Annotated in this window: 688 protein-coding genes, 2 tRNA genes, 1 other RNA gene, 18 pseudogenes and 2 riboswitches (1 of these 711 cut by a window edge); of the genes and pseudogenes, 347 read left to right on the forward strand and 362 right to left on the reverse strand. The window is 64.5% G+C overall.

From position 1 onward, the window contains the following. The 3 genes from JN302_RS35350 to JN302_RS35360 all read left to right on the forward strand — a co-directional run. On the forward strand, positions 1 to 2,223 hold the 3' portion of the coding sequence (locus JN302_RS35350) for a PQQ-dependent sugar dehydrogenase (protein ID WP_202330678.1). Its footprint begins 147 nt before the window's first position; only the last 2,223 of its 2,370 coding nucleotides appear in the window; the start codon falls outside the window, past its left edge; its stop codon occupies positions 2,221 to 2,223. Positions 2,224 to 2,682: 459 nt separating this feature from the next. Further along, complete coding sequence (locus tag JN302_RS35355; RefSeq protein WP_202330679.1) at positions 2,683 to 4,104, forward strand: calcium-binding protein; 1,422 nt, start codon at positions 2,683 to 2,685, stop codon at positions 4,102 to 4,104. Between the two features lie 378 nt (positions 4,105 to 4,482). After that, positions 4,483 to 5,223 (forward strand): class I SAM-dependent methyltransferase, encoded by a 741-nt coding sequence (locus JN302_RS35360; protein ID WP_202330680.1) that lies wholly within the window; start codon positions 4,483 to 4,485, stop codon positions 5,221 to 5,223. Between the two features lie 110 nt (positions 5,224 to 5,333). Here JN302_RS35360 and JN302_RS35365 read toward each other — a convergent pair whose 3' ends face one another. The 7 genes from JN302_RS35365 to JN302_RS35395 form a co-directional block, all read right to left on the reverse strand. After that, the gene (locus JN302_RS35365) at positions 5,334 to 6,422 is read right to left on the reverse strand and encodes an acyltransferase family protein (RefSeq protein WP_202308963.1); all 1,089 of its coding nucleotides are present in this window, start codon (positions 6,420 to 6,422) and stop codon (positions 5,334 to 5,336) included. A gap of 259 nt (positions 6,423 to 6,681) precedes the next feature. Then, positions 6,682 to 9,147 (reverse strand): glycosyltransferase family 2 protein, encoded by a 2,466-nt coding sequence (locus tag JN302_RS35370; protein WP_202330681.1) that lies wholly within the window; start codon positions 9,145 to 9,147, stop codon positions 6,682 to 6,684. A gap of 448 nt (positions 9,148 to 9,595) precedes the next feature. Then, a complete protein-coding gene (locus JN302_RS35375) occupies positions 9,596 to 10,426 on the reverse strand; it encodes an ABC transporter ATP-binding protein (protein WP_202330682.1) in 831 nt (276 codons plus the stop codon). After that, on the reverse strand, positions 10,423 to 11,277 hold the full coding sequence (locus tag JN302_RS35380; protein ID WP_202330683.1) for an ABC transporter ATP-binding protein: 855 nt from the start codon (positions 11,275 to 11,277) through the stop codon (positions 10,423 to 10,425). Before JN302_RS35380 ends, JN302_RS35375 begins: the two co-directional genes overlap by 4 nt. A gap of 2 nt (positions 11,278 to 11,279) precedes the next feature. Next, positions 11,280 to 12,188 (reverse strand): ABC transporter permease subunit, encoded by a 909-nt coding sequence (locus JN302_RS35385; RefSeq protein ID WP_202308967.1) that lies wholly within the window; start codon positions 12,186 to 12,188, stop codon positions 11,280 to 11,282. A gap of 11 nt (positions 12,189 to 12,199) precedes the next feature. Next, complete coding sequence (locus JN302_RS35390; RefSeq protein ID WP_202308968.1) at positions 12,200 to 13,204, reverse strand: ABC transporter permease subunit; 1,005 nt, start codon at positions 13,202 to 13,204, stop codon at positions 12,200 to 12,202. A 103-nt stretch (positions 13,205 to 13,307) separates the two neighbouring features. Continuing rightward, a complete protein-coding gene (locus JN302_RS35395; protein ID WP_202330684.1) occupies positions 13,308 to 14,903 on the reverse strand; it encodes an ABC transporter substrate-binding protein in 1,596 nt (531 codons plus the stop codon). A gap of 177 nt (positions 14,904 to 15,080) precedes the next feature. On the opposite strand from JN302_RS35395, the gene JN302_RS35400 reads away from it, so the two are divergent. From JN302_RS35400 to JN302_RS35430, 7 genes and pseudogenes are all read left to right on the forward strand, one after another. Next, a complete protein-coding gene (locus JN302_RS35400) occupies positions 15,081 to 15,629 on the forward strand; it encodes a DUF924 family protein (RefSeq protein ID WP_202330685.1) in 549 nt (182 codons plus the stop codon). A 167-nt stretch (positions 15,630 to 15,796) separates the two neighbouring features. Beyond that, positions 15,797 to 17,536 (forward strand): long-chain fatty acid--CoA ligase, encoded by a 1,740-nt coding sequence (locus JN302_RS35405; protein ID WP_202330686.1) that lies wholly within the window; start codon positions 15,797 to 15,799, stop codon positions 17,534 to 17,536. 77 nt (positions 17,537 to 17,613) lie between these two features. Then, complete coding sequence (locus tag JN302_RS35410) at positions 17,614 to 17,799, forward strand: hypothetical protein (protein WP_202330687.1); 186 nt, start codon at positions 17,614 to 17,616, stop codon at positions 17,797 to 17,799. A 172-nt stretch (positions 17,800 to 17,971) separates the two neighbouring features. Further along, a pseudogene (locus tag JN302_RS35415) lies at positions 17,972 to 18,151 on the forward strand (hypothetical protein); the annotation flags it as partial. 55 nt (positions 18,152 to 18,206) lie between these two features. Then, complete coding sequence (locus JN302_RS35420) at positions 18,207 to 18,515, forward strand: hypothetical protein (protein WP_202330689.1); 309 nt, start codon at positions 18,207 to 18,209, stop codon at positions 18,513 to 18,515. Continuing rightward, positions 18,482 to 19,357: an MBL fold metallo-hydrolase gene (locus JN302_RS35425; protein WP_202330690.1), complete on the forward strand. Its 876-nt coding sequence runs from the start codon at positions 18,482 to 18,484 to the stop codon at positions 19,355 to 19,357. The genes JN302_RS35420 and JN302_RS35425 overlap by 34 nt, the downstream gene beginning before the upstream one ends. Positions 19,358 to 19,468: 111 nt before the next feature. Then, a pseudogene (locus tag JN302_RS35430) lies at positions 19,469 to 20,151 on the forward strand (ribonuclease activity regulator RraA). A 71-nt stretch (positions 20,152 to 20,222) separates the two neighbouring features. On the opposite strand, the gene JN302_RS35435 reads toward JN302_RS35430, so the two are convergent. The 3 genes from JN302_RS35435 to pgi all read right to left on the reverse strand — a co-directional run bounded on the left by JN302_RS35435 (position 20,223) and on the right by pgi (position 23,384). Then, a complete protein-coding gene (locus JN302_RS35435; protein WP_202330691.1) occupies positions 20,223 to 20,723 on the reverse strand; it encodes a PRC-barrel domain-containing protein in 501 nt (166 codons plus the stop codon). A gap of 297 nt (positions 20,724 to 21,020) precedes the next feature. Next, positions 21,021 to 21,731 (reverse strand): HAD family hydrolase, encoded by a 711-nt coding sequence (locus JN302_RS35440; protein WP_202308976.1) that lies wholly within the window; start codon positions 21,729 to 21,731, stop codon positions 21,021 to 21,023. A gap of 3 nt (positions 21,732 to 21,734) precedes the next feature. After that, positions 21,735 to 23,384 (reverse strand): glucose-6-phosphate isomerase, encoded by a 1,650-nt coding sequence (gene pgi / locus JN302_RS35445; RefSeq protein ID WP_202330692.1) that lies wholly within the window; start codon positions 23,382 to 23,384, stop codon positions 21,735 to 21,737. A 252-nt stretch (positions 23,385 to 23,636) separates the two neighbouring features. Here pgi and pdxR point away from each other — a divergent pair, with 252 nt between their 5' ends. Beyond that, positions 23,637 to 25,130: a MocR-like pyridoxine biosynthesis transcription factor PdxR gene (gene pdxR, locus JN302_RS35450; RefSeq protein WP_202330693.1), complete on the forward strand. Its 1,494-nt coding sequence runs from the start codon at positions 23,637 to 23,639 to the stop codon at positions 25,128 to 25,130. A gap of 294 nt (positions 25,131 to 25,424) precedes the next feature. Beyond that, a complete protein-coding gene (locus JN302_RS35455) occupies positions 25,425 to 27,014 on the forward strand; it encodes a trimethylamine methyltransferase family protein (RefSeq protein ID WP_202330694.1) in 1,590 nt (529 codons plus the stop codon). 10 nt (positions 27,015 to 27,024) lie between these two features. Here JN302_RS35455 and groL read toward each other — a convergent pair whose 3' ends face one another. Together groL and JN302_RS35465 are read right to left on the reverse strand one after the other, a co-directional pair. Further along, complete coding sequence (gene groL / locus JN302_RS35460; protein ID WP_202308980.1) at positions 27,025 to 28,650, reverse strand: chaperonin GroEL; 1,626 nt, start codon at positions 28,648 to 28,650, stop codon at positions 27,025 to 27,027. A gap of 428 nt (positions 28,651 to 29,078) precedes the next feature. Beyond that, a complete protein-coding gene (locus tag JN302_RS35465) occupies positions 29,079 to 30,884 on the reverse strand; it encodes an IlvD/Edd family dehydratase (RefSeq protein WP_202330695.1) in 1,806 nt (601 codons plus the stop codon). A gap of 470 nt (positions 30,885 to 31,354) precedes the next feature. Here JN302_RS35465 and JN302_RS35470 point away from each other — a divergent pair, with 470 nt between their 5' ends. After that, positions 31,355 to 31,807, forward strand: coding sequence for an SRPBCC family protein (locus tag JN302_RS35470; RefSeq protein WP_202334558.1), 453 nt, complete (start codon positions 31,355 to 31,357; stop codon positions 31,805 to 31,807). Positions 31,808 to 31,955: 148 nt separating this feature from the next. On the opposite strand, the gene JN302_RS35475 is transcribed toward JN302_RS35470, so the two are convergent. After that, the gene (locus JN302_RS35475) at positions 31,956 to 33,137 is read right to left on the reverse strand and encodes an Mrp/NBP35 family ATP-binding protein (protein WP_202330696.1); all 1,182 of its coding nucleotides are present in this window, start codon (positions 33,135 to 33,137) and stop codon (positions 31,956 to 31,958) included. Between the two features lie 214 nt (positions 33,138 to 33,351). Here JN302_RS35475 and JN302_RS35480 point away from each other — a divergent pair, with 214 nt between their 5' ends. The 3 genes from JN302_RS35480 (at position 33,352) to JN302_RS35490 (ending at position 34,592) form a co-directional block, all read left to right on the forward strand. Next, positions 33,352 to 33,765, forward strand: a complete 414-nt coding sequence (locus tag JN302_RS35480; RefSeq protein ID WP_202308983.1) for a VOC family protein — start codon at positions 33,352 to 33,354, stop codon at positions 33,763 to 33,765. Positions 33,766 to 33,868: 103 nt separating this feature from the next. Further along, positions 33,869 to 34,027 carry a hypothetical protein gene (locus tag JN302_RS35485; protein WP_202330697.1) on the forward strand — a complete coding sequence of 53 codons (159 nt, stop codon included), beginning with the start codon at positions 33,869 to 33,871 and terminating at the stop codon, positions 34,025 to 34,027. A gap of 73 nt (positions 34,028 to 34,100) precedes the next feature. Then, positions 34,101 to 34,592: a hypothetical protein gene (locus JN302_RS35490; protein ID WP_202308985.1), complete on the forward strand. Its 492-nt coding sequence runs from the start codon at positions 34,101 to 34,103 to the stop codon at positions 34,590 to 34,592. Between the two features lie 125 nt (positions 34,593 to 34,717). Here JN302_RS35490 and JN302_RS35495 read toward each other — a convergent pair whose 3' ends face one another. The 10 genes from JN302_RS35495 to JN302_RS35535 all read right to left on the reverse strand — a co-directional run bounded on the left by JN302_RS35495 (position 34,718) and on the right by JN302_RS35535 (position 45,463). Beyond that, on the reverse strand, positions 34,718 to 36,319 hold the full coding sequence (locus JN302_RS35495; protein WP_202330698.1) for a methyltransferase regulatory domain-containing protein: 1,602 nt from the start codon (positions 36,317 to 36,319) through the stop codon (positions 34,718 to 34,720). A 9-nt stretch (positions 36,320 to 36,328) separates the two neighbouring features. Then, a complete protein-coding gene (locus tag JN302_RS35500; protein ID WP_244742595.1) occupies positions 36,329 to 36,784 on the reverse strand; it encodes an invasion associated locus B family protein in 456 nt (151 codons plus the stop codon). A 225-nt stretch (positions 36,785 to 37,009) separates the two neighbouring features. Continuing rightward, positions 37,010 to 37,489 (reverse strand): DUF4189 domain-containing protein, encoded by a 480-nt coding sequence (locus JN302_RS35505; RefSeq protein WP_202330699.1) that lies wholly within the window; start codon positions 37,487 to 37,489, stop codon positions 37,010 to 37,012. Positions 37,490 to 37,500: 11 nt separating this feature from the next. Further along, a complete protein-coding gene (locus JN302_RS35510; RefSeq protein ID WP_202308988.1) occupies positions 37,501 to 38,181 on the reverse strand; it encodes a hypothetical protein in 681 nt (226 codons plus the stop codon). 14 nt (positions 38,182 to 38,195) lie between these two features. Continuing rightward, complete coding sequence (locus JN302_RS35515) at positions 38,196 to 38,771, reverse strand: invasion associated locus B family protein (RefSeq protein ID WP_202308989.1); 576 nt, start codon at positions 38,769 to 38,771, stop codon at positions 38,196 to 38,198. A gap of 5 nt (positions 38,772 to 38,776) precedes the next feature. After that, positions 38,777 to 43,039 (reverse strand): YadA-like family protein, encoded by a 4,263-nt coding sequence (locus tag JN302_RS35520; protein ID WP_202330700.1) that lies wholly within the window; start codon positions 43,037 to 43,039, stop codon positions 38,777 to 38,779. Further along, a complete protein-coding gene (locus JN302_RS35525; RefSeq protein WP_342215894.1) occupies positions 43,036 to 43,551 on the reverse strand; it encodes a hypothetical protein in 516 nt (171 codons plus the stop codon). Before JN302_RS35525 ends, JN302_RS35520 begins: the two co-directional genes overlap by 4 nt. Positions 43,552 to 43,955: 404 nt before the next feature. After that, a complete protein-coding gene (locus tag JN302_RS39860; RefSeq protein WP_342215895.1) occupies positions 43,956 to 44,411 on the reverse strand; it encodes an AraC family transcriptional regulator in 456 nt (151 codons plus the stop codon). Positions 44,412 to 44,445: 34 nt separating this feature from the next. After that, a complete protein-coding gene (locus JN302_RS39865; protein ID WP_342215896.1) occupies positions 44,446 to 44,913 on the reverse strand; it encodes a hypothetical protein in 468 nt (155 codons plus the stop codon). 349 nt (positions 44,914 to 45,262) lie between these two features. After that, a complete protein-coding gene (locus tag JN302_RS35535; RefSeq protein ID WP_202308992.1) occupies positions 45,263 to 45,463 on the reverse strand; it encodes a hypothetical protein in 201 nt (66 codons plus the stop codon). A gap of 422 nt (positions 45,464 to 45,885) precedes the next feature. Here JN302_RS35535 and JN302_RS35540 point away from each other — a divergent pair, with 422 nt between their 5' ends. From JN302_RS35540 to JN302_RS35570, 7 genes are all read left to right on the forward strand, one after another. Beyond that, a complete protein-coding gene (locus JN302_RS35540; protein WP_202308993.1) occupies positions 45,886 to 46,785 on the forward strand; it encodes a LysR family transcriptional regulator in 900 nt (299 codons plus the stop codon). A gap of 254 nt (positions 46,786 to 47,039) precedes the next feature. After that, complete coding sequence (locus JN302_RS35545) at positions 47,040 to 47,519, forward strand: formate dehydrogenase subunit gamma (protein WP_202330701.1); 480 nt, start codon at positions 47,040 to 47,042, stop codon at positions 47,517 to 47,519. Beyond that, positions 47,516 to 49,072, forward strand: a complete 1,557-nt coding sequence (locus tag JN302_RS35550) for a formate dehydrogenase beta subunit (protein WP_202308995.1) — start codon at positions 47,516 to 47,518, stop codon at positions 49,070 to 49,072. Before JN302_RS35545 ends, JN302_RS35550 begins: the two co-directional genes overlap by 4 nt. A gap of 11 nt (positions 49,073 to 49,083) precedes the next feature. Next, positions 49,084 to 51,981, forward strand: coding sequence for a formate dehydrogenase subunit alpha (fdhF, locus tag JN302_RS35555; protein WP_202330702.1), 2,898 nt, complete (start codon positions 49,084 to 49,086; stop codon positions 51,979 to 51,981). 34 nt (positions 51,982 to 52,015) lie between these two features. Further along, positions 52,016 to 52,840, forward strand: a complete 825-nt coding sequence (gene fdhD, locus JN302_RS35560; protein ID WP_202330703.1) for a formate dehydrogenase accessory sulfurtransferase FdhD — start codon at positions 52,016 to 52,018, stop codon at positions 52,838 to 52,840. After that, a complete protein-coding gene (locus JN302_RS35565; protein ID WP_202330704.1) occupies positions 52,830 to 53,093 on the forward strand; it encodes a formate dehydrogenase subunit delta in 264 nt (87 codons plus the stop codon). Before fdhD ends, JN302_RS35565 begins: the two co-directional genes overlap by 11 nt. A gap of 258 nt (positions 53,094 to 53,351) precedes the next feature. Beyond that, entirely contained in the window at positions 53,352 to 54,590 is a 1,239-nt protein-coding gene (locus JN302_RS35570) for an adenylate/guanylate cyclase domain-containing protein (RefSeq protein ID WP_202330705.1), read from the forward strand. A gap of 181 nt (positions 54,591 to 54,771) precedes the next feature. On the opposite strand, the gene dhaK is transcribed toward JN302_RS35570, so the two are convergent. The 21 genes from dhaK to JN302_RS35675 all read right to left on the reverse strand — a co-directional run bounded on the left by dhaK (position 54,772) and on the right by JN302_RS35675 (position 76,348). After that, the gene (gene dhaK, locus JN302_RS35575) at positions 54,772 to 55,758 is read right to left on the reverse strand and encodes a dihydroxyacetone kinase subunit DhaK (RefSeq protein WP_202330706.1); all 987 of its coding nucleotides are present in this window, start codon (positions 55,756 to 55,758) and stop codon (positions 54,772 to 54,774) included. A gap of 26 nt (positions 55,759 to 55,784) precedes the next feature. Beyond that, entirely contained in the window at positions 55,785 to 56,219 is a 435-nt protein-coding gene (locus JN302_RS35580; protein WP_202330707.1) for a hypothetical protein, read from the reverse strand. Continuing rightward, positions 56,216 to 57,814 carry a phosphoenolpyruvate--protein phosphotransferase gene (locus tag JN302_RS35585; protein WP_202330708.1) on the reverse strand — a complete coding sequence of 533 codons (1,599 nt, stop codon included), beginning with the start codon at positions 57,812 to 57,814 and terminating at the stop codon, positions 56,216 to 56,218. The genes JN302_RS35580 and JN302_RS35585 overlap by 4 nt, the downstream gene beginning before the upstream one ends. Before the next feature lie 207 nt (positions 57,815 to 58,021). Next, positions 58,022 to 58,324 (reverse strand): HPr family phosphocarrier protein, encoded by a 303-nt coding sequence (locus JN302_RS35590; RefSeq protein WP_202330709.1) that lies wholly within the window; start codon positions 58,322 to 58,324, stop codon positions 58,022 to 58,024. Positions 58,325 to 58,363: 39 nt separating this feature from the next. Beyond that, positions 58,364 to 58,753 carry a dihydroxyacetone kinase phosphoryl donor subunit DhaM gene (dhaM, locus tag JN302_RS35595; RefSeq protein ID WP_202330710.1) on the reverse strand — a complete coding sequence of 130 codons (390 nt, stop codon included), beginning with the start codon at positions 58,751 to 58,753 and terminating at the stop codon, positions 58,364 to 58,366. Beyond that, complete coding sequence (dhaL, locus tag JN302_RS35600) at positions 58,750 to 59,358, reverse strand: dihydroxyacetone kinase subunit DhaL (RefSeq protein WP_202330711.1); 609 nt, start codon at positions 59,356 to 59,358, stop codon at positions 58,750 to 58,752. The genes dhaM and dhaL overlap by 4 nt, the downstream gene beginning before the upstream one ends. After that, positions 59,355 to 60,230, reverse strand: coding sequence for a sugar phosphate isomerase/epimerase family protein (locus tag JN302_RS35605; RefSeq protein ID WP_202330712.1), 876 nt, complete (start codon positions 60,228 to 60,230; stop codon positions 59,355 to 59,357). Before JN302_RS35605 ends, dhaL begins: the two co-directional genes overlap by 4 nt. Before the next feature lie 577 nt (positions 60,231 to 60,807). Then, on the reverse strand, positions 60,808 to 61,830 hold the full coding sequence (locus tag JN302_RS35610) for an ABC transporter ATP-binding protein (RefSeq protein ID WP_202330713.1): 1,023 nt from the start codon (positions 61,828 to 61,830) through the stop codon (positions 60,808 to 60,810). Next, complete coding sequence (locus JN302_RS35615; protein WP_202330714.1) at positions 61,823 to 62,920, reverse strand: ABC transporter ATP-binding protein; 1,098 nt, start codon at positions 62,918 to 62,920, stop codon at positions 61,823 to 61,825. The genes JN302_RS35610 and JN302_RS35615 overlap by 8 nt, the downstream gene beginning before the upstream one ends. A gap of 3 nt (positions 62,921 to 62,923) precedes the next feature. Next, positions 62,924 to 63,121: a hypothetical protein gene (locus tag JN302_RS35620; protein WP_202309009.1), complete on the reverse strand. Its 198-nt coding sequence runs from the start codon at positions 63,119 to 63,121 to the stop codon at positions 62,924 to 62,926. A gap of 232 nt (positions 63,122 to 63,353) precedes the next feature. Beyond that, positions 63,354 to 64,301 (reverse strand): carbohydrate ABC transporter permease, encoded by a 948-nt coding sequence (locus JN302_RS35625; protein ID WP_202309010.1) that lies wholly within the window; start codon positions 64,299 to 64,301, stop codon positions 63,354 to 63,356. Continuing rightward, complete coding sequence (locus tag JN302_RS35630) at positions 64,298 to 65,296, reverse strand: carbohydrate ABC transporter permease (RefSeq protein WP_202309011.1); 999 nt, start codon at positions 65,294 to 65,296, stop codon at positions 64,298 to 64,300. Before JN302_RS35630 ends, JN302_RS35625 begins: the two co-directional genes overlap by 4 nt. A 65-nt stretch (positions 65,297 to 65,361) precedes the next feature. Then, positions 65,362 to 66,687 carry an ABC transporter substrate-binding protein gene (locus JN302_RS35635; RefSeq protein ID WP_202330715.1) on the reverse strand — a complete coding sequence of 442 codons (1,326 nt, stop codon included), beginning with the start codon at positions 66,685 to 66,687 and terminating at the stop codon, positions 65,362 to 65,364. Between the two features lie 775 nt (positions 66,688 to 67,462). Further along, positions 67,463 to 68,743 carry a 4-aminobutyrate--2-oxoglutarate transaminase gene (gene gabT / locus JN302_RS35640; protein ID WP_202330716.1) on the reverse strand — a complete coding sequence of 427 codons (1,281 nt, stop codon included), beginning with the start codon at positions 68,741 to 68,743 and terminating at the stop codon, positions 67,463 to 67,465. A 145-nt stretch (positions 68,744 to 68,888) separates the two neighbouring features. Continuing rightward, positions 68,889 to 69,380 carry an ester cyclase gene (locus tag JN302_RS35645; RefSeq protein WP_202309014.1) on the reverse strand — a complete coding sequence of 164 codons (492 nt, stop codon included), beginning with the start codon at positions 69,378 to 69,380 and terminating at the stop codon, positions 68,889 to 68,891. A 59-nt stretch (positions 69,381 to 69,439) separates the two neighbouring features. Then, positions 69,440 to 70,867, reverse strand: a complete 1,428-nt coding sequence (locus JN302_RS35650) for a gamma-aminobutyraldehyde dehydrogenase (RefSeq protein WP_202330717.1) — start codon at positions 70,865 to 70,867, stop codon at positions 69,440 to 69,442. A gap of 62 nt (positions 70,868 to 70,929) precedes the next feature. Next, the gene (locus JN302_RS35655) at positions 70,930 to 71,745 is read right to left on the reverse strand and encodes an ABC transporter permease (protein ID WP_202309016.1); all 816 of its coding nucleotides are present in this window, start codon (positions 71,743 to 71,745) and stop codon (positions 70,930 to 70,932) included. Continuing rightward, on the reverse strand, positions 71,735 to 72,703 hold the full coding sequence (locus tag JN302_RS35660; RefSeq protein ID WP_202309017.1) for an ABC transporter permease: 969 nt from the start codon (positions 72,701 to 72,703) through the stop codon (positions 71,735 to 71,737). The genes JN302_RS35655 and JN302_RS35660 overlap by 11 nt, the downstream gene beginning before the upstream one ends. Continuing rightward, complete coding sequence (locus JN302_RS35665; protein WP_202330718.1) at positions 72,700 to 73,698, reverse strand: ABC transporter ATP-binding protein; 999 nt, start codon at positions 73,696 to 73,698, stop codon at positions 72,700 to 72,702. The genes JN302_RS35660 and JN302_RS35665 overlap by 4 nt, the downstream gene beginning before the upstream one ends. Positions 73,699 to 73,926: 228 nt before the next feature. After that, on the reverse strand, positions 73,927 to 75,081 hold the full coding sequence (locus JN302_RS35670; RefSeq protein WP_202330719.1) for an ABC transporter substrate-binding protein: 1,155 nt from the start codon (positions 75,079 to 75,081) through the stop codon (positions 73,927 to 73,929). Between the two features lie 376 nt (positions 75,082 to 75,457). After that, positions 75,458 to 76,348 carry a LysR family transcriptional regulator gene (locus JN302_RS35675; protein WP_202330720.1) on the reverse strand — a complete coding sequence of 297 codons (891 nt, stop codon included), beginning with the start codon at positions 76,346 to 76,348 and terminating at the stop codon, positions 75,458 to 75,460. 98 nt (positions 76,349 to 76,446) lie between these two features. Here JN302_RS35675 and JN302_RS35680 point away from each other — a divergent pair, with 98 nt between their 5' ends. The 5 genes and pseudogenes from JN302_RS35680 to JN302_RS35700 form a co-directional block, all read left to right on the forward strand. Then, complete coding sequence (locus tag JN302_RS35680) at positions 76,447 to 78,039, forward strand: sulfatase (protein WP_202330721.1); 1,593 nt, start codon at positions 76,447 to 76,449, stop codon at positions 78,037 to 78,039. 29 nt (positions 78,040 to 78,068) lie between these two features. Beyond that, positions 78,069 to 79,067: a Bug family tripartite tricarboxylate transporter substrate binding protein gene (locus JN302_RS35685; protein WP_202330722.1), complete on the forward strand. Its 999-nt coding sequence runs from the start codon at positions 78,069 to 78,071 to the stop codon at positions 79,065 to 79,067. Positions 79,068 to 79,105: 38 nt separating this feature from the next. Next, on the forward strand, positions 79,106 to 79,606 hold the full coding sequence (locus tag JN302_RS35690; RefSeq protein ID WP_202330723.1) for a tripartite tricarboxylate transporter TctB family protein: 501 nt from the start codon (positions 79,106 to 79,108) through the stop codon (positions 79,604 to 79,606). Between the two features lie 3 nt (positions 79,607 to 79,609). After that, positions 79,610 to 81,127: a tripartite tricarboxylate transporter permease gene (locus tag JN302_RS35695; protein ID WP_202330724.1), complete on the forward strand. Its 1,518-nt coding sequence runs from the start codon at positions 79,610 to 79,612 to the stop codon at positions 81,125 to 81,127. Positions 81,128 to 81,372: 245 nt separating this feature from the next. Then, positions 81,373 to 81,645, forward strand: a pseudogene (locus JN302_RS35700) (TSUP family transporter); the annotation flags it as partial. A gap of 526 nt (positions 81,646 to 82,171) precedes the next feature. On the opposite strand, the gene JN302_RS35705 reads toward JN302_RS35700, so the two are convergent. From JN302_RS35705 to JN302_RS35715, 4 genes are read right to left on the reverse strand one after another with little or no spacing between them, the layout of a single operon-like run. Then, the gene (locus tag JN302_RS35705; protein WP_202330725.1) at positions 82,172 to 83,080 is read right to left on the reverse strand and encodes a LysR substrate-binding domain-containing protein; all 909 of its coding nucleotides are present in this window, start codon (positions 83,078 to 83,080) and stop codon (positions 82,172 to 82,174) included. Positions 83,081 to 83,138: 58 nt separating this feature from the next. Then, on the reverse strand, positions 83,139 to 83,576 hold the full coding sequence (locus JN302_RS35710) for a VTT domain-containing protein (RefSeq protein WP_244846107.1): 438 nt from the start codon (positions 83,574 to 83,576) through the stop codon (positions 83,139 to 83,141). After that, on the reverse strand, positions 83,561 to 83,725 hold the full coding sequence (locus JN302_RS39490) for a hypothetical protein (RefSeq protein WP_244742606.1): 165 nt from the start codon (positions 83,723 to 83,725) through the stop codon (positions 83,561 to 83,563). Before JN302_RS39490 ends, JN302_RS35710 begins: the two co-directional genes overlap by 16 nt. Beyond that, the gene (locus JN302_RS35715; RefSeq protein ID WP_202309026.1) at positions 83,722 to 84,321 is read right to left on the reverse strand and encodes a class I SAM-dependent methyltransferase; all 600 of its coding nucleotides are present in this window, start codon (positions 84,319 to 84,321) and stop codon (positions 83,722 to 83,724) included. The genes JN302_RS39490 and JN302_RS35715 overlap by 4 nt, the downstream gene beginning before the upstream one ends. An 816-nt stretch (positions 84,322 to 85,137) precedes the next feature. Here JN302_RS35715 and JN302_RS35720 point away from each other — a divergent pair. Both JN302_RS35720 and JN302_RS35725 read left to right on the forward strand, forming a co-directional pair. Then, the gene (locus tag JN302_RS35720; RefSeq protein WP_202309027.1) at positions 85,138 to 85,812 is read left to right on the forward strand and encodes a response regulator transcription factor; all 675 of its coding nucleotides are present in this window, start codon (positions 85,138 to 85,140) and stop codon (positions 85,810 to 85,812) included. Then, positions 85,809 to 87,182: a sensor histidine kinase gene (locus tag JN302_RS35725; RefSeq protein WP_202309028.1), complete on the forward strand. Its 1,374-nt coding sequence runs from the start codon at positions 85,809 to 85,811 to the stop codon at positions 87,180 to 87,182. The genes JN302_RS35720 and JN302_RS35725 overlap by 4 nt, the downstream gene beginning before the upstream one ends. Before the next feature lie 7 nt (positions 87,183 to 87,189). Here the strand turns inward: JN302_RS35725 and JN302_RS35730 are convergent, their stop codons facing one another. After that, entirely contained in the window at positions 87,190 to 87,954 is a 765-nt protein-coding gene (locus JN302_RS35730) for a DeoR/GlpR family DNA-binding transcription regulator (RefSeq protein WP_202309029.1), read from the reverse strand. Positions 87,955 to 88,290: 336 nt separating this feature from the next. On the opposite strand from JN302_RS35730, the gene JN302_RS35735 reads away from it, so the two are divergent. The 8 genes from JN302_RS35735 (at position 88,291) to JN302_RS35770 (ending at position 99,769) form a co-directional block, all read left to right on the forward strand. Continuing rightward, on the forward strand, positions 88,291 to 89,256 hold the full coding sequence (locus JN302_RS35735; RefSeq protein ID WP_202309030.1) for an ABC transporter substrate-binding protein: 966 nt from the start codon (positions 88,291 to 88,293) through the stop codon (positions 89,254 to 89,256). Positions 89,257 to 89,364: 108 nt separating this feature from the next. Continuing rightward, positions 89,365 to 90,378, forward strand: coding sequence for a quaternary amine ABC transporter ATP-binding protein (locus JN302_RS35740; RefSeq protein WP_202309031.1), 1,014 nt, complete (start codon positions 89,365 to 89,367; stop codon positions 90,376 to 90,378). Positions 90,379 to 90,380: 2 nt separating this feature from the next. After that, entirely contained in the window at positions 90,381 to 92,414 is a 2,034-nt protein-coding gene (locus JN302_RS35745) for an ABC transporter permease (RefSeq protein ID WP_202330726.1), read from the forward strand. A gap of 10 nt (positions 92,415 to 92,424) precedes the next feature. Then, positions 92,425 to 93,315, forward strand: a complete 891-nt coding sequence (locus JN302_RS35750; RefSeq protein WP_202330727.1) for a phosphotransferase — start codon at positions 92,425 to 92,427, stop codon at positions 93,313 to 93,315. Continuing rightward, a complete protein-coding gene (locus tag JN302_RS35755; RefSeq protein WP_202330728.1) occupies positions 93,312 to 95,753 on the forward strand; it encodes a GcvT family protein in 2,442 nt (813 codons plus the stop codon). The genes JN302_RS35750 and JN302_RS35755 overlap by 4 nt, the downstream gene beginning before the upstream one ends. An 84-nt stretch (positions 95,754 to 95,837) precedes the next feature. Further along, on the forward strand, positions 95,838 to 98,252 hold the full coding sequence (locus JN302_RS35760; RefSeq protein ID WP_202330729.1) for a GcvT family protein: 2,415 nt from the start codon (positions 95,838 to 95,840) through the stop codon (positions 98,250 to 98,252). After that, positions 98,249 to 99,163 (forward strand): phosphotransferase family protein, encoded by a 915-nt coding sequence (locus JN302_RS35765; RefSeq protein WP_202330730.1) that lies wholly within the window; start codon positions 98,249 to 98,251, stop codon positions 99,161 to 99,163. Before JN302_RS35760 ends, JN302_RS35765 begins: the two co-directional genes overlap by 4 nt. A 108-nt stretch (positions 99,164 to 99,271) precedes the next feature. Continuing rightward, a complete protein-coding gene (locus JN302_RS35770; RefSeq protein ID WP_202330731.1) occupies positions 99,272 to 99,769 on the forward strand; it encodes a CAP domain-containing protein in 498 nt (165 codons plus the stop codon). Positions 99,770 to 100,050: 281 nt separating this feature from the next. Here JN302_RS35770 and JN302_RS35775 read toward each other — a convergent pair whose 3' ends face one another. From JN302_RS35775 to JN302_RS35795, 5 genes are all read right to left on the reverse strand, one after another. Next, positions 100,051 to 100,323: a hypothetical protein gene (locus tag JN302_RS35775; protein ID WP_202330732.1), complete on the reverse strand. Its 273-nt coding sequence runs from the start codon at positions 100,321 to 100,323 to the stop codon at positions 100,051 to 100,053. 221 nt (positions 100,324 to 100,544) lie between these two features. Further along, positions 100,545 to 100,859, reverse strand: a complete 315-nt coding sequence (locus tag JN302_RS35780; protein ID WP_202330733.1) for a putative quinol monooxygenase — start codon at positions 100,857 to 100,859, stop codon at positions 100,545 to 100,547. A 58-nt stretch (positions 100,860 to 100,917) separates the two neighbouring features. Then, positions 100,918 to 102,201: an amidohydrolase family protein gene (locus tag JN302_RS35785; protein ID WP_202330734.1), complete on the reverse strand. Its 1,284-nt coding sequence runs from the start codon at positions 102,199 to 102,201 to the stop codon at positions 100,918 to 100,920. After that, the gene (locus tag JN302_RS35790; protein ID WP_202330735.1) at positions 102,198 to 103,139 is read right to left on the reverse strand and encodes an ABC transporter permease; all 942 of its coding nucleotides are present in this window, start codon (positions 103,137 to 103,139) and stop codon (positions 102,198 to 102,200) included. Before JN302_RS35790 ends, JN302_RS35785 begins: the two co-directional genes overlap by 4 nt. Positions 103,140 to 103,461: 322 nt before the next feature. Continuing rightward, positions 103,462 to 104,511: an ABC transporter permease gene (locus tag JN302_RS35795; protein WP_202330736.1), complete on the reverse strand. Its 1,050-nt coding sequence runs from the start codon at positions 104,509 to 104,511 to the stop codon at positions 103,462 to 103,464. Between the two features lie 210 nt (positions 104,512 to 104,721). Between JN302_RS35795 and JN302_RS35800 the strand changes: the two genes are divergently transcribed. Further along, positions 104,722 to 106,152 carry an IS1182 family transposase gene (locus JN302_RS35800; RefSeq protein ID WP_202330014.1) on the forward strand — a complete coding sequence of 477 codons (1,431 nt, stop codon included), beginning with the start codon at positions 104,722 to 104,724 and terminating at the stop codon, positions 106,150 to 106,152. Positions 106,153 to 106,403: 251 nt separating this feature from the next. On the opposite strand, the gene JN302_RS35805 is transcribed toward JN302_RS35800, so the two are convergent. The 3 genes from JN302_RS35805 to JN302_RS35815 all read right to left on the reverse strand — a co-directional run bounded on the left by JN302_RS35805 (position 106,404) and on the right by JN302_RS35815 (position 110,065). Then, a complete protein-coding gene (locus tag JN302_RS35805) occupies positions 106,404 to 107,951 on the reverse strand; it encodes an ABC transporter ATP-binding protein (RefSeq protein ID WP_202330737.1) in 1,548 nt (515 codons plus the stop codon). Positions 107,952 to 108,333: 382 nt separating this feature from the next. Next, complete coding sequence (locus JN302_RS35810) at positions 108,334 to 109,368, reverse strand: BMP family protein (RefSeq protein WP_202330738.1); 1,035 nt, start codon at positions 109,366 to 109,368, stop codon at positions 108,334 to 108,336. 121 nt (positions 109,369 to 109,489) lie between these two features. Next, on the reverse strand, positions 109,490 to 110,065 hold the full coding sequence (locus JN302_RS35815) for a Pycsar system effector family protein (RefSeq protein ID WP_244846765.1): 576 nt from the start codon (positions 110,063 to 110,065) through the stop codon (positions 109,490 to 109,492). Between the two features lie 136 nt (positions 110,066 to 110,201). On the opposite strand from JN302_RS35815, the gene JN302_RS35820 reads away from it, so the two are divergent. Continuing rightward, complete coding sequence (locus tag JN302_RS35820) at positions 110,202 to 113,915, forward strand: FecR domain-containing protein (RefSeq protein WP_202330739.1); 3,714 nt, start codon at positions 110,202 to 110,204, stop codon at positions 113,913 to 113,915. Then, positions 113,915 to 115,894 carry a CHASE2 domain-containing protein gene (locus tag JN302_RS35825; protein WP_202330740.1) on the forward strand — a complete coding sequence of 660 codons (1,980 nt, stop codon included), beginning with the start codon at positions 113,915 to 113,917 and terminating at the stop codon, positions 115,892 to 115,894. The genes JN302_RS35820 and JN302_RS35825 overlap by 1 nt, the downstream gene beginning before the upstream one ends. A gap of 238 nt (positions 115,895 to 116,132) precedes the next feature. Here JN302_RS35825 and JN302_RS35830 read toward each other — a convergent pair whose 3' ends face one another. The 9 genes from JN302_RS35830 to JN302_RS35870 form a co-directional block, all read right to left on the reverse strand. Next, entirely contained in the window at positions 116,133 to 117,725 is a 1,593-nt protein-coding gene (locus tag JN302_RS35830; protein WP_202330741.1) for an FGGY-family carbohydrate kinase, read from the reverse strand. Next, on the reverse strand, positions 117,722 to 118,402 hold the full coding sequence (locus tag JN302_RS35835; RefSeq protein ID WP_244846108.1) for an HAD family hydrolase: 681 nt from the start codon (positions 118,400 to 118,402) through the stop codon (positions 117,722 to 117,724). The genes JN302_RS35830 and JN302_RS35835 overlap by 4 nt, the downstream gene beginning before the upstream one ends. Positions 118,403 to 118,494: 92 nt before the next feature. Beyond that, positions 118,495 to 119,973, reverse strand: a complete 1,479-nt coding sequence (locus JN302_RS35840) for a mannitol dehydrogenase family protein (RefSeq protein WP_202330743.1) — start codon at positions 119,971 to 119,973, stop codon at positions 118,495 to 118,497. A 642-nt stretch (positions 119,974 to 120,615) separates the two neighbouring features. Continuing rightward, positions 120,616 to 121,389, reverse strand: coding sequence for an L-iditol 2-dehydrogenase (locus JN302_RS35845; RefSeq protein ID WP_202309050.1), 774 nt, complete (start codon positions 121,387 to 121,389; stop codon positions 120,616 to 120,618). After that, positions 121,386 to 122,384 (reverse strand): ABC transporter ATP-binding protein, encoded by a 999-nt coding sequence (locus JN302_RS35850; protein ID WP_202330744.1) that lies wholly within the window; start codon positions 122,382 to 122,384, stop codon positions 121,386 to 121,388. Before JN302_RS35850 ends, JN302_RS35845 begins: the two co-directional genes overlap by 4 nt. A 19-nt stretch (positions 122,385 to 122,403) precedes the next feature. Beyond that, positions 122,404 to 123,228 (reverse strand): carbohydrate ABC transporter permease, encoded by an 825-nt coding sequence (locus tag JN302_RS35855; RefSeq protein ID WP_202309052.1) that lies wholly within the window; start codon positions 123,226 to 123,228, stop codon positions 122,404 to 122,406. A 13-nt stretch (positions 123,229 to 123,241) separates the two neighbouring features. Then, the gene (locus JN302_RS35860; protein ID WP_202330745.1) at positions 123,242 to 124,114 is read right to left on the reverse strand and encodes a carbohydrate ABC transporter permease; all 873 of its coding nucleotides are present in this window, start codon (positions 124,112 to 124,114) and stop codon (positions 123,242 to 123,244) included. Positions 124,115 to 124,227: 113 nt separating this feature from the next. Then, positions 124,228 to 125,538, reverse strand: coding sequence for an ABC transporter substrate-binding protein (locus tag JN302_RS35865; RefSeq protein WP_202330746.1), 1,311 nt, complete (start codon positions 125,536 to 125,538; stop codon positions 124,228 to 124,230). A gap of 139 nt (positions 125,539 to 125,677) precedes the next feature. Next, entirely contained in the window at positions 125,678 to 126,574 is an 897-nt protein-coding gene (locus JN302_RS35870; protein ID WP_202330747.1) for a LysR substrate-binding domain-containing protein, read from the reverse strand. A gap of 108 nt (positions 126,575 to 126,682) precedes the next feature. Between JN302_RS35870 and JN302_RS35875 the strand changes: the two genes are divergently transcribed. Further along, complete coding sequence (locus JN302_RS35875) at positions 126,683 to 126,865, forward strand: hypothetical protein (protein ID WP_202330748.1); 183 nt, start codon at positions 126,683 to 126,685, stop codon at positions 126,863 to 126,865. A gap of 5 nt (positions 126,866 to 126,870) precedes the next feature. On the opposite strand, the gene JN302_RS35880 is transcribed toward JN302_RS35875, so the two are convergent. Further along, entirely contained in the window at positions 126,871 to 127,830 is a 960-nt protein-coding gene (locus tag JN302_RS35880; RefSeq protein WP_202330749.1) for a sugar-binding transcriptional regulator, read from the reverse strand. Between the two features lie 336 nt (positions 127,831 to 128,166). On the opposite strand from JN302_RS35880, the gene JN302_RS35885 reads away from it, so the two are divergent. From JN302_RS35885 to JN302_RS35895, 3 genes are read left to right on the forward strand one after another with little or no spacing between them, the layout of a single operon-like run. After that, complete coding sequence (locus JN302_RS35885; RefSeq protein ID WP_202330750.1) at positions 128,167 to 129,162, forward strand: aldo/keto reductase; 996 nt, start codon at positions 128,167 to 128,169, stop codon at positions 129,160 to 129,162. Between the two features lie 22 nt (positions 129,163 to 129,184). Next, positions 129,185 to 130,018 carry an amidohydrolase family protein gene (locus JN302_RS35890; RefSeq protein WP_202330751.1) on the forward strand — a complete coding sequence of 278 codons (834 nt, stop codon included), beginning with the start codon at positions 129,185 to 129,187 and terminating at the stop codon, positions 130,016 to 130,018. A gap of 21 nt (positions 130,019 to 130,039) precedes the next feature. Beyond that, complete coding sequence (locus JN302_RS35895) at positions 130,040 to 131,191, forward strand: glycosyltransferase family 4 protein (protein WP_244846109.1); 1,152 nt, start codon at positions 130,040 to 130,042, stop codon at positions 131,189 to 131,191. An 836-nt stretch (positions 131,192 to 132,027) separates the two neighbouring features. Here the strand turns inward: JN302_RS35895 and cobD are convergent. Then, entirely contained in the window at positions 132,028 to 133,068 is a 1,041-nt protein-coding gene (cobD, locus tag JN302_RS35900) for a threonine-phosphate decarboxylase CobD (protein WP_202330753.1), read from the reverse strand. Here cobD and cbiB point away from each other — a divergent pair. Further along, the gene (gene cbiB / locus JN302_RS35905; protein WP_202330754.1) at positions 133,067 to 134,041 is read left to right on the forward strand and encodes an adenosylcobinamide-phosphate synthase CbiB; all 975 of its coding nucleotides are present in this window, start codon (positions 133,067 to 133,069) and stop codon (positions 134,039 to 134,041) included. The two genes, cobD and cbiB, sit on opposite strands and share 2 nt — an antisense overlap. A 309-nt stretch (positions 134,042 to 134,350) precedes the next feature. On the opposite strand, the gene cobO is transcribed toward cbiB, so the two are convergent. Genes cobO through JN302_RS35925 form a run of 4 tightly spaced genes read right to left on the reverse strand, consistent with a single transcriptional unit; the run spans position 134,351 to position 136,437 of the window. Then, positions 134,351 to 134,965, reverse strand: coding sequence for a cob(I)yrinic acid a,c-diamide adenosyltransferase (cobO, locus tag JN302_RS35910; protein ID WP_202330755.1), 615 nt, complete (start codon positions 134,963 to 134,965; stop codon positions 134,351 to 134,353). A gap of 1 nt (position 134,966) precedes the next feature. Then, the gene (gene cobU / locus JN302_RS35915; RefSeq protein WP_202330756.1) at positions 134,967 to 135,485 is read right to left on the reverse strand and encodes a bifunctional adenosylcobinamide kinase/adenosylcobinamide-phosphate guanylyltransferase; all 519 of its coding nucleotides are present in this window, start codon (positions 135,483 to 135,485) and stop codon (positions 134,967 to 134,969) included. Then, positions 135,478 to 136,245, reverse strand: a complete 768-nt coding sequence (locus tag JN302_RS35920) for a CbtA family protein (protein WP_202330757.1) — start codon at positions 136,243 to 136,245, stop codon at positions 135,478 to 135,480. Before JN302_RS35920 ends, cobU begins: the two co-directional genes overlap by 8 nt. A gap of 12 nt (positions 136,246 to 136,257) precedes the next feature. Next, on the reverse strand, positions 136,258 to 136,437 hold the full coding sequence (locus tag JN302_RS35925) for a CbtB domain-containing protein (RefSeq protein WP_202309066.1): 180 nt from the start codon (positions 136,435 to 136,437) through the stop codon (positions 136,258 to 136,260). Between the two features lie 36 nt (positions 136,438 to 136,473). Next, positions 136,474 to 136,663, reverse strand: a riboswitch (cobalamin riboswitch). Between the two features lie 60 nt (positions 136,664 to 136,723). After that, a riboswitch (cobalamin riboswitch) is annotated at positions 136,724 to 136,930 on the forward strand. Positions 136,931 to 136,983: 53 nt separating this feature from the next. On the opposite strand from JN302_RS35925, the gene JN302_RS35930 reads away from it, so the two are divergent. The 7 genes from JN302_RS35930 (at position 136,984) to JN302_RS35960 (ending at position 145,926) form a co-directional block, all read left to right on the forward strand. Next, positions 136,984 to 137,403, forward strand: coding sequence for a DUF1636 family protein (locus JN302_RS35930; protein ID WP_202334560.1), 420 nt, complete (start codon positions 136,984 to 136,986; stop codon positions 137,401 to 137,403). Next, on the forward strand, positions 137,400 to 138,437 hold the full coding sequence (gene cobW / locus JN302_RS35935) for a cobalamin biosynthesis protein CobW (RefSeq protein ID WP_202330758.1): 1,038 nt from the start codon (positions 137,400 to 137,402) through the stop codon (positions 138,435 to 138,437). The genes JN302_RS35930 and cobW overlap by 4 nt, the downstream gene beginning before the upstream one ends. Before the next feature lie 216 nt (positions 138,438 to 138,653). Beyond that, complete coding sequence (locus JN302_RS35940) at positions 138,654 to 142,217, forward strand: cobaltochelatase subunit CobN (RefSeq protein ID WP_202330759.1); 3,564 nt, start codon at positions 138,654 to 138,656, stop codon at positions 142,215 to 142,217. Continuing rightward, positions 142,214 to 143,767, forward strand: coding sequence for a precorrin-3B synthase (cobG, locus tag JN302_RS35945; protein WP_202330760.1), 1,554 nt, complete (start codon positions 142,214 to 142,216; stop codon positions 143,765 to 143,767). Before JN302_RS35940 ends, cobG begins: the two co-directional genes overlap by 4 nt. Positions 143,768 to 143,807: 40 nt before the next feature. Beyond that, entirely contained in the window at positions 143,808 to 144,440 is a 633-nt protein-coding gene (locus JN302_RS35950; protein ID WP_202334561.1) for a precorrin-8X methylmutase, read from the forward strand. After that, positions 144,437 to 145,168 (forward strand): precorrin-2 C(20)-methyltransferase, encoded by a 732-nt coding sequence (locus JN302_RS35955; protein ID WP_202330761.1) that lies wholly within the window; start codon positions 144,437 to 144,439, stop codon positions 145,166 to 145,168. Before JN302_RS35950 ends, JN302_RS35955 begins: the two co-directional genes overlap by 4 nt. After that, a complete protein-coding gene (locus JN302_RS35960; RefSeq protein ID WP_202330762.1) occupies positions 145,165 to 145,926 on the forward strand; it encodes a precorrin-3B C(17)-methyltransferase in 762 nt (253 codons plus the stop codon). Before JN302_RS35955 ends, JN302_RS35960 begins: the two co-directional genes overlap by 4 nt. Here JN302_RS35960 and JN302_RS35965 read toward each other — a convergent pair. Next, positions 145,893 to 146,657, reverse strand: a complete 765-nt coding sequence (locus tag JN302_RS35965; RefSeq protein ID WP_202334562.1) for a cobalt-precorrin-6A reductase — start codon at positions 146,655 to 146,657, stop codon at positions 145,893 to 145,895. The genes JN302_RS35960 and JN302_RS35965 overlap by 34 nt on opposite strands. Position 146,658: 1 nt before the next feature. Here JN302_RS35965 and cbiE point away from each other — a divergent pair, with 1 nt between their 5' ends. Genes cbiE through cobM form a run of 3 tightly spaced genes read left to right on the forward strand, consistent with a single transcriptional unit; the run spans position 146,659 to position 149,041 of the window. Next, entirely contained in the window at positions 146,659 to 147,903 is a 1,245-nt protein-coding gene (gene cbiE / locus JN302_RS35970) for a precorrin-6y C5,15-methyltransferase (decarboxylating) subunit CbiE (RefSeq protein ID WP_202330763.1), read from the forward strand. Further along, the gene (locus JN302_RS35975) at positions 147,900 to 148,280 is read left to right on the forward strand and encodes a cobalamin biosynthesis protein (protein ID WP_202309075.1); all 381 of its coding nucleotides are present in this window, start codon (positions 147,900 to 147,902) and stop codon (positions 148,278 to 148,280) included. Before cbiE ends, JN302_RS35975 begins: the two co-directional genes overlap by 4 nt. After that, entirely contained in the window at positions 148,277 to 149,041 is a 765-nt protein-coding gene (cobM, locus tag JN302_RS35980) for a precorrin-4 C(11)-methyltransferase (protein WP_202330764.1), read from the forward strand. Before JN302_RS35975 ends, cobM begins: the two co-directional genes overlap by 4 nt. On the opposite strand, the gene JN302_RS35985 is transcribed toward cobM, so the two are convergent. After that, entirely contained in the window at positions 149,008 to 150,138 is a 1,131-nt protein-coding gene (locus JN302_RS35985; protein WP_202330765.1) for a cobalt-precorrin-5B (C(1))-methyltransferase, read from the reverse strand. The genes cobM and JN302_RS35985 overlap by 34 nt on opposite strands. 53 nt (positions 150,139 to 150,191) lie before the next feature. On the opposite strand from JN302_RS35985, the gene cobA reads away from it, so the two are divergent. The 4 genes from cobA to cobT all read left to right on the forward strand — a co-directional run bounded on the left by cobA (position 150,192) and on the right by cobT (position 154,771). After that, on the forward strand, positions 150,192 to 150,995 hold the full coding sequence (gene cobA, locus JN302_RS35990; protein ID WP_202330766.1) for a uroporphyrinogen-III C-methyltransferase: 804 nt from the start codon (positions 150,192 to 150,194) through the stop codon (positions 150,993 to 150,995). 619 nt (positions 150,996 to 151,614) lie between these two features. Beyond that, the gene (locus tag JN302_RS35995) at positions 151,615 to 152,931 is read left to right on the forward strand and encodes a cobyrinate a,c-diamide synthase (RefSeq protein ID WP_202330767.1); all 1,317 of its coding nucleotides are present in this window, start codon (positions 151,615 to 151,617) and stop codon (positions 152,929 to 152,931) included. Between the two features lie 3 nt (positions 152,932 to 152,934). Beyond that, complete coding sequence (cobS, locus tag JN302_RS36000; RefSeq protein ID WP_202330768.1) at positions 152,935 to 153,696, forward strand: adenosylcobinamide-GDP ribazoletransferase; 762 nt, start codon at positions 152,935 to 152,937, stop codon at positions 153,694 to 153,696. Positions 153,697 to 153,757: 61 nt separating this feature from the next. Then, a complete protein-coding gene (gene cobT / locus JN302_RS36005) occupies positions 153,758 to 154,771 on the forward strand; it encodes a nicotinate-nucleotide--dimethylbenzimidazole phosphoribosyltransferase (protein ID WP_202330769.1) in 1,014 nt (337 codons plus the stop codon). An 81-nt stretch (positions 154,772 to 154,852) separates the two neighbouring features. Here the strand turns inward: cobT and JN302_RS36010 are convergent, their stop codons facing one another. The 19 genes from JN302_RS36010 to JN302_RS36100 all read right to left on the reverse strand — a co-directional run bounded on the left by JN302_RS36010 (position 154,853) and on the right by JN302_RS36100 (position 177,256). Beyond that, positions 154,853 to 155,356, reverse strand: coding sequence for an ion channel (locus JN302_RS36010; RefSeq protein WP_202330770.1), 504 nt, complete (start codon positions 155,354 to 155,356; stop codon positions 154,853 to 154,855). 261 nt (positions 155,357 to 155,617) lie between these two features. Continuing rightward, positions 155,618 to 157,120, reverse strand: a complete 1,503-nt coding sequence (locus tag JN302_RS36015) for a serine hydrolase (protein ID WP_244846110.1) — start codon at positions 157,118 to 157,120, stop codon at positions 155,618 to 155,620. Positions 157,121 to 157,281: 161 nt separating this feature from the next. After that, positions 157,282 to 158,532, reverse strand: coding sequence for a sensor histidine kinase (locus tag JN302_RS36020; RefSeq protein ID WP_202334563.1), 1,251 nt, complete (start codon positions 158,530 to 158,532; stop codon positions 157,282 to 157,284). After that, the gene (locus JN302_RS36025; RefSeq protein ID WP_202330772.1) at positions 158,532 to 159,233 is read right to left on the reverse strand and encodes a response regulator; all 702 of its coding nucleotides are present in this window, start codon (positions 159,231 to 159,233) and stop codon (positions 158,532 to 158,534) included. The genes JN302_RS36020 and JN302_RS36025 overlap by 1 nt, the downstream gene beginning before the upstream one ends. A 396-nt stretch (positions 159,234 to 159,629) precedes the next feature. Beyond that, the gene (locus JN302_RS36030; RefSeq protein WP_202330773.1) at positions 159,630 to 160,157 is read right to left on the reverse strand and encodes a Spy/CpxP family protein refolding chaperone; all 528 of its coding nucleotides are present in this window, start codon (positions 160,155 to 160,157) and stop codon (positions 159,630 to 159,632) included. A gap of 718 nt (positions 160,158 to 160,875) precedes the next feature. Beyond that, positions 160,876 to 162,456: a hydantoinase B/oxoprolinase family protein gene (locus JN302_RS36035; RefSeq protein ID WP_202330774.1), complete on the reverse strand. Its 1,581-nt coding sequence runs from the start codon at positions 162,454 to 162,456 to the stop codon at positions 160,876 to 160,878. A 116-nt stretch (positions 162,457 to 162,572) separates the two neighbouring features. Beyond that, the gene (locus JN302_RS36040) at positions 162,573 to 163,571 is read right to left on the reverse strand and encodes a zinc-dependent alcohol dehydrogenase family protein (protein WP_202330775.1); all 999 of its coding nucleotides are present in this window, start codon (positions 163,569 to 163,571) and stop codon (positions 162,573 to 162,575) included. Positions 163,572 to 163,610: 39 nt separating this feature from the next. Next, positions 163,611 to 164,711 carry a M24 family metallopeptidase gene (locus JN302_RS36045; RefSeq protein WP_202330776.1) on the reverse strand — a complete coding sequence of 367 codons (1,101 nt, stop codon included), beginning with the start codon at positions 164,709 to 164,711 and terminating at the stop codon, positions 163,611 to 163,613. A 216-nt stretch (positions 164,712 to 164,927) separates the two neighbouring features. After that, complete coding sequence (locus tag JN302_RS36050; RefSeq protein WP_202330777.1) at positions 164,928 to 165,737, reverse strand: aspartate/glutamate racemase family protein; 810 nt, start codon at positions 165,735 to 165,737, stop codon at positions 164,928 to 164,930. 280 nt (positions 165,738 to 166,017) lie between these two features. Continuing rightward, positions 166,018 to 167,673 carry a hydantoinase B/oxoprolinase family protein gene (locus JN302_RS36055; protein ID WP_202330778.1) on the reverse strand — a complete coding sequence of 552 codons (1,656 nt, stop codon included), beginning with the start codon at positions 167,671 to 167,673 and terminating at the stop codon, positions 166,018 to 166,020. A 9-nt stretch (positions 167,674 to 167,682) separates the two neighbouring features. Further along, on the reverse strand, positions 167,683 to 169,755 hold the full coding sequence (locus tag JN302_RS36060) for a hydantoinase/oxoprolinase family protein (RefSeq protein WP_202330779.1): 2,073 nt from the start codon (positions 169,753 to 169,755) through the stop codon (positions 167,683 to 167,685). After that, complete coding sequence (locus tag JN302_RS36065) at positions 169,752 to 170,258, reverse strand: GAF domain-containing protein (RefSeq protein ID WP_202330780.1); 507 nt, start codon at positions 170,256 to 170,258, stop codon at positions 169,752 to 169,754. The genes JN302_RS36060 and JN302_RS36065 overlap by 4 nt, the downstream gene beginning before the upstream one ends. Further along, a complete protein-coding gene (locus JN302_RS36070) occupies positions 170,245 to 171,060 on the reverse strand; it encodes an ABC transporter ATP-binding protein (RefSeq protein WP_202330781.1) in 816 nt (271 codons plus the stop codon). Before JN302_RS36070 ends, JN302_RS36065 begins: the two co-directional genes overlap by 14 nt. Positions 171,061 to 171,280: 220 nt before the next feature. Next, the gene (locus JN302_RS36075) at positions 171,281 to 172,162 is read right to left on the reverse strand and encodes an ABC transporter ATP-binding protein (protein WP_202330782.1); all 882 of its coding nucleotides are present in this window, start codon (positions 172,160 to 172,162) and stop codon (positions 171,281 to 171,283) included. Next, positions 172,159 to 172,992, reverse strand: coding sequence for an ABC transporter permease (locus JN302_RS36080; protein ID WP_202309094.1), 834 nt, complete (start codon positions 172,990 to 172,992; stop codon positions 172,159 to 172,161). Before JN302_RS36080 ends, JN302_RS36075 begins: the two co-directional genes overlap by 4 nt. 1 nt (position 172,993) lies before the next feature. Further along, positions 172,994 to 174,019, reverse strand: a complete 1,026-nt coding sequence (locus JN302_RS36085) for an ABC transporter permease (protein WP_202330783.1) — start codon at positions 174,017 to 174,019, stop codon at positions 172,994 to 172,996. 63 nt (positions 174,020 to 174,082) lie between these two features. Then, positions 174,083 to 175,681, reverse strand: coding sequence for an ABC transporter substrate-binding protein (locus JN302_RS36090; protein ID WP_202330784.1), 1,599 nt, complete (start codon positions 175,679 to 175,681; stop codon positions 174,083 to 174,085). After that, complete coding sequence (locus tag JN302_RS36095) at positions 175,678 to 176,388, reverse strand: helix-turn-helix domain-containing protein (RefSeq protein WP_202330785.1); 711 nt, start codon at positions 176,386 to 176,388, stop codon at positions 175,678 to 175,680. The genes JN302_RS36090 and JN302_RS36095 overlap by 4 nt, the downstream gene beginning before the upstream one ends. Before the next feature lie 121 nt (positions 176,389 to 176,509). Then, a complete protein-coding gene (locus JN302_RS36100; protein ID WP_244846111.1) occupies positions 176,510 to 177,256 on the reverse strand; it encodes a phosphoribosyltransferase in 747 nt (248 codons plus the stop codon). 120 nt (positions 177,257 to 177,376) lie between these two features. On the opposite strand from JN302_RS36100, the gene JN302_RS36105 reads away from it, so the two are divergent. After that, positions 177,377 to 178,546 carry a M20 aminoacylase family protein gene (locus JN302_RS36105; RefSeq protein WP_202330787.1) on the forward strand — a complete coding sequence of 390 codons (1,170 nt, stop codon included), beginning with the start codon at positions 177,377 to 177,379 and terminating at the stop codon, positions 178,544 to 178,546. Between the two features lie 135 nt (positions 178,547 to 178,681). Here JN302_RS36105 and JN302_RS36110 read toward each other — a convergent pair whose 3' ends face one another. The 14 genes from JN302_RS36110 to JN302_RS36175 form a co-directional block, all read right to left on the reverse strand. After that, the gene (locus JN302_RS36110) at positions 178,682 to 179,077 is read right to left on the reverse strand and encodes a type II toxin-antitoxin system VapC family toxin (RefSeq protein WP_202330788.1); all 396 of its coding nucleotides are present in this window, start codon (positions 179,075 to 179,077) and stop codon (positions 178,682 to 178,684) included. Then, on the reverse strand, positions 179,074 to 179,325 hold the full coding sequence (locus tag JN302_RS36115) for a type II toxin-antitoxin system VapB family antitoxin (RefSeq protein WP_202330789.1): 252 nt from the start codon (positions 179,323 to 179,325) through the stop codon (positions 179,074 to 179,076). Before JN302_RS36115 ends, JN302_RS36110 begins: the two co-directional genes overlap by 4 nt. A gap of 118 nt (positions 179,326 to 179,443) precedes the next feature. After that, positions 179,444 to 180,364 carry a nucleoside hydrolase gene (locus JN302_RS36120; RefSeq protein ID WP_202330790.1) on the reverse strand — a complete coding sequence of 307 codons (921 nt, stop codon included), beginning with the start codon at positions 180,362 to 180,364 and terminating at the stop codon, positions 179,444 to 179,446. A gap of 111 nt (positions 180,365 to 180,475) precedes the next feature. Then, positions 180,476 to 181,891 (reverse strand): dipeptidase, encoded by a 1,416-nt coding sequence (locus JN302_RS36125; protein WP_202330791.1) that lies wholly within the window; start codon positions 181,889 to 181,891, stop codon positions 180,476 to 180,478. A 5-nt stretch (positions 181,892 to 181,896) separates the two neighbouring features. Then, positions 181,897 to 183,219, reverse strand: a complete 1,323-nt coding sequence (locus JN302_RS36130) for an amidohydrolase family protein (RefSeq protein ID WP_202330792.1) — start codon at positions 183,217 to 183,219, stop codon at positions 181,897 to 181,899. Positions 183,220 to 183,444: 225 nt separating this feature from the next. Next, entirely contained in the window at positions 183,445 to 184,506 is a 1,062-nt protein-coding gene (locus JN302_RS36135) for an ABC transporter ATP-binding protein (RefSeq protein WP_202330793.1), read from the reverse strand. Positions 184,507 to 184,511: 5 nt separating this feature from the next. Continuing rightward, positions 184,512 to 185,303: an ABC transporter permease gene (locus tag JN302_RS36140; RefSeq protein ID WP_202330794.1), complete on the reverse strand. Its 792-nt coding sequence runs from the start codon at positions 185,301 to 185,303 to the stop codon at positions 184,512 to 184,514. A gap of 4 nt (positions 185,304 to 185,307) precedes the next feature. Next, positions 185,308 to 186,132: an ABC transporter permease gene (locus JN302_RS36145; RefSeq protein ID WP_446720775.1), complete on the reverse strand. Its 825-nt coding sequence runs from the start codon at positions 186,130 to 186,132 to the stop codon at positions 185,308 to 185,310. A 418-nt stretch (positions 186,133 to 186,550) separates the two neighbouring features. Beyond that, positions 186,551 to 187,585 (reverse strand): ABC transporter substrate-binding protein, encoded by a 1,035-nt coding sequence (locus JN302_RS36150; protein WP_202330796.1) that lies wholly within the window; start codon positions 187,583 to 187,585, stop codon positions 186,551 to 186,553. Between the two features lie 247 nt (positions 187,586 to 187,832). Then, complete coding sequence (locus tag JN302_RS36155; RefSeq protein WP_244742630.1) at positions 187,833 to 188,813, reverse strand: ABC transporter permease; 981 nt, start codon at positions 188,811 to 188,813, stop codon at positions 187,833 to 187,835. Next, positions 188,810 to 190,369: a sugar ABC transporter ATP-binding protein gene (locus JN302_RS36160; protein ID WP_202330797.1), complete on the reverse strand. Its 1,560-nt coding sequence runs from the start codon at positions 190,367 to 190,369 to the stop codon at positions 188,810 to 188,812. The genes JN302_RS36155 and JN302_RS36160 overlap by 4 nt, the downstream gene beginning before the upstream one ends. 21 nt (positions 190,370 to 190,390) lie before the next feature. Next, on the reverse strand, positions 190,391 to 192,106 hold the full coding sequence (locus JN302_RS36165; protein WP_202330798.1) for a hydantoinase B/oxoprolinase family protein: 1,716 nt from the start codon (positions 192,104 to 192,106) through the stop codon (positions 190,391 to 190,393). A gap of 2 nt (positions 192,107 to 192,108) precedes the next feature. After that, a complete protein-coding gene (locus JN302_RS36170; protein WP_202330799.1) occupies positions 192,109 to 194,130 on the reverse strand; it encodes a hydantoinase/oxoprolinase family protein in 2,022 nt (673 codons plus the stop codon). 71 nt (positions 194,131 to 194,201) lie between these two features. Next, on the reverse strand, positions 194,202 to 195,200 hold the full coding sequence (locus JN302_RS36175; protein WP_202330800.1) for a sugar ABC transporter substrate-binding protein: 999 nt from the start codon (positions 195,198 to 195,200) through the stop codon (positions 194,202 to 194,204). A gap of 188 nt (positions 195,201 to 195,388) precedes the next feature. Between JN302_RS36175 and JN302_RS36180 the strand changes: the two genes are divergently transcribed. From JN302_RS36180 to JN302_RS36200, 5 genes are all read left to right on the forward strand, one after another. Then, positions 195,389 to 196,165 (forward strand): GntR family transcriptional regulator, encoded by a 777-nt coding sequence (locus JN302_RS36180; RefSeq protein ID WP_202330801.1) that lies wholly within the window; start codon positions 195,389 to 195,391, stop codon positions 196,163 to 196,165. Further along, positions 196,162 to 197,274: a M24 family metallopeptidase gene (locus JN302_RS36185; protein ID WP_202330802.1), complete on the forward strand. Its 1,113-nt coding sequence runs from the start codon at positions 196,162 to 196,164 to the stop codon at positions 197,272 to 197,274. The genes JN302_RS36180 and JN302_RS36185 overlap by 4 nt, the downstream gene beginning before the upstream one ends. Before the next feature lie 4 nt (positions 197,275 to 197,278). Next, the gene (locus JN302_RS36190; RefSeq protein ID WP_202309114.1) at positions 197,279 to 197,767 is read left to right on the forward strand and encodes a GAF domain-containing protein; all 489 of its coding nucleotides are present in this window, start codon (positions 197,279 to 197,281) and stop codon (positions 197,765 to 197,767) included. A gap of 196 nt (positions 197,768 to 197,963) precedes the next feature. Then, positions 197,964 to 198,113, forward strand: coding sequence for a DUF4160 domain-containing protein (locus tag JN302_RS36195; protein ID WP_244846769.1), 150 nt, complete (start codon positions 197,964 to 197,966; stop codon positions 198,111 to 198,113). Beyond that, a complete protein-coding gene (locus JN302_RS36200) occupies positions 198,106 to 198,558 on the forward strand; it encodes a DUF2442 domain-containing protein (protein WP_202309116.1) in 453 nt (150 codons plus the stop codon). The genes JN302_RS36195 and JN302_RS36200 overlap by 8 nt, the downstream gene beginning before the upstream one ends. Before the next feature lie 51 nt (positions 198,559 to 198,609). Here the strand turns inward: JN302_RS36200 and JN302_RS36205 are convergent, their stop codons facing one another. After that, a complete protein-coding gene (locus JN302_RS36205; protein ID WP_202309117.1) occupies positions 198,610 to 199,515 on the reverse strand; it encodes a LysR family transcriptional regulator in 906 nt (301 codons plus the stop codon). A gap of 282 nt (positions 199,516 to 199,797) precedes the next feature. Here JN302_RS36205 and JN302_RS36210 point away from each other — a divergent pair, with 282 nt between their 5' ends. From JN302_RS36210 to JN302_RS36255, 10 genes and pseudogenes are all read left to right on the forward strand, one after another. Continuing rightward, positions 199,798 to 200,589, forward strand: coding sequence for a 5-oxoprolinase subunit PxpA (locus JN302_RS36210; protein WP_202330804.1), 792 nt, complete (start codon positions 199,798 to 199,800; stop codon positions 200,587 to 200,589). A 4-nt stretch (positions 200,590 to 200,593) separates the two neighbouring features. Continuing rightward, positions 200,594 to 200,836 carry an acetyl-CoA carboxylase gene (locus tag JN302_RS36215; RefSeq protein WP_202309119.1) on the forward strand — a complete coding sequence of 81 codons (243 nt, stop codon included), beginning with the start codon at positions 200,594 to 200,596 and terminating at the stop codon, positions 200,834 to 200,836. Continuing rightward, positions 200,833 to 202,218 (forward strand): acetyl-CoA carboxylase biotin carboxylase subunit, encoded by a 1,386-nt coding sequence (locus JN302_RS36220; protein ID WP_202330805.1) that lies wholly within the window; start codon positions 200,833 to 200,835, stop codon positions 202,216 to 202,218. Before JN302_RS36215 ends, JN302_RS36220 begins: the two co-directional genes overlap by 4 nt. Then, entirely contained in the window at positions 202,215 to 203,090 is an 876-nt protein-coding gene (locus JN302_RS36225) for a 5-oxoprolinase subunit B family protein (RefSeq protein ID WP_202330806.1), read from the forward strand. The genes JN302_RS36220 and JN302_RS36225 overlap by 4 nt, the downstream gene beginning before the upstream one ends. Next, positions 203,080 to 204,051, forward strand: coding sequence for a 5-oxoprolinase subunit C family protein (locus JN302_RS36230; RefSeq protein WP_202330807.1), 972 nt, complete (start codon positions 203,080 to 203,082; stop codon positions 204,049 to 204,051). Before JN302_RS36225 ends, JN302_RS36230 begins: the two co-directional genes overlap by 11 nt. An 82-nt stretch (positions 204,052 to 204,133) precedes the next feature. After that, positions 204,134 to 205,201 carry a TMAO reductase system periplasmic protein TorT gene (torT, locus tag JN302_RS36235; protein ID WP_202330808.1) on the forward strand — a complete coding sequence of 356 codons (1,068 nt, stop codon included), beginning with the start codon at positions 204,134 to 204,136 and terminating at the stop codon, positions 205,199 to 205,201. Between the two features lie 63 nt (positions 205,202 to 205,264). Further along, positions 205,265 to 206,770 (forward strand): sugar ABC transporter ATP-binding protein, encoded by a 1,506-nt coding sequence (locus JN302_RS36240; protein ID WP_202330809.1) that lies wholly within the window; start codon positions 205,265 to 205,267, stop codon positions 206,768 to 206,770. 23 nt (positions 206,771 to 206,793) lie between these two features. Continuing rightward, on the forward strand, positions 206,794 to 207,810 hold the full coding sequence (locus JN302_RS36245; protein WP_202315274.1) for an ABC transporter permease: 1,017 nt from the start codon (positions 206,794 to 206,796) through the stop codon (positions 207,808 to 207,810). 30 nt (positions 207,811 to 207,840) lie between these two features. After that, a pseudogene (locus JN302_RS36250) lies at positions 207,841 to 208,428 on the forward strand (biotin transporter BioY). Between the two features lie 87 nt (positions 208,429 to 208,515). Next, on the forward strand, positions 208,516 to 210,888 hold the full coding sequence (locus JN302_RS36255) for a xanthine dehydrogenase family protein molybdopterin-binding subunit (RefSeq protein ID WP_202330810.1): 2,373 nt from the start codon (positions 208,516 to 208,518) through the stop codon (positions 210,886 to 210,888). 516 nt (positions 210,889 to 211,404) lie between these two features. Here JN302_RS36255 and JN302_RS36260 read toward each other — a convergent pair. The 6 genes from JN302_RS36260 to JN302_RS36285 form a co-directional block, all read right to left on the reverse strand. Next, positions 211,405 to 211,797 carry a Panacea domain-containing protein gene (locus tag JN302_RS36260; RefSeq protein ID WP_202330811.1) on the reverse strand — a complete coding sequence of 131 codons (393 nt, stop codon included), beginning with the start codon at positions 211,795 to 211,797 and terminating at the stop codon, positions 211,405 to 211,407. 88 nt (positions 211,798 to 211,885) lie between these two features. Then, positions 211,886 to 213,661 (reverse strand): ABC transporter ATP-binding protein, encoded by a 1,776-nt coding sequence (locus tag JN302_RS36265; RefSeq protein WP_202330812.1) that lies wholly within the window; start codon positions 213,659 to 213,661, stop codon positions 211,886 to 211,888. A gap of 4 nt (positions 213,662 to 213,665) precedes the next feature. After that, the gene (locus JN302_RS36270; RefSeq protein WP_202309129.1) at positions 213,666 to 214,544 is read right to left on the reverse strand and encodes a metallophosphoesterase family protein; all 879 of its coding nucleotides are present in this window, start codon (positions 214,542 to 214,544) and stop codon (positions 213,666 to 213,668) included. 170 nt (positions 214,545 to 214,714) lie between these two features. Beyond that, complete coding sequence (locus tag JN302_RS36275) at positions 214,715 to 216,268, reverse strand: ABC transporter substrate-binding protein (protein WP_202330813.1); 1,554 nt, start codon at positions 216,266 to 216,268, stop codon at positions 214,715 to 214,717. A 67-nt stretch (positions 216,269 to 216,335) separates the two neighbouring features. Continuing rightward, complete coding sequence (locus JN302_RS36280) at positions 216,336 to 217,247, reverse strand: ABC transporter permease (RefSeq protein ID WP_202330814.1); 912 nt, start codon at positions 217,245 to 217,247, stop codon at positions 216,336 to 216,338. A gap of 12 nt (positions 217,248 to 217,259) precedes the next feature. Next, positions 217,260 to 218,186 carry an ABC transporter permease gene (locus tag JN302_RS36285; protein WP_244846112.1) on the reverse strand — a complete coding sequence of 309 codons (927 nt, stop codon included), beginning with the start codon at positions 218,184 to 218,186 and terminating at the stop codon, positions 217,260 to 217,262. Between the two features lie 85 nt (positions 218,187 to 218,271). On the opposite strand from JN302_RS36285, the gene phnF reads away from it, so the two are divergent. The 6 genes from phnF to JN302_RS36315 all read left to right on the forward strand — a co-directional run bounded on the left by phnF (position 218,272) and on the right by JN302_RS36315 (position 227,056). After that, positions 218,272 to 219,060, forward strand: coding sequence for a phosphonate metabolism transcriptional regulator PhnF (gene phnF / locus JN302_RS36290; protein WP_210382575.1), 789 nt, complete (start codon positions 218,272 to 218,274; stop codon positions 219,058 to 219,060). Positions 219,061 to 219,287: 227 nt separating this feature from the next. After that, complete coding sequence (locus JN302_RS36295) at positions 219,288 to 220,841, forward strand: GumC family protein (protein ID WP_202309134.1); 1,554 nt, start codon at positions 219,288 to 219,290, stop codon at positions 220,839 to 220,841. A gap of 35 nt (positions 220,842 to 220,876) precedes the next feature. Continuing rightward, positions 220,877 to 221,677, forward strand: a complete 801-nt coding sequence (locus JN302_RS36300) for a CpsD/CapB family tyrosine-protein kinase (protein ID WP_202309135.1) — start codon at positions 220,877 to 220,879, stop codon at positions 221,675 to 221,677. A 37-nt stretch (positions 221,678 to 221,714) separates the two neighbouring features. Then, positions 221,715 to 222,620 (forward strand): ExeA family protein, encoded by a 906-nt coding sequence (locus JN302_RS36305; RefSeq protein ID WP_202330816.1) that lies wholly within the window; start codon positions 221,715 to 221,717, stop codon positions 222,618 to 222,620. A gap of 394 nt (positions 222,621 to 223,014) precedes the next feature. After that, complete coding sequence (locus JN302_RS36310) at positions 223,015 to 225,180, forward strand: calcium-binding protein (RefSeq protein WP_202330817.1); 2,166 nt, start codon at positions 223,015 to 223,017, stop codon at positions 225,178 to 225,180. 232 nt (positions 225,181 to 225,412) lie between these two features. Further along, positions 225,413 to 227,056 (forward strand): hypothetical protein, encoded by a 1,644-nt coding sequence (locus JN302_RS36315; RefSeq protein ID WP_202330818.1) that lies wholly within the window; start codon positions 225,413 to 225,415, stop codon positions 227,054 to 227,056. A gap of 393 nt (positions 227,057 to 227,449) precedes the next feature. Here JN302_RS36315 and JN302_RS36320 read toward each other — a convergent pair whose 3' ends face one another. Further along, the gene (locus JN302_RS36320) at positions 227,450 to 228,565 is read right to left on the reverse strand and encodes a glycosyltransferase family 2 protein (protein WP_202330819.1); all 1,116 of its coding nucleotides are present in this window, start codon (positions 228,563 to 228,565) and stop codon (positions 227,450 to 227,452) included. Positions 228,566 to 228,584: 19 nt separating this feature from the next. Continuing rightward, the gene (locus JN302_RS36325; RefSeq protein WP_244846113.1) at positions 228,585 to 229,979 is read right to left on the reverse strand and encodes a rhamnosyltransferase WsaF family glycosyltransferase; all 1,395 of its coding nucleotides are present in this window, start codon (positions 229,977 to 229,979) and stop codon (positions 228,585 to 228,587) included. 256 nt (positions 229,980 to 230,235) lie between these two features. On the opposite strand from JN302_RS36325, the gene JN302_RS36330 reads away from it, so the two are divergent. The 3 genes from JN302_RS36330 to JN302_RS36340 all read left to right on the forward strand — a co-directional run bounded on the left by JN302_RS36330 (position 230,236) and on the right by JN302_RS36340 (position 233,253). Beyond that, entirely contained in the window at positions 230,236 to 231,081 is an 846-nt protein-coding gene (locus JN302_RS36330) for a 2OG-Fe(II) oxygenase (RefSeq protein WP_202309140.1), read from the forward strand. A 127-nt stretch (positions 231,082 to 231,208) separates the two neighbouring features. Then, positions 231,209 to 232,507, forward strand: coding sequence for an O-antigen ligase family protein (locus JN302_RS36335; RefSeq protein ID WP_244846114.1), 1,299 nt, complete (start codon positions 231,209 to 231,211; stop codon positions 232,505 to 232,507). Between the two features lie 149 nt (positions 232,508 to 232,656). Then, positions 232,657 to 233,253, forward strand: a complete 597-nt coding sequence (locus JN302_RS36340; RefSeq protein ID WP_202330821.1) for a serine O-acetyltransferase — start codon at positions 232,657 to 232,659, stop codon at positions 233,251 to 233,253. A 162-nt stretch (positions 233,254 to 233,415) separates the two neighbouring features. Here the strand turns inward: JN302_RS36340 and JN302_RS36345 are convergent, their stop codons facing one another. From JN302_RS36345 to JN302_RS36380, 8 genes are all read right to left on the reverse strand, one after another. After that, a complete protein-coding gene (locus tag JN302_RS36345; protein WP_202330822.1) occupies positions 233,416 to 234,603 on the reverse strand; it encodes a glycoside hydrolase family 88/105 protein in 1,188 nt (395 codons plus the stop codon). A 52-nt stretch (positions 234,604 to 234,655) separates the two neighbouring features. Further along, positions 234,656 to 235,612 (reverse strand): right-handed parallel beta-helix repeat-containing protein, encoded by a 957-nt coding sequence (locus JN302_RS36350; protein WP_244846115.1) that lies wholly within the window; start codon positions 235,610 to 235,612, stop codon positions 234,656 to 234,658. Between the two features lie 88 nt (positions 235,613 to 235,700). Continuing rightward, entirely contained in the window at positions 235,701 to 236,381 is a 681-nt protein-coding gene (locus JN302_RS36355; RefSeq protein WP_202309144.1) for a polysaccharide deacetylase family protein, read from the reverse strand. Positions 236,382 to 236,383: 2 nt separating this feature from the next. Further along, on the reverse strand, positions 236,384 to 237,349 hold the full coding sequence (locus tag JN302_RS36360) for a glycosyltransferase family 2 protein (protein WP_202309145.1): 966 nt from the start codon (positions 237,347 to 237,349) through the stop codon (positions 236,384 to 236,386). Between the two features lie 198 nt (positions 237,350 to 237,547). Continuing rightward, positions 237,548 to 237,811, reverse strand: coding sequence for a phosphopantetheine-binding protein (locus JN302_RS36365; RefSeq protein ID WP_202309146.1), 264 nt, complete (start codon positions 237,809 to 237,811; stop codon positions 237,548 to 237,550). 38 nt (positions 237,812 to 237,849) lie between these two features. Then, the gene (locus JN302_RS36370; protein ID WP_202309147.1) at positions 237,850 to 239,076 is read right to left on the reverse strand and encodes a pyridoxal-dependent decarboxylase, exosortase A system-associated; all 1,227 of its coding nucleotides are present in this window, start codon (positions 239,074 to 239,076) and stop codon (positions 237,850 to 237,852) included. After that, entirely contained in the window at positions 239,073 to 240,659 is a 1,587-nt protein-coding gene (locus JN302_RS36375) for an acyl-CoA ligase (AMP-forming), exosortase A system-associated (RefSeq protein WP_202309148.1), read from the reverse strand. Before JN302_RS36375 ends, JN302_RS36370 begins: the two co-directional genes overlap by 4 nt. Before the next feature lie 17 nt (positions 240,660 to 240,676). Beyond that, entirely contained in the window at positions 240,677 to 241,543 is an 867-nt protein-coding gene (locus tag JN302_RS36380) for a hypothetical protein (RefSeq protein WP_244846116.1), read from the reverse strand. Between the two features lie 228 nt (positions 241,544 to 241,771). On the opposite strand from JN302_RS36380, the gene JN302_RS36385 reads away from it, so the two are divergent. The 9 genes from JN302_RS36385 to JN302_RS36420 all read left to right on the forward strand — a co-directional run bounded on the left by JN302_RS36385 (position 241,772) and on the right by JN302_RS36420 (position 250,226). Beyond that, positions 241,772 to 243,097: a glycosyltransferase family 4 protein gene (locus tag JN302_RS36385; RefSeq protein WP_244846117.1), complete on the forward strand. Its 1,326-nt coding sequence runs from the start codon at positions 241,772 to 241,774 to the stop codon at positions 243,095 to 243,097. Continuing rightward, a complete protein-coding gene (locus JN302_RS36390) occupies positions 243,069 to 243,971 on the forward strand; it encodes a glycosyltransferase (protein ID WP_202309149.1) in 903 nt (300 codons plus the stop codon). Before JN302_RS36385 ends, JN302_RS36390 begins: the two co-directional genes overlap by 29 nt. Positions 243,972 to 244,102: 131 nt before the next feature. Beyond that, complete coding sequence (locus tag JN302_RS39715) at positions 244,103 to 244,231, forward strand: hypothetical protein (protein ID WP_274609244.1); 129 nt, start codon at positions 244,103 to 244,105, stop codon at positions 244,229 to 244,231. A 485-nt stretch (positions 244,232 to 244,716) separates the two neighbouring features. Then, complete coding sequence (locus JN302_RS36395; RefSeq protein ID WP_202330823.1) at positions 244,717 to 245,217, forward strand: acyltransferase; 501 nt, start codon at positions 244,717 to 244,719, stop codon at positions 245,215 to 245,217. Between the two features lie 2 nt (positions 245,218 to 245,219). Continuing rightward, the gene (locus JN302_RS36400; protein WP_202330824.1) at positions 245,220 to 246,257 is read left to right on the forward strand and encodes a Gfo/Idh/MocA family protein; all 1,038 of its coding nucleotides are present in this window, start codon (positions 245,220 to 245,222) and stop codon (positions 246,255 to 246,257) included. After that, positions 246,254 to 247,360, forward strand: a complete 1,107-nt coding sequence (locus tag JN302_RS36405; RefSeq protein WP_202330825.1) for a DegT/DnrJ/EryC1/StrS family aminotransferase — start codon at positions 246,254 to 246,256, stop codon at positions 247,358 to 247,360. Before JN302_RS36400 ends, JN302_RS36405 begins: the two co-directional genes overlap by 4 nt. Next, the gene (locus tag JN302_RS36410; RefSeq protein ID WP_202309153.1) at positions 247,350 to 248,075 is read left to right on the forward strand and encodes an acyltransferase; all 726 of its coding nucleotides are present in this window, start codon (positions 247,350 to 247,352) and stop codon (positions 248,073 to 248,075) included. The genes JN302_RS36405 and JN302_RS36410 overlap by 11 nt, the downstream gene beginning before the upstream one ends. Next, complete coding sequence (locus JN302_RS36415) at positions 248,065 to 249,039, forward strand: NAD-dependent epimerase/dehydratase family protein (protein WP_202309154.1); 975 nt, start codon at positions 248,065 to 248,067, stop codon at positions 249,037 to 249,039. The genes JN302_RS36410 and JN302_RS36415 overlap by 11 nt, the downstream gene beginning before the upstream one ends. Further along, positions 249,036 to 250,226 carry a DegT/DnrJ/EryC1/StrS family aminotransferase gene (locus JN302_RS36420; protein WP_202330826.1) on the forward strand — a complete coding sequence of 397 codons (1,191 nt, stop codon included), beginning with the start codon at positions 249,036 to 249,038 and terminating at the stop codon, positions 250,224 to 250,226. Before JN302_RS36415 ends, JN302_RS36420 begins: the two co-directional genes overlap by 4 nt. A 220-nt stretch (positions 250,227 to 250,446) precedes the next feature. On the opposite strand, the gene JN302_RS36425 is transcribed toward JN302_RS36420, so the two are convergent. The 4 genes from JN302_RS36425 to JN302_RS36440 all read right to left on the reverse strand — a co-directional run bounded on the left by JN302_RS36425 (position 250,447) and on the right by JN302_RS36440 (position 255,377). Continuing rightward, positions 250,447 to 251,958, reverse strand: a complete 1,512-nt coding sequence (locus tag JN302_RS36425; RefSeq protein WP_202334567.1) for an O-antigen translocase — start codon at positions 251,956 to 251,958, stop codon at positions 250,447 to 250,449. 41 nt (positions 251,959 to 251,999) lie between these two features. After that, positions 252,000 to 253,067, reverse strand: coding sequence for a dTDP-glucose 4,6-dehydratase (gene rfbB, locus JN302_RS36430; protein ID WP_202330827.1), 1,068 nt, complete (start codon positions 253,065 to 253,067; stop codon positions 252,000 to 252,002). A 14-nt stretch (positions 253,068 to 253,081) separates the two neighbouring features. After that, entirely contained in the window at positions 253,082 to 254,017 is a 936-nt protein-coding gene (gene rfbA / locus JN302_RS36435) for a glucose-1-phosphate thymidylyltransferase RfbA (protein WP_202330828.1), read from the reverse strand. A gap of 61 nt (positions 254,018 to 254,078) precedes the next feature. Beyond that, positions 254,079 to 255,377: a polysaccharide biosynthesis/export family protein gene (locus JN302_RS36440; protein WP_446720700.1), complete on the reverse strand. Its 1,299-nt coding sequence runs from the start codon at positions 255,375 to 255,377 to the stop codon at positions 254,079 to 254,081. Between the two features lie 474 nt (positions 255,378 to 255,851). On the opposite strand from JN302_RS36440, the gene JN302_RS36445 reads away from it, so the two are divergent. Both JN302_RS36445 and JN302_RS36450 read left to right on the forward strand, forming a co-directional pair. Further along, positions 255,852 to 256,622, forward strand: coding sequence for a helix-turn-helix transcriptional regulator (locus JN302_RS36445; RefSeq protein ID WP_244846118.1), 771 nt, complete (start codon positions 255,852 to 255,854; stop codon positions 256,620 to 256,622). A 689-nt stretch (positions 256,623 to 257,311) separates the two neighbouring features. Then, positions 257,312 to 258,112, forward strand: a complete 801-nt coding sequence (locus JN302_RS36450; RefSeq protein ID WP_274609245.1) for a sugar transferase — start codon at positions 257,312 to 257,314, stop codon at positions 258,110 to 258,112. 268 nt (positions 258,113 to 258,380) lie between these two features. On the opposite strand, the gene JN302_RS36455 is transcribed toward JN302_RS36450, so the two are convergent. After that, positions 258,381 to 259,175 carry a response regulator transcription factor gene (locus JN302_RS36455; protein ID WP_244742657.1) on the reverse strand — a complete coding sequence of 265 codons (795 nt, stop codon included), beginning with the start codon at positions 259,173 to 259,175 and terminating at the stop codon, positions 258,381 to 258,383. Positions 259,176 to 260,575: 1,400 nt separating this feature from the next. Here JN302_RS36455 and JN302_RS36460 point away from each other — a divergent pair. Further along, a complete protein-coding gene (locus JN302_RS36460) occupies positions 260,576 to 261,307 on the forward strand; it encodes a Crp/Fnr family transcriptional regulator (protein WP_202309161.1) in 732 nt (243 codons plus the stop codon). A 129-nt stretch (positions 261,308 to 261,436) separates the two neighbouring features. On the opposite strand, the gene JN302_RS36465 is transcribed toward JN302_RS36460, so the two are convergent. The 15 genes from JN302_RS36465 to JN302_RS36535 all read right to left on the reverse strand — a co-directional run bounded on the left by JN302_RS36465 (position 261,437) and on the right by JN302_RS36535 (position 285,357). Next, positions 261,437 to 262,846 (reverse strand): HlyD family type I secretion periplasmic adaptor subunit, encoded by a 1,410-nt coding sequence (locus tag JN302_RS36465; protein WP_202330831.1) that lies wholly within the window; start codon positions 262,844 to 262,846, stop codon positions 261,437 to 261,439. Beyond that, on the reverse strand, positions 262,843 to 264,987 hold the full coding sequence (locus JN302_RS36470; protein ID WP_202309163.1) for a peptidase domain-containing ABC transporter: 2,145 nt from the start codon (positions 264,985 to 264,987) through the stop codon (positions 262,843 to 262,845). Before JN302_RS36470 ends, JN302_RS36465 begins: the two co-directional genes overlap by 4 nt. Before the next feature lie 144 nt (positions 264,988 to 265,131). After that, positions 265,132 to 265,452, reverse strand: a complete 321-nt coding sequence (locus JN302_RS36475) for a hypothetical protein (RefSeq protein WP_202309164.1) — start codon at positions 265,450 to 265,452, stop codon at positions 265,132 to 265,134. 22 nt (positions 265,453 to 265,474) lie between these two features. Continuing rightward, on the reverse strand, positions 265,475 to 266,692 hold the full coding sequence (locus JN302_RS36480; RefSeq protein ID WP_202315288.1) for a GTP-binding protein: 1,218 nt from the start codon (positions 266,690 to 266,692) through the stop codon (positions 265,475 to 265,477). A gap of 14 nt (positions 266,693 to 266,706) precedes the next feature. Then, on the reverse strand, positions 266,707 to 272,919 hold the full coding sequence (locus JN302_RS39495; protein WP_210382577.1) for a DUF4082 domain-containing protein: 6,213 nt from the start codon (positions 272,917 to 272,919) through the stop codon (positions 266,707 to 266,709). A gap of 506 nt (positions 272,920 to 273,425) precedes the next feature. Next, positions 273,426 to 273,926: a type VI secretion system baseplate subunit TssE gene (gene tssE, locus JN302_RS36490; RefSeq protein WP_202309166.1), complete on the reverse strand. Its 501-nt coding sequence runs from the start codon at positions 273,924 to 273,926 to the stop codon at positions 273,426 to 273,428. An 11-nt stretch (positions 273,927 to 273,937) separates the two neighbouring features. Next, complete coding sequence (gene tssC / locus JN302_RS36495; protein WP_202330833.1) at positions 273,938 to 275,494, reverse strand: type VI secretion system contractile sheath large subunit; 1,557 nt, start codon at positions 275,492 to 275,494, stop codon at positions 273,938 to 273,940. Positions 275,495 to 275,516: 22 nt separating this feature from the next. Then, on the reverse strand, positions 275,517 to 277,010 hold the full coding sequence (gene tssC / locus JN302_RS36500) for a type VI secretion system contractile sheath large subunit (RefSeq protein ID WP_202309168.1): 1,494 nt from the start codon (positions 277,008 to 277,010) through the stop codon (positions 275,517 to 275,519). 3 nt (positions 277,011 to 277,013) lie between these two features. Beyond that, positions 277,014 to 277,523, reverse strand: coding sequence for a type VI secretion system contractile sheath small subunit (tssB, locus tag JN302_RS36505; protein WP_202309169.1), 510 nt, complete (start codon positions 277,521 to 277,523; stop codon positions 277,014 to 277,016). A gap of 46 nt (positions 277,524 to 277,569) precedes the next feature. Then, on the reverse strand, positions 277,570 to 278,688 hold the full coding sequence (tssA, locus tag JN302_RS36510) for a type VI secretion system protein TssA (protein WP_202330834.1): 1,119 nt from the start codon (positions 278,686 to 278,688) through the stop codon (positions 277,570 to 277,572). A 154-nt stretch (positions 278,689 to 278,842) separates the two neighbouring features. Further along, positions 278,843 to 279,451, reverse strand: a complete 609-nt coding sequence (locus JN302_RS36515) for a DUF6931 family protein (RefSeq protein ID WP_202309171.1) — start codon at positions 279,449 to 279,451, stop codon at positions 278,843 to 278,845. 14 nt (positions 279,452 to 279,465) lie between these two features. Continuing rightward, complete coding sequence (locus JN302_RS36520) at positions 279,466 to 281,505, reverse strand: type VI secretion system Vgr family protein (RefSeq protein ID WP_202330835.1); 2,040 nt, start codon at positions 281,503 to 281,505, stop codon at positions 279,466 to 279,468. A gap of 63 nt (positions 281,506 to 281,568) precedes the next feature. Beyond that, on the reverse strand, positions 281,569 to 282,045 hold the full coding sequence (locus tag JN302_RS36525; protein WP_202330836.1) for an Hcp family type VI secretion system effector: 477 nt from the start codon (positions 282,043 to 282,045) through the stop codon (positions 281,569 to 281,571). An 87-nt stretch (positions 282,046 to 282,132) separates the two neighbouring features. Continuing rightward, positions 282,133 to 284,865, reverse strand: coding sequence for a type VI secretion system ATPase TssH (gene tssH / locus JN302_RS36530; protein ID WP_244846119.1), 2,733 nt, complete (start codon positions 284,863 to 284,865; stop codon positions 282,133 to 282,135). 162 nt (positions 284,866 to 285,027) lie between these two features. After that, positions 285,028 to 285,357 carry an STAS domain-containing protein gene (locus JN302_RS36535; protein ID WP_202309175.1) on the reverse strand — a complete coding sequence of 110 codons (330 nt, stop codon included), beginning with the start codon at positions 285,355 to 285,357 and terminating at the stop codon, positions 285,028 to 285,030. Positions 285,358 to 285,603: 246 nt separating this feature from the next. On the opposite strand from JN302_RS36535, the gene JN302_RS36540 reads away from it, so the two are divergent. The 10 genes from JN302_RS36540 (at position 285,604) to tssM (ending at position 298,028) form a co-directional block, all read left to right on the forward strand. Next, positions 285,604 to 286,626, forward strand: coding sequence for an ATP-binding protein (locus JN302_RS36540; protein ID WP_202330837.1), 1,023 nt, complete (start codon positions 285,604 to 285,606; stop codon positions 286,624 to 286,626). Further along, entirely contained in the window at positions 286,623 to 287,003 is a 381-nt protein-coding gene (locus JN302_RS36545; RefSeq protein WP_202309177.1) for a PAAR domain-containing protein, read from the forward strand. Before JN302_RS36540 ends, JN302_RS36545 begins: the two co-directional genes overlap by 4 nt. Before the next feature lies 1 nt (position 287,004). Then, a complete protein-coding gene (locus JN302_RS36550) occupies positions 287,005 to 288,096 on the forward strand; it encodes a methyltransferase domain-containing protein (protein ID WP_202330838.1) in 1,092 nt (363 codons plus the stop codon). 106 nt (positions 288,097 to 288,202) lie between these two features. After that, positions 288,203 to 289,024, forward strand: a complete 822-nt coding sequence (locus JN302_RS36555) for an FHA domain-containing protein (RefSeq protein ID WP_202330839.1) — start codon at positions 288,203 to 288,205, stop codon at positions 289,022 to 289,024. A gap of 11 nt (positions 289,025 to 289,035) precedes the next feature. Continuing rightward, a complete protein-coding gene (gene tssJ, locus JN302_RS36560) occupies positions 289,036 to 289,536 on the forward strand; it encodes a type VI secretion system lipoprotein TssJ (RefSeq protein ID WP_202309180.1) in 501 nt (166 codons plus the stop codon). 74 nt (positions 289,537 to 289,610) lie between these two features. Beyond that, positions 289,611 to 290,942 carry a type VI secretion system baseplate subunit TssK gene (gene tssK, locus JN302_RS36565; protein ID WP_202330840.1) on the forward strand — a complete coding sequence of 444 codons (1,332 nt, stop codon included), beginning with the start codon at positions 289,611 to 289,613 and terminating at the stop codon, positions 290,940 to 290,942. A 442-nt stretch (positions 290,943 to 291,384) separates the two neighbouring features. Continuing rightward, positions 291,385 to 292,725, forward strand: a complete 1,341-nt coding sequence (icmH, locus tag JN302_RS36570) for a type IVB secretion system protein IcmH/DotU (RefSeq protein ID WP_202330841.1) — start codon at positions 291,385 to 291,387, stop codon at positions 292,723 to 292,725. Further along, positions 292,722 to 293,159, forward strand: a complete 438-nt coding sequence (locus JN302_RS36575) for a hypothetical protein (protein WP_202330842.1) — start codon at positions 292,722 to 292,724, stop codon at positions 293,157 to 293,159. The genes icmH and JN302_RS36575 overlap by 4 nt, the downstream gene beginning before the upstream one ends. Continuing rightward, entirely contained in the window at positions 293,128 to 294,522 is a 1,395-nt protein-coding gene (locus JN302_RS36580; RefSeq protein ID WP_202330843.1) for a type VI secretion protein IcmF/TssM N-terminal domain-containing protein, read from the forward strand. The genes JN302_RS36575 and JN302_RS36580 overlap by 32 nt, the downstream gene beginning before the upstream one ends. After that, positions 294,519 to 298,028 carry a type VI secretion system membrane subunit TssM gene (gene tssM / locus JN302_RS36585; RefSeq protein WP_202330844.1) on the forward strand — a complete coding sequence of 1,170 codons (3,510 nt, stop codon included), beginning with the start codon at positions 294,519 to 294,521 and terminating at the stop codon, positions 298,026 to 298,028. The genes JN302_RS36580 and tssM overlap by 4 nt, the downstream gene beginning before the upstream one ends. Positions 298,029 to 298,157: 129 nt before the next feature. Here the strand turns inward: tssM and JN302_RS36590 are convergent, their stop codons facing one another. From JN302_RS36590 to JN302_RS36600, 3 genes are all read right to left on the reverse strand, one after another. Continuing rightward, entirely contained in the window at positions 298,158 to 298,955 is a 798-nt protein-coding gene (locus tag JN302_RS36590; RefSeq protein ID WP_202330845.1) for a DUF930 domain-containing protein, read from the reverse strand. A gap of 404 nt (positions 298,956 to 299,359) precedes the next feature. After that, positions 299,360 to 300,463 carry an alpha/beta hydrolase gene (locus JN302_RS36595; protein ID WP_244742664.1) on the reverse strand — a complete coding sequence of 368 codons (1,104 nt, stop codon included), beginning with the start codon at positions 300,461 to 300,463 and terminating at the stop codon, positions 299,360 to 299,362. 679 nt (positions 300,464 to 301,142) lie between these two features. Beyond that, the gene (locus tag JN302_RS36600; protein WP_202330846.1) at positions 301,143 to 302,132 is read right to left on the reverse strand and encodes a hypothetical protein; all 990 of its coding nucleotides are present in this window, start codon (positions 302,130 to 302,132) and stop codon (positions 301,143 to 301,145) included. On the opposite strand from JN302_RS36600, the gene JN302_RS36605 reads away from it, so the two are divergent. Continuing rightward, positions 302,109 to 303,137, forward strand: a complete 1,029-nt coding sequence (locus JN302_RS36605; RefSeq protein WP_202330847.1) for a mechanosensitive ion channel family protein — start codon at positions 302,109 to 302,111, stop codon at positions 303,135 to 303,137. The genes JN302_RS36600 and JN302_RS36605 overlap by 24 nt on opposite strands. Positions 303,138 to 303,421: 284 nt before the next feature. Here JN302_RS36605 and katG read toward each other — a convergent pair whose 3' ends face one another. Beyond that, positions 303,422 to 305,605, reverse strand: a complete 2,184-nt coding sequence (gene katG, locus JN302_RS36610) for a catalase/peroxidase HPI (protein WP_202330848.1) — start codon at positions 305,603 to 305,605, stop codon at positions 303,422 to 303,424. Positions 305,606 to 305,776: 171 nt separating this feature from the next. Between katG and JN302_RS36615 the strand changes: the two genes are divergently transcribed. The 6 genes and pseudogenes from JN302_RS36615 (at position 305,777) to JN302_RS36635 (ending at position 312,633) form a co-directional block, all read left to right on the forward strand. Continuing rightward, complete coding sequence (locus JN302_RS36615) at positions 305,777 to 306,739, forward strand: LysR substrate-binding domain-containing protein (RefSeq protein ID WP_202330849.1); 963 nt, start codon at positions 305,777 to 305,779, stop codon at positions 306,737 to 306,739. A 242-nt stretch (positions 306,740 to 306,981) separates the two neighbouring features. Next, a pseudogene (locus JN302_RS39505) lies at positions 306,982 to 307,086 on the forward strand (short-chain dehydrogenase/reductase); the annotation flags it as partial. A gap of 173 nt (positions 307,087 to 307,259) precedes the next feature. Beyond that, complete coding sequence (tssF, locus tag JN302_RS36620; RefSeq protein WP_202330850.1) at positions 307,260 to 309,095, forward strand: type VI secretion system baseplate subunit TssF; 1,836 nt, start codon at positions 307,260 to 307,262, stop codon at positions 309,093 to 309,095. After that, on the forward strand, positions 309,059 to 310,150 hold the full coding sequence (gene tssG, locus JN302_RS36625) for a type VI secretion system baseplate subunit TssG (RefSeq protein ID WP_202330851.1): 1,092 nt from the start codon (positions 309,059 to 309,061) through the stop codon (positions 310,148 to 310,150). The genes tssF and tssG overlap by 37 nt, the downstream gene beginning before the upstream one ends. 170 nt (positions 310,151 to 310,320) lie before the next feature. Next, complete coding sequence (locus JN302_RS36630; RefSeq protein WP_202330852.1) at positions 310,321 to 311,862, forward strand: class I SAM-dependent methyltransferase; 1,542 nt, start codon at positions 310,321 to 310,323, stop codon at positions 311,860 to 311,862. Positions 311,863 to 311,877: 15 nt separating this feature from the next. Next, a complete protein-coding gene (locus JN302_RS36635; protein WP_202330853.1) occupies positions 311,878 to 312,633 on the forward strand; it encodes a protein kinase domain-containing protein in 756 nt (251 codons plus the stop codon). Between the two features lie 252 nt (positions 312,634 to 312,885). Here the strand turns inward: JN302_RS36635 and JN302_RS36640 are convergent, their stop codons facing one another. Genes JN302_RS36640 through JN302_RS36660 form a run of 5 tightly spaced genes read right to left on the reverse strand, consistent with a single transcriptional unit; the run spans position 312,886 to position 317,852 of the window. After that, a complete protein-coding gene (locus JN302_RS36640) occupies positions 312,886 to 313,224 on the reverse strand; it encodes a slr1659 superfamily regulator (protein WP_202309193.1) in 339 nt (112 codons plus the stop codon). A 27-nt stretch (positions 313,225 to 313,251) separates the two neighbouring features. Next, positions 313,252 to 313,800 carry a slr1658 superfamily regulator gene (locus tag JN302_RS36645; protein ID WP_202330854.1) on the reverse strand — a complete coding sequence of 183 codons (549 nt, stop codon included), beginning with the start codon at positions 313,798 to 313,800 and terminating at the stop codon, positions 313,252 to 313,254. 4 nt (positions 313,801 to 313,804) lie between these two features. Next, positions 313,805 to 316,177: a SpoIIE family protein phosphatase gene (locus JN302_RS36650; protein ID WP_202330855.1), complete on the reverse strand. Its 2,373-nt coding sequence runs from the start codon at positions 316,175 to 316,177 to the stop codon at positions 313,805 to 313,807. Then, entirely contained in the window at positions 316,174 to 317,349 is a 1,176-nt protein-coding gene (locus tag JN302_RS36655) for a class I SAM-dependent methyltransferase (protein ID WP_202309196.1), read from the reverse strand. The genes JN302_RS36650 and JN302_RS36655 overlap by 4 nt, the downstream gene beginning before the upstream one ends. Then, positions 317,349 to 317,852 (reverse strand): ubiquinone biosynthesis methyltransferase UbiE, encoded by a 504-nt coding sequence (locus JN302_RS36660; protein WP_202309197.1) that lies wholly within the window; start codon positions 317,850 to 317,852, stop codon positions 317,349 to 317,351. Before JN302_RS36660 ends, JN302_RS36655 begins: the two co-directional genes overlap by 1 nt. A gap of 321 nt (positions 317,853 to 318,173) precedes the next feature. On the opposite strand from JN302_RS36660, the gene JN302_RS36665 reads away from it, so the two are divergent. The 3 genes from JN302_RS36665 (at position 318,174) to JN302_RS36675 (ending at position 320,527) form a co-directional block, all read left to right on the forward strand. Beyond that, positions 318,174 to 319,109 (forward strand): PP2C family protein-serine/threonine phosphatase, encoded by a 936-nt coding sequence (locus JN302_RS36665; RefSeq protein ID WP_202330856.1) that lies wholly within the window; start codon positions 318,174 to 318,176, stop codon positions 319,107 to 319,109. An 833-nt stretch (positions 319,110 to 319,942) separates the two neighbouring features. Beyond that, the gene (locus JN302_RS36670) at positions 319,943 to 320,263 is read left to right on the forward strand and encodes a hypothetical protein (protein WP_202309199.1); all 321 of its coding nucleotides are present in this window, start codon (positions 319,943 to 319,945) and stop codon (positions 320,261 to 320,263) included. Positions 320,264 to 320,341: 78 nt separating this feature from the next. After that, positions 320,342 to 320,527 carry a hypothetical protein gene (locus JN302_RS36675; RefSeq protein WP_202309200.1) on the forward strand — a complete coding sequence of 62 codons (186 nt, stop codon included), beginning with the start codon at positions 320,342 to 320,344 and terminating at the stop codon, positions 320,525 to 320,527. 43 nt (positions 320,528 to 320,570) lie between these two features. On the opposite strand, the gene JN302_RS36680 is transcribed toward JN302_RS36675, so the two are convergent. The 3 genes from JN302_RS36680 to JN302_RS36690 form a co-directional block, all read right to left on the reverse strand. Next, the gene (locus tag JN302_RS36680; protein WP_202330857.1) at positions 320,571 to 322,328 is read right to left on the reverse strand and encodes a metallophosphoesterase family protein; all 1,758 of its coding nucleotides are present in this window, start codon (positions 322,326 to 322,328) and stop codon (positions 320,571 to 320,573) included. Between the two features lie 138 nt (positions 322,329 to 322,466). Further along, positions 322,467 to 322,898, reverse strand: a complete 432-nt coding sequence (locus JN302_RS36685) for an MliC family protein (protein WP_202330858.1) — start codon at positions 322,896 to 322,898, stop codon at positions 322,467 to 322,469. A 28-nt stretch (positions 322,899 to 322,926) separates the two neighbouring features. Continuing rightward, complete coding sequence (locus JN302_RS36690) at positions 322,927 to 323,970, reverse strand: AI-2E family transporter (RefSeq protein ID WP_202330859.1); 1,044 nt, start codon at positions 323,968 to 323,970, stop codon at positions 322,927 to 322,929. Positions 323,971 to 324,401: 431 nt separating this feature from the next. Between JN302_RS36690 and JN302_RS36695 the strand changes: the two genes are divergently transcribed. Next, the gene (locus JN302_RS36695; protein WP_202330860.1) at positions 324,402 to 325,631 is read left to right on the forward strand and encodes a TolC family protein; all 1,230 of its coding nucleotides are present in this window, start codon (positions 324,402 to 324,404) and stop codon (positions 325,629 to 325,631) included. 15 nt (positions 325,632 to 325,646) lie between these two features. On the opposite strand, the gene JN302_RS36700 is transcribed toward JN302_RS36695, so the two are convergent. Continuing rightward, positions 325,647 to 332,066 (reverse strand): type I polyketide synthase, encoded by a 6,420-nt coding sequence (locus tag JN302_RS36700; protein WP_202330861.1) that lies wholly within the window; start codon positions 332,064 to 332,066, stop codon positions 325,647 to 325,649. A gap of 317 nt (positions 332,067 to 332,383) precedes the next feature. Between JN302_RS36700 and JN302_RS36705 the strand changes: the two genes are divergently transcribed. From JN302_RS36705 to JN302_RS36720, 4 genes are read left to right on the forward strand one after another with little or no spacing between them, the layout of a single operon-like run. Beyond that, positions 332,384 to 337,009: a MupA/Atu3671 family FMN-dependent luciferase-like monooxygenase gene (locus JN302_RS36705; protein ID WP_202334570.1), complete on the forward strand. Its 4,626-nt coding sequence runs from the start codon at positions 332,384 to 332,386 to the stop codon at positions 337,007 to 337,009. Next, entirely contained in the window at positions 337,006 to 338,067 is a 1,062-nt protein-coding gene (locus JN302_RS36710) for a 4'-phosphopantetheinyl transferase family protein (RefSeq protein WP_202330862.1), read from the forward strand. The genes JN302_RS36705 and JN302_RS36710 overlap by 4 nt, the downstream gene beginning before the upstream one ends. A gap of 8 nt (positions 338,068 to 338,075) precedes the next feature. Beyond that, positions 338,076 to 339,341, forward strand: coding sequence for a glycosyltransferase (locus tag JN302_RS36715; RefSeq protein WP_202330863.1), 1,266 nt, complete (start codon positions 338,076 to 338,078; stop codon positions 339,339 to 339,341). Then, complete coding sequence (locus JN302_RS36720; RefSeq protein WP_202330864.1) at positions 339,334 to 340,428, forward strand: hypothetical protein; 1,095 nt, start codon at positions 339,334 to 339,336, stop codon at positions 340,426 to 340,428. The genes JN302_RS36715 and JN302_RS36720 overlap by 8 nt, the downstream gene beginning before the upstream one ends. Positions 340,429 to 341,466: 1,038 nt before the next feature. On the opposite strand, the gene JN302_RS36725 is transcribed toward JN302_RS36720, so the two are convergent. Both JN302_RS36725 and JN302_RS36730 read right to left on the reverse strand, forming a co-directional pair. Next, positions 341,467 to 341,754: a GIY-YIG nuclease family protein gene (locus JN302_RS36725; protein ID WP_202309209.1), complete on the reverse strand. Its 288-nt coding sequence runs from the start codon at positions 341,752 to 341,754 to the stop codon at positions 341,467 to 341,469. 445 nt (positions 341,755 to 342,199) lie between these two features. Then, the gene (locus JN302_RS36730; RefSeq protein ID WP_202330865.1) at positions 342,200 to 343,396 is read right to left on the reverse strand and encodes a glycosyltransferase family 2 protein; all 1,197 of its coding nucleotides are present in this window, start codon (positions 343,394 to 343,396) and stop codon (positions 342,200 to 342,202) included. A 180-nt stretch (positions 343,397 to 343,576) separates the two neighbouring features. On the opposite strand from JN302_RS36730, the gene JN302_RS36735 reads away from it, so the two are divergent. Continuing rightward, on the forward strand, positions 343,577 to 344,446 hold the full coding sequence (locus JN302_RS36735) for a WecB/TagA/CpsF family glycosyltransferase (RefSeq protein ID WP_244846120.1): 870 nt from the start codon (positions 343,577 to 343,579) through the stop codon (positions 344,444 to 344,446). 492 nt (positions 344,447 to 344,938) lie between these two features. Beyond that, positions 344,939 to 345,805: a PD-(D/E)XK nuclease domain-containing protein gene (locus JN302_RS36740; RefSeq protein WP_202330866.1), complete on the forward strand. Its 867-nt coding sequence runs from the start codon at positions 344,939 to 344,941 to the stop codon at positions 345,803 to 345,805. 27 nt (positions 345,806 to 345,832) lie between these two features. Here the strand turns inward: JN302_RS36740 and JN302_RS39720 are convergent, their stop codons facing one another. Then, entirely contained in the window at positions 345,833 to 345,958 is a 126-nt protein-coding gene (locus JN302_RS39720) for a hypothetical protein (RefSeq protein ID WP_274609246.1), read from the reverse strand. A gap of 210 nt (positions 345,959 to 346,168) precedes the next feature. Here JN302_RS39720 and JN302_RS36745 point away from each other — a divergent pair, with 210 nt between their 5' ends. Continuing rightward, positions 346,169 to 346,393, forward strand: coding sequence for a hypothetical protein (locus tag JN302_RS36745; RefSeq protein ID WP_210382578.1), 225 nt, complete (start codon positions 346,169 to 346,171; stop codon positions 346,391 to 346,393). On the opposite strand, the gene JN302_RS36750 is transcribed toward JN302_RS36745, so the two are convergent. Beyond that, on the reverse strand, positions 346,363 to 347,574 hold the full coding sequence (locus JN302_RS36750) for an abortive infection family protein (RefSeq protein ID WP_244846121.1): 1,212 nt from the start codon (positions 347,572 to 347,574) through the stop codon (positions 346,363 to 346,365). The two genes, JN302_RS36745 and JN302_RS36750, sit on opposite strands and share 31 nt — an antisense overlap. A 245-nt stretch (positions 347,575 to 347,819) precedes the next feature. Beyond that, a complete protein-coding gene (locus JN302_RS36755) occupies positions 347,820 to 348,029 on the reverse strand; it encodes a hypothetical protein (protein ID WP_202330868.1) in 210 nt (69 codons plus the stop codon). 170 nt (positions 348,030 to 348,199) lie between these two features. Between JN302_RS36755 and JN302_RS36760 the strand changes: the two genes are divergently transcribed. Together JN302_RS36760 and JN302_RS36765 are read left to right on the forward strand one after the other, a co-directional pair. Then, the gene (locus JN302_RS36760) at positions 348,200 to 348,517 is read left to right on the forward strand and encodes a hypothetical protein (RefSeq protein ID WP_202330869.1); all 318 of its coding nucleotides are present in this window, start codon (positions 348,200 to 348,202) and stop codon (positions 348,515 to 348,517) included. Beyond that, a complete protein-coding gene (locus JN302_RS36765) occupies positions 348,514 to 348,828 on the forward strand; it encodes a hypothetical protein (protein WP_202330870.1) in 315 nt (104 codons plus the stop codon). The genes JN302_RS36760 and JN302_RS36765 overlap by 4 nt, the downstream gene beginning before the upstream one ends. A gap of 238 nt (positions 348,829 to 349,066) precedes the next feature. On the opposite strand, the gene JN302_RS36770 is transcribed toward JN302_RS36765, so the two are convergent. Then, positions 349,067 to 351,790, reverse strand: a complete 2,724-nt coding sequence (locus tag JN302_RS36770; protein ID WP_202330871.1) for a glycoside hydrolase family 9 protein — start codon at positions 351,788 to 351,790, stop codon at positions 349,067 to 349,069. 492 nt (positions 351,791 to 352,282) lie between these two features. On the opposite strand from JN302_RS36770, the gene JN302_RS36775 reads away from it, so the two are divergent. The 4 genes from JN302_RS36775 to JN302_RS36790 all read left to right on the forward strand — a co-directional run bounded on the left by JN302_RS36775 (position 352,283) and on the right by JN302_RS36790 (position 357,897). Continuing rightward, positions 352,283 to 353,641, forward strand: coding sequence for an O-antigen ligase family protein (locus JN302_RS36775; protein ID WP_202330872.1), 1,359 nt, complete (start codon positions 352,283 to 352,285; stop codon positions 353,639 to 353,641). A gap of 126 nt (positions 353,642 to 353,767) precedes the next feature. Beyond that, on the forward strand, positions 353,768 to 355,021 hold the full coding sequence (locus JN302_RS36780) for a polysaccharide biosynthesis/export family protein (RefSeq protein ID WP_202330873.1): 1,254 nt from the start codon (positions 353,768 to 353,770) through the stop codon (positions 355,019 to 355,021). A gap of 23 nt (positions 355,022 to 355,044) precedes the next feature. Continuing rightward, the gene (locus tag JN302_RS36785) at positions 355,045 to 356,628 is read left to right on the forward strand and encodes a tyrosine-protein kinase domain-containing protein (RefSeq protein WP_202330874.1); all 1,584 of its coding nucleotides are present in this window, start codon (positions 355,045 to 355,047) and stop codon (positions 356,626 to 356,628) included. Positions 356,629 to 356,634: 6 nt separating this feature from the next. Beyond that, on the forward strand, positions 356,635 to 357,897 hold the full coding sequence (locus JN302_RS36790) for a glycosyltransferase family 4 protein (RefSeq protein WP_202330875.1): 1,263 nt from the start codon (positions 356,635 to 356,637) through the stop codon (positions 357,895 to 357,897). A 637-nt stretch (positions 357,898 to 358,534) separates the two neighbouring features. Here JN302_RS36790 and JN302_RS36795 read toward each other — a convergent pair. The 9 genes from JN302_RS36795 to JN302_RS36835 form a co-directional block, all read right to left on the reverse strand. Further along, positions 358,535 to 359,509 (reverse strand): glycosyltransferase, encoded by a 975-nt coding sequence (locus JN302_RS36795; protein ID WP_202330876.1) that lies wholly within the window; start codon positions 359,507 to 359,509, stop codon positions 358,535 to 358,537. Positions 359,510 to 359,512: 3 nt separating this feature from the next. Then, complete coding sequence (locus tag JN302_RS36800) at positions 359,513 to 360,847, reverse strand: oligosaccharide flippase family protein (protein ID WP_202330877.1); 1,335 nt, start codon at positions 360,845 to 360,847, stop codon at positions 359,513 to 359,515. 430 nt (positions 360,848 to 361,277) lie between these two features. Further along, positions 361,278 to 361,550 carry a hypothetical protein gene (locus tag JN302_RS36805; RefSeq protein WP_202330878.1) on the reverse strand — a complete coding sequence of 91 codons (273 nt, stop codon included), beginning with the start codon at positions 361,548 to 361,550 and terminating at the stop codon, positions 361,278 to 361,280. After that, positions 361,547 to 362,341: a DUF899 domain-containing protein gene (locus tag JN302_RS36810; protein WP_202330879.1), complete on the reverse strand. Its 795-nt coding sequence runs from the start codon at positions 362,339 to 362,341 to the stop codon at positions 361,547 to 361,549. Before JN302_RS36810 ends, JN302_RS36805 begins: the two co-directional genes overlap by 4 nt. 255 nt (positions 362,342 to 362,596) lie before the next feature. Further along, the gene (locus tag JN302_RS36815) at positions 362,597 to 365,611 is read right to left on the reverse strand and encodes a trypsin-like peptidase domain-containing protein (protein ID WP_202330880.1); all 3,015 of its coding nucleotides are present in this window, start codon (positions 365,609 to 365,611) and stop codon (positions 362,597 to 362,599) included. Positions 365,612 to 365,862: 251 nt separating this feature from the next. Then, positions 365,863 to 366,492, reverse strand: coding sequence for a TetR/AcrR family transcriptional regulator (locus JN302_RS36820; protein ID WP_202330881.1), 630 nt, complete (start codon positions 366,490 to 366,492; stop codon positions 365,863 to 365,865). 41 nt (positions 366,493 to 366,533) lie between these two features. Further along, a complete protein-coding gene (locus JN302_RS36825) occupies positions 366,534 to 368,264 on the reverse strand; it encodes an aldehyde dehydrogenase family protein (protein ID WP_202330882.1) in 1,731 nt (576 codons plus the stop codon). Between the two features lie 2 nt (positions 368,265 to 368,266). Continuing rightward, positions 368,267 to 369,889, reverse strand: a complete 1,623-nt coding sequence (locus JN302_RS36830) for a long-chain-fatty-acid--CoA ligase (RefSeq protein WP_202330883.1) — start codon at positions 369,887 to 369,889, stop codon at positions 368,267 to 368,269. 58 nt (positions 369,890 to 369,947) lie between these two features. Continuing rightward, positions 369,948 to 371,576, reverse strand: a complete 1,629-nt coding sequence (locus JN302_RS36835) for a GMC family oxidoreductase (RefSeq protein WP_202330884.1) — start codon at positions 371,574 to 371,576, stop codon at positions 369,948 to 369,950. A gap of 179 nt (positions 371,577 to 371,755) precedes the next feature. On the opposite strand from JN302_RS36835, the gene JN302_RS36840 reads away from it, so the two are divergent. Both JN302_RS36840 and JN302_RS36845 read left to right on the forward strand, forming a co-directional pair. Further along, positions 371,756 to 372,049, forward strand: coding sequence for a hypothetical protein (locus tag JN302_RS36840; protein ID WP_202330885.1), 294 nt, complete (start codon positions 371,756 to 371,758; stop codon positions 372,047 to 372,049). A 257-nt stretch (positions 372,050 to 372,306) separates the two neighbouring features. Beyond that, a complete protein-coding gene (locus tag JN302_RS36845) occupies positions 372,307 to 373,983 on the forward strand; it encodes an FAD-dependent oxidoreductase (protein WP_202330886.1) in 1,677 nt (558 codons plus the stop codon). 5 nt (positions 373,984 to 373,988) lie between these two features. On the opposite strand, the gene JN302_RS36850 is transcribed toward JN302_RS36845, so the two are convergent. Then, positions 373,989 to 374,450 carry a MarR family winged helix-turn-helix transcriptional regulator gene (locus tag JN302_RS36850; RefSeq protein ID WP_202330887.1) on the reverse strand — a complete coding sequence of 154 codons (462 nt, stop codon included), beginning with the start codon at positions 374,448 to 374,450 and terminating at the stop codon, positions 373,989 to 373,991. Between the two features lie 73 nt (positions 374,451 to 374,523). Between JN302_RS36850 and JN302_RS36855 the strand changes: the two genes are divergently transcribed. From JN302_RS36855 to JN302_RS36870, 4 genes are all read left to right on the forward strand, one after another. After that, entirely contained in the window at positions 374,524 to 375,462 is a 939-nt protein-coding gene (locus tag JN302_RS36855) for a PLP-dependent cysteine synthase family protein (protein WP_202330888.1), read from the forward strand. Between the two features lie 46 nt (positions 375,463 to 375,508). Then, a complete protein-coding gene (locus JN302_RS36860; protein WP_244846122.1) occupies positions 375,509 to 376,699 on the forward strand; it encodes an MFS transporter in 1,191 nt (396 codons plus the stop codon). A gap of 79 nt (positions 376,700 to 376,778) precedes the next feature. Continuing rightward, positions 376,779 to 377,627, forward strand: a complete 849-nt coding sequence (locus JN302_RS36865) for a sugar phosphate isomerase/epimerase family protein (RefSeq protein WP_202330890.1) — start codon at positions 376,779 to 376,781, stop codon at positions 377,625 to 377,627. 2 nt (positions 377,628 to 377,629) lie between these two features. After that, complete coding sequence (locus JN302_RS36870) at positions 377,630 to 378,286, forward strand: TetR family transcriptional regulator (protein WP_202330891.1); 657 nt, start codon at positions 377,630 to 377,632, stop codon at positions 378,284 to 378,286. A gap of 41 nt (positions 378,287 to 378,327) precedes the next feature. Here JN302_RS36870 and JN302_RS36875 read toward each other — a convergent pair whose 3' ends face one another. Together JN302_RS36875 and JN302_RS36880 are read right to left on the reverse strand one after the other, a co-directional pair. Continuing rightward, positions 378,328 to 378,615 carry a type II toxin-antitoxin system RelE/ParE family toxin gene (locus JN302_RS36875; RefSeq protein WP_202309235.1) on the reverse strand — a complete coding sequence of 96 codons (288 nt, stop codon included), beginning with the start codon at positions 378,613 to 378,615 and terminating at the stop codon, positions 378,328 to 378,330. After that, positions 378,608 to 378,865, reverse strand: coding sequence for a type II toxin-antitoxin system ParD family antitoxin (locus JN302_RS36880; protein WP_202315298.1), 258 nt, complete (start codon positions 378,863 to 378,865; stop codon positions 378,608 to 378,610). The genes JN302_RS36875 and JN302_RS36880 overlap by 8 nt, the downstream gene beginning before the upstream one ends. 346 nt (positions 378,866 to 379,211) lie before the next feature. Between JN302_RS36880 and JN302_RS36885 the strand changes: the two genes are divergently transcribed. From JN302_RS36885 to JN302_RS36940, 12 genes and pseudogenes are all read left to right on the forward strand, one after another. Further along, entirely contained in the window at positions 379,212 to 380,084 is an 873-nt protein-coding gene (locus JN302_RS36885; RefSeq protein WP_202330892.1) for a sugar phosphate isomerase/epimerase family protein, read from the forward strand. Positions 380,085 to 380,186: 102 nt separating this feature from the next. Then, on the forward strand, positions 380,187 to 381,269 hold the full coding sequence (locus JN302_RS36890) for an NAD-dependent epimerase/dehydratase family protein (protein ID WP_244846123.1): 1,083 nt from the start codon (positions 380,187 to 380,189) through the stop codon (positions 381,267 to 381,269). Further along, positions 381,256 to 382,101, forward strand: coding sequence for a GNAT family N-acetyltransferase (locus JN302_RS36895; protein ID WP_202330893.1), 846 nt, complete (start codon positions 381,256 to 381,258; stop codon positions 382,099 to 382,101). The genes JN302_RS36890 and JN302_RS36895 overlap by 14 nt, the downstream gene beginning before the upstream one ends. Then, entirely contained in the window at positions 382,101 to 383,165 is a 1,065-nt protein-coding gene (locus JN302_RS36900) for a dihydrodipicolinate synthase family protein (RefSeq protein WP_202334574.1), read from the forward strand. Before JN302_RS36895 ends, JN302_RS36900 begins: the two co-directional genes overlap by 1 nt. Positions 383,166 to 383,273: 108 nt before the next feature. Next, positions 383,274 to 384,044 (forward strand): ABC transporter permease, encoded by a 771-nt coding sequence (locus JN302_RS36905; protein WP_202330894.1) that lies wholly within the window; start codon positions 383,274 to 383,276, stop codon positions 384,042 to 384,044. A 42-nt stretch (positions 384,045 to 384,086) separates the two neighbouring features. Beyond that, positions 384,087 to 385,088, forward strand: a complete 1,002-nt coding sequence (locus JN302_RS36910; protein WP_202330895.1) for an ABC transporter substrate-binding protein — start codon at positions 384,087 to 384,089, stop codon at positions 385,086 to 385,088. Positions 385,089 to 385,220: 132 nt separating this feature from the next. Next, a complete protein-coding gene (locus JN302_RS36915; protein WP_244846124.1) occupies positions 385,221 to 386,039 on the forward strand; it encodes an ABC transporter ATP-binding protein in 819 nt (272 codons plus the stop codon). A 59-nt stretch (positions 386,040 to 386,098) separates the two neighbouring features. Further along, positions 386,099 to 387,478 carry a mandelate racemase gene (locus JN302_RS36920; protein WP_446720776.1) on the forward strand — a complete coding sequence of 460 codons (1,380 nt, stop codon included), beginning with the start codon at positions 386,099 to 386,101 and terminating at the stop codon, positions 387,476 to 387,478. Next, the gene (locus JN302_RS36925) at positions 387,475 to 388,893 is read left to right on the forward strand and encodes an amidase (protein ID WP_202330897.1); all 1,419 of its coding nucleotides are present in this window, start codon (positions 387,475 to 387,477) and stop codon (positions 388,891 to 388,893) included. Before JN302_RS36920 ends, JN302_RS36925 begins: the two co-directional genes overlap by 4 nt. Positions 388,894 to 389,321: 428 nt before the next feature. After that, positions 389,322 to 390,088: pseudogene (locus tag JN302_RS36930) on the forward strand (IS5 family transposase). A 14-nt stretch (positions 390,089 to 390,102) separates the two neighbouring features. After that, a complete protein-coding gene (locus JN302_RS36935; RefSeq protein ID WP_202330898.1) occupies positions 390,103 to 391,038 on the forward strand; it encodes an IS110 family transposase in 936 nt (311 codons plus the stop codon). 196 nt (positions 391,039 to 391,234) lie between these two features. Further along, complete coding sequence (locus JN302_RS36940; protein ID WP_202330014.1) at positions 391,235 to 392,665, forward strand: IS1182 family transposase; 1,431 nt, start codon at positions 391,235 to 391,237, stop codon at positions 392,663 to 392,665. Between the two features lie 286 nt (positions 392,666 to 392,951). Here the strand turns inward: JN302_RS36940 and JN302_RS36945 are convergent, their stop codons facing one another. Continuing rightward, positions 392,952 to 393,551 (reverse strand): TetR/AcrR family transcriptional regulator, encoded by a 600-nt coding sequence (locus JN302_RS36945; protein ID WP_244846125.1) that lies wholly within the window; start codon positions 393,549 to 393,551, stop codon positions 392,952 to 392,954. A 204-nt stretch (positions 393,552 to 393,755) separates the two neighbouring features. Between JN302_RS36945 and JN302_RS36950 the strand changes: the two genes are divergently transcribed. The 4 genes from JN302_RS36950 (at position 393,756) to JN302_RS36965 (ending at position 398,942) form a co-directional block, all read left to right on the forward strand. Next, positions 393,756 to 393,977 (forward strand): hypothetical protein, encoded by a 222-nt coding sequence (locus tag JN302_RS36950; RefSeq protein ID WP_202309239.1) that lies wholly within the window; start codon positions 393,756 to 393,758, stop codon positions 393,975 to 393,977. A gap of 25 nt (positions 393,978 to 394,002) precedes the next feature. Beyond that, positions 394,003 to 397,155 (forward strand): efflux RND transporter permease subunit, encoded by a 3,153-nt coding sequence (locus tag JN302_RS36955; protein WP_202330900.1) that lies wholly within the window; start codon positions 394,003 to 394,005, stop codon positions 397,153 to 397,155. A gap of 14 nt (positions 397,156 to 397,169) precedes the next feature. After that, complete coding sequence (locus JN302_RS36960; protein WP_202330901.1) at positions 397,170 to 398,336, forward strand: efflux RND transporter periplasmic adaptor subunit; 1,167 nt, start codon at positions 397,170 to 397,172, stop codon at positions 398,334 to 398,336. Positions 398,337 to 398,486: 150 nt separating this feature from the next. Further along, the gene (locus JN302_RS36965) at positions 398,487 to 398,942 is read left to right on the forward strand and encodes a GFA family protein (RefSeq protein WP_202309242.1); all 456 of its coding nucleotides are present in this window, start codon (positions 398,487 to 398,489) and stop codon (positions 398,940 to 398,942) included. A gap of 317 nt (positions 398,943 to 399,259) precedes the next feature. Here the strand turns inward: JN302_RS36965 and JN302_RS36970 are convergent, their stop codons facing one another. The 9 genes and pseudogenes from JN302_RS36970 to JN302_RS37010 all read right to left on the reverse strand — a co-directional run bounded on the left by JN302_RS36970 (position 399,260) and on the right by JN302_RS37010 (position 409,925). Next, entirely contained in the window at positions 399,260 to 399,664 is a 405-nt protein-coding gene (locus JN302_RS36970; RefSeq protein ID WP_202330902.1) for a GFA family protein, read from the reverse strand. A gap of 379 nt (positions 399,665 to 400,043) precedes the next feature. Next, a pseudogene (locus JN302_RS36975) lies at positions 400,044 to 401,090 on the reverse strand (ABC transporter ATP-binding protein); the annotation flags it as partial. Between the two features lie 3 nt (positions 401,091 to 401,093). Further along, a complete protein-coding gene (locus JN302_RS36980; protein WP_202330904.1) occupies positions 401,094 to 402,059 on the reverse strand; it encodes a DUF4432 family protein in 966 nt (321 codons plus the stop codon). Positions 402,060 to 402,061: 2 nt separating this feature from the next. Further along, the gene (locus JN302_RS36985) at positions 402,062 to 403,588 is read right to left on the reverse strand and encodes a sulfatase (RefSeq protein WP_202330905.1); all 1,527 of its coding nucleotides are present in this window, start codon (positions 403,586 to 403,588) and stop codon (positions 402,062 to 402,064) included. A gap of 130 nt (positions 403,589 to 403,718) precedes the next feature. Then, positions 403,719 to 404,555, reverse strand: a complete 837-nt coding sequence (locus tag JN302_RS36990; RefSeq protein WP_202330906.1) for a carbohydrate ABC transporter permease — start codon at positions 404,553 to 404,555, stop codon at positions 403,719 to 403,721. Then, on the reverse strand, positions 404,552 to 405,493 hold the full coding sequence (locus tag JN302_RS36995) for a carbohydrate ABC transporter permease (protein ID WP_202330907.1): 942 nt from the start codon (positions 405,491 to 405,493) through the stop codon (positions 404,552 to 404,554). The genes JN302_RS36990 and JN302_RS36995 overlap by 4 nt, the downstream gene beginning before the upstream one ends. 19 nt (positions 405,494 to 405,512) lie before the next feature. After that, a complete protein-coding gene (locus tag JN302_RS37000; protein WP_202330908.1) occupies positions 405,513 to 406,871 on the reverse strand; it encodes an extracellular solute-binding protein in 1,359 nt (452 codons plus the stop codon). Positions 406,872 to 406,991: 120 nt separating this feature from the next. After that, complete coding sequence (locus JN302_RS37005) at positions 406,992 to 408,542, reverse strand: hypothetical protein (protein WP_202330909.1); 1,551 nt, start codon at positions 408,540 to 408,542, stop codon at positions 406,992 to 406,994. Positions 408,543 to 408,722: 180 nt separating this feature from the next. Further along, positions 408,723 to 409,925, reverse strand: a complete 1,203-nt coding sequence (locus JN302_RS37010) for a GntR family transcriptional regulator (RefSeq protein ID WP_202309251.1) — start codon at positions 409,923 to 409,925, stop codon at positions 408,723 to 408,725. 156 nt (positions 409,926 to 410,081) lie between these two features. Between JN302_RS37010 and JN302_RS37015 the strand changes: the two genes are divergently transcribed. From JN302_RS37015 to JN302_RS37045, 7 genes are all read left to right on the forward strand, one after another. Further along, a complete protein-coding gene (locus JN302_RS37015; protein WP_244742686.1) occupies positions 410,082 to 410,900 on the forward strand; it encodes an ABC transporter ATP-binding protein in 819 nt (272 codons plus the stop codon). Next, the gene (locus JN302_RS37020; protein ID WP_202330910.1) at positions 410,897 to 411,688 is read left to right on the forward strand and encodes an ABC transporter permease; all 792 of its coding nucleotides are present in this window, start codon (positions 410,897 to 410,899) and stop codon (positions 411,686 to 411,688) included. The genes JN302_RS37015 and JN302_RS37020 overlap by 4 nt, the downstream gene beginning before the upstream one ends. Continuing rightward, positions 411,685 to 412,464: an ABC transporter permease gene (locus JN302_RS37025; RefSeq protein WP_202330911.1), complete on the forward strand. Its 780-nt coding sequence runs from the start codon at positions 411,685 to 411,687 to the stop codon at positions 412,462 to 412,464. Before JN302_RS37020 ends, JN302_RS37025 begins: the two co-directional genes overlap by 4 nt. Before the next feature lie 32 nt (positions 412,465 to 412,496). Beyond that, a complete protein-coding gene (locus JN302_RS37030) occupies positions 412,497 to 413,549 on the forward strand; it encodes an ABC transporter substrate-binding protein (RefSeq protein WP_202330912.1) in 1,053 nt (350 codons plus the stop codon). A 165-nt stretch (positions 413,550 to 413,714) separates the two neighbouring features. Continuing rightward, on the forward strand, positions 413,715 to 414,779 hold the full coding sequence (locus tag JN302_RS37035) for a Gfo/Idh/MocA family protein (RefSeq protein ID WP_202309255.1): 1,065 nt from the start codon (positions 413,715 to 413,717) through the stop codon (positions 414,777 to 414,779). Beyond that, positions 414,776 to 415,807 carry a Gfo/Idh/MocA family protein gene (locus JN302_RS37040; RefSeq protein WP_202330913.1) on the forward strand — a complete coding sequence of 344 codons (1,032 nt, stop codon included), beginning with the start codon at positions 414,776 to 414,778 and terminating at the stop codon, positions 415,805 to 415,807. Before JN302_RS37035 ends, JN302_RS37040 begins: the two co-directional genes overlap by 4 nt. 99 nt (positions 415,808 to 415,906) lie before the next feature. Further along, positions 415,907 to 416,896 carry a glucokinase gene (locus JN302_RS37045; protein WP_202330914.1) on the forward strand — a complete coding sequence of 330 codons (990 nt, stop codon included), beginning with the start codon at positions 415,907 to 415,909 and terminating at the stop codon, positions 416,894 to 416,896. A 55-nt stretch (positions 416,897 to 416,951) separates the two neighbouring features. Here the strand turns inward: JN302_RS37045 and JN302_RS37050 are convergent, their stop codons facing one another. From JN302_RS37050 to JN302_RS37060, 3 genes are all read right to left on the reverse strand, one after another. Next, positions 416,952 to 418,448, reverse strand: a complete 1,497-nt coding sequence (locus JN302_RS37050; protein ID WP_202330915.1) for a class I adenylate-forming enzyme family protein — start codon at positions 418,446 to 418,448, stop codon at positions 416,952 to 416,954. A 172-nt stretch (positions 418,449 to 418,620) separates the two neighbouring features. Then, positions 418,621 to 419,610 (reverse strand): fumarylacetoacetate hydrolase family protein, encoded by a 990-nt coding sequence (locus JN302_RS37055; RefSeq protein WP_202330916.1) that lies wholly within the window; start codon positions 419,608 to 419,610, stop codon positions 418,621 to 418,623. 36 nt (positions 419,611 to 419,646) lie between these two features. Further along, entirely contained in the window at positions 419,647 to 420,345 is a 699-nt protein-coding gene (locus JN302_RS37060) for a TetR/AcrR family transcriptional regulator (protein ID WP_202330917.1), read from the reverse strand. A gap of 158 nt (positions 420,346 to 420,503) precedes the next feature. Between JN302_RS37060 and JN302_RS37065 the strand changes: the two genes are divergently transcribed. The 4 genes from JN302_RS37065 to JN302_RS37080 all read left to right on the forward strand — a co-directional run bounded on the left by JN302_RS37065 (position 420,504) and on the right by JN302_RS37080 (position 424,561). Beyond that, positions 420,504 to 421,580 (forward strand): C4-dicarboxylate TRAP transporter substrate-binding protein, encoded by a 1,077-nt coding sequence (locus tag JN302_RS37065; RefSeq protein ID WP_244742691.1) that lies wholly within the window; start codon positions 420,504 to 420,506, stop codon positions 421,578 to 421,580. A 163-nt stretch (positions 421,581 to 421,743) separates the two neighbouring features. Further along, on the forward strand, positions 421,744 to 422,220 hold the full coding sequence (locus tag JN302_RS37070) for a TRAP transporter small permease subunit (RefSeq protein ID WP_244846126.1): 477 nt from the start codon (positions 421,744 to 421,746) through the stop codon (positions 422,218 to 422,220). Continuing rightward, complete coding sequence (locus JN302_RS37075) at positions 422,217 to 423,533, forward strand: TRAP transporter large permease (RefSeq protein WP_202309261.1); 1,317 nt, start codon at positions 422,217 to 422,219, stop codon at positions 423,531 to 423,533. Before JN302_RS37070 ends, JN302_RS37075 begins: the two co-directional genes overlap by 4 nt. A gap of 17 nt (positions 423,534 to 423,550) precedes the next feature. After that, entirely contained in the window at positions 423,551 to 424,561 is a 1,011-nt protein-coding gene (locus tag JN302_RS37080; RefSeq protein ID WP_202330919.1) for an MBL fold metallo-hydrolase, read from the forward strand. 88 nt (positions 424,562 to 424,649) lie between these two features. Here JN302_RS37080 and JN302_RS37085 read toward each other — a convergent pair whose 3' ends face one another. Then, the gene (locus tag JN302_RS37085; RefSeq protein WP_202330920.1) at positions 424,650 to 425,378 is read right to left on the reverse strand and encodes a glutathione S-transferase family protein; all 729 of its coding nucleotides are present in this window, start codon (positions 425,376 to 425,378) and stop codon (positions 424,650 to 424,652) included. Positions 425,379 to 425,466: 88 nt separating this feature from the next. Here JN302_RS37085 and JN302_RS37090 point away from each other — a divergent pair, with 88 nt between their 5' ends. Next, on the forward strand, positions 425,467 to 426,420 hold the full coding sequence (locus JN302_RS37090; RefSeq protein ID WP_202330921.1) for a LysR family transcriptional regulator: 954 nt from the start codon (positions 425,467 to 425,469) through the stop codon (positions 426,418 to 426,420). Positions 426,421 to 426,592: 172 nt separating this feature from the next. Here the strand turns inward: JN302_RS37090 and JN302_RS37095 are convergent, their stop codons facing one another. Continuing rightward, the gene (locus tag JN302_RS37095; RefSeq protein ID WP_202330922.1) at positions 426,593 to 427,261 is read right to left on the reverse strand and encodes an ArsR/SmtB family transcription factor; all 669 of its coding nucleotides are present in this window, start codon (positions 427,259 to 427,261) and stop codon (positions 426,593 to 426,595) included. Positions 427,262 to 427,423: 162 nt separating this feature from the next. Between JN302_RS37095 and JN302_RS37100 the strand changes: the two genes are divergently transcribed. Both JN302_RS37100 and JN302_RS37105 read left to right on the forward strand, forming a co-directional pair. Then, positions 427,424 to 428,155, forward strand: coding sequence for an MBL fold metallo-hydrolase (locus tag JN302_RS37100; protein ID WP_202330923.1), 732 nt, complete (start codon positions 427,424 to 427,426; stop codon positions 428,153 to 428,155). Continuing rightward, the gene (locus JN302_RS37105) at positions 428,152 to 429,390 is read left to right on the forward strand and encodes an MFS transporter (protein ID WP_202330924.1); all 1,239 of its coding nucleotides are present in this window, start codon (positions 428,152 to 428,154) and stop codon (positions 429,388 to 429,390) included. Before JN302_RS37100 ends, JN302_RS37105 begins: the two co-directional genes overlap by 4 nt. A gap of 121 nt (positions 429,391 to 429,511) precedes the next feature. Here JN302_RS37105 and JN302_RS37110 read toward each other — a convergent pair whose 3' ends face one another. The 3 genes from JN302_RS37110 to JN302_RS37120 all read right to left on the reverse strand — a co-directional run bounded on the left by JN302_RS37110 (position 429,512) and on the right by JN302_RS37120 (position 432,117). Then, complete coding sequence (locus JN302_RS37110) at positions 429,512 to 429,856, reverse strand: YggT family protein (protein ID WP_202330925.1); 345 nt, start codon at positions 429,854 to 429,856, stop codon at positions 429,512 to 429,514. Positions 429,857 to 430,022: 166 nt separating this feature from the next. Further along, a complete protein-coding gene (locus JN302_RS37115; protein WP_202309272.1) occupies positions 430,023 to 431,846 on the reverse strand; it encodes a sodium:solute symporter family protein in 1,824 nt (607 codons plus the stop codon). Between the two features lie 13 nt (positions 431,847 to 431,859). After that, positions 431,860 to 432,117, reverse strand: coding sequence for a DUF4212 domain-containing protein (locus JN302_RS37120; RefSeq protein ID WP_202309273.1), 258 nt, complete (start codon positions 432,115 to 432,117; stop codon positions 431,860 to 431,862). Between the two features lie 173 nt (positions 432,118 to 432,290). Between JN302_RS37120 and JN302_RS37125 the strand changes: the two genes are divergently transcribed. Both JN302_RS37125 and JN302_RS37130 read left to right on the forward strand, forming a co-directional pair. Then, positions 432,291 to 432,956, forward strand: a complete 666-nt coding sequence (locus JN302_RS37125) for a hypothetical protein (protein ID WP_244846127.1) — start codon at positions 432,291 to 432,293, stop codon at positions 432,954 to 432,956. A 339-nt stretch (positions 432,957 to 433,295) separates the two neighbouring features. Further along, positions 433,296 to 433,880 (forward strand): SH3 domain-containing protein, encoded by a 585-nt coding sequence (locus JN302_RS37130; protein WP_202330927.1) that lies wholly within the window; start codon positions 433,296 to 433,298, stop codon positions 433,878 to 433,880. A gap of 47 nt (positions 433,881 to 433,927) precedes the next feature. Here the strand turns inward: JN302_RS37130 and JN302_RS37135 are convergent, their stop codons facing one another. The 7 genes from JN302_RS37135 to JN302_RS37165 form a co-directional block, all read right to left on the reverse strand. Next, the gene (locus tag JN302_RS37135) at positions 433,928 to 434,776 is read right to left on the reverse strand and encodes a hypothetical protein (RefSeq protein WP_202330928.1); all 849 of its coding nucleotides are present in this window, start codon (positions 434,774 to 434,776) and stop codon (positions 433,928 to 433,930) included. Between the two features lie 349 nt (positions 434,777 to 435,125). Continuing rightward, complete coding sequence (locus tag JN302_RS37140; RefSeq protein ID WP_202330929.1) at positions 435,126 to 436,583, reverse strand: MFS transporter; 1,458 nt, start codon at positions 436,581 to 436,583, stop codon at positions 435,126 to 435,128. A 223-nt stretch (positions 436,584 to 436,806) separates the two neighbouring features. Then, on the reverse strand, positions 436,807 to 437,121 hold the full coding sequence (locus JN302_RS37145; RefSeq protein WP_202330930.1) for a putative quinol monooxygenase: 315 nt from the start codon (positions 437,119 to 437,121) through the stop codon (positions 436,807 to 436,809). 423 nt (positions 437,122 to 437,544) lie between these two features. Next, on the reverse strand, positions 437,545 to 438,294 hold the full coding sequence (locus tag JN302_RS37150) for an amino acid ABC transporter ATP-binding protein (RefSeq protein WP_202309280.1): 750 nt from the start codon (positions 438,292 to 438,294) through the stop codon (positions 437,545 to 437,547). Next, positions 438,272 to 438,931, reverse strand: coding sequence for an amino acid ABC transporter permease (locus JN302_RS37155; protein WP_202330931.1), 660 nt, complete (start codon positions 438,929 to 438,931; stop codon positions 438,272 to 438,274). The genes JN302_RS37150 and JN302_RS37155 overlap by 23 nt, the downstream gene beginning before the upstream one ends. Next, on the reverse strand, positions 438,928 to 439,599 hold the full coding sequence (locus tag JN302_RS37160) for an amino acid ABC transporter permease (protein WP_202330932.1): 672 nt from the start codon (positions 439,597 to 439,599) through the stop codon (positions 438,928 to 438,930). Before JN302_RS37160 ends, JN302_RS37155 begins: the two co-directional genes overlap by 4 nt. 55 nt (positions 439,600 to 439,654) lie before the next feature. Next, positions 439,655 to 440,452 carry a transporter substrate-binding domain-containing protein gene (locus JN302_RS37165; protein WP_202309283.1) on the reverse strand — a complete coding sequence of 266 codons (798 nt, stop codon included), beginning with the start codon at positions 440,450 to 440,452 and terminating at the stop codon, positions 439,655 to 439,657. 364 nt (positions 440,453 to 440,816) lie between these two features. Between JN302_RS37165 and JN302_RS37170 the strand changes: the two genes are divergently transcribed. From JN302_RS37170 to JN302_RS39510, 4 genes and pseudogenes are all read left to right on the forward strand, one after another. Next, a complete protein-coding gene (locus JN302_RS37170) occupies positions 440,817 to 441,689 on the forward strand; it encodes a MurR/RpiR family transcriptional regulator (protein ID WP_202330933.1) in 873 nt (290 codons plus the stop codon). 41 nt (positions 441,690 to 441,730) lie between these two features. Continuing rightward, positions 441,731 to 442,849, forward strand: coding sequence for an o-succinylbenzoate synthase (menC, locus tag JN302_RS37175; protein WP_202330934.1), 1,119 nt, complete (start codon positions 441,731 to 441,733; stop codon positions 442,847 to 442,849). A 252-nt stretch (positions 442,850 to 443,101) separates the two neighbouring features. Further along, positions 443,102 to 443,413 carry a winged helix-turn-helix transcriptional regulator gene (locus tag JN302_RS37180; RefSeq protein ID WP_446720701.1) on the forward strand — a complete coding sequence of 104 codons (312 nt, stop codon included), beginning with the start codon at positions 443,102 to 443,104 and terminating at the stop codon, positions 443,411 to 443,413. A 55-nt stretch (positions 443,414 to 443,468) separates the two neighbouring features. Beyond that, positions 443,469 to 443,667: pseudogene (locus JN302_RS39510) on the forward strand (IS3 family transposase); the annotation flags it as partial. 162 nt (positions 443,668 to 443,829) lie between these two features. On the opposite strand, the gene JN302_RS37185 reads toward JN302_RS39510, so the two are convergent. Then, positions 443,830 to 444,414, reverse strand: coding sequence for an OsmC family protein (locus tag JN302_RS37185; RefSeq protein ID WP_202309286.1), 585 nt, complete (start codon positions 444,412 to 444,414; stop codon positions 443,830 to 443,832). Here JN302_RS37185 and JN302_RS37190 point away from each other — a divergent pair. The 3 genes from JN302_RS37190 (at position 444,413) to JN302_RS37200 (ending at position 447,059) form a co-directional block, all read left to right on the forward strand. Beyond that, a complete protein-coding gene (locus tag JN302_RS37190; protein WP_202330935.1) occupies positions 444,413 to 445,609 on the forward strand; it encodes a GlxA family transcriptional regulator in 1,197 nt (398 codons plus the stop codon). The genes JN302_RS37185 and JN302_RS37190 overlap by 2 nt on opposite strands. Positions 445,610 to 445,741: 132 nt before the next feature. Continuing rightward, the gene (locus JN302_RS37195; RefSeq protein ID WP_202330936.1) at positions 445,742 to 446,368 is read left to right on the forward strand and encodes a DUF1214 domain-containing protein; all 627 of its coding nucleotides are present in this window, start codon (positions 445,742 to 445,744) and stop codon (positions 446,366 to 446,368) included. A gap of 103 nt (positions 446,369 to 446,471) precedes the next feature. Next, entirely contained in the window at positions 446,472 to 447,059 is a 588-nt protein-coding gene (locus JN302_RS37200) for a nuclear transport factor 2 family protein (protein ID WP_202330937.1), read from the forward strand. A gap of 40 nt (positions 447,060 to 447,099) precedes the next feature. Here JN302_RS37200 and JN302_RS37205 read toward each other — a convergent pair. Then, positions 447,100 to 448,638, reverse strand: a pseudogene (locus JN302_RS37205) (strawberry notch C-terminal domain-containing protein); the annotation flags it as partial. On the opposite strand from JN302_RS37205, the gene JN302_RS37210 reads away from it, so the two are divergent. The 5 genes and pseudogenes from JN302_RS37210 (at position 448,570) to JN302_RS39725 (ending at position 452,780) form a co-directional block, all read left to right on the forward strand. Further along, positions 448,570 to 449,109: a tripartite tricarboxylate transporter TctB family protein gene (locus JN302_RS37210; protein WP_202309290.1), complete on the forward strand. Its 540-nt coding sequence runs from the start codon at positions 448,570 to 448,572 to the stop codon at positions 449,107 to 449,109. The pseudogene JN302_RS37205 and the gene JN302_RS37210 overlap by 69 nt on opposite strands. Before the next feature lie 3 nt (positions 449,110 to 449,112). Continuing rightward, positions 449,113 to 450,639, forward strand: a complete 1,527-nt coding sequence (locus tag JN302_RS37215) for a tripartite tricarboxylate transporter permease (protein ID WP_202330938.1) — start codon at positions 449,113 to 449,115, stop codon at positions 450,637 to 450,639. Between the two features lie 68 nt (positions 450,640 to 450,707). Then, positions 450,708 to 451,808 carry an alkene reductase gene (locus tag JN302_RS37220; RefSeq protein WP_446720777.1) on the forward strand — a complete coding sequence of 367 codons (1,101 nt, stop codon included), beginning with the start codon at positions 450,708 to 450,710 and terminating at the stop codon, positions 451,806 to 451,808. A gap of 152 nt (positions 451,809 to 451,960) precedes the next feature. After that, a pseudogene (locus tag JN302_RS40110) lies at positions 451,961 to 452,272 on the forward strand (Bug family tripartite tricarboxylate transporter substrate binding protein); the annotation flags it as partial. A 22-nt stretch (positions 452,273 to 452,294) separates the two neighbouring features. Next, positions 452,295 to 452,780: a Bug family tripartite tricarboxylate transporter substrate binding protein gene (locus JN302_RS39725; RefSeq protein ID WP_274609296.1), complete on the forward strand. Its 486-nt coding sequence runs from the start codon at positions 452,295 to 452,297 to the stop codon at positions 452,778 to 452,780. A 271-nt stretch (positions 452,781 to 453,051) separates the two neighbouring features. On the opposite strand, the gene JN302_RS37235 is transcribed toward JN302_RS39725, so the two are convergent. Both JN302_RS37235 and JN302_RS37240 read right to left on the reverse strand, forming a co-directional pair. After that, positions 453,052 to 454,242, reverse strand: coding sequence for a CaiB/BaiF CoA transferase family protein (locus JN302_RS37235; protein ID WP_244742699.1), 1,191 nt, complete (start codon positions 454,240 to 454,242; stop codon positions 453,052 to 453,054). A gap of 11 nt (positions 454,243 to 454,253) precedes the next feature. Then, positions 454,254 to 455,480, reverse strand: coding sequence for an acyl-CoA dehydrogenase (locus tag JN302_RS37240; protein ID WP_202330940.1), 1,227 nt, complete (start codon positions 455,478 to 455,480; stop codon positions 454,254 to 454,256). 123 nt (positions 455,481 to 455,603) lie between these two features. Between JN302_RS37240 and JN302_RS37245 the strand changes: the two genes are divergently transcribed. From JN302_RS37245 to folK, 4 genes are all read left to right on the forward strand, one after another. Continuing rightward, complete coding sequence (locus JN302_RS37245; RefSeq protein ID WP_202330941.1) at positions 455,604 to 456,500, forward strand: LysR family transcriptional regulator; 897 nt, start codon at positions 455,604 to 455,606, stop codon at positions 456,498 to 456,500. Between the two features lie 409 nt (positions 456,501 to 456,909). Then, positions 456,910 to 458,292: an aminomethyltransferase family protein gene (locus JN302_RS37250; RefSeq protein WP_202330942.1), complete on the forward strand. Its 1,383-nt coding sequence runs from the start codon at positions 456,910 to 456,912 to the stop codon at positions 458,290 to 458,292. A gap of 163 nt (positions 458,293 to 458,455) precedes the next feature. Next, positions 458,456 to 458,830 carry a dihydroneopterin aldolase gene (gene folB, locus JN302_RS37255; RefSeq protein ID WP_202330943.1) on the forward strand — a complete coding sequence of 125 codons (375 nt, stop codon included), beginning with the start codon at positions 458,456 to 458,458 and terminating at the stop codon, positions 458,828 to 458,830. Further along, entirely contained in the window at positions 458,827 to 459,330 is a 504-nt protein-coding gene (gene folK / locus JN302_RS37260; RefSeq protein WP_202330944.1) for a 2-amino-4-hydroxy-6-hydroxymethyldihydropteridine diphosphokinase, read from the forward strand. The genes folB and folK overlap by 4 nt, the downstream gene beginning before the upstream one ends. Before the next feature lie 47 nt (positions 459,331 to 459,377). Here folK and JN302_RS37265 read toward each other — a convergent pair whose 3' ends face one another. The 10 genes from JN302_RS37265 to JN302_RS37310 form a co-directional block, all read right to left on the reverse strand. Then, positions 459,378 to 460,304, reverse strand: a complete 927-nt coding sequence (locus JN302_RS37265) for an ABC transporter substrate-binding protein (protein WP_202334577.1) — start codon at positions 460,302 to 460,304, stop codon at positions 459,378 to 459,380. Between the two features lie 223 nt (positions 460,305 to 460,527). Then, positions 460,528 to 461,262 (reverse strand): FCD domain-containing protein, encoded by a 735-nt coding sequence (locus tag JN302_RS37270; RefSeq protein ID WP_446720702.1) that lies wholly within the window; start codon positions 461,260 to 461,262, stop codon positions 460,528 to 460,530. Between the two features lie 219 nt (positions 461,263 to 461,481). Further along, positions 461,482 to 462,210, reverse strand: a complete 729-nt coding sequence (locus tag JN302_RS37275; RefSeq protein ID WP_202330945.1) for an ABC transporter ATP-binding protein — start codon at positions 462,208 to 462,210, stop codon at positions 461,482 to 461,484. Then, a complete protein-coding gene (locus JN302_RS37280) occupies positions 462,203 to 462,934 on the reverse strand; it encodes an ABC transporter ATP-binding protein (protein ID WP_202330946.1) in 732 nt (243 codons plus the stop codon). The genes JN302_RS37275 and JN302_RS37280 overlap by 8 nt, the downstream gene beginning before the upstream one ends. Further along, on the reverse strand, positions 462,931 to 463,908 hold the full coding sequence (locus tag JN302_RS37285) for a branched-chain amino acid ABC transporter permease (protein ID WP_202330947.1): 978 nt from the start codon (positions 463,906 to 463,908) through the stop codon (positions 462,931 to 462,933). Before JN302_RS37285 ends, JN302_RS37280 begins: the two co-directional genes overlap by 4 nt. Further along, positions 463,908 to 464,774 carry a branched-chain amino acid ABC transporter permease gene (locus JN302_RS37290; RefSeq protein WP_202330948.1) on the reverse strand — a complete coding sequence of 289 codons (867 nt, stop codon included), beginning with the start codon at positions 464,772 to 464,774 and terminating at the stop codon, positions 463,908 to 463,910. The genes JN302_RS37285 and JN302_RS37290 overlap by 1 nt, the downstream gene beginning before the upstream one ends. Before the next feature lie 65 nt (positions 464,775 to 464,839). Next, on the reverse strand, positions 464,840 to 466,048 hold the full coding sequence (locus JN302_RS37295; RefSeq protein WP_202330949.1) for an amino acid ABC transporter substrate-binding protein: 1,209 nt from the start codon (positions 466,046 to 466,048) through the stop codon (positions 464,840 to 464,842). A gap of 288 nt (positions 466,049 to 466,336) precedes the next feature. Further along, entirely contained in the window at positions 466,337 to 467,242 is a 906-nt protein-coding gene (locus tag JN302_RS37300; RefSeq protein ID WP_202330950.1) for a methylenetetrahydrofolate reductase, read from the reverse strand. A gap of 15 nt (positions 467,243 to 467,257) precedes the next feature. After that, complete coding sequence (purU, locus tag JN302_RS37305) at positions 467,258 to 468,103, reverse strand: formyltetrahydrofolate deformylase (RefSeq protein ID WP_202330951.1); 846 nt, start codon at positions 468,101 to 468,103, stop codon at positions 467,258 to 467,260. Between the two features lie 144 nt (positions 468,104 to 468,247). Next, a complete protein-coding gene (locus JN302_RS37310; RefSeq protein ID WP_202330952.1) occupies positions 468,248 to 469,633 on the reverse strand; it encodes an aminomethyl transferase family protein in 1,386 nt (461 codons plus the stop codon). Positions 469,634 to 469,940: 307 nt separating this feature from the next. On the opposite strand from JN302_RS37310, the gene JN302_RS37315 reads away from it, so the two are divergent. Then, complete coding sequence (locus JN302_RS37315) at positions 469,941 to 470,840, forward strand: LysR family transcriptional regulator (protein ID WP_244846128.1); 900 nt, start codon at positions 469,941 to 469,943, stop codon at positions 470,838 to 470,840. A gap of 124 nt (positions 470,841 to 470,964) precedes the next feature. Here the strand turns inward: JN302_RS37315 and JN302_RS37320 are convergent, their stop codons facing one another. From JN302_RS37320 to JN302_RS37330, 3 genes are all read right to left on the reverse strand, one after another. After that, the gene (locus JN302_RS37320) at positions 470,965 to 471,504 is read right to left on the reverse strand and encodes a cupin domain-containing protein (protein ID WP_202330953.1); all 540 of its coding nucleotides are present in this window, start codon (positions 471,502 to 471,504) and stop codon (positions 470,965 to 470,967) included. A gap of 58 nt (positions 471,505 to 471,562) precedes the next feature. Then, on the reverse strand, positions 471,563 to 472,660 hold the full coding sequence (locus JN302_RS37325; RefSeq protein WP_202334580.1) for an alcohol dehydrogenase catalytic domain-containing protein: 1,098 nt from the start codon (positions 472,658 to 472,660) through the stop codon (positions 471,563 to 471,565). A gap of 120 nt (positions 472,661 to 472,780) precedes the next feature. Further along, positions 472,781 to 473,530, reverse strand: a complete 750-nt coding sequence (locus JN302_RS37330) for an FCD domain-containing protein (RefSeq protein ID WP_202330954.1) — start codon at positions 473,528 to 473,530, stop codon at positions 472,781 to 472,783. 220 nt (positions 473,531 to 473,750) lie between these two features. On the opposite strand from JN302_RS37330, the gene JN302_RS37335 reads away from it, so the two are divergent. The 6 genes from JN302_RS37335 (at position 473,751) to JN302_RS37360 (ending at position 480,584) form a co-directional block, all read left to right on the forward strand. Then, the gene (locus tag JN302_RS37335) at positions 473,751 to 474,728 is read left to right on the forward strand and encodes a fumarylacetoacetate hydrolase family protein (protein ID WP_244846130.1); all 978 of its coding nucleotides are present in this window, start codon (positions 473,751 to 473,753) and stop codon (positions 474,726 to 474,728) included. 90 nt (positions 474,729 to 474,818) lie between these two features. Then, complete coding sequence (locus tag JN302_RS37340) at positions 474,819 to 475,721, forward strand: VOC family protein (RefSeq protein WP_202330955.1); 903 nt, start codon at positions 474,819 to 474,821, stop codon at positions 475,719 to 475,721. Positions 475,722 to 475,805: 84 nt separating this feature from the next. After that, complete coding sequence (locus tag JN302_RS37345; protein WP_202330956.1) at positions 475,806 to 476,687, forward strand: alpha/beta hydrolase; 882 nt, start codon at positions 475,806 to 475,808, stop codon at positions 476,685 to 476,687. Positions 476,688 to 476,719: 32 nt separating this feature from the next. Further along, on the forward strand, positions 476,720 to 477,757 hold the full coding sequence (locus JN302_RS37350) for an Ldh family oxidoreductase (protein ID WP_202330957.1): 1,038 nt from the start codon (positions 476,720 to 476,722) through the stop codon (positions 477,755 to 477,757). Positions 477,758 to 477,791: 34 nt separating this feature from the next. Next, positions 477,792 to 479,393: a bifunctional 3-(3-hydroxy-phenyl)propionate/3-hydroxycinnamic acid hydroxylase gene (locus tag JN302_RS37355; RefSeq protein ID WP_202330958.1), complete on the forward strand. Its 1,602-nt coding sequence runs from the start codon at positions 477,792 to 477,794 to the stop codon at positions 479,391 to 479,393. A gap of 201 nt (positions 479,394 to 479,594) precedes the next feature. Next, positions 479,595 to 480,584, forward strand: a complete 990-nt coding sequence (locus JN302_RS37360; protein ID WP_202330959.1) for an MBL fold metallo-hydrolase — start codon at positions 479,595 to 479,597, stop codon at positions 480,582 to 480,584. A gap of 123 nt (positions 480,585 to 480,707) precedes the next feature. Here JN302_RS37360 and JN302_RS37365 read toward each other — a convergent pair whose 3' ends face one another. Both JN302_RS37365 and JN302_RS37370 read right to left on the reverse strand, forming a co-directional pair. After that, positions 480,708 to 481,310, reverse strand: a complete 603-nt coding sequence (locus tag JN302_RS37365; protein ID WP_202330960.1) for a TetR/AcrR family transcriptional regulator — start codon at positions 481,308 to 481,310, stop codon at positions 480,708 to 480,710. A gap of 55 nt (positions 481,311 to 481,365) precedes the next feature. After that, complete coding sequence (locus tag JN302_RS37370; RefSeq protein WP_202330961.1) at positions 481,366 to 481,722, reverse strand: DoxX family protein; 357 nt, start codon at positions 481,720 to 481,722, stop codon at positions 481,366 to 481,368. Between the two features lie 229 nt (positions 481,723 to 481,951). Here JN302_RS37370 and JN302_RS37375 point away from each other — a divergent pair, with 229 nt between their 5' ends. From JN302_RS37375 to JN302_RS37390, 4 genes are all read left to right on the forward strand, one after another. Then, positions 481,952 to 483,058 (forward strand): alcohol dehydrogenase catalytic domain-containing protein, encoded by a 1,107-nt coding sequence (locus JN302_RS37375; protein ID WP_202330962.1) that lies wholly within the window; start codon positions 481,952 to 481,954, stop codon positions 483,056 to 483,058. 90 nt (positions 483,059 to 483,148) lie between these two features. Next, positions 483,149 to 484,171: an amidohydrolase family protein gene (locus JN302_RS37380; protein ID WP_202330963.1), complete on the forward strand. Its 1,023-nt coding sequence runs from the start codon at positions 483,149 to 483,151 to the stop codon at positions 484,169 to 484,171. A gap of 50 nt (positions 484,172 to 484,221) precedes the next feature. Further along, entirely contained in the window at positions 484,222 to 484,893 is a 672-nt protein-coding gene (locus JN302_RS37385) for a 4-carboxy-4-hydroxy-2-oxoadipate aldolase/oxaloacetate decarboxylase (RefSeq protein ID WP_202330964.1), read from the forward strand. A gap of 129 nt (positions 484,894 to 485,022) precedes the next feature. Next, on the forward strand, positions 485,023 to 486,129 hold the full coding sequence (locus JN302_RS37390; protein WP_202330965.1) for a 5-methyltetrahydropteroyltriglutamate--homocysteine S-methyltransferase: 1,107 nt from the start codon (positions 485,023 to 485,025) through the stop codon (positions 486,127 to 486,129). Positions 486,130 to 486,157: 28 nt separating this feature from the next. On the opposite strand, the gene JN302_RS37395 is transcribed toward JN302_RS37390, so the two are convergent. Together JN302_RS37395 and folD are read right to left on the reverse strand one after the other, a co-directional pair. Then, on the reverse strand, positions 486,158 to 486,793 hold the full coding sequence (locus JN302_RS37395) for a TetR/AcrR family transcriptional regulator (RefSeq protein ID WP_202309321.1): 636 nt from the start codon (positions 486,791 to 486,793) through the stop codon (positions 486,158 to 486,160). Positions 486,794 to 487,328: 535 nt separating this feature from the next. Further along, the gene (folD, locus tag JN302_RS37400; RefSeq protein ID WP_202315313.1) at positions 487,329 to 488,228 is read right to left on the reverse strand and encodes a bifunctional methylenetetrahydrofolate dehydrogenase/methenyltetrahydrofolate cyclohydrolase FolD; all 900 of its coding nucleotides are present in this window, start codon (positions 488,226 to 488,228) and stop codon (positions 487,329 to 487,331) included. A 479-nt stretch (positions 488,229 to 488,707) separates the two neighbouring features. Here folD and JN302_RS37405 point away from each other — a divergent pair, with 479 nt between their 5' ends. After that, on the forward strand, positions 488,708 to 489,901 hold the full coding sequence (locus JN302_RS37405; RefSeq protein WP_202330966.1) for an aminodeoxychorismate synthase component I: 1,194 nt from the start codon (positions 488,708 to 488,710) through the stop codon (positions 489,899 to 489,901). A 189-nt stretch (positions 489,902 to 490,090) separates the two neighbouring features. Here JN302_RS37405 and JN302_RS37410 read toward each other — a convergent pair whose 3' ends face one another. The 7 genes and pseudogenes from JN302_RS37410 to JN302_RS37440 all read right to left on the reverse strand — a co-directional run bounded on the left by JN302_RS37410 (position 490,091) and on the right by JN302_RS37440 (position 494,806). Further along, positions 490,091 to 490,597, reverse strand: a complete 507-nt coding sequence (locus JN302_RS37410; protein ID WP_202309323.1) for an RES family NAD+ phosphorylase — start codon at positions 490,595 to 490,597, stop codon at positions 490,091 to 490,093. After that, positions 490,594 to 491,076 (reverse strand): type II RES/Xre toxin-antitoxin system antitoxin, encoded by a 483-nt coding sequence (parS, locus tag JN302_RS37415; protein WP_202309324.1) that lies wholly within the window; start codon positions 491,074 to 491,076, stop codon positions 490,594 to 490,596. The genes JN302_RS37410 and parS overlap by 4 nt, the downstream gene beginning before the upstream one ends. Before the next feature lie 521 nt (positions 491,077 to 491,597). Beyond that, positions 491,598 to 491,903: a DUF3861 domain-containing protein gene (locus JN302_RS37420; protein ID WP_202330967.1), complete on the reverse strand. Its 306-nt coding sequence runs from the start codon at positions 491,901 to 491,903 to the stop codon at positions 491,598 to 491,600. Between the two features lie 35 nt (positions 491,904 to 491,938). After that, the gene (locus tag JN302_RS37425; protein ID WP_202334582.1) at positions 491,939 to 492,361 is read right to left on the reverse strand and encodes a DoxX family protein; all 423 of its coding nucleotides are present in this window, start codon (positions 492,359 to 492,361) and stop codon (positions 491,939 to 491,941) included. 85 nt (positions 492,362 to 492,446) lie between these two features. Beyond that, positions 492,447 to 493,061, reverse strand: coding sequence for an FMN-dependent NADH-azoreductase (locus JN302_RS37430; protein WP_202330968.1), 615 nt, complete (start codon positions 493,059 to 493,061; stop codon positions 492,447 to 492,449). 301 nt (positions 493,062 to 493,362) lie between these two features. After that, positions 493,363 to 493,599, reverse strand: a pseudogene (locus JN302_RS37435) (DDE-type integrase/transposase/recombinase); the annotation flags it as partial. Positions 493,600 to 493,768: 169 nt separating this feature from the next. After that, positions 493,769 to 494,806, reverse strand: a complete 1,038-nt coding sequence (locus JN302_RS37440; protein WP_202334583.1) for a GlxA family transcriptional regulator — start codon at positions 494,804 to 494,806, stop codon at positions 493,769 to 493,771. A gap of 316 nt (positions 494,807 to 495,122) precedes the next feature. On the opposite strand from JN302_RS37440, the gene JN302_RS37445 reads away from it, so the two are divergent. The 3 genes from JN302_RS37445 to JN302_RS37455 all read left to right on the forward strand — a co-directional run bounded on the left by JN302_RS37445 (position 495,123) and on the right by JN302_RS37455 (position 497,518). Next, on the forward strand, positions 495,123 to 495,770 hold the full coding sequence (locus JN302_RS37445; protein ID WP_202309371.1) for a helix-turn-helix domain-containing protein: 648 nt from the start codon (positions 495,123 to 495,125) through the stop codon (positions 495,768 to 495,770). Then, on the forward strand, positions 495,763 to 497,001 hold the full coding sequence (locus JN302_RS37450; RefSeq protein WP_202330969.1) for a type II toxin-antitoxin system HipA family toxin: 1,239 nt from the start codon (positions 495,763 to 495,765) through the stop codon (positions 496,999 to 497,001). Before JN302_RS37445 ends, JN302_RS37450 begins: the two co-directional genes overlap by 8 nt. Before the next feature lie 121 nt (positions 497,002 to 497,122). Further along, the gene (locus JN302_RS37455; RefSeq protein WP_202330970.1) at positions 497,123 to 497,518 is read left to right on the forward strand and encodes a hypothetical protein; all 396 of its coding nucleotides are present in this window, start codon (positions 497,123 to 497,125) and stop codon (positions 497,516 to 497,518) included. Here the strand turns inward: JN302_RS37455 and JN302_RS37460 are convergent. Further along, positions 497,499 to 497,768: pseudogene (locus JN302_RS37460) on the reverse strand (conjugal transfer protein TraG); the annotation flags it as partial. The gene JN302_RS37455 and the pseudogene JN302_RS37460 overlap by 20 nt on opposite strands. 221 nt (positions 497,769 to 497,989) lie before the next feature. Between JN302_RS37460 and JN302_RS37465 the strand changes: the two are divergent. Further along, positions 497,990 to 498,277, forward strand: a complete 288-nt coding sequence (locus JN302_RS37465) for a type II toxin-antitoxin system ParD family antitoxin (RefSeq protein ID WP_202309373.1) — start codon at positions 497,990 to 497,992, stop codon at positions 498,275 to 498,277. Between the two features lie 5 nt (positions 498,278 to 498,282). Further along, positions 498,283 to 498,633, forward strand: a complete 351-nt coding sequence (locus JN302_RS37470) for a type II toxin-antitoxin system RelE/ParE family toxin (RefSeq protein ID WP_202330971.1) — start codon at positions 498,283 to 498,285, stop codon at positions 498,631 to 498,633. A gap of 22 nt (positions 498,634 to 498,655) precedes the next feature. Here JN302_RS37470 and JN302_RS37475 read toward each other — a convergent pair. Further along, positions 498,656 to 500,415 (reverse strand): annotated as a pseudogene (locus JN302_RS37475) (relaxase/mobilization nuclease domain-containing protein). Positions 500,416 to 500,758: 343 nt separating this feature from the next. Between JN302_RS37475 and JN302_RS37480 the strand changes: the two are divergent. Beyond that, a complete protein-coding gene (locus tag JN302_RS37480) occupies positions 500,759 to 501,727 on the forward strand; it encodes an IS5 family transposase (RefSeq protein WP_202328731.1) in 969 nt (322 codons plus the stop codon). Positions 501,728 to 502,208: 481 nt separating this feature from the next. Continuing rightward, complete coding sequence (locus JN302_RS37485; protein ID WP_202330972.1) at positions 502,209 to 503,585, forward strand: tyrosine-type recombinase/integrase; 1,377 nt, start codon at positions 502,209 to 502,211, stop codon at positions 503,583 to 503,585. A gap of 24 nt (positions 503,586 to 503,609) precedes the next feature. Here the strand turns inward: JN302_RS37485 and JN302_RS37490 are convergent, their stop codons facing one another. Next, entirely contained in the window at positions 503,610 to 504,212 is a 603-nt protein-coding gene (locus JN302_RS37490) for a hypothetical protein (RefSeq protein ID WP_202330973.1), read from the reverse strand. Between the two features lie 196 nt (positions 504,213 to 504,408). On the opposite strand from JN302_RS37490, the gene JN302_RS37495 reads away from it, so the two are divergent. The 11 genes from JN302_RS37495 (at position 504,409) to JN302_RS37545 (ending at position 527,544) form a co-directional block, all read left to right on the forward strand. Further along, positions 504,409 to 504,963, forward strand: a complete 555-nt coding sequence (locus JN302_RS37495; RefSeq protein WP_202330974.1) for an RNA polymerase sigma factor — start codon at positions 504,409 to 504,411, stop codon at positions 504,961 to 504,963. Beyond that, on the forward strand, positions 504,944 to 508,156 hold the full coding sequence (locus JN302_RS37500) for a DEAD/DEAH box helicase (protein WP_202330975.1): 3,213 nt from the start codon (positions 504,944 to 504,946) through the stop codon (positions 508,154 to 508,156). Before JN302_RS37495 ends, JN302_RS37500 begins: the two co-directional genes overlap by 20 nt. Positions 508,157 to 508,159: 3 nt before the next feature. After that, positions 508,160 to 511,237: a sacsin N-terminal ATP-binding-like domain-containing protein gene (locus JN302_RS37505; protein ID WP_202330976.1), complete on the forward strand. Its 3,078-nt coding sequence runs from the start codon at positions 508,160 to 508,162 to the stop codon at positions 511,235 to 511,237. A gap of 12 nt (positions 511,238 to 511,249) precedes the next feature. Then, a complete protein-coding gene (locus JN302_RS37510) occupies positions 511,250 to 514,642 on the forward strand; it encodes a TM0106 family RecB-like putative nuclease (RefSeq protein WP_202330977.1) in 3,393 nt (1,130 codons plus the stop codon). Positions 514,643 to 515,503: 861 nt separating this feature from the next. After that, positions 515,504 to 516,307, forward strand: coding sequence for an AfsR/SARP family transcriptional regulator (locus tag JN302_RS37515; RefSeq protein ID WP_202330978.1), 804 nt, complete (start codon positions 515,504 to 515,506; stop codon positions 516,305 to 516,307). A 104-nt stretch (positions 516,308 to 516,411) separates the two neighbouring features. Next, positions 516,412 to 517,302 (forward strand): hypothetical protein, encoded by an 891-nt coding sequence (locus JN302_RS37520; protein ID WP_202330979.1) that lies wholly within the window; start codon positions 516,412 to 516,414, stop codon positions 517,300 to 517,302. Between the two features lie 285 nt (positions 517,303 to 517,587). Beyond that, positions 517,588 to 518,565: a DUF1702 family protein gene (locus tag JN302_RS37525; protein ID WP_202330980.1), complete on the forward strand. Its 978-nt coding sequence runs from the start codon at positions 517,588 to 517,590 to the stop codon at positions 518,563 to 518,565. Beyond that, entirely contained in the window at positions 518,562 to 520,457 is a 1,896-nt protein-coding gene (locus tag JN302_RS37530) for an FG-GAP repeat domain-containing protein (protein ID WP_202330981.1), read from the forward strand. Before JN302_RS37525 ends, JN302_RS37530 begins: the two co-directional genes overlap by 4 nt. Beyond that, entirely contained in the window at positions 520,454 to 521,470 is a 1,017-nt protein-coding gene (locus JN302_RS37535) for a hypothetical protein (RefSeq protein WP_202330982.1), read from the forward strand. The genes JN302_RS37530 and JN302_RS37535 overlap by 4 nt, the downstream gene beginning before the upstream one ends. Before the next feature lie 3 nt (positions 521,471 to 521,473). After that, positions 521,474 to 527,065 (forward strand): type I polyketide synthase, encoded by a 5,592-nt coding sequence (locus JN302_RS37540; protein ID WP_202330983.1) that lies wholly within the window; start codon positions 521,474 to 521,476, stop codon positions 527,063 to 527,065. An 11-nt stretch (positions 527,066 to 527,076) separates the two neighbouring features. After that, positions 527,077 to 527,544 carry an acyl-CoA thioesterase gene (locus JN302_RS37545; RefSeq protein ID WP_202330984.1) on the forward strand — a complete coding sequence of 156 codons (468 nt, stop codon included), beginning with the start codon at positions 527,077 to 527,079 and terminating at the stop codon, positions 527,542 to 527,544. Between the two features lie 113 nt (positions 527,545 to 527,657). Here the strand turns inward: JN302_RS37545 and JN302_RS37550 are convergent. Then, positions 527,658 to 528,600 (reverse strand): IS630 family transposase gene (locus JN302_RS37550; RefSeq protein ID WP_202330985.1). Its coding sequence is split into 2 segments (ribosomal slippage): positions 527,658 to 528,260 and positions 528,262 to 528,600, totalling 942 coding nucleotides; the frame shifts between segments, so codons are not numbered across the junction. Between the two features lie 215 nt (positions 528,601 to 528,815). Here JN302_RS37550 and JN302_RS37555 point away from each other — a divergent pair. Together JN302_RS37555 and JN302_RS37560 are read left to right on the forward strand one after the other, a co-directional pair. After that, positions 528,816 to 530,228 carry a hypothetical protein gene (locus tag JN302_RS37555; protein WP_202330986.1) on the forward strand — a complete coding sequence of 471 codons (1,413 nt, stop codon included), beginning with the start codon at positions 528,816 to 528,818 and terminating at the stop codon, positions 530,226 to 530,228. A 71-nt stretch (positions 530,229 to 530,299) separates the two neighbouring features. Continuing rightward, positions 530,300 to 531,508 (forward strand): ABC1 kinase family protein, encoded by a 1,209-nt coding sequence (locus tag JN302_RS37560; protein ID WP_274609297.1) that lies wholly within the window; start codon positions 530,300 to 530,302, stop codon positions 531,506 to 531,508. Between the two features lie 108 nt (positions 531,509 to 531,616). On the opposite strand, the gene JN302_RS37565 is transcribed toward JN302_RS37560, so the two are convergent. From JN302_RS37565 to JN302_RS37590, 6 genes are all read right to left on the reverse strand, one after another. Next, a complete protein-coding gene (locus tag JN302_RS37565) occupies positions 531,617 to 533,377 on the reverse strand; it encodes a DUF262 domain-containing protein (RefSeq protein WP_202330988.1) in 1,761 nt (586 codons plus the stop codon). A gap of 111 nt (positions 533,378 to 533,488) precedes the next feature. Then, on the reverse strand, positions 533,489 to 533,968 hold the full coding sequence (locus tag JN302_RS37570) for a very short patch repair endonuclease (RefSeq protein WP_202330989.1): 480 nt from the start codon (positions 533,966 to 533,968) through the stop codon (positions 533,489 to 533,491). A gap of 1 nt (position 533,969) precedes the next feature. Next, the gene (locus tag JN302_RS37575; protein WP_202330990.1) at positions 533,970 to 535,631 is read right to left on the reverse strand and encodes a DUF2357 domain-containing protein; all 1,662 of its coding nucleotides are present in this window, start codon (positions 535,629 to 535,631) and stop codon (positions 533,970 to 533,972) included. Positions 535,632 to 535,640: 9 nt separating this feature from the next. After that, positions 535,641 to 537,299 (reverse strand): McrB family protein, encoded by a 1,659-nt coding sequence (locus tag JN302_RS37580; RefSeq protein ID WP_202330991.1) that lies wholly within the window; start codon positions 537,297 to 537,299, stop codon positions 535,641 to 535,643. Continuing rightward, on the reverse strand, positions 537,268 to 538,767 hold the full coding sequence (locus JN302_RS37585) for a DNA cytosine methyltransferase (RefSeq protein ID WP_202330992.1): 1,500 nt from the start codon (positions 538,765 to 538,767) through the stop codon (positions 537,268 to 537,270). The genes JN302_RS37580 and JN302_RS37585 overlap by 32 nt, the downstream gene beginning before the upstream one ends. Then, positions 538,764 to 538,973 carry a ribbon-helix-helix domain-containing protein gene (locus JN302_RS37590; protein ID WP_202330993.1) on the reverse strand — a complete coding sequence of 70 codons (210 nt, stop codon included), beginning with the start codon at positions 538,971 to 538,973 and terminating at the stop codon, positions 538,764 to 538,766. The genes JN302_RS37585 and JN302_RS37590 overlap by 4 nt, the downstream gene beginning before the upstream one ends. Before the next feature lie 180 nt (positions 538,974 to 539,153). Between JN302_RS37590 and JN302_RS37595 the strand changes: the two genes are divergently transcribed. The 4 genes from JN302_RS37595 to JN302_RS37610 all read left to right on the forward strand — a co-directional run bounded on the left by JN302_RS37595 (position 539,154) and on the right by JN302_RS37610 (position 546,127). After that, entirely contained in the window at positions 539,154 to 539,906 is a 753-nt protein-coding gene (locus tag JN302_RS37595; RefSeq protein ID WP_202330994.1) for an ImuA family protein, read from the forward strand. Beyond that, positions 539,821 to 541,344 (forward strand): Y-family DNA polymerase, encoded by a 1,524-nt coding sequence (locus tag JN302_RS37600; protein ID WP_202330995.1) that lies wholly within the window; start codon positions 539,821 to 539,823, stop codon positions 541,342 to 541,344. The genes JN302_RS37595 and JN302_RS37600 overlap by 86 nt, the downstream gene beginning before the upstream one ends. Continuing rightward, positions 541,341 to 544,613: an error-prone DNA polymerase gene (locus JN302_RS37605; RefSeq protein ID WP_202330996.1), complete on the forward strand. Its 3,273-nt coding sequence runs from the start codon at positions 541,341 to 541,343 to the stop codon at positions 544,611 to 544,613. The genes JN302_RS37600 and JN302_RS37605 overlap by 4 nt, the downstream gene beginning before the upstream one ends. A gap of 311 nt (positions 544,614 to 544,924) precedes the next feature. Beyond that, complete coding sequence (locus JN302_RS37610) at positions 544,925 to 546,127, forward strand: hypothetical protein (RefSeq protein WP_202330997.1); 1,203 nt, start codon at positions 544,925 to 544,927, stop codon at positions 546,125 to 546,127. Here the strand turns inward: JN302_RS37610 and JN302_RS37615 are convergent. From JN302_RS37615 to JN302_RS37625, 3 genes are read right to left on the reverse strand one after another with little or no spacing between them, the layout of a single operon-like run. Beyond that, a complete protein-coding gene (locus tag JN302_RS37615) occupies positions 546,081 to 547,337 on the reverse strand; it encodes a patatin-like phospholipase family protein (RefSeq protein WP_202330998.1) in 1,257 nt (418 codons plus the stop codon). The two genes, JN302_RS37610 and JN302_RS37615, sit on opposite strands and share 47 nt — an antisense overlap. Continuing rightward, on the reverse strand, positions 547,337 to 549,592 hold the full coding sequence (locus JN302_RS37620; protein ID WP_202330999.1) for a Mov34/MPN/PAD-1 family protein: 2,256 nt from the start codon (positions 549,590 to 549,592) through the stop codon (positions 547,337 to 547,339). Before JN302_RS37620 ends, JN302_RS37615 begins: the two co-directional genes overlap by 1 nt. A 7-nt stretch (positions 549,593 to 549,599) precedes the next feature. Then, positions 549,600 to 550,937, reverse strand: a complete 1,338-nt coding sequence (locus tag JN302_RS37625) for a hypothetical protein (protein WP_244846131.1) — start codon at positions 550,935 to 550,937, stop codon at positions 549,600 to 549,602. On the opposite strand from JN302_RS37625, the gene JN302_RS37630 reads away from it, so the two are divergent. The 3 genes from JN302_RS37630 to JN302_RS37640 are packed head-to-tail and all read left to right on the forward strand — an operon-like array spanning position 550,921 to position 553,220. Beyond that, complete coding sequence (locus tag JN302_RS37630; protein ID WP_202331000.1) at positions 550,921 to 551,301, forward strand: helix-turn-helix domain-containing protein; 381 nt, start codon at positions 550,921 to 550,923, stop codon at positions 551,299 to 551,301. The two genes, JN302_RS37625 and JN302_RS37630, sit on opposite strands and share 17 nt — an antisense overlap. 41 nt (positions 551,302 to 551,342) lie before the next feature. Then, complete coding sequence (locus tag JN302_RS37635; protein WP_244846132.1) at positions 551,343 to 551,822, forward strand: ImmA/IrrE family metallo-endopeptidase; 480 nt, start codon at positions 551,343 to 551,345, stop codon at positions 551,820 to 551,822. A 6-nt stretch (positions 551,823 to 551,828) separates the two neighbouring features. Next, entirely contained in the window at positions 551,829 to 553,220 is a 1,392-nt protein-coding gene (locus JN302_RS37640) for an exonuclease domain-containing protein (protein ID WP_202331002.1), read from the forward strand. Between the two features lie 217 nt (positions 553,221 to 553,437). Here JN302_RS37640 and JN302_RS37645 read toward each other — a convergent pair whose 3' ends face one another. Together JN302_RS37645 and JN302_RS37650 are read right to left on the reverse strand one after the other, a co-directional pair. Then, positions 553,438 to 554,712 (reverse strand): hypothetical protein, encoded by a 1,275-nt coding sequence (locus JN302_RS37645; protein ID WP_202331003.1) that lies wholly within the window; start codon positions 554,710 to 554,712, stop codon positions 553,438 to 553,440. 335 nt (positions 554,713 to 555,047) lie between these two features. Further along, positions 555,048 to 555,638 carry an SOS response-associated peptidase gene (locus JN302_RS37650; protein ID WP_202331004.1) on the reverse strand — a complete coding sequence of 197 codons (591 nt, stop codon included), beginning with the start codon at positions 555,636 to 555,638 and terminating at the stop codon, positions 555,048 to 555,050. Positions 555,639 to 555,698: 60 nt separating this feature from the next. Here JN302_RS37650 and JN302_RS37655 point away from each other — a divergent pair, with 60 nt between their 5' ends. From JN302_RS37655 to JN302_RS37720, 13 genes and pseudogenes are all read left to right on the forward strand, one after another. Then, entirely contained in the window at positions 555,699 to 556,202 is a 504-nt protein-coding gene (locus JN302_RS37655) for an SOS response-associated peptidase family protein (RefSeq protein WP_202334585.1), read from the forward strand. A 193-nt stretch (positions 556,203 to 556,395) separates the two neighbouring features. Then, a pseudogene (locus tag JN302_RS37660) lies at positions 556,396 to 557,368 on the forward strand (ArdC family protein). Beyond that, the gene (locus JN302_RS37670) at positions 557,365 to 557,769 is read left to right on the forward strand and encodes a DUF2958 domain-containing protein (RefSeq protein WP_202331006.1); all 405 of its coding nucleotides are present in this window, start codon (positions 557,365 to 557,367) and stop codon (positions 557,767 to 557,769) included. Before JN302_RS37660 ends, JN302_RS37670 begins: the two are co-directional and overlap by 4 nt. A gap of 116 nt (positions 557,770 to 557,885) precedes the next feature. Next, complete coding sequence (locus JN302_RS37675) at positions 557,886 to 558,374, forward strand: JAB domain-containing protein (protein WP_202331007.1); 489 nt, start codon at positions 557,886 to 557,888, stop codon at positions 558,372 to 558,374. A gap of 174 nt (positions 558,375 to 558,548) precedes the next feature. Then, positions 558,549 to 560,690, forward strand: a complete 2,142-nt coding sequence (locus JN302_RS37680) for a ParB/RepB/Spo0J family partition protein (RefSeq protein ID WP_202331008.1) — start codon at positions 558,549 to 558,551, stop codon at positions 560,688 to 560,690. A 95-nt stretch (positions 560,691 to 560,785) separates the two neighbouring features. Further along, positions 560,786 to 561,262: a hypothetical protein gene (locus JN302_RS37685; protein ID WP_202331009.1), complete on the forward strand. Its 477-nt coding sequence runs from the start codon at positions 560,786 to 560,788 to the stop codon at positions 561,260 to 561,262. Positions 561,263 to 561,379: 117 nt separating this feature from the next. Then, positions 561,380 to 561,805 carry a hypothetical protein gene (locus JN302_RS37690; protein ID WP_202331010.1) on the forward strand — a complete coding sequence of 142 codons (426 nt, stop codon included), beginning with the start codon at positions 561,380 to 561,382 and terminating at the stop codon, positions 561,803 to 561,805. Next, on the forward strand, positions 561,802 to 562,068 hold the full coding sequence (locus JN302_RS37695) for a DUF6117 family protein (protein ID WP_202331011.1): 267 nt from the start codon (positions 561,802 to 561,804) through the stop codon (positions 562,066 to 562,068). Before JN302_RS37690 ends, JN302_RS37695 begins: the two co-directional genes overlap by 4 nt. Before the next feature lie 171 nt (positions 562,069 to 562,239). Beyond that, complete coding sequence (locus JN302_RS37700; protein ID WP_202331012.1) at positions 562,240 to 566,580, forward strand: strawberry notch-like NTP hydrolase domain-containing protein; 4,341 nt, start codon at positions 562,240 to 562,242, stop codon at positions 566,578 to 566,580. Continuing rightward, positions 566,580 to 567,620 carry a DUF7146 domain-containing protein gene (locus JN302_RS37705; RefSeq protein ID WP_202331013.1) on the forward strand — a complete coding sequence of 347 codons (1,041 nt, stop codon included), beginning with the start codon at positions 566,580 to 566,582 and terminating at the stop codon, positions 567,618 to 567,620. Before JN302_RS37700 ends, JN302_RS37705 begins: the two co-directional genes overlap by 1 nt. 340 nt (positions 567,621 to 567,960) lie before the next feature. Then, positions 567,961 to 568,893 (forward strand): DUF2493 domain-containing protein, encoded by a 933-nt coding sequence (locus JN302_RS37710; protein ID WP_202331014.1) that lies wholly within the window; start codon positions 567,961 to 567,963, stop codon positions 568,891 to 568,893. A gap of 128 nt (positions 568,894 to 569,021) precedes the next feature. Beyond that, complete coding sequence (locus JN302_RS37715; RefSeq protein WP_202331015.1) at positions 569,022 to 569,465, forward strand: hypothetical protein; 444 nt, start codon at positions 569,022 to 569,024, stop codon at positions 569,463 to 569,465. Between the two features lie 587 nt (positions 569,466 to 570,052). Then, entirely contained in the window at positions 570,053 to 570,379 is a 327-nt protein-coding gene (locus JN302_RS37720) for a DUF736 domain-containing protein (RefSeq protein ID WP_202331016.1), read from the forward strand. Between the two features lie 39 nt (positions 570,380 to 570,418). Here the strand turns inward: JN302_RS37720 and JN302_RS37725 are convergent, their stop codons facing one another. Beyond that, positions 570,419 to 570,673: a helix-turn-helix domain-containing protein gene (locus JN302_RS37725; protein WP_202331017.1), complete on the reverse strand. Its 255-nt coding sequence runs from the start codon at positions 570,671 to 570,673 to the stop codon at positions 570,419 to 570,421. A 99-nt stretch (positions 570,674 to 570,772) separates the two neighbouring features. Continuing rightward, positions 570,773 to 570,982 (reverse strand): helix-turn-helix domain-containing protein, encoded by a 210-nt coding sequence (locus JN302_RS37730; RefSeq protein WP_202331018.1) that lies wholly within the window; start codon positions 570,980 to 570,982, stop codon positions 570,773 to 570,775. Between the two features lie 157 nt (positions 570,983 to 571,139). On the opposite strand from JN302_RS37730, the gene JN302_RS37735 reads away from it, so the two are divergent. From JN302_RS37735 to JN302_RS37785, 12 genes and pseudogenes are all read left to right on the forward strand, one after another. After that, a complete protein-coding gene (locus JN302_RS37735; RefSeq protein WP_202331019.1) occupies positions 571,140 to 571,403 on the forward strand; it encodes a DNA -binding domain-containing protein in 264 nt (87 codons plus the stop codon). A 108-nt stretch (positions 571,404 to 571,511) separates the two neighbouring features. Next, a pseudogene (locus JN302_RS39520) lies at positions 571,512 to 571,679 on the forward strand (transcriptional regulator domain-containing protein); the annotation flags it as partial. A 49-nt stretch (positions 571,680 to 571,728) separates the two neighbouring features. Next, positions 571,729 to 572,268 carry a DUF2285 domain-containing protein gene (locus JN302_RS37740; RefSeq protein WP_244846133.1) on the forward strand — a complete coding sequence of 180 codons (540 nt, stop codon included), beginning with the start codon at positions 571,729 to 571,731 and terminating at the stop codon, positions 572,266 to 572,268. Positions 572,269 to 572,405: 137 nt separating this feature from the next. Continuing rightward, a complete protein-coding gene (locus JN302_RS37745) occupies positions 572,406 to 572,660 on the forward strand; it encodes a helix-turn-helix transcriptional regulator (protein ID WP_202331021.1) in 255 nt (84 codons plus the stop codon). Positions 572,661 to 572,672: 12 nt separating this feature from the next. Beyond that, positions 572,673 to 573,728: a replication initiator protein A gene (locus JN302_RS37750; protein ID WP_202331022.1), complete on the forward strand. Its 1,056-nt coding sequence runs from the start codon at positions 572,673 to 572,675 to the stop codon at positions 573,726 to 573,728. Then, positions 573,725 to 574,378 (forward strand): ParA family partition ATPase, encoded by a 654-nt coding sequence (gene parA / locus JN302_RS37755; RefSeq protein ID WP_202331023.1) that lies wholly within the window; start codon positions 573,725 to 573,727, stop codon positions 574,376 to 574,378. Before JN302_RS37750 ends, parA begins: the two co-directional genes overlap by 4 nt. Then, on the forward strand, positions 574,375 to 574,632 hold the full coding sequence (locus JN302_RS37760; protein WP_202331024.1) for a ribbon-helix-helix protein: 258 nt from the start codon (positions 574,375 to 574,377) through the stop codon (positions 574,630 to 574,632). Before parA ends, JN302_RS37760 begins: the two co-directional genes overlap by 4 nt. Continuing rightward, entirely contained in the window at positions 574,629 to 575,147 is a 519-nt protein-coding gene (locus JN302_RS37765) for a DUF2840 domain-containing protein (RefSeq protein ID WP_202331025.1), read from the forward strand. The genes JN302_RS37760 and JN302_RS37765 overlap by 4 nt, the downstream gene beginning before the upstream one ends. After that, positions 575,144 to 575,701, forward strand: a complete 558-nt coding sequence (locus JN302_RS37770) for a S26 family signal peptidase (protein WP_202331026.1) — start codon at positions 575,144 to 575,146, stop codon at positions 575,699 to 575,701. Before JN302_RS37765 ends, JN302_RS37770 begins: the two co-directional genes overlap by 4 nt. Positions 575,702 to 575,735: 34 nt before the next feature. Continuing rightward, on the forward strand, positions 575,736 to 576,083 hold the full coding sequence (locus tag JN302_RS37775) for a DUF736 domain-containing protein (protein ID WP_202331027.1): 348 nt from the start codon (positions 575,736 to 575,738) through the stop codon (positions 576,081 to 576,083). A gap of 3 nt (positions 576,084 to 576,086) precedes the next feature. After that, positions 576,087 to 576,839, forward strand: a complete 753-nt coding sequence (locus JN302_RS37780) for a lytic transglycosylase domain-containing protein (protein ID WP_202331028.1) — start codon at positions 576,087 to 576,089, stop codon at positions 576,837 to 576,839. Between the two features lie 244 nt (positions 576,840 to 577,083). Continuing rightward, the gene (locus JN302_RS37785; protein ID WP_202331029.1) at positions 577,084 to 578,823 is read left to right on the forward strand and encodes a relaxase/mobilization nuclease domain-containing protein; all 1,740 of its coding nucleotides are present in this window, start codon (positions 577,084 to 577,086) and stop codon (positions 578,821 to 578,823) included. A gap of 76 nt (positions 578,824 to 578,899) precedes the next feature. Here the strand turns inward: JN302_RS37785 and JN302_RS37790 are convergent, their stop codons facing one another. Next, positions 578,900 to 582,307: a hypothetical protein gene (locus JN302_RS37790; protein WP_202331030.1), complete on the reverse strand. Its 3,408-nt coding sequence runs from the start codon at positions 582,305 to 582,307 to the stop codon at positions 578,900 to 578,902. A gap of 255 nt (positions 582,308 to 582,562) precedes the next feature. Here JN302_RS37790 and JN302_RS37795 point away from each other — a divergent pair, with 255 nt between their 5' ends. The 14 genes and pseudogenes from JN302_RS37795 (at position 582,563) to JN302_RS37860 (ending at position 597,062) form a co-directional block, all read left to right on the forward strand. Continuing rightward, complete coding sequence (locus tag JN302_RS37795; protein ID WP_202331031.1) at positions 582,563 to 584,548, forward strand: conjugal transfer protein TraG; 1,986 nt, start codon at positions 582,563 to 582,565, stop codon at positions 584,546 to 584,548. Between the two features lie 8 nt (positions 584,549 to 584,556). Further along, on the forward strand, positions 584,557 to 584,985 hold the full coding sequence (locus tag JN302_RS37800) for a ribbon-helix-helix protein, CopG family (RefSeq protein ID WP_202331032.1): 429 nt from the start codon (positions 584,557 to 584,559) through the stop codon (positions 584,983 to 584,985). Between the two features lie 210 nt (positions 584,986 to 585,195). Then, positions 585,196 to 587,171 (forward strand): annotated as a pseudogene (locus JN302_RS37805) (phospholipase D-like domain-containing protein). A gap of 391 nt (positions 587,172 to 587,562) precedes the next feature. Next, positions 587,563 to 588,504 carry a P-type conjugative transfer ATPase TrbB gene (gene trbB, locus JN302_RS37810; RefSeq protein WP_446720778.1) on the forward strand — a complete coding sequence of 314 codons (942 nt, stop codon included), beginning with the start codon at positions 587,563 to 587,565 and terminating at the stop codon, positions 588,502 to 588,504. Further along, positions 588,501 to 588,830 (forward strand): TrbC/VirB2 family protein, encoded by a 330-nt coding sequence (locus JN302_RS37815; RefSeq protein ID WP_202331034.1) that lies wholly within the window; start codon positions 588,501 to 588,503, stop codon positions 588,828 to 588,830. The genes trbB and JN302_RS37815 overlap by 4 nt, the downstream gene beginning before the upstream one ends. Beyond that, the gene (locus JN302_RS37820; protein ID WP_202331035.1) at positions 588,830 to 589,090 is read left to right on the forward strand and encodes a VirB3 family type IV secretion system protein; all 261 of its coding nucleotides are present in this window, start codon (positions 588,830 to 588,832) and stop codon (positions 589,088 to 589,090) included. Before JN302_RS37815 ends, JN302_RS37820 begins: the two co-directional genes overlap by 1 nt. An 8-nt stretch (positions 589,091 to 589,098) precedes the next feature. Continuing rightward, complete coding sequence (gene trbE, locus JN302_RS37825; RefSeq protein WP_202331036.1) at positions 589,099 to 591,573, forward strand: conjugal transfer protein TrbE; 2,475 nt, start codon at positions 589,099 to 589,101, stop codon at positions 591,571 to 591,573. Further along, a complete protein-coding gene (trbJ, locus tag JN302_RS37830) occupies positions 591,570 to 592,349 on the forward strand; it encodes a P-type conjugative transfer protein TrbJ (RefSeq protein ID WP_202331037.1) in 780 nt (259 codons plus the stop codon). Before trbE ends, trbJ begins: the two co-directional genes overlap by 4 nt. Positions 592,350 to 592,369: 20 nt before the next feature. Then, the gene (gene trbK-alt, locus JN302_RS37835; RefSeq protein ID WP_202331038.1) at positions 592,370 to 592,636 is read left to right on the forward strand and encodes a putative entry exclusion protein TrbK-alt; all 267 of its coding nucleotides are present in this window, start codon (positions 592,370 to 592,372) and stop codon (positions 592,634 to 592,636) included. A 2-nt stretch (positions 592,637 to 592,638) separates the two neighbouring features. Next, entirely contained in the window at positions 592,639 to 593,994 is a 1,356-nt protein-coding gene (gene trbL, locus JN302_RS37840; protein ID WP_202331039.1) for a P-type conjugative transfer protein TrbL, read from the forward strand. After that, positions 593,991 to 594,680: a conjugal transfer protein TrbF gene (gene trbF, locus JN302_RS37845; RefSeq protein WP_202331040.1), complete on the forward strand. Its 690-nt coding sequence runs from the start codon at positions 593,991 to 593,993 to the stop codon at positions 594,678 to 594,680. Before trbL ends, trbF begins: the two co-directional genes overlap by 4 nt. Continuing rightward, positions 594,677 to 595,666 carry a P-type conjugative transfer protein TrbG gene (trbG, locus tag JN302_RS37850; protein WP_202331041.1) on the forward strand — a complete coding sequence of 330 codons (990 nt, stop codon included), beginning with the start codon at positions 594,677 to 594,679 and terminating at the stop codon, positions 595,664 to 595,666. Before trbF ends, trbG begins: the two co-directional genes overlap by 4 nt. Continuing rightward, positions 595,663 to 596,838 carry a TrbI/VirB10 family protein gene (locus JN302_RS37855; RefSeq protein WP_202331042.1) on the forward strand — a complete coding sequence of 392 codons (1,176 nt, stop codon included), beginning with the start codon at positions 595,663 to 595,665 and terminating at the stop codon, positions 596,836 to 596,838. The genes trbG and JN302_RS37855 overlap by 4 nt, the downstream gene beginning before the upstream one ends. After that, positions 596,835 to 597,062, forward strand: a complete 228-nt coding sequence (locus JN302_RS37860; protein WP_202331043.1) for a DUF2274 domain-containing protein — start codon at positions 596,835 to 596,837, stop codon at positions 597,060 to 597,062. Before JN302_RS37855 ends, JN302_RS37860 begins: the two co-directional genes overlap by 4 nt. Here the strand turns inward: JN302_RS37860 and JN302_RS37865 are convergent. Continuing rightward, on the reverse strand, positions 597,059 to 597,982 hold the full coding sequence (locus tag JN302_RS37865) for a LysR family transcriptional regulator (RefSeq protein ID WP_202331044.1): 924 nt from the start codon (positions 597,980 to 597,982) through the stop codon (positions 597,059 to 597,061). The genes JN302_RS37860 and JN302_RS37865 overlap by 4 nt on opposite strands. A gap of 164 nt (positions 597,983 to 598,146) precedes the next feature. Further along, positions 598,147 to 598,803 (reverse strand): acyl-homoserine-lactone synthase, encoded by a 657-nt coding sequence (locus JN302_RS37870; protein WP_202331045.1) that lies wholly within the window; start codon positions 598,801 to 598,803, stop codon positions 598,147 to 598,149. A 304-nt stretch (positions 598,804 to 599,107) separates the two neighbouring features. On the opposite strand from JN302_RS37870, the gene JN302_RS37875 reads away from it, so the two are divergent. Continuing rightward, positions 599,108 to 599,659, forward strand: a complete 552-nt coding sequence (locus JN302_RS37875; RefSeq protein WP_202331046.1) for a hypothetical protein — start codon at positions 599,108 to 599,110, stop codon at positions 599,657 to 599,659. A gap of 12 nt (positions 599,660 to 599,671) precedes the next feature. Here the strand turns inward: JN302_RS37875 and JN302_RS37880 are convergent, their stop codons facing one another. The 21 genes from JN302_RS37880 to JN302_RS37980 all read right to left on the reverse strand — a co-directional run bounded on the left by JN302_RS37880 (position 599,672) and on the right by JN302_RS37980 (position 622,383). Further along, positions 599,672 to 600,424 (reverse strand): helix-turn-helix transcriptional regulator, encoded by a 753-nt coding sequence (locus tag JN302_RS37880; protein WP_202331047.1) that lies wholly within the window; start codon positions 600,422 to 600,424, stop codon positions 599,672 to 599,674. A 323-nt stretch (positions 600,425 to 600,747) separates the two neighbouring features. Then, complete coding sequence (locus tag JN302_RS37885) at positions 600,748 to 601,092, reverse strand: RidA family protein (protein ID WP_202331048.1); 345 nt, start codon at positions 601,090 to 601,092, stop codon at positions 600,748 to 600,750. A 23-nt stretch (positions 601,093 to 601,115) separates the two neighbouring features. Further along, entirely contained in the window at positions 601,116 to 602,228 is a 1,113-nt protein-coding gene (locus tag JN302_RS37890) for an NAD(P)/FAD-dependent oxidoreductase (RefSeq protein WP_202331049.1), read from the reverse strand. A 21-nt stretch (positions 602,229 to 602,249) separates the two neighbouring features. Next, positions 602,250 to 603,626, reverse strand: coding sequence for an NAD(P)/FAD-dependent oxidoreductase (locus JN302_RS37895; protein WP_202331050.1), 1,377 nt, complete (start codon positions 603,624 to 603,626; stop codon positions 602,250 to 602,252). Then, positions 603,613 to 603,921, reverse strand: coding sequence for a (2Fe-2S)-binding protein (locus JN302_RS37900; protein ID WP_202331051.1), 309 nt, complete (start codon positions 603,919 to 603,921; stop codon positions 603,613 to 603,615). Before JN302_RS37900 ends, JN302_RS37895 begins: the two co-directional genes overlap by 14 nt. 6 nt (positions 603,922 to 603,927) lie before the next feature. Next, on the reverse strand, positions 603,928 to 605,127 hold the full coding sequence (locus JN302_RS37905) for a M24 family metallopeptidase (protein ID WP_202331052.1): 1,200 nt from the start codon (positions 605,125 to 605,127) through the stop codon (positions 603,928 to 603,930). A 426-nt stretch (positions 605,128 to 605,553) separates the two neighbouring features. Next, positions 605,554 to 606,486, reverse strand: coding sequence for a glutaminase (locus JN302_RS37910; RefSeq protein WP_202331053.1), 933 nt, complete (start codon positions 606,484 to 606,486; stop codon positions 605,554 to 605,556). A gap of 8 nt (positions 606,487 to 606,494) precedes the next feature. Continuing rightward, entirely contained in the window at positions 606,495 to 607,007 is a 513-nt protein-coding gene (locus JN302_RS37915) for an NAD(P)-dependent oxidoreductase (RefSeq protein WP_202331054.1), read from the reverse strand. 44 nt (positions 607,008 to 607,051) lie between these two features. Further along, the gene (locus JN302_RS37920; protein WP_202331055.1) at positions 607,052 to 607,834 is read right to left on the reverse strand and encodes an SDR family NAD(P)-dependent oxidoreductase; all 783 of its coding nucleotides are present in this window, start codon (positions 607,832 to 607,834) and stop codon (positions 607,052 to 607,054) included. Between the two features lie 20 nt (positions 607,835 to 607,854). Further along, positions 607,855 to 608,940, reverse strand: coding sequence for an ABC transporter ATP-binding protein (locus tag JN302_RS37925; RefSeq protein ID WP_202331056.1), 1,086 nt, complete (start codon positions 608,938 to 608,940; stop codon positions 607,855 to 607,857). Next, positions 608,937 to 609,764, reverse strand: a complete 828-nt coding sequence (locus JN302_RS37930; protein ID WP_202331057.1) for an ABC transporter permease — start codon at positions 609,762 to 609,764, stop codon at positions 608,937 to 608,939. Before JN302_RS37930 ends, JN302_RS37925 begins: the two co-directional genes overlap by 4 nt. Continuing rightward, a complete protein-coding gene (locus JN302_RS37935) occupies positions 609,761 to 610,660 on the reverse strand; it encodes an ABC transporter permease (protein WP_202331058.1) in 900 nt (299 codons plus the stop codon). Before JN302_RS37935 ends, JN302_RS37930 begins: the two co-directional genes overlap by 4 nt. Further along, on the reverse strand, positions 610,657 to 611,709 hold the full coding sequence (locus tag JN302_RS37940) for an ABC transporter substrate-binding protein (protein WP_202331059.1): 1,053 nt from the start codon (positions 611,707 to 611,709) through the stop codon (positions 610,657 to 610,659). The genes JN302_RS37935 and JN302_RS37940 overlap by 4 nt, the downstream gene beginning before the upstream one ends. A 305-nt stretch (positions 611,710 to 612,014) precedes the next feature. Beyond that, the gene (locus JN302_RS37945; RefSeq protein WP_202331060.1) at positions 612,015 to 612,905 is read right to left on the reverse strand and encodes a LysR substrate-binding domain-containing protein; all 891 of its coding nucleotides are present in this window, start codon (positions 612,903 to 612,905) and stop codon (positions 612,015 to 612,017) included. A 394-nt stretch (positions 612,906 to 613,299) separates the two neighbouring features. Then, positions 613,300 to 614,754 carry a mannitol dehydrogenase family protein gene (locus tag JN302_RS37950; RefSeq protein ID WP_244846134.1) on the reverse strand — a complete coding sequence of 485 codons (1,455 nt, stop codon included), beginning with the start codon at positions 614,752 to 614,754 and terminating at the stop codon, positions 613,300 to 613,302. A 92-nt stretch (positions 614,755 to 614,846) separates the two neighbouring features. Next, positions 614,847 to 616,472, reverse strand: a complete 1,626-nt coding sequence (locus JN302_RS37955) for a Na/Pi cotransporter family protein (protein WP_202331061.1) — start codon at positions 616,470 to 616,472, stop codon at positions 614,847 to 614,849. 257 nt (positions 616,473 to 616,729) lie between these two features. Continuing rightward, a complete protein-coding gene (locus tag JN302_RS37960) occupies positions 616,730 to 617,833 on the reverse strand; it encodes an ABC transporter ATP-binding protein (protein WP_202331062.1) in 1,104 nt (367 codons plus the stop codon). Position 617,834: 1 nt separating this feature from the next. Further along, on the reverse strand, positions 617,835 to 618,746 hold the full coding sequence (locus JN302_RS37965) for a carbohydrate ABC transporter permease (protein ID WP_202331063.1): 912 nt from the start codon (positions 618,744 to 618,746) through the stop codon (positions 617,835 to 617,837). Then, the gene (locus JN302_RS37970) at positions 618,743 to 619,627 is read right to left on the reverse strand and encodes a carbohydrate ABC transporter permease (RefSeq protein WP_244846135.1); all 885 of its coding nucleotides are present in this window, start codon (positions 619,625 to 619,627) and stop codon (positions 618,743 to 618,745) included. Before JN302_RS37970 ends, JN302_RS37965 begins: the two co-directional genes overlap by 4 nt. Positions 619,628 to 619,696: 69 nt before the next feature. Continuing rightward, positions 619,697 to 620,995 (reverse strand): extracellular solute-binding protein, encoded by a 1,299-nt coding sequence (locus JN302_RS37975; protein WP_446720779.1) that lies wholly within the window; start codon positions 620,993 to 620,995, stop codon positions 619,697 to 619,699. 239 nt (positions 620,996 to 621,234) lie between these two features. Further along, a complete protein-coding gene (locus JN302_RS37980) occupies positions 621,235 to 622,383 on the reverse strand; it encodes an ROK family transcriptional regulator (RefSeq protein ID WP_202331066.1) in 1,149 nt (382 codons plus the stop codon). Between the two features lie 275 nt (positions 622,384 to 622,658). Between JN302_RS37980 and JN302_RS37985 the strand changes: the two genes are divergently transcribed. Continuing rightward, positions 622,659 to 623,507 (forward strand): glycerophosphodiester phosphodiesterase family protein, encoded by an 849-nt coding sequence (locus tag JN302_RS37985; protein ID WP_202331067.1) that lies wholly within the window; start codon positions 622,659 to 622,661, stop codon positions 623,505 to 623,507. Beyond that, positions 623,489 to 624,301 carry an inositol monophosphatase family protein gene (locus tag JN302_RS37990; protein WP_202331068.1) on the forward strand — a complete coding sequence of 271 codons (813 nt, stop codon included), beginning with the start codon at positions 623,489 to 623,491 and terminating at the stop codon, positions 624,299 to 624,301. Before JN302_RS37985 ends, JN302_RS37990 begins: the two co-directional genes overlap by 19 nt. 337 nt (positions 624,302 to 624,638) lie before the next feature. Here JN302_RS37990 and JN302_RS37995 read toward each other — a convergent pair. From JN302_RS37995 to JN302_RS38010, 4 genes are all read right to left on the reverse strand, one after another. Then, positions 624,639 to 624,715: transfer RNA gene (locus tag JN302_RS37995), tRNA-Arg, on the reverse strand. 333 nt (positions 624,716 to 625,048) lie between these two features. Beyond that, positions 625,049 to 626,524 (reverse strand): sensor histidine kinase, encoded by a 1,476-nt coding sequence (locus tag JN302_RS38000; protein ID WP_202331069.1) that lies wholly within the window; start codon positions 626,522 to 626,524, stop codon positions 625,049 to 625,051. Between the two features lie 58 nt (positions 626,525 to 626,582). Then, entirely contained in the window at positions 626,583 to 628,007 is a 1,425-nt protein-coding gene (locus JN302_RS38005; RefSeq protein ID WP_202331070.1) for a dihydrolipoyl dehydrogenase family protein, read from the reverse strand. Between the two features lie 63 nt (positions 628,008 to 628,070). Further along, a complete protein-coding gene (locus tag JN302_RS38010; protein ID WP_244742715.1) occupies positions 628,071 to 628,919 on the reverse strand; it encodes a TVP38/TMEM64 family protein in 849 nt (282 codons plus the stop codon). A 279-nt stretch (positions 628,920 to 629,198) separates the two neighbouring features. On the opposite strand from JN302_RS38010, the gene rpmH reads away from it, so the two are divergent. The 5 genes from rpmH to yihA all read left to right on the forward strand — a co-directional run bounded on the left by rpmH (position 629,199) and on the right by yihA (position 632,930). Further along, entirely contained in the window at positions 629,199 to 629,333 is a 135-nt protein-coding gene (gene rpmH, locus JN302_RS38015; RefSeq protein ID WP_011579721.1) for a 50S ribosomal protein L34, read from the forward strand. 11 nt (positions 629,334 to 629,344) lie between these two features. Further along, on the forward strand, positions 629,345 to 629,719 hold the full coding sequence (rnpA, locus tag JN302_RS38020) for a ribonuclease P protein component (protein ID WP_202309378.1): 375 nt from the start codon (positions 629,345 to 629,347) through the stop codon (positions 629,717 to 629,719). Beyond that, complete coding sequence (gene yidC / locus JN302_RS38025; protein ID WP_202331071.1) at positions 629,703 to 631,514, forward strand: membrane protein insertase YidC; 1,812 nt, start codon at positions 629,703 to 629,705, stop codon at positions 631,512 to 631,514. Before rnpA ends, yidC begins: the two co-directional genes overlap by 17 nt. 127 nt (positions 631,515 to 631,641) lie before the next feature. Then, the gene (locus tag JN302_RS38030; protein WP_202331072.1) at positions 631,642 to 632,283 is read left to right on the forward strand and encodes a CatB-related O-acetyltransferase; all 642 of its coding nucleotides are present in this window, start codon (positions 631,642 to 631,644) and stop codon (positions 632,281 to 632,283) included. After that, a complete protein-coding gene (yihA, locus tag JN302_RS38035) occupies positions 632,280 to 632,930 on the forward strand; it encodes a ribosome biogenesis GTP-binding protein YihA/YsxC (RefSeq protein WP_202331073.1) in 651 nt (216 codons plus the stop codon). The genes JN302_RS38030 and yihA overlap by 4 nt, the downstream gene beginning before the upstream one ends. Positions 632,931 to 632,951: 21 nt before the next feature. On the opposite strand, the gene msrB is transcribed toward yihA, so the two are convergent. The 4 genes from msrB to JN302_RS38055 form a co-directional block, all read right to left on the reverse strand. Continuing rightward, entirely contained in the window at positions 632,952 to 633,449 is a 498-nt protein-coding gene (msrB, locus tag JN302_RS38040) for a peptide-methionine (R)-S-oxide reductase MsrB (RefSeq protein WP_202309382.1), read from the reverse strand. Positions 633,450 to 633,658: 209 nt separating this feature from the next. Continuing rightward, complete coding sequence (locus JN302_RS38045; RefSeq protein ID WP_202309383.1) at positions 633,659 to 634,219, reverse strand: fasciclin domain-containing protein; 561 nt, start codon at positions 634,217 to 634,219, stop codon at positions 633,659 to 633,661. Between the two features lie 199 nt (positions 634,220 to 634,418). Continuing rightward, complete coding sequence (locus JN302_RS38050; RefSeq protein WP_202331074.1) at positions 634,419 to 635,174, reverse strand: anti-sigma factor; 756 nt, start codon at positions 635,172 to 635,174, stop codon at positions 634,419 to 634,421. Continuing rightward, a complete protein-coding gene (locus JN302_RS38055) occupies positions 635,171 to 635,710 on the reverse strand; it encodes a sigma-70 family RNA polymerase sigma factor (protein WP_202331075.1) in 540 nt (179 codons plus the stop codon). Before JN302_RS38055 ends, JN302_RS38050 begins: the two co-directional genes overlap by 4 nt. Positions 635,711 to 635,858: 148 nt before the next feature. On the opposite strand from JN302_RS38055, the gene JN302_RS38060 reads away from it, so the two are divergent. The 6 genes from JN302_RS38060 to JN302_RS38085 all read left to right on the forward strand — a co-directional run bounded on the left by JN302_RS38060 (position 635,859) and on the right by JN302_RS38085 (position 642,006). Continuing rightward, positions 635,859 to 637,124, forward strand: a complete 1,266-nt coding sequence (locus JN302_RS38060; RefSeq protein ID WP_202331076.1) for an ABC transporter substrate-binding protein — start codon at positions 635,859 to 635,861, stop codon at positions 637,122 to 637,124. A 6-nt stretch (positions 637,125 to 637,130) separates the two neighbouring features. Then, positions 637,131 to 638,081 carry a carbohydrate ABC transporter permease gene (locus JN302_RS38065; protein ID WP_202331077.1) on the forward strand — a complete coding sequence of 317 codons (951 nt, stop codon included), beginning with the start codon at positions 637,131 to 637,133 and terminating at the stop codon, positions 638,079 to 638,081. Next, entirely contained in the window at positions 638,078 to 638,905 is an 828-nt protein-coding gene (locus tag JN302_RS38070) for a carbohydrate ABC transporter permease (protein ID WP_202331078.1), read from the forward strand. The genes JN302_RS38065 and JN302_RS38070 overlap by 4 nt, the downstream gene beginning before the upstream one ends. Before the next feature lie 75 nt (positions 638,906 to 638,980). After that, a complete protein-coding gene (locus JN302_RS38075) occupies positions 638,981 to 640,477 on the forward strand; it encodes an amidase (RefSeq protein ID WP_202331079.1) in 1,497 nt (498 codons plus the stop codon). Positions 640,478 to 640,562: 85 nt separating this feature from the next. Continuing rightward, positions 640,563 to 641,459, forward strand: coding sequence for an acetylglutamate kinase (argB, locus tag JN302_RS38080; protein ID WP_202331080.1), 897 nt, complete (start codon positions 640,563 to 640,565; stop codon positions 641,457 to 641,459). 166 nt (positions 641,460 to 641,625) lie between these two features. Continuing rightward, positions 641,626 to 642,006 (forward strand): VOC family protein, encoded by a 381-nt coding sequence (locus JN302_RS38085; protein WP_202309390.1) that lies wholly within the window; start codon positions 641,626 to 641,628, stop codon positions 642,004 to 642,006. A gap of 21 nt (positions 642,007 to 642,027) precedes the next feature. On the opposite strand, the gene JN302_RS38090 is transcribed toward JN302_RS38085, so the two are convergent. After that, on the reverse strand, positions 642,028 to 642,519 hold the full coding sequence (locus JN302_RS38090) for a MarR family winged helix-turn-helix transcriptional regulator (RefSeq protein WP_202331081.1): 492 nt from the start codon (positions 642,517 to 642,519) through the stop codon (positions 642,028 to 642,030). 83 nt (positions 642,520 to 642,602) lie between these two features. On the opposite strand from JN302_RS38090, the gene JN302_RS38095 reads away from it, so the two are divergent. Together JN302_RS38095 and JN302_RS38100 are read left to right on the forward strand one after the other, a co-directional pair. After that, positions 642,603 to 642,755, forward strand: a complete 153-nt coding sequence (locus JN302_RS38095) for a hypothetical protein (protein WP_210382579.1) — start codon at positions 642,603 to 642,605, stop codon at positions 642,753 to 642,755. Continuing rightward, the gene (locus JN302_RS38100) at positions 642,752 to 643,966 is read left to right on the forward strand and encodes an FAD-dependent oxidoreductase (RefSeq protein WP_202331083.1); all 1,215 of its coding nucleotides are present in this window, start codon (positions 642,752 to 642,754) and stop codon (positions 643,964 to 643,966) included. The genes JN302_RS38095 and JN302_RS38100 overlap by 4 nt, the downstream gene beginning before the upstream one ends. A 91-nt stretch (positions 643,967 to 644,057) precedes the next feature. Here JN302_RS38100 and JN302_RS38105 read toward each other — a convergent pair whose 3' ends face one another. Next, positions 644,058 to 644,816 carry a GGDEF domain-containing protein gene (locus JN302_RS38105; protein ID WP_202309393.1) on the reverse strand — a complete coding sequence of 253 codons (759 nt, stop codon included), beginning with the start codon at positions 644,814 to 644,816 and terminating at the stop codon, positions 644,058 to 644,060. Positions 644,817 to 645,017: 201 nt separating this feature from the next. On the opposite strand from JN302_RS38105, the gene JN302_RS38110 reads away from it, so the two are divergent. Beyond that, positions 645,018 to 645,728, forward strand: a complete 711-nt coding sequence (locus JN302_RS38110; protein ID WP_202309394.1) for a pyrimidine 5'-nucleotidase — start codon at positions 645,018 to 645,020, stop codon at positions 645,726 to 645,728. Between the two features lie 33 nt (positions 645,729 to 645,761). On the opposite strand, the gene JN302_RS38115 is transcribed toward JN302_RS38110, so the two are convergent. Next, complete coding sequence (locus JN302_RS38115) at positions 645,762 to 646,274, reverse strand: copper chaperone PCu(A)C (RefSeq protein WP_202309395.1); 513 nt, start codon at positions 646,272 to 646,274, stop codon at positions 645,762 to 645,764. Positions 646,275 to 646,396: 122 nt separating this feature from the next. After that, positions 646,397 to 647,236, reverse strand: coding sequence for an LOG family protein (locus JN302_RS38120; protein ID WP_202331084.1), 840 nt, complete (start codon positions 647,234 to 647,236; stop codon positions 646,397 to 646,399). A gap of 156 nt (positions 647,237 to 647,392) precedes the next feature. Here JN302_RS38120 and dapD point away from each other — a divergent pair, with 156 nt between their 5' ends. Both dapD and JN302_RS38130 read left to right on the forward strand, forming a co-directional pair. Next, positions 647,393 to 648,247 (forward strand): 2,3,4,5-tetrahydropyridine-2,6-dicarboxylate N-succinyltransferase, encoded by an 855-nt coding sequence (gene dapD / locus JN302_RS38125; protein ID WP_202331085.1) that lies wholly within the window; start codon positions 647,393 to 647,395, stop codon positions 648,245 to 648,247. A gap of 29 nt (positions 648,248 to 648,276) precedes the next feature. After that, positions 648,277 to 648,642 carry a DUF805 domain-containing protein gene (locus tag JN302_RS38130; protein WP_202309398.1) on the forward strand — a complete coding sequence of 122 codons (366 nt, stop codon included), beginning with the start codon at positions 648,277 to 648,279 and terminating at the stop codon, positions 648,640 to 648,642. Here JN302_RS38130 and JN302_RS38135 read toward each other — a convergent pair whose 3' ends face one another. From JN302_RS38135 to JN302_RS38205, 15 genes are all read right to left on the reverse strand, one after another. After that, positions 648,643 to 649,422, reverse strand: coding sequence for an ATP-binding cassette domain-containing protein (locus tag JN302_RS38135; protein ID WP_202309399.1), 780 nt, complete (start codon positions 649,420 to 649,422; stop codon positions 648,643 to 648,645). After that, positions 649,415 to 651,667: an ABC transporter permease gene (locus JN302_RS38140; protein ID WP_202331086.1), complete on the reverse strand. Its 2,253-nt coding sequence runs from the start codon at positions 651,665 to 651,667 to the stop codon at positions 649,415 to 649,417. The genes JN302_RS38135 and JN302_RS38140 overlap by 8 nt, the downstream gene beginning before the upstream one ends. 69 nt (positions 651,668 to 651,736) lie before the next feature. Beyond that, entirely contained in the window at positions 651,737 to 652,819 is a 1,083-nt protein-coding gene (locus tag JN302_RS38145; protein ID WP_202331087.1) for a substrate-binding domain-containing protein, read from the reverse strand. 93 nt (positions 652,820 to 652,912) lie between these two features. Beyond that, positions 652,913 to 653,965 carry a 2-dehydropantoate 2-reductase gene (locus JN302_RS38150; protein ID WP_202331088.1) on the reverse strand — a complete coding sequence of 351 codons (1,053 nt, stop codon included), beginning with the start codon at positions 653,963 to 653,965 and terminating at the stop codon, positions 652,913 to 652,915. 65 nt (positions 653,966 to 654,030) lie between these two features. Then, the gene (locus JN302_RS38155; RefSeq protein ID WP_202331089.1) at positions 654,031 to 655,449 is read right to left on the reverse strand and encodes an amidase family protein; all 1,419 of its coding nucleotides are present in this window, start codon (positions 655,447 to 655,449) and stop codon (positions 654,031 to 654,033) included. After that, positions 655,446 to 656,462, reverse strand: a complete 1,017-nt coding sequence (locus tag JN302_RS38160) for a branched-chain amino acid ABC transporter permease (protein WP_202331090.1) — start codon at positions 656,460 to 656,462, stop codon at positions 655,446 to 655,448. The genes JN302_RS38155 and JN302_RS38160 overlap by 4 nt, the downstream gene beginning before the upstream one ends. Then, the gene (locus JN302_RS38165; protein ID WP_202331091.1) at positions 656,459 to 657,337 is read right to left on the reverse strand and encodes a branched-chain amino acid ABC transporter permease; all 879 of its coding nucleotides are present in this window, start codon (positions 657,335 to 657,337) and stop codon (positions 656,459 to 656,461) included. The genes JN302_RS38160 and JN302_RS38165 overlap by 4 nt, the downstream gene beginning before the upstream one ends. A 4-nt stretch (positions 657,338 to 657,341) precedes the next feature. Beyond that, entirely contained in the window at positions 657,342 to 658,055 is a 714-nt protein-coding gene (locus JN302_RS38170; protein WP_202331092.1) for an ABC transporter ATP-binding protein, read from the reverse strand. Next, the gene (locus JN302_RS38175) at positions 658,045 to 658,863 is read right to left on the reverse strand and encodes an ABC transporter ATP-binding protein (RefSeq protein WP_202331093.1); all 819 of its coding nucleotides are present in this window, start codon (positions 658,861 to 658,863) and stop codon (positions 658,045 to 658,047) included. Before JN302_RS38175 ends, JN302_RS38170 begins: the two co-directional genes overlap by 11 nt. Positions 658,864 to 658,868: 5 nt before the next feature. Further along, the gene (locus tag JN302_RS38180) at positions 658,869 to 660,176 is read right to left on the reverse strand and encodes an ABC transporter substrate-binding protein (protein WP_202331094.1); all 1,308 of its coding nucleotides are present in this window, start codon (positions 660,174 to 660,176) and stop codon (positions 658,869 to 658,871) included. Positions 660,177 to 660,206: 30 nt separating this feature from the next. Further along, positions 660,207 to 661,634 (reverse strand): amidase, encoded by a 1,428-nt coding sequence (locus JN302_RS38185; RefSeq protein WP_202331095.1) that lies wholly within the window; start codon positions 661,632 to 661,634, stop codon positions 660,207 to 660,209. Then, positions 661,631 to 663,022, reverse strand: a complete 1,392-nt coding sequence (locus JN302_RS38190) for an aminotransferase (protein ID WP_202331096.1) — start codon at positions 663,020 to 663,022, stop codon at positions 661,631 to 661,633. Before JN302_RS38190 ends, JN302_RS38185 begins: the two co-directional genes overlap by 4 nt. After that, positions 663,022 to 663,420, reverse strand: a complete 399-nt coding sequence (locus JN302_RS38195; RefSeq protein WP_202331097.1) for a RidA family protein — start codon at positions 663,418 to 663,420, stop codon at positions 663,022 to 663,024. Before JN302_RS38195 ends, JN302_RS38190 begins: the two co-directional genes overlap by 1 nt. A 16-nt stretch (positions 663,421 to 663,436) precedes the next feature. Next, the gene (locus JN302_RS38200; protein ID WP_202331098.1) at positions 663,437 to 664,189 is read right to left on the reverse strand and encodes an IclR family transcriptional regulator; all 753 of its coding nucleotides are present in this window, start codon (positions 664,187 to 664,189) and stop codon (positions 663,437 to 663,439) included. Further along, positions 664,189 to 666,216 carry an alpha-ketoacid dehydrogenase subunit alpha/beta gene (locus JN302_RS38205; protein WP_202331099.1) on the reverse strand — a complete coding sequence of 676 codons (2,028 nt, stop codon included), beginning with the start codon at positions 666,214 to 666,216 and terminating at the stop codon, positions 664,189 to 664,191. The genes JN302_RS38200 and JN302_RS38205 overlap by 1 nt, the downstream gene beginning before the upstream one ends. 240 nt (positions 666,217 to 666,456) lie before the next feature. Between JN302_RS38205 and dapE the strand changes: the two genes are divergently transcribed. Then, complete coding sequence (gene dapE, locus JN302_RS38210) at positions 666,457 to 667,644, forward strand: succinyl-diaminopimelate desuccinylase (protein ID WP_202309403.1); 1,188 nt, start codon at positions 666,457 to 666,459, stop codon at positions 667,642 to 667,644. Between the two features lie 9 nt (positions 667,645 to 667,653). After that, a complete protein-coding gene (locus tag JN302_RS38215; RefSeq protein ID WP_202331100.1) occupies positions 667,654 to 668,262 on the forward strand; it encodes a transporter in 609 nt (202 codons plus the stop codon). Here JN302_RS38215 and truA read toward each other — a convergent pair. From truA to JN302_RS38240, 5 genes are all read right to left on the reverse strand, one after another. Then, a complete protein-coding gene (gene truA, locus JN302_RS38220) occupies positions 668,208 to 668,999 on the reverse strand; it encodes a tRNA pseudouridine(38-40) synthase TruA (RefSeq protein ID WP_202331101.1) in 792 nt (263 codons plus the stop codon). The two genes, JN302_RS38215 and truA, sit on opposite strands and share 55 nt — an antisense overlap. Positions 669,000 to 669,028: 29 nt before the next feature. Beyond that, positions 669,029 to 669,529: a GNAT family N-acetyltransferase gene (locus tag JN302_RS38225; protein WP_202331102.1), complete on the reverse strand. Its 501-nt coding sequence runs from the start codon at positions 669,527 to 669,529 to the stop codon at positions 669,029 to 669,031. Next, a complete protein-coding gene (gene fmt / locus JN302_RS38230) occupies positions 669,526 to 670,461 on the reverse strand; it encodes a methionyl-tRNA formyltransferase (RefSeq protein ID WP_202331103.1) in 936 nt (311 codons plus the stop codon). The genes JN302_RS38225 and fmt overlap by 4 nt, the downstream gene beginning before the upstream one ends. Positions 670,462 to 670,619: 158 nt before the next feature. Continuing rightward, positions 670,620 to 671,342 carry a response regulator gene (locus JN302_RS38235; RefSeq protein WP_244742718.1) on the reverse strand — a complete coding sequence of 241 codons (723 nt, stop codon included), beginning with the start codon at positions 671,340 to 671,342 and terminating at the stop codon, positions 670,620 to 670,622. Positions 671,343 to 671,500: 158 nt separating this feature from the next. Beyond that, positions 671,501 to 675,175 (reverse strand): PAS-domain containing protein, encoded by a 3,675-nt coding sequence (locus JN302_RS38240; protein WP_202331104.1) that lies wholly within the window; start codon positions 675,173 to 675,175, stop codon positions 671,501 to 671,503. A 364-nt stretch (positions 675,176 to 675,539) separates the two neighbouring features. On the opposite strand from JN302_RS38240, the gene JN302_RS38245 reads away from it, so the two are divergent. Both JN302_RS38245 and JN302_RS38250 read left to right on the forward strand, forming a co-directional pair. After that, the gene (locus JN302_RS38245) at positions 675,540 to 675,779 is read left to right on the forward strand and encodes a DUF1127 domain-containing protein (protein WP_202331105.1); all 240 of its coding nucleotides are present in this window, start codon (positions 675,540 to 675,542) and stop codon (positions 675,777 to 675,779) included. After that, entirely contained in the window at positions 675,760 to 676,602 is an 843-nt protein-coding gene (locus tag JN302_RS38250) for an alpha/beta fold hydrolase (RefSeq protein ID WP_202309410.1), read from the forward strand. The genes JN302_RS38245 and JN302_RS38250 overlap by 20 nt, the downstream gene beginning before the upstream one ends. A gap of 203 nt (positions 676,603 to 676,805) precedes the next feature. On the opposite strand, the gene def is transcribed toward JN302_RS38250, so the two are convergent. Continuing rightward, a complete protein-coding gene (gene def, locus JN302_RS38255) occupies positions 676,806 to 677,336 on the reverse strand; it encodes a peptide deformylase (RefSeq protein WP_202309411.1) in 531 nt (176 codons plus the stop codon). A gap of 102 nt (positions 677,337 to 677,438) precedes the next feature. On the opposite strand from def, the gene JN302_RS38260 reads away from it, so the two are divergent. From JN302_RS38260 to sugE, 3 genes are all read left to right on the forward strand, one after another. Then, entirely contained in the window at positions 677,439 to 678,698 is a 1,260-nt protein-coding gene (locus tag JN302_RS38260) for a DNA recombination protein RmuC (protein WP_202309412.1), read from the forward strand. A 223-nt stretch (positions 678,699 to 678,921) separates the two neighbouring features. Beyond that, positions 678,922 to 679,044 (forward strand): hypothetical protein, encoded by a 123-nt coding sequence (locus JN302_RS39730; protein WP_274609055.1) that lies wholly within the window; start codon positions 678,922 to 678,924, stop codon positions 679,042 to 679,044. 211 nt (positions 679,045 to 679,255) lie between these two features. Then, positions 679,256 to 679,570 carry a quaternary ammonium compound efflux SMR transporter SugE gene (gene sugE, locus JN302_RS38265; RefSeq protein ID WP_202309413.1) on the forward strand — a complete coding sequence of 105 codons (315 nt, stop codon included), beginning with the start codon at positions 679,256 to 679,258 and terminating at the stop codon, positions 679,568 to 679,570. Positions 679,571 to 679,715: 145 nt separating this feature from the next. Here the strand turns inward: sugE and JN302_RS38270 are convergent, their stop codons facing one another. After that, on the reverse strand, positions 679,716 to 680,141 hold the full coding sequence (locus JN302_RS38270; RefSeq protein WP_202331106.1) for a DUF6481 family protein: 426 nt from the start codon (positions 680,139 to 680,141) through the stop codon (positions 679,716 to 679,718). Between the two features lie 231 nt (positions 680,142 to 680,372). Between JN302_RS38270 and JN302_RS38275 the strand changes: the two genes are divergently transcribed. Both JN302_RS38275 and JN302_RS38280 read left to right on the forward strand, forming a co-directional pair. Beyond that, positions 680,373 to 681,413 (forward strand): LLM class flavin-dependent oxidoreductase, encoded by a 1,041-nt coding sequence (locus JN302_RS38275; protein ID WP_202309415.1) that lies wholly within the window; start codon positions 680,373 to 680,375, stop codon positions 681,411 to 681,413. A 207-nt stretch (positions 681,414 to 681,620) separates the two neighbouring features. Further along, a complete protein-coding gene (locus tag JN302_RS38280) occupies positions 681,621 to 682,622 on the forward strand; it encodes an LLM class flavin-dependent oxidoreductase (RefSeq protein ID WP_202309416.1) in 1,002 nt (333 codons plus the stop codon). Positions 682,623 to 682,677: 55 nt separating this feature from the next. On the opposite strand, the gene JN302_RS38285 is transcribed toward JN302_RS38280, so the two are convergent. The 3 genes from JN302_RS38285 to JN302_RS38295 all read right to left on the reverse strand — a co-directional run bounded on the left by JN302_RS38285 (position 682,678) and on the right by JN302_RS38295 (position 685,476). Next, positions 682,678 to 683,988 carry a lytic murein transglycosylase gene (locus JN302_RS38285; RefSeq protein ID WP_446720780.1) on the reverse strand — a complete coding sequence of 437 codons (1,311 nt, stop codon included), beginning with the start codon at positions 683,986 to 683,988 and terminating at the stop codon, positions 682,678 to 682,680. Positions 683,989 to 684,013: 25 nt separating this feature from the next. Then, positions 684,014 to 684,619 (reverse strand): recombination mediator RecR, encoded by a 606-nt coding sequence (recR, locus tag JN302_RS38290; RefSeq protein WP_202309417.1) that lies wholly within the window; start codon positions 684,617 to 684,619, stop codon positions 684,014 to 684,016. A 125-nt stretch (positions 684,620 to 684,744) separates the two neighbouring features. Further along, positions 684,745 to 685,476, reverse strand: coding sequence for a cell wall hydrolase (locus JN302_RS38295; protein ID WP_202309418.1), 732 nt, complete (start codon positions 685,474 to 685,476; stop codon positions 684,745 to 684,747). Positions 685,477 to 685,645: 169 nt separating this feature from the next. On the opposite strand from JN302_RS38295, the gene JN302_RS38300 reads away from it, so the two are divergent. From JN302_RS38300 to JN302_RS38310, 3 genes are all read left to right on the forward strand, one after another. Further along, positions 685,646 to 686,056 carry a helix-turn-helix domain-containing protein gene (locus JN302_RS38300; protein WP_202331107.1) on the forward strand — a complete coding sequence of 137 codons (411 nt, stop codon included), beginning with the start codon at positions 685,646 to 685,648 and terminating at the stop codon, positions 686,054 to 686,056. Continuing rightward, positions 686,053 to 686,907 (forward strand): IS3 family transposase, encoded by an 855-nt coding sequence (locus JN302_RS38305; protein ID WP_202331108.1) that lies wholly within the window; start codon positions 686,053 to 686,055, stop codon positions 686,905 to 686,907. The genes JN302_RS38300 and JN302_RS38305 overlap by 4 nt, the downstream gene beginning before the upstream one ends. Positions 686,908 to 687,421: 514 nt before the next feature. After that, on the forward strand, positions 687,422 to 687,916 hold the full coding sequence (locus JN302_RS38310) for a hypothetical protein (protein WP_202331109.1): 495 nt from the start codon (positions 687,422 to 687,424) through the stop codon (positions 687,914 to 687,916). Between the two features lie 346 nt (positions 687,917 to 688,262). Here the strand turns inward: JN302_RS38310 and JN302_RS38315 are convergent, their stop codons facing one another. From JN302_RS38315 to ffs, 10 genes and pseudogenes are all read right to left on the reverse strand, one after another. Further along, on the reverse strand, positions 688,263 to 688,721 hold the full coding sequence (locus JN302_RS38315) for a hypothetical protein (RefSeq protein WP_202331110.1): 459 nt from the start codon (positions 688,719 to 688,721) through the stop codon (positions 688,263 to 688,265). 25 nt (positions 688,722 to 688,746) lie between these two features. Next, entirely contained in the window at positions 688,747 to 689,082 is a 336-nt protein-coding gene (locus tag JN302_RS38320) for a hypothetical protein (protein WP_202331111.1), read from the reverse strand. Between the two features lie 109 nt (positions 689,083 to 689,191). Next, positions 689,192 to 689,917 carry a hypothetical protein gene (locus JN302_RS38325; protein WP_202331112.1) on the reverse strand — a complete coding sequence of 242 codons (726 nt, stop codon included), beginning with the start codon at positions 689,915 to 689,917 and terminating at the stop codon, positions 689,192 to 689,194. Between the two features lie 86 nt (positions 689,918 to 690,003). Then, positions 690,004 to 690,339: a DUF2958 domain-containing protein gene (locus JN302_RS38330; protein ID WP_202331113.1), complete on the reverse strand. Its 336-nt coding sequence runs from the start codon at positions 690,337 to 690,339 to the stop codon at positions 690,004 to 690,006. Beyond that, complete coding sequence (locus tag JN302_RS38335) at positions 690,339 to 690,545, reverse strand: hypothetical protein (RefSeq protein ID WP_202331114.1); 207 nt, start codon at positions 690,543 to 690,545, stop codon at positions 690,339 to 690,341. Before JN302_RS38335 ends, JN302_RS38330 begins: the two co-directional genes overlap by 1 nt. A gap of 351 nt (positions 690,546 to 690,896) precedes the next feature. Next, positions 690,897 to 690,971, reverse strand: a tRNA-Gln gene (locus JN302_RS38340). A gap of 297 nt (positions 690,972 to 691,268) precedes the next feature. After that, a pseudogene (locus JN302_RS38345) lies at positions 691,269 to 691,632 on the reverse strand (UPF0104 family protein); the annotation flags it as partial. 401 nt (positions 691,633 to 692,033) lie between these two features. Then, the gene (locus JN302_RS38350; RefSeq protein ID WP_202331116.1) at positions 692,034 to 692,357 is read right to left on the reverse strand and encodes a YbaB/EbfC family nucleoid-associated protein; all 324 of its coding nucleotides are present in this window, start codon (positions 692,355 to 692,357) and stop codon (positions 692,034 to 692,036) included. 160 nt (positions 692,358 to 692,517) lie between these two features. After that, a complete protein-coding gene (locus tag JN302_RS38355) occupies positions 692,518 to 694,332 on the reverse strand; it encodes a DNA polymerase III subunit gamma/tau (protein WP_202331117.1) in 1,815 nt (604 codons plus the stop codon). A 115-nt stretch (positions 694,333 to 694,447) separates the two neighbouring features. Further along, positions 694,448 to 694,544, reverse strand: an RNA gene (gene ffs / locus JN302_RS38360) — signal recognition particle sRNA small type. A 156-nt stretch (positions 694,545 to 694,700) separates the two neighbouring features. Here ffs and JN302_RS38365 point away from each other — a divergent pair. Continuing rightward, positions 694,701 to 695,120, forward strand: a complete 420-nt coding sequence (locus tag JN302_RS38365; RefSeq protein ID WP_202309421.1) for an HIT domain-containing protein — start codon at positions 694,701 to 694,703, stop codon at positions 695,118 to 695,120. 141 nt (positions 695,121 to 695,261) lie between these two features. Next, positions 695,262 to 696,203: an NAD(+) diphosphatase gene (gene nudC, locus JN302_RS38370; protein WP_202331118.1), complete on the forward strand. Its 942-nt coding sequence runs from the start codon at positions 695,262 to 695,264 to the stop codon at positions 696,201 to 696,203. 42 nt (positions 696,204 to 696,245) lie between these two features. On the opposite strand, the gene JN302_RS38375 is transcribed toward nudC, so the two are convergent. Together JN302_RS38375 and JN302_RS38380 are read right to left on the reverse strand one after the other, a co-directional pair. Further along, a complete protein-coding gene (locus JN302_RS38375; protein ID WP_202309423.1) occupies positions 696,246 to 697,112 on the reverse strand; it encodes a prephenate dehydratase in 867 nt (288 codons plus the stop codon). Positions 697,113 to 697,126: 14 nt separating this feature from the next. Continuing rightward, entirely contained in the window at positions 697,127 to 697,852 is a 726-nt protein-coding gene (locus tag JN302_RS38380; protein ID WP_202331119.1) for a 3-deoxy-manno-octulosonate cytidylyltransferase, read from the reverse strand. Between the two features lie 197 nt (positions 697,853 to 698,049). On the opposite strand from JN302_RS38380, the gene JN302_RS38385 reads away from it, so the two are divergent. The 9 genes from JN302_RS38385 (at position 698,050) to JN302_RS38425 (ending at position 708,514) form a co-directional block, all read left to right on the forward strand. Continuing rightward, positions 698,050 to 698,682, forward strand: a complete 633-nt coding sequence (locus JN302_RS38385; protein ID WP_202331120.1) for a c-type cytochrome — start codon at positions 698,050 to 698,052, stop codon at positions 698,680 to 698,682. Between the two features lie 150 nt (positions 698,683 to 698,832). Then, a complete protein-coding gene (locus JN302_RS38390) occupies positions 698,833 to 700,713 on the forward strand; it encodes an extracellular solute-binding protein (RefSeq protein WP_446720703.1) in 1,881 nt (626 codons plus the stop codon). Positions 700,714 to 700,732: 19 nt separating this feature from the next. Then, positions 700,733 to 702,631: an extracellular solute-binding protein gene (locus JN302_RS38395; RefSeq protein WP_244846137.1), complete on the forward strand. Its 1,899-nt coding sequence runs from the start codon at positions 700,733 to 700,735 to the stop codon at positions 702,629 to 702,631. Positions 702,632 to 702,925: 294 nt separating this feature from the next. Continuing rightward, on the forward strand, positions 702,926 to 704,029 hold the full coding sequence (locus JN302_RS38400; protein WP_202309426.1) for a microcin C ABC transporter permease YejB: 1,104 nt from the start codon (positions 702,926 to 702,928) through the stop codon (positions 704,027 to 704,029). Then, a complete protein-coding gene (locus tag JN302_RS38405) occupies positions 704,029 to 705,180 on the forward strand; it encodes an ABC transporter permease (protein ID WP_202309427.1) in 1,152 nt (383 codons plus the stop codon). The genes JN302_RS38400 and JN302_RS38405 overlap by 1 nt, the downstream gene beginning before the upstream one ends. A gap of 49 nt (positions 705,181 to 705,229) precedes the next feature. After that, positions 705,230 to 705,478, forward strand: coding sequence for a type II toxin-antitoxin system VapB family antitoxin (locus JN302_RS38410; protein ID WP_202309428.1), 249 nt, complete (start codon positions 705,230 to 705,232; stop codon positions 705,476 to 705,478). Further along, the gene (locus JN302_RS38415; protein WP_202309429.1) at positions 705,475 to 705,864 is read left to right on the forward strand and encodes a type II toxin-antitoxin system VapC family toxin; all 390 of its coding nucleotides are present in this window, start codon (positions 705,475 to 705,477) and stop codon (positions 705,862 to 705,864) included. Before JN302_RS38410 ends, JN302_RS38415 begins: the two co-directional genes overlap by 4 nt. Next, the gene (locus tag JN302_RS38420; protein ID WP_202331121.1) at positions 705,861 to 707,489 is read left to right on the forward strand and encodes an ABC transporter ATP-binding protein; all 1,629 of its coding nucleotides are present in this window, start codon (positions 705,861 to 705,863) and stop codon (positions 707,487 to 707,489) included. The genes JN302_RS38415 and JN302_RS38420 overlap by 4 nt, the downstream gene beginning before the upstream one ends. Before the next feature lie 74 nt (positions 707,490 to 707,563). Continuing rightward, positions 707,564 to 708,514 carry a 2-hydroxyacid dehydrogenase gene (locus JN302_RS38425; protein ID WP_202331122.1) on the forward strand — a complete coding sequence of 317 codons (951 nt, stop codon included), beginning with the start codon at positions 707,564 to 707,566 and terminating at the stop codon, positions 708,512 to 708,514. Positions 708,515 to 708,912: 398 nt separating this feature from the next. Here JN302_RS38425 and JN302_RS38430 read toward each other — a convergent pair whose 3' ends face one another. The 10 genes from JN302_RS38430 to JN302_RS38475 all read right to left on the reverse strand — a co-directional run bounded on the left by JN302_RS38430 (position 708,913) and on the right by JN302_RS38475 (position 719,805). Then, complete coding sequence (locus JN302_RS38430; protein WP_202309433.1) at positions 708,913 to 709,581, reverse strand: cysteine hydrolase family protein; 669 nt, start codon at positions 709,579 to 709,581, stop codon at positions 708,913 to 708,915. A gap of 108 nt (positions 709,582 to 709,689) precedes the next feature. After that, on the reverse strand, positions 709,690 to 711,279 hold the full coding sequence (locus JN302_RS38435) for a peptide chain release factor 3 (protein ID WP_202331123.1): 1,590 nt from the start codon (positions 711,277 to 711,279) through the stop codon (positions 709,690 to 709,692). A 355-nt stretch (positions 711,280 to 711,634) separates the two neighbouring features. Then, a complete protein-coding gene (locus JN302_RS38440; protein ID WP_202331124.1) occupies positions 711,635 to 712,129 on the reverse strand; it encodes a RidA family protein in 495 nt (164 codons plus the stop codon). Positions 712,130 to 712,207: 78 nt separating this feature from the next. Continuing rightward, positions 712,208 to 713,173 (reverse strand): ABC transporter ATP-binding protein, encoded by a 966-nt coding sequence (locus tag JN302_RS38445; RefSeq protein WP_202331125.1) that lies wholly within the window; start codon positions 713,171 to 713,173, stop codon positions 712,208 to 712,210. After that, positions 713,170 to 714,159 (reverse strand): ABC transporter ATP-binding protein, encoded by a 990-nt coding sequence (locus JN302_RS38450; protein WP_202331126.1) that lies wholly within the window; start codon positions 714,157 to 714,159, stop codon positions 713,170 to 713,172. The genes JN302_RS38445 and JN302_RS38450 overlap by 4 nt, the downstream gene beginning before the upstream one ends. After that, on the reverse strand, positions 714,156 to 715,295 hold the full coding sequence (locus JN302_RS38455; RefSeq protein WP_202331127.1) for an amidohydrolase family protein: 1,140 nt from the start codon (positions 715,293 to 715,295) through the stop codon (positions 714,156 to 714,158). The genes JN302_RS38450 and JN302_RS38455 overlap by 4 nt, the downstream gene beginning before the upstream one ends. 16 nt (positions 715,296 to 715,311) lie before the next feature. Next, the gene (locus tag JN302_RS38460; RefSeq protein ID WP_202331128.1) at positions 715,312 to 716,160 is read right to left on the reverse strand and encodes an ABC transporter permease; all 849 of its coding nucleotides are present in this window, start codon (positions 716,158 to 716,160) and stop codon (positions 715,312 to 715,314) included. Continuing rightward, complete coding sequence (locus JN302_RS38465; RefSeq protein ID WP_202309440.1) at positions 716,153 to 717,073, reverse strand: ABC transporter permease; 921 nt, start codon at positions 717,071 to 717,073, stop codon at positions 716,153 to 716,155. The genes JN302_RS38460 and JN302_RS38465 overlap by 8 nt, the downstream gene beginning before the upstream one ends. Before the next feature lie 27 nt (positions 717,074 to 717,100). Further along, a complete protein-coding gene (locus tag JN302_RS38470) occupies positions 717,101 to 718,702 on the reverse strand; it encodes an ABC transporter substrate-binding protein (protein WP_202331129.1) in 1,602 nt (533 codons plus the stop codon). Between the two features lie 50 nt (positions 718,703 to 718,752). After that, complete coding sequence (locus JN302_RS38475) at positions 718,753 to 719,805, reverse strand: pyridoxal-phosphate dependent enzyme (protein ID WP_202331130.1); 1,053 nt, start codon at positions 719,803 to 719,805, stop codon at positions 718,753 to 718,755. A 109-nt stretch (positions 719,806 to 719,914) separates the two neighbouring features. On the opposite strand from JN302_RS38475, the gene JN302_RS38480 reads away from it, so the two are divergent. From JN302_RS38480 to JN302_RS38530, 11 genes are all read left to right on the forward strand, one after another. Beyond that, complete coding sequence (locus tag JN302_RS38480; RefSeq protein ID WP_244846138.1) at positions 719,915 to 720,691, forward strand: IclR family transcriptional regulator; 777 nt, start codon at positions 719,915 to 719,917, stop codon at positions 720,689 to 720,691. A gap of 105 nt (positions 720,692 to 720,796) precedes the next feature. Further along, positions 720,797 to 721,255, forward strand: coding sequence for a dUTP diphosphatase (gene dut, locus JN302_RS38485; protein ID WP_202331131.1), 459 nt, complete (start codon positions 720,797 to 720,799; stop codon positions 721,253 to 721,255). Continuing rightward, a complete protein-coding gene (locus tag JN302_RS38490) occupies positions 721,252 to 721,908 on the forward strand; it encodes an HAD family hydrolase (protein WP_202334589.1) in 657 nt (218 codons plus the stop codon). The genes dut and JN302_RS38490 overlap by 4 nt, the downstream gene beginning before the upstream one ends. A gap of 109 nt (positions 721,909 to 722,017) precedes the next feature. Next, a complete protein-coding gene (locus JN302_RS38495) occupies positions 722,018 to 722,833 on the forward strand; it encodes an isocitrate lyase/PEP mutase family protein (protein ID WP_202331132.1) in 816 nt (271 codons plus the stop codon). Further along, on the forward strand, positions 722,830 to 723,837 hold the full coding sequence (locus JN302_RS38500; protein WP_202331133.1) for a proline racemase family protein: 1,008 nt from the start codon (positions 722,830 to 722,832) through the stop codon (positions 723,835 to 723,837). Before JN302_RS38495 ends, JN302_RS38500 begins: the two co-directional genes overlap by 4 nt. A gap of 107 nt (positions 723,838 to 723,944) precedes the next feature. After that, the gene (locus JN302_RS38505; RefSeq protein ID WP_202309446.1) at positions 723,945 to 724,562 is read left to right on the forward strand and encodes a LysE family translocator; all 618 of its coding nucleotides are present in this window, start codon (positions 723,945 to 723,947) and stop codon (positions 724,560 to 724,562) included. 93 nt (positions 724,563 to 724,655) lie between these two features. Then, positions 724,656 to 725,624, forward strand: coding sequence for a cysteine synthase A (cysK, locus tag JN302_RS38510; protein WP_274609056.1), 969 nt, complete (start codon positions 724,656 to 724,658; stop codon positions 725,622 to 725,624). A gap of 32 nt (positions 725,625 to 725,656) precedes the next feature. Further along, entirely contained in the window at positions 725,657 to 726,274 is a 618-nt protein-coding gene (locus JN302_RS38515; RefSeq protein ID WP_202309447.1) for a glutathione S-transferase family protein, read from the forward strand. A 121-nt stretch (positions 726,275 to 726,395) separates the two neighbouring features. Continuing rightward, a complete protein-coding gene (locus JN302_RS38520) occupies positions 726,396 to 727,355 on the forward strand; it encodes a TAXI family TRAP transporter solute-binding subunit (RefSeq protein ID WP_202309448.1) in 960 nt (319 codons plus the stop codon). Between the two features lie 124 nt (positions 727,356 to 727,479). Then, positions 727,480 to 729,579 (forward strand): TRAP transporter permease, encoded by a 2,100-nt coding sequence (locus JN302_RS38525; protein ID WP_202331134.1) that lies wholly within the window; start codon positions 727,480 to 727,482, stop codon positions 729,577 to 729,579. Then, a complete protein-coding gene (locus JN302_RS38530; protein WP_202331135.1) occupies positions 729,576 to 729,944 on the forward strand; it encodes a DUF1850 domain-containing protein in 369 nt (122 codons plus the stop codon). Before JN302_RS38525 ends, JN302_RS38530 begins: the two co-directional genes overlap by 4 nt. Here JN302_RS38530 and JN302_RS38535 read toward each other — a convergent pair. Together JN302_RS38535 and JN302_RS38540 are read right to left on the reverse strand one after the other, a co-directional pair. Continuing rightward, positions 729,938 to 730,093 carry a hypothetical protein gene (locus JN302_RS38535; protein WP_202309451.1) on the reverse strand — a complete coding sequence of 52 codons (156 nt, stop codon included), beginning with the start codon at positions 730,091 to 730,093 and terminating at the stop codon, positions 729,938 to 729,940. The genes JN302_RS38530 and JN302_RS38535 overlap by 7 nt on opposite strands. A gap of 224 nt (positions 730,094 to 730,317) precedes the next feature. Next, on the reverse strand, positions 730,318 to 730,998 hold the full coding sequence (locus JN302_RS38540) for an ArsR/SmtB family transcription factor (protein WP_202331136.1): 681 nt from the start codon (positions 730,996 to 730,998) through the stop codon (positions 730,318 to 730,320). Positions 730,999 to 731,066: 68 nt separating this feature from the next. Between JN302_RS38540 and JN302_RS38545 the strand changes: the two genes are divergently transcribed. The 3 genes from JN302_RS38545 (at position 731,067) to JN302_RS38555 (ending at position 732,048) form a co-directional block, all read left to right on the forward strand. Next, positions 731,067 to 731,288, forward strand: a complete 222-nt coding sequence (locus JN302_RS38545) for a DUF1127 domain-containing protein (protein ID WP_202331137.1) — start codon at positions 731,067 to 731,069, stop codon at positions 731,286 to 731,288. Between the two features lie 86 nt (positions 731,289 to 731,374). Continuing rightward, positions 731,375 to 731,707 (forward strand): NIPSNAP family protein, encoded by a 333-nt coding sequence (locus tag JN302_RS38550; RefSeq protein ID WP_202331138.1) that lies wholly within the window; start codon positions 731,375 to 731,377, stop codon positions 731,705 to 731,707. Next, the gene (locus tag JN302_RS38555) at positions 731,704 to 732,048 is read left to right on the forward strand and encodes an antibiotic biosynthesis monooxygenase family protein (RefSeq protein WP_202331139.1); all 345 of its coding nucleotides are present in this window, start codon (positions 731,704 to 731,706) and stop codon (positions 732,046 to 732,048) included. The genes JN302_RS38550 and JN302_RS38555 overlap by 4 nt, the downstream gene beginning before the upstream one ends. A gap of 15 nt (positions 732,049 to 732,063) precedes the next feature. Here the strand turns inward: JN302_RS38555 and mbfA are convergent, their stop codons facing one another. Beyond that, on the reverse strand, positions 732,064 to 733,047 hold the full coding sequence (mbfA, locus tag JN302_RS38560) for an iron exporter MbfA (RefSeq protein ID WP_202331140.1): 984 nt from the start codon (positions 733,045 to 733,047) through the stop codon (positions 732,064 to 732,066). 321 nt (positions 733,048 to 733,368) lie between these two features. On the opposite strand from mbfA, the gene ligD reads away from it, so the two are divergent. Continuing rightward, on the forward strand, positions 733,369 to 734,307 hold the full coding sequence (gene ligD, locus JN302_RS38565) for a non-homologous end-joining DNA ligase (protein WP_202331141.1): 939 nt from the start codon (positions 733,369 to 733,371) through the stop codon (positions 734,305 to 734,307). Positions 734,308 to 734,317: 10 nt separating this feature from the next. Here ligD and JN302_RS38570 read toward each other — a convergent pair whose 3' ends face one another. The 4 genes from JN302_RS38570 to JN302_RS38585 all read right to left on the reverse strand — a co-directional run bounded on the left by JN302_RS38570 (position 734,318) and on the right by JN302_RS38585 (position 738,112). Next, positions 734,318 to 735,469: an ABC transporter permease gene (locus JN302_RS38570; protein WP_202331142.1), complete on the reverse strand. Its 1,152-nt coding sequence runs from the start codon at positions 735,467 to 735,469 to the stop codon at positions 734,318 to 734,320. After that, positions 735,466 to 736,383, reverse strand: a complete 918-nt coding sequence (locus tag JN302_RS38575; protein WP_202331143.1) for an ABC transporter ATP-binding protein — start codon at positions 736,381 to 736,383, stop codon at positions 735,466 to 735,468. The genes JN302_RS38570 and JN302_RS38575 overlap by 4 nt, the downstream gene beginning before the upstream one ends. A 125-nt stretch (positions 736,384 to 736,508) precedes the next feature. Continuing rightward, positions 736,509 to 737,453 carry an HlyD family secretion protein gene (locus JN302_RS38580; RefSeq protein ID WP_202331144.1) on the reverse strand — a complete coding sequence of 315 codons (945 nt, stop codon included), beginning with the start codon at positions 737,451 to 737,453 and terminating at the stop codon, positions 736,509 to 736,511. After that, a complete protein-coding gene (locus JN302_RS38585; protein WP_202331145.1) occupies positions 737,450 to 738,112 on the reverse strand; it encodes a CerR family C-terminal domain-containing protein in 663 nt (220 codons plus the stop codon). Before JN302_RS38585 ends, JN302_RS38580 begins: the two co-directional genes overlap by 4 nt. Positions 738,113 to 738,213: 101 nt before the next feature. Between JN302_RS38585 and JN302_RS38590 the strand changes: the two genes are divergently transcribed. Then, on the forward strand, positions 738,214 to 738,684 hold the full coding sequence (locus JN302_RS38590) for a CYTH domain-containing protein (RefSeq protein ID WP_202331146.1): 471 nt from the start codon (positions 738,214 to 738,216) through the stop codon (positions 738,682 to 738,684). Positions 738,685 to 738,772: 88 nt separating this feature from the next. On the opposite strand, the gene JN302_RS38595 is transcribed toward JN302_RS38590, so the two are convergent. Further along, positions 738,773 to 740,755, reverse strand: coding sequence for a PhoX family protein (locus JN302_RS38595; protein WP_202331147.1), 1,983 nt, complete (start codon positions 740,753 to 740,755; stop codon positions 738,773 to 738,775). A 223-nt stretch (positions 740,756 to 740,978) separates the two neighbouring features. Between JN302_RS38595 and JN302_RS38600 the strand changes: the two genes are divergently transcribed. The 3 genes from JN302_RS38600 to sigJ are packed head-to-tail and all read left to right on the forward strand — an operon-like array spanning position 740,979 to position 742,817. Beyond that, positions 740,979 to 741,368 carry a hypothetical protein gene (locus tag JN302_RS38600; protein WP_202331148.1) on the forward strand — a complete coding sequence of 130 codons (390 nt, stop codon included), beginning with the start codon at positions 740,979 to 740,981 and terminating at the stop codon, positions 741,366 to 741,368. Next, the gene (locus JN302_RS38605; RefSeq protein WP_202331149.1) at positions 741,368 to 741,922 is read left to right on the forward strand and encodes a hypothetical protein; all 555 of its coding nucleotides are present in this window, start codon (positions 741,368 to 741,370) and stop codon (positions 741,920 to 741,922) included. The genes JN302_RS38600 and JN302_RS38605 overlap by 1 nt, the downstream gene beginning before the upstream one ends. Before the next feature lie 10 nt (positions 741,923 to 741,932). Beyond that, positions 741,933 to 742,817 (forward strand): RNA polymerase sigma factor SigJ, encoded by an 885-nt coding sequence (gene sigJ / locus JN302_RS38610; RefSeq protein ID WP_202331150.1) that lies wholly within the window; start codon positions 741,933 to 741,935, stop codon positions 742,815 to 742,817. Here sigJ and JN302_RS38615 read toward each other — a convergent pair. Further along, the gene (locus tag JN302_RS38615) at positions 742,796 to 743,776 is read right to left on the reverse strand and encodes a DUF6622 family protein (RefSeq protein WP_202331151.1); all 981 of its coding nucleotides are present in this window, start codon (positions 743,774 to 743,776) and stop codon (positions 742,796 to 742,798) included. The genes sigJ and JN302_RS38615 overlap by 22 nt on opposite strands. Before the next feature lie 180 nt (positions 743,777 to 743,956). On the opposite strand from JN302_RS38615, the gene JN302_RS38620 reads away from it, so the two are divergent. Further along, positions 743,957 to 744,763 (forward strand): LytTR family DNA-binding domain-containing protein, encoded by an 807-nt coding sequence (locus tag JN302_RS38620; RefSeq protein WP_202331152.1) that lies wholly within the window; start codon positions 743,957 to 743,959, stop codon positions 744,761 to 744,763. 101 nt (positions 744,764 to 744,864) lie between these two features. Here the strand turns inward: JN302_RS38620 and JN302_RS38625 are convergent, their stop codons facing one another. After that, positions 744,865 to 745,653 (reverse strand): YiiX/YebB-like N1pC/P60 family cysteine hydrolase, encoded by a 789-nt coding sequence (locus JN302_RS38625; RefSeq protein ID WP_202331153.1) that lies wholly within the window; start codon positions 745,651 to 745,653, stop codon positions 744,865 to 744,867. 248 nt (positions 745,654 to 745,901) lie between these two features. On the opposite strand from JN302_RS38625, the gene JN302_RS38630 reads away from it, so the two are divergent. The 9 genes from JN302_RS38630 to JN302_RS38670 all read left to right on the forward strand — a co-directional run bounded on the left by JN302_RS38630 (position 745,902) and on the right by JN302_RS38670 (position 754,098). Continuing rightward, positions 745,902 to 747,527 carry an ABC transporter substrate-binding protein gene (locus JN302_RS38630; protein ID WP_446720704.1) on the forward strand — a complete coding sequence of 542 codons (1,626 nt, stop codon included), beginning with the start codon at positions 745,902 to 745,904 and terminating at the stop codon, positions 747,525 to 747,527. A gap of 152 nt (positions 747,528 to 747,679) precedes the next feature. After that, a complete protein-coding gene (locus tag JN302_RS38635) occupies positions 747,680 to 748,660 on the forward strand; it encodes an ABC transporter permease (protein ID WP_202331154.1) in 981 nt (326 codons plus the stop codon). Beyond that, positions 748,657 to 749,601 (forward strand): ABC transporter permease, encoded by a 945-nt coding sequence (locus tag JN302_RS38640; RefSeq protein WP_202309471.1) that lies wholly within the window; start codon positions 748,657 to 748,659, stop codon positions 749,599 to 749,601. The genes JN302_RS38635 and JN302_RS38640 overlap by 4 nt, the downstream gene beginning before the upstream one ends. Further along, positions 749,598 to 750,650, forward strand: coding sequence for an ABC transporter ATP-binding protein (locus tag JN302_RS38645; RefSeq protein ID WP_202331155.1), 1,053 nt, complete (start codon positions 749,598 to 749,600; stop codon positions 750,648 to 750,650). The genes JN302_RS38640 and JN302_RS38645 overlap by 4 nt, the downstream gene beginning before the upstream one ends. Then, positions 750,647 to 751,684, forward strand: a complete 1,038-nt coding sequence (locus tag JN302_RS38650; RefSeq protein ID WP_202309473.1) for an ABC transporter ATP-binding protein — start codon at positions 750,647 to 750,649, stop codon at positions 751,682 to 751,684. Before JN302_RS38645 ends, JN302_RS38650 begins: the two co-directional genes overlap by 4 nt. A gap of 164 nt (positions 751,685 to 751,848) precedes the next feature. After that, a complete protein-coding gene (locus JN302_RS38655) occupies positions 751,849 to 752,730 on the forward strand; it encodes an MBL fold metallo-hydrolase (RefSeq protein ID WP_202309474.1) in 882 nt (293 codons plus the stop codon). Between the two features lie 37 nt (positions 752,731 to 752,767). After that, positions 752,768 to 753,088: an ArsR/SmtB family transcription factor gene (locus tag JN302_RS38660; protein WP_244846786.1), complete on the forward strand. Its 321-nt coding sequence runs from the start codon at positions 752,768 to 752,770 to the stop codon at positions 753,086 to 753,088. Between the two features lie 149 nt (positions 753,089 to 753,237). After that, positions 753,238 to 753,660, forward strand: coding sequence for a YeeE/YedE family protein (locus JN302_RS38665; RefSeq protein WP_202331157.1), 423 nt, complete (start codon positions 753,238 to 753,240; stop codon positions 753,658 to 753,660). 9 nt (positions 753,661 to 753,669) lie between these two features. Then, positions 753,670 to 754,098: a DUF6691 family protein gene (locus JN302_RS38670; RefSeq protein ID WP_202331158.1), complete on the forward strand. Its 429-nt coding sequence runs from the start codon at positions 753,670 to 753,672 to the stop codon at positions 754,096 to 754,098. A gap of 187 nt (positions 754,099 to 754,285) precedes the next feature. Here JN302_RS38670 and JN302_RS38675 read toward each other — a convergent pair whose 3' ends face one another. The 7 genes from JN302_RS38675 to JN302_RS38705 form a co-directional block, all read right to left on the reverse strand. Then, positions 754,286 to 756,010 (reverse strand): SulP family inorganic anion transporter, encoded by a 1,725-nt coding sequence (locus JN302_RS38675; RefSeq protein ID WP_244846139.1) that lies wholly within the window; start codon positions 756,008 to 756,010, stop codon positions 754,286 to 754,288. A 156-nt stretch (positions 756,011 to 756,166) separates the two neighbouring features. Continuing rightward, positions 756,167 to 756,445 (reverse strand): helix-turn-helix domain-containing protein, encoded by a 279-nt coding sequence (locus tag JN302_RS38680; RefSeq protein ID WP_202334591.1) that lies wholly within the window; start codon positions 756,443 to 756,445, stop codon positions 756,167 to 756,169. Positions 756,446 to 756,696: 251 nt separating this feature from the next. Continuing rightward, a complete protein-coding gene (locus JN302_RS38685) occupies positions 756,697 to 757,032 on the reverse strand; it encodes a hypothetical protein (RefSeq protein WP_202309479.1) in 336 nt (111 codons plus the stop codon). 165 nt (positions 757,033 to 757,197) lie between these two features. Then, positions 757,198 to 757,692, reverse strand: a complete 495-nt coding sequence (locus JN302_RS38690; protein ID WP_202331160.1) for a DoxX family protein — start codon at positions 757,690 to 757,692, stop codon at positions 757,198 to 757,200. After that, the gene (locus JN302_RS38695) at positions 757,689 to 758,462 is read right to left on the reverse strand and encodes an HvfC/BufC N-terminal domain-containing protein (protein ID WP_202331161.1); all 774 of its coding nucleotides are present in this window, start codon (positions 758,460 to 758,462) and stop codon (positions 757,689 to 757,691) included. The genes JN302_RS38690 and JN302_RS38695 overlap by 4 nt, the downstream gene beginning before the upstream one ends. Before the next feature lie 3 nt (positions 758,463 to 758,465). After that, complete coding sequence (gene bufB / locus JN302_RS38700; protein ID WP_202331162.1) at positions 758,466 to 759,344, reverse strand: MNIO family bufferin maturase; 879 nt, start codon at positions 759,342 to 759,344, stop codon at positions 758,466 to 758,468. A 129-nt stretch (positions 759,345 to 759,473) separates the two neighbouring features. Further along, on the reverse strand, positions 759,474 to 759,761 hold the full coding sequence (locus JN302_RS38705) for a BufA1 family periplasmic bufferin-type metallophore (protein WP_202331163.1): 288 nt from the start codon (positions 759,759 to 759,761) through the stop codon (positions 759,474 to 759,476). Positions 759,762 to 759,949: 188 nt separating this feature from the next. Between JN302_RS38705 and JN302_RS38710 the strand changes: the two genes are divergently transcribed. Both JN302_RS38710 and JN302_RS38715 read left to right on the forward strand, forming a co-directional pair. Continuing rightward, on the forward strand, positions 759,950 to 760,486 hold the full coding sequence (locus JN302_RS38710; protein WP_202309484.1) for a sigma-70 family RNA polymerase sigma factor: 537 nt from the start codon (positions 759,950 to 759,952) through the stop codon (positions 760,484 to 760,486). 1 nt (position 760,487) lies between these two features. Continuing rightward, positions 760,488 to 761,120 carry an NrsF family protein gene (locus tag JN302_RS38715; RefSeq protein ID WP_202331164.1) on the forward strand — a complete coding sequence of 211 codons (633 nt, stop codon included), beginning with the start codon at positions 760,488 to 760,490 and terminating at the stop codon, positions 761,118 to 761,120. A gap of 4 nt (positions 761,121 to 761,124) precedes the next feature. Here JN302_RS38715 and JN302_RS38720 read toward each other — a convergent pair whose 3' ends face one another. Beyond that, complete coding sequence (locus tag JN302_RS38720; protein ID WP_202331165.1) at positions 761,125 to 761,451, reverse strand: hypothetical protein; 327 nt, start codon at positions 761,449 to 761,451, stop codon at positions 761,125 to 761,127. Positions 761,452 to 762,422: 971 nt separating this feature from the next. On the opposite strand from JN302_RS38720, the gene JN302_RS38725 reads away from it, so the two are divergent. Beyond that, positions 762,423 to 763,295, forward strand: a complete 873-nt coding sequence (locus tag JN302_RS38725) for a phytanoyl-CoA dioxygenase family protein (RefSeq protein ID WP_202309487.1) — start codon at positions 762,423 to 762,425, stop codon at positions 763,293 to 763,295. Positions 763,296 to 763,480: 185 nt separating this feature from the next. On the opposite strand, the gene JN302_RS38730 is transcribed toward JN302_RS38725, so the two are convergent. After that, a complete protein-coding gene (locus tag JN302_RS38730; RefSeq protein ID WP_202331166.1) occupies positions 763,481 to 764,380 on the reverse strand; it encodes a LysR family transcriptional regulator in 900 nt (299 codons plus the stop codon). A 118-nt stretch (positions 764,381 to 764,498) separates the two neighbouring features. On the opposite strand from JN302_RS38730, the gene JN302_RS38735 reads away from it, so the two are divergent. Further along, complete coding sequence (locus tag JN302_RS38735) at positions 764,499 to 766,133, forward strand: ABC transporter substrate-binding protein (protein WP_202331167.1); 1,635 nt, start codon at positions 764,499 to 764,501, stop codon at positions 766,131 to 766,133. Positions 766,134 to 766,222: 89 nt separating this feature from the next. Here the strand turns inward: JN302_RS38735 and JN302_RS38740 are convergent, their stop codons facing one another. Continuing rightward, complete coding sequence (locus JN302_RS38740) at positions 766,223 to 766,399, reverse strand: hypothetical protein (RefSeq protein ID WP_202309489.1); 177 nt, start codon at positions 766,397 to 766,399, stop codon at positions 766,223 to 766,225. A 203-nt stretch (positions 766,400 to 766,602) separates the two neighbouring features. On the opposite strand from JN302_RS38740, the gene lepA reads away from it, so the two are divergent. Next, a complete protein-coding gene (gene lepA, locus JN302_RS38745) occupies positions 766,603 to 768,408 on the forward strand; it encodes a translation elongation factor 4 (protein WP_202309490.1) in 1,806 nt (601 codons plus the stop codon). A gap of 44 nt (positions 768,409 to 768,452) precedes the next feature. Here lepA and JN302_RS38750 read toward each other — a convergent pair whose 3' ends face one another. From JN302_RS38750 to JN302_RS38760, 3 genes are all read right to left on the reverse strand, one after another. Beyond that, entirely contained in the window at positions 768,453 to 769,262 is an 810-nt protein-coding gene (locus JN302_RS38750; protein ID WP_202334592.1) for a C40 family peptidase, read from the reverse strand. Positions 769,263 to 769,309: 47 nt separating this feature from the next. Further along, positions 769,310 to 769,660 carry a MarR family winged helix-turn-helix transcriptional regulator gene (locus tag JN302_RS38755; protein ID WP_202309491.1) on the reverse strand — a complete coding sequence of 117 codons (351 nt, stop codon included), beginning with the start codon at positions 769,658 to 769,660 and terminating at the stop codon, positions 769,310 to 769,312. Between the two features lie 68 nt (positions 769,661 to 769,728). After that, on the reverse strand, positions 769,729 to 771,105 hold the full coding sequence (locus JN302_RS38760; RefSeq protein WP_202309492.1) for a leucyl aminopeptidase family protein: 1,377 nt from the start codon (positions 771,103 to 771,105) through the stop codon (positions 769,729 to 769,731). A gap of 126 nt (positions 771,106 to 771,231) precedes the next feature. Between JN302_RS38760 and JN302_RS38765 the strand changes: the two genes are divergently transcribed. Next, positions 771,232 to 772,053, forward strand: a complete 822-nt coding sequence (locus JN302_RS38765; protein WP_202331168.1) for a tetratricopeptide repeat protein — start codon at positions 771,232 to 771,234, stop codon at positions 772,051 to 772,053. Between the two features lie 293 nt (positions 772,054 to 772,346). Beyond that, positions 772,347 to 773,675 carry an IS4 family transposase gene (locus tag JN302_RS38770; protein ID WP_202331169.1) on the forward strand — a complete coding sequence of 443 codons (1,329 nt, stop codon included), beginning with the start codon at positions 772,347 to 772,349 and terminating at the stop codon, positions 773,673 to 773,675. Between the two features lie 166 nt (positions 773,676 to 773,841). Here JN302_RS38770 and JN302_RS38775 read toward each other — a convergent pair whose 3' ends face one another. From JN302_RS38775 to JN302_RS38815, 9 genes and pseudogenes are all read right to left on the reverse strand, one after another. Continuing rightward, the gene (locus JN302_RS38775) at positions 773,842 to 774,789 is read right to left on the reverse strand and encodes a type II secretion system F family protein (protein ID WP_446720781.1); all 948 of its coding nucleotides are present in this window, start codon (positions 774,787 to 774,789) and stop codon (positions 773,842 to 773,844) included. A 220-nt stretch (positions 774,790 to 775,009) separates the two neighbouring features. Beyond that, on the reverse strand, positions 775,010 to 776,023 hold the full coding sequence (locus JN302_RS38780) for a type II secretion system F family protein (protein WP_202309495.1): 1,014 nt from the start codon (positions 776,021 to 776,023) through the stop codon (positions 775,010 to 775,012). Positions 776,024 to 776,037: 14 nt separating this feature from the next. Continuing rightward, a pseudogene (locus tag JN302_RS38785) lies at positions 776,038 to 777,521 on the reverse strand (CpaF family protein). A gap of 6 nt (positions 777,522 to 777,527) precedes the next feature. Next, positions 777,528 to 778,811, reverse strand: a complete 1,284-nt coding sequence (locus tag JN302_RS38790; RefSeq protein WP_202331170.1) for an AAA family ATPase — start codon at positions 778,809 to 778,811, stop codon at positions 777,528 to 777,530. Between the two features lie 15 nt (positions 778,812 to 778,826). Next, positions 778,827 to 779,552, reverse strand: coding sequence for a CpaD family pilus assembly protein (locus tag JN302_RS38795; protein ID WP_202331171.1), 726 nt, complete (start codon positions 779,550 to 779,552; stop codon positions 778,827 to 778,829). Between the two features lie 12 nt (positions 779,553 to 779,564). Continuing rightward, positions 779,565 to 781,151, reverse strand: coding sequence for a type II and III secretion system protein family protein (locus tag JN302_RS38800; RefSeq protein ID WP_202309499.1), 1,587 nt, complete (start codon positions 781,149 to 781,151; stop codon positions 779,565 to 779,567). Beyond that, positions 781,148 to 781,957 (reverse strand): Flp pilus assembly protein CpaB, encoded by an 810-nt coding sequence (cpaB, locus tag JN302_RS38805; RefSeq protein ID WP_202331172.1) that lies wholly within the window; start codon positions 781,955 to 781,957, stop codon positions 781,148 to 781,150. The genes JN302_RS38800 and cpaB overlap by 4 nt, the downstream gene beginning before the upstream one ends. Before the next feature lie 159 nt (positions 781,958 to 782,116). Next, on the reverse strand, positions 782,117 to 782,638 hold the full coding sequence (locus tag JN302_RS38810; protein WP_202315337.1) for an A24 family peptidase: 522 nt from the start codon (positions 782,636 to 782,638) through the stop codon (positions 782,117 to 782,119). Positions 782,639 to 782,801: 163 nt separating this feature from the next. Next, the gene (locus JN302_RS38815) at positions 782,802 to 782,975 is read right to left on the reverse strand and encodes a Flp family type IVb pilin (RefSeq protein WP_202309501.1); all 174 of its coding nucleotides are present in this window, start codon (positions 782,973 to 782,975) and stop codon (positions 782,802 to 782,804) included. A 319-nt stretch (positions 782,976 to 783,294) separates the two neighbouring features. Here JN302_RS38815 and JN302_RS38820 point away from each other — a divergent pair, with 319 nt between their 5' ends. The 5 genes from JN302_RS38820 to JN302_RS38840 all read left to right on the forward strand — a co-directional run bounded on the left by JN302_RS38820 (position 783,295) and on the right by JN302_RS38840 (position 786,940). Next, positions 783,295 to 783,717: a pilus assembly protein N-terminal domain-containing protein gene (locus JN302_RS38820; protein WP_202309502.1), complete on the forward strand. Its 423-nt coding sequence runs from the start codon at positions 783,295 to 783,297 to the stop codon at positions 783,715 to 783,717. Positions 783,718 to 783,856: 139 nt separating this feature from the next. Next, the gene (locus tag JN302_RS38825) at positions 783,857 to 784,417 is read left to right on the forward strand and encodes a TadE/TadG family type IV pilus assembly protein (protein WP_202309503.1); all 561 of its coding nucleotides are present in this window, start codon (positions 783,857 to 783,859) and stop codon (positions 784,415 to 784,417) included. 6 nt (positions 784,418 to 784,423) lie between these two features. Then, positions 784,424 to 785,068, forward strand: coding sequence for a TadE/TadG family type IV pilus assembly protein (locus tag JN302_RS38830; RefSeq protein ID WP_244846140.1), 645 nt, complete (start codon positions 784,424 to 784,426; stop codon positions 785,066 to 785,068). Between the two features lie 154 nt (positions 785,069 to 785,222). After that, positions 785,223 to 786,116: a bifunctional DNA-formamidopyrimidine glycosylase/DNA-(apurinic or apyrimidinic site) lyase gene (gene mutM, locus JN302_RS38835; RefSeq protein ID WP_202331173.1), complete on the forward strand. Its 894-nt coding sequence runs from the start codon at positions 785,223 to 785,225 to the stop codon at positions 786,114 to 786,116. A 50-nt stretch (positions 786,117 to 786,166) separates the two neighbouring features. Then, positions 786,167 to 786,940 (forward strand): enoyl-CoA hydratase, encoded by a 774-nt coding sequence (locus JN302_RS38840; protein ID WP_202331174.1) that lies wholly within the window; start codon positions 786,167 to 786,169, stop codon positions 786,938 to 786,940. A gap of 476 nt (positions 786,941 to 787,416) precedes the next feature. Here the strand turns inward: JN302_RS38840 and JN302_RS38845 are convergent, their stop codons facing one another. Both JN302_RS38845 and JN302_RS38850 read right to left on the reverse strand, forming a co-directional pair. Further along, on the reverse strand, positions 787,417 to 787,821 hold the full coding sequence (locus tag JN302_RS38845; RefSeq protein ID WP_446720705.1) for a hypothetical protein: 405 nt from the start codon (positions 787,819 to 787,821) through the stop codon (positions 787,417 to 787,419). Continuing rightward, positions 787,805 to 788,056, reverse strand: coding sequence for a type II toxin-antitoxin system prevent-host-death family antitoxin (locus tag JN302_RS38850; RefSeq protein WP_202309506.1), 252 nt, complete (start codon positions 788,054 to 788,056; stop codon positions 787,805 to 787,807). Before JN302_RS38850 ends, JN302_RS38845 begins: the two co-directional genes overlap by 17 nt. A 214-nt stretch (positions 788,057 to 788,270) precedes the next feature. Between JN302_RS38850 and rpsT the strand changes: the two genes are divergently transcribed. After that, on the forward strand, positions 788,271 to 788,537 hold the full coding sequence (gene rpsT / locus JN302_RS38855; RefSeq protein WP_202309507.1) for a 30S ribosomal protein S20: 267 nt from the start codon (positions 788,271 to 788,273) through the stop codon (positions 788,535 to 788,537). Positions 788,538 to 789,269: the final 732 nt, after the last annotated feature.

Here is a 789,269-nt window from a genome sequence, read left to right on the forward strand (position 1 = left end):
TGGGGCGGCGAAGGCAACGATATCCTTTACGGTCACAGCACCGCCGACCTCGATCCGAACGCGGGCAACATCTCGGCAACCCTGCTGGCCGATGTCGGCTCGGGCGCGGTGTTCGCCACGGGGGCTCCCGGGGACGAGGGCTTTCTCTACGCGCTGAGAAAGGATGTCGGCGACATCGTGCGGATCAACACCACGACAGGCGCGCGGTCCGTCTTCCTGGACATTCCCAACGGGCAGTTTTCCAGCGACGGCGAACGTGGCGTTCTCGGCCTCGCCTTTCATCCCGACTACGGGACGAACGGCAGGTTCTTCGTGTTTCTCACCAACCCTGCCGGCAACATCGAAGTGCGGGAGTATGCGCGTTCGGCCGGCAATCCCGCGAGCGCCGCCCCTGCGGCGGTGGCGACGATCATCACCATTCCTCACCCGACCTTCGCCAACCACAATGGCGGCTCCATGGCGTTCGGTCCCGACGGATACCTCTACATCGCGACAGGGGACGGCGGAGGCGCCAACGATCCGGCCGGCAATGCCCAGAACACCAATGTGCTGCTCGGCAAGATCCTTCGGATCGATATCGACGACGACGATTTTCCGGCAGACGCGTCCCGAAACTATGCCATTCCCAACGGCAATCCGTTCGCCGGGGCTGTGGCCGGCGCCGACGAGATATGGGCCTACGGCCTCCGCAACCCCTGGCGCTTCAGCTTCGATTCCCTCACCGGCGACCTCTACATCGCCGATGTCGGCCAGGGCGCGCGCGAAGAGGTCGATTTTCAGGCGGCGGGCGATCCGGGCGGACGGAACTACGGCTGGGATTATCGCGAGGGGACCCTGCCCGGCCCGAGCCCGGCGCCCAATCCGCCCATCGTCTTCACCTCGCCGGTCTTCGAGTATGGTCGCGATGTCGGCCAAAGCATTACCGGAGGCTATGTGTATCACGGGCCGGCAGCGGGTCTGCAGGGCGCCTACTTCTTCGGCGATTTCGTCACCGGACGTTTGTTCACGCTGCGCATGGTAAACGGTGTCGCCGAAGATGCGCTGGACAGGACCGCGCAGATCGTCGGCGCCAGCCTCGAACAGATCTCGTCCTTCGGCACCGACAACAGCGGCAATCTCTATGTTGTGAGCCTGACGGGCAGCATCCATCGGCTCAATCCAGGCATCGCGGCAGGCGACGGCGCCGACAGGATCGACGGCGGCCCCGGCAATGACCGGCTCTTCGGCGGCGTCGGAAACGACACGCTCATCGGCGGCACCGGCTTCGACCAAATGACGGGCGGTCGCGGCAACGACAGATTCTTCGTCGACAACGCCGGCGACAAGGTCTTCGAGGCCGCCGGCCAGGGCAAAGACACGGTCTACGCCTCGACCAGTTTCGTGCTCGCAGCCGGCCAGCACATCGAGACGCTGGCCACGACGTCGGTTGCCGGCACCACAACCATCAACCTGACAGGCAACGCCCTCTCACAGCGCATCAACGCCAACAACGGAGCGAACAGCCTCAACGGCGGCGGCGGCAACGACACGCTCGTCGGCAACGGCGGGAACGACGTCGTCAGCGGCGGCGGCGGCTCCGACCTGATGCACGGCGGCTCGGGGAACGATACCTATATCGTGAGTTCGACAGGCGATGTCGTCGACGAAGTCACCAACGGTTTCGGCGGTGTAGACACGGTACAGTCCACGTTAAGCTTCAGCCTGGCGAACACCGGGGTCAAGGTGAGGGGCGCGATCGAGAACCTGACGCTGATCGGCACCGGGGCGACCAATGGCACCGGCAACAGTCTGAACAACGTTATTGTCGGGAACGGTGCTGCAAATGCGCTCAATGGAAGCACTGGAAACGACGTCCTCGATGGAAAACTCGGCAACGACACGCTGACGGGGAACGCCGGAGCCGACATCTTTGTCTTCGATGCCGCCCTGAACGCCACGACAAATTTCGACATCATTACCGATTTCTATGTCCCATCGGACACGATCCGGCTGGACAACGCGGTGATGGCCGGACTTGGCACTACCCTGGGCACGCTGCACGTCTCCCGATTCTGGATGAGCACGAGCGGACTTGCCCATGACGCTACCGACCGGATCATCTACGAAACCGACACGGGCAAGCTCTACTACGATCCGGATGGCACTGGTGCAGCCGGGCGTGTCCAGTTTGCGGGCCTCGCACCCAACCTGGCGCTGACCAACGTCGATTTCCAGGTGATCTGAGGCCGGCAAGAAAAAGCTTGCGGTACTTTCGATCATCGGTCGAGATGGAACAGCGCACAAAGCGATGATGGCCTGGCTGGTGCCCCCCGGCACGCTGTCGAACGGGAAATTCTGGAAGAGCACTGTCGGCATGGCTCATGACACCGACGCTCGCACCATCTACGACATAGGCTCTTCCATGATGCCGACCGTAGCGGCTCGAATGAGTGCAGTCCATTTCGCCTCGCTGCCGCCGAACCTTGCGCGCTCACCAACTCGGATTTCGTGGTGATCTGACCCTTCCGCAAGCAAGAGCGCACGCATCCCGAGCAAGGACTTCGACCGAGCTTCGAATAGGCTGGAACTGTGTCCGCCCCAGTTTCGGAAGATGGCAAATCGAAACAATACCGCACTTGAGTTCCACTCCTGCGATATCCAGTTCCGTCTCGTCCACACGCCGAAGGGATATCTCTGCTAGCTGTGCGCGCCCTCAAGCACCAATCAAGAGGAGAAGGCGCAATGCCGACGAATGTGGGAACTCTCAACGACGACAACATCAACGATGCCGTCTCGAATATCATCTACGGCCTCGATGGAAATGACACAATATTCTCTTCGTCTTCCGGGCTTGTCTACATCTATGGAGGACAAGGCATCGACACGATCGACTACAGCGATCTGGCAGGCGGGAATGCGGAAATCTATGGAGGCGCGGGCGCTGACACCATCGACGGTGGCAGCAACGCCGACGCAATCTACGGCGGTGACGATCAAGACGTGATCACCGGCTGGCACGGCAATGACTATATCGAAGGCGGACGGGGAAATGACCAGCTGTACGGTGACGCCGGCTCCGACACAATCTACGGCGGCGATGGGGCGGATCTTCTCTTCGGGGGCGAGGGTGCCGACAAGCTCGATGGCGGCAGCTGGGACGACGTTCTCGACGGCGGAACCGGGGCGGACACCATGATCGGTGGCTTGGGTAACGACATTTTCGAAGTCGACGACGTCGGGGATTTTGTCGAGGACAGCAACATGCCGGGGGGCGGCATCGACACCGTGCGATCGACGATCAGTTTCAGTCTGGCCAACCTTGCGCATGTGTCGGGTGCAATCGAACGCCTCGTCTTGAAAGGCGACGGCAACATCGCCGGCACAGGCAACGCGCTCGACAACATCATAGACGGCAATTCCGGCAACAATGTCCTGAGCGGCCTAGGCGGTAACGACACATTGGACGGAGGGGATGGCGCAGACACCATGTATGGCGGCGCCAACAACGACACATATGAGGTGGACAATGTCGGCGACAAGGTCGATGAGAGCATCGCCGGTTCAGGCGGCATCGACACCGTGCTATCGAAAATCGGATTCAGCCTCGCGAACACCGGTGCCAGGGTGTCGGGCGCATTCGAAAACCTGACGCTGATCGGTGGAAGCGCCGTTAATGGCGTGGGCAACAGCCTCGACAACATCATCACCGGCAATAGTGCATCCAATTCGCTCAACGGCTCGACAGGTCACGACACGCTGAACGGAAAACTTGGCAACGACACGCTGAACGGCAGTGCCGGCCTCGACATTTTCGTGTTCGATACCACGCTCAACGCCGCAACCAATGTCGATACGATCGTCGGGTACTTTGTCGACTCGGACACGATACAGCTTGACAATGACGTCATGGCCGGATTGGGAGCGACACTCGGCACGCTTGGAGCGGAGAAGCTCTGGAGGACCTATACCGGGGTGGCCCACGACGCGGATGACCGCATCATCTATCAGATCCATACCGGCAAGCTGTTCTACGACGCCGACGGAAACGGGGCCGGCGGTTCGATTCATTTCGCTACGCTTGATGCGGATCTCGCTCTCACCAATGCGGATTTCGTTGTGATCTAGGCTGTGCCGCAACGCGAAAATCCCGCCGGCCGGTGAAAGACGGGATCGATCAAAAACAAGAGCCCGGATACGGGACTGCCGAACCGGATGTTGGCGCCCATCGCGACATTGCGTCGGGCTCAAAGGGGGCATGAGCAGGCGCCAACAGACGTATATGGATCTGCATTCGTCCCATCAATAACGCTGAAACATCTCTGCCTTTGGACCATAACCATACCTTCGCTACCGCCTATTATCCTTGGATACGAACACAATAATGCAGTCTTCTTGACCGCAACGATTTTCGATCTCATTCTCGATCGATGGCCGAGACAGAGACGATCTGGTCACCCAGAAGATATCGTCAGCGCAGGTTCGCATCATGAGGAGGCCTGTCGAATGAGCGTACAATCGCAGGCACGCGCCGGCGCCCAGACGATTTATGGTCGTTCCGGTGAGGTTCTTATCCTGGGCCAGTGGGACCCCAAGCCACTGTCCCAGGCGGTGTCAGGAAATGACGACTCATACTGGCGCGGCAAACGTGTTCTCGACATTGGCGCCAACACCTTTGGGCTGAGCATCGAACTCGCTCGCGCAGGTGCCTCAGTCGTGGGGATCGAGCCGGACCCATTCGACTGGTACTTCAACCTCGTCCGCGAGACCGTCGAGAGCGTCATCGCCGAAGAGAAGCTGTCGTTGTCGATCCACAAAGACGGCCTTTTCGAGGCACGCAAATACGGCTCGTTCGACTGCATCCTGCTTCTTGGCGTGATCTATCACTTCCGCGATCCGCAGTACCTGCTCGACTTCCTGTCGACGCTCGACACCAAGGATATCGTAATCTCCACACAGACCGCGACCGGCGATTCCCTTCACCTCGTAAACAGGCGCGATGAAGGCATGATGCCGAAGGGGTTCTGGTCGGATGACATCGTTCTGAGCGGGTGGCATCCAACCCGACCGCTGCTCGAGCGGATGATCCGGTGGTCCGGGTTCGACAACGTGACCGCGCTTACGGACCCGTCAGTAAACTTCCCGAACAAACCTCTGAAAGGCCTGACCAATTCCGCCTACTACCGAGCTACCAAGGTCAAGACCGTAGACCCAGAGGCAAGCCGCAAGGTGTATTATCCCCGATAGCACAAGCCAAGGTCCTGCGTCAGGGTCGCGCGGCCTCAGGCGTCTGCCGGCCATACTGGCGTCCGCTGCGTATCGGGGACTGCACGAGACCACCAAGCCCGTGAGATTCGTCACGAGCTATGGCGGGAGACCGCTCGTCTCTTCAGCCGCGTCGCTTTCTCGGAAGACTCGTCGAGGGGAACGGGCTTCTCGGATGGCTGCCATGCCCGCCTGAGCGGCGATGTCAGGAACTTTGTCATCGGCGCTTCAATGTATCGGTAGATTGTCAGACTGGCGCCGAGACTGAGCAAAGCGACAAGCACGAAATAAACCCATCCATTGAGCTCGCCGGCGCCGATGCCGTAGTCGAGAAGCACTCGCGTCGAACCCTGGATCACGAAGTTGTGGATGAGGTACAGGGCAAAGGAAACACGCCCGAGTAGGTCGACGACCCGATTGGTCCGCTCGCCGAGGTCAAGGTCGATGTTGATCGCCGCAAAGACGATGAACGCGGCGGGGATACCGGCGCCAATCAGGCCCTCCTGGTTCCTGGCGATCAGCAGGTAGAAGCCGAACGCCATCAACACATAAGCGGTGATCTGCGGAATTCGGGCGCCTTTGATATAGGCGATTCCGACAAGGACGCCGACGACGAATTCGAGGATGATGGCATTTCGCCCGCCATAGGCTGCCATCAATGGGCCGACTGAGTCAAATTGACTTGATATCAGATACAAGGCGCTGACCGCCGCACAGGCGACGAAGTAAGGAGACCGCAGAAAAAACGACAACCCGAAGATCACATAGAAGACGACTTCAAGGTTCAGCGACCAACCCGGCACCATTATCGGGAACAGGTTGCCATCACTTGGTCGGAATGCGGGGATGAAGAACGCCGACTTGATAATGTATATTAGGTCGGTGGATCCGGAATAGTAACGTGGAGCCAAGAAAGAAAGCAGGGCTGCAACCAGCGTCACCAAGACATAGAGCGGCCACACCCGAAAGAAGCGGCGCTTGATGAAGGTCAAGGGGGCGACCGCTCCGTCCTTGGTCACCCAGACCATGATGAAGCCGGAGATGACGAAGAACAGGTCGACACCCTGGGCGCCGTGATCGAACGGCAAGAAATCGACCTGACCATCGAAGTCTGTCATCCGGGCGCGCGCGTGCTGAAACACGACGGCCATCGCCGCGAGAGCACGCAGGACCTGAACCATAAGGAGCCGTTCGCCTCGGCTGTTCGCCTCACGACTACCCATCATTCTGCCCGGCGAACCTCGGCTCGCCAACGCCAGGCTGGGCTTTGATCGAAGGCTGCCGCAAAATCGCCCGGGCATTTGCCTACGAGCCATCTGGCCGGAGCGAACGACACGGCCTGCAAACCGGCCGAACAATCCTTGACGACAACATGCTCAGTTTGCCTTGGCCTGATTTGTTGACAAGAGGGCGCTGCAGCGTTGCTCTTCGCAAGTTGGGCTAGATCAGCCCACGGCTTCGCAAATAGCGCCTTTTCAGCGGCTGCAACGCGCGGCGCACCAACGGAAGTCTCGCAAGCAAGCGATACATCCTGCGCCTTTGCTCGAACCCTGCTGGAGGGCTCGGCGGGCTGCTCTGGGGCAAAACATCGGCGCGCCCGTCCACCTGTTTGGCGAACGTGGAAAACGCGTCGAAGAATGCGCTGTGTCTTTCGGGTTCAACTATTCTCTCGACCGCAAGGAACTGATCGCCGATGGCGCCACGCAGTTTCTGGTGGAGCGCCTTGGATCGGAACGGCTCGAAGACGGTGCGAACGGCGGCGCGTTCGACCTCGTCGACCGTCATCTTCTTGAGTGGCCGGCGACGTGCTTTTCGATCGATGAAGCTGTAGACTTTCTCGGCCGCTGCAAAGTCGCTGCGGAAGATGCACTGCGCAAGAATGTTATACATTCTGCGCAACTCGAGTTGGTGAAACGCATCTCCCGGCAAACCAACGGCATAGTCAGGGTCTAGGAGTCCATTCTCCCAATTGTCAGCCGTCATCTGCTGCATAGCAAATGCGGTCTGCACTATGTTGTTTTCAAACTCACGTTGTGTGGCGGCGCTCGAGTGCCATCGGTATGTCGCAATCCGTTTGCCAGTCTGAACAAACTTTACGCCGGTTCTTGCGATCTCGGCAAAATAAAGCCAGTCTTCGGCATAGGCGAGCTTCGGCCTAAAAAGTGTGCCTTTGAACAAATGGGCTCGCCCGAGCGCGGTGTTGGTCACCCCGGGCCAGTTGTCAAAACTCTCGAAGGTAAGCCCCCCGCCGCGTCCCGAAGACAGGTTCAACTCGTTGCCATTTGGATCCGTGATCACGCGTTCGCCGTACGCGATGGTGTCAGGCGGCTCCTGTTCGGCACACCGAACCATCGTCTCAAGAGCGTCGCGATAGAAGATGTCATCGGCGTCCTGGAAGCAAACGAATCGCCCTCTTGCCAATGCGAGTCCTTTGTTCCTTGCGATCGATACGCCGCCATTCTCCTGCTTGAAAATGCGAATTCTGGCATCTCGCGCGGCGAGATATACTAACTTCTCCCACGTCGCATCGGTTGAACCATCGTCAACGCAGATGAGTTCCCAATCGCTCAACGTTTGGTCGAGAATGGAGCCGATGCACTCGTCGAGATATTTCGCAACATTGTAACAAGGCATCACAATGGAGGCGGTGGGTTGCCGCCCTTCCAGGACTTCGGCCGGAGCACCTTCAAGATAACGGCCCTTGATCGCCGGAACATGCGAATCCGTGATACTAACGACGCGAATGCCGTTTGCCTCGGCTTCATTCAAGTACTGCGCCACAACGCGCATGTGCTTGAACAGATACTCATTGTAGCTAATCTTGAAGAACGCCGGGTGCGTCAACTGAATTTCAGCCATCCTATGATTCAGCTGCGCAGTCTTGCTGTGCGACCAGAAATAGGAGGACTCGGACAGGGGCCGCCCATCGAACCCGGCCAGCACGATCTCTTTGCTCACGCTGGCGGCAATCGGCAGCAGGAAGAGGGTCATCACATTCGACTGCGAGCTGACGTGAAACGCCCGGCCGAGTTGGGTGTTCAGGTTCTCCGATTTGGCGAGCGGAACGCCGATCAGATGGTCTTGAAGATCGGCCGGAAAGTGAGCCCTGTAGACTCCGTAATCGCGCATCGGAAACACGAAGTAGCTACTATACTGCCGCATCGCGGCAATGAGCTTTTCACGGAATTCGCCTGCGTAGGACGAACAGCCGGCATGGAATATCGGATCGGATGCCACGATCACACGCGGCCTGATCGCCCGCATGAGGTCGTCATCGACGACCATGCTGTTGGTTACGATCTTCTCCCCCGCCGGGAGGCTTCCGAAATCGACAGTGTCGAGGGAGGGGCCGGTTCCAAATACGAAGACGCGACTGGTCTCCATTGACTGGACCATGCGTTCAAAACGCGCGCGACAGGTTTCGATGTCATCAATCGTCCCCTTGCCGTCATTGGACGACAGTTTGAGGTAGAGGCTGCTTTCATATTGCGATGCCTCAGGGTCGACGTTGACGACCCGGACGTTCGGAGAACGAGAAACCTGCTGCCGGACAGCCACCAGCTGTTCTGCCTTGTGGCACAGCACAATTACGTTCGTGTGCTCATGGGCATTCAGGATGTCGCCGATAGGAGCGCCATCCGACCTGATGTGAACGACCCGCCCTCTCAGATCCTCGAAAAGGGGCAAGATCGCCGGGTCAATGTGGCGAGGGATGTCCGACCCAGTTGGAAGCTTTACTTGTGATGGCACTAGCAGTACGGCGCCATTGCGCAATAGATTCGCTAAGTACCAAAACGCCCGCGGGACAATGTTGGCTGCATCGGCTTCTTCAGTGAATTCCGGATAGAATGCGAATACTGTTTTGTCGGTACCGGCATAGGCCGGGGCGCTTTGGATTCTATTCATGATGTCCCTTTTTCCCGCCCGCTCATCCAATCCATCGCCGAATTTGTCAACCGTTAAGTCCACGGGTTGGCGCGCCTGCGCCGATGCACAGATCCAAGCCAGTTCATAAGGTAGCTCCACGCGACGAGAGCAGGCGTGCCGGGCTCAAATGAATTCAGCACACCGTCACCACATTTGAACACATTGCATGGAGTTCCACCGCGACCGGTTCTAACCCAGGCTTGGGCCTGTTGCCGACGGCTTCGCCTCCACCTGCCCACGGCATACACAGGTTCACCGCCGACGGCTCCGATACCTGAGCGCGTCACAATCCGCCCAAAAGGATGTCCTGCTCGGCTTGAATGGCGACTTCACGGCACGGATCCTCGGGCCAACCGCGAGGATGACGAAGGGAAAGCCATTGCGGCCAGGCGTCTGGACGCCGGCGATGGGAGCCGGCGCGTCGACGCTACGCCGCCTTTTTCCGGGCCAGGCGCGCCTTGATGCTCTCGACATCGGCGCGCGGCGTCGCGGCGAAGAGCATTTTGGTGTAGTCGTGGGTCGGGTCGGAGAAGACGGCGTCGCGGCTGCCATATTCGACCGCCTGGCCGAGATACATCACCAGCACCTCGTCGGCGATGTAGCGCACCACCGAGAGGTCGTGGCTGATGAAGACGTAGGTCAGCTTGAACTCGTCCTGCAGGTCGGCCAGGAGGTTCAGGATCTGGGCTTGGACCGACAGGTCGAGCGCCGAGACCGGCTCGTCCAGCACCAGCAGGCTGGGGTTGAGCATCAGGGAGCGGGCGATCGCGATGCGCTGGCGCTGGCCGCCGGAGAACATATGCGGGTAGCGGTTGAAGTGCTTCTCCTCGAGGCCGACCTTCAGCAGCATGCGCATGGCCATGTCGCGCCGCTCCGCGGCGGAGCGGCTGGTGTTGATCAGCAGCGGCTCGGCGAGCACGTCGCCGATCTTCTGGCGCGGATTGAGCGAGCCGTAGGGGTTCTGGAAGACGATCTGCACCTTGCGGCGCATCTCCGGCGTGAGGCCGTTCCTGGCGATGTCGACTTTCTCGCCTTCGATCCTGAGCTCGCCCGATGTCGGCGCGTCGATCATGGTGATGATGCGGGCGAGCGTCGACTTGCCCGAGCCGCTCTCGCCGACGATGGCCAGCGTCTTGCCCTTCTCCACCGACAGGCTGACGCCCTTCACCGCCTGAACCGTCCTGGCCGGGGTGAAGAGGCCGCCGCGCATGTGATAGTCGCGGACAATGCCCTTGGCTTCGAGGATGACACCGGTCATTTGGCGGCTCCCGCGCTGCGCGCCTCTTCGGCGAAATAGTCGGAAATGGTGGGCAGCCGGTCGCCGGTGGCATTGTCGGGCAAGGCGGCGAGCAGCGCGCGCGTGTAGCTGCTCTTCGGCGCTTCGAACAGGGAAAGCACGTCCGCTTCCTCCATCTTGCGTCCCTTGTACTGGACGACGACGCGGTCGGCCGTCTCGGCCACCACGCCCATATTGTGGGTGATCATGATCAGCGCCATGCCGTGCTCGGCCTGCAGCCGCATCAAAAGATCGAGGATCTGCTTCTGGATGGTCACGTCGAGCGCGGTGGTCGGCTCGTCGGCGATCAGGAGCTTGGGATTGCAGGCGATCGCCATGGCGATCATGACGCGCTGGTTCTGGCCGCCCGACATCTGGTGCGGATAGGAACGCAGCCGCTCCGCCGGATCGGAAATGCCGACAGCCTTGAAGAGTTCGACGGCGCGCGCCCGGCGAGCCGCCTTGTCCATGCCCATATGGATGCGCAGGACCTCTTCGATCTGGAAGCCGACCGTGAAGCACGGATTGAGGCTGGTCATCGGCTCCTGGAAGATCATCGCCATGTCCTTGCCGACGAGCTTGCGGCGGTCGGACGGGCTGAGGGACAGGAGATCCCGGCCGTCGAAGGCCATCTTGTCGGCCGTGACCTTGGCCGTCCAGGGCAACAGCCCCATGACGGCCAGCATCGACACCGACTTGCCGGAACCGCTCTCGCCGACGATGGCCAGCACCTCGCGCTGGTCGACCGCGATGGAGACGCCGTCGACGGCCCGGAAGGGCCCGCTGGCCGTCTCGAATTCGACGACCAGGTTTTCGATCTCGAGAAGCGCCATGGTCAGGACCTCTTCAACTTCGGGTCGAGCGCGTCGCGCAGGCCGTCGCCCATCAGGTTGATCGACAGCACGGTGATCAGGATCGCCAGGCCCGGGAAGGTGACGACCCACCAGGCCCGCAGGATGAACTCCCGCGCCTCGGCGAGCATGGTGCCCCATTCCGGCGTCGGCGGCTGCGCGCCCATGCCGAGGAAGCCGAGTGCGGCGGCGTCGAGGATGGCGTTGGAGAAGGACAGCGTCGCCTGGACGATCAGCGGCGCCAAGCAGTTGGGCAGGATCGTCCTGAACATCAGCCTGAGCGGTCCCGCACCCGCGACCTTCGCGGCCACGACATATTCGCGGCTCTTCTCGGTCATCACAGCGGCGCGCGTGAGGCGCACGAAATGCGGCTGCAGCACGAGCGCGATGGCGATCATCGCATTGGTGAGGCCGGGCCCGAGCACGGCGACCAGCACGAGGGCAAGCAGCAGCGACGGGAAGGCCAGGATGATATCCATGATGCGCATGATCACCGTGTCGATCCAGCCGCGGAAATAACCCGCGATGACGCCGACGACGATGCCGCCGACAAGCGCGATGCCGGTGACGACCACGCCGATGAACAGCGAGTAGCGCGCGCCGTAGATGAGGCGCGTGAAGATGTCGCGTCCGACGGGGTCGGTGCCGAGCAGGAAGCCGATGCGGCCGCCTTCCTGCCAGAAAGGCGGCACCAGCACCGCGTCGCGATACTGGGCGTTGGGCGCATGAGGCGCGATCAGCGGTGCCAGCAGCGCCACGACGACGAGCAGCGCGAAGACGAAGAGCCCGATGACGGCGCCGCGGTTCTCCGAGAAATAATACCAGAACTCCGCGAAACGGCGGGCGCTCGCCGGCTCCTGGACGTGGACTTCTTCCGAGGTGGTGTCAGCCATTGTGCCCTCCCTCAATGCCGGATACGCGGATTGATGAGGCCGTAGAGCAGGTCCACGCCCAGATTCACCAGCATGATGATGCCGGCGATGATCAGCAGCCCGCCCTGGATCACCGGATAGTCGCGGCGGAACACCGAATCGACCATCCATTTGCCGATGCCCGGCCAGGAGAAGATGGACTCGGTGAGGATCGCGCCGGCCATCAGCACCCCAACCTGCAGGCCGATCGTGGTGATGACGGGGATCATGGCGTTGCGGAGCGCATGCACGCTGACGACGCGGAAGGGCGACAAGCCCTTGGCGCGGGCGGTCCGCACGTAGTCCTCGCCCAACACTTCGAGCATGGCCGAGCGCGTCTGCCGCGCAATGACAGCAAGCGGGATGGTGCCGAGCACGATGGTCGGCAGGATGAGATGGCTCACGGCCGACTTGAAGGCGCCCTCCTGCCCGGACAGCAGGGAATCGATCAGCATGAAGCCGGTGACCGACGGGAAGAAAAACATCAGCGAGATGCGGCCCGAGACCGGCGTCCACTGCAGCACGCCCGAGAACAGGATGATGAGCAGCAGGCCCCACCAGAAGATCGGCATGGAATAACCGACGAGCGCGGTGCCCATGAGCGCCTGGTCGAAGAAGGAGCCGCGCTTGATGGCGGCGAAGACGCCGGCCGGAATGCCGAGCACGACCGCGAAGATGATGGCGCAGATCGACAGTTCGAGCGTGGCCGGGAAGAGCTGGAAGAACTGCTCCAGCACCGAGCCCTTCGTCGAGATCGACGTGCCGAAGTCGCCGCGCAGCACGCCCCACAGATAGTCAAGATACTGGATGACGATCGGCCGGTCGAAGCCGAGGGCCTTCGAAATCTCGGCGTGGCGCTCGGGAGACATCACGCGCTCACCGGAGAGCAGCGCGACCGGATCTCCCGGCAACATTCGGATGAAGGAAAAGGCGATGATTGAGACCCCGATGAATGTCGGGATCAGGACGGCTAGCCGCCCCAGAAGAAACCGGAGCATGTCAGACCTTCAGCAAGAGTTGCTTGGGGAAAAGGATAGCACAAAAAGCAGGTCGGGGCGCTTGCATGACAAGCGCCCCTCCGCAACTATCCTCGCGGTCGACTTACTCTGTGATGTCGACGCCGTCAAACTTGAAATCGCCGAGCGGGCTCTGATGGAAGCCTTCGACCCCCTTACGCATCGGAACGATGGCGAGGGAATGATCCAGCGTCGCCCACGGCGCCTTCTTCTTGAAGACGACCTGGGCTTCCTCATAGAGCTTGGTGCGTTCAGCAAGGTCGTTCGTCTCCTTGGCCTTTGAGACCAGATCGTCGAACTCCTCGTCGCACCACTGGGCGCGGTTGTTGCCGCCGACGGCATCGCAGCCAAGCAGCGTATCGAGGAAGTTATCGGGATCGCCGTTGTCGCCGGTCCAGCCGAGGATGACGGCGCCGTCACGATCCTTCGCCTTCGACTTGTCGAGATACTCGGCCCATTCGTAGGACACCACCTCGACCTTGACGCCGACCTTCTCGAAATCCGCCTGGATCAGCTCGGCCGCGCGGCGGGCGTTCACCATGTAGGGACGCGACACCGGCATGGCCCAGACCTTCATCGAGAGGTCCTTGACGCCGGCTTCCTCGAGCATCTTCCTGGCCGCTTCCGGATCGTATTTGTCGTCCTCGATGGCGTTGTTGTAGGACCACATCGTCGGCGGGATCGGGTTCTTGGCCGGGCTGGCGAGCCCCTGGAAGACGCCGTCGACGATCGCCTGCTTGTTGATCGCCATGTTGAGCGCCTTGCGCACTTCAGGCTTGTCGAACGGCGCCTGGGTCGTGTTGTAGGCGAGATAGGCGACGTTCAGGCCTTCCTGCTCGGAGACCTTGAGATTGGGGTCGGCCTTCATCGCCTCGACGTCGGCGGGGTTCGGATAAGGCATCAGGTGGCATTCGCCGGCCTTCAGCTTCTGGTAGCGCACCGAAGCGTCGGTGGTGATCGCAAAGACGAGGTCGTCGATCTTCTGCTTGCCTGCCCAATAGTCGGCATTGGCCTTGTAGCGGATCACCGCGTCCTGCTGGTAGCCGACGAACTGGAACGGCCCGGTGCCGAGCGGCATCTGGTTGAGCTGGTTCATCTTGCCGTCGGCCTGGAGCTTATCGGCATATTCCTTCGACATGATGTAGGCGAAAGGCATCGCGACATTGGCCAGGAACGGCGCTTCCTTGCGCTTCAGCGTGAAGCGGACGGTGAGGTCATCGACCTTCTCGATCTTGTCCAGCAGGTCACCCATGCCCATGCCGGCGAAATATTCCCAGGACGCGCCCTCGACATATTTGTTCCAGGGATTGTCGGCCTTCCACTGACGCTCGAAGGAGAAGATCACGTCGTCGGCGTTCAGTTCGCGGCTCGGGGTGAAGAACTCGGTGGTCTGGAACTTCACGCCGGGACGCAGCTTGAAGGTGTATTGCAGGCCGTCGTCGGAAATCTCCCAGCTTTCGGCCAGGGCGGCCACCGGTTCGGTGGTGCCGGGCTTGAACTGCAGCAGGCCGTTGTAGACGGCGTGGGCGGACGCGTCGAAGGTGTTGCCGCCAGTGTAGAGACCCGGGTCGAAGCCCTCAGGCGACGCTTCCGAGCAGTAGACGAACGTCTTGGCGCTCGCCGCGCCGCTCAGCACGGTCGCTGCCGCCAGAGCGGCGGCAAAGGTCAACTTCTTGAACATTAAGCACTCCCGTTTTTTGTGTTCCAAGCCCCGCTAGCAGGCTCGCGAAGCGCGCATATAAGCAAAGTTCATACATCATTGGAACTGCCTGATTGCCTGCCGCATCGTCAGGCGAACAAACTTCCAAAAGCCTGCTGAAAAATGGCAAAAGATACCTTTCGAAACATGGAGAAACAGATGGATCGAGTCGGCTGGGTGCGGGATGTACTCTCATTCTGGTTCGCGGAGTTGCAGCCTGACGACTGGTTCACCCGCAAGGACGCGACGGACGAGGCGATAAGACAGCGCTTCCTTGGCCTGTGGCAGGAAATGCGCGCCGCCATCCCGGCCGAGGCCCTGCTCGAGCGCGATGCGGCGCTGGCCGCGACGATCGTCCTCGACCAGTTCCCGCGCAACATCTTCCGTGGCACGGCCGACGCCTTCGCCACCGACCCGCTGGCATTGGCGGTCGCGCGCCAGGCCCTCGATCGCGGCTTCAACCGAGACCTGCCGCAGGAGCGCAGGAACTTCCTCTACATGCCGTTCATGCATTCCGAAGCGCTCGACGACCAGGAGCGCTGCGTCGCCTTGTTCGGCCCGGACCACAAGGACGTCAAATACGCGATCGCGCATCGCGACATCATCGCGCGTTTCGGCCGTTTTCCGCACCGCAACCGGGCGCTGAGCCGCGCGAGCACGGCGGACGAGCAGGCGTTCCTGTCAGGCCATGAGGGCTTCGGCCAGTAGCCGCGCCGGTTTGCGCCGGCGAGCGCCGCTTGCGCTCGCCACGACATAGGCAATACAAGTTCAGACAGGCGGTCCATGCTCGCGACCATGGCGGCCGGCGATAGCCGGCTTCGGAGCGCAGGGCCGGGAAACAACGCCGCAAAAGGCGGCAATCAGGGGAGCGAGACATGGCCAAGAGGCCCGACAAGACCAACGGCGCGCAGGAGAAGGCAGCCGTCCGCGGCACCGGTGAAACGAGCGCCGCCAGGCCCTGGCTGAAAAGCTATCCCGACGGGATCCCGGCCGAGATCGGCGCGCTGCCTGCGGCCTCCATCGGCGAGCTGCTGGTCACGGCCTGCAAGCAGTTCGCGACGCGCCCGGCCTTCACCTGCATGGGCAAGGCGATGACCTATGCCGAAGTCGAGCGGCATTCGGCGGCATTCGGCGCCTATCTCCAGTCGCAAGGCCTCGTCAAGGGTGCGCGCGTCGCCATCATGATGCCGAATGTGCTGCAATATCCCGTGGTGATGATGGGGGTGCTGCGCGCCGGCTATACGGTGGTCAATGTCAATCCGCTCTACACCCCGCGCGAGCTCGAGCACCAGCTCAAGGATTCAGGCGCCGAAGCCATCGTCATCCTGGAGAATTTCGCCACGACGCTGCAGGCGATAGTCTCGAAGACACCGGTCAAGCATGTGATCGTGGCCTCGATGGGCGACATGCTGGGCGGCCTCAAAGGCGCGATCGTCAACCTGGTCGTGCGCAGGGTGAAGAAGATGGTGCCGGCCTGGTCGCTGCCTGGCCACGTCAAGTTCCCGGCGGCGCTGAGAGCGGGCGCCTCGCAGAGCTTCAAGCAGGCCGCCGTCTCGGCCGACGACGTCGCCTTCCTGCAATATACCGGCGGCACGACCGGCGTCTCCAAGGGCGCCACGCTGCTGCACCGCAATGTGCTCGCCAATGTCGCGCAGAATGCGGTCTGGGTCGAAACCGCCTTCATCAGGAAACCGCGGCCGGCAGAGCTCGTCTATGTGTGCCCGCTGCCGCTCTATCACATCTATGCGCTGACGGTGAACGCGCTGATGGGCATGCAGCAGGGTGCGCATAATGTGCTGATCCCCAATCCGCGCGACATTCCGGGCTTCGTGAAGGAACTGCGGAAGTTCAAGGTGAACATCTTCCCCGGCCTCAACACGCTGTTCAACGCGCTGATGAACAACGAGGATTTCCGCAAGCTCGACTTCAAGCCGCTGCTGCTGACCTTCGCCGGCGGCATGGCCGCGCAGCGCGGGGTCGCGGAACGCTGGCAGCAGCTCACGGGCTGCGTGATGTCCGAAGGCTACGGCCTGTCGGAGACCTCGCCGGTGGCGACGGCGAACCGTTTCGACGCCGACAGCTTCACCGGCACGATCGGCGTGCCGATCCCCTCGACCGAGATCGCGATCCGCGACGAGGACGGCAAGGACCTGCCGCTCGGCGAGGTCGGCGAAATCTGTATCCGCGGGCCGCAGGTCATGGCCGGCTACTGGAACCGGCCGGACGAGACGGCCAAGGTGATGACGCCGGACGGCTTCTTCCGCACCGGCGACATGGGCGTCATGGACGAACGCGGCTACACCAGGATCGTTGACCGCAAGAAGGACATGATCCTGGTCTCGGGCTTCAACGTCTATCCGAACGAACTGGAGGAAGTGGTCGCCCAGCATCCGGGTGTGCTCGAGGTCGCCGCGATCGGCGTGCCGGACGAGCATTCCGGCGAAGTGCCGAAGCTGTTCGTGGTGAAGAAGGACCCCAACCTCACCTCCGAAGAGCTGATGGAATACTGCAAGAAGAACCTAACGGGCTACAAGCGTCCGAAACTCATCGAGTTCCGGACCGATCTGCCGAAGACCAATGTCGGCAAGATCCTGAGGCGCGAGTTGAGGGGATAGGCGCCGGTCCCGAGGACCCGAGGGTCCACCGCCTGGACGAGAGATCGGGCGGCCGGTCAGGGAGGATCGGGCTAGATGTGACAGACAACAACGGCGTCGTCCGCCGGCTGTACGAAAATGTTGTTGGCCGGGGCGACCTATTGTCGGTCGCGTTGCTGATCACGACCGGCCAGAACGCCGCGCGTCCATTCGGACGCGCAAAGGATAAAGGACACTCTAACACTTTGAATCTGCGCATCGTGCTTTCCGAAAATAGAGGATGATTCTCTGGCCGATGCGGTGTCGGTCACAACGCCGAGCAGCCGGGCACAGGGCCAACCGTGCTTCGCACGCAAATAATGGCAGTTCGAAGCACCTTTCTCGACTTCACATTGCGATCGACATGATCGCTGAAGGCGATTTGGTCGTCACCCGCGTCTCGGCCAGGGCACGCATCCGGGAAAATGGATGAACATCGGGCCATCGGGCGGCTGCGTGACAGTCAGGGGTATCAACATCGATCGCCTGCGCGGTGGCCAGGTGATCGAGCATTGGGATGAGACCGTCATTGTCGGAATGCTGATTCAGAGGGGCCTAGACATCTTCCCTTCGCTCGATCGCGAAGCTCAGTCCTGACGCAGCTCCGGCAGCGGAGACTTCACGCCCGCGTCCAATCGGCACGACATCGGCCATGGGAAGAAAAATCTCGCGCGTGCCGGACAGCCTCCAGTGCAAGTTGGGCTCGATGGCCGCGCCGATGATTTTTATTGCCGGCCACCCCGCACGATATGTTGATGACAGTGCAGCCTGTAGTATCTTCTTTGAAAAGTCGGGGCGCTTGGTACTCGAAGGTAAGCGCGGCCACATCGCGAGCGCCTCCTTCTCCTGTCGGCGCGATGTCAGACGCCAGATGGCCGCGAATGTCTTGTCTATCGATCCGTCCTCGACCGAAGAAGAATCGCATCAATGGATGACTGGAGAATCGGGAATATCCGGGTAACCAGAATTCTGGAGATGTGCGACCCTCTGCGGACGCCATCGGAATGGTTCCCCGACTGCACCGACGAAGCGCTCGCACAGCATCTTCATTGGCTCAAACCCCGATCGATATCGCCGGCGACCGGTCGGATTATCCTTCCCATCCAGAGTTTTCTGGTTCGTACTGGACACCACACCATCCTGGTCGACGGTTGCGTCGGCAACGACAAGACGATCGCAGACTTCCCGCATTGGCATCGCCGCAATGACGGCACCTTTTTAGAGCGGCTAGCGAGCGCAGGTGTTGCTCCCGAGCAGATCGACTATGTGTTGTGCACCCATCTTCATGTCGACCATTGCGGCTGGAACACACGATTGGTGGACGGGCGTTGGGTACCGACGTTCCCCAACGCCCGCTACATCATGGCGCGGCGCGAGTTAGAGGCCGCACAGACGGCTTACGCTGATGCCGACCAACCGACCTATCAGGAGAATGTTCTGCCAATCGTCGAGGCCGGTCGGGCTGTGCTTGTCGATATGGACTATGAACTGAATGACGAAGTGTGGCTGGAGCCGACGCCGGGCCACACCCCCGGGCACGTAGCCATCGGCCTGAGATCTCAAGGAATCGGGGCTGTGTTTTCCGGCGATCTCATGCATTGGCCGATGCAATGCATATACCCCGACTGGAACTTTCGGTACGACACGGACCCTGACCAGGCACGTCGGACGCGGTGGGCATTCCTGGAGGCTTGCTCGGATAATGGGCGCATTGTCATGACGTCGCATTTTCCCTTGCCGTCGGTGGGAACTATCTCGCGACGCCACTCATCATTCCGGTTCGTTGATCATCAGCCGCCGTAATCGCCAAGTACGCCGACCACGCCAATCCGAACGGCGGGGCGCGATCGCGATCGGCCACCCGCTCGGCATCTCCACGCGCGGATCGCCAAGAGGGCGACACCCGATGCAAAAATCGTCGAAGTCCTCCGCGAGGTCACCACGGCGACGATCACCACGATCCTCTTGAAGAAGGGACTGCGCAACGTCTGGGTCCGAGGCGCGCGGCCGTTGCGACCGGGTCAGCCGCACCTTGTGGGGCGCGCCTTCACACCGCGCTTCGTCCCGGCGCGCGAAGACCTCGCGACGCCGGAGTCGTGGTCTTCTCCGAAATCGCCCCGCGCTGCCATCGAGGCGATGCCAGAGGGATGCATCGCGGTCGTCGACGCCATGGGCGTGACCGATGCGGGCATATTCGGCGACATCCTGTGCGCCCGCATGGCGAAGAGGGGTGTAGCAGCACTGATCACCGACGGCGTGGTGCGGGACGTGGCCGGCGTGCTGGCCACGAACCTGCCCGTTTGGTGCCAGGGCGTAGCCGCGCCGCCTTCGGTGGCCGGGCTCACTTTCGTCGACTGGCAGCAACCGATCGGCTGTGGTGGCATCGCCGTCTTCCCGGACGACATCATCATGGCGGACGACGACGGTGCAGTGCTGATCCCCGCCGCCCTCGTCGACGAGGTGGTCGAACTCGCGCCGGGGCAGGAGCGGCTCGAAAGATGGATCATGCGAGAGGTCCAGGCCGGGTCCCGCTGCCGGGCCTCTATCCGCCCAACGCCGAGAACAAAGCGCGCTACGAAGCGGCGAAGGGCAATTGAAGCCATCGCCCCGCGCCGCTCCGATCATCGCTTCCGGCAGTCAGCCGATGTGAACGTTCACGCCGGGTCGACTATTGCGCGGGAGCCTCCGGGCCTGGCGTGATCGAACCGGTCGCCATTGGTGCCGGAGCCGGAGCCGGACCATAGGGCGCGGGGTCGAAAGTGGGCATGGCGTCGAGTTCGTCCCTGGTCGCCTCCACGACCAGCCAGCGGTCGCCGTCACGCTCCGCCCACTTCATCTTGCCGTATTCCATGGCAACGCTCTTCTCGCCGATGCCAAGGAAGCCGCCGACGCCGATCACCACCGACTGCACCTTGCCATCCTTGTCGAGAACCAGGTCGTTCACGTCACCTACGTTCTGCGCCTCGCTGCCCAAACCGTCATAGACGCTTTCGCCGAGGAAATTGCTGGCCAAGTGGTCCTTGCCCTCGACGATCGTCGGCGGTGCCAGCTGTTCTGCTGCGGGAGGAGCCGGCGTGGGCTGAACCGGCTGTGTGGTCGTGTCCTGGGCCCATGCTCCGGCAGCGACCAGCGTGGCCGCAGCCGTTGCGGTCATTAATCTGCGGATCATGACATTTCTCCTTGTTCAGGTCGTCGCCGCGTCCTGAACGACCGTCGCACAGGGCGCTGCTTCAACTCAGGAAAACGCGCATGGACGGACGATCGTTCCATCAACGACGGTCAGCGCGCCCGACCTCGGCCCTGGTGCGCCCCATGCCAATGGGCCTCCAGGCTGTGCACACATGTCCATTTCGAAGGAGAGGCGCGCGGCCCAGGCCCCCTCGCCCCGTCCTTCACGTGGAGAAGGCAGGGCCGCAGCCGCCCATCCATTCTACCGGGATGTGTGCTTGCGCCGGCAACGGGCCCCTCAAGCGCGGTCCGCGAGATAGGCCGGCAGGTCGGCGATCGAATCCAGCACCACGTCGGCCATGGGAAGAAGCGTCTCGCGGGTACCGGTGCCGGAGAGCACGCCGACGGCGAGGCCGGCACCGCCTGCCCGCGCCATTTCGAGATCGTGGCGGTTATCGCCGACCATGGCGATCTCCGAAGGCCTCAGCCCGGTGAGATCGGAGAAGGCGTGGATCGTATCGGGCGCCGGCTTGGGATTGGCGACCGCGTCATAGCCATAGGCGGCCTCGAACATCTGGGCGATGCCGAGCGCCAGAAGGGTCTTCTCCGCGCCGCTGGTGGAATCGTTGGTGGCGACGCCGAGGCGGAAGCCCCTGGCGTGGAGATGGGCGACCGCCTCCCGACTGCCCGGCAGGGGGACGGATTGCGCCGCCCCCTCGGCTGCGGTGAAGGTGTCGAAGCCCGTCACGATCCGCTTGCGCTCCCCGGCCGGCAGGCCGGGATACCAGAGGGCCACGATGTCGGCATTGGTGCCGGCCGCGAAGACCGAATCCGACCTGAAGCGGCGGGCTTCGAAGTCGTAGCCGGCGGCCGCCAGCAGCGCATTGGCGCGGTCGCGGTCGCCCCCGGCGGCTTCCAGCGCCATCCTCTGGCCGATGGCGAACCACGTCGCCTGAAAATCGACCAGCGTCCCGTCCTTGTCGAACAGGATCCCCTTGATGTTCGCCATGCCCTACTCCGGTTTGCGCAGCCGGTGGATATGGCGCACGAGGCCGCTTGTCGAGGGGTTCTCGGCAGCGGCACCGGCCTTGCCTTCGACGACTGGCAGCAGATCCGTCGCCAGTTCCTTGCCAAGCTCGACGCCCCACTGGTCGAAGGCGTTGATGCGGAACAGCTGCGCCTCGACGAAGACGCGGTGCTCGTAGAGCGCGATCAGGCGGCCAAGCGTCCCAGGATCCAGCTTCCGGTAGACGATGGTGACCGACGGCCTGTTGCCGGAGAAGACCCGATGCGGCGCGATCTTCCCGATCTCGGCCGGCGCCATGCCCTTGGCTTGCATCTGCGCTTCCGCCTCGGCGAGCGTGCGGCCCTTCATCAGCGCCTCCGACTGCGCCAGGCAGTTGGCAAGCAGCAGGTCGTGATGATGGCGCAGCGCCGGCTCGTGGCCTTCGGCCGCGGCCAGGAACTCGACGGGAATGACATCCGTGCCCTGATGCAGAAGCTGGAAGAAGGCGTGCTGCCCGTTGGTGCCCGGTTCGCCCCAGACCAGCGGGCCGGTCGGCGTCGACACCGGGGCCCCGTCGATGGTGACGCTCTTGCCGTTCGATTCCATGTCGAGCTGCTGCAGATAGGCCGGCAGGCGCGACAGGCGCTGGTCGTAAGGGATGACGGCACGTGCCGGATAGCCGCAGATCACGCGATGCCAGTAGCCGACGAGGCCCATGACGACCGGAATGTTCTCCAGCAGCGGCGCGGTCGCGAAATGCTCGTCCATCGCGTGCGCGCCAGCCAGGAAGGCGCGGAAATTCGTCGGACCGACCGCGATCATGATGGGCAGGCCGATCGCCGACCACAGCGAATAACGGCCGCCGACCCAGTCCCAGAAGCCGAAGACACGGTCGGATTCGATCCCGAAAGCGGCGACCTTGTCGAGCGCGGTCGAGACCGCCGCGAAGTGGCTGCCCACCGCCTCCTTTCCAAGCGCTGCCTCGATCCAGGCGCGCGCGGTGGCGGCATTGGTCATGGTCTCCACGGTGGTGAAGGTCTTCGAGGCGATTATGAACAGTGTCGTCTCGGGGTCGAGCCCTTTCAGCGTGTCGGCGATATGGGCGCCGTCGACATTGGAGACGTAGTGCGCCCGCGGGCCGTCGTGATAGGGCGCCAGCGCAAGCGTCGCCATGGCCGGACCGAGATCCGAGCCGCCGATCCCGATATTGACGATGTCGGCGATCGGCTTGCCGGTGGCGCCGGTCGCCTTGCCCGACCGGATGGCGTCGGCAAACGCCTCCATGGCCGACAGCACGGCCTTGACCTCGGCCATCACGTCGACGCCGTCGAGCACGACGCTTTGTCCGGAAAGATTGCGCAGGGCCGTGTGGAGAACCGCGCGCCCCTCGGTGATGTTGATCTTCTCGCCCGACAGCATGGCGGCGCGGCGCTGCTCGACCCCAGCCTTGCCCGCAAGGTCGGCGAGCAGGCGCATCGTCTCGCCGGTGACCGCCGTCTTGGACCAGTCGAGCAGCATGTCGCCCGATGTCAGCGAGAAGGTCTCGAAACGCCGGGGGTCGCGTGCGAAGGCGGCACGCATGTCGACCGTCGTGGCGGCGTGGTGCCGGCGCAGCGCCTCGATCTCCTTGGCAAGCGGGGACTGGGTCAAGGGCATACTCCTTATCAGCAGACGTTCGGGCATCGGCACCAGGGTGGCAGCGGCGCAAGTCCGGCGACCATAGCAGACAAAAGATGTTTTCGAGACGACGGAGCCGGACGATTTCGACAGTCCCGCCATGGCCCCATAGACGACGGATCACTGGCATAAATGGCTAGGATCAGAAAAATTCATTGGTGCAACGCTTTGGTCCAGGACTAGTAGTTTGTAGTCCAGCTAAAACAAAGATTCCGCCCCGGGAGGTGCGTGATGGCTCAGCGAAACGATACCGCGATCTGGTCCGGACTGTTCCGGATTTCCGCCGAATCCGGGCAGACGCTGCAGGCCCAGATCCGGCAGGCGATCGTCGCCGCCATCCTCGACCGGCAGATCGCCGCATCGATGCCGCTGCCTTCCTGCCGCATCCTCGCCGAGAAGCTGGGCGTGGCCCGCGGAACCGTCGTCCTGGCCTTCCAGCAACTGGTCGATCAGGGCTTCCTGATCGCACGCGAGCGTCGCGGCCATTTCGTCAATCCTGAGGTGGCGACCACACCGGCCAAGCCGACGCAGAAGGCTTCCGAATCGACCGGCCAGGTCGACTGGAAGGCGCTGCGCCAGATCAATGCGACCGACATGCAGCGGCCGGCCAAGACGGAGAACTGGATCAAGTCGTCCTACCCCTTCGTCTACGGCCAGTTCGACCCGGCGCTTTTCCCCACCGCCGAATGGCGCGAGTGCAACCGCATGGCTCTGGCGGTGCTCGAGATCCGCAACTGGGCGGCCGACATGGTCGACCGCGACGATCCGCTGCTGATCGAACAGATCCAGGCACGGCTGCTGCCGCGGCGCGGCATCTTCGCCAATCCGGACGAGATCATCGTCACGCTGGGCGCGCAGAACGCGCTTTATATGCTCGCCACGCTGCTGATGACCAAGGGCTCGAAGGTGGCCATGGAAGACCCCGGCTATCCTGATGCGCGCAGCATCTTCCGGCTGGCCGGGGCCGACACGCTGCCGGTGCCGGTCGACAGCCAAGGCATTGTGACTGAAGCCATTTCGCCCGAAGCGGGTTTCGTCTTCGTGACCCCCAGCCACCATTGTCCGACGATGGTGCCGCTGTCGAACGAGCGCCGGCACGATCTCCTGGCGCGTGCCCAGCGGAACAACCAGGTGATCATTGAGGACGGCTATGACAGCCAGCTGGTGGATGAAGCGCCGCAGCAGGCGCTGAAGAGCATCGACCGCTCGGGTCGGGTCGTCTATGTCGGCTCGATGTCGAAGACGCTCGCGCCGGGTCTCAGGCTCGGCTACATCGTCGCTTCGGCGGAACTGATCGCCGAACTGCGCGCGCTCCGCCGTTTCATGCTGCGCCACCCGCCGGCCAACAACCAGCGCGCGGTCGCGCTCTTCCTGTCGCTCGGCCATCACGAGGCCCTGGTGCGGCGCCTCTCGGCGGCCTTCGACGAACGCCGCAAGCGGCTGGTCCAGGCGATCTCCGCCTTCCTGCCGGAGTGGCGCTCGACCGACGCGGCCGGCGGCACCTCGCTCTGGCTCGAGGGGCCGCGCGGCACCGATTCCCGCGCGCTCGCCGAAGCGGCGGCCGCGCGCAGCGTGATCATCGAGCCGGGCGACCGCTTCTTCGACCGCCCGGAAAAGCCGACACGCTACATGAGACTGGGCATCTCCTCGATCGCGCTCCAGCATATCGAGCCCGGCATCCGCGAGCTCGCCACCGCGGCGGGACGGCGCCCGGCCGCGGCCTAGGCAAAGCAAGACAAGAAATGTCGTCTCCAGCGGCCCGGCAACCCCGGGCCGCTGGCATATCCGGCGCAATCGGCTGGCCCATGGAGGGCGAGCCGGGACGGCGCATAGTCAGCACATGTTGCAGCGCCGCGCGTCCATACGGACGCGCAAGGGACGCTCCAAAACGACTGGTTTGCGCATCGTGCTTTCCGGAAATCGATGGCGATTTTCGGGCCGATGCGGAAGGGGAACAAAGCGGCTCGACGCCGGTCCACGGCGCGGGAATGCGCTTCAGGGATCGGAGTGAAAAAAGTCATGTCGATCGTGCTCGAACAGCCCGACAGCGCCACGGAACGTACCTCGCGCCGATCAGGCGGCCGCGAAGCGCGGCGCGCGCTCAGGGCCGCGCCGTTGGCTGAGGACATCCGACCTGTCCGCCCGGGTCTGGAAGGCGGCCGTTACAAGCCGCTTTCGCAGAACGATCTCGAACGCATCCACGAGGCGGTACTGACAGTGCTCGAAACCGTCGGCTTCGCCAACGCGATACCGAGCTGCATCGAAGCCCTGACCCGCGCCGGCGCGGAACTGGGCCAGGACGGACGCATCCGTTTTCCCCGCAGGCTCGTGCTCGACACGGTCAGGACAGCGGCCCGCAACTTCACCCTGTGCGGCCAGGACCCCCGGCACGACATGAGCGTACAGGGAACCAGGGTGCATTACGGCACGGCAGGCGCGGCCGTGCATCTGGTCGATGTCGAGAAACGCGAATACCGGGAGTCGCTGCTGCAGGACATCTACGACGCCGCGCGCATCGTGGACGGCCTGGACAATATCCACTTCTTCCAGCGGCCGATGGTGCCGCGCGACATTCCCGACCCGCTCGAGATGGATTTCAACACGCTCTACGCCTGCGTGATGGGGACGACGAAACATGTCGGCACCTCCTTCACCATCCGCGAGAATGTCGGACCCGCGCTGGAGATGCTTTATGCCATCGCCGGCGGCGAGGAGAACTTCCGCGCGCGGCCCTTCGTGTCGAACTCGAACTGCTTCGTCGTGCCGCCGATGAAGTTCGCCGAGGACGCCTGCGGCGTGCTCGAAGCCTGCGTGGAAGGCGGCATCCCGATCCTGCTTCTGTCCGCCGGGCAGGCCGGCGCGACCGCGCCGGCGGCGATCGTCGGCGCGGTGGTGCAGGCGGTGGCGGAGGTGCTGGCGGGGCTGGTCTATGTGAACGCCCTCAAGCCCGGCCATCCCGCGATCTTCGGCACATGGCCCTTCGTCTCCGACCTGCGCACCGGCGCCATGTCGGGCGGTTCGGCCGAGCAGGCCCTGCTCACCTCCTGCTGCGCCCAGATGGCGCAGTTCTACGACCTGCCGGGCGGCTCGGCGGCCGGCATGGCCGATTCCAAACTGCCCGACATCCAGTCCGGTTACGAAAAGGGCATCACCACCGTGATGGCTGGTTTGTCGGGCCTCAACCTCATCTATGAATCGGCCGGCATGCACGCCTCGCTGCTCGGCTTCTGCCTGGAAAGCCTGATCATCGACAACGACATGCTGGGCCACTGCCTGCGCTGCGTGCGCGGCGTAGAGGTGACGGACGCCGCGCTTTCGATCGACACGATCGCCGAGGTCTGCATGAACGGGCCCGGCCACTATCTCGGCAACGAACAGACATTGCGGCTGATGCAGACGGAGTATTTCTATCCGGCGATCGGCGACCGCTTCTCGCCCAAGGAATGGAACGAGAAGGGCAAGCCCGACATGCTGCAGAACGCGATCGCGGAGAAGAAGCGGATCCTCGCCACGCGGTTCCCGCGCCATGTGCCCAAGGCGGTCGATGACCAGCTCCGGGTCCGCTTCGGCAACCTCATCCATCTGCCGCGCGGGGCGATGGGGCTGTAGGCGGTTCTCGTCAGTAGTCCATGCCGCCGGGCATGGCCGGCGCAGGCGCTTCCTTCTTCGGTTTTTCCGCGATCATCGCCTCGGTGGTGACGAGCAGGCCGGCGACGGAGGCGGCGTCTTCCAGCGCGGCGCGCACGACCTTGGCCGGATCGATCACGCCTTGCGCGAAGAGGTCGCCGAATTCGCCGGTCTGGGCGTTCCAGCCATAGGCGACCTCGTCCTTCTCGCGCAGCTTGCCGACGATGATCGATCCTTCCGCGCCCGAATTCTCCGCGATCTGCCGCGCCGGCGCCTCTATCGCCTTGCGCACGATGTCGATGCCGACCTGCTGGTCCGGGTTCGCAACCTTCAGCCCGTTGAGCGCGGCCGCGGCGCGCAGGAGCGCGACGCCGCCGCCGGGCAGGATCCCCTCTTCGACTGCGGCACGGGTGGCGTGCAAGGCGTCGTCGACGCGGTCTTTCCTTTCCTTCACCTCGACCTCCGTCGAGCCGCCGACGCGGATGACCGCGACGCCGCCGGCGAGCTTGGCCAGACGCTCCTGCAGCTTCTCACGGTCGTAGTCGGAAGTGGTTTCCTCGATCTGGGCCTTGATCTGGCCGATACGGCCCTGGATGTCGGCCTTGGAACCGGCGCCGTCGACGATAGTGGTGGCATCCTTCTCCACCACCGCCTTGCCGGCGCGCCCGAGCATGTCGAGGCCGACATTCTCGAGCTTGATGCCGAGATCCTCCGAAACCGCCGTACCGCCGGTCAGGATGGCGATGTCCTCCAGCATGGCCTTGCGGCGATCGCCGAAGCCCGGCGCCTTGACGGCGACAACCTTCAGGCCGCCGCGCAGCTTGTTGACGACGAGCGTGGCGAGCGCCTCGCCCTCGACATCCTCGGCGATGATGAGCAGCGGTTTGCCCGACTGCACGACCGCTTCCAGCACCGGCAGCATCGCCTGGAGATTGCCGAGCTTCTTCTCATGGATCAGCACGTAGGGCTCTTCCAGCTCGGCCCGCATCTTGTCCTGGTTGGTGACGAAATAGGGGCTGAGATAACCCCGATCGAACTGCATGCCCTCCACGACTTCGAGCTCGGTCACGGCGGTCTTGGCTTCCTCGACCGTGATCACGCCTTCGTTGCCGACCTTCTCCATCGCTTCCGCCAGGAAACGGCCGACCTCGGCATCGCCATTGGCCGATATGGTGGCGACCTGGGCGATCTCGTCGTTCCTGGTCACCTTGCGGGCCTTGCCCCTCAATTCCTCCACGACCGCGGCGACCGCGATATCGATGCCGCGCTTCAGATCCATCGGGTTCATGCCGGCGGCAACCGCCTTGGCGCCCTCCTGGACGATCGCCTGGGCGAGCACGGTCGCGGTCGTGGTGCCGTCGCCCGCCACGTCGCTGGTCCGCGACGCGACCTCGCGCACCATCTGGGCGCCCATGTTCTCGAACTTGTCCTCGAGCTCGATCTCCTTGGCGACGGTGACGCCGTCCTTGGTGACGCGCGGGGCGCCGAAGGCCTTGTCCAGCACGACATTCCTGCCCTTGGGCCCCAGCGTGACCTTCACCGCATTGGCGAGGATGTCGACGCCGCGCAGCATCTTGTCGCGGGCGTCGGAATGGAACCTCACTTCCTTGGCGGCCATCGTCCATCTCCTTCAATCGGCAAACGCAATCGGAAAAACACCACCGGGCAACAGGCCCTTGCACGCCGAAATCCGGCGCGCGAACCCATGCCGATCGAGGCTTGCCTCCGTTGGCGGGAAGGCCCCCTCGCGATTGGAAATCTGGTCCGCCGCCGCCGCCTTTCAAGAGCACGGCCGAAAATTTTCACCCGAGCTTAGGCGTTGATCCGTAACGGCTATTTTGTGTCGTGTCGCAAAACCGCCCATCTGCCTGTCCGTCCTCCGCAGCAGCTGCGCTGCGGCTGCGGAGGGTGGACCGGCATCTTCTCCCCGTTGTAGCGGGGAAAAGACCGCTTGCCTCTATGACGGCATTCGTTTCGCCGCAACGTGGATCAGCGAGATTGTGGGAGACGTCGATCTTCGTCCTGTTCCGCCAGTCGGCACCGGCGTCAATGATTGTCGCGCGGCACGCCCTTGCCCTGACGCGCGACACGCTGGTACTTCAGCGCGGGCTTCAGCACCATGCCTTCGGAGAGCTGGTCGACCATGCCGCGCTGGATCTCCTGCCACGGCGTCTGGTGCGCCGGGTAGCGATAGCCGCCCTCGTTCTGGAGATCGGCGCGACGACGGGTGAGTTCGTCGTCCGTGACGAGCATGTCGGCACGGCCTTTCCTGAGATCGATGCGCACGCGGTCTCCCGTCTTCAGGAGCGCGAGCCCGCCGCCGGCGGCCGCTTCCGGCGAGGCGTTGAGGATGGACGGGCTGCCCGAGGTGCCGGACTGGCGCCCGTCCCCGATGCAGGGCAGCGATTTGACGCCACGCTGGATGAGGGCGGCCGGCGGCTGCATGTTGACCACCTCCGCAGCCCCGGGGTGGCCGATCGGCCCGGCGCCACGCATGAACAGGATCGTGTGTTCGTCGATGCCGAGCGATGGATCCTCGATCCGGGCGTGATAGTCCTCGCGCCCGTCGAAGACCACCGCCTTGCCCTCGAAGGCTTCGGGATCGCGCGGGTCGGACAGATAGCGCTCGCGGAACTCTGTCGAGATCACGCTGGTCTTCATGATGGCGGAATCGAAGAGGTTGCCCTTCAGGTTGATGAAGCCGGCATCGACCTTGATCGGCTCGGCCGCGGGAAGGATGACCTCGGCATTGGTGCTCGCCGCATCACGGCAGTTCTCCGCGATGGTGCGGCCATTGACCGTCCTGGCATCCGGGTGAGGCAGCAGGCCGGCCTTCAGCAGTTCGGCGACGACCGCGGGGACGCCGCCGGCGCGATAGAAATCCTCGCCGAGATAGGCGCCGGCCGGCTGCATGTTGACCAGCAGCGGAATGCGGTGGCCGACCGCCTGCCAGTCGTCATTGTCGAGCGAAACGCCGAGATGGCGGGCGACGGCGTTGAGGTGGATCGGCGCATTGGTGGAGCCGCCGATCGCCGAATTGACGACGATGGCGTTCTCGAAGGCCTCTCGCGTCATGATGTCGGACGGCCTAATCTCCTCATGCACCATTTCGACGATGCGGCGGCCGGTGTCGTAGGCCATCTGTCCGCGTTCGCGATAGGGCGCGGGGATGGCGGCCGAACCCGGAAGCTGCATGCCGAGCGCCTCGGCCAGCGAATTCATGGTCGAGGCCGTGCCCATCGTGTTGCAATAGCCGACCGACGGCGCCGAGGCCGTGACGGCCGCCATGAAACCTTCCGCGTCGATCTCGCCGGCCGCCAAGCGCTCGCGCGACTTCCAGACGATGGTGCCGGAGCCGATGCGTTCGTTGCCCTGCCAGCCGTTGAGCATCGGGCCGACGGAAAAGGCGATGGCCGGAATGTCGACCGTCGCCGCCGCCATGAGCAATGCCGGCGTGGTCTTGTCGCAGCCGATGGTCAGCACCACGCCGTCGAGCGGATAGCCGTATAGCACCTCGACCAGCGAAAGATAAGCGAGGTTGCGGTCGAGCGAGGCGGTCGGACGCTTGCCCGATTCCTGGATCGGGTGGCACGGAAATTCGAACGGAATGCCGCCCGCCGCCTCGATGCCGGCACGCACGCGCCTGGCGAGCTCGATATGGTGACGGTTGCAGGGGGACAGGTCCGATCCCGTCTGGGCGATGCCGATGATCGGCTTGCCGGACTGCAACTCGCCGCGCGTCAGGCCGTAGTTGAGATAGCGCTCGATATAGAGCGCGGTCATCTCGGGATCGTCCGGATTGTCGAACCACTCCCGCGACCTGAGCTTCTTTGGCTGCTTTGAACCGGACATATGGCCCTCCAGGAATCCGACCCGCATGGTTAGGCCAACGGCCGGTCGGCGGCAAGTGGGGCTTGCCCTATTTGTCCGACAAATAGCATGCTTCTCTGGTGCGTCCTTCGAGGCTCGCTGCGCTCGCACCTCAGGATGAGGGAGGCTGGCACTACACACCCAGGACAAGCGAGGCTGGCACGACACACCCAAGACAAGTGAGGCTGGCACTACACACCCAGGACAAGCGAGGCTGGCACGACACACCCAGGACAAGTGAAGCTGGCACTACGCACCTCAGAACGAGGAAGGCGGGCACTACGCCCCTCATCCTGAGGTGCGAGCGCAGCGAGCCTCGAAGGACGCACCATGTACCGGACGCCTTGATGCTCCCGCCGATCCAGAAGGCGAGACCGATCCAGCACTTTGGTGCGATGGACAAGGCCGACGTGTTTCGCTACGCCTCCAAGATGCTAGTGGAGGAATTCGGCATGGCTCTGGTCATCGAAGGCGAGGAACGGATCGCGGCACCCGTGCAGAAAGTCTGGGAAGCTCTGAACGATCCGGACGTGCTCAAGGACTGCATCCCCGGATGCCAGAGCCTGGAGAAGAAGTCCGACACCGATCTGGCGGCGACCGTGGTGCTCAAGATCGGGCCGATCAAGGCGACCTTCAACGGCGAGGTGACGCTGAAGAACCTCAACCCGCCGCATTCCTATACCATCGCGGGCGAAGGCAAGGGCGGTATCGCAGGCTTCGCCAAGGGCGGCGCCGACGTGACGCTGACGCCCGATGGGGAGGACACGACGGTGCTGACCTATGCCGCCAAGGCCGATGTCGGCGGCAAGATCGCCCAGCTCGGCAGCCGGCTGATCACCTCGACGTCGAAGAAGCTGGCGGGACAGTTCTTCTCGAGCTTCAACGAGCGGGTGAGTCAATCGTGAATGGTGAATGGTGAATGGTGAATGGTGAATGGTGAATGGTGAATGGTGAATGGTGAATGGTAGGAAAGATCAGCGGCGGCTCATCGAAAGTGCCATGCCATGAAATTTTTGTGACCATTCACCATTTTACCATTCACCATTCACCGTCCTATTCAAATACAATCTTCGGCGTTGCCGCCTCGGCAGCACCGCGTTCGGCGTTGACACGATCCCAGACCCGCGTCGCGATGTCGCGATAGATACGGGCCTCGGTTCCGTCGGGCTCCGACGCCACGACCGGAGCCCCCGCATCGGAGGTCTCGCGAATCCCCATGACCAGCGGCACTTCGCCGAGGAAGGTGACGCCGAGGCGTTCGGCCTCCTTGCGCGCGCCGCCATGGCCAAAGATGTCGTAGCGCTTGCCGGTGTCGGGGGCGACGAAATAGCTCATATTCTCGACGATGCCGAGCAGCGGCACATCGACCTTTTTGAACATGTTGAGACCCTTGCGGGCATCGATGAGGGCGAGATCCTGCGGGGTGGAGACGATGATGGCGCCGGCGAGCGGGACCTGCTGCGCCATTGTGAGCTGGGCGTCGCCCGTGCCGGGCGGCATGTCGACGACGAGCACGTCGAGCTCGCCCCATTGGACCTCCCGCAGCATCTGGGTCAGCGCCGACATGACCATCGGCCCCCGCCAGATCATCGGCGTCTCCTCGTCGACGAGGAAGCCCATCGACATCACCTTGAGGCCGAAATTCTCCATGGGCTTCAGGGTCTTGCCGTCGACCGTCTCGGGCCGCCCGTGGATATTCAGCAGGCGGGGCATCGATGGACCGTAGATGTCTGCGTCGAGCAGGCCGACCCTCAGCCCGTTGGCCTTCAGGCCGAGTGCGATGTTGACGGCGGTGGTCGACTTGCCGACGCCACCCTTGCCCGACGCCACCGCGATGATCGCGTCGATGCCCGGCACGCCGCGCTTGCCCCTCGCCTCGGAGGGCGGCGCATGCGGCGCGGGCCTCGCGGCCGGAGCAGGCCGCGGCTGCGCGGGGGCTGACGGGCGCGGCGCCGGCCGGGGCTGCGCGCTCTCCATGCCCCCGCCCTTCTTCTCGGCCGTCAGCGCGACAACGGCGCCGGCGACGCCCGGGATGGCGCGCACCACACGTTCGGCGGCGGCGCGCAGAGGCTCCATCTCCTGGGCGCGGGCTGCCGGGACGGTGATCGAGAAGAACACCTTATGGTCGGCGATGAAAATCTCCGAAACCAGCCCGAGATCGACGATGTTGCCGGTGAAGTCCGGTCCGTTGACCGTCCGGAGGCTGGCGATGACGGTTTCCTTGGTGACGGACATGATGCCTTGCCTGATTGCTTTTCGTGACCGTGAGATAGTGCATTCCGATCGCGGAACCAAGCATGACAGGCGACGCTCGGCGTCGCGCCTGCCGGCGCTGGATCGGTTGTCACGAAAAAATCCGAAGCTGTGTCGATTTCCCGCTTCGCCGATCGTCGTCGGTTCGGAGCGGGAGGACGCCTGCCCGCCCGACAACCCCATCAAGGAGGACAAGATGAAGTTCGTACCTTATCTCAGCTTCGACGGCCGATGCCGGGAAGCCTTCGAATTCTATGCCAAGGTGCTGAAGGGCGAGATCGTGGCCATGATCAGCCATGCCGAGACGCCTGCCGGCGAACATGTCTCGAAGGACTGGCAGGACAAGATCATCAATGCGCATCTGATCGCGGGCGGCCAGTCGCTGATGGGCGCGGATTCGCCGCCGGAGATGGGTGACGCCACGAAGAAGGGCTTCAGCATCTCGATCGAGATCGACGACGAGAAGGACGCCGAGCGCATCTTCAACGCATTCGCGGACGGCGGAACGGTTACGATGCCGTTCGAGCCGACCTTCTGGGCGAAGAAGTTCGGCATGGTGACGGACAGATACGGCACGCCCTGGATGATCAATCACGGCATGATCGGCTGATCCCCTCGCAAGCGGGCCGCGCCAGCGTGTCGCATGAAAGTGGAGGCAGCGAGGCGCGGCCCGTCTATCGCCGGATTTGGGCATGGCAGCGTGAAGAAACTGCATGGAAACGCCGATTGCTGTCCTTGACGCCCTTCGAGTTGTGCAGTTTCATCAATCTGCAACCGAGGAAGGGCAGGTCGTGAAAGCGTTCCACAACCGTGACCGGTTCACGTCGGCGACGAACCTGTCGGCTGCGTTGGCCTGCCGCGGCGTTCGATGAGTGCTGCACCCCACACCGCAATCAAATTGCGCCAATCAAATCTGCGCATTGAGAGCATGCGAAAGGACCGATCATGCTTGGCATCTTCGACGTGGATCCGCCGATTTCCGGAACACCCACCCCGGGTCTGAAAAATGCATCTGACAACCTGCTAACAGCGGCCACGGATGCAGTTCGCAGAAGGAATCTAAAAGAATCCGGCTTTCAAAGCAGATCTAAGTTTATCACGAGCGTTATCCCGACAATGACGCAAGATGACGTCAACAATGCGCGGGAACGTATTTTGGGAACAATTTCGCTGGAGCTTTTCGAGCAGAAAATCAAAGATTACCTCGCTCGACAGTATGGCCGGCTCAAGGGGCCCGTGCAGAATGCTTTTGGCGAGATCCCCCGATTCGCCAAACGAGCGTCAAGTGCAGGCTACCCTCTGGAAGATGAAGAGGTTCAGAAGGAGTTTGCCGGCTTTGTCATGTCGTATGTCACCGATGGGATGCAGGGCGAGGACACGACCGGCACACAAATCGGCAACTTTCGCGGGAAATGGCCTGGCGGGGGGTTCGGCTGACAGGGAAACGCCGTGCGGCGAAAGCGAAAGATCTGCAAAGGCGGGCTGCTCCTATGCGCTATGCGCCGTCCCTCCAGCAATGACCGCATGATGCGGCGGCGCGAAAGGATTGACGAGCGAACCAATCAGCTTGCGATAGGCGGAACGGCGAGCTTGGCTTCAAGCAACTGACGCATCGTCGCGTCGACATGCTCGGCGATGCATTTCGAGATCTCACCGGCTTCGCGTACCGGCTCGCCGCCTCGCTCGAATCTCACCTTTCCCGATCTTACATGGTCCTGCAGGGCTCGTTCCAAATCGGCACGATCATGGCTTCCGTCAAGCTCGGGCAGGAGCAGCGTGGCCACCAGACCCAGCGGGACGGGCTCATGCCATCGATTGAAGATCGCAGGGATGGCGCAATCGCGAGAGATTTCAGCCGCGCGACGGATCGCAGGCTCGATCGCGATGCGGCCCTCGGCTCGCTCGCCGATGCGCACCGGCGCGATACGGAACCGCGCCAAGCCCTTGATGACGAGGTGGTCCAAAAGCTCGTCTATCACGGGCATCAGCTCCTGCTCGGAGGCAGCGCCGAGCAGGGCTCCCGTGCGCTCCACCAGGTCATTGTAGGAGACCGTTTCCGGCCAGCTATCGGAGAGCACCTTGACAGCGGCTTTCACTGCCGGTTTTTCGGTTGCAAGGCTGGACGTATTCGTCCCGAACACTTGGCGGGAACTGTCCAGCCTTATCCGGCCGTCCTGACAAGACAGCCGGGCTGCGAAATGCAGTTTTCGCATTCGCTCACCATCGATCCGATAGCGGATATCGCCCGCTTGCCGATCGTGGACGAGCAAGGTCTGCCTGAACGTCCGATTGGCGACAAAATCGAGATATTGTTCTAGAAGGACCTGGCTGTGGCCGCATTCCTTCAGCAACGGCTCTGCGACATCCTGGCCATAGTTGCTGGCGAACATCGTCGAAGGTTGAGCCTCTGCCAGATAGGCCAGCCCGTGTGCGCCTGCATCTCTTATGAAGTCCTGAAAGTAGCAGGGGGCGTTGAACGGTTCGAGATATTCGTGGGCAAGATAGTTATCCTGCTGCGTGCGCAACTCGGGCAGCGTGTGCTCAAGGGTCTTGGCCAGTATGCTGCCCCTGGGGGCCAACCGCTCGAGAAAGTCGAGCATCCCCTTCGCGTAGCCGAGCCGCTCGGCCGGGGTGGCACGCGCCGCACCTCGCAGCATCATGGCGTCGCGCACGATCTCCCTGGCCTTCCAGCCGGGATAGACATTGTAGCTGACATAGGCGATGCCGTCGGGCGCGAGGTTCTCCTTGCAGATGCGGAGAATGGCCTCCCGCACATGCGCCGGAACCCAGCTGTAGACGCCGTGGCAGATGACGAAATCGAAGCTGCCAAGGCCCTTCGAATCCAGTGCGGCCACATCGGCCTCGATCAGCCGGATGTTGGAAAGGCCGAGAGCATCTACCCGCTCCTTTCCCAGTGCGATCTGAACGCCGGAGAGATCGATGCCGACGAGTTGTGCCGCAGGGTTTCTTGCCGCGAACGGTATCAGGTTGCCCGCCGACGAGCAGCCGAGTTCCAGAACTCGCGCGGTGGCGACATCGGGCGCATCCAACCCGAACAGATGCGCCACCGCAGCCAGGCTTTCGGGAGCCGATTGCGGGAAGGGGTGCGACGTGTACGGCAGCTCGTCATACACCGACTTGACCAAGCTGACCGTTTCGCTCACCGGCTTCATCTATCGCAGACCCAAGGCGGCAATCCGGTCGAGCGCTGCCGAGAAGCCATGCAGCGATATCGGGAAATTCAGTTTCTGGCCCGAATCGGCGACAACCCCGAGGTTCAGACGGGAGCCAGCCCGCAGCTTCGCAACAGTCGCGGAATCCATGGGATACGAGGCGATACATCCATTCGGCAAACATGTGCGGATCCGCACCGGCGGCAACGGCGGCCGATCGTCGATATTCGGCGTCACCCCGGTGTCGAGGACGATACCGAAGGGGAGGAGCAGCGTTGCGTTGGCTGTGCCGTCGCGACGCGCCTGCACCTCGATGGCAAGAAGCCTCTGTCCGTTCTGCTGTGTCTGATCCTGGGAAATGGCGCAGGCAGGCACCTTGTCGCGCATGACGCAGGAAACCCGCCAGTCCTGATACGTCTCCTGCAAGGCTGACAGGCCGTCGGGCGACTGGGCCATGGCTGTCGTCGCAGACATGAACATGGCGATCAAACAGGGAAGGGCACGCCCGGGACGCGATGCTCCCGAAGCGTGCTCGAGCGACGACGCGGCGAGAGCAAAGGGCCCCGTCCGGTTCGGTCGCCCTGCTGACGTGGATGTCGAGAAAGGCAAGCGTGCCTCTTTCCGTTTCGAGGGTCGCCAGGTATCAGCGATGAGCTGACGCACTTTTCCCGCGCCGAGGCGTCAAGTGCATACCCATTCACGGACCTTGCACTCCATGCCCGATGTCTCACAGGCTTGAACGGCAAGGTCCTCGGCTTCTCGCCGCGTTGGCGCCGACTTCACGCCCCACGGGCTCATGCGATCGAGCTTTTCCTTGCCGATCGCGAGAGCGCCGCAATGATTGTATGGAAAACCGGTATCGTCGTCATCGTCCCAATGCCGGTGATTCCGGAAGACCTCGACGACTTTGCAAGCCTCGCCGCCCGCGTTCTCGCAATGCTTGAACGCTATGTCCATGGCTTCCTGCCGCTTGTCGGCGCCCCAGAAGAAACCGTGCTTTTCGTCGATGTCGGAATAGGCGATCGCCGCCCAGATGCCGCGCTCCTCCTGAGGAGGGGGAACGGGTGCTTCCGATATCCCGACCGCGAGATCAGCGGACGCGACCTGCCCCGTATATGCGAGCAGAAACCCCAGGGTTGCAAAGGTAGACCTGAATTTCATCTTGTCCCTCCTCACTTACCCGCCGCCACGGCCACGGAAATCACGACGCAGTTGTTTCCGGTAGGCAGGAGCATTGCGTTGCCCCCGCCGTTGGCAAGTTCATAGACGCTGATTTGTCCAAGGTTGTTTGCAAGCTTGGTTCCCTGCGGCAGCATGGCCGGAATTTCTGCGCATGAAGCTGCAAACGGTGCGACCCGGACCATGGTGCCTTCGCAAACCGATGCGCCAGGCGCGGCGAACACGACGCCCGCCGCCGGACCGCTGTACCCCGGCGTGGCATAGTTCATGCCCACGAGGGCCTGTACCGCATGCTTGTCCGGCGTCTCGGGATTCCAGTTCGACTGGATGCTGTATTGGGAACCCGTGGTCAGCAATTCCCCAAGGACAGGATAGACGGAGGAACAGGATTGCAAGCCGGCCTGTTTGGCGTGCTGCAGGAAGGGCGTATCGGCAAGACCTTGACCGGCTTCATTCGTCTCCGCAACCGCCGGCTGCGAAACGAAGTTTCCGATCGCGTCGTAGCGCATCGCCGCGTAACCGGCAGCGCCCACAACCGCGATGCCCAGCAACGAGAAGGCCGCCGTCTTCAGCCAGTTTCGCCGCAGCTCCTTCCGGTCGTCGACCTCGCTGTGGACGGCATCACCGCTCTGGTTGCGGGACATTATCCTGTCGTGGATCGATTGCTGGTTCATGGGGAGTGCCCTCGTCAATTGATCGCCTCAACGGCGGTAGAAAGGCCCTTGAGGGTCGCGGTCACGCTGATGGTTCGTCCATCAGTGGTCGGGTAGGAGATCGTCGGTGCCGCGCTTCTCGAAATCTGCTCGCGCATGATGGGGCCGATCGGCAGCATGCCGATGCAAACCGCTTCGTTGCATCCGTCAAGCTGGACCTTGACCGGCTCCTTGCGCCCCTCGAACGCCAGCGAGACAAGGCCGTCGCTCCTGGCGACGGGCGCCGTGCGCAGGATCATATAGGGGTTGCCTTCCTGCGTGGCCGCGAGCGACCAGCTGAAGGCGATCTCTCCCGCCTGGTTCTCGATGATCTGGGTGACGTTGCAGACCCTTTGACGTTTCTCCAGGTTTTCGTCGCAGATCAGCGTCCAGTTCTCGAAAGGCCGGATGATCCTCTGGTAACCGCCCGGCTTCACATCCGGAGGTGCTGCGACCTCGGACGGCTTTATTCGCCAGCCAGAAGGATTTGCCTCCTGTCCGGTCGCGTGGGGGCCAGACAGGAACAGGCAAGCCATGAAGGTTGCGGCGCCGGAGATCGCCCGTGTGAGCATTGCGGTCAGTTCAGAGTGAAGCTGACACCGGCGCCGGCGCCCCAGTGTCCACCGGCGGTCGTACCCAACAGATTGGCTCGGACCCGACCGTTTTCGCTGGTGTAGCCGGCGCCGAAGGCGACCGCTCCCTCGCCTCGCCACAAGCCGCCGCCCATTGCGACGCTCACCTTGCCGGGCCGATCGTCGAAGCGGAGCGATGCCGCAGCGAGTCCTATGGCGGCGGCCTGCCGCGCCTCGTCCTGGACCTCGTCGAACTGCTGGTTCAACTGGTTGAACTTCTGATCGGTATAGTCGTTGGCTTCGTTCAACGTCGTCTCTGCGATCCTGTCCGCGTAGTCGTTGGCAGTATCGATGGCATAGCTGACACGGTTGTCGGTGTAGGACTTGGACTGGGTGATCCCCTCGTTCAATTGGGAGACATTGACGACATCGGTAGGCGCCACCCCCTTGCCGACATTCGAGATGACCACCGGCGCATTCACATCGCCGCCCTGCAGCGTGATGCTGTTCTTCTTGGTGCCGTCGGGATTGACGTCATAGAAGACCGCGCTGTTGTTGATGTTCCCGATGCCGCCCTGCAGGTCCTCGATCGCCGAGTTGGTGGCATGAAGCTGCGACCCGTTCACGGCGTCGGTGCTGTCTGCCGAAATGCGACCGGCCGCGACATTCGTGACCGTGCGCTCCGCGCCTTGATGACCGACGCTTACCGTTCCAACCGGAGCAGCGCCGGCAAAGTCATAGTGCTTGCCCCTGATGGTGGCGCCGGATGTGCCGACGGCCGCCTCCGTCGCGGAACCCGAGCCGAGCGCAACGTCATTGGCGTTGTTCGCCTGCGCTCCTTCGCCGAGCGCGACAGCGCCCTGCCCGGTCGCCGCGGCGCCGTGGCCCGCAGCCAGGCTGTCGGTTCCGCTCGCCACGCTTTCCGGTCCGATGGCGACGCTGTCGGTACCGGTGGCCGCGGAATCGGCGAGCGTCGAGTTGGCGCGGAAATATTTGATGCCCCCGCCATTGTTGATGTTGCTGATCGCATTGTCCACGGCGGTGAAGCCGTCATGGATCGTCGTGTAGCTGCCGCCCTGGATGTTGTAGGTCGGCCCGGTGATCGTGCCGTCGGGATTGACGACCGAGTTCCCGCCGAGATGATTGGTGATCTGCGTGCCCAATCCTCTCAACTGGCTGACATTCACCGCATCGGTATCTGCCGAACCGGCTGCGACATTCGTGAGCTTGCGTTCCGAACCGGCCGAACCAAACGACACTTCGCCGAACGAGGTCTGCGCCGCCGCAAGGCCGAAGGCCGTGTAGCTGGCTTGAGCGCCTACCGTCGTCATGGACGAAGCACCGATCGCGACGCTGTTGATGTGGTTGCTTTCGGCGCCTGCGCCCAAAGCGACGGACTGAATCCCGGCGGCTTTCGATTCCGTGCCGATCGCGACGCCGTCGGCCAGCATCACATGAGCGCCCTGCCCGATCGCCGTGCCGCCCGGAGCGACCTGGTCGACGATCGCGCCATTGCCGATGCCGATGCCGTTGTCTGCGTTGACCACCGTCGTCGGACCGACCGCCACCGACTCTGCGCCGACGGCAAGGGAATCCCCGGCAATCGAATTGGCGTGGAAATATTTGGTCGAGGTCACCGCGACCGACGCGATGGCGCCCTGGAGCTGCCGAATGGTCACCGCATCCTGGGCGTTCGTGCCGTCCGCGACATTGGTGATCTGCCGATAGGAAGTGTCCGTGCCGACCGACACGGCCCCGAGCAGCGTCTTGTCGGTCGTGTTGTATTCGATGAAGTTGGATGGACCGGCTGCGATCTGGCCCGCGGCAGGCGCCAGCACCCGATCGGCGATCGATCCGGAGCCGAGAGCTACCCCGCCGTCGATCGTGGCCTGGCTGCCGCGGCCGAGCGCGAGCGAATTGTCGGCGGCGGCCGTCGCCTGGTAGCCAACGGCGCTCGAGCCGATCCCTTGCGCGAAGGAATCGGTGACCGGGAGCGTCCTGTCGTTTGTGCGAACGTAGCGGATGCCGTCGCCATTGGCGTCCGTGTAGGCCGTCGACGTGTCTCCGGCGATATTGTTGATCGTGTTGCCGATATCGCCAATCGTATTGCCGAGATTGGTGATGTCGGTCGTGTTCGCCGTCACCTGCTGGTTGGTCGCGAAGAGTTGCGACCCGTTGACGGCATCGGTCGAAGCGGACGAGAGCTGACCCGCCGCGACGTTCTGGATCTGGCGTTCGGCGCCCGCCGAACCGACCGAGAAGGCGCCGGCCGGAGTGTCTCCGGCAAAGGTGTAATTCGTGCCGCCGATCGTCGCGCCGGCAACCGCAGTCGTCGTGCCCGACGCCGAATTCAGGCCGATCGCCACGTCACCGGCATTGTTGGCCACGGCGTTCGGGCCGACGGCGACGGAATCCGTGCCGAGCGCCTGGGAATCCGGCAGCGTGGAGTTGGCGTGGAAATATTTGATGCCGCCGCCATTGTTGATGTTGTTGACGGCGGTTCCGAGGCTGTCGACCGCCTGGTTGGTCGCATAGAGTTGCGAGCCGTTGATGGCGTCGGTCGAAGTGTCGCTGATCCGTCCCGCGGCGACATTGGTGATGGTGCGTTCCGCACCTGCCGCGCCTACGCTCACGGTCGACGTCGGCGTCGAGCCGACGAAGTTGTACGTCGTGCCGTTGATCGTTGCGCTCGGCGTGCCGACCGCGACGGCCGTCACCGAGCCCGAGCCCAAAGCGACATCGCCGGCGTTGTTGGCGACCGCGGTGTCGCCGAACGCGACCGCGCCCGCCGCCAGCGCGCTGCTGGTGTTGCCGATCGCGACGCTGCCCTGGCCGATGACGGTGTTCTGATAGCCGATGCCGACCGCGCCCTGCGCCGCCGTGCCGGGCGTGCTGATCGCCTGGCCGCCGCCGCCGACCATATTGGTGTTGCCCATCGCGACCGAGCCGTTGCCGGTAGCGGTGTTGTCCTTGCCGCTCGCGATCGCGCCGTCGCCGGTCGCGGTGTTGGGATCGCCGATCGCCACCGCGCCGTCGCCATTGGCGATGTTGCCGGAGCCGATGGAGACCGCCTTGCCGCCGGTCGCGGTTGAGCCGTTGCCGATGGCGACGGCATCTTCAGAATCGGCGACGGTGCTGGTGCCCATCGCAATCGCGTTGAGCGCCGAAGCATTGGCGTTGTTGCCGATCGCCGTGGCGGTAAGAGCCGTGGCCTGGGCTCCCGAACCCATCGCGATCGAGCCGATTCCACTCGACACGGTCGCATTGCCCAGAGCCAGCGCGAAGTTGGCCGAAGCATTGGCATTCGGTCCGAGCGCTGCTGAGCTTGTCCCCGTCGCACGGGAACTTGTCCCGATTGCAGTGGCAAACTGGGCCGATGCCACGCTTTGGCGTCCTATCGCGGTGGCGTCGGCCACCGATGCCGTCACATCTGTGCCAATGGCGATGGCGCTCTGTGCGAGAGCTCCCGTTCCCGCAACAGTGCGCCCGCCAATATTGATGGCGTTGATCGCGGACGCGGTCGCCTGGAAGCCGATCGCGATAGCATTCTGATCGCTTGCGACGGCGGAGCTGCCTTGGGCAAAGGCATCTATTCCCGACGCATTCGCCTGAAACCCGAGCGCAGTGGCGCGCGCCCCGCTGGCAACCGCCAGCCGACCTCCGGCGAACGCAAAGAGTGCGCTAGCCGTGGAGGCGACACCGACCGCGGTGGAGTTCGATCCCGAAGCAATGGCGGCGGTGCCCAAGGCGCTGGCGCCGGCAGAGGTCGCACTGGCGTTGACGCCGAGCGCAACCGCATTGATGTGGCCTGCGACCGTGTTGGCGCCCAGCGCCATGCCGCCATCGCCCGTGGCTCGCGAATTCAGGCCGAGGGCGATCCCGTAGAACCCTGTCGCATCGGCATCGTAGCCGATCGCGACCGAACCGCTCGTCCCGGTCGCGGTGGCTCCACAGCCGATCGCGGTGGCCTGAGCCACGGCACTCGTGGCCAGGCCGCAAGCCGGGTTGGCCAAAGTGCCATTTCCGATCGCGACCTGCGCGAAAGCCGTTTGCGGAATCATGATCCCAATGCCGCCGACCAGCGCCCCGACTGCCGTGCCGGCTCCCAGCGTGCCAAGCCCCAGCCGGCTGCGCTTCATGCCGAGCACGCGATGGGCCATGCGCAGCACCGCTATCAGCCTGCGGCGCTGCGAGCGGCTGTCGCCGCCGTCCGAAACCCAGTTGCCGACAAATCCGCGACGGGATTCCCCCTCAATGCCTGCAGTCATTTTGCGTTTTCCTCGGTGTTGCCCGGGCTTCCTGTTGCCGCATTCGCCCCGGCGGTTGAAAGGTCTTCGAAATTCGACGTTTTTTCCTGAAGGATGCGTCCGATCTTCGCACCCTGGCTCTCGATCAGCGCGCAAGCGCTCGCGACCCATGGCTGCGTAGGTTCCGGAACTGCGTGCAATGCAGTGCGGGCCCGGTCCGGCGGCAGCTCGACCGCCACCAACGCGCGACAGAGATCGAAATGAAGAGCCGGTTCCTGCTCTGCGTAAGCCGGAGAGGTCAATCCAAGCACGAAACAGGCAAAGAGATGATCGATCTCCGGGTCGGTGATCCGGCTGGCGTACTGGCGCCGCAAGGCAGTCCAGGCCGCCTCGACCTTGGGACTGAACAACTCGAATTCCGGAAACTGCATGTTCATCGGCGTTTCGCGAATGGAAACGCTGGCGCTCGGAGCGTTCGAAGGCCTTTCGCGAGGCTCGAACGACGGCATGCGATTTTCTGCCTGGGGCGCCATGTCGCGTCCCGATATCGGCGACATGCGATGGAACGTGCACCGGCCATCTTTGCCGCACCGGCAGAGGCGGTAGCGTGAAGCCTCGCCGCACCGGCAAACTGGTTTTCCGGACAACGCGCAGCATCGCACAGCGAAACTGGCTTTCGCATGAAGGCCTCCTCGGATGTGCAACCGTCCGACGAAGCTTCGTGCCGCGATGCCTGGTCGCGCCGCCGAGGCATCACGTCGGTGATTCCGACGCCGCATCGATGCCTGGCGGAAAGCTCCGGACCCCCGGACGATTCCATGAGCGCAAGGAAGACATACTTCTGGCGCGCGGTATTCCAGAAAGTTCCGATTCTGTTTCAGGAAAGTGCAGCGCCGAGGCGCGGCGCCCGTGCGTCAGGGCCAACCCGACAGCCGCTTCAACCCGAGGGCAGGCTCGCCGTGGCCCCGGAATCTCGAATGGATGCTTGCCCCTCTCGCCGCATCTGCATCGGCGTCATTCCGCGGTATTTCATCATAACGGTCGTCAAATGGCTCTGGCTCGAGAACCCGCTCACATGAGCGACCTCCGCAATCGGCAGTTCGCCCTTGACGAGCAGTCTTTCGGCGAAGCCCAGGCGCAGGCGCAGTATATGTCTGTACGGCGGTTCGCCGAAGCTCCTGGTGAACGCCTGTATGAAATGGCGCGGCGAAAGACCGGAGACGGCGGCAAGCTCGGCCACCGAGATCTTGCACGAAAAATTCGCTTCCAGAAATTCCTGCACCCGCCTTGCGCTGCGGTTCGACAGTCCGCCCTTCGGTCCCGGCACCGGATTACCCATTCCCGTATAGTTCCGGAGAATATGAACGCCGAACATGGTGACCAGCGAATCCACGTAGAGCTCGTTCGGGGGCACCGCGCGCGTCAATTCAGCCTTCAACAACTGCGCGAGATGCAGTGCGGCAGGATCGATGGTCCCGAAGGGGGGGCGGCCGGAGTTCGGGATCGCCCATGGAGAACTCCTGGGCGGCGAGTTCGAGCAGGCTCTCGGGCCTGATGGCGACGATCACGCTTTCCCTTGCGGACGACCAGACGGCCCGGCCTTCGACATTCGCCGGCTGGATAACGAGCGCTCCAGTCGGAGCATCGTACTCCTGCATCCTGTCGCTCCCCAGCGACGCCCGGTTCCCCGGCGCCGGCGCAAGCATGACCGCCGCAAAATGGGTCTCGGCCAGCACGGTCTGCGATCCCGGCGGCCGACGAGAATAGACTGCGCCGCCTCGGAAGGTTGTCAGCCGCGGCCCCGCCTCATTGGGAATGACATCGAGAATCTCATTTGCCCGTTGCCAATCTGTCCCGGAACTGCCGCGTTCCAGGACATCGCTCTTGTGCCGCATTCCCGCCTCAGCGTGTTGCCGGCCAACCGAATTTCCGCTGCCTGAGACGCAGCCGGTAATTCAAATCGACGCCTGAGTTGCCTCCTTCAAGCCCCGTAAACCCCCGTCGCAACCTAAAGGCGACGCCCGGCATTGGAAAGGGCATTGTTGGCAGCGGGTAAAAAATCTCTGAACAAATATTTTTGATCCCTACATCAGCGGCGGCTATTTTAGATATTGCTAAATCAAAATCGGCGACACTACTAAATCAAAGTCGGCTTGATTCATACTCATAGCTCAGATTTGAAGCACAGTTTTCGCAGTCGGGCGGACAGTGACAGGCAATCGACCTCACTGCAGCGCACCTTCGTCAGGAGCCGCCGCGAGTTTTCTCATACATGTCCCACGAAAGCTCGACCAGGGTCAGAAGAACATCCTCCCGGCTCCAGCCTGCCTCTACCGCTGATTGCACGATTTCGTTGAGAATCGGACACAATTGGCGTTCGCATTCGGCCAGCAGATCGCCATCGGCATCGCCAGCCGGAGGACTTCCGAAGTCGAACGCTACCAACAAACGGTCTCCCCAATCATTTATATGTTTTGCGGATCGAAATACTCTTCAACATACCGTATTCCTGAAAGGACGAAAGTTGGCCCTAAGGGAACCGTGACGTCGCGGAAACACCGTCGGACGACAACGGCAACGCGGCCTGACCGGGGTCTCTTTTCCAATTGGCGCCGTGCCACGTTCTCAGCTCGAGGCGCAACATGCCGCGCCAGGATGACCCAAATGCGGCAGCGGGTCCCCAGGGAAGCGCACAGGAGGCCTCCGTCTCACAGGCGAGACGATTCGGCAGCGCTCGGCCGCCGCGAGTCTGCAGGCCGATTTCGCCGGTCAATTTTTGCCTGGGCCATTTTCACGCCGGGCACCCTGGCATTGCCAGCGAACGCGATTCGGACGACCCTGTCTTCCCGTCACGACGGTTGGCATCCATGATCGACAAGCTGGAATTCTTCATCGCACTCGCCAAGGAGGAGCATTTCGGCCGGGCCGCCGAGCAGCTCGGCATCACCCAGCCGACGCTGTCGGCCGCCATAAAACAGCTTGAGGACCAGCTCGGCGTGATGCTGGTGCAGCGCGGCTCGCGCTTCCAGGGGCTGACGCCGGAAGGGCGGCAGGTGCTCGAATGGGCGCGCCGCATCGTCGGCGACACGCGCACCATGAAGGAGGAGATGCGTGCGGCGCGCCACGGGCTTTCCGGCCGCATCCGCATCGCGGCCATTCCGACCGCGCTCGCCATGGTGGCCCGGCTGACCACGCCGTTCCGCGAGAAGCACCCCGGTGTGACCTTCTCGGTGCTGTCGCGAACCTCGATCGAAGTACTGTCGCTGCTCGGCAATTTCGACATCGACGTCGGCATTACCTATCTCGACAACGAGCCACTGGGCCGGGTGACCAGCGTCCCGCTCTATGCCGAGCGCTACCAGCTCATCACCGCCGCGGGAAATCCCCACTCCGACAGCCGCACCGTGACATGGACCGAGGTGAGCCGCCTGCCGCTCTGCCTGCTCACCCCCGACATGCAGAACCGCCGCATCATCGATCAGCATCTGGCCGAAGCAGGCGTTCAGGTGCGCCCGACTCTCGAATCCAATTCGATGATCGTGCTCTTCTCGCATATCCGGACCGGCAAATGGTCGTCGATCATGCCGCTCAACCTGGCCGAGACCTTCGGCTTCGCCGAGCCGATCCGCGCCATCCCCATCGTCGAGCCCGATGCCAGCCACACGGTCGGCCTGGTTGCGGCGCCGCGCGAGCCGCATACGCCGCTGGTCTCGGCGCTTCTGGATGAGGCGATGACGCTGGCGAGCAACTTCAAGCCATCCCGTTGAGATAGAACCCTTCTCGTCCCAATGGCCTCAATCGCCGGCGCGGCCCCTCCGGGCCGCTTGGCTTCGCGCCAACGGGCGCGGCGCGCAGTCGCGCGCTCCAGCGGTCGATCGTATCGACCGCTGGCAACAGAGCCAGGCTTGATAGAAAATTTCTATCAAGCAACGAAACCGCATTATTGATTTGCGACGTTTCCTTTGGCTTCCTAACTATTGAGGTGCCGGACACGCGGTACCGACTTCAGGGAGGGCGCTGCGTGGGAATGCAGCTTGCAAGTACCGAAATCGAAGCGCGGACGGCGCAGGTCGTCGCTGCGCATCACGGGCTCGAAGGCCCGTTGTTGCCGATCCTTCACGGCATCCAGGAAGAATTCGGCTTCGTGCCGCAGGAAGCCTTGCCCGTCATCGCCGAGGCGCTGAACCTCTCGCGGGCCGAGGTGCATGGCGTCGTCACCTTCTACCACGACTATCGCCGCCATCCGGCGGGCCGCCATGTGCTGAAGATCTGCCGCGCCGAGGCCTGCCAGTCGGTCGGCGGCGACGCGATGGCCGAACGCATCCAGAAGCTGCTCGGCATCGGCTTCCATGAGACGACCGGGGACGGCGCGGTCACGCTGGAGCCGGTCTATTGCCTGGGGCTCTGCGCCTGCGCGCCCTCGGCGATGCTCGACGGCGAGGTGATCGGACGCCTCGACGCCGACAAGCTGGACGCCATCGTGGCGGAGGTGCAGGGATGACCGTCACGCTCTACATCCCCAGCGATTCCGGCGCGCTGGCGCTGGGAGCCGAAAAGGTCGCCAAGGCGATCGAGGCCGAGCTCGCCGAGCGCGGGCAGAAGGCGCGCATCGTTCGCACCGGCTCGCGCGGCCTCTACTGGCTGGAGCCGATGGTCGAGGTGCTGACCGACAAGGGCCGGGTGGCCTATGGGCCGGTCATGCCTTCGGAGGTGAAGTCGCTGTTCGACGCCGACTTCCTCGCCGGCGGCCAGCACAAGCGCTGGCTCGGCAAGCCCGAGAAGATCCCCTTCCTCGCCCGCCAGACCCGGCTGACCTTCGCCCGCTGCGGCATCATCGATCCCGTGTCGCTCGACGACTACCGCGCCCATGGCGGCCTTGTGGGGCTGACCAGGGCGATCGCCATGACGCCCGCCGAGATCGTGGCCACGGTGACGGAATCGGGCCTTCGCGGCCGCGGCGGCGCGGGCTTCCCGACCGGCATCAAATGGAAGACCGTGCTCGATACTGCCGCCGAGCGCAAATACATCGTCTGCAATGCCGACGAGGGCGACAGCGGGACATTCGCCGACCGCATGATCATGGAAGGCGATCCCTTCGTCCTGATCGAAGGCATGGCGATATCGGGCATCGCGGTCGGAGCGACCAAGGGTTACGTCTATATCCGCTCCGAATATCCGCATGCGGCCGCCACGATGAACGCGGCGATCGCCGCGGCGCGGCGGGCTGGCGTGCTCGGCGCGGACGTGCTGGGCTCGGGCAAGGCCTTCGACATGGAGGTGCGCGTCGGCGCCGGCGCCTATGTCTGCGGCGAGGAGACCTCGCTGCTCGAAAGCCTCGAAGGCAAGCGCGGGCTGGTGCGCGCCAAGCCGCCGCTGCCGGCCCACAAGGGCCTGTTCGGCAAGCCGACCGTGATCAACAACGTGATCTCGCTCGCCTCGGTGCCCATCATCCTCGACAAGGGCGCGGCCTTCTACAAGAATTTCGGCATGGGCCGCTCGCGCGGCACGATCCCGATCCAGATCGCCGGCAATGTCAAGCATGGCGGCCTGTTCGAGGCCGCCTTCGGCCTCACCCTCGGCGAGATCGTCGACGATATCGGCGGCGGAACGCGCAGCGGACGGCCGGTCAGGGCCGTGCAGGTCGGCGGGCCGCTGGGCGCCTATTTCCCGCGCGCGCTGTTCGACACGCCCTTCGACTACGAGGCCTTCGCGGCCAGGGACGGGCTGATCGGCCATGCCGGCATCGTCGTCTTCGACGACACGGTCGACATGCTGAAGCAGGCGCGTTTCGCCATGGAATTCTGCGCGATCGAGAGCTGCGGCAAGTGCACGCCCTGCCGGCTCGGCTCGATGCGCGGCGTCGAGACGCTCGACCGGCTGGCGAGCAACATCGAGCCGCAGAAGCAGATCGAGCTCGTCACCGACCTGTGCAACACGATGAAGTTCGGATCGCTGTGCGCGCTGGGCGGGTTCACTCCCTATCCGGTGATGAGCGCGCTCACCCATTTCCCCGAGGATTTCAAGCCGGCGCCTGTCGCCGAGGCCGCGGAATAGGAGCGGATGACATGAACGCCTTGTTCGACATCAAATCGCTCGTCGAGGAAGTCGACTACGGCACGCCCGCGTCGAAGTCCGAAAAGACGGTGACGCTGACCATCGACGACCGCACGGTGACGGTTCCGGAAGGCACCTCGATCATGCGCGCCGCCATGGATGCCGGCGTCGAGATCCCGAAACTCTGCGCGACAGACATGCTCGACGCCTTCGGTTCCTGCCGGGTCTGCCTGGTCGAGATCGAGGGCCGCGGCGGCCTGCCGGCTTCCTGCACGACGCCGGTCGCCGAGGGCATCGTGGTGAAGACGCAGACCGAACGCCTCGACCAGGTGCGCCGCGGCGTCATGGAGCTCTATATCTCCGACCATCCCAAGGGCTGGAACCCGGATGCCGGCTTCGAAGGCACGGAGTTCGACACGGTGGCGAAGGCGGTCGGCCTGACGGAGAACCGCTACGGCATCGGGGGCCGCAACCATGTCGCGCCGGGCAACGGCTCGCTCAATATCGACTATATCGCCCGCGACGATTCCAACCCTTATTTCTCCTATGATCCCTCGCAATGCATCGTCTGCTCGCGCTGCGTGCGGGCCTGCGAGGAGGTGCAGGGCACTTTCGCGCTGACGATCACGGGGCGCGGCTTCGAATCGCGCGTCTCGGCGGGCATGTCGGAGAATTTCATCGAGTCCGAATGCGTCTCCTGCGGCGCGTGCGTGCAGGCCTGCCCGACCGACGCGCTTCGGGAAAAGTCGGTGCTGGAGATGGGCCGGCCCACCTCCTCGGTGGTGACGACCTGCGCCTATTGCGGCGTCGGCTGCTCGTTCAAGGCAGAGATGCGCGGCGAAGAGGTCGTGCGCATGGTGCCCTACAAGGACGGCAAGGCCAATCGCGGCCATTCCTGCGTGAAAGGCCGCTTCGCCTGGGGTTATGCCAGCCACAAGGACCGCATACTCAACCCGATGATCCGCGAGAAGATCAGCGATCCATGGCGCGAGGTCAGCTGGGACGAGGCCTTCAGGCACGTCGCCGGCGAGTTCCGGCGCATCCAGTACCAATATGGGCGCGGGGCCATCGGCGGGATCACCTCGTCGCGCTGCACGAACGAAGAGACCTATCTGGTGCAGAAGCTGATCCGCCAGGGTTTCGGCAACAACAATGTCGACACCTGCGCGCGCGTCTGCCATTCGCCGACCGGCTACGGCCTCAAGACGACCTTCGGCACCTCGGCCGGGACGCAGGACTTCGACAGCGTCGAAGAGACCGATGTGGCCGTGATCATCGGCGCCAACCCGACCGACGGCCATCCCGTCTTCGCCTCGCGGCTGAAGAAGCGGCTGCGCCAGGGCGCCAAGCTGATCGTGATAGACCCCCGCCGTACCGACATCGTGCGCTCGGCCCATGTCGAGGCGCAGTATCATCTGCCGCTGAAGCCCGGCACCAATGTCGCTGTCGTCACCTCGCTCGCCCATGTGATCGTGACCGAAGGGCTCCATGACGAGAAATTCATCCGCGAGCGCTGCGACTGGTCGGAATTCGAGGACTGGGCAGCCTTCGTCGCCGAGCCGCAGCACAGTCCGGAAGCGGTGGAAAAGGTGTCCGGCGTGCCGGCGGAGCTGATCCGGGGCGCGGCCAGGCTCTATGCGACCGGCGGCAACGGCGCGATCTACTACGGCCTGGGCGTCACCGAGCACAGCCAGGGCTCGACCACGGTCATGGCGATCGCCAATCTCGCCATGCTGACCGGCAATATCGGCCGGCCCGGCGTCGGCGTGAACCCGCTGCGCGGCCAGAACAATGTGCAGGGCGCCTGCGACATGGGCTCTTTCCCGCACGAGCTGCCGGGCTATCGCCACATGTCCGACGACGCCACGCGCGACATCTATGAGAGCCTGTGGGGCGTGAAGCTCGATCCGGAACCGGGCCTGCGCATCCCCAACATGCTCGATGCCGCGATCGACGGCAGCTTCAAGGGCATCTACGTCCAGGGCGAGGACATCCTTCAGTCCGATCCCAACACCAGCCATGTGGCCGCCGGGCTCGAAGCGATGGAATGCGTGGTCGTGCACGACCTCTTCCTCAACGAGACCGCCAACTACGCCCATGTCTTCCTGCCAGGCTCGACCTTCCTGGAAAAGGACGGGACCTTCACCAATGCCGAGCGCCGCATCAACCTCGTGCGCAAGGTGATGGCGCCGAAGAACGGCCTCGCCGACTGGGAGGTGACGCAAAAGCTCGCCCGGGCGATGGGCATGGACTGGAGCTATTCGCATCCGTCCGAGGTCATGGACGAGATCGCCAGGACGACGCCGAGCTTCGCGTCCGTATCCTACGACCTGCTCGAGCGCGAGGGCTCGGTGCAGTGGCCTTGCAACGAGAAGGCGCCGCTCGGCACGCCGGTCATGCATATCGGCGGCTTTGTGCGCGGCAAGGGCAAGTTCATCCGCACCGAATATGTGGCGACCGACGAGAAGACGGGGCCGCGCTTCCCGCTGCTTCTGACCACCGGCCGCATCCTGTCGCAATACAATGTCGGCGCCCAGACGAGGCGGACCGACAATGTGGTGTGGCACCAGGAAGACCGTCTGGAGATCCATCCTTTCGACGCCGAGAACCGCGGCATACGCGACGGCGACTGGGTGCGGTTGCAAAGCCGGGCCGGCGAAACCACCTTGCGCGCGCTGATCACCGAGCGCGTCGCGCCGGGGGTGGTCTATACGACCTTCCACCACCCCGACACGCAGGCCAACGTCATCACCACGGATTTCTCCGACTGGGCGACCAACTGCCCCGAATACAAGGTGACGGCCGTGCAGGTCGGCCCGTCGAACGGCCCGACCGACTGGCAGGAAGAATATGAGGCGCTCTCCCGTCGCAGCCGTCGCATCGAGGGCAAGCTGGAGGCGGCGGAGTGAGAAGAGAGCCGAGGTCTCAGGGAGAGGGGGCGCCATGATGCGCCCGCCCCTCGCCCAGGCATCTCGCCTGGCCCACCGGACCGGCGGCACCCGCATCGCCGACCGCATGGTGCCGGAAGAAACCCCGATCGCACTGTCCTATGCCGGCACCACCCATGCGGTGATGATGGCGAGCCCGGCCGATTTCGAGGATTTCGCGCTTGGCTTCTCGCTGACCGAAGGCATCATCTCCTCGCCTGACGAGATCGAGGCGATCGAGGTGGCGGATCTCGGCGCCGGGATCGACATCCAGATCCGGTTGAAGGACGCCGCCAACACGCGCTTCGCGGCGCGGCGGCGGCGGCTCGCAGGTCCGGTCGGCTGCGGCCTGTGCGGCATCGAATCGATCGAGGAGGCCATGCGTTCGGTCGACGCTGTCGGCGCCTCCGGCCTCTCGCTCGCCGCGGACGACATCGCCCGTTCCGTCAGGCTGCTCTCCAAGGTGCAGCCGCTGCATGCCGAGACCGGCGCTGTCCATGCCGCGGGGTTCTACATGCCCGGCAAGGGCATCGTCGCGGCGCGCGAGGATGTCGGCCGCCACAATGCGCTCGACAAGCTGGCCGGCGCCTTGGCGAAGTCAGGCATGGACGGAACCGGCGGCGCCGTCGTCGTGACCAGCCGCGTCTCGGTCGAGATGGTGCAGAAGACCGCGGCCATCGGCGCGCCCTTCATCATCGCGGTCTCCGCGCCCACCGCGCTCGCCATCCGCACCGCGGAGGCCGCCGGCATGACCCTCGTCGCCCTGGTGCGCGGCGAGGAATTCGACGTCTTCACACATCCCGAACGCGTATCCGACGAGGCCTCCAGACATGTCGCATGACGAGAACCACGCCATGAACACCAAGGAGAAGCTGGTCTACATGGCGAACCAGATCGCGGCCTTCTTCGAGACCATGCCGCATGACGAGGCGGCGGCGGGCGTGGCCAAGCATATCAACGACTTCTGGGACCCGCGCATGCGCCGCCAGTTCTTCGAGATCGTCGAGGCCGGCGGCAAGGGGCTGAGGCCCCTGGTGCTCGACGCGGTGGCCGGCATCCGGCGACCCGCCCCGGCGGAGAAGCCGGCGGCCTGAGGCGTCGGCCGCGCGGAAAGGATCCGTCCCGGCGACAGCGCCTGAACAATTGTTTCGATTCTCCGTCCGATACTGTTCTTTTCGATCGTATCTGCGTAGCCGGCTTTTCTCCGGCGCGCCCCGCCCTTATCTTTCCCGATAGAGCGCGGTGCGTCCACCTGGACGCACAAAGGACGCTCCGTCGTTTCTCAAGCCTACGCATCGTGCTTTCCGAAGATCGAGCACGATTCTCGTGCCGATGCGGTCGAGGTGCAATGCATGAACGAGATCGTTGCCGTTCCCGGGCCAACCATGATGAGCCATGGCGACATCGACCACGCCGCGATCGACGCGCTGATCGCCTGGATGATCGACGGCGCGCCCCCGAGCCGGGGTGAGACGGCCAGGCCAGGCAGCCGTATCGACGACATCTGCCGGCGCCTTGTCGCCGCCGGCGTGCCGATCGGACGCTTCGCGCTCTTCGTCAATCTGCTGCATCCCAATATCGAAGGACGCCGCATCGCATGGACGGCCGAAGACGGGGTGACGATCACCGATGGTCCCATCGGCGTCTCCAGCACTGTGGAGTACACACGCAACCCCTTGCCGAAGGTGATCTCGGAGCAAGTTTCGATCCGCCGGCGCCTCAACGATCCGGATGCCCTGTCGGAGTTCATGATCCTTTCCGAGCTCAGGGACGAGGGCTTCACCGATTACATGGCCATGCCGCTGGTCTTCACCGACGGCGAAATCCACGCGGCCACCTTTTCGACGAAGGCTCCCCAGGGCTTCAGTCTCGAAGCGATCGCTGCGATCGAGCTCATCCGCAGGCCGCTCGCCAGGCTCGCCGAGACCTATGTGCTGCGCATCAACGCGGCGTCTATCCTCTCGGCCTATGTCGGGCGCAACAGCGGCGACCAGATCCTGGGCGGCAGCATCCATCGCGGCGACGGAGAGGAGATCGAGGCGGCGATCCTCTTCACCGACCTGATCGGCTTCACCGAGCTTTCCAACACCATGTCCGGCCCCGAGATCGTCACGATGCTCAACGACGCCTTCGACATAGTCGTGCCCCCGGTCGAAAAGCATGGCGGCGAAGTGCTGAAGTTCCTCGGCGACGGCTTCTTCGCGATCTTTCCCTATAACGGCAAGACGACACGCGCCGACGCAGTGAAGGCCGCGAGCGAGACCATCCTCGAAGGCGAGACGTTGCTGGCCGCAAGCCCGCACGCCGGCAAGATCGCCTTCCGCTCCGCGCTCCACGCAGGCAGCTTCCACTATGGCAATATCGGCGGTGCGAACCGGCTCGACTTCACTGCGATCGGGGGCCCTATAAACTACGCGGCCCGACTGCTCGATGCGGCGGCGGTGCTCGACCTGCGGCACGTCGTCTCCGAGGAGATCGCAACCAATCTCTGCGTCGACGCGAAGCTTGCGGCGACGGTCGAGTTCAAGGGCTTCGAGGGGCCGCAGAAGCTGTTCACCTATTGCGGCCGTGAGGAACATCATAACCTTTGACTGGCGGTGCCGCCCCTCATCCGCCTGCCCGTCCTCCGCAGCAGCTGCGGAGGACGGGCAGGCGGATGAGGGGCAGTGCCCGAACTTCGCCGAATCCATTATCTGCTTGAAGCAAAACGACTTTCAGCGCCACTATCATGGCAGGGGCTTGCCGTAACGGTCAAGAACAAGACCGACGGCATCACATACCCCAACGCAGCGCGGCCGTGTGGACCGGCGCATCCCAGAGCTTCGCCGTCTCCTCGTCCAGCATCGAAAGCGTGATCGAGCAGCCAGCCATGTCGAGCGACGTGACATAGGAGCCGACCAGCGAACGAACGACCGTCACGCCCTGTGTCTCGAAAATCTTCCGCGCGGCGTTGTACATCAGATAGAGCTCCATCGACGGCGTGCCGCCGAAGCCGTTGACGAAGAGCAACGCCTTGCCGCGTGCGGCGGCACCAAGGTCATTTGATATCGCCGTGCAGATCTCCTCGGCGATCGCGTCCGCGCTCTTCAGCTGGTCGCGCCGCCGGCCCGGCTCGCCATGGATGCCGACGCCGAATTCCATCTCGCCTTCGCCGATCTCGAAGGTCGGCCTGCCGGCGGCCGGCACGGTGCAGGAGGTGAGGGCCACGCCCATGGAACGGGTCGAGGCGTTCACTCTATCGCCGAGCGCCTTCAAAGCGGCGAGCGCCCTGCCCTCTTCGGCAGCGGCGCCGACGATCTTCTCCACGACGAGCGTCCCGGCCACGCCGCGGCGGCCGGTCGTATAGAGCGAATCCTCGACCGCCACGTCGTCATTGGTCACGACCTGGAGCACGCCTTCCGACATCTCGGCGGCCATGTCGAAGTTCATGACGTCGCCTTCGTAGTTCTTGACGATGAACAGGCAGCCGGCGCCGGTGCCGACGCTGGCGGCGGCTTCCAGCATCTGGTCGGGCGTCGGCGACGTGAAGACCTGTCCCGGACAGGCAGCGTCGAGCATGCCGTGGCCGACGAGGCCGGCATGGAGCGGCTCATGGCCGGAGCCGCCGCCCGAGATCAGCGCCACCTTGCCGGGTTTCAGTTCCCGGCGGCGGACGAATTTGTGGCCCTCACCGAGGACCAGTATGTCGGAATGGGCGGCGACGAAACCGTCGAGGCTCTCCGTCAGCACGCTGTCGACCGAGTTCAGGAACTTCTTCACGGCAATCCTCCCGTTTCGGGCCGCGGTCAGCCGCCGCCCTTGCCCGCAATGCTGGTGATCCTGTGGATGAAATCGTAGATGGCCCGGTCGAGGGCCGCGTTCTGCTTGTCGTCGCCGAGGTCGGGCACGGTGAGCGAGATGTGGCGGACCTTGCGGACACCGGCCGCGAGCGGCGCCTTGCCGGGATGCGCGACCTGATAGGCGGCCAGGAATTGATCCCGCTCGGCCGCGCTGAAATGGCAGACCGAAAAGATCAGCGGCAGGTGGCGTGCGGGGATCGGCGTCGGATAGGCGGGGCTTGAGATCTGGGTGACGAAGCTGCGGTGCTTGCCCAGCGCGTCGGCAAGCCGCTGGCGGGTACCGGAGGGACGCTGTTCGAGGACAGCCGACAACACCCCCTTGTAGGCGCGGATGGCGTCGTCCGGCCCCACAGCAGGCTCTATCGCGGGCGGCCGGTTCATAGCGAGACGTCCGCGACCGCCGCCTTGGCGGCGGCGAGTTGCGCAGGCGCGACGGACAGGTCGCGCAGGCCGGCCTCGAGCAGCGCGGGGATCGCCGCGGGATCGCCGCCGGCGTCACCGCACAGGCTGACGGGAATGCCGTGCTGGCGGCCGAAGGCGGCGACACCGGCGATCAGCCGCAGCACGGCGGGATTGCGCGCCGAGTTCAGCCCGGCGACCGAACCGTTGTCGCGCGCCGCGGCCATGACATATTGGGTCAGATCGTTCGAACCGATCGAGAAGAAGGCCGCATCGGCGAAGGCCTCGGGCATGATCGCGGCGGACGGCACCTCGACCATGATGCCGAGCGGCGGCATCCGGTGCGCGATCCCCGCGGCCGACAGCATCGCCGCCTCCTGCAAGAACAGCGCGCGCGCCCTGGCGTATTCGTCAGGGACGGCGACCATGGGGAACATGACCTTGAGGTCGCCATGGACGGCAGCGCGCAGCAAGGCGCGGATCTGCACCCGGAACACGTCCGGTCGGGCAAGGGAAAGGCGGATGCCGCGCTGGCCGAGGAAGGGATTGTCCTCCGCTACGGTGAAGCCCGGCACCGGCTTGTCGCCGCCGGCATCGACGGTCCGGATCGTCACCGGCTTGCCCTTCGCCCATTCCAGCACTTTCCGATAGGCGCGAAGCTGGGTCTCCTCGTCGGGCAGCGCATTGCCGAAAAGGAACTCGGTGCGCATCAGGCCGACGCCGTCGCAATGGCCGACCTCGATCGCATCGACGTCGGACGGATCGGCGATGTTGATCAGGACGCGCACGGCGGTGCCGTCGCGCGTGGCTGCCGGGCGGGACAGGAACTCTCCGGCACGCAGCCTCGCGGCGTTGAAGGCTTCCGCGGACGAGCGGTAGGCAGCGAGATCGTCCTCGCCCGGACCGAGCACAATGCCGCCATGTTCGGCATCGAGCAAGGCCAGCCCCGTGAAGCCCGCGACGGCATCGCCGAGCCCGACGACCATCGGCACACCGCGTGCCCGGGCCAGCATGGCGACATGACTGGCCGGAGAACCCCTGGCAAGCGCCACGCCGCCGCCCTTGCTCCAGTCGGTACCGAGAAACAGCGTCGGCGCGATATCGTCGCCGCAAAGCACGGCGCCCGGCGGCGCCACGGGACAGGCATCGCCGGCAAGCGCGCGCAGCACCGTGTCTCTGATATCGCGCAGATCGGCCGAGCGCGCCCGGAAATAGGCATCCTCGGCCTGCTCGTAACCTGCGATCTCGGCGTCGAGCACAGCTCGCCAGGCCTCATCCGCGGCGGCACCGCCCTCGATGGCCGCGAAGGCTGGAGCAGCTAGGGCATCGTCTTCGAGCATGGCGAGCTGGAATTCCAGGATCTCGGCCGCTTCCCCGGGAGCATTGGCGATCATGTCGCCAATTCTCGCCGAGGCCTCGGCGAGCGCCGATCTCAATGCATCCGCCTCGCCAGCGGCCGTTCCCTTGGCCGCGTAGGCCGATGCGGCGTGGCCGAGATGGAACAGGGGTCCGGCCGCATAACCGGGCGACGCCGGAGTGCCGGTGAGCCGGACAGGTTCCTCGCCGGCGTGGTGCATCTAAGCCCCCCCCTCTGTCCTGCCGGACATCTCCCCCTCAAGGGGGGAGATGCGCCTGCCGCTTGGCTTTCGCCAATCAGCGACGCCGGAGGACGATCGCCGACATTGAAACTGCCAATCTCCCCCCTTGAGGGGGAGATGTCCGGCAGGGCAGAGGGGGGTATCGGAAACCACCGGCGTCTCTCTTTTCGAACGGCGCCCTGCTACTCAGGCCGACTGCGCATGAACGTCACTCTCGTCGAAGTCGCGATCGACCAGCGCGACCAAGGCCTCGATCGCCTGCCTGGCATGTTCTCCCTCGGCGCGCAGATGAAGTTCCGTGCCCTTCGGCGCTTTGGTCGCCATCACCTTGACGATGCTTTTGGCGTCGATCCACGGACCATCGGCAGCGAGCGCCATCTCGATCCGCGCGGGAAAGGTCTTGGCCAGCTTGGTGAACTTCACCGACGGGCGCGCATGCAGCCCCACCGCATGGTTGATCAGGACCGTGGCCTCAGCTTTCGACATCACTTCTCCTCAACTCAGACCGGGGCACATGAACCGGGACGCTCAGGCCGGCGCCAGTTCATGCGCGGTGGCCACGACTTCCTTGAGCGACGCCCCGCCGGAGGCTTCCGTCGCGGCCATCACCGCGCCTTCCACGATCGGGGCGTTGCAGATGACGATCTTCTGCGCGCGCGGCTCGCCGATCATCTCAATGGCCATCTCGCTGTTGGTCTCGGCGCCGCCGAGATCGACCAGGACGGCGACACCGACGTCGGACCAGGCCCGGTCTATCGCCGCCATGATCGCCTCGACGCTGGTGCCCAGCCCGCCTTCCGGATCGCCGCCGCACCAGGCGAGCGGCACGTCCTCGCCGACCATCTGGCGCACCATGTCGGCCGTGCCTTCGGCGACCTTGGGCGAATGCGAGACGATGACGATGCCGACATTCTTCATGCGATGCTCCCGATATGATCCGCAACCGCCCGGACGAGCAGCGCCGTCGAGCGCGCGCCGGGGTCCATATGGCCGATGGAGCGCTCGCCGAGGAAGGATGCACGTCCGCGGAGAGCCTTCATCGGAACGGTCGCCTCGGCCGCGGCATCGGCGACCGCCACGATCTCCGCGCCGGCCTTGCCGGATACCAGCGCCTGCTGCACGGGCACGAGCACGTCGAGCATGGTCTTCTGCCCGGCCTGCGATTTGCCCCGCGCACCGACCGCCTCGATCGCCTTTCCAAAGGCTGAAACGAAGGCTGCACGATCCGGATTCCCGGGCAGTTCCTTGCCAAGCGCCATGAACAAGGTGCCGAAAAGCGGGCCGGAGGCGCCGCCGACCGTCATGACCAAACGGGTGCCGATCGCTTTCAGCGCGTCGGACAGTGGTTTGACGGAGGACTGCCCGGCCTCGGCGCGCACAGCCTCGAGACCGCGCTTCATGTTGACGCCGTGATCACCGTCGCCGATCGCCTGGTCGAGCGCGGTCAGTTCGTCGGCATGGGCGGCGATGGTGTCCGCCGCTGCCGCGATCAGTGCCTCGAGGTCAAGGGCCGCCGCCGTCATGCCGTCATCACCTTTCCGGCGGGTGCGGCCTTCCGCCAGCCATTCCTGATATGGGTGAAGCCCTCGCGATAGACGGCCTCGGGACTCTCGGCGAAATCGCGCCAGACCTTGGTCGCGGCCGCCAGGTCCTTCAGGCCTCGCCCGAAGGCCTCGATGGTCAGCCAGCCGTCATAGCCGCTCCCGCGGATGGCCGCGAAAGTCTCGGCCCAGGGGATGTTGCCTCGCCCGGGCACGCCGCGGTCGTTCTCCGAGATATGGATGTGGACAATGTTGCCGACGTGTCTGGTATAGGCCGCGATCGGATCGGCCTCCTCGATATTGGCATGGAACGTATCATACATGGCCCTGATATGGGGATGGCCGATCTCGTCGATATGCGCCGAAAGATCGGCCATGGTGTTCATGAGATAGCATTCGAAGCGGTTCAGCGCTTCGAGGCCGATCGTCACGTCCCGCTTGCCGGCATGGTCGCCGATGGCGCGCTGCGAGGATAGGGAGCGCTTCTTCTCGGCCGCAGTTGGGCCGGTTCCGGAGAAATGCCCGAGCGTCGAATGAAGCGGGCCGGAGAGATTTTTCGCGCCAAGCGCCTCGGAGCAGTCGATCGCCCATTTCATATAGTCGATACCGGCCCTGCGTGTGCCCGCATCCGGCGAGATGAGGTTCATCGCCGGGTCGCCCATCGCGGAGACGGCAGTGCGCTCCAGGCCGATCCGGTCGAGCATGGCACCGAGCCTGCTATAATCATCCGGCGAGCCGGCAAAGACCGGAATCTCGACGCCGTCATAGCCGGTCGCCTTGATGTCCTTCAGCAGCGCCTCGTGCTTCCTGCCGACGCTGGTGGTCCACAAGAACATGCAGAAGCCGATCTTCATCGCACCGCTCCTTCGGTTCCTTCTCCCCGCAAGCGGCCAGGGCATGCACACATCTGTGTAGGACGAGGTGAGGCCTCTCGACAGGCGGAATTCTCCCCATAGACGGCTTGGCAATGCACATAATTCCGCCGGCCGTGCCATGCGAAGTACGCCTGCCATGAAAGTAGGGCGGAAAGCCTTTTGATTGCAGTTGGATACGGTTTGGCGAAATACCCCTCTCTGTCCTGCCGGACATCTCCCCCACAAGAGGGGAGACTGGCTGTCATCGATGACGGCACTCGTCCTGCAACGTCGACGATTGGCGAAATCCGAGCGGCCGGCCAGTCTCCCCCCTTGTGGGGGAGATGTCCGGCAGGACAGAGAGGGGTGCGAAGACACGCGGCACTTTCATCCAGGATGGCGCCCGACGCCGGCCGGTGGGTCTCATCCGACCGCGCGGAGCCTGTCCTCGGGCTTGCCGAAGGCAAGACCCGTGGGCGAGGCCACCTTCTCCCACAAGGGGGCCCCGTAAACGGGTAGAAGACCGATGGCAGCACCGCCTTCGCCTTTCCGCTCTCCATCCACGCAACTCCAGTCATCATCCCCCTCCCTCTATCCTCCTGCCTGCCGCATCGAAGAACAGCGGGCCGTGCAACCTTATCGTGACGGGATCGCCTTTCCTCAAGGGTGTGTCGGGATCGATGAGCGTGACCAGCCTCCGGTCGGCAACCGTCAGATGAAGATGGTTCTGATCGCCCAGATGCTCGATCCGATCGACGACGCCGTCGGCGTGACCGTTCGCCGCCTTCGCAATCGTCAGATGCTCGGTGCGCGCGCCGATGGTCGCGGCGGCCGCCGGCGCATCGCCGTCCGGCAGCAGCCCGCGCGGCAGGAGGTTGATCGCCGGTTGGCCAAGGCGAGCAGCGACGTGCAGATTGGCAGGCTCCGTGTAGATCTGCCGCGGTGTACCGATCTGGACCAGCACCCCGTCGGCAAGGATGCCGATGCGGTCGGCCATGGTCATCGCCTCGATCTGGTCGTGGGTGACATAAAGCACGGTGGCGCCGAGTTCGGCCTGGATGCGCTTCAGTTCGAGCCGCAATTCGGCGCGCAGCTTGGCATCCAGCGAGGAGAGCGGCTCGTCCATCAGGAAGATCGCCGGCTTTCGTACCAGCGCGCGGCCGATGGCAACACGCTGCATCTCGCCGCCGGAAAGCCTGGTCGCGCGATTGGCGAGCTTGTGGTCGATGCGCACGAGCCTCGCGACGTGCTCGACCCGGCTGCGCACCGCATCCTCGCTCATCCGCCGGGCAGGGGAACGCAGCGGAAAAGCCAGATTGTCGAAGACGGACAGATGCGGATAGAGCGAATATTGCTGGAAGACGAAGGCGACGTCGCGGGCCGCCGGCTCGAGCCGCGTGGCGTCGCGGCCGGCGATGTGGATGGATCCGGCATCGGGGCGCTCCAGGCCGGCGACGAGCCGCAGCGTCGTGGTCTTGCCGGCGCCGGTGGGACCGAGCAGCACGACGAATTCGCCGTCGGCGATGTCGAGATCCAGCCCGGCCACCGCCTGCCGCTCGCCGAAGGCCTTGCCGACGCCCCTGATCCTGATGTCAGCCATGGCTTGCCTCGTCATGGATCGCGGTACGGACTGCCCGGCCGGACGCCTTGTCGAACAGGGACAGGCGCGCGGCATTCAACGCCAGGCCGACATTCTCGCCGACGGCGAGCCGAAGCTCGGCCGGTACGCGAGCCTTGATCAATCCCCGCCCCGTCTCGACCGCCACGATCTGGGTGGTCCCGAGATATTCGGTGCCGTAGACAGCACCGCGCAGCTTCGAACCGTCGTCGAAGCGTATGTGCTCGGGACGTATGCCGAGCGCCATGTCGCCGGCGGCGGCATCCTCGCGCAGTTCGGGCACGGCGACGGCGGCGCCGTCGACCACGATCTCACGCGACCCCTTCGGCAGGCCGCCTGAAAAGGGCAGGAAATTCATCGGCGGCGAACCGATGAAATCGGCCACGAACATGGTGGCCGGCCGGTCGTAGATCTCGCGGGGCGTGCCGAACTGCTCGATGACGCCGTGGTTCATGACCGCGATCTTGTCGGCCATGGCCATGGCCTCCATCTGGTCGTGCGTCACATAGACTGTGGTGGCGCGGATGCGGTCGTGCAAGGCGCGCAGTTCGTGAACCATGAGGTCGCGGAACTCGGCGTCGAGCGTTCCGAGCGGCTCGTCCATGAGGAAACATTTAGGCCGGCGCACGATGGCGCGGCCGAGCGCGACGCGCTGGCGGTCGCCGCCGGCGAGACCGGAGACCGACTTGTCCAGCAGGTGATCGATGCGCAGAAGGCTCGCCGTCTCCTCGACGCGCCGGCGGATCTCGGCTTTCGCCATGCCCTGCGCCAGGAGCGGAAAGCCGATGTTCCGGCGCACATTCATATGCGGATAGAGCGCGAAGAGCTGGAAGACGAAGGCGATGTCGCGTTCGCGCGCACGCCGCTGCGAGACCTCCTCGCCACCGAGCAGGATCCTGCCCGACGTCGGCAGTTCGAGGCCGGCGATCATGCGCAGCGTCGTCGTCTTGCCGCAGCCAGACGGCCCGAGCATGACGAAGAACTCGCCGTCGCCGACGGTGAAGCTGGAGTTCTCCACCGCGGTGAAGGCACCGAATTCCTTCCTGAGATTTTCGACCCGGATCTCCGCCATCGCCTACTCCGGAAACTTCGAGACGACGATGAACATCACCGTGCCGGCGAGCATCGTGACGAAGGAATAGGTGTAGAGCGGCAGCGCGAAGGGCTGGAACAGCATCAGGAAGCCGATGCCGATGACGGCGGTCGCGATGCTCTCCATGGGGCCGCGGCGCAGTGAGCGGGGCCAGCGTTTGCTTGGTAGCGTGTTGCTCATGTGGGCCTCACTGTGATGACGCGCGTCGACCACGGCGCCAGGCGACCCCTCATCCGACCTCGCTTCGCGAGGCCACCTTCTCCCACAAGGGGAGAAGGCCGGAGCCCGGCTTCGGCGACTCGGCAAATCGTCAACGTCGGATGATTTACGGAGCCGTCGAAGCCAGGCTCCTCCTTCTCCCCTTGTGGGAGAAGGTGGCCCGAAGGCCCGGATGAGGGGTAGATCGGCGACATCATTTCCTTACCGCTCCGAAGGTGATGCCGCGCAGCAGGTGCCGGCGAAGCAGGATGGTGAAGACCAGGATCGGCACCAGGAAGATGGTGGTTCCGGCCGCGACCGCCGGCCAGTCCATGCCGCCCTCGCCGATGATGGTCGGAATGAAGGGCGGCGCGGTCTGCGCCGCACCCGAGGTGAGCAGAACGGCGAAGGCATATTCGTTCCAGGCGAAGATGAGGCAGAAGATGGCGGTCGCGGCGATGCCGGTCGTGGCCTGCGGCAGCACGACCTTGCGGAACGCCTGGAGCCGCGTGTAGCCGTCGATCATTGCGGCTTCCTCATATTCGCGCGGGATCTCGTCGATGAAGCCTTTCAGCAGCCAGACGGCGAGCGACACGTTGACGGCGGTGTAGAGCAGTATCATGCCAAGCGCGGTGTCGGAGAGGCCGAGTTCGCGATACATCAGGTAGATGGGGATGGCGACGGCGATCGGCGGCATCATGCGCGTCGACAGGATGAAGAACAGGAGATCGTCGGCGAGCGGCACCTTAAAGCGCGAGAAGCCGTAGGCCGCGAGCGTGCCGAGGAAGACCGCCAGGAAGGTCGAGCCGAAGGCGATGATCATCGAGTTCTGGAAACGCGGCCAGTAGTTGGAGGGGCCGGCGATGACCATGTTGCGGCTGCGGGTGATGGCGTCGCAGGTCGAGGTCGCCGGGCCGAGGCTCTCGATATAGTCCGGCGTCTGCCGGGTCCGGGTGGTGAACAGGTTGCAATAGCCTTCGAGCGTCGGCGTGAAGACGATCTTGGGCGGATAGTGGATCGAATCCGGCGGCGACTTGAACGAGGTCATGACGATCCAGGCAAGCGGAACCATCGACACCAGCGCATAGAGTATGACGATGGCGCCGGCGACGCGCCTGGAGGTCGCGCTCGGTTCGACGACGGAATGGGCCGAGGCGCTCATCGGCTCTTCACCCTGTTCAAGGCCTTCACATAGATGTTGGCCAGGCCAAACACCGCGACGAAGAGGATGATGGCGAAGGCCGACGAAATGCCGGTGCGCCATTTCTCGAAGGCCTCTCGCTTCAGCGTGATCGAGGCGACCTCGGTGGTGGAGCCGGGTCCGCCGCCGGTCAGCAGGTTCACCATGTCGAACATCTTGAAGTTCTCGATGCCGCGGAAGAGCACCGCCAGCATGATGAAGGGCAGCGCCATGGGCAGCGTGATCGACCAGAACTGGCGCCAGTTCGAGGCTCGGTCGACCTCGGCGGCTTCATAGATGTAGTCCGGGATCGAGCGCAGCCCGGCCAGGCAGATCAGCATCACATAGGGCGTCCACATCCAGGTATCGACGATGATGATCGACCAGGGCGACAGCCGGACGGAGCCGAGCATCTCGAAGGACGACGGATCGATGCCGGTGAAGAAGGAGACGATGTAATTGAAGAGCCCGATCTGGGGCTGGTAGAGGAAGCGCCAGAAATTGCCGACGACGGCCGGCGACAGCATCATCGGGATCAGGATGATGGTCGTCCAGAAGGCGTGGCCGCGGAACTTGCGGTCGATCAGATAGGCCAGCGTGAAGCCGATCAACGTCTGCAGCAGGATCGTCCAGAACACGAAATGCGCCGTCGTCTGCATGGCGATCCAGATGTCGCTGTCGGTCAGGATGCGCCGGTAGTTTTCCAGCCCGACATTGGCGACCTCGGCATTCGGCCGGTTGGCGCGGTAGTTGGTGAAGGAAAGGCGGATCGCCCAGATCAGCGGAAAGATGTTGATGGCGAGCAGCAGGATGATGGTCGGCGCGATGAACAGCCAGGCGACCATCCGGTCCGACAGGCCCCGGACCGATCGCGCCAGCGGTTCCGGCGTGGCACGCGCGGCGGACGCCGCCGCCCGGTCCAGTATGGAGAGGTTGGTATCGGTCACGAGAGGCTTTCCGCTGGGCTTGTCCTGCATGGCGAACTCTCCGTCCCGCGCCATCATATCACGGCGCGGGACGGGCTCGGGAGGATGCCCCCACCCTACATCTTGCCGTCATCCTGGAAAACTTCGGTCCAGTCGGCGATCAGCTTGTCGAGCGCCTCCTGGGCCGTACCCTGATCGGCCACGACATAGTCGTGCAGCCGTTTCTGCATCCCCTGCAGAAGCTGCGCGTAAGACGGCTCCTGCCAGAAGTCCTTGACCTGGTTCATGGCGACCAGGAAATCGGCCGCGAATGGCTGGCTGTCCTTGAAGGACGGATCGTTGAGCACCGCGTTGTGGCAGGAATAGCCGCCCAGCGCCCACCATTTCTTCTGGATGTCGGGCTGGGCGAACCATTTGATGTAGGCCAGCGCGCCGTCCATATTGTCGGTGTTGGCGACCACCGAGATGCCCTGTCCGCCGAGCGTGGAGGCCTCGGCCGTTCCCTTCGGGTTGACGAAGAAACCGATCTTGTCGCCCCCGACATTCTCGTCCTTGTAGAGGCCGGGGAAGAAGGCGAACCAGTTCATCGCCATGGCCGCCTGACCGGATTTGAAGGCGTCGAGCGTCTCGCCCATATAGGCGTCGGTGTAGCCGGGCGGCGTGCAGCATTTGTAGAGCTCCTTGTATTCCTCGAGCCCTTTCACCGCGTCGGCGGAGTTGACCGCGCCCTCCATGTCGTATTTGCCCGACGTCTTCTCGTACTGGAAGCCGTTGGCGTAGAGCGCCTGGGTGGCGCCCATGGTGATGCCCTCGGAGGCGCGCTCGGTGAAGATGGCGGCGCCGTAGACCTTCTTGCCGTCTATCTCCCTGCCCTGGAAGAACTTCGCCGTCTCGATTAGTTCCGGCCAGGTCTTGGGCACTGCAAGGTCGCGGCCCGTAGCCTGCTTGAACTCGGCCTGGATTTCGGGCCTGGCGAACCAGTCCTTGCGATAGAACCAGGCATTGGCGTCGCCCATGGCCGGCAGCGCCCAGTAGTTCGGCGTGCCCTTCGGCCAGGTCGAATAGGCATAGACGGTGGCATCGGCAAAGTCGGACATCTTGATGCCCTCCTTGTCGAAGAAGTCGTTCAGCTTGACGTAGTAGCCGTTCTCGGCCGAACCGCCGAGCCATTGCGAGTCGCCGATCAACAGGTCGCAGAGCTTGCCGCCGGAATTCAGCTCGTTGAGGATGCGGTCGGCGAAATTCGGCCACGGCACGAATTCGAACTTCATCTCGGTCCCGGTCGCCGCCGTGAACTCCTTAGAGAGTTCGACCAGCGCATTGGCCGGGTCCCAGGCGGCCCAGCACAAGGTCAGTTCGTCGGCCGTCGCCGTGCTGGAGTAGGCCGTCGAGGCGAACAGCGCCGACGCCAGGCCGAAAGTCACTTTCGATAGTGTCTTCATGCGTTCCTCCCGTTGATCGGGCCGTCGGGATGACGGCCCTCGAATCGTCACCCTTCCTCCAAGGTTCCAGCCTTGCGGCCGGGCGTGAGCGATGTTGAGTAATTTGTTTAGTGATGCAAATTTCACTAAACATCGCAAGCGGAATCGATGCTGCGGCGCAGCAACGGCGTCGCGAGGCGCAGGACCAATTTGGTCAGCAATAGTGACGTTTTTCGGGGATTGTAGTTTGGAAACAGATGGCTGGGTGTGGGACGGCCGCCGAGGTCTCCGCCCGGCCTCTGCTAAACAAATAGTGCCGATGCAGGCAATCCCGGACGCTCCGCCCGCCCCCTGCCATGAAGGTAACGCCGAGAACCGTTTTGCTTCAGTCGGATAAGGGATTCGGCGACGCTGCGAACGGCCCCTCATCCGCCTGCTGGCACCTTCTCCCCGCATCGCGGGGAGAAGACCGATGTCGCCGCCGGCTTCGCCAATCGTCGGCGTTGCAGAGCGAGCGCCGACCTCGCGGCAGGCGATCTTCTCCCCATTCACGGCCAGGGCATGCACACATCTTTGCAGACCGGGCGAGCGGCTGCGGCCGTCTGTCTTCTTCCCGTCCTTCACGGGGAGAAGATGCCGGTCCACCCTCCGCAGCTGCAGCGCAGCTGCTGCGGAGGACGGGCAGGCAGATGAGGGGCGGCGCGACGATCAAAGTTCCGGTCCAGCAAGTATGAGCCCGGTCCCCGCCAAGGGACAGATCAGGTCCGACGCAGCAGCGCGCCAAGCCGCTTGCGTCTTACCCGTTGGCGGCGATCAGCGCCTTTTCCAGCTTGGCGAGGCCCTCGTCCAGCACGTCGTCCTCGACCGTCAGCGGCACGAGGATGCGGATCGTGTTGCCATGGACGCCGCAGGAGAGCAGGACGAGGCCGTCGGCGATCGCTGCCTGGGTGACGCGCTTCGTGGCATCGGCATCCGGCTCGGTGCCGCCGCGCTTCTTCATGATGTCGAAGGCGATCATGGCGCCCGGGCCGCGTATCCCCGATATCGCTACCGTGTCGTTGCGCTGCGCGGTCTTCGCGACCGCGGCCTTGACCTTCTCGCCGAGCCGGTTCGCCTTGTCGAGCAGCTTCTCTTCCTCGAACACGTCGAGCACGGCGAGTGCGGCAGCGCAGGCGATCGGGCTGCCGGCATAGGTTCCGCCGAGGCCGCCCGGCTCGGCCGCATCCATGATCGCCGCCCTGCCGATGACGCCCGACAGCGGGAAGCCACCGGCCAGCGACTTGGCGACGGTGATCAGATCGGGCTCGACGCCGCTCGCCTCGATGCCGAACATCTTGCCGGTGCGGCCGAAGCCGGTCTGGATCTCGTCGGAAATCAAGAGGATGCCGTGGTCGTCGCAGATCTTGCGCAGCGCTTCCAGCAGCTCGACCGGAGCGGGATGGAAGCCGCCTTCGCCCTGCACCGGCTCGATGATGATCGCCGCGACCTGGCCCGGCTCGATGTCGGCACGGAACAGGAACTCGATGGCGCGCAGGCTCTCCTGCACGGTGACGCCGTCGGCCGGGAACGGCACGTGATAGATGCCCGGCAAGCCGAGGCCGAACTTCTTGCGGTAGGGCGCCACCTTGCCGGTGAGCGACATGCCCATCATGGTGCGGCCATGGAAGGCACCGGTGAAGGCTATGACGCCGGAACGGCCGGTCGCGGCGCGCGCGATCTTCACCGCATTCTCGACCGCTTCCGCGCCCGTCGAGAAGAAGATGGTCTTGGCGTCGCCCTTGAACGGGGCCAGCGCGTTCAGCCGCTCGGCCAGCGCCACATAGGGCTCGTAGGGCAGGACCTGGAAGCAGGTATGGGTGAACTTGTCGAGCTGTTCACGCACCGCAGCCACGACCCTGGGATGGCGATGCCCCGTGTTGAGCACGGCGATGCCGCCGGCGAAATCGACGTAGCGCTTGCCCTCGACGTCCCATACCTCGGCGTTCTCGGCGCGCTCGGCGAAGACCGGAAATGCGGTGCCGACGCCGCGCGGCACGGCGGCCACACGGCGGGACTGAAGCGAGGCATTGTTGGTCATGATGGTCTCTCCGGATGCGGCAGCCTGTTGTCGGCGGCCACGCTTAGGGGGTTGGCTGGTGACTGTATAGGGCCTGCGACCGGCGACGTCCAAGCCAGCGGACTGCGTGGCCGGAGCGGGCTGCGGGCCCGCGAAGTCGCCGAGGCTACATCAGGCCGAGCTGCTTGTAGAAGCTGAGCGCATCGTAATAGTCATTCTGCACCGTGATCTTGCCGTCCTTGACGGTGAACATCGAAGCGCCTTCCAGCTTGAACTTCTTGTTGGTCGCAGCCGTGCCGTCCGCCCAGGCGCCGGTATTGGTGCCCGCGAATTCCCATTCGAACGAGACGCGGTCTCCCTGGATGACCGGCGCTCCACGCATCGTCCAGGCCGCATCCGGGACGGCATTCAGGAAGTTGTCGATGACGCCGGCCTTGGCGGCTTCCCTGCCCTCGATCGGCTTGCCGACCGAGGCATCGTAATAGACGACATCGTCGGCGAGGAAAGCCGCCGCCCTGGCGGAATCATGCGCGTTCCAGGCGGCGAGATATTCTTCGACCACCGATTGCGCCGTATCGTCCGCCAGAGCGGACGATAATGGCAGCGCGGCGGCCATACCCGCGAGCGCCGCGACGGCAAAGAACTGACGACGTTTCATGACGGTTTCCTTCCGGTTGATGCCCCTGCCACGCCTACCCGGTGCGGCGCATCGGCCGCTCAGCCATGCGCCACCATCACATGCCGCACCGCCGTGTAGTCCTCCAGCGCATAGAGCGACATGTCCTTGCCGTAGCCGGACTGTTTCAGCCCGCCATGCGGCATCTCGTTGGTGAGCATGAAGTGGGTGTTGATCCAGGTGCAGCCATATTGCAGGCGCGCGGCCGCGGCCATCGCCCGCCCGACATCCCTGGTCCAGACCGATGAGGCGAGGCCATAATCGGAATCGTTGGCCCAGGCCACGGCCTCGTCCACATCCGAGAAGCGGGTGACCGAGACCACCGGCCCGAAGACCTCGCGCCGCACGATCTCGTCTTCCTGCAGGGCGCCCGCCACCACGGTCGGCTGGTAGAAGAAGCCGTTGCCCTCGCCCGGCCTGCCGCCGGTGGTGATCTCGATGTGCTTCTGCTCCTGCGCGCGCTCGACGAAGCTCGCCACGCGGTCGCGCTGGCGCTGCGAGATCAGCGGGCCGATCTCGTTTTCGGTGTCGTCGGCCTGGCCGTAGCGGATGGTCGAGACGGCCGACGACAGGTCCGCCACAAGCCGGTCATAGATGCCCTTGCCGGCATAGACGCGGCAGGCGGCCGTGCAGTCCTGGCCGGCATTGTAGTAGCCGAAGGCGCGCAGGCCCGACACCACGGCGTCGAGATCGGCATCGTCGAAGACGATGACCGGCGCCTTGCCGCCGAGTTCCAGATGGGTGCGCTTCACCGTCTTGGCGGCCGCCTGCAGCACTTTTTTGCCCGTGGCGACGTCGCCGGTGATCGAAACCATATTGACCTTGGGGTGGTTGATCAGGGCGTTGCCGACGCTCTCGCCGCGGCCGAGCACGACATTGACGACGCCCTCCGGCAGCACCTCGGCCAGGATCTTCGCCAGCTTCAGCGCCGTGAGCGGCGTCTGCTCGGAGGGCTTGAATACGACCGTGTTTCCGCCGCCGAGCGCCGGCGCCAGCTTCCACGCCATCATCATGAGCGGATAGTTCCATGGCGCGATGGAGGCGACCAGCCCTATCGGATCGCGACGGATCATGGAGGTGAAGCCGGGCAGATATTCGCCGGCGACGGCGCCGGGCAGCGTGCGGACGGCGCCGGCGAAGAAGCGGTAGCAATCGACGATCGCCGGAATCTCGTCGTTCAGCACGGCGTTGATCGGCTTGCCGCAGTTCAGGGCTTCGAGCGCCGCGAACTCCGCCGCCTCGGCCTCGATGCGCTCGGCGATCTTCAGGAGATAGGCGGAGCGCTGGGCGGGCGTCGTCCGCGACCACTCCACGAAAGCCCTTTCGGCGGCCGCGACCGCGGCCTCGATCTGCGCCTGGCTCGCTTCGGGAAGGTTGAGGATGGTTTCGCCGGTCTTCGGATTGAGGATAGGCTCCTCGGTCTCGGTGCCCTTCTCGAATTTCGAACCGATCAGCATTGCGGTTTCCATGAGGATCCTCCTTCAATCAATTCGGCCGTGACGGCGCTCAGCCGCCGTCATGGCCCACAGGTCTATTTGCCCATGCCGGCGACCTGGTCGCCGTCGCGGGTGAGGTAGTAGGCGGCCAGGATCGGCAGCAGCGTGACCAGCACGACGACCATGGCGACGACATTGGTGACCGGGCGCTGGCGCGGACGCACCAGTTCCTCCAGCATCCAGATCGGCACGGTCTGCTGCTGGCCGGCGGTGAAGGTGGTGACGATGACCTCGTCGAAAGACAGCGCGAAGGCGAGCATGCCGCCGGCCAGAAGCGCGGTGCCGATGTTGGGCAGGATCACATGGCGGAAGGTCTGGAAACCATCCGCGCCGAGATCGTAGGAGGCCTCGATCAGCGAGCCCGAAGTGCGCCGGAAGCGCGCGACGGCATTGTTGTAGACGACGACCACGCAGAAGGTCGCGTGGCCGAGCACGATCGTCCAGAAGGAGAATGGGATCTCGGCGAGGCTGAAGGCCGAACGCAGCGCGATGCCGGTGATGATGCCGGGCAGCGCGATCGGCAGGATGACGAGCAGCGAGATCGTCTCGCGGCCGAAGAATTTCGTGCGGCTGACGGCGGCCGCGCAGAGCGTGCCGAGCACCAGGGCGACCGTCGTGGAGATGGCCGCGACCTTCACCGACAACGCCAGGGCCTGCCAGACGTCCGGCCGGTTCCAGGTGACGCCCAGCCATTGCGTCGTCAGGCCGGGCGGCGGCCACTGATAGCTTCTCTCCTCCGTGGTGAAGGCATAGACGAAGATCAGCAGGATCGGCAGATGCAGGAAGGCGAGGCCCGCGGCGGCGGCTATCTTCAGGCCGAGCGGTGCGGACCGGTTGCGATCAGAGCGCATCGAAAGCTCCCATGCGCTTGGCGGCCCACAGATAGAACCCCATCACCACGATGGGCACCACGGAGAAGGCGGCGGCAAGCGGAATGTTGCCCGCGGTGCCCTGGTGGGCATAGACGGCCTGGCCGATGAACAGCCGCGAGGTGCCGATGATCTGCGGGATGATGTAGTCGCCCAGCGTCAGCGAGAAGGTGAAGATCGAGCCGGCGACGATGCCGGGCAGCGCCAGCGGGAAGATGACATTGGCGAAGGTCTGGCGCGGCGAGGCACCGAGGTCCGCCGAGGCTTCGACCAGATTGGTCGGAACCCGCTCGAGGGCGGCCTGGATCGGCAGGATCATGAAGGGCATCCAGACATAGACGAAGACGATGAAGGTTCCGGTGAAGGAGACCGAGAGCGAGTTGCCGCCGACGACGGGCAAGGCCAGCCAGGCGTCGAGCAGCCAGCTCAGATGCAGCTTGCCGAACAGCCAGGTCAGGATGCCTTCCTTGGCCAGGATCAGCTTCCAGGCGTATATCTTCACCAGGTAGCTCGACCACAGGGGCAGCATGACACCGAGATAGAACAGCGCCTTCCATCGGCCGCGAGCGTAGCGCGCCGCGTAATAGGCGATCGGAAAGGCGATCACCGCCGAGGCGAGCGTCACCAGCGCCGCCATGACGACGGTGCGCAGGATGATGTCGAGGTTGGACGGCTGCAGCAGCTCGCCATAGGTCTTCAGCGTGAACTCCCGATTGACGAGGCCCGAATACTCGTCGATCGAGAAGAAGCTCTGCAGAAGCAGCGCGAACAGCGAACCGAGATAGACGATGCCGAGCCACAGGACCGGCGGCGTGAGCATCAGGAGAAGAAGCAGCCCCGGGCGCCGCCAGAAGGCATCCGAGAGCGTGCCGAAGAAACCGCCCTTGGCCGGCAGTATCGCCGGCGCGCCGGTGGCGGGAATAGCAAGCTCCATGCTCATGCCGGCTCGTCCATCAGGTGAAGCTGGTCGCGGTTGAACGCAAGCAGCACGCCCTCGCCGGCCTGCGGCACGGCCTGGCCGGCCGGGATGCTGGCATGGAGCCTCAGCCCGTCGCTCTCCAGCGCGATCCTGGTGGCGGCGCCGAGATAGTGCATCGACACCACGCGCGCCGGCACGCCGTCGCCCGTGGCCTGGCGCAGGATGCGGATCTGCTCGGGCCGGAGGCTGCCCCAGCGGCGCTGCCCGGACCAGCGCTGGACGAAATCGGGCGGCAGCACGTTGGAGGAACCGACGAAATCGGCGACGAAACGTGTCTGCGGCTTCTGGTAGATCTCCTCGGGCGTGCCGACCTGCATGATGCGGCCCTCGTTGAACACCGCGACCCGGTCGGCCATCGACAACGCCTCGCCCTGGTCGTGGGTGACGAAGACGAAGGTGATGCCGAGCGACTTCTGCAGCGCCTTCAGTTCCTCCTGCATGTTTTCGCGCAGCTTCAGGTCGAGCGCGCCGAGCGGCTCGTCGAGCAGGAGCACCCGCGGCTGGTTCACCAGCGCGCGGGCGAGCGCGACGCGCTGGCGCTGGCCGCCGGAGAGCTGCCCCGGCCGGCGCGCGCCGTAGCCCGGCAGTTGCACGAGCGTCAGCGCGTCCTCGGCGGCCCGCAGGCGCTCGGCCCTGCCGACCCCCTTCACCATCAGGCCGTAGGCGACATTGTCGAGCACGTTCAGATGGGGAAACAACGCATAGTCCTGGAAGACGGTGTTGACGTTGCGCCGGTAGGGCGGAACGCCGACGGCGTTTTCCCCCGATATCTCGATATGGCCCGAGGTCGGCTGCTCGAAGCCGGCGATCAGGCGCAAGCACGTCGTCTTGCCGGAGCCGGACGGGCCGAGCATGGCGAAGAACTCGCCGGGCCGGATGTCGAGATCGACGGCATCGACGGCCCTCACCTGGCCGAAATGGCGAGAGACTTTGCGGAAGGAAACTGCAGGGGTCATGACATATCCGACAGACCGTTTGCCCGCTGCGCAGAGCCAGCCGGGCTTTTATTGCGCCCCCGCCGTTCGGCAACGCCGAGACTGCTACCCGCCCTCTCCTCGCGAAGGGCGAGAGGGAGGCTCGGCGGCACCGCTTCGTCCTTCTCCCGTTTCCAGGGAGAAGGTGCGGGCAGGCGGATGAGGGCGGCTCCCGGCATGAAGCCGCCGAACCGGGTCAAAGCGGCGCTGTCAGCGCCCGCCGATCACGCCGATATAATCCGACACCCAGCGATAATAGGGCACGCATTCGCTCTGGCTGGCGCATTTCGATACCGGCGTTTGCCAGAACCTGATCTTCTCGAAATCGTCCATGCCGTTGGTGGTGCAGCCCTCCTTGGTCTGCATGCCGCGCCCGTCGGTGCAGGCCGCGGGGACCGAGGGGTTGGCGCCGAACCAGACGGACAGGTCGCTCTGGAGGTTGGACGACAGCGTGTGCTCCATCCACATATAGGCGCAGTTCGGATTGGCGGCATCGACATGCATCATCGTCGTGTCGGCCCAGCCGGTAGCCCCTTCGACCGGGATGGTCGAGGCGATCGGCTGGTTCTCGCTCTTGAGGATGTTGACCTGGAAAGGCCACGAGCCGGACGCGACGACACCTTCGTTCTTGAAATCGTCCATCTGGATGAAGGCGTCGTGCCAGTAGCGTCCGACCAGCTTGCGCTGCTGGCGCAGGAGGTCGAGCGCCGCCTTGTACTGGTCCGCATTGAGCTCATAGGGGCTCTTGATGCCGAGTTCCGGCTTGTTGTGCATCAGATACTGCGCGGCGTCGGCGACATGGATCGGCCCGTCATAGGCCTGGACCCGGCCGACATTCGACTTGCCGTCCGGCAGCGTCGTCTCCTCGAAGACCACGCTCCAGCTCTTGGGCGCCTCCTTGAAGACGTCGGTGTTGTACATCAGCACGTTCGGCCCCCACATATAGGGAACCCCGTAGTGGACGCCGTCGACCGTGTGCCAGGGCGCGTCCTTCAACCGGTCGTCGACGGTCGACCAGCTCTTGATCAGGTCGACATTGACCGGCTGCACGCGCTCGCCGGCGACGAGACGCAGCGAGGCGTCGCCCGACGCCGTGACGAGGTCGAAGCCGCCTTCGTTCATCAGCGCGACCATCTCGTCCGATGTGTTGGCGGTCTTGACATTGACCTTGCAGCCGCTGGCCTCCTCGAACTTGGTGACCCAGTCGAATTTCTTGTCCGTCTCGCCGCGCTCGATGTATCCCGGCCAGGCGATGATGTTGACCTGACCTTCGGCCGCGCCGATTTCCTTCAGCTGGGCCATGGCCTGGCCGGGAATGCTGATCGCGAGCGCGAGCGCCGTGCAGGATTTCAGGAACGATTTCATCGTGACGTCTCCCATTTGAGGCAACCGCTCTCCATGGCGGCATGATCCCTGGGGAGAAGAGTGCGCGCAAAAGTTCGGTTTCGCAATTTCATTTGCGAGAAGGCCGGAATCGGTTTTTCCGATATCATCTGGAAAGGAGAAAGGGCCGAGCGCCTGGTGGCTCGCGGGTTCGTTCTTCGGGGACTTCGGGCGCCCATCGGCAGCTGAAACTCTTCACGCCGGCGGACGGACAACTGCGCCCCCCAAATTGAACTTTCCCAGATCGACCGCGAAACGTCCTTAGACGATGCGTCGCCGATACCAGGACGCCAGCCCCAGGCATGCGAGAAATTCAGTTCGTTCGCGAGTTGGTCCTCGAGGCCTCACGCGTCGTTCATTATCTTCCGGCCAGATCCATCAAATCCTCCAGCAGCTGTCGAATGACCGGAATGTTCATCGAACTTTGCCGGACATAGGCGCCGGTTGACAGCCGGCTGATCGGCGGATTCGTCGGGCGGACAACGAGACCCACGGCTTCGACATATTCTGCGAGTTGCAGCGGAGCCATGAGCTTTGCTCCGAATTCGCGGGTTAGGTCGAGTGCGGCGGCAAACGAAGTCGAATGCGCGACTATACGTGGCGCGCTCAGACTGTGTTCGGAGAAATAACGGCGCAGCAGAGGTATGTTGTCCGCCGCCCCGCTGTAGGCCACCCAGCTCAAGCCTTCCAGATCCTCCGGGCGCAGGACCGCGTTTTGCGCAGCAGGGTCGTCCGCCGCCATAACGACGGACTGCTCGACTTCGGCTACCGGAATGGCGGTTATCAGCGAGTCCGGCTCCAACGGCTCTATGGCCCCCAGCACCACGTCTATGCGGCCGTCACGCAGCATCGGCAACGTGACGGAATTCTGGTCGGCGATAAGGTCAAAACCCAATGCCGGAAACCGGCTGCGCAGCTGCGCGAAAAGCGGTGCGGCATAGCGCAGGTGAAATAGAGGGCCGGCGCCGACCCGTATCGTTTCGAGCCCCATTCCAGTGAGCGCACGGATTTCCTCCCTGGCCTGATCGTACTCATGTTCGATCCGGCGCGCACGCACAAGAAAGAGCCGTCCGGCCGCAGTCAGGCGCATCCCGCGACGATGGCGCTCGAAGAGTTTGCCGCCTAGATCTTCCTCGAGATTGGCCAGCCGCTTGGTCAATGACGGCTGAGTCAAACCAATCGTGTCAGCCGCCGCAGAGAGATTGGACTCCTTGGCGATCGCCAGAAACGCCCTCAAATTCCGGTCCACCAGCTATTCCTTTTTTCTATCATAGCGGCTTCAAAAATCGATTTTACAGAACCCCTGACTTTTGACAAGTTAATGGCGCCGTACGAAGGGAGGAGTATGTGCGAACGATCTTCGTACTTTTCGATTCATTGAACAGAACCGCGCTCGGTGCCTATGGCAGCAAGGCGATTCCGACGCCGAATTTCGACCGGTTCGCGGAACGGGCTGTCACCTTCGACACCCATTATGTTGGGTCTTTGCCATGCATGCCTGCGCGCCGGGACATGCAGACCGGGCGGCTGAATTTCACACACCGGCCCTGGGGGCCGCTCGAGCCCTTCGACAATTCCTACGCGCAGATCCTGAGTGCCGCGGGCGTCTACACTCATCTGATCTCAGATCATCTGCACTATTTTGAGAATGGCGGCTGGGGTTACTCCCAGGCGTTCGACAGCTGGGAATTTATTCGCGGACAGGAATACGATCCCCTGACGGTGTTCACTGTTCCCCCCGTCGAGCGGATTCGCGAAGCCTTCGATCCTCGCCACTACCCGACGGAAGCGATGGAGGAGGGCCGTACGGCCACGCGCTGGACGTCGCCAAAGGATGTCTGGAAGCGTTCACGCCACGCGATTAACAAGATCGACCCCTGGGAAGATGCTGATTATCCAACGGCAAAATGCTTTGCGCGGGCGTTCGAGTTCCTGAACCGGAACAGCAAAAGCGACGACTGGTTCCTTCAGATCGAGTGCTTCGATCCGCATGAACCTTTCGACGCACCGGACAAGTACAAGGCGAGGTTCGCGACGGGTTACGAGGGCCCCATCCTGGACTGGCCGCTTTACGAGCAATGCACGAATTCAGCCGAAGAGATCGCCGAAATCCGGGCGAATTACGCAGCGGTCGTGGCAATGTGCGACGATCATTTCGGGCGACTGCTTGACTGGATGGATGCAAACGAAGCCTGGGAAGACACTGCGCTGATCCTGACGACCGACCACGGCTATCTGCTTGGCGAGCACGAGTGGTGGGCAAAGAACCGGATGCCTTACTACGAGGAGATCTCGCATATCCCCCTGATGGTCTGGCACCCTGACAACGGACCCAAAAGCGGGATGAGGGTTTCTGCGCTTACGCAGACGACCGACCTGATGCCGACGATTTTGGGACTGCATGAAGTCGCATCGCCTGAGGAATCGCGCGCACATTCTCTGCTCCCTCTGCTGAAGGGGCGCCCCTCCGGGCGGGACACTGCGATCCTGGGGATGTTCGGAGGTCCCGTGTGCGTGACGGACGGCCGATACACCTATTTCAGGTTTCCACTGACCGACGATCCGTCTGCGCTTCCGGTCTACACCCTGATGCCAAGTCATCTGGAAGAGCTGTTTTCAGTCCGAGATCTCGCGACTGCCGAGTTGGTCGAAGCATTCGATTTCACGAAGGGTGCGCCGATGATGCGTGTCACGCTGTCGAACAAGGTTGGAGAATCCGGAATGAACATCCTGGCCAACTGGAATGCCGGAAACGTACTTTACGACCTGCTGTCCGACCCGGGCCAGACAACACCCATCGAGGCGCCCGAAATCGAAGCGCGCCTGTCAATCGCGATCACCGAGCATTTCGAGGCGCATGATGCGCCGCAGGAACTCTATGCGCATTACGGCCTCACACGCGCCGAAGGAGCGATCAAAAACCTTCGCGTCGGGCGGTGATCCGCAAGAAAATACCAAAGGAGGAGCGCATGAACCGAAACACCATCATACCGGCATTGGCCACATTTGCCGCCGCTGCCGCCGTCCCGTTGACAGCCCAGGCAGAGGATTTTCCCAAGCGCACGATCGAGTTGATCTTCCCTTGGGGGCCGGGCAACGCCATGTCCAGCAGCCAGATACTCGCCGACGCGATGTCGGACGAGATCGGCGTATCGATCCCGGTCATCTCGACACCCGGCGCATCCGGGACCAAGGCATTCCTCATCGCCATGAACAAGCCGGCCGACGGCTACACCATCATAGACGGCTACGTCGCTCCACTGGTGCTGCAGCCCGTGCTGGGGAAAGCCGATTGGAACTACAACGATTTCGTGCCGCTTCATGCCGCATTCTCGAACGCATTTGCGCTGGGCACGGCCGCGGGAAATGACCGCTGGGCCAGTTTCGAGGACATGATGCACTACTGCGCGGAGCATCCCGGCGAGCTGCGCTATACGACGGGATCGCGCAACAACCTGCCCCACATGGTTACCGCCAAAGCCTTGCAGAGCTACAATTGTGTGGCTCAAAACATCCCGTACACCGCCAATGCGGACGCCATGTCCGACCTCAAGAACGGCGTGCTCGATTTCGGGTTCATCAATGTTGGCGACTTCCAGCAGAACCCGAAGGATTACAACATCCTGATCGTACTGTCCGAGCTGCCGGAAAGTGTGGCCGCGTTTGGCGGAGCGCCTTCTATCGCGGATCTGGATATCGATCTGGGGCTGAGCGGACTCGCACCATTGGGCTGGAACTGGTGGTTGGTCCACAAGGATACCCCGCCGGATCGCCTTGAGATACTGCGCAGGGCGATGAAGGCAGCGATTGAAAGGCCCGAAGTGCAGGCCAAAGCCGAGTCCCTGGGATTCTCGTTCCTCAAATGGGACTGGGACAAATATGACGAAATCGTCAGTCCGGTGGCTGGTCAGCTGGAAGCGATGGGCAACGCCCTGAAATGGGAAGAAGAACAGCTCGCCAAGCAGTGAATTGTGCTGCAGCGAGACGGAGGATGAGGAGGATAACCGTGACCATCAACAAGGCGCTGGCCGAATGGCTCGTGGTTATCCTCTTTGTCGCCGTGGTCGGACTGGTTTTCCATGAGGCCGCCACGGACATGGCCGCGCAGGGGATCGCCTCTGGGGGTCCCTATGACAACGCGGCTGCCTATCCAAAGACGATCGCCATCGTTCTCGGCATCCTGACCTTCGCTCAAGTGATGATCCAGCTGATCCGCTCCCGGATCGCTCCAGACGACAATGGCAATCCTGTGCCGTTGCGCCAGCTTGTGCGTCCCGCCGCACTGGTCGTCATTTTCGCCGTCTATCTCGGGTGCCTCGACGTGCTCGGCTACCACATCGCCACGCCGATCATGCTCGCGGCGCTGATGGCGCTCTGCGGCATCCGAAGACCTCTGGCGATCCTGCTTCCTGCCATCCTGATTTCGTTCGGTTTCGCCTATGTGTTCGAAGCTTGGCTGAAGATCGTGCTTCCTGGCGGTTTCCTGCACATCAATATTGCTTGGTGATCCATGCTCACGCAGTCGCTTGCTGCTGGCCTCGACCAGTTTCTCACACCCTTGACCCTGCTGCTCACGACCCTTGGCGTCGTGTTCGGCCTCGTAGTCGGGGCCTTGCCCGGGCTGGGACCTCTCATGGGCATCGTCTTGATGTTGCCCTTCGCGGTCGACCTGCCGCCGGTCTCGGCCATGGGCTTCCTTATTGCGATAGGTGTCGGCGGCTCCTGTGGAGGCTCGATTTCAGCCATCCTCCTGCGAATTCCGGGAACTCCGCTCGCCGCCGCCACCCTTTTCGATGGCTATCCGCTTGCGCAGAAGGGCCGGGCAGCCGACGCGATCGGAATTGCGATTTCGGCTTCGGCGCTCGGCGGCCTGTTCGGCGGATTGGTGCTGATCCTGACAGCGCCGGTTCTTGCCGATTTCGCTTCCAATTTCGCGCCGCCGGAATATGCGATGCTGGCCCTCACCGGGCTGACCGCCATCGCGGCAGTGTCTGACGGATCGCTTCTCAAGGGGCTCATGACCGGCTCTCTGGGGCTCTTGATTGCAACAATCGGAACCGACGAGTTTTCGACGGGCTTCCGTTTCACCTTCGGCATTTACGAGTTGCTGAACGGCTTCCACATCGTCGCCATCGTCGTGGGCATTTTCGCGATCTCCGAGATGGCACATCAGGTTCATGCGGGTGGCCTGAACGACAAGCCCAATGTCAGCCTCGTGCGGCCAGGCTTCCGGACCCTAGGCATGACGCTCCTGCACTGGAAGAACCTGCTCCGCTCCTCGACGATCGGCGCGGCCTTTGGCGCCCTTCCGGGCGTGGGTGGGACAATCTCAAGCTTTGCCGCGTATGCCGTCGCCAAGGCGCTCTCCAGACCTGAAGAAGGCTACGGAGCGGGAGCGGAAGGCGGTGTGATCGCAACTGAGAGCGCCAACAACGCGACAGTCGGTGGCGCCCTCGTGCCCACAATGGCGCTCGGTATCCCCGGCGAGGCTTCGTCGGCAGTACTGATCGGGGCCATGCTCATCCTCGGCTTCTTTCCGGGTCCGGCGCTGTTTGCGCAGCAGCCCGAGATTGCTGGAGGCGTCTTCCTCGTCTATCTCTTTTCCAACGTCTCGCTGCTGGTCGTTGGAATACTGGCGACCCCTGTCTTCGTCTGGGTCCTGCGGCTTCGGAAGAGCTATCTCATTCCGATCATTCTGCTCCTCTGTGCCATCGGCACATTCGCTCTGCAGAGTTCGGTTTTCGATTTGTGGGTGATGATGGGATTCGGGTTGTTGGGCCTGGCGCTGCGAAATGCTGGTTACCCGCTTGCGCCGCTGGTGATCGGCGTGATTCTCGGCCCGCTTCTGGAGAACAATCTTCGCCGCGCACTGCTGATTTCGCGTGAGGGTTACTGGATATTCGTCGACCGGCCTGTCTCGCTGGCTCTGGTGGTCGCGAATGGCGCTCTTATCGCTTGTGCCGTCTATTGGGCCATCCGCCGTCGGACCAGCCGCGATGCCACACCTTTGGCGGAAGCCGGGGGTTGATTGTCTTGACCCGAAATCCACTCCAACTTTAACGGCCATCTGGACCTTGGTCGCGAAGATGCCGTTGGCCGCGATGGGCATGCTGCTGCCAAACCGCCGCTCTGCAAGCGGTGACCAGCTTGCTTGCTCCTCTGGCGGGTGCCGCAGTCAGGTTCAGAACCCGGTTGGTGTCAGTTCGCACAACAGGGACACAACAACCCAGTCTTCAACGTCTCGCACCACCCGACGACTTCCCCTGGCCCACGATGAACATCTATCTGCCGGTCGCCGAACACTCGCTCAACGTTTTCTTCCTGGCCGGGATCGGCGGTGCGGTGGGTTTTCTATCCGGGCTGTTTGGCGTCGGCGGTGGGTTCCTTCTGACGCCGCTGCTGATCTTTTCGGGCGTTCCGACCTCGGTGGCGGTCGCCTCGGTCACCGGACAGGTGGTGGCCGCCTCGACATCGGGCGCGCTCAGTCACTATCGGCGCGGCGGCATTGACTTGCACCTGGCGCTCTATCTCATCAGAACTGGTTTGCACCGCCTCGTCCGGTGAATGCCCTCACCATCAGAGCGTTCATGCAGCATGCCAAGGTCGGCAGGAAACGTCAGCCAAGTTGCGCGATGCCGGGCAGATGGGCGCGGCCTTTGCACAGCACCAGCGGGTCATGCCTCGGGACAACCATGTAGCCCCGGCTTTCGAAGTCCCGAAGTTAGGCAAAGCCCTCCAGCATTGCGGGTGGGTCCACGACAATGGGGAAGTGCGCATGTTGCTTGTCACGTTGTGTCCGCTTGTCGCGGGCTGTCGATCCGAACCGGACTGTCGGGAGTCGGCCCCCGATCAAGACGTCGCGACTTCCTGAACGAGATGTCTGCTCCTTGGCGCATTGCGGTCCTGTATCGGTTCAGGATTTCGTGTAGTCCAAAATCATGAATCAAGATTGGCAGGAGAACTTGTCCATTTGTATTCGGCGATCTGCATCGCCGCTGTCGTTATCTTCTGGCCCTGACCGATGAGTACCGAGCCTCGACAGTTCTGCGTGGCTTCGTGTGGTCGCTCCACCCTACCTCTGCCGCACCGCCCGGTGGGACTGCGCGATGCCGATGAAATCGCGCGCGGTCTGCGACAGGCCGGAGCCGCGGCGCCAGACCATGCCGACCTGCACCATCGGCAGCGCGCCGGAAATGTCGCGGGATTCGATGCGGTCGCCTTCGAGCGACCAGGGCCGGTAGACGAGGTCGGGCAGGAGCGCCACGCCGGCGCCTGTCGCCACCAGGCTGCGGACCGCCTCGACGGAGCGCGTGCGGAAGGCGACATGCGGCCGCGCGCCGAGCGCCATCAGGAGCTTGCCGGTATTCTCCTCGATCTCGTCGACGGTGAGCATGATCAGCGGCTCGGCCGCGATGTCGTTGATGCCGATGATGTCGGCGCCGGCGAGATGATGGCCGAGCGGCAGCCACAGGCGATAGGGCGAGACCTCGAGGATTTCGGCCTGCAGCGCCATGCGGTCGCGCAGATTGGAGATGACCATGACGGCCACGTCGAGCTCGCCGCCGACCAGCAGATGCTCGAGATAGTCGCCGTTGTCCTCGATGGCCGAGACATCGACGGCCGGAAAGCCGCGCCGGTAGCGGGCAAGCAGATCGGACAGGACATAGCCCGCCACCAGCGAGGTGACGCCGAGCTGCAGCCTGCCGCCGACGATCTCCTGGTCGCGGGAGAAGGCCAGCCGCGCGTCCGAGACATCGGCCAGGATCTTGGTGGCATGGCGCAGGAACTGGTGACCCTTGTGGGTGACGGTCAGGCCGCGCGGGTGACGCTCGAAGAGTTCGACGCCGAGATCGCCTTCGAGCTCCTTGATCGCCTCGGTAACCGACGACTGCGAGATCGACAGGTTCTGCGCGGCGCGCGAGACGGTGCCCTGCTCGGCCACCGCCACGAAATACTGCAACTGCCGGAGGGTGAATGCCATCGCCCGACTAAACACGGGCGTGATCGGATTGGAAAGAGGCGTCAGCCCATCCTGCGCGTCAGCCGCGCGCGCCGCGCCACGGGAAGCCGGCCGGAGGCGCCGAACCGCAACAAGACCAGGAAGGCGATCTCCACGACGAGGACCATGATGCGGAAGCCGACATCGGCCGGCCGGCCTCACGCATAGAAGGCGAGAAGGAAACCGGCATTCCACAGAAGGATGCCGAGCAGGCTGGCGACGGCGAAGGCGGCAGGCGCAGCGCCCCGGCCGCCAGCGGCAGGTAGTTGCGCACCGTCGGAACGAGCTGCGCGGCCAGGGAGGCGCGGAAGTGGTTGCGCCGGTAGGCGTCCGCCAGCCTGTGATAGGTTTCGAGGCGCAGGAATTTCCCGAAGCGCTCCGCCAGCGCGTCGGTGCGTTCGGTTCCCAGCCGATGGCCCAGCCCGTACCGGAACAGCGCGCCGACGCCGGAGCCCGGCATCGTCACCGCGAGCGGCACGGCCAGCGCACGGCCGTTGGAGCCGACGTCATGCCGAGGAAGAGCAGCAGGACATGGGAGGGCGGCACGGGCAGGATCTTTTCCGCAAGGGCCAGCAGTCCGACACCGAACAGGCCGAGGCCCAATACGGAGGACAGGTGATCCATCATGCGTAGCGCCAGTCCCATCGCGCGGTCGTGTTCATGCGCGAGATACAATAAGCGGTTGCAGGAGGGAAGTTGCGCAACGTCGAGCCGACGCGCCTCACCTCGAGGTCGAGACGGTCGAGAACCACCTGATCGATCGGACAACGGCGGCCATAGGTGAACTGGTAGAGGGCGCCACCTGCCCGCATATTGGCGAAGACGCCTTCGAGGATCGCCATTGCCTTGCGCGGCGGGATGAGCCTGAAAGGCAGGCCGCTGACGGCGGCGCCGACCACGGGCCGATCGAAGAGCGGCAGAGCGCGGATCGACGCGGCGTCGCATTCGACGATACGCGCTGTGGGGAAACGGCGGCGCAGCAGGGCCGCGAAATCCGCATCGGCCTCGACGAGTGTCAGGTCCTCCTCCTTAACCCCGCGCGCCAACAAAGCGCGGGTGAAGGCGCCGGTGCCTGGCCCCAGTTCGAGCACGGGGCCCGCCGCGGCATCGACCTCATGCGTCATCAACGCGGCGAGGGTCGCCCCCGACGGCGCGACCGAGCCGACCCGCAGCGGTGCGGCGGCCCAGGCCATGAGAAAGGACAAGGTATCGCTTGCCGACATTTTCGATCCCCATGCATTCCGGCTTGGGCGAATCGCCCGTCATCGTCGCTGCGCCATTTGCAGCGGCTGCATTGCGGAGGCATTGCGTCGGGCCCGCATTCGCGGCATCAGACTGCCTTCCATGGCGACGATCGGCGCAATGCTTCCGCAATGTTGGTTCGCTACAGCGTGTTGCGTGAAAACGGATCACGGTACGCGACAGTAGTCGGGACGGCATGACATGCTGGATACATCGAAGGTCGGGAGTGCTAGGACTCACCACATCATGGCGCCCTCGGCTACCCGAGGCCTGGATCAATTCCAGCAAAAGTGCGCAGCGGTTTGGCGTCCCGGAAACAGCGCCGCCCTATCTTCGTCATTCTCGGGCCCGAGCCTGCGCGAAGCGTGGGCGAGGTGACCCGAGAATCCGTGCCGTGAAATCGCGGACGACTGCTTCGGTGCAAAGCGGGCTTGGGCAGGTGGATAGGGGAGCCATCCTCTTCCTCGACCGTCTCCGGCCTTCGGGTCGGTCACGGCATGGATCCACGGGTCATCGCGCCCTGCGCTTCGCTGCGTGCGCTCGCCCGTGGATGACGAAGCGGATATGTTGCCGCCCGCGACCATTCTGTCGTGTACTGTGAAAGGATTCACGCAACACACTGTAGGTCTTTGATTTGACGCATGTCTTTGTCCCGAAACCGGTACCCGCTTTCGGGAGACATGCTTTGGCCGGCCACGGCCGAAGCTGCCCGATCGCGAATCGTGGCGGGAATCCGGATCCGCATGAGTGCCGCGCGCCCCCCGCGGAGCAGGGTCACAACGCGTAAGGAATAAGACATGCGTATCTTGCTCGTCGAAGATCAGCCCGAGATGGTGTCGGCACTGCGCGCGGCCCTGAAGCGGCACGACATGGTTGTCGACCATGCCGGCTCGCTGGAGGCCGCGGAGGATTTCGTCAGCATCGACACCTACGACGCCATCCTGCTCGACCGGCAGTTGCCCGACGGCGACGGCCTGTCGCTGCTGCCCAAACTGCGCAGCAAGGGCAATGCGACGCCGGTGCTGATGCTGACGGCTCGCGGCGATATCGCCGACAAGGTGGAAGGCCTCGACATGGGCGCCGACGACTATCTGGCGAAACCCTTCGCCTTCGAGGAACTGCTGGCGCGCATGCGCGCGCTGCTGCGGCGTCCGACCTCGATCCAGTCGCAGTCGATCCGCGCCGGCCATCTGGTGTTCGATTTCGGTCACCGCGAGGCCTCGGTGCGCGGCGAAGCGCTGCCGCTGCCGCGTCGCGAACTGCTCGTGCTGGAGGCGCTGGTTCGGCGAATGGGACGCATGGTGGTGCGCGGCGCCCTGATGGAGGCGGTGTTCGGCCTCGACGACGAGATCCAGTCCAACGCGCTCGACGCCCATGTGTCGCGCCTGCGCCGCAAGCTTGCCGATACCGACAGCGGGCTGACCATCAACGGCGTGCGCGGCGTCGGCTACCTTCTGCGCGAGACGCCATGAATTTCAGACGTTTGCTGAGGCGCCCACGCTCGCTCAAATGGCGCCTGGTCTGGCGCATGGTGCTGCTGCAGGTGGTGCTTCTCACCTTGCTGGTCGCGCTGATCCTGGGGGCCTTCCTGGTGACTGGCTGGATTCCCCAGAACTATGAGGGCCGCGCGCTCGACGTGTTGACAAAGCAGGTGCGGCGCGACGCCGATGGCGAACTCGTGCTGAAGGACGGCAGCGACCTTGCCGAGCTGCGCGAGGAGGTCCCCGACCTCTGGTTCATCATCCGCGACGAAGAAGGCCACCGGCTGTCGGAAGGCACCGTCCCGCCGCAGTTCACCAGGATGGCCGCAGCGCTCGACCATATCGACAGCGCCAAGCTGGTGTGGAAGCTCGGCACCACCCTGCCCGCGGCCGTGGTGCAATGGTTCGACACCAAGGCCGGGCGGGTGCAGATCTTCACCGGCGCACAAGGCCGCTTCCGCATCACCGCGCTGCTGGCGGTGACGCCGGAGCTCTTCGTGCAGGTCATCCTGCCGATCGGCGGCATCATGGCGCTGGCGTCGCTGGTGACGATCCCGCTGGTGGTGCGCGGCATCCTGACTGGACTTCGCCGGGCGGCGGCCCGCGCCGAACACATCGACATCGAGAAACGCGGGGTCAGGCTGCCGACGGCGGGCATCCCGACCGAGATCGAACCGCTGGTCAAGGCGGTCAACGGCGCGCTCGACCGGCTCGACGCCGGCTATGAACGGCACAGACGCTTCCTCACCGACGCCGCGCATGAGTTGCGCACGCCGGTCGCGATCCTCAACACGCGCATCGCGTCGCTGCCGCCGACATCGGAGCGCTCCCGGCTGCAGCAGGATGCGGCGCGGCTTTCCACACTGACCGACCAGCTCCTCGACATCCAGCGGCTGGACCGACGGTCGGAACCGTTCCAGCCGGTCGATCTCGTGGCAGCGGCGCATGGCGTGGTCGCCGACCTCGCGCCGATGGCCTTCGGCGCCGGGTACGACATGTCCTTCGACGCCGCTCCCGGGCGGATCGTTACGACGGGCGACCGCATGTCGATCGAAAGGGCGGTAACCAATCTCGTCCAGAACGCGATCGAGCATGGCGGCAACGGCGGCAAGATCACGATCAGCGTGGCGGCGCCCGCCGTCATCGCGGTCTCCGACGAAGGCGAAGGCGTGCCGCAGGCCGAACGCGAGAAGATCTTCCAGCCCTTCTACCGGCTGCGCCAACGCGACCAGGGCGCGGGCCTCGGCCTCAACCTGGTAGCGGAAATCATGCAGATGCATGGCGGCCGCGTCGAGCTGAACGATGTACAGCCGAAGGGCGCCTGCTTCCGCATGATCTTCAGGCCGGAACGGACCGCCTGATCCCGGCTCAGCCTCCCACCGCCACGACGCGGACGCCGGCCGCCTCGAGCGCGGCGGCGATATCGGCCGGCGGCGCCCGGTCGGTGACCAGTTCGCCGACGCCCGAAAAGTCGCAGACCTGAACGAGGCCGTGCTTGCCGAACTTGCTGTGGTCGGTGACGACCAGCGTGCGCTGGCCGCGCGACAGAACCTTGCGCGCGAACTCCGCCTCTTCGAGCTCGTAGTCCATGATGCCGTGTACTGCGTCGACCGCACCGGCCGAGATCACCGCATGCGTCACGCTGAACCGCCCGACAAAATCGATCGCCGAGACACCGAAGGCCGCGCCGCTGTCGCTGCGCAGCTCGCCCCCGGCCATATAGACCTTGTTGCCGTTCACCGTCGCCAGGGTGCGCGCGATATCGGAGGAATTCGTCACCACGGTGAGCCGGCGGTGGCCCGTCAGTTCGCGCGCCAGGTAGCTGGTCGTCGTGCCGGTATCCAGCATAACGGACTCGCCGTCGCGGATCGTCGCCGCGACCTGTCGCGCGATCGCACGCTTGGCGCCGGCATGCTCGCGCATGCGGCGTTCGAACGGCGCCTCTCCGGCAAGAGCGGGCAGGCCGACCGCGCCATGCATCTTGACGATCGCGCCATCCCTGGAGAGCGGCTTGACGTCGCGGCGCACCGTTTCCAGCGAAACGCCGAGCCGGTCGGCCAGGCTGGCGATGGTGACCGTGCCCTCCTCCTGGAGCAGACGCAGGATTTCGGCGTGACGCTTCGAGTGGTTCATGTGCCTTCGCCCCTGGAGCCCTGCCCGTCCGAACGGTCGCGCGCTCCGTCCATTTGAATTCGCCCGCCCCGGTGCGGGCCCGGCGAAGATCGGTTGCGATTCCCGCCAGCCCGACGCGATGGCCATTGACCGGTTCTTTCGCTTCTTGAATGGCAGAAGAACGGCATCCAGTCAAAAAATCACAAAAAGCCTCGGATGCGCGTTGACAAGCGCGTTGACCCTGCGTGACATTGCAAGCCGTGACGGGCCTGCGGGGAAAGTCGCCGCAAGAGCGACCAGGCCAAGCATGCACCATGGAAAAGCTGGAATCTCCAGTGGGCGAGCAGGAGGATCAAGATGCTTTCGCGCAATCGCATGGCCGGCGCCGCGCTCGGGGCGGTCGCCCTTTGCACGGCTTTCTCGCATTCGCCCGCCTGGGCGCAGGAATCGACGGATCCGATCAAGCTGACGCTGCACGACTGGACGGGGCAGCTCATCACCACCAACATCATGGGCGAGGTGCTCAAGAAGGCCGGCTACAACGTGGAGTATGTGCAGGCCGACTATCTGGCGCAGTTTGCGGGCCTCGAAGCGGGCGACCTGCATGTCGCGATGGAGATGTGGGAGACCACCGGCCGCGAGGCCATGGACGCGGCGACGGCCACCGGCAAAGTCGAGAATTTCGGACCGACCGGAATGAAGGCCAAGGAGGAATGGTGGTTCCCCGACTATATGAAGGAAAAGTGCCCGGGCCTGCCGAACTGGGAAGCGCTGAAGGACGAGACCTGCGCCGAAGCCTTCTCGACGGCCGAGACCGCGCCGAAGGGCCGCTATCTCGGCGGGCCGGTCACCTGGGGCGGGTTCGACGACGAACGCGTGGAGGCGCTCGGCCTGCCCGTCGAAGTGATCCATGCCGGCACGGATGCCGCGCTCTTTGCGGAGCTGGAGAGCGCCTATCAGCGGCAGGCGCCGATCCTGCTCTGGGTCTACGCGCCGCATTGGGCCCCTGTGAAGTACAAGGGCCAATGGGTCGAATTCCCCGAATTCACGAAGGAGTGCTACGCCGACCCGAAATGGGGCTCGAACCCCGATGCGCTCTATGACTGCGGCAAGCCGCATGGCGATATCTGGAAGGTCGGCTGGGCCGGCGTGAAGGACAAGTGGCCGGGCGCCTACAATGCGATCAAGGCCTTCATGATCGACAATGACGAGATGGGCCAGATGATCACCAAGGTGGATCTCGACGGTAAGAAGGTCGAGGATGTGGTGGCCGAATGGATCGGCGCCAACGAGGCGCGCTGGTCGGAGTGGATCAAGAAATAGGCTGCGGCCGATCAGAGACTTCGCAGCCGTGTCCCTTCGACCTTCTGGACGTCCCGGGCCCGCGGGAATGTGCGGCTCGGGGCGAGCGCCCCTTGGGGAGCAGCATCCATGACCGCTGCTCCCAAGCTGGTATGCCGCAATGTCTGGAAGGTGTTCGGCGCAGGTGCGGCCGAGTTCCTGGCCGGGAACGGGAACCCTTCTCCCGACCAGCTCGGCGCGGCCGGGCTGGTCGGCGCCGTTCGCGCGGTGGAGCTCGAAGTCCGCAGCGGCGAGATCTTCGTGATCATGGGCCTGTCGGGATCCGGCAAGTCGACGCTCGTGCGCTGCCTTTCGCGCCTGGTCGAACCGACGGCAGGCGAGATCCTGTTCAACGGCGAGAACCTGCTGGCGGCCAGCGAGACGCGGATGATCGAGATCCGCCGCCACCAGATGGGCATGGTGTTCCAGAACTTCGCCCTGCTGCCGCATCTGTCGGTGCTCGCCAATGTGGCGTTTCCGCTCGAGGTGCAGGGTATCGGCCGCCCGGAGCGCGAAGCCCGCGCGGCCAGGATGATCGAGCTGGTCGGCCTCTCCGGCAAGGAAACGGCCTTTCCGCGCGAGCTTTCCGGCGGACAGCAGCAGCGTGTCGGCATTGCCCGCTCGCTCGCAGTCGAACCCGAATTGTGGTTCCTCGACGAGCCCTTCTCGGCGCTCGATCCGCTGATCCGCCGCGAGATGCAGGACGAGTTCGTCCGCCTGCAGTCGCAGCTCAAGAAGACCATCGTCTTCATCACCCACGATTTCGACGAGGCGATCAGGGTGGCCGACCGCATCGCCGTCATGCGCGACGGGGCGGTGGTCCAGGCCGGCACGCCCGAGGACATCGTGCTCAGCCCCGCAACGCCCTATGTCGCCGAGTTCACGCGCAACGTGCCGAAAGCCAAGGTGGTCAGGGCGGCTTCGCTCATGAAGCCTGACGGCGGCGCGCCGTCCGAGCCGGCGATCGCCGAACGGGCAACGATCGCCGAGGCGGCGCCGCTCTTCGCCGCCGGGATGACGCATCTGCGGGTTGTCGACACGTCAGGCAGGACCGTCGGCAGGCTCGACCGCGACGACGTCGTCGACGTGATGATGCGAGGCTGACGATGGCGACGCGCGCTCCTTCGCTCGACGCGGCCGCGACCGTCCGCAACGGCCAACGCCAAGCGGGCGTCATGGGGTTTCCGCTGGCCTGGGCCGCCGCGATCCTCGCCTTCGTCCTGCTCTGGCAGTTCGGCGAGGATTTCGCCGGCTGGGCGTTCGACTACCCGAAGTCCCTCATCATTCCCGCTGCCCGCTGGATCAGCGACGCGATGAAATGGCTGCTCAACGAGGCGAGCTTCGGCCTCTTCACCTTCACCGAGCTTACCCGCTTCATCGCCGCCGTCATCGACGTGCCTTACCGGCTGGCCCTCAGCCTGCTGTCGACCGGCTTCCTCTCCGGCCAGGGCTCCGGGGCGGTGCAACTCCTGCCGCCGCTTTCCTGGATCGCCGTGATCGCGATCATGATCCTGACCGGCCTCCACGCAGGCGGGACCCGGCTCGCGATCCTGGTCGGCGCATGCTTCGGTTTCCTCGCCGTCTTCGGCCAGTGGAACAGCGCCATGGTGACGCTCGCCTCGATCATCGTCGCGGTGCCGCTCGGGGTCGCCGGCGGGCTGCTGCTCGGCATCGCCGCCTATCGCTGGCCGCGTTTCGAGGCCGCGCTGAAGCCGCTGCTCGACCTGATGCAGACGATCCCGGTCTTCGCCTATCTGGTGCCTATCCTGTTCCTGTTCGGCTTCGGCCCGACCGCGGCGATCGTGGCGACGCTGATCTACGCCATGCCGCCGATGACCCGGATCACCGTCCTGTCCCTGCGTTCCGTGCCGCCGGAGATCCTCGACCTGGGCAAGATGACCGGGTGCACGCGCCGCCAGATGACATGGCGGCTGCTGGTGCCCACGGCCAAGGACAGCCTGATGGTCGGCGTCAACCAGGTGATCATGCTTTCGCTCAACATGGTCATCATCGCCTCGATGATCGGCGCCGGCGGCCTCGGCTTCGACGTGCTGGCGGCACTGCGCCGGCTCGACATCGGCGCCGGGCTGGAAGCCGGCCTTGCGATCGTGGCGCTCGCCGTCGCACTCGATCGCCTGAGCCAGGCCTTCGCCGATCGCGCCGCCGCGCCGGCCGCGCCGCCGGCCGGAACGGGCCTCGCCGGGCGCCATCCCTACACGCTCGCGGCGGTCGCCCTGGTCCTGATCACGGGCCTGGCCGGCCTCGTCCTGCCCGCGGTGCAGACCTATCCGGAAAGCCTGCAGGTCTCGACCGCCCCGTTCTGGTCGCAGCTCGTCGCATGGATCAACGTCAACTTCTTCGATGTGCTGGAGGCCGCCAAGAACGCGGTGCTGCTCAACATCCTCGTGCCGTTCAAGCGGCTGCTCGCCGGCCTGCCCTGGTTCGGGGTCGCCGGCCTGCTCGCCTTCGCCGGCTATCGGCTTGGCGGCATTCGGCTCGCCGTCCTGGTCGGCGCCCTCGCCTTCCTGATCGCGGCCACGGGCCAATGGGAGAAGGCGATGGTGACCGTCTATCTCTGCGGCATCTCGGTGATCGTCGCGGCCCTGCTCGGCATCCCCGTCGGCATTGTCGCGGCCGAACGCGACAGGCTGTGGCGCTGGCTGCAGGTGGTGATCGACACGCTGCAGACGCTGCCTTCCTTCGTCTATCTCATGCCCGCGGTGATGCTGTTCCGCGTCGGCGACTTCACCGCCATGATCGCCGTCGTCGCTTTCGCCGTCGCGCCGGCCATCCGCTATACCGTGCTCGGCCTGCAAAAGGTCGATCCGCGCCTGATCGAGGCCGGCCGGGCGATGGGCTGCACGCCCTTGCAACTGCTGACCAAGATCAAGCTCAGGCTGGCGTTGCCCGAGATCCTGCTCGGCATCAACCAGACGATCATGTTCGCGCTGTCGATGCTGGTCATCACCGCCCTGGTCGGCACCCGCGACCTGGGGCAGGAGGTCTATATCGCACTGACCAAGGCGGATACGGGGCGCGGCATCGTGGCAGGACTGGCGGTGGCGTTCATCGCCATCATCGCGGACCGGCTGATTTCGGCGGCAAGCGCCCGCTCCAGAATGCGGCTCGGCCTGGCATGAGAGGGCTGCGATGACCGCCAATGAAGACAGGATCCGTGCGCTGCCGATCTGGCAAGGCAGCGTCTCCATCAAACCCATGCATGGCGGCATCAGCAACGAGAGCTATCTGGTGACCGACGGCGCCGGCAAGCATGTGGTCCGCTTCGGCAAGGACTATCCGTTCCACCACGTCTTCCGCGACCGCGAAGTGATGACCGCGCGCGCCGCGCATCAGGCCGGCTTCGCACCCGAACTGCAATATTCGGAGCCCGGCATCATGGTGTCGGCCTATATCGGAGCGAGGACCTACGGCCCTAAGGACGTTCGCGCCAACCCCGAGCGCATCGCCCGGCTGATGCGGCAGTTCCATGAGGAAATGCCAAGGCACGTCTCCGGCCCGGGTTTCATGTTCTGGGTCTTCCATGTCATCCGCGACTATGCGCGAACGCTCGAGCGGGGCGGCAGCCGCATGGCGCCGGAATTGCCGGCCTATCTGGCGCTTGCGGAGGAACTCGAGCGCGCGCAGGCGCCGCTGCCCATCGTCTTCGGCCACAACGACCTCCTGCCGGCCAACTTCCTCGACGACGGGGAGCGGCTGTGGCTGATCGACTTCGAATATGCGGGCTTCTCGACCGCCATGTTCGACCTTGCCGGGACCGCCTCCAACGCCGGAATGACGCAGGAGGAGTCGCTCAGCCTGCTCACAGCCTATTTCGGCCGGGAGCCCGACCTGCCGATGCTGCGCTCGCATGCCGCCATGCAATGCGCCTCGCTGCTGCGCGAGGCGATGTGGAGCATGGTGTCGGAACTCCACCTCAATGCGCCGGGCGCCGACTACGTCGCCTATACGGGCGAGAACCTCGCCAGGCTGGACGCAGCGCTCGACCGCTACCGCACGACCTACGGAAAGACCCCATCATGACCCTGCCAAGCCATGCCCAGATCGTCGTCATCGGCGGCGGCATCATCGGCTGCTCCACCGCCTATCATCTGGCGCGCGACCACAAGGCCGACGTCGTCATTCTCGAGCAGGGCCGGCTGACGTCGGGCTCGACCTGGCATGCCGCGGGGCTGGTGGGCCAGTTGCGGTCCTCCGCATCGATCACCCGGGTCCTGAAATATTCGGTCGATCTCTACAAGCGCCTCGACGCGGAGACCGGCCTCGCCACCGGCTGGAAGATGACCGGGTGCCTCAGGCTGGCGACGAACCAGGACCGCTGGACGGAGTTCCGCCGGCTGGCGACGACGGCACGAAGCTTCGGCATGGACATGGAGCTCCTGTCGCCGGCCGAAGTGAAGCGGATGTGGCCGCTGATGGAGGTCGGCGACCTGGTGGGCGCCTCCTGGCTGCCGACCGACGGCCAGGCGAGCCCCTCCGACATCACGCAGTCGCTCGCCAAGGGCGCGCGCATGCATGGCGCCCGGCTGTTCGAAGGCGTGCGCGTCACCGGCTTCGCGATGAAGGACGGCCGCATCACCGCGGTGAAGACGACCAGGGGCGATATCGCCTGCGAGAAGGTGGTGAATTGCGCCGGCCAATGGGCGCGCCAGGTCGGCGCCATGGCGGGGATCAACGTGCCGCTGCAGCCGGTCAAGCATCAATACATCATCACCGAGAGGATCGACGGGCTGGCGACCGACGCGCCGACGATCCGCGATCCCGATCGCCGCACCTATTTCAAGGAGGAGGTCGGCGGCCTGGTCATGGGCGGCTACGAGCCCGACCCGCAGGCCTGGACGACCGGCGACGTGCCCGACGACTGGGAGTTCCGGCTGTTCGACGACGACTTCGACCATTTCGAACAGCACATGACCCAGGCGATCGAGCGCATTCCCGCGCTCGCACAGGCCGGCGTCAAGCAGATGATCAACGGGCCCGAGAGCTTCACGCCCGACGGCAACTTCATCCTCGGATCGGCGCCGGAATGCGCCAACATGTTCGTCGGCGCCGGTTTCAACGCCTTCGGCATCGCATCCGGCGGCGGCGCCGGCTGGGTGCTCGCCCAATGGGTCGTCGACGGCGAGGCGCCGCTGGACCTCTGGGTGGTCGACTTGAGACGCTTCTCGAACCTCCATCGCGACCGGCAATGGGTGGCGGACCGCACGCTCGAGGCCTATGGCAAGCACTACACCATCGCCTTCCCGCATGAGGAATATGTCTCGGGCCGGCCGGCGATCGTCTCGCCGCTCTATGAGAAGCTGAAAGGCCACAACGCGGTGTTCGGCTCGAAGCTCGGCTGGGAGCGGCCGAACTGGTTCGCGCCGCCGGGCACGGAAGCCCGGGACGTCTATGCGATGGGCCGCCAGAACTGGTTCGATGCGGTCGGCGAGGAGCACCGGCATGTGCGCGAGAAGGTCGGCATCTTCGACCAGTCGTCCTTCGCCAAATACGAGCTTTCCGGCCCGGACGCGCAGAAGGCGCTCGACTGGATCTGCGCCAACGACACCGGCAAGGCGGTCGGGCGGCTGACCTACACGCAGCTTCTCAACACGCGCGGCGGCATCGAGGCCGACCTGACCGTGGCGCGCCTGGCGGAGGAGCGGTTCTACATCGTCACCGGCACCGGCTTCCGCACCCACGACCTCGCCTGGATCCGCGACCACATCGAACCGTCTCTCGACGCGGCACTCGTCGACGTGACCGAGGATTTCGGCACTCTGTCGCTGATGGGCCCGAGCGCGCGCCATGTGCTCGAGGCGGTGACGGATGCCGATGTCTCGAACGCGGCATTTCCTTTCAGCCATGTGCGGGAGATCGCCATAGCGGGCCACAGGGTCAGGGCCCTGCGCGTCACCTATGTCGGCGAGCTCGGCTGGGAATTGCATGTGCCGATCGCCGCGACGGGCGACGTGTTCGACGCATTGATGGAGGCCGGCAGGCCGCACGGCATCCGGCCGGTCGGCTACCGCGCGCTGGAATCGCTGCGGCTGGAAAAAGGCTACCGCGCCTGGGGTTCCGACATCACGCCCAACGACACGCCGCACGAGGCCGGGCTCGGCTGGGCGGTCAAGCTGCGGAAGAACACCGACTTCATCGGCAGGCGGGCGCTTGAGGCGATCAACGGCGCGCCGCTGAAGAAACGGCTTGCCGCCTTCACGGTCGATGAACCCGACATCGTGCTGCTCGGCCGCGAGACCATCCTGCGCAACGGCGAACCCGTCGGCTATCTCACCAGCGGGGGCTACGGCTACACCGTCGGCAAGAACATCGGCTACGGCTATGTGCGCAACGCCGACGGCGTGTCCGACGATTTCCTGGCCACGGGCGACTTCGAGCTGGTGGTGGCCATGGAGCGCACGCCGGCGACCGTCCACATGGAACCGCTCTACGACGCGGTCGGAGCGAAGGTGAAGTCGTGATTTCGATGGAGACGAATGAATGACCGGCTCGTTTCGCTCCCCTCCGGCCTGCCGGCCGGAGCAAGGCATGGAGGACAAACGCCCATGACCTTCCAGGCGGACCGCCATGTCCACATCCTCATCATCGGCGGCGGAGCCATCGGCACCTCGGTCGCCTACCATCTCGCCCGCGACGGCGCGAAGGACGTATTGCTGGTGGAGAAGGCGCAGCTGACCCACGGCTGCACCTGGCACGCCGCGGGACTTGTCGGACAGCTTCGGGGCAAGCGCAACCTGACCCGGCTGATGCAGAATTCCGTCGCCGTCTTCGACCGGCTGGAGCAGGAGACCGGGCAGCATATCGCCTGGAAGAAGGTCGGCTCGCTGCGGCTTGCCGGCAGCGCCGCACGCTGGAGCGAGATCCGCCGCTCCATGACCCAGGCAAAAAGCTTCGGCGTCGAATGCCATTCGTTGTCGGCGCAGGAGGCGGCCGAGCGGTTTCCCTTCATCGTCAAGGACGGCATCCAGGGAGCGGCCTATATCCCCGGCGACGGCTATATCGACCCCTATTCCCTGACCATGGCCTATGCCAGGGGCGCGCGCATGAACGGCGCCAGGATCGAGGAGGGCGTCACCGTCGAGGAGATCGTGGTGGAAGACCGGCGTGCCGTCGGCGTCGTCACCAATGCCGGCACCATCGGCTGCGACATCCTCGTCAACTGCGCAGGTCTCTGGGCGAAGCGCGTCGGCAGGATGGCCGGCGTGCCGCTCGCGGCCGGGGTCGTGGAGCACCAGTATTTCCTGACCGAGAAGAAGCTGACGCTCGATTCCGACCTCACCACGCTGCGCGATCCCGACAACAATTTCTATCTGAAGCCCGATACCGGAAGCTTTGCCATCGGCGGCTGGGAAGACGGCACCCGGGGCTGCTGGCGCGGCGAGCCGCCACTCGATTTCGGCCGCGAGCTGTTCGCGCCCGACATGGAGCGGCTGGCGCTCTTCGCCCTGCCCGCCGCCGACCGCCTGCCCGTGCTGAACGAGATCGGCATCCAGACCGTCATCAACGGACCGATCCCGATATCCTTCGACGGGGAGCCGATCCTGGGGCTGGCGCCGGAGCTCGACAACTTCTTCGTCGCCTGCGGCTTCACCGCCGGCATCGCCGCTTCGGGCGGGGCCGGCCTCGCGCTCTCCAATATGATCCTGCATGGCGATGCCGGGATGGATCTCTGGCCCTTCGACGTTCGCCGCCTCGGCGCGGTGCAGGCCCAGGGACGCTATCTCGAGGAACGCGCCGTGGAGGCCTATGGCGCCTATTACAAGATCCACTGGCCGGGCGAGGAAGCACATGCCGCGCGCGGCCTCAGACGCTCGCCGCTGCATGAGGCACTCGGGGCCAGGGGCGCGCAGTTCGGATCGAAATTCGGCTGGGAGCGCCCGAACTGGTTCGCGTCCAGCGGCGAGACGAGAGATGACCCGTCCTTCGAAGGCAAGCCGAACTGGTTCGACGCGGTCGGACGGGAGGTGAAGGCCATCCGCGAGAGGGCGGCGCTGATCGACCAGACGTCCTTCTCCAAATTCGAGATTTCGGGCAAGGGCGCGCTGGCCGCGCTGCAACGCATCGCCGCCAACGACCTTTCCGGACCGCCCGGGAAGGCCGTCTACACCCAGCTCTGCAACGAGAAGGGCGGCATCGAGGCCGACGTCACGATCCTGCACCTGCGCGACGACCTGCTCTATCTGATCACCGGATCGGGTTTCGGGGTGCGCGACAGCCATTGGGTCGGGCGGCATCTTCCGGCGGATCTCGCCTTGCGGGACGTGACCGACCAGTTCGCGACGATCAATCTGTGCGGGCCGGCGGCGCGGCAGGTCCTCCAGTCGGTGACCGACGACGACATGTCCAACGCCGCCCATCCTTTCCTCGCTGCCCGCTTCATCGAGTTGGGGCACGCAAGAGCGCTCGCCGTGCGCATCGGCTATGTCGGCGAGCTCGGCTATGAACTCTACATGCCGCAGGCCTATGCCGCCCATGTCTATGAGACGCTGCGGGCGGCGGGCGAAGCCTTCGGCATCGCGGATGCCGGCTACCGCGCGATCGACGCCTGCCGCATGGAAAAGGGCTATCTCTACTGGTCGGGCGACATCACGCCCGACTACAACCCCTATGAAGCCGGCCTCGGCTTCGCGGTCGCGCTCGGCAAGGGCGACTTCGTCGGCCGCGATGCGCTCGCCAGGGTCAAGGCCGGGGGCGTGAAGCGGAAGCTCTGCTCCTTCACCGTCGAAGGCTTCGCACCGTTCCATGGCGGCGAGGCGATCCTGTCCAGCGGCAAGGTGGTCGGCTGGACCTCGTCCACCGGCTATGGCTACACGCTCGGCAAGAGCGTCGCGTTCGGTTATCTGCCGGTCGAGCTGGCAGGCGCGACCGATTTCGAGATCGAGGCGTTCGGCAAGGCCTATCCCGCGCGGCGCGGGCCGCGCACGCTCTACGACCCCGAGATGAAGAGGCTGAAGGCATGACCGACGACCAGGGCCTCGCACTCGCGCGCGAGACGCTGCGGTCCCTGCCGCTCCTGTCGGACTATGACGGCCCGGTCGAGCGGCTCGGCGGGCTGACCAACCTCGTCTTCCGCGTCGGCGACCACTGCCTGCGCATTCCCGGCAAGGGCACCGAGGAATATATCAACCGTGCCAACGAGGCGCAGGCGGCGCGCGAGGCCGCACGCGCCGGCGTCAGCCCGGAGGTCGTGTTCTTCGACGAGAAAAGCGGCATCATGGTCACCCGTTTCGTGGCCGGGGCCGAGACGCTGTCGCCGGAAGGCTTCGAGACGATCCGGGGCGCCCCGGCGCGCGCCGGCAGGGTCTTCCGGAAGCTGCACGGCTCGGACGCGGTCTTCCATTTCCGCTTCGAACTCTTTTCGATGATCGACGACTATCTGAGGGTTCTTTCCACCAGGGAGGTCTCGCTGCCTCAGGGCTACCACGACGTCGTGCGCGAGGCCGATAGCTTGCGGGCCGCGCTCGCCGCGCATCCGCTTCCTCTCGCTGCCTGCCACTGCGACCCGCTTTGCGAAAACTTCCTCGATACGGGCGACCGCATGTGGGTGGTCGACTGGGAGTATGCGGGGATGAACGATCCGATGTGGGATCTCGGCGATCTTTCGGTGGAAGGAGGGTTCGACGCGGCTCAGGACGAAGAGATGATCCAGGCCTATTTCGGTGGCGAGCCGCGTCCGGCCGAACGCGGCCGCATCGCCGTCTACAAGGCGATGTGCGATCTCCTGTGGACGCTGTGGGGCCTGATCCAGCTCGCCAACGGCAACCCGGCCGACGACTTCCGCAGCTATGCCGACCGCCGCTTCGCCCGCTGCAAGGCCCTGATGGAGACGGCGGATTTCGCCCGGCATGTCGACGCGGTCCGGCGGGGATAGGTCGCGCCGCGGACAGTCGCCCTTGCCCGCGATCCTTGCGCCCCTCCCAAAAAGGCCATGATTGGTCTGTGAATTCGCGCCTCAAACGATGGAAAGCCTGGAATCGCGATGCAGGTCAAAAGGTTGAAGGACGCCGATCGGCGCTGGCTGATCAAGACGGGCAGCGCCTCCCTGGTGCTGTCGCTGACGGCATGCCAGAGCGTGCTCGATATCGGCGAGACGGCCGGGGATGCGAAATCCGGTGCGACCTATCTGACCTCGATCCGCTCCGAACACGGCCTGCCGCCGCTGCATTCGGACCCCAAGCTCGAACGCGCCGCGCTGCAGCAGGCGAGCTACATGGCCAGGAGCGGCCGAATGGAGCACACGACCGGCTGGGGCAAGGATTTTGCCTCACGCATGAAGGATAACGGCATCGACGGCGCGGCAGCCGAGAACATCGCCCATGGCGGCATGGAGCCGGCCGAGCTGTTCACCCGCTGGATGAACTCCAGCGGCCACCGGCGCAACATGCTCGACCCGCGCTTCTCGCGCTTCGGCCTCGCCTATGCGCGCGAGGCCAAGGACACGCACAAGCGCTACTGGGCATTGGTACTGGGGCGCTAACAACATCATTTTCGACGGTTTGACGGCGCTCGATCGGCAGCGCCGACGATTGGCGAAACCGGTGGCGACATCGGTCTTCTCCCCGCGATGCGGGGAGAAGGTGCCGGTCCACCCTCCGCAGCTGCAGCGCAGCTGCTGCGGAGGACGGGCAGGCGGATGAGGGGCAGTTCGCGGCGTCGTCGAATCCCTTATCCGACTGACGCGAAACGATTTTCGACGCTGCTTTCATGGCAGGGGCGGCACCGACGATCAAAGGCTGGCGCCACTCATACAGCTGCCGTCTACTGCTTCTTGGGCAGTTTCTTCACTGCAACGGGCGGCGCTCCGTAGATCACCACCGGGCCCCCCCACGGCCATTGATCATACATGGCGGCGCGCTGGTTCGCGCTGCGGTCGAGATCGATCCGCTGCAGGCATTCGGCAAAGGCGTCGTTGCGTTTCGTGAAGCCGTAGGAGCGGCACTTCGCTTCGTCGGCCGCGCGACGCTCCTCCGCCGTCATGCAGCCGCTGGAGAGCCCGGCGATCGCCGAAAGGACAAGGATCTTGCGCCACATCTCCCGAATTTCCTCGCGGCAAACATGACAAGCATTGTATAGTTTATTGTGATGCCGGATAGCCCGTCCTTCGAGGCTCGCTTCGCTCGCTCCTCAGGATGAGGTCCGCCCGCGCATCGCAAGGACGCCCCTCGCAATTCGCCAGCCCCCGAGAATTCTATCAAAGTTTGAATTCTATCAAAGCTTGCCTTGCGGCGCGAGCGAGGGGGCAGGCAAATGTCTCAGCTTGAAATCGGATTCTTGGCTTCGATTGCAATGGGGTCGGTCTCGATCAGCCGAAGCGATGTCACCATGTCTGCCGTTTGCGTCTTGTATTTGAGAAAGTGCGCTGTGGCCAAGTGGGCCTCATAGGCTGCCTGGTCGGCGTAGCCTTCAATCACGCGCACGGCATTTCGGTTCTCCTTCACCGACACCGCGAAAAGAAACAGCACCCCGGGCTCGAGCCGAACCGAGGCTTCGATTTCTTCCGCCAGCAATGCGGTGTAGGCGTCGATGCGATCCGGGTCTATTTCCAGTTCGGCGATCCTGACGATCATCGAGTCGCGTTCCGCTTCTTATGAGGGCCGCGCTGCCCCGCCTGGCGCAACCGCTCCATCAGTACGGCACGACATGGCGCCGCGTCACGTCGGACGGCCGCCCTGCCAGGGAAAGCCGCGTCTTCTGCTTCGTGCGTTCCGCGACGACCTTGCCTCCGGCGATGACGCAAAGCCGCTCCGCGCGCAGCCGCACGGCCTCGATCGGGTCGCCGGCATCGAGCACCACCAGGCTCGCTTTCCTGCCGACGGCCAGCCCGTAGTCGTCGAGCCCCATGATCGCGGCATTGACGTTGGTGACCATGTCGAAGCAGCGCCACATGTCGGCCGGGCTCGACATCTGCGCGACATGAAGCCCCATGAAGGCCACGTCGAGCATGTCGGCGGTCCCGAGCGAGTACCAGGGGTCGAGAACGCAATCCTGGCCCCAGCCGACACGGATGCCGTGGCGCAGCATCTCGGGCACGCGGGTGAGCCCGCGCCGCTTCGGATAGGTGTCATGGCGGCCCTGCAGCATGATGTTGATCAGCGGATTGGGGATCGCCGAGACCTCGGCCTCGGCGATGAGCGGCAGGAGCTTCGAGACGTAATAATTGTCCATGGAATGCATGGAGGTGAGATGCGACCCGGCCACCCTGCCCTGCAGCCCGAGCCGCTGCGTCTCATAGGCCAGCTGCTCGATATGGCGCGAATGCGGGTCGTCCGTCTCGTCGCAATGCATATCGACCATGAGGCCGCGCGCGGCCGCGATCTCGCAGAGCTCGGTGACGGAGCGCCGGCCGTCCTCCATCGTGCGCTCGAAATGCGGTATGCCGCCGACGACGTCGACGCCCATGTCGAGCGCGCGGACGGTGTTCTGCCGCGCCGTCGCGAAACGGTAGAGCCCGTCCTGGGGGAAGGCGACGAGCTGGAGGTCGATATAGGGCGCGACTGTCTTTTTCACCTCCAGCAGGGCCTCGACCGCGAGCAGCCGGTCGTCGCAGACGTCGACATGCGTGCGGATGGCGAGCAGTCCCATCGACACCGCCCAGTCGCAATAGGCGAGCGCGCGCTCGCGCACGGCTTCGTGGGTGAGCTGCGGCTTGAGTTCGCCCCACAGCGCGATGCCCTCCAGCAGCGTGCCCGAGGCGTTGATGCGCGGAATGCCGTAGGAAAGCGTGGCATCCATGTGGAAATGCGGATCGACGAAAGGCGGCGAGACAAGGTCGCCGCTCGCATCGACCACCCTGCCCGCCTCCGCGGCTATGTTCTCCTCGATCGCGGCGATCCGGTCCCCGCGGATGCCGATATCGGCGGTCCTGCCGTCGGGCAGCGTGCCGCCCTTGACGATAATGTCGAAACTCATCGCTCGCCTTTCTGGTAGGGGATCATCAGGGCCTTGGGATAGGTCGCGCGGCGCGCCACCAGGATCAAGGCCAGGATCGACAGCGCATAGGGCATCATCAGGAATATCTGGTAGGGCACGACGCCGCCGGAGAGCTGCTGCAGCCTGATCTGATAGGCATCGAAGGCAGCGAACAGGATCGCGCCGAGCAACGCCTTTCCCGGCCGCCACGAGCCGAACACGACCAGCGCGATGCAGATCCAGCCGCGGCCGTTGATCATCTCGAAGAAGAAGGAATTGAACGCCGACATGGTGAGGAAGGCGCCGCCGACCGCCATCATGGCGGAGCCGGCCACCACCGCGCCCATGCGGATGCCGCTGACGCTGATGCCCTGCGCCTCCACGGCCGAGGGGTTTTCTCCAGCCGCGCGCAAGGCGAGGCCGAGCGGCGTGCGATAGAGCGCCCAGGCGACGACGCCGACGCTCAGGAAGGCGAGATAGGTGAGCGGCGTCTGCGAGAACAGCGCCTCGCCGAGCACCGGGATGGCGGACAGTCCGGGGATCGGCCAGGGCTGGAAAGGCTCGATCTTCGGCGGCGAGGTGACCTCGGGGAGCGCCAGCCTGTAGGTGAAATAGGTGAGGCTCGTGGCGAGCAGGGTCACGCCGATCCCCACCACATGCTGCGATAGGCCGAGCGGCACGGTGAGCACGGCGTGAAGCAGACCGAACATCGCGCCGGCGAGAGCGGCGACGACGACGCCCGTCCAGAGATCGCCGCCGGAATAGACTGTGAACCAGCCGGCGAAGGCGCCGACGGTCATGATGCCCTCGATCCCCAGATTGAGCACGCCGGCACGCTCGCAGATCAGCTCGCCCATGGTGGCGAAGATGAGCGGCGAGGCGATGCGGATCGCGGCGACCCAGAAGGAGGCGGTGAGGAGGATGTCGAGGGCTTCCATCAGGCGGCTTCCTCGGGGGATGAGGCGCCTGGCAACCCCTGCCATGAAAGCAGGGCGGAAAGCCTTTTGATTTCAGTTGGATACGGCTTGGCCAGATACCCCTCTCTGTCCTGCCGGACATCTCCCCTAGGGGGGAGAGCGGCTGTCATCGATGACGGTCCTGCGACGTTGACGATTGGCGAAATCCAAGCGGCCGGCCAGTCTCCCCCCTTGTGGGGGAGATGTCCGGCAGGACAGAGAGGGGTGCGAAGACACGCGGCACTTTTATCCAGGATGGCGTCCAGCGCCGGTCGGATGAGGGGTGACCTTAGCGCCGACATTCTCACCTCCACCTTATCCTGAAGCGCGTCAGCAGGATCGCGGTCACCATGGTGAGCAGCGCGGTCGCGGTCATGACGTCGGCGATGTAGCTCGGCACCCCGGCCGAGCGGCTCATCGCGTCGGCGCCGACGAAGATGCCGGCGACGAAGATTGCCGACAGGACGACGCCGAGCGGATTGAGCATGGCCAGCATGGCGACCACGATGCCGGCATAGCCATAGCCAGGCGACAGGTCGAGCGTGAGGTTGCCCTTGAGGCCGGCAACTTCGGAGAAGCCGGCAAGGGCGGCGAGCCCGCCGGACAGCATTGCGGTCTTCATCAGCACCGGATTGACCGGGATGCCGGCAAAACGCGCCGCTTCCGGATTGTGGCCGACGGCGCGCATCTCGTAACCCAGCACCGTCTTCTTCATCACCACCCAGATCGCGACTGCTGCAACCAGCGCCAGCACGAAGCCGTAATGCAGGCGCTTGCCCCGGATGATGCGGGGCAGTTGCGCATCGGCGATCACCTTCGAGGATTGCGGCCAGCCGAGCCCGGTCGGATCCTTGAGCGGGCCTTCCAGCAGCATGGAGACGAAGAGCAGCACGATGAAGTTGAGAAGAAGCGTCGTCACCACTTCGTCGACGCCGAAACGGGTCTTGAGCAATGCGGGCCCGAGCAAGAGCAGCGCGCCGGCCGCCATGGCCGAAACGGCGATGACGGGCAGGAGCAGTACAGACGGCAACGGCAGAGCGCCGGTACCGAGCACGACGGTGACCACCGCGCCGACATAGAGCTGCGCTTCGGCACCGATGTTCCAGAGCTTCGCGCGGAAGGCGACCGCGACCGCAAGCCCTGTGAAGATCAGCGGCGTCGCCCGGGTGAGTGTCTCGAGCGCGGCGAATTGCGAGCCTGCCGCCCCCTTGGCGACGAGATAGAGAACGGAGAAAGGGGAGGCACCGGCGGCGAGCACCAGAAGCGAGGTAAAGACCAGCGTCGCCGCGATCGCGCCGAGCGGGAAAAGCAGGAGGACGGCGAGCGACGGCGCGGGTTTCGGCTCAAGCCGCATGGTTCGCTCCGGCCAATCTCGGCATACCCCTCATCCGACCGCGCGAAGCGCGGCCACCTTCTCCCACCAGGCCGTGTGAAAACTCGGGCATTGGTTTTTTTGATGTGTCGAGGAGCATCTTGGGCTTCCCAAATCAACCTGGATCGGATTCAAATTGTTGATCCAAAGCAGTGATTTGCCGGATTTTTGGCAGTTTGAGACGAGGCCGAAATGGCGCATATGACAGGCCAGTCGCGGGAGCAAACGAGCTTGTTCCCGGAAACCTTGGACGAGGCGGTCGGTGCCGATCATCCGGTGCGGGTCATCGATGCCTTCGTCGACAGCCTCGATCTGGCGCAGCTCGGTTTCTCCAAGGTTGTTCCCGAGGCCACGGGCCGGCCACCCTACGATCCGGGCGATTTGTTGAAGCTTTATGTGTACGGCTACCAGAACCAGGTGCGGTCGAGCCGCCGGCTTGCGGCGGAAGCGCGGCGCAACATTGAAGTGATGTGGCTCACCCATCGCGCGGCGCCGGCCTTCAAGACGATTGCGGATTTCCGCAAGGATCATCCGGAAGCGATCGTTGGGGTGTGCCGGGCCTTCGTGCGCTTCTGCCGGGAGCAGGCGCTGGTCGGCGGCACGTTGCTTGCGATCGACGGGACCAAGATCGATGCGGTGGCGAGCCGCAAGCAGGTGGTGACGGCCAAGGAACTGGAGAAGGCGACGGCGGCCGTGGATCGCAAGATTGCCGCCTATCTTGCGCAGATGGACGAAGCCGACCGGGACGAGCGCGCGGCGCAGACGGATGGCGTGGACGTTGCGGCGGCGGTGGCGGCCTTGCGGGCGCGCCGCGAGCAGATCCAGCAGCAGGCCGAGGCTTTGGCCGGACGCGGGTTGAGCCAGTGGGTTCGCACCGAGCCCGAGGCCAAGCTGATGCGCACGGCTCGGCACGGCCATCAGGTGGCCTACAACGCGCAGACCGTGGTCGACGCAAAACACAAGCTGGTGGTTGCCTTCGACCTGACCAATGACGGCAACGACCAGTGCCAGCTCCACCCGATGGCGGTGGCCGGCCGCGAAGCCGTGGACGGTGACAAGGTAACGGTGGTGGCCGATGCCGGCTATTCGAACGGCGAGCACGGCCAGCGCTGCGAGGACGACGGCATCACCGCCATCGTGCCGCGGGCCGAAACCGTTAACCCGGAAGGCAAAGAGTACTTCACCCGCGACCAGTTCAGCTACGACGCCGAGAGCGACAGCTGGCGCTGCCCGGCCGGCGAAACGCTCACCCACCGGGAGACCTCGTGGACGGAACAGAAGAAGAAGTACGGGACCAAGGCCTGTGCGGACTGTGCCTTGAAGCCGAAGTGCACGCAGGCCGCCAAGCGCACCATCATCCGCCACTTCCATGAAGATGCGCGCGAGGCGATGCACCGGCGCGCCATCAGCGACCCCGAGTGGATGGCGCAGCGGCGCATGCTGGTCGAACACCCTTACGGCACCATCAAATGGATGATGGGCCATCCCCGGTTCCTGGTCCGCGGGCTGAAAAAGGCCAGGTCCGAGTTGGCGCTCAGCGTCCTGGGCTACAATCTGAAGCGGGTGGTGAACATTCTGGGTGTGCCGGCGCTGCTCCAGACCCTGCTGTCCTCGCAAGCATAGGGGGGCATGAACTCGTGCCTCAACTTCCAAACCACTCACCACGCTATGCCTCCGTCCAGTTCTCACACGGCCTGCCACAAGGGGAGAAGGGAACGCCTGCAGCAGCGTATCGGTCAATCGCAAACGCCGGTGATTTGCAATTCCGGCAAAACTAGGCCCCGGCCTTCTCCCCTTGTGGGAGAAGGTGGCCTCGCGAAGCGAGGTCGGATGAGGGGTACGCCGCAAGGCGCTGGCGATCCCAGGAGAACGTCTCACGCCGCCGCCTCCGAATGTCCCGCCATCAGTTCCCCCAGTTCCCGGATCGAGCGTTCGCCGCGCGCCGATGGCGTCGACAGCCGTCCCTTGGAGATGACCAGGATACGGTCCGACAGCGCCAGTATCTCCTCGAGGTCTTCCGAGATCAGAAGGATCGCCGCACCGCGCTCCCGTGCTTCCAGCAGCCTGCGGTGCACATAGGCGACGGCGCCGACATCGAGGCCGCGCGTGGGCTGGTTTGCGAGGATGATCGATGGTTCCGGATCGAGCGCCCGGCCGAGGATGAGTTTTTGCATGTTGCCGCCGGACAGGAGCCTGATGCGCGTTTCCGGCGACGGGCATTTGACGTCGTAGTCGCGGATGAGGCCGGACGCGAAATCGCGCGCCGCGCCCCAGTCGAGGAGACCGCGGCGGCTGAAACGTCCCGAGCGGTAGCGTTCCGAGATCACATTTTCGGTGACGCTCATATCGGCGATCGTGCCCACCGCATGACGATCTTCGGGGATGCGCGCGACGCCGCTGTCGAGCGCGGCCCGCGGCGACCAGTCGCGCGGCTCGGCGCCGTTGAGGGCTATCCGGCCCGCCGAGGGCCGCAGGGTGCCGGCGATCAGGCCGGCGAGCGCCGACTGGCCGTTGCCCGAGACCCCGGCGAGGCCCATGATCTCGCCGCCCAGAAGTGTCATCGAAACGCCGTCGAGACGGGCGCCGGAGCCCGGAGCGGCTGTCGACACCTCATGAAGCGAAAGCAGCGGCGGGCCGCTGCGCACCGGGCTTACCGGGGGCGAGACGACCTCCTGCCCGACCATCAATGCGGCAAGCTCCGACCGGCTGGTGCCGGCCGTGACGCGCTCTCCCGCGAGCCTGCCTGCGCGCAACACCAGCACGCGGTCGCTCACGGCCATCACCTCATGCAGCTTGTGCGAGATGAAGATGATGGACAGGCCCCTGGCGACGAGCAGCTTCAACGTTCCGAACAGCGCCTCGGTTTCCCCAGGCGTCAGCACTGCCGTGGGCTCGTCGAGGATCAGTATGCGCGCATCGCGATAGAGCGCCTTGAGGATCTCGACACGCTGGCGCTCCCCGACCGACAGCGTCGCGACCGTCGCGCCGGGATCGACCGCCAGACCGAAATCGGCGGAGAGCTGGCGGATGCGCCGACGGGCGGCTCCACGGTCCAGCCGGGGACGCCACAACGCCTCGGTGCCCAGCGCGATGTTCTCCATCACGGTCATGTTGTCGGCCAGGGTGAAGTGCTGATGCACCATGCCGATGCCGGCCGACAGCGCCGCCTTGGGATCGCCCGGCGGAAGGCTCCTGCCGAAGGCCTCGACCGCGCCTTCATCGGCCACATAGTGCCCGAACAGGATGTTCATCAGCGTCGTCTTGCCGGCGCCGTTCTCGCCCAGCAGGGCAACCACCTCGCCCTGCTTCAGGTCGAAGGAAATCGCGTCATTGGCGACGAGCGTGCCGAAACGCTTGGTTATGCCGGAAAGGCGCAGGACGGGAGCAGTGTCGCTGTCTGCTTGTGAGGTAGAGGTTTCCATCAAGTTCCTGAGCGGATCGAACATCCGAGAAAGCGTGCGCGCCGACCACTTCCGCTTCCTATGGACGCGACTCGGTGGACGATGCTGACCGGCCGGCACCGCCCTTCATTTGCCTGCCGCCCCCCCATTTACGGCTATGGAGTGCACACTCTTTGCAGAGCGGATGAGAGGCTGCGGCCGTTTTGTCTTCTCCCCGTCCTTCACGGGGAGAAGATGCCGGCAGGCAGATGAGGGCGGCGCAAACGTCACAAAAAGAGCCCCTCACCCTTACCCTCCCCCCGTGAAGAGGAACGGGGAGAGGGGGACCTCCACGCCGCGCCCTCTCTTTGGGAACGAAGATGTGTGCATATGCCAGCCGTAAACGGGACGAGAGAAGGGACACTCAGCCCGACTTCGGCTCGCCGTCATTGATCTCGACGGTGAAGGAGCCGTCCTTGATGGCATTCTCCTTCTCGGCCACCTTGGCCTTCACCGCATCGGGCACCTTGCCCTCGAAGGTGCCGAGCGGTGCGAGCGAGCAGCCGCCGTTCTTCATAAAGGAATAGACGCCGTAGTCGTCGGCCTTGAAAGTGCCGGCCTTGACCTCGGCGATGGCCTTGTCGAGGGTCGGCTCGAAATGCCACAGCGCAGAAGCGACGACCGTTTCGGGATAGTCGGACTGCGTGTCTATGACGTTGCCGATCGCCAGCACGCCTTTCTCCTTCGCCGCGTCCGAAACGCCGAAACGCTCGGCATAGAGCAGGTCGGCACCGCCGTCGATCTGGGCAAACGCGGTCTCCTTGGCCTTGGGCGGATCGAACCAGGAGCCGATGAAGGACACCTGGAACTTGGCGTCGGGCGCGCTTTCCTTCACGCCGGCCATGAAGGCGTTCATCAGCCGGTTCACTTCAGGGATCGGATAGCCGCCGACCATGCCGATGTTTTTCGACCTGGTCATGGCCCCGGCGATGATGCCCGAGAGATAGGAAGCGTCCTGGATGTAGTTGTCGAAGACGGCGAAGTTGGGCAGGGCCGCGTCCGGCTTGAAGCTCGACCCTTCGAGAAAGGCGATATCAGGATAGTCCTTGGCGACGGAACGCGCGGCGTCCTCCACGCCGAAGACCTCGCCGACGATCAGCTTGTGGCCGGCCTCGCAATATTCGCGCATCACGCGCTCATAGTCGTTGTTGGAGGTATTTTCCGAATAGACATATTCGATGTCGCCGCGATCCTTGGCTGCGTTCGCGGCCTTGTGGATGCGGCTCACCCATTGCTGTTCGACCGGCACGGTGTAGATCGCCGCGACCTTGATGGGATCGGCGGCCAGCAGTCGGCCCGGCAGGCCGCCGAATGCGGCAAGGGCGGTACCGGCGCCCGCGGCTTTCAGCACGGCGCGGCGCGACGGAAGAAAAGGACGTTGTCCTGATTGCAGTCTCATGATTGTTCGACCCTCTGGCTTGTCCGATGTCTTCTTGGCGAAGCTTTTTATCGTCTGGTCAAGGTTAGGCGAAATCCGCCGCACCGGCAATGCGGCGTCCCTCTCTTCCCTGGCCGAATGATCAGAAGCCGCCGCCGGACGCCGCGCCGGAAGCCAGCAGCAGCACATAGGACACCACCGTGACGATGAGCCCGCGGAAGGCCCGACCGACGTGACCGTATTTCGAGCGGTTTATGGCCGAGAGGTTGTCGACATTGCCCAGATATTCGCGGAACAGATAGTCGGGCTTGTCGCCGCCATTATGTGCGGCGAGGAACGCCTCGCGATTCGCCGGCCAGCCGCCCCAGTAGAGCGAGGTCGAGGTGGTGCGGTGGCGCGGCAGCACGACCAGGATCGCCGAAACCATCGAGACGACGGCCGAGATCGCCAGCGCCGCGGAGAAGACGATGACCAGCGGATCGCCGTTCAAGTAGCGGTTGAGCGTAAAAACCCCCCTGCCTTCGGCCGAGGAAACGAGGAAGGCAATCATGAAGGTGAATATGTAAGCCGCCTTCTGGTCGGCGATCCGGATCTGGTCGTAGAATACGTCGTTTATCTTCTTAAGGTGGTCAAGATAGAGTTTTGGCTCGGACGATTCTTCAGCAACCTCCGCTTCGGCTACTTCAGGTAGAGTCGATTCGACTTGTTCGATATCCATGATGAAATGTCCGTTGCCCAAATTTTGAGCGCTTTGTTGCCGAAGCGTCGAGCCGTCGCCAATGAAAACTTGACACTCCAATCGATTTGCACACATATCCTCGACCCGAGAGGCGGCACAAGAAAAAGAAAAAGACATGCGCAAGTTTCGGGCGGGGGTGGCAGCACTTGCGGTGCTGGGGTGTATGGTATCGGCGCATGCCGAGATCTTCCCGCGATCGCAGCCGGCCGCAGGGTCGGTCATAGCCCGCAAGTCGGGCGAAGAGGTCCAGTTCATCGATCTCGCCGGTTGGCGCGGCGTCGACATCAGGCAGAACCTGATCGCCGGCGACGAATTGCGCACCAACGCCTATGGCCACCTTGCAATATTGTTCGCAGACGACACCCAGCTGCGCATGGGCCGCAACACGACGCTGGTCGTGAAGAAGGTCGGCGACGCCTCGGACAGCGAGTTCATGCTGCAGTCGGGCACGATCTGGGCGCGCGCGCAGCGTGGCGGCGCCGGCCTGACGGTCGAGACACCGGCGGCGGCCGCAGCGATCCGCGGCACCGACTGGACGATGACGGTCGAAGGCGACAAGACCTCGCTGATCGTGCTGGAGGGCGTGGTCGAACTCTCCAACGAACTTGGCTCCGTCCGCGTCGCCCAAGGCGAGGCGGCGGTTGCGCGCATCGGCCAGGCGCCCACCAAGGTGGTCATCGTCGCGCCGAAGGACCGCGAGCAGATGCTCTATTATCTGACTCTGCGCCAGTCCTTCGCCTCCATACCTGCATCGCCGCTCTCCGCGCCCGACATGAGGGCTGAGCGTGATCGCATCTCAGCCAAGCCGGATACGGCGCGCAGTGCCGAGGACTGGCTGGTCCTGGCGGAGGTTTCGCTCACCTATGACGGGAGGCAGGCCGCACAAGCCGCCGCCGCGCAGGCGCGGGCCTTCCGGCTGACGGCGGGACAGAAGGCACGTCTCGATCTGATCGACGCCCTACTGGCCGGCGCAGATCAGCAATATGCCGAGGCGGCGCGGCTGTTCGAACGCGCCGCGTCGAGGCTCGACGCGAGACGCCGGGCGGTCGCGCTCTACGGAGGGTATTTCGCGAGGGCACTTGCCAATCCGGACTATGTCGAGCAGCCCCCCGTCATTCGCGGCGGCGGTCCGCAGGCTGCTCTGGCCGAAGCATGGGCGGCCGGCTTCCTCAAGGACCTGAAGAGTGCGGCGGAAGTGCTCCGGCGCGCCGAGGCGCAGTATCCCGACGACCCGACGCTGCCCGCATACCGGGCACAGATCGCCATCCTACTCGACGATCGCGAACAGGTGGAAGCAGCAGTGGAACGGGCGCTGGCGCTCGATCCGGACGAGCCGACGGCACTGGAAGCCCGCGCCACCTACAAGGCCGGCATCAAGAGCGATCTGGACGGTGCGCTCGCCGACCTCGAACGCGCCACTGCGATTGCGCCCGGCTCGGTGACCATTTGGAACGCGCTCGGGAATCTGCAAAGCGAACGCGACGCTGAACGCGAGTCGGAGGCGGCGCTGAAGCGCGCCATTGAGCTCGAGCCCAACGACCCGGTAGCCTACGCCAATCTAGCCTTCATCTATCTCGACCAGGATCGGGTAGAGGAAGCCAAGGCGCTGATCGACAAGGCGATCGCGGTCGACCCCTCCTTCGACATCGGCCTCGTCGCGCGCGGCCGCTACTATCTGCAGACCGGCGAGATGGACAAGGCCATGCAGGACCTGCTCGCAGGCTCAACGGCCAATCCGGCTTATGCGCAGGCGCTTTTGCTTCTTGCCGGTGGCTATTTCGAGAAGGGCGATCAGGAGGCCGGAGAGCAGGCTTTGGAGAATGCCGACCGACTCGACCCGAATGATCCGGTCATATCGAACATGGCTACCGTAGTTGCGATAGACGACTACGATTCCGACCGAGCGATCCTGAGCGCCCAGGAGACGTTGAGACGGTCGCGGGCACGGGGTGGCGCGTATGCACCGCTCAGCGCCAACAAAGATGCCGGTTCGACAGTCAACGATGCTTTCCGCCTGCAAGGCCTCGATGCCTGGGGTCGCTATTACGGCGACATCGTCTTCGACCCCTTTACGGCAAGCGGCTATGTCGACCAAGCGCTTGCGGGCAGCGCAGACCCATTTGCGAATCAGCCGGACTTTGGCTCGATACAGGCTGAACCTGTACCTGGCCTGCCGGGCTTCTCATCATTCTTTCAGGGCCTGATGCTCGACCCCCAGATGCTCTCGGCACCTGAGCGAGGTATCTATCTCTATCGCAAACCCTTCTTCGAAAGCGCGCTCGGTGGCGGCTTTACGAACAGCGGCGGCAATTGGGGGTGGAACACTGAAGCGGAGTTGCGTTCGTATTCAGCCACACCAATGCCGTGGACCACGTTCCTGCAGTTCAGCGCCCAAGAAGATTCGGAGCAAAGACCGTTAAACAACCCATCGGAGCCGATCCTGATCGGTTCATCTCTCGATACGAATTACAAGCTCCTAAGCGGGTCCGGATTCGTGACTGCCAGCCCGACACCAAACGATCGAATTGTTACGTATTTCAATGTGACATCGAGTGATCAGCGATATGAGGGAAATCTAGCTCCGGGAATTATACCACCCGGAGTGCTCGTGGAATTTGCCGACGAATCCGACTCTCGACTTTCGACCGGGGCGGCAGCCTGGAGCCATACTTTCGGCTACCGCAACGTGGCAAGCGTTGCCGTATTTGCAAGCAACCTCGACAGGAAACAAGATAAGATACGCGCGTTCCCGCAAATCGACCCTGATACCGGGACCGCAGCAAATGTGCGAATCCTAGACAACGAGTCAAACAACCAAAGTGCCTACCTGATCGCCGCAAATCATATGCTTGGGGTCGGCGATGCAGTGATCCGCTACGGAGCGGAGGGAGGTATCATAGATCTGGACTATTCTCGCAGCACGTTTCTTTCGTTTCCCGATTTCCCTATCATACCGCCGATCCAGCTTCTGGATGAGAAAGCGGCAGGAACCGCCGGAGTTGGCCGCACGTATCTCGACGTTTTGTATGGGCTCTCTCCTGGTCTGCAAATCGACGGAGGGCTCTCCGGCATATTCATCAGCGGCGGCTCCATCGAAATCAACAGGCTCGAGCCCCGACTGGGGATCAGTTGGTCTCCCGCCGACGGACATTGGCTACGCGCCGGCTTCCTCCGTGAGACGATGCTTGTGGGCTCGACAACGCTCGCACCCATCGGGGTCCTCGGACTGCAGTCCAATCAAGCTCCACTGGGCCTTGGTGGCTATAGTGACAGCACCATTGCGCGGTGGGACGCCGAGTGGACCAGCCGCTTCTTCACAACCGTCGAGTACCAGCACCAGGAACTTCATGGCCTATCAATCGATCAGCCGGCGCAATTCGGCTCCATCGATCTCACCAAGGGCCGTATCGACCGCGTGAGCGCTACCGCAAATGCTTGGCTCGGTCATGGCTTCGGTGCATTCGCGACTTTCGCTTATGCGGATTCGAAGAATCAGGATCCAATCAGCCTAGGATTTGGAGGGCCATTGCCATTCGTACCGGAGACGACGGCGAGGTTCGGGCTGACTTATGTCAATCCATGGAATGTGAAGGCCACGGCCGCCGCGACCTATGTGGGATCGCGTTCCGGCAATGCCGTGGGTGACAGGCTTGAAGGCTACTGGACAACGGACGCATTCCTGACCTGGGAACCATTCGACAAGCGTCTCGAACTCCAATTGGCGGCTTACAACATCCTGGACCAGAAATTCGACGTGGCGATTGATGGAACGACGGGCGTTCCAGGCTGGGGCCGAACCCTCGTCGGATCATTGAAGGTCCGCTTCTGATGTCGCCTCGCTGGACCTCGTCCGGCGTGCCGAAGAACGCCGTCTCCGACCCGAACGATCGCCGCCGCGGCATCGTGCTGATCGCCTTTGCGACCCTCTTCGTGCTTTTGCCGCTGTCGCTCACCGTGCCGTGGCGGCTGGTGGAGGCTCGCGCCTTCGACTATCTTTCCACGCTTTCGCCGCCGCCGCGCCCCGCCGACGGGCCGGTCGTCGTCGCGATCGACGAGCCTTCCTTCGCCGAGCTCGGGCTGCAATGGCCCTGGCCGCGCGACCTGCATGGCAGGCTGGTCTCGGCGCTGCGCGAGGCCGGCGCCAAAGTGATCGGGGTCGACGTCATCTTCGCCGAGCCGTCGCCCAGGCCCGGTGCCGATGCGGCCCTTGCCGCCGCACTCGGCCCCGATGTGGTGCTCGCCGGCGACCTCACCAGCATCGAGACGGCACAGGCTGCGCAGATGCTGCGCGTGGAGCCCCTGGCCGCGTTCACCGACAGGGGCGCGAGATCGGGGCTCGCCTCGATCGTGCTCGATCCCGACGGGACGCTGCGGGCCGTGCCGCGTTTTCCCGACAGCTTCGGAGCCGTGCTTCTCGAAATGAGGAGAGAAGAGGCGACGCCGCTGCCGCATGGCGCGCTGCTGCAGACCTTCGGCCCCGCGCGCAGCTATCCTACCGTTTCCTACTATCAGGCGCTTGCCCCGGCCGAGTTCCTGCCGGACGGCTATTTCGAGGGCAAGACCGTGATCGTCGGCCTGTCGATGCAGTCGGCGCCGACGACGGAGGCCGGCGGGGCCGATGCCTTTCCGACCTCGCAGACGCTGCGGACGGGGCGGTTGATGTCCGGGGCCGAGATCCATGCCACGGTATTGGACAATCTGCGCGCCGGCCTCTTCATCCGCACGATCTCGCCGGAGACCCTGCTGTCGGTCGCGGCGCTCGCGGCGGCCCTTGCCGGCATCACCGTCTGGCGCGGCACGGGCTGGCACACCATAGCGGCCGTGGCCGGCGCGATCGTCGTTTGCGCAGCAGGAAGTTTCCTGCTCCTGCGTTTCGGCCGCGTCTTCGTGCCGCCGGTGACGCCGGCGCTCGCCTTCGTCGCGGTGGCAGCGGGGCAAGGCGCGCGCGACTACGCCGCCGAGCGGCGCATGCGCCGGACAATCACCCGCGCCTTCTCGCAATATCTGTCGCCAGTGATGGTCGAACGGCTGGCGAGCGACCCCTCACAGCTCCAGCTCGGCGGGCAGAAGCGGACGATCACCGTCCTGTTCTCCGACATACGCGGCTTCACGACCATAGCGGAGTCCATGAAGGACGATCCGCAACGGCTCACCGCGCTGATCAACCGGCTGCTCAATCCGCTTTCGGCCGCAATACTCGAAGCCGGCGGGACGATCGACAAATATATCGGCGACGCCATCATGGCGTTCTGGAATGCGCCACTCGACGACGCCGACCATGCGGCCCACGCGGTCGGCGCCGCGCTCGGCATGCTGAAGGCCGTCGACCGGCTCAATGCCGAACTGGCCGCGGAGGCCGAAGCCGCCGGCATGACGCCGATCCATCTGGCGATCGGCGTGGGGCTGAACACCGGCGACTGCGTGGTGGGCAACATGGGTTCCGACATCCGCTTCAACTATTCCGTGCTCGGCGATCCCGTGAACCTCGCCGCGCGGCTGGAGGGCCAGACCAAGTCCTACGGCGTGCCCATCCTGCTCGGCGAGGGAACGGCGCGAGGGGCGGCCGGCGATTTCTCCGTGATCGAGCTGGACCGCGTGCTGGTGAAGGGCAAGACGGAAGCCGCGACCGTATCGACGGTCGTGCCCGAGGCCGACGACACGGCCCGCGCCGAACATCGGTCATTCCTGGACGATCTTTATGCCGGGCGCCCGGCGGAGGCGGTGGCTCGGCTCGACGGGCTGGCGCAGCGGCTTCCGGCCTTGGCGGACTACTACGCGATCATGCGGGCGCGACTGCAGGGGAAGTGAGGTGAGCGATAGTCTTGCTATGCTTCAGCAAGTACCCCTCATCCGACCTCGCTTCGCGAGGCCACCTTCTCCCACAAGGGGAGAAGGGACGCAGCTGCAACGCTTCCGCCAATCGCCGACGTTGGTGATTGGCAGTGCTGGCAAAGCCTGGCTCCGGCCTTCTCCCCTTGTGGGAGAAGGTGACCTCGCCCGAAAGGGCGAGGTCGGATGAGGGGTTGCCCAGCGCCTACGATGCAGGTCAGCCATCCTGCGTCGTCATCTCGTCCAGCACCCGGCGCTGGCGGTGCATTTCGAGGAAGACGCGGTAGTCGCGGTCGAAGCGGATGCGCGCGGTGGGATCGGGCCGGCGTTCGGTTCCGCCTTGGTGCATCGCGGAGCAAGCGGAAGCCAGATCGGGATAGAGGCCGGCGGCACTCGCCGCCAGCATGGCGGTGCCGAGCAACACAGCATCTTGCGCCGACGGCTCGACCACCCTGCATCCGGTGACGTCGGCATAGAGCTCCATCAGCAATGGGTTCCTCGAATGGCCGCCGCCGACATGCAAAATCTCTGGCGTGTGTCCGTTGTCGCGAAGCGCGTCGAGGATGTGGCGCACGCCGAGCGCGATGGCGACGGCCGTGCGCCAGTAGAGACGGCACAGGCTGTCGAAGGAGGTATCGAGCGTCAGGCCGCTGACCACGCCAAGCGCGCTGGGATCGCCGAAGGGAGAGCGGTTGCCGTGAAAGTCGGGCAGCACATGAAGCCGGCCGGCGAGGTCCAGTCCCTCCCGCGCCCGTAGCGCCATGACCCGCTCCACGATGCGGGCGTGGGCGGCGGCATCGGGTTCGCCGCCACGCCAGCGGATGAGATGGTCGAGCAGCGCGCCTGTCGCCGACTGGCCACCTTCGGTGAGCCAGAAGCCCGGCAGGGCCGCGCCGAAATAGGGACCCCAGCAGCCGGGGAAGCGACGCGGCCCGCGCGACATGGTCATGACGCAGCTCGAAGTGCCGGCGATCAGCGCCATATGCCGCTCCATGGCCGCGGCATCGCCGGCAAAACCACCCAGCACGCCGAGCGCGCCGGCATAGGCATCGACGATGCCGGCCGCAACACGGCAGGCCCTGGTTAGGCCGAGCCCCGCCGCTGCTTCCTCGGTCAATGGGCCGAGATCTGCGCCTGCCGGCGTGGCCCGGCGGGGCAGGCCACCGCGTTCGAAAAGATCGGGAATCCCCATCTCCTCGAAGAAGTCCTGTCGCCAGCCGTCCTGCTCATGGGCGAGATAGGTCCATTTGCAGGTGAGCGTGCAGAGCGAACGGGCCTCGGAGCCCGAGGCACGGAGGGTCAGGAAATCGGCAAGATCGAAGAACCGGCCGGCATTCGCCCATGTCCCGGGAAAGCGGCGCTTCAACCACATAAGCTTCGGCGCCTGCATCTCCGGCGACATGGCACCGCCGGAAAAGTCGAGCACAGGGTGGCGGCTGGCCGTGCACGCTTCGGCCTCGGCGAGCGCGCGATGATCGAGCCAGGCGATCGTGTCCCAACGGGTCTCTCCGCTCGTCGAGACGCCTAACTGCTCACCTTGCCGCCCCCGCACGACCAGCGAGCAGGTGGCGTCGAACCCGATGCCGGCGATGTCGGAGGCTGCCGCGCCCGCATCGTCGCGCGCAGCATGCACCGCCGCGCATACGGCCGCCCAGATGTCCTCGGAATCATGTTCGGCATGGCCCGGCGCGGGCCGGTTCATGGCAATGGGCCGTTCCGCACGGCCGAACAGCCGCCCGTTCCTGTCGAAGATGCCCGCGCGGGCGCTGCCGGTTCCGACATCGACCGCGCAGAGCAAGGCTTCGCTCAAGACGGCCGCTTCCGCCAGCCGGCCAGAATTTCCGGCAAGAGGCTCATGTCGTGGAAGACGGCATCGGGCTCTAGCGCGGCGATGGCGGCCCGCAGGCCCGGCGTCGCCGCATGCGACCCGCCCGCGAAGGCAAGCACCTGCATGCCCGCTCGCTTGGCCGCCTCGACGCCGGCCGCGCTGTCTTCGATAACGACGCAGCCCGAAGGGGCCACGCCCATCTCCTTCGCGGCATGGAGGAACAGATCCGGCGCCGGCTTGCCCTTGGTCACCATGGTCGAACTGTAGATGTGCGGCTCGAACAATTCCAGCAGTCCCGTGACGCCCAGCGACAGCCGGATGCGTTCCGGCTGGCTCGACGACGCGACGCAGCGCGCGCCGCCCAGCTCCAGGAGCGCATCGCGAATACCCGGGATCGGCTGCAGCTCGCGCTCGAAGCGGGCATAGACGGCTGCCCTGATCCGGTCGAGATCGGCGTCGGTGATGCCGAGACCGAACTCCGTCCGCAAGAGCCCGGTGATCGTGGCCATGCTCTTGCCGAGGAACTTGTCGTAGGCGGCCTCCTCGCCGATCGCCACGCCCAGGCCCGCGACATAGTCGAGGAGGACACCGATCGAGATGGGCTCGCTGTCGACGAGCACGCCGTCGCAGTCGAAGATGATCAGTTCGGGATCGGACACGGGATGACGCTCAACTGTTGTGCCGTGCCGCCGACGGCATCGGAGCGGGGTATCGGAAGCCATTCACCAAGTCCAGCCTCCCTCCCCTCACCTCACGATGTTCCGGCAAGATGGCCGGACAGGGTCTCGCGGGTTCCCCGCGCCCACAAAGCACGGAGGTGCCGTGCAAAGGCCGAGGCGAAGACCGGCGACTTGCCGACCTCGCCATAGATGTCGTCCATTGCGAGCCATGCCGCCGGGTCGGCCTTCGCTGCCTTCGCCCGCTCCTGAAGACGTGTCCAGCCGGGATCGTTGGGCGCGATCTCGGCGCCGCTGTCGGTCGTGCCGAAGCAATAGCGGCACCAGAGCGCCGATTCGAGCGCCAGCCCGTCGACGCTCTTTCCGTCGCGAAGCCTGTCCGCGATCGTGGGGATGATGAATTTCGGCTGGCGGTTGGAACCGTCGAGGCAGAGCCGCCGGACCGTGTCGCCGATCTTCGGATTGGAGAAGCGGCGTTCGATGAGCCGGTAGTAGTCGCCCAGCACGACGCCGGGAACAGGCGGCACCGTCGGGATGATCTCGTCGCGCTCCAGCTTCTCCAGGAAGCCCCTGACCAGCGGCTCCTGCATAGCCTCGTGCACGAAGACGATGTCCATCAGGCCGGCCGGATAGGCGATCGTCGCGTGGCCGCCATTGAGGATGCGGATCTTCATCAGTTCGAAAGGCGAGACGTCGTCGACGAACTGCACCCCGACCCTTTCCAGCGCGGGGCGGCCTGTGCCGAACCGATCCTCCAGCACCCATTGCCTGAAGGGCTCGCAAAACACCGGCCAGTTGTCCTCGACGCCGAAATCGGATGCGAGTTGCGCCCGTTCGCGAGCGCTCGTCGCAGGCGTGATGCGATCGACCATGCCGTTCGGGAACGAGACGTGATCGCCGACCCAGCGCGCCAAGGCCGGATCGACAAGGGCTGCCAGCCCGCATACCGCATCCGAGGTGACGCGGCCGTTATGGGGAATGTTGTCGCAGGACATCACGGTGAAGGGCGCAACACTTTCGGCGCGCCGGCGTTTCAGCCCGGCAAGGATCAGGCCGAACACCGTCTTCGGCCGGTCGGGATCTCCGGCATCGCGCACGATATCGGGGTGTGACGGGTTGAACCTCCCGGATGCCGGGTCGATGAAGTAACCGCCTTCGGTGATCGTCAGCGAGGCGATACGGATGGCGGGATCGGCCAGCCGCGCGATGATCGTGTCCGTGTCGCCCGGGATCAGATAGTCGACCATCGCCCCGGTGACGCGCGCCTCGACCCGATCGCCGTCCTGCTCGACCACGGTGGTCAGCCAGTCCTGCTCGGCCAGTTTCTCTCGCCCCGGCTTCTCGGCGTCGAACACGCCGGCGCCGACGATCGCCCAGTCATGGTCGATGCCGGCATTGAAGAGGTCGTCGAGATAGACGGCCTGGTGCGAGCGATGGAAATTGCCGACGCCAAAATGCAGGATTCCGGCCGTAAGCCCGGCACGATCGTAGCGCGGGACGGCGACCTTCGGGGACAGCCGGTTCAGGGCTGCGGATGAGAGTTTGATGGCCATCTGGTCACGTCCCTTGTCCTATTGGCCCGGATGCCTTTGGCGACACCGGGGGTAGAAGGGGTGGGGCTGCTCGGGCGTTGCGGCGAGACGACGGTGGGAGTGGGTTGCGGAGGCGTGCCCCTCATCCGACCTCGCCCCTCACGGGCGAGGCCACCTTCTCCCACAAGGGGAGAAGGCAAGACCTTGCAACAACGCCTCGGCCAATCGTCAACATTTGTGATTGGCAGTGCCGCCGAAGCCAGGCGCCCGCCTTCTCCCCTTGTGGGAGAAGGTGGCCGCGCGAAGCGCGGTCGGATGAGGGGTACGCCTCCGCAATCACCGACCGAGGCGATTGACAGCGCCGCCAAGCCCGGGCTTTCGTCTTCTCCCCGCTTGCGGGGAGAAGCTGGCGGTCCACCCTCCGCAGCTGCTGCGGAGGACGGGCAGCCGGATGAGGGGCATTTCGCGATGGTCGAAAAATCAGGCCTCGATATCACGGCTTCTTCTCCGCCTTGCCACGAAAGTGGCGCTGAAATCCGTTTTGTTTCAGTCAGACAACGGATCCACACTTTCATCCTCTATGACCCGCGCCAAACGGCGCGGTTCATCTGCCTGCCGGCATCTTCCCCGCAAGCGGGGCGAAGACCGATCGTCGCCAATGCCTCAGCTCATCCAGTTGCCGCCGTCGACATTGTAGGTCTGGGCGACGATGTAGTCGGCTTCGGCGCTCGCCAGGAAAATCGCCATGCCGACAAGATCTTGCGCCGTGCCCATCCGCCCGTAGGGGACGGCTGCCCCCACGAGCTTCTTCTTCTCGCCCGGCGCGCGGTTCTCATATCTGGCGAACAGGGAATCGACATGGTCCCAGTGCTCGCCGTCGACGACGCCGGGCGCGATCGCATTGACGTTGATGCCGTGCTTGATGAGGTCGAGCCCCGCCGACTGGGTGAGGCTGATGACGGCCGCCTTGGTGGCGCAATAGACCGCGACCAGCGCTTCGCCGCGGCGTCCGGCTTGGCTCGCCATGTTGATGATCCTGCCGCCCTTGCCCCGCGCGATCATGGAGCGGGCCGCGGCCTGCAGCATGAACAGCGTGCCGGCGACATTGACGGCGAACAACCTGTCGTAGCTTTCCCTGGATATCTCGACGATCGGCGCGAGATCGAAGAGCGCGGCATTGTTGACGAGGATGTCGAGCCCGCCTGTCCTTTCCTCCGCGGTCTTCACGGCGCGATCGATCGAGCCGAGATCGGTGACGTCGAGTTGCACGGCATAGGCGCCCGTGCCGATCTCCTTCGCGGTCCTCTCGGCCGCCTCCGGATCGATATCCGATATCGCAACGGTCGCGCCTTCACGCACATAGGCTTGCGCGAAAGCGCGGCCGATGCCGCGCGCCGCCCCTGATATCAGCGCCGATTTGCCTTCGAGGCGCCTCACATGGCCCTCCCGTCGGCTCCGAAGCGGTGGATCTTCGCCGGATCGGGCGTCAGCCAGACGTCCTGGCCATGCTCGATGCCGATCTCGCCGGGCGCCCTGACATTGATGGTCCCGAGCCCGTCGGCATGGACATGGACGAAAGTGTCGGCGCCGAGGTGCTCTGCCACGCCGACCTTGCCCTTCCACTCGCCGGCGCTGGTGGATATCGCAACATGCTCCGGCCGGATGCCGATGGTTTCGGCGCCATGCGATGCCGCGGGCTGCCCTTTGAGGAAATTCATCTTCGGCGAGCCGATGAAGCCGGCGACGAACAGGTTCTTCGGGCTGCGGTAGAGCTCGAGCGGAGAACCTACCTGCTCGATATTGCCGGCGTTGAGCACCACGATCTTGTCGGCCATGGTCATCGCCTCGACCTGGTCGTGCGTGACATAGATCATGGTCGTCCCGAGTTGCTGGTGCAGCTCGCTGATCTCCAGCCGCATGGTGCCGCGCAGGGCGGCATCGAGGTTCGACAGCGGCTCGTCGAAGAGGAAGGCCTTGGGCTGGCGCACGATGGCGCGGCCGATCGCGACGCGCTGGCGCTGGCCGCCGGATAGCTGGCCGGGCCGGCGGTCGAGATAGTCGGCAAGGTTGAGGACCCGCGCCGCGTCCCTGACCTTCTTGTCGATCGCGGCCTTGTCTTCGCCCGCCATCTTCAGGGGGAATGCGATGTTGTTGTAGACGCTCATATGCGGATAGAGCGCGTAGGACTGGAACACCATGGCGAGGCCGCGGCGGGCCGGCGCGGCGTTGGTGACGTCGGCGCCGTCGATGAGGATCCTGCCCTCGGTCGTGTCCTCGAGGCCCGCGATGAGCCGCAGCAGCGTGGACTTGCCGCAGCCCGACGGGCCGACGAAGACCACGAACTCGCCGTCGGCGATGTCGAGATCGATCTTGGGGATGATGATCGTGGCGCCAAAGGCCTTGGACACGCTTTCGAGCTTGATGTTTCCCATGGTTTCCTCCCCGCCGCCTCTACTTGACCGCGCCAAAAGTCAGGCCGCGTACGAGCTGGCGTTGCGAGAACCAGCCCATGATCAGGATCGGTGCGATGGCGAGCGTCGAAGCCGCCGACAGCTTCGCCCAGAACAGGCCCTGCGGGCTGGAGAACGAGGCGATGAATGCCGTCAGCGGCGCGGCGTTCGTCGTCGTGAGGCGAATGGTCCAGAATGCCTCGTTCCAGGCGAGGATGATGTTGAGCAGCATCGTCGAGGCGATGCCCGGCACGGCCATCGGCGTCAGCACATAGACGATCTCGTTCAGGAGCGAGGCGCCGTCCATGCGCGCCGCCTCCAGGATCTCGCCCGGAATCTCGCGGAAATAGGTGTAGAGCATCCACACCACGATCGGCAGATTGATCAGCATCAGCATGACCGTGAGCCCGAACCTTGTGTCGAGCAGCCCCCAGTCGCGGAAGATCAGGTAGATGGGGACAAGCACCGCGACGGCCGGCATCATCTTGGTGGAGAGCATCCACATCAGGATGTCCTTGGTCCTCTTGGTCGGCGAGAAGGCCATGGACCAGGCGGCCGGAATGGCGACCAGCAGGGCCAGCAGCGTCGAACCCACGGCGATGAAGACGGAGTTCATGAAGGGCCGGAAATAGTCGCGCTGCGACTGCACCTCGACGTAATTTTCGAAGGTCCCGGAGGGGAACAGGCTGAAGCCTGCGATCGCCTCCGGTTCCGTCTTGAAGGAGGTCAGGATCGTGTAGAGGATCGGAAAGAAGATGATCAGCGCGATCACCCAGGCGGCCACAGTGAAACCGGCTTTGCTTCTGGTCGAGACACGGCGGGCCATGTTGCCTCTCCTCCTATCGATCGAGGTTTCTGCCGACGGCGCGCATCAGGAAGATGGCGACGATGTTGGCCAGCACCACGGCGATCACGCCGCCCGCCGAGGCCCCGCCCACGTCGTAGCCGAGCAGCGCGGTGCGATAGATCAGGAACGGCAGGTTCGTGGTCGCATAGCCCGGCCCGCCATTGGTGGTGACCAGGATCTCGGCATAGACGGCCAGCAGGAAGATGGTCTGGATCAGGATCACCACGGTGATGGCGCGCGCCATATGCGGCAGGGTCAGATACCAGAAACGGCTGACGAAGCCGGCGCCGTCCATCTCGGCCGCCTCCTTCTGCTCGCTGTCGAGCGACTGCAGTGACGTCAGCAGGATGAGTGTCGCGAAGGGCAGCCATTGCCATGCGACGATCATGATGATGGAGAACAGAGGGTACTGCGCGAACCAGTCGACGGGCTGCAGGCCGAGGGACTTGGCGATGTCGGCGAAGACACCGTAGCCCGGATGCATGATCATGTTCTTCCACACCAGGGCCGCCACGGGCGGCATGACGAAGAACGGCGAGATGACCAGGATGCGCACGATACCCTGCCCGAGGATCGGCTGGTCGAGCAGCAGCGCGAGCGCGATGCCGCCGATCACCGTGATCAGGAGCACGCCGACGACGATGACCAGCGTGTTCCAGATCGACTGGAAGAAGGCAGGGTCGGTATAGAAGTACTGGTAGTTGAAGAAGCCTGCGAAGTTGACATTGGCGGGATTGAGCAGGTTGTAGTTCAGGAAGGAGAACCACAGCGTCATCGCCAGCGGCACGATCATCCAGATCAGGAGCAGGATGACCGACGGCGCCATCATCAGCCGGGCAAGCGTGCGTGTCTGTCGGGTTGCCATGGAGCCACTCAGCCCTTCGCGTCACGTCCTCGGATCACAGGCCTCGAAGACGGGGCCTTGAAAAGGGGCTGCCCGGACCGGGAGAACCGGGCAGCCAGTTGCCGGGAGGATGGCTATTTGATGTAGCCGGCGCGCGTCATCTCGCGAACGGAAGCCGACTGGGCCTGGGCCAGCGCGTCGTCGACCGTCATCTGACCGGCAAGTGCGGCCGAAAACAGCTGCCCCACCGTTGTGCCGAGCCCCTGGAACTCCGGAATGGCGACGAACTGCACGCCGACATAGGGCACCGGCTTCACGGTCGGCTTGGTCGGATCGGCGGAGTTGATGGAATCCAGCGTCATCTTCGCGAATGGCGCTGCCTTCTGATATTCCGGGTTCTCGTAGAGCGACACGCGGGTTCCAGGCGGAACATTGGCCCAGCCTTCCCTCGACGCGACGAGCGCCAGATAGTCCTTGCTGGTCGCCCAGGCGACGAACTTCTCGGCCGCCGCGGCCTTCTGCGTGCCGGCAGGGATGGCGAGCGACCAGGCCCAGAGCCAGTTGCCCCGCTTGCCGAGGCCGTTGTCGGGCGCCAGCGCGTAACCGACCTTGTCCGCGACCGTCGAATCCTTCGGATTGGACACGAAGGATGCCGCCACGGTGGCGTCGATCCACATGCCGCATTTGCCCTGCTGGAACAGCGCCAGATTTTCGTTGAAGCCGTTGGAGGATGCCCCTTGCGGGCCGGCGTCGTTCATCAGCTTCACATAGAAATCGAGCGTGTTCTTCCATTCCGGCTGGTCGAACTGCGGCTGCCAGGTCTCGTCGAACCAGCGGGCGCCGAAGGAATTCGACATGGCGGTGAGGAAGGCCATGTTCTCGCCCCAGCCCGCCTTGCCGCGCAGGCAGATGCCGTTGATATCAGCCGAGCGGTCGGTGATCTTGCGGGCGGCTTCCCCGATGAACTCCCAGGTCGGCGCCTCGGGCATCTCCAGCCCGGCCTTCTCGAAGAGGTCGGTGCGGTACATGATGAAGGAGCTCTCGCCGTAGAAGGGCGCGGCATAGAGCTTCCCGTCGGCCGACAAGCCGCCGGCGATCGCGGGAATGATGTCCTTGACGTCATAGTCGGCGCCGAGATTTTCGAGCGGCAGCAGCCATTGCTGCTTGGCCCAGATCGGAACCTCGTAGGTGCCGATGGTCATCACGTCGTACTGGCCGCCCTTGGTCGCGATGTCGGTGGTGACGCGCTCGCGCAGCACGTTCTCTTCCAGCGTCACCCATTGCAGCTCGATATCCGGGTTCTTGGAAGTGAAATCGTCCGTCAGCTTCTGCATCCGGATCATGTCGCCATTGTTGACCGTTGCGATGGTCAAGGTTTCGGCATGCGCGGCGAAGGCGAGAGCGCTGGCGGAGCACAGGCCGAGAATGAGGGAACAGAGTTTCATGCGACGTCCTCCCTGACTGAGCAATTGCTTTGTCCATGAGCAATTACTCACTCTTGATGATTTAAGTCAAGGCAGATTCGTTGCTGCAGCGCAGCACCGCGCGACCACGATAGTGCGTTGCGGACGGGAATGGAGACGATCAGACGTCGAGCGACGCGGGAACCGCAGCGAGGATCCAGTCGCGGAAGGCGCGGATCTTGGGGGCGTTGCGCCTCGCCTCGGGATAAGCGAGCCAATAGCCATGGCCGTCGTCGCCGACCAGGTCGAATGGCTGCATGAGCCGGCCGCTCTCGACTTCGGCGCGATAGAAGGCGGGTGTCAGCATGGCGACCCCTCGCCCGGCCATGGCGGCGGCGGCCTCGAAGGCCTGGGCGCCGAGTTGGGTCCGCGGCTTCTGCGAAAGCCAGTCGGTCGGCACTCCGGCCGCGTCGAGCCATTTCGGCCACCAGGGATCGCCGGGATCGATGATCGGCAGCCGCCTCAGATCGGCGGGCTCCCTGACGCCGCCGATCGTCTCGGCAAGCGCCGGGCTCAACATCGGCGTGAAGACGGCGCGCAGAAGAAGATGCGCCGCGAGGCCCGGCCATTTGCCGCCGCCGGCGCGGATGACGACGTCGACATCGTCCCGGCTGAAGTCGACCATGCCGCTGGAAACCTCGAGGCGCACCGCCAGTGCGGGATGCGCCATCTGGAAGGCCCCGATGTGCTGGGCCAGCCACTGCGCCGCGAAGGTCTGAACGGCATTGATGACGAGGGTGCCCTGTGCGCCGTGCCTAGCCGCCTGGTAGGCGGCGCTCAAGAGCTCGAAGGCCTCGCTCGCAGCAGGCGCAAGCCGCCGCCCCGTCTCTGTCAGCGTCACCTGTCGCGGCCGGCGCAGGAACAACGGCGCGCCGACGCGATCCTCCAGCAGCTTGATCTGATAGCTGACAGCCGCCTGCGTCATGCCGAGCTCGTCCGCCGCCTTGGTGAAGCTGCCGTGGCGAGCGGCGGCCTCAAAGGCGCGGATCGCGGCGAGGGGCGGCAAGGGAAGCACCATGCATAAAATCTCCTTATGCACTGCGCCATAGATTCAATTGGAAAACAAGGGCTTTTCGGCTCAGATTCCGTCCATCGGATCAATCTTGCCACAGACGGAGAACCCGCCATGCCGATCAGGATCAGCACGGCTCGACGTAACGCGCACCATGACACGGGCTGGCTTAGACGGCTCGCCGCGAGGTTCCTCCGCCCCTGCCGAACGCTGCTCGACCCGCGCTCGCTGCCGGATCACCTCAAGCGCGACATGGGCTTTCTCGACGGCAACGGCCCGAATGTGAAAGGGCAATGATGTCTTCAACCCGCCGCGAGCAGCGCCGTCGCGGTGCGTTCGTCGGTGATCAGCCCGTTGACGAGGCGGCGGGTCAGCGCCGCCAGAATGCCCGGAAGCTTGCGCTCGCCCATCGCTGCGGCGATGACCAGCGAGCGCTCGCGCGAGGGGAGCGGCGCGGACGCCACGCGATCGTTGGTGAGGCCGTCGATCAGCCGGCCCTCGCGGTCGAAAGCCCAGCCGACAATCTCGCCGACCGCGCCGGCCTTCTGCAGCGCCTTCAACTCGGCTTCGGATATGAAACCGTCCTCATAGAGAGGCGCGCGCGGGCCGAGATCGCCTATGCCCACGAAAGTGATGTCAGCCCGCGCCGCAAGTTCCATCGTCGGCCGGATCATCGCCTGGGCGTGCAGCATCTCGCGCTCGGCCGCGGAGGTGACGATGACGGGAAGCGGCATCGGGAAGCTGCGCGCCTTGGTCTTGTCGGCCATGGAAAAAATGACGTTGTAATAGGCGGCCGACCCGTCCGGCGAAATATTGCCGGTGAGCGACACCACCTTGTGTTGGGAGCAGTCGATCGGCGAAAGCTGCTCGACCGCCGCTTTCAGCGTGCGCCCGGTGCCCAGCGCCAGAACAAGAGGCTCGGCCGCGCGCAGACGACGCTCGATCTCCGCCGCGGTGGCTTCGGCGATGCCCAGCGTCGTCGATTCCGACTCCGGGTCGCTCGGCACGATTTCGGCGAGATCGAGCGCAAAACGCGATGTCAGCCTGGCCGCAAGGTCGAGGCAATTGGCGATCGGGTGGTCAAGACGAACCTTGACCAGCCCCTCCGACACTGCGAGCGAGACGAGACGCTGCGCGCTCTGGCGCGAGACCCCCAGCTTGGCGGCGATCTGGTCCTGCGTGTTGCCAGCGACATAATAGAGCCAGCCGGCCCGGGCCGCATCGTCGAGCCGCGGCCTGCCCGCCTCCTGCCTGGTGTTCATGCCCGACTGCCTCACCCCAAACGCCTCCGTGTCGTTGTAAAGCACGGTCCGGCAGCACCGCGCAACGACCGCCAGATGCAGCGCCACGCACGCGAGCCGGTGCCCAAGCCCATTCTCGCAAGGTTCTCAGGAAAGAGCAATTGCTTCGTATGTTGACATTTGCTCATGTCGCGTTTCGATCGAATGCGCCCGTCCGACATCCGGCAGAACGGCCGGGTCGGCATCATCCGGCAGGCCGTGGCAGGAGCACCTTGCCGAGACCGCACGAATGGTTCAGGAAAACACCGGCGGGCTGCCGCAGCCTGAAGGACACGCCACGCTCCGGAGGAGAAGCACATGAGGACGCGCCGCGTCGGCGATACGGCACTCGAGGTCACCGAGATCGGCTTCGGCGGAACGGCGATCGGCGGCCTCTACCGCGCCTGCCCGCGCGAGGCGGCAATGGAAACGCTGGAGCGCGCCTGGGATACCGGGCTGCGCTATTTCGACACCGCGCCCTTCTACGGCTTCGGCCTGTCGGAGCGCCGGACGGGCGACTTCCTGCGCGACAAGCCGCACGGCTCCTATGTGCTCTCGACCAAGGTCGGCCGGCTGCTGCGGCCGGTGCCCGACGGCCAGGTGCCGGACCATGGCTATGTCGACCCCCTGCCCTTCGCCGTCGACTATGATTATTCCTATGATGGCATCATGCGGTCGTTCGAGTTCAGTCATGCCCGGCTCGGGCTGAACCATATCGACATACTCTATGTCCACGACATCGGTACCTACACCCACGGCGCCGAGGCCGCACGCGTGCATCTGCGGCACTTCATGGACACCGGGCTCAGGGCGTTGGAGGAACTCAAATCGTCCGGCGCCATCTTGGCCTACGGGCTCGGCGTCAACGAGGTGCGGATCTGCCTGGACGTCCTGTCCCGCGCGCCGCTCGACTGCATCCTGCTTGCCGGCCGCTATTCGTTGCTCGACCGCTCCGCCGAAGCCGAACTGCTGCCGCTGTGCAGAAGCCGCAACACCTCGCTGGTGATCGGCGGCGTGTTCAACTCAGGCATCCTCGCCACGGGCCCGGTGCCCGGCGCGAATTTCGACTATGGACCGGCGTCGGGGGACATCCTGTCGCGCGTGGGCGCGATGGAGGAGATCGCGCGGACAGGCGGCTATCCGCTTGCTGCCGCCGCCCTTCAGTTTCCACTGCATGAGCCGGCCGTCGCCACCGTGCTGATCGGCACGGCAAAGCCGGCAAGCCTTTCGCGCAACATCGACCTCTTTTCCGCGGAAATCCCGGATAGCGAATTCGACAAATATCGAGAACACACGGTCGTGCAGGAACTCTGACGCGACCGAGGGGAGGAAAGACATGCCGACGACACTGATCGATGCGCACCAGCATTACTGGCAGATCGCACGCGGCGACTATGGCTGGATGGGACCGCAGGTCGAGCCGATCCGCCGCGATTATTTTCCCGCCGACATGAAGCCGCATCTCGACGCCGCCGGCGTGACGCGCACCGTCGTCGTGCAGGCGGCTCCGACGGTGGCGGAGACTGAATTCATGCTCGGCCTCGCCGACGAGGACAACACGATCGCCGCGGTGGTCGGCTGGGTCGACCTGCATGCGGCAGACGCGGTCGCCACGCTGGAGCGCCTCGCCCGGCATCCGAAATTCCGCGGCATCAGGCCCATGCTGCAGGATATCGAAGACACGTTCGACATTCTTGCTCCCGCCTGTATCGCCGCGCTGGAGCGGATGCCGGCGCTCGGACTATCCTTCGACGCGCTCCTGCAGCCGCGCCATTTGCCGGTCGCCGCGGCACTCGCCGATCGCCTGCCCGATCTCGCCATCGTCGTCGACCACGGCGCCAAACCCTTCATCGCAGACGGCATCATCGAGCCCTGGGCGAGCGACATTGCCGCGCTCGCCAGGCGCCCCAACGTGTCGTGCAAACTCTCGGGTCTGATCACGGAAGCCGGAGCGGAATGGTCGGTAGCGATGCTGAAGCCCTATGCCGACCATCTGGTCAAGGTGTTCGGCGCCGAGCGTCTGATGTTCGGCAGCGACTGGCCGGTGCTCGATCTCACCGCCGGCTATGCAGCGTGGTGGAGCGCAGCGCATGAGCTGACGTCCGGCCTCTCCGAAGCCGGGCGCGCCGCCATATTCGGCGGAACGGCGGCCCGCTTCTACCGGATTTGAAATATGCGGCGAGCCGTGCGAGTGAATGGCAACAATGCCCCGATGACACCGCAGCGGCTCGCCCTCATATCCAGCCAGGCCTTCTCCCTCGCCAATTTCCGGGGGACGCTGATCTCGTCGCTCGTGGGGCGGGGAGTCGAGGTCTTCGCGCTCGCGCCGGACTATGACGACACGACCCGCTCGGCGGTCGTTGCGCTCGGCGCGAAGCCGATCGACTATCCTGGCTCACGCACCGGCCTCAATCCCGTGCGCGACCTCCTCGATACCTTGCGCCTCGCGCTGCTGTTGCGCCGGCTGCGTGTCGATGTCTCGCTCGGCTATTTCATCAAGCCCGTGACCTTCGGGACGATCGCCGCCTGGCTCGCCGGTGTGCCTCGGCGCTTCGCCATGATCGAGGGCCTCGGTTATGTCTTCATCGGCGCGGACGAGCAGCAAGGCCTCGCCCGCCGCGCCCTGCGGGGCCTGGTCAAGAGGCTCTATCGGTTCGCGCTCGCCCGCGCGCGCAAGGTCCTTTTCCTCAACGACGACGACATCGCGGAATTCAAGCGCGCCGGCCTGGTGGCCGCGGACAAGGCGGTCAAGCTCGGCCCCATCGGTGTCGATCTCGACCGCTGGTTGCCGGCGCCGCCGGTGCTCGATCCCGTGACTTTCGTCATGACGGCCAGGCTGCTGCGGGAGAAAGGGGTGGTCGAATATGCGGGCGCCGCGCGCATGGTGAAGGCGAGACATCCACGCACGCGTTTCATCCTGCTCGGCGGGCTCGATTCCAACCCCGGCGTCATCCCCCGCGCCGAGGCCGACGCCTGGGTCCAGCAAGGCATCCTCGAATGGCCTGGCCATGTCCCGGTCGAGCCCTGGCTCGCTCAGGCCAGCGTCTATGTGCTGCCTTCCTATCGTGAAGGCGTGCCCCGCAGCACACAGGAGGCGATGGCGATGGCCAGACCCGTCATCACCACCGACGTGCCCGGCTGCCGCGAGACGGTGCAGGACGGTGAGAACGGCTTCCTCGTTCCCGCACGGGACACCGAGGCGCTGGCGGCAGCCATGCTGCGCTTCGTCGAGAGGCCGGATCTGATCCCTCCCATGGGGCAGGCCAGCCGGCGCATCGCGGAAGCCCGCTTCGATGCGAAACGCGCCGACGCGCTCATCATCGACACCGTTCTGGGCGAGTAGTTGCGGTAGCCTTCGGCGGTCGGTGCCACCCTCGTCCGCCTGTCGCCACGTTGTCGGGTGCGTCCTTCGAGGCTCGCCCACGAAGGTGGGGCGCCGACAATCCAGCCTTCTGCGGGCTCACGCCTCAGGATGAGGACCGGTGGCGCCGAGGCCAGGCGAAGATACCGGCACCCACGGCACTTATCCTGAAGTGCGAGCCTGCAAGCGGTCGCCGTGAAAAGTGCGTCCTTCGAGGCTCGCCCACGAAGGTGGGGCGCCGACAATCCAGCCTTCTGCAGGCTCACGCCTCAGGATGAGGACCGGTGGCGCCGAGGCCAGGCGAAGATACCGGCACCCACGGCACTTATCCTGAAGTGCGAGCCTGCAAGCGGTCGCCGTGAAAAGTGCGTCCTTCGAGGCTCGCCCGCGAAGGTGGGGCGCCGACAATCCAGCCTTCTGCGGGCTCACGCCTCAGGACGAGGACCGGTGGCGCCGAGGCCGGGCGGTCGAGAAGTACCGAACCTCCGCGAAGATACCGGCACCCACGGCCCTTATCCTGACGTACAAGCCCGCAAGCGGTTGCCGTGAAAAGTGCGTCCTTCGATGCTCGCCCGCGAAGGTGGGGCGCCGACAATCCAGCCTTCTGCGGGCTCACGCCTCAGGACGAGGACCGGTGGCGCCGAGGCCGGGCGGTCGAGAAGTACCGAACCTCCGCGAAGATACCGGCACCCACGGCCCTTATCCTGAGGTGCGAGCCCGCAGGGCGTCGCCGTAGAAAGTGCGTCCCTGGCGAGGGCGAGCCTCGAAGGACGCACTGGAGAAGGTGCCGATATCAAGATGATAGTGCGGCGCGACGGTCAAGAGTGAGGTTCTATACCACTCCAAGTGCGCAATGCCTGCTCTATCCGGTTCGTCTCCTGCACACTCCCAGGCAGGCCTATGCGCAATTCATGAGGGCGTTCGGCGAAGTTGCGGATGAGAATCCCGTGCCTGCCGAAAAGATCGAAGATCTCTGCAGCAGCCGTCGTGCGCAGGAAACGGAAGAGGCTCGTACCGCCCGAGACCGGCAGGCCATGACGTGCCAAGACGCCGTCCAGCGCGGTCGCCTCGCGTTCAAGACGCGCGCGCATGTCGTTCTGCCAGTCCGTATCGGCCAGTGCGGCGATCCCGTATTCGAGCGCCGGGCCGGCCACTGCCCAGGGCCCCAGTGCTGCTGCGAGCTGCCGGGCCACGGCTTCGGCGGCGACGGCGAAGCCGAGCCGCAGCCCCGCCAGTCCGAAAAACTTGCCGAAGGAACGCAGCACGACGGGACCGCCCTGCTCGACATCGCCGGCCACGCTTTCCGCAGTCGGCCCGACATCCATGAAGGCCTCGTCGACCACCAGCAGTCCGCCTTTGCGTCGCATCGCCTCGGCAAGCGCCAGCAGGCGGGCGCGATCGACGACGCGTCCGTCGGGATTGTTTGGGTTGACCAGGACGGCGAGGTCGGCATCGAAGAGATCGTCGAAATCCGTCACTTCGCTCACATCATGGCCGGCGAGTGCTGCAGCCCGACAATGCTCGGCGTAGGTGGGCGACAGGACGCGCGCCCGGCCGGCCGGAACCAGCGCGGCCACGCGGGGCAGCAGTATCTGGGTCCCCGGAGCGGGGACGACGTTCGCGCCCGCCGGCACGCCGTAGGCCCGCGCCGCGACCGCAGCGAGTTCCGCAGCACGTGATGCCTCTGGAAGCCGCGTGAAGGCGGTGGCGGGCACGTCGAAAAATGGATAGGAGTGCGGGTTGATCCCCGTCGAGAGGTCGATCCAAGGCTCGCGCGCTTGCGGAAACAATGCGCGGGCGCGGGCAAGACTTCCGCCGTGATCGACCACCGAAGCGGCAAAGAGTTCCGAACGCGCCATGTCAGTCCTTATCGCATTCCTGTCGCTGATGATCGAGCGCGCCACCGGCTATCCCGACCGTGTGCTCAAGGCGATCGGCCATCCGGTGATGTGGATCGGGAGCCTCATCTCGCTGCTGGACAGGTCGCTCAACCGCGCGGATGACCCGGCTCCGACGCGCCGTGCCGCGGGCGTGGCGGCTCTTGTCGCCATCATCGTCTCGACCGGCGCGGTCGCATGGGTCGTCGAGGCGCTGCTGCTGGCTATGCCGCTCGTCGGCTTGGTGATCGTGGCGCTGCTGGCGAGCAGCCTGATCGCCCAGCGCAGCCTCGGCGAGCATGTGACCGCGGTGGCGCGGGCGCTCGAACTGGAGGGGATCGCCGGCGGACGGCGGGCCGTGGCGCGCATCGTCGGCCGCGACCCCGAACGCCTTGACGAGGCCGGCGTGGCGCGCGCGGCAATCGAGAGCCTGTCCGAGAATTTCTCCGACGGCATCGTCGCTCCGGCCTTCTGGCTGGCCGTCGGCGGTCTGCCGGGTGCCGCCGTCTACAAGGCGGTCAATACGGCGGACAGCATGATCGGCCACCGCTCGCCTCGTCACGACGCCTTCGGCTGGGCCTCGGCGCGCTTCGACGACCTGATCAACCTGCCGGCGTCGCGCCTGTCGGCGCTGCTCATCGTGGCCGCCGCCCGGTTCGTGCCCGGCGCGTCGCCGGAGGCCGCATGGCGCGCCGTCCACGAGGATGCCGGAAAGCACCGCTCGCCGAATGCCGGCTGGCCGGAGGCGGCGATGGCCGGCGCGCTCGGTCTCGCGCTTGCCGGCCCGCGGCACTATGGCGGCGTGCTGGTCGACGACGCCACCATGGGCGCGGGCGGGCGCCGCGAGGCGACATCGGCTGATATCAGGCGCGCGCTGCAGCTCTACTGGTGGGCGGATGGATTGCTGATCGGGCTGATGGGCGCGGTCGCGGTGATTTGGTACACAGTGGCGTAGGCGGGTCGCAGCGTCCGAAGTACCCCTCATCCGACCTCGCTTCGCGAGGCCACCTTCTCCCACAAGGGGAGAAGGGAACGCGCTGCTGCCGCGCTTCCGCCAGTCGTCGATGTCGGCGATTTGCAGAGCCGACCAAGCCAGGCTCCGGCCTTCTCCCCCTGTGGGAGAAGGTGGCCGCGCGGAGCGCGGTCGGATGAGGGGTACTTCCGTAGCGTGCGCATATCCTAGCCCTCGAGGCGAGAGATGGCCGGCAGGCCAGAGGGGGCATTCGGCGAAGGAAACATGCCGATGGTCGCGGACTCTCCCGCTTCAGAACTCGATACCCTGCTGGGCCTTCACTCCGGCAGCGAAATGGTGCTTCACTTGGCCCATCTCCGTGACGAGGTCGGCGGCTTCGACCAACTCCGGCTTGGCGTTCCTGCCGGTGACGATGACATGGAGGCCCTCCCGCCTCCCTTTGAGCGTCGCGACAACCGCCGCGAGGTCCAGATAGTCGTAGCGAAGCGCGATGTTCAACTCGTCGAGGATCACCAGGCTGATCGAGGGATCGGCGATCAGTTCGAGCGCCTTCTGCCAGGCGCGCTCGGCTGCCGCCACGTCGCGCTTCAGGTCCTGCGTCTCCCAGGTGAAACCCTCGCCCATCGTGTGCCAGACGACGCGGTCGCCGAAAGCGGCGAAGGCGTCCTTCTCGCCCGTATGCCAGGCACCCTTGACGAACTGGACCACGCCGACGCGGCGGCCATAGCCCAGCATGCGCAGGGCAAGGCCGAAGGCGGCGGTCGACTTGCCCTTGCCGGGACCGGTATTAACGATCAGGAGCCCCTTCTCGATCGTCTTGCCGGCGACTTCGGCATCCTGGACAGCCTTGCGCTTGACCATTTTCGCGCGATGGCGCTCTGCGCTCTTCTCGTCGATCGTCTTCATCTCACTTCACCCGCATGGGCAGGCCAGCCACCATCAACAGCACGCTGTCGGCGCCTGACGCCACCATCTGGTTGAGCCGGCCCTGGGCATCCCGGAACCGGCGGCCGAGCGGATTGTCCGGCACGATCCCGAGCCCGACCTCGTTGGACACGACGAACCAGGGACCACGCGGCGCGGAGAGCGTGTCGGCAAGCCTGCGGGATTCGGCGTCGACATCGTGGCCGGCCAGCAGATGATTGCTCAGCCACAAGGTCAGGCAGTCGATCAGCACCGGCCGTCCGTCCGGCACCGCCGCGATGGCGTCGACCAGATCGAACGGCGCGTCGACCGTCGACCAGCGATCATCACGTCGTTGCCGGTGGAGCGCGATGCGCTCCACCATCTCATTGTCGAAAGTCTGGGCGGTTGCAATATAGATCCAGGGCGACGGCAGCGCCGAGACGAGAGCCTCGGCATGCGTGCTCTTGCCGGAGCGCGCGCCGCCCAAGACAAAGGTCAGGCTGCCGCGCAACTCAGGCAAAGCTGCCGCGCAGCCCGGCCTCCTCGCCGCCCATGAAGCGCGATCGGACCGCGCCCGCCACTGCACCCAGCACCAGCCAGAACAGGAGATTGGTGATGGTGGTCGCCACGACGAATTCGTGGTGCAGGTCGGTCGGAACAGGCGTTTCGTGGCTTGCCGGCTGCGGCGCACCGATGACGTGCGGCGCCACGATCAGGGCGACGCCGACCAGCGCGAGGACCGCAGAGCGCCGGAACGCGATCATGGCCAGCCCGGCAGCCGTCGCGACGACCGTTCCGATCCACCAGACCTGGCGATCAAACAGGTCGGCAGCCGGCATGGCGGGCAGCTCCGGAGGCAGGCCGAGACCGGGCGCGAGCGTGAAGACGGCAAAGCCGGCGAAGCCCCAGATGAGCCCCTGGCGCCAACCCGCGATACCGCCCGCGAGCTCGGAAGCCGCCAAAAGGATCAGAGCGAAACCGATGCCGCTCACGACATTGGCGACGGTGGTATAGGCAAAGCGTTCGAAGCCGTCGGCCGGTGCCCAGGCGTCCTCGCCATGTTCATGCACATGCGGGGCGGCCTCAGCCGGCGCCTGGGCGGCCACGCCGGCATCGGCCGGAGCCGCCGCGCCATGATCATGCGCGGGCTCGGCATTCTCGAAAGTCTCCGCCTTCAGGATCAGCGGCACGGTGGCGTAGGCCTGCAACGCCGCGAGCACGACGCCCGCAACGAGCCCGGCCAACGCCGCGATGAACACGACGTTGCGCAAAACGGTCATGACGGGACGCCTTTAGTGGCAGGGAAACGCCATCGAATGGCGATAGTCGTGCGCGGCATTGTGGACGGCCTCCATGGGAGAAAAGCCGAGAAAGCCGATGACGAAGATGCCAAGAAGGCCGGCCAGCGCCAGCTGCATGAGGCGCGACTGCGTGGAAGCGGAGGCGCCAAGTGTCGTGGAAGCCGTGTTCATTCCAAAATCCTTTCGCCCTCCACCCGAGGGCATCGAACCAAATGCGCGTCGCCGGCAGGTCTCCTGGCTTGCGGCTCTGCGCTCCGGTCCGCCTTCCCGGGACGAATCCCAGTGGCATCGGGCAAGAGCTTGCCGCATACAGTTGCGGGGCAGCCGCGGCCTTGGAAAAATTCCGTACCGCATTCCCTCTTGTTCCCTTGCGGGAACCGTCGACACTGGACTCATAACCCAAAACGGAGGCCCGGCAAACCTTATTTCCGACGCGTTGACAGCCGGATGCGACGCAGCCTAAATGCCCTTCGACGGTCTCCTCTGAGCAATGAGAGGAGCTAAGAGGGAATGCGGCGACGGGCCGTTGGTCCGGAATCCGCAGCTGTCCCCGCAACTGTGAGCGGCGAGCTCCTTGCCCGATGCCACTGGGGCGCGACCCCGGGAAGGCGGAACGGAGCGCCGAGCCGCGAGCCAGGAGACCTGCCGTCAAGGATCAATCCTGCAAGCCTGGCGGGTGTCCCGGGCAAGGAGCACGGTTTGGAATTCGACGAAGCGATTGCCGCCGGTGATCCGTGCGTCGAGGCATCGGCCTCGGCGGCGCCTCAGGACATCGTCACCATCATCGTCTGCAGTTCGTGCCGCGACGCGACCGGTACCGACGCGCGACCCCGGCCGGGCGAGGTGCTCGCAAGTGCGACGCGAGCGCAGAACACCGCTTCCGACGTCCGTGTCGAAGAGGTCGAGTGCCTCGGCAACTGCAAGCGGCGGCTGAGCGCCGCCCTGACCAAGCCGGGCGCCTGGAGCTATGTGTTCGGCGACCTGAGGCCGGAGGCGGCCGGCGACCTGGTCGCGGGCGCGCAGCTCTTCCACACCTCCACCGACGGGCTGCTGCCCTGGCGCGGCCGGCCCGATTCCCTCAAGCGCGGGCTCGTCGCCCGTATACCGCCTCTCGCATTGTTCAAGGACAAGACATGACCGCTTCCGCCGATCGGGTCCCCTGCACCGTCGTCACCGGCTTCCTCGGCGCCGGCAAGACGACGCTTATCCGCCATATGCTCGAAAACGCCAACGGCAAGCGGCTCGCCATCATCGTCAACGAATTCGGCGACGTCGGCATCGACGGCGAGATCCTCAAGGGTTGCGGGATCGAGACCTGCCCGGAGGAGAACGTCGTCGAACTCGCCAATGGCTGCATCTGCTGCACCGTGGCCGACGATTTCGTGCCTGCGCTCGACCAGATCCTCTCGCGCTCGCCGAAGGTCGACCACATCCTCATTGAGACGTCAGGGCTGGCGCTGCCGAAGCCGCTCGTCCAGGCCTTCCAGTGGCCGGCCATCAAGGGGCGCGTGACGGTCGACGGCGTGGTGGCCGTCGTCGACGGGCCGGCTCTCGCCGAAGGCCGGGTAGCCTCCGACATGGATGCGCTGCAAGAGCAGCGGCAGGCCGACGGCACGCTCGACCATGACGATCCCGTCGAAGAGGTGTTCGAGGACCAGGTCGCCTGCGCCGACCTCGTGATCCTGTCGAAGAGCGACCTGCTCGACCGCGACGCCGCCGCGCGCGCCAGCAAGCTGGTCGAAGGGCATCTGTCGCGGGCGGTGAAGATCGTGCCGTCGACGAACGGCAAGGTCGATCCCGCGATCCTGCTTGGCCTCGGCCTCGCGGTGGAGGACGACATCGAGAATCGCAGGACGCATCACGACGACGAACTCGATCACGACCATGACGACTTCGACAGCTTCGTCGTCGACCTGCCTGTCATCGCCGACCCGGAAGCGCTCGCCAGGCGCGTTACCGCGGTCTCCGAGGCGGAAAACGTGTTGCGAGTGAAGGGTTTCGTCGACGTCGCCGGCAAGCCGATGCGGCTGCTGGTGCAGGCCGTCGGCCCGCGCGTCTCGCATTATTACGACCGTGCCTGGGCGGCGTCCGAGGAACGCCGGAGCCGGCTGGTGGTGATCGGGCTGAAAGGGCTCGACCGCCCGGCGATCGAGGGTATTCTTGCGGGGTGAGGACGAGCTTTTGATGAAACCTCCGCTTCGCGAGCCTCTCTCCCCCCTTGAGGGGGAGATGGCTGCGCAGCAGCCAGAGGGGGTTGTTGCGGCCGTGCGCGACGTCGTGCTTTCACAACAGCAAAGATTGACCTCGCGCGCTGCCGGACTGACCCCACCCGGCCGCTGCGCGGCCACCCTCCCCTCAAGGGGGAGGGGAACGTCGGCCCATCCCTGATGCATATCCTCGCGACCACCACCGCATCGCTCGATGATCTGATCGAGCCCGTCGATCTCAGGCAGACGCCGGCGGAGATGGTCGCATTGTCCTTCACCGACAGCGACCTCGCGGCCCTCGCGACCGCATGGAAGGCGGAAGAGACCGCCCTGCCCTCCATGCGGCTTGCCCGGCTGCGCGATCTCAGGCACCCGATGTCGGTGGATCTTTGGATCGACGGCGTCGCACGCCACGCCAAGGTGATCCTGGTGCGGCTGCTCGGCGGCTATGACTGGTGGCGATATGGCTGCGACCGGCTGGCTGCCGTGGCGCGCGAGCGTGGCATCCGGCTCGTGCTCCTGCCCGGCGAATGCCGCGAAACGGATGAGACGCTGGCGGGGCTGTCCACTTTGCCGACGGCCGAACTCGACGGACTCCTCGCCTATTTCCGCGAAGGCGGGCCGCAGAACATGCGCGGCCTTCTGCGCCGCCTCGCCCGCCACGCCGGCAGCGACGTCGAATCAGAGCCGGCGGAGCCGCTTGCCAAGGTGGGCTTCTACGATCCGCAGCGCGGCGTGGTGTCGCTCGAAATGTTGAATGCTGCGAGGCCGCAGGGGGCGCCAGTCGCGCCCATCCTGTTCTACCGCTCCATGCTGCTCGCCGCCGATGTCGCGCCGGTCGACGCGCTCTGCGCGGCACTGGTTTCGCGCGGCATCTTTCCGCTGCCGATCTTCGTGTCGAGCCTGAAGGACACCGCTGTGATCGCCTTCGTCGAGAAGGCGGCGCGGGAGGTCCAGCCGTCGCTGATCGTAACGACCACCGCATTCGCCAGCGGTGCCGAGGGCGGCGAGACGCTGCTCGACCGGATCGGCGTGCCGGTGCTGCAGGCGGTGGTGGCGACGACACGGCGCGAAGCCTGGGAGAGCGGCCAGCGCGGTCTGGCGCCGGCTGACCTCGCCATGCATGTCGTGCTGCCGGAGCTCGACGGGCGCATCCTGGCCGGCGCCATCGCCTTCAAGGCCGACACCGCCTCCGACGATGCGCTCGCCTTCCAGGGCCAGGTCAACCGGCCCGAAGCCGATCGTGTCGAACAGTTCGCCGACCGTGCCGCGAACCTCGTGCGCCTGCGTGAGACGCCGCGCGACGAAAGGCGCATCGCGATCCTCATCCCGGATTATCCGGCGGCGGGAGGCCGGACTGGCTATGCGGTCGGCCTCGACGTGCCGGCGAGCGTGCTCGCCATGCTGCACGACCTCAGGGCCGAGGGTTATGAGGTCGAGAACATTCCGGAGACGCCGCGCGATCTGCTGAAGTTGCTCGAGCGAGAAGGCGAAGGGATTTCGATTGCGGACTATCGGCGGCGGTTTGGCGGCCTGTCCGAGCAGGCGCGGGGCAAGATCGAGGAGGCCTGGGGGCGGATAGACGAAATTGGCCTTTTGTCGGAAAAAACTGAGTCCGGTCGGCACCCCTCATCCGACCGCGCTTCGCGCGGCCACCTTCTCCCACAAGGGGAGAAGGGAAGACCCGCCGCGAGGTCTCAGCCAATCTTCAACGCTGGTGATTTGCAGAGCCGGCCAAGCCAGGCTCCTTCCTTCTCCCCTTGTGGGAGAAGGTGGCCTCGCGAAGCGAGGTCGGATGAGGGGTACTCCCCAGCTCACTTCACCTTCCGCGCCGCGCGGTTCGGCAACGTCACCGTCGCGCTGGCGCCGGACCGCGGACGATCGGAGGATCGCCGGGCAGACTATCACGACCCGTCCTTGCCGCCGACCCACGCGCTTCTGGCCTTCGGCTTCTGGCTGCGGGAGAACCTCGGCTGTCACGCACTCGTCCATGTCGGTGCCCATGGCACGCTGGAATGGCTGCCGGGCAAGACAGTGGCGCTGTCGCGCGACTGTTTTCCCGAGATCGTCACCGGCCCGCTGCCGTTGATCTACCCATTCATCGTCAGCAATCCGGGCGAGGCGGCCCAAGCCAAGCGCCGCATCGCGGCGGTCACGATCGGCCACCTGCCGCCGCCGCTCATCGGTGCCGGGCTCGACGAAAGCCAGCAGAAACTGGAACGCCTCGTCGACGAGTATGCGCAAGCCGACGGGCTCGACCGCCGCCGCCGCGACCGGTTGGCAAAGCTCATCGTCGAGACGGCGACGCAATCCGGCCTCGCCCGCGAAGCCGGGGTCAACGACGCCGACGATCCGGACGCCGCGCTGATGCGCATCGATGCCTGGCTGTGCGATCTCAAGGACCTTTCGATCAAGGAAGGCCTGCATGTCTATGGCAGACCTGCGGAAAACGAGACGGACCCGCAGCGACGGGAAAGTGCCGAGGCCGAGCGGCTGGCCCTCGTCGCCGCCCTCGATGGCCGCCATATCTCGGCGGGCCCATCCGGCGCGCCGGCGCGCGGGCGAACCGACGTGCTGCCGACCGGACGCAACCTCTTCGCCAGCGATCCGCGCACCATGCCGACGCCGACAGCCTATGACCTCGGAAAGGCCGCGGCTGAAGAGGTGCTGCGGCGACACCTGCAGGATCATGGCAACTGGCCGCGCGCGCTGGTCATCGATCTCTGGGGCAGCGCCAGCCTGCGCACCGGCGGCGAGGAGATCGCGCAGGGGCTGGCGCTGATGGGTTGCCGCCCGCAATGGGACCCCGCGACAGGCCGCGTCACCGGCATCGAGGTGCTGCCGCCGGCGGTGCTCGGACGTCCGCGCGTCGACGTCACCTGGCGGATATCGGGGCTTTTCCGCGACATGTTCCCGACGCAGATCGCGCTGATGCATGCGGCGACCCTCGCCGTCGCCGCACGCGACGAAGCGGCCGGCGACAATCCGCTCGCCGAGGCCGCCCGCAAAGCGGGATCGGCGCCCGCCCGCATCTTCGGCTCCTCGCCGGGGAGCTACGGCGCCGGCGTCGAGGACCTTCTCGCCTCCGGGCGATGGCAGACGCGCGGGGAGATCGGCCGTGCCTATCTGGAAGCGACCTCGCATGCCTTCGGCGGAGCCGAGGGCGAAGGCCGCGCCTTGCCGGGTGCCTTCGCCGCACGGGTCGCGGAAGCCGAGCTGCTGATCCATACCGGCGACGACCCCGGCCGGGACATATTGGAAGGGTCGGCCGACGTCGCCTTCATCGGCGGTTTCGCCGCCGCACTCGCAGCACTCGGGAGCAATGCCGACGTCATCACGCTGGACACGACCGACCCGGCCCGGCCGCGGGCGCGCTCGGTGGCCGAGGCGGTCACGCGCGTGGTGCGCGCCCGCGCCGTCAACCCGCGCTTCATCGACGGCCAGCTTCGGCATGGACCGCGCGGCGCGTCCGAATTTGCCGAGACGGTCGACCGGTTGATCGGCTTCGCCGAGACGACCGCGGCCATTCCGGGCACACTGATAGAGGCGGTTCATGACGCCTATCTTGGCGACGAGAGGGTGCGGGCCTTCCTGCTGCGGGAAAACCCGGCGGCGGCACGCGCCATCGCCGAGCGTTTCGCGGCGGCGCGACGGCGCGGCCTCTGGCACCCGCTGCGCAATTCCATTGACGACGACCTCGCCGCGCTGATCGAAGAGGCCCGCGCGCAGGAGATCGCCGCATGAGCGCGGCGGCCACCAAAGCGGCAGAGCGTCCTTTGCGCGTCCAAAAGGACGCGCGGCGCTCTGTGAGGGGCGCCTGCCCGACGCTCGCCGCCCCGATGGAGACCGGCGACGGGCTGCTCGCGCGGCTGAACCCGGTATCGGGTGGCATATTGCCGTCGACGCTGGCCGCGATCGCCGAAGCGGCGGCGCGTTTCGGCAACGGGCAGATCGAGGTGACTGCGCGCGGCAGCCTTCAGATACGTGGTCTGACCCGGCTCACTGCGCCGCTGCTCGCCGAGGCAATCGACGGGCTCGATATGAATGTGCGCACCGGCGTGCCGGTGGAGACGGGGGCGCTCTCCGGGCTCGATCCCGAAGAGATCGCCGATCCCTCGCCACTTGCCGAGCGCATTCGCCAGGCGATCGCGGCCGCAGGTCTGTCAGCCCGTCTCGGGCCGAAGGTCTCGGTGGTCGTGGACGGCGGCGGGCGGCTGCCGCTTGGCGAGGTGCTGGCGGATGTGCGGCTGGAGGCGGCCCGACGCGGCGGTGCCGTTGTCTGGCATGTGGCGATCGGCGGCACGCGCGAGACGGCGCGGGGGTTGGGATTTGTCGAGATTGAAGCGGCGGGTTCGGTGGTGATGGCGCTCCTCGAAGCGATCGCTTCGAAAGGAAAGACGGGGCGTGCGAAAGAGCTGACGGACGGCGAGTTGGAGGCTGCGTTGCGGTATTTGCCGCAACCGGATCGAGCCACACGCAGCGACAATCAATCGTCGCAGGCTGCGCCCCCACCCCCCTCTGTCCTGCCGGACATCTCCCCCTCAAGGGGGGAGATCGGCCTTCACGGTCGTCCTGCGCAATCGCCACCGCTGCAGGATAGGATGAGCGGCTGCGGCCAGCCAATCTCCCCCCTTGAGGGCCTTGAGGGGGAGATGTCCGGCAGGACAGAGGGGGGTGAGACGCGCATAGGCGGAGCACATTTCGTCGGACCTGCCTCCCCAATCACCACCCTCTCCCTTTCAGACGGGCGCACGGCGCTCGGCATCGGCTTGCCTTTCGGTCAGGCGACCGCTGCGCAGATCGTCTCTTTTGCCGATGCCGCAATGCGTGCCGGTGCCGACGAAATCCTCATGGCGCAAGGGCGGAGCCTCCTTGCGCTGTGCCCTACTGCGGAAGCGGCCGAGACGCTGCGAGAGGCAGCGGCCGCGCTCGGCTTCCTGACCGACGCCGCCGACCCAAGGCGCAGCGTCGTCGCCTGTGCAGGCGCGCCGGCCTGCGCGTCAGGCCATCTGCGGGCGCGCGCCATTGCCGCTGAGATCGCCGCGCTGCTGCCGTCCGGCCTCGACGGCGTCGTCCACGTCTCGGGCTGCGCCAAGCAATGCGCCAAGCCGGCGCGTGCCGCTTTCACCCTGATCGGCACCTCCGACGCTTGCGAAATCCATCACGGCGACGGCCGGGAAGGCCAGCCTATCGCAAGCGTCGCCATTGGCGACGCAGCCGCCGCATTCGGACGCGCGGCAAGGCTCTATCGGAACGAGAAGAAAAACGGCAAAGGAGCCGCTACCCGGCCCTGACCGCCGGTCGGCTGCTGCGCCACCACAATCGGGAAGCATGATGTCCGCATATGACTATATCAAGGACGGCACGGCGATCTACGAGCGGTCCTTCGCCATCATCCGGGCCGAAGCCGATCTCTCGCGTTTTTCGGCTGATGAGGCCGACGTCGCCATCCGCATGATCCATGCCTGCGGTCAGGTCGAGGCGGCGGCGCAATTCGTCTTCTCGCCGGGTTTCGTCGCAGCCGCGCGCGCGGCACTCCAGTCCGGTTCGCCCATCCTGTGCGACGCCGAGATGGTGGCGCATGGCGTGACCCGAGCTCGCCTGCCGGCCGGGAACGAGGTGGTCTGCACGCTGCGCGACCCGCGCACGGCCGGCCTCGCCGAAAAGATCGGCAACACCCGTTCCGCCGCAGCCCTGGAGCTATGGCGCGACAGGCTCGGCGGGGCGCTGGTCGCCATCGGCAATGCACCGACCGCGCTCTTCCGTCTGCTCGACATGCTGCGCGAAGGAGCGCCGAAGCCCGCCGCGATCATCGGCATGCCGGTGGGTTTCGTCGGCGCGGCCGAATCGAAGGATGCTCTCGCCGAGGATTCGCTCGGCGTGCCCTTCGCCATCGTGCGCGGCCGCATGGGTGGCAGCGCGATGACGGCCGCCGCCGTCAACGCCATTGCGAGGGCAGGCCTTTGAACGGAACCGGACGCCTGATCGGGGTCGGCACCGGCCCGGGAGACCCCGAGCTTCTGACGCTGAAGGCGGTGCGGGCGCTCGGCGAGGCCGACGTCGTCGCCCATTTCGCCAAGCGCGGCAACAACGGCAATGCGCGCCGAACCGTCGACGGCCATTTGCGGCCCGATGTGATCGAACTGCCGCTGCTCTATCCCGTGACGATCGAAATCGAGAAGGACCATGACGCCTACAAGGCTGCGATCCTGCGCTTCTACGAGGAGTCCGCAGCCATGGTGGAAGGCCATCTCGCTGCGGGGCGCACCGTCGCGGTGCTCAGCGAAGGCGATCCGCTGTTCTACGGCTCCTATATGCATCTTCACGTCAGGCTCGCGCAGCGCTTCCCAACCGAAGTAATCCCCGGCGTGACCGCGATGTCGGGTTGCTGGTCGCAGGCCGGCCTGCCGATCGTGCAGGGCGACGACGTGCTCACCGTCCTGCCCGGCACGATGGACGAGAAGGAGCTGGCGAGACGGCTCGCCGACACGCAGGCCGCCGTGATCATGAAGATCGGCCGCAACCTGCCCAAGATCCGGCGCGCCGTCGAAGCCGCGGGTCGGCTGGAAGGCGCCGTCTATGTCGAGCGCGGCACCATGGAAAACACGGCGTCCATGCCGCTCGCCGGCAGGCAAGACAGCCCGGCGCCCTACTTCTCGATCGTGCTCGTGCCGGGCTGGGACGCGCGGCCATGACCGGACGGCTACTGGTAATCGGCACGGGGCCCGGCAACCCGGACCAGATGACGCCCCAGGCGCAGGCCGCCGCCGCCCAGGCGACCGACTTCTTCGGATACGGCCCCTATCTCGACCGGATCGCCCTGAGCGACGGCCAGGCCAGGCATGCCTCGGACAACCGCGAGGAACTCGCCCGCGCCAGGGCGGCGCTGACCATGGCCGCCTCGGGCAGGACAGTTGCCGTGGTATCGGGCGGCGATCCCGGCGTCTTCGCCATGGCGGCGGCCGTTTGCGAGGCGATCGAGGACGGCCCGCCGGAATGGCGTTCCGTCGAACTCGACATCGTACCAGGCGTCACCGCCATGCTTGCGGTCGCCGCGCGCGCCGGAGCGCCACTCGGCCACGATTTCTGCGCGATCTCGCTGTCCGACAATCTGAAACCATGGGACCTGATCCAGCGCCGGCTGGAGGCCGCCGCCTCGGCCGGCTTCGTGATCGCACTCTACAATCCGATCAGCCGGGCGCGCCCCTGGCAACTCGGCAAAGCCTTCGAAATCCTGCGCGCGGTCCTGCCCGCAAGCACGCCCGTCATCTTCGGCCGCGCGGCCGGCCGGCCGGATGAGCGCATCGCTGTCTATGCGCTTTCGGACGCCGATCCCGGCAAGGCCGACATGGCGACCTGCGTGATCATCGGCTCTCCGGAGACGCGCGTCATCGAGCGTGAGGGCCACGCACCGCTGGTCTATTCGCCGCGTTTTGCGGAGCCGGCACGATGATCGATCATCGCCAGAGCCTCTCCGACGCTGCCCGCGGACGGCATGGCGGGCGCCTCGGGGCGGCGGAACATGAGCACATCGATATCCAGCTTGCGCGCCGCCGCAAGCTTGGCATAGGTCGCCGTGCCGCCGCTGTTCTTGCAGACGATCGCATCGATGCGCCAATGCTGCAGCAGGCCGGTTTCCTCGGCCTCGCCGAAAGGTCCGCGGCCGAGAATGTAGGCGGCATCGGGCACGGCGAGCGGCGGCTCGACCGGATCGACGCTGCGGATCAGATAGAAATGGGCGGGCGCGGCCTCGAAGGGACCGATCTCCTGCCGGCCGAGCGCCAGAAAGACACGACGCGAGGCACCGCCCAAGGCGACGACCGCTTCCTCCGCGCCATCCACCATCTGCCAGCGGTCGCCGGGCAAGGGTTGCCAAGCGGGGCGGTGAAGCCTGAGCGCCGGGACGCCCGATTGCCGCGACGCCAGCGCGGCATTGGCCGATATGCGCGCCGCATAGGGATGGGTGGCGTCCACGAGAAGCCTGATTTCGTGGTCGCGCAGATATGCGGCCAGGCCCTCGGCGCCGCCGAAGCCGCCGGTGCGCACCGGCACGGGCTGCGCGACCGGATCCTGGGTACGGCCGGCGAGCGACAGGGTCACGTCGAGATCGCGGCGCGGCGCGAGCTTGCCGGCGAGCTGGCGTGCTTCCGTCGTGCCGCCGAGGATCAGAATGCGGTAGGTCATCATGCCTTCTAAGGATGCCGCCGCCGCCATATCAACCGGAAAAGCCTGGCTCGCCGTTATCGGCATCGGAGAAGACGGCATTGCCGGCCTCGGCGAGGCGGCGAAACGGGCGATCGCCGAAGCGACGGTGGTCTTCGGTGGCAAAAGGCATCTGGCCCTTGCGGCCGAGTTGATCCGCGGCGAGGCCCGCGCCTGGCCTGCACCGTTCGACAGCGCCATGGCCGATGTGCGGGCGCTGCGCGGGAGCCACGTCTGCGTGCTGGCCTCGGGCAACCCGTTCCTGCATGGCGTCGGTGCGACCCTGGCGCGCCACGTGCCTGTCGAGGAGATGAGGGTGATCCCCGCGCCTTCCGCCTTCAGCCTCGCCGCCTCGCGGCTCGGCTGGGCCCTGCAGGAGACGGAGACCGTTTCGCTGCACGGCAAGTCGATCGAACTCGTCCGCCCGGTGCTCCAGCCGGGCAGGAAGATCATCGTGCTGACATCTGACGAAAAGGGCCCGGCCGCAGTCGCGGCCCTGCTCGCCGGCTCCGGCTTCGGCAGCTCGACGATCACCGTCCTGGAAGCCTTGGGCGGCCCGGGCGAAAGGGTCACGCGCAGCCGGGCGGACGGCTTCGCCATGGCTGATGTCAATCCGCTCAACGTGCTGGCGATCGAGGTTGTCGCGAGCCGCGACGCAAGGGTGCTCGCCCGCGCCCCGGGCCTCGCCGACAGCCTGTTCGAGCATGACGGCCAGATCACCAAGCGCGAGATCCGCGCCGTCACGCTCTCGGCGCTGGCGCCGCGGCGCGGCGAGCTGCTGTGGGACATCGGCGCGGGCTCGGGATCGATCTCGGTCGAATGGATGCTCGCCGATCCGTCGCTGCGCGCCATCGCGATCGAGGCCGACGCCGAGCGCGCTGCACGGATCGGCCGCAACGCCGCCGTCTTCGGCGTGCCCGCCCTTGAAGTCGTCAATCGCCGCGCGCCTGAAGCCCTTGCCGGGCTCGCCGCTCCCGACGCCATCTTCGTCGGCGGCGGCGGCAGTGACGACGGCGTGATGCCGGCAGCAATCGAAGCACTGAAGGCGGGCGGCCGGCTGGTCGCCAATGCGGTGACATTGGAGATGGAGGGGGTCCTGATGGCGCTCCATGGCAGGCTTGGCGGCGAACTGGTCCGCGTCGCCATTGCGCGCGCCGCCCCCATCGGCACGATGAACGGCTGGAAGCCCGCAATGCCCGTCACCCAATGGTCGTGGACGAAGCCATGATCGTCGCGGGGATCGGCTGCCGGAAAAACACCGACACGGATGCGGTGCTGATCGCGATCGACGACGCCTTGTCGCGCCATGGACTGGCGGCAGGCGAGCTCGACGCGCTGGCCACCGTGCCGCAGAAGTGCAGCGAGCAAGGCATCCGCGATGCGGCGGCGCGGTTGGGCTTGCCGCTGGTCGTCGCCGGCGAGGCGGAATTGCTGGAGGTCGAGACCCTCAGCCATTCGCCGGCGTCGGTCGAAACGACGGGAACCGGCTCGGCCTCGGAAGCCGCCGCGCTGGCCATCGCCGGCAGAGCCGGCCGGCTCTTGGGGCCGCGCATCGTCGCCGGCGCCGTCACCTGCGCGATCGCGGTCGGAGAAGGCAAGCCATGACCGTCCATTTCATCGGCGCCGGGCCGGGTGCGGCCGATCTCATCACCGTGCGCGGGCGCGACCTGATCGCGCGTTGCCCGGTTTGCCTCTACGCCGGCTCGATCGTGCCGAGGGAACTCCTTGACTATTGCCCTGATGGCGCGCGCATCGTCGACACGGCGCCGATGTCGCTCGACGAGATCGAGGCCGAATACGCCGCCGCCGAAGCGGCCGGCCGGGACGTCGCGCGCCTGCATTCGGGGGACCTTTCCGTGTGGAGCGCGGTGGCCGAGCAGATCAAGCGGCTGCAGAGGCTCAATATCCCTTATACGATGACGCCGGGCGTACCCTCCTTCGCGGCGGCCGCGGCGGCGCTAGGCCGCGAACTCACCATTCCGGAAGTCGGACAGAGCCTCGTTCTCACCCGTGTCTCCGGTCGAGCCTCGCCGATGCCGGAAGGCGAGACGCTGGCGGGTTTCGGCGCGACCGGCGCGACGCTCGCCATTCATCTCGCCATTCACGCGCTCGACCGGATCGTGGCCGAACTCGCCCCGCTCTATGGCGACGATTGTCCCGCGGCGATCGTCGCCCATGCATCGCGCCCCGATGAGAAGGTGATCTCAGGCACGCTCGGCACGATCGAGGCGCTGTTCGCCGCCGATCCCGTCGAACGCACCGCTATCATTTTCGTCGGTCGTTCGCTGGGTGCCCAGGAGTTCCGCGAGAGCTCGCTCTACGACGCCTATTATCAAAGGCGGTTCAGGGGACGCGACGCGCCATGAGACGGAGCGCCATGAGACGGAGAGAAGGGCGCCTGCCCCAGAAACACGCCGTTGCGGTCGAAGACCAAAATCTCCAGCTCGACCGCGGGGTCGTCGAGCACGGCCGCGGCCGTCGCCCATGCCTTGGCGGCGATCGTGTCGCCGAGCGGCAGGCCTTCGGCGACGGCGATCTGGAATGCCTCGGCGACCATATTGGAGCCACGGATGCGTTCGGCCAGTCCGGCATCCGCGCCGGCTTCCAGCGCCACGGCGGCGAGGGCGTCGAGGTCAGCCCCGCCACGCTTGGAATGGACGTCGAGCATGCCCTGCGCGAGCTTGGTCATCTTGGCGACACCGCCGGCGATGGTCACGCGCCGGACCGGGTGGCTGCGCAGATATTTGAGCATGCCGCCGACGAAATCGCCCATATCGATGAGCGCGATCTCGGGCAGGTCGTGGAATTTCTGCACCGCCGCCTCGGAGGTGGAACCTGTGGAACCCGCGACATGGTCGAGGCCTGCGGCGCGGGCGACATCGATGCCGCGATAGATCGAGTGGATCCAGGCCGAGCAGGAGAACGGGATGACGATGCCGGTCGTCCCGAGGATGGAGATGCCGCCGATGATGCCGAGACGGCCGTTGAGGGTCTTCTTCGCGATCTCCTCGCCGTCCTCCACCGAGATCTCGACCTCGAAATCGGCATCCGCGCCGGCGACTTCGGCGATCGCCTGCGCGATCATGCGGCGCGGCACGGGATTGATCGAGGCCTCGCCCGGCGGCAGCGGCAGGCCGGCCCGCGTGACGGTGCCGACGCCAGGTCCCGCCCGGTAGACGATGCCCGAACCCTTGGGCCCGCGGCGCACGGTGCTCGCGACGAACGCGCCATGGGTGACGTCGGGGTCGTCGCCGGCATCCTTGACGATCCCGGCCATGGCGACGCCCTCGCCCTTTTCCCAGCGAGCCAGCGCGAAGGCCGGCTGCTGACCGCCCGGCAGCGTCACCGCGACCGGATCGGGGAAATCGCCAGTCAGGAGCGCTGCGCAAGCGGCCTTGCTCGCCGCCGCCGCGCAGGTTCCCGTGGTCCATCCACGACGCAGGGGCCGCTCGTTCTTGGTCATGGGCAATGCTATAGGCCGACAGGTCCGGCCCGTCACGATCGAAAGTCGACGCCATGAGTCTCGAAAACGCTATTGCCCGGCTTGCTCCGGCCATGCCGGCTTTCGAGCCCGGCCATGTGTGGCTCGCCGGTGCCGGGCCGGGCAATGTCGGCTCGCTGACGCTCGACGTGGTGGCCGCGATCGCCGATGCCGACGCCATCGTCTATGACGCGCTGGTGGAAAGCTCCATTCTCGATGCGGCGCGACACGGGGTCGAGCTGCATTTCGCCGGCAAACGCGGCGGCCAGGCCTCGACCGCGCAGGACGACATCACCGCGCTGCTCATCTCCCTTGCCCGCAAGAAACGCCGTGTTCTTCGCCTGAAGGGCGGCGACCCCTATGTTTTCGGCCGCGGGGGCGAGGAGGCGCTGGCGCTGGCACAGGCCGGTATCCCGTTCCGTATCCTGCCCGGCGTGACCTCGGCCTTCGGCGCGCTGGCCAGTGCCGGCATCCCGGCCACGATGCGCGGCCTGAACAAGGCGATCATCCTGGCCACCGGCCATGCCGGCACCGAGGACGATCTCGACTGGGCAGCGCTCGCCCGCACCGGGCAACCGATCGTCGTCTATATGGGCCTGCGCAATCTCGCGCGGATCACTGCCGCGCTGGTGTCCGGCGGGTTAAGACCTTCGACGCCGGCAGCCGTGATCATGGCGGCAACCACGTCGCAGGAACGTGTGCTGGTCTCGACGCTCGAAGCGATCGCCGACGAAGCCACGGCGCAAGATTTCGCCTCGCCCGCCCTGATTGTGGTCGGCGAAATCGTGTCGATGCGCGCGGAGCTGATCGCGCTGGAAAGGCTGATGCGGTCCGCATGAACGCGACGTGCGCCACTCGTCGTTCACCGGGCGCGCCTATTCGGGCGATAGCCTTCTCTCCGTGTTCGGCCAGAAGGCGTCGCGGCAGGCCAACCCCTCATCCGACCTCGCCCTTTCGGGCGAGGCCACCTTCTCCCACAAGGGGAGAAGGCTGGAGTTTGGCATTGCCGCCTCTGCAAGTCACCAACGCCGACGACTTGCCGAGAGCTTTGTGCGCGCCTTCCCTTCTCCCCCTGTTGGAGAACGTGGCCGAGCTTGCGAGGGGGCGATCCGATGAGACCCACCGGCCGGCGTCGGGCGCCATCCTGGATGAGTGCCGCGCGTCTTCGCACCCCTCTCTGTCCTGCCGGACATCTCCCCCACAAGGGGGAGACCGGCCGGCCGCTTGGATTTCGCCAATCGTCAACGTTGCAGGACGAGAGCCGTCATCGATGACAGCCAGTCTCCCCCCTTGTGGGGGAGATGTCCGGCAGGACAGAGAGGGGTATTTCGCTAAACCGTATCCAACTGAAATAAAAAGGTTTTCCGTCCTGCTTTCATGGCAGTGGTCAGCCGGCCGCGAAGCCGCGCCAAGCTTTGCTTTCTGCACTCGCCTTGACCGCAAGCCGGGAGAGCCACGATGACCGGCTGTCTCGGCTTCATCATCGGCGCGCCGCGCTCCGGCTCGGGCAAGACCAGCGTGACGATCGGCCTGCTGCGGGCGCTGAGGCGGCGGGGGTTGCGCGTTCAGGGCGCGAAGTCGGGACCGGACTATATCGATCCCGGTTTCCATGCGGCTGCGACGGGCGTGCCCGGTGTCAATCTCGACAGCTGGGCGATGGCGCCGGCCCTGCTCGGCGCGCTGGCCGAGCGCTGTGCGGCGGAGGCCGATATCGTGATTGCCGAAAGCGCCATGGGCCTGTTCGACGGTATCCGCTCGGAGCCGGGGCGGACGGGTGCGGCCGCCGATCTTGCCCGGCTCTACCGTTTGCCGGTGCTGCTGGTGCTCGACGTGTCCGGCCAGTCGCAGACCGCCGCGGCTGTGGCCAAGGGCTTTGCCACATATGATCCCGGCGTCCAAATCGCCGGCGTAGTGCTCAATCGGGTCGGCAGCGAACGCCATCGCCGGCTGGCAGCCGACGCGATCGAAGAGATCGGGCTGCCCGTGGTCGGCGCGATCATGCGCGACCCCAGGATGGCGATGCCGGAACGGCATCTCGGCCTCGTGCAGGCCAGCGAATATGCCGCGCTCGAGGATTTCATCGAGCGCATGGCCGATGTGATGGAAGTCTCCCTCGATCTCGACCGCATCCTCGCGCTCGCGGCTCCTTTCGTGCCCGCCGGTGGCGATTTCAACCATGCGCTGCCGCCGCCGGGCCAGCGCATCGCGCTCGCCGAAGACGCCGCCTTCACCTTCCTCTATCCGCATCTTGCCGGGCATTGGCAGCGCCAGGGTGCCGAGATCGTCCCCTTTTCTCCGCTCGCCGACCAGGCGCCCGATGCAAGCTGCGATGTCTGCTGGCTGCCGGGCGGCTATCCCGAACTGCATGCCGGGCGGCTGGCGGCGGCCGGGACCTTCCGGGCCGGCATGGAGCGCTTCGCCGCCGGCAATCCGGTCCATGGCGAGTGCGGCGGCTTCATGGTGCTCGGGGAAGCGATCGAGGATGCCGATGGGGCGGCCCACCGCATGCTCGGCCTTCTCGGCCATGCGACCAGCTTCGCCAGGCGCAAGATGAATCTCGGCTATCGGCAAGCCTCGCTCCGAGCGGATTGCCCGATCGGCACCGCCGGAACGACGATACGCGGCCATGAATTCCACTATGCGCAGGTGATCGCGCCCGCGACTGACGAGCCGCTCGCCGACATCGCCGACGGGCTCGGTGCGCCGATCGGCCCCTCGGGCGCCCGGCGCGGCCATGTCACCGGCACCTTCTTCCATGCGATCGCAAGAGGCTGAGTTTTGAATCAGGGCCGGGCTCTCTTCGCCGACATCATTCTGTGCCTGACCTTCTACACCCGGCTGCCGCTGGGCTGGCTGGCCGAAGGGGAACGCAGCTTCGCCGACGCGCAATGGGCCGCGCCGTTGGCCGGCGTGGTGGTCGCGATCGGCGGATGGATCGTGTTCTGGCTGGGCTTCACGGCCGGAGCCCCGGCACTCGTAACCGCCGCGCTGGCATTGACCGCGATCCTGTGCATCACCGGCTGCCTGCATGAGGACGGCGCCGCCGATGTCGCCGACGGCTTCGGCGGCGGCGCGACGCGCGAGCGCAAGCTGGAGATCATGCGCGACAGCCGGCTCGGAACCTTCGGCGTCGCCACCATCGTCGTCACCTTCCTCATACGCTGGTCGGCGATCGCCGCGCTCGCCACGCCTGACGCCGCGCTCGCTGGCCTGGTCGCGGCGCATGTGGCATCGCGCGCCCTGATCCCGGCATTCATGGCGCTGGTGCCGCCGGCCCGGCTGACAGGGCTTTCGGCCAGGGCGGGCAATGTCGACTGGCCGGTGGCGATCGGCGCGCTGGCGATCGGCGCCGTCTGCCTGTTCGGCGCCTTCGGCTTTGCGCCCGCACTGGTCGCAACGATCGCGATCGCGCTCTGGTTCTTCTTCCTGAAACGTCTCAGCGAACGGCAGATCGGCGGCCAGACCGGCGACGTGCTCGGCGCGCTGCAGCAAGGCGGCGAGATCATCACCCTCGTCGCAGCATCCATCTTCTTCACCTGAGAGTATCCTGTCTTTCGCGCAACACCGCTCGCGCACTCTCGAATTGCTTTAGGGAGCATCCATGAGCCGTTTCTCTTCGATCGAGCAGCTATCCGCCGCCTGCAACGACCTACCCGAACGTGACGAGCAAGCGTCGATGGCTGCCGCCGCAAGGCAGGACACGCTGACCAAGCCCCAGGGCAGCCTCGGCCGGCTCGAGGAACTGGCGATATTCCTGGCCGGCTGGCAGGGCCGCGCCGTGCCCAGGCTCGACCAGGTGGCCGTGATCGTCTTTGCCGGTTCGCATGGGGTGACCGCGCGCGGGGTCTCGGCCTTCCCGGCCGAGGTGACGGCGCAGATGGTCGCCAACTTCGCGGCCGGCGGCGCCGCGATCAACCAGCTTGCGCGTGCGGCCGGAGCCGAGCTCACCGTCGTGCCGCTGGAGATCGAGCGGCCGACAGCGGACTTCACGGCGGCACCGGCGATGACGGAGGACGAGTTCCTCGCCGCCGTCTCGACCGGCTACGACGCCGTCTCCCCGAAGACCGACCTGCTTTGCCTGGGCGAGATGGGCATCGGCAACACCACCGCGGCGGCGGCGCTGGCCGCAGCGTTGTTCGGCGGCAAGGGTGCCGACTGGGTCGGGCGCGGCACCGGCGTCGACGATGCCGGGCTCTCGCGCAAGGCAGCGGCAGTCGATGCGGCCACCGCGTTCCACGGCGCAGCCCTTTCCGATCCGCTGGCGGCGCTGGCAAGAGTCGGCGGCCGCGAGCTGGCCGCGATCTTCGGCGCGGTGCTCGCCGCGCGGTGCTATCGGATCCCCGTCCTGCTCGACGGCTTCGTCTGCACGGCGGCCGCCGCGCCTCTGGCCAGGTTGCGGCCCACCGGGCTTGCCCATGCGCTCGCCGCCCATATGTCGGCTGAGGCCGGCCATCGCGAGCTGCTCGCAAGGCTCGGCCTGAAGCCGCTACTCGATTTCAACATGAGGCTTGGCGAGGCGTCCGGTGCTTGCCTTGCCGTAAACCTCATGCGCTCGGCGCTCGCCTGCCACGCCGGGATGGCAAGCTTTGCCGAGGCCGGCGTATCGGAGAAATAGTCCGAAGATCGAGAGCTACTCCAGCAAAGATGAACAGCGGTTTTGCGGGGCGCGAGAGAGCCGAACCGGAAGCGCGCGCCGTCAGTTCGTGCCGGACTCTGGCGGCCCGTCGGTTGCCCGGGAATCCAGGCTTCTCGCCCGTTTCCGGTCGAGCTTCCCGAATTCCGTCATGATGCTCACGAGCACGCTTCCCGTCCAGCCGAAGGTGAACAGCCCCGACATTGCGATGCTGGGTCCGAGCAATCGCCACTGATCGGGCAAGGAAATGTTCCCCGCTCCGAGCGTCGTGTAGCTTTCCAGCACGAAATAGTAGCTGTCCCGCATCGAGTGAATCAGTTCCCCGTGAGATATCGGAACGGCCCAGATCAGTGTCTCCAGAAAGTGCAGGCCGGCCAGCGATCCGATCGTAAGACCAAGCAGAAGGTTCGGACGCCAGAAGCCGTTTCGCTCTACCCTGATCCAGGACCTGTTGAAGCGGCGGCTGATGGATCGAATTCCCGCCCCATGCACGAAGATCACCAGGACCACCCCGAGCGTGCCGATCACAATCTCCAGGATCGGTTCAGGGTTCGACAGATTGTCCATTGTCTTGTGGCTCCTCGTCTCCGCTGGAGTACAAATGCTCCGGCCTGCGCCAGTAGAAGGAGGGTACGCATTGGCCTTCCAGGACGCGTGCAGTCAAGCACATCGACCATGCGCAGCAGCCACGGCGGTCGCGATATCGCAGGCCGGCAAGAAGCGATCCTGCGAGAGGGAAGCATTTCTCACCGTGTCGCCCGAGACTCCACAACGAAGCGCGCGCCGCCTCGGACGGGCATCCCGCCACGCAAGGGGCGATCCCGAGCGTCAGTCTCCCGCGCGGCGCAGCACGCCGAGGTTGTTCTCGTCGAGGAACTCGATCGTCATGGCCGATGCCTTGCCATCAGGGCCGATCGCGAAGCTCACGCCGGAGGGCCTGTCCGGCATCTCCGCATCCGGAAAAGTCAGGAAAATATCCCGGTCGAAGTGCTGCAGGGAATAGGATCGAGCACCATCCGGACCCACCTTGAGCACCAGGCTGTTTCCTTCACCCGAAACGACGGCATCGCCGACGAACTCGTTGGCGTAGCGGCCCTCATAGGCATCCATGGGCCTGGCCGGCGTTGCAGGCGTTGGCGCAGAGGCATAGGTGGCTTTGGCAGCCGCAACCACGGGACCAAACATGCCGCCATAGATCGCGTCCCAGGCCTCTACCCAGTCCTTTCCGATCGTGCCGTCGAACACGAGGTCGGCGAAACTGTCGGACAGCCCCTCGGGAACACCGGTCGGAAAGGCGTTGGCAAGTATGACGATACCGAGTTCCTCCTTCGGGAACAGCGTCACCAGGCTGCGCGCACCGACGCTGAAGGCGCCGGCATGACCCCAACTCAGCCCATGGCGGCCAAATTCGACATTCCAGCCGAGGCCATAGAAAGATGTGCCGCCGGTGACAGGGTTGCTGCCGCGCGCCATCAGAGGAACATGGGTCTGTTCAAGCGCGTCGGCCGCTATCACCGGCTTGCCGTCAACGGCTCCGGCGGCCAGTTCAAGGCGCATCCACTGCGCGAGGTCACGGACCGTGGAACTGACGCCGCCCGCAGGCGCCTGTGCATCGGGATCACGCTCGACCTTCGCGGCCCAGGCCCCATCCACCTCGATGTGAAGGGTGGCACGGTTTGCACGCTCGACGAAGTCGGCATGGCGGGAACTGGTCGAGTTCATTCCGAGCGGCCGGTAGAGCCTTTCCTCGGCGACATCCTCCCATGGCTTGCCCATCGGCTTCGCGGCAGCAACGGCGCCTTCCGTCAATCCGAAATTGCTGTAGGAATAGCCCGCGCGAAAGCTCGACGACGGCGACACGAACCTCAGGCGGCGCAGGATCTCTCCGCGGTCGTAGCCGATGCCTTCGAGGTCATCGCCCGCGGTCCCCGGGAGCCCGCTGCGGTGTGCGAACAGGTCACGGACCGTGAGTTCGCTCGTCGGATAGGGATCGGCGAGCCGAAAGGCCGGATCAAGATCGCCGATCTTCGAATCCCAGGAAACGCGCCCGTCGCCGACAAGCGCAGCGACCACCGTGGCGGAGACCGGCTTGGAGAGCGAGGCGATCTGGAACACCGTGTCGGCGTCCACCACGTCGGGCTTGCCGGCCTCGCGCCGCCCGAAACCCTTCAGATAGACGACCTTGTCATTGTGCACGACACCGATGGCGAGGCCCGGCACGCCACCGTCCGCCACGATCCTTTCGGCCAGGGGTTCGAGCTTCGACAGCGCGGCTTCGACCCGATCCGGCGTGACCGTCTGGGCCGACGTGCCACTCGCCGGCAGCGCCATGGCCGCGAGGAGTATCCATGCGCTCCGACGACGGAGAAACCAACCTGTAATTGGTTGCATGCCCGGCTCCCTCCCTCGAGTGCATCTGCTTCAGGGTACTGACCGGCGTGAGGGAAGCCAAGTGCCGTGTTTCGAGGAACGGCGCGAGCCGAGACCCGTCCTTATCGGCCAGCCGGGAACTCCACGACGAAGCGCGCGCCGCCATCCGCCGGCGTTTCGTAACGCAGCGATGCGCCGTGATGACGGGCGATCTGGCGCACGAGCGACAGCCCGAGCCCCCATCCGCCTGCCGTCTCGCTCCGGCCCGACGGCCGGTAGAACGGTTCGAAGACGCGATCACGCTCGACTTCCGGCACGCCCTGGCCATGGTCGCGCACGGCAAGCCTGGCGACGTCGCCTGCTTGCGCAACGTCGATGCCCACCGGCGGCGCGCCGTGGCGCTGCGCATTCTGGACGAGATTGCGCACCAGCCTGGCGATAAGCCTCGGATCGCCCGAGACCATGGCCGGCGCGCCGGTCACCTCCACGCCGGCACGCGCTCCCTCTTCGGCCGCGACGGCGAGCAGGTCCACGGGTTCGACGAGGTCGAGCTTTTCGACATGATCGAGCCGGCTGGCGAGCAGGATCTCTTCCACGAGCGTGTCCAGTTCGCCGAGGTTCCGGAGGATCTCGTCGCGGCTGGCAGCACTTCCCGACTGTTCGAAGAGGTCGATCGCCATGCGCAGCCGCGCCAGCGGCGAACGCAGTTCGTGGCTGGCATTGGCGAGCAGCGAGCGGTGCGCGGCGAGCAACCGCTCTATATGGTCGGCCGCCTTGTTGAAGCTGCGCGCCACGGCCGCAACCTCGTCGTGACCATCGTCGGCAACGCGCGTGGCGAGCGCTCCGCCGCCCCAGGCATCGACGCCGCGCCGCAATCGTTCGAGCCGGCGCGTCAGGTGGCGGACGACCGGATAGGCGGCGAGCCCGATGACGGCCGCGATCATGGCGAGCCAGGCGAGCGGATTGCGCCCGCCACCACCCGGACCGAAAGGCCTGTCCATGCGCGCGGCGACCGTGCGGCCATCGGACAATCTGAAGATGAAGATGCGGCCGTCGAGACCGTCGCGGCGTCCGCCCCGCGACAGGACGTCTGCCGGGAACGGCGCCCCGGCGGAAGCGAGCAGCCTGCGATCGGCACTGTAGACGGAGAGATCCGCGTCAAGCGCCTCGGCGAGCCGGCCGACAGTCGCCTGGAAGGCGGCCGGATCGGCATCGGCCGGCAGGAGGGCCGCAACCACACGTTCGCGCCGCTCGCGCCAGCTTGTCTCCGTCTCGCCCGAATTGAAATGCACGAACAGCGCGCTCGATGCCGCGACCAGAGCGAGGCTGGCGATCAAGGTGAGGTAGATCTTCAGGAACAGGGTGCGGCGGATCATCTGTCATCGTCCTGGTAGCGGGCGAAGACGTAGCCGGTGCCACGCACGGTGACGATGCGGCGCGGATGTTTCGGATCGGTCTCGATCGCGGCTCGGATGCGCGAGACATGGACGTCGATCGAGCGATCGAACGCGTCGAGCTCCTCGCCGCGCACCATGTCCATGAGCTGCTCGCGCGACAAGGTGCGGCCGGCATTCCCGGCGAGCGCCACCAGAAGGTCGAACTGGTAGCTGGTCAGCGGGCGCTCCTGGCCGTCGATGCGCACCGAACGCGAACCGGGATCGACCTCCAGCCGCCCGAAACGAAGGATCCTGGACGGGGCCGCCGTCGCTGCGCCGCGACGGCGCAGGATGGCGCGCAGCCGCGCCAGCAACTCGCGCGGATTAAAGGGTTTGGGCAGATAGTCGTCCGCGCCGATCTCCAGCCCGACGATGCGGTCGGTCTCGTCACCCTTGGCGGTGAGCATAAGGATAGGCACGTCGGAGACGGCGCGCATGCGCCGGCAGGTCTCGAAGCCGTCCATGTCGGGCAGCATGACGTCGAGCACGACGGCATCCGGGGCGCGGCGCGACAGCTCCGCAAGGCCCTGATGTCCGTTCGGCGCGGTGAGGACGGTGAAGCCGTTGGCCGAGAGATAGTCGGCGAGCATGGCCGAAAGCCTGGTGTCGTCGTCGACGATCAATATCTGTTCAGCCATTCCGTCCGCCGTTCTCGAAACGCGCCATCCTTGGCCCTGGAGCCCGGCTTGGCAACACGCCTTGTCCATCCAGTACCGCTACTGGGTGCTTTGGACCCCTCTTGGTGCGTCCTTCGAGGCTCGCTGCGCTCGCACCTCAGGATGAGGGAGGTTGGCGCTACGCACCCGAACCGAGCGACGCCGGCGCTGCGCACCCGAACCGAGGGACGCCGGCGCTGCGTACCCGAACCGGGGCGTCAGCACTACACATCTCAGGACAAAGGGGGCTGGCACGACCTCCCTCATCCTGAGGTGCGAGCGCAGCGAGCCTCGAAGGGCGCACCGAGTGTCAGCCCCAAAAAACCGCCAGCAAGGGGAGAGGAAGCGTGGACTTCCTCTCGCTGATGCCGGGCCAGCCTACCAGCGGCCGAAGGCGCGGCGCTCCTTGAAGTGGTCGAGCAACTCCTTGCGCTGCTCCGGCGTGAGCACTTCGGCCGCGTCGAGCAAAGCGGCCGACATGGTCTTGGAGGCGTTGTCGATCGCCTGGACGCGTTCGGAGCGAACCTTCTCGGCCGCGGCGCGATCGATTGTCGGCGCGCCGAGGATATCGGCGAGCTGGTCGCGGGCGTCGATGAAGCCTTCCCGCATCGAACGCATGTCGTCGCGAGCCTTGCCGACGATCGCCTTGATCTTCTCCGACTGGTCGGGCGTCGCCTTCACGGCCTCGAGCACATAGTCGAGCCGGCGTTCGGCGAAACCTCTGCCGCCCCAGGCGCTGTGCATGAAATGACCGCCGTCCATGCCGCGGCCGAACTCGCCGCTCCATGCGCCCGCAAGCCCCGCGCCGACGAGCGCGACAAGCGCTACGCCGCCGATCACTATCCGCGAGCGCCATCCGCCGCCTTCCGCCGGAAGCCTGGGGTCGTTGCCGTTGTTCGTTTCCATGATACGGTCCTTTCGTCTTGATGGGATAAGAGGACCGTAGCGCCCCGACGTTTCGGTCGTTCGCGGGGAATGTGAAGTTTTGTAAAGCCGGGATGGCGCCATCGGTGCGGCAGGCGGTCATCTCCCCGTCCACAGCTACGGTATCTACACGTCGCCAAGGTACCCCTCATCCGACCTCGCTTCGCGAGGCCACCTTCTCCCACAAGGGGAGAAGGCTGGAGCCAAGTTTGGCCGGCCCTGCAAATCGTCGGTGTTTGCGATTGGCGGAGACGCGCCGCAGCCTTCCCTTCTCCCCTTGTGGGAGAAGGTGGCCTCGCCCGCCAGGGCGAGGTCGGATGAGGGGTACTTCCACGATATGTGCATCCCATAACCATTTACAGGGAGAAGGTGGCGGCCGCGCAAGGGTCGAAGGAAGGAGCGGTCCTGTAAAAAACTGGGCAAAAACAGGGCGAGGCCTGTTTTCGGCCTCGCGCCTTTCGGCATCGTGGCACGGCCTGTTTCGGCATGATCTGATCGGACACGACGTGAAGAAATCCTGCCCGGCGGGGAGCAGGCCGCAAGACGTCGACGGTGAAAGCATGCGTCAGAAAATCGTCGATGCCGCCGCTGGCGTCAATCGGGAACGCGAGGGGTCATCAAGAATTGATCGAGAGTGCCGGGCGTGCCGCCACCCGCCGATCAGGTGGCCGCGCATTCGCGAGAGCGGTAGCGGCGCAAGTCAACCCCTTCCCTGCATCTGCCCCCAGCCGCCGCCATTGGCGGTGTCGATCAGTATCTCGTCGCCGGGCTCGACAACGAGGCCGCTGACGAAGGCGTGGCGTTCGAGGCTGCCGTCGCGGCGGCGCACCGAAAGTCCGTTGGTGCCGCCGCTGGCGCCGCCGGCAAGCCCCCAGACCGGCCGGCGGTTGCGGCTGTAGCCGGCCGAGAGGACCGCGCGGCCACGCAGCCGGTAGCGGACCGAAAGCCCCTTGCCACCCTTGTGCAGGCCCTGCCCTTCGTCGGTCTCGTTCAGCCTCTTGTGGCCGACATCGATGCCGTATCGGGCTTCGCAGATCTCGACCGGACAGTTGAAGGTCTCGCCATGGCTGGTGGAGTACATGGCGTCGAGCCCGTCGCGCGCCGCCGTGGCGCCCCAGCCGCCCATCTGCGGCTCGACCATGGTGAAGCGGCGACCGGTGTCGGGATGGTCGCCGGCAATGACCGTGCCGCAGATCGAGGCGAAATGCCCGGCCGGCAACCGGTCCGGCAAAGCCTCGGCCATGCAGCGCCACAACATGTCGTAGAGGCGGATGCGCGTCTCGAAATAATAGCCATGCGGAGCATTGCCCTCGGCGTGAAAGATGGTGCCGGGCTCAGTGACGACCTCCAGCGCCCGGAACGATCCGGCATTGGCGAAGAGGGTCGGGTCGGTCAGCGCCTTGAAGATCATCTGACAGGAAATGACGGCCCCGTCGCGGCTGGTGTTGTAGGGCGCGTCGCGCTGCTGCGGATTGCCTGATAGGTCGACCGTGAAGCGTTCGGCCGAGACGGTGATCGAGGCGCGCCAGATCGCGCCGTCGTCCTGCTCCTCCTCTATCGAATAGACGCCTTGCGGAATGGACCCCAGCCCGGCGCGGCCGCGACGTTCGCCTTCCCGGAACAGGTCGTCGATCGCGGCGTGATAGGCCGCTGCGCCATAGGTCTCGACAAGCTGCCTGATGCGCGTCTCGGCCTTGCGGCTGGCGGCGACCTGGGCCCAGAGATCGCCCCGCACGAAATCGGGCAGGCGCGAGTTGGCCGATATGATGTCGAAGACGGAAGCGATCGGCCGTCCGGCCTCGAACAGTTTCACGGCCGGCAGGCGCAGCCCCTCCTGGAAAATCTCCGAAACGTCGACCGCCATGGAACCGGGCGTGCGGCCGCCGACATCGTTCCAATGGGCGATCGAGGCCGCCCAGGCCACACATTCGCCGCCCGCGAATACGGGCATGGCGATGACGACGTCGTTCAGATGGGTGACGCCCCCATAATAGGGATCGTTGGTGACGAAGCAGTCGCCGTCGCGGATGCTATCGAGCCCGTGCAGGCCTACGATGCGTTTCACCGCCTTGTCGAGCACGCCGACAAAGGTCGGGATGCCGGCGCCCGAACTCACCAGTTCGCCGTCCTTGTCGGTGATGCCGGTGCCGACGTCGAGCACCTCGTAGATGATCGGGCTCATCGCGGTCTTCCTGAGAACCGCGAACATCTCGTCCGAGGCAGCGACGAGGCTGGCCTGGATCACCGTCGCGGTGATCGGGTCATCGGCATGATCTGTCATGATCTCTTTCTCCCATCCGGGACGGGACGGTCGTCCCATCCGTGACGGGACGGGTGTCCCGTCAGGGATAAGACATTCGTCTCGAGGTGCCCCCGTGCCATGCGAACGCGCGGCTCTCAAAGCCCCGTTTCGATCACCACCTTACCATGGGTGGTGCGCGGCTGCCTCAGATAGTCGAAGGCCTCGACATACTTCTCCATCGGATAGACACGATCGATCTGCGGGCGGATGCGGCCCTCACTTAGCATGCCGTAGATGAAGGCCTCGCCCTTGGCGAGCATCGCCGGATCCTCGACATAGTTGAACACCGAATAGGGATGGAACACCGCGTTCTTCTGGAACATGTCCACGAAGGGCAGTTCGGGCCACACCGTGTCGAGCGTGCCGTAGAAATAGATGCACGCATTCCGGGCGAGCGCCGGGCTGTATTGGGCGATGAGGCCCGCGCCAACCGGGTCGAAGGCCATGTCGACGCCCTTGCCGCCCGTGATCTCCCAGATGCGGCCGGCGAGATCGGCCTTGCCGGTGACGATGACATGGTCGGCCCCCATCTTCCTGAGATAGTCGGCGTTCTCCTCGAAACGCGTCGTGCCGATCATGGTCGCGCCGAGGATGCGGCCGATCTCGAGCGACGCCGCGCCCGCGGTGCTGGTCGCGGCCGTCACGAGCACATGGCTGCCGGGACCCACCTTGGTGACCTCGGCGAGCGGGAAATAGGCCGTCAGATACTGCATCCAGATCGAGGCGTTCTCCACGGCCGAGAGGTTCGGCACCGCCTTCGTGACATAGCGCGCGTCGATGACGAGCGATTCCGTGCTCGCGCCCCTATCGTAGTAGAAATAGGGCAGCGTGGAGACACGTTCGCCGATGGCGAAGCCCTCGGTGTTCGGTCCGACCGCGTCGACGACGCCTGCCGCCTCGATGCCGACACGGGCGGGAAGCCGGGGAAAGCTGAAGGAGTAGTTGTCCTTCATCAGGTCCATGTCGCCCCAGTTCAGGGCGAAGGCCTCGACACGAAGCCGCACCTCGCCCGGGCCAGGCTCCTCGAGTGGCACTTCACCAAGCTCCAGGCCGCGATAGCCGGAATAGTCGTGGATTCGCCAGGCACGAGGCATGAGGTTCTCCTTTTCCTACAGTTCAATGCGCGTCCCTGCTCAGACCTGCGCGACGTGGAGGTCGCGCGGCAGCGTGGACAGGATCTCGGGCCCATCCTCGCGCAGGATGACGATCTCCTCGAGCCGGATGCCGAAGCGCCCGGACAGGTAGATGCCGGGCTCGATCGAGAACACCATGCCCTCTTCCAGCACGGTCTCCGAGGTGGCGGTGATATAGGGCGGCTCGTGGCCGTCGATGCCCATGCCGTGGCCGGTGCGGTGGACGAAATATTCGCCATAGCCCGCGTCGGCGATGACCCTGCGCGCCGCGGCATCGACCTCCCTGGCCAGCACGCCCGGCTTTGCCGCCTGCAGCGCCGCCTGGACGGCCTTCTCGACGATGGTGTGGATCTGGCCGTAGCCTTCCGGCGGGCGTCCGACGACGGCCATGCGGGTGATGTCGCTAGGGAAACCGTCCTTGCGGCCGCCGATGTCGATGACGACGGCATCGCCCTCTTCCAGCGTGCGGCCGCCGGTCTGGTGATGCGGGAAGGCGCCATTGCCGCCGGCGCCGACGATCCAGAAGGACGGCGTGGCGCCTTCGGAGGCGAAATGCTCCTTCACCACGGCGGCGAGCCCGGTCTCCGTCATGCCCGGCCTGATGGCGGCGAAGGCCTTCTGCATGGCCCTGTCCGCGATGCCGGCATTCATCTTCAGGCGTGCGAATTCGCCCGCGTCCTTGCGCATGCGCAGCGCGCCCAGCGTCTCGGCGGTGAAGGCGTGCCTGGCGCCCGGTAGAGCATCGAGGAGCAGAAGCGCGAAATCGGCCCGCATCGTTTCGTCGAGCGCCACCTTGTCGACGCCGCGCGCGCCGATCTCGTCGAGCGCTGCGGCAAGCGCGGCATGCGGGCCGTCAGCATCAGCCCAGGTGAAGAAAGAGATGTCGGTCTCCTCGCGCGAGCCTTCCGCGTTCAGGACCGGCATCAGGAAGGTTTCCTTGTCCAAGCCGACCAGCAGCAGGCAGGGCCGTTCGTCGGGATGCGGATGGAAGCCAAGCAGCCAATCCATGTGAGAACCCGGCGCGATGGCGACGAGGCCGGTGCCTGACGCTTTCATCTTCTCGCGCAGGGCGGCGAGGCGTTTCCTGGTGTCGACTTTCATTGCAGGTCTCTTCTTGTCGTCCGTCCCGGTTGCCCCCTCACCCGGCCTCCGCTTCGCTCTCACCCTCTCCCCGCTGGGGAGAGGAGGCTTTCGACGCTGGCGCTCAATCGGCTCTGTCAACGGGTGAGCGTATCGTTCAACGATCTCTTCTCCCCGTCGGGGAGAAGGTGGCCGAGCGAAGCGGAGGCCGGATGAGGGGGGCATCAAAAATAGCGGCTATTCCGCTTCCACCACGATCCTGTTGCCGAAGGGTTCATTGGTGTCGAACTGGCCGAAGCGCGCGATCTCCTCTTCCGGCGGCGGCTCGCTCGACCATTTCCGGCTCGGCACCCAGCCGCACTGGCGCTTCAGCACGGCGGCATATTCGGCCCGTTTCAGCGCCGCGATCGACGGGTCGATGACGGGCACGCCGAGCTTCTTCTCGACATCGCGGTAGAATCCGACCTCGAGCGTGCAGCCGAGGATCAGTGCTTCCGCGAAATCCTCCTCGACGGCCTTGCGGCCGGCCTCGATCAGCCGGCGTTCGGTCTCGGCATGATCCTTCTGGAAGTCGTTCACGCCGAGCTCGACATGGTAGAAACCCGACAGGCGATGTTCATGGCCGTGCTCCCGCACGGTGCTCGCCATCTGGTGCACCCATTTGCGCCGGCCGACGATGATGCCGAAGCGGTTGGAGAGGCTGGCCGCGATCTCGCAGGAGGCGACGCAGGGTGCGGTGATGATCATGTCGCCCGAGATCTCGCGGGCATCGTGCAGGGCGGTGTCGTAGAAGCAGCCGATGGCGAGCGCGTCGAAGCCCTCGCGCGCGGCGGCTCGCACGGCGCGGATGATGCCGCGCGTCACGATCGCCTCGTAGGACCGGTATTCGATATGGGTGAAACCGCCTTCGGCCGGCGGCAGCGAGGCAAGGTGGATCTCGGTGCCGGGCAGCTTGTGATCGCGCGCCATGTCGGCGAAGACCTGATCGTAGCTGCTGTCGCCGACAGGGCTCAGATACATGATCTTGATCGGTTTTTCCATGGGCATGCACTCCTCCTGGGGTTTGACGCGTTTCGGTGCGGCGTCGCTTGATAGGGCCGGGTCGGCGCGAAGCTACCCCTCATCCGACCTCGCTTCGCGAGGCCACCTTCTCCCACAAGGGGAGAAGGGAACGCGCTGCAGCAGCGCTTCTGCCAAGCGTCGACGCCGGAGACTTGCAGAGCCGTTGAAGCCCGGCTCCGACCTTCTCCCCTTGTGGGAGAAGGTGGCCTCGCGAAGCGAGGTCGGATGAGGGGTAGCTTCGCGACGACCTCCGGCGCGAGCCCTGCTATGCCACGCCGTAGACCTCCCGCGCCCTTTCGCGCGTGATCAGGCCGTTCTTGATATCCTCCTCGACGGCCGCGCGATCGCGTTCCTTCGGGTCTCCGAGGCCGCCGCCATTGCCGGTGACGACACGAATGACGTCGTCGGTGTGGGTGGTCAGGCCGGAGACGAAGGAGAAGCGCTCGCTGGAGCCGTCCTTGCGGATGACCTTCACATAGTTGGGCGAACCCTCGCGGCCGCCGTCGAGTGCCCAGGCCGGGAACTTCGAGCGGGTGTAGCCGGCCGTGAGGAAACCGTTGTCGCCGCGGATGCGGTAGTCCATGACGATACCGCGGCCGCCGGTGAACTTGCCTTCGCCGCCCGGCTCCATGTTGAGCTCCATGCGGTCGACCATCAGGCCGTTGCGGGCCTCGTTGATCTCGGCCGGGCAATTGTAGGTCTCGCCGTGGAAGCCGGAGAAGATGGCGCTGTTGCCGTCCCCTCGCTCGCTGGCGCCCCAACCGCCGAGCTGCGGCTCGATGATCGTGTACTGGCGACCCGTGTCGGGGTGGATGCCGCCGATGAAGGTGCCGCAGACTGAAGCGAAGTTGCCCGATGCCAGCCGCTCCGGCATGTGCTGGGCAAGGCAGCGCCACATGATGTCGTACACGCGCAGCTCGATCTCGTAATAGAAACCGATCGGCGCCGGCTCCTTCGCCTGGAACACGGAGCCCTCGCGTGTCAGGAGCCGGATCGGACGGAACGAGCCCTCATTGGCCGGCGAATAGGGATCGGTCAGCGACTTGAAGATCATCTGGGCGGCGACCATGACGCCGTCGCGGCTGGTGTTGACCGGCCCGGTCGACTGGTCGGGATTGTCGCGCAGGTCGACCGTGAACTCCGTGTCGGAGATGGTGATCTTGACGTTGAAGATGCGGCCGTCGTCCTGCTCCTCGGACAGCTCGAAAGTGCCCTTGGGCAGCTTGGCGAGCTCGGTGAGCGAGACCTGCTCGCCGAAATCCATGAAGGACGACATGGCGTGCTCGAAGGTCTCGACGCCATATTTGTTGGCGATGTCGACCAGCCGCCGCGCGCCGATGCGGACCGAGGCGATGGCCGCCCAGACGTCGCCCTCGAGCACGTCGGGCATACGCGAATTGACCTTGATGATATCCATCACCGAGCGGATCGTGTCGCCCCTGGAGATCACCTTGATCGCCGGCAGCCGCAGGCCCTCCTGGAAGATCTCGGTCGCCTCGCCGGTGAGCGAGCCGGGCGCCATGCCGCCGACATCCGAATTGTGGGCGATGTTGGCCGTCCAGGCGATGATGCGGCCACCGGCGAAGACCGGCATGGCCACGATGATGTCGTTGAGGTGGGTGACGCCGCCATAATAGGGATCATTGGTGAGGAAGACGTCGCCGGGCTCGATGTCACCAGGCTTGTCGAACTTCTTCACCAGCACCTTCACGGCCTTGTCGAGAACGCCGATGAAGGCCGGGATGCCCGCCCCCGAAGAAGCGAGCTGTCCCTTAGCGTCGGTGATGCCGGTGCCCATGTCGAGCACCTCGTAGATGATCGAGCTCATCGCGGTCTTCTTCATCACCGCGAACATCTCGTCGGCCGTCGCCTGCAGCGAGTTCTGGATGATCTCCAGCGTGATCGGATCGGTCTTCTGCATCGTTTCCTCCTACGCCTTCAGATGGATGTGGATGTTGCCGTAGCCGTCGACCTCGACCTGGTTGCCGGGATGGACGACGACTGTGGTGCCGGGATCCTCGACGATGGCCGGGCCGACGAAGCGCATGTTCGGCCTCAGCCTGGTGCCGTCATAGATCTTTGCCTTGTGGATGCCTTCCAGCGCATAGTCGACGTCGCGCTCGCCCTTGAGCGCACTCGCCGTGTCGGCCCCGCCGCCCTCGCGCTCCTTCATGGTGAGCTTGCCGACCTCGGCCGAGGCGACGAGATGGATGCCGACCATCTCGACGGGCGCGTCGAGCCTGTAGGTGTATTCGCGCTCATAGGTCTCGTGGAAGGCGGCCTCGATCTCGGAGAGGCGATCGTCGCTGACCTTGCCCTCGATCAGCACTTCCGTGGTGTGCTCCTGGTTCTGGTAGCGGAACTTGCCGTAGCGCAGGAAACGCACCTTGCCGGGCTCGACGCCCTCGGCCGCGAACTGGGCCCTGGCGCGCTCCTCGCTCTCGGCGAAGACCGCTTCGATGCCCGATGCCGCGCCCTTCTTCAGGTCGGCGAGACGGGTGACGAAATAGTCGCGGCGCAGGTCGCTCATCATCATGCCCCAGGCCGAGAACACCGAGGCGCCGGCCGGCACGACGACCTTCGCGACGCCCAGCTCCTGGCCAAGTGCGACGCCGTGCATGGCGCCGCCGCCGCCGAAGACGACGAGGGTGAAGTCGCGCGGGTCATGGCCGCGGTTCAGCGAGACGAGCTTCAGCGCGTTGACCATGTTGTTGTTGGCGATGCGGATGATGCCGCGCGCCGCCTCGTCGGGACCGACGCCGAGCTTCTCGCCGACCGCCGTGATCGCCGCCTCGGCGGCCTTCATGTCGGCGACCACTTCGCCGCCGCAGAAATAGTCCTTGTTGATGCGGCCGAGCCAGAGATTGGCGTCGGTGGTGGTCGCCTTGTCGCCACCGCGGCCATAGGCGGCGGGGCCGGGCACGGCGCCGGCCGACTGCGGGCCGACATGCAGCTTGCCGAAATCGTCGACCCAGGCGATCGAGCCGCCGCCATTGCCGATCTCCACCAGGTCGACCACCGGCACCATGATGGGATAGCCGGCAGAGGTGCGGTCGCGTTCGATCCAGTAGTCGGTCTTGATCTTGACCTCGCCGTTCTCGATCAGCGAGCACTTGGCAGTGGTCCCGCCGATGTCGAGAGCCAGCACGTTGCGCTTGCGGATCAGCTTGCCGAGCTCGGCCGCGCCCCAGAAGCCCGACGCCGGGCCTGACTCGACCATGGTGATCGGGATCTTCGAGACCGATTCCAGCGAGTCGACGCCGCAGTTGGACTGCATGATGTAGGGGCTTTTCCTGAGCCCCTTCTCCCTCAGCCCGTTGTGAAGGCGGGAGAGATAGCGCTCGGCCGTGGGCTGCACATAGGCCGACAGCACGGCCGTGTTGGAGCGCTCATATTCGCGCCATTCGCGGGTGATCTGATGCGAGGACACCACCGACACGCCGGGCCAGAGCTTCTCGATCCCGGCGAGGGCGGCCTGCTCGTGTCCCGTATTGGCGTAGGAATGCAGGAAGCAGACGGCGATCGCTTCGACGCCTTCCTCCCTGAAATCGTCGAGGATGGCGGGAAGGCCGGAGAGATCCAGCGGCTTCAGCTCCTCGCCCTTGTAGGAGATGCGCCCCGGCAGCTCGCGCCTGAGATAGCGCGGCACGAAAGGCTTCGGCTTCTCGTAGTGGAGGTTGAAGAAATCAGGGCGGTTGCCCCGGGCGATCTCCAACGTGTCGCGGAAACCCTCGGTGGTGATCAATCCGACCTTGACGCCCTTGCGCTCGGTGAGCGCGTTGATGACCACGGTCGTGCCGTGGGCGAGGAAATCGACCGTTGCCGGATCGACGTTGCCCTTCTCCAGCACATTGAGGACGCCCTGCTCGAAATTCGGCGGCGTGGTGTCGGACTTGGCGGTGATGATGCGCGCTTCGCCGGTGGCGTGATCGGTCTCGAAACAGACCAGATCCGTGAATGTGCCGCCGACGTCGGTCGCGACGCGTATCGTCTTGTTGCTCATGCCTGTCCTCCCTTGGCATCGCGCTGGTTGAGCAGAAGGCAGACGGCGCCGGGCAGCTTCAGCGCTTCCGCGGCCTCGACCTTCTCTTCGGTGTAGAAACCCTTCTCATGCAGGCAGTTGATGGTGCCGAGAACCTCGCCGCCGATGACGACGGGAACATTGATGACGCTCTCGCAGCCGAGCGACCTGATGAGCTCGTGATCGTAGAACACTGCGGCGATGCCCTCGATGTCGTTGGCGACGAAGGTGCGCTTCTCCCTGATCACCTGGCGCGTCCAGTCCGTCTCGTTGGCCGGCTTGGTGCCGGAGACAGGATAGGCGTCGGGCATGTTGGAATAGATGCGGCCGGCCGTGCCGGTCTTGTGGTCGTGCGTCATGACGGTGAAGAGCTTCACGCCGACGACGTCGCGGGTGAACGCGCAAAGCGCATCGAAAGCGGCTTGCGGATCCGTTCTTTCGGCAGCGATGGCCTTGGTGAAGGAGGAATAGTCAGGCATCTGCATTGGTCTTCTCCATAAGCCGGGCGCGCAGTTCCGCCTCGTCGGCGGTGACGACCGGTACGGCGCCGATAAGCCGGCGCGTATAGGCGTGCTCGGGCCTGGCGAACACCGTCCCGGTCGGGTTGAGCTCGACGAGCCGGCCCTTCTCGAAAACGGCGACGCGGTCGGCGATGTTGCGGACCACCGAGAGGTCGTGGGTGATGAAGATGTAGGTGAGGCCGCGCTTCTCACGCAGTTCGCTGAGCAGCTTCAGAACGCGCGCCTGCACCAGCACGTCGAGCGCCGAGGTCGGCTCGTCGAGCACCACGATCTCCGACTGGCAGGCGAGCGCGCGGGCAATCGCCACGCGCTGGCGCTGGCCGCCCGACAAGGCCGCGGGGCTGCGCTTGCGGAACTCCGCCGGCAGCCCGACTTCTTCCAGCAACTGGCCGGTGCGTTCGGCCCGGCCGGCCCGGTCGCCGATGCCGTGAACGTCAAGCGCCAGCCGCAGCGATGCGCCGATGGAGCGCCGCGGGTTGAGCGACGAGAGCGGGTTCTGCTGGACGAGCTGGATCGCGCGGCGATGGGCGAGGTCGCGTCGGGCCGGCAGCGCGCTGCCGCGGAAGGTGATCTCGCCCAGCGTCTGCGGATAGATGCCGAGGATCATATTGGCGATGGTCGACTTGCCTGAGCCGGACTCCCCGACGATCGCCAGGCACTCGCCCTCGTGGACGTCGAAGGAGACGTCGTCGACGGCCCGGACTTCGCGCCCGGCCGTCCTGAAGATCTTGGAGACGTTGCGCAGGGAGAGCAGAGGATGGGTCATGCGGGGCGCCTCTGCATGGATCGACTTGGCCCACTATTGCGCGTCGCTTTGCCCCCCTCTGGCCTGCCGGCCATCTCCCCCTCAAGGGGGGAGATCGGCAGCTTCGATGTGGGCGACATACCTACAACGTCGGCGATTGGCGAAAGCAGCCGCGACAGCCAATCTCCCCCTTTGAGGGGGAGATGGCCGGCAGGCCAGGGGGGGGTAAAGCGACGCGCGTTCATCGTGCCACCTCCGGCTCGCCGTAGCCTTCATGCACCACGAGCGGGTCGAAATAGGAGGGCGAGGCGTCCTCGATCTCGGGAATGCCGCCGCCGGTGATGCGCGGCACCGCCCGCATCAAGGCGCGCGTGTAGGGATGGCGCGGATTCTCGAACAGGCCTGCCGCCGGTCCCTGCTCGACGATGCGACCCTTGTAGATGACGTAGACGCGGTCGGCGAATTCGCGCACCACGCCGAGATTGTGCGAGATGAAGAGCACGGCCGTGTGGTGCTTCTCGACGAGGTCGCGCATCAGGCCGAGCGTCTGGGCCTGCACCGTCACGTCGAGCGCGGTGCCGGGCTCGTCTGCGATCAGCAGCGAGGGCTCGTTGGCCAGGGCCATGGCGATCATGACGCGCTGGTTCATGCCGCCGGAGAGCTGGAAGGAATAGGAGTCGAGCACCCGCTCGGGCTCGCTGATGGCCACGTCGGCGAGCGCCGCGGCGGCCTTGCGGCGGGCTTCCTCGACGGAAATGCCTGGCGCGACACGCCGCAGCACCTCGTGGAACTGCGCGCCGATCGTGTAGACCGGGTTGAGCGAGGAAGTCGGATCCTGGAAGATCATCGACATCCTGGTGCCGCGCAGGCCGTGCCGTTCACGCTCCGACAGCCTCGCAAGGTCGCGGCCCTCGAATTCGACAAGACCGGAGATCCGGGCGCTCTTCATGGCCTGCAGCAGGCCGAGCACGATGCGCGCCGTCACCGACTTGCCGGAGCCGGATTCGCCGACCAAGGCGACACGCTCGCCCTTGCCGATATGGAGCGAGATGCCGTGCAGCACGTCGACCGTGCCGGAATAGCTGCGGAAGCCGAGCTTGAGATCGCGGATGCGAAGCGTCATTGGTCGCCTCCCAGGATCTCGCGCAGCGCGTCGCCGACAAGGTTGAAACCGAAAACGGCGACCAGAATGGCCAGGCCGGGGAACACGGTCAGCCACCACGAATCCGGCAGATATTTCGCTCCGTCGGCCACCATGGAGCCGAGATCAGGCGTCGGTGGCTGCACGCCGAGGCCGAGGAAGGACAGGGACGAGGCGATGAGGATGACGAAGCCCAGGTCGAGCGTCATCTTGGTGAGGATCGAGGGCACGCAGTTCGGCAGGATCTCGCGGAACATGACATGCAACTTCGACGCACCGATGACCTCGGCGGCGAGCACATAGCCCTCCTCCCGCTCGGCGCGGGTGAGATTGTAGACGAGACGCGTATACCAGGGCCACCACATGGCGGTGACCGCGATCATGCCGTTGGTGAGCGTCGGCTCGAGCAGGCCCATCATCGACATGGCCAGGACCAGCGGCGGGATCGACAGGAAGACGTCGGTCAGCCGCATCAGGGCATATTCGACCCAGCCTCCGAGATAGCCCGCGGCAAGCCCGATCGTCACGCCGATCGGCACGGCGATCGCCAGGACCACCACCCCCAGGATCAGCGAGATGCGGTAGGCGTAGACGACGCGGGTGAAGAGGTCGCGCCCGACGAGATCGGTCCCGAAGATATAGGGCCATTCGGGCGGCCTGTTGAAATTGGCGAAGTCGACCACGGCGCCGACATGCTCCGGGAAGGGCGTGATGAAATCGGCGAAGATCGCCGAGAACACGACCAGCCCTATGAGCACCAGGCCGAGCAGAGACAGCGGGTTGCGCAACAGGATGAAGAGGGTGCGCTTCATGTCACGAAGCCCTCTGCGAATAGCGGATGCGCGGATTGATGAAGGCGATCAGAAGGTCGACCACGACGTTGACGATAAGGAACATGGCCGAGATGATCAGCACCGTGCCGACGATGGCGTTAAGGTCCTTCCTGAGGATCACGGCGACGCCGTAGCGCGAAAGGCCAGGCCACGCGAAGACGGCCTCGACGAGGAAGGCGTTGCCGAGCATCGCCGCGAAATCGAGGCCGATGATGGTCAGCGACGGGATCATCGACGGCCTGAAGGCGTAGCGCCGGGCGATGCGCTTTTCCGGGAAGCCGTAGGACTGCGCCATCTCGATATAAGGACGCTCATAGGTCTCGACCATGTTGGAGCGCGTCAGCCGGGCCGCCTGACCGATGCCCGAAAGTGCCAGCGCAAAGGCGGGAAGGACGATGTGCCAGGCCGCGTTGGCGAAGGCCTTGAGATTGCCCGCAAGCAAAGTGTCGACCAGGAGGAAGCCGGTGACAGGAGCCACAGCGATCGTATCCGATATGCGGCCGGCGATGGGGAAAAGCGGCAGGAAAAAGGCGAAGACCAGCATCAGGATCACCGCCCAGACAAAGGCCGGCGCAGAGACGCCGAGCAGCGTGACGAGGCGGACAGCATTGTCGATCCAGCTGTCGCGATAGCGCGCCGACAGGATGCCCAGCGGCAGGCCGAAGACGACCATCATCAGGCCGGCGACGATCACCAGTTCGAGCGTCGCAGGCAGGAACTGGGCTATGTCAGAGGTCACCGGACGATTGGTGTAGAGCGAGACGCCGAGATCGCCACGAAAGAGATCGGCGACGAAATAGCCATATTGGGTGACGAGCGACTGATCGAGATGCAGCTTGTCGCGCAGCGCCGTCACCTGCTCGGCGGTCGCGTTCGGTCCGAGCGCGATGCGCGCCGGATCGCCGGGAATAACCCGGGCTATGGCGAAGATCAGCATGGAAACCCCGATCAACACGATCAAAGAGGTGCCCAGCCGCTTCGCGAGGAGGCGGATGACAGCAGGCATCGCAAGACGCTTCCTTGTTGGGCGAGGGTCGGCGGCGTGCCGTCGCCCCTCGCCGGACCCGGCCTATTCGTTCATTTCCATCAGGCGGAAGGTGAAGCCCATTCCGCTGAGGCTGAAGGCCTTGCTCTTGTCGGACAGTGCGGGCACCGACACCCGCTTGCTGGCCGCGAACACCGAATTCTGGTCATAGGCGAAGATGGTCGGCGCGAGCTCGCGCAGGCGATTGCCGACTTCCGTGTAGACCGCGGCGCGCTCCTCGTCCGAAGTGACGACACGCCCCTTGTCGAGCAGTTCATCGACCTTGGCGTCCTTGAGATATTCCGGCGACTGCCAGGTGCCGACCGCCGAGGAATGATACATGCCGTAGATCAGCGTATCGGGGTCGCCCGTGACCGCATTGACGAAGACCTGGGAGATGTTGGGCGTGTTCTCGGGCTTGGTGACCTGCTCGGTGAACAGCGCCCACGGGATCTTCTTCACTTCGGACTTGATGCCGATCTCGGCGAAATTCGCCTGCATCAGCAGCGCGAAACGCTCCTCGAGCGGAACTTCGCCTACCCAGGACAGTTCGACGGTGAACTCGTCGGGCTTGTACTTGCAGTCGGCCAGATACTTCTTGGCGGCATCGAGGTCGCGCTTGTAGGCGTCCGTTTCGGGCAGGGCGCCGAGCATGCCGACCGGCAGGGCACCGGTCGCAGGGCTGCCCTGTGAAACCGTGTCGGTGATGGCGACCATCTTGATGGCGGTGGCGTAGTCGAAGGCGTTGGACATGGCCAGGCGGCAATTCTGGTCGTCGAACGGCTTCTTCGCCGTGTTCATCTTCACGTAGAAGCCGGCGCCGCCCGATTCCGTCAGAACCTGCGCGCCCTCGGCGGCCAGCGACTTCAGCACCTCCGGCGGCAGCCACTGCGAGGAGATGTCGTGCTCGCCCTGCGAGATCAGCGTGCGCACCGTGGCGGCCTCGAGACCGTAGCGGAAGCGCACCGTATCCGGCGCCTTGGCGGGCACGCCGAGGAAATAGGCGGGATTCTTCGCCATCACGGTTTCCTGCTGCGGATTGTGCGAGGTGACCGTATAGGCGCCCGTGCCGGCTCCATGGGTGGAGAGATAGGCCTGGCCCCAGTCCTTCATGTCGCCGTCGCCGGCGCCGAGGTTCTCCATGACGAGCTTCTTGTCGACGATGGGCAGGCGCAGCAGGGCGGAGACGAAGGGCGAATAGGGCTGAGACAAGGTGAACTTGACCGTGCCGGCATCGACGGCCTCCGCCTTCTCGACCTGGGCAAAAAGATAGGACAGGCCTTGCCCGATCGTCTTCATGCGATCGAGCGAGAACACCACGTCGTCGGCGGTCAGCGGATTGCCGCTCTGGAACTTCACGTCGGTGCGCAGCTTGAAGGTATAGGTCTTACCGTCGGTCTCCCAGCTTTCGGCCAGGTGCGGCACGACACCCGCCCCGCCCTGCTTGGACAGCACCAGCGTGTCGTAGACGTTGAACATGAGGATCGAGTCGGCATAGTCGGTGGCCTTGGCCGGATCCAGTTCGCCGACCGCCACCTCGTCGAGGCGAAGCACCGTTTCGGCGGTTGCCTGGCTGACGGCGGCAAGGCTCAACGCGGTGCTCGCGACCAGTGCCGCAGCGATCGGTTTAAGAAAAATGTTCATGACGACTTCCCCTTGGTTATCTTAGGCTGAGGCCCTCCGGGGGACTTCAGCCTGGGTTGCTTCGGAGCGCTCTTGCGGCCGCGCGCCCGCGACACGGCCATGCTTGTCTCGGGGCGACCCGTCGGCGTGCCGTCCCCGAATACATCCATCGTGCAGGTATGCAGGATGGTGGTGTTCCGGTCGGTGTGGTTCCACGTCACATGCGTCCGGATCGACGGAAAGTGGATGGAATCGCCCGTCTCCAATATGTTCGGCTCGCCGTCGATCTCGACGGTCAGGGCGCCTTCCAGGATGTAGTAGATCTCCTCTCCCTCATGCGACATCGGCTCGCTGCGGAAACCCGGCGGCTCGTGGATCAGCACGCTGCGCAGCACGTTCCCGGGAAAGGACGCCGAGAGGCGCTCGTAGCTGATGGCGTTGCCGCCGACCGCATAGATGGGGCGCTGATCGTGCCGCGTGACGGGCTGATCGCCGCGCGGCTGCGAAAGGAAATCGCTCACTTCCGACTTCAGCACCCGGCAGACGGAGATCAGCGACGTCAGGGAGGGTATGGTGATGCCGCGCTCGATCTGCGAGATGAAGCCGACCGAGAGGCCTGCGGCGTCCGCGACATCCTTGAGCGTCAAACCGAGTGCCTGGCGACGATCGCGCAGCCGCGTTCCCAGTGGGTCCGCGAACTCAGTCGATGCCTCGGCTCTCTGACTCAACCACTCCTCCGATTTTAGTATTGCTAAAATCTTTGCGCATCACGCGACGGGAGTCAACAGCAATTTTAGCACCACTAAAATCGATGAAAAGGCCCGGGCCGGCTTTTCCGGCACGTCTTTTCTAACCAAATGAAAAAGCTTCGCCTTCCGGGCTCCAAAGACCATCCTCGGACCTGGCGAGGCGTGGCGAGGCAAGCGCCGCCGTCACGATTGCGGGAACACCGGGATCGAAATCTGCGAGCGTCGCACGCCAGCGCTCGCCCTGCAGCATGGCCGCGACGATGCCGACGGGCGTGATGCCGGCCTTGGCCAGAAGCGCAAGCACCGCACGGATCGAGGCTCCGGAGCTTATGACGTCGTCGACCACGACGACGCGGCGGCGCCCGATCAGCGGCAGCATCCTGGGGTCGAGGAAGATGCGCTTGGCATGGGCCGGGCTGGTGATCGACGACATCGGCTCGGAGAGACCGTCGTCATACCAGAACTTGCGCGAGGTCCCCAGCGCCACCATGCGGTCGTGGCCGAGCCGGCGCGCGACACCATTGGCGAGCGGCAGGCCGAGGGTCGGAACGCCGATCACGACCTCGGGCTCGAAGCGCGCGGCACGCTCCGCCATGGCATCGCAGAGCGCGTCCTCGACGGCGAAGCTCGCCTGATTGACGATGAGCGAGGCGACGGCCGCGCTGCCATCACCGGGAAGGACGCGGATCGGCAGCGCGATCTGTCGGCCGTCCGGCAGCGCCGCCGGATAGAGGTCTCGCCACGCCTGGCCGGCCCCCGACGCGAAGGTGCCCGCGGGATAGACGACCTGCCAGAAGTCGTGCGGCCTGAAGTCATGCGGTGAGGTTCGATCAGGAACGAGTGGCAAAGCTCGGCTTTCTGTAGCAGAAGGACTGGGATGGGGCCGCGTCGGCGCCCGATGGATTTCGTATCGCGCGGGGTGCAGGAAAGCATGCATGACCGTGCGATGTCACGTTGGAGTTCGGCCATGCGCAAATCTGATACGGCGGAATGGGAGATGCTGACGGCTCTCAGGCGCGACCTCCACGCCCATCCCGAACTCGGCTTCGAGGAGACGCGCACCAGCGCCATCGTGGAGAAAGTGCTTGCCGAAGCCGGTCTTGCGGTCCATTCCGGGCTCGGCAAGACCGGCATCGTCGCTACGCTGCGGTTCGGCGAAGACGGCAGGCGCATCGCGCTCCGCGCCGACATGGATGCGCTCGCCATGCCGGAAACGGCCGAAGCGCGGCCTTATAAATCGACGATACCAGGCAAGATGCATGCCTGCGGCCATGACGGCCATACGGCCATGCTCATCGGCGCGGCGCGCCGGCTCGCCGGGCGGCGCGACCTGTCGGGAACGGTGCATTTCATCTTCCAGCCGGCGGAGGAAGGGCGCGGCGGCGCAAGGGCGATGATCGACGACGGCTTCTTCAAGCTGTTTCCCGTCGACGCCGTCTATGGGCTGCATAATATGCCGGGTCTGGAACCGGACGAGATGGCGGTCGTCGCCGGCCCGCAGCTCGCCTCCTCGGACCGCTGGTCGGTGACCTTCGAGGGCGTCGGCACGCATGGGGCAAAACCTCATTTCGGGCGTGACGCCGTTACGGCGGCCGGGCAGTTCCTGACCGCGCTGCACACGATCGTGGCGCGCCGCATCGACCCGCTGCAGCCGGCCGTCGTCAGCGCCTGCGCCATCGAAGGCGGCAGCTTCGAGGCGCTCAACGTGATCCCCGACGAGGTGCGGATCGGCGGCACGGCGCGCGCCTTCACGCCTGCGGTGCGCGACCAGATCGAGGAGGAGATCGGCCATCTGGCCCAGACGACCGCTGCGCTCTACGGCATCCGCCACAGCTATGCCTACCGCCGCCAGATGCCGCCCGTGATCAACGACGCCAATGCGGCGGCCCGCGCGCTGGCCGCCGCGCGCAGCGCGCTCGGCGCCGACAAGGTCCGCACGGCCTTCGAGCCATCGACCGCCGGCGACGACTTCGCCATGTTCAGCATCGAGGTGCCGGGCGCCTATGTCTGGCTCGGCAACGGCCCTGCCGAGGACGGCGCGCTCCACCACAACAGCCGCTACGACTTCAACGATGCGGCGATCCCGTCAGGCGTGAAGTTCTGGACGACGCTGGTGGAGCAGGAACTGGCGAGGTAGTGCGAACGCTGCTCATTACGGCGCCTTCACATGGACGGGTCTCCGACGGTTTCGATGGGTTGCTCCTTCCTACGAGCCGTTCGAGCTTCCAGACCACGAGCCTATCGTCCTCGCGATCGAGGGCGCGGTATCCAATCAGCGCCATTGTTCGATGTCAGTGTGCGTGAAGTCGTCGCCCTTGAACAGCAAGGGAGCCGACAGGCTTTTGGCGAGGGCATAGGCGGCGCAATCGGCAAGATTCAGTCTTGCCATCGAGTGAAGGCCTTTGCCGAACCGCCCGAAGGCCTCCGAGGCGGCACGCGCCTGGTTCTCGTCGAACGGCGCAACCTCAATGCCGTTGGCCGCGAGGAAGTGCCAGAAGTCTTGGGCGCTCTCGGAGCCGCCGCGTGCGCGCAGGATCATCGCAGACTCGTGCGCGTTGACCGCCGACATCACGAGATGGTCGGCAGACGCAAGGGCTTCCGCGAGCGATTGGGCGTCATCCTCGGCTTGCAGAATCGCGATGACAGCCGACGAGTCAACGACCATCATGGCGCGTTGAGGTCATCGGCGATCTCCTGCGGGGAGCGCGGATCGAGCACCGGGCGGGCAGCGACCTTCCTGCCGAAAGCGAGCATTTCAGCAGCTGTCATTCGACGCTTGGCCGGTTCTTCGTCGGAAAGGCCGAGCGCCCTGGCCTCGCGTTCGAGCGCAGTGCGGACCAAGTCCTCGGGCTTGCGGCCGACCCGTGCCGCGACCCGGCGCGCGAGTTCTTCGGTGTCATGAGTTAGCCGCAACATCGCCTTTCTCTCGGAATTCGTCACCAGATAACATATTGCCTCGTGAGACCAAAACAAGCGGCGGTTTCGGGAGCAGCCGCGGCTACGCCACATCGGCTGACGCTTGCCCAATCCGCCCTCAAACCGATCTCCTCGCCAGCCGTTCGATCAGCAGGCGAAGCACCGCGGCCCCGTCGACCGACGTCGCCACGTTGAGGTCAGCACTTTCGGACTCGTCAACGACCAACCCACCGGCGTCAGGCCCGTTGCCGGTGTCGACCGAAAGCTTCAGCGTCTCATGGCCGAATAGGGCCGGAGCGATGCAGTGGAGCATGACGCAAGGGTCGTGCAGGGGCCGGCTCTCGCGGCCGTCGCCGGATTGAAAATAGGCATCGACGAGATCGGCGCAGGCGATCGCCGCGGGCGTGCCCGCCGCCTTGAGCGCGGCGGTGTCGGCGCGCGTGGCTCGCACCTTGCGTGTCACGTCGAGCGGGATCAGGACGAGATCGAGCCCGGCCCGCAGGACGATGGCGGCGGCTTCCGGATCGGCGGCGAGGTTGAACTCCGAGCGCGGACCGATGTTTCCCGGCTCGCGCACCGCACCACCCATGACGACGACCCTTCCGATCCGCGCGGCCGATGCGGGATGTTCGAGCAGGAGACGGGCGATGTTGGTCAGCGGGCCGAGCGCCAGGATGTCGAGCGACTTTTGCGGTCGCCTGTCCAGGTGGGCGGCGAGCCAGACGACGGCGTTCTCTTCCGCAGGCGGCGCCAGCGGCTCGGGAAATCCGACACCGCCCAGGCCGTCATTGCCGTGTATGTCCGCCGTGTCGAAGCCCTTGCGCGACAGGGGCGCAGGCGCGCCTGATACGACCGCGATATCGCCACGGCCGGCAAGCGCCAGGATGCGGCCGGCATTGCGCGTGGTCGTGGCAATGCCGATGTTGCCTGCGACCGTCGTGATGCCTGCAATGTCGAATTCGGGCGACGCCAAGGCAAGCAGGATCGCCACGGCATCGTCGATGCCGGGGTCGGTGTCGATCACCACGGAACGGCGCATGCTTCAGCGTCCCATCTTCTTGTCTTCACGCAATTCCGGACGCAAAACCGCTGCCCACTTTTGCTGGAATTGCTCTTTGTCTTCACGCAATTCCGGACGCAAAACCGCGGCTCACTTTTGCTGGAATTGCTCTTGCTCGGCAAAGGCCGCGAGGATGCGGATCCACGACCGGATGCCTTTTCGGAAGCTCGACAGGTCGTATTTCTCGTTCGGGCTGTGGACCCGGTTGTCGAAGCGCGCGAAGCCGACCAGCAGCGCATCCATGCCGAGCCGGCGCTTGAACTCGCCGACGATCGGGATCGATCCGCCGGTGCCGGCGACAGCAGCCTCCTTGCCCCATTCGTCGGTGAGCGCGCCGAGCGCCTTCACCAGGAAGGTGCCGTCGATCGGCATCACGGTCGCGGGGCTACCACCATGGGCGCGGAAAGTGACATCGCAATCGTCGGGTACACGCGCCCTGACATGGGCGCGGAAGGCGGAACGGATCTTCTCCGGGTCCTGCCCGGCGACCAGACGGAACGAGATCTTGGCCCGCGCCCTGGCCGGGATGACCGTCTTGAAGCCCTCTTCGGTGTAGCCGCCGACGATGCCGTGGACCTCGCAACTCGGGCGCGCCCAGACCTGTTCCAACACAGAGCGGCCCTTCTCGCCCGCCGGCTTCTCCAGCCCGACATCCCTCAGGAAACCCTGCTCGTCGAAGGGCAGCCGCTCCCAGCGCTTCCGCACCGCATCGGGCAATTCCTCGACGCCATCGTAGAAACCGGGAATGGCGACACCGCCGTCCGATGTCCTCAGGCTGGCGACGACATCGGCCGTCACCTGCAGCGCATTGCGCGCGGCATTGCCGAACATGCCGGAGTGAAGGTCGCGGCTGGCGCAGGAGATCTCTATCTCCTCCCCCACCAGCCCGCGCAACATGGTGGTGATCGCAGGCGTCTCCTTGTCCCACATGTCGGTGTCGCAAACGAGCATCACGTCGGCCGAGAGTTCGGCAGCCGTGCTCTCGATGAAGGGCAGCATGCTCGGGCTCGAAATCTCCTCCTCGCCTTCGAACAGCATGGAGACCTTGACCGGCAGGCGACCGGTGACCGACTTCCAGGCCCGGCAGGCTTCCACGAAGGTGAGAAGCTGGCCCTTGTCGTCGGAGGCGCCCCGCGCCACGATATGGGTATCGCCGTCGGGCTGCTTCCTGAAGACGGGCTCGAACGGATCGGAGTCCCACAGCGCCAGCGGATCGACCGGCTGCACGTCGTAGTGGCCGTAGAACAGGACATGTGGGCCGTCGGCCGCCTTGTCATGCGCGACGACCATCGGATGGCCCTCGGTCGGCCGAACGGAGGCGTCGAAGCCGAGCGCGGCGAGGTCCGATGCCAGCCATTCCGCCGCCCGCCGGCAATCGCCGGCATGGGCGGGATCGGTCGAAACCGATGGGATGCGGATCAGCGCGGCAAGCCGCGAAAGGCTGTCGTCCAGCGTTGCATCGGCATGGGCCAGAACCGCGTCGAGCCTGCCTGAATTCGTCGTCATGTCGGTCATCCTGCTGCGTCGATCCGTGTCATCTCGGCCTTGAAGGCGCCAGCGACCTGCAACGCGTCGCGCAACACCTTGCGCCGCTCGAGCGTCAGCACCTCTCGCTCGCGCATCAGCCATTGGCCCGCCACCATCACGTCGCGCACATCGGTCGGCATGGCCGCGAAGACGAGCGCGGAATAGATGTCGTAGACGGGCTGCATGCGCGGCGCCGAAATGTCGATGCGGATGAGGTCAGCCTTCTTGCCCGGCTCCAGCGAGCCTATGGCATGCGCCTGGCCGAGCACCCGCGCGCCCTCGCTGGTCGCCATGCGGATCACCTCCACGGCCGGCATCGGCTTGCGGCTGTGACCGAGCAGCTTCTGGAACATCGCGACCGGCCCGAACTGCGAGAAGAGGTCGAGCGTGTTGCCGCTCATGGCGCCGTCGGTCGCGATCCCCACCGGAATGCCCGCCTTGCGCATGGCTTCGACGGGCGCGATACCCCTGCCCGCCTTGGCGTTGGAGCGCGCATTGTGGGCTACGCAGACCTGCCGATGCGCCATGGTCTCGATGTCGCTCTCGCTGACATGCAGGCAATGGCCGCAGATCAGGCCCGGCCGCAGCAGGCCTGTCTTCTCGGCCAGCTCGATCGGACGCATCCCGTATTTGTTCGCGCACCATTCCATCTCCGAATCCATCTCCGCGAGATGGATCTGGATCGGCACTTCGGGGTGATCATCAGCCCAGCGCGCGACACGCTCCATCACCGCGACGTCGGTCGAATAGGGCGCGTGCGGGGCGATCGACGGGATCACCCTGTCGTGGCCGGAGAACTCCGCGACGAGTTCTTCGACCAGGGCGAAACCGGCGTCTATGCTCTTGTGATCCGGCGGATCGAAATCGGCGATGGTCTGGCCGACGACGGCGCGGATGCCCGCCTTGTCGACGACGCGTCCGACCTCGGCCTCATGATAATACATGTCGGCGACCGCGGTGACGCCGCCTTCGATGAGTTCAAGAGCGGCAAGCGCGGTGCCGAAGCGCACCATTTCAGGGCTGACGAATTTGCGCTCCAGCGGCAGGATGTAGCGATAGAGCCTGTCGTCGACGTCCTCCCCGAGGCCGCGGAACAGCGTCATGGCCATGTGGCAATGCGGATTGACCATGCCGGGCATGACGACACCGCCGCCGGCATCAACGATCTCCGCGCCCGGCATCTCCGGTGCCGGACCGGCGCCGACCGCGCGGATCGTTTCGCCCTCGACACTGATATAGCCGTTCTCGATGACGGACATCGCGGCATCGCAGGGCAGGACAAGGGCGTTGGTGATTATCGTGGGCATCGCAAATTCCACCTCACTGACCCGTCTTGGCTCTTCGTACCCCCCTCTGGCCTGCCGGCCATCTCCCCCTCAAGGGGGGAGATTTAGCAGCTTCGGCCATCTCGGCTAATCGTCAACGTCCACGATTGGCGAAAGCGTCGATGAAATCCAATCTCCCCCCTTTGAGGGGGAGATGGCCGGCAGGCCAGAGGGGGGGTACCAAACAGATCAAGCTGGCCGTACCGGCTATTCCCCCTTCAGCACGCAGCACTGGTCCGGAACGGGCACGAGCTTCGCGGCGCTGCCGGGATCGAGCGGGGCCGAGAGCGGTCCGTTGGCGATCAGTTTTCCGGCCGCCGTCTCGCACTGATACTGATAGGCGCGGCCGAGATAGGTGCGCAGGCCGAGTGTCGCCGGGATGCCCTCAGCCGCGGGGTCGGCGCTGACCACGAGGCCGTCGGCGCGGGTCGCCAGCACGAAGCTGTCCGGTATAGCGCCGAATCGATCCTGGTTCAGGGAAAGCCGGGTGCCGCCGGGGGCCCCTGCCGTCACGGCCGTGCCGTCGCGGCCCACGACCTTCATCGGGATCAGGTTCTCGAAGCCTACGAACCGCGCCACGAAGGCGTTGGCCGGGCGCTGGTAAAGCACTTCGGGCGTGTCGAGCTGCATGATGCGCCCGGCATTCATGATCGCGACGCGGTCGGAGATCGAGAAAGCCTCCTCCTGGTCGTGCGTGACATAGACCGAGGTGGTGCCGTTGGCACGCTGCAGCTGGCGGATCTCGACGCGCATGTCGATTCTGAGCTTGGCGTCGAGGTTGGAGAGCGGCTCGTCGAACATCAGGAGCGGCGGCTCGATGACGAGGGCGCGGGCGAGCGCGACGCGCTGCTTCTGTCCGCCCGACAGCGCGCCGGGCAGCCGGTCGGCGAGTTGGGTGAGACCGACGCGCTCCAGCATGGCCCGGGCACGCTTCTCGCGGTCCGATCCGGCCACGCCACGCTGCTTCAGCCCGAAGCCGACATTGTCGAGAACGGACAGATGCGGGAAGAGCGCGTAGTTCTGGAAGACCAGGCCGATGTCGCGCCGGTAGGCGGGCAGCTTCGTCAGGTCCTTGGTCCCGAGCGTGATCGATCCTGATGTCGGCTCCAGGAAACCGGCGATGAGGCGCAAGGTGGTCGTCTTGCCGCAGCCGGAAGCGCCGAGCAGCGAGACGAGTTCGCCGGCGCCGACGGAAAGCGACAGGTCGTCCAGGACCTTGGTCGTCCCGTAATGCGCGGTGAGGTTCTTGACAGTGAGGGTCTGGGTCATCGGTTCTACTTGGCGAGAAAGGTGAGGCCCAGCGTGCGCTCGACGATCGCCATGACGGCGACGGTGAGGAACATCAGGAGCACGGAGACCGACGCGATCGTCGGATCGAAGAACTGCTCGACATGGGCGAGGATCTGGATCGGCAAGGTGGAGATGCCGGGACCGGTGAGGAAGAGCGACGTCGACACGTCGTTGATCGAGGTGATGAAGGCGAGGATGAAGGCCGCGATAACGCCGGAGCGGACATTGGGCAGCACGATCGTGAAGAAGGTCTTCACCGGCGGGCTGCCCAGGCTGATCGCCGCCTCCTCGACCGAGAAGTCGAAGGACGCCAGGCTGGCCGAGACGACACGCACGCAATAGGGCAGCACCAGAAGCGTGTGGCCGATCAGGAGCGCGAGGAAGATCGGCGTTCCGGCTCCGACCGCGACGGATTTCAGGAGCGAGAAGCCGAGCACGATCTCAGGCACGAGGATGGGCAGCACGAAGACCGTCGAGAGCCAGGACGGCAGGCGCACGCGGTAACGGTTGAGCGCGTAAGCCGCGGGAATGCCGATCAGCAGCGCCAGCCCGGTCGCAAGGAACGCGAGCTGCAGGCTGGTTATGATGGTGCGGCGGAAGGCGCCGATCTCGAAGATGTTCTCGAACCAGCGCAGCGACAGGCCCTGGGGCGGGAAAGTGAGATAGGTGGTGTCGCTTACCGACGCGCCGAGCACGATGATCAGCGGGCCGACGAGGAACAGATAGACGGCGACCGAGAAGACGATCAGCAGGGGGTGGACGCGTGACGTCGTCATCGGATCAGGTCGCCATCGGGTTGAGGCGCCGCGCGATGCGGCTCATGAAAAGGACGGTGGCGATGGTGATCACCACCATGATGGCGGCGATGGTCGAAGCGCCGACCCAGTCGAAGGACACCATGGCGCGCTGGTACATCAGCGTGCCCATCACCATCTGGCGCTCGCCGCCGAGGAGCTGGGGCGTGGCATAGGCAGTGAAGGAGCCGGTGAAAACGAGCACGGCGCCGACGATCAGTCCCGGCACCGCCAGCGGCAGGATCACCTGGCGAAAGGTGGCCGCGGGCGTCGCGCCGAGCGAGGCGGAGGCCTGGACAACGTCCTCGGGGATGTTCTCCAGAACGCCGACGAGGGTCAGGATCATCAGCGGCACGAAGAGATAGACCATGGCCACGATCACCGCGCCCTCGGTGTAGAGCATCGAGAGCGGCTCGGCGACCGCACCGATGCCGACCAGGAAATTGTTCAGGATGCCGTTCTTGCCGAGGATGATCAGCCAGGCGAAGGAGCGCACGACGACGCCGGTGAGCAGCGGGAAGACCGCGGCGACGATCAGCAGGCTCTTGAGACGGCCCGGCGCCTTTGCCACCACATAGGCGGTGAGGAAGCCGATGACGAGCGAGATCGCCGTCGTCGCCAGCGAGATCTCGATGGTGCGCCAGAGCACGGTGCGGCGGAAGCCGCTGCCGAAGAAGGCGGCATAGGGCGCGAACGGGCCGGCCGCCTCGCCGAAAGTCGTGAGGATGGTGGCCGCCACCGGCAGCACAAGCAAGACGAACACGGCAAGTGTGGCCGGGGCCGCGAGCGTCCATCCGGCATGTCGTTTCAGCATTGAAGTATTGTTCCTCGATGGAGGGTTTTTAGCGTCGCGCTGCCCCTCATCCGCCTGCCGGCACCTTCATGCCGCAAGCGGCTACCGCACGCTCGCCAAGGTACCCCTCATCCGACCTCGCTTCGCGAGGCCACCTTCTCCCACAAGGGGAGAAGGCTGGAGCCCAGTTTAGCCGGCCCAGCAAATCGCCAGCACCTGCGATTGGCGGAGACGTTGCCGCAGCCTTCCCTTCTCCCCTTGTGGGAGAAGGTGGCCTCGCCCGAAGGGGCGAGGTCGGATGAGGGGTACTTCCACGATGTGTGCATCCCATAGCCACAAGCGGGGAGGAAGTGCCGACAGGCGGATGAGGGCGGCACAGCATCTCAAAGCTTGCCCCGGTTCGCTGCCGGCAATCGACGTCCGTAACCGTCGCCTCCTACATTCCGAACACTTCGTTCCAGCGATCGATCCAGCCGCTCTTGGCTTCGTTCATCTTCTCATAGTCGACACGCTTCAGCGACGCGATCATGTCGGCGCCGTAGGTCCACTGCCTGGCCTGCTCGGGCGTCAGCTTGACCGAAGTCGCGACCGGCGCATCGACGCCGTTCTCGGCGAGCGTCTGCTGCAGCGCCGGGTCGAGGATGAAGTTGATGAACTCATGCGCGAGATCGACATTGGTCGAACCCTTGGGGATGTTCACCGTGTTGAGCGTGGCGATCGCGCCGTCGGAGAGATCGGCCCAGACGGCCGTCGGCACCGCCGCCTGGATCTGGGCCAGCGTGAAGTCCTGCGCGACCGCGGCAGAGATCTCTCCCGTCGAGAACAGGTTCACCAGCTCGGAGCCGGTATTGTAATTCTTCACGACATTGGGCTTCAGTTCCTCGATCGCCTTGAAGGCGCCGTCGCCGTCAACGAAGGCGTCGACGCCGGCATGGGCGCCGGCGATCATGACCATCATCGGGCCGGCCGTGGTGGTGATGCCGGGCAGCGAGAGCTGGCCCTTGAACTCTTCCTTCCAGAGGTCGCTCCACGAGGAGACCGGCGCCTTCACCTTGGCGGAATCGTAGATGACGCCGACGCGGCCGATCGTATAGGCCGGGCCGTAGTCGCCCTGCGGAGCCTGGGCGATCTCGTAGATGCCGGAGAGGTTCGGTAGCTTGGCGCGGTCCACCGTCTGGAACACGCCGTCCTTGATGCCGATCTGCGAATAGGCGTCGGTGAAATAGGCGACGTCGACGCCCTCGCCGCTGCGGATCTTGATCTTGTTGAGCCGGTCGGCATTGTTGCCGGTCTCGAAGACGAGTTCGCAGCCGCATTTCTCCTGGAACGGCTTGACCACATACTGGTCGAGCTTCTCGCCGTTGAAGCCCCACCAGGAAATGGTGAGCGTCTTCTGCTGCGCCGCCGCCGGCATCGCCGCAGCGGCCAGGCAGGCCGCGCCCGCCAGGGACAAAGTCAGGAGTTTCTTCATTATTCGCCTCTCATCGGCCCGTCGGGTCCACGGCCTTGTGTCTTTCTGATGAACGGCATGCGCCCCAAGCATGCTCCTCCACGGTCGAGCATATTTTCAGGGCTTGTGGCCAGCAAGGCCGAATCTCCAGCGGCCAACAGGAATGAACCCATCGAGGGCGCCTATTGCACAGTGGAGTGGCAGCACCCGAACGCTCCACAACCCCGGCGGGATGTTCCCGATTGTCCACCGATCGCCATTCGGCGATCTATCGTCTTCGCCCGCTGGCGCTGATCGCCACCGCGGCCACGATGATGAGACCCGTCGTCAGGTCCTTGAAGAAGGGGTCGGCATTGAGGATGTTGAAGCCGTTGTTGATCAGCGCCAGCATGATGACTCCGGCGAGCGAGCGCCATATCGCGCCCTGCCCGCCATAGATGCTGGTGCCGCCGATGATGACCGCGGCGATCGCCTCCAGTTCCATGCCCGCGCCGGCCGTCGCCTGCCCCATCGAGATGCGCGACACCGCGATCGCCGAGGCCAGCCCGGCGGCGAAGCCGGCGATGGCGAAGGTGACGATCTTGACCCGGCGCGTGCGGATGCCGGAAAGGATGGCAGCCTCCTCGTTGCCGCCGACGGCAAAGACCTTGCGGCCGAAGGCAGTGCGGTTGAGCAGCACCATGAGCGCGACGGCAAAGACAATCATCACGATCACCGCGATGTAGACCGGGCCGATGCGTCCGCGTCCGAGCCAGGTGAATTCCGGCAGCCGCACCGGGATCAGCGTGCCGCCGGTGATCAGGATCGCAATGCCGCGAAAGACCAGGCTGGTCGCCAGCGTCGCCAGGAAGGAGTGGATATTCAGGACGGTGATGGTGACACCGTTGACGAGGCCGAGCGCCAGTCCGACGCAGGGCGCGATCGCAAGGCCGAGCAGCGGATGCACGTGGAGTGCCACCCAGGCGGCCGAAACGCCGGCCACGGCGAAGGTGGCGCCGACCGAGAGGTCGAAGCCGCCGCCGATGATGACCAGCGTCATGGCCGCCGCCATGATCGCAAGCGGGGCGTTCTGGTTCAGGATGTTGATCAGGTTCTGGGTGGTCAGAAAGGAATCGCTCAGCGCCGTCAGCAGCGCCATCAGCAGCACGATCATCACCGCGACAGCATATTTCTGCAGGAACCGCGCGATGGAACCCGCCGTCAGGCGGGAAGTGACCACCGAACGGGCCGTCGCCGTGTCGCTGCTCATGAGGCTCTCCGTTCGGACGCTGGCGCGTCGTCATCCTGAAACAAGGTCCACAACAGTTCGTCCTCGCCGACCTCTCCCGGCACGACCTCGCGCACGATGCGTCCGCGCCGGACGAGATAGGCGCGATGGGCGAGGCCCAGCACCTCCTCCATCTCGGAAGAGATCAGCAGGACGCCGACACCTCGCCCGGCAAGCTCGCTGACGAATTCATGGATGCGCCGGCGCGCGCCCAGGTCGACGCCGCGGCTCGGTTCGTCGAGGATCACGATCTTGGGATCACGCATGATCCATTTGCCGAGCAGCACCTTCTGCTGGTTGCCGCCCGAATAGTTGACGACGTCGCCGTCGACATGGCGCGGGCTGACGCCGAGATGCTCGACGAGCCGTCGCACCGCGTCGCCCTCGGCGCCGAGCCGCAGGAACCCCGCCAGCGAGAAGGCCGAAAGGTGCGGCAACGTCATGTTGGGCCGCACGGTCTGGGTCAGCACGAGCCCCTGCTTGCGCCTGTCCTCCGGAACCATGGCGATGCGCAGCGCCACCGACCGCTCGGGCGAGCGCTCCGCATAGCGCTCGCCATCGATCAGAACCTTTCCTTCGGCCGGATCGGCACCGAAGACAGCGCGCGCGATCTCGGTACGGCCGCTGCCGACCAGGCCGATGAGGCCGACGATTTCGCCGGGGTGGATCTCGAAGTCGACGCCGCCGACACCGGTATCAGCGGTCAGCCCCTCGACCTTGAGCAATGGGACGACCCCGCGAGCCGGCGGCACTGTCTTTTCCGGATACGACACCTCCGCATCGGCACGGCCGAGCATGCCCGCGACCAGCGACGCCTTGGTCTCGTCCCTGGCGTCGGCCGTTCGGACAATCCTGCCGTCGCGCATGATGGTGACACGGTCGCAGATCGCCAGCACATGGTCGAGGAAGTGCGAGACATAGACGACGGTGCGGCCCATGCTTTTCAGACGCAGCATCGTGGCGTGCAAGCGCTCCGCCTCGTCGGCGGTGAGCGACGAGGTGGGTTCGTCCATCACGATGACGCGGGCATCGCGCGCCATGGCCCGCATGATCTCGATCTTCTGCTGGTCGGCGATGCTGAGCGAGCCGGCGCGCGCCGACGGGTCGAGATCGAACCCGCACAAGGCGACGATCCCGGCCAACCGCTGGTCCTCGTCGCGTTTCAGGAAACCGGCGCGACGATGCTCGATGCCGAGGAACACGTTCTCAGCCACGGTGAGTTCCGGCACGAGCTGGAGTTCCTGATGCATCATGGCGATCCCGCGGGCGAGCGCGGTCGCGGCGTCCCAGGCACCGACCCTCTCGCCGAATATTTCGAGATCGCCGGACGAGCGCGAGTAATAGCCGCCCGCGATCTTGCCGACGGTCGACTTGCCGGCGCCGTTCTCGCCGACCAGGGCGTGGATCTCGCCCTGGCGGAAATCGAGGCTGATGTTGCGCAGCACCTGGACGCCGGCGAAGGACTTGCCGACATCGATCAGGCGGATGCAGACCGGATGCGCCTCCGCTCCCGCTGTTTCCCGTTTCGCTGCGTTCATCGCCACCTTCCCGCCTAGCGCTCAGCCAGGTTGGCGCGCTTCGGTGCGGGCCGGATCCACGCTGAGATCGGCGTTGAAGGCTACACCATAGCGGGCCAATGCCTCCTCCGCGGAGACGAGCCCGCTGACCACGTCGAGGCGCACTTCCTCGACCGGACGCGCCTTGGGATTGCCGTAGCCGCCGCCGCCGCCCGTGCGGGTCACGAACAGCGTGCCCTTGGGGAAACGACGAGCCCGCATCTTGAGCGGCGTCTCGGTCCTGCCGTCGGGATAGACGATCTCGTTCGACGGACCCGCGCCGTCGCTGCCGCCGGCAAGGCCCCAGCCGGGCGTCTTCGACCGCTCGAACCACAGCGCTCCGTAACAGTCGTCGAGCAGCCGGTAGCTGCGCACCACGCCGCAGCCGCCGCGCCAGCGGCCGACGCCGCCGGAATCGCGGCGAAGCGAGAACTCCTCGACACGCACCGGGAACTTGGTCTCGTAAACCTCGGCCGGGATGTTGCGGAAGCCGCCGTTGCAAAGATTGATCAGCGCGCTCTCGCCGTCGGAGCCGACCGTGCCGCCCCAACCGCCGGCGGTCGGCTCGACCGAGATCCACTGGCCTTTCTCGGGGTCCATGTCGAAGAAGGCCGCCACCATGGAATCGCCGTAGTGGGCAGCCGTCGCCTTCTCGGGCATCGCCTGGCTGAGGCAGGAGATCATGAGGTCGGCCAGCAGTCCGAGCCCGGTGAAATACCATTCGCAGGCCGCCGGCTCCCTGGCGTTGAATAGGCAGTTGTCGGGGATCCTCACCTCCATGGTCGAGAAGGAGCCGCCGGTGATGGCGCGTTCGGGATTGATCATGGTCTTGTAGGCAAGACGCAGCATGGACACCGTCTGCACCGCGCCGCAGTTGATCGAGCCCTCGACCGGCCCCGACGACCCCTCGAGATCGATGATCATGCGCTCGCCGTCGATAGTGAGGGTCAGCGCCACCTTCACCGGCTCGCTGCCGACGCCGTCATTGTCGAGCCAGCCCTCGCGGGAATAGGTGCCGTCCTTCAGCGCCGCGATCGCCTGGCGGTCGAGAAGCCGGGCCTGCTCGAAGATGTTGGCGCAGGCCGCGCGGTAGACATCCGGGCCGATGCGGTCGAGAACCTGGCCGAGCCTGCGCTCGCCGGTGCGGATCGCGGTGATCTGGGCGTTGAGGTCGCCGAGCGTCATCTCCTTGAGCCGCGTATTGCGGGTGAGCAGATCGAACCATTCCGGTATTGGCTTGAATTTGGAGACGATGCGCGTCGGTCCGAGCCGGATGCCCTCGTGATAGATCGAGGTCGACCCCATGGTCGAGCCGGGGTCGATGGCGCCGATGTCCTGCCAATGGGCGCGCGCGGCGCCGAAGCCGACCAACTCGCCCTTGTGGAAGAGTGGGCCGATTGCCGTGACGTCGTGAAGATGCGTGCCCTGCAGATAGGAATCGTTGAGGACGAAGATGTCGCCGGGATGCATGTCCTCACGATAGCGCTCCAGCACCAGCTTCACGCAGGCGTCGATCGCGCCGACGAAGAGCGGCACGCCCGTCGACTGGCCGAGCATGTTGCCCTTGTCGTCGAGCAGCGCGACCGCGCTGTCGCGACCCTCATAGATGATGGCCGAGAAGGCGGAACGCCAAAGCGCGGCGTTCATGTCCTGGGCGCAGGAGATCACGAAGTTGCGGACGACTTCGGTCGTGATCGGATCGGCGGCAGCGGTCGCCATGGTCAAGCCTCCTTGCGCTTCAGCGTCATGTGGCCGCCGGCGATCACCTCGGCCCGCCAGTTGTCCGGAACGAGGGTCGTGGCGGTCGCCTCCTCGATGATGGCGGGGCCGGCGACGACGCCGCCGATCGGAATGCCCGATCGCTCGACGATCGCCGTGTCGTGCTCCCTGCCTCCGAAATAGACCTTGCGGCTGCGTGCCGGTCCCTCCGACGAGACCAGCGGGTCGGCGATTGCAGGCCGCTTCAGGTGGCCGAGGGCGGCGACACGAAGATTGGCGACCTCGACACGATAGTCGGGGCTCGAGTGGCCGTACTGCCTGTCATAAGCCTCGTCGAAGGAACGGCGCACGGCAGCCATGTCGATCGCACCTTCAGGGATCGGGATGGTCAGCACATACTCCTGACCATGATAGCGGAAATCGGCGAGGCGTTCGAAGGAGATGTCCTCGTCCTTCAGCCCCTCCTTGCGCAGATAGTCGCGGCCATCGCCCTCAAGTCCGGCAAATTGCAGCTCGAGGTCGGTCGGATCGACCTGATCCCAGTAGCCGTAATAAGTCATCTTGAAGTCGTGGCGGACGTCGGTCTGCAGCATGCCCCAAGCGGAGAAGGCGCCGGGCATGACCGGCACGATGACCTCACCGATGTCGAGTTGCTCGGCGAGCGCGACGGCCTGGGCGGGGCCGGCGCCGCCATAGGCGACCAGCGCGAAATCGCGCGGATCGATGCCCCGGCGAATGGTGATGGTGCGGATGGCATCGGCCATCTTGGCGTTGATGATGTCGATGATGCCCTGCGCCATCGCTTCGGTCGAAAGGCCGAAGCGATCGCCGAGACGGGCGACCGCCTCGCGCGCCCTGGCGACGTCGAGCGTCATCGTGCCGCCGGCGAAGTTCGCCGAATCCAGGCGGCCGAGCACCAGATTGGCATCCGAAACTGTCGGCTCGGTGCCGCCGCGGCCATAGCAGGCCGGCCCGGGCAGCGAGCCCGCCGACTGCGGGCCGACGCGAACGGCGCCGGCCTCCTCCCAGGCGATCGAACCGCCGCCCGCGCCGATCACATGGATGTCGACCACGGACATCTGGATCGGCAGGCCTTCGAGTTCGGCCTCGTTGGAGGTCGATGGCTTGCCGTCGATGATCAGGCTGGCGTCGAAGGAGGTGCCGCCCATGTCGACGCAGATCAGGTTGGGCCGCCCCGTCATCTTGGAGAGCGTGCGCCCGCCGATCGTGCCGCCCACCGGCCCGGACAGGAGCGTCTGGAGCGGTATCTCGGAGGCGGCGGAAGCGGTCATGGCGCCGCCATTCGATTCCATCACATGAAGCTGACTGCCTTCCGGCAGCCTGCCCGAGAGCTGGGCGACCAGCGTGTCGAGATAGCGCCGCACGACGGGCGCGGCGTAGGCGTCCATGACGGTGGTCGAGGTGCGCGCATATTCCCGCCATTCCGGCGAGACGCGGTGCGACAGCGTGATCGAGATACCGGGCAGGCGCTGTCGCAGATAGTCCTCGGCCGCCAGTTCATGGGCAGGGTTCTTGAAGGCGAACAGGAAGCAGATGGCGATCGCCTCGTAGCCTCGCTCCTTGACCGCCGCGACCAGATGATCGAGTTCGGCGACATCGAGCGGAATCTCGATGGCGCCCTTCGCGCTCACCCTTTCATTCACCGTGAATGTGTCGGGGATCGTGGCCAACGGCTTCGGCTTGCGCCAATGGATGGAGAAGATCTCGCCGCGGTCGTTACCCTGGATGGTGTAGACGTCGCGATAGTTCTTCGTGGTGAGCAGCGCGACCCTGGCGCCGCGCCGGGTGAGCACGGCGTTGAGCCCGACCGTCGTGCCGTGGATGAAGAAGGCGACGCCGGCGCCCCGCGGCAACGCCTTGTCCAACCCATCGATCACCGCAAGGGCGGGGTTCCTGGGCGTCGAGAGAACCTTGTACGCGTCGCAGCGCCCGGTCTCGGCATCCTGAAAGACAAGATCGGTGAACGTTCCGCCAATGTCCGCGGATACGCGATAACCCTTCACGGCACGACTCCGGATTGTTGTTGAAGCTCGTTGTGGAGGCGGCAACGCCGCCTCCCTTCGGACATCGGGCGTTACTGCGCCCACTCGCCCTTGAAGTCGGGGTGCTGGTCGAGCACGGCCTTGGTGACAAGGGCCGGCAGCGGGCCGACCTTGTCCATGTCGACGGCGACGGACACGTCCTCGCCCTTCAGCTTCTTGACCACCGCCTCGAGGGCGAGTTTACCCATGGTGACCGGAAAGTAGGCGAGCGTGGCATCCCAGCGGCCTTCGCGGATCGCCTCGACCGCAATCGAAGACGCGCCGCCGCCGGAAAGATAGAGACCAGACACATCATAGCCGGCATTGCGCAACGCGATCTCGACGCCGACCAGGTGCTGGTCCGCATTGGACAGGACGACATCGATATCCTTGTTGGCCTGCAGGATGTCCTGCATGACGGTCAGCGACTTGTCGGGATCGTAGTTGCCCTCGCCTGATGCCACCACCTTGATATTGGGATGGGCGCCGAGCACCGACAGGTAGGCCTCCTGCCGCAGATTGTCGAAGGGGTAGATCTTCTGCCCGATGATGATCACGACGTTGCAGGGATCCTTGCCCTCGCAGAACTTCACCACATCCTCGGCCTGCACCTTGGCGCCCTCGGCAGGCGGGCTCGCGACGGTGGCGGTGACGCCCGGAACCTGCGGCTCGAGCCTCGCCAGATCCGGACCGATCGGGAACAACGCCGTCACCAGCGGCTTGCCCGCGGCGCCGACCTGCTCGACCGCGCCCGCGATGCCGACGGTGTCGTTGGGCACCACCACGAATCCGTCGAACTGGTTGCCGGCGAGCACGTCCTCGATCTGGCTGTACTGAAGCGCGGCATCGAACTGGCCGTCATAGATCGATGTCTCGACACCCATTTCCTTGGCCTTGGCGACGACGCCTTCATAGACGGCCTGGTTGAAGCCGTTCTGCGCTGAGGAGGCGAAGAACGCGACCTTGAAGTCCTCGGCCAGCGCCGCGGCTCCCGAAAAACCTCCGAGCGCCAGCGCCACGGAGGCGAGCAAAAGCTTCACCTTACGATGCATGAGAACCTCCCTGTTCGATCCCTGCCGACATTTATCGGCCTTTCCCTCTGGACGATTGACCGTAATCCATAATACAAAGTTTATGCAACAGGTATTTTTTGAGTGGCGGCAATTGTGATTTCTTGCGGCCCCGCCTAAGCCTGTCGCGACAAGAGCGCCCTCGGAGCGCCATGAATGGGGAGACGACCTTGGACAAGCCGACAGGCCGGCGCGGCCGACGCGCCGGCGCCAGAACACAGGCGGGGAACGGCGAGGAAGCGATGGGACGACGGCGCGAGCGCGGCTCGACCGCTGTCTATGAGGACATGCGCGAGGACATACTTTCGCTGAAGATCCGGCCCGGCAGCGCGCTCGACGAAGTAGCACTCGCCGAGCGTTACGGCCTGTCGCGGACGCCGATCCGCGAGGCGCTGCTGATGCTGCAGCGCGAAGACCTGGTGACGTTCCTGCCGAGCCGCAGCGCCATCGTGACGCCGCACACGATGAGCAATGCCCATGAATATATGGACACGCTGATGCTCCTGTCGCGGGCGATCGTCCGCCTGGCGGCCGAGATGCGGACAGACGCCGCGCTCGCCGAGATCCGGAAACGCCAGGAAGGTTATGCCGAGGCTGTCGCCGGGACCGACATCGACGCCATCGATGCCGCCGATCTGGCCTTTCATCGGGCAATCTCGGTAGCCAGCGGCAACGAGTTCCTTGGGAAATTCTACCGGCTTTCGCTCGACTACGGCCGACGCATGCATCGCCTTCACTTCTACCCGATCTTCGGCACGGCAGAACGCGAGACCTGCCTTGCCGAGCACGCCGCGATCGTCGAGGCGATCGAGCAGGGTGAGCCCGAGCAGGCCGATGCGCTGATGGGCAAGCACGTGCTTTCCGAGCTACGGGTCGTGCAGCGTTCGCTGGAACCCAAGGTCGGATTGAAGTTCTCCCTGGACAGCAATTGGAAGCAGGCACAATGATCGACAGGACCGTGATCGAAACCCGGCTCGGCCGGCTTATCGAGGCGATGAACGCCGAGGGACTAGACGCCGCGGCGATCGTTCCCGGCGCCAATTTCTATTTCCTGACCGGCGTCCATTTCCATCTGATGGAGCGCCCCACCGTGCTGTTCGTGAAGGCCGACGGGGCGAAACATGCCGTCATTCCCGTTCTCGAGCGCTCACGCTGGCAGGCGATGGCGCCCGACGTCGACACGGTGTTCTGGCAGGATTCGGACGGTTACGACGACGCCTTCCGGCAACTTGCCGGCCGGATCGCGCCGAAGCGGATCGGCGTGGAAGGCCAGCGCATGCGCGTCTTCGAAAGCGAGGCGATCAGCAAGGCATTCGGCGACGGCACGGTGATCGACGCCCAAGCTGCGGTGGCCCGCATGCGGCTGCGCAAGGACACGGCCGAGATCGAGGCGATGCACCAGGCGATCGCCATCAGCGAGAAGGCGCTCGCCGATACGCTCGCCAAGGTCCGCGCCGGACAGAGCGAAGCGGAAGTTCGCCAGACGCTGGTGATGGCGATGCTGGAGCATGGCGCCGACGGTCCGGCCTTCGAGCCGATCGTTCTCGCCGGCGCGGCGGCCGCCGATCCGCACGGCACGCCGCAGGCGGATCGCAAGCTCAGGCCGGGCGACGCGCTGCTGATCGATTACGGCGCGGCCTGGGGAGGCTACGCCGCCGACATCACCCGCACCGTCTTCGTCGAACATGTTTCGCCGGAGCATGCCGACATCTACGAGGCCGTCCGCGCGGCGAACGAGGTCGGCCGCCAGACCGCGGCGCCCGGCGTGACGCTCGATGCGCTGGACAGGGCCGTGGCGGCACGGATGCGCGCTGCGGGCTTCGCCGACCTGATCGTGCATAAGACCGGCCATGGCCTCGGACTGGATGTTCACGAGGCGCCCCAGGTGATGGTCGGCAACATGCAGCAGCTCGAGCCCGGCATGGTGATCACCATCGAGCCCGGTCTCTATCGCGACGGAGACGTGGGCGTGCGTATCGAGGACGATGTCCTGATCACGGCGGAAGGTGCTGTGTCGCTGACCGGCTATGAACGCAGGCTGACACTGGTGGGCTGACGTCGTGACACAACATCTCGCCGACCTCGCCGCCAGCGGACCCGCAGCGCTCTACGATCTCCTGGCGCAGCGCCTCAAGGAGAAGCCGGGCTTCGACCTCCTGACCGTGCTGGCGCCGAACGACGCGGGCGATCGGCTCATCCGGCTCTACTCGTCCAACCACGATCAGTATCCGTTGGGCGATGCCGACATCGTCCACGACGACGCGTGGTTTCGCAAGCTTTTCACGGCGAAGGAAGCAGTGGTGGCCAATGACGGCGAGGAGATCAGGCAATGGCTGCCCGACTTCGTCGAATATGTCGAGATGGGCTATGGATCGTTGCTCAACCTGCCGATCGTGATCGCTGGCGAGGCCATCGGCATCCTGAACGTCATGGCCGGCCGGGGGCATTTCAGTCCGGAGGCCGTCAAGGCGATCGGCGAACAGGCCCCGCTTGCGGGCCTCGCCGTGCTTGCCCGCGACGCCGGACATCGTCGTGTGGCATTTCGTTGAGGAAGTTCTGAAGCGCGACCAACTCGATCAACGCAGAAATAGTGCGCCTCGCGCACTATTTCATTGATTTGGTGCACACTGCGCACTAAATTCAGGCAAGCGACAAGGGGATGTCGACTTGCCGACTATCGCGCAAATCGGAAACTTGAAAATCCAGATCTTTGCCGATGATCACAACCCGCCGCATTTCCATGTCGTGACGCCCGAGTATCAAGCTCTGGTCTCCATCGCCGACCTTGCCATAATCCGCGGCGAACTCCGCGGTCGTGATTTCAACACCGCGGTCGAATGGGCCAAAGCGCATATAGAGGAGCTCAATCATGAGTGGAAACGCCTCAATGGCTGACCAGGTCATCCGTGTCGGCCGCCCACTTCCCCGCATCGCCGCAGCGGCAATCGACGGCAGGCGCCGCGTTCACGTGACATGGCGCAATGGTGAGGTCGCCACAGTCGATCTCGCTCCCGTGATCCTGAGCCATCGCGTGTTCATTCCCTTGCGCAAAGACGACGACCTTTTTCAGACCGTCCGGGTCAACGAGGACGGCACCGCGCTCGAGTGGGATGAAGGCATAGAACTCTCTGCCGAATGGATCGAGCGTCTCCCCCCTATCGGAATGGACAATGCAGAATTCCGACGGATCATGGATCAACTCGATCTCACGCTGGACGGCATGGCCGCACAACTCGATGTGTCGCGCCGGCTGATCGCGCAATTCAGGGGGGTAAGACCGATCCCCTCGAATATCGCGCTGGCAGCACGCTATCTGGCCGAACATCACGAGGCCAAGTGATCCCAGGTTCTTTGGATCTGGGCGAAAACCAGAGAGATGGCTGCCGGCCGGTCACCGATTGAACGGCAGCGAGAAGGCCTGGTGGAAATAGGAGCGGAACGCTTCCATGGCAGGCGTGAACTGGGTGTTGCGCCGCCAGGCGAGGCCGACATCCATGGCCGGGATCGGGTCGGTCGGCACGATCGTCTCGATGCGCTTGCCCTCCAGCGACCAGGGCCGAAGCACCATGTCGGAAAGGATGGCGACGCCTTGCCCGTCGGCGACCAGCGAGCGCACGGCCTCGACCGACGAGGTGCGCAGGATCACGTTCGGGCGGTAGGCGGTCTGGCTCCAGTATTTGAGCGATGTGTGCGCGGCCTCGTCCACGGTCAGCATGATGTAGGGCTCCTCGGCGATCTCCTTGAGACCGACGGCATGACGCGACAGGAGCGGGTGTCGCGCCGCCGCCCACAGCCGCCGCCGCGACGACAGCAATGTCTCGGTGGAGAGATCGGGATTGAGGACATTCGACGTGAGCAGGACCGCAATGTCGTAGCGGTTGGCAAGCAGTCCCTCCTCTATCGCCTCGCGATTGAGCTCGAAGAGCTGGATGTCGAGATTGGGCCAGGCTCGCTTCAGCCGGCCGAGATGGTTGGGCAGGAAGTAGCCGATGACCGTGTAGGTGGCGGCGACGGTGAGCTTGCCCGCGAAATCATTGGCCGGCAGCAGGAGGTTGGTCGCCTCGTTGACCTTGTTCAGTATGTCATAGGCATGGAACAGGAACTGGCGCCCCGCCACGGTCAGTTCCATGCCCTGGGCCGAGCGGTTGAAGAGGTCGAAGCCGACGATCTGCTCGAGGTCCTTGATTGCCGTGGTGACCGCCGATTGCGAGATGCCGAGGTCGACGGCCGCCTGGGAGATCTGTCCCTGCTCGGCCGTGGCGACGAAATAGCGGATCTGCCGAAGGCTGATCGACATCGCATTCCCCTTCTGAATTTTTGATAATAACAGCAGCACTTGGGGCAAAATTCAATGCTGATGATTTCCTGGTCGCTGCAGTGCCGAAATATCAGCCACTGACAAAGCCTATCGGAACGGATTTCTCAATCGATTCCGGCTCAAGCCTCAGATCTATCGCCATCTGAAATTTAGAAACTTCCCTTCAAAGGATAGAATTTTCCAAGGACCCCGAAGGAAGCTAGCCTTCCCTCAACAAAGGTCCGGGCGAGGGGTCGAACCGACAGGGTGAGGAGGTTGCGCGTGCCGTTGACGGTCGTCGACATCAATTGCGACATGGGTGAAGGCTTCGGCCAGTGGCGTCTCGCCGACGCCGACGACACCAAGCTGATGGGTCTGATCAGTTCGGCCAGTATCGCCGCAGGCTTCCATGCGGGCGATCCGAACCTGATGGACGCCACCGTGCGGCTCGCTACCCACTACGGCGTCGGTATCGGTGCCCATCCCGGCTATCGCGACTTGCAGGGCTTCGGCCGGCGCAGGATCGGCGGCACCAATGACGAGATCGTGAACGACATCGTCTACCAGATCGGCGCGCTGCGTGAATTCACGAGGCGCTACGGCTCCAACCTGCAGCATGTGAAGCCGCATGGCGCACTGTACATGGAGCTTGCCGCGAATGAGGAGATGTCGCGCAGCTTCGTCGGCACGCTGCGCGTTGTGGCGCCCAACGCTTATCTGTTCTGCATGGGCGTTTCGGCGACGTATCGCATCGCCGCCGAGGCGGGTCAGCCTGTCATCCGCGAATTCTACGCCGACCGCGACTACGACCGCTCCGGCTCGATCGTGTTCACGCGCCGTGTCGGACGCCTCGAGCCGAAGGCCGTCGCCGACAAGGTCGTGCGCGCCTGCGTCGAGGGCAAGGTGCGGACCGTCGAGGGTGACGACATCGACATCGCATTCGAGTCGATCTGTTTCCACTCCGACACGCCCGGCAGCCTGGAGATCGCGACCGCCATGCGCGCCGCGCTGACCGCGAACGGCATCCGCATCGCGCCGGTGTCAGAACTTCCGATCACGAATGCAAGGGGATAGCCGAATGAGCCCGGTCCAGATCAAATCGCCGCTGCCAGGTGTCTTCTACCGCCGGCCCTCGCCCGACAGCGCGCCGTTCAAGAACGACGGCGACGCGGTGGCGGCTGCCGACGTGATCGGCCTGGTCGAGGTGATGAAGTCGTTCCACGAGGTCAAGGCCGGCGTCTCGGGCAACGGCGTTCAGTTCCTGGTCGACGACGGTGATGCGGTCATGGCCGGCCAGGTGCTGGCGGAGCTCGGGTCATGACCATCCGCTCCGTCCTCATCGCCAACAGGGGTGAGATCGCCGTTCGCATCATCCGGGCGGCCAAGGCGCTCGGCCTGCATACGGTCCAGGTCTACAGCCAGGCCGATGCGGATTCGCTGGCCGTGCGGCTGGCCGACGAGGCCGTCGAGATCGGCGCTCCTGCCGCCAGGAAGTCCTACCTCAATGTCGAAGCCGTGCTTGCCGCAGCAAAGGCCAAGGCGGTGGACGCCGTCCATCCTGGCTACGGCTTCCTGTCCGAGAATGCGGACTTCGCGGAAGCGGTGACCGCGGCCGGCATGGTGTTCGTCGGCCCGTCGGCCGAGGCGATCCGCCTGCTCGGCGACAAGGTCGCGGCGCGCAAGGTCGCCAAGGAAGCCGGCGTGCCGACCGTGCCGGGCAGCGACGGCCGGGTGGCCGATGCCGGCGAGGCCAGGGCGATCGTGGAGCGCATCGGCCTTCCCGTCATGATCAAGGCCGCTGCCGGCGGCGGCGGACGCGGCATCCGAATCGTCGCGGACATGGAGGAATTCGAGCGCCAGTTCCCGCAAGCTTCCGCTGAAGCCGCAGCCGCCTTCGGCGACGGCGGGCTCTATATAGAGAAGGTCATCGAGCGGGCACGCCATGTCGAGGTGCAGATTCTCGGCGACGGCAGGAACTTCGTCCACTGCTTCGAGCGTGAATGCTCGCTGCAGCGCCGCCGCCAGAAGGTCTGGGAAGAGGCGCCGGCCTTCGGCCTGACACCTTCGCTGCGCGACAAGCTCTGCGCCAGCGCGGTCGCGCTCGCCAAGGCGGTGGGCTACAGCGGGGCCGGCACGGTCGAATATCTCTATGACGAGGCCGCGGGCGCCTTCTATTTCATCGAGGTCAACACGCGCATCCAGGTCGAGCACCCCGTCACCGAGATGGTCACCGGGATCGACCTCGTCCAGGAGATGCTGCGCATCGCCGGCGGCGCGCCGCTGTCGGTGCGGCAGGAAGATGTCGCGATCTCAGGCCACGCGATCGAATGCCGGATCAATGCCGAGGACCCGTTCCGCGACTTCATGCCGTGGCCGGGCACCGTCGAGAAGCTGAGCGTGCCGGAAGGCCACGGCATCCGCTTCGATACGCTGCTTTATGGCGGCTATGCGGTACCGCCCTTCTACGATTCCCTGCTCGGCAAACTGATCGTGCACGGCGCCGATCGCGCCGACTGCCTGTCCCGGCTGCGCACGGCGCTGGCGAAGCTCGAGATCCAGGGCATCCCGACGACCATTCCGCTGCACGTGGCGCTGGCGGCGGACGCCGACGTCGCGGGCGGGCGCTTCCACACACGCTTTCTCGAAGGTTGGCTCGAAACCGCATTCGCCGCGAGGAGCGGCGACAAGGAGGTGGCTCGATGAAAAACCGCTACAGTTTCGGAGGCGACGAGCACCTCTTCGTCGAATGCGACGAGAGCATGTCGCTCGAAGCCTTCTTCAACAGCCTGTCCATGACCAATGCAATCCGCGACGCCGCAATCGCCGGGGTCACAGAAATCTGCCCGGCCAACGCCTCGTTCCAGATCAAGTTCGACCCCGACCGGATCGAGCCGGACGACATGCTGCGCGAGGTCAAGGCGATCGAGGAAGCGGCGGCGAGGACCGATCCCGTCATCCGCACCCGCATCATCGAGATCCCGGTCTTCTACCGCGATCCCTGGACGCATGAAACGCTGATGCGCTTCCGCGAGCGCCACCAGGACCCGGCCGCCACCGATCTCGAATATGCGGCGCGCGTCAACGGGCTTGCCGGCGTCGACGAATTCGTCGCCGCCCACAGCGGCGCGCCCTGGTTCGTCTCCATGGTCGGCTTCGTCGCCGGCCTGCCTTTCATGTACCAGATGGTCGATCGGCCGCGGCAGCTCCAGGTGCCGAAATATCTGAGGCCCCGCACCGACACGCCGAAACATACGATCGGGCATGGCGGCTGCTTCTCCTGCATCTATTCGGTGCGCGGCGCCGGCGGCTACCAGATGTTCGGCATCACCCCGATGCCCATCTTCGATCCCGAGCAGAAGACCAGCTACCTCCGGGACTTCATGGTGTTCTTCCGCCCCGGAGACATCGTCAAGTTCAAGCCGATCGGGCGCGACGACTACGACCGGACGCTCGACGACGTGGCAGCCGGCCGCTTCGAGCCGCTGATCAGGGAGGTGACCTTCGACCTCAACGAATTCCACAAGGACACGGACGGCTACAACGCCAGGCTGGAGGGCACTCTCAATGGCCGTTAAAGTCATCAATCCAGGCCTGTCGACCACGGTCCAGGATCTCGGGCGGCCCGGCTACTTCCATCTCGGCATTCCGCTCGGCGGCGCCATGGACCGCCTTGCGCTCAAGGCGGCGAACCTGCTGGTCGGCAATGACGAGGGCGCGGCCGGGCTGGAGGCCGTGTTCATCGGACCGGAGCTCGAATTCACCGCCGACGGCGTGATCGCAGTGACCGGCGCCGAGATGCCGATCACCCTCGACGGGGTCGAGCAGCCGTCCTGGACGGCAGTGCCGGTCAAGGCGGGCCAGGTGCTCGGCTTCGGTTTCCTGCAGCAGGGCGCTCGCATCTACATCGCGTTTTCCGGCGGCATCGACGTGCCCGTGGCACTCGGCAGCCGCTCGACCTATCCGATCGGCGCGCTCGGCGGCTTCAAGGGCCGCGCCATCGCGGCGGGCGACGAGTTGCCGATCGGCGAGGCCGGCAATGTCCGCTCGGGGCGGACCGTGCCGGAAGCACTGCGCCGCCGTCCGGGCATGCCCGCCGAGCTTCGGGTACTGCCCGGCCTCTACTGGCATCGGATCACTGAAGAATCGCAGGCTGCCTTTTTCGACGACGCCTGGAAGGTCGCGCCCGAGGCCGACCGCATGGGCTACCGTTTCCGGGGCGGCAAGCCGCTGACGTTCGTCGAGCGCGAGCAGCCCTTCGGAGCGGGCTCCGATCCGTCGAACATCGTCGACAGCTGTTATCCCTACGGCTCCATCCAGGTGCCGGGCGGCACCGAACCGATCGTGCTCCATCGCGATGCGGTGTCGGGCGGCGGCTACTTCATGGTGGGTACCGTGATCGCCGCCGACATGGATCTGATCGGCCAGCTTCAACCCAACACGCCGACGCGCTTCGTCAAGGTCGGCATGGAGGAGGCATTGGCGGCGCGGGCCGAACGCGCCGGTCTGATCGAGCGCATCCGCGGCGCGCTCGCGTAGCACAGCGGGCTGACAGGCGCGAAGGGGCGCGGGCCAGTCGAGCATCGAGAACAACGCATCAGAACGAAGAAAGGGGAATGCTATGAAACATCTAACAAGGGCAATGCTCGCCGCGACGGCGATCGCCATGGCCGGCTCAGCCCACGGGGCCGACTGGTTCCCATATGACGCGGCCAAGGTCGAGCCGCCCTTCGCGGCCGACGGCAAGGCCGCCGATGTCTCCTATGTGCCGCTGGAGAAGGCCTCGAAGCCATGGCAGGTCTGCGTGTCCTTCCCGCACATGAAGGATGCCTACTGGCTCGGCGTCGATTACGGCGTAGCGGAGGAGGCGGCCCGTCTCGGCGTGAAGATGAATCTCGTCGAAGCCGGCGGCTATACCGAGCTCAACAAGCAGATCTCGCAGATCGAGGACTGCGTGGCGAGCGGCGCCAACGCCGTGGTGATCGGCGCGATCTCCTTCGATGGCCTCAACAATCTCGTCAGCGAAGTCTCGAAGAAGGGCATTCCCGTCATCGACGTGATCAACGGCATCTCTTCGCCCGACATCTCCGCCAAGTCGCTCGTGTCCTTCTACACAATGGGCGCGGAGACCGGCGCCTATCTCGCCAAGAAGCATCCGGCCGGCTCGGAAGGGGTCGAGGTCGGCTGGTTCCCGGGACCGGCGGGCGCAGGCTGGGTCGAAGCTGCACACAAGGGCTTCATGGACGCCGTCAAGGGCTCGGCAGTCAAGGTTCTGGAGCCGAAATTCGGCGACACCGGCAAGGAGGTGCAGCTGAAGCTGGTCGAGGACGAATTGCAGGCGCATCCCAACATCCGCTACATCGCCGGCACGGCAGTGACGGCGGAAGCCGCGCAGGGCCTGATCCGCGAGCGCGGCCTGGAAGGCAAGGTGGACCTGCTCGCCTTCTACATGACGCCTGGCGTCTATGAAAGCATCAAGCGCGGCTTCATCCTGGCGGCGCCGGCCGACTCCATGGTCATCCAGGGCCGTATCGCAATCGACCAGGCGGTACGCATCCTCGAGGGCAAGGACTACCTCAAGCATGTCGGGCCCAAGATCTTCGTTGTCGACCCGTCGAATGTCGGGAGCGTGCCGCAGACCAACATCCTGCCGCCGGACGGCTACAAGCCGGTCTTCAACGTGAACTGACCCTAAGGCCGGCCGGCGGCCAGCAGCCGCGGCCGGCCCGGACGATCCGCCGGGACCAAAGTCATGAATGCGCCACTGGTCGCGATGACCGGGATATCGAAAGAGTTCTCGGGTGCCAAGGCACTCAGCAATGTCGATTTCACGCTTCTCGCCGGCGAAGTGCACGTGCTGTTCGGCGAGAACGGCGCGGGCAAGTCGACCCTGATCTCGATCCTCTCCGGCGTCTATCGCCCGAGTTCCGGCTCGCTGAGCATCAACGGCGAGGAGGTCGAACTCCGTTCGGTCCACGATGCGGCGCGGTACGGGGTCGGCACGGTCTTCCAGGAATTCTCGCTCGTCCCCACGCTCAGCGTCTTTGAAAACGTCTATCTGGCGCGTGAGCCGAAACGCGGCCCGTTCATCAACCGCTCCGCCATGCTGGAGGGAGCGCGGCGCCTCTTCGCCGATCTCGGCTTCGACATCGACGTCACCCGCCAGGTATCGGGCCTGTCGCGGGCCGAACAGCAGATGGTCGAAATCGCCAAAGCCTTCCTCGCCAAGGCGAAGGTGCTGATCCTCGACGAGCCGACCGCTTCGCTGACCGAGAAGGAGACACGCAAGCTGTTCTCCTTCATCCGCAAGGCGAAGGCCGACGGTGTCGGCATCATCTACATCTCGCACCGCATCCAGGAATTCTCCGAGATCGCGGACCGCATCACGATCCTGCGCGACGGCCGGCTGATTGCCACCGTGCCGGCCGACGGCATCTCCGAAACCAGGCTGGTCGAACTGATGACGGGCCGCTCGATGGACCAGATCTATCCCAGGATCGAGCGGCGCGGCGGCGGCACGGTGCTTGCCATTCGCGGCCTCCACGCCGCCGGGGTCCGCGGCGTCGACATCGACGTGCGAGCCGGCGAGGTGCTCGGCGTCGCCGGGCTCGTCGGCAGCGGCAAGTCGCGCGTCTGGCGCAGCGTGCTCGGCCTGCAGCCTGTCGCCGCCGGCAGCGTGACGATCAACGGCAGGGAGATGACCGGCCGGCCGACCCGCGACGTGCTGGCGGCCGGCGTCTTCTACCTGCCGCCCGACCGCAAGAACGAAGGCCTGCAACTCGCGGCGACGGCACGGGAGAATCTTCGGCTCGCGCTGCTTCGGCGCGCCGAGGTGGCCGGCCCGTTCGGCTTCCTGTCGGCGCGGCAAGCTCGCCGGCTCGCCGACGGTATCGGCGAGCGCGTCGGGATGACCCCGGCCTATATGAGCCGACCCGTCTCCAACCTTTCGGGGGGCAACCAGCAGAAGGTGCTGTTCGGCAAGGGCTTCGGCGAGGAGCGCGGCATCTACATCTTCGACGAACCGACGGTCGGCGTCGACATCGGGACCCGCGCCGCGCTCTACCGGCTGATCCAGGAGATCGCCGAAGCCGGCAAGGCTGTGGTCGTGATCTCGTCCGACCTGCCCGAAGTGATCAATCTTTCCCACCGGCTGCTCGTCTTCTCCGGAGGCCGCATCTCGGCCGAACTGGAAGGCGCCGACCTTACCGAAGACGTCGTCCTGAAACATTTCTTCGCAGATACGAGGATCCCGGCATGACCCGCCAGCCCGCCGCATCGGCCATGACAGCCGCCCCCGTGTCGAAGCCCAATCCGCTCCTGGCCGCGGTCAAGACGCTGTTCCTGCGCGTCGGCGTGCTGCCTTTCTTCCTGGCAGCGGCGCTGATCATCTTCTCGCTTGTCTCGGCGCAGTTCCTGTCGGTGCAGAACCTCACCAATGTGGCGCGCCAGTCGGTCTATCTCGTACTGGTTTCGCTCGGCCAGATGCTGGTGCTGATCACCGGCGGCTTCGACCTGTCGGTCGGTACCACGATCGCCCTGACTTCGGTGGTCTCCGCGACCGTGATGGTGGCGCTCGCCGCCGCCATGCCCGATCTGGTCTGGATCGTGATCCTGATCGGGGCGGCGGCCGGCTTCGGCGCCGCATTGATCGTCGGCGCCCTCAACGGCATCGGCATCGCCCAGTTCGGCGTCTCGCCCTTCATCATGACGCTCGGTGTGCAGTCGGTGGGCGCCGGCATCGCGCTCTTCCTGACCGGCGGCGTGCCGGTCGCGAGCCTGCCTTACGCGTTCGGCAACTTCTTCGGTTTCGGCCGTGTCCTGGGCGTGCCCGTGCCGGTGCTGTTCGCCGTCGCCGCGATCGTCGCGATGTGGCTGATGATGAACCGTACGCGGCTCGGCGCGCATATCTACGCGGTGGGAGGCAATCTCAAGGCGGCCAACCTGTCGGGGGTGAACACCAAGCGGGTGCTGTTCCTCGCCTACGCAGTCTGCGCGCTGCTCGCCTCTCTGGCCGGCCTGCTGCTGACGGCGCGCGTCGAATCCGGCGAGACCAATCTCGGCGGCACGATCGCGCTGGAATCGATCGCCGCCTGCGTCATCGCAGGCGTCTCGCTGCGCGGCGGCATAGGCCGCGTCGAGAATGTCGTGCTCGGCGCCTTCTTCATCGTGCTCGTCCAGAACGGCATGAACATCGCCAGGATCGGCTCCTACATGCAGATGGTGCTGCTCGGCTCGCTGCTCATCCTCGCCGTCATCCTCGACCAGTTCCGCTACCGCATGCTTGTCGGCAACCGCTGACGCGCCAACACCATCGAAAGGGGAAACGAAATGTCAACCGCCGTCCTCCATCCGACGCTCGCCGACCGCTTGTTCCGCGGCCAGTCCAGCCGAGTGCGCCAGGTGCTGCTCGCTATCGGCGGCTCGCTGGCTCTCTGGGCCTCGGCGAAGATCCAGATTCCGTTCTATCCGGTGCCGCTTACCATGCAGACCTTCATGGTGCTCGTCATCGGCATGGCCTTCGGCCCGCGCCTCGGCACGGCGACCGTCGGGCTTTATCTCCTGTAAGGCGCGCTCGGCCTGCCCGTCTTCGCCGGAACCCCGGAGAAGGGCATAGGCCTCGCCTATATGGCCGGGCCGACCGGAGGTTATCTCATCGGCTATCTCGCCGCAGCGGCCGCCTGCGGTTTCCTCGCCGAGCGCGGCTGGGACCGGCGCGCCTCGACGACCGCGCTCGCCATGCTCGCCGGCAACGTGCTCATCTACGTGCCGGGCCTCGCCTGGCTGGGCGCCGTCGTCGGCTGGGACAAGCCGGTGCTGGCCTGGGGGCTGACGCCCTTCCTGCTCGGCGATCTCGTCAAGCTGGCGCTGGCAGCGGCGCTGCTGCCGCTGGCATGGCAGGGCCTGCGGAACCGCTGACGAACCGAACCACGGTGGAGAGAGCCGGGCGGCCTCTCCGCCGGCCTCCCTCCCTTTGAACCTTTCAGGACTGGAGGGGCCAAGCCCATGAACTGGATCGGCAAGCCGCTGCGGCGCAAGGAGGACGGCCGCTTCATCACCGGCCAGGGTCAATATGTCGGCGATGTCGACATCGACGCAGCGGCCCTCTACGTGCTGCGCTCGCCGCACGCCAATGCGAGGATCGTGTCGATCGACATCCGGGCAGCCCGCGACATGCCCGGCGTGCTCGATATCATCACGGGCGAGGACATCGAGAAGGCCGACATCGGCGGCCTGCCCTGCGCCTATCCCGTCACCAACCGGGACGGCACCCCGATGGTCTTCCCGCACCATCCCGTCATCGCCACGAACCGCGTCCTGCATGTCGGCGACCAGGTCGCCGCGATCGTGGCCGAGACCCTCGCCGATGCCCAGTCAGCGGCGGAGGCGATCGAGGTCGTCTACGAAGCGCTGCCCTCGCAGACGAGCCTTGTCGGCGTGCTGACGAAGGATGCGGCGCGCGTGCGGCCCGAACTGACCGACAACCAGTGCTTCGACTGGGGGCTCGGCGACGAAAAGGCGGCCGATACCGCGATGGCCGGGGCGGCGCATGTGGTCGAGCTCGACCTCGTGCAGAACCGCGTGAACGCCAGCCCGATGGAGACCCGCAACACGCTCGGGCTCTACGATGCCGGGCGCGACGAATATACGCTCTACACCTCGACACAGAACCCGCATTCGATCCGCGTCTGCCTATCGGCGAGCACCCTCAAGATCCCGGAAGAGCGCATCCGCGTGATATCGCCCGATGTCGGCGGCGGCTTCGGCATGAAGATCTACCACTATGCCGAAGAGGTGCTCGTGCTGTTCGCGGCCAGGCGGCTGCGCCGGCCGGTGCGCTGGGAGGCATCACGCTCGGAGGCGTTCCTGGTCGACACCTATGCGCGGGACCATCTGACGAAGGTGAGCCTCGGCCTCGACGCGGACGGCACATTCGTGGCGCTGAAGGTGCACACGATCGCCAATCTCGGCGCCTATCTTTCGACCTTCGGCCCGTCGATCCCGACCTTCTTCTACGGCAATCCGTTCCCAGGGCCCTATTCGGTGCGCGACATCTATATCCACGTCCAGGGCGTGTTCACCAACACGACGCCGGTCGATGCCTATCGCGGCGCCGGACGTCCCGAGATGACCTATGTGATGGAGCGGATCGTAGAGCAGGCCGCGCGGCAACTGGGCCAGGATCCGTTCGAGATCCGGCGTCGTAACGCCATCCCGCCCGAAGCGATCCCCTACAAGACGCCGTTCCTGCATACCTATGACTCCGGCGACCTGCCGGCCCTGCTCGACAGGACACGCGAAGCGGCCGATCTCGACGGCTTCACCGAACGCAAGGCGGCATCGGCGAAGAAGGGCCTGCTGCGCGGCCTCGGCGTCTCCTTCTATCTGGAATCCTGCGGCATGGGACCCTCCAAGCTGCTGATCGAGCAGGGCTTCACCGCGGGCTATTATGAAGTGGCGACGGTGCGCATCAGCCCGACGGGCGGCATCACGGTTCTGACCGGAAGCCATTCGCATGGACAGGGGCACGAAACGGCCTTCGCCCAGATCGTCGCGGAGAAGATCGGTATCGACCCCGCCCGGATCGAGATCATCCATGGCGACACCGGCCGCATGGCCTATGGCGTCGGGACCTACGGGTCGCGTTCTCTCTCGGTCGGCGGCAGCGCGCTGGCGATATGCACCGACAAGGTCGTCGCCAAGATGAAGAGGATCGCCGCCCATATGCTCGGCGTCGATGTGGCCGTCATCGAAGTGAGCGACGGCATCTTCCGCGCCAGCGGTACCAATCTCGCCAAGACGTTCGCCGAGGTGGCGCAACGTGCCTATGCACCGGTCGACTACCCTGCCGGCCTGGAACCGGGTCTCGACGAGACTTCCTATTTCGACCCCGAAGCCTTCACCTTCCCCTATGGCTGCCACATCGTGGAGGTCGAGGTCGATCCCGACACCGGCATGACGTCGATCTGCCGCTATCTGGCGGTCGATGATTTCGGACGCATCGTCAACCCGCTGATCGTTGCCGGCCAGATCCATGGCGGCGCGGCACAGGCGATCGGCCAGGCGCTGATGGAAAGTTGCGAATACGAGCCTGGAAGCGGTCAGCTTCTGACGGGCTCCTTCATGGACTACGCAATGCCGCGGGCACGCGACATTCCCGATATCGAGATGGAGGCGATGGAGACCATCTGCACCACCAACCCGATCGGCGCGAAGGGCTGCGGCGAAGCCTCGGCGATCTCCGGCCCGGCCGCGGTGATCAACGCGATCTGCGACGCGCTGCGTGACTATGGCGTGAGCCATGTCGACATGCCGGCGACACCCGAGAAGGTCTGGAGGGCGATCCGCTCGGCGGACAAGGCGGTTGCTGCGGAGTGAGGCTCACCGCATGGCAGCGGCGATCTTGATCTTTTCATCATGGGTAATGTCGGGCGCCCGGCTCGACCAATGGACGATCTCTGCTTTGTGGGATTCGCGAACGCGCCCGATAAACCGCCGCGTTTGTTCAGGGCGTCGCGGATGTCGTGCTCGCTGAGTTCGAGAATGTTGCATTCGACAAAGCTGTCATAGCCCAGGAATCCTCGATGATGTGGTTCTCGCGGCAACGGGAAGTTCGGCCTGAAACGCGGCCCTGAGTTGATTCGGAAAACCAGCTCTCGGCCGGCTCCACACACACGACCATTTTTGGCTTTGGCGGGTTCGTCGTCTGGTCAAAAATGCGGTTAACGTCCAACGCGGCGACGGCCATGCCATCACATGCGCATCAGGTACGCTGTCTCGCGCAGGTCTTCGACGAGGGCGTCACGGTACTCCGTCTCGTCGATCATGTCCTCGTACCGCATGATGCCAAGATTGGCGCGTTGCCAATCCGGACCATGCGTGGCAGCGGTACGCTCATTGAAACGTCATCGTTCGCGACGCGCGCAACGCTGCCCCCAGATGCTCCATGTTGCTTTCCGAGAGCGCGCCGATATCCGGCTCCTGGTTCCCGGTGAGACGTAAGTGATAACCGTCGAGCTGCCATGGGACCTGCTCGATGCCCAACTCCGCAAGCCAAAGCGGCTCGCTCTTCAGCATCACGTAAATCTCCAGCGGCACCGGGCCGAATTTCATGGCCTTGTAGGTTGCACCGAAGATCGGTCGGCCGAAGGCGTTCAGATGGCTCTTGTCGGCAAAGTAGCAAGCCTTCAGTATTGGGTGCAGGTCGATCCCGGGTTGCTCGGAAATGATCCAGTGCAGCGCGGCCAGAGCCTTGGCAGGGGCAAATTTGAAACGGATTGGTTTCATGCGACTGCGTCATATAGGTTGAACAACGGGAACATCAACGTCGTGCTTCGCGCCGGCTGCCCGCTGGTTCCGTCAGCCCCCCCTTAGTTCAATCTGCGGCCACGAGGCGCTCGCCGGCAAGGCTGACGTATCGTTGCACCGGCGGTTCCCAGCCGAGCGGGCGTACCGGGCTCTTGCGTTGGGGGACCGGCATAAGCAACCGGCGGCCGCGGGCCGGGTCGGCGACCGGAACGGCAGCGACCAGTTCCTTCGTATAGGCATGCTTCGGGTCCGCGAGCACGAGGCCGGTCGGGCCGGTCTCGACGATGCGCCCCTGGTCGAGCACGGCGACGCGATGGCTCATCCTCTCGACCACGGCGAGATCATGGGAGATGAAGAGATAGGCGATGCCGTATTCCTGCTGGAGTTCGCGCAGGAGTTCGATCACGCGGGCCTGGACGGACACGTCGAGGGCCGAAACGGGCTCGTCGGCGACGATGATGTCGGGACGCGACGACAGCGCTCGGGCGATGCAGATCCGCTGGCGCTGGCCGCCTGAGAATTGGTGCGGGAAACGATCGAGGCTGTCGGGGTCGAGACCGACGCGGCGCAGCAGTTCCACGGCGCGTTCGCGGCGCTCAGCCCGCCGCATGTCGCTGTGGATGGCCAGCGGCTCGGTGACGAGGTCGGCGATCGACATGCGCGGATCGAGGCTGGCATAGGGGTCCTGGAAGACCATCTGGAGCGAGCGCCGGACCGGCCGCATCGCGTCGCGGCCGAGCCTGGTCACGTCGCGCCCGCCGACCACGATACGACCGGATGTCGGCTCGACCAGCTTCAGGATCGACCGGCCGATGGTCGACTTGCCGGAGCCGGACTCGCCGACCAGTCCGAGCGTCTCGCCCCGATCAAGGTGCAGGCTGACGTTGTCGACCGCATGAACCTCGGCGACCAGCCGCCGGAAAGGCCCCTTGCGCACGGGAAAACGCGTGACGAGATTCTCCACCTCCAGAACGGGCGGCGGCGCAACCGCCTCCATCTGCAGGGCAGGCGCGGCATACACCGGCGCGCCTGAGCCGAGCCTCGGCACGGCATCGAGAAGCGCCCTCGTATAGGCCGCCTGCGGCCGCGCGAAGAGCTCGCGCGTCGGTGCAGTCTCGACCCGCTCGCCGTCGCGCATGACGACGACGCGGTCGGCGAGTTCGGCCACGACGCCCATATCATGGGTGATGAAGATGACGGCCGTTCCCGTGTCCTCGCGCAGGGTGCGGATCAGGTCGAGGATACCCGCCTGGATGGTCACGTCGAGCGCGGTCGTCGGTTCGTCGGCGATCAGTAGCTTCGGCGCGCAGGCGAGCGCGATCGCAATCATCACGCGCTGCCGCATGCCGCCCGACAGCTCGTGCGGATACTGCCCGATGCGACGCTCGGGGTCGGAGATCCGGACCCGTTCCAGCATCCCGACGGCGAGCCGGCGCGCTTCGCCGAAACCAAGGCGGCGGTGCTCGATCAGCGTCTCCATGAGCTGGTCGCCGATGGTGAGCACCGGATTGAGCGAGGTCATCGGCTCCTGGAAGACCATCGACATGAGATTGCCGCGGATCGCCCGCATGTGGCGCTCGTCGAGGCCCGCGAGGTCGATCACGTCGTCGCCATGCCGGCGGAAGCGGATCGAACCGCTCTCGATGCGTCCGCCCTCGCGCTCGATCAGCCGCATCAGCGACAATGCCGTCACCGACTTGCCGGAACCGGACTCGCCTACGATGGCGAGCACCTCGCCCGGCGCGACCGAGAAAGACAGGTCGCGCACCGCGAGACGGCTGTGCCGGCGCGAGCGGAAGCCGACCGTCAGGTTGCGGACATCGAGCAACGGCACGGCGACCATGACGCTATTCCGCCGCCTGGGCAACGAGCCGTTGCCGGATCTCGGGATGCTCGTGAAAAGGCGGCAGCGGCGTGATCCAGCGGCGCGCGGTTTCCGCCGCCGAAAGCTCGGCGCGAAAACTGTCCTTGCCATGGACCGTCCAGCCGATCCTGTCGGAAAGTTCCAGCAGGGCCCAGGCGCCGGCCGGCTCCGGATGGGTGGTGAAGGTCTCGGTGAGCGACTGCAGCGTGAAATGCGGCTGGCCGCCGACCATGGTGAGCGTGTTCCAGTGGACATGGCCGGCAAAGCAGCAGACCGGGACCCGTGCCGTGGCGAGGATGGCGCGCACACGTTCGGCGCCGCCGGGATAGGTGGAGGCTTCGGGATTGCGTTCAAAATAGTAGTTGCCTGCCTGGGAGTGGCCGGAAATGGGTACATGGCTGAAGATGGCGAGCGGCTTCGTCGCCTGGCGCACGACGCCAGCGAGCCACAGGAGGTCGGCCTCGGTGAGCACAAAGCCGCCGGGGCGATGGATCCTGGAATCGGCGCGCCACAGCACGAGGGTCCAGTCGCCGAGGTCGATCGTCTGGTTGACGAGCGGCTGGCCCAGGATCTCGGCATTTTCCGCCACGGTGAGATGGTCGCGGTCGTGATTGCCGCAGATGTGGTGGACCGGCGCCTCGATCGCGCGGAAGACCTCGGCGACCTCCCGCTCCAGGAGCCTGTCCGTGGCCGTGTCGACATCCGAGATGCGGTCGCCGAGATCGATGACGGCGTCGGGGCGGACGTCATTGGCGAAGGCGGTGAAGCCGGCGAGCAGGTCGAGCGCGGCCGATCCCTTCTTGGTGAAGCTGTCCTGGCCGTGATGGATGTCGGCAACCAGGCAAAGTCTGAGCGCGGTCATGGTATCCTCGTAACGGGAAGCAAAGGCACGGCCGGACAGCCCTAGAGCGCCGCGCGTCCATCTGGACGCGCAAAGGACGCTCTAGCGCTTTGAATCGACGCATCGGGCTTTCCGAGAATCGTGTACGATTTTCGGGCCGATGCGGAGGGCTGTCCGGCCGCGCATCGGGGTCAGTTGGCGGCGAAATCGATCGAGCCGGCGCGGAAGTCGAGCACGTAGGGAATGTGCCCCGGCTTCGGCGCCCAGTTGACTGATTTGCGCAGCCCCCAGGATTCATAGGGCTGGTAGAGGACCAGGAAGGGCGGGTCCTTTCTGATGCGCTCCATCAGGTCGGCATAGGCAGCGCGGCGATCTTCCAGACTGTCGGAGAAACGGAATTTCTCCCAGGCTGCGGCATAGTCGGCATCCGGCTTGAAACGCCCCTCGCCTTCCGACGGACCGCCCGGCGCCCACATGACGCCGAAGGAACCGAAGGGATCGGCGAAATAGAGCGGGTTCGACCAGTTGCGCACATTCATGGTCGGGTCGTTGCCGGTCCATTTGTCGTCGACATTGATGGCGAGCTTCACGCCGATGCCGGCCCACATCTCCTGGATCGCCTGGGCGGCCAGAAGCCCGTTGGTGTAGTAGACCGCCGAAGTGTCGAAGCGGATCTCTTCGCCCTTGTAGCCGCTCTCGGCAAGCAGCTTCTTCGCCTCTTCGGGATCATATTCGAAGGTCTTCAGCTCCGGCATATAGAGGGGGCCGAACTGCGGGTAGGTGTGGCTCGAAGGCACCACGGCCTTGCCGAGCCAGAGGGCCTCGTTCAGCGTGTCGCGGTCGACCGCCAGCGAAAGGGCGCGGCGGAACTTCGGGTCCTTCATCTTCTCGTTCTGCGTGTTGAAGATGAGGACGTGAAAGAGCGGCGTCACCATGCCCTCCACCTTGAGGTTCTGGTCGGCCTCGATCGTGGAGAGCTGGTCCGGGGGCACGTTGGTGATGACGTCGACCTCGCTGTTTTTCAGCGCGGTGATGCGGCTCGCCATTTCGGGCACCTTCAGCACAGTCACCTTGTCGAGCGGCGCGGGCTCTCCCCAGAAGGCATCGTGGCGCTGCCAGACGAGCCTCTCGCCCGGGATGAACTCGGCGATCCTGTATGGGCCGGTGCCGACCGGAGCGAGCGAGAAGGCTTCATAGTCGCTGTGCTCGGCGAGTTTCGGATCGCCGGTCAGGCCCTTGGTGTAGTCCTCGGGGATGACCATGAGCTGCTGCATGTTGATGAGCGTCTCCCACAGAGGCTCCGGCCGCTTGACATGGACGCGCAGCGTGAAGTCGTCGACCTTTTCCGCCTTGTCGAAATTTCCGAGCCGGTCCTTGGCGCGCACCTGGTAGGGCGGGAAGCTCGACTGGAACATGCGGTTGAAGGAAAAGACCACGTCGTCGGCCGTCATCGCCTCGCCATTGTGGAAGGTGACGCCCTCGCGCAGTTTGAACTCCATGACGGTCGGCTCGACCAGCTGCCAGGAGAGCGCCAGCCCGGGCTTGAACTTCGGTTCGGACGAGGCGTAGTCGCGCTCGATGAGCACGTCGAAGCTGTTGTAGTAGAATTGCGACCCGACATTGGAATGGTCGCGGCCGGGATCGAGATAGGGCGCCATATTGGCCGAGCCGACCTTGAGTTCGATGGCGCCGGCAGTTCCGGGCAGAAGCGCGGCGACGGCGGCGAGCAGTGCCTTGCGGAGCATGTGTGCTTCCTTTCGAGGGTTGTCGATTTCATTGGCCGGGCGGTTCGTCCCGCCTCTTCTTCCGGTTTCAGCGATCACGCAGCCGCACGTCGGTGCGGTCGCGCAGGAAGTCTCCCAGCATCTGGACGACGAAGGTGATCATGACGATGAGCAGTGCCGGCGCGGCGACGACCCAGGGTGCCGAGGGAATGTAGTCTCGCCCCATGCCCACCATCGAGCCGAGCGTGGCGGCCGGCGGGCGCAGGCCGAGCCCAAGAAAGGAGAGCGTCGATTCCAGGAGCACGATGTTGGAGAAGTTGAGCGTGAACATCACCACGACGGGCGAGACGATGTTCGGCACGACGTGGCGGAGCGCGATCCGGGCATCGCCGGCGCCGGCGGCAAGGGCGGCCTCGATGAAGGGCATGCCGCGCAGCTTGACCACCTCACCACGCACGATGCGCGCATACTGCTCCCAGTAGGCGATGCCGAGCACGACGATCAGCACCTGCAGATCGCCGCCGAACAGCGCCACGGCAAGAAGCGCTATCAAGGTGAAGGGCACGGCGATCTGGATATCGACCAGCCCCATGATCAGGTCGTCGACGAGACCGCCGGCCAGTCCGGACAGAAGCCCGAGCGAACCGCCGAGGAGGAGGCCGATCATCGCGCCGAGAAAGGCGACGGAGAGGGTGAGCCGCAGCCCGTAGAGGCAGCGCGACAGGATATCCCGGCCGAGCTCGTCGGTGCCGAGCAGGTAGTCGGGCCGGGCGCGTTCGAAGCCGACCGGCGGACGCAGCCGAGATAGCAGGCTCTGGGCGTTCGGATCGAACGGGGCGATCAGCGGCGCCGCAACGGCGCAGACAACAAGCGCGAGTGCCAGCAGCAGCGAGAGCCGCATGATCCAGTCCGCTTCGGACCAGAATTCCCGGAGCGCCGCGAGGTATCGCGGCGTCCGTCCGGCGCGGGCAACAGGACGATCGGCTGTGGTGTCCGTCATGCCGGCTGCCTCTCAGACCTTTGCCAGGCGCACGCGCGGATCGGCGAGCCCATAGGCGATGTCGACGACGAGATTGACGACGATCACGACCACCGCCACGCACAACACGCCGAACTGCAGAACGGGATAGTCGCGGCTGAGCGCGGCCGAGACGAGCAGTTCGCCCATGCCGCGCCAGGCGAAGACAGTCTCGACCACGACATTGCCCGCGGCCACGAGGGCCGCGACCTGAAGTCCGACGACCGACAATATGGTGATCAAGGCGTTGCGCAGCGCATGCTTGAAAATGACCTTGCGCTCACGCAGCCCCTTCGACCGCGCGGTGCGCAGATAATCCTGGCTCAGCACGTCGAGCATGGCGTTGCGGGTGAAGCGCGTCAGACCGGCAATGTAGAAGGCCGACAGCGCCAGGACGGGCATGACATAGTTGGCCAGGGTGGCGTTGCCGGTCGACGGGAGCCAGCCCAGCCAGAATGAGAAGATCAGCAGCAGGAAGATGGCGAGGATGAAGTTCGGCACGGCGTAGCCGAGAAAGGCGACGGTCATGATGCCGCTGCCGATCCACGACTTGCGATAGACCGCGGCCAGCACGCCGGCGGGTATGCCGACCAGGAAGGTCACCAGCAACGCGCTGCCGATCAACTGGAGGGAGGGCATGATGCGCTCGGCCATGATCGTCACCACCGGCCGGCGTTCGACGAGCGAGATGCCGAAATTGCCGTCGACGAAGGCATAGAGGAAGCGGCCGTACTGGACCCAGATCGGCTGCGACAGGCCGAAATAATCGATCATGCGCTGCCGGTCCTCGGCGCCCAGTCCCTCGCCGGCGATGAAGTCGACGGCGTTGCCGGAGACCCGCGTTGCGAAGAAGACGGCGGTCACGATCGCGAAGACGGTGATGCCCATCCTGAGCATCCGGCTGGTGGCATAGTCGAGCAAATCCCGGCTCCGTTTTTCGTCTTGACCTGTCGAGATCATCTAGACAAGTTGTGTATCGGACGCGTAACGGGCACATGATCGTTTTGTGACGATCCACAGAGGGCGCAGCGGCATGGACAAGGCCTCGAACGAGAGACCCGCACTTCGGCGCGGCGCCGGCGTCGCGGTCTGGCGCCAGATCGAGACGGATATCGAGGTGGACATTCAGACCGGGCTCTACGGACCCGGCGACAGGCTGCCCAGCGAGCATGAGCTCGTCGGCCTTTATGGCGTCAACCGGCACACGGTGCGCATGGCCCTTGCCAAGCTTGCCGGGCGCGGCATCGTGACCGCGCACAAGGGGCGCGGCGTCTTCGTCGCCGGGGAGCCCTTCGAATACAGGCTCGATCGCAATGCCAAATGGAGCGAGGTGGAGAAGCGCTTCGACGCCCGGCCGAGCGGCCGGCTGGTCGACAGCTACCGGCGACCTTCGACGGCGCGACTGTCGCGCATGCTGGGCCTCGGCGCCGGCGCGGAACTCTTGGTGACGGAAAGCGTGCGCACGGCCGGCGCCGACCTGGCCACCTATGGATACCACATGTTCGACGCCGAGCGCTTCGACGGCATCGAGCAGAGTTTCGCCGAAAGCGGCAGCTTCACCCAGGCGCTTTCCCGGCACGGCGTCGGCGAGTTCTTCCGTGCCTCGACCTGGATCGACTGCCGCATGCCGCGCCCGCGCGAGGCGGCAGCACTCGGTATTCCAGTCGAGGCGCCCGTGCTGGTGATGACCTATGTCGACTGCGACGCGGCGCGCAAGCCGATCCTTCTCGGCCACGCCATCATCCCGCAAGGACGCCTGCGTTTCCGCATCGACAGCGATTTCGAAGCGGCCTGACCATTTCCGGTCCAGGGCGTCGCCGGACGACGCAGAATGCGGCCGGACCATGGCGCCCGAGCGCTACAGCATGGGTGGCAACAACTAATCCATTGGGACTAGCGGGCGGCTTAAATCCCCAGTCCGTGCCTCCCCCGATCGATGATCTATCCTGAGGCCGACCGCCGCCCGACAATGAGCGCTCGACAAGACCGGTCAAATGCCAAGGCTCGGGTAGCGTTCAAAAAATGGGTGACCTGGATCTCCGCTTCTATCTGTCGATACTGCTGCGCCGCGCGCCCTACTTCCTGGCGACGGCTGCTGTCGTCGTGGTCGCCTCCGCTGTCGTCTCCCTGTTCCTTCCTGAGGTCTACCGCGCCAGCTCCAAGATCCTGGTGGAGGCGCCGCAGATCCCCACGGCACTGGCCCGGTCGACCGTTCCCACGACGGCTCTCGAACAGTTGCAGATCGTCCAGGAGCAGGCGAACACCACCGACAATCTGGTCGCGCTCGCTCGAAAGCTGAATGTCTATGGCAGCGACGTCGCCGGGCTCTCCGATGCCGACATCGCCAAGGACATGCGAGCGCGCACCAGCTACGAGCAGGTATCGCCCCCCGCCCAGGAAGTGACCGTCGTGGAAATCTCCTTCGATGCGCCGAATCCGGTTCTTGCCGCCGATGTCGCCAATGAGATCGTGTCTTTCATCCTGCACAAGAATGCCCGGCAACGCGCCGACCGCGCTGGTGACACGGCACAGTTCTTCGAGGCCGAGGTCGAGCGGCTCAAGACGGAACTGACGAAGGTCGAGGCCGACCTGCTGAAATTCAAGACCGAGAACAGGGACACGATGCCGGACAGCCTGGAATTCCGCCGCAGCCAGCAGGCCGCCCAGCAGGAAAGGCTGATGATGCTCGAGCGCGAGGAGGCCGAGTTGCGCAGCCGGCGGAACAACCTCGTTCGCACCTATGAAACGACGGGGATCATCACGAAATCGGGCCCCCTGACGCCGGAGCAGCAGATGCTGCAGGACCTGAACCGGGCCCTGTCGGACCAGCTGGCGATCTTTTCGGAAGAGAGCCCCAACATCCAGGCGCTCAGGAAACGCATCGCCGCCGTACAGGAGAGCCTCCGGGAACGGCAGGCGAACAGCGAGAGCGGGAATTCGGGCAGCAAGCTGGCGATGTCGGAGCTCGACTTCCAACTCGCCGACATCGACGACAGGCTCCGCTACATCGCCAAGCAGAAGCCTGTCATCACCACTGATCTCGCAGAACTCGCAAAGACGATAGCGGCCACTCCGGGCAAGGAGACGCTTCTGTCCGCGCTCGAGCGGAACCGGCAGAACATCCAGACGCAATACAATACGGCCGTGGCGCGGCTGGCCGAGGCCTCGACCGGTCAGGAGATCGAGATGCGCTCGAAAGGCGTCCGGTTCTCCATCCTGGAGCCGGCGACGCCGCCGGAATACCGGCTCAGCCCCAATCGCAAACGCATTGTGGCCGCTGGCGGCCTCGGCGCGATCGGACTGGGCCTAGGCATCGTCGTCCTGCTCGAACTGCTCAACAAGACCATACGGCGTCCGATCGAGCTGACCCAGACGCTCCAGATCCAGCCGCTCGCGACGATCCCCTACATCGTCGGTCCTGGCGAGTTGCGAACCGGCCGGCTCCGGCGGCGTCTCGCCGGCCTCGTCGGGCTGGGGGCCTCCACTGTGATCTCGCTGATCGTGGTTCGCGCGGCGATGGCCGGGTTCACGCCTGACGCCATGCCCGGCATCATCGACCTCGCAAATCTCGTCTAGCCGTCCAGAAGCCGCCCAACAGGGAACGGAGTACCATGGAGCGAATACAGGCAGCACTGCAGAAGGTCCGCGAACAGCGCGGGTCGGATCAGGCGGCGGAACAGACCTTCTCGTCATGTCTGCGTCTGGGCAGCGAAGTGGCGTGGGAAAACCTGCCGAGGACCGTCGCCGATCCCAAGCTCCTGGCGCACAACCGCATCGTGACCGCCTATCGGTCCGACGCCGCCCATGTCGCCTTCGACATGCTTCGCACTTCTGCGCTGCAGAGCCTGCGGGAGAACAACTGGACGGTTCTCGCAGTGACGTCGCCGACGCCGGCCTGCGGCAAATCGGTCGTGAGCCTCAACCTTGCCTTCAGTCTCGCCAACCAGAAGGAATGCCGCACGGTCCTGATCGACCTCGATCTGCGGCGGCCTCAGATCGGTAAGCTGCTCGGCGCCAAGACATCCGCATCGATGGAGAGCTTCCTCGCCGGACGCGCGGACGTGGAGGACGTCTTCGTCCGCTACAGCGACAATGTCGCAATCGCATCCAACAACCGCCCGGTGCGTTTCTCGGCCGAGCTGCTGGCCAGTTCGGATGCAGCCAAGGCGCTGAAACGCGTGAGGCAGAAGCTCGATCCCGATGTCGTCATCATCGACATGCCGCCGATGCTGAGCAGCGACGACGTGCAGGCCTTCGCCCCCAATGTCGACTGCTCGCTTCTGGTGCTGGCGGCGGAGATGACCACGATACGGGAGGCCGACATCTGCGAACGCAAGCTTGCGGACAAGACCAATGTGCTCGGCGTGGTCCTGAACAAATGCCGCTATACACCGGACAAATACGGCTACTGACCGGAAACAAGATGCCGAGAGGCGGGGTCATGGGTTCATGACGGCGAGCCACTTCCAGATCTATTCCCGTCATTTCGGGCTTCGCGAGCGTCCGTTCAGCCTGCTGCCCGACCCGGATTTCCTGTTCTGGTCAGCCAACCATACCAAGGCCTACGCCATGCTGGAATACGGCATCGCGACTTTGGCTCCGATCACCGTGATCACGGGCGAGATCGGGGCCGGCAAGACGACCCTGATCCGCCAGTTGCTACGGGCCGCGCCTCGGGACCTGCGCATCGGCCTGGTCTCCAACGCCCTCGGCCATCGCGGCGGCCTGCTCCACTGGGTGCTTTCCGCGCTCGGCCGGGACGTAGCCGCCAAGCTGCCCTATGCACGGCTATTCGCCCTTTTCGAGACCTTGCTGCGCGACGAACTTGCCGCCGGGCGCCACACGGTCCTCGTTTTCGACGAGGCCCAGAACCTGTCCGCCCGGATGCTCGAGGAACTCCGCTGCTTCTCCAACGTCAACGGCGAAAAGGACGAACTCCTGCAGATCGTCCTCGTCGGCCAGCCGGAGCTCAACCGCATCATCGGGCAGCCGCGGATGCTGCAATTCGCCCAGCGCGTTTCGGCGCAGTTCCACCTCCACGGCCTTTCCGCCGAGGCGGTGCGGGGCTACATCGCCCATCGCCTCAAGATCGCGGGAACCGAGCGCGAGATCTTCACCCCGGCTGCCTGCAATCTCGTCCATCTGGCGAGCCGCGGCCTGCCGCGCGTCATCAACCAGATCTGCGACTATGCCCTCGTCTACGCCTTCGCAGACGACCTGACGGCGATCGACGCCGATCTGATCCGGGACGTGGTCGCGGACCGGCACAACCTGCCCCTCAATCTGGACGGCGCGGCGGCGTCGGCCCGTGCCGAGGTCCAGGCGCCGTCGCTGTCCCCGGGCATCGCCAAATAGTGTCGTCCAGGCACGTCTGACGTCGCCGCGGTGTGCGGCTAACCGTCTTACCTTTCCAGCCGCGGAACGGCATGAAGCTGCGTCAATACATCCCGCAGACGGCCGTGGACAAACCGCCCCTGTGATCGCGCGGTGGGCAGGGCCGCGCTCGCGGCTTTGCGCTCACCGATGTCATTTCCTTAATCATTTCAGCGTTCTCTGTGCGACCCGCATCATTGCGGCGGAATTGCGACTGCAAGAGCGTCACACTCCTTCACTTTTGTTGATTTGCGACGTCACGAGCCTATGCATTAGCAGGCACTACAGTAGCGTAGGCTTAATCAATTTGATCTAGCCACGATACCCAGAAGTAGTGCGCGCGCCGTCAGGGGCGTGAAACGAAAAGGATAGAAGAATGGCAAGCAAGTTCCCAGACGCGTCGAATACCGGCGTGCCCGCTGGAGTAACGCTGACCCCGTCCGGCTCGATCGTCGTCACCAAGGCGGGGACGGTGCTCAAGAACCTCGACATCAAGGGCGACATCTATGTCATGGCGCCCAACGTTACCATCGAGAACTGCCGCATCACGACCAGCTCCTGGCAGGGCATCAACACCAACGGCAGTGCCAGCGGGCTCGTGGTGCAGAACTGCGAAATCAACGGCCAGGGCAAGATGGCCGGCTCCTACGGCATCATGGGCCACGGAACCTTCATCGGCAACAACATCTACGGCTTCGAAAACGGCATCGGCCTCAGCGGCGGATCCGGCGGCATCGTCAAGGGCAACTTCATCCACGACCTGCAAGCCCCCGGCTCCGATCCCCACTATGACGGCATCGCCATCCAGGGCGGTCAAAGCAACGTGCTGGTCGAGGGCAACACGGTGTTCGCGCGTGACACCTCGAACATCTTCATCAAGAACGATTTCGGGCCGATCTCGGACGTCAGGGTGAACAACAACTATCTCGCCGGCGATCCCGGGATCATGATCTATGTCGACGGCCGTGCCTCCGGCGGCCCGATCACCGGCGTCTCGATCACCAACAACTACATGGAGAAAGGCTACTACGACTACTTCTCCATCGACAACAGCTCGCCCGTGATTTCCGGCAACGTCTACCTCAAGGAAGGACAGTCTCCCTACGACGTCGGCGGCGGAAGCACCGGTGGCACAGGCGACGGGAGCACGACCGTCAAGACGATCATGGGGACAGCGGGCCACGACATCATGCCTGCCACCGGCATCTCCAACAGCGGCAGCGAGAAATATTACGGCCTGGCCGGCAACGATACGCTGCGTGGCGGCGCCGGTGCGGACCATCTCGACGGCGGCGCGGGGTACGACGCAGCAAGCTATGCCGGCTCGAATGCCGGCGTTACCGTCAGCCTGTTGACCGGGAAAGGTACGGGCGGCGATGCCCAAGACGAAACGCTTGTCAGTATTGAAAATCTTATGGGGTCTGGCCTTGCGGACAGACTGTACGGCAACTCAGGCAACAACGTGCTGAATGGCGGCGCCGGCGCCGACTATCTCGACGGCGGCAACGGGATAGACACAGCGAGCTATTCCGGATCCAACGCGGGCGTCACCATAAATCTCGCGACGGGCAGGGGCACCGGCGGCCACGCCCAGGGCGACACGCTCGTCAACATCGAGAACCTCAACGGATCGCACTTTGCCGACAAACTCTACGGCAATGCCGGCAACAATGTACTCAAAGGTGGAGCCAGCGCTGACTTTCTCAGTGGCGGGGCCGGTGCCGACTATCTCGATGGTGGTAGCGGTGGGGATGCGGCCAGCTACGCAGACTCCAATGCGGGGGTGACGGTAAGCCTCCTGACGGGCAAAGGCTCTGGTGGCCACGCCCAAGGAGACACCCTTCTGAACATCTGGAACCTGGTCGGATCGCGCTTTGCCGACAAGCTCTACGGTAATGCCAGCAACAATGTCCTCGTAGGTGGAGCCGGTGCCGACTATCTTCACGGCGGCGACGGCAGCGATATGGCGAGCTACTCCGGCTCCAACGCCGGTGTGACGGTCGACCTCAGGACCGGCAAGGGCGCTGGCGGCCATGCCCAGGGCGATACGCTGGTGAGCATCGGAAACCTGAAGGGGTCGAGCTACCACGACAGGCTCATTGGCAACGACAACGCCAATCTGCTCGATGGCGCAGTCGGAAACGACACACTATATGGCCTGGGCGGCAACGACGTTCTGAAAGGCGGAGCCGGCAACGATGTCTTGATCGGCGGCGCCGGCAAGGATACCTTCGTCTTCAACACCGCTCTCAACGCCGCGACGAATGTCGACAGGATCACCGACTTCTCCGTGGTCGACGACGTCATCCATCTGGAGAATGCGGTGTTCAAGGCGTTGGCCGCGACGGGCACGCTGTCGAGCGGCTATTTTGTCAAGAACACCACTGGTCTGGCGCAAGATGCCAACGACCACATCATCTACGAAACCGATACGGGCAAGCTGTTCTACGATTCGAACGGCAGCGCAGCGGGCGGCTCGGTGCACTTTGCGACGCTCAGTCCGAGTCTCAACCTGACGGCTGCCGACTTCGTGGTGATCTGACGCGAGCAGTTGGCGTCTCCATGTCGGACGGCGTGGAGGGCTCTCGGCAAAACAATGGAAGGCCGGCGCATGCGCGCCGGCCTTCTCATCATCAGGCGCCCAAGCGGGGCTCGACATCATCGGAATAGGTAGCCATTTCAACCTTTGACGATAATCACTCGTAGGACGAACCCCTTTAACGTTCCACCCCTATGGCCGAGCACTTTCTAACGTCGAAACGCCGGGTGGGAGAATGAAGACCGAACATGCTGACCTCGCACGGACCGGACGACGGGGTCCGGATCGGGATCGCATTTCAGGCGAGGCCCGATACCTGCTCAACAATGACGAAGGGTACCGTTGGCTGGTCAGGGAGGCGCAGGTCGCAGCGGTCTCGCTGGACGCCGGGACGACACTGGCCCGGGTCGCCGACGCAGCGCGTTTCGCAGCCGGCTTCCATACCGGCCGCTTCGCGGACGGCTCGATCGAGAACCTGGCGCTGCATATCGGCGCCTCGCTCATGGATCGAAGACCTGCCCCGTTCTCGAGCGCCAAGCCGTCAGGGCGACGCAGGGTCCTTCAGTTCGCCTCCCATCTGGCTCGGATCGGCGGACATACGCGCATGCTCCAGAACTGGATCAAATACGATCCGGACTCTTGCCATACCGTGGTCGTCAGTTCCCAGGGCGGGCGGGACGTTCCGGCCAGCTTCATCGATGCCGTTTCGGAGAATGGAGGCCATCTGGAGTTCCTGCCCGAGGAAGCCGGTCTCATCGAGAGGTCGCTCCGGCTGCGGCAACTGGCAAGAGAGCATGCCGACCTCGTGATACTGCATCACGACAGCAGCGACGTCGTGCCGACGGTTGCCTTCGCTCTTGACGACCTGCCTCCGGTTGCCGTGCTCAACCATGCCGACTTCCTGTTCTGGCTGGGCAGTTCGGTTGCGGACTTCACCATAAACCTGCGGCAGTCGGCCGCCGACCGGAGACGACAAGTCCCGGTCGAAGCCCTGCTGCCGGTGCCGCTGGCTGAATCCGAGAGATACCTGTCGCGGGAGAAGGCCCGAGAGATCCTCGGCATTCCGGACAATCAGGTGGCGCTCCTGAGCATAGCGCGCGCCATGAAATTCCTGCCGTCGGGCGGACAGAACTTCATCGCCACGGCCGGCCGGATCCTGGACCGCGATCCCCGCGCCCATCTCTACCTCGTGGGAGCGCGTCGCGAGGACATACGCCCCGGCCTCGGAGCCGACCCACATGAGCGCATTCACTTCGTGGGCCCGCTGGACGATCCCAGCGCCTGGCGGGCCGCCGCAGACATCTATCTCGAGTCGTTCCCGTTCGGTTCGTCGACGGCCCTGCTCGAGTCCACATTGTTCAGTCTGCCGGTTGTCCGCGCCTACGATTCCCCCTGCCGGCTCCTCGTCACAGATGACGATGCCATCAAAGAGGTCGTGTCCAGCCCGGTGAACGAGCAGGGCTACATCGAGCAGGCCGTCGCGCTCATCGCGGACGCTGATCGACGCGCCGCAGAAGGACATGCCCTGGCGGCACGCATACGGCAGCAGAACATGGGGCCGGCATGGAAACGCCAGCTCGACGAGATCTATCGCCTGGCGGAAAAGACCCGGCATCATCCAAGGAGAATAGCCCCGACAACGTTGGTCATCTCGGAGGAGGACATAAGGCTGAGCAACTGGATGCTGCGCGACCAAAGAGGGCTTCCGTCCCTCTCAGGATCGGGCCTCGACGGCAACTTCCTCCTTCATCGTATCAGGACCGCACGGGAAGCCGGCCGCTACGACATCGCCCGTCGATGTGCATGGAAGATCCTGACCGAGAAGCCGCTCTTGCCGGCGGCTTGGCGGCAACTCGCCGCAAGTTGTGCCGGACGCTAGGCCGTCAGGCTCAGCCAAGCGGCTTCGGCTCTCCATTCCCTCGGCCGGAAGCCATGCGACATGACCAGAATAGATTGCTCTATCCCAACAACGATCCAGCTTCGCCATGCAACTGGTCGGGAACACCCCACGGCCTCGGCAATGGGTTGAAAATCGGCGGGAGCGACAGTGGTACCGGTCCCCAGCAATCTACCGATGCGGCGGCCTGCGCAGGTGGCGGTTCGCCGGGGGGTGCCGAGCCTCGCCTGAGTGCCGGAGAACGGTGTGCTGGTGGACGGATGGCCGATGCATCAATCACGCCGATATGTAGAAACCTCCCAAACTCGCGGGAATCCCCGCCCGCACAAAAGAGAACCACAACATTCAATTGTCCGCGCACTGCCCCTTCGAAGGTCAAATGCCGATCCTGCGGCATCGCCAGCGCCGGATCAAATCCTCGATGCGCAATGCAATCGCCGATGGCGCCCACAGCGGATGCAGCGGCAGCGACGTCATCCCGAGCCGTTTTCGCCTTGCGAGTGCTCGGCCCGCTTTCGTATTCGTCACATCGACCTGGATCTCACGTGCAAGAGCCTCGAACTCCTCGGTGGGGAAATCCCGAAATCCCCTCGCATAGGCATAGTTGACGCGCTCCAGTGCCTGGCGCGCCATGGTTCGACGCGCGGTTTGCAGAAGGCCGCCGTCCAGGTTACTGCCGACGCCGGCGAAGACCACTTCGAAAGACTGCCAGCGCTGCTTCAGGTCTACAAACTGGCCCCGGGCAGTGCCTGAACTGAATTCCCGCCGGTTCATGTTGACCGCGTGGCTGCGGTAGTAGGCCTGATCCACGCCAATCAGGAAACCGATGTCCGAGACGGCAGAAGTGCGTAACCACATTTCGAAGTCGCCGGCATGAGGGAGATCGGGGCGATAGCCACCGATCTCCCGCAGCACCGAGGTCCGCATGACAACCTCTGGCGATGCCACGACATTGTATCCTTCCCGGCAACGGTCACGCAGCCAATCGACGCCCGACCAGATGATCCATTCCTTTCCGCCGCTGCGACTTGGAGGCAAGTCACCGCTGAAGTGGATTCCGTTTCCGTAGACCAGCCCCACCGACGGCTCCGCGGCCAGAAGTTCGGCGGCGCGGGTAAGTGCGCCCGGCGTTACCAGATCGTCGGCTGACAAGAGCAGCACGAACTCTCCGGTCACCGCCTCGAGACCGTCGTTATAGGTCGCGATGTGCCCTTTGTTTTGCTCGTGCCGTATCACGCGCACGCGCTTGTCTTGTCTCTGGATCGACAGGGCGATGTCGAGGCTATCGTCAGTGGACTTGTCATCGACGATAACAACCTCGATGTCGATGCCCGGCTGGTTTCGTGTGACGCTCTCGACGCACTGCCGTAGATAGTGGCCATAGTTGTAGCACGGGATGACGACGCTGACGCGAGGGACCCGATCAAGCGCCCGGGCCCTCTTGATCCGTCCCTTTGTAGACTTTACGGATGCACGGCTGAAAAGATCCATGGTTGATCCCCATCAGACGTTATGCTTTCAGGGCGCGGCGGAACGCAGCGTCCACCGCCGCTCCGGCGTCATCCCACGATCTTGAAAGGACACTCTCGGCCGCCTGCCCGGACAGTGCCTCGAAGTCAGGCATCCTGACCACGGCTTCCAGGGCAGCTGCCAGCGCATGGGGCGTCGTGGCAGCGTAGCGGACATAGGGGCTCTCCAGCACGATGCGGTTGTGTTCGGCGTCGTTGACGACCGGAATGCACCCCGCGGCAAGCATCTCGCAAGGAACGAGCGACACGTTTGTCAGGGAAAGGCTCAGTCCGGCAAAGCACCGGTTGTAGATTTCGTTGAGTTCGGCTGGCTTCACCAATCCGTGGTTCACGAACTTGAACGGTAGGTCTCCCAGCTTCTCCCCGTAGAGATGCAAGTCGATTTCGGGGTTCCGCTTCGCGAATATTTCCAGAGCCAAGAGCCCCAGTTCGGTCCCGCGCCTCGGAGTTCCCGTCCGGGAATAGAATGCGATCCCCGCTCGCCTCGACGCCGGGTTCCGACTATAGCGGGAGGTGTCGCATCCGAATGGAAAGTGGTCGGCATCCATCCCAAACTCCCCTGACAGCTTCTGCGCCAGCCACCGACCAGCCGTGATGGCATGAAAGCCCATTCGATAAGTGTTCTCTGCAAGAACGCTCTGTGTGCCTACGGGATCGAAATACGGCTCGTAGTCCTGCACGAAATAGAAGCGCTTTCCGGTGCAGCGTGCGTTGAACACCGCATAGGCAGTTGGCCAACCGGTGGCCACGACCGCATGCGCATCCGCCATCCCTTGGCGGACATCGGCAATCGGGCAGGTAAGGCCGTAGTGCTCACGGGCAATTCCCTCGTAATATTTCAAATCCGCGCGACAGGCGTCATAAAAATAGACTTTGTTCTTGTATCCCATACGATCGAGATACTTCACGATCCGATAACATGTTGCGTGTCCACCTGATCCGGGGCCCGCGGGATGCGTCACCCAGTTGACCGATATCGGCCCGCCCGGGGCAATCTTGGGGACCTCGGCCCGAAAGGGTTGGCTGAGATCGGCCGCCATCACGTCATCGGGGAAGACCTCCAGGATCCCGTTGCGGGGTCTCACCCAGTCCGACGCCTTGGACCTTACACGATCTACGATTCCTCTATACCCGTCGGTCGCCAGAATACCGCTGACCTGACGGCTGCGGCGGCCGAATTGAAGACGCGCCGCATTGAGAATTGATGCTGTCATCGCTCGGAAACCCGCCAACTGATCCGTTGCCACCGCGTCAAGGCCATTCACAAGGTGCACCCACTCGGCACGCGAGCTGAGCTTTGCCCGGCAATCCTCGCCCCCACTCGACCGCCACTCCACGCGATCGAGCAATCTCTGCATAGCTGGCAATTCGGTCAATGGTCGCTCCATGCGCATCACCCTGCACTTCCAGCAGTCGAAGCAAGACGCCGCAACAATACGCCGCGCTGCGGCGGCATCGCTCCTCAGTTGTAGGAACGAGCGCCCAACTTGCCGAAGGGATAGTTCAGTTTGCACCCAAATGGGTAAAGCCGGCTGCTACATAAGCTGATCTCGGCTCGGTTGCCCGTGCCAAAATCCCCCATGTAGAATGCATGCTCGGTGAAAATCGAGATCCGCTCAACCGGAGGTCACAGTGGTCTACCTGCACGAAATGGACGAGAAGAACGGCTTCATTCCCTATGACATCGATAGGGAAAAGGGTTGTGAACTCCACGAGACTTTCCAGAATGGGGCCCCCTATCCGCACATTATCATCGATGATTTCCTGCCTCCGGATATTCTTGACGTTTGCCTCAGGGAGTTCCCCGCCGGGTCGGACAACGCGGAGGAGAAATTTGACAGGAACCAAGAGCGCCTGAAAGAAAGTTTCAATCCTGATAGGCTCCATCCTTCCATCAGGCAGCTTTTTTATTCTTTCAACTCACGTCCATTCATTCGAATCGTCGAGAACGTAACCGGCATCAAAGGGCTTGTCCCCGATCCATATTTTGCCGGCGCGGGCCTTCACCGCGTGTCCCAAGGTGGCCACCTGTCGATACATGCCGACTTCAACCACCACAAGCCGATGAACCTTGAACGGCGTGTCAATGTTCTGATTTATCTCAACAAAGACTGGCGCGCCGAATATGGCGGATCATTTGAGCTGTGGGATCAAGGTATGACCAGATGCGTCCGGTCCGTCGTGCCCAGTTTCAACAGATGCGTCATGTTCAATACCACCCTGGAAAGCATGCACGGCAATCCTCAGCCAATCAACCATCCCGACCGGGTGCCTCGGAGGTCGATCGCACTCTACTACTACACTGCGACCTGGGATGAGACCAAGCGCGACGCCACGACTCAGTTCCGGGTCCGTCCCGGCACTTCCGATCATGTGGATTGGCGGGTCAGGTTCTCGGAAGCGGCGACCGAACTTGCGCCTCCCCTGGTGATGCGAAGCGTCCGGCGTCTGAAAAAGCGTCTTGCCGGCGCCTCGTGACGTGCGGCCCATCGCCGGATCACTGCGCCCCCTGGACGGGGTTAGGGTCAGATCCGCCGTCTCGCAGGGTCGTGTCGACATTGCCAAGGAGCAGCCGGCGAAAAAGCGTCTACCTTGGCCCGTCTCCTTGTTCCTGATCGGACTGGTCATTCCCTGGATAATACCCCTGGGGCAGTTGAACCTGTCCTTCTACCGCTTTGTTCTGTTAGCCACGCTCTTGCCGTGCCTGGTCATGTGGGTGAGCGGCAGGGCCGGACGGATCAGGGCAGCCGACATCGGTCTGCTGTTATATTCCGGCTGGGTCGCACTCACCCTGATCATGGCACACGGTGCCGCATCCGGAACCCAGTCCGCCGGGATATTCTTCATCGAGACGATGGGCGCCTATCTTCTGGCACGCTGTTACATACGCGATGCCGAAGATTTCCACAACGTGATCGCTCTATCCACGAAGCTCGTAATCCTCCTGCTTCCCTTTGCGGTCTACGAATTTCTGACCGGAAACAAGCCACTGCTGTCGGTATTGGGCGCAATATTCCCCACCGTCGAAGTCACGATGATGACCCCCCGACTGGGCTTCTGGCGCGTGCAGGGCCCTTTCCCGCATTCGATCGCCTTCGGCCTCTTCTGTGCAAGCACTTTCACGTTGACGTACCTCATTTCCGATCCGGGACGCAGTGCCTTGTCGCGAAAATTTCTGGCAGGCTTGGTGGCGATTACAGCAATCCTGTCCCTGTCGTCCGCACCGATCGCGGGATTGGTTGTTCAAGGCGCGTTGATGGCCTGGAATTGGCTGCTCAGGCAATACGACATCAGATGGAAGATCTTGTGGGGCCTGGCGTTCGCGGCATATCTGGTCATCGAGTTCGGGTCCAACCAGACGCCGGTTCAATTCTATATCTCTCACTTCACCTTCGATCAGCAGACGGGCTGGTTCCGAATCTGGATATGGCAGTACGGTTCTGCCTCAGTGCTCAACCACCCGCTGTACGGGATCGGATTTGGAGATTGGGCGCGGCCGAAATGGATGGCGCCCGACAGCATCGACAATTTCTGGCTCGTCACCGCCGTGCGGCACGGCATCCCGGCCCTCGTTCTTCTGGTCGTATCGTGCCTTGCAATCGTCTTGCCGATTGCGTTCAATAAAGGTCTCGATAAGAAGCTGGGAAACGACAAGTTAGCGTATCTTATCTGCATGGCCACATATTTTATTGTTGGCACCACCGCTCATTTTTGGGGCGCTACCTACGTTTGGCTCCTGTTTCTCCTGGGCGCTGGTGTCTGGATGCTGACTGTCGAGTCCGGTGAAAAGGCCCCGTTGGATGAAACGGATTCAAGCATGCGGCGTCGACTCTCGTCGAACCGGCACGGCGCAACTCGACCATCTCGCCATGGTCGCGTGGCCAGTCAAACGAGGGAAACGTGATATCCGGTGAAGCGACATGGTGTCGATCCGGGGCGGCGTCAACGGCAAACCGCAAACCTCATGTGAGGTTTTGAATAGCACCACCGTACCTGCTTCTTGTCAGACCGGCTGTTATCGTTTCGGGAGGCCGGTAGCAAACGATGAGCCCAATGGACCACAACGTGCGCAACGAACTGAGAAGGCACATCGAGCTTTCCGATCCGGACGACGGCACCCTCGCGGGCGCCATGGAACTGCTCACGATGGATGCCTGTCGCTGGCTCCGTCCCGAAGAGGTCGCCGATCGCAGCGAAGTATCTCCGCTCGTGATCGCCAAGCTGCTCTACCGCCATCCGTCCTTGCGGGCGATGGCTTGGTTCCGGCTGGCAACACTGATGCATCGCCGGAAGGTGAAGGTGTTGCCCGGTATCCTGCAACGGCGTCTGCTAAGGCTGTACGGCCTTGAGCTCGTGCCCGGTACGAAAATCGGTGGCGGGCTGTATATCGCACATCCGGTCGGCTGCGTGATCGTCGTGGAATCCATGGGCACGAACGTGTCGCTGATGGGCAGCGTCACCTTCGGACGGCGCGAGTTGTTGCGCTGGCCAGTGGTTGGTGATCGCGCGTTCTTCGGGGCCGGGTGCCGCGTGCTCGGCGCCGTCGAGATAGGCGCACGGGCGGTCATCGGCGCCAACGCTGTTGTCCTGGCCGACGTTCCGACCGGTGCCACCGCCGTAGGAATTCCAGCGCGGGTGCTACCGCGCTAGCTTAGTGGGAGCGCCGCGCATCGGACGCGCAAAGGAGGCTTTGCGGTGATCAGCGAAGTCGCCTGTCTTCAGGTTTGCTCGCATCGTGCCAGCCCAAGTCTCGCCGGCGGGCACTGTTGCTCGACGACCACAAGGGCGACGAATTGTTGGTCTCCGCCCCGCTCATCGCCGCGTCATCGCGTCTTCATAGATTGCCGAAGCAGCCAGCAAGAAGCCGCCGGCGCCGTAGAGCTGGGTGCTTTCCGGGCGCACCTCGTCGGGTGCATCGCCGATCTGCTGCACACGGCCAAGGCGCCCTTCCGGTGACACTGCGCCGACAAGCGCCGACCAGGCACGCAGGATGGCAGGCCTGTATGTTTGGCCGTCGAGCAGGCCAAGAGCCACGCCGCGTTGCATGCCATAGACGACGAAGGCAGTGCCACTCGCCTCCGGTTGACTGCGGAGCGCCAACATCGACGACCTCCAGAAGCCATCCTTCGCCTGCGCGCGCAGCAATGCCGCCGACATGCGCATGAAAAGCCTCTGATAGAAGATTCGCGCGCTGTCATCGCGAGGAAGGGCGTCGAGCATGTGCAGGATGCCGGCATAGGCCCAGCCATTGCCGCGGCTCCAGAACAATTTCTCGCCGAATTGGCCGTGCTGCCCGAAAAAACGACTGTCGCGGAAGAACAGCCCGGCGTCCTTGTCGAACAGATAATCGGCGGCGGCGCGGAATTCCCGGTCGGCATAGTCGCGGTAACGCGGATCGCCCGTCACCGCGCTGAGTTGTGCCCACGCCGGCGGCCCCATGAAAAGCGCGTCGCTCCAGCACCAGCGCGCCGTGCACGAGGCGTCGGGATAGGTGGGCACGAAATCGAGCGCCACCGTGGGCGGCGCCGCCAGGATTGCGTCGAAATAGGCGCGCACGCTCGTCAACGCCTCATCCCCTGCGAGCCCGTCCCGTCGGAGCGCCAGATAGACCTGCGCCACGGCATGGTCGTCGGCATGCATCAGGCGGTCGCCAAGGCGAAAGTCGTTGGCCTCGGCCCAAGCCAGGACCTTGGCGGACAAAGCATCAGAGCGAGCGACCCGCGCCCAACGCTCCAACCCGATATAGAGTGACGCCTGAACCCAGCCGCGGCTGAATTCTGCATGCTCGGGCAAGCGTGTCACATAGCTCAGGTCGTCGAGGTGCGAGACCTGCCACACAGCCACTGCGTCCGCCACCCGCCGTACGGCTCCGGCATTGGGCGCGGCGGAAAAGCCCTTCGCCTGCCCGGCCAATGTCCAGGTCGTCACGACGAGCAACGTCGCGACGACCGGCGCCAACAGCAGATAGTGGCCCATGACGCCGCGCTTCCGTTTCGTCATCGAGGTTCCCTGCACTTTCTGTCGGCCGCGCGGGTGCGCGAAAGATCGCGGATTACCCCGCCCTGACGGAAATGGCCTTGCCGGTATCGGCATCGACATTACCGGAAAAGGTCGGAGCGGCGGCGTCGACGGAGAAGAACCCGTAGCCGCCCCGCTTCACCCGGTTATTGGTCACCGAGACATTGGTGATGACGCCCTTCGGGCCGCGCCCATCGACATACAAGGCAAATCCCGGCGTACCGACCAGAAGGTTGTGATTCACGCGGACATTGTTGATGTCGCCGAAATCGTTCTTGATGAAGATGTCGGAAGTGTCGCGACCGACGATCGTATTGTCCTCGATCAACACGTCGTTCTGGGCGCCCTGGACGGAAATGCCGTCGTAATGACCCTCGTCGCCGACGCCGCTTTCGAGATCATGGATGTAGTTTCCCTTTACCACGGACTTGCCGGCCTGCAGGACAATACCGTTCTCCGCGCCGGATATGTCGTTACGCAGGAACGTCCCCGAACCGAGGATCGGTGCGCTACTTCTACCGCGATTGCCCGGGCCGATCAGGGTGCAATCCTGGATGGTCGGGCTGGTCGCGCCTTCGAGGTCCACACCGAAGTAGTCGTTGTAGATCAGCCTACAGTTCTTCATGACGAAGTTCGATCCGAGGACACGGATGGATTGTCGGATCTCCTTGTTCTCGATCATGACGTCGTTTGCCTCGATCCTGAACGGCCCGTCATAGGGAGCAAGAACCGTTCCCGCCGGCACACCGGTATTGCTCGCGTCGGGGAAGGCGAAATCCGCCTGTGGCAGCGGGTCCGATGCAAACTGGCCGGCCAAAAGGATGCGCTTCCAGAACGCCTCGATCTCGGCTTCCATCCGGGTCATCTCGGCGTCTCCAGTCTCGAGCCCGTCCCGGGGCGAGACCACCTCTTGCCCGGAGGCAAGAGCCGCGTCTGCGGCGGCGACCACATTTGCCGGCGTGTCCATCGATTGCCTGCGGTTGGCGGTCATGTCGTTACTCTATCTTTTTGGTTGGACATCGGATTCTTCCCGAGACCGGTTCATGCCGCTCGCCGAGATTGCCCGCCAGGGCCACCCCCTAGAACCACCTCTTCACCGACATGGCGACGGTTCGGCGCAGCAACCGCGCGGGTGCCAGATGCCCCGCCAGGATCCGGTCGACCTTCTCGTCGGTCGTGTCGCGTCGAATGGAGGTCCTCGGCCGCACGAAGGCGGTAGTGTCCATCACGCCGCCATCGCTCGAATAGGCTTCCTTATAGCCGGCGGCCCGCAATGCCGCGAGCACGCCGGCATTGTAGCGCCCGAACGGTATCGCGGCGGAGCGGACCGGCTCGCCGCAAATGTCCTCCAGCACGGCTTTTGACTGGTTGAGTTCCTCCTGCAGTTCGCCATGCGACACGCCCGCCCAGTCGCGATGAGCGACGCCATGGCTGCCGATGCACATGCCGCCGTCGATCAAGGACCCGATGTCGCCGCGGCCGAGTGAGCCTGATCTGCCGATGCGGCCGGTGAGCACGAAGAAGCGCGCGCCGAGCCCACGTCGCTCGAGTTCGGGCGCCGCGATCGACAGGTCCGAAAGGTTCCCGTCGTCGAAGGTGAGCGACAGACAGTCCCGCTGGGGATGGTCGGCGATGCGGTCGAGCACGCTGCGGAAGCGGTCGGCGCTGATCCAGTAATCGCCCTCGCCCGGATCGAGGGGGCGGCCGGGCGTACCGATGCCATGGAAGTTCAGAACCCTCAGCTTGATCCCGGCCGTCATCTTCAGCCCGACTGTCTCGTCATGAACTCCTGGGCGGACCTGAGCGGCGCCAGTGCGCAGCGCAGGCCCGCGCGGTGCGTGGCGCCTCGCCAGGCCCGGGCCGCTTGTCCGAAGGCGATGCCCAGGCGGAACAGCGCGGTCTCCATCAGGCCATGATGCCTGCGGAAGTAACGTATCCTGTTGGCCGTCATCAGTGCGAAGAGTCGCGGATTGGTGCCGCTCTCGCCGCCGGCGTGCATGACCTGCGCACGCGGCTCGTAGACGATGTCGAAACCGGCCTCGCGCACCCGCCGCTGATAGTCCACCTCTTCGCTGTAGAGGAAGAAGCTCTCGTCCCATTCCCCGACCATGCGCCGCGCGCGCGCCGATACGAGCAAGGCCGACCCGGTCGCCCATTCGACGGACCCGCGGCAATCGTAACGCTGCGGCTCATCGATGATTTCGCCCCAGCCGAGCCGGCCGGCGAGCGAACCGCCCAGAACGGCTTCGGCCCATGCCGTGAGCATCGAAGGCTCGCGCCTAAGCGTCGGATCGGTGGTCCCGTCCTCCCTGAAATTCCGCGGCACGGCGATGCCGACCGACGGCATCAGGGCGCATTCGACGAGCGGCTGGGCGGCCCCCGGATAGAGACGCAGGTCGGGATTGAGGACGAGCAGATCGCGGTCTGCGTCGACGATCGATGCGGCGGCATTGATGGCCGCCGCATATCCCGCGTTGCGGCCCATCCGCACCACCTTCGGCCTGATGGGATGATCGGCCGCCAATTCCGCGGATCCGTCGCGGGAATCGTTGTCCACCACCACCACTTCGAAATCATCGACACCGTTCATCCCGGCCGGCAGGGAATCGAGCAGAGGCGGCAGCACTCTTGCGCTGTTGAAGGTGACGATCACCACGGCAAGACGACATCCTGCCTGGTCGCTGCCTTGCCGTTGTCGGTTGCGGCGTTCCCAAAGTGTCTCGGTCATCGAGCCTCCCGCTTCGAGATGGTCGTGCGCGTCGTCGGCCACTGTCGCATCGTCGGAGCGCGCGTCACGAAGTCTAGCCAGCACGCATCGCCGGAATCGATCCCGACCTTGGGGCCGAGGCCATAGACCAAGGGTTGAGGGATCGGCCTCGTCCTAAGCCTTTCAGCCACGACGCGCGCCAGCCAATCGACTGGCCGCTCACTGGCGGCGGTTGCGGTCGACATATCCCGCCAACGAACCCATGGTTTCGAAGATCTCTGCCGAAAAGTCGGTATCGTCGATCTGAAAACCGAACCGCGTCTCCAAAGCCATTGCGAGGGTGACCACCGCGAGCGAATCTAGTTCTGGAATATTCCCGAACAGCGGCGTGGAGGCGTCGGCGATCCTGCCGGGATCGTCGATGCCGAGTGTCTGGACGAGAACGTCCCGCACGTCATTGAGTGTCGTTGCAGCCATTTCCATGACACGCTCCACCAAGTTGAAAGACTGGCCGATGCCGCCTAGACGAGGACCTCCACCGGGGCCGGATGGCCCAGAAAAGCAGTCGGACTTGCCGTCAGGCCGTAGGCCCCGGCCTGGAATACGACGACGAGATCGCCGATCCCGGCCCGCGGGAGGGCGACGTTGTCGCCGAGCAAATCGAGCGGCGTGCACAGGCAGCCGACGACCGAGACCGTCTCGAGCTCTGTCTCCCGCATCCGGCTCGCGACGGCGATCGGATAGTTGCGACGGATGACCTGACCGAAATTGCCGGAGGCCGCCAGCTGGTGGTGCAGGCCGCCATCGACCACAAGATAGATCCGTCCACGCGAGACCTTGCGGTCGACGATCCGGGTCACATAGACCCCGGCCTCGCCGACCAGATAGCGGCCGAGCTCGATAGCCACGCGGGCTTCGGGAAGGTTGGGCCGGATCGAACGCTCCATCAACTCGCCAAGTGTCTTGCCGACGGCGCTGAGATCGAGCGGGGAATCCTTCTCGAAGTAAGGAATGCCGAAGCCGCCACCGAGATTGAGGTAGCGCACGGGCCACGGACACGAGGCCGCCAGTTCGAGCAGCAACTGAACGTTTTTGGCGAGCGCCTCGCACAATATGTCGGCATGCAGGTTCTGCGAGCCGGCGAAGACGTGGAAGCCTAGGAAATCGAGATCGGCAGCGGCGAGGTCGCGCAGCAGCGACGGCACTGCCTCGGCATCGATGCCGAACTGCTGGGGGCCGCCGCCCATGCGCATGCCCGATCCCTTGACCTGGAAATCCGGATTGACCCGCAAGGCCACACGCGGCCGGATGCCGAGCCGGTTGCCGATCTCGACCAGCCGGGCCGCCTCGTTCGGCGATTCCATCTCGATGGTCACGCCGGCCGCGACGGCCTGGCTGAGTTCGGCGCTTGTCTTGCCGGGGCCGGCGAAGCTTACCTGGGCGGCAGGCATTCCGGCGTCGAGCGCCGTCTTCATCTCCTGTGCCGAGGCGACGTCGCAAGCGTCCACCAGTCCCGTCAGATGCTGCACCACGGCCGGCATCGGATTGGCCTTCACCGCATAGCTGAGCCGGATTCCGGCCGGCAGGACGGAGCGAAGGTAGGCGACACGCGCCGCAATCAGGCTCCGGTCATAGGCAAAAAAGGGCGTGCTTCCGACACGCTCGGCCAGGCGATGGAGCGGGATGCCGCCCACGGCCAGATGATCTCCGGCGACGTCGAACAGCGCCTTGGTCGGGTGCGAGGTCATGAAACGAGGCGCTCCCTGAGCAGGACACGATCGAACTTACCGTTCGGCGTCGTCGGAATGGCTGCCATCTCGATCACCGAGGACGGCACCATATATTGCGGCAGCTGGCGCCTGAACGCCGCCAGCAGAGCCGTCGTGTCGAGGGTCTCGCCAAGAGCGCTCGCGATCAGCACGATCCGCTGACCGAGCGCCGGATCCTCGACGCCGAGCGCGACAGCGTCGCGCACCATGCCGGTGGCGTAGGCGACCTCCTCGATTTCCGTCGGACTCACCCTGTAGCCGGAGGTCTTGATCATCTCGTCGCGGCGCCCGACGAAGAACAGAAACCCTTCCTCGTCGGCGACAACCGTGTCGCCGGAGAAGACGGCGATTTCGGGCGCGCGCCAACCCGCCCCGGTTCCCGGCATCGGCCGGAAACGCTCCGCCGTTCGCGCGGGGTCGTTCCAATAGCCCATCGCCACCAGCGGGCCGCGGTGCACGAGTTCGCCCTGTTCGCCCGGGTCGCAGAGGGTTCCGTCCGGCCGCATGACCAGGATCTCGGCGTTGGGGATGGCCTTGCCGATCGAATCCGGACGACGATCGACCTCGGCCGGATCGAGATAGGTCGAACGAAATGCCTCGGTCAGGCCATACATCAGATAGGGCGAAGCCTTCGTGAAGATGCCGCGCAACCTGTCGAGCGTAGCCCTGGGCATGCGCCCGCCGGTGTTGGCGAAGTAACGCAGGCGCGCCGCGACTTCGGGCGGCCAGTCGAGAGCAGCCACCTGGATCCAGAAGGGCGGGACGCCGGTGATGCCGGTCACTCGATGCCGCTCGCAGAGCCTGACGACATCGGCCGGCAGCAGGTAGTTCATCAGCACGACATGGGCGCCGGCGTTGAAGGCCGTGGTCAGTTGGCTGAGCCCGGCGTCGAAGCTCAACGGCAATACCGACAGGATCGTGTCGTCGGGGCTGTTGCCGAGATAGTGGCTGACGCTCTCGGCGCCGACGATGAGATTGCGATGGCTGAGCACCACGCCCTTGGGCTTGCCGGTACTGCCCGACGTATAGAGAATAGCCGCCATGTCGCAGTCGATCCCGACGAAGGACGGCGGCGGCGCGTCCCCGTCGGCAAAGGTCAGCGCCCAGCGATGCAGCTCGAAGCCGACATGGGCCCGACCGTTGCCGTTCAACCTGTCGTCCACGATGATCACATGGTCGAGCGCGGCCATGGCGTCGGCATGCTCCTCGAGCTGCGCGAGCCGATCGGAGGAGGTCACCAGCACGCGGACATTGCAATCGGCGAGGATATAGGCGACCTGCTGGGGCCTCAGCAGCGGATTCACCGGCACCACCACGCCGCCGGCCGCCGCGGTGCCGAAGATCGCCACCACCGTCTCGATGCGCTTGTCGAGCAATACGGCCACCCGGTCGCCGCGGTCGAGGCCGATCGCGGCGAGGCCGGCCGCATAGCCGCAGATCCGGCGCCAGAGTTCGTCATAGCTGCAGGTCTTGTCCTTGAAGGTGAGCGCGGGCGCCGCTCCGTGCAGTTGCGCCGCCAGCCGCGGCAGATGGGAAAGGTTGATCTTGACGGCGGGTTTCATGCCAAACCTATTCGTCGTTACCACGGGACACAGGTGAGTTCGCTGTAGAGGTAGTCCACCTGGCTGGCCCGCAATCGGCCGCTTCGGAACATCTTGGGACGCGGCGAGGCGATCGGTATCGAAAAGTGCGGCCGGTACCCGACGACACGCTTTTCGGCAAGCGTCGCCAGTATTCCATGGCGGGCGAGGAGATGGCCGTAGACGCTGCGGGCCGTCTTCCGGAACAGTTCGGGATCGCCGACATGGAGGATCGAGGCGAAGAGCGGGAGCTTCTTGCGCCGGTCCCGTCGGAACATCACGTAGCAGGACCGACCCCCACGCTGGACGACCAGATGATGCGCCGCCGGCGCATGGGCATGGTCGCGATAGATTTCGAGATCGCGCCCGCTGAGGCTGGCTTCGATCAGCGCCGGCTCGACCACGATGCGCGTCCCCGTCGCCCAGCCGGGCCAAGGCAGGTTGGCGACCAGCGCCGTCTCGGTGTCGAGATGCTGGAAGTTCAGCCGGGCATTGAGCGGCACCACGTTCCCGCTCGGCGACAGGTCGGTGAAGGTGTAGCCGTCCTGCGCCAGGATCGCCCTGAGCAGGCGCAGACCGTGGGCCCGATGATCCTCGGCCACGCACCATGCGGCGAGATTGCAGAACTTCTCGACCTGTCCGTCGACCTGACGCTGCGAATAGAACGCCAGATAGGCACCAAGCACACGATCGCAGTCGACCAGCATGAAGCCGTGGTTGGGGGCCGCCGCGGGCCAGGACGGCAGCATCGCCGCAGCCCATGTCGATGCCGCAATCCGGCCGTTCAGCTCGTCATGAAGGAATTGCGCGACGCGGGCGACATCCGCGTCGGTGATCGGGCGTATCTCGATGCGCCGATCGCCCATTTTCGAACCAGGGTTTGACACTGTCTGCCCGTTCCCCGCTGCCGCCCGTCCGCATCGGTCCGAAAATCGGATTAGACTTTCGGAAGGCACGATGCATCGCTTCCAAGCCTTGGAGCGACCTTTCTGCGTCCAACTGGACGCACGGCTCTCCAAGGCGCGCCCCTGCGCCGGAAAATTCCAGTTAAATCGTTTATCCCCGGCCCGCGGCCATGGGTACCTCAACAAAAGGTGCAACCGCCTATCCGCTTTGCCGACTGGAGAGTTACGGACGGCGACCCGTATGGTCTTGCCACTGCCCGATGTTGCCAGACATGGGAGGCGACCATTTCCAAAAAGCACCATATCCTGATCCTGGTCGAAAACCTGCCCGTTCCTTTTGATCGAAGGGTCTGGCAGGAAGCCCAGGCGCTGAACGACGCCGGTTACGAGGTTTCGGTCATCTGTCCGACAGGCAAGGGCTTCGACAAGACTTATGAGGTAATCGGCGGCATCCACATCTACCGGCATCCGCTGAAGGAAGCAGAATCGGCAGCCGGCTATATGCGCGAATACGGCGCGGCGCTGATGCATCAGCTGCGGCTGTCATTCCGGGTCAGGCGGCGCCGGCCCATCGACGTCATCCAGGCCTGCAACCCGCCCGACCTGATGTTCCTGGTCGCGCTGGTCCACAAGGCTATGTTCGGCACCTATTTCGTCTTCGACCATCACGACCTCGGGCCTGAGCTCTATGTCACCAAGTTCGGCCGCAAGGATCTCTTCTACCGGCTGCTGTGCTTCTTCGAACGGCTGACGTTCCGGGTGGCCGATGCCAGCATCGCCACCAACGAGACCTTCCGCGACATCGCGGTGAGCCGCGGCGGCATGGATCCAGACCGCGTCGTGGTGGTCAAGAGCTATCCCGAGGCCGGCAAATTCAGGCTGACCGAGGCAGAGCAGTCGCTGGTCGTGCCAGGCAGGCACCTCATCGGCTATATCGGCATCATGGGCGCCCAGGATGGCGTCGATATGCTGGTGCGCGCCATGGCCGAGATCGTGCATGTGCGGCGGCGGCGAGACATCAATTGCCTCATCATCGGCGACGGTCCCGAACTCGACCGGCTGAGGGCGACCGCTTCGGCGCTGGACCTCAACCAGTCGCTGCACTTCACCGGCTATCTCAGCGGCCCTACGCTTTTGTCGCATTTGTCAGCGCTCAATGTCGGCGTTATCCCCGACCCGCCGAACGAATTCAACGACAAGCTGTCGATGAACAAGGTCTTCGAATATATGATGCTGGGCCTGCCCTTCGTTCAATTCAACTTGCGCCAGGCGGCGCGAGAGGCGAGAAACGCGGCGCTGGTGGTGTCGGAGCACTCGCCGCGGGCACTGGCGGACGGGATCGTGGCACTGGTCGACGATCCCGAACGGCGGAAGCGCATGGGGCAATCGGGACGCGCGATCGCCGAGCGCGAGTTCCAGTGGCCGGTGGAGGCGCGGCACTATCTCGACGCGTATCAGAACCTGTTCCGCCCGAGACTGAACGTCAATGATCAGCGTCATTATCCCGCATCTTGACCAGCCGGAAGCCCTGGGCCGGTGCCTTGCGTCACTTTCAAGCCAGCGTGAGCTCGACCGACCGGTCGAGCTCATCGTGGTGGACAACGGCTCGAAGGAGCTTCCACGCCAGGTCTGCGCCGCCTGTCCCGGCACCACGCTCCTGTCGCAGCCGATCCCCGGGCCGGGACCGGCGCGCAATCTCGGCGTCTCGCATGCATCGGGGGACATACTGGCCTTCATCGACGCCGACTGCAGCGCCCACGAAGGCTGGCTCGCCGCCATCGAACGCAGCTTCGCCCAGGATGCGGACGTCGCGATCCTGGGCGGCGACGTGCGCATCGCCTGCCGCGACCCGCGGCGGCTGACGCTGCTCGAGGCCTATGAAAGCGTCTTCGCCTATCGGATGAAGGAATACATCGCCAGGCAGGGTTTCACCGGCACCGGCAATCTGGCGGTGCGCGCGAAGATCTTCGCGGCGATCGGTCCCTTCGGCGGGATCGACATCGCCGAAGACCGCGACTGGGGCCAGCGTGCGCTGCGGCTTGGCTATCGCACCCACTATCGTCCCGACATGATCGTCTATCACCCAGCCCGCCAGAACCTCGCCGAGCTCGCCCAGAAATGGGATCGGCATACGGCGCATGACTTCGCCAAGATCCGGTCGAAGCCGGGCTGGTGGCCGCGCTGGGTGCTGCGCAGCGCCGCCGTCGCCGCCTCTCCCGTCGCGGAAGTCGTGCGGATCGGCTTCTCGAACCGGCTCGAGGGTCTGCGTTCCCGCGCGCTCGCCCTCTTCGGCGTCGTGATCGTCAGGTTGTACAGATCGGGGGTCATGTTGAGCCTGGCCTTCGGAGCGGACGCTTCGCGTCTCAGCGGGCGCTGGAACAGGACATAAGCAGGCGTTCCTTTGGGAAGCCTGAAGCACCGACGTGGCTCATCACCATCGACAGCAACCGTCTTTCTGGGGGCGGGCACACGATCTATTTCGATGGACGTAAAGGCGATGGTCCGATCAATGACACGACGGTGTGCACAACGAACAACCTCACCGGCAAGGGCCACTACGGATACACCTCGTTTGACCTGACCGATCCGATCTATCCGGGAAACACGGAGGTGGGCGACTTCGCCACCAGTTTCACGGAAAGGAAATAGACGGGGGGTGAGGCGGCCGCGGGGCCGGATGCCGTGGGCTCGCAATCTTCTTTCACCCGGAGCGGCTCCGCAGTTTTCTGCAATGTATTGGCGCCGAAAGAACCACCTTTCCCGAATGGGCAGTGCGCTACAATCGAAATTTCCGAACCGCAACACCGTCAAACAACTTCAAGCGGGAAGACATTTCCTGATCCACGAACGAGTCCTTGCAGTCTTTCTGCTGCCGTTGAGCTTATTCGCGCCTGAGATCGTTCAGCGGCAGATCGACCGGAATACCCCTTTCGGGCAGCCTCCTACCACGTTTTCCACAATTTACTCCGGGCCTGAAAAGCAATCTCCTTGGATCGCGAAATCGATGCAATCGCGCGTCGTCGTGCGGTTCCAGGGCCGGATGAAACAGGTTTCTTCCCCCGGCTTCGGCTGCGGGAGGACAATCCGTATCAGGCGGCATCGGGAGCGATGCCGCAGACAAGAAAGCGGGGCGAATGATCTCTTCCAACGTGGTTTTGGACGAAGGCGTGGTGATCCACCATCCCGACCTCGTCAATCTCTACGGCTGCTCCATCGGCGGCGGCACGCGCATCGGCACCTTCGTCGAGGTGCAGAAGAATGCCGTGATCGGGCGCGACTGCAAGATCTCCAGCCATTCCTTCATCTGTGAGGGCGTGACGATCGAGGACGGCGTCTTCATCGGCCACGGCGTGATGTTCACCAACGATCTCTACCCGCGCGCCGTCATGCCCGACGGCAGGCTTATGACGGACGGCGACTGGAGCGTCGTCCCCACGCGGGTGCGCCGGCACGCCTCGATCGGCAGCAATGCCACGATCCTCCCCGGCGTGACGATCGGCGAAGGCGCGCTGGTCGGTGCCGGCGCCGTCGTCACCAAGGATGTTCCCGCCCATGCCATCGTCGCCGGCGTTCCGGCCGCGCAGGTGGGCAAGCTCAATCACATGCCCGTCGAGCATGCACTTCCGGGAGAATGAAGATGATTGGTGTCGCCGTCGTCGGCTATGGGTACTGGGGTCCCAACCTCGTGCGGAATTTTGCCAGCGCGGCCGGTGTGCGGCTGGTGGCGGTATGCGACCTGAACAGGGAGCGCCTGACGCCCGTCTCCAGGAGCTACCCCACCGTCAAGCTCACGGACGATTTCGAGGACGTGCTGCGTGATCCCGAGGTCGCGGCGGTCGCCATCGCAACGCCGGTCTCGACGCATTTCCGCCTCGCAATGAGCGCCCTGATGGCCGGCAAGCACGTCTTCGTCGAGAAGCCCATCGCTTCCTCCACCGAAGAGGCGCAACGGCTCGTCGAGGAAGCCGCCCGCCGCAAGCTGGTGCTGGCGGTGGACCATACGTTCATCCACACGGAGGCGGTCCGCAAGATGCGCGAGATTGTCGAGGACAGCCTCGGCGACGTCTATTACTACGACTCCGTCCGCGTGAATCTCGGCCTGTTCCAGCACGACGTGAATGTCATCTGGGACCTCGCGGTGCACGACCTGTCGATCATGGACTATGTGCTGCCGGCCAAGCCGGTTGCCGTCTCCGCGACGGGCATGAGCCACGTGGCCGGCGAGCCCGCCAACATCGCCTATCTGAACCTCCTGTTCGACAACAACCTGATCGCCCATGTCCACGTGAACTGGCTGGCGCCGGTCAAGGTCAGGCGCACGCTGGTCGGCGGCAGCCGCAGGATGATCGTCTATGACGATCTCGAACCGAGCGAGAAGATCAAGGTCTACGACAAGGGCATAACGGTCAAAGGCGATCCCGGCGCGAATGGCGGCAACGCCTATCAGGCTCTCGTCGGCTACCGGTCGGGCGACATGTGGGCGCCACACCTCGCGGTCACCGAGGCGCTGGGCACCGAGATCCGCGAATTCGTGCAATGTATCGAGAAGGCCGAGACACCCATCGCCGACGGCCGCGCCGGACTGCGGGTCGTGCGCATTCTCGAAGCCGCCACCCAATCGCTCGCCCAGCGCGGGCGGATGATCGAGCTCGAAGACGTGAGGCGCGTGGCATGATCCCCTTCCTCGACCTGAAGGCGCAATATGCCGGTATCAAGGAAGAGCTCGACAAGGCAGTGCTCGGCGTCCTGGCGTCTACGCAATATGTGCTCGGCGAGGAGGTCGCGGCGTTCGAGCGCGAATTCGCCGACTATTGCGGCGCGAAGCATGCGATCGCGGTGAATACCGGCACAAGCGCACTTCATCTGGCGCTGCTTGCCGCCGGTATCGGGCCCGGCGACGAGGTCGTCACGGTGCCCTTCACCTTTGTCGCGACGGTTTCGGCGATCTGCTATGCCGGTGCCCGCCCGGTCTTCGTGGATGTGGATCCCATCACGCTGACCATGGATCCGGCGAAGCTCGAGGCGGCGGTCACGCCGCGCACCAAGGCGATCCTGCCGGTGCATCTCTACGGCCAGATGGCCGACATGGATGCGATCATGGCAATCGCGGAACGGCATGGCGTGCCGGTGATCGAGGACGCCTGCCAGGCCCATGGCGCCGTGTATTTCGGTCAGCGCGCCGGCGGAATCGGGCTCTCCGGCTGCTTCAGCTTCTACCCGGGCAAGAATCTCGGTGCCTGCGGCGAAGGCGGCATCGCCGTCACCAATGACGACGAGCAGATGAAAACCATCCGCATGCTGCGCGACTGGGGCCAGGAGCAGCGTTACCACCACGCCCTCAAGGGCTTCAATTACCGTATGGACGGCATTCAGGGGGCGGTGCTGCGGGTCAAGCTTCGCCATCTGGAAAACTGGACCGAGGCGCGCCGGCGGCATGCGCGCCACTATTCGGACCTGCTGAGCGGCGCGACGCGCATCAGGACACCGGTCGAGGCCGACGGGCGGCGCCACGTCTACCACGTCTACGCGATCCGGACCCACGACCGCGATGGGCTTCAGAAAGCCCTGGCGGCCGAAGGCATCCATACCGGCCTTCATTATCCGATCCCGGTGCATCTGCAGGAAGCCCATCTCGATCTCGGCCACAAGCCGGGCGACTTCCCGATTTCAGAGGCTGCGGCCCGGGAGGTCCTGTCGCTGCCGATCTATCCCGAAATGACGGCGAGGCAGGTCGAGCAGGTCGTGGCCGCGGTGGAACAGGAAATCTATGTCTGCTGACACGCCCCGCGCCGTTCGCGTTGTGCCGGCGGTCCATGGCCAGCGGGAGGTTCCTCCCGATCCGGATTTCGAGACAGGGCTGTCGGAAACCCTGAAGGCTTCCTATGGAACCGGCGGCCTGATCGAGCTTTATGGCCGCTTCGTCAACGGCGAGGGAATGCTCGACGCCCTGATGCGGCGGGCGATCTGGCGGGGGCTCGCCATGCGCTGCGGGCCCGGCCTGCAGGTCGGCAGCGGTGTCGGCTTCAGGCATCCCGAAACCTTCGAGATCGGCGGCGGCGTGTTCGTCGGCTCGCAAGCCTTCATCCAGGGCAGATATGACGGCACTTGTGTGATCGGCGACAATGTCTGGATCGGTCCGCAGTCCTATTTCGACGCACGCGCCCTGGAGATCGGGGAATATGTCGGCTGGGGGCCGGGAGCCAAGCTGCTCGGATCGGTCCACAACGGCATTCCGGTCGACATCCCCATCGTCCGCACCGACCTCGAGATCCGACCCGTGCGCATCGGCGCATGGGCCGACATCGGCACGAACGCCACGATCCTGCCCGGCGTCGACATCGGCAAAGGGGCCATCGTCGGCGCGGGTGCGGTGGTGACGACCGATGTTCCGCCCTTCGCGATCGTCGCCGGAGTTCCAGCCAGGTTCGTACGCTGGCGAACCGGTGAGGAACCGTCAGCCGCATCCGGCAATGGAGACACGCATGAAGAATAAGCGCATCCTCATCACCGGCGGAGCAGGCCTCATCGGCTCGCATATCGCCGATCTCGTCGCGCTCGAACAGCCGCGCGAACTGCTTGTGCTCGACAATTTCGTCCGGGGCTCGCCTGAGAACCTGCGGCAGGCCGCTTCCCGCTTTCGGTTGAAGATCATCGAAGGCGATATCCGCGACGAAGCCCTGCTCGCCAAGGTCATGGACGGCGTCGACATCGTCTTTCACCAGGCCGCGATCCGCATCACCCAATGCGCCGAGGAACCCCGCCTGGCCTTCGACGTGCTGGCCGGCGGCACCTTCAACGTGCTCGAGGCGGCCGCGAAGGCCGGCGTTTCGAAGGTAGTCGCGGCCTCGTCCGCTTCGGTGCTCGGTCTCGCCGAGAGCTTCCCGACGACCGAGGCGCATCACCCCTACAACAACCGGACGATCTATGGCGCGGCCAAGACGTTCAACGAGGGCTTGCTCAGATCCTTCGCGGAGATGTACGGCCTGAACTATGTGGCGTTGCGCTACTTCAACGTCTACGGGCCGCGCATGGACGTCCACGGCGTCTACACGGAAGTGCTGATCCGATGGATGGAGCGTATCGCCTCGGGCGAGCCGCCGATCATCCATGGCGACGGCTCCCAGACGATGGATTTCGTCCACGTCCACGACATAGCACGGGCCAACGTGCTGGCGGCGAAGAGCCATGTCACCGACGAGGTGTTCAACGTTGCAAGCGGCACCGAGACCAGCTTGCGCGAGCTGGCCGACCGTTTGCTCCGCATAATGGGATCTTCCCTGGAGCCGACCCATGCTCCGGCCCGCAAGGTCAACAGCGTGACGCGCAGGCTGGCCGATACGACAAAGGCCAGGGAAATGATCGGCTTCGAAGCCAAGGTCGGCCTCGACGAAGGCCTGCGCGACCTGGTCGCCTGGTGGCGGCAGGAAAGCCTTGCAACGCGCGTGGCTGCAGAATGACGAGCGCCGGTCGTTCCGTCCCGATCGCCAAGCCGCTTCTCGACGAACGGGAAATCGAAGCGGCGCGGCGCGTCGTCATGTCGGGCTGGGTCACCCAGGGTCCCGAGGTCGCAGCCTTCGAGAACGAGTTCGCAGGCTTCGTCGGCGCAGCCCATGCCTGCGCCGTCTCCAACTGCACCACGGCCCTGCACCTGGCTCTCAAGGCGCTCGGCGTCGGTCCCGGCGACGAAGTCGTGACCGTCAGCCATACCTTTATCGCGACGGCCAATGCCATCCGCTATTGCGGTGCGGTGCCGGTGTTCGTCGACATCGAGCCCGACGGCTACAACGTCGATCCCGGTCTGGTCGCTTCAGCCGTCACCAATTCGACGCGGGCGATTCTGTGCGTGCATCAGCTCGGCATGCCCTGCGATCTCGGGCGTATCATGGAGATTGCCGCCGTCCACGGCCTGCCCGTCATCGAGGATGCCGCCTGTGCCATCGGCAGCGAAATCAGCGTCGACGGCACCTGGCAAAAGATCGGAGCGCCGCGTGCCGACATCGCCTGTTTCTCGTTTCACCCCCGCAAGGTGATCACGACCGGCGACGGCGGCATGCTGACCACGGCCAATCCGGACTTCGATCATCAGTTCCGGCTGTGGCGGCAGCATGGAATGAGCATCAGCGACACGGTTCGCCACGGCTCGCAGCAGGTCATCTACGAGACCTATCCGGAACTAGGCTATAACTATCGCATGACCGACCTCCAGGCCGCGATCGGACGCGAACAACTCGGCCGGTTGCCTGATATCGTGGCGAAGCGGCGGTGGCTTGCGCAGCAATACGATCAGCATCTCGGTGACATTCCGGGACTGAAGACACCCGTGGAGCCCGAATGGGCACGAAGCAATTGGCAAAGTTATTGCGTGAAGCTCCCCGCATCGGTCGACCAGCGCGGCGTGATGCAGGCACTGCTCGACAGGGGAATCTCCACACGGCGCGGCATCATGAACATCCATCTCGAACAGGCTTATGCGGCGCCGGGCAGCTTCCGCCGCGCTTCCAGCCTCGATGGGAGCGTCGCGGCCCAGAACGGCTCGATCATCCTGCCCCTCTATGCACAAATGACGTCGGATGAGCAGATGTCCGTCGTGGACGCCCTGCACGACGTACTCGGCCAACGCAGGGCAATCGCCGCGAACGCCTGAGTTGCATCTCTCCTGAACGGTGGTGTCGATGTGTGATCGATACCACCGCCTATTTATTTTGCTCGAGCGTCTGTCCCGACTGCATCACGTCACACCGTTGGGTACTCGCGCCGGCGACCAACGCCCTCGTTTGATTTTCAGGCCAATGCAATACCAAGGTTCGAAGCGCACTGGAATCGGTGCTGCGAAAGCTTGCGATCGACCGGGGGAGATTGCCGCCTCAAATCCATCGCGGGATGAGGCGACCGAAGGGAAGCCGCTCGCGCGGGATCAGCTTCAGCAGTCTTCGCAGCGACCACAGTCCGGACGCCAAGGAAGCCAGCAGGCCGACCGCGATCGCCTCCGGCAGCGAAAGGACCAGACAGGCGAGAAACACCGCCATGGCCGCCGCCAGGAAGACAAGCCCGATGGTGAGGTTCGCGCCGCTCCAGCGGAAACCGCTGAGGCGGCGGACTATGACATAGGTCAGCATAGCGTGCCAGACATAGAGCCCGGTAAAGGCGGCACCGGCGCCGGCTAGGCCGAACAGCTCGACCAGCAGCCAGGCGAGGCCGACATGCACCACCGTTGCCGCAACCTCGGTCCAGAAGAGAATCTTCTGGGCTCCCTTGGCCAGGATGATGAAGCCCATCGGCCAGGACACGATGCGGAGCATCATCCCAAGGCAAATCCAGCGCAGGAGTTCGACCGCGGCCTGGAACTCGGACGAATAGAACACCGTCATCAGGACCGGCGCCAAGGTCAGCGTGGCGATCAATCCGGGGCCGGCGAGCAATATGCTGATCTGAGCCTGTTCATTGACGAGCCGATTGCATTCGCTGTCAATCGACGACACGGCGGTGAGTCGCGGGTAGAAGTCGGTACCCATCGCCTGGAGGATGAAGCCGGCGTAGAGCCCCCCCAGCGCCCACGCGGCCTGGTAGAGGCCGGCTGCTTCGATGCCGCCCAACCGCAGGATGATGATTCGGATGGCATAGGCCGCCGCGACGGTGAGGAAGGCGCTGGCCATGAAGGCAAAACCGAGCTTCAACAGTGCGCCCGTCTCCTGCCCCATTTCCTTCAACGATGCTTCCGCCGCAGGAATCTGGATCTTGCGGCTGTACCACCACGATGTCGCCAGCGTCGCGATGGCGATGCCGATTAAAGAGGGCACGATCCCTTCTTCCCGGAAGAAGTAGATCAAGGGGATGCAGATGACAGTGCTGGCGAAGGCACCGAGCATGCTTATCCACGCAAGGTCGGAAATGCGTCTCAGGCCATGGATCAAAGCTGTCTGGCCACCCGAGACGAGCCGCAGGAAGACGGACACGGACAACAGGGCCAATGCGACGGCATGGGTGTGATCGCCGAAGGTGAACTGCGCGATCGGCAGTGAGAATGCCGCGAGCAAGCCCATGCCGACGATGCCCAGGACGAGCGAAACGCGCCGCAACACCGTGACCATTCGGCCAATCCGGTCGGCGTCGCCGGATCCCACAGCCTCGGCGACCTGTCGTACGCCGCTCGCCTGCACCCCCATGCCGGCGAGGGTCTGCACGGTGTCGGTAATCGTGTTGTAGAGGCCCATCAGTCCGACGCCGTCAGGACCGAGCATCACCGCCACAGCCTTGTTGCGAATCACCGAAAAGGCGACGTTGACGACCGAAGAGCCTCCCATCACGATCGTGGACTTCAGGATCTGAATGTAGGAATCGGCGGCCTTCGCGCCGGCCGCTTCGGAATTCTCGTCCATGTTGTCCTGCAGTTCAGCAGAACGGCCATCAAGCACGGCCGTCATCGTGCCGACGCCATCTGGCCGAGACGCTCTCCAGCATACGTTCCGGCGCGGATCGGCTCCCACCACCACTGGTTCTCGAGATACCAGTCGACTGTACGCGCCAGGCCCGTCTCGAAGCTTTCCTGCGGACGCCAGCCTAGTTCTCGCTCCAGCCTGGAGGCATCCATCGCATAACGGCGGTCATGACCCGGTCGATCGGCGACGAAGGTGATGAGATCGCGGTACGGCGCGCCGCCGCGCCGGGGCGCCTTGCGGTCGAGAATCTCGCAGATCGTCTCGACGACGGCGAGGTTGGTACGCTCCGCATTGCCGCCGATATTGTAGCTCCGGCCGGTATCGCCCTTCTCAACGACCAGCGCCAGGGCGCGGACATGATCGTCGACGAAGAGCCAGTCGCGTACGTTATCGCCTTTGCCGTAGACCGGCAGCGGCATTTCATCGAGCGCGTTCAGGATCGTGAGCGGGATCAGCTTCTCGGGGAAGTGGAAGGGACCGTAGTTGTTCGAGCAGTTCGACAAGGTCACCGGCAGGCCGTAGGTGTGATGCCATGCCCGGACCAGGTGATCGGATGCGGCCTTGGAGGCCGAATAGGGTGAAGACGGCGCATAGGGCGTATCCTCGGTGAAGAGGCTCGTGTCGAAGGGGAGATCGCCGAACACCTCGTCGGTGGAGACGTGGTGGAAGCGGAAGCCGGCGGCGTCCGGCCCGGAAAGGCCCCGCCAGTGGGCGAGAGCCGCCTCGAGCAATTGGAACGTGCCCAGGACATTGGTCTCCATGAAGGCGGAAGGGCCGTCGATCGAGCGGTCGACGTGGCTCTCCGCCGCGAGATGTATGATGCGTGTGATCTTCTCCTCGCGCATCAGGTCGTGCAGAATGGGCTTGTCCGCGATGTCGGCGCGGACGAAGCGGTAGTTGGGCCGGTTGGCGACGGCATGCAGCGAAGCGAGGTTGCCGGCATAGGTGAGCTTGTCGACATTGACGACGCGATGGTGCGGGTCAGCCGCGAGATGGCGGCAGAGTGCCGATCCGATGAAGCCGGCACCGCCGGTAACCAGGATGTTCATCGCCCGCCGCTCCTTCAGACAACGACGCGTTCCGCACGTCGGCCGGTCGGCGCAGCCGCCCCCTTGGCGCCGGGCTCGGGCAGTTCGCCGACGAGCCGGTTGAGATAGGCGGCATAAGGGGTCTTGCCGAGCTGGCTCGCCCGTTTCAGCACCTGCTCGGCATCGAGCCAGCCCATGTCGAGCGCGATCTCTTCCGGACAGGCGATCTGGACGCCCTGACGGCGCTCGACGGTGCGGACGAAGGATGAGGCGTCGTAGAGGCTGTCGCATGTTCCCGTGTCGAGCCAGGCGTAGCCGCGCCCGAGCCGGCACACATTCAGCGCATTGCGCATGAGATAGGCGTTGTTGACGGCGGTAATCTCGAGTTCGCCGCGCGCCGACGGCGCGATCGAGGAGGCGATATCGACCACGCTGTTGTCGTAGAAATAGAGCCCGGTCACCGCCCAGCTGGATTTGGGCTTGAGCGGCTTTTCCTCGATGCCGGTCGCCTTGCCGGTGACCTTGTCGAAACTGACGACGCCGTAGCGTTCCGGATCCTCGACATGATAGGCGAAGACCGTCGCGCCCTCCCGCCGCGCCGCGGCGGCCTGGCATAGCTGCGGCAGGCCATGCCCGAAAAAGATGTTGTCGCCGAGCACCATGGCGACGCTGCCCGAGCCGATGAAGTCGCGTCCAATGATGAAGGCCTCGGCCAGGCCGTTGGGCTGGGGCTGCTCGGCATAGGAGAAGTCGAGCCCGAAATCGCTGCCGTCGCCCAAGAGGCTCCGGAAGCACGGCAGGTCGCGGGGCGTGGAGATGACGAGGATTTCGCGGATGCCCGACAGCATCAGCACGCTCAGCGGATAATAGATCATCGGCTTGTCGTAGATCGGCAGGATCTGCTTCGACACAGCGATGGTGAGCGGATAGAGGCGCGTGCCGCTGCCGCCGGCGAGGATGATCCCCTTCATGGTTCTCCTATCTGCATTCGCCCGTGGTTGTGGGGAGGAGCCCGCCATGGACGCGGGAGCGTCACTGGCCGAGTTCCTCGGAAGACGTGTCCGTCGCCGAGAACTCGGCCGTCGCGGCAGGGCCGCTCGCCTCGGGCGTTTGCCGGCCGGCCACGGAGACCACGTCGCCGGGCGCGACATCCGTCGCGCTCGATGCAGCGATTTCGACCGGCAAGCCGTTCTGCCTGCGGATGATCGTGAAGGTCGGCTGCGCCTCCTGCGCGCCCGCGCCCTGCTGCGAGCCCAGCCTGTCGAGCAGCAGCTTCTGCGACAGCTCGCGTCTGCGCTTCAACTCCGCCAGTGACGCCTGCTCCGCCTGAAGTTCGGCGGCAACCTCCGTCTGCTTGCGGTCGCGCAAGCCGTCCTCGTTGCGCGTTGCCTCGGAGATCGCCTGCCTGGCCCGCATCACGGCGGTGATCTGATCCAGCCGGTCCATGCGGTCCGAGGAGAGCGCGCGCTCCAGGTCCGATTTGCGCGAGGCGACCGCGATCCCTTTCTCCACGAGCCCCGTCACGTTGGCGAGTTCGGTTTCGGCCGACCGGATGCTGGCGTCGGCAGCCTTGATCTTCTCCTGAAGCACGTCGATTTCGGTGCTGAGCAACTCGCGCAGATCGGCGAGCGACCCGGTCTGCCGCTCGAGCTCATTGGCGCGGGTGGTGAAGATGACCCTTTCCTGCGCGAAGATCTGCTGGGCCGACTGATCGTCGGCGGCGGCCGCCGGAAAGCTTATCCCGTGGGCACCCTGCTTTTCGGCTTCCAGCCGAGCGATCCTGGCAGTGCTGCGCAAAATGCCCGTTTCGATCGACTGGAGTTCGCTGACCAGCCGGGCTTCATCTTCGAAGGCCCGCACACGCACCCGCGACCGGCCGCCACTCAGCGCCAGAGCCTGCAGCACCGTCATACCCTCGCGGTAGCGGTACTCGCCGGGCTTGGTCACGTCGCCGACGACATAGACCGGCGGATAGTCAAGTATCTCCACGGTGGTGTCGGGCCTGTCGACCAGCGCCAGCTTCTCCTGCAGACGCTTGGCGATCTCCGCCGCCAGCCCGACCGTGTCGAGATCTCCAATGGAGACCGGGCCGATGACGGGCATCACCACCGTTCCGTCCTGCGAGACGACGAAATCGCCGCCGAGGGCGTCCCAGCGCTCATACATGCCCTTCGTCGGCATCCACTGAATCACGCCGACGCGCAGTTTTGTCTGGGGGACCAGCGTCTCTGCCGATGTGGGGAACGCCAACACGGAAGCGGCAAGGGCAAGAATGCCGGCCGCCATCCGTGTGCGGGTTGCTACTGCAACTTTTATCGATGATCCGCGCATCTTGCTATCGAGCCTGACGTCGAACGCTTGCCTGGTGAATAATCCGGCTGGGAAGGCCGGACAGTCCCGGTTCCGAAGCCGCAATCTGCGGATTTCCGCCAATCTTGGAAAGTGGAAGGCCCCCGCACGGGCTTCATCAAAATTGCTGAGGAGGGTGAAAGCCGGGCTCATTCGGGGGAGCACCGTCGCCCCGCCGTCATGCCGCCAGGCAGGCATTTTTGCCTCATGCCTCTCCGGGAGAGCGCGCGGCGGTGGCCACACAAGCCGATCGAAGGTGGTCGGACTTTCGGTCTAGTTCCTTCGGATGAGGAACGACCATTGATGCCATGATCACGACCGCCGGACCTACGCCCACAACTCAACCCTATGGCCCGGTCGCGCGTGGCGGCCTCGCGGCGCTATGTTCCTGCTGTGGATGCCGAAAACGGGCGTCCGTCGGGCGAGGAACGAACGGACCGAGGGAAACGACAGGTGATGAACATGACGCCGCCCGCGTACAAGGACGAACAGGACGGCCTCGTCGCCAACGGACACGACCCCGAAGCGCGCGCCGAACCGCGCCGGGTGATCCTCACGGCCACCGCTCCCGGCTCGATTTCAGAACGGCTGCTGCACGCACTGCGACTGGAATTCCCGTGGTGCGACGTGGAACGGGTGAGCCGCGTCGACGCCGCCTGCACCGCCTTTGCCCATCCGGTGGCGCTGATCCTCCTCGACGCCCAGCTTATGAAGGCCGTCGAAGAGGCCTCCGCGGCGCTGTCGCGCCAGCACCCCCAGGCGATCGCAGCGCTGATCGAGGTCGACGATCACAAACCCGTCTCCTCGATAAACGAGGTTCTCGCCTCGCGCGTGATCCGGGGTGTGTTGCCGATGAATCTGGGTCTCGACGCATGGCTCGCCGTCATCCGTTTGATGCTGTGCGGGGGGGAGTACTATCCGCCGCGCATGCTTCGCGCTTTCGCCGAGAGACACAGCCTGCCGATAGGACCGCGCACCCGGTTGCCGCACGGGCGCGAGAACGACATCACGGAACTGACCGCGCGTGAGATGCAGATTCTGGAAATGGTCTCTCGCGGTCTTCAGAACAAGACCATCGCCGCCGAGTTCCGCCTCTCCGAGCATACCGTGAAGATCCACCTCCACAACATCATCAGCAAGCTCGGCGCTCACAACCGCACCGAAGCCGCGGCCCGGTTCCGCTATTTCCAAGAACGCAGCGTGCCATCGAGCTCAGGCGAGTACTGAAGCATGTTTCCCGAAGCTGGGAACCGGTTCCGGGAGACATGCGCAAGAACAAACACCTGAAGCGCGGAAAGCGAAACTGAAATATCGCAACGCGCCTTAGCTCTTGCGGACAGTTATCCGATGCCGCGACAGGTGCCGCACCGAGTGGACCGTTTGACCTGCTGGGGGCTACTTGCGCGCCGATATCATCGCCGCTGGGGCTTTCCCTTTCACAGAACACCGTATCCGTTCCGAGACAGGAACCCGACATGAGGGCCGGCCGGCGGATGGCGACCCCCGCGGGAGCGGAATGCATCCGGCAGGGGCATCGGCGGTCGATAAGAACGATGGCCTGGAGCGCCCCGCTGCCTGGTCCGCGCGAAAGCCAAGCGGCTCGGACGCTGGCGACCGAGGTCGCGTGGATGCCCCTACCTCGCCCAGGTGTCTCGCCATCCGGGTCGTTGGCATATCGCCGTTTCGGCGTCCGACCACGGTTCTCCTTCGGGCCCTGGCGATGCTCCGCCCCCCGGTTTGGCGCTGCTCAGCGCCGCATTTCCAGCTGCGCGATTGGTTCGAGCGTGACCCCGACAGGCGATTTCCGCCACCTAGCCCGTACAGTCTAGGATGAAATAGCTAAGATGGGCTTATTGCCGTTCCAAATACAATTCTCATAATTCTTTCAGGAAATGGAAGACGAGCCGAGTTCTTCCATGGATCAAATCTTGGAAGGGTCAAATAACACCTCGATCAATATGGCAACCTACCCACGCCGATATGACGAGATTGACTTTCTTCCGGCGCTCTCACCCTCTCCCTTGGAGGTATTGATGCTGGAAAATTACTCCAGATCGTATTCCCCCCACCTTTCGGTTGACGCCCTGTCATCCAATCGGAGGGCCCGACCAAAACAGTCCTATCTGGCAGCGAAACGCGGCCTGGATGTTGCCGTCACGATTGCGCTCGCGCCCTTCGTGCTCACCATCGTCGGCATATTGGCGCTTCTGATCCGGCTCGATGGGGGATCCGCCTTTTATCGCCAGGAACGATTGGGCAAGGACGGCAAGGTATTCAAGCTGTGGAAGCTGCGGACGATGGTTCCGAATGCCGAGCAGCGGCTCCAGGAATATCTGAACGGCAACGCCGCGGCACGGATCGAATGGGACAAGGCTCAGAAGCTCAGAAACGATCCGCGCATCACCACCCTGGGCCGTTACCTCCGCAAATATTCGCTCGACGAACTGCCGCAACTGCTGAATGTCTTCGTGGGCGACATGAGCCTGGTGGGGCCGCGCCCGATGTGCCCCGACCAGCGCCAACAATATCCGGGTACCGCCTACTTCATGATGCGCCCCGGAATAACCGGGCTCTGGCAGGTCAGTGAACGCAACGCATGCTCCTTCGCGGAACGCGCCATCTATGATGGGCGCTATGCCGGCGCCATGTCGTTCCGGACCGATCTCTGGATCCTCGCGCTGACGCCGCTTGTGGTGCTGCGCGGCACCGGGCTTTGAAGCCCATCTCGCTCCGCGATCAAATTGGCGACGCCCCGACTATGTCGGGCGCTGCTGCGTCGAAACAAGGCGACCCGATCGGCCGCCGGTCGAGACCACACAAAGCGGAACCGCTCACAAAAAAGCCGCGGCGGGAATCCCGACGCGGCTTCAGTAGGCGTCCTGTCCAGCGCGGTTTTCCGCGTCTCTCGCCAGAAGCCCCGCTTGCGAATGAGAGCCGAGGCTGCGTTTGGCGACGGAAGGACGAAATCCCCTCTATGAGAGTCTGTCAGGCCTGCGGCCTGCTCGATCCGGAAAACTCCGCCGGGAAGAGGTCGTTGATCTTGTAAGCCACTTCGGTCCGATTGGTGGCCTTGACCTTCTTCATGATGTTGCGGATGTGCACCTTGACGGTGCTCTCGCGCAGCTTGAGTTCGTAGGCGATGATCTTGTTCGCCTTGCCGCGCCTCAAGGCTTCCACGACCTCCGCCTGACGAGCCGTGAACATGCCCGCCATCGGCCGAGCAGGGCTGCCGCCGGTGTCGAGCACCTGGCGCATGGCAAAGACGCTGCTGGCCGGCACGAATATGCCGCCGGCGAGCGCCAGCCCGATGGCCTCGATGCAGACATCGATGCCGACCGACGAGGGAATGTAACCGCGCGCTCCGAGCTCCAGCGCCTTCATGATCTGGGACAGTTCATCGGTATCCGCCAGCACGATGACCGGCGTCGTCCCGAATTCAGTTGCCAGTTTCCTGATTTCCTCGGAGACGTTCGGATCGGCGATCTTCCTGCCGCCGACATTGAGAAGAATAGCCGCCAGCGGCGGATATTCGTCCTGCTTCTGCTTCCATTCCTCGATCGACCCGAACGCCAGCACCTGCATACCCACCCGATGGGCGGTGATGCTCTGGGCGAGGCATTCGCGATCGAGCGCCCGCCCGTCGACGATGACCAACGAGCGGTCCGCATGGACCGATTCTTCCGAAGCCGCGACGCGTTGGATACCCGTAAGCCCGACTGCGGCTGCGGTCTTCATATTGATAGGCGCATTGCTTCCACTGGTTGCGATAGCTGAAGTCATGACTGTTCACCCCTGATGTCCAGTCCGAACGCGCAACGCGTCGCCCCGACGCATTGCAGACTGGCGTTACTCCCCAACACAAGTCTCGCCGTTCGGAATCATTCCACATCCCCCGGGCCGTCATGGTCGCTACGACCACCGCCAGCATAAAGGATACGGATTGGACCCCGCCCGACACCGTGAGAGGGTCACGGCTACCCACCACTATACACTCCCCAATATCACAGAGATTAACTTGGGTTAATCAATTGATAATTTCGATTAGCCCCATACCAAACTCGATCGATCCTAATCAGACAACCGGCACAGTGAGTTTATGTCGTGCTACGACCATGTCGTCCTTCAGAACTCGATGTGACTTCCGTTCTCTTCGATCTAACCTAATTTGACTAAGCACGAATAGATCGAGATTTTGTGGACACAAACCCCTCTCTTTCATGATTTCGCCGCGCCCGATAACATAATCTGCCGGCGCGGGAAGGATTGAAATTCACGAAGGAACCAGATGTGGGAATAACAAGTCCAGCGAAGATACCCATTCGACGATTGTACCGCATCGTCCCCACAACCATCCGCGATGGCCACCCCCTGGGGAAAGCAAAGATGCAATCGAAGCCGCCAACACAGATGCCGAACACTACAAACGACGACGGGATTTTCTACGATCAACTCTCAGTCAAATGAAAATAAAACAGTCAGGCGCATCGCCTTTTTTTCGCCTTGCAGGCAGAAAAATTAAGTAATAATAATACTTCCCGAAGGATAGCTCTAACGATCTACGTTGCGAATGTTGCCAGCGGTCGTACGGCAGGCCTTTTCCGATACCTGCTCCCTGGAGGTGCGAGCGCATCGCCGCAGGAAGCGGAACCGAGGCTGCGATCACGCGTTGTTGCGCAGGGAAATCTGCAGCCGAGCGGCCGATATGCTCTCCACCTGCTGCCTCTCGATATCTTGCCGATCAAGCATCGGAGCAGCTGAGGATCATTGCGGGCGACATTCTCTCGCCCGGAGCAACAACTTCAGGAAGGAGATCGGCCTATCGCCACGTCACTGGCAGCATCGGTTCCTCGCGAACAGCGTCGTGGAAACAGGGCGCGCGAGCATCACGGCCGCCGCGCGACGCGTCTTCTGCCCGCTTCAGCCGGCGTGGACATTGCCGCGGCGATTTCCCCCTGTTCCACCTTAGCCTGCGCGGGCGCGCGATCACCAGGCCGAAAACAACCAATAATGGCGCCGAAACAACCCGACAATGGCGTCGCCTGTCAAAGAAAATTGGGATAGTCGCTTTAGGGAGAAAAATTGCAGGGGATCATTCCTTATTCAAGAGCTGCTTCCAAGGATGGGATATTTGCTTGGAGCGAAGCTTGAAACAGGGACCAGCTGCATCAAGGGGTAAGCAGTTGCACACAACGAATTCCCGCCAGGCGGACGCTTTCGCCAGAAGGCTCGACAGATTCGCACCCACGATCGCGGAGAAGAGCGCCCTTGCCGACTTTCGTTCGGCGCGACACGCCGTCAGCAGGCGCAAGGAACTCGTCCATGAAAGCCATAGCGCTCCGGTCGCCTATGTCCTCCACGATGGCTGGATGTGCTCCTACAAACGGCTGCCGGACGGCGGACGGCAGATCATCAACATCCAGCTTCCCGGCGACTTCGTCGGACTGAACAGCCTGTTCCTCCAGACATCGGACCAGAGCGTCGAGGCGCTGACTGACGTGGTCGTATCCGAGGTCAGCCGCAGCCAGATGATCTCGGCCATGCAGCAATCTCCCCGTCTCACCGAAGCCGTGTTATGGAGCTTCGCGCGCGACGAGGCGATCGTGGCGCAACATCTGGTCAATCTCGGCCGACGCAGCGCCCTGGGGCGTATCGCACATTTCCTCCTGGAACTGGGCTACCGCCTCAACGAGGTGGAACTGGCCACGCCGACCCGATATGAATGCCCGCTCTCGCAGCAGCTCCTGGCCGACGCGCTCGGCCTGACCAGCATCCATCTCAACCGCGTACTGCGCTATCTGCGCGAACGCGAGCTGCTTGTCTTCAGTGCCGGCAGGGTCGAGCTGCTGAACCGCGCGGCCCTCATCCAGCTCGCGGATTTCGATCCGTCCTATCTGGAAGCCGATACGCGTTGAACGAGCGGATCGAGGCTCGACGCATGCCGGTGTCGTGATTTCGAAGTTCGCAGGATCCCGATATCGGATCGGAGGCGAACTCGCGAAATCAAGACGATGCGGGAAGACGCAGAGTTGCCGGACTCCCGATCACGGCTCGCGGATACTGTCGTCCAGGCCGCGGATGAGCGGATAGAGGAAATAGGATATCACTGTCCTGCGCCCGACCTTGATCTCGGCCGTCACCGCCATGCCGGGCAACAGACGCACCTCTTCACCCGACCCATCGAGCCTCTTGTCGCCGAGCAGCACCCGCGCCTTGAAGAAGGGAAGCTCCGCGGTCTCCGTCTGGCCGCCTTTCGGATCCGGCGCAAAGGCGTCTTGGCTGATCGTACGGATCGAGCCCGAGGCAGTGCCGTATTTCTGGAACGGATAGGCGTCGAACTTGATCCGTGCCGGTTCATCGACCTCGATCCTGCCGATATCCCGCGCGTTGACGGAGACTTCCGCCTCGAGCGGGACGTCGAGCGGCACGAGCGTCACGATCGGCTCGGCCTCGCGCACGACCGAACCGACGGAGCGCTGGGCCATATCGAGTACGACGGCATCGGCCGGCGCGGTCAGCGCCACCATGTTGCGCCGCAGTTCCATCTTCTTCAGCTCTTCGCCCGCCGCGTCGCGCTCGTTCCTGCGCTCGACGAGCTGCTCGGATGTCGCCCGGCGGAAATCCTCGATGAAGGCCCGCCGGTCGGCCTCGAGCTTCGCAAGCGCATAGGTCGCCTCCGTCTCCTTGCCGCGCAGCTGCGCAATGCTCGCCTCCACGTCGAGGCGCGCATCGCGGGAGCTGAGAAGGTTGAGCAGCGAGCCGGTTTCCTGCTTGTAGAGCGTCTCGCGTGCCTCCTCTATCTGGACGAGCCCGTCGCGCCGCCGGTCCAGAATCGCCGCCTGGTCCTTGCCGGCAGCGATTGCCGCATTTTGCGCAGCCATCTGCTGGTCGAAATTGTCGAGCTGGGCGATGCGGAAGGCGCGACGCTGCTCGAAGAGCTGAAGCTGCAACTGCTCGTCCGGTGTGCTGCCGGCGACCGTGGCGTAGTCCCGGCCCGCAAGCTCTGCTTCGAGCCGCTTCACCTGGGCATCGAGGGCCGCGAATTTCGCCCGCTGCTGGTCGACATCGGACTGGCTGAAGGTCGCATCCAGTGTGGCGAGCGTCTGGCCGGCGTGCACGACGTCGCCGGCAGCGACGTCGATCGAGCGGATGATGGATGTCTCCAGCGGCTGCAGCACAATGGTCGGCTCGGTCGTGATCAGCTTGCCCGGAGCGACCACGACCTCGTCGATCGACGAGAGCGACGCCCACAACACCGCCGCACCGATCAGCGCGGTGACGCCGTAGAGGGTCAGCCGGGCGATCCGGGGCGGGACACGTTCCTCCAGTTCGACCGCATCCGACTGGAATTCCGCGATGACGGGCGTTCGCTCGAAGCCGCGCGCCACGTCCCGCCTGTGCCCGTCGGCGGGCACCGGCAGGTTCTTTGTCTTCGCTTCCGTGTCGGTGCTCATGCGGCTTGCCTGTTCTGCTGCGCCCAGAGATGGCGATAGGTCATGCAGCGCGAGACGAGTTGGTCGTGGCGGCCGATGTCGGCGATCTTGCCGCGATCGACGACCAGGATCGCGTCGGCGTCGACCAGGGTCGACAGCCGGTGCGAGACGATCACGACGGTGCGGCCCGCGGCGATCTGCGCGAGGTTCTGGCGGATGATGGCCTCGCTGTCGGGATCGAGCGCGCTGGTCGCTTCGTCGAAGATGAGGAGGCGCGGATCGGTGATCAGCGCCCGGGCGATGGCCAGCCGCTGCCTCTGCCCGCCGGAGAGGTTCGCCGCATTCTCCTCCAGCATGGTCTCGAAGCCGCGGGGAAGACGCTCGATGAACTCCTCGGCGCCGGCGATGCGGGCGGCGGCGGCGATCTCCTCGATGCTGGCGTCGGGCTTCGCCGCGGCGATGTTGTCGCGTACCGTGCCGCGGAACAGGAAACTGTCCTGCAGCACCACGCCAATGCTCTTCCTGAGATGGACGAGGTCGATCTCGCGGCTGTCATGGCCGTCGATGCGCACCAGTCCCTGCTGCACCGGGTAGAGCCCCTGGATGAGGCGGGTGATGGTCGTCTTGCCCGAGCCGCTCTTGCCGACGATACCGAAGACCGAGCCGGCCGGTACGGTGAACGAGACATCGTCGAGGGCAGGCTGGCCGTCCGGCGCATAGCGGAACGAAACGCGGTCGAACTCGATGCGTCCATCGAGATCCGGCCGCAGGCCGCGCCCGCGGCCGTGCTGCTCCGGACGCTGGTTCATGATCTCGCCCAGCATGCGGACCGACAGCGCGACCTCCTGGTATTCGTGGACCATGGTGACGATCTGGACCAGCGGCCCCGAAACGCGGCCGGCCAGCATGTTGAAGGCAACGAGCGCGCCGATCGTCATGGTCCCGTCGAAGACGTCGAGCGCGCCGAGCCCGACTATGGCGACGCTCATCAGCTTTTCCAGGAGGCCGGTGAGCGACTGTGCGACGGCCGATATCTTGTCGACCCGGAAACGCACCGAGATCGACTCGGCCGAACGGTCGTCCCATACCCGCCGCTGTCGCGGCTCGAGCGCCAGCGACTTGACGGTGCGCATTCCGTGGACGGTCTCCACCAGCAGCGCCTGCCGTTCGCCTTCCGCCTTGTAGAGAGCCTGGAGACGCCGCTGGAACGGCCCGACGAGGAGCATCACCACGAGGCCGACGAGCACGGCGAAACCGATGACCACAAGAGTGAGCTTGACGCTGTAGAGCAACAGGATCGGCACGAAAACCAGCAACGAGAGCCCGTCGAGCAGCGTCAGGAAAAGCCGCCCGGTCAGGAATTCGCGAATTCGACCGGTCTGCTGCATATGCTTGACCAGCACGCCCGCGGAAGCGTGCTCGAACAGGGCGATCGGCAGGTTCAGCAAATGCCCGAAGGTTCGGGTCGCGATCCGGATGTCGATCCTGTTGGTCGCGTAGAGAAGCAGATATCGCCTCAGGAAACCGAAGGCGGCATCGAAGACGAGCGCAACCATGATGCCGATGGTCAGCACGGTCAGCGTCGCATAGCTCTGGTGCACCAGCACCTTGTCGATGACCAACTGGAAGAAGATCGGCGTCAGCAGCCCCAGGCCATAGAGCACGAAGGCCGCCAGGGCGACATCGCCGAAGAGTCCGCGCTGGCGGATGATCTCGGGCACGAACCAACGGAAGCCGAACGGCAGGTCCTCGTCGGACATGCGGTAATTGCGCTTCAGCAGTACGATCGAGCCGCGCCAACCCCGGCAGAGCTGCTGCTCCGTGACCAGCAGGATCTCCGGCCTCGAAGCCAGGGGATCGAGCACCCGGACCATCTCCTGCTCGCCACCGAGAACCGGGCCCGCGATCACCACCCAATTGCCGTTGTCGAGCTCGGCGAGCACCGGATAGGCGTCACCGAGCCTCATCAGCGCCTGCCAGGAAAGCCGTATCTGCCGCGCTCGCAGCCCCGCATCCTTGGCCATGCGCAGCAATTGCCGCGTCGGCACCGGCTCCTCGCCGACGGCATAGTCGTGCACCAGCCGTTCGGGAGAAAGATCGACGCCGTGATGGCGGGCGACCAGTGCCAGGCATTGAAGATTGGTATGCGGATTGGGCTGCATGTGTCGTACTCGAAGCGGCCTCGGGGCGGCGGAGGCGCTTCAAACGGTCGAGTTCGGCCGCGTCGCGCAGCCTGTCGTCACCGTTCCGAAAGAGCCCCCGCTCTCTCTATCGTTCGAGCATCGGACCCGCCGACGCTCCTGCCGTCAGTTGAAGTTGGGCGATGCGTTGACCGACTGCGACGCCGGCTCGGAGCGCACCTTGGCGCCATCCGCGGCCTGCGGTCTCTGGACATCGCCGATCCGGCGTACCGCACCCGCTTCGACCAGCCCACCCAGCGCCTTCTGCATCAGATCGACGGCATTGGCGAAAGCGTCCACCGGCATGATGATCCGCTGCCTGAACACCGGCTTGGGATTGTTCTTTTCGTCGCGCTCGGTCGCAGAGAGGCTCATCAGATCGATCCTCACGATCGAGCCGGTGACGGTGATCTCGCTCATACCGTCGGCGTAGAGTTCCTTGTCCATACTTTTTCTCCAGGTTGAAAGGTCAGGCCGCGTGTCGTTCCTCCCACGGCGGGAACGGATCGCGCAGGTTGCGGGCAGTGAGCGGATTGAAGCCGGCCTCCGGGCCGAATAGGCAGCCATCGAGGGCCGAACGGATGGCGGCCTCGTCGAGGCCGGCCCCGATGAAGACCAGTTCCTGCCGGCGGTCACCCCAGGTCGGGTGCCAGTGGCGGCTGAGAAGCGGACGAAACCCCGGATGGCTGGGCCAGTCCGCCTTGGGTACCGACGCCCACCACAGTGCCTTCGGCTCGGTGCGCCGCTGCGTGCCGGCGATCGACAGCAGTCCCACCCAGCGCGGGCGGCTCGCCAGCCAGAAATGCCCCTTGGCCCGCAGCAGGCCCGGCCACTCCTCCTGCAGAAAGGCGTGGAACTTCTGGGGATCGAAAGGACGGCGGGCCCGGTAGACGAAGCTCGCAATGCCGTATTCCTCGGTCTCAGGCAGGTGGTCCTTCGCGCCGTAGAGTTCCTTGTGCCATAGCGGATGCCGCGCCGCCTTGACCTCGTCGAACAGACCGGTATCGAGCACGCAAGCGAGCGGCGCCCGACCGAAATCCGTCTCGACGATGCGCGCGTCCGGATTGAGGGCGGCGATGACGCGGCGCAGTTCCAGCCGCATCCCGGGCGCCACTTCGGAGATCTTGTTGACGACGACGACATCGGCGAACTCGATCTGCTCGACAAGCAGGTCGACGAGGGAGCGGTCGTCCTCGGCGTCACGGACCTCACCACGGTCCCTGAGGAGGTCCGAACCGGAATAGTTCGACAGGAGGTTCGCCGCATCGACCACCGTGATCATGGTGTCCAGCCGCGCGACGTCGCAGAGCGCGTTGCCCTCGGCATCGCGGAAGGAGAATGTCGCGGCGATCGGCAGCGGCTCGGCGATGCCGGTGCCCTCGATCAGGAGGTAGTCGAACCGCCGCTCGGCGGCGAGCCGCCTGATCTCGCTCAGCAGGTCATCCCTCAGCGTGCAGCAGATGCAGCCATTGGTCAGTTCGACCAGGGTCTCCTCGGTGCGCGACAGCCCCGCCCCGCCATCGCGAACGAGATCGGCATCGATATTGACCTCGCTCATATCGTTGACGATGACCGCGACCCGCCGCCCTTCGCGATTGTGAAGGATGTGGTTGAGCATCGTCGTCTTGCCGGCGCCGAGAAAGCCGGTCAGCACCGTTACGGGCAGGCGATGCTCAACGGCTTCCATCGGCACGGCCCCTCCTATGCCGCCAGCTGCGGTCTGAACGCGACATCGACATAGTAGTTGGTCGCATTGTACGTATTGGTCGGGAACAGGCCGCTCGCACCATACGCATAGACCCCGTTGCCACCGCTCGAGCCGCTCGACAACGCGGTGAGATTGCCGTTTGAGAACTCCGTGTCGAAGAAACCCGGGCTTGCCGAATAGAAGCCGTTCGAGTGGTAGGACACGACGTAGGTCGTGTTGGCCTGGATCGCGACCTCCTGCGGCAGGGTCACGGACTGCCAGCCGCTCGCCGTCTCGTTTGTGAAGGTTGCCGACGCGATCAGCGTCCCCGTCGACGTCCACAGATGCGCCTCGTGCGGCCCCGTGTTCTGTGGCCCCTTGTAGAACTTGAAGCCGGTGATCCACCCCGCAACGTCGGCCTGGAACTTCATCCCGAGTTCGACGCCGCCGGAATCATTGACGGTGACGGTCGTCGGCGTGCCGTTTGGCGAGAACAGGCTCTGCGTCGTCTCGGGCGGATTGACCGTCATGTTGACCATCGCGGAAGACGCTCCGCCTGCCCCGTCCGAGATGGAATAGGTGAAGCTGGCCGGTCCCGTGTAGCCGGCCGTGGGCGTGAATGTGACAATATTGCTGTTGCTGTCGAACGCCACCGTGCCGTTGGTCGCGTTTCCAACGCCCGTGATGGCGAGCGTGTCGCCGTCCGCATCGGTATCGTTGGCGAGAAGCGAGGAAGCGGCCAGCGATATCTGCGTGTTGGACGTGACCACATAGCCATTGTCGTTGTTGGCGACCGGGACGGCATTGGTAGTCGACTGGTTGAAGACCACATCGACCCAGTAGTTGGAAGCCTGATAGCTTGCCGTTGGGAACAACGTTCCCGTTCCATAGCGATAGACACCGTTGCCACCGCTCGCCGCCGATGATGGCGCCGTCAACGCCCCGCTGGTACGGTCAGTCGCGAAGTAGTTGGAATCTGCCACATAGCGCCCGGTCGTGTGGTAGGAGGCGACATAAGTCGTCCCCTTGGTGATCTCAACCGGGTTGGAGAAGGTGGCGGTCTGCCAGCCGCTGAAGGATTCGTTGGTGAAGGTGACGGTCGCCAGCAGCGTGCCCGTGGAGGACCACAGCGAGCCGGTGTGCGTCCCGGTGGCCCCTGACGGCTTGTAGAAGCGTATGCCGGTGATGGTTCCGCGCGCCGATGCGATGAACTTCATCCCGAGTTCCAGCGACGCCGTGCCTTCGTCATGCGCCGGCCCCGCCGGTCCGTCGGTACCCTGGAAGAACGTTACCCCGGCCGGCCCCTCTTCGACCGTCACGGCCACGTTGCCGGTGTCCGTGCCTCCCAGTCCGTCCGAGACCGTATAGGTGAAACTTGCCGGTCCGCTGTAGCCCGCTGTCGGCGTGAAGATCACGTTTCCGGTCTGCGCATCGAGGGCCACCGTTCCGTTTGTGGCATTGCCTACAGCCGTGACGGTAAGCTGATTGGCGTTGGGGTCGGTGTCGTTCGACGTCAGCGCGGCGAAAGATACGGTAAGCGTGCCGTCCCTGCCGATCGTAAAACTGTCGTCGGTCGCCACCGGCGGCTGATTGGGATCGGGGTTGAAGACCACGTCGACCCAAAAGTTCGTGTTGTTGAACGGAGTGTTGGCCGGGAAAGCGCCCGGGTTATTGCTGTATGCGTAGACAGAGCCACCAGGCTGAACCGAGAGTGCCCCATTCGTATAGGTCGACGTGAAATAGTTGTCGGTAGACGACCAATACCCCTCGGAGTGGTAGGACGCCACATAGGTCGTTCCGGCGTCGATACGCACCGGAGACGAGAACACCACTGTCTGCCAGCCCTTGATGCTTTCGCCCACGGCCAAGCCGGTGGCCAGACGCGTCCCGTTCGATGTCCACAGGCTGACGGTGTGCGGGCCGAGGTTGTAGAAGCCCTTGTAGAATCGGATGCCCTCGACAACGCCGCCGGTGAGCGACTGGAAGCGGACGCCGAGCTCGACCCCGCTCTCGACGATCGTATCATTGTCGAGCGTCGTTTCGGTCGCCGGATTGCTCGCCAAGGTCCACAAACTGGACGTCGAAGGCAGATTGACCGTTACCTGAACGCCCGTGGAGGGTGTACCGAGATTGACACTGTCGTCGACCGCGCGGGACAGGATCGTGTATGTGCCGCTGGCCTGCACGTTCCAGCTGTAGCTCCAGTTCTCGCGGCCTGTCGCCTTCCACCAGCTCTGTCCGCCATCGGTCGAGACCTCGACGCCGGCGATAATGCCGCCGCCGAAATCCTGCGCGGTCCCGGTGATCGTGACCTTTTGCCCTTCGACGAAGGCCGCTCCCAGGGTCGGAGACGTGACGGTCGAAGTGGGCTTGGTCGTATCGGTCGATTGCGTTGCAAGAACCAGGCTGGCATCCAGCGTGCTGGGCTGGATACCCATGTCGGCGAACATGTTCACCATCGCCTGCCGGACATTCGGATCGACGGGTGTCGCGGCGCCTTCGTGCTGATCGTCGAGGCCCCAGGACCAGAAGACCGTACCCGCTCCGAAGACGAGCGCGCCGCTTTCGGCACGGTACATGGTCAGGCTGTGTGTCACGTCGGCCGACCCTACCCGGGTCCCGTAGTCCCGCAGATAGGTGTCCACCGAGACGGTCGACAGCGACATGTTGATCAGTCCGGCGGGCCGGAAGCCGTTCTCCACGTCGGAGTCCCACTCGTAGCCGAGCAGGTTCTGGACCAGGGAATAGGTCTGGCCGGGCTGCAGGTTGGCGACATCGGTGTTTCGCCAGAAGCGAAGGTTGGAATACTCGTAGGGGATGGTGATTGTATCCAGCCGATAGGAGTCGACCGTGAACATGGTGCCGGTCAGCGAATTTTCCGGCTCCTGGCCAGGGTCGGCAAAGCGCGGGTCACGCCAGGTGCCGGTGCCGATGGGGCTGGGGTCGGGCGTGCCGCCCCAGGTTTCCTTGTAGGTGACCATCGTACGGTACGGCGTGCCGTTGCCGTCGATGCTCGTTTCCCACCGCACCTTCCAATAGACCTCGTTGCCGCTCCAGAAGGCGAGATTGACCCCTGCGTCCCGCGCCGCCTCGACATTGGCACGTTGTTCGGCCGACCAGTATTCGTCATGACCGACAGAGAGAAAGGCTTGATGGTTCAGCAGGTTGGCACCGGCCCTCGTGGTATCGACGCCCGAGATGTAGGAGACGTCGTAGCCGTTCTGCTCCAGCCAGCGGATAGCCGAATGCTCGACGCCGAAGATGAAGTCGTGCGTCCCGCCTATGACGCTGGTGTTGGTCACGATCGGGCGGTTGTAGCTCACCGCCGTTGCACGGCCGATCGAATTGACCCCGCAGCCGCAATTGGGCGGCAAATAGCCGATCATGTTCGCGGGATCGACCGGCACTTCGCCGAAATAGAGGCTGGCGCCGCCCCATTCATTGTAGGCCTGCCAGGTCGTGTCGGAGGTCTGGAAGACGATATCGCTGGTGGAAGCGTCGTCCCGAATGATGAACGGAATATGACTCGCCCCTTCCGTACCGTCCTGGCGGACCAGCTTGGCTATATAGACGCCGGAGACCGCGTCCTGCGGGACCTGCCAACTCGCCGAAACCGACCAGTTGCCGGCGTCGATGAGACCGCGCGACATATCGACGATTGGGTGCGGCTGGACCTGGGCCGAGCCCAGCGTCCTCTGGATCGACGCCACCTTCCGGGCACCGTCGCCATTGTAGTAACCGAGGCGGTAGATATCGATACGGTAGTTGGTCGAGTCTGTCGCGATCTTGAAGTCTACCGTACCGCCGATGTTGGTGCTGATCTCCGCGGCGAAACCCTGGATGTTGGCCGAGCCGTCGCCTTGGATGCCCCACTCGCTCTGGGGATTGCCCTGCTTCTGGTTTTCAAGAGCAATCTTGTTCTGGGTGGGCACCGTCGGGTTGAGCTGGCTCGCGGTGCGCGTTCCGTCCGAGAACTGGAAGTTCTCGACATTGGTCACGCTGTCGGCGCCGTTGGGAGAACCGGCGCGATTGTCGGTTATCGTATAGGTCGAACCCTGCAGCGAGACCGCATAGTCGGCACGGGCACCGCTGAACACAACCGTATCGCCCGTGCCGCCGCCCCCGTCGATGACATCGTTGCCGGCGCCGCCGGCGATGGTGTCGTTGCCGGAGCCGCCGGTGATCGTATCTGCGAAAGCGCTGCCCGTGAGCGAAAAGGCCTCGGTCTGGCCGCCGAGCGAGATGGTGACGCCCGATGTAGCTGACGCGGCCGAGATCGCCTCAAGGCCCTGGATCGAATTGTTGTTCGCCCCCAACAGATTGAGATCGACCGAGGTCGAGGTCAGATCGAGTGTGTCGCCCGAGCCCGCACCGAAATTGATGGTACCGGATCCTCCGACCATCGCGTCGAGTTGAGCACCGCTTACCGTCATCACGTCGTTGCCCGACGTGCCGACGACGTTGAGCGACTCGATCCCGCTCGGCGTCGGCGTCGAGAGGGCCGATAGATCACCGCCGGCCACGACATTGAGCACATCGCTCGGCCCGCTGCCGAGATTGATCGAGTTGAACCCCGCCCATTGGGCGGCGGTCATGGTCACCGTGTCGTTGCCCGAGGTGCCGGTAAGGGTCTCGAAACCCGAAATGGTACCCAACGAGAAATCGACCGTCGCGCTACTGCCGGTCAACAGGATCTGATCGCGGGTACCGCTGCCGCTGTCTGCACCGCCCTGCAGGGACTCGCCCGCGACGAATTGGCCGGTCGCGATATTGACGGTGTCGTCGCCCGCGCCGGCCAGGATCGTGTCGGCCCCGGTTCCTCCAGTTATCACATCGTTCTGATTGCTTCCCGTGATCGCGAAGGCTTCGCTCTGGCCGCCAAGGGCGATCGTGACGCCCGATGCCGCGCCGGCAGCGGAGATCGCCTCGACACCCTGGATGGAATTGTTGCTCGCCCCCAGCGTGTTGAGGTCGGCGGACGTGGAGGTGAGATTGATCGTATCGCCCGAGCCGGCGCCAAGATTGATCGTACCGGAGCCGATTATGATGGCGTCAAGCTGGGCACCGCTGAGCGTGACACTGTCCGTTCCGGCCGTTCCGGTGAGACTGCCTGTCTCGACACTGCTTATGGCGGGTGTGGTAAGAGCTGAAATGCCGCCGTTGGCCACGACGTTGAGGACGTCGCCTGTGCCGCTGCCTAGATTGATCGTGCTGAAGCCAGCCCATTGCGCCGCGGTCATGGTCACTGCGTCGTTGCCCGACGTGCCGGTCAGTGTCTCCAGCCCGGAGATTGTTCCAATGGAAAAGTCAACCGTCGCGCTGCTGCCTGTAAGCACGACCTGATCGCGCGTACCTGTGCCGCCATCGGCGCCGCCGTCAATGGATTCGCCCGCGCCGAACTGGCCGGTTGCGATGTTGACAGTGTCGTTCCCGCCGCCCGCGACGATGGTGTCAGCCCCGGTTCCGCCGGTGATCACGTCGTTCTGATTGCTTCCGGTGATAGCGAAGGCCTCGCTCTGGCCCGTCAGGCTTATCGTCACGCCGGAGGCAGCACCAGCGGCAGAGATCGCCTCGACGCCCTGGATGGACGCATTGTTCGCCCCCAGCGTGTTGAGGTCGGTGGAGGTCGAGGTCAGATTGATCGTGTCGCCCGTGCCTGCGCCGAGATTGATGCTGCCGGAGCCGATGATGATGGCGTTAAGCTGCGCGCCGCTGAGCGTGACGGTATCGGTGCCCGCCGTTCCGGTCAGATTGCCGGTCTCGACGTTGCTGATCGTCGGCGTGGCGAGCGCCGAAATGTTCCCGCTGGCAACCACGTTCACCGTGTCCGAAAGCAAGCCGAGGTTGATCGTGCTGAACCCGGCCCACTGCGAGGCCGTCATCGTCACCGTGTCGCCCAGGATGCTGCCCGTCAGCGTCTCGATCCCCGAGACGCTACCGATGGAGAAGTCGACCGAGCCTCCCGTGGTCAGCACGATCTGATCACGCGTGCCGGTGGCGCTGTTGCCGCCGCCGTCTATGATCTCGCCTGCAACGAACTGGCCGCTGCCGAGATTGATCGTGTCGTTGCCGCTGCCGGCGACGATCGTGTCGGCGCCGTTGCCGCCATTGAAGGTATCGCCTGAGGCATCCTGGAGCTGGGCGACCGTGCCTCCCGAGAAACCGGTGAGCGTCCCGGTATTCGCATTCGCAACGTCGTTGCCATTGGTGCCGTTGAACGTCGCCATCATGCCTCCATGGGCTGCCGTACCCGCCGTGGCCGGACAGCACCTACTCCATTGTCGTCCGCTGATCGCAGACCACGGAAGGCAATCCTGCCAGCTTTCGCACAACCAAGGACGATACCAATGGGTGGAGGGTACCATCCCTCGTTTTGATGAAGGCAATCCCGGCGAGCTGTTCTCCAAGCCGGCGCGTTGCATATCGGAAGCACGAATTCAGGAATCGATCCGACTATTCTCGGATCGGCATAGGGTTTCGACGATCTTCACCACCGCCTGGCCCGATAAGACTGCCGTTTTCCCGAAAGATGGCTATCAGACGTGCATGCACGGTCCCGCGAGGCCGCGCGCAAAGTTGGTGAATACTGGCGTTTCATTCCATGGCGGGCGCACTCGCCCACATGGCAGGGGACTTGTAGCCCAACAAACGGAACCGGGAAGAGGCCTGAGCCACGGGCCGAATCGACCGCCGTCATCCCGGTCGAAGGAGCGGCGCCCGGGAGGCGTCTTCGTTACCCGATCGGCTCCGAGCCCGCGCCGGCGGCCAGGACCAGGCCGCCGGAAACCGGGTCGACCAGCGTGTCGTAGACGACGGCCTCGCTGGTGGCATCCGTCTGCAGCACGGCATGGACGCGAAAACGCAGGGTCCGGTCCAGCTTGTCGGTGCCGGACAGCAACTCGACGCTGACGTCCCGGAAACGCGGCTCGAACTGGCGGATCAGGGCCTCGAGGCGCGTCCGGAACTGGCCCTGCTGGGACGGGGTCGCCAATTGCTGGGTCTGCAGATCCTGCAGGCCGAAGGACAGAACCGAGCTGCGCAGTTCCTCCAGTTCCGCCGGCATCGACAGGTAGCGCGGCCGGGTGGTGAACAGGATCTCCAGGTCGCGCCGCACCGCCTCGCGCAACTCGCGCATGGCGCGGTCGGCATTGCGGTCTGTCTCGATGCTGTCGCCCTGCAGCAGCCGGTCGAACAGCGACAGCCGCGGCGGCAGCTTGGTCGCGGGCCTTGCCATTTCAGATCCTGTCAGCCGGCATGAGCGGCCTGCATTTCGGTGCGCAGCCGGAAGCCGGTCACCATCTGGTCGAACTGGAAATGCGGCTGCAGATGCATAACGCAGTTCATGATGCCGGGCCGGCCCGGCACCTCCTTCACCTCCACGCCGCCGCCGCTCAGCGGATAACGCGCCTTCAGTTCGGGCCCGGCGTCGGCATTGCCAAGCATGTAGCCGCGCAGCCAGTCGTTGAGATAGGTTTCCAGGTCTTCGGCCGTCGTATAGGCGCCGACGCGGTCGCGCGCCATGACCTTGGCGTAGTGCGCGAAGCGGCTGACGCACAGCACATATTGCAGCATGGAGGAGAGCCGGCTGTTGGCCCGCTCGACCGGGTCGCGGATATCGGCCGGCACATGCAGCGACTGCGTGCCGAGGAACACCACGGAGCGCGTGAAGTTGCAGGGGCTCATCGAAATGAAGCCCAGGTCCTCGAGCGCCTTCTGCTTCTTGTCGGTCAATTCGACCTCCAGCGGCCGGCGGTAGGCGACGGCCTCGCCGGTCGAGAAGCGCGGCGCCGGCAGGCCGGTCACGATGCCGGCCTCCTCGCGATCCTGATAGGCGCCGCGCATGTTGGCGAACCAGCCCCAGTCGTGAAAGGCTCGGATGGCGACCGCGCCGAAGCCATAGACGGCACTGCCCCAGAGCCAGGCGTCGATGCCGCTGCCGCCCTCGCGGTAGCGGAAGCCGTCCAGGCGCGAATGGCTGTCGTCATATCTGGCGCGCAACAGGATGCGCGGCAGCACCACGCCGAGGAAGCGGCTCTCCTCGGTCTGCTGCAGTCGCCGCCAGCGCTGATATTCGGCGAGCCTGAAGGCCGTATCGAGTTTCTGGGCGTGCGACAGGTCGGCGAAGGTCTGGACACCGAACAATTCGGGCGCTGCGCTCACCACGCAGGGCGCGAAAGCGGCCGCAGCCACCTGGGACAGGCCGGCCAGGGTACCGACATCGTCGGTGGGCTGCGGGGCGCCCGCCGGATAGCGGTGGCGCACCGCGTAGTCGCACAGCAGCAGCCCATAGGGAAGGCCGCCCGGCATGCCGTATTCGTCGTTGTAGACCTTGGAGAACAACGTGCTCTGATCGAACTCGACGGCGCGGTCGAAGTCGCGCGCCAGTTCGGCCCAGGTGGCATTGAACAAACGCACCTTGACCTTCTCGTCGCTCTCGACGTGGTCGATGAGATAGTCCACCCCGCGCCAGCTCGCCTCCAGACGCCTGAAATCCTCGTGATGAAGGATCGCGTCGAGGAGATCGCCGATCAGCGCGTCGATCGCGGCAATGTCGCGTGCGATGAATTGCCTGATGGCGCCAATGTCGCGGCGCGATGCGGCGGCATGTATGCGGTCGCCGAACCAGGCCGACAATCCGCCGTCCCGGGCCTCGCCCGCGAGGAAGGTGGCAAACACTTCCCGAAGCGTGTCGTCGCCGCGGTCGAGCACCGCGGCGACGATCGTTTCACGCAGGGCGACGCCGGCCCGTTCTCCTGCGCCGGAAGCGGAAGCCGCCGGCCCGTCGGATTGCGCCTCGCCCATCGAGCTACGCCTTGCCGGCCCGTCAGCCCATCTGCGGGATGCGGGCCACGAGCCGCATGGAGGCGGTGAGCTCTTCCATCTGCAGCCACGGGCGAAGATAGGCGACCGCATTGTAGGAACCGGGTGCGCCCGGGATCTCCTTGACCGTCACGGTCGCCTCGGCGAGCGGATACTTCGCCTTCATGTCGGCGCTGGCGCTTGGATTGCCGTTGACGTAGTTGCGGATCCAGTCGTTCAGCCAGGTCTCGCAGTCCTTGGCCTCGAGGAAGGAGCCGATCTTGTCGCGGCCCATGACCTTGAGATAGTGCGAGAAACGCGACGTCGCCATGATGTAGGGCAGGCGCGCCGAGATCGCGGCATTGGCGGTGGCATCCGGCTTGTCGTATTTCTTCGGGCGCTGCGTCGTCTGCGCGCCGAAGAACACGGCATAGTCCGAAGACTTGTAGTGGCAGAGCGGCAGGAAGCCGAGCTTCGACAGCTCGGCCTCGCGGCGATCGGTGATGCCGATTTCGGTCGGGCACTGCTGATCGACGTCGCCGTCGTCGCTGGTGAAGGTGAAGCTCGGCAGGTTCTCCACCTTGCCGCCGCCTTCGGCGCCGCGCACGGCGACGCACCAGCCATGCTGCGAGAAGGCCGCTGTCAGCCGCTCGCCCAGCGCATAGGACGCGTTCATCCAGGTGAACTGGTCCGACGTCATCGCCGTGGTCTTGCCGTCCGCGTTGATCGGCGCTTCCTCGAATTTGAACTCGTCGATCTGCCGGCCGCTCGATCCGTAGGGAACGCGCGACAGGACCCTCGGCATGGTCAGCGTCACGAAGCGGCTGTCCTCGCTGTCGCGGAAGCTGCGCCACTTGATGTATTCGGAGCTCTCGAAGATCTTCTCCAGGTCGCGCGGCTTGGAGAGCTCGGTGAAGCTCTCGAGGCCGAACATCGACGGATTGGCGGCCGAGATGAAAGGCGCGAAGGAGCCGGCCGCGACATTGGACATGCCTTGCAGCACTTCCAGGTCCTCGGTGCCGTTGCCGAACTCGTAGTCGCCGATCAGCGCACCGTAGGGTTCGCCGCCCGGCGTGCCGAATTCCGATTCGTAGATCTTCTTGAAGATCTGGCTCTGGTCGAATTCGACGGCCTTCGTCAGATCCTTGTGCAGGTCCTTCTTGGTCATGTTGAGCACACGGATCTTCAGCGTGGCGCTGGTCTCCGAGTTCTTGACCAGGTAGTTGAGGCCGCGCCAGGAGCCTTCCAGCTTCTGGAAGTCCTCATGATGCATGATCGCCGAAAGCTGCTTGGACAGCTTCTCGTCGATCGCGGCGATCGCCTTGTTGAAGGTCTGGGTGAGGTTCTTGTTGAACGTCACCGTCCCGGACAGGGCCTCCGAGGTGAGGGTGCGCAGGAGGTCCTGCATCTCGTCGGGCTCGGCCGTCTTGGTAACGCCGATGGCCTGGTCGAGCAGGCTCAGTGTGCCGGTCTCGGCGGCCGCGGCCGCGCCGTCTTCCGTTTTGGCTTCAGCGGTCATGGATCACGCTCCCTGCTTGTCGGTGCCAAGCTCGCCCGCGAGGGCGTTCAGCTTGTCGGTGTTCTGGAGGACTTCCTCGAGGAGGCTTTCGAGTTCTTCCGAGCGATCCACTTTCGACATGAGATCGCGCAGCTTGTTGCGAGCGGCGAGCAGCTTGCGCAGCGGCTCCACCTGGTCGACGATCGCCGCCGGCTCGAAGTCGTCCATGGACTTGAATTTGAGCTGGACGGCGAGCTGTGTATCGTCGCCGGCCAAAGTGTTCTCGACCTTGAACTCCGCGCCCGGCGTCATGCGCTGCATCACCTCGTCGAAATTGTCGCGGTCGACCTGGATGAACTTGCGGTCGCGCAGCGGCTTCAGCGGCTCGTAGGGCTTGCCGGAAAAGTCGCCGATCACACCGACGACGAAGGGCAGTTCCTTGCGGACCTGCGCTCCCTCCGTCTCGACGTCATAGGTGATGTGAACGCGGGGTTTGCGCACACGGTTCAGTTTCTGTTGGACGCTCTCTGCCATGACAATTCCCTCTGCGAGTGTTTACATGCGACGTGAACTCGAAACGCTAGCCCCCGGCGGCGGCCTCCGGGTTTCGTATGCCGGCGGCCATGAGGATGCGCTGGATATGCGCGGGGTCCTCGGAAAGTTCGGTGAGCAGTTCGACCAGGGTCATACGCGCCCGGCGCACCGCTTCCTCCAGCGTGTAGGAGATCGGCGAATGCGGCTCGGTCTTGCGGAAATAGCTGGCGATGCGCACCAGCTCGGCCAGCGCCTCTTCTCGCGAGACGTAACCTTCGATGCGGCGGACGGCCGGCAGCGCCGAGCCGCCCTCGGCCGCGGGCTGCGCCTCGGCGGCGGCGGGCTCCTCGACTGGCGTGTCGTAAGCGGCGGCGGCGAGCTTGTCGGCCGCGAAGTGCCTCAGGGCGCTGTTGACCTGTTCCAGGAGATCGCGCAGCGCCGACACGGGAGGTGAGTCCATGCCGGCGACGGCGTCGAAGGCTGCCGCCATCTCGGCCAGCGCGGCCAGGCATTCGTCGACCAGCTTCGTGGTCGCCGCGAACTCCGCCGCCGGCGTCTCGGCGACACTCTGCTGGAACTGCTCCATCGTCACGGCGCCGGCTTCGATGCGCGACTGCTTGCGCGCTGCGTCGGTCAGCTTCTCCAGTTCCGTCGCCTGTTCGTAGCTCCACAGGGAATAGCTGGCGAGCGTGCCCGAGGTCAGCGGCGTCAGCCGGACCGGCTGGATCAGCGTGCCCACGGCGCCGGAGCCGCTGAGGCCGGAGACCGCAGCGACCTTGCCCTCGACGCCATCCTCGTCGAGCTCGGGAAAGCAGTGGCCCCAGTGGCCGGCGGCGATCCCGGCCAGCACCTTCAACCCGTCGCGCAGGCCGGCGAAGCCGTGGCGGCGCACCAGCGCCTCGACCAGCCAGGAGGCGATTTCGAGATCCTTGGCCTGGCCGGCGAGTATCTCAGCCGCGGTGCTCTCGACAATTCCCCATTCGTCGGGCGCGGGCGCACCGATCTCGACGGCGGCGCGCTCGGCCGAGCGGGCCGCATTGCGCGCGTCCTTGGTCCGGTAATAGAGCGACGAAGACGACGAGTCCGAGCGCGGATCGGTGCCACCTGGCAGGTCTCCGGGGATCGGGGCCAGCAGCCCGTCGATGTCGACTACCGGCGCAGTCATGCGCAGCCCCCCTCGCCCGCGATCTCACTGACATCAGGCGCGCTCGCTCCGGCGACCGGAGCGCACGCCGCCGGTGCGACCATACCGGAGAGACGATGAACAATTCGTAGACTGCGGTTCGGCGTCGTCATGATCTTGTCCTCGATGCGCCCCGCTACCCTGCCTTGATCGGGCGGTCGCCTTCGAGCCGCCCGTTGCCGCCATTGGCGATGTCGATGCCGCGCGCGATCGCGGCCCTGAAGCGTTCGTTCAGCGTCAGCGGATCGCCGCTGGTGATCGACAGCAGGATCGACGCCCCGACGCCGATCGCGCCAAGGCGCGGATCGGGCAGAGCTTCGGGCATGTCGGGCGGAGCCATGCTGCCGCCGGACCAGAAGGCGGCGAGCGCGGCATAGGCGGCAGCGCCGTCGAAGTTCGCCGTTTCGGCGGAAACCATGCAGGCGCGCCGCCTGGCGTCGTCGGGCTGGTAGACCCAGCCGGCCGCGCGCTCCAGGCATTCGGCTTCGACCGGGCTTGGCGCGGCGAGGTTGCCCTGGGCGACGGCGACGGCCCACCAGACACCCTCTCGGATCGGAAGCGCGAAGGCCAGGAAGCGGATGGCGTCGCCGATGGCCTCGGCCTCGACGAGGAGCGAAAGATAGCCTTGCGGGGACAGCGTCGGCAGCAGGAACGCCCGGCCCTCAGCCGACAGATCCATGCGCGCACAGATCTCCGCGGCAGTGCCGGCGGAAACCTTGCGGAACGGATCGGTCTGTATCTTCACGCCGTCACACCGAACTAGTTGATCTTGACCATGCCGCCGGCGACCTTGACCATGCCGTCGCCCGAGACGTCGACGATGGGCGCCTTGATCTCCGACTTCGCAGTGCCTTGCACCGTCACCTTCATGCCGTTGACCGTGATGCCCTGCGGCGTCACCTCGACGGTGTTCTGGCCACATTTGAGGGTGATGCCGCGCGCCGCCTCGATCGTGACCGTCCCGGCCGAGGCCTTGGTTGTCAGGTTGCCGGCGTCGAGCGTCAGCGTGTCGTTGCCCTTTGTGAGCTTGGTCGTCCTGTTGCCGGCATCCAGCGTCAGCGCATCGTTGCCCTGGCCGAGCGTGACGGTGCGGTTGCCCTGCTTGACGTCGAGCGTCTCGTTGCCCTTGGTGATCGTCTCCGTGCGGTTGCCGGCCTTGATGGTCAGTTCGTCATTGCCCTCGGTGATGGTGGTGGTGCGGTTGTTCTTGACGGTCCGCGTCTGGTCGTGGTCGACGACGAGCGTGTCATCGTTCTCGACCTCGCGCACGAAATCCTTCTCGGCATGGAAGAGGATCTTCTCCTCGCCCTTCTTGTCCTCGAAGGACAGTTCATTGGCGTTGGCGGCGCCGCCGGACAGCGTGCTGCGCGACAGAAGGCCCGATTTGGTCATATTCCCCGGCAGCGCCCAGGGCGGCGCATTGGCGCCGTTATAGACAGCGCCGGTCACCAGCGGCCGGTCTGGGTCGCCGTCGAGGAAATGCACCACCACCTCCATGCCGATCCGTGGGATGAAGACCGTTCCCCAGCCGCTGCCGGCGAGGGCCTGGGCGACATGCACGAAGCAGGAGCTCTTCTCGTCCTTGGCCCCGTAGCGGTCCCAGGGGAACTGAATGCGGATGCGCCCGTGCTTGTCGGTGTGGATCTCCTGGCCGGACGGACCGACGACGAGCGCCGTCTGGGGACCGCGCACGATCGGCTTGGGCACAGGCAAAGGGTTGCGGGCCGGCCGGTTCGCGGGGATGCAGGCGAAGCTGTTGCGGTAGTAGGGCTTGCCCTCGGTGCCGGGCTGGATGGTGAATTGCGCGCGGTCGACCACTTCATGCCGGACATCGGTCACGACATGCTTCTTGTTCTTCAGCGCTTCCACCGGATGCTCGGAAAGCGTGAAGCGGTGACCCGGCGTGAAGCTCGCGCAGGTGCCGGCGCCGGTCGCCTCTTCGAAGCGGGCTTCCTCGGCATCGACCGCGACGCCGGCGAGACGCGTCAGTGTCGCGTCCTGCACCGAGCCCGAAGGGAACCGGTAGTGCTCCCAGGATTTCGTCGAGGCGGGCTGCAGGCTGGTCTTGCGGTTGCCCTCGCGCGGGCTCGCCGGCGCCTCGAAATCATAGTCGCCGAGCGTCCATTTCGCGTCGGTCAGGCTGGCGCTGAAATCCATGCGGTGGACCGCATCGGTGGCGTCCTCCAGGCCCTGCCTGTAGGCGACCTGCTCCTGTGCGCCGTCGGCATAGCCGCCGACATGGTCGGTCAGCACCAGCTTGTGGCTGCCGTCCTGATGCGTGAAATAATAGAGGATGCCTTCCTCGGCGAGCAGCCGCTGCAGGAAGGCTAGATCCGTCTCGCCGAATTGAACGCAATAGTCGCGCTTGTCGTAGCTCGCCTGCAGCTTCTTCTCGAAACTGACGCCGCCGTCGCCGAGCAGCGTTTCGGCGATCTCGACGGCCGTCTTGTCCTGAAAGACCTTGTAGTCGGAGGTGCGGTCGAGCAGCCACAGCGAGGGCGCGACCTTGAGCGTGAAGAGCCGGTAGTTGTTGCGGGTAACCAGGCCGCCGCTGAAGGAGATGACGATGCCGTTGACGATGCGCCTGTTGCCGCCGGGGCGGGCCATCGACAAGGTGACGCTCTTGCCAAGCAGGTCCTGCGGCTGGATCGCCTGTCGGCTCGACAGGGCCGAGACCGTGAATTCGAAAAGCCGGGACAAGCCCTCCACGCCCTTCGCTTCGGTCGCGACGAGGGCGTCCGCTCCGAGCGGAGTTTCCAATGTGAGCCAACGCTCCGCCTGAACAAGCGTATCGGACATTCAGAATGCTGCCTCGGCGGACGCCCGGCCTCGAGGCCGGGCGCCGCGCAGGGATTTTCGGCGTCAGCCGCTCTTGGTCGTCGACAGGTCGTAGCTGACAGTCACCGGCGTGCCGGCCTTGTTCTTGTCGTCAAACGGGATGTGCTTGTATTCGATCTTGGTGAAGTTGATCGAAATCGACTCGGTCGGCCGGTCGCCACCCGAGGACAGGCTGTAGCCCGAGATCAGGGCGTTGGTCAGCGTGTATTCCACATAGGTGTTGCCGGGGCTGCCGGTGTTCACCAGGTGGATCTCGACCTTCTTGCCCACCGCGCCGGTGGCGGATTCGGTGAAGAGCGCCGTCGACGAGCCGTCGAGTTGCTTGGTGACGACCACCTCGCTGATCGACGGCTCGCTCGCCTCGCGGTTGGCGGCCGCGCCCGTCGGCGTGGAGATGCCGCGGCCGACGCCGAACTGCAGGCTGGAGACGTCGATCCACTTCTGGTGCTTGTCGTGCGTCGCCTCGCCGTCGATGCCCTCATATTTCAAATAGATTGCCATGCTGTGCTCCTGTTTATCCACGAACCAAAACGCCTCGGCTCCAACCGGGCGCCGCCCGGCCGAAGCCGCTCGGAACTGCCTTCCGGCCTAGGCCGGGGTCACCTCGCCCGCAGACGCCTCTACCCCCTGCAAGCCTTGCTCCCCGCCTCCGGCGCCGCCGCCCGCCGGGGCGAAACGGAAACGCCCGTCCGCGCCGATGGACACTTCGATGCCGCCCACCTGCCCGCCGTCGGCCAGGACGGAGAGCACATGCGCGGACAGTTGCGGCAGCAGGCCGCGGGAAAGGATGTATTCGATGTTCCGGGCACCGCTTTCGACCTCGGTGCAGCGGCTGGCGATCTCGTCGACAAGGCCATCGCCCCAGACGAGCTCGGCCCGGTAGTTCTCGGCGAAGCGCTTGCGGATGCGGTTCAACTGCAGCGCGACGATCTTGCGGATGATGTCGTCGGCCAGCGGAAAATAGGGAACGACCGAGCAGCGGCCGAGGAAGGCCGGCTTGAACAGCTTGAGCAGTTCCGGCCGGAGTTGCTCGGCCAGCGTCTCCGGATCGGGCCTGGTCTTCGGATCGGCGCACAGGCGGTGGATCAGGTCGGTTCCCGCATTCGACGTCATGATGATGACGGTGTTCTTGAAGTCGATGTCGCGTCCCTCGCCGTCGCGCAGCATGCCCTTGTCGAAGACCTGGTAGAAGACGTCCTGCACGCCGGGATGTGCCTTCTCCATCTCGTCGAAGAGCACGACCGAATAGGGCCGCCGGCGCACGGCCTCGGTCAGCACGCCGCCTTCACCATAGCCGACATAGCCGGGCGGCGAGCCGACGAGCATCGAGACCTTATGCTCCTCCTTGAACTCCGACATGTTGATGACGGTGAGGTTCTGTTCGCCGCCATAGAGCAGGTCGGCGACGGCGAGCGCCGTCTCGGTCTTGCCGACGCCCGAGGTACCGACCATCAGGAACACACCGATCGGCTTGCGCGGATCGATGAGCTTGGCGCGCGACGTGCGGATGGTCTCGGCAATGGCCTCCAGCGCATGCGGCTGGCCGATGACGCGTTCCTCCAGCTTATCTTTCAGGCCGAGCACCGTCTTGATCTCGTTCGAGACCATGCGGCCGACCGGAATGCCGGTCCAGTTGCCGACGACCTCGGCGATCGCCTGACCGTCGACCGTCACATGCATCAGCGGCTTCTCGCCCTGCAGCGCGGCGAGCTCGTCCTTGCAGGCGGCGAGGTCGGCGCGCAGCTTCGCGGGATCCTCGGCGCCCTCGACCGGCGCGGCCTCCTCGTCGAGCTCGCCCAGCGTGTCGTGCAGCGCGCGGATCTTGCCGACGAGGTCACGCTCCTTGTCCCATTGCGCCTCGAGCGCCTCGAGCTCGGCGACCGTCGTCGCACGCTCGGCCTTCAACTCGCCCACGCGCTGCGAATGGTCGGTTCCGATGCGGCCTTCGCGTGCCAGCACGGCGAGATCGGTGTCGAGCATGTCTATGCGCCGGCGGCGGTCCTCCACCGGCGCAGGTATGGCGTAGCTGGCTATGGCGACACGCCCGCAGGCAGTGTCCAGCAGGCTGACCGCCTTGTCCGGAAGCTGGCGGCTCGGTATGTAGCGGCGCGACAGGCGCACCGCGTCCTCGACCGCCTCGGCCAGGACACGCACGCCATGATGACGTTCCAGCGTCGGCACAAGGCCGCGCATCATGGCGATCGCCGCCTCGTCGTCCGGCTCCTCGACCTTCACCACCTGGAAGCGGCGCGTCAGCGCGGGGTCGCGCTCGAAATATTTCTTGTACTCGGCCCAGGTCGTGGCCGCGATGGTGCGCATCTCGCCGCGGGCGAGTGCCGGCTTCAGCAGGTTAGCCGCGTCGTTCTGGCCGGCTGCGCCGCCGGCGCCGATCAGCGTGTGGGCTTCGTCGATGAAGACGATGATCGGCTTGGGCGACGACTTCACGCCCTCGATCACGTTCTTCAGCCGGTTCTCGAATTCACCCTTCATGCCGGCACCCGCCTGAAGCAGGCCGAGGTCGAGCGACAACAGCTCGACGTCCTTCAGCGAGGGCGGCACGTCGCCGGCCGCGATCTTCAGGGCGAAACCTTCCACCACGGCGGTCTTGCCGACGCCGGCCTCGCCCGTGAGGATCGGGTTGTTCTGGCGCCGCCGCGTCAGGATGTCGATGATCTGCCGTGTCTCGGCGTCGCGGCCCAGCACGGGATCGATCTTGCCCTCGCGCGCCCGCGCGGTGAGATTGATGGTGTACTGCTCCAGCGCCGAGCCGCCGACAGAAGCGGCGGGAGCGCCGGCCCCGGCAGCTTTGCCCGTCCCGCCCGAGGCCAGGCTGGCGCCGCCCGATTCGCTGGTGTCGGCGGCGATCTTGCCGAGCGAGGCGCGCAGCGTCTCGGCATTGATCCGGGCGAGCATCGGGGATGCATCGCGTGCCAGCGCGGCCAGCGAATCGTCGCACAGCAGTGCCGCCATCAGATGGCCGCTGCGCACCGCCGCGGCGTCATATTGCAGCGACGCGAAGATCCAGGCCTCGCGGATGAGCTTGACGATGTTGGGCGCCAGCGCCGGCGACCGGCTGTTGCCGGTCTTCAGCTTGTCGAGCATGCGGGTCAGGTCCGCCGCGAGGCGGCCGGCATCGATCTCGAAATGCCTGAGGATGGCCGCGACGTCGTTGTCGTTGGCCTCGATCAGCTTGGCCAGCCAGTGCTCGATCTCGACATTGTAGTGGGTGCGCGACAATGTCAGGCCGACGGCGCCCTCCAGCGTCGACCGACAGTGTTGGTTGAGGCGCCCAACCAGCGATTGCAAGTCAACGTTCAACAAGACAGGCCCCCTCATCCCCCACCGGACAGCCGCCTGGCGGCGCGGCAACCCGCACCGCCCCGGAGGACCCTTCTCCGAAGCCGGCGGCGTCTAAATCAAACGATATGTAACGTTACGTGATCGTAGTATCTACATCGTCCCAGGTCCAGAGCGTTTTCGCGCTCAGGGCCCGACAGCGGCGTCAACGTCGGGAAACACTGGAAACAGCCTTAAGAAACCACTCATCTCGAACACGAGGCGAATACGTTTGTTGAGGCCGGCAAGTGCAATACGGCCGCCGGCTGCCTTCACTTTCTTAGCCGCAGAAATGAATGCCGACAGGCCAGTACTGCTGATGTATTCGAGTTGTCCCAGGTCGATGACGATCTGCGTATCGCCTCGATCGATGACGGAACTCAGGTGCCGGTCGAAGACCGGCGAGGTCGTCGTGTCGATCCTGCCGCTCGGGGCGATGATCAGGTTGCCGTCGCGGCGACTCTCGGCGATGTTCATGACGATTGCGTCTCGACTGTCTGCGGAGATCTATCCCATGCTGGGTACACCGCCGGGCCTCTTTCCGCAACGTCCGCCGCGCTGCGGCGGAACGACCGCCCTGATCCGGGAGTACGACTTCGGGCCGGCCGATCCCGGGGGTGCCATAGCTGCATCGCCGGAACAAAAAGTTAAACAGGCACGCTTAGCCTATCGGTTGAACCCTGCCGGGAGTACCGCTCCCGGGCGCATCGAGACGAGACGTTGGTGAACGTGCCCGCCCCGCATGACGATATCGCGAAGGCCATCCGCGACGCGCTCCTGCCGCAGCGCTTCCCCGTGCGACGCGACGTCGAACTGGGTGCCGGCACGGCGCAGGAAAAAGAGGCCGTCTCATTCCACGACACAGTGTGGCTCGGCCATCACTTCCTCGCCGTCGCGGCTGTGCGCGTCAAGCGCGGCGGCATCGGCGGGGCGCTCGCCGCGGCCGCCCTCCGCCAGCTTCTGAGAGCGGCCCTCTCCGTCACCCCGACACCTGAGGCCGCGCTCGCCGCCTGCGAAGAAATCTGCGCAACACCGGGGTTCGACGCCGCGGTGCTGCGGCTCGACCTCGTGACGGGAGCGGTCGAGTCGGCAACGCGGGGACAGGCGCGCATCGAGACGACGCGACACGGGGAAGGCGGGCGCCTCTCGCCCGGGGAGATCGTCTGGCTGGGGGCCGGCGACGTGCCGCTGCCCGCCGAGCTGACGCCGCCGGTCGAAGGACCCGAAGGCCTCGTGCAGCCGGCGATCGCGCGCGCCGGCGGCGGCAGCGCCGCCGCGCTGCTCTACAAGGCACATGGCCGCGCCGCCGGGAGCAGCACCTTCGCGGTGCCCAACGATGCCGGGGCCATTCCCGGCGTGCTCGCCCAGATCGACGCCTTTTGCGCCCGCCACGCGATCGCACGCGAGGATGTGGAGGGCATCGACGTTGCGGTCGACGAGGTCCTGAGCAACGCCATCGCCTATGCCTTCCGGGACGGCCACGCCCATGAGATATTCGTCACGTCGACGGCCGAGCCGGGGCGGTTGGTGATCGAGATCAGCGACGACGGCGTCCCCTTCGACCCGCTCGCCGTGCCGCCGCCCGATCTTTCGGCCGATCTCGAGGCGCGGCAGGTCGGCGGGCTCGGCATGCATTTCGTGCGCAACCTGCTGGACGACGTTGCCTATAAGCGGGTAAACGGCTGGAACGTGCTGACGCTGCGCAAGCGCGTGGGCGAGGCTCGAAAGGGGGAGAGTTCGTCATGAACGCAGCACGCATCGGCGACCAGATCCTGCAGGACGCACCGCACTGCCACGCGCCGATCCATCCGGCCGCACCCGTCCCGACGCCGACGCCCCACCCTGCAATGCCGCTTGCCATCGTCAAGGGACAGCCGAATGTGATGATCGGCAACATGCCTGCCGCGCGTATCACCGACATGTCGCAGCCCTGCATGCTCGCGGGCTGCATTCCGGCCGGCCCCGGAATGATCTCGAAGGGCTCGGCGACGGTATTCATCGGCGGCCTGCCGGCGGCGCGCGTCGGCGACATGACGGCGCATCCGTCCTGTGTCGCCCCGATCCCCAGCCCGGTCGGCAAGATCCTGCCGCCCGGCTGCCCCACCGTGATGATCGGCGGCTGAGGTGCGGCCCCGCCACTTCGAGACACTGCGGCCGATCTGCCCGGTCTGCCGCGCGCGCGAAGTCTCGTCGCATCTGGCCATCAACATCGTCGAGGCCGGAACCGACGACGAGATCACTGCCGGCATCCTCGGTTGCCCGAACTGCGGAGCGGAATATCCAGTCATCGACGGACTGCCCGTGATACTGCCCGATGTGCGCCGCTACGTGCAGGACAATCTGTTTTATCTGCTGGCGCGCCGCGACCTGACGCCGGCGGTGGAAAGCCTGATCGGCGACGCCTCCGGCCCGGGCAGCGCTTTCGATTCGATCCGCCAGCATGTCTCCTCCTATGTGTGGGACCATTGGGGCGACCAGGACCCCGCGGAGACGGGATCGGCTGCCGGCAACGCCTCTCCGGGCAGCGTCGCCCGCGTGCTTGCCGGCGGCCTCGACATGATCTCGGACGGCCTGGCGTCGGGACCGGTGCTCGACATGGGCTGCGGGGCCGGACGCTCCGTGGCGGAACTCGCGGCGCGGACCGGCCGCACCGTGCTCGGCATCGACGTCTCGACGCCGCTCGCCCGCGTCGCGCGGCGCGCCGTGGTCCACGGCCATGTCGACTATGCACGGCGCCGGGTCGGGTTGGTCTATGACCGCCGCGCATTCGGCATCGATATTGCAGGGCGCGAACGCATGGACGTGTGGATCTGCGACGTGCAGGCCCTGCCCTTCGAGCCCGCCACATTCGCGCTCGCCGTGGGGCTCAACCTGCTCGACTGCCTCGGGGATCCGCAGCGCGGCCTCGCCGAGATCGGGCGTGTGCTGTGCGACGACGGCAAGGCCCTGCTCGCCGTCCCGTTCGACTGGACCGGCCATGTCACTGCCGTCGAAGGCTGGATCGGCGGACATTCCCAGCGCGGCCCGCATGGCGGATCGGCGGAAGCCATTCTCGACGGAATGCTGAGCGAGGGAGCGCTGTCGAGCGGCGGCCTGCGCAAGCTGGGGCCGGCGCGCGAGATACCGTGGCACGTCAGGCTCCACGAAAGGTCCTGCATGCATTACGATGTGCATGTCGTGGCGGCGCGGCGTGATTCCGCGGCAGGCATGGCCTAGCGGCGAGACTTTTCGCATCCGCCTGCCGGTGTTCTCCTCCGACGTGAGATGGGAGAAATGCCGGCTTCCGATTCGTCGACGGAACGGAAAAGTTCGGGAGGGGGGCTTGAAGCTCAAACTGGTTCTGAAAGGGCCCGACCGTCTGATGGGGGCCCAGTTGGAGAAGACGCTGGAGCAGGGCAGCCTCGTCGTCGGCCGCTCGCCGACGGCGGACTGGACGCTGCCCGACCCGGAGCGGGTCATATCGAAGACCCATTGCCGCATCGACCGGGACTTCAGCGGCTTCGTGGTGACGGACACGTCGACCAACGGCGTCCACGTCAATGAGGAGCCGGTCGGCTTCGGCCTGCCGCGCCTGCTCGCCAATGGCGACGTGCTGAGGCTGGGCGATGCGGTCGTGCTGGTGCGCATCGACGAGACGGCCGTGTTGTCTCCCGCGCAGACGCGGCAGCCGATGGCTGATCCGATCGCAAAGCTCCCGCCCGACGGACCTTTCGGCGTCGCCGCTCTTCCGGTTCCGCCGACAGAATCGGCGACAGATCGGGCAGCAGCCCCGGCCGATCCGGCGACGGCGGCGGTCGAGCGCATCCTGGACGACTGGTGGGCGTCCGACGAGCCGCCCACAGGCCCTGCCGATCCGAAATCCGTGGATATCTCGTCAAAGCAGCCCTCAGCGGCAATTCCGGTTACCACATCGGCGGAAGAGCCGTTACCGTCGCCGCGTGATGACGTGGCGAAACTCGTTGATTCGCTCTCCGGCATCGAGCTGAAGGCCTTCGCGCGGGCGGTGGACGAGGCGGCGGCTCAATTGCCGGACGGGGAACGGCGAAAGTTTCAGGGGCGGTTGCAAGACCTTCTTGCGGGAGGCGAAGCCCGGGGGGAGGTAGTGCCGCCTTCTCGGTGGTGCTGGCTGACGCCCGGCAGGTGATGGGGTTTTGCATGCCCGGCATTCTCCGGACATGGTGGGTGTTGGTGATGTTCCTGGGGCTCTCGGCCTGCGGGCTCTTCGGCAAGCCGCCGCCCAAGGAGATCGAGATCAAGCCGGCACCTACGGAGGCGTCGATCGACTTCATCGCCATGGCCTCGCCGCTCGTCAATCCCCTGCCCGACGGCCAGCCTTCGCCGCTGATGATGCGCATGTATCAGTTGAACGGCGAGACCGCTTTCGCCAATGCGAGCTTCCGCCAGCTCTGGGAGCAGGACGCCGCCACGCTCGGCCCGACCATGCTGGGCAAGGCCGAGATCATGCTCAACCCCGGCGGGGTGGAACGCATCAAGGCCAATCTGATCGAGGGCACGACGATCGTCGCCGTCGTCGTCGGCTTCCGCGATTTCGAGCAGGCGAAGTGGCGGGCAATGGTGCCTATGCAGGGAGAGAAGAAGTTCAAGCTGAAGGCGGAACTGAAGACGCTTTCGGTCGAACTCGGTCCTCAGGATTAAACACGCGACGGGAGGATATGATAGTCATATGACCAGCGATAGCGGATCGCGGCACGAGGGTGGGGACATCAGGCATGCCATTCGATGACAAGGTGGTCTGGTCGGAGGGCATGTTCATCCGCGCCCAGCACTTCCAGCAGGAAGGCCGGCATGTCGAGCGCCTGCTGAACGGCCGGGTGCGCGGCTTGCGCGCCTATGGCTGGGGCCTGACCGAACTGGTGCTGAACCGCGAGCTCCTGTCGATCGGCCGGTTCGCGGTCGAGCGCGCGGCGGGCGTATTCGAGGACGGCACGCCCTTCTCGGTGCCCGACGGCGCGGCCGAGCTTCAGCCGCTGCAACTCGGCGAAAATCTGCGCAACTGTGTCGTCTATCTCACCTTGCCGATCACCCAGCCCGGAAGCCGCGAAACTGCGGACGACGGCGCCGACATGCTGACCCGCTATGCGACCCGCGACATCGAGGTGCCCGACGCCAACAGCGGCGAATCGGCGCCGGTGCCGATCACCGTCGCCAAGCTGCGGCTCGGCTATGCGCCGGAGACGAGCGAACGCAACGGACTGCTCGGCATCGGCCTGGCGCGCGTCGTCGAAGTGCGCGCCGACAATACGGTCGTGCTCGACGACGGCTATATTCCGCCCGCGCTCGATTCCCAGATCTTGCCCGTCCTGGCCGGACTGCTCACCGAGATCGTAGGGCTGCTCAACCATCGCGGCGAGGCGATCGCGGCGCGGCTCGCCTCGGGCAGCGCCGGCACGGCGGCCGAGATGACCGACACGCTGATGCTCCAGACCATCAACCGCTGGCAGCCGGTCTTCGCCCACCTCGCCTCCGCCGCCTGCGTCCACCCCGAGACCGTCTTCCAGAACGCCGTGGCGCTGGCCGGCGAGCTTGCTACCTTCACCGCATCAGGCCATCGCCCCCGCCCCTTCCCCGTCTACGACCACGAAAGGCTGCAGCCGACCTTCGCGCCCGTCGTCGCAGCCATCCGCCAGTCGCTCAGCGCCGTGCTCGACCGCGGCGCCATCCCCATCCCGCTCACCGAGCACCGCTACGGCATTCGCGTCGCCACGCTGCCCGATCGCTCGATCGTCTCCAAATACACATTCGTGCTCGCCGCCCAGTCCAGCATGCCGGCCGACGCCCTGCTTCGCCGCCTCGTCGGGCAGGTCAAGATCGGGCCGGTCGAGCAGATCAGGGAACTGGTGAACGCAGCGCTGCCCGGCATCATGCCGCGCGCCCTGCCGGTCGCGCCGCGTCAGATCCCCTATCATACGGGCAAGGCCTATTTCGAACTCGACCGCACCAGCGCGATGTGGAAGCAGATCGCCACTTCGGCGGGGCTCGCCATCCATGTTGCCGGCGACTTCCCGGGGCTGGAGCTCGACCTTTGGGCGGTGAAGGATTAGCGATGATGAGGCCTGCCGGGAGATATCCATTTGCCGGCTTGCCGCGAGCGAGCCAACGGAGCGGGTTCGCGAGCGCCGGCGGCGCCCCTGCCACGAAAGTAGCGCCGAAATTGGTTCTGCTTCAGTCGGATAAGGGATCCGGCGGCGCCGGGCTGGGCCCCTCATCCGGCTGCCCGTCCTCCGCAGCAGTTGCGCTGCAGCTGCGGAGGACGGGCAGCCGGATGAGGGGCGGCGGTCAGGTTTCAAGACTGATGACATTATGCAACTTGATCTGAGCATCGTTTGAGGAAGAAGGAGAGCGACGCTGAGCGACCCCTTTTCCTATTTCTCAGGTGCGGACGATACGATCAGGCGTCCGCTGACCGGCGCGGAAGCGAGGCCGCAGCCGGCGCGGCCAGACGCCGCGCGCTCCGGCTTCCATCCAGGGGCCTCCGACCAGCGCGTGGGGAGCGGCGGACTTTCGCTCGACGACGAATTGTTCGGTCCCGCTCCGTCCAGGGCAGATGCCGAATTCGATCTAGACTTCGTCCAGGCCGGCCGCGGCGAGACGATCCGCCCGCGCGGCGATCCCGGCATCGACAAAGCCTTCGACCTGTCGGCGATCAATCCGCTGGTGAGCGCCGCCGCGCCGCTGCTGTGGCTGGCCGGCAGGCTGAATGAAAGTGCCGCGCCCGACGACATCGCCGAATTCCGCAACCGGACGCTCGACGAGATCAAGCGTTTCGAGACCGCGGCCATGGCGAAGGACGTCCCCAACCGCACGGTGCGCATTGCGCGATACGCCTTGAGCGCGACGATTGACGACGTCATCCTCAACACGCGCTGGGGCGGCCAGTCGGGCTGGGCGAACGGCAGCCTGGTCAGCGTGCTCTACAACGAGACCTGGGGCGGCGAGCGCTTCTACGACCTGCTCTCGCAACTGATGGCCAATCCGGAAGACAATGTCGACGCGCTGGAACTGATGGCGATCTGCCTGGCCATCGGCTTCGTCGGCAAGTATCGGGTGTCGGAGGGCGGTCTCGGCCAGCACACCCGCCTGCGCCATGATCTCTACCGCGCCATCCGCCGCGTGCGGGGGCCTTACGATCGCAGCTTGTCGGCGGCCTGGCAGGGCGTGGCGGCCCCGCACCGGGCGCCGCGCAGCATGGCCGGTCCGTGGCTCGCCGCGGCGATCGTCGCCGCGCTTCTGGCCGCCCTCTGGATCTTCTCCAGCATCAGCCTGCGCGGAACCGTCGAGGCGGCCGCGGAGAAGATCCGCGTGCTCGCCCCGGCCATGCCGGTCGTCGTCGAGCGGACCGGCGTGCCCGACATTCCCGACCCGAAGCCGCCGGTACGCCAAACTCAGATCGAGAGGCTGTCGGCATTCCTTGCAAGCGACATCGCCGCCGGCACCGTCGAGGTCGCGCCATCGGGCACCTCGGTGCTCATTCGCATGCTTAAAGCCTCCTTCCCGTCCGGCGGTCTCGACATCTCCGGCACGGAGGATCCGCTGGTCGGCCGCATCGGCGCCGCGCTCAACGGCGAGAAGGGCCCGATCCTGGTCATCGGCCACACCGACAACGTGCCCGTCGGACCCGGAAGCCCGCTCGGCGACAATATGGCGATCTCGGTGGCACGGGCTCGCTCGGCCGCCGACATGCTGCGCCGCCATGTCGACGATCCGAGCCGCGTGAGCTTCGAGGGGCGCGGCGAAACCGACCCGATTGCCAGCAACGCCACGGCGGAAGGCCGCGCCCGCAACCGCCGCGTCGAGTTCCAGATACCGGCGGAACCGCAGACATGAGGCCGGGGCTCCTGGCAGCCTGGCTTGCCGGACTTCTGCTGTCGATCGCCGCCGGCTGGCTGATCTGGCGTCAGGCGCAAATCGCCGATCCGGATCTGCGTTTCGCGGCCACGCTGGCGCCGCTCGCGCTGTGGAGCCTGGTGCCCGTCGTCTTCTGGCGCTTCTTCGCCGGGGATGGCGGCCGATCCGGCACGCCGGGGCTGCGCGACCAGCGGCGCGCCGTGCTCGCCTTGCTCGCCGACCGGGGTCTTTCCGGTCGGCGAGCCCGTTATTCGGTGCCCTTCTATCTGGTGACCGGCGCCCCCCGGTGTCGGCAAGTCGAGCCTGCTCGACCGCTCGGGCCTCCGGCTCTCCTCACCGACAACGATCGGCGGCGCGCGCTGGTGGATCGGCGAGGAAGCGGTGTTCGTCGAGACCTCCTTCGGCCTTCCTGACCAGAGCGTGCGGGCGGTCTGCGACCTGCTGCGTAGCCTTCGCCCGCAGCTTCCGCTAAACGGCATCGTGCTGGTCGCCAGCCCCGCCGACCTGACGCTCGCCGACCAGACCGAGCATCGCGAAATGGCACAAGGCGCCGCGCAAGCCCTGCGCGAGATCGAGGACGCGACGGGCCGTCGGGCCCCCGTCTATCTCATGCTCGCCAAGATCGACCTGCTGCCGGGATTCCTCGAATTCTTCGACCGTCAGGAACCACAGGAACGGTCCCAGCCCTGGGGTTTCGCCCTGCCGTTCGCCGGGCTAGGGAAAAATCCTTCGGCAGCCGAGGCCGGCGAGGCCGTGACGCTTGGTTTCCAATCGCTGCTCGCTGCGATGCGCGCGCGGCTCGTCGAGTGGCTGTCGCGAGAGGCCGACCCGGTGCGCTGTGCCCGCATCAACGGCTTCGGCGCACAGGTCGCCGGGCTGCAGCCGACGATCCAGCCGCTCCTCGATGCATTGATGACGGGCGGCGGGAGGACATGGCAAGGCGGGACCCTGCGCGGCATCTATCTCACCAGCGCGCGGCAGGAGGCGCTGTCCATCGACGGGCTGTTGCCGGAACTGTCGCGCCGCTTCGCCATGCCGCGCATCGGCATGCTGCCGCCCGATCTCGGGCTCGACGAGGAGGAGCATGGCTTCTTCATCGGCGACGCCCTCCGCAAGGCCGTCTTCACCGAGGCGGGACTGATCGGCAGGGAACAGGGTCCACGTCCGGCCGTCGTGGTCCAGTGGGCGGCGATCGCCGCCGTCGTCGCGGCCAGCATCGGTTTCGGCTATCTCGTCACCCAAGATTTCGACGAACAGACGCGGCTCGCCGCGCGCAGTGCCGAGGCAGCCTCCGGCATCGCTCCCCTGGCTACCCCCGCCCGGCTCGACGCCCTTCCCTCCATCCTGGCCTCGATGCGTCAGCTCGACGGGCTCCAAGCCGAGCTCGCCGCGGCACCGCGCGCCGAAGCCTACGCTATCGGTCTCGACGCGCGCCCCAAGGTCGATGCGGCGACAGACGATGCGCGCGCCCGGCTGCGGCGCAACGCGCTGGCGCCCAGCCTGGTCGCGATGCTCGAGACCGAACTCGTCGACCTCGATGCCGACGTCGATACGCTGAAGGCGCGCATCGCGCTTGCCGAAGCGGCCGGAAAGCCGGATGCCGCGGCCCTGAAGACGTGGCTCGACAAGCAAGCCGCCGCGCTGCCGGCCGACGATCGGCTCTACTTCGTTACCGAAAGCACGCAGCTCTTCACCGGCAGTGGCGGGCTCTCCGTGGATCCGGCCTATGTCGCGGCCGCCCGGCGCATCATCGCCTATAAGGAAAGCCTGTCGTGAGGCTCGGCAAGCGCCTGCAGGCAATTGGCCGGGTCCTCACCACACCGGGCGCCCTGCTGACCCTCGCTGCCCTGCTGGCGGCGCTGTTCGTTTGGCTGATCGGGCCGCTGCTCGCCTTCGGCGAAATACGTCCGCTCGGCCCCGCATCGGTGCGCCTGGCGATCCTGCTCGTCATCGCGCTGGCCTGGGGCGTGATCGGCTATCTCATCCGCGTCAAGCGCAGCAGCGAAGACCAGGCGCTGCTCGCCGCGCTCCGGCGCCAGCAGGACGAGGAACGGCAGGCGGCCGATCAGGGCGAGGCCGCGATGGAGGCCGAACTTTCCGCCTTCCGCAACGCCGCACGCGGCGCGATGCGGCTGGTGCGCAAGGGAAGCCCGGTCAATCCCTTTGCCCGCGACCGCTATTCCGTGCCCTGGTATCTGGTCATGGGATCGGACGGCGCCGGCAAGTCCGCGATCGTGCGGAATTCGGGGCTGTCGCTGCCCTACCAGGCGGAAGCGACACCCGATGCCGCCGCGGGCTTCCACGTCGCCGACCAAGGGGTGTTGGTCGAGTTCTCCGGCCGCTTCCTCGATCCGTCCGAACGACCGTCCACGCCGCTCTGGCTGCGGCTGCTCGACCATCTGCGGCGCCTGCGGCCGCAGCAGCCGGTCAACGGCATCGTGGTGGCGGTGAGCGCCGGCGAGCTCAGCGCCATGACGGCCGAGGCCGTGCTCGACTTCGCCTCGACGCTGCGCCGCCGGCTGGACGAGGCGACCGCGCGGCTGCGCGCCCGCCCGCCGGTCTATCTCGTGGTCAGCAAGCTCGACCTGCTGGCCGGCTTCGAAGAATTCTTCGACGCGCTCAGTGCCGAAGAGCGGACCGCGGTGCTCGGCCTGCCCCTGGCGCCGTCCGCGGCGGGCTCCGCCACCGCGGGCGAGCGTTTCGACCAGGGTTTCGCCGACATCGTGGAGCGGCTTTCGCAGCATCTCCTCTTGCGCCTGCAGGAAGAGCCCGACGACGACCGGCGGCGCAAGGCCTATGAGTTCCCCGCCCAGTTCGCGGCGATGCGGACGGCGCTGGAACCGCTTGTCGCCTATCTGACGGCGGTGCACCGATTCGAGGCTGCGCCGCAACTGCGCGGCCTGTTCTTCACCAGCGCCACGCAGAACGGCCTGGCGGTCGACCTGCTCGCCCGCCACCTGGCCGCGGGTTTCGCGCAGCGGCCGCAGAACCTGGCGCTGCGCCACGACGGCGGGCCGGTGCATGGCCGGCCCTATTTCCTCGGCCGGCTGGTGCGCGACGTCATCCTGCCCGAGGCGGGCGCCGGAGGCCTGTCGCGCCCGGCCGAGATGGTGGCGCGGGCGCAGGGCATCGCCGCCAACGTGATCCTGACCATCGCCACCTTCGGGCTGATCGCGCTGTGGTGGCTGGGCTTCAGCGAGGGCCGCGCCTATACGGCCCGGCTCGAGCAGGGGCTCGGTTCCGCGCGCGAGACGATCGCGGCAGCGGCGCCGGCGGGCCGGGCGCCGTCGGACTTCAAGCCGGTGCTGGCCGCGCTCGACGATTTGCGCGGCCTCGCCGAGGAGCGGCCGGGACGCGCAACCCTCGGCCTTTACGGCACGTCGGCCGTCGAGGCGGCGGCGCGTGACGCCTATGACCGCAGCCTTTCCACGATGCTGCTTCCTTTCGCCTGGCGTTACCTGCGCGACGGGCTCGACGATCCGCAGACCCCGGCACCGCTGCGGTTCCACCAGTTGAAGCTCTATCTGATGCTGGCCGGAGAACGACCGCTCGAGCCTTCGGCAGCTGCCCTGCTGGGTCCCGACTTCACCGCCAAGTGGCTGCCCTACGACCGCACGCCGCAGGCCGACGCCGACGTCTCGGCCCATCTTGCGTCGCTGGCCGGTGCCGGTTTCCCGGCGCCGGCGGCGGATGCGGCCCTTGTCGACCGGGCGCGCGGCCGGCTCTCGACCTACACGCTGGCGCGGCTCGCCTACGACACGCTTGCCACCCTTCCCGAGATCCAGAAGCTGCCGGTCTGGCGTCCGGTGGACCACATGAGCATGGCGGGGCCGCAGGCGCTCGCCCGCGTCAGCGGCCAGAGCTTCTGGAACGGTATCCCCGGGCTTTATACCCGGTCCGGCTTCTTCGGTTCGGCATTGCCGGCGAGCGGCACGGTGTCCGAGCGTCTGGCGAAGGATCTCTGGGTAATGGGCGTGGCCGACACGATCGCGAACCGCCAGCGCGAGGCGCAGCGCATCCGCGACGGCCTGCTCGATCTCTACCGCGTCGACTATATCCGCCAGTGGGACAGCCTGCTCTCCGACCTGACGATGATCGACGGCGCGAATGCCGGCGACGTGGCGCGGGCGATGGCCCTCATCACCGGGAAGCCCTCGCCGGTGACGGAACTGACGGCGGCGATCGGTGCCGAAACCCGGATGGAGCCCGACAAGGGCCCGCTCGACGGCTTGCCCGGAGCCGCTACCGCACAGGTGGAACGTGTCGCCAACACCGTGCTTTCGCCGCAGCGCGTGATCGACGTCGCAGCCGCCGTCACCGAACATTTCAAACCCTACAACGATGCTGTCTCGGCGGCCGAGGGCCAGCAGTCGCAGGTCGATGCGATGCTGGCGGCCCTCGAGCCGCTCTACCGGCAGATCAACCATGTCGCTACGGGCGGCGACATATTGGAACTCGGGGCGCAGCCGCAGACGCTGCTCAACCAGCTCGGCGAGCAGGTGAGTGCGCTGCCCGACCCGCTGCAGCCGCTCTTCCGGCGCATCCTGTCGCAGGCGGCGGCGGTGACCGGCGGCAGTTCGCGCGAAAGGCTGGCGCAGATCTGGAACACAACGGTGAAGCCGGCCTGCGACGCGACGACGTCGGGCCGCTACCCTTTCGATCCGGCCAGCGCGAGCGACGCCTCGCTTTCCGATTTCTCGTCGCTGCTCGGGCCGAACGGCCAGATCGCCGCGTTCCGCAACGACTATCTGAAGCCCTTTATCGACACGAGCGCCAGGCCGTGGCGCTGGCGCACGGGCCAGCAGGCGGGGCTAGGGCTGGGGGACGATGTGCTCGGCGCCTTCGAACAAGCAGACGACATCACTATCGCCTATTTCGCCGGCGCGGACGCGCCCTCGGTCGATTTCGTGGTGGAGCCGCTGCGGCTCGACCCCAAGGCCCGGGCGCTGCAGTTCGACATAGGCGGGCCGGTCCTGGTCTATGCGCACGGCCCGGTGACGCCGACGCCCTTCCACTGGCCCCCCCAGCGGCCCGACGCCGAAGCAAGCCTGTCGATGACGCCGGAGATGGACGGCCAGCGCAACATCCTGCGGCGGCAGGGACCCTGGGCGCTGTTCCGGCTGTTCGACGCGGCACGCATCCTGGAAGTGGATCCGACCGACGTCGTGCCTTTCGGCTTCATGGTCGGCACCCGGCAGGCCGTGCTCCAGGTGACGGCCCCGGCGACGAGGAACCCTTTCGTGAAGGACCTGCTGGCCGAGTTCAAATGCCCGGTGCTTTAAGTGTTCCGAAGTGATCGGCGGCCCCTACAGCGTGTCGCGTGAAAACGGATTTACGCAACACGCTGTAGGTCTTTGATTTGACGCATGTCTTTGTCCCCGAAACCGGTAACCACTTTCGGGAGACATGCTTTATTGCGCCGGCAGCCCCCGGCGCTGCCACTCGCTGCGCGGGACAGGATCGCCAACGCGGAAGGCGAAGGACACGACTTTCGTCGCGTCGCCATCGACCTCGCAACGATAGCCCAGGTCGTACCACTGCCCGTTCGCGCGGAAGGCAGTCCTGGAAATTTCCACGGACTTGCCGTCGTTTCTCGATTCGGACGGCAAGAGGTCGGGCAGATACGGAGGCGAGGCACGAAGCAGTTGCTCGCGCAACTCCGTGACGCAGAGGCGGCCGACCCGAATCGCCCGCGGCACACCGCCCATCGCGGTCGTGGCGACCGGCCCTCCGAGCGCCGATCGCGAGAAGAGCTTCTTCGCGTCCTTCATGGGCTCCTGCACCTCGGTGTCGTCCGTCAGCCTCGGCGTCGGGATCGCGGGCGCGACGGGCTGCGGAATTCCGTTCTCGACTTGGTCCGTCGCCTCAGCCTGCGCCTCGGCCGCGGCCTGTTCCTTCCGGTCATGTTGCGCCGTCGGGGAAGCCGAGCCGTCTTGCGCGCCGGCGCCATCTCGAGCGTCGCGTGGACCGGCCTCCTTTTCACCGAACTGGAAGACGGGCCTCACCACCGGCGGGGCCTCTCGCCTCATGGCCTCGTTCTTCTCTGGAGACGGCGTTTCGGCCTCTGCTTCCTGCTCGGGCTTCGCCGGTGGTTCGGCTTCGGCCTTCTCGGGCGGCGGCGGCACCAGATCCACCTGTATCGCCTGCTCCTCCTGCGGCTGCGAGAACGATGTCGGCAGCCCGAAGATCAGAAGCGCGATGGCCGCCACATGCACGACGAGCGAAACGGGTAAGGCCCACCCGAACGCCGAGCGCTGATCCGGAATCTCCCTCATCGGCACCGATGTGGAGGCAAACCTTGGCGACATCAAGCTTTGATGTCGCCAAATGCCTCGACTGACACGAAATCGCGTGCCGGCGCAGGAAGGTCGCACGACCGCCAAGTGACTGTATTTCGCCGTTGGGCGGTTTCCCACCCTACGCACGTTCTGGGAACCGGATCGAACGACCGGCGCCACATCTCAAGCATAAGCACCACCACCGTGCGGCCCGGCCGCGCTCTCAGACACAAGCAGTGCAGCAGGCCCGAAGCTCAAAGGTGCACCCACTACAGCGTGTCGCGTGGCGCACTGTCTTTTCCCCGAAACCGCTGCAAAGTTTCGAGAGACATGCTTCAGTTGCCAAGGATGCGAATCGGCGCACCGGCGAGAATCTCGGTGAGGCCGGGGGTCGTCCCCTCGCTGAAACGGCCCGCGGAGTTCAGCCCTGTCCCGATGAGTTGGACCACCTCGGGTGAGCCGGCGAACTTGGAATGGCTGCCGGAGCTCGAATCGTCGATCTCGGAAAGGTCGATAACGGTTATCCCGAGCCCTTCCAGGTCCTCCGCGTCGGCGGCTCCGACGCGTGGAACCCCTCCCGCAATCCGGCGCGACACCCTGAGCGCGCTGTCGTCCTTTGAGATCAGGACGTACATTCTGTCGCGGAGAGATGGGGGCAACTGTCCGATCTGCGTGCGGAACAGATCGATGTCGATGTCGGGCGAGGCCAGCATGATGACATCGATCCGCCCGCCGCGACCGGCCTGCGCGGCGTCCACCAGCCCCTCCATCGTGAGGAAGGTGCCCATCGAATGGGCGACGACGTTGACGCTCTCGGCACGTGTCCGCCCGAGGATGTCAGCCATCTCCTTGACCTTGCTGCGTGCAATGAGCGCGCTGTTGAGGTCGTAGACATAGCGACGCGTCAGGGCCGCGGAAGCCCAGGTGAAGAGCACCGGAATCCCCTGGAAACCCGTGTCCTCGATGAACTGCGTCAGCCGGAGGATCGCGTCGCTTGTGGTGTTGTTATAGCCGTGGACGAAAAGGAGCAGCCTTCGCTGGCCAAGCGGACGGGCGGCGACCTGACGGTCGATCTCGGTAATGAAGGCCTCGTCGCTGCCGTAGACTACGGGGTCGACCACAGCGAATTCGGCTCGCGGGTCGGGGGGCAAGCTCTTCGGCCGTTCAAGCTGTCCGAGCACATGGTTCGGCGGAACAGTAACGTCGACCGAGGCGAGGCCGAGTTCCGGCGCCCGGTTGGCCGAATAGAAAGCGCCCACCACCTCGGACGCTTGGCGCGTGGTGACGATGAAGATGCGGTGCCGGCTTACCCGGGGGGTCGATTTCGCCGGGATTGCCGGATTGTCGATCCCGACAAGCTCGGGCGGCCGGCCGCACCCGACCATCAAGGAAACCAGGAACGCCACGATCAACGACACGGAAAACAAGCGGTTACGCATCTGGATCCACTCGAGTACTGACGTCCGATCTCAACTGCCCGGCGGCACAGGTCGAGGCCCTCCGGAACGCCTACATGCCCGCCGGGCTCAGGGGCAAGGCGGGAACGGTCACCAGGTCGTAAGCGTGACGAATTGCCTCCTCTTCGAGGCCGCCCGGCACAGCATTCACCATATTCGCGAAGACGGCGCTCGCTCGGCGACCACCTGCACAACCGCGCCGCTCCGGCGCATCCGAGACCAACGTTGACATTCTCCCCACCGACCTGCCACCGGGCCTTCCGGTCGCCGTCGTTCTCGCATAGGCGTGCCGTTTCGGACCTCGCGGCCTCTCCATAACGCCACCTTCTCAGGAGTTGGGGGCTCCGGCAAGCCCGGTGCGGTTTCAGGGTCCTTGAAACGGACTTACCGAAGATGCGCCAGAAGACGCCTATCAATTCCATCGCGACGGTGGTGTCAGGCAACCGCAGCCGGTTCCACGAGATCGGCAGAAGACGCCGGGCCTGACCGCCAAGCTGCCTAGTCCCCTCCACATCTCGCTGGCGACCACGCAGGCCATGCCCTGCGTCCAGTCCAACGCCCGGTGCACTGTGGCCTGCAGACTGGCGTTTCTTCCGCACCGCTCCAAGAGCCCGGTTCCTCGGTCACTTGCGCGCGGCGTGCGGAAGTATGGCTGTGGGCTTCAGCTTGCCAAACCGCGCTGCACACATAAAGTGTGTCCAGGTAGCCGCGGTTGAGCGCATTCGGCGCGAAGTCCAATTGGTGTTCTCGGGTGGTCGAAAGTGACGGTGAGGTGAGGACGTTCGGATACGCCAACTGGATGCTGGCAGCATGCATTCTCATCCTGGGTTGGATACCAATCTGCGCGATCGCTCAGGAAGGAGTCGAGAGCGGGGAATTCGTAGCGATATTGACCGATAGCCCCAGGGATACGATTGCTGCATTCGATCGTCTCTCGCGGGAGTTCGAAGACGCGTTCGAAGCCTACCTCGAGAAGCGGGACATAGAGCATGCAGCGCGAGTTGAACTCCTCGCCGAGCAGGTGGAATCGTTGATCGATCTTTCGGCGGTTCCGCAAGCGTCCCGAAGAAAGGTCGGCGGCGAGACGGCCGCATATCTTCTCGACATATTCGGTCGCATAGGCTTTCCCAAGGCCGAAGCCGCTCCCGATGTCGATACGGGCAACTACGCCATTCGTGGAACGCCGTTCAGAGTTGTCAGGGTCAAGGACGGCGAACGACAAGGGGAGTTTCTCTTCAGCCGGGAGACCATTCGCCTTGCCCCCCGCTTCCTTCGTGTCGTCGGCAACACACCTCTGCGCAGCGGCCTGCCGATCGACAGCTGGAGCGATGAACTCCGGCTCGTCACGGGGCCGATGATCCCTGCGGCGCTGGTCGAGTCCATCCCTGACAGCTTGAAGCGGACGGCGCTGGGTGTCCCGATCTGGAAGGCTGTCGCGGTGGTCGTCTGCTCGATCGTTGCAGGAATCCTGCTGTTCGCTTTGCACCGGTTGCTGCGGAGGGCGGGAGGCAGGGCCGGGTGGACAGCAATCCTGACACCGTTGGCGATCGTCTTCGTCGTCGCATTGCTGCAGCGGTTCTTCGCCTTCCAGATCAACATTACCGGCGACTTTTCGCAATATGTCGACGTGGTACGTGTCGCCATACTGCACGTGGCATCGGCGTGGGCCTTGTGGCTATTGTGTGTCGTCGCGGTGGAGGCGACCGTCGGCGGATCGGGCCTCTCCGGCCGCGGCATAGACGCCAGCTTGCTGCGGCTTGTTGCGAGAATAGTCGGCGTCGTGGGCGGTATCGTGATCCTCGCACATGGTGCGCAGATGCTCGGCCTGCCGGTGTACAGCATCGTCGCCGGATTGGGGATTGGCGGTCTCGCGGTGGCGCTTGCCGTCCGGCCGACGCTCGAGAACCTCATCAGCGGTTTCATTCTCTATCTTGATCGCCCGATCAGGGTTGGCGATTTTTGCACCTTCGGGGATCAAAGTGGAACCGTGGAGAGCATCGGCGTTCGCTCGACGCAGATCCGGGCGCTCGACCGCACCCGAATTTCCATTCCCAATTCGCAATTCGCCGACATGCAGATCATCAACTGGGCCCATTGCGACCAGATGATGGTTCGCCATGTCATCGGCCTTCGCTACGAGACCGAATCCGATCAGCTGAGATATGTCCTGGCAAAGATACGGGAAATGCTCCACGGGCATCCCCGCATCGACGACGAAACCATCCGTGTCCGACTTGTGGAGTTCGCCGACAGCTCGCTGAACATCGAAATCCGCGTCTATGCAAGAACGCGGGAATGGAACGATTACTATGCGATCAGGGAGGACTTGCTGCTTCGCATCAAAGAAATCGTAGAGACTTCCGGCACGGGCTTCGCCTTCCCATCGCAGACCTTGTATCTTGGTCGCGACGAAGGTCTTGACGCGGGGCTGGGCGAGAAGAGCCGCCGGGCCGTGGCCGAATGGAGAAGGAAAGGTCGCTTGCCCTTCCCGCAATTCCATCCTGAGATGGCCAAACAACTGAGCGACAGGCTCGACTATCCGCCCCGCGGGTCGCCGGACTACCAATTGGGCGCCGATGAAATGACCGAACAGAAGGAGGAGCGCCTGTCCTCCCCCGCGGAGGAAGATGCCGGCGAGAAGGACCAACCCCGGTAGTCGCCAGCCCCCGGGGGCCGCAATTTCGATTGTTGGCAGCTTCAAGACACCTTTTGATCGCACCGTTTGACAATCGAGGGAGCAGAGCTTCCCGACCGGGGCGCCGTGTCACGGCAACTCGGCTGAGCTGTTTGGCGTCATTAGCACCTGGGCAGGCGTGGTCGTAGCGCACCCTGAACTTTTGCGTACCCAAGACATCGAGGGCGGCGCTCCGTTCGAAACGCCGCCCCGAAATTCGTGGTCGGTCTGGCAACCTCAGCGCCGTACCGCTATCCCCACAGGTATCACGCGCGATCGAAGCGATCGGCGTTCATCACCTTGTTCCACGCGGCCACGAAGTCCTTGACGAACTTCTCATTGGCGTCCGCGCTGCCATAGACTTCCGCCAGGGCGCGCAACTGCGAGTGCGAGCCGAAGATCAGGTCGACGCGGGTGCCGGTCCACTTGACCTCGCCCGTCTTCCGGTCGCGGCCTTCGAACACGTCCTTGGCGTCCGAAACCGCCTTCCACTCCGTGCCCATGTCGAGCAGGTTCACGAAGAAGTCGTTGGTCAGTGTGCCGGGCTGGCCGGTGAAGACGCCGTGCGCGGAGCCGCCGACATTGGCGCCGAGCACGCGCAGGCCGCCGACGAGGACAGTCATCTCCGGCGCGGTCAGCGTGAGCAACTGGGCCTTGTCGACGAGATTCTCCTCGGGCGACAGGCGCTGCCGGCCGCTGAGATAGTTGCGGAAGCCGTCGGCCGCCGGTTCGAGCGGGGCGAAGGAGTGGACATCGGTCTCTTCCTGCGAGGCGTCCATGCGCCCCGGCGTGAAGGGTACCTGCACGTCGTTGCCGGCATCCTTGGCCGCCTTCTCGATCGCCGCGGCACCGCCGAGTACGATCAAGTCGGCGAGCGAGACCGTCTTGCCGCCGGCGCCGAACTCCTTCCGGATCGCTTCGAGCTTGTCGAGCACCTTGGCGAGTTGGGCCGGCTGGTTGACCTCCCAATCCTTCTGCGGGGCGAGGCGGATGCGGGCGCCGTTGGCGCCGCCGCGCTTGTCGGAGCCGCGGAAGGTCGAGGCGGAAGCCCAGGCGGTCGAGACCAGCTCCGGGACCGACAGGCCCGAGGCGAGGATCTTGGCCTTCAGGGCAGTGACATCCTCCTCGCCGACCAGCGGATGATCGACGGCTGGGATCGGATCCTGCCAGGGCAGGATCTCCTTCGGGACGAGCGGGCCGAGATAACGCTGGATCGGGCCCATGTCGCGATGCGTCAGCTTGTACCAGGCGCGGGCGAAGGCGTCGGCGAACTGGTCCGGATTCTCCAGGAAACGCCGCGAGATCTTCTCGTATTCGGGATCGAAGCGCAGTGACAGGTCGGTGGTCAGCATGGTCGGCGCATGACGCTTGGACTTGTCGTGCGCATCCGGCACCGTGCCGGCGCCCATGCCGTGCTTCGGCGTCCACTGATGCGCGCCGGCCGGGCTCTTCGTCAGCTCCCATTCGTAGCCGAACAGGTTCCAGAGGAAGTTGTTGGACCATTTCGTCGGCGTCGTCGTCCACGTCACTTCCAGGCCGCTGCCGATCGTGTCGCCGCCCTTGCCGGAGCCGAAGGCGTTGCGCCAGCCGAGGCCCTGTTCCTCGATGCCGGCCGCCTCCGGCTCGGCCCCGACCAGCGCGGCATCGCCGGCGCCGTGGGTCTTGCCGAAGGTGTGGCCGCCGGCGATCAGCGCGACGGTCTCCTCGTCGTTCATCGCCATACGCGCGAAAGTCTCGCGGATGTCGCGCGCCGCCTTGATCGGGTCCGGATTGCCGTTCGGTCCTTCCGGATTCACATAGATCAGGCCCATCTGCACGGCGCCGAGCGGGTTCTCGAGATCACGATCGCCGCTGTAGCGCTCGTCCGCCAGCCACTTGCCTTCCGGGCCCCAGTAGATGTCCGTCTCCGGCTCCCAGACGTCCTCGCGGCCGCCGGCAAAACCGAAGGTCTTGAAGCCCATCGATTCGAGGGCGACGTTGCCGGTCAGGATCATGAGGTCGGCCCAGGAGATCTTGCGGCCGTATTTCTGCTTGATCGGCCAGAGCAGCCGGCGCGCCTTGTCGAGGTTGACGTTGTCGGGCCAGCTGTTGAGCGGTGCGAAACGCTGCTGACCGGCGCCGGCGCCGCCGCGCCCGTCACCGATGCGGTAGGTGCCGGCGCTGTGCCAGGCCATGCGGATGAACAGCGGACCGTAATGACCGAAGTCGGCCGGCCACCAGTCCTGCGAATCGGTCATCAGGGCCTTGAGGTCGGTAATCACGGCATCGAGATCCAGGCTCTCGAATTCCTTGGCGTAGTCGAACGCCTCACCCATCGGATCGGAGAGGTTTGAGTGCTGATGCAGGACCTGAAGGTCCAACTGGTTCGGCCACCAGTCCCGGTTGGCCTTGGCGGCCACCCCGTGCACGACCGGGCATTTGCCCTCGCTCTTGTCAGTCTTCGTGTCCATTGTTCTCTCCGGCGTGGCTCGGTTGATCTGCTACGTGGGATTTGGGCGGCCTGCGGGCAGGTCGCGGCGAGAGGCGGCGGGCTGTGCCCACTCCTCTTCATGCCGCTCCTGTACCAAAGCCTGGCGATTAATTAAAGTTGGATTTGCTGATCGCTGGGATAAGATGAGGTTATGGTCAATCTCACTCTCAAACAGCTCCGCTATTTCGAGGCGCTGGCGCGCCACAGCCACTTCGGACGCGCAGCCGATGCCTGCGCGATCTCCCAGCCTGCGATGTCGGTGCAGATCAGGGAGCTGGAAGAGACGCTGGGCACCGAACTCTTCGAAAGGGGCGCGCGGCAGGTCCGGCTCACCGGCTTCGGCGAAGAGTTCGCGCTGCGGGTCCGCGACATATTGCGATCGGTCGACGAGCTCGGCGACCTGGCGCGCGCGTCGCGCGAGCGGCTGGTGGGACGGCTGCGGATCGGTGTCATCCCCACCGTCGCGCCCTATCTGCTGCCCACCATCATCGGCAAGCTGACCAGCCTGCATGACGGCCTCGATATCCATGTGCGCGAGACGCAGACCCAGAAGCTGATCCGGGAACTGGCGGAAGGCCGGCTCGACACGGCCATCGTCGCCCTGCCGGTGTCCGAGCCTTTCCTGAGCGAAGTCGCGCTGTTTTCGGAGGATTTCGTCCTGGTCCGGCCGGGCGAGGACGAGGGCAAGCCGGTACCAAGCCGCGAGATGCTGCGCGAGATGCGGCTGCTTCTCCTGGAGGAGGGCCACTGTTTCCGCGACCAGGCCCTCTCCTTCTGCAATGGGCAGTCGGCGCGACCGCGGGAACTGATGGACGGCAGTTCGCTCTCGACACTGGTGCAGATGGTCAGCGCGGGCATCGGCGTCACCTTGATCCCGGAGATGGCCGTGGCGGTGGAGACCCGTTCCGCTTCGGTGTCCGTCGCACGCTTCAAAAGTCCGCAGCCGTCCCGAACGATCGGCATGATCTGGCGCAAGGCGAGCCCGCTCGCCGAGCAACTCCTCCAGATCTCCGAGGTCGTCCGCGAATCGGCGGAGGCGTTGCACGGGCGACCGACGTCGCTCGCGTCCGCCCCTTCGGCACCAGGCGCTTCACACAGAGCAAGTTCAGGGTAGCCTGCCTGGCGATTGCCGCAACTTTCGAGAGGCATTCGCCCGAGCGCCACTCACCGGCTGGCAGGCGCCGGCTCGAGTTGCACTTGGCTATCACTCGGCCGGAGCGATGATGGCTCCTCCAAATGCAGCGAGGCCGGTGAAGGAGTCGTCTCGTGCACTGGCCAGGAGGGCGCCCCTATCCGGCTTGCGCCGATCGCTGGCCGAGCCGTATCCGACGCGCCTGGCGACCTCGTCCAGCGGAGGAATCCGATGTGGCCGAAGCGCTGTGGCTTGCGGCAAACGACATGTCCGACCGGTTGCGGTTCCCGGCCGGCGCAGACGCCGTGGCACTGGCCCGCGCCGGGTGAGGCAGCGAGCGGATCGTTCGTCGTTGTTGGAGGGCGCAGCATTCGAGGGGCCGCCCTTCCATTGACACCCGCCTGCGGCTTCATCATCCTCGCGGGCGAATCCGTGTCGGATCGGGGGACCCCGTTCCGTGGTCCAAGTTATCTGAAGTCTCCGGGGGGAATGCGCTCGCGCCATGTCGGACGACATGCTGATCCACTACAACCGGGAACTGCTCCATATCCGGCGCGCGGCGGCGGCCTTCGCGGCCGAGAACCCGCGCATCGCCGGGCGGCTGCGACTCTCGGAGGACGCGGTCGAGGACCCGCATGTCGGCCGTCTCATCGAAGCCTTCGCATATCTCACGGCGCGGGTGCGCCAGAAGCTCGACGACGATTTTCCCGAGCTGACCGGAGCGATGCTTGGCATCCTCTATCCGCATTTCGACCGGCCGATCCCGTCCATGTCGATCCTGCAGCTCGAACCGCAGCCCGACATGCCGCACGCCCACCGCGTACCGGCCGGCACGCTCATCGACACCGAGCCCATGGAAGGCGAACGCTGCCGTTTCCGCACCGCCTTCGATGTGACGCTGCATCCTCTGGGAGTGCGAACGGCCACGCTTTCAGGCCGGCCGATCACCGCGCCCGGCACGCCGCGCGCCCAGAACGCCGCCGCCTGCCTTCGCCTCACACTTGAGATGACGGCGCCCGACGGCAGCTTCGCGAGCCACGCACCGGACCGGCTGCGGATGTTCCTGCGCGGCCAGCCGCAACTCGTCTATCCGCTTTACGAATTGCTGCTCAACGACGCCATCGCCGTTGCCTTCGCGGAAGGCGCGAACGATCCCGATGCCGTGGTGCTTGACGCCTCGGCCTTCTCGCCCGGCGGCTTCGGCGAGCATGAAGGACTGCTGCCCTATGAGAAGGGGTCGCATATCGGCTATCGCATCCTCACCGAATATTTCGCCTTTCCCGAGAAATTCCTGTTCGTCGACCTCGCTTTCCCCGAAATCGGCCGGCTCGCCGGCAAGGGACGCACGCTCGACGTCTTCGTCTATCTCAAGCGCCCCTCGCCCAGCCTGGAGCGCTCGGTCACGGCGGCAAGCTTCGCGCTCGGCTGCACACCGATCGTCAACCTCTTCCCCCAGACCGCCGAGCCGATCGCCGTCGACCACCGGACGAGCGAATATCGGGTCGTGCCCGACAGCCGGCGACCGCGCGCTCTTGAGGTCTACAGCGTCGAAGCCGTCACCGCCTCGGACGCCGATGGCAACAGGCGCGAGATCCTGCCCTTCTACAGCGTGCGGCACAGCCTCGACGAACGCCACGGCAGCATGGACGGCGAGCAGCCTGCATGGTGGCTCGCAGCGCGGCGGATATCCGATCCGGAAAACCCCGGCAGCGAGGTCTATCTGTCCATCGTCGACCCGGCCTTTAGCCCGGCGGCCGAGCCGGACAGCGTGCTGTCGGTCGAGACGCTCTGCCTCAACCGCAACCGCCCCGAACGGCTGCCCTTCGGCGGCGGCCAGCCGGCGCTGCGCATGGTCGATCCGGTTCCGCTGGTCAAGGCGATGCGGCTCCTGACCGCGCCGACCCCGACCATCCGCCCGGATTACGGCCAGGGCGCCCGCTGGCGGCTGATCTCGCATTTGTCGCTCAACCATCTCTCGCTGGTATCCGACGGCGGCGTGGAGGCGCTGAAGGAGATGCTGCTGCTCTACGACTTCCGCAACTCGGCCGAGACGCAGGCGCTGATCGACGGCATGCTCGGCCTGTCCTCGAAGCCGGGCACGGCGCGCGTGAGGAGCCGCGGCCAGACCGCCTTCTGCCGCGGTATCGACGTGACCGTCACCTTCGACGAGGGCAATTTCTCTGGCAACGGCGTCTTCCTCATGGCGAGCGTTCTCGAACGCTTCCTGGGGCTCTATGCCGGCGTCAATTCCTTCTCGCGCCTCACAGCCCTGGTGAAGGGCCGCAGCGGAGTGCTCAAGACATGGCCAGCACGCGCCGGCGACCGCATTCTTCTCTGAAGTCGGACCTGTTCGACCGACCGCAGGCCTATGATTTCTTCCAGGCCGTGCGCATCGTCGAGGCGATCGCGGCCGACGAGGCCAAGACCGCAAGCGAGGTGACCCCCGACGCGGCCGGGCGCGGCGTCGAGCCCGCGAACGCTACGCTCAACATCCGCTCGGCGGTTCCGCTCGGCTTCGCGGCGGCCGAGGTCACCGCGCTCCGGCGTCCGCGCGGCGGCGGCCCGGTCGAGATGACGCAGACCGTGGTTGGGCTCACCGGACCGTCCGGCGTATTGCCGCACGCCTTCAGCGAAATGGTCCATATCAGCGTGCGCGACCGCAACCGCGGCCTGCGGGAGTTCTTCGACCTGTTCAACAACCGCCTCGCAGGGCTTCTCTACGACGCCTGGGCGAAATACCGGATCGTGGTGGAGCAGGAACGCGACCGCCACCTGAAGACCGGCCGGCCGATCGACGCCGCACTCAGGGCGCTGGCCGGCATCGGCATGCCGTCGCTGTCGGAACGGATGGAAACACGGGACGCAACGCTGGTGCGTTTCGGCGGCCTGCTCGGCCGCGAGGGACGCTCGGCGAGCGCTGTGGAAAGCGCGCTGCGCGGCGTGCTCGGCTGCAAGGTGACGGTGGAGCAGTTCCACGGCGAATGGCTGCCCATCGACGAGGCCGACAGGACGAGGCTGCCCGGCCCCGGCACGCCCGAGGGCGCCTTTTGCCGGCTGGGCGAGGACACGGTCCTGGGCGAGCGTACCTTTGACATCCAGTCCTCGGTTGCCCTGGAGGTCGAGCCGCTCCACTACGCCGTGTTTCGCTCGCTGTTACCGGACGGCGCGCAGGCCAGGATGTTCGCCGACCTGGCGGCGATCGCGCTCGGCGCCGACAAGGCCTTCCGCATTCGCCTTGGCCTGCTGCCCGGCGAGGTTCCGCCGCTCAGGCTGGGCGGCGACCCCGACCGGGCGGAAGCGAGCCGGCTCGGCTGGAACACCTGGCTCGCCGCATCCGCGCCGCGCACGCGGCCGGTCGAGGCGGAGTTCCGCCCGGCGCCGCATTTGAGATAGGCGCGGCCACCGCCGCATTCCGCCGGCCTATCATCTTGTCCGTGCGGGATTTCTTGCCGCGACCGCCTCCCCCTCGGACGCCCGATGCTGTAGCGTCCCCGATGCGGATCGGACCGGGGCGGAGGTGGGCTTGCCCGGTTGCCGACCGATACCCATGACAGGATCGAAGCATGAGCACTTGGAACGATGGCTACGTCTCGGACATCGAGTATCTTCCGGGCTTCTATGTCGACCAGTCGCCGGCCCATCTCGACCTCGTGTGCCTGCTGCGCAATGTCGAGCCTCCGGTGGCGGCGGGCGAGCCGTTCCGCTACTGCGAGCTCGGCTGCGGGGTCGGCGAAAGCGCGCTGGCGATCGCCGCCGCCAATCCCGACAGCGAGGTCTGGGGCTTCGACTTCAACCCCGCCCACATCGCGCGTGGCCGCGAACTGGCGCGGTCCGGCGGCCTCGGCAACATCAGGCTGGAGGAGGCCTCTTTCGAAGAGCTCGCGCAGTCGGACCGGTTCGGGCTTCCCGTCTTCGACTACATCACGCTGCACGGTGTCTGGGCCTGGATCAGCGCCGCCAACCGCGCCGCCATCACGCGTTTCATCGACCGTCATCTGAAGCCCGGCGGCCTCGCCTACGTGACCTACAATGCGCTACCCGGCTGGACGTCGACCATGCCGCTGCAGCGCCTGATCTCGGATTTCGCCGCCCAAGGCCACGAGCGCAGCGATATCGGGGTCAGCAAGGCGATCGACTTGGCGCGCCGCGTCTGCGACGCCGGCGCCGGGTTGTTGCCGGCCGACCTCGTGGCGCGGCTGGAGAAGGAGCGCGACAGCGGCAACCTCGCCTATCTCAGCCACGAATATCTGAACGCGCATTGGGCGCCCTGCTACCACGCGGACGTGGCGCGCGATCTCGCCGCCGCCAAGCTGGAATTCGTCGGCTCGGCCAACCTGTTGGAGAATTTTCCGGAGCTCTCCCTCAACGCCGGGCAGCGGACGCTGATCCAGGACGCCCCCGACGGCATGCGGGAAACCCTGCGCGACTATTTCATGGTTCGCACCTTCCGCCGCGACGTTTTCATGCGCGGCGTCAGGCTTATCCCCGACCGGCGCCGTGACAAGCGGCTGCGCGAGCGCAGCCTGATGCTCGTCGTCCCGCCATCCGCCGTCACCCGCGACATCAAGGTGCCGCTCGGCGAGGCGAACCTCAATGAAGGCTTCTATGCGCCGGCACTGAAGGCGCTGACCGAGGGCCCCCGCTCCATCGGCGAGCTTCTCGACCTGCCGGAGGCGGCCGGCTCGACCGCATCGGCGCGCGAGGTGCTCGGCATGCTGGTGGGCTCGCGACAGGCCATGGCCGTCGTCAACGCGGTCACGCCCGAGGCCGTCGTGGCAGCCCGCACCTATAACCGGCATCATCTCGCCGCCTGCGCCGACGCCGGCCGCGCTGTGACGGCGCTGGCCGCCCCCGCCATCGGTTCGGCGGTCACGGTCACTGTGTTCGAGATGCTCGCCTACGAGGCCCTGACCTCGGGCACATCAGCCGACCCGGCCGCGCTGACCGCGGCGGTCTGGACATTGCTCCAGTCGCGCGGCGACAAGGTGCGCCATGAAGGCAGCATCATCGAAAGCGAAGAGGAGAACCTGCGGATCCTGCGCGACAATATGGAGAAGATCACGATGGTCGCCTTGCCGCTGTGGCGGCGGCTGGGCGCGCTCTGATCCGTTGCGGCCGCGATGGCCGGGCCATGTCCCTACGAACTGGTCGGGCCGCTCCGCGCGGGATCGATAGTATCCGTCCACGAGGCGGTCGACGGCGCGACTTCGGTCGTGGTCAAGATACTCGACGAGGCGGTCGCAGCGACCGATCCGGTCGGCGCAAGGCGGTTTGCCCGGGAAATCGCCCTCAGCGTCGGAGCGCGCCATCCCGGCCTGGCGACGGTGCATGGGCATGGCCAGAACTGGATCGCTTTCGAGCGGCTCGAGCCGCCGGGCGACCGGTGGGCAAGGCCAAGCGGGCTTCGGCGGCTCGCCGCCCAGTTGGCCGCCGTGCTCGCCTATCTCCATGCCCGCGGCATCGTGCATCGCGACGTGAAGCCGGCTCATGTGATGTTCCGCGAGGAACAGCCCGTCCTGATCGACCTCGGCGTCGCCGGCCTCATCGCCGACAACCCGCTCGACGGCAAGGAGATGGTCGGCTCGCCGGCCTGGATGGCTCCCGAACAGCTTCACGGCGCGAAGCCCGCGCCGTCGGCGGACATCTGGTCGCTGTGCGCCGTCGGCGTGTCGATAGCCCAAGGCGCACCGCTGTTTCGTGGCACGGCGGACGCGGTGCTCGCGGAGCGGCGCAGGACTGTTCGGCCGGAGGTAAGGCTGGCGGGATTGCTCGACGACCGCTGCCTGGTCAGGTTGCTCGAAGCCGGTCTGGGTCCCGCGGGAGACAGGCCTACGGCAGCGGAGATGGCGCGGGAGTTGTTGTTGAGCGAGGAATGAAACCTAAGATGGTGGCAGGCACCCCTCAACCGACCTCACCCTGTCGGGCGAGGCCACCTTCGCCCACAAGGGGAGAAGGGAACGCCGCGGCAACGTTTCGGCCAATCGCGAGCCTTGACGATTTGTAACGGCCGCTGAACCAAGCTCCGGCCTTCTCCCCCTGTGGGAGAAGGTGGCCGCGCCCACGGGTCTTGCCTCCAGCAAGCCCGAGGACAGGCTCCGCGCGGTCGGATGAGGGGTAACTCCAGGCCCTCAGCCGATCACGAGATCGACCGCCGGGTGCAGCTTCTTCAGGTTCGGCAGCGACTTCGACTGCCAGGGAATGCGCGTGGAACCCTTCACCGCGAGCCCGACTTCGGGACGTTTGCGCACCTCGATCGTGAACTTGGCGAGCAGGTTGATGCCCGATGAATTGAGGAACTGGAGCTCGGTGAGATCGAGCACGATCGTCTTGGGCTTTGCAGCCAGCACCTTGTCCATCAGTTCGAGGATCGGCGCATAGGCCTCCGTGCCCGACAGGCGCATCGTTCCCTCATAATGGATCGTCGCTGCCTCGCTCCAGACCCTGTAGTCGTCCGTCTTGATTTCCATGATATGCAATCGGCTCCAGTGTTGGTCTCAGGCGATGTCTAGCGCGGCGAAAGTGGTCAGCCGCACCGGCCCGGCCTCCGCGATCCTGTGGAATGTCCAGCCCAAGCGTGCGCCATAGTCGCTCATCAGGGTCAGAAGACCAAGCCCCGATCCGCTGGACCCGGCGTCGGCCGCGTTGGCCTCGATGCGCTCGATCAGGAGGTCGCCGGGATCGCGCGCGGTCAGTTCGACGAGCAACGCGCCGAAGCGCGCCGCCGTTTCGGCATCGACCAGATTGGTGACCTTCAGTTCGAACCTGGCGCCCTCCAGCGAACTCTCGATCACGATGTCGCCCGGCGCCCTGAACTTGACCGCGTTCTCCAACAGTTCGTTGACGAGATAGCCGATGCTGTGCCGGGCCTCGTTGTAGTCTGCGCCCGACGCCTTGCAGCGGAGCGCGAAGAACTCGCCAAGGAACTCCGAGGTGGTGCTGCAATGATGCCAGGCGAGGTCGATCGGGCCATCGGCGAGCCGCAGCCTGTTGGCGATCGCCGCGGCGCCGTTGTGGAGCTCCGTATTGCCGATGCTGTCGTGCATGCGCCTACCTGTGCCTCATCACGACCAGGGTGATGTCGTCGTGGATCTTCTGCGAGCCGATATGCGCCATCAGGTCCGAGATGATGCCGTCCTTGATCTCGTCGGCGCTGCCGTTGCGATGGCGCCTCGCGCTCTCGCAAAGCCGGTCGAATCCGAACAGCTCGCCGCTCGGCGCCTCGGCTTCGGTCACGCCGTCGGTATGCAGCACGATGACGTCGCCGCTGTCGAAATGGAAATCGCGCGTCCCCACGAACGAAGCGATGTCGCTTTCAAGGCCGATCGGGAAGCCGAGATCCACCGTGTCGATACGCTCGACCTCGCCTTCGCCGCGCACCACGATCACCTCTTCGTGCTGGCCCGAAAGGGTCACTCGCCTGTCCTCATAGTCGAGGAACGCCAGAGACAGATGCTTGTCGGTGCGCGTCCGCTCGATGTTCTTGTAGATGGCGCGGTTCAGCACCTCGAGGAACTCCTTGGGGTCGCCGCCGCCTTTCTCCTGCAGCGCACGCGCCACCGACTGGACCATCAGCATCAGCACGCCGCTCTCCAGCCCGTGACCGGTCACGTCGCCGATGCCGACCTTCACCCGGTTGCCGTCCTGCAGCACGTCGTAATAGTCGCCGCCCACCTCGTCGGCCGGCTCCATATAGCCGGCGATCTCGATGCGCGGGATGGCGCCCAGTTCGCTCGACTTGGGCAGCACCATCATCTGGATGTGGCGGGCGACGTCGAGCTCGGCGCCCAGCCGCAGATTTTCGCTCTTCAGCCGCGCATTGAGCGCGGTGATCTCCTCATTGGCCTTGCCGAGCTCGCGCGTGCGCTCGGCGACCAGCCCTTCGAGGTTCTCGGTATGGTAGCGGATCTCCTCCGCCATCTTGTTGAAGGCCACGCCGACAGCGCCGACCTCGTCGCGCGTCGGGATGGAGACACGCACCGAATAGTCTTTCGCCTGCAGGCGGCGCGCCGCGTCGGCCAGCGCGCTCAGCCCAGCCGTGATGCGGCCCGAGATCGCATAGACCGCCAGGAAAACGATCAGCAGCGAGATGCAGAAGGCAGCGAGCTGCCAGTTCAGTATGCGGTTCGTGGCGTTCGAAATGTCCGCCTGGGCGGCGATCAGCGCGGCGTAGATCTCCCTCTGCGGCACGACGAAGCCGAGCGTCATGGCCTCCTTGACGATGGTGCTGCCGTTCCAGAGGTTGGTCGGTTCGAGCTGCCGCAGCACGACGATATAGGGAACCTGCTCGCCGTCCTTTTCGAGGAAGACGGTCTCGATCTTCGTGTTCTGGTCCGTCGGAAGCTTCAGCGCCGCGATCGCGGGCTGCGTGCTGCTGCGCAGCGAACGGCTCACGCCGGTGACGCCCTGTCCGCTGACATCGCTCGACACGAGGCCGAGAGCGCCGACGCCGGCATCGCTGACCGTCGTCACATTGCCCTGCGATGTCGTCAGGAAAGCGAAGCCGGTTTCCGCGATGGTCACGTTGGTGACGAGGCTGGAGAGCTGTTCGAGCGTGATGTCGACCGCCGCCATGCCGGCGACATCGGAACGATCCTTGGTCCACAGCGGATGGAAGAAGCTGACGATGAGGGCGCCGGTGATGGCGTCCACATAAGGGGCGGTGGTGACGATGTTGGAAGCGACGGGACGCGCGGTGGAATTGCCGATCCAGCCCTGCCAGCCCTCGTAGACGCCGGGAAAGAAGAAGTCCCAGAAATTGGCCGCATTGTGCCCGGGATAGAGGCGATCGAACGTCTGCGCCTGATCCGTGTAAGGCGTCGTGCGCATGATCGGCCGATCTTTCGGCCCGACATAATAGAGCTGGAGCTTCGGCGCTCCCGTCGCCATCATGCCGGGAGCGATGAGATTGAAGGCCGAACTCCGGCTGATCTCGTCCCGCACCGCGGGCAGCGGCGCACCGTCCGGCCCGAGAAGGTAACCCCAGACGCTGACGACGGACTTGCCCGGCGCGTTCTGCACCCATTTGGCTTCGGGATTGTAGACGAGATCGTCCTTCAGCGCCGGATTGCTTTCCACAGCCGCGCCGATGGCGTTGCTCGTCTCGGGGCTGTCGATCAGCCCCTGCATGGCGTTGGCCAGCGTCGTCACCTCGGAATGGACCTGGGCCAGGAGCGAGTCCGCCCGCCGGCCAGTCGTCTCGATATAGGTGTCCAGATATTCCTGCGAGGCCCTGGTCAGCCCATCGCCGATCGTCCGGGTGGCGTCACGCGACAGGTTCTGCACATTCCAGATGGCCACGCCGCCGGCGAGCATCAGATCGAAGATGATCGCCGCACCGACCACTACGACGAACTTCGCCCGAAAGCTCTTGAAGGAAAACCACGGAACCCGCGGCGAATCAGCTTGAACGGCGTCCGTCATGCGGGCTTCCGCCCCGATGCGACCCAGATCGGCCATCCGGCATAACCCTTCGGATGCAGGGCGGCGAAGATATGATCCTGGAAGCCTCTGCGGAAGCGCTCGATGAATTCGGGAGAATCACCCCGCTCGACGGCCATCCGGCCGGCATAGACATCTTCCCAGGACTGGATGACGTCGGCGAAATCCTGCGGATCCCCGTCGAGATTGGTCACCATGAAGGATTCCATCCTCACGTCGTCGAAGCCGGCGTCGAGCATGTAGCGGCGGCTCTTCGGACCGAGCTCGATGTCCATCTTGAAATGAGCCCAGAGGGCAGCAACCTCGTTGTATGTCCACTGGATGGTATCCGCGCGCGGCTCGCCCAGGCAATGCGAGTTCTTCTCGTTGGTGATGTAGACCCGCCCGCCAGGCTTGCAGATCCGGAACAGTTCCTTGAGGATCAGTTCGGGCCGGTCGAAGACCTGCAGGGAGTGCCGGCAGGTGACGAAGTCGAACTGGTTGTCCTCAAGCAGCATCTCGGACGCGTCGCCATAGACATATTCGATGCCCTGGATGCCGAAATCGCCCGCCACGCGGCGCGCATAAGCCAGGCTCGACCTGGAATGGTCGAGCGCGACCATCCTGGCCGGCGCGAACTCCTTGAATGCCAGCACGGCGAAATCGCCGATGCCGCAGCAAATGTCGGCCACGAGCAGACCCGGCTTCATGCCGTGGCGCGGCAGGATTCCGCGCTCGTGGCGCCAGGTCAATTTCGTCTGCGTACGCAGGATCGGAATGAACTCGCCTTCCTCGAGGAACGACTGGCCCGGGTAGAACTCGCTGTCATATTCCTCCACGGCGATGTTCTGGTTGACGTCGCGAAGGCTGGCGAATTTGCGTGTCGACCAGCCGACGACGCTCGACGTGATGACCGATATCCTGAGGTCCGCACGACTCCCGACGGCCGAGACCATCAGGTCGGCGAGTACGCGGAAGGCGATGTTGTTCAGCCGCACCAGCCGCTTCACATTGACGTAGAGCGTGCCGGTGACCGAACGCAGCGACTGCTCGAAAAGCCGGGCGCAGCCGTCGAGGTCCTCGGCGCGTTGGGGTCGCATCGACCCGATGATCGAGAACTCCTGGTTGTTCTCGTCGAAGCGGATCTGGAACATGTCGTCAGCCGTATGAGCCATCAGAGCCGGGTATCCTCGAGTGAAAGATCCGCCACAAGGCGGATGGCGTTGTCCTGTTCCGCGTCGATGCGGAAAACCGCGTCGTAGTCGACCGCCAGTTCGAAGAGCCCGATATCCGGCTCGAGCGGACCTGGCGAGAACAGCGCCGAGCGATATTGTTCGGCCACGTCGGGGCGGGCGAGCCGCTTGCTGGCGTCCAGATAGAAGCGGGTGGCCGACCCTTCGCAAGGTATGGTCAGCTCGATCCGATCCAGTTCGCCGCAGCGGGAGACCCTGCAGGCGAATCTGCCGTTCGGCCCGTGGGCGCGGTAGGCGGTTTCGAGAAGCTCGTTGAGCGCCGACGAAAAGAGGTTCGAATAAAGCAGGGAGTCGATACGGTTGTGGCTGATCATCTGCGCCACATAAGAGGAGATGCGGTCGCAATAGGACCAGTCGGCGCAGAAGACGCCGATATCCATGTCGAGTTCGAGGAGAAGCTCGAATCCGCTCTCGGTCCCTTGCATCCGTCCCACCCTCCTCGAGCGCCGCGCCATTTCGGGCGCAAGAGGCACGCTCCGATACTTAGAATCCACGCATCATGCTTCCCGAAAATCGATCACGATCTCCACGCCGATGCGGCAGGCGCTTGCACCGTGGGGTGTATTCTCGGCGGAAGTGGAAGCTTCAGCCCGGCTTGCCCCCGCGAACCGGCCCCGCAATGTGGACGCGCGGACGAAACGTCCGGTCCCACCTTGGACAACCTTACGAAACCCGATTCCCTCTGATCAAGCCCAATTGCCACCCAGGCGATTGATTATCGCCCCGTACAACGATTATCACTCGCCATGATGAACGAAGTCTCAACCAGCACCGATCATGCCGTGATGCCGGAAGGTCCGGACGATCTTCGCCTCGCCCTCTCCGAGGCGCGGGCGGAAATCGCGCGGCTCAACGGGGAATATGACGATCTCAAGCTGCTCTACGAAGCCTTGATGGAACATGGCGAGGCTGTGGAGGACCAACTCGCCGAAAGCAACCTTGCGCTGCAGAACACCCAGGCCCGGCTCGAGGCCGAACTGGTCGACGCCGCGCGCTACGTCATGTCCATTCTTCCGGCGCAGCGCACGGAGCATCCCCGGACCGAGTGGCTGCTGGTTCCGTCGACCGAGTTGGGCGGAGATTCCTTCGGATACCATGCGATCGACGACGACCACATGGCGTTCTATCTGCTCGACGTCTGCGGCCATGGTGTCGGCGCGGCATTGCTTTCGGTCGCGGTCGTCAACGTGCTGCGCGCCTCGGCCCTGCCGAATGCCCGATTCCAGGATCCGGCGAGCGTGCTCGCCGCGCTCAACGACGCCTTTCCGATGGAAAAACAGAACAACAAGTTCTTCACCATCTGGTACGGCGTCTACCAGCGCTCCTCCGGAATGTTGCGCTACGCCACCGGCGGCCACCCGCCGGCGATCCATCTGCGGCGCCAGGACGACGGCTCCACGGCGATCAGAGAGCTCATCACCATGGGCGGCATGGCGATCGGCGCCTTTCCCGGGATGGACTATGAATGCGGCAGCATCGTCATCGAACCCGGCGACCGGCTGCTGATCCTGAGCGACGGGACCTTCGAAGTGGACGGGCCCGACGGCGAGATGCTCAGCCTCGCTGAACTCGCCGCCTTCGCCGCGACGAGCGACGACAGTCCACAGGCGATCCTCGACTGGGCGCGTGCGCCCGGCTCCATATTGCCCGATGATTTCTCGCTGCTGCGGGTGAGCTTCTGACGGGCGCCGTTGCCGGCACGAGGGGCCAGCGGTCGCTACGCCCTCGCCCTTCCTTCCGGCCGCCCGAGGGGCTCCCGCCGAGCACGATCCGTTCCGGGGCCAGAAGCCGGAGGCGCCGGTCCGAGCCAATCGCCAGCGTATGGACGTAGAAGCAGGTCGACTGGTCGTCTGTCGCTTCCATCACCGGGGACGGCGCTGAGACAATCAGAAGGCCTTCGCATCGGCCGATCCAGTCCACATGCCTGTGGCCGTGCATGAGAAGCGCGCGTCCCGCCAGAGGCTTTAGCCTGCGAACGAACCAGTTGCCGTTGGATGCGTGCGGTGCCGGTGGGCTCGGCGAAGGCCTTCGCGGGGCGCGGATATTCGGCAATTGAGTGCTGTGTCCCCATAATTGCTGCCCCAGCCGGCCGGCGCCGCCGGATGCCTCGTGCGCAAAAAACTCCACCGCGGCATCCACCAGGAGTGCCTTGTCGGACCTCCGCCGTCGGGCCTTTGTATCCAAAAGCCTGAAACTGTGGCATGCTGCCAGCCATGCGATCCGACGCCGAGCACATCAGCGCGATGATGGCAGGGCTCGACGCCGTTGGCCTGAGCGGAGACCGCAACTGAGTGCCATCTTTTGAACGGAACGGTCCGGCGGCTCGCCGGAGGCATCGGTCGCGAACCGCTTTGCTCGTCCGGTCACAAGATCGAGCGGCCGTATCAGAAGGCCGTTGGCGGGCGTCCCGATCCGCCGCTGATCGGCAACGCTTCGAGCACTCGCAAACGTCCCCTACCGTGGGGTCTTTCAATGTTGAGAGTTGGGTCCTCGGCACCGAAAAGGTCAACCAGACATGAGGCTGGTCCTCGTCGCTCTCGCTGTCGCCCATAACTGGTATTCCGGCTACCATGATCCGGTCACAGGCTACGAATGCTGCGACAACAAGGACTGCCGGGTCATCAGCCCGCACTATGTGGAGCCGCTGCCGGGCGGCAACTTCAACATCCGCACCGGGTCCAAGACAAGATACTTCATCCCCAAGGACCGGGTCCTGGAGAGCGAAGACAGCCAGTATCACATCTGCACGTCCGCCCCGCATACGACAATCCGCTGCTTCTTCGCGCCACGCACTGAGGCAAAAGCGATGGGCAGTGTTGCGGGCTCAGTGCATTGATCGGGATACTCGTTCGTGCGGCTTCGGTGTTCGGACTCCGCAATCAGCGGCTCGGTTTCTTGAGCGCACTGAACCGGAATGCCTATCACCGGAATGCGCGGGACCTTCGAAGTGGACGGGCCCGACGGCGAGATGCTCAGCCTCGCCGAACTCGCCGCCTTCGCCGCGACGAGCGACGACAGTCCACAGGCGATCCTCGACTGGGCGCGTGCGCCCGGCTCCATATTGCCCGATGATTTCTCGCTGCTGCGGGTGAGCTTCTGACGGGCGCCCTTGCCGGCACGAGGGGCCAGCGGTCGCGACGTCCTCACCCATCCTTCCGGCCATCCGAGGGGCTCCCGCCGAGCACGATCCGTTCCGGGGCCAGAAGCCGGAGGCGCCGGTCTGCCCCGATCGCCAGCGTATGGACGTGGAAGCAGGTCGGCTGGTCGTCCGTCGCCTCCATCACCGGGGACGGCGCCGACACGATCAGCAGCCCCTCGCATCGGCCGATCCAGTCGACATGCCTGTGGCCGTGCATGAGAACGGCGCGTCCCGCCAGAGGCTTCAGCCTGCGAATGAACCAGTTGCCGTTGATGAGTGCGGTGCCGATGCGCTCGGAGAAGGCCTTCACGGGGCGCGGATATTCCACGACGTGGTGATGCAGCGCGATCAGCCAGCAGGCTTCGGGATAGCGGCGGCTCATGGTGTCGATGCCCTTGACCTCCTCGGCCGATATCACGCCCAGTGCATTGGTGAAGGAGAAATGCGTGTCCGTATTGGAGTTCAGAAGGATGATGCCGAGCCCGTCTTCCTCCCGTGGCGGCAGCACCATGGGAAAGACTGAGGCCCAGAGTTCATCGAACCGCCTGAACAGGCGTGGCTTCGCGACGTCGGCGAACCGCCGCAGCGCGGCGGCGTGAGGCTCGACGGCCTCGGCGAGCGTCGGCCCGAGCGACGACGCCGGCCTGTCCACCACGCGCACACGGTCTCCCTGCAGGGCCGCCATCGCAGAGAGCGCCCGCAACTGCCGCAGCTTGATGTTCGGGCTCATCGGCAGGTCCATGCGCGCCGGGTTCGCGCGATCGACGATGTTGAGATCATGATTGCCGGGAATGATCAGCACCCTGTCGGCAAGCGACGGATGAGCGGCCAGCACCTCGAAGAACTCGGCCCATTCCGCCGATCGGCCGGCGTCAGTAATGTCTCCCGAGATCAGGATCGCATCGAGCCGAAGGTCTTCGTCGATCGACTGCAGTCGCGCGAATGCCTGTTTCAGCCGATCGTTGCCGCGCGGTCCCGACCGGCCGCTTTCGATGCGGAAGCCGAAACGCTCGCCGACAACATGGATGTCCGACAGATGGGCGATGCGCCAGCGCCGATCGCCGTCGCGCGGCTCGTCGAAGGCGTCGAGATCACGCGGCTGATCCATTGTCGTGTCGGTGGCGGCCCAGACCAGGGCGCCGGCGGCAAGATAGGCGGCGACGAGCGTGATGCTGTTGGCGAGCGTTGCGACCGCCAGCCGATCCAGTGACCGGATCTCGCCGAGGTCGCTGTAGAGACGGGTACCCGGCCAGGCAGCGATGGCGACCAGTATGGCAATCGTGCAGATCACCAGGCCCGCCACGGCCGCCGCTGCCGAACGCAACGCCGAGCGTTGCCCGGCCGTTGCCGTCGCGGGCAGGAAACGCTCCGCCACATGGCGCAGCCCCTCCCGGCAGGCGCCATAGCCTGGCTCCACCACGATCGAGGTGAGCGACCAGAAGCTGCTTTCGGCAAGCCGTATCAACTGGCGCCCGCCATACCAGCCTATGGCAACGATGGCAGCAAGGATCAGGACCGACCAGAAGCCGATCGTCGGCGAGAAGACCCTGTCCGTCAGGGCACGGAACCATGCCGTAGCTGCGATCGGGGCAAAACCGAGAAGCAGGCCAGGCACCACGAGAAGGACCAGCCAGGCCAAGGCGAGCTTCAGCAGGCTGATCTCGACCAGCATGCTGCCGGCAAGCGACAGCATGGATCGCTGCCTGGTGCTCGAGGCGTCGTCCTCGACATCACCCCGACGCGGATCGATGATCGGTCCCACCCCTGCCTCCTAAGCAGCCTTGCACGGCTTCGCACGCTTCACCGGCCTCGCCTCCTCTCTCGCCCAGGTCTCTGCCGGAGACCGTGGGACACCTTGGCGACACCTGCCTGGCCCGCCCCGCTGCTGATGACACCTCTCCTACTGCCTGACCCTGCAATTCTCGATCGGTGTGGGCTCGGGTGCGGTATGGTCCATCAGCATCTCGCTCATGGTCGCCTCGCCGCCCTTGCTCCACCACTGCAGGCCCTTGTCGGGCGTGAGACCCTGCTCCGTCGCGAAGCGCGCTCCTGAAGCCGAGCGTACATTATGCATCTCGAAGGTCCGTCCCTTGTACTCCAGCGTCGCGACGGCTGCGTCGGCATTGGTGTTGTCGTAGCGGACATAGACCGTGTTGCCGCTGTCGCACACATAGGTCGCCGCAATGATCTTGTCGGGTATTGCCGGCGTGCCCGGCTCGTCAGCCACGGCCATCCCGGCAAATCCTGCCAGGGCGATCGCCAGGGCAAAGCGCATTGCGCGGTTCGAAATCAACTGACAGGCCATCTCGGTTCCTTTCCGCTGATCGACCATTTGCGTTTCCCGCGCCTCGCCGTTCCCTTCAGGCCGAAGGCTCGTCGGGGTCGCCCTTGCCGCCCGCCAGCAGAACCGCGATCCACCGGCTCGAAGGATCGAGCGCGCAATAGACGATGAAGACGATCAGGATCGGAACCCCGATGAAGGCGCCCGAAAGGCCCCACATGAAGCTCCAGAAGAAAACGGCGAAGATGACGGCGAAAGGGGAGATGGCGAGCGATGCCCCTGTCAGCAACGGCTCGAGGTAGCTGCCGATGACGAACTGGATAAGGTTGAGGCTGATGAACACGATGACGGCCATCTGCCAGGATTCGAACTGCGCAATGGCGAACAAGGTGGGAAAGACGGTTGCGATCAGCGGCCCGAGAAAGGGAATGTAGTTGAGCGCGAAGGCGATGGCGCCCCAGGCCGCAGCCAGTTCGAGCCCTGCCGCGAGCGCGAAGGCCCACACGACGAGGCCGGTGAGGACGCTCGCCAGGCTGCGCACCGCCATGAAACGGCGCAGCTTGTCGCCGATCTCGCGGTTGGCCGCAAGGACCTTCTCGCCGAAGGGCTGGACCGCGGGCGAACGGAGCCTCCGGCCGAAATCCTCGACCTCGAGCAGCCCGAGCATGACGAAGATGAAGACGAGAACGGCAAAACCGGCGACGCTGTTCAGCCGTCCCGCCACGCCTTGCGTGAAACCCACAAGCCAGGTCACGTCGAAACGATCGGCGAGCGGCCCGGCAATGGCGATGCCACGCTCGTCGAGCCAGTTCGTCCAGTCGACATAGATCGCCTGGAAACGCCCGGCATTGGCGAAAAGCCATTGGCCGAGCCGGCCGAACCCCCAGAACACGGCGGAGCCGACGACAACCACCACGACGATGGTCACCATCAGCGTTATCAGCAGCGCGAGGAGCTTCGGCATCCGCCGCTGCAGCGCGGCCTGAAGCGGCCACACCAGCGCAATGACGAAAATCGAGAAGGTGAACGGGACAAGAATGGATTGCGCGAAATAGAGCAGCGCGAGAACGAGGATGCCCGTCGCAATCGGACTGATCGAACGGCTGGCGCCGAACCTTTCCATGTTGTGTCCAACACCTCTCGATCGATGCGACGATCAATGACTATCAGCGGCAGCCGCCACGCTCAACGGCAACGCCCTTGATATCATCGACCGTTGGCACCAGGCGAGCCGCGCCCGCAACCCAACGTCGCGGCTTAACATTCCATTTACCCTGTTTGTTTACCAATCGGCCTCATTGAGAAGCGGTCACATCGGCGGGTCGCGGTCCGGCCAGGTGAACAGGGCGCTCAGCGATGGAAGGCGATGGTGTGACCAGACTGCGCGCAACAGGCACCTTTGCCGCCCTTGCAGTCGTCGGCCTGACGATTGCCGGCTGTGCCAACGGCTCGTTGCGGCACACCGCCAATCATGAATCCTGCGCCGTTGGACCCCAGGCATCGGAAACGCCGCCCACAACCATTGGATGCGCACCCCCGCCGCCTGAGCGCCTCATGACCAGTTCGGGAAGCGATGCGTTCAGCAGCGTCGGCAATGCTCCCGAGATCCTTGCAGCCGAAGCGCGGAGCAGCGCCGCCGGTGAAGAGGTCAACAAGGCTCTGGCCGGCAAGCTGCCGAGCGTCGGATTGCTCGCCACGGCCGGCGGAGGAACAGAGATAAACGATGTCGACGAGGGCCGCCGAACCGGAGGCACCTATTCCTATGCGCTCGGCCTCGATATCCCGCTCTATCAGGGCGGCCGGGCCGATGCGGCGATCAGCGCCGCGCGCGCCGACCACAGGGCATCGGCCGAAGCCGCCAAGGACCGCCGCGTCGCGACCGCCTATGAACTGGCGCTCGCGCTCGCCAGGATCAGCCAGCAGCGCGAAGCCATCGCCATCCTCGACCGGCAGCAGCGGACATTGCACCGGCTCGCGGGCGAGGTGAAGGCCGAAATCAAGGGAGGCGCCACCAGCCGCGTCGACGTCGACGACGTCAACCGCCAGCTCGCCCATATCGCGGTCGCGCGCGAGGAAGTGCAGCTTGCCGTGACGGACGCCGAGTACACGACCCGGCGGCTGGGTATCTCAGCGGACGCGAAGCTCCCCGACACGGCTGGCCTTGGCCTGCCCGATACCGAACAGGAGCTGGTGGCTCTGGCAATGCGCGAAAACCCGCGCGTCAAGGAACGGATGGCGAGAGTGGAAGGTGCGGAGGCCCGCGTCACCCAGGCCAAGGGCGAGATGCTTCCAACCGTCTCGGCCGGCGTCCGGCTGACCGGCGAGCAGGGTTTGCTGGCCGATGTCGACGATTCCCACCAGGGCGTCGCCGAGGTGCGTTTCTCCCTGCCAATCTACACCGGAGGTTCACGCTCCGCGACGATCCGGCAGCGCGCCGACGAGAAACTGTCGGCGCTGCTGGAGCGCGATGCCGCCGTCGAAGGCGTCGTTGCCGCGGTCCGCTCGGCCATCGACCGCCGCAACAAGGCCCGGCGCATGCTGACGCTCGCCGAGGTCGAGAAGCGCAGCGCCGCCACCATGCTCGAAGGGCTGCGCGCCGAGCGCAAGGTCGGCGAGCGCTCGACATTCGACGAGATCCGCGCCATCGAGAATTTCGCCAACGCCGAGCTCAACCTCACCCAGGCACGCTACCAGTTGAGGGCAGCCGACTATACGCTGGCTGCCGAAACAGGGCAGATGGACCGGCTGGTCAGCTCAATGCCGGTTGCCGAACCGGTCAAGTAGAGCGGCTGCCGCACCCTATTCGGCAGCAATCCTGAAGCCGTCCGCGGGGCGCGCCAGCGCCGCCGAGAGCCGGGGGCGCAGCCTGTCGACAAGCACACGCACGTAAGGCTCCAGCACCATGCTGTCGTGGTCGCCGGCGATCTCCTGCACTTCAAGCTGGCCGACATAGGGTGTCCAGCCATTGTCGTCCATCGCGGCGTTGCGACCCTCCTGCAGGCGGCGCCCGCCGCTCAGCGTGTAGAGGATGTTGAGTTTTGGCCGCAGCAGCAGCACCTTGCCAGGACAGGCTTTGAGGTCGTATCGAGCCAACGCGCGCCGGAACGCAGCCTCGATCTTCTGGTTCTGGAACTGCTTGCCGGAGTTCTCGGTCTCGGCAGCCTCGCGCTTCTGCCGCTTTTCCGCTTCCCAAAGCGCGCGGTCGGCGAGCCAACCGGTGACGAAGGACAGCTTCAGGCGCCTGATGTCCTGCAACTTCATCTGCAGCCGGTCATAGACGCTGAGGGCGGGCTGGAAGGGCAGCGGCGTGTCGAGCATGACGACGAGCGCGACCTCCTCGCCATCGGCACGGAGTTGCTGGGCCATCTCATAGGCGGCGATGCCGCCGCCGGAGAACCCGCCGAGCAGATAGGGCCCGTGCGGCTGCACGGTGCGGATCTCGGCGATGTAGTCGCGCGCCATCTCCTCGAAGGTCTCGTGCGGCTCCTGCTCGCCATAGAGGCCGCGTGCCTGCAATCCGTAGACCGGGCGATCGGCGCCGACCTGCAAGGCGAGCTGCCTGAGATTGAGCACGTTGCCGAACATGCCCGAGCAGACGAAGAACGGCGTTTCGGACGGGTTGCGTCCGGCGCTCATGGCGACGAGATGCACCGGCTTCGGCTTGTCCGGCTGGGTGGCGTCGCCGGCCTCGCCGTCGACGGCCGGCCCGGCACGATCGCCGATCAGGGCAGCACAGGCCGCGATGGTCGGCGCTTCGAAGAGCACGGAGATCGGCAGATCGACCGAGAACTCCTTCTTGATCATGCGGAAAAGCCGCACGGCGATCAGCGAATGGCCGCCGATGTCGAAGAAGCTGTCGTCGACGCCGATCTTCTCGACACCCAGCAGCTCGCTCCAGAACCTGGCCAGCGTGCGCTCGGTCTCGTTGCGCGGCGCGACATAGTCGCTGTCGAGATCGGGACGTTCGAACTGCTCGCCTTCGGCCTTGCCGGGCGCGGCCGGCTGCGCCGCCCGCTTGCGCAGGACTTCGAGGTCCATGGAGCTGATGATCGGCTCGGGCTCGCCGGTCGCCAGAGCGCGCATCAGGGCTTCGAACCCTTCGCCCGGAAGGATGCCCTGGCTTACCTGGGCGGCAAGCTGGAGAGCCGCCGGCGACGGCAACCCGTCGGCCTCGGCCGGCCGCGCCGCGGCTTTCGGCTTGCGCGGCGAGACCAGCCCGAGATCGTCGTCGAGGCGACGCATCACGAAACGTTCGATCTCGACCACGACCTTGCCCACGGCATCGGTGATCGTGATGTCGAAGGCCATGTAGCCCGCGCCGTAGCCGATGTCGCGACTGAGCCGCGCCCAGCTCACGATGCCATGCGGCAGCCGACCGCGGACGGCGATCCGCCCGTAGGACATCGGCGCCCACAACACGGCCCCGTCATAGCCCGGGTCGAGTTTGAGGGCGAAACCCGTCGCGATGTCGAGAAGCGCGGGATGGATCAGGGCGTCGTCGCCGTCATAGGCTTCGGCAAGCTGAAGCTCGGCGACCGCTTCGCCCTGCCCCAAGGCCGTGGATTTCAGCACCTGCCAGCGCGGTCCGAAACGCACATGGCCGTCCTGCACGGAACGCAGGGCAGCGGTTCCCGTTGCACGCTCGACCACCGGGCAACGCGCTGCGGTGCCGGCGAGATCGACCTGCCCGGCGACGGCACCCGAGGGACGGAGGAAGCCTTCGGCATAGGTCTCGAAGGAGGTGTCGCCGTCGGCGGAATGGCCGGCCGCTATCTCGATGCGGTGCCCGTCCTTGTCGGGCGTGATGCGAACCCGCAGGCTACGGCTCTCGCCATCCGTCACGACGAGCGGACGCAGGAAGACCAGATCCTCGATCGAAAGGCCGGAGGCGAGGCCGTATTCCGCCATTGCCTGAGCAATGATCTCGACATAGCCGGTGCCAGGAAGGACCGGCTCACCGGAAACCATGCGATGTTCGCCGAGCAGCCAGTGCGCCGCCGGCCCGATCTCGGCCTGCAGCCAGGGCGTGCCCTTGGCATCCTCGACCCAGTCGGTGAAGAACGACCCTTTCGCCGGTTCGGAAGCGGCGGCAGAAAACTTCTCCGGGCGGGCAGTGGCCCGCGCGGCCAGCCCGACCTCGTTCCAGATGCCCCAATGGACGGCGACCGTCTTGCGGCCGGAATCGACCGCACGGCTCTCGGCATAGGCGTTGAGGTAGGCGTTCGCCGCCACATAGTCGACCTGGCCGGCCGGCGCCGTGTCGGTGCTGGTCGAGGAGAACAGCACGACGAGATCGAGGGGAATGTCGCGGAACACACGGTCGATGACGGCAGTCCCGTGCAGCTTCGGCGTCAGCACGGCTTCGATGCCGGCGACGGTCTTCATCGGCAATAGGTCGTCGTCCACGACACCGGCGGCATGGATGATGCCGTTGATCGTGCCGAACTCGGCCTGCGCGGCGGCTGCGATCGCCGCCATCTCTTCCGGATTGCCGACATCGGCCGCCCGATAGACGATCCTGCGGCCCTCGCCCTCCAGCGCCGCGATCTGCTCCATCGCGCGGCGGACCCTGTCGCGGCGCGCATGCGAACGGATGTAGAGCGGCCAGTCCTGGCGCGGCGGAAGCGCTGTCCGCCCGACCAGCATCAGCTTGGCGTCGAAGCGCTCGCACAGCTCCTTGGATATCACGAGCGCCAGGTCTCCCAGCCCGCCCGTGATGATATAGACGCCCTCCTGGCGAAAGCCGGCAGCCGCGTCGACGGCGGGCGCCAGCGGCAGCTTCTGATAGCTGCGCGCCCAGCGGCGGCCGTTGCGATAGGCCACGACCTCCGAGCCCGGCGCGGCGAAAAGATCGTCGCGGAGCTGCGCGTGCTGAGCCTTCACTGCGTCCGATGGTTTTGCACTCCGTGCCTCATGCACCGGCGGCAGATCGATCAGCCGCACGTCGACCCCTGATATCTCCTTGGGGATCACGAGCCCCGGCCCGAGGATCGTCGCCTTTTCCGGATAAGGCAGCGGCTCGTCGCCGACGCGCTGCATGCCGTTAGTCACGACGGTCAGTTGCACGCTCTCGCCGGTTTCGGCATCGCCGAGCGCCTGGGCGAGATGGACAAGGCTGTAGAAACCCTGTTCCTGGTTCTGGTTGAAAAAACTCGATCCCGGGCGATGGTCCTCGCCCGCGGTGACCAGCCACAGATGCAGGATGCGCGACGGCAGCGGGCCATCGGCTGCGATGCCGGAAAGCAGCGCGTCATAGCCGGCGCGCCCGTCTTCCGGACACAGGCTGTAGGCCTCGTCCGAGCGCCTTGCAAAAGTGTCGCCGACCTCCACCGTGCAGACGCGATGGCCGTCCGCCCTGAGGCTCTCGACCAGCGGCGCGCCGAAGCCGGCACGATCGAGGAAGATCAGGAACGACACCGGCGTCTTGTCGGCATCGATCGCGACATCAGGGACCGATAACCGCCATGTCGGCCGGTAGCCCCAGTCGGCGATATCGGGCAGCTTGCGCGGCGCATCCTCCGACGGCTCGCGGGAAGCGGCCAGGCTGCGTTCGATGAAATAGCGCTGATGCTGGAAAGGATAGGTCGGAAGCGACACGCGCCGCGCTCCGCTTCCTTCCCACAGACCGGCGAGCGGGACGTCGAGGCCGGTCGCCCAGGCGCGGCCGAGCGCGGCCGTGAGGTGGACGGCGTCATCCGTGTCGTCCTCGGCATGCGGCAGGCTGTTGATCACATGGTTGGCGCCGATGCCGGGCTGGAGTTTCACCAGCGAGGAAAGCGCCCGGCCCGGCCCGACCTCGATGAAGATGCGGCCGGGCTCGCCCGCGAGCAGGGCGACACCCTTTCCGAACTGCACGGTCGAGCGCAAATGGCGCACCCAGTAGTGCGGATCGCGTGCTTCAGCATCGGAGAGCCAGGAGCCGCTGAGATTGGAGACGATCGGGATCGACGGCGCATTGAGGCGGATGCCGCGCAGGAACGCCTCGAACCGACCGAGGATGGGCTCCAGCATGCGCGAATGCGCGGCGATGTCGATGGCGATTCGGGAAGCGTCCACGCCGCGCGCCTGCAGGTCGAGCCGGAAGCGCTCGAGATCCCCGTCGCGGCCGGAGACGACGCAGAGGTCCGGCGCATTGACGGAAGCAAGGTCGAGCTCATCAGGCAGGATCTCGGCGACCGCGCCGGCCGACAGCGGAACACTCAGCATGCCGCCGGCTTCGACGGTGTCGAACAGCTCGCCGCGCAGCCGCACGAGATTGACCGCGTCGCGCAGGCTCAAGACCCCAGCGATGCAGGCGGCCGCGTTCTCGCCCATCGAATGGCCGATCAGCGCCGCCGGCCTGACGCCCCTGGCCATCCACCAGCGGGCGACCGCCACCTCGACGATCAGGATCGCCGGGAGTTGGACGGACGGTTTGAGGAAGGCCGTCTCGGCCTCACCGCGCTCGACGCCGCGATCGAGCCAGACGCGGCGGATCTCCGCCGCCACCGCCCCATCGAGATAGGAGAGACCCTCGTCAATGACAGCGCGGAAACCGTCGTCGGTCTTGTAGAGGGCATGCGCCATGCCGACATGCTGCGCGCCGCCGCCCGGAAACAGGAACACCGCGCCGCCGGCATTCTCGATCGCCGCATGGGTGTAGGCGCGCTTGCTTTCCGGATTGGTCAGCACGGCGATGGCGTCCTCGCGCCCCCGCGCGGCAACCACGCGGCGATGCTCGAAATGCTTGCGCCCGGCATGGAGCGTATAGGCCGCGTCGGTCATCGAGAGTTCAGGATGGTCCGCAAGCGCCTCGCCGAGCTGCGCTGTCGCGCGATCAAGTGCCTTGCGGTGCTTGGCCGAGAACAGGAAAAGCTGCGGGGCCGCCTCCGAGTTTGCTCCAGCCCCCGTCACGATCGCCGGCGCCTGCTCGACGATGGCATGCGCGTTGGTGCCGCCGACGCCGAGCGAGTTGACCGCGGCGCGGCGCGGACCCGGCACCTGCGGCCACCGGCTCAGGCGGTCATTGACCACGAAGGGGCTGCGATCGAAGGCGATCGCAGGGTTCGGTTTTTCGAAGCCGAGGGTGGGCGGAACCTCGCCATGTTTGACGATCAGGGTGGCCTTGATGAGGCTGACGACGCCGGCGGCCGTGTCGAGATGGCCGATATTCGATTTCACCGAACCGACGCGGCAGAAGCCTGTCCGGCTGGTGCTCTGGCGGAAAGCCTGGGTCAGCGCCTCGATCTCGATCGGGTCGCCGAGATAGGTCCCGGTGCCGTGGCACTCGACATAGTGGATCGTGTCGGCCTCGACGCCGGCGAGGCCCTGCGCCTCGATGATCGCCTCGGCCTGGCCGGTGACGCTCGGCGCGAGATAGCCGGCCTTGCTGGCGCCATCATTGTTGACGGCGGTGCCTTTGATGACGGCATGCACGATGTCGCCGTCGGCGATCGCGTCCGACAGCCGGCGCAGCACCACCACGCCGACGCCGCTGCCGAAGACGGTGCCGGCCGCGCGATGGTCGAAGGCCCGGCAATGGCCGTCCGGCGACAGGATCTCGCCCTCCTGGAAGGTGTAGCCGCGCCGGTGCGGCAGTTCGATGGTCACGCCGCCGGCGATCGCCGTCTCGCATTCTCCGGCGAGCAGGCTCTGACAGGCGGTGTGCACCGCCACCAGCGACGTCGAGCACGCCGTCTGCACATTGACGCTGGGGCCGCGCAGGTCGAAGGCGAAGGAGACGCGGGTGGCGAGGAAGTCCTTGTCGTTGCCGGTATGGCGCAGCAGGAACATGCCCACCTGGTCGACGAGTTGCTTGTTGCTGCAGACGTTGAAGTAGAAATAGCTGCCCATGCCGCAGCCGGCGAAGACGCCGACCGGACCGGCGCTGGAATCGGGCGTGCGGCCGGCATCTTCAAATGCCTCCCAGGCGCATTCAAGGAACTGCCTGTGCTGGGGATCCATGATCGCGGCCTCCTTCGGGCTCAGCCCGAAGAAATCGGCATCGAACATCTCCATATCAGGCAGGTCGGCGGTGCGGCGCACATAGTTCGGGTGGTGGATGCGGCTGGCCGATTCTCCGGCAGCCAGGAGCTCCTCCTCGGAGACGTCATGGATCGATTCCACGCCGTTGCGCAGATTGTCCCAGAACGCGCCGACGCTGGTGGCGCCCGGCACCCGCAGCGCCATGCCCACGATCGCGATATCGTTCGGTGATAGCTGATCGGGTTCGTCGATCATCAGCCTGCCCCGCTTTGTCGTCCCTTTGTCCGGCCTGGCCGGATCGGCGCGTAGCGCACGGACCTGCCCCACAGGCCATTTAGCTTGATACGCCGCCTTTGTCTTTCCATCGCCCGGAAAAGTTGAAATCGTCCTTAAGGATCGGCGCTACGCGGCCACATTCGCAAAAACCGTAAGGGCGGCCAGCCACGCTCCGGGCAGCAGGGTTATTAAAAAATTGCGGTACCCGTAGCAATTGTAATCGGAACGAATACGATCATTTACGCAAAGCCGTCTATAAGACGCGCGCAGACAACCCAAAATTGACGGTCATGAATATGGTCCATCGAAACTTCGACTGCGTCCTGGTGGGCGACGAATCGCTGCTGGTGCAATGCGCCGACATCTTGAAGGGCCGCGGCCATCGCATCGCGGCGATCGTGACCGAAAGCGAGGCGAACCGGAGCTACGCAGCCAGGAACGGCCTGCGCGTGACCGGCTGGGGCGACAGCCTGGAAGCCCAGCTCGAAGGGATCGACTTTGACTGGCTGTTCAGCGCCGCAAATCTGCGCATGATCCCCGAGGCCGTGTGGCGCAAGGCACGGTCCGGTGCGGCGAATTTCCACGATGGGCCGCTGCCGCGTTATGCCGGCCTCAACGCGCCGGCTTGGGCGATCCTCGAAGGCGAAACGTCGCACGGCGTGACATGGCACGCGCTGGCCTCCGGCGTCGACGAAGGTGGCATCTATATCCAGCAGAGCATCGACATCGCACCCGACGAGACCGCGCTGATGCTCAACACCAGATGTTTCGAAGCCGGGATCGACACCTTCTCCACTTTGCTCGACGGTATCGAGAACGGTACGCTCGCAGCGCGTCCGCAGGACCTGACGGGCCGCTGCTACTACGCCCGGAAGAAACGCCCGGAGGCAGCCGGGACGCTCGATTTCGAACACCCTGCGCGTGTGCTCGAACGGCTGGTGCGGGGGCTCGACTTCGGCCCCGGCTATGCCAATCCGCTGGTGACGCCGAAGCTCAAGACCGAGAACGGTATCTTTGCAGTGACGAAGCTCGCCTCGACCGGCCAGAGGGCCGGCGCGCCGGCCGGCACCGTCATGTCGGTTTCACCCGAAGGCGCCGTCATCGCGACGGCGGACGATCTCGTCCAGGTCGAGGCGTCGCGCATCGGCGACGGGGCGCCGCTCGCATCGACGCTGGCGCCTCATACGATCCTACCCCGGCTGGATGCCGACTGGTCGCGCCGGCTCGGTGAGGCGGCGACTGATGTCGTCGGTCACGAGGAAACGGCGCGCAAGCTTGTCGCGGCCGCACGCGACGTCGACCTCATCGACGTCAAGCCATGGTCGGCCGGCCAGATCGCCGACACCGCTACGCTTCCCCTCGACCTGAGCTTGCTCGGCCGCGACGGCAAGGTCGCCGCCATTGCTGCCTTTGTCCTGCGCCTGAGCGGCGAGAGCGCGGCATCCCTCGCCTTTGCCGACGAAACGATCAGCGGCCGCGCCGCCGCCTTCCCCTTCTATTTCGCGGACTGGGCCCCCCTGAATGTCGGTGCCGGCGACGATATCTCGGTCGCGGATTTCTCGCGGCACATGGCCGAAACGGTCGCCGCGACCCGGCGGAAGGGCGCACATCTCAGCGACCTCACCAGGCGTCTTCCCGGCCTTGCCGATACCAGGCTGACGATCGGCCTGGTCGAGGGAAGCGAAGCCGCCCGCGCTGCATTGCCGGGCGGCTCTGCACTCGCCTTCGTCCTTGATGCCGGGGGCGACAGGCTGGTCTTCGACCGCAGCCGCATCGGCGAAAGCCAGGCACGCGACATCGCCTCGCGGCTGGCCGTGCTGGCAAAGGCCTTCGCCGCCGGCACCGGCCGCGTCGCCGATTTGCCGCTGATGTCCCCGGACGAAGAAAGCGAAGTCCTCCATGCCTGGAACGACACGGCGCGCGACTATGACCGCGGCGCCACCATGCACAGGCTCATCGAGGATCAGGTCGACCGCACGCCCGACGCGGTTGCCGTGGCGAGCGGCGCGAATGCGCTCACCTATCGCCAGCTCGACGAACAGGCCAACAGGGTCGCGCATGCCTTGCGGGCGCAGGGCGTCGGCCCCGACACGATGGTCGGGCTGCATGTCTCGCGCTCGGTCGAGCTCGTCGTCGGCGCGCTCGCCATCCAGAAGGCCGGCGGCGCCTATGTGCCGCTCGATCCGATGTTCCCGGCCGACCGCCTCGCTTTGATGGTCGAGGACAGCGCGGCGCCCATCGTGCTCACCGAGCGCGCATTGCTCGGATCGCTGCCTGTTCCGGCAGCGAAGCTGATGTGCATCGAGGATATCCTCGATGCCGGCGGCGCCACCGAGCGGCCGGCGAGCGGAGTGAAGCCGGACAATCTCGCTTATGTGATCTACACGTCCGGTTCGACCGGCCGTCCGAAGGGCGTGATGCTCGAGCATCGCAATGTCGCCAACTTCTTCGCCGGCATGGATGAGCGCATTCCGAGGCCGGCGACCGGTCAGCCGGTCTGGCTGGCGGTCACCAGTCTTTCCTTCGACATTTCGGTGCTGGAGCTGTTCTGGACGCTGTCGCGCGGCTTCAAGGTGGTGATCCATTCGAGCGAGGTGCAGGCCCACAAGCCGGGCCGGCGGCTCGGCGGCAGGGATGGGCGCCAGCTCGACTTCGGCCTGTTCTACTGGGGCAATGACGACGGCGCCGGTCCGGCAAAATACCGGCTGCTCCTCGAAGGCGCCAAATTCGCCGACACGCATGGCTTCCAGGCTCTATGGACCCCCGAACGGCATTTCCACGCGTTCGGCGGTCCCTATCCCAATCCTTCCGTCACCGGCGCGGCGGTCGCGGCGGTGACGAAAAACCTGTCGATCCGTGCCGGCAGCTGCGTCCTGCCGCTGCACCATCCGGCGCGCGTGGCCGAGGAATGGGCCGTGCTCGACAATATCAGCAACGGCCGCGTCGGGCTCGCCTTCGCCTCGGGCTGGATGCCGGAAGACTTCGTGCTGCGGCCGGAGAACGCGCCGCCGCACAACAAGGCGGCCATGCTGCGCGACATCGAAACCGTGCGTAGGCTGTGGCGCGGCGAGAAGGTCGCGTTCGACTTCGGCAAGGGCAAGGTCGACGTTGTCACCCAGCCCCGGCCCGTGCAGGCCGAGCTGCCGGTATGGGTGACGACGGCGGGCAATCCGGAGACCTATCGCGAGGCGGCCCGGCTCGGCGCCAATGTGCTCACCCATCTGCTCGGCCAGTCGATCGACGAGTTGGCCGACAAGATCCGCATCTATCGCGCAGCACTCGTCGAGGCCGGCCGCAATCCGGCCGACCACAAGATCACGCTGATGCTGCACACGCTGCTCGGCGCCGACCGCGAGGAAGTGCGTGCCCAGGCGCGCGAGCCGATGAAGGACTATCTGCGCAGCGCCACCGCGCTCATCAAGCAATATGCCTGGGCCTTCCCGGCCTTCAAGAAGCCGCAGGGCATCGCGCAGCCGATGGATATCGACCTGCAGTCGCTCGACGCGGAGGAAATGGATGCCATCCTCGAATTCGCCTTCCTGCGCTATTTCGAAGACAGCGGCCTGTTCGGCACGGTCGACGACGCGCTTCGCCGCATCGAGCAGATCGCGGCGATCGGCGTGGACGAGGTCGCGTGCCTGATCGACTACGGCGTGCCCAGTGACATCGTGCTCGAACGCCTTGTGCCGCTGGCCGAAGTCGTCGCGCGCTCGCGGACGGCTCCCGCCCCGGAGGGCGAAGTGGAAGCCGGCCTCGCGGCGGAGATCGATCGGCACGGCGTGACGCATCTCCAATGCACGCCGTCCATGGCCCGCATGTTCCTCATGAACGAGGACGACCGGCGCGCGCTCGGCGCGGTCCGTCACCTCTTCATCGGCGGCGAGGCCCTGCCGGCCTCGCTGCTGGTCGACCTGCGCAAGGCGACCGCGGCCAGCGTCGAGAATATGTATGGCCCGACCGAGACGACGATCTGGTCTTCGACATTATCGGTCGGAGCGGCCGAAGGCGTCGTTCCGCTGGGGCGGCCGATCGCCAATACGCAGCTCTATGCGCTCGACGCCGCGCGTCGACCGGTGCCTCCAGGCATGCCGGGCGAGCTCTATATCGGCGGCGACGGGGTGGCGCGCGGCTATCACAACCGCCCCGATCTCACGGCCGAACGGTTCCTGCCCAACCCCTTCGCGCCCGGCCGCTTCTACAGGACCGGCGACCTCGTGCGCTTCACGGCCGACGGCACGCTGCAGTTCCTCGGCCGCGCCGATCACCAGGTGAAGGTGCGTGGTTACCGGATCGAACTCGGCGAGATCGAGGAACGCATCGCGGAATTCCCCGGGATCGCCGAGGTCGTGGTCATGGCCCGCGAGGATCGCGCGGACGATGTGCGCCTGGTCGCCTATCTCAGGCTTTCGGGCCAGGGGATCGACGAGGAGGCGCTTCGCCGGAGCCTGGCCAGGACCCTGCCGGACTATATGGTCCCGGCGCATTTCGTGACGCTCGCCGCCTTCCCGCTCACGCCGAACGCCAAGGTCGACCGCAAGGCGCTGCCCAGGCCCGACATGGTCTCGGCGCAGGCGGCCCCCGCCTATGTCGAGCCGACGGACAACGTCCAGCGGGAGATCGCCGAGACCTTCCGGCGCATCCTCGGCGTCGAAAAGGTCGGACTCTCGGACAGCTTCTTCGCGCTCGGCGGCCATTCGCTGCTGGCGGTCCAGGCCCATCGCGAGCTGAAGGCCGGCGTCGCGCCCGACCTGCTCATCACCGACCTCTTCCGCTTCCCCACGGTGAAGGGGCTGGCCGAGCATCTGTCGCATCGCGGCAAGGCCGACGACCGCCTCAGCAAGGTCGCCGACCGCGCCGCCATGCGGCGCGCCGCACTCTCCGACCGCCGCGCCGGCCTGATGGGAGCGCGCAACGCCGGATGATCCTCGCTCTGGCCGGCCTCTTCGACGCCGACATCCGCGTCGCGCAGGGCGATCCGCGCGTCGAGTGGGACGAACTCCTGCCCGGCGAGACGGCTGCGATCGCACGAGCCTCGCCGGCGCGGCGGCGCGAATTCGCGGCGGGGCGGGCGCTCGCGCGCCGGGCTATCGCAGCGCTCGATATGACGGCCGCCGCAATACCCGCGGCCGACGACCGTGCGCCGGTCTGGCCGTCAGGCATCAGGGGCAGCATCAGCCATTGCGCGGACTGGTGCGTGGCCGCCGCGGCGCGCGCCGATGACGGCTATCTCGCCATCGGCGTCGACATCGAGCCGGCCGAGCCGCTCGATGCCGATCTGATCGAGGAGATCTGCACGGCGGAGGAACGCCGCTGGCTGACCGAACAGCCGGTCATGCGCCGCGATCTCCTGGCGCGCATGATCTTCTGCGCCAAGGAATGCGCCTATAAATGCCAGTACCCGTTGTCGGGCGCACTGATCGACTTCCAGGCGATGTCGATCCAGCTCGACGAGATGTCGAGCGGGCTAGTGCAATTCCAGCAAAAGTGCGCAGCGGTTTTGCGTCCGGAATTGCGTAAAAACAAAGAGTTAGAGCATGGCCGCTATTCGGAGAAAAGCGGAAATGCTCTAGAGCAATTCCAGCACGGACGCGCCAAGCGGGATACCCCCCTCTGTCCTGCCGGACATCTCCCCCTCAGGGGGGGAGATTCGCTGTCCTCGTACGGCGGAACCCGGTTCCGCGACGTCGATGATTGGCGGTGTCAGGGCGGCCAGCCAATCTCCCCCCTTGAGGGGGAGATGTCCGGCAGGACAGAGGGGGGTGCCACCGCGCCAACGTCATGCCCACCGAGCATTGCGTCCCGTGCCGTGGCTCCCGAGGAAAACGGAAATGCCGGGGCCGCATCGGCTTTCACAGCCCGCTTCGAAATCGACGCAGCGCCGTTCAGGAAGGGCGACGAGCTCGCCGGACGCATCGCCCTGGAGGGCGGCTACATCGTCGCGGGAATGGCGCTGAAGCGCGAGGCCATGAGCCTGTCATGACATCCGCGATGACAGACGACGTTGCCAACCCGGCCGCCGCTACGGACGGCCGCAACGGCACCCTGCTTCTGGTAACGGCCGTGCGCCTGCGCAACGGCCCGCGCGGCCTGCAGCTCGACGACCAGACCTGCGCCGGTATCAGCCGCTGGGCCGAGCGTTTCGAAAGGGTCGTCTATGCCGGCATCCTGCAGGAGGCCGAGCAGGAGGAATCGACCTCGATCCACTGGATGGACGTCTGCGACCTGCCTAACGCCGACCGCCTTCGTTTCCTCGCTCTGCCCATGGCCTACCGGATCGGCGCCTTCGCCAGGACCTATCGTCCGACGCGCCGGCTTCTCGCCGACGAGATCGGCCGAGCCGATCACCTCTGCTTCACTTTGGGCTATCTCACCGGCGACTGGGCCGCCGTCGCCGCGCTCGAAGCCCGGGCCCAGGGACGGCGTTATGCCGTCTGGTTCGACCGGGTCGAGCATGAGGTGCTGCGCAACGCGCTGCCGACCATGCCGTTCAAGCGCCGGATGAAGGAGAGCCTGACGCTGCCGCTCATGCAGGCTTACCATCGGCGCCTCACGCGACGCGCCACGCTCGCCCTGCTCCAGGGCATGGATACGTTCAACGCCTATTCGGCCTACAGCAGCAATCCCGCCTGCGTCTACGACGTCCACACCAGCGCGGAAGACTTCGCACCGAGCTCCACCATCGAAGCCAAAGTGGCGCGCATCGAAAACGGGGCGCCGCTGCGCATCGCCTATGTCGGCCGCGCGGCCGAGATGAAGGGCCCGTTCGACTGGCTGGACGCGCTTGCCCGGGCGAAGCAACGCGGCGTCGCCTTCGAAGCGCGCTGGCTGGGCGACGGCCCCCTGCTGGACGAAATGAAGCGGCGCGCCGCCGGTCTCGGCATTGCCGACACCGTCGACTTTGCCGGCTTCGTTTCCGATCGCGGCCTCATCCTTTCGGCAATGCGCGAGGCAGACCTCTTCCTGTTCTGCCACAAGACCCCGGAATCGCCCCGCTGCCTGATCGAGGCCCTGGTCTCGGGCTGTCCGATCGTCGGTTATGCCGGCGCCTATCCGCAAGGGCTGATCGCGGCCGACGGCGGCGGCCTGCTCACGGCCATGAACGATGTCGGTGCGCTCGCAGGGTCGATCGCCGGCCTCGACGGCGACCGTCGGCGGCTGGCACAGCTGGTACGGGACGCCGCAAAGGCCGGGCAGCGCTTCGACGAGGAGAAGCTCTATCGCGAGCGCGCCGAACTGATCGCCACTTATGCGTAGCCGGCGGTTCAGGCGCCATGCGGCCCTCATCCTCCTGCCTGTTGCCTTCCTGTTCGCCATGACCGGCGACGCCATCGTGCCCTCCTATGCGCCGCCGCCCCAGGTCGCCGCCGATGCAAGCAGCTTCTTCGTCTCCGGCCACAGTCTCACCGACCGGCCGCTGCCCGACATGCTGGAGGATATGGCCCGCCAGGGCGGCAGGACGCTGTTTTGGCAACGCCAGCATATCGGCGGTTCGTCCATCCGGCAGCGATCCGAGGGAAGCGAGCCTGGCAGGCCCGGCTCCGGCTATGCCGCCGGCACCGACCGGGACGGAAATCCGATCGACGTCCTGGCGGCGTTCGGCGCCGGCTACGACGTTCTGATCATCACCGAATGGCACCGGGTGCTCGACGCGATGCTGCGTGAAGGGACGGCCGGGCAGCTGCGCGATTTCCAGGACAGGTTCATTGCGGCCAATCCGGACGGAGCGAGCTTCTTCTTCGCGCCCTGGACCGACCTGTCCGACCCGGCGGATCCCTCCGACTGGATCGCCTACGAACGTGCCGCATCTCCCATCTGGCAGTGCCTGGTCGAGACTGTGAACAGGAGCCTCGCGCGTGGCTCGCGCGCCGACCGCATCGGCTTCATCCCGGCATCGCTGGCGCTCGCCGAACTCGTGGAGCGGCTGACCTCGGACGGCCTTCCGGGCTTCTCGGGCATGTCCACGCCAGACATCGTCGCCGCTCTCTTCTCCGACCGCGTGCATCTCACCGAGCTCGGCACCTATTTCACGGCCGTCGTCACCTACGCCTCGGTGTTCGGCGAGGAAGCCGCGACGGCCGCGCCGCCCACCACGCTCGATCCCGTGCGGGCCGAAGCACTGCGCGACTTCGCGATCGGTTTCGTGGCGCGCTGGCAAGCGCAAGCGCCGGCGGGCGACTGTGACGGCGTCCCTGTCGGCTTCATCCTCGCCTATACCGGCTACATGGAGCGCACCTATTCCAGACCCGAGATGGGCTATGTCCCGGCGCAGGTAAAGCGGCTGCGCGACACGGCGCGCTTCCTCTGGCGCTTGAGATCGGGCGGCGTTCGTTCGGAGGGCTGAGTTTGCAGGGCCAGCGGCGCCACCTCCTCTTCGTCATCCACGGGCGAGCGCACGCAGCGAAGCGCAGGGCGCGATGACCCGTGGATCCATGCCGTGACCGATCCGAAGGCCGCAGGCGGTCGAGAAAAGGGGATGGCCGGTGGGTCCACCCAGGCCCTTGGGCATTCTGCACCGGAGCAGTCGTCCGCGATGTCACGGCATGGATTCTCGGGTCACCTGCGGCTCGCTGCGCTCGCCTGCGGGCCCGAGAATGACGAAGGTGGAGTGGCACCCTTCCGAGACATTCGCCCCGCCTCGACGCCGACGATTTGCCGGAAGCGCAATCCCCTCTTTCGTCATCCTCGGGCCTAAGCACGCCGCGGAGCGGCGTGCGAAGTGACCCGAGAATCCATGCCGTGACCGATCCGAAGGCCGCAGGCGGTCGAGAAAAAGGCGATGGCTCGTGGGTCCACCCAGGCCTTTGGGCATTTTGCACCGGAGCAGTCGTCCGCGACGGCACGGCACGGATTCTCGGGTCACCTGCGGCTCGCTGCGCTCGCCTGCGGGCCCGAGAATGACGAAGGCGGGAGGTTGCTGCACGGCGACATGCGTATCTCCCGACGCCGACGATTTGCCGGAAGCGCGATCCCCTCTTTCGTCATTCTCGGGCCGAAGCACGCCGCGAAGCGGCGTGCGAAGTGACCCGAGAATCCATGCCGTGACCGATCCGAAGGCCGCAGGCGGTCGAGAAAAGGGATGGCTCGTGGGTCCACCCAGGCCCTTGGGCATTCTGCACCGGAGCAGTCGTCCGCGATGTCACGGCATGGATTCTCGGGTCACCTGCGGCTCGCTGCGCTCGCCTGCGGGCCCGAGAATGACGAAGGTGGAGTGGCACCCTTCCGAGACATTCGTCCCGCCTCGACGCCGACGATTTGCCGGAAGCGCAATCCCCTCTTTCGTCATTCTCGGGCCGAAGCACGCCGCGAAGCGGCGTGCGAAGTGACCCGAGAATCCATGCCGTGACGTGGACGCAAACTGCCGACGGTCGAAAAAGGAACGCTACCAGCCCGTCCCTCGGAACAGTTCATACCATTCCGGATTGAGGCTCTCGATCAGTTCGATCTTCCACTGGCGCGGCCAGTGTTTCAGGGTTTTCTCGCGCTGGATCGCGTCGCGGATGTCGAAGTGTTCCTCGTACCAGACAAGACGCTGTACGCCGTAGCGGCTGGTGAAGCGCGATCCCGTGCCCTCCTTGTGCTCGGGGATGCGCCGGCCGAGATCGTTCGTGACGCCGATATAGATGGTGCCGCGTTTCTGGCTCGCCGTCATGTAGACATAACCGGTCATGCGGGGAGGCTATCCAAAACGGCCTCGATTGCAAGCCATGGTTGAGGTGGTCGCATTCCGCACCGTGACAGCCGTCCGCAACGTCACGGCATGGATTCTCGGGTCACCTGCGGCTCGCTCCGCTCGCCTGCGGGCCCGAGAATGACGAAGGTGGGGCGGCGCCGCTTCCAGGCAGGTGGACCGTGACGGTAACATATCCACTTCGTCATCCACGGACGTGCGCACGCAGCGAAGCGAAGGGCGCACCGATCCGTGGATCCATGCCGTGACCGATCCGAAAGCCGAGACGGTCGAGGAAGAGGATGGCTCGCCGATGCACGCGCCCAAGCCCGCACTGCACCGAAGCAGTCGTCCGCGATGCCACGGCATGGATCCACGGGTCATCGAGCTCTTCGCTTCGTTCCGTGCGCTCGCCCGTGGATGACGAAGGGGAGATGTTGCCGCCCTATTCCCCCCGCTTCCGATCCGTCCGCACCCATGTCCCACTCCGGGAGCCAAACGCCAGCTTCGGATAAAGCGCCAGCTTGCGCAGCACATAGGGAACGACCCGCAGCAGCGCGCGTGGCGGTAGCGCATCGCGGCCGAAGGCGCCCCATGCAACCAGGGCGGCGATGACGAAGAGCGCGAGGCCAAAGGCCGACACGATGAATGCGAGGTGGCCGAGCGACAGGGCAAAAGTCAGGATCGCCGTTACCGCGAAGGCCGCCGTCATCAGCATCAGGAGCAGCGTGAGCGGCGGCACCAGCACGTCGAGGGCCACGGCGATCACATCGGCCCTGCCGGATCGCAAGGCCCCGGGCAACTGGCCGATACCCGAGGCGATCATGCCGATATGGCCTTCCTCCCAGCGCCGCCGCTGCGAGGACGCACCTTCCTGGGTGTAAGGGAAATGGCTGCTGATGCGGGCATCCTCGCAGAACAGGGCCGGCGTGCCGCGGCGCGCGAGGTCGAGGCCGAGCTTCATGTCTTCGACGAGGCTCGCATGGGCGAGGTCGGCGTCGCGGATGATCGCCCAGGGAAAGGCCATGCCCGTGCCGGTGAGATGGCAGGGAAGGCCGAGCCGGTGGAGCCCGGCCGGACGCACATGGTTCTTGATCAGGAAGGCCAGTTCGGCAACCTGCAGATTGAGGCCCCCGCCTTGAGGAACCGACATCAGGTTCAGGCCCTGGACGGGCCGGCCGGTCGCCGAGGCGCGTGCTGCGAGCCGATCGACCGAGCCCGGATCGAGCCGGCAGTCGGCATCGACGATGACCACGACCTGCGGCGGCGCCTTGCCGAAATGCCTTATCCCGAAATCCAGCGCATATCCCTTGCCGCGCGCCGATGCGTCCCGGCGCTCGACGACTTCGGCGTCCGCCTCGCGCGCTCTGGCGGCCGTGGCGTCGGCACAGTTGTCGGCGACGACGAGCAGACGGTCTCCCGGCCGGAGCTGACGGCGCAAGGCGATCACGGTCTCCGCTATGCCGTCCTCTTCGTCATGGGCCGGGACGAGGATCGCGGCCGACGGCCTGGCGTCCGGAACCATTGCTGCCGGCACGCCTCGCCGGGTCGCGGCGGCGAAAACCTCCACGGCGAAGACCACAACCGGAACCAGCAGCGCCAGATTGGCGATCACCAGGACAAGAAGCACAAGACCGACCATTTTTCCCTAACGCACGCAGGACCGCGTCCAGTCTAACCCATCCAATTTAACGATGTTTTGCGATTCGCAGCGTTTGCAGGCGGGCACCCTTGACGTGCCGATCTCCAATGATGTTAGACAACCAGAGATAAAGGGCGCCCATGGCGCACGCTGGCGGGGTCGTCGCCGCGGGGGTTCATTTTGGTACTCAAGGAAAGCAGCGGCGCCGCCCAAGCGCCAGTCCCGGCGATTCAGCGGACGCATTTTCTCGGCGTGCCCTTCGACAGGATCACCTTCAACGATGTCGTCGCGCTCATCGATGTCATGCGGGAGTTCGAGGGCTTCCGATATGTCGTCACGCCCAATGTCGACCACGTGGTCCGCTTCACGGGAAGCCGGGAACTCAGGGCCTGTTACGAGAATGCCTGGCTGACGGTCTGCGACAGCAAGCCCCTGGTCCTGCTCGCACGCCTGATGCCGCTCACGCTGCCCCGCGTCACCGGATCCGACCTGACGGCAAGCCTGTTCGGCAACGTGATCCGCGACGGCGACCGCATCACCATCATCGCGCCGAACGAGGCGGTGGTGGAAAAGATGCGGGCGAAATATCCCCGCCTCCATATCCGGGCCCATGTCCCGCCCTTCGGCGTGGGCGACAATCCGGCCGAGCTCGCGCGCTGCGTCGCGTTCGCCGTCGCCGAGAAGGCCGACTTCGTCTTCATCGCGATCGGCGCTCCGCAATCCGAGAAGATCGCCTACGCCATGTCGAAGGACAAACGCGCGTCGGGCATATGCCTTTGCGTCGGCGCCTCGCTCGAATTCATCACGGGCATGAAACGACGCGCCCCACGCTGGATGAGCAAGGTCGGGATCGAGTGGATGCATCGCCTCGCCTCGGATCCCAGGCGCCTGTGGCGCCGTTATGCGTTCGCCATCATGCCGTTGATGAGGCTGACCGTCGCCGAGTTTCGGCAGCGTCGGAAGGTGCGGACGGCTTCGGGGGTTTATGGGGCTGGTTCGCGGGGAAGTCAGTCGTTCCGCGACAAGTCCGACGCGAAGACGAAAGGGTGAAAATCGGACGCTCGGTGGGCTGAATGGAGGACCGCTCTCCGACCTGCCGCGGACCTTCTTTCAGGAAATCTAGATGATGCCGTGACCCTAAGGTGACGTTCTCAGAACTTTCCGACGGGGGACTGCTTTGCCCGCATTTACGTCATCCCTGGGGCATGGTCGGCTTACCTGTAAGCAGACATTCAGTTAGACGGGTGGTAGCCCATCTTTACCAACACCAAGTCCGTAAGCGACCAATCCGCTTCCAGCAAACCAATGCCTAGATGGCGTGCTGGGCCGAGATTTCTATGGCGCGCGTCTCCAATCAACCCAATTCTGAATACGTGACAGTCTTCTACATCCGAAGCACGCATTATCGTTCGGTGCCGGATATTATGATAGATAGTGGTTTTTTCAGAATAGCTAGCGTGCGCACTTCGAGTCGGTTCACCGGTGCCTGGGCTTCCGTGTCAAGCAGACGCACCGAGAAAATCGAGTTTACGAGAGCAATTGATGCGAATTTTCGGCTACGATTTCACACATATTGACGAGAGCCACCTAGAGGATTTGGGGACCCTCGAACGCGAGCGGGCTATTTATGCGGATCACTGGATTGAGGAGCTCCACGATTTTCGCCATGTTCGGATCAGGCTGACCGAGAGTGAAGTGACCGAATATGTTCGCGCCATGAAGGCGATGGATACGTTTCACGGGAGCGGAGCCACCTGGGCGCGTGACGTGCCGACGATCCCATCTGACATCGCCGAGCGAGCTGATAGCTACAGCATACGAACGAGAGATGGCAAGACCTACGGCCCGCCGTGGCATTGCGCGGCAGCCTTCTGTGGCCGCGAGATCGAAGAGATCCTGTGCTTCTCAGTGGCCCGGATGGAGGTCATTGAGGAACTCGGCACCGCGGCATTCCTCAGCACGATCCGCCGTGCGGTGGACGCGCTGACTCCGTCCATTCGCGCGTTCGAGAACCGCGAAAAGGGCCTGGCGACCTGGCCAATTATGCGTGAGGACGATGTCCGGGACCTACTCTACGCGATGCTCCGTGCCTCAATATCGGATATTAAGCGGGAGGAACCGATCCCATCCAAAGCAGGTGCTTCTCGCGTTGCGGACTTGCACAGCCCGGTCGCCCGTACGCTCATCGAGGTCAAGTGGATCGGACGACGTGGACGCCGCGTGCTCGATGAGATCCACATTGATATCCAGACCTATGGTCGCCACCCGGAATGCGACCATCTCGTTTTCGTCGTGGTGGATGCCGCTCGGGATGTCCCCGACCCCCATTTGGCAGAGACACAGATTAAAGGCACACAGGCGATCGGCGGTAAGACGCTATCTGTCACACTCTACATTCGAGAGCCGTAAAGTGCTGCTCGGTTATTAAGTGCACTGTCACCGTAATTCTAGGCGACCGCACAACGTGCGCTCTGCCACATTGGCAGCGATAGCGACTGCATCGCGCTCATAAAGAATATCAAGCGCGGCGTTCACGATTCTTTCCAGTTCCTCCTGCTCCATGCCCCCTCCATTACGAAGCCTTTGCTGATTCCAATCCTAGCGGTCTGGGCTTGAGAATTAATTCCCTCTTCCCAAACCGCCAGCGCCTTAGTCATGTTCTTTAAATGATCTCGGATTGCAAGAACGACAAGGTCGCGCAGGCGTATGGGTGACCGCGCTGCAAAACAAGGTGGCGGAAGCGCAAGAACGCCTCTATCGAAACGGGGCCTTGTGGATTTCAGTGACGAAACCCACAAGGGACGCGTCGCTGCGCTCAAAACCGAGCGCGATCATGCCCAGGCGGATGTGGAGCGCGCATTTGCCGAGTTGCGTCCCGAAACGCGCATCACCGAAGAAAAGATAGACTCGTTTGCGCGCCTTATGCGGGAGAACGTCGCACAGAGCCCGACTCCATCCCGCCGCTCCTATCTGCGCCCGGTAATCGCTGTTGAATAGGGTCTGCCCTTTGTCGCCGCCCACGTCGAAACCAGAAACGTTGCCATCGTGCCGGACAGATTGACGGCGAGCTGCGCATGTCGGGCTGCGGGCTTTACCTTTTTCGGGCCTGGGCTGTGCGCGTCACCGATCTTATTGCGTAGCGATCCCAAGGATTCGACCACCGATTGGCAGCTTCCGAGAATTTGCTTGAACACAGGTTCCGTGTGGCCATCCGGAGCCAGATTCAGGATCTTGGCTAGTTTTAGTTTTCGGTACAGCATGGGCAGATCGTCTTTTTCCTCATACGTTTCCCCCGCTTCGACGATGATCCACTTGCACACGTCCTCGAGCAACGTCCTCGCCAGGGTGATCGCGCCCTGAGGATCAGTATCTCTACGATCGAGAGCCTGTGTCCACCGTGCAGCCACCGTGTCAGGCTCGAAGTCGGCCAACGCCTGCGATATCCCATCATCCGCCGGGCTCCCGAGAGCGGCAGGCTGGACCTCGTAAACCGGACTGCCTGACATCCGCCGAACAATGATCAGACGATAACCGTCGTGGCGAAGGTGTTCATTGATCGCTGCGGCGAGTTCGATCTGCGCGTCAGGTGATTGTGTCAGTGGGCTGGTAACCTCTTCCAAAAACCGAAAGAATTGCCTTTGCGAGCAGCTCAGATAGCCAACCGCTTCCAACGTCTCCCGGTTGTCCCAATCGTTGTTCCTGACAAGCGCATTGAAGAGATCGTCATCCAAAGTCTGCTCCGACGGAGCATTCTCGAAGATGGATGACATTCGATGCGTCGGCCATACGCGGCGGATGAAGTCGATCTCGTCGAACTCGGTGCTGTAGGGCCGCTTGTTGAATAACGCCATGATCCGCCGACGGGTAAGTTCAGAAACCTTGGCCTGTCCGGTTTCCTGAAGCTTGGCCAGCGCCTCCGGCAGGTCATAGGAGTCAATTTCGTCGAGGAGCCGCTGGGCGATCAGCATCAACTCTGGCGCAGATTTCTCAAGTAGACGTCTTTCCGCATATTTGAACTTGCTCTTGAATGACTCGTCTCGATCCCCGTCCCGCAGCCCAAGCCGACTGCAAAGGGAGGGCACCTCGTTGGCGCTGAAATCTGAAACCGCACCTGCCAATGCATTTCTAAGCTGCTTGACTGCTGCCGGTGGATATTGCTGCATTGACTGCTGTTTCACCCGATGTCCTTCCTCCCTTCAATATACATGCGAATGCGCGGCCGTGGCAGTCGAAGTCGCCATTGTACTCGACTCTTTTTCTCCAGACGAGTCTGAGGTAGACTCACTTGGTAGACAGTCGGCTTGATTAAGGTGGATCGGGTTCGTTTCTACACCATCAGTTTCTTTGTTACTGGCGCCGTGCCATAGCCCTCTTTGGGTGTCCTGCCGCCGAAGACCGAGCGCGGGCGGCGCCGGTTGCCCTGCTACGCGCGGCCGTAGATCGTGATCCCGGCCGGGGCGTCGATGCCCATCGACAGACTGTCCTCATGCAAGGGATTGCCGATGGGTCGAAGGCCCGCGCCTGATATAAGCGAAAGGCCGAGGTCGCCCAGCATGGTATGGTGGGCGCGCTCCATCACGCGCAGGATCGCGACGTCTCCGTTTAGCCTGTGCGCGCGCGTGAGCAGCTGCATCTGGTTGTAGTTGGGCGCCCTGCCCCAGCCGGCCGGCGGGTGCTGCCGGATGCTTCATGCCGGGATAGGTGAAACGGTCTTGCGCCGAGACCACGACTGCTGCCTCGCGCAGGAATGCCTGTAGGATCTCCGCCGCCAGGCCTTTGTACCCAAAAACCTGAAACTGTGGCATGCTGCCAGCCATGCGATCCGAGCAGTTCAGCGCGAAGATCTCCGGGCTCGACGCCGTTGGCCTCACCCGAGCGCGGATCGCAACCGAGTGCCATCTTTCGCGCGGAGCGGTCTGGCTGCTCGCCGAAGGCATCGGTCGCGAACCGCTTTGCTCGACCGGTCACAAGATCGGGCGGCTGCATCAGAAGGTCGTCGGCGAGCGCCTCGGTCCGTCGCTCATCGGCAAGGCTCGGAGCACCCGCAAGCGTCCCCTGCCGTGGGGTCCTTTCGACGTCGAGCGTTGGGCCCTCGGCACCGAAAAGGTCAGGCAGACATGAGGCTCGTCCTCATCGCTCTCGCTGTCGCCCATAACTGGTATTCCGGCCACCATGATCCGGTCACCGGCTACGAATGCTGCGACAACAAGGACTGCCGGGTCATCAGCCCGCGCTATGTCGAGCCGCTGCCGGGCGGCAATTTCAACATCCGCACCGGGTCCAGGACAAGATACTTCATCCCCAAGAGCCGGGTTCTGGAGAGCGAAGACAGCCAGTATCACATCTGCACGTCCGCCCCGCATATGACGATCCGCTGCTTCTTCGCGCCACGCACCGAAGCAAGAGCGACGGATTACGGTGAACTACGGTGACAACGCACCAATTGGGATGACCGCGCCTTCGGCGCTCGGATCGCGACGTCGCCCTCGAGCCTGTCTGCGCGCATGGGCAACTGCACATGGCCGACCCCACTCTTTGCCGACGACGCGTAGCCCACCGACTTCGGCTGCGCTCCGGTCTTGTTGGTCTCTGCGTGCGTTTCCCCGCGCGAGAGCTGCCATCACCGCGCGCCGCCAATCGTCAGGTCTCACCGCCCAGCCCCGCCGCCCCTCATTGCCCGCCAACATAAAGCGCAAGCGCAGCCATCGTCCCGATCGATTGCTGGACGGTGTATTCCTGCTGCATGACCAAAGCAGGGTGCTCCACCAGATACTCGAAATAGGGCAGCGAGAAGCGCGGCGGGGCGATGCGGCGTTGCTCGGCATGCTCGGCGGTCCCCACCTCCGGAAGTGGAGACCACCAGGGGCCGAAGATCCAGCCATGGGCCGTTTTCGCCTGCGGCGCCCAGCCGTAGATCGTGATGCCATCAGGGGCGTCGATGCCCATCGCCAGGCTGTCCTCGTGCAAGGGATTGCCGACGGGCCGCAGGCCCGCGCCTGTCATCAGCGAAAGGCCGAGCTGGTTGGCGCCCAGCATGGCATGGTGGGCGCGCTCCATCACGCGCAGGATCGCGACATCGCCGCTCAGCCTGTGCGCGCGCATGAGAAGCTGCATCTGGTTGTAGTCGGGCGCCCCGCCCTGCCCCCAGCCGGCCGGTGCCGCCGGATGTTTCATGCCGGGATAGGTGAAACGGTCTTGCGCGGAGACCACGACAGCGGCCTCGCGCAGGAATGCCTGTCGGATATCGGCCGCCAGCCCCTCGTCCGCCCCCGGGCTGCTCATATAGTCCCAGGCGGCATCGCCCTTGTGCGCATAGAGGTCCCAGCCCTCGCGCCAACGCTCTTCGAAGAGTGCGCCATAGGCCGCTTGCCCCGTCAGGCGGAACAGCGCGGCCGCCGCTGCCGCGCGATACTCCGTCGCCAGGGCGTGCATCGCCGCCTTGCGTTCTTCCCACGCCCCGCCGGCGAAGGCGCCGGCAGCACTTCCTGCCGAAACGGCGTCGGCGTAGAAGGCATCGGGGTCGGCAAAGCCGCGCTCGCCCGCCCGCCATGCAGCCAATGCGCTGTCGCCGAAGAGCGCCGCAAGGCGCTCATTTCCAAGCCCCTTAAGCACCCTGGCGAGCTTGGCCGCGACGGCGGCATATTTGTAGCTCGACAGATGATCAGGCGCGTAGGCGAAGACCTGCTGATGTTCGAGATAGCTCGGCTCCCCCTTCAGCGGATGGCCGGCGCTTTCGATGCCGCCACGGATCGCGCCGTCGCTCGCCTGGAGGCGCCGGAAGAAATCCAGCACCCAGATCGCCTCATGGACCAGGTCCGGCAGCCCGTCCGTGTCGCGATAGGCTTCGTCGCCGAGCACCGCGCTGGATTTCGGCACGCCGAGGTCGATGCTGCGTTTCTCCGGCGGGAGGCTCTCGAAAGCCTCGAGCAGCAGCGCTGAAACCTCGACATGCTGGATGCGGCGGTCCCAGTCGCCGGCGTCCATATAGCCGCCCCAATAGTTTGCGGGCGCCCGGCGCTCCGTCAGCCAGGCCGGCTTGGCGCCATCCTCGAAGGGCACGAAGCCGCCACTGAACTCCGAGGACCAGGCGAGCGGCAGCAGGCTTTCGCGGATGTCCATGCCGGCATCGGGTCGGAAGGCGGCAGGCCGCTCGTAACCGAAGCGGCCGTCGAGCGCGATGCCGCTGCGATGGTTGTAGAGCCCGCCGATCGACATACGCGCCGATTTGAGCCACACGTCCTCGGAGATCAGAAACGGATCCGATACGCCCAGCCCCGCTATCTGCAGCCGGTAGATGCCATCACGCGCCGGTATCCAACCTGAATAGTCGAGCTCGAACACATAGGTGCCGGCGCGATTGGCGCGATGCGCCGGGGTGACTGTGGCGCCCACCGCGATTTCGGCCGGAAGCTCCCCGTCGACATCGACGACGTCGAAGCCTGTTTCGGTCGGCCGGTCGACTGTCGCGAAGGTTGCCGTGGCGTCCTGCTCTCCGCGCAACCTCTGAAGAGCGATGCGCTGGCCCTGGACGAGGCCGTGAGGACGACGGGTGGCGAAGGAGCGGCCAGCGACGGCGACGAGCGGAACCGGCTCGGCAGCGGCGTCGGCGGCATCAGGAAGATCCTGCGGGAGCCCGTTGCCGGGTTCCGGGTCGGACGGGCCGGCACGCAGCCTGACCGCGGCGGCGAAGACCTCTTCGCCGGCTTCGTCGAGGACCTTGAAGCGGTCGATCCCGTAACGGCGGAAGTCCACGGCCCCCTGGTCCGGTCCGCCCGGCAGCCAGAGCGACAGGAAGGCGATCTTGGCAAGGTCGGACCGCCGGTGCCCGATCTGCGTGGCATGGATGGACGCGGCGCGTGTGGAGCGATCGTCAAAGGTGATCCGCGTGCCGGCCGGCAGCGGGCCGCCGATCTCATATGTGCCCGGAGCGAGCGGGCGATCGAGCTGCAGATAGACCAGGTGCTTCATGGTCGCGCCGGTCCAGCTGTCTCCGCCGGGGCCACGGAACAGGCCGGAATCGTAAGGCATTGATTTGCGGTGGACCGCGACCACCCGGCGGCCGCCGATCGGCGCATAGGAAGCCGCATCATCGATCGCCGCGCGGTCGAGGAAGGCCTCGGGCGGGGTATCGGAGAGCCTGAGATGATCGCGTTTCGGCCCGATGACGAGGCCCCAGCCGTCGCCATGGCGGACCCAGCTTCCGGGCGCCTCGGTTCGCGGCCGGTCGAGGCTGATGATGGCGCCTTTCACGAAGGGGGCATCGCGCAGCTCGACCAGCACGATGTCGGGGGCGGCCATGGCAACGTCATGAACGCTCACCCCGTCGGCACGGGCTGCCGCCGGGATAACGGCGAGCAATAGGAGAAGAAGCCAGCCTGTCACTCTTGCGAGCATTCCCGCACCCTCGGCATTTCGCGTCGTTAACCCTATGACCGGATCGCGCCACCTGTTAACCAGGGTGGATACCCACCGTGATATAAGGGAGGGGTTAAAGCATGTCTCCCGAAACCGGGCATCGGCTTGGGGACAAAGACATGCGTCAAATCAAAGACCTACAGCGTGCTGTGTGAATCCATTCGCGGTACACGACAGAGTGGTTGAGGACATCCTGTTGGGGGCGGCGCATCTGCACCCCCCTCTGTCCTGCCGGACATCTCCCCCTCAAGGGGGGAGATTAGCCGTCATCCATCACGACGCCTGGTTCGGCGACGTAGATGATTGGCGAAACCCGGGCGGCCAGCCAATCTCCCCCCTTGAGGGGGAGATGTCCGGCAGGACAGAGGGGGGTGCAGATGCGCCAACCTACGTGACTTCCTCAACCATTCTGTCCTGCACTGCGTGAATCCGTTTTCACGCGGCACGCTGTAACGGCCCGGGACAAGTTAGTTGAAATTCGTCGCTCTGTTCATAGCGCTGGCTGCTGTCTTTCCGCTCAGTCTGGCGTTGCGCAGCAATCCCCGCTTCGCCCGTCTCGTCTGGATGGCGTTCGGCATGCTGCCGTTCCTCGCCGCGGCCCTGCCACTGTTCGACATCGGCCTCGTTTCGCTCGCGGGAAGCTGGATCGGTTTCGTCTACAGCCTGGAAGTCACCATCGTCGACATCCTCGCGCTGGCCGCCCTCTTCGCCATTCCGGGCGGACGTGTTCCCTGGTGGTGCAAGCTGCCGCTGCTGGTCTATCTGCTGGCCGCGGCACTCTCCATCTTTCAGGCCGACGAGCCGCTGGCCGCCAGTTTCGGCGTCTGGCAGTTCGCCCGGATGTTCCTCGTCATGGTCGTCGTGACCCGGGCCTGCCGCGAAGCGCCGCTTGTGGTGCTCGACATATTGCGCGGCATGGCCATCGGCATGGGCCTGCAACTCGTCGCGGTGCTCTACCAGCGCTTCGGCCTCGACCTGACCCAGGCGCGCGGCTTGTTCGTCCACCAGAACACGCTGGGGATGACGACACATTTCGTGCTCTATCCGCATCTCGCCATGCTACTCTACGGCTATGGCCGCATGCGGCCACTGTTGCTGACCGTCGCGGCCACGGTGGTCGTCGTCGTCTTCACGGCCTCGCGCGCCACCGTCGGCTTGTCGGCGCTGGGCATGGGCCTGACCTATGGCGTGCTGGCTCTGGCGGGCCTGACGCAGCGCAAGGTCATGCTCGGTCTCTCGGCGGCCGCCGCCCTTGCGGTCATGGGGCCGCTCGCGGTGGCGTCCTTCGAGAAACGCTTCGAAGCGGTGCCGCTCACCGAGAACCAATATGACGAGCGCGCGGCCTTCAACAGGGCTGCCCTCTATATATTGGCGGACCATCCGGCCGGGATCGGCTCCAACCACTATGTCCACATCGCCAGGAACTTCGGCTATTCCGACCGCGGCGGCGTCGCGCCCAGCGAGGGCAACCGCAACAACATCGTCCACAACGCCTATTGGCTCGCGGCCGCCGAGACCGGCTATTTCGGGCTGATCGGGTTCTGCATCATGCTGGCGGTGCCGCTGATCTGCGCATTGTGGACAGGATGGCGGGAGCGCAGGACGATAGAAGGGAACCTCCTGATCGGAATGGGTATTGCCTTGCTGATCGCCTGCCTGCATTCGTTGTATGAATGGATCATCTTCGCCCGCGAGGTGCAATATCTGTTGTTCACCACGATGGGCATGGTATTCGGGCTGACGCTCCATATCGGCGCCGCACGAAAGCTGGCCAGTCGTCCGGCCCAACGCATCGGACCCACCGCCGGGGCGCTCGGTCGATCGATCTGAAGGGCGTGGTAACCATGAATCGACAAAGCGGGGCGGCGACCCGCGGAATGGCGGCTTTCGGCGCGGGACTTCAGCCCATGTTAGCGCCTTGCGCCTAAAGCGGCCGGTAAGCGGAGTGCATATCGGATGTCTGGTTTCCTGAGGAAAATTCGCGGCTTCGGCCTCCTGGCGCTTGCCGGCGCAATGTGCCTGTCGCTTCAGGCCGGGGCGGAGGAATACACGCTGGGCGTCCAGGATCGCGTCAAGGTCTATGTCTCGGAATGGCCGGCGCTCAGCACCGAGGTCGCCGTCGGGCCGGGCGGACAGGTTTCGTTGCCCGTGGTGGGCGAAGTCCCCGCCAAGGGTCTCACCACCGCGCAGCTCGCTACGGCCATCGCCGAACGGCTGAAGCAGAAGGCCAACCTGCCGCAGCTTGTCGACACCTCGGTGGACATCGTCGCCTATCGGCCCTTCTACATCCTCGGCAGCGTGGCGACCCCGGGAGAATACGCCTACCGGCCCGGCATGCTGGTGCTCAACGCCATGAGCCTCGCGGGAGGCATCTATCGAAACGAGCGCGGATCGGAATGGGAGATCGAGCGCGTGTCGATCTCCAGCCGCGGCGAGCTTGCCGTGCTTGCCGGTCGCGGCATCGACCTCAACGCCGAGAGGGTGCGCCTCCAGGCCGAGCTCGACGACGCGACCAAGTTCCCGGCGACCGCGCCCGGCACGGATGCCAGGACTGCGCGAGCGCTCGACGAACAGCGCGCCATCTTCGAGGCCGCCCTGCAACGGCACCTCGCGGAGAAGGCCTCGCTGGAAGAGTCCGCCGCGCTGCGTGAAAAGGAGGTCGCCTCGCTCGAAAAGCAGAGCGCCGATGTCGCCGACAAGCTCGAGGCCACCCGGACAGAGCTCGACCAGGTCCGAGCGCTGGCCAAGCGCGACCTGGCCGTCAACAAGCTCTTTCCGCTCGAACGGACCTTCGCGGATGTGAAACGCGAGCAGCAGGCGGTCGAGATCGACAGGCTGCGCGCGATGCAGGAACTCAGCGGCCTGCAGCGCTCGGTGGCGGATCTCGAAGCGCGCCGGCACAACGAGGCGCTTGCCGGCATCCAGCGTGTCGACGCCCAGCTGCGCGACATCGAGGAACAGAAACGTTCGCTGCTTCGACTGGTCGACGGCGCCGCCTATTATTCGTCGCTGCTGGCGGACTCGACCGCGGCCGAAGATCAGCAGCAGCTGCGTTTCACGATCGTGAGGACCGACGCGGAAGGCAAGATCAGCGAAATCGAAGCGACGGAAACGACCGAGGTCGAGCCGGGCGATATCGTCAAGGTCGTCCGCCTGCTCGACATGACGACAGGCGCACTGCCCGAAAGCACGCCGGGCGCCGCCCGCTGACGCCCGCGGAAGGAATAACGACGATGCTCGAGGCAAACCATTTGCAGCATCCCCTGACCGAGGAGAGCGTGCGTACGCCGGGCGAGACCTATGATTGGCGCTGGATGCTGCGCGCCTTGCTTCGACGCCCCCTGCCGATCGTGATCGTGCCCGCGCTCTGCGTTCTGGCGGCGGTGGCCTATGTCATGCTGCGGCCGGCCAACTACACGGCGGTCACCATTTTGAACGTCACCGACTTGAGGCTCGCGAGCAGCGGCCAGGACACGTTCTTCGCCGAAGCGCAGTTCGAGCCGAGCTTCCTGGAAACGCAGATCCAGATCGTCGCATCGGAGCCGGTGGCGCGGACGGTGATCGACAAGGTCAAGCTGGCGGAGGCGACCGGCGGCGATGTCGAGCGGGCCCTGAAGCGATTCCGTAGCAGCCTGTCGGTGCAGCGCGTGGGCCAGAGCAATCTCGTGGCCATCGCCTATACGGCGCGCGACCCGCAGCTCGCCGCGACGGTCGCCAACGAAGTGGCCACGGCCTATATGGCGAAACTCCATGCCGACCGCGAGCTTGCCGTCCAGTCGGCGAGCAGCTGGCTGCGCGATCGCCTGCGCGAAGTGGGGCCGAAGGCGCAAATCGTATCGGCCGCCACGCCGCCGATCGACAAGAGCGACATGCGCGGCATCCTGATCATCGCCGCAGCCGCTGTCGCCGGCGCCGTTGCCGGGGCCTTGATATCCCTCGTGCTCGCTTTCCTCGACCGCCGCATCCGCACGCCCGAACAGGCCCTGGCCGCCAGCGGCGCCGAATGCCTCGGCATCGTGCCGCTGCTGGAACCGGCTGCGCGCGGCAGTACGGGCACGATGACCACGGGCTCGGGCCGTTTCGATTTTGCCGCGGCAGACACCATCCTCTCCGAGGTGGCGGCCCGCCCCTTTTCGCCGACCTGGCAGGCCCTGCGCAATGTCGGCGTCGCCATCGACGCACCGACGTCACGCCTGCGCAGGCTGGCGGTCACGTCGGCGCTATCAGGCGAAGGCAAGACGACGATATCAGCCAATCTCGCTTTGATGGCAGCAGCCGGCGGCAAGCGTGTGCTCCTGGTCGACGCGCAGCCCTACGACCCTGCCCTCTCCCGTGCCCTGGCGCCGTCGGCACGCACCGGGCTCGGCACGCTGCTTGCCGAGGCAGACACCAACCTTGCCGCCCATGTGCTCGAAGACCCGCGCTCGGGCGTGCATTTCCTCGCTTTCGGCAAGCCGGGCGATCCGGCAGCCAGCACCCAGCTTCTATGGTCGCCGGCCATGGATCGGCTCTTCCATCAGGCAACGGGCTATGATCTCGTCGTCTTCGACATGCCGCCATTGCTGGCGAGCGGCGACCTGCGCGCCGCCGCGGCCCATGTCGACGCGTTCCTGCTGGTCGCGGAATGGGGCAAGGTCTCGACCGACGAGCTCGGCGCGGCCCTAGCGCTTGCCGCTCCAGTCCGCGACCGGCTGATCGGCACCGTGCTCAACAAGGCGGCCATGGGAAAGAAACAAAGGCTGCTGTCGCCCGAGGCGGCCATCCTCGCCCGCCAGTCGGCATTCGCGACGGCGGCCGGCAAGGACCGTGGGCGCTGAGCCGCGATGAAGATAGCCTACCTCCTCAACACCTATCCGGCTCCAAGCAGCACCTTCATCCGCGGCGAGATCGAGGCCCTGGAGGAACTCGGCGTCGCGGTGACGCGGTTCGCCGTGCGCCGGTTCGACGGCCCGCTCGTCGACCCCGCCGACAAGCGCGAGGCAGGCATCACGCACTATCTTCTCGACGACAACAAGAAGGGCCTGCTCCTCGCGGCGCTCAAGGAGCTGGCGGTCAATCCGGTCGGCCTTATTAGGGCCCTGCCTGTCTGGCTGAGGCTCTTGCGCAACGCGCGCGGAGGCGTCGTCAGGCATGCCGCCTATCTCGTCCAGGCAGCGGCCTTGCGCCAGGAAGCCGAGCGACAGGGTATCCGTCACGTCCATACGCATTACAGCAACAACCCGACTGCGGTCGCGATGCTGTCCTCGATCCTCGGCGGCCCGAGCTACAGCTTCACCGCCCACGGCCCCGACGAATTCGCCGATCCAGAGCTTCTGAGCTTCGAGGACAAGATCGCACGGGCCGCTTTCGTCGTCGGCATATCCGCCTATGGCCGCAAGCTGCTCACGAGCCTTGCGCGACCGGCCGATGCGGCGAAGGTCCAGGTCGTCCATTGCGGCATCGAGCTCGACAACTTTGCGGTCGCCCCTGATGTCGCGGCGGATAATTTCACCTTCGTTTGTGTCGGGCGCCTCTGCCAGGCCAAGGGCCAGGTCCACATTCCCGCCGCCGTCGCCGCGCTGAAGGGGCAGTTTCCCGGGCTTCGCGTGGTGCTGGTGGGCGACGGCGACAGCAGGGCTGAGATCGAGGCCGAGATCGAAAAGCACGGCGTCGGCCGCGAGGTGGTGCTGCACGGCTGGGCGAGCAACCAGGAGGTCCGCCGCCTGATCGCCTCCGGCCGTGCCCTGCTCCTGCCGAGCCACGCCGAAGGGCTGCCGATCGTCATCATGGAATCGCTCGCCCTCGGCCGTCCGGTGCTTTCGACCACTGTCGCCGGCATTCCCGAGCTCGTCGACGCCGAATGCGGCTGGCTGGTGGAACCCGGCAATCACGACCAGCTCGTCGCGGCCATGCGCACCGCCCTCGAAGCCAGCCCCGCGACACTTCAGGCAATGGGCAGGCACGGCCGCGCCCGCGTGGAAGAACGCCACGACCGCCGCGCGCTCGGCCGGCAGTTGAGGACGCTGTTTGCGCGGACCGACGCCGGCGCACTCGACGCGAAAGCGACCAACGCGACGGCCGAAGCCCTTACAGACGCGGCGGACTGATCCTCGCTCTCCAGTTCCGCCGACCCGTCGGGCTACGTTATGCAGGTCGCGAAAGTACCCCTGCCATGAAGGCAGAGCGGAAAGCCTTTTTGTTTCAGTCGGATAAGGTTCTGCCAGATACCCCTCTCTGTCCTGCCGGACATCTCCCCCACAAGGGGGGGAGACCGGCCGGCCGCTTGGATTTCGCCAATCATCAACGTTGCAAGACGAGAGCCGTCATCGATGACAGCCAGTCTCCCCCCTTGTGGGGGAGATGTCCGGCAGGACAGAGAGGGGTACGAAGATACACGGCACTTTCATCCAGGATGGCGTCCGGCGCCGGGCGGTGTGTCTCATCCGACCGCGCTTCGCGCGGCCACCTTCTCCCACAAGGGAGAAGGGAGCGCCGGCAGCAGCGTTTCGGTCAATCGCAGACGTTGGTGATTTGCAGAGGCGGCCAAGCCAGGCTCCAGCCTTCTCCCCTTGTGGGAGAAGGTGGCCTCGCCCGGAAGGGCGAGGTCGGATGAGGGGTACTTCCACGATGTGCGGCATCCCTTGGAGCATCCCTGCCATCAAGCTCCATCGTCGGCTTTCCGGAATTGCGCTCCTCGCGCTGGCGCCGACAATCAGTCCATCGAGGCCGACCCGGCCGACCACGCTACTTGTATTCGATGATCGTGTTGCGGCGTTTCAAGAGCCGTCCCCGGTAGAAGCGCATCACGCCCTGCATCTCCGGAAACTTCGCCAGCACAGCGAAGAAGGCATAGGTCCAACTCGCGGGTTTTGCCGGTCCTTCCCGCATCGCGATCCTCGCCACCTGGACGGGATAGACGAGAAGGAGGGCGAGCAGCGCCGGGTGGATCAGCACCGCGCCCAGCACGACGCCAAGCGGCAGCGCGAGCCCCCAGAACAGTGCACGGCGGCTGCTTCGGGTCCAGATCGCGAAGGGCGTGCCGGCATGCCGCGCGGACACTTCGGCGAAGGCATGGCCGCCGCGCATGGAACGGCGCCACCACTGGGAGAAGCGCGTGATGTCGGCGTCATGCAGCGTCATCTCGGCATCGATGCGCCAGATGCGCCAGCCCTTCATGCGCAGCCTGACGCAGAGCTCCGGCTCCTCCCCGGCGATGAGATCGGGACTGTAGCCTCCGACGACGCGGAACGCCTCGGCGCGGATGACGCAGTCGCCGCCGGCCTCGGTCGCCTCGCCGACCGGCGTGTCCCATTCGCGGTCGCAGAGGCGGTTGTAGACGGAACGCTCCGGCGCGCGCTCGCGACGGCGCCCGCAGACCAGCGCGACGTCCGGATGGCTTTGCAGGAAGGCAAGCGCCTTGGCAATCCAGTCCGGCGCCAGTGTGCAGTCGCCGTCGACGAACTGCACGACTTCGACATCGGGCATGGCTTTGTCGAGCGCTGCAAAACCCGCGTTGCGCGCCCGCGCGGCTGTGAAGGGAATGCCCATGTCGAGCTCTACGACCCGTGCGCCGAGTTTCCGGGCCGCCTCGGCGCTGCCATCGGTCGAGCCGGAATCGACATAGACCGTCGAGGCCGCCAGTTCGCCCAGCGAGGCGAGGCAGGCGATCAGCCTGCGGCCTTCGTTCCTGCCGATGACGACGACGCCGACCCGTTCCATGCGTCAGCCCATCGCGCCGTCGAAGGCGGTGCCAAGGCCGAATTCCAGCCGAAGCAGGGTCAGCAGCCCCAGCAGCCCCAGCATCAGGGCGCTCATCATCACGTCCTGAAGGAAGAACGAGACATGCTCGCGCCTCTGGCCGAAAAGGATGAGGAAATAGCGGCAGACGTCGCTGAGGGCCAGCACCACGATCGCGCCGAGCAGCCCGGCAACGTGAAGTCCCAAGGGGATGCCGACAACGAGGCAGGCGAGCTTGGCCATGTTGCCGGCCGCACCGTAGAGCGGCTTGCCGACGCCGAGCAGGGCATATTCGTTGATGCTGCACAGGATCGCGCCCCAGACCCCGATCAGCAGGACGGGCAGCATCCAGCCGGCCTCATGATAGCGCTCGTCATAGACGATGCGGACGGCATAGTCAGCAAAGGCCGTGCCGAACCCCATGGCGAGCGCGCAGGCGAGAAGCAGCTTGAGCCGCAAGGGGCTGAGATGCCGGCGCAATTCGCTGCGCGGCCGGTCCTGCTCGCGTGCGATCATCGGAAAGACCAGCGAATGGCCGAGCCGCGAGATCAGCGCGCCCGGCAGATCCGCGACGTTGCGGGCGATGCCGTAGATGCCGAGCAGCGCCAGCGGAATGCTCTGCCCGAGATAAAGCTTGTCGAAGCTCGCGCACAGGAAGGAAAGCAGCGAGGCGAGATAGATCCATTTGCCGAAGGACAGGATCTGGCGCGCATAGTCCGGCTGCCAGGCGAACCAGTTGCGCGCGTGGGGCAGCATATAGGTCGCGACCGTCCGGATCGCGGCGGCGAGCACATTGGCCAGGATCAGCGACCAGATCGTCGGGCTGTAGAGGGCGAGCCCGACCACGAGCGCCACCGAGACGAAATCCATGGCCAGGTCGAAGAGGTTGAGGCGCACGATCTGCAGCCGTCGCTGCATGATATAGATCGAGATCGACGCCGCCCCCATGATGACGAGCGTCAGCGCCGAGAACTGGATGGCGGAAGCCGGCAGTTCGTAGAGTTTGCCGAGCGGAGCGGCTGCGACGAACAGGATGCTGAACAGGACGGCGCCGCGCAGGATCTGGATCGTCCAGGCGGTATCGAGGAAACGCTGCTTCTCGCCGGCGCTGTTGTGGACGATGTTCTGGCCGATGCCGACATCCGAGATCAGCTCGATGCCGTTGCGCAAGGTGTTGATGACGAGCATGATCCCGAACACCTCGGGCACCACGAGGCGGGACAGGACGATATTGGAACCAAAGCGCAGGCCGACCGAAAGGCCGTAGGTGCCGATCGTCCAGAACGCACCGCGCATCACCAGCTTTTTGGAATTGAGCATCGTCCTTCACGCAGGCATTCGTCAGCGACCAGCCCCTAGCAGGTGCGGCGGCGAAGTCGATGCATAAAACCATGAAGACCTTAGCGGATTCTTGCCCGGTTGCATGCATTGCAACCGACGGGACGTTGCCATCTCCACAGGGCGAGTGCCCCCAATCGATGACAGCCTCTCTCTCTCCCCGCTTGCGGCTAGGACATGCACACATCGTGGGATACCCCTCATCCGACCTCGCGGAGCCTGTCCTCGGGCTTGCCGGAGGCAAGACCCGTGGGCGAGGTCGGATGAGGGGTCACCCGGGTGCAAAGGCCACAAGGCACGGGCAAGTAGGCGACTCGGTGGCCGTAAGCAACGTCTTGGCCCGCAGAGAATATGTGCATCCCCTAGCCGTCTGCGAGCGCAGCGAGCCTCGAAGAACGCACCCGGCTCCGCTTCAAGCCGACCGGCTCGCGCCGATCAGCTTCAGCCACGGCGCCGCGTGGAAGGCGCTCATCAGCAGATACATCGCGACCATGCCGTCCAGAGGCCATGCTTGCGCGGCCGAGCAGAGCGTCGCCGCCGGGCCGCCGCCCAGGACGCCGGTCAGCAGCGCCATGGTCGCGAAGGTCGGCGTCGCCGCGAAAGCGAGCCCTTCGGCCGCCCTGCGCCCGACGGCGTTGCGGCGGGTCGCCCGCCCGCCGGAGCGGGCGGAACAGACGAGGCTCATGGCTTCGTGCTCGCGCTCTGTTCCCGGAACGCCGCCTCGCCGGCATCCGACACCTCGACCCACTTCTTGTCGGGCTCCGCGTCCGCGACGTAGCTGTCGTGCCAGTTCCACCATTTGTAGGTCGGGGTCTGGGGATAGCCCTCGGGCGAATCCTCCCAGACCTCCTGCCGGCCGAGCGGCGTGATGTCGAGATAGTTCCAGGTGTTGCCCATCTGCTCGTCGCCGCGGTTGTTGATGAAATAGGTGCGGAACACGCGGTCGCCGTCGCGGTAGAACACGTTTGTGCCGTGCCACTCGTCCACGCCGAAGTCGGCGTCGAAGCCGTCCGTGATGGTGAACCACGGTATGTCCCAGCCCATCTTCGCCTTCAGCCGCTCGATCTCGGCCTGGGATGCGCGCGAGATGAAGACGAGGGTGGTGTCCCGGGCATTGAGGTGGGCAAGATGGGCAACCTGGTCGGCCACCATGGAGCATCCCCGGCAGGCATGGTCAGGCCAGCCGAACACGCCTGGCTCGAAGAAGGCGCGGTAGACGATCAGCTGACGCCGGCCCTCGAACAGATCGAGCAGGCTGACCCTGCCGGCCGGTCCCTCGAAAGCATAGGTCTTGTCCACGGCCATCCACGGCATGCGCCGGCGCTCGGCGGCAAGCGCGTCTCGGGCGCGGGTCTGGGCCTTTTCCTTGACGAGCAGTTCGTTTCGGGCCTGTTCCCAGGCCTGCGGGGACACGACCGGCGGTGTCTGCATGGCAATCTGTGCGCTCCTGCGTCCATTTTCGGCTGATGTGGTCATGGCAACCTCCTGTTTCCGACGAAATCCCCCAAGGCCGAAGCGCGTTCCATCCGCGGCTCGACGCGTTGGTCGTCAGACAGCTTGGCACCGGAATTCGAATGCGGGGAGTAACAAGTGTGGCGCTATTTCGACGAGATCATCGTGCGCCGCGGTGGCGTGGAACTGCCGGGAACCGGCGTCTTTTTCGCCTGCATCGCGATGCTCCCGCCGCCAGCCGGGGCATGCTTCAATACGGATGGATATCGGTGTCGGCCGTCATGGCCTGATGACCCGCTTCATCACCGCCTTGAAGCGGCTCGCGACGTTGCCGAATCCGTCCGACGTTCCGTGGATCTCGTCCGCCCAACTATCGACGGGGCCCAGGGCGCCCCGGACATCCACCACATGCACCTTCGTCACCCGGCTGTTGCCTGCGATCTTGTCGAACATATCGTAGAGACGGTCGATCAGCAGTTTGACGATCTCGCGCTGCAGGGTCGGATCGACGATCCCCTTCTCTCTCATGGGAGCGCCAAGCCATTTGTCCTGCGCCGCCCAGATAGGGTGTCGCGGGTCTTCCGCGAAGCCGCCCGGGATCGCGTAGTCGTAACCGTGGATCAGGATCGGAAGGTCCTTGCAGGCGGGGATCGCGTGGACCGTTGCGATCACTTTGCGATAGGCCTCCTCGAGGAATGAGAAGACCGCTCTTGAGGCTTTGGGGTCGATATGCGCGCCGGCGCCCTTGCCACGCTGATAATTCTTGAGCAGCTTGAGCAGGACGGAGTTGCCATTGGCGTCGGCTCCGATAATGTCGTTCCCTGCTGCCGACAGCAGGAAGGCGGCTATCCTGCGTTTCTTCTTCGCAAGCCTCTCCTCCAGCGTCGCGAGCTCGCGCGCATATTCGGGGTCGCGGTGGATCATGTTGTCCGCCGTGTCGCCGGCCGCCCCGAGGCAGCGAATGACGAAGTCGCCGTCCAGGTGATCGACGACCTCGTCGATGAGCAGCGGAAACTGGAACCAGGAGTCTCCTTCGACCAGGAGGATGGGCTTCGGATCGTTGGAATTCAGTCTCTGCTCGAACCGCTGCTCCCTCCGCCAGCGGGAGAAGCGGTTGCCCCAGTTCATGGCGCTTTCCACCTCGACGCGGTCGATCTGGTCCATGATGACCCTGGTCGGATCGGGCTCGACGATCGGCGAGAAGGGAGCATGGTCCCGCGGCGATACCTGCAGGTAGGGCCGTATCTTCGCGTCGGGCACCGACGGATCGCTGAGCATGCGCTTCAGCTCTTCGAAGGTTATCTGGCCGGTTGCGCCTGGCGACGCGGACGGCCTTCGGGCGGCTCTGGCATCCTGCTGGATCCTGTCGAGCAGCCTGTCGACGTCGAGCGGCCCCAGAGCGGCATCGGCAGCTTCCTCCGCGCTTGGCCTCTCCCGCAGGGCGAGGCGGATCATGATGGGCCGGTGGTCCGACACCGTCTTCACGAAGTCCCCGATTTCGCGGTCGCGCGCGACGACCAGGAACTCATCGTCTCCGAATGTGTGCTTGAGGTTCGGCGACAGGAAGATGTTGTCGATGAAGGATTTGAAAGGGCTCTTCAGATAGGTGAAGGCGCCATCCTGCTCGTCGTCGGCCCCCATCGGGCGAAATCCCGAATCCTTCAGGCGGTCGAGATCGCCGCTGGCGAGGGTCGCGTTCATGTCGCCGCCGAGAATGATATCCTCGATCCCATCCTGTTTGAGGGCCTCGAGCGCACGCCGGAGGATGCCGGAAGCCATGCGTCGACGCAGGCTTCCCTCGGACATTGCCTTGAGGTGAAGCGGAACGACGTGGAGCGTGATGGGACCGGCCCCATAGTGCTTGCGCGTCACGAAGCGGAACAGCCCGGGATAGCGATCGAAAATCTTCCCGTGAACGGCCTCGAATTCGGAAGCGGCAGGATCGTCGCTCCGCATCTCGAACAGCGGCCGAACCTCCTGCGGCCATTCTGCCGGAGACCCGTCCAGCACGGCGGTCCGCCAGATCACCGCTGTCGACTGCTTGCCGTCTCCGGCGTCGGGCTCCGAGAATGCGCATCCGTAGTCTTCTCCGAAGCGATCCTTGATCTCGCTGACCAGCGCCCTGACGGCGTTGGGAGAGACCTCGGACAGGCCCCAGATATCGAGCTTCATGTCAGCCAATACCGCTGCCGCCGCCTCGAGTTTGGTCCCTTCGTCGTAGCGCGACGCCAGATGCTCGATATTCCAGAACCCGACGTCGATGTCGGCATCGTCGCCGGTATAGGCATTGACGACCCGCTCGAGGTCGTTGGCACCCGCGGGACGCCGGCCAAGGGCGCCGAAGAAGCCCGTGAGCGTGTCGGATCCGCGTATGGCAGAGAGCACCTCGCGCGCGGCCGCAGCTTCCGGACCAGCGGACTGGGCCTTGGTCTCGAGGTCGAGGGCAATGGCCGCGATCTTGATGCCTTCGTTGACATAGTTCGACTTGTGTCCATCCTTCAGCGTGACATCCTGCTCGCGCGTGGCATGGTGAAGCGCGATCAGGTTGCCCTGTCTGTTGAACACCGGGGCGCCGGAAGAGCCGTAATCCGTATCCGATGAATAGTGGACCACGCGGCTGTCGACCTTCAGGATGTCGGTGTCATCGACCGAGGCTTCCTTCAGGCGGCCGTCAGGGTGATGGATGACGAAGGCCTGTTCCCCCTCCATCATTGTGAACGACGAACGTTCGAGCAGGATGGTTCCGAATTCGGTTGCGGCGGAGGAGTCGATCCAGACGAATGTGTAGTCGAGTCCATCTGCCGCAGGGCTGGTGATGAAGAGCCGTCGCGGATCCAGCTTGAAGACCTTCTTCGAAGGAGAGAGTGCGCTCGTGCCGCCGAGCAGCGCCTCCTCACCAACTTCATAATCGAATTCGACCGTGGCCTTGCCAGCCACCGCATCGCTGTTGAGAACATGGTTGTTGGTCAGGAAGAGGTTCGGAGCCACGAGAAAGCCAGTTCCGCCCCATGCTCCCGTGTAGCCGCGAAAGTCGGTTCCGTCTGTCTGGATTCGAGCGACCGCGCGCCTCCGATCGGCCAGTACCTTCAGGAGCGTTGCGGATATCGTGACGTAGCGGCCGATCGCGCGCTCGAAAGTGACCCCGACCTCCCGGACTTTCTTCCATCCGAGTTGCATGCTTTCCGGATCGGTGACGGGCAGCCTGGCGCGGATGTCGGCGAACGATGCTTCCGGCTTCGAAGCAGAGGCGAAGGGAATGTCCCGCAGGGCCTGCCCGGAAATCGAGTCAACCACGGTGCCCTCCCACGTTGGACAGACTACGTTCAGGTCGATGCTATTGCGTGCTGTATCAACAACAGACCGATCGCAGTGCATTTTCATTCATAGTGCCATGAATATTCCAGCAGTAAAGAGCATCGCGTCGGAAGTGTCACGCACGCTGTTGAAGCGCGTCGCGATCTATCAGATTCCCTCAACGCGCTTTATGTTTTTGTTCTACGCATGTTATGTCCCGAAACCGGCTCCCGCTTTTCGGGAGACATGCTTTAGTCTTTGAGACCAAGCAGCAAAAACAGGCGCGCGAGCGCGGCGCGGAAGTCTCGAACAGCATTCGCGTCCTGCTGGACAAAATGCTGCAGACAGTAGCGGAAACGGCCATCAAGTGCGGCATAGGCATCGACCGGATCGATAGCTGTCGCCCCCAGGCGGTCGAGCAGATGCCGGACAATGCCGATCAGGGCGCCCTCGATCTCATTCACGGTCGGCCGGAAACTCTCGTCGAACAGCGCCTGGGTGCGAATATCGTACCAGAGCCGGTGCGCATCGGCATCTTCCTCGATGGTCCGAACCAGCCCGTCGATGAAACCCTCGACCATGGAATCCGGCGATGTCGACGAGTCGATGATCAACCGCATCCTCGCGACGAACTCGGCCTTGTACTGCTCGACGCAATAGGAGATGAGATCGATCTTGTCTTCGAAGTAGTAGTGGATCACGCCCACCGACACACCGGACTGCGTGGCGATGTCGCGCAGGCTGGTGTTGGCGTAGCCAAGCTGCGCCAGCGTCAGGATCGCGCTCCTGGCCAGCTCGCGCTTCTTCTCCACGCGCTTGTCGGCCTTCCTTTCGGCCACTTCGCGCATGCGTCCGATCTTCTGCGCAGCCGCTGTGTCCATCCTGACGCTCGTCCCTGTCGTGTTGCCCGAATCGCGCCCGTCTAGCCCAGAAGGGCATGGAAGAAGATCCGCGGCAATTTCAGCCAGCCCGGCTTGTGCTGGAACGCGGTCAGCAGCCTGCCCAGGACGTGCTGCCGCTTGTTGGTGATGAAGTAGGGTGGCTTCGGCAACAAGGTCAACCCGCCCGACAACAGGTTGCGCGGGAACGGCCGCCATGGCGCCTCGACGACCACGCGCTCGGTATTCTCGAGCATGAAGGCGTTGTGGACCGTTCCGATGCCCGACTGCACGTCCTCGATCGTATGGCCGGGAAACGCACCCCAGGGGCAGGTCGTGACGAGGAAGCCGAGGCCCGACCAGCCGTTGATCGCGATTGTCCCGTACCGGAAACCGGCGATGATACTCTCGAAACGCCTGCGGCCGATCTGCCTCAGTGTGCGCGGGTGGATCAGGATGTTTGCGCCCAGCGTTCCGAACAGGTTCGCGTTTGCATAGGCGATGGCCGCCCGCAAATAGGTCTCCGCGTCCGCCGCCTCGATATGCTTGATGCCGAGGGCGGGCGCGAAGCATTCGTTGCCGGCGTTCCAGCCGTCGAGATCGCCGATCACCAGCGGCGGCGCATCGCCGCCGCGGGCAACGTGGACGACGTTCGATGCCTTTTCGGCGAACGCGGCCATGCGCTGCTCGGCACCGGGATAGTAGGCGGGCCGCGCGTTTGCGGCTGCGACCTTGCGGATGTCCTCGATCAGGCGGTCGCCCCGATCCCAGCTCCCCGGCATGATCAGCGCCTGGCAGGCAATGCAGTTGTGACCGGAATTGTGGAGCTTCTGGGTGGCGATGTTCTCGGCCTGGAAGCGAATGTCGGCGGGGCTCCACGGCCCGGGCACGACGATGGTCGGGCTGACCGAGCCAAGCTCGGAGGTGAACCGCTTCCGGTTCTTCGGCGTTCCCGCCTTGCGGTTGCGCACCGCTTCTTCGCCGACGCCCCACACGATGGCGTCATGCGTGGCTGCGGCGCCGGTGATGTGCAATTCCTCGACGAGCGGATGCCCGGCCAGATAGGCGCCGGCATCGGCGCCCCCCTTCACGATCCTGAGAAAGCCGCGGTCGATGAACGGCCGCATCGCGACATCGTAGCAGTCGGTCAGATAGTCGTTGATCGGGTTCATCTTCAGGATCACGACCTGGTTCTCGAGGAACAACTTCTGCAACACATCCAGCGGCGTGATCGCGGAAACATTGCCGGCGCCGAGCACCAGCGCGACTTTCCCCCGCCGCTGATGCTCCGGAAGGTCGTAGGCCAATGCGGCGTGCCGCGCGAGATTGTCCTTCGTCACGCCGGGCTGCATCCAGACCTCCGCCTTGACGCCCGAAAGCAGCAGGCGATCCCAGATCGAATGCGGCAGCACCTCGATCGCCGTCTGCCCGGTCTCGAGCACTCGTGTCGGCAGGTGTTTCAGGAACGCCTTGCCCTCCATCCGGGACAGTGTCGACAAGAGCGCGTTGACGCCGGCCATCGTGGCATAGGGACCGGCGATCCATTCCTCGCCTTCGAGCGGCGAGCCGGACGTGATCCCCTTCTTGCGTGCCGCGGTTTCCGCCCAGTTCCGGGCCACCGCCATGATGCCGTCCTTCACCGCCGCGAGCAGTCGCATCCGCCCGGCGACGGTGGTCCGCGCCCACTCGTCCTTGTGGGCGTCGAGCGCGGTCAGCGCCGTGTCGAATTCGTCGGCGAACGGCGCGGGCGCGATCTTCGCGGCGCTGTTTTCCATGATCACGTGCCCCTTTCTGCCAGGATGCCGCCGAACTGGTCGCGCAGCTTGTTCTTGAGCATCTTGCCGGTGCCGCTGAGCGGAATGGCGTCGGTGAAGACGACGGCATCCGGGATCTGCCACTTGGCGACCTTGCCTTCGAAATAGGCCAGGATCTCCTCGGCGCTCGGGTTCCTGCCCTCGGCCTTCACGGCGACGATGATCGGCCGCTCGTCCCATTTCTCGTGGCGGGCGCCGATCGCGGCGGCCATTGCGATATCAGGATGAGAAACCGCGATGTTCTCCAGCTCGACCGAGGAGATCCACTCGCCGCCCGACTTGATGATGTCCTTGGTGCGGTCGCGGATGACCATGTAGCCGTCGTCGTCGAGCGTCGCGACGTCGCCGGTGTCGAACCATCCGTCGTCGGTCAGCGCGTTTCTATCCATGCCGAAATAGGTATCGACGACCCAATGGCCCCTGACCTGCAGCGCGCCCTGGCTGCTGCCGTCGCGCGGAAGCACCTTGCCCTCGTCGTCGACGATGCGAAGGTCGATGCCGAAGGGCGGGCGGCCCTGCCCGAGGCGCAGCAGCGCCATCGCGTCCGCATCGAGATCGGCATGCTTGCCCTTGACCTGGTTGGCGGTTCCGAGCGGGCTCGTCTCGGTCATGCCCCAGGCATGGATGGTCTCGCAGTCGTATTTGTCACGGAAGGTGGCGATCATCGACGGCGCGGCGGCCGACCCGCCGATGACGTTGCGCTTCAGGCTCTTCATGCCGGAGCCGGACCTTTCCGCGGCAGCCAGCAGCATCTGCCAGATCGTCGGGACACCGAGGGCGAGCGTGACCTTCTGTCCGTCGATGAGGCCGAGCAGGCTGTCGCCGTCAAGTCCCGGTCCGGGCATGACGAGTTTGGCGCCGACCATTGCGGCGGCGTAGGGAATGCCCCAGGCATTGGCGTGGAACATGGGCACCACGGGAAGGATCGTCTCGCGGGAGGAAAGCGACAGCGCGTCCGGCAGCGAGATGGCGAAGGTGTGGATCATCGTCGAGCGGTGGCTGTAGAGCACGCCCTTCGGATTGCCTGTCGTGCCCGACGTGTAGCAGAGCGAGCATGGCGTATCCTCGTCAAGGACGGGCCATTCGGCCGGGTCGTCCTGCACGAGATCGTCGAAGAAGATGACGCCGGGAATGGCGCTCGCGACTTCGTCGTCGCGCCCGCCCATATAGATGAAATGGGCGACCGTCCTGAGCTGTTCGCGGGTGGCCCTGACCAGCGGCATGAAGGTCCTGTCGAAGAAGATCGCCTTGTCGGCCGCGTCATTGGCGATGAAGATCAGCTGTTCAGGAAACAGGCGCGGATTGAGCGTATGGCAAACCATGCCGGCGCCGGACACCGCGAACCAGATTTTCAGATGCCGGTGGTTGTTCCATGCGAGGGTCGCGATGCGGTCGCCCTCTGAAAGCCCGAGCTTCCGCAGGCCGGCCGCCAGCCTGCGCGCCTGATCTTCGACCGCGGCCCAGCGGGTGACGTTGATCTCACCCGTGGTTTCCCTCGACACGATCTCCGTGTCGCCGTGGTAGCGTGCGGCGTGGCGGATCAGGTCGCTGATCAACAGCGGCTGCTTCATCATGGAACCGAGCATTTTTCTCTCCCTGCTGGACTATCGGTGGCGGCGCGAAAGGCGCCGTTTGAAACGGCCGTCAGGCCGCGGCCTTGTCGATGGCGCCGTTCTTCATCATGTCGGCTGCCTTCTCGGCGATCATGATCGTCGGCGCGTTTGTGTTGCCGCCGACCAGGGTCGGCATGATCGAAGCATCGACCACGCGCAGGCCCTCGAGCCCGCGCACCCTGAGTTGCGGGTCGACGACGGCCATATCGTCGACGCCCATCTTGCAGGTGCCGACCGGATGATAGACCGTGTCTGCGCGGGAACGGATGTGATGTTCCCACTCCGCGTCGGTCATGTCGGGTCTGGTGTAGAGCTCCTTGTGCCGGTACGCCCGCATCGGCTCCGCTTCGAGGATCGAGCGCGTCATCTTCGCGCCCTTCATCAGCGTTTCCAGATCGCGCCTGTCCGAGAGGAAACGCGGGTCGATGCCCGGCGCGTCCATCGGGTTCCCGCTCTGCAGGAACACCTGGCCCGACGAATGCGGACGCAGCACGCAGACATGGCATGAGTAGCCATAGCCCAGGTGCAGCTTGCGGGCGTGGTCGTCGACGATGGAGACCACGAAATGGAGCTGGACATCGGGCCGGTGGAGACCCGGATCGGTCCTGAGGAATGCGCCGGCCTCCGCAAACGGCGTCGCGATCATGCCGGTGCCATCCTTGCGCCACTGGCGCATGTGCCCGATCATGTCGATCGTGCCCCTGATGCCGATGCCGACCAGTTCGGTCTGCTTCGACTTGTAGGACAGAATGAAATCGATGTGGTCGAGCAGGTTCTGGCCGACGCCCGGCAATTCGTGCACCATCCTGATGCCGTGGCGCTGCAGATCCTCGGGACGTCCGACACCCGACAGTTGAAGAAGCTGTGGCGAATTGAACGTGCCGCCGCACAGGATCACCTCGCGCGCGGCCGCTGCCTCCTTTTCCGAGCCGCCCCTGCGGTAGAGGACGCCTGTGGCGCGCTTGCCGTCGAACACGATCTTCGTGGCGTGGGCGCCGGTGATGACCGTGAGGTTCCTGCGCACCATATTGGGATGCAGGTAGGCGCACGCGGCTGAACAACGCTCGCCGTTCCTTTCGACCTGGTGGAACTGCGTGACCTGGTAGTGGCCGACGCCCTCCTGTTCACCGCCGTTGAAGTCCGTATTCGTGCGTATCTGCAGTGAGTTCGCCGCCTCGATGAACGCCTGAGAAATCGGCCGGGGGCTTTTCTGGTTCGAAACCTGCAGCGGGCCGGCCGCGCCGTGAAATTCGCTGCCGCCCCGCTCGTTGTTCTCCGCCTTCCGGAAGTAGGGCAGGACCTCGTCATAGGACCAGCCGTCGCAACCCAGCCGTGCCCAATCGTCATAATCGGAGCGGTGGCCGCGAACATAGAGCATCGCGTTGATCGCGCTCGATCCCCCCAAAGCCTTGCCGCGCGGCTGATAGCCGGTCCGGCCGTTGAGGCCGGGCTGCGCTACCGTGTTGAAGGCCCAGTTGTTCAGCTTGAACGGTCGGCCGGGAAGCATCGCGACGACGCCCAGCGGCGCGCGGATCAGAAGGCCCTTGCCGTCGCCGCCCGCTTCCAGGAGGCAGACCGACACGTTCGGGTCCTCGCTCAGCCGGGACGCGAGCGTCGAGCCGGCGGACCCGCCACCGACGATCACATAGTCGAATGCCATGATTTCCTCCCTTGAAATCCTTCCTCCAAGAGTTCCGTAGGATAGTTCTGAACAATTGTCCAGATTCTTTGTTCAGCAGCGGGTTTCGGGCAAGATGGCGCCGTTCAAGCGATGACGAAGGAGACGCCCGAAGAGTACCGATCGACGGCGAGGCCGAGCGCCCGCCGACGACGCTCGCAATGGCGGAACCGGCCCTGATCCTGTGCGCAGCCATTGCGTGCATTCTTGGCGCCGTGCGCGACCTTGGCGGCCTGCTGCGGCGCGGCTCTATTTCGCCGGGCTTCACTTCCAGTACGCGGTGTCCTCGACGATGGTCGCAGGCGTCGGCCGCGATGCGCGCCGCGTTGCGCGGTGGATCGCCGCCGCAAGGCGCGGCTGACGCCGGCCCGACCGTCGTCCGGCAAGAACCCCGACTCGATGAAGATGAGGGCTGGCACCTGTTGCAGATCAGGGCGACGGAGGCCCTCAAGTGAAGTCTTTCCATAGTCGACTGAAGGAGGATTCAGTTTGTCCGAATGCAGAGGGGGCGACCGCCTTTCGTTTCCCGGCGAAATTTGAGATATCTCTGCCTTGCGAGACAAGAACGGCCTCACGAAGGAGAGGAAATAGACAATTCTGCCTGGCTCTGATGGGCCAGGAGTATGTCAGCCGACATTGGTGCGGATCGTTAGGCAAGGGGGCCGGCATGTCTCGACCGGCTCGTCAGGGCAGGCGACCGGAGAGGGGTCCGATGCAGGATGCCGCCGTTTTGATCGTGGGCGGAGGCCCATGCGGCCTGATGCTCGCCAACGAGCTCGGCCGGCGCGGCGTGCCGGCGATCCTCGTCGACGACAAGCCGGGCACCACGACGAAGCCGCAGGCCAACGCCACACAGGCGCGCACCATGGAGCACTATCGCCGGCTCGGCTTCGCCGAGGAGGTTCGCGCCCTGGGCCTGCCGGCGGACTATCCCACCGACATGGCCTATTTCACGCGCTTCACCCGCCATGAGCTCGCCCGCTACGAGCTCCCGTCCGCGCGCGATGCGCGGGTGATCATCAAAAGCCTCACCGGCGACTGGAGCGCGGCGGAACTGCCGCATCGCTGCTCGCAGCTCTATATCGAGCCGATCCTGAAGGAACATACCAGCCGCCTTCCCTCGATCTCCCTGCGCTACGGCTGGCAGCTCACCGGCTTCGAGGACGACGGCGACGGCGTCGAGGCGACGATCGCGCGGACCGACGATGGCGCGATTGAGCGGCTCCGCGTCGGCTGGCTGATCGGCTGCGACGGGCCGCGCAGCTTCGTGCGCAAGACCCTCGGCTACAACTTCCTGGGCGAAGGCGGCGCCCAGCGCGACTTCATGGGTGGCAGGATGCAGATGCTGCATTTCCGGGCGCCCCATCTCTACGACATCATCCCGCACAGAAAGGCGTGGATGTACTGGGCCTTCAATAACGAGCGGCGCTGCTTCATGTGCGCGCTCGACGGCATCAGGGATTTCGTCTTCCACACGCAACTGAGGCCGGGCGAGCGCGAGGAAGACGTCACGGACGAAAGCATGCATGCCATGCTGGAGCAGGTGGTCGGCTTGCGTTTCCCGATCGAGGTGCTGGGGCGCGCGGCCTGGACGGCCGGCTTCGCGCTCGTCGCGGAACGTTTCCAGCGGGGCCGCGTGCTGCTGGCCGGCGACGCGGCCCATCTCTTCACGCCATCGGGCGGGCTCGGCTACAACACCGGCATCGAGGACGCGGTCAATCTCGGCTGGAAGCTCGCCGCGGTCGCGAAGGGCTGGGCCGGGCCGGCGCTGATGGACAGCTACGAGGCCGAGCGGCGGCCGGTGGCGCTGCGCAACACCGCCTTCGCGAGCGGCTTCGCGGCCCGCATCGGGGTCCCGCCCGACCCCGCGATCGAAGACGCGACTCCCGTCGGCACCGAGGCACGGCAAAGGGCAGGCGACTATCTCAACGCCGCCATCCGCGCGGAATTCAACATTCCGGGCATCACTTTCGGGGCCCGCTATGACGGCTCGCCCGTCATCGTGCCCGACGGCACGGCGCCGCCGCCCGATTCCGCCAACAACTACACGCCAACGGCCTGTCCGGGCGGTCGGACGCCGCATCGCTGGCTGCCCGACGGACGATCGCTGTTCGATCTCTTCGGTTTCGAATTCACCATCATGTGCTCGCGGCCGGAACTGGGGCAGGAACTTGCCGATACCGCTGCGCGCCTCGGCATCCCGGCGACCGTGCTCGACATGCCCGATGAAGAAACCCGCGCGCTCTACGAAGCCGATCTGGTTCTGATCCGGCCGGATCAGATCGTGGCATGGCGCGGCAAGGCGCCGCCCCGCGACGCGGCGGCATTGTGGCGAATCGTGACAGGGGCAAAGGGCGCGATGCAGCCGGCGGCCGCAGCCGGTGGGTAGCGCGATCAGGCTGCCTTGTCGTCGGCCAGCAGCGCATCGCTTTCGATCGCCAGGCGCCGCACGAGATCGACCTCGAGCAAAAGCGCCATTCGCTTCTGCGCCGCACGCCAGACCGGAACCGCCGCTTCGAGGCGCCGCGCACCGGCCTCGGTGAGCCACACCGCGCGTCGACGCAGATCTTTCTCCACGATCGCGATCTCCACCATGCCAGCGCCCTCCAGCGTCCTGAGGTTTCGCGAGAGCGTCGACTGATCGAGACCGATCCGGTCGGCAAGGGCACCCAGCCGGTCGTCCTCGGCCGCGGCGATCTGCGCCATCAGGCCGAGCTGCGCCAGGCTCAACCCGGAACCCGCGAGTTCGCGATCCAGGAACTGGCTGATGCGCCGAGCGACGGCGCGGCTGTTGAGGCCAGGACACGCGGCGATCAGCGCGGCAGCGTCGCGGCGGAGAGTCTTTTTCGGTTGCATGGTCCTGGTCATAGGTCCATGTATATACAAAGTTTGTATCTACATGGAAATAGCGAAACGGAGGCACCGGCCGATGAGCGAACCAGGCATATTGGCAGGGATCGGCAACACGTCGCTTATGGCGCTGCGGCGTATCGTGCCGGGGAATGGCGCACGCATCCTGCTCAAGCTCGAAAGCGAGAACCCGACCGGCAGCATGAAGGACCGCATGGCGCTCGCCATGGTCGAGGCGGCCGAGGCCGATGGGCGCCTGAAGCCCGGCGGGCAGGTGGTCGAATATACCGGCGGCAGCACCGGCGTCTCGCTGGCGCTCGTCTGCGCGGTGAAGGGCTATCCGCTCCACATCGTCAGCTCCGACGCCTTTGCCCGGGAAAAGCTCGACCATATGCGCATCCTCGGTGCGCGGCTCGACATCGTGCCGAGCGAGAGCGGACGGATGACCGGGAAACTGACCCGCGACATGATCGAGGCTGCCCGCGTCATCGCCGAACGGACGGGAGCCTTCTGGACCGATCAGATGCAGAACCGGGATCAACTCGCCGCCTATCACCGGTTGGGCGAGGAAATCTGGCAGCAGACGTCGGGGCGGATCGACGGCTTTGTCCAGAGCGTCGGAACCGCGGCATCGCTGCGTGGCACGGCCGAGGCGCTTCGCCGGCGCGACGATCGGGTCAGCATCGTGGCGGTCGAACCGTCCGAGTCTGCGGTCCTGTCAGGCGGTCCGGCGGGCGCGCACAGGATCGACGGGGTCGGCGCGGGCTATGTCGTGCCTCTCTGGCAGGACGAGATCGCCGACCGGATCGAGCGCGTCTCGACCGACGAGGCCAAGGCCATGGCGCTTCGTCTCGCCCGGGAGGAAGGCCTCTTCGCAGGCACGTCCACCGGCGCCAATGTGATCGCGGCCCTCCGGCTGGCCGAACGGCTCGGGCCGAGCGCGACGGTCGTCACCGTCATGTGCGACACGGGAATGAAATATCTCTCTTCCTATGCGAAAGACAAGGTGACGGCCTGAGGCGGCGAATCAGAGCAGGAACAGACCCTCGACCATGGACACGGCAATGCTCCCCACGACACGCCGAAGCATCCCGGTCGGCGTCTGGGCACTCGGCTTCGTCTCGATGCTGATGGACATCTCCTCCGAGATGATCCACGCGCTGCTCCCCGTCTACATGGTCGCGGTGCTCGGCACCTCGGCCCTGGCCGTCGGCATCATCGAGGGCATCGCCGAGGCGACGGCCTCGGTCACCAAGATCTTCTCCGGAGCCCTCAGCGACTGGCTCGGCCGGCGCAAGCTGCTCGCCGTGGCCGGCTATGGTCTTGCTGCGCTCACCAAGCCGATCTTCCCGCTTGCCGCCTCCATCGAGTGGCTGGTCGCCGCCCGCTTCATCGACCGGATCGGCAAGGGCATCCGCGGCGCGCCGCGCGATGCCCTGGTCGCGGACATCACGCCTGCGGAGTTGCGCGGCGCGGCCTTCGGCCTGCGCCAGTCGCTCGACACGATCGGAGCCTTCGTCGGGCCGCTGCTCGCCATCGGCCTGATGTGGCTGACGGCGGAGCATTTCGGCACCGTGTTCTGGATCGCCGTCATCCCGGCCTTCCTCTCGGTCGGCTTGCTCGTGGTTGCCGTCAGGGAGCCGGAGCGGCCGAAGGATCTGCGCCGTGTGCGCATGCCGCTGCGCCGCGACGAACTCCGTCGGCTGGGATCAGGCTATTGGTGGGTGGTCATCATCGCGACGATCTTCACACTCGCCCGTTTCAGCGAGGCTTTCCTCATCCTGCGGGCCCAGTCGATCGGCCTGCCGCTGACACTCGTACCCATCGTCCTGGTGCTGATGAGCCTCGCTTTTTCCCTGTCCGCCTATCCGGTCGGCGTGCTTTCCGATCGAGGCGTCGGCAAGACCACGCTGCTTGCGTTCGGCCTCGTCATGCTATTGGCGGCCGACCTCGTGCTCGCCTTCGCCGCCGATCTCTTCGCCGTCGGGATCGGCGTCACGCTTTGGGGGCTCCATATGGGCTTCACCCAGGGATTGCTGGCAAGTCTTGTCGCCGGTGCAGCGCCGGCGGAACTGCGCGGGACCGCCTTCGGCATGTTCAATCTCGTCACCGGCATCGCCATGCTCGCCGCCAGCGTGATCGCCGGCGCGCTCTGGGACGCGGCCGGACCGTCGGGCACATTCCTCACAGGTGCCGGCTTCGCAGCGCTGACCCTGGCGGGGCTCGTCGCTGTCCGTGGTCGGCTGGCGTCCTGATTTCTCCCGATATGGACAAGCATGAAGACGACCGCCGCGAATTGTGGCATCGATGGCGCCTTGCGTCGGGCGGAGACGAATGACATTTCCCATCAACCTGTGCAACGAAGTGGTCCGGACCCTGGATTTCCGGTGCCAATGCGCCTTTGCCCGCGCGGTCGGCTACAACGGCCTTGAGGTCGCTCCTTTCACCCTCAGTCCCACGCCGCATGAGCTGACGGCGTCGGCGATTCGCGAATACCGCGCGATCGCCGATGGGGAGGGCATCCCGATCGCCGGCCTGCACTGGCTGCTCGCCGCGCCCGAAGGCCTGTCGATCACCAGCGCGGACGAGGACGTCGGGCAGCGGACGCTCGAGACCGGCCGAGGCTTGGTCAGGCTCTGCGCCGAGCTCGGGGGGCGCTACCTCGTCCACGGCTCTCCCGGCCAGCGCCGCCTCGAGGCGGGTGACGATAACGAGGGCCGAAAGCGGGGGATCGCCTATTTCGCGGCCATGGCCGCGACCGCGCGCGATGCCGGCGTTGTTTATCTCATCGAACCCCTATCCCGGCGGGACACGGCTTTCGTCAACTCCGTCGACGAAGCCCTGGAAATAGTCGTCGCCATCGGTTCGCCGGCGCTGGGAACCATGGTCGACTGCTACGCCGCGGCGACGGACGGCGAGGATGTCGCCGCGCTGCTGCGGCGCTGGCTGCCGAAGGGTGTCGTCGGCCACGTCCATTTCAACGACCCCAACCGGCGCGGCCCCGGCGAGGGGGAACTCGCCTTCGGCGAGGTCGTCGATGTGCTCCTTGGATCCGGCTATTCGGGCGCCGTGGGCATCGAGCCTTTCGTCTATGAACCGGACGGCATGGCTTGCGCAGCGCGCGCGATCGGTTATGTGCGGGGGCTGTTGGAGGCGCGCAGCCGGCGCGCCCGATCCGGGTGATCATGTCGACCTCTATCGAGCCGAACACAGCCAAACGTCCGCGCAACCGCCGCAATCCCGAGGCCACCAAAGCCTCCATACTGGCGGCGGCGCGCGCGGAGTTCGCCGAGCGCGGCCTCGACGGAGGGCGCGTCGACAGCATCGCCAGGCGGGCACGAGCCAACAAGCAGCTCGTCTACTATTATTTCGGCAGCAAGGACGAGCTCTACAAGGCGGCTCTCGAAGCCAGCTATTCCGACATCCGCAGCCTCGAGAGGGAGCTCGACCTCGCCGCTTTGCCGCCGCGCGAGGCGATGGAGCGGCTGATCGATTTCTCGCTCGACTACCTGGCCCAGCACCGCGAGTTCATCCGCATGCTGGCCGACGAGAACGCGCATGGCGCACGCCACGTCAGGAATTCGGATGCGGCGCGCCAGACGAACTCCCCGCTGCTCGAGCTGATCGCCGAGACGCTCCGGCGCGGCGAGAAGGATGGCATCTTCCGCATGGGCGTCGATCCGCTCGAACTCTATATCTCGATCGCCGGCATGACCTTCTTCTATTTCGCCAACGGCCTCACAATGTCGGCGATCTTCGGCCGCGATCTCACCCAGCCCACGGCGCTGGCCTCCTATCGCGACCACATCGTGGCGCTGACACTCGCCGGCCTCCGGCCGTAGCGCGTCACTGGCGCTCCACCGCAGTCTTGGGACGCAGAATCTCAGAGCCAGATTGCCGGGTCGAGCATGCCGTGGACCACGGCGATAACCAGGATGCCGTAGGGCGCCGGCTCGTAGATGGAGATATAGCGGTCGTCGATCAGGATGCGGGCCGTTTCGCTCAATTCCGGGCGGGCTACACCCATCTCCGGGTGACCGGCGACCAGCTCGAACTTGTCGAACAGGCGATCTAGCAGCCTGTCAGCCGGATTTTCGTTGCCCAGGGCGATATTGCGCCAAATGTCGCGCATGTCCCGCTGGGCGCGGGGAGTCAGTTTGTATCTAGCCACGGGCAGATCGTTCTGCTTTCAATTCTTGCAGAAACGCCACAGGCTCAACGTCCTCACCTTCGCCGCTGGCCTTGCCTTCGAAGTAGGCCCGCTTGAGGTTTTCGATTTCCAGGGCGCGTAATTTCTCGCGTTGTTCGAACAGGCGCAGGCTGTCGCGCACGACCTCGCTCGCGGAGGCGTAACGGCCGCTCTCGACGAGCTCACGCACAAAGCCCTCGTAATGTTGGCCGAGGCTGTAACTGGCTGGCATGGAGGAACCTTTCGCCGTGCCCGACCTTATCAATTTTTGATAAGGCAGGCAAATTCTTCCGATAGCGCTGGCGACACACAAAGCGTGGCGCATTGGGCAGCCCTTCACAGCGAACCGTCACCAAGCGGCAAAATACGTACGGGGCACTCGCTGAGTTCGAGGGCGAGGCACCTGGATCAAGCATCTCGACCGTGGATCCGATCCAAACCACGATCCGCCTGACCAGTTATCAACCATATGGTTGAAACTTTCCGTATTCTGTAATTAGCTCCGCCTGCCCCGAACGATCGCGGCCGACGAGGCCCGCGATCCGCGGCCGCCACACCAACAGGAGCAAGGACAGAGCGTGAAACCGAGCATCGTGACCGACGAGCTTTCCAGCGATCCGGAGACCGCCTTCGAGCTCGGCCTCGAATGGGGGGTCGATCGGTTCGAGCTGCGCGGGGTCCATGACGGGCGGGTTCCGCTCCTCAGCCCCCATGTCCGCCAGCGGCTTGTTAGAGCGGTCCGCTCGTTCGGTGTTTCGATAACGGCCATCTCGCCGGGGCTGTTCAAATGTCCCTTCCCTTCCGTCGAACCGGCTCGGTCCAATCTCGGCTGGATGGATGCCGGCTTCTACCACTCCTGGCAGGATGCCCGCTCGATCGTCGAAAACCATCGGCTGAACCTGCTGCCGGCGTCGATCGACTTCGCCCGCGAGGTCGGCGCGAAATACATCATCGCCTTCAGCTTCAGCCGAAGCGGCGCGCCGGCGGGCTCCGCCCCAGAGGGCGTGACCGAGATGCTGGCCGAGGCAGCCGAGGCGACCCGGGCCGCCGGCTTCGAACTGCTCGTCGAAACCGAGGAAGGCTTCTGGGCCGACACGGGAGCGCGCTCGGCCGCCTTGATCGGGCGCGTCGGCTCTCCCGGTCTCGGCATCAACTGGGACCCCGCCAACGCGCTGATAGAAGGTGACGTCCCCTTCCCCGAAGGTTATGCGGCGCTGAAGCACCTCGTGCGCAACGTCCACTTCAAGGACGCCCGGCGCTACCCCGATGGAACATGGGAACTGCTCGCCGACGGCGACGTCGACTGGGCCGGTCAGATCGCCGCGCTCGTCACCGACGGCTATGACGGAGCCATCGCTGTGGAGCCGCATCTGTCACCGTCGGTGGCCTCCACGCGCGCAACGCTCGCCAGGCTCCGATCCCTGATTGACCAGGCAGCCACGATCCGATGACGGGTCCCCAAAACAATCTTCGATAACTTTCAACCAAACGGTTGAAAGTTTCGTGAGACCGCGATAGCGTCAGCTCAACGAGACGGCAAAGGGGGAAGATCGATGCAGTCAGTCGCGGTCAAGACGCCGACGCTCAACGACATGGGTGGCGGCAGGCCGGCGCCCTTACCCGTCCGCTTCGACGATATCGAGCAGCTCGACGACTTCCTGACACGGCCGAGCGACGCCCTGGTGAAGGACCTCGAAGGCCTCGACGGCGATATCATGCTGCTCGGAGTCGGCGGCAAGATGGGGCCGACTTTGGCCAGGCTCGCCCGCAACGCCGCGCCCTCCAAGCGCATCATCGGCGTCGCCCGCTTCAGCGAGGCCGGCATGCGCGAGCGGCTCGAAGGCTGGGGCATCGAGACGATCACCGCCGATCTCCTCGATGCCGGGCAGGTGAATGCGCTGCCAAAGGTGAAGAACGTCCTCTTCATGGCCGGGCGCAAATTCGGGGCTAGCGACAACCAGTCCCTGACCTGGGCGATGAATGTGCACAGCCCGGCGATCGTCGCGGAGGCCTTTCGCGGGTCCCGCATCGTCGCCTTCTCGACCGGCAATATCTATCCGCTGGTCGATGTCCTGCATCAGGGCGCGCTGGAAACGACGCCGCCCGGGCCGCGTGGCGAATATGCCCAGTCCTGCCTCGGCCGCGAACGGATGTTCGAGTATTTCTCCGGCAAGTTCGCGACACCCGGTCGCCTGTTCCGGCTGAACTACGCCATCGACCTGCGCTACGGCGTGCTGTTCGACCTGGCGAGCCGCGTGAAAGCCGGCATCCCGATCGACCTGTCGCTGATGGGCCACGTCAACGTGATCTGGCAGGGCGACGCCAATTCGCAGGCGCTACGCTGCCTTCTCCACTGCACCACGCCGACCTCCCCCATCAACATCAGTGGACCGGAAACGCTCTCCGTCCGATGGCTGGCGCAGGAGCTCGGCGCACGCCTCGACGTCCGCCCCAATCTCGTCGGGACCGAGTCCCAGACCGCCTGGCTCACCAACACCGCCGAAGCGGCGAAGCTGTTCGGTTACCCCGAAGTGCCGCTCGGCGCGATGCTCGACTGGGTGGCCGACTGGGTGGAGCGCGATCAGCTCAGCTTCAACAAGCCGACCAAATACGAGGTCCGCGATGGCGGCTTCTGAGGCGCCCAGCACGGTCGCGCTCGGTCGGTCCGACACGGAGGCGTGCCTGCGTCTGTCGGACGAAGCCGGCTGGAACCAGACGGCCGACGACTGGCGGCTGTTTCTCGGTCACGGCCGGACCGTCGGCGTCAGAAGCGAGGACGGAAGCCTGGTCGCGAGCGCGGCCGCGCTCCCCTATGAACGCTTCGGTTTCGTCTCCATGGTGCTCGTCACGGCCGCCTGGCGGCGCCGGGGGCTCGCGACGGAGCTGGTCGGGCGCTGCGTCGAAACCCTGACCTCGCGCGGGCTCGTTCCCGTGCTCGACGCCACGCCGGCCGGTGCTCTGGTCTATGGCCGCCAAGGTTTTGAGGGCCTGTTCGAGCTCGACAGATGGCAGGGCGAGGCCTCAACCCGCGCACCGGTCTCTGATAGCGAGGTCGTGCCGGCAGGGCCCGGCGACTTCGAGACGCTGCGGGCGCTCGACCGCGAGGCAAATGGCACGGATCGTGGCTTCCTCCTCGAGAATTTCCTGGCGCGCAATGACGTCAGCGCCTTCGTCGACGCGGACCGCACCGGCTTCGCCATCGTCAGGCGCGGCCGGCGCGCCATGCAGGTCGGTCCCGTCGCTGCGGCTACGCCGAAGCGGGCCCTTGCCCTGCTCTCCGCCGTGCTCGGCATCGTGAAAGGCCCCGTCTTCGCCGATATCCCTCGCAGGTGGAACGGGATCGCCGAATGGCTTTCCGGGCGCGGCTTCACCCGCCAACGCAGCTTCACGCGGATGGCCTACGGCCATTCGATGCCATTCGGCAGACCTGAACGCCTGTTCGCGGCGGCAGGACCGGAGTTTGGATGATGACCGGCAAGACAGTTCCCGAAATCCAGTCGGCAGCGCTCGCCCTGCTCAGGGAAGGCACCGTGGTCCCGGCGCATCCGCTCGCGCTCGATGCGTCGCGCAAGCTCGACCGCAGGCGCCAGAAGGCGCTCACCCGCTACTATCTCGACGCCGGCGCAGGTGGGCTTGCCGTCGGTGTCCACACCACGCAGTTCGCCATTCGTGAGGCCGGCCTCTATGAAGAGGTGCTGTCGCTTGCCGCGGATACGGCGGCGAACTGGACCGACCGCCCTCTTGCCATGGTCGCCGGGCTCGCCGGTCCGACGGCCCAGGCGGTCGCCGAAGCCCGTACCGCCGTGAAGCTCGGCTACAATGCCGGCCTGCTCAGCCTCGCAGCGCTCAAGGGCCGCGACCAGGACGCGCTGATCGAGCATTGCGAAGCAGCGGCGCGCGAGATCCCCCTCGTGGGCTTCTATCTGCAGCCGGCCGTCGGCGGCCTGCATCTCGATGCGGATTTCTGGGCCCGCTTCGCAGCGATCGACAACGTCGTGGCGATCAAAGTCGCGCCGTTCAACCGCTACCGCACGATCGACGTGATACGCGGCGTCGTCGAAGCCGGCGCCGAGAACAGGATCGCGCTCTATACGGGCAATGACGACCACATCGTGCTTGACCTGGTCACCCCCTTCACCGCGATGCGCGACGGCAAGCCGGTAACGCTTCGCTTCGTCGGCGGGCTGCTCGGACACTGGTCGGTGTGGACCAAGGGCGCGGTGGACATCTTCCGGCGCTGCCGCGCCGAGGCATCGGCAGGCGCGGTCTCAACGGAACTGCTGGCGCTCGACAGCCGGGTCACGGACTGCAACAGCGCCTTCTTCGACGTCGCCAACAGTTTCCACGGCTGCATTGCGGGCTGCCACGAGATCCTGCGCAGGCAGAGGCTTCTGGAGGGCATCTGGTGCCTCGACCCGCACGAAGACTTGAGCCCGGGACAGAAGGAAGAGATCGACCGCGTGTCGCGCATGCATGCCGATCTCGCCGACGACGGTTTCGTGGCCGCGAATCTGGAGCGCTGGCTGGGATGATGATCACGCTGCTTCGCGCCCTCACGCACATGAAGACCGCGGGCCCGGCCCGCGAGGGAAACGGCCGCGTCGGTCGCGGCCATTCGAGCGCTTTCTAAAGGAGCGGCCTTGCGCAAGTTTTCCGCCAAGATCCTCGAACTTGTGCCGGCGGTGCTGCTGTTCGCGGCGGTCATCGTGCTCTGGCAACTCGCCGTCTCGGTGCTGGGCGTTCGCGAGTATTTGCTGCCCAGCCCAGGTTCGGTGGTGGCGGCGATGTTCGGCGGCGGCATCGACTGGGCCGGCCACATATGGGTGACGGCCGTGGCGATCTTCGGCGCTTTCGTCCTGGCGACCGTGTCGGGCGTGCTGCTCGGCACGACGATCGCCTGGTCGAACACAATCGCCCGCGCGCTGATGCCGTTCCTGGTCCTCGTCAACACGCTGCCCAAGGTGGCGGTGGCGCCGCTCTTCCTGCTCTGGCTCGGCTACGGCATCCTGCCCAACATGCTGATCGGCGCCCTCATCGGGTTCTTCCCCGTCGTCATCAACACGGCGGTTGGGCTCAGCCAGATCGACAACGACATGCTGGATCTCGGCCGCGTGTTCAACGCGCCCAAATGGAAGATCTTCGCCAAGATCCGCATCCCGAACGCCTATCCCTATATCCTCAGCGCGCTGAAGGTGACCGCGACCTCGGCCGTCGTCGGCGCGATCGTCGGCGAGTTCGTGGCCTCGCAGCGCGGGCTCGGCTACGTCATCATCACCAGCCAGAGCAGCATGAACACGCCGCTCGCCTTTGCCGCCCTCGTCTGGATCTCGATACTCGGCCTCGCACTTTTCGGCGGCGTGGCCGTCATGTCGCGTGTGCTGGCGCCCTGGGCCGAAGGTCAGGAACGATAATCAAAGACAACAATGCCAATGACAATAATGGGAGACTTGGACATGATCAGGAAACTTGCTTCGACGGCAGCACTCCTTGCTGCCCTCACGGTGTCGGGTGCGGCCGGCGCGCAGGAGAAATTCACCTTCGCGCTGAACTGGTTTCCGGTGGGCGACCATGCCGCCTACTGGGTCGCGCTGGAGAAGGGCTATTTCGCCGAGAAGGGCCTCGATGTCACCTTGGAGAATTCCAAGGGCTCGGGTGATTCCATCGCCAAGGTCGACAGCGGCCGGGCCGATGCCGGTCTTGCCGACGCCGCCGTCGTCATCGGCTCGCGGGCCCGCGGCACCACCGTCAAGATCGTAGGCATGATCTTCGACAAGACGCCGATGAACGTCTTCTCGTCGAAGGATGCACCGATCACCGAGCCCAAGCAACTCGAGGGCAAGACGATCGCCGCCCCGCCCGGAGACAGCCAGCGCCAGATGTGGCCGGCTTTCGCCAAGGCGAACGGCATCGACGAAAGCAAGGTCACCTGGATCAATATCGAGCCGACCGCCAAGGTCGCCGCGCTCGCCGAAAAGCGCGCCGACGCGGTCTCCGACTATACGACCGGCCGTCCGCTGTTCGAGAAGCCGATGGGCAAGGGCAATGTCGTCGCGCTGCCCTGGGCCGAGCACGGCCTCGACATGTATTCGATGTCCATCATGGCCAGCCAGAAGACCATGGCCGATCGGCCTGAAGTACTGAAGGCGTTCCTCGAAGCGGCCTACAAGGGCTGGCAGGACGTCATGAAGGATCCCAACGCCGCGCTCGCCATCTTCAAGAAGCACGTTCCGGAGATCGACGAGGTGCTGATCGGCGAGAACATGCGGCTCGGCCTCGATCTGATGGCCACCCAGCGCTACAAGGACCACGGCATCGGCTGGATGGAAGAGGCCAAGATGTGCAGCTCCGTCGACCTGGTTAACACCTACATGCAACTTCCCTCTCAGGTCGCCTGTGCCGACGTCTTCACCAACGACTTCCTCACCAGGGTCGACATGCCGCTCGACGTGAAGTGAGCGGCATTGGAGCGCCGCGCGTCCATTTGGACGCGCAAAGGACGCTCCGGCACTCTGAACCAACGCAATCGTGCTTTCCGAAAATCGCGTACGACTTTCGGGCCGGTGCGGTAACACAACGGGCAGACCAGCGTGGACAAGACATCCATAGATCTCGACCGGGTCGGAATGATCTACGAGACCGGCAGCGGTCCGGTCGAGGCGCTTCGCGACATCTCCCTGTCGGTCCGGCAGGGGGAGTTCATCTCGCTGGTCGGTCCGAGCGGCTGCGGAAAATCGACGCTGCTCAGGATGATCGCCGGGCTGCGGCCGATGAGCCGCGGCACGATCCGTGTCGACGGCGTCCCCGTCACGCGGCCCATCCCGCAAGTCGGCATGGTCTTCCAGGCGGCCGTGCTGTTGCGCTGGCGGACGATCCTCGACAACGTCCTCTTGCCGGCCGAACTGGCCGGGCTCAATCCGAAACGCCATCGCGACAGGGCGATGGAGTTGCTTCGGTTGACCGGCCTCGAGGAGTTCGCCCGCAGGCTGCCGAGCGAACTCTCCGGCGGCATGCAGCAGCGGGCCTCGCTCTGCCGGGCGCTCCTTCTCGACCCGCCGCTTCTCCTCATGGACGAGCCGTTCGGCGCCCTCGACGCCATGACGCGCGACGAGATGAACCTCGAATTGCTGCGCGTCTGGGGCGAGGCCGGCGGTTCGAGCGGGCAGAAAAAGACGATCCTGTTCGTCACGCACTCAATCCCGGAGGCGGTGTTCCTGGCCGACAGGGTGGTGATCATGTCGCCGCGCCCCGGCCGCATCGCGCGCATCCTCGACATCAAGCTGCCGCGGCCGCGTAGCGTCGAGACGCGCGCGACGGCCGAGTTCGGTCAATACTCGCTGGAGATCTACGACATCCTCACCGGCCGGAACTCCAGCGGTGCCGACGCGGCCTTGATGGTGCCGGCTTGAGCGCTCCGCGCCTCAAGGTCGTCGAGATCATCAGGCGCGAGCGGCCCTATCGGCTGCGCATGCCCTTCCGCTTCGGCGTCATCACCGCCACGCATGGCCGCCAGGCCGTGATCGCCGTGCGCATCCGCCTTCGCGACGGGCGCGAAGAGACGGGCTATGCGGCCGAGGCGCTGGGGGCAAAATGGTTCGACAAGAACCCCGCGCTCAGCGACGAAGCCAACCATCACCAGTTGCGGAAGGCCATCGAGCTTGCCGGCGAAGCCTATTTGTCCGCCGCGCCGTCGACGGCCTTCGGGCTGTTCGCGGAACACTACCGGAGCCATCTCGACGCCTCGGCCGCCATCGGCCTCAACCCGCTCGTCGCCAGCTACGGGCCGGCCCTTCTCGACCGGGCGGTGTTCGACGCGCTCTGCCGGCTGCTGGGCATGAGCTTCTACGAGGCCACGCGCCGCAACCTCGCGGGGATTGGCCCGCACCCAATCGTCCCGGAGCTGGTCGGATTCGACTTCGGCAGTTTCCTCGAAACTCTCCGTCCAGCCACGACGATCGACCTCAGGCACACTGTGGGCCTGGCCGATCCCATCACGCGCGCGGACCAGAGCGAGCGTGTCGACGACGGGCTTCCGGAGACGCTGGAAGAAGTCGTCTCGACCTATGGCAATCGCTACTTCAAGGTCAAGGTAAGCGGGAACGAGGCCGCGGACCTCGACCGGCTGGCGCGGATCGCGGCCGTGCTCGACCGCTCGCCCGATCCCTACTTCCTGACGCTCGACGGCAACGAGCAATATGAGACAGCCGAGGCCGTGCTCGACCTTCTCGAACGTATGGGCAGGGATAAGAAGCTCCGGCGCCTTCTTGCCTCGATGCTCTATCTGGAGCAGCCGATCAAACGGGCTGCGGCGCTGTCGCAGCCGGTCACCGCGCTCTCTGCCCTGACGCCTGTCATCATCGACGAGTCGGATGGCGAACTCGCCTCGTTCCCCCAAGCGCGAGCCCTCGGCTATCGCGGCGTCTCGTCCAAGGCCTGCAAGGGCTTCTACAAGTCGCTGCTCAACCTGGCGCGCTGCCGAGTCTGGAACATGGACGGGGGTGACCGCTACTTCATGTCCGCCGAAGACCTGACCTGCGAGCCGGGCGTTGCCCTGCAGCAGGATCTGGCGCTGGTGAACCTTCTTGGCCTCACCCATGTCGAGCGCAACGCGCATCATTTCATCGACGGCTTCGATGGACGCCCGCCGGCGGAAGCCGAGGCTTGGCGACGGGCCAATCCGGATCTCTATGGGGTGCGGGACGGACGCGTACGCTTGGCGATATCAGACGGACGGCTGGAGATAGGCTCCCTCGATTGCGCGGGCTTCGGCAGCGGCGTCGTTCCTGATCTGGACGCCACGGAAGCGATGCCGACCGCCGACTGGCCGCCCAACGGGGTTCCGGCATGATTGGCTACGCCGCCTATGATGCTCTCGGCCTGGCGGACCTCGTCCGCCGCCGAGAAATCTCCGCGGCGGAACTGCTCGATGCCGTTCTCGAGCGCGTGAGCGAGATCAATCCGCGCCTCAACGCTATCGTCACCCCGCTTTATGAAGACGCCCGCCAAGCGGTCCAGGCGCCTTTGCCGGACGGACCTTTCACCGGCGTACCTTACGTCTTCAAGGAACTCGTCGTATCGGTCGCGGGCACGCCGACCACCTCGGCCTCACGCCTCTTCGCGGATAACATGGCTGCCGGAGAAAGCGAAATCGTCAGGCGTTGCCGCAACGCCGGGCTGGTCGTCATCGGCAAGACCAACTCCTCGGAGTTCGGGCTTTCCGCCGCCACCGAGCCGGCGCTTTTCGGCGCCACGCACAATCCCTGGGACCTTTCCCTGTCGCCCGGCGGGTCGAGCGGCGGCTCCGCCGCGGCCGTGGCCGCCGGACTGCTGCCGATGGGCCATGCCACGGATGGCGGCGGGTCGATCCGTATTCCCGCCGCCTGCTGCGGGTTATTCGGGCTGAAGCCGACGCGCGCCCGCATCACCGCCGGCCCCGAGGGTGGCGAAGGGCTGGCCGGGCTCGCCAGCCAGCACGCGGTCACCTGGAGCGTTCGCGACAGCGCCGCCCTGCTCGACGTGACGGCGGGCGCACTGCCCGGCGACCCCTATTCGCCCGCGCCGCCGAAGCGTCCCTATATCGAAGAGGCCGGACGCGATCCCGGCCGCCTGCGCATCGCCTATTCCAGCCGCACGCTTCACGGCGCCCCAATCGATCCGGAGATCGTCGCAGCCACCGAAGCGGCGGCGCTGCTATGCGAAACGCTCGGCCACGAGGTCGTCGAAGCCGCGCCGGAGTTCGATTTCGAGACCGTCACGCGGAGCTTCGCCGCCGTCTTCCAGGCGAACACCATGGCCAATATCGCACGGGCGACGGACGGCGAACTCCCCGAAGACGGATCCATCGAACCGCTGACGCGCGCCATCGCCGAACGCGGCCGCACCATGCCCGCCGCCGACTATATCCGCCACCTGCAAACCCTGCAGCGCGAGAGCCGCCGCATCGCCGCTTTCTTCGAACGGCACGACGTCTGGCTCACCCCGACGCTCGCCACGTCGCCCCAACCCACCGGCTATTTTGACGTCAACAGCGAGGATGTGGAGAGCTGGCTGGAAAAGCTGCTCGCCTTCACGCCCTTTGCGTTCCTGTCGAACATCACCGGCCAGCCGGCCATGTCCGTTCCCCTCGGCGAAAGCCGGAACGGCCTCCCCATCGGCTGCCACTTCACCGCCCGCTACGGCGAGGAAGGTCTGCTCTTCCGCCTTGCCGGGCAACTCGAGCGCGCCCGTCCCTGGGCCGGCAGACGGCCTGTGGGCTGGCGATAGGGCGTCTGCCGCTCAGATTGTCGGTCGCGAACGTAGCGTTCGACCGCCCTGTGGAATACCCCTTGTATGAGGAAATCCTGCTATGGATGAGGAGTTGGCTCTGCAGGGGTGGCCACCCCTGCAGAGCCGGTCGATTGTCGGATCGGAAACCCCTGAGCCGTTGCTGGCTGAGGATGAGCGTGATCGCAGTCGACTTTCTTCATCGGACCCGGATGGTTGCTTGAACACCCTGGTTCGCATTAACGCAAGGTTGGGTCGACGAAGATGAACGATACTAAGGCCTGTGATCAGTTGCGATCAATGAGGTCCGCCCGACACAGATCGGCGGCATCGATGCCGCGCCCGCGGACCTCACAGAAGCCTCCAGATTCCCAAATCACCGGAGATGTGATTCTTGAGGTGTCGGCGAATCAGGGGGCGCCGACCGGATGGCACGTCGTTATGCCTTGCGTGATGATCAATGGGAGCGCATCAGAGATTTCTTGCCTGGCCGTGAAGGTCATGTCGGCGGCACCGCCAAGGATAACCGGCTGTTCGTGGAGGCGGTCTTGTATCGCTATCGGGCCGGAATCCCGTGGCGTGACTTGCCGGAGCGGTTCGGCCACTTCCGGGTCATTCATACGCGCCATACACGCTGGAGCAAAAGCGGGGTCTGGCAGAAGGTTTTCGAACTTCTCGCCGAAGACGCCGACAATGAATACGCCATGATCGATTCGACCATCGTGCGCGCCCATCAACACAGCGCCGGCGCAAAAGGGGGGACCGGGAACGCGAAGCCATAGGGCGCAGCAAGGGTGGGCTGAGCACCAAAATCCACGCCCGTTGTGACGCCTTGGGCAATCCGACCGGCTTTCATCTGACGCCTGGCCAGAAGCATGATCTGTGCGGAGCCGATGCGCTTTTGCCTGACCTGTTCGACAAGATCACCGCCTTCATCGCCGACAAGGCATTCGATGCCAAAGAGCGTGTGCTCGATCTGCTTCAAAGCGCCGGTGTCGATATCGTCATTCCGCCGCGATCAAACCGAAAACAACCACGCCGCTACGACACAGAGCTCTACAAGGCCAGGCATCTCATCGAGAACTTCTTCGCAAAGCTCAAACAGTACCGTGCCATCGCGACCCGCTACGACAAGCGCGCAACCAACTTCCTCGGCGCCATACACCTCGCCGCGGCCGTCATTCTCCTCAACTGATCACAGGCCCTAGCATGAAATGCGCCGGTGTGGATGTCTCCAAGGCCACGCTCGACGTTGCCGTTTTCGACGGGCAGCGTTTTGTGGAGACCAACGACGCCGCCGGCCACCGCCGGCTGGCGGCGCGGCTGACGGCGGCCGGGGTCGAACGGGTCGGCATGGAGGCGAGCGGCAACTACGAAGCCGCCGTCAGAGCGGCGCTCGAAGCGGTGGGCTTCGCGGTCAAGGTCTTCGATCCGCGTCAGGTCCACGGCTATCGCATCTTTCGCGGTCGCCGTGCCAAGAATGATGCGATCGATGCCGATCTGATCCTCGCCGCCACGGCGGCGCTGGGCAGCGGCGGCGCGGCGGCCGATCCGCGGCTGGCGGCCTTTCAGGAGCACATGACGCTGATCGACGCCCTCACCGACGACATTGCCCGGCACGAGACCCGGCGTGACCGCTTCAGCGATCCGGCGCATCGGCGCTACCTCGAGGCCGAGATCCGGCGGTTGAGCAAGCGCAAGTCCAAGGAGCTCGCCAAGCTCATTGCAAAGGTGAAGGCCCATGCCGATCTGGCCAAGCGGTTCGCCCTGCTGCTGAGCATCCCCGGCCTGGGCGAGATCACCGCCCTGGTCTTCGTCGTGCGCATGCCTGAACTCGGCCGCTTGAGCCGAGCCGAGGCGGCCGCGCTCGTCGGCGTGGCCCCCTTCGACCACGACAGTGGAACCCATGCCGGACAGCGCCGCATCGCGGGTGGACGCCGGCGACTGCGCAAGGCCGTCTACATGGCGGCCTTCTCGGCCGCCAACCACTGGAACCCGATCCTCGTGGCCTTCAGGAAACGCCTGGTCGACGCGGGCAAGACCTACAAACAGGCGATCGTCGCTTGCGCCAGAAAGCTGGTCCACATGGCCAACGCTGTCCTCGCCAGAGGAACGCCGTGGAACCCTCAAAATGCCAGCGCCTGAATCATGGTTGCTCATCCGACCTCGCCCTCACGGGCGAGGCCACCTTCTCCCACCAGGCCGTGTGAAAACTCGGGCATTGGTTTTTTTGATGTGTCGAGGAGCATCTTGGGCTTCCCAAATCAACCTGGATCGGATTCAAATTGTTGATCCAAAGCAGTGATTTGCCGGATTTTTGGTAGTTTGAGACGAGGCCGAAATGGCGCATATGACAGGCCAGTCGCGGGAGCAAACGAGCTTGTTCCCGGAAACCTTGGACGAGGCGGTCGGTGCCGATCATCCGGTGCGGGTCATCGATGCCTTCGTCGACAGCCTCGATCTGGCGCAGCTCGGTTTCTCCAAGGTTGTTCCCGAGGCCACGGGCCGGCCACCCTACGATCCGGGCGATTTGTTGAAGCTTTATGTGTACGGCTACCAGAACCAGGTGCGGTCGAGCCGCCGGCTTGCGGCGGAAGCGCGGCGCAACATTGAAGTGATGTGGCTCACCCATCGCGCGGCGCCGGCCTTCAAGACGATTGCGGATTTCCGCAAGGATCATCCGGAAGCGATCGTTGGGGTGTGCCGGGCCTTCGTGCGCTTCTGCCGGGAGCAGGCGCTGGTCGGCGGCACGTTGCTTGCGATCGACGGGACCAAGATCGATGCGGTGGCGAGCCGCAAGCAGGTGGTGACGGCCAAGGAACTGGAGAAGGCGACGGCGGCCGTGGATCGCAAGATTGCCGCCTATCTTGCGCAGATGGACGAAGCCGACCGGGACGAGCGCGCGGCGCAGACGGATGGCGTGGACGTTGCGGCGGCGGTGGCGGCCTTGCGGGCGCGCCGCGAGCAGATCCAGCAGCAGGCCGAGGCTTTGGCCGGACGCGGGTTGAGCCAGTGGGTTCGCACCGAGCCCGAGGCCAAGCTGATGCGCACGGCTCGGCACGGCCATCAGGTGGCCTACAACGCGCAGACCGTGGTCGACGCAAAACACAAGCTGGTGGTTGCCTTCGACCTGACCAATGACGGCAACGACCAGTGCCAGCTCCACCCGATGGCGGTGGCCGGCCGCGAAGCCGTGGACGGTGACAAGGTAACGGTGGTGGCCGATGCCGGCTATTCGAACGGCGAGCACGGCCAGCGCTGCGAGGACGACGGCATCACCGCCATCGTGCCGCGGGCCGAAACCGTTAACCCGGAAGGCAAAGAGTACTTCACCCGCGACCAGTTCAGCTACGACGCCGAGAGCGACAGCTGGCGCTGCCCGGCCGGCGAAACGCTCACCCACCGGGAGACCTCGTGGACGGAACAGAAGAAGAAGTACGGGACCAAGGCCTGTGCGGACTGTGCCTTGAAGCCGAAGTGCACGCAGGCCGCCAAGCGCACCATCATCCGCCACTTCCATGAAGATGCGCGCGAGGCGATGCACCGGCGCGCCATCAGCGACCCCGAGTGGATGGCGCAGCGGCGCATGCTGGTCGAACACCCTTACGGCACCATCAAATGGATGATGGGCCATCCCCGGTTCCTGGTCCGCGGGCTGAAAAAGGCCAGGTCCGAGTTGGCGCTCAGCGTCCTGGGCTACAATCTGAAGCGGGTGGTGAACATTCTGGGTGTGCCGGCGCTGCTCCAGACCCTGCTGTCCTCGCAAGCATAGGGGGGCATGAACTCGTGCCTCAACTTCCAAACCACTCACCACGCTATGCCTCCGTCCAGTTCTCACACGGCCTGCCACAAGGGGAGAAGGCTGGAGCCTGGCTTTGCCGGCTCCGCAAATCACCGACCTCGATGATTGGCCGAAGCGTTGATGCGGGCGTTCCCTTCTCCCCTTGTGGGAGAAGGTGGCCTCGCGAAGCGAGGTCGGATGAGGGGTCGGCAGCCATCGACATTCGAAATGTAGCGTGCGGAACTGGGCCAACTGAAAATCCCCGCGTGCTCGCGCCTCACCCCTCCAAGCTGCCGCCGAACGAAACGATAAGCTCCTCGGCCATGCGCCGGAAGCGGGCGCTCGGCCCTTCCAGCCCTTCGCTCTGGCGGCTGATCTTGGCGCCTTCGAGCAGCAGCGCCAGCATGTCGGCCGCGAGTTCCGGCCTGCTGAGCCCTGCCCCTTTGCAGAGCTCCGCGAGACGGTCGCGATGGGCCTTCTTGGCCTCTTCGATGACGCGCTTGGCCGGATGGTCGCCATCGGCGAGTTCGACCGCCGCATTGGCCATCTCGCAGCCGCGCTCGCCCGAACGCAGAAAGGCCGCGCCGTGCTCCACCCAGGCCCGAAGCTGCGCTCGCGGGTCGCCGGGATGATCGGTTTCCAGACCGCACCACCACGCGCTGCCCTCGTCGACGCATTTCTGCATGCATTCGACGATGAGGTGATCCTTCGAGCCGAAATGCCGGTAGAGCGTCATCTTGTTGGTGTGGGCGGCCTCGGCGATGGCGTCGACGCCGACTCCCTTGATGCCGTGTTGCTGGAACATCTCGCGCGCCGTCACCACGATGCGGTCTCGCGGACGCAGGGTCGGCTGATCGATCACTTCGTCGTGTTTCACTTTTTGGTCCGCCATGGCTTGACCAGGATGTTACCGAGTAGTAACAGTTGCCTTGTTACTTACCGGTAACACCCCTGACAGCGTCCTGTCAAGAACGAGCGTTCAGGGGCCGCGATTTCCGGGAAATCGGGATCGCCCAAGCATAGATGTTGACCCGATCGTATCGGACCGCGGACAGGCCGCGATTCCGAAAAAGGAGGATTTATGGCTTCGTTCCACCAGAACCTGACCGTCGACCAGCTTCTGAACGACCCCATGACCCTCGCGGTCATGCGGGCCGATCGTATCGACCCCGCGGCCTTCCGCGCGATGCTGGCCGGGCAGGCGAAGCGCCTCAGGGAAGCTGAGGCGGCCGCCTACGCCCTTCCCGCCGGCAGACTGTTCCTACCCGCGCCGTCGCCACTCGACAGCATACGGGCCTTCTGACCCGGATACCGAAAGACCCTGACCCATGGTCGATTATTTCATCCATCGCCCGATCTTTGCATCGGCGATCGCCATCATCATGCTGCTCGCCGGCGGGATCGCCTATTTCCTGTTGCCGGTGTCGCAGTTTCCCGACATCTCGCCGCCGCAGGTCGTGGTCAGCGCCAACTATCCCGGCGCCAGCGCGCAGGTCGTCGCCGATACGGTGACGACACCGCTCGAGCAGACGATCAACGGCGTCGAAGGCATGACCTACATGTCCTCGACCAGCTCGAACGACGGCTCGTCGCGCATTACCGTCACCTTCGACGTGGGCTATCCGCTGACGACGGCGGCCGTCGACGTGCAGAACCGCGTATCGCAGGCCGCGTCGTCGCTCCCGGCAATCGTCAACCAGGCCGGCGTGACCGTGAACAAGCAGAATCCGAGCTTCACGCTGATGGTGAACATCACCTCGCCCGACGGCTCGATCGACCTCACCACGCTCAGCAACTACGCCTATCTCCGGATCGCCGATCCGCTGAAACGCGTCACCGGCGTCGGCGACGTGCAGCTCTTCGGCGAACGCCGCTATTCGATGCGCGTCTGGCTCGACCCGGACAAGCTCGCCAATCTCGGCATCACCGCCGTCGATGTCCAGAACGCGATCGCCGAACAGAACGTCCAGGTCGCAGCCGGCAAGATCGGCCAGTCGCCGGCTCCATCAGGCACGGCCTTCGAGCTTCAGGTCAACGCGGCAGGCCGTCTGAGCGACCCCAAGCAGTTCGGCGACATCGTGGTGCGCGCCAATTCCGCGACCGGCTCGCTGGTGCGCCTGCGCGACGTCGCGCGCATAGAGCTCGGCGCGCTGCTCTACAATTCGACCGTCTTCGACAACGAGAAACCCACCGTCATCCTCGCTGTCTTCCAGATGCCGGGATCGAACGCCCTGGAGCTCCAGAGGAACGTCGTTGCAAAGATGGAGGAACTGTCGGCGCAATTCCCGAAGGGCATCGCCTATTCGATCCATTACGACACGACCCGTTTCGTGTCCGCGGCCATGGAAGACGTGGTCAAGACCCTGCTCGAGGCGCTCGTGCTCGTCGTCGCCGTCGTCTTCATCTTCCTGCAGAGCTGGCGCACCACCATCATCCCTGTTATCGCCATCCCGGTCTCGCTGATCGCCACGCTGACGGTCATGCTGATGCTGGGCTTCTCGCTCAACATGCTGTCCCTGCTCGGCATGGTGCTCGCCATCGGCCTGGTCGTCGACGACGCCATCGTCGTCGTCGAGAATGTCGAACGGCAGCTGGAGGCCGGGCATCCGCCCCTCGAAGCCGCGCGGCGCGCCATGAAGGAGGTGACTGGCCCGATCATCGCCACGACGGCCGTGCTGATGGCGGTGTTCATCCCGGTGGCCTTCATCCCCGGCGTCACCGGCCAGCTCTACAACCAGTTCGCGCTGACCGTGGCGATCTCCGTCGGTATCTCGGCCTTCAACTCGCTGACCTTGAGCCCGGCGCTCTCCGCCGCCTTCCTGCGCCATCGGCCGCCGTCCAGCTTCTTCCTCTATCGCTGGTTCAACAACGGCTTCGCCAGGCTGTCCCACGCCTATGCGTCGTCGGTGCGCGGCCTGATCCGGCTGCGTTGGGCCGTGCTCGGCGTGTTCGCGGTGCTCGTCGCGGCGACCTATCTGGTTTCGACGCGCATTCCCTCGGCCTTCCTGCCGGTCGAGGACCAGGGCTACTTCTTCGCCATCGTGCAATTGCCCGACGGCGCGTCGCTGGAACGCACCGACGCGGTCGCCAACAAGGTGCGCGATGAGCTTCTCGCCACGCCTGGCGTCGGAAATGTGATGTCGGTCAGCGGCTTCAATTTCCTGACCTTCGCCAACCAGTCGAACTCGGCGGCGCTGTTCGCCATCCTGAAGCCCTGGAGCGAGCGCGGCCCCGGCCAGAGCGCGACCGATATCGTCGATGCGGTCCGGCCGAAGCTGTTCGGCATGCCCGATGCGATCGTGCTCGCCTTCGAGCCCCCGTCCATCCAGGGTCTCGGAACGACCGGCGGCTTCGAGTTCCAGGTCGAGGACCTGACCGGGCGCGGCGCCGAGGCGGTCAACGAGGCCACGCAGGCCCTGCTGGCCGAGGCGCGCAAGCAGCCCGAGCTCAACCCGCAGACGCTGTTCACGACCTTCTCGACTTCGACGCCGCAATACAGCTACGACCTCGACCGCAACAAGGCGAAGCTGCTCGGGCTCAACCTGCCTGATGTCTTCAACACGCTGCAGATCTATCTGGGCTCACTCTATGTGAACGACTTCAACCTGTTCGGCCGCACTTTCCGCGTCACGCTTCAGGCCGAGCAGGATGCACGCGCCCAGGCGTCCGACCTCACCCGCCTCTATGTCCGCAACGCTTCGGGCGAGATGGTGCCGCTGTCGACGCTCGGCAACGTAAAGCCCATCGTCGGGCCGGAGACGGTGACGCATTACAACAACTACGGCTCGGCGCTCATCAACGGCGCGGCCGCGCCGGGCTACAGCTCCGGCCAGGCCATCGAGGCCATGCAACGCGCGGCCGCCACGGCCCTGCCGCAGGGCTTCGGCTATGAATGGACAGGCATCACCTATCAGGAACTCAGGGCGGGATCGGTCGCAATCGCGGTGTTCGCGCTGGCCATCGTCTTCGTCTTCCTGATCCTGGCCGCCCAGTATGAGAGCTGGTCGATGCCCTTCATGGTGCTGCTGTCGGTGCCGACCGCCCTGTTCGGCGCGCTGCTGGCGATCTGGCTGCGCGGCATGGAGATGGACGTCTACTCGCAGATCGGCTTCGTCATGCTCATCGGGCTGGCGGCCAAGAACGCCATCCTGATCGTCGAATTCGCCAAGCATCTGCGCGAGCAGGGCATGAGCATCGTCGAAGCGGCGATGGAGGCCGGAAGGCTGCGGCTGCGCCCGATCCTGATGACGGCCTTCGCCTTCATCCTCGGGGTCGTTCCGCTGATGCTGGCGACCGGCGCCGGGGCGGCAAGCCGCCAGTCGCTCGGCACGGCCGTGTTTGGCGGCATGCTTGCGGCAACGATCCTCACGCTCGCCTTCGTGCCGGTCTTCTACGCCGTGATCGAGCGCTGGCGCGAACGCAAGTCCGCGCCCGAAACCCACACGACGACGGCGGTCTCCCACGCCGAAGCGGCCGAATGACAAGGAAAGAACCCATGCGATACTGGAAAACCACGACAGCCGTCGCCCTCATCGCGGCCACCGCTCTGTTCGTCCATGCCAATGGCGGGCCGGAGATTCTCTTCGATGTGCTGAGCAAGCCGGCCGGGGCCGCCGTCGCCCCGGCCGCTCCGCAGGCCATGCCGGTGCCCGTGACGTCGGTGGTCAAGAAGACCCTCCCCCTCTATCTCGACTACACGGCGCGAACGGAAGCCATCCGCAGCGTCGCCCTGCAGGCGAAGGTCTCCGGCTACATCGTCGACCAGCCCGCGGCCGACGGCGCCGACGTCGGGCAGGGCGACCTGCTCTACCTCATCGACCAGCGCGACTATCAGGTCGCGCTCGACCGGGTGAAGGCGCAGATGGATCGCGACGTGGCCTCGCTCGAATACACCAAGGCCAACCTGACCCGGGGCTCGGACCTGTCGAAGACCGGCTTCCTGTCGAAGGACGGCTTCGAGCAGCGCAGCAGCGCCGTGGAACAGAGCGAGGCCGTCGTCGCCGCGGACAAGGCGGCAGTGGCCGAGGCTCGGCTCAATCTCGGCTACACCGAGATCCGCGCCCCCTTCGACGGACGCCTCGGACGCAACCAGGCACCTGTCGGCACCCTCGCGGGCGCCGGCGGCACGACCCTCAACACGCTGGTGCAGGTCAGCCCGATCTATGTGACCTTCTCGCCGAGCGAGACCGATCTCGCCTTGCTTCGCCGGGCCAAGGCCGCCGGTCCGGTCGCCGCCGAGGTCACGGTGCCGGGAGACCCATCCGCCCCGCGAAGGGGCGAATTGACCTTCATCGACAACAGGGTCGACCCCGCCACGGGGACCATCGTCGCGCGAGCCACCATCGCCAACGCCGATCGCGCGCTGCTGCCCGGCCAGTATGTGAACATCCGGCTGCTGGTCGGCGAGCAACCCGACAGCCTTCTGGTGCCGCAGGTCGCGCTCGGCTCCAGCCAGCTCGGCAAATATGTCTATGTGGTCGACGCCGGAAACACCGTGGGGATGCGCATGGTCGAGCTCGGCCAGACCGACGGCGAACTGGTCGCGATCGTCAAGGGCATCCAGGAAGGCGACCGGATCATCAGCGGCAACCTGCAGAAGATCGGCCCCGGAATGCCGGTCGAGCCCCAGCCCGTTCAGACAGCCGCCGCGCCTGCCTCCTGACCTCCCGGGTGACAGCGGCCGCCGCCCGCCGGGACCGGCGGGCGGCCTCTTCATCGGTCAGCATGTTCGTACGACCGAACAATTCCTTGTCCTGCCGGAGCCTTGGTGCTTTGTTGCCCTCCGTATCGACGGACAGACGGGAGCGAAAGCATGACGAAGCTGGATGGCGGCTGCCGTTGCGGACAGGTTCGCTTCAGGGTGACCGCCCTGCCGCTGGTGGCGATGGCCTGCCACTGCACCGGTTGCCAGCGCATGACGGGCAGCGCCTTTTCCCTCAGCGCGGCGATCCCGAGCGACGGCTTCGCCGTCGTCGAGGGCGAGCCCGTGATCGGCGGGCTGCACGGCGCGACGCGGCACTACTTCTGCCCGCACTGCATGAGCTGGCTGTTCACCCGCCCGGAGGGCATCGACTGGTTCGTCAACATCCGCACCACGATGCTCGACGAGCCCGCCCGCTTCCCGCCCTTCATCGAAACCTTCACCAGCGAGAAGCTGCCCTGGGCGACGACCTCTGCCAAACACAGCTTCGAGACCTATCCGCCCTTCGAGGCCTATGAGGAACTGACCAGGGAGTACGCGCAATCCCTGGCCGGAAACGCAGACTGACGGGTACGGCGGATCGAGAATCGATGGCTCGATGTCAGGTCGGCGGAACAATGGAGCGGCAGGGACTGCTCATCAATTCTTGCTGACCACCCTGTCACGCGATTGACTTTTTTCCCCCGCAACCGGATTGTTGACGTCTCATCTCACTTTCGGAGATTTCTGCCCGCTCGGTGCCGGAGTGCCGCGAGAAGCAGCTTTTCTGCCGACCTCGTGTCAAGGTGCGCGAACGGGCCTCGTCCTGCAAAAATCCAGTTGTTTACAGGACGCGCACCCCTGCCCCCGGGGATCAGGCTGGCAGCGGACGCCGTCCGTTGCGGTCAGTCCGGATCCCTCTCGAACGTCACCGATCCCGGCGGTAGTCGAACCCAGGGATGCCTGCGGCTGTCGTAGACGGAGACGGTCGGTGGCTGAAAGCCCGGGTCCGCCAATGCGCCGACCGCGACACTCACCGTATCGTCATTGCCTTCCTCGGTGTGGAAGACCGTCGTTCCGCAGATTGGGCAGAACCGGAAGACGAAGCGGGCGCCCATGTCCCCGACGCGGACATATTCCGTGGCGGCACCGTAGACCTTGAAGGGCGCCGGGAAGCTGGCAAGCGCGGCGAACACGCTGCCAGTCCGCCTCTGGCAGGCGAGGCAGTGGCAGATGCCGACGCCCAGAGGCTCGCCACCGACTTCGATTCGCAAGCCTCCGCAGGAGCAGGACGCTGTTCTGGACGGCATCGGACACCTCCACCCGTAGCAACGTGGATCGCATGAACATGCGGGCGACCGTCCGGACGGACCGGCGGCAGCCAGCGAGGTCAGGTAAGCCTGTAATGCCGAGGCTTTCAACAGGCCATCGCGTATGGTCCGGGGGCTTGAACCGAGATACAGCCTATCCGGCGGGATCGTCGAGCAACCGCTTCGACCGTGTCTTTGGCCCTGGCCCGCGCATGTAGTACATTTCGGGGCGGTACGAATTCCGACCCGATATCATCGACCGGATCGATGTCATCCAATGGCCGGCGGCGGCCTTGGACGAAGGACTATGGCCGCTGGCGGACGGCACCGACGAAGCGGACGAAAAGCTGCCTCGGCCCGTGACGGGTTCGTCATATCCGAGTCTTTGCCCCGTCGCGGGATCGAAGTAGTGGAGATGTCCGGCGCGCGGCATCAACCGGATGCGATCTCCGCTCTTCAGGCGAAGCCGCTCGCGAACAAGGCAGTTCAGCGTCGCCTCCCCGAGCCTCGTCACGATAAGCATCTCGGACCCCGTCTGCTCCACGACCACGACCTCAACCTCCGCACCGTCGGGGTGGATGTCGAAATGCTCGGGACGGACACCGAGCACAACCTCGCGATCGCCGAAGGCTTGCATATCCTCGGCGGTGAAGATGGGGCCGCCGTCCGCCATGAACCGACCGTCGCGCAAGGCGCCGGTGACGAAGTTCATCGCGGGCGAGCCGATGAAGCCGGCGACGAACATGTTCGCCGGGCGGTCGTAGAGGTCGAGCGGACTGCCCACCTGCTCGATGATGCCGTCGCGCATCACCACGATCTTGTCCGCCATGGTCATGGCTTCGATCTGGTCGTGGGTGACATAGACCGTGGTCGTCTTCAGCCGCTGATGCAGCGCCTTGATCTCGACGCGCATCTGGACACGGAGTTTCGCATCGAGATTGGAGAGCGGCTCATCGAAAAGAAACACCTTGGGGTCACGCACGATGGCGCGGCCCATGGCGACGCGTTGCCGCTGCCCGCCGGAAAGCTGCTTCGGAAGGCGCTGGAGAAGCGCCTGCAGGCCGAGTATCTCGGCTGCCGCAGCAACCCGGCGCTCGATCTCCGCTGCCGGCCTTCCAGCGAGCTTCAACGAGAAGCCCATGTTCCTGGCCACGGTCATGTGCGGATAGAGCGCATAGTTCTGGAAGACCATCGCGACATCGCGCTCGCGCGGGGCGACATCGCTGACGACCCGGTCGCCGATCACGATGTCGCCGTCCGTCAGCCCCTCCAGGCCGGCAATTATGCGAAGCAGCGTCGACTTTCCGCAGCCGGACGGACCGACCAGCGCAACGAACTCGCCATCGGCGACCTCCACGTCGACGCCTCGCAGGACGTTCACCGCACCGAAGGATTTTCTCGCATTGCAAATGGATACGGGCGCCATGTCTCAGGTCTCTCGATTCGGGGCATTCGTGGCTGGATCATCCGTCCCGCCGACAACGACATCGATTGCGAAGCTGCGCTTCTCGCCAGGCGCAAGCAGCGGCGTGACCTCATTCGAGCCGTCCGAACGGCGACCGGCACTGCAAGGCTCGACCGAGAGCACGCCGCAGCCGGGGCGCAGGTCCTGCCAGAGCTGGAGCCAGGGCAGCGCGTCCGTGCGCCAGCGGAATTCGATGATTTCACCGCCGGTCACGCAACATGAAGCCCACTCGCCTCTTGCTTCATGCAGCACGGACGGTCCCGGCGCGCCCGGGCTCGGCAGTTCCAGCGGACCGGCAATACGGCGTCCATCCAGGAACAGTCGTGTCGTCTCGTCGATGGCGGGGAAGCCGAGATTGAAATGGTAAAGGGCAAGCACGGCCAGCGCCTCGGCGCCGACGACCTCGACCGTATCGCGCAGCCGGATCGTCCGGCCGCCGATCGGCGCCTCGATACGGCGACGCAATCGGTAGCCGCCGGCGCCATAGGCCCAGGCGACAATCTCGCCTTCGCAGAAAAGCACGGGCTCCTCGGCGTCCCAATCCTCGCCATGCCCGGTCAGACGCGCCGGCGTGAAGGGTGCCGAACCGTGCAGCGAATGACCGCCTGCCGGCTGGCGGATGTGATCGAAGCCGCAGGTGTTGAGGAAACCGCCGAATCCGGCATTGAAGCGGCGCTCGGGATCGACCCCTTCAGGCGGCAGGCGGAAACCCGCCGGGCTTTGCCAACCAAGTTGCACCCCGCGCCACGACAAAGTGGCGATGTCGAGCATGCGACCAGCCGTCACCCAGAAATCCAGGCCGCCGCCCGTCGAGAAGACGAGAGCCTCGACCCCTGCCTCCGGCCCGTCGGCCATCACGACGCGCCGGACGCTCGCCACCTGTCTGAGGTCGCCGACAAGCGTCCGGAGAGTGGCGGGTGGAAGAGCCATGTTCAGGCTGCTTCGGCTTGGGCGAGGGCGAGCCTTGCAAAGGCCTCGGGCGGCGCACCATTGGCTGCCATAAGCCGGACCATGAGCGTCTTCATGCGCGTTTCGATCGCCGGATCGGCGAGCGGACGTTCCTGACCGGGATCGGCCTCGAGATCGTAGAGCCGCGTCTCGGATTCCAGCAAGGCGCCGGGCCCGTAATTGTTGTACATCGGCGAACGCTCGATCACCGGCACCTTGAGCAGCGCGGCGCCCTTGGAGAATTCGAGCGGCGGAGAAATCGTCACCTCCGACAGTTCCTCGGGCGTGAAGGGCGAGAAGATGTGCGTCGGCATGAGCGTGTACTGGTAAAGCTCCTGCTTCGACAGATCCTCGGGAAATCGATGATAGGTGTATCGGCCGTCGGCCACGTTCACCGCGCCGCCGAAATAGCCGAACAGGGCTCCATCCCGCATCGCGGTGCCATCGGCCATGTGGCAGAGCGAGAAGCCCTCGTTTTCGGCCGGCGGCTCGGCGCCGAAAAGATCGAGGAAGGTGGGCGCCAGATCGATCGACTGGGTGAGAGCGGCCGAGCGCGTTCCGGCGAGATCGGGGCGTCGCGGATCGTGCAGGAACAGCGGAATATGCGCGACCTCCTCATAGAGGTTCATCCGGTTCTTGGCCCAGAAATCGTGCTCGCCCAGCAGGAAGCCGTGATCGGTGGTGACGACCAGGGCGGTATCCTTCCACATGTCGTGGCGGTCGAAATAGTCGAGGAGTTCGCCGAGCAGGTGATCGCACATGGCGACGACGGCATAGTAGTTGGCGCGCAGTTCCTCGCATTCCTCGGGCAGTTCGTCGACGCGGCCGTAGCGGGGCCAATCCCGGATCGGCCCTTTCCACCCGGTATCGAATGCTTCCTTGAAGCGGGCCGGCGCGGTGAAGGGCTCATGCGGATCGAAGGTCTCGATCTGCAGCATCCAGTTGTCGGCCTCCCGGTTGCGATCGAGGAAATCGAAGCCCTCGGCGAAGCAGCGGACGGACGGGAAGTCCTTCTCATCCCTGATGAACTCGCGATTGATGATGTTCTGACCGAAATAGCTGCGCCTGGCATCGCTGAACTGGCGCGCATGGTATCTCTCGCGCAGCCGTTCCCAATGCGGCTGCACCATGGCCTTCCAGCGGTCGCCTTCCTGCCCCCTGACGAATTCGTAGGAATCGTAGCGGTTGTGATAGGTCGCTCCGCCGTCCTCCCAATAGTGGAAGTGGTCCGTCACGAGGTGGCTGTAGGTGCCCTGCTGCCGGTGCAGTATTTCGGGGAAGGCATTGTCGAACGGTTCCAGCGGCCCCCAGCTGCGGTGGAGGAAGGTGAGCCTGCCCGTCAGCATGTCGCGGCGGGCCGGCATGCAGGGCAGGCTGCCGACATAGTGGCGATCGAACGCGACCGAGCGTCTTGCCAGCCGGTCGAAATTGGGGGTGGGGATGCGCGTTCCGCCATAACATCCGAGCATGTGGCGATTGAGCGAATCGAAGAGGACGAATACGGCCTTCAATCTGGTCTCCGCTGTCTGACTGGAGCGGCGGACGCACCGATGAAATCGGTGCCGCCGCTCTATCCGTTTGTTTGAGCATCGGATTTGTTCCGAAACCGGTACCCACTTTCGGGTCCGGTGCTCTGGTGGTCTATTTCACGGCGCCCTGGGTCAGGCCCTTGACGATGTAGCGTTGCGCGACGAGCAGCACGATGAGCGCAGGGATCATCGCCAGCGCCGCGCTCGCGGCCATCTGCGTGTACTGGATCTCGAAGTCCTGTGCGTATTTGGCGATCGCCACCGGAACAGTGGCCGTCTGCTTCATCGTCAGGGTGAGCGCCACGGCGAATTCGTTCCACGAGAAGACGAAGGTCAGGATCGACGTCGCGGCGAGGCCTGGCGCGATCATCGGCAGAATGACGTGCCACAGCAGCACCGGCGTGGTGGCGCCGTCCATGATCGCAGCTTCCTCGAGTTCCCTCGGCACTTCACGGATGAAGACGCTCATGAGCCAGATCGCCATCGGCAGATTGAGCGCCGCATGGGCGAGGATCAAGCCCGTGAAGGTGTTCTCGAGGCCGACGGTCCGCGCCATGGTGAACCAGGCGCTCGCCAGGGCAACCGGCGGGATCATGTGGAAGATCAGGGTCCAGGCGAGGAACACCTGCACGACCCAGCGGCGCCAGCGCATCCGGTTGAGCGAGAAGGCGGCCAGCGTCGCGACCGCGACGCAGAGCACCGTGCTCAGCACGCCGACGATGATGGAGTTGCGATAGTTGAGCAGGAAGTCGGAGGTCTTGGAGAACAGCACTTCCTGGAAGTTGGCCCAGATCGGACTGAACGTCAGGCTGCCCATCAGCAGCGATATCTGGGTGCGGAAGCCTGCCGCGACCGTCCAGGCGACCGGCGTCAGCACGATGAACGCGCAGACGACGAGCACGAGGTGGATGGGAAACGAGGAAGGCTCGCGTGCGGAACGCCGGATCATGACGCGCCCTCCGATCGGCGGCGCGCGGACAATGCGACGACCAGCAGCAGACAGACGAGAAAGATCACCGCCACCGACATCGCCGAGCCGTAACCTGCCTTATCCTCGGTGAAGAAACGCTGGTAGAGCGTGAAGCTGATGACCTCGGTGGCCGTACCCGGTCCGCCGCTGGTCAGCAGGTAGACCTCGTCGAAGACCTTGAAGGCAAGGATCAGGCGGAAGGCGAAGGTGACGACGATTGTGGGAACCATCAGCGGCAGCGTGATGTGGAGCAGTTCCTGCCAGGGTCTGGCACCATCGATCTTGGCGGCTTCGAACACGTCCTGCGGCAGGGATTCGAGTCCGGCCAGGAAGAGCAGGAAGCAGAACGGCGTCCAATGCCAGATGTCGACCATGATGACGGAGAGAAGCGCCGTCTCCGCGCTTCCAAGCCAATCATGCGGCGTGATGCCGACGGTGGCGAGCACCGTGTTCGCCAGGCCGAAATCATAGTTGAGCATCAGTTTCCAGATCGCGCCGATGACAATGCCAGGAATGAGGATCGGCAGGATGAAGATCGCCCTGTAGAGGACGCGCCCGCGTGTGACCTTGCTGCAAAGCACGGCGAGCGCGAACCCCAGCACCATCTGTCCGGCGACCGCGCCGAAGGCGAAGATCACGGTGTTCCACAAGGCGGCCCCGAGCAGGGCATCGTCGAACAGCGCGCGGTAGTGGGCGAAGCCGGCCCACGACCGCACGGGCTGTCCATCGACCCAGGCGATGTTCTGGAAGCTGGTCAGGAAGAGACCGGCGAGCGGCAGGACGCTCAACGCCAGCATGACGGCCAACGCCGGCGAGAAGGTGAGCCAGCGCCAGAGACGCTGGTCAGCGCTTTCGATTTGCCTGCGGGAGCGCGCGGCAGACATGTCGCGCGCCCCTGTCGACTGGATCGTCGTCACCGGCTTCTCCTCCGCGCGGCTACTTCAGGGGTTCCAGCGCTCCGGTCTTGTAGAAATGACCGGCCATGACCTTCTGGATCTCGTCGGCCATTCCATTGAGCGCGTCGACGCTGGTGACTTCGCCGGCGATGGCGCGATTGAGGCCCAGTTCGAGAATGGCGATCACCTCGCTCGCTTCCGGGAACTGATAGATGTTGACGGCATGCGGCAGCGCCTCCGCGAGCGGCTTCATCCAGCGATATTTGCGCTCGTCCGCGATCGGCTCCTCGTAGACCGCCGCATGCACGGGAATGCCGCCGGCATTGGCGGTCTCGAGTTGGGCGTCCTTCGTCTGGTACCAGCGCAGGAACTCGACAGCGGCGCGCTTGCGGTCATCGGGTACGTTCCTGGAGATGCCCGCCAGCCAATGACCCAGACCGGGCGCGGTGGGCAGGCCGGGCAGCGAAGGCGGCGGCGCCCACTCGACCTTGTCGACGATCGCCGACTTGTTGGGATCGTCCATCTGCGACCATGCTGCGATGACCATCATGATATGAGCGGCATGGCCGGTGACCATCGCCTGGATGACTTCGGCCTGGTCGGAAGCGGCGGTCTTGGGATGGCCTGCTTCGCGCGCCAGCCGGATGTAATAGTCGAGCGCTTCCCGACCCTCCGGCGAGTTGAACGTCACGCTGTAGTCGCCGGCAGACTGGTCCCTGAAGATCCCGCCGCCATGTCCATAGAGATAGGGGTAGAAGTCGTAGGCGACCGTGTGCGGTCCGCGGGCGCCGCGCTGCACGATCCCGTACATGCCGGGCGGGTTATGGAACTTGCGCGCATTTGCTTCGAGATCGGCGAAGGTCTTCGGCGCCTGCAGACCGGCCTCCTGGTAGAGATCGCCGCGATAGTAGAGCATCGGGATCAGCGGCGAGACGGGGATCGACATGAGCTTGCCGTCAGCCGTCACCGTCTTCTTCTCGGCATTGTAGTAGATCGTGTCGCCGAGCGTGTAGATTTCAGGGTCGAGCCTGAAACCCGGATCGATGTCGGTGATCGGGTCCACGAAGCCGCCGGCATACATCTCGGTGAACCAGCCGGAATTCATGATCAGTATGTCGTACTGGCCTTCCCTGGCGCGCACGGAATTGCGCTGCTTCTCGAGCGAGCCCGCGAACGGATTGACGTCCAGTTCGACCTTGTTGCCGGTCGCGGCCTCGTATGCCTCCACGGTCTTGCGGAAGCTCTCGAACCAGGGCGACTGGTTGATGACGATGGTGATCGGCGCAACGCTTTGCGCATAGAGCGGCCGGATCGACCCGAGGCCCAGCGCCGAGCCCAGGCCAGCCGCGCCCATGCCCTTGAGAAGGTTTCGTCTTGGAATGCGAAAATCGAGGCTCATTCTCTCTCTCCCTTCATGACTTCATGTGGTGATGCGAACCTCACCCGGTCGGCGACCCGGCCTCAAGCAACTCTCTTCCCTTTGTACCGGCATGCGCCGGTATGCCTTTCCTCCGATCGCTCACCGGCAGAATATCGGGCTCGCCCAACTCCATTGGCCGTTGGCCTGGCGCATGCGCACATAGACCCAATCCCCGGCGACCAACGGCTCGAGCCTGATGCGACCTGCCCACTGCCACTGATGCGGGCGCGGCAACGGATGGAAGCGGAAGGCGGGACTGTCTATCGGCCCGAGATTCCCCGACAGCGCGCCCTGCATGAGCCGCGACGCGGTAGCCTCGAAACGCTGTCCGTTTGTCTCGAGGACGAAGCGTGCATCCGGGTCGAGCACCACACGCGCCGCGAAAGCCTGCGTTGCGGCCGTCATGTTGTTCGGGTTGGCCGGCGCGGCGACGGCGAAGGATATGCGGCTTCCGTCCAGCGAGATCGCGTTCTCGTCGGCCGCGTCGCTCTTGCCTTCGAGCGGCGAGACCACTTCGCTGCCCCGAAGTCGCGGCTCCACCGAGAGGATCTCGCCGCCAACGAGGTCGAGGGTCCCCCGCCATTCGTGAACCTTCCCGCGAGCGCCCCAACCGAGCTCGAGCACAAGAAGGGTTTCCATGCGGCCCGCCGTGCGGTCGATCGGCGCCGGCAAGACGTCCGGCGTCACCCGCGCAGCCAGCGCGCCGTTCCGGATCACGTCTATATAGTCGATATGGCCACCAGCCACCGCTTCGATGCTCAGCTCCGGCTCCACATCGGGCGCGACGATGCCTCCGACCGGCACGCCGCCCAGCGAAGCGAAGAGATGCGTTCGATCGCCCGTCAGCGCGACCGTCTGCCTACGATGGATGGCGCCCCACAGCGCATCGCGCCGGTTCTCGGGCGCATAGACCGCCGACCTGCCGTGCCCGTAAGAGCCGGGATAGCCGCTGTGATGGTCGGTGTTGCCGAGAAAACCGAAGACGTGGCCGAGGTCGAGGCCGTGCCGAACGGTGCCGAAACCATCGCTCGGCCCCATGGAATGGAGGAAGGGCCGGTCCATGACCGAAGCCTCCGAGCAGCCATGCATCGAGACGATCTCCAGGACCGGCGACAGGTCCTCGACGAAAGTCTCCCAGTTGATGCCGCGCGCGCCGAGCCGGTAGCCGATGTGGTGCGGGAAGGCGAAGGCCCCCTCGCCCAGCTCGGCACGCAGCAGGCTGTGGAGCCTTTCCGGCGTGTCGGCTCTCAGCATAGGGCGACGGTCGAGATCGCGATAGACGATCGTGTAATCGCCATGCGCGAAGGAATGCATCTCGTAGCCGGGGAACACGGTGAAGACCCCGGGCTCGTCGATCGCCGCAAGACGATCGAAGTGCTCCGGCCAGAGCGCCTCGAGCCTGGCGAAACCCTTGACGTGGAAATCGACGATATGAGCCACGCTCGCATCGTCGACCGGCATGTCGGGCCAATAGGAGTGTCCGGTGACGGACACGAAGTCGAGCTGCCGTCTGGCCCGCGTCAGCGCCTGCGGGAGGCTGCCGTGCCCGTACGAGATGTCGCAATGGTTGTGCAGGTCGCCGTACCAGGGCGTCAGTCCTAGCCCGGCAGCGAGCGGCGACAGCCGCTCAGGCAGGCGCTCACCGAGCATCGGACATCGCTCCGGGATGGTTGCGCTTCCACCGGACGGAAGCCGTCTGCATTGCCGGCATAGGGAAAGAGCACATCGCAGGCGCCTTGGATACAATATGTATTGTACCGTATTCGCGAATTCGAAGCTTGGCAAGACGGAAAGTTCCGCCTTTCACCAATGAGGTTGCGAATGGAGCGGTCAGCGGGTCTTGGGCGCGGGCCCGGTGCTCTGGCGGGTAATCTGGCTGCATTGCAGATAGACGATCTGCGGCGGAGAAGCGGGCTCCACGATCCGCTTACGGATGGTCTCCACCAGCTTCTGCGCCGCCTCCAGATGCGAACTGCCGGAGACGGTCATGTCGCCGAGATGTTCGGTCGGGACGTCGTGATGGCCAAGGATGGCGACGCTCAGATCCCGCGGCCTGCGCAATCCCAGCCGGTCCAGGCATTGGCGGACACCGAGCGTGTCGGAGATGCCCACTGTAACCAGAGCCGTGAATGGAAGGCGGCCATCCTCGCCCATGAGTCCCGACAGCGCATACTCCAGGGCTTTTTCGACGCTGTGGGTCGGATGCAGGACGCCATCGAGGACGACGGGTGCGTGGAAGACGTACCCCTCCCGGCCTATCGATCCGTGCCGCACAAAGGCGCGACGCGCCGCGAGCACCGGCTGCGCCGTCGTGTTGAGGGACACCATGCCGAAGGATCGGTGACCAAGCTCGCTCAGATGCCGGAACGCGAGCTCCAGCGCGTCTTCCCAATCCGTGCCGATGCGGTCTATGTCGACGCCCGAGACCGTATGGCCGTCAACGACAAGGGCCCGGGTCTTCTGCTGCAAGAGATGCAGGAGCCGGATCGGGATGCTCTCATAGTGGGACTGGAGGATCGCAGCGTCGAAATTCGGGAGGGAACTCAGGATCTCGAGCAGGTGATCGGTGTGATGATAAGAGATCTGGACGACCTTGCTGCCTTCGCGAGACATCTCCTGGACGATGTAGTTCTGCACGAGAGCACAGCGCTCGTTCATGCTCGCATTCGACAGGATGAGCAGGCTGTCGAGCACCGGAGCGGAGCCGAAAGCACGATCCGTGCGCGCGCCGCTGCCGCCCTTGACCACATAGGTGCCGCGGCCGACCTGCGAGGTCACCACCCCCTCGTCGCGGAGGCGATTTATGGCTTCCTGCACGGTCGCCTGGCTGACCCGATGCCGCTTCATCAGGTCGCGGACCGTCGGCAGCCTGGCGCCATCCTCGAGCCTGGCGATCAGGTCGTGCAGGGAACTGAGTACGATATTGCCCGACATGCTCACCAAGCCTTTGCCTTTTCGTTCATTCCCGTCGCGCCCCTCGCCCGCCTGGCCGCGCGGCCGGTTCATCGGGTTGGCGTAACGAGTTGAATACATTCAGACCTCTCACTTCACAATCGAAGCCGCCGTCGCCGCGCATCCGATGGCATAGCCGACATTATACATCGAGAGATACAAATTGCACTTTACAATTTGAACATTCGCGATAGGCTGCGTTGACAGCGACCAGGGAAGCTCGAGGGAGGAGCGTCGGTGGCATATCGCACGAACGCCGCACTCGCGACGCATCCGGCGTCCACGGATGGAGCAGATCCGGAAGCTTTCGGCCGCTTCATCCGCATCGGCGGTGTGAAGAAGACCTTTCCGTCGCGAGCCGGAGGCGAGGTGCCGGTACTCAGCGGCATCGATCTCGACATCGCCGAGAACGAGTTCGTATCGCTGGTCGGACGCAGCGGCTGCGGCAAGACGACCCTCCTCAACATCGTCGCGGGCCTCGAGGCAGCCTCCTCGGGTGAAATCTCCATCGACGGGAAACCGGTGACCGGGCCGGGCCAGGGCCAGGGTGTCGTCTTCCAGCAGCATGCCCTTTTCCCCTGGCTCACCGCGGCTGACAATGTGGCCTTCGGCTTCCGCAAGGCCGGACTCTCAAAAACAGAACGCCGCAATCGCAGCATCGAACTGTTGAAGCTGGTCGGGCTCGAAGCGGCGGCAGCGCGGTATCCGCGCGAAATGTCGGGCGGCATGCAGCAGCGCGTCTCGATCGCGCGAGCCCTGGCACTCGACCCGCAGATCCTTCTGATGGACGAGCCTTTCGGAGCGCTGGACGAGTTGACCCGGATCGAACTGCAGCAGGAGTTGCTGCGCATCTGGCAGGCAAGGCGCAAGACGGTCGTGTTCGTTACCCATTCCATCAACGAGGCCCTGACGCTGTCGGATCGCATCGTGCTGCTCGCGCCCGATCCGGGCCGCATCAAGCGGGTCTTCGACGTCCGCATGCCCCGGCCGCGCTCGCGCACAACGCCCGAGTTCAACGCGCTCTACGAGGAAATCTGGAGCGAGCTCTCGTCATGACCGCGCGCATCGTCAGGCCGCTCGTCTCGGTCGCCGTCATCGCCTGCGCCCTGCTCGCCTGGGAACTGGCGGTGCGGCTCGGCTATCTGAAACCTTACCAGTTTCCACCGGCGAGCCGCATCGCAAGCGGCTTCGTGGAGTTGTCCACGACAGGCTTCCCGACCGGTGTCTCGATCTGGTCGCATACTCTGGCGACGGTCGGGCGGGTCCTGCAGGGCTATCTCGCCGCAATCGCGCTGGCGATCCCGATCGGCCTGCTTATCGGCGCCGTGCCCGTGCTCGACAAGCTCACGGCGCCTGTCGTCGTCTTCTGCCGCTCGGTCGCCACGCTCAGCCTCCTGCCGCTCGTGATCGTCTGGTTCGGTGCGGGCGAACTGACGAAGATCGTGCTGATCGGCTATGGCTGCTTCTGGACGATGCTTTCCAACGTCATCGCGGGTGTCAGATATGTCGATCCCGTACTGTTGCGGGCAGCAAGATCGTTCGACGTTCGCGGAGTGGAGCTCTATCGACGGGTCGTCCTTCCCGCTGCCCTGCCCCGCATCTTCGCCGGCGCGCGGATGGCGCTTGGGGTCGGCTTCATGGTCATCGTCGGCGCCGAGATGATCGGCACCATCGAGGGACTGGGTGCGCTCATCATGGAGGCGCGCACCTTCTACCGCAGCGAGATCACCATCATCGGCATGCTGATCATCGGCCTGCTCGGCTTCGCGATCACCGCCGGGCTCGCCGGTCTCGAACGCCGCCTGCTTCCATGGGCCGGCAATCTCGATCAGGTGCGGCGATGAGCAACGCCTGGCGCCGGCTGCGCGAGAACGACATCGGGCTGGGCGTGCTCGGCGCGCTGGGCGCGGTGGCGATCTGGGAAGCGGCGGCGCGCGGCGGTGTGCTCGACCCGGCTGTCTTCCCAAGCCCGTCGCTGGCGATCGGCATGGCAGCCGAGCGCCTGACGGCCGGGACGCTCGGCGAACATCTGGCCTGGAGCCTGCTCAGGGTTTTTTCCGGTTTCGTGCTCGGCGCGTTCGCGGGAGCGGTCATCGGAATCGCGGCCGGCTGGTACAAAGCCTTCGGCATGATCGCGCGGCCGCTGATCGAATTGCTGCGCCCCATTCCGCCGCTCGCCTGGATCCCGCTCGCCATCATCTGGTTCGGGCTGGGCGAGCCGTCGAAGTTCTTCATCATTTTCCTCGGGGCCTTCTTTCCCGTCGTCACCTCCGCCTATCAGGGCATGCGCAGCGTCGATCCGGTGCTGCTGCGCGCCGGCCAGACAATGGGACTGAACGGCATCCCGCTGCTGTTGCGCGTCGCGGTTCCGGCCGCCGCGCCCGATCTGGCGACGGGCGTGCGCATCGGCTGGGGCCTGAGCTTCGGCGTGCTGGTCGCGGCGGAGCTGATCGCCGCTGATCGCGGGCTCGGCTTCATGATCATCAACGAACGCAACACCGGGGGCTCGGTCGGCGTCATCATCGTCGGTATCCTGCTCATCGGATTTCTCAATCTCGTCACCGACGCAGCCATCGGCGCAGCGATCAAGCGCTGGATCGGCCGCTGGCACGGCGCGTGACGCAGGACGGCTGCACCAAGGGGAGAGACACAATGAAAAACCTGACCGCATTGCTGAAGACAACGATCGCCGCAGGCATGCTCGCCGTGGCCGCTTTGGGCGCGCCGGCCATCGCCCAGGAGGTCGAGACCGACACGCTGTCGATCAGCATCGGCCCCGACCTGCCCTTCCTGGTCCATATCGTCGCCAAGGAGAAGGGCTGGTTCGCCGAGGCCGGCTTCAAGAATGTCGAATTCAAGACCTTCGCTTCCGGCAATCTCGCCGGCGAGGCATTGCTCGCCGACCAGATCCAGCTCTGGACCCCTGGCAACCTTCCGCCCGTCTCGATGGCCCATAACGGCATTCCCGTCGTGATCCTCGGCACCAATGCGGTCAGCCATGGTCTGGAGAAGATCGTGGTGCGCAAGGATGCCGGCGTCGAAAACGCCGAGGATCTCTACAAGACCAAGCTCGGGCTTCTGGTGAGTTCGACGTCAGGCGCGCTGCTCGCCAATGTCGCCAAGCATTACGGGCTCGATGCCGCCAAGATACAGACGGTCAACCTCACGCCGCCCGAAGCCATGGCGGCGATGGCGAACAACGAGATCCAGGGCATCATCTTCTGGGAGCCTTTCCCCTATCGCGCGGTCAAGGAGCAGGACGGCAAGATCGTGCACACCGGCACGAAAAGCTTCTTCGCCAAGAACAACGGGGAAGAGGTCCCCGTCTCCAGCAACCGCACGGTCTGGGTCGCGTCGCAGGATTGGGTGCGCGAGAACCCGAAAGCAACCAGCGCGCTGGTCAGGACGCTGCTCAAGGCACAGGCCTATGTCGCAGACCCCGCCAACAGGGACGAGGTCCTGAAGATCTATTCCGATTTCCAGAAGCAGCCGCTTGAGATGAACCAGGCCCAGATCTCGGACTACACCTTCACGCCGAAGGCCGACCAGGCCTATGTCGACGACATGGCCGCGATCGCCTCCTATCTCAAGGCGACGAACCGCATCCAGGGCGACGCCCAGGACGTGCTCACCTACACCTATACCGAACCGATGAAGGCGGTGGACCCGTCCCTGGTCGACATCGAAGGCCAGTGGAAGCCCTGAACGCCACCGCATCGGCCCGAAAATCGTGCTCGATTTTCGGAAAAGCACGATGCGAAGACTCAAAGTGTTAGGCGTCCCAAGCGCGTCCAAGTGGACGCGCGGCGCTCTAACCGGCACCGGCATATTCGATGGTCGCTGCCGCCCTTATCTGACAGGAAGAACGACATGGCGGGCTCGGCCGCAGACAACGTCTCCGTCGCCGTGATTGGTGCCGGATTCATCTCGGACTACCACGTCAACGGATTGAGGAGCGCAGGCGGCGCGACGGTGACCACCCTCGTCGGCAGGCGTCGCGAGGCGACAGCCGAACGCGCCGCGCGTCTCGGCATTCCCCGGATCGAAACGGACTATCGCGCCGTGCTCGACGATCCCGCGATCGATGCGGTCGTGATCGCTTCGCCCGACGACACCCACGAGCCGATTGCCGTCGATGCGCTCGCAGCGGGAAAATCCGTCCTGCTGCAGAAACCCATGGCTCTGGATAGTGTCCAGTGCAGCCGCATCATCGAGGCGGCGGGCCAATCGCGCGGCCGGCTGACCGTGAGCTTCATGCATCGCTACTTCCCGGAGGTGGCCTGGCTTCGTGATCTGATCTCACAGGGGCAGCTCGGTGCAATCCATACGGTGCGCATCCGCAACGCCACCCCCGGCGCCGACTGGAACGACTGGTTCTTCAAGCCGGGCAATGTATCCGGCGGTGTGGTGATGCAGCTCGGCGTCCACGGCATCGATCTCTGCCGTCATCTCTTCGGCGAAATCGAATCGCTGCAGGCCGATATGACGACCGCAAAACCCGAACGACAACTGGCCAACGGAACCACTGTCCGCTCCGGCCTGGAAGACAATGTGCTCGCCCTCTACCGGTTCTCGAACGGTATCCGCGCCAGCCACGAGATGAGCTACACGGAACTGCGCGGCTGCGACCGTTTCCGCCTCGAAGTCTATGCCGAGAACGGCACCGCATGGCTGCGGACCCAGCGCGGGCCTGCCGCGATCCATGCACCGGCGGTGACCAGCAAGGTCGACTGGGTCGTCCCCGACCTTCCCGATCAGCCCTTCGGCCAGGCGCATCACCGCCACTGGCTCGCGATCGTGCGCGGCGACGCCGAGCCGGACGACACGCCCGAGGCCGGCCTGCGCTCGGTGAGGATCGCCGAGACGATCTACGAAGCCGCGCGTTCCGGCGAGCGGGTTCCCGTCACGATTACGGGGCAGGGAGACGCAGCATGACGATCAGGATCGCGATCCTCGGCGTAGCGCATTATCACGCCAATTTCTGGACCCGCGCCATCCAGCAGAGCCCCGACGCCGAGATCGCCGGCATCTGGGATGGGGACAACGCCAAAGCTGCCGAGTTCGCCGCCCGCTACGGCGTTGCGGCCTGGTACGACCTTCCGGACCTGATCGCCAAGTGTGACGCCGTCGCCGTCTGTTCGGCCACGAGCGAGAATGTGGGGCTCGTTCGCGCGGCCGCCGCTCAGGGTCGCCCGGTACTGTGCGAAAAACCGCTGGGGAAAAGTCTCGGAGACTGCGACGAGATCGCCGCGATCGTGGCCGAGGCAGGCATACCCTTCATGCAGAGTTTTCCGAAACGCTTCGATCCCGTCAATCACGAGATCGCAACCCTGCTCCGGGAGGGTGCCATCGGACAGGTGACGCTGTGCCGGATCAGGCACGGGCACAGCCACGGCTTCAGCGCCGATTTTCGTGCCGGATGGTTCGTCGATCCCGCCCTTTCCGGGGGCGGGACACTTCTCGACGAGGGCGTGCATGCAGCCGACTTCCTGTGCTGGATGTTCGGCATGCCGGAGACGGCCTTCGCGACGGTCTCGTCCTCGACATTCGGATTGCGGGTTGAAGACACGGCTGCGGCCATCTTCCGTTACGCCGGAGGCCTCATCGCCGAGGTGACGACGAGTTGGGCCTTCGCGGCAGCGGACGCCTCGATCGAAATCTACGGAACCGAAGGCAGCATCGTGCTCGGCGGCGTCGACATCGCATCGCGCCCGACCCGCGAGAGCGCGTTCCTGAGGGTTTTCCGAAAAGACGATGACGGCGGCGCCTGGACCGCCTCGCCGACGGTCCCGCATTTCAAGACCGGCGTCTTTCACGAACATGTTGCCTGGGCCTTCATCAAGGCGCTCAAGGACGGCGGACCGATGCCGGTGACGATCGAGGACGGCCGCAGGGCCTTCGCGCTCATCGATGCAGCCTATCGCTCGGTCGGGTCGGGCCGCGCCGAACCGCTCCGACCTTGACTACCCTGCGCAAGCTTCTCCCCGTGGCCTATCGGAAAAGCACCGCGCTCGCGCCCGTATTCATAGCAGGGAAGTCCCAGCCGTTCGGCGCTTGGGACAATGAAAGGTGACACCGTGATCTCATTGGCATGCGACATCGGCGGAACCAATACGCGGTTGGGCCTGGTCGAGAATGATCGGCTGATCGGCGAGACGCTGTCCAGTTTCGCGAACGAGGCGTTCGGCGATTTCGATGCGCTGCTCGACACCTATCTCGCGTCCACGGCGGCGCGGTCGCTCACATCCGTCTGTATCGCGCTGGCAGGCGTAGCGACGCCAGAAGGAGCACGGTTGACGAACCGCGACTGGACGATCCGGCGGGCGGATGTCGCACGCCTGACCGGCGCGAGCGATGTCGGTTTCATCAACGACTTCGAGGCGCTGGGCTTCGCCCTGATGCGGGTCGATGCGCTAGAGACGCAGCCGATCCTCGTGCCCGGCGAGCCGGTCTCCTCCAGCGGCACACGAATGGTCCTGGGCGCCGGAACCGGTTTCAATGCCGCGGCCTGTCATCCACCTCGCTTCGGCGGCGAACCCCACGTCGCTGCGGCCGAATGCGGCCACATGACCTTGCCGCTGGCTGGCGAGCAGGAGTTCGAGCTGCAGCGCAAACTCTCCAAAGGACGTGGCCGCGCGTCGGTCGAACGGGCGCTGTCGGGCAACGGATTGCGCGAGATCCATCAATGGGTCTGTGAACGCAACGGCCGCGATCCGGCGGGACGGTCCGCCGCGGAGATCTCCCGCCTTGCGGTATCGCAGGCCGATCCCGACTGTATCGAGGCAGCCGACATGTTCCTGCGCCTTCTCGGCCGCGTGGTCGGCGACCTTGCCCTCGCCTACCTGCCGACCTCGGGCATTTATCTCTCGGGAGGTGTCTCCCGCGCGCTTGCGCCGCTGATGACATCGACGCCGACATTCCGGCAATCCTTCCTTGCGAAGGGCCGCATGTCGTCCTTCATGGAGAGCTTCCCGGTGGCGTTACTGACGGATGATCGAGCGGCGCTGGCCGGTTGCGTCGAGTGGCTGCTGTCATCGAGATACAGCCGATAGGTCCGAATGCCGGCGCCGGCCGAGTCCCGGGAGAAGCGCTCGATATGATCCGCTCTTACCTTGCCGAGGTGTACTGGTCCTTCAGCGCCCTGCGCAGCACCTTGCCGTAAGCGTTCTTGGGCAACTCGGACACGAAGATCACGCGCTTCGGCTTCTTGAAGCTGGCGAGGTTGGCCTTGCAGAAAGACAAGAGCGCCGCCTCGTTCAATTCCGGGTCTTCGGCCACGACGGCCACGGCGACGCTCTCGCCCCATTCCGGGTCGGGCAGTCCGAAGGCGATCACCTCGCGGACGCCGGGATGTGACGCGATCACGTCCTCCACCTCCTTGGGATAGATGTTGGTGCCGCCGGAGATGATCGTGTCGTGCCGGCGGTCGAGCACGCGCAGCCGGCCGCCGCCGTCGAAATGGCCGATGTCGCCGGTGTGGAGCCAGCCGCCGCGCAAGGTTGACGCGGTCGCCTTCGGGTTTCCCCAATAGCCCTTCATGACGACATCGCCGCGCACGCAGATCTCGCCGTCCTCGTCAGGCCCGACCTCGCGATCCTCGCCGTCGACCAGCTTGACCTCCACACCGGCGCGCACATAGCCGGCTGAAAGCAATGCCTGATCGTCGGCCCCGACATGGTCGCGGGCGGGCAGATAGGAGATCGTCATGGGGGCTTCGCCCTGGCCGTAGAGCTGGTGGAAGATCGAGCCGAAGCGCGCGACTGCGGCCTTGATGTGCTCCAGATGGATGGTCGCACCGCCATAGATCACGCCGCGCAACGATGCGAGATCGTCGCGAGGGGCGGCGTCCAGCAGGCGCACGATCATCGTCGGCGCAACGAAGGCGAAGGCGGTGATGCCTTCGGCCGCGACCATGTCCAAAACCTCGTCCGGCTGGAAGCCCGGCCGATCGGAGATGATGTTTTCCGCGCCCCGCGCCAGCGAAGGTAGGAGATAGAGCCCGCTGCCATGCGAGAGCGGCGCGACGTGGAGCACGCGGTCGTCGCTCCGAAAGTCGAAGATGTCGGCGAGGCAATTGATAGAAGCCGCGACCAGATTGCGATGGGTAAGCGTCGCGCCCTTGGGTCGACCCGTCGTCCCGGAGGTGTAGAAGATCCAGGCCGGCTCGTCCGGCTCCGCCTCGACCGGCTTCGACAACGGACCATGAGCGAGACCGAGGTCTTCCACGGCAAGCGTCCGGCACTGCACCGCAGCGTCGAGCCCCTCACGGAGCGGCACGACGTGCTCGCGGTGGGTGACGACGACCTTCGGCGCACAATCGCCGGCGATCCAGGCGACTTCACGAGGGTGGAGCTTGGCGTTGACCGGGACCACCACGAAGCCCGCACGCATCGCGCCCAGAAGGAGGGCAGGATATTCGAACCCGTTTCTCAGGAAGAGCAGTACCCGATCGCCCGGCAAGCTGCCATGGGATGCGAAGAGCGCCCCCGCCGCCGCGGCCATGGCATCGAGCTCGCGATAGCTCAGCCGGCGTTCGCCGTGACGGATGGCAACCGCATCGGCGCGGCGCCGCATGGCATCCGCGAACATTGCATAGACGTTCATGTCTCGGTCCTCCCCAGAGAGTGGCTGCCGAAGGGCCCGGCGCAGTCGCGGGATTTGAAGCCCGCGTTTCCTCACTGTCCAGACCCTCGGACGACAGCGCCAGATGCGTCATCGTCGAGCGCCCGCCGCTGTGGCCCGCGGCGGAATCTCCGGCCTCCACACTGCCGATTGCTCAGTTCGGCCTGGTGAGCACGCGATTGCGGAGGACACCGATGCCTTCGACCTCGAGTTCCACCACGTCGCCGTGCTTGAGGAACTTCATGTGCTCGAGGCCGCAACCGTTGCCGACCGTGCCCGAGCCGAAGAACTCGCCGGGGTAGATCGTCTCGGACCGGGAGATGTGGGCCAGCAGGTCCTCGAACTTCCAATGCATGGTCGAACTCGATCCGCGTCCCCACTCCTCGCCGTTCACGCGGCAGATCATGGTGAGGTTGTAGGGATCCTTCATCTCGTCGGCGGTGACGAGGCAGGGTCCCATGGCATTGCCCTTGTCGAAGTCCTTGCCCTTGGCCGGTCCGAGTTGGCCGCCCATCTCGGCGGTCTGGGCGTCGCGGGCGGAGAAGTCGTTGAAGATGGTGTAGCCGTAAACATAGTCGCGCGCCTTGTCGCGGGCGATGTCGACGCCTTTCTTCCTGACATAGAAGCCGAACTCCAGCTCGAAATCCATGAGGCTGGAGTAGGACGGCCATACCACGTCCTCATCCGTGCCGATGACCGAGAAGCGGTTGGCCTTGTAGTAGATCGGCTGCTCGTAGAAGGTCTTGGGGATGGCGAAGATGCCCTTCTCCTCGAACTCAGTCATCGTGGCCTCGGGATCCGGCGTCGCGTTGGCCCGGATGCGCCGCGCGGCGGCGAAGGACTGCTTCAGATGCAGCTCGAAGCAGAGGCAGTCGCGGATCTGCGGCGGGACAGGCACGGGCGCCAGAAGCCTGATCGCCGCGCGGTCGATCGCCCCCTTCGAGCCCAGCTTCTTCAGCGTTTCATAGGCACGGTCGAGTGCCGCATCTCCGGCTTCGATCATCGAAAGCACGGAGGCGAAAGCGGCATGATCCTCGCCGAACGCTTCCGCGTGGGCCGCGGCGAGATCGACGACCTTTCCGTCCCCCTCGACCAGCGCGCCCGCGCGCTGCTTGCCGTCCTTCTCGTATGTCACGAGTTTCATCGGTCTCCTCCTCCAGGCTTGTTGGGTTTCGCGTTTTCAATCGGCGGCCGGCACGCGGCCATATTTCAGGGCGGCATGAAGCATTGTCACCAAATGGCGCGTGGCCTCGATGTCGTTGTCGGGATCGCACCGGCCGTCGGAAAGGCGGCGGATTCGGCCGATATCGGCCATGACATACACCATTGCGCCGAGCATCATCTGATAGCCCCAATGCAGTTCCTCGATGCGGCGATCGGGGAGCGCCTTCTTGAGGGCCTCGATCACCTTGTGTGCGACGGGGTCGAAGAACTCCTGGATGATGCCGCGTTCCATTGCCTTCGGGTCCGCGACTTCGCGGGCAAGGATGCGGGCATAGTTCGAATTCTTCTCGACGCTTCGCATATGCAGGTTGGGCACCAGTACCGCCTTGATCACAAGTTCGAGCATCCTGTCCGGATCGGTCTCCATGTAGGCCAGGCGAAGACCGGCGATGCGCTCATCCACGATCATCGGCGCGCGCGCCACGAAGATGGCGCGGTAGAGACCGTCCTTGCTGCCGAAATGGTAGTTGATCAGAGCGACCGGCACTTCAGCGCGCAGCGCGATCTGACGGACCGAGACGCCGTCGAAGCCATGCACGGCAAACTCCGCCTCGGCGCTCTCGAGGATGCGCGTGCGGGTTGCCGCCGCACTGCGCTGCGTCGGCTCGCTTTGCTCAACCGATCGATCCGGATTGGATTTCGCCGCCTTGCCCATTGTGCACCGATGAGAACGAGGCACCTGACAAGAGGAGTGCCAACGCGACAATTGAACGCTATTACAAAAATCTTGTCAACTTGTTCAAACATGCTACGGTTCGGACGCGGACGAGCCGGAGGAAGATGGCTCGCCCGTCCGATCAGGGGAGGATTTGCATGTTTCGGAACACGCTGATGGGCGGCTGCGCCGTCGTTGTCACGCTCGGTCTCGCTAGCGGCCCGGGCCTTGCGCAGGAAACGATCAATCTGACAGTCGCGGCCGGGCATCCCGAGGTGTTCCTCTGGGTGAAGCATCTCAAGACGACCTTCATACCGACGGTGAATGCCGAACTCGCCAAGACCGGCGAGGCGAAGATCAACTGGACCGAGGGTTACGGCGGCACGATCGTCAAGCTCGGCTCGGAAGTCGAGGCGTTCCAGCAGGGCATCATCGATGTCGGCCAGATGAGCGGCGTGTTCAGCCCGGCCCAGATGGGCCTGCTCAACCTGACCTATGCGATGCCCTTCGGCCCGACCGACGCGCGCATGGTGACCGAAGCTGTCGAGGCGGCGCTCACCGACACGGACGGCGCGCTTGCGAAACTGGAGGAGGCGACAGGTGTCGTCTACATAGGCGGCGGCATCGCGATCGACGGATACAACATCGCCTCGACCAAGCCCCTGGCCAAGACCACGGACCTGCAGGGCGTGAAACTCGGCGGCGCCGGGCCGAACCTTGCCTGGCTCAACGGCACCGGCGCGGTCGGCGTGCAGGGCAGCTACGTGACCTTCTACAACGACATCAAGACCGGCGTTTACGACGGCAATATCGGCTGGATGACCGCGCAGGCGCCGGCGAAGCTCTACGAGGTGGCGCCCTACTGGAACAAGGTCGGCTTCGGCGCGATGTATATCGGCGGGCTCGGCGTCTCCAAACAACAGTGGGATACGTTCTCCGAAGCTACGAAACAGGCGTTCCGCACCGCCGCGGCCGCCTACACCAAGGCCTATTTCGAAGAGCAGGAGCAACGCTACCAGGCTGCCGAGAAGACGATGCTCGACAATGGCGGCAAGGAAGTCGCCTTCGACGAAGCTGATCGGAAAGCGTGGATCGAGCAACTGCCGAACCCGACCGGGGCCTGGGCGGCAGCGGCCGAATCGCGCGGCGAACCCGGGCACAAGGTGCTGGAAGCCTATCGCGACAATCTGAAGGCCGCCGGCTTCACATTCGTGCGCGACTACCTCGCCAACTAGCAGCGTCGGCGCCGAGCCGCTCGGCCCGGCGCATTGCTCTCCACATCAATGGAAGGCCGGCCGGCGCGCCGGAAGGATCATGGCAGGAGAATCAGCCATACCAATCGAAGCTCCGCCTAGGCCACAGGAGCCCGCCGGCCCCTTTGACCGGATCATCGGCGGAATGAACGCCGTCGGCACATTATGGATCATTCTTCTAATGGTCCTGATCAACGCCGATATCGTCGGGCGCAGCTTCCTGCTTCGCCCGATCTCCGGCGTGCCGGAACTCGTCGCCTTTTCCATCGTCGGCATCGTCTTCCTGCAGCTGGCGCATACGCTGCGCTCCGGTGCGATGACGCGGTCCGACGTGCTGCTCGGCATGCTCGAGCGCCGCGCCCCCCGCGCCCGCCTCGTGCTGCTGGCCATATTCCATCTGATCGGCGGCCTCCTCATGATGCTGATCGCGTGGAAGTTCTGGCCAAGCGTCGCCTCGGCCTGGCTTCACCCGGAACGCAATTTCATGGGCAATCCGGGTTTCTTCACGATCCCGCAGTGGCCGCTGTTCGTCCTTGTCTTTCTCGGCATCGTCGCGACTGCGATCCAGTTCCTCCTCCTGTCGTGGAACAACCTCCGGACGTCGCACGGGGTGACCCCATGAGCGGCATCGGGATCGCATTCCTCTCCATCGTGGCGATGCTGATCCTGATCTATTCAGGCCTGCATGTCGCGATCGCCTTGATCCTCCTCTCTTTCCTCGGCGTGTGGCTGCTGCGCGGGAATTTCGACATCGCATCGAACATGCTGGTGCTCGCCTTCAAGGATTCCATCAGCGACTACATTTTCGGCGTCGTGCCGCTTTTCGTGCTGATGGGGCTTCTCGTGGCGGTCGCAGGCATCGGGCGGGACACGTTCGAAGTCGCCGCCCAGCTGTTTCGCAGGATCCTTGGCGGTCTCGGCATCGCGACCGTCGCCGCGAATGCCGTCTTCGCGGCGATAACGGGCATCTCCATCGCATCAGCCGCCGTATTCACCAAGGTGGCCGTGCCGGAGATGGTGCGCCACGGCTATACAGGTCGTTTCGCGGTCGGCGTCGTGGCGGGTTCGTCGGTGCTCGGCATGCTCATCCCGCCCAGCCTGCTCTTCATCCTCTACGGCGTCCTCACGGAACAATCCGTCGGGTCCCTGTTCATAGCGGGCGTCATTCCCGGCATGCTGCTTGCCCTAGTCTATTGCGCCGGGATCTTCGCCATGGGGCGCTGGTGGCCAGGCTTCATCGGCGGGCAGACGGCGCGGGCGCGCGAAGAGGCACCCGACATGGGCATCGGCGAAATGCTGAACAAGCTGGCCCCCATCGTCATACTGGTTTCGCTTGTGCTCGGCGGCATCTATGGCGGATATTTCACGCCGACGGAGGCGGGCGCCGCCGGAGCGCTTGGGGCGCTGCTCATCTCGCTCGCCAAGCGTCGCCTCACCTGGGCGAGCTTCTGGCAGGTGCTGGTCCAGACAGGCCATACCACTTCGTCGATCTGCTTCCTGATCATCGGCGCCAGCCTCTATTCGCGCATGCTGGCAATGTCGGGCATGCCGGGCTGGCTCGGCACATGGGTCGTGGAATCGGGGATGGGCGCGACGGGGATCGTCGTCGCGCTGATGATCGTCATCATGCTGCTCGGCACCATCCTCGATTCGGCCTCGATCATGCTGCTGACGCTGCCGATCGCGGTTCCGATCCTGACGGGGACCGGCGTCGACCTGATCTGGCTCGGCGTGCTCGTGGTGCTTGCCGTCGAGATCGGCCTGCTCACCCCGCCCTTCGGCATCGCGGTCTTCGTGGTCAAGGCGACCCTTGGACCCGACAGCAAGATCACCTTGCATGACATCTTCCTGGGCGCCCTGCCCTTCGCCGCGATGATGCTCTTCGTCCTCGCCCTCGTCTTCCTCTTCCCGGTGCTGACCACAGCGCTGCTTTGACCCGGAAGGAATCGAACATGGCCAGATGGCAATACAGGAAAGGTCTCCAGGATCTTGGCAACGGCTGCTACGCCTATCTGCTGCCCGACGGCAGCTGGGGCTGGTCGAATGCCGGCCTGGTTACCGATGGGGATGCGACCCTTCTCGTCGACACGCTGTTCGACCTCAAGCTCACGGCCGAGATGCTGAAGTCCATGCGCGACGCCGTTCCAGCGGCCAAGGAAATAGGTACGTTGGTGAACACCCATGCCGACGGCGATCACACCTTCGGAAATCAGCTGGTCAAGGACGCCCGCATCATCGGAACGCAAGGGACCGTCGACGATTTCGCCCGCTTCGATCCGGCAGTCGTGCAGAAGATCTGCCTCGACGCCGAGCAATATGGCAGCGCCGGCGTGTTCATGCGCGAGTGCTTTCGTCCGTTCGACTTCTCGGGCATCGAACTCACCCCGCCCAACGAGGTGTTCTCAGGCACGCTCGATATCATGGTGGGATCGAAGAAGGTCCAGCTCATCGAGGTCGGCCCCTCGCATTCGCTCGGCGACGCGCTGATCTACGTTCCCGACGACAAGGTCATCTTCACCGGCGACATCCTCTTCACCGAAGGCACGCCAATCGCCTGGTACGGCCCGGTCAAGCGCTGGATCGACGTCTGCGACATGGTGCTCGGCATGGACGTCGAGACGGTCGTGGCTGGACATGGACCGATCTCCACCAAGGACGACGTGCGCCGGATGCGCGACTATCTGCAATATGTCACCGACCAGGCGCGCCCTCTCTATGAAGAGGGAATGGACTACCTAGCCGCTGCCTACAAGATGGACCTCGGAGAATACCGCGACTGGGACGACGCCGAGCGGGTGGTGGTAACGGTGCAGACGCTCTTCGACGATTTCGAGAACGCTCCGCAACGGCCGGTCCGTGCGCCGATCCCCTACTTCGCCGAAATGAAGAGCTTCCGCCATCATCTGGGGCGCGGGCCGGTACACGAAGCCTACTGCAAGGCCTGCGGCGAAGCGCACGGTTAGAAAGACCTTGCACGCCGGGCTCCTTGTCTCGGAACAATGGATGATGGCGTCTCCGCGCCATCATCCGAGGAGGTCGGGGCTGCAATTTCTAGCAGCTTGGTCCGAGATCGCGCGAACCCGGCATGTAGGCGGTCGAAAAATTGGGGCGTGCCTGGATCCGCCGGTACCAGTCGGTCACGCCAGGCAGGTCGGACCACATGTTGCCCAGCCCGAGATCCTCCATACGCACGACGGTCGGGGTGATGCTGACGTCGGCGAGCGTATACTGGTCCCCGACCAGCCACGGCCCCGTAACCAGCGCCTTCTCCATGCGTTCCAATGTCTGGCGCAGCTTGTCGAGGGCTTCGTCAATGGCCTGCTTGTCGAATCCGCCGCGCCCCATATGCCGGTAAAAATGCTTTCGCAACGGCAGGCGTCTGGCATAGGCGGCAAATTCCTCTTCGGACAATTTCTGCCAGATCGGTACGAAATAGGCGTTGAAGGATGGATATCGGATCGCCGGCGTCGGGACCTCGTCGATGAACTGCCGCCAGGCACGCATCCTGGCGGTTCCCTTGGCATCCCTCGGACGGACGGGGACCTCGGGGTATACATCCTCAAGATATTCGTTGATCACGGACGAATCGATGATCGGATCGCCGTCGTCGATCAGCGTCGGCACGACGCCGTTGGGGTTCAGCTTCAGATAGTCTTCGGTGAGGTGGTCCCCCGTGGTGAAAACGATCAGGTTCGATTTCCAGTCCAACCCTTTTTCGGCAAGCACCAGTCGCACCTTCTGGCTGCATGTCGAGATCGGCGAATGGTACAGTTCGAGCATCGGATCCTCCTGCTTGGTCCGGGAATGATCGCGGACCCGAGGCCCCGATGGAAATGCTAAGTCCGCATCCGATCCATACGGGTTTCGAATGAGCAGAATTCTCGACCTCGAGCTGCTGCGGTGCTTCCAGCGCGTGGCGGAGTTCCGAAACGTCACCCGTGCCGCATTCGATCTCGGCATTTCCCAGCCGGCATTGACCCGGTTGATCAGGCGGCTCGAAGACGAGGTCGGCACGCGGCTGCTGACGCGTGCGGCGCGCGGGGTCACGCCAACGGAAGCGGGTCAACTGCTGCTGTCCAAAGCCGCGCCTCTGCTGGCGCAGGCCCACGTCGTGGGCGAGCAACTCTCACAATGGCGCTCGGCGCTTTCGGGCGATGTCTCGCTCGGCATGCCGAGTTCGCTGCACCACGCTGTGACGCTGCCGCTGGTGCAGGAACTGCGCGAAAGCGAGCCAGGAATCCGTTTGAGCGTCATGGACGGATTCGATGCGATGCTTCACGCGCAATTGCGCGACGGCCGCACCGACATCGGCGTCCTGATCCATGACACGGAGCGTCTGATCGAGGGCGTTGACCAGCAGCCGATAGCCAACGACCCCTTGATGGTGATGGCGCCAATGAACGCATTTCCCGATGCGGGAGCCTTGACCATTGATCGGTTGCGCCATCTCGAGCTGGTGTTGCCCGGCGTGAGCAATTCGTTGCGTCAGCATGTCGACAAGCTTTTCCGACGGCGAGGAGCCATACCGCGCATCGCCATGGAGGTGGATTCCTGGCGCCTTGCGCATGATCTGGTGACACACGGCAACTGCGTCACGATCGTTCCCGCGTCGGGCGTTCGCGGCCGGGATATGGACGGCATCGGATGCTGGCCGATCGCCGGCGCCTCGATCTTCTGGGCGCGCTGCGTCAGCAGGGCGCGGCGAGACTCTCCGGTCGTGCGTGAAGTCTGCAGCCGGCTCGATCGGCTGATGCGCCGGATCGAACGGCCGAAGTCCGATGCCCGATCCCGGGACAGAACGCAGAGCCCAGCCCGCCCCTGAAATCGATCCGGAACCGACATCTCCCTGCCTTGCAAGAAACAGCCGGACGACCGCGGCCGGCCAAAGGAGGCACTATCCAGTTCAGTCTGCATCGGAATGTCGGCCACCAAGGGCAATTCGGTTTCGAACCGCGGTCGGGTGGGCGCCCAGGCTCAAGGTCCGGCACAGGACGTTACGAAGCACCGGCCTCGACCGCCAGCCCTGCGGCCTTCCACTCGGGCAGCCCGTCTTCCAGCCTGCGGGCGGTAAATCCCCTTTCGCGCAGTCTCGCCACGGCTTCGAAGGACATGACGCACCAGGGGCCGCGGCAGTAGGCGACGATCTCGCGCCCCTCGTCGAATCCATCAGCGAGGGCTTCGAGGTCGGGAAGCGGCACGTTGATCGCACCCGGCAGGTGTCCGAGAGCGTATTCGTCCGGCGGCCGGACGTCGATCACCGTGACGAGACCTTGATCCATCCGCGCGGCGAGTTCGTCGCGGGAAACCGGCTCCATGTCGTCGCGGCGGTCGAAATAGCCGCGGACCACGCGTTCGACCTCGGCCGAATGCCTCTCGGCAACGGCGCGCAGGGCGGCAAAGGCGGCCAGCACGCTCTCGTCCGCCAGGCGGTAGTTCACGAACTTTCCATCGCGCTCCGAGGTCACCAGTCCGGCACGGCGCATCGCCTGGAGATGCTGCGAAACATTGGCGACCGGCAAAGAGAGCTTCGCCGCCAGCGCCTCCACGCTGCGCGCGCCCTGCGCCAGATGCTCGACGAGTTCGAGCCGCTGCGCGTTGCCGAAGGCCTTCCCCACCTGGGCGAACTGCTCATAGAGGGCCTGTTTCGGATTGCCGATTGACATCGCCGTACCGCCTACGATAGATCATTCAACATAATTATTGAATTTAGAATACCACGCCGCTTTGCGAAGGGGCAAGCCCATGTCGTCCAGGACGCTGTTGCCCCTAACACCCCCTCGGCCCGTCGCGCTGACGATGGGCAGCCCGTCGAACGGAGCAAAAAGATGATCCTGCGCCAGTTCCTGCATTCCGACCCCGTGGCCGCATCCTATCTGTTCGGCTGTGGCGGCAAGGCATCCGCGGCCGTCGTCGATCCCGTCGGCGATGTCAGGTCCTATCTGGACGCCGCAGCGGCGACGGGCATGCGAATCCTCTACGTCGTCGACACCCACGTCCATGCCGATCACGTCTCTTCGGGCCGCGCACTCGCCGAAGCCTCCGGCGCGCAATACGTGCTCTTCGAAGGGACCGGCGCGGGTTTTCCGTTCCGGGGGGTGAAGGACGGCACCGTGCTCGAACTCGGCAACGTGACCGCCAAGGTCATGCACACGCCGGGACATTCGCCCGAGCATGTGTCTCTGCTGGTGACCGACCGCACGCGCGCCCCCGAACCATGGTTCATCCTCACCGGGCACACGCTCATGGTCGGCGATCTCGGACGAACCGAGCTCGCTTCCAGTGCCGAGGAAGGCGCGCGCGCCCTGTTCGCTACGGCCCGGCGCCTGAAGGGGCTTCCGGACCACGTCGAAGTCTTCCCCGGCGCCTATTCCGGCTCGGTTTGCGGGAGGTCGCTGAGCGGCAAGGCGACTTCGACCATCGGCTTCGAGAAGCGGTTCAACAAGGCGTTCCGGATCGAGGACGAAGAGGCCTTCGTCGCCGCGATGGTCGCCGACATCCCGCCCCCGCCGCCTGAGGCAGCACGGATCCGTGCGGTCAACGTGGGGACGGCGTCGTGAACGACGGCGCCGTTGGCGGCGTCCGCCTCGGACTGAAGGAGAACTGGCGCCAGTTCGCGCTGCTCGTCCTCATCAACGCCTTCGTGGGCGGCATGGTCGGCATCGAGCGAACGGTCGTGCCGCTGATCGGCTCCGAGGAATTCGGCATCGCCTCGACCACGCTCGTGGTGTCCTTCATCGTCTCTTTCGGCGTGGTGAAGGCTTTCGCCAATCTCGTCTCCGGACAACTCGCCGACCGCTGGGGGCGCAAGCGGGTGCTCGTGCTGGGCTGGCTCTTCGGCCTGCCGGTGCCGTTCATGATCCTGTGGGCACCGGACTGGAACTGGATCGTAGCAGCCAACGCCCTGCTGGGCGTCAGCCAGGGCCTCGCCTGGTCGATGACCGTCATCATGAAGGTCGACCTCGTCGGTCCGAAGGGACGCGGCCTGGCCGTCGGCCTCAACGAGTTCGCGGGCTATTTCGCGGTCGGTGTCACGGCATTCCTCACCGGTTGGCTGGCGGCCGAGCACGGCCTGAGGCCGGTCCCGATCTATCTGGGCGTGGGCTACGCGATCCTGGGAACGGTTCTCTCGATCTTTGTCGTGCGGGACACGCGCGGGCACGTCCGGCTGGAGACCGCGAAGCACGCGAACGAGGGATCGCCGCTCACCTTCCGCGACGTCTTCGTGCTGACCTCGTTGCGCGACCGCAACCTCTTCGCGGCGTCGCAGGCGGGACTGGTCAACAACCTCAATGACGGCATGAGCTGGGGCATCTTCCCGCTTTTCTTCACCGCCGGCGGACTGGGGATCGAGCGCGTCGGCATACTGAAGGCGGTCTATCCCGCGGTCTGGGGGCTATGCCAGGTCGTCACCGGGCCGCTCAGCGACCGATGGGGCCGCAAGGGGCTGATCGTGGCCGGGATGTGGGTCCAGGCGGCGGCGCTCCTGCTCACCGCCGTCACGGGCAAGTTCGGATGGTGGCTGGGCGCGAGCGTCCTACTGGGGCTCGGGACCGCGATGGTCTATCCGAGCCTCATCGCGGCCGTCTCGGACGCCTCGCATCCGTCATGGCGTGCCCGCTCGCTGAGCGTCTACCGCTTCTGGCGCGACCTCGGCTACGCGATCGGCGCATTGTCGGCGGGGCTGATCGCGGACGCCTTCGGGCTGGCCGCCGCGATCATGGCGATCGCCGGGCTCACCTTCGTTTCGGGCGCGGTGGCGGCGGTGGCGATGGTCGAGCGGCGGCCCTCCTAGGGCGAGGCCCGCGAGGACGTCGCGCGAATTCATGCCACGCACCATGGATTCTCGATCTGGCGCGCTGTCTTTTCCCGGAACCGCTGCTCCCTTGCCGGAGCATGCTACAAGCCTCGGCTGATTACCTGAACATTCCATAGAGGAACTGGGCTATGTCGCTTTCGAGCGGGAACGACAGCATGCCCATGACGGAATATCCGAGCAGCCAGGGCATGAGGTAGAACCGGATCATGAAGAAGAACCAGGCCACGTAGAGCGGCACCAAGGGATCGACAAGGAAAGCCGGCGTCACGGGTTTGAAGAAGCGCAGGATCGGATCGGTGGCCCGAACGAAGAAGCGCATGAAAAAGAACTCGGAATCCTCCCGCAGGAAAAGGTTCATCGCCGCGCGACCGATGAGGGTCCACATCACGACGCCGAGCACGTAATCGACCACGATCACCCAAAGCGGGTGAATGAAGATCATTTGTTCCAAAGAAGGGCTCCCCAGAGGAAAGGGGCGGGACTTGGTCCCGCCCCTTGCTTTTGGCTTGATGCCACCTAAAGCGCGTCGCGATATTTACGCGCTTCAGGTGTTTGTTCCTTCACATGTCTTTGCCCCGAAACCGGTTCCCAGTTTCGGGAGACATTCTCTAGTGGCCAGCCGCGAGGATCGTACCACCGCCGGGAATGCGTACCTCGTCGACCATGTTCTGGATTTCCTTGGACGGAACCCGCGTCGCGAGAGAGACCGCGACCATGGCCACAAGGCTGACCGCCATGCCGACGATGCCGAAGCGCACGTCGTCAAGGCCCAGCCACGGCGTCATCATCTTGTTGAACACCAGATAGAGGTAGATGGAGCCTACCGTGAAGCCGCCAACCATGCCGGCGATTGCGCCTGCCGTGTTTGCCCGTTTCCACCACACGCCCAGGACAAGCGGAAAGAAGAGACCGGAGCACGCAAAGTTGAAAGCCCAAGCCACCGCACCGAGGATCCCAGTCAGCTTGAGCGACGCTATGAATGCCGCCGCCGCGCCGATGAAGATCAGCAAGATGCGAGCGACGATCAGACGGCGACGCGTGTCGGCCTGCGGGTCGATCATCTTGTAGTAGAGGTCGTGCGACAGCGCATTTGCGATCGCCAGGAGCAGCCCGTCAGCGGTCGACATCGCGGCGGCAAGCCCGCCGGCTGCCACGAGGCCCGAGATCACATACGGCAGGCCCGCGATTTCCGGCGTGGCAAGCACGACGATGTCCGGCCGCATGAAGAACTCGTTCAATTGCACGATACCGTCGCCGTTCTGGTCCGCGACCGCCAACATGCCCACCGAACTCCAGTGCTGGACCCATTGAAGGTTCGACACCTCGTCGAATGCCTTGCCAATGACTGATGTCGCCAGATTGGGATCGAGCAACTGCAGCTTCGTCAGCGTGGCGAGAGCCGGCGCGGAGAAGTACAGGAGAAAGATGAACAGCAGAGACCAGCCGACCGAGCGACGGGCCGAGCGAACCGAGGGCGTCGTGAAATACCGCATCAGGATGTGAGGCAGGGACGCCGTACCGGCCATCATGCATATGGCGAGCGAAACCATCGCCCATCCCTTGCCGTCGGGGGCGTTCTGCGGATTGACGAGAACGGCCACGCCGGGGATCGCCTCGGCCGCCGGCTTCAACCCGAACTGAGCTTCCAGTTCCGCGATGCGCTGCACGGCCTCGCCGTAGGAGAAGTGCGGGATGATACCGAAGCCCTGCCTGTTCGACATCCAGATGATGGGCACCAGATAGGCGATGATCAGCACGATGTACTGCGCGACCTGCGTCCAGGTGACGCCGCGCATGCCCCCGAGCATTGAACAAATGAATATGCCGAGAAGGCCGAGCCAAACGCCGACCTCGAACGGAAGGCCGAGCGTCTGTGCCGCAATCGTCCCGGTCGCGTTGATCTGGGCGGTGACATAGGTGAACGAAGCCACGACCAGCACGATCACGGCGCACAGACGTGCCACGTTGCCGCCATAGCGGGTGCCGATGAAGTCGGGCACCGTGTAACATCCGAACTTGCGCAGGTAGGGCGCCATCAGCGAGTTCACGAGCACATAGCCGCCCGTCCAGCCGACGATGTAGCCCAGATAGGGGTAGCCGCCGAAATAGACGCCGCCGGCCAGAGCCACGAAGGATGCGCCGGACATCCAGTCCGCCGCGGTTGCCATACCATTGTAGAGCGCCGGAACTTCGCGCCCCGCCACATAGTACGCATCGACTTCCGCCGTGCGCGAAAGCCATCCGATGATTGCGTAGATCGCAATCGTGAAAAGCAGGAAACCAATACCTATAGGCTCGGCTCCCAGTCCCATCCTCTCCAGGAGAGCCATCAATCCGAAGAAAGCGAGAAAACCCAATGTGTAAAGCGCATATACCTTGCCAAGATTATCGACAAATCGCTTGTCGCGCTTGGCTTCTACGGTGACATCCATTGCCCTATCCCCCTCATTCTATTCCGAATTCGTCGTCGATCCGGTCCTGGAACCAGTTCTGGATCCAGATCAGAGCAACAAAGGCGATGAGTGATCCCTGGACGCTCATGTAGTAGCCGAGCGGAAAGCCCAGAAACGTAAATGCGTTCAGCGAGCTGGCGATCCATGGAACCAGAATCGCGAAGAACGCCCACAGCGCGAGAATGACATATGTCAAGTTTCTGGTCTTAATCCAATGACGTGCCTTTGCATCAATGTCGCTGCTGGACATGCGATCTCCTCCCAATTAATCGTATGCGGTAGTTGCCTCCAGACAGGGGCCGACTCAACAAGGCAGAATCCGTCCCCTTTTCAAAGCTTACTTGAAGAAATCCATCGGACGAATAATCCTATCGTAGCATTCCGACGGACCATCCCGATCCGATGAAGCAGATACCAGGACAGTTGGCCGAGGCGGCAAGATGGCTGATAGAGGCCATTTCAGGGCTCTCCTTGCGCCGGGACACGGCGCCCATCGGCACTGCGCAGCGTGTATTTCAGTTTGTCAGTACCAGGGCGGCACTGGTCACGCAGAAGAAACTCTACGGCTATCTCAAAGAGCGCATGGGCATGGCCTACCCGAAAGCGTTCGACGATGAACGATTCGTCAGGTCCATCAACATAGCGAAAATGCATGTATTTGCTGCTTCGTTGTCGGATCTGACCGTTCACGCGATCGCTCACATCGCGGCAGCGTCGGATCTGGACCGATCCGAGCGATCACGAATGGCGCTCGAATGCTTCAGGTCGGGACTGGCAGACAACGCCGACGCCACGATCGACAAATCGGTTGTCACGAAGTGGCTCGCCGACTTTGACCAGCGCCTCGACGGGATCCGATGGGAAGCAATCGCCGGCGGAGCGACGTCATTCACGGAAAGCCCCAAGGCGATCGTCGAGTGGGCGCCTATCGCCGAAGAACTCAAGAAGCACGACCGCGACATCGTGCATAATTCCATGCGCTTTGCGTGGAACGAGATTCGCGAGGATTTCCGCAACAGGCTGGACGCGCGAGCCGTTGTTTCCGACTGGCGGGCGCGGGTTTCCCGAGGTTCATCCGAACACCGTTGATTGGATCAGCTTGCGGGCAGGAAGGCGTTATTCACGTGAATGTTCAGGAAGCCCAACGGGCCCGGTTGGAGGTCAGGCGCATCGCAATCGCGGGCGAGACCGGTACGCGCCGGTAGCGCAGCCAGAGCCGGCTTTGCCGCGAAACGCAACCGAGGCGAGGACTTAGCCGTTCGGTTGCAGCCTCTGGGGAGATCGGTTTGGATATCGCGCTCACCAAGACGGTTTCAGAACTGCTCGCCCTCTTCGAGCGGCGCGTCGCCGCGGCAGCCGCTGCCTTCGCGGTACCCTCGCGCACAATCGCGCAAGCTCAGACGGAGCGTAGACATGCCACGCCATCCGATGCGCCTCGCCCAGATACTGTGGCCGATTTTCCTCCTTATGGCCGGCAATGCCGTTGCCCAGGAGTCGGCGAGCGACGTGGCGGGGCTCGGTGGCTGCGCAATTTCGGCCTGGTCGACCGACAAGGATAGATCCGGCCTCAACGTCCGCGCCGGCCCTGGTATTGCCTACCCGGTGATCGGCCGGCTTCCGCCACCGCAGCAGCTTGACGGCGAGGAGTACGCCACCGAAGTCAACATAGTCGGATCGAAGGACGGTTGGTTCCGGATCAACAGTGCGACCACGAACAACTACGGCGACGCCGATGCCGAGGTCGTCTTTGAAGGCGACGGCTGGGTGTCGGGCCGATTTCTTGGCCGCTCGGTAGAGGGGCAATATCTGTATGGCGCTCCTTCAAGACACGCACCGGTGATCTTCGATTTCCATGACTGGCCGGGCGACAGGAAGGGCGCAGACTATTTTTCCCTCGAGCGCCTCCTGTCCTGCAAGGGCTGGTGGGTCGAGGTCGAAGGGACGTTTCTTGGCAAGCACCTGCGCGGCTGGACCGACGATACCTGCGGTAGCCAGGTGACGACCTGCCCTTGATGCGCTTCGGTTTCGAGCGACAGGTTCGAGTGTCCGGCATTCGCCTCTCAGAAGCGCTCCTCGTTCTCGCGCGCCAGCACCTCGAACGCATCGGAGTCAGGCATGTAGCGGTCCGCGGCGGCATCCCAGCGGTAGGTCACGGTGATCTCCCGCGTCCCCGGCTCCAGCGCGGTCACCCCGTCGCACCGCTCGCCGGTATCGGCAATCGTTTCGGTCACGCTTGCCGAGATGTCCGCCGGACGCTCTCCCACGTCTTGCCGAACGTCGATTTGCTGCGTGCGCTCATAGGCGCAGGCCCTTTCGCTGAAGGCGAAAATCGTGTCGACAAGCTCGAACCTGTCATCGCGCGCGAGGATGAGTGCCGTGGTGGTGTAGCCCTGGCTGGAATTGGAATGCGTGCTTTGGGTCACCAGCAGATCGGCGCCGGCGCCAACCGGCAGCCGAACCGGGTCCAGGAAGATGGTGTGGTCGCCAAAGGCGACATTGGCGGCATCGAGAAGTCGAGGACCGTCCGTCACATCGAAGAGGGCGAGAATTGCATATCCGACGACATCCTGACCCATGCCGAAGTCCAGGAGCAGCGCCGTCCGGTTCGGACCGCCGGAGCGCACCGGGATGGCCGCGACCCGTATGAACTCGGTGGACGCAGGCCCAAGGCCGTCAGGATTCTTGCCGCCGATGTCCCTGACAGCGATTGTGCGGCCTCTGGAATATCTTCCGGCGTCGACGGTGATCCCCGGCACGACAAGCCTGACGAGATCGGCGTAGGTTTCATCCAATCCCAGCCGCAGCCGTTCCATCGGTTCAGGAAAGGATGCCGGCTCGGCAAAGGCGCAACCAATCCACGTTGCGAGGAGCGGCAGCCCGAGCAGACCTGTATGGAATAGACCGCCCATTGTACCCCGCCCCGGTGAACAAACACGAAAGCTAGCGATCCTTCGCCCCCGCGTCAAAAGGGTGCAGGCATTCGTCGGCAGCCGAGACTGCGGGGACGGCGATCAGCGCCGTCCGCCATCTGCTCGCCAGGGGCGAGACGCAGCACAGGCGCCCGATGCGCTGCGAGGTCGCGGATGAGCGGCTCCGACAGCGCCCAACGTCTTCCTCCGCCCCACGTCTTCGGCCTCGAGTGCGGACAATTGGCCCGTCCCCGAAGGTCGCCAGTTGTCCGCCGAAGAGCCGGTGAGCAAAAACCCAAGGCGATCATCCGATCGAGGTCGCGGGCAGGATATCCGCAGGCGGGAACCACTAGACGCCGGAAGCAGGCTGCAGGGCATCCTTCCCCGATCCGCGCCCCACCAGGATCCGCCTCGAGGAGATCAATGCGGAGGCCGGCGCAGCAAGGAAGGTCACGAACAGCCAGAGCGCAGCATCGGCGGCACCGGTCGCGCCGCCGGGATCGCTGAGCCCGCCGAGATTGGCGACCATTCCCGCGGCCGCGGCGCCGAAGGCGGTGGCGAAGAGCTGGACGGTGGTGATGGAACCGGCGGCAAGCCCTTGCTCGGCGGCGGGCACCTCCCTGAAGACATTCGTCACCAGATGCGGCCAGGCGACGCCGATCCCCAGCCCCACCAGCAACAGTCCGGCGCATATTGCAGCGATCTGCCATTCTGCACCGCCCGGGAATGGAACCAGAGCCGCCAGGATTGCCAGCCCGACGAGGACGAACAGCGGTCCTGACGCGATGGCGCGCAGTCCTGCGTTCCCATTGCGGCCGGCGCTCTGCAACGATCCGAGGGTCCAGCCCATTGCCATCAGCGCCGCGAGGTAGCCGGCAGCAAGCGGCGACTGGCCATGCAGGATCTGGAGGAAATAGGGCACGAAGACATCCGTCTGCATGCCCATCACCAGAAGCCCGATCGTCGCATAAAGCGCCATGGGCTTGCCGCCCCATGCAAGTCCGCCCGTGGGCAACAGCCGCGCGCCACTCTTCAACTCGGTTCTGACGAGCAATGCCGCGAGGACGACTGCAGCGAGCATGCCCACACCGTTCAACACAGGATCGGCCGAGACGCTGCCCGCGGACACAGCAAGCACGGATGCTGCCAGGAGAGCGAGTTGCGGCAGCGGCAGCGGCGAGGATGCGCTTTCGCCACCGCCTTTTGCCGGCAAAACCGCCATCGCGACCAGACCGAACACCGTGGCGACCGGAACGAGCGACCAGAAGGCGGCGCGCCAGGCATTCATTTCGGCGAAGACGCCGCCCACAGCGGGACCTACGAGGGTGGAGACGCCCCAAATGACCGAGATCAGGCTGATCGCCCGGGACCAGAGCGTTTCCGGATAGACGAGCCGGATGACGGCATAGGCGAGCGCATAGAGCAATCCACCTCCGAAGCCTTGGACGAAGCGGCCGGCCAGAAGGACCGGAAATGCCTGCGCCGCCGCGCAGATCAGGGTGCCGGCCGCAAACAGAACCGTCGCGAGGGCATAGGCACGCCCCGAACCCGCGCCATCGAGAAGTCGCGAGGCAAGCGCCGCGCCGAGAATGGACGCGACCACGAACAGGGTCGTGCTCCAGGCATAGAGATCGAGCCCGCCAAGGTCTTCGACGACCGATGGAAGGATCGTGGTGACGATATAGATGTTGAGCGCGTGCAGCATGACGCCCCCTGCCAGGACGATGGAGAAGACGCCGCTGCGTCCGCCAAGAAGGGCGGCCCAGCCCGGGCGGCTCGTGCCCGTCGAAAGATCGTTGGTGTTCATTGGAAACCTCGCGCAGCCTCGCTGCGGCTTGTTCGTCCTGGGGTAACAGACTGGGGATGATGTGGAGAATCCCGGCGGACGCGGGGTCGCAAGCCGCCGGGCTTGATTTGGTATCTCCAGAGCTTCCGGCTTCTCCCAATCGCGAGAATCGGAAATGCTCTAACTATTCGTTTTGTTGGCAATTCCGGACGCAAGATTGCTGTGCGCTCTTGCTGGAATTGCTCTAGACGGCGGTGCCTTTGATCCATTGCGGCGTGATGGAGCGGAACTCCGACGGTTCGGCGAGCAATGCGGCCGTTTCCCGCTCATAGTCCGGATACCAGGACTGCCTGGTGAAGTCGTCCGCCCCGGTTTCGCCGGCATGGACCTGGAAGGCCACGATCACGTCGGGATCGTTGTCGTCGAAGCCGTAGAAATAGGCGATCTGGCCGTCAGCATCCGCGATATAGGCGCGCGCATATTTCTCCCATATGCGCTTCACCTCTTCCCGCTTGCCGGGCTGCGCCTTGTGCCGGATGTAGAGTGCTTTCCTGCTCATGATCTTTCCTCGAATGTGCGCGACCGTCAGCCGCGCATTGCCGGGCATTGTGCCCATGCCCATGTGACGTTCGAGGAAGGGTGTTTGTGACGCGTGCCGTGTCTTTCCTCACATCCCGCGTTTCATGAAACAATGCGTACCGGACCGGCAGAACAGGCAGTCAGGCGATCGCCCGGATATGATCGCGACCTTCTCCAGCGCCACGGACACCGACTTGAAGGCGGCTGTCGGCGAAGCCACCGGCGAAGCTCGTCCGGAACGGGTCAGACCCTGCAGCGCGATCGGTCGCGGCATCCCGATCGCCAGGCACAATCGCAGTCAACCAACCGGTCATAGCAAGGCGGCGAAAACCCAGACGGCGAGCGATCCAAGGTTTCGATCAGAGCAATGCAAATTCCGGACGTCAGCCCCGACAGCGTCATCCTACGCCCTGTCCACAGATGCCGAGGACTGGACGCCTAGAAACTGCTGGAGTTCGGGCGTCGCAGGATCGGAAAAGATCTTGCCGGGCGGTCCTATCTCGTGGACGCGACCCTGATGCATGAAGACCACGCGATGGCAGACGTCGCGGGCGAACTTCATCTCGTGAGTGACCATCACCAGCGTCATGCCGTCGGCAGCGAGCGCGCGGACGACGGCCAGCACTTCGGACACGAGCTCCGGATCGAGGGCCGAGGTTATCTCGTCGCACAGAAGCGCGATCGGCTGCATGGCCAGCGCCCGGGCGATCGCGACGCGCTGCTGCTGACCGCCCGAAAGCTGGTCGGGATAGGCGTCGAACTTCTCGCCCAGGCCGACCCGGTCGAGCATCGCCCGGGCGATACGCTGGGCCTCATCCTTCGGCGTCTTCTTCACGACCGTTTGGGAAAGCATCACATTGGCGCCGGCGGTCAGGTGCGGGAACAGGTTGAACTGCTGAAAGATCATGCCGACTTTCAGCCGCAGCGCCCTCAGATGCGCCTCGTCGGGGCGAAGCTCGGCGCCGGCAACGGTGATCGAGCCTGCGTCGATGTTCTCCAGGCCATTGATGCACCGAAGCAGCGTCGACTTGCCGGAGCCGCTCTTGCCGATGATGGCGACGACCTCGCCGGGCTCGACCGCGATGGTGATGCCCTTGAGAACCTCGTTCATGCCGAAGCTCTTGCGGACCTCATTGATTTCGATGAGCGACATTGAGTCTCCTCTCGAGCGACCGGCTCGCCTTCGACAGGGGCCAGCACAGGACGAAATAGATCAGTGCGACGATGCCGTAGACGGTGAAGGGTTCGAAGGTCGCGTTGGTGACCTCGGTGCCGGCCTTGGACAATTCGACGAAGCCGATGATCGAGGTCACGGCTGTGCCCTTGATGACCTGCACCAGAAAACCGACGGTCGGCGGCACCGCGACCCGCAGTGCCTGCGGCAGGATCACATGGCGCATCTGCTGCACATAGCCCATGCCCAGGCTGGCCGACGCTTCCCATTGGCCGCGGGCGATGGACTCGACGCAGCCGCGCCAGATCTCGGTCAGGAAGGCCGCCGTCCACAGCGTGAGCGCCACGCCGGCGGCGAGCCAGGCCGACACGTCGATGCCGAAGAGGCCGAGACCGAAGAAGGCGAGGAACAGCTGCATCAGAAGCGGCGTGCCCTGGAACAGTTCGACGTAGTATTTCACGAGTGTCTTCAGCAGCTTGTGCTTGCCGATGCGAAGGAAGAGCAGGATGGCCCCGAAGACGCCGCCGCCGATGAAGGCGGCCATCGACAGGACGACGGTCCAGCGGGCGGCGAGCAGGAGGTTGCGGACGATGTCCCAGGTGGTGAAGTCGCTCATCGCGCCGCCGTCCTGGGAAAGATCATCCGGCCGAGCCGCGCGAGCACCCAGCGCAACAGGATCGCCAGCACGAGGTAGACGCCCGTCGAGAAGAAATAGGCCTCGAAGGAGCGGAAAGTGCGCGACTGGATGAAGTTCGTGGCGAAGCTCAGATCCTGAGCGGCGACCTGCGAGACGACGGCCGACCCCAGCATGACGATGACCACCTGCGAGGAGAGCGCCGGCCAGATGCGCTGCAGCGCGGGAACGAGGACGACATACCGGAAAGTCTGGAATGGGGTCATGGCCAGGCTCGCCCCGGCCTCGAACTGGCCCTTTGGCGTGGCCTGGATCCCGGCGCGGATGATCTCGCAGCTGTAGGCGCCGAGGTTCACGATCATCGCCAGATTGGCGGCCTCGAGTTCGCTGAGGCGCAGGCCGAGCGGCGGCAGGCCGAAATAGATGAAGAAGAGCTGGACGAGAAACGGCGTGTTGCGGATGAGTTCGACATAGGCCGCCACCAGCGGCTTCAGCCAGGCCGGTCCCAGCGCGCGCACCCAGGCGCAGCAAATGCCGACCGCGATGCCGACCACGGCGGCGACGGTGATCAGCTCGATGGTGATGGCTATGCCATGCAGGATCTGCGGGTAATAGACCAGCAGCCAGCCGAAATCGAATCGATAGGTCATGGACGGCCTCTGTGGGCGGCCGGGCCGGTGTTGCAGCCGGCCCGGTCATGTGCGGTTAGAGGTTCTCGTCGAGCGGCTGGTGCAGCCACTTCTCCGAGATGGCGTTCAGGGCGCCGTCCTTCTTCGCTTCGGCGATGACCTCGTTGATCTTGGCCATCAGCGCCGGTTCGTTCTTGTTCATGCCGACATAGCAGGGCGAGTCCTTGATCAGGAACTTCAGCTCGGGCTTGCGCGGCGGGTTCTTGTCGAGAATCGCAGCCGCCACGACATTGCCGGTGACCACCCCGTCCACCTGGCCCGAGAGGAAGGCCGAGATATTGCCGTTGTTGTCCTCGTAGCGCTTGATCGTCGCGTCCTCGGGCGCGAGCTTGGTCAACTCCAGGTCCTCGATCGATCCGCGGGTCACGCCGACGATCTTGCCGGACAGATCGGCCGCGGATGTGATCGCCACGTCGCTCGGTGCGAAGACGCCGCTGAAGTAGGGGGCATATGCATCGGAAAAGTCGATCACCGCGGCGCGCTCGGGGTTCTTGCCCAGGCTCGAGATCACCAGATCGACCTTGTTGGTCTGGAGATAGGGTATGCGGTTGGCACTGGTCACCGGCACCATGGAAAGCTTCACGCCCAGTTTCTCTGCGATGAGCGTCGCCATGTCGATGTCATAGCCTCGGGGCTTCATGTCAGTGCCGACACTGCCGAAGGGCGGGAAGTCCTGCGGGACCGCGATGCGGATCGTCCCGCTCGACATGACGTCCGCGAGCGCGTCGGCTCTGGCCGGTGAGACCGGGAAGGCCGAGGCGAAAACGGCGCTGCCGACGGCGACGAGCGCCGCGATGAAGTGCCTCTTGTGCATTGCTTATTCCTTTCCAGAATGGTGCTTCGTTAGGGGCAGGCGACAATTGCGCAAGGGCGTCTCCCAGGGCTGAACGTCCACGGTTCGGCGCCGCGCGGCCATGATGTCCCGGCATCGCGAGGCGACCGGCGACCCGATGGCGCCGTCCTGGATCCGGACGCTATGACGGGCAGATACGGCGATATTCCGCACCCGCAACGCAACGGCTCCGGTGGGCCTTGCGGCTCCACAGCCATTCATCCCTGTTCTCCTCTGGTCCGACCGGTTCTCCGGCGTTCTCTTGTCGCACGATTACGGTACAAAAATTTCAGATTGTCAACAGTCCGATACTTGTGTTTTAGTCCTTCCAGGAAACGAGGCTTTCATGGAAGACGAGACCCGCAAACCGCGCATGCTCGAACAGCGCATCCAGAGCCAGTACGACGATCTTCCGGGCAGCGAGCGGGCCCTGGCCGATCTGATCCTGGAGTTCCCCGGCGACCTGCTGGTCTATTCGGCGACGGAACTCTCGGAGCGCGGCGGCGTGTCGAAGGCGGCCGTTACCCGCTTCGTCAAACGCCTCGGCTACCAGGACTATCGAGAGATGCAGCGCGAGGTCCGCGAGGCGCAGGACGCCGGAGAGCCCATCTATCTCAATACCGGACTTCTCGGGTCCACGCTCGGCCGCACCCGCCTGCAGCAGCATCTCGACCGCGACATCGCCAATCTGCGCCAGACATTCGAATTGCTGAACCCCGACGATCTCGGCGAGGTCGTCGGACGCTGCGTGGCGGCCCGCCGGGTCTGGGTGCTCGGCTTTCGCAACAGCTACTTTGTCGCCGCCTATCTGCGCCGGCAACTGATCCAGGTTCGATCCGATGTCACGCTGGTACCGGCGCCGGGGCAGGTATTGATGGAGGATCTGGCCGGCGCAACTCCGGAGGATCTGATGATCGCCGTCGGACTGCGCCGCCGGACGCCGATGTTGGGGCAGGCGATGAAGGTCGTCCGCGATCTCGGCGTGCCCATCGCCTACATCACCGACCGCGTCGCCGTCACCACGCCGAAGCTCGCGACATGGACCTTCCCCTGCCAGGTGCGCGGCGTGTCGCTGTTCGATTCCTATGTCGCGGTGATGAGCGTCGCCAACTACCTGTGCACCGAGGTCGTCGCGGCGGCCGGCGAAAGCGGGCGCGCGCGGCTTGGCCGTATCGAGGATCTCATGGGCCTGGCGGGCGAGATCGACCCCGGCAATTGACCGACGCAGCGGCGCCGGCACCGGCGCGAATGGGAAGCGCGATGCTGATCGACGAAATCGAACTCTTTCACGTGGCGATGCCGCTCAAGGCGCCGTGGCGAACGGCCTTCGGCGAGGAGACCGCGATCGACACGGTCCTGGTCCGGCTGAGGGCGGATGGCGAAGACGGCTGGGGCGAGACCGCTCCCTACCGGCTGCCGCAGTTCTCGCCGGAATGGGCCTCAGGCGCTTTCGCGCTGCTGCGCGACGCCATGGCCCCGGCCCTGGTGGGCAAGCGCATCGACAGTGCCGAAGACCTGCAAAGGGAGTTGGCGCCGCTGAAGGGCAACCACTTCGCCAAGGCCGGCCTCGACACGGCCTGGTGGGATCTTGCGGCGAAGATCGCCGGCGAGCCGCTGTGGAAGATGATCGGCGGGAGGGGGCCGGATGCGATCGTCGGTGCCGACATATCCGTGATGGACGGCCTCGACGATCTCGTCGCCGCCGTCGGCAAGGCTCAGCAGGACGGCTTTCAGCGGACCAAGCTGAAATTTCGCCGCGGATGGGGCCTGGAGATGGTCGCTCGCGTCCGCGAAGCCTTCCCTGATGCGGTCCTGCATGTCGATTGCAACAGCGCGTTCACGCTGGACGATATCCCCATGTTTCGCGAGCTGGACCGGTTCGGTCTAGCGATGATCGAGCAGCCCCTCGCCTATGACGACCTCATCGACCATGCGCGCCTCCAATCGGAGCTGAAGACGCCGATCTGCCTGGACGAAAGCATCACGTCGGTCGACCGGGCCCGCAAGGCGATCGACATCGGGGCCTGCGGCTGGATCAACATCAAGCCGGGGCGCGTCGGCGGCCTGACCAACGCGATCGCCATTCATGACCATTGCGCGGCCCGCGGTGTCCCGTGCTGGATCGGCGGCATGCTCGAATCCGCTGTCGGGCAGGGGCCGGCGCTGGCGCTGTCGACGCTGCCCAACGTCAAATATCCCTGCGACGTCTTCCCCACCGAGCGGCTCTATGAAACGGATCTTTCCGAGCCCGAGATCGTCCTGAGCGGGCCTTCGCGCATTACCGCATCGCACAAGCCCGGCCACGGATTTCGGCCCAATCCTGAACGGCTGAGGCGCGCCACGCGCGAATACGCCGTGGTCGCCGCGAGGATTGCCTGAGCGCAGATTGCTCGCCCGGCATGCCCGGCGTGTCGAGATATCGGGCCCCAGGGCCAACCCATTGATATGGCTCGTATCAAAGCTCGATGCTGCGCGAATCGGGCCAGATGATCTCACCGGAGGTGCCTCGGCGGGAGGGTGTCATTTGTCGTTCAGAACATGGTGACTGATAGTCCCGGCAAAGCGCCTGCGCGCCCCAGGCGAGGCAATCTCATGTCTGCTTCCTGCCCATCTCGGCAGGTGCTTCAGCACATGACGAACCGATGGGGGCCGCTGGTCTTGCTTGCTCCGGAAACCGGGACACTGCGTTTCAGCCAGTTGCGCCGGGCAATCGGTGGCGTAAGCGAACGGATGCTTGCGCAGACCCTGCAAGAGCTGGAGGGGGATGGGCTCATCAATCGCATCGCCCACGAGGTTGTCCCACCCCACGTCGAATACAGTCTCACCCCGCTCGGCAAAGAGGCAACGGAACGGGTACGAGCCGTCGCCGATTGGATCGAGACAAGCCTTCCGCGCATCGGCAAGGTCTGGGATAGCCGTGCCAAAAGCGGCAAAAAGAACTAGTCGAAAAGCCGCCGGTCGAAAATCAGGCACGGACGACTGAACCGCGGCGGGAACCGAGACGATCAACGGCATACAAGGCCGAGATCATTCACGGCGCAGGCCATGGCGCTCCTTCGAGGCAGTCGAGTTCGTCACGCTGGAGTGGGTCGACTGGTTCAGCAATCGCCGGCTCGTGGAACCCATCGGCAACATCCGCCGGCGGGAGCCGAGCACGCTACTACGCCATGCTGGAACAGCCCGCCATGGCCGCGTGACTCAAACGGAATGGCCTCCGGCAATCCCGGCGCGGTTCACCTACTGCCGTGTCAATGACTCTGCCCGCGACGCGTCCAAAGCGGTTGGTTACGCAGACGCCGTGGTCTGGGCGCGAAGGCTGCAACGGGTGCCACCTGGACCGGATGACACCCGTCGGCAGATCAGGCCTTGACCCGCTCGATGACCACCGGCACGGGCCGGCAAACGGTATTGCAGACGGGGGAATGCTGCTGTGCGTAGCGCAGCAGGTCATCCAGTTCCTCGTCTGAGCAGTCTGCCTTGACGTGCATCTGGATGTTGATCTGCTCATATCCGGCTGGAACGCCTTCTTCGAGACCGAGCAGTCCCCGGAGGTCGATGTCACCTTTGAGCTCCGTCGACATTTCGCGGATCGTGATGCCGCGGGCCATTGCGTGAAGCACGAAGGTCGTCGTCACGCATCCCGCCAGTGCGTGCAGCAAGAACTCGACGGGATTGGCGCCTTCGTTGTTGCCGAGCAGCACCGGCGGTTCGCCGTTGGTGAATTCGAATGGCATCGGCCGCGAGGTGTCTTCCTGGCCCGCCCCATAGAAGTCGCGGATCGTGGAGCGGTTCTCACCGCCGTCGACCCAGTTGTTACGCGCGCGGAACTGGAATTTGGCCAGGCTCTTGTCGGCCTTGAGCGCGGCGATCGTATCGAGGGCCGCCTGCACGTTGAGGCCATTGAGGTAAGTCGCTTTCTCGGCGGCGGCAGACATTGCAGTCATGGTGGTTCTCCATCTTCGGTTTGGGTGGTGCCGGCTTGACCGCATTCGTCGAAGGGCGGTGCCGGCGAAGCGCAAGATAGGACTGGACAAGCCAGCGCATCAGAGCGAGTTTTGCCGAAAACGATCCTTTCATGCCAAATATGGAGCGGCTATGAGTGATCGTGGGCCACCTGCCGTCGATGCCTTCATCGTGGCGCTGCCGGAAACGGCGGGCTCGGCGCTCTACGGCATGGTCGACGTGCTGGCCGCGACAGGAACTCTCTGGAGGGAATTGACCGGCGAGGAGCCTGGTCATCGCCTCATCAGGCCGCTCATCGTCTCACCATCGACCCGGCCGTTTCGCTGCGGGAACGGGATTCCGGTCAGCCCCGACGTCAGCCTTGACGAGGCCGTGCGACCAGACATCGTCATTCTGCCAGAGTTGTGGCTGGCGCCGACTGACGACCTGGGTGAGCGCTACCCCGACGTGAAGGATTGGGTTCGGCGTTGCTATCATGAGGGCGGCACCATCTACACGGCCTGTTCCGGATCGATCCTTCTGGCGGCGACAGGGCTGCTCGATGGCCGCGAAGCCACCTCCCATTGGGGCTATCAGGATGTGTTTCGGCGCAGCTTTCCCGCCGTCCGCTTCACTCCCGAGCCGAACCTGGTCATCGCAGATCCCGGCGCCCGCATCGTGACCGCGGGCGGATCTTCATCTTGGCATGATCTGGCGCTGCACATCATAGCGCGGCATTGCAGCCCGGGCGAGGCGCTGCGCATCGCCAAGGTCTATCTGCTCAAGTGGCACGGCGAGGGGCAGCTTCCTTTTGCAAGCCTTGTTCGACGCCAGCCGCACGCCGATGCTGTCGTGCGCCGGGCCGAGAAATGGCTCGCCCGGAATCTGCACGAGCCACATGCGGTTGCAGCGGTTGTGAACTTTTGCGGGATTCCCGAACGCAGCCTGAAGCGTCGCTTCAAAACGGCAACAGGAACGACACTGATCGGCCATGTGCAGAATCTGCGCATGGAGGAGGCGAAACGGTTGCTTGAGACCGACAGCCAATCGGCGGATGAGATCGCCGCGATCGTCGGCTACGACAATCCTGCATTCTTTCGCAGGCTGTTCAAACGTTCGACCGGCCTCACGCCGGGCGCCTATCGCCGGATGTTCAAGCCACTGTCAGGCACCGCGGTCGGGAACCAAATCGACTGAGCCCCTGCAGCCCGGGGCTGGTTTCGTGCCGGAAGGGTGGAGAATTGGCGCGCCACGACAGGGTTGGCCACAGTCGTACCCAGGCACGGTGATAGTGGTCCCCAGCGTGGAGCGCCCCGATCGCGGTGATCGGTGATCACGGGCTTCACCGACCAGCCCATCCTCGCGCGCATGGCGCGTCTCGGGTTCGAGGAAGGCAGGAGCTTCGATTTCGATGCCGCCAGCCCCATGGATCAGAATGCGCTCAAGGATGCGCCTGTTATTGCGCAAAAGCCCATGGGCTGGACGAGCCCGCGCATCGCCGAATGTGTGAACCAATGGCCTATGGATAACGATACGGCGGCCGTCTACGGCTCCTACTATCTCAAGCGTGCGCTGATGGCTCAGCTCGGGCTCAAGGCAAATCTGCCGGAGAGCACCAAAGACTTTGTTCCGCGTTTGGAGAAGGGTAACGTCCCACCCGTGAATGCGTTCTGGTCCGTAGCGCTCTATGACGACAACGGCTCGCAGGTCGCGAACAGTTCGAACCGGTTTGGGTTGTCCAACTGGATGCCGTTGCAGGAAAACCCCGATGGGTCGCTCGATCTCTACTTCCACCATGAAAGTCCCGGCAAGGACGCCAACTGGCTACCGGCTCCGGACGGGCCCGTTCAACGTGACCCTGCGGCTCTACGCCCCGAAGCCCCCGGTCTTGCCCGGGAAATGACACCTCCAGCCATTGCCAAGGTCCATCGGCTCTCCACCCACACGGCACAGTAGACGCTTTCTTAACGTCGTCAGGGTCATTCACATCAGGACGATCCGGCACCGTCTGCGCCGGATCTGTCACAGTAGAACAGGAGACTACCAACGTGAGTGAGACATGAAGCAAGTCGTATCCCTGGCCTTGATTGGCCAACTCCTTGCCGTTTCAACCCTGTCCGTATTGGCCGATACCGCGCTTCCGGAAGGGGTAAGTATTGCGAAAGATGCCAAGGCGCTTCGCGCATATGCGCCGGCAAGCGGCCCTGGCCAGACCGACTTCAACGCGGCCGACAGGCTGGCGATCGCCAATCTGCTCTACGCCTACGCCTTCGCCTACGACAACTACGAGGCGGATACGTGGTTCACCCTGTTCACGCCCGACGTCGTGTTCGTCGCCGGCGTTCCTGGCGAGGGAGCCGTTTCCTTCACCGGTGAGGGTTTCCGGACGTTCTGGAGAAAACGAATGAAGGAATTCAGTTCCTCCGGTAACCAGCGCCGGCATCTGATGACGAACATCCTGTTTCTGGACCAGACCGCCGACACGGCCCATGTCAGTGTCACCGGACTTTTGACCAACGCAAAGGATGGAGAGACCTTCTCTGCCGTGAGCAGCTTGAACTATGAAGGATGGCTGGTGAAAGGCACCGATGGCTGGAAAATCCAACGGTGGCACGACTTTCCGGATGCTCCGATTTCCGAGAATTGACGAAACAGACCTCTGCGTGCGTGGGAGGTCGCCCGGTTCAGATGATCTCATGGAAGAGACCATAGGCGGTGAGCCGCTCGCGCATCGTGTCGGTGAAACCCGACAACTCGATGCGGTTCGCACCCATGACGCGGCTGCGCCGAAGCTGGAGGCCCTCGGTGAGGTCGAGGATGGTCCGGCCGTCCACCAGCGCGGTGAAGGCGGCATCAGGCGTCAGCGAGGACGAGCTGGTCGCGGTCGCGTTGGTGGCCCATGCCGGCGAGACCTTGCGGCCGATGATCCGTTCGCCGCGATCGATCTGGAGCCGATAGACGCGAGTGGATTCCTGCGGCAGCCGCTTCCAGATCGGCAGCAGCAGGCCGCTGACGACATGGATGGTGCTGTCGGCGAATTCCGGAACCTCGCATAGCTCGGCGTTCCATGCCTCGGAGAACAGCACGCGGTCGGCTTTGACCCAATGGCTCTCCTCCAGCATCTTCAGCGGAACGTTGTGCGCTTTCATCGGCCGTATCAGCCGGATGCGCCGTTCGATCTCGCCGTCGTCGAGCATGACGCTGGCGGCCGGGATCTGCACCGCGGCGCGGCCCGACCGCTCGTTGACGAGCAGCCAGGCACGGCGGTCGCGCATATGATCGAGCGCTTCAGCCAACGTCACCGGCTGATTGCGCTGGCGCTGCGTGATGGTGAGCAGTTGGGTCGCCGCACCCGTGCGCGGATGGGTGTAGATCGTCTGCCGGTCGGCGACGACGAAACTCTCCGCGCGCAGCGTTTCAAGCCCGGTATCGCCGGATGCAATCGCCACTTCGATCCGCGCGTTGAGCAACTGCTCGAAGGCGGTGAAGAGCATGCCCTGCAGCCCGATGGTCAGCGCCAGCAGGCGGTTGAGGAAGGTGGTAATCGGCGGAAGCTCGTCCTTGATGCCGGTGGAGCCCATCAGCTTCAGGCCGGTTGACGCCTCGAAGCTCTCCAGCGAGCAACCCTCGACCTTGCCGCGCACCAGCAGCAGAAAGAGCTGCCGCAGCGCGTCGCGGGCATAGTGCGATTCCAGATTGTCCTCGGGCCGGAACAGGCCCTGGCCGCCGGTCTGGCGCTGGCCGCGCGTGATCGCGCCCAGCGTGTCGAGGCGGCGGGCGATGGTCGAAAGGAACCGCTTCTCGGCCTTCACATTGGTCGCGATCGGCCGGAACAGCGGCGGCTGCGCCTGGTTGGTGCGGTGGGTGCGGCCGAGCCCCTGAATAACGGCGTCGGCTTTCCAGCCGGGCTCGAGGAGATAATGGACGCGCAGCCGCGTGTTCTTCGCGGACAGTTCGGCATGGTAGCTGCGGCCGGTGCCGCCGGCGTCGGAGAAGACCAGGATGCGCTTCTGGTCGTCCATGAAAGCGGCGGCCGCGGCGAGATTGGCCGAGCCGGCCCGGTTCTCGATCCGGAAGACGCGATGCTCAAAACGGCTGCGTGCTCTAGGTTTTCGAAATACTTGTGAATATCGAAAATTGGTTGCATTGCTCGCCAAATGATCGTATCGAATGGCACTCGTCTGGAGGTCCGCCCTTACAATGGCGGCAAAGAGACGTGTCGACATGCACGGGAGGCATGCATGGGCAAAATCTCAACTGGTGCGGCGCCCCGGTTTCTGGGAGGCACACTGCTCCTCGTAATCGGTGCAGGTTTTGCAGCCGGCGCCCTCCGCTACGAGGTAGGCGGCGTGACGACGATGGGTCCGGGATTCGCACCGCTTGTGCTGGGTTCCTTGCTGGCGGTTCTCGGCCTGGTCGAGATCATCCAATCGACGAGATCGACATCTGCGGAAATTGGGGCGTCGATCGAGTGGGCCGCGACGTTCTGCGTTCTTTCCGCAGTGCTCGCTTTTGCGGTCCTGATCGGCACGATCGGCTTCGACCCGGCCGTCTTCGCGGCCGTCATGATCTCGATGCTGTGGGATCGCCCGATCCGCTTGATGCGTTCCCTGGTCCTCACCGCAAGCGTAACCCTGTTCGCGGACATCGTCTTCCTCCGACTACTCGCGCTTCCATATCGCGCCTTCGGGAGTTGAACGATGGACCTCCTGTCCGGACTCGAGCTTGGCCTCGTCACGGCCCTTCAGCCGAGCAACCTGCTTTATGCCTTCGTCGGCGTGATTCTCGGCCAAGCGATCGGCGTCCTTCCTGGTATCGGCGCCATGACCGCGATCTCGTTGTTGCTGCCGATCACGTTCTATCTTGGCCCGACCCAATCCCTGATCATGTTGGGCGGGATTTACTATGGTTCCCAGTATGGTGGAGCCATCGCTTCCATTCTGCTGCGCGTGCCTGGAACGCCCACAGCCATCGTGACCTGCCTCGAAGGATACCCGATGGCGCGTCGAGGCGAGGCCGGAAAGGCACTGAAACTTTCTGCCATCGCATCCTTCTTCGGCAGCACGGTCGGTATGGTCATCGTCCTGCTCGGGGCCCTTCCACTCGCCAGGTTCGCCCTGAACTTCACCGCCGCCGAATATTTCTCGATCATGCTGCTCGGACTTGTCGGCGCATCAGTGATGTGCAGCGGCTCGGCCGTCCGAGCCCTTTCAATGACGGTGCTCGGGCTCCTGCTCGGCCTGGTTGGAACGGACGTGAACACCGGCGTCTACCGGTTCGTTCCGCACGATGCCTTCGCCGATGGCATCAGCATGGTCGCGATGGCCATGGGGATATTCGGGGTCGCCGAACTCCTGAACAATGTCGGCGCGGCGTCGAAGGCCTTCGTCGATCCGAATGGGCTGGGGCGGTCAACCGCATTCTCCTGGAGAGAGCTTCGACGGCTGTCGAGGGCCGCGTGGCGCGGCAGCCTGATTGGGTCGGTCCTGGGCGCACTCCCAGGTACGGGGGCCGCCATCGCGACCTTCATCAGCTACGCCGCCGAACGGCGGATTTCCAAACATCCCGAAGAGTTCGGTTCGGGTCGTCCGGAAGGTCTGGTGGCCCCTGAAGCGGCAAACAACGCCGGCGCCATCACGGCATTTATTCCAACGCTGACACTCGGTATTCCGGGTGATCCCGTGATGGCTCTGATGCTCGGTGCGATGATCATCAACGGCGTGACGCCCGGACCCGGGGTCATCACCGAACATCCGGAGCTGTTCTGGGGCGTTATCGTCAGCTTTCTGATCGGCAATCTGATCCTGCTCGTACTCAACCTACCGCTGATCCGGCTATGGGTGCGGTTCCTCTCGATCCCCTACTGGGCACTTTATCCGATTGTGCTGATCTGCCTCGTCGTCGGCGTCTATTCTTTCCGCAACAGCATCGCGGATGTCTACACGACCCTCGCCTTTGGGCTCATAGGCGTCTTGATGGCGAGACTGTCGTTCCCACCAGCGCCGCTGCTGCTCGGCTTCATCCTCGGTCCGATGTTGGAGGAGAACCTGCGCAGGGCCATGCTCCTTTATGACGGCGATTTGACAATCTTCTTCACCCGCCCGCTCAGCGCGGTGTTCATGGTCGCCACCCTGGCGCTGCTCGCGATCCCCGCGGTGGCTGCGCTCCGGCGGGCGACGGGCGGCAGAAGGCGCTTGGCCTCCGAACTGGGCGGAGACGAGCTATGAACCCGCTCAGGCGGCTACCTGATGCGGCCGAACCGGCGAAGGAGGGAAGTCTCTCAGCCGCGCCGTCACTGTTCTCCGCCATCAGGCTGGGCGACCTGACGCTGCCGAACCGCATCGTCATGTCATCGATGTCGCGCGACAAGTGCCCCCGCGGCGTGCCAACCGAGCTCAACGCCGTGTACTATGCGCAGCGCGCGAGCGCAGGGCTCGTGGTCACCGAGTCCACCGCCGTCTCCGCGCGTGGAGTCGGCTGGCCGATGACGCCCGGCATCTTCACCGACGCGCAGGTCGAAGGCTGGCGCGCAGTGACGGAGGCAGTTCATGCGGCCGGAGGCACCATCTTCTGCCAGCTCTGGCATTGCGGCCGCAACTCCCATCCGCTCACCCAGCCGGGTGGCCTGCTGCCCGTCGGACCATCGGCCGTCCTGCCGCCAGGAACGATTCGCACGTCCGAAGGCCGCAAGCCGCTGCTCGTGCCGCATGAACTGACAAAGGACGAATTGCCGGGGATCGTCGCTGAATATCGGGCGGGCGCCCGTAATGCCCGGCGCGCCGGTTTCGACGGCGTGCAGGTCCACGCAGGAAACGGGTTCCTGCTCGACCAGTTTCTGCGCGATTCCGCCAATCATCGTATGGACGCATATGGCGGAACCGCCGAGAACCGTTGCCGCCTTCTCATGGAGGTTGTCGCCGCTGTTTGCGAGGAGTGGGGCCCGCAACGCATTGGCGTGCGCCTGTCGCCTACCAATCCCACGATCTACCGGCTGCGCGATACCGATCCGGCCACCCTTCTCGTCACTGCGCTGGAGATGCTGAACGAACTCCAAATTGCCTATGTCGATATCGTGGAAGGTTCGACGACCGACGAGCCGGCGACCGCCGAACTCGACTATCCAACGCTGCGTCGCCGCTTCCGTGGCCGCTACGTCGCGAACAATGGCTTCAAGGATCTTGCGACAGCCGAGCGCGCGCTGCGGACGCATGCCGACCTGATCTCGTTCGGCCGGCTTTTCATCGCCAACCCGGACCTGCCGAAACGCTTGCGGACCGGCGCGCCGCTGAACCCGCTGCGCCGCGAGCTCATCTATTCGCCCGACCATCGCGGATACACGGATTATCCCTGTCTGGACGAATCCGAAGCCCAGACACAATTGGAGGAGAAAGCATGAACCTGAGATCCCCTACCCGGCGAGCACTGCTCAAGTCGGCTGCTGCCCTTCCGCTGTTGACGTTCGCTGCAGGCGCATTCGGACAGTCGGGCTATCCCGATCGCCCCATAAAAATCGTCATGACGCTGCCAGCGGGAACCTCGGCCGATACCATGGCCCGCTATGTTGCCGACCAGATGAGCAAGGATCTGGGACAGCCGGTGGTCGTAGACAACCGACCCGGTGCCAGTTCCAATATCGGGTACAGGACCGCCGCCGAGGCGGACGCCGATGGCTATACGCTCCTCTACGGACTACTGTCGCTGATCCTCAACCCGCAGCTCTTCACTCAGGTCCCTTACGAGCCGGAGGACTTCACGCCGGTCATCCGTCTGCTGGATGTTCCGTTCGTGCTCGTGGTGCGGTCGGATGCGCCCTACCAATCGGTCGCCGATCTGATCGAGACAGCCAAGCAGAGCCCCGGAAAGCTGAAATACCCATTACGGTATCGGATCGCCCAACCACATCGCCGTCCTGCAGATGATACAGAATTCCGGCGCCGAAATGACCCATGTCCCCTACAAGGACGGCGGCCTGAGCGATCTTCTTGGAGGCGCCCTCGACTTCTCACTCGACGTGACGGCGACGACGATCTCGCACATCAAGGCCGGAACCTTGCGCCCACTCGTTGTGTCCACGGAGAACCGCATCGACGTGCTGCCCGACACGCCCACCTTCTCGGAAGCCGGGATCGGCGCGCCACTCTATTCGTGGAATGGCGTCTTTGCCCGTTCCGGCACGCCGCAGGAGATCATCGACCGGCTTTCGGCCTCGCTGCAGAAAATCACCACGAGCGAGGAATTCCATGCCAAGGTCGCCGATTTCGTTCAGGTCCCCCGCGGCGGCACCCCCGAGGACTTTGCAACGTCGCTCGCCACCGAGACCGAGAACTGGGGACGCGTGATCAAGGCCGCGAACCTCAAGATAGAGTAGCGCGGGCGACACCTGCCGGAAGGCGGATGGCGTCGGCGGCGCCATCCGCCTTCTTCATCGATGCGCGTCAACGACCGACCGCCAAGACGCCCGTCGGACCGGATTGATGTCGAGCGCAAATATCGCGTTTGGCTGGAAGGAAGTCAGGGACCAAATCCCTCGAACGGCCCGATGGTGGTGTCAGGTCCGTCGCGCCGTTGCGACACCGGCAAGAAGACCGTCGTCGGCGAACCGACCGATCCTGTCCATTTCCCTTCAAGGCGCGCGGCGCTCAAACCGCCGGGGGGACCGGTCGCTGGAATTTCCAGGCACCCGTGCCGAGGGCCGGCGCTGCACGATCCGTAGCCAGAGGACTGCGGGAAAACAGCATGGGCGTACGCAGACCGGCGATGCCCTCGGGCGCGATCGCGAGGCCGCGCGCGACGACATGACGCTCGGCGAGCGCCTCGGCCACCGAGTTGATCGGTCCTGCCGGCACGCCGGCCGCCTCCATGGCCTCGATGAGGCCGCGTCGCGAGCTTAGCGACGTCGCCTCGGCGATGACCCTGCAGAGGCGCTCCCGGTTTTGCACACGCGCAGGGTTCGTGGCGCAATCGGGATCGTCGGCCAGCGCAGCGAGCCCGAGAACGCGGCATAGCGCCGCGAACTGGCGATCGTTTCCGCAGGCGATGATGACGTGCCCGTCCGCGGCCGGGAATAGCTGGTAGGGCACGATGTTGGGATGGGCGTTGCCCATCCGGCGCGGCGCAGTGCCGCCGAGCAGATGGTTGGTTGCCTGGTTGGCGAGCACGCCCACCCCGCAGTCGAGCAGCGACAGGTCGACATGTTGACCAAGTCCGGAGCGCTCTCGCTCTGCCAGCGCCGCCTGCACCGCGATCACGCCGTAGAGGCCGGTGATGATGTCGATCCAGGCAACGCCCACTTTCTGCGGCTCGCCTTGCGGATCGCCGGTGAGGTCCATTATCCCGCACATCCCCTGGACGAGGAAATCGTAGCCCGGCTGGCTGGCGCGCGGTCCCGCCTGCCCGAAGCCGGTCACCGACGCATAGATCAGGCGCGGGTTCAGCTCCGCCACACTTTCGTAGTCGAGCCCGAACTTGCGCAATCCGCCGACCTTGAAGTTCTCGATCAGCACATCGGCATCGGCGATCAGCATTTTGACCCGCGCAAGATCGGCTGGTTCGGCAAAATCGCAGACGACGGACGTCTTGCCCCTGTTTGCTGCGTGGAAATAGGCCGCCACCCGCTCCGCCGTGCCATCCGGACGTCGCCGTTCGAAGAAGGGAGGCCCCCACTTGCGGGTGTCGTCGCCCTCGGGCCCCTCGACCTTGATGACCTCAGCGCCGAGATCGGCCAGCGTCTGCCCGATCCAGGGTCCGGCGAGGATGCGGGCGAGTTCGACGACCTTGAGACCGGCGTGAGGTGCCGCCATCGCGCCGCCTTTCATTTCCTCACCGGGCATGGGACGCCTCCTCAGAAGAAAGCCTGCAGACCGGTCTGCGCACGCCCGAGGATCAGCGCGTGCACGTCGTGGGTGCCCTCGTAGGTGTTGACCGTCTCCAGGTTCTGCGCGTGGCGCATAACGTGGTACTCGATCTGGATGCCGTTGCCGCCGTGCATATCGCGGGCCTGGCGCGCGATGTCGAGCGCCTTGCCGCAATTGTTGCGCTTGACGATGCTGATCATCTCCGGCGCGAACCTGTGCTCGTCCATCAACCGGCCGACCCGCAGGCTCGCCTGCAGGCCGAGCGCGATCTCCGTCTGCATGTCGGCGAGCTTCTTCTGGTAGAGCTGGGTGGCGGCCAGCGGACGGTTGAACTGCTTGCGGTCGAGACCGTATTGCCGGGCACGCAACCAGCAGTCTTCCGCCGCCCCCATCGCGCCCCACGAGATGCCGTAGCGGGCGCGGTTCAGGCAGTCGAACGGCCCCTTGAGGCCCGACACGTTGGGCAGCAGCGCATCCTCGCCGACCTCGACGCCGTCCATCACGATCTCGCCGGTGATCGAGGCGCGCAAGCTCAGCTTGCCGCCGATCTTCGGCGCCGACAGGCCCTTCATGCCCTTTTCCAGCACGAAGCCGCGGATGGCGTTGTCGTGCGCCTCCGACTTGGCCCAGACCACGAACACGTCGGCGATCGGCGCGTTGGAGATCCACATCTTGGAGCCGTTCAGCACACAGCCGCTGCCGGTCTTCTTTGCGCGGGTCTTCATGCCGCCGGGGTCGGAGCCGGCATCCGGCTCGGTCAGGCCGAAGCAGCCGATCCACTCGCCGGAAGCGAGCTTGGGCAGGTACTTCCTGCGCTGCTCTTCCGAGCCGTAGGCATGGATCGGGTGCATGACAAGCGAGGACTGCACGCTCATCATCGAGCGATAGCCGGAATCGACGCGCTCGACCTCGCGCGCGACCAGCCCGTAGGGCACGTAGCCCGCGCCGACGCCGCCATATTCTTCCGGAATGGTGACGCCGAGCAGTCCCGCCTCGCCCATCTCGCGGAAGATTGCAGGATCGGTCTTTTCCTCAAGATAGGCGGTCTCTACCCGCGGCGCGAGCCTGTCGGCGGCGAACGCCGCCGCCGCATCGCGGATAGCGCGCTCGTCCTCGGAAAGCTGCGCGTCGATGAGGAAGGGATCGTTCCAGGCAAACGAACCCCGATCGAACTTGACGTCGGCTGCCGGGGTCGAATGGATCGTCTTCAGCATTCCGCTTCCCTCCGCGAATGTTGGTTGCGCCGCTGCGGCGCATGTCTGACATGTCTCTAGCGATTGCAATCCGGGCTGAATAACCGCAATTTGGATTGAGTTGATGCATAAAAGGCATATCAGATGAACCGTCCTCGCCGGTTTCTCCCTTCCATCAGCCTGCTGTCGGCCTTCGAGGCAGTGCTGCGCACCGGCTCGACCGCGGCGGCTGCGCGGGAACTCGATCTGACGCAGGGGGCGGTGAGCCGGCTGATCCAGAACCTCGAAGTCCAGCTTGGACGGCCCCTGTTCGATCGGCACCGGCGCAAGCTTATTCCGACCGAGGCGGCGCGCGCTTACGGCCGCGACATCACGCGCGCTCTCGACACGATCCAGCGGGCCAGCATGGAATTGTCGGCAAATCCCGAGGGCGGCACGCTCTCGCTGGCGATACTGCCTGCTTTCGGCACTCGCTGGCTCGCGCCGCGGTTGGGCGGGTTTCTGGCGGCGCACCCCGGTGTCACCATCAACCTCGCCACACGGCTCAAGCGCTTCAGCTTTGAGGCTGAAGGTTTCGACGCAGCCATTCACTTCGGGGTGGACGATTGGCGGGACGCCGGACACATGAAGCTTTTCGAGGAGAGGCTGACGGCCTGCGCAACTCCAGGCCTTTTGGAACGAAAAGCGATCAAGTCGATCGGCGACATGCGGACATTGCAACTGTTGCAACTCGAAACGCGGCCGACCGCTTGGGCGGCATGGTTCGAGGCACAGGGCGTCGCGCCCTGCCCTGTTCATGGCATGCTGTTCGATCAGTTCGCCACCATGACGCAGGCCGCGATTGCTGGGCTCGGCGTCGCGCTGCTGCCGGAATATCTCGCCGAACCGGAGATCGCGGAAGGGCGACTCGTGCCTCTGTTCACGCCTGCAGTGAGCAGCGTCGGCGCCTACTGGCTGGTCTGGCCCAAGGCGCGTGCCAACTATCCGCCGCTGGAAGCCTTCCGTGCCTGGTTGGCTGCTGAGACCTCCGCCATGCCGTGACCAGTCGCGTTTCCCGTGCCAAGGGCGGCCACGCAGGACATTGCCCCTCGTCGCCCGGACGCTTCGCGCAGCTACGCGCCCCCGCAATCGAATGCAGCACTCACCCCGTTGACATTCGTCTTAGTTTTCGGATACCATTTGGCATCTGAGTGGAGGGCACTGTCCCGATCCATCGGCTAATGCGCGAGCGACAACGAGTGTCACCCGCGCAAGTCGATCCGGGCGAAAACCTGGACAACGCTCAGCGGGAGGAAATCGTGGTGAACCTGCAGCAATCGCGTCCCGCAAGATGCGCGGCGTCGGCGAAACGCGAACACTGGCTCGCGCTTTGGGCCCCGCGGCTGGCGGCATCTGGCTGCAACCACGTTGGCTGAATACGGCCATAGGGCCGAAGTGTGGAGGAATGAAAATGGCAATGATGAATGCAGCCCCCAAGAGCCTCGAGAGCATCCTTGTCGAGGCCGGCGGCCCGGTGAATCTGCTGCGCGGCTCTAACTTAGGACCTTACCGCTTCCCGGTAATCCCGCCGGAGTTCACCAACTGGCGGGACGAGGTGCGGTCCTGGAAGGACAGTTGCGCCCTGCTGGAACAATCCTACCATATGACGGAATTACACTTGCGCGGCTCGCAGGTGATCCCGTTCCTGTCCGGCGTGGCAGTCAACAAGCTCGACACCTTCCCTGTGATGCGCGCCAAGCAGCTCGTGCTGGCCGGGCATGACGGCTACTATCTCGCCGATGCCATTATCTTTCGGGAGGCCGAGGACTTCTTCCGCGTGGTCGGTGCGCCCTTCGCCAGCGACTGGCTGCTCTACAATGCCGAGCAGAGCAATCTGGACGTCGATGCCAAGAAGGATGACAACTTCTCCATCCGCTCGGGCACGCGTGACGTGTTCCGCGTCCAGGTCCAGGGACCTAATGCGCTGCCCCTGGTGCAGGAGGTTTCCGGCGGAATGCTGCCCGAGATCAAGTTTTTCAACATCGGCGAGTTCAAGATCGCTGGCAAGACCGTGCGCGCTCTGCGTCACGGCATGGCCGGCGAACCTGGCTTCGAGATCTATGGCGCCTGGGACGACCAGCAGGCGGTGCGCGATGCGCTGGACAAGGCCGGAGAGAAATACGGCATGCGCAAGATCGGCGCCCTCGCCTATTCGACGACCGCGCAGGAGTCGGGCTGGGTGCCCATGTCGTTGCCGGCGATCTACCACGGCGAGGAGATGAAGCCCTACCGGGAGTGGCTGAACAATTACTTCCTCGAGACGATTGCATCGCTGGGCGGCAGCTTCGTGTCGGACGACATCACCGACTACTATGTCGACCCGATCGAGCTTGGCTACAAGGGCATCATCGACTTCAACAGGGACTTCATCGGCCGCGACGCACTCGCGAAAAAGGCGGAGAACCAGCGGCGCTCCAAGGTCACGCTGGAGTGGGACGACAAGGACGCCGCCGCAGTGATGCAAGACTCGATCTTCCCCGGGGACGGTGCGCCGGCCAAATTCCTCAATATGCCGATGCCGATGTACGCCACCTTCCAGGTCGATGCGGTGATGAAGGACGGCAAGACCGTGGGCATCTCGACCTGGCCTTCCTACACGGCGAACGCCAACCACTTCATCTCGCTCGCAGTCGTCGACGTCGAACACGCGAAGCCCGGCACCGAGGTCACGCTGCTGTGGGGCGAGCCGGATTCGCGCCGCAATACGGTGGAGAAGCATGCCGTGCGGGAGATCAAGGCTAAGGTCGCGCCGGCGCCCTACTTCGAGAAGGTCATCAAGACCGGCAACCGGTGAGCCATCGGACCCGGAGCCGGCCGTGTCTACAACGACACGGCCGGACTCTGCTCTTCTTCCAAGAACCATAGCGCCCCTGCGGCTACGGCATGGCGACTACCGGCGGCGCGTACGGTTCCAGCCCCGCGCAGGCAGGCCGGATGGCAGGATCCAAGTCAGTGCAATGTATGTCATCCGGATGAAGAACTGTGCTTTCTTCGCGCGCCACGGTGTGCTGGAGGAGGAAAAGACGCTCGGCCAGCGCTTCTATGTCGATGCCGAGCTGGAAGTGTCTCCCGACACCCCGCTGGATACCGATTCGATCGAGGATACAGTGGATTACGGCGTTGCCTTCCTGGAGATCGAGAAGATCGTGACCGGTCGCAGGCGGTTCCTCGTCGAGGCACTGGCGCTCGATGTCGCGCAGGCGCTCTGCCGCCGCTTTGCGCAGATCAGGCGCGCCGAAATCACCGTGCGCAAGCCCAACGCGCCTGTTCCCGGCGTCCTCGACCATGTCGAGGTGACGGTGGTGCGGCCACAGGCGACGAAAGCCGGATGACCCGCGCGGCGCTCGGTCTGGGCGGCAACATCGGCGATCCGCGCGCGGCGATGAGCGAGGCACTGATCGCGCTGGACAAAGATCCGCGGCTCGCCGTCGCTGCCGTCTCCTCGCTCTACCGCACGCCGCCCTGGGGCAGGACGAACCAGCCCGACTTTCTGAACGCGGTGGCTTTGGTCGATACCGATCTCGGAGCGCGCCAACTGCTCGACCTATGCCTCTATACGGAAAGGACGCTGCAACGCGTCCGAGGCGAGCGATGGGGGCCGCGCACCATCGACGTGGACATACTGACCTTCGGCGACGAAACGATCGCGGAGGAGGGATTGCAGGTGCCTCACCCGCACATGCAGGGGCGGGCCTTCGTGATGGTTCCTCTCGCCGAGGTCGCGCCGGCGATGATCGTTCGCGGGCGACCTGCTGGCGAATGGGCCAACGCGCTCGATGGGTCAGCCGTCGATCGCCTGGAGGAGCCCGCCTGGTGGCAGGGCCGGCGCTGAGCCGCGCCGGATCGCTTCCTCACCTCGCGCAAGGCTGCGCAGTTCTCTCAGATCGCGTCCTGCAGATATCGTCCGTCGACGACGTCCAAGGCGTCGCCGCGTCTGGCTTCGTCGAGCAGCTTCGCCCGGATCATCAGATCGATGGTGGCGCGCAAAGCCGTGTCCGGCACGGCCAGACCTTCGGGCCACATGCCCATGCTCCGCATGTATGCGAGCCCGCGCCGCGCTAGCGATTGGCTGTCGGACGTTGTGATACGCTGGAAGATCGGCAGCGTGACGTGCTGGCTCTCCGGGTCGTTTGTCAACCGATGCGCCTCGATCAAGGCCTTGAGAAAGCGGGTCACGACATCGGGGTTGGCCTGCAGCCATGAGGCCTTGCCGATGATCGCGGTAAAGACGATCTCCGGAATGGCGTCGTTGACTTCACCGATCAACCGGAAGCCCTGGTCCTGAGCCAGGAAATTCCACGGTGCTGGCTGGGGGGCGCAGTCGATCTCGCCGGCCTGCAGCGCTTCCCAGCGCTTGGTGTGGATACCGGAGAGCACAAACTCATAGTCGCCGGGATAATGCAGTCCTTCGGCGGCCAACATGATCTGTGTGTAGATCGCAGTGCCCTCGGTCAGAGAGGAGGTGCCTATTTTCGTGCCCTTTAGCTGGGCCAGGGAGTCGATGCCGGGCCGCGCCACCAACGACATTGGCAGTCGCACGGCATTGGCCGCCACGATGCGCAGTTCGCCGCCATCGACGAAGTCTGCCACAGCACCTTCCGGCGGCGTGATCGCGAGGTCGGCTTCGCCCTCCAGCACGGCGATCGTCGCCTTGTCGACACTGCCCATTCGCTTGTACTCGATCGCGAGGCCGTGCCTTGCGAACAGGCCCTGTTCCTCCGCGACGAAAACTGGCAGCCAGTTGAACCCCTGCGCCCCGCCCGCGAGCCGAAGCCTCGCCGGTGCGGAATTCCCGTCTGTTGTCATCATGGTCTCCTCCGATGGATCGTTCGGGCAGCGGCGGCGACGTCGCCGGCAGCAGCAATCCTGAGTTCTCCATAGTATTTAGATACCATGGCGTATGTCAACTGACCCAATGCAAATCAGGGGGCAAATTTTCCTCCGGCAGCGCGAATGGAACGCTGCCTGCCTCGATGCGGCGGCTTGGTGCGACGGTTGGCGACCTGAGGTCGGGACTGGTGGCGGCGCGCTATTCGGCCGCCAGGATTCCCGATCGTTCCTTTGGCGCGCGTTCTACCGGCCGCTCGAAGAGGTGCGAGGCGTGCGCGATGACGTTCTCGGTCGTCTCGCGGATGTGGCGGTCGATCAAGTCCTGCGCGGTCTGGCTGTCACGCCCGATCACGGCATCCATGATCATCTTGTGCTCGACGTCCTTTGCCCGCCACTGAGGACGGAACTGCGAAGACATCCGCCGGTAGCGGTGGGCGCGCTCGAAGAGCTTCTGGCGGATTTCAAGAAGGTTCGGTGAGCCGCATGCCGCGACGAGAGAGAAATGGAACGTGCCGTGGAGCTTCGCCCAGTCTTCCGAGAGGTAGTATGTCGAGCCGAGCCTGTTCTGCAGGCGGTCCATGCGGTGGAAAGTCGCGATGATCTCGGCCTCCCACTGATCATCGCCCCGCTCGATAGCCAGCCGGATGCATTCGCGCTCGATCAGCACGCGAACGTCGGTCAGGTCGTTGAGATCGAAGAGCGAGACCGGGGCGACGACGAAGCCTCTCTGCCCTTCGGCAACGACCAGATTCTCCGCGACGAGCCGGGACAGCGCTTCGCGCAGGGTCGAGAAGCTGACTTCGTAGAGGTCCTTCAGAGTCTCGAAGCGCAGCTTCGCGCCTGGCTTCAGGTTACAGCTGACGATATCGCTGCGCATCCGTGCAAGCACGTCCGCCGCCCGGGTTTCACCCGCCTGCTTGGCATCCATAGGCATGGCTCCGCTTCTACTCTGCGATGCAAAGTGTATGGCGATTTTCGAAAATAATCAAACGGCGTACCGGGCCGCGCAGGATCCGACGTTCGGCAGCCGACAGGACAAGACACCTCGCCTGCGAGAAAGTCGGGCCAGCGCGGCTTCAGGATCGATTGCAGGGGAGCGACCGGCCGGGTGTAATCCTGCCGTCGTGTAGCTCGCCACGGCCTTGCCTGCGACCTAGTGAGGCTGAGCCGCCCCCTTGCCGCCGAGATAGGCGCTGATCACGTTGGGATCGCCGAGCAGGCGCTCCGCCGTGTCCTCGCCGACGATGCGGCCGGTCTCCATCAGATAGCCGCGATCGGCGGTCTTCAGGCTGAGCCGTGCGTTCTGCTCGACGAGCAGGATGCCGAAGCCTTCCGCCGCAATCAGTCTGAGCGACTTGAACAGCTCCTTCGACAGGAGCGGCGACAGGCCGAGCGACGGCTCGTCCAGCATTAGGATCTCAGGGCGCGACATCAGCGCGCGGCCGATGGCGACCATCTGCTGCTCGCCGCCGGACATCGTCTGCGCGAGTTGCCCGCGACGCTCGGCCAGGCGCGGAAACAGGCCGTAGACGAAATCGAGCGTACGCGACGCTTCGGCCTTGGCGCGGCGGGCGTGGCTGCCAAGCCGGAGGTTCTCGGCCACGGTCAGTTCGCCGAAGATCCCGCGGCCTTCCGGCACCAATGCTATGCCCTCCTCGACCATCTGGTGAGCCTCTAGCCGGGTCACATCCTTGCCGTTGACCCGGATCGAGGTGCCCGGCTCCGTGGACACCAGGCCGGCAACGCCACACAGGAAGGAAGACTTGCCGGCTCCGTTGGCGCCGAGGATGACGCAGATCTCGCTTTTCGAGACCTTGGCCGAAACGCCTTCGAGGGCCAGGTGGCGCCCATAGCGAACGCCGAGATTGGAAACCTCAAGCATCGTCATCTCCGAGATAGGCGCGGACCACTTCGGGGTCGGCAAGCACTTCCGACGAATTGCCGTCGGCGATCTTGATCCCCGAACTCATGACCACGCTGCGATGACAGAGCGAACGGATGGCATCCATCACATGCTCGACCATGATGATGGTGCGCCCCTGCTCATTGAGCTCCCGGATAAGATCGATGCCTATCTGGAGTTCGCTCGGATTGAGACCGGCGAGCCACTCGTCGAGCAGCAGCAGATGCGGGTCCGAAGCGAGCGCACGGGCAAGTTCGATGCGCTTCTGGTCGATGTAGGTCATTGCCGCGACAGGAACCGCTTCGCGACCCTTGAGGCCGACACGGGCCAGGAGATCGCGGGCGAGATCGGCAGCTTCGTCGCCCCAGACCTTGCGATGGCCGAACACCGCGCCGGCAACCACATTCTCGATGGCGTTCATCGACGGCAGCACGCGTACGAGCTGGAAGGTACGCGCAACGCCGATCCGCGCGATCTTGTGCGCGGGCAACCCTCCGATCGGCTGTCCTGCGAGCATGATACGACCCGATGTGGGCGAGAGCGCACCCGAGATCAGATTGAGCATCGTGGTCTTGCCCGAGCCGTTTGGCCCGATCAATCCTAGGAGTTCGCCCGCGCCGACGTCGAAGCTCACGTCGTTGACGGCGATCAGGCCGCCAAAAGCCTTGCGGGCCCGCTCGATGGTCAGCAGAGAAGCGCTCATTGGCTGTCCTCGACAGTCGCCGTGACAGGCAGCACGCCGTTGTCTTTCGGGCGGTCGCGGCGACGGAACAGGCTCTCCAGCCGGCCGGTTACGCCATCCGGCAGCAGGTAGACGATCGCCAGGAAAGTCATACCGACGATCAACGCAGTATGATTTGGGAAGCGTCCGGAGATGAAGTCCATCACCAGGGTGAACGGCACGACGCCGACCAGAGGACCCCAAAGGCGGCGCGTGCCGCCGAGCAGGGCCATGATGACGACCAGGAAGGAGGTCATGGGGCTGAAGGCCGCCTGCGGCGTGATGTAGGCATAGCGCGGAGCCATGATCGCGCCGGCGACGGCGATGAAGGCGCCCGAGACGGCGAAGAGGATGATCCGCGAGCGCGCGGTGTCGACACCGACATGCCGCGCCACGGTCTCGTCGTTGCCGATGATGCGCATGGCGAGGCCGAGACGGGACCGGTTGATCAGCCATCCCGTCACGAACACCACCATGGTGAGCACGAGCAGCATCCAGTAAAGATGCGATTCCGTGAAATCGGTGAATACATAGAGGCCGATGGCGCCGCCGAACTTGGTCTGCACCCAGGTAACGACCTGGCCGATCAACTCCGCCAGACCGAGTGTGAATATGACGAAATAGACGCCCGAAAGCCGCAGCGTCGCGAGACCGACCAGTACGGCCAGGAGCGCGCCCGCCCCGATCGCGATGAGGACCAGCGCCGGGAAAGGCAGCACGTCGATGAACACTGCGACTGAATAGGTTCCGACCCCGAAGAAAGCGGCGCTGGCGAGCGACACCAGATGGGTCGGGCCGGAAAAAAGCGTCCAGGCCGTGCACATCGCCGCGTAGAGCATGATGTTGACGCCAAGCGACAGCCAGAACCCTTCGGTGAAGAGAGGCAGCGTTGCGAGCGCGGCGGCCGCGGCAATTCCGATGCCCAGAAGTCCAAATTCGTTGCGCGGCACAGTCATCAAGCCGGCCTCCTTCCGAAGATGCCCTGCGGACGGAAGAGCAGAACGAGAATGAAGAGGGTGTAGTTGGCAGCCAGAGTGAGGCCGGGATCGATGAGGCTCGCCACGAGCGTCTCGGTCACCCCAAGTACGAGCGCAGCGATAACCGCGCCGCGCACGTCGCCTACGCCGCCCATGATGACGATGATCAGCGCCTTCATCGTGAAGAGGACGCCCATGGACGTGTTGAACGTATAGAAGGTCGACAGCAGCGTACCGGCACAGGCGGTGATCGCCCCGCCGAGAGCAAAGGCGAAGGCGGCGGTGCGGCGCACGTCGATCGCCACGAGCCGGGCCGAACGCGGGTCGACCGCCACGGCGCGCACCGCGGTGCCGCGATCCGTGCGGTAGAGAAAGACGTAGAGGGCGGAGGCGATCAAAGCGGCGGCCAGGAAGGCGACGATGCGGTTCAGGCCAAAGGAGCCGCCAAGAATGGTGAACGGGGTGGCGAGGAACTGATAGTTGAAGTAGGACCCGCCGAACGACAGCAGCATCAGCCCCTGGAATAGGAACAGCAGGCCGAACGTGGCGAGGATGGAATCGACCTCGAGCTGCCCTCGATGCTTGGCGCGGTTGACCAGCGGCTGCAAGAGCCACCAATAGACCAGCCAGTTGATGACGAATGCCGCCGGCCCGATGATCAGTAGCCCGAATAGCGGGTTTACCTGAAAGCCGGTATAGAGCCAGAAGGTGACGAAACAGGCTGCAACCAGCGTTTCGCCATTGGCAAGGTTCATGATGCGCGACACGCCGTACTGGAGTGTAAGGCCCAGGGCGATGAGCGCATACGTGCCCCCAAGGAGCACACCTGTGAGAATGATTTGCATGGCGCGACCGTGCTGAAGCATCGGACCCGGCGGCAGGCACGCCGCCGCGTCCATGGCTTACCCAATCAATTGGCCGGCCACGCGGGCTTGACCACCGGTTCAACCGCCCCCTGAAGGGTGCCCGTGGCCCTCACGCCGTTCACCACGCCGTTGTTCCACTGGCCCACCGTCCAGTTGTTGTGGTTGATGTTGTCCTCGAAGTGAATGTCTCCGAGAACGGTCTTGAACGTGCCGGTCTGGATTTCCTTGTTGATGGCCTCCTTGTCGAGGCTTCCGACACGCTCCACCGCCTGCTGCAGGATCTCCAGGCTGGCATAGGCGACGGGGCTCGCCCACCAGTCGGCCTCCTGGCCGGTCGCGTCGAGGTGTTCCTTGCGGTAGGCCTGGAAGTCGGGATCGCCGGCGTTGACGCCGCCCATGATCAGGATGCCATTGGCGGCCGGGCCGAAGCGTTTGCCAAAACCGTCGAGGTTGCCGCCTACGCTGACGTAGAAAGCGTTGACGTCAAACTTCTGCAACTGCGCCTGCTCGGTCAACGCGAAGCTGTCCGGCGGATAGGAATAGGCGACGAACGCGTCGGGATTGGCCGCCTTGGCACTGGCGATCACCGGTGCGAGGTCCTGATTGCCGAGCGGATAGGACGTCTCGTAGACGATCTCGAAGCCGGCCTCCTGCAGGGCCGGCTTGCCGGTCTTGATCATCTCGAGGCCGAAAGCGTCCGATACGTTGACCAGGGCGACCTTGTTGCCGATCTTGCCGGCGTCGCGCAGATCCTTGAGCGTGCCAACGATGCCATTGGCGAGCCCCTGCGCCTGGCCGAGCAGCCAGAACGTGTTCGGCCAGCGCTCGACGAACTGCTCAAGGTCGTTGGCGTTGCCGGTCGAGACAATCTGCGGATAACCGTATTTCGCGATCAGTGGCGCTGTCGCGAGGTTGAGACCGGTCGAATAGGGCGGAATCAGCAGGTCGACCTTGTCTTCCGTCGCCAGGCGCTGGATGTTCTTGACTGCTTCCTCCGGCGACGACTTGTCGTCATACTCGACGATCTCGACCGGCCGCATCTCGTCCCCAACCTTCAGCCCGCCGGCCTTGTTCACCTTTTCGGCCCACAGCTTGATGTTTGGCCAGAGCACGCCCGATGCTCCACCCGCGACCGGGCCGGTCTTGGCGGCGCTCACACCGATCCTGACCGCCTCTTGCCCGAAGCTCGCGCCGGCCGTGCCGACAGCCAGCGCGGCCGAGAGCATGAGTAGATTGAAACTGCGTCGCAACATCGAAATTCCTCCCAATTCTGGTTGCGATGGGACCTTCTCCTGCCCGCTCCTGCGCGGAACAGTCGTCCATCATTCCACTGCCAAGAAGACTGCTTACGGCATTTTCCTCCAACAAGCTAGCAATTTTCGTAAACACACGGATTTTCGTAATTTTGTCGAACGGCGATTTTCTTCGCAGGGTATTTCGCGACTTCAACCCCCGGCCGCATGCCCGCCGTTCGGCACGACCGGGCTGACAATCGCCGCTTCATTCGCGTACCAGATAGTATACAGATACGAGCTGGTACGTCAATGAGTTCGGAATTCGAGCCTCGCCGCCGGTCTCTCTTCGCTCGCCCACGATCCACGTTCGTGGAGCCATCTCGAGGCATTCTTGATGCCGCCGAAGGGGAAGACGTGAAGCTGCTCGATTGCCGAGCCGGGATTCGCGCGAAAGTGTTCCTCCACCGGACTGACAAAGCTTTCGGGAGAATGGCTCGTTGCCAGCGCCGCCAGCGAGGCCGACCGCTTCTTGAAGAAACTCAGCGAGTTGCCGACTCCGCACACCGCTGCGTATTTCAGCAGCGTAGTGATCTTGGCGGGTCCGGCGACGCCGAGATGCACCGGCAAGTCTATGCCCAGCCCCGCCAGTCCGTCCGCCCATGCGATGAACTTCTCGGCGTCGAAGCCGAACTGGGTGACTATGCGAAGACGGGCGCCTGTGCGTTCGCCCCATGCCTGCTTCAGGCGCAAGGCTCCATTCGCCACCTCGTCGGAGAAGTCGCGACTGCCCTCCGGATGGCCCGCTATGCCAATCTCGGCGATGCCGTACTTGTCGAGGAAGCCGGTCTCCAGCACGTCCATGGACGAGGAGAAGACGCCGGCCGGGGTCTTGACGTCGCCACCGATGATGAGCACGTCCCCGACGCCGGCTTCCTCCGCGAGCGCCCTCACCCGCTCTTCCAGGGCAATGCGTGTCGTCTGCCTCCGGCAGGCGATGTGAGAAACGGCCGTGTAGCCGAGATCGGTGACCCGCCGAGCTGCCCGGACGAGAGTGGGCGTGTCATCGGTGCCGATGTCGGTGATATAGACGCGCACCCCCTGCGGAAACAGGCCAGGCAAATCCGGCGAGTCGATCGCCTGGCCGGGTGCCAACTCGGTCGAGGCACCGATGAACTGCGGTCGGGCCTTGTGCAGGGGTGAAGTCGTGTCCATGCGCGTGCGCTCCTTTCAGGCGAAGACGACCGTCTTGCGTCGGTTGAGCAAGACGCGGTCCTGGAGATGGAAGGCGACCGCGCGCGCAAGCACGCGGCGTTCGATGTCGCGGCCCTTGCGGACCAGGTCTTCCGGACCGTCGGCATGGGTCACGTGCTCGACGTCCTGGGCGATGATCGGACCTTCATCCAGGTCCTCGGTGACGTAGTGCGCCGTCGCCCCGATCATCTTGACGCCGCGTTCATGCGCCTGGTGATAGGGTTTGGCTCCCTTGAAGCCCGGCAGAAAGGAATGGTGGATGTTGATGCAGCGACCGGAAAGCCAGGCGGAGAACTCGTTCGACAGGATCTGCATGTAGCGAGCGAGCACGACGAGTTCGGCGCCGGTCTCCTCGACCACCTGCCGTATGCGCGCCTCCTGCGCGGCCTTGGTGTCCTTCGTGATCGGGAAGTGATGGAAGGGAACGCCATCGTCGAGTGTCAGGTTCAGCGCCTCGCGCGGATGGTTCGAGACGACGCCGACCAGTTCCATCGGCAGTTCGCCAATGCGCTGTCGGTAGATCAGGTCGGCCAGGCAGTGATCGAACTTCGACACCAGGATCAGCACCTTGCGCGGCTGGTTCTCCGGCCGCAGCGTCCATTGCAAGCCGAAGCGTTTGACCTCTTCGGAGAAGCGGCCGGCGAAATCCTCGATGCCGCTTTCCATCGTGAAGGCCACTCGCATGAAGAACTGGCCGGTCTCGGGGTCGTCGAATTGCTGGGCCGCGGTGATGTTGCCGCCATGGCCCGCAAGGCGCGTGGCGACGCCGGCGACAATGCCGGGCCGGTTCGTGCATCGAAGCGTGAGCAGGTAGGTCTTCATGGCTGTATCGTCTCTTCGGAATTCGTGCGCGTCGTTTTGCTGCGCGGCGGCAATCCAGGCCGCCGCGGCGATCCGCTGCATTCGGAGGAAACAAGAAGGCGCTACTGGTCCGCCGCAACCCGGGGGCCGCGGCGGGATAGCCGCTCAGTCGTTCTTGCGGTAGGTGGTGCGTGCGTGCATGTCGATCGGCGTCGGGTAAACCGTGGCCCGGATCTTGAATTGCACGTGATCCTCGACCTGGATCTTGGACGAGGGCTTGGGCTCTCCCCAGACAAGCACCACTTCGGTGCCCGGCTCGGCCGCCGCCGCATCAAGCACGGCAAGCGACAGCATCGAGCGGTAGTTGGAGGAGTAGCCAGTGTGCAACGAGCGGCCCAGCAGCGCGCCGTCCGCCGACTCCACCCGGTCGTAGTGGTAGGTGGCGTAGTGCGCGATCGGCAGGTTGAAGTACTTGGCCCCAGGGCCCGGCTGGAACATCGACGCCCAGCACTTCGCCGTGTCCTCGGCATTCCACTTGAGTGTGACCTTCTTGCGGACCTCCGTCTGACGCGCTGCAACCTGTGCTTCGAGCGCTGCGCGGCCGATAAAGTCGTGGTCGAACTTCACGATGCGGCCGTAGCCGACATCGTAGGGGCTGAAGTAGTAGTCCTCGATGTTATCGGAGAAGAAGCTGCCGCCCAGTGACACCTTGGCGTCGATCTCGTCGGCGGCGAGCCATCTGCGAAAACCTTCGGTGCTCTTGCCCGAATAGAATGCCGGCAGCGGTCGCGGCAGCCAACCCGATTCCAAGGTGTTGGTGAGATAGGCGCGCCCGCCGACCTGGACCATACCGTGCTTCTTGCCGGCCTCGAGCAGCGCATTGTGCACCGCCTCGCGATCGGCCCATGGACCAACGAATTCGAAGCCCGGCTCGCCCGCCATGCCGTGACGAAGGGCGCGCACCATCTTGCCGGCGATAGTGAAACGCGCGCCGTGGAAGAACTTCACCGTCGGGGGCTCTTCGCCGAGCACCTCGCGGATGACGTTCATGGCGCCCGGGCCCTGCACTTCGTAACGGTAGACGACCGGATCGCCGCCGCCGACGCGGGCATAGGAGGGATTGTCGCGCCACAACTCGACGTCGTAGCCGCCGGTTTCGGCGTGGTATTGCAGCCAGTTGATCGAGGGCGGGACGCCGACGGCCTGGAATTCCTCCTCTTCGTTGCGGAACAGGATGTTGTCGCCGATGATCTGGCCTTCCCCGTTCACCGCGATGTACTGCTTGGCGGCGTTGACGGGAAAGTACTCAACGCTGTTGATCGCGGTGTCGCGGATAAGCCTGAGTGCGTCCTTGCCTCTGATGTTCAGGTCGGCCATGTGGTGCGACTGGTCGAACAGGACCGACGTGCGGCGCCAGGCCAATTGTTCGTCGCGCCAGTTTGTGAATTCCGGCGTTACGGGCGTAGCGACGATAGGAGGATCCTTCGACTCCCAAAGCATGGTCTGCGGGCTGCCAGCTTCCGCAATCTTTTCCTCAAGGTTCTTGGCCATTGAATTCCTCCTGTATAGGCGCTCTGCGCCGGACTTCCGTTTCGGACAGTTCGACGCTGCGGCACGACCGCTCGGAACTCCTCGTGGTCCCGGTCGCGAGGCGACGGGCATCGCCACGGACCTTCGGGGACCTGACGGCCCCCTGATGAGACTTTCGGATGGTTCCTCGGGCGGCAGCCGTTCGCCTGAGCGACCGGCCTCGACCACAGCATCCTCCCTGTATCTGGGCAGCTTACAGCTTGGCGGACATTCAACAATGAGATAGGCTTGATACAGGTGATCGAAAATTTGCATTGATGAGGAAGCAATGTTGACGGATGACCTTGCCCGCGTCGATCTGAACGCCTTGCAGGCGCTGGTCATGGTTCAGGATTGCCAGTCCTTCTCGGAGGCGTCGCAACGCCTCGGAGTCAACCAGTCGACGATCAGCTACTCAGTCAGAGGATTGCGGAAAGCTTTCAACGATCCGATTTTCGTACGACAGGGCAACTCGATCGTCTCGACCGAGAAGGGACGGCAGCTCGTGCAGGAAGCGCGCGAGATTCTGGAGCGGATGCAGGCACTATCGTCGCTGCGAGCCTTCGACCCGCAGACCTCCACCGGCAGCCTGACGATCTCCTGCAATCATCACGAGAGGATGTTCCTCATTCCGGCCTTCGTGCACGAGGTGCATCGGCAGGCGCCCCAGGTCGCGGTCAACATCTTTGAATCGGCAGTGCACGGGAAGCAGCAGCTCAGGGAGAACATCTGCGATATCGTGTTGGGGCCCGTCGCGATCTTCGGCGACATCTACTATCGGCGAAAACTCTTCACCGACAGCTATGCCTGCATCATGGATCCAGCGCATCCGCTGGCGGATGCAGAACTGACGATGGAAGGCTACAGGCAGACACGCCACATCGCGGTTACCCACAACGGACAATGGGAGGCGCTTTACTTCGCCGCGCTGCGCGTCCTGGACATCACGATTACTCCGAGCGTGATCGTGCCCAGCCATGACAATCTCGAGCCACTGATCCGCGACACGGAGCTGGTTGCAACCATTCCCTACCGCCTGGCGCGACGCCTTTCCGACAGGTTGACGCTCAAGCGTTTCCCGCTCGAAGTTCTGCTTCAGATCGATATGTACTGGACGGAGCGCACGCACTATTCGGGGTTGCACGCCTGGGCGAGGCAGATTCTCGCCGAAGTCTCGGCCAAGATCTGAACGCAGAACCGGCGCTCCGCTGGGGAACGCCGGTCGGGAGGCGGCGGCGGGCGCAAACCTTCATTTCATTTACCCGAGTCCGCGCTTACGCGAGCCCGAAGCGGCGAGGGTGCGGACGGACGTCTCAGGTCTTGGCGCCGAGCAGCACCACCGAGATCGTCGCCGGTTCGCTGGCGGGATTGCGCCACGCATGCCGCGTGCCCTGCTGAACCACCGTATCACCGGGATGCAGCTCGACGGTTTTGCCGTCGTCGAGTTCCAGAACGACCATGCCCCTGACCACGGTGACATAGTCGACCGTCGGGGTCTCGTGCATGCCCGGATTGTCCGGCTCCATCCTTTCAGCGATGCCAGGAGAGGCCTCTCCGAGTTCCGGGCCGGCGACGGCGGGGTTCCAGTCCGGCGACATCAGCACGCTGTCCGGCGGGAAGGTGATCACCCAGAAGGACGATCCGCCAGCCGGCAAGACCATCGTGCCGCCGGAACTCATGAGATCGGCGCCGTCGCGCCTGGTCAGATCGGGAGTTCCCTCGTCCTTCCATAGCGGCGACGAAACGAAACCCGGCGTGTGCTTCAGAACCATCTCGCGCGGCGAGGATCCGTCCGAGATGACGACTGACTTGCCTTCGGCATTCTTGCCGGTGACGACGCGGCGAACTTTCATATCGAGAACCTCCCTTTCTCAGATACTTTTTGGTATCAGCATGCTTCCACGTACGCAATCACGGATGGATTACGAAGTTCGAGAACCCGCCATGGCGCTGTGCAATGCCCGAGATGGCATCGTTCACCTTGGCGAGCGGCGTCACCTGCGTCTCGAGCATTTCGAAGCTGACCTTGCCAATGGCGATCAGGTCGGCCATCTCCTGCCCTTCCGACGTCGTCAGCCAGGCTGACCCGACCAGCCGCTGGTTACGGTCCATGAGCATGTGGACATCCACGGGAACTGCGCCCATCACCGCGCCGATGTCCACCGCTGTGCCGCCGCGACGTAGCGCCTTGAGACCGGCCAGGAATGGCTCCTGCGGGGTACCGGGGCCGTTGCAGTCGATGAATGCATCAACGCCCTCGCCGCCGGTCATGGCGCGGGCCCATTCGTCGGGCATGCCGTCCTCGAGCGAATGGGTTTCGATGATGCCCGGCGCGAGCGCCTCGATCTCCTTCAGCAGCTTGCGGTCCCGGCCCGTCCCGAGGATCTTCTTGACGCCGAAGGCGGGGCCGAACACGGCGACGGAGATGCCGAGCGTGCCCGAAACGCCGTTTACGAGGATCGTATCGCCCGGCCCGATATTGGCTTTCTTCAGCGCCGAGTAGCCGGTGCCCATGTAACCGAGGCGGGCAGCCTGATCGAAGCTGAGATTGTCGGGCAGCGACACGATCGCGGAGGCCGGAGCGGCCATGTATTCGGCGAGGCCGCCGACGGGGTAGTCGTTGAACGTCTGGACGGACTCGGGCGTGAAGCCGAAATAGCCCTGGAAGGCATAGTAGCGGCAGGAGATCGTGTCTCCACGCCGACAGTGACGACACGAGCCGCAGGAGCGTCCCGGATTGACATAGACGCGATCGCCTACCTTCAGGCTGTGGACCTGGATGCCGACGGCTGCGATCTCGCCTGCCGGATCCAGTCCGAAGATGGCGGGAAGCGGCGGTTGCGGCATGTGCGGGAACCAGGTCGGCCACATGGCGAGGATGTTGGCGAGGTTTGGCACGATGCCGCAGGAACGGACGCGGACGAGGACGTCCATCGAACCAAGCTGAGGAACCGGCACCTCTTCGAGCTTCAATTGGCCACCCACCTCATGCATGCGCGCGGCCGTCATGGTGTTCGGAATTGCATTCACGTCGAAACCTCCCTTTCAATCCGCCCAAAGCCGGACCAATTCGTCGCGGATGGGCCTCCCACGGATGATTTCCGTAGGTCGCACAGTTTTTTCGAAATATCAAGCTTTTTTCGTAACTGATGGCGGAACAAGTGCGACCAAAGGCTGTGCAGTTCCCGCCCCCAGCCCGACAAAAAGATGGCCGGCATGCTCGATCACGTTCTCGGTCGTCTCGCGGATGTGACGGTCGATCAGAGCGACCGCGCGGGCTTCGTCGCGGATAAGCACGGCGTCCATGATCATCCTGTGCTGAACATCCTTCTCCCGCCAACGTGTCCGAAACTGCGAGGACATTCGCCGGTAGCGATGAGCGCGCTCGAAGAGTTTCTCGCGGAACTGTAGCAGGTTGGGCGAATTGCAGGCGCGGACGAGCGAAAGGTGGAACGCGGCGTGAACGGCCGACCATTCCTCGTCGAAATAGTACTGGCTGCCGAGCCTTTGCTGGATCCGCTCCATGCGGTGGAAGGTGCCAATGATGCTCGCCTCCCAAGCGTCGTCGCCCTTCAGCATGGAAAGGCGCAATGCCTCGCGTTCGACGAGCACGCGCACATTGGTGAGGTCGTTCAGATCGTCGATGGAGATGGGCGCCACGAGGAAGCCGCGCTGACCTTCGGCGAGCACGAGATCCTCCGCCGCCAGGCGCGAGAGCGCCTCCCGCAGCGTGGAGAAACTGACCGCATAGCGGTCCCGCAGCGCCTCGAAACGCAACCGCTCGCCGGGTTTGAGCACACACGCGACAATATCGGATCGCATCCTTTGGAGGACATCGGCGGCACGTGTCTCGCCTTTCTGTCTGGTTGTGGCCGCCACGTTGCTTCCTCCGCTGCGTTCACGCCCATGCGTCAATTTGCGACGCGGCAGTCGCCTCCATGCCGCTTTCGACCGCAAGCCTATCTGCTTTTTCGAAATATTCAATTATTACGCTATTCAGAGCCACAGCGCAGATACAGCCCAAGCCGCAGGAAGCGGCAAGGCTTTGCGGAATTGACGAAAATTGGCCTCTTCCGGGGACCCGGTCGGGCTCTTCGATGTGGCTGCGGCAGCCGCAAGGTCTTATCTTTCGTCCAATGGCCCATCGAGTTTTTCGAAATTTTCTGTTTACTACCGGGTGGAGATGCCTATCCTCCGGTGCCGAGTCCCCGGGAGAGGAAAAGTCTTGAAGTTCGCTTCATTCACCCATGAATCCGCCCCCTGTTATGGCCTTGTCGAGGGCGACACGATACTGCGTCTGGACGCGGTTCCCGGCGCGCCAGTCGACCTCAAATCCTATCTCGCAAACCGGTTTCCGGGACTGATGCCCTGCGAGCGCAACCTTCCCGCGCTGCCCCTTGCCGACGTTGAATTGCTGCCGCCAATTCCGAATCCGGGCAAGATCTTCTGCGTCGCCACGAACTTTCACGAGGCAGGCAAGGAGACGCCGGCCTTCCCGCTGCTTTTTACCCGGCACGCGGAGGCGCAGGTCGGGCATGGTCAGGAGATTTTGAAGCCTGCCGCATCCGACAGGCTGGACTTCGAGGGCGAGTTGGCTGTCGTCATCGGAAGGCGCGCGCATCGCGTGGCAGTGGCGGACGCGATGCGGCATGTGGCCGGCTATGCCTGTTTCAACGAAGGCAGCGTTCGCGACTGGCAGAAGCACTCGACGCAGTTCACGCCGGGCAAGAACTTCTATCGAAGCGGCGGCTTCGGTCCCTGGATGGTCTGCACGCAAGAGATTCCTGACCCGACCGTGCTGGCACTGGAAACCAGGGTCAACGGAGTGACGAAGCAGGCAATCTCGATGGGCAGGATGATGTTCGACATTCCCTGGCTGATTTCCTACATCACCTCTTTCGCTCCGCTCGACCCGGGCGATGTGATCGTCACAGGCACGCCCTCGGGCTTCGGATCGACCCGCAATCCTCCGGAATTTCTGTTCCCGGGCGACGAAGTCGAAGTCGAGATCCCCGGCATCGGCACGCTGCGAAACCGGGTGGTCGCACCGGGCGATGCGCGCCTTTCATTTTCGTAACAAACATATTTTTTCGAAAATTCTTGTCGACCTTCGCGGTTTGCGCTATGAGGATGGCAAAGCCATTCCCGCATACGGTGGAGGACAGTGATGACGCATTTGGTCTTTGGGATCGGCCACATAAAGCTGAACGTTCGCGACGTGGGCGCGATGATTCACGATTCGACGGAGATACTCGGGCTGCGCGTCACCAGGCAGGACGGCGGCGAGGCGTGGCTGAGCTCCAACGGCCGCAAGGCCGAACTAGTGCTGCTCGAATCGGACGAGAACTCCTGTCACACGATCGGTCTCGAGGCCTTGACCGCCCAGGACGTCGCGGAAGCGGCCTCGCGCGTCGAGGCAGCGGGCTGTCGCGTGCTATCCACCGAACCCAGCATGGATTGCTGCGATGCCGGCGTGACCTTCGCGACGCCCGAGGCGCTGCGCTTCGAGGTCCACACCCCGACGCGCGACGCGATGTACAATCCGCGCTATCCCACCCACGGCATCAAACCGAGGCGCATCGACCACATCAACATCATAACGCCGGACCCGGAGGCCACCCGGCGGCAGCTCAGCGCCATCTGTGGCATGCGGCTTACCGAGCGCCTGGTCAACGACGCCCTGAGCTGGATGTACGGCGGCAACCGCCAGCACCATATCCTCGGCCTCGTGAGAGGAGCCGTCGGGCTCCACCACTATTCCTTCGAGTTCAACCATTTCAGTGACTACTGCCGCCTCGGCGACATTCTCGACGGATTCGATCGTCAGGTGCTCTGGGGTCCAGGTCGCCACCGTCCCGGCGACAACACCTACGCCTACTATCTCGATTCCTCCGGCACGATGGTCGAGTGCTCGGGAGCGATGCACACCGTTGCCGACGAGGCGCATTTCGAACCCAATGTCATCACCAATCTCGAGCGGCCAGGCAACGTGCGGCAGATGAATGTCTGGGGCTCCCCCGCACCGCTGGAATGGCGGGAGCATCGCTCGCCGTTCGCCAAGATCGACTGACCCAGGAGCGGGGCCGACGCACCGTCCCGACCGAGGACGGGCAGGCGTCGGTCCGCGTCCCTGGCATAGCAGAGGAAACCCGCAATGCAGGAAAAACTCACCTTCGAATCGGACGGGCTGAAGCTCTCGGCGGTCCTGCATATTCCCGACGGCTACGAGCCCGGCCAGAAGCTTCCGGCCTTCATCGTCTGCCACGGCTTTGTCGGCTCCAAGGATGAGAGCCACGCACAGATCCAGGCCGAAATGATGGAGTCCTTTGGTTACGCTGCGCTGCGCTTCGACTTCCGGTGCTGCGGCGAAAGCGAAGGCGAGCGGGCGCAGGTGCGATGCTTCGACCAGGTTGTCGACGCCAAGAATGCGCTGGCCTTTCTCGCCAGGCGGCCCGAGATCGACCCAAAGCGCATCGGCATCACCGGCCACAGCTTCGGCGCCGCGGTTTCGGTCTATGCCGCCGGGGTCGACGACCGGATAGCTTGCTGCCTGTCCTCCTGCGGCTGGGGCGACGGCGAGCGCAAGTTCCGTGGACAGCACCCTACCGAAGAATCGTGGAACAAGTTCATCGGCATTCTTGAGAATGGCCGCAAGCACAAGCAGGAAACCGGGGAAAGCCTCTGGATGTCGCGCTTCGACGCCGTGCCGATCCCCGAACACCTGCGAAGGAACCTTTCGCCGAAGGCGATCATGGAAATTCCCGTCGAGACCGCGTGGTCGATGTACAACTTCCGCGCGGACGACGTGGTCGCCAACATCGCGCCGAGGCCGCTGCTCCTGTTCCACACGGCCAACGACATCATCACGCCGACCATCGAATCGATCCGCATGTTCGAAAGGGCCGGCCAGCCGACCGAGCTCATGCTCATCGACACCACCGCGCATTTCCCGCTGGCGCCCAACGACGCGCCGCGGACCAGGATGCTGATGAAGGGCTGGCTCGACAAGTTCTTTCCTGCCACGCCTTCCGCCTGACAGGCGCCTGGCCGAGACCGGAGATCCATAGCATGCCAGTGGTTCAAGCATCCGAATTGACCGACTTCGCGGCGCAGCTCCTGCATGCTGGCGGTTTCACGCCCCAGGAGGCGAGCCAGACCGCCGAACTGCTGGTCTGGGCCAATTTGCGCGGTGCGGATTCGCACGGGGTGCTGCGCATCCCGCGCTATGTCGAGATGGTCGAGTCCGGAGTGATCCGGGCGGGCCAGGAGCCGCGACTCGTCCGCGAGTTCGGCGCGACCTGCGTCTACGATTACGGCAAGGCGCCGGGCGCCGTCGCCATGGGGCATGCCAGCGCGAAGGCTGGCGGGCTGGCGAGGGCCTTCGGCATCGGCTGGTGTGGAGCCCGAGCAATCTCCCATGCCGGTGCCATCGGCTTTTTCACCAGCCAGCTTGCCGAGCGCGGGCTGGTCGGCATAGCCATGGCGGCTTCCAGGCCGCTGATGAGCTATCACGGCGCAAGAGGCGAGGCACTGTCGACCAATCCGCTCTCGATCGCGGTGCCACGGCCGGGCGGGGCAGCGCCGATGGTGTTGGACATGTCCACTGCGGCCGTCGCGCTCGGCAAGATCATGGCGGCGAAGGATACCGGCAAGCCCATCCCGAAGGGCTGGGCGGTGGATGCCAACGGCGTCGAAACCGAGGATCCGAATGCCGTCGCCGCAATCGTGCCGATGGCGGGACCCAAGGGATCGGGCCTCTCGCTTATGATCGAGATACTGTCCAGCGTCCTGGTGGGCAACGCAGTGATCGGACCGGTGCTGCGCGGAGAGAAGAAGGGCGGCTTCAACGGCCTTGCCATGGCGGTCGATCCCGCAGCGTTCGGCGATGCTTCCGCCTTCACCTCTTCGGCGGAAGAACTGGCGAATGCCATTCATGCGCTCGAGCCCGCGGCCGGCGTTGACGCGGTCATGCTGCCGGGCGAACGCGGAAACCAGACCGCACGGGAGCGCGTTGCCGCCGGTATTCCGCTGCCTTCGGGCACTGCCAAGAACCTCATCGAGACCGCACAGAAGCTGGGGGTCGGCCTCCCAGCGTTCCTCCGCTAGCGACGCCGCCGGCCAAACACGGATGGAAGTGCGAATGGCGAACCCACAGGACCAGTTCGGTAACTCACTCATTCCCGACGGCAAATGCGATGTTGTCGTCGTAGGCCTCGGGCCCGTCGGCATCACGCTCTGCAACCTACTCGCCTCACAGGGCGTGGTTGTCGAGGGGTTCGACGCCGCGGACGAAGTCCATGCACTCCCCCGCGCGATCGGGTTTGACCACGAAGTCATGCGTGTCTTTCAGCAAATCGGCGCTTCGACCGCAGTTTCCCCGGCACTCGGGGAATATCGTCCTTCGGAATACCGTTCCGCCGACGGCGTCCTGCTTCGCAGGCTCGAGTCTCCACCCGAGCCACATCCGCTTGCATGGCCGCCGTACCAGACCTTTCTGCAGCCCCGGCTCGAGGAGGCTTTGCGCGTCAACGCACGAAGGTTCTCCAATCTGCGCACGCACACCGGCGTGGAGATCGTGAAACTGGAACATCCGGCCGAGCCGCGAGTAACTTTGCGGAATCGCGCAACCGGCGCATTGATCGAGCGCAGGCCCCGCTTCGTTGTCGGCTGCGACGGCGCCAACAGCTTCATCCGCCGGGGACTCGGCGTCGAACTAGAGGATCTCGATTTCGACGAGCCTTGGTTGGTTGTCGACCTGATCCTCGAGGACGAGAACGCGCGACTGCCGGAAACAAACATCCAGTTCTGTGATCCTGCACGCCCCCGGACCTATGTGCGCGGTCCTGGTCGACTGAGGCGCTGGGAATTCATGGTCATGCCTGGCGAAAGCCCCGCCGAAATCAACCGGCCAGAACGGATACAGGAACTGCTTTCTCCATGGCTGCGTCCTGGCCAGGGGCGGGTCTGGCGGTCGGCAACGTACAATTTCCACGCCCTCGTCGCCAGACAATGGCGGCTCGGACGCGTTTTCCTGGCGGGCGACGCCTGCCACATGACCCCGCCCTTCCTCGCCCAGGGAATGACGCAGGGCATCAAGGATGCCGCCAACCTGGCATGGAAGCTGGCGCACGTGATCGATGGCGGTGCGGAGCATGTTCTCGACACCTACGAGGCCGAACGCAAGCCATTTGTCCGCGATGTGATCGAGGTGACCAAGCGCCTCGGGCAGATCATTTGCGAGCTTGAACCTGAAAAGGCCCGTGCCCGGGATGCGGAAATGATTGCCACGATGGCTGCGGGCAAGGGAATTCAGATCCGACAGAACCTGTTTCCGCCGATCCGCCACGGGCTTGTGGACGCGACCGACGGTTCAGTCAACCCTGGCACCGGGGAGCCATGTCCTCAGCCCTGGGTCGAAGGTCCTGCCGGACGCTTGCGGCTGGACGATGCCATCCCAGGCGGGTTTCGACTCCTCATCGCACAGGCCGCGGATGCGTCTCCAGACCTATTGCGCCTCGCTCGCAAGACAGGCGTGGCAGTGCACCAAATAGCGCAGGACCACTGCCATCCATCGCAGCTGGTGGAGCAGCATGGTGTGTTCGCTGCCTGGCTGGCCGAAAAGGGCGCCGTTGCGGCGCTCGTGCGGCCCGATCATCTTGTCTTCGGCACCGCGGCCACCATCGACGACGCGAAACGCCTGCTCGAGAAGTTGGACGCCAGACTTTGCGGGACCTGCCACTAGACGAGGACAACCGGGCTGCACCGGTGCCGACGCGTTCTCGTCTTGGAAGTTAGCGCGGAGCGGGGCATCTCGCCCGACATTGTCACCTCAGATACCTTATGGTATTTGTATTATTGACGGTATCTCAGAGCGGCTGATTGCGCCCAGCTGGAGCAAAGAGGACCGCCAGCGATCCGGGAAATTCGAACAAGGGAGGAACAAATGAACACAACGACGATTCGACTCGCACTGCTTTCGGTTGCTCTGATTGGCGCCGGCATTCATGCGTCGGCCGCGCAAGATGCGGAGACGAAACCGAAGATGGTGGTGACGCTGCTGGGAACCGGCACGCCCACCATCAATATCCGTCGTTTCGGATTCGCCAATCTCGTTCAGGCGGGCGGCATGAATCTGGTGGTCGATGCCGGCCGAGGCGTGGCCACGCGGATTTTCCAGCTCGGCATACCTTTGGGATCGATCGACGGCGTGTTCCTGACTCACCTGCACTCGGATCATATCGGCGGGCTTCCGGATCTCTTTGCCACCGGCTACCTCAACTGGAAGCCGCTCGGCGGACGCGAAGCGCCTCTTCAGGTCTACGGTCCAAGGGGCACGGCGGACGTGACCAGGGGGCTCGCGATAATGTACGCCGCCGACGCAGCCATACGCAAGGCCGACGAGGGGATCGATCCGACCGCCATGAAGATCGAGGCGACAGAATTCGTGGACGGCATCGTGTTCGAGAAGAACGGCGTCAAGGTAACAGCATTTCCGGTCAACCACGGCGAAAAGATCAAACCCGCGGTTGGCTACCGAATTGACTACGATGGTCATTCCGTCGTCTTCAGCGGTGACACGAAATATGATGGGAACGTCATCGAGAATGCGCAGGGCGCCGACTTGCTCATCCACGAATTTTCCAGCGCGCCGGCCGACATGGCTGACAACCCGCTCTACGCGAAGATCCTCGCTCATCACACGACGCCGCGCGAAGCCGGAGAAGTATTCGCTAGGGCGGCGGTCAAGATGGCGGTCTACTCGCATCAAGGCCTTTTGCCGGGACCGAAGGGCCTGCCCAGTTGGGACGAGGTGATCGCGGAGACGCGGGCAAGCTACGGCGGCCCGCTCGTCGTGGGCGAGGACTTGATGCAGTTCCAGATCGGCGATGGCAGCCCGGTGATCCTGATGCGTGGAGCTGAATGGCCTCGGTGAGCTTCAAGGCCCGGCGTCGGCGGCTCCGCCCACCGACGCCGACCTTCGGGCCAGGTTCACCCGAATCGAAGCGCAAACAAGGCCGGGCTGTTGCCTTTGTTTCGTTCGGCCGGCGAGGCAGAATCAGCCCGCCTGGCGGTGGAGATGCGCCTGGCGCATGGAGGTGAGCGCGGCGCGCAGCATATCGCCCGGCGTCTCCTCGCCCATGAAGGACGATATGCCGCCGTAGATCAATTCCATGACGATACCGCCGACATAAAGCGGCTCAAGGTCGCAGCCATATCCCGGAAACAACTTGCTCGACAGTAGCCTGCCGAGGCCCTCCCATTGGTCGCGAAATAGCCGCAGATGCCTGTCTTCGAGCGTGTCTTCGCGCCGGGCAATCGTCAAGAGGTCGACGGCCAGCGCGCCCCAGCGCTTGTCTTTCGCTCGCTGGGTAGCCCAATCGCAAAGACAATCGATTGCGCTTTCCGGGTCCTCGATCTCCTCCAGACGGTCCGTCAGCTCGACAACCGCTCGACCGGCGTGGAGCTCCAGGAGCTCCAGGAAAATCTCCTCCTTGTTGGCGAAGTTCGAATAAAAGGCGCCCTTCGAAAAGCCGGCCTCCTCAGCGATGCGTTCGATTGTTACGCCGGAGTAGCTGTCTCTCGAGACGATTTCGCTCGCAGCGAGAAGCAGGCCCTCGCGTGTCAGGGCCTGACTCTGCTCACGGGTCAGCCGCGCCATACCAAGTCCTTCCAAAGACGTATCTGGATACCATCCGTATCCGATCGCCCGGAAGCTAGAGCGCCGACACGAGGCAGGCAAGGGCCCAGAAGATGGGGAACTCGGGGCCCATCAATTGCCAGCGCCACTTCGGACCGTTTATGCGCATCACCGCGTAGGCAGCCCCTAGCAGAACGATCACTGCACAGCCGGTCGCCACCTTGGGATAGATGTTGAACACCATGCCCACGACCGCCGTGACTTCCAGCGCGATTGTGAGGACGATGAAGACACGACCGGGCTTGAGCCCGGCAGCCTCGAAGGACGCCGTCGCCTTCGTGAAGTTGCGGATCTTTCCCACCACATGCGGTACGAACCAAATTCCGCACAGGATGCGAAGCAGGTCCTGCGGTGGCACAGGCAGCTCAAACATCAGACATTTCCTCCCTCGTTTGCGGGGTCCATGTACGCCCCGGTTCTCAGTCAATTCTCGAGTCTGCGCGGGTCCTGCGATACCGCGCAAATGGGAACCGAACGGGCAAGCTTCGATGGATTGTCGAAAAATGCCTCTTGCGCCACCCATTTCAGATACGATACGGTATCCACAGTCTAGTGCGAATGTCAATTAGGCATTCGCGCTTGAGGATCTGGGAGGAAGTGGCATGACAATAATGATGAGGGCCGCACGGCTGCACGCCGTAAACGAGCCGATGCGGATCGATGACGTTGAGAAGCCGATGGCTGCCGGCACCGATGTGGTCGTCGAGGTCAAGGCCTGCGGCCTGGTCCCGAACCTGGCCAACGTGCTGAACAACTGGGAGACCTGGTATCCCCACCAGCCTTTGCCGCCCAAGCCGGCCATCTTCGGTCTCGACCCCGCGGGCGTGGTGCATCAGGTTGGCGACCAGGTGGTAGCGATCAAGCCCGGAGACCGTGTGTACGTAAATCCGCTGCGCTCTTGCGGCGCCTGCCACGCCTGCGCCAGCGGCCAGCAGATGAAGTGCGAATACTTCACCTTCAACGGCTATTTCGGCTTCAACCGGAACAGCCTCGAGATCTTTAAGCGCTATCCCGAGGGAGGCTTCGCCCAGTTCATGGGCGCGCCCCAGAGCGCCATCGTCAAGATCCCCGACAACATGACATTTCCACAGGCGGCTCGCATGGGCTACCTCGGCACGGCCTACTCCGCGCTCAAGAAGCTCGGTATCCTGGCCGGCAAGTCGCTGATCATCAATGGCGCTACCGGCACGCTGGGCGTCGGCGCGACGCTCTTCGCGCTCTCTATGGGCGTCTCGAGAATCTATGCCGTCGCGCGCGGCAAGCCCTTGCTGGAGAAGCTGAAGGCGCTCTCGCCAAACCGAATCGAGATCTTGTCCAACCTCGATGGCGAGGTCGCGGACTGGGTCCGCTCGAAGGACCCAGCGGGTGCCGATTTCATGGTCGATTGCCTGGGCGCCGTGGCCGACGTCAACGCGATGAAGGACGCCATGACGGGCGTCAAGCGCGGCGGCCGGATCGTCAACATCGGCGGCACGGGCAGCGACATGCTGTTCAACACCAAGTGGTGGATGGACAATTCCATGACACTGATCGGCTCGGCCTGGGTGAGCACGGCCGAGGGGATGGAGATCGCGGAACTGGTGCGATCCGGCGCCCTCGACCTTTCCGTGCTGGAGGCCAGGACCTATCCACTGGACAGGATCAACGAGGCCATAAATGGGGTCGCCTCGGGCAATGGGGGCTTTACCAACTACGTGCTGGAACCCTGAGCCCGAGTAGCGCGGCCAGGTTCACGCCGCGCTTGTGCCCTTGCGCCGGCCCGGTGCTGCCGGCGCGTGAACACACAACGGGAGGACGCCATGATCATCGACTGTCACGGCCATTACACGACCGAACCACCGGAACATCACGCCTTCCGGAAGGCGCAGATCGAGTTCGCCGAAGGCAAGCGTGAAGCGAGCCCTGACTATCCAAGCATCGACGACGAGACGCTGCGCGCGACGATCGAGCAGAACCAGCTCCGACTTCAGTCCGAGCGCGGCTCCGACCTGACGATTCTGTCGCCGCGCGCGTCCGGCATGGGTCACCATGTCGGCAGCGCGGCCGTGAACGCCGAGTGGTCGCGCATTTCCAATGACCTGGTCGCTCGCATCGTCGGCTTGTTCCCGCGGAACTTCGCGGGGGTGTGCCAGCTGCCGCAGTCGATGAGCGGGGACCTCGCGCCCGTACTGGCCGAGCTGGAGCGCTGCGTGCTGGAACTCGGATTCGTCGGCTGCAACCTCAATCCCGATCCTTCCGGCGGGTTCTGGTCGGCGCCGCCGATCTACGACCGCTACTGGTATCCGCTGTTCGAGAAAATGATCGATCTCGGCGTACCGGCAATGATCCACGTATCCGGAGCGTGCTCGGCCTGTCTGCACACGACAGGTGCTCACTATATCAACGCCGATACCACAGTGTTCATGCAGCTTGTCCAGGGCGACCTGTTCCGCGATTTCCCGGAGTTGAAGCTGATCATCCCCCATGGCGGCGGCGCGGCCCCCTACCACTGGGGCCGCTATCGCGGCCTGGCGATGATGCTGGAGAAGCCGGACCTTGCCGCCCATCTGATGCGCAATGTCTGGTTCGACACCTGCGTCTACCATCAGGCCGGCATCGATACGCTGTTCCGTGTGGCAGGACCTGACAACATCCTTTTCGGCTCGGAGCTCCTGGGCGCAGTCAAGGCTGTCGATCCGCTGACCGGCTTCAACTTCGACGACACGCGGCGCTACATCGACGCGCTGGCCCTGAGTGAGGCGGAGCGCGCGGCGGTGTTCGAGGGCAATGCGCGAATGGTCTATCCAAGGTTGGATACGCGGCTGAAGGCACAGGGCCGGTAGGCGCGGGCGCCGACCGAGACACATCAACGCCAACTTACCGAGAGGCATCCATGGCGAGGGTTGTAACGAACACGGAACGCACGCCGATAGAGCTCTGCGACGGCTTGGGCGCGTTGGGCGTGGCGACCGTCCACGAGGCACAGGGGCGCACGGGACTGCTGGGCTCGCACCTGCGCCCGATCTACGCTGGCGCGAAGATCGGTGGGAATGCGCTGACCTGCGAAGTGGCGCCGGGCGACAACTGGACCATCCATGTCGCGCTCGAACAAGCGCGACCTGGCGACATCCTCGTGGTGACGCCAACCTCTCCCTGCGAGGACGGCTATTTTGGCGATCTCCTGGCCGAATCGGCGAAGGCCCTCGGCATCAGGGGCCTCGTCATCGACGCTGGCGTGCGCGATGTTGCGGTGCTGCGTGCGATCAACTTCCCGGTCTGGTCCAAGGCGATTTTCGCGCAGGGCACCGTCAAGGAGACGCTGGGCGATTGTCAGGTGCCGATCGTGTGCGCCGGCGCCAGGATATGTCCGGGCGACGTCGTTGTTGCCGACGACGATGGGGTTTGCGTGGTGCCGCGAGCCTCGGCAGCCGCGGTGCTGGAGACGGCCCGCAGGCGAGAGGCGGCCGAACAAGAGAAGCGCCTCCTCTACGCCGCCGGCAAGCTCAGCCTGGATATCAACAACATGCGTGAGCGTCTCCGGCAGAAGGGTCTTGTCTATGAATAGGCGTCCGTCGCCCGGACGCCTGTATCTGGATACGGTCTGGTTTTACAGTTCCATTTGGTATCGGCATCCATCTGCGAGCCCGGTGCTGGCCGGACACGGGTTCGACCACGAGAATATCAGGAGATTGGGATGACCGAACGCAGAAAGCCACCCTTCCGCGCCGACCATGTCGGGAGCCTGCTGCGCCCCGCCTCGTTGCTTGCGGCACGCAAGAAATTCGAGGATGGCGATATCTCTGCAGCCGAACTGCGTGCAGCCGAAGACGACGCGATCCGCGACGTCGTGCACCGGCAGGAGGACGTCGGCTTGCAAAGCATCACCGATGGCGAATTCCGCCGCGGCAGCTGGCACATGGACTTCCTCTGCGCCATCGGTGGCATCCGAGCAGGCGGAGCCCAGCTGCGGCCGTTTCACAACGGCTGCGGAGAAGTCCGCAACGAGATCCTGATCCCGGAAGTCTACAGCAAGCTTCATCTCGACACGTCAGTCTTCGGTGACGATTTCGCCTTCCTCAGCTCGGTGAGCACGCAGACGCCCAAGCAGAGTATCCCCTCCCCAAGCATCCTGCATTCGCTCGGCGAGACGGAGCGCCTTGGCGCCTACAAGGACAACGACGCGCTGCTGGAAGACCTGAAGAAGGTCTATGTCCGTCACATCGAGATGATGTACGAGTTGGGCTGCCGCTACCTCCAGATCGACGACACCACTTTCGCCATGCTTGGAGACCCCTCCTACCGGGAAAAGATGCGAGCACGGACTGGAGGCCCCGAGCAAAGCCACATTACCTACATCAACCTGATCAACGCGATCGTAAAGCAGAAGCCGGCCGACATGGTCGTGTGCGTGCACACCTGCCGCGGCAATCACCGTTCGGCCTGGGTTGCTTCGGGGGGATACGATCCGGTTGCCGAGGCGGTGTTCAGTGAACTCGAGGTCGACGGGCTGTTCCTGGAATATGACGACGAGCGCTCGGGAGGCTTCGAGCCGCTGCGTTTCGTGCCCAAGGGCAAGTTCGTCGTGCTTGGTCTCGTCACCAGCAAGCGCGGTGAACTGGAGAAGAAGGACGACCTCAAGCGGCGCATCGAGGCGGCAGCGCGTCATGTCGACGTCGACCAGATCTGCCTGTCGCCGCAGTGCGGCTTCGCCTCCACGCTGGAAGGCAACCTCGTCTCGGAAGAACAGCAGTTCGCAAAGCTGCGTCTCATCGTCGAGACAGCGAACGAGGTCTGGAACTGACGGCGCTTGGGGCCGTTGGACCGGACGATCAGGAAGCGGCGGCCCGCGCTTCGCGGATCTCTGGCGAGGCATGCCGATAGAGGTGCGCCTCGTGCATCGACGTCAGCGCGGCCCGGACCATTTCGCCAGGGGCCTTTTCGCTCATGAACGACGCCATGCCGCCATAGACGAGTTCGAGCACGATGCCGCCGACATGGAGCGGACTGAGATCGGAGCCGTCATACGGGAAGAGCTTGCCCGACAGCAGCCTGCCCAATCCCTCCCACTGGTCTCGAAAAAGCTTCAGGTGCCGGTCCTCCAGCGTGTTGTCGCGGCGCGCGATGCGCAGGAGGTCGATTGCGAGCGTGCCCCAGCGCTTATCCTTGGCACGCTGGTTGGCCCAATCGCTCATCGAGTCGATGATGACTCGGGGGTCGTCCATCCCGTGGAGCCGCTCGGTCAGCTCAATGACGTCGCCCCCGGCGTTACGCTCCAGAAGCTGGAGAAAGATGTCTTCCTTGTTGGCGAAATTGGAGTAGAAAGCGCCCTTGGAGAAGCCGGCCTCCTCCGCAATCCGCTCGATCGTCGCCCCGGAATAGCCGTCCCGCGCCACCACCTCACTCGCCGATGCCAGCAGCTTCTCCCGCGTCAGGGCCTGGCTTTGTTCGCGCGTCAGTCTCGCCATCTCCACTCCATCCGATTCACGTATCGGGATACCTACGGTATCCGGCTGATCGGAAGTTAGTAGCACAGCCCCGGGCACGCAAGCGCGCCCGCCCGAAAATCTGCTGCCCCGTCCGCCCCCACTGGGCCAGTGTGGAACAAGGACATGAGCGACGATAAGGATCGGTCGGATTGTCTCGACTCCCAGCCCGTGAATCCAGGCTGGAAGGGTTCCCTGCCGGAGATGCACCGATGTTCGGCTCCATCACCCGGAAATGGCGCGGCCGCCCTCGACAGATCAGCTCGCTGTGGTCGGGCTGATTGGCGCGATCACGACCAAGACCGGCCTCGACATGGAGTGAGCAATGGAACCCAGAATCCATGAGAAGGATGTCAAGGCCACCGACGCCTCAACGGCAGACCTCAACATCATCGGCTACGATGCTCGACCCGAATGGAATTGGACACTCAAACTCAGACAGTCCCCAATGACTTGGTGGTCGCGGTGCAGCTTCCCGAGTACGCCAGCCCTCCAATCTGACGCCTCGTTCGGTCCCCTAGAAGCTCGGCGGCTCCTTCCCCGCTACGCGGTAGGCCGAAGAGACGGTCGCCGCCATGAGCATGGATATGGTCATCGGGCCGACGCCCCCCGGCACTGGCGTGATGGCGCCGGCCACTTTTTCGGCCGAGGCGCGCTCGACGTCGCCAACGAGCCGCGACTTGCCGTCGCCCTTGTCGGGAGCGGCGATGCGGTTGATCCCGACGTCGATGACGGTGGCCCCCGGCTTTATCCAGTCTCCCTTGATCATTTCGGGACGCCCCACCGCCGCAACGAGGACGTCGGCGGAACTTGCTATTGCCGGCAGATCTTTCGTGCGCGAATGAGCGATCGTCACGGTCGCGTTGGCGGCCAAGAGCAAGTTGGCCATCGGCTTGCCGACGATGTTTGACCGACCGATGACGACTGCGGTCAGGCCTGAAAGGTCGCGTCCGCGCACCCGTTCGATCAGAAGCATCGAGCCGGCCGGCGTGCACGGCACAAAGGCGGTCGCGGTTTCTCCGGTACCAAGCTTGCCGACATTGACGAAGTGGAAGCCGTCGACGTCCTTGTCGGGGCTGACGGCCTGAATTACGGCGGCCTCGTCGATATGCCCCGGTAGGGGCAACTGCACCAGTATGCCGTGAATGACCTTGTCGACGTTGAGTTGGCTTATCAGCGCCAGGAGATCTTCCTGCCGGGTCTCCGCCTCTAGGGTATGCTGTACAGAGTGGAACCCGCACTCCTTTGCCGTGCGGCTCTTGCTAGCAACGTAGACCTTGCTGGCCGGGTCCTCACCCACGATGATAACCGCCAGGCCCGGCTTCACGCCGGCCTCGCGTTCCAACGTTTCGGCCGCGACCTTGACCCTCGCGATAACGTCAGCAGCAACCGCCTTGCCGTCGATAATATCAGCCATGTCTTCCTCCGATACGATATGCCCATATGGCCAAATGCGCGGAGAGGCAATTGCCGAGGTCATGCACTTGTTCGATACAATGAATTCAACTCACCGGGTTGCTCGATCGGCTGTCACAGATAGCTTCGGCGCTCACACGGAGGAGCATCGGAGAAGTTGGCGAAGCTGCTTTGCGGTAGGTTTCATCCCTGCGGGAGGAAGAGTTCCCGTATAGCGTGTCAGAGGGCGCTTGCCGTGGTTGTTGCGACATCGACTTTCCGTGCATTGTTGCGGAGGGCGGGCGGCTCACTGCCGGGTGGCTTCGAGGCAAGCGCGGCAGGAACGTCGGCAAGAGGATGATCCATCCGGCCACCGCATATCGACAGTTTGCCGGCGGAATCAGGTGAGACGCTCGGCATTTCAGTCCTGGAGCGCGGGTTGTTGGACCGATCGCACATCGCCGGAGCAAACAACTGGGCTGCCTTGGTGGGCTGCTTTGCATGAGTTCGCCATCCTTGCTCATGAGAGACGACACGGTCGGCCGCGAGACTCTTTTCGTGGAGCCGATGGAACTGATACGCGCCGACGATGCCGACGGGGTTATCGCGGCGCTCGACAAGCTGGAGGCGGCGCGTCGGGCAGGCAAATGGACGGCCGGCTACTTTGCCTACGAGGCGGGCTATGCCTTCGAGCCAAAGTTACGCGCCATCATGCCCGACGGCCGTCGTACGCCACTTGTGCTGATGGGCGTGTTCAAGGCGCCCCATGAGCGGGCGATTCCGGCGACTCCTGCCTCCATTGCTTCGCTTTCGGATTTGCGCGCGAGCTGGTCTTTCGAGCAGTACCTGCCACGCTTCGAACGGTTGCACCAGCACTTGCGCGAAGGCGATTGCTATCAGGCGAACCTCAGCTTTCCGGTGAGGGCCATATGGGACGGCGCGCCTGCCGCCATTTTCGACGCGATGACCGCACGCCAGCCCGTCCGCTACGCCGCACTTGCCGACCTGGGCGGCCCGGTGATTCTGTCGCGCTCGCCGGAACTGTTCTTCGAGATCGACGCTGACGGCTGGATCGAGACCCATCCGATGAAGGGCACCATCCGCCGCGGAATGACGGAGGAAGAGGACGTCAAGCTCATCGACTTCCTGCACAACGACGAGAAGAACAGGGCCGAGAACCGGATGATCGTCGATCTCCTACGAAACGACATCTCGCGCATCTGCGAACTAGGCACCCTGGACGTGCCGGAACTCTTCCGCATCGACACCTACCCGACCGTGCATCAGATGGTGAGTCGCGTACGCGCGAAGGTCGCGGCAGGCACGAGCCCGGGCGACATTTTCGCCGCTCTCTTCCCATGCGGCTCGATCACCGGCGCCCCGAAGCTGCGGGCGATGGAGATACTGCATGCGATTGAGGAGCGGCCCCGGGACGCCTATTGCGGCTCCATCGGCTTCATTGCGCCGACGGGCGAGATGCGCTTCAACGTTGCCATCCGCACGATCACCCTGCATGAGGACGGGGAGGCAGTCTTCAATGTCGGCGGCGGCATCGTATTCGATTCCGACGCACGCTCGGAGTATGAGGAATGCCTGCTCAAGGCGCGCTTCGCGGCCGGCTTCGAGCCAGCCACGTACAGATCGCAGGGAGCTTTCCTCTGTCGCCCAAGCGTCGGCGTCGACCAAAGTGCATAGCTCGTTGGTAAGCGCAGTCCCGTCCGGCAGGTGCTTGCGCAGCATCGGCTGCGACACAGGCACGGTCAACGCCGACCAGATCCATGATTCGTGCATAAGTCAATGATCGCGGAATCGGGTTCCCGAAAGTCGAGCATGCAACTCGATAAGCGGGCTAGCCCGCAGCCTTCGCCTTGATGCGCGAACGAGTCAAGCGGCAGGCGGGTGCAGCCTCGTGTCGAGGGCAAATGCCTCCTGCAGCTTCAGCGTATAGGAGCCCGCTGGACCGCCCGCCAGGAATATCAGATTCCAGCTATGCGTCGAGACCGCGCTCGGGATCGCGACGAACCGATGGCGGCGCAGCAGATCGGCCCCAAATGCCTGTTGCCCCGCGCCGGGAATACCCGGGTGCAGCCAGTTTGCGTTCGGTATGCTTGAAGGATCGACGACATGAACATCGCCGGGATCGGCGATCACGGCCGCGGTCATCATATGCGGAACGGTGTCGAGCGCCCGGAACCCCTTGTGAACCGCCACCTCAAGGATGGCTGTCGCCGGATCGAGTGAGCAATAGACCGCGCGAACGCCTTTGCTGTTCCAGCGACCGCCAACCCGATAGGCGCCTTCCCCACTATCCCATGTCGATGCATGAGCGGCCTGATCGAGCCGCCATGCAACCAACTCGGTCCCGCCGAGCGCGACCGGCAGAAAGGTCATGCATAGACGCCGTATTCGAGGCGGTCGAGATGGTCCTCCACCAGTTCGACGCCGGCAGGCGTCCCGAGAAGATCGATGGGGCGGCGCTGGTCGAGCCCGACAGCCGGACGCTCTAGCCATTGTTCCGCTTCAGCTTGTGAACCGAAGACGTCCATCGCTTTGGCGAGTATCTCGGCAAACTTCCAAGCGCGGCCACTCTGTACCTGGCTGAGCGGTTTGGAGGGCGCGTCCTTGCGGCGCTGCCAGGTGCGCAGGCTCATGCCCACGGCCTTCTCGAGCGATTCGTTCTTGCCCATGACGACGAGACTGCCAACAAGATGATCCAGCGCCGAGGCAGGCAGGCCATGCAAAAGGAGTTCATGCGCATCGAGCGCATTGGTGAGGTGCCGCGACAAAATACGGGAGCCGCCAAGCAGGGCTTCGATTTTCTGGAGGTCACCTCCCGCTCTAGAAGCAGGCGCCTTTGCCGCGACGGCCATGTTCAATCTCCACGTCAATTGTCGCTCCAGATATGTCATGCGTCGCGACCGATTTCAAGGACGGCGGGAACCGTCGCCTTAAAAGTCGGTTTCGAAACTGGGAGCGGGAAAGGTGGGGGTCAAGCTGCAAGCGCAAACTTGGCTTATTTGAGCCGGCAGTCGGCAGCCGCGGCGGGGACGTGAAGGACCCGGTGCGCGCCGGTGGGTGACCGACGCATCTGACGCTCCACCACCTGCATCACAGTTGAGTCAGGGCCAAAATTGGACGCCGATTGAGGGTCAGTCTTGGACGCCGTTTGACAACTGCCGCGGATCTGGCCGCAGTACCGCTCCAGCCACCACGCCATCCAGCGCAGCAGGTTCGGCATCACGACGTAGCCCATCGCGGCCGCGATCGGCATTGTCAGGGTGGCGATCCGCAGGAGAAACAAATTGCAGTGGGTAAGTAGCAAGATCCGGATGAAGACGCGGGGCGGCGGCTGATCCAGGTTAGGACAGCCATCTTTCAGCAGACACCTCTGTCATTTCGAGGCCCGCTCGGGACTGGCCGTCGCCTTTATACCACGGACGAATTCGCCGAGGTGCGGCCAGAACTCGGCGAACGGGGGTTTTTCGCGGTGTTTCATCACGACCTCCGCGAGGAGCTTCAAGCCGACGCAGAAGGCGGCCACATCCTGCTCCGGAAGTATGGCGTGATGCTTCGTGCGCGTCACGATTTCCAGAATGTCATCGTGATTTGCGGCCTGAAATTCGCATACGTCGCCGTCTACCGGTTGGCTGCGACGATCTGAAACCTGTTTCAGAGTGATCCGGTAAACGTAGGGCATGCGGTTCTCCTTGTCGTCGCCGTTCCGGTGGAAGCTCAAGCGGTTGCACGTTGCTTGAATGCCGGCATTGGCTTCAGCGCAAGCGACCCATCACCGATCAAGGCCTGCACAGCAAGCGCGACGATCCAGAAGGCTGGATATTCCCAACCGCCATTTGCATTGGAAAAAAAGAAGCCGGCCGCTCCGTGGACCGTGACGATGGAGCCAATCAGGATCGGTATCATGGCGAGCGCCACAGCCCGCGTCCACACGCCGAGAATGAGCGCTACGGCGCCGGCAAGCTCCCACACAATTGTGACATAGGCGAGTGCCGGCGGCAGGCCGATCGAGCCGAAGAACCCGGCCGTCCCCGAAGGCGTGAAGACAAACACCTTGAGCCCTGCATGGGCCAGGAAGAGAAGACCGAGTGTGAGACGCAAAAGAAGCGCCGCGTAGGGTGCTGTACGGGTGTCGATCATTTGGTTTTCCGTTCTGGAATGGTGGCGAGGAGGACGGATGCGGCGCGAACATATCGCCGCCATTGTGTCCTTTGCCGCGGAGTCATCAGGCAACCAGTGCGAGCTGTCCGATACGAATGCGAGCGGCTGCAACAGCCTTTTCGGCAGCGTCCACCCCCATGCTAACTCCTTCGACATAAATTGTCTCGATGTCGGTGATGCCCATGAAGCCCAGAACCGAATGCAGGTAGGGCACGGCATGGTTCATGCTTGCGGCAGGGCCATGCGAGTAGACGCCGCCGGCCGCCAGCACGATGTACGCCTTCTTCCCTCTGGCCAGACCGATCGGGCCTTTCTCCGTGTACTTGAAGGTCAGGCCGGCGCGAGCAACATGGTCGATCCAGGTCTTCAGGGACGCATAGATGCTGAAGTTGATGAGCCCGGTGCCGATCACAAGCGTGCCGGCGGACAGGAGTTCGGCCACGAGTTCGTCCGATTTCCTTACGGACTCCGATTCTTCCGCGCTGCGTTTGTCTGCGGGCTTCCTGATGGCGGCAGCGAAGACATCATCAATGTGTGGCAGCGGCTCCGTCGCGAGGTTCCGGTGCACGATTGCGCTCGCCGGCTGCAAAGCCCGGAGCCCCTCGGCGAGTTCGGTTGCGATCTTGGTCGAATACGAGTCGGCACGCGGGCTGGTGGTCAGAAGCAGAATGGATGGCATGTGTTTCCTTCCAACCTGAGTTCAGGAGTAGCGTCTCCTGAAACTCTAGTGCTGGAATATCATCGAGCAAACGGCATACGATCGAAACAGGATATCGAGAAAATCGATGAGCGGCGCAGCCCGACTCCACCAACATTGCTGGGCCCGCGCCTGTAGCCGGGGGCACGGTGGGGCAGGCTCTGCCGGCCGGCGGCGCACTCCAGGACGCGGATCGGGTCTCGGCGACCGGCGGATATCAGACGAGATTCGACGGTTCCGTCGCAAACTCGAATCGGAGACGCGGGAAAGCCCCTTTGTGTCCTCAGGCAGCGAGAATGCTGAACTGCTTGGCAAGCGATGGGGCCGGATCATAGGCATACCTCGCCTGACGTTTGCGCATCATGTGAACCATTTCGATGCCGGACAATATCGTCGCTGCGCTGGCGGCCGATTTGAAGCCGAGCATCGGGCGGATCCGGCGCTTGATACGCCGATGGTCCTGCTCGATCCGGTTGTTCATGTATTGGCTTTGCCGGATGCGTATCGGCTTCAGTGGCCGTTGGGGCGCGTGGCGCGCGGCGGTTCCCTTCGCCGTGGTTCTGCTGGTGATCTTTCCGCAAGTCGCACTCTTGCTGCCCAATCTCCTCAACGGCGGATGATACGGCAGCTCGACAAGGCGGCCAGGGCGGTCGTGTTTGCCGCCGGCGGGCCGGCCAGCGCTGTCAAGCCTAGGCCGGCGCAAGTGTCTCCACTACCGAGACATCCCTTTTTCCCGCCGCGAGCAAATCCCTGATCTCGTGCGGCGAACAGTCGTAACGGCGGCGAAACATGCGGCCAAGATGTGACGTATCGCAGAACCCGCATTCAACCGCGATCGAGGCCATGGACTTGTCCGTGGTCTCGACGAGATGGCGCGCGAACGACAACCGAATCCCTAGGAAGGCAGCCTGCGGCGACGTGCCGAGCGCAGTTCGAAAATGCCTTTCGAGCTGACGTTTGCTGTTACCCATCTGACGTGCGATCTCCGTCACCGACCGGGGAGCGTCTATGCTCTGCTGCATGAGGAGAAGTGCCCGCCGAACCATGGGATCCCGGGTCTTGAGATCAAGCGGGATGCCGGGCTGCGGTTTCTCGGGCCGCAACGCTTCATCAATGATCATGATGTGAAGGCTCTTGGTCGCCTGTGCGCGCCCGACGTGCTTTTCGACCAGATAGGCCGCGAGGTGGGCTGAGCTGGCGCCGCCAGCACAGGTAAGCCTGTCTCGGTCGACGACAAAGATCTGATCGGAGATCGGCGCCAGACCGTCGAACTGCTCGAGAAAATCGGCATGGCAGAACCAGCTCACGCAGCAGCGGTATCCGTCCATGAGCCCCGCACGATGCAGGACGAACGCCCCCGTACAAACGCCCACCAGCGGTACGCCGGCCGCGTCGGCCCTTTCGAGGAAGCGAGTGTAGGCGGGACTGATATTGGGGATCTCTTCGAGAAGCCCCCCAACAACGACAATGTAGTCGAACGAGGCCGGGTTTCCCAACCGCTCGTTAGGCTGGATCGTGACGCCGCAACTGGAGGAGACGGGATCCATAGTATCGGAGAGTACCGACCACTCGCACATGATCGGCCGGCTCCTGTCGCCTTCGTCGGCGGCAAGTCGTAGAACGTCGACGAAATTGGCGAACGCGCACAGAGAGAAGCGCTTGGCAAGGATGAAGCCCACGGACAGGCGCTGGACAAGGTGTTCGCGTGAGAGTGACCTGTCAGGGATCTCACCCGAATGAGCCGAAGCTGCGGAAGCGGGTTCGTGGCAAAGCCATAGAGTTCGGTCCGGCGGTGGCCGGAAGCAGACAGGAGAGCAAAACGTCGTCGGCTAGTTTGCGGATGTTGAGGTTTGCGGCGATGATCGCCGCAAGAGGCCAAAACGGCAAATCGCTGCCCCTCGCCAGTTTCGCATTTTGATATGTTATTGCATATCGATTGCAATCATTGATCTGCTTTTACATATCAGACCACGAGTCGGTCCTTGAAATTTGATATGTTTTCACATATCCTACAAGGTAGATGATATGTAGGAGCATATCGACATGAACTATGAGATCGAAGATATCGTTGCGGCGCTCAAATCAGCGCGCGAAGCGAAAGCCTTAAGCCAGCGCGACCTCAGCGCGCGCGCCGGCGTACCGCAAAGCCATATCTCCAAGATCGAAGGCGGCAAGGTCGACCTACAACTCTCCAGCCTGATTCAGTTGGCGAGATTGCTCGACCTCGAGGTGAAGCTGGTGCCTAAGAAAGCAATCCCCGCCGTGGAAAGCGTGGTGCGCTCGACCGCATCGCAGACGCCCAGCAAGGAAACCGCGAGCACTCTGAACAAACTGCGTCAGGCTGAGACCGTCACGGAGACGCTGCGCAAAGCGCTACCCGATGACTCGGAACTGCATCGCGCGTCGACGGTTCTGAGGGAGCTCCGCAGCTTCCCCCTTCAATTGCAACTGCCCGACTTCCAAGCGCTCAACAAGGCGCTCAAGCCGTTCGACGAGTTGCAGCGGTCCTTGGCACAAAGCAAGGTGTTAGAGGAGGCGATAGGCAGGATCATGACGACTCCTGAGACGTTCGACAGGCTCCGCCATGCAACGACATCCCTGCAAGAGTTGCGCAACCGTCTCGTTCACGCTCCCAGTGCAACGATAGCCGGCCCGAAACCTGCTTACGATTTAGATGACGACCATGCCTGACGTATCTGTCCTCGACGTCGCCTTATATGGGAGCAAGATTGGCACGCTCACGCTCCTGCAGGGTGATCGCTCGATTTTTGCATTCACCCAAGACTACATCGACGACGACGGACGACCGACCTTGAGCCTCTCCTTCAAGGATGATCACGGCGCGCTCATCACCGAGCTGCCGGCGACTCAGACGCGGGTGTTGCCGTTCTTCTCAAACCTGTTGCCAGAAGGCCCCTTACGCAAATATCTCGCCGAGCGCGCAGGTGTGAAGGAAGTGCGCGAGTTCTTCTTGCTGTGGGTGCTGGGCCGCGATCTTCCCGGCGCCGTGACCATCACGCCGACCAACGGAGACGCGTGGCCACCCACCAGCGACGCCGCCGGCGGAAGTGAACGCGAACAAAAGGAAAAGGCGCTGCGATTTTCGCTCGCCGGCGTGCAGCTCAAATTTTCCGCTGTCCGAAAAAAGGGCAAAAACAGCGGTCTCGTTATTCCGGCTAAGGGCGTCGGCGGCTCGTGGATCGTCAAGCTGCCGGCGGAGCGCTTCGATGGCGTACCGGAGAATGAATTCTCGATGATGACGATCGCCTCTCGCATCGGCATCAATGTTCCTGAAATCGACTTGGTCGACGTCGACTCCCTGGAGGGGCTTCCTGAAGGGCTGGGGCGATTGCGCGGCGACAAGGCTTTCGCCATTCGCCGTTTCGATCGGAACGGCGAAGCTCTCGTGCATATCGAGGATTTCGCGCAGGTCTTTCGCCGCTACCCCGACGAGAAGTACGAAACCGCGAGCTATCGCAACATCGCCACGGTTCTTGGGATCGAAACGAATGAGGACAGCATCGCCGAATTCATCCGGCGGCTGGTCTTCTGCACGCTGATCGGCAATGCCGACATGCACCTCAAGAACTGGTCGCTGATCTATTACGATCGCAGGTCGCCTGCCCTCTCACCGGCCCACGATCTCGTATCGACCATCCCCTACATTCCGGACGAAACGGCGGCGCTGAAATTCGCCCGCACCAACAAGGTGAGCGAGTTCAACGAAGACGAACTGCGTTATCTGGCGGCCAAGGCGCGCCTGCCCGAGAAACTGGTACTCGACACAGCGCACGATACGGTCACGCGCTTCCTCGAGACATGGCAAGCCGAGAAGAAGAACCTCTGGCTTGCGCCGGATGTCATCGACGCGATCGATCGCAACGTGGCGATCGTGCCGCTCGTCAAGGAAGGCATCGGGTAGGGCTCAAGAACACGGCTCGCAGGAAATGTCGGGGAGGGTGCCGCATCGCAGGCTGTGGATCAGGTGAATAAGGGAACCGATACTTTTGGAGTGAATAGACCCGTTTCTATATCTTTGACCCATGAATCTTAGAACTTCAGTTCAAATCCCCAAACCAGGTGACTTCGGCAGCTTTCAACGCAAGTCGAAAGTCTTATTCGAGCACGTTCTAAACGATCCGAACGTCAAGGAGTACGGAACGACCGGACAGGCTCAGGACGGTATCGATCTGCTCGGCGTGCGGCGGTCGGAGGCACCTGACCATTGGGTCGGCGTTCAGTGCAAGCTGACCATAAAGGCTGAAAGACTGAAGAAGGGAACGGTCAGCAAGGAGGCGACGAAGGCGCTGGAAATCAAGCCCGCCCTAAAGGAGTTCATCGTCGTCACCACCGCCGAGGATGACGTAGCGATGGACAAGGAGGCGGCGGAATTCACGGACGAACAAGCAAAGCTCGGTCAGCGACGGCGATGGCGATGAAGCTGCCCGAGGCTGCGATGGCACCGCCCTCCATGAAGACATGCGGCGCATAGGCGTCAAAGAAATACCACCACCAGAAGAAGGCCGGCGGCGGATAGAGAGGCAGCCCGGCGACCTCGAACCAGGGCGAACCGAGCTGCCCCTGGAAGCCGAGCCGCCACGCCGTCCATTGCGTCGCCGCCTAGACCGCGACCAGCACGATAGTAAACACGACCATGATCTGACCCCAGAGGACTCGGGTGGCCGACACGACTTCGCTGACCTCGCTGCGCCGACTGAAAATGTCGAGGAAGGGCAAGGAAAGCGCGGGATTCAACCGGATTTGGCCGGCCTGTCGTAGCGCAGCGAAGGCGTCGCGGAAATTACTTGCACTTTGCGACGCAGGAACCGCCGACCGGCCGCCGCCGACGATTGGCATAATATGCCATACGTGCTAAGGTCGGCATTGGAATCGAGAGTAAGGCTCCTGTCATGCCAACGCGCAACGTCGTCCTGACCGATCATCATGAAGAGGTCATCGACCGGCTGGTGAAATCCGGCCGCTATCAGAACGCGAGCGAGGTCATGCGCGAGGGGCTGCGTATGATCGAGCAGCGGGAAGAGAGGGAGGCCGCCAAGCTCAAGGCGCTGCGCGAGGCCGCCCATGTGGGCTTCGCCGATCTCGATGAAGGCCGGTATCTGGACTTCGCCTCGGTCGACGAACTCGAGGAGCACCTGACCCGTGCCACCGAGGATGCGCTGGCGTCCGGGGCGCGCTGAGCCGCATGCCCCGACAGCGATGGAGAGTCCGCCTCACCGCGGCCGCCGAGCGGGATGTCCTGGGCATCGTGCTTTGGACGGCCGAGCATTTCGGCGCTGAGCAGGCACGCCGCTACAGGGCAACGATCTTCGCGGCTTTGCGCGATCTCGATGACGGCCCAGACGCGACGGGAACGCGGGACCGCGCCGAACTCGGCCGCAATCTGCGCTCCCTGCATGTTGCGCGGCGCGGCCGGCGTGGTCGTCACATAATCCTGTTCACCACCGTCGACAATGCACGCATCGAGATCGTCCGCATCCTCCACGACAGCATGGACCTCGCGCGGCATCTGCCCGCGGATCGTAACGAGGAATAGGCCGGTCCTCAGCCGCACATGGTCACAGCCCAAGACCACGCTTGCACCCGAAGGACCAGTTCACGCCGCCATCACCGCGGGTAATACCGGATATATGCTGGCCGATGTGCCTTTCGATCGACGGCGTCCAGGGCACGAGCTTGAAGCCGAGGCCCCCATCTGGTCCAGGAGCCTCGATCATGGCGAAGCGGCCGGAGGAGAACGCGAAGCGCTGGCGATAGGTGCCGGCGACATACTCGCCGGCGGCGGCTTGCTGGAACGGCATGTTCATCTCGGCGGTGAGTTTTTGGCCGAGCGCGTCGAGCTCGCGCTGACGGAGCGTGGCGAGCAGGTTGCGGGCAAAGACGATGCGCTGGCCTTCGCGCCGCGCCAGCCCTTCCTCGATCAGATGCTCGGTGCGCGCTTCCATCGCCTGTTTCACCTCGAGGCCGAAGCCGCCGCCAAGATCTCCCGGATCTCTGGCGATGAGCTGACGGTCGAGCCAGGTGGCGCCGTCGGCCGTGGTCTGCGCCGCGATCGAGAGGTCGGAGCGGACGGCGAGCGCGACACGCCGCTCGCCCTTGGCATCCTCGAAGCTGCGCAGCTCGACGATGGAGCCAGGTGCACCGTCGCCGGCCGCCTCGATGTCGGACAGCTTGATGTGATGCGTGCGGCCGTCGATGCCGTCGACGACGGCGTAAGCCGTGCCGCGCAACTCGTCGTCGAGACCGCGCTCGACCAGCCGGCCGATGACGGGCAGGCCATGCGTCTCGCCGGCGAGGACATAATCAGCCACGCCACGCCCGATGCCCTGTTCCGACAAGGCCCGGTGCATGCGCTTGATGATGTCGCCACGCTGGCCGAGCTCGCGCAGCGTCGCCTCGGCCTCGTCGGTGATGATCCATTGGCCGGGACCGATGGCCTCCGCGAGGCCGAGCCGTTCGAGATGGCGCAGCCGTCCGACCTTCTGGATGAGGTAGTCGTCGGGCTGGCGGTCGGGTAACGGCGCAACGTCCATGACGTCATGTTCGTTCCTGTCGCGGACAAGCTGGCGGTCGAGCTGGGTCCAGCGCTCGGCCTCGATCTGCCGATCGAGCGCGCGGCTGATATTGAGGTCGGTACGGGGGCCGAGCTCCAGCGTGACGAGATCCTGCGCGCGGTCGCGCATCCCGCTCTTGATGTAGTCGCGATCGATGACGAGGTCCTGGCCGTCGTCGGTGCGGCCGCGCACGATGACATGGACATGCGGATTGTCGGTGTTCCAGTGATCGACGGCGACCCAGTCGAGCCTCGTGCCGAGATCCTTCTCGGCCTGCGCCATCAGCTCACGGGTGAAGCGCTTCAGGTCTTCCATGTCGGCGGCGTCTTCCGGCGAGACGATGAAGCGGAAGTGGTGGCGATCGTCCTTGCACCGCTCGGTGAACTCTTTCGCGTCGGCGTCGTCGGTCTCCGGCCCGAACATCTTTGCCCGCTCGCCGTCACGGGTGACGCCGTCCCGGCGCAGATAGTTGAGGTGCCGGGCGAGCGGTCCGCGCTCGCCCCTGTTGCGCATGACGAGCGCCTTGACGGTGCAGAGGCGCGTGCGGCCGGTGATGAGGCGATTGGCGCGAATGCTCGCCGTGCGGCCGCGCGCGAAATGCGGGCGCGCCCGGAGGTTATCTTGCCCGAGCGCGAGACACCGCCGCCGGCCTTGCGGGCGGCGGCGAGCGCCTGGGCGACCTTCCTCCAGCTCGGCGATGATCTTGTTGGTGATGTCGTCGTAAAGGCTCGTGCGGTCTGAGCCGGCGCGAGCACTGCGGTCATGTCTGGCCATCGGGGAATGTCTCCGCGACGGGCGCCGGAAGCCTTTCTTCCGACCCTCAACCCGTCACGGGAAATCGGGCCGACCTCTCACTCTACAGGGAGCGTTGCGGGGCGCTCCCCGCAGAAAGGGGTGTGCCGGCGACCGCGGCGCCGGCCAAGGGGAAGGCATTCCCCCATAGATCATCCTCCAACCGCCGCCACCCGCGACAAAGAATTCAGATTCATGCGCTGTCGGTGCTGATGCCCTTCGCGCCCGTAGGGTGAAACCCCAGACTAAAGTGGAGCGCTTTTCAAAAGTCCCAACTCTATGATTCAATAGAGAAAAGTTAGGATTGATTCGGCTATGTCTCGTCGTAACTTGGCGCAACCTTCACTCGCCGATGCATTGGTGCGTGACGTGAGCAGGGGTAACAAGTTTCTGGAAGAAGTGCAGAAGTTGATCGATTGGTCGGCTTTCGAGGTGCTGTTCCGGGAAATCCATAACGATGCTCTGGGGGCGCCCGGCTACCCGCCGATAGCAATGTTCAAGATTGCGCTCTTGCAGCAATGGTACGGCCTGTCCGATCCGGCGGCGGAAGAAGCGGTGGCCGACCGGCTGTCGTTCCGCCGCTTCTGTGGGTTTCCGCTCGATCAAAAGACACCGGACCACATGTCGATCTGGCGCTTCCGCCAGAGGCTGGTCGAACTGGCGCTTCAAGATAAGCTGCTTGCCGAATTGAACCGGCAGTTGGAAGGGCGCGGTCTTCTGGTAAGGCGCGGCACGCTGGTTGACGCCACCATCATCTCGGCGGCGGTGGCCAGGCCCGACTACGAGAAGGGCCAGGTGTCGGCGCGCGATCCGGATGCAGGCTTCACGCACAAGCACGGCAAGACCTATTTCGGCTACAAGGCCCATCTCGCCGGCGACGCGGAGAGCGGGCTGATACGCCAGGCGGAGATGAGCTCGGCCGATCTGCATGACAGCCAGATGGGCGCTGTGCTCATTCAAGGTGACGAAGAGGCCTATTACGCCGACAAGGCCTATGACAGTCAGGCGCTGCGCGACGAACTGGCGGATCGAGGCATCAAGGACCGGATTGCCTACAAGGCCAAGCGGGGCAAGCAGCAGCCGAATTGGCAGAAGTGGATGAACAAGGTCGCCGCCAGCGTGCGGGCCGGCATCGAGCGGACCAACGCGACGATGAAGAACTGGTACGGCATGGCCCGGGTTCGCTATCTCGGCCTGGCGCGCAACCACTGCCATCTGCAGCTTGTCGCCTGCGCGATAAATGCCAAACGGGCGCTCGTTCTCGTCAAGGCCGGCACGGCCTGAGGGGAAGGCTGCGTCCAAAATCAGGAAATCGAGGGCAAAATCGGGAGCAAGTGAGCAGAAACTGAGCCGATAGGCTGGAGAAAGTTGCGCGGATCGGCGGCGACGGGCCGCTGATGCCCGCCACATACGGGCGAAGAACGTCTAAGGGCGGGACGCCCCAACTTTAGAAAAGCACTCAAGTGGATTTCTATGCTGGGGAGCCATTGCGGCGAGGGCAGAAAATTAAGTGATTTCCGTTAGTTAAGTGGCGCGCCCGAAGAGATTCGAACTCCTGACCCCCAGATTCGTAGTTTATTTTCGGCGCTTCGCCATTGTATCCGTGTTTTCGCTGCGATTCAGAATTCATGTTGTTTCTTAGTTATTTGCGCGATGCGTCGGGATTTGGCGTGGACACACCACCTAATCCCGTGCGAGTCTAAGACCGGCTGAAAAACCGGCTGAATTTTTGCGCATAGGCCTCCAGACCCGCAGGAAATACGACATGGCCGATATCCGTATCCTCCTTAACGACAGAGTCATCAGTGACCTCGAGCCGCCAAGTTCGGGCCAGTACCGCGCACGCGACACACAGCTGAAGGGCTTCCATGTCGTGGTCGGGAGGCGGAGGAAGATTTTCGCCGTCCAGGGCGATCTGCGAAGAGACGGCAAGCGTGTAGCGTCGATCTCGGTGCGCATAGGTAACGTAGAATCCATGTCCACACGCGAGGCGCGCGCAACCGCCAAGACGTATCTCGCTCAGATCGCGAAGGGTGAGCACCCCAATCCGAAACCCGAAGACGCTACGGCAAAAGCAAGCGGGACCGCGGACGATGGGGATGGAGCGGTCTCGTCCGCCGGGGAGGTGGGTTCAAAGGGAGTGACACTGAAAGAGGCGTGGGTGCGTTATCGTGATGCGCACCTCATCCGTAAGGGGCGGAGCGAGGGAACCATTGAGGGCTACCGCGATCACGTCGAGCGCCTGTTCAAGGATTGGCTCGACACGCCTCTGCAGGAACTCGCCGAGGATCCCGCCAAGGTCATCAACCGGCATGATGCGATCACCCAAGAGAACGGCCCCTATATCGCAAATGGCAGCATGCGCACACTGCGCGCCATCTACAATCATGCTCGCAAGACGCACCGCTACCTTCCCCCGGACAACCCGGCGAGCGTCGTTGATTGGAACTCCGAAAAAAGACGCAACACAGCGATGGGGCTGGACGATTTACCCCATTGGTTCCGCCAAGTGGCGACACTCCCTAGCCCGATCCGCCGCGAGTTCCACCTCTTCTCTCTACTTTCCGGTTGCCGGCCAACGGCGCTGATGGAGGCGAAACCGCAGCATCTCGACCTCGGTCGCCGCGTCTTGCACATCCCGCGACCAAAAGGTGGCGCCGATCGTGCATTCGATATTCCGCTGTCGCGCCAGATGATCCTGTGCCTGATGCGCGTGATCCGATTTGGCCGCCATCTCTATCCCCTCGATGCGCGGAACTGGCTCTTCCCGGCGGACAGCGATAGCGGGCACTTGGCCGAGCAGAAGGAAGATCGGGACGTCCTCGCCAAGTGGGGGAACGATTTGCGCCAGACATTCCGGACATTGGCGACCCCGGCCGGTGTCTCACCTTTCGACGCGCATTTGCTGATGAACCACGCCGTCCCCGGAGCCAACGCGGGCTACATCTCAAGGCATAAGCTGCTTGAAGATCATCTCCGCGCCCAGCAGCAGGCGATCACCAGCCTGATGTTTGGTGCTTTGGGCAACCAGATCAGCAAAGACAGATCAGTCCGTCAATGGCTCGGCCCGCGTGCGACGCATCAGGCAATAGAGGACGCCAAGCGAGAGATCGGTCGGGAGATCTTGCGCGCCGCCGCATAGGTTAACCACTCCGAAGGCCGGGGCCTACTCGTACAGACCCCAGTTGCGATCGGGATCATTGCGGCGATTGTCTGCCTCCGGTGGGCTGACCTCGGAATGCCGAGGCTTGCCGTCTGAACCGATCCAGTCGAAGCGAACGCGCCAACCAGTGCTCTTGCCGCTGTTGCTCGTATAGCCAGTCACCTGTTTGTGCACGGTAACGCCCGCCAGCACCATCGAACCGGATCCGGGGCCATTGTTTTGTATGAACACACGATCGATCAGCCGATGATCGTTAAGATCGCTCTCGACGATCAGCGACGGATCCTTGACTGCTTGCTCCTTACGTCGGCGCTCCGCGATCTGCTTCCGTAGGCTGTCGCTCATCGCCACATAGGCTTCGGCAGCCAGCGCGTCGCTCGGTCTTTCGCCGCGCTTCATCGGAAGCCGCCCTTTCTTATATGCAACCAAGATCGCCATTGCAGCATCGGGGCCGACCTCCAGCACGAGGTCCAGAAGGCTTCGATCGCGCGAATGAATGTCCGCACGCTCCTCCGTCGAAAGCAAGTCACCTTCAAGAATCAGCCTGCGCGCCTTTATCGGCATGACGCCCGGCAAGTCAGCAAGAAAGTCGGTCAATGAACGCATGCTCAAGCCATCGGAATCGGAAACAGATGTACTGGCATCTCCCATAGATACGCAATGGTTGCTACGATGGAGTGGCGTCCGGATTGTGGTGTTAGGGGGATAGGGCGGCAAGTCGCTGCAAGAATTTTTTGCCGGTGACGTTCCCAATTTCCCTCCGAGTAGCGCAAGCTTCTTTAGGAGGGCTGACTAGCGACCAATGGACGATGAGGCGACGCATCTTACCCCCGGCGAGGTTCGCCGCATCATCGGCCGGCTGCGCGGGCCGGATATCGTGCGGCTTGCGACGCTGGCCCGGGTCTGGGCGACTGGTCTGCGGCAGCACGATGCGGACGACCTGCTCAACGAAGCACTCGACCGCGTGCTGTCCGGACGGCGGTCCTGGCCGGTCGAGGTTCCGCTGTCGGCCTTCCTGTCGCAGGTCATGCGCAGCATCGCCAGCCAATGGCGCCAGGAGGCTCGCCGTGAACCGCTCAAGGAGGATGAGGCCGGAGAGATGCTCGACGAAGAGAGTCACAATCCAAGCGCCTGCTACGAGATTGGCGACCTGATCGGGCGGATGCGGCGGGCACTCGGAACCGACCCGCCGGCGCTAGGCGTCTTCGAGCACATCCTCGCGGACAGCGACCGCGAGGATGTGCAGGCCGCCCTCGGCATGAACGCCACACAATATGACACCGCGCGCCGGCGAATGCTGCGCCAGTTGTTCGAAGCATTTCACGCAGGATGGAATCATGAGCCCCAGCGTCACTGACGATCGCGCAATAGCGCTTCTGGCGGAGGGCGTCCTCGACGCCAGCCCGGAGGAGATCGTGCGCGTCGCCGTCGCCAATGGCGTTAACGTGGAGGCGCTCGAGATGAAGGTTCGCGCCATGATCGAGGCGCGCGTGGCCGCGGCCGAGCGGTCGGAACGAAGCAGCTTCACGATCGGTGAGACCGTGGCCCTGCGTTCCGACCAGAAGCGGATCGGCGTGGTCACATCAATCACGCCGAGCAACCGCGAGACCCGCTACGGCGTGTTCATCGACGGCCGCATGGAGATGCTTTACGCGAGCCAGCTGCTGCCGGCCGACGTCGCCCCGGCGGCGATCGGCGCGAGCGTTAACGAGCTGAACGCGCGGCTTACCGCGCTGCAGCTCGCCGCGCCCAGCCTCGCCAACCTCTATTCGCTCCAAGCCGGCCGCATAGACTTCATTCCCTATCAATTTCGTCCGGTCCTGCAGTTTATCCGGGCCGACCGGCCGCGGCTTCTGGTCGCCGATGAGGTCGGCGTTGGCAAGACCATCGAAGCCGGATTGCTGCTGCGGGAGCTTCAGGCGCGCCGGCCGCTGCGCTCAGTCCTGATCGCCTGCTCCAAGGCTCTCGTCGTTGAGGAGAAGTGGCATCGCGAGATGCGCCGCTTCGATGAGGAGTTCGTGACCCTGTCCAGCAGGGATCTGCACCATTGCCTCGACCAGACGGATCTGGATGGGGAATGGCCGGAGCGCTACGCCCGCGCGATCCTGCCCTTTTCTCTCGTCAACGAGAACCTGCTGCACGGCTTTCCGACGCGGGGCGTCGCCCGGTCGAAAGGGCTGGCGACGCTCGATACGCCGCCCCGGTTCGACCTGCTAATTGTCGACGAGGCGCACAATGCGCGCAACACCGACACCAACCTTCATCAGGGCCTGCGGCTCCTCGCCGACAATGCCGAAGCGGTCGTGCTGCTGACCGCCACGCCGGTCCAGCTCGGCACGGGCGACCTCTTCTCGTTGCTCAATCTGCTTCGGCCCGACCTGGTCATCGACCGTCCGACGTTCGAGCGGATGGCCGCGCCCAATGGTGAGATCAATGCCGCGGTTGCCGCGATCCGCGCCAGCCAGCCCGGCTGGCAGCAGGAAGCGCTCGACCATCTCGGCCGGGCCTCGGCGACCGATTGGGGACGCGTCATGCTGGCGCCGTCGCCTGAGTATCGCGCGGTCATGGCGGCGATCGGCGAGACGCGCGACGATGAGGGCCGCGTTCGTCTCATCCACCGCGTCGAGGCGTTGCACAGCTTTGCCTCGATGATCAGCCGCACCCGCCGTCGCGACATCGGCGCGTTCACGACGCGCAAGCCGCGGACCGAGGCCGTGCCCTTCACCCCCGAGCAGCAGGCGGTTCATGACGCTGTCCTGGAGGTGCAGCGCGCGGTCTATCAGCGCACGCATGGCTCCGGCCCGCTCGGCTTCCTGATGACGACGATCCGCCGGCAGGCCGCGAGCTCGCTGCACGGGCTTGTGCCGTTCCTGGAGACGATCCTCACCAGGCGCCTGTCGGAGATCGAGCGCGTTGAGATCGACGACGAGGCCGTGGACGCGCTGGACAACGGCGTCGATGCGGTCCGCGATGAAATCGCCGCAGTGCTGACGCAGGCGCGCCTTCTGCCCGAGAGCGATCCGAAACTGGATCGCCTGCTCTCCATCGTCGCGGAGAAAACGATGATGGCGAACCGGCGATTGCTAGTGTTCAGCGCGTTCCGCCACACACTGACCTATCTGGAGCGCGCCTTGCGCCGACAGGGTGTGCGCGCGGGGCTTATCCACGGCGATGTCGCCGACGACGATCGCCGGGCGCTGCGGCGTGCCTTCGCGCTGGACCCCACGGACCCCGACGCCATTGACGTGCTGCTGTCCTCCGAGGTCGGTTCGGAAGGATTAGACTTCCAGTTCTGCGACGCCCTAGTGAACTACGACATCCCCTGGAATCCGATGCGGATCGAGCAGCGCATCGGCCGTATCGACCGCTACGGTCAGACCAGCGAGACCGTGGCGATCTACAATTTCGTCACGCCTGGCACGGTCGACTTCGACATCTATGAGCGCTGCCTGCTGCGCATTGGCATCTTCGAGCGCGCCATCGGCAGCAGCGAAGCGATCCTGGGCGAGATCGCGACGCGACTGCAGCAGGTGGCGGAGGATTTCTCGCTCACTGACAACGAACGCAGCGCCCGGCTGCGGCAGCTCGCAGACAACGAGATCCGGCAGATCGCCGAGACCGAGGCGCTGGAAGAGCGTGAAGCCGAGCTGTTCGGCGTGCGCATCGCGCGCCGCATCGACGATGAGATCGCCAAAGCGTCGAGCCGGTGGCTGGAGCCTGCCGCGCTGGAGCGGCTCGTCGGCCTTCATCTTGAACGCACGCTGGAGGTTGGCCGCACGCCGATTTCGGGCCAAGGGCCAGTCAAGACGCTACGCCTGTCGGCGGACGCGCGGCGGCGGCTTGTGCCGGCGCGCGCGCGAGGCGTGCGTCCGACCCTCGCCGAGCGAGATTGGGAAGCTTGGCTGCGCGGCGATCAGCAGATGCTCGGCCTCACCTTCGATCGCGAGGCCGCCAATGCCGATCGGAAGCTGGCGTTCATCACCCCGGTCCACCCGTTGACGCAGGCCGCCGCCCGGGCCCTGGCTGGCGACGAGGAAATCCATGTCTCTCTCGCCGCGCCAGCGTCCGGCCTCCCGGCCGGCGCATATCCGTTCGCGATCTACCAGTGGCAGTTGGTCGGGCTGAAAGAGGATGCGATCCTCGTGCCCGTCGTCGCCGAGCCCGACGTCGCGCGCGCCTTCATGGACCTCCTGCTCTCGGCACGAGATGCCGAGGCGATGGCGCCGCCCACCGCATCGATGCTGGAGGCGCTGGACAGCTGGCATCACGAGCTGTGGCTGGCGCGGCGCACGGCGCATATTGCCGAGGCTGCGGAGATCGCGCGGTTTCGCCGCGACAGCCTTAATGCAAGCCACAGGGCGCGCATGGCCGTCCTTGACGAGCAGCTTGCGCTCGCGAGCGAGGAGCGGATCCGGCGCATGCGCACCGCCCAGATCGCGCGCGCGGCGGCCGACCACAAGGAGGCTTTGGCGAGCCTCGCACGGGACGAAGTGCGGGCAGACATCCTCGCCCGGCGGGTTGCAGCGGGCGTCATCGAGCTGGAGGGCTGAATCGTGGAGAGCTTAGACTCGTGGTTCGAGGAGTTGCGGCAGGTAAACGCTGATCTTTTGACGGCGGCGAAAAGGGCCAAGGCGGAAAAGTTTCTTCGCCGGTCAGCCGTCGAGAAATATGTCGAACCGACGCATTTTATCTTCGAGCTGTTGCAGAACGCTGACGATCAGGAAGCAAAGAAGGTACAATTCAGACTGTTGCCCGACCGCGTCGAGTTCTTGCACTGGGGCAAGCCTTTCAGGCGCGATGACGTCGAGCGGATCACGCGGCTCGGTGACAGCGACAAGCCCAACGAAGTCCACAAGATCGGGAGCTTCGGGATCGGCTTCAAATCGGTGTTCGCCGTGACCGACCGGCCCGAAGTGTATTGCCAACTCGACGGCAGGCCGTTCGCATTTGCCCTCGAGGAGCTCATTGTCCCCGTCGCGCTGCCATTGAGTGAGCGACATGGGAAAGAAACGCTCTTTTTGCTCCCCTACAGCAAAGGAGCAAGCGGCGAACGATCATCGGAGGCGGCAGCACAACTGACCAAAACCGGTCCTGAAGTTCTGATGTTTCTCAATCATATCGAGGAATTGGTTTGGGAAGACGGTGTAGGCAATGGCGAAAGGTACCGCCGCATACCCGGCGCAGATGGAATTGCAATCTTCGAGCGAACCAAAATTGACGCTGGAAAGGAGAAAAAGCACGATCCGATAGCTTACCGGTTGTTTCGACGGCCAGTCACGCTCCCAGATGGGAGACCATCGGAAACCTGCATTGCGTTCCGACTTAACGCCGATGGGCAAGCGGTTGGGGAAAGCTCTCCCGCCAAGCTGTGGGTCTATTTTGAAACGGAGGAACAGCTCGGTTTTCGGTTCCGTGTGCATGGGCCGTTCAAGCTCACGGATAATCGAGCCAACGTGATGCGCAGCGAGCCGTTCAACCAGCAACTGATACGCGAAATCTCCGGTCTAATCGCGACCGCTCTAACTGAGCTTCGGAATGAGAAGCGGCTGGTGCGGGAGACCCTGAATGCATTGCCAATTCCCACCGACGATATAGCGGAAAATTGGACCGGACTTGCAGAGACCATTTGGCAAGCGCTGCGCCAACAACAGGTGCTTCCGACCGCAGCTGGGGCATACGCCAATCCAATCTCACTGAGCCAGGGCATCCAGGATCTGCGAGCCGTCTTGGACGACAAAGATCTTTCGCTACTTGCCGACCAGGATAAATTTTGGGCGGTTTCTGCAGGGCAACGGAACAGCCGTATCGACCGGCTGCATTCACACGTCGGTATCGACGAGCTCACGCTCGAGGGACTGCTCAAACAGCTCGAAAGCACCGCACAGCGCCCCGGTCGCCTCCAGTCATGGCTTGCCGACCATGACGATGGTTGGACTCAAAAGCTCTATCTGCTCTTGAACGGCATCAAGGGCCATCAAGTCACGCGGCTTGGCTCCCTACCAATGGTGCGCACCGCCGGCGGAGACCATGTGCATGCCAATGCGGTGCGGTTTTCGCCCTCCGATGACGGCACAGACCGCGACATCGAGATCCCAGGTGTCAACATCGTTGCCCCCGGTCTTCTCGCTGGGAGAAAGCAGGTACGCGAGGAGGTTACCGCGTTTCTGCGGCGTATCGACGTCAAAGATGTCAACGAGGAGGACTACATTCGGGCTCTTTTGGCGCTGCACTACCAGCCGGGTCACCGCGTTGCCGATATGAATGCCCATCGGCGGCACCTAGAGCGCTTTGCCGGCTGGCTCGGTGCCCACCCGTATCAGGCAGCGATATTTAAGGGCGCGTGCCTCTTTCTGGCCGAAGGGTCAGACCAGCTGCAAACGGGCGGGATGCTCTTTATCGACAAACCCTTTCTCGAAACGGGCCTTGCGGCCGTCTACGGTCCCCAGGGCCCATTGAAAAACGAGAAAAGACCGCTCGGAAAACGCTATCGAGGCATCAAGGGTGTTCTAGATTTCGCGCGCACACTGGGCGTGATCCAACATCTGCAGCCAGCTCGCGTGTCAACGAGCCTTCACCCCGAGCAGAGCGCACTTTGGGCCGACTACTATCGCTATGGTGCCCGCTGGGGGAATTCGACCAATACCGATTGGACAATTCCGGGTTTGGAGCGATTGCTCGCCCAGCCCGATGCGGCGGTGTCCTTATGCTTGTGGCGGAGCCTCCAAGCGTTCGATCGCTCCGTCTTCTTTGCGAAATTCAGGCATGCGGAAAGCTATCCCATGCGGGAAAAGCCGGCCTCTTTCCTCTATCAACTCAAGTCGTTAGCGTGGGTGCCCTGCGCCTCGGGCGGCTTCAAGAAACCCGAGGATATCACAGAGCAGGAACTGCCGCCTGAGTTTGATACAACCGATCGCACAGGCTGGCTTGAAATGATCGGGCTTGGCAGCAACGCGAAGCGCAAGGCGGCCGAGTACCAACAACAACGTCAGATCGTCCTGCGCGCGGGCATCCCAGATGAATTCGCCGAACAATTCCAAGAGCTATCGGAAGAGCAAAGGCGCTCGGTTCTCGAAGCGGGATTCCGGGAATTGGCAACCAGCACGATCTTGCAACCTACATTTCCCGAACGCGAGGCGCCCAATCCGGAACGACGTGCGACACGCATGGCCGAACGCGCGCGAGCGGCACCTCAGAAGACCTACGAGACCCGTGAGCGTAGCGTCCGCACGTCTGACAACGAGAGCCGCCAATTGGCAAGGCCATATCTTGTCGATCTATATACCAATTCTGCCAACCAGATGGTCTGTCAAGCTTGCCATCAGGTAATGCCGTTCAGTCTCGCTGACGGATCGCCCTACTTCGAAGCGCCGGAGTTGCTGCCCGAGGCGTCAGCAGAATTGGTCGAAAACCATCTGGCACTCTGTCCGACTTGTTGCGCGAAGTGGCACCATGCGCGGGCCACTTCCGATGCGGAGGTGGTCTCGGCGCTGCGCTCGGCGGAGGCGCCACAGATCACTGTAATGCTCGCCGGCGAGACCACCCTGATCCGCTTCGTCCAGGTGCATCTCGACGACCTTTGCGCGATCGTTTCCGTCACCGTTGACGCGACAGCGCCGGCCGAAACCATATGATGTAGTTAGGCGATGTTAAGAATCGGTCCCGATCTACAGTTCAGCGCCACGGATCTGGTCGGCCACTTGAATTGTCGGCACCTGACCGCCCTTGACCGCAACGTCGCCGATGGCGCGCTGGAAAAACCGAAGATCTGGGACCCGCTACTTGACATCCTGCAGCAGCGCGGCGCCGTGCACGAGGCCGCCTTTATCGAGCATCTCGAAGCCTCTGGGCTCGCGATCACGGTGATCGAGGGTAAGGGTGTCGATGATGCTGCCGTCGCCGCCACCATCGCGGCTATGAAGGCGGGCACGCCGATCGTCGTCCAGGCCGCGCTGCGTACCGCACCGTTCTCAGGACGGGCCGACATCTTGCGCCGGATCGAGGAGCCGAGTGATCTCGGGGCCTGGTCGTATGAGGTCATCGACACCAAACTCGCCCGCGAGACCAAGGGCGGCACGGTGCTGCAGCTCTGCTTGTATGCAGACCTCGTAGGAGACATCCAAGGCCGCGCCCCTGAGTTCGCGTATGTGGTCACGCCCGTTTCTGATTTCGCGCCTGAGCGGTTCCGGGTCAGCGACTATGCCGCCTACTACCGCCATGTCCGGAACCGTTTCGCTGCTTCCGTTGACGGTGACCACGACACTTACCCAGAGCCGGTGGCCCATTGCGATATCTGCCGTTGGCGGGGGCGCTGTAACGATCAACGACACCAGGACGACCACCTTTCGCTCGTCGCCGGGATCACTGCCGTGCAGCGGGGCGAGCTCACCAGCCACGACGTCACCACAGTGACTGCCCTGGCCGCGCTCCCCCTGCCGCTGCCGTGGAAACCGGAACGCGGCGCGGCCGCCTCATACCATCGTGTGCGGGAACAGGCGCGGATCCAGGTCGAGGGCCGGATCGCTGGCAAGCTGCTCCACGAATTGCTGCCAGTAGAACCGGGTTTTGGTCTGAGCGGCCTGCCGGCGCCGGATGACGGCGACATCTTCTTCGACCTCGAAGGCGATCCCTTTGTTGGCGAAGGCGGCCTCGAATTTCTGTTCGGCTATGCCTTCAGGGGTGCGCACGGCACGCTCACTCACGTCGCTGACTGGTGCTTCACGCCGGCCGATGAAAAGGCCGCCTTCGAGCGCTTCGTCGATTTCGTCATGGAACGCCGGCAGCTTCATCCCAGCCTGCACATCTATCACTATGCGCCCTACGAGCCGGGCGCGCTCAAGCGCCTGATGGGGCGCTACGCTACACGCGAAGAAGAGATCGACGCGCTACTGCGCGGGCAGGTCATGGTCGATCTCTACTCAGTGGTCCGCCACGCCATCCGGGCCAGCGCCGAGAGCTATTCCATAAAGAAGCTCGAGCCGCTCTACGCGTTCACGCGTGCGGTGCCACTGCCCGATGCTAACTATGCCTTGAGCAAGCTGCAGGCCTGCCTCGAGCTCGGGGGCGCGAGCGGCATCAGCGCGGACGATCAGGCCGTTGTCGCCGGCTACAACCAGGACGACTGCGTCTCGACGGCACGGCTGCGCGACTGGCTGGAAAACCTGCGCACAAACGCCCTCGCCTCCGGCGTCAACATTCCCCGACCGAGCCCGCCGGAAGAAGAAGCCCCGCCGGACGTCACCGTCTGGCAGGCGCGGATTGACGCGGTGGTGGCGCGGCTGACCGAAGGCATTCCGGTCGACCCGGCGGAGCGCAGCGCCGAACAGCACGCCCTCTATGTCCTGGCGAAAGTGCTCGACTGGCACCGCCGCGAAGCGAAGGCGATCTGGTGGGAGTACTTCCGGCTCGCGGCGCTCTCTGCGGAGGATCTGGAGAGCGAGCGGGCTGGCATTGCCGGCCTCACGTTCGTGGATACGGTCGGCGGCACTGTCAAAGCCCCGATCCACCGTTATCGCTTTCCGCCGCAGGACGCGGAGTTTCGCGGAGGGGAGGATTTGCGCAGCGCCGGTGGCGAGCGGTTCGGTAAGGTCGAAGCCGTCGATCTGGAACATCGCTTCATCGACATCAAGAAGCGGGGCGATACCGCCGCGTTCCATCCCGAGGCGATCTTTGCGCATTCCTACATCGACACGGGCGTCCTCGCCGAGTCGCTGGTGCAGATCGGCGAGTATGTGGCCGATCACGGCATCACCGGTCGCGGCCGATACAAAGCCGCACGGGATCTCCTGCTGCGGTTGCCGCCGGATGTCGGCGGCGCGCCGCTTCAGCAACCGGACGAGAGCGCCGTCGATGCCGCCTGTCGCCTTGTCTGTGCTCTGCAGGGCGTCCTCGCCATCCAGGGACCGCCGGGCGCGGGTAAGACCCATACCGGTGCCCACGCGATCCTGGCCCTCGTCAAAGCCGGCCTCCGTGTCGGCGTGACCGCCAACAGCCATAAGGTCATCCGCAGCCTGCTTGAGAAGGCTGCCGAGGAAGGCGAAAAGGAAGGCTTCGATCTGCATTGCCTGCACAAGGTCACGGATCCGGTCGACAATGTTCCGCACATCACCAGCACGATGAAGAACCCGGAAGCTCTTGACGCCTTTGCGAGCGGTTTCCATGTCCTCGGCGGCACGGGATTTCTGTGGGCGCGGCCCGATGCGACCGACCTTGTCGATGTGCTGCTCGTGGACGAGGCCGCACAGATGTCGCTCGCCAATGTGCTGGCCATAACGCCGGCCACGACCGACCTGGTCTTGCTCGGCGATCCGCGACAGCTCGAACAGCCTATGCAGGGGTCGCATCCAGACGGCGCGGACGTGTCCGCCCTCGATCACTTGCTCGGCGGTCGCCAGACCATCGCGGAGGATGAGGGCCTGTTCCTCGACCAGACCTGGAGACTGCACCCGGACATCTGCCGTTTCACATCTGAACTGTTCTACGAAGGCCGCCTCCGCCCCCGTCCCGGTCTCGAAAATCAGACTATCCTGATGGATGGCCCGCTCGGGGGGACCGGCCTGCGCTACGTCGCCGTGCAGCACAGCGGCAATCAGAATTGCAGCCCGGAGGAGGCGATTCGCATCCGCGACCTTGTGAACCGACTACTCGACTCCGGCGCGCGCTGGCGTGACCGCGAGGGCAGCGAGTCACCCCTCACGCTGAACGACATCCTGATTATCGCGCCCTACAACGCGCAGGTCTTCGAGGTTCAGGAATGCCTGCCCGGCGCGCGGGTCGGCACCGTGGATAAGTTCCAGGGTCAGGAGGCCCCCATCGTGATCTATTCGATCACGACCTCCACTCACGCCGACGCCCCGCGCGGCATGGAATTCCTCTACAGCGCGAACCGCCTCAACGTCGCCACCTCCCGCGCCAAGATCCTGTGCATCCTGGTCGCTAATCCGGACGTGTTCGAGCCGGACTGCCGGACGCCGCGGCAGATGCAGCTCGCCAACGGCTTCTCCCGCTATCTGGAAATGGCAGATGCGGTGAAACCGTAAGCCCCCTATCGGCGGTACATCCATTCGCTCGACGCCGCGCTTATCGTGGCTGCCGAAAGACGGTGATTAGCGCTATGCGCCTACCACAACGAATTGGTTGGCAAGGACGATTAATGCGGAACGCCGAGAGCAGCATCTAGCCCGCTCAGCAAGCCCGACACACAGATCTTAAAGAGCTTCGGCAAGCCCGGGGGGTCCCAGTAGCTGCGTGACACGCACCGGACGAAGCGTTCCGACTGCCCTGTCATAGACCGCAACGTCTGTACTACCATCGTGTTGAAACCGGTAAAGGCACTCCCGACCCGCTGCTGCTCTGAGGCATATGGGCCTTAGCGCCGTGGACAATCTCTCCCGTGAGAAGCTGGAAGCTGGCGCTGACCAAAAATGACTAGAGTGTGCTCGCGCAGCAAAGCAAACGATCGAGGCAGCTAAGCTCCAGGAGGTACTAGTCTCTGCCGCCTAATGTTCGACATCGATTTTGAACGCTACCAATATTGGTCAACGTTGGAGGTCGCGCAGAAGGCCAAGTGCCGAGACTAGTTATGGACGGTCGCACCTGTGAAGCCTGAATACGCGCAAGCGTTATCGTCATGCGGAATAGACGGACCGAATCTCTGGCAAACTAATTTAGCCCTTATCTGTGGAGGTTTTACGTGGCATGGTAGGAATGCCGCCAAGCGGCTTGCAGACAGTGGAGCAGAGGGACGTAAATCTCAAGAGGCGCGGCCTATAGTGTCTTTCGTGATTGTTCCGTGATTTTACGGAATAGCGGGCGGCCATAGGATGTTTTGGACGGAGCGATCCTGACGATAGCTGCCGCACGAGGGTATTCTTAGGCCCTGGGGGGTTATGGGGGCGACGATGTTGCATGTTGGCCTGATGGGTAGCTTCAACGTGCGCTTGAATGGTCGGCGGGTGAACGCGGATCTCGGACCCTCTGGCCAACGAATGGCAGCCGTTCTCTTTTCTCAACCGGGTCGGTTGCGGCGTCGCGAGTGGATAGCCGAGAATTTCTGGCCGCAGCTTGACGAAAGCAAGTCCAGGGCGGCGCTCAACTCAGCCCTGTGGCGACTGCGTCGCATTCTCAGTCTTGAGCCCGAGAGTGCGGGCGCGAAGAATCTAATGTCGATCGGGGACCACGTTGTGCTTGAGGCCGAGCCCTGGTTCGAGGTCGATGCGCTGACTATCAGCCGAACGGCACGGCATGAGGGAAGGGCCGAACGGCCGGAGATTAGGGATGTGCTGCGTGCGGTCGAGCTCTACCAGGGACCATTCTTAGAATCCGAAGACGCGGAATTCTTCGTCGAAGAACGCGAGCGTCTGCACTCATGCTTCGTGGAACTCGCCCATTGCGCTCTTAAGCATCATATGAGAGCACGGGCTTGGACTGAGGCTATTGCGATCTGTCGCAAGGTGCTCACCCATGACCCGTACCGCGAGATGTTCGTGAGGACGCTGGTCGCACTCCTTTGTCTCGACGAATGCAGGGTCGAAGCCATCCGCTACGGCGAGAGATGGCGGAAGACCCTCCTGACCGAAATCGGCGTCGAACCCATGCCGGAAACCCGGCGGGTGTTCCAGCAGATACGAGAGTGCGCCTACGACGGCGACTTGGTCGACCTTGAGCGGACGATCGCGACGGGCCTCAGCGTCGCCGAGGAATAGGTTCCATACATTCTGCCGTGAGTGTCGCGCAATGGCCCGCAGAGGGTGATGCGCCATCCTCGTCGTAGTTCATCGAATGCGATGTGCAACCACGAGGCTAAGAGATGACTGTTGGCCAATCATCACTGCAAACCACCACCCGTCCATACACTCAGACGCTCATTGTGGTTGGTGCGATCGCCTGCGGGATCCTGCTTGCGTATCTCTGGTCTTACGAGTTCGTCGACAAAGTTGTTGCGGACGGCATCGCCCGCATCGTCCTTCGCGAGGATCTGGCGGGCTTCGACATCTCCTCGATCGGCGCGGGCCTGCTCTTCGCCTTCGTTAGCGGCGTCGCCGGTACCCTGACCGCCTGCAACGCGTGTGTGCTCGCTGCGACCATTCCGCTCGCACCCAAGACGGGTGGACCGGCTGCAGCGATCAGCTCACTCGTTCCATTCATCGCATCGCTGCTCATCGTGGCCAGCGGTTACGGCGTCATCGGAGTGCTGCTCGGGTCGAACCTGCCGCAGCTCTCGTCCGAAACCGTTGGCGCCATGCCGGTCCGGCTGATGCAGGCGGGTGTCGTCTTCGTTGGGCTTGGTACTGTCCTCCTGGCGTGGGGAGTTCTGATCCTGCGTCACGCTGGAAACGAGGCAACGACGCGCGGCATGGTCTCATCCAACCTCGTGCAGATCGTTCTCGGCGTGGTTGTAGCCGCATTCCTCATCGGTCGTCCGTTCCCGCCGTTCCGCCGCATGTTCGAGGACGCGACCGCGCGTGGCGATGTGATGTACGGTGCGGCCGCATTCGGGCTCCAGGCTATCGGAAATGTGGCCTTTGTCATCGTGCTCGTGCTCTTGCTCGCGACCGCTCGCAGGGGCGCAGTCCTCAACTGGCTCGGTGATCATCCGCGCGCGCGTGCGGGGCTCATTTCGGTGGGATTTATGCTCGGCGGCACATTCATGGTCGCCTATTGGGGGATTCGTGTACCCGCGATCTTCCTCGGGCAATAGCGCGCAACATGCGAGAGGACCACACAATCCCTCACGTATTTCGGGCCTTGAGTAGCGAGGAACCGGCATGAAGCAGTCCCCTACAAAAACCGGGGCGTCCGAGGCAGACGAGGTGTTCGTGCTCAGGTTCTGGCGCGAGGCCGGGCGTGGAGCCGATGGCGAGATCGTCTGGAGAGCGGAGGTCACGCGACTCGGAGACACTCGAGGCAATGATCAGCGCGTCGCAGTTCAGGGCGTCGAGGGAGCGTTGCGGGTGGTGGCATCTTTGCTTGACGGCACATCGCAATGACCGAAGATCTCATTCTCTCAGGCGACGCCTGGTCGCCTCTAGTCGCCGGCGAGCCACGATCATGGACTAGCCGGCTTCTTGGTCTGAAGCCCGAAGAAGCAAGGTTCAACAAGCGCGGGTTCGTAGGGGATGATCCCAAACGCCAACAACGCCTTGAGTCTATCGGGCGGGCATTCATTCACGGCTATAATAGTGCTCTTGGTCTCCGCTCGGACGCGGACATCGAGACGATTATCGATCGCTTCGAGCCGTTCTTCCGCGGCTTTGTAGCCGAAGGGGCCGCGATGGGAACGGCGGTGGGAGATGCATTCTCCATCCGACCCGCGACGTTGCCCGCTTTGCTAAGGCGCCTCGCCCCAAAGTACATCTACCTGCTGCACGTCGGATGCGGATGGGCGATGGCCCGCTTGCCATGGCGACGCGGGCACATCGCGGCTGCTCTCGATCCATTTCTGCTGCCGCTGGCGCTCGATGGGAGGGGGTTCCACGACGCGTACTTCAAACCGGCGCGTGTCCTCGCGGCGTCACATTCGCCCAGGGACCGGGAGGCAGACAAGGCGCTCGATCAGGGAATCGGGCGGGCCCTCTGGTTTGTCTTCGGCGGCTCGATCCGGAGCGCCACGGCAGCAATTGCGTCGTTCCATCAGGAGCGGCAGGCCGACATCTGGTCTGGCCTGGGCCTAGCCATGGCTTATGCCGGCGGGGGCCGCGAGGAAGATATGAAGATCGCCCTGCAGGAGGCTGCGGTCAACGCCAATGACTTTGCGCAGGGGGTCGCATTCGGCTGCGCCGCGCGGCAGCTTTCCGGCCATCTGCCGCCGTCGACGGAACTGGCAGCGGCCGCGACCTGGGGTTGCAGCGCGTCAGCAGTCGCTGCCCAGGTCGATATCGCTAAACAGGCAGTGCAGTCGGCCGGACGATCCGACTACGAGGCTTGGCGTCGAACGGTTGCATCAATGAGAGGGTCGAGATGATCGTGACTGATCTGTTGCGACGGCACGCGGCGAAGCTCTTTGCGGTGGCAGTCATCGGGGTCTGCTCCGGGTTCGCCATGCCGCCTAGGCTTTCGAACGCCGAACTTAAGGCCCTCGCTGCCCCCCTGAAGTTCACGGCGAGCTATTTTTCGGCGCCAGGCAGCGAAGAGAGCCGGCGAAACGTGCGGCAGGTCCATCCCGACCTCGCGGCGATCGATGCTTGGATCTCGTCCGTCGGTGCAGGTGTCGCACTCGCTGATATCAGCGGTTCGGGTCGGCCCTCCGACATCTGCATCGTCGATCCCCGAGGCGACAGCGTCGCCGTCATGCCCGTGCCGGGCAGTTCCGCAACCTATGCGGCCTTCACTCTGCCGACGCCGTCCACGGGCTATTCCGATGCGACGCTGGCCCCGATGGGCTGCCTGCCCGCTGATTTTAACGAGGACGGGTATCTCGACCTTCTCGTCTATTACTGGGGACGGACACCCGTCGTGTTCATCCGGAACCCCACGACAGCGCTCTCGGATACAGCCTTTTTGCCGACAGAGATCATCTCGGGCCACGAGATCTGGAACACCAACGCGGCTGTCCTGGCGGACATCGACGGGGATGGCCACCCCGATCTGGTCTTCGGCAACTACTTTCAGGATGGCGCCCGCGTCCTCGACGCGACGGCGACCGAGCGCTTCGAGATGCAACACTCCATGTCGCGCGCCTTCAATGCCGGTCGCGATCGTGTCCTGCTGTGGAAGGCCGCAACGATATCAAGCGTCACCTACACTGACGCCAGCGCCGCCCTGCCGGACGACTTCGCGCGCGGCTGGACGCTGGCACTCGGGGCGCGCGATCTGACTGACGATCAATTGCCCGAACTCTACATTGCCAACGATTTCGGTCCCGACAGGCTGTTCATTAACCGATCGACGATTGGCCACCCCGCGTTCGAACTTGTCGTGGCCGATCGGGATCTGACAACGCCTCGCTCGAAGGTGCTGGGCCAGGACTCGTTCAAGGGTATGGGGATCGATTTTGGAGATGTTGTTGGTGACGGGCGCGCAGCGATCGCAGTCAGCAACATTGCAGGGGAGTATGCCCTGCTCGAGAGCCACTTCCTGTTTGTGCGTAGTAACCAGGACTCTGATTATCCCCGGTTCCGGGACGTGTCCGGTGAACTGGGGACATGGAAGAGCAACTGGGCCTGGGACGTCAAGTTCGTCGACGTCCTGAACTCGGGGACCCCTGGCCTGCTGCAGGCGATCGGCTTCGTGAGAGGCGAGAGAAACGCTTGGCCCACGCTCCAGGAATTGGCAATGGGAAACGACGAATTGCTGTCCAGTCCCGAGGTCTGGCCGCGCTTCTCGCCCGCGGACGATCTTTCCGGGCAGGATCACGACCGGCTCTTCATCGCAGACGCGACCGGTTACTATCATGACGTTTGGCCGGCGCTTGGCCTCGACAACGGCACCATCTCGCGAGGTATCGCAACTGGAGACGTGTTCGGCGACGGGCGACTCTCGATAGCGATAGCCCGACAGTGGCAGCCGTCCCTCTTTCTCCGGAACCTGTCTGAAACCGGGCGCGCGATCGTTGTCGACCTGCGGGTTTCGGGCGCCGTCGGCGGACTGCGCGCCGCGATAGGGGCGGAAGCGCGGGTCACGCTTCCGAATGGACGGATCGTAACGTCCATAGTCGACGGCGGGAATGGTCACGGGGGGAAACGTGCCCCCGAGATTCACCTGGGGCTCGGCGAAGTCGCCGAGAACGCAAGCTTTGCAGTCCAATTCATCTGGCGCGACGCGAATGGTCAACACGCCGCGACGTTGGACCTAGTCCCCGGGCGCCATCAGCTTGTGCTGCAGCCGGATGGCATAGTGGAAGAGGTGCGCAAATGAGCTCAGTAGACGCTACATCGAACGGCGTTCGCGCGGCGCCGGTCGACCGCTGGTATTCGCAAAAGCGACTCGGTGGATTGTCACGGTTTGCGCTCGCGATCACGATCCTAAACTTCTTCGGTCACGTGTTGCTCGGCTTCGAGCAGGCGTGGATCGTCCCCTTCATCGCGCTGGCCACTGCCTACGCTATGGACCTCACCTGCGAGCGGCTTGACGCCTGGGGAGCAGGAAGGGCGCCGCGATATGAGGGATCATTCGTCGACCTCGTGAAGTTTCTGCTGCCGGCACACATCACGGCGCTGGCCGTCGGCATGCTGCTTTATTCGGCACACAATTTCGCAGCCGTTATCTTCGCGGTCGTGGTCGCGATCGGGTCCAAGTACCTGTTCCGCATCGAGATCGATCGCAATCCGAAGGGAGGGCCGATTGTCAGGCACTTCCTCAATCCCTCGAACTTCGGCATTGCCATCACGCTCGTTCTCTTTCCCTCGGTGGGAATAGCGCCACCATATCAGTTCGCAGAGAACACGTGGGGCTATATCGACTGGCTGCTGCCGCTGATCATCATCGGTACTGGCAGCTATCTCAACATCAAGGCCACGGGACGGATGTCGCTTATTGCTGCTTGGGTCGCGGCCTTCGCCTTCCAGGCTGTCATTCGCGGCTTGGTGCACGGCACGCCGATCGCTGCCGGCCTAATGCCGATGACCGGTTTCGCCTTCATCCTCTTCACCTTCTACATGATCACCGATCCGGCAACGACGCCATCAAAGCCGCGCATGCAGATCGTGTTCGCGGTGAGTGTTGCACTGGCGTATGCCATTCTCATGGAATTGCAGGTGGTCTTCGGCCTGTTCTTCGCGCTCGCCATTGTCACCGCCCTGCGAGGACTGTGTATCTTCGTGGTACGCAGATGGTCCTTCGTTATAGGAAGGCCGGGGGGATCGGTGGCGAAGCCGACTCTCAAGGAGGAACTCGTTGCCGTCGATATCCTCCCGTCACGACGCCGGTGAACTATGGGTCATTGCGGAATCTCGATCGTTGCGCTGGCCTGCCGGTTCGCCGACGCGACGTCGCCGGACGAACTCTGGCGCAATGTCGTTAGCGGTCGGCAGTCGTTCCGCCGCATTCCGCCCGAGCGACTCGACCTGACGTCCTACGCAGAAGAAGTGCGAGGGCACGCCGACTCGATTTACCCCGTACAGGCCGGGCTGCTGACCAACTGGACCTTCGACCGGCACCGTTTCAGGATACCTCACTCCACGTTCGTGGTCACCGACCCGGTGCACTGGCTGGCGCTGGAACTCTCATCAGAAGCCATTGCCTCACTTGGTGGCCCTGAAAGGTTCGAGAAACTGCACACAGCGGTCGTCGTCGCCAACACGTTGACTGGGGACGCGAGTCGATCCGCCATTCTTCGCCAGCGCGCACCATTTCTCGAAGGCATCATAGGTGCCGCTGCGGTCGCGGAAGGGTTGCCGGACGATGTCATCAAACGACTCCAAGCCAGACTGCAGGCCGAGCTTGTGCACCGGCTACAGGAGCCGAACGAGGACAGCCTCGCCGGGGGTCTCGCGAACACGATCGCGGGACGCATCGCCAATTACTTTGACTTCAAGGGCGGCGGCTATGTTGTCGACGGCGCCTGCGCTTCGTCGCTGGTCGCCTTGGCCGATGCTGCCAATCTCATCACTACCGGGCAGGCCGACGCGGTAGTCGTCACTGCCGTCGATCTCAGCATCGATCCCTTCGAGCTAATCGGATTCTCGCGCGCCGATGCACTGGCGCGCGAGGAGGTGAGGATATTCGACGAGCGCGCCGCCGGCTTCTGGCCGGGGGAAGGCGGGGCAACCGTGATTCTGATGCGCGACGACGAGGCCAAGCGGCGTTCCATGCCGCAGTTGGCGCGTTTGCTCGGCTGGGCGATCTCGTCTGACGGTGCCGGTGGCATGACGCGTCCAACCGTCGATGGGCAAGAGCTTGCTTGCCGGAGAGCCTATGAACGAGCCGACGTCGACCCTGCCGACCTCGACTTTGTCGAAGCCCACGGCACCGGAACGAGGATTGGTGATCGCGTCGAGATTATGGCGCTATCGCAGTTGCTCGCGGGAAGCAATCGCGCAATCCCCGTTGGATCGATCAAGGGCAACATTGGACACACAAAGGCAGCGGCTGGATTGGCGGGGTTGACGAAGGCGGTGATGGCGCTGCGGCATCGCGCCGTGGCCCCACATGTGGGATGCATCATCCCCTCGCCCGCTTTTGTCGAAGCCGGCGCTCACCTGCGACCGGCGCAAGCGGACTCGCTCGCCGACTCAGCGCCCGGCCTCGCCGGCGTATCGGCGTTCGGGTTTGGCGGCATCAACGCGCACGTCGTGCTCAAAGGGGCTGAGCGAACGGCTCAACGCGTGTTCCGGGCAGTATCCGTGCCCCCGCAGGACGCCGAGCTCTTCGTCTTCTCCGGCGGCACCGCGAATGACGTGCTGGCAAAAACCAAACCACTCGCGGCGGTTGCGGCCACGCTCTCGCGCCGGGAACTGGTGGATGCAGCCTTCGCCGCTTGGCGAGTTGTCGGTTCGTCCGCGTTCCGGGTGGCCGTTGTGGCGGGGCGTGGGGAGGAACTGGCAGAGGCATTGACAATTGCAGCTCGCGCACTTGAGCGGGGCGAACAGATTCAAGACGGCAGGGTCTTCGTCTCCGCGGTGCAAGGAGAGATGCCCCGTATTGGCTTTCTGTTCCCAGGCCAGGGTGGCGGCACTGCGCGCACGGATGGAGGCATCTGGCGCAGGCGCTTTCCAGCCATCGCCCACTTGCTGGAGCGCCAGCAGGAAGCGCTGAGCCACCGGTCATCCGAGGATGCTCGTATCCAGTCTGGGACGGTTGCAGCCTCCCTCGCTGCGGCAAGCACGCTCGAACAGCTCGGCATATTTGCGGACGTCGGGGTCGGCCACAGCCTCGGCGAGATTAGCGCTATCGCTTGGGCTGGCGCTCTCGAACCGGAGGCAGCGCTCGAGTTCGCGGCTTCCCGCGGGCAGGCGATGGCGGAGCACGGCATTCCCGGCGGCGGCATGTTGGCCATTCGAGCCTCACGGTCGGCGGTTGACCACCTGATCGATGGAAACGATCTGGTCATTGCCTGCGTCAACGGGCCGGAAGAACTCGTCCTTGCCGGTGCCGTGACAAGCCTCGATCGCCTCGTCATCAACTGTCGGAGCCGCGGCATCGCTTGCCAACCGCTCGACGTCAGAAACGCATTTCACAGTCCTCACATGCTGCCTGCCAGTGGCGCCGTTAGGGAATGGCTCGAAACGTTCCCGCTACGGAGACCGACAAAGCCGGTCGTCTCTACGATTCTTGGGTCGATGCTCGATTCAGGATCGGATATCGCGGGCCTGCTGGTCCAGCAGTTGATCTCGCCAGTGCGGTTCGACGAGGCATTGCGACTGCTTGCAGCGAAGATCGACATGATCATCGAGGTTGGACCTGCGAGCGGTCTGCCGAGGCTGGTGGAGCGGCAAGGGATCCGCGCGGCGTCGGTCGACGCGTTCGGGCTTTCTATGCGTCCTCTGCTCAAAGTCCTTGCATCGGTTTTCTGCGCGGGAGGCGACGTCGATCTCGATCCGCTCTTTGCTGATCGAGATGCCGAGCCCATCACTCCCGCACGCCAGCCCGACTTCCTTGGCAACCCTTGCGGAGTGACGCTGCCTGCAGCACAACGAGAGCTGGCGGAGGGAACGAGCGAGCCGAGTGACAACGAGCACCGAACGGCATCCGACAGTCTGCTCAATGTCGTCCTTGCCGCGCTCGAAGCTGAGAGCGGTCTGCCCCGTTCCGCCATCGGTCCCGACGAGCGATTTCTGGACGCGCTTCACCTCAACTCCCTGGCGGTTGCGAGGGTCGTCAGGGCGGTTGCAACCAAGGCGGCAATTGTCCCACCAGCATCGCCGACGGACTTCGCCAATGCCACGGCACGCGAACTAGCGGTCTCGTTCGAAGAGATCAGGGACCTCGGGCCGGAAGAACCGAACCCCAGGGTTCAAGGTGTCCGGAGGTGGGTGCGGCCGTTCCGTCCCGGCTGGGTACGGGCACCAGACCTTTCACCTCGTTTTGCGGAGACGATCACTTGGCAGGTCATTCGAATTGGCAGCGACCTGCCTTCTCGGGATCCACCAGATGGCGCCACCGGCCTGCTGATCTGTCTGAATACTGGATTTGATCGTCATGACGCGATGCAACTGATCAGGTTGGCACGGAGCGCTGTGGGACAGTTCGCGCACCTTGCGATCGTGCATAATGGGGCGGCCGTTGGGGGATTTGCGCGGTCGGTTGCTGCCGATGAGGTGTTTCGCTCTGTCCGGGTAATTGACAGGGCCGGGTCACCGGAGGATGGTGCGGCGATCTCCGAGCTCCTGAATGCCTCGACACACGGTTATGTCGAAGCGCGGGTCGGACCAGAGGGGCTCGAGATCCCCTCGCTGATCCCCTCCAAGGTGAAAGGATCCGGTCGATCCTTGATCGATGGCGACGACGTCGTCGTGGTGATCGGCGGCGGCAGGGGAATCGTCGCGGAATGTGCGCTTCGCCTCGGAGGGCGCGGGGCCCAACTGGTTCTCGTCGGTCGCAGCGCTACCGACGACCCCCAGGTATTCGAGACGCTGAGGCGAGCAGCCGAGCAAGGCCTCCGATGTCGCTATGTCCGGGCGGACGTTCTGGATCGCACCAGCTTCGCGAAGAGTCTTGGTGAGATACTCGGCGAGACGGGGCCGGCCACGGCGTTGATCTATGCCGCGGGAGTCAATCAACCTGCCGGCCTCGCAAGCCTTGCTGATGAATGGGTTGATCAGGCGCTCGCAGCCAAGATCGACGGACTGAAGATTGCAACTGAGGCACTTGGCGAGCACCTCCGGACGCTGATCACCTTCGGCTCACTCATCGGTCGTGTTGGCCTTGAAGGCGAAGCGCACTACGCACTCGGCAACGCGATGCAGACGGCTGCAACGCTCGCGTGGGAGCAGACCGATGCACGACGGTCGGGGCTCGCCATCGAGTGGAGTGTCTGGGGCGGTATTGGCATGGGCGAGCGGCTCGGGGTCATAGAGCGTCTGGAACGCCAGGGTATTGACGCGCTCGCGGTAAACGACGCCCTAGCGTCGTTTGACGCGCTCGTGGAAAGCGGAGTGACCGGAAGCATTGTCATAGCGGGACGTTTTGGGTCGCCGCCAAGCCTCTTCCTCGGAAATCGATCGCTACCATCGCTTCGATTTGTCGATAGCACCGTTCTCCACCATCCTGGCGTCGAGCTCGTGCTCGAGACGACAATATCGGCGGGGCGAGACCGCTACCTCAAAGATCATATGTTCGATGGCGAGATCATCGTACCCGGCGTGATGCTGACCGAGGCGATGGCACAGGTTGCGCACGCTCTCGACGCTGTTACGATGGCGTCGTTCGAGATCGAGGACGTCCGATTCAACCGGGCTGTTGTGGTGAGCGCGCGCGGAACCGCACTACGCCTCGCAGCGCTGAAGCGGATGGATGGCGTGGTCGAAGCCGCCGTCCTCTCGAGTGAAGACGGATATGTTGCCGCGGCCGCGACCTGTGCGTTTCGCCGCCAAAACCATTCGAACGTATCGGCGATGCGGACGTCAGTGCTCTATCGACCGGGAGCCGCTCTTTCAACCTCGTCGCTCTACGGCGATCTATTCTTCTGCACGGGGAAGTTCGCCCGGCTTGAAACGATCGAAACGGCCTCTGCGCGCGAGGTCGTCGCTCGGCTGGGACCTCCGCAGCCGGACGACTGGTTCGGCGCTTTCGAATCGCAGCGCAAGATACTTTGGACCGACCCAGGAATGGCCGACGCTACTCTCCATGCGCTGCAGGTAACATTCCCGCAGCGGAGACTCCTGCCGGTGGGGATCAAGCGGATCTGCAAGCAGGATGCGAATGGGATCCCGGTCTTTATCCACGGACGGGAGACCGGGCGGACTGGATCGAGGCATTTCTACGATGCAATCGTTACCGATAGTGACGGGCGGTGCCTCGAAACCTGGGAAGGGATCGAACTCGTCGAATTGCGACAGTTCGAAAGTGCGCAGCCCGTCCAGGACGTTCTCGCCGTGCCCTATCTCGAGCGATTGTTGGGCGAGGAAATCGCTGTTTCGAACGTCTCGGTGGCAATGATCATCGATGACAAAGCCGACAGCGCAATGAGACGCGAGGAGGCGATGCGTCGGCTACACCTGAGCGACAGCGTTCAACGCGCCGCCGACGGTGGCTGGACGGTTCGAGGAGTTGGTGCGGTCTCGGTTGCTCATACAAGGACAATCACTCTTGTTGTTGCAGCCGACGAGCAAGTCGCTTTCGACATCGAATCAAGCCCGCTCCCCGGGGTAGACAATGTTGACGCGCTGGCCAGTCATTGCCGTTACGAGGTCCATAGGAAGCTCGGGCGGAGAGCCCGCGTAGATGAACTACCTGCCCTGTCGAACGGTGCTGTCACGGAGCGGGATGGCGTGCTTTCCGTCGTGGCCAGGATCATGCTGGTCCAGGGACCAGTGGTCGTCGCGGCAGGACGGCTGGTCCGGCGCAGAGACGGCCTCGCGGCTTAGGAGGCGGCAAGATGCAATCGACGAACGATGCCGTGGGCGTCAGGATACCTCCGTCGTTCGAGTACGCCCACACTGTGCTGCTCGAGGAAACGAACGTCGTTGGTAATGTGTACTTCGCACGTCACATCGCGTGGCAGGGCAGATGCCGCGAGATGTTTCTCAAGCTGCACGCGCCGAGTGTTGCGGCCGAGCTCGGCGGCACGCTACGCCTCGTGACCACAAGCGTAGAATGCACCTACTTCGACGAAATCCGAGCATTTGATGAGATACTGATCCGGCTGAGCCTAGTTTCGCACGGACCAGGCAGGGCCCGACTCGCGTTCGACTATGTGCGCAAGGACCCGAGCGGTGTAGAACAACTGGTTGCGCACGGAGAGCAGCAGATTGCCTGTCTGCGGCAGGCCGTGAACGGTAATTCGGAACCGCAACCCTTTCCACCTGACCTGCTGGCCGCGCTTGAACGCTTCTCGGGCAACTAGCAGATGTTGTAGTTACAGTTAAGCAACCGCCTCTACTTCGCTCGGATTGCAACGAGCAAGCGGCATCGAGCTTTTCGAGGGGACTCTTAGCGCAGCGTGCCGTCTAGAGCATTTCACGCATGGATTGAGGCGTACCCGGCGTTTTCGAGGTAGTTTGCACATTCTGCTGGACCGATGGCCTGGACGAGGTGTCCGATGTGGCGCCAAGTGTCTTCGACGGAGCGGCGCTGGGCCATGCGCATCCAGTGCTTGATCTTTGAGAAGGCCTGCTCGATGGGATTGAGGTCGGGGGAGTAGGCGGGCAGGTACCACAGCCTGGCGCCGCGGGCGCGGATGGCGCGACCGATCTCGACGGATTTGTGGCTCCCCAGATTGTCCATCACCACGATGTCGCCGGGACCGATGGCATCAAGCAGTTGCTGCTCGACCCAGGCGCGGAAGCTCTGGCCGTTAATCGGGCCGTCGAAGACGCAGGGGGCGACGATCCGGTCGCAGCGCAGGGCAGCAACGAACGTCAGTGTGCGCCAGTGGCCATGGGGTGCGTATGCGCGCAGCCGCCCCCCTCTGACGCCCCAGCCGCGGATCGGAGCCATGTTGGTCTTGATCCAGGTCTCGTCGATGAACACCAGGTGTTTAGGGTCGAGATGTGGCTGCAGGCGCCTCCAGCGGTCACGACGCCGCGCAACGGCGGCGTGCGCCTGCTCAAGGGCGAACAGGACTTTTTTTAAAGCTCAGCCCTTCGCGCCTAAGGAACAGCCATACCGCATTGTGCGACACCTTGACCCCACGTGCCGCCAGCTCGTCCTTGAGCCCATGCAGAGTCAGATGCGGAGCTTGGGCGATCCGCTCCAGGATGAAGGCCCGATGGGCATTCAGAACGGGCTGTCGTCCGCCACCTCGCGGGGCAGGTCGCGCCGATCCATGCCGCCGATACCGCTGCATCCACCTGACCACCGAGGCCGCCGAAACTCCAAACCGAGCCGCCGCTGCCCGGCAGCTCTCACCATCGAGCACCGCGGCCACTGCTCGTTCCCGAAGATCCATCGATAGCGTCATAAGATGCTGACCTCCTCCAGCCAGCATCTTGAATCACGCCTGACGTCGTCAGGGAATCCCCAATCGATTCACTTCTGCTGTGAACCGCTCTAGCGTCCCCGCTTGGAATTGGATGCAATGGTCGGAACGCTCCCGTGACTACGCCGTGAGGCCGGCGAGTGAGAGCGGCAAGCGGGACATGTGACACTGCTCCCCTGAAGCGCTCGGAGGCACTCATGACACGACCAATCATTTCCGGACCGTATCGGACGTTCCGCGCCCTCAAGGAGGATGAGACTTTCATTGAGTACGAAGGGTCAACAATCACAATCCCGATGAGGGGGCGCCAATCGCCCGATTCGGACTGGATGGAGGAGGAGGTAAAGCTTCGCGCATTTATGCGGCTAGAAGTTTTTCCGGCCTACATTAATCAACTCGGAACGCGTGAATTCCAGTTCATCATCCGCGATTGGGAACTCTATGGGAAGAGCGAGATGCTCAATCGCCTCTACTACGGCGATCCGCGCGGACGTCTACTTGAGAACGGTGAGCGCGGCTTCGCCGACTATGTCCCCGCAGTCCTGACGTTCAATGTCTCGCACAACTACTATATGGGTGCCGATGCCGGTCACGACATTGACGTCAAAGACATTTTCGGCGATCCGCGCAGCATTGAATTGCGGAATCTGACCAGCCATCACCTGCGGACGTGGGCGCCGGGCAGCGCAGGACGCGAGGCCGCGCAGTACGGTCAGCCACACAATACCCTGTACTGGCAGATCGTAATGCCCAACGCCCTTCGTGGCGCCGACCTGCAGTATCTGCTTGGCAGCAACTATGCACCGTTCGCGGAGCGCGAGGGGGACGCAAATCCGCTGCTCATCTTCCACAAGAAGACCCCTGGAATCCCCGGCGAGGGCGACGCATTTGACATCTCGAATCCCCGTGACCGGGCTCGCTATCTTCTTGCCGTATCGACCTTCGACCCACTCCCGCAACGCGGTGCGGGAGCGCAGCCCATGTCAAGGGCGACCCTGCCTGGTCGCGGCTTCAACGCGAACCTAGTCCAGCAACCCGGCAATAGCGTGCTTTCCGCGCTGCACCGGTATAGGCTACCGCTCGATGTGCGCTTCGGTCTCAACAGCAACATGCGCAGCCCTGCCGACGTCGGGGAGTATGTTGGAAAGCGGCTTGCCGATGGCAAGCGCAGCACGCTGAGTGGTTGGTTGAAGCTGGTCGATCCATCTAAGAGCAAGGGTACGGCGGAACAAGGACCCCAGATTGGAGAACCTGTCGACTCCGCGGACTTTCCCGCCGACATCACCTACGCGATCAACTACGACGTCTGGGTCAACGATCAGAAGATCGTCGACGATCAGGCCGGCATTGCCGAAGCCCGCGGTGCGCTTGAAATTCCACCGCGTGACGTGAAGGTGGCGTTCGAGAAGCCGACGATTAGCGCGGTGGCTGGTCGCTACCTTGAGTTCAGGCCAGGAAGCTGCACCGGCATGATGGAGATAGCGCAACGCGAGTTCGAGGATGGCGCCAATTTCGCAAGGTACTGGCGTACTGTCCCACTCGACCTCGGTGCGCCGGCGGCGCCAGCTGTTGCTAGCTTCGACGACTACGATCCCTCGTTCCACTACTGATCCGGCAACAGGGGTTTAGGGTGGCGCTTCGGCTGTTGAGCATCCTGTGGCTGACGGTCGCCTTCAGCCTCGTGGGCGCCACTCGGTTGGCCTGTGCGCGACTAACGGGCAGCCGAACGGACACGACTGAAACAATAGGAGAGTTGTTAGCGCGGTGGGCCGAAGCAATTGGCCCTTCAGCCATAAAGCTTGCCCAAGTCCTGAGCTATCGTGGCGATCTTCTGCCTTCCGAGCTGATCGGTCCCCTTGGCCGGCTACAGGACCGTGTAAGCCCACCATCCGATGCAACACTTCGCCGCGTGATGGAGCGACTCCGAACCCTTGGATTTACGATAGTGAAGGATGGACCCGTCGCTGCTGGCAGCGTCGCGTTTGTGCTGCGATCTGAAGGCGCTGGAAAGGACGAACTAGCGCTAAAAATCGTACGGCCTGGGAGTGAGCGACTCATTGCCTGGGACCTTTCCATCATGCGCTGGTTGCTCCGGAAAGCCGGCAGGTGGATCAAGGTGTTGGAGGGCCTGCAACTCGACGGGGTATTTGACAGCTTCGCTGTGCTCGTCACCCAGCAAACCGACATGACGAAGGAGCGTGAGTTTCTCGAACGGCTGCGCGCGATCCTCGGGCCTGAGATTGTCGTCCCGCGTAGTTACCCCTCACTTTGCTCCTCGACTGTACTGGCGATGGAGTATGTCGACAGCGGTCAGCCAATTACCTCGCCCGATATTCCGATCGAGACGTACCGCACTGCGTGCTTGCTGCTCCTGCGCAAACTCTACCAAATGCTGTTCATACATGGTCTCGTTCATTGTGACCTGCATCCCGGCAACGTCCGGATTGCAGCCGACGGGCGCCTTGTCATCTTCGACTTCGGGCTCGTGGCAGAGATGACAGATCGCGACCGCATCCTGTTCCGTGACTTCTTCATAGCACTTGCCGATCGTGATACCTCGACAGCTGTCCACTGCATTGTTGAGAGTATCACCAACTTACCCGGCAATTCGGCGGACTTGGCGTTCGAGCGCGGCGTCCGAGATATCCTGACCCGCCACTCCGGCCTGAAGGCTGGTGAGTTTCTCATCGCTCGTTTTGTGATGGAATTGTTCGAACTTCAGCGCAAGCATGGCTGCCTGGGTGCGCCAGGGTTCGCCAACGCGGTGTGGGCGCTCGCTATGTTTGAAGGCCTTGTGCGTTCGCGGTTTCCAGAACTGGATTTTCAAGCCGAGGCACGACCATTCGTAGTCTCGGGCTTGATCCGAAAACTGCGGCAGCTTGTCGTCTGATCGGCGCCGGTGAAAGGCAAAGGAGATGGATGCTGTCCTGCGGTCCTCTTCATAACCGGTGCAATCATCCCGACGAGTAGTGCACGAACATAGCGCTGATCACCTCAGCTAAAAACGCCACCGCCCGATGGCCCAATCCGCGATCGACTTTGACCGGTTGCGTATAGCCGTTGCGTTCCATTCCTGCCTTTTCGCCACCTCCCGGGCAGAGGCGAAGATCGAGTCCGAATAGGCCACGCGCTTGGCTGCAAAGTCACTCTGACCTGTGGAAGGATTCATCGAGGCGGTCAGGGGCAGAAGGTTGCCCCACGTATGCACCAGTTTGTCGTAGTCTTCCGGGATCACAGCTTTCCAGCTTTCCGTGGCCGATTGAGGTGCAATGTGTTCGATCTGGTGAATGTCGGAGGGGCTTTCACCCTCAAGCCCCAACTCGTATTCGCGAATGGCATACGTCGCGATTTTGCGGCGATAAAGCTCTCCGCTCTCAATGCCAGCACGAAATTCCTCGTCGCTCGGCCAGGTTATTGTTGGCTTGCCGCGCACAATTGAACGCAGCCGCTCCGGCTGGATCAGTTCATCCAAATCCTGTCCCTCGGATTCGTACGTCAACTCCTGCCAAAGACCCTTGAACACGGCGTGGAGCCCCGTTGGTTCGATGCCGACTACGGCGCGGCGGAACAAGAATGACTCTATAGCGTCCAGAACACCGCAGGTGGCCGACTCGGAGACTTGGCCGAGCTCGAATGAACGAAGCAGCCTGAGTAGGAAAGGATAGATCGAGGAGGGTCGGCCAGACCTGTAGATCCGGTTCACCCGGAGTTTCAGCGCAGGATGAGGGTCCTGATAGTCCTTGCCAGCCGTCAGCGCGAGATACGCCGGCTGAAATTGCTCCATATCGTCAATGATCCGCTCGGGACCATCAAATTTGTCCCAGATCTTTCGCAGTGCCGCAAAGAGATCGGCCTTCTTGACGTTCGGATTATATATAAGCCCGTACGGGAACAGGAACCTGTCGAGATCGGCATTCTTATCTGCAAAGCGCGCGACGAACGGCTCCCAGCGGGTGCCGAACAAATGCATTGCTGTAGAGACGTCATCCCCTGATCGCGCGAAGACCTCGTTCCTGACGAGGTCCGCGACGGTAACCGGCTCGGCACCATAGTTCAGCCGTTCAAATATCTTTGGTGCTACAGTCGGGTCCCGGAGCGATATCGACACCACGCTGAGTCTCGACGTCACAATATCGATGTGGTGGCCGAGGCCGGTAAGCCCGGATTCGCGCAAGAGTCTGGTCAGTTCAGACCGGATTCTCATGTACTGTGACAACATGAGACCCTCGGTTGCGCCAGTGGGCGCAGGCGCGCGAGGAGGATTTGACGCGACTATCTGGTGGCTGGAGAAGTTCTTTACGGTCGTTATTCTCTTCCAAATGGCATCAAACTGCCCCCGATCATTAAAAGAGGGCACAAGTTTCGTGTTGACCGACAGCCCCGACATCGGCCGTACCAGCAGATACCGCCCCATGATATCGGACGCCCAATCAAGCTCGCCGGCTTTTGCTGCTACCTCGACGGCTGCCATTACGCTTAGATAGAGTGTCGTAACGCGCTGTTGGCCGTCGACAATCATCCAGGTCGGGGGACGTCCAGGACCTGATCCGCGTCCGAAGGATACAATTACTCCGAGAAAGACCGCTCCATTAGTCTCTTCATCGATGAGGCTTATATCCTGGAGGAGAGCCTTGTAGTGGCTTTCCTTCCACATGTAGGGGCGCTGAAAAAGAGGAATCTCCAGGACGTTATCGCCGGCAATCAGGTCATAGAAGTTCGCCTCCTCGGGAACATCGGTAACCTTCAGTTTGCTGTCCATTGAACCCCCTCACAGAATACGGAGAATATCTGCCTTTTTATTGTTGGAGCGCCCGGAGCGGCGGCTCGAGTTCTTCCAGTTCCGAAAGCAGCTTAGTCTGACGTTCGCGCGTCACAAGGCACTCAACCGCTTTCTGCCTGGCCGAGATCCCGTCAACACGGCGTCGGAGGCTTCCCCTCTAACGAAGTCCGCGCAGAAGCTGACTGCTTCGGCCACCGGGATGCGCCCAGGCCCCTTCAAGCTACATTCCCACACGACCAGCACGCGCCAGCCAGAGGCGCGCAACCGGGCGATGGTTCGCCGATCTCGATCACGGTTGCCGGAAATCTTTGCCGACCAGAACTCCGGTCGCGTGCTGGGCACCTTAAACAGCGGGCAATCATGACCGTGCCAGAAACAGCCGTGCACAAAGATTACGGCGCGGTATCGCGGAAATACCATGTCAGGTCGCCCCGGCAGGCCCGATGCGTGCAACCGGAAACGAAAACCAGCGGCGTGAAGATGGCGACGCAGCAACAGCTCCGGCTTGGTATCGCGACCCCGGATGCGGCTCATGTTGCGCTGGCGTTGTTGGGGCGTGAGAACGTCCATATCAGGCGATCCCAACTGTTGCGTCTGCGACGACGAGCCGGAGCGTGGTCGCAATCTCCGCCGCTGTCATCCCAGGCCGCAAGGTGACGGCACCAAACCGGAACCCAGTGCGATACGCAGGGTGGAATAACCGGCCCGGCATCGGTGTCTCGCGATAGCCGGTTTCGATTACCGGCACATGCGGCGTCAACAGATAGGCAGCCGTGACAATGCCTTCCGTTTGACCGGAATCCGCCTCTTGCACCAATGCGTCGCGATAGGTGTGGATCGAACTGAGCGCATCGCTGAGCCCCTCGTCGATGCGGTATTTTGCGTCGAGCACGATCAGCCTGCTACCAGATGACCCAGCTGCCTCGTGGCTGGCTACGACGTCGGGAGTCATTGCGCGGCTGTACGACCCCCGTCGGTCGGGTTCGATCCAGAACTCACGATAGTGTTTCTGAAAACACAGCTTCCAGCCCGAGCCAACCGGAACTGTGACCGCGCCGGTTGCAAAGGTCACGCCGCCGGCTGCGTCGCTGATGAACAGGTCCCGAACATCAACCCCGGCCGGGCCGAACTCCTCAGCTCCAGCCCTGACGAGACGCAGGAAGCACCAGAGCTCATACAGTTCGAAAGTCCGAGCAAGAGGCAGGTTCAGAAAGTCGCCAAAGACCGCGGCTATGCCGAGATTCATATCCTGCCAGAGTCTGTAGAAGCGGCGATATGAGGGATCGTTGCGGAACAGCGCAGAAAGCACGAGACGCGCCTGTGCCTCCCCTGCCTCGGCGAACGGAGCCGCCGCACAAAGATTGCCTATGCGGCGCGATAAGCGTCGGCAGCGCTGTGCCCAGGCTGCCGCGCCGTAACGCAGTTCGGGATCTCCTTCCGGCCGGCTTCGCTCGAGCAATTCCGCAGCCGCACCGAGCCAGGCGACCCACGATCGCAAGCACGCGGCCATCTGACGGTGCTCAGGCAGATCGAGAGAGCTCAGGCGCTGGCGCACCCGGATCCGCTCCGGCAGAAAGCCATTGAGTGGTGCCGGAAGACGGGACGGCTTCCGACTCTCCCGGAGAATACGTCCCGAACGAAAAGACCGGAGCACCTCCGGTCCGGACGCGCGGCTCGCCCGATGATAAGGAAGGATCGCTTCGTCGGCCACAAGTACGCGTCGGGGGCTGCGGGCAATGGCAGCAACAACAGCCTCCAGCTCGTCCACTCTGGAGCGAAGAAATTCAAGTCGCGCGATCGCTGGCGGGCGGCCACCTGTGCCGCGGGCCACAGCCTTGCGGAAACTGCTGATGGAGAACAGCGCGAATGTATCATCAAGAATCTCGCGTACCATCGCGTCGAAATCGTCACGCGTGAGTTTTCGCTGGTCCGGATCGGTGACGACCTCGAAGCGACGCGGTGCCTGCCCGGGCAGCCGCAGTTCCGCCTCAACGGCGCCGGCATGAAAACCCGGCGACCAGCGCCATCGCGCGGTTTCCGGCGTCTGCGTCCGCAGAGCTTCCAGCGGGAGGTCATCTATCAGCAGCTCAGCCGTGGCCGCTGCGCCGCTGTCATGCAGCTCGAAGAGATAGCTGCCCGTCTCGTGCACGATGCCTGGTGCGACGGTCTCCGGCTCCGGCCATACCCGCCAGGCCTCACCCGTCTTCTCGCTGCGCATGAGCAAGGCGGCCATCAGCCTACCTCAACGGCTGGCCTGGAATGAGCCGAACTCGTCCAGGTCCGCCGTCAGCTTGCCAACGAACCTCTGCGAACGTTGCAGCCCGTCCAGTGCTTTCGCCAAGCCGGTCAGCAATGGCCGCTGCCGTTCCGCGCCGCGCAGCTTCACAAGCACTTTCTGCACCATAAGATCATCGATGATTGCGGCGGGATCCGCCTTCAGGTGTTCCGTCGCAAATGCATGATAGCGGACCACTTCCTCCGCGACCCGGTAGCCAAATCCGAGGCTATGAGTTGCCATGACCGTTTGGGCAGCGACGAGACGCTGCTCGCAGGCCGCGCGTGCATCCTTCAGCGTCGGCTCACGACCTTCGAGCGCGGAAAGGAATCCGGCCAGATCGACCGTCGACATGTCAATGACGACGGCACGGTCCAGAACCTTGTCGCTGACTGGATTGGTCGTCTCGTCGATGTTGATCGTACCGGCAATATAGAGATTGGGCGGCAATGGGAGAGCGGCGGGCACCGAAGTGCCGGTTGAGCCCTCAAGCGGTACGCCGCTTGAGTGAAGCTGCAGTTCCTCACCCGTTTCCACCGCAGACAATACGTCAGAGAAGTAATACTCCACCCGCGCCAGGTTCATCTCATCAAGCACGACGAACACCGGGGAGTCGCGGTGCGCCGTTGCCAGCAGAACCGCCTCCAGAAATGGCGGAACGACATAGCGGTTCGACAAAACGTCGTAGTAGCCGGTCAGACCCGTGGGATCAGTCCACTCCGGTCGGACAGGACACACGAACAGAAAGGGATCCGGACTGTTGTTCGCCGTCAGACCGTGAACAGCCCGCGCATATTTCAGCGCAAGCTGAGTCTTTCCTGTACCCGAGAGACCGGCGAGAATCACGAAATGTTTGTGCGAGAGGAAATTCATCGCGGCGTGAAATCGCCGGACCTCTCCGCCGGGATAGTGCCCGCCGAGCGACGTCACCGCCGCCTCGATTTCGGCGACCGGAATTGTTGCAGGAAAGCGCTGCATACCCGGGCTGACGGCACCAGCATCGGCCCACACACGCAGCTCGTGGACCTTTTCGCGCCCGATGAGGCTTCCGAGATAACCGACGAACTCACGTGCAAGCAGGCTCCGGCGGGCAGAAGCTGCCGGAGGCCAGATCGCGAAGAGTATGGAATCGATTTTTGCCATGCAATCCGGATCGAGGGCCGGCTCTCCAGGCGCGTTCCGCAGTGAGTCCCGAAAGTCGTGGTTGTGAAAAAAGATGTCTCCGGTGTCGGTAATATAGAATTTGACGTTGTTGCTGATGCTGCCGGCCTTTTTCGACGCAGCGGCGAGCTGTTTGTTGCGCTCCTCGCCTTCATGGAAGAGCTTCAGCAAACCTTTGTTTATACGATCGGCTTCTGCCGTCACCGTCACCGCGAAATAAACCTCGTCCTGCGGGGGGAAAGTCAGAACGCACAGGAAGATGAACTGCTCAATCGGTGCAGTCCGACCGGCAGCCAAGCCCGCCGAGTATGCCTCCAGATTGTTCGTGCAGGCAAACAGCCCGCCTTCAATCACTCGGGCACTGTTTGAGAATCCGAAGTTCTTTGCAATCCTCGCTTCCGGTCGAATGCCCGGCTCGGCGCGAATTGCGACCTCAAACTGCTGCTGCCGCTCTTCTGCTGACATGGCTATCCTGTTCCTCCCTGCCCCGGAGGGCGATCATCATCGTCTGCGCGAGCGCCTGTGCCATAAGCGGCGGTACGGCATTGCCGATCTGCCGGAATGCCGGATTCATCGTTCCGCAGAAGACGAAGCCATCAGGGAAGGACTGCAGCCGGGCCGCTTCCCGCACGGAGATCGTCCGGGCCTGCTCGCTGTCATAATGAATGTGGCTGTAGCTGTCCTTGCCAAGGTGCGCCATCAAGGTGCGCGCCGGCTGATCACGCCACATCTTCCGCCACTTGTTCGGGAATTTGGTCGCGTCATACGGAGGGACAATGGCGGCACGCAATCTTTCATATTCAGCAGAGCCTTCGCGCACCACTTTCCCCTTGCGCCGCAGCTCCGCGATTTTTTCGGACAGCATGTTCATGGCGTGCTGCCATGCCTGCGGATACTGGTCGCCGGGGTCAAGACGTGCGAATAGCTCGTAATCGCGTGGCAGATATCGAATGACATGATCCCGCAGACCGTCCTCCGGGGCTTCAAATCCCGGCCAAGAGCGCATCAAGCCCGCATAGGCTGAGATTTTTCGCCTCCGGTCATATGGAATGACTTGGTCAAAGCGGCGGGCGCCACGGCGCAGGTTGCCACCAGCAAGCTCTTCGCGGGCGTAGATCGGCGGCAGGTCTCCAAGTGCTTGTTCGGCAGTCACGGCCGCGGGCAGTTTCGGACTGGCGGTCGGCGGCTCGTGATAGTCATGTGCCTCCTCGAGGTGGCCGTTGAGCACCTTCAAGGCGACCGCGCGCGATCCTTCATAGCCGGGCGGCAGTACCAGCCAGTTTGTGGGTTCGGGAAACGACACTCTCTCGGCGATCTCACGGCGATAGGCGACGAGGAACATGCGTTCGCGCATCTGCGGCACACCAAAAAAGGCCGCATTCAGAAGCGTGTAACCGCAGACATAACCCTTACCCTCGAGAACTTCGCAGATTTCCTCTGCTATGTTCTGGCCGCCGTGATTGAGAACGTCGGGTACGTTCTCGACCAGCACTGCAAGGGGCCGGAAAGCGTCCACGTATCTCAGATATTCCTGATAAAGACGCGCTCGTGGATCATGCCGGAACGCCTGCGGATGGGCGTCGATCTCACGAAGCTTCGGTCTGCCCACACGGGCGAAGGCCTGACACGGTGGCCCTCCCACAATCACATCGACAGCGTCTGCAACGGGGCCAAGCTCCAACTCCGCGACAAGCTCCTCAGGATGTGTGGTGATAATGTCGCGGGCGCGACTGTGCTTTGGATCGCCTCCGTGAAAGTTCAGTCCGTGCGAACGTGCTGCATCGGCATCAAACTCGACCGCAGCCTGAAGCATGAAACCCGCGGCCTGAAACCCGAGCGACAACCCCCCGCAGCCTGCGAACAAATCCAGCAGCCGCGGCTTTCCGCCTGCACGGATCCTGGCGATCTTTCTGCGAATCGCCTCGGCACTCATTCCCGTTCCCCCGTTTTCGGTCTCGGAAGTTTCAGAGGAAGCTGGGTTTCGTAACCATGCTCATCTAAAAACTGCATAACCGCAGCCCGGATGATCCAGGCGGCCGAAACATTGTTTGCATCGGCAAGCGCCTGGATTCGCGCGTGTGCCGTCTCGGGCAGAATCACTGATGTCCGGACAGTTTTCTTAAGCGATGCGGCCGGCATGAATCGCCTCCTGATGCAAGCTGCACCCATCATATGCTCGTTGGGTGCAACGTGCACCATAATATTGACTTCCTCCCTCACAAACTCGCTGGCAACCCGGTTTCTATTGACTCAGGATCACAATGGTAGAACAAATAGGGAACATGATGCTAAACCTGCGCCCGGAGGTCAATAACGAGCTTGCGGTCAGAGCCCGCCCTGGAGTCACTGCGCGTACAGATCGAGAAGATCGAAGGCCCTCGTCGGCGCGTGCAGTCGGTGCTGCCGTTCGGGCTGATCGAGGTCGATTCGCGCCTACCGGGACGAGGGCTGACACGCGGCGCGCTGCATGAGATCGCCGGCGGTGGCAATGGCGTCATCGATGGGGCCGCTGCGGCCCTGTTCGCTGCCGGCATTGCCGCGCGCACCAAGGGCCGTGTGCTCTGGTGCATCACCCAGCCCGACATTTTCGCTCCCGCCGTGGCGCAGGCAGGACTGCCGCCCGACCGGGTGATCTACCTCGAGGCTGGCGACCAAGCGAGCGTGCTTGCCTGCATGGAGGAAGGGCTGCGCCATGGCGGCCTCGGCGCCGTGGTCGGCGAGATCGCCCAGCTCTCCATGAAGGCGTCGCGCCGCCTCATGCTCGCCGCAGAGGGGACCGGAACTATCGGTCTCGCGCTGCGACGCTGGCGCCGCCAGACAGATGCCACCGATTTCGGGCAGCCAACAGCTGCCGCCACACGCTGGCGGGTGTCGGTGCTGCCGTCCACCCCATTGCCGGTTCCCGGCGTCGGCCGCGCCCGATGGCTGGTCGAGTTGATCCGCGCCCGGGCCGGCGAAAGTGCTGATTTCGAGTTGGAAGCCTGTGATGAAAAGGGTCGTCTCGCTGTACCTGCCGAACTGGTCTACAGACCGTCTGCGGCGGATGACCGGCGACGCAGCGCCGCGCGCTGACGCGCCGCTGGTGGTCGTCGGCCGGGACGGGAGCAGACGGATTGTAACCGCCGCCGATGCGGCGGCCGCAGCCCTTGGGGTGCGCGTCGGCATGCCGGCGGCCAAGGCGCAGGCGCTCGCGGCCGGCCTCGAGATCCGAGATGCCGATCCGGCGGGCGACGGCGAAGCGCTGGAGCGCCTGGCGCTCTGGATCCTGCAACGCATCGCCCCCATTGTCGCCGCGGATCCGCCGGACGGCATCGTCATCGATACCACCGGTGCCGATCATCTGCATGGCGGCGAAGCCGCTATGCTCGACGGCCTTGTCGGCCGGCTCGCCATGTGGGGGGTCGCGGCGCGCGCGGGCGTCGCCGACACCTGGGGCGCCGCGCATGCGCTTGCCCGCTTCGGCGCTGACGGGACGAGGATCGCCGCGCCCGGTCATGATCGTTCCGTGATCTCAGGATTGCCGATCGAGGCGTTGCGGCTCCCGGCCGGAATGCCGGCGGCGTTGCGTGTCCTCGGTTTCGAGCGGATCGGCGACCTCATCGCGCAGCCGCGCGCACCCCTGGCGCTGCGCTTCGGTCCCCAGCTGGGCCGGCGCCTCGACGAAGCCCTCGGCCACGCCGCCGAGCCGATCGCGCCGATCCGGCCGGCCGACCTGACCGAGGTGCGCCGCGCCTTCGCCGAACCGATATCAGCCGCCGAGACCATCGCCCGCTATCTCGGCAAACTGGTCAACACCCTCTGCTTGGAACTCGAGCGGAAGGGTGAGGGCGTGCGGCGCCTCGACCTTATCTGCCAACGCGTCGACAGCCGGGCCCAGGCCATCCGCGTCGGCATGGCCAAACCCGTGCGCGACGTGAAGCGGCTAACGCGGCTGCTCTGCGACAAAATCGAAACCATAGATCCCGGTTACGGCATCGAGATGCTGACGCTGTGCGCGATCATCGCGGAACCCTTGGAAGCCCGCCAGATAGCGACATCGCTGATCGAGGAAACAGAGCCCGATATCTCCGATCTAGTCGACACCCTCGCCAACCGCGTCGGCGAGCGCGCCATCTATCGCGCCGCGCCGGTGGCGAGCGACGTTCCGGAGCGGTCGGTGAGCCGTGTGCCGGCGCTTGCCCCCGACACCGGCGCGACCTGGCCCGATGCCTGGCCGCGCCCGGCACGGCTGTTGCTGACCCCGGAGCCGGTCGAGACCATCGCCCTGCTGCCGGACCATCCACCGGTCTCCTTCACCTGGCGCGGCGTGCGCCGGCGCGTTCGGCGTGCCGACGGGCCGGAGCGGGTTTTTGGGGAATGGTGGAAACGCGACGCCGAGCTTCTCGCTGTTCGCGACTATTTCCGGGTCGAGGATGAAGCGGGCGAACGTTACTGGCTCTACCGCGCCGGTGATGGGGAGAACGAAGCCACCGGCTCGCAACGCTGGTTCATCCACGGAGTCTTCGGATGACCACGCAGCGCTACGCCGAACTGCAGGTCACCTCGCATTTCAGCTTCCTGCGCGGCGCCTCCTCAGCCGAGGAGCTGTTCGCGCAGGCAGCACTGCTCGGCATCGAGGCGCTCGCCGTCGTCGACCGCAACAGCCTCGCCGGCATCGTCCGCGCTCACGAGGCCGCAAAGACGACGGGCGTGCGCCTCGTCGTCGGCTGCCGCCTCGATCTCGCCGATGGCATGTCGGTTCTGGTCTACCCGACGAACAGGGCGGCGTATGCACGGCTCTGCAGGCTACTGACTCTCGGCAAGGGACGCGCCGGCAAGGGCAAGTGCCATCTCGAATGGACTGACCTGCATGCCTATGGCGAGGGGCTCATCGCCGTGCTCGTCCCGGATCTCGCCGACGATGAATGCGGGCTGCGCCTGCGCCGACTGCGCGAGGCCTTCGGCGACCGCGCCTACATGGCGCTGACTCTGCGCTGCCGGCCAAACGATCAGTTGCGGCTTCACGAGCTGTGGAACCTCGCCGCGCAAATGCAGGTGCCGACCGTCGTGACCAACGACGTCCTGTTCCATGAACCCGGCCGGCGCATCCTGCAGGACGTCGTCACCTGCATTCGTCACAACGTCACCATCGACGAGCTCGGCGATCGCCGTGAGCGCCACGCCGACCGCTATCTCAAGGCGGCGGAAGAAATGCACCGGCTCTTCGCCCGCTATCCCGAGGCCCTGGCGCGTTCGCTCGAAATTGTCGAGCGCTGTCGCTTCAGTCTCAATGAACTCGCCTACCAGTATCCGGAAGAGCGCGACGATCCGACGCTCACGCCGCAGCAGACGCTTGAGAAGCTCACCTGGGAAGGCGCTGCTCAACGCTATCCGGAGGGTCTCCCCGGCAGCGTGCGGGCGACGCTCGAGCACGAACTGCGGCTGATCGCGAAACTCGGCTATGCGCCGTATTTCCTGACCGTCAACAGCATCGTCCGCTTCGCGCGATCGCGCGACATCCTCTGCCAGGGGCGCGGCTCGGCCGCCAACAGCGCGGTCTGTTTCGTGCTCGGCATCACCTCGATCGATCCCGGCCGCAACGACCTCCTGTTCGAGCGCTTCGTCTCAGAGGAGCGGCGTGAGCCCCCGGACATCGATGTCGACTTCGAGCACGAGCGGCGCGAAATCGTCATGCAGTGGGTGTTCGACACCTATGGCCGCGATCACGCCGCGCTCTGCTCCACCGTCATTCGCTATCGCACCAAGGGGGCGCTGCGCGATGTCGGCAAGGCACTTGGCCTGCCCGAAGATCTCATCCGCACTTTGTCGGGCCAGGTCTGGGGCTGGTCCGAAGAGGGTGTCGCCGACCGGCACCTCGCAGAGCTGAACCTCAATCTTTCCGACCGGCGTCTGCGCCTCGCGCTCGATCTCGCCCGCCAACTCATGGGCGCCCCACGCCATCTGAGCCAGCATCCAGGCGGCTTCGTGCTGACCCACGACCGGCTCGATGACCTCGTCCCCATCGAGCCCGCCGCCATGATCGACCGCCAGGTGATCGAGTGGGACAAGGACGACATCGATGCCTTGCGCTTCATGAAGGTCGACGTCCTGGCCCTCGGCATGCTGACCTGCATGAAGAAGGGTCTGGATCTCCTGGCCGAGCACAAGGACATCAAGCTCGACCTCGCGACCATCCCGGCCGAGGACCCGCGTACCTATGCGATGATCCGCAAGGCCGACACGCTCGGCACGTTCCAGATCGAATCCCGAGCGCAGATGTCGATGCTGCCGCGGCTGAAGCCACGGACCTATTACGACCTCGTGGTTCAGGTCGCGATCGTGCGCCCTGGCCCGATCCAGGGCGACATGGTTCACCCCTATCTGCGCCGCCGCGAGGGCCTCGAGCCGGTCCACTATCCCAAGCCGGAACTAGAGAAGGTTCTGGGCAAGACCCTCGGCGTTCCACTGTTTCAGGAGCAGGCCATGCGCGTCGCCATCGAATGCGCGGGCTTCACGCCGGGCGAGGCCGACATGCTGCGCAAGTCGATGGCCACATTCAAGCACACCGGCGGTGTGTCCGCCTTCAAGACCAAGCTCATCGAGGGCATGGTCGAGCGCGGTTACGACCGTCCGTTCGCCGAGAAGACCTTCAGCCAGCTCGAAGGCTTCGGCAGCTACGGCTTTCCGGAAAGCCACGCCGCGTCCTTCGCGCTGATCGCCTATGCCAGCGCTTGGCTCAAATGCTGGCATCCGGACGTCTTCTGCTGCGCCCTGCTCAATAGCCAGCCGGTGGGCTTTTACGCTCCCGCTCAGATCGTGCGGGACGCGATTGCCCATGGCATCGAGGTGCGTCCGGCCTGCGTCAACGCCTCACGTTGGGACTGCATCCTCGAACCAACGGGAGACGAAGGCCGCTTCGCCGTCCGCCTTGGTCTGCGCATGGTGCGCGGCCTCGCCAACATCCATGCGGCGAGCATTGTCGCAACGCGCGCCGACCAGCCCTTCGCGTCGGTCGATGATCTCTGGCGGCGTGCCGGGGTGCCACAAGCGTCCCTCGTCCAACTCGCCGAAGCCGATGCCTTCCGGCCGGCGCTCGGCTTGGCCCGGCGCGAGGCGCTGTGGGCGATCAAGGCGCTGCGCGACGAGCCGCTGCCGCTCTTCGCTGCAGCCGCGAACCGCGAGAACGACATCGTGCCGGAGATCGCCGAGCCCACCGTCGCCCCACGGCCGATGACCTCGGGCGCGGAAGTAGTGGAGGATTACAGGCACGTCGGCCTGTCGCTGCGCGATCATCCGGTGAGCTTCCTGCGCGCCGATCTTCACCGCCGGCGCATCGTCTCCTGCGCCGAGGCGATGGACGCCCGCGAGGGGCGCTGGCTTGAGGCTGCGGGCATCGTGCTGGTGCGGCAACGGCCCGGCAGCGCCAAGGGCGTTATGTTCATCACGCTCGAGGACGAAACCGGGATCGCGAACCTCGTCGTCTCGCCCAAGGTGTTCGAGGCCAACCGCCGCACCATTCTGTCAGCCGGCATGATCGCGGTGCGCGGCCGCATCCAACGTGAAGGGGAAGTGGTCCACCTCGTCGCGCAGCACCTGACCGACCTCTCGGCCGAGCTTGCCAGCGTGGGGCAACGCGACGCTGTGTTCCCGATCCCACATGGCCGGGGCGACCAAGTACGCCATGGCGGCTCCGGCCCGGACCCGCGCGAAGCCCCATCACGCGCACAGCGCCCGCGGGACATCTATACTCCGGACCTCCACACGGACGCGATCAAGGTGAAGACCCGGGATTTCCGCTGATAGTCCGAACCCGTCTCCCTCAGGCAAATACGCGAGTGGCAGCTTTCGCGCCTATTCAAGTCATAGCCACAATCGACATCTGATCCCGCCAGCGGAAATTCTCGCGCCCGTGATGCAGCACTTGGTCGCGCCAAGCACTTGGCGTAGTTCCTCGACCTACCCCTTTTGGCTTCGGCCCACTTGAGCCATAAGCGAATGAGACGCCATGTTCACGTCGTTGCAGCCGACGGGTAAAGCGCCTCAACGTGGTCCTTATTGGTGCCGGCGGGAGATAGGACAGGCCAAGCTCATAGCTGTGGAGGTGGTGAACGATGACTGGACCTGACCCCTACGCAAACGACCCCTTTTTCAAGGCTGCGGATGATCCTGACTGGAATGCCTGCATCGGCAGGCAAGGCGAGGAAGAAAACTATGTCGATGGCTACATCGAGGCAGCGATGGAGCTTGCGGACGCAGTCATCGAGAAGCAATTGTTTGGCAAACGCGACACGCTCGTTCTGCCCATCCTTTACAACGCGCGCCATGCCATCGAGCTGGCGCTGAAATTCGCGACAGACCGGCTGGTCGCGGCGCAAATTGTCGGCGGTGACAGGAAGCGCGATCACAACATCAAGGCCCAGTGGGAACGCCTTCACCACGCCGCGATCGGCGACGAGGCGCTTTCCAGGACGATCGCCGCGCTCGAGCCTTTCATCGAAAGTCTGTCGCGCATCGATTCAGACGGTCAGGAGCTGCGCTACCACAGAAACCGTGACGACGATCCCAGTCTGGCGGATTACGCCCTGGCCAATTTGAAGGTTATCCAGACCAGCCTGGGCGAGCTGAAAACGCTCATCGATGATTTGCAGTATCGGACAGTGGATTTTCTGCGTGAGCACGCTACCGGTTCTCACACCGGTCGGTGCTCCAGACGGGACCTGATGGCCATCGCGAGAATCATGCCCAAGCGGCACCTGTGGAATACCCCCGCATTCGACGAACAGAAGGCGGAGGTGATGCTGCGTTTCGGCTTCGGCAGCCGGCAGTTTTCTCTCGCGCTTGATCAAATTCAAAGAAACCGGGAGATGGGGGCCATATTGGGCATGGAGACCCCGCTTCTCCATCTCTCCGATGAGGACATTGTAGGCATCGTGCGGCAATGGCGCCTTCTGCATCCAAAGCTTGAAAAGCCGAAGGATGGAGAGCTTGGCGCCGATTATTTTGGCATTGAGAGGTTCGAAGCGATGCAGCATCACAACGCTGCGCTTCGCGAGGTCATCAAGACGCTTCAGGCGCAGCTATCGCCCGACCAATTGGCCGATCTGGAGACGGTGTATTACCTTGGCCGCGACCGGGTCTTTCCCGAATACTACGAGACCCTGGTCGCCGAAAAGCGGCAGGAACACGCCGCCACGAACAACCCGCAGGAAGAAATCCGCCATCTCATGGAGAAGACCAACTTTCTGCGTTGCGTTCAGCTGGCAGCAATTAGGCTCGGGCGTGTGGCGCTGGCGGAGCGTTTGAAGGATCTGTGAGGCTCGGCCCCCGTGCAACGCGCGTTGTCGGAAGGTCGATCGGAAGCCGTGAGAAGTCGGCCGGTGGCAAATTCGCCGCAATGCCGCGCGCCCGGAGTGATGCATCGGCACCGGCGTATCCTGCCTGGAGAAGAAGGCCGATTTCGGAAGGAGAGAACCGGTTGAGGCGCGTGCGTATTGTTGCCGCCCGCCCGGTCGCCTCGTCGGCGAAGGCAACAGCGTTCGGGACGCCATACGCGCTAATTGGCGTATCAATGCTCCAGAACGCAACTTTGCGCTGCTTGAGGTTATGCACTCCGAAGAGCAAGCGCTTGCGCGAGTCTTCGGCCTGCTGGTGGATCAGGCGCAGGGTGCGAAAGATCTGGCCAATCCACCTTCCTGATGGTCGACCGATCTCCGGCGTGGAGCCGCCCGCATTGCTGACGAGGATGGTGCGGCAGCGGCGCCAAACTCGTTCCAGTCCGAGATTGTCGTAAACCCCTCCATCGGTGAGCACGGCTTCCACCGTAAAGGGCGGCCTATGCAAATCCGCACCCGGCATGGGCGCTACGCCATGACGGGCAAGCGGGATACGAACCGGCGAAAGGAACGGCGGAAAGGCTGATGACGCCGCGACGACCTGCGACAGAGGGATGGACGGTCGGTCGATGCGACCCACACGATGGTCCGCCGAGTAGTCCTTGGCAAAGCGCCAGCCGCTCCCGGTCTGAAGGTTCGTGGCCATGAAAGTGAAGCGAGGCGTGTCAGGCAAGTCCTGGAGCGTGGCGCCATGGAAAAGATGCCGGTCGTACGCCTTTGCGATTTCATCCGCAGCATGAACACCCGGCAGCAGGCTTAGAAGAATTGCTCTGAGGTCAATGCTGACGGTCGCGAACCGCGTGACAGGACCAACGAAGGCGTCGGTCAGATTCGATGCGACTCCGCTTTCATCAAAACGAAGGGAAGGCCAAGCGAGCGCGAGCAGAGCGGCGGTGATCGATCCGCCAGACACGCTGGCCACTTCGGAAAGGGTCGGTAGAAGTCCGAGCTCGTTGAGCCGCATCACCGCGCCGGTGTGGTAAAGCATGGCACGATACCCACCGCCGGAAAGGCAGAGTCCGACCTTGTCCTCGACCTTGCTTGCGGTGAGAAAATCGTTGCGCTCAGCGTTGCCCTCAAATCGTCCCTGGAGGTCGTTCCCGTACATCTTGCGATCGGTCTCTGTCGTCATCAGGCAGCGCTCCTGGCCTGCGCTGAGCTGGACACAAGCGCAAGCCGGCCGTTGTCCCCGGCGATGGCTATCAATGCTGGGAGCCCCTCACGCGCGAGTTCCTGCCGAAGCCACAGAAGCTGGCTGAGATCGGTGGCGCTCGGCATCACCGAGGCGCAATCAGGATGCGAATGCCATTCACCGATGTAGCGCAGCTGGTGCATGCTCGCCTCGGCGGCACGCCGGACCTGCTCCGAAAGTTCCACAATGCCGCGTTCGAACGCGGCCGAATCTCCCTGGCTGTCTTCGGGCGGCGGCAGGGCATGCGCGATGTGAATTGACTTCCGGCTGGTATCAACGATTCCGAGCAACACGCCGCCGGTTTCGGCAGGAAGTTTTTCCTCCCTCATGCTCCGTAGCGCAGCATCAAGGTCGGCATCATAGCTGATTGACCAGTCGCCCATCGAGGCTTGCATCATGGCGCTGCCGTTGCGCCTGACAGCCTGGATGCTGCCGTCTCCGGCATGCGTCCAGACGGTGATCGTCGCCTGTTTGGAATCCGCCGCCTCCTTGCAACCCATTGCCGCCAGCGCACTGAGAAGCGCAGCATTGCTGGCAGGGATTTTGTTGGTGAGCGCGCGGCACGATCCGCTGTAACGCACGCCGCCGCTCTGGGTACCGAGATGTCCGGCAAGGCTCGGCTCCGTCAGCGCAAGGCGGTGATACTGCGCTTCAAGATCGCGCATTGTGACGCGGCGCTCCGTGTCTTCGGCCAGCACGACAACGGCTGTTCCGGTAGGATTGAAGAAGGCGCAGATGCGCCGAGCCTTGCTGTCTGGAACATCGGACAGGTGCCGCGCGACCGCCACCGACGCGGACGCATCCAGAATGATGTCGGCATCGGAAAAGGCTGTTGCCAAGATTGCGACCTGACCTTCGTCCGGGTGCAAGACATCGCAGCCAATCGAGGGGACCGGCTGGCCAAGTATCCCTGCCAGCTTGTCGGCCAGGGCCGCGGCCTTCGGTGCGCCAACCTCGCGGGCAAACAGGGCATGGCGCACGAGGTTGTGCGGCAGAATGTAGTCCTGATCGACGACCGCCCAGACGAAGCGGCCCTCCCGCGCAAGGTTGAGCGAAAGCTGCGAACCCAGGGATCCGGCCCCGACGAGAACGACGCGGCGTATGTCGGCGGTGGGCATTCCGGCAATGGTTGTTGCGAGAGCTCGGTCGAGCGCAAAGTGAACCTGAAGGGGTTCGACCTTCAATTCCGCTTGACTCGGCTGACCCCCGGCAATCAGAGCCACATAGGCCTTGTCGTTGCCGTTGCCGCTGAGGTTGGCGGCAAGGACGCCGAGAGCCGTGCCAATCTCGCCCGCCGAATCATAGGTCAGGAACGCTCGAACGTCGTTTACGCCCTGCTGCTCGCCGGTGGCCACGGGAAAAGCCACAACGATGGCCAGGCGGCCCGAGAGGCGGCGGATGTCGGCCTTGCCGAAACCCGTCCACGCCTTCAGCCGCGATTTCAGTTCATCGTAGAGCTTGATGCCACACGGTTCGAGTTCGGCGGCAAGCGCGGCCAGGGTCCGTGGCGCGTGCCGCAGACGCGTCGGGCCGCGGGGCTGTGCCTGAAAAGCCAGGATCGTCATGGTGAAGGGCTGATCCGTGGCCGTGACGGGGTGCGTCAGGATAAGCTGTTCATTATCCCCGCGGACGTATCCGGCCAGTTCAACGGGACCCCTTTCCGGCACGAGTACGGACGCCGGGACAACCAAGCCGATAGCTGAAGCATAGAAAAGCGGATCCGGCGGCTGAGCCAGATCGTGCAGATCCCCGCGCGCCGCCTTGGCAAGCCAGAGCTGGATACGCCGCACGATGTCAGGTGCGGTAACAGTCAGGCGCGCCTCGGCCCATGGGCGATCATCGATGCACAGAGCGCTGGGCATATCCGGCGGGGTCCAGTTTTGATGCGGCGTGTCGGGAAAGTCTTCCCGAAGGGCCAGGACGCTAGGCTGCCCCCCATCGAACGGAAAGAAGACGGCAATCGGCTCCACCGCGCGAATCGGATGGGCAAGGTCCTGCGGCCGCTCGACGTCGACCTGAAGGCCGATTGCTGCGCATTGCATGTTCTCCGCTTCGTGCAGCTCAAGCAGCGTCACTCCTGGCAGATCCCCCGAGGCGACCAGTGCGGCCAGATCGCGTGCGGAAGCCGGCGTCAGCGCGGCGGCATTTGCCACGTCGACGCCAAAACTCGCCCACCACGGATGGATCGCCACCATTTCCCGCCTAACCCGCGCGCGCCGGCGTCGAGATGATTGTCGCGCTGCCCGTGGTGGCGGAGACCATCAGGAGCGTCGCGCCGCGCTCGGTGATCTCGATCTTGGACGGCTTCGGCCTACTCGCAGAGGGCAGATCCATGGTGACCTTGAACGCACCGTCCTTCAGATTGGCCACACGCTTGTAGTAGGCGGCCGCCTGGCGATGGGGTGGCTGGACATCCTTGTCCTCGGCCGTGCCTTTGGCCGGGATGGACCAACTGGTGGACATCAGCGTGCAGCGGCTCTGGCCCTGCGTCTCGCACAGCCATTTCACATGCTCGGTAGGCTTGGTCTCGTCGTTACCCTTTTCGGGTCCGATCGAGAGGTAGGAGCAGTGGTGAGGAACCTTGAAGACGTCCCAGCGCAGCCTGTCCTGGTTAGCGTGCCTCTTCGAAGTCCTCACGATCTGGTCGATCGAGTCGTAGTTGATGTCGGACATGAACAGCGCGTGCGTCTCGCGTGCGCCCTCCAGGAACGTGGCCTGGAACACGACGCTGTCCTGATTGCGATCGATGATCTGGTTGTCATCCTGACGCCAGCCGAAAGGGCTGTGGATGAAAAACCGTACACGCTCCGGCCCCGACGTCGAAAAGCCCGGCACATACTGGCCCGCGTCGGTGATCAGGTGGGCGCGCGATTCAAGGGTGAGCCCCTGCTTTTCCAGCCATTCCCTGAGCTTCTTCGGTCGGGAAAAGACACGGATCCCGGAGCCCTTCCGCAGGCGATGCCGTGCTTCCTGGCGCACGATACGCGCGCTGTCTTCGCATCCGTCCTCGAGGATTGCGGCTGCCGGGACCCACAGTTCCTTGATCTTGGTGCGACCCTCTCCCTGGTACTTGGCGGCGTGCTCCAGCCAGAAGAAGTCGCCCACGCCGCAGCAGTGATCGTCATCGAGATGCGTGAACATCACGACGTCGAAATAGTCGCGCCTTGCGGCGCGCAGATCGGCCTTCAGTTCAGCTGGCAGATCGATCCGACGGTCCCAAAGGTCGTCATCGTTGCGCATGTCGGCGTAGTCCACCAGCATCTTGCGGCCATCGGCCAAGTCGAATCGGGTGCAGTCGGCATTGCCCAGAGGATGAAAAGTCATAGTCGCAGTCATCGTCGTCTCCGCGATTGTCCGGGGGCGCCTGGTCCGCGACTCGGCTGGCCCATTCCACATTTTCGAAATGCTGACTCGGCAGGTGTTCCCGAGTCCAGCGCTCGTCACATTAAATTTTTGTAATGATTGCATTACAAACATGATTGCGTTGTTGACAATGTCGGCGAACAGCGTTTGTGTCGCTTTCATGAGCGACACGGACATCTATCGGCTTCTCGGGCGGAACATCGCTGCGCACCGCGCCGCGCGAAAGCTAACGCAGGCGCAGGTGGCGGAGCGATTGGGGCTCACGCGTGCATCGCTTGCCAACATCGAGACCGGTCGGCAGCGGGCAATGCTGCATCACATCTATGAGATCGCGGACGCGCTCGAGCTTGAATCGATTCTCGATTTGATACCGAGCCGGCGCCCGAAGTCGTGGCAGTCGGCACGCAGAGGAAAACAAGGCAGCACAGGAGGACAGGCGGCAATGAAGTTTACCGGCGACACTTTGACGGCTGTCGAGAAAGCGCAGGTGGAAAACCTGATCAGTCAGGCTCTCCGCGACAAAGCCGAGCGACGGCGCTGATGCGCGCCGACAAGTCAGGAGCGAGAGCTGCGGCGAGGGAGTTGATCACGCAGTTCGCTGTCAAGACGCCACCAGTGCCGGTCGAGCGGATGGCCAGGGCGATGAAAATTCGGGTGCAGTATGCGCCGCTGGATGGCGACCTGTCAGGAATGGTTGCGATGCAGGACGACGTCCCGGTGATCGGCATCAACGCGCTGCACCACCCCAACCGGCAGCGCTTTACGCTTGCTCACGAAATCGGCCACCTCACCCTCCATCGAGACCTGATCGAGGGATCCGTGCATGTCGACAAACAGATCCTGCATCGCGACATTATGACCGAGGCGGGCACGGATTGGCGCGAGATTGAAGCGAATGCCTTCGCGTCGGAGCTATTGATGCCCGAATCGCTGCTCCAAGCGCAACCATCGGCAGCGGGAATCGCATTTGAGGATGACGAGGTCATCACCTCTCTGGCTGCGAAGTTTCGCGTGAGCGAGGCGGCGATACGTTTCCGGCTCTTTAGCCCAGCGCGTAGGTGAGTGGCGGTGGGCTTCGTCTTCTACGACGTGGAGACGACCGGCCTGAGTCCGGCCTTCGACCAGATAACTGAGTTCGCCGCCATTCGGACGGACGACGTTCTGACACCTATCGACCGGCTTGAGGTCCGCCTACGATTGATGCCGCACGTGTTGCCGTCCCCGGATGCGCTCTGCTTGACGGGAACATCGATCGAGGACCTTCTCGCCAGCGAGCGTCCATCGTTCGTTTCGGGGATGAGCCTGATCGCACAAACGCTGCGGAAATGGTCGCCATCGACGATCATTGGATACAACTCGACGCGCTTTGATGAGCGATTTCTTCATCACGGCTTCTATCAGACGCTCCATCCCGCCTATCTGACCAGCAGGAACCAGAACAGCCGCGGCGATGCCTTGCGACTGGCCCGTGCGGTGCATGCGCTTCGTCCCGAGGCCCTCAAGGCAGGTGTCGGCGGGAACGGGGACCTGAGTTTTGGCCTGGGCGGTGTTTGCGTGGCAAACGGCTATGTGACCGGTGCTCATCATGAGGCGATGGCGGACACCGAAGCCCTTCTATGGCTGTGCAAGCTGATCTCTGAAAAGGCTCCGGATCTCTGGTCTCAATTCCTGCGTTTCACCAGCAAGCGGTCCGCGGCGGATTTCCTTAAGAATGAGGACGCGGTCCTCTTATTCGACCCGCGTCGCGACGATCTAGGAATCCGCTACGTTTCCTGGCTCGGCGCGAGCGAGAAGGATGGCAATTGCCACTACTGCATCGATCTGACTGCCGACATCGCCAGTCTGGCAAACATGGATGACGGAGCCTTGTCGGCGGTCCTCGTTTCGTCGGGCAGCTCGCTGCGGCGAGTGCGAATCAACGCATCGCCGCTTATGATGCCGATCTATGAAGTCGAAGGCCTGGAGAATGCGCCCGACGAGGCGTTCTTCACTGGGCAGGTGGCGACACTTCGGTCACAGACCGGATTGACTGACCGGCTGCTCACGATCGCGAAAGCGAATGAAACCGACTATCCGTCGTCGCCCCATGTTGAGAGCCAGCTCTATGGTCAGCTCATTCCGTTTGAGGAAGAGGACAAGATGGCGGCATTTCACGCCGCCTCCTGGGAACAACGGGCGTCGTTCCTCAACACCTTCGCCGACCGCCGGCTGTTCCAGCTTGGACGGCGTATCCTCTTCTACGAGAGACCCGACCTATTGGATTCCGTGCTCCGCCAGAAAATGGCCGACGGATTGGCTCTCCGAATGGGAGGAGCGGGTGGCACTGTACCGTGGATGACGTTCGAAACAGCTACGCGAGCGATTAACGCCTATGTCACTCGTGACCCGCGAACTGCGGAAATAATTCGATCATATCGGACTTATCTGGATAGGTTGATCCAGCAGTCCGTGGCCGCCTGATCTGGTGCGAAGCCGACTTTCATCGAGCCAGGTTGCCACCGTCGGGTTCGGACGATCATGCTGCTTCCGCCGATGTCCGCTACACGAGGCCGAAAGCATAAATAGCTGCCGATCTCCATTCGGCGCGAGTCCGGCATGGATTCTATGACGATTCTCCGGTGCTCTTCATCCTTAGTTCTCTGGGGTGCGTGGCCGCAATGCCGGCAACCGAACCCGTCTAGCTGAACTTTGAACGATGCCTCTCCTCCGGGGCTACCCAGCCTTCTATGAAATCCAGCGGATCCACGGTTTCCATCATTGCCCTCGCGAGCGTCAGACGCTCCTCCAGGCGCTGCCGACGCTCGCCGTTCGTACACTTCAGGCGCTCTTCCGCGTCTGTGAAAAAGCGCTCTACCGTCATAGCCTTTCCCCACCTCTCGATAATTTCCGCAAGCTGCTGCCGGCTATCGGCTAGAGCCTGAGCTGTCTTGCGGGCATCCTCCCGTCTTTCGTACCGCTCCCACTCCTCCTCACGCTCTTTTTTCCTTTTCGCCTCGGCCACGTCCTCGGCGTCCATTAGACGTTGCACATTGTCCTTAGCCGCTTTCAAGGTCTCGACGATTTTTGGGATCAGCGTGCCAAGCGCCTCCTGCTCGGTCTCCTGCCAACTGATGGACCAGTCGACGCCCTTTTTCGGGGAATAGGCAATCACCCGAAAACGTCCGCAGGGCATATCCTGCTCTGTTGTCCACGAATGCGTCAGTTGCCAAGGTTTGGCTGACCGAATGAGTTTGCTGTCCTCGCGATGATAATCACCATTGAGGTAACGCATCGTCACTCTTTCCGTCATCTCCGTGATGGCGAGCCCTATTGGCACCGTATCAATGTAGCAGATGGTCGGTCGGTCCGGAGCCCAGATGCTTCCCGAGTGGTAGCGTCCGTATTTCCGATCCTTTCGCTCCACCTCCTGTTCCTTGACGTGGATGCGACGAAAGCCCTCGTTGGCGTGAGCGATTTGAACCCGGAATCCTTGTTCGTCCAGCGCGAGGTAGAGGTCATTGGCGATCGAGAGCGCGCGCGGCAGCGCGGTTTCTGATGAAATCAGATCTGGCAGGATCCTCTTGTAGGGCCGGAGAAACTCTCCGTCTTTCACCTCCCGTGTTTTTCGCAGATGTTCCTCGACACCAAACAGCAGCGGATGACGCGCCGGACGACGGAGTTTCACAACGAGCCTGGTCTTGCGCGCGGCTCCTTCCTCCCGCGTTCTCTTTTGTCGTGGCTTTGGGATCGACGGCGTGATCTCAATGGTCTCATCAGGTGCCTCTGGCAACGCGGGTAGCTCCGCCGCGAGCCCGAGGGACTTGCGGGTCCAGTACCCCGATCCGGGATAGGGAACCTGGTATCGTTTGCAGATGGCGGCCAGCGCCGTGCCGGAGATTCCAAGCTCTGGGGCGACCTTGCTGAGCGGCCTGTCGCAGACCCGTTTATAAAGCTCAAGACGTGTCAATTGCATAGCGAAAGGTCTCAATTCAATCGCGATCGATACCGCGCTGGCGGGATATGGCAGGCAATCTGTCTCACCCGTTGTCCCTGATTTATCAGCGGTTTAAATAGTTTATGAGACGGCGGCACCGGTCATATTCATCACGCTGCCAGCTCAATGCGCGCTCTCCGCGCGTCAAAAGTCGCGTAAGCATTGCAGTACGGATCCCTCGCGAAAGCGGCAACGTGGCAAGCCTTCATCACGAAAGCCGACAGTCATCTTCCGGACCCCGTTCGAGACCTTCTGCCTTGGTGTCGGCTCGCTGGCAGGCGCGGAGCGGAAACTTCATCGTGAGGTTTCTCTCTTCAACCAACCTGCTCGACGCGCAACGACCCTTCGGCAAGCGGCTTGATCAGCGTTTGCGCAGGGATGGCGGGATCGAGCCAGTCAGCCCACGAACTGCGATCCAGGATGACGATCTGCCGGTCGTGGTAGGGCGCAATGTCCGGACCAGGCTCCATGGTTAGCATGGTGAAGGCCTCGCCGACGTCGTCGGTCGCGCGCCAGATGCCCGCGATGCAGAAGATCGGCTCATCTTTCTTGGTGAAGAGCCACTTGTCCTTGCGTTTCTTCTTCGGGTTATTCGGATCGGTGAACTCGTAAAACCCGTCGGCGACAATCAGGCAGCGGTTCGAGGTGAATTCCCGTCCGTCGCTCCTGAAGTTGTAGACCGGCCGTTTGTTCGGACCAGGCCAACTCCAGCGCCGCTGCACAAGGTCGCCTTCTCCCCTCTCACCGTCGACTGTCCGGATGATCGGTCCGACATCGGTGATCTTGATGTCGTCGCGCGCCTCGAGGTTGGGTCGCCCTTCGGAGAAGCGGATCTTGATCTTGAGGTCCGCGAAATCCTCGACAATGGAAGCGACGTCCACATGCAGGCGATAGTCGTTGCACATCGTCCAGGGCCTCCATTGACATTTGCACTATGTGATCGTTCTTGGTATGTTCACGTTACGATGAACGCAAGCATTTTCGACTCGGAAGCCTCGATTGGCCAGCGCCGTGTCGCCATTCGCCGCAATGCCGGCGACGTCGAGATGGTTGAGCTTCCGTGGGGTCTTCAGCCTCATAGTCGGGGTGGCCGTCCCTTCACCGTGATTCGCGCGGAAGGGCGCAGCTTTCCCAGCCATCGCTGCCTCGTTCCCGCCTCCGAGTTCCGCCATCGCAGCCGCGGCAAGCACTACGGCTTCTCGCTTGCCGATGGCGACTGGTTCTATTTCGCCGGAGTCTGGCGGCCGGCAACAGACGACTGGCCCGAGTCCTATGCGATCCTGACCATCGCTGCGAACGCCGATGTCGAACCTTTCCACGATCGCCAGATGGCGGTGCTGCGGCGCGAGCAGCGGATGGCCTGGCTCGATCGGACGTGCCGCGAAGATGAATTGCTCCGGCCGCTCCCACCGGGAACCTTCAAGGTGCGGCTATGGGATGAGCCCCGCCAGGCCGAGTTGGCGTTCTGAAATCCTGAGTTCCGGCAATTGCGCCTTTACGGTTTTGGGGGAAGGCCTTCCCCCTGGCCGGCACTTCGTTGCCGACACACCCCCTTCTGCGGGGAGACCCCACAACGCCCCCTGGAGTGAGAGTGCGGACCGGTTTGCCGTGACGGGTTGAGAGCTGGAGGAGAGCTTCCGGCGCCCGTCGCGGAGAACCGCGATGTCCAGACATCACCGCCATGCTCGCGCCGGCGCCGACCGGACGAGCCTCTATGACGAGATCACCGGCAAAATCATCGCCGACCTCGAAGCCGGCCGTTTCCCATGGGTACAGCCCTGGGGCACGTCTGCGGCGACTGCGCCGCTGGGCCTGCCAAAGAACGCCAGCACCGGCCGCGCCTATTCCGGTATCAACATCCTGATCCTATGGGGCGCCGTGGTCCAGCACGGCTTTCCGGGCCAGGGCTGGCTGACCTTCCGGCAAGCGCTGTCCTTTGGCGGCAATGTCCGCAAGGGTGAGCGCGGCACGACCGTGGTTTATGCCGATCGCTTCGTGCCCGAGGACGAAAAGCAACGCGCCCGCGATACTGGGGAAGAAGCCCAGGCCATCCCCTTCCTGAACCGGTTCACCGTCTTCAACGTGGCGCAGTGCGAAGGCTTGCCTGAGGACATTGCGGTCGAGCTGCCGCCGCCTCCGCCGGGCATGATCGAGCCGACGGTCGAGGCGCTGATCGAGGCCACCGGCATCGATTTCCGCATTGGCGGCGATCGCGCCTACTACGTGCCGGCGCACGACTATGTCATGGTGCCGCCGCCGGCCGCCTATTTCGAGCCGATCAACTGGCATCGCACGGCGCTGCATGAACTCGGTCACGCCACCGGGCATGCCTCGAGGCTCGGCCGGGACCTCGGGGGTTCTTTCGGCAGCAAGAAGTACGGCTTCGAGGAACTCGTCGGCGGAGATGAACGCGGCCTTCTGCTGCGCCGCGCTCGGCATTGTCCCGACCGTGCGCCATGCCGACTACCTTGGCTCCTGGCTCGAAGTGCTGCGCGAGGACAACCGCGCGATCGTGCGCGCGGCCTCGCAGGCCAGCAAGGCCGCCGACTGGCTGCTCGGTTTCCTGCCCGATGCCGGCGGCGCCATTGATGGCGGCGAGAGCCGCGGGCCCGAGATCGACAGGAGGGCGGCATGATCCTCCTGACCGACGATCTGCGCGAACGCCTGCTTGCCAACGGGCGTGATCGCGGCGCCGACCACGTGCCGGTTGTCAAGTTCTTCAATCCAATTGGCGAGGGCGTCTGGCTCGCCACCGAGCTCGATGCCCAGGGAGACGTCCTGTTCGGTCTCGCCGATCTTGGCTGTCCCGAGCTTGGCAGCTTCTCGCTCGAGGAGCTTGCGTCGGTCCGCCTGCCCTTCGGCATGGGAATCGAACGCGACATTCTCTTCTCCACCGAGCGAACGCTTTCGGTCTGGACCGGGGCAGCACGGCAGGCGGGCAGCATCCGCGCGGCAGAGCGCATTCTTTGTGCCCGTGCCCACTGCGCTGCCGCGCTCACGCGGAAACCCGCCGACACGGAAACCCGGAAAGCCTGATTTCTGGCTCTCCGTTATTGCGATCCTGCGCCGCTCTCAGAGGACGAGGGCGGCGCCTCGCTCGTGACGGGTTGAAGCATTGGCACGGGGCCTGCTGCCCGTCGGGAGACTTGAACATGACACAACATCAGAGGACGCTCGGTGTGGAGCCAGGGTCCGCACCGCTCTCGGCGCAGGAGCAGGTCGTCATCTATGAGGCGCGCCAGATCCTGCTGCGCTACCTCAGCCGGAATCCCGTCCTGTCATCCTGGCAGGCGGTGCTGGACTATTGCGCACTCACCATCCGTGGCGAAGTGGAGCGGTTTCATGTCCTCTATCTCGACCGGAAGAACCGGCTCATCTCGGATGAGTGCCTCTCCATCGGCACGGTCGATCACGTGCCGGTCTATCCCCGGGAAGTTCTGAGGCGGGCTCTGGCGCTCAACGCGACTGCGCTGATCATCGTTCACAACCATCCTGCCGGTGATCCTGAACCATCGCTTTCCGACATCGCGATGACCAGGGAAATCCAGAAGAGCTGCAAGGTTCTGGGCGTGACGCTGCATGACCACATCATCGTCGGTATCGGGCGCGAGGTGAGTTTGCGCGCCCGAGGCGAAATCTAGGTGCTTGTCGGACCCCTGGCGGTGCTCGGCTTTCTCCGCACACGGTTCCCGGAGCCGTGGCTTCCAGTCGCACAAGCCGGCCGCGCTGTCGCGGAGTGAGAGAGGGGCTCGGGTTTTCGCGACGGGTTGAAAGCGGAGAGAGAGGCTCTCGGCGCCCGTCGCGGAGAAAATATCATGGCGACCGCCAAGCAGAAGATCACCCTCAACGCCTCGCGCGACATCCCCTTCAACAAGCTGGTGCTGAGCCAGGCCAATGTCCGGCGCATCAAGAACGGACAGTCGATCGAGGACCTCGCGGCCTCCATCGCGCGGCGTGGACTCCTCCAGAGCCTCAACGTCCGGCCGGTGCTCGACGTCGAGGGCAACGAGACCGGAATGTTCGAGGTGCCCGCCGGCGGGCGCCGCTACCGCGCGCTCGAACTCCTGGTCAAGCAGAAGCGCATGGCCAAGACCGAAGCGGTACCCTGCGTCGTTTCCGACGCCAACAGCGCCGTGCCGATCGAGGAGGACTCGCTGGCCGAGAACTTCCAGCGCGAGGATCTCCATCCCCTCGACATGTTCCGGGCCTTCCAGACGCTCCACGACCAGGACGCCACGCACGAGGAAATCGCGGCGCGATTCTTCGTTTCGGCCACATTCGTGCAACAGCGCCTGCGCCTCGCCAAGGTCTCGCCGAAGCTGCTCGAGGTTTATGAGCAGGACGGCATGAGGCTCGACCAGCTCATGGCCTTCACCGTGACCGACGACCATGCGCGCCAGGAACAGGTGTGGGAAACGCTGCAGAATTCCTGGTCTCGGGAGCCGCACCAGATCCGGCGCATGCTGACCGAGACCTCAGTGCGCGCCAATGACCGCCGGGCGCTGTTCGTCGGTGTCGACGCCTATGTCGCCGCGGGCGGCATCGTGCTGCGTGACCTGTTCGAGGCCGACAATGGCGGCTGGCTGCAGGATCCGGCGCTGCTGGATCGCCTCGTCGGCGAGAAGCTGCGCGCGACCGCCGACGTGATCGCCGCCGAAGGCTGGAAGTGGATCGTGGTCGATGTCGACCTGCCCTATGGCCACGCGCAGGGTCTGCGCTCGCTGGCCGGTAGCTTCGTCGACCTGACCGACGAGGAGCGGGCCAGCCGAGAGGCGCTGCGCAACGAGTACGACGACCTCGAGGCTCAGTACGGCGAGGCAGACGAACTTCCCGATGAGGTAGATCGCCGCCTTGGCGCGATCGAGGAAGCGCTCGAACAGCTCGAAAACCGGCCGATGATTTACGAGCCGGCGGAAATCGCACGCGCCGGTGTTTTCGTAAGCATCGATCGCTGTGGCGACCTGATCGTCGATCGCGGCTATGTCCGGCCCGAGGACGAAGCGCCCGAAACGGACGACGGATATGGTAGCCAAGCCGAAGGCGGGACCGAGGGCGATGATGATGGCGCCGACCCCGCGGTTCGCCGGACCTCGATCACAATCGGTGCACAGCCGTCGGGGCCGGACGACGAGGATGAGGGCGACGCCATCAAGCCGCTGCCTGAGCGCTTGGTGATCGATCTCACAGCCCATCGCACGCTGGCGCTGCGCAATGCCGTCGCCAGTAACCCGCACGTCGCGATGACGGCGCTGCTGCACCGGCTGGTGCTCGACACGTTTGGTCAGCGCTGCTCGATCGGCTGTGTCGAGGCCTCGGTCCGCCACGTCCATCTCACCGCCCAGGACGCCGACGTCAAGGATAGCCCCTCCGCCAAGGCCGTCGCCGAACGTCACGAGGCCTGGAAGACCGACATTCCGTCCGGCAACGACGAGGCGCTGTGGACCTGGCTCGACGGCCTCGACGAAGCCAGCCGGCTGGCGCTGCTCGCCCATTGCGTCAGCTTCGGCATCAACGCGCTCTATGAGCGCATCAATCCTTACGGGGCCGGGGTGAGCCAGCAGGGCCTCGAGCAGCGTTTGCGCGAGGCGGATCGGCTCGCCCGTGTCACGGGTCTCGATATGTTCGATGCCGGCTGGCGGCCCACCGTCGCCAACTATCTCGGCCGCGTCACCAAGTCCCGCATCCTCGAAGCGGTGCGCGAAGGCGCGGGTGAGCGCGCGGCGCAACTCATCGATCACCTCAAGAAGGGCGAGATGGCCAAGGAGGCCGAGCGTCTGCTCGCCGACAGCGGCTGGCTGCCCGAGCCCCTGCGCCTCGCTGGCGACGAGCAGCCTGTGGCCGAACCCGGCGATGCCGATGGCGGCATACCGGCGCTGCCGGCATTCCTCGCCGGCGACGAGGAAGACACCTCCGCCGCCGAAGCCGGCGAGCCGGTGCAGCCGATCGCTGCCGAGTAACCCCCATCCCTAGGGCGGCTTCGGCTGCCCCCGCTCATCCCCCATCCGATGGCCCGGCGCCCTGCCGGGCCTCCTCGTTTCAGGAGATATCTTCAATGTCTGCCTCATTGATCTTCGACATCGTGCCGCTCGGGTCTCTGATCGCCTACTCGGACGGCACGCCGCGGCCGCCGGCCCGCTTCACCAGAAAGCTCGCGGCCTGGGAGCGCCGCAACGGCATCGGCCGGCTGGTCCGCAAGGAGCCGGCGCGCGAGCGACCGACCTATGTGTCCCCGCCCTGCTTCACGCTGCATGAGGGGACGTTCGGCCAGAATGGCATCATCCTCGTCTCGGTCATGCGGACTTACGGGATCGACAGCGATCTCAAATTCCGCGTGATCGAGCGTCCCGCCATCGGCCAGGTCCGCGTGCTGCAGACCGTTGGCGATGGTATCGAGCTGCTGCATCTAGCCGAGAGCCGCGAAGCCGCCGAGCTCTGGCTCACTCGAAACCGCCACGACAACGCTCGCATCGACGAGGTGACCGCCGACGAGGTCAGCGCCGATGCCGTCGAGGGACGGGCCGCGGCCTGACGGCGGCAATCGCATCAGCTTGGACGACGGATCGGACCGCCGTTCTCACCACCCCATCCAGACCAACCTGCCCGGACTCGAGCGAGCGCCGGCGGCTTGCTTTTGCGGAGACGCACCATGCCCGACTTCACCATCGAAGCGACGTACCACTTGCCGGTCTTCCGGCAGCGCACCTATTCGGCTGACACGCCCGAGGCGGCATGTCGGCTTGCAATCGAGGACAACGACTGGTCCGATCAAAAGGAGGACTACGAGTCTTCCGGCGAGACCTTCGTCACCGGCATCTGGCAAGGAGCCGATGCCGCTTATCGTGGTCCAATTGTGCCCGTACCCCCGCATTTCGAGGAAACGCTTCAGCGCCAGGCACGGCCCTTCGAAGTCCTGCTAGGCCTGCTCAAGATTCTCCTCGCCGATGCCGAAGCCCATCGGAGGACGGCCCCGGAATGGTTCGGCAAAGCCAAATGGGCGATCCAATTCGCCGAGGCCATTCTCGACGGCGCGCGCGGACCGGACGAACCGACTGGCGCGGGAGATGTCCCATGAGCATCCCCGGCCATGCCCGCGCGAATTTCCAAACCCTCCTGCGGGCCGCCGGCGACGGCAATCTCGCGCTGATGGAGTGCCTGGACACCGACACGGCGCAGCCGCGCTACGTGATCTGTGCCGTCGCTCGCGACGGCTCGGACTACGTGTGCACACCCTTCGGCCATCTCGCCGAGGGCAATCCCTACTACGCCTATCGGCCGCCCGATCCCAACGATCCGGATGCCTTCCTGCCGCGTGCAGAACCTGGCGACAAGGGATGATGGTCGCTCGCTGAACTCGACAAGCGCCCCGCCTGCCGGCCGGGCGCTTGTTTGATGTTGGCCTGCATGGGGCGGCCAAGAGGGAGAGGCAGGCCGGGACGGGTTCGAGCCGGCGCGGTCCAGAGAGAGCGCCGCCCGGCTCGGTCTCTCCTGCTCTCCGAGGTTCCCGTTATGACCCCGATCTTCGCATCCGCGGCGCTGCCCGCCGCCGCGCCGCTCCCGCTTGCCGGGCCCGCTGCCGCCGCCGTGTTTGCCGCCGCCGGCCTTCTCCTTCCCAATTTAGAACGCGGTGAACGCATCGACGCGCCGGCATTGCGCTCGGCGATGGAGTCCGCCTTCGGCGCCTCCGATGCCGCCGGCGCCTGGAACTGGAAGACGGCCTACGACGCCGGCGAGGCAGCCACCGTCCTGTTCCTGCGCAAATACGGAAAGGCGCTGTTCCGCAAAGCCGCATCTCCGGCACTCCGGCTTTCCGCCTTGTCGAAGATCGCTGGCCTCATGCCGACGCACACGCGCCGCTCCGAAGAGGGACAGGCCTTCCAGCAGTTCTCGACCCCGATCCCGCTCGGCCTCGTTGCGGCGACGGCGGCCGCCGTCATGCCAGGCGACCGCGTCCTCGAGCCCTCGGCCGGCACGGGCCTGCTCGCCATCCTCGCCGAGATCGCCGGAGGCGCGCTTCTCCTCAACGAGCTCGCCGAGATCCGCGCAGGCCTTCTCGCCTCTCTCTTTCCGGCTGTTCCCCTCACACGGTTTGATGCCGCCCAGATCGACGATCATCTCGATCCCGACGCAGTACCAAGCGTCGTTCTCATGAACCCGCCGTTCTCGGTGATGGCCAATGTCGAGGGGCGCGTCACTGACGCGGCCTTCCGCCATCTCGCCTCGGCGTTGGCGCGCCTCGCGCCCGGCGGGCGGCTTGTGACGATCACCGGTGCCAGCTTCGCGCCGGATAATCCAGCCTGGACGCCGGCCTTCACGCGCCTGCAGGAGCGCGGCCGTGTCGTCTTCTCCGCCGCGATCGACGGCGCCGTCTACGCCAAGCACGGCACGACTTTTCCCACGCGGTTGACCGTGATCGACAAGGTGCCGGCCGGCGATCCCGCCGTCTTTCCGAGCACGTTGGGTGTCGCTCCCGATACGGCCACGCTCCTGGCCTTGGTCCGCCAGCATGTACCGGCACGCATGCCGGTCGCGCTTCCGACTGTTCCGGCGGCAGCAGAGCCCGCCGCGCCGCGCACCGTTCGCGGCTATGTCGCCCGCGCCGCCAAGACAGCATCGCTGGCCCCGCTGGCCGAGCCCATAGGCGTCGAGCTCGCTTATGAGACCGTCGATTGGCGGCCGCACGAAAGCGCCAGCATCACAGATGCTATCTACGAGGCTTACGGATTGCAGGCGATCCGTATTCCCGGCGCTCAGCCGCATCCGACCCCGCTCGTGCAGTCGGCGGCAATGGCGAGCGTCACGCCGCCCAAGGCGAGCTATCGGCCGCGCCTGCCGCGCGACATCCTCGACCTGCTCTCCGACGCTCAGCTCGAGACTGTGATTTATGCCGGCGAGGCCCATTCGGAATTTCTCGCCGGTGCCTGGACGGTGGACGACACCTTTGATGTGGTCAGTGCAGCGCCAGAGGACGCCGACAACGCCGTCCGCTTCCGCCAGGGATTTTTCCTCGGCGACGGCACTGGCGTCGGCAAGGGCCGTGAGTCCGCCGCCATCATCCTCGACAACTGGATGCAGGGACGCCGAAAGGCGGTCTGGATCTCCAAGTCCGACAAGCTGATCGAGGACGCGCAGCGGGACTGGTCGGCGCTCGGCATGGAGCGGCTGCTGGTCACGCCGCTGTCGCGCTTCCCGCAGGGCAAGCCGATCACGCAGCCGGAAGGTGTCCTATTCACCACCTATGCCACGCTGCGCTCCGATGACCGCGGCGAGAACGTTTCGCGGGTCCGGCAGATCGTCGAATGGTTGGGCGCCGATTTCGACGGCGTGGTCGTGTTCGACGAAAGCCATGCGATGCAAAATGCCGTTGGCGCCAAGGGCGAACGGGGCGATGTCGCCGCCAGCCAGCAGGGCCGTGCCGGGCTGCGGCTCCAGCACGCCTTGCCGGGCGCGCGCATTCTCTACGTCTCGGCGACCGGCGCCACCACCGTCCACAATCTCGCCTATGCGCAGCGGCTTGGCCTTTGGGGCGGCGAGCATTTTCCGTTCTCGACCCGTGCCGAATTCGTCGAGGCGATCGAATCCGGCGGCGTCGCAGCAATGGAGGTGCTGGCCCGCGACCTCAGGGCGCTCGGCCTCTACACCGCCCGCTCGCTCTCCTTCGCCGGGGTCGAATACGAACTGGTCGAGCACGGGCTGACGCCCGAGCAGGTCCGCATCTACGACGCCTATGCCGGCGCCTTCGCCATCATCCATAACAACCTCGATGCGGCGATGCAGGCGGCTAACATCACCGGCAGCTCCGGCACGCTCAACGCTCAAGCCAAGTCGGCCGCCCGCAGCGCCTTCGAAAGCGCCAAGCAGCGCTTCTTCGGCCACCTGCTCACCAGCATGAAGACGCCGACCCTGATCCGGTCGATCGCGCGCGATCTGGAGGAAGGCCGCTCTGCCGTCGTCCAGATCGTCTCGACGGGCGAGGCGCTGATGGAACGGAGGCTGGCGGAGTTGCCGACCGAGGAATGGAACGACGTTCGCGTCGATATCACGCCGCGCGAATATGTCCTCGACTATCTCGCCCACTCCTTCCCGGTCCAGCTCTACGAGCCGTTCACGGATTCGGAAGGCAATCTCTCCTCGCGGCCGGTCTACCGCGACGGCCAGCCGGTCGAGAGCCGCGAGGCGGTCGCCCGACGAGACGAATTGATCGCCAGGCTCGCCAGCCTTCCGCCAGTGCCCGGCGCCCTCGACCAGGTCGTGCAGCATTTCGGGGTGGACGTCGTCGCCGAGGTCACCGGCCGCTCGCGCCGCATCGTGCGAAAGCCGGACGCTGCCTCAGGCGGCGATCGGCTCGTCGTCGAGACCCGCGCGGGCTCGGCCAACCTCGCCGAGACCCAGGCTTTCATGGACGATCAGAAGCGTGTTCTGGTGTTCAGCGATGCCGGCGGCACCGGGCGCAGCTACCACGCCGAACTCTCCGCGCGAAACACGCGGCTGCGCGTCCACTACCTGCTCGAGGCAGGTTGGAAGGCGGACACCGCCATCCAGGGCCTCGGCCGCACACACCGCACCAACCAGGCGCAGCCGCCGCTGTTCCGCCCGATCTCCACCAATGTGAAGGCCGAGAAGCGCTTCCTCTCGACCATTGCCCGCCGCCTCGACACGCTGGGCGCGATCACACGCGGCCAGCGGCAGACCGGCGGCCAGGGCCTGTTCCGGCCCGAGGACAATCTCGAAAGCCACTACGCGCGCGACGCCCTGCGCCGGCTCTACCTGCTCATCGTGCGCGGCAAGGTCGAGGGCTGCTCGCTCGATCGCTTCGAATCCGCCACCGGTCTCAAGCTGATGGACGCCAATGGCATCAGGGATGATCTGCCGCCGATCACGACTTTCCTCAACCGGATGCTGGCACTCACCATCGAGCTGCAGGGTGTGCTGTTCGACGCCTTCGAGCAATTGCTCGCGGCGCGGATCGAGGGCGCGATCGCGTCGGGCACCTATGATGCCGGCTTGGAGACGCTCACGGCCGAGAGCTTCGTCGTTACCGGCCGGGAGGTGATCTACACCCATCCGCGAACTAGGGCCGAGACCCGGCTATTGACCATCACCGAGCGCCGGCGCAACCGCCCTATGACGCACGACGCGGCGCTCGACCACCTCTCCGATCCGCGCGCCAAGCTCCTCGTCAACGAGCAGTCGGGACGCGCCGCGGTGCAGATTCCGACCACCAGCGTCATGCTCGACGATGGCGAGGTCGAGCGGCGGGTTCGCCTGATCCGACCGATGGAGGCCCAGAACCTGCCGCTCAAGGCAATGGGCGAGACCCGCTGGGTCGAGGCCGATCGCGACGCCTTCTCGTCGGCATGGCAGGCCGAACTCGCCGATGTGCCGGAATTTTCCGAAAGCGTGCTGCAAATGGTCACTGGGCTGTTGCTGCCGATCTGGAAGCGCCTGCCCAACGAGTCGACCCGGGTTTATCGGCTGCAGACCGATGCGGGCGAGCGCATCATCGGCCGCCGCGTCTCCCCGGCCTGGGCGGCCAACGCCACAACGACCGGTGTCGCCTCGCTCACGCCGGAGCAGGCCTTCGCGGCGCTGATGGACGGGCGGACCATCCTCGATCTCGCCGAGGGGCTCCAACTCCGCCGGGTGCGTGTCATGGGCGCCTGGCGTATCGAGTTGACCGGCTTCACGGACACAATGCGCGAGCGGCTCACCACCTACGGGCTCTTCCACGAGATCATTTCGTGGAAGCTCAGGATGTTCGTGCCGACCGACGCCAATGGCGTCGCTGTGCTCGAACGCGTGCTCGGCCGCTACACGATCGACCGGGTCAGCGAGCGGGAGGCCGCCTGATGCCCCGCCGCGATGCCGCCGATCTTGCCCATCGTCTCGGTGCCCATGCCGAGGCGGTGTGCCGACACTATCTTTCCAACGGGCGCCGCTCCGGCAATTACTGGCAGGTCGGCGACGTCCGCAACGCGCCGGGCCGCTCAATGTTCGTCCGGCTTCGGCACTCGCCGAAGGGACCGCCGGGCAAGTGGACCGACGCCGCGACCGGAGAGCACGGCGATCTGCTCGACGTCATCCGCGAGAGCATGGGTCTCGTCGACTTCAAGCAGGTTGCCGACGAGGCGCGCGCCTTTCTTGCATTGCCCCGAGCTGAACCAGAACCGCGTTCTGCGCATGGCAAAGTCACTCCCGTTCCGGCCGGATCGCCTGAAGCCTCGCGACGGCTCTTCGCCATGTCACAGTCGATCCATGGCACTCTCGCGGAGAGGTATCTGTGTGGACGCGGCATTACGACTCTGCACGGAACCGGATCACTCCGATTCCACCCGCGCTGCTACTATCGCCCCGAGGACCATGGACCGACCGAGACCTGGCCGGCCATCATCGCCGCGGTCACCGATCTCAGGGGTCAACAGACCGGCGCACACCGCACCTGGCTCGATCCCGGCGGCAATGCCAAAGCGCCGATCGACACCCCCCGTCGCGCCATGGGCGACCTTCTCGGTCACGCCGTCCGTTTCGGCGTTCCGACGAGCGTGATGGCGGCCGGCGAAGGCATCGAGACGACGCTGTCGCTCCGATGCGCCTTGCCCGACATGGCGATGGCCGCGGCGCTCTCGGCCGCGCATCTCGCCGCCGTCCTGTTCCCGCCGACCCTGCGCCGCCTCTATGTCATCCGCGACAATGATCCGGCCGGCGACGGCGCCCGCGACACCCTGGCCGAGCGGGCGCGGGAGGCCGGGATCGAGGCGATCGTGCTGACGCCGGAGCTCGGGGACTTCAACGACGACCTCCGCCACTTCGGCCTCGAGGCACTTCGGGGAGCGATCGCTGAACAACTCATGCGCCGGGACCGCTGCCGCTATCTCAAGCGGGCGGCATGAGCCGGGAGGGGACGGGTTGGGTCCGGCGCCGGCTGCATCGTTGGAGGGCGACCCGGCGGGCGAGAGCCGCGACCTGGCCTTCGAGAGGGCGATCGGGCCCACAAGCGGGCCGGCCAGGCAATGGCGGCGGCCGACTATTTTCCGGCGGCGTACCACTGCTGGCGAAAGCCAGCAACGAGAGGCGACGCCTTTCCATCGCGAGGCAAAGTAGTCGGCCTCTGCCATCCTCCGCTTACGCTCCGGCCCTCCGCTTCGCTCCAGGTGTCGGGCCGTCCCGCTTGTGGGTTTTCGTCGCCGTGAAGGCCGCGAGGGTCGCGGTCCAACCGACGGGAGCATCCCCATGAGCGAGCACAACGACACCGAACCCCACCACGCATCGTCCCCGACAGAGCATGTCCTCACCGAACTTCAGCTCCATGGCTGGCGTCCCTTTGCCGACGAACCCGATCCGCGACCGCTGCCCGACGGCGATCACGTGGCCGGAGGGGTGGCCGACATCTTCGACGCCCTGATCGCCACCCTCGCCGATACGCGCCTCGAACCCGACCTCGACGACCTGCTCTGGTCCGTCACCAACGTCTTCCACCGCGCGGTGCTGCGGATCGAGCGGCAACTCGACGACAACGAGCAGGCGCAGCGCCGCCTGCAGCGGGAACAGGACGGCACCGAGGTCAAGGCGGTCGAACTCGAGAACCTCACCGCTCAGGGCCAAACCATGCTCGAACGGCGCGACGCCTTCGAACTCATGCGCGATCAGGCCGCTGACCACTACGAGCAGCACACCGGCTCCGCCTGGCGGCCACGCTCCGGGTCGATGGTCAATCACCGCCACCTGACCTCGGCGACGATCGACAGCCGCGATTTCCTCGCCGCCCGGCGCAAGGCCGACAGCGAGGTCCTGCTCCCCGCCGGTCCGAAAATCGCCCTCACCGGCGGCCTCGACTTCAACGATCACCACCTCGTCTGGGAGGTGCTCGACAAAGTCCACGCCAAGCATCCCGACATGGTGCTGATCCACGGTAAGTCACCCAGAGGCGCCGAACTGATCGCGGCCAAGTGGGCCGACAACCGCAAGGTCCCGCAGATCGGCTTCGCTCCGGATTGGGAGAAGCACGGCCGGGCCGCGCCGTTCAAGCGCAACGACGCAATGCTCGACATCCTCCCCATCGGGGTCATCGTCTTCCCGGGCACGGGCATCCAGGACAACTTCGTCGACAAGGCGAGGAAGCTCGGCATCAATGCCTACGACTTCCGCAAGAAGGACGGCGCGTAAGCGCCGTCCCCACCATCACCGATACGACAAGTGCAATTGCGCCACGCGCTCGCTGCGCTATATTTCAACTCGCGCCGCGGTGGTGGTGGAGGCGCGACCGTTCGACATCGTCCACGGAGACCACCACCATGATCATCATCGGCATTCTCGTATCCCTCGCCGGCATCATCGCGCTCTGCTGGCTGCTCTTCAATCTCGCCGTCTTCGCGCTCCCTTTGTTCGCCGGTATTTCCATCGGTTTCTGGGCGAACAGCACCGGGGCCGGTGGCCTCGGCGGCGTTATCGTCGGTGCGCTTGCCGCGGCAGCAACCTTCGGCCTCTTCCAGATTCTGTCGCTCGTGGTACGGCCTGTGTGGCTGAAGCTGCTCGTGCTGCTGGTCTTTGTCGCGCCGGCAGTCCTCGCCGGCTACCACGCCACCTTCGGCATCGTGAAGCTGACCATGCCGTCCGAGACCTGGCAGGTCGCTTTTGCCGTTGCCGGCGCCATCGCGGTCGGCGTCACGGCCCTCATGCGTCTCACAAGGATGGCCCCGCGCGGACCAGCCGGGCAGAATGTCCTGCGAGCCTCGTGAAGCCAGCGACCGGACGGGACGGAGCAGACCGACGTTGAGCCCCACACCTTCCTCCTCTCGAAGGTGGGTGAAGCGCACGTGTGATCAGGGCGACTCATCGCGTTCGGGGAGCCCGTGCCGTGCCGCGCTGTCGTCCATTGCCCGCTCCAGCACTGACATCAGCGTGATGCCGAGAACGCGTAGTGTGGGGTCGGCGTTTCACCGCTCGGGCGATGGCGATGGGGACAGGGGCTTGCTTCGGGCGCAGGGAGACAAATCCCGCAGGTGAACCCCGTCAGACGGTCCCAGACACGCGAGGACGCCAGAGCAGTTCTCCCGGTTCCTTCCAACTTCAAGACCGCTCCAGTACGGCCTCTTTCCCTGGCTTGATCTGTCCGAAGGCCGGCTTCGCCTCGATCGCCTAAGGCGCAACAGCGCCGTCAAAACTATCTTCCCCTCCCGGCCAGGGCCGGGTTCCTCGCGAGTCAAGATAGTTCCTCCTCCGCTGTCGGGCCCCTTTCGGGATGCGCCGTCAATCGCCTTCGGCCGGACGATCGCCATCGAGGCCGCATGGTGCGGGCTCGAGCCAGAAACCAAGGAGAACTACCATGGCCACCATCGGCACCTTCAAGAAGACCGCCAACAACGAATTCACCGGCGAAATCGTCACCCTCTCGGTCCAGGCCAAGAACGTCCGCGTCACCCCCGACACCCGCGCCAGCGGCGAGAACGCCCCCAGCCACCGGGTCTTCGTCGGCCGAGCCGAGATCGGCGCCGCCTGGAGCAAGCAGTCCAACGAGGGCCGTCCCTACCTGGGCTTCAAGCTCGACGACCCCAGCTTCACCGCCCCGATCTACGCCAACCTGGTCGAGGACGAGGACGGCGAGAGCTACAGCCTCATCTGGTCCCGCCCGACCCGCCGCAACGGCGAATGAGGTTCCAGAACCACCCCGCCCGGCTGGTCCGGGCGGGCTTCAATTGCTGCTGCCAGACGTGGACCGGCGCCGAGGCGCGCCGCGTTCCGGGCGCTTCAACAGGTCGGACGCCTCGACGCCGAGCACCTTGGCCAGGCTGTCCACGACATCGATACCGGCCGCATAGACGCATCGCTCGAGCGAACTGATATAGGTCCGATCGATGCCGGCGCGGTGCGCCAGTTCCTCTTGCGACAAGCCCCGCGCACGCCGATAGGTCTTCAGATTGTGGGCCAGTATCTCTCGTATCTCCATACACGAGAGGACACGGCCTTGTAGAGAATTCTGCCACGGAGTATTCTCTACAACATGATGAGCGAGCAGAGGCGCGAGAGTGAGACCCGGCGATCACTGTCACGGACGTTTGATCAGGACTGCCGCATCGACCCCGAGCGCTTCTGCGATCCGACCCAGGACCGTGACGCTCGCCGACTTGTTCGCCCGCTCGATCGCGCCGATATACCGCGCACTGAGACCGGCGCGATCCGCCAACTCTTCCTGCGTCATGCTCTTGTCATGGCGTATCCGACGCAGGTTGACCGCCATGACCTCCTTGAGGTCCATGGCGGAACGAGAACCAGCATAGGAACGATCGTTCTAGGAACGATAGTTCCGATTCGATGAGATGCGTGATACTCACCCGATTCCAACCGTCTCGTTGTTCCCGATTAACAAGGTCCCTGTCTCTCGATATATCTCTACTGCTGGGGAGATTGCCTACATGACATCATCCGAGTTCCTCGACGCTCCGCCACAGAGTGAGGAGTTGACGGACTACGATCGACTGCACATGAAGGACTATATGCGCGTGCTCGATGCGGCGACCGATGGCGCCGACTGGCGGGAAGCGGTCGCCGTGATCTTCGGCATTGACCCAGACGCCGATCCGGAGCGGGCGCGACGTGTTCACGACAGTCATCTCGCCCGGGCGCGCTGGATGACCGAACACGGCTACCGCAAGCTGCTTCACGGGAAACCGCTATAGTACGCCGCGGTGCGCCCCAGGCATCGCCCGGTGCTTTCTCAAACTCTTCCCAAATCATCAAATTTCGCAAACGTTGCCGCCCCCACGTTGCGGTAACGAGGAAACAAGATGAGGCCTGATACCTCCCGCTGGCGTTCTCCCGAGACCTACGACTATCTGGACGCCCTCGACCCTCCCGACCTGGCCTGGGAATGGCTCAGGCGCAATTCCGAGTACCAGCGAGACTACGCGCGCGCCGACGACCCTTCAGCGCAGCATGAGCTACACCAGAGATGGGGCTTGCAGTTTTTTCGTCCCGCCGTCGCTGAATGCTGGCGAGGGTTCAGTGTTCTGGTCCGCCGAGGCGGACACGAGCGCCGTGCTGCTCACGCAGTCGCCCATCATGCTGCCGACGGCCGGCAATCTCTCTTCCGAACTGCGCGATCCAGCCGCGCGGTCGGACGACCAGGGCGAGCATATGCTGCTGAGGGCCGGCGGGCAGGCCATCCGGCTGCTGAGGGTTTCCGGCGCGCCGGCCGATACGCCGCTCGCCGCGCTCGTGCCGCTTGACGCAGACGGTCACGACCGGATCGAAGCGATCGAGCGATTGCTGCGTGCCTTGCAGGGGCGCTCGATTCCCCCTGATCGCCGTTTGACGCCTCAGCAGAAGCGCCGCCAGCGGCAGATGCTGCGGGCGACCGACGGACACATGAACGGCGCCAGCTATCGCGAGATCGCCATCGTCATGTTCGGTGCCCGCCGCGTCGCGGCCGATCCATGGAAGACATCGAGCCTGCGGGCAAGTGTCATCGGGCTCGTCAAGGGCGGCCGCGCCATGATTGCGGGTGGCTATCGTCAGCTTCTGCGTCATCGCCACAAAGACTAGCCCGGATCGACCCTACAGCGGGGTGAGGATTTTCGCCCCCGAACTTCCTCATCCCCCTTCGTTCCCCGTCTTCGCCACCGTGGTCTCCACCCGCCGGCCGTCACCGGCGGCCTGATCGAATTCGCGGAGACCCGCTCATGACTTCCAACGCCGCCGGCATGCCGCCGCGTTACCTTAGAACCCCCGAGGCCGCCCGCTTCCTCGGCCTCTCCGATCGCACGCTCGAAAAGCATCGCACCTACGGCACCGGCCCCGCCTACCGCAAACTGGGCGGACGCGTCGTTTACGCGCTCGAGGATCTCCAGGCCTGGGCCGACCGCGGCACCAAGACTTCGACCTCTGATCCCGGCGTCGGCACCGTCCATCCGGCCCGCCGTCTCAACGCTCGCTGAGCGGTGGTCCCCATGACGACATCATCGCGCAGGCGCAGCGAGCGCGCCCAACTTGATCCCTTCGACGCGCTCTCCGGCCACGTGCCGCCGCGCGACCAGCGCGATCTCATGGCGCATCCCTTCTTCTCCCTGTCGAAGTCGCGCCGCGTCGCGCCGATCCACTACAAGGCCGGCGGCGTCGAATTGCAGGTTTATGCAGTCGCCGAGCACGGCATGGCGACGATCTGGGATGCCGACGTTCTGATCTGGGCCGCGAGCCAGATCCTCGCCGCCCAAGATCGCGGCCTTCCCACCTCTCGCTTCTTCCGCTTCACGCCCTACCAGCTCCTCAACGGCATCGGCCGCAGCACCGGCGCGCGCAGCTATTTCCTCATCAAGGGTGCGCTCACCCGGCTGCAATCGACCGTTATCCGCACCACCATCCGCCAAGGCGAGCATTGGCGCCGCCAGCAGTTCTCGTGGATCAACGAATGGGAGGAGTTGGCGACGCGCGGCGGCCGCGTCGAGGGCATGGAGTTCGTCCTGCCCGAATGGCTCTACCAGGGCATCGTCGACCGGCGGCTAGTCCTCGCCATCGACCCGAACTACTTCCGGCTCACCGGCGGCATTGAACGCTGGCTTTATCGCATCGCCCGCAAGCACGCAGGGCACCAAGCCGGCGGCTGGCGCTTCGATCTCAAGCATCTCCATGTCAAGAGCGGCTCGCTGGCGCGCTATTCGGATTTCGCCCTCGATCTGCGCGCCGTCGCGCGCCATCAGCCGCTCCCCGGCTATCTGCTTGCAATCGAACGCGCGCCTGGCGCGAGCGAACTTCTCCACATCCGCCCTGTGGAAAAGCTGTGCGCAACTTCGCCAACTATCCGTACTTCAGGCGCATCCGGTATCCGTACATCAGGCGCAAACCCATCCGTACATCAGGCGCACGGAACTCAGCTAAGCCTTTGGCCGGCTGAGCGGAATCGTGCCCGTAAAGACTCTAAAGAGGAATCTAAATCTTATTATTTGGATGCCGGTTCTGGGGATAATTCCCTCCTTTCCGGCCCTTCCCGTCGGGAGCGCGGCCGATGATCATCGCGCTCCTCAACCAGAAGGGCGGCGTCGGCAAGACGACGCTCGCGCTCCATCTCGCCGGAGAATGGGCGCGCCGCGGCCGGCGCGTCACCCTGGTCGACGCCGACCCGCAAGACTCGGCCCTCGACTGGTCGCAGCAGCGCAGCCGCAGTGGCGCGCCGCGCCTGTTCGGCGTCGTCGGCATGGCGCGCGACACGCTACATCGTGAGGCACCGGAACTCGCCCGCGATGCCGATCACGTCGTCATCGACGGACCGCCGCGCGTCGCCGGGCTGATGCGCTCGGCGCTTCTCGCCGCCGACCTGGTGCTGATTCCGGTTCAGCCTTCCCCTCTCGACGGCTGGGCTTCGGCCGAGATGCTGGCGCTCCTCTCCGAGGCGCGCATCTACCGGCCGCAGCTCGCCGCCCGCTTCGTCCTCAACCGGTGCGCCGCGCGCACGATCATCGCGCGCGACACCGCCGAGACGCTCGCAGATCACGATCCGCCGGTGCTTGCGGCCGCGATAGGCCAGCGCGTCGTCTTCGCCGCGGCGGCGCAGTCCGGCCAGCTCGTCGGCGAGATCAACGACGACAGTCCGGCCGCGCATGAGATCGCCGCGCTCGCGAGCGAGATCGAGCGGCTCCGCATCGGAACGGTCGCATCATGAGCGGCCGGACCTCCTCGCGGAGCTTCGCCGCACGGCCCGGCGACGCCGATCGCTGGATCAAGTCGGCCGACGCGTCGCCGGCGCGTGGGGCGACGGCCGCATCCGGCTTCACCGCACGCCTCACCATCGACGTCACGCCCGAGTTGCGCGGCCGCATCAAGGTCGCCGCCTTCCAGCGCGGCGTGACCGTTGCGGACATGCTGCGCGATCTCTTGGCCCGCGAGTTTTCTTCCGACAAGGGAGACGCCGGATGACCCAGCGCTCGTCGCTGCCGCTCAGCATCCAGCCCACGGTCGACGGGCCGCCGCCCTTCACCACGTTGGTCGAACTGACCTGGCGCGAGAAGCGGATCGAATTCTGGATCCGCTTCGGCCACCAGACCTACGAGCAGGTCCTGGACCGCCACCGGCGCGTCGTCGGGTTCGCACCCGGCACGGTGTTCGCCTTCGTCCGCTGGGCCGCCAACGACTACGGTACGGTGCTCTCGCGCATCGACATCGTGCGCGCCGTCGATCGTGGAGAGCCGTTCCAGACGCTACCCTTCGTGCGTCCCGGCGGCGACATCCTGCTCAAGGTCGATACCTGGCCGAAGGTCGCGCGAGTGCTCGAGCACATCGACACCATTGACGCGCAGGGTATCGATCCCTGCGAGGTGCCGGCCGACCACTGGCGTCACGTCCATCACCGGATCGCCGCCGGCGTCGTGCCGCACCCCTACACTGCCGAGCGCCACGCCGCATGGCTGAAGCGCCGGAGCGCCGAGCCATGAGCCGCACGGCGATCATCCTCGCCACGCTCGTCTCGAGCGCGCTGGCTGCTGAACCGGTGTGGCGCGATGACAGACCGGCGTTCATCTGGAATGCGTCCGCCAGCGTGCCGATCGGGCTCTACCGGCTCACGCCGGTGAGCCGCATCGAGGTGGCCGATCTTGTCGTCGTCGACCCGCCCGAGCCGCTCGAAGCCTTCCTCGCCGAGCGCGGCTATCTCCCACGCGGCGTGCCGCTGCTCAAGCGCGTGCTCGCCATGGCCGGCGACAAGGTTTGCCGGTACGGCCGGACAGTCATCGCCTTCGACCATGCTTATGGCGAGGCACGCGACCGCGACAGCCGTGGCCGGCCGCTGCCCGTCTGGCAGGGCTGCCGGACGCTCGCCGAGGGCGAGGTCTTCCTCATGAACTGGGACGCGTCGGACAGTTTCGACGGCCGGTACTTCGGGCCACTCCCATCAAGCTCCATCACCGCCCGCGCTCTGCCGCTCTGGACCAACGAGGCCGGCGACGGCCGCTTCCACTGGCATGTCGGGGAGCCGCCCGACGCGCCCTGACATCCCTTTCAACCGCCAGCAAGAGGAGCTTCCCATGGCACAGATCGGTCAGTTCACCCGCACCCAGTCGGGCTACTCCGGGCGCATTCGCACGCTTTCGCTCGACCTCGCCCTCGTCTTCGTTTCGACCGACAATGCCGATGTCGAGAACACGCCCGACTACCGCATCCGCCTCGGTGACGAGGACGGGGTCGAGATCGGCGCGGGCTGGCTGCAGACCGGCGACCGCGCCGGCGCTTACATCTCGGTCGTCCTCGATGATCCTTCCCTTGCGCAGCCGATCCGCGCGCGCCTGTTCCAGTCGGACGAGAGCGGCCGTGACTGGGGTCTGCACTGGACGCGGCCCAGGAGGCGCGACGAACAGGACAAGGTTCAGGACTGACCGATGCGCTCGGTCCGCATCCGACGCGCCATGTGCCGGCACGGCTTCGGCTGCAGTACGGTCCTCCTTCTCCTTTCCGGCCTGCCGATACTTGCGCCTGCGCTACCCGTGCAGGCGCAGGACGCGCCGCTCGCACAGCCGACAAATGACGCGCGCTTCGCGTCCTACATCGCAGAGGCGTCGCTTCGTTTCCGCATCCCGGAAGACTGGATTCGAGCCGTGCTTGCCGCCGAGAGCGCGCACGACAGGCGCGTCGTCTCGTCGGCCGGTGCGATGGGCCTGATGCAGGTCATGCCGGACACCTGGGCCGAGCTGCGGGCGCGTCACCGGCTGGGCAATGACCCATTTGATCCACGTGACAACATCCTCGCCGGCACCGCCTACCTGCGCGAGATGCTCGATCGCTACGGCAGCATCGGCGGAATGCTCGCCGCCTACAATGCGGGTCCCGGGCGCTACGACGAATATCTCGCGACCGGTCGCCCGCTGCCGGCCGAGACCCGTGAATATGTCGCCGCGCTCGCGCCGATCCTCGGCGGCAAGCCGCTGCCCGACGGTGGCGCGACGGCCGCGCCACGGCCGGCCGACTGGCGCGAGGCGCCGCTCTTCGTCGCGCCGCCGACTGGCGGCGCTCCCGTCGGTCGGCCGCAGCCCGACAGCAGCGTGACGGCGGATTCGCTGCAGCGCGAGGATGCGATATCGCCGTCCTCAGAGAACATTTTCGTCGCGCGCTCCGGACCGGGAGCACCGCAATGAGCACGTATCCATCCCATCGGATCGTGGCGAACAAAAGCGGGTCATGGAGGGGACGCGGCCGGGAACCCGCAACAACAACCGCACGATGGCAGGATAAAGGGCTGCGAGGTGCGCTGCGGTCGGGGTGTTTTGTTTCAACGACTTGTGCGACATTTCTGCGATGTGCGCCTCCGTCGCCTACATCGCGGCGAGAGCGTTTCACGCGCCATTTCAGCAGCTTGCTGCGATGTGCAGTGCCGCGGCCATGAGCGACGAACGTGAGTTCCGCGTCCGCCCTGGCCGCATCCGATCGAGCAAGGCGCAGCGAGCGCGGCCCTTCATCGCCCAGGCGCTCACCGCCGCCCAGAAGGCCGGCGGATCGATCTCCCGGAAGGGGAGGATCGGTCCCGGCAATCGCTCGCGCTTCGGGCGTGGGCAGCGGGCGGCGGTGCAAGCCAATCGCCTGCTCACCGCGCGCTCACGCGGCGCGGTGATCAAGGCGCGGGTGGTGCGCATGAACCAGCGTGGCGGCAACCTGCCCAACCATCTCTCCTATCTTCGCCGCGACGGCGTCACCCGGGACGGGGAGAAGGCGAAGCTCTTCGGTCCCGGTACCGAGGATGCCGATGCCGAGGGTTTCGCCGATCGTTGCAAGGACGACCGCCACCATTTCCGGTTCATCGTCTCGCCCGACGACGCTCTTGAGATGGCCGACCTACGAGCGTTCACCCGCGATCTCGCCGAGCAGATGGAGAAGGATCTCGACACCAGGCTCGACTGGGTGGCGGTCGATCACTGGAATACCGAGCATCCACATGTTCATTTGATCGTGCGCGGCGTGCGCGACGATGGCGAGAACCTCGTCATCTCCCGCGACTACATCAAGGAGGGCATGCGCGACCGCGCGCGCGATCTCATCACACAGGAGCTCGGTCCGCGCACCGATCAGGATATCCGGCGCGCGCTGCAGCGCGAGGTCGAGGCGGAGCGCTGGACCAGTCTCGACCGGCAGCTCAAGCGCGACGGGATGAAGAGCGGCATCATTGACCTCGCGCCATACGCTGGCGAGCGGCCGGACGAGTATCATGCGCTCAAGGTCGGGCGCCTGCGCACGCTCGAGATCTCCGGCGTCGCGCATCAGGTCGGCCACGGCCAATGGTTCCTGTCCGAGGATGCGGAAGCGACGATGCGCCAGATGGGCGAGCGCGGCGACATCATCAAGCGCATGCACCGCGCGCTCACGGAGCGCGGCATCGACCGCGGCGCGGCGAGCTTCGTGCTGGCCGGCGAGAGCATTGACGATCCGGTCATCGGGCGCCTGGTCGATCGCGGCCTCGACGACGAACTGAACGGAACCGCCTATGTCGTGATCGACGGGGTCGACGGCCGCACCCACCACATCAGGCTGCCCGACCTCGACGCCGCTGGCGACAGCTCGCCGGGCTCGATCGTCGAACTTCGCAAGTTCGAGGATGCGCGTGGCCGGCAGAGTATGGCGATTGCCGTTCGCTCTGACCTGCCAATCGAGAGTCAGGTCTCGGCGGCCGGCGCCACCTGGCTCGACCGGCAGGCGGTCAGCCGCGATCCGACCGCGCTCGGCGAGGGCGGCTTCGGCAGCGAGGTGAAGGAGGCGCTCGACCGCCGCGCCGAGCACCTGATTGAGGAAGGTTTCGCCCAACGCCAAGGAAGCCGCGTGATCTTCGCGCGCAGGCTTATCGACACGTTGCGACGCCAAGAGCTCGAGGCGCTCGGCGACAAATTAGCGACCGACCTCGGCCGGCCCTTCAACAAGGCGGCAACGGGAGAGTTCGTTGCCGGCACCTACCGCCAGCGCTTCACATTGGTATCAGGCAGGTTCGCGATGATCGACGATGGGCTTGGCTTCCAACTTGTGCCCTGGAGCCCTGCGCTCGAGAGGAAGCTCGGCCAGCATGTCTCCGGTGTCGCCCGCGGTGACACCGGTGTCGATTGGAGCTTCAGCCGCAAAAGGGGCTTGGGCCTGTAGCTGGCTGTAAGCCTCAACGGGCTCGACATTCCGGCATCCCACTTTCTGACAAGGCGTGAAGTGGAAGTAGTGGCGCCTAACCGGCAGGCGGCGGCAGGAGGTCAAGACAGGTGGTATTGCCGGCCACGGCCAGGAAGTTGATGGCCTCCGCGATCTTAGCAGCCGTACTCGCGTCGCCGGTTGACAGCCCGGCCAGGAAGATCGTCCGCAATTTTTGGGGCTGAGCACCGAGTTCCATGACTTCAACGTGACTGTTTCTGATCAATGCGGCAATCGTCTGTGCCGCCCGAACTGGCTGATCGGAGGAGAAGTCCGCCAGCCTGTCGATCAGGTTGTAGGTTTCTCCGGGCGAGTACCCCGCGTTTGAGGCGGCAATGGTTTGTTGCATGAGCCAGTCCGGCTCGATGCCGCGCTGGTAGTAGAACTGACCGATGGCGCCGATCTCTCTTCGAAATGTGTCACGCTCTGCCGCCGAGCCGGTGGCCGCTGCAAGCCGGCGATCCCAATAGCTGCGCGCGCGAAGCCGCTTCTCTTTGGGCAATGACGCATCGGGCAGCGCGAGTTGACTGCCCAGGAACCACATGGCCTGCTGTCTGGCCTCGACTGGAGCCGTGTTCCAGAAGAGCTCATAGACATCTTCCGGCAGGGCATTGAAAATGTAGAGTATGACCAGATAGTGCGAGAGCCTCTCGGTGAGGTGCGTCCGGTCCCCACCACGCACCTGCTGGCGGAGCCGGTCGATCTCCATGCGGTAGCAGTCGCTCATTTCCCCGGCGAGCCATTGCAGGGGCCCATGATCCATCTGGATGTGTGAAAGCCACGCGGCATCTCGGAGATCGGCGTCCGAGGTTTGGAAAAGCTCCCCAACTTTTGCGGTCAGAAAGGGGGCGGCGAAATAGCTTAGCCAGGCGAGGTACCGTCCGATGATCGCTCGGGGTATTCGCGCGGCAGGATCGACTCGTGCCGTCTCTGCTTCAAGGATTTCACCGATCTCTGGAAGAGAACGGAGGGCGTTGGCAGGATCCTTGCCGACCTCTGTTTCGGGGTTCTTGCTCAGCCAGAAGATCAGGCGGATGTAGAGTTCAAGGGCCGCCCCACGCGACGTCGATTGGGCGCCGAAGTAGACCTGGCGCGCGTAAGTCTCCTCAAAACCTTCGACGTCAGGTTGCGCCGGCGAGCTATGGTAGTAGGCCTGGACCTGTGAGCGGACCTCGTCCGCCAGCTCGAACGCAATGCCCTCCTTGCCCAAGGCCAGTCCAGCGGAAAGCAGCTCCATTCCTTCCATCCGCACCCGCCTCCAGTCGTGGTCGTCGCCCTCGAGGCCAGACGTCGAAGGTTGATCGGTCCGCGACGCAAGTGGCCCAGTGAGGCCGAGTATCCCATGCCAGTTGACGGAGCTCTTGTTGCGCACGGCGGCGGTCAGGCCCTCGAGTATCCGGCGAGCATAAATGGCCGGAACTGCCAGGAACTTGGCAGCGCTCTCGGAATAGGTGGGCGCGTTCTGTTCGGCCGCCTGCCGCAGTTGCTGGCCAAGGGCCGTGACTGTTTGCTTCTTGTCTTCTGCAGAAGGGCGCCAATCATCGAGGAAAGCCACAACGTCGTCGATTGGGCGGGTGGCGAACTCTGCAGGCCCGAGCGGACTAACATCCGGCTCGTGCATCTCGCGAACCCACGCCTCGGGGTCTCCGCTGCGCTCTACTTCGTCCCGGCGGTCGGCAGGCAGCACATCTCGCCAGAACCAGAGCACATCCCGAACCATCGACCCTTCGAATCGACGTTTTTCCTCGTCACCGGGCTCCCGTCCCTCGTGTCGTGAAAAACGTTCGGTCCACCTCGACAGGTACCGAGAGGGAAGGCCGTCCACTATGTCCAGAATGGCTCTCTGGGACTCTGGAGGGAGATTGGGAAACCACGCCAAGGCGAGCTGTCCATATTCGGCGCTGCACCACGTCTCGCCAATCAAACCAGGGTCCGTCAGGTTGGAAGCGGCAAGATCGGGCACCGCGCCGGGATTGAGCGCCAGTACGTGAAGCCGTATGCGGATGAATAGACGGGCGGAGTATCGCGATATCTGCGCAAGCACCGCCGGAAGCTGGTCAGGTTGAGCGGCGTCTATGAGCTTCGTCGAGCGAACGACCTCGCCCATTAGGGCCTCCACCACTGTATGCTTCGGCCCATATTCGCTGATGTCTCGGGACATGTGGTAGGAGTAGTCGCCTGGCGGGTCGTCGATCACGCGACGCTCAATGCGAAGCGCCGCATCCAGGAACTCACAAAGCAGACCGACCAGGTCAGGGCCTAGGCGCGCAGCACACGCCCTGACGTCCTCTGGCAGGAAATGCTCATACATGTGCTGACTGAACAGCGTCGTCAGCTTCCCGTCATCGGAGAACACCCTATATAACGAGCGCATCAGGCGAAGGGCGGCATCCAGCTGCCCGGCGTCGGCGAGGCTCTTGATCAGCTTGTGCAATCCCGACGACATGGGCACGCGCGTGGGCCGGGCGAGCCAACTTTCGACGACGTCGAGCAGATCTGCTGCTTCGGCGGCCGGTAGGGAAGCGAGTGCCTCCGCTCCGTTCCATTGCACGTCGAGGTCGTCTGAACCCTTCGTTTCCTTGAGGGCATTCGCGACGGTTTTCCTGACTGAAGGATCTGTCGCAGCAGCCATCCTAGTCAGGTAGCCACCTGCCGGCCAATGCTGCAAACGCAACCCATCGTCGAGATCATCGAGACTGAGCCGAGGTGGCGCAAGCAACTTGTGGTCGGAAAGGGGATCGAGCCAATCCGGAGTTTCGAGACGCTGGAAGAAGTAGGCCAGAAGAGGAAGGGCGCCGGGAATTTCGCACGACAGCGCTTTCACCGCTGCTCGGCGGTCCGGCATGGCGAGCAGTTCGTCGATACGCCGCACGTAGGCCGCATACTTACCCTGAAGCGCGATCATGAGACCGCGAACCGTCACATCGAACGGTGCTTGCCATTCGGAACGGAACTGCGCGTCGACCTCGAGCGATTGATGGAGCTCGCGCCCGTAATGTGCCCTGCCATGAATTCCCATGATGGATTTCCACGAGCGCGCAATGTCTCCATCTGGAGCGAGGCCGAGCGTTACGACGATCCGTTCGATCTGGTCGCGATGACTAAGCTTTGGCGCCAGAGCTGAGACGGCTCGGTTGGCGGCGGCCGCGTCGTATCCAAGCCCTCTCAAGGCGGCGTTTGCCTGCTGGAGGCGCTCCTGCTCTTGGGAAGAAATGACCAGGGTGAGGTCTGCGGGCGTAGCGAGGAGCTGGCGGAGAACAGCCTCGATCTCCCTGATGGCGTGTCCGGCCAGGGGCACTGAGACGCGCAGAGGAAGCCCGCCTCCAGCGAGACGACAGAAGTCGACGTATCGGTCGGCAATTCGCTTGCCGAGCAGGCGCTGCAGCAGCGCGGCCGTGTTCCGCTGTTCGTCGGAGATATCCGGAGGAGGAAGCTCCTCGGCCATGCGCGTCGATCCCGTTGAAAACCCTCTTATACTCGCCGTCGCCGCTGACCTTAAGATCAGTTTGACTGGCACAGGCTTGGATCAGATCGGATTCTGTTCATGGCCCCACCGCTGCCGTTAATGCCGCAAGCCAAGCGCGGACAGCCGCATCGCGCCTGTCATTGTGCGATGTCGCACGCTGAAGCGCGACCACCGCCGTGATGATCTTGAAGGACGACGTCTCCTGGCCCGACCTTTCCCGGGAAGGAGACGGCAATGTCAGGAACCAAGATCCTCTGGGGACAGATCATCATCGTCAGCCTGATCGTGCTGACGGCGGTCTGGTGCGCCACACAATGGACTGCATGGCGGCTCGGCTTCCAGCCGCAACTCGGCCCGCCTTGGTTCTACCTTGCTGGCTGGCCGGTCTACCATCCGCCCGCGTTTTTCTGGTGGTGGTTCTCTTATGACGCCTACGCGCGATCGATCTTTCATGAAGGCGGCATCATCGCGGCCTCCGGCGGCTTCGTATCCATCGGAGCCGCCATTCTCATGTCCGTCCTGCGTGCCCGGGAGGCGGACAATGTCGAAACCTATGGTTCGGCACGCTGGGCCACACATCCCGAGATCAAGGAGGCTTGCCTGCTTGGGGCCGACGGCGTCGTCCTCGGTCGCTACGAGCGCGACTATCTTCGCCACGACGGCCCCGAGCATGTCCTGTGCTTTGCGCCCACACGGTCGGGCAAAGGCGTCGGCCTCGTAATCCCCTCGCTGCTGACGTGGCCGGGTTCGGCCATCGTCCACGACATCAAAGGCGAGAACTGGAATCTCACCTCGGGCTTCCGCGCACGGCATGGTCGCGTCCTCCTGTTCGACCCGACCAACGCCGAGTCCGCGGCATACAACCCGCTACTTGAGGTGCGCCGCGGCGAGTGGGAGGTTAGGGATGTCCAGAACATCGCCGACATCCTGGTCGATCCCGAAGGTTCGCTCGAGCGGCGCAATCATTGGGAGAAGACCTCCCACGCCCTGCTGGTCGGCGCCATTCTCCATGTGCTCTACGCCGAGAAGGACAAGACGCTGGCCGGCGTCGCCAACTTCCTGTCCGACCCCGCCCGCTCGATCGAGGCGACGCTCGCAGCCATGATGAAGACACGCCACCTGGGCGATGCGGGTCCACATCCGGTCGTGGCCTCAGCCGCGCGCGAACTGCTCAACAAGTCCGACAACGAGCGGTCGGGCGTCCTGAGCACCGCAATGAGCTTCCTCGGGCTCTATCGTGATCCTGTCGTGGCGGCCGTGACGTCGCGGTGTGACTGGCGCATCGCCGAAATCGTTGCAGCCGATCGCCCCGCGACGCTCTATCTCGTCGTGCCACCATCCGACATCAATCGCACCAAGCCGCTGGTGCGGCTCCTGCTAAATCAGATCGGGCGGCGGCTCACCGAGGACCTCAACGCCAAGTCCAGCCGTCACCGCCTGTTGCTGATGCTCGACGAGTTCCCCGCGCTTGGCCGGCTCGACTTCTTCGAGTCGGCGCTCGCCTTCATGGCCGGCTACGGGCTCAAGTCGTTCCTTATCGCCCAGTCACTCAACCAGATCGAACGGGCCTATGGACCGAACAACTCAATTCTCGACAATTGTCATGTCCGCGTTTCGTTCGCGACCAACGACGAGCGCACGGCCAAGCGTGTATCGGACGCGCTCGGTACCGCCACCGAAATGCGCGCGATGAAGAACTATGCCGGGCATCGCCTCTCGCCCTGGCTCGGCCATCTGATGGTGTCGCGCCAGGAGACGGCGCGTCCGCTGCTGACCCCCGGCGAGGTCATGCAACTCCCGCCAGGCGACGAGATCGTCATGGTCGCTGGAATACATCCGATACGCGCACGCAAAGCGCGCTACTACGAGGACAGCCGCTTCAAGGAACGCATCCTGCCGCCTCCTGCGCTCCAGCATCGACATGCCAGAACTGAGGACGACTGGAGCGTTCTCGAAATACCCGAGCGGCCAGACCTCGCAACTGGCGGTCTTCCCTCCATGGCGCCGGTCGATGACGAGGATCCGACCGAATCCGAGAAACGCCGGCAGCCAGAACTCAGCAGCAAGGTCGTGCCCGAGCCCGGGCCTATCCCTGACGACGAATTCGACGTCGACCGTGACGCGGATGACGAGGCGGCGGTCCTGGCCCAGAACCTCACTCACTCGATGCAGAGGATCGCGCGGCAGGCCGATCTGGATCCTGGCGACGGCATGCTGTGAGTCCCGCCATGGCGAAACCCGGCAAGAAGCAGCGGCTCTCCATCTATCTCGATCCGCCGGTGATGAAGGCGTTGGTGGAGCATGCAGCCCGCCGCGACCTGTCGCGCTCGCTGGTGGCTGAGGCCGCCATCGCATCCTTCCTCTCGCCAGACGCCGCCGAGCGCCAGGAGGCGGCAATGGCCAAACGGCTCGACCAGATCGACCGGCGTCTCAATCGGCTGGAACGAGATCTCGGCATCTCAGTCGAGACGCTCGCGGTTTTCGTGCGCTTCTGGCTGACGACAACACCACAGCTTCCAGAGCCTGCTCAGGCGGCGGCGCGCGCCCAATCGGGCAAGCGCTACGATGCCTTCGTGGCTGCGCTCGGTCGCCGGCTCGCGCAGGGTCCCAAGCTACGGCACGAGATTCCCGAGGACGTCCATCCCAAAGGCGGCTAGTCTCCGATGGCACGAATAAGCATGTCTGTTTCTATTCGCGCTAAGGACCCTTCGTTCGGGGTTGCTGTGAGCTCGACCGAATCTGACTATTCGTCACACGCAATTGAAGAAAGTAACGTATCGTCTTCTATCGCGCCGAAGTCCGATTTCACGCTGTGCTGCCAATTAAACGTGGGTTATTCTGAGGATCAGGCTGCGGTCGGAGGGGGCATGGCCACGATCACGAATGCTCACGCATACGCAAACAACGAAGTAGCCTATGTCGCATGGGAAATTGACGAGAAGATTCCCGGTTGCCTGGGTTTCGAGGTCATCCGAGTCTATCTGAATCCTGACGGAAGCGTTGCCAAGCGTCGCGATGGAAGCGACGATCGCGTCTCATGCGCCGCCTGGGTTGGCTTCAAGGGACAGCGCAACCCGCACTGGCTGCCTCATGTCAGCGGCATGTGGCCGATCCAGAAGCTGTCTTGGCGTGACCTCACGCTGCGCAAGAAGCGTGATGGCCTTCGGCGACGCCCCGATGACGTGCGCGTCCGCTACGAGATCCGAGCCGTCGGCGACCTCGGGCCGGGTATGGAACCCGCGCCTGATCCCACGCCCTACAAGGCCAGGGTGGCGAAGAAGGATGAAACCGGAAGGCCCGTGCATGACGCCAACGGCGATCCGGTGATGGTCGAGGTGGCCAGCTATACGGGCACGCCCCGACCACTGGGATATCTCGGCCCGGTCGTGGCCACGAACGACGTGCACGTGACCACGCGTCGCGGCGTCTTCCGCAGCACCTTCACCAACGGGGTCCTCGCAGCTCAATGGCTGCGCAACGTCTTGCTCGAGGGCGACGGCGTGATCGAGCCGAACGAATTGATCGACAAGATCTCCGACCCCAACGATCCGCATCGGAAATACTTGGCCGGAGACGTGCTGCCGCTGCTACGGGAGCTGTTCTCCCGACCGGGGGAATTCTACCTCGGCCTCTACGAGCTGGAGGACCGCGAGCTCATCGACCTGCTGCTCACGAATTCCGATCGAATCCACGTCATCCTCGCCAACACCGGTGCCGAGGGCAAGGTCTGGGACCGGCGCAACGCCGAGGCGCGCCAGGCTCTAATCGACGCGGGCGTCGATATCCAGCATCGCATGTTCAACAACTCGACGCACATCGGACACAACAAGTTCGTCGTGCATGTTCCGACTGGTGGTGTCCCGGCCGCGGTGTTCACAGGCAGCACAAATTGGACCCAGACGGGCATCGCCGGCCAGACCAACAACGCGCTGCTGATCGAGGAGCCTACCGTGGCGACGGTGTTCTTCGACTACTGGACGCGGATGAGGGACGACGCGCTGGTCGTCCCCGACCCGTTCGGCGCGGAGATGAAGGACGCTCAGCAAAGCGGAGCCTTCCGCCAGTCGAACTATACCAAGAGCACGGTTCCCCTCGGCAACGGCGCCGAATTGACCGTGTGGTTCTCGCCGAACACGCCGCAGCGCAAGAAGACCAAGAAATTGCCGCCGGACCTCTCGGACATCTATGGGCGAATGCGCCGCGCCGAGCGTGCGATTCTCTTCCTCGCTTTCTATCCGGGGCAGAGTGGCAACGATTGCATCATCGGGGAGGCAATCGACATCGGGCGCAAGGATCGAAACCTTATCGTAATGGGTGCCGTCTCCAGCGCTCAAGCCATGCCTACGTATCCAAGAAGAAGAACGACCCCGACGATCCTAACGACGATACGCCTGGCCAATCACCACATACGTTCAAGGAAGCCAATGTGGAGATCGTGAGGGCGGCCCGCATCGACGATCGGGCCATGCTCAAGGATTTTGGTGCGGAGCAGCTGGCTGCCCGCGGAATGATTGGCGCGATCATCCATGACAAGGTATTGGTCATTGATCCGTTATCGCCCAATTGCACGGTCGTTCTGGGTAGCCACAACCTCGGCTTCAAGGCCAGCTATTCCAATGACGAGAACATGGTCGTCGTGACCGGTGATCGGGCGCTCGCGGAAGCCTATGCCGTGCACATCCTCGACGTTTACGATCACTACCGTTTTCGCGCGATCCAATCCGAACGGCAGAAGCAGGGCAAGAAGGGGTGGTCCGGCTTCCTCGAAGGGGATGAGAGCTGGCAAGACGGTTATGTTCAGCACAGGAAAGGTGCTGTCATGCGGTACTTTGCGAACGCCTGAGGAGGCCGAAGTCGACTCCAAGTGATCGCTCAAAGGCCCGATTCCTTCGTTCCAAGTCCGCCCTTCAGCAAGCCAACCTGCAGCAACACGCAAGCACAAGCATCGGCATCGAACTGGCAGCCCCGTACCAGCGCCACACCCGCACCTTTCGATTCGGCTGAGACCACGCAGGTTCTGCCGCTGATAGCAGCCAGCGGTGACCCGGCACGCCGTTCCCCTGTAATTCCACGCCAAGGTACGATGGCCGCTTGAGGCTTGTTGCCGCCGGCCCATTCCTGCCTTTTCTACTCATCCCCGATCCAGGGCCCTCGTCGTGCGGGCCTACAAGCGGAGTGGGGACGACGTGTTTGTTTCTTCCAGAGAGTCGGTGGCGGTTGAACGCGGCACGCGCATGCTGCGCACCGCCCTTGGCCCGGCCGTCGCCAGGTTTCTGGACGACCCTGCGATCGTCGAGGTGATGCTCAACCCCGACGGGCGGCTCTGGATCGACCGGCTGGCCAGTGGCCTTGCCGACACCGGCGAGCAACTGTCGGCCACGGACGGCGAACGCATCATCCGCCTCGTCGCGCACCATGTCGGCGCCGAAGTCCACTGCAGTGCCCCGCGCGTTTCCGCGGAGTTGCCCGGGACGGGGGAGCGTTTCGAGGGCCTGCTGCCGCCGGTGGTGGCCGCCCCCGCCTTTGCGATCCGCAAGCCCGCCGTCGCGGTGTTCTCGCTCGCGGACTATGTGGCGGCTGGCATCATGTCCGATGCGCAGGCCGACGCATTGCGCTGGGCTGTCATCGAACGGAAGAACATCCTCGTTGCCGGCGGCACTTCGACCGGCAAGACCACGCTGACGAACGCCCTTCTAGCCGAGGTCGCCCGAACCGGCGATCGGATCGTTCTCATCGAGGACACCCGCGAACTGCAATGCGCCGCGCCCAACCTCGTGGCGTTGCGCACCCGAGATGGCGTCGTCTCGCTCTCCGAGCTTGTACGCTCCTCCCTTCGGCTGCGGCCCGATCGGATACCGATCGGCGAGGTGCGCGGCGCCGAGGCGCTCGACCTGCTGAAAGCCTGGTCGACCGGCCATCCGGGCGGCATCGGGACCATACACGCCGGCACCGCCATCGGTGCGCTGCGGCGGCTCGAACAGCTCATCCAGGAAGCCGTCGTCACCGTGCCGCGCGCGCTCATCGCCGAGACCATCGACGTCATCGCCGTGCTCTCGGGCCGCGGGTCGGCGCGTCAGCTCGCCGAACTCGTCCACGTCACCGGGCTCGGAACGACCGGCGACTACGTCCTTGCCCCCACGATCACCGCCCCCGAACCCAATGGAGCCACGCAATGACAATGACCCTGCGCGCCCGCGCGCGCCTCGCCGCGACCGCGCTCGCCACCTCGCTCACCTTCATCATGACGAAAGCCGCATATGCGGCCGGATCCTCCATGCCGTGGGAGGAGCCGCTGCAGCAGATCCTCGAATCGATCGAAGGGCCTGTCGCCAAAATCATCGCGGTGATCATCATCATCGTCACCGGGCTGACGCTCGCCTTCGGCGATACCTCGGGCGGCTTCAGGCGACTGGTCCAGATCGTCTTCGGTCTCTCGATCGCCTTCGCGGCCAGTTCCTTCTTCCTTTCCTTCTTCAGCTTCGGCGGCGGGGCCGTCATCTGATGGAAGAGGTTCCGGGTTTCTCAGCGCCCGTCCGTCGGGCTCTGACCGAGCCGATCCTGCTCGGCGGCGCCCCGCGCTCGGTCGCGATCCTTAACGGCACATTGGCCGCCGCGCTCGGCCTCGGCCTCCGGCTCTGGGTCGTCGGGATCGTGCTCTGGGCGATCGGCCATTTGGCCGCCGTCTGGGCGGCCCGGCGCGATCCGCTCTTTGTCGAGGTCGTGCGCCGGCACCTGCGCATCCCCGCGCATCTCGGATTGTGAGGCGCGCGATGATGAACCTCGCAGAATATCGCCGCACCGGCGCCCGCCTCGCGGACTACCTCCCATGGGCAGCCCTCGTCGGCCAGGGAGTCGTCCTCAACAAGGACGGCAGTTTCCAGCGCTCGGCAAAATTCCGCGGACCCGACCTCGACAGTTCGGTTCCGGCCGAACTGGTCGGTGTTGCCGGGCGCCTCAACAACGCCTTTCGCCGCCTCGGCTCGGGCTGGAGCATCTTCGTCGAGGCGCAGCGGCATGAGGCCGCGACCTATCCGCGAAGCACATTCCCCGATGCCGCCTCTGCCCTGATCGACGCCGAGCGCAAGGCGGACTTCGAGGAAGCTGGAACGCACTTCGAGTCGAGCTACTTCCTCACCTTTGTCTATCTGCCGCCGGCCGAGGATTCCGCCCGCGCAGAAGCCTGGCTCTACGAGGGCCGCGAGCAGACCGGGGTGAACCCCTGGGAGATCCTCAGGGGCTTCATCGATCGCACCGACCGCGTGCTCGCGTTGCTCGAGGGCTTCATGCCCGAATGCCGCTGGCTGGATGACCCCGAGACGCTGACCTACCTGCATTCGACGGTCTCGACGAAGCGTCACCGCGTCGCCGTTCCCGAGACGCCGATGTATCTCGACGCACTGCTCGCCGATCAGCCGCTCGCCGGTGGGCTCGCGCCGCGCCTGGGCGACACACATCTGCGGGTTCTGACCATTGTCGGCTTTCCGGGAACGACAACCCCTGGAATTCTCGACGAACTCAACCGCCTCGCCTTCCCCTACCGTTGGGCGACACGCGCCATCCTCCTCGACAAGACCGATGCCACGCGGCTGGTGACGCGCATCCGCCGCCAGTGGTTTGCCAAGCGCAAGTCCATCGCGGCGATCGTCAAGGAGGTGCTGACCAACGAAGCCTCCGCGCTGGTCGATACGGACGCGGCGAACAAGGCCGCCGATGCGGATCTCGCCCTCCAGGAACTTGGCGCCGACTATGCCGGCGAGGCCTATGTCACGGCGACCGCCACCGTCTGGGACGCCGACGCCGGCATCGCCGACGAAAAGCTCCGGCTAATCGAGAAGGTCATCCAGGGCCGCGACTTCACCGGCATGGTGGAGACCATCAACGCCGTTGACGCATGGCTCGGCACGCTGCCCGGCCACCTCTACGCCAATGTGCGCCAGCCACCCATCAGTACGCTGAATCTCGCCCACATGATCCCGCTCTCAGCGGTGTGGGCGGGGCCGGAACGGGACGAGCATTTCCGAGCACCCCCACTGCTCTTTGGCAGGACGGAAGGCTCGACCCCGTTCCGGTTGTCCCTTCACGTTGGCGACGTCGGCCACACCCTGGTCGTCGGACCGACCGGCGCGGGCAAGTCGGTGCTGCTAGCGCTGATGGCCCTGCAGTTCCGCCGCTACGAAAGCTCCCAGGTCTTCGCCTTCGACTTCGGCGGTTCGATCCGCACCGCCGTGCTGAGCATGGGCGGTGACTGGCACGACCTCGGCGGTGAACTCACCGAAGGCACCGAGACCTCGGTCTCGCTCCAGCCCTTTGCCGGCATCGAGCACACGCGGGAACGCGCCTGGGCCGCCGACTGGCTCGTCGCCATCCTCGCCCGCGAGGGTGTGCTGATTATGCCGGACGTCAAGGAGCACATCTGGACGGCGCTCACTTCCCTCGCTTCGGCCCCCGTTGCGGAACGCACGGTCACAGGGCTTACGGTGCTTCTTCAGTCCAATGATCTGAAGCGCGCGCTCGAACCCTATTGTGTCGGTGGGCCGTATGGGCGGCTGCTCGACGCCGAGGCAGAAACCCTCGGCTCGGCGTCTGTCCTGGTGTTCGAGACCGAGGGGTTGCTCGGCACCGGCGCCGCGCCGGCCACGCTCGCCTACCTCTTCCACCGTATCGCTGGGCGGCTCGATGGAAGGCCGACCCTCGTCATCGTCGACGAGGGCTGGCTGGCGCTCAGCGATCCTGGCTTTGCCAGCCAACTCGCCCAGTGGCTGGTCACGCTGCGCAAGAAGAACGCCAGCGTGATCTTCGCGACCCAGTCGCTGGCCCAGCTCGAAAAGAGCACGATCGCGGCCGAGATCATCGACTCCTGCCACTCCCGCATCCTGTTGCCCAACGATCGCGCGATCGAGCCTCAACTCACAGCAATCTATCAGCGCTTCGGTCTCAACGACCGGCAGATCGAGATCATCGCCCGGGCCATGCCCAAGCGCGACTACTACGCGCAATCCCGCCGCGGCAACCGCCTGTTCGAGATCGGTCTCGGCGATGTCGCGCGAACCCTGTGCGCGGCGTCGGCAAAGTCGGATCACGCCTTAATCGAAGAGGTGCTGGCCGAGCATGGGCGCGACGGCTTCCTCGACGCCTGGCTGCGCGCTCACGAGCTCGATTGGGCTGCCGACCTCATCCCCAACCTCACCAATCTCGCCGCACCGACGGCGGCGCTCGATCAACCCACTGAGGAGATGCTCCCATGACCCGTTCCCGCTCGCGCATCCGTCACATCCTGTTCGTCACCACCATGCTGACGTTGCCGGTGACCTTGTCGCCTCTCGCCGTCACACCTGCCCATGCCCTGTTCGGCTTCGGCGACATCGTGTTCGACCCGTCCAACTACGCCGAGAACGTGCTGCAGGCGGCTCGGGCGCTCGAACAGATCAACAATCAGATCCAGAGCCTCCAGAACGAAGCTCAGATGCTGATCAACCAGGCGCGCAATCTCGCGAGCCTGCCGTATTCGTCGCTCCAGCAGATTCAGGAATCCGTCCAGCGCACCCAGCAGCTGCTGGGCGAAGCCCAGCGCATCGCCTTCGACGTCCAGCAGATCGACCAGATCTTCTCGCAGCAATACGCCGACATGGACCTCTCCGCCTCCGACCAGGAACTCATAGATCTCGCTCGCAAGCGCTGGCGCAACACCGTCGGCGCGCTCCAGGATGCGATGCGCGTTCAGGCCGGCGTCGTCGGCAACATCGAGACTCAGCGCGCGGAACTGTCAGCTCTCGTCGGGGAAAGCCAGGGTGCGACCGGCGCGCTGCAGGCGACCCAGGCGGGCAATCAGATTCTCGCCCTTCAGGCCCAGCAACTCGCCGACCTCACGGCCATGCTCGCTGCCAACGGCCGAGCCGACGCGCTCTCCGCTGCCGAGCAGGCGGCCGCTGCCAAGCAGGGTCGCGAACAGCGTCGCCGGTTCCTCGAACCCGGCGCCGGCTACCAGCCCGGCGACGCCAGGATGTTCCCGGGCAGCAACTGACAGCAACGAGAGGGCGATCCATGCACGGCAAGATGCTCGCCCGCATTGCGCTGATCATCGTGCTCGCCTTGGCCATGACCGCCGAGGCGATCCACCGGGCGCGCGAGGATCTTTCGGCCGCGATCCCTCCTGCTACAGCCGGCGCCGAGGCAGTTCGGCCGTCCGCGCTGGGCGATGCGCTGAAGCGCTGCCAGCAGTTGGGCGAGGCGGCGACGCGCGATGCTGGTTGCCTCGACACATGGGACGAGAACCGCCGCCGCTTCCTCTCACCGGCGGGAGCGCAATAGTCATGGAAGGCACAGGCGTAATCGATCGGTTCCTGGAGGTTTTCACCTCCTACATCGACAGCGGCTTTGGCCTGCTGGGTGGTGAAGTCAGCTTCATCGCTTCGACGCTGATCGTCATCGACATCACGCTGGCGGCGCTGTTCTGGGCCTGGGGCGCCGACGAGGACATCATCGCGCGCCTCGTCAAGAAGACCATCTTCGTCGGCATCTTCGCCTACCTGATCGGCAACTGGAACAGCCTCGCGCGCATCGTCTTCGACTCCTTCGCCGGCCTTGGTCTGATGGCCTCGGGCACCGGCTTCTCGGTCGAGGACCTGATGCGGCCCGGGCGCGTCGCGCAGACCGGGCTCGACGCCGGTCGGCCGCTGCTTGAGGCAATCGCCGAACTCTCCGGCTACTGGGCCTTCTTCGAGAATTTCCTGCAGATCATCTGCCTGCTGATCGCGTGGGTGCTGGTGCTCCTCGCCTTCTTCATCCTCAGCGTGCAGCTCTTCGTCACGCTGATCGAGTTCAAGCTGACGACCCTTGCCGGGTTTGTGCTCATCCCCTTCGGCCTCTTCAGCCAGTCGGCCTTCATGGCCGAGCGCGTCCTGGGGAATGTCATCTCCTCGGGCATCAAGATCCTGGTGCTCGCCGTTATCATCGGCATCGGCTCAACGTTGTTCGGCGAATTCACTGCCGGCTTTGGCGGCGAGCAGCCAACGATCGACGATGCGATGGCCATTGTGCTGGCTGCATTGTCGCTCCTCGGCCTCGGCATCTTCGGCCCCGGCATCGCCAATGGCATCGTCTCGGGCGGCCCCCAACTCGGCGCCGGCGCAGTCGTGGGAACCGGCCTTGCGGCAGGGGGCGCGGCCGTCGCGGCCGGCGGCTCGGCGATGCTGGCCGCGAGGGGTGGGCGAGCGGCGATCTCCGCAGGGGCGGCCAGTGCCCGTGGTGGCGCCGCGCTCGCGGGCGGCGCGTCCACGGCCTATTCGCTGGCCACGGTGGGGGAGACGGGACCTGCCGGGGTCGCTGCCGGGCTCGGTGGCGTTGCGCGCGCTGCGGAAGGCGCAGCGGCGTCCCCGCTCAAGCGCGCCGCGTCGCGTGTCTCCGACAGTCTCAGTTCCTCCTTCGATGAAGGTAGTCGGTCCGCCTTCGCCGCCACGGGCGGCTCATCCTCGATGGGCACCGTCGGCGGCACGCCTGCCCAGCCGGCCGGTCCCGGCACCCCCGACACGCCACCCGCCTGGGCCCGCCGGATGCGTCACAGCGGCACCATGAGCCACGGCGCAATGGCCGCCGCCCACGCCGTGCGCTCCGGCGACAACCATAGCGGAGGCGCCTCCGTCAGCCTTTCCGAGAGAGACAATCCATGACGTTCTTCAAGCGCGCATCGACGCATTACGGCAAATCCCCCGAACCCGAGACACCGTACCAGCGCGCCGCGCAGGTCTGGGACGAGCGCATCGGCTCGGCCCGTGTCCAGGCGAAAAACTGGCGCCTGATGGCTTTCGGCTGCCTCATCCTCTCCGCCGGCTTCGCCAGCGCTCTTGTCTGGCAGTCGGCACGCGGCACCGTCGTGCCCTGGGTGGTCGAGGTCGAGCGCACCGGCGAGGCGCGCGCCGTCGAGCCAGCGACTGCGGACTACCAGCCCACCGATCCGCAGATCGCATTTCATCTCGCTCGGTTCATCGAACAGGTTCGCAGCCTGCCGGCCGATCCCATCGTCGTCCGTCAGAACTGGCTGCGCGCCTACGAATTCACCACCGATCGCGGCGCCACCGCTCTCAACGACTATGCCCGCTCAGCCGACCCGTTCACGCGTGTCGGACGGCAGCAGGTCGCGGTTGAGGTTTCGAGTGTCATCCGCGCTTCGCCGGACTCGTTCCGCGTCGCCTGGACGGAGCGCCGCTACGAGAACGGACAACTCGCCGGCACCGAACGCTGGACCGCCATTCTCACGATCGTCATCGAGCAGCCGCGCGACGCCGAGCGCCTTCGCCGCAACCCGCTGGGTGTCTTCGTCAATGCCATCAACTGGTCAAAGGAGCTGGGGCAATGACCAGACCGACGATCCACAAACCCGATAGTCCGGTGTTCCGTAATTCCGCTTCCACGCTTGGCATCCTGGTGCTGTCGACCGTGACGCTCGCGTCCTGCGCCACCGCGCCGAAGCCGCCGCAGATCAGCTATGACGCTCATGTCCCGCCGCTGCCGGCGGTCGCGGTCAGCACCGGCGAAGCGACGCCACGGCCGATCCTCGTGCCGCCCTCCTGGACGCCGTCCAAGGGCGGTGATCCCGCGAGCACCCCAACTGGCCGCGTCGAGAACGCCAATGTCGCGGCGCGGGTCGAACCTCGGAAGGACGGCTACTTCAACGCCATCCAGATGTACCCGTGGAGCGAAGGCGCGCTCTATCAGGTCTACGCCGCGCCTGGACAGATCACCGTTATCGCGCTCGAGCCCGGGGAGAGCCTGACTGGCGCCGGGCCAATCGCCGCCGGCGACACTGCCCGCTGGATCATCGGCGACACCGAGAGCGGCAGCGGCGCCACAAGGCGCGTCCATGTGCTGGTCAAGCCGACCCGCACCGACATCACTACCAACCTCGTCATCACCACGGATCGCCGCACCTACCTCATGGAGTTGCGGTCCGGCGAGAGCCCCTACATGCCGGCCGTTGCCTGGGCCTACCCTCAAGTCGCTTCGCAGCGGTCCAACATCCCGGCCACGCCCGTGATACCGGTGCAGGCGGCGCGCAACCACCGCTATGGCCTGACCGGCGACGCCCCGCCCTGGCGGCCCGTCTCAGTCTATGACGACGGACGCCGTGTCTATGTCGAGTTCCCGCGCGGCATCGTCCAAGGCGAAATGCCGCCGATCTTCGTCATCGGCTCGAACGGCGAGCCCGAAATCGTCAACAGCCGCATCTACCAGAACATCCTGATCGTGGATCGCCTCTTCGGCGCAGCCGAGTTGCGCCTCGGCAGCGGCAAGCAGCAGCAGACCGTCAGGATCGTGCGCACTGATGGGAGGCCCGCGACATGAGCGAGACCAACACCGGGACCGAGAGGGACATCGGCGCGCACACACCTGAGAAGGCAGGCGCCATGCGCCTGCGCTCTGAGCCGCCACGCGTCACGCGCATCTCCCGCCGGGTGTTGGCCGGTCTCGGGGTGGTTGTCGGCCTCGGTATTGGCGGCGCATTGATCTACGCGCTCCAGAGCACCGATCGGCAGCCGAACCAGAAAGAGCTCTTCACCACTGACCGCCGGCAGACGGCCGATGGTCTGCAGGGACTGCCAGACGACTACAGCGGCATTCCACAACTCGGGCCGCCGCTTCCCGGCGATCTCGGCGGACCGATTGTGCGCGCCCGTGAGGAGGGCCGCGACGTTCCTGCCGAGATCATGCCGGTGCAACCCGATCCTGAAGAACAGCGTCGCCTCGCCGAAATGGAGGCGGCACGCACGAGCAAGATCTTCTTTCAGACAAGTTCCGCTGTTGCCTCCGACGCACCGGGCATTCGATCCGTGCCGGGCAGTTGGGTGCCGAACCTCAACGGCGCTGGCTCGGAAGATCGGCATCAGGCCTTCCTTGATGCCGAGGTCGACCGCCGCACGGTCGCGCCGGATCGCGTGGCATCGCCCGCCTCGCCCTTCGTGCTGCAGGCCGGTTCAGTAATACCGGCCGCGCTCATCACCGGCATCCGCTCCGACCTTCCCGGTCAGATCACCGCCCAGGTCACCCAGCACATCTATGACAGCCCAACTGGAAGCATACTGCTCATCCCGCAGGGCACCCGCATCATCGGCGAGTACGACAATGGTGTCGGTTTTGGCCAACGCCGCGTCTTGCTGGTCTGGAACCGGCTCATCTTCCCGAACGGTCGCTCCATCGTTCTCGAGCGCCAGCCCGGTGCGGACACGGCAGGCTATGCCGGTCTGGAAGATGGCGTCGACTATCATTGGTGGGACCTGATGAAGGCCGCGGGTCTCTCGACGCTGCTCGCCGTCGGTGCGGAACTGACGATGGATGACGACAACCGCCTCATCCATGCGATCCGCAGTGGGTCCCAGGACACCATCAACGACGCCGGCCAGCAGATCGTCCAGCGCCAACTGCAGGTCGCACCGACATTGACGATCCGCCCTGGCTTCCCCGTAAGGGTGATCGTCACGCGCGATCTCGTCCTCAAACCCTATGGAGCAGCGCAGTGACCAAACTCAAGCTCGGTGCGATTCCCGACGACAAGCCCGTCAAGGTCACGCTGGAGCTGCCGGCCGCTCTGCATCGCGACTTGGTGGCCTATTCCGAGGCGCTCTCTCGCGAGACGGGGCGGGCCATTGGTGATCCGATCCGGTTGATCGCACCGATGCTGGAACGCTTCATTGCCACGGACCGAGGTTTCGCACGGTCGCGCAAGGTGCCGGGCAGTTCTTAGCCATCTCCCGCGGCCCGCTCTCCAGATCGAGCCGACCCAAAGCCACGGAGGTGCTCAAGCAGTCTCTTGAGCGCGGGGTTAGGATTCGTCTCCATCCAGATTGCTTGAAGCGACATGACGTTCCTGCCCGTGAGAGGGACGAGCGCCACTCCGTCGCTACTGGCACCCGGCGGCCGGCCGATCGCAAGCGTCACGCCAAACCCCATCGCGACCATGTTGATGAGGTTGCATTGACAGACGCTATGTATATGCACCTTCGGTTTGACGTTCCACCTTGCCATCCGCGTGACGAGGTACTCCTCCAGGTCAGGACCCAATCCTCCCCCACCAAGTATGAAGCGCTCGGATTGCAGATCTTGGAAGCTCAATCTGCGTTGGCGCCCAAGGCGGTGAGACTGAGGAAGCACCGCAACTAAACGCTCGTCCCACAGATGCAGTGATGGAATCGTCGGTTCATGAGCCCGGCTTTTCGCCACGAACGCCACATCCACCTTTCGCTGATGAACCAGCGTCCAGCTGGCGCTGGAGGTGCTCTCCACGATCTCGACTGAGACCCCTCCGTACTCGGCGCGGAACCGCTCAAACCAACGACCCAGCAGCACGAGGGGTACACTAACGCCTACGGTAAGGTGGCCGTGCTCGCCGCGCTGGAGGCCTCCTATTCGCTGCATCGCGCGCTGCAAATGATCGAAACCCTGGCTGGCCTCTTCGAGGAACCTGACCCCGGCCGTTGTGGGCTGTATGCCCGCATGGCCTCGCTCGAAAAGTTCCGCACCGACGCGATGCTCAAGGCTCCGCACGCCTCTGCTAACCGTAGACTGCTGAATGTTGAGCGCGGCCGCGGCGCGCCGAAAGCTTCCGTGTTCTGCCGACGCCATGGCATAGCGGAATAATCGGAAATCAACATGAAGTTCAGGCATCCAATAACCCCTCAGCGGTGCCGCTGTGCGATCAGGCCGTTCACGGAATCCCATCTGCCGGCTGATCAGGCTCGGGCGCCAACGACCGTACTCTGACTCTTTGGTCGCGCCCCGCCCGACCTGCGCTCCCTAGGATGGTGAAGCCAGGGAGCGCTGCGATCGCATCACGCGCGTCTTGCTGCCTCAGACTGAAACCGGTGTTGTGACAGGACAGGTTCGTGCAGCCCGGCCTTGTCGCCCAGGCGATGGCGCATAGCATCGGAAATCTCGAACAAGCCCGCGTAAGTCATGGTCTTGTCGATGCGCGTTGGTGCACCGATGATTTCGTATGGGCAATCGACGGCTCTGAAAATCCGAGCCATTCGGGCGTCGAAAACCGAGACGATATGCTCGACACCGGCAAGTTGCGCTGCTTCCACCAGCCCGCACAGCAACTCAACCGTCGTGGTGTTGACGACTTGATTAGCGTCCTGACGCGTATGACCGACCACCAGTGCTGGGTTGATGGCGAAGCGCGAGCTTTCCCAGATCAATGGGCTCTCTGGCGCGCCACCCGGAACGAGGGTCGCGAAGACGTCGCGCAGCATGTTGGGTCCGGTGGTGGGCAACAGCCGGACCGCGCCTTGGAGCGCGCCGGTCTGCTCGTCGACGGAGAGCAGGTAAAGCGGGTCTTCGGCGTCGAAGCGGTCAATTTCCCAGCCATTGGTTACGGTGACATCCCATTCAAGCCGGGCGGCGAAAACGGCCGCTCGCATCCGAAACATTGCGTCAATCACGGTAGGATGGCTGTCGCGATCCACGCCTTCGATGGTGATGATCATGGTGTCGCCCCATGCGTTCTGTTGAAAACGCAGAAGCACCTAGACCTTCGCGAGTCGGGCCGAAATCCGGCGCAAACGCCGGATTTACGACGCTTCGCGAGCAGACTAGCCTTCTAGGCTTTGCGGGGAGAAAGGTGCGTGCTTCCTCTCTCGAGCATGCCGCGGTGCGTCCAGCACGCCTTCCACGACCAACTCGCGAGAGGGGTGATGCACATCGGGAATCACCTGATGCCTGCGCGGGTTCTTCCCGAAACGCTAAACTTTAGAACACTATCGCGTTCCATCCGGGGAGGATTACAGGGCCGTGAGCAGGTACACGAAAATCTTTGGCGATATCAAGATGACCACTGCTATACTGTCATTGGTCATGATCGCCATCATCGGCTCCATCACTGCCGTCTCCGGCGTGATTTACCTCAACCTGCACGATCAAGCGCTCGCCGCCAGCAAGGAGCAGCAGATCACCAATCTCGGGACGGCCGCGACGATTCTCGAACGCAGGCTCTCCGGATCCTTACTGAGCTGGACAGAGGAAGCAACGATCGGTTCCTTCCAGAGCTGGAGTATACCGCCATTCTACGAAACGAAGACGATAGATTCCGTGACACGCGTAACCAAGCAGGATGCCAGCATCTACGTCTTGGATGCCACCACGAAGAACTTTGTGAGCAAGAGGACAAGCATCGCCGGGGACGACGGAGTTCGCATCACTGACAACCTGCTCGATGCCAACAGCGCCGCCTATGCCGCGCTGGCGGCGCGGTCGACCATTGCATCGACATCAGCAAGGAAGCCACGTTCGATATCTGCGTCTGGCAGCAATGGTCCGGTCTTTAGCATTCAAACTCACGCATAGGGACGGAGTGTATCACGGCAGTTCCGAAAGCAGGCTTGCCTTGCCCGCTCGATTGACGGCATGGGTGCTGTTGGCGGCACCGAGCTTGTGGCGGGCGCTCTCCAGGTAGCAACGCACTGTGCGCTCAGCGATGCCGAGAATCGTTGCGCACTCCCAATGGGTCTTGCCCTCCGCAATCCAGCGCAGGCATTCACGTTCGCGACGTGATAGAGCAGCGGTGTCGGCGATATGGTTTCCTTCTAGCCGCACGATCGCCCAGTGCATATGAAGCGCGATCAACTGGAAATCGCGCATGTAGGCGAGGCGCAAGCGTTGCCAGTCCCGCGTACTGGCATTGCTCGTGATGGAGACGAGCGCCCGATCGCCGTGACGCCCATGAACAGGCAGGGAAATCCCATGCCGGCCGAGGCCGAATTCGCCGGCCTCGCCAAAGAGCCTGCGCACCGTCTGCTCATGCCGGTCAAATTCAGACCAGTCGATCGGCAGCATGCGGCGCAGGCCAACTTGGATCGCCGGATCAACGTCAACGAAATGCTCGGCCTTGTAGTGATCGATCCACTCGGGCGAATAGGTCACGGCGAGGTAAGGGCCGTCGTCCGGCCGATCAGTCAGGCCAACTCCGAGATAGGCGACCGACTTAAGGTCGTAAACGTCGAGCAGCTTCGCCAGTAGGGTCGAGATCTCAGCCGCGTCGAGCAGTTCGTCGATCTCCTCGAGCATGTCGAGAAGCTCCACATCGGTGTCAGCATGGGCTCGACGGATCATTGGCCACTTCCTTTCGTTCGAGCCGCGTGTCAGGGCCGGCCGGCTTTCCAATAGGAGCCGGTGGGCTACCCGGGAGGAGATTGATGCCCACCGGCGTCCTGGCCACCGTGACCTCCGGGTGGCCAGGAACTGATTGCCAACGCGCCCGAGGTCGAGCGACTTGGATCTGCGCTGAGGTGAGACGAAGCCGAGACTGAGCCGTAGGGACCGCTCTCACTCACCCCAAACTCGCTGGTCTGCAGCATCGACCGCACTAGACGAAGCGACGCAAACTCAGGGAAAATCCTACCCTCGTGGTCGCTGGCTGAAAGCAACCTTGCCGCCTATGACGCAGCCGTTACCACCACCTCGATTAGGGTATCTTTGCCTAAGTCAGACACGCCGATTGTGGCTCGCGCGGGAAGGTGCTCCGACGGGAGCCATTCCAGCCACGCTTCGTTCATACGGTCTCTCTGCGAAAAGTCAGACACGTATATCATAGCCGTCAGAAGCTTTTCTTTTGACGAGCCCACTTCGGCCAAGAGTTCATCGATCCTTCGGCATATCTGGGCAGTCTGTCCCTTCATGGACTGTGACTTGTCGTCTGCCACGAGGCCTCCGAAGTGGAAGACTCCGTTATGTTCCACCACCCTGTGATTGATCTTCGTCCTTACATGTCGCGTAATCATGTGGCCTCCCACGCAAGCATTCCTTAGGCGAAACGTTTGATGCTGAATGGTTCGATAGGGGCATCGGTCGAACCCTTTGCGATTAGTTCGGCCATCACTTCCCCGACAGCGGGGGCCAGTTGAAAGCCATGCTCGGAAAAGCCGAAGGCATGAAAGGCGTTTTCTTCAGTCGATGACGGTCCTATTACTGGTATCCGATCGGGCATACAGCCCTCGATACCTGACCATGATCGAATGATTGTGGCGTTGGCCATAATTGGGAAGATGCCGATTGCGGTTTCCGCAGACAGTCGCAACTGCTCGAAGTTGATTTCCGTGACATTGCTTCCCGGCTCGGCCCGTCCACGACGCGCTCCTCCGATGACCACGGTTCCGTTAGGCATCTGCTTGAAGGACAAGGGACGACCGGCCGCTCCGACCACGGCACGACAAAAGGGTGGCATCCTGTTGGTGACGATCATCATGGGTGCGACGGCTTCGACCGGCGCCCTTTCACCCAACTGCTGGGCGATGCCGCCGGCCCATGCGCCAGCGCAATTCAGCAGGTAGCGCCCGACGAAGGTTTCACCGTTGCTACAAGTCACCGTCCAGTCGCCACCCGTACGATGAACTGTCTGGACCGCTGTCTTCTCATGAAACTTTGCCCCCAGAGCCTGGGCCTTCCTCTGAAAGGCAAAGGTCGTCTGGTAGGGAAGCGCAAATCCGTCGTCCAGGCTAGCTAGAGCCCCAACACAATGTCCGGCGACGGCCGGAAGATACTCTCGCAGTTCCCCCCGTCCGATAATGGTCTCGTGCTTGAAACCCAATGCGCAAACATCGGCGGCGCGCGCTCTTAGCGCTTCAAGTTCGGCCTTCGTCTCGGCAACCCTGATCTGCGGGGCATTTTGAAAGCCGCAGTCATCGTCGACGAGATCCTCGATCCGATGCCAAATCTCCATTGATCGCTGCGAGAGAGGAATCTCGGCGAAATGCCGACCAAGGCGCCGCACACCGCCAGCATTCGTACCCGAGGCGTGTCGCGCTACCGTGTCCTTTTCGAAAACGATCACGGACAGACCGCTCATTGCGGAATTGAGCGCTGCTGCACAACCATGAATGCCGCCGCCGACAACGATGAGATCAGCCGTCTTATTCATGAAGCGCTCTCAATTGCCACGCTATGGTTTTGTTTCTGCCTTGCCCAATGCAGCAAGTTCACGAAGCGCCAACGGCTTCAGCGGCGGACGAATCCGGTAGTAGTCGACTGCCGATGGAGTTTCCCCGCGACGCTCAGCGATGATCTCTGTCGCTGCCAATCCGCAAACACGGCCCTGACAAGGCCCCATGCCGTTTCGCAAGTACGATTTCACCTGGTTCAGCCCGGTGGCGCCAAGGTCAACAACAGCGCGTATCTGACCTGCCGTCGTCTCCTCGCAGCGGCAGATGATCGTCTCGTCTGCTGGCGCTGTGATGTCGACTGAAGGGGCATATAGGGCTTCGAGGAACGGGCGGATCGACAACTCCGCGCGAAGCTTTGATAGTAGCCTATCAATGTCGTGCGAAGGCGCCCTACCCAGCTTTTGCGCGATGCGTTTGCCAACGATCCGGCCCTGCAAAGCAGCAGCTCGCGCCCCCCCGATGCCGCCCCCGTCACCAGCAACAAAGACATTCGGAACGCTGGTTTCGCCGAATTGATCAAACCGCGGCACGAAACAGCGCTGGTTCTCGTTCCATACGTGATCGCACCGTAGTAGGCGGGATATTTGCTGGTTCGGAACCACCCCTTGGTGCAAGGCCACGAGTGCGGTCTCGATTCGATGCAGGTGGCCGCTGGAATAGAACGTTACCGCCTCCGCCCGCTTTTCGCCGACAACGGCAATCCTGGTAGCACCGGGATAGATCGGTATGCCTGCCCGTTTCACGGCAAGCATTAATGCCGCGCCTTTTTTAAGGTAACTGACGGTAGGCGAATTCAATCGAAGTTTTCGAAGCGCGGCGACATAACGGGAGCGGGGGACGGTCTCGACGATTGCTCTCGGCTTGGTCCCGGCAGTGATCATCTGCGCCGCAACCAGCCAAAGCAGCGGGCCTGAACCGACAAACGTCACACCGTCATCAAGAAGGCCCGGACCTTTGAGCATGATCTGACACGCACCGGCGGTCATGACGCCGGGCAACGTCCAGCCAGGCATGGGTGTCGGCCTCTCAATGGCGCCGCTTGCAACCACCAGAGCTCCAGTGGCCAATTCTGTGGAAGCCCCATCCTTCGAATAGATGATGCGAAGTTCGGGATTGACGTTCCAGACGGTGGCTCCAGCCACATAGGCGGCCCCGCAGGCGCGAAATTCTCGAACCAGTTCGAGACCTTCCTCATAGTCTTTCCCGAGGATCGACAGTTGGTGCGAACTAGCATGTTCAACCGCACGGTAGATCTGTCCGCCTGGGGCGTGTTGTTCATCTAGCAGGATCGTCGAGAGCCCGGCGCGAGCACATTCGATCGCCGCTGTCATGCCGGCTGGGCCGCCGCCAATGATCGCGACGTCACAAAAGGTCATAAAAGTCTTCCTCGGAAGGACGCCGCTGCCGGCGAACGACCATGCCTTCTCTGACCGGCATCATGCAGGCCTGACGATCATAAACCCCATCAACTTCGACAAGGCACTCGAAGCAAATTCCCATCATGCAGTAGGGGCCGCGTTCAGCACCAGAAACAGGAGTGGAGCGGAAGACCGCCTTCCCAGCCGCCAAAAGAGCTGATGCGATCGAATCTTCCGGCGTAGCCGTAATCGTCTGGCCCTCAAACTTGAAAGCCAGCGGAGCGCCATCCTTTGTTTCAATGCGCTTGAACATGAGTTCTCACCTCTGGAGCACGTTGAGTTCTCGCGAGCAGCGCGTGAGAAGTTCCGCTCCATCTTCGGTGATCAGGTAGGTGTCCTCGGGATGTGCGGAGAAACCGGGCAAGTAGATGCTCGGCTCGATCGTAACGACCATTCCGGCTTGCAGCGGAAGTTTGTCGCCCGCGCCGATTTCAGGAAGTTCGGCAGCCTCCAGGCCGACACCGCGGCCGGTGCGATGGACAAATGTTTCGCCGATGCCTGCCTTGTCGAGCATTTCACGCGCGACCAAGTCCGGAACTTCGGCCGCAACGCCTGGTCGCAACACCGAAACCGCCTTATCATAGGCATCGAGCACTATCCGGAAAGTATCCTGCTCAGTCGAAGTCGGCTTCCTCATGGACACGTTTCGCGCGAAGCCGATGCGGTAATTCTGAAACTGCGGCACTCGGCAAAAGTCGAGCAGGATCATATCGTCGGGCTCGATGGCGCGAGTCGAAGCCAGAGCATGAACCATGTCGCTGCGCGGCCCCGAAGTGATGATCTGCGAACTTTCGGCCAGCGGATGATCCAATGGGCAGCCACAATTGGTGTGGTCGCAATGCCAAGCGTGTTGGTGCGCAGCTTCGTCGCGGCCGAGCATCGCGATTTCGAACTCGCGTATTCCGGGACGAATACCGGCGCATTCGGCATAGTACTCCTGCACCGCCATCTTGCCGCCGATACGCAGGATATCGATTTCCTCTGCAGATTTGATGATGCGCATTTCCTCGACGGCTCCGGCGCTCGAATTGATCTCGGCCGCCGAAAGCTCGCATTTGAAGAGTTCGTGCAGGGCCGCTGAGATGAAGTTCTTCTCCACGCCGAGCTTTTTGCCCTCGAGGCCCTTTTCCTTGAATATCTCATTCAGCAGGTTCAGCCCGCCGAAGACCTCCGTTTCACTACCCCACTCCACATGGTAGCGGATGTCGGCGAACCACGAGCGCCGCTTGGCAAATAGGTACTCGAGCTTCGGAACGATCAGTGCCGGCTCGCCAGACGCAGGAACGACCGCGCATATGAGGCGCCGGGGCATGGCGTATTCGCTTCGGTTGCTGTAGCCCCACAGGCCGGTGATGTAGCGAACGTTCTCCGGCTTAATCACGAGCAAACCATCGAGCCCACGGGCACGAATCTGCGCCTGGAGGTTGGTCATGCGGTGTTGAAAAGTCTCGATGCGCATCCAAAAACTCCGTGGACGAGCAACGACGATCTGCTGCCCCTAGAGCAATACTCCTGGGATGGATGAGTCAGGTCAAATCGCAAGAGTTCGGATATCTATGCGTAGGCCTTATCCATTCCGGGCAGAGGGGACTGCCTGAAGTTCGCCCGGTGCGGCGCTCGCATCGGGCGGCGAGGCGCGATTGGCTCCAGTTGGTTGGTCTAGCAGCCGGTCTCTGGTGATTCTTCGGGATCGGCCCGCGGAAACTTTTCAATGTAGCCACGAGTCTGAGCAGTTCGATCCGAGTGCGAACAGAAGCCTAATCCCGGTCTGGAGCGATGCATGTGCGTACCCATATGGCCTGTGAGATCGCTACTTTGCACCTCGGAACGTCTACTTCGCCAGGACGCGCGTGTTCTGGGATTTGCCGATGTTATCTGATCGGTCTCAACCGCGAACAAACACCGACCATCCCATAGCATGTGACAACTCCTCAAGAGCAGCGGTTCCCAGTAGCGAATTTCCGTTGGAATCTAGCCCCGGCGCCCACGTCGCTATGGACGCTTTGCCCGGTACAATTGCCAAGATTGCGCCACCGACACCGCTCTTCGCCGGCAGACCAACTCTGTAGGCAAACTCACCGGATCCATTGTAGTGGCCACATGTCAACATCAGCGCATTGATAAGTCTCACACTGCTGGCCCGTACCAGCTGGGGGCCAGTGTCGAAACCCGCAAGGAACCGACCGGAGCGGGCCAACTGCTCGCACGTCATGGCGATCGCGCAGTGATGGAAATATGTGCCTAACGTAAGCTCGCAGGAGTGTGCGAGATTATCATAAGCAGCGAGCACGTGAGCCAGAGCCCAGTTCTTGTGGCCAGAAAGCTTCTCGGATTCAGCTACACTCGGGTCGATCCTGATACCAGAATCCGATGCAGCCGTCTGAACAAAAAGAAGTATTTCGGCGAGCGCCTCCGCTGGCGACGATCCCGCTAAGATCGTGTCCGTCGTGACGATCGCACCAGCGTTGACGAACGGATTTGACGGAATCCCCTGCCTAACCTCTAGCTCTTGCAGCGAGTTGAACGCGTTCGTCGAGGGCTCTCGTCCCACCCTTTGCCAAAAGCTCTCCCCCCTGCGCCCCAACGCGATTGCCAAGGTGAACACCTTCGAAACGCTCTGTATCGAGAATGGTGTTGAGACGTCGCCCGCACTTAATTGTCGTCCATCCGACAAGCACACGGAGATCGCAAATCTATCCGGATCCACCGAGGCAAGTTCGGGTATGTATTTTGCCACGTCCCCCTTGGTCTTGGTTGCCTTGGCCGAGCGGAAAATCCGCTCAAGTACACCCTCAACGCTACGTTCATTCCTGACCATCTGCGGCCCTAGTAGCCGACCGCAGGATCGACGACATTTGGGAGCGCCTCGTTGTGGAAAGCGCGCCGCAAATTCCCGCAGACTTGCTCGATCGCAGTGGTGGGATTGATCGCGGCGGAGTTGTGCGGGGTTGTGGTGATCTTTGGATGGCTCCAGAACGGGTGATCAGCCGGCAGCGGCTCTGTCCGAAAAACGTCGAGCACTGCGTGCCGTATGCGCCCTTCGTCGAGCGCCATGAGCAGGTCATGCTCCACCACGAGGTCGCCGCGTCCGACATTAATGAGCGCGACACCGTGGCGCAGGCCGCTGAAGAAGCTGCGGTCCAGGAAATTGCGCGTCGCCTTCGTTGATGGCAGCAGTGCGACGAGGATGTCGGCGCGCGCGCAGAGTTCTGCGAGACCGTCCCGCCCGTGCCGTGCGCCTCCATCGCAGGGGGAGCGCGCGACCTCGTGGTCGGGAAAGGCTGCGGCAAGGGCGGAGGGCCAGCGCTCGTCGCTCAACTCGCTGAGAAAGAGGATCATGGGCTTGCTGGCCGGTGATGTTGTCATGGTCGTGCAACGAGGACCTAGCTCAATCCACGGTTCAGACCGCCGTCAGCTCGAAGCAGTTGGCCGGTTATGTAGGACGAAGCGGGAGACACGAGAAACGCGATAGTCTCCGCGATCTCTTCGGGTTGTCCCGCTCGAGCCATCGGGATCGAGCGCAGCAATTCCAAGTCGGACTCCGCCACGGCGTTGGCCAGCATCCCCGGCAAGACGCAATTCATACGGATGCCCATCGCAGCGTACCGATCAGAGTAGAGACGAGCGAAGCCGTGAAGGGCCGAGCGCACTGGGCCGAGGAGGTATCGCAGCCTTGGTTCAGCGGCTTCCATACCCGAGACGGCGACGATGGCGCCTCCTCCTGATTCCAGAAGATGCGGCGTCGCAAATCTCGCGACGCTTACGGTACCGAGCACCAGAAGGTCGAGCGCGTCATGCCAAGCCTCCCGCGGAATCGCGAAAATATCGGGCTTGAAGTCGGGATCGAACCCGAGCCTCGCTGTATTAGGTCTTCGCGCGGGCGCTACGTCCAAATTCTGTATTATTGATGCATAGCGCCCGGTGCTGACCACTACGGCGTCAAGCCTGCCGAACTTGGCGATCGCGCCAGCAATGAATTCTTCAACATCGCTTTCGTTCGTCAGCGTGCCCGCGAAGTCCCAAGCGTCAAGCTCGGCTGCGAGTTCTTCACACCCACAGCGCGACATCAAACCCAAGCGGTAACCTTGTCCTGCCAGCAGGCGCGCAGTTGCCGCTCCGATGCCACGGCTTGCACCCGTGACCACCGCAACACGACCTCTGTCCATTCGGACATCCGCCGAGCCGCTCAAGTTTGGCGCGTTTCTGCTTGCGGCGTTTCGACGAGGCGAAAGTCCTTTTCTTCCCAGGCCAGGTAAGTCGCGTCACCAGGCTGCAGGGGCGTGTCGCCCCGATTGACGGTGACCACATGGATGCGCTGGTCGCCTGATCGTGTGACATACCGGATCATTGTGCCGCCATATAGAACGGACTCGACCGTCGCGGGAATTCCCACTGTGTCTTCCGCCGTTGTGAACCTGACGCGCTCAGGACGTATCACGGCCGCCTTGCGCGTTCCGTCGATGAGCGCGTCGGCCGGCTTGAGGGGTATCACCACACCGGCATCGGACACGAACGAGGCCGTTCCCTTATTCACGGACACTTTGCCGGAGATGACGTTGGCGGAGCCGACAAACTGGGCGATGAACGCGTTCCCAGGTTGTTCGTACAACTCCGCAGGCGGTGCCGCCTGTTCGATCCGTCCCCTGCTCATGACCACAACATTGTCCGACATTGACATCGCTTCCTCCTGGTCATGGGTGACATAGATCGTCGTGATGCCGACCTCTCGCTGGATCCGCTTGATCTCAACCTGCATCTCCTCGCGAAGGTTCTTATCGAGGGCACCTAGCGGTTCATCCATCAGCAGAATCGAAGGTTCAAATACCATCGCTCTGGCAAGGGCCACACGCTGCTGCTGACCGCCGCTGAGTTGCGAGGGGAACCGATCAGCGAACTGGTGCAAGCGAACCTTTTCCAGAGTAGCTTTGACGCGGTTGGCGATCTCATCCTTCGGGACATGCCGCATTTTCAATGGAAATCCGACATTCGCGGCAACCGTCATGTGCGGGAACAGCGCGTAGTTCTGGTAGACGAGACCAATGTTCCGGCGATGCGGCGGCAAGTCGGTAACGTCTTGGCCGTCTAAATAGATGTTACCGCTGCTCGGTGTCATAAAACCCGCCAGCATCATCAAGGATGTCGTCTTCCCCGATCCGCTGGAGCCGAGAAGCGTGACGAACTGTCCTTTCGCGACGGTCAGCGAGAAGTCGTCGACAGCCAAAAAACTCCCGAAGTTCTTGCTAACGTTTCTGAATTCGACTGCGGGGCTCATTCTGCGTCCTTTGACTTTTGCGGCGTTGCGCCGGCCACGTTCCTGCTCTTGCGATTAAACACTTCGGCGAGCCCGATGATCGCGCAGGACACCAAGATGAGGATGGACGACACGGCGGCTATGGTCGGGCTGACTTCCCAGCGAATGCCGTCCCATATGCGTTTCGGCAGCGTGGTCGTTTCCGGACCAGCTACGAATGTCGCGATCACCACTTCATCAAAAGAGTTGAGGAACGCGAAAAGGAGCGCGACGATGACACCAGGTTGAATCATCGGGAAGGTGACCGACGCGAAAGCCCTTAGCGGCGTCGCTCCTAGGCTGACTGCCATTTGTTCCAGGCGCGGATCGAAACGTTCCAGCGCTGCCGAGACGACAACCACGGTGTAGGGGAAGGTGATGACCGTGTGGCCGATGACGAGGCCTGCGAAGGTGCCGTTCAATCCAAGCCGCGCGAAGATGGAATAGGTCGCGACGGCGATGACGATGACGGGAATAAGCAGCGGAGACAGGACCAAAGCCTGCAAAAGCGCTTTCCCTTTCCAAGTGCTTCTGGCCAGGCCATAGGCGGTGGCAGTGCCCAGGATGACCGAAAGCACGGCGGTTATGCTTCCTACTGTGATGCTATTGACCGTCGCATCCATCCACGCCCGGTCGAACAGGTATGCCTCGTACCAGCGCAGCGACAGGCCGGGAGGCGGCAGGCGCAACAAAGAGGAACTGCTGAAGGACATCGGCAGGATGGCGATCAGTGGCAGAAGCAGAAAGCCGACAATGCCCCAACTGGCGATGGCGAGCAGGTCGATGCGACGTAAAAATCGGATCATAGCTGTGTGGCCCCTGCCGTCTTTGAGATGGCCCGGTAGTAGACACCAAGCCCGACAAGCGTCATTGCCAGCAAGATCGTGGCAAGGGCGGCGCCCAGGTGCCAGTTTACGGTCTCAGTGAATTGGACAAAGATTTGCATGGCGAGGGTGTTCTCTCGCAGGCCGCCGAGCAGAGCGGGCGTAACAAAGAAACCAAGGCTCATGATCAGCACAAGAAGCGTGGCAGCGCGTACGCCAGGCATACTCAGCGGGAGGAATACATGCATGAAGGCTCTCGCTGAATCCGCGCCGAGACTGCGTGCCGCTCCGACCAGGCGCATATCGATGTTATGATTGATACTGTAAAGAATAAGGATTGCCGGCGGCAGCAGGTAGTGCACCATACCGATCAACACACCGGTAAGATTGTAGATCATCTCCACCGGCCGATCGACTATGCCAAGTTGTTCAGTGAGAAGCGTGTTCGCCAAACCGCGTCTCTGAAGAATGGCAAGCCAAGCGTAGCAGCGCACAAGAATATTCGTCCAGAAAGGCACAATGATCAGTGCCATCATGATCGACCTTGTGGTCGGACCGACGCGCATCAGATAGCAGGAAATAGGGTACGCGAGCACAATGGTGATTGCAGTCGACAAGCCTGCAATTTTCATGCTTGTCCAGATTATGGAATAGTAGCCTGGATTCGTCAGGATGGTCTGAAAGTACTTTAGGGTGAACCCGTCGTCATAGACGCTCTGCGCCAGCAGCACGACCATCGGCATTACAAACGTGGCGGCAAGGAACGCCACCCCCGGGATTACCAGCCAAGTGGCGTTTGGCCGGAGCGGGCGTAGTGCCCGCCCCGGATTCAGTGGTTTCGGTGGGACCGCCCCACTATCGGCAGCGGTCGAACTCATTTGAGTTTCCAAGCGTCCCAGCGCTCGATCATCCGGTCAGAATTTTCCGCCCACCACGCGGTATCGAAGAGCGCCATCTCGCCCTGTTGATAGTGATAGCTCGGAAGGCCTTCACGCTCCTCCGCGGTTAGCAACTCCAGCGCAGCCTCGTTGGTCGGTCCAATGCCTGTCTCTCGTGCGAACTCCGCCTGCAGATCGGCTCGGCTCATGAACTCAATGAGCTTCATGGCGTTGGCCGCGTTCTTTGCTCCACGCGGTATCGCAAGCCAGTCGACCGTCATGAGGCCCTGGTTCCAAACCACTTGCAGCGGGACGTTCTCACGGGCAACGACATCGCGGATACGGGTGTGAGAGCTGCTCGACATGTCGAGTTCGCCGGAGGCAAGAAGGATCGGCACCTGCGGAAACTGATCCCACCAGACGGCGACCTTGTGCTTTATCTTGTCGAGGCTGGCGAAGGCGCGATCGACGTCGAGTGGGTATAGGTCCTGGGGCGCAACGCCATCCGCCAGAAGGGCAAATTCCAGCGTATAGCGCGGCGCATCATAGAGCCCGCGCGCGCCAGGTTTGCCGTCGATGTCCCAGAAATCGGCCCAGGTGCTGGGAACGCTCGCCTTGTCGGTTGACTCGGTGTTATATGCCAGAATCTGACCGTAGGCGGCGTTTCCTATGCCGTAGTCGCTACGATAGGCTTCTGGAACGTTGTCCGCCTTCACTACGGCATCGTCCAGCTTCTCCCAGAGATTGTCGGCCGCGCCCTGTGGAATCCACAGGCCGAGCGCATTCGACACATCCCACTGGACGTCACCGCTCTCCACCATTGCTTTGATCTTGGCAAGGTTGTTGTCCGGGACATCGATCACCCTGATGCCGGTTTCCTTTTCGAAGGCATCGAAGTAGATCTTGCGCTGGGCAGCTTGGATGCTGCCGCCCCAACCGGCGAAAACCACCGTTTCCTGGGCCATCGCGCCATGCGCTGCGGGCAACAGCGAGGCGAACATTGATGTGGCGAGAAGAGCGCCAAGTCTGCGTCGCGATATAGTCGACATGTTGTAGTTCCTCCTCATCATGAGTGACGGGAACAAACCGCCCCTCTGATACACGAGGGTCATGAGATCCTTGCGTCAGGTCAAATCGTAAGATTTCGGAAATTCATGCGCCAGCCTTATGCATTTCAGCGGCGAGGACGCGATCTGTAGCGACCCGATGTGGATCGTCGTTGAGCATGGACAGGCGCCGTCGCGCCAAGGTGAGATGTTCGCAAGAGGCCCGCAGGCCGCACACCTCGAACGTTTGGTCGCGCGGGCGCGATTCGATCTGTCAAGCAGCGAACACTCTGTCGCTCAGCGCTCGACTAGAGGCTCCGAATGGCTCCCCGCAGGGTGTCAACGAACCTCTGCGCAACGAGTGATAACGACGCTGCGCCCGGATAGACCAAGCCGAACTCATAAGGTATTTCAGGGATGAAAGGCTTCACCACGACGGACCCGTCGACCAGCAATCGCGCGGAAAACGGGTCCACAATTGTGACCCCGAGACCAAGCTTAGCGAACTGCATAGCGCTCAATGAATAAGGGGTTTCCAGCACCATTTGTCGCTGGACCCCGGCAGCTTGGAAGACCGCATCGATCCGTCTGCGTAGCATGCTGTTTGCCATCAGCGAAACGAAGGGCATGTCTGCCAAGTCCTCAGGCATTATGACGTCGCGATTTGCATAAGCACTGCCGGCTGGCAGGACGCAAAGACACGGCGGACACGGCAGGAGCTCGATCTGCGCCACAGTCTTGTTCGCAGGCAATGCTGCAAGACCAATATCCATTCTGTCCGAGCCTATCCAGTCGAACACTGACTCCGAAAGCGACGTGTTCAGTAGGACATGGACGCCGGGGTGGGTTGACGTAAATTGCTTGATCACCGTTGGCAGGATACTGAGGGACAGCGCGGGCATCGCCGCGATCCGTACCGATCCCGAGCGAAGTGATCTAATCTCCTCGGCGCGCGAAGAGATCTTCTCCAAGCCGATAAAGCTCCTTTCAATCTCGTCGAACATCATTCGTCCTTCGGGCGTTGGAAACAGCCGACGGTTCCTGCGCTCGAACAGCATAATGCCTAGCGCCCGTTCAAGGTCCGCGACCAGGCGACTAACGGCAGGTTGCGAGAGATGCAGATGCTCTGAGGCGGCCGTGATGCTTCCAGCAATGTAGACTCTGTGAAATGCTTCGACCTGCTTAGCCGTCAGACGCATCTTTACGGTCCCTTCTTCGAGACAGCATCGAATAGCACACGATGCCGCCGAGTTCGACATGACCCATTGGCGAGCATCTACCGACAAGATGCTAGATCTCGATAGCTCGGCGTCGCGTGATCTCGATCAATGGGCATATGCTGCGCGGACTACGCTGCCATCAGTTCCACGATTAAACATCGGTCGCAGACCAGAATATAGATCGAATGCTGTGCCCCCTAGAAATCTCGGCAACGGTATCGAGCAGTTCGAGGCCCGTCCGGCCGCGCCAGGAAAGCTCCGCCGCGTCAGTCGCCACCACGAAGGTGCGATCAGCGCCGCCCATGACGGCATGTGGCTCAAATTAGCGTTCCGGGGAGGACGCCTTACTACGGTCAACACTCTTCCACCGCGCCTATCGCTCCGTCGCCAAATAGCGTTCGAGTGTGGGGCGGCCGCCCACTGACCAGAGGGACGACAAAGCGTCGGTGAAGCTTGCGACGTAGGTCGGATCGGCCGCGAGTTCCCCAAAGATTTCGGTCATCGAAAGCCAGGCCTCCGGCTCGCGCCGAGCGAGTTTGGCAAGCGAGGATAGCCGATCCCAATTTGTGTCGTTCGGACTGATGGGAGCCCCGCTTTCGGTTTCACCGAAGCAGTGTCGGGCCCACAGCGCCGAGACGAGCGCAAGGCCGGCCACAGACTGGCCTCGCGCCACTCGATCCGCCGCTGTCGGCAGGATGAACTTCGGCTGGCGATTGGCACCGTCATAGCAGAGCCGTTGGATTGTATCCCCGATCTTTGGGTTCGCAAATCTCCGCTCGATGAGAGTGTAGTAATCCCCAAGGTCGGTGCCGGGCACGGGCGGCACAGTGGGGATGATCTCCTCCCGTTCGACCTTCGCGAGGAAGGCTCGGATCAGCGGGTCGGCCATCGCTTCATGAACGAACTCGATATCGAGCAGACCCGCTGCATAAGCGATCGTGGCATGTCCGCCATTGAGGATGCGGATCTTCATGAGTTCATATGGTCCGACGTCGTCCACGAACTGAACGCCAACCCTCTCGAGGGCCGGCCGACCGGCCGAGAAATGATCCTCGATCACCCACTGCTTGAACTCCTCGCAGAACACCGGACATCGATCGACGATGCCGAAATCGCGCTGCAGGGCCGTCCGCTCCCTGTCGGTCGTCGCCGGCGTGATCCGATCCACCATGCTGTTCGGAAATGCCACATTCGCATCCACCCAATCGGCAAGCTCGGCATCGACGAGTTGAGCCAGACCGACAACGGCATTTCGGGTGACACGGCCGTTTCCGGGAATGTTGTCGCAACTCAGCACCGTAAAGGGGGGAGCGCCAGCCGCGCGGCGGAGCTTAAGTCCTGCGAGAATCAACCCGAAGACCGTGTTCGGTGCATCCAGGTTCGCAGCGTCCGCGATGATCTCGAGATGATCCGGATCGAAACGTAGGGACGCAGGGTCGATGTAGTAGCCGCCTTCCGTGACGGTGAGCGATACGATGCGGATCGCGGGATCGGCCAGCGTGCGAAGAATTCCGTCCAAATCGCCGACGGGCAGGAAGTCGATCATTGAGCCAATGACGCGTGCCTGTGAGCGGTCAGCCTCCTGCTCGACGACCGTCGTCAGATAGTCCTGAACGGCAAGCTTGCGTCGCATCTCTTCGTCAGCCGTGCGCACTCCAGCGCCGATGATGGCCCAGTCTTGGTCGAGGCCGAGATTGAACAGCGCATCCAAATAAACTGCCTGATGCGAGCGATGGAAGTTCCCTACGCCAAAGTGCACGATGCCGGCCGAGAGTTCGTCCTGCCGATAGCGCGGCTTGAGCACGGTCTCCGGCAAAGCCTCGACCATGGCGCGTGCGAGCGAAGATGGTGACGAGATGGGTAAATGACCGCCGCGCCGCCGTCTTGGAGCCATCATGGTCCATCCTGTCCCTAACTGGTTCACGTTGACGAAGCCGCCGTCTTGAGCCGCGACTTCTTGAGAGCGCCATGTTGCTCGAGCACGGCATAGCCAATGGTCGCGAACTTGCTGTTGATTTCCTTGAGGGCGGCAATCAGCTCGAGATGCTGATTACTGGATTGGAGACTTATGAGGTTGCCACCTCGGACGCGACCAAGGTGCGCGTGCCGGCTCTGCTCCTCGAGTCCGGAGACCTTCTGCTTGTGTCGGACGAGGCGCTCCGCGCTCTCCACATCTCCCGTCCATGCGGTATCGTGCGCGAGAAGGATGGCCTGCTTCACAGCTTCGACAAGACGCGCGACTTCCGCGTTGCCCTCGTCGCTGAGTTGGTACTCGCCTTTTGCTTGAAGGAGCCTGAGCGCCAGATACTTGCCCGCCAGCACATCGCCGCACCGCTCCACCCGGATCGCAAAATCCAGGATCTGTTGGCTCTGTTCGAGCCATGGCTCTTCCTCGAAGGAAACCTTCGAATAGATCTCGCGAATGCCGGCCAGTCCGGCATTCATCTGCTCTTCGAGGGCGGTGATCGCCTCCTTGTCGGGGTTCTTCGAGATCACCTGTTCGAGCATTTCCGAAGCGGTCTCAAGCATCGCGGAGAGCTTGCGCTTCATAGCCGGCAGCGCGAGGCTCGCATCGTCGGTGAAGCCCGCCGGCAGAGAGTCCCCGCGCCCGACAGAGCGGGTCGAAAGATGCTCCTCGAATACTCGGGCAATCCGCACGGCAACGGGCGTCAGTGGAAGGATGATCAGGTTGAGGGCGAGGTGGCCGGCGACCGCGGCATCCCCGGTGCTAAAGGGAATGATCGGTTCGATCACATCCCGCAACAGCACAAGAGGCGGAATCAACAGACCCGCCACGCCGCAGCGAAGTGATGCAACCGCCAGGGCCAATGCCCGAGCGCGGCCGTTCTCGGATTTGAGAAGCCAGATCGGCAGAACCGCGCTGCCGACGTTACACCCGAGGACAAACGCGAGAGCCGGCACGACGCCAAGCGTCGAATGATGGGCGAATGCCACTGCGGTGAGCAGTGCCGCCACGCTCGAATGCATAAGGAGCGTCATAACGATGCCCGCGAGCGCCGCCGTGACCCAGTCTCGATCCAGATAGGCGACGACAGTGTCCGCACCCTCGATCTCGACAATCGGCGCGACGCTGCTGCGGATCATTGTCAACGACAGGAAAATCAGGCCAAGCCCGAGAACCACCCGCCCGATGTTGCGCAAGAGCGGAAGCGGCGCACGCAGGTAGGCGGTCGCGCCGACCAGGATTGCAAATGGCCCAACCGCCGACATGGGCAGCTGAAGGAACTGGACGGCAAGTGCCGATCCCAAATCAGCGCCCACAGCAAGACCTGCCGCCGACGCGATGGAAATAGCCCCGGTGCCAACAAGCCCGGCCGCCATCAGCATCACGACGGTCGCACCCTGCATGACAAAGCCGAGGCCAATCCCCTTTGCGACGTTCTGAACCGAAGGGGAGTCGACGCTGAGGCTCGAGCGCAGCTGACTGCTCCACAAGCGCTCGATCCCGATGCGCATGAAGCGTACGGAAAAGAGAAGCAGCATCGCACTGCTCAGCAATTGCACCAGGAAGTAGAGCAAGGTCACCGGCAAAAACCTCTAGGTCCGAACACCGCGTTTCGGGTGGCGGTCGCGGCACCCGCCTAGGAACAGGGATCCTCCGAAAGAGGAGCCGGTGGGCGGGAATGGGAGGACACCCGCCCACCGGGCCGCCTCCCCCTCAGGAGGCGGAGCCAGTGATCGGGCCGGGAGGGCACCCATCACCGACGTCGGCGCCAGCAGAAGCAGCTTGCTTCAGGGCTGACCGCAGGGTGGCCACAGCTTTGGGCCGCCCACCTAAACACTCAAAGCTCTCCTGCCTTCCTCAGCCGTGAACTAAGCCTTGGGTTCGACGCCCGCACCTCGTGCTCCAGACGCGCGCCGCTCGCGACGTCGAACAGGTGGATGCTTTCGGGTGGCAGGCCGATCGTAAGAGAGTCCGACAACTCAGCAGTCTGCGTCGTCGAGATTTGCAACTGCTGGCCATTGGCAGCCTTGACGACAACAATCCGATGCGACCCCAGATCCTCGGCATAGACCGTCGTCGCCTCCGGACCGATCTGACCCAGCAAGGTTTTCTCGGGGCGCACGCCGATCTTGACCGGACCGTCGCGGGCCTCCGTCTGCCCGAGGGTAGTTTTCTCGAAAATGAGCGTCCCCTTCTCGACGACCCCATCGAGCAGGTTCATCGGTGGCGCACCTATGAAGCCGGCGACAAAGACGGACGCTGGCTTGTGGTAGATCTCCTGCGGCGTTCCGTATTGCTCGATACGGCCGGCATTCAGGATCATGATGCGGTCTGCGAGCGTCATGGCCTCGACCTGATCGTGCGTCACGAACACGCTGGTGGCGCCGATCCGCGTGTGAAGCTGGCTGAGTTCCATTCGCATGCCATGACGGAGCTTGGCATCGAGATTGGACAATGGCTCGTCGTAGAGCAGAACTTGCGGCTCGCGAACGATAGCGCGGGCGATGGCGACACGCTGCCTCTGGCCGCCCGAGAGCTGTCCCGGCCGCCGGTCGAGATAGGCGCCGAGTTCAACAAAGTCCGCGGCTTCCCGGACCCGGCGGGCCCGGTCCGTCTTCGGCACGCCGGCAACCTTGAGTGCGTAGCCGATATTCTGCGCCACCGTCATATGCGGGTAGAGCGCGTAGTTCTGGAAAACCATGGCGAGGCCTCGGTCCTTCGGCGGCGTATTTTGGACCTCGCGGCCCCCGATCAGGATCCGCCCGCCTGAAATCTCCTCCAGTCCCGCCAGCATATTGAGCAGGGTCGACTTGCCGCAGCCGGACGGACCGAGAATGACCGTGAAACTGCCCGCCTCGATCTCAGCGCTGAGGCCGGGAATGACTTGGACCGTGCCGTACGACTTTCGCACGTTGTCGAGGATAATGTTGGCGGAAGTCATACTATCGATCCATGTAGTTCAGCCCGCGCACGATGCGGCGCTGGAAGACGGCTATAAGGATGAGCGGCACGATCGAAACCAGGAACGCGCCCGTCATCTGCAAAGGGAAATTGGGAATGGCGTCTTCGCCCGTGCCCGTCTCGAGCCGCGTGAGCCCGACAACGCCGGTGAGCATGTCGGACGACGTCGCCGAGATGAGCGGCCACAAGAACTTTCCCCAGCCGTCGATGAAGAAAAAGAGGGTGAGTGCGATGAGCGGCCCCTTGGAGAGGGGTAGAACGACGTCCCACATGAAGCGGAGCGGGGATGCGCCGTCCATCGTTGCGGCGCGCGCCAGGTCCTTTGGCAGCGTCCGCATGAACTGCACCATTATGAGGATGGCCGCTCCGGTTGCGATCTGCGGCAGAATGATACCGGCGTAGGTATCGAGGAGATTGACCTGAAAGGTCAGCGGTGCGCCGAATAGCTTCGCCCACAGGTCGCCGGCATTGAGCAGCCACTTCAGCGGCAACGCGATGTCGGAGGTGACGCGGTAGGCGGTGATGATCATCAGTTCGAGCGGCAGCATGATCGTCGTGAGCACCGCCGCGTAGATCACGAAGGTGTAGCGGCTGCGGAAGAAAACCAACGCGAAGCCGGTGGTGAAGGCGAGGAAGACCTTCCCGATGGCGATGCCGGTCGAAGTGACGAAGCTATTGAAAATCTGGCGCGGCAGGTCAGACCGGGACCACACCTCGACGATGTTGTCGATCAGGTGCGTGCCGGGCTTCAGGCTGACGCCCTCTCTGACGAAAGTCGGGAAGTCCAGAGTGGCGGTCAGGAAAGCGATGACCAGCGGCGCGAGGATGAAGACGCATCCGACGATCAGAACGATGCTCGCAACCGTGTTGATGGAACGGGTGTTCTCGATCATCGATCGTACTCCACCCGGCGCTCCAGGATCAGATACTGCAGGGAAGTGACAGCCACCACCACGACCATCAGGATGGCCGTCTGGGTAGCAGCACCGGAGAGATCGTAGGCTCCGAAGCCATCGCGATAGATCTTGTAGACCAGCAGGTAGGTGGCATCGCCGGGTCCGCCCTTGGTCATCACCTCGATCAGGTTGAAGGACGAGACGATGCTGTCGGCAACCTCGAGCACGACGACGATGAAGAGTTGCGGCGTTATCAGCGGCAGCTGAATGTCAAAGAGCCTGCGCCACGGTCCCGCGCCGTCGATAGCAGCGGCCTTATGCAGATTGTCGGGAATGCCCTGAAGACCGGCGAGGAGAATGATGAAGGTGAGCGTCAGGCCGTTCCAAGTGTTCGCTATGAACAGCATGATCCAGGTGTCTACCGGATCGAGGCGAGGATTCCACAGGCCGGGCACGAGTTGGTTCACCCAAATCATGGCGCCCTGATAGGGGTCGAGTATGAAGATGAAGATCACCCCGAGCGTCGCGGCCGATATCGCCTTCGGCCACATCATCAGGTTGCGCGTGAGCGAGCTAAGACGGACCGCCCGATCTGCCGCGAAGGCGATAATCAGGGCCGTGCCGACAGACAGCGTCGTGCCAACGACCATGAAGACGGCGGTACGCCCCAAGGCGAGCCAGAATGCTTGGTCATGAAAGACACGCGCGTAATTCTGCCAGCCCACAAAGCGTGAGCCGCCTCCGAACGGCTGCTCGAGACTGAAAGACCAGAACAACGCCATCCCGATCGGGATGAAGAAGAACAGGACCATGATCAGGATCTGTGGCAAGGAAAGCCACAGCGGCAGCCAGCGATGTTTGTAGAAGCCGCCTTTCATGGCGGTCCCCTCCATAAGATTATTGAGCCGGCGCGATGATACCGCGCCGGCCAGCAGTCGGGAAAAGGATCAGGGAAGCTCGACGCCCTGATAGGTCTGCTCGAAGCGCCGCAACTGCTCGTTGCCGCGTGCAACGGCCTTGTCGAGTGCGGCCTGCATGTCCTGCTCGCCGTTGAACGCCTTGGTTGTTTCTTCGATAAAGGCGTCGCGGATGGGCGTGAAGAAGCCGAGGCGGATGCCCCTGGTGTCCTCGGTGCCCGGCATGTTGAGGGACTCCACGCCAAGGCGCGCAGTTGCGAACTCAGGCGTGTCGGCCAGCCCCTGCTTCTCCAGTTCCGCCAATGTTTCATTGGTCATGGGCAGGTAGCCGGTCGCGCGGGCGAATTCGATCTGCGGGCCGGGCTGGCGGATATAGTCGAGGAACGCCTTCGCGCCGGCTAGTTGATCGGCATCGTGCCCCTTCATCACATAGATAGCCGCGCCACCGATAATCGAGTTGTGACGCTCATGACCCGCATAGATCGGCGGCAGGCCGATGGCGAGGTTGTCTCCCAGCGCCGTGTGAGCGGCCGCGTAGAAGCCCGTGCCCTGGATGATCATGGCGCACTCGCCCGCGGCAAAGGCGGCTTCGTGATTGCCGGCCTTCGTCTCGGCGTTGAGGCGCAGCAGGCCATCCTTGTGCCACTCGGCCAACCGCTTCATGTGGTCAGCAATGAGACCCTGATTGTAGATAAGTTCGGTGTCGAGACCGCCGTAGCCGTTGTGCTCGGTGGCGATCGGCACGCCGTGGATCGCTGCAAACTGTTCCAGTATGCGCCAGGGATGCCCGTCGGTGACAAGAGGGCAGGCAAAGCCGGAATCTTTGAGCTTGCGCGCGGCGTCCTCGATTTCTTCGAAGGTTTCGGGGAGCTTGGTCACGCCGACCTTGCCCAGTTCTTCCATGTTGCCAAAGAAGATGAGGGTCGAGCCGTTGTAGGGCTGCGCATAGAGCTCGCCCTTGGACGACTCGTAATAGCCGCGCGCTCCGGCGAGATAGTCGCCCCAATTGACCTCGGGCCAGACCTGCTGCACGGGTTCGATCGCTCCCGAGAGCATGAGATCGAGCGTGCCGCCATCGAAGAACTGGATGAGCGCAGGCGCCTGGCCGGCGCGGTAGGCGGCGATCGCCTTCTGCATGCTGGTTTCGTAGTTGCCCTGACCAACGCATTTTACGACATGCTCGGACTGGCTTTCGTTGAAGGCCTTGCACTCGGCCTGGATGGCTTCCTCGATGCGGCCGGTGTTGCCGTACCAGAATTCGATTTCGGCGGCCGGGGCGGCCGTCACGAGGCCAAGGGCGGCCACGGTAGTGAGCAGGCTGAATCTGATCATGTTCTCCTCCATACAGGCTTGAGATGCCTGCATAGATACACTTTTAGTGTGACAACTGGGTGAATTCAAGGGTTTTCACGTTTCTAGGTGACCAACGGCGCGCCGGCGCGCGAAAGGCGCCGCATGCAAGCTTTGAACACCGCCTGAACTGACCCTTGCGTGTGCTGCGCTTCCTGAGATCCCGGACGCGGCGTCCCGAAAGTCACTGCTTCCGTGTAGCGTTGCCTGACGCGGACCTAGAAGAACTCGGCCTTCAATGGAACAGCGGCCGCCCCGAGAGCAGAGGCGTCTCCCTTGATTTCGGAGACGATCAGCTTGACGGCGGGCCTCGGCACGCCGTAGCGCGCAGGTTCGGGAGGATCGGTCCGGGCGATGAACATTTCGGCAAGGGCCGGCGGAACCTGGCCGCCAAAGACGATGGCCTGTGGGTCGAAGACGCCAATGATCGAATCCACCAGCCGGTTGTAATATGGCGCTACCTCATCAACCCAATCGGCAACGGCGGGCCAGTTCGGATCGAACTGCCGCTGCAAGTGGGTGATCGAGTTGATGGTTATGCCGTTTGCCCGAAGGCGCTCGATCAGCAATTCCAGTGCGGGCCTTGGAACTTTGTTCTTGAAGATCGGGCCCCACTCGCCCGCATTGCCATTACCGCCGACGAGCAGGTCGCCATCGCTGACGATGCCTCCGCCAAAGCCGTAGTTGAAGGACAGGTAGGCAAAGTGCGGAATGTGTCGGCCAACCCCAAACAAGGCCTCGGCGACAGCGCCCGTGCTGCCGCCATTGTGGACCCACACCGGACCGCGAAACGCCTCGGAGAGCAGCGGGCCGAGTTCGATGAGCGACCAGTCATGCAACGGGAGCGAGGCATTGTAGCGGGTCCCGCCGACGAAGTAGCCGGCAATGGCAAAGCCGAAGCCGAAGCAGCGCGCGGGATCAAGGCTGCTCGCGTTTCGCAGGCCCGCGATGACCTCACCGGCCTGCTGCAATGCTTCCGCGACAGGCTGGCCGTGCAACGAAACCGTGCCCTGTCCCAGAACAGTGCCGGCAAGGTCCATGAGGCAGATGCCCATGATGTCGGTGTTGACCGAAATGCCGATCGAATGGGCATAGGCGCCATTGAGAGAGAGCATGGGACTTGGCTGACCCTTGCCCAGACCGGGCTTGGGTTCGCCAAGGCCGATGATACCGCGCTCCGAAAGCTGGTCGAGCAGCCGGTGGACCGACTGCTGCGTCAGTTCGCTGCGCATCGTGACTTCCGATCGCGATATTCCTGGGTTCCGCCAGATCTGGCGAAGCAGCGCCCGTTCGTTGGCTGAGGCTACCTCCCCACGCGCCGATCTCAGGAAAAGGGGAGCGATCAATGCCGTCGGGGAATAGACCATCTGCATCCAACTCGAAAAATTCCGTTGCACGTGTGACAACGCGCACATGCAATGGTTCTGCCCGCCGCTCCGGGAACGGTCAACCGGCGATGAGAGCGCAAGAAAGCGATTGCATTTCCGCGCATTCGGTCATTATACACTTATAGTGTGACTAAGCGAGCGCGCACGTTCGGCGACCCGATCCTCTCGGAACCTCGCCGCACCCATTTGCATGACGTCCGGTCACGCTGTCCGGGGCATGCCCCCATAGAATTTCCACGAGGGGGAGATGGCGGATGACGCCAGCCAGCTTTCAATATGCAGACTTCGTCAAGAATCCCAAGCGATCGGCCGGGATCGTCGTCCATCGGGGCATGTGGCAGTCGGCGCCCGAAAACAGTCTGCTCGCCATCGAGAGAGCGATAGAGGCGAGGCACAATGTCGTCGAGATCGACGTGCGCCGCACTGCCGATGGCCAGTTCGTCCTGCTCCACGACGACACCTTGGAGCGCATGGCCGGGCTGGACAAGCGCCCCGAAGAGATGACGGTGGGAGAGCTTTCAAGTCTGCGTTTGCGAAACCGCGATGGCGGCGCGGGCAATGCCTTGACCCAAGAGAAATTGCCAACGCTGCGTGAGGTGTTCGACATCACTCGCGATCGGATCTTTCTTCATATCGACGTCAAGCACCGCGATGTCATTCCCGATGTCATCGACTTTGCGACGGAGATGGGGGTCGACCAGCAGGTCGATTTCTGGACCGAACTGAAGTCCGAGGACGATTATGGCTGGATCGTTGCCAATATCTCGCCCCCACGAGTCCCCTTTATTGCAAAGACACGGCTCAACGTCCCGAACGGCGGGACCCAGCGGGAACTGGTGCTGCGCATGGCGCCCCTGATTTGCGAGGTCTATTTCGACGAGCTTGAGCAGGTCGCCGCCCTCAGCGCCGAGTGCAGGCAGGTCGGCACCGCGCTCTGGTACAACACGCTCGACCCAGTGGCGTGCGGACACTGGACCGATACGGAGGCGCTGAGGAACCCCGAAGCGATCTGGGGCAGCCTAATCGACGCCGGGATATCCATGATCCAGACCGATTACCCGAATGAGTTGCGCAGCTTTCTCGATTGCCGGGGCCGGGCGTGAGTGGCTCTTCCTCCCCGGCTGAGACCGCTGCAATCCTCGAGCTCATCGCACACGAGGCAGGCGAGCTGGCGCTTCGGCATTTCCGAGAGCGCAAGTTCGGTGTCGAGTCCAAGGGCTACCGCGACCCGGTCACCGAGGTCGACATTGCGGTCGAGCGGCATCTGCATGACCGGTTGCGCCAAGCCTTCCCGGACGACGGCATTATCGGAGAGGAAGGGGCGGCCGCGGCCAGCGCGTCGGGACGCTATTGGCTCGCTGACCCGATCGACGGGACGCTGAACTTCATCCGCGGCATGGACCAGTGGTCGGTTTCGATTGGCCTGTTTGAAGGGGGCCAGGCGCGCTTGGGCGTGGTCTTCCTGCCCGCTCAAGGTCGGATACTCGTCGGTGGGAAGGAAGTGGCGCCGCGCATGAACGGCGCGCCGATTGCGCCGCTTCCGCCCCTCGATCCCCAGCTACCGGCGGTAGCTCTGGGTTTTGGGCCGGCCTCGGGGCAGCTGCGCAGTGCGGCATTCCTGCAAAGCGTTCATCGGGCCGGCTTCACTGCCCGGGTGTCGGGATGCGGGTCAGCATCGTTGGTGTCCGTCATCCTGGGGCACGTCGACGGCTATCTGAGCCTCGGGGAGTCGAGTTGGGACGTGATTGGCGGCATGGCGATCCTGTCGGCGCTCGGCGCGCGCTCCAATCTTTCCTGGACGCGCGACAATCTGTGCACCAAGCGGGTGTTTGCCTGCGGCTCCGAGGCATTCATGGCCACCGCACGGCCGATCCTCGACGAGCTCGAGAAAGCCTGATCGGCTGCCGTCCAACCTATCAGGCTCGCGAGTGAGGCTTGGATTTGACGGCGCCCGCTGCGCTCTAGACGCGCGCCAGTCGCGACTTCGAACAGGTGGATGCTCTCGGGGCGGCACTCTGGCCTTCCAGGAAGAGATAGCCACTGGGCAGAAATCAACGAACCTGATCGATGAATTCCTTTGAACCAACCCGACTTCGGCACGAATGAGCGCGATGCACCTCGCAGTGATATCCGATTCTCCAAAACCGGCTGAAAAACCGGCTGAATTTCTGAAACTAAGCCGGCGTGAGGCAAGCGACACGACCAAAATTGCCAGCGATTTCAGTGGGATATGATGGCGCGCCCGAAGAGATTCGAACTCCTGACCCCCAGATTCGTAGTCTGGTGCTCTATCCAGCTGAGCTACGGGCGCGCAATGGGCGGTTCGAGAACTGCCCGCGAAGCCGATCCGAAGAACCGGCCCCGAATGTGAGGTGCTACCTAGCGACTGGCCGCGCGAAATGCAAGCCGTCGCGGACGAAAACTTTCGACGCTGCGGAAAGCTCCAGAATCCCGGGCCCGGCGGCGGACGAGCCGCCGAAGAGCGCCCGGCAGGGCACGGCCCGCGCGCTTTGAGATCACAGCCACTCCAAGCCTTCCGGGGATGGCGCGGGAAGGGCATGGGCCGTTCGTCGGCAAATCACGGCGTCGCGGCGCGCTACCGATCGAACGGGCAAGGGCGAGCCCTCAACGGCTTCGGCAGGGTTCACGCCGGACGGCGCATGGCCGAACGCGCCTCGTCGAGGCTGACTGGCTGGTCGGGGATCACCACGGCGAAGACCGTGCGGCCGCCGACGCTTTCCACAAGCTCGATAGTACCGCCATGGGCGCGCACCAGCTCGTTGGCGATCGCCAGGCCGAGGCCGGTGCCGCCGCTGCGCGCCGAGCCGCGGAACGCGGCGAAGAGGTTCTCCCGCGCCTTCTGCGGCAGGCCCGGCCCTGTGTCGTCGACGAGGATGCGGCTCACGATGCCCGAACGCTCGGCCGAAACGGTGAGCCGCCGCACCACCGCGCTCTCGCGGTTGGCGCTCATGGCCTCGACGGCGTTGCGGCACAGATTCGTCAGCACGCGGAACAGATGCTCCGAATCGGCGTCGACCTCGAATTCGGCGTCGACGGCGTTCTCGAACTCGATGCCCGCGGCCGGATCGATGCCGAGCAACCCATAGACGTCGTCCACCAGCAGCCGCAGGCGCAGCCGGCGGCGCATCGGCGGAGGTTCCTGCGTGCGGCCATAGGCGAGAACGCCCTGCGAATAGGCGACCGCGCGGTCGATGGCGCGCACGAGCTTGGGCGCCACCGCCTGCACGGTCGGATCCTTCACCAGCGCCAGGCGATCGGACAGCAACTGGGCCGAAGCCAGGATGTTGCGCATGTCGTGATTGATCTTCGACACGGCAAGACCAAGATCGGCGAGGTGCTTCTGCTCCGAGAACGTCCTCTGGAGCTGCATCTGCAGCCCCGCCAGTTCCTTCTCCGCGACGCCCAACTCGTCACGCCGGTCGCTCGGCCGGATGATCCGGGACGGGTCGCTGGGAGCCTCGGCGAACCACAGCATCGAGTGGCGAAGGCTCCGGATCGGCCCGATCATCAGCCGGTTTATTGCCGTGAAGACAAGGGTGGCGGTGATGAACGAGATGAGCAGCGACAGGATGGCGATGTTGCGCGCATAGATGAGCATGGCCTTGCGCAGCTTGTAGTCGGCGATGATCAGCTCGAACTCCTTGTCGCTGTCGCCGACCCTGCCGAACACGCGCACCATGCGCTTGCCGCCGAAGAGCATGGTGTCGAGCGCCTCGACCATCGCCCTGCCCGCGCCGATGCCCGCGATGTCGACATGCTCGTCGACGGCGGGAGGCATCTCGGTCACGGCCAGCAGCCGCGAGACACCGGCGTCGCGCACGGCGATCGCCTTGGCGCCCACCGCCTTCAACAGGCCGTCCTGGACAGATCGGGGCAGTTCGACCGGCTCGCCCTGCATCAGGACGACGCTGACGGCCGCAGCCGTGCCCAGACGTTCCTCGAGCCAGCGCAGGCGGAAATTGGCTATCGACGGGATGAAGATCAGCACCTCGGCGATCATCACGAACAGCACGGTGAGCAACAGGAGCTTCGTCGACAGGCGACGAACGAGCGGGACCCGCCTGGCGATCAGCGCCGCCCCTTGCGACTGGTCCGTCATCAGACGCGCCCTCCGAACTCGTTTCGCGACGCCTGCTTGCCAGACGCGGCAACTTCCGTCAGCCGAAAACCCTGAGGAAACGCACGAGACGGCGCACCATCGGGTTTCGCGTTGCAGCAAGAAAATAGGTAATCGCAGCCCGTTTGCCAATTTCGCTCATCGTCGGATAGGGCGGGATATGTGCCGCGACGTCGCGAAGGCTCATACCTTTGGAGAGAGCGAGCGTCCAGAAACCGATCATCTCGGCTGCATTGGCGCCGACGATGCCGACGCCGAGGAGTTTGCCCTTCCGACCGATCATCAGCTTGATATGCCCCCTGGTCCTGCGCTCGGCCTGGGCGCGGTCGTTCTCGGCATAGGGCCAGCGCAGGACCGTCACGGCGCCGTGCGCCTTCCGCGCCTCGGCCTCGGTCATGCCGACGACGGCCAGTTCCGGATCGCAGAAGGTGACCCGGGGGACGGCGCCCATGGCGACACGGCCGAGACTTCTGAACAGCACCTGCTTGGCGACCAGCTTGGCCTGATGCCCAGCGACATGGGTGAAGCGCGCGCCGGTCACGTCGCCGACGGCATAGACGCGCCGGTTGGTGGTGCGCAGCCTGTGCGAGACCTTTATGCCGCTTTCATTGACGGCGATGCCGGCCTTGCCTAGGTCGAGGCCGTCGACATTGGCCTTTCGGCCGGTCGCCAGCAGCAAATGCGAGCCTTCGATGGTTTCCCTGCCGGCTGCGCCTTCCACGATGACGCGAATGCCGCCGCCCTCGCCCGGCTCGACGGCAACGACGCTGGTGCCAGCCCGCAGAACCACGCCCTCGGCGCGCATCGCCTCCAGCACGATGCCGACCAGTTCCGGATCCTCGTCGCCGAGGGACTCGGCCACCTCGATGATGGTGACGGCCGAACCCAGGCGGCGATAGGCCTGCGCCATCTCGATGCCCATCGCGCCGGCGCCGATGACGATCAGATGCTCCGGTCGCTCGGTCAGATCGAACAGGGTTTCGTTGGTCAGATAGGGCACCCTATCGAGACCGGGGATCGGCGGGATCAACGGCGACGATCCGGTCGCGACGACGAAGCGGCGGGCACGCACCTCGACGTCGCCGGCGACGACCGTGCGGCGATCCTCGAAGCGCGCCTCGGCCTTGATCACCTTGATGCCGAGCGCGGTGAAGCGCTCGGCGGAATCGTTCGGCGCAATCGCCTCGATGACCTCGCGGATGTGCCTGTTGACCTTGGCGAAGTCGACGCTGGCCTTGCCGGACCGTATGCCGAATGCGGCGCCTCGGCCGAGTTCGTGCATATGACGCGCCGCCGCGATCATCGCCTTGGATGGCACGCAGCCGTAGTTCAGGCAATCGCCGCCCATCGGCCCCTTCTCGATCAGCACGACCGGCGCCCCGAAGGCCGAGGCGATAGCCGCGACCGTGAGGCCGCCGGAGCCGGCTCCGATCACGCAGATATCGGGAGTGAGGACGGTGGTCACGTCGAAGGTTTCGTCATGAGGAAGGGTCTCTCGGCGGCTCGGACGCGAAAGGCCCCGACGCTATTACGCCGCTCGCCGCGCCGCGGCTACCCTTATCACGACAGCGACGAGAGCGATAAGGGTCAGGCAGGCGAGCGCCGCCACGATCTCGGGCGTGACCAGATCGGAAAGCGCTGCGTCGCGCCCCGCACGCTGCGCCGCCTCCACCACGCTGTCGAGACCGTTGCCCAGCGAGGCATAGGCGAAGGCGCCCGGCAGGATGCCGATGGCAGTCGCAGCAACAAAGGTGCGCGGCCGTACCTTGAACAGGGCCGGGGCCACATTGACGACGCAGAAGGGGATGAATGGGGCAAGCCTGAGGACCAGGAGATAGCCGAAGGCGTTGCTCTCGAAGCCACAGGCCAGCCGGTCGGCGAAGCCCGCCACCCGGCCGCGCAAGCCTGTTCCGCAGGCCGAACGCGCGGCGAGGAAGATGAGGGCGGCTCCGACCGTCGCGCCGACGGCAGCGGAGAGACCGCCGACGAGCCACCCGAACAGGCCGCCGCCCAGGATCGTCAGCATGGTGGCGATCGGGACGGACGCGGCGGTGACGATCACGTAGAAGGCGACAAAGCCTGCAAGCGACAAAAGGTAGTTGCGGTCGACATAGGTCTGAAGGGCGTCGCGGCTCTCCGCCACAGAGGCGAGCGACATCTGACTATACCATCCCCTGGCATAGGCGACCGCAATCACGGCGGCGATGACGCCGATCGGCAGGAAGCGCCGCAACCGCCATCTGTCGCCTGAGCCGGCCGCAACACCGGCCCCGACATGCGCCGTCACCTCGTTCATATGCGTTTGGATCCCGGTGCCCAGTTCCTGCCGCCCTTCGCTGCCGATCTGCAGCCTCGTCTCGTGCCTTTGTTTCGCCATCCCAGATGGTCGATCCGGACACCGCAGGCAAGCGCCTCGACGCTGCCCTCACCGGGTTTTGACCGGAAACAAGCCTCCTTCACCCTTTCGTTACCGGCAATGACGTCATATTTCCTCCCGACATACGGGAATTGACTCCTCAGAACCTTCTACTTATAAGCCCGCACACGCTCGGGCCGATGGTCCGGCGCAGTTTCGATTGCGCACAGACCGGGCCGGCGACGCTCCTGCTCATCAGAGTCAGAATGAAGAAGGGCCGCACACCGCGGTATCAAATAAATGAAGCGCACCTATCAACCGTCCAAACTCGTCCGCAAGCGCCGGCACGGCTTCCGTGCCCGCATGGCCACCAAGGGTGGCCGCGGGGTGATCGCCGCACGCCGCAATCGCGGTCGCAAGCGGCTCTCCGCCTGAGAAGCGGCACCTTGCCGGTGACCGGCAAGCCGCCGCAACGACTTCGCAAACGCGCGGAGTTCCTGGCCGTCCGGCGCGGTGAAACGCGTCGCGGGCGGCTGTTTCTGCTGGAAGTGCTGGATCGTGGCGAGGCCGGCGCAGCGCGCGTCGGCTTCACTGTGACGAAAAAGGCCGGCAACGCCGTCCAGCGCAACCGCATCAGGCGCAGGCTCAAGGAAGCGGTCCGTCTCCATGCCGCAGGTGACATGGCGCCGGGCAATGATTATGTGATCGTCGGGCGTAGCGAGATCCTCTCCGCCCCCTTCGGCCAGCTTGCTGCCGAATTGAGACGGCGTATCCGCGACAAGCGGCAAGGTCCCAGGTCCACCGATGGAAAACAACCGTAACTTCTTCATCACGATCGCACTTTCCGTGCTGATCCTGACGCTCTGGCAGGTGTTCTACGTGAGCCCGCGCGTCGAAACGCAGCGCGAAGCCGCGCGTATCGAGGCCGAGCAGCAGAAGAAGGATGCGCCCGCGACCACGGGCGCCGAAACCCATCCGCAGGCGACCGTTCCGGGCTCGGCCCCCGTCGGCATACCCGGCACGGACGGCGCGACCGCGACGACGCGCGAGGCCGCCCTCGCCACGAGCCAGCGCGTGGAGATCGACACGCCGCGTCTATCCGGCTCGATCAATCTCACCGGCGGACGCATCGACGACATCCGCCTCAAGGACTACCACCTGACGATCGACAAGACGTCGCCGACCATCGAACTGCTCAACCCCTCCGTGCTGCCGAACGGACAGTTCGCCGAGATCGGCTTCGCCGGCAACGACGCCACGGGCGCGGTGCCCGGCGCCGACACGGTCTGGACGGTGGAAGGCAAGCCGGTGCTGACGCCGTCGACCCCGGTCGCGCTCACCTACACCAACGACAAGGGCCTGACTTTCAAGCGCACCATATCAGTCGATTCAAACTACATGTTCACGGTGTCGGACACGGTGACCAATGCGGGCGCCGCACCCGTATCGCTATCGAACTACGGCCGCGTGACGCGTTTCGACAAGCCGACCCATGCCAGCGTCTATGTGCTGCACGAGGGATTGATCGGCGTCACCGGCGAGGAAGGGCTGCAGGAACTCAGCTACTCCACGATCGAGGATGACCAGCAGGTCATCCCCGGCAAGTCCAACGATGGCTGGCTCGGCATCACCGACAAATACTGGGCAGCCACGCTGGTGCCGTCGACCAAGCAGCCGTTCCAGCCGCGCTTCTCCTATTTCGGCGACAACGGCAGGCCGCGCTACCAGGCCGACTACCTGACCGATCCGATCACCGTCGCCGCCGGCCAGTCGGCCACGATCGAGACGCTGGTCTTCGCCGGCGCCAAGGAAGTCGCCACGATCGACGCCTATGAGAAGGAGCGCGGTATCCGCCAATTCGAGCTGCTGATCGACTGGGGCTGGTTCTATTTCATCACCAAGCCGATGTTCTGGCTGATCGACACCCTCTACAAGATGCTCGGCAATTTCGGCCTGGCGATCCTCGCCACCACCGTGCTCGTCAAGGCCGTCTTCTTCCCGCTCGCCAACAAGTCCTACAAGTCCATGGCGAACATGAAAAAGGTGCAGCCTGCCATGCTCGAGATCCGCGAGAAATACGCGGACGACAAGATGAAGCAGCAGCAGGCGATGATGGAGCTCTACAAGAAGGAGAAGATCAATCCGGTCGCCGGCTGCTGGCCCGTGCTGATCCAGATCCCTGTCTTCTTCGCGCTCTACAAGGTGCTCTACATCACCATCGAGATGCGGCATGCGCCGTTCTTCGGCTGGATCCAGGATCTGGCCGCACCGGATCCGACCTCGCTCTTCAACCTGTTCGGGCTGCTGCCCTTCGCCATGCCGGAATATCTGCATATCGGCGTCTGGCCGCTGATCATGGGCGTCACCATGTTCCTGCAGATGCGCATGAACCCGACGCCGCCGGACCCCACCCAGGCGATGATCTTCAACTGGATGCCCGTCATCTTCACCTTCATGCTGGCGAGCTTCCCGGCCGGCCTGGTCATCTACTGGGCGTGGAACAACTCCCTCTCGATCCTGCAGCAGGGCGTCATCATGAAGCGCCAGGGCGCCAAGATCGAATTGTGGGACAATCTGGTGGGTATGTTCCGAAAGAAACCAAGTCCGGCCGAATAATCTGTAAGCTTGAAGCCCCGGCCCGCCCGGGGCTTCGCTTGTCGGAGCGTCGCGCGTCCATGCCGCCGGCGTGATACGCTGCGGCATTCTCGATGCGACGGGGGCCGGCGGCCCCGGAAGGAGCGCCATGACCGGCCCGAACCCTGCGGTAAAGCACCCGATCCCGATGCATCCACGGGTCGGTTTCCTCAGGCCGCTCGCGGCCGACCGGGAGAATGTCGAGATCGGCGAGTTCACCTATTACGACGATCCCGCCGGGCCGGAGCATTTCCTCGACAAATGCGTCCTCTACCACTACCCGTTCGTCGGCGACCGGCTGGTCATCGGCAGGTTCTGCGCGCTGGCGGAGGGCGTCAAGTTCATCATGAACGGCGCCAATCACACCATGTCGGGCTTCTCCACCTATCCCTTCAACATCTTCGGCCATGGCTGGGAGCAGGGTTTCGACCAGACGAGTTGGGAAGCGGAGAACAGGGGCGACACGGTCGTCGGCCATGACGTCTGGATCGGCATGAAAGCGACGGTCATGCCCGGCGTGTCGATCGGCCACGGCGCCATCGTCGCGGCCAGGGCGGTCGTCGGCCGCAACGTGCCACCCTATGCGATCGTGGCGGGCAATCCGGCCGTCACGGTCAGGCGGCGCTTCGACGACGCCACGATCAACCGCCTGCTGGCGGTCGCGTGGTGGGACTGGCCGATGGAGAAGATCAGCCGCAATCTCGACGCCATTCGCGGCGCCGATATCGGGCAACTGGAGGCGGCGCGATGAGCGGGATCGACATCAGCGAGGATCTGTTCACGCGGTCGTGGGTCTTCATCCGCGGCGTTCCGGCGATGAAGTTCCTGCCGCCGGAAGGCCCGCCGGAGGTCGCCTTCGCCGGCCGTTCCAATGTCGGCAAATCCTCGCTGATCAATTCGCTGACCGGCCAGAAGGGGCTCGCCCGGACCTCCAATACGCCGGGCCGCACGCAGGAACTCAACTACTTCGTGCCGGACGGGTTCTCCGGCGAGACCGGCGACATTCCGCCGATGGCGCTGGTCGACATGCCCGGCTACGGCTATGCCCAGGCGCCCAAGGAGCAGGTCGAGAAATGGACGAAGCTCGTCTTCGACTATTTGCGCGGCCGCGCCACGCTGAAGCGGGTCTATGTGCTGATCGACGCCCGGCACGGCGTCAAGAAGAACGACGAGGAGGTGTTCAGCCTGCTCGACAAGGCGGCGGTCTCCTACCAGATCGTGCTCACCAAGACCGACAAGATCAAGGCTGCGGGCGTGCCGCGACTGATCGACGAAACGCTGGCGAAGATCCGCAAGCGCCCGGCCGCCTTTCCGGCCGTGCTGGCGACATCGTCGGAGAAAGGCGCCGGGCTGGAAGAGCTGCGGACCGCGATCCTGCTCGCCGCGAATGGCGGCTGAGGCGCGGCACGCCATTTTTGATCAGGCGGCGGGCCTGAAGGTCAGCGCCACGCCGTTGATGCAATGCCGCATCCCCGTCGGCGCCGGGCCGTCGTCGAATATGTGGCCCAAATGGCCCCCGCACCGCCGGCAGTGGCATTCCGTTCGAGCCATGAACAGCGAATTGTCTTCCCGTGTGCCGATGGCACCGGGCACGCAGTCCCAGAAGCTCGGCCAGCCGGTGCCCGATTCATATTTGGTCTCGGAGGAATAGACCGCAAGGTCGCAGCCGGCGCAGTGGAACAGGCCCTTGCGTTTTTCCTCAAGCAGCGCACTGCTGCCGGGACGCTCGGTGCCTTCCCGGCGCAGCACGTCGTATTGCGCCTCCGAGAGCATCTTTCGCCATTCGGCGTCGGTCCTGGTTACCTCGAAAACCTCGGCAAGCGCGACGTTCGTTCGGCCCGCACGCCAAAGAGCAGCGGCGCCCATGAGGCAGATGGTAGCCGTGGCACCCCCCGCTACGAGATCGCGACGCTTCATCAGTGCGTCTCCTTCAATGCAAGGAAATAGGATACTGCCGCGGAACGATCCAGAGGCAGATTCTGCGAACGTCCTGATTTCGCCACGTGCCCGAAGACCGGCCCACGTTCGAGGTTCATCGCGAGAACCCGAACTCCGCCCCGGCCGCCGAAGCTGCGGGGCGGAGTCTTGCCGTGTGATCGGTTCGCAGTCGCCGCCCCAGACCCGGCTTACATCTTCGGCAGCAACACCCTGTCGATCACATGGATGACGCCGTTCGACTGCTCGACGTCGGCGATCGTGATGTCGGCCATGTTGCCGTTCTCGTCCGTGATCATGATCCTGCCGCCGCCGTCGTGTTTCGCGGTCCAGACGCAGCCGCCGACCGTCTTGACCGGATGGGCGCCCTTGTCGGCATCGACCATGCTGACGATGTCCTTGGCGAAGGCCTTGGCCGGCACCACGTGGCAGGTCAGGATCTTCACCAGCTGATCCTTGTTCTCGGGTTTCAGCAAGGCTTCCACTGTGCCCTTGGGCAAAGCGTCGAATGCCGCGTCGGTCGGGGCAAGAACCGTGAAGGGGCCGGCGCCCTGCAGCGTCTCGACTAGTCCCGCGGCCTTCACCGCGGCGACAAGGGTCGTGTGGTCCTTCGAGTTGACGGCGTTCTCGACGATGTTCTTGCTGGCATACATCGGCGCGCCGCCGACCTGCGGATTCGCGGCGTAGGCGACCGAGGCCCCAGCCGAGAAGATAGCGGCACCGAAGAGGACGGAGGCAATAAGGCGGTTCATTGTCATGTTCTCCTTCATGGAAGCACCCATCTGGGTACACGTCAGGAGATACGGATCGCACGGACAGCAAGTTTCATAATAATACTCAATTGTCTATATTGAATACCAATTCTAAGAAAATCAAAAAATACCCCACAAAGAGGCATCAGATACTTCTCTGAAATCTACCAAATCTTGCCAACAGAGAGCCGACAAATCGTCACATCTGCCTAAGGTCTCCCGCTGCGACAACCGGGCCGGTCGGCTGCCCGGTCGGCGAACCGCCGGCCGGCTCGGCGCTGACGGCCAGGATTGCGCCTGCGGCCAGCCTGGCGCGAGCCGGTTCGGCGACGGCCAGGCGCGCTGTCGCCGCGGCGGGGATGACCCCGATCGACACCGGCGCGTTGCTGCCTTCGATCATCCACAGCTCGAAGTCCTTGCCTGGCGCACGCTCGCCCGAGAGCTGCGACAGGCCGATGTCGCCACGCCCGGCATCGTAGACGGCGAGATACCGCACGTCGCTGCCATCGGCGGAGAGCGTGGCGGCCAGAAGCGACGACGGCGCCTCGGCCGGCGGGCGAATATGGGGGACCGCGAGGTAGATCGCGAGCGCTGCGACGGCCGCCGCCGCAAGTACGCGCCAGAAGGCGAGGCTCGACCACAGCCCACCCGGCCGGTCCGGTGCCTCTTCGGCGGCAGCCTCCGGTTCTTCGGCGCGTGCCGGAACCGCGTCCTGGAACAATCGCCGGTCGATGGCCGCCTTAAGGGCGGCAGGCGGCTCCGTCTCCGGATAGGCGGCCGCGAGCGGAGCGAACTGGACCTCCCAGCCGTCGACGAGGCGCGCGAAGTCGGGCTCGTTGTCGATGCGGGCCGACACGATCTGTCGCTCGTCCTCGGGCAGCACGCCCAGAACATACTCGGCGGCGAGGATCTCGTCGCCTCCGCGCTCCGGTCCGTTTTCCTCCACAAGCGTCATCGCTCGAGGCATTCCCTCAGTTTCATCAGGCTGCGCCGCAGCCAGGTTCGCATCGTGTTCAGCGGCACGCCGTGGCGTTCGGCGAGCTCGGCATAACTCTCTCCCTTCAGATAGGCACCGCGCACGGCCGCGGCCCGATCCTGCTCGAGTTCGTCGAGGCAGTCATGGATGCGCCTGCTCTCGTCACCCGCGATCGCCTTCGCCTCCGGTCCGGGAGCCGGGTCGGCGACATCGAGGGCCGCATCGATAACGCTCGCCGGCTGCTTTCTGGCCCGGATACGATCGATCGCATGGTTGCGTGCCACCGCAACCAGCCAGGACATCGGACTCAAATCCGAAACGGCGAAGCGGTCCGCCTTCGTCCAGATCTTGATATAGACTTCCTGCAGCGCCTCCTCCGCCTCGGCACGGTCGTTCAAGACACGCAGGCACACGCCAAAGAGTTTCGCACTGGTCTGTCGGTAAAGCGCGTCGAAGGCGGCCCGATCCTTCATCGAGATCCTGACGATCAGCTTTGTGACGTCTTGTGGGGCCATCGACACCAAATTACGGCTTTGCCGTATATTTTCAATCGAGAACACAACCCTCGCCGGGTAAACACCGTGTGGCCATCCGCTCCGGCTGCACTAGATGGCCTAGTGCCGTGTGGCGGCTACAGCGGAAATTGCAGGAAAGGGAGAGAGGATGTCCTTGCGCAACCAGTTGATCGGCCTTGTTTCGGTCGCCGCGATCTGCTTCGGCCCGGCCGATGCCGCCGAGATCTCGATCGTCACCGGATCGGTCGGCGACGACCTCGGCCAATTGCAGGCACAACTCAAGGAATTCGAGAAAAAAAGCGGCCATACAGTGAGGGTGGTGACCACGCCGCCGTCATCCAGCGAACAGTTCACGCAGTTCCGCCTTTGGATGGCCGCCGGAAGCCCGGATATCGACGTCTATCAGATCGACGTCGTCTGGGCACCGCAACTCGCCCAGCACTTCGTCGATCTGTCGCCTCACGTGCCGGATGCCGCCAGCCAGCATTTCGACGCGATCATCCGATCCCAGACAGTGGACGGCAAGCTCATCGCGCTGCCGATGTTCGCGGATGCGCCGGCGCTCTATTACCGCCGGGATCTCCTCGAGAAGCATGGCGAAAAGGTACCCGCCACATGGGAGGAACTGGGAGCTGTTGCCTCAAGGATCGTCGAGGCGGAACGCGCGGCGGGAGACCGCCGGCTGTGGGGATTTGTGTTCCAGGGCGCAGCCTATGAGGGCCTCACATGCAATGCGCTCGAATGGATCGCCTCGCATGGCGGAGGTGAGTTCGTCGAGGAGGATGGAAGCATTTCCGTCTTCAACGAGCACGCGATCAAGGCCCTGGAGACTGCGCACTCGTGGATCGGAACGATCGCGCCGGAGGGGGTCCTGTCCTATCAGGAGGAGGAGTCCCGCGGCGTCTGGCAGACGGGCAATGCGGTGTTCATGCGCAATTGGCCCTATGCCTACGCCTTGAGCAACCGCGACGATTCCATCGTGAAGGGCAAGTTCGCGGTGACGACGCTGCCGGCCGGAGAGGGAGGCCGTTCGGCCGCCACCCTGGGCGGCTGGAACCTCGGCGTGTCGCGTTATTCGCGGCATCAGGACGCAGCGATCGAACTGGTCGAATTCCTCACCTCGGAACAGGCACAGAAGCAGCGGGCGCTGCTGAGTTCGCGGCTGCCGACGCGGCCGGCGCTCTACGACGATCCCGATATCGCGAGCCGCCAGCCGATCATCCCGCAGTGGAAGGCGGTCCTGGAGAATGCGGTGCCGCGCCCCTCGGCGGTGGTCAAGGCCAAATACAACGAATTTTCCTCGCAGGTCTGGACCGCCGTCCACAATACGCTCGCCGGCAAGGGAACCGCCGCGGACAATCTTGAACTGCTGGAGGTTCAACTCACCCGGCTGCAAGGCGGCAGTTCCTGGTAGGGCGGCATGCGGACTGCTCTCCTGCCATCGCGCCGCGAGCGCAGGCGGATCGCCACCGCATGGCTTTTCGTGGCACCGATGCTGTTGGTGCTCGCCGCCGTGGCCGCCTGGCCGCTTGGCCGAACCATCTATTTCAGCTTCACCGATGCTTCGCTCGGCAGCCTCGACCAGGCGGCATGGATCGGCTTTCGCAACTATTACGACGTCGTCACGCTGTCCAGCGGAAGAGCCTTCCGTTCCGGCCTGCTGGCCGACCCCGTCTGGTGGACGGCAGTGTGGAACACCATCCGCTTCGCCGCGATCTCGGTTTTCTTCGAGACCGTCTTCGGAACGATCATCGCACTCGTGCTGAACGCCGAATTCAGGGGGCGCGGCCTTGTGCGCGCGGCCGTCCTCATCCCATGGGCCATACCGACGATCGTCTCGGCCCGGATATGGGCCTGGATGATGAACGACCAGTTCGGTATGATCAACGATCTCCTGCTTCGGCTTTCGCTTATCGACCGGCCGGTCGCCTGGACCGCCTCGCCCGACACCGCACTGATGGCCGTGCTCGTCGTCGACATCTGGAAATCCACGCCCTTCATGGCGCTTCTCATCCTCGCCGCGTTGCAGATGCTGCCGGCGGACATCTATGACGCGGCCCGCCTCGACGGGGCGCGTCCCACCACCGTGTTCTTCAGGATCACCCTGCCTCTCATCCGTCCCGCGCTCGTGGTGGCGATCATTTTTCGAACCCTCGATGCGCTGCGGGTGTTCGACGTGATCTACGTGCTCACGCCGAACAACGAAAGCACCAAGTCCATGTCGGTGTTTGCGCAGGAAAATCTCTTCGCATTCGACAAATTCGCCTATGGCTCGGCCGCCTCGACGTTGCTTTTCCTCGTGATTGCGCTCGTCACGGCCGTCACCATCACGGCGAGCCGGCTGCGGCTCGGCGAGGAGCGATGGGCATGAGCGGGATCGCCAGGACGGCCGGCTTCTATCTCCTTGTCGGCGTCATCGTGCTGCAGGCCGTATTTCCGTTCTATTATGCAGTGATCACGTCGTTCAAATCAGGCGCCGCGATCTTCGACGTCGACTACTGGCCGGTGACATTCTCCCTCGGCAACTACCTCTCGGTAATGACGCAGGGGCCATTCGCCCGCAACGTGCTGAATTCGATCCTGGTCTCCGGCATGGTCGTCATCTTGTCGCTGGCCGTTGCCGTCACGGCCGCCTATGCGCTGGCGCGCATCCGTTTCCGGGGCCGCACTCTCCTGCTCATGACGATCCTGTCGGTATCGATGTTTCCGCAGATCGCAGTGCTGGCGGGGCTGTTCGAGGCTGTGCGCACGCTCGGCCTCTATAATTCGCTGTGGTCGCTGGTGCTCGCCTATATGATCTTCACGCTTCCGTTCACGGTCTGGGTCCTGACGGCCTTCATGCGCGAGCTACCCGTCGAGATCGAAGAGGCGGCGATCATGGACGGCGCTTCGCCGCTCACCATCGTGCTGCGCATCTTCCTGCCTCTAATGCGGCCCGCGATGGCAGCGACGGGCCTGCTTGCCTTCATAGCGGCCTGGAACGAATTTCTATTCGCATTGAGCTTCATCTCGACGGATGCGCGCCGCACCGTCCCCGTGGCGATCGCGTTCCTGTCCGGGGCCACGGCATTCGAGATCCCGTGGGGCAACATCATGGCCGCTTCGGTCATCGTCACCGCGCCGCTGATCGCGCTCGTGCTCGTCTTCCAGCGCAGGATCGTTTCGGGGCTGGTTGCCGGCGGCGTCAAGGGCTGATGCCGGCGCGCAGGTCTCGTTGCCAAAGCCGCCGCCGCCCGATAGCCTTTCCCGTGTGGCGGGGGGTATCGGACCATGTCGATCGAAAGGCTGCTGTGGGAAGAGGATGCGACGACGCTGGCCGATCTCGTCCGTAGGGGCGAAGTTTCGCCGATCGAGCTTGTCGATGCAGCCATCGCCAGGGCCGAGCGTGTCAATCCCGAGATAAACGCCATCGCGGAAGAGACCTTTGAGCGAGCGCGGGAAAGGGCGAAGACGGTCGACCGCGGCGCACCGCTTGCCGGCGTGCCCTTCGCCATCAAGGATCTGGGCATCGCCCAGAAGGGCGTGCCGACCCATGGCGGCAGTTGCATTCCGGCCTTCGTGCCGGATTTCGATTCCGTGCTCACCGAGCGGTACCTCGCCGCAGGGCTGATCCCGATCGCCACCAGCACCACGCCGGAGCACGGCCTGCGCCTGATGACGGAATCAGCGGCTTTCGGCATCACCCGCAACCCGTGGAACACCGGCCACACGACCGGAGGCTCGTCGGGCGGCGCGGCCGCGCTTGTGGCAGCCGGCGTCGTGCCGGTCGCCCATGCCTCCGACGGCGGCGGCTCGATCCGCGTGCCGTCGGCCTGTTCCGGGCTGGTCGGGCTCAAGACGTCGCGCGGGCGCGTGCCGCTGTCGCCGCTGGTCTCGGAATCCTGGTACGGCTTCGTCGTCGACCACGCCGTCGCCCGGTCGGTCCGCGACAGCGCCGCCCTGCTCGATCTCACCCACGGGCCGGATCCGCTGGCGCCCTATGCGGCGCGTCCCCCGAAAGGCACTTTCAGCGACGCCGCGGCGCGCGAGCCCGGACGCCTGAGGCTCGCGGTCTATCGGCGCTCCCCGCTCGGACTGGAGATTTCCGCCGAAACGCTGGCCGCGCTCGACACGGCGGTGGCGCTCGCCCGCGAGGGCGGCCACGACGTCGAGGAGATCGACCTGCCGATGATCGGCCGCGACTTCATGGCCGACTTCGCCATGTCGGTCTGCTCGGCCGTGGCCGGCACCATGCGCATGGAGGCGCTTCGCGTCGGCCGCCCGGTCCTCGGCGAGGTCGAGCGCGCGACGCGGGTGCTCGCCCGCTTCGGCGAGCTCATGTCCGCCGGCGAGGTCTATGAGACGCTGGAGCGGCTGCATGCCGCGTCCCGCAAGCTGATCATCGAAACCGCTTCCTATGACGCCGTGCTGATGCCGATCATCGCACATCCGCCGCTGCCTTGCGGAGCGATGGACGCCAAGGGTTCCGACGCGTTCACCGAGAACATGCTCGACAGGCTCCGCCTCACCCGGATGCTCAAGTTACGCACCTTTTTCGGCCAGTTGCTGGACCAGAGCCTGTGGTTCACGCATTGGCCCTCGATCCAGAACGTCTCCGGCCAGCCCTCGATCGCCATGCCGGTCCATGTCACCGCCGCCGGCCTGCCGCTCGGCATCCAGGCGGCCGGCCGGCCAGGCGACGAGGAGACACTTTTGTCCCTCGCCGCGCAGATGGAGAAGCTGTCGGGCTGGACGAAGCGACGGGCGCCGCTGATGAAGCCGGAGTGAGACGCGGCTCAGCCCTCCGTAGCGTTGCCCGCCATCGCGTTTCCCGCTAAGACGCCAGCGACCCGATTTCCCCGTGAGGCCCTTCATGACGACGGACACTGCCGAGACCGCCGCGGCGCAGGCGCGCCTGCTTTCCGCCGCGCTGCCCTATATGCAGCGCTATGAGAACAAGACCGTCGTGGTGAAATATGGCGGGCACGCCATGGGCGACATCGCGCTCGGCAAGGCCTTCGCCCGCGACATCGCGCTCCTGAAGCAATCGGGCGTCAACCCGATCGTGGTGCATGGCGGCGGGCCGCAGATCGGCGCCATGCTCACCAAGATGGGGATAGAATCGAAGTTCGAAGGCGGCCTGCGCGTCACCGACCGTAAGACGGTCGAGATCGTCGAGATGGTGCTGGCCGGTTCGATCAACAAGGAGATCGTTGCTCTCATCAACGCCGAAGGCGAATGGGCGATCGGGCTCTGCGGCAAGGACGGCAACATGGTTTTTGCCGAGAAGGCCAAGAAGACAATGATCGATCCCGACAGCAACATCGAGCGCGTGCTCGACCTGGGCTTCGTCGGCGAACCGGTCGAGGTCGATCGCACGCTGCTCGACCTGCTTGCGCGCTCGGAGATGATCCCGGTGATCGCGCCTGTCGCTCCCGGCCGCGACGGTCACACCTACAACATCAACGCCGACACCTTTGCCGGTGCGATCGCGGGGGCGCTCGGCGCCTCGCGCCTGCTCTTCCTGACCGACGTGCCCGGCGTGCTCGACAAGGATAAGAAGCTGATCGACGAACTGACCGTCGCCGAGGCCAAGGCCCTCATCAGGGACGGCACCATTTCGGGCGGCATGATCCCCAAGGTCGAGACCTGCATCGAGGCGATCGACCGCGGGGTCGAAGGCGTCGTCATCCTCAACGGCAAGACGCCTCATTCGGTCCTGCTCGAACTTTTCACCGAGCATGGCGCGGGCACGCTGATCGTTCCCTGACGATGGAACCGGTCTTCGGGAGTCTGGGAGCGCCGAGCGTCCATTCGAACGCGCGCCAAAGCCTCGACATGTCGCCCGACCTGACAGAGTGAGGGTTGCATGAGCGGTACGGACCTGCTTTGCTGCAGGTCATGACGCGGCGGGGTCTTCTCGGGAGCGAAGTCCCATGGGCCGGATCAACATACGCTACATCGTGACCGACGTGCAGAAGGCGGTCACGTTCTATGAAGAGATGCTCGGTTTCCAGGTGGAGATGCAGCCGGCGCCCGGTTTTGCCGCACTCTCCAGGGACGGCATTCGACTGCTCCTCAACGAGCCGGGTTCAGGCGGAGCCGGTCAGGCGATAGCCGGCGGCGAGCCCGCGCCCGGCGGCTGGAACCGCATCCAGATCGAAGTCGACGATCTCGCCGCGACGGCGAAGAGGCTCAAGCATGCAGGCTGCAGCTTTCGCGGCGAGATCGTGCTCGGCCGCGGCGGCAAGCAGATATTGGTCGACGATCCATCCGGAAATCCGATCGAACTGTTCGAGCCGACGCCGCGCGCGTGACTGCTCGAGGAGCACGGTCGGCTACGTGGCCGGTCGCTCGTCGGTTGCGATCAACGCCCTGTATTTCTGCTGCAGTTCGGTCGCGCCCTGCAGGAAACGCAGTATCGCGGCCAGTTCCTCGCTCGTGAATGCCTGCAGGAAGCGCGCACCGGCCTCGCCGATCGGGCGGTAGTAGCGCGCGGCGATCTCCTCCATGGCGCCGGTGGTTTCCACCATGACCTTGCGCCTGTCTTCCGCGCTGCGGGTCCGCCGGAGCAGGCTCCGCGCCTCAAGCCGATCGATGAGCGCAGTGACGGCGGCCGGCGTCAGCCCGGTCGCTCCGGCGATCGCGCCCGCCGGTTGCGCACCGCCGTAGAGGAACGACAGGCAGCGGCGCTCGGCCGCGTTGAGCTGCAGACTTTCCCCTACCGCGTCGTCATAGGCTTGCGTGGCGTCCTGCCAGCGCATGACCGCCTCGCCGATGGCCTCGACGAGATCGTCCCGATCCGGGCTTGACGAATTTAATTCGACCATCTAAATATCAATCTATCGTAATTTTCATCCGCCGCATCAATATGAACGTTGGCGTCGGCCTGCGCAAGTCCGGGAGAAGGATGATGCAACCACACAGCCGCGCGACCCTCGCGAGGCAGGAGCAAAACATCTCGGGTTGGGAGGACCAGACCTCGCCCTGCGGCCGCGCGGCGCTGTGTATCCTCGGCATCGTGGCGCTGCTCCTGCACATCGCGATATTGGGAGCCCATCCATGACCGGCGCCGGCACGGCTGAGGCCGGACGTCAGGTTGCAATCATCGGCGCCGGCGTATCCGGTCTGGCACTGGCAATACGCCTGCTGCAGACCGGCTGGACCGTGGAGATTTTCGAGGCCCGCGGCGAAGAGGCGATCGGCGACGGCGCCTTCCTCACCCTGGCTCCAAACGGCATCAACGCGTTGCGGGCGCTCGGCCTGGCCGAGCGTATCTTCGGTCGCGGCATCCCCACGATCGGCTTCGAGATCCTCAACGCCGCCGGCAAACGCATCGCACGGCTCGACGAGCGCGAGGACCAGCGACGGGCGGGAGCGGCCAGCGTTACGCTCAAGCGTTGCGATCTGCTGGACGTGCTGCTTGGCGAGGCCAAGCGAGCAGGTGCCCGGATCCGGTTCGGCCATGTGTTGACCGGGATCGAGCGTGACGGCGACGGCGTGACGCTGAACTTCACCAATGGCGCAACGACGGCGGCAGAGTGGATCGCCGGCTGCGACGGGGTATGGTCGCGCACCCGCCGCCTTGCTTTCCCGGGCGCCCCGGACCCCGTCTATACCGGCCTTACCGGGACCGGCGGTTTCCTGGACCTTCCGTCAGTTGCGCCGACGGACGGCTTCATGCGCATGGTCTTCGGCGAGCATGCGTTCTTCGGCTACATCAAGGAGGGGGACGGCCCCGTCTTCTGGTTTGATTCCTTCGCGCTGGACGAGGAGACGGCGGTCGCCCGGCCCGACCCGACGATGCTCGCCGCCCTCGCGCGCGAACTTCACGCGACCGATCCGGCGCCCGTGTGCGACATAGCCGCCGGCATCAGCCAGCTGCCGCGCGCTTATCCGGTCTTCGACATGGCGCATCTGCCGTGCTGGTACGACGACCGCGTCGTGCTCCTGGGGGACGCCGCCCATGCGGTCTCGCCGCATGCCGGGCAAGGCGCCTCGATGGCGATCGAGGACGCGGTTGTACTCGCCGCCTGTCTGGGCGCGCACCCCGCTCCGGCCGAGGCTTTCGCCGCCTATCAAGGGCTCCGTCGTGACCGCGTCGAGCGCATCGTCAGGATGAGCCGCCGCCGAGGATCGCAAAAACGGGTGCAGGGGCGGCTGGCACTCTTCCTGCGCGACCTGATCCTGCCCTTGGTCATTCCGGTCATGGCCCGCCGGCAGCGGGACGTGACGCTCTACCGGGCCGACCTCGACCCGCTCGTGAAGCCGCGGTGAGGTTCAACTGCCGACGACCCGTGCGAGATGGTCGCCCAGCCTGACGGCCAGCGCAGTGATGGTCGTCGTCGGCGTGTATTGACCGCCGGTCTCAGGCGGCCGCTGGCATGGGCTCCGTCACCGCGCGGTTGCGCCCGCAGTTCTTTGCTTCGTAGAGGCGCCGGTCGGCTGCCCTCATGAGTTCGGATACACTCGCGTCGCGGCCGCACAATATGCCGCCGATGCTCACCGTCAGCGGGATCGGTTCGCCGTCGGTCGGGCTGAAGCGCAGCGCTTCGACCTCCTTGCGGATGCGCTCGGCGACACGGCGGGCATCGACGGCGGTGGCGCCGACAAGCAGGGCTCCGAACTCCTCGCCGCCGATCCGGCCAAGCACGTCGCTTTCCCGCACGCCCTGGCGGATCGCGCCGCAGATGGCCAGCAGGGCCTCGTCGCCTGCGAGGTGGCCGTGGGTATCGTTGATCTTCTTGAAATGGTCGGCGTCGATGATCAGCAATGCGCCCCGATCGATGCGCCGTCGCGAGGCGTCGATGGTCCCGAAGAAAGCCTCGCGCTTCAGCATCCCCGTCATCTCGTCGCGGTTCGCCTTTTCCGCGAGGCGCCTGTGCGCCGCCGCGAGCTGGGCATGGGCGCGCGCAAGCTCGCGATGCGCGACCTTCAGCCTCTGCTGCTGCGACAAGGTATAGGCGCTGGCGGGCCAAGCGATGAGGATCGGACAGAGCAGGCCCATAAGCAGCGCATTGCCGTCCATCGTGCCGCCGCGCACCGACAGCACGACCCACACGATGGCGAAGGACGCCAGCGCGGAGCAAAGAGCAACGCAACCCGATCTCAAAGCGATGCCGTTCATCCCGCCGCCCTCCATTGCCGGCGCGACCATTGCATCCGGGCGTTGAAGGCGGTCTTTCCCCGACCCGTAAAATTTGAACCGTCGGCCGAATTTCAGTCCCGCGCGGGGAGCCTCCCTCGCGGTCGGGGCCCGATTCTGTCGATCGGGTACAGCAACCGACTGAAGGCTTCCTTCCCGCCCGTTTCGTGGCATAAGAGACCCATGACCGAACTTCCCGATCCCGCCCGCTTCTCCCACGTCACCGACTGGGTGTTCGACCTCGACAACACGCTCTACCCGCATCACTCGAACCTGTTCTCGCAGATCGACGTGAAGATGACGGCCTATGTCGCCGAGCTGCTCAAGCTCTCGCGAGAAGACGCCCGCAAGCTGCAGAAGCAGCTCTATCTGGAGTACGGCACGACGCTGAACGGCCTGATGGAGCGCCACGCCATAGACCCGGACGACTTCCTGGAGAAAGTCCACGACATCGACTATTCGTGGCTGGTGCCGAATCCGGCGCTCGGGCAAGCTATCAGGTCACTGCCGGGCCGCAAATTCATCTTCACCAATGGCGATCGCGGCCATGCCGAACGCACGGCCCGTCAGCTCGGCATCCTCGACCATTTCGACGACATCTTCGACATCGTCGCCGCGGGCCTGACCCCGAAGCCGGCGCGCTCGACCTATGACAAGTTCATCGCCCTGCACCACGTCATGGGGCCGAATGCGGTGATGTTCGAGGATCTCGCTCGCAACCTGACCGTGCCGAAGGCGCTCGGCATGACGACCGTTCTGGTCGTTCCCCGCAATTTCGAGCCGACCTTCTCGGAGATATGGGAACGGGACCCTGCCTTCGACGACGACGTCGACTTCGTCACCGACGACATCACCACCTTCCTGGACGCCCTTATCGCGTCGCGCGCCGACTGATCGGGCCCGCTGGCGGATCGGGGGCGCCGGCGTTCAGTTCGACGTGTCGTGATTTGAATGGTCGTCGCCGGGCTTGCGCACGGGCAGCGAGATGTCGATCTTGCCGGCCTTCTCGAACTCCAACGAGAGCGGCACGCTGCTCCCATCCTTGAATGGTGTCGAGACCCGAAGGAACATCAGGTGCAACCCGCCAGGCTTCAGCTCCACCGCCGCGCCGGCCGGGATTTCCAGGCCGCCTTCGACCGGACGCATGACCATGACGTCGTTGACGACCTCCATCTTATGGACCTCGACCTTCGCCGCCGTTGGCGACGCGGCGGCGAGGAGCCGGTCGTCCTCGCTCCCCTTGTTGGTGATCGTGAGATAGCCGCCGCCTGACGGCTGGCCGGGCAGCATCGCCCGCGCCCAGCCCGCCGATATCTCGATATCGCCGACCGCTGCGGACTTCGCCTCGTCGGCGCGGGCCCTGCCGGAATAGGCGGTCAATACGGCGATGATGGTCAGCGCCACCGCGGCGGCGAACTGCAGGGAAAGTCGGTTGCTCATCTATCCTCGCACCAGAAGCGTCGTCCTCGCGGCAACAGCTATGGACAGCTTGCGGCACTTTCCAGGCGAGCACCATGCGTCATCCGAGCACAGTGATCGAACGCCGCGCGAGGCGGCCGCAATCAGAGCTTGTAGAACCGGCTGATGATGTCCCAGGCCTCGTCGGCCGTCTCGGCATAGTCGATGATGTCCTGGTCGCCGGGCGAAATCGTGCCTTGCTCCATCAGGAAATCGAGGTCCAGGGCGCGTTCCCAGAACGCCTTGCCGAACAGGATCACCGGCACCCGCTCCATCCGGCCGGTCTGGATCAGGGTCAGCGTCTCGAAGAACTCGTCGAGCGTGCCGAAACCGCCGGGGAACACCGCCACCGCCTTGGCCCGCATCACGAAATGCATCTTGCGGATCGCAAAATAGTGGAAGTTGAAGCAGAGGTCCGGCGTCACATAGGGGTTCGGCGCCTGCTCGTGCGGCAATACGATGTTGAGGCCGATCGACGGCGCGCCGACATCGGCCGCGCCCCTGTTTCCAGCCTCCATCACGCCTGGTCCGCCGCCGGTCACCACCACAAATTCCCGATAATAGGAAGCGGCCGAGTGCTGTGAGCATAGCCGCGCGAATTGGCGCGCCTCGTCGTAATATTTGCTGTTCACGAGCAGGTTTCGCCGCTGGGTCTCGGTCTTGGCCGCCCAAGCCTCGCCGCCCGGCTCCGGCAGGCGGGCGCCGCCGAACATGACCACGGTCGAACGAATGCCGCGTTCGGCGAGTATCATCTCGGGCTTCAGCAGTTCGAGTTGCAGACGCACCGCACGCAACTCGCGCTGCGTCATGAACTCTTCGTCGTTCCAGGCGAGCCGATAGGTAGGAGACTGCGTCTGAGGCGTGGACGGGGTTTTCCTTGCCCGCTCAAGATCCTCGTCCGAGTGCGGCAGCGGGGTCCATCCCGCCTTTTCCATCGGATTCATGATACTCCCGATCCCATCGTATCGCCGCACCGTCCCCGGCACGGCCCTGATTGACCCTCAACCAGCCTTGACATAGGGTCCGCGCCGATTTGAGGCCATGTGTTCGCAAGAACCCTATGCCCCACCCCTTAACACGACGTCAAATGGAGGCCCCTGATGCCGAAGCCCGACCTTGCCAGCCTCGAGAGGACGATCGACAAGGCTTTCGAGGACCGCGAGGCCGTGTCCACTGCCACGCGCGGCGAAGTGCGCGACGCGGTCGAGACCGCGCTCGGCCTGCTCGACCGCGGCGAGGCGCGCGTCGCCGAGCGGCGCGCCGACGGCCAGTGGCACGTCAATCAGTGGCTGAAGAAGGCGGTGCTGCTTTCCTTCCGGCTCAACCCGATGGAGGTCATCGCCGGCGGTCCCGGCCAGTCCGTCTGGTGGGACAAGGTGCCGTCGAAGTTCGACGGCTGGGGCGCGGTCGACTTCGAGAAGGCCGGTTTTCGCGCCGTGCCGAACTGCGTCGTGCGCCGTTCGGCCTATGTTGCTCCGGGCGCGATCCTGATGCCGTCCTTCGTCAATCTCGGCGCCTATGTCGACACCGGCACGATGGTCGATACCTGGGTGACGGTGGGTTCCTGCGCCCAGATCGGCAAGAATGTGCATCTGTCCGGCGGCGTCGGCATCGGCGGCGTGCTGGAGCCTATGCAGGCCGGTCCGACGATCATCGAGGACAATTGCTTCATCGGCGCCCGATCCGAGGTGGTCGAGGGCTGCATCGTGCGTGAAGGCTCCGTGCTCGGCATGGGCGTCTTCATCGGCAAGTCGACCAAGATCGTCGACCGGACGACGGGCGAGATCTTCTACGGCGAAGTACCGCCGCATTCGGTCGTGGTCGCCGGCGCCCTGCCCGGCAAGCCGCTGCCCAATGGCGAACCCGGCCCCAGCCTCTATTGCGCCGTGATCGTCAAGCGCGTCGACGAGAAGACCCGCTCGAAGACGTCGATCAACGAACTCCTCAGGGACTGACGTCCCGCGAACCAACGGATGCGATCCGCGTGCCCGACCCGTCACAACTCGTCTGGCTGTTCTTCCGCTTCCCGGGCCGCGTCAGCCGCGCGGCCTATTTCCTTGCGAGCCTGCTGGTCGTGCTCATCCAGGCATTCCTGCTCCATCGCTTCACACTGGTGCCGCCGGAAAGCTCCGAGGCGCAGCTTTGGGCGCTCGCCTTCTTCATCGCGGCGCTGATGTCTCTGTGGGCCAATATCGCGCTTGCCGCAAAGCGGTTCCACGACTTCGGCAAGTCGGGCTTTTGGGGTCTCATTTCGCTCGTCGCGGGGATCGTGCTGGTCCTCATCCTCAGCTTCATCCCCGGCGACCCCGGCGCCAATCGCTACGGGACACGTCCGAACGCTGCCGCCTGATCATGTCCCTCTTGCCTGATCGGCTGTAAGTGCACGCTCTCGCGTACCGGAGACGATGATCTCGAGGACCTCGTGCTCGTCGGTGTCCCTGACATAGCGGTCGCCGACATTCTCGCCTCGCTTCAGCACCATGACCCGGTCGCCCACGGCGAAAATGTCGACGAGCCGGTGTGAGATGATGATCTGAGCCACGCCCTGCTTCTTGAGTTCCAGCATGGTCTCGAGCAGCCGCTCGGTCGCCATTACCGAGAGATTGGCGGTCGGTTCGTCGAGGATCACGACGCGCGGGCCGAACGAGATCGCGCGGGCGATCGCCACGGATTGCTGGCGCCCGCCCGACAGGCTCTCCACCTTCTGATAGACGGAATTCACGTCGACCTTGAGCCGTTTCAGCACGCTGTCCGCTTGTGCATACATCTTGCGCCGGTCGACGAAGAGACCTTTGAGAGGCCAGCGGCCGAGAAAGATGTTCTGGCCAACGTCCATGTTCCCGCAAAGAGCGAAATCCTGGTAGATCATCTCGATGCCGGCGTCGCGGCTCTCATGCGGGCTCTTGAACTGCACCGGTTGCCCGGCGACGAAGATCTCGCCGGCATCGCGTTGATAGGCGCCGGTGAGGATCTTCATGAGCGTCGACTTGCCGGCCGAGTTGTCGCCGACCAGGCCGAGAATCTCGCCCGGATAGAGCCGGAGGTCGACCTTGCAGAGCGCCTGCACGGCCCCAAAGGCTTTTTCGATACCCCGCATTTCCACGATCGGCTCGGGTTGTGTCTCACGCATCGGCAGCTTCCGGTGTCCGTGCTCTTGCGAGGCGCGTTCGCAGGCGTGCGAAGATGTTAGCCTGGCGCACCCAAATGTCGATCAGCACCGCCACGATGAGGATGACGCCGATGAAGACGTTGATCCAGTGCTGCGGCATGCTGAAGCCCTGCACATTGAGCTGCAGGAGTGCGCGCACGAGCGTGATCACCGCCGCGCCCGCGAGCGCGCCGATCACCGTGCCATAGCCGCCGAAGATCGACCCGCCGCCGATGATGACCGAGGCGATGGCGTCGAGTTCGCGGAACTGGCCGGCGACCGGATTGAAGCTGCGAAAATAGGCGACATTGATGATCCCCGCCATGGTCGCGCAGAGTGCTGCCAGCATGAGCGAGACGAAGCGTACCCGGTTGGTGTTGATCCCGGCATAGGCGGCGGCGCGGATGTTGCCGCCCGTTGCATAGACCTTCTGTCCGAACGGCGCATAGGCCAGCACGACCCCGGCGATCAGGGCGACGAGAAGCATCCAGATCGTCTGGACGCTGACGACTTCGGCTATCGTGCGGACAATCCCGTCGGGAAGCGACATGCGGAAGTGAAGCAGGATGTCGTTCACCTTGCGGCCGAGCAGGTTGTAGCCTTCCGGCCAGCCGGTAAGCTGCTGGCCGGCCACAAACCACGCGGCGAGGCCGCGAGCGACGTAGTACATGCCAAGCGTGGCGATAAAGGCCGGCAGTTTGAAGCCGACCGTGACGACGGCATTGACGAAACCGGCGGCCATTCCGGCGAGCAATCCCATGGTGACCGCGGTGAGCGGATCGGCGCCCAGAACCTTCAGGAAATAGGCCGCCGTGCTCCCGGCCAATGCCAGAACGGCCCCGACCGACAGGTCGATGTCGCCGGCTGCGATGACGTAGGTGAGCCCGATCGTGATCAGCGCCAGTTCGGTGTAGTTGAGCAGGATCGCGAAGGTGTTGGACAGGTTCCACCAATAATCGGGCCTGAGGGCGAGGCCTGCCAACCACAGCAAGACAGTCAGGATGATGGCCAGTGAATCCCGCCGGGCAAGGAACTTCCCGGGCCCGGTCGCCGACAGCGCCATGTCCATCGCCATCGCCCCCTTGGTCTGGACGCCCTCGAGGGCAACGCCGCCGATCTCATAGACGGGTGGCGGCGGCATGCCGCGGAGCCAGGCCCAGAACCGCGTCACGATCTGGCGGCGAATGAGATGGGGCTCGATGAGCACGGCGACCACGAGGAGCAGCCCGAGGAAGACCGGCACCGCACCCACCGGTAGGGAGTAGATCGCGTTGACCGCCACCTCCTCGTCGCCGATCCTGATCATGCGCGTGATCGGCCAACCCTCGCGAAGCACCTTGTCGAGGAGCACGACCAGCAGGGCGCCGAGACAGGACCCGGCAATGCGACCGCGTCCGCCAAGGATCGAGGCGCCGCCGATCATCACCGCAGCAATGACGGTCAGTTCGCCGCTGACACCGTAGAGGGGGGTCACGCCCTTGTCCTGAGCTGCTGACAGGAGTCCGGCGAGAGTGGCGCAGAGCGAGGAGATCAGATAAGCGCGGATACGTACCCAGCGCGTCGAGATTCCGGCATAGACAGCCGCCTGCTCGTTGCCGCCGGTTGCGAAGGTCTCGTAGCCCCAGCGGGTCTTGGCGAGCACATAAGCGCCAATCATGGCAACGGCGGCGAAGATCAGAATCTGGTTGTTGAAGCCGAAGACATTCGTCTCGCCAAAGTGAAAGAAGAACGGATGGTCCTTCGCCTTGGCGGGATAGTAGATGGCCTGGCCGTGAGTGAGCGCGAGCACGAAGCCGCGGCCGATGAAGAGCATCGTCAGCGTGGCGATGAACGCCGGCACTTTCAGGATGGTGACGAGCACGCCGTTGGCGAAGCCGATCGCCGTACCCAGAAGCACGCAGAGAATCACCGAAGTGACCACGTCGAGATCGAGAAAGTTCGGCGCGAACAGCCTGGCGAAAACGACCGCGACCAGGCCATAGGTGGAGCCGACCGAGAGGTCGAGATCCTTGTTGACAATGACGAAGGTCATTCCGACCGCGATGATGGCAACCCGCGAGGTGTCGCGGAGCAGCGCGTGAAAGGCCTCCGTCGACCCGAAGAACGCCGGATTGACGAAGGCGCCGCCGAGATAGAGCAGCAAAAGCAGCGCGAGAAGCCCCGCCTCCCAGCCGCCGACGAGCTGGGACGGTGCGCGGCCTGGCCGTGTGGTCGCGTCAGCCCGCATTTCTCTCGCTCCAGGTGGCACTGCGGGAGGGCTCGCCCTCCCGCGTCGATCCGAAACGCCCGAGAAAGATCAATTCTCGAAGCGCTTGCCGACGTTTCCTACGGTCTCCTGCGTCACGAGCTGGGCGCGCGTGTCGAGGTTGGCCGCCGCGATGCCGCGGTCGATCTGCAGATAGAGCTGCATGACCGGCCAGAAGCCTTGCAGGAAAGGTTGTTGCCCAAGGGCACCGGTGAGGTCGCCGGCCTTCAGCGCATCCTGCTGGGCCGGGCCGAGGTCGAAGCCGTAGGCGCAGATCTTGCCGCTCATTCCGGTCTGGGCGACGGCCTTGGCGAGAGCCGGCGTGAACACGTTGTTGCCTGCGAAGGCGCCGACCACGTCGCCGCGCGACTCGAACAGCGTTACGATGCCATTCACCGGATCGTTCGGGTTGGTGTCGATGCCGGTGTTCTCCGGGCCCGCGTCGACCTTGAAGTTGTCGAGCTTGCCGGCGTCCTTGAGGCCCTTGACGATCGCGTTGAAGGCGGAAGTCACGCGGTTGTTCACCTCGATGTTGCCCATCGCGGTCGATGAAGGCAGCACGATCGAGCCCTTTTCGATGCCTTTGTCCGCCAGGCACTTGACAAGCGCCTCACCCGCGATCGCGGCAGCGGACGCGTCCTGGCCGGTATGGCCGATGCCGCTGCGATTGAGGATGGTGCCGTCGAAGGAATTGGTCGTGGCGACAGGGATGCCTTTCGCCTCGGCGGTCTTGACGATGTCGTTGTAGGCGCCGACCTGGGGCGTCGTCATGATCAGCCCGTCGATCGTCGGGTCCTGCACGATCTGGTTCAGGATCTCGATCTCGCGGGCCGGGTCGTCGGTCGGCGATTCCGAGCCGAGCAGCAGGATCTTGGCGCCGATCAGGTCGCCGGCGACTCTCGCGCCGACATAGACCGGATCGAAGAAGCCATTGCCGGCAGTATGCGTCACGATGGCGAAAGTGAGATGGCCATCTGCCGAATGGAAGTCCTTGGTGCCGGCGTCCTCCTTTGCTGCTTCTTCAAAATTGTAGCCGCCGACGGCCTTCTCGACGCTGCCGGACTGCGCGAAGGCGCACGGAACGCCGAACAACAACGCCGCGGCGCTCGCCGCGAGCGGGAAAATACGTCGCATGATTTTCCTCCCTTGCAACCAACGGGTCGGAAGCCGTTCGGGCGCATTTGTTCAGGGGGACCGAATGCTTCTTCCCGCAAGGGGATATTCTGCCTAAACCCGACCGAGGTAAATAGCGTCCCCGGCCGCGCGGACGTCCTCGGGCGCCAGCCCGGGCGGCCCCTCGCCTTTCGCCTCTGCGGCGCGCACCAGCGCCGCGATGCTGCGCGACAGCGGAGCGTCGGCGCCCGAGGCCATCGCCAGATGCACGATCGCGCCCTGGAACTCGTCGATCTCGGTCGGCCGTCCGCGTTCGAGATCGTCCCACATGGACGACCGCGCCCTGGGATCGACGGCCAGCATGCGCCGCGCGAGCAGGCCGAACAGGATGTCGGGCAGGCGCAGCACGACCGGCAGCAGCGCGGGCGTCGGCCCTCCGGCCCGCGCCGGCTTGATGCCCGCCTTGCGCATCACCGCCAGCGCCTCGGCGATCTGGTCCGCCAGCAGTAGCCGCCAGCGCCGATCGGCAAGCTGGGTGGCAAGAGGCAGGCCCGACAATGCGTTCAGCGCATTGTTGAGGTTGAGCAGGAGCTTGCCCCAGAGCACCGCAGCCATGTCGTCGCTTTCTCCGACGGGAAAGCCGTCCACGTCGAGGAAGCCCGCGAGATCGGCCGCGCCCGCCTCGATCAGGCAGCGCCCGCTCGTTGTCCTGTGAAATGTCGGAGCGCCCGCGCCCTCGGTCGCCTGAACCACGTTGAACGGCACCATGCCGGCGAGAACGACGCGACCGGCGCCGAGCCGCGACCGCAGGACCTCGCCGTTGCGGACGCCGTTCTGCAGGCTGAGCACGATCGCGTCGGGCCGCGCATGGGCGGCGATCAGCCCCGCCATCTCTTCCGTCGCTCCGCTCTTGACCGTGACCAGCACGATTCCTGCATCGCGCAGCGCCAAGGCAGGGTCGTCGGTCACGCTCACCGTCCCGGACGCGACCTTTCGGCGACGACCGTCGAGATCGACAACAAGCAAGCCTTCCCTTTGGATCGCCGTCACCAGGCGAGGGCGAGCGAGCAAGGTCACGTTACGGCCCGTGAGCGCCAGGCAGCCTCCCGCGTAGCAACCGATGCTGCCCGCACCCGCGATCGTCACCGGCATCCTGGTCTCGAACATGTCGTCGCCCTCGTCGTGATAGTGCTAAGGTGCCTCCCTCGAAACGGCAATGCCGGGCACGTAATCTACAATGTGCGCTCGAAAGCCATGCCCATCGCGAGAACATGGCGATCGGCCCCGATCCAGCCATCGATCTCAATCCCCACGGGCAGTCCTGCTCGGGTAGTTCCTACCGGAAAGCTAAGCCCAGGGAGGCCGGCATTCGCTCCTGGATCGGTATTGCGGATATAGGTGTCGAAGACTTTGGCACGACCCGTAGCAGGTATGTCCAACTCGCCGAACGCATTGGAAAGATCGATCGGGATCGCCGGCACCGGCACCGTGGGGAAGATCAGGCCGTCGAGGGCATGATCGCGAAAGGTTGCCTCATAGAGTGCGCGGAGTGCGGGTCTGTGGACCGATATCGCCCGCCGGTATTGCTCCGCGAAGGCCCCCGAGAGCACCGCCTCGAAGGCCGAGCGGACGTCGGGGTTGACGATGCTTCCGGCGAGTTCGGCAAGGTCCAGATCCGGCCGGCCTCCAGCAGCGAGATAGGCAGGTATGTCGATAGCCGGTTCGTGCAGGACGACCGGGGCCGAGACCTTCTCCCACAGCGGGCGCAGCCCGGGCAAGGAAACGTTGCTCAGAACCACGCCCAGTCCTTCGAGATGCGCACAGAACCTCCGGCAGATAGCTTCGACTTCAGGGTCAAGCATCTCCCAGAAACTGTCTGGCAAGCCCAGACGCAACCCGTCAAGCCGCGCCGGGGCGGGTGCGGCCTTGCCGGTGATCGCCTCATCCAGCAGCGCAAGATCGCCCACCGACACGGCCATGGGCCCGACCGTGTCGTTCGTGCGGCTTATCGGAAGGACGCCATCGACCGGGTAGCGCCGCTCGGACCCACCATCCCCGACCGAGGGTCGGAGACCGGCGATACCGCAAAGCGCTGCCGGAATGCGGATAGAGCCAGACGTATCCGTCCCCAAACCTGCCGGCACGATCCCGGCCGCGATCGCCGCCGCGGTTCCCCCGGAAGAACCGCCGGTGATCCGGTCCGGGTCACAGGGGTTACGCGCCGGCGGGAAGTCCGGGCCGAAATTCGTGTTGGTGATGCCGAAGGCCAGTTCATGCAGATTGGTCTTGCCGATCACGATCGCACCGGCCTGCTGCAGGCGGCGCACCACGTGCGCTGTCCGGTTCGGCCGGAACGTGGCCAGTGCTCTTGTGGCCCCGGTGGTCGCCCAGCCTTCGATGTCGATGTTGTCCTTGACGCAAACCGGCAATCCGGCAAGTGCGGGCAGGCACTCGCCGTTGCGACGAGCCCGGTCGACCCGCCGCGCCTCCGTCAATGCGACGTCCGCCTCGATCGCGAGAAAGGCGTTCAACTTCGCGTATTTAGAAGCCCTGCCCAGTGCCTCGGAGACAACATCCTCGGCCGTGACCGTACCTGACCTCAACCGCAGGACCAGTTCGCTTGCGTTCAGATGTCCTTTGACAGCCGTCACGCCAACTTCTCCTCTATCGAACTCGCGCTTCCTGTGCGCCGCCCCTTACCGAGAAGCTTCTCGGCCAGGCCAATCACCCCATTGGGCATCAGCACGACACAGGCAACAAGAATGGCTCCCATCCCGATATCGCGCAGATCGCCGAATTCGCGCATCGCCTCGTCGGCCAGCATCAGGATCACCGCGCCGACAACCGGCCCCCATACCGTGCCGACCCCGCCGACGATGATCATCGATAGAAGAAACAGAAGATGCGAGAAGGAGAAGACCACCGGCCCGACCACCCCGGTATTGACCGCATAGAAGGCCCCGGCCAGCCCGGTGAAGAACGACGACAGGCCAAAGATCCAGAACTGGTACTTGAACCGGTCGATCCCGCGGGCGGCGGCATAGGTCGGGTTATCGCGCAGCGCCTGGAAGGCAAGTCCCATAGGGCTGCGGATGACCAGGATGGAAAACACCATCGCCAGCGCCAGCAACGTGAGGCCCGCATAATAGTTTCCGACATAGAAGCCCGACCCGAACATTTGACGAAAGCCCAAATCTCCGAAGCGCGCGAACCCCCTTACCCCGCCCATCAAAGGCATGCAGCCGGAGGGAGGATTGGTGAAGCAGTCGGTGTCGTTGACGATCAGCACGAAGATCACCTGCGAGACGCAGATCGTGAGCAGGGCCACATAGGGCCCGCGCAGCCTCAGACAGGCCAAGCCGAGAACGATGCTGACCACGACCGAAAGCAAGGCCCCCGCCGGCATGGCCTGAAGCATTGAAGCACCGAAATAATATCCCAACATCGCCGTGGTATAGGCGCCCACCGCAAAGAGAGCGACCTGCGCCAGCGAGAAGATACCTCCGATGCCGAAGACCAGGTTCCATTGCACGACGACGGTGGCCCAGATGAAGAAGAACGTGGTCTGGGTCACCGTGTAACGCACACCCGAGACGAGGGGCAGGAGTGCGGCTCCCAGCGCGAGAAACGCACAAACGAGCAGATCCCGACGTTTCGCGGTCATAGCCGAACCCCTTGGCTGCGGCCAAACACTCCGTGCGGCCTCCAGATCAGAACGACGATCACCAGCATGAGCAGAAGGGCGAAGCTGAACCGCACTCCGAGCGTATACTGTACGACCGCCTCGAACAGTCCGACGAACAGCGCCGCGGCGACGCTGCCCGGGACGCTGCCGAGCCCGGCCACGACACAGATGATAAAGGCCTTCATCATCGGATCGGCGCCCATGTTGGGCAAAAGGCTCGAAAGCGAAGAAATGGTGATCCCCGAGACCGCGGCGAGACCGCCGGAAATCGCCAGCACCAGCGCATAGACGAAGCCGATGCGCACCCCCATCAATTGGGCGGCATCACGATTCTGGGCGGTGGCGCGGATCGCGCGCCCTGTGCGGCTTTTCTGCAGCATAAGCCCGAGTCCCGCCATCAGCACCATGGCCGTACCGAGGATCAGCAGGTTCTGATACGGCAGATAGACCTGCTCCCAGGCGACCGCGCCTTGCACTGCGGCGGGCTGAGGCTTCGGCTGCGGACCGAAGAGCCTGAGGATGACGCTTTCCAACACGGCGCCCACGCCGATGGTGGCAATGAAGATACGCGTCTCGAAATTTGCCGAGCGCAGCATCGGCCGTGCGACCAGGTGATAGATCACGGCCCCCACGGCGGCGCAGACAGCCACTGCGAAAGCGACGCCCAGGAGCGGATGGATGTCCAGGGACTGCAGCGCGAAATAGGAAAGGTATCCTCCGAGCGCGAGGATCGCGCCATGACTCATGTTGAGCATGTTCATGGCGCCGAAAACCAGCGCCAGACCCACCGTCGATATCGCATACATCGCCCCGAGGGTCAGGCCGGAGGCAAGGATCTGAAAGATGACGTCCATCGCCTCAGGCTCCCAGATAGGTTTCGAGAAGTTCCGGCCGCCCCGCGAGTTCGGCACCGGCACCGGCCCAGATGAGGCGGCCATGATCGAGAAGGTGGACGCGGTCGGCTATCCCGGCGGCACGCATGGCGTTTTCCTCGACCAGAATCACGCTCAGCCCGGTCCGGCGCAGGGCGGCCAACACCTCGTAGATCTGCTCGATCACGATCGGAGCCAGGCCCAGCGAGGGCTCGTCGAGCATCAGTATTCGCCCCGAGGCCATCAGCCCGCGACCGATCCCGACCATTCGACGCTCGCCCCCCGAGAGCGTGCTGGCGATCTGATGCCGGCGGTCGCGCAGCTTGGGCAGCAGGGCAAAGACCTCGTCGAGGCGCTGACGTTCGTGCCTTGCGGCCGCGGGCAGATAGCTGCCCATGCGCAAGTTCTCGAGTACGGTCATCTCGGGGAAAAGCAGGTCGCCCTGCGGCACATGCACGACACCGTTCGCGACGATCGCCTCGGGACGAAGTCCGTCGATGCGCCTTCCGGCGAGATGGATCTCTCCCGCGCGAGGGCGGACGAGCCCCGAGATCGCACGAAGGAGCGTGGTCTTGCCGTGACCGTTCGGCCCGATCAGCGCGGTGAGAGAACCGCGCTCGACCTCAAGCGAAAGATCCCGCAGCACGATCTGCGAGGCGTATCCGGCGCGCATGTTCCGGATTGAAAGTTCAGAAGGCATGGCGAACCATCCCCTCGGCCTTGCCGGCGGCCATCGCGGCCACGTCGCGGCCCGCCTCCTTGCCGAGATAGACTTCGACCACTCCCGGGTCATGGGCCAGCCCCGTTGCGCTGCCCTCGTAGAGCTTGCGCCCATGATGCAGGATCATCACCCGGGTCGAAAGCTGGACGAGAAAGCGCATGACATGCTCGATCAGCACCACCGTGACGCCGGAGGCGGCGACCTCCGCCACTACCTTGGCCACCTGATCGATTTCGCGATGCGTGAGACCTCCGACCGGCTCGTCGAGGAGCAGGAGCTTCGGCTGCATTGCCAGGGCGCCGGCGATCATCAGAAGCTTGCGGTCGATCACTGTCAGCGTCGCCGCCGACTGCCGGCCGCGCCCGACAAGGCCCACGCGCTCCAGAGCATCGTCCACCGCCGTTTCGACCTCGGCCGAAAAACCGAGACCCGGCATGATCCGGTTGCGGCGGCCGTAATAGGCCGCCACCCTGATATTGTCGCGCACACTCAGACTGTCGAAGCCGGTGTTGAGCTGGAACACCCGGGCCATTCCGGCGTGACAACGTCGGACCGCGGAGTCGCGTGTGACGTCCCGTCCGTCGAGCAGGATCTGCCCCGAAGTGACGGTGGTCTGGCCCGAGATCATCTCGAACAGCGTGGTCTTGCCTGCACCGTTCGGTCCGCCGATGCCCAGGACCTCGCCGGCGGCAAGGTCGAAGCTCAGATCGCCGACCGCGACCAGCGAGCCGAACTTCTTGGTGACATTGCGGCACGACAGGAGCGGCTGTTCGCTCGTCTTTCCCATGCCGCTCACCCCTTGAGCCACGGCGGCAGCCGGAAATCGGCTTTGGCATAGGGCCAGGGCGCGATCAGCACGGGCTCGCTCGTGTGGTCCTGTATCTGCAGGAACTGATGCGGCATGCCCAGCGACGGGTCGTCCACCCCGCCGGGATAGGAGGCGGCGGCCTGCTGTCCCGGGATGAAGCGGGTCGTACCGATCACCCCGCGATGGATGAGCGAGCGGATCCGGTCGGCTACCTTGCGGTTCTGCACATCGTCTCCCGGCTCGCCCGAGCCACCGGCAAGTGCTGCCGCAGTGGCCCAGATCCAGGCTGCATTGTAGGATTGCGCGCCGGAATTGTGTCCGGCATCGGCACCGAAGCGCTCCTTGTAGCGGCGCTCGAAATCGAAACCGATCTCGTCCTGCAGCGCGCCGATGACGGTGGAGAAGACGACTCCGTTCGCGGCAGGCCCGGCGATATCGCGGAAGGACTTCACCGAAGGACCGTACTGCATATAGATCAGGCTCGGTGTCGGATTGTTCATGAACTGGACCATGAACTGGGCGAGATCCGCCGGGAAATAATGGGTCACGACGATCACCGCCGGTGGATCCTGCCGCAGCTTGGCCAGCGTCGGCCCCCATTCCGAAATGGGCACATTCACGGTCTCGTAGAGGCTGACTTCCCAGCCCTGCTCGCTCGCGCCGTCACGCACGACATTGGCGATGTTCGATGCATAGGTTCCCGCGGAAAGGATGATCGCGAGCTTGTTGTTCGGTCGCGTATAGGAACCGCCGTCGACCAGGGAGGACAGGAATTTCAGCAATCCGGTGCCGTACCAGGTTTCGGCCGGGTCGGTCTGGAACGACCCGAAATAGCGTTCTGGGTCGGAGGACACCAGGACACCGTGACCGCTGGACGTGTCATTGTGCATGTAGATGATCCCGGCATCCGCGATGGCGTCCTGCACCGCCGAACCCGATCCGGTGTTGTATCCGTTTATGACAGCGTGGACGCCGTGACGGTCGATCAGCCGCTGGACGGCCTGCACATTCGTCGCATCCCCCATCTGCTTCGTATCTTCGAAATAGGGTTCGAGCGGTCGCCCCAGAACGCCACCGAGAGCATTGATCTCCTCGCAGGCGAGGAGAAGGCCGTTGCGGAACTCCACCCCGTCGGCGGCCGCGAAATCCGTAAGCGGCGCGGCTTGTCCTATGGGGATCGGCGAGCCGCCCGCTTGAGCAGCAGCGCCATTCGCGCCGGCAAGGAGAGCGGCACTGCCGGCGAGCAGCCCCGCACCCTTGAACAAGTTTCTGCGATGGAGCCTGTGTTCCATTTCATTTCCTCCCGATTTGCATGGAGTTTGCTAGAGAAGAGGTCTGGACAGCGCCCATGGGTTCGCGGTCTCCAACTGGCCCGCGACGTTGAAGAGCACTGCCTCGTCGTTGAGCCGCGCGGTCAGCTGAATGCCGATCGGCAGGCCGGCGGCGTTCCTGTCCATCGGAATACTGGCCGAGGGCAGCCCGGTGACGTTGCCCGGAGCGGTAAAGGCGAAGGAATCGAGCACGCGCTTCCATGCCTCCTCGCCGCCCAGCGCGCCCGCATCGAAGTAGCCGAGCGGCGGCGGAGCAAAGGCCAGGGTCGGCGAGAGCCAGAGGTCGTGGATTTCGTAGAACCCACCCATCGCGCGGGCCATGCCCTGGAAACCGACCAGATCCCGGATGTAGTCCACTGCCCGCCGGGTGATGCCCTTCGAAAAGAGATACTGGTTGAAGGGTTCCAGATCCCGCACCAGCAGTTCGGGGTCCTGGCCGCGGGCGGCGGCGATGGCGCTCAGGCCGCGGGTCACGGTCAGCGGCCAGAAGTCGCCCAGGGCGGCGCGGAACGCCCGCCCGTCGAATGGCAGGGTGACCTCCTCGACCTGATGGCCGAGTTCGCGCAGAAGCCCTGCCGCATGTTCGACCGCCGCCACGCATTCGGGCGCAACGTCGGTGCCGTCGGGAGCAGCAAATGTGACACCGATCCGCAGGCCCTGACGCGGCGCCTCGAGCTCATCAAGGAAGGGACGAGCGGGCGGGGGCGCGATATAGGGGTCGCCCGCCAGCGGGCCTGCGGTCGCATCCAGGATGGCAGCACTGTCGCGCACGCTGCGGGTGACCACGTGTTCCGCGGTAATCCCGCCGATGGCTTCGCCGACGTCCGGCCCCAGCGTGACCCGCCCGCGCGAGGGCTTCAGCCCGAAAAGGCCGCAGCAGGACGCGGGGATGCGGATCGAGCCGGCCCCGTCATTGGCATGGGCGGCTGCGACATAACGGGCGGCGACCGCCGCCGCTGCCCCGCCCGAAGAGCCGCCCGGCGTATGGGTGATGTTCCACGGGTTACGGGTCGCGCCGCGCCAGACCGGCTCGGTCGTTCCCATGGTGACCATCTCCGGCACATTGGTCTTGCCGAGCGTCACGAAACCCGCGCCCCGGTAACGGCTCATCAGCGCGCTGTCATGGTCGATGACATTGTCTTCCAGCAGGCGGGCGCTGCCGGTGGTTGGAGTGCCGGCCATATGGCAGTAGAAATCCTTGACCAGAAAGGGCACCCCTCGAAACGGGCCATCGGGCAGGCCGGACTTCGCGCTGTCCAGAGCCTGGCCGAAGAAGCGCTGCGTCACCGCATTCAGTACCGGCTCGCCGGCCTCGATTTGGGCGATGCTCGCCTCGACCAATTCGGCGGGGCTGACCTCGCCGCGCGCTACAAGCCCAGCCTGTGCGGTGGCATCGAGTTCGAGAATTTCCTGTGTCACGAGTCGCGAAGCTCCGGTCGCTTGGGATTTGCGGCCAATTCGGCCTGCAGGTCGGAAAGTGCGCGCGCCAGCCGGGCGAACAGGCTGTCGAGCTCTTCCCCGGTGATGACGAGCGGCGGACAGATCGCGACGACGTCGCCGAGGCTGCGCAGGATGAGGCCGTGGCGCATCGCCAACTCGACCGTCCTCGGTCCAGGGTTGATGCCGGCACCGAAGGGACGCCGCGTGGCCTTGTCCTCGACCAGTTCGACCGCACCGATGAGGCCGAGGCTGCGGGCATTCCCCACCAGCGGGTGATCGGCCAGGGCGCGGATGTGACCGGCAAAGCGCGGAGCGAGCCGGTTGACGCGGACCAGGAGGTCGATCTCCTCATAGATTCGCAGCGTCTCCAGCGCGACCGCGCTGGTCACCGGATGTCCGGCATAGGTGAAGCCATGGCCCAGCACGCCCAGGCGGCTCGCCTCACCGGAAACCGCCTCCTGCACTGCCGCGCTGAGCACGGCGGCTCCGATCGGCTGGTAGCCCGAGGACAATGCCTTGGCCACACTCATCATATCGGGGACGAAGCCGAGGCTCTGGCAGCCAAACCATTGCCCCGTCCGCCCGAAACCACAGATGACCTCGTCGCTGAGAAGCAGGATGTCATGGCGCCGCAATAGCGCCGCAAGCCGGGGAAAATAGCCCTCGGGCGGGATGATGACGCCCCCCGCCCCCATGACCGGCTCGACGATCATGGCGGCGATGGTCTCGGCACCTTCATTCTCGATCAGCGTCTCGACATCGTCGACCAGGCGGGCGGCGAATTGCTCGGGGCTCTCGCCCTCCCTGGCACCCCGATAGTGATGCGGTGCAGCCGCGAAAAGCACGTCCCCGCCGGGCCAGGCAAAGGCACCGCGCATATGCGGCAGGCCGCTCAGCGTGGCGCCGAGGACAGTGCTGCCGTGAAATGCCTTGTCGCGGCTGATGATCTTGCGCTTCCGCGGCTGGCCTCGGCCACTGTGATAGAGCCAGGCGAGCTTGATCATCGTATCTACCGCTTCCGAGCCGGAATTGGCGAAGATCACCTTGCCGTCGGGCATCGGGGAGATCGCCAGCAGCCTTTCCGCCACTTCGATACAGGCCGGGTTCGAGCGCCGGTTGAAGGTGTGATAGGTGCCGAGCCTGCGGATCTGTTCCTCCGCAGCCCGCGCCAGCCGCGGATGATTGAACCCGAGCGAGGCGCACCAGAGGCTGGACATGCCCTCCAGGTAGCTTTGGCCCGAGCTGTCGGTGATGAACACGCCCTCGCCGCTTTCGATGACCAGCGGGCCCTCGCGCTCCAGCGCGCCAGGATCGGTCTGCGGATGCAGGATGCTGGCGCGGTCGATGTCGTGAAGCGCGTTTCTCATCACGCCTGCTCGACGCGCGCGGCCATGCATTCGACTTCGAGCCGCCACTCCCGACGGCCCAGCGCCTTGACGAGTACCAGCGAAGCAGCGGGATATGGCGCGGCGATCAGCGTATCGCGCATCGCACGGATCGCGGGCAAATCCTCGGCATCGACCACGAAGTAGTTCATCTTCACGATATCGGAGAAGGCAAAGCCCAGATCATCGAGGATCACCTGCATGTTCTGGAAAATGACCCGGGTCTGCTCGCCGGCATCGCTCGGGATCGAGCCATCGGGACGCACGCCAACCTGGCCGGCGAGATGGACGGTGGTGGCGCCGGAAGGCACCACCGCGGCGTGGGAATAATTGCCGAAGGCGGACGCCACCTTGTCGCTGTCGAAATAGCGGATGCTCATCTGGGGAACTTTCTCGTCAATGGCGCCGCACCACGGCGCCGAGCTTCTGCAGATAATCCTCGCGGAAGGCACGGAAGCGCTCGGCCGGCGCCGAAAGCGCCAGCGCGAAAGGCGCGGTTCCGTCTTCGAGCGGCATCGCCATGCAGCAGACACCTTCGGCGAACTCCTCGTTGTCGATGCTGTAGCCGTTGGCCCGGATGGCCGCGAATTCCTGCCTGAGGGCGTCGAGGTCCGTCAGCGTGTTGGGGGTCAGGCGCGTCAGGGGCTGGCGCATCAAATACTCGGCCGCGCGCGCCGTGGGCGCGTAGGCCAAGAGCACCTTGCCCGCGGCCCGCGCATGGGCATGCAGATACTGCCCGTGCGGCACTTCGGCGGCGCGCACCGCATTGGTGCCGCGAGCCACGTCTATGGTGACGATCTCGCCCTGCCACCAGCCGACGGCATAGCAGGTCTCACCGGTTTCAGTCGCAAGCGCGCGCACGAGCGGCTGGAGATGCTCCGGCGCCGAGAATTGGCGTTGGAAGGCATCGGCGAGGATTCCGATCTTCAGCCCCAGCCGGTAGTTGCGACGATCGTCGCGGGAGATGAAGCCCTCATCCTCCAGCGTGTGGACGAGGTGATAGGCGGTCTGTCGCTCGACGCCGATACTCTCGGCGATCTCGCGTACGCTGAGGCCCTGATCGCTCCGCGCGATGGCGGTCAGGATATTGACCCCACGCACGACGGAGTTGATGCGCAAGCGGCCGGACTTGTCCTTCGTACCGGCCATCAGGCGGCCTCCTCTTCCATGAGCCTCGAATTGGAGCGCAGCAGGTCGAACGCCGCCGCGAAAACCTTCTGCGCGTCGGGCAGGAGCGCCGCCTGAAGCACCGGGGAGGCGGGCATCCGAACATCCGGCGTAGCGACCCGCTTGAACTGCACCACCGAAGGGCCGAGGCGCTCGAGCAAGCCAGCGATGATCTCGGCGCCGAAACCGCCGGTCAGGTTGGCTTCATGCACCACGACGACCCGGCCTTCGCTGGTGCGGACTGTGCGGCAAAGCGCCTCCCAATCGATCGGCGAGAGCCAGCGCAGATCCAGGACGGAGGCCGAGATCCCCTCGACCGCTAGTTGTCCGGCCGCCGCCTCCAGGACTGGCATCACCGCGCCCCAGCCGATCAGCGCGACCTGATCGCCCTCACGGCGCAGGGCGGCGCCGGCGGTGGGCTGGACGGCCTGCCGCAGGTGAACGGCACCCGGCTTCTGGTAGAGCGCGCGCGACTCGATGAGAATCACCGGATCGTCTTCGGCGACCGCCGCGCGCAACATCTGATAGGCGTCGTCTGCGGTCGACGGCAGGCCGACACGAAGCCCCGGAATATGGGCGAGCAGCACCTCCAGGCACTGCGAATGCTGTGCGGTGGAGCCCGGCGTCGCCCCCTGCTGGACCCGCACAACCATCGGCACATGGCGCCCGCCACGGGTCAGGTAACGGATGTTGGCCGCCTGGTTGACAATCTGGTCAAGCGCCACCAGCAGAAAATCGGCCCACATGATCTCGACCACCGGGCGCTTGCCTTCAAGGGCCGCGCCGACCGCCGATCCGAGGATCGCCGCTTCGGCGATCGGCGTGTCGAAGACCCGCTCGGTCCCGAATTCGCGCTGCAGATAGCGCGAGGCTCCGAAGATCCCGCCTGCATGGCCGACATCCTCACCATAGACCAGCACGTCCGGGTTGGTGGCCAGCGCCTCCCTGAGGCCCTCGTTGACGGCCTGGACATAAGTGAGTTCCTTCTCCTCGACGGCGCTGCCGGCGATGTCGGTCGACGGACGCAACGCACCCGACACGTGATCCACAGCCGACGAGGGATCGGGCAGCGGCATTGCCTTCACGCGCTCGACCAGCGCGGCCCATTCGCGATCCAGGCGGTCGCGCAGCAGCCCGAGTTCGACCGCGCTGCTGGCCGCCGTGTCGCAGAGCCGCTTCTCGAGGACCAGAAGCGGGTCGCGCTCCTGCGCGGCCTTGCGGTCCGTTTTGGGGCGATAGTGCTCGATATCGCGATTATAGTGCCCCCACAGACGCGGCACCCGGCACTCGATCAGCGCTGGACCATGTCCCGCCACCACCCTCTCGCGCGCCACGGCGAAAGTGTCGCGCACTGCCAGCGGATCGGTGCCGTCGATGGTCACGCCCTGCATACCATAGCCGGACGCCCGCTTGGCCAACCGCTCCAGCCTCGTGATGCTCTCGGTCGGCGTCATCTCGGACCAGCCGTTGTTCTCGCAGACGAAGATGACCGGCAGCTTGTAGGTCACGGCAAAGACGAAGGCCTCGTGCAGCGCACCCTGACTGGTGGCGCCATCGCCAAAGGTCACCACGCAGACTCGATCGACGCCGTCGAGCCTGGCCGCCATGGCCACCCCGCAGGCGATCGGACCACCCGCGCCCACGATTGAATTCTCGCCGATGAAGCGCGCATTGGGGGCAGTGACGAGAGCGGAGCCACTGCGGCCGCCGTTCACGCCCGCCGCCCGGTGGCAGAGTTCCGCAAACATCGCCTCGGCGGGAACGCCGGCTTCCAGAGCCCAGCCATGGCCGCGATAGGTGGCGATGACACGATCGTCGGGACTGAGTGCCGCAAGCGCCCCGACCGGCACCGCCTCTTGCCCGGCGCAAAGATGCACCGAGCCGGCGATCTGCGCGTCCTGGCTGGTGCTGAGATCGAGCGCGGCCTGCTCGAACTGGCGAATGCGGTAGATGCGCTCATAGGCCTGCGCGAGGAACTCCGCATCGAGGGCTGAGAATGAAACCGGCACGATGCCTCCTGTTTTCACGTCAATGCTTGGCGGCGAAGCTAGGAGACGCCGCACTATATGTCAACAATTTTATGCTATTATCATTATTTTATAATCTTTGGCGATCTGCGGCACCAAGAGCCACCTCTTGCCCCATCTCCGACTGACCTGGAGATCGCGCCAGGCCTCACGCGAATGCCAATCATCGGCCCCTTTCTGGCCACGTGACAGGTCCTGCCGATTCGACTATCCATCGCCGCCATGAGCCTGCCCGTCGATCCCGCCGCCAACCTCGCTACCCTGATCCGCTGCCCGTCGGTGACGCCGGCCGAAGGCGGCGCGCTTGCCGCGCTTGAAGGGCTGTTGCGGCCGCTCGGCTTCGCGGTGGAACGCCCGGTCTTTTCCGAGGACGGCACGCCCGACATCGAGAACCTCTACGCACGCCTTTCGGGCAACGGCCCGCATCTGATGTTCGCCGGGCATACCGACGTCGTGCCGGTCGGCGACGAGGCGTCATGGACGCACCCGCCTTTCGCGGCCGAAATCGCCAATGGCGAAATGTACGGACGCGGCGCGGTCGACATGAAAGGCGGCATCGCCTGCTTCCTCGCCGCAGTGGCGCGCCATGTCGCCGAACACGGCAAGCCCAGGGGCTCGGTCTCCTTCCTCATCACCGGCGACGAGGAAGGCCCGGCCATCAACGGGACGTCGAAGCTACTCGGCTGGGCGGCGGAAAAAGGCGAAAGCTGGGATGCCGCGATCGTCGGCGAGCCGACCAACCCCGAAGCACTCGGCGACATGATCAAGATCGGCCGACGCGGTTCGGTGTCAGGGATCGTCACCGTCAATGGCCGCCAGGGCCACGCCGCCTATCCGCATCTCGCCGACAATCCGGTGCGCGGTCTGGTCACACTGGTCGACGCCTTGCTGGCGCCTGCCTTCGACGAGGGAACCCGCGACTTCCAGCCGACCAACCTGGAAGTCACCACGATCGACGTCGGCAACCCGGCGACGAACGTCATCCCGGCCAAGGCCACGGCCGCCTTCAATATCCGCTTCAACGACAGCTGGACGGCAGAGACGATCCAGGCGGAAATCCACAACCGGCTCGACCGGGCCGCCGGCCACCGAAAGCTGCGGCCCGGACGCAAGGATCGGATCGACTACGAACTCGTCTGGCGCGACAGGCCGAGCCATGTCTTCCTCACCCGCGACGACAGGCTGATCGACGCGCTCTCCGCCTCGGTCGCGGCGGTGACCGGCCGCACGCCGTCGCTCTCGACCTCGGGCGGCACCTCGGATGCGCGCTTCATCAAGGATTTCTGCCCGGTCGTGGAATTCGGCCTCGTCGGCAAGACCATGCATATGGTCGACGAGCGCGTCGCGCTCTGCGATCTCGAAATGCTGACGCAGATCTATCAGCGTTTCCTTCAGGATTGGTTCGGCTAGAATCCCACCATGCTTGCGGCGAACGAAATCCAGAGCAGTCTTTCCGGAGCCTGGCGGCTGATGATGGGCAAGGCGGACGGGCTGCGCCTGCTCGACCTTTCGGCCGACGGCTTCTGGAACTCATTTTTCGCCATGATCGTCGCCCTGCCGGCGCTGCTGGTGAGTTGGACGAGTTTCGCGGCCGACCTCTATCCCGGAGCGGATCTCTATGGCGAGCGCATCGCCTTGATCCCGCGCATCGCCGTCATCGATTTCTGCGCCTGGGTGCTGCCGCTGGTCGGCCTCGCCATCGCCGCGAAGCCCATCGGGATTCGGCCCCGCTTCGTCCACTACGTCGTGGCCAGCAACTGGGCCTCGGCCATCGTCGCCTGGATGATGATGCCGCCCGCCATGCTGCGGCTGATCTTTCCCGCCGCCGGCGATGCAGCCTCGCTGGTCTCGGTAGCGCTGCTGCTGCTCTCCCTGGTCTTCACCTGGCGGCTGACCAACGCAACGCTGAACAGAGGCCCCGGCCCGGCAACCGCCGTCTTCGCCGGCATGCTCATGGCGTCGCTGGTCGTCATCTACGCGCTCCAGACGGCGCTCGGTGTCACGCCGCCCCTCGAGGCGCCGGTATAGTCCACCTGGACGAGATAAAGGCCCTCCGGCGGCGCAAGGCCGGCACAGGCGGCCCGGTCGCATGCCTCGAGCGCCGCCTGGACGTCCGCCACCGTCCAGGCGCCCTCGCCGGCCCGCTTCAGCGTCCCGACCATCGAGCGCACCTGGTTGTGGAGGAAGGACCTGGCCGAGGCGCGGATCTCGATCATCACGCCCGAACGCGTCACTTCGAGGCGGTCGAGGGTCCTCACCGGGCTCTTGGCCTGGCAATGCGCCGAGCGGAAAGTTGTGAAGTCGTGACGGCCGACGAGGACCTGCGCCGCCTGGTGCATGGCCTCGGCATCGAGCGGCTTGGGCACCCACCACGCCCTGTTCCTGTCGAGCGCCAGCGGGGCGCGCCGGTTGGCGATGCGGTAGAGGTAATGCCGCCCCACGGCAGAGAAACGCGCATCGAAGTCGTCGCCGACGCGCGCCGCGGCGAGGATCGCCACGCGCTCGCCGGCCATGCCCAGATGCGCGTTCAGCGCATCGCGGACCGTGTCGGCCGGCCACTCCTTCAAGAGGTCGACATGGGCCACCTGCCCAGTTGCATGGACCCCGGCATCGGTGCGGCCGGCGCCGCGCAGCGACACCTCCTCCCGCGAGAAACCCCTGATCGCCTGCTCGATCGCGGCCTGCACGGAGTGCTGTCCGGCCTGCCTCTGCCAGCCGGCATAGGCAGTGCCGTCATATTCGATGTCGAGGCGGTAACGCGGCATCGGCGGGAAAAGGCTGAGCTTGAGTGGTTTCAGAGCGCGCCAAAGGGCGTGGCGTAGACGAGCTTGCCGGTTTCGGGCGCTTCGCCCCAAGCGATCGCCTGCAGCGCCTCGCATTGATAGGTGCTGGCGAAGCCGGCCGCCCGCCCATGCTCGTATCCGAAGCGGCCATAATAGGCGGGATCGCCGAGCACGATCGAGAGCTTTTCGCCAGACGCCCGAAGCCGCTTGTGCGCTTCGTCGATCAGCGCGCGGCCGACGCCCTTGCCCTGCCAGTTGGGCACGACCGCCGCCGGCGCAAGGGCAACCCCCGGAAAACGGTCTTTGCCGGCTTCGACGAAGACGCGCGAGAACAAGATATGGCCGATGATCTCACCTTCGCGCTCGGCGACCAGTTCCAGCACCGCGTCATTGGCCGCGACGAGGCTGTCTACGAGGATGGCCTCGCCCATCCCGCCGAAAGCACGCGCTTCCACGTCACGGATCACGTCGCGATCCGGTTCTTCCGCCAAGCGTATCGTCAGACCCTTCATGTCAACCTCGCGCCTTTGCCGAGCTTGGCACCACGCAGGAACTCATCCGCGCCGATCGCCTTGCCTCCGGCCCGCTGCACCGACGTCAGCCGCACGGCGCCGGTCGCACAGCCGATGGTCAGGCGCTCGTCGAGGATCTCGCCGGGGGCGCCCTTTCCTTCCGCTCGCGTCGAGCCGAGCAGTTTCAGCCGCTCCGTCCGTCCGCCGATCTCCACTTCGCACCAGGCCCCCGGCGCGGGGGCGAGGCCGCGGATGCGATCATGCACCAGTTCGGCCGGCAAGTTCCAGTCTATCCGTGTCTCGGCCTTGTCGATCTTGCGGGCATAGGTCACGCCCTCGCCGGATTGCGGCACCAGCGGGAGCGTGCCCGCCTCCAGATCCGCCAGCGCCCTCACCATGAGCTTCGCGCCCACGTCCCTCAACACGTCGTGCAGTTCGCCTGATGTCATGTCTGCGCCGATCGTCACCTTCTCGGTCATCGCCACCGGCCCGGTGTCGAGGCCGGCTTCCATCTTCATCACCATCATGCCGGTCTCGCGATCGCCCGCCATGATCGCCCGCTGGATAGGTGCCGCGCCGCGCCAGCGCGGCAGCAGCGAGGCATGGCCGTTATAGGCGCCGAGCCGCGTTCCCTCGAGGATGGGCAGCGGCAGAAGCAGCCCATAGGCAACGACCACCGCCACGTCGGCATCGAGCGCGCGGAAGGCAGATTGCTCGACCTCGCCCTTCAGCGAGACCGGAACGCGCACCACGATACCCAGCCGCTTCGCCTCGCGCTGCACCGGCGACGAAGTCAGTTCGAGCCCTCGCCGTCCAGCCGGTCGCGGCGGCTGCGTGTAGACGGCCACGACCTCATGGCCCGCTTCGGCCACGGCACGCAGCGTCGCAACCGAGAAATCGGGGGTTCCCATGAAGATAACACGAAGGGGCATCGTCGGGTCCGGCCTCAGGTCCTGCTTGGCGCCGGCCGCACCATCGGCACGCGCTGCGCGCTTCAAACGGCTTTACGCGCCCCAGGTCAACCCCGTCCAGCCATGCTGGTCTTGGGCGAGATTCAGGGAACCCCACTCCGGTCCGCCGGTTCGAGCCTTCAACTGTAGAGATACCCCACGCCGCGGATCGTCCTGATCACTTCCGGCTTGGACGGATCCGCCTCGATCTTCTTGCGCAGGCGGGAAATCCGTATGTCTATGCTGCGGTCGAAGGGGTCCCAGCCGCGATCATGCGCGAGTTCGAGAAGCTGATCGCGGTTCAGTATCCGTCCGCGATGCTCGGCGAACACCTTGAGAAGCTGAAACTCCATCGGCGTAATCGCGATCTCGCGTCCCTCGGCGTCGAAGAGCTTATGCGCCTCGGGATCGAAACGGCATGTGCCGAACTGGGCCTGATGGCGCGGCTGGCTTTCCGTCACCTGAGCGGCTCGTTCCCGCCCCGAGGTCCGCCGCAGCACTGCCTTGATGCGGGCCAGCAGTTCGCGCAGGTCCACCGGCTTGGCGATGTAGTCGTCGGCGCCGATCTCCAGACCGACCACCCGGTCGATCACCCCTGCGGAACCGGTCAGCATGATGATGGCCAGGTCGGAATGCTCGCGCAGGTAGCGAGCGAGGGAGAGGCCATCCTCTCCGGGCATCCGGATATCCAGGACCACCACATCGACCTGTTGGGCGCCGACGATCGCGCGCAGGGCCGGACCGCCGTCCGCCGGCGTGACGGCATAGCCGTTGCGCTCCAGATACTCCGCCACGGTGGCGCGAAGATCCGGCTCGTCATCGCAGACGACGATGTGGGCCTTGGCGGTCAAAGCTCTGTCCAACGAGCGATCCTGAAGCCTGTACCGGCTTGCACGAAGCCTGGACGAGGGACTTTCCCCGGCGCTGGCGCCTGCCGGCGCGCTCCGAGGACCGCCCGGCGGATTGAGGCCAAACTCTTGTCTCAGGCTGGCAGCGAGCTTCCGTGAAGCGGGGCGATGAGTCAACACTCCTCTCCTGCGACATGCATATTGACGATTTTGGAAACGAAGAGACGGAGTTCTGCGGGTTTCACGGGCTTCTCCAAATAGGGACATCTGGTTGCGCGCAGGAAACCCTGCGCGTCCGGGCTGATCGTGTCGCCGGTCAGGAAGGCGAGCCTGTCGAGTTCGGCGGGATGGTAATCGGAAATGTGCCGGAACAGGCGACGGCCATCCATGTTCGGCATCTTCAGGTCGCTCAGTATCAGGGCAAACGATCGTCGACCCAATTGCGCCAGGGCCTCCTCGCCTGAACGGGCTACCGTCACACGGAAGCCGTCATTCGACAGGACCTCGGCAATGAGGTCGCCGACCTCCTTCTCGTCATCCACCACCAGGCAGGCGAGACCGGTGGGAGCCGCCAGCTCCGTTCGCGCGACCTCGCTTGCCGCCTCGCCCCTATCCGAGGCGGGCAACGAAACAACGAAGGCCGATCCGCCGCCTTCTGACGTCTCCACCTTTATGGTTCCCCCGTGGGACTGGACGATACGGTGACAGAACGACAGCCCGATCCCCGTGCCCGCCCCGACATCCTTCGTCGTGAAGAAGGGCTCGAAGATGCGCGGCAGTATGTCCTTCGGGATCCCAGGCCCCGTGTCGGCGATCTTGACGACGACGCAACCGCTCCTTGGCCGAAGCTTCGTCGAGACCGATATCCTCCTGCGGCCCTCCCAGTCGTGCAGGGCCTGCTCGGCATTGACGAGCAGATTGATCAGCACCTGGCTCAACTGGTCGGGATCGGCCCAGATCGGCGGAAGTCCCGGCTGGTGGCGGACCGACAGCTCGATGTCGGAAGATCTGATTGCATATCCCGCCACCTCGATGGCTGCGGCGACGACATCGGCGATCGCCACATTCGAGGTCTGGGCAGGCTGCTGCCTGGCCATCGCCAGGAAGGTCCTGACGATGCGGGCGCAACGCTCCGCGGCCCTGCAGATCTTATCGGCCCTCTCGGCCGTCTTCGCGTCCGTCGCGGTCTCCTTCAGCATCAGCGACATGCCGAGCACGATCGACAACGGGTTGTTGAGCTCGTGCGCCACTCCCGCCAGCAGCCCCCCCAGCGCCGACATCTTCTCGTTCTGGTGAAGCGTCTCGCGCTGGCGTTCCAGTTCCTGCTGCATCTCGATACGGTCGGTCAGGTCATAAGTATGCGAGACGATGACCTTCTCGCCCTTGAAGTCGATGAGGCGGGACGAAATCGAGCACCAGCACGCCTCGCCATTCCTGCGCCGCAACTGGGTTTCGAATTCGTCGACGGCCCCTTCCTTCAGCAGCCGCTCCACATAGTGCTGCCGGGCGAGCGGATCGACGTAATATTCAAGCGCGCTGGCTGCATCGCCGTGCAGTTCCTCGGCCGCGGGGCTGCGATAGAGCAGCTTTCCGTCATGGGCGCGCGTCATCTGGATGTTGACCGGGCAAGCCTCCAGCACCTTGCGGACCAGTTCGTCGGCCTCCTTGGCTGCCAGTTCCGCCTTCTTGCGTTGGGTGATGTCGACCCGCGTCACGACGAAGCCGCCGTCACGCGTCGGACAGTTCGAAACGAAGAACCAGCCGCCGTCGGTATGCTGGAATTCCTGCTGGCGAAATTCACGACGGTCCTTCGCCCTTTCGGCCAGCCATTCGTCGATCTTGTCTGATGGAACCGGGAACTGGTTGCGCTCCGCCGTGACCCGCAGGAAATCAAACCAGTTCACGCCAGGGACGAGAACGTCGGCACTCATGGCGTGCATCTTCCGGTACTGACTGTTCGCAAGGACGAGGCGATCGTCCTTGTCGTAAAGCGCAAAGCCCTCGGCCAGCGACTCGATCGCATCGGTCAAACGCTCATTCGCCTGCCGGGTCTGCTCCCTCGCGCCGATCATGTCGTCGATGTCGGTCGTGTTGGAGACGATCACCCGCCGGCCCTGGAAATCGATCAGCCGCGCCGAGATCGACCCCCAGAAGATATTGTCGTCGGCATCGTATTGCCGCGCCCGGAAGTCGTCGATTCTGCCCTTGTCGAGCAGGACGCGGATCAGTGTCTTGCGGTCGTCCGGGTCGACATAATAGTCGCTGAGCTGCGGACGATCGCCGTAGAGCTCCCTGCTGGCCGGATTGCGGTAGAGGGTCTCCCCTTCGACCGTCGACATCCGCGTCGGCGACGGACAGGCATCGAGCACTTTCTGCATAAGCGCGGTCGCCTCGCGCTCGGCAGCCTCGGCTCTCTTGCTTTCGCTGATGTCGGCCCGCGTCACCACGAAGCCGCCGAGATCGGTGTGATGGATGGAGATCGCATGCCACCGGCCGTTGCCGAGATCCACCTCGAAGCGGCCCGGGAGTTCCCTGCGGTTGCGCATGCGATCTTCGAGCCATTCGTCCTCACGGCCCATCGCGTCAGGATAGAGGCCGCGCCGCGCTGTCTCCCGGAGAAGGTCGGTCCATTTCATGCCCGGCTCGAGCATGGCTTCCAGCGGATGGTTCATCTGGCGGTAGAGGCTGTTGCACATGACGAGACGATCGTCGTCGTCATAGAGCGCAAATCCTTCGGAAAGGGACGCGATGGCATCGGCAAGCATTTCGCGGGCGAGCGCCACCTCACCGGCGCGCTGCTTCTGCCGCGTCACGTCGGCAATGCCGGCCAGAACCACGTGCCGGCCCTGGACTTCGACGATCTTCAGGTTGCCGACTGCCCAGAACTCTTCTCCGTCCGGCGGCCTCAGCAGCGCTTCGCAATTCTCGACCACGCCCTCCCTCAGCAGTTCGCGGGCAATCTCGACATATTGGCCACGATCGACGAAATAATCGGCGAAACGATGCGGCTTGTCGCCGGCCTTGCCTTCGCGCCCCAACAGCCGCTCGGCCATGTTGCTTTGATAGATGACTTCACCCGTGACGGCATCGATCATCCAGACCGGCAACGGATGGTTCTTGATCAGGAAACCGAACAGATCCTCGCGCCGCTTGCGTTCCGTGATGTCCAGAACCCCGATGATCAGCGCCGGGCGCGCACGGTAGATGCCGCGCCTGCAATTGGCTGAACACCACGCGGTCGAGCCGTTGGTGCGGCGGAACTGGATTTCCTGGTCGCGGACGATGTCCTTGTCGCCCGCCCGCGACCGGACGGCGTCGAACTCGCCCTGATCCATGCAGTAGTCGGTCAGATACTGGCGTTCACGCGGCCGCCAGGCGCGGCCAAGCAGGTTCGAAGCGTCCAGGCTTTCATAGAGGATTTCGCTGCTTTCTTCATCGACGACCCACACAGGCAGAGGGTGGCTATCCGTTATGCAGCGGAAGATCTCGGCATTTTCCGCATGAGCAATCTGGGCGCGCTTCATTTCGGTGATGTCGACGGTCACCAGGGCCGACCCACCATGCGGCCGTGGGTGTCTCGTCAGTAGTTTCCAGTGCCCGTCGAGGGTCTCCGCCTCGATGGGCGGCTGGTCCAGCCGCCAGCGCGCCGTCGCTCGCTCGATGAAGTCCTCGGTCGGCTCGACAGCGAGCCCGTCGAAACTCTTGAAGCGGGCAAGGAGCCCACCGACGACCGACGCGACGTTTCTCGGTGACTTGCCGCGACCAGACTTTCTGATCGTGCCGGCTGTCTCCGGATCGGCGTCGACCAACAGGCCGTCGCTGTCGAAAAGAGCATATCCCGTGTGCATGGTGGCCACCGCGATATAGTTGCAACCGCTAAATTAGGTCTCGCTTGTATCGAGAGCGTTTCGGGCACTCGCTGTTTTGTTTCAGCCGTTTCACCATCCGTCGAGACGATGAGACTGACAGGACAGCCTCAGCGGCTCGCTCGCCCCGCCGCCGGTTCCGGCATCCCTGCACAATACCGACCCTCCTGCCGCCGAATGCCTGGCCCAAGACCCAGTCGACCGCCACGAAGGTTCAGCTGTCATTGATACCAGGACTGAAACAAACGAAGCAATAACGCACCAGAACAGAAAAACTCACGAAACATGCGTGAGCTAAACCTCACAGTGTCGTCGATTGGGCGACATCAACCAACGGAGCACTGACATGTCTACTTTGGCATCCGAACCGATCAACAGCGGCATCGGCAAAATTCTGGCCGCATCAGTGGTCGCCGCCTGGCGCGCGTTTCGCTCGTACAGGGCACGCCGCCTCACCATGTTGAAGCTCTCGGAACTCAATGACCATGAATTGAAGGACATCGGCATAACCCGATCCGAGATCGTTTCGATCGCCTACGGGTCGCCGGGTCAGCGGAGGCGCAGCCATGACAGCATCTGCTTTTGAACCGATCGCCCTCCATCCGGTCGTCGCCGACCCGCATCCGCCTGTCCTGGCATTGCACGCGTCGGCGAGTTCGGGTGCGCAATGGAAGGGGCTCGCCGACTACCTTCGCGGTCGCTACCGGGTGATCGCGCCGGATCTGCCGGGCTATGGCATGGCGTGCCTGCATGGGTCGCGCAACCTCGCTGATATCGCCGACCGCGTGGTCGGAGCGATGCTGGGAACCAGCGTGTCGATGCATGTGGTCGGGCATGGGCTCGGCGCGGCCGTCGCCCTGGAAATCGCGGCGGTGCGCCCGGGTCTCGTGCGCAGCCTGACATTGATCGAACCGATGGCCTTCCATCTCCTGCGGGACGGCGACGGTTCCGATCTGGAACTGTTCAGCGAGCTTTCCGACCTTGCCGGGCGGATGGCTGCCTTGACCGCTGCGGGATGTCCCGAGGCGGGGATGCAGGCCTATGTCGATTTCTGGTATGGCGACGGCGCCTGGAGCAGAACCGGCGCCGGCCTCAGGAAAGTCCTTGCGCGACAGGCAGAGCATGTCGCGCGGGATCTCCTGGGATCGCTTGCATTGAACCGGTCGGCCGCGCACTGGAGCGACATCCGCTGTCCGACGCTTGTCGTCATGGGACTGGAAAGCCCCGTCGCCAGCCTTCGCGTCACCGAGATGGTAGCGGAAACGATCAATGGAGCGCGCCTAATGATGATTTCGGAGGCGGGCCACATGGCGCCGCTGACCGATCCGCACATCATCGATCCCATGATCGGCGTGCATCTCGGAATGGCCGACGGGCTCGGCTGGCCCGTCCGGGACCGCGCAGCCTGACATCAAAAGGCAGTGGATGTCGGTTTCCAGTGGGCGCCGAAGCATCCACCCGTCGTGGATGCTGCGGCATCCACGGGACCCTCGACTGCCGGCGCTGCCCCTCCGGGCCGCCTGGCTTTCGCGCCGACGGGCACGGGCCTCGCGGTCGCGTGCTCCAAAGGTCGATCTTGTCGTGTTGCAGGTTCCGGCGGCAGGCCGATGGCCTATCCAACCATCCGCTTCGGCGCCTTGTCCCTGGCGAGCTTCTTGAATTTCTTGACGACCATGTCGCGCTTCAGCTTCGAGATATGGTCTATGAACAGCACGCCGTTCAGATGGTCGATCTCATGCTGCAGGCAGGTCGCCATCAGTCCGTCAGCCGTGATCTCCTGCTCCTTGCCGTCGCCGTCGACATATCTGACCTTGACCACGGCAGGCCGCTCGACTTCGGCATAGTAATCCGGAATGGACAGGCATCCCTCTTCATAGACCGAGCGCTCGTCGGAGCGCTCGACGATCTCAGGATTGACGAAGATATGCGGAGCCTTCTCCTCGCCCTCCTTGGCAAGGTCGATGACCAGCATCCGGATCGGCTCGCCCACCTGTATCGCTGCAAGCCCTATGCCCGGCGCATCATACATGGTCTCCAGCATGTCGCCGGCGAATTTGCGCAGCGTATCGTCGACGCGCTCCACCGGCCTGGAAACCTGGCGGAGCAACGGATCGGGCAGAAGAATAAGAGGCTTGATCGTCATGCGCCTCACCTATGATGTCGCACTGGAGGCGTCAACCGGCCGTGCCGCCGCATGTTCATGTTCTGATCTGTTTCAGCAGGCCGAATCGGTTATGTTCACGACATGAACGAACTGACGAGCCTCCTGGCCGAACCCGTCGCCCGCCTCGGCGCGACGACGGTCACGCTTGGCCAGGCGTTGGGGCTTGGAGCCGGACTCTTCATTCTGTTCTTCCTCGTCCTGATCATCGCGTTATGGCGGTCGTCCCGCGGCCGCGCAGCCGTGGCGGAGGAGGCGGCCGAGCATGCGCGCGACACTGAAGCCCGCATGACCGCCATCCTGCAGGCCCAGTCGGAAATGCAGGGACGCATGGGCGCGATCGCGGATGTGTTCGGCGCACGTCAGGCCGAGCTCACCCAGGCGATCGGCCAGCGGCTCGATGCGATGACCGGCCGCATCGGCCAGACCATGGCCGACCAGACGCGCTCGACCCACGAGAGTCTCGCGAAGCTGCAGGAGCGGCTGGCGGTGATCGACACGGCCCAGGGCAACATCCAGTCGCTCGCCGGACAGGTCGTGCAACTCCAGGCTATCCTGTCCAACAAACAGGCGCGCGGTGCCTTCGGCCAGGCGCGCATGGAGGCCATCGTTGCCGACGGGCTGGCGCATGGCGCCTATGAGTTCCAGCCGACCCTGTCCAACGGCAGCCGGCCCGACTGCCTCATCAGAATGCCCAACGAAACGCCGTCGCTGGCGATCGACGCGAAGTTCCCGCTCGAAGCGTGGAATGCGATCCGCGCGGCCGAGAGCGCCGACGCACGGCGGGTGGCCGGCCAGGCGTTCCGGCGGGACATCGAGGTCCATATCCGCGATATCGCCGACAAATATCTGATCCCGGGCGAAACGCAGGACACGGCCTTCATGTTCGTGCCTTCCGAATCCGTGTTCGCCGAGATCCACGAGAACTTCGAGGCGATCGTCCAGCGCGCCCACCGGTCGCGGATCGTCATCGTCTCGCCGTCGCTGTTGATGCTGTCGATCCAGGTCATCCAGACGATCCTGAAAGACGCGCGCATGCGCGAGCAGGCGCATCTGATCCAGGGCGAAGTGGCCCGCCTGATGGAGGACGTCGCCCGGCTCGACGAAAGGGTGCGCAAGCTGCAGGTCCATTTCGGCCAGGCGGGCAAGGACATCGACGATATCCTCGTTTCGACAGGCAAGGTCACCAGACGGAGCCGGAAGATCGAGGCGCTCGAACTGGGCGGCGATCGCGCCGATCCGGCAGATGCTGCGGCTGACGGCGAGAACGGCGTGACGGCACGAGCCGCGGAGTCGCGAACCGGGCAGTTGCGGCTGCGCGTCGTGGACGGCGACGAGGCCTGAAAAGGATCAGTTCTCGTGCGGCGATGCAGCCGCCAGCGCCATGCAGATGACCTTTGTCGAACCGGAATGCGCCGCCATCTTGACCTCTTCGCCGCGACTGCGGCGGCCGCCGTAGGTCCTCAAGCAGTTTTCGGCATGGACCGGCGATGCCGATGCAAACCGCCTCTTGAACATCCCGGGACTTCGCGTTTCATTTCATGGCCACCATCCGGAGGAGCGAACCATGGCAAAAGGTCAGATGAAGGCGCCCAAGGAAGCACGCAAGCCCAAGAAGGACGCAAAGAAGCCCGCGGCCCCCGCCATCAAGGCGGCGCCCGTGAAGGCGATGAGGATCAAGGAAAAGTAGCAGCGCCCTTCGAGATCGTCCGAGCCGCGGCTCGTCCGGCCGTCCGCGGCCGGACATATGCGTTGTGTAACTTCTCGACGATCGCGCAGGATTTCGGGCCGATGCGGAAGATTGACTTTCCCGACTGACAGTCTAAGTAAGACCTCGCAAGGACGACCTTGCATTCCCCCAAATAACCGGCAGGGACGACCCGCCACCAACGGAGCGTTCCATGGCGTGGACCTACCTTTTCTTTGCGGGACTTTTCGAGATCGGCTGGGCGATCGGCCTCAAATACACCGATGGTTTCACGAGGCCGATGCCGACGGTTCTGACCGTGGTTTCCATGATCATCAGCCTCGGCTTGCTCGGCCTGGCCCTGAAGACCCTGCCGGTCGGAACCGCCTATGCCATCTGGACCGGCATCGGCACGGTCGGCACGGCCCTGCTCGGCATCTTCCTGCTCGGCGAGCCCGCGACGGCGGTAAGGCTGGCCTGCATCGCGCTGATCGTTGCGGGGATCGTCGGCCTGAAACTCGTCGCGTAGCGGCAGCATCCCGCTGATTGCGGCCGCATGGGCCATGATCGTGCCTCACGGCACGGTCCAATCAGTCGCTGTCCCGAAGCCGGCACGCAGAACGGCAGGGGCGCGGCTCGAGCCACGCCCCTGCCGGCCATCATGGACCGGAATGTCAGACGAAGGGCTTCGGCGGCTGTCGGCCGACCCGCGCCTTGCGCGCGGCATAGCGCGCGTCGCGCTTGGCCTTCCGCTCGGCCTCGTCGGCGAGAACGCGCGCGATACGCTCGTTCTCTTCGGCCTCGCGCAGCCTCGCTTCGTCGCGCGCAGCCTCCTCGGCGATGCGGCGCGCCTCGGCCTCTATGGCCTCGCGCTCCGCACGCTCCTTGGCCTCGCGCGCCAGCCTTTCCTGCTTCAGCCGTTCCTTCTCGGCTTCGCGGATGGCTCGAGCTTCCAGAATCGCCTTGCGTTCCGCCTGCCTTGCCAGCACCTGCGGATCGTCCGCCGCCGGCCTGGCCTTGAATTTATCGAGAAGCGCCTTCTTGGCGTCGTTTGCCGCGTTGCGGCGCTCGTGAAAGTCCTTTTCCCTGTACACTGCCAATTTTATGCCCTGTGGTCGTTCTGCGCCGTTTACATACTTACGGAGCCACGGAGTTCAAGCGCCAAAACGGCAAATCTGTCATGAAAAATGCGGCTGTGGCGCGACGGAAACGCGCAGCCCCGGGCCGGATCGGCAAGCAAACCGATATGCACTGTTCACTCGACAGCCTCTGGAAGCGCTCCGGCGGTGCGGCTAACTGTACCGCACACGACAGAAATTCGGGACGGCATCATGCAACTCGGTCTCTACACATTCGCGGATGTCAGCCCGGTTCCGGGACAGGGCGTGAGTCCGCATCAGCGGCTGCGCAACCTCGTGGAGGAGATCAGGCTTGCCGACGAGGTCGGCCTCGACGTCTTCGGTCTCGGCGAGCATCACCGTCCCGACTATGTCGCCTCGGCGCCGGCGGTGGCCCTGGCGGCGGCGGCCGAGCACACCAGGAACATCAGGCTCACCAGCGCGGTCTCGGTCCTTTCCTCCGACGATCCGGTCCGCGTGTTCCAGCAGTTCGCGACCCTCGACCTGTTGTCCGGCGGCCGCGCCGAGATCATGGCCGGACGCGGCTCCTTCATCGAGTCCTTCCCGCTCTTCGGCTATGATCTCAACGACTACGACACGCTGTTCGCAGAGAAGCTCGACCTGCTGCTGAAAATCCGCGACGCGGAGAAAGTGACCTGGTCGGGCACGCTGCGCGCGCCGATCAACGGGCGAGGCGTCTATCCGCGTCCTTGTCAGGAGAAGCTGCCGATCTGGGTCGCCGTGGGCGGCACGCCGCAATCGGTGGTGCGCGCCGCGCAGCTCTCCCTGCCGCTGGCGCTCGCCATCATCGGCGGCGAGCCCGTCCGCTTCGCGCCCTTCTTCGAGCTCTATCGGGAAGCCGCGCGCCGCGCCGGCAACGATCCCGCGAAGCTCGCCACCAGCATCAATGTCCATGGCTTCATCGCCGAGACGACCGAACAGGCGGCCGACGGCTTCTATGGGCCGCAGGCCGAGGTGATGAACCGGATCGGACGCGAGAGGGGCTGGGGACCGACGAGCCGGGAGCATTTCGACCAGTCCCGGGGGCCTCGCGGGGCCCTGTTCGTGGGCGATCCGGAGACGGTTGCGGAAAAGATCGTCGCCCATCACGAGATCTTCAAGAACGACCGGTTCCTGCTGCAAATGGCGATCGGCACCATGCCGCACGACAAGATCATGAAGGGCATCGAGCTCTACGGCACGAAGGTCGCTCCGCTGGTGCGCAAGGCGGCGACCAGGAAGCAAACCGCCTGAGAGCGGACATCCGGCCAACAAGCCGTTTTCACCACCGCGGCCGATCTGCCGCGCACGACGAGGAGCGGCCAGCCAAGCGGCACCGCTTCATAGGTCCAGCGTTTGCGGCCGGATGATCCGCCTCCTATATGGCTCCGAGGAACAGGATGCCGGCACCGGCTTGCCCGAGAGGCGGCGTCCACGACAACAAATCCTGGAGCCCAAGGCATGGCCGAACTGTCAGTGCTCGATCTTGCGCCCGTCGCCGAAGGCAGCGACGTTTCGCGGTCGCTGGGGAACACGCTGGATCTCGCCCGCCATGTGGAGCGGCTGGGCTACAAGCGCTACTGGCTTGCCGAACACCACAACATGCCCGGGATCGCCAGCGCCGCGACCGCCGTGGTGATCGGACACGTCGCGGCCGGCACCTCCTCCATCCGCGTCGGAGCGGGCGGCATCATGCTGCCCAACCACGCCCCGCTCGTCATCGCCGAGCAATTCGGCACGCTGGCCGCGCTCCATCCCGGCCGCATCGATCTCGGCCTGGGACGGGCGCCGGGCACGGACATGGCGACCGCCCGCGCGCTCAGGCGCAATCTGGATGCCGGCGTCGACAGCTTTCCGCAGGACGTGACCGAACTGATGGCCTGGTTCGCGCCTGCCGGCCCCGACCAGCGCATCCGCGCCGTGCCCGGCGAAGGTCAGGACGTGCCGATCTGGATCCTCGGCTCCAGCACCTACGGCGCGCAGCTCGCCGCGATCCTCGGGCTGCCCTACGCCTTCGCCTCGCATTTCGCGCCGGCCGAGCTTCACAACGCACTGGACATCTATCGCTCACGGTTCCAGCCGTCCGAGCAATTGTCCAAGCCCTATGTCATGCTCGGGCTCAACGTCTTCGCCGCCGACACCGACACCGAGGCGCGGCTGCTGTTCTCCTCGCTTCAGCAGGCCTTCGTCAATCTGCGCACCGGCCGGCCCGGCAAGCTGCCGCCCCCGGTCGAGGACTATGAGAGCGGGCTCGATCCGATGGCACGCGCCATGCTCGGCCAGGCGCTCTCATGCGCGGTGGTCGGTGCGCCCGGGACGGTCGCGCGCGGAATTCAGGATTTCGTGCAACGCACCGGCGCCGACGAGTTGATGGTCACCGCGCAGATCTTCGACCATGAGGCGCGCAAGCGCTCCTTCGAGATCCTCATGCAGGTCCACAAGGACCTGTCAAACGCAGCTTGATGCGCGTGGATGCCGACGCATTCACGCGACCTCGGTCGCCGGCGCGCCGAAATGATCATCGCAGCGCGCCGACGATCTCCTTGTCGGGAAAACAGGTGGGCGCACGGCCGTTGCTGGCCTGCCAGTCGCCGATCGAGCGGCGGGTCTTGAAGCCGGGCAGACCGTCGGCGCCGCCGACGTCATAGCCCTTGGCCTCCAACGCCTGCTGCAGCCCGGCTATGTCGGAGCGATAGAGGCCGCCGACCTTGCCCCAGCGCCCCGCGAAACTCTTGTCGCCGTGTGCGATGCGGTCGGCGCCGTGACCGATGAAGAGCGCATAGAGATCGCTCTCATTGTATTCCTTGAGCACGTAGAAGTTGGGCGTGACGATGAAGGCCGGGCCGTTTCGCCCTGCCGGCATCAAAAGATAGCCTTCCGCGCGCGCCTCGTTTGACGGGAACTGCTTGCCGTTCACGCGGGTGATGCCCACGGCCGCCCATTGCGAGATTTTCTTGCCTTTGTCGGGCCCTTCGAGCGCGCAGGAGACATTATCGGGAACGGTGACCTCGAAGCCCCAGTCTCGTCCTTTCACCCAGCCGTAGTGCACGAGGTAATTGGCGATCGAAGCCAGCGTGTCCGGCACCGAGTTCCAGATGTCGCGTACGCCGTCGCGATCGAAATCGACGGCATGCTCGAGGAATGACGTCGGCAGGAACTGCGGCTGGCCGAGCGCGCCCGCCCAGGAGGACTTCATCATGTCCTTGCTCGCCAGTCCGCGTTCGACGATCTCGAGCGCCGCCAGCACCTCCTTGCGGAACATGTCCTTGCGGGTCGCCAGGAACGCCTTGGTGCCGAGGACCTGGAAGGCGTCGTAGGGAATCCTGGCCGTGCCGAACCCGGATTCGCGCCCCCAGATCGCCAGCACCACGCCGCGCGGGACGCCGTAGCGCTTCTCGACCGCGGCAAGGGTCTGCGCATATTTGCCCGCCCGCGCGCGGCCGCCCGACGTCACGGCACCCACGGTCTTCTCGGCGAAATAGTTGCCGGGCGAGCCGAATTCGGCCTGGTGCTGCTTCTTCGGCGTCTTCGGCTTCTCGCCCGGCATCACCAGATCGGGCAGATCGAGATTGGGCCTCACGCCGGCGAAGGCGGCGTCGAAAGTGGTCTTGGAGATGCCGCGCGACTTCGCCTCCGGCCAGAGGTCATTTGCCAGCCAGGCCCGGAACAGGGCGTTCACGTCGGCCGCCGATGCGGGGAGCGGGCAAAGGATGGCGACGCTCAACGACACGACGATCAGGCGCAGGCGGGCAAGCCAGGCCGAATGCCGACGCAGGAAGACCGGCCAATTCGACATGCCGGCAGGAAGAGGTTTCTTTGCAATAACCATCATCCCCCCGTGCCTGTCGAATGCGTCAAAATGCGGTCCGCGATTTGAGTGCCGCGGCAAGCGTGCCCTCGTCGAGATAATCGAGCTCGCCGCCCACCGGCACGCCATGCGCCAAGCGCGTCACCTTGATGTCGAAGGCGGAAAGCTGGTCGGTGAGATAGTGCGCCGTCGTCTGCCCTTCGACCGTGGCGTTGACGGCCAGGATCACCTCGCGCACCTCGCCCTCGGCGAGACGCGCCACGAGCCCCTTGATGTTCAGGTCGTCGGGCCCGACGCCGTCCAGGGGCGACAAGGTTCCGCCAAGGACGTGATATCGCACATTCATCGCCCCTGCCCGCTCCAGCGCCCAGAGGTCGGCGACATCCTCCACCACGATGATGGTGGCGGGATCGCGGCGCGGATCGGAACATAAGGTGCAGGGATCGATCGTGTCGACATTGCCGCAACGGGAGCAGATCCGCACCTTCTCCACCGCCTCACCCATGGCTGCGGCGAGCGGAGCGAGGAGTTGCTCCTTCTTCTTGATGAGGTGAAGGGCGGCGCGACGCGCCGATCTTGGTCCCAGGCCCGGCACCTTGGCGAGGAGCTGGATCAGGCGTTCGATCTCGGGGCCGGCGATTCGTTTCGACATGCGGCTGATTTAGGGTTTTTCCCGCCGCTTTGGAACATGTGACCCGCCTGGCACGGGGGCATGCTGCCAAACGGGCGTCGCCGCGGCCGACGAAACCAGTCGATTCCGGCGCCGGCGCGCAGGCCCTACGGCCGGTCCTGGCTTGCGATCAGCATGCCGATCGCGTCGGCTTCCGACGGGCTCACATTGAACGACATGACAGGCTGATCGGCCTCGGGTTCGGCCCGGGCAACGGTCGTGACGGGCACCGGCCGGGCGTCCGTGGCCGGGATCGAGGCGGTCTTGATTGTCTCGACCTCAGGCGCGGCCGAAGCGATCGCCGTCTCCGGCTCGGCCGGCGCGGGTGCCTTCCGGCGGCTGCGCTTCTCGTAGAAGGCATTGCCGCCTGCCACCAGCACGTAGTGCATGTTCTTGTAGGGGAACTTCAGGCCGGCCGTGTGGAAGAACATGGCGTTCTTCACCTTCGGATGGCGCTCGCCCTTCAGAACGGCATCGGCCGCCTCCTGGACGTCAGGCAACGCCTTCGAGTTCATCGGGCGGCTCAGCACGCCGCGGGCGAATTGCCCCTTTTCCCCGACGACGTCGCAGACGGTGTCGCCGTGCTTTCCTGAATCGAGCCGGTTCATGACCACGCTTCCAACCGCAACCAGGCCTTCACGGCTGGAACGCCTGGACTCGAAGAACATGGCCCGCGCGAGACATTCGCGGTCCTTGGCGGTGTAGCCATAGGCGCGCGTGCTCGCGGTCTTCGGCTTCACGCCTTCGGCGAGTTGGGAAGTCTGGCTGCAACCGGCCAGCAGGAAAGGAGCGGTGACGGCGCTGAAGATCGCAGCCGTCGTCCATCGGACGGCGAACAATTGTGTCCCCTCAGTCTAACCGCCGCCACGCCCCTGATGACGGCCAGAATGAGTTTGTTTCCGGCAAAATGATGACCAATTGGTGAATGGTGATTGGTGATTGGTGAATTGGAGTGCACCCCTTGATTGAGACACGCTAATCAAGTGACAGGGCCTCTGAGGAGGTGCCATGCCACAACAACCGAAGCGTGTCTTTTCCGTTGCCTTCAAGGAAGCAGCCCTGCGCCGGCTGGACGCGGGTGAGTCGCTCGCCGCCGTGGCGCGTGAGCTGCAGATCGTGCGCAAGCTGCTGTATGACTGGCGGGCTGCCTATCGGGCGCACGGCGCTGCCGGGCTGGAGAACCGCAAGCCCGGGCGCAAGCCCGGCCGGCTCAGGGTTCGCGATGCCATGGCGGTCAAGCCGCCGCCAGAACTGCCCGGCGATCTGGCGCAAGCCCACGCCCGGATCGCCGAACTCGAGCGCAAGATCGGGCGCCAGCAGATGGAGCTCGATTTTTTTCGCAGAGCCTTGCATCTGGTGAGCGGAACGGCGGCGCAGGCCGCCACCGCCCCCACATCTACGCGGCCATCGAGGAAATGACCGCACAGATGCAAGGCAGCCTCGACGTCCGCCGGCTGTGTGCCCTCGCCGGTGTCTCACGGGCAGGCTTCTACCGGTATCGGCAAGAGCAGGCACCGGCTCGCGCCGACGCGGAACTGCGCGACATGATCCAGAAACTCAGCCTCAAACACCGCCACTACGGCTATCGGCGCATCGCAGCCCAATTGCACCGCGACGGCGTGCCGGTGAATGCCAAACGTGTGTTGCGGCTCATGCGCGAGGACAATCTCCTGTGCATGCGCACCAGGCCCTACGTGCCGCGCACCACCGACAGCCGGCATGGCTACCGCATCCTGCCCAATCTGGTGCGCGGGCTCGTGCCCTCCGGCATCGATCAGATCTGGGTCGCCGACATCACTTATGTCCGCCTGGTCGAGGCCTTCGTCTATCTCGCCGTCATCCTCGATGCCTTCTCGCGCAGGGTGATCGGCTGGGCTCTCGACGATCACCTCGAAGCCCGCCTGGCGCTGCATGCCCGCGACATGGCCATCGCCGCGCGCAAACCGCAGGCCGGGAGCCTCATCCATCACTCCGACCGGGGCGTCCAGTATGCCTGCAGCGATTATGCCAACCGCCTCGACAGCCAGGGCATCCGCATCAGCATGAGCGGCGTCGCCAACCCGTACGACAATGCCAAGGCCGAGAGCTTCATGAAGACGCTCAAGGCCGAGGAGGTCAACGGCAAAAGCTACACCACCCTCGACCACGCCCGCCGCGACATAGCCATCTTCCTGGAAACCACATACAATCGCGAACGGCTACATTCCGCCCTCGGATATCAGCCACCAGTTGAATTCGAAGCCGGCTTGAACCAACCCCAAACCCGATAACCGATCAACCAATGCACCCCTGTCACTTGATTTCCATGTCTCACTTGAGGGGTGCACTCCAGCACGTCACCGTAATTCTGTGCTGATATCGGCTGATCCCGATCGGCGCGAACAAGAGCTTCGCAGTGTGGCTGCGCTCTTTCGCTTCATTTGTCCGTCCTTCAATCGAGGCCGGACTCTAATCCCAACTGGTCGAAATTACCCGTGGCAGGTCATTGCGCCGAAACCACCAGTCGTGATTAGATTAGATTAAACTGGTTGAACAGTAACTAGACTGCAAGAGGAATGTTCTCCCGCATGGGCACAATTGCGTACATTGATGAGGAGTTCCGCGACGTTGTAGGCAGCGGGACCGTCAATATCGAGGTCGGGACAACTGGCTACGCCGGTGAGGGACCGCAAATGTATGTCAAAGTGGATGACCGGTCCGTGATACTATCGCATAAGGACGCGGCCAAACTCTGCGAAGCCTTCGCCGGGGTGGCTACATATCTCGGATACCCCCGCGATTAGGATGTTGACAGAGCGAGAACGCACGAAACTGTTGGGGATCTGGGGCGAACACAAGGCGCTCGCTCTTCTGGCGCGTGCTGGATTTTCAACTGTGCGCGATGTCAACGCTGAGACGTTCAATCATCCCTTCGGCGACATCTACGCCGAGCGTGCGGGGGAGCGTTACCTGATTGGTGTCAAGACCCGCAACAAGTATCAGGTTAATGGCAGTCTAAATCCCACGTACAACGTCCGGAAGAAGGGAGCGGACGTGCTGGCGATCGCCCGACCTTACAAAGCTCAACTCGCATGGGTAACAGTTCAAGTTATTCCCGAGCGGCAAGTCTTTTGGAGCTACTTCGGTACGATCGCTTTGATTGAGGACCGCGGGGAGCGCTTTTCAATTCCGATGCAGGTGTCCGCTATCCGCCGATATGAGTGCCTTGCCTATGAGGAGACAGACACCACACTGAGGTTGGAGTTCTCGAATGGGGGTTATGCTGGTCAGTGCGACTGAGCTGGGCTTATAGGCATAAAAACCAGTCTTCCCGAAGACGCTACTGCCAAGGGCGAGCGTGAAATGCCGTCCAAGAATCACATGACCGGAATGCGCGGCGTTTATCTCGCCGCAACCGAACTCACTCGGCTCAGTCTGATCGTTTCGATCACATCTCGCAATGCCAGAGGAGTCGATTTGCTGGCAACGGATCAGTCATGTAGGAAGACTTGGTCAATCAAGTCCTTGCCCGTTTTCCAGTCTCAGCGAGACCGTAGCGCCAGCGGAGCAGGCGTAGCCCGAAGCGCGCAATCCAAAAAGCGCTGTAGCAAGGGCGGAGGCTGTGGGGAAACGGGCTTTGATGCCTTTAGGTATCAAAGAAACCCCAACTCGCCGCCACGACAAGCAGGGCGGTTCCAATCCAATAAAGACCCCGGAATATCCAACGGTTGACGCGTTCAGTCAGGGTGACATTGCTGTATGTCTGGATTTCCCACCCTTTTGTGGCCAGCGTGGCCCAAAGCAGGATTGCGGCGCCACCTACCGCAAACACGGTGACGGCTGTACCAGACGGCCCGAAGAAGAAGGCGGCCAGCCAACCTACGGCGAAACCCACCAATGCCGCCGATACGCCCGAAAGCAGGGCACCACCCAATGCTCTCCGGACCGCATTTATACGGTATGGCTCCACAGCATCCGGCTGCGTCTCCAGTGCCTTCATGTTCTCCTGCTCGATTGCGTCGAACGATGCCGGCGAGAACAATGCCAGGAAGCAAAGCCGGATCGCCTCGGAAAAGGAAACGGGCGTCGGTTGTTTCAATGCCATGGCCAAATCGCCCCTTCCGCTCCAACTACTTCAATCTATCTGCGTTCCGCTCGATCAGCCCCCAAAGCTCCTGATCGTCAGTACCTCGGAAGCAAAGAGCCCCTGACCTTATCAGGACCTTGCGGACCTCATCGTCATCGAGGCCATGAAGGCGCTTCTTGATCTCGCCAAACGATCTCAATGACCAGTCCGGCGAAAGCAGAAGTTTCCGGGCTGCCGCCTCTGTGGCGAATTCAAGCTGATAGTCCCGGCGAATCTTCTTCTCGAAAGAATCAATTTGGTGTCTCAGCGACCGCTCGGACGCGATATACGCGAGGATACTTGAGATGATCGCAACAAGGATTGGAATCAAGATTTCCATATGCCCCTCCCAACGTGAACGACACCGCAGGAAGATGACACCTATAGGTGACATGCGCAATTTGAGACGACGTGCAGGCACATCGCCGCGATCTGGCGTAGACCTGACTTCAATACGACTTCCGCATCTCGGTCAGTTTCACCGTCACGCCGAGCAGGCCAAATTTCTCCGGATAGATCAACTGGAACGCATGAAGAGACCAGAGGCCGACACGGGCAGTGGTCGCAAGCGACCAATCGAGCGCTACCCCATCACCTTGCAGATACACAGCTTCAATCGTTCTGCGATCTTCACCCTTTTCCATGCGCAGGCTGGCAGAGAAGCCACGCTCATTTGGGTGACCGCCGAAATCAATCATGGCTTCGTACAACTCCTCAAAGAGGTCTCCCAGCTTTGACGAGAGCCCACGAAGGTGCTGCTTTATATTGCCTATAGCGAACTCTTTCCTGACTTGGGCCTTTTCCGCATCGCCATCGTGTCGCCGGAGCCAACGTTCGGCCCGTTCCGTGTCGGCCCCGATAAAGACGCCATAGGCCGCGAGCTCGAGGCACGAACGCAGTAGCGCAGCCACTTCGTATGTCTGTCCAGCCATAGAAACCCCAGAAGCTGCTGCATAGGCGCTGTGCGAGCGCAGCATGAAAATCATCGGAAAATACGGGCGAGGATTGATCGCGCCGACAAGGATTTTCCGGAACAAAGCGTCGATCTGGATCAGGTCCTTAACTGCATCCTTGTTGGCAAAAGTCGCAAACTGATTACCCCGAAAATCGTCAAGATAACGGGTAAGATCATCTTCTCCCCACCCCCCTGGTGGTCTCACATTGGCGCGCGACATGGAAACTCCACTACAATAATAGTTTTGCTCTTATTTACCCCGAGTCGGGTACCCTGAACATGTCATTCTGAAAAGGATCGCCGCCGCTAGGCGACGATCCTGCCGCGTCGGCGGGCCTCGACGGCGTATTCCGACAGCGGTTTCGACGCATGGAAATGATGGTCGCGCTCGACCAGAAGGCCCATGCGCCCGCGAAGGGCGGAGATTTCGGCGAGGCTGGCGTAGCCCAGTTCTGGGCTGCCCAGGCCGAGGTCACACAGCCCGAAAAGCGTGTCGTGGTCGGGCAGGAGCTCGGTAAAAAGCCAGGTCGCGTTCGCATCGGGGGTGAAGAATTTCACGACTGGGAAGTGGTCGCGTGCGCCGCTGGAGGACTGCTCCGCATTCGCGCGGAGCTTGTCCCTGAGTTCGCGAGTGAGGAGCATTAGCCCTGCTCCTTCTCGGTGCGGACGCGGAGAACGAGGCGACCGGAGAGCGGGACTGCGGAGAGGGTGACGTTGAAACCTTGGCCGTCGCCGTGGGACCATGCGCAGCCGACTTTCGTCCAGAAGGCTCGATCACCTTCGCCTTCGATCACGTATACGCCGTGAGAGGGGTGGTTCTTCGCGGGTGCTGCTTCCTTCTTTGCCATGTTGGCCTCCATCCGGCCGCCCCTTGCGGCCGTTCCGGAAACCTCTGACGACGGGACTAGCGAGCTAGCTGGATGACCGAAGGGCACGCTTGCGCCAGTCCATGAGCGTTGCGGAGCGACCGTCGTAGGAACGCAGGAGGAAACGGCGCGGGAGCGGCTTGGGGAGGCCTATGGCAGGAGAGGCAGCACCCCGCGAGACATTCCCGTGCCGTCGGCATACGGGCGAGGAGCGGCCTGTTATAGGCGAGGTTGGTACAAATTTGGTACAAAATGCGACACGCGGCAAAAACGTTGACCGCCACAACGTCTGGTGGAGGGCGATTTCGTCAATGTTTTCAAGGGTTTGGGAGGTGGCTTGGGAACCTGGATTCGAACCAGGACTAACGGAGTCAGAGTCCGCTGGTCTACCGTTAACCTATTCCCCAGCAGGCGGCTTGCGAGCCGCGAGCGGCAGCCGTGTCGGCTGTGCGGCCTGCGTATCGCGCAAGGCCTCAAAATAGTCAACCCCGCTTGCGCATTCAACCGTTGAAGAAAATGAAGGCGCCGCTGACGCAGGGCGAGGGCGGTCCTGCGCATGCGTCGCTCCCGCGCTGCCCCTTGCTTCAAGTCGGTTCCGGCGCTTTCCCTGCTTCCGCCGAGACGGGTAACTCCGGCTTCAAGCCGGCGCTTCTCCCGCCGTCGTGCTTGAGGTCTGCGCGTCTATGCCGGGTTGGGGAGGCCGGTCTACCCCAAGGGTCGCCGGCGCCTGGCGAGTTGGCTGCGTTCGAAGCCGATCACCACGACCAGCGCCAGGAGCAGCGGCGCGATCAGGTAGAACAGCCGGAACACCAAGAGGGCCGTGAGCACGGACACCGTGTCCATGTCGGGGAAGCCGGCCAGCGCCACGATCTCGAACACGCCTATGCCTCCGGGGGCATGGGTGGCCGAGGCCACGGAGAAGGCGACGATGAAGACGCCGAGCACGATGATGAAGCCGGGATTGCCCGCCTCGGGCAAGGCGAAATAGATGATCGAAGCGGCGCCGATGAGCTCGAGCGGGCCGATCTATGAGCTGGCGCGCCACATTCGGCAGGGTGGGGTAGTCGAGGCGCACCCTCCGCCGCGACATAGCCATCTTCCTGGAAACCACATACAATCGCGAACGGCTACATTCCGCCCTCGGATATCAGCCACCAGTTGAATTCGAAGCCGGCTTGAACCAACCCCAAACCCGATAACCGATCAACCAATGCACCCCTGTCACTTGATTTCCATGTCTCACTTGAGGGGTGCACTCCAGAATGGTGAATGGTGAATGGTGAATGGTGAATGGTGAATGGTGAATGGTGAATGGTGAATGGTGAATGGTGAATGGTGAATGGTGAATGGTGAATGGTGAATGGTGAATGGTGAATGGTGAATGGTGAATGGTGAATGGTGAAGAAATGACGCAGCGTGCCTCGGTCGGTCAACCACCCGTTCTACCATTCACCATTTTACCATTCACCCCTAAAACGGCAGCTTCATGCCGGGCGGGATCGGCAGTCCGGCCGTCAGTTCCCTGGTCTTCTCCTGCATGGCCGTCTCGACCTTGACCTTGGCATCGTTGTGGGCGGCGAGGATTAGGTCTTCGAGGATTTCGGCCTCGTCTTCCTTCAGCAGCGAGCGATCGACTTCGAGCTTCTTCATCTCGAACTTGCCCGTAAGCGTGAGCTTGACGAGACCACCGCCCGACTGGCCCGTGGCCTCCATGGTGGCGATCTCTTCCTGCAGGGCCTGGAACTTGGCTTGCATTTCCTTGGCCTTGCCCATCAGGCCGAGAAGATCCTTCATGTCCGTCTCCATCTCGCGTTCAGGCGACGCCGGCCGCGCCGCATCGCAGCATCCTATACGGCCTACAGCATGTCGCGTGAAAAGGACGCGACATGCTGTAGGCACTTGATTTTGCGCATGTCTTTGTCCCGAAACCGCGGTAGACTTTCGGGAGACATGCTTAGAGCAGTTCGTCGTCGTCGTCGAGGTCCTGCTCGGGCGGTGGCGGCGCGTCCTCGTCCACGGCGTCGGGCGCGTCGGGAATGCGTATGTCGATGATCCTGGCGCCGGGGAACTTGGCCAGGATGGCGGCGACCGTCGGATCGCTCTTGGCGTCGAGTATGGCGATTTCACGCTTCTCGGTCTCGACTTCGGCAATGGTCTGGCTCCCCTCCTCCTCGCGCGACAGCGAAACCAGCCATGGACGTCCCGTCCAGGCCTTCAATTTGACGGTAAGATCGCCGAGCAGCGTCTTGGGCGCGTCGCTGGTCAGCGTCACGTCGAGGCGGCCGGGCTCTATGCTGACCAGCCGCACGCAGCGCTTGACCAGCACCTTGAGCGCCATGTCCCGATGCTGGTCGGCGAGATTGGCGATGTCGGCGAGCGATTTCACCGGAACGGCTTGCGCTTCCGGCTCAGCCGCGGGCGCGGCCCGCATCTCGCGGGGCTGCGCGTCCACCAGGCGCATGGTCTGGCCGCCGCCTGCGACCTGGGGCATGCGCGCCTGGGCGATCGCGCTCGCGCCGTTGTCCGCGGGTTGCGATGCGCCGTTCCCGCCGGCGGGACGCGGGCCGCCACCGGCCGGCACCGATGCCGTGCCGTCCAGCGACCGCAGCGCCTCGTCGAGTGTCGGCAGCGTCGCGGCATGCGCGATGCGGATCAGCACCATCTCGCCGGCGCTGACCGGTCGGTTCGAACCCTGCACTTCGGGAATGCCCTTGAGCAGCATCTGCCAGCAACGGGAGAGCACGCGCACCGACAAGGTTTGCGAAAAGGCGACGCCGCGCTGGCGCTCGGTCTCGGTGAGCGAGGCGTCCTCCGCCGCCGAGGGGATGAATTTCAGCCGGGTCACCAGATGGTTGAACTCGGCAAGGTCGGTAAGCACCGTCGCCGGATCGGCGCCGGTGTCGTACTGGGCCCGAAACTCGTTCAGTGCCGCCGCCCCGTCGCCTTTCATGAGATGCTCGAAGAGGTCGATCACGCGGCCGCGATCGCCGAGGCCGAGCATCATACGCACCGCTTCGGCGGTCACCGTGCCGCCGCCGTGGGCGATGGCCTGGTCGAAGATGGAAAGAGCGTCGCGCGCCGAACCTTCCGCCGCGCGCGCCACCATGGCCAGCGCCTCGTCCTCGATGCTCACGCCTTCGAGGCCGGCGATCCGGCCGAGATGCGCGGTGAGCTGGCTGGCGTCGATGCGGCGCAGGTCGAAGCGCTGGCAACGCGACAGGATGGTGATCGGGACTTTCCGGATCTCGGTAGTGGCAAAGATGAACTTCACATGCGGCGGCGGCTCTTCGAGCGTCTTCAGCAGGCCGTTGAAGGCCTGCGTGGAGAGCATGTGAACCTCGTCGATGATGTAGACCTTGTAGCGCGACGATACCGGTGCGTAGCGGACCTGCTCGATAATCTCGCGGATGTCGTCGATACCGGTATGCGAGGCGGCGTCCATCTCGATCACGTCGACATGACGGCCTTCCATGATCGCCTGGCAATGCTCGCCCGGCGTGGAGAGGTCGACGGATGGCTGGTCAACCTCGGCGGTCCTGTAGTTGAGCGCCCGGGCGAGGATGCGCGCCGTCGTCGTCTTGCCGACGCCGCGCACGCCTGTCAACATCCAGGCCTGCGCGATACGGCCGGTCGAAAAGGCGTTGGTGAGGGTGCGGACCATCGGCTCCTGGCCGATTAGGCTCGTGAAATCGGCCGGACGGTATTTGCGGGCGAGCACGCGATAGGCGGCGCCGGCCTTGCCCTTCTGGTCGTTTCCGGCTTCGCTCATCGCCTGGTGCCGCTCCGTTGGCGCGATCAGGCGCCGATTCCTCGAAAGAATTTTCGCCCGCGCCGCAATGCGCCGTCAACAGGACAGCCCGAAGCAGGGGACGAATGGCGAAGAGGTGGGAGGCTGGAACAATGACCCGTTCCGGGCTCGTTAGGGCTGCTTCCTTCCGGACCTGACCCGGTTGGCGAGTGGATCGTCCACCACCAACCTCCCGCTGTCCATATCGGCAATCCCGCCGCAAATTGCAAGTCCGCAAGAGCCGCGCGCCGATTCGTCGCCCTCCAGCCGTGCGACATGCGCCTGAAGGAAAGGCTTGCAGGCCGATAGCCGGCGCTCTAGCCTTCATCCAACGACACGAGGAAACTCCCATGATGCCCGTGAAGACGGCCGGGTTCAAGCTCGATGCGCGGCTGGAGGCCGACAGCGAGCCGGTCATATGGCTCGGCCTTTGCGAGTTGCGGCTGATGAACGACCGCCGCTGGCCCTGGGTGCTGCTCGTGCCGCAAAGGCCCGGCGCCGAGGAAATCCACGATCTGACGCCGCTCGACCAGGCCATGCTCACCTTCGAGACCAACATGGTCGCCCAGGCCCTGAAAAGTGTCACCGGATGCAGCAAGATCAACAGCGGAGCGCTCGGCAACATCGTGCGGCAACTCCATGTCCACATCGTCGCCAGGTCCGAGGGCGATCCCGGCTGGCCGGGGCCCGTCTGGGGGCACGGCATCCGCGAGCCCTATCGCCGCGAAGACCTGCACGGCTTCTCGGAAAAGCTGCGCAGCGCCCTGTGAGCGACGCGCCCCTGCGATGAACGCCTTGCGGCATCCACTATTGGCGAGGCGGCGAGGCCCCATCTCTGAAACTCTTGACGTCGGAATGCCGGGGAGCCCCCGGATGAATCTCTCAACCACCGCGCCTGCTGCGAGGACCCCATGACATTTCGCCTCTTCGACGCGCCGTTGCGCGAGCCCAGCCATTTCGTCGGCTATTCCGGCAACAGGATCGATCGCCGGTCCGAGGAACGCGCCGACGACTCCGCATCGGCCGCTCTCGCCGATCGCTCGGCACGGCTGATGCTGATGCGCGGCGGCCGGGTTTATCTGAAGCTCAACGGTACCGGCTTCGATCCCTATTACGAATTGTCCGAGAGCGCCCCGCTGAGGCCGAAGCTCGAACACGCCGTGCTGCTCGGCTGGGCGCCGGAGGGACCGCGGCTCGCCGTGCCGGCGGGGCTCGATCCTGAAGAGCTGCCCGACGAAATCAAGGCGATCGACTACCGTTCGGTGAACGTCCAGGGCCTGCTCGACGAGGAGGGCCTGGGCGTGGTCGCGCAGGGAGCCGCGTTGCTCGCCTGGCATTCCAGCCATCGTTTCTGCGGCAAATGCGGCGCGTCGACCGAGATACGGGCCGGCGGATACAAGCGCCTCTGCGCGAACTGCGGCACCGAACATTTCCCGCGGACGGATCCGGTGGCGATCATGCTGGCCGTCACCGCCGATCGCTGCGTGCTCGGGCGCGGCCCTCACTTCGCGCCCGGCATGTATTCGGCGCTGGCGGGCTTCATCGAGCCCGGCGAGACGATCGAGAATGCGGTGCGCCGGGAGGTCTTCGAAGAAGCCGGCATCCGGCTCGGCCGCGTCGTCTATCACGCCTCGCAGCCCTGGCCGTTTCCCTATTCGCTGATGATCGGTTGTTTCGGCGAAGCCCTCGACGAAGACCTCCGCTATGACGGCCGCGAGTTGGAAGACTGCCGCTGGTTCACGCGCGCCCAGGTGCGCGAAATCCTCGCCGGCACCTCGACCGGCGGCGTCTTCGTCCCCCCCAAGGCGGCGATCGCCCACCACCTCATCCGCGCCTGGGCCGAAAGCGGCTGATATCGATGGGTGTGGATGCTGACGCATCCACATGAGAAGGGCTCAGTCGTCCCCGCCCTGCGTCTCGCGGAAGGGATGTGCGTCGTAGACGCCCAGTATCCTCACCTCGCGCGAGAAGAAGCGCAGCTCCTTCAGCGCCTGCGCCACGTTGACGTCGTCGGGGTGCCCCTCGATGTCGGCATAGAATTGCGTGGAGAAGAACTTGCCGCCGAGCTGGTAGCTCTCCAGCTTGGTCATGTTGACGCCGTTGGTCGCGAAACCACCCATGGCCTTGTAGAGGGCCGCCGGGATGTTGTGCACGCGGAACACGAAGGTCGTCATGATCGCCGCCGCGGGATCGACGCGCTCCGCCCAGGATTCGGTCTTCGACAGCACGACGAAGCGTGTCACATTGTTGTCGGCATCCTCGACATTCTCGGCCACGATATCGAGCCCGTAGAGCGAGGCCGCCAGCCTTGGGGCAAGGGCGGCGTTGTGCGGATTGCCCTCCTCGGCCACGAGCCTCGCCGCGCCGGCGGTGTCGCCGGCGACCATCGGCTTCCAGCGGTGCTTGCGGATCACCTTGCGGCATTGGCCGAGCGCGTGGATGTGGCTGTAGACGGCCTTGATGTCTTCGATCCTGCGGCCAGGCAGCACCATCAGCTGGAAATGGATCGGCAGGAAATATTCGCCCACGATGTGCAGCCGCGATTCCGGCAGCAGATGATGGATGTCGGCAACCCGGCCGGCGATCGTGTTCTCGATCGGGATCATGGCGAGGTCGGCCTTGCCGGTCTCGACCGCGATGAAGGCGTCTTCGAAGGTCGCGCAGGGCAACGGCTCCATATCAGGATAGACGTTACGGCAGGCGGTATCGGAATTCGCGCCCGGTTCGCCCTGGAACGAGATTCTGTTGGTTTTCGGCGGCATGATCGACCTTGTCGTTATGAAAGCATCTGTCTGGCGCGCTCGAGGTCCTCGGGCGTATCCACGCCCAGCGGCACCGAGCGCACGATCTCGGCATCGATGCGCATGCCGGCCTCCAGCGCGCGCAATTGTTCGAGCCGCTCGCGCTTCTCCAGCGGCGATGGCCCCAGGGAGACGAAGCGTTCGAGCGCGGCGCGGCGATAGGCATAGAGCCCGACATGATGATAGAGCGGCCCCTCGCCCCACGGCGCGGTCGCCCGCGTGAAATAAAGCGCCCTCAGCCTCGTCTCCGAGACTGGCGAGGCGACGATCTTCACCACGTTCGGGTTCGTCTTCTCGTCCTCTCGGCAGATCTCGACACCGAGTGTCGCGATGTCGACGGCGGGATCATCGAGGGGAGCGAGTGCTGCGCGTATCGTGGCGGGCTCGACCGTCGGCAGGTCCCCCTGCAGGTTGACCACCGTTTCGACCCTTGCCTCGGGATCGAGCCGCTTCAGCGCCTCGAAGATGCGGTCCGAGCCGGATTCATGGTCGCCTCGGGTCATCACGGCCTCGAAGCCATGGGCGCGCACGGCTTCCGCGACAGCCTCGGCATCGGTCGCCACGACGACCCGCCCGAGGCCGCTATCGGCCGCGCGGCAGGCCACATGCACGATCATCGGCTTGCCGGCGATGTCGGCGAGCGGCTTGCCGGGCAGCCGGGTCGAAGCCATGCGGGCAGGAATCAGGACGAGGCTGGACATCGGGCTGGCTGGTCTCGGTCGAAAAGGCTGTCAGAAGGTGGCAAAAGGTCTCACTGGCTGCGCCCTTATAGGTGTTGCAAGGGGCAAGCAAAAGACCTAGTTTCCCGCGCGATTTGAGCGGCTTCGGCCGGCAATGGAATCTGTACGGCGTGGGCTCGACTGCGGCCTGCGGCGGGGGAAAGGGAGCCTCGCGGCGAATGGACTCGTTTGAATTGAACAAGCTGATCGGGGCGTTCCTCGGAACCCTCTTCGTGGTCTTCTCGATCGGCATCGTTTCGGATTCGATCTTCGCCGCCCCGGTTCCGGAAAAGCCCGGCTTCGGCATAGAGGCCGCCGAGGAAGATCACGGCGGCGCCGCGGCCGGCGCCGAACAGCCCGCCGAGGAGCCGATCGCCGCGCTGCTCGCCAAGGCCGACGCAACCGCCGGACAGGCGGTGTTCAAGAAGTGCGCCGCCTGCCACACCGACGACAGCGGCGGCGCCAACAAGGTCGGCCCGAACCTCTGGAATATCGTCAACCGGCCGATCGCCTCGCATGAGGGCTTCTCCTATTCGGCTGCGATGAAGGAATTCGCCCAGGGCGGATCCGTCGTCTGGGACTACGAGCACCTGAACCACTTCCTCACGTCGCCGAAGGGTTACATCAAGGGCACCGCGATGGGCTTCGCCGGCGTCAAGAAGCCCGAGGAGCGCGCGAACCTGATCGCCTATCTGCGCACGACGGCCGACAGCCCGGCGCCGCTGCCAGAAGCCGGCGCGGCGCCCGCGCCTGAGAATGCTTCGGCACCGGCCGAAGGCGCGGCCCCCGCCCAGCCTGCCCCGGCACAATGACGAAAATGTAATCTTCGGATCATGAAAAAGCCGGGTTCAGCCCGGCTTTTTTGTTAGAGATTCGAAATGCGGTCCGGTTTCCGCCCAGGCGAAGGTTTCCATGCCGGACGGATGCACTAGACTGACGACAGCCACGAAGCGGAGGACCGAATGAACGAACGCATGAACCGGATTGCGCAAACCGCCGGCCTCGCGGCAATCCTGTTCGGCTTCGGCCTCGGCGCATCCCTGGCGGACGAATGGCGCACCGTGTCGTCGCTGATCGGCGTGTCAAAATATGACAAGGGATTCGAGCGCTACGACTATGTGAACCCTGACGCGCCGAAGGGCGGAACGCTCGACAGCACGGTCAACGGCACTTTCGACAGCTTCAACCCGTTCATCCCGCGCGGCACCCCGGTCGCAGGCCTCACCGAGTTCGGGGGCGGGCTGCTTTATGAGACACTGATGAACCAGGCGACGGACGAGCCGGGAACGAGCCACCCGCTCATCGCCGAGGCGTTCCAATATCCCGACGACTTCTCATCGGCGACCTACAGGCTCGACCCGAATGCGAAGTGGCACGACGGCAAGCCGATCACCGCGAAGGACGTCGTCTGGTCCTTCGACGTGCTGAAGGCCAACAGTCCGGCATACAACCGCTACTTCCACAATGTCACCGAAGCCGTCGCACTGTCGGAGCACGAAGTCCGTTTCACCTTCGATCAGAAGGGCAACCGCGAACTGCCCCACATCATGGGCGACCTCGTCGTGCTGCCCAGGCATTGGTGGGAAGGCGCGGACGCCTCCGGCAAGAAACGCGACATTACCCAGCCGACGCTGGAGCCGCCGCTGGGCTCCGGCGCCTATCGGATCGAGAGCTTCAAACCCGGCTCGGAGATCGTCTGGGCGCGCGTTCCCGACTACTGGGGCGCGAAGCTGCCGGTCAATATCGGACGTCAGAACTTCGACAAGCGCCGCTACGTCTATTTCCAGGACGACAATGCCGAATGGCAGGCCTTCACCAAGGGCGGCTACGAGGACATCAGGGTCGAGAACAGCTCCAGGCGGTGGGCCACCGAATACAACTTCCCCGCGTTCATGGACGGCGACGTGAAGAAGCACGCGTTCCAGCAGACCGCAGGCGAGCCTATGCAGGGGTTCGTGCTGAACCAGCGACGTCCGCAGTTCCAGGATCGGCTCGTTCGCGAAGCGCTGACCTATGCCTTCGATTTCGAGAGCATGAACCGCAACCTCTTCTACGGCCTCTACAAGCGGACCGACAGCTACTTCCAGGGCGGCGAGTTGGCGTCGAGCGGATTGCCGGAAGGCGTAGAGCTCGATATCCTGAACGAATTCAAGGACAAGCTGCCGCCCGAGCTGTTCACGCAACCGTTCAAGCTGCCGGTATTCGATAGTCCCAAGGCGACCCGGGACAATTTGCGCAAGGCCTTCGACCTGTTCAAGCAGGCAGGCTGGACGAACAAGGGCGGCAAGCTGGTCAACGCCAAGGGCGAGCAGTTCAGGATCGAATTCCTGGGCCGCGACCCCAACGACGACCGGATCACAAGCCCCTTCATCGACAATCTGCGCAAGCTCGGCATCGACGCGACGCTGCGCATCGTCGACACCAGCCAATATATCAACCGCACGCGCGCCTTCGATTTCGACGTCGTGACGACGGTGATGATGCAGTCGCAGTCGCCGGGCAACGAGCAACGCGATTTCTGGAGCAGCCCGGCCGCCGACATTCAAGGTTCGCGCAACCTGATGGGCATCAAGGACCCTGTCGTCGACGCGCTCGTCGACAAGGTCGTCTTCGCCAAGGACCGCGCCGAACTGATCGCGGCGACCCATGCCCTCGACCGGGTGCTGCTGTGGAACTACTACGTGATACCGCAATGGCACAATCCGGACGCCTGGATCGCCTATTGGAACAAGTTCGGCATTCCGGAGAAGCAGCCGAGCTACATCGGCGCCGACGTCGATTCCTGGTGGATCGACAAGGACAAGGAGGCCGCGCTGGCCGCCAGATACAAGAACGCCAATTGAAGCCGGGAGATCGAACGTCTTGTCGACCCGCTTCCCTGCGCCCCTGAAGGGCGGCAGCCTCTCGCGCCGCAGCGTGCTGGCCCTGGGAGGAGCGGCCGCGGCTGCGGCACTCCTGCCCGGCCGCGCCTTCGCGGCCAGCCCCACGGACAAGCCGCTGCATGGGCTTTCCGCCTTCGGCGACCTCAAATACGGGCCCGGCTTCACCCATTTCGACTATGTCAACCCCGGCGCCCCGAAGGGCGGCACGTTCAACTTCGCCCCGCCCAACTGGGTCTACAACCAGAACGTCTTGTCGTTCAACACGCTGAACTCCTTCGTGCAGCGCGGCGATGCCCCGCCGCGCATGGAGATGTGCTTCGATTCGCTGATGGCCCGGGCGCTGGACGAGCCGGATGCGGTCTACGGCCTGCTGGCCGAAAGTGTCACCATCAGCGCCGACCGCAACAGCTTCGTCTTCCGGCTGCGCCCCGAGGCGCGGTTCCACGACGGTTCGCCGCTGACGGCCGCGGACGTGGCCTTTTCCTTCGATATCTACAAGCAGAAGGGCCATCCCGACCTCTTGCTGCCGCTTCGCGAGATGACCGAGGTCGTGGCGGTCGATGCCACCACCGTGCGGCTCGACTTCTCCGGCAACCAGTCCCCACGGACGATCCTCGACCTCGTCGGCTTTCCGATCGTCTCGAAGCCCTATTTCGAGGCCAATCCCTTCGACGGGAGCCAGATAAAGGCCGCACTCGGTTCCGGCCCCTACAAGGTGGGAATGGTGCGGCCCGGCCAGACGATCGAATATGAGCGGGTCGCCGACTATTGGGGGCGCGACCTGCCGGTCAATCGCGGCCTCTACAATTTCGACCGGGTCCGCATCGATTTCTACCGCGAGCGGCAGGCGGGCTTCGAGGCGTTCAAGAAGGGCAACGTGCTCTTCCGCCAGGAATTCACGTCGCGCATCTGGGCCACCGGCTATGATTTTCCGGCCATTGCCCAGGGCAAGGTCGTCAAGCGGGAGTTTCCCGGCGAGAAGCGACCGTCGATGCAGGCCCATGCGATCAACCAGCGCCGCGAGCGCTTCCGCGACGAGAGGGTCCGCCGGGCGATAGCGCTCTGCTTCGATTTCGAGTGGACGAACCGCAACCTGTTCTATGGCGCCTATGAGCGGTCGCAAACACTGTTCGAGCGGTCGGCCTATCGCGCCGAGGGTCTGCCCTCGCCTGCCGAACTCGCTCTGTTGGAGCCATTCCGAGGCAAGATCCCCGAAGCCGCCTTCGGCGAAGCCGTGACGCAGCCGAAATCGGATGGATCGGGCCGCGACCGCAAGCTGCTCGGCACGGCCGCGCGGCTGGTGGCTGACGCCGGCTGGAAACGCGACGGCAAGCTGCTGCGCAATGAGAAGGGCGAAACGCTTGGTGTCGAGATCCTGGTGCAGGACGACGTGTTTGTCAGGGTCGACACGCCCTGGGTCGAGAACATGCGCGCGGTGGGCATCGACGCCTCGATCCGAATGGTCGACTCGGCGCAGTACCAGATGCGCCAGAACGACTTCGATTTCGACGTCATCGCCATGGCCGCATCCTTCAGCGCGACCCCGACCCGCGAGGGGGTCGAGCGCTTCTTCCATTCCCGCGCAGCCACGGTTCCGGGGACCAGGAACCTTCCTGGAACGATCGATCCGGCAGTCGACGCCATGGTCGATGCCGTCGGCCGGGCGCAGGACCGCGAGGGCCTGGTGACGGCCATGCGCGCCCTCGATCGCATCTTGCGCGCGCGGCTCGACTGGATTCCAAGTTGGTATTCCCCGAATCATCGGGCCGCCTATTGGGACATGTTCGGCTTCAAGGAGCCCAAGCCCGATTTCGGTTTTCCGGTGGAGTCGCTCTGGTGGTTCGACGAGGCGAAGGCGAAGCAAATTGGCAAGGGCTGATACTCTTTCCACCAGACGATCCTGTTCGGGGCGGGTGCGTATTTCGGCGCGCTCAGGAACGCGGCCCGTAGTCGTCAGTGCTCTACGTTGCCCCCCTCTGTCCTGCCGGACATCTCCCCCACAAGGGGGGAGATCGCGCCTTCATCCGCGACGGCGCTCAATTCGAAACATTGCCGGTTGGCGAAAGCCAAGCGGCCGGCTGATCTCCCCCCTTGTGGGGGAGATGTCCGGCAGGACAGAGGGGGGCAACGTAGAGCGCCGCCGTCCGCTTGTTTTCAAGGGAGCTTGGGCCTGATGGGTGCATATATTCTGCGGCGCATCCTGCTGATGATCCCGACGCTGTTCGGCATCATGGCCGTGTCCTTCGCGGTGATCCAGTTCGCTCCGGGCGGGCCGGTGGAGCAGGTCATCGCCAGGATCACCGGCCAGGGCGGCGACTCCGCGGACAGGCTTTCAGGCGGCGGCGCCGACGCCGGCAACAACACCAATTTCGACGCCGGCGGCGAGATCTCTTCCAAATATCGCGGCGCTCAGGGACTCGACCCGGAATTCATCGCGCAACTGGAGAAGCAGTTCGGCTTCGACAAGCCGCCGCTCGAGCGCTTCTTCAAGATGCTGTGGGACTATGCGCGTTTCGACTTCGGCGAGAGCTTCTTCCGCGATATCTCCGTCATCGACCTGATCATCGAAAAGATGCCGGTGTCGATCTCCATCGGCCTGTGGATCACGCTGCTCTCCTATCTGATCTCGATTCCCCTGGGCATCCGCAAAGCGGTGAAGGACGGCTCGGCCTTCGACGTCTGGACCAGCGGCATCGTCATCGTCGGCTACGCCATCCCCGGCTTCCTCTTCGCCATCCTCCTGATGGTTCTGTTCGCCGGCGGCTCCTTCTACGACTGGTTCCCGCTGCGCGGCCTCACCTCCGACAATTGGAGCGAGTTGTCTCTCTGGGGCAAGATCGTCGACTATTTCTGGCATCTCACGCTGCCGCTGACGGCGATGGTGCTGTCGGCCTTCGCCACCACGACCTTGCTCACCAAGAATTCGTTCCTCGACGAGATCCGCAAGCAATATGTCACCACGGCGCGCTCCAAGGGGCTGACCGAGCGCCAGGTGCTTTACGGCCATGTGTTCCGCAACGCCATGCTGATCGTGATCGCCGGTTTCCCCGGCGCCTTCATCTCGGCCTTCTTCACCGGCTCGCTGCTGATCGAGAACATCTTCTCGCTCGACGGGCTCGGCCTTCTCGGCTACCGCTCGGTGCTCGATCGCGACTATCCCGTGGTCTTCGCCAATCTCTACATCTTCGCGCTGATCGGCCTGATCGTCAGCCTCATCTCCGACCTCACCTATACCTGGATCGATCCGCGCATCGACTTCGAGCGGAGGGACGTGTGATGGCCGAAGTCCTGAGGAAAGCGGAGGTCGAAGAGGTGAGGGAGGTTCCGGCCCGGCCACGGCTGTCGCCGCTCAACCAGCGCCGCTGGCAGAACTTCAAGGCGAACCGGCGCGGCTACTGGTCGCTCTGGATCTTCCTCGTCCTGTTCGTGCTCTCGCTCTTCGCCGAATTCATCGCCAATGACCGCCCGATCCTGGCCTTCTACAAGGGCGAGCTGCTTTTCCCGACTGTCATCGACTATCCAGAGGAGAAGTTCGGCGGCTTCTATGCGGTGACCGACTATCGCGACCCCGTGATATCGGACGAGATCAGGGCCAATGGCTGGCTGATCTGGCCACCGATCCGCTACTCCTATCGCACCGTGAACAATGAGATCCCCGAGGCGGCCCCGGCCAAGCCGTCCTGGCTCTATCCGATCGAGAAGCGCTGCGAACGCTATCCGCTAGGCGTCGCCGACCCCAATTGCACCATCGGCAACTGGAACTGGCTGGGCACGGACGATCAGGCGCGCGACGTGCTCGCGCGCGTCATCTACGGCTTCCGCATCTCGGTGCTGTTCGGCCTCACGCTCACGCTGGCTTCGGCGATCGTGGGCGTATCGGCAGGCGCCGTGCAGGGCTATTTCGGCGGCTGGACCGACCTGCTCTTCCAGCGCTTCATCGAGATCTGGTCGTCGATCCCGGTGCTCTATCTGCTGCTGATCATCTCGGCCGTGCTGCCGCCGGGCTTCTTCATCCTGCTCGGCATCATGCTCCTGTTCTCGTGGGTCGCCTTCGTCGGCGTGGTGCGCGCCGAGTTCCTGCGCGCCCGCAACTTCGAATATGTCAACGCGGCGCGGGCGCTTGGCGTGCCCAACCGCACCATCATGTTCCGCCACCTCCTGCCCAATGCCATGGTGGCGACCCTGACCTTCCTGCCTTTCATCCTCAACGGTTCGATCACGACGCTCACTTCGCTCGACTTCCTCGGCTTCGGACTGCCGCCCGGCTCGGCCTCGCTCGGCGAACTGCTCAAGCAGGGCCAGCGCAATCTCAACGCGCCGTGGCTGGGGCTCTCGGGCTTCGTTGTGATCTCGCTGATGCTGTCGCTGTTGATCTTCGTCGGCGAGGCGACACGAGACGCCTTCGATCCCAGGAAAACGTTCAAATGAGTGAGTCGACATGGTATAATTTCAACGGCATTCTACCGTGGAGGCTGCGATGAGCCTGAATATCAAGAACGACGAGGTCCACCGCCTGGCAAGGGAGGTTGCGCAGCACACGGGCGAGTCTCTCACTTCGGCCGTGCTCACGTCCCTTCAGGAACGGCTGGCACGCCTCAAGAAGGACAGCGATTTCGAGTTGAGAAAGGCTAGGATAGAGGAGATCCTGCGCAGATCCGGCCCGACGGCACCCGGCGTCACGAGCGACCACTCCGACCTTTACGATGAGTTCGGCCTGCCGAAATGATCGTAGACGCTTCGGCTCTGCTGGCGGTGCTTCTTGAGGAGCCAGAGAAAGACACCTTTCGCGACCGCATGCTTCTGGCCGAGGCGCTCTCCATGTCGCCTATCAATTATCTCGAAGCCTCCGTGCGCGCAGACGACCAGCGGCACCCAGCAAAGGGAGCGGAGTTGGACAATCTGATGGGAGAGTTCGGCATAAGAATCGCAACCGTGACCGCGGAGCAGGCTCATCTTGCCCGCGAGGCCTATCAGAGATTCGGCAAGGGCAATCATCCGGCCAAGCTCAATCTGGGCGACTGCTTCGCCTATGCCCTGTCCAAGGCCCGTGGGGAGTCGTTGCTTTTCAAGGGGAATGATTTTGGCCTGACCGACGTGGAGGCTGCCCTTTGAACTCTCCGCTGCTTTCCGTGCGAGATCTCTCGGTCGCCTTCGATCAGGGTGGCAACACGACCACCGCCGTCGACCATATCTCCTTCGACATCGCCAAGGGCGAGACTGTGGCGCTCGTCGGCGAATCCGGTTCCGGAAAATCGGTCTCCGCGCTTTCCGTGCTGAAGCTGCTTCCTTACCCGCCGGCCAGCCATCCTTCCGGACAGATCCTCTTCCAGGGCAAGGACCTCCTGGCAAAGGGCGAGAAGGAACTGCGGCGCGTGCGCGGCAACAAGATCACCATGATCTTCCAGGAGCCGATGACGTCGCTCAACCCGCTGCACACGATCGAACGACAGATCGGCGAGATCCTGTCGATCCACCAGGGCCTGAACGATAGGCAGGCGCGTGCACGCACGCTCGAACTGCTGCAGGAAGTCGGCATCCGCGACCCGCAGAAGCGCCTCGACGCCTATCCGCACCAGCTTTCGGGCGGCCAGCGCCAGCGCGTCATGATCGCCATGGCGCTGGCCAACGAGCCCGAATTGCTGATCGCGGACGAGCCCACCACCGCGCTCGACGTGACGGTGCAGGCACAGATCCTGGAACTGCTCGCCAGACTGAAAGCCAAGAACGGCATGTCGATGCTGTTCATCACCCACGACCTCGGCATCGTGCGCAAGATCGCGGATCGCGTGTGTGTGATGACGCGCGGCAAGATCGTCGAGAGCGGGCCGACCAGCGATATCTTCGCCCAGCCGAAGCACGACTACACCAAACATCTGCTCGCCGCCGAGCCCAAGGGCCGGCCGCCGGCCGCCGACGCGACGGCGGAGACCGTGATGACGGGCGACAAGATCAAGGTCTGGTTCCCGATCAAGCAGGGCTTCTTCCGCCGGACCGTCGACCATGTGAAGGCGGTGGACGGCATCGACGTGACGGTGCGGGCCGGCCAGACGCTGGGCGTGGTTGGCGAGTCCGGTTCCGGCAAGACGACGCTGGGCCTGGCGCTTTGCCGCATGATCTCGTCCGAGGGCAGGATCCACTTCAACGGACAAGACATCGACGCTTTGTCCTTCAACGCGATGCGCCCGCTGCGCCGCGAGTTGCAGATCGTGTTCCAGGACCCGTTCGGCTCGCTCAGTCCGCGCATGTCGGTCAGCGAGATCATCCAGGAGGGGCTGGCGATCCACGAGCCGAAACTCACGGTCGACCAGCGCGAGGGACGCGTGATCGACGTTCTGGAAGAAGTTGGGCTCGATCCGGACACCCGCCACCGCTATCCGCACGAATTCTCCGGCGGCCAGCGCCAGCGCATCGCGATCGCCCGCGCCATGGTATTGAAGCCGCGCTTCGTGATGCTCGACGAGCCGACCTCGGCGCTCGACATGAGCGTGCAGGCCCAGGTCGTCGACCTCCTGCGCGACCTCCAGGCCAAGCACGACCTCGCCTATCTGTTCATCAGCCACGACCTGAAGGTGATCCGGGCGCTCGCCAACGATGTCATCGTGATGCGCAATGGCAAGATCGTCGAACACGGGCCGTCGATGCAGATTTTCGAGCGCCCCCAGACGGAATATACGCGTGCGCTGATCTCGGCCGCGTTCCGGATCGAAACCGCGCCCGAGGGCGCGGTCAGCCAGTAAACTAAAGCATCGGACCCGAAAGTGGTTACCGGTTTCGGGACAGATCCGATGCTGAAATCCAAGTGAGAAGAGAAATGTCGGGCCAACCCACCAGCCGCGTCCTGCTGTCGGTCACAGGCATCAACCCGCGCCGCTGGCACCAACTCCTGTCGGCCCGCCGGGAGGTCGTGCTTGAGCCGGACGGCGAGGCGGATCCCTCGATCACCTATGCGGTCGTCTGGAAGCAGCGTCCCAATGTCCTGTCGAAGCTGCCCAATCTCAAGGCGATCTTCTCCGTCGGCGCCGGTGTCGACCACGTGTTCCACGACCCCGGCCTGCCCGATGTCCCGATCGTGCGGGTCGTCGCCGACAATCTGACCCAGTACATGACCGAATATGTGGTCTGGAGGGTGATGGACCACCATCGCCAGGGCGCCCTGTACCGTAGCCAGCAGGCCCGCAAGGTCTGGCATGAGCCGCCGCAGCGGCCGGCCGGCGACATTTCCGTCGGCATCATGGGGCTCGGCACGTTGGGGCGCGCTTCCGCCACGGCACTGCTGTCGCTCGGCTTCCGCGTCAACGGCTGGAGCCGCACCGACCGCCCGATGGACGGTGTGTCCACCTATCACGGCGAGGCGGGACTCGTCCCGTTCCTCAATTCGACCGACATCCTCGTCGTGCTCCTGCCGCTGACGGCGGCGACCGAGGGCATGATCGACTACGATCTCCTGGGGCAGCTACGCCGCCGCAACGGGCTGGGCGGGGCCGTGCTGATCAATGCCGGACGCGGCCGCCTGCAGCGCGACGCGGACATATTGCGCGCTCTCGACGACGGCACGCTGAAAGAAGCGAGCCTTGACGTGTTCGAAACCGAACCACTGCCGGAGACAAGCGGGCTTTGGTCGCATCCCAAGGTGTTCATCACGCCGCATGCCGCAGCGACATCCGACCCCGATCATCTCGTCGGCCCGATGCTCGACCAGATGGACGCATTCGAGCGCGGCGAGCCGCTGCGGGATCTGGTGGACAGGGAAGCGGGTTATTGAGCGGATCGGTGCTGGCGAGGGCGCCGATCTGCCTTTCGGTGTCCAATTGTCTGTCGCGCCAAGCAACCCCTCATCCGACCGCGCGGAGCCTGTCCTCGGGCTTGCCGGAGGCAAGACCCGTGGGCGCGGCCACCTTCTCCCACAAGGGGAGAAGGCCGGAGCCCGGCATTGCCGCCTCTGCAAATCACCAACGCTCGCGACTGGCGGAAGCGTTGCGGCAGGCGTTGCCTTCTCCCCTTGTGGGAGAAGGTGGCCTCGCGCAGCGAGGTCGGATGAGGGGTAATCCAGCGAGACGCATACCGCGCGAGCGCGTAGCAGGTTGCCTTGATGCAATTATCGTCGGGATCTTCTCGCCGGTTTGAAGGCGGCCATCGACCAATCAAAGCGCAGCCACAGCCCTATCCAAGCGCCTTCAACACATCGGCCGACGTCGTGACCCAGCCCAGCGCGTGCTCGAAGTTCCACAGCGTCGCCTGGCGGTTGAAGTCTGGGCCCGACTGGTTCATCGCATCCTCGACCAGGATCGGCCAGAAGTCGCGGAAATAGGCTTCGCGGGCTGTGCTCTCCACGCAGATGTTGGTGGCGATTCCTGTGAACAGCAGATGGCGGATGCCGCGGCTGTTGAGATGGTCTTCAAGTCCGGTCCGGGCAAAGCCGCTGTAGCGCGCCTTGCGGATGACCGCATCGCCCGGCTCGGGAGCCAGTTCCGGAACGATCTGCCAGTCCCACGTGTCCTCTATGAGCAGCCGGCCGGCCAGTTCGGGCCGGTTGCGCATCATGACCAGCGCCAGTTCCTTGTGATAGACCGGCAGCGACGGGTCGCCGGCATCGCTGAGATCGGACTTGAACCCCATTTGCAGGTAGATCACCTCGATGCCGGCCTTGCGGCATGCTGCAAGCAGCCGCTGGTTGGCGTCGATGGCCGGCGCGGCGCCCGAAATGTCGATACCGGCAAGGTCGAACATGCCGCCCCTGGAGGCAAAGGCGTTCTGCATGTCCACCACGATCACGGCCATGCTGCGCGGCTCGATCGAAATCGGTTCCGGCCTGGTCGACAAGGTAATCATGAGCATCCTCCAAATCCTCGCGGCAGCCCTATCGCATGATCCCGAAAATCGGGATCGGGTTCGGCAGGCGCCATGCGTCGTTTCAGGCCCGGTCGGACGCTCGGCGCCCTACGCCGCTTCCCTGACCTGATAGTCCTTGACTGCGGCGAAGCTGATCGCCTTCCAGCGCTCGGCCTCGTAATTCAGACCGAATTCATGCGGCGCCAGGAACACCGGGTCTCCATCGAGGTCGCGGGCGATGTCGCCGCGATGCGTATCTAGGAAGCGCTGCAGTTCGGACCGTTCGGCGGCAGAAATCCACCGGCAGACCGAGAAGCGCGCCATCTCGAAATCGACCGGCAGGCCGTATTCGACCGAAAGCCGCTCCCTGAGGACGTCGAGTTGCAGGGCGCCGACCACGCCGACGATCGCCGGCGAGCCGTCCTCTGGCGAGAAGAGCTGCACCACGCCCTCCTCGGCCATCTGCTGCAGGGCTTCCTTGAGCTTCTTGGCCTTCATGGCGTCGCCCAGGCGCACGCGGCGCAGGATCTCTGGCGCGAAATTCGGCACGCCCCGGAATAGCAGTCCCTCGCCCTCGGTCAGCGTATCGCCGATGCGCAACGTGCCGTGGTTCGGGATACCGACGACGTCCCCGGCATAGGCCTCGTCGGCGGTGATGCGCGAGCGGGCGAAAAAGAACTGCGGCGCCGAAAGGCTCATGGGCTTGCCCGTGCGCACCAGCTTCGCCTTCATGCCGCGCTCGAGCTTGCCCGAGCAGACCCGCACGAAGGCGATGCGGTCGCGATGGTTCGGATCCATATTGGCCTGGATCTTGAAGACGAAGGCGCTCATGCCTGATTCCGTCGCCTCGACCGTGCGGCTGTCGGCTTCCTGGGCGCGCGGCGCCGGGCCGAACTCACCCAGCGCCTCGATCAGGTCGCGCACGCCGTAATTGCGCAGCGCCGAGCCGAAATAGACCGGAGTCATATGACCCTCGCGGAAGGCGTCGCGATCGAAGGGACGGCAGGCCTCGCGCGCCAGTTCCAGTTCCTCGATGAATGCCTCGCGCTCGTTGTCGGGCAGCAGGCCGGCGACGCGGTTGGAATCGGGCCCGTGGACCGGGAGACGTTCCTCCTGCTCGTCGCTCTGGCGCACCGCATTCTGGGCGAGATGATAGGTTCCGGAGAAGGTCTTGCCGCGGCCGATCGGCCAGGTCACCGGCGCGGTGTCGAGCGCCAGCTTGGCCTCGATCTCGTCGAGTATCTCGAACGGATCACGGCTCTCCCGGTCCATCTTGTTGACGAAGGTGACGATGGGGATGTCGCGCAGGCGGCACACCTCGAACAGCTTCAGCGTGCGCGGTTCGATACCCTTGGCAGCATCGATGACCATGACGGCGGAATCGACCGCCGACAAGGTGCGATAGGTGTCGTCGGCGAAGTCCTCGTGACCGGGCGTATCGAGCAGGTTGAAGACATGGTCGCCATATTCGAAGGTCATCACAGAGGTGACCACCGAAATACCGCGCTCGCGCTCGATCTTCATCCAGTCGGAGCGCGTCTGGATCCTGTCCTTCTTCGCCTTCACCTCGCCGGCGAGCTGAATGGCGCCGCCGAACAGAAGCAGCTTCTCGGTCAGCGTGGTCTTGCCGGCGTCCGGGTGCGCGATAATCGCAAAGGTGCGGCGGCGCGCGACCGCCTTTTTGATGTCTTCAGCCAAAGCGGAAATTCCTGTCGTGCGGCGGAGAACTGCCTGCTTCCCGGATCGGCGGTAGAGACCCCGACCGAACCGCGCAAGGGAGCAAAAAGCAGACTGTTCCCGGTGCCATCCTGTCGGCGGCGCTTCTAACAGGAGCAAGCGCGCCTGTCGAATGTTAAGTAGGCCGACTGGGCCGCCAGAGCCAGCTTCGCGTCCGGCGCGAAAGGCCTGATCGACGGGCCGTCCCTCGAGGATGCCTGCGCCTCCACGGAGCCTCGATCGCCGGCGCGGCCATCCGGGCCGCCTGGCCTCGCGCCAACCGGCGCAGGCCAGTAGTCGCGTGATCCAACGGTTGATCTGATCGATCGACCGTTGGCTAGCCGTTCACCGAGATCACGGCCTCGATTTCCACCGTGATGTTGCCCGGCAGAGAGGCCAGGCCGACGGCCGAGCGAGCGTGACGCCCGGCGTCGCCGAAGACGGAAATGAACAGGTCCGAGCAACCGTTGATGACCTGCGGATGGTCCTCGAACTCGGGCGCCCCGTTGACCATGCCGAACAGCTTCACGATGCGCCTGACCCGTGCAAGATCGCCGACTGCGGCCTGCATGACGGAAATCAGATTGATGCCGGTGAGCCATGCATGCCCATAGGCTTGGGCGACCGTCACCGTGCCTCCGACCTTGCCCCTGTGCACGCGTCCGTCGGCCTCCTGTGGCCCCTGCCCCGAAAGGAAGAGAAGATCCCCTTCCTGCACATGGGTAAGGAAGTTGGCGACGGGTTTCGGCGGAGGCGGCAGCAGAATGCCGAGTTCCGCCAGCCTCTCCTGCGGTGACCGCGAGCGCTGCGCGTTGCGTTCGGTCATGTCCATCTGTCGCTCCGTCCTTGTGTTTCTTCGGGCGCCCACGGTCGCGGCAAACGAGCGTGCAGGCTATGGTCCTGATGGCGCCTATTCGACATTGTGGCAGGCCGCTTCCGCGCCCGATCCGACTACCCGCAGCTGTGGCCGCTCCACGCGGCACCTCTCGGTGGCGAGAGGGCACCTCGGGTGGAAGCGGCAGCCGGAAGGCGGGTCGAGGGGGCTCGGCACTTCGCCGCGCGGTATCCTGGCCCTTTGATGCCGACGAGCGGGATCGGGCCGCGGCACCGCGTCCATGAGCGCGCGCGTATAGGGATGGCGCGGGCTTGCGAACAAGGCCCGCGTTTGCCCGATCTCGACGATCCTTCCCAGATACATCACCGCGACCCTGTCGCTGATGTGCTGGACGATGCCGAGATCGTGCGCGATGAAGAGATAGGCGAGACCGAGCTCGCGCTGGATGTCGGACATCAGGTTCACGACCTGGGCCTGGATCGAGACATCGAGGGCCGAAACCGGCTCGTCGGCAATGATCAGCGGCGGGTTCAAGGCGAGCGCCCGCGCAATAGCCAATCGCTGCCGCTGCCCGCCGGAGAATTTGGAAGGTACATTGCGCAACTGGTCGGCGCGCAGCCCGACCCGTTCGAAGAGCTCGGCAACGCGCGCACGGCGCGCGCCCGCGTCGTAGCCGCCATGCACGATCAACGGCTCCGCCACGATGTCCTCTGCGCGCTGGCGCGGGTCGAGCGAACCGTAGGGATCCTGGAAGATCATCTGCAGGCGGCGGCGAAGCGGCCGCATGGCGCCATAGGAGGCATGGGTGATGTCGGTGCCTTCGAGCAGGATCCGGCCCGCGCTTGGCTCCAGCAGCCTGACGATCATCTTGCCGACCGTCGATTTGCCACAGCCGGATTCGCCGACAAGTCCCAGCGTCTCGCCGCGGGCGATCGCGAAGGACACGCCGTCGACCGCGTGGACCGTCGCCGGCTCACCGCCAATGCCGCCGCTCACGGTGAACGTCTTGGCCAGGTCGCGGACATCGAGCAAGGGGCTCATCGGGCATCTCCGACGGGATGCCAGCAAGCCTCCTGCCGCAGCGGCACGACCTCGACCAGGGGCGGTCGAGACTTCCGGCACCGATAGGTGCTGCGCGGACAACGCGGCGCAAAGGCGCAACCCTCGGGCAGGTCCCAAAGCGCGGGAACAGTTCCCTTGATCTCGGCGAGGCGGCCCCGTGTCGTCGCCTCGTCGGGCGCCGTGACATGTGGGATCGAGCCGAGGAGGCCATGGGTGTAAGGATGGCGCGGCGCGGCGAAGAGCTGCCCGGCGGTCGCCTGCTCGACGATCCGGCCGGCATACATCACCGCCACCCGATCGGCGGTCTCAGCGACGACCGCGAGGTCATGCGTGATGAGGATCGTCGCCATGCCGAGTTCACTCTGCAGGTCCCTCAAGAGATCGAGAATCTGTGCCTGGGTCGTCACGTCGAGCGCCGTCGTCGGCTCGTCAGCGATGAGCAGATCAGGATCGCAGGCGAGTGCGAGCGCGATCACGACACGCTGGCGCATGCCGCCCGACATCTGGTGCGGATAATCGTCGAAACGGCGCTTGGGGTCGGGGATGCGGACGAGGTCGAACAGTTCCTCGACTCGCCGGCGCGCCGCCGCCCCATCCATGCCCTTGTGCAGTTCGAGGGCTTCGGCAACCTGCCACCCCACGCGCATTGTGGGGTTGAGCGCCGTCATGGGCTCCTGGAAGATCAGGCCGATCCGGTTGCCGCGTATGGCACGCAAATCGTGCTCCGTCGCCGCGGCCAGATCGAGGTCGCCGAAGGCCATGCTGCCGGCGGTGATTTCCGCCGCGGGAGGCAGAAGGCGCATCACCGAGAGCGCCGTCATGCTCTTGCCGGAGCCCGACTCTCCGACAAGCGCCAGCACCTCGCCGGCGGCGACCTGGAAGCCGAGATCAGAGACGGCGTCGAACGACCGTCCGCCGGTGGTCAGGCGAACCGTCAGGCCTTCAACGGAGAGGACCGGCTTCATCCGTCCGCCCCGTGGGCCGCACGCAGCGCAGGGAAGATGGCAAGTGCGTTGTCGCGCAGGATCGCCCTTCGATCGGCATCCGAGAGATAATCGCTGTAGCCGGTGAAATAGGTCAGCGACTGGCGATAAGTGCAGTAGCGGTCGACATTCGGCGTGTCGGAGCCCCAGGCGAAACGCCCGGCTCCGAAACGGTCGACCAGCTGCCGGATGTGATTGTGGGCGCGCGGATAAGGATAGTCCTGCTTGCCGCCCCAGGCGATAGGATAGAGGATCTCGGCGGAAACGGGCGCCTGCGTGAGCAGCATGGCCAGCACGTCGGGCAGGATGAGCCTGTCCCGCTCGTCGGCATAGAGTGCCGTCGGCACGCCGTGGACCAGGACGTGATGTATCCCCGGGAAGCGCTCGACGACCCGCGCCAGATGTCTCATCTCGTCTTCGTAGGTGCCGACGGGCGAACTCCCTGACTGGACCCAGCAGACCGGCAGGCCGCTCTCTTCAACCGCGCGCCAGAACGGATCATAGGCCTTGTCCGAGTGGAACGGCTGATAGCCACTGCGGAACATTCCCGTCGTCGTGAAGTAGACGCCGCTCATGCCCAGCCGACCGATCTGGTCGTGCAGCCGGGCGATCTCGTCATCGGTGAAGGCAAAGGCCTCCTCGACCTGGGCCAGGCCGACGAAGCGCCCGGGGTGAGCGGCCGCAGCCGCGGCAAAGTTCTCGGCGAGATTGCCGTAGATATGGTCGTTCTGCAGCACCGCTTGCGCGACGCCGCCATAATCCATGAACGCCACGAGCCTCTCGGCATCCATGGAGAGATCGTCCATCCAGGGCGGCAGGAACTGGACGTAGTAGTCCTCTCCGCGATCCGTCCATTCGAACCGTCCGAAGCGGCCTGCACGGAAGGCGGTGTCGCGGGCTCCGGCCGGCGACGGGTCGGTCGGATCCCAAAGCATACGCTCAGTCACGATCGCATCGTCGCGCCGGCGCCGGTAGGGCTGGTTGCCATGCATGTGCATGGCGCGCTGCTGATGCAGGCGATGCGTCGCCACGTCGGCGAAACCGGAAGCGCCCGCCGCCGGAGGAAAGATGTGGGCGTGGCAGTCGATGACGCCGAAATCCATGACGCCGAAGTCCATTCTGGCACCCTTTGATCTAGGAATTCGCATTGGGATCGAAGAGATCGCGCAATCCGTCGCCGAGCGCATTGAAAGCGAGCACGAGCAGGGAAATGGCGATACCGGGCGCGAGGACCAGATGCGGCGCGATGGTGAGATACTCGCGACTGGCGCCGAGCATGGTGCCCCATTCGGGCGCCGGCGGCTGTACCCCGAGGCCGAGAAAGCCCAAGGCCGAACCGATGAGCACCGCCTGCCCCGCATTGAGGCTGAGCTCGATGACGATGACGGTCACGGCGTTCGGCAGAATGTGCCGCAGCAATACCCGCGCATGGCTCATGCCGATGGTGATGGAGGCCGCGACGAAGTCTTCCTGGGCAAGTTCTATGACGCGCCCGCGCACGAGGCGGGCGAGCGGCGGAATGAAACTGGCGGTGATGGCGATGGTGAGCCCCGTGGCACTCGCCCCGGCCACCGAAGCGATGGCAATGGCCAGCACGATGTTGGGGACCGTCAGCAGCAGGTCGATGACGGTGGTGACGATCCGGTCGGTGAGCCCGCCGAAATAGCCGGCGATCGAGCCCAGGGCCACGCCGCCCAGGCCGGCGAAGAATACCGAAACGAGCGCGATCGAAAGCGTGTAGCGGGTGCCGGCGATCAGCCGCGAGAGTATGTCGCGGCCGACATTGTCGGTGCCGAGGAGATGCGCGGCCGAGGGCGGTTCGAGCAGCTCAAGCAAGTCCTGAACGTTAGGGTCGTAGGGCACGATCGCCGGACCGAACAGCGCCAGGAAGACGAAGCAGGGCAGCAGGAGGGCGCCCGCCATGAGGTAGACGTTGCGGTTGCGGAGCAGCCTGCGCGGATGAACGGAAACAGCCTCAGGCATAGCGCAGCCTCGGGTTGACGAGACGGTAAATGACCTCGACGGCGATGTTCACGAACAGGAAGCCGACGACGAACACCAGCGTGATCGCCTGGATGAGCGTGTAGTCGCGTACCGAGACCGCGGTCAGCATCAGGTCGCCGATGCCGGGCCAGGCGCACAGCCGTTCGACCACGACCGAGCCGCCCAGGAGATATCCGGTCTGCAGGCCGATCACGGTGACGGTCGGTATCATCACGTTGCGCAGCACATGGCGCCGCAGCACCAATGGCGGGGCCATGCCCTTAGCGCGCGCGGTGCGGACATAGTCCTTGCGCAGTTCCTCGATGACGACGCCGCGCGTCATTCGCGCGACCAGCGCGATCAGGCGGGCGGCGAGCGCCAGGGTCGGGATGACGAGCGACAGGGGCCCTTCGGCTCCGAAGCTCGGCAACAGGCCGAGGTTGACGGAAAGGAACGCGATCAGGACCATTCCGAGCCAGAAATTCGGGATCGCCAGCAGGCCGACGACGACGAAGGAGATGGCATAGTCCGGCCAGCGGTTGCGGTTCGCGGCCGCCGCCACACCGGCCGGGATCCCCGCGACGATGGTGAGCAGAATCGCCGAAGCCGTCAGCGCCAGCGTGGCCGGCAAGCGCTCGAGGATGTGCGGCATCGGATTGCCGCGGAAGGTCGAGGAAAACCCGAAGTCGCCGGACAGGAGCCCGACGACATGGCCGACATATTGCTGGACGAGCGGCCGGTCGAGACCGAGCTGGACTCGAACCGCCTCGATCTCGGCCTGGGTCGCGGTCGCTCCGGCGACGAAGGAAGCTTCATCGCCGGGCACGGACTTGAAGATCACGAACAGGATCGTCACCACGCCCAGCACGACCAGCGGTATGGTGGCGAAACGCTTGACCAGGAACCTCAGCATCGTCAGCCGTCTAAAGCACCCACTCCATCAGCTCTTGGCGTTGCGCAGCGACGTGAAGACGATCGGCAGCACCTCGACGCCGGTCACCCCCTGGCGGACGGCGGTGACGTTCTCGTTGATCTGCAGCCACAGATAGGGTGCGTCTTCCCAGACCAGGCGTTGCGCCTCGCCGAGGGCCTCCATGCGCTCGGATTCACCTGGCGCGCTGTCGGCCGTAACCAGGAGCTCGTCGACCCTGGGATTCTTGTAGCGGCCGATGTTCCACACCTCCGGCTTGGCGTCGTCGTCGGCGTTGGAGCGGAAGAGCGACGCCATATGGTAGGCGCCCGACGCATTGGACGGATTGAAGCCGAACATGGCCAGGTCCCACTTCAGATTGGCCTTGTCCTGGCGCAGATGATCCCAATAGGCGCCCTTCTCGATCTTGGTGATCGCCGCGTCGACGCCAACCTGCTTGAGCGAGGCGGCCACGATTTCGGCTACGGCTATGTCGCCGGGAAAAAGCCCTTCGGGGGCATAAAGCGCAAGGCTGAGCTTTGCCCCGTCCTTGGCGACGACGCCGTCACTGCCTGGCGCGTAACCCGCCTCGGCCAGAAGCGCCTTTGCCTTTTCCTGATCGAAGACGCTTTCGCCGACAGTCTTATGACCGATCGTGTCGAAGGCGAGCGGCGAATCCGGCGCCTTGGCGAAGCCGAAGAAGACCTTCTCTGCGATGGTGGCGACCGGAACGGCAAGGTTCAGCGCCTGACGCACCTTCTGATCGGCCAGCGGAGGCCGGGTGAGGTTGAAGGCCAGGCCGATCGGGCGCAGCCCAGGCCGTCGGATGATATCGGCATTCGGTGACTGGCTGATCTGCTGGACGAGTTGGACCGGGACGGAGTCGATGACGTCGACGGCTCCGGTGCTGAGGGCGTTGATGCGGGTCGCTGGCTCGGCGATGAACTTGAAGACGATCCTGCCGGCACCCGGCTTGCCGCCCCAATAGCCGTCGAACGCCTTGAGGGCGAGTTCCTGACCCGGACTGAAGCCCTCCAGCATATAGGGGCCGGCGCCGACCGGGTTCTGCGCGAAACCGGCCTCGCCGTGCTTGGCAAGCGCCGCCGGCGAGACGATCGCCCCCGAACCATGCGCCAGCGTATTGGGCAACTGGGCGAACGGCCGGGAGGTCTTGATGACGACGGTGGTTGCGTCCGGAGTCTCTGCACCTGCGATGGGGTCCCACAGCGGCCGGTTGGTGGTGTTGCGCTCCTTGTCCATCATCCGCTCGATATTGAGCTTGACGGCCGCCGCGTCACACGGCGTGCCGTCGTGGAAGGTGACATTGGGCCGGAGCTTGAGGGTGCAGGATTTCAGATCCTGGCTCATCTCGTAGGATTCGGCGAGTTGCGGGACGATGCGCATGTCGGCATCGAAATCGAGCAGCCTGTCGAACAGGACCAGCGCCGCCTCGTAGCCACCGGGATAGCCGGTAAAGGCGCCATGGGCGGGATCGAGTGTCAGGATGCTCGTGCTCTGGCCGAAGGTGATCGTTCCCGACGAGGCCTGCGCCCAGGCCCTGATGGTGCCGGCGGGCAAGGCCGCGACGGCAGCGGACACGGCTGCTCCCGACAGAATATCTCTGCGATGCATGTCTCTCCCCTTTCTTGTCTGCCGCCGGACCACGCCCATCCGGCGTCGTTTCAAAGACACAGTTCGCTCCAGGTGAAGACGGCGGGCGTGCCGCCGGTATGGACGAAGACCACGACGTCGTCCTTGGAGAACCGGCCCTCGCGCACATGCGCGATCAGTCCGGCTGCCGCCTTGCCCGTGTAGATCGGATCAAGGATGATGCCCTCGGTCCGTGCGAAGAGACGGACCGCCTCGTTGCCGGCTTCGCTCGGGATGCCGTAGGCCTTGCCGACGAAGTCGGTGAAGTTGACGATATCCTCCTCGCCCACCACCAGATCCAGACCGAGCGCCGCCGCTGTCTGGTTGGTGATCGCCGCGGTCCGGGAGGGGATATGGAATTCATCGGTCGCAGTGACGCCATGCATGGCGAAATCGAGATCAAGCAGCTTCTGCGCCAGGACCATTCCGGCCTGCCCCTTGCCGCTGGACGACATGTAGAAACAGGCTGGCGACAGCTGCCGCTCGGCGAGTTGTTCGACGACTTCGAGCGTCACTTCGAGATAGGCGACGGCCGAAGCCACGTCGAACATGGGATTGTCGTTGAGGATGTGAGGCCGGCCGCCGGCATCGGCGACGGCGGCGGCAAGCGAATCGAGCTTCGCGCGCTGCTCTTCGCGATCACGGGCGAAATGCACCTCCGCCCCCAGCAGGTAATCGACGAGCAAATTGCCCTGGACATTGTTCGGCTGCCGCCCCTCCAGCACGAGGATGGTCCGTAGGCCGAGCTTGTTGCAGGCGCCGACAGTCTGCCTCGCCGAGTTCGACTGCAGGTCGAGGCCGACGATGACGGTATCAGGCTCGTCCTTCATGGCGTGGGCCAGCCGGAACTCCAGATTGCGCAGCTTGTTGCCGCCGAAGGCGACGCCCGTGAGATCGTCCCGCTTTACGAAGATACGCGGGCCGCCAAGAACCTGGCTGAGATTCTTCGCTTCCTCGATCGGCGTGCGCTTGAGAGCGATATCGAGGCGGCGGATCATCGCGATGCGCCCGCGGATCTCTGCGTGGGTCATGGGCAACGATGCGGCCATCAAGACAACCTCACGATCTCGGTCGGCGACGACCATGCTCTCTTCCACGCAGATTCGAGTTGACTGTCTCGTATCCAAGACATATGTCCTCTACTAAGGACACAATAGCAGCTGTCATCGCTTTCGCAAGGGCGCAGGAGAGATCGTGTCGGAGCAGCCTCGAGAATTCGCCGGCAAGCAGGCAACGGGCCGGGAACGCAGCGTCGACCGCATCCTGCAGATCCTCGAATTCCTCCATGGGCATGGCGAAGGCATCAGGATCGGCGCATTGGCGAAAGCTCTCAACGCGCCGCGCTCATCGACCTACACGCTGGTCAACGACCTGATGGAAGCGGAGCTGCTGGAGATCGCGGCCGAGGATGGCCGCATCTTCTTCGGCAAGAAGATCTATCTCTACGGCCTCAACTATCTGCGCGAGAACCCGCTGGCGAAGCGGGCACGCAAGGAGGTCGACCGCCTTGCCAAGGAGACCGGAGAGACAAGCGAGTTCTGCACCTTGCAGAATGGCCGCTACACGATCATCCATATGTGCCCTGGAACACGGCCTTTCCGCATCAGTTCGGCGGTTGGCCTGCAGATCCCGATACCCTGGACTGCCTCGGGCAGGTTGCTGCTCGCCGGCAAGACACGGGCCGAGATCGAGGAGATGATCGCGCCCGACGACCTCCGGCTGCCGGATGGCAGGCTCATCGAACTCGAGCAGTTCCTCGCGGCGGTCGACCAGGCGCGCTCGGACGGATATTGCCTCACCAAGGGATTGGTCGACGCCTATACACAATGTCTCGCGGCCCCGATCTACGCCGCCGACGGCAAGGTCGAGGCGACGATCTGCCTTGTGCTGCCGATCGATTCGTCCGAGGAGCAAAACGGCAAGCTCCGGCAGCGGCTGCTCGAAAGCAGCCGGACGCTCTCTGCCCACTGAAGCCCGCTCGACCGGCGCTCGATTCCGGGGGACGGACAGACTGGACGCTTGCAAGGGCGCGCCTGCTGGTCCATTGAGCCGCGAAACGACACTGGAAACACTGCCATGATGATCCCGCTTCTCGGCGTCGTCCGGCTTCCCCATGCCGACGGGTTGGCCGTGCCCTCCTACGAAACGGCCGGATCCGCCGGCATGGACCTGCGCGCGGCTGTCCCCGACGACCGTCCCATGCTCGTCCTGCCAGGCAAGCGCATGCTGGTTCCAACCGGCTTCGTCCTGGAGATACCCGAAGGCTTCGAGGGCCAGGTCCGCCCGCGCTCCGGTCTCGCGCTCAAGCACGGCATCACCTGCCTCAACACGCCGGGGACGATCGACAGCGACTATCGCGGCGAGGTGAAGGTGCTCCTCGTCAATCTCGGCGACGAGGACTTCCTGGTCACGCGCAGCATGCGCATCGCCCAGCTCGTGATCGCACCGGTCGTCCAAGCCACCATCGAGGAGCGCAGCCTGGCAGGCTCGACGGGACGCGGCGCCGGCGGGTTCGGCTCCACCGGAACGGCCTGATGGTTCCCGATCTCGTCATCTTCGACTGCGACGGCGTCCTGGTCGACACCGAGGGGCCGGGCAATCTGAGGCTGTCGCAATGGCTGACCGAGGCGGGTTATGCGATCAGCTATGAGGATTGCCGCAAACGCTTCTCCGGCCGCAGCATGACCTCTGTCCAGGCGGAGGTTGAAGCCGAGGGCGTCCCGCTCGGCGCGGATTTCGTCGAACGCTGGAACCTGGCGCTGCCCGATCTCTTTGCCGCCGGCGTCGACACCATCCCGAATGTGCGGGGCTTCATCGACGAAGTCCAGGCAGCCAGTCTGCCCTACTGCGTCGCCACCTCCGCCCGGCTGAGCAAGATGCAGATCACGCTGGGCGTGACCGGGCTCCTGCCGCTGTTCGCAGGCAGGATGTTCAGCGCCACCATGGTCGCACGCGGCAAGCCTTTTCCCGACCTCTTCCTGCATGCGGCCTCTGTGATGGGTTTCGCGCCCGAGCGCTGCGTCGTCGTCGAGGACAGCGTCGCGGGCACCCAGGCCGGCATCGCCGCCGGCATGCGCGTCTTCTCCTATTGCGGCGACCCTCTCGCCGATCGTGAAGGGCTCTCTTCGTCCGGCGGCATCCTGTTCGACGACATGCGCGCGCTGGCCAGACTGATCCCGCTGCGGTAGGAGGCTGAGACACCCAGGCTGGCAGCAGACTGGCCTGCGGGCGATTGGCGGCCGGGCGATCTGCCGCTACACTCGCGGCACCACCGTTCCCATCTATCGGATCCACGCCATGGACAAGGACCTCATCGCGAAGGCCAATGCCTTCCGGGCACTTCATCAGTCAGAAGGCGCCTTCATCATCCCCAATCCCTGGGACATCGGCACGGCGAAGCTGCTCGCCGCCCTCGGCTTCAAGGCGCTGGCCACCACCAGTGCCGGCTTCGCCTTTTCTCGCGGCCTTCCCGACGGCGGCGTCGGTTTCGAGGCGATGATCCACCATTGCCGCGACATTGCCGGCGCGACCGAGCTGCCCGTGTCGGCCGACCTCGAGAAAGGCAAGGGCGACAGCGCCGAAAGCGCAGCCGAGACCATCTTCGCCGCCGATGCTGCCGGACTTGCCGGCTGCTCGATCGAGGATCACACCGGCGACCCGGACAGCCCGATCTACGAGTTCTCCCATGCCGTCGAGCGGGTGGCTGCCGCGGCCGAAGCGGCACGTGCGCTGAAGCGCGACTTCGTCTTCACCGCGCGGGCGGAGAATTTCCTGTGGGGCCGCAACGACCTCGACGACACGATCCGACGCCTTCAGGCCTTCGAGAAGGCCGGCGCCGATGTGCTCTATGCGCCAGGCCTCACCGACATCGAGGCCGTGAGAGCGGTCTGCCAGGCGGTGTCGAAGCCGGTCAACGTGCTGGCCGTGCCGGGCTTCACCGTCGCCCAGCTCGCGCAAGCCGGTGCGAGGCGGATTTCGCTCGGCTCGAAGCTGACGACCTATGCCTTCGGCATGCTGCGGAAGGCGGCACGTGAAATGCTCGACGAAGGCCGCTTCGACTTTTCCCGCGAGGGCATTCCCTTCGGTGAATTGCAGGCGATGTTCTCGAAATGAAGGAAGTCCTGACCGTCGTCGACATGCATACGGGCGGCGAGCCCGTGCGGATCGTGACCGGCGGCTACCCTGCGGTCCCGCCGGGCACCATCCTGGAGAAGCGCGCCTATGTGCGCGATCACCTCGATCATCTGCGCCGCATGCTGATGTTCGAGCCGCGCGGCCACTACGACATGTATGGGGTCCTGCCGGTCGAGCCCGATCTGCCCGGCGCCGATCTCGCCGTGCTCTTCATGCACAACGAAGGCTATTCCACCATGTGCGGGCATGCGGTCATCGCGCTCGGCCGTTACGCCGTCGATCGGAAGCTGGTCGAGACCGTCGAGCCCGTCACCCGGGTCGGGATCGAATGCCCCTGCGGCCTTGTCGTCGCCTCGGTCGAGGTGAAGGACGGTAAGGCGGGCGCGGTTTCCTTCGAAAGCGTGCCGGCTTTCCTGTTCGCACGCGACCAGAGGATCGACGTGTCCGGCTTCGGCGAGATCGTCTTCGACATCGCCTATGGCGGCGCTTTTTATGCGCTTGCCGACTGCCGCCAGTTCGGTCTCGAATTCGGGCGGAGCCGCGCGCGCGCGTTCGTCGACGCCGCCTGCGCCGTCACCGACAAGGTGAAGCGCGACTTCCCGCTCGCCCATCCCGACCATGCCGATCTCGCCTTCCTCTACGGCACGATCCTGACCGACGGAGGTGACGGCGCCGGCAGCGTTGCGACACGCAACATCTGCGTCTTCGCGGAAGCCGAGGTCGACCGTTCGCCGACCGGATCGGGCGTGACCGCGAGGCTCGCGGCCATGCATGCCAAGGGCGAGATCGAACCCGGCGAGGCACGCCTCTTCGAAAGCGTCGTCGGCTCGCGCTTCACGGGCTCCGTGGCCCGGACAATGACATTCCCCGACGGGCGCGCCGGCATCGTCGCGCGTGTCGGCGGTCAGGCCTACTACTCCGGCACCGCGGAGTACTGGCTGGAGGACGGCGACACGCTGGGACGCGGGTTCCTGGTGCGCTGAGACGGCAAGCGGAGCCGGGGTCGCGCGGTGGCGCAAGCGATCGTCCTTCCCTGCCGGTCCGCTTTCGTGCGATAAGCGCCGCCTTGTCCGTTTGCAGGGTGAACGTCATGACGCTTGCCGGTTTTATCGCCTATTCTGGCGCGCTCGCCGTTGCCGCGGCCATCCCGGGGCCGGGGCTTACCGCGCTGATCGCCAGGGCGCTCGGCTCTGGCTTCCGCTCGTCGCTGTTCATGGCGCTCGGCCTCGTACTTGGCGACCTCACTTACCTGACCGCGGCGGTTCTGGGCCTCGCCTTCATCGCCCATACCTTCGGCGCCGTGTTCCTCGTCATCAAGTGGCTGGGTGTCGCCTATCTCGCCTGGCTTGCCTGGTGCTTCTGGACGTCCGGCATCACGCCCGAGACCATCGAGGCGCGCAAGGCTAGGGGCGGCGCATTCGCCAGCCTGCTCGCCGGCCTCACGGTCACGCTCGGCAACCCCAAGACGATGATCTTCTACCTGGCGCTGACGCCGACGCTGGTCGACCTGCATACCATCACCGCGACCGACTACGGCCTGCTGGCGATGTGCACCATAGCGGTGCTGCTGGTGGTGCTGGTTCCCTATCTCGCGCTGGCAGCGAAGGCCCGCTGGCTGCTCAGCACGCCACGCGCGCTGAAGGCGCTCAACCGCACCGCCGCGGCCTTCATGGCCGGCGCGGCAGCGGCTATCGCAACCCGGCAATAGGCGCGCCGGAGGCCCGCCGACGAGCCGGAGGATCTTCAGGCCGTTCCATCCCGTGATTCGTCATTTTTCCGACAAGACCTCAGGAGGCAAGCCGTGACCAAGCCCACCATCCGCACAGCCGGCCGCGGCCGCATCTATGATTCCATCACGCAGACCATAGGCGATACGCCGCTGGTCCGGCTCGACAAATTCGCCAGCGAGAAGGGCATCGTCGCGAACCTCATCGCCAAATTGGAATTCTTCAATCCGATCGCCAGCGTCAAGGACCGCATCGGCGTGGCCATGATCGAGGCGCTTGAAGCCTCGGGCCGAATCACGCCGGGCCGCACCGTCCTGGTCGAGCCGACCTCGGGCAACACCGGCATCGCGCTCGCCTTCGCCGCCGCCGCCAAAGGCTACAAGCTGATCCTGACCATGCCGGAAACCATGTCCATGGAGCGGCGCAAGATGCTCCTGCTGCTCGGCGCCGAACTGGTCCTCACCGAAGGCGCCAAGGGCATGAAGGGCGCCATCGCCAAGGCCGAGGAACTCGTCCAGACGCTGCCCGACGCCGTCATCCCCCAGCAGTTCGACAACCCGGCCAATCCGGAGATCCATCGCACGACGACGGCCGAGGAGATCTGGAACGACACCAAAGGGGAAGTCGACATCCTTGTCTCGGGCATCGGCACCGGCGGCACCATCACCGGCGTCGGCCAGGTGCTGAAGCAGCGCCGCCCGGGTGTCCATGTCGTCGCCGTCGAACCGGAAGCCTCGCCGGTGCTCTCGGGCGGCAATCCCGGCCCGCACAAGATCCAGGGGATCGGCGCCGGCTTCGCTCCGAAAATCCTCGATACCTCGATCTATGACGAGATCATCACCGTCTCCAACGAAGAGGCATTCTCCAATGCCCGGCTGGTCGCCCGGCTGGAGGGCGTGCCGGTCGGCATCTCGTCGGGTGCAGCGCTTCATGCCGCCAGCGTCGTCGGTTCGCGGCCGCAAAGCGCGGGGAAAAACATGGTGGTCATCATCCCCTCCTTCGCCGAACGTTATCTGTCGACCGCCTTGTTCGAGGGGCTGTGACATCAGTCAGGCCGCAATTGGTGGAGCAAGAATTGTACACACTCTACAGCAGGCCCGGCTCCGGCGGATTCGCCGTCGAGGCGGCATTCCGCCTGGCCGGGCAACCTTTCACCCTGGTCAATGTGCCGAAGCAGGCACCGGGCGACGACTTCCTGGCGATCAGCCCGCTCGGCCAGGTGCCGGTCCTCACCTTGCCCTGCGGCCGGTCGATCACCGAATCAGGCGCCATGGTGACTCTCGTCGCGGAGCGCTTTCCCGAGGCGGAACTCGCTCCGCAACCTCAATCACCCGGCCGCGCCGAGTTCCTGCGCTGGATGTTCTTCATGTCTTCAGCCCTCTACCCTGCGCTGCTGCGCTATTTCTACGCCCAACGCTATACATCCGATCCCGGCGCCGCGGAGACCGTCCAGAATGCCGCCCTTGCGGAGAGCGACCGCTGCTTCGCCGTCATCGAAAACGCGTTGTCGGGACGACAATGGCTGGTGGACGACCGCTTCTCGCTGGCCGACGTCTATCTCCTGATGCTCGCCCATTGGCACCCCGTGGGTGACCGCCCGCGCGAGGAGTGGACCAACATCGTCAGGCACTGCTCCGCCCTCAAGCGGCAGCCCGTTCTGGCCGATCTCAACGAGACGCACCGCCTCTGGTAGGCCGCCGGCCGGCGGACGAAAGCGCTTCGCCCCACAACCGACTTGGCATGCGCTGCATAATCATTGCAGACTGCTTGCCTGACTCGGTCAGGGGCACATATCGTCTTGAGGGAGGAATCTCATGAAACATCACGTCAGGAGACTGATTTCGGCTGGCGCCGTGGCGCTCACGCTGGGGCTCGGCACGGCGGTCGCCGGCGCCCAGGAATTCATCAACGTGCTGACAGGCGGCACGTCGGGCGTATATTATCCTCTGGGCGTGGCGCTTTCGGAGATCTACGGCAAGTCGATCGAGGGCGCACGCACCCAGGTGCAGGCCACCAAGGCTTCGGTCGAAAACCTCAATCTCCTGCAGCAGGGCAAGGGCGAGATCGCCTTCACCCTCGGCGACGCCCTGAAGTTGGGCTGGGAAGGCAACACCGAGGCCGGCTTCCCGGCCAAGCTCGACAAGCTGCGCGGCATCGCCGCCATCTATCCGAACTATATCCAGGTCGTCGCCTCGAAGGAATCCGGCATCAAGTCGCTGGCTGACCTCAAGGGCAAGAGCCTGTCGGTCGGGGCGCCCGCTTCCGGGACCGAGCTCAATGCCCGCGCGATCTTCGCTGCCGCCGGCATGAAATACGAAGACCTCGGCAAGGTCGAGTACCTGCCTTTCGCCGAATCGGTCGAACTCATCAAGAACCGCCAGTTGGACGCCACGCTGCAGTCGGCAGGTCTCGGGGTCGCTTCGATCCGCGATCTCGCGACCTCGCTGCCGATCAATGTCGTGGCAGTTCCGGCCGACATCGTCGCCGAGATCGGCGCCCCGTATCAGGCGGTGACTATTCCGGCCGGAACCTATGAGGGCCAGGCCGAGGACGTGGCGACCGCGGCCGTCGGCAATTTCCTGGTCACCCATGACGGCGTGTCCGAGGACACCGTCTACAAGATGACCAAGGCGCTCTACGACAATCTCGACAAGTTGTCCGCCGCCCATGCCGCAGCCAAGGCGATCAAGGTCGAGAACGCGCTCGCCGGCATGCCCGTGCCGCTGCACCCGGGCGCGGAGCGTTATTACAAGGAGATCGGCGCGCTGAAATGATCGGGCGAGGTTGAGAATGCCCCTCGTCCGCTTGCCGGCACCTTCTCCCCGCTTGCGGAGAAGGTGGCGGCAGCCGGATGAGGGCAGCGCCGTCGGTCTGCGCACAAGAGCGGCATGAGAAGCGATGGCTGAAGATCGTAGTAGCACCCCGACCGTACTTGCCGCGCCGGACGAGATTCTGACGGAAGGACTTCCGGAGGGCTGGGGGGCCGGTGCTGCCGGCCGGGTCGCATTTACCGTCGCCGTCCTGTTCTCGGCCTTTCAGCTCTATACGGCAGCCTACGGCAACCTGCCCAGCCAGGTGATCCGGGCCATGCATGTCGGCTTCCTGCTGCTGCTCGGCTTCGGGCTCCTTGCCAACCTCAGGACGCGATCGACCACCGGCAAGGTGGTGCTCTGGGCGTTCGGCCTGCTCGGGTTCCTGACCGGCGTCTACAACTGGGTCTTCTACGAGGCGATCCTGCGCCGCACCGGTTTCCTCACCACCAGCGACCTCGTCGTCGGAGCCATACTGATCGTGCTCGTCTTCGAGGCGGCGCGGCGCCTGATGGGCCCGGCGCTGGCGATCATTTCGGGCCTTTTCCTCGCCTATTGCTTCTTCGGCAACTATTTGCCGCCGCCCTTCATCCATCGCGGCTACGATCTCGCGCAGATCATCGAGAATTTCGCCTATGGAACCGAAGGAATCTACGGCACGCCGATCTACGTCTCGGCCGCCTACATCTTCATCTTCGTCGTGTTCGCGGCGTTCCTCGAACGCGCCGGCATGATCGCGCTGTTCAACGACTTCGCGCTTGGTCTCGTCGGCTCCTGGCGCGGAGGGCCGGCCCAGGTCTGCGTGCTCTCCTCGGCCCTGATGGGCACGATTTCCGGTTCCGGCGTCGCCAACGTCGTTGCCAGCGGCCAGTTCACCATTCCCCTGATGAAACGCTTCGGCTTCCGCTCGGCCTTTGCCGGTGGCGTCGAGGCAACATCGTCGATGGGCGGCCAGATCATGCCGCCCGTCATGGGCGCCGTCGCCTTCATCATGGCCGAGACGCTCAACGTTCCCTATGCCGAGGTCGTCAAGGCTGCCATCATCCCGGCGCTGCTCTATTTCGGGACTTGCTTCTGGATGGTCTACCTCGAAGCGGGCAAGGCCAGGCTGAAAGGCATGGAGAAGGCGAACCTGCCGAACCCGTGGCACGCGGTCAGGCAGCACTGGCCGCTGGTCCTGCCGCTGGCAGCGCTGGTCTATCTGCTCTTCGCCGGCTACACGCCGATATTTGCCGGCACGATGGGGCTGGCGCTCACCGTCGTGCTTATCCTCGGCACCCCGCTCGCGGCCCTCATCGGACCGCTCGCCTTCCGCATCGTGTTCTGGGTCGCGCTCGGCCTCGCCGCCGCGGCCTTCATGCGTTACGGCGTCAACATCCTGGCGCTGGTCATCGGTGCGCTCGTCGTCGCTTGCCTGACCTTCAAAGGCGGCCGGGAAACCTTGCTGATCTGCCGCGACTCGCTCGCCGAGGGTGCGAAGAACGCCCTGCCCGTCGGCATCGCCTGCGCCATCGTCGGCATCGTCATCGGCACGCTGACCTTGACCGGCATCGCCTCGACCTTCATCGGCTTCATCATCTCCATCGGCGAGAGCAGCCTGTTCCTGTCGCTGCTGCTGACCATGCTCACCTGTCTCGTGCTCGGCATGGGCATCCCGACCATCCCCAACTACATCATCACCTCGTCGCTGGCAGGCCCCGCCCTGCTCGAACTCGGCGTGCCGCTTATCGTCAGCCACATGTTCGTCTTCTATTTCGGCATCATGGCGGACCTGACGCCGCCGGTGGCGCTGGCCGCCTTCGCCGCGGCGCCGATGGCCAAGGAGTCGGGGCTGAAGATCGGCATCCAGGCGTCAAAGCTGGCGATCGCCGGCTTCGTCGTGCCGTTCATGGCCGTCTACACGCCCGCGCTCATGCTGCAGGATGCCGGTCCCGTTGCCGCGAGCTTCGGCTATCCGGTCGAGGTCGGATACATCGTGCTGAAGGCCTGCCTCGGCATCGTGCTGTGGGGCGCTGCCGTCACCGGCTTCCTGGTCTCACCGATGGCTGCCTGGGAACGCGTCGCCACTCTCGCGGCCGGCCTGCTCCTGGTGCTCGCATTGCCGCTCACCGACGAGGCCGGCTTCCTGCTCACAGCGCTGCTGATCGGCCGTCATTGGTCGCAAGCGCGGCGGCTCGTGGCGTCATGAGCCTGTGCATAGCCGCCGCCGGCAAGACGACGGTGCTCGCCGCGTCATTCTTCACCCTCTCCTGGACCCATTCGGTCGAGAAGACGCGGTGGGAGGAGGATTGGAAGGTCACACCAGCCGGCCTCGAGATCGTCGCAGCGCGTATCAAGGGCTCCGGGGCGGGTATGGAGCCGCCTGAAGGAGCCGTGTTCCGGGATGGGTGGTGGACTTATGTGCCCCACCTGCCGCCGCGCCCGTCCCTGGTCCTGGCGGCCTCGGGAGCGACGGCGAGCGGCTGGAGATTATGCGCCGGGGAGACCTGTCTCGACCTCGGCGCCGAAGCGGGCGAGCCGGTGTCCGTGCAGGCCTGCCCGTCCGATCAGTGAAAGCTCGGCCGCGCCCCGAGCGAGCGGTTGCGGCGGCGCGCGCAGGCAGGGCCCGGGCCGCGCATATAGTGGCGCTCCGGCCGGTATGTCGGCGCGAAGAACTCCCGAAAAGCGGACGCGTAGTGCGTGAAGCGGCTCCAGATTGTCATTGCCTTGTCCCTGTCCCGTCGGCTGTCCCTTCCGACCTAGGCGAATGATAGCGAACACCCGTGAATCGTCGGTGAACGCGATGTTAATCTTTGCCCAGAACGCCGGGGAATCATGGCTGAAACAGGGTAGTTTCGCGGCGTTGTGGTGCCGCCGGGTTAATTCTTCGTAGCGTGGTTTTTGGGACACACTGGCTGGCTGCGCGCGGGCAGCGAACGAAGCGCGATCAGTGCAGGAAAGTCGCCTCGAAGGCGGTCTTCCCCTTCGGCGAAAAGACGACCGCGCGGCCCTCTTTCTCGCGCCGCGCCCACCTCTGGGCAATGATCCGGTCGAAGATCGCCGCGCCGAGTGCGCCCGCCAGATGCGAGCGCCGCACGCTCCAGTCGAGGCAGGCGCGGCAGACCGGCCGACGCGCACCACCGAGGCTTCCGATATCGATGCCGACGGCTTCGAAGAAACCTGCACCGGACTGTCCGAGGCCGAGCCGTTCCCCCTCGCGCACCACGATGCCGCGCTCCAGGAAACTGTCGAGCATGGCGACGGCGTGCTCGCCGGCCAGATGGTCGTAGCAGATACGGGCCTCGCGCATGGTTGCGTCGCGCGGGCCGGGCCGGGTGCGCTTCGGGCCGAAGCTCGCGGCCACGCCCATGATAGCCTCGAGCATGGCCGCCACCTCGGCTCCGGCAAGACCGTAGTAACGATGGCGGCCCTGGGCTTTCAGCGTCAGCAGCCCTCCATCCATAAGCTTGGCAAGGTGCGAGCTCGCCGTGGGCAAGGCGACGCCCGCTTCCAGCGCCAGTTCGGAGGCGGTCAATGCGCCGCCGTCCATCAGTGCCGTCAGCATGCTGGCGCGGGCGGGATCGCCGACCAGGCTGGCGATACGGGCGATGTCAGGTCCATCACGCATAGTTCGATCCTAATCGAAGTATTCTCGTCCGGCAAGGCCTATGGTCGGGTCGTCGAAAGGAGCCGGCCATGCCTGCCATCACCCACACCGATCCCGCTTCCGCGCCGCCTTTGCGCTCCTTCCTGCGCAGGCTGCGGCTGAAGCGAGCCGCGTCGATCATATCCCGCTGGTATGATCGCCACTTCCAGCGATGCGATCTCGCCACGCTCGACGAACGCATGCTCGCCGACATCGGCCGATCGCCGGAGGAAGCGCGCCGCGAATGCGGCAAACCGTTCTGGCGGAAGTGACCCGGGCTCCAGATTAGCCGCCTCCGCGGATCGATGCTTCGACAAAGGTCGAACCATCGCCGCCGCCAGGACCAAAGGAGAAAACCATGACCATCACCTGCTTCATCCGTTACGAGATCGACCCGTTCCGAAAGGAAGCCTTCGTCGACTATGCCCGCAACTGGGGCCAGGCGATCCCGCGTTGCGGGGCGGACCTGATCGGCTATTTCGCACCGCATGAAGGTTCCGCGACGACCGCCTACGGCGTCTACAACATCGACAGCCTGGCAGCCTACGAAACCTATCGCGCCCGGCTCGCCGCCGACCCGCTGGGCAAGGAGAACTACGAATTCGCGCGGCGCGAAAAGTTCATCCTGCGAGAGGATCGCATCTTCCTGAAGCTCGCCTCGGCGCCCCATGCCGGCAGGAGCGCGACATGATCGCCGTCATTTTCGAAGTGGTGCCGGCGGACGGCCGGCGCGACGCCTATCTCGGCATCGCCGCGGACCTCCGCCCGCTGCTCGACGGCATCGACGGCTTCGTCTCGGTGGAGCGTTTCCAGAGCCTCTCCGATCCGTCCAGGCTGCTCTCACTGTCGTTCTGGCGCGACGAGGAGGCGGTCAAGGCATGGCGCAATACCGAGCCGCACAGGAACGCCCAGAACGCAGGACGCGGCGGCATCTTCGCCGACTACCGACTGCGGATAGCCCATGTCGTGCGGGACTACGGCCTGAGCGAGCGCAAGGAAGCGCCCGACGACAGCAGGGCAGTGCATGGGTGAGGCCATCGCCGGCGGTCATGCATTGCCGATCAGCACCCCCGCGCCGAACACCAGCGCTCCGCCGAGCACGACCTGGAAGGCTGCGCGAAGGAAAGGCGTTTCCATATAGCGGTTCTGGATGAAGGCGATCGTCCAGAGTTCCACGAAGACGACGGCTGCCGCGACCGATGTCGCCGTCCAGAAATGCGGGATCAGGTAGGGCAGTGCGTGGCCGAGCCCGCCGATCGCCGTCATGATGCCGGAGGACAGGCCCCGTTTCAGCGGCGAGCCACGGCCGGAGAGCTTGCCGTCGTCATGCGCCGCCTCGGTGAATCCCATGGAGATGCCCGCGCCTACAGACGCCGAGAGCCCGACGAGAAAGGTCTGCCACGTGTCCTGGGTGGCGAAGGCGGCGGCGAAGATCGGGGCAAGCGTCGAGACCGACCCGTCCATCAGCCCGGCCAGCCCCGGCTGGACATAGGTCAGGATGAACTGCCGCCGTTCGCTGACGGCTTCCTCCGAACGCACATCCTCGGGCACATGCTTCTGGCCGAGCCGGCGCGCGAGCGTTTCATGGCTGCGTTCGGCAATGGCGAGGTCCCCCAGCAGCTTGCGCGTGGCGGCATCGGAGGCGCGTTTCTCCGCCTCGACATAAAAGCGCTCGGCCTGCCGCTCCATCTCCTCCGCCTGCTGCCGGACACGATCGATGCCGAGGGGCCGTACCAGCCAGTCGGGCTTGCGCTCGTAATAGCCGCGCACATGTTCGCGGCGGATCAAGGGAATGCGCTCGCCGAACCGCTTGCGATGGAGGTCGATCAGCGCCGCGCGATGGGAATCCTCTTCGTCGGCCATGCCATTGAAAACCTTGGCCGATTGAGGGAACTCGTCGCGCAGCCCGTCGGCATAGGCGCGATAGATGCGGCCGTCGTCCTCCTCCGACGAGATGGCCAGCGCGAGGATTTCCTGTTCCGACAGAGAATCGAAGGACCGGCGGCCGAAACCGAAGACGCGAGAAAGCATTTGCAGGATCCATAGTTTAGAATAATTCTAAACTATGACTCGGCCTGCACGGCGTCAACCATCCCCTCTTCCAGGGTCTTGGTCCAGGGACTTCCCCCCGGGAACCTTGCAGGACCGCAGGCGTTGCCTCGATGCGCGGAAAGAGGCGCTGTCATGCAGCTTGCTCGGCATCCGTCAACACGACCGGACCTTGCCAAAGCCGAAGCTTGCCGACAAGAAGATCGAGCTCGGTTCCCGGACACGGGGCACGCACTTCGCTCGTGCTTCTTTCCAGCGGCGCGAGGACAAGCCGGCCAGGGAGGTGATCCCAGGGAGGTGGTCATGGAGAAGCCGGAAGCCGACGGCAAAGCCGCCCGGAGGGCCGAGGATAAGCAGAAGAGCTCGCGCCAGCCGAATCGCCGCTCCGGGACCAGAATTGCCCTTTCCAGCCCCGAGAAGGAGCTCTGGCCGGACGAGGGCATCACCAAGGCCGATCTGCTCGACCACTATGCCGCCGTCTGGCCGCGCATGGAACGCTTCGTCATAAATCGCCCCCTGGCACTCGTCCGCGCGCCCGATGGCGTCCAAGGGCAGCGCTTCTTCCAGAAACATGCCTCTCCCGGCATGCACAAGGCGATCCGCAGGATGTCCGATCCGGAAGACGGCGAGGAGTTGCTCTTTATCAAGGATTTCGACGGACTTGCCGCGCTGGTCCAATATGGCGTGGTCGAGGTCCATCTCTGGGGCGCCACGATCGACAGGATCGAGCAGCCCGACCAGATCGTGTTCGACCTCGACCCCGACGAGGGCCTCGGCATCGACGACGTGCGCCACGCCGCACTCGAGGTGAAAGAAAAGCTCGACGAACTCGGCCTGCCCAATTTCGTCAAGACATCGGGCGGCAAGGGTTATCATGCCATCGTGCCGCTGAAGCCCAAGGCAGATTGGGACGCCGTCAAGGGCTTCGCGCATGACTTCGCGCAGGCGCTGGCCGAGGCTGCCCCCAACCGCTACACGGCCACGCTCTCGAAGAAGGCGCGCAAGGGACGGATCTTCATCGACTATCTGCGCAACGGCCGCGGGTCGACCACGGTCGCCCCTTATTCGTCCCGCGCCAAGGAAGGCGCCACCGTCGCCATGCCGATCACCTGGGAGATGGTGGCAGACGGCGTCGGCCCCTGCGATTTCACGATCGGCGCTGCCCGGACCCGGTCATGGCTCCAGAAGAAGGACCCCTGGGCCGATTTCTTCGACAAGGGCAAGCCCCTGAACAGGCGATGAAACCGGCGCCTCAATCCAGCGTACGGCGGAACCGCACCAGCGCCATCACCGCGAAGACGACGATGAAGAGCATCAGCGCCCAGACCTCTGAGGCGATGGCGTTGAAGTCCGCGCCCTTCAGCATGACGCCGCGAATGATCCTCAGGAAATGGGTGAGGGGGAATATCTCGCCGAAAACCTGCGCCCAGCCCGGCATGCCGCGATAGGGGAACATGAAACCCGACAACAGGATGGACGGCAGGAAGAAGAAGAAGGTGAGCTGCATGGCTTGCATCTGCGTCCTGGCGACCGTCGAGATCGTGTAGCCGAGAAGCACCAGCGACAGGACGAAGATCAGGACAGTAGTGAGCAGCAGCGTCAGCGAGCCGACGAAGGGCACGCCGAACAGCAGCTTGGCGGCAATAAGCACCACCGCCACCTGCACGGCGCCGATCACCAGATAGGGCAGGATCTTGCCCAGCATGATCTCGAACGGGCTCGCCGGCATTGCGAGCAGGTTCTCCATCGTGCCGCGCTCGGTCTCGCGCGTCAGCGCCATGGACGTCATCATCACCATGGTCATCTGCAGGATGACGCCGAGCAGGCCCGGCACGATGTTGTATTGCGAGATGCCTTCCGGATTGTAGCGCCGGTGCACGATCACTTCGAGCGCGTTGGCGGCATCCCTGGCCGTGACCGCTTCGACGCCCTGCTCGCGCAGCAGCGCCTGGGAGGCGACCGTGCCGAGCGTCGAGATCGCTCCGCTCGCCACGGATGGGTCGGTCGCGTCGGCCTCGATCAGGATCTGCGGATGGTCGTTGCGCTCCACCCTGCGGTCGAAATCGGCCGGGATGGTCACCACGAAGGAGACATCTCCCCTGGCGATCAGTTCCTCGGCCTCGGCCTCGCTCGCCACGATATGATCGAAGCGGTAGTAGCCGGTCATCTGCAGCGACGAGACCATGGCGAGCGTGAAGCGGTCGTTGCTGGTCGCCACCAGGGCGGCCGGCAGGCTCTTCGGGTCGTTGTTGATGGCGAAGCCGAACAGCACGAGCTGCATCAGCGGCACGCCCAGCATCATGGCGAAGGTGATGCGGTCGCGCCGCATCTGGATGAACTCCTTCAGCAGCAGCGCGCCGAGACGGGCAAAGGAGAAGATGGAGTGGAAACCCTTCCGTTTCATGCCATGTTGTCCTTGGACGCGCCCATGAACTGGATGAAGACGTCCTCGAGGCTCGTTTCACCAGGCAGCACCGTGGTGCCCGCACGCTTTGCGATCGGCTTCAGCGTGGCCTCCAGCGCCTTGCGGTCCGAGCCGACCACATGCAGCGTCGAGCCGAAAGGCGCCACTTGCTCGACGCCGGGCTTGCCCTGCAGCGCCGCCTGCACCTCGTCGAGGTGCGGTCCCTCGATGACGAAGGTCGACAGGCCGGAGTTGCGGATCACCTCGTCGACGGTTCCGGTCGCCAGCATGCGACCGTAGGAGATATAACTGATCCGGTGGCAGCGCTCCGCCTCATCCATGTAGTGCGTGGATACCAGCACCGTGAGGCCGTCGCGTGCGAGGCGGTGAATCTCGTCCCAGAATTCGCGACGCGCCTTGGGATCGACACCGGCTGTCGGCTCGTCGAGCAGGAGCAGGCGCGGCTTGTGCATGATGCAGGCGGCGAGCGCCAGTCGCTGCTTCCACCCTCCGGACAGCGTCCCGGCCAGCTGGTCGCGCCGGGTCGCCAGGCCGAGGTCCTCCAACGTCCGGTCGACATGCTCCGCGACCGGCTTCAACTGGTAGAGCCGGGCGACGAATTCGAGATTCTCGGCGATCGTCAGGTCTTCGTAGAAGGAGAATTTCTGCGTCATGTAGCCGACTTCGCGCTTGATGCGCAGCGGCTCCGCCTTCAGATCATAGCCGAGCACCGTTCCATAGCCCTCGTCTGGCGTCAGCAGTCCGCACATGATGCGGATGGTGGTCGTCTTGCCGGACCCGTTAGGCCCCAGGAACCCCACGATCTCACCCTCGGCGACGGTCATCGACGCGTGATCGACGACGGTCTTGGTGCCGAAGCGCTTGACGAGGTTGTGGACGTCGATGGCATTCATGCTTCACCTGCGGTTCAGATGAATGGTGAATAGTGAATGGTGAATGGAAAAGTGATGAAACGGCCGGCCGGATGTTCGCCAGCACGGCGCCGATTTCCTGCCATTCACCATTCACCATTCACCATTCACTCATTTGCCAAGTCCACATCAACAATCTGCCCCGGCTGCAGGCTCCTGCCGTCGCCTTCCGGCCGGGCTTCGACCAGATAGACGAGCTTCTGCCGGGCCTGCAGGGAGTAGATCACCGGCGGCGTGAATTCGGGGTCGGGCGAGACGTAGCTCACCCGTGCCGTGAGCCCCGGAGGGCAACCGTCGCAATTCACCTTGAGCAGTTTGCCCACCTCGACCTTCGAGAAGGCCGCCTCGGGAATGTAGACGCGCAGCTTCACCGCTCCGTCGGGCAGCATCGACGCCACAGGCGCCGCAGGGCCCGCAATGTCGCCCGGATTACGGATGACGTCGTCGATCCGCCCGGCGGCCGGCGCCGTGATCGAGCGCTGGCTGAGTTTCCAGCGCGCCGCATCGAGCTCGGCGCGGGCCTGTTTCACCGCACTCTCGGCCGCCTTGATCGCCTCCGGCCGCGCCGGCAGCTTTGCCACGGCGAGATTGGCCTTGGCCTGGCCTATGGCCGCTTCGGCGACCTCCGCCTGGGTTCTGGCCTCGTCGAGCTGCGCTTGCGCGGCAATCCCGCGCTTGAACAGATCGGCCGCGCGCGCCAGCACCCGCTTGGCCTCGTCGGACTGCGCGACGGCCGAGGCAAGCGTCGCCTCGAGCACGGCGATCTCGTCCGGCCGGCGACCGATCTGCAGATCCGCCAGTTGCGCCTCGGCCTGGGCGAGCGCCGCCTCGGCGCGCGCCACGGCGATCGTCGCGTCGTCCGATTCAAGCGCTGCGATCGGCGCCCCGGCCTCGACCCGCTCGCCACGCTTGACCGAAACCTCGCGCACCTGCGCCACGTCGATCGGAGCCAGCAGCACATAGTCGCCCTCGACATAGCCGACGGCGAGCGGCGCCGGGCTGCAGGCTGAAAACAGCATGGCGACATAGGGGATCGAACACAGCACGCTCATCGCCCCGGTTCCTTCCTCGCGGCCAGTATCGCCGCGAGATTGCCCTTGACCGCCGAGATCACTTCCGTCACCTCTTGGGAGCCGAACTCCTTCCAACCCATGCGGCGCAGCACCGCCTCCCGTCCGATCCGGAAGTAGATGACCTGCCCGATCATGGTGAAGACCGCGATCTTGGTGGCCTCGCTCTCGGCGTCTTCGCCGGTCGCTTCCGCCCACAGTCCGCAGAGGCGCCTGTGCAAGGGTTCGAACACCCCGTCATAGATCGTGTCGAGCGCCGCGGTGGGGTGGGCGAGCTCGCGCAGGACGAACTGGACGATCTCTCCCGCCGCCGGCTGCGCGACCACGAAAGCCACCATGCGTTCGATCGCCGCGTTCAGCTGTGCGACCGCGGCCGCTTTTCCGATCGGCCCTTCCGTGCCGGGCGACAGGGCCTGACTGGCGATCGACTGGATGGTCTCGACGATGAAGGCGGCGCAGGCGGCGCGCAGCCCCTCCTTGCCACCGAAATGATAGGCGATCGAACCGATATTCGCGTTGGCCGCCGACGCAATGTCGCGCGTCGACGTGCCGTCGAAACCCTTTGCGCCGAACAGCCTCAGTGCGGCATGCACGAGCGCCCGGCGCGTCTGCTCCGCGGAGGTGGCGGGAACCGGATCCATGGCAAACCTTCTTCTCGTTTCGGCTTGCACAAGTTTAATCAAACGATTGATTAAAGTCAAGGCCGTTGCAAGGTCCTGCCCGGCACGCTTTATTCGGCGTCATGGCCAAGGAAATCGAACGGAAGTTTCTGGTGAGGGACGATGCCTGGCGTGACGGCGTCGGGAAAGTGGTGCGAATCCGCCAGTTCTATCTCGACGCCTCGGCGGATCGTTCCGTTCGCGTGCGTATCCGCGACGGGGCCTCAGCGATGCTGACCCTCAAGTTCGGCGATCACGGCCGCGAGCGCGACGAATTCGAATATGCGATTCCGATCGAGGACGCCGAGGAGATGCTGGCCTTCGCGGTCGGGCACGTGATCGAAAAGACGCGCCACCACGTGGTGCATCGGGACCGGATCTATGAGGTGGACGTCTTTGCCGGCGACCTGGCTGGCCTCGTGCTTGCGGAACTGGAGACGCCGGAAGCCGTCGCCGATCGCGACCTCCCGCCTTGGCTCGGACGCGAAGTGACCGGCGAGCCTCCCTATTACAATGCCTGGATGGCCGTGAACGGACGCCCGCCAATCGCGTGAGCTTCCCTCGCCATGCGGCGGCCCGCGATAAGATGAAGGCCGCCACGATACCGCGACGGCCCCCAAACCGTTAGTTTCCGCCTCGTTGCTAGACCGCGATCTTGCCGCCTCCCTTGCGGGTGATGGCGACGACGGCCGGCCGAACCGGCATGTCGTCCTTGAAGTCGGGCCAGCGGGTCGACAGGTCCTCGTAGTAGGAGGGCCGGCCGAATTTCTCCCAGTCTTCACCGCCGTCGCCCGGATGCTGGACCGCCACGAAAGCGGTCTCGTCGTCTGATGTGAACAGCGGGCCGCAGAGTTCGGCGCCGACGGGCACGCGGAAGAACAGCTTGGAAGTGGCGCGTGCCGCTCCTTCGGTGTCCACTGCCCACAAGCCATCGGTGCGCCCGGTCGCCTTGGGACTATTGCCGTCGGTCGAGACCCAGAGCCGGCCGGCGGCATCCACCGCGCAATTGTCGGGCATGCCGAACCAGCCATTGGGCGAGGTGCCGGTCGAGAAGGTCGCCCCGACTTCGGCGACGGCGGGATCGCCGCATTTCAGCAGCACTTCCCACTTGCCCTTGGCGGCCGTGAAGTCGCCGCCCTCCTCGGCCAGCTCGATGATGTGGCCGAAGGCGTTCTTGGCGCGCGGATTGGCGGCATCGACCTGCTCGTCCTTGCGCTTGGTGTTGTTGGTCAGCATCACATAGACCTTGCCGTTGACGCCGTTGGGCTGCACGTCTTCGGGACGATCCATCTTGGTGGCGCCAAGCAGATCCGCCGCGCGGCGGGTCTCGATCAGCACGTCGGCCTGGCTGTCGAACCCGTTCTCGGCCGTCAGCGAGCCCTGGCCGTGGACCAGCGGCATCCATTCGAAGCTGCCGTCCTCGGAGAACTTGGCGACAAAAAGCGTACCCTCGTCGAGCAGCGTCATGTTGGCGGCGCGGTCCGAAGGATTGTAGGTGCCGGCCGTCACGAATTTGTAGACATAGTCGAAGCGCTCGTCATCGCCGAGATAGAAGACGACGCGTCCGTCCTTGGCGACGATCGACTCGGCCCCCTCGTGCTTGAAGCGGCCGAGCGCGGTGCGCTTCTTCGGCGCCGACGTCGGATCCTCGACGTCGACCTCGACGATCCAGCCGAAACGGTTCGGCTCGTTCGGCTCCTTCGAGATGTCGTAGCGGTCGTAGAACTGGCCCCAGGAATAGGCGCCCTCGGGAATCCCGAGGCGTTCGTAGTTGGCGGCCTCGGCGTGGCCGGCCGGCAGTTCGCCGATGAAGTAGCCGTGGAAATTCTCCTCGGCCATGATGTAGGTGCCCCAGGGGGTCACGCCGCCGGCGCAGTTGTTGACGGTGCCGATCACCCTGGTGCCGGTCTGGTCGGCGCTGGTCTTCACCCTGTCATGGCCGGCGACGGGGCCGGTGAGCTCCATCTCGGTGGCGGCGGTGATGCGCCGGTTGAGCTTGCCGTCGCGTACGACCTGCCACTTGCCGTCCACCTTGCGGATCTCGACGATGGTGCCGCCATGGGCCGCCATCTCGATGTCCACGCGCTTCTGGTCGGCGTCGGCGACCTTCACCTTGCCTTCGGCGATCGTGACGATGCCGGGGAACATCAGGTGCTCGTTGGTGTATTCGTGGTTGACCACCAGCAGGCCGTGCGTCGCCGAACCATCGATCGGAATGAAGCCGACATAGTCGTTGTTGTAGCCGAACTGCTTGGCCTGGGCTTCGGCGGTCTGGTTCTTCGGATCGAACTCCGGCGCGTCCGCCAGCACCGCATCGCCCCAGCGCAGAAGCACGTCCGCGTCATAGCCTTCGGCAACGTGGTGGTTTTCGTCGATGCCGGCCTCGACCTCGGCGAAGGTGAAGGCCGAGCCGCCTTCGGCGCGGGCATTGTCGGCGGTGATCAGGGCGATCGGCGAGACCGTCGCGGCGATCGCCGAGACGGCGAGCGAGCCTTTGAGCAGCGCGCGACGCGAGAACCGCGTGGCGATGATCTCGCCCATGGTCGGATTCGCCGTGGGATTGTGGCCGGGACCGTCATTCTCTTCCAGCAGGCTGGTGCGGAATTCGTGCGGATGCTTGCTCATTTGCCTCGACCTCTCGGATGTCTGGGTAGAAGCGCCCGGCGGGCGTTTCGGGGTCGGCATAAAGGCGGGCATTGACAGTTTGATGACGGAAAAGCGGAGCGCGGAAGCCCTGCGGAAACACGATCGCGTCATCGCCTACCAACGTCGCCTTCCGGAATAATTTCGCCGGCGATGTCACACACGGCCACCCTATCTCGTCGGGAGGATATGGAGGTATCGAGCCATGCGTCTTGTTCTTGTCCTTCTCAGCGTCTACCACGGCCTCAACGGCCTGTTCATGCTGGCCACGCCGGAGGCCTGGTATGCGGCCGTTCCCGGCGTCGTCGACACCGGGCCGGCCAACGCCCACTTCATCCGCGACATCGGTCTCGGTTTCCTTGCCTCGGCCGCGGCACTCTGGCTCGCGGCCAAGACCGGTGGCACCGCCGTGCTTGCTCCGGCGCTGGTCTTCCTCGGCGGTCACGCCGGCCTGCATCTCGTCGAGATGGTCACCCACGGCACGACGCCGGCGGCGGCACTTCGCGACACGCTCGTCATCCTGGTACCCGGCTTCCTGCCGTTCTGCGCGCTACTCGGACGCGCCGGCGCCACGCCTGCCGGGAGGGCCGCCTGATGCTCGCCGCTCTGCTCAAGCGCCAGTTCGCGCAGTTCGAGAACCGTTATCGCTACGACACGGCCTATATGCGCGAGCTCGCCGATATCGACGCCGTTGGCGCCTTGAAGCTCGGCCTCGCCAACGGCTTCACGCGCCATCGCTTCGGCCTGCCGGCCAACGTCTATTTTGCCGCCAAGCTGACCGGTACGAAGTGGGCGGACTGCGGATCGTGCCTGCGGCTTGTCGTGGATATGGCAGTCGAGGCCGGTGTGGCCCGAGCCGACGTCGCGGATCTCCTCACAGGCTCGCCCGGTGCACCGCCCGACATGAAGCTGGCAGCGCGCTACGCGGCGGCAATCATCGCCAACGATCCCGAACTTGCCGAAATCGCCGCCGAATGCGAGCGGCGCTGGGGCAGACAGGGCATCGCCGGGCTTGCGGCAGCGACGGTTTCCGGTCTCTTCTATCCGCTCTTCAAGCGCGGCATGGGCTATGGCAACGCCTGCGAGCCGGTCGTCGCCGCGCTTCGCGCCGAAACAGCGGCATTGGAGAAGGCGGGTGCAGGATCCTGACGAGGCCGGTATGCAAGACGAAAGGCTGGCAGCCTATCTCGGCCAGCGCAAGCGCCTGCTGCGGCTCGCCTACCGCTATCTCGGCTCGGTCAGCGAGGCAGAGGACATCGTGCAGGACGCGTGGCTGCGCTTCGCCGCATCTGCCGATCCCGTCGATTCCGGGCGCTACCTCTCGCGGATCGTCACCAATCTTTGCCTCGACCGGCAGAAGTCGGCGCAGAAACGGCGCGAGACCTATGTCGGTCCCTGGCTGCCGGAACCGCTGGTCGAAGCCGCCGGCAGCATCGACGAACATGCCGGCGACGTCGCGCTCGACATCTCCTTCGCCGTGATGCGGGCGCTTGAGCGGCTGTCGCCGCTGGAGCGGGCGGCGCTTTTCCTGCACGATCTCTACGAGTTGTCCTTCGACGAGATCGCCGAGACGCTTCAGCGCTCGCCGGCCGCCTGCCGGCAGATGGCGTCACGCGCCCGCAAGATGCTGAGGAGCGGCGGCCCGCGCTTCCAGGCCAGGCAGCAGGACGTCGACAGCTTCGTCGCCGGCTTCGCCCGCACCGCCGAGACCGGCGATCTCGGCCCCTTGAAGCAACTGCTCGCGCGCGACGTCGAGTTCGTTTCGGACGGCGGCGGCAGAGCGCGTTCGGCGCTCAACGTCGTTACCGGACAGGACAAGGTGGCGCGACTGCTCCTCGGCCTCTACCACAAGCTCTATGATCCGAGCGCGGTCGGCATGCGCGCCGCTTCGATCAACGGCGCGCCCGGCCTGCTGATCGATATCGGCGGGAAGCTCGACCAGACGGTCGGGCTCGCGATCGACGAGAACGGACTGATCGCGGCGATCTATGTCGTGCGCAATCCCGACAAGCTCGCGGCCGTTCACTTGCCGGCAGAGGGCTGAACCGCCCGGCCGGCCAGCCCGGCCAGGCGGACCGTCCCGGCAGGGAGCGCGGCGATGGTCAAAGCGATCATCATGGCGGCAAACAGCCCTGAGAGTGCGAGGCTTGCCACGAGGAACCCCACATCCTGGCCGAGGGAGGGATGGATGGCGAGAGCGACGCCGATCGCATAACGCAGGCCAAAGATGCCAAGAAGCAGCAGGAGCGGAACCCAGTCGCCCTTGAGCGCCAACCTGCCGTCGCCACGCCGCTCCGCGGGCCGACGTCGGCCGAGCACAAGGCCGGCCACGCTCCCGCCCGCCGCGCCGACGGCAAAGGCGGCCAGACCCGCAAGCGAAAGGCCTGGCGAGATCAGCTCTTGGAGCGCGAGGCCGGCGGCCACGGCGGGCATCACGAGCGGTCGCCAGGGCGTGACCACACGGTCCCTGGTCGCCTTCCAGCCGGCATAGAGAACATAGAGAAGCAGCGGCCAGACCCAGAGCGGCGTGAGGGTGACGATGCCGACAATGGTCGGTCCTTGATGGCTCGCCGCTACCCCCGAGCCCGCGGCGTCGGCAGAACCTGCCCTTCCGAAGGCGACCTCGTTCATGATTCGCCCGGGCGCCAGCGTGAAGGCGCCGGCGACGATGAGAGCGCCGACATAGGTGGTCCGCATGGCTGCGGCATGCGCGACGACGTCGCCGCCGCGAACCTTGCGGACCGCGTAAGCCAGCGACAGGAGCGTGCCGATCGACAAGAGGTGGATCGGGCTCCAGACGCCCCATAGCCGGATCGTATGGATGAAGAAAGAGGACAGCGCCACCACAAGCATCAGCGCCACCCAGACCCGGCCGCCGAGCCGGTGCAGCTTGTCGCCCTTGCGGCGGAACAGCACCACCGCGCCGAGCAGGAAGGCCGATATTGCGGCGAAAGCATGGATTTGGATCGCCGGCTGCGCCTCGAGGAGCGGCTGGAGCGTCATCGAATTCTCCCGACATGTTGAAGCGCCCGAGCGCTCGGGCTATCTGCGTCCAGGACCCGGTTGCCGCAGGCCCTTTGTCGGCGGCACCATGACGGTCGGGTGCTTCGGCATCAAAGGCATCTTCGCAAACGGACGGTCGGGTACGTGAAGGACGGGATTCTGCAATTCGCGCTTCGTAGAATGCAGGTTCTGACCGTCGCGCCGCGCTTCTGGGGCGTGATCGTTGCCGTGTCGATCGTGCTCGGCGTCGCCGGCCCGTTCGACACCTATGAACACCTCGCTCTGGCGCCGCGCCTCGCCTATTGGTTCGCCACGGCGCTGGCCACCTTCCTCGCCGGCTATCTGTCCATCGGCCTGCTTTTCCACTTCCTGCTCGGAGATGTCGGGAACCGGCCGGTGAGAATCGCGCTTGCCGGGCTGACGGCCGGGCTCCCGGTGACGGCGATCGTGGTGCTGCTCAACAAGGCGATCTTCCACGAGCCCACCACCGCGACCGGCGACATCCTCACCCTCTATGTCAATTGCAGCCTCATCGCTGGCGCCGTCACCGTGCTGTTCGGTCTTATCGACAACGGGCAACCGGCGGCCAGTACGGCCTCCGCTCCAGCTATCTCCTCCCCGACGGTCCCGTTGTCAGAAGAACCATCTCCGGGCTCGGCTGTTGCTGCCAAGGCGCGGCCAAAGCTGCTCGACCGGCTGCCGCCGCATCTGCGCGGCGACGTCACCTATCTGTCGATGCAGGATCACTATGTCGACGTGCATACCGAAAAGGGGAGCACGCTGGTGCTCATGCGGCTCGCCGACGCCATCGCGGAACTGGAAGGCGTGCCGGGCCTGCAGATCCACCGCTCGCACTGGGTGGCGCTCGACGCCGTCGCCGGCAGCCTGAGCAGGGACGGCAGGCTTTTCCTCAGGATGAGCGATGAAACGCTTCTGCCGGTCAGCCGCTCCTGGCTCGAAGCGGTTCGGGCCGCCGGGCTCGCCTAGCCACCAGTGCGCCGCGCGTCCGGACGCGCAACGGACGCTCTATTGCTTCGGATCTGCGCATCGTGCCTTCCGAAAATCGAACGCGATTTCGGGTCGATTCGCTAGTCTGCCGCCTTGTCGGCAGTCTCGGCCCATGTCACCGATCGATAGTCGAAACCATATTCCAGCGTGGGCTTGACGATGCGGAAATAGGGCGACAGATCGAAATCGCGCGGCGTGTAGAGCGAGTGATGGCGGATGTGCAGGATCTCGCTGCGCGAATAGGAGGACTCCGCCGACGCCCGGCCCGGGGCTCGCGTGATCTCCGGCAGGATCGGATAGCGGATCTGCCCATAGGCCTCGGCGATCATCGACGAGCAGATCGCCCGGGTCGGGTCGCCCGAGCCGAAGGCGATCATGCGCCGGCGCCATCGCACAGGCACCGGCGGCGCCGGCATGAAGTAGCGCAGCATGTCGAAAATGTTCTTCAGGTCGTATTTGAGGCCGAGCCGTTCGATCATGAAACGGACGACCTGCTCACGATCCTCGGGCGTCAGCCCGCTGGCGCGGCAGATGCGGGTATTGTAGGTGCGGTATTTGGATAGCGGCACCGCCACGCAGCCCTCGCCGAGATTGACCTCGATCAGCCGCCGCCGCTCCGTGCCGTCGTCCGGATCCGGCAAAGCGTCGCCGACATAGAGAGCCGAATGTGACCAGGTCGACTGCGTGAGGTATTTGATCGCCGCCGAGATCCGCTGGTTGCCTTCGATCAGCAGGATGTCGCCGGGCTCGAGCGTGCGCCTCAATGTCTCGGGATCGGACGGCGTGTAGGGCTCGTAGCCTGAGGATTCCTGCACCAGCCGCCTGGCCAGAAACCGGCCGATCCTGTCGAGAAATGTGTCTGGTTGCATGCCGCCTCCCCGGCCAATATGGGCGCGTACCGGCCGAAGGTGAAGAGGGTAGACCACGGCCTCGGCCGGCGCGGCAGCAAGGGCATCCGGCGGATCCGCACGTCCCCTATTCCCATCCCGGGATTGTTGGAGCATTGTAACGGCCTCCAGAGGCTCGTGGCGGCGATTCACAAAAGGTTCAACTTTGCCGTCGCAGGAAATTATGTCACACGTTAAATATACAACTATAAGGTTGGAGGACCTCAGAAATGGATCTACGATCGGCAGCCCGTTCCGTGACCCGAAGGGTCGGGCGCGGCGGACTTCTGCTCGGCGCGATGCTGGCCGCGACGACGGCTATCGCCTCGCCCGAGGAGGGCAAGACTTTGCGTTTCGCCTTCCAGGGATCGTTGAATGCGCTCGACCCCTATACGCTCAACGAGACATTCACGCTCGGCATGCTCGGCAACGTCTATGAAGGGCTGACAAAGCGCGACAAGGACCTGAAGATCATCCCCGGACTCGCCGAAAGCTGGGAGATGGTCGACCCGCTGCATTGGCGCTTCCATCTTCGCAAGGGCGTGAAATACGCCAACGGCAACGACTTCACGGCCGACGACGTGGTCTTCTCGGCCGAGCGCGTGCGCGCGGACGGATCCGACCTGAAGACGCGCATCCCGGCCGATTCGGTCTGGAAGAAGATCGATGACCATACGGTCGAGGTCGAGCTGAAGACGCCCAATCCCATCCTGTTCGCCGAGTGGGACACCTGGTACATCATCGACAAGGAGTGGGCGGAGAAGGAAGGCGCGGTCAAGCCGGTTTCGGCCAAGGACACCAATCCGGCGCCTTCGGCCTACATGGCCAATGGCACCGGCCCCTTCACGATCGAATCGCACGAACCCGGCGTCAAGACGATTTACAAGGCCAACAAGGGCTGGTGGGGCAAGGTCGAACACAATCTCGACGGCGTGGTGTTCACCCCGATCGCGGCCGATGGAACGCGCGTGGCAGCGCTGCTCTCGGGCGACGTGGACCTGATCGAGCCGGTTCCGGTTCAGGACATCGAACGCATCAAGTCCGATCCCAACACCGACGCCCTGACCGGACCGGAACTGCGCGTGATCCATCTCGGCTTCAACCAGTTCCGCGACGAACTGCCGACGTCGGACGTCAAGGGCAAGAACCCGTTCCGCGACGCCAATGTCCGCAAGGCGTTCTATCAGGCGATCGACATCGAGGCGATCAGGAAGCGCGTGATGCGCGATCTTTCGACCCCGGTTCCGCTGCTGATCGCCAGCCAGCTCTTCGAGAAGTCAGGCGACTTCGAGCGCTGGCCCTATGATCCGGAAGCAGCGAAGAAGCTGCTTGCCGATGCCGGCTATCCCGACGGCTTCACCATAGGCATGGACTGCCCGAACGATCGCTATGTCAATGACGAGGCGATCTGCCAGGCCGTGGTCTCGATGCTCGCCAAGGTCGGGGTCAAGGTGAACCTGAACGCCCAGCCCAAGGCCAAGTATTTCGCCAAGGTGCTGGCGCCCGGCGGCTACGACACCGACTTCTTCCTGCTCGGCTGGACGCCCGGCTCGTTCGATTCGTGGAACGTGCTGGTCAGCCTGGCGACCTGCCGCGACGCGACCGGCAAGGGAGGCCCCTTCAATCTCGGCGGCTATTGCAACACGAAGGTCGACGAGCTGGCCAAGCAGATCCTCGTCGAAGCCGACCTTGCCAAGCGCAACGATCTGATCAGCCAGGCCTATCGGATCATGGTCGACGAGACGTCGCACATCCCGCTCCATCAGCAATCGCTGGCCTGGGGCAAGCGCAAGAACCTCGACATCGTGCAACGGCCCGACGACCAGGTGCTGTTCTACTGGGCCACGCTGAAGTGACGTTCGGACGGGGTGCGCCGCTCGAGGCGGCGTTTCCTCGATCATATCGGCCGTGACGACAGGTCTCGGGCCGTTGCCGGCACACAGGGCCGGCCGGCTGTTCGGATTTCATCCGGGCGGCCGGCTTCAGGCCCGGCAGCCAGAGGTTCGGCATGCTCGCATTCGCAATCAGGCGCCTCATCCAGATGGCCGGCGTGATGCTGGTCGTGGCGCTCATTTCTTTCCTTATGTTCCGGTTCGTGGGCGATCCCGTGAACCAGCTCGTCGGCGTCGACACCACGCTCGAACAGCGAGCCGAATTGCGTGAGCAGCTCGGGCTGAACGATCCGGTGCTGGTCCAGTTCGGCCGTTTCGTCGGCAAGGCGGTGCAATTCGACTTCGGAATCTCCTACCAGATCAAGCAGCCGGTGGCTCAGCTGATCGCAGCCAGGCTGCCGGCCACGCTGGAACTGTCGCTGGTATCGGCGCTGTTCGCGCTGCTTGTCGGCCTGCCGATGGGCGTCTACACCGGGCTCTATCGCGACACGCTGCTGTCGCGGGCGTTCCTGGCCGTCAGCCTCGTCGGCGTATCGCTGCCGACCTTCCTGATCGGCATCCTGTTCATCTACGTCTTCTCGGTGAATTTCGGCTGGCTGCCATCCTTCGGACGCGGCGAGACGGTCTCCCTTGGCGGCTTCTGGACGACCGGCCTGCTCACGCGTTCGGGTCTCGTCTCGCTCATCCTTCCCTCGATCACGCTCGGCATGTTTCAAATGACGCTGATCATGCGGCTGGTGCGCAGCGAGATGCTCGAGGTGCTGCGCACCGACTACATCAAATTCGCCCGCGCGCGCGGCCTCACCCGCCGCGCCATCAATTTCGGCCACGCGCTCAAGAACACGCTGGTGCCCGTCATCACCATCACCGGGCTCCAGCTCGGCTCCATCATCGCCTTCTCGATCGTCACCGAGACCGTCTTCCAATGGCCGGGCATGGGGCTGCTGTTCCTGCAGGCCGTTCAGAATGCCGACATACCGGTCATGGCCGCCTACCTTCTGCTGATCGCCTTCCTCTTCACCGCGATCAATTTCGTCGTCGACATGCTCTATGTGGTCGTCGATCCTCGTATCCGCGTCGGAGGAGCCAGGGCATGACCGATACGATCGGACATCAGCCGGCGCGCGCCGGGCTTGCGCGCCGCATCATCGACAGCGATCTCTTTTATTCCTTCCGGCGCTCGCCATTGACGGTGGCGTCGGCAATCGTAAGCCTCATGCTGATTCTGGCCGCGCTCTTCGCCCCGCTGATCGCGCCGCAGAATCCCTTCGACCCTGCGGCCATCTCGGTCATGGACAGTTTCTATCCGCCTGCCTGGTCGGCGGACGGCCAGCCCGGCTTCCTGCTCGGCACCGACGACCAGGGCCGCGACGTACTGTCGACCATCCTCTACGGCATGCGCATCTCGCTGGCCGTCGGTTTCGCCAGCGTCATCTTCGCCATGGTGCTCGGCGTCAGCCTCGGCCTTATCGCCGGCTATGCCGGCGGCATGACAGACACGATCATCATGCGCATCGCCGACGTGCAGCTCACTTTTCCGGCGCTCCTGACGGCGCTGCTGATCGATGGCATGGCGCGCGCGCTCGCCGGTCCCCAGGCCTACCAGGACATCGTCTTCACCGTGCTGGTCCTGGCGATCGGCTTGAGCTTCTGGGTCCAGTACGCCCGCACGGTGCGCGGCTCCGTGCTTGTCGAAGCCAACAAGGAATATGTGCTGGCGGCCCGGCTGATCGGGCTGAGGCCCGTCACCATCATGTTCCGCCACGTACTTCCAAACGTGCTCGGTCCCGTGCTCGTCATCGCCACCATCAACCTCGCCCTGGCGATCATAACGGAAGCCACGCTCTCCTTCCTCGGCGTCGGCGTACCGCCCACGCAACCCTCGCTCGGCACGCTGATCCGCATCGGCAACGACTTCCTGTTCTCCGGCGAATGGTGGATTACCATGTTCCCCGGCATCACGCTCGCCGTCCTCGCGCTCGCCGTCAATCTGCTCGGCGACTGGCTGCGCGATGCGCTCAATCCGAAACTCAGATGACCCCGACCCTTTCCGTCCAGAATCTTCGTGTCGAGATCCCCACGCGCCGCGGGGTGCTGGTGGCAATCGACGACCTGTCCTTCGACATCGCCCCCGGCGAGGTGCTCGGCATGGTCGGCGAATCCGGCGCCGGCAAATCGATCACAGGCCAGTCGATCATCGGCCTGCTCGATCCGCCGGCGCGGATCGCCGGCGGCGAGATCCGGCTGGGATCCGAGCGTATCGACAATCTTCCGCCACCGGCCATGCGCCGCATCCGCGGCAAGCGCGTCGGCATGATCTTCCAGGATCCGCTGACCAGCCTGAACCCGCTGTACCGGATTGGCGACCAGTTGACCGAAACCATCCTGACCCATCAGCGGGTCTCGCCGAAGGCGGCGGCGGAAAAGGCGGAACGGCTGCTCGTCGAGGTCGGCATTCCGGCGGCGGGCGCCAGGCTCTCCGCCTATCCGCATCAGTTCTCCGGCGGCATGCGCCAGCGCGTCGTGATCGCGCTCGCGCTCGCCGCCGACCCCGAACTCGTCATCGCGGACGAGCCGACCACCGCGCTTGACGTCTCCGTCCAGGCGCAGATCATCGCCCTCATCAAGCGGCTGTGCAAGGAGCGTGGAACCTCCGTCATGCTGATCACCCACGACATGGGCGTCATCGCCGAAACCGCCGACCGGGTCTGCGTGCTCTATGCGGGCCGGCTCGCCGAACTCGGGGCGGTACGCGACGTCATCAGGCACCCGCAACACCCCTACACGCACGGGCTGATGGCGGCGATTCCCTCGCTCGCCGGCGATCCGGACGAGCGTCTTGCGCAGATTCCCGGCTCGATGCCGCGGCTCGGCGCCATCTCTGCCGGCTGCGCGTTCAACCCGCGCTGCTCGTTCCGTTTCAAGCGATGCCCGGCCGAGCGGCCCGGCATATACGAGGCCGGCCGGAGCCAGGCTTCCTGTTTCCTGCTCGACACGGGCGGACCGGCCGCGCCCGAAAGCGCACTTGCCGCGGCCTCGGCCGCCGGGATCACTGTCCGAGCCCGCCCCGGGGAGGCCAACCGATGAGCGCACGCCTGGATGCAACGCCGCTGTCCGGCCATACCGAAGCCCCGCTGGTCGACATCGAGGGCCTCGCCCGCGTCTTCGACCTGTCGAAGCGCTGGCTGAACCGCATGCTCGACGGCAGTGGCAAGGTGACCCTCACCGCTGTCGACGGCGTCGCGCTTTCCATCCGGCGCGGTGAAACCTACGCACTGGTGGGCGAGTCCGGCTCGGGCAAGTCGACCATCGCCAGGATGGCCGTCGGCCTGCTGCCGCCCAGCGCCGGCACGGTCCGCATCGCCGACGCCGACATATGGGCGGAACGCAGCGCTGCCCGGCAGCGCCGCATCCGCCGACAGATCCAGATGATCTTCCAGGACCCGTTCGCCAGCCTCAATCCGCGCTGGCGCGTGGGCGCCATCGTGGCCGAGCCCATCAAGGCCTTCGGCCTGAAGGCGGATGCGCGGGAGCGGGAACAGCGCGTCGGCGAATTGCTGTCGCTGGTCGGGCTCGACCCGCGCGACGCCGGCAAGTTCCCGCACGAATTCTCCGGCGGCCAGCGCCAGCGCATCGCCATCGCCCGTGCGCTCGCCTCCGAGCCCGACTTCATCGTCTGCGACGAACCGACTTCGGCTCTCGACGTCTCGGTGCAGGCGCAGGTGCTGAACCTGCTGCGCGACCTCCAGCAGAGCCTCGGTCTCACCTATCTCTTCATCAGCCACAATCTCGCCGTCGTCCGGCACATGGCGAGCCGCGTCGGGGTGCTCTATCTCGGCCGTCTCGTCGAGGAAGCTCCGGCGGCAATGCTGTTCGCTCAGCCGAAGCACCCCTATACGCGCATGCTGCTCGACGCCGTACCCGATATCAGCATGGAGACGGTCGAGCGCGAACCCATCGCCGGCGAGATCCCCAATCCGATCAAGCCGCCCCGGGGCTGCCATTTCCATCCGCGCTGCCCGCACGTCATGGAGCGTTGTCGAACCGAGACGCCGCCTGTCTACAATGCCGAAGGCACCGCGGTGCGTTGCCATCTCTACGCCCCGGAAGCCAAAGGTTAGGCCGAAATCAGACGGGATGCGCTCCCGTCGGCCTCCATCAATCGATTACGATCTTTCGATTGCATTTTTTCGCAATCGAATTTATGCGATTTTCAGTTCCGCAATTTTTTCGCCTCACCGCAGCTTTCATCAACCCTCATGCACGGGGCAATCTGGAGACGACCATGACCGGCAAGCCGGACGTCACGGGCTTTTTCGACAAGCGCACATACTCCATCCAATATGTCGTCAGCGATCCCGCGACCAGGAAATGCGCCGTTATCGATCCTGTCCTCGACTTCGACGAGAAATCCGGTTCGACCGCGACCCGCAACGCCGACGCGATCCTCGACTACATCCGGAAGCAGGATCTCGAAGTCGAATGGATCCTCGACACGCATCCTCATGCCGACCACTTCTCGGCCGCCCGCTATCTCAAGCAGAAAACCGGCGCACCAACGGCGATCGGGAAGAAGGTGACGGAGGTCCAGCAACTCTGGAAGGCGATCTACAACCGGCCGGACTTTCCCGCCGACGGCTCGCAATGGGACAGGCTCTTCGCCGAGGGACAAACCTTCTCGGTAGGCTCCATCCCGGCGAAGGTGCTGTTCTCGCCCGGACACACGCTGGCGTCGATTACATATGTGATCGGCGACGCGGCCTTCATCCACGATACGCTCTTCATGCCCGACAGCGGCACCGCGCGCGCCGATTTCCCGGGCGGGAGTGCGGCCCGCCTGTGGCGGTCCATCCAGGAGATTCTCGCGCTGCCCGACGAGACGCGTCTCTTCACCGGCCACGATTACCAGCCCAACGGACGCGGCCCGCTGTGGGAATCGACCGTTGCCGAGCAGAAGGCGACCAACATCCATGTTGCGAAATGCAGGACCGAAGCGGAGTACGTCGCGATCCGCGAGGCGCGCGACAAGACGCTGCCCATGCCGAAGCTCATCCTGCACGCGTTGCAGGTGAACATGAATGGCGGCCTTCTGCCCGAGCCCGAGGCGAACGGCAAGCGCTATCTCAAATTCCCGCTCGACGCGCTCGATGGCGCAGCCTGGGAATGAGGCGGTGAAAAGCCACCTCCGCGCCGGAACGGCCGACATGCTCGACTATGCAGCCGAGGCGGCCGAATTCCTGAAGAAACTCGCCAATCCGAACCGGCTGATGATCGTCTGCACGCTCGTCGAGGGCGAACGTTCCGTGCGCGACCTCGAGGAAACGCTCGGTATCCGCCAGCCGGGGCTTTCCCAGCAAATCGCGGAGTTGCGCGAGGCCGGCTTCATCGTCGGACGCAAGGAATCGAAATCGGTCTTCTACCGCCTGGCCGACGGTCGCGTCGCCGAATTCGTCGCCCTGATGCACCGCCTGTTCTGCGAGACGCCGGAGCAAGCCGATCCTGATGTCGACGGCACTGGATGCTGACGCATCCCCCCGGTGGATGCTCATGCATCCGCCTGACCTCAATCGCCTGCGCCGCCGCCTGGCTTCGCGCCAAAGGGCCTGGGCCACGCGGTCGCGCGGCCCATCGGCCGTCGTTACGACACCATCCTTCGACACACCGAAAGACTCCAATGACCGAATTTACTCCTTTCGCGTCGCTCGCCGGCGGCGCGCTGATCGGCCTGTCGGCCGTGCTCCTGATGCTTTGGGAAGGCCGTATCGCCGGCATCAGCGGCATCGCGGGCCGGCTGCTGCCACCCTATCGTGACGGCGCCTTCCTCTCGCGCGCCGGCTTCGTTGCCGGCCTCGTCGCCGCGCCCCTGGGGATCGCGACGCTCGCGGGCGGCGGGATCACGCAGACGGTCTCCTCCAACCTCCCCTTGATGGTCGTCGCCGGCCTGCTCGTCGGCTTCGGCTCGGTCTACGGCAACGGTTGTACCAGCGGCCATGGGGTATGCGGTCTTTCGCGGCTCTCCATGAGTTCGCTGGTCGCCACAGCGGTCTTCATGATCGTCGCTTTCGTCACCGTATTCATCGTCCGTCATGTGATCTGAGGCGCCTTGATGTCCTTCCCCGTCAATTTCGGACTTGGCCTGCTCTTCGGCATCGGGCTCGTCGTTTCGGGCATGTCCGACCCCGCGAAGGTCCTCAATTTCCTCGACCTGTTCGGAAACTGGGATCCCTCGCTGGCCCTTGTCATGGCCGCGGCCGTCATCGTGACCTTCCTGGGCTACCGGCTGGTGCTACGGCGCGGTCGGCCGATCGCTGGCAAGACATTCCATCTGCCTGATCGAAACGGCATCGACGGCCGAGTGCTGGCCGGGCCGGCCATCTTCGGCATCGGCTGGGGGCTTGGGGGCTTCTGCCCCGGGCCGGCAATCACGGCACTCGGCCTCGGTGCAACAGGCACGCTCGCCTTCGTTCCCGCGATGTTGGTCGGCATGCTCGCGGCGCGCCTGCTCATCGAAACACGCCCGGCCAACGCGACCTGACCGGCGACGGCATCACCTTCGGTGCCGCCATCCGGATCGCGACGCTCACCAGCAAGCAGACGCTCACGGCCGGCGAATTCGTCGTGATCTGAAAGTCGCATCCGGGCCGACCGGAGCGATCCCGGCTCCGGTCGGCCCATCATTCAGGGCAGCCGGAACAGCCGACGCCGCTTCGGTTGTCACCATCTCAGCCGGTCGCCTGCGCGGCTTCGTCCCTGATCTGCTGCAACGCTCCCGAAATGGCGGCCTTGTAGCGGACGAGCGGCGGGCGCACGCCATGTGTCATCAGCATACGCCTGAGCTCGGGCGAGGCACCCGTGATGAACAGCCTGACACCGGCGCGCCGGGCCTTGTGCGCGGCGCCCTCGATGACATTGGCCGCCGTGGAATCGAGGAACGGAACGGCCGCGCAGTCGAGGATGAAGTTCCGGCGGTGATCGGCGATCCGGTCGAGAACGGTGCCGACCGCCGAAGCCGCGCCGAAGAAGAAGGCCCCGCTGATCCGGTAGACCACCGTGTCCGGATCGGCGGCGACGCCCGGATCATAGGCGGCACGCCCGCCATTGCTGCTGTCGGCCATGTCCTCCATGACCAGCGGCGCCGCATGGGTCTCGACCGCGATGGTCGTCGCCATGCGGTGGATGAACAGCACCGAACCAAGCAGGAAGCCGACGACGATGCCTTCCGTGAGGTCGCGGAAGACGACGAGGCCGAAGGTGACGAGCAGTACCACCGCGTCGCCCCAGGACGAGCGCAGAAGGGCAGCGAAGGCGGATTTCTCCACCATGTTCCAGGAGACAATGGCCAGCACACCGGCCAGCGCGGCGAGCGGGATATAGCTGGCGAGCGGCGCCGCCACCAGCATGAACAAAAGCAGGAAGAGCGCATGCAGCATGCCCGAGACCGGGCCATGCGCGCCGGCGCGAACATTCGTGGCCGTCCGAGCAATCGTGCCGGTGACACAGATGCCGCCGAACAGCGCCGAGCCGATATTGGCCACGCCCTGCGCGACGAGTTCACAGTTCGAGCGATGCCGCCGTCCGCTCATGCCGTCTGCGACCACCGCCGACAGCAGCGACTCGATCGCCCCCAGCAATGCGAAGGCGACGGCGTCGGGCAGCACGTCCGCCATCTTTGCCAGGCTCATGCCAGGCAGCGCCGGAAGTTGCAGGCTGCTCGGAATGCCGCCGAAGCGGGTGCCGATCGTCTCGATGGGTAGTTGGGCCGTCGCGCCGACGACCGAAGCGACGGCCACGGCGATGAGCATTCCGGGCCAGCCCGGGCGCCAACGCTTCAGAGCCACGATGGTCAGGACGGTCAAAAGGGCGACGCCGGCCGCTGCGGGATTGACCGTGCCGGCAGCCTCCCCGAGCGCGATCAGCCGCGGCACGAAGGCGCCGGGCTCCTTTCCGGTCAAGGTCAGACCGAACAGATCCTTCAACTGGCTGGCGAAGATGATGACCGCGATGCCGGCGGTGAAGCCCACGGTCACGGGATAGGGAATGAACTTTATGTAGGTGCCGAGCCTGAGAAATCCGATCGCGATCAGGAAGATGCCCGCCATCATGGTGGCCAGGAGCAACCCGTCCACCCCATGCCTTTCGACCGTAGCCGCCACCAGCACGATGAAGGCCCCGGCGGGTCCGCCGATCTGGAAGCGGCTGCCGCCCAGTGCCGAGACGATGAAGCCGCCGATGATCGCCGTGAACAGGCCGCGATCCGGCGAGACCCCCGACGCGATGGCGATCGCCATGGAGAGCGGCAAAGCCACGATCGCCACTGTGAGGCCGGCCAGCAGGTCGCGGCGGAACGCGGCCTTGCCGTAGCCTTCCCGCAGCACCGTCACGAGCTTCGGCGTGAAGAGCTGCGCGAAGGTCGGTTGCGCGCTTGTCGGTACTGCCTTGCTGCCCAATTCTGTCCTGCCCTCCAACAAGGCGTCGGATCGTCGTCTAAACCGGCGGTCGCCGTCGCGGTCGTCCTGCGGCCGAGATCGTCACGGCCGCCTCTGTGCCCTTTCGCTCCGAATCGGCCGAGCCGCCGATCGGCTTCGGGTCCGGCCGTTCCCCGTTCAGGAGCCCGTGCCGGGCCTTTGGGCAGGCGCCGGCTCCTTGAGCCTGACACCGCGCCCGCCGGCATCGCTCGCCTGGTTGTCGCCGATGAGTTCCACTCCCGACGCGTCGAGCGCCTCGATCACCTTCACCAGAGTATCGACCACGCCCCGTACCACGCCGCCGCTGGCTTCCATCCGCTGAATGGTCGGCAAGGACACCCCGGCGCGTTCGGCGAGCGTCTTCTGATCGATGCCGGCGAGCGCCCGTGCCGCACGCATCTGAGCCGAGGTGATTATGGCAAGACTCCTGGCTGAGGATACAGAGTTCATATTTCTGCAATCTATAGTGATGTATCAAGCATCAGTCATGATAATCCAACCATGAGCGACTGCTCCAACGATTGCAAAGAGGGGCGGCGTGCGAGCAGTGTGGAAGGCGGATGAGACACCGCCGGCCGAGGAAACCGCGGAGCCACTCCGAAGGGTCGGCCGATCACCGGCTTCTTGCTCCCGGCTCGGGCGCAGGTGCTCCGACCGGTGGAAGGAAGCTATTTGCCCAGGGCGGGCCCGAGCGTGATCAGGCAGACGGCGACGATGGCCAGGACGATGCCGCTCGACTGGATCATGCTCAGCCGCTCGCCGAAATAGGCGAGCGCGATGGCGTTCACGGCGACCAGTTGGATCACCGCCGAGAGGCTGAAAGCCGAGGCCATTCCGAACTCGCGGACGAGGCGCAGCATGATCAGGTTGCCGGCGGAATAGAGCGCGAGGGTGACGAGCAGCTTGCCGATGCCCGGCTGCAACGCCCACGACTTCGCTACGGTCGCCGCAACCAGGAAGACCACGGTCGAAACACCGAGTTGCAGCATGCCGGACAAGGTCAAGTCGGTCTCCCCGAAGATCCCGGCCACTGCTTTCGACGGTGGCCCGGCGAAACTTCTCGGAGAAACGCCTTTCACCGTCAAGATGTCGGAGTGGTGCGTATGATGGTCCAGCCCGCAGGGCGAAGCGCATTGGGCATTTTTCAGCGCCGCCTGCGTCGATGAAGGTCAGGTCCGAGACGTCCCGAGGATTGCGTCGACGCCGAGCCGACCGCCGCCGAAAACGACGAGGGCAAGGGCCATTGCCGCCCATGGCAGATGGAAGTTCGCCCAGCCGTCGGGAATGGTGATCTGGATCACGGCGGTCATCACAAGCAATCCAAATGCGGCGAATCGGGTGAAAAGGCCGATGACCAGAAGCACCGGGAGGACGATCTCGGCAATGCCCGCGGCCGTCGCCATGGCGATCGGGAACGGATAAGCGAACGCGTGGCCGAAGACGTGCAGCCTGAACTCTTCCATGAACAGGAACTTCGCTCCGTCGGAGAGTTGCAGGAACCCATCCCACTTGGTCAGGCCCGACTTGAAGAAGGGCACCGCCAAGGCGACGCGCAGCGCCAGCAACGGCAGGGATGCCGGAATGGCCGCGAGCAGACGCTCGGCGCGAGCTGCCCAGCCGGGCACCCCCGATACGATCTCAAACGGCTTCGTTTCGCTCGTCATGAAGGCATTCCTTTGTCCTGCTGGATTCCGCTGAAAGCGCCGAGTCCGACAAGGCCGAGGAGAGCGGGTCCGAAATCGAATTGCTCGTCCGCGCCGGACGCTTCCTCAGCCGCTTCGCCGAGCGCCGCACCGCCGAGAAGCGCCGCGGCGAACAGGACATCGCTCGGCGGCAGCACATGCACGACGACCGCCATGTCGGGCCGCACGACCAGAACGGCTTCGGGTCTCCATTCCGCGGGCCGCACGACCGTGGGCTTCTGATGCACGGCCCAGATCGAACCGATCGGGTGCTGCGAGCGGATCAGGCACGCCGACGGATGTGGAACGAGCCTCGAAGCCGGCAGCATCTCCGGTCGGATGGACGCCAGCTCGGCAGCGGCCAGGGGAGCCGCGTCTGCAGCGTGATAGGCCCGGCTCCACGCTGCTTCGATCTGCGCGACGTCGGGCAGATAGGCTAGTCCCCGCGCCGGTTCGAACGACCGAGCAAAGTCCGGAAAGTCGTCTCCATGGCGAAACATGAGCGGCGACGAAGGCATGTGGCCCTGCAGATAGGCACGCGCCATTCCGGCGAAGAAATCCTTGCCGACCAGACGCTCCGTCACGGGAAACCGCTGCGCCAGCGCGCGCGTCAGACCGGCATGGACATTGTTGCGATAGACGGCAAAGCGTACGGCGTCGATGTCGCCGCGGAACGTCATGACGGCATCCGGGACCGGCCTCTCGGGGTCGAGCAAAGCTTCGGCGAAAGAGCGAAGACTGTCGGACGACATGGCTCAAGCCGCCGGGCGATGGTCACGACGGGCCAGGTCATCGGCCAGCATCAGGTCGACGCGGCGAGCTTCGGCATGCAGCGTCGGAAAGTCGGGGACATCGTTGTCCCATTCGATGAGCGTCGGCAGCGCACCGCTGCGCGAGAGCACATGGCGGTAGAGCGCGATCACGTCGCTGCTGACGGCAGTGCCGTGGGCGTCGATCAGCAGGCGATCGCCGATGCCGTCGACTGTTTCCTCGTAGCCGGCGAGATGGATCTCGCCCACATGCCGGATCGGGAAGCGGTCGACATAGGCGACCGCGTCCAGCCGGTGGTTCACCGACGACACCATCACATTGTTGACGTCGAGCAACAGCCCGCATCCGGTACGCTGGGCGACCTGCCCGAGAAAGTCGACCTCTTCGATCGTGCTTTCCCTGAACAGCACATAGGTCGATGGGTTTTCGAGGAGCAGCCGGCGCCCGAGCGCCTCTTGTGTCTCGTCCACATGGTCGACCACGCGAGCAAGGGTCTCGGCCGTGTAGGGTAGCGGCAGGAGATCGTTGAGGAAGCCGGTATCGTGTGTCGACCAGGCGAGATGCTCAGAGAAACTGCACGGCTCGTAGCGGTCGATCAGGCCCCGCAGCCGCTTCAGGTGCTCACGGTCGAGCGGGCCTTCGGCGCCGATCGACAGACCGACCCCGTGAAGGGACAAGGGATAAAGTTCCGCGACCGCATCGAGAAAGCGAAGCGGCGGCCCGCCGGCCCCCATGTAATTCTCGGCATGGACCTCGAAGAATCCGACATCCGGCCGGTCTTCGAGGACATCGGCATAGTGCTCCGGCTTGAGGCCGAGCCCGGCGCGGCGCGGCAGCGCAACGGCTGTGGTCGATGCGGTCATCGCTTTTCCTCCCGATGCGGGCAGAGCACTGTAGTCCGATGCGCGAACAACAGGCGGAACGGCAGCGCCGTTTCGATCGGCGCAACCGCTGGCGCGGGAGGCCCGGTCGCCCGAGCCTCCCGCTCGGCGTCAGCTCTCCATGGGCTCCAGCGATCCCTTGTGGCCATCGACCTCCATCGTCGTGCATGTTCCGGCCGGAACGGCTTTCCAGGCATTGCCCTGATAGTCCTTGGTCGACGTGCCCGCGCAAGTCGTGCCGGCGCCGGCGGCGCAGTCGTTCTGGCCCTTGAGCGCGATGCCGTAGCATTTCTCCTTGCCGACCATCTCGGAGGCGGGGAGCGGTGCGGCAAAGGTTGCCGAAGCGAATGCCGAGGTCAAAGAGCCGGCAAGGGCGAGCGCAAGCGTCGAACGGTTCATGGAACATCTCCTCTTGATGGTTTTCGCGCACCGGGATCGGCCGCGCATCTGCCTTTCGAAGGGGGCAGCCCGTCCGTTACCCGGCAGCGCGGACACAAGTTCGTGATCGACAGCCGATCGCCCTTGGAGGATATTCGCGCAGCCGCGTAACAAACCCGGCCTCGATGCGTAGTGGGGAGGAAGCATTGGTGACCGGCAAGGACGAGGCCGAACTCGCCAGGCTTCTGCGTAGAGCAATCGCAGGAGATGAAAGAGCCTATGCCGAATTTCTGGAACGGACCGCCCTGCTCGTGCGCGGCTTCGTTCGCCGGAAGATCGTGCAGGGCGGGGTCGATCCCGAGGACGTCGTGCAGGATACGCTGCTCGCAATTCACCTGAAACGCCATACCTGGATGGCCGATGCCGCGGTCTTGCCCTGGGTCTACACGATCGCTCGCCACAAGCTGATCGATGCGTTCCGCCGCCGCGGCCGTCACCTTACGGTCGATCTCGACGACGTCGCCGAAACGATTGCCCAGCCCGAACGAGAAGGGGCGAGCGACCGCGACATCGACCGGGCCCTGGGCACGCTGTCTCCGGGCCAGCGGGCGGTCGTCTCGGCGATCTCGGTGGAAGGCCAGTCGATCGCCGAGACGGCGCGCAGGCTCGGCATGAGCGAGGTCGCCATTCGGGTCGCGCTGCATCGCGGGCTTGCCGCGATAGCGCGAAAGTTCGGACGTGAATGAGATGAAGACCGACGATCTCATCAAGGCGCTGAGCGCCGATTTCCGGCCGGTCATGCCGATTGGCCGTGCCTGGTGGATCGCCGCCGCCCTCGGCGCAGCGGTCGCAGCGGTGGTCTTCTTCATTGTGCTCGGTCCTCGCACCGACATCGCAGCCGCCGTCCAGACCGTTCGCTTCCCGTTCAAGTTCGTCGTGACGACGCTGCTCGCCGTGACCGCCTTCGGGTCGTTGCGGGCCTTGTCGCGGCCTGCACCCGGACTGCGCGCCTGGCCCTGGCTTCTGATGGCGCCGGCTCTGCTCGGACTCGCAGTCGTCGCCGAGATCCTGGCCGTCCCCGCCGATCAACTGGCCACACGATTGGTCGGCACCAATCTGGCAGTGTGCCTCACCTTCATTCCTCTGATCGGGATCGGCCCGCTCGCCATCTTCCTCACGGCGCTTCGCCATGGGGCGCCGACACGACCGGTGCTTGCCGGCGCCGTCGCGGGCCTCGCTGCCGGCGGGCTCGCCGCGACGTTCTACGCCGCCCACTGCACGGACGACTCGCCATTGTTCGTCGCGACCTGGTACACGATCGCGGTCGCAATGCTCGCTTTGCTCGGCGCCGTGCTCGCGCCGCGCGTGGCGCGATGGTGAGACGTCAGAACAGCATCCACACGCCGAGGCAGACGGCCGCCACGATGGTCAGCAGCGTGACGGCCTCGGCCCAGCCGCCTTCACGAAGCGGCTGCTCGATGTTGCGGGCGGCCTTGGTGCTGGTGTCAAACCTCGCCGAAACCGGCCTTGCGCATTGCTCCGGCAGGATCGGTACTGGAATGCGCGGCCGCTCCGGGCCGGTCTCGGCGACGAACGGCAAACCTGGACGGACAAGTGGAATGAACGGGTCCGGCGAACGCGGCGAGGCGCGGCCGGCGACAGCTTCGGCGCGAAGGGTCCTTGCAGCGGAAGCCGGACCAACGATCGGCAAGGCGAGTCCTCGTGGCACAGGTCATCGAGCAGCCCTGCCTAGCAGCCCGGCATTGCGCGAGGCTTGCCGCTTCGACCAAGCGAAAACTGGCGATCGCAGCGGGATCGGGTGGGGGGAAAAAGCCGGCGGAAGCGCCCCACAGTGGAGACCTCCGCCGGGATGTCGCCGGTTGGGGCCAGCTACAAAAGAGCCTAAGCTATCGCGCCGATATCTGCAGCAGTCTACTCCCAAATGGGGCATGACGTTACGAAAGCTGCACGCGCCGGCTGCAGATGTCGCCGCGGCTGCTTCTGGCACGGTAAGTCTGCGAGCGAAGGCCCCCAAAACGACAAGTTGCGAGACCAATACCAATATCTGGATCGGTTGCGCCCCGATGCGGTCGGCGATTCAGGCATAATGCACCCAGAAATAGCCAGACGCGACTCAGTCGCCCCGTGATAAAGCTCATGCCGCCGAGGCGGGACCCTGGCAACCGGCGGGCAGGAACCAAGAGCCGACGGCTATGGCAATCGAGAGCCTGGCGGGGTGATCGCGCCGGCACGCCGTCTTGGAGCCCTGCACCGCCGCCACGAAGGGATTCCGGTCAGAGTTCGAACTTCCAGCCGAAGCTCCAGGACTTGCCCCCAAGCCTCTGGATTTCGGTAGGCCCCTGGGGCGGACGTGCCGGCACTTCGATTCGGCCGCCGCCCCAGCTTTTTGCAGCCGCCACTGCCCGGCTTTCGGAATGCCCAGAATGTTGCCGGGCTGGCAGTCCAGCACCGCACAGGATCTTCGTGCGGCATGACCTCGAAAGCGTGAAGTTCGCCCATGCCGGATTCCAGATCGGGTTCCTGCCGCCCGTCGCCCTGCACGCGCTGTCGGCCTGAGCCATTTTGCCGATTTTCGGGAAAGTCGTTTCCCGATTGAGCGCCTTATCGCTCGGTCACCCCCGGCTATGATCGTTTCCGGGATCAACCGGCGAAGAGGTCGTCATGATATCAGCAGCGCAGGCGCGGGATGCCGTCGAACAGTACCGCGAAGAGGGATATGCCGTTGTCAGAGGTTTCGTCGACGGCGACGAACTCATCCGCCTCCAGACGGAATCCCGGGCCGTCTACGACGAAGGCCTGAAACATCAGGCCACCTATCGCCACGGAAATCTCAATTTCCAGATCCTGCCCGAAGCGCAGTTCGGCAAGCGTTACGTGCTTCAGGCCTACTGGTTCTCCTGGGTAAACAAGTATTTCGAGGAGTTCCGGCGCAACCCCGACTATCTCAAGCTGCTCGAAGGCCTGATCGGGCGCGACATCAAGCAGATCGCGCAGCAACTCCACTGGAAGCCGCCGGGCGCGAATGTCACCGGCTATCGCTTCCATCAGGACCTGCGCTTCCGCAGCCAGAGCGAATATGACACGGTCGTCGACGCGACTGTCACGACCGGCCTCGCAGTGGATCGCGCAACGCGGGAAAACGGCTGCCTTCAGGTCGTGCCGGGAAGCCACAAGCGTGGTTATCTCGCTCTCTCGGACGAAGGACACGGTCAGCTCATGAAGGGCCTGACCGCCGAGGACGAATTGGCCGAGGTCGGTATCGACCCGTCCGATATCGTCGCGCTCGAGTTGGAGCCCGGCGATCTCGCAATGTGGGGGCTGTTGACGGTGCACGGCTCGGCGCCCAACCAGTCCGGGCACGACCGCGCCTTCCTCCTGTCGAGCTATGTGCGGGCCGACGCCAGCCCGCGCGGCGAATGGGCCTTCAAGGACGGTGTCTCCACCCCGCTCGGCGACACCCCGAAGCTGTGCAAATACGACAAGCTCTTCGAGGAGCCGGGCCCATCCTACGACACGACCGAATGGTGGAAGTGACCGGACCGCGCCGTGTCGCTTGTGACGGGATCCCGCGTTCGCGCGGGGTCCCGAAGGCGTTTGCGTGCAGGCGAGAGCAACGGTCGGCGTGTCACCCGTTCCTTCCCGCCCCGCCCCCCTCACCCAGCCTCCGCGGAGGCTGGGTGAGGGGGCGCCGCGCGCTCACCGACAATGTGGAGTTCAGACTACCCCTCCAGGTCCGGGGACAATTCCCGGATCAGGAAATCGACGAAGGCGCGCACCTTGGCCGCGACATAGGTACGGTGTGGATAAAGCGCATAGATCGGGCTCGACTCGGGTCGGAACTCCTCGAGCAGCACTTCAAGCTGGCCGCTACGGATAGCATTGTCGACGAGCAGGCTGGGCAGGTTGCCGATGCCGAAACCGGCCAGCGTCATCTGATAGGCGGCCTCGACGCTGTTGGTCGATATGCGTCCGCCGACGGGCGCCGCGAACGGCCCTTCGGGCGTGGTGAAGGGCCAGGTGCCGATGCGCTTGGCGAAGTTGCTGAGCACGCAGTTGTGCCCCGCCAGTTCCCCGGGATGCATCGGCCGGCCATGTCGCTCGCAATATTCCGGCGTCGCGCAGACATAGTTGCGCACCTCGCCGAGCCGGCGCGAGATGAGCGCGGAATCGTTCTGCTGCTCGAAGCGGATGGCGACGTCGTAGCCCTCCTCGACCACGCCGACGACATAGCGAGAGGTGAGGTTGAATTCGACCGTGATCAGCGGATTCTCCTCGAGGAACTTCGGCACCAGCCTGGTGATGCGGGTGTGGCCGAGCACGTTGGAGCAGGAGATGCGGATCACGCCGCGCGCCTCCCGGTGCAGCCCGCGTGTGACGTCCTGAAGTTCCTGCACGTCGTCGAGAAGCGTTCGGGCGCGGCTGCCATATTCGCGTCCGGCCTCCGTCAGTGCGAGCCGGCGCGTCGTGCGGTTGATCAGGCGAACGCCGAGGTCGTCCTCCAGTTCCTTGATGGTGCGGCTGACCGCCGTCGTCGACATGTTGAGGTCGCGGGCGGCCGCCGACAGGCTGCCCAGCAGGCAGACGCGGTCGAACACCTTCATCGCGGTCAGCAAATTCATTCCGGCGAGCCCTCCGATCCCCAGGCGCTTCGATCAGCCATCAAACCGTGGCGTGCCGAACCGCGGAGCCAGAAATCCAACAGCTTTGGACGCGAAATCAACAATGGGAGAAACCGACATGACATCCAGCAAGCAGCATCCGGCCATCGCGATGTTCGCCAGCGAGACCAGGCGCGGGCGGCTCGACCGGCGTGAGTTCTTTGCGCTCGCCGGCGCGCTGGGCGCGAGCGCGGCTGCCGCCTACGCCCTTATCGGCCTGCCCGTGCCCGCCGGCGCAGAGGAAATGGTCCAGCCGAGAAGGGGCGGTATATTGCGCGTCAGCATGCAGGTGATGGCGCTCGATGACCCACGCAAATTCAGCGTCTCGCAGATGGGCAACGTCGCCATGCAGTTTCTCGAGCCGCTGGTGCGCTGGAACCACGACTTCACCTTCCGCCCGATGCTGCTGGAAAGCTGGCAGGTCAATGCCGACGCAACCGAATATGTGCTCAATGCGCGCAAAGGGGTGAAATGGTCGAACGGCGACGACTTCACCGCCAGGGACGTGGCCTTCAACATCACCCGCTGGTGCGACAAGGATGCGCCGGGCAACTCGATGGCCGGCAGAATGAGCGCTCTCGTCGACCCCGACACCAAGAAGGCGCGCGAAGGCGCCATCACCGTCAAGGACGACCACACGGTGGTGCTCAAGCTGTCGCGGCCCGACATAACCATCATCCCGGCCATGACCGACTATCCGGCCCTGATCGTCCACCACTCCTTCGACGAGCGCGGCGAGTTGCTCTCCGCCCAGCCGATCGGCACCGGCCCGTTCGAGCTGACGGCCATGGATGTCGGTGTGAAGGCTTCCGTGCGGCGCCGGCCGGACGGTTCCTGGTGGGGCGGCGACGTCTATCTCGACGGCATCGATTGGATCGACTACGGCACCGACTCCGCCGCCACCGTGTCGGCCTTCGAATCCGGCGAGATCGATCTCAACAGCCAGACCCAGACATCCGACGTCGCCATGCTCGACGCCATGGGGCTCGTCATGTCCGAGATCGTGACCGCGACGACCATCGTCGCGCGCACCAATGTCAACGCCAAGCCCTATGACGACAAGCGCGTGCGCAACGCCATCCAACTCGCCGTCGACAACGAGGTGGTGCTCAAGCTCGGCGCCAACGGCATGGGCGCGGTCGCGGAGAACCATCATGTCGGGCCGATGCACCCGGACTATGCCGCACTGCCGCCGGTTCGCCGCAACCCGGAAAAGGCTTGCGCCCTGCTCGCCGAGGCGGGCCAGGCCGACCACGAGTTCGAACTGATCTCGGTCGATGCGGACTATCGCAAGGAGTCGTCCGACGTGATCGCCCAGCAGATGCGTGACGCCGGCTTCAAGGTGAAGCGAACCGTCTATCCGGAATCGACCTTCTGGAACGACTGGACGAAATATCCCTTCTCGACCACCAACTGGAACGCCCGACCGCTCGGCATACAGACGCTCGCATTGGCCTATCAGTCCGGGACGGCATGGAACGAGAGCGGCTTCTCCGACCCCGATTTCGACGCCAAGCTGCAGCAGGCCAATGCCATCGCCGATGCCGACCAGCGCCGCGCCGTGATGAAGGAGCTGCAGCAGATCCTGCAGGATTCCGGCGTTATCGTTCAGCCCTTCTGGCGCAAGCTTTTCTGCCATATGCGGCCCAACGTCAAAGGCTACAGCATGCACCAGGCCTATGAGCAGCATTTCGAGAAGACCTGGCTGGCCTGATTATCCCTTTGCCGCGCGTTCGGTTGGACGCGCGGCAACTTGCCTGGCCGCAACCAGAACCGTTTCGGCATCGTTATGACATCCGAAATCTAATGTTTCCGTCCGTTGCGCTCGCCTTCCCCGGCGGCGAGCGCCGACCGAACCGCGGCGTGGCGCTTCGGACAGAGCGCGCAGATGCCGCCGCATGGTCCGCGCTCCAGGTCGGTTGCATCCGCTGCCGTGGGCGTATCCGCCGTCATGTCTTTCGGAATTCCAGCTTCGATCATCGCTTCTCTCCCGCAACGTCTGCAGGAGAGTCTAGCCGCGACCCGCATGACGATAAGGACCTGGCTTCGGCAACGACTTTCCCTATTTCGGGGAAAATCCCGGATGCACTCTCGGCACCCCTGCAAATCCTGCCGTATTGCCGCGATTGCGCGCCGAAAACCGGTTTCCACTTTCGCCGCGAATGCTTTATAGCGCTCGCTCCATGAGCACCCCGATCTCCCACATCCGCAACTTCTCCATCGTCGCGCATATCGACCATGGCAAGTCCACCCTCGCCGACCGCCTCATCCAGATGACGGGCGGGCTCGACGCGCGCGAGATGAAGGAGCAGGTGCTCGACAACATGGATATCGAGCGCGAGCGCGGCATCACCATCAAGGCACAGACCGTGCGCCTGCGCTACCGCGCCAGGAACGGCGAGGAATATGTCCTCAACCTCATCGACACGCCGGGCCATGTCGACTTCGCCTATGAGGTCTCCCGGTCGCTCGCCGCCTGCGAGGGGTCGCTGCTGGTCGTCGACGCCTCCCAGGGCGTCGAGGCGCAGACGCTCGCCAATGTCTATCAGGCGATCGACAACAACCACGAGATCGTGGTGGTGCTCAACAAGATCGACCTGCCGGCCGCCGAACCGGACCGCATCCGCGAGCAGGTCGAGGAGGTGATCGGCATCGACGCCAGCCAGGCCGTGCTGATCTCGGCCAAGACAGGCATCGGCATCGAGGACGTGCTGGAGGCGATCGTGCAGCAGTTGCCGCCGCCGCGCGAAGGCGACGCCTCGGCGCCGCTCAAGGCCATGCTGGTCGACAGCTGGTACGACGCCTATCTCGGCGTCATCGTGCTGGTGCGCGTCATCGACGGCGTGCTGAAGAAAGGCCAGACCATCCGCATGATGGGGACGGGCGCGAAATATCCGGTCGAGCGCACCGGCTATTTCACGCCGAAGATGATCCAGGCGGACGAGATCGGCCCCGGCGAGTTCGGCTTCATCACCGCTTCGATCAAGGAAGTGGCCGATACGCGCGTCGGCGACACCATCACCGAGGACCGCCGGCCGACCGACACCCCCCTGCCCGGCTTCAAGCCGGCGCAGCCGGTCGTCTTCTGCGGCCTGTTCCCTGTCGACGCCGCCGATTTCGAGGACCTGCGCGCCGCCATGGGCAAGCTGCGCCTGAATGACGCCTCCTTCTCCTTCGAGATGGAGACCTCGGCCGCACTGGGCTTCGGTTTCCGCTGCGGCTTCCTCGGCCTGCTGCATCTGGAGATCATCCAGGAGCGGCTGGAGCGCGAATTCAACCTCGATCTCATCGCCACTGCGCCGAGCGTGGTCTATCGCATGCATCTGACCGACGGCACGGTGAAGGAATTGCACAACCCGGCCGACATGCCCGATCTGGTCCGCATCGACCATATCGAGGAGCCGTGGATCCGCGCCACCATCCTGACGCCCGACGACTATCTCGGCAGCATCCTGAAACTGTGCCAGGACAGGCGCGGCATCCAGGCCGACCTTTCCTATGTCGGCAAACGTGCCATGCTGGTCTACGACCTGCCGCTCAACGAGGTCGTGTTCGATTTCTACGACCGGCTGAAGTCGATCTCCAAGGGTTACGCCTCCTTCGACTATCACCTCACCGACTATCGCGAGGGCGACCTCGTGAAGATGTCGATCCTGGTCAATGACGAGCCGGTCGATGCGCTGTCCATGCTGGTCCACCGCACGGCGGCGGAGAAGCGCGGGCGCACCATGTGCGAGAAGCTCAAGGAGCTCATCCCGCAGCACATGTTCAAGATTCCCATCCAGGCTGCCATCGGCGGCCGCATCATCGCCCGCGAGACCATCTCGGCGCTCAGGAAGGACGTGACCGCCAAGTGCTACGGCGGCGACGTCACGCGCAAGCGCAAGCTCCTGGAGAAGCAGAAGGAAGGCAAGAAGCGGATGCGCCAGTTCGGCAAGGTCGACATCCCGCAGGAAGCCTTCATCCAGGCGCTGAAGATGGGAGACTGAAGCATATCTGTCCGGGCCGCGGTTTCCTCCAGCCGTTGCCCGCCCTACGGTCTCCTGAACCCCGTGGGGCCGCCATAGAGATAGCCTATGCGGTCGATCGCCTCGCGCAATGGCTCGCGCGAAACCATCATCGTGTGGCCGTTCGCGTGGATCAGGGTTACCGCGTCGAGCATGATGCCGACATGGCCCTTCCAGAAGACCAGATCGCCGCGCGCAAGGTCCGCGAAGTCCAGGCCGGGATCGAAGGCCTCGCCGGCCGTCGCGGCCTGCATGTCGGAATCGCGCAGCACTTCCCTTCCCGCCATGCGCATGGCGAGTTGCACCAGGCCCGAGCAGTCGATGCCGAAGGCCGAGACGCCGCCCCACAGATAGGGCGTGCCCAAGAGTTCCTCCGCGACCGCGACATAATCGGCCGCATGCCGGCCGACCGGCACGATGTGCCGGGCGATCACCGCCTCGCCGGAGGCAAGCAATGCATAGGCGGTGCCGCGTGTCTCGGCCGCACCCGTCACAACCAGCTCCGTACCGAGCGAGAGGGTATCGCCACGCGGCAGCTTCATGTCGGGGCCGGGATAGACGAAGGTGCGCGGCACGGAAACGACATGGGTCGCGGCCCCGCCGCGTGGCTCGAGCGCAGTATCGGCGACATAGCCGACATAGCGATCGCGTTCGGACTGGATCCAGCACCAGCCCTCAGCCTCGTCGAACAGGACGACATCCTCGCCGCGCATCATCTGCGTCGATAGGCCGGCATCGGGCCGCGGCGCGCCCCTGACGTCGGCTATCGCCGCCGCGATGCGCGCCGGCCGGCCGGCGACGAAACGCGCTGCCTCGACCTGGCCTTCGAGGCGCATGTCGGCGAGATCGGGGCGATAGGCATGCAGCCGCTTGTCCAAAGTCGTCACAGCGGAAGTTCTCCGGCACGCGCGATGATATCGTCCCCGAAGCGCTCGACGAAGAGCGCCCCGTCGACGGTGCGCTTCACCAGAACGTTGCGCTTGTCTTTCTGGTCGCGATGGCGCGAGACGAATTTGAGCGCGCCCATCGTGTCCAGGGCCCTCGTAACGACGGGTTTCGTCACGCCGAGCCGGGCGGCGAGCCCGCGCACCGTATGCGGCGGCGGGTCGAGATAGATGGTAAGCAGGATCGCCCACTGCCGCATGGTGAGATCAGGCGTGCCCTCATGCACCTGGGAAAGGCTCACCTGCTGCCACAATCGCAGTGCTTCGATCGGCCGCAAGACGACTGCCATGGAAGCATGCCCGCAAATTGTTTCGGTCCCGTTCCATTGAAGACGGAATCGCGATGCCGCGCAACCCGTCAGCCGGCGTAGCGCCGACTGATCAGTTGCTCCAGGGCCCGGATGCCTTGCGCCTCGCCGCCGGTCGGGCAATGCGGCCGGTCGGCAGGGCTCCAGCCGAAGATGTCGAAATGAGCCCAGCTTTCGGTCTTCTCCACGAACCGCTTGAGGAACAGTGCCGCGGTGATCGAGCCTGCGAAACCGTCTGACGTGACGTTGTTCATGTCGGCCACCTTCGACGACAGCTTGGCGTCGTAGGGCTTCCACAGCGGCTGGCGCCAGAGCGGATCGGCGGCAGTCTGCGCCGCCTTCGTGATTTCGGCCGCAAGCGCCTCGTCCGATGTGTAGAACGGCGGCAGGTCCGGTCCGAGCGCCACGCGTGCGGCACCCGTCAAGGTCGCCATGTCGACCAGGAGCTGCGGCTCCTCCTCGTCGGCCAGCGCCAGGGCGTCGGCGAGGATCAGCCGGCCTTCGGCGTCGGTGTTGCCGATTTCGACGGTGAGGCCTTTGCGGCTCTGCAAGACGTCGCCCGGGCGGAAGGCGTTGCCTGAAATGGCGTTTTCGACAGCGGGGATCAGCACGCGCAGCCTGACCTTCAGGCCCGATGCCATGATCATCGCGGCGAGGCCGAGCACATTGGCCGCACCGCCCATGTCCTTCTTCATCAGGAGCATGCCGCTTGCCGGCTTGATGTCGAGCCCGCCGGTATCGAAGCACACGCCCTTGCCGACCAGCGTCACCCTGGGCGCCGATTTCGGGCCCCAGCCGAGGTCGATCAGCCGGGGCGCTTCGGCCGAGGCGCGCCCGACCGCATGGATCATCGGAAAGTTCCCGGCGAGCAGGGCGTCGCCTTTGACCACCGAGACAGTGGCCTTATGCGTCCTGGCGAGTTTGCGGACGGCCTCTTCGAGAGCCTCCGGCCCCAAATCGTTGGTCGGCGTGTTGATAAGGTCGCGGGCGAGGAACACGCCCTCGGCAATGCGTCTCACCCTGCCGAGATCGACGCCGGCCGGCGCGGCGAAGCGCAGCGCCTGGCCCGGCTTCTTGCCGTAGCGGGTGAAGGCGTAGCCGCCGAGCGCGAGACCCAGCGTGGCGATCTCGGCCGAGGCAGGTGTCGCCACGAAATGCCAGTCGCCTTCGGGCAGGCTGCGGGCCAGCGTTCCCGTGGCCAGCGCGCCGAAGCCGTTGTCGCCATTGCCCATGCCCAATAGCGCGCCGGCCAGCTTGCCGTCCTCGCCGGGCAACATCAGTACCTTGCCCGCCTCGCCAGAGAACCCGTTTGCCTTCGCCCAGGCCAGCGCCGACGGCTCCAGCCCCGCCGCTTCAAGCCCGTTCTTGCCGACCAGGTGGACGGGCAGGCTGCCACGCGGCTTCTTTTCGATCAGTTCCAACGGCATCGCATACTCCAGCTCGTTGCATGACGCTCATAGAGGGCATGTCTTAACCATCCGTTAGGGTTAACGGAATATTTCTCCGGAACGGCAGGACGGCCGCCGGGGGGCCGTGACGGAACGGGAGCGGCGATGTCGACCATCCACGAAAAGCGAACCGCTGGACGACGGCTCCTGACCGTCTCCCTTCTGCTCCTGGCCGCCGGCGTCGCGGGTTGCGCCGACCGGAACATGACCACGGGCTCGATCTCCCGCTCCACCTCCGGCAAGCCGGTCGAGCAGATGTCGACAAACGAGCTTCAGGGTGCGGCCAATGCGCTCGGCGCGGCCTTTGCGCGCGATCCCAAGAACAAGGCGACGGCAATGCGCTACGCGGCCGTCCTGCAGATGAACGGCCGTTCCGACCAGGCGCTGGCCGTAATGCGCAAGCTCGCGATCGGCTATCCGAAGGACCGCGACGTGCTCGCCGCCTATGGCAAGGCGCTTGCCTCCGCCGGGCAGCTCGAGCCGGCGCTCGACGCCGTGCGCCGCGCGCAGACGCCCGAATATCCCGACTGGAAGCTGGTCTCGGCCGAGGCCGCCATCCTCGACCAGCTCGGCCAGTCGGCCGAGGCACGCAATCTCTACCGGCGCGCCCTCGACCTCAAGCCGGACGAACCTTCGATCCTTTCCAATCTCGGCATGTCCTATGTGCTGGAAGGCGACCTCCGAACGGCCGAAACCTATCTGCGGTCCGCCGTCGAAAAACCCGGCGCCGACAGCCGGGTCCGCCAGAACCTCGCTCTCGTGGTCGGGCTGCAGGGCCGTTTCGACGAAGCCGAGCAGATCGCCCGCCAGGAGCTGTCGCCCGAGCAGGCCCAGGCCAATGTCGCCTATCTGCGTTCCATGCTGTCGCAGCAGAACGCCTGGAGCCAGTTGAAGAAGGCCGACAAGCAGGAAGCCAAGGTCAATTGACGCGGACCGCCATCGGGCGGCTCGACGATTGAGCCGGCGCACCGTCCGAGAGCGCACTGCGTGGCGCACCCCTCATCCGACCTCGCTTCGCGAGGCCACCTTCTCCCACAAGGGGCTAGCGTGTGCACACAAGTGGTTCGTTGTGCTGTCAAGAGGGATTTGTGGTGATCGTGGCTTGAAGCCGTTGAATCGTTTGTGATTCTGTATCTGCCGTTGTTGATTCGGGAGACATCGACTGTGGCACTGTTGCGTCTTGGACACTTCAGCGACCTGCGCCTGCAAAAAAGGGGGACATGGTGCTGGAGCGCGTATGCACGCGGATCAGCACGAGCCTGCGTCAGTTGGCCGACACACGCGCCGAAAAGATCGCGTTCACGCGCTTCTTTGGCAATCCGCGCGTGAGCCCGCTGGAGATCCTGCGCACCGCGGCGGCCCGAGCCGGCGAAGCGGCGGCCGGGCGTCACGTGCTGATCATCGAGGATACCAGCGAGATCAACTATCAGGCCAAGGCCTTGCGCAAGCGCGGCCTTGGCCGGGTCGGCAACGGCACCGATGTCGGCCTGTTCGTGCATCCGGCGCTGGCTGTGGATGCCGCCGACGGCAGCGTGCTGGGCCTTGCCGGTGCCACGATCTGGCGGCGCACCAAGCCCAAGCAGGCGAACTATCAGGCGCTGCCGATCGAGGACAAGGAAAGCCACAAATGGCTCGCCACCGCCCAGGCGGCGCGCCGGGCCTTGCCCGAGACGCCGCTTGCCACGGTGATCGCCGACCGCGAGGGCGACATCTACGAAGTGTTCGCCCGGCTGCCCGACGCGCGCACGCATGTGCTGATCCGCGCCACCAAGGATCGGGCGCTTGCCGAGCACGGCCGCCTGTTCGCCGAAATCGCCAAACAGCCCGAAGCCGGCCGTCTCGTCTTCGAACTGGAGGCCCGCCCCGGCCGGCCGGGACGCACCGTCACCCTCGCCGTCCGCTTTGGCCAGGCCAGCATACGCCAGCCCAAGACCGGCGCCGACCGGCGCGATCCGCGCTCGCTCAGCCTCAACATCGTGGAGGTGCGCGAGATCGATCCGCCATCGCCCAAGGAGGCGGTGATCTGGCGGCTGCTGACCACCCACAGCGTCACCACGCTGGCCGATGCCGCCCGCATCGTCGACCTCTACCGCCGGCGCTGGACCATCGAACAGCTGTTTCGAACCCTGAAGTCGCAGGCCATCGATGTTGAGGAAAGCCTGCTTGCCGACGGCGAGGCGCTCGAACGACTGGCTGCAACCACGCTGGTCGCCGCCACAAGGGTCATGCAACTCGTCCATGGCCGCGATGCGGCCGGCGCCGCCTTCGAGGCGGCGCGGCTGTTCGATCCGGCCGAGATCACCGTCCTCGAGGCGCTGATCCGCAGGCTCGAAGGCAGGACCGAAAAGCAGAAGAACCCGCACCCCCGACACAGCCTCGCCTGGGCCGCCTGGGGCATTGCCCGGCTCGGCGGATGGACCGGCTATGCCAGCGAACGGCCCCCGGGCCCCATTACATTCACCCGTGGCCTCCGACGCTTCCACGCCATCGCCGAGGGTTTTGCCTTGGCCAGAAGCCTTCAACCACAGATAGATGTGTGCGCACGCTAGCCCCTTGTGGGAGAAGGTGGCCGCGCCCACGGGTCTTGCCTCCGGCAAGCCCGAGGACAGGCTCCGCGCGGTCGGATGAGGGTATGCTACGCACTGGGCCCTATCGCTTACAAAATCGCACAACGTGTCTTCAGAAAAGCGATGCCGATTTTCGGTGAACCGCCCGCTAGAAAATTCCGCGCTCGCTGACGGTGATGCCGGCCGGGCCCAGGATCACGGCGAACAGCACCGGCAGGAAGAACAGGATCATCGGCACGGTCAGCTTGGGCGGTAGGGCAGCCGCCTTCTTCTCGGCGGCGTTCATGCGCATCTCGCGGCTTTCATTGGCCAGCACCCGCAGGGCCTGCGCTACCGGCGTGCCGTAGCGTTCGGCCTGGATCAGCGCCTGGGCCACCGACTTCACCGTTTCCAGCCCGGTGCGCGAGCCGAGATTGTCGTAAGCCTGCTTGCGTTCCGGAAGGAAGGAAAGCTCCGCATTGGTCAGCACGAGTTCCTCGGCGAGTTCGACCGACTGCGAACCGATCTCCTCAGCCACGCGGCGGAAGGCCGCCTCCACCGACATGCCCGATTCCACGCAGATCAGCGTCAGGTCGAGCGCGTCGGGCCATGCCTTCTGGATCGACGCCTTGCGCTTGGTCGCGCGGTTGGACACGTAGAGCACCGGCAGATAGAAGCCGGCATAGGCGGCCAGGATGCAGACGAACAGCTTCATGAAGAGCGGGCGCTCAGCCAGGCCGTCGAGCAGGAACACGTAGAACGCCGCCAGAGCGAGCCCGACGAAAGGCAGCACAAGACGGAAGAACAGGAAGCGCGTCAGCGGATTCTGTCCGCGAAAGCCGGCCACGCGAAGCGAATTCAGCGTCTTCTCGTCGGCCAGCGCGCGGCGCAGATCGAGCCGCTCCACGACGTTGCGCATGCCGATCGACTGCTCTTCGCGCAACCCCTTGCGCCGCCGGTCCGCCTCCGCCGCGAGCCGCATCCGCTGGCGGGCCCGCAGTTCCTCCCGCTCGAGGGCAACAGCCTTCATGCGGGACTTCAGCGAGTTGCCGCCGAGCGTCTGGAGCAATGTCAACAAGGTCGCGAAGACGGCGATCGCAACCAGCATCGCAATCATGAAGGAAGGATCGGTGACGGTCTCGACGATGGTTTCGGTCACGGCTCCAGCCTCCGCCCCTTGCCTGGCACTGGATGTTCGCACATCCAGCGGGCGCGGATGCTGCGCATCCACGCGACCTCGATCGCCGGCGCGGCCCATCCGGCCCGCCCGGCTTTCGCGCCAACGGGCGCGGGGCCCGGTCGCGCGCGCCAACGGTCGATGAGATCGACCATTGGTATCATATCTCGAAATTCATCATGCTGCGCATGACGAAGATACCGATCGCCATCCAGACGCCGGAGACGATGAGGATCATGTGTCCCGTGCTCGTGACGAACAGCGGCATGATGTAGGCCGGGCTGGAAAGATAGACGAGAAAAGCGACGAGGAAGGGCAGCGCGCCGATGATCACGGCCGAGGCCTTGGCTTCCATGGACAAGGCCTGGATCTTGGCCTTCATCTTCTTGCGGTCGCGCAGCACCTTGGACAGGTTGCCGAGCGCCTCGGAGAGATTGCCGCCTGCCTGCTGCTGGATCTGGATGACGATCCCGAAAAAGCCCGCTTCGGGGCACGGCATCGTCTCGCCCATGCGCAGGGCCGCCTCGGGCGTCGAAAGCCCCATCTGCTGCGCTTCCACGATGCGCCGGAATTCGGTGCGCACAGGCTCCGGGGAGTCGCTGGCGATGAGCCGGATGCCGTCGTTGAGCGGCAGGCCCGACTTCACGGCACGCACCATGATATCAAGCGCATTGGGAAACTCCTCGAGGAAGGCCTTGACCCGGCGCGCCCGCAGGAACGAGACGAACCAGCGCGGCAGGCCGACCGCGCCGACCACGAGCGCGCCGAGGGCGACGAGCAGCGGCGCGCCGGCGAGATAGGCCACAGTTCCCAGAACCACGCCGACGACCGCCGAAAAGAGATAGAAGCGCTCGATGGAGAGCGACAGGTCGGCCTGCCTGATCTGCACCTTGAGCGGCGCCTTCTTGCTGTTCCGGTCGCGGACCTTCTGCTTCTCCTCGAGTTCCTTCAGCGAATCCTGGACCGACTTGCGCCGCTTGGCGGCCTCGGCCGCGCGGTCGCGTGAGGCTTTCACGCCGGCATGGTCGGTGTCGGCGCGCCGCACCGTGTCGAGGCGCTTCTCGACGTTGCGTTCGTTGGCGATCCTCTTGAAGAGCAGCGCATAGGCAATCGCGCCCGCGCTCACGGCGGCCAGGACCACGAATACCAATATGTCCCTGTCGATGCCGAACATCGCTCCCGCCCTCGTCAGCCGGCCTGCTTTTCCATGGCTTCGAGCGCGTTGGCCAGCCGCTGCTCCTCGCCATAATAGCGGGCCCGGTCCCAGAAGCTCGGGCGTCCGATGCCCGTGGAGATGTGATGGCCGAGCAGACGGCCGTTCTGATCCTCGCCCTTGATGTCGTAGAGGATGAGGTCCTGCGTGATGATGACGTCGCCCTCCATGCCGACAACCTCGGTGACGTGGGTGATGCGGCGTGAGCCGTCGCGCAAACGCGCTGCCTGGATGATGACGTCGACCGAGCCGACGATGATCTCGCGCACGGTCTTTTGCGGCAGCGCGTACCCGCCCATGGCGATCATGGACTCCATGCGGTTCAGGCATTCGCGCGGCGAGTTCGAGTGGATCGTGCCCATCGAGCCGTCATGGCCGGTGTTCATGGCCTGCAGCAGGTCGAACACTTCGGGGCCGCGCACCTCGCCCACGATGATCCTTTCGGGTCGCATGCGCAGGCAGTTCTTGACGAGATCGCGCATGGTCACCTCACCCTCGCCCTCTAGGTTGGGCGGACGCGTCTCCAGCCGGACGACGTGCGGCTGCTGGAGCTGCAGTTCGGCGGAGTCCTCGCAGGTGATCACGCGCTCGTCGCGATCGACATAGTTGGTCAGGCAGTTGAGCAGCGTGGTCTTGCCCGAGCCGGTGCCGCCGGAGATGACGACATTGCAGCGGACGCGCCCGATGATCTTCAGCACCTCGGCGCCTTCCGGCGAGATCGCGCCGAAGCGCACGAGTTGGTCAAGCGTCAGCTTGTCCTTCTTGAACTTGCGGATGGTGAGCGCGGCGCCGTCGATGGCGAGCGGCGGTGCGATCACGTTGACGCGGGACCCGTCGGGAAGGCGCGCGTCGCAGATCGGCGAGGACTCGTCGACGCGGCGGCCAACCTGGCTGACGATGCGCTGGCAGATGTTGAGCAGTTGCTGGTTGTCGCGGAAGCGGATGCCGGTCTGCTCGACCTTGCCGTTGACCTCGATGAAGACCTGCCGGGCGCCGTTCACCATGATGTCGGCGATGTCGTCGCGGGCCAGGAGCGGCTCCAGCGGCCCGTAGCCGAGCACGTCGTTGCAGATGTCGTCGAGCAGTTCCTCCTGCTCGGAGATCGACATCGCGAAGTTCTTGATCGCGATGATGTCGTTGACGATATCGCGGATTTCCTCGCGCGCGCTCTCCGGATCGAGGTTGGCGAGCTGCGACAGGTCGATCGTGTCGATAAGAGCCGAGAAGACCTGGGACTTGGTATCGTAATAGGTTTCGCTGCGCTCGCGCTGCTGGCTGCGCGGCGGCGCCGGGGGCGTGGGTGCCGGCGCCTCGGCGGCGCGGCGCGCGGTGCGGCGGCGAGCGCGGACCCGGCCGGCGTGACCACAGGCGGGCGGCTCGCCGCCGCGGGGGACGGTGCCGGCGGACGGAATTCCGGCACCACCCGGCTTCCGTCTTCACTGCCTCGCTTGCCGAACATGGCGCTCTATTTCTTTCCGCGCTTCAGCTTGCCGAGCAGGCTCGACAGGCCCGGCTTCGTCCGCGTCTTGACCTCGCTGCGGCCGGTCAGCATGTGGGCGATCTCGCTGATCTTCAGGACGATCGGGTTCTGCTTTTCCATCTCGCCCAGCATGCGGCCATTGTTCGCCGCGTTGCCGAACAGCTGGGCGTCGAAGGGGATGACGGCCATCGGCGCGATGCCGAGCGGCTCGGCGAAGTCGGCGGCCGAGATCTCGGGGCGCTTCGGAACGCCGGCCTGATTGATGATGAGCCTCGGCGCCGGATCGTTGGGCCTGAGCTTCTTCAGCATGTCGACCAGGTTCTTGGTGTTGCGCAGATTGGCGAGCTCCGGCGTCGCAGTGATGACCACATCGTCGGCCTGGGTCAGGATGCTCTTGGCCCAGCCGCTCCAGAGATGAGGAACGTCGAGCACCAGCAGCGGGGCGGTGCGCTGGGCGACGTCGATGATCTGGGTGAAGGCGTCGGGGTCGAAATCATAGACGCGGTCGAGGGTGGACGGCGCCGCCAGCAGCGAAAGGCGTTCCGCGCACTGCGCCAGGAGCCGGTCGAGATAGACCTCGTCGATGCGTTCCGGGGCGAAAACCGCCTCGGCGATGCCCTGTGCGGGATCCTGGTCGAAATTGATATTGGCCGTGCCGAAGGCCAGGTCGAGATCGGCGACCACGACCTCCGAACTGAAAAGCGTCGACATCGCCCAGGCGACGTTGTGGGCGATGGTCGAGGAGCCCACCCCGCCCTTGGCGCCGACGAAGGCGATGGAGCGCCCGATCGGCTCGGCCTCGGGGTCGGTGAAGATCGCGGCGACCACGCTGACGATGTCGGCCATGGAGACAGGCGCCACGACATATTCCGAAATGCCGGAACGGATCAGCTCCCGATACAGCCAGACATCGTTGTAATGGCCCACGACCACGACCTTGGTGCCGGGATCGCAGTGCTCGGCGAGCTGGCGCAGCTGATCCATCAGATGCTTTGGTTCGCTGCGCGATTCCAGCAGGATGAGGTTCGGCGTCGGCGCGCTCTTGTAATAGTCGATGGCCGTGGCGATGCCGCCCATATGGACCTTGAGATGTGTCTTGGCCATGCGCCGGTCCTCGCCCGCCCGCTCGATCGGGCTGGCGATGCTTTCGGTCTCGCAGAATGCCTGGATGGATATGCGCGGCACCGGCCGCAGGGCGTGCATGGCGACGACATCCTGCTGCGATGCCAGGTCGTCGCCATGTCCGGGATCGTAAGCCAAATTGGTCATCTGCCTGTCTCGATCTCAGTAGCTTACTTCCGACGTGTCGATGAATTCGCCCGAGATCGCGCGGGCCTGATACTGGTCGATCGCGTCGGAGCGGTTGTCCGCGTCGACCGGGCTGGGTTTGCGCGGTCCCAGAAGGTCCTCGGGGTTGGCAATCTGGGCGGCCAGATTGTTCTGCGACGAGCAGCCGAAATCGGCATAGTGCTTGTTTTCCACCGTGTTCAGGAGATCCTCGGGCCAGCGGCCGCATTTGCCGGTCTGGGCTCTCATGGCGGAAAAGGAGAGCCGCACCGGCGGCGACAGTTCGGGAGATCCGGCCTGGTAGGATATGACGGCGATGCGCCCCTCTGGCACGCCGTTGGACCGGAGCACGCGCACGAAATCCGACGAGGCTTCGGAGGCAGCGACGTGGTTGGCCGAGCCCGACGGCACCATCACCCGGACGACGGGCGCCGCACTTCGGTCATAGCCGTAGAGGAAGCCCTCGATGGCGACCTTCTGCCCGCGCGTCATGCCGCGGTCGCTCGCACCCACCGGCAGGTCGAGATTCTGCTCCTTCTCGGCGATCAGGATCGGGTGGTTGGTCCGGTAGTCGTCGGGAACCGAACCGACGGTGACGCTGTCGCGCCTGGCGCAGCCTGAAGCCAGCACCAGAGCCGCCGCGCAGAGCGGGAGGGAGAGCCGCAGGACTTGCCGTGCCGCCGATGCGGTCATGGTCGCGTGCACTGCCGTCGTTTCAGCCATGGCCGTTTCCGATCATTTGTAGATGTAGCCTACGACGCCGTAATACCGGCCGTTCGGCCTGCTGGTCTGCATGGTTCCGTAGACGCGATTGACCCGCCCCAGGAACATGCCTGCGCCGTCGCTGGGAGGATTGAAGTTGTCGTCGGGCTTGGCCAGTTCGTTGCGGGCCACCGGACGGGCCAGATAGGGCGTGATGATGACCACCAGCTCGGTCTCGTTGCGCACGAAGTTGCGGCTGCGAAAGAGAGTGCCGAGGACCGGGATCTTCGACAGGCCGGGCAGTCCGTTGACAGCCTGGCGGATGTCGTCGCGCACGAGGCCGGCGATCATCATGGAGCCGCCGGACGGCAGTTCCACCGTCGTGTCGGCGAGGCGCTTGCGGATGGAAAGAGCCGTGGCGCCGGGAACGTTGAAACGACCGCCCTGGGAGGCCGCCGGTATGGAGAACGACCCTTCCGTCGTGGGCTCGGAAACCGAAGTGCGTACCTTGAGGCTGATCCGTCCCGGCGACAGAACCACCGGCAGGAACTCGAGACCGATACCGTATTCGAGCTTCTCGACCGTGTAGACGACCTGATCCGACTGGCCCTTGCTCGTATCGCCCTGCTGAACGGACTGGTCGGTCAGAAGATTGAACTCACCGCCGACCTTGAACGTCGCCTTCTCGCCGGACACGGCGGTCAATGTCGGTTCAGCCAGCGTCTTCATGACGCCGGCCTGCTCCATGGCATTCACATAGGCCTTGAGCGACGAGGTCCCGATGGCGAGCTGCGACGAGGAAAGCGCGCTGCCGAGCCCCATCGGATTGTCGCTTATCGCACCCCAGGTGATGCCGTTCTGGTTGCCACCGGTTCCGAACATGTTCACGCCGAGCTGCTTCATCACGTTGCGGCTGACCTCCGCCACCGTGACCTTCAGCGTGACCTGATCCTCGCCGACGATCTGCAGCAGATTGACGATCTGGCTCGTGCGACGCTCGTGGTCGGGATTGTTGATGTCGACGCCGCCATTGACGGAGCCGCCAGCCGCGGTCTGCGAATACTGGCCGGTCGTCGCCTCGCCGCCGCTGACGAACACCTCGGCGAGCCTCGCGGCGCGCTGCGCGTCGAGCGGCGTGTCGACCGTCCCCGTCAGAACGACGTTGTCGTTGATGAGCTCGACGTCGATGTCCGAATTCGGGATGAAGCGCTTCAGATAGTCCTCGAGGCCGGCGACGTCGCGTTCGATGGCGAGGTCGAGGCTGGCGACCTGTTCGCCATTGGCGCCGAAGACGAAGATATTGGTCTGGCCGACCGACTTGCCGAACAGATAGATGCGGCGCGCCGTCCGGGTCACGGCGTCGGCAACGGCGGGATTGGCGACGAGGATGTCATAGGCGTCGGCCGGCAGGTCGACCACGATCGACTTGTTCAGGCCCAGCTTCACACGCTGGCTGCGCGATGTGGACGTCTCGATGTTCACCGCGCCCTGTCCCGCCGCTTCGGCGAAGCCGACGGTCGATGCGCCGGCCGCAAGGGCGACAGCGGCCATGGCGGCAAGCATCTCCAGCCGCGGGATCCGCGCGGTCTTGCCCGTGGGTGTCGTCCCGCTCGTCTTCATTTCCTGGCACCCACTTCCGAAACCTCGCCCGACCTGATCAGCCGCACCGTGCCGCGCCGCCCGCTGCCAGAGACGAGATAGTCGGCCTCCCCGGTCGGCTTTTCCTGGCTGTCGGCCACCGAACGCAGCGAAAGCGTCAGCCGGTCGGCCATCTGCTGGGCGACGGTGATGATCTCGGCCTGTCGCGGGGTAAGCTCCAGCGTCGCCGTCTGGCCGACCTTCACCTTCTTGCCTTCTTCGTCTTCCTGGATGGTCTGGTCGATGGCCAGAACCCTGATGTTCTTGAGGATCGTCTCGGTTACGAAAGCATCCCCGCCGCCCGCGGCAGCGCGGCGCGTCATGATGACGTCGACGTAGTCGTTCGGCAGGATGAAGCCGCCGGCGGAGGTATCGGCCGAGATCTGGGTGGCGATGGCGCGCCGGCCCGACGGCAGGATCGACGACATGAAGCTCTTGCCGTCGCCGACCAGCTTGCTGCGCCGCAGCGGCTCTCCGGCGAACATGGCCACGCGCGCCAGCGAGCCCTTCAGTGCCTCGAGCGCTTCGGACTCGGCCGCCTTGGTGATGAAATTCTCGTTGACGCCGTCTGCGGGCCACGATTGCCAGGCCAGCGCGCCGTCGACCAGGCCGCCCATGGGCACGTCGGCGGAGAGGACCAGGACATCGATAAGTTCGATCGCGGGCTCAGCGGGCAAGGCGGCGGCGACGACCGCCTGCGGCGTGACTGCCATGTTCTTGGCGACATAGCCGGCACCGCCAGCCGCGGCCACCGCCACGCCCAGAATGATCAGCCTCGACGCCGCCATCGCACCATACCCCTGCCCGGTTAACCCTAGCCGGTACGGACATTGCGGCGGCAATCGTCAAATTATGGTTAATGGATTCCTTACGGACGAGATTAATTCAGGCATTGACCAGAATAGCGCCCGACGGGCGACCGCCGGTCCGCGAAGGTTCGGCAGCCGTCAGTGCCCGGCGAGACGGCCCAGCGCCCACGCCATCGGCGGCGACGACGGATAGGTGAGCAATCCGCCGATACCCAGCGCGATGCCATAGGGCACCCCGAGCCTTTCGTCGGCGAGATTGCGCAGGAAAAGGTTGTCCGACACATGAAAGACGAGCGGCGATTTGCGCAGCGCGAGGATGGCGATCGTGAGAAGCCCTCCCAGAAATGTGGCCGCAACCAGATAAGAAAGGAGTTCCAGGCTCATGCCGAACCAGAGCGACGTCGCCGCGAGCAGCTTGGCGTCGCCGCCGCCCATGCCGCCGACGGCAAAAAGCGCGAAGGTCGCCGCGAGCACGATCCCGCCGGCTGCGAAATGCCAGCCGAAGGTCTGCCAGTCCATCCCGGTCATCGGGCCGATGACCGCAAAGGCGACGACCAGCAGCGCCGGGACCCGGTTGGCGATCGTCATCGACAGCATGTCGGAAATCGCGGCGAAGACCATGCAGAACGGGAATATGACCAATATGGATGCTTCGAGCATGGTGACCAGACGGTGCCTTGGTTCGAGCGGCAGTTTATGACCGGGCGCATCAACCGGCATTGTCGCTTTCGGTCGAGCAGTCCGATCTTGATTTTCCGATGCATGAAGGGCCGCCCAAAGGACGGCCCTGCATGATCTCTCGACAAGAATCTCCCTAAGGAGATCAGTTGGCGTTCTCGAGCCTTTCGGCGATGTTCGTGAACTTGGCATCGATCGCGCCGCCCAACTGGGACGCTCCGACCATGATGGCGAGAGCGATGAGTGCGGCGATGAGGCCGTATTCGATAGCGGTTGCGCCGGACTCGTCCTTTGCAAAGCGCGCAAAAAGCTTAGACATGCGAGAGCTCCTGACTCCACGTGTTACAGCACTACCGTCGAAAACTCTGATGGATCGATCGGATGGTTCGCAATCTATCGGGAAGCTCTTTCGATGCGCTTAATAAACAGCCTTACCGAAAGCTTTCGTATTTGCTTCATAAGCTGTGGTTAATCGCATTTGAACAGGCACACGGCCGGCTTGACCTGAAATCGCAAGACGTGCCGGGGTTCTCGCCGTCGACGAGGCCGGTCCGCGATCCGCTCGCCGCCTCTTTAACCCTCGCTTCACCAATCTCGTTCATCCTTCGCCAAACAGTCCCGTGTCCGGAGATCGAGAAATGGCGCGCCGCGCAGCCCGACGCTCAAGCCTGCTTGCCGTCGTCGCGGCGCTCCTCGCGACGCCCGCCTTTGCCGACACCGGGATTGCGGTCGTCCTGAACCAAGCCAAGATCGTCAAGATTGCCCGGCCGGCCGACACGATCGTTATCGGCAATCCGGCAATCGCCGATGCGGCGGTACAGGATGCCACGACCATCGTCCTGACCGGCAAGGGATTCGGCGTGACCAATATCGTGGTGCTCGACAAGGAGGGCAGCCCGATCGTCGACGAACAGGTCATCGTTTCCCGGCATGACCCGCTGTCCGTGCGCATCTACCGTCGCTCCCATGTGCAGACATTGTCATGCACCCCTTATTGCGAGAGCTCCTACAAGGGCGACGCCGAGAGGACCTCGGAAAACGAGATGAATGGCGGCCAATGACGCTGCCGCTGCGGGCGAAGGGATGGTTACCGGAATCTCAAGGCGTCGCCCGCAGTTTTAGAAACCATCCAAACCGGACTTCAACGGGTATCGGCTAGGGTTCCGCCGGGTTGCACTTCGGCATCGGGCAGGGCCAGGCATGAGCATCGAGCAGTCTCGTGGCGGATACGGGCGGCGCAGCGGAGCGCCGCGCCCTTCTCCCCGGTCGTTCCTGCGCAATCGAAGCGGAAGCACGTCGGTCGAGTTCGTCCTGCTCGCCCTGCCGTTCTGCGCGCTCGTTTTGGCGATTTTCGAGAGCTGCATCTCCTTCGCCGGCCAGGAGGTCCTGGCCAACACGACCGACGACCTCGCCCGCAGGATGCGCACGGGGCAGTTGAAGCCGGCCGATGTCGACACCGACCAGGAACTGCGGAGCCTGATCTGCGACGAACTCGAGGTCATCGTGGCGAAGGGCTGCCCGGGCCTGGTCTTCGATCTGCGCGAGATCCAGACCTTCCAGACGGCCGCGGCGATGACGACGAGCTGGAACGATCCCAAGACCCAGCTCGGCAAGGCGCTCACGAGGAACGTCCTGCGGGTGAAGTATCCATGGCCCGCCATCACCAGCTATGCGCAGTGGCTGGGCAAGGCTCCCGGAGACACGGCCGCCACGACGCATTTCGCGATGGCCGTATGGCAGAACGAACCGTTCGATGACTGAGGTGCCATGATGGGACGAACGATGCCGATCGTGCTCAACCACGGCGTCTCTCGCCTGCGCCGTTCGCTTCGGCGTCTCGGCGCCGACCGGAAAGGGGTCGCGGCGCTGGAATTCGCACTGGTCGTGCCGCTGTTGATGGCCATGTATTTCGTCACCATCGAGGTCAGCCAGGGCATCGAGACGAACAAGAAGCTCGCCCGGGCGGCCAGCACGGTCGCCGACCTCGTTACCCAGCAGCAGGCAATGACGGCCAGCCAGCTCGGCGACATCATGGATGTCGGCAAGGCGATCCTAAAACCCTATGGGCGAAGCGACATCAGATTTGTCGCGACAGCCATCGAAATCACCGACGAGGACGCACCCAAGGCCCAGATTGCCTGGTCGTGGGCAAATGCCGGTGCGACCGCTCCCTGCCAGGCGGCGGCCGTCGGCTCCACGCCCGACCTGCCGCCGAGGCTCAAGGTCAGGGGCACCTTTCTCATTCACGTGAAGGGCTGCCTCGACTACAAGCCCATCCTCACCTGGGCGGCCAGCCGGGAAGCAGGACTTGGCGTGATGGACGTCATACTGAAGAACGGGGTCTTGAAGATGGACGAAGGCTACTATCTGCGGCCGCGCATGAGCCCGACGATCCCCTGCGCAAACTGCTGACCTCTTACGAATTGCCAAGCGGCCGGATCGTACCTATGTCTGGCATCCATCAGGAAAACCCCGTCCGGCTCTTCAAGAATGGCGCGCGTCTTCAATTTGTTTCGCGGTTCCCCGGCGGCAGGCCGTGAGACCGGCACAGCGTCGATCGGCCATCATGCCTGAGCTACCCGAGGTCGAGACCGTCCGGCGCGGATTGCAGCCGGTGCTGGAAGGCTCGCGGATAGAGCGGGTGGAGACCCGGCGACCGGACCTGCGATTTCCCTTTCCCGAGAAGTTCGGCGAGCGCCTGGGCGGCAAGTTCGTCCAATCTCTCGGCAGGCGGGCGAAATATCTGACCGCGCATCTCGAGGGCGGACCGGTGCTGATCTGCCATCTCGGCATGTCGGGATCGTTCCGCGTCGAGGCCGAAGGAGACGCCGCAACGCCCGGCCGCTTCCATCACGAGCGCTCCAAGGATACCGCGCACGACCATGTCGTTTTCCACATGGCCGCGCCGACCGGCGAGCGCTCGCGTGTCGTCTTCAACGATCCGCGCCGGTTCGGCTTCATGCTGCTGGCGGAGGAAAAGACATGGCGCGAGCACCCCATGCTCGCCGGCCTCGGCGTCGAGCCGACCGGAAACACGCTGGACGGCGAACTGATCGGCAGTCTTTTCAAGGGGCGCGCCGCGCCGCTCAAGGCCGCGCTGCTCGACCAGAAGCTCATCGCCGGGCTCGGCAACATCTATGTCTGCGAGGCCCTGTGGCGCGCCGGCCTCTCGCCGCGCCGCTCGGCCGGCTCGATCGCGCCGGGCCCGGGCAAGCGCTCCGTTCGCGCCGACCGCCTCGCCGGGGCGGTGCGCGAAGTGATCGCCGACGCCATCGCCGCCGGCGGCTCGTCGCTGCGCGACTATGTCCAGGCCGACGGCTCGCTCGGCTATTTCCAGCACGCCTTCAGCGTCTACGACCGCGAGGGCGAACCCTGCCGCAGGCCGGGCTGTGAGGGAATCATCACCCGGATTGTGCAGAGCGGCCGCTCGACTTTTTATTGCCCCGCCTGCCAGCGCTGAGCTAAGCCGTCCGTATGTGGCAATCCGAAGCGCCGGAAGGAGGCATTCCCATGACCTACGAGACGATCCTGGTCGAAACGCGGGGCAAGGTCGGGCTGGTGACGCTCAACCGGCCGAAGGCGCTCAACGCGCTGAACACACAGGTGCTGCAGGACGTGATCTCGGCGCTGCAGGCGTTCGATGCCGACCCCGGGATCGGGGCCATCGTGCTCACGGGCTCCGAAAAGGCCTTCGCCGCCGGCGCCGACATCAAGCAGATGCAGCCGAAGAGCTATATCGACGTCTATATTGAGGACTTCTTCGCCGGATGGGAGGCGCTGACCCGCATCCGCAAGCCGGTCATCGCGGCCGTGGCCGGCTATGCGCTCGGCGGCGGCTGCGAACTTGCCATGATGTGCGATTTCATCATCGCCGCCGACAACGCCAAATTCGGCCAGCCCGAGATCACGCTGGGCGTCATGCCAGGCATGGGCGGATCGCAGCGGCTGACGCGTTTCGTCGGCAAGTCGAAGGCGATGGACATGTGCCTGACCGGCCGGATGATGGATGCCGCGGAGGCGGAGCGCTCAGGCCTGGTCTCGCGGGTCGTCCCTGTCGCCGACCTGCTCCAGGAAACGCTCGATGCCGCCGACAGGATCGCCGGCTTCTCGCTGCCGGCTGTGATGATGACCAAGGAAGCGGTAAACCGCTCCTACGAGACGACCCTGGCCGAAGGGCTGCGCTTCGAGCGCCGCGTGTTCCATTCCATGTTCGCCCTGGACGACCAGAAGGAAGGCATGGCCGCCTTCGCCGAAAAGCGGCCGGCGAATTTCACCAATCGTTGAGGCTCCCGGCGGCCTTGCGGGCCGCCGCACGATCCCGGGCAGCGCCGAACCCATCGGCGCCGGCCCCATCCGGATATCTTTCCGGGCGTCGGACCGGAAACCGGTATCCACCCCCGTAGCCCGTTTTCCAGCGCGCCCCTCTTCGACGGCCGCCGCTCCCGAACAACAGTCCCGCGCAGCCTCCGGACGGCATCTTCCCCGACCCATGGTTGGGGGACAGTCGCATCCCGGGCGGCAAGCCTCGCGCAAGATAGAGCAATCAGAAGGGCCGGGCATCTTCCCTCTTGCCTGCGGGACGCCGTGCTCGCCGCAATCGAGGCGACGCCCTCGCGCCGCCTTCCGGACCGGTGTTTCCGCCATCGCCCGGGACAACAGGAGGCCATGGCGAGGGGGATGCGGGGCCGCCGGCTTTCCCTCCCCTCGCACCGTTCCTGGCTCGCTCGACGCGCGGACCTGGAACGGCCGCGGGTTGCCCGCTATTTGCGGATGACGGCGCGGACGCGGCGCTGTGCCGCCGTCTGCTTGATCAGCGTGGCGACCTTGCGCACGAAAGCCGGGCTGAAGGCGCCGATCGGCGTCGTCGTCACGAAATCATGGGCTTCGTCGAGCTCAACCCGATTGTACTCGTCGAGGATAAGCCAAGACGGGAAACGGAGACCGCCACGGCGGCATTCAATTTCGCTGATGGCGATGTGTACGGTGGACTGGTCCGGCTTTTGCGTCGTGATCGCAAACAGGAACAGCCTGGCCGGCTCGGTCGGGGTCTTCACCAGAAGACAAACCGGCCGGTCCTTGCGGCCTGATTCCTCGCCGTGGTCGGCCTGTCTCGCCCAAAGATAGTAGTAGCGCAGGACGTCGCCGGCCTTAAGCATTGTCGTCATCGCTGCCAATGATTGCGTCGAGGCCGGTCATGAGCTCTTCATGAACGTCATCCGGTGCACCCTCCAGTGTGTAGGCCGTGACATGGGGACGGCCAACAAGCTTGCGGTACTCAGCGGCGGACAGGATGACGAGCTTTTCCTTGCCGCGCTTGGTAAGCGCAACGGGCTCCACCAAGGCGGTCTCGAGTATTTCGCCTGATGCCCGATTCATGTCGCTGAAGGTGAATTGCTTCATGTGGCACGCTCCGAGGTTCGACATACCTAAAATACGTAATTTATGCGGTTCCGTCCATTGGCTTCTTGAGTCTGACGGGAACTGCAGCGTTGACGCCCCGCCAAAGCTACACTATAAGCCGCGACAACCGGGACGGCCCGCGGCTGTCCCGAGTGTTTTTTGCGCCCGCGCACCGCGCTGTAGGGCGCCATTCGGTAGATCATAGAGAGGCATCATGGCCAATACCTCCTCGGCCAAAAAGGCTACGCGTAAGATCGCCCGTCGCACGGCGGTCAACAAGAATCGCCGTTCGCGCGTCCGCTCCTTCGTTCGCAAGGTCGAGGAAGCGCTGGCGGCAGGCGACAAGGCTGCCGCCGCAGCCGCCTTCCAGGCGGCCCAGCCCGAACTGATGCGCGCCGCGGGCAAGGGCGTTCTGCACGGCAATACCGCATCCCGCAAGGTGTCGCGCCTGGCTCAGCGCCTCAAGGCCCTGTCCGTCTGATCCACGGCTGACTTCTCCGCACATCGACCCGGTGGTTACGCCGCCGGGTTTTTTGTTTGCCAAGCAATGACTTGGCAAGACGCCCCCGCTTCAACTCTGGGGTGCGGATTGTGCTTTGCCGGCGTGCACCCGGTCCCGCCATTCAAAAAAACGTCACGCAGGCGAAGTCGTCAAAATTGCGCTGTCAGAAATTTCCCAATGAAATCAGATGCTTGCGCATGGTTGTCCACAAATTGTCCATACCGGGGATGACCAGAGAGGGACAACTCCCTGTCAAGCAATTTTTTTCAATTTATTTCTCCGGCAGAGCCGGTATCCGAGGTGGGACGAGAACGTTTTGAATCAGAACACTTTATCGAATTCGCCCCCTGTGGGCTCAGTGAATTCCGGCGGCGACATGAGCAGATTCGTAAAAAATCAGTTAGCCGCGCCCTTGCCCTTTCCACAGCGATTTTTGTAGTGTCTGGGGCATCGAAGGCAGCGAGCATCAGGCTCGACGACCAAGCCAAAATGGCAGACAGCGAGGGGCGCGGCTACGCCGTGGATGGCGAAGCTTTGTCTTCGATGCGAGTGGGGCGATCTGTAGGCGTGGCAGGAGTTTGCTCTGGCATTGTTGCCGGAGAGAGAGGCTTGTTGCCGTAAGGTTCGCCTGTCGCGAAACGATTTCGTAGGCTTTCCGGTCAATGCCAAAGGTGGCGCCGGACTGGATGAGGAAAGGAAGATAGCCGCCTG

Origin of the sequence: Mesorhizobium sp. L-8-3, from assembly GCF_016756615.1 — a bacterium.
Classification (GTDB): Bacteria; Pseudomonadota; Alphaproteobacteria; order Rhizobiales; family Rhizobiaceae.

Bases quoted from the DNA above. Each gene is read 5' to 3' on its own strand.
- JN302_RS35360 (WP_202330680.1), top strand. From the start codon at position 4,483: ATGAGCGTACAATCGCAGGCACGCGCCGGCGCCCAGACGATTTATGGT.
- JN302_RS35365 (WP_202308963.1), bottom strand. From the start codon at position 6,422: ATGGTTCAGGTCCTGCGTGCTCTCGCGGCGATGGCCGTCGTGTTTCAG.
- JN302_RS35370 (WP_202330681.1), bottom strand. From the start codon at position 9,147: ATGAATAGAATCCAAAGCGCCCCGGCCTATGCCGGTACCGACAAAACA.
- JN302_RS35375 (WP_202330682.1), bottom strand. From the start codon at position 10,426: ATGACCGGTGTCATCCTCGAAGCCAAGGGCATTGTCCGCGACTATCAC.
- JN302_RS35380 (WP_202330683.1), bottom strand. From the start codon at position 11,277: ATGGCGCTTCTCGAGATCGAAAACCTGGTCGTCGAATTCGAGACGGCC.
- JN302_RS35385 (WP_202308967.1), bottom strand. From the start codon at position 12,188: ATGGCTGACACCACCTCGGAAGAAGTCCACGTCCAGGAGCCGGCGAGC.
- JN302_RS35390 (WP_202308968.1), bottom strand. From the start codon at position 13,204: ATGCTCCGGTTTCTTCTGGGGCGGCTAGCCGTCCTGATCCCGACATTC.
- JN302_RS35395 (WP_202330684.1), bottom strand. From the start codon at position 14,903: ATGTTCAAGAAGTTGACCTTTGCCGCCGCTCTGGCGGCAGCGACCGTG.
- JN302_RS35400 (WP_202330685.1), top strand. From the start codon at position 15,081: ATGGATCGAGTCGGCTGGGTGCGGGATGTACTCTCATTCTGGTTCGCG.
- JN302_RS35405 (WP_202330686.1), top strand. From the start codon at position 15,797: ATGGCCAAGAGGCCCGACAAGACCAACGGCGCGCAGGAGAAGGCAGCC.
- JN302_RS35420 (WP_202330689.1), top strand. From the start codon at position 18,207: ATGGGAAGAAAAATCTCGCGCGTGCCGGACAGCCTCCAGTGCAAGTTG.
- JN302_RS35425 (WP_202330690.1), top strand. From the start codon at position 18,482: ATGGATGACTGGAGAATCGGGAATATCCGGGTAACCAGAATTCTGGAG.
- JN302_RS35435 (WP_202330691.1), bottom strand. From the start codon at position 20,723: ATGATCCGCAGATTAATGACCGCAACGGCTGCGGCCACGCTGGTCGCT.
- JN302_RS35440 (WP_202308976.1), bottom strand. From the start codon at position 21,731: ATGGCGAACATCAAGGGGATCCTGTTCGACAAGGACGGGACGCTGGTC.
- pgi (WP_202330692.1), bottom strand. From the start codon at position 23,384: ATGCCCTTGACCCAGTCCCCGCTTGCCAAGGAGATCGAGGCGCTGCGC.
- pdxR (WP_202330693.1), top strand. From the start codon at position 23,637: ATGGCTCAGCGAAACGATACCGCGATCTGGTCCGGACTGTTCCGGATT.
- JN302_RS35455 (WP_202330694.1), top strand. From the start codon at position 25,425: ATGTCGATCGTGCTCGAACAGCCCGACAGCGCCACGGAACGTACCTCG.
- groL (WP_202308980.1), bottom strand. From the start codon at position 28,650: ATGGCCGCCAAGGAAGTGAGGTTCCATTCCGACGCCCGCGACAAGATG.
- JN302_RS35465 (WP_202330695.1), bottom strand. From the start codon at position 30,884: ATGTCCGGTTCAAAGCAGCCAAAGAAGCTCAGGTCGCGGGAGTGGTTC.
- JN302_RS35470 (WP_202334558.1), top strand. From the start codon at position 31,355: ATGGCTCTGGTCATCGAAGGCGAGGAACGGATCGCGGCACCCGTGCAG.
- JN302_RS35475 (WP_202330696.1), bottom strand. From the start codon at position 33,137: ATGTCCGTCACCAAGGAAACCGTCATCGCCAGCCTCCGGACGGTCAAC.
- JN302_RS35480 (WP_202308983.1), top strand. From the start codon at position 33,352: ATGAAGTTCGTACCTTATCTCAGCTTCGACGGCCGATGCCGGGAAGCC.
- JN302_RS35485 (WP_202330697.1), top strand. From the start codon at position 33,869: ATGGAAACGCCGATTGCTGTCCTTGACGCCCTTCGAGTTGTGCAGTTT.
- JN302_RS35490 (WP_202308985.1), top strand. From the start codon at position 34,101: ATGCTTGGCATCTTCGACGTGGATCCGCCGATTTCCGGAACACCCACC.
- JN302_RS35500 (WP_244742595.1), bottom strand. From the start codon at position 36,784: ATGGCCCAGTCGCCCGACGGCCTGTCAGCCTTGCAGGAGACGTATCAG.
- JN302_RS35505 (WP_202330699.1), bottom strand. From the start codon at position 37,489: ATGAAATTCAGGTCTACCTTTGCAACCCTGGGGTTTCTGCTCGCATAT.
- JN302_RS35510 (WP_202308988.1), bottom strand. From the start codon at position 38,181: ATGAACCAGCAATCGATCCACGACAGGATAATGTCCCGCAACCAGAGC.
- JN302_RS35515 (WP_202308989.1), bottom strand. From the start codon at position 38,771: ATGCTCACACGGGCGATCTCCGGCGCCGCAACCTTCATGGCTTGCCTG.
- JN302_RS35520 (WP_202330700.1), bottom strand. From the start codon at position 43,039: ATGACTGCAGGCATTGAGGGGGAATCCCGTCGCGGATTTGTCGGCAAC.
- JN302_RS35525 (WP_342215894.1), bottom strand. From the start codon at position 43,551: ATGGCGCCCCAGGCAGAAAATCGCATGCCGTCGTTCGAGCCTCGCGAA.
- JN302_RS39865 (WP_342215896.1), bottom strand. From the start codon at position 44,913: ATGCGGCACAAGAGCGATGTCCTGGAACGCGGCAGTTCCGGGACAGAT.
- JN302_RS35540 (WP_202308993.1), top strand. From the start codon at position 45,886: ATGATCGACAAGCTGGAATTCTTCATCGCACTCGCCAAGGAGGAGCAT.
- JN302_RS35550 (WP_202308995.1), top strand. From the start codon at position 47,516: ATGACCGTCACGCTCTACATCCCCAGCGATTCCGGCGCGCTGGCGCTG.
- fdhF (WP_202330702.1), top strand. From the start codon at position 49,084: ATGAACGCCTTGTTCGACATCAAATCGCTCGTCGAGGAAGTCGACTAC.
- fdhD (WP_202330703.1), top strand. From the start codon at position 52,016: ATGATGCGCCCGCCCCTCGCCCAGGCATCTCGCCTGGCCCACCGGACC.
- JN302_RS35565 (WP_202330704.1), top strand. From the start codon at position 52,830: ATGTCGCATGACGAGAACCACGCCATGAACACCAAGGAGAAGCTGGTC.
- JN302_RS35570 (WP_202330705.1), top strand. From the start codon at position 53,352: ATGAACGAGATCGTTGCCGTTCCCGGGCCAACCATGATGAGCCATGGC.
- JN302_RS35580 (WP_202330707.1), bottom strand. From the start codon at position 56,219: ATGAACCGGCCGCCCGCGATAGAGCCTGCTGTGGGGCCGGACGACGCC.
- JN302_RS35585 (WP_202330708.1), bottom strand. From the start codon at position 57,814: ATGCACCACGCCGGCGAGGAACCTGTCCGGCTCACCGGCACTCCGGCG.
- dhaM (WP_202330710.1), bottom strand. From the start codon at position 58,753: ATGAAGAATGTCGGCATCGTCATCGTCTCGCATTCGCCCAAGGTCGCC.
- dhaL (WP_202330711.1), bottom strand. From the start codon at position 59,358: ATGACGGCGGCGGCCCTTGACCTCGAGGCACTGATCGCGGCAGCGGCG.
- JN302_RS35605 (WP_202330712.1), bottom strand. From the start codon at position 60,230: ATGAAGATCGGCTTCTGCATGTTCTTGTGGACCACCAGCGTCGGCAGG.
- JN302_RS35610 (WP_202330713.1), bottom strand. From the start codon at position 61,830: ATGGCTGACATCAGGATCAGGGGCGTCGGCAAGGCCTTCGGCGAGCGG.
- JN302_RS35615 (WP_202330714.1), bottom strand. From the start codon at position 62,920: ATGGCGGAGATCCGGGTCGAAAATCTCAGGAAGGAATTCGGTGCCTTC.
- JN302_RS35620 (WP_202309009.1), bottom strand. From the start codon at position 63,121: ATGAGCAACACGCTACCAAGCAAACGCTGGCCCCGCTCACTGCGCCGC.
- JN302_RS35625 (WP_202309010.1), bottom strand. From the start codon at position 64,301: ATGAGCGCCTCGGCCCATTCCGTCGTCGAACCGAGCGCGACCTCCAGG.
- JN302_RS35630 (WP_202309011.1), bottom strand. From the start codon at position 65,296: ATGCAGGACAAGCCCAGCGGAAAGCCTCTCGTGACCGATACCAACCTC.
- JN302_RS35635 (WP_202330715.1), bottom strand. From the start codon at position 66,687: ATGAAGACACTATCGAAAGTGACTTTCGGCCTGGCGTCGGCGCTGTTC.
- gabT (WP_202330716.1), bottom strand. From the start codon at position 68,743: ATGACCAACAATGCCTCGCTTCAGTCCCGCCGTGTGGCCGCCGTGCCG.
- JN302_RS35645 (WP_202309014.1), bottom strand. From the start codon at position 69,380: ATGAAACGTCGTCAGTTCTTTGCCGTCGCGGCGCTCGCGGGTATGGCC.
- JN302_RS35650 (WP_202330717.1), bottom strand. From the start codon at position 70,867: ATGGAAACCGCAATGCTGATCGGTTCGAAATTCGAGAAGGGCACCGAG.
- JN302_RS35655 (WP_202309016.1), bottom strand. From the start codon at position 71,745: ATGCGCTCTGATCGCAACCGGTCCGCACCGCTCGGCCTGAAGATAGCC.
- JN302_RS35660 (WP_202309017.1), bottom strand. From the start codon at position 72,703: ATGAGCATGGAGCTTGCTATTCCCGCCACCGGCGCGCCGGCGATACTG.
- JN302_RS35665 (WP_202330718.1), bottom strand. From the start codon at position 73,698: ATGACCCCTGCAGTTTCCTTCCGCAAAGTCTCTCGCCATTTCGGCCAG.
- JN302_RS35670 (WP_202330719.1), bottom strand. From the start codon at position 75,081: ATGAAATCGTTCCTGAAATCCTGCACGGCGCTCGCGCTCGCGATCAGC.
- JN302_RS35685 (WP_202330722.1), top strand. From the start codon at position 78,069: ATGAACCGAAACACCATCATACCGGCATTGGCCACATTTGCCGCCGCT.
- JN302_RS35695 (WP_202330724.1), top strand. From the start codon at position 79,610: ATGCTCACGCAGTCGCTTGCTGCTGGCCTCGACCAGTTTCTCACACCC.
- JN302_RS35705 (WP_202330725.1), bottom strand. From the start codon at position 83,080: ATGGCATTCACCCTCCGGCAGTTGCAGTATTTCGTGGCGGTGGCCGAG.
- JN302_RS39490 (WP_244742606.1), bottom strand. From the start codon at position 83,725: ATGATGGATCACCTGTCCTCCGTATTGGGCCTCGGCCTGTTCGGTGTC.
- JN302_RS35715 (WP_202309026.1), bottom strand. From the start codon at position 84,321: ATGTCGGCAAGCGATACCTTGTCCTTTCTCATGGCCTGGGCCGCCGCA.
- JN302_RS35720 (WP_202309027.1), top strand. From the start codon at position 85,138: ATGCGTATCTTGCTCGTCGAAGATCAGCCCGAGATGGTGTCGGCACTG.
- JN302_RS35725 (WP_202309028.1), top strand. From the start codon at position 85,809: ATGAATTTCAGACGTTTGCTGAGGCGCCCACGCTCGCTCAAATGGCGC.
- JN302_RS35730 (WP_202309029.1), bottom strand. From the start codon at position 87,954: ATGAACCACTCGAAGCGTCACGCCGAAATCCTGCGTCTGCTCCAGGAG.
- JN302_RS35735 (WP_202309030.1), top strand. From the start codon at position 88,291: ATGCTTTCGCGCAATCGCATGGCCGGCGCCGCGCTCGGGGCGGTCGCC.
- JN302_RS35740 (WP_202309031.1), top strand. From the start codon at position 89,365: ATGACCGCTGCTCCCAAGCTGGTATGCCGCAATGTCTGGAAGGTGTTC.
- JN302_RS35745 (WP_202330726.1), top strand. From the start codon at position 90,381: ATGGCGACGCGCGCTCCTTCGCTCGACGCGGCCGCGACCGTCCGCAAC.
- JN302_RS35750 (WP_202330727.1), top strand. From the start codon at position 92,425: ATGACCGCCAATGAAGACAGGATCCGTGCGCTGCCGATCTGGCAAGGC.
- JN302_RS35755 (WP_202330728.1), top strand. From the start codon at position 93,312: ATGACCCTGCCAAGCCATGCCCAGATCGTCGTCATCGGCGGCGGCATC.
- JN302_RS35760 (WP_202330729.1), top strand. From the start codon at position 95,838: ATGACCTTCCAGGCGGACCGCCATGTCCACATCCTCATCATCGGCGGC.
- JN302_RS35765 (WP_202330730.1), top strand. From the start codon at position 98,249: ATGACCGACGACCAGGGCCTCGCACTCGCGCGCGAGACGCTGCGGTCC.
- JN302_RS35770 (WP_202330731.1), top strand. From the start codon at position 99,272: ATGCAGGTCAAAAGGTTGAAGGACGCCGATCGGCGCTGGCTGATCAAG.
- JN302_RS35775 (WP_202330732.1), bottom strand. From the start codon at position 100,323: ATGTGGCGCAAGATCCTTGTCCTTTCGGCGATCGCCGGGCTCTCCAGC.
- JN302_RS35780 (WP_202330733.1), bottom strand. From the start codon at position 100,859: ATGATCGTCAGGATCGCCGAACTGGAAATAGACCCGGATCGCATCGAC.
- JN302_RS35785 (WP_202330734.1), bottom strand. From the start codon at position 102,201: ATGAGTTTCGACATTATCGTCAAGGGCGGCACGCTGCCCGACGGCAGG.
- JN302_RS35790 (WP_202330735.1), bottom strand. From the start codon at position 103,139: ATGGAAGCCCTCGACATCCTCCTCACCGCCTCCTTCTGGGTCGCCGCG.
- JN302_RS35795 (WP_202330736.1), bottom strand. From the start codon at position 104,511: ATGCGGCTTGAGCCGAAACCCGCGCCGTCGCTCGCCGTCCTCCTGCTT.
- JN302_RS35800 (WP_202330014.1), top strand. From the start codon at position 104,722: ATGGCGCATATGACAGGCCAGTCGCGGGAGCAAACGAGCTTGTTCCCG.
- JN302_RS35805 (WP_202330737.1), bottom strand. From the start codon at position 107,951: ATGGAAACCTCTACCTCACAAGCAGACAGCGACACTGCTCCCGTCCTG.
- JN302_RS35810 (WP_202330738.1), bottom strand. From the start codon at position 109,368: ATGAGACTGCAATCAGGACAACGTCCTTTTCTTCCGTCGCGCCGCGCC.
- JN302_RS35815 (WP_244846765.1), bottom strand. From the start codon at position 110,065: ATGGATATCGAACAAGTCGAATCGACTCTACCTGAAGTAGCCGAAGCG.
- JN302_RS35820 (WP_202330739.1), top strand. From the start codon at position 110,202: ATGCGCAAGTTTCGGGCGGGGGTGGCAGCACTTGCGGTGCTGGGGTGT.
- JN302_RS35825 (WP_202330740.1), top strand. From the start codon at position 113,915: ATGTCGCCTCGCTGGACCTCGTCCGGCGTGCCGAAGAACGCCGTCTCC.
- JN302_RS35840 (WP_202330743.1), bottom strand. From the start codon at position 119,973: ATGGCCATCAAACTCTCATCCGCAGCCCTGAACCGGCTGTCCCCGAAG.
- JN302_RS35850 (WP_202330744.1), bottom strand. From the start codon at position 122,384: ATGGGAAACATCAAGCTCGAAAGCGTGTCCAAGGCCTTTGGCGCCACG.
- JN302_RS35855 (WP_202309052.1), bottom strand. From the start codon at position 123,228: ATGGCCCGCCGTGTCTCGACCAGAAGCAAAGCCGGTTTCACTGTGGCC.
- JN302_RS35860 (WP_202330745.1), bottom strand. From the start codon at position 124,114: ATGGCAACCCGACAGACACGCACGCTTGCCCGGCTGATGATGGCGCCG.
- JN302_RS35865 (WP_202330746.1), bottom strand. From the start codon at position 125,538: ATGAAACTCTGTTCCCTCATTCTCGGCCTGTGCTCCGCCAGCGCTCTC.
- JN302_RS35870 (WP_202330747.1), bottom strand. From the start codon at position 126,574: ATGGTGCTTCCCTTGCCGCCCCTCGCCGCGATCCGCGCCTTTGAGGCC.
- JN302_RS35875 (WP_202330748.1), top strand. From the start codon at position 126,683: ATGCCGATCAGGATCAGCACGGCTCGACGTAACGCGCACCATGACACG.
- JN302_RS35880 (WP_202330749.1), bottom strand. From the start codon at position 127,830: ATGAACACCAGGCAGGAGGCGGGCAGGCCGCGGCTCGACGATGCGGCC.
- JN302_RS35885 (WP_202330750.1), top strand. From the start codon at position 128,167: ATGAGGACGCGCCGCGTCGGCGATACGGCACTCGAGGTCACCGAGATC.
- JN302_RS35890 (WP_202330751.1), top strand. From the start codon at position 129,185: ATGCCGACGACACTGATCGATGCGCACCAGCATTACTGGCAGATCGCA.
- cbiB (WP_202330754.1), top strand. From the start codon at position 133,067: ATGTCAGTCCTTATCGCATTCCTGTCGCTGATGATCGAGCGCGCCACC.
- cobD (WP_202330753.1), bottom strand. From the start codon at position 133,068: ATGGCGCGTTCGGAACTCTTTGCCGCTTCGGTGGTCGATCACGGCGGA.
- cobO (WP_202330755.1), bottom strand. From the start codon at position 134,965: ATGAAGACGATCGACGAGAAGAGCGCAGAGCGCCATCGCGCGAAAATG.
- JN302_RS35920 (WP_202330757.1), bottom strand. From the start codon at position 136,245: ATGACCGTTTTGCGCAACGTCGTGTTCATCGCGGCGTTGGCCGGGCTC.
- JN302_RS35925 (WP_202309066.1), bottom strand. From the start codon at position 136,437: ATGAACACGGCTTCCACGACACTTGGCGCCTCCGCTTCCACGCAGTCG.
- cobW (WP_202330758.1), top strand. From the start codon at position 137,400: ATGACCGCTTCCGCCGATCGGGTCCCCTGCACCGTCGTCACCGGCTTC.
- JN302_RS35940 (WP_202330759.1), top strand. From the start codon at position 138,654: ATGCATATCCTCGCGACCACCACCGCATCGCTCGATGATCTGATCGAG.
- cobG (WP_202330760.1), top strand. From the start codon at position 142,214: ATGAGCGCGGCGGCCACCAAAGCGGCAGAGCGTCCTTTGCGCGTCCAA.
- JN302_RS35950 (WP_202334561.1), top strand. From the start codon at position 143,808: ATGTCCGCATATGACTATATCAAGGACGGCACGGCGATCTACGAGCGG.
- JN302_RS35960 (WP_202330762.1), top strand. From the start codon at position 145,165: ATGACCGGACGGCTACTGGTAATCGGCACGGGGCCCGGCAACCCGGAC.
- JN302_RS35965 (WP_202334562.1), bottom strand. From the start codon at position 146,657: ATGACCTACCGCATTCTGATCCTCGGCGGCACGACGGAAGCACGCCAG.
- cbiE (WP_202330763.1), top strand. From the start codon at position 146,659: ATGCCTTCTAAGGATGCCGCCGCCGCCATATCAACCGGAAAAGCCTGG.
- JN302_RS35975 (WP_202309075.1), top strand. From the start codon at position 147,900: ATGATCGTCGCGGGGATCGGCTGCCGGAAAAACACCGACACGGATGCG.
- cobM (WP_202330764.1), top strand. From the start codon at position 148,277: ATGACCGTCCATTTCATCGGCGCCGGGCCGGGTGCGGCCGATCTCATC.
- JN302_RS35985 (WP_202330765.1), bottom strand. From the start codon at position 150,138: ATGACCAAGAACGAGCGGCCCCTGCGTCGTGGATGGACCACGGGAACC.
- cobA (WP_202330766.1), top strand. From the start codon at position 150,192: ATGAGTCTCGAAAACGCTATTGCCCGGCTTGCTCCGGCCATGCCGGCT.
- JN302_RS35995 (WP_202330767.1), top strand. From the start codon at position 151,615: ATGACCGGCTGTCTCGGCTTCATCATCGGCGCGCCGCGCTCCGGCTCG.
- cobT (WP_202330769.1), top strand. From the start codon at position 153,758: ATGAGCCGTTTCTCTTCGATCGAGCAGCTATCCGCCGCCTGCAACGAC.
- JN302_RS36010 (WP_202330770.1), bottom strand. From the start codon at position 155,356: ATGGACAATCTGTCGAACCCTGAACCGATCCTGGAGATTGTGATCGGC.
- JN302_RS36015 (WP_244846110.1), bottom strand. From the start codon at position 157,120: ATGGCGCTGCCGGCGAGTGGCACGTCGGCCCAGACGGTCACGCCGGAT.
- JN302_RS36025 (WP_202330772.1), bottom strand. From the start codon at position 159,233: ATGGCTGAACAGATATTGATCGTCGACGACGACACCAGGCTTTCGGCC.
- JN302_RS36030 (WP_202330773.1), bottom strand. From the start codon at position 160,157: ATGGAAACGAACAACGGCAACGACCCCAGGCTTCCGGCGGAAGGCGGC.
- JN302_RS36035 (WP_202330774.1), bottom strand. From the start codon at position 162,456: ATGACAGATCATGCCGATGACCCGATCACCGCGACGGTGATCCAGGCC.
- JN302_RS36040 (WP_202330775.1), bottom strand. From the start codon at position 163,571: ATGCCTCGTGCCTGGCGAATCCACGACTATTCCGGCTATCGCGGCCTG.
- JN302_RS36045 (WP_202330776.1), bottom strand. From the start codon at position 164,711: ATGAAAGTCGACACCAGGAAACGCCTCGCCGCCCTGCGCGAGAAGATG.
- JN302_RS36050 (WP_202330777.1), bottom strand. From the start codon at position 165,737: ATGCCCATGGAAAAACCGATCAAGATCATGTATCTGAGCCCTGTCGGC.
- JN302_RS36055 (WP_202330778.1), bottom strand. From the start codon at position 167,673: ATGCAGAAGACCGATCCGATCACGCTGGAGATCATCCAGAACTCGCTG.
- JN302_RS36060 (WP_202330779.1), bottom strand. From the start codon at position 169,755: ATGAGCAACAAGACGATACGCGTCGCGACCGACGTCGGCGGCACATTC.
- JN302_RS36065 (WP_202330780.1), bottom strand. From the start codon at position 170,258: ATGCAGATGCCTGACTATTCCTCCTTCACCAAGGCCATCGCTGCCGAA.
- JN302_RS36070 (WP_202330781.1), bottom strand. From the start codon at position 171,060: ATGACCCATCCTCTGCTCTCCCTGCGCAACGTCTCCAAGATCTTCAGG.
- JN302_RS36075 (WP_202330782.1), bottom strand. From the start codon at position 172,162: ATGACGCTTCGCATCCGCGATCTCAAGCTCGGCTTCCGCAGCTATTCC.
- JN302_RS36080 (WP_202309094.1), bottom strand. From the start codon at position 172,992: ATGAAGCGCACCCTCTTCATCCTGTTGCGCAACCCGCTGTCTCTGCTC.
- JN302_RS36085 (WP_202330783.1), bottom strand. From the start codon at position 174,019: ATGCCTGCTGTCATCCGCCTCCTCGCGAAGCGGCTGGGCACCTCTTTG.
- JN302_RS36090 (WP_202330784.1), bottom strand. From the start codon at position 175,681: ATGAACATTTTTCTTAAACCGATCGCTGCGGCACTGGTCGCGAGCACC.
- JN302_RS36105 (WP_202330787.1), top strand. From the start codon at position 177,377: ATGCGCAAATCTGATACGGCGGAATGGGAGATGCTGACGGCTCTCAGG.
- JN302_RS36110 (WP_202330788.1), bottom strand. From the start codon at position 179,077: ATGATGGTCGTTGACTCGTCGGCTGTCATCGCGATTCTGCAAGCCGAG.
- JN302_RS36115 (WP_202330789.1), bottom strand. From the start codon at position 179,325: ATGTTGCGGCTAACTCATGACACCGAAGAACTCGCGCGCCGGGTCGCG.
- JN302_RS36120 (WP_202330790.1), bottom strand. From the start codon at position 180,364: ATGCGCCGTTCCGTGGTGATCGACACCGACCCCGGCATCGACGATGCC.
- JN302_RS36125 (WP_202330791.1), bottom strand. From the start codon at position 181,891: ATGACGACGAATTCAGGCAGGCTCGACGCGGTTCTGGCCCATGCCGAT.
- JN302_RS36130 (WP_202330792.1), bottom strand. From the start codon at position 183,219: ATGCCCACGATAATCACCAACGCCCTTGTCCTGCCCTGCGATGCCGCG.
- JN302_RS36135 (WP_202330793.1), bottom strand. From the start codon at position 184,506: ATGACCCAGACCCTCACTGTCAAGAACCTCACCGCGCATTACGGGACG.
- JN302_RS36140 (WP_202330794.1), bottom strand. From the start codon at position 185,303: ATGACGACGTCACGCGTCCACCCCCTGCTGATCGTCTTCTCGGTCGCC.
- JN302_RS36150 (WP_202330796.1), bottom strand. From the start codon at position 187,585: ATGAAGAAACTCCTGACTTTGTCCCTGGCGGGCGCGGCCTGCCTGGCC.
- JN302_RS36155 (WP_244742630.1), bottom strand. From the start codon at position 188,813: ATGAGCAGCGACACGGCGACGGCCCGTTCGGTGGTCACTTCCCGCCTG.
- JN302_RS36160 (WP_202330797.1), bottom strand. From the start codon at position 190,369: ATGAACGCAGCGAAACGGGAAACAGCGGGAGCGGAGGCGCATCCGGTC.
- JN302_RS36165 (WP_202330798.1), bottom strand. From the start codon at position 192,106: ATGGCGACCGCTGCCGCCGATCCGATCACGACCGAAGTCGTCCGCAAC.
- JN302_RS36175 (WP_202330800.1), bottom strand. From the start codon at position 195,200: ATGCATCGTAAGGTGAAGCTTTTGCTCGCCTCCGTGGCGCTGGCGCTC.
- JN302_RS36185 (WP_202330802.1), top strand. From the start codon at position 196,162: ATGATCGACAGGACCGTGATCGAAACCCGGCTCGGCCGGCTTATCGAG.
- JN302_RS36200 (WP_202309116.1), top strand. From the start codon at position 198,106: ATGGCTGACCAGGTCATCCGTGTCGGCCGCCCACTTCCCCGCATCGCC.
- JN302_RS36205 (WP_202309117.1), bottom strand. From the start codon at position 199,515: ATGTCGATCAGCCTTCGGCAGATCCGCTATTTCGTCGCCACGGCCGAG.
- JN302_RS36215 (WP_202309119.1), top strand. From the start codon at position 200,594: ATGAGCCCGGTCCAGATCAAATCGCCGCTGCCAGGTGTCTTCTACCGC.
- JN302_RS36220 (WP_202330805.1), top strand. From the start codon at position 200,833: ATGACCATCCGCTCCGTCCTCATCGCCAACAGGGGTGAGATCGCCGTT.
- JN302_RS36225 (WP_202330806.1), top strand. From the start codon at position 202,215: ATGAAAAACCGCTACAGTTTCGGAGGCGACGAGCACCTCTTCGTCGAA.
- JN302_RS36230 (WP_202330807.1), top strand. From the start codon at position 203,080: ATGGCCGTTAAAGTCATCAATCCAGGCCTGTCGACCACGGTCCAGGAT.
- torT (WP_202330808.1), top strand. From the start codon at position 204,134: ATGAAACATCTAACAAGGGCAATGCTCGCCGCGACGGCGATCGCCATG.
- JN302_RS36240 (WP_202330809.1), top strand. From the start codon at position 205,265: ATGAATGCGCCACTGGTCGCGATGACCGGGATATCGAAAGAGTTCTCG.
- JN302_RS36245 (WP_202315274.1), top strand. From the start codon at position 206,794: ATGACAGCCGCCCCCGTGTCGAAGCCCAATCCGCTCCTGGCCGCGGTC.
- JN302_RS36255 (WP_202330810.1), top strand. From the start codon at position 208,516: ATGAACTGGATCGGCAAGCCGCTGCGGCGCAAGGAGGACGGCCGCTTC.
- JN302_RS36260 (WP_202330811.1), bottom strand. From the start codon at position 211,797: ATGAAACCAATCCGTTTCAAATTTGCCCCTGCCAAGGCTCTGGCCGCG.
- JN302_RS36265 (WP_202330812.1), bottom strand. From the start codon at position 213,661: ATGGTCGCCGTGCCGTTGCTCGATGTCCGCAACCTGACGGTCGGCTTC.
- JN302_RS36270 (WP_202309129.1), bottom strand. From the start codon at position 214,544: ATGACCGCGCTCAGACTTTGCCTGGTTGCCGACATCCATCACGGCCAG.
- JN302_RS36275 (WP_202330813.1), bottom strand. From the start codon at position 216,268: ATGCTCCGCAAGGCACTGCTCGCCGCCGTCGCCGCGCTTCTGCCCGGA.
- JN302_RS36280 (WP_202330814.1), bottom strand. From the start codon at position 217,247: ATGACGGACACCACAGCCGATCGTCCTGTTGCCCGCGCCGGACGGACG.
- JN302_RS36295 (WP_202309134.1), top strand. From the start codon at position 219,288: ATGGGTGACCTGGATCTCCGCTTCTATCTGTCGATACTGCTGCGCCGC.
- JN302_RS36300 (WP_202309135.1), top strand. From the start codon at position 220,877: ATGGAGCGAATACAGGCAGCACTGCAGAAGGTCCGCGAACAGCGCGGG.
- JN302_RS36305 (WP_202330816.1), top strand. From the start codon at position 221,715: ATGACGGCGAGCCACTTCCAGATCTATTCCCGTCATTTCGGGCTTCGC.
- JN302_RS36310 (WP_202330817.1), top strand. From the start codon at position 223,015: ATGGCAAGCAAGTTCCCAGACGCGTCGAATACCGGCGTGCCCGCTGGA.
- JN302_RS36315 (WP_202330818.1), top strand. From the start codon at position 225,413: ATGAAGACCGAACATGCTGACCTCGCACGGACCGGACGACGGGGTCCG.
- JN302_RS36320 (WP_202330819.1), bottom strand. From the start codon at position 228,565: ATGGATCTTTTCAGCCGTGCATCCGTAAAGTCTACAAAGGGACGGATC.
- JN302_RS36340 (WP_202330821.1), top strand. From the start codon at position 232,657: ATGGACCACAACGTGCGCAACGAACTGAGAAGGCACATCGAGCTTTCC.
- JN302_RS36345 (WP_202330822.1), bottom strand. From the start codon at position 234,603: ATGACGAAACGGAAGCGCGGCGTCATGGGCCACTATCTGCTGTTGGCG.
- JN302_RS36350 (WP_244846115.1), bottom strand. From the start codon at position 235,612: ATGACCGCCAACCGCAGGCAATCGATGGACACGCCGGCAAATGTGGTC.
- JN302_RS36355 (WP_202309144.1), bottom strand. From the start codon at position 236,381: ATGACGGCCGGGATCAAGCTGAGGGTTCTGAACTTCCATGGCATCGGT.
- JN302_RS36360 (WP_202309145.1), bottom strand. From the start codon at position 237,349: ATGACCGAGACACTTTGGGAACGCCGCAACCGACAACGGCAAGGCAGC.
- JN302_RS36365 (WP_202309146.1), bottom strand. From the start codon at position 237,811: ATGGAAATGGCTGCAACGACACTCAATGACGTGCGGGACGTTCTCGTC.
- JN302_RS36370 (WP_202309147.1), bottom strand. From the start codon at position 239,076: ATGACCTCGCACCCGACCAAGGCGCTGTTCGACGTCGCCGGAGATCAT.
- JN302_RS36375 (WP_202309148.1), bottom strand. From the start codon at position 240,659: ATGAAACCCGCCGTCAAGATCAACCTTTCCCATCTGCCGCGGCTGGCG.
- JN302_RS36380 (WP_244846116.1), bottom strand. From the start codon at position 241,543: ATGGGCGATCGGCGCATCGAGATACGCCCGATCACCGACGCGGATGTC.
- JN302_RS36390 (WP_202309149.1), top strand. From the start codon at position 243,069: ATGATCAGCGTCATTATCCCGCATCTTGACCAGCCGGAAGCCCTGGGC.
- JN302_RS36395 (WP_202330823.1), top strand. From the start codon at position 244,717: ATGATCTCTTCCAACGTGGTTTTGGACGAAGGCGTGGTGATCCACCAT.
- JN302_RS36400 (WP_202330824.1), top strand. From the start codon at position 245,220: ATGATTGGTGTCGCCGTCGTCGGCTATGGGTACTGGGGTCCCAACCTC.
- JN302_RS36405 (WP_202330825.1), top strand. From the start codon at position 246,254: ATGATCCCCTTCCTCGACCTGAAGGCGCAATATGCCGGTATCAAGGAA.
- JN302_RS36410 (WP_202309153.1), top strand. From the start codon at position 247,350: ATGTCTGCTGACACGCCCCGCGCCGTTCGCGTTGTGCCGGCGGTCCAT.
- JN302_RS36415 (WP_202309154.1), top strand. From the start codon at position 248,065: ATGAAGAATAAGCGCATCCTCATCACCGGCGGAGCAGGCCTCATCGGC.
- JN302_RS36420 (WP_202330826.1), top strand. From the start codon at position 249,036: ATGACGAGCGCCGGTCGTTCCGTCCCGATCGCCAAGCCGCTTCTCGAC.
- JN302_RS36425 (WP_202334567.1), bottom strand. From the start codon at position 251,958: ATGGACGAGAATTCCGAAGCGGCCGGCGCGAAGGCCGCCGATTCCTAC.
- rfbB (WP_202330827.1), bottom strand. From the start codon at position 253,067: ATGAACATCCTGGTTACCGGCGGTGCCGGCTTCATCGGATCGGCACTC.
- rfbA (WP_202330828.1), bottom strand. From the start codon at position 254,017: ATGAAGGGGATCATCCTCGCCGGCGGCAGCGGCACGCGCCTCTATCCG.
- JN302_RS36440 (WP_446720700.1), bottom strand. From the start codon at position 255,377: ATGCGCGGATCATCGATAAAAGTTGCAGTAGCAACCCGCACACGGATG.
- JN302_RS36445 (WP_244846118.1), top strand. From the start codon at position 255,852: ATGAACATGACGCCGCCCGCGTACAAGGACGAACAGGACGGCCTCGTC.
- JN302_RS36450 (WP_274609245.1), top strand. From the start codon at position 257,312: ATGGATCAAATCTTGGAAGGGTCAAATAACACCTCGATCAATATGGCA.
- JN302_RS36455 (WP_244742657.1), bottom strand. From the start codon at position 259,175: ATGACTTCAGCTATCGCAACCAGTGGAAGCAATGCGCCTATCAATATG.
- JN302_RS36465 (WP_202330831.1), bottom strand. From the start codon at position 262,846: ATGAGCACCGACACGGAAGCGAAGACAAAGAACCTGCCGGTGCCCGCC.
- JN302_RS36470 (WP_202309163.1), bottom strand. From the start codon at position 264,987: ATGCAGCCCAATCCGCATACCAATCTTCAATGCCTGGCACTGGTCGCC.
- JN302_RS36475 (WP_202309164.1), bottom strand. From the start codon at position 265,452: ATGGACAAGGAACTCTACGCCGACGGTATGAGCGAGATCACCGTCACC.
- JN302_RS36480 (WP_202315288.1), bottom strand. From the start codon at position 266,692: ATGGAAGCCGTTGAGCATCGCCTGCCCGTAACGGTGCTGACCGGCTTT.
- JN302_RS39495 (WP_210382577.1), bottom strand. From the start codon at position 272,919: ATGGCGACGTTCAACGGCACCAATGGCAACGACGTTGCGAATGCGAAT.
- tssE (WP_202309166.1), bottom strand. From the start codon at position 273,926: ATGGCAAGGCCCGCGACCAAGCTGCCGCCGCGGCTGTCGCTGTTCGAC.
- tssC (WP_202330833.1), bottom strand. From the start codon at position 275,494: ATGGGCGAGGCGCAATCCGACGGGCCGGCGGCTTCCGCTTCCGGCGCA.
- tssC (WP_202309168.1), bottom strand. From the start codon at position 277,010: ATGACCGCTGAAGCCAAAACGGAAGACGGCGCGGCCGCGGCCGCCGAG.
- tssB (WP_202309169.1), bottom strand. From the start codon at position 277,523: ATGGCAGAGAGCGTCCAACAGAAACTGAACCGTGTGCGCAAACCCCGC.
- tssA (WP_202330834.1), bottom strand. From the start codon at position 278,688: ATGACTGCGCCGGTAGTCGACATCGACGGGCTGCTGGCCCCGATCCCC.
- JN302_RS36520 (WP_202330835.1), bottom strand. From the start codon at position 281,505: ATGTCCGATACGCTTGTTCAGGCGGAGCGTTGGCTCACATTGGAAACT.
- JN302_RS36525 (WP_202330836.1), bottom strand. From the start codon at position 282,045: ATGGCAATCTATTTGAAATATGAGGGCATCGACGGCGAGGCGACGCAC.
- JN302_RS36535 (WP_202309175.1), bottom strand. From the start codon at position 285,357: ATGAACATCGCCGAGAGTCGCCGCGACGGCAACCTGATCATCGCCCCG.
- JN302_RS36545 (WP_202309177.1), top strand. From the start codon at position 286,623: ATGAACGCAGCACGCATCGGCGACCAGATCCTGCAGGACGCACCGCAC.
- tssJ (WP_202309180.1), top strand. From the start codon at position 289,036: ATGCCCGGCATTCTCCGGACATGGTGGGTGTTGGTGATGTTCCTGGGG.
- tssK (WP_202330840.1), top strand. From the start codon at position 289,611: ATGCCATTCGATGACAAGGTGGTCTGGTCGGAGGGCATGTTCATCCGC.
- JN302_RS36575 (WP_202330842.1), top strand. From the start codon at position 292,722: ATGAGGCCGGGGCTCCTGGCAGCCTGGCTTGCCGGACTTCTGCTGTCG.
- JN302_RS36595 (WP_244742664.1), bottom strand. From the start codon at position 300,463: ATGCGTAACCGCTTGTTTTCCGTGTCGTTGATCGTGGCGTTCCTGGTT.
- katG (WP_202330848.1), bottom strand. From the start codon at position 305,605: ATGGACACGAAGACTGACAAGAGCGAGGGCAAATGCCCGGTCGTGCAC.
- JN302_RS36615 (WP_202330849.1), top strand. From the start codon at position 305,777: ATGGTCAATCTCACTCTCAAACAGCTCCGCTATTTCGAGGCGCTGGCG.
- tssF (WP_202330850.1), top strand. From the start codon at position 307,260: ATGTCGGACGACATGCTGATCCACTACAACCGGGAACTGCTCCATATC.
- tssG (WP_202330851.1), top strand. From the start codon at position 309,059: ATGGCCAGCACGCGCCGGCGACCGCATTCTTCTCTGAAGTCGGACCTG.
- JN302_RS36630 (WP_202330852.1), top strand. From the start codon at position 310,321: ATGAGCACTTGGAACGATGGCTACGTCTCGGACATCGAGTATCTTCCG.
- JN302_RS36635 (WP_202330853.1), top strand. From the start codon at position 311,878: ATGGCCGGGCCATGTCCCTACGAACTGGTCGGGCCGCTCCGCGCGGGA.
- JN302_RS36640 (WP_202309193.1), bottom strand. From the start codon at position 313,224: ATGGAAATCAAGACGGACGACTACAGGGTCTGGAGCGAGGCAGCGACG.
- JN302_RS36645 (WP_202330854.1), bottom strand. From the start codon at position 313,800: ATGCACGACAGCATCGGCAATACGGAGCTCCACAACGGCGCCGCGGCG.
- JN302_RS36650 (WP_202330855.1), bottom strand. From the start codon at position 316,177: ATGACGGACGCCGTTCAAGCTGATTCGCCGCGGGTTCCGTGGTTTTCC.
- JN302_RS36655 (WP_202309196.1), bottom strand. From the start codon at position 317,349: ATGGCTCATACGGCTGACGACATGTTCCAGATCCGCTTCGACGAGAAC.
- JN302_RS36660 (WP_202309197.1), bottom strand. From the start codon at position 317,852: ATGCAAGGGACCGAGAGCGGATTCGAGCTTCTCCTCGAACTCGACATG.
- JN302_RS36665 (WP_202330856.1), top strand. From the start codon at position 318,174: ATGATGAACGAAGTCTCAACCAGCACCGATCATGCCGTGATGCCGGAA.
- JN302_RS36670 (WP_202309199.1), top strand. From the start codon at position 319,943: ATGAGGCTGGTCCTCGTCGCTCTCGCTGTCGCCCATAACTGGTATTCC.
- JN302_RS36675 (WP_202309200.1), top strand. From the start codon at position 320,342: ATGCCTATCACCGGAATGCGCGGGACCTTCGAAGTGGACGGGCCCGAC.
- JN302_RS36685 (WP_202330858.1), bottom strand. From the start codon at position 322,898: ATGGTCGATCAGCGGAAAGGAACCGAGATGGCCTGTCAGTTGATTTCG.
- JN302_RS36690 (WP_202330859.1), bottom strand. From the start codon at position 323,970: ATGGAAAGGTTCGGCGCCAGCCGTTCGATCAGTCCGATTGCGACGGGC.
- JN302_RS36695 (WP_202330860.1), top strand. From the start codon at position 324,402: ATGACCAGTTCGGGAAGCGATGCGTTCAGCAGCGTCGGCAATGCTCCC.
- JN302_RS36700 (WP_202330861.1), bottom strand. From the start codon at position 332,066: ATGATCGACGAACCCGATCAGCTATCACCGAACGATATCGCGATCGTG.
- JN302_RS36705 (WP_202334570.1), top strand. From the start codon at position 332,384: ATGGTCCATCGAAACTTCGACTGCGTCCTGGTGGGCGACGAATCGCTG.
- JN302_RS36710 (WP_202330862.1), top strand. From the start codon at position 337,006: ATGATCCTCGCTCTGGCCGGCCTCTTCGACGCCGACATCCGCGTCGCG.
- JN302_RS36715 (WP_202330863.1), top strand. From the start codon at position 338,076: ATGACAGACGACGTTGCCAACCCGGCCGCCGCTACGGACGGCCGCAAC.
- JN302_RS36720 (WP_202330864.1), top strand. From the start codon at position 339,334: ATGCGTAGCCGGCGGTTCAGGCGCCATGCGGCCCTCATCCTCCTGCCT.
- JN302_RS36725 (WP_202309209.1), bottom strand. From the start codon at position 341,754: ATGACCGGTTATGTCTACATGACGGCGAGCCAGAAACGCGGCACCATC.
- JN302_RS36730 (WP_202330865.1), bottom strand. From the start codon at position 343,396: ATGGTCGGTCTTGTGCTTCTTGTCCTGGTGATCGCCAATCTGGCGCTG.
- JN302_RS36740 (WP_202330866.1), top strand. From the start codon at position 344,939: ATGCGAATTTTCGGCTACGATTTCACACATATTGACGAGAGCCACCTA.
- JN302_RS39720 (WP_274609246.1), bottom strand. From the start codon at position 345,958: ATGGAGCAGGAGGAACTGGAAAGAATCGTGAACGCCGCGCTTGATATT.
- JN302_RS36755 (WP_202330868.1), bottom strand. From the start codon at position 348,029: ATGCAGCTGCTCACGCGCGCGCACAGGCTAAACGGAGACGTCGCGATC.
- JN302_RS36760 (WP_202330869.1), top strand. From the start codon at position 348,200: ATGCTGCCAGCCATGCGATCCGAGCAGTTCAGCGCGAAGATCTCCGGG.
- JN302_RS36765 (WP_202330870.1), top strand. From the start codon at position 348,514: ATGAGGCTCGTCCTCATCGCTCTCGCTGTCGCCCATAACTGGTATTCC.
- JN302_RS36770 (WP_202330871.1), bottom strand. From the start codon at position 351,790: ATGCTCGCAAGAGTGACAGGCTGGCTTCTTCTCCTATTGCTCGCCGTT.
- JN302_RS36780 (WP_202330873.1), top strand. From the start codon at position 353,768: ATGTCTGGTTTCCTGAGGAAAATTCGCGGCTTCGGCCTCCTGGCGCTT.
- JN302_RS36785 (WP_202330874.1), top strand. From the start codon at position 355,045: ATGCTCGAGGCAAACCATTTGCAGCATCCCCTGACCGAGGAGAGCGTG.
- JN302_RS36790 (WP_202330875.1), top strand. From the start codon at position 356,635: ATGAAGATAGCCTACCTCCTCAACACCTATCCGGCTCCAAGCAGCACC.
- JN302_RS36795 (WP_202330876.1), bottom strand. From the start codon at position 359,509: ATGGAACGGGTCGGCGTCGTCGTCATCGGCAGGAACGAAGGCCGCAGG.
- JN302_RS36800 (WP_202330877.1), bottom strand. From the start codon at position 360,847: ATGCTCAATTCCAAAAAGCTGGTGATGCGCGGTGCGTTCTGGACGATC.
- JN302_RS36805 (WP_202330878.1), bottom strand. From the start codon at position 361,550: ATGAGCCTCGTCTGTTCCGCCCGCTCCGGCGGGCGGGCGACCCGCCGC.
- JN302_RS36810 (WP_202330879.1), bottom strand. From the start codon at position 362,341: ATGACCACATCAGCCGAAAATGGACGCAGGAGCGCACAGATTGCCATG.
- JN302_RS36820 (WP_202330881.1), bottom strand. From the start codon at position 366,492: ATGGACACAGCGGCTGCGCAGAAGATCGGACGCATGCGCGAAGTGGCC.
- JN302_RS36825 (WP_202330882.1), bottom strand. From the start codon at position 368,264: ATGGAAAACAGCGCCGCGAAGATCGCGCCCGCGCCGTTCGCCGACGAA.
- JN302_RS36830 (WP_202330883.1), bottom strand. From the start codon at position 369,889: ATGCTCGGTTCCATGATGAAGCAGCCGCTGTTGATCAGCGACCTGATC.
- JN302_RS36835 (WP_202330884.1), bottom strand. From the start codon at position 371,576: ATGGCATTCGACTATGTGATCGTCGGTGGCGGGTCCGCCGGCTCGACG.
- JN302_RS36840 (WP_202330885.1), top strand. From the start codon at position 371,756: ATGGCGGAACCGGCCCTGATCCTGTGCGCAGCCATTGCGTGCATTCTT.
- JN302_RS36845 (WP_202330886.1), top strand. From the start codon at position 372,307: ATGCAGGATGCCGCCGTTTTGATCGTGGGCGGAGGCCCATGCGGCCTG.
- JN302_RS36850 (WP_202330887.1), bottom strand. From the start codon at position 374,450: ATGCAACCGAAAAAGACTCTCCGCCGCGACGCTGCCGCGCTGATCGCC.
- JN302_RS36855 (WP_202330888.1), top strand. From the start codon at position 374,524: ATGAGCGAACCAGGCATATTGGCAGGGATCGGCAACACGTCGCTTATG.
- JN302_RS36860 (WP_244846122.1), top strand. From the start codon at position 375,509: ATGCTCCCCACGACACGCCGAAGCATCCCGGTCGGCGTCTGGGCACTC.
- JN302_RS36865 (WP_202330890.1), top strand. From the start codon at position 376,779: ATGACATTTCCCATCAACCTGTGCAACGAAGTGGTCCGGACCCTGGAT.
- JN302_RS36870 (WP_202330891.1), top strand. From the start codon at position 377,630: ATGTCGACCTCTATCGAGCCGAACACAGCCAAACGTCCGCGCAACCGC.
- JN302_RS36880 (WP_202315298.1), bottom strand. From the start codon at position 378,865: ATGCCAGCCAGTTACAGCCTCGGCCAACATTACGAGGGCTTTGTGCGT.
- JN302_RS36890 (WP_244846123.1), top strand. From the start codon at position 380,187: ATGCAGTCAGTCGCGGTCAAGACGCCGACGCTCAACGACATGGGTGGC.
- JN302_RS36895 (WP_202330893.1), top strand. From the start codon at position 381,256: ATGGCGGCTTCTGAGGCGCCCAGCACGGTCGCGCTCGGTCGGTCCGAC.
- JN302_RS36900 (WP_202334574.1), top strand. From the start codon at position 382,101: ATGACCGGCAAGACAGTTCCCGAAATCCAGTCGGCAGCGCTCGCCCTG.
- JN302_RS36910 (WP_202330895.1), top strand. From the start codon at position 384,087: ATGATCAGGAAACTTGCTTCGACGGCAGCACTCCTTGCTGCCCTCACG.
- JN302_RS36920 (WP_446720776.1), top strand. From the start codon at position 386,099: ATGCCCTTCCGCTTCGGCGTCATCACCGCCACGCATGGCCGCCAGGCC.
- JN302_RS36925 (WP_202330897.1), top strand. From the start codon at position 387,475: ATGATTGGCTACGCCGCCTATGATGCTCTCGGCCTGGCGGACCTCGTC.
- JN302_RS36935 (WP_202330898.1), top strand. From the start codon at position 390,103: ATGAAATGCGCCGGTGTGGATGTCTCCAAGGCCACGCTCGACGTTGCC.
- JN302_RS36940 (WP_202330014.1), top strand. From the start codon at position 391,235: ATGGCGCATATGACAGGCCAGTCGCGGGAGCAAACGAGCTTGTTCCCG.
- JN302_RS36950 (WP_202309239.1), top strand. From the start codon at position 393,756: ATGGCTTCGTTCCACCAGAACCTGACCGTCGACCAGCTTCTGAACGAC.
- JN302_RS36955 (WP_202330900.1), top strand. From the start codon at position 394,003: ATGGTCGATTATTTCATCCATCGCCCGATCTTTGCATCGGCGATCGCC.
- JN302_RS36960 (WP_202330901.1), top strand. From the start codon at position 397,170: ATGCGATACTGGAAAACCACGACAGCCGTCGCCCTCATCGCGGCCACC.
- JN302_RS36965 (WP_202309242.1), top strand. From the start codon at position 398,487: ATGACGAAGCTGGATGGCGGCTGCCGTTGCGGACAGGTTCGCTTCAGG.
- JN302_RS36970 (WP_202330902.1), bottom strand. From the start codon at position 399,664: ATGCCGTCCAGAACAGCGTCCTGCTCCTGCGGAGGCTTGCGAATCGAA.
- JN302_RS36980 (WP_202330904.1), bottom strand. From the start codon at position 402,059: ATGGCTCTTCCACCCGCCACTCTCCGGACGCTTGTCGGCGACCTCAGA.
- JN302_RS36990 (WP_202330906.1), bottom strand. From the start codon at position 404,555: ATGATCCGGCGTTCCGCACGCGAGCCTTCCTCGTTTCCCATCCACCTC.
- JN302_RS37000 (WP_202330908.1), bottom strand. From the start codon at position 406,871: ATGAGCCTCGATTTTCGCATTCCAAGACGAAACCTTCTCAAGGGCATG.
- JN302_RS37005 (WP_202330909.1), bottom strand. From the start codon at position 408,542: ATGCTCGGTGAGCGCCTGCCTGAGCGGCTGTCGCCGCTCGCTGCCGGG.
- JN302_RS37010 (WP_202309251.1), bottom strand. From the start codon at position 409,925: ATGTATTCAACTCGTTACGCCAACCCGATGAACCGGCCGCGCGGCCAG.
- JN302_RS37020 (WP_202330910.1), top strand. From the start codon at position 410,897: ATGACCGCGCGCATCGTCAGGCCGCTCGTCTCGGTCGCCGTCATCGCC.
- JN302_RS37025 (WP_202330911.1), top strand. From the start codon at position 411,685: ATGAGCAACGCCTGGCGCCGGCTGCGCGAGAACGACATCGGGCTGGGC.
- JN302_RS37030 (WP_202330912.1), top strand. From the start codon at position 412,497: ATGAAAAACCTGACCGCATTGCTGAAGACAACGATCGCCGCAGGCATG.
- JN302_RS37035 (WP_202309255.1), top strand. From the start codon at position 413,715: ATGGCGGGCTCGGCCGCAGACAACGTCTCCGTCGCCGTGATTGGTGCC.
- JN302_RS37040 (WP_202330913.1), top strand. From the start codon at position 414,776: ATGACGATCAGGATCGCGATCCTCGGCGTAGCGCATTATCACGCCAAT.
- JN302_RS37045 (WP_202330914.1), top strand. From the start codon at position 415,907: ATGAAAGGTGACACCGTGATCTCATTGGCATGCGACATCGGCGGAACC.
- JN302_RS37050 (WP_202330915.1), bottom strand. From the start codon at position 418,448: ATGAACGTCTATGCAATGTTCGCGGATGCCATGCGGCGCCGCGCCGAT.
- JN302_RS37055 (WP_202330916.1), bottom strand. From the start codon at position 419,610: ATGAAACTCGTGACATACGAGAAGGACGGCAAGCAGCGCGCGGGCGCG.
- JN302_RS37060 (WP_202330917.1), bottom strand. From the start codon at position 420,345: ATGGGCAAGGCGGCGAAATCCAATCCGGATCGATCGGTTGAGCAAAGC.
- JN302_RS37065 (WP_244742691.1), top strand. From the start codon at position 420,504: ATGTTTCGGAACACGCTGATGGGCGGCTGCGCCGTCGTTGTCACGCTC.
- JN302_RS37070 (WP_244846126.1), top strand. From the start codon at position 421,744: ATGAACGCCGTCGGCACATTATGGATCATTCTTCTAATGGTCCTGATC.
- JN302_RS37075 (WP_202309261.1), top strand. From the start codon at position 422,217: ATGAGCGGCATCGGGATCGCATTCCTCTCCATCGTGGCGATGCTGATC.
- JN302_RS37080 (WP_202330919.1), top strand. From the start codon at position 423,551: ATGGCCAGATGGCAATACAGGAAAGGTCTCCAGGATCTTGGCAACGGC.
- JN302_RS37085 (WP_202330920.1), bottom strand. From the start codon at position 425,378: ATGCTCGAACTGTACCATTCGCCGATCTCGACATGCAGCCAGAAGGTG.
- JN302_RS37090 (WP_202330921.1), top strand. From the start codon at position 425,467: ATGAGCAGAATTCTCGACCTCGAGCTGCTGCGGTGCTTCCAGCGCGTG.
- JN302_RS37095 (WP_202330922.1), bottom strand. From the start codon at position 427,261: ATGTCAATCGGCAATCCGAAACAGGCCCTCTATGAGCAGTTCGCCCAG.
- JN302_RS37100 (WP_202330923.1), top strand. From the start codon at position 427,424: ATGATCCTGCGCCAGTTCCTGCATTCCGACCCCGTGGCCGCATCCTAT.
- JN302_RS37110 (WP_202330925.1), bottom strand. From the start codon at position 429,856: ATGATCTTCATTCACCCGCTTTGGGTGATCGTGGTCGATTACGTGCTC.
- JN302_RS37115 (WP_202309272.1), bottom strand. From the start codon at position 431,846: ATGGATGTCACCGTAGAAGCCAAGCGCGACAAGCGATTTGTCGATAAT.
- JN302_RS37120 (WP_202309273.1), bottom strand. From the start codon at position 432,117: ATGTCCAGCAGCGACATTGATGCAAAGGCACGTCATTGGATTAAGACC.
- JN302_RS37130 (WP_202330927.1), top strand. From the start codon at position 433,296: ATGCGCCTCGCCCAGATACTGTGGCCGATTTTCCTCCTTATGGCCGGC.
- JN302_RS37135 (WP_202330928.1), bottom strand. From the start codon at position 434,776: ATGGGCGGTCTATTCCATACAGGTCTGCTCGGGCTGCCGCTCCTCGCA.
- JN302_RS37140 (WP_202330929.1), bottom strand. From the start codon at position 436,583: ATGAACACCAACGATCTTTCGACGGGCACGAGCCGCCCGGGCTGGGCC.
- JN302_RS37145 (WP_202330930.1), bottom strand. From the start codon at position 437,121: ATGAGCAGGAAAGCACTCTACATCCGGCACAAGGCGCAGCCCGGCAAG.
- JN302_RS37150 (WP_202309280.1), bottom strand. From the start codon at position 438,294: ATGTCGCTCATCGAAATCAATGAGGTCCGCAAGAGCTTCGGCATGAAC.
- JN302_RS37155 (WP_202330931.1), bottom strand. From the start codon at position 438,931: ATGAGCGACTTCACCACCTGGGACATCGTCCGCAACCTCCTGCTCGCC.
- JN302_RS37160 (WP_202330932.1), bottom strand. From the start codon at position 439,599: ATGACCTATCGATTCGATTTCGGCTGGCTGCTGGTCTATTACCCGCAG.
- JN302_RS37165 (WP_202309283.1), bottom strand. From the start codon at position 440,452: ATGCACAAGAGGCACTTCATCGCGGCGCTCGTCGCCGTCGGCAGCGCC.
- JN302_RS37170 (WP_202330933.1), top strand. From the start codon at position 440,817: ATGGAAGACGAGACCCGCAAACCGCGCATGCTCGAACAGCGCATCCAG.
- menC (WP_202330934.1), top strand. From the start codon at position 441,731: ATGCTGATCGACGAAATCGAACTCTTTCACGTGGCGATGCCGCTCAAG.
- JN302_RS37180 (WP_446720701.1), top strand. From the start codon at position 443,102: ATGACGAACCGATGGGGGCCGCTGGTCTTGCTTGCTCCGGAAACCGGG.
- JN302_RS37190 (WP_202330935.1), top strand. From the start codon at position 444,413: ATGGTGGTTCTCCATCTTCGGTTTGGGTGGTGCCGGCTTGACCGCATT.
- JN302_RS37185 (WP_202309286.1), bottom strand. From the start codon at position 444,414: ATGACTGCAATGTCTGCCGCCGCCGAGAAAGCGACTTACCTCAATGGC.
- JN302_RS37200 (WP_202330937.1), top strand. From the start codon at position 446,472: ATGAAGCAAGTCGTATCCCTGGCCTTGATTGGCCAACTCCTTGCCGTT.
- JN302_RS37210 (WP_202309290.1), top strand. From the start codon at position 448,570: ATGATCGTATCGAATGGCACTCGTCTGGAGGTCCGCCCTTACAATGGC.
- JN302_RS37215 (WP_202330938.1), top strand. From the start codon at position 449,113: ATGGACCTCCTGTCCGGACTCGAGCTTGGCCTCGTCACGGCCCTTCAG.
- JN302_RS37235 (WP_244742699.1), bottom strand. From the start codon at position 454,242: ATGCCCGGTGAGGAAATGAAAGGCGGCGCGATGGCGGCACCTCACGCC.
- JN302_RS37240 (WP_202330940.1), bottom strand. From the start codon at position 455,480: ATGCTGAAGACGATCCATTCGACCCCGGCAGCCGACGTCAAGTTCGAT.
- JN302_RS37245 (WP_202330941.1), top strand. From the start codon at position 455,604: ATGAACCGTCCTCGCCGGTTTCTCCCTTCCATCAGCCTGCTGTCGGCC.
- JN302_RS37250 (WP_202330942.1), top strand. From the start codon at position 456,910: ATGGCAATGATGAATGCAGCCCCCAAGAGCCTCGAGAGCATCCTTGTC.
- folB (WP_202330943.1), top strand. From the start codon at position 458,456: ATGTATGTCATCCGGATGAAGAACTGTGCTTTCTTCGCGCGCCACGGT.
- folK (WP_202330944.1), top strand. From the start codon at position 458,827: ATGACCCGCGCGGCGCTCGGTCTGGGCGGCAACATCGGCGATCCGCGC.
- JN302_RS37265 (WP_202334577.1), bottom strand. From the start codon at position 460,304: ATGACAACAGACGGGAATTCCGCACCGGCGAGGCTTCGGCTCGCGGGC.
- JN302_RS37270 (WP_446720702.1), bottom strand. From the start codon at position 461,262: ATGCCTATGGATGCCAAGCAGGCGGGTGAAACCCGGGCGGCGGACGTG.
- JN302_RS37275 (WP_202330945.1), bottom strand. From the start codon at position 462,210: ATGCTTGAGGTTTCCAATCTCGGCGTTCGCTATGGGCGCCACCTGGCC.
- JN302_RS37280 (WP_202330946.1), bottom strand. From the start codon at position 462,934: ATGAGCGCTTCTCTGCTGACCATCGAGCGGGCCCGCAAGGCTTTTGGC.
- JN302_RS37285 (WP_202330947.1), bottom strand. From the start codon at position 463,908: ATGACTGTGCCGCGCAACGAATTTGGACTTCTGGGCATCGGAATTGCC.
- JN302_RS37290 (WP_202330948.1), bottom strand. From the start codon at position 464,774: ATGCAAATCATTCTCACAGGTGTGCTCCTTGGGGGCACGTATGCGCTC.
- JN302_RS37295 (WP_202330949.1), bottom strand. From the start codon at position 466,048: ATGTTGCGACGCAGTTTCAATCTACTCATGCTCTCGGCCGCGCTGGCT.
- JN302_RS37300 (WP_202330950.1), bottom strand. From the start codon at position 467,242: ATGGACACGACTTCACCCCTGCACAAGGCCCGACCGCAGTTCATCGGT.
- purU (WP_202330951.1), bottom strand. From the start codon at position 468,103: ATGAAGACCTACCTGCTCACGCTTCGATGCACGAACCGGCCCGGCATT.
- JN302_RS37310 (WP_202330952.1), bottom strand. From the start codon at position 469,633: ATGGCCAAGAACCTTGAGGAAAAGATTGCGGAAGCTGGCAGCCCGCAG.
- JN302_RS37315 (WP_244846128.1), top strand. From the start codon at position 469,941: ATGTTGACGGATGACCTTGCCCGCGTCGATCTGAACGCCTTGCAGGCG.
- JN302_RS37320 (WP_202330953.1), bottom strand. From the start codon at position 471,504: ATGAAAGTTCGCCGCGTCGTCACCGGCAAGAATGCCGAAGGCAAGTCA.
- JN302_RS37325 (WP_202334580.1), bottom strand. From the start codon at position 472,660: ATGACGGCCGCGCGCATGCATGAGGTGGGTGGCCAATTGAAGCTCGAA.
- JN302_RS37340 (WP_202330955.1), top strand. From the start codon at position 474,819: ATGACGCATTTGGTCTTTGGGATCGGCCACATAAAGCTGAACGTTCGC.
- JN302_RS37345 (WP_202330956.1), top strand. From the start codon at position 475,806: ATGCAGGAAAAACTCACCTTCGAATCGGACGGGCTGAAGCTCTCGGCG.
- JN302_RS37350 (WP_202330957.1), top strand. From the start codon at position 476,720: ATGCCAGTGGTTCAAGCATCCGAATTGACCGACTTCGCGGCGCAGCTC.
- JN302_RS37355 (WP_202330958.1), top strand. From the start codon at position 477,792: ATGGCGAACCCACAGGACCAGTTCGGTAACTCACTCATTCCCGACGGC.
- JN302_RS37360 (WP_202330959.1), top strand. From the start codon at position 479,595: ATGAACACAACGACGATTCGACTCGCACTGCTTTCGGTTGCTCTGATT.
- JN302_RS37365 (WP_202330960.1), bottom strand. From the start codon at position 481,310: ATGGCGCGGCTGACCCGTGAGCAGAGTCAGGCCCTGACACGCGAGGGC.
- JN302_RS37370 (WP_202330961.1), bottom strand. From the start codon at position 481,722: ATGTTTGAGCTGCCTGTGCCACCGCAGGACCTGCTTCGCATCCTGTGC.
- JN302_RS37375 (WP_202330962.1), top strand. From the start codon at position 481,952: ATGACAATAATGATGAGGGCCGCACGGCTGCACGCCGTAAACGAGCCG.
- JN302_RS37380 (WP_202330963.1), top strand. From the start codon at position 483,149: ATGATCATCGACTGTCACGGCCATTACACGACCGAACCACCGGAACAT.
- JN302_RS37385 (WP_202330964.1), top strand. From the start codon at position 484,222: ATGGCGAGGGTTGTAACGAACACGGAACGCACGCCGATAGAGCTCTGC.
- JN302_RS37390 (WP_202330965.1), top strand. From the start codon at position 485,023: ATGACCGAACGCAGAAAGCCACCCTTCCGCGCCGACCATGTCGGGAGC.
- JN302_RS37395 (WP_202309321.1), bottom strand. From the start codon at position 486,793: ATGGCGAGACTGACGCGCGAACAAAGCCAGGCCCTGACGCGGGAGAAG.
- folD (WP_202315313.1), bottom strand. From the start codon at position 488,228: ATGGCTGATATTATCGACGGCAAGGCGGTTGCTGCTGACGTTATCGCG.
- JN302_RS37405 (WP_202330966.1), top strand. From the start codon at position 488,708: ATGAGTTCGCCATCCTTGCTCATGAGAGACGACACGGTCGGCCGCGAG.
- JN302_RS37410 (WP_202309323.1), bottom strand. From the start codon at position 490,597: ATGACCTTTCTGCCGGTCGCGCTCGGCGGGACCGAGTTGGTTGCATGG.
- parS (WP_202309324.1), bottom strand. From the start codon at position 491,076: ATGGCCGTCGCGGCAAAGGCGCCTGCTTCTAGAGCGGGAGGTGACCTC.
- JN302_RS37420 (WP_202330967.1), bottom strand. From the start codon at position 491,903: ATGCCCTACGTTTACCGGATCACTCTGAAACAGGTTTCAGATCGTCGC.
- JN302_RS37425 (WP_202334582.1), bottom strand. From the start codon at position 492,361: ATGATCGACACCCGTACAGCACCCTACGCGGCGCTTCTTTTGCGTCTC.
- JN302_RS37430 (WP_202330968.1), bottom strand. From the start codon at position 493,061: ATGCCATCCATTCTGCTTCTGACCACCAGCCCGCGTGCCGACTCGTAT.
- JN302_RS37445 (WP_202309371.1), top strand. From the start codon at position 495,123: ATGAACTATGAGATCGAAGATATCGTTGCGGCGCTCAAATCAGCGCGC.
- JN302_RS37450 (WP_202330969.1), top strand. From the start codon at position 495,763: ATGCCTGACGTATCTGTCCTCGACGTCGCCTTATATGGGAGCAAGATT.
- JN302_RS37455 (WP_202330970.1), top strand. From the start codon at position 497,123: ATGAATCTTAGAACTTCAGTTCAAATCCCCAAACCAGGTGACTTCGGC.
- JN302_RS37465 (WP_202309373.1), top strand. From the start codon at position 497,990: ATGCCAACGCGCAACGTCGTCCTGACCGATCATCATGAAGAGGTCATC.
- JN302_RS37470 (WP_202330971.1), top strand. From the start codon at position 498,283: ATGCCCCGACAGCGATGGAGAGTCCGCCTCACCGCGGCCGCCGAGCGG.
- JN302_RS37480 (WP_202328731.1), top strand. From the start codon at position 500,759: ATGTCTCGTCGTAACTTGGCGCAACCTTCACTCGCCGATGCATTGGTG.
- JN302_RS37485 (WP_202330972.1), top strand. From the start codon at position 502,209: ATGGCCGATATCCGTATCCTCCTTAACGACAGAGTCATCAGTGACCTC.
- JN302_RS37490 (WP_202330973.1), bottom strand. From the start codon at position 504,212: ATGCGTTCATTGACCGACTTTCTTGCTGACTTGCCGGGCGTCATGCCG.
- JN302_RS37495 (WP_202330974.1), top strand. From the start codon at position 504,409: ATGGACGATGAGGCGACGCATCTTACCCCCGGCGAGGTTCGCCGCATC.
- JN302_RS37500 (WP_202330975.1), top strand. From the start codon at position 504,944: ATGAGCCCCAGCGTCACTGACGATCGCGCAATAGCGCTTCTGGCGGAG.
- JN302_RS37510 (WP_202330977.1), top strand. From the start codon at position 511,250: ATGTTAAGAATCGGTCCCGATCTACAGTTCAGCGCCACGGATCTGGTC.
- JN302_RS37515 (WP_202330978.1), top strand. From the start codon at position 515,504: ATGTTGCATGTTGGCCTGATGGGTAGCTTCAACGTGCGCTTGAATGGT.
- JN302_RS37520 (WP_202330979.1), top strand. From the start codon at position 516,412: ATGACTGTTGGCCAATCATCACTGCAAACCACCACCCGTCCATACACT.
- JN302_RS37525 (WP_202330980.1), top strand. From the start codon at position 517,588: ATGACCGAAGATCTCATTCTCTCAGGCGACGCCTGGTCGCCTCTAGTC.
- JN302_RS37530 (WP_202330981.1), top strand. From the start codon at position 518,562: ATGATCGTGACTGATCTGTTGCGACGGCACGCGGCGAAGCTCTTTGCG.
- JN302_RS37535 (WP_202330982.1), top strand. From the start codon at position 520,454: ATGAGCTCAGTAGACGCTACATCGAACGGCGTTCGCGCGGCGCCGGTC.
- JN302_RS37540 (WP_202330983.1), top strand. From the start codon at position 521,474: ATGGGTCATTGCGGAATCTCGATCGTTGCGCTGGCCTGCCGGTTCGCC.
- JN302_RS37545 (WP_202330984.1), top strand. From the start codon at position 527,077: ATGCAATCGACGAACGATGCCGTGGGCGTCAGGATACCTCCGTCGTTC.
- JN302_RS37555 (WP_202330986.1), top strand. From the start codon at position 528,816: ATGACACGACCAATCATTTCCGGACCGTATCGGACGTTCCGCGCCCTC.
- JN302_RS37565 (WP_202330988.1), bottom strand. From the start codon at position 533,377: ATGGACAGCAAACTGAAGGTTACCGATGTTCCCGAGGAGGCGAACTTC.
- JN302_RS37570 (WP_202330989.1), bottom strand. From the start codon at position 533,968: ATGGACGTTCTCACGCCCCAACAACGCCAGCGCAACATGAGCCGCATC.
- JN302_RS37575 (WP_202330990.1), bottom strand. From the start codon at position 535,631: ATGGCCGCCTTGCTCATGCGCAGCGAGAAGACGGGTGAGGCCTGGCGG.
- JN302_RS37580 (WP_202330991.1), bottom strand. From the start codon at position 537,299: ATGTCAGCAGAAGAGCGGCAGCAGCAGTTTGAGGTCGCAATTCGCGCC.
- JN302_RS37585 (WP_202330992.1), bottom strand. From the start codon at position 538,767: ATGAGTGCCGAGGCGATTCGCAGAAAGATCGCCAGGATCCGTGCAGGC.
- JN302_RS37590 (WP_202330993.1), bottom strand. From the start codon at position 538,973: ATGCCGGCCGCATCGCTTAAGAAAACTGTCCGGACATCAGTGATTCTG.
- JN302_RS37600 (WP_202330995.1), top strand. From the start codon at position 539,821: ATGAAAAGGGTCGTCTCGCTGTACCTGCCGAACTGGTCTACAGACCGT.
- JN302_RS37605 (WP_202330996.1), top strand. From the start codon at position 541,341: ATGACCACGCAGCGCTACGCCGAACTGCAGGTCACCTCGCATTTCAGC.
- JN302_RS37610 (WP_202330997.1), top strand. From the start codon at position 544,925: ATGACTGGACCTGACCCCTACGCAAACGACCCCTTTTTCAAGGCTGCG.
- JN302_RS37615 (WP_202330998.1), bottom strand. From the start codon at position 547,337: ATGACGACAGAGACCGATCGCAAGATGTACGGGAACGACCTCCAGGGA.
- JN302_RS37620 (WP_202330999.1), bottom strand. From the start codon at position 549,592: ATGGTGGCGATCCATCCGTGGTGGGCGAGTTTTGGCGTCGACGTGGCA.
- JN302_RS37630 (WP_202331000.1), top strand. From the start codon at position 550,921: ATGAGCGACACGGACATCTATCGGCTTCTCGGGCGGAACATCGCTGCG.
- JN302_RS37625 (WP_244846131.1), bottom strand. From the start codon at position 550,937: ATGTCCGTGTCGCTCATGAAAGCGACACAAACGCTGTTCGCCGACATT.
- JN302_RS37645 (WP_202331003.1), bottom strand. From the start codon at position 554,712: ATGCAATTGACACGTCTTGAGCTTTATAAACGGGTCTGCGACAGGCCG.
- JN302_RS37650 (WP_202331004.1), bottom strand. From the start codon at position 555,638: ATGTGCAACGACTATCGCCTGCATGTGGACGTCGCTTCCATTGTCGAG.
- JN302_RS37655 (WP_202334585.1), top strand. From the start codon at position 555,699: ATGAACGCAAGCATTTTCGACTCGGAAGCCTCGATTGGCCAGCGCCGT.
- JN302_RS37670 (WP_202331006.1), top strand. From the start codon at position 557,365: ATGATCCTCCTGACCGACGATCTGCGCGAACGCCTGCTTGCCAACGGG.
- JN302_RS37675 (WP_202331007.1), top strand. From the start codon at position 557,886: ATGACACAACATCAGAGGACGCTCGGTGTGGAGCCAGGGTCCGCACCG.
- JN302_RS37680 (WP_202331008.1), top strand. From the start codon at position 558,549: ATGGCGACCGCCAAGCAGAAGATCACCCTCAACGCCTCGCGCGACATC.
- JN302_RS37685 (WP_202331009.1), top strand. From the start codon at position 560,786: ATGTCTGCCTCATTGATCTTCGACATCGTGCCGCTCGGGTCTCTGATC.
- JN302_RS37690 (WP_202331010.1), top strand. From the start codon at position 561,380: ATGCCCGACTTCACCATCGAAGCGACGTACCACTTGCCGGTCTTCCGG.
- JN302_RS37695 (WP_202331011.1), top strand. From the start codon at position 561,802: ATGAGCATCCCCGGCCATGCCCGCGCGAATTTCCAAACCCTCCTGCGG.
- JN302_RS37700 (WP_202331012.1), top strand. From the start codon at position 562,240: ATGACCCCGATCTTCGCATCCGCGGCGCTGCCCGCCGCCGCGCCGCTC.
- JN302_RS37705 (WP_202331013.1), top strand. From the start codon at position 566,580: ATGCCCCGCCGCGATGCCGCCGATCTTGCCCATCGTCTCGGTGCCCAT.
- JN302_RS37710 (WP_202331014.1), top strand. From the start codon at position 567,961: ATGAGCGAGCACAACGACACCGAACCCCACCACGCATCGTCCCCGACA.
- JN302_RS37715 (WP_202331015.1), top strand. From the start codon at position 569,022: ATGATCATCATCGGCATTCTCGTATCCCTCGCCGGCATCATCGCGCTC.
- JN302_RS37720 (WP_202331016.1), top strand. From the start codon at position 570,053: ATGGCCACCATCGGCACCTTCAAGAAGACCGCCAACAACGAATTCACC.
- JN302_RS37725 (WP_202331017.1), bottom strand. From the start codon at position 570,673: ATGGAGATACGAGAGATACTGGCCCACAATCTGAAGACCTATCGGCGT.
- JN302_RS37730 (WP_202331018.1), bottom strand. From the start codon at position 570,982: ATGGACCTCAAGGAGGTCATGGCGGTCAACCTGCGTCGGATACGCCAT.
- JN302_RS37735 (WP_202331019.1), top strand. From the start codon at position 571,140: ATGACATCATCCGAGTTCCTCGACGCTCCGCCACAGAGTGAGGAGTTG.
- JN302_RS37745 (WP_202331021.1), top strand. From the start codon at position 572,406: ATGACTTCCAACGCCGCCGGCATGCCGCCGCGTTACCTTAGAACCCCC.
- JN302_RS37750 (WP_202331022.1), top strand. From the start codon at position 572,673: ATGACGACATCATCGCGCAGGCGCAGCGAGCGCGCCCAACTTGATCCC.
- parA (WP_202331023.1), top strand. From the start codon at position 573,725: ATGATCATCGCGCTCCTCAACCAGAAGGGCGGCGTCGGCAAGACGACG.
- JN302_RS37760 (WP_202331024.1), top strand. From the start codon at position 574,375: ATGAGCGGCCGGACCTCCTCGCGGAGCTTCGCCGCACGGCCCGGCGAC.
- JN302_RS37765 (WP_202331025.1), top strand. From the start codon at position 574,629: ATGACCCAGCGCTCGTCGCTGCCGCTCAGCATCCAGCCCACGGTCGAC.
- JN302_RS37770 (WP_202331026.1), top strand. From the start codon at position 575,144: ATGAGCCGCACGGCGATCATCCTCGCCACGCTCGTCTCGAGCGCGCTG.
- JN302_RS37775 (WP_202331027.1), top strand. From the start codon at position 575,736: ATGGCACAGATCGGTCAGTTCACCCGCACCCAGTCGGGCTACTCCGGG.
- JN302_RS37780 (WP_202331028.1), top strand. From the start codon at position 576,087: ATGCGCTCGGTCCGCATCCGACGCGCCATGTGCCGGCACGGCTTCGGC.
- JN302_RS37785 (WP_202331029.1), top strand. From the start codon at position 577,084: ATGAGCGACGAACGTGAGTTCCGCGTCCGCCCTGGCCGCATCCGATCG.
- JN302_RS37790 (WP_202331030.1), bottom strand. From the start codon at position 582,307: ATGGCCGAGGAGCTTCCTCCTCCGGATATCTCCGACGAACAGCGGAAC.
- JN302_RS37795 (WP_202331031.1), top strand. From the start codon at position 582,563: ATGTCAGGAACCAAGATCCTCTGGGGACAGATCATCATCGTCAGCCTG.
- JN302_RS37800 (WP_202331032.1), top strand. From the start codon at position 584,557: ATGGCGAAACCCGGCAAGAAGCAGCGGCTCTCCATCTATCTCGATCCG.
- trbB (WP_446720778.1), top strand. From the start codon at position 587,563: ATGCTGCGCACCGCCCTTGGCCCGGCCGTCGCCAGGTTTCTGGACGAC.
- JN302_RS37815 (WP_202331034.1), top strand. From the start codon at position 588,501: ATGACAATGACCCTGCGCGCCCGCGCGCGCCTCGCCGCGACCGCGCTC.
- JN302_RS37820 (WP_202331035.1), top strand. From the start codon at position 588,830: ATGGAAGAGGTTCCGGGTTTCTCAGCGCCCGTCCGTCGGGCTCTGACC.
- trbE (WP_202331036.1), top strand. From the start codon at position 589,099: ATGATGAACCTCGCAGAATATCGCCGCACCGGCGCCCGCCTCGCGGAC.
- trbJ (WP_202331037.1), top strand. From the start codon at position 591,570: ATGACCCGTTCCCGCTCGCGCATCCGTCACATCCTGTTCGTCACCACC.
- trbK-alt (WP_202331038.1), top strand. From the start codon at position 592,370: ATGCACGGCAAGATGCTCGCCCGCATTGCGCTGATCATCGTGCTCGCC.
- trbL (WP_202331039.1), top strand. From the start codon at position 592,639: ATGGAAGGCACAGGCGTAATCGATCGGTTCCTGGAGGTTTTCACCTCC.
- trbF (WP_202331040.1), top strand. From the start codon at position 593,991: ATGACGTTCTTCAAGCGCGCATCGACGCATTACGGCAAATCCCCCGAA.
- trbG (WP_202331041.1), top strand. From the start codon at position 594,677: ATGACCAGACCGACGATCCACAAACCCGATAGTCCGGTGTTCCGTAAT.
- JN302_RS37855 (WP_202331042.1), top strand. From the start codon at position 595,663: ATGAGCGAGACCAACACCGGGACCGAGAGGGACATCGGCGCGCACACA.
- JN302_RS37865 (WP_202331044.1), bottom strand. From the start codon at position 597,982: ATGCCTGAACTTCATGTTGATTTCCGATTATTCCGCTATGCCATGGCG.
- JN302_RS37870 (WP_202331045.1), bottom strand. From the start codon at position 598,803: ATGATCATCACCATCGAAGGCGTGGATCGCGACAGCCATCCTACCGTG.
- JN302_RS37880 (WP_202331047.1), bottom strand. From the start codon at position 600,424: ATGATCCGTCGAGCCCATGCTGACACCGATGTGGAGCTTCTCGACATG.
- JN302_RS37885 (WP_202331048.1), bottom strand. From the start codon at position 601,092: ATGATTACGCGACATGTAAGGACGAAGATCAATCACAGGGTGGTGGAA.
- JN302_RS37890 (WP_202331049.1), bottom strand. From the start codon at position 602,228: ATGAATAAGACGGCTGATCTCATCGTTGTCGGCGGCGGCATTCATGGT.
- JN302_RS37895 (WP_202331050.1), bottom strand. From the start codon at position 603,626: ATGACCTTTTGTGACGTCGCGATCATTGGCGGCGGCCCAGCCGGCATG.
- JN302_RS37900 (WP_202331051.1), bottom strand. From the start codon at position 603,921: ATGTTCAAGCGCATTGAAACAAAGGATGGCGCTCCGCTGGCTTTCAAG.
- JN302_RS37905 (WP_202331052.1), bottom strand. From the start codon at position 605,127: ATGCGCATCGAGACTTTTCAACACCGCATGACCAACCTCCAGGCGCAG.
- JN302_RS37910 (WP_202331053.1), bottom strand. From the start codon at position 606,486: ATGGTCAGGAATGAACGTAGCGTTGAGGGTGTACTTGAGCGGATTTTC.
- JN302_RS37915 (WP_202331054.1), bottom strand. From the start codon at position 607,007: ATGATCCTCTTTCTCAGCGAGTTGAGCGACGAGCGCTGGCCCTCCGCC.
- JN302_RS37920 (WP_202331055.1), bottom strand. From the start codon at position 607,834: ATGGACAGAGGTCGTGTTGCGGTGGTCACGGGTGCAAGCCGTGGCATC.
- JN302_RS37925 (WP_202331056.1), bottom strand. From the start codon at position 608,940: ATGAGCCCCGCAGTCGAATTCAGAAACGTTAGCAAGAACTTCGGGAGT.
- JN302_RS37930 (WP_202331057.1), bottom strand. From the start codon at position 609,764: ATGATCCGATTTTTACGTCGCATCGACCTGCTCGCCATCGCCAGTTGG.
- JN302_RS37935 (WP_202331058.1), bottom strand. From the start codon at position 610,660: ATGAGTTCGACCGCTGCCGATAGTGGGGCGGTCCCACCGAAACCACTG.
- JN302_RS37940 (WP_202331059.1), bottom strand. From the start codon at position 611,709: ATGTCGACTATATCGCGACGCAGACTTGGCGCTCTTCTCGCCACATCA.
- JN302_RS37945 (WP_202331060.1), bottom strand. From the start codon at position 612,905: ATGCGTCTGACGGCTAAGCAGGTCGAAGCATTTCACAGAGTCTACATT.
- JN302_RS37950 (WP_244846134.1), bottom strand. From the start codon at position 614,754: ATGGTCGAGGCTTTGCCGGAGACCGTGCTCAAGCCGCGCTATCGGCAG.
- JN302_RS37960 (WP_202331062.1), bottom strand. From the start codon at position 617,833: ATGACTTCCGCCAACATTATCCTCGACAACGTGCGAAAGTCGTACGGC.
- JN302_RS37965 (WP_202331063.1), bottom strand. From the start codon at position 618,746: ATGATCGAGAACACCCGTTCCATCAACACGGTTGCGAGCATCGTTCTG.
- JN302_RS37970 (WP_244846135.1), bottom strand. From the start codon at position 619,627: ATGAAAGGCGGCTTCTACAAACATCGCTGGCTGCCGCTGTGGCTTTCC.
- JN302_RS37980 (WP_202331066.1), bottom strand. From the start codon at position 622,383: ATGGTCTATTCCCCGACGGCATTGATCGCTCCCCTTTTCCTGAGATCG.
- JN302_RS37985 (WP_202331067.1), top strand. From the start codon at position 622,659: ATGACGCCAGCCAGCTTTCAATATGCAGACTTCGTCAAGAATCCCAAG.
- JN302_RS38000 (WP_202331069.1), bottom strand. From the start codon at position 626,524: ATGACGGACCAGTCGCAAGGGGCGGCGCTGATCGCCAGGCGGGTCCCG.
- JN302_RS38010 (WP_244742715.1), bottom strand. From the start codon at position 628,919: ATGGCGAAACAAAGGCACGAGACGAGGCTGCAGATCGGCAGCGAAGGG.
- rpmH (WP_011579721.1), top strand. From the start codon at position 629,199: ATGAAGCGCACCTATCAACCGTCCAAACTCGTCCGCAAGCGCCGGCAC.
- yidC (WP_202331071.1), top strand. From the start codon at position 629,703: ATGGAAAACAACCGTAACTTCTTCATCACGATCGCACTTTCCGTGCTG.
- JN302_RS38030 (WP_202331072.1), top strand. From the start codon at position 631,642: ATGACCGGCCCGAACCCTGCGGTAAAGCACCCGATCCCGATGCATCCA.
- yihA (WP_202331073.1), top strand. From the start codon at position 632,280: ATGAGCGGGATCGACATCAGCGAGGATCTGTTCACGCGGTCGTGGGTC.
- msrB (WP_202309382.1), bottom strand. From the start codon at position 633,449: ATGAAGCGTCGCGATCTCGTAGCGGGGGGTGCCACGGCTACCATCTGC.
- JN302_RS38045 (WP_202309383.1), bottom strand. From the start codon at position 634,219: ATGAACCGCCTTATTGCCTCCGTCCTCTTCGGTGCCGCTATCTTCTCG.
- JN302_RS38050 (WP_202331074.1), bottom strand. From the start codon at position 635,174: ATGACGCTTGTGGAGGAAAACGGACCGGAGCGCGGAGGCGACGAGATC.
- JN302_RS38055 (WP_202331075.1), bottom strand. From the start codon at position 635,710: ATGGCCCCACAAGACGTCACAAAGCTGATCGTCAGGATCTCGATGAAG.
- JN302_RS38060 (WP_202331076.1), top strand. From the start codon at position 635,859: ATGTCCTTGCGCAACCAGTTGATCGGCCTTGTTTCGGTCGCCGCGATC.
- JN302_RS38065 (WP_202331077.1), top strand. From the start codon at position 637,131: ATGCGGACTGCTCTCCTGCCATCGCGCCGCGAGCGCAGGCGGATCGCC.
- JN302_RS38070 (WP_202331078.1), top strand. From the start codon at position 638,078: ATGAGCGGGATCGCCAGGACGGCCGGCTTCTATCTCCTTGTCGGCGTC.
- JN302_RS38075 (WP_202331079.1), top strand. From the start codon at position 638,981: ATGTCGATCGAAAGGCTGCTGTGGGAAGAGGATGCGACGACGCTGGCC.
- argB (WP_202331080.1), top strand. From the start codon at position 640,563: ATGACGACGGACACTGCCGAGACCGCCGCGGCGCAGGCGCGCCTGCTT.
- JN302_RS38085 (WP_202309390.1), top strand. From the start codon at position 641,626: ATGGGCCGGATCAACATACGCTACATCGTGACCGACGTGCAGAAGGCG.
- JN302_RS38090 (WP_202331081.1), bottom strand. From the start codon at position 642,519: ATGGTCGAATTAAATTCGTCAAGCCCGGATCGGGACGATCTCGTCGAG.
- JN302_RS38095 (WP_210382579.1), top strand. From the start codon at position 642,603: ATGCAACCACACAGCCGCGCGACCCTCGCGAGGCAGGAGCAAAACATC.
- JN302_RS38100 (WP_202331083.1), top strand. From the start codon at position 642,752: ATGACCGGCGCCGGCACGGCTGAGGCCGGACGTCAGGTTGCAATCATC.
- JN302_RS38105 (WP_202309393.1), bottom strand. From the start codon at position 644,816: ATGAACGGCATCGCTTTGAGATCGGGTTGCGTTGCTCTTTGCTCCGCG.
- JN302_RS38110 (WP_202309394.1), top strand. From the start codon at position 645,018: ATGACCGAACTTCCCGATCCCGCCCGCTTCTCCCACGTCACCGACTGG.
- JN302_RS38115 (WP_202309395.1), bottom strand. From the start codon at position 646,274: ATGAGCAACCGACTTTCCCTGCAGTTCGCCGCCGCGGTGGCGCTGACC.
- JN302_RS38120 (WP_202331084.1), bottom strand. From the start codon at position 647,236: ATGAATCCGATGGAAAAGGCGGGATGGACCCCGCTGCCGCACTCGGAC.
- dapD (WP_202331085.1), top strand. From the start codon at position 647,393: ATGCCGAAGCCCGACCTTGCCAGCCTCGAGAGGACGATCGACAAGGCT.
- JN302_RS38135 (WP_202309399.1), bottom strand. From the start codon at position 649,422: ATGCGTGAGACACAACCCGAGCCGATCGTGGAAATGCGGGGTATCGAA.
- JN302_RS38140 (WP_202331086.1), bottom strand. From the start codon at position 651,667: ATGCGGGCTGACGCGACCACACGGCCAGGCCGCGCACCGTCCCAGCTC.
- JN302_RS38145 (WP_202331087.1), bottom strand. From the start codon at position 652,819: ATGCGACGTATTTTCCCGCTCGCGGCGAGCGCCGCGGCGTTGTTGTTC.
- JN302_RS38150 (WP_202331088.1), bottom strand. From the start codon at position 653,965: ATGTTCGAGACCAGGATGCCGGTGACGATCGCGGGTGCGGGCAGCATC.
- JN302_RS38160 (WP_202331090.1), bottom strand. From the start codon at position 656,462: ATGACCGCGAAACGTCGGGATCTGCTCGTTTGTGCGTTTCTCGCGCTG.
- JN302_RS38165 (WP_202331091.1), bottom strand. From the start codon at position 657,337: ATGGACGTCATCTTTCAGATCCTTGCCTCCGGCCTGACCCTCGGGGCG.
- JN302_RS38170 (WP_202331092.1), bottom strand. From the start codon at position 658,055: ATGCCTTCTGAACTTTCAATCCGGAACATGCGCGCCGGATACGCCTCG.
- JN302_RS38175 (WP_202331093.1), bottom strand. From the start codon at position 658,863: ATGGGAAAGACGAGCGAACAGCCGCTCCTGTCGTGCCGCAATGTCACC.
- JN302_RS38180 (WP_202331094.1), bottom strand. From the start codon at position 660,176: ATGGAACACAGGCTCCATCGCAGAAACTTGTTCAAGGGTGCGGGGCTG.
- JN302_RS38190 (WP_202331096.1), bottom strand. From the start codon at position 663,022: ATGAGAAACGCGCTTCACGACATCGACCGCGCCAGCATCCTGCATCCG.
- JN302_RS38195 (WP_202331097.1), bottom strand. From the start codon at position 663,420: ATGAGCATCCGCTATTTCGACAGCGACAAGGTGGCGTCCGCCTTCGGC.
- JN302_RS38200 (WP_202331098.1), bottom strand. From the start codon at position 664,189: ATGGCCGGTACGAAGGACAAGTCCGGCCGCTTGCGCATCAACTCCGTC.
- dapE (WP_202309403.1), top strand. From the start codon at position 666,457: ATGAGCCTGCCCGTCGATCCCGCCGCCAACCTCGCTACCCTGATCCGC.
- JN302_RS38215 (WP_202331100.1), top strand. From the start codon at position 667,654: ATGCTTGCGGCGAACGAAATCCAGAGCAGTCTTTCCGGAGCCTGGCGG.
- truA (WP_202331101.1), bottom strand. From the start codon at position 668,999: ATGCCGCGTTACCGCCTCGACATCGAATATGACGGCACTGCCTATGCC.
- JN302_RS38225 (WP_202331102.1), bottom strand. From the start codon at position 669,529: ATGAAGGGTCTGACGATACGCTTGGCGGAAGAACCGGATCGCGACGTG.
- fmt (WP_202331103.1), bottom strand. From the start codon at position 670,461: ATGCCCCTTCGTGTTATCTTCATGGGAACCCCCGATTTCTCGGTTGCG.
- JN302_RS38240 (WP_202331104.1), bottom strand. From the start codon at position 675,175: ATGCACACGGGATATGCTCTTTTCGACAGCGACGGCCTGTTGGTCGAC.
- JN302_RS38245 (WP_202331105.1), top strand. From the start codon at position 675,540: ATGTCTACTTTGGCATCCGAACCGATCAACAGCGGCATCGGCAAAATT.
- JN302_RS38250 (WP_202309410.1), top strand. From the start codon at position 675,760: ATGACAGCATCTGCTTTTGAACCGATCGCCCTCCATCCGGTCGTCGCC.
- def (WP_202309411.1), bottom strand. From the start codon at position 677,336: ATGACGATCAAGCCTCTTATTCTTCTGCCCGATCCGTTGCTCCGCCAG.
- JN302_RS38260 (WP_202309412.1), top strand. From the start codon at position 677,439: ATGAACGAACTGACGAGCCTCCTGGCCGAACCCGTCGCCCGCCTCGGC.
- JN302_RS39730 (WP_274609055.1), top strand. From the start codon at position 678,922: ATGGCAAAAGGTCAGATGAAGGCGCCCAAGGAAGCACGCAAGCCCAAG.
- sugE (WP_202309413.1), top strand. From the start codon at position 679,256: ATGGCGTGGACCTACCTTTTCTTTGCGGGACTTTTCGAGATCGGCTGG.
- JN302_RS38275 (WP_202309415.1), top strand. From the start codon at position 680,373: ATGCAACTCGGTCTCTACACATTCGCGGATGTCAGCCCGGTTCCGGGA.
- JN302_RS38280 (WP_202309416.1), top strand. From the start codon at position 681,621: ATGGCCGAACTGTCAGTGCTCGATCTTGCGCCCGTCGCCGAAGGCAGC.
- JN302_RS38285 (WP_446720780.1), bottom strand. From the start codon at position 683,988: ATGGTTATTGCAAAGAAACCTCTTCCTGCCGGCATGTCGAATTGGCCG.
- recR (WP_202309417.1), bottom strand. From the start codon at position 684,619: ATGTCGAAACGAATCGCCGGCCCCGAGATCGAACGCCTGATCCAGCTC.
- JN302_RS38300 (WP_202331107.1), top strand. From the start codon at position 685,646: ATGCCACAACAACCGAAGCGTGTCTTTTCCGTTGCCTTCAAGGAAGCA.
- JN302_RS38305 (WP_202331108.1), top strand. From the start codon at position 686,053: ATGACCGCACAGATGCAAGGCAGCCTCGACGTCCGCCGGCTGTGTGCC.
- JN302_RS38310 (WP_202331109.1), top strand. From the start codon at position 687,422: ATGTTGACAGAGCGAGAACGCACGAAACTGTTGGGGATCTGGGGCGAA.
- JN302_RS38315 (WP_202331110.1), bottom strand. From the start codon at position 688,721: ATGGCATTGAAACAACCGACGCCCGTTTCCTTTTCCGAGGCGATCCGG.
- JN302_RS38320 (WP_202331111.1), bottom strand. From the start codon at position 689,082: ATGGAAATCTTGATTCCAATCCTTGTTGCGATCATCTCAAGTATCCTC.
- JN302_RS38325 (WP_202331112.1), bottom strand. From the start codon at position 689,917: ATGTCGCGCGCCAATGTGAGACCACCAGGGGGGTGGGGAGAAGATGAT.
- JN302_RS38330 (WP_202331113.1), bottom strand. From the start codon at position 690,339: ATGCTCCTCACTCGCGAACTCAGGGACAAGCTCCGCGCGAATGCGGAG.
- JN302_RS38335 (WP_202331114.1), bottom strand. From the start codon at position 690,545: ATGGCAAAGAAGGAAGCAGCACCCGCGAAGAACCACCCCTCTCACGGC.
- JN302_RS38350 (WP_202331116.1), bottom strand. From the start codon at position 692,357: ATGAAGGATCTTCTCGGCCTGATGGGCAAGGCCAAGGAAATGCAAGCC.
- JN302_RS38355 (WP_202331117.1), bottom strand. From the start codon at position 694,332: ATGAGCGAAGCCGGAAACGACCAGAAGGGCAAGGCCGGCGCCGCCTAT.
- JN302_RS38365 (WP_202309421.1), top strand. From the start codon at position 694,701: ATGATGCCCGTGAAGACGGCCGGGTTCAAGCTCGATGCGCGGCTGGAG.
- nudC (WP_202331118.1), top strand. From the start codon at position 695,262: ATGACATTTCGCCTCTTCGACGCGCCGTTGCGCGAGCCCAGCCATTTC.
- JN302_RS38375 (WP_202309423.1), bottom strand. From the start codon at position 697,112: ATGCCGCCGAAAACCAACAGAATCTCGTTCCAGGGCGAACCGGGCGCG.
- JN302_RS38380 (WP_202331119.1), bottom strand. From the start codon at position 697,852: ATGTCCAGCCTCGTCCTGATTCCTGCCCGCATGGCTTCGACCCGGCTG.
- JN302_RS38385 (WP_202331120.1), top strand. From the start codon at position 698,050: ATGGACTCGTTTGAATTGAACAAGCTGATCGGGGCGTTCCTCGGAACC.
- JN302_RS38390 (WP_446720703.1), top strand. From the start codon at position 698,833: ATGAACGAACGCATGAACCGGATTGCGCAAACCGCCGGCCTCGCGGCA.
- JN302_RS38400 (WP_202309426.1), top strand. From the start codon at position 702,926: ATGGGTGCATATATTCTGCGGCGCATCCTGCTGATGATCCCGACGCTG.
- JN302_RS38405 (WP_202309427.1), top strand. From the start codon at position 704,029: ATGGCCGAAGTCCTGAGGAAAGCGGAGGTCGAAGAGGTGAGGGAGGTT.
- JN302_RS38410 (WP_202309428.1), top strand. From the start codon at position 705,230: ATGAGCCTGAATATCAAGAACGACGAGGTCCACCGCCTGGCAAGGGAG.
- JN302_RS38415 (WP_202309429.1), top strand. From the start codon at position 705,475: ATGATCGTAGACGCTTCGGCTCTGCTGGCGGTGCTTCTTGAGGAGCCA.
- JN302_RS38425 (WP_202331122.1), top strand. From the start codon at position 707,564: ATGTCGGGCCAACCCACCAGCCGCGTCCTGCTGTCGGTCACAGGCATC.
- JN302_RS38430 (WP_202309433.1), bottom strand. From the start codon at position 709,581: ATGATTACCTTGTCGACCAGGCCGGAACCGATTTCGATCGAGCCGCGC.
- JN302_RS38440 (WP_202331124.1), bottom strand. From the start codon at position 712,129: ATGGACATGACCGAACGCAACGCGCAGCGCTCGCGGTCACCGCAGGAG.
- JN302_RS38445 (WP_202331125.1), bottom strand. From the start codon at position 713,173: ATGAGCCCCTTGCTCGATGTCCGCGACCTGGCCAAGACGTTCACCGTG.
- JN302_RS38450 (WP_202331126.1), bottom strand. From the start codon at position 714,159: ATGAAGCCGGTCCTCTCCGTTGAAGGCCTGACGGTTCGCCTGACCACC.
- JN302_RS38455 (WP_202331127.1), bottom strand. From the start codon at position 715,295: ATGGACTTCGGCGTCATGGATTTCGGCGTCATCGACTGCCACGCCCAC.
- JN302_RS38460 (WP_202331128.1), bottom strand. From the start codon at position 716,160: ATGCCTGAGGCTGTTTCCGTTCATCCGCGCAGGCTGCTCCGCAACCGC.
- JN302_RS38465 (WP_202309440.1), bottom strand. From the start codon at position 717,073: ATGCTGAGGTTCCTGGTCAAGCGTTTCGCCACCATACCGCTGGTCGTG.
- JN302_RS38470 (WP_202331129.1), bottom strand. From the start codon at position 718,702: ATGCATCGCAGAGATATTCTGTCGGGAGCAGCCGTGTCCGCTGCCGTC.
- JN302_RS38475 (WP_202331130.1), bottom strand. From the start codon at position 719,805: ATGGTCGTCGCCGACCGAGATCGTGAGGTTGTCTTGATGGCCGCATCG.
- dut (WP_202331131.1), top strand. From the start codon at position 720,797: ATGATGATCCCGCTTCTCGGCGTCGTCCGGCTTCCCCATGCCGACGGG.
- JN302_RS38495 (WP_202331132.1), top strand. From the start codon at position 722,018: ATGGACAAGGACCTCATCGCGAAGGCCAATGCCTTCCGGGCACTTCAT.
- JN302_RS38500 (WP_202331133.1), top strand. From the start codon at position 722,830: ATGAAGGAAGTCCTGACCGTCGTCGACATGCATACGGGCGGCGAGCCC.
- JN302_RS38505 (WP_202309446.1), top strand. From the start codon at position 723,945: ATGACGCTTGCCGGTTTTATCGCCTATTCTGGCGCGCTCGCCGTTGCC.
- JN302_RS38520 (WP_202309448.1), top strand. From the start codon at position 726,396: ATGAAACATCACGTCAGGAGACTGATTTCGGCTGGCGCCGTGGCGCTC.
- JN302_RS38525 (WP_202331134.1), top strand. From the start codon at position 727,480: ATGGCTGAAGATCGTAGTAGCACCCCGACCGTACTTGCCGCGCCGGAC.
- JN302_RS38530 (WP_202331135.1), top strand. From the start codon at position 729,576: ATGAGCCTGTGCATAGCCGCCGCCGGCAAGACGACGGTGCTCGCCGCG.
- JN302_RS38535 (WP_202309451.1), bottom strand. From the start codon at position 730,093: ATGACAATCTGGAGCCGCTTCACGCACTACGCGTCCGCTTTTCGGGAG.
- JN302_RS38540 (WP_202331136.1), bottom strand. From the start codon at position 730,998: ATGCGTGATGGACCTGACATCGCCCGTATCGCCAGCCTGGTCGGCGAT.
- JN302_RS38545 (WP_202331137.1), top strand. From the start codon at position 731,067: ATGCCTGCCATCACCCACACCGATCCCGCTTCCGCGCCGCCTTTGCGC.
- JN302_RS38550 (WP_202331138.1), top strand. From the start codon at position 731,375: ATGACCATCACCTGCTTCATCCGTTACGAGATCGACCCGTTCCGAAAG.
- JN302_RS38555 (WP_202331139.1), top strand. From the start codon at position 731,704: ATGATCGCCGTCATTTTCGAAGTGGTGCCGGCGGACGGCCGGCGCGAC.
- mbfA (WP_202331140.1), bottom strand. From the start codon at position 733,047: ATGCTTTCTCGCGTCTTCGGTTTCGGCCGCCGGTCCTTCGATTCTCTG.
- ligD (WP_202331141.1), top strand. From the start codon at position 733,369: ATGGAGAAGCCGGAAGCCGACGGCAAAGCCGCCCGGAGGGCCGAGGAT.
- JN302_RS38570 (WP_202331142.1), bottom strand. From the start codon at position 735,469: ATGAAACGGAAGGGTTTCCACTCCATCTTCTCCTTTGCCCGTCTCGGC.
- JN302_RS38575 (WP_202331143.1), bottom strand. From the start codon at position 736,383: ATGAATGCCATCGACGTCCACAACCTCGTCAAGCGCTTCGGCACCAAG.
- JN302_RS38580 (WP_202331144.1), bottom strand. From the start codon at position 737,453: ATGAGCGTGCTGTGTTCGATCCCCTATGTCGCCATGCTGTTTTCAGCC.
- JN302_RS38585 (WP_202331145.1), bottom strand. From the start codon at position 738,112: ATGGATCCGGTTCCCGCCACCTCCGCGGAGCAGACGCGCCGGGCGCTC.
- JN302_RS38590 (WP_202331146.1), top strand. From the start codon at position 738,214: ATGGCCAAGGAAATCGAACGGAAGTTTCTGGTGAGGGACGATGCCTGG.
- JN302_RS38595 (WP_202331147.1), bottom strand. From the start codon at position 740,755: ATGAGCAAGCATCCGCACGAATTCCGCACCAGCCTGCTGGAAGAGAAT.
- JN302_RS38600 (WP_202331148.1), top strand. From the start codon at position 740,979: ATGCGTCTTGTTCTTGTCCTTCTCAGCGTCTACCACGGCCTCAACGGC.
- JN302_RS38605 (WP_202331149.1), top strand. From the start codon at position 741,368: ATGCTCGCCGCTCTGCTCAAGCGCCAGTTCGCGCAGTTCGAGAACCGT.
- sigJ (WP_202331150.1), top strand. From the start codon at position 741,933: ATGCAAGACGAAAGGCTGGCAGCCTATCTCGGCCAGCGCAAGCGCCTG.
- JN302_RS38615 (WP_202331151.1), bottom strand. From the start codon at position 743,776: ATGACGCTCCAGCCGCTCCTCGAGGCGCAGCCGGCGATCCAAATCCAT.
- JN302_RS38620 (WP_202331152.1), top strand. From the start codon at position 743,957: ATGCAGGTTCTGACCGTCGCGCCGCGCTTCTGGGGCGTGATCGTTGCC.
- JN302_RS38625 (WP_202331153.1), bottom strand. From the start codon at position 745,653: ATGCAACCAGACACATTTCTCGACAGGATCGGCCGGTTTCTGGCCAGG.
- JN302_RS38630 (WP_446720704.1), top strand. From the start codon at position 745,902: ATGGATCTACGATCGGCAGCCCGTTCCGTGACCCGAAGGGTCGGGCGC.
- JN302_RS38635 (WP_202331154.1), top strand. From the start codon at position 747,680: ATGCTCGCATTCGCAATCAGGCGCCTCATCCAGATGGCCGGCGTGATG.
- JN302_RS38640 (WP_202309471.1), top strand. From the start codon at position 748,657: ATGACCGATACGATCGGACATCAGCCGGCGCGCGCCGGGCTTGCGCGC.
- JN302_RS38645 (WP_202331155.1), top strand. From the start codon at position 749,598: ATGACCCCGACCCTTTCCGTCCAGAATCTTCGTGTCGAGATCCCCACG.
- JN302_RS38650 (WP_202309473.1), top strand. From the start codon at position 750,647: ATGAGCGCACGCCTGGATGCAACGCCGCTGTCCGGCCATACCGAAGCC.
- JN302_RS38655 (WP_202309474.1), top strand. From the start codon at position 751,849: ATGACCGGCAAGCCGGACGTCACGGGCTTTTTCGACAAGCGCACATAC.
- JN302_RS38660 (WP_244846786.1), top strand. From the start codon at position 752,768: ATGCTCGACTATGCAGCCGAGGCGGCCGAATTCCTGAAGAAACTCGCC.
- JN302_RS38665 (WP_202331157.1), top strand. From the start codon at position 753,238: ATGACCGAATTTACTCCTTTCGCGTCGCTCGCCGGCGGCGCGCTGATC.
- JN302_RS38670 (WP_202331158.1), top strand. From the start codon at position 753,670: ATGTCCTTCCCCGTCAATTTCGGACTTGGCCTGCTCTTCGGCATCGGG.
- JN302_RS38690 (WP_202331160.1), bottom strand. From the start codon at position 757,692: ATGACGAGCGAAACGAAGCCGTTTGAGATCGTATCGGGGGTGCCCGGC.
- JN302_RS38695 (WP_202331161.1), bottom strand. From the start codon at position 758,462: ATGTCGTCCGACAGTCTTCGCTCTTTCGCCGAAGCTTTGCTCGACCCC.
- bufB (WP_202331162.1), bottom strand. From the start codon at position 759,344: ATGACCGCATCGACCACAGCCGTTGCGCTGCCGCGCCGCGCCGGGCTC.
- JN302_RS38705 (WP_202331163.1), bottom strand. From the start codon at position 759,761: ATGAACCGTTCGACGCTTGCGCTCGCCCTTGCCGGCTCTTTGACCTCG.
- JN302_RS38715 (WP_202331164.1), top strand. From the start codon at position 760,488: ATGAAGACCGACGATCTCATCAAGGCGCTGAGCGCCGATTTCCGGCCG.
- JN302_RS38725 (WP_202309487.1), top strand. From the start codon at position 762,423: ATGATATCAGCAGCGCAGGCGCGGGATGCCGTCGAACAGTACCGCGAA.
- JN302_RS38730 (WP_202331166.1), bottom strand. From the start codon at position 764,380: ATGAATTTGCTGACCGCGATGAAGGTGTTCGACCGCGTCTGCCTGCTG.
- JN302_RS38735 (WP_202331167.1), top strand. From the start codon at position 764,499: ATGACATCCAGCAAGCAGCATCCGGCCATCGCGATGTTCGCCAGCGAG.
- JN302_RS38740 (WP_202309489.1), bottom strand. From the start codon at position 766,399: ATGATCGAAGCTGGAATTCCGAAAGACATGACGGCGGATACGCCCACG.
- lepA (WP_202309490.1), top strand. From the start codon at position 766,603: ATGAGCACCCCGATCTCCCACATCCGCAACTTCTCCATCGTCGCGCAT.
- JN302_RS38750 (WP_202334592.1), bottom strand. From the start codon at position 769,262: ATGCGCCTCGAAGGCCAGGTCGAGGCAGCGCGTTTCGTCGCCGGCCGG.
- JN302_RS38755 (WP_202309491.1), bottom strand. From the start codon at position 769,660: ATGGCAGTCGTCTTGCGGCCGATCGAAGCACTGCGATTGTGGCAGCAG.
- JN302_RS38760 (WP_202309492.1), bottom strand. From the start codon at position 771,105: ATGCCGTTGGAACTGATCGAAAAGAAGCCGCGTGGCAGCCTGCCCGTC.
- JN302_RS38765 (WP_202331168.1), top strand. From the start codon at position 771,232: ATGTCGACCATCCACGAAAAGCGAACCGCTGGACGACGGCTCCTGACC.
- JN302_RS38770 (WP_202331169.1), top strand. From the start codon at position 772,347: ATGGTGCTGGAGCGCGTATGCACGCGGATCAGCACGAGCCTGCGTCAG.
- JN302_RS38775 (WP_446720781.1), bottom strand. From the start codon at position 774,789: ATGATTGCGATGCTGGTTGCGATCGCCGTCTTCGCGACCTTGTTGACA.
- JN302_RS38780 (WP_202309495.1), bottom strand. From the start codon at position 776,023: ATGTTCGGCATCGACAGGGACATATTGGTATTCGTGGTCCTGGCCGCC.
- JN302_RS38790 (WP_202331170.1), bottom strand. From the start codon at position 778,811: ATGACCAATTTGGCTTACGATCCCGGACATGGCGACGACCTGGCATCG.
- JN302_RS38795 (WP_202331171.1), bottom strand. From the start codon at position 779,552: ATGGCTGAAACGACGGCAGTGCACGCGACCATGACCGCATCGGCGGCA.
- JN302_RS38800 (WP_202309499.1), bottom strand. From the start codon at position 781,151: ATGAAGACGAGCGGGACGACACCCACGGGCAAGACCGCGCGGATCCCG.
- cpaB (WP_202331172.1), bottom strand. From the start codon at position 781,957: ATGGCGGCGTCGAGGCTGATCATTCTGGGCGTGGCGGTGGCCGCGGCT.
- JN302_RS38810 (WP_202315337.1), bottom strand. From the start codon at position 782,638: ATGCTCGAAGCATCCATATTGGTCATATTCCCGTTCTGCATGGTCTTC.
- JN302_RS38815 (WP_202309501.1), bottom strand. From the start codon at position 782,975: ATGTCTAAGCTTTTTGCGCGCTTTGCAAAGGACGAGTCCGGCGCAACC.
- JN302_RS38820 (WP_202309502.1), top strand. From the start codon at position 783,295: ATGGCGCGCCGCGCAGCCCGACGCTCAAGCCTGCTTGCCGTCGTCGCG.
- JN302_RS38825 (WP_202309503.1), top strand. From the start codon at position 783,857: ATGAGCATCGAGCAGTCTCGTGGCGGATACGGGCGGCGCAGCGGAGCG.
- JN302_RS38830 (WP_244846140.1), top strand. From the start codon at position 784,424: ATGATGGGACGAACGATGCCGATCGTGCTCAACCACGGCGTCTCTCGC.
- mutM (WP_202331173.1), top strand. From the start codon at position 785,223: ATGCCTGAGCTACCCGAGGTCGAGACCGTCCGGCGCGGATTGCAGCCG.
- JN302_RS38840 (WP_202331174.1), top strand. From the start codon at position 786,167: ATGACCTACGAGACGATCCTGGTCGAAACGCGGGGCAAGGTCGGGCTG.
- JN302_RS38845 (WP_446720705.1), bottom strand. From the start codon at position 787,821: ATGACGACAATGCTTAAGGCCGGCGACGTCCTGCGCTACTACTATCTT.
- JN302_RS38850 (WP_202309506.1), bottom strand. From the start codon at position 788,056: ATGAAGCAATTCACCTTCAGCGACATGAATCGGGCATCAGGCGAAATA.
- rpsT (WP_202309507.1), top strand. From the start codon at position 788,271: ATGGCCAATACCTCCTCGGCCAAAAAGGCTACGCGTAAGATCGCCCGT.